This window comes from Microbacterium pygmaeum (assembly GCF_900100885.1).
Taxonomy (GTDB): domain Bacteria; phylum Actinomycetota; class Actinomycetes; order Actinomycetales; family Microbacteriaceae; genus Microbacterium; species Microbacterium pygmaeum.
This window is the reverse complement of sequence record NZ_LT629692.1, coordinates 1,424,242-2,332,883: the sequence shown is the minus strand read 5'-3', so window position 1 is coordinate 2,332,883 and position 908,642 is coordinate 1,424,242. Positions and strand designations below refer to the sequence as shown.

Genomic DNA, 908,642 nt, shown 5'->3' with positions numbered 1-908,642 from the left:
CGGCCGGAGATCTTTCATACGCCACGTCTGATTGAAGAACGTGAGCGACAGCTCGCCGTGGCCGTCGCTGATGATCACCTCGAGGATGGATCCTTTGCGGTTCTGCATCCGCCGTTCACTCGCCCGGCGCACCTCGGCGACGATCGTCACCGGCTCACCGACCGGCAGCGACGAGATCTCGGTCAGCTCGCCCCGACGCGCGTAGCGTCGCGGGTAGTGCGCGAGCAGATCGCCGACCGACTTCATCCCGAAGGCGCGCTGCAACGCCGTGGCGGTCTTGCCGCCGACGGCACCGTCGAGCCGGGACTCGAGGGTGAAGGCGGCCATACTCCGAGTCTAGGCAGGAGGGCGGACGCACCCCGCCGTCGTGCTCAGCCCCAGATCTGGGTCGCGATGTCGGAGAGGAACGCGTTGCCGTTGCGGTTGTACGTCTCCAGATAGATCCACACCCCGTCACGGGCCACGACCGCATCCTCTTCGCTGGGGTTGTCTCCGGTCATGGAGCAGTAGGTCGCGCCGAAGTCGTCCGAGACCGCACACGTCCAGCCGGCGGCCGGGAGCGCGTCCGCGGCGGCGGAGACCTCGGCCGGATCGGCCGTGCTGATCAGCAGCAGGACGCCGGCGACCTCGTCGAGGATCCAGTCGCAGCCGAGCGCGAGCTGCGCGTTGTTCGGTGCCGGTCGCACGAACCCGGTCCCGTCGCTCTGCAGCGTGAGGTCGCCCACCGTGTCCTGGCGCACCGACTCGGTACCCAGCGTCGTGCAGTCGGTCGGCAGATTCGCGGGCGCCACCGTCGGTGCGGGTGGGTCCGTCGGCTCGGGCGTGAGGGTCTCGGTCGCCGTGGGAGTCGGAGTCGGCGTCGGCGACGCGGTCGGGGTGACAGCGCCGCTCGCGCACGCACTCAGCGCGACGGCGACCGCAGCCGCGAGCAGGACGGTGGACAGTGTGCGTGGGCGGCTCATGTGCATCGAACGATTCCGAATCTGTCGAGGAGGTCGAGGGCGACTGTCTCCGAGCATAGGGGTGGGCCCGTGGTCGTCCCGGCTATGGTGATCGTGTGACGCGGATCATCTCGGGACGTGCCGGATCGATTCCGCTCGAGGTGCCGGACGCGGGCACCCGGCCGACCAGTGACCGGGTGCGCGAATCGCTGTTCGGCGCGCTCGAATCGGTCGAGGCGCTGCGGGGCGCGGTCGTCCTCGATCTGTACGCCGGCTCGGGGGCACTCGGGCTGGAGGCCGTGAGCCGGGGTGCGGCATCGGCCGATCTGGTCGAACGATCTCCTCGGGCCGCCGCCGTCGTGGAGCGCAACGCAGCTCGCGTCGGCAGATCCGTCGGACGCGATCGGGCGATCCGCGTGCACCGTGCGGCCGTGGCCGCATATCTGGGCGGCCCGCGCGGGCCGTTCGATCTCGTCTTCGTCGATCCGCCGTACGACATCGGCGAAGCGGAGCTGTCCGAGACGCTTCGGCTGCTGACAGCATCCCTCCGATCGGACGCCCTCGTGGTGATCGAGCGCGCATCGCGCTCCCCCGAGCCGGCGCTCCCTGCCGAGCTGGAGCATCTCCGGAACAAGCGCTATGGCGACACGACGCTGTGGTGGGCGCGGCTGCATACGATCGACACGCCGACCGATCCGCCCACCGGCGAGGATCAGCCGGTGACGGAGTCCCAATCCCGGTAGGGGTCCCAGCCTGTCCTGCCGCCGAAAGGCCGTCCGTCGAGGAGGACGGGATCACCGGTGCGGGCGATCACGCGCCCGATCGGGCGGAACCCGCTGTCTGGGACGAGCTCGGCGGGAAAGGTCGCCAGCAGCGCGTGATCCTCTCCGCCGGTCAGTGCGGTCCGCACATCGTCCGGCAGCAGGCGCGAGTGGATGTCGATGCTCACGCCCGAGGCATCCGCCATCCGTGCCGCATCCAGCGCCAGGCCGTCCGAGACGTCAATCATCGCGGATGCACCGCGCACCGCCGCGGTCGTCCCCAGGGCGATGGGCGGGCTGGGGCGCAGTTGCGCGAGCACCGCCTGCCCGTCCCGACCGGACGGCACATCGAGGGGAAGCGGGTGACCGTCGGCGTCGGTGAAGCGCTCGAAGAGAATGGCGAGGCCGGATGCCGCGTGCCCGAGCTCGCCCGCGACGGCGACGACCTCTCCAACGCGAGCACCGCTGCGCAGCACGGGCGCTCGGCCGTCCAGAGATCCGAGCGCCGTCACCGCGATCGTCAGCGTGTCCGAAACGGTGAGGTCTCCCCCCTCGACCGCACAGCCGGGTGCGAGCGCATCGCATGCGCCACGAAGGCCGGCGGCGAACTCCTCGACGAACGACACCCGCGTGCTGTTCGGCAGAGCCAGCGCGACCAGCAACGCGGTGGGGCGAGCGCCCATGGCGGCGATGTCGGCGAGGTTGACGGCGGCCGCCTTCCAGCCCAGGTCGAATCCGCTCGACCACGCCAGACGGAAGTCGGGCCCGTGCACGAGCGTGTCGGTCGTGGCGACCACCGAACCGCCCGGAGCGGCGATCACCGCGGCGTCATCGCCGGGGCCGACCAGCGCAGAGGAGGGGCCGAGGACATTCAGGATGCGCCGCAGGATCCGCCCCTCGGACAGCTCGCCCACGGTCAGGTCGCCGGCGTCCGCGCTCATCCGCCCAGGCTAGCCTGGAGCCATGCGTTCCCGAATTCCCGTCGCCGCGGCCGCGGTGATCGCCTGCACGCTCGCCGGGTTCGCTCTGTCCGGGTGCTCGTCCACCGTGTCGATGGAAGCGGCGGCCGATGCCGATGATCCGCTGTGCGCCGATGTCACGGTGCGGCTGCCCGGCGAGATCGACGGTCAGATCCGCCGGTGGACCGATGCGCAGGCCACGGGCGCCTGGGGTGATCCCGCAGCGGTCCTGGTCACGTGCGGGGTCAGCGCTCCCGGCCCGACCGAGGAGAAGTGCATCACGATCGGCGGCGTGGACTGGATCGTCGACGAGTCGGCGGCACCGAGATTCCTGGTCACAACGTACGGCCGCACCCCGGCCGTCCAGGTGTTCTACGACAACGAGATCGTCTCCGGCAACGACGTGCTGGACCGGCTCTCCACGAGCGTGTCGCAGTTGCCGGTGGACGGACAGTGCACGTCCACAGAGACGCTCCTGCCCGCGCCGTAGACGCCGCTACCGCTCCAGGGCGGTGTCGATCAGCTCGGAGATGAGTTCCGAATAGCTCATCCCCGACGCGATCCAGCATTTGGGGAACATCGAGATCGGTGTGAAGCCGGGCATCGTGTTCAGTTCGTTGACGTACAGCGCGTCGGCGGCCAGGAAGAAGTCCACGCGGGCGAGCCCGCGTCCGCCCACTGCGTCGAAAGAACGGACGCCGAGCTCCTGGATCGCGGAGATCTCCGCGTCGGTCAGGTCGGCCGGGCACACCACATCCGCGCCGTCTCCGCCGAGGTACTTCCCCTCGAAGTCGTAGAACTCCCGGGTCGTGAGCACGATCTCGCCCGGCAGCGAAGCACGGGACACGCCTCCCCTACGACCTTCGAGGATGGCGACCTCGATCTCGCGTCCGACGATGGCGGCTTCGATCAGGACCTTGTCGTCCTCTGCGAAGGCCAGGCGGAGGGCCCCTTCCAGCTCGGTCGGGTCGGCCACCTTGGACACGCCGACGCTCGAGCCTGCCCGCGCCGGCTTCACGAACACCGGCAGTCCCAGCGGAGCCGCATCCGCCCGCACGGCTTCAGGATCACGGTCCCACCGCGCGCTCGTGACGGTGACCCACGGCGAGACGGGCACGCCGGCCGCCTGCAGGACGATCTTCATGAAGTGCTTGTCCATGCACAGGGCGGAATCCAACACGCCCCCGCCGGCGTACGGGATGCCGAGGATGTTCAGGAACCCCTGGATCGTGCCGTCCTCGCCGTGGACCCCGTGCAGGATCGGCAGCACGACGTCCACGGCCCCGAGGTCGTCGATGACGCCGTCGGCGCGACGAACACGCAGCGCGCGGTCGGCACCGCCTTCGGGCCAGATGATCCGCGTCCCGTTGTCGACCACTTCCGGCAGATGCTCGGCGTCGAGGGCGAACTTGCCGGGGTCGTCATCCTCCAGGACGAAGACACCGTCGCGGGTGATGCCGACCGGGATCACCCGGTAGGCTTCACGGCTGATCGCGCGGAGAACGCCGCCCGCCGTTGCGGAACTGATCGAGTGTTCGCTGGAGCGACCTCCAAAGAGCACCACCACCGCCGGCCTGTCCATTCTGCGTCCTCTCGCCCTGGGGCTCATCGTCATCCGTCGTCAGGTGGGGTGCGATCTCTCGCGGTTTCATCGTGCCGTCCAGCACCATCTTGACCTGCTCGACGATGGGCATCGCGATGCCCGCCTCGCGAGCAAGTTGGAGCACCGGGGCAACCGAGGCGAGCCCCTCGGCGGTCTGGTTCATCTGCTTCACGACGTCCTGGAAGCTGTAGCCCTGCCCGAGCAGCCGGCCCGCGGTGTTGTTGCGGCTGAGCGGCGACTGGCAGGTGGCGATCAGGTCGCCGAGGCCGGCCAGCCCTTGCAGGGTCTCGGCCTGCGCGCCCTGCGCGACCGCGAAGTCGGTCATCTCGACCAGACCGCGCGTGATGATCGAGGCTTTCGTGTTCTCGCCGTACCCGACGCCGTCGACGATGCCGATCGCGACGGCGATGAGGTTCTTGAGGACACCGCCGAACTCGGTTCCGATGACGTCCGTGTTCACGAACGTGCGGAAGTAGTGGTTCCGCGCACGACGGGCCACCGCATCCGCCGTCTCCTGGCTCGTCGAGGAGATCACCGCAGCCGTCGGCTGTTCCCGAGCGATCTCGAGGGCGAGGTTCGGGCCGGATGCCACGGCGATGCGGTCCGGATCGCAGTGCAGTTCCTGCTCGATGACCTGACTCATGCGCAGACCCGTACGTCGCTCGACGCCCTTCATGAGGGAGACGATCGGCGCGTCGGTGCCGGTGACCAGCGGGCGGACGGCCTTGAGGTTCTGGCGCACCGCTTGGCTGGGGATCGACAGGTAGACCTGCTCGGCGCCGTCGAGCGCCTCGGAGAGGTGGTGGGTCGCGTACATCTCACGCGGCAGGTTGATGCCGGGCAGGTACTCGCTGTTGCGTTTGGCCTCGTTGATCTCGGTGGCGAGTTCAGGTCGGCGCGCCCACATCGTGACGTGTGCGCCGCCGTCGGCCAGGATCTTCCCGAACGTGGTGCCCCAGCTTCCCGCGCCGATGACGGCGACGCGCGGCAGGGCGGAGTCCTGCCGACGGCTCACAGTCGACCCGTCTCGTTCTGCCCGTGCGCAGCCGGATTCCAGCGCTCCGCCGGCGCCGGCTCGCCCCGCAGCTCCGAGAGGAGTCCGGCGATGTCGGCCATGATCACGTCGGTCGCCGCGACCAGGGCCGCGGGCTGCGTCGGCATGCCCCGGTAGGCGGACAGGTCCACGGGCGGCCCCACGAGGACCTGCACGCGTCGGCGCAACGGCCACAGGCTGAGCTTCCCGTAGCGGGGCAGGATCTTCTGGTCACCCCAGTGCGCGATCGGGATCACCGGGATGTCGCCGGCCAGCGCGAGCCGGGCCGCGCCCGTCTTGCCACGCATGGGCCACAGATCAGGCTCGCGCGTGAGGCTCCCCTCGGGGTAGACGATCACGCCCCGCCCGTGTTCGACGAGGAGCTCCGAGCTCTCGATCGTCTGGCGCGCCGCGGCCGCCGACGACGACCGCGCCACCGGCACCATGCCCGTCGCACGCAGCGCCCAGCCGAGCACGGGAACCTTGAAGAGGCTCTCCTTCGCCATGAAGCGGGGGGCGCGGCCGAGTCGCCAGACGACGACGGCGATCGTCAGCGGGTCGAACTCGGTGATGTGGTTCGGGGCCACGACGTAGGCGCCCTCCCGCGGCAGGTTCTCACCGCCTCGGATCTCGAGCCTGGCGAAGATGCCGACGAGCGGAACGACGATTCCGCCGAGCGGCCAGAAGACGCTGGGCTTGGTCTTCTCGCTCGACGCACGCGGTCGAGGGGCGCCAGAGGCCACCGAGTCAGCCGATCACATCGAAGTCGGCACCCAGCGCGGCGAGCTTGGTGAAGAACTTCTCGTATCCGCGGCGGATGATGCCGACGTTGCGCACGGTCGACTCGCCCTCGGCGGTCAGGGCGGCGATGACGTAGCTGTATCCGCCTCGCAGGTCGGGGACTTCGACATCGGCGCCGTGCAGAGGTGTCGGACCGTTGATGACCGCCGCCTGTTCGAGCGCACGTCGCGGCACTCGCCTGGTGGAACTGTCGATGCCCTGTGGATGCACGACGATGTCGGCGCCCATCTGCACGAGTGCCGCGGTGAATCCGAGGCGGTTCTCGTAGACCGTCTCGTGGACCGTGGAGCGCCCGTTCGCCTGGGTGAGCGCGACGATCAGCGGCTGCTGCCAGTCGGTCATGAAGCCCGGGTGGACGTCGGTCTCGACGACGACCGGCTTGAGCGGGCCGCCGCGATAGAAGCGGATGCCGTCCTCCCGGACGTCGAATTCCCCACCGGCTTTGCGGAAGACGTTGAGGAAGGTGAGCATCTCCTGCTGCTTCGCGCCGCCGACGAAGATGTCCCCGCCGGTGGCCAAGGCTGCACACGCCCACGATGCCGCCTCGTTGCGGTCGAAGATCGCACGGTGGTCGTACCCGCGCAGGCTCTCGACGCCCTCGATGAGGATGACGCGGTTCGGCTCGTACGAGATGATCGCGCCCATCTTCTGCAGGACGGCGATCAGGTCCATGATCTCGGGCTCGATCGCGGCGTTGCGCAGTTCGGTCGTGCCCTTCGCGCGCACGGCCGTCAGGAGCACCTGCTCGGTGGCCCCGACGCTCGGGTACGGCAGCTCGATGTCGGCGCCGTGCAGCCCGTTCGGCGCGGTGATCCGGATGCCCTCGTACGACTTGTCCACGACCGCGCCGAACGCGCGGAGCGCGTCCATGTGGAAGTTGATCGGCCGGTCGCCGATTCGGCACCCGCCCAGATCGGGGATCAGCGCTTCCCCGAGCAGATGCAGCAGCGGCCCGCAGAACAGGATCGGGATCCGCGAAGCGCCGGCGTGCGCGTCGATCTCCTCGAAGTGGGCGGATACGGCGCCGCTCGGATCGAGGTGCAGCGTGCCCTCCTCGTCGCCGTCGCGCACCGTGACGCCGTGCACCTCCAGCAGCGAGCGGACGACCTCGACGTCGCTGATGTCCGGCACGTCGCGCAGGACGCTCACGCTCTCGCCGAGGAGTGCGGCGACCATCGCCTTGGTGACGAGGTTCTTCGCGCCCTTCACCTCGACGCGTCCGTTCAGCGGCCGACCGCCGCGGATGGCGAGCGTTTCGCCGGTCGATTCCCTGCCGCCTGCTGTGGGGCCTGCCGTATCAAGGGTCTTCATCCGGTGGAACCTCACTTGTGTCATCGAGGGGGGCGGTGGTGGAGCGGTCCGATCTTTTGGAACGGATGCTCGAGCCTACGGAACGGGGATCGTCCGCGGCCGCCACGCCTCACGGCGAGCCTCGAACTGCGCGATCTTGTCTTCGTTGCGCAGAGTGAGCCCGATGTCATCGAGCCCTTCGAGAAGCCGCCACCTAGTGTAATCGTCGATCTCGAACGGCACGGAGAGGTCGCCGATCGTGGCGACGCGAGCCTCGAGGTCGACGGTCATCTCGATGCCCGGATCGGCGTCGATCGCGGCCCAGATCCGCTCCAGGTCCGCCTCGGAGATGAGCCCGGTCAGCAGACCCTGCTTTCCGGAGTTCCCGCGGAAGATGTCACCGAACCGCGGGCTCAGCACGACGGCGAAGCCGAAGTCGCGCAGCGCCCAGACGGCGTGCTCCCGGCTGGAACCGGTGCCGAAGTCCGCACCGGCGACCAGGATGCTGGCCCCCTGGAACGAGTCCTGATTCAGCACGAAGTCCGGGTCCTGCCGCCAGGCGGCGAAGAGCGCGTCCTCGAATCCGGTCTTGGTCACCCGCTTGAGGTAGACGGCGGGGATGATCTGGTCGGTGTCGACGTTCGACCGCTTCAGGGGCGCGGCGATACCGGTGTGCGTGACGAACTTCTCCATCAGAACTCCCCGGCTTCCACGGCCGCGTAGATCGGCGTGTCCTCGAGGTCGCTCGGGCTGGACAGCGTCCCACGAACGGCGGTCGCCGCAGCGACCAGTGGCGAGACCAAGTGGGTCCGCCCGCCCTTGCCCTGCCGACCCTCGAAGTTGCGGTTCGACGTGGATGCGCAGCGTTCTCCGGGAGCGAGCTGATCCGGGTTCATTCCCAGACACATCGAGCAGCCGGCGAAGCGCCACTCCGCTCCGAAGTCCTCCACGATCTTGTCGATGCCCTCGGCCTCGGCCTCCAAGCGGACTCGGGCCGAGCCCGGCACGACCATCACGCGGACGCCGGGCGCCTTGGTGCGCCCGCGGATGACCGAGGCGAACGCGCGCAGATCCTCGATACGGCTGTTCGTGCACGAGCCCATGAAGACCGCATCGACCGGCACATCCTTCAGCGGCGTGCCCGCCTTCAGATCCATGTACTCCAGTGCCCGCTCCGCCGCCGCGCGCTCGTTCGGGTCGACGATGTCCGACGGCGTCGGGACGACACCCGACAGGGACACGCCCTGCCCGGGGTTGGTGCCCCAGGTCACGAACGGCTCGAGCTGATCGGCGTCGAGGTAGACCTCGGCATCGAAGACCGCTCCCTCATCGGTGGGCAGCGTCCGCCAGTACGCGACGGCGTCGTCCCAGTCCGACCCCTGCGGCGCGTGCGGCTTGTCCTTGACGTAGGCGAATGTGGTCTCGTCCGGCGCGACCATCCCGGCCCGGGCGCCGGCCTCGATGGACATGTTGCAGATGGTCATCCGCCCCTCCATGGAGAGGGCGCGGATGGCGCTGCCGCGGAATTCGAGGACGTATCCCTGGCCCCCGCCGGTGCCGATCTTCGCGATGACGGCGAGGATGATGTCCTTCGCGGTGACGCCGGGTCGCAGGGTGCCTTCGACCGTGATCGCCATCGTCTTGAACGGCTTCAGCGGCAGGGTCTGGGTCGCCATGACATGCTCGACCTCGCTCGTGCCGATCCCGAACGCCATCGCGCCGAATGCGCCGTGGGTGGAGGTGTGCGAGTCACCGCAGACGACGGTGATGCCCGGCATCGTGAGGCCCAGCTGCGGACCGACGACGTGGACGATCCCCTGCTCCTTGTCGCCGAGCGAGTGGATCCGGACGCCGAACTCCTCGGCGTTGCGACGCAGCGTCTCGATCTGCGTGCGGCTGGTCAGGTCGGCGATCGGCTTGTCGATCGCCAGCGTGGGCGTGTTGTGGTCCTCGGTCGCGATGGTCAGATCGACCCGCCGAAGGGGGCGCCCCTCTGCCCGGAGCCCGTCGAAGGCCTGCGGACTGGTGACCTCGTGCACGAGGTGCAAGTCGATGTAGATGAGGTCCGGCTCGCCGTTCTCGCCCTTGACGACCAGATGGTCGTCCCAGACCTTCTCAGCCAGGGTGCGGGGCGAATCGGGAATCGCCGATGCGTCGATCGTGGGTGTGCTCATGGTCTTTCGTTCTCCTCGACAAGGGGATCAAGCCGGCGATGAACTCCGCGGCGAGCCAGGCCTGGGAACTAGGACTCGTCGCGGCCGCTAAGGAGGAGAAGGGCCCGCATGCCGTCAGACTACCACCGCGCCCGGATGGCTCGCCGTCCGGTCGCGGTGCCGCGCGGGCGATTCCGCTTCGAGCCGACCGCCTCAGCGGTTCTTCGGCTGAGCCTCGGGGCTCTCGGGCTGCGTCACGGTGGGCGGGGTGCCTTTCTCCTCCGCGACGACGGCCGCCGCGGCATCCGCCGTCGTCGGCTCGACCGTCTCGCCCTTCTTCTTGTCCCGCGCCGACGCGACGAGGCTCGCGATGGTCGCGACGGCCATCGAGGCGATGATGACGCCGAGAGACATCCAGGTCGAGATCTCCGGTGCCCACTCGATGTGCTCGCCGCCGTTGATGAACGGGAGTTCGTTCACGTGCATGGCGTGGAAGACCAGCTTCAGTCCGATGAAGGCGAGGATGAACGCGATCCCGTAGTGCAGGTAGCGCAGGCGATCCAGCAGGTCGCCGAGCAGGAAATAGAGCTGGCGCAGGCCCATCAAGGCGAAGATGTTCGCCGTGAAGACGATGAAGGGACTCGTGGTGATGCCGAAGATCGCCGGAATCGAGTCGATCGCGAAGAGGAGATCGGTGACCCCGATCGCGGCGAAGACGATGATCATCGGCGTGAACATCTTCTTGCCCGCGACGACGGTGCGCAGCTTCGCGCCGTCGTAGTGGTCGCTGATGTCGATGGTGCGGCGCAGGGTCCGCACGATGAAGCTCTCGCGCTTCGCGTCGTCGTCGTGGTCGCCACCCGGGAACGCCTGGCGGTAGGCGGTCCACACGAGGAAGGCGCCGAAGATGTAGAAGATCGGGCTGAAGTTCTCGATGACGGCAGCGCCGACCAGGATGAACGCGCCGCGCAGGATGAGCGCGATGATGATGCCCACCATCAGCACCTCCTGCTGGTATCGGCGCGGCACGGCGAACTGGCTCATGATCAGCACGAACACGAACAGGTTGTCGATGGACAGGCTGTACTCGGTCAGCCAGCCTGCGACGAACTGGCCGGCGAACTCGCCGCCGGCGAAGATCCACATGAGGCCGGCGAAGATCAGCGCGAGCGTGACGTAGAAGATCACCCACAGTGTGGACTCTCTGGTGGACGGGATGTGCGGCCGCTTGAGGATCAGCAGCAGATCGGCGACGAGGATCAGGGTGAGCCCGACGAGGGAGCCGATTTCAAACCAGAGCGGGAGTTCGAGGTCCAAGCGTTGGGCCTTTCGAGAGGGGACGACGGGACGTCGAAAGTCTCTCCCCCGCTGGCGCCGGTCGATTGCCGACCGATGCCGCGGTGCGCGCCCGGAGACCCTGCGATGGACCCCGTGATGACGGACGCGCGATGACGGGATACTCCCTCTCGCGGCTTGCAGTCTACAGGTCGGCGAGCGTGCCGAGGCTCAGCCGAGGGACGCGAAGACGATCAGATTGTCTGTGTAATGGCCGATCTCGGAGTCGAAGTCGCCGGCGCACGTGATCAGTCGGAGTTCGGGAGCCGGGACGTTGCTGTAGACATCGGCGGTGGGGAACTCCGCCTTCGACGACTGCGCGGACCCGCTCACGTGGAAATCGAGTTCGGTTCCGTCCGACATCGCGACCACGATCTCGGCTCCGGTCGCCAAGTCACCCAGCTTCGCGAAGACGGCGGGGGCAGTGGGCGAGTCGATGTGGCCGGCGATGATCGCCGGTCCCACCTCGCCCGGCACGACGCCTTCGGAGTACCAGCCTGCGAGGTCGTAGTCCTGCGGTGCTGCAAGGCGCCCGTCCCCTTCGATCGCCAGATCCTCCAGGGACGAATCCACCCCGATCGAGGGAATGCGCAGGCGGACGGGGATCGCATCGATCGTGGCATCCGCCGAGGGCTGCTGCGGATCCTGCAGACCTCCAGCGGCCAATGGGGCCACCGGCGAGGGGAGGGCGGATGCCGCGGGCTCAGGCGCATCGGCCGCGACAGCTGTCGCGCACCCGGTGGCCGAGAGCACAAGGCCGATGGTCAGGACCGCCATGGCCCGCATCCGCCCTTTCACTCGGTGCATCACACCGCGTGCCGGCCGACGGTCCCGAGCGAGCCGGTCGTGGTCGGCGCGTGCGTGGACAGCCATCCGCCGCCGGTCTGCACACCGCCCACCGGCGTGACCGGCGTCGCCGCGCTGTCGAGGATGGGAAGGATCGTGAGGCCTCCGGAGGCGTTGTCCAGCACGAACAGCGTGTTCACGCTGCCGGCGGCGACGGTCACGTCGGCGGCTCCGCTGACGGCTGCTCCGCTGAGCTTCAGGTTCCAGACGCCTGCCGGCACTTCGGTGTACGCGGTCGCCGAGCCGGGGCGCGCGTTCTTCGCGATCGCAAGGCCCGTCGAGGTCTGCACGTCGACGGCGGGGGTGAGGGTGGAGGCCTGGATCACGCGGATGCGCGCGTTGCCGGCGGAGGGAGAGGTCAGATCGTCGGGGAACGCGCGCAACTGCAGCGTTGCGGTCGGCCCGTAGGCGGCGACGGTGGTCGCTTTCGCGGGACTGATCGTGACGGTGTCGGAGATGGCGACCTTGCTCCAGTCGTCGGAGTCGGCGGGGATCATCGTGATGGTGTACTTCCCCTCGCCGAGCGCCTGATAGGGCGAGATGTCGCCGTACGCGACATCGGCCAGATCGAGCACGACCGAGCCGCCGCTCAGCGCGGTCACCCGCACATCGACGGCCTTGGTGTCCGGCGAGAAGTGGCCGAGGCGGAGCCATCCGGTCTCGCCGGTCGCGGAGCGCACCGCTCCGGTGGCGGTGGTGGACGCGGATGCCGCGACTGGGGTCGCGATCGCGAGGCCCGCGGTGATCGCCAGCGCGACGGCTACGACGCCGGTCTTGCGGCGGGATGAGGTGTTCATGTCGCTTCCTTCGGGTTGGGGTGTCTGCGAGGGACGATGACGGGGATCACTCGGAAAGCGGATCCAGCGTGAACGGGTATTCGAGCGTCACCGCGCCGTCGGTGACGCGGACCTCATCGGGGGCGTAGGGACCGGTGAGATTCTCGAAGACGGCGCGGGTGTCGCGTGCCAGTTCGCCGTCGAAGGCGACCCGCTCGCCGCCGAGCTTGGTGATCGAGACCTGCCGCAGCGGTCCGGTCTGCTCGCCGGAGACAGCCGGGAAGTCGCTCACGGTGATGCCGCCGTCGGCGATCAGCGTTGCCAGGAGCACGACGACGCGCGGATCCACTCTGCCGTCGGTGAGCAGCGCACGGTTCGCATCGGAGATCTGCAGCGCAGGGTTCCGGGCCAGCTCGCTCCCGTAGGCGACCCGTTCGGCGGCGGCCTGCGCATCGGCCGCCGAAGCCAGCACGGCCCCCTGGGGGGTCACCATGCGCACGTCCATGCGCTGGTCTCCGTCGCCGAACGAGGCCACCACGACGGAGTTGGCGATCGCCTGACCGACCGGCGAGGCGGCTGCGAGATCGCCGGTCGCAGGGCCGGTCACCACGACATCCGCATCGCGCCAGGCCGTCAGCTCGTCGTACGAAAGGACATCGGCGTCATTCCAGCCGGCGCCGGCGAAGCCGCCCGTCATCGTGTCGGCGACCACGAGGCGCTGGCCGGGATCGGTGTTGTCGAGGATCCAGCCCTGTGCCTCGGTCGCAGGCACGGCCGTGTCGTTGCCCAGAACCAGGAGCGTTCCGGCGGCGGCGAGGACCGGCACCAGCACGAGTGCCGGAATGAACGCACGCATGCGGGAGGACTTCGGCGGGTTCGTCGACGCGGCCTCGGCCGCAACCTGGCCCGCAGCCGGCGACGGCGGCGCAGCGGGAGCGTTCGCCTTCGGCTCGACCGTCGGCCGGACGGGGGGTTTCGTGATCGGCTTGGCCGCAGGCGGTGCTGCCGGTGCCGCCTGGCGCGGAGCCGGCCTCGGTGCACTGGTCTTGGATCCGGCCGTCTTCGGCGCGGTCGGCTTCTTTCCGGTGGGCTTCGGCGCGCTCGACTTCGATCCGGCTGGCTTCTGCAGGCTCGACTTCGTTCCGGCGGTCTCCGGTACGCGCGGCTTCGTTCCGGTGGGCGTGACCGACGCCGCTCGCGCGGCTGGGGACGTGGATGCGGGCGGCTTCGAGGACGTCGGCGCGGCGGCGACCGGCGGCGGCACAGCGGCCTTCGGTGCTGTCTTCTTCGCAGCCGGCTGCTGAGGCGGGCGTGGGCGCGCGACGACATCACGCAGAGCTGAAGCGTCGTTCGACGCGGCCGCTGTCGGCGCAGCCTGCGCTTTCGCCGTCTTCGGCTTCTGCGGCGGCTTCTTCGAGGCGGAGGGGGAGTTCTGGGAGGTCGACGTCTTCGGGGACGACTTCGAGGACGCCGGTGGTTTGGCGGTCATGCATGTGGTTCGGAGCCCGTGCGCGAATGGATTGACCACTCGTCTGAGACGATTCCCTCCGGGGCGACACTTCCAGTGTGAGAGACAATGAGTCCGGATGGGTGGGGGCATGATCGAGCCGGTCGGAACGAATGACGCAACCCTCGTGGCGCAGGCCGCGAGCGGGAGCGAGCACGCGTTCCGCGCGCTCTACCGTGCCTATGTTCGACCGGTGTACTGGCTGGCGCACGGTCTGCTGGGGAGTGCCGCCGATGCCGAGGACGTGACACAGGAGACCTTCCTCGTCGCGTGGCGGAAGCTTCCCGGCCTCCAGCTGGCGAGCCAGTCGCTGCTGCCGTGGCTGGTGACCATCTGCCGGTTCCAGGCGGCCAACCGTCTGCGCACCCGGCGTCGCGACCGCGAGCACACCGAGACGGTGGACGACGAGCGCCTCGCCCGGCTGCCGGCGGCAGTGGACGTCGAACAGCAGGTGATCGTCGGCGAACTCGCTGACCGGATCCTCACGCAGGTCGACGGGCTCACCCAGCTGGATCGCGACATCTTCCGGCTCTGCGCATCGGAAGGGTACGCCTATCAGGCTGCCGCCGATGAGCTCGGCATTCCACACGGTGTCGTCCGCAATCGTCTCTCCCGCATCCGCACGCGCCTGCGGACCGTCGCCGAGGAGAGCACATGAACACGTCAAAGCCGACCGGGGATCCCGTGGCGCCCACCGTCCTGCCCGAGCTGAGCGATCAGAGCATCGATCGGATCGAGAACGCCGTCTTCAGCGAGATCGGTCGCGAACGCGCCATTCGGCGGGCGCGTCGCGGACGCCTGTGGCTCACCGGTGGCGCGGCTGCGGCGATTCTGGTCGTCGCCGCCGTCATCGCACCGAGCGTAGGCACCCTCGTCGGTGGCACCTCGATGAACGAGTCCGCCGTCGCACCGGCCGTGCCGCTGGTCGCCACGGACGGGAGCGCAGTGCAGCTGGACACCCTCCCCGAGTCGGCCGCTGGAGGCGTCGCGGGCGATACGGCCAAGATCGCCACCGGTGAGCGAGACATCATCACGACGGCGACCGCGTCGCTCACGGTCGGGAACACGGCTGATGCCGCGCGCGAGATCGGCGATGCCGCCGAGGCGCGCGGGGGCTCTGTGGAGTCGATGAGCGTGGGAGCGTCCGGTGCGGTGACGCCGGGCCTCGACGGGTCGATCGATTCCGGCGTGGTCACCGACACGATGCCCTACCCCACCCCGTACACGGGAGCATGGGTCACGGTGCGCGTCCCGGCGGATCAGCTGCCGGCACTGGTCGAGGAGCTCTCGGGGTTCGGCGAGGTGACGGCATCCTCCGTCAATCGCCAGGATGTGACCGAGCGGACGGTCGACCTTCGCGCTCGCGTCGACGCGGCGCAGGCTTCGGTGGACCGCATGACCCAGATCCTCGGTCAGGCCGCGAACCTGACCGACCTGATCGCCGCGGAATCGGCTCTGGCCGAGCGCCAGGCGACTCTCGAGTCGTACCAGCAGCAGCTGAAGTACTACGACGAGCAGATCGCCATGTCCACGCTGACGGTCTCGCTGTCCACTCCGACTGAAGTCGTGACGGCCGACCCGGCAGGTTTCGGTGACGGCCTGGCGGCCGGCTGGAACGGGCTGATCGCCACCCTGAACAGCATCGTGATCGCGATCGGGTTCCTCCTGCCCTGGATCGGCGTGACGGCCGTGGTCGTACTCTTGGCCTGGGGCATCGTGCGCCTGGTCCGACGTCGTCGCTCGAATCGTGCCGGCTCGACCGCTTCGGAGGATGTCGCCGACTGATCGAGCTCTGCCGCCTACCTCGAGCGCTCGAGGTAGGCGGCGATGCGCGCGAAGGCGCCGTTCCAGACTTCGCCGACGAAGAAGTCTCGGACCTCGGGCACGGGGAACCCGGATTGGACGACCGTGACGAGGGTGGAGGGATCGCCCGCGGCGTCGAAGCGCCCTTCGAAGGTGATCTCGATGCGGGTGGTCATCACCAAGCCGTCGGGTGAGCTGCCCGTCGACTCGGTCACCAGGCGATGCGGACGATCGATTTCGAGGAACGTCTGAGTCTCGCGGAAGAGATGCTCGGGGTCCGCACCCCAGATCGCGGTCTGCGTCCCGCCGACGCGGAGGTCGACCTCGATCTCCACCACTCCCGGTCGTTCGTCCAGGATGGAGAACCAGATCATCTGCTTCTCGGCGTCGGTGTACGCGTCGAACACGTCCTCCGGTCCGGCAGGCAGCATCCGTTCGATCCGCAGGGTCAGGGGTGCGGTGGTGCCGGTCATGAGGTCTTGCCCTTCTGCAGAGTGAAATAGGCGTCCAGGCCGTCGAGTCGACGCTCCCAAAGCCGCTGGTAGAAGCTGATCCACGCCATCGCGTCGTCCAATCGTTCGGTGCCGAGTCGGCACTCGCGTGTGCGTCCGACCTTGGCGGTGACGACGAGCCCGGCATCCTCGAGCACTTTCACATGCTTGGCCATGCCGGTGACGGTGATGCCGGCGGGATCGGCGAGCTCGGAGACCGTCGCCGGCCCTTCCCCCAGACGACGGAGGATGTCCCGACGGGTCGAATCCGCCAACGCGGAGAACGCCCGATCCAGCACGTCACTGTGAACCATGCGGTTCATTGTACATCGGTGAACCAGAAGGTGCAATGACTGTGTGGAATCCAGCAGGCTGTATTCATCGGAATGGATGCCGCGGCGCTACCGTTGCAGACATCATGCAACGCTTCGGAACGCTCTCCTTCGGTCACTACGGTCCGCTCGGCGGGGGCCGCGAGCTCACTGCCGGCGACTCACTGAAGCAGGCGATCGACCTTGCGCAGGGAATGGACGACCTCGGCGTCAACGGCACATACTTCCGCGTGCACCACTTCGCCCGCCAGCAGGCGTCGCCGATGCCGCTCCTGTCGGCCATCGCCGCCCGAACAGAGCGGATCGAGGTCGGAACCGGCGTCATCGACATGCGATACGAGAATCCGCTGTATCTCGCGGAGGAAGCCGCCGCCCTCGATCTGATCAGCGACGGCCGGCTTGCGCTGGGCGTGAGCCGCGGCTCACCGGAAACCGTGGTCCGCGGCTACGAGGCCTTCGGCTACGCAGGCTCGATGGATTCCCGGGGGGCGGATCTTGCGCGCGAGCACTTCGAGCTGTTCCTGCGTGCCATCGACGGAGAGACCCTCGCCGAGCGCGACGCGCACAGCCCCTTCGGCGGCGGCACCGGCGGACAACGCGTGGAGCCGCACTCCCCCGGTCTGCGCTCCAGGATCTGGTGGGGTGCCGGCAACAGCGACTCCGCCACCTGGGCGGGAACCGTCGGAGTGAACCTCATGTCCTCCACACTGCTCACCGAGGCCAGCGGTCAGCCGTTCGACGAACTGCAGGCGCAACAGATCGCTACGTTCCGTCAGGCGTGGAGGGCGGCCGGGCACGAGGGCGTGCCGCGCACCTCCATCAGCCGGAGCATCTTCCCGATCACGACCGCTGAAGAGCAGATGTACTTCGGCGGGCGGCAGGACGGCGACCAGATCGGCGTCATCGACGGTATCCGGTCCACGTTCGGGAAGACCTACGCGGCCGCGCCTGATGTGCTCGTGGAGCAGCTGCTGCAGGACGAGGCGCTCCGCAGCGCGGACACGCTCATGCTGACGATTCCGAGTCAGCTCGGGGTGGAGTTCAACCTCAGGGTCGTGGAGTCCTTCGCGAAGTATGTCGCCCCGGCGCTCGGCTGGGTCAGCACGAGAGGTTAGCCGGCGTCCTCGTCCTCTTCGGGCTCGAAGTTCGACGGTTCGCCGGTATGGCCCGCGGCGATTCCATCCGGCGCCGCCGGGATGGTCCCGTCCTGGCCGAGCCCGGCGCCCTTCACGGTCGCGTTGTCGTCCGCACCTTCGGTGGGTACCTCGATATCGGGGCCTTCGAGAGAGTTGTCGTCGCTGGGAATCGAGTGATCGGTGTTCGACATGGCGTCCTCCTTGATCGGCTGCTCCGACCGTACGACGCGCGACCGGTCGCCGGCGGGGGCTGGACCGGCCGAGCCGTGAGGTGTATCGCGATGCGTCCGCTCAGGCTGACTCGGCCTTCCGGCTGCCCGCTTCCAGCACATCCCCGGCGGGCAGCTCCTGGTGTCCGCCGAACTGCAGGCGCATCGCCGAGAGCAGCTGGTTCGCATAGTGATCCTCGCCGCGCGAAGCGAACCGCTCGAAGAGCGATGCGGCCAGCACCGGCACCGGAACGCCGACATCCACCGCGGCCTTGATCGTCCAGCGACCCTCACCGGAGTCCGAGACGCGCCCGGCCAGACCGTCCAGAGTGGGGTTGGAATCCAGCGCCGCGGCGGTCAGGTCCAGCAGCCACGACGAGATGACCGAGCCTCGCCGCCAGAGCTCGGCGACCTTGGGTGTGTCGATCGTGAACTGGTAGAACTCGGGTTCCTCCAGCGGGGCGACCTCCGCGGAGTGCTCTGACTCGCGGATGCCGGCATCCGCGTTGTCCAGGATGTTCAGACCTTCTGCAAGCGACGCCATGATCCCGTACTCGATGCCGTTGTGGACCATCTTCACGAAGTGGCCGGCGCCGGACGGACCGCAGTGCAGATAGCCGAGCTCTTCCGGGGCCAGATCGCCCTCGCGCCCCGGCGTGCGCGGGATCTCGCCGCCGCCCGGCGCGATCGTGCGCAGGATCGGCTCGATGACCGACACGGCCTCATCCGGCCCGCCGACCATCAGGCAGTATCCGCGGTCGAGGCCGAACACGCCGCCGCTGGTGCCGACGTCGACGTAGTGGATGCCGCGCTCCCGGAGCTTCGCCGCGCGACGCACGTCGTCCTTGTAGTTGGAGTTGCCGCCGTCGATGATGATGTCTCCCGGCTCGAGCACCTCGGCCACCTGATCGACGACCGCGCCGGTGATCCCCGCGGGGATCATCAGCCAGACCACGCGCGGTGCTTCCAGCTTCGCAGCGAGATCGGCGATGCTCTCAGAACCTGCAGCGCCGTCGCCGGCGAGCGCCGCCACAGCGTCCGGACTGACGTCGTAGACGACGCACTCGTGGCCGTCGCGCATGAGCCTGCGCACGATGTTGGCGCCCATCCGGCCGAGGCCGATCATTCCCAGCCGCATGTCGGCTCCTCACGTCGCGATTCTGCCTCCGCGGATGCGGATGGCCAGTCAGGGGCAGTCTAAGTCCGTCCTCGGACCCACTCTGTTGCCGAGTGTGACACCACGTTTCGGAACGTTTCAATCGCGCGGATAGCGTGAGGTCCGCGCGAGCAGCAGAGCGCCGTCCACCCTGTTACCCACGCACCCGAAGAGGACCCATGCGCACTTCCCGAAAGGCCCTCCTGGGCACCGCCGCCGCCGCGATCGCCCTGATCCTGACCGCCTGCAGCGGCGGCGGGACCGCCTCCCCCGCCGCGTCCGAGGACGGTGCCGGGCCGGAGCCGACCAGCATCAAGATCGGCTTCAACCCCGGACCGTACCTGGAGATGTTCCAGGACGGGATCCGGCCCGTCCTCGAAGAGGAGGGGTACGCCGTCGAGACCGTCGACTTCACCGACGGCATCGTCGTGAACGTCGCCGTCTCCACGGGCGAGATCGACGCGAACATCATGCAGCACCCGGTCTACATGGACTTCGTCAACGCACAGGAAGGCATCGACAACGCCGCCCTGGTACAGGTCCCCACACCGAACATGGCGCTGTTCGGAGGGAAGCTCTCGAGCCTGGACGACGTCGCCGACGGGTCGACGGTCACCGTGCCGAACGCACCGTCCAACCTCTACCGGGCGCTCCTGGTGCTGCGTGACATCGGCTGGGTCGACTTCGACGACGTGGACGACCCGAACACGGCCGATCTGTCGATCATCACGGACAACCCGAAGAACCTGAACATCACGCCCATCGAGAACGCGCAGCAGGTTCCGGCGCTGCAGGACGTGGACTACGCGGTGATCCAGGGCAACTTCATCGTCGCCGGCGGCCTGGACTACGACGACGCCCTCGCGGTAGAGGATCAGCCCATCGAGTTCTCGAACATCGTGGCCATCCGCGCGGAGGACGTCGAAACCGACTGGGCGCAGGCGATCAAGGCCGCGTACGAGTCGCCGGAGTTCATCGACTACATCACCTCCGATCCGCAGTACGGCGGTTACAACCTCCCCGCCTGGTTCGAGTGAGATCAGCGGAAGCCGGGGGCGTCGTCTTCGACGACGTCTCCAAGACCTTCACCGGAAGGGCCGCCGGCACGGCGGCCCTTCGCGGCGTATCGCTGACGGTGGAACCGGGCACGATCTTCGGCGTCATCGGCTACAGCGGAGCGGGCAAGTCGACGCTCGTGCGAATGGTCAACGGGCTGGAGAAGCCCACGACGGGCCACGTCGTTGTCGACGGCGTGGACATCGGCTCGCTCGGCGGTCGCGCCCTTCGCGCAGCGCAGAAGCACACCGGCATGATCTTCCAGCAGTTCAATCTCCTCGAGACCGTCAGCGTGCGCGACAACGTCGCCATGCCGCTCCGGCTCGACGGGGTGTCGAAGGCGAAGGCGAGGGAGCGAGCCGATGAGGTGCTGGACTTCGTCGGGCTGAGCGCGAAAGCCGGCAACCACCCCGGCGAGCTCTCCGGTGGTCAGAAGCAGCGCGTGGGCATCGCCCGCGCACTGGCCCGCAACCCGCGGATCCTGCTGGCCGACGAGGCGACCAGCGCGCTGGATCCCACCACGACCGTGCAGATCATCGAGCTGCTGCGCAGCATCAACCGCGAGTACGGCACCACGATCCTCGTGGTCACCCACGAGATGGATGTCATCAAGGACCTCGCTGACGAGGTCGCCGTCATGGCCGACGGCGAGGTCGTAGAACAGGGCACCGTGCTGGAGACATTCCTCCGACCGCAGGCCGGCGTCACACGCGACTTCGTCTCGACCGTCGTGCCGCAGGGCATCCCCGATCGCGTGGTGGAGCACATCGGCGGGGAGGGACTGTGGCGGCTCCTCCTTCTGGATGAGGAGGTCGTCCAGCCGCTCGTGTCAGACCTCATCACGGACATCGGCGTGCAGGTGAACATGCTCCACGCCGACATGACCGAGATCCAGGAGCACACCATCGGGCAGATGATCGTGAAGGTCACCGGCCGCGCTGAGCAGGTCGCGACCGCCCGGGCCTTCCTCGCGGCGCGTGTCGTGCACCTGGAAGAGGTGTCCGCGTGAACGGCAACGGCGACAAGTGGACGCTGATCACGCCCGACATCTTCCTCAAGGCGCTCGGCGAGACGATGCAGATGCTGGGCGTCGCTCTTCTGTTCGGGTCGATCCTCGGCATCGTCATCGGAACGGTCCTGGCCCTCACCCGTCCCGGCGGCGTCCTTCCCAACCGGCCGGTCAACATCATCCTCGGTGTGATCGTGAACCTCTTCCGCTCACTGCCGTTCATCATCCTGCTCGTGGCGATCCTCCCCTTCACGAGGCTCATCGTCGGAACCAGCATCGGCGTCTGGGCGGCCGTGGTCCCGCTGACGGTCATGATCTCGCCCTATATCGGACGACTGGTCGAGAACTCGCTCCTGGAGGTGCCCAGCGGTGTGGTGGAGGCGGCCAGGGCGATGGGCGCTTCGCCGTTCCAGATCTTCTGGCGGTTCCTGCTGCCCGAGGCGCGCAGTTCGCTGATCCTGGCGCTGACGATCGCCTCGGTGGGTCTGATCGATGCCACCGCCATGGCCGGCACGGTCGGAGCCGGCGGCATCGGCGACCTCGCACTCTCCTACGGGTATCAGCGATACGACGGCTTCGCCATGGTCATCACGTGCATCACCCTCATCGTCCTCGTGCAGGGTCTGCAGACGATCGGCAACAGCATCGCGCGTCGGTATCGGAGGCGTTGAGCACCGTGGAATTCTCCTCGTCGGCTCGCACGAGCGCACTTCCGCCCAACTTCTGGGGCGCCATGGACCGCGAGGTCGCCCGCATCTCAGCCTTGCCCGGCCCGCGCATGATCGACGTGTCCAAGGGCAACCCCGACCTGCCGACACCCGAGCACATCGTGGCGGCGATGCAGCGCGAAGTCGCCGACCCGCTGAACCACCGCTACCCGTCGTACGCCGGCAGACCTTCGGTGCGGGATGCCATCGCCCTGCGGTATCGGGAGGATCACGGCGTTGCGATCGACCCGTCCTGCGAAGTGGCGATCTTCCACGGCTCGCACGAGGGGTTGATGTCCGCCGTGCTGTCGTTGGCGGACCCAGGTGCGAACGTCGTGCTGCCCGACCCCGGTTACCCGATGTACACGTCCGCAGTGGATCTGGCGCGGGCGGTCCTCGTCCCGCTGCCGCTGCACGAGCCGGACTACCAGCCCGATTTCGCCGCGCTGGAGGACCTCGCCGCAGCGCGACTGCTGCTGCTGAACTACCCGAACAACCCGACCGGCGCGCTGGCAGCGCGGGAGACGTTCGAATCGGCGCTGCGTTTCACAGAGCGCACCGGTGCCGCGTTCGTGCACGACTTCGCCTACGCGTCCCTCGGCTTCGACGGCGCTCGTCCGCTGTCCGCACTCGCCGTCGATACCGGCCTCGAGCGCACCGTCGAGGTGCAGACACTCTCCAAGACCTACAGCATGGCCGGCTGGCGGTTCGGCTTCGCCGCCGGCAACGCGTCGATCATCGCCGCCATGAAGCGATATCAGGCACACGCGTTCAGCACGATGTTCGGCGCCACGCAGGAGGCCGCCGCCGTCGCACTGAGCGGCGACCAGACGGCTGCCGCCGACCTCGTCCGGATCTATCAGCGGCGACGGAATCTGGTGGTGGCTGGGCTGCGGGCCATCGGGTGGGATGTCGCGGCGCCCGCGGGCACGTTCTTCGTGTGGATGCGGGTGCCGGGCGATGACATCGATGCGCTCTCCTTCGCCCGACGACTGCTCGAGGAGGAGCGCGTCGCGGTCGCTCCCGGCGACGGCTTCGGCCCGCGCGGTCGCGGCAACATCCGGATCGGCCTCGTGCACGACGAGGACAACCTGACAGAACTGATCGAACGCCTGGACGCGTTCACGAGGAGGAACTGATGCCCGAGATCGAGAGCTTCACGCTGGACCACACCGCCGTCCTGGCCCCGTATGTGCGCAGGATCGGCGTCGAGCACGGTCCGTCGGGCGATGCGATCACGAACTTCGACGTGCGACTCGTCCAGCCCAATGAGGGCGAGATCCCCACCGCTGGCCTGCACACGCTCGAGCACATGCTGGCGGGCCTCCTGCGCGAGCGCATCGCGGGAGTCATCGACATCTCGCCGTTCGGCTGCCGTACCGGTTTCCACCTCCTGATGTGGGGCGAGCCCGCCGTCGCCGACGTCGTGCGCGCACTGACCGACAGCCTGCGCTTCATCGCCGAGGACGCCGTCGAAGCCGACATCCCCGGTGTCTCAGCCCTGGCGTGCGGAAACTATCGGGATCACTCCCTGCACTCCGCTCGGGAGTGGGCGAAGGTCGTGCTGGAGCGGGGCATCAGCCAGGACGCGTTCGCCAGAGTCGGGGTCTGATCGGCCGGGCGGCGACGCTCAGCGGCGATCCTCGATGAGGTGCAGCTGCGTGCCGTCGCGATCGATGAGGTATCCCGCGCGCTGCCCCCACTCCTGCAGCGCCACCGGGACCAGACGTGGGATGCCCGTCGTCGCCTCCGGGACGCCGCTGGCGCGCACGTCCCGGTACAGATCGTCCAGTTCGCTGACCCGGATGCTGGCCATGAACCAGCTCGAGTAGGGATCGAGCTCGGGCGCGAGGAAGAACTCCAGGACGACCCCACCGCGCCGCAGGATCAGCCATCCACCGTCGCGATAGTCGACCTCGAAGCCGAACCCGGCGTAGAAGGAGACAGTGAGGTCGAAGTCGCGGGAGGGCAGATTCGGCACCGCGCGATCACGGAGCCCGCCACCGTGCGGGTCCATCGCATCGCGTGCCGCACCGACCTCGTCGGCGCCGCCGGGCTCCTCGGTGCCGTTGTGCTCGCTCACGCCCCGAATCTACGCCTCAGGTGGCCGCGGGAACACCATGGTGCGACGCCACGCCGGCAGCTAGACGGGCACGTCCAGCGCGAGCTCGCGGCCCCGATCCCACGGCTCAGTCCATCCCAGGCGGTCGAACAGGCCGTCGAGCAGGCCCGCGGTGAATCCCCACACCAGATGCTCCCCACCCGCATGCGGGACCAGGAAACCGGGCCCGCGCCATTCGCGGCCGTCTCGGCGGATCACCGTCACGCCTCGATGCGACGGATCCAGGAGGTCTGCGACCGGGGCGCGGAAGACGTCGGCCGACTCGGCGACATCGACCACTCGGACGGGGGACGGATGCCGCCACCACGCGAGCGCCGGCGTGACGAGGTGCCGTGAGAAGGCGAGGGGGATGTCTGCGAGAGGACCGAGGATCTCGACCCCGTCCGTATCCAGCCCGGTCTCCTCGCGCGCTTCGCGGAGAGCCGCGGCGATCGGCGAGGCGTCCCCTGGATCGATCCGTCCACCCGGGAATGCGACCTGTCCGGGATGGGAGCGCAGCGTCGTGGCGCGCGCGAGGAGCAGGACGTCGAGATCGCGCGAGACCGCCTCAGTCTGCGCATCGTGATCGCTCGGGAGCGCATCGAGGATGCCGAACAACAGCAGCACGGCCGCGGACCGCGCGTTCTCCGCCTCGGGCAGACTCTCAGCGGCCGGGAAGACCTGGGTCTGCGACGTCCGCCCGGAACCGCCCGCCAACGCCGCCAGCTGCGCCCGGGCACCTGTTGCGGCGAGACCGTTCGTCATGCCATCAGGCTACGCGCCGCCTCTTGCTCGGTGGATCGCTCGATCCGCATGAGGATGTCGCCGGATCCGCAACCCGTCGGCTCGCAACCCCACCGCCGTAGGCTCGCACCGTGGACAGCTGCGACGTGGTCGTGATCGGGGCGGGCCTGGCTGGCCTGCGCTGCGCGGCGCAGCTGGCGATGGCGGGTCTGGGCGTGACGCTGCTGGAAGCCGCCGAAGTCGTGGGTGGACGCCAGCGGACGGACATGGTCGACGGGTTCCTCCTGGACCGCGGATTCCAGGTGCTCAATCCCGCGTATCCGGCGGTCGGCCGCTGGGTCGACGTCCAGGCGCTGCGATTGCAGACCTTCCCCGTCGGCGTCCGGGTGCGCAGAGCGCAGGGCCTCGTCGAACTCGCGCATCCGATCCGCCATCCGAGGAGCATTCCCGCCTCCCTGCGCAGCGGCCTGATCGATCCGCGACAGCTCGGTGCCCTCGCGCGCTGGGTCGCCCCGACGATCCTCCGTCCGCGCGCCGCCGTCCGCGCTGCCGATACGACGTTGCGCGCGGGCTGGGATCGATTCGGCGTCGCCGGCGCCCTCCGGACGGAGGTGCTCGAGCCGTTCCTGGCGGGCGTGATCGGGGAGGACCTCGCACGCGAGGACCAAGACGGCCCCGAGACCTCCGACGCGTTCGCACGACTCCTCATCCGCATGTTCGCGCTCGGAGCGCCGGGTGTCCCCGCCGCGGGCATCGCGGCCCTGCCTGCGCAGCTGGCGCACGTTGCCCGCGTCGCGGGTGTCGAGATCCGGCTGGGTCACTCCGTGACCGGCATCGCCAGCGGGCCGCGCGCCGTCGATGTGGCGATCCGGGGAGCCGACAGCCTGACCGCGCGCTCGGTCGTGCTCGCAGTGGGCCCGGAGTCCGTCAGCTCGCTCGTGGAGATCCCCGCGCCTCCCACGCGCGGACTGCAGACGTGGTGGTTCGCGACGGATGCCGCACCCACGCCGTCTGCGATGCTGCACGTGGACGGCCGCCGGCGCGGCCCGATCGTGAACGCCGTCGTGATGTCGCACGCCGCGCCCACCTATGCCCCGCCCGGCCGTCACCTCGTGTCGGCGACGTGCCTGCTGCCCCACGGTGGCGCCGCGCCGGTTCCCGAGGCGGTCGTGCGCACGCAGCTCGCCGAGATGTGGGGAACCGGAGCCTCGGACCTGGAGCTCCTGCGCCGCGACGACATCCCGGACGCGCTGTCCGCACAGGCCGCACCGTTGCGAACGATCACACCCGCGCGGATCACCGAAGCGGTGTACGTCGCCGGCGATCACCGCGACACCGCCTCGATCCAGGGCGCCCTCGTCTCCGGAGACCGCGTGGCGCGCTCAGTGCTGGCCGATCTAACGCGCCTGGGCTGAGCTGTCAACCGCCCGCCGGCGGTTCGGCTTCTGCATAGCGTGGAGGTCAACACTCCCGAGAAGAGACGACGTGACCCCCGGCACGCCTGCCCGCCCGACGACGGTTTCCGTGGTCATCCCCGTCAAGGACGATGCGGACGCACTCCGACGCTGCCTTCGCGCGCTGGAGCTGCAGACCCGAAAGCCCGACGAGATCGTCGTCGTCGACAACGGCTCGATCGACGACTCGTCGGCGATCGCGCGCGGCGCCGGTGCGCTGCTGATCTCCTGCGACGAGCCCGGCATCCCGGCTGCGGCCGCTGCAGGATACGACGCGGCGAACGGCGAGATCATCCTGCGCATGGACGCGGACTGCCTTCCCGCCGCCGGCTGGGTCTCGGCGATGACAGATGCCTTCGATGCTCGACGGGATGTCTCGGTGCTCACCGGCGGCGCTCGGTTCATCGACGGCCCACGCCCGCTGCGCGCGTCGCTGGCCGCATGCTATCTCGGCGGGTACGCGACGATGTGCTCCCCGGCGCTGGGACATCTGCCGCTCTTCGGGTCGAACATGGGCTTCCGGCGGTCGGCGTGGCGGAGCATCCGCTCCTCGGTCCATCAGGCGGATCCGGAGCTCCACGACGATCTGGACCTCGCGTTCCACTTCGGCGAGCGGCACCGCATCGCATTCGTCCCGGGCGCGGCGATGGGCATCTCGATGCGGCCGTTCACCGACGGCCGTGCGTTCCGAAGGCGTATCGTCCGCGGGGCACGGACGATCGTCGTGCACTGGCCGGCCGACTTCCCGCCCGTACGCTGGGTGCGCCTGACCCTTCGACGTGTGCTGCATCGACTTCGCGTCCCGACCCCGCGAGCGGCGTCGTGAGCGTCGTGATCGGCCCCGTCGCCCCGCCTGAGCTGCACCTCATGACCTTCAACGTGCGCCGTCGGCTGGACGTGTTCCCGACGCGCAGCGTCGACCGCTGGAAGTCACGCCGGGCATCCGTTGCCGACCTCGTCGCCTCGGAGGCGCCCACCGTCCTCGGGATCCAGGAGGCGCTGCCGGATCAAGCCGGCTATCTGCGCTCCGCCCTCGGCGACCGCTACCGACGGGTCGGCTTCGGGCGCTGGCCCGGCCCGCGCGGCGAAGGATGCCCGATCCTCTACGACACGGAGCGTCTCGAGCTGCTCGAGGCGGACCAGACGGCGCTGTCCGATCGCCCGCTCGAGGCGGGCTCGCGAAGCTGGGGGAATCCGCTGCCCCGGGTCGTGGTGCGGGCGACCATGCGAGACCGGGTGAGCGGCGAGGCCTTCCAGGTGCTCAACACACATCTGGACCCCTTCTCCGAGCGTTCGCGGACGCGATCGACGACGCACCTGCGCCGGATCGTCGCCGGGCGATCGACCGAAGCCGTCGTGATGGGCGATTTCAATGCGGACCCGGCATCTCGTGCGATCAGAGCGCTCGTGGACGGCGGCGTCCTGCGCGACACGTGGGCCGCCGCGCAAGAGCAGCTCAGCCCGCAGTGGCGGACGTATTCGGGCTACCGCGCGCCGAGGCGCGTGCAAGGGGAACGCGGTCGTGGTCGCATCGACGGCATCTTCGTCACGTCCCGATTCGACGTCGCGCGCGCCGCCATCTCCACCCGGATGCCGCACGGTCGATGGCCGTCGGATCACCTCCCCGTCCAGGTGGTCGTGCGGATGAGCCGAGGACGGCAGCCGTGATCGAGAACTTCCTGCGTCGGCCACGTTCACCCGGCGACTACGCCGCCGACGTCGTCCGTGTCGCAGGTCTTCTGAGCGTGATCGCCGCTGCCGTGTGGTGGACCTGGACGGATGCCGGCATCCTCGCCCTCGCGCTGCCCGCCCTGCTTCTGCCCCGATTCCTCGGAACGCGATCGTGGCTGGACATCCTGTTCGGGATCGTGGTCCTGATCGCCGCGTGGAGCAACGTGCTCGATCTCTACACGACGGTCGTCGGGTGGGATCTGGTCGTCCACTTCGTCTGCACCGGGCTGATCGCAGTCATGGGGTATCTGCTGCTCGCATCAGGACGCGTCGTGCCGTCCGGGCCGGGCGAGCGCATCCCGCCGCGATCCGCGATCGTGCTCGGCCTCGCGCTGGGCCTTGCGGCCAGCGCCGTGTGGGAGATGATCGAGTGGGCGGGCTTCACCTTCATCAGCGACGAGATCTTCGTGACCTATCAGGACACGATCGGCGACATGGTCGCCGGCGGACTCGGCGGACTCGTCGGCGGCATCCTGCTCGCGCTCGTCCCGGTGACGCGGATCGCGCAGGAAGTGCCGCAGAATCGCGGAACTCACAGGTGAGCCTGATAGCGTGGGGAATGCCCACTCGGGTCATGCGTCCATTTCTCTGCCTCACGGCAGCTCTGCAGACAGCCTGACGCCCGGATCGTCTTCTTCGACATCCGCCCATCCCCCTTCATCCGATGCACATCGCACCCGCGGTCACATCCCTCCGCACGAGATCCTCGTGCCCCATATCGTCCGCTCCGCAACATTTCGGAACGGCACCCCCGGTCGCTGACGCGGCCCGAAAAGTAAAAGGAAAGACACGATGGCCACTGGCACCGTGAAATGGTTCAACTCCGAAAAGGGCTTCGGCTTCATCGCTCCCGATGACGGCGGCGCCGATCTCTTCGCGCACTACACCGCGATCGTCACCGACGGTTACAAGGAGCTCCGCGAAGACCAGAAGGTCGAGTTCGAGGCCGAGCGCGGCCCGAAGGGCATGCAGGCCGCCAACATCCGGCCGCTCAGCTGATTTTCTTCTCTGCAGCCCGGGACGACATCGTCGTCCCGGGCTGTTCCTTTGCCCGGATCCGGGCCGTCACTCCCATATAACGTTCAGGTAACGTCCAGACAGAGACGACAGACTCGGGGACTTGTGTCGTGCTTTTCGACACCTTCTCGTGCTTTGCGCCCTTCCCGAGGGCGCGGATTCCTCATACGAAACCGGTCTTATGCGCTCCAACACGTCCACGATTCCTGCCCGCCGCGCCCGTCGCCTCGCCGAGAGCCGCGCCCGTCGCCGCCCGCTGATCATCGCCGGAGCGCTCGCGTTCGGTCTCCTCGCGACCGCCGGCGCGACGCTCACGGCGCCGGCGTCCATGGCCGATGCGGCCGGCACCTCCCCCGCGTTCGCCCTGGCGTCGTTCACCTCGTCGGTCGAGCCGGTGGCCACGGTGACCGATTCCGGCACCGACCGAATCTCGACCGCGGCCCGCAATGCCCTCAGTGCCGCCCAGACCGCCATCACCGCCGCGAGCACGGTGAGCACCGACATCCAGGCGTCAGGACTGGACGTGGGCGTCGCCGACACCACGGTGGACACCACCGCCCTGGCAGCGGCCGTGAAGCGGCTCGACAGCGGCGCACAGAAGCTCCCGGCACCATTGGTGCCCGATCTCACCGACGACGTCACGGCACTCGTGGCAACTATCAACACCAAGGTGAGCGGCCTTCGCGGCAGCCTCGACGCCGCGATCGCGGTCAAGGCCGAGCAGGACGCTGCAGCCGCACAGGCACAGGCCGAGGCGGAAGCGGCGGCAGCAGCCGCGGCGGCGGAAGCCGAGGCCCAGGCGGCTCAGAGTTCCTCGTCGTCCTCTGGGGGCAGCACCGCCAGCCCGTCACCGGCCTTCGCCGGCGCCGGTACCAGCGCCGGCGAAGCCCAGAGCATCGCCCGCGGCATGCTTGCCGGCTACGGCTGGGGCGATGACCAGTTCGGCTGCCTCGTCGCGCTGTGGGATCGCGAATCCGGCTGGAACTCGCAGGCGTACAACGCAGGCAGCGGCGCCTATGGCATCCCCCAGGCGCTCCCGGGCAGCAAGATGGCTTCCGCCGGCGCCGACTGGCAGACCAACGCCGCCACTCAGATCTCGTGGGGCCTCGGTTACATCAGCGGTCGCTACGGCTCGCCCTGCGGCGCATGGTCGCACTCCGAGTCGGTCGGCTGGTACTGATGAGCGGATGCCGGGCCTGAGGGTCCGGCATCCCGCCGGCGCGCGTGCCGTTGCGCCGTTGCGCCGAACCTCGCGTCGATGGACGTACGATCGACCATGGCGCACACGATGAACACCGGAACCATCGTCGCAGTTGTCGGCGAGCAGTCTGACGAAGCCCTGGCCACACTCGACGGGATCCCCGGAGTCGAGATCCTGTCGCTTCACAGCAGCGAGCCGGATGTCGCCACGCGGCGCATCGCCGCCGCCGGAACTCCCTGGGTCGTCCACGACGCCGACCCGCTGGAGCACGTCGCCGCGGCATGGGTGGAGCTGTTCGAGTCCCGCTCGACGCTGGGCACCCTGGAGCTCGAGGTGGAGACGGTCCTGGCCCGGTTCGAGGCAGGCTCAGCGCTGATGCCCGACTACTACATCGTCCTCGAACCGCAGGGCGCACCCGACACGTGGAAGCACTGGTGGTGCGGCGCCCTCGGTCACCACGCTCCGCAGCGCGTCCTCACCTCGCCGGCCCCATCGGGTCCCCGCGATGCGGCCGTGCGCCGGCTGCTGCGCAATCTCCCCGCCTCGCGCGCGTGGCCGGATCCTGCCTCTTGGCTGCCCGATCTCCCGTTCAAGATCCCCGACCGCGTGGGCCTGCGGGACTGACCTCAGTCCTCCCGCACGACCTCCATCCGGAGCCCGACCGCCTCGGTCAGCTGGTCCAGCGCGTCGGCGAGCCGTTCGAGCGCGGCGGCGTCGAGGTCGGGCAGCGCTTCGGCGACCTGCGCGATGAGCTTCAGGGTGTCCGTCTCCATCACGCCATTGTGCGTCGTCACCGCGTGGGCCACAACGAGGACCCGGACTAGAGCCCGGGGCCGCGACGCCCGAGAACGCCCGCGAAGAACGCGTACAGCAGCGGTACGACGGACGCGATCATCAGCACCGTTGCGAAGACGACGTCATCGGGACGCAGAACCGCGCCGGCGATCAGCAGGGCGGCGAAGACCACGGCGGCCAGGAGCCGGCGGCCCATCCGCTCGACCCCGGCGATCCGTCGTTCCAGGCGGGGGTTCTGCACGATGACGCGGCCGCTCTCGATGCGATCGCTGAGCTCGTCGAGACGCTGCGGAAGGCGCGCGAGCGTACTCGCCACCGACGCCGCCTGCGTGGCGAACCCCTGCACGAGGTTGCCGCTCTCCTCGCGGATCAGACGATTGGCATACGGCTCGACCGCGTCCCAGATGTTGAACCGCGGATCCAGCGCGCTGCACATACCGGACGTCAGCGACATCGCCCGCACGATGAGCAGGAAGTTCTCCGGAAGCTGGAACGGCAGCGATCGGATCGTGTCGCCGAACTCCACCGCGAACGCGCGGAACTCGCGCGGATCCACCTCCTGCAGCTCCGCGAAACCCATTCCCCCGAAGCGGGCGAAGAGCTGGGTCATCGCCCGTTCCAGCTCCGAGGTGTCCGCGGACGGGAGGAAGACCCCGACGTCGCGCATGCCGTCGACCATCCCCTTGCCATCGCGCGACGCGGCCGCGATCAGAATCCTGCGAAGCCCACGTCGAAGGCCGTCCGGCACCTCCCCCATCATCCCGAAGTCGATGAAAGTGAGCCGCCACGGTCGCGCCGCGGTATCCGTTCCATGGACTTCGGACACGGGCGTCACGAAGATGTTGCCGGGATGCGGATCCGCGTGGAAGAACCCGTCCGCGAAGAGCTGATCGAACATCACCGCAGCGAACTCCGCAGCCACCGCTGCGGGGTCGATCCCCGCCGCGCGCAGCGCGTCCACATCGTTGATCTTGATCGCCGTCACGTCCTGCAGCGTCAGCACGCGACGGGTCGTGCGCTCCCAGACGACATCCGGAACCGCGACCCGCCCGTCGCCGGCGAAATCGGCGGCGAAGTGCTCGGAGTTGGCCGCCTCATGGAGATAATCGATCTCCTCCAGGCTGGTGGCGGCGAACTCCTCCACGAGCGACTGCATGTCGACACGGTCGGCCACCAGCCGGACGCGGCTGAGCCAGACGGCGACTTTGCGAAGCGCCCGCAGATCGACATCGACGATCGAATCGATCCCCGGTCGCTGGATCTTGACGACGACATCGCTCAGCCCCGTGTCTTCGGCATCCGGGGCGCGGAGCCGTGCGCGATGCGCCTGCCCCAGGGATGCCGCGGCCAGCGGCGTCGGATCGACCCACGCGTACGCCTGCTCGAGCGGGACGCCCAGCTCCGCCTCCGCCTGCAAGCGGATTGCGGCGAAGTCGACGGCGGGAACCTCGTCCTGGAGTCCTTCGAGCTCTTTGGTGATCTCGGGCGGCAGCACGTCCAGACGTGCCGACATGAATTGCCCGACTTTGATCATCAGGCCGCCGAGATCGATCGCGAGCACCCGGAAGCGCTGTGCGATCCGCTGCAGCCGTCGAGCGCGGTGGCGTGCCGACACGCGCGCGAGGCCGATGCGAGGCAGAAAGAGCTCGAACCACCACGCCTGAACGAGGTAGCGCGCCGCGAACCGCGTGATCCTGCGGTAACGCGCGCCCATGGCGCCGGCGTCGGTCATCGGTTCTCCTTGACGCCGGCGCTGGGGTCGGGACCGGCCGCCGACAGCGGTCAGTCCTGAGCGAGGATCGAGAAGAGCTTACGGCGCGCTTCGTCCAGGACGTCCACGGCCTGCTTCACCTGCTCCGGGCTGCCGGAACGCCCCACCTGAGCCACGGCCGATGCGAGATCCACCCCCGCCTTCGGCAGCGCTCCGGCACGGCCGCTCTCACGCGAACCGCTGGTCTCCCACGGGGCGGACTTTCCCGAGTCGGCGCCGGCCACCGCGCGACCCTCCTCGGTCAGCGAGTAGGTCTTGCGGCCGTCGGACTCCTGCGCGCTGATGAGGCCCTCGTCGGTCAGGAGCTGGAGCGTCGGATAGACCGAACCGGGACTCGGCTTCCACGATCCGTTGCTGCGCTCCTCGATCTCACGGATGATCTGGTAGCCGTGCATCGGCTTCTCCGCCAGCAGCGCGAGCACGGCGGTGCGGACGTCACCGCGGCCCATGCGACTGCCGCCGGCCCCGGCGCCGACCTTCTGCTCGAACTGGCCGCGCAGCTGCTCCATCGCCTGCCAGATGCTGTCCATCGGCCAACCCTGACCGCCGCCGCTCGCGGCACCGCCGCCTCCACTGTTACGACCCGAGAACGCGTCTCCCAGGAATGAACCACTCATGATGTCCTCCTCTGCGCCGGACCGCGGTCGGTCAGCGATACATAACGATATATCGCTGAGGCTGGATGCGGGCAGTGAATTCCGCCCGAATCCGACGCGCTCATGCGACGCGCAGGACCTTGCTCATGGCCTTGCCGCGCGCCAGCTCGTCTACGAGCTTGTCGAGGTATCGGATCTTCTGCATCAGGGGATCGTCGATGTCCTCGACGCGCACGCCGCAGACGACGCCCGTGATCAGCGCGACGTCCGGGTTCAGATGCGCCTCTGCGAAGAACTGCTCGAAGGTCGCGTTCTCATCGACCTGCCGTTGCAACTGCTCCTGGTCGAATCCGGTGAGCCACCGGATGACCTCGTCGACCTCGCCCTTGGAACGGCCTTTGCGCTCGACTTTCGCGATGTAGAGCGGATACACCGCGGCGAAGGGAGTGCCGAAGATCCTGTGCATACGCGCAAGCGTAATCCTGGGCTTACCCTCGATCCATGACCACGGGACCGGATGCGGGCTGGTACGACGACGGCCACGGCAAGCAGCGCTGGTGGGATGGCACGCGGTGGACTGAGCAGTTCATCGACCTGCGGGAACACGACGTGGAACTGCGGACCGGCGCCCTGTCGGCCAGCGGCGCGGCCGCCGCGGGCTGGTACGACGACGGTCGGGGCCGTCAGCGCTGGTGGGACGGGTCGAGATGGACGGATGCCGCGCGCTTCAGCGGCTCCGAGGAGGCCTTCGCCGGCATCGTCGTGGACGGCCGCTGGATCCACTTCGGTGCACTCAGCGAACCGGTCGCGGGGGCGATCGCGTCGCACGAGAGCGGCGACGAGTTCCTCCGCCGTGGTCGGCTCGGCAAGCCAGCCACCGCCCGCTCCCTATACGGAGCGTGGGGTCAGATCACGCCGCGTGTCCTGCCGAAGGCCGTCAACCCGCACGCGAACTACCTCCTGGTGGAGGTGGCCGGTCAGCACTGGCTGGCGCAGGTCCCTCCAGGGGAGGATGCGCGAGCACGTCAGTTCACGTCGTGGATCAACTCGGTCTCTCAGCACTACCGCTACCGCTGAGATCAGTCCCCGTGGCCGGCGGCGTTCTGCGCAGCACGATCGCCGCCGGCATCCGCTTCACGATCGATCCGAACGGCCGTTTGGCGAGCAGGTACGCCTCGGCGGGGTCGATCACCCGTGGTGACGTGGTGGACTGCGCCGCGCCTCGCCAACCGATGGTCGCGCCACCGGATGCCAGGACGTTGCGGCTCCAGTTGGTCTCGGCTCCCCACGGCAGGCCGATCATCAGGATCGCCGAATCGGTCGTCGGGATCACGGCGACCGGCGTTGCGTAGTGGGCGCCGGATCTCCGGCCCTGGTGGTGCACGATCGCCCAGAGCGGGAACCACGACCGCCCCGCGAGTGCGTTGGCGATCGGCTCCGTCATCGTGATGAGCGCACGCCGTGGGGCGGCCTCCGATCCGGTGGCGCCACCGCCGCGCAGTCCACGCAGACCACGACCGCCGCGCAGCACGTCACCGAAGTGGTAGACCAGGACACCGGCCATGCCGACGGCGCCGATCGCCGCGGCGAGCCCATCGCCGCGGGTGTGGATGCCACGGCGGAGCACCCACGTTCCGGCGACCGTGTTGATCGCGCTCCAGCCGATGTTCTCCAACGGCCCCGACATGCCCTCGCCCGGTGGATCGGCGAACGGCGTCGGGAACTGCTTGCCCTGATAGCCCTGCACCGCGTGCGGCACGGCATTGGCCAGGAGCGCGGCGCCCGCGGCGCTGCGCAGGATCGAGAGGAGCGACATGCGCACAGACTAGGCCAGCCCGACCATCTCGGCACTGCGGTCCCAGAGGATCTTCGCAGCCGCGGGATCATCGGCGATGCGGTTGGTGCGCCCCACCCGGTTGTCGGAGTAGAAGGCGCCGAGCTCCCAGTCCACGCCGGGCTTGCCCAGGGCCAGCCACGTCAGACGGGATCCGCCCACGTCGGTCGAATCCATGAGCCGCTTGGTGAGCGGATTGGTGTACATGAATCGCCACGGTCCTTTCGCGCCGGCGGCGAAGCTGCTGCCGATGACGCCGGGGTGAAAGGACACCGCGCTGATCCCGGCATCCCCGAATCGGCGGTTCAGCTCCTTCGTGAACAGGATGTTCTCGAGCTTCGCATTGCCGTAGGCCGAACCTGCGGAGTACTTCTTCTCGCCCTGCAGATTCTCCAAGTCGAACTTCGCAAAGCGTCGCGCCGCCGCGCTGGAGGTCTGGATGACTGTCGCCCTGCTGTGCACAAGGCGCTCGAGGAGCAGGTTGGTCAGCAGGAATCCGCCCAGATGATTCACCTGGAACGTCAGCTCGTACCCGTCCATCGTCAGCGCCCGGTCGCCGAAGACGCCCCCGGCGTTGTTGGCGAGGACGTCGATCCGCGGGTATGCATCCAGCAGCGCTGCCGCGAGTTCGTGCACCTGCGACAGGTCGCTGTAGTCGGCGATGTAGGAGTCCACTCCGAGTGGTCCTGCCACGGCCGCGGTCTTGCGTGGATCACGCCCGACGATCACGACGGTCTCGCCCGCTTCGTGCAGTTGGCGGGCGGACGCCGCGCCGATGCCGTCGCTTGCTCCGGTGATGACGATGGTGCGTGACACGAGGCTCCTCGGATAGGTCGGTGGGTCGGGCAAGCGTACGCCGGTCACACCTCGACGAGGGTCACACCCGTCAGTTCTCCCCCGGTGATGACCGCCGTCATCACCGTGTGATGCGGCTGCCGGCGACGATCCGTCGGAGAACCGGGGTTGAGCAATCGCAGCCTGCCGGGCGTGGTGGTGTCCCACGGGATGTGACTGTGTCCGAACACGAGGACGTCGACGTCCGGATAGTCCGCGTCCATCCGCAGCTCTCGGCGCTGCGCCGGTCCGGTCTCGTGCACGACGGCGATCCGCACACCGTCGACGGTGCGCTTGGCCACCTCCGGCAATCGCGCGCGCAGGTCGGGGCCGTCGTTGTTCCCGTAGACACCCATCACCTCGGCGTGCTGCTGGAGTTCGTCCAGGACGGATGCCGCGACCCAGTCCCCTGCGTGGATCACCAGATCCGCGGCATCCGCCGCACGGAGCACGGGGTCGGGGAGGCGCCGGGCACGACCGGGGATGTGCGTGTCGGAAAGGAGCAGCAGACGCGTCGTCACAGCCCGATTCTCGCGGACATGTCAACCCCCGGCGCCTGGACGCCCGCGAGCGCAGGATGGTGTGCGAACGGAGGACGGTTCATGACGAGGGATCTGGCCAAAGGCGACCGGGTGAGCTGGAACACGTCGCAGGGTCGCACGCTGGGCGTGATCGTGGAGAAGAAGACGAAGGACTTCGAGTTCGCCGACCAGAAGTTCACCGCGTCCAGCGACGAGCCCGCGTACATCGTGGAGTCCGAGAAGACCGGCGCGCATGCCGCGCACAAAGGCGGCGCACTGCGCAAGCTCGCTTCTTCCTAAGACGGCATCCACAGCAGGTGGCCGCCACTTCGTCGTGCAGTGTCCCAAGCGACGCCCGATCGGATGCATCCCGCGCCCAATATCACGCGGGAACGCATCTCCTGTTCACATTCGTCACACGTTGCTCATCCGTTACCTCTAGGATCACTGCTAACACGACGATCGGGAAGCCGGTTTCCAGAGGTTGAGGAAATCGTCGACCCGCCGACGTGCGCATACCTCGTAGGTCGAGTAGCCGCTTCCTCCTCGAGGACGTTCCAGAGCTTCATCCCGCACTCAGGGCGCACCCGGCGCCCTCCGTCCTGATCACCCTGCTCTCCACGCCACGAGGAAACGCGATGACCACTCCCGACGCCCCCACCGTCACGACTCCGCCGCGCATGCACGACCGCCGACGGAGGCGGTTCGCGATCGCCGCAGTCTCGCTCGCCGCCACGATCGCGGCGAGTATCGCTGCGCCCGCAGCCGCGTCCGCCGCGGCGCCGGTGGGGGTGATCTCCGACACGAGCACTCCGCAGATCCTCGCGCACACCGACACGAGCAAGGCCGAGCTCGGGCTGACCTTCTCCCCCACCACGACCGGCACCCTCTCCGGTGTGCAGTTCTACCAGAACGCGACCAACTCGGGCGTCACGAGCGCATCGGTGTGGTCGAGCACCGGCGCGCTGCTGCAGCGCGTCACGGTGAACCCGTCGGCGCCGGTCGGCTGGCGGACGATTCCCGTGAACGTCGAACTCGCCGCTGGTTCCACCTACACCGTGAGCGTCTTCGATTCGAACGGACGCATGCCGGTCAGCGCTGATGTGTTCGACCGGGCGCGGACTGTGGAGGGCATCGCGCTCGCCAAGGATGCGGGCGTCTACCGATACCGCAGCACGAGCGCATTCCCCTCCGACGGGGCCGATGCGCACAGCTTCCTGGTGGATGTCGTGTTCACGAGCACCGCGGACACCGCGATCAGCCCTCCGACCCCTCTGCCCACGGTGCCGGCCGTTCCGGAGCCGACCCCGACGACGGAGCCGCCGGCAGAAGAGCCGGAGCCGCCGGTCGTTGCCGAGCCCGAGCCGACCGCCGCGCCGTCGCCCGAGCCTCCGGCTTCCCCGTCGCCCGAGCCGTCCGTGGCACCGCCCGCGCCCTCGGCCGCACCGACGGTCGCACCGCCCGCTCCCTCGCCGAGCCCCAGCGTGGCGCCGGCCGCACCCGATGCAGCGCCCAGCCCCGCGCCCGCGCAGCCCGCGGTGTACGGGCCGAACGGGACTCACTGGCCGCAGAGCACGCCCCGCGCCGACGCCGCCCGACGCGTGAACGTCGCGGCAACGTGGACGGCCATCTCCACCGCCATCGTCGCGGCCGCCAAGACGTCGGATCCCGTCGTCATCTGCGTCGCGCCCGGCACCATCGCCGGCGGCAACGGCGCCACGTCCAGCGCCAAGGGCGTGCTCCAGAACATTGGCAGTGCGACCCGCTCCTCTCGCATTCTCGTGAGCGCCTGCACCGGCGTGGGTACCGTGAAGATCGGCGCCGGATCGGGCGTCTCCTTCGTCGGCGTCAACGGCGTGTCGATCATCGGCATCGACTTCTCCGCGCAGCCCGTGATGATCCGCAACTCCGAGTCGATGGCGATCGGCTACTCGAAAGTCCCGCGACTGCTGATCACCGCCAACGGCGGCAACGGCGTGAGGAACGTCGAGATCGTCGAGGTCGTCGCCGGACCCGAGGCCGTGCACGGCGTGGACTACGACCGCGTCGAGGTGAAGTCCGCCGGCGGGTACAGCGTCGACGGTCTGCGATTCTCCGGCTTCTACGCCGCGCCGCACTACAAGCTCAACGGCGCCACCGGCCACTGCGACACCTTGCAGTTCGTGACGACCTCGGGCAGCGGCACGATCGGGAATGTGACCATCGAGGATTCGGTGCTGTTCCAGTCGTCGGATCAGGGCATCATGGCCGGCGGCAACAGCGGCGGATCGATCACGCATTCGGCGTTCTTCGGCGGCGCGACCGGTCAGCTGCGCTACCCGATGTTCTCCGGAGGGGACCCGATCAGCCTCGCCAACATGCTGCACGGCACGTGGACGGGCGTTCGCGTCTCGGACTCGCTGGTGGCGGGCTCCATCTCCCCCGCCTATTCGTTCACTCAGGTGCTGAACTCGCTGAGCACGTCGGCCCGTTCAGGCTTCAGTGCACTCGGCGGCGTGACCGTCTCCGATCTCGATCGGCTCGCACCTCTGCCGACGACGGCTCGACTCGCCGCGATCTGGGGATGATCCCGGCGGCGTGACGAGAACGCCTGATGAGTGGGTGTCACCACTCATCTCGCGCCGAGCACGGTGCAGTCAGGGCCGCTCATCTCACCGGGTGAGAGCGTGTCCAGTACCGATACCGACCACCACTGCGGTGTGTCGTCGCACAGCTCGCGTGAGGTGACGTCATCGGTGGAGACGAATTGCGCGGTCCCCCACGGGTCGGGAACGAAGACGCCGTTCGAACCTTGCATGAGGACGAAACCGGGCTGGGCAGGGGCGCCGTCGATCGAGACGAGTTCGAGCGGCGCGAACCGGATCGGCTGGGTCAAGATCGTGATGCCGAACAGTGTGACGAACCCGATGATGCCGACGAAGGCCAGCCGGGTGATCGATTTCGACCGTGGATCGTTGATCGCGACCGTTCGGGCGTTCCACTCGTCGGCCACGGCTGCGAACGGCTTGGGTTCGGTCTGGATCGCCTGCTCGACCGGGGTCGGCGGCACTGAGCCGGGCGAGATCAGCCGGAGCATGGCGCGCCCTTGCGCCCAGAGTGTGCGCAGGACGGAATCGGTCGGCGGTTTGGCATGCTGCAGAACCGTCTTGATCGATTCGGCGGTGAGCGGTTCCTCCGGTGTGCGGTACCTGTGCATCACGGTGATTCCGATCACGATGAACACGACGACCAGTCCCGCCAGGAGTACCCAGGGCGCCGTGCAGAAGATCACGGCCCCCAGCAGCACCACCATCGCGGTGCCGACGACCCGTGTCCAGAAGTTGTAGTCGGAGTCGAATACCAGAGGCATTGCCGCCACCATGATGCCCACCATGATGTAGATCGCGAGGTTGAGCAGCACGACCACGAGCAGACCGCCGAAGGTGAGGTTCTGGGCCACCGCAACGGCGAGACCGACGTCTCCACGCACCTGCACGAAGAGGTTGATGGTGATCACCAGCACGCCGATCAGGGGCAGCTTGGTCAGCGTGTTCTTCACGAAGGCTGCACGCACACCCGCGTGCTCCTGCGCCTCCGCCGCGAGGTCGCGCGCGGGCCGCGGTCGCGACTGCGCGCCCAGCGCCCGCGCCTTCGCGGACGCATCGTCCTTCGTCATGGGTCCATCCCCCCTCGAGGGCATCCGTGACCCGACGCCGTCGCTCAACGCTAGGGCAGAGATCGACTGCCGTCACTGCCTGAGACGATCCGGATTCGATGCATTCCGGCGGGCGCCGGCTCCCTGGTGCCGCAAAAACCCCCGGGCATGACCCGGGGGTTTTCGTTTGTGACCCCAGCGGGATTCGAACCCGCGTTACCGCCGTGAGAGGGCGGCGTACTAGGCCTCTATACGATGGGGCCGCACAAGACAACCGTATAAGTATGCCATGTGGCCGCCGCCGTGGACAAATCGTCGCGGGCCCGTCAAGCGGTTGCTCAGCAACGGTTCGGACCGATTGACTCGAGGCATGCGAGTCACCAAGCACGAACACGCCGCACTGACCATCCGCGACTCCGGGAACACGCTGATCATCGATCCGGGATCGTTCACCTCACCCCTCGATGACCTCGGTGACCTGGTCGGGATCGTGATCACCCACGAGCATGCCGACCATTGGACACCCGATCACCTCGACCGTCTGCGCAAGTACGCGCCGGATGTGCCGATCTACGGCCCGGAAGGAGTCGTTCAGGCCGCCGCAGGGTACGAGATCACCGTCGTGCACCCCGGCGACACCCTGGCACTGGACCCGTTCGCGCTCACCTTCTTCGGCGGAACACACGCCGTCATCCACGAGAGCATCCCCGTCGTCGACAATGTCGGGGTGCTGGTCAACGGCGACTTCTACTACCCCGGAGACTCCTACGCGGTGCCGAAGGGCGTCGATGTGAAGCTGCTGGCCGCCCCCGTGGGCGCGCCGTGGCTGAAGATCGGCGACGCGATGGACTTCGTCCTCGCGGTGAAGCCCCGACAGGCGTTCGCCGCGCACGACATGACGCTCTCGGTGATCGGCCGCAACATGGGGCGCGCACGGCTGCGCTGGGCGACCGAGCAGAACGGCGGCGAGTTCTTCGACCTCGAGCCCGACGAGTCGATCGACATCTGAGTCGGTCGACCGGAAGCGGATGCCGTGGCCCATCGGGTCGCGGCATCCGCTTTTCGATGCTTGCATCTCTGGTACTCAGCGCTACTATGTAGTGGTAGTCAGTATCACTGAGTAGTGGACGGAAGTGCAGCTATGGGCAAGCAGGCGACCGAGATGCTCAAGGGCACCCTCGAGGGGATCGTGCTCGCGATCCTCGCACGCCAGCCGGCGTACGGGTACGAGATCACGACCTGGCTGCGCGATGAAGGCTTCGCCGACATCGCCGAGGGCACCATCTACGCGCTGCTGATCCGGATCGAGCAGAAAGGCCTCGTCGACGTCGAGAAGGTGGCGTCCGAGAAGGGCCCGCCGCGCAAGGTCTACTCGCTCAGCGCGGCAGGAACCGACTACCTCGATGAGTTCTGGGGGACGTGGAGCTTCCTCCAGGAACGCATCGACAAGCTTCGCACCGAACAGCTCCCTGAAGGAGGCAAGTGATCATGTCGGCCAAGACGACCGCAACGAAATGGCTCGAGACCCTCACCGGCTCGCTCGAGCAGAAGAAGCAGTACAAGCAGAGCATGGCGCGCATGGACGCGCTGCCCGAGCCGTACAGAGTCGCGGCGAAAGCGTATCAGCGGTACTTCATGTACTACGGCGGCTACCTCGACGGCGAGACCCTCGTCACGATGGTCGGCGACCTGGCAGACCTCTGGGAGCGGGCGGCCATCGACGGCACGCCGATCCGCGAGATCGTCGGCACGGATCCGGTGGAGTTCGGGGAGAGCTTCGTGCAGGCCTACGCAGGCCGACAGTGGATCGACAAGGAGCGTGCCCGGCTGAGCGATGCGATCGCGAATGCCGAGAACGCAGAAGGGTCGTCGGACTCATGAGCGACGTTCCCGTCTCCGTACCGGCGATCCGTGTGCGGGGCCTGGAGAAGTCCTTCAAGGAGCTGCAGGTCCTGCGCGGCGTCGACTTCGACGTGGCGCGGGGCACCATCTTCGCGCTGCTGGGCTCCAACGGTGCCGGCAAGACCACGGTGGTGCGCATCCTCTCCACCCTGCTGAAGGCGGATGCCGGTACGGCGTCGGTCGGCGGATTCGACGTCTCGACGCAGCCCCAATCCGTGCGCGAGACGATCAGCCTCACCGGCCAGTTCGCCGCGGTGGACGAGGTGCTCACCGGCCGCGAGAACCTGATCCTCGTCGCGCGGCTGCGCCACCTCGCCGACCCCGGCCGGATCGCCGACGACCTGCTCTCACGGTTCTCCCTCACCGAGGCCGGAGGGAGGCGCGCCGGCACCTACTCGGGCGGCATGCGGCGTCGCCTCGACATCGCGATGAGCCTCATCGGCGACCCGCCGGTGATCTTCCTGGACGAGCCGACGACGGGCCTCGACCCGCAGGCGCGCATCGAGGTGTGGAACACGGTGAAGACGCTCGCCGAGCGTGGCACCACCGTGCTCCTGACGACGCAGTACCTGGACGAGGCCGAGCAGCTGGCCGACCGGATCGCCATCCTGCATCAGGGACGCATCCTGGTCGACGGCACCCTGGGCGAGCTCAAGCGCCTTCTGCCCCCCGCTCAGGTCGGGTACATCCAGAAGCAGCCGAGCCTGGAGGACGTCTTCCTCGCCCTCGTCGGCGAGGACTCCGCAACGGGATCGGGCACCGCCGGCGGCGGCGCGAAGGAGGAATCATGACCACGCATTTCGTCGGCGACACGGCCGTGCTGACCGGCAGGTCGCTGCGCCACATCCTGCGCAGCCCCGACACCATCATCACGACGGCGGTCACCCCGATCGCACTGATGCTGCTGTTCGTCTACGTGCTGGGCGGTGCGATCGACACCGGCTCGTCGTCGTACATCGACTACATGCTGCCGGGCATCCTGCTGATCACCATCGCGTCCGGCATCGCCTACACGTCGTATCGCCTCTTTCTGGACCTGCAGAGCGGAATCTTCGAGCGGTTCCAGTCGATGCCGATCGGGCGATCGAGCTCGCTGTGGGCCCACGTGCTCACCTCACTCGTGGCCAACGTCGCCTCGCTCGTGATCGTGATCGGCGTGGCGCTGCTGATGGGATTCCGCACGGGCGCAGGAGTGCTGGCGTGGCTGGCGGTCGCCGGCATCCTGATCCTGTTCATCCTCGCCCTGACCTGGGTCGCGGTGATCGCGGGGCTGTCGGCGAAGACGGTCGACGGAGCGAGCGCGTTCTCGTACCCGCTCATCTTCCTTCCGTTCGTCAGCTCAGCGTTCGTCCCGACCGACACGATGCCGGCGCCGGTCGCCTGGTTCGCCGAGAACCAGCCGGTCACCCCGATCGTCAACACGATCCGCGCGCTGTTCGCCCAGCAGCCGGTCGGCGCGGAGATCTGGATCGCGCTGGCCTGGATGCTCGGCATCCTGATCGTCGCCTACCTGGGTGCGATGGCGATCTACCGGCGGAAGATCAGCTGAGCCGCTTCCCCACGACGACGGATGCCGCGGACCGACAGGTCCGCGGCATCCGTCGTCGTCCGTCGTGGCGACTACTCGGCGTCGAGGTCGGTCTCCAGAAGTGCCACGAGCGAGTCCAGGGCCGCATCGGCTCCATCGCCCTCCGCCTTGAGCGTGACGACGGTGCCGTGGGAGGCGCCGAGGCCCATCAGCGACAGGATGCTGCCGGCGTTCAGATCCTTCCCGCCCTCGACGGCGATCGTGACCGGCACCTTGGTCTCCTGCACCGCCTGCACGAAGAGCTTCGCGGGCCGCGCATGCAGCCCGGAGCTGCTCGCGATGGTTGCCTGACGTTCTGCCATGGGTGTTCCTTTCATCGAAGACGACTGACTCCAGCATTCCGCAGTTGGCATGCGGATGCCAGGGCTCAGGCGATCGCGGGTGCGGCCGTTCCCGAGCTGGCGGTGGCTGGAGCCTCGAACGGGGTCTCGGCCTCGGCCAGTTCCTTCGGCGCGATGAAGCGCTTGAACCCGACCACCAGGAATGCCGACACCAGCACGCCCGCGATCAGCGCCACGAGGAAGCCCCAGATGGGCTGGATCGCGAAGAGCACGAAGATGCCACCGTGCGGCGCGTAGGACTGCACGTTGAACACGAAGCACAGCGCACCGGTCACGGCGCCGCCGACCATGGAGGCCGGGATCACGCGGAGCGGATCGGCCGCGGCGAACGGGATCGCACCTTCTGAGATGAACGACGCGCCCAGCAGCCAGGCCGCTTTGCCGTTCTCGCGCTCCTCCGGCGTGAACAGCTTTCGGGCGAGGATCGTCGAGGCCAGCGCCATGGCCAGCGGCGGAACCATTCCGGCGCACATCACGGCACCCATGATCAGCAACGGGGCGGGGTTGTCGGCGGAGCCGGCAGCCAGGCCGGCAACGGCGAACGAGTACGCGACCTTGTTGACGGGGCCACCCAGATCGAAGCACATCATCAGACCGAGGATGATGCCCAGACCGATGGCGGCGCCGCCGGACTCGGTGAGGCTCGTCAGCCAGTCGGTCAGCCACTGCATGAGGGTGGCGATCGGACGACCGAGGAACAGGACGAGCAGGCCGGAGGCGACGATGGATCCGACGAGCGGAATGATCACGACCGGCATGAGGCCCCGTAGCCAGCGCGGCGCGGGAAGGCGTCCGAGCCACCACGCGACCACGCCGGCGAGCAGACCGCCGACGATCCCGCCGATGAAGCCCGCGTTCATGAGCACGGCGACCGCACCGGCGACGAATCCGGGAGCGATGCCAGGTCGGTCGGCGATCGCGAAGGAGATGTACCCCGCCAGAGCCGAGACCAGGAAGCCCATCGAGGTCGCGCCGATCATGAAGAACACCGAGCCGAGATACTGGCCGAGCGGTCCGAAGTCGGACGTGATATCGGTGGTCGGGAGGTCCCAGAGCGAGTTCTGCGTGATGATCGTCGACGCGTTGGTGGTCACCTCGTAGCCGCCCAGGAGGAAGCCGAGTGCGATGAGCAGACCGCCGCCCGCAACGAACGGGATCATGTAGCTGACACCGGTGAGCAGGATGCGCTGGATGCGCGCACCGAACGAGATGTGCGCCGTCGAGGCCGCTGCGGCGGCGCCCGCGGTGCCGCTCACGCGTGCCGCGTTGGGGTTCTTCGCTGCGGCCACCGCCTCCCCGATCATCTGGGAGGGCTGCTCGATGCCGCGCTTGACGCCCGAGCGGACCACCGGCTTCCCCGCGAAGCGCTGCTGTTCGCGCACGTCCACGTCGGTCGCGAAGATGACGGCGTCGGCGTTGTCGATGACCTCCTGGGGCAGCGCCTGATAGCCGCTGGAGCCCTGCGGTTCGACGACCAGGTCCACTCCGTCCTTCTTGCCGGCGGCGGTGAGCGCGTCGGCGGCCATGAACGTGTGCGCGATGCCGGTGGCGCAGGCGGTCACTGCGACGATGCGAGCGGGACGCCCGTCGATGCGCAGACCCGCGTCGACGGGAGATGCGGCCGGAGCAGCAGCCGCGGTCGCGGGCGCCGGAACGGACGCAGCCGGTGCGGCCTCGCCCTCGCCGATCGCGTCGCGCACGATGGCGACGACCTCGTCGGCGGTGGAGGCCGCGCGCAGGCCGGCGGTGAAGTCGTCCTGCATCAGGCTCCGGGCGAGTTTGGAGAGCACCGCGAGGTGCGCTTCTGCGGCGCCGTCCGGCGCAGCGATCAGGAACACGAGATCGGCCGGACCGTCCGGCGCCCCGAAGTCCACGCCCGGCGCCAGCCGTGCGAACGCCAGTGACGGCTGGGTGACCGCGGCGCTCTTCGCGTGCGGGATGGCGATGCCGCCCGGCAGGCCGGTCTCGTCCTTCTGCTCGCGCGCCCAGGCGTCCTGGAAGAGGGCCTCGGGATCGGTGGCGCGTCCCTGCGCCGCGACCCGCGCCGCGAGGGCGCGGATCACGGCCGCCTTGTCGGCCCCGAGCGGTTCGTCGAGACTGACGAGCTCGGGGGTGATGGACTGTGACACGGTGACCTCCTGTGGTCTGTGTGGTGAAGGGGGTGGCCAGGGGCGCTCGGAGCCGGTCGGCTACGTTCGCGCTCCGAGCCCGAGGGGACGAACGATGACCTCGCCGGACGGCAGATCATCAGGTGTGGGGGCTTGCGTGCCGGGAAGGGATGCCGCGGCGGCGCCGTACTGCACGGACCGCCGCAGCGCCTCGGCGGGTCCGGCGCCGCTGACGTCGCCGAGCAGGTAGCCGGCCAGCGAGCTGTCACCGGCGCCGACCGTGCTCACGACGCGGATCCGCGGTGGGACGGCGACCCAGGCGCCCTCCGAGGTCACCAGGACCGCGCCGTCGGCGCCGAGCGTGACCAGCGCAGCCGCGACGCGGGCGGGGACGAGCGCCTGAGCGACGGGAAGCACCGCGTCGGCGAGGATGCCGCCGGCCTCGAGCTCGATGCCGGCGAGCTCGGCGAGTTCCTCGTCATTGGGCTTGATCAGGTCGGGCGACGCGTCGTAGACCACCGCGCGCAGCGCGGCGCCCGATGTGTCCACCGCAACGCGAGGCGACCCGATCCCCCAGCGAGCGCGTACCGCGCGGATGATCTCGACGTACAGCGAATCCTCCGCGCCCGGAGGTAGGGACCCGGCCAGGACCAGCCAGTCCGCTCCCTCCGAGGCGGCGACCACGGCGGCGATCAGATCCTCGACACCAGCCGGCGTCAACGCTGCACCCGGCAGGTTCAGCTTGGTGGTCACTCCAGCGGGGTCGGTGATCGTGAGGTTGGCCCTGCTGTGACCGTCGATCGGAACGGGCAGCGCGGGCACCTTCGCTGCACCGAGCGCCGTGGCGAAGGGATCGTCAGCGGCGAGTGGCAGGACCGCCACCGTCGAGACGCCTGCCGCGGCGACGGCGCGCGAGACGTTGATCCCTTTTCCACCGGCGTCTTCACGAGCGGATGCCGCGAGCTGAACCTCCCCGGGTCGCAGGGCATCCGTCAGAGCGATGGTGCGATCCAGCGACGGGTTGGCCGTGAGGGTGACGATCCGGGGCTGTGATCCCGATCCCACGTTGGTCGTGCTCATGGGAGAAGCACCTCCACATCGACGGCGGCGAGTGCATCGGTCAGCTCGGCATCCGGCGCGGCATCCGTCACCAGCACGTCGATCTCCGCCAGCGACGCGAAGCTGACCAGAAGCTCTCGACCGAGCTTCTCTGCATCGGCGACGACGACGACCCGCCGTGCCGACTGGACGATGGCGGACTTCACTGCGGCCTCGTCGGGGTCGGGCGTGCTCAGCCCGAACGTGGCCGAGATGCCGTTGGTGCCGAGGAAGGCGATGTCCGGCCGCAGCCGTTGGATGGAGCGCACCGTATCGGCGCCGACCGCAGCAGCGGTCGTCCCGCGCACGCGTCCGCCGATGACGGTCAGTTCGGCGTCGCGCACGTCGGCGAGGGCGTGTGCGAGGGTCATGGCGTGGGTGACGACCTCGGCCTGACCGCCGGTGGCGGCCAGGTGGTCTCCGAGTTGCGCGCCGATCGCGGACGTGGTCGTTCCGGCGTCCAGGAAGAGCGAGCCGCGGAACCGGTCGCCGAGCAGTTCGAGCGCCCGCCGGCCGATGGCCGCTTTGGCGCCGCTGCGACGATGCGCACGCTCCGCGAGCGTCGGCTCGGTGGTGCTCTGGCGCTCCCGCAGCACTGCGCCTCCGTGCACGCGGTGCAGTGCCCCGGCGATCTCCAGCTGCGCGAGATCGCGGCGAACGGTCTCGGTCGTCACGTCGAAACGTCGTGCGAGGGCGACCACGCTGACGCGGCCGTCATCGAGCAGCATGCGCTCGATCAGATCCTGGCGCTCCATTGCGTACATGCGATTCCTCCGTGAATTTCCCACAGAGTACAACACAGAACAACACAAACACAACTGCCATCCGCATTTTCGTCTTGCGGGTGGCTATCCTCGGGGCATGGCGGACAAGCCCGCGGCCGAGCGGTCGATCGACGAAGCACTGGTGCGAGCCCTGCTGATCGAGCAGGCGCGCGCCGTCGTGCCCGAGGCGGGGACCGCGACGCTCACGCACGCCGAGGACGGCTGGGACTGCTCGGTGTGGCGGTTGGGTGATCGGTGGGCGGTGCGACTCCCCCGTCGTGAACTGGCCGCACCGCTGGTCCGGCACGAACAGGCAGTGCTCGGCGACATCGCGGCGCGCATTGAGGCGACCGGCGTCGGGATCCCCGCGCCGGTGCTGGCCGGACGGCCGGGACACGGCTATCCGTGGTCGTGGTCGGTGGTTCCGTGGTTCGAAGGCAGCACGGGGTTGAGCGTGCCACTGCGTGAGCGACGTGGCTGGGCGAGACGACTGGCCGACGCGCTGGGCGCGCTGCACATGCCGGCCCCCGATGATCATCCGGTCAATCCGGTGCGGGGCGTTCCGCTGCGACAGCGGGCCGATGCCGTGGCGGTCCGTTTCGAGTCCCTGCGTGGTCGGGCTGATCCCGACGCGCTGAGCCGGGCGCACGCAGCCTGGCGGGCTGCGCTCGAGGTGGAACCCTGGCGACGAGGGCCCGTCTGGGTCCACGGTGACCTGCATCCCGGCAACCTCGTGGTCGCGGGAGGGGAACTGGTGGCGATCATCGACTTCGGTGACGTCACCGGCGGCGACCCGGCGTACGATCTCGCGGTCGCCTGGCTCGCATTCGACGCCCCGGGTCGTCGGGCATTCATCACGGCGACCGGGTCGCGGTATGACGGCGCCACCTGGGTGCGCGCTCGCGGGTGGGCGGCGGCGACCGCGGCGATCCTCCTCGACCAGAGCGATGACAATCCCGATTACGCGCGACTCGGATCGGACGCGCTGCAGGAATTGCTCAACTGAGCGCTCAATGCCGGCGCGCGGTGCCGCTCTGCGCCTCGGCGATGCTCACGTCGACCACATCGCCGTGCAGAGCCAGCCGGACGACACTGCCGACGGGGAGGTCCAGGCCGTCCAGCCCGGGCATGCCCGGGTAGATCATCATGTCCACGACCGGATCCAGTCCCACAGGGACGCAGCGACCGTCGGCCCAATCCTGCACGGAGAACATCAGACATCGGGAGCCGTCGGAGGCGCCGGCGGACCAGATCTTCACACCGTGGAACTCCTCGTGCCGGCGCACGGTGTCGATGTCGACGTTGAACCATCCGAGCATCTGGCGAGGCTCCACATCGTCGGCGGTCACATTCGCGACGACCCGCAGCGAGGCGTCGGCGTTCGGCGGCAGCACTGTGGCGATGACGAATGCGACGGCCAGGACGATCGCCCCGACGCCGACCACCGCCCACAGCGGGATACGACGCCACCACGGCCTGACGGGCGCTGATCGCACCGCCGCATCCGGTTGCGCGGGCGGAGTCTCGGAGGAAGCGGGCTCGATGACCGGCGCCTCAGCAGCGGCGGGATCCAGCCCCGGGTTCGGCGCGGGCGCGAGCGAGGTCGAGGCGGGAAGCAGGTCGGTGCGTGCGAGATCCTCCAGCTCATGCAGGCGCGCGAGAGCATGTTCGTCCGAGTGGATGTCGGCGCGGGGACCATAGGCGCGGGCACGCAGGTCGTCGAGCTCGCGCCTTCGCTCTGGCGTCAGAGCCGGGGCATCCATTCCACCATTATCACCGCGGAGGAGCCGGGGAAGGCCGCGGTCGACTTCCCGCAGAACCACAAAACCCCCGCCTGAGCGGGGGTTCTTCGTGGCTGGGGTACCTGGACTCGAACCAAGAACAAAGGTACCAGAAACCTCCGTGTTGCCAATTACACCATACCCCAAGGCGCTGAACCGAAGTCCGTGCCGAGGGTCAAGTCTACGCGACGCGAACGGCCCCGCCAAACCGAGCGGCGAGGCTCACCCCGCTCGGAAGGCGTCGAACGCCGCAAGCCGTCGGATCGACTCGGCCTTGCCGAGCAGTTCCATCGATTCGAACAGCGGCGGCGAGACCCGTCGTCCGCTGACGGCGACCCGCAGCGGCCCGTATGCGACCCGGGGTTTGAGCGCCAGACCTTCGATCAGAGCGGTCGAGAGTGCTTCCTGGATCGCAGCGGCCGTGAATGCGCCCTCGGGGATCGCTTCCAGCGCACCCACCGAGGCCGCCAGCACCACGCCCGTGTTCTCCGGCAGCCCGGCGAGGGCGTCATCCTCGTAGAAGATGTCGTCGGTGAAAAGGAAGCGCAGCAGCCCCGGCGCATCCCCCAGCAGGGGCAGCCGTTCCTGGATGAGCGGCGCCGCCTTCTCGAGGAGATCGGCGTCAGCGTCGGCGAGCGGGACGGTGAGCACCCCGGCGGACGCGAGGTAGGGCACGATCCGCTCAGCGAAATCAGCGGCCTCCAGCATCCGGATATGGTCGCCGTTGATCGACTCGGCCTTCTTCTGATCGAAGCGGGCCGGGTTCGGGTTGACGTCGGCGATGTCGAACGCAGCGACCATCTCGTCGAGCGAGAAGACGTCCCGATCGGAGCTGAGCGACCAGCCCAGCAGGGAGAGGTAGTTCAGGAGCCCCTCGGGGATGAAGCCCTTCTCGCGCTGGAGGAACAGGTCGGCTCGCGGATCCCGCTTGGAGAGCTTCTTGTTGCCGTCACCGAGGACGAGCGGCATGTGACCGAAACGGGGCACGAACTCCGTCACCCCCGCATCGATCAGTGCGCGGTACAGCGAGAGCTGCCGAGCGGTGGAGGGCATCAGATCCTCTCCGCGCAGCACGTGCGTGATGCCCATGAGGGCGTCATCGACGGGGTTCACGAAGGTGTACAGGGGGATCCCGCCGGCGCGGAAGATCACGAAATCCGGGAAGGATCCGGCGGGGAAGGTCACCTCGCCGCGCACGAGGTCGACATACGTGAGGTCTTCGTCGGGCACACGAAGGCGGTATGCGGGTTCGCGTCCCTCGGCACGGAACGCCGCGCGCTGCTCGTCGGTGAGGGTGCGGTCGAAATTGTCGTAGCCGAGCTGTCGCGCACGGCCGGCGGCGTCGTTGCGGGCGTCGATCTCCTCGGCGTTGGAGTAGCTCTCGTAGACGGCGCCCGCATCGATGAGCTTCGCCAGCACCTCGCGGTAGAGGTCGAAGCGCTCGGACTGGCGGTACGGCGCATGCGGTCCGCCGACCTCGACGCCCTCGTCCCAGTCGATCTTCAGCCACCGCAGGGCGTCCAGCAGCTGCAGGTAGCTCTCCTCGCTGTCGCGGGCGGCATCGGTGTCCTCGATGCGGAAGACCAGCGTCCCCCCGTGATGGCGTGCGTACGCCCAGTTGAACAGCGCGGTGCGCACGAGGCCGACGTGGGGCAGGCCGGTGGGCGAGGGACAGAAGCGCACACGGACGTCGGCGCCGGAGGCCGTCGTGGTGCGGGGATCGGGAGTAGGCATCGCCTTCCAGCTTAGTTCGCGGATGCCTCGGCCACCGGGCTCGCATGCGCCAGCACGCCCGTCAGCGTGAGCAGGGTGGCGCGCACCGCCGGGACCCGCTCGGCGCCGTGGGCGGTCACGACGTGGAGCGTCCGCGCCTCGCTGCGCGGCAGCGGCACGGTCACGATGCCGGGAAGGGGCGGGAAGGAGTCCACCGCCATCCGCGGCAGTGTCGCCACTCCGATCCCCTGCGCGACGAGTCCTTCGACCGCGACGAAGTTGTCGGTCTCGAAGCCGATCCGCGGGATGAAGCCCGCCCGGCCGCAGACCTCGAGAAGGTGGCCGCGGCAGCGCGGGCACCCGGCGATCCAGTTCTCTTCTGCGAGCACCGGGAGATCGAGGGCCTCTCCGTCAGCTCGTTCTGTTGCGGCATGCCCGGCGGGCAGCACGACGAGGAGGTCGTCGGTGCCCACGGCGCGGACGGCGAGTCCGCTCGCACTCGCACCGTGCGGGTCGTCCCGGTCACCCGGGTAACTGAAGGTGAGCGCGATGTCCGCGCGGTCCCCGCGCACCGCCTCCACCGCCTCCGGCGGCTCGGCCTCCACATAGGTGATCGTCACACCGGGGTGATGACGGGCGAGGTCGGCCAGCAGCCGTGGTACCACCGTCGGCGACGCGGAGGGGAAGCCGACGAGCCGCACACGTCCGGCGCGCAGGCCGCGAAGCTCCGCCAGCTCGCCGGCCGCCGCGTCCAGCGCCGTGGTGACAGCGGGCGCGTGTCGCGCGAGAATCCGTCCGGCCTCGGTCAGCCGCACGGAGCGGCCGACGCGTTCGACCACCGCCACGCCCAACCGCTGTTCGAGTCGCTTGATGTGCTGACTCACTGCCGGCTGACTGTAGCCCAGGAGCGCTGCCGCCGCCGTGATCGACCCCTGATCACCGATGGCCTTGACGACGCGCACCGTCAGCGCGTCGAAGTCCGAGTCCTCGGGAGCGGAATACGTCACATTGCAATCATAAGCGCAGAGCATGATTCGGATTGGAAACCTGCCCTGGACGAATTCCTCATCCGCCCGCACGCTGGATGTATGACCGCGATCGTGTCTCCAGGATCCGTGCCGGCGGCGCCTCCCGTATCGACCTTCTCGGACGCCGGATCGCAGTTCACCGGCGGTCGTGGCTACCTGGCCGCCTGCACGATGGGCCTGCCGAGCCTGGCCACCCGGGCCGCGGTGATCGCCGACCTCGATGCCGCGGCATCCGGTTCCGCGACGGGCGCGCACTACACGGCGGTCGTCGAGCGCACCCGGGCATCGTTCGCGCGACTCGTCGGCGTGGATCCCTCGCACGTCGCCATCGGCTCGCAGGCATCGGCGTTCGCGGGCCTTCTGGCGACGTCCGTGCCCGATGGCGCCGAGGTGCTGTGCGCCGAAGGCGACTTCTCGTCGATGGTCCTTCCCTTCGTCCATGCCGGACGCGGCGTGCGGCTGCGCAGCGCGCCGTTTCCGGAGTTGGCGGAAGCGATCACCGCCGACACGTGGCTCGTGGTCTTCTCGATCGTCCAGTCCGCGACGGGCGAGGTGGCCGATGCCGCGGCGATCCGGGCTGCCGCTGCGAACGCCGGCGCACGTACGCTGTGCGACGCGACGCAGGCCGTGGGATGGCTTCCGGTGGACGCCGCGCAGTACGACGCGGTGATCTGCCACGCGTACAAGTGGCTGTGCGCTCCCCGCGGCGTCGCGTTCCTTGCGATCTCCGAAGACTTCGGTCGCAGCATCCGACCCGCCTTCGCCGGCTGGTATGCCGGCGCTGATCCGTGGTCATGCTGCTATGGCGCGGAACCGGCGCTCGCCGCCGACGCCTCCCGGTTCGACCTCTCCCCCGCCTGGCAGGCCTTCGTGGGCGCCGAGCCCGCACTCGAGCTGTTCGCGGCACTCGACCCCGCAGCACTGTACGTGCACGCGACCTCGCTCGCAGCGCGGTTCCGATCGGCGATCGGGATCGCCGAGCCGGACCGTTCCAGCGCCATCGTCACATGGGACGACGCAGACGGTGCCGACCTCGCGCGCCTGACGGTGGCGGGGATCACGGCCTCGGGCAGGGCAGGTCGGGCACGCGTCGCGTTCCACGTGTTCAACGATGAGCAGGACGTTCAGGACGCCGTCGTCGCACTCAGGCGCTGAGCTGCTGCCGACCCGCGGTCATCGCCGCGCGTCCGAGCGGCGCGAGCGCCACCACCGCCACCACCGCGACGCTCACCAGGAGCGACAGACCGCCGTACCCGATCCACCCGAGGATCACGCCGGCCAGGATCGCCCCGATGGCGCCGACCATGCTCATGGTGAAGTCGCTGAGTCCCTGTCGCCGGGTGCGCCGCGCCTCGGAGGACGCCTCGGTCAGCAGGGCGGACCCGGCGACGGTGGTCGCGCTCCAGCCGAGTCCCAGCAGGGTGAGTCCGATGGTGACCGCGCTCGTGGAATCCTGCCCGAAGGACGCCGTCACCAGTGCCGCGGCGATGAGCAGCTGCCCGAGGAGGATCGTCGCGATGCGGCCCAGGCGGTCGGCGAGGATGCCGAAGACCGGCGCCAGCGCGTACATTCCGGCGATGTGCAGACTCAGGGTGATGCCGATGATCGTCAGTGTCGCACCGTGATGCAGCAGGTGCACCGGCGTCATCGCCATCACCGCGACCATCACGCCGTGGGCGGCGGCGACGGCGAAGATGGCGTACCGGGCCACGCGCGCCTGGTCGGGTTTCGCGATGCGCTCGGCGGTGGAGCGAGCGGATGCCTCGGCGACCACGCGCTGCGCTGTCAGCAGCGGATCCGGCCGCAGCGCCACAAGGTACAGCGCGATGCCCAGCGTCTGGCCGACGATCGTGAAGACGTACGGTCCGGTGAGCGGGGGCATGCCGATCGCATCGCCGAGCAGTTCGCCCGGCCCGGTGAGGTTCGGGCCGAGCACCGCACCGATCGTGGTCGCCCAGACCACGATCGACAGGTCGCGTCCGCGCGACGCATCGGTGGCGAGGTCGGCCGCGGCGAAGCGGGATTGCAGGTTCGCGGCCTGTCCCCCGCCGACGAGGAGGAACGCGACCAGGAGGAGCGGGAAGGATCGCACGCTCGCCGCGAGGACGACCAGCGTCACACCGACCAGTGCGAGCAGCATGCCGGTGGACAGGGACAGCCGGCGACCGCGACGGCGAGCGAGCCCCGCCAGCGGGATCGCGATCAGCGCGGTGCCGAACGTGACCGCCGCTGCGGCCAGGCCGGAGAACGTCTCATCCCCGGAGACGTGGGCCGCCAGCACCGCTCCGAGCGAGATGGTCGCACCGAAGGCGACGCCGCCGAGGACCTGTGCAGTCGACAGCACGCCGATCGTGCGGCGCTGAATGCGCGCGACGTCGGCGGCTGTCAGTGCGCTCACGCGTCGCGGGCGGTGTTCCGCAGCGTGCCGAGTCCGGAGATCTCGACCTCGATCGTGTCGCCGGCGACGAAGGCACCGACCCCCGACGGCGTACCGGTGAGGATGACATCCCCGGGAAGCAGGGTGAACGCCGCGGAGGCGTACGCGATGATGTCGGCGACCGAGTGGATCATGTCCGTGAGGGGGGCGCTCTGCGCAACAGTGCCGTTCAAGCGTGTCTCCAGCGTGGCGCCCGCCACGTCGAAGTCGGTCTCGATCGCCGGGCCGAGGGGGCAGAAGGTGTCGAAGCCCTTCGCCCGCGCCCACTGGCCGTCGCTCTTCTGCAGGTCGCGGGCGGTGACGTCGTTGGCGATCGTGTAGCCGAAGACCACCTCGGACGCGCGTTCGGGTGCCACGTTCTTCGCGATCGAGCCGATCACCACGGCGAGTTCGCCTTCGAACGAGGTGAAGGAGGACTGCGGCGGTCGGACGATCGAGTCGCCCGGGCCGATGACGGACGTGTTCGGCTTGAAGAACAGCATCGGCTCGGCAGGGACCTGGTTGCCGAGCTCCTCCGCGTGCGCGCGATAGTTGCGCCCGACGGCGATGACCTTCGAGCGCGGGATCACCGGCGCCAGCAGCACCACCTCGCCCAGCGGTATGCGTTCGCCGGTCGTGTCGAATCCTGCGAACATCGGGTCACCGTCGAGGACGACCAGATCGGTGTCATCGACGATGCCGTAGCGGATGGCGTCCTGGTGGCTGAAGCGTGCGATCCTCACCGTTCCAGACTAGCCACGTCGGTCAGGCATCCAGGCGCAACAGCCAGCCGTGCTTGTCCTCGGCGCGACCGTACTGGATGTCGGTGAGCTCCTGACGAAGCTCCAGGGCGAGCGTGCCCAGCGGCTGCTCGTCGAAGAAGTCCTTGCCCTTGAGCACACCGATCGGTGTCACGACCGCCGCTGTTCCGCAGGCGAACACCTCGACGATGTCGCCGGATGCCACGCCGGAACGCCATTCGGCGAGCGAGACCGGGCGACCCTCCACCTTGTGGCCGCGGTCGCGCGCCAGCTGCAGGATCGAGTCGCGGGTGATGCCCTCGAGGATCGACGGCGACTCGGGCGTGACGACAGTCCCGTCCTTGTAGACGAAGACGACGTTCATGCCCCCGAGCTCTTCCACGTTGCCGTCCGAGTCGAGGAAGACCACCTGGTCGCACTCGTTCTCGTACGCCTCGGCCTGCGGGAGCAGCGAGGCGGCGTAGTTGCCGCCGGTCTTGGCTGCACCCGTTCCGCCCTTGCCGGCGCGCGCGTAGTCCTCGCTCAACCAGATGGAGACGGGCTGGACGCCGCCCTTGAAGTACGCTCCGGCGGGTGAGGCGATGACGTAGTAGTTGACCTTATGCGCGGGCCGGACCCCCAGGAACGCCTCCTTGGCGAACATGAACGGACGCAGGTACAGGCTCTGGTCCTCGCCGCTCGGAACCCAGGCGCCGTCGACGGCGATGAGCTCCTGCAGCGACTGGATGAAGTACGACACCGGGAGTTCGGGGAGGGCGAGCCGGCGCGCGGACCGCTGCAGGCGACGACCGTTCTGATCGGGGCGGAAGGTGTGCACCGAGCCGTCGGCGTGACGGTAGGCCTTGATCCCCTCGAAGATCTCCTGCCCGTAGTGCAGCACCGCGGCGGCGGGGTCGAGCGTGATCGGACCGTAGGGCTGGACGCGCGGGCGATGCCAGCCGCCGCCCACCGACCAGCAGATATCGACCATGTGGTCGGTGAAGCTCTGTCCGAAGCCGGGGTTCTGCAGGATCTCGTCGCGCTGCGCGGGGCTCTTCGCGGCGAGATTCTTGGTCACGGCGAACTCGAGCGGTGCGAGTCCGGTGTCGGGGTCGATTCCGATGAGGGTCATGTCACATCCAAGCGGGTCATGCGCCCACGCGGTGGGCGAGGTTCCAGGTTACGCCCGCAGTCGCGCGACGATCGCGTCGCCGATTGCTGCGGTGGAGCGTGCCGTGTCGCCTCGAACCGCGATGTCCTCCTCCACAGCGCGGGTGACGCGCTGCGATTCGTCGGCGAGCCCGAGATGATCGAGCAGGAGTGCGACGGAGAGGATCGCGGCCGTAGGGTCGGCCTGCTGCTGCCCCGCGATGTCGGGCGCTGAACCATGAACAGGCTCGAACATCGACGGGAACGCGCCATCCGGGTTGATGTTCCCGGACGCTGCGAGACCGATGCCACCGGTGACGGCGCCGGCCAGGTCTGTCAGGATGTCGCCGAAGAGGTTGTCGGTGACGAGAACGTCGAAACGGGACGGGTTCGTGACCAGGAAGATCGTTGCCGCGTCGACGTGCAGATAGTCTACGGCCACGTCCGGGTGCTCCTGCGCCACGGCATCCACGATCCGCTTCCAGATCCCGCCGGCGTGCACCAGGACGTTCGTCTTGTGCACGAGCGTGAGCTTCCTGCGGCGTCGCTCGGCGAGAGCGAAGGCGTAGCGGACGACGCGCTCCACGCCGAACGCGGTGTTCACCGATGTCTCGTTCGCGATCTCGTGCGCAGTGCCGCGCCGGATCGATCCGCCGTTGCCGACGTACGGGCCCTCGGTGCCCTCGCGGACCACGACGAAGTCGATGTCGCCGGGTTCGGCGAGCGGTCCCGGCACGCCGGGGTAGAGCTTCGACGGACGCAGGTTGACGTAGTGGTCCAACTCGAACCGCAGCTTCAGCAGCAGGCCGCGCTCGATGTTCGCGTCCTTCAGACGTGGGTCGCCTGGGACCCCTCCCACGGCGCCGAGGAGGATCGCGTCATGGCTCGCGATGGCGGCGAGGTCGTCATCGGTGAGCGTGTCACCGGTCTCGAGGTAGCGTGCGGCTCCCAGTGAGAAGCGGGTGGACTCGAATCGGATGCCGGAGCCGTCGGTCACGGCATCCAGCACTTTCTCCGCCTCGGCGATGACCTCGGGACCGATGCCGTCCCCCGGGATCACGGCCAGCCTGACGGTCCTGGTCTCCTGCGCGTCCGACATCCGACTCCTTTTGCGTATCCAGTCTCGGCATTCGCAACAACGATAGCGGCCGGGGGTTGCGGCACCCCGCGCCGAGCCGGCGCCGAGTGCACGACCTGCCGCCGGGTGCACGGGTTCGATGCCGCCGTGAACCCGTGCACTCGGCGTGAAGCCGTGCACACGGCGTGAAGCCGTGCACACGGCGAGGGGTCAGTGCTCGGCGGGCTCCCGGCGCGGCGTGCCGCCGAGGGTGAGTGCGGCGATCACCGCCGCGATGACGATGAGCCCTGCGCCGATCAGCGCCGTGACGCCGACTCCCGCATCGAACGCATGAGCCGCGGCATCGCGCAGTGCCTGTCCGAGCGTCACATCGATGGTGTGCGAGGCCGCGACAGCCCCGGCGAGCGTCTCGCGAGCCGCCTCCGCCGCCGCTGCCGGCAGATCGGCCGGCAGCACGAGATTCGCCCGGTAGAAGGCCGCCAGGAGACCGCCGATGATCGTCGTTCCCAGGACCGCGCCCAGCTCGTAGGCGGTCTCGGAGACAGCGCTCGCCGCCCCCGCCTTGGCCGGCGGGGCGCTCGCGAGGATCAGCTCGTTCGAAACGGTCTCGGCGGCACCGATGCCGACACCCAGCGCGACGAAGGCGCCGATCAGCAGCGGCAGGATGCCGGTGCTCGCCGCAACCGCCACCAGCACGTACCCCAGGATCGAGAAGCAGAGCGCGACCGGGACGACGATCCTCGGCGCGACGCGCTTGGCGATCGGCACCACCCCGATGCCGGCGACGATCATGGCGAGCAGGCCGGGCACCAGCGCGAGCCCGGCTTCCAGTGGCGACAGCCCCACGATGAGCTGCAGGTGCTGCGCGACGAAGTACAGGAAGCCCACGAGGCCGACGACACTCAGAAGGTTGACCAGCACCGAACCGGAGAAGGTCGCGCGGCGGAACAGCCGCATGTCGAGCATCGGATCGTCGAGGCGGTTCTGGCGGCGGACGAACAGCCAGCCGAAGACGGCACCGGCCACCACCAGCAACGGGGGCAGGACGCTCTCGAGCCCGTGCACCGCGAACTCCTTGATCGCGTAGACGATCGGCACCATCGTGGCCAAGGACAGCACGACGCTCGTCGGATCGAAGCGACCGGGGTGAGGGTCGCGGCTCTCCGGCACCAGCAGCGGCACGAGGATCAGCAGCGGCACGAGGACCGGCACCGCCATCAGGAACACCGAACCCCAGGCGAAGTGCTCGAGGAGTATTCCCCCGACGACGGGTCCCAGCGCGGCACCGGCGGAGAACGCCGACGCCCAGATCGCGATCGCCATCCGTCGCTGATCGCGGTCGGTGAAGATGCTGCGCAGCAGCGAGAGCGTCGAGGGCATCAGCATCGCGCCGAAGACGCCCATCAGCGCGCGCGCAGCGATCAGCCACTCAGCACTCGGGGCGAATGCGGCCAGCGCCGAGACGGCACCGAACCCGGCGGCGCCGATGAGCAGCATCCGCCGGCGTCCGAACCGGTCGCCCAGCACGCCCATCGTCACCAGCAGGCTGGCGAGCACCAGCGGATACGAATCGATGATCCACAGCTGCTGCGTGGCGGTCGGCTCGAGGTCCAGGGCGATCTGCGGCAGCGCGAAACTGAGCACGGTGTTGTCGACTGAGACCAGCAGCACCGGCAGCATGAGCACGACGAGCGCGGCCCAGCCGCGCCAGTCGACGCGTCTGCTCGCCGCATCGGCCAGCGCGAGATCTTGCGTGAGTGTCGAAGTCATAGTTTATAAACCGTCCAGCCGGTATAGTAACAGAGTGACCGAGCCGCTGTCGATACGATCGAGCGCATGAGCCGCCCCCCGCACGCCCGTGAGAGCGTGCTCGACGCGTTCGAGGCGATCCTCATCAGCGACGGCGAGCGTTCGGCCACGATGGATGCCACCGCGCGCGCCGCGGGCGTCTCCAAAGGCGGGCTGCTCTACCACTTCGGCTCGAAGGACGCCCTGGAGGCCGGTGTGCTCGAGCGCCTCGGTGCCCTCGTCGACCTGGACATCGAGAAGATCACGACGGCCGAGGAGGGCGCGGTCAGCTACTTCCTGCGCTCGTCCGTGATGCAGAACGACCCGCTCGACCGGGTCATCATCGCCACCTCTCGTCTGGCCCAGGGCGGCAGTGCAGCCGCCAGCGCGGCCCTTCGCGAGATCCGTGTGCGGTGGGAGGACGCCCTGCGGCCGCATGTGAAGGACGCCACCGCGCTGGACCTGGTCATGCTCGTCAGCGACGGCCTGTACTTCAACAACGCACTGCAGGGCGGTTCGATCCCCGGACCGGTCCCCAGCGGCGCGGAGCTGGACGCACTGATCGTCATGGTCGAGAGCGCGACGCTGCGCTGAGCAGGGCCGAGCCTCAGCGCGGCGCGGGCGAGGCGGATGCTGCGGTGAACAGCAGCTGTGCCAGCCACAGGCCAACCAGGATGGCGGGCACCGACACGCCCAGCGCGCGCGCCCAGTCCCCCGCGGTCGCCGGCCGCGCGTCGGCGTCCCGTCCCGTCCCGCCGATCCCGAAGATCGGCGTCGGCCCTCGCCGATCGCGGAAGGGCCGATCGTGCACCGTCGTCGTGCCGATGATCAGCCGGGTCGCGCCCACACGGAGCACGAGCGCCACCGGAGCGAGCCCCATCACCAGGAACACGATCGCCACCACCAGGTTCGCCGTGCCGCCCGGCAGGAATGCCGCTCGCAGGAACGCGATGCCGAGCCCGACGAAGAGCACCGGCCACGCCCAGATCACCAGAGGCGTGCCGAACCCCCGCGCGAGGAACAACGCGATCGCCACCGCGATCAGACCGCCGAAGATGCTCAGCGGCGCGAAGACCACGACCGACTGCGGGCACTCGGTCTCGATGACGTAGGGACCGCCGGAGGCGCAGAATCCACCGAGCCCCATCACCAGGTCGCTCACGCGGTAGAGCAGCGCGAAGCTCAGCGTGAACAGCAGCCACGACACGGCCGAGCCCGCCACTCGGGCTGCCGGCACGTTCCCCATCGCCCCATGCGCTCAATCTAGCGTCGCGACGGCGCCTGCACGCGGCGACTTACGGCTCGGTGATCTCGATCTGGCGGAACAGGTCGGCTTGAACGGCATCCCGGAGCTCGGCGAGCATCTCGTCGGGTACCGGCGAGTCGACCGTCAGCACGGAAAGGGCGCGACCGCTCGCGTCCGGATGCGCCACCTGGAGTCCGGCGATGTTGATGCGCGCATCGCCCAGCCGCTGTCCGTAGATGGCGACGATGCCGGGACGATCGGCGTAGCGCATGACGATGTGGTACTGCTCGAAGGGCACCTCGATCTCGTACCCGTTAATCCCGACGACCTTGGGAACCATGCGGGTGCCTGCCAGCGTTCCGGCGATCTCGAGGACGGATCCGTCGGCCAGAGTGCCGCGCAGCACCGTGAGGTTGCGATAGAGCGGGCTCTCGGTGTCCACGATGAGTCGCGTCTCGATGCCGCGCTGCTCGGCGAACAGCGGCGCGTTCACGTAGGAGACGTTCTCACTGACGACGTTGGTCAGGATGCCCTTGAGCGCCGCGAGGCGGTACACGCTCACGTCGTACGCGGCGAGTTCCCCGCGCACCTCGATGTCGAGGCTGGTCACCGCGGCATGGGCGAGCCCGGTGAAGAACTGTCCGAGCTTCTCGACGAGCGCGATCCCCGGGCGGACGAACGGATCGATGATGCCGCCCGCGACATTGACGGCATCCGGAACGAGATCGCCCTCGAGGGCCAGCTTCACCGAACGTGCGACGGACACCCCCGCCTTCTCCTGCGCCTCGTCTGTGCTCGCCCCGAGGTGCGGGGTGACGACGACGTTGGGCAGATCGAGCAGCCGCGACGCGCTCGAATCGGCGGCCGGCGGCTCGGAGGTGAAGACATCCAGCCCGGCACCGGCGATCACGCCGGAGGCGAGCGCGTCGCGCAGCGCGTCCTCATCGATCAGCCCGCCGCGTGCGACGTTGATGACGAACGCGGTGGGCTTCATGAGCGCGAGCTGTTCGGCCCCGATCATCCCGGTCGTCTCGGGTGTCTTGGGCATGTGCACGGTCACGAAATCGCTCTGGCGGAGCACCTCGTCGAAGGAGAGGAGTTCTACCTGCAACTGCTGCGCGCGCGTGGGGGTCACGTAGGGGTCGTAGCCGACGACGCGCACACCGAAGGCGCGAAGTCGTTCGGCGATGAGGGCCCCGATCCGGCCGAGGCCCACGATGCCCACGGTCTTCTCGAACAGCTCCGTGCCGGTGTAGGCGCTGCGCTTCCACTGGCCGTCCGCGAGCGAGGCGTGCGCACTCGGGATGTGCCGTGCCAGGCTCAGGATGTGCCCGATCGTCAGCTCGGCAGCCGAGATGATGTTGGAGGTCGGGGCGTTGACGACCATCACGCCGGCGGTGGTGGCCGCCTTGATGTCGACGTTGTCCAAGCCAACGCCGGCACGGGCGACGACCTTCAGGTTCGGCGCGGCGGCGATCGCCTCGGCGTCGATCTTCGTGGCCGAGCGCACCAGCACGGCCTGCGCGCCGGAGAGCGCCGACAGCAGCGCCGGACGGTCGGTTCCGTCGACCTGGCGGACATCGAAGTCCGGTCCCAGGGCGTCGATCGTGGCGGGTGAGAGTTCTTCGGCGATGAGCACGACGGGCTTCGTCACGGAGTGGATCCTTCGGGGCAGTGCGCGACGGCACAGCGGATTGCAAGAGGGCGAGACGCTGTTCAGCCTATCGCCCGCCCGCCCGGCCCCCGGACCGGATGACGGCCCTCAGGCGACGTACAGCCCGGGCGAGGCCGCCGCGTAGGCCAGGATGTTGAGCCAGAACACCGCGACCAGCGCGAGTCCGGTGAGCAGTGTCAGTACCAGCGGCAGGGCTGATCGCCGCCAGGCGATCGCGAACGCCCCGGCGAACACGACCAGCGGGAACACCACGGGCAGGATCAGGACGAACCAGCCGTAGCCGGTGAGGCCCACGACTCCCTGGGCCTGCTGGAGCAGGAAGCCGAGCGCGGTCCACACGACGAAGGCGTAGAACAGTCCGAACAGACCGGCGATCGTGGCCACGAGCCATACCGGCAGTGCTGTGCGCCGCACCGACGGCGCCTCCGCGGCGCTCACAGCGCCGCTCCGGCCAGGACGAAGGGCCATGGCACCAGCACGACCACCCCGACCGCCAGCAGCGTGAATCGGATCCACGCCTTCGCGCCACGGGTCATCAGGAACACCGTGATGAACCAGATCGGCGGGGCCAGGATCGCCAGCCCGACGGTGATCTGGAAGGCGATCGGATCCAGGAACAGTGCGGCCACGAGCGAGAGGCGTCCCGCACCGATCAGCCATCCGATCCCGTACAGAAGGTACACCCCGCCGAGCACGCCGATACTGATCAGCGCCGCGTTGCCCATCGGCACGCGATCGCCGGGCATCGAGACACTGCCGTCCGCGGCGATGCGCCCGACCTCCGCGCTCCCTTTTCCCACAGCGCTGAAGCCGTCCGGGAGTGCCGGCGGCTCGGCATCCGTGTTCGGCTTCGCCGTGCTCGGCGTTGCGGTGTGCGGCACTGCGACACCGACGTCGAGCGTGGGGTCGTCGTCACCATCCCATGCGAGGGCGTCGTCGTCTCTGCCGGGGCTCATGCTGTCAGCGTAGCCGTGACCTCGCGGCCACCGGCTGCGCGCACTCTGTGCGCACGCCGTCGCCGGCTCCGCGGGAGAGGAGGATGCCCGGAGCGTTCAGATACCGCAGCCCGGAGCGGCCCCCGCCCCCTCGCACCGTGATGTACTGACGGGATGGCGACGGTGAAGGATCGGTGGCGGTCTCATCTGCTCCAGACCCTGTCCGGCGCCGACGACGGATCGCCGCAGTGGGTGCTGGAGATGCGCGAGGGGCTCGACGCGGGATACTTCGGTCCGGGTTCGGCCGCGTGGGCGGTGCACGGGGGCATGGGGACGATGGTCGCCGGCATCCGCGCGCTGCTGCTGCAGGCGCTGCACCCCGGTGCCATGGCGGGCGTGCACGACTGGTCGCGCTACCGCGAAGACCCGCTCGGCCGGCTCACGGGCACCATCCGGTGGCTGGTCACCGTCACGTTCGGCGATCGAGCCACAGCGGACCGTGCGAGCGCGTTCGTTCGCGGACTGCATCGGCGGGTGCAGGGCGAGTACGTCGACGCGGACGGCGTGCTGCGGCCGTATCAGGCCAGCGACCCCGACCTGGTGGAGTGGGTGCATCTGGCGTTCACCGACTCGTTCCTGACCTGTCATGAGCTGTGGGAGTCGCCGATCCCCGGCGGCTCGGACGCCTACGTGCGCGAGTGGGCGACGGCGGGCGAACTGATCGGCATGGACGCGCCGCCGCGCACCGCCGCCCAGCTGCGCGGCCGCCTCCAGTCGATTGCGGACGCCGGCACACTCAGATCCGATGAGCGCGTCGCGGACGTCGTGCGGTTCATCCGCAGACCGCCGCTGGCCAGGGGCATGATGCCCGCCTACCGCGTCCTGTTCGCGGGCGCAGTGGCATCCCTCGACCCGCTCCACCGCCGGATGCTGGGACTCGGCGGCCCGTCCCCGTTGGCCGTCCCGGCCACCGGCGCCGTGCTGCGCACGATACGGGTGGTGCTGGGCGAGCAGTCCACCTCCGAACAGGCGGCCCGCTCGCGGATCGCGCGGCTCGAGGGCCGAGGCAGCCGCCTCGATGCCTCCGCGACCGACGCAGCCCAGGACGCCGCCTGACGCAGGGAGTCGGCTCGCGGCAGCCACGGGTGGCCAGGCGGGTCAGCTTCGTCGAACCCGCCTGGCGCACCACCTGGGACGCTACGCGCCGTTCCGCCGGTTCGATACCCCCGGCATGACCGGTGCATGCGAACAGCGTGGAACGAAGGTGGCCCGGTCGCACCACCCGGGTTGGGGGTGGTGGGACCGGGCCGTGAGCCGTGCCGGTTAGGACGACTGGTCTAGCGGGCGGCGGAGCCCTCGGTGTAATCCGAGTCCTGCTGCTTCCACGCGAAGAGGGCGCGCAGTTCCTTGCCGGTGGCCTCGATGGGGTGCGCCGCACCCTTTGCGCGCAGCTCGAGGAACTCGGGCGCTCCGGCATCCTGGTCGCCGATGAAGCGCTCTGCGAACGCACCCGACTGGATGTCGGCGAGAACGGCCTTCATGTTGTCCTTGACGTGCGGGTCGATGACGCGCGGCCCGGAGACGTAGTCGCCGTACTCGGCCGTGTCGGAGACCGACCAGCGCTGCTTGGCGATGCCGCCCTCCCACATGAGGTCGACAATCAGCTTGAGCTCGTGCAGCACCTCGAAATAGGCGATCTCGGGCTGATAACCCGCCTCCACGAGGGTCTCAAAGCCGTACTGGACGAGCTGCGAGGTGCCACCGCAGAGCACCGACTGCTCACCGAACAGATCGGTCTCGGTCTCTTCGGTGAAGGTCGTCTTGATGACACCGGCGCGCGTGCCGCCGATGGCCTTCGCGTACGACAGCGCGAGGTCCCACGCCTGACCGGACGCGTCGCGCTCGACAGCGATGATGTCGGGGATGCCGCGGCCGGCGACGAACTCGCGACGCACGGTGTGGCCGGGGGCCTTCGGGGCGATGAGGATCACATCGACGCCCTCGGGCGCATCGATGTAGCCGAAGCGGATGTTGAAGCCGTGCGCAAAGGCGAGCGTCTTGCCGGGCGTCAGCTTGTCCTTGATGCTGTCGGTGTAGATGCCGCGCTGGTGCTGGTCCGGCGCGAGGATCATGATGACGTCCGCCCAGTCGGTGGCGTCGGCGACGGAGAGGACCTCGAAGCCGTCCTCCTGGGCCTTCGCGGTCGACTTCGAGCCGTCCTTGAGCGCGATCGCGACCTCGACGCCCGAGTCGCGGAGGTTCTGGGCATGGGCGTGGCCCTGCGAGCCGTAGCCGACGATCGCGACCTTCTTGCTCTGGATGAGCGACAGGTCGGCGTCGTTGTCGTAGAAGAGTTCGGCCATGGGGATAGTTCTCCTTATCAGTGGTTTCAGCGGGACCGGAGTCCCCGAGCACGCCGAAGCGTCAGCTGGCGCGCAGCACGCGTTCGGTGATGGATTTGCCGCCGCGCCCGATGGCGAGCAGGCCGGATTGCGCGAGCTCTCTGATGCCGAAGGGGTCGACCGCGCGCAGGAACGCCTCGACCTTCCCCTTGTCGCCGGTCAGTTCCACGACCAGGGCATCCGGCGAGTAGTCGACGACGGAGCCGCGGAACAGATTCACGACCTCGAGCACATTCGAACGCGTGGCGTTGTCGGCGCGGATCTTCACGAGCACATGCTCGCGCTGCACCGACGAGGACATGTCCAGCTCGACGATCTTGATGACGTTGATCAGCTTGTTCAGCTGCTTGGTCACCTGCTCGAGCGGCAATTCATCGACGTCGACGACCACGGTGATCCGCGAAAGACCGGGCACCTCCGTCACACCGACGGCAAGCGACTCGATGTTGAATCCGCGGCGCGCGAACAGCCCCGCGACGCGAGTCAGCAGACCGGGCTTGTCCTCGACCAGGAGGCTCAGCACATGACTGGACATGATCAGGCCTCCTCGTCGAACGCCGGCGAGTGCTCCCGCGCGTACTGGACGTAGCTGTTGCTGACGCCCTGCGGCACCATCGGCCACACCATGGCGTCGGCGCTCACGACGAAGTCGATGACGACGGGACGGTCGTTCGTCTCGAGGGCGAGCCGGATCGCGGCATCCACGTCCTCCTCCTTCTCGACGCGGATCGCCAGGCACCCGTACGCCTCGGCCAGCTTGACGAAATCCGGGATGCGGACCGTGCCGTGGCCGGTGTTGAGGTTGGTGTGCGAATAGCGGCCGTCGTAGAACAGCGTCTGCCACTGGCGCACCATGCCCAGCGACGAGTTGTTGATGATCGCGACCTTGATCGGGATGTTGTTGATCGCGCAGGTGGCGAGCTCCTGATTGGTCATCTGGAAGCAGCCGTCGCCGTCGATGGCCCACACGTCGCGGTCCGGTTCGGCGACCTTCGCGCCCATCGCCGCAGGAACCGAGTAGCCCATCGTCCCGGCACCGCCGGAGTTGAGCCAGGCGTTGGGCCGCTCGTACTTGATGAACTGCGCCGCCCACATCTGGTGCTGGCCCACGCCCGCGGCGTAGACGCCTTCCGGGCCGGTGATCTCGCCGATCCGCTTGATGACGTACTGAGGCGACATCAATCCATCGGTGGGCTGGCTGTAGCCGAGTGGGAACTCGTCGCGCAACCCGTCGAGGTAGGACCACCACTCCTCGGTGTCGGGTGCAGCACCACCGGCGGCGGAACGGTACGCGCTCTCCAGGTCGACCAGGACGTCCTTCAGGTCGCCCACGATCGGCACCTCGGCGGCGCGGATCTTCCCGATCTCCGCCGGGTCGATGTCGACGTGCACGACCTTGGCGTTCGGCGCGAACAGCGCGGCCTTCCCGGTCACGCGATCATCGAAGCGCGCGCCCAGCGAGATCAGGAGGTCGGCCTCCTGGAGGGCGAGGACCGCCGGAACCGTCCCGTGCATCCCCGGCATGCCCAGGTGCTGCGGGTGCGAGTCTGGGAAGGCACCGCGGGCCATCAGCGTGGTGACCACGGGCGCTCCGGTCGCCTCCGCCAGGGCGAGCAGCTCGGCGGAAGCCTGCGAGCGGATCACACCGCCGCCGACGTACAGGACCGGCTTCTTGGCATCGGCGATCAGCTGTGCAGCGGCCTGGATCTGCTTGCCGTGCGCCTTGGTCACCGGCCGGTAGCCGGGCAGGTCGATCTTCGGGGGCCAGACGAAGGGCACCTCGGCCTGCTGCGCGTCCTTCGTGATGTCCACGAGGACCGGCCCCGGGCGTCCCGTGCCGGCGATCTCGAAGGCGGCGGCGATGGCGCCGGGGATCTCGGAGGCGTCCTTGACCAGGAAGGAGTGCTTGGTGATCGGCATGGTGATGCCGACGATGTCGGCCTCCTGGAAGGCGTCGGTCCCCATCAGTGTGGAGAAGACCTGCCCGGTGATGCAGACGATCGGAACGGAGTCCATGTACGCGTCGGCGATCGCGGTGACGAGGTTCGTCGCGCCGGGACCGGAGGTCGCGATGGCGACGCCGATCTTGTTGGATGCCGACGCGTAGCCCTCGGCGGCGTGGCCCGCGCCCTGCTCGTGGCGGACCAGGATGTGGCGCAGTTCCGTGCTGTCCATGAGCGGGTCGTAGACGGGCAGGATCGCACCGCCCGGGAGTCCGAAGACGTCCGTGACGCCGAGCAGCTCGAGCGAGCGGACGACCGCCTGCGCGCCGGTGAGCACCGGCGCAGACGCGGAGGGGGTTCGAGCAGGAGGCCGGGGCAGAGCCGAGGCGGTTTCTGCAGGCATGTTGGTGATCCTCTGTCGAGAGAGATGGATGTCGGAGACGGGCCTAGCCCGTCACTGCGCCTTCCGCGGCGGAACGCACGAGCTTCGAGTACTTGGCCAGGACGCCACGGGTATAGCGCGGAGGAAGCGGCTCCCAGCCAGAGCGGCGGGAACCCAGCTCAGCCTCGTCGACGAGTAGGTCGAGAGTGCGAGCCGCGATATCGACCCGTATCAGATCACCATCGCGCACGAAGGCAATCGGACCTGCGTCCACTGCTTCGGGTGCTATGTGGCCGATGCACAGGCCGGTTGTGCCGCCTGAGAATCTGCCGTCCGTCAAGAGTAGTACATCTTTTCCGAGCCCCGCGCCCTTGATGGCCGCGGTCACGGCGAGCATCTCGCGCATGCCGGGACCGCCCTTGGGGCCTTCGTAGCGGATCACCACGACATCGCCGGCGGCGATCTCGCCCGCCTCCAGCGCATCCATCGCCGCCCGCTCCCGCTCGAACACGCGGGCGGGACCCTCGAACACGTCCGAATCGAAACCGGCCGACTTGACGACCGCACCCTCCGGGGCGATCGACCCGTGGAGGATCGTGATGCCGCCCTTCTCGTGGATCGGGTTGTCGAACGTGTGGATGACGGTGCCGTCGATGGCGTCGGGGTTCAACTCCGCGAGGTTCTCCGCGAGCGTCTTGCCGGTGACGGTCAGGGCGTCCCCGTGCAGGAGACCCTCGTCGAGCATCGCCTTCATGATCACCGGGATGCCGCCGTGGCGGTCCACGTCGTTCATCACGTACGTGCCGAACGGCTTCATGTCGGCCACGTGCGGGGTCCTGTCGCCGATGCGATTGAAATCGTGGAGGTTCAGCTCCACTTCCGCCTCGTTGGCGATCGCCAGCAGGTGCAGCACCACGTTCGTCGAGCCGCCGAGCGCCATCGCCAGAGCGATCGCGTTCTCGAACGCCTCCTTGGTGAGGATGTCGCGCGTGGTGATCCCGAGCCGCAACAGGTTGACGACGGCCTCGCCGGAACGGTGCGCGAAGTAGTCGCGGCGCCGGTCCGCGGCGGGCGGAGCGGCGGAGCCCGGCAGGCTGAGACCGAGCGCTTCAGCGACGGAGGCCATCGTGTTCGCCGTGTACATGCCGCCGCAGGCGCCCTCGCCCGGTGCGATCGCGCATTCGATGCGCTTGAGGTCTTCTTCACTCATCTTGCCGGCCAGGCACGCGCCGACCGCCTCGAACGAGTCGATGATCGTGACGTCCTTCTCGGTGCCGTCGCTGAGTTTCACCCAGCCCGGAGCGATCGAGCCCGCGTAGAGGAAGACGCTGGACAGATCGAGTCGCGCCGAGGCCATCAGCATGCCCGGTATCGACTTGTCGCAGCCGGCCAGCAGCACGCTGCCGTCGAGCCGCTCGGCCATCATCACCGTCTCGACTGAGTCGGCGATCACCTCGCGCGAGACCAGCGAGAAGTGCATGCCCTCGTGACCCATCGAGATGCCGTCCGAGACCGAGATCGTGCCGAACTGCAGCGGGTACCCGCCGCCGGCGTGCACGCCTTCCTTGGCTCCCTGCGCCAGGCGGTCCAGGCTCAGGTTGCAGGGGGTGATCTCGTTCCAGCTCGAGGCGATGCCGATCTGGGGCTTGTCCCAGTCCGCGTCGCCCATGCCGACGGCGCGGAGCATGCCGCGCGAGGTCGTCGCCTCGATGCCGTCGGTGACGACCCGGCTGCGGGGCTTGATGTCGATGGTGTCTTCAGGAGCGGGCATCCTGAAAGTCTATTGCCGGTGTTCTGCCCGCATCCGCGCCAGCGCGCCTAACGCGGCGGCCAATTCTTGGATGCTTCCCACACGCACCGACGCCGCCGTCTGGCCCTCCCCGACGCGGATGCCGAGGTCATCCGGCCCGAGGCTCGCCAGCGCGTCCTCGTCGGTGACATCGTCCCCGGCGAACACCACGGCGGTTGCTCCGACCCGTTCGCGCAGCGCGGCGATCGCCGAGTCCTTGCCCTCATGCCGGAAGGCGTACTCGACGATGTTGTGGCCGGTGCGCCGGCGCCAGTGCGGTGCCCGTTCGGTGACGAGGCGGTCCGCGATTTCGCGAGCGGCCGCGGCATCCTCTGCAGACGCCACGCGGGTGTGGATGCCGAACCCGAACGTCTTCGGCTCGACCCAGACGCCCTCGCGCTCCCCGATCTCAGCGGACACCGCATCGCGGAGCTCGTCGCGCAGGGCGTGTGCCGCATCGTCGTCGTCCGTGGCCTGGACTCCTTCGCCGGGCACCCACGATTCGGCTCCGTGCGAGCCTGCCAGGTAGATCGCCGAATGGTCCGCGTGCTCGGAGATCTCCCGCAGATCGTGCAGGCTCCGACCCGACACGTAGGCCACGACGGTGTCCGGTGTCGCGGTGAGCGCTGCCACCACCGCGGCCGCCTCGGGCAGCGCCCGCGCCTGCATCGGCTCATCTTCCAGCGGCGCAAGCGTCCCGTCGAAGTCCAGCGCGACCAGCAGCCGATCGGATGCGGCGACCCGTTGCAGCGCCTGGGTCAGGTCCTGCGTCACGATGCGACTCCTTCACGGGTGGTGTGGAAGACGGCCAGCGCCTCGAGGAATTCGCGCGACCAGTCTTCGACGCTGTGCTCCAGCACCCGGCGCCGGAGCGCCCGCATCCGTCTGCCCTGCTCGGCGGGCGGCATCTCGACGGCTCGCATGATGGCCTCCTTGAGGCCTTCGATGTCGTGCGGGTTGATCCGCACCGCGGTGCCGAGCTCATCGGCTGCGCCGGCGAACTCGCTCAGGACGAGCACCCCGCGGTTGTCGACCCGCGACGCGACGTACTCCTTGGCGACGAGATTCATTCCATCGCGCAGCGCTGTCACGAGCATCACGTCCGCCGCGAGGAACAGTGCGACCATCTCCTCCCGCGGGTAGGCCTGGTGGAGGTAGCGGATCGCCGTGTGGCCCATCGTGTCGTGGTCGCCGTCGATGCGACCGACAGTCAGCTCGATCTCGTCACGCAACTGGATGTAGGCGGCCACGCGTTCGCGGCTAGGGCTCGCGACCTGGACGAGGGTCACGTCTTCGACGTCGAGACGCCCTTCGGCCAGCAGTTCGCCGTACGCCTTCAGACGGTGACGGATGCCTTTCGTGTAGTCCAGCCGATCGACGCCCAGGAGGATCCGCTTGGGATTGCCCAGACTCTCCCGGATCTCACGAGCACGCTCCTGCACGTCTGCGCGCTGGGCGAGCTCGATGTACGAGGACGCGTCGATCGAGATGGGGAACGCCTTGGCCAGCGCGATCCGCGTGCCGCCATCGCCGTCCGGGACGGCGATCCCCGAGGCCTTGGTCTCGTAGCGGAGCTGTCGGCGCACCGAGCGGGCGAAGTTCCCGGCATCCGCCACCCGTTGGAAGCCGATCACGTCGGCGCCGAGGAGTCCTTCGAGAACCTGCCTCCGCCACGGGAGCTGGGAGTAGAGGCCGTATGCCGGGAACGGAATGTGGTGGAAGTATCCGATGGTCACATCGGGTCGCAGCTCGCGCAGCATCTTCGGCACCAGCTGGAGCTGGTAGTCCTGGACCCAGACGATTCCGCCTTCAGCGGTCGCCGCGGCGGCAGCCTCCGCGAAGCGGCGGTTGACGCGCACGTACGCGTCCCACCACACGCGGCTGTAGCGCGGCTCGGAGATGACGTCGTGATAGAGCGGCCAGATGGTGTCGTTCGAGAAGCCCTCGTAGTACAGCTCGACGTCTTCGGCGCTCAGACGCACCGGAACGAGGTGGGTGCCCTCGAAGTCGAAGGGCGCCACGTCGAGATCGGGCTGACCCGCCCACCCGACCCAGGCGCCGTCGGCCTTCTGCATGATCGGCTCGAGCGCCGTGACCAGGCCACCCGGGGAGCGACGCCACGCATCCGGTCCCTCGATGTCATCGGTGGCGCGATCGACGGGAAGTCGATTTGCGACGACGACGAACTCGGCTGTGGACACGCGGTCCTCCTGATCCCGGGAATTTCCAGGCTAACAGCGCTCCACCGCCGTCCCCGCGCAGAGTAGCGTGGAGGGCATGCGCAAGTACCTCTTCGGCACCGGCATCATCGGCGCGGTCATCAGCGGCCTCACCCTTCTGCGCGGTGCGCGCGACACGAAGTTCACGTGGCGCGAGGCACTGGCGTGGCTCAGCTGGGGTATCACCGCCGCACTGGCCGTCGGAGCCATCGTCGATACGCGACGGGCATCCCGCGGCATCCTCATCGCCGAGGACTCCCCGGTGCACGGCAAGGAGCAGAAGCTCCTGAAGAAGCATCTGCGCGCCTGAGCGATCCGGTCCCAGCCGGCGCACTACCCGCCGAGCGGGATCTCGTAGTGCACGAAGCCCGTGTCGGTCGCGACCCGGTCGTACAGCCGCCGCGCGGTGCGATTGTGCTCCTGCGTGAGCCAGTACACCTTCGCGCAGCCGTGCTGGTGCGCCCAGGCGCGCACGTTCTCGATGAGCGCAGCTCCGGTGCCGCCGCCGCGGACCTCGGGATGCACGAAGAGGTCCTCGAGATAGCAGTACGGCCCCTCCGACCAGGTCGCCGCGTGCGTGAGCCAGTGCACGATCCCGATGGCGGAGCCGGCGTCGTCCCGTGCGATCGCGCCGTGGATCGACGCTTCGGGGTCGAGGATCCGGCGGAAGGTCAGCTCGGTCTGCGCGGGTGACAGGTCGGCCTCGTAGAACTCGAGGTAGCCCCACCACAGCGCCAGCCAGTCGTCGTGGTCGCCGTCAGTCAGCGCCGTGATCGTGGTCATGGCGCCACGCTATCCGGATCGGGTGTCGTCGTGTTACGGGCGTGTTTCGGGGGCTCCGGACGTTCTGCGTATGGTCGTTGCGGCACCGCGACGAGGCGAGCGGGTGGAGACACCCGCACCGGCGGTCCTCGGCCCGCCGACGCGGGGCCGATGACCGACCACACCGAACTGCATCTGGAGAGCTCCATGTCCCGCAAGAGATTCCTGACCGCTGCCGCCCTGACACTCCCCCTCGCCTTGATCTTCGCCGGTTGCGCCGGTTCTCCTGATCCTGCCTCGACCGGTGGAACGAGTGGCGAGACCACTGAGCCGGTTCGCATCGGAGTCGTCGGAGCGGGCGACCCGTATTGGGAGACCTACAAAGAAGCTGCCGCCGCGGAGGGCATCCAGGTCGAGCTCGTCGACTTCAGCGAGTACACGCAGCCCAACCCCGCGCTGTCCGCGGACGAACTGGATCTCAACCAGTTCCAGCACATCATCTACCTGGCCACCTACAACGTGAACAGCGACGACGACCTGCAGCCGATCGGCTCCACCGCGATCTACCCGCTCGGTCTCTACTCGACCCAGTACGACGATGTGGCGGACATCCCCGAGGGCTCGACGGTGGCGGTTCCCAACGACGAGAGCAACCAGGCGCGTGGTCTGCTCGTGCTCCAGTCGGCAGGTCTCATCGAACTCGAGGACGGCGGATCGATCTTCTCCACCGTCGCCGACATCGACGCGGCCAACTCCAAGGTGACGGTCGAAGCCCTGGATGCCGCGTTCACGGCGACATCGCTGCCGGACGTCGCCGCGGCGATCATCAACAACGACTTCGTCGAGGACGCCGGCCTGACCTTCGAGGATGCCATCGCCACGGACGATCCGGCCGACCCGAGCGCGTTCCCGTACATCAACATCTTCGCCGCGAAAGCCGAAGACGCCGACAACCCGACCTACCTCAAGCTCGTCGAGATCTTCCAGACGAACAAGGACGTGCTCGACGGTCTCCAGGAGGCCTCCGGTGGCACGGCGGTCACCGTGCAGACTCCGGTGAAGGATCTCGTCGCGTCCCTCACCGAGGTCGAAGACGACATCCGCGCCAACCAATGACGCTGATCCGACTCTCCGGCGTCACCAAGACCTACCCGGCCCCCGTCAAGGGGGCCGGTTCGGTCGTCGCGGTCGACGACGTCTCACTCGACGTCGAGGCGGGTCAGATCTGCGGCATCATCGGGTACTCCGGCGCCGGCAAAAGCACCGTCCTGCGGCTCGTGAACGCCCTCGAGGCACCCACATCCGGGTCGGTCGAGATCGATGGCCGGGACATCACGAAGCTGCGCGAGAAGGACCTGCGGGAACTGCGCGGCGACATCGGCATGATCTTCCAGCAGTTCAATCTGTTCGAATCCCGCACCGTCGCAGGCAACGTCGCATACCCGCTCGAGGTCGCCGGACGATCCAGAGCCGAGATCACCGCCCGCGTCGCCGAACTGCTGGACTTCGTGGGGCTCGGTGGCAAGGCCAAGAACTATCCTGAGCAGCTCTCCGGCGGACAGAAGCAGCGCGTCGGCATCGCTCGAGCGCTCGCCACGAGCCCGAAGATCCTCCTCGCCGACGAGGCCACGAGTGCATTGGACCCCGACACCACGCAGGAGGTGCTCGAACTCCTGCGCAAAGTGAACCGCGACCTCGGCATCACGATCCTCGTCATCACCCACGAGATGGACGTGATCCGCACGCTGGCGGAGCGGGTCGTCGTCATGGAGGACGGCCGCATCATCGAGAGCGGCGAGGTCTTCGATGTCCTCTCCGCCCCGCAGAGCGCCGCGACGAAGCGCTTCGTCGCGAGCATCATCGAGGATGTCCCGACCGGCGAGCAGCTGCAGACCCTGCGGCGGCGGCATCCGGGTCGGATCGTCACCTTCACCATCCGCGACGGGGACATCACCCAAGCCGACGTCTTCGCCGCCCTCGCCGCCGAGGGCGTCCGGTTCGAACTGATCCACGGCGGGATCAACGACATCCGCGGACGCGTCTTCGGTCACCTCACCCTCGTCCTCGACGGCGAAGCGGATGCCGTCCAGCGGGCGATCGAGCGGGCCTCGACCTTCGCACCGCTGATCGAGGAGGACCCTCATGGATAGGCTGCTCGCGCTGCTGCCCGAACTGTGGTCGGCCTCATTCGAGACGCTCTACGTCGTCTCGCTCGCGCTGGTGTTCGGCGGGGTCGCCGGCCTTCTGCTCGGCCTGGCGCTGTATGCCACCAGAGCCGGAAGCCTGTTCCCGCAGCCGGTCGTGTTCGGCGTGCTGAACGTCGTCGTCAACTTCTTCCGGCCGATCCCGTTCGTGATCCTGCTGGCGGCGGTGCAGCCGATCGCGCGGAGCATCGGCATCCCCGGCATCGGACCGGAGTTCGGCATCTTCGCGATCACGCTCGCCTCGATGTTCGCGATCAGTCGCATCGTCGAGCAGAATCTGCTCACCGTGCGCCCCGGCATCATCGAGGCCGCACGCGCGGCGGGCGCGAGCCGCTCCCGCATCCTGTTTCGGCTCATTCCGCGCGAGGCGCTCGGGCCGCTCATCCTGGGCTACACGTTCATCGTCGTCGCACTCGTGGACATGACCGCGATCGCCGGCGCCGTCGCGGCCGGCGGTCTGGGCGAATTCGCGATCGTCTACGGCTTCAAGCAGTTCAACCCGGTCGTGACGTGGGCGGCGGTGCTGATCATCATCGTGATCGTGCAGGGCGTGCAGCTGCTCGGCAACACGCTGGCGCGGAAGGTGCTCCGGCGCTGAGTCGGACCGAGCGGGCAAGGATCAGCGAGTGAGGATCAGCGCGTCGCCCTGACCGCCACCGCCGCAGAGGGCGACTGCCGCCGTTCCGCTTCCGCGCCGCACGAGCTCGTGCACCGCGTGCACGACCAGACGATTGCCCGACGCGCCGATCGGATGCCCGATCGCGATCCCGCCGCCGTGGATGTTGACCACGTCGTCCGAGAGGCCGAGCTCGGCCTGCGAGCGCGCGACGACGGCACCGAAGGCCTCGTTGATCTCCACGACGTCGAGATCGGCCGCGGTGATGCCCTGCTTGCGCAGCGCCTTCTCGATCGCTCGGGCCGGCTGCGCGTGCAGCGAGTTGTCCGGTCCGGCGACCTGCCCGGAGGCGCCGACGACGGCCAGCACCGGCCAGCCGTGCTCATCAGCGTGCGAGCGGGTCGTCAGGACCACTGCAGAGGCTCCGTCGGAGATCTGCGAGGAGTTGCCTGCGGTGATCGAGCCGCCCTCCGCGAACGCCGCCCGCAGACGCGCGAGCGTCTCGATCGTGGTGTCGGGACGGATGCCCTCGTCCGCCGTCACGAGGATCGGCTCGCCCTTGCGCTGCGGGATCTCCACCGGCACGATCTCCGGGGCGAAGACGCCCGCCTCGGTGGCGGCGGCGGCGCGCTGATGAGATCTCGCGGCGACGGCATCCTGCATCTCGCGCGTCACCTCGAACCGGTCGTTGTGGCGTTCGGTGGAGGCGCCCATGCTCTCGCGATCGTACGCGTCGGTCAGACCGTCGAACGCCATGTGATCGAGCACCTCGATCGAGCCGTACGCCCACCCGTCACGCGAGCCCATCAGCAGATGCGGTGAGCGGGTCATCGACTCCATCCCGGCTGCCACCACGACAGTGGCATCGCCCACGGCGATCATGCGCGCGCCGTCGATGATCGCGGTGAGCCCGGACAGGCAGACCTTGTTGACGGATGAGGAATTCACCTCCCACGGGATGCCGGCACCCACCGCCGCCTGCCGTGCGGGATTCTGCCCGGCGCCGGCTGCCAGGACCTGGCCGACCAGCACCGCGTCCACAGCGTCGGGCGCGATGCCCGCCTGCGCGAGCGCGCCGCGGATCGCGATGCTGCCGAGCTGTACGGCCGTCAGCGCGGAGAGCTGCCCTTTGAGCCTCCCCTGCGGCGTGCGGGCGGCGGCGACCAGGACGATGTCATCGGCGTTCATGCGGGGATCCTCACGATCAGGGGGGGTTCGGTGGCGGCGACGACCTCGTCGACGCTGACCCCCGGCGCGGTCTCGATCAGCACCAGGCCGTCCGCGGTCACATCGAGAACGGCGAGGTCGGTGATGATGCGGTCGACGACTCCCCTGCCGGTCAGCGGCAGCGAGCATCCGTTCACGATCTTGGCACTGCCGTCACGCGCGACGTGTTCCATGAGCACGATCACCCTTGCGGCGCCGTGCACGAGGTCCATGGCCCCGCCGGGGCCTTTGACCATCTTGCCGGGGATCATCCAGTTCGCCAGGTCGCCTGTGGCCGAGACCTGCATCGCGCCGAGGATCGCGGCGTCGACCTTGCCGGCGCGGATCATCCCGAAGCTCGTCGCCGAATCGAAGAAGGCCGCGCCCGGCTGGACGGTGACCGTCTCCTTGCCGGCGTTGATCAGGTCGGGATCCACGGCGTCCTCGGTCGGGTACGCACCCACGCCGAGGATGCCGTTCTCCGACTGGAGGATGACGGTGCTGCCCGCCGGCACATAGTTGGGGACGAGCGTCGGGAGTCCGATGCCGAGGTTGACGTACGATCCGTCGCTGAGCTCGGCGGCCGCGCGGGCCGCCATCTCGTTGCGGGTGAGCGCCATGTCAGTTCTCCTGATCGTTCGTCGGGCGGACGGTGCGCTTCTCGATGCGCTTCTGGATGCCGGTGCCCACCTCGAGGATTCGGTGGACGTAGATGCCGGGGAGGTGGATGGAGTCCGGGTCGAGGTCGCCGGGCTCGACCAGCTCCTCGACCTGCGCGATGCAGATCCTGCCGGCCATGGCCGCGAGGGGGTTGAAGTTGCGGGCCGCCTTGTTGAAAACGAGATTGCCGTAGCGGTCTCCCCTGGCCGCGTGCACGAGCGAGAAATCGGTGACGATCGCCTCTTCGAGCACGTAGTCACCGGCGCGTCCGGCGATCTCGAACGTGCGCACATCCTTGGCGGGTGAGGCGACCGCGACCGCGCCGGTGCCGTCGTAGCGGCGCGGCAGACCGCCCTCGGCGACCTGGGTGCCGACGCCGGTCTGCGTGTAGAACGCCGCGATGCCGGAACCTCCGGCGCGCAGCTTCTCGGCGAGCGTGCCCTGAGGGGTCAGCTCGAGCTCGAGCTCGCCGGAGAGGAACTGGCGCTCGAACTCCTTGTTCTCACCGACGTACGAGGATGTCATCTTCCGGATGCGCTTCGCGTTCAGCAGCACACCGAGGCCCCAGTCATCGACGCCGCAGTTGTTGCTGACGATGCTGAGGTCGCTGGTTCCCTGGGCCAGCAGCGCCTCGATGAGCGCGATCGGGTTGCCGGAGAGACCGAATCCGCCGACGGCGAGACTCGCGCCGTCCGGGATGTCGGCCACGGCATCCGCCGCGGATGCGAACGTCTTGTCGATCATGTCGGCTCCTTCGTCGAGTTCCGGCGACGCCCACAGTGCAGCGAGCGACGAACGGAACGCGTCCAGTCTCGCCATCGGTCAAGACCAGGACGTCGACCGCGCTTGCCATATGGATGACGCACGCCATAGTGTCCATATCGTGGACACCGAGTTTGGCGTCGCCGTTCCGGGCGCACAGTCAGTCGCGCGCGCGGCCCGATTGCTCCGGCTCGTGACCGCGGGCGGCGACGCGGGTGCGAGCGTGGCGGAACTCGCGCGCGACGGCGCGCTCACCCGCCCCACGACGCATCGTCTTCTGACCGCTCTGCGCCACGAGGGGCTGGTCGACCTCGACGAGCGCTCCGGACGATGGCTGCCGGGGCCTGAGCTCTACCTGATGGGCACAGTTGCGGCATCCCGCTACGACATCACCGGAATCGCACGCGACGTCGTGCGCTCCCTCGCCGTGCGGACCGAGGAGAGCGCGTTCCTCTCGGTGCGCCGCGGCGACGAGACGGTCTGCCTCCTGCGCGAGGAGGGGAGCTTCCCGATCCGCTCGTTCGTCCTGTCGGAGGGCGTTCGGTTCCCGCTCGGTGTGGCATCAGCCGGCCTGGCGATCCTGGCGTTCCTCTCACCTCACGATGTGGACGCCTACTTCGACCGGCACCCGGAACTCGCGCAGCAGTGGGGCAGCGCACACGTCGAGAAGCGCCTGCGCCTCCGGCTGCGCGAGACCCAGGAACGCGGCTACGCGCTCAACCCCGGGCTCATCGTCGAGGGCAGCTTCGGTCTCGGCGCCGCGGTGTTCGATCGCGACGGGCATCCGCAGTGGGCCCTGAGTCTCACGGGCGTCCAGTTCCGCTTCGGACCTCATCGCCTCGCCGAACTCGGTCGCACGCTGCTCGCCCATGCCCACCAGCTCACGACGAGGATCGCCGCGACCGGGCGCTGATCGGGGCGGCTCCCCTGTCGCCAACCGTCCTCGAACCACGCCGCGCCGGACCGTCAGCGACGGGCGAGCGGTCCTCGCGGGCGAGTACCGCTCGCACCGCGGCGGCGACCGCGTCGGCTCCGCGGTCCGACAGGGTGATCGTGTAGTGATTGACGTCGGCGACAGCGCTGTGCGCCAGGGCCGGATACGAAGCCAGCAGCTCGGGCAGCCGCTCCCGCGCGTACAGCGCGGGAAGCTGGTCGAGAAGCCCCCGTTCGGCGGTGAGCAGGAGCGTCGGATGCCGCAGATGCGCGAGCGCCGCGTCGATCGCCGATCCGGTGTTCTGGTCGAGTGAGTCCTCTTCGAGCGTGGAGGAGCTGGTGGCGGGTCGCAGTTCCGGCTCGGTTCCCACCAGGTCGTACGTCAGGTACTCCTCGAGCGCCGGACTCCAGTCCCTGGAGAACGCCGGATGCGCGCGCCAGAACTCCAGATACGCGTCGATCGAGGCGAATCGCATCGACAGACGCGCGGCGGTGGGGCCGAGCACGGACCGGATCACCTCGTCCGACGGCATGTCGGCCGGCAGATCCAGGGGCAGACCGCCGTCGATCAGGACGATCCGATCGACACGATCTGGATACAGCTCGCCGAGCACGAGCGCGACGAACGCTCCCATCGAGTGACCGACGACGGTGGCCCGGTCGACGCCGAGGTCATCGAGTGCCGCCACGAGGTCCCGGGCGTGCGCCGCCATCCCCGCGCTGCCCTCGATGCTGCTGCTGCGTCCTCGTCCGCGAAGATCAGGGGCGATGAGACGCACGTCGGCGAGTCGATCGGCCACAAGCGCCCAGGAGAGGTGCGAGGCGGTGACGCCGTGGATCAGGAGGACGGTCGGAGCCGCGGCATCCGCTCCTCCCGGTTCCCAGACGGCGACGCGCAGATTCCCGCCCGGGACCGGGACGTCTCGGTGGGCGCTGACGGTGCGCCTCATCGGGCGGTCCAACCGCCGTCCATCGCGTAGGACGCACCGGTGACCATGCCCGCCTTGTCGGAGACCAGCCAGCCGGCCAGCGATGCGACCTCCTCGGGTTCGATGAGCCGCTTTATGGCGTTCTCGGTGAGGAGCACCTTCGCGAGCACCTCCTCCTCGGCGATGCCGTGCACCCGAGCCTGGTCGGCGATCTGGTGCTCGACCAACGGCGTTCGCACGTACGAGGGGTTGATGCAGTTGCTGGTCACCCCGTGCTCGGCACCCTCGAGCGCGGTCACCTTCGAGAGTCCTTCCAGTGCGTGCTTGGCCGTCACGTACGCCGACTTGAAAGGACTGGCCCGCAGGCCGTGCGCGCTCGACACGTTCAGCACGCGGCCCCAGCCCCGCCGATACATTCCCGGCAGGCACGCGCGGATCAGCAGGAACGGCGACTCCACCATCAGCCGCAGCATCAGCCGGAAGGTCTCAGGGTCGAAATCCGGGATCGGGCTGACCCGTTGGATCCCGACGTTGTTGACGAGGATGTCGGCGTCCAGCGAGACGTCCTCGAGCGCTGCGGTGTCCGCCAGATCCACGAGCCAGGGATCGCCGTCGACCTCTGCGGCGATCGACTCGGTGAGGAAGACGTGGTGATCAGCCACGACGACATGGGCGCCGCGCGCCGCGAACTCGCGCACGATCGCGAGACCGATTCCGCTCGCTCCGCCCGTGACCACTGCCCGCTTTCCCGCGAGATCCTGTTCCGTCATCGACTTCAGCCCCTGTTCCATGAGTGCGGCACCGCATGCCGACCCTATCGGCTCGACCGGGCCTTACATGTCCTCGTTATATACCGTCGGTATATACTTGTCAGGTGACCCGCTCAGAAGATCTCCAGCGCCTCGTCGTCGCCGCCCACGCACTCACCCGCATCGCGGCGCTCGAGACGCGGAACGAAGCCCCGGCCGCGCAATGGCGCACCCTCACGATCCTCCGTGACCACGGCGACCTGCGGCTCGGCGAGCTCGCGACCCTCAGCCGGATCACGCAGCCCGGCATGACGCGGCTGGTGAGCACGATGGCCGAGCACGGGCTGGTGCGAAAGACGGCGGATGCCGATGACTCGCGTGTCGCGGTGGTCACCGTCACCGAGGCAGGCCGCACCGCGCTGGGGGCCTGGCTCACGCAGCTGACCGATGCCCTCGCACCGCACTTCTCCGATCTCGATGACCACGACTGGGACGCGATCGCGCGCACCGCGGCGATCCTGTCGGCCAGGACCGGATCGCTGGAGGTCGCCCGATGAGCGGTGCGCCGACCGTGAGCGTCTGGCGCCAGCCGATGCGCGTGTGGGCCGTCGCCTTCGCGTGCGTGGTCGCCTTCATGGGCATCGGGCTGGTCGATCCGATCCTCCCCGCGATCGCCGAGCAGCTGCAGGCGAGCCCGGTCGAGACCGAGCTGCTCTTCACCAGCTATCTGCTGGTCACCGGACTCGCGATGCTCATCACGAGCTTCGTCTCGAGTCGGATCGGCGCGAAGGCAACGCTGCTCATCGGGCTCGGCCTCATCCTCGTCTTCGCCCTCCTGTGTGCGCTCAGCGGCAGCGTCGATGCCGTCATCGGGTTCCGCGCGGGCTGGGGCCTTGGCAACGCGCTCTTCATCTCCACCGCGCTGGCGACCATCGTGGGCGCCGCCTCCGGCGGCAGCGGTGCGGCGATCGTGCTCTACGAGGCAGCGCTCGGACTCGGCATCGCGATCGGTCCGCTGCTGGGCGGGCTCCTCGGTTCGGTCAGCTGGCGCGGCCCGTTCTTCGGCGTCGCCCTCCTGATGGCGATCGCCTTCATCGGGGTGTCGGTGCTGCTGCGCGGCGGTGACGAGAAGCGGGTCCCCACGCGCCTCGGCGACCCGATCCGCGCACTCGGCCGCCCCGCGCTCGCCCTGCTCGCGGTGGCGGCGCTGTTCTACAACATCGGCTTCTTCGTGCTGCTGGCCTTCTCGCCGTTCCCCCTCGGCTTCGATGCCCTGGGCATCGGCCTGACGTTCTTCGGCTGGGGCCTGGCGCTGGCGATCTCGAGCGTGTGGGTCGCGCCGGTCCTCACCCGCCGCATGAGCCGGACGACCACGCTGCTGGCGGTGCTCCCACTCCTGGCGCTCGATCTGGTCGCAGCCGGGCTCTTCGTGCAGACCCCCGCTGCGCTGGTCGCCTTCATCGTCGCCGGCGGATTCGTGCTGGGCATCGTGAACACGGTGCTGACCGAGTCCGTGATGGAGGCCACCGACCTGCCGCGCTCCGTCGCCTCGTCCGCCTACTCGGCGGTCCGGTTCCTGGGCGGAGCGGCCGCTCCCCCGATCGCCGCGCTCCTGTGGCACCTGTACGGACCCACCGTGCCGTACCTGTTCGCCGCAGCATCCGTCGTCATCGCGGTGATCGTGATCGCCTTCGGACGCTCGCGTCTCGTCGTCGCGGACACGCGAGAGGCGGATGCCGCGGACCAGGGCGCCGCGGTCCTCGTCGGCGACGCGGCGTGACTCAGGCGGGCGCCTGAGCGATCCGCACCATGTTGCCGGACGGATCGCGGAAGGCGCAGTCGCGCTGCCCCCAGCCCATGTCGATCGGTTCCTGCAGCACCTCCGCTCCTGAGGCCCGGACGGTCTCGAACGTGGCATCGAGGTCGTCGGTGTTGAAGACGAGCATGGGAAGGACCCCCTTGACCAGGAGTTCCTGCATCGCATCGCCGTCGGCCTGCGAGCGCCCGGCGTGCGGTTCGGACAACACGATGCCCAGGCCCGGCTGCGCGGGGGTGCCCAGGGTCACCCAGCGGTAATTGCCGGATGCCACATCGTTCTGGACCTCGAGGCCAAGAGCATCGCGGTAGAACGCGATGGACTCGTCGACATCGGCGACGGTGACGTTGGTGTACTGGAGTGCGATGGTCATGGGAGCACGCTACGCCGAGGCGCCGACGGCTTCTTCTTCGTTCCTGCTCGATCCGTGCCGGCTCGGCCGCGTGCGGGACTTGGCGACACAATTGGGCATCGCCTCGACGGCCTGGTGCTCCAGCGCCCGATACGCCGACGGCGTCATCCCGACGACCTCGGCGAACCGCGAGCTGAATGATCCGAGCGAGGTGCACCCGACGGCGATGCAGGCCTCGGTGACACTGGTGCCGCCGCGCAGCAGTGCCATGGCCCGTTCGATCCGGCGCGTCATCAGGTGGTTGTACGGGGTCTCGCCGTAGGCGGCACGGAACTGGCGCGAGAAGTGGGCCGGCGACATCAGCGCCCTGGCGGCCATGGTCGGCACATCCAGCGGCTTGGCGTAGTCGCGGTCGATCAGATCACGTGCGCGACGCAGCAGCGCGAGGTTCTCGAGCTCCTGCGGGGTCATCCTCCGACGCTAGCACCGCCGTTTCAGCGTCGTCTTGCCGGCTTGTCCTCGCCGGCCTTCGGGGCGTCGACGCGAACGTCGATCAGCTCCTGGCCGCGATCGGTGGACCAGATCGCGGCGAGCCCGCGGTCGCCGTGATGGGAGGCGCGGACGCAGCGCTCGTCCGCCCAGCCGTTGAGCCGGTGGCCGGCATGACCGCGCACGTGCTCGAACACCACGTCCGGCAGACCCGTGGCTCGGCGGGCATCGCGGGCCTCGATCAGCGCCTGCAGGATCTCGACGTTCTTCGTCGGCTCCTTCGCACTGGTCTTCCAGCCGCGTCGAGCGTGGGCGTCCATCCACAGCGTGTACGTGTTGATCGCGTACATGGAGTCGGCCTGGATCAGCAGCTTCTCCACGTGCGCGTGATCGCGGATCGCATGGAGCACCGCCAGGAGCTCGCCGATGTTGTTCGTGCCCATCACGAGCGATCCGGCTGCCCACCGGCCGTCCTCGCCGACCCACGCCCATCCGGCGGGGCCGGGATTGCGCATGCAGGCGCCGTCCGTGGCGAGTGTGTAGGCGTTCATGAAGAGAAAGTGCACCCCCTGGGACTTGAACCCAGAACCCACTGATTAAGAGTCAGTTGCTCTGCCGATTGAGCTAGAGGTGCGTTGATCCGCGCGCAGAGCTGCGAGGCGAACCGAGGGTCAACATTACCATCACGATCCCTCAGCTCGCGAATCGAGGCGCCGGTCGCAGCCGCGGCGGACACGTACGATTGAGACCGTGACCTCCCCCACGCACGCGAACGGCTTCGCCGCGCACTTCGACGGAGATCTTCAGGACGATCTGCGGTTGGCCCTGGCACTGGCAGACGCCGCGGACGCCGCTGCCATGACCCGCTTCGATGCCGCCGACCTCGACGTGCAGCTGAAGGCCGATTCGTCGCACGTGACCGAGGCCGACCTCGCCACCGAACGCGCGATCCGCGCGATCCTCGAGGCCGAGCGTCCCGAGGACGGCGTCTTCGGCGAGGAATTCGGGGTGACCGGCAGCACAGGCCCGCTCGAGCGGCAGTGGATCATCGATCCCATCGACGGCACCGCCAACTACCTCAAGGGCATCCCGATGTGGACCGTCCTGATCGCCCTGTCCATCGACGGTGTTCCGCGGGTCGGTGTCGCGAGCCAGCCGGCGCTCGGCCGCCGATGGTGGGCGGCCAGCGGTCTCGGCGCGTGGACGAACACGCCCGACGGCCCGCCGAAGCGTCTCGCCGTGTCGGGCGTCGACTCGGTCGGCGAGTCCAGCGCCAGCTTCCAGAGCATCAGCCAGTGGGATGAGACCGGGCACCTCGATCAGCTCGTGCGTCTCTCCCGCGCAGTGTGGCGTGACCGCGGCTACGGCGACACCTGGCCTTACATGCTCCTGGCCGAGGGGCGCCTCGAGTTCGTCGCCGAGTTCGGGGTCAAGGAATACGACGTCGCAGCGCTCGTCCCCATCATCACCGAGGCCGGCGGCCGGTTCACCTCGTTCGAGGGCACGGATTCGATCGCCGAGCGTTCGTCGCTCGCCACGAACGGCATCCTGCATCAGGACTTCCTCGATCTGCTCCACGGGGCCGCCGGGGCCGGCGCATGACCCGCCGCGTGACGGTGCTCGGGGCCGCGCTCCTGCTCGCCTCGACGGTGTCGATCGCGACCGCGTGCGCGCCATCATCCGACAGTGCAGGCGATGCCCCCGCAACCGCCACCCCCGTCGCGACCTCGCCCGCGCCGACCCCAGATGTGAGCGAGTCGGCGGCGCCCGTCGAGGAGCCGAAGTGCGACACCATCATTCCGACCACGATCGTCGATGATCTCGAGAGCGTCGGCTGGACCGCGCAGGCTTCGCCGTTCCGTGTCGGCGCCAGGGAGGTCGAGGGCGGGATCCAGTGCATCTGGGGTGATTTCACCGTCGCGACCGACCACGTGCAGATCTATGGCTGGGCACCGATGACCGGCGATGAGGCAGCGGACGCGCAGGCGGAGCTCACGGCGTCCGGCTGGCGGCTCGAGGAGACCCCCGAGGGCACGATCGTCACCGAGAGCGCCAGCACCGCGATCACCACGGACGACGACGGGTACGGCCTGACCTACCTGTTCGGCGATGGATGGGTGAAGTACGCCGACACGAAGCAGGGACTGCTGCTCATCGTCTGGCCCGCGCAGTCCTGATCGGCGGCGCGCGAGCTCGCGCACCGGCGGTGCTCAGAGGAACGTGAGCTCGCCGCGCACGATCGAATCACCCGAATGCGCGGGATCCCCGTCCACCGGCTCCTGCGAGACGTCGACGAGGACGTAGTCGCGCAAGTCGACCCCGCTCGGCACGGCGAAGGTCGCCGAGGTGCCGTCGAGCACTCCGAGACTGACGAGCGCCGATGCATCCGCGGTGATCAACCACACTTCGCGATACGTGTCGGGTGTCGGCTCCGCCGACAGCTGCACCTTCAGCGAGAGCGAGCCGTCCGCCTGCTCCTGGACGGTTGCGCTGCCTTCAGCGCCGTCGTGCGTGGGGAATGGTGCGAGCAGCGCCTCGGCGATCTCGGTCGACGAGCTCGAGCGCTGCAGCGCCGCCCATGTGCCGAGGCCGACACCGGCGACCAGGACGAGAGCTGCCGCCAATGCCCAGGCGCCCCAGCGCACGCGACGGCGGTGGCGCGCAAGAGGCACGTCGCGGACTGCGGGCAGCACGCGATCCACGGGAGCGGATGCGGCGGCCTCGACGACCGGCGCGGCCAACCCGACCTCGGCGCTGATGCGCTGCCACACGACCTCCGGCGGCGTCTCGAGCTCACCGACGTCCAGGCTCGCACGCCCGGCCAGCGCTGCATGGCGGAGTGCCGCGAGGTCATCGACGCACACCGCGCATTGCGCGAGGTGCTCGGATTCGTCCGTGGACAGCGCGGACTCACCCAGTGCCAGCAGCGCGAGGCGCTCGGGGTCAATGTGCGACATGCGTCACCTCCAGTCGTCGGCGCAATCGTTCCAGGCTGCGGCGGATATGGCTCTTCACCGTTCCCAACGGCATGTCCAGGCGCCGCGAGATCTCCTGGTGGGTCAGATCGTCGAAGAAGGCGAGCCGCATCACGCGCTGCGCGTCGGGTTCGAGCCGTTCGATCTCCTGTGCCACCAGAAGGGTCTCGCCGAGATCCACCTCGGGGACGGACAGGTCATCCGGCCGGGTCACCCGTTGGATCTGCTGTTGCAGCGCGCGGATGCGTGCCCGTGCTTCATGCGTGTCGGCGATCCGCCGCTTGGCGATCACGACCAGCCAGGTCGAGAGTTTCGCACGGGACGGATCGAAGGATGCGCGGGAGGTCCACGCCGAGACGAAGGTCTTCTGCGTCACGTCTTCTGCATCGCTTCGGTCACCGAGGGAACGCAGTGCCAGGGTGAACACGACCGGTGACCAGCGGCGGTAGACGTGCTCGAGGGCACGCTCGTCACCCGCGATGAAGCGGGTGTCCCACGCGGATTCATCAGTGGATTCCGACATCGGTGCAGCCTCCTCTCGCATTCGTCGGCTCAGCCGATCGGAGTGGCGATTGCCACGACGTTGTCGGCGTAGTGCCCGGTCTCGCTGTCGAAGTCCCCGCCGCAGGTGATCAGGACCAGACTGCGCGTGCCGGTACGGGCGAACAGCTCTTCGGTGGGCAGCTCCGCCTTCGGATAGTACGTCACCGACGCGATCGCGTAGCGGGCCGTCTGCCCGTCGGCGGCCGCGACATCCACCTCCGTGCCCTCTGGCAGGTCGCGCAGGACCGCGAACGGTCCGATCTCATAGTCCGGCGCATCGATGTGCGCCGAGATGACGGTGTTCCCGGCGCCGCTCCACGGATCCGGCCCGAAGCGGTACCACCCGCCGATCGCGGGATCGGCGGGCAGCTCCATGAAGCCGCCCGATTCGATCCCCACCGGAACCACCTCCATGTCGATTCCCACCGAGGCGACCTGCACCCTCACCGGGGGGATCGCGGGGCGCAGCGTCGTCGGCGCGCTGTCGACGATCGGGACGTCGACCACGGCTGTCGGGCGCGGCGTGGGCGCGGCGGATGTCGGCATGGAGGTGGCGGACGCGCCCGCCCCGCTGGGGGACGGGACGGGCGCGCAGGCCGAGAGCGCCACCACGAGCGCGAGAACCACGCCCGGCAGGGCTGCTCGGCGCATGTGCCGGGTCAGGCGTTCGACCTGGCCGCGCGCGACCGGCGGGCGACGATGACGGTGACGGATGCCGCGGCCACGGCGAACGCGCCGCCGATGAGCCACATCGCCTGCGTTATGGCATCGCGTTCGGCGGCATACCCGGCCGTCCCCGAGATCACGGCGTCCGGGGTGGTGTGTCCCACAGTCACCGTCTGCACGGCCAGGGCGAGGTTGCCGTCCTCGGCGCTGCCCCACGCGTACACGATCGTGAGGAGACCGTCGGCGATGGTCAGGTCTGCCGGTCCGATGACCGGGTCAGTGGTCCCGGTGAGCGCGACGGCTGCCGACACCGTGCCGACCGGCAGGTTCAGCGTCGACTCGTTCGGGTTGGTGAGGTTCTCGATGACGGGTGACCCGCCGGCGAGGATGTCCACGGCCGGTGCCGCTGCGACATGACGCACCGTGAGGCGGCCTTCTCCCGCCTTCGTCGTCGCGGTGTCGTTGACGAACGCCGTCACGGTGGGCTCGCCGCTCGCGCTGAGGTGAGCGACGGCCGTGTAACTCGTGTTCGCCGCCAGATCGACGCTCGCCTCGAGGATCGGCGCGCTGGCATCCGCGGCATCCGGAGCGGTGATGGCGATGTCGTACGATCCCGCCGGCAGATCCAGCGGTCCCGCGAGAGCGCCGGGCTGGAAGTCATCGAGCGTGAGCGCTCCGTTCACGTACACGTCGACGGGGGTGTCGGGGATGGCGTGGAGCACCGACAGATCGGCGCTCGTGGCCGAGATCGCCTGCGCGGGTGCGACGAAGCCGACCGAGAGGGCCAGCCCTGCCATGATGCCGGTCGTGATGCCGGCCGCGAGTGTTTTGCGCACGTTGTCCTCCTGGGGGGAAGTGGGGCAGCTCTGTCTGCCCTGCACAGGAGTACTTCCGAGCGAGGAGGGGCTGTGGATGCAGTGATCTCAGATCTGCAGGATGCATCTGGCCACGAGGAAAGAGATGATCAGGCTCGCGGCGTGCAGAACGTTGAGATGAACGGGGTCGAGATAGGGCCGGCGGAGCGGTTCCGACGCGCCTTGACGGGCGGCATCCTCGTCTTCGGCCTCCTGGCACAGCGGGCGACACGATTCTCAGAGGCGCTCGATGCCCATCCAGACGACGATGAGCCCGACCAGGACGAGGATCACGGCCGTCAGCGTGTGGCCGTTGCGGGCCAGCCAGCCGCGCGCGCTCACCAGGCGCGGCTCCATACGCGTGGGCGCCGCGCTCGTGGCGATGATCGGGACGGCGACGGTGGAAGCGGCGACGATCGTGTAGAGCACGACGGCCACGACCGCCAGTGGCGGGTCCTTGGCGTCCGCCTGCAGCGTGAGCCCGGCGGCGATCGCCAGAAGGATGCCCTTCGGTCGGGCGTTGAGCAGCAGGCCGAGCCCGAGGGATCGCCACGGCCCGAGTTTCGTGCCCGAGGAGAGCCACTTCGGTCCCGAAGAGCTCTCCTTTCCGCGCGAATGGAACCACGAGAAGATTCCCAGCCCGACGAGGGCGAAGCCCACGACGATCTCGGCGATGCCGAGTGCAGTGTCGGCATGTCGCTCGGTCTTTGACGTCGGCACCGCGCGCGCCAGCAGGGCGCCCAGGCAGACCGCGATCGCGATGCCGACGACCCACCCGGTCATGAAGGGCAGCGCAGAGCGCGCCCGATTTGCTGACAGCAGGATGAAGAGCGTGACCATGATCGGCACGGAGCTGATCGCCACCGCGACGGCAAGCGGAAGCATGTGCAGCAGTGCCGGCACCCTCTCCCCCTTCTTCCCGACCTCAGTCTGCCGGTTCGAGGGCGCTCCAGCGTCACTCGGTGCGGGTGAGGACCCGATTCATGTCGACGGATGCTGTCAAGGGCCTTCGTCGCGCGCGGCCCGCGCTTACGGTCAGAGCATGAACGCAGAAGAACAGACCAGGGCCGCCGCCGGCGAAGGCGACACGCTGCCTCCCGCACCCAAGAACCCCGGGCTCCCGGAGGCGGAAGCCGTTCGGAAGGACATCAGCTACAGTCCCGCGAGCGAGACCGAGACCGAGCAGAAGCAGCAGAATCCGCTGCCGGACACCGTCGATGACGACATCGACCCGGATGATGTCCGCGTCGTTCCCGGCACCGGTGGCCCGGACGATGTCGGTGAGGTGGACGTCGACCCGGACGAGCTGAACATGCCGGGTCGCGGCTGATCCAGCGGGCGCCTACGCTCCGCCCTCAGTCGAGGCGTCCACCTCGCCCGCGGCGATCGCGTCCGCGTACTTGCGGAGGTCGGGACCGGGCTCATAGTCGATGAACCGATCCTTCAGAAGCGCGTTGAGCGCCGCGAACGCGTCGTCGGAGGAGATGTCGCCGTTGCCCGCAACCTCGAGCACCGCCTCGCGCAGCACCCGGTCCGCGTCCTCGAGGATCTTCGCGCGCGCCGGCTCGTTCCACTGGATTTCTGAAGTCTTCATGCGGCCGAGGCTAGGTGGTCCGCGGTGTCGCCGCCCGGGCTTGACAGTTCGGGCAAGAGGCCACCGATAGAGTTCCGGGGTGACCCGACCCGAGGCGACAGCACCGCGGCCGTGGTACCGCCGCAAGCGGATGCTGATCCCGGCATCCACCCTTCTCGTGCTCCTCGCCTTCGCCACCTTCGCGTTCGTCAACCCGTGGCCGACCGCGCTGCTGATCCGCGCAGTGTTCGCCGCGGACGGGGCCTCGATGACGGCCGAGATGCAGAAGCACGCGCCGCCCGCGGAGTCGCTGGAGGCGCACCTCGACGTGCAGTACGGGCCGCGCGGGACCGGCGGCGAGGACACGCAGCTGGACCTCTTCTCGCCCGCCGATTCGACCGGTGCGCTTCCCACGATCGTCTGGATCCACGGCGGCGCGTGGCTGGAAGGCGCGAAGGAGGATCGCGACCCATACACCCAAATCCTGGCCGCCGCCGGGTACACGGTCGCATCGCTGAACTACACACTGGCGCCGGAGGCGACGTACCCCACCGCGATCACGCAGCTCAATGACGCGCTCGGCTTCCTGTCGACGCATGCGGATCGATACCGCATCGACCCCGATCGGCTCATCCTCGCGGGCGACTCGGCGGGGGCGCAGCTGGCCAGCCAGCTCGCGACGATGATCACGAGCCCGCGGTACGCCGACCTCGTCGGTGTATCGCCCGCCATCCAGCCGACACAGCTGGCGGGCGTGATTCTGTACTGCGGCGTGTACGACGTATCCGAAATCCCGAACGCCCCCGGGCTCGGCGGCTGGGGCTTCCGCACCGCGCTCTGGGCCTATCTCGGCACGAAGGACTGGGCGGACACGCCCGGCGGCGAGCAGATGTCGACGATCGACGACGTCACCTCGGATTTCCCGCCGACCTGGATTTCCGGAGGCAATGCGGATCCGCTGACGGCGACGCAGTCCAAGCCGCTCGCGGCGAAGCTGAACGGATTCGGGGTCGACGTGACCGAACTGTTCTTCCCAGACGACACGGTCCCGGCTCTGGGGCACGAGTACCAGTTCCACCTCGACCTGGATAACGCACAGCTCGCCCTGCGTTCGAGTATCGGCTGGCTCGACGCGCTCACCGCAGTGCAGCCCTCGACCGACTGACCCGCGCGCGCCCGTCAACCCCTTGCGCCTTCGTTCGCCACCGGGTGGGGTGGAATCACGCACGAACAGGGAGCAGACGCATGGTCGATACGAGCAGGGGCTTCACGCTGGAGCGGATGCTGGATGCCACGCCCCAGTCCATCTGGGATGCGTGGACCGACCCCGACCGGGCAGCGCAGTGGTGGCACCCGCAGGGCCTGACCACACCGCGAGACAGCGTGCACATCGATGCGAAGGTCGGCGGGCGGTATCGCTACACGATGGTCGATGAGACCAGCGGCGATGAGTTTCCGACCGGCGGCGTCTACCGCGAGGTGAGACCGGTTGAGAAGCTGGTCTTCACGTGGGGTGAGCCGGATGCCGACCCCGACGACACGCCACTGGTCACGGTCACCATCGCGGACTTGGGCGGACTCACCCGGTTGCAGTTCGATCTGCGCGGCGAGGACGGCATGTCCGGCGACGAGAGCTTCTACGACGGGTGGGATCAGGCGCTCGACGCGCTGGCCGAACATCTCGGCCAGACGGCCGTCCACGGCTGAGCGCAGGCTTACAGAAGATCGTCGGCCCGCGCCGACTCCGCCCGCGCCCGGATCTGGGCCACGCGCGCTCCGATCGCGAAGACGGGCAACGCCACGATCCCGGCGACGAGCAGCAGGAACCGGACGGGGTCGGTGAACGTGTCAGCGATCCACGACCCGACAACCCAGACGAGGTCCATGATCCGGCCGATCCCTTCAGAAGGCGTTCGTGTTCATCGGAACACATCAGCCTGGGCATCGCCAGCAAACAGCAGGTGAATAGCGCAAGACGCCCGTGGAAAGTGAGGGTGGACAGCACTCGCGAGAACTGCTTAGACTCCCCCACAGACGGCAATGAAGTCGGTGGATTCTCGGCGGGGGACCGAGGACACGACGCTGTAGGGGGAGGCCGTTGGTGGCCAGTACTGTCCGCAATTCGGTGCGTTCGACGTGGCGTTGGTTCTTCGACGATGCTCGGGCGGCGACGCTCGTTCTCGCGATGATCCTGAGTGTGGACGCGCTTCTGGCGCTGATCCACGTCGTCGTGATGGTGGGCTGGAACGCGCCCGACATCTGGCGCATCGACATGGACGGGAGTTACGGCGAGGCCTACCAGTACGTGAAGTACCTCTGGGTGAGCATCCTTCTGGTCGTGTACGCGCGCCAGAACCGCGATTGGCCGATCCTCGGATGGCTGCCGCTGTTCATCTACTTCATCGTCGATGACGCGCTGCTGATCCATGAGCAGGCGGGCTACTGGTACTCGTCGCAGGACTGGGCGTTCGGACTCGGACCGATCAGCGCGCAGAACGTCGGCGAGCTGGCGACCTCTGCACTGGTGGGTCTCGCCCTGCTGGTCCCCCTCGTCGTCGGGTATGTGCGCGGAACTCCGCGAACGAAGTGGATCTACCGCGTGGTGGTCGCGCTCATGGTCGCGCTGCTGTTCTTCGCGGTCGTCGTCGACGCCGTGCACGGCCTGTTCATGAACATCCGCCTGATCGACCGAGGGCTGGGGTTCCTGGAGGACCTCGGTGAGATGGTCGTCCTCTCCGTGATCGTCGGCGTCTTCTTCCGCATCAATGTCGGCGGCGGCCAGAAGGGCTTCTCGCAGGATGCGGCGGGCCCTGCCGCATCCGAACCGACGACGCAGACGCGGCGGGCGCTTCGCCGCTAGAGCGGCGTCACCGATTTCGCGACGGAGTCCCATCGCCGAAGCGCGACACCAGTTCCGGTGATGGGCGGCCCGACCAGGGCGCGCGCCTCGGCGAGCGTGTCGAGGCGGAGCCGGCGCGCGAGCGTGACGTGCGGCGTCCACTCCCCCGGTGCGGTGTGCGGCGCATCGGCGCCCGACGGCAGCGCCCGGTGCACGCCCGCGTGGAGTTCCCTCAGCTCGTCGCTCAGCTCGATCCGCCACGCGAGAACGCCGCGGTCGTCGTGCGCGAACACGATCAGCTCGGCCAGAGCGACGGCCAACGGCATCCGCTCGCCAGATCGGATGGTGACGTGCTCATCGAGGGAGGGTCGCACGACCAGGGTGATGTGCGGTCGATTGCTCTCCGACCGATGCGCACCGAGACTCGACATGCCCGCGCGCTCGAGCCTCGCCCAGTCATCGCGGATGCGTGCCTCCGTCACAGGGTCCAGAAGCAACTCGATGCTGATCACACGGCGCTCTCGTCGTCCGAATCGAGGGCATCCAGGTCGCGCAGCGCCGCCCGCGCCCGCTCGAGTCGCTCGCTCTCGGGTGCCTCCCACCAGTAGGGACCGCGCTCGCCCAGGCCGTGCTTGGCCAGACCGACGCGCCGCCGCGCGCTCACGACCGCGGCCTCGTCGCCGGCGCGCTTTCCCGAGCGCACACCCGATCGCCCGCGGCCGAGATGAGACGTCAGCGCGTCGACCACATCGGCCGGAAGCGACGGATCCGTCCGGCGCCAACGGCGACCGTCGATGACCAGCCAGCGCTCGGCGCTCTGTGCGCTCAGGCCGGAGCCGTCGGGCTCGGGTTCACTCATCCGACGCGAGGTGGCCGGACGGTCGCTGCCAGCCGGCGCCGCACGGAGTCGATCTCGTAGCGGAGGCGAGTATCCATCGCCACCTCGTACAGCGATGCGAGAGTGTCGGAATCGGCCATCGTGCCGTCGAAGACCGCGTCATCGGGCAGTTCGTAACCCGCGATCCCGAGGGCGTCACGCCACGTCAGCGCCTCCAGGGTGCGTGCGATGCGCGCGAACGTCACGTCGCCGGCGACGCGCGACAGCAGTTCGGTGACCAGAGGCACGCTCGGGCCGACGGTCAGGGTGAACCGGTGCCCTCGGGCCGCTCGCGCAGCTCGACGGCACGCGTCCTCGTCGATCCCGAACCCGAACGGCATCATCGAGAACGGTCGGCGCTGCGCCACGTCACCCTCGATCGGATCGCTGTCGACGCGGCCCATCAGCAGCAGCGGCACGCCTCGCCGCGCCCCGGTGTGCTCGGACTCCATCGCGGCTTGCACCTGCAGGAGGAATGCCGTGATGAATCCTGTGAGCGCGGCCGTCCGCGCCACCGCCGACGCATCGTGGCGCCCGCGACCCTCACCGTCAGCCGTCGCGACCGGGATCACCCACGGCAACTGCGTGATCGAGCCCGACCCGCTGACGACCGGCATCCGCTTCGACGCTTCGAACGTGGCCACTGCGATCGGCGAAGTCTCCTCCAGCTTCACGTCGGCGGGAAGCTGCGCGCACACCGAGAGGCACGCCGGGTATCCGCGTGCCACGAGAGGGAGATCGGCCGAATCGATCGTGATCTCCTCGCTCTCGGCTGCTCGGTGAGGAAAAGCGGGCGTGGCGACCCAGTCGTTGCCGCCCGGCGCGGTTGCGCGGAACGCGTCGCACTCGAACAGGAACCGGTCGATTGCGCGCGCGACGTCAAGATCGACGGCGCGCGCGCACGGGCTCACCTGCGATCCGGCAGGCGGGTCGAGCGCTCGAGGGTTTTCCGCGGGGACCAGGACGAGTGGCAGGAGATTCATGCGCCGGATGCCGCTCCCCGGCGCCCGCATCAGCTCATCGAGCTCGGTCGTGCGTACTCGGACGTGCCAGAGCAGCGGCAGCGCATCTCCTTCAGACATCACTGTCCCCATTTCCCGGGTGGCTCGTGAGTCCGACGGTAGCGGTTCGACGTGGCGGGCGATAGCGCTGCCTCAGCGCGCCGCCTCGTGGACGTCGCGCGCCTTGCGCACCCGCATCGAGTTCACGAGATGCGTTCCGAGGACGACTTTTCCGCGGGCGTGCATCTGCTCCAGATCGCGGTAGGCCTCGGCGACGTCGTCGAGTCGGTAGAGACCGGAGATGAGCAGCGTGAACGCCCGCATCTTGGCCAGGCTCGTCACACGCGCCAGCAGCTGCGTGGCACGCGCGACGGAGTCCTCGTCAGCGCGCAAGAGCTTCAGCTCGGTCTCGCACCGGTCGATGCTGGAACGGTGGCGGCTGTCCAGCACACCGAGTTCGGCGGCGAGTCCACGACCGTCCTGGCCGAAGTTGTCGATCAACACGGTCACCAGCCCGCTGGTCGCTGGAGGATCGCAACCATCCTCGTCGATTCCAGCATGCCGCCTGCGTGACCTACACCGGCGCGTCGGTGCCTCGCACTCCGGTGATGGCCGCTTCGACCACGGCCGCGGCGAGCGCATCGATGACCGGCGGGGGCTGCCACTGCAGCGGTCCGTGGACGGCGATGTCCGCAAAGCCGTGCACCGCCGACCAGCAGGCCCACTCGGCGGCGGGTCGTCGCGCGGCATTCAACGCGCCCGCGGCGACCATCCCGTCGAGGGCGTCCAGCAGCAGCTGGAACGGCGCGACGACCTCATCGTCGAGCGTGACGATTCCGACGCTGGGCTCCTCGTCCTGCACCGCGAAGGCGAGTTCGAACCAGCCGCGCTCCTCGCGAGCGAACTGGATGTAGGCCAGTCCGATGCGCCGCAGGCGCTCCACCGATGCCGCGGCGGGCGACAGATCGGCCGGCGTCGCCTCGACGCGCGCGGCGATGGCCTTGGCGAGGGCGTTCTGGGAATCGGCCGCGACCGCCCGCACGAGATCCTGCCGATCGGCGAAGTGACGGTAGGCGGCGTTCGGCGAGACGCCGACGGCGCGGGTCACTTCACGCAGCGTCACCGCGTCGGGCCCGCCCGCGCGTGCGAGTTCGAGTCCTTCCTCGATCAGTACGCGCCGAAGATCACCGTGATGGTAGGTGCGTGTTTCGAGCGTGGTCATTGCGGATCCCGGCGATCGGTGTGTACGGTCTGAACAACGATGTTCACAGTGTGTACATCGATCGTACTCCTCGCGTCGCACGTCGCCGCCACCGACACAGAAGGACCTCATGACCGAGTCGACACCGACATCGAGCACGAGCACGAGCGAGCCCGCCGACGCCGACGGGTCCGCACAGTACACGCCGGGACCTCGGACGATCCGCAACTTCTACCAGGTGCTGGCGAACACCGCCGTGGCGAACGTCACCTCCAGCTTCCTCTGGTGGGCACTGACGTTCTGGGCGTACCTGGAGACGAAGTCCGTGCTCGCGACAGCCATCATCGGCGGTTCGTACATGCTCTTCGTCGCCGTGTTCGGAGTCGTCTTCGGGGTGATCGTCGATCGCACCAAGAAGAAGGCCGTCATGGTGCTCTCGAGCGCGATCACACTGACCGCCTACCTGTTGGCGGGCGCGCTGTACCTCGCATTCCCCGAAAGCGTGCTGGTGAACTGGGGCGGTCCGTGGTTCTGGGTGTTCGCCGGGATCATCCTGATCGGCGGGGTCGTCGAGAACATGCGCAACATCGCGCTGTCGACGACGGTGACCCTGCTGGTGCCGGGCGATCGACGAGACAGGGCGAACGGGCTCGTCGGAGCCGTCCAGGGCATCGCGTTCATGGTGACCAGCGTCTTCTCCGGCCTGTCGATCGGGCTGCTCGGCATGGGGTGGACGATCATCATCGCCATCTTCGCGACCGGCCTCGCGCTCACGCATCTGCTGTTCGTGCCGATTCCGGAACGCGGCGTCGCCCACGTGGAGGGGGCCCCGAAGGGCTTCGGCTTCCGCGGCGTGATCCCGGCCGTGATGGCCGTACCGGGCCTGCTCGCCTTGATCCTCTTCTCCACGTTCAACAACCTCGTCGGCGGCGTGTTCATGGCGCTGATGGATCCCTACGGGCTGACGCTGTTCTCGGTGGAGATGTGGGGAATCGTCCTCGGGATCACGAGCTTCGGGTTCATCATCGGCGGCGGCCTCGTGGCGAAGTTCGGCCTCGGCAAGAACCCGGTTCGAACGATGCTGCTCGTCAACATCGGGATCGCCGTTCTCGGCATGACGTTCGCGATCCGCGAGCTGTGGTGGATCTACGCGCTCGGCATCCTGGTCTTCATGTGCCTCATGCCGATCGCGGAGGCCGCCGAGCAGACCATCGTGCAGCGGGTCGTGCCCTTCGAGAAGCAGGGCCGTGTGTTCGGGTTCGCGGCGTCCATCGAGTCGGCAGCCGCCCCGGTCTCGGCCTTCCTCATCGGCCCGATCGCGCAATTCTGGCTCATCCCCTACATGAACTCGCCCGCTGGACAGGATTCGTTCGGCTGGCTGCTCGGCCCCGGAGAGGCACGCGGCATCGCCCTCGCGTTCGTCGCTGCCAGTCTCGTCCTTCTCGTCGTGGTCCTGCTCGCATTCGTCTCCAAGCCCTATCGCCGTCTGTCGGCCGCCTACGCCTCCGCTCCTGCGCCGTTGAAGACGCAGGACGATGCGGCTGCTGCGACGCCGTCCGCCGTCAAGGACGACGACGACGAGCCCGGTCACCTGGCGGCGTCCACGTCGGACCTCGAACGTGGAGCATCGGCACCGCGGTGAGGACGGCGCGTATCTGCACTGCGGCATAGACGCCACCGACGCCCTGGGAGTAGCGTCGGCGGCATCATCCCTCGACCCCTCCGGAGGCCTCGCCATGCCCGCACCCACCATCGTCCTCGTCCACGGAGCCTGGGCTGACGCCTCCAGCTGGAATCCCGTCATCACCGAGCTGCGAAGCCGAGGCTACGAGGTGCTGGCGCCGCCGAACCTGCTGCGAGGTGTGGACCCGGATGCGGCGTACATCTCGTCCTTCGTCGCCCAGCGAACCACCGGGCCGGTCGTACTGGTCGGACACTCGTACGGCGGCTTCGTGATCACGAACGCCCAGCTCAGCGACGACGTCCAGGCACTGGTGTACGTGGATGCATTCATCCCTGAGGAGGGTGAGTTCGTCTTCCAGCTGCTCGGCGGCTCCGGATCGGCGCTCGCCGTCGAGGATCCCACCACCGTGCTCGACCTCGCCGGCTACCCTGGCTCGCCCGAGGGCGACGTGGAGGCCTTCCTCAAGCCGGCCACGGTGCATGCGTCGTTCGCGCAGGATCTGTCCGAGACCGACCGCGATCTGGTCGCCGCGACCCAGCGGCCGATCACCCTGAGCGCGAACACCGCTCCATCCGGCGCTCCGTCCTGGAAGGGTCGCAAGGTCTGGGCAATCGTCGGGACCGACGACCTGGTCATCCCGCCCGCGCTGCAGCGCTCGATGGCCGAGCGCGCCGGCGCGACGATCACCGAAGTCGCCGCTTCGCACGTCTCGATGGTGTCCCACCCCGATGTCACCGTCGCGGCGATCGTGGCCGCCGCGGAGAGCATCGGCTAGTCCGAGGCGACGCCGGCCGCGGATCGCCGATCGCGCCGCGCATCCCGAACGCCGGAGACCAGCATCCATCCGGCATAGCCGAACAGCAGCACGACGGCGATCGGCACGATCACTGCACGCGCGTCCCCGTTGACAGCCGTGTTGACGTAACCGAGCAGCGGGATGCTGTACCAGAGCGTGCCGACGATCTGGACCTCCTGCACCGCCTTGTCATCGGGGATGTCGTTGTTGTCGCCCTGCGTGATGAACGAGATCGTGCCCTCGGCTGTGGAGCTCTTCTGCACGACGCGGTGGCTGATCACGGCGGGCTTGCCCGACTCGATCTGATAGGTGAGCACATCGCCGAGGCGGATCTCCGCCGGGACGGTCGGGCGCACCACCAGGAGCGTGCCGGGCGGCAGGCCGGGCTCCATGGACTGCGTCAGCACCGTGAACGGACGGCCGCCCACGAGCGCCGGGAGCGCGATGGTCATCACCGCCAGCGCAAGAACGAGGATCAGGACGGCCGCGCTGATCGACACGTTCAGGTAGTGCCAGAGCGATCGCCCGCGTGCGGCGATCGCCGCTGCCGTGATTCGGCGCTCGCGGCGCGAGGTGACCGTCGACTCGGTCATCCGCAGCCGGTCGCGATCACCGTGAGGACCGTGACGGTCGCCGGCAGGCCCGGCGAGACCGTGCCCGTGGCATCGGTCGCCTGTACGAGCACGGGGAGGGTGCCGATCGTCAGCAGCCCGACGAGCCCGAGGTCGTTCGCCGTGATGGTGATGGGGCTGGTCGTGGCGGTCTTGATCAGCGTTCCGCCGGTTGCCCGGACCACGCGATACGACGATGCACCGGGCACCGCCGTGAAACTCAACGTCGCGATGTTGTTCAGCGCTCCCGTCTGAGCACAGGTCAGCCCCGTCGGGTCGGGCACCCGATACACGGACTGGGTGAAGGCGAGCGGCACCGACGCGATCCAGTTCGCGCCGACGCGCCCGGTGAGGGTGAGCGTCGGCGAGACGGAGAGTCCTTGACTGACGAGCATCGTGGTGGACAGGCTCGTCGCCGTGCACAGCGTCACCGCGCCACCGACGGGAACCGCGCTGAGCGCCGCGGGTAGCGCCGGCGGTGCCGCAAGCGTTCCGACGGAGACGCCGGTCGCGGGGATACTGGCGGCACACGCTCCTCCCGAGCCCGCCCAGTACGTGAGCGACACGTTCGCGGCCAGCGGCGCCGTGTTGTTCGACATCGTCGCGCTCAGTGCGAGCGGTGCGGTGCCGGTGTTCGTGTACACGATGGGGGCGATGCGGATGTTCTGCGTCGCGGCATTCGCGGGCGTGAACTGATAGGTGCGGGTGAGCGCCGTGGCACCGGTCGACGTCGCTGCAGCGGTGGCGACGTTCGCCGTCGCGCCGAGCGGGACCGCGCCAGTGGTCCACAGAGCGCCGGCGGATGAACCGACCGCGAGCAGGAGCACCGTCAGGAACGTGCCGCCGAACAGCCGCCACCCTCCCCGGATTCCTCGCGCCGAGGCATCCGCTCCGTGCACTCTTCGCGCGCTCACGTCTGTCGCCCGTCGATCGACACGGTGAAGGTCGCCGCCGGTTTGCCGCCGGCGTCGGCGAGAGCAGACAGCGGAAGGCTCACCTGCACGCACACGACGGCGGATGCGCCGACCGCGAGCGTCGTGGGCAGTTCGGTCGGTGTCGCGGAGGCGAACGATCCGGTCCACTGCGGGGTGGTCGCAACGGTGCACGCAGACGCCGCGGCGACGACCGAGACGCCCACGACCAGCGCGCTGGAGAACGCGTTCGAGGCGCTGCTCAATGCGAGGCCTGCCACGCGCAGGCGGACGGCCGTGGTGCCGGAATTGGTCACCGTACCGGAGCCGGCGACCGTTCGTCCCGGATAGAGCGCGGACGTGGGCACAGCGAGCGGAGAGGAGATGCTGATCGCCGTGGTTCCCGCGCGCAGCGTTCCTCCCGCGGCGACGGGGGTGGCTGCACTCAACGACGCGTACGTGCCACCGGCTGTCGCGACGGCGAGCACCACCGCCGCGCCGATCGTCGCCGCACTCGTCATCAACCGCGCCGGCAGGGAACGCCGAAGGGCGCGGCGGCGCCGAATGCGCGCGCCGCGCCCGACTGCGGGTGCGACCAAGGATCCGCCGGATCAGAGGGTCTGCGTCAGAACCACGTTCATGCCGCTGAGGCTGACCGAGCCGAGCTTGGCGTCGTTGTACTCCCCCGCGGCGCCGGCAGGGAACGTGATGGTGACCTCGACGGTGACGGTGCTGTTCACGCCCGCGGTACCGGCGGTGATCGTGTACGGACCGGTGCCGCTGATTCCGGCGCCGGATGCGGTGAGCTCGGCGGACTCGGTGAGGTACTGCGCCAGCTTCACGTCGGCCGGCGCCGCGCTGCTCGCCGCGATCGACTGGTCCGAGAGGCTCAGGCTCGCCACGAGGTTGTCACCGACGGCGACGACGGTGAGGTCGTCGGTGTAGGTCAGGACATCGCCCGGGACGATCTTGTAGGTCGCGATGTCGATGGGGTTGCCACTCTGATCCGCCCAGGCACCCGCGGTTCCGTCGTTGACGACGTTCAGGTTTCCGGCGACGATGGTGCCGCCCGAGATGCCGGCGCTGGCGTTCCAGAAGGCGAAGGTTCCGGCCCCTCCGAGGAGGAGCACGAGGCCTGCGGCGCCGGCGATCGCGCCCTTGGCGAGCTTGTTCATTGAGATTCCTTTCGAGCACGGTCGGGTGCCGGCGCGGTTGTGCGAAGCGTCGCGAGACTGCGACACCTGACTGTGCAGGTCGGTCGCCACTCATCGCCACGCGCGTGTCGCGGCCTGATCGAGATGTGGCGTCGGATGCGCCCCGACCGGTGCGAAAGGTTCGAGCGGTGCGGCCGGTCAGTCCAGCTCAGCGACCCTGATGAGCACCTTTCCGGTGGCGCCGCGCTCGACGGCGTCATGCGCGGCGGCAGTTTCCTCCAGCGCGAACCAGGTCAGGGGCATCCCGGCGTCCGCGCCGACGGGAAGCGCACCGGCCGCCAGTGCTGCGGTGATGTCCTCCGCTGCCGCGGTGAGCGCCTCGGGGCCGACGGTGTACAGCAAGAGCCCCTGCCAGCGGGCGTTCTTCGCGAAGCTGGCGACGATCGGCGCCGTGAACTCCTCGCCGTTGTTGTTCGCGTAGTACGCGATGCTGCCGTGGTTGGCGAGGACCTCGACGTCGAGCGCGGCGTTCTGCGCCGGCGCGACCTCGACGACGTGGTCGACCCCGTTCGGCGCGAGGGACACGATCCGCTCCGACAGCCCCGCATCCGGATATTGCACCACATGGTGTGCGCCGGCGGCGCTGGCCAGCGCCGCCTTCTCGTCGCTGCTCACGGTGGCCACCACCGTCGCTCCGGCCCACACAGCCAGCTGGATCGCGGAATGCCCGACGGCGCCGGCGCCGCCCTGCACCAGGACGACCCGCCCGTCGAGTGCGCCGGGTGTCAGGCGGGCGGGGCCGAACTCGTGAACGGTGAGCGCGCGGTGTGCGGTCATGGCCGGAACGCCCAGGCTCGCTGCGACATCGAAGCCGACACCTTGCGGCAACCGGACGACCCGGCTCGCCGGGACCACGGTGTACTCCTGCGCCGTGCCGGTCGGTCGCTCGTGTGCGGCCAGGAACAGCCACACGCGGTCGCCGACCTCCAGGTCCGTGACATCGGAGCCGACGGCATCGACGACGCCCGCACCGTCCTGATTGGGGACGACGTCGGCGGATGCCAGTGGCTTGCCACCCGCGCGAGCTTTCCAGTCCGTCGGGTTGACGCCGGAGACCGCGATTCGGACCCGGACTTCATCGACACCCGGCTCGGCAGTCTCGCGCTCGACGAGCTGGAGGACGGAGGACGGACCGGACTGGGAGTAGACGATGGCACGCATACAGTTCCCAATGCGATCGGAGCCCGGCGAATTCCGAGCGAACCGCAGGCTCAGGCCACAGGCACCTCGACCTCGCCGGAGGAGGCGGCGGCTTGCGCAGCCCCCTCGGCGAGTCCACGCCCGAGCGACTGTCCCTGGATCACGGCGCTCAGGTCCAGGCCGGTCGCCGCCTTCACGCTCTCGAACGTCGCGGTCAGGCTCGTCGACTGCTCACGCGCGATGTGGGTGGCCGCGCTGTCGCCGCCGATCAGCGTGATGCTCCCGACCCGCTCGTAGCCCTTCGCGAATTCGGCCATGAGCTGCGGGAGCTGACCGATGATCTCTCGCGTGAGGATCGCATCCTGGTTCTCACGCAGAGCTGCGGCCTCAGCCGCGATCGCCTCCGCTGTGGCCGCACCGCGCAGGCGGATCGCCTCGGCTTCCGCCTCCGCACGAACCCGCACGGCTGCCGCCTCCGCCGCCGCGGACGCCTCGCGCGCCTCGGCCTGCGCGCGGACGGCGTAGGCCTCGGCGTCGGCCCGCTCCTGGGCGACCTGGCGATCGGCCTCCGCCTTCTTCTGCTGGCGGTACGCCTCGGCATCCGCGGATGTCTGCTGCTTGTACTTATCGGCGTCGGCGACCTTCTTCACCTCGGCGTCGAGGCGCGCCTGAGTGTTGTTCGCCTCCTGCAGCAGGACGCCCTGCTCGGCCTCGGCGCGAGCGAGGTTCTCCGACTGCTCGGCTTGCGCATTCGCGCGACCGACCTCGGACTGGGCCGCAGCCGAGTTCTTGTCCAGGGCGGTCTGCTCGATGAGGTTCGCCTCGTCGGCGGCGAGCTGACGCTTCTTGACCTCCCGCAGTGCATCGATCTCGGCGATGTCGGCCTCGCGCTTGACACGCTGGACCTCCTTCGCGCCGAGGGCGGAGATGTAGTCGTTCTTGTCGGTGATGCCCTGGATGGCGAACGAGTCCAGCACCAGGCCCTGGGCGAGCAGGTCGCCCGAGATGCCCTCGGCGATCTCGTCGCTGAGCTTCTGTCGATCCTGCATGACCTGCTCGACCGTCAGCTTCGCCACGACGCCGCGAAGCGCGCCCTCCAGCTGTTCCGTCGTGAAGATCACGATCGCGTCATCCTGCGAGGCGAAGCGCTCGGCAGCCCGGCGGACCTGGTCCGGCGTCGAGCCGATCTTGACCAGTGCGACACCCGTCAGGTCGATGGTGACGCCGTTGATCGTCTGCGCGGTCGGCTCGAACTTGATCTGGCGTGACCGCAGCGAGACCTTGTCCGAGCGCTGCGTCAGCTTGTTGACGAACGCTCCACGACCGCTGATGACGGTCATCTTGTTCGCTTCGCCCTCGGTGCTGTCCCGGGCCTTCTTTCCGACGATGACGATCGCCTCGTCAGCCTTCGGGACCTGGTACCAGGCGCGGAAGATGAAGAACCCGATCAGCGCCAGGAAGAAGATGACTCCGGCGGCGACCGCGATGCCGATGAGCAAGAACAGATCCATAGTCCAGGTTCCTCTCGTGTGGGCCGGCCGTTCACAAGCCCTCTGACGAACCTATGCGAATTCGGCCATATGACCCATTTCTATTCTGCTGGAGAACATCGACGACCCGCGGGTGACGGAGGTCATCCCGGACTTCCTCCAGCAGCATCCGCTCACCGGATAGCATTCCGGAATGACCACGCAGCATCCGATCCGCGATGTGCCGATCGGCAGCGAGATGATCCGCCTCGGTCAGTTCCTCAAGTTCGCTGGGCTGCTCGACTCCGGCGGAGACGTGAAAGAGGCCATCATCGACGGCTTCGTATCGGTGAACGGCGAGGTCGATCGTCGCCGCGGCCGGCAGCTGAAGGTTGGCGACGTGGTCAGCCTCGACGGACACCGTGTCCGAGTCTGCCCCTGATCTTCAGATCAGCGTGCGCCGAGCCTCTCGCACCGCCGACTCGAACGCCTCCTGCGCATCGGGTTCGCGACCCGCGTCCAGCGTGGCATGAGGTCTGACCGTGCGGCCCAGCGCCTGCATCGCGTCCAGCGTGGCTCCGACCGCATCGCGGGTCTGCGCATCAGCAGCCAGCGCCCGGCTCGACCGCAGGTAGCTCAGGATCGCGACGACCAGCGCACCCGCTCCCGTCAGGCCGCCGACAAGTGAACTGATGCTCGAGATCCAATCCGTGACCGATGGCATGGCGCAACGATAGCCGGAGCGCCTAGCCTGTGCGCATGGCTGATCGCTCCGTGCTCTCGCTCTGGTCGAGCGGTTCGGTACTCTCGATCGCATCGAAGAACTCGGTCCTGTCGATCGGCAGCGTGGGTTCAGCGCTGTCGATCGGTTCGATCGGCTCGTTCGCGTCCGTCCTCGCCATCGGCTCGGCCGTCTCGGCTGTCGCGGTCCTGTCGTGGGTGTCGATCGCCTCCGTGATGTCGGCGGTATCGAAGTGCACCGTCATGCAGAGCGCGATCTCCGTGGACGAGCACTCCCGCTGGAACGGACTCGAGCACAGCCGGATCCGGGCAGGACGCTAGCGCTTCTCAGCGCGATTCGCCGGCGACGTCGTCGACGGCGCCGACCCACACCCAGCATCGGTGCGTCGTTCCGCTGACCGTGAAGCGGATGCCGACGGCCTTCGCCGTCCACATGCATGCCTCCGCGTCGACCTGGACCGGGGTGGCGCCGAAGCGGACCCATGCTTTCACGATGCGCGGTCGCGGGTCCGATGTGACAGGGAGGACGTCACGCGCCTGCTCGGCGCGGCTGAGTGTCTCGAGCGGACCGGATGCGGCGATGCGCTGGAGCGCTCGCTCGTCCATCTGCCGGTCGACGCTCGCGGCGTACCGTCTGTTCGTCCCCACTCGAGCGCGCCCTTCCCCGCTCGAGGATGCCAGGGTGCGCCGACATCACCCCATCGAGACGACCCCGACCGGATCGTGTCACGGCGCCCTGGTCGTCAGGCGCGGCGGAGCTGAACGATGGACAGGACGGTGATCGCGATACCGGCGATCAGCATGACCCATCCGAGGACGGGTTCGTTGCTGCCGACGATGCCCCAGATCCCGACGCCGACGAGAGCCAGCGACAGGACGAGGCCGAGGATCATGTAGATGCGGTAGCGGGTCGGTCCCATCTGCGACTCAGATTCCATGCCCGCACTCTATCGAGACCTGCCGGCCGCGCGCGGACGACCCGGCTGGCTCAGAGACTGGTTCCGCACCCGTCGCGGGCGTCGCACCACTCGTGGGCGGAGTGGTCGATGACACCGTGGTCGCGGATGAGCATGTCCACGAGTTCGAGTCGTTTCAGGATCTGGTCGCGCTCGGTCGCGGTCAAGTACTTGAAGGTGGGCGGGCGCATCGACTCCGCGATGGTCTCGCGTCGGCGCACCAGTGCGGGCGGAACGGGGACGGCAGGCACGACGGTCTCGCGTCAGTCGAAGATCCCGACCGACTCCGACAGGCTGGTCACCTCGTCGGCGGTGAGTTCCAGATCGGCGGCGAGAGCCGAGTCGGTGATCGATGCAGCGCGGCGCGCCCCGGGGATCGGAATGACGTGCGGGTCGAGCGCCAACTCCCACGCGAGCACGGCCTGCTGCGGGCTGACACCGTGCGCATCGCCGACCTCGCGGAAGGCCGAATACCGGTCACCGACGCTGCTGGCGCCCCCGCCGGTGCCGCCGAGGGGGCTCCACGGCAGGAACGCGATGTCGTGGTCGGCGCAGAAGCGCAGTTCGTCGATGCTTCCCGGATGCTTCGGCGAGAACTCGTTCTGCACGCTGGCGAGATTTCCTTCGCCGAGCACGTCGAGCGCGATCTGGATCTCCTCCACGCTGGCGTTCGAGATGCCGACCGCACGCACGAGACCGGCGTCCTGCAGCGACTTCAGACCTGTGATGATATCGGCGTACACCCGGGTGCGGTCGGGACGGTGGTACTGATAGAGCTCGATCCGGTCGACGCCGAAGATCTCGAGGGACTTCTCCACAGCCGAGCGTAGATACGCCTCGGAACCATCGCGGCCCTTGGCGCCGTCGTCGCCGAGCGTGATGCCGCCCTTGGTGGCGACGAAGACACCCGACGCATCGCCGTCCCACGTGCGGAGCGCCTCGGCGACGATGCGTTCGTTGTGCCCCATCTCCTCGCCGTCTGGGGCGTAGATGTCTGCGGTGTCGATGAGGGTGACGCCTGCGTCCAGCGCAGCGTGCACGGTTGCCACCGCATCCTCGAACGACGGGTATCTTTTGTCGTTGTTCATCGACAGGGGCATGGCGCCCAGGCCGATCGCCGAAACCTGTCGTCCGGCCAGTGTGCGCTGCTTCATTGCTTCTCCTTCTCGCGTCGTTCCAGCCTGCCAGACCCAGGTCGCACGAGGCGCGCGCGCGTGAGGCAGGACGGCACGCCCCTCGGCCGGGCCCACCCCGATACAAGTGCAGGACGCGATCGATTGCTTCTTCGGCGGTCGTCACAACGACCGCCTGGACCTTGTCATACCTGTGAGCGCGCACGCGCGCGCCCCAGATAGCGGAAGGCAGGGTCATGGCAAGAATCGTCGTCATCGGAGGCACGGGCCTCATCGGTTCGAAAGTCGTTGCAAAGCTCACTGAACACGGGCACGAGGCGGTCGCTGCCGCCCCGAACACCGGCGTGAACACGCTCACCGGTGAAGGAGTTGCGGCGGCGCTCGCGGGTGCGGATGTCGTCGTCGACGTGTCGAACTCGCCGTCGTTCGAGGAGAAGGACGTGCTCGACTTCTTTGTGACGTCCACGACGAATCTCATCGAGGCCGAGAAGGTCGCCGGAGTGAAGCACCATGTCGCGCTCACCATCGTGGGTACCGACCGGCCGCAGAACATCCTATACTTCCACGCCAAAGTCGCACAGGAGAAGCTCATCCGCGGCTCGGGCGTCCCTTACTCACTCGTGCACGCGACGCAGTTCTTCGAGTTCCTGGGGAGCATCGCGGACGTCTCGACGGAGGGCGACATCGTCCGCCTTCCGGGCGCGCTCATCCAGCCGATGGCGGCGGAGGATGTCGCGACTGCGGTGGCTCGTACGGCCGCCGGCGACCCGACCGGCGATATCGAGATCGCAGGCCCGGAAGCATTCGGTCTCGATGAGTTCGTGCGGCGCGGGCTCGCGTTCCGCGGCGATGCGCGGACCGTTGTCCGCGATGACGAGGCCCACTACTACGGTGCACGGATCGAAACGCGTACGCTGATCCCGGCCGAAGGAGCCGCGATCTTCGAGACGAGTCTGGAGCAGTGGCTGCCCCTCAACCCGCCCCGCAGGTGAGGACTCCTGGCCCTCGATCAACACTGAGCGAGATCGAAGCCAGGCCCGATGACCCAGCATCCGCCCTTCCGTTTCCGCACATCACGCGGAGACGGAAGGGCGGATTCGTCCGTCGGGTGTCATTCGACGTCGAAGCGGGCGATCTTGGCCGGATTCAGAACGATCCAGATGTGAGCGATCGCGTCCTGCTTCGATCCGACCATGACCACTCCCACCACAGCGTGATCGTCGCGGAGCAGTATCCCCGGCTCGCCGTTGACGGCTCGCTCCTCGAGCGTGACCCCCGCATACCGCGCGAGGATGGCCAGGATCAGATCGGGAACCGCGACAACACCGTCAGCCTGGTGCGAGGCGGACGGGACTGCGCCGCCGGTGTCGACGACGGCATCGACGTCAGCGGTCAGGAGGCGCGCGATCAGCGCAGTGTCACGCTGCCGGCAACCTGCGATGAGCGCTCGAACAGTCTCTCGAAGGCGCACCTGCTGGTCGGCCTTCGCCTGCGGATCGGAGTGCCGTGACGAGTTGCGCCACCATGTCATGCGCCCACCGTCGTGAGGTGGCGAAGCTTGTCGGGGGTCATGATCCAGAGCAGTTGGCGGATGCCGTCGGCGCCGGCCGTCACCGTGAGCGCCGTGGTCACAACGCCATCCTCGGAAAGGGTGACCGCGGGCTGACCGTTCACCTCGACCCAGTCGATCGTCTTTCCCGTCCAGAAGTGGCTGGAGAATGCGGCGACGAACATCGCCACCCGGGACTGTCCGATGACGGGGATTCGCGCGGCGAGCTTCACCCCGTTGCCGTCGGAGTAGCTCACGACGTCGGCCGCGAACAGCTCCTCCAAGGCTGCCGCGTTGCCGCGCTGCGCGGCGGTGAGGAATGCTTCAAGCAGCCGGCGTTGTTCTCCGGTCGCGGCGGTGGTGCGTCGTTCGGCGGCGAGGTGCTTTCGTGCGCGGCTGACGAGCTGGCGCGCGGATGCGGGCGTGGTCTGAACGATGTCGGCGATGCGATCGTAGGGGTAGTCGAACGCTTCGCGCAGCACATAGGCAGCACGCTCGGTGGGGGTGAGCTTCTCGAGCAGGATCAGCATCGCGTACTGCAGTGCTTCCCCCCGCTCGGCGCCCAGCGATGGATCGTCGGCCGTATTGATCGGCTCCGGGAGCCAAGGGCCGATGTAGGTCTCGCGCCGGGTGTGCGCCGACTGCAGTGAGTTGATCGAGAGCCGGGTGGTGATGGTCGACAGGAATGCGATCGGCTCGAGCACCTTGTCGCGGCGCGTGGACTGCCAGCGGATCCAGACCTCCTGCAGGATGTCTTCGGCATCCGCCACACTGCCCAGCATGCGATAGGCGATGCCGAACAGTCGTCGCCGACACTGCTCGAAGGCTTCCATCGCGACGGTCAGGTCCTGCTTGCTCGCGTCGTCTGGCACGTTCGTCCGCCTATCCCGGGATGTGGGCGCGACTGCGATCGCGTCCTGCCCTGCACTGTTGACAAGGCAGCGTGGGAGTTTGTGACACGATCGCGAAAATCGTCTCGCTTCAGTGTGGCACCACGACGCGCGTCTGCCACTCGTGCAGCCGCGTGGGACTGATTGTGGCGACCGCCTCGGGTAGAAGATCCCGCTCCGCCAGTCGGGCACCGAAATAGGTGCCGAGCGGATCGGCGACGACCTCGCGCTCGTCCTGCCGGAACCGCAGCTCACGCCGGGCGAGGTCGGCCAGGCCGAAGACCTCCGGTCCGGCGAACTCCACGATTCCGTTGACCGGTTCGCTGAGGGAGGTGACTGCCACGGCCGCTGCCACGTCATCCGCGGCCATCGGCTGAACGAGCACGTCGGCGACATGGGCAACCCGACCGCGCGTCGCTGTCTCTGTGATGCTGCGGATGAACTCGAAGAACTGAGTGGCATGCACGAGTGAGTACGCGTGCCCCGACTCGACGATGAGGCGCTCCTGCGCGGCCTTTGCGATGAAGTACCCGCCCTGCGACCTGGCGAGGCGCGCCGTGCCGACGACCGAGAGCGCGACGTGGTGGCGAACGCCGGCGGCAGCGCCGAAGGTCAGCAGGTTCAGAGTGGATGCCTCGAAGAACTCGAGTGCGCCGGCCGCATCCGTGTAAGACGAGTTCGACACGTCGATGACGGTCTCCGTTCCCTCGAGCGCGTCCGCGAGGCCGTCCTCCGTGAACGAGTTCACCCCCGTCGCTCGCGATGCGACGACGACCATGTGCCCCCCGCGATCGAGCACATCGACAAGTCGGCTGCCGATCAGACCGGTGCCTCCGATGACGGTGATTCTCATGTCGCATCCCTTCCTCAGTCAAATGATCTGACCGGGCAGGCGGGCGGCCTGTGACGGCACCGCCGGAATTGGTGGCCGTGTCACAACACCGATCGTCGCCCGGTCTCTCCCGGTGGCGCAGCCTCCTGTCGCCATCGATCAGGTCATCCACGTCCTGCGCAAACCCTTCGCGCAGCCCTGACTCCCCTCGAACACGACACCCATCAGAAAGCAGCAACATCATGCACGATCAGAAACCGACCATCGTCCTCGTCCACGGTGCCTTCGCCGCGGCGATCCTCGCCGTCGCGGAACCTCCCGGCGACGGCGCCGGAACCCCTTGACGCAAATGCGGATGCGAGCACATGATGCTCCACGATCGTCCGACTCGACGAGACGAAGCGAGACCGCGACCTCGAAGGACGCGAAGACTCCTGATCGATGATGTGATCGAAGAAGCGGTCAGGTGTAGTGCTGGATGCCCTTTGCCGCCTTGTCGACCACGTCCTGGACGCGCGCCGCCCGCACGGCCGGAGTCTTGATCGCGTTCAGACGGAAGAAGATCCGGAACCGGTCGGCCTTCGTCAGCCCGGCCACGAATGCGGCCGCGGCCGGGTTGGCGTCGAGGGCTTCCTGGAGCTCTTGCGGGGGTGCGGCATCCTTCTGTCGATAGGCCGCGTCCCATCGTCCGTCTGCCATGGCGCGTTCGACCTCGGCGATTCCACCCTCGCGCATCCGGCCCTCCTCGGTGAGCCGCGCGATGTGATCACGATTGATCTGCGACCACGGACTGTTCTTGCGCCGAGGCGAGAACGCATGGAGCACGTAGTCGTCGTCGAGACGCGCCACCTGGCCGTCGATCCATCCGAAGCAGAGGGCCACGTCCAGCGCCTCGCTCCACGACATGCCCGGCGCTGCGGACGTCTTCTTGCGGAGCTTCAGGCGAACGCCGTCCGCGCTGGGCTCGCCCGCCAGGTATTCATGCCATTCCCTGACCGTGAGGTCGAGGATCGGCTTGTCGGCGAAGCTCACCATGCGCTCAGTATGCATGACCCGCCCGACGTCCCTGAAGGAGCGGTGCAGGCGGGCGCGCGCATCGTGGGGCGCCGAGGTCAGGGGCCTGGCAGATCGCGCGCAGATGGCGAATCCGCACATGGAACCCGCCGACGAAAGACCCGAGGGCCGCGGAATTCCGCGACCCTCGGGCCCCATCACGTGACAGCGGATTGTGGAGATGGGGGGAATCGAACCCCCGTCCATCGCTGTGTCTCTGCGCCTTCTACGGGCGTAGCCTGTGCTGACGTTCTGCTCGGCCCCGACCTTTGCCACAGGCATCTAGGTCGACAGGCCCAGTCTGGAAAGAGTCCCGAGAGGCGTCCAGACGCCACCTCTCAGCAAGATCCCTAGATGACGCCAGGGTCCGTGTCGGGATCAACCACGGTCTGACGGACTATCGGGCTCGCTTAAGCAGCGAGGGCGAAGTCGTTGCGCGTTGTTTTGGCAACTATGTTTTTGCAGAGATCGTTTACGAGATAACCCTGCATCCTCGACCCGCTTCTCGCAGGAGCTCAGGCGATGTCGAAACCGATCATCCCCATGTACTCCCCTGTTTGCAGAGGGCCGCTGTCACGCACTGTGGAGTTTTCAACCGCTCGGCCGTTTCGGGCCGAGCATCACAGTCTACAACGGATAGCAGCATCCGCCCGCGTAGAGTCTGAGCCATGAGCGATGTCATCATCACGGTCCGAGGCGAGCACGAAGACCGCTTCGCCCCCGAACAGGGAATCGTCCACATCTCGGTCAAGGCCGAAGGCCGCGAACGCGGCGTCGTCGTCGAGCGCATCGCAGCGCTGGCCACACCCCTGCGCGAAGACCTCGCGGAACGCAAAGAGTCCGGCGCCATCAGTGAGTGGTCCAGCCAGCGCGTGTCCGTCTGGGCGAACCGTCCATGGAACGATCAGGGCAAACAGCTTGCGCTCGTCCACTACGCATCGGTCGAGATCACCGCGACCTTCACCGATTTCGCGAACCTCTCGTGGTGGGTCAGCGACATCGCGGAGCGCGATGGCGTGCAGATCAACAACGTCACCTGGTCGCTGAGTCCTACGACGGCGCGCGCCACCGAATCGGCCGTGGCCGCGCAGGCGGTGAAGGTCGCCGTCGACCGCGCAACCGCGTATGCGGATGCGCTCGGTCTGGCCTCCGTCGCCCCGCTAGAGATCGCCGACCTCGGACTCCTCCAGCGCAACGAGGCCCAGCCGTCACCGGCGCCCAAGATGATGCGCGCAATGGCGATGGGAGCGATGGATGCCTCGGGCGGCGCGCCCGCCATGGAATTCCAGCCCGAGGACATCGTGGTCACCGCCGCCGTCGAGGCGCGCTTCACCGCCTCGTGAGTTCGGAGACCGCTCGCCCGGGCATCGCCGAACGCCTCTCGCGCATGGTCCAGCTGCCCACGGTCAGCGCAGAGCTGGATCAACGCGGGCCGCAGCCGTTCGAAGACTTCGTCGCGCTCATCGCTGAGCTGTACCCACTGGTCCACGAGCACCTGTCTCTCGAGCGCATCACCGACTTCGGCCTGCTGTTCCGGTGGCAGGGCGCGACACGCAGCGAACCCGTCGTCCTCATGGCCCACTACGACGTGGTGCCGGTCGACGAGGCCGACGAGTGGACCTATCCGCCGTTCCAAGGCCGTATCGCCGATGGCTGGGTCTACGGCCGAGGCACGCTCGACGACAAGGGACCGCTGCTGGTGGTGCTCGAAGCGGTCGAGAACCTGCTCGCCGAAGGATCCACGCCGCCCCGCGACGTGTACCTCTCGTTCGGTGGCAACGAGGAGACCTACGGCTCGGCGGCGCAGCAGATAGCCCAGACCTTCAAGGACCGCGGCATACTCCCCTGGCTCGTGCTCGACGAAGGAGGCGCGATCGTCGACGCCCCGCTCCCTTTCGCGCTCGGCGAAGCCGCCATGGTCGGCGTCGGCGAGAAGGGCGTGCTGACGCTGACGCTGTCCGCACGTGGCGACGGCGGCCACGCCTCCGCCCCTCCGCGCATCACCGCGGTGGGGAGGCTCGCCCGTGCAGTCGACCGTCTGAGCCCCTCGACCTTCCCCGCGCGGACCCCCGCGGCCATCACGCGGATGCTCGGACTCTTCGCGAATCGCGCGTCCGGCGGCCCGCAGGCCCTGCTGCGCCTCCTCGCCACGTTCCCCTCGCTGACCGCTCGCGCGTTCGCGGCGATGGGCGGCGAACCGGCCGCGCTCGTGCGCACCACCGTCGCGGCGACGATGCAGCAGGGCGGCACCGCTGCCAATGTGCTGCCGTCACAGGCATCCGTCACCATCAACCTGAGGATCGCGCTCGGCGAGACCACCGCCGCGACCGTCGAGCGGGTCCGCAGGCGTATCGCCGACCCGCTCGTGCAGATCACCGTCGTCGAGGCGAGCGAGCCCTCACCCGAGTCACCGACCGACAATGCACAGTTCGCATTGCTCACGGATGCGGTCGCAGCCGCGTTCCCGAACGCCTCGACCGTCCCATACGTGATGATGGCGGCAACCGACTCGCGGCACTTCCATCGTTTCGCACCGGCGGTCTACCGTTTCGCGCCGCTGGAGATGTCCAATGCCCAGCGGGCGTCGATCCACGGCGTCGACGAGCGGGTCGAGATCGCTTCGCTCGAGCGCGGAGAGCAGTTCCACCGCGCTCTGTTGCAGCGGCTACAGTGATCTGACCCGACCCTCGCCAGGCGTGCGGGACCCGCACCCGGAAGGACCCGCGATGACGCGCTCACGACTGTTCGGCACCCTCGCGGGTGTCGTGGGCTTCCTCGCCTTCGTCGAGTTCACCAGCGGCATCCTGCAGGGCTATTACACCCCGATGCTCACCGACATCGCGCGCAACCTCGGCATCCACGACGCGGACGTCAACTGGCTCGAGGGGGCCCAGCTGATGTTGTCCGCGCTCGTCGTTCCGGCATTCGCGAAGCTCGGCGACATGGTCGGCCACAAGCGGATGCTGATGATCTCCACGGCACTGACGGCCGCGGCATCCCTCGTGCTGCCCTTCACCGACTCGTTCGCCGTCTTCCTGGTCGCCTGGGCGCTGCAGGGGTTCTATGTGGTGTGGCTGCCGCTGGAGATCGCGCTGATCTGGTCGCGCTCGCGCTCCATGCAGGGTCGCGCGGTGATCACCGCGCGCGCCGCAGGGCTGCTGGTGGCGGCGCTCGAACTGGGCGCGATCACCGGCGCGCTCGCCGGCGGGCTACTGGTGGACGCGCTGCCGTTGACGGTGGTACTGCTCGTGCCGGCGATCGCCGTCGTGATCTGCTTCTTCGTGATCTGGTTCGGGGTGAAGGAGTCGCCCGAGCCGACCGGTGGGACCTTCGACACAGTCGGCCTCATCCTGGTCTCGATGGCGCTGATCGCCTTCACCGGCGGTTTGAGCTTCATGCGGCTGAACGGCGTGGACGATCTGTTCTCGTGGATTCTGGTCGGTCTCGGCGTGGTCCTCCTCTGGCCGTTCGCGCAGTGGGAGCTGCGCTCGACGGACCCGCTGATTGATGTGCGGATGTTCCGGTCGCCCGCGCTCGGCCCGGTCTTCCTCACCGCAGGTCTTTTCGGCGTCAGTGTGCTGGGAGCCCAGGCGCCGCTGTCGACGTTCGCCCGCACCGATCCGTCGGTGTACGGCTACGGCCTGGGCACGACCGGGTTCGCGACCTCGCTCATCATCGGCATCTATCTGATCGCGATGATCGTCGGAGCCCTGCTCTTCCCGGTGATCGCGAGACGCATCTCCCCGCGCGTGACGCTGATGGGCGCCTCACTCCTGGTCGCGATCGGCTTCCTGCTGTTCCTGCCCTTCCACGCGGCCTACGCACAGGTGATCACCAACATGGTGATCGTCGGCCTCGGCTCCGGCGCGCTGGTCGCGGCACTGCCGGTGGCTGCGGCATCCGCTGCTCCCGCCACCCAGACGGGCGTCGCCACCGGCCTGACGAACTCGGTGAAGACGGTCGGCGGTGCGATCGCATCGTGCGTCTTCGGTATCGCCCTGCTCCAGGGGGTGGCGACGAGTCCGGGCAACGCCGAAAGCACCGCTGGGTCGCTGTCGGGCTACTTCACGGTGTGGATCGTGTGCGGAGCGACCGCACTGGTGGCCGCCATCGCGCTCGCCTTCGTGCCGAAGCAGGCGTTCACCGACCGCGCGGTCGAAGCCGCGCAGTCGCAACCCGTCGCCCCGCACTAGCGCCGCTGGCGAGCAGGCGGTCAGTCGCCGAGGCGGTTCTTCGAGCGCATCGCACGCTCGGCTTCGCGCTTGTCCTGCCGCTCGCGCAGCGTCTGGCGCTTGTCCCACTCGTGCTTGCCCTTGGCGATCGCGATCTCGACCTTCGCCCTCCCGTCCGAGAAGTAGAGCTTCAGCGGGACCAGGGTGTAGCCACCGGCGGAGACCGCATGGGAGAGCTTGATGATCTCGTCCTTGTGCAGGAGCAGCTTGCGGGTGCGCTTCGTAGCGTGGTTGGTCCAGTGACCCTGCGAGTACTCGGGGATGTGCACGGCGTCCAGCCACGCCTCGCCGCCGTCGATGTAGGCGTAGCCGTCGGACAGGTTCGCGCGCCCCTGGCGCAACGACTTGACCTCGGTGCCCGTGAGCACCAGACCGGCCTCGTACGATTTCTCGATGTTGTACTCGTGGCGGGCGCGACGATTGGTCGCGACGACCTTCTCCCCGCGTTCCTTGGGCATGACTTCTCTCCTTCTCGCCGCCCGTCCGTCAGCGTGTCAACGGATCGCGGCAGCCCACCAGCATACAGCGGACGCGCGCTGGTCAGGCGCGCAGCCACCGCCGGATCGCGAACCCGGCCGACAATGCGGCCAGCAGCGCGCCGATCAGGATGAGGATGGGGATCACGATCCAGGCGTCCGAGATCGACACCCAGCTCGTGACGAACTCGATCCGCTGTCGCAGATACTGGTTCACGCCGAAGTGCACACCGGCCAGCACTGCGCCACCGGCGAGGATCGATCCCAGGAGCGCAGCGAACACGCCTTCGAGGATGAAGGGTGTCTGGATGAACCGGTTGGACGCACCGACGAGCCGCATGATGCCGACCTCGCGCCGTCGGGCATAGGCCGAAAGGCGGATCGTGGTCGCGATCAGCAGCACCGCCGCCACGAGCATGAGCGCCGCGATACCGACGGCGATGTAGGTCGCGACGGTCAGGGCGGAGAACAGCGGCTCGAGATACTGCAGCTGATCCTTGACTTCCTCCACGCCCGCCTGCCCACTGAAGGCTTCGACGATCACATCGGACTGGCTCTGATCGACGAGGTTGATCCAGTAGGTCTCGTTCAGCTGCTCCGGCGTGATCACACTGGCGTAGTCGTCGCCGAGCAGCTCGATCGCGTTCGCATACGCCTCGTCGCGGGTCTCGAAACGCAGGTCGCGGATCAGCGGCGCGATCGCCGGACCGTCGAGCTTGGCACTGACCTCATCCAGCTGGTCCTGGGTGGCGACACCATCGACGCAGGTGGGCGCCTGCGAGATCGATGTGCACATGTAGACGGCGACCTGGGCACGGTCGGCCCAGTAGTCCTTCATCTGGCCGATCTGCATCTGCATCAAGATGGCGGCGCCGACGAAGGTCAGCGAGACGAAGGTGACCAGGACCACCGAGATGACCATCGACGCGTTGCGGCGGAGTCCCGACAGCGCTTCGGAGAGAACGAGTCCGGCCCTCATGATGTCGGACCCACTTCGTCGTCGCTGTTCTTCTCGCCGCGTCCGAGGCCGAGCCGATCGGCCAGGCCGAGCTCGGCCACCTCGACCTCGGGGATGTCGATGACCGGCACCGGTGCGGTGCGAGGAACGGATGCCGCGGGCTGCAGTACCGGCTTCTCCTCCGGCGCGCGTGCCGGAGCCGGCGCGGGTTCGGCGACCTCGACGACGGCGACGACGTCGGCTTCGACCGGCGCGGTCGCCTCGACGATGTCGACGGGGGCGGCGGAGGGCGGTGCCTCGGGGACCTCCGCGACCGCGGTCTCGGCTGCGGCAACCGTGGTGGTCGCTGCCGCGACCGCATCCTGTACCGCGTCTTCGAGCTCGGGTCGCGGCGCCGTCGCGAGCGCGACCTCGCGCTGGACCTCGAGCACCGCGGTCAGGGCGGCGACGGACGCGGCTCCGATCTCGGGCTGCGGAGCCAGGCTCGGGATGTTCGACGTGTCTCCGTAGCCGCCGTGGCGCTCGTCGCGAACCATCTCGCCGTCCACCAGCTCGATCACGCGCCGCTGCATCTGGTCGACGAATCCCGCCTCGTGGGTGGCCATCACCACGGTGGTGCCGCCGGCGTTGATGCGGGCGAGCAGCTGCATGATGTCCACCGATGTCGCGGGGTCGAGGTTTCCGGTCGGCTCGTCGGCCAGCAGCACCTGCGGGCGGTTCACGAGCGCGCGCGCGATCGCGACGCGCTGCTGCTCACCACCGGAGAGCTCGTGCGGGAACCGCTTCTCCTTGCCGGCGAGCCCGACCAGTGCCAGCACCTCGGGCACCGCCTGCTGGATGAATCCTCGCGATGACCCGATCACCTGGAGCGTGAAGGCTACGTTCTGGAAGACGGTCTTGTTCGGCAGCAGTCGGAAATCCTGGAACACGGCGCCGACATGACGCCGGAAGTAGGGCACTTTGCGATTGGAGAGGCTCCGCAGGTCGCGGCCGAGGACCACTACTCGACCGTCGCTGGGGGTCTCCTCGCGGAGGATGAGCCGCAGGCACGAGGACTTGCCCGAACCAGAGGCACCGACGAGGAAGACGAACTCCCCGCGCAGCACCTCGAAGTCGACCGTGCTGAGGGCGGGTCTCGCGGTGCCGCGGTAGCGTTTCGTGACGTTTTCGAACCGGATCATGGCTCGACGAGCCTAAGCGGGCGCGGAGCGCCGGATCGCGTGCGACACCCGGGGCCGAGGCATTGGCTCGCAGGCTGTGAGCCGGCTATGCGGCAGGGTGCGTTCCGACGATCTCGCGCATTCGACGAGCCTGGCGCCGCGTCATCCAGTGCCCGACTGCGATCGGCCGGTCCTCAGAGCTCGAGTACGCCGACGATCTCCCCGAACATCTCGCCCTCCGGACGGAACCCGAGCTTCAGGTAGAAGCCTTCCGGGCCGTCGGCGGCCTGCTCCCACATGACGGTGATGCGTTCGTAGCCGCGACGGCGCGCCTCGGCGGCAACCTCTTGAACTGCGAATCGGCCCACGCCGCGACCTTTGGCCTCGTCCGCGACGTTGAGGCGCCAGATTCCGCCGCGGAACGCCGGGATCTCGTTGCCGGGATCCCAGTTGGCCATCACGAACCCGACGACGACCTCGTCGTCGAGGATGGCCCGTGGCCACGCGCTCGGCGTGACATACGCCTCGGCGATCGAATGCAGCACCGGCGCGACGTTCGCCTTTTCGCCGATGGCGGGCGGAATCGCAATGACTGCGGGCAGGATGTCGGCATCGAGTTCGACGAGGCGCAGGCTCATACCGTCAGTGTACGAAGGTGGTCAGTCCTCGGATGGGCGCTTGCGCCACTTGATGCCGGCGGCGATGAAGCCGTCGAGGTCGCCGTCGAAGACGGCCGCCGGGTTGTTGACCTCGTAGTCGGTGCGCAGGTCCTTGACCATCTGGTACGGCGCGAGCACGTACGAACGCATCTGGTCGCCCCAGCTCGCCGTGATGACACCGGCGAGGTCCTTCTTGATCGCCGCTTCCTGCTCCTTCTGGAGGATCAGGAGACGTGACTGCAGCACGCGCATGGCCGCCGCACGGTTCTGGATCTGGGACTTCTCGTTCTGCATCGACACGACGGTGCCGGTCGGCAGGTGCGTCAGGCGCACGGCCGAGTCCGTGGTGTTGACGGACTGACCACCGGGGCCCGATGAGCGGAAGACGTCCACTCGCAGGTCGGATTCCGGGATGTCGACCTCGACGGCCTCGTCCAGCAGCGGGATGACCTCGACCGCGGCGAACGACGTCTGACGCTTGCCGGCGGAGTTGAACGGACTCATCCGCACCAGGCGGTGGGTACCGGCCTCGACACTCAGCGTGCCGAAGGCGTAGGGCGCGTCGACCTCGAAGGTCGCCGACTTGATCCCGGCCTCTTCCGCGTAGGACGAGTCCATGATCGTGACCGGATACTTGTGCTGCTCGGCCCATCGCAGGTACATCCGCAGCAGCATCTCGGCGAAGTCGGAGGCATCCACCCCACCCGCGCCGGCACGGATCGTGATGACGGCCGGTCGGTTGTCGTACTCGCCGTCCAGCAGGGTCTGCACCTCCAGCTGCCCGACGATGTCCTCGAGCTCAGCGAGCTCGTGCCGGGCCTCTTCGGCCGCATCCTCGTCGTCCATCTCATTGGCCAGCTCCACCATGACCTCGAGGTCGTCGAGCCGGCGGTCGATGCCCGAGATGCGCGCCAGCTCGGACTGCCGGTGGCTCAGTGCGCTGGTGACCTTCTGCGCCTTCTCGGTGTCGTCCCAGAGGTCGGGCGCCCCGGCCTCATCGCTGAGCCGGGCGATCTCGGTGGTGAGCGCGTCGACGTCGACCACGGTCTTGATGTCGGCGAACGTGGAGCGCAGCGCCTGGATATCGGCGGAAAGATCGAAATCGAGCATGACACTCCAGACTAACGTGGATGCAGTGACCGACCGCGCCTCCGACATCCTCTGGCGCTTCGCTCCGATGATCTACGGGCCCACCGTCCTCTTCGCCCTGGGCGAGGGTGCGGTGATCCCGCTGATCCCGATCATCGCCGCACAACTCGGTGCGGACGTCGCCACAGCGGCGCTCGTCGCCTCCGCGCTGGTCGTCGGGCAGCTGTGCGGCAACATTCCCGCCGGATGGGCCGTCGCCCGCGTCGGCGAACGCCTGACGATGGCATTCGCGGGCGTGCTCTCGATCGGCGGCGTGCTCGGGATGGTCTTCGCTCCGCAGCTCGGCGTGTTCGCGGCATCCGTCTTCCTCATCGGCTTCTGCGCCGCTGCCTTCGGCCTGGCACGCCACTCCTTCATGACGACCCGCGTGCCGATCGCGTTCCGTGCGCGGGCGCTGTCGCTGCTGGGCGGCTCGTTCCGCCTCGGAATGTTCGTCGGCCCGTTCATCGCGGCCGGTCTCCTGGCGCTGTTCGGGGACGAGCACGCCGCGATCTGGTTCTTCGGAGGATGCCTGGTCGCCACGATCCTCCTCGTCCTCCTCGGCCCCGATCCGGAGCGCGCGGTCGACGCCGCCGACTCCCCCGGGCCTGCCGCCCGACCCGCGGCGTTCGTCGAGGACAGCGGAGAATCGGTGACCGGCTCGATCCCCACCGCCGAGCGCGTCGGCGTCTTCCGCACGATGTGGCGCTACCGCCGGGTGCTCTCGCGCCTCGGGCTGGCCGCGGCCACGCTGTCGGCGATCCGCTCGGCGCGCCAGGTCGTCCTCCCGCTCTGGGGCTTTTCGATCGGACTGGATGCGGGGACGATCGCGCTGGTGGTCGGCGTGTCCGGCGCGATCGACTTCGCGCTGTTCTACGCGAGCGGGCAGGTCATGGATCGGTTCGGTCGCCTCTGGGCGGCGTTGCCGGCGATGATCCTGATGGGCGCCGGCTTCCTCGCGCTGGCTTTCACCCACGACCTGGTCAATGCGGCGATGTGGTTCGCGATGTTCGCCGCAGTCCTGGGCGTCGGAAACGGACTCTCCAGCGGGATCCTGCTCACCCTGGGCGCCGACGTGGCTCCGCCTGCCGATCCGGCGCCGTTCCTCGGCTCGTGGCGGACGCTCACCGACGCGGGCGGTGCGATCTCTCCCCTGCTCGTCTCGGCGATCACGGCGGTGTCCTCGCTCGCGATCGCGACGGGGGCGGTCGGGGTCATCGGGCTCGTGGGCGCGCTGGCGTTCGTGCGCTGGGTGCCGATGTTCGTGCCGCGCGCGCGGGACTGAGCGTGTCGTCGCAGACCATGCGGTTCTGCCGGAGCCGCAACGGCGGCCGCCGGTGCACGCGGGAGCTCGGTCACCCGGGTCTGCACCGCCATCGCGCGATCCTGTGGACGGCTGCCGGAGCTGATCCACTGATGTGCGCAGGGTCCCGGGAGCCGGGCACCCCAGCTCCGGTGCTCTCGACCGGCTTTCCGCACGGGCGCGCCCTGTGTGCGGTGTGCCTCGCGTTCGTCGCCCTGGATGAGTCCGGACGACTCGTCGTCCACGAGACCGGGATGACGGACGACGCTGAGCGCAGCGAGTGGTTCAATACGTTCGGGTGGGAGGGGTGAGCGACTCAGCCTCGCTGGCGGGAGACGCGGAACGGGCGGGATGCCGCCTCCGCAGCATCCCGCCCGTTCGCCGTTCTGAAATCAGCCGAGGATGACCTGCGCCTCGCTGAAGAACTCGGTGACCGCCTCATCGACCGTCTTGGTGCCGAGGCCGAGTTCCTTGCCGAGGTCCCAGAACTTCTGCTCGAGCGACCCGTAGCCCACGACGGCCGGCGGCGGGGTGTCGCCGATGCGGTCTTCGACCGACTCGATGTAGTCCGCGACCTGGGCGTCGGCGCCCTCGAGCGTCGCACCGGCCAGTTTGCTGCTGGAGGCCGGGAAGCCCAGCGTCGTGCCGAAGATCTCGCCGGCTTCGGGGCTGTTGACCACGTAGTTCAGGAAGATCGCGGCTGCCTCGGGGTGTTCGGTCTTCTCCGAGATGGCCACCTGCAGACCGCCCTGGCGATACAGGTCCTTCGCCTTGGGGTCGTTCGTCGGCGGCGCGACGATGGAGATCGAGGAGGCACCCGAATCGGCCAGGTACCCGCCGAGGAAGTTGCTCCAGCTCATCTCGCTGGCGGTGCGGCCGGCGCCGAAGCCGGAGATCGGGCTGATCTCCTCGAGCTGCTGCTGCGGGATGGTCACGCCGTCGCGGATGGCGGCACCGGACTCCCAGAAGTCGGCCAGTTCATCCTCGGTGAAGCCGAGCTCGCCGTCTTCGGTGTACAGGCTCTTGCCCGCCTCGCGCAGCTGCAGTTCGAAGACCTGGATGCGCTGGGTGTAGTCGGTACCGCCGTAGGGCGCGCCGCCGGTGGCGTCGGTGACGCTGGCCATCCAGTCGTCGAACTCCTCGTAGGACGTGCCGCCCTCGGGCAGCTCGAGACCTGCCGCCGCGACGAGGTCGTCGTTGACGAAGTTCGCCCAGACGCTGAAGCCGGTCGGCAGCGAGTACTGCTTGTCATCGAGGCGACCCGTGCCCAGCAGCGCGTCGTCGAAGGTCGAGAAGTCGACGTAGTCCGTGACGGTGTTCAGGTCCAGGATGTTGCCGGTCTGCCCGTACTGGCGCAGGTAGCTGTCGGAGAACTGGAACACGTCCGGCAGGTTCCCGCTCGCCGCCTCGACCTGACGCTGCTCCCAGTAGCTCGGGAAGTCGGTGAAGGTCGTGTTGATCGTGATGTTGGGGTATTCCTCGTTGAACTTCGCGATCAGATCCGTGTATCGGGTCGCGCGATCGTCGTTGCCCCACCACGCGAAGTCCAGCGTGACCTCTTCATCCGGGTCGTAAGCGTCGCCGGCGGGGGCGCTCGAGGAACTGCAGCCGGCCAGGACCAGCAGCGATGCGGCGGCGAGGGCCGCCACGATCGGGGTGCGCGTGCGGAACATCATCGTCCTTTCCTCGTCCGTCGTGGACGAGATCGAATGGGAGCGCCGTTCGGAAAGCGCTTGCCCGCTACGTTAGGCGGAGAAGGATCGGTTTCGCAACTACGGGATGAAACGTTTTTATCACGAAGCCGGGAAGGCGCTCAGCGCAGCGCCGTCCGGCTGGTCGCCGTCGCCTCCAGCGCGACGCCGTCCGGGACGAACAGCGCGATGATCGGCGGATGCCACGTCGAGGCGACCGTCACCCGCGCCGACGTGCCGTCGGGCGTGTCGGCATCCACGAGCACCGCCCCCGCCCCGACACCCGCGACGATCGCGTCGGCCTGGGTGCGGACATCGGATGCGGTGAGGTCGGCACGCGGCTCCCCCGTCGCGTCGAGCACGAGGGTGAAACCATCCGCACCGGCCAGCGCCGCGGCATCCGCGATCGCATCCAGCCGCTTCTGCGCGAGATAGAGGCTCGTCGCGTCCACGCAGACGAGGATGACCGCGATCGCGAGCAGGGCGTACCCGAGGGTGAGGATGAGGATACTGCCCACCTCGTCGCGGCCGAGCGGCGACTGCGCGCACGTCGATGTCATCCGCCGACCCAGAATCGTGAGACCTTCTGCACGGAAGAAGCCTCCAGCGGGATGCTCGCCAGGCTCTCGATGCCGAGGACCGGCGGAACCAGGGGCAGCGCGACCGTGGTGCGGACGGTGACGATCACAGTCGCCCCGGCCTGCGGGCAGGTCGCCCCTGCTGGGCGACACTGCATGGACACCTGCACGGCATCGGCGTCGAGTCCGTACTCGTCCACGACCGATCGGGCGATGCGGTCGGCTGCATCCTGAGCAGCGGCGGTACCGGATGCCGCGGACACCGCGCGGGCGATGTGGCGCGCACCTGCCTCCGCACCGAGCGACTGCCCCTGGATCAGACCCATCGTCACGATGAGGTACACCAGAGGCACGAGCAGCAGCAGCCCGACGAGGATGAACTCGAGCGCCGCCGAGCCGGCGTCATCGCCAACCGCGGCGCTGACCGAGCTCGAGCGACGCTCAGTCGAAGCTCTCGATCGGAGCATCCGCACTCACCTCCATCATGCGCGGCAGTCCGAGCAGGCCGGCCAGCGGCAGGGTCGCGCGGACGGTGACATGCACCGTCCGCTCACCGAGATCGTCCCGCTCGGCAGCCTGCACGTCTGCGGCGTAGTCGGCGCCGACCGTGCGCGCGACGATCTGCCGGGTTCGCTCGATACCGTCGCCGAGCGAGGTGTCCGCAAGGGCTGCGTGGTAGGCGCCCTCGACTGCCGCGTCGTGCACGACGTTGCGCACGTAGACCGTCAGGCCGAACTGCAGCACCGCGAGCGTCAGGACGCTCAGGAGCATCCCGACGAGCACGAATTCGACCGGGCTGGAGCCGTGCTCCTCGGCGAGGACGCGGCGCGGCCGCGGTTCCTCGCGTGCGAGCCCGACGCGCACGCGTCACAGTCCGGAGACGCGCGAGATCGCCTGCTGGAACAGATCGGCCAGTGCGGGGCCGGCCAGGGCCCAGATCACGACGACCAGTCCGGCGGTCATGAGCGTGATCAGGACCCAGCCGGGCACGTCGCCGCGCTCGTCGTCCAGCGCATCGGTCAGCCTGCTCTGCAGTCGCGTGATCGCGCGGTCGAGGTGGGTGCGCATATGTATCTCCTTCCGGCGTCAGCCGATTCCGAGTCGAAGAATGAAGATCCCGGGGAACACCGCGAACAGCACCGAGAGCGGCAGGATCAGGAAGACCAGCGGGATCAGCATGTAGATCTCCTTGCGCCCGGCGCGCTCGATCAGTCCTCGCTTCGCGTCCTCGCGCGCATCCAGCGCCTGAGAGTGGAGGACATGCGCGAGCGGGGCGCCGCGGTCGATCGCCGCGACGATCTGGTCGATGCTGCGCGTCACCGCGGGAATCTCCAGACTGCGCGCAGCGTGCGCGAGTGATTCGGCGAGGGTCGATCCGGTCCCGACCGCCAGGACGACGACGCGCAGTTCCCCGGTGAGCTCGCCGGTCGCGGCGCCGCTGACTCGCCGGAGTGAATCCAGGATGCCCTCCCCGGCAGACAGGCACAGCGCGAGGAACTCCAGGACCGTCGGCAGTTCCTCCTCGATCCGAGCCACGCGTGCCCGCGCCGCCGCTGTGAGGTGTGCGCCGCAGAGCAGTGCCGCGATGACACCGCAGATCGGCGGCAGCACGACGGCCGCCGTCGTCGCGCGGCCGAGAAGCACCAGGACGACGATTGCCAGCCCTCCGACGGCGACACCGACCACGGCCCACGCGAGCTGGCGGCCACGGAAGGTCGCGGCATCCATCACCCACCCCGCCTGCTGCAGCCGGCGCTGCACCGACGTGGAGCCGCCGATCGCCGCCGACACCCGTACCTGCACGCCGCGCCACCACGTGCCGATGTCCACCCCCGGTCCACGCAGGTCGGGCGTCATCCCGCGCGGATCCGTGATGTCGCGGATGTACGGGGCGATGCGGCGCGACAGCGATGGCGCACCCCAGCGCGGCGCGAGCGACAGCAGCAGGCACATCCCCAGACCGAACGCCGTGCCGAGCACGACCGCGTAGGCGAGATCCGTCGGACCGAACGCGATCACCCGAACCACCTCCGCGGTTCGGGCAGTCGGCCGATGCGCAGCATGATCCGGTACGCGACGAACGACACCGCCGCGCCGGCGAGGATGAGGGCGACGCCCTCGGCGCTTGAGTACGCGCGCGCACCCTCCGGACGCATCGCGAGCAGTGCGAGGATCACCCACGGCGCGGTCACCCCGAGGACCGCAGCCCCGCGGATCCACGACTGGCGCGACTCCACTTCGGCCCGCAGCGCGGCATCTGCACGCACCGAGGCAGCCAGCGCCCGCAGCACCGTGGTCAGCTCCGTGCCGCCGACCTGCCGCGCCATCCGCAGCGTCTCGATGATGCGATCGCCCACCGGGTCGGCCAGGGCGGTCTTCAACCGGGCGGCGCTCGAGTCGAAGTGGCCCGAGGCTGAGATGTCTCGGGCGAACGCGGCGAACGGCGGACGAAGGGGCGCCGGCGCCGAGTCGGCCAGACCGGCCACGGCGTCCGGCAGTGACATCCCCGCCCGCACCGACGCGATCAGCAGATCGCACAGATCCGGCCACAGCGTCCGTCGAGTGCGCACCAGGCGGGATCGGCGCGACCTCAGCCAGGCGAACGGGGCGAGCGCGCCCACCGCTGCGGCGACCACAGCGAGCGCGCCGACCTGCGTCAGCAGCCACGCCAAGGCCGCGCACAGGCCGGCGGAGGCGACAGCCGCGGCGATCACGCCGAACGGCGGCACCCGCGACATCCCGGCCGCCTCGAGGAGTCGCTCGACGCGACCGGCCGGCGCCGGCGTCCTCGGCGCCGTTCCCGCCGGCCACACCCATGGCGAGACCACCAGCAGCACGCCGGCTGCGAGTACCGCGCCCCAGACGAACGTCATGCTGCCGCCAGGTAGAGCGTGCGGGCGTCGATCGCACCGTCGCGCACCCCGACGGGCTCGACGATCTCGACGACGCGGCGCCTGCCGCTGTCGTCGCGCTCGCAGTGGGCGACCAGATGCACGGATGCCGCGACCGCCGGCACTACGAAGCCCGCGTCGATGTTCCGTCCGGCCAGAAGCGGCAGCGCGGCGAGCTTCGACAGCGCCTCGCGCGCCGAATTGGCGTGGATCGTCGCCGCACCCGGAACACCGGTGTTCAGCGCGAGGAGCAGGTCGAGCGCTTCGGCGTCACGGACTTCCCCGACCACGAGCCGGTCGGGCCGCATCCTGAGGGCTTCTTTCACCAGCCGTCGCAGCGACACCTCGCCGGTTCCCTCCAGGCTCGGCTGCCGCCCCTGAAGCGCGACGAGGTCGGCGGCCTCGACGCCGAGTTCGAAGGTCTCCTCGACGGTCACGATGCGGTGATGCGGCGGGCACGCGGCGATCAGGGCGCCCAGCAGCGTCGTCTTGCCGGCGTGCGTCGCGCCCGAGACGAGGATGCTCCGCCCCGACCCCATCGCGCCGCGCAGCAGGGCTGCGGCTGCAGGCTCGACCGAGCCCGCTTCGACGAGCCGATCGAGGTCCCGGTAGGCCGGCAGGAACTTCCGGACGTTGACCGACCAGTGGCGACGCGTGATGTCCGGGATGACGACGTGCAGCCGACTGCCGTCCGGAAGCGAGGCGTCCACGAAGGGCTGGCTCAGGTCGACGCGGCGACCGGTGGCATGCAGCATCCGCTCCACCAGATCACGCACCGCGGCGTCGGTGAGGGCCAGCGGCACTCGCTCGCTCACGCCACCCCGCGCGACGTAGATGCGATCGGGCGCATTGATCCACAGCTCCTCGACGGTCGGATCATCGAGGTATGCCTGCAGCGGTCCGTACCCGGCGACGGATGCGAGCACCTCGCGGACGCAGGCGTCCTCGTCATCGACCGGGGCGAGGCCCCGGGCGAGCGCGAAGTCGTTGTGCCGACGCACCTCGGCGTGGACGATCCGCATCGCGAGCTCGGGATCGCGCGCCGGATCGGTCCGCTCAGCGCGGAGGCGCTCGCGCACCCGCTCGGCGACCACCGCCGTGGTGGACGCCGTCGGACCGCCGGAGCGGCCGGGCGCGTACGCGAGACTCATCCGAGCATCCTCGCAAGGGTGCGGCGCGCGCCTCGGAAGTTATCCACAGCCGCACCCGGATCGCGGGGGTTACCCCCCACAGCAACCCCACATCACGCTCAGTAGACTGAGTGCACCCGCGGGAGTGGTGAAATTGGCAGACACGCAGGATTTAGGTTCCTGTGCCTCCGGGCGTGTGGGTTCAAGTCCCACCTTCCGCACGCGAGTTCCATCGCACTCTGCATCTCCACCGCCGACCGTTACGACCGACGGGAATTCCCTTGCATCACATCGCGCTCATCCCCTGGCTCGACCCCGAGACGCTCATCGCCGCGGCCGGACCCTGGGCCCTGCTCGTGGTCTGCTTCATCGTCTTCGCCGAGACGGGCCTGCTGATCGGCTTCCTGCTCCCCGGCGACACGCTGTTGGTGATCTCCGGCCTGCTGTCGCACTCGACCTCGGTCGCGCCGAACGGCGTCTTCGGGATCAGCGTCTGGTGGGTCGCGCTGCTCATCGCGCTCGCCGCGTTCGTCGGCGGTGAAGTCGGCTATTTCATCGGTCACAAAGCGGGTCCGGCGATCTTCGAACGCAAGGAATCGGGACTGTTCAGCGTCAAGAACGTCGAGCGCACCAACGCCTTCTTCGAACGCTTCGGCGGGCTGACGATCATCCTGGCGCGCTTCGTCCCCATCGTCCGCACCTTCGCTCCCGTCGCCGCGGGTGTCGGTCACATGCCGTGGCGCCGGTACACGCTCTACAACCTGATCGGCGCGCTCCTCTGGGGCTTCGGCCTGACGATGCTCGGTTACGCCATCGGCTTCATCCCGTGGGTCGCCGACCTCGTCACGGAGTACATCGACGTGATCCTCCTGATCGCCGTCGGCGGCACCGCCGTGATCACGCTCTGGCACTACTTCAGCGAGCGCCGCAAGGCGAAGAAGGCAGCGGTGTCCGGCGCCGACGTGGTGACCGATCACTCCGAGGCCGAGGCGCTCGTCCTCGATCCCGAGGTCTTCGAACGCGGACCCGAGCACCACGAGGGCCCGGGCGACCAGGCGCGTCCGCCGCAGTCGTAGCGCGCCGAACTCAGGAGGCCTTCGCGGTCTTCTTGGCCGGCGCCTTCTTGGCCGGAGCCTTGGCGGGGGTCTTCTTCTCGGCGGTCGCCTTCGCCGCGGTGGTCTTCGCCGCGGGTTTCTTCGCGGCGGGCTTCTTCGCGGGCGAGGAATCGGATGCCGCGGCATCCGCCTTTCCGCTCCGCGCGGCGCGCGAGCGCTCGACGCTGGCGCGCAGCGCCTCCATGAGGTCGATGACCTCCCCCCCGGTGTCCTCCTCTTCGTGGTCGCCGAAGGTCTCGGAGGTGTCCAGCGCGTCGCCCTTCTCGAGCTTCGCGTCGATGAGGATCTTCAGCTCGTCCTGGTACTCGTCCGAGAACTCCGACGGATCGAAGTCGGCGGCGAAGCTCTCCACCAGGGATGCCGACATCTCCAGCTCCTTCGCCGAGATGCGCACCGGCTCGTCCAGCGCGGGGAACGCGGCCTCGCGGACCTCGTCCGCCCAGAGCAGGGTCTGCAGCACGAGCACGTCGTCGCGGACGCGCAGCGCCGCGAGCCGGGTCTTCTGCCGCAGCGAGAACCGCACGATCGCGGTGCGATCGGTCTGTTCGAGGGTCTTGCGCAGCAGCACGTAGGCCTTCGGCGAAGAGCCGTCCGGCTCGAGGTAGTACGCCCGGTCGAGGGTGAGCAGATCGACCTGCTCGCTCGGCACGAATTCGACGACGTCGATCTCGCGGCTCTTCTCGGCTGGCAGCGAATCGAGGTCCTCCTTGGTGAGGACGACAGTCTGCTCGCCGTTGTCGAACGCCTTGTCGATATCGGAGTACGGCACGACCTCGCCGTCGATCTCGCAGATCCGCTGATACCGGATCCGTCCGCCGTCCTTGTTGTGCACCTGGTGCAGCGAGACGTCGTGGTCTTCGGTCGCGGAGTACACCTTGACGGGGACGTTCACGAGTCCGAACGTCAGCGCGCCCTTCCAGATCGCTCTCATCACACCAGTACACACCTGTCACACGGTTCGCTGCTAGTCCGAACGCGATTCATCAGGGTCTGATCGTCCTCCCGTGCAGCAACTCAGTCTCGTTGCGGCACGGTCGACCGCGCGGCGGCGCGATTCCGCGGCAGACGGCTGTCGTTGTGCGCACGGAGACTGAATTGGAACACGGTGGCTGCGATGAACGGCAGGATGAACGCATGAGGGCAGCGTGGTGACGGGGGGCGGCGCGAAGGAGACGCTCGTGCGCGTCGGCGGGCGGCGCCTGCGCGTCACCAACCTCGACAAGGTGATGTACCCCGAGACCGGGACCACCAAGGGCGAAGTGATCGACTACTACACGCGCATCGCGCCGCTGCTGATCCCCCACGTGATCGGCCGCCCGGTGACCCGCAAGCGCTGGGTCGAAGGTGTGGGCACGGAGCAGCATCCCGAACCGGTCTTCTTCGCGAAGGACCTGGAGCGCGGCGCGCCCGCGTGGGTCAAGCGCGCGCCCATCGAGCACTCCGGCGGCGCGAAGGACTACCCCCTCGTCGGCGATGTCCCGACGCTCGTCTACCTCGCGCAGGTCGCGAGCCTCGAACTGCATGTCCCGCAGTGGCGCTTCGCTCCCGACGGCGGCCGCGGCGCCGCAGACCGGCTCGTCCTCGACCTCGACCCGGGCCCGGGCGTCGGATTGGCGGAATGCGCGGTCGTCGCCGGCTGGGCGCGCACGATCCTCACCGGCATGGGGCTGGAGCCGTATCCGGTGACCAGCGGCAGCAAGGGGATCCACCTGTACGCGGCGCTGCCCCCCGGCCAGTCGACACAGGCGGCATCCGCGCTGGCGAACGAACTGGCCCGCGCGATCGAAGCCGATCATCCGGACCTCGTCGTGAGCAGCATGAAGAAGACCGAGCGCGGCGGCAAGGTGCTCATCGACTGGAGCCAGAACAACGGCGCCAAGACGACGATCGCCCCCTACTCCCTGCGCGGACGCCCGCACCCGACCGTCGCTGCCCCGCGCACCTGGGCGGAGATCGAGGATCCCGGCCTCCAGCACCTCCTGTTCGACGAGGTCCTCGAGCGCATGGGGACCATCGGCGATCCGATGCAGGCCCTCGGCTTCCATTCCGGTGGCCGGGAGGCCGAGGCGGGCCCGCTCGCGGCCTACATCTCCAAGCGCACCGCGGGGCGCACACCCGAGCCGGTCCCCTCGAACGCCCTCGGCGAGACGCCGCATGGCGAGATGCCGACGTTCGTCATCCAGGAGCACCACGCGACCGCACTGCACTGGGACTTCCGCCTCGAACACGACGGTGTGCTGGTCAGCTGGGCGGTGCCGCGCGGCGTGCCGCACTCGTACCGGCGCAACAACCTGGCGATCCAGACCGAGGACCACCCGATGGACTACGGATCGTTCGAGGGGACGATCCCGGCCGGAGAGTACGGCGGCGGGTCGGTCACCATCTGGGACGACGGCCGATACGAATTGGAGAAGTGGCGCGACGACGAGATCATCGCCACCCTCGAGGGGCGACCGGGCGGCCCGCTCGGCAGGGTGCGGCTGGCGCTGATCCGCACCGGCGGCGAGGGCGAGAAGTCCAGCTGGCTCCTGCATCGGATGAAGACGGATGCTGAGGGCCGCACACAACCGGACGGAATCGTCGTCCACGCCGGTCAACAGGGCGACGAGCCGCCACCCGACTCCCCACCCGACCCCCCCGCACACGCTCCCGCTCGTGCGTCCGCCCCCGACCGTGGGACGGAAACGCCCGCGGTGTGGCCGCCGACGGCCGAGCTCTTGCGGCCGATGCTCTCCACCTCCGCGACCGCCGGGATCGCGAGGGCCGCGGCTGACCGGTGGGGCGGCGGGGCGTGGGTCGAGGCGAAATGGGACGGCATCCGCGCCGTGGGTGTGTGGGACGGAACACGCCTGCGCCTGTTCGCGCGCAGCGGCAACGACATCACGCACCGCTACCCCGAGCTCACGGATCTCGATGCCGGATTCGGACCCGACCGCGCGGTGCTCGACGGCGAACTCGTCGCGCTCGAACCCGACGGGCGCCCGAGTTTCCCGCTGCTGCAGAACCGGATGAACCTGGAGCGCGCCGGCGACATCATCCGCGAGTCGCGACGCACCCCGGTGCGCTACTACCTGTTCGATGTGTTGGTGCACGGCGAAAACGACCTGACCCAGCTGCCGCTGACCCAGCGCCGGGAGGTGCTCGAAGCGATCGCGACGGGCTCGGTCGAGCCGCTCGTCGTTCCGCCGGTCTTCGACGATGTCGATGCCGCCCTCGATGCCAGCGACCGGCTGCGCCTCGAAGGAATCGTCGTCAAGAATCCCGGCTCCGCATACGTGCGCGGGGGCCGCACCGATGCGTGGCTGAAGGTGAAGATCACGCGCACCCAGGAGGTCGTCATCGCCGGCATCCGTCCTGGCAAAGGCGGCCGCAGCGGAACGTTCGGTTCGCTCCTGCTCGGTATCCCAGGGCCGGACGGCCTCCAGTACGCGGGACGCGTGGGTTCGGGCTTCAGCGATTCGACCCTCGCCGTCCTGCTGAAGAAGCTGACACCGCTGCGGACCGAGGACAACCCTCTGGTCGGCGTGCCGGCGCTGGATCAGCGCGACGCCCTGTGGGTGCGGCCCGAACTGGTCGGGGAGGTGGAGTTCGGCGAGTTCACGCCCGGCGGCATCCTGCGCCATTCGCGCTGGCGCGGCTTACGGCCCGACAAGTCGCCGGCCGAGGTGCGTCGCGAGGACTGAGGCCCGCACCCCTGCCCTTGACCCGATCGGCCCCTTCCCGAAGCCGGGAAGGGGCCGATCGGGTCAAGTGGGTGAACCCGGGTCTGCTCACGCGTGCGCGTCGCGCTCCACATGACCGGCGGGCTCGAGCTGGAAGGTCGAGTGCTCGACGTCGAAGTGCTCGTCCAGGCACGACTGCAGGCGGGCCAGGATCGCCCCGGACTTCCCGTCGCGCATCGCGTCGTCGTCCACCACGACGTGCGCCGTGAAGACTGGAGCGCCGCGCGTCAGCTGCCAGACATGCACGTCGTGGCAGTCCACGACGCCGGGCGTCGCCAGGATGTGATCGCGGATCTCGGTGACGTGCATGCCCTTCGGCGTCGACTCGCTGAGCACCGACGCGACCTCGCGCAGCAGCGAGATCGCACGCGGCACGATCATGGCGGCGATGGCGAGTGACGCGATCGCGTCGGCCTGCACCCAGCCCGTCGTCACGATCACGATCGCCGCGACGATCACCGCGGCCGACCCGATCAGGTCGCCCATCACCTCGAGATAGGCGCCGCGGACGTTGATGCTGGTCTTCTGTGCGGCGCTGAGCAGCCACATCGCCACGCCGTTGGCCAGCAGTCCCACGATCGCGACGATCAGCATGAGCCCGCCGGCGACCTCGACCTCGGTAGGGTTCAGCAGCCGCTGGATACCCTCCACCGCGACCCAGACCGAGAGGGCGATGAGGATCACGCCGTTGATCAGGGCGCCGAATACCTCGGCCCGCTGGAACCCGAACGTCCGCCGGTCGTTCGCCGGGCGTGCTGCGAGGGTGCTGGCGATCAGCGCGATGACGAGAGCTGCCGCATCCGTGAACATGTGCACAGCGTCGGCGAGCAGCGCGAGCGATCCGGAAAGCGCGGCGCCGACGATCTGCACGAGCATGACGATCGCGGTCACGCCGAGCGACATCGCGAGGAGGCGGCGGTTGCCGGCGCCTCGGATCCCCACGGCGGGTGCGTGATCGTGCATGATCCCAGGCTACGGCTGCCGCCCGCTCGAGCGGCGCTACCGCGCAAGCCGGGAATGAGTCCGATTCTCAGTCTCGCCGATCGTCGGTGGCCGAGATCACGAGCGCCGCCGCATCCGTCATCCGCGAACGTGCCGATTCGTCGGGGCTGGGACGGATCATCCGGTCGCGCAGGAGGACGCGCAGGACGACTCCCGTGACACACGTCGCGGCGAGTGCTCCCGCCGTGCCGAAGATGACGCCGGCGCGGGCGAACTCGACCGGCATCGTGGCGGTGATCAGCCACGCGCCAGCCCACGAAATGCTCAGCGAGGCGGCCCAGACCGCGGCGATCCGAAACACGGCGTGGGCCCTTCGGGCGGAGACGGCGCGGGCGACCAGGACGCCCTGGGACGCGCCGCCGACCAGACCCAGGATCGCGCCGCCGATGATCGCCGCCATCGGCGTGAGCCGCGCGCCAACGATCAGCGTCGCAGCTGCGGACCCCAGCGCGAGCGCGGCCGTCGTCACAAGCGGCCATCGCCAATCCACGATGCGGCCCAATGCCAGCCACTGGGCGAGACCCACCACTGCGCCGACGATCGCGCCGGCGCCGAGTGCCGCCGCAGCGGAACGGTCCGATCCCATGACCGATGAAGCGATCAGCGCACCGAGCGGGTACGCCAGAAACGTGGGCACCCAGCGGACGAAGAACACGGCGAGCCTCCTTCGATCACGACAGTACGCGCAACCGACAGCGTGCGGCTCGTCGCATCAGAGGTGCTGCAGGAGCGGCACGAGAGCATCGAACGCGCGCGCACGGTGGGATGCCGCGTTCTTCTCGGTCGCGGACCACTCGCCGACCGTGCGCTCGGCGCCAGCGGGCTGCCCGTCCGGGATGAAGATCGGGTCGTACCCGAAGCCGCCGGCACCCGACGGGGCGGTCGCGAGACGGCCCGGCCACACCCCCTGGACGACCTGCTCCGCGGCCACGGCGCCGGGCACCACGGCGCCGGGCACGACGAGCGCGATGGTGGAGACGAACTGCGCGGTGCGGTTCGCATCGGCGACATCGAGCAGCTGATCGAGCAGCAGCGACAGGTTCGCCGCGGCATCCTTCGCGTGTCCCGCCCAGTACGCCGAGAACACCCCCGGCGAGCCGCCCAGCACATCCACGCAGATTCCCGAGTCGTCCGCGAGCGCGGGGAGCCCAGTGTGGGCCGCGGCCGCACGCGCTTTGAGCAGGGCGTTCTCCGCGAACGTGACGCCGTCCTCGACCGGTTCGGGTCCGTCATACGCGATGATCTGCAGATCGGGCCGCGTCGCGGCCACGATCGCCTGGAACTCGTCGACCTTGTGCGGGTTGTGGGTTGCCAGCACGATCTGCATGCGTTCGTCTCCCGTGGCTCCTCGAAGACCCGCAGCGCTACTCGGCCGCCAGTGCCGCGATCTGCAGGTCGCGCAGATCCGCGCAGCCGGCGATGCCGAGCTCGAGCAGCGCATCCAGCTCGCGCTTGTCGAACGGAGCACCCTCGGCCGTCCCCTGGACCTCGACGAAGAGGCCGCGGCCGGTGACGACGATGTTCATGTCGGTCTCGGCACGAACGTCCTCGACGTAGGCGAGATCGAGCATCGGCTCCCCGTCGATGATGCCGACGGAGACGGCCGCGACGGAGTCGATCAGCGGCGTGGCCTTCTGTGCGATGAACTTCTTGGCGCGCCCCCACTCGATCGCATCGGCCAGGGCGACGTATGCGCCGGTGATCGCGGCGGTGCGGGTCCCGCCGTCGGCCTGCAGCACGTCGCAGTCGATGACCAGGGTGTTCTCTCCGAGGGCCTTGGTGTCGACGACGGCGCGCAGCGCGCGGCCGATGAGCCGCGAGATCTCGTGCGTGCGCCCGCCGATCTTCCCCTTCACCGATTCGCGATCGTTGCGGCTGTTGGTGGCTCGGGGAAGCATCGCGTACTCGGCGGTGACCCACCCCTTGCCCTTGCCCGCCAGCCACCGCGGAACACCGTTCGTGAACGATGCCGTGCACAGCACCTTGGTGCCGCCGAAGCTGATGAGCGCCGAACCCTCCGCCTGGCTGCTCCAGCCGCGTTCGATCGTGATGGGACGCAACTGGTCGAGGGTGCGGCCGTCGGCCCGGGTGGTCTCTGTCATGTTCTTCTCTCGCATCGGGACTGCTCCGCTGTCGCAAAGCGTCCGTGAGGGGGTGGGTTAGGGACGGTTGGCGACGGCGGAGCGGTCCGCGCCGGACAGCCGCGGCAGGTCGATGGCCCCGGTCTGCACGAGCTGGACCTCGCGCACCCCGCTGCCCATCAGGCGCTGGGCCAGGCGCAGGAAATCGTCGGCGGAGGCGCCGGTCGCCTCGTAGACGTGCCGGGGTGCGGCATCCGGTCCGGCGAGCAGGTCGCGCGAGACGAGCTGGCGGTAGACGTCCTTGGCGGTCTCCGTGTCGCTGGAGACCAGCGACACGTCGGATCCCATCACGTAGCTGATCGCCCCCTCGAGGAACGGGTAGTGCGTGCAGCCGAGCACGAGGGTGTCAACGCCGGCGTGACGCAGCGGTGCGAGGTACTGCTCGGCGACGGCGAGGACTTCGGCGGAATCGGTCACTCCCGCTTCGACGAACTCGACGAATCTGGGGCAGGCCTGCGCGAAGACGGTCAGCCGTTCATTGACCTCGAGCATGTCCTGGTACGCCCGAGACCCGATCGTGCCCGCGGTGCCGATGACGCCGATCCGGCCGCTGCGGCTGGTGGACATCGCGGTGCGCACGGCGGGTCCGATCACCTCGACCACCGGCACGTCGTACCGTTCGCGCGCATCGCGCAGCATCGCCGCGGAGGCGGTGTTGCAGGCGATGACGAGCATTTTCACGCCCTGGTCGACCAGCGTGTCGAGCACCTCGAGCGCGTACCGGCGGACGTCGGCGATGGGCTTCGGACCGTACGGCGAATGCGCCGTGTCGCCGATGTACAGCAGCGATTCGCGCGGCAGCTGAGCCGAGATCGCTCGGGCCACAGTGAGCCCCCCGACCCCGGAGTCGAAGATGCCGATGGGCGCGTCGTTCACGATGGACCAGCCTACGCGAGTGCTCATTAGGCTGAGCCCATGACCGCCGGCAGCACCGCCCTGCACACCGATCGCTACGAGCTGACCATGCTGGACGCAGCGCTCAAGGACGGCACGGCGCACCGCCGCTGCGTCTTCGAGCTGTTCGGCAGACGACTGTCCGCGGGTCGCCGATTCGGCGTCGTGGCCGGCACCGGCCGCCTGCTCGAGCTGATCGAGGACTTCCGCTTCGGCGAGGACGAATTGCGGTTCCTCCGCGATGAGCGGGTGGTGGATGCCGCGACCCTGACGTTCTTGGAGGGCTACCGGTTCACCGGCTCGATCTCGGGCTACCGCGAGGGTGAGGCGTACTTCCCCGGTTCACCGATCCTCACCGTCGAGGGCACCTTCGCCGAGGCCGTCGTGCTCGAGACGCTGGCCCTGAGCGTCCTCAATCACGACTCGGCGATCGCCACCGCCGCTGCGCGCATGAGCATCGCGGCCGGTGAACGCCCTCTGGCCGAGATGGGCTCGCGCCGAGCCGGGGAGGAGTCGGCCATCGCCGCCGCCCGCGCCGCCTACATCACGGGGTTCAATGCGACCTCGAACCTCGAAGCCGGACGCCGCTGGGGCCTCCCGACGATGGGCACCGCCGCGCACGCCTGGACCCTGCTGCACGACACCGAGGAGGACGCGTTCCGTTCGCAGGTCGACGCCCTCGGCACCGGCACCACACTGCTGATCGACACGTACGACATTCAGGAAGGCGTCGCTCTCGCGATCCGGGTCGCCGGGACCGGGCTCGGCGGCGTGCGCATCGACTCCGGCGACCTGCCGACCGTCGCCGCACAGGTGCGCACACAGCTGGACGAACTCGGAGCGACCGGGACGAAGATCACGGTCACGAGCGACCTCGACGAGTATGCGATCGCTGCGCTGGCGGCATCCCCCGTCGATTCGTACGGCGTGGGCACCTCGGTCGTCACCGGATCGGGCACCCCCACCGCCGGGATGGTCTACAAGCTCGTCGCGCGGGAGGATTCGGTAGGCGGCTGGGTGCCAGTGGCCAAGGCGTCGCTGGACAAGGGATCGACCGGCGGCCGCAAGGCCGCGTTCCGCACGCTGGAGCGCGGCACGGCGACCTCCGAGCTGATCGCGGTCTCCGACGGCTTCGAGGAGGTGGCCACGGGGGCGCAGCATCCGGATGCGCGCGCCCTGCAGGTGAGGCTCGTCGCGGACGGTGAACCGGATGCTGCCTTCACCGGTCCGTCAGGGGTCCGAGCCGCACGCGAGCATCACGCGTTCGTGCGTGAAGAGCTGCCGGTGCGCGCCCTCGCACTGAGCCGGTCGGACCCGGCGCTGCCGACCGTCTACATCGACGTGGCCTAGCCGGTCGTCCCTGAGTCGCGCGGACTCAGCCGACCATCGACTCGTAGATCTCCTTGCACGTCGGGCACACCGGGAACTTCTCCGGGTCGCGCCCAGGCGTCCACTTCTTCCCGCACAGTGCGCGTACGGGCTTACCCGTGAGCGCGGACTCGAGGATCTTGTCCTTCTTCACGTAATGCGAGAAGCGCTCATGGTCGCCGGGCTCGATGCTCTCCTCGCGGATGAGCTCTTCGAGTTCGCGATCGAGGGTGGCGAGGCCGCCCGAGTCGGGCCTGTCGAGTGGGGTGCTCATGGTCAGTCAGTGTATCGCCCGGTCGCTGACCCGGGTCGGGATGCGCCGGGCAGCGCGCCTACGTGGATTCGGCGAACTCCATGAGGCGACCGGTGCGACGTTCGAAGACGGCCGAGCCGATGGCGACGCCGGCGACGAGCACGACCAGGCCGATCGCCAGGCCGGCCCACAGCGCCATGGTCGCCGCCCCGATGTCCTTCGTGAGCGCGATCCAGCCCCACCATAAGGGCGGCGCGCTCAACACGATCGCTCCCAGCATCACCACGCCCTGCGAGATGGCGCCGCCGGCACCGACGCGCTGCGGCTGCTGGAACGGACTCTCACCGGGCCGCGAGACCGCGTAGGGCGAGACGACCGATGAGATGCTCGACAAACCCAGACCGGTGAGGAAGAGCGACACGCAGATCCCCGCCATGGCCGGCAGCAGCGCCCAGCGTCCGTGCAGGGAGACAGCGACCGGGACGGCGATGGCCAAGAGCGGCACGCCGATCAGCACGACCGGCACCAGCCGGCCGATGCGATCCGACGCACCGCGAATCCCACTGGCGATGTGCATCCATACCGCGGTCGAGTCGAAGGCGAGGTCGTTGTGCGGCAGCCAGCCGAGGAACAGGGCGACCAGCGGCACGGGGACCAGCGCGACGATCTCCGGCGGCACCCCCGCGACCAGGAGCGGCACCGTCGTCAGCACCGCGGCCACCGGGATGACCACGATGTTCACGATGTAGCGGCGGTCGCGCAGCCAGTAGACGAGGCTGCGCGCAGCCACAGCGCCGGAGGGCGTCCCCGGCGCGACCGCGAACCAGCCGAGTCCGCCCCGCTCCCGCGTCGAGACCGGGCGCTCGGTCGTGGACATGAGGCGGCGCACGAGCAGGAACCAGAGCGCGCCGAGCACGACGATGGTGCCCAGCGCGATCGCCAGGCTCAACACGGCGTCCTCGCCTTGCGCGATCCGCCCGGGGAAGGCCCAGGCCGCACCGAACGGCGTCAGCGCGAGGGCGTCGACAGCCTGTTCGAGTTGGCTCGGCACGCGGCCCCGCCACTCGAGCGACGCGAAGAAGACGCCTACCGGCACGACCACGACCAGCAGCGCGAGGACGAACAGGCCCGAAAGCTCACGCGAACGACGCTCCCGCAGGAACAGCGCGGTCAGGGCCATGCACACCCGCGCCAGCAGCACGCAGGTGGTGACAGCCAGGATCGCTCCGACAACGACCACAGGAACGTCCACACCGTGCTCGGCCCACACGACGGCCACGCAGATCGCGAGCGCGGTCAGGACCGCAGTGGGGACGCTGATGAAGCCCGCGACGGCGAGCGTCGCCGCCAGCGTGCCGGATGGCAGGCCGAGGACCGTGAACCGGCGAGGGTCGAGCGGGTCCGTCGCCCCGACCATCAGCGGAGCCAGTGCGAAACCGAGGGTCAGCGCTGCGCCACCGAGCACCGTGACGGCCAGGAGGGCGTCGGTCGGGGCATCCCGCATGGTCAGCAGACCCCAGCATCCGGCCGCCGTCGCCGCGATCAGCACGAGGAGCCCCAGCACCATCCGGGCCACGTGCGCCACATCGCCGCGGAGCGCACCGATCAGCAGCGCGAACCTCAGTTGGAGAACGTGTGCAGCCACTCCAGGCCCTCCACGTCGCTGAGCCCGCCCGCCAGTTCGATGAAGCGCTGTTCGAGCGTCAGCTCGCCGCGCACCTCTTCGACGGTCCCTTCGGCGAGCACCTGACCCGCAACGATCACCGCGACGCGCGAGCAGTGCCGCTCGACGAGTTCCATGCCGTGGCTGGAGAGGATCACGGTGCCGCCGTGTGCGACGTAGGTGGAGAGGATGTCGAGGATGATCGCGCTGGAGACGGGATCGACAGCCTCGAACGGCTCGTCCAGCACCAGAAGGCGCGGCGAATGGATGAGCGCACCGGCCAGCATGACCTTCTTCGCCATGCCCGCGGAGTAGTCCGAGACGACGCGGCCGAGCGCGTCGGTCAGGTCGAATGCGCGCGCGAGATCGGCCGTGCGACTCTCGACGACTGCAGAGGACAGCCCGCGCAGCACCCCGTAGTAGTGCAGCAGCTGGCGGCCGGTCAGGCGGTCGAACGTGCGAAGCCGATCGGGAAGCACGCCCATCTGGCGTTTTGCCGCGACCGGATCGGCGATCGCGTCGACGCCGTTCACGCTGATCGAGCCGCGATCGGGCCGCAGCAGACCGGCGATGATCGACAGGGTCGTGGTCTTGCCGGCACCGTTCGGTCCGACGAGCCCGTAGAAGGTGCCAGCGGGGACCGTCAGATCGATCCCGTCGACTGCACGCGTGCCGCCGAAGTTCTTGGCGACGCCCTTGACCACGAGGGCCGCGGTCGCCGTGTCGATCGCGATGTCGCCGACCACGTCGATATCGCGTTCGCGCTCTGCGGCCGGTTCGGTTGCGACAGCCGTTTCATCGACGGGAATGACGGATGCCGCGATCAGCTCGTCCAGCTCCACCGCAGGATCGGCCTCGACCTCGGCCTCACCAGCCGGGACCTCGACGCGCTCCGGCTCGGAGGCGAGCGCGGGCTCCGCGACGTCGGGTTCGGACTCAGCGGCCAGCACAGGCTCGAGCGCTGATGCACCTTCGCGTTCGGGTTCCGCGACGGTTTCCACCGGAACCGGAACCGGAACCGGCAGCGGCGGTCTCGGGGGTATCACGACGCCCGCGAGATCGGGCGGCAGCGGTGGCGGCGGGCCGGGATCGACGACCGGGCTCTTGGCCGCCGGGCGCTTCCGCGCAGCTCGCTTCGCGCGCGGCTTCGGCGTGGGTTTCGGCGCCGGTTCCGCCGTGGGAGGCTCGACGACCGCTTCGGTCGGCGCGTCCGAGGCGGCAGCGACATCGCCGGCTGCGACCTGTGCCGGCAGTTCCGGAAGGGTTGGCAGCGCCTGGACCGTGCCGGTGTTCCGCCGCGCGCCGCTTCGCGCTCCGTCCGGCTCGTTCGAAGGGGCGTCTGAGGGCACTGGCAGCGAGGCTGTCATCGGTCGAGGGTACCAAGTGCGGATACGCGCGAACGAAACCACGTCGAACGTCGTCTCAATAGTTCGTGTGTCACGAATCGGCAACGACAGCCCAGCATTATGCGCCTTCCCAGGTGCTTTCGCTACCATGACATCGGCACAAGGGCGTGTCGAGTCGGTGAACCGACAATGAACACCCCAAGCCTCAGGAGCAGACTTTGACCCTTCAGACCGTGATCCTCGCAGCCGGCATGGGCTCGCGGCTCGGCCGCAGCCTGCCCAAGCCGCTCACCGAGCTCAGCGACGGCCGCAGCATCATGCGCCAGCAGCACGACAACATCCGTGCGGCGTTCGGCGGCGATGCGCGCATCCTCACCGTCGTCGGCTATCGAGCCGAGACGATCGTCGAGGCATTCCCGCACGTCGACTACGTCTACAACGACAGCTACGACCAGACCAACACCTCCAAGAGTCTGCTGCGCGCGCTGAACAAGACGGGCAAGGGCGGTGTGCTGTGGATGAACGGCGACGTCGTCTTCGACCCGCGCGTACTCGGCCGTGCCATCGACCTCATCGAGCGCGATCAGTCGTTCGTGACCGTGAACACCGACAAGGTGAGCGATGAAGAGGTCAAATACACCGTCAACGCCGAGGGCTTCATCACCGAGCTCTCCAAGACGGTTCGAGGCGGCATCGGCGAGGCCGTCGGCATCAACTACATCTCCAGCAGCGACAAGAAGGCGTTCATCCGCCAGTTGTCCCGCGTCGAGGACCAGGACTACTTCGAGCGCGGCCTCGAGCTCGCGATCGCCGAGGACGGCATCCGGCTCCAGCCGCTCGACATCTCAGACCTTTACGCCGTCGAGGTCGACTTCGCCGAAGATCTCGAGCGCGCGAACCTCTTCGTCTGAGCATCGGCGCGACGCGCGCCCGATGCTGTCAAGCCCAGCATCCGCTCAGTAGCACCCGCATAGGATCGCCGTGATGGCCGACAAGGTGCACCGCATCCACTCCCTCCCCGACGACGCGCCGTGGAACGGAGGGCTTCCGCCTGCCGGTTCCGAGGAGCATCCGCTGATCATCCGGATGCTCGATCGCACGCTCGCCATCCAGCGGCCGCTGGTGCTCGCGCATCTGCGGAGCATCCGACTGCGACACCCGCAGTCCACGCCGGCGGAGATCGTCCGGATCCTCGAACGCCGATACCTCGCCGCCGTCACGACCGGCGGAGCAGCCGTGGGGGCGACCGCCGTCGTCCCGGGCATCGGCACCGGCGTGACCCTGGCGCTCAGCGGCGTGGAGACGGTGGGATTCCTCGAGGCGACGACGCTGTTCGCGCAGTCGGTGGCCGAAGTCCACGGCATCCCGGTCGCCGACCCAGATCGGGCACGCGCGCTCGTGCTCACGCTCATGCTGGGCAAGGAGGGCGTCGATCTCGTCTCGCAGCTGGCCGGCCAAGCCGTCGGCAAGGGCGTGACGCGTGACCGCTATTGGGGCGACCTGATCACCAAGACGCTCCCCCGAGCGGCCATGGGTCCGCTCGTCGACCGGCTCAAGACCACCTTCGTCCGCCAGTTCGCCGCCCGTGGTGGCGCGTCCTTCCTTGGAAAAGCGCTGCCGTTCGGCATCGGCGCCGCGGTCGGCGGCGCCGGCAATCACATCCTCGGACGCCGCGTGCTCGTCGGCTCGCGCCGCGCCTTCGGCGTCCCGCCCCTCGAACTGCCCCGCGATCTCGAACCCGGTCCGGACACGCTGCGCCTCGAGCACGCCGCGGTCCGCGGCATCAAGCGGGCCGGCGGCGCCGTCACCGGAGGCATCACCCGCGGCGTCAGCGCTGTGGGCAGCGCCGGACGGAAGGTCGGCGGCGCTGTGACACCGCGTCGCCGGAAGGCGATCAAGGCTCCGGAGGATGCTGCATCCGCCGACGCGTCCGTCGACGACCTCGGCGGCGGATGACCACGTCCTCCGTCGTGCGCGCGCCCACCCGAATCGCGGCGCACAATGGACGCAGGGGCTTGATCGCAGCGCGTCCGGAGGATCCCGAAGAGTGGGCGGGGATTCCCTCCGAGCCGCGTGATGTCCAGACCGGCATCGACCGGTTGGCGGATGTGCCGTCCGCCGGTGCGGACGCGTTCGGACTGCTGGGCGCCGGGACGATCGAGTCGATCGTCATCCCGGTCGCGATGCCCGTCCACGTATCGGACCCGGAGCCCGGCGAGCTTCCGACCCGCGATTAGGCTCGGGAGGTGACCGGACTCCTCGCCGCCCTGCTCTTCGTCAACGCCGCGTTCAATCTCCTCGTGTGGCCCACCTTCTACCGCCGGGTCGCCAAGGACCCGCGCGCGCGGAATGCGGCCGGGAAGCCGACGAGATTCCTCACCGTGCACATCGTCCTGATCGCCGTCGCGCTGGCGATCGCGGTCGCCTCGGCCATCGCCGGCATCGCCGCGCTCGTCGGCTAGCGCCCGATACCGGGAGCCTGGCGGCTCAGCGCGTCGGATCGAGCAGAAGCTTGCCCGACGTCCGTCGGCTGCGCAGGTCCTCGTGGGCGCGACGAGCCTCCGCGAGCGGATACTCGCCTCCGGCGATGACGCGCAGCGATCCGTCCGCGACCAAGGCGAACAGCTCCTCCATCACATGCGGCATGAGGCCGGGCACGCCGAAGGCGTGGGGCAGCCACATGCCGGAGATCGACGTCGAGTGCGAGAGCAGACTCGCCGGTGCGATCGGCGTCGGCGACCGCCTGCTCGCCATTCCGTAGAAGGCCAGTCGGCCGAACGGCGCGAGCGCCGCGACGCTCTGATCGGTGGTGCGCCCGCCGGTCATGTCGAGGATCACGTCGACCCGCCGGCCGCCGTTGGCCTCGCGGATGGCCTCGGTCAGGTTCTCGGATGCTGCATCGATTGCGGTGTCAGCACCCAGCGACACTGCGAGCTCGCGTTTGTGCGCGCTGCTGGCCGTCGCGATGACGCGCCCCGCACCGAGCCGTCGCGCGAGCTGCACAGCCAGCGTTCCCACCCCACCGGCGGCGGCATGCACGACGACGGACTCGCCCGCCTGCAGCCTCGTGGTGTGCGAGAGCAGCAGCCACGCCGTCGCCCCCTGCACGAGGAGAGCGAGGGCGCTGAGGTCATCGACGCCGTCGGGCACCGCGAAGGTCTGACGTTCGGAGGCCACCGCGTACTCGGCGTATCCTCCGCCGTCGACCAGGGCGACCACCCGGCGGCCGTCCGCTGCGCGGCCGACCACCTCACCGCCCGGGATCATCGGCAGCGACGACCCTGCGAGGTAGCTGTTCTCCGCCTGATGCGTGTCGGCATAGTTGATCCCGGCGCGCTCGACGGCGATGAGGACGTCATCGGGGCCAGGTTGCGGCCGCGGCACCTCCGCCAGGACGAGAACCTCTGGCCCGCCGAACTCGGTCACCTGGATCGCGCGCATGTGCCCAGCTTGCCACCGCCCGCGATCCTGCGGTGTTCCGCCGTCCACGTCAAGCGGTCGACACCGCCGAGTGGCGCGGCATAGCCTCGGGACATGGACAGCACCCTCGCCTGCCTCGCGGCATGGATGCCCCGTCAGCGCTGGTATTCCGCGAAAGGCCGTCAGCCCAGTCTCAGGCTGGTCGGGTGGTGGGACCCGCCGACGACGACGGCTGTGGCGACCGAAGACGACGCTCGCGTGCGCACCTTCCTGGTCGCCGACGAGGGAACCCTTCCAGAGGTCCTCTACCAGGTTCCCGTCGTCGCCCGCCCGACTGCGAGCATCGACGAAGCGTCCGAGCACATCATCGGCAGTCCTGAACCGGGAACGACCCTCCTCGACGGCCCGTTCGATCCCGCGTTCACCTCCGCCCTGCTGGGCCTGGTCACCGACGGCGGCCAGGGCACCGGCCCGCGTACCACCGCGCTCGGTCACCCGCACGCGACCGTCTCGACTGACGGCCTGGTCGCCCGCGTGCTCAGCGGCGAGCAGTCCAACACGTCGCTGATCTACCGGCGGGACGACGGGGTCGGGCCGATCATCTGCAAGCTGTTCCGCCAGCTGCATCCCGGTCTGAACCCCGACATCGAACTGCAGTCCGCTCTGGCCGACGCCGGCTCGCCGCACGTTCCCGGCGCGATCGGCTCGATCGAGGGCACCTGGCCGGACTCGGCAACGGCCGGCGGCTCGGTCACCGGCTCCCTCGCCTTCGCGCAGGAGTTCCTGCCGGGCGTCGAGGACGCCTGGCGCGTCGCCCTCAACGCCGCGTCATCCGGAGACGACTTCCGCGCGCAGGCCCACGCGCTCGGCGCGGCCACCGCCGACGTCCACCTCTCCCTGGCCGGACTGTTCCCGACGCAGCCCGCCACACCGGAGGATCGCGAGAGCACGATGGTCACGTGGCGGCAGCGGCTGGCCATCGCGATCGCCGAGGTCCCCGCCATCGCGGCGCGACGAGAGGCGGTCGAGGCGGTCTACGCCCGCGCCGCGGGCACCCCGTGGCCGGCTATGCAGCGCATCCACGGCGATTACCACCTCGGGCAGGTGCTGCAGGTCCCCGATCGCGGGTGGGTGCTGCTGGATTTCGAGGGCGAGCCGCTGCGCCCGATGTCCGAACGCGTCCGTCCCGACCTCGCGCTGCGGGATGTCGCTGGGATGCTCCGCTCGTTCGACTACGTCGCCGGCTCGATCGGCCTCGGCGGTGCTGACCGCCCCGTCGACGCCGTCCGTGCGTGGGCAGCCGATGCCCGCCGCGCATTCGTCCAGGGGTACGCCGGGCGTTCCGGCGCCGACCTGGAGGATCACAGCGAGCTGCTGGCCGCGTTGGAAGTGGACAAGGCCGTGTACGAGGCGATCTACGAGTCGCGCAACCGACCGACGTGGGTCGCGATCCCGCTGGCGGCGATCACCCGGCTGGTGGACGGTCCGACGCCCCTTCTCTAGCCCGCGGGATCGGGATCCGATCAGTCGTCGAGCTCGGCCTCTTCCGATTCCAGCTCGTCGTCCTCGTCGGTGTCGGCGGAGAGGGCATGCCACCGATCCCATTCGCGCATCAGGTGGCGGATGCCGGAGTGGAAGCGCTCCGTCGCAGCGCCGGGCGACGTGTCGCCGAAGTAATGGGCGACCCATTCCTCGAGCCGCTCGACCGCCTCGCCGTCGCCGAGCACGCGGTCGGTCTCAGCGACGATGTCGGTCGCGTGCGCGGCATCCAGCCACTCGCATGCCGACAGATAGCCGTGCGTGTCGATGAGCGCCTCGGGGTCGGCCGGCCGTGTCACCAGCAGCGGACGATCGGCGGCAAGGCGGTCGTAGACCATCGCCGAGATGTCGACGACGGCGACATCGGCGGCGGCGAGCTGCCAGCCCAGGTCGGGCCCGTCATCGAACACGTGCTGCGCGCCGGCGTCCGCCGCGTTCGCCGCCGCCAGTGCCGCGATGATGCGACGGTTCGCGGCGCCGTACTCCTCGCGCACCACCCCGGATCGCGGGTGCGGACGATAGATCACGCGATGGCGGTCGGTCGAAAGGAGCGCGGCCACGAGCGCCTCGCCGTGACTGACGATCGAACCGTAGTGCGCCGACGGGCGATCGCCCTCCCACGTCGGCGCGTACAGCACGACCGTGCGCTCGTCGGGGGTGTAGGGCAGTGCGCCGGAATAGTGGTCGGCCTGCGGTCTGCCGATCTCGATGGCACGCTCGTCCAGGTCGTAGTCCCAGAGGACCCGAGACAGCCGCTCGCGCGCAGCGGGGCCTGCGATGAAGGCGTAGTCGTACGCCTTGTACTGGTTGGTCGTCATGTACATCTTGTCGGACTCGCCGTGATTGATGAACACATGCCAGCGGCGGCCGTACCGGAACATCTGGAAGTTCCGGGTGTTCTGATTGACGTACAGCACGACCCGGATGTCCTGGGTGGCAAGGAACGCCTCGAGATCTCGAACGGTCGGGACGAACGCCACCGGGGGCGAGTCCTCGGCCAGCAGCGCGCGGGCACCGGTCGGGTTGCGGCTGAGCACGACCACCGGCCAGATCTTCGCGAGCTCGGCGAGGGGCTTGTACCACTGACGCATCTGATACATGTTCACCGCGCCGTCGGCGAAGTAGACCGCGACACGGTAGTGGTGGGCCGGATGCTGCGGCCGGCGAGAAAGCGTCCGGCGCACGTCCCCCACGGCCGAGCGGTTCGTGAGCGCCTTCCGCAGCAGCGCCGCGGCCTTCTTCGCATCCGAGATCAGGGCCACGCTGTCAGGATACCGGCGGGCCCGCGTGACATGATCGACGGATGCACGTCGAGCAGCCGGGACGCAAGGACGCGCCCGTCGTTCCCCCCTCTGCCGGGGTGTCGTTCGTGATGCCGGTGCTGAACGAACGCGGCTACCTCGCGCGAGCCGTTCAGACGGTGCTGGCGCAGGACGTGGACGCGCCGATCGAGCTCGTCCTGGCACTCGCTCCCTCGACAGACGGAACGACCGAGCTGGCGCGCACCTTGGCCGAAGACGACCGCATCATGCTGGTCGACAATCCCGATGCCGACATCCCGATCGGGCTGAATCGGGCGATCCGCGCCGCGCGCTACCCCACGATCGTCCGGGTCGACGCCCATTCGGAGCTCGAGCCCGGCTACACCCGTCGCGCCCTGGAGACCCTCGATCGCGTCCGGGCCGCGAACGTCGGCGGAGTCATGAAGGCAGACGGGCGCACGCCCTTCCAGCGCGCGGTCGCGCGTGCATACAACTCGCCGATCGGTCTCGGCGGCGGCGCGTACCACGGCGGCACCCAGGAGGGCGAGGCGGAGTCGGCGTACCTCGGCGTGCTCCGCCGCGCTGTGCTGGACGAGGTGGGACTCTTCGACGAAAGCATCCGCCGCGGCGAGGATTGGGAGCTCAACCTGCGCATCCGGCGTGCCGGGTACCGCGTGTGGTTCGACCCGACGCTGGCGGTGACGTACTGGCCCCGGGAGAGCTGGTCGCGGCTGGTGCGCCAGTTCTCGGCGACCGGGCGCTGGCGCGGAGAACTCGTCCGCCGGTATGGGCGCGGCAACTCGGTGCGGTTCTTCGCGCCACCCGCGCTCGTGATCGTGCTGATCCTGAGCATCCTGCTCGCGCTGGCTCAGCTCGCCGGACTGCTCTCCGGCTGGTGGTCGGTGGCGGCATCCGCGATCTACCTCCCGGTCCTCGCGTACGCGCTGCTCATCCTCGCCGTCGCGATCGGGCCGGGCGGCGGGCGCGGCTGGCGCGACAAGCTGTGGACGCTCGCGGTCCTGCCGACGATGCACCTGGCGTGGGGCGCTGGATTCCTCGGGGGCGTGATCCGAGGCGCTCACGACACTGTCGACACCTCGCGTCTGGGCGATCGCAACACGCCGCTGCCCTAACCCGGTTCCGGCGCCGGCGCGTCCTCGATCTCGATGAAGCCCTGGTCGATGATGCGCGAGACCACGCGATCGGCCGCGCGTCCGTCGTCTCGGGCGTTGAACTTCTCGCGCCACTCGGCGTACTTCGCCGCATACGTCGACGACGAGTCGGTACCCAGCGCCGCCAGCAGCTCATCCTGCGAGCTGACCACGGGACCGGGCGCGTGGGCCGGGAGATCGAAGTAGAACCCGCGCAGCTCGCCGCGGTACCGCTCGATGTCGGGAACGAGGAAGTACATCGGCTTGCCCGTCACGCTGAAATCGAACATCACCGACGAGTAGTCGGTGATCAGCGCGTCGGCGACCAGCAGCAGGAGCGACGTGTCGGGGAACCCGGTGACGTCGATGACGCGCGGCCCCTCCGCATCCCGGCCGGGCAGCAGCGTGCGGGAGTGTCCGCGCACCAGCACGACCGCATCGGCGGCCTCGGCCAGCGCTGCGGGGTCGATGAAATCGACCATCTCCTGCCGGTCGTCGCGCCAGGTCGGCGCATACAGCAGCACCCGCTCGTCCGGTCCGATCCCGAGCGCCTCGCGGGTCGCGCGCCCGTCGCCCGTGACCAGGATGTCGTTGCGCGGATAGCCTTCGACCCACACCGGCCGGGACAGGAACGCGTACGCCTTCCCGAGGATCCGGGCGGCATAGGGATTCTGGGCGAGCAGCACGTTCCAGCGCCACGATTCCTTGACCACGGCGGCCATCCGTCGCGGATCGAACCCGGGACGGTGCAGCGCCAGACGCTTCAGCGGCGTGCCGTGCCAGGTCTGCACGACGACCTGACCGGGCCGGCGGACGAACCGGCGACGCAGCCAGTCGTTGACCACGAGCAGGCGCGCGCTCCCCCGTGCTCGCCACCACTGCGGACTGCCGTCCACGACCGGGATCGCACCCTCCGGCACGGCGACGGACAGGTCCACGACGCTCCAGTAGCGGGTGACTCCCGGCGCACGGCGCGCGAGCTCGCGATCGATCGCGAGTGGATTGCAGCTGGCGTTGCGGCCGTAGAAGCTCTCGAAGAACACGGCGTTCTCGAAGGCGGCCGGTCGGGTGGCATAGCGGCGCTCCAGCGCATCCTGCCCCTCGCCCGAGTCGTACGCGGGATCGATCGGCGGACCGACGGTGAGCAGGGAATCCTCCAACGATGCCCTCAGGGTGCCCAGCTGCGTCGTCGGCACCGCCTCGATCCGGACGCCGGCACCGGCGTCGTCCGCACCGTCGATCCGCACCTCGTAGGCGCCCACCGGCAGCGGAAGCTCCTGGCCGCCCCAGCGGGATGCGCGAAGCGGGAGCACCGCACGCCACGTCTTGCCGCGTCCCGTCAGGCTCGCCGCGACGCGGGCGCGCGCGCCGACGAGCTCGACGGCGGCAGGTCGCGCACCCGTGCCGGTCAGGATCAGCGTCGCACCGTCCTGCGTGGCGAAGCGGGCATCGATCATCGGTGTTCCTCCATCGGTGCAGTCCCGGCCAGGATCGCACGGTACACCCTGCGCGTGTTCCCCCCGTCGCGGAAGGCGTGCACGCGGTCGCTCCGGCGTTCGGACGCCTCGATCCGCGCACGACGTTCGGTCTCATCGCCCAACAGCGCGTCCAGCTGCGCTGCGGCATCGGTCCAGGTCCTCGCCCAGTCCTCGCCGGCGACGTCCGCGTACGCGCCGTACAGGCCGCGGCTGCGGACGTAGTCCTCGACGTCAGGGGCCAGGAAGATGACCGGCAGCGGGACGAGCGCGGCGTCGAATGCGAGCGACGAGTAGTCGGTCACGAGGGCGTCCAGCCCGGGCAGCAGCGGCGTGACATCGAGGATCAGATCGGACCCGAGCATGCGCACACGGTCGGAGCGCACCGGCGGGACGTACTCGCCCGCACCGAGCGGATGGGAGCGGACCAGCAGGACCGCATCGCGGCGCTCCAGGACCTCGAGGATCGAGGACCACTCCGCTTCGGACGGCACGGCCGGATCCGCAGCCCCGTCACGCCACGTCGGCGCATAGAGCACCGATCTCGTCGCCGGATCGACGGGGCCGACGGCCCGGCGGATCCCGTCGCGAGCCGTCGCCCGACGCGATTGCGGAGTGTCCTGCGAGAGCACGTCCACGCGTGGCTCACCGGTCACCACGACACGGTCCTCGGCGAGTCCGAACGCCGATTCCAGTCGTCCGCGCACGAGGTGCGATGCGGCGGGGAGCAGTCGGATCCGCTGCGTCGCCGACCGGTACATCCACCGCAGGAGTCCGCGCACGGCTCGGGATCGGGGCAGCAGGGCGCTGCGCACCGTCTCCGGGGAGTCCAGGCCGATGCGCTTGAGCGGGATCCCGTGCCACAGCTGCACCAGATAGGCACCCGAGACCGCGTAGCGGTTCACGTCGCCGAAGCCGTGCGTGAGGACGACCACCTCTGCGCGGGCCGTCGCGAGGAAGCCGCGCAGCGAGGTCTTCCGAAGAGACGGGATGCCGCGAGCCGCCGCATCCGCCGCCTCTCGGTCGCTGCCGACCAGCCACACCGCAGGGTGTCCGTGCGCCGCGACCTCGTTCCACAGGGCGAGCGCCCCGTCGCCGATCCCGATGCCGCAGCCGAACACCCATGTACCGGCCCGGCGCGCAAGAGCCAGCGTGGCGATGCGGCCCAGGGCATAGAGCGGGATGCTCGCGATCTTGCGCGCGTTCCCCGCGCCGAACGAGAAGGACGCCACCCCGCGAGCCTATCGCGGGGTGGCGTCCTGATCCGGTCGGAGCGCTGCGCTCGACCGTCCTGCGGGGCGCAGCTGAGGCTTACTGGGCCAGCTCGCCCAGCGTGACGTCGATGGTCTGCGTCTTGCCGTCGCGGACCAGCGTGACCGTCGCGTCGCTGCCGGCGGCGGCCGCGCGCACCTGGGCGGTCAGGTCGGTGGCGTCCGTGACGGGCACTGCGTTGAAGGCGGTGACGACGTCGCCCACCTGGAGACCGCCGGCCTGTGCCGCGCCTCCGTCGACGAGCTCGGCGATCAAGGCGCCCGTGGTGGTGGAACCCTCGGCGGATGCCGCATCCTGCACGCTCGCGCCGAGAAGACCGTGAGTGGCCGCACCGGTGTCGATGATCTCGTCCGTCACGCGCTGGACGATGTTCGACGGGATCGAGAAGCCGACCCCGATGGATCCGGAGCCGCCGTCGCCGGTGCCGCCGGCCGTGGCGATCGCCACGTTCACTCCGATGAGCTTGCCGTCGCCGTCCACGAGCGCTCCCCCGGAGTTGCCCGGGTTGATCGCCGCATCGGTCTGGATGACCGCGATCGAGATCGATGCGCTGGGGGTCGAGGTCTGACCCTGACCGAAGTCGAACGTGAACGGACCGTTGTCGCCGTTCTCCTGCTCGGGTGCCTGGTCGGCGTCGGAGTCGCTCGAATCCGGCGCGGCCGACGATGCGATCTGGATGGAGCGGTTCAGCGCGCTGACGATGCCGGTCGTCACGGTGTTCGACAGCCCGAGGGGCGCACCGACCGCGATGGTCTCATCCCCGACGTTGAGCTCGGACGAGTCGGCGAACTCGATCGGGGTCAGGCCCGAGGCATCCACCAGCTTGATGACCGCCAGGTCGTACGTCGGGTCGGTGCCGACGACCTCGGCGTCATAGACCTGGCCGTCGGAGGTGGTCACGCGGATGGTGGCGTCGGCGGTGGCTCCGTCGAGGGTCACGACGTGCGTGTTGGTGACGACATAGCCGTCCTCGGTGAGGACGACGCCCGAACCCGTTCCGCCGGAGTTGCCGCCGGTGGCCGAGATCGTCACGACGCTCGGGGTGACCTTCGCCGCGATCGCGGTGGTCTGGTTCACGGAGTCGTCGTTGTTGACGGTGACCGTCGAGGGACCTGCCGCCGGGCTGGTGCCGGCCGGAGAGAAGAGATTGACCCCGGCGTACGCACCGCCGAGCCCGGCGGCGCCGCCCACGATGGCCGCAGCGACGATCAGGCCGACGACTTTGCCGGCACCCGACTTCTTCCTGGGCGCGGCCGTGGTGGTGGGAACCGTCCCGGTCGCGGAACGGTCGAACGGGACGGTGGGCTGCGTCTGGTTGAGCTCGGGGCGGGGAGCACCGGCGGCACCGAATGCGGAGGAGTACTGCGGCGCCGGGGCGGGCTGACCCGCGTATCCCTGCGGACGCGGCGCGCCGTAGGGCTGCTGAGCCTGCTGGGGGTAGGCAGGGTATCCGGCCGGACGGGCGCCGGGGTGCGGCGGCTGCCATGCGGGTGCCTGGCCTGCGGGAGCCTGGGGCGCCGAGGGCGCCTGAGGCACGGAAGGCGTCTGCGATGCCTGCAACGCCTGCGGCGCCTCTGCCGCCGGCTGCACTGCGTCGGCCGGCTGAGCGGTGTCCGCGGGGGTTTCGGGTGCGGGGTCTGCGGGGCGTTCGCCCTGGTTCTCGGTCATGGGATGCTCCTTCATGCTGTCACTACCGACCCTGCCGTCGGTTGCTGTGGGTTTCTTATGCCGCGGATGGGATTGATCTATGCAACCGATGTGACGCTGTCGGGTGTCCTGCCGTCGCGGGCCAAGTAGCGTGATCGGATGCGTGAGATTTCCGGATCCTGGCGGCGAACCCTCGCGGGTGCGGGCCTCATCGGCACGGACGGCTCCACCCGTCCCACCATCTTCGCCGAGATGTCGGCCCTGGCGGCCGAAACCGGTGCGATCAACCTCGGCCAGGGCTTCCCCGACGAGGACGGACCCGCCGAAGTGCTCTCCGACGCCCGGGCGGCGATCGCGAACGGCGTCAATCAGTACCCGCCGGGGCGCGGCATCCCGGACCTGCGGCACGCCATCGCCGAACACCAGGAGCGCTTCTACGGTCTGCACGTCGACCCCGACCGCGATGTGGTGGTCACCGCGGGTGCCACGGAAGCGCTCGCTGCAACCCTCCTCGCGCTGGTCGACGGCCCCGACGACGAGGTGGTCGTCTTCGAGCCGTACTACGACTCGTATGCCGCGGTCGTGGCCCTCACCGGCGCGCGTCTCGTTCCGGTGCCGCTGCGGTGGCCGCACTTCCAGCCCGATCTGGATCGGCTGCGCGATGCGGTCACCGATCGCACCCGGATCATCCTGATCAACGATCCCCACAACCCCACCGGCGCGGTCTTCTCCGCCGAACTGCGGGCCGAGGTCGTCCGCCTCGCCGAGCAGCACGGAGCGCTGATCGTCACCGACGAGGTCTACGAGCACCTCATCTTCGACCAGCCGCACGTCCCCCTCGCGACGCTGCCGGGCGCCTGGGAGCGCACCCTCACGATCTCCTCCGGCGGGAAGACCTTCTCCACGACGGGCTGGAAGATCGGCTGGATCAGCGGACCGTCCGACCTCGTGGATGCCGTGCTGGCGGTCAAGCAGTTCCTCACCTACGTGAACGGCGCGCCGTTCCAGCCGGCGACGGCGACCGGTCTCCGACTACCCGACGCGTACTTCCGCGGTATCGCCACGACCCTGCGCGCCAAGCGCGACCTCCTGGGCGCAGGTCTGCGAGCGGCAGGTTTCGCGGTGTCCGAGCCGGCCGGCTCGTATTTCACGGTGGTGGATGCTGCGGCTGTGGGCGCGACGGATGCCGCCGAGTTCTGCCGAACGCTCCCCGCGCGCGCGGGTGTCGTCGCGATCCCCCTGACCGCGTTCGTCTCGGCGGAGCACGCTGCGGACTACGCGAGCCTGGTCAGGTTCGCGGCGTGCAAGCGTGTCGAGGTGCTCGAGGATGCGGCATCCCGCCTCGCCGCCATGAGCTGACGGGGTCGCGCCGACCTGATCGGTCAGTCGCGGGGTCGCACCTCGAAGCGGCGCAGCCGCAGCGCGGGGTTCACGCGCCGGACGCGCGCCACGGCCCCCGCGTCGAGGTGGGTGACCGCGATGTCCGTGGCGGTGCCGATCGCGGCGATCTCCACGCCCTGCGGGTCGACGATCATCGACGATCCGACGCCGAGGGGCGGCGGGTGGTCCGCTGCGGCCACGTACACGGTGTTCTCGATGGCGCGCGCGTGCAGCAGCGTGCGCCAGTGGTGCTCCTTCAGGGGGCCGCGCACCCACTCCGCCGGGACGAGGATGACATCCACGCCGGCGTCCGCGAGCACGCGTCCGACCTCCGGAAAACGCAGGTCGTAACACGTCATGAGGCCGAAGCGCATGCCGAGCAGCTCGAACACCTCCGGCTCGGCGATCTCGCCGGGCTCGATCCAGTCCGATTCGCGCTGACCGAACGCGTCGTACAGGTGCAGCTTGCGATAGCAGGCCAGCACCCCGGACCCGTTCACGGCGACCACCGCGTTGCGGACCCTGCCCTCCGTGCCCCGCTCGAGCAGCCCGGCGACCAGATGCACGTCGTGCTCCGCGGCGAGACGGATGAGGGAGGCGACGAACGAACCGTCGATGTCCTGCGCGGCGCCTCTCAGGGAGTCGTCGAACGGGTCGACGAAATAGCTCGAGTACTCCGGGAACACCACCAGATCCGCACCCCGCGATGATGCCGCGGCCACCAGCCCCTCGATGACGACGAGGTTGGCAGCAGTGTCGGCGGTGGGGGCGAACTGTGCGACGGCGACGGCCGGCGACGGCGCGAGGACGTTCACCTTCGGCTCCGGACGCGGATGCGCATGACCGCCGGCGCGACCAGCCACAGCACGACGACCACGAGTCCGAGTGCGATCACGGCGACGGTTGCGGCACCGGCGTCGACGACCACGTCGAACACGAATCCGACGACGCCCACCAGCAGGACCGACACCGTGACGAGCGAGGTGACCAGCGCTGCATGACCGTACGCGACCACCTCCTTCTTCGCGCGCTGCCGGAAGAGGAATCGGTGCAGCGCCACGGGCGCGAGCGCGACGATCGAGGTCAACGCCGAGAAGATCACCAGTGCGAGATAGAGGCCGCGCTGTCCGTCGCTGAGGTCGGCGAACGCCGGCTGGAACGCCAGCGCCAGCAGGAAGCCGGTGAGGATCTGCGTGCCGGTCTGCATGACCCGCAGCTCCTGCAGCACTTCGCTCCAGTTGCGGTCTGCCCGCTCGCTGGGCGACTCATCCCGACCGTCGACGAGATCGTCGTGCGGAGAGGTGTCGCGCTCGGCAGCCATGGGTGCGTCGCCTCAGGCGGGCAGGTCGCGCAGCGCGTCGAGGGAGATCGCGTCGGCGACCTCGATGCCGAAGACCAGTTGCAGCGCCGCCTCGAATTCGCTCAGGCGCCCCTGCGCGGCGAACTCACGCGCGCGCACCGACGGCTCGTGGGCCAGCACACCTGCGAGGTGACGAAGCGCCCGCTCGGTGCGTGCATCCTCGTCGTGCGGTCGCACCCGCGCCACTTCGGCCTCCACCGCGGTCTGGATGTGTCCGCGCAGCGCGACGATCGCCGGGGCGGCCGCCTGCTCGGCGGCGAACTCCGCGGCAGCCGAGCCGACCAGCTCGTGGGCGCCCCGGCCGAGTTCGGGAAGCGTCGCGTGCCGTCCGATGAGCTCGAGGTCGAGGAGATCGACGCCGGGGAGCTGGCCGACCGACGGATCGACGTTGCGCGGGAGTCCCAGATCGACGATCAGGCGACGGGCGTCGACCGGAAGCGCCGGGACATCGTCCGCCGTGACGACGTAGCGGGCCGTGCAGGTGATCACGATGTCGGCGTCGCCGATCGCGGCGCGCAGGTCGGGTTCGGCGCGCAGGCCGAAGCGCGTCGCGAACTTCCCGGCGCGACCCGTCGCGGAGAACACACGGACGTCGGTGGCTCCACGCGCCTGCAATGCGGAGATCGTGGTGGCGGCATAGCTGCCGGTGCCGACGATGAGGACGCGGACGTCAGCCCAATCCGACACGCGGCTCTCGACGAGGTCGAGGGCGAGGCGGGCAAGCGATCGGCCGGCCGCGCCGAGGTCGGCCTTGGCCCGTACCTGACGTGCGGCGTGCGCTGCCCGCTGGAAGGCTGCCTCGAGTTCGCTGCTGGTGGTTCCGCACTCGCGGGCGGCGACCAGAGCGCGCTGGACCTGCCCGCTGATCTCCTCCTCGCCGACGACCATCGACTCCAGACCGGAGCTGACCGCGAACAGGTGCCGGACCGCGTCGTCGCCGTGCAGCGACACCGCCGATGAGCGCAGCGTCTCGGCATCTGCGCCGGCGCGCTCGATCAGTGCGTCCAGGATCGCCTCACGCGCGATCGAGCCACCGGCGGTCAGCGGCTCGTCCAGCTCGACGTAGGCCTCGAAGCGGTTGCATGTGGCGAGGACCACGGCGCCCCGGATGAACGGGTGCGCCGAGATCAGATCGGCGGCAGTGGAGTCGGCGATCCGGGCGACATGGTCGAGCACAGCGAAATCGGTGTTCCGATGGTTCGCTGTCAGGCAGAAGAGCACTGGGCGATTCTACCGGCTCGATCGTCACGGGCGTCCGCGAAAGGCCGGTCGATCGGCTCAGCGCCTACCCTGGAAGACATGCTGCCATCGACGAGCCATCCGCTGCACGCCGGCCGGACGGGCTCCTCGACCCTGGTCCGCGCGGCACGCGGCGAGCGCTCGGGCACGCGTCCGGTCTGGTTCATGCGGCAGGCCGGCCGGTCGCTCCCGGAGTATCGCGCCTCGCGAGCGGGGACCGAGATGCTGGATGCCTGTCTGCGGCCCGAGCTCGCCGCCGAGATCACCCTCCAGCCGGTGCGACGGCACGGCGTCGATGCCGCGGTGTTCTTCAGCGACATCGTCGTGCCTGTGCTGCTGGCGGGCGTGCCCGTCGAGATCGTGCCCGGCCGCGGCCCGGTCTTCGCCGACCCGATCCGCACACCGGCCGCCGTCGCGGCACTGCCCCCCGTCGACGAATCCGCCCTGGCACCGATCGCCGACGCGGTGCGCATCGTCGTCGACGAGCTGGGCGAGACGCCGCTGATCGGCTTCGCGGGCGCTCCCTACACGCTGGCCAGCTATCTGATCGAGGGCGGCCCGTCGAAGGAGCAGTTGCGCACACGTGCGCTGATGCACTCCGACCCCGCGACCTGGAGCGCTCTGCTGACCTGGTGCGCCGACGTGAGCGGCGCGTTCCTGCGTGCGCAGGTGCTGGCGGGGGCCAGTGTCGTGCAGCTGTTCGACTCGTGGGCCGGGTCGCTGTCCAGAAGCGACTACGAGACCTCCGTGGTTCCGTTCTCCCGTCGCGCGCTCGATGCCGTCGCGGGGCTGGACGTCCCACGCATCCACTTCGGGCTGGGTCTGGCCGAGATGCTCGATCTGGCACCGGGCCTGGGCGCCGACGTGGTCGGCGTCGACTGGCGCCTGCCGCTGGATGAGGCGTCACGACGCCTCGGGGGGAGCATCCCCCTGCAGGGCAACATCGACCCCGCGCTGCTGGGCGCACCATGGACGGTGCTCGAAGCGCACGTGCGCGACGTGCTCCGCCGCGGTGATGCGGCGCCCTCGCACATCGTCAATCTCGGCCATGGTGTGCCCCCGGAAACCGACCCGACGGTGCTGACCAGGATCGTCGACCTCGTCCACAGCCTCTGATGCCGGACTTCCTCGTCGTCGGGGGCGGTGTCGCAGGGCTCGTGGCGGCCCGGCGGCTGGCGCTCGGCGGCCGGAGCGTCGAGCTCCTGGAGGCGGGCAGCCTGCTCGGCGGCCAGATGCAGCGTCACACGCTGGACGCCGTGGTACTGGATGCCGCGGCCGAATCGTTCGCCACCCGCGGCGGCATCGTGGCGACGCTGCTGGCCGATCTCGGGATGGCGGAGGACGTCGTCCTGCCGGACATAGCATCGGCCTGGGTGTTCCGGACGGACGGGTCGGCCGCGCCCCTTCCCGCCACCGGGGTGCTCGGGATCCCCGGGCATCCGCTTGCCCCCGACGTGGTGCGCGCGATCGGCCTGCGGGCGGCGCTGCGTGCCTGTGCGGATGCCGTCCTTCCCGCCCGTGTGGGAGCCGACTCCGAGAACCTCGGAGCACTCGTGCGCGCACGCATGGGCCGCGGCGTCGTGGATGACCTGGTGGCGCCCGTCGTCCGCGGCATCCACTCACGGCATCCGGACGACATGCCCGTCGAGTCGGCCTCGCCCCGCCTCCGCGCGCTGCTGGCCGAGCGCGGTTCGCTGGCGGCGGCGGTGCGCAGCGTGCGCACCGCCGCGCCGGCGGGATCCCAGGTCGCCGGCATCCGCGGAGGGATGTTCCGGCTCGTGGACGCGCTCAAAGCGGACTGCGAGCGGCTGGGCGTCCGGATCGAGACCGGCGTGCGCGTGGACGGCGTCGAGCCCGGCGGGGTGAGCGTGGGCGGCCGGGTTCTCAGCGGCCAGGTTGTGCTGGCGGCATCCGATCCGACCCAGCCCGCACCGGAGCGACGCCGGCTCACCCTCGTCACCCTGGTCCTCGATGCCCCCGCCCTCGATGCCGCACCACGCGGGACCGGGGTGCTCGTCGCCGCCGGCGCACCCGGTGTCAGCGCCCGGGCGCTGACCCACATGAGTGCCAAGTGGGCGTGGCTGGCCGACGCCCTGCCCGGCAGGCACGTGCTGCGACTCTCCTACGACGGCGACCCGGCGGATGCCGTGCGCACAGCGATGCACGATGCCGAGGTGCTGCTGGGTGCACCGGTCGGAGGCCTCATCGACGCCGACAGCGTCGCGGTGTGGCGACCGGTGCCGATCCGCCGCGGTCCGCGAGCCGACGGTGTGCACGACATCGGCGAGGCGACAGCAGGCACCGGCCTGGCTGCCGTCATCGACAGTGCTGAGCGCGCGGCTCAGACCCTTCTCGGCGATTCGCGGTCGCCGGAAACCAGAGACAGGATGGTCCAGTGACAACTGCACCGACGAATACCGGCGACCTCCACTACACGCTCTGGGCCGTGCTGCGACGGCCGGAGACACCCAGTGCGGCGGTTGCGACACAGACGAGCATCGCCGAGGCGGTGTCGCAGCTGGAGGTCGACCTCCGGGGCATCTACGACGTCTCGGGACTGCGCGCCGACGCCGACATCCTCCTGTGGCTGACCGGCCCATCGGCGGAAGGGCTCCAGGCGGCCCTCCGCGCCCTGAGACGCACCACCGAGCTCGCGCCGCTCCTTCCGACCTGGAACGCGCTCGGCGTGCACCGCGACGCCGAGTTCACGCGTGACCACTCCCCCGCCTTCGCCCAGGGCCTGCCGCCCAAGACGTGGCTGACCGTGTACCCCTTCGTGCGCAGCTACGAGTGGTACCTGCTGCCGCCGGCCGAACGCGGCGCCATGCTGGGCGACCACGGACGCAAGGGCAGGGATTACCCGCAGGTGCAGGCGAACACCGTCGCCTCCTTCGCGCTCGGCGACTACGAGTGGATCCTCGGCCTGGAAGCCGATGAACTCGTCGATCTGGTCGACCTGATGCGTCACCTGCGCGACACGGAAGCCCGCCGGCACGTCCGGGAGGAGATCCCGTTCTTCACCGGGCGCCTTCTCACGCTCGACGAGCTGGCCGAGGTGCTCGCATGACCGAGGCCCGGATCGGAGCCGGTCGGCCATGACGCTGCGCATCGGGACCCGCGGCAGCGCACTGGCGCTCGCGCAGTCGCAGACCATCGCCGACAAGCTCGGCGCCCAGCTCGTGACGATCAGCTCCGAGGGCGATCGGTCCACGGCATCCCTCTCCTCCCTGGGCGGCGCCGGCGTGTTCGCCACCGCCCTGCGCGAGGCGCTGCTCGCCGGAGAAGTCGATGCCCTCGTCCACTCGTTCAAGGACCTGCCCACGGCGCCGGCACCGGGGCTGGCGATCGCCGCCGTGCCCGCTCGGGCGGATGCGCGCGACGCACTGTGCGCCCGCGACGGCCTCACCCTCGACACGCTGCCAGCAGGCGCCCGGGTCGGCACCGGCTCCCCGCGACGACGCGCGCAGCTGCTCTCGCGACGCCCCGACCTGGACGTCGTGGACATCCGCGGGAACGTCGACACCAGGCTCGGGCGGATCGCGGACGAGTCGTCGGACCGACTGGATGCGGTCGTGCTGGCGGCCGCGGGGCTGGACCGGATCGGACGAGCGGATGCCGCGACCGACCTGCTGGATCTGAACCGCTGGCCCACCGCCCCCGCCCAGGGAGCCCTGGCCGTCGAGACACGTGCGGGCGAGGAACGGCTCGCAGCGAGACTCGACCACCGCTGGACGCGCCTGGCCGCGGAGGCGGAGCGGATGGTGCTCTTCCGTCTGGAAGCCGGATGCTCCGCACCGATCGGCGCGCACGCGTTCGTGGAGGACGGCATGCTGTTCCTCACCGCCACCGTGTACCGGCCCGACGGCGGCGAGAAGCTCACCGCCTCGCACGCGCTCTACGAAGCCGACACCCGCACCCCGGGAACCGATCTCGCGGAGCGCGTCGCCGACGACCTGCTCGCGGCCGGCGCCACGGCCTTCACGACACTCGACGCGCATCCACGCAGCGCACAGGAGGACGACCGGTCATGACGAATTCCCGCGACGCGCATGGCGGTTTCCCCGCAGTGCGCGCACGACGACTCCGCGCCACGCCCGCATGGCGGCGCCTGACGGCCGAGACCCGGCTGCACGCGGCTGATCTCGTGCTGCCCATGTTCGTCCGGGAAGGGACGACCCAGCCGCTGCCGATCAGTTCCATGCCCGGCATCCACCAGCACTCCCTCGACTCGCTGCGTGCGGAGCTGAACCGCGCTGCGGGCGCCGGCATCGGCGGCGTGATGCTCTTCGGCGTTCCCGAGCACAAGGACGCCACCGGCTCCGGTGCGACGGACCCGGACGGCATCCTGAATGTCGCCACCCGGATCGCCGCCGAGGAGGTGGGCGATTCCCTGGTCGTGCAGACCGACCTGTGCCTTGACGAGTTCACCGATCACGGTCACTGCGGCGTGCTGGACCCGCACGGCGGCGTCGACAACGACGCCACGCTCGAGCGGTATCGCGAGATGGCCCTCGTCCAGGCCGACTCGGGCTCGCAGCTGGTGGGCCTGTCGGGAATGATGGACGGCCAGACCGCGGCGGTGCGCGATGCGCTGGATTCCGCCGGGTTCGCCGGGACCGCGACCCTCGCCTACGCGGCGAAATACGCCTCGGCGTTCTACGGCCCGTTCCGCGAGGCCGTCCAGTCCTCGCTGCAGGGCGATCGCCGGACGTACCAGCTCGACCCCGCGAACCGCCGCGAGGGTCTGCGCGAGGCGGCGCTGGACATCGCCGAGGGCGCCGACATCGTGATGGTCAAGCCGGCGATGTCCTATCTCGACGTGCTGGCCGACACCGCGGCCCTCTCGCCGGTCCCCGTCTGGGCGTACCAGGTCAGCGGCGAGTACGCGATGATCGAGGCCGCGGCCGCCCACGGGTGGATCGACCGCGAGCGCGCCATCGACGAATCGCTCACCAGCATCCGCCGTGCGGGTGCCGACGCCATCCTCACCTACTGGGCCGTCGAGGCAGCCGAGCGGTGGAGCAGGGCATGAGCGAGATCATCTCGGAGCGTCCGACGAACGAGCAGCAGGCGACCCGTGCCCGCGCCGTGATCCCCGGCGGCGTGAACTCCCCGGTTCGCGCGTTCGGATCCGTCGGCGGCACGCCGTTGTCGATCGTGTCGGCCACCGGCGCGACCGTGACCGACATCGAGGGACGGACGTACGTCGACCTGGTGGCGTCGTGGGGTCCGGCGCTGCTGGGCCACGCCCATCCTGAGGTCGTCGCCGCCGTGCAGCAGGCCGCTGCCCGAGGCCTGTCGTTCGGGGCGTCGACACCGGGCGAGGCCGAACTCGCCGAGCGCGTGATCGACCGGCTCACCGTGGACGGCACCGCGGCGCTGGAGCGGGTGCGCCTGGTCTCCACCGGCACCGAGGCCACGATGACCGCGATCCGGCTGGCCCGCGGCGCGACGGGCCGCGACCTCGTCATCAAATTCGCGGGCCACTACCACGGCCATTCAGACGGGCTGCTGGCCGAATCCGGGTCGGGTGTCGCCACGCTCGGCCTGCCCGGGTCGGCCGGCGTGCCGGCGCCGATCGCCGCGCAGACGCTCGTGCTCGCCTACAACGACCTCTCGGCCGTCGAGGCGGCGTTCGCGGCGCACCCGGACCGGATCGCCGCCGTCATCGTCGAGGCGGCCGGGGCCAACTCCGGTGTGCTGCGCCCGCAGCCGGGCTTCAACCGCGCGCTGAGCCGCCTGACCGCCGCGAACGGCGCGCTGCTCATCGTCGACGAGGTGCTCACCGGGTTCCGCGTCGGTCCGGCGGGCTGGTGGGGGCTGGAGGCGGACGGCACGATCTCGGAGGGTGCCGGCTGGACGCCCGACATCGTGACGTTCGGGAAGGTCATCGGCGGGGGGATGCCGCTGGCGGCGCTCGGTGGTCGCGCAGAGGTGCTCGAGCTCCTCGCGCCGCTGGGGCCGGTGTACCAGGCCGGAACCCTCAGCGGCAATCCGCTCGCCGTCGCAGCCGGTCTGGCGACCCTGCGGCTGTCCGACGCGGAGGTCTACCGACGTGTGGATGCCTCGGCCGACACGGTCGCGACGCTGCTGCACGACTCGCTCGAGGACGCCGGCGTGGCGCACGTGATTCCGCGCGCCGGGAGCCTGTTCTCCCTCGCCTTCCGCGACGAGCCGGTGCGCGACTACGCGGATGCGAAAGCGCAGGATGCCTGGCGATACCCGCCGTTCTTCCACGCGATGCGAGAAGCAGGCGTCTCGCTGCCGCCGAGCGTGTTCGAAGCCTGGTTCCTCACCGCCGCGCACGACGATGCGGCGCTCGAGCGCATCGCCGACGCCCTGCCCGGCGCCGCTCGCGCCGCCGCGGCGGCAACGCCACCGGGAAGCGGAACCTGACCGTGGACGACACCGCGGAAAAGCCGTGCTAGGCTTGATTCTTGTGCCGCGGGGTGGAGCAGCTCGGTAGCTCGCTGGGCTCATAACCCAGAGGTCGCAGGTTCAAATCCTGTCCCCGCAACAAAACGAGAAGGGCCCCGCTTCGGCGGGGCCCTTCTTCGCGTTCCGGGCGCGCTCCGCGGAGGCGTCGTCAGGTCGGGTCCAGCACGTCGCCGACTTCGGTGAGGAAGCGCGAGATGACCGCGAGCTCCTCGTCGGAATACTGTTCCGCCACGCTGCGCATGCCTGCCAGGTGCCGGCCGAAGTGCCGGAAGAACGATCGTCGCGACTCGTCGGTGAGCACGACGACGCGTGCTCGGCGGTCGTGCGGATGCGGCTGACGCTCCACGTGCCCCGATGCGGTGAGCCGGTCGAGCATCTTGGTGGTCGAGGCCGTCGAGATGCGCAGGTGCGATGCCAGTTCGTGCGGGCTGACACTCGACCCGCGCTGCTCGCGCATGATCAGCATGCGCAGCGCTGCAAGGTCGGTCGAGTTCATCTCCATGCCGCTCTTCATCTCGGCGTGCATGCGATCCATGGCGTCGCTGAAGGCGCGGATCGCCTGCAGCACATCCATGACGGATTCGCCATGGGCTGATGTCGCGGCCTCGACGTGTGGCATGTTGGACACTCCCTCCCTCCCCTTGTATCATCGGCGGAAGGATATCGCTAGCTAAACTAGCAAAATGAGGAGTGAACATGAACGACGTCGACCATGTGGTCCTCCTCGACGATGAGGGCCGCGCGATCGGCACGGCTCCCAAGAGCAGCGTCCACGGATTGGACACGGCGCTTCACCTCGCCTTCTCCTGTCACGTGATGAACCCCCGCGGTGAGGTTCTGGTGACGCGTCGAGCGCTGAGCAAGAAGACCTGGCCGGGCGTGTGGAGCAACTCGTTCTGCGGGCACCCTCGTCCCGCCGAGCCGGTGCTCGCCGCCGTGCACCGTCGCGCCGAGTTCGAGCTGGGACTCACCCTGACCGATCTGGAGCTGGCACTCCCCCTCTTCCGCTACCGCGCGACCGACGCGTCCGGAATCGTCGAGCACGAGGTCTGCCCGGTGTACACGGCGCGGACCACCCAGGAGCCCGTCCTGAACCCGCTCGAGGTCGCCGACGCGCAGTGGGTGGACCCCGCCGATCTGGCGGCATCGCTGGAGAGCACGCCGTGGGCCTTCAGTCCTTGGCTGGTCCTGCAGGCGGAGCAGCTGCACCTGTTCGACTCCGGGATGAGCAGGCAGCGCCGCGCGTCATGATCCCCCTCGAGACCCGCACGTCCATCGACGCCACGATCGATCGGTCGCTGCGACGGATCGGCGCTCGTGCCGGCGAACTCGGGCCCGGCTTCGGTGCACTCGCCGATGCGATTGCACGCGCGGCGACCGGCGGCAAGCGGTTCCGTCCCGCGCTGGTGGTCGCGTCCTACCGGGCGTTCGGCGGGGACGAGGATCTTCCTGCCGGCGTGCTGCCGGTGGCCGCGGCGTTCGAGCTCCTGCACACCGCCTTCGTCGTCCACGACGACGTCATCGACCACGACACCGTGCGCCGCGGCATCCCCAACGTCGCCGGTGAGTTCCGGATGCGTGCACGGGGAAACGGTGCGGATGCCGCGGGCGCAGCCCTCCTCGGCGACGCCGCAGCGATCCTGGCCGGCGATCTTCTGCTGCACGAAGCCGCACGCCTGATCGCCCTGGCGGAGGTCGACCGAGAGACCCGGGCGTCGCTCTTCGAGCTTCTGGACGAGGCCATCTACGTCTCTGCCGCCGGCGAACTCGCCGATGTGGAGAACTCGATCGTCACCGAGCACGTCGCCGCCGACGCGATCCTGAACGCCACGTTCAACAAGACCGCGGTCTACTCCTTCAGCGCGCCGATGTGCGCTGGGGCGCTGCTGGCGGGCGCAGGGTCCGAGGCCATCGTCGCGCTGCAGGCCGCGGGCGGCCGACTCGGGCTCGCCTTCCAGCTCGTCGACGACCTCATCGGGGCCTTCGGCTCCGAGGAGCAGGCCGGTCGCGAGGCCGGCGGAGACCTCCGCGAGTCCAAGCGCACACCGCTCATCGCCATGGCTCGTGAGAGCCCCGCGTGGCCGCGTGTGAACGACGCGCTCGCGATCGCGCACACCGGGCCGATCGCGGTGCGCGAAGCGCAGCGGGCCCTCGAGGAGAGCGGCGCCCGCCACCAGCTGCGCAGTCTCATCGGCGATACCCTGGATGATGTGCGCACGGCGGCGTTGGACCCGGCGCTTCCCCGCGAGGCCGCCGAGCTGCTGTACGACCTTTCGCGCACGGTGCAGGAGCGCATCCCGTGAGTCGCGAGCCAACCGGTCTGGCCCTCTACGACCAGACCGCGCAGGATGCCGCGGCCGCGGTGATCTCGGCCTACTCCACCTCGTTCGGACTGGCGACGCGTCTGCTGGGCCCGCGACCGCGACCGCACGTGCGGAACATCTACGCGCTCGTGCGTATCGCCGACGAGATCGTCGACGGCCCCGCCGCCGCGGCAGGGCTGGATGCCCGGTCGGAGCGGGGTGTGCTCGATGGCCTGGAGACCGAGACCCTCGCCGCCATCGAGCGCGGCTTCAGCGCGAATCTGATCGTGCACGCCTTCGCCCGCACGGCCCGGGAGTGCGGGATCGGCTCCGACCTCATCGAGCCCTTCTTCGCCTCGATGCGCACCGACCTCAGCACCGCACGGCATGACGCCGCATCCCACGACGATTACGTCTACGGGTCCGCAGAAGTCGTCGGGCTGATGTGCCTGCAGGTGTTCGTGAACGCCGGGTCCGGCCATCCCGTCCCCGCCCCCGCCGACCTCGCCGACGGCGCGCGGCGCCTGGGTGCGGCATTCCAGGACGTGAACTTCCTGCGCGACCAGGGCCATGACGAAGACGCCCTGGGTCGCGACTATCTGGGGCTGACTTCCGGCAGGACCAGTCGCACGCAGGTGCTGGACACCATCGACGCCGACCTGGCCGCCGCGGCAGCGGTCATCCCGCGCCTCCCGGCGGACTGCCGCAGGGCGGTCACCGCCGCCCACGACCTGTTCGCCGCCCTGTCCGCGCGCCTGCGCGAGAACAGCACGCCCGGGCGCCGTGTGCGCGTGCCGGACGCGGTCAAGGCCACGCTGGCCGCCCGGGCATGGCTCGGGTTCGCACCCCGGAGGAACCCTTCATGAGCACTGCCCACGACGCTTCGGGACACGCGCGATCGGGACCGGAGAAGGGTTCGGCAGTCGTCATCGGCGCCGGCATCGCGGGACTGGCCACCGGAGCGCTGCTGGCCGCAGAGGGGTGGAGCGTGCGGATCCTCGAGGCACGCGAGGTGGTCGGCGGACGCGCCGGCACCTGGGAGCACGGTGGCTTCCGCTTCGACACCGGCCCCAGCTGGTACCTCATGCCCGAGGTCTTCGACCACTTCTTCCATCTGCTGGGCACGAGTGCCGCGGAGGAGCTGGACCTCATCCCCCTCGATCCCGCCTACCGCGTCTACAGCCAGCCCCGGCAGAGCGATCCGTTCCCACCCACGGATGTGACCTCCGGCCGGGCGGCTGCGACGGAGCTGTTCGAGCGCATCGAACCCGGTGCCGGGGCGCTGCTGGATGCCTATCTCGACTCGGCTGCCGATGCCTACGACCTCTCCGTGAACCGATTCCTGTACGACACCTACGAGACGACCGCCGGCCTGCGGGATCCCGCTCTGCTGCGCCGTGCCGGGACGCTCGCGCCGCTGCTGACCAGGTCGCTGGCCAGCCACGTCGAACGACGATTCACCGACCCGCGCCTGCGCCAGATCCTCGGCTATCCCGCGGTGTTCCTCGGCGGCTCCCCGTACGGCGTGCCGAGCCTGTACCACCTGATGAGTCACCTCGACCTCGATGAGGGCGTGCTCTACCCGCGGGGCGGGCTGACCGAGGTGATCCGTGCGGTGGAGCGGCAGGCGCTGCGCTTCGGCGCGAGCGTGGAGACCGGGTGCGAGGTGGCCGAGATCACCACGACGGATGCCGCAGGCCCGGGCCGGGCCGCGGCGACCGCCACCGGCGTGCGGCTGACCGATGGCCTGCGAATCGACGCAGACCTCGTCGTCTCGACCGCCGACCTGCACCACACCGAGACGGCGCTCCTGCCGCCGAAGCTGCAGACCTACCCGCAGAAGTGGTGGGACAAGCGCACTCCCAGCCCAGGGGCACTGCTGATCCTGCTCGGCGTGGACGGCGCACTGCCCCAGCTCGCGCACCACACGCTCCTGTTCACCGAGCAGTGGCGGGAGAACTTCGAGGACATCTTCCAGTCGCCCACCCGGATCCCCGATCCCGCGTCGCTGTACGTGTGCAAACCGTCCGCGACGGACGGCGCAGTGGCCCCGACCGGCAGCGAGAACCTGTTCGTGCTCGTGCCGGTGCCGGCCGATCCGAGCATCGGGCACGGCGGCGTCGACGGCGACGGTGACCCGCGGGTGGAGGCGGCAGCCGATCGGGTGATCGCACAGATCGCCGACTGGTGCGGCATCCCCGACCTCGCCGAGCGCATCGTGGTCCGGCGCACGATCGCGCCGGGCGACTTCGTCGATGACCTCCACTCCTGGCGCGGCAACGCGCTGGGACTGGCCCACACGCTGGGCCAGAGCGCGATGTTCCGGCCGCGCAACGCCTCACGGAAGGTGCGTGGCCTCTCCTATGCCGGCGGTTCCGCACTCCCCGGCATCGGACTGCCGATGTGCCTCATCTCGGCGGAACTGGTCCTGAAGCGTCTGCGGGGCGATCGGACGCCCGGACCCCTCCCCGAACCGGCGAGGGTGTGAGGTGGGCGGTCTCTACCTGCTGGCGATCCTGCTCTCGGGAGCGGGCATCGCCGCTCTGGATGCACGCTTCCGGCTCGCGATGTGGGCGGCGCCCGCGCGGACGGCCATCGCGGTCGGGATCGGCACCGTGTTCTTCCTGATCTGGGACGCGGTCGGCATCGCGACGGGCGTGTTCGTGAAGGGCGACGGCCCGTTCCTGCTCGGAATCGACGTGGCGCCGCAGATGCCCCTCGAGGAGCCGTTCTTCCTCGCGTTCCTGTGCTACATCGGACTCGTCGTCTGGGCGGCAGCGCGACGCGTCCTGCCGAGCGGGCGGACCGAGCAGCGATGACGTACGCGGTCATCGTCCTGCCGTTCGTCCTGGCGACGGCTCTGGTCACGCTGGCCACGCTGCGCCGCCCGCGATTCGGTCGTCGCATGGCCGCCTCGGCAGTCGCGGCGGTGGCGCTGATGCTCCTGACCGCGATCTTCGACAACGTGATGATCGCGGCGGGCCTGTTCACCTATCCCACCGAGCATCTGAGCGGGATCCGCATCGGTCTGGCCCCGATCGAGGACTTCTCGTATCCGCTCTGCGCCGCCTTCCTCGTCCCCGCGGTGTTCACCCTGCTGCCGGCGCGGTCCCGGGCGCGGCGGGCATCAGTCGGCGGGGTTGCCTCGTGAACGGTTCGGCGGCGCTGCGCCCGGCATTTGTCCTTCGAGAGCTCTTCGTCGCGTCGCGGCCGGTGAGCTGGGTCAACACCGCCTACCCGTTCGCGGCGGCCTACCTCCTCACGACGCGTGCGATCGATCCCGCGCTCGTGATCGGCACGGTGTTCTTCCTGATCCCGTACAACCTCGCGATGTACGGCATCAACGACGTCTTCGACTACGAGTCGGACCTGCGCAACCCGCGCAAGGGCGGCGCGCACGGCGCCGTGCTGGACCGGCGCATGCACCCCGTCACGCTGTGGGCCGCGGCGATCGCCTGCTTGCCGTTCGTGGCGTACCTGGTCATCGTGGGATCACCGGCGTCCTGGCTCGTCCTGGCGGTGAGCCTGTTCTTCGTGGTGTTCTACAGCGCGCCGCCGCTTCGGCTCAAGGAGCGGCCGTTCGCGGACTCGGTGACCAGCAGCATCCACTTCTTCTCCCCCGCCGTCTACGGCCTCGTGCTGGCGGGTGCGGCCTGGACCTGGCAGCTCGTCCTCATCCTCGTCGCCTTCGCGCTGTGGGGGGTCGCATCGCACGCCTTCGGCGCCGTCCAGGACGTCGTCGCCGATCGCGAGGCGGGCATCTCGTCGATCGCGACGGCACGGGGTGCGCGCTGGACCGTCTGGTTCGCGCTCGCCTGCTACGCCGCCGCCGGCCTCGTGATGCTCGCGACAGCGTGGCCCGGCCCGCTGGCGGCCCTCGTGTGCCTGCCCTACCTGGCCGCTGTCTGGCCGTTCCGCAACGTCACCGACGACACTGCTGAGACGGCCACGGCCGGCTGGCGACGGTTCCTCTGGATCAACCAGATCGCCGGGTTCGCGGTCACCCTGCTGCTGATCTGGTTCTGGTTCCTCACCACCTGACGCGGAACGCCCGCCACCGCAGTGACGGGCGTTCCGGGATCGGTGCTACTGCTGCTCCCCGAGGGCGATCAGCTGCTGGATGGCCGCGGTCAGCCGGGCATCCGCCGCCGCGAAGGCGGTCAGGTCGCCCGCCTGCAGCGCGGTCTGCTTGTCGATCAGTGCCTGGCCGGCAGCATCCAGGGCCGCCTGATACTCGGTGGAGGGGGCGGTGCCGGGATCCGTCGGCTCCGGTGAGGGCGTCTCGCCGGGGGTGGGCTCCGGTGTCGGGGTCACGTCGCCGTCACCGGCATCCGCACCCGAATCGCCGCCGAACAGCGCATCCAGTGCCTCGCTCAGCGTGTTCTCGAACGCGACCTCGTTGCCGAAGGCGACCAGCACCTTCTGCAGCTGCGGGAGCTGTGTACCGCTGGATGCCTGCACGAACACCGGCTGCACGTAGAGCAGGCCACCGCCGACCGGCAGCGTCAGCAGATTGCCGTTGAGCACCTCGGACTGCCCCTGTTTCAGCAGGTTGATCTGCGACGAGATGATCGGGTCCGAGTTGAAGGTGTTCTGCACCTGCCCGGGACCGGGGATCGTCGTATCGGAGTCGACCTCCAGCATCCGCAGCTTGCCGTAGTCGTCGGACTTCACTCCCGCCTCACTGCCCGCATTGGAGTCCACCGCGAGGTAGCCCATCAGGACGTTCCGCGACGCCGTGCCCTCGGCCGCGGGGATGAAGCTCGTGAACATCGAGTAGCTCGGCGCCTCTTGCCCGGGCATCTGCATCGTCAGGTAGTACGGGGGCTGCAGCTGGGTCTCCAGCTGCGGGTCGTTCGGCGTCTGCCAGGCGTTGTCCCGCTGGTAGAAGGAGCCCGCGTCGTCGACGTGGTACACGCCGAGCGCATAGCGCTGCACCTTGAACAGGTCGGTCGGGTAGCGCACGTGGCTCATGAGCTCTCCCGACATCTCGCTGATCGGCTTGACCGTCGAGGGGTAGACGTTCTGCCACGACTTGAGGATCGGATCCTCGTCGTCCCACGCGTACAGGGTGACCGAGCCGTCGTAGGCGTCGACAGTGGCCTTGACCGAGTTGCGGATGTAGTTGATGTTGTCCAGCGCGAAGCGCTGCGCCGTCGCGTTCGAGTCCGAGATCGCCTGCTGCAGGCTCACCGTCGTCGAGTACGGGTAGTTGGCGCTGAGCGTATAGCCGTCGATGATCCAGACGATGCGGCCGTCCACCACACTCGGGTACGGGTCGCTGTCCAGGGTCAGGTACGGCGCCGCCTTCTGCACGCGGTCGACCGGGCTGCGGTCGTACAGGATCTGCGAGTCCTCGTTCACGTTGTCGGAGAACAGGATCTGCTCAGACTGGAACTTCAGGGCGTAGATCAGGCGGTCGAAGACGCTGCCGATGCTCGGCCCGCCGTCGCCGGTGAACGTCGTCTTCGTCTCACTCGCGCCGTCGGCTCCTGAAGGGTAGTCCAGCTCGACGGGATCGGTGCCCTCGGGTGCGCCGACGATCGAGTAGGTCGGCGAGTACTCGCCGAAGTAGACGCGGGGCTCGAAGTTCTCCTGATCGGAGAGGAAGCCGGCGGCGGGGATGCCGCGTTCGAGGAACACCGGGTCGCCGTCGGACGTGCGGTCGTTGCCCTTGGCCGCGACCATGCCGTAGCCGTGAGTGTAGACCAGGGTGGTGTTCTGCCAGGATGCTGCGGCGCCGAGCTGCTCCATGTCCAGCTCGCGCACCGAGACGACGGTGTCCTGGGAGGTGCCGTCGATCTCGTACCGGTCGACATCGAGCGGGTCGGCGAACTGGTAGAACCCGCGGAACTGCTCGAGCTGACGCACGGTGGGGCTGATGATGGCGGGGTCCATGATGCGGATCTGCGCGGTCGTGGCCGCATCCGCGCGGAGCGCGCCCGCCTCGGCGTCGGTGGTCGCCTGGAAGTCGGTCTTCTCGAGGCCGTCGATCCCATAGGCGGCCTGGGTCATGTCGATGCCGCGCTGGAAGTACTCGCGCTCCAGGCTGAGCTCGTTCGGGCGCACCTGGAACTGGTTGACGACCCAGGGGTAGCCGACGCCGACGACCAGCGACGAGACGATCAGCAGCGCCGTGGCGATCAGCGGGTATCGCCAGCGGCCGATGATGGCCGTGACGAAGAACAGGATCGCGACGATGATCGCGACGACCGCGAGGATCGTCATCCCGGGGATCACGGCGTTCACGCCGGTGTAGCCCGGCCCGGTGATGCGGTTGCCCGGCTCTACCAGCGTCTTGTAGCGGTCCAGCCACAGGCTGGCCCCCTGGACCAGGAGGTACAGACCGGCCAGGACCGCGAGCTGGATGCGCGCCGCCTTGGAGATGCGCAACTCCCGCTGACCGATGCGGACCGAGCCGTAGAGGTAGGCGACGACGGCCGTCACCAGCAGGCACACCAGGAGCACAGCCGAGATGAATCCGAGGAGCGCAGAGTAGAACGGCATCGCGAACAGATAGAAGCCGGTGTCCAGGTTGAACTGCGGGTCGGTCTGCGTCGTGGCCACACCGTTGAACCACAGCCAGGTGGTCTCCCACTGGGCCGACGCCGCGAAGCCTGAGAAGAAGCCGAAGAAGATCGGGATGCCCCACATGGCGAGACGGCGGAGGGGCTCGACGACCTCCTGGTAGCGGTCCAGCTGCGAGCTCAGCCGCGCATAGACCGGGCGGAGCCGGTACGCGAGCTGGATCGCGAGCCAGACCGGCACGGCCATCCCGACGAATCCGACGAGGAACATCACGACCCGGGCGATCCACTGCGTCAGCAGCACCGACTGGAAGCCCAGCTGCTCGTACCACCGCCAGTCGGCGTACAGGTTCGCGAAGACGAAGAACGCCACCACGAGTGCGGCGAGGATCGCGAGCGATATCGCGATGATGCGGCGCGAGCGGGAGGGGGTTGTGGCCGGGGTCGGCGCTGAGGTCGTGGTCACCGTTCAATCCTAGGCGCGCAGGTCCGCCCGGACGTCTGCGGCGTCATCGCCCTCGGCGAACTCCCGGCTGAACGCGACCGTCTCGTGATACTTCGGCCGGGTCAGCCCGCAGTGCAGGTCGGCAGGGCATCGAGGTCGCCGTCGCTGCTGATCGCGTCGAGCACGGCGAGCGAGTCCTCGAGGGTGCTCACGGAGAAGACCCGGAGGCCGTCCGGGACGTGCCCCACGACCTCGTCGCAGTTGCTCGAAGGAGCCAGGAACCAATCGGCACCGGCATCCTTCGCGCCGTACAGCTTCTGGCGGATCCCGCCGATCGGACCGACCGTGCCGTCTGCGGTGATCGTCCCGGTGCCGGCGACGTTCTGACCGCCGTTGAGCTCGCCGGGGGTGAGCGTGTCGATGATCCCCAGCGCGAACATCATCCCGGCGCTGGGTCCGCCGACGTTGTTCAGCTGGATGGTCACGTCGATCGGGAAGTCGTAGTCGGTCGTCAGGTTGACCCCGATCACCCACGAGGTGTCGCCGTTGTCGGCGGTCGCCTGCGTCGGGGTGATCTCCACCGACTGCTGCTGGCCGTTGCGCTCGATGAGCAGCTCCACCGGCGCGCCGTTCCCGTCGTTGATGATCGCGCGCAGGTCGGTGACATCGGCGACCGGCTCGGCATCCGCCTCCAGGATGATGTCTCCCTCCTGCAGGACGCCGTCGGCCGCCGCATCCGCGATCACCGAGTAGACCGAGAGCTGCGCGCCGACGTCGTAGCCGAGTTCGCTCAGTGCAGCGGCGGTCGCCTCGTGCTGCGAGTCGACCATCATCGCCGCGCTCTCCTCGTTGCGCTGCTCGGTGGTCTGATCCTTCGGGAAGACGGAGTCGATCGGCAGGACGGCCCGGCTCGGGTCGAACCAGGCGACGGCGAGCTCGAACCAGGACGGCGTGCGTTCGCGGTTGCCGACGACCTGGACCGTCAGCAGGTCCAGCGCCCCTTCGGTCGGGTACGTCTCGGCGCCTTCGATCGAGATGAGCGGTGTCTCGGTGCCGTCTGCGGAGGCCGCGGTGCCGAGGGTGTTGTAGACCGGGCCGGGTCGCTGGATCACGTACGAGGTCGGCAGGAAGGTGATCACCAGCAGAACGACGAGGGCGACAGCCAGCGCGATGATGCCCGCCGTCATGCCGCGCGAGCGCTGCCGTCGCGGCTGGGCAGGCGTGATGGTGACGTTCTGGTCGAACAGCGCCACGGGTGGACCTTTCTGTGCCTGGTCGTTCGCGACCGGCGTACAGGGAAAGGGTCCGTGCCGGGTGGTGCGATGATCCGTGCGACTAGCGTAGATGGCGAGGTCATGACCCGGCTGAGAGGCGCCTGAAGTGGTGGATTCGAACGATGAGAACGAGCAGAGCCCAGAGGACCAGTTCCAGGATCTGATCCGGCAGCTGTTCGGCGGCGAGGGCGGTTCGGTGGACCCGGAGCAGCTCGCCCAGCTGCGCGGAATGGGGATCGATCCCGCCATGATGCAGACCGTCATGCAGCACCTGCAGGGCGCGTTCGCGGCCGGTGGCGAGACGGGCATCTCATGGGACCTCGCTCAGCGCCAGGCGCTGCACATCGCCAACCAGGACGGCCTGGGGGTCACCGATGGTCAGCGCACCGATCTGGATCAGGCCTTCTCCCTCGCGAGCCTCTGGCTCAGCGAGGCCACCACGATCTCGGACCTGGCCTCGGTGCCGCGCACGATGACGCGCGGCGGGTGGGTGGAGGCGACGCTGCCGGTCTGGCAGGAGCTCGCCGAGCCCGTGGCGACGAGCATCGCCGACGCGCTCACCGCCGCCTTGAGCGAGCAGGCGCCGGAGGACATGCAGGGCCTGGTGCAGGGCGCCGGACGCTTGATGCGCACCGTCGGCGGCTCCCTGTTCGCGAGCCAGCTCGGTCAGGTCGTCGGAAACCTCTCCAAGGAGGTCGTCAGCGGCGGCGACGTGGGCATCCCGCTGATGCCCGACGGCGAGGCCGTCATCCTCCCGCAGAACTTCGCCGACTTCGGTCGCGATCTCGCGATCCCACACGACCAGCTGGCGCTGTACATCGCGACGCGCGAACTGGCGCACGCCCGGCTGTTCCGGCACGCCCGCTGGCTGCGGCTGCACGTGCTCTCGCAGATCACGGACTTCGCGCGCGGCATCCATGTCGACACCGAAGCGCTCGAAGAGCTCGCCTCGCGTTTCGACCCGTCGCAGCCGGACGAGCTGCGCAGTGCGCTGGAGAGCGGCGCGCTGCTGCCCACGCGCAGTGCGGCACAGGACGCTGCGCTCGTCCGCCTCGAGAACCTCCTCGCCACCATCGAAGGATGGGTGGATGTCGTGACCGCGGCCGCGACCTCACGGCTCCCCTCCGCCGACCGGGTCGCCGAGGTCGTGCGACGCCGGCGTGCCGTCGGCGGGCCGGCGGAGCAGGCACTGAGCTCACTCGTGGGACTGGAGCTGCGACCGCGCCGCATGCGCGAGGCTGCCGCGATGTGGCAGGCCGTGACGGATGCCGTCGGCGTCGCCGGTCGCGATGCCCTGTGGGACTACCCCGACCTCATGCCCACCGCCGAGGACATCGACGACCCCGCCGCGCTGGTGGCTCGGCTCGAAGCCCGCGCCCGCGGTGAAGAGCCGGCGCCCGACGAGATGGACGACGCGCTCGCCCGGCTGCTCGCCGGCGAGGACACGCCACCCGAGCCGGAGGACCCCCGCCCGGTCTGATCGGCCCGGTCCGCCGGTCGGCAGAGCGCGCATCGTCTCCTCCCCAGGCATCGCAGCGCTTCGGACGGCGACGCAAACCTGTGGACAGCAGCATCCGCTGCACCCCACCCGGCACACTCGGGGAATGCTCCGACTGGACCCGGCTTTCCCTGTGCTGTGGCGGTCGGTCACGACCATGCAGTTCGGAATCGACGCCGTCGTGGTGGTCGAGGACCCCGCACCCTGGCAGGGCCGGCTGATCCGCGAGTTGGAGCGTGGTCTGCCGGAGGCCGCGCTCGAGCCGGTCGCCGAGTCCTTCGGCGCCCCGGAGGGCGCAGCCACCGAGTTCGCGCGACGGCTCTCCCCGGTCCTGGCGACCGCGCTCGCCGACCTGCGCATCGGGCTGCTGGTGCCCGAGCGCTTCCCGTCGACGCTCGCCGAGAGAGTGCGCGCGGGCCTTCGCTCGGCCGGCGTCCAGACCCGGGACGCGTTCCGGTGCGACGTCCCTGACGACGGTTTCGACAGGGCGATGACCGTCGTGGTGCTCGCTGCGCACCTCCTCGAGCCGCAGCGAGGCAGTGCGCTGATGTCACGCGACCTCACGCATCTGCCGATCGTCTTCACGGCCGGACGCGTCGAGATCGGCCCGCTGGTCATTCCCGGCACGACGGCGTGCTTGGCCTGCATCGCCGCGCACGCCCGCGACGAAGACCCGCAGTGGCCGGTGCTGGCTGCTCAACTGGTGGGTCGCACGCCGCCGGAGGTGTCGGAATCGATCGCCCTGGAAGCGGGGATCGTCACTGCGGCCCTGCTGCGCGAGGCAGCTGAGGACCGGCTCCCTGCGCGCGTGAGCCTGCACGAGCGCTCGCTGCACCGCTCGCAGCGGGTCTTCCCCCCGCACCCGGCCTGTCTGTGCGGCGCCCTCGCGACGCGCTTGCCGCAGCCTGCAGCGCCGACGCGCCGATCTCCCGCGCGAAGCGCGACTGCTGACGATCACGAGACCCGCTCGACCACGATACCGAGAGCGTTCGCGCGGCCCGCGTGATGCCGACGTACGCGAGGCGGCGCTCCTCATCGACTTGTTCGAACGTCGTCGCGTAGCTGATCGGCAGCAGCCCCTCCGAGAAGCCGAGGAGATGCACGTGGTCCCACTCGAGGCCCTTCGCGGCGTGCAGGGTCGCCAGGGTCACGGTGCGCAAAGCCGGCTCATGCTGTGCCCGCGCGCGCGCCTGCAGCTCGTCCGTGAACCCCCGCAACGTCGTCCCGGACGGCGCTTCCTCGGCCAGCCGGAGGATCGCCGCGCGCGCTTCCCACGCATCTCGCAGCGCGCCGCCGGCCTGCGGCGGATCGTCGGTGAGTCCGCGGGTGCGGAGGATGTCGCGAACGGTGTCCACGAAGCTCGTGTCGATCGGCGCGACGGATGCAGCGCGCAACTCCATGATCGACTGGCGCACTTCGGGTAGGTCGAAGAATCGTCTGCCGCCGAGCACCGTGGCGGCGATCCCCAGGTCGGCGAGGGCGCGGATGAGCTCGGCGGACTGCGAGTGGGCACGGTAGAGGACGGCGATCTGCCGCGGATCGGCACCGCCGTCGATCCGGCCACGCACGGCGGCGGCGACAGCGCGGGCTTCGGCCAGATCGTCGTCGTACGCGGCGATCGTGGGCACCTCGCCGGATGCGCGGCCCGTGCCGGCCGGGGCGGTGATTTCCAGCGCGCCGGCCCGGCCGCGCATCAGCTCGTTCGCGACCGTGAGGATCGCGGCATCCGACCGGTAGTTCGTCTCCAGACGGATCACGCGGGCATCCTCATGACGGTGCGCGAACTCCAGCAGGTAGCGGGCATCGGCGCCCGCGAACGAGTAGATCGTCTGGCTCGCATCGCCCACCACGCACAGGTCGCGACGGTCGCCGAGCCAGAGCTCGAGGAGCCGGTGCTGCAGCGGCGAGACGTCCTGGAACTCGTCGACGGTGAAGTGGCGGTACTGCTCGTGGACGGCGGCCGCGACGTGCGGTTCGGCCTCGAGCATGCCGGCGCACGCCAGCAGCACATCCTCGAAGTCGAGCTGCCGACGCGTGTCCTTGAGCTTCTCGTACGCGCGCTGCAGGTCGGCGACCCGGGACACCTCCAGGCGGCCCACCCCCTCCGGACGGGCGAGCGCGTACTGCTCGATGCTCAGCATCGACACCTTGCGCCATTCGATCCCGCTCGCGACGTCTCGCAGCGTCGCGGTGTCCGGATCCAGGCCCATGCCGTCGGCGGCATGGGCCAGCAGCCGCACCTTGTTGTCCACGATCGACGGAGCGGAATCGCCCGCGACCGTGGGCCAGAAGAAGTTCAGTTGCGCCAGTGCGGCAGCGTGGAAGGTCCGGGCGGCGACGCCGTCGACGCCGAGCGCCCGAAGCCGTCCGCGCATCTCACCGGCTGCCTTCGCGGTGAACGTGACCGCCATCACGCGAGCCGGCGAGTACGCGCCGGTGTCGACGCCGTGCGCGATGCGATGCGTGATCACGCGCGTCTTGCCGGTCCCGGCGCCGGCGAGCACCACGACCGGTCCCCGCAGGGCGGTGACCGCCTCGAGCTGCTGCTCGTCGAGGCCGAGGAGCGCCCGGTCGCTCATTCCCCGCTCGCGTACCAGTCGCTGATCAGGCGGTACGCGATCGAGGCCGGTCCGGGCAGGAGCACGTCGCTCGTACCGGCAAGGCCCGCGCCGATCTCGTCTCGTTCGAACCAGCGCACCGCGACGATCTCCTCGCCGTCGGCCTCCGCAGCCGCGTCGTCGGCGGCGGTCGCCAGGAATCCGAGCATCAGCGATCGCGGATACGGCCACGCCTGCGATCCGCGATAGCGGACGTCGACGACATCCACCCCCGCCTCCTCGCTCATCTCGCGCAGCACCGTCGCCTCCAGCGACTCGCCCGCCTCGACGAATCCGGCGAAGCACGAGAAGCGATTGCCGCCCCACATCGCGTTGGACCCGAGGAGCAGCCTGTCGGGGTGGGTCGCGCTCGTGACCGCGACGATCACCGCCGGGTCGGTGCGGGGGAAGTGCTCGCGGCCGCAGCCCGGGCAGTGGCGCGACCAGCCGGCATTCTTCAGGACCGTCCGCGTGCCGCACGCCGGGCAGAACGGCGCGTCCAGCAGCCAACGGCCCAGGCTCAGCGCCTCGACGAACGCCGAGGCGTCGTGTTCGTCCAGCGCACCGCCGACGCTGCGCAGCGCCGCCCATCCAGCGGGTGCGGTGAACAGCTCGTCCTCGGACTGGGCGAAGACGGCACCGAGCACGAAGGCGCCGTCCGCTTCGCGGCCGAGCAGAGCCCACTCGGCGCCGTCCGGGACATCGGTCGGCGACAGCCAGTGCAGCGTGTCGGCGCTGTGCAGCGGAGCACGATCGCCGTGGACGACCAGAACCCGCGTCTGGGCGAGCCCGCGCGCGGTCTCCACGATGTTCGACGTCGAGCGCTCCTCGGCTGCACGATCCAGCCCCGAGCCGGCGAGGGCGGGAAGCGGAAGGCCCTGGGGCGCGGTCATGCAGGACCTCTCTGCGTTGGGCGACAAGCCGGGCGTGGCGCGGGGATGTGCGGGCGTCCCCGACCTAACCTGGCCTCATGGCACGCTCACCCCTCACTTTAGCCGCGTCGGTGACCTCGGCTCTGCCTCGGGTCGGCGTCGTCGGATTCGGCGCGCTCACCGAAGGAGCGACCGGCCGGTACGACGCCGCCGTCGCGGACCTCGATGACGGGCGGCGAGTCGTCGTCCGCGCTCCCGCCGACCCGTCCTCCGCCTCGGAACTGGCCGCCGAGGCGCGCGCGCTTCGCGCCCTGACCCCGGGGGTGCGTGGTCTGCTGCCGTTCCGCGCGCCCGAACTCCTCGGCGAAGCAGGACTCGGCGAGACCCGCGCGGTCGTGGTCGACTTCCTGCCCGGGTACCGGGTGGATGCCGCGCATCTGCCGTCCGGTCGTGGCGCAGCGACTTCGATCGGCGAGGCCCTCGCCGCCCTGCACGCGTTGCCGCTGTCGATCATCCGCACCGAGGGACTCCCGGTGCGCACGCCCCAGCAGGTCCGCGATGACGTGGCACGACTGGCGGATCGGGCGGCGGCCACCGGCTCCGTCCCGGTGTCCCTCATCGTGCGCTGGAAGCGCGCGCTGGCCGCCGACGAGCTGTGGCGGTTCGAGTCGGCGGTCGTCCTCGGCGGAGCAGGTGCGGCGTCCTTCCTCTTCGAGGATGTCGATGCCGAACCCCGCGTCACCGGAGTGCTGGAGTGGCACGGACTCTCCGTCGGCGACCCGGCGTCGGATCTGCAGTGGCTGGCCTCCGCGCCCACCGCGGCCGACGACGTCTACGCCGCGTACGTGGCGCACAGTCGCCGTGCCCCCGACGGTCTGGCACGCGAGCGCGCGCGCCTCTACGCCGAACTCGAGTTCGCCAAGTGGCTCGTGCACGGTGCCGAGGCCGGCCGCGCCGACATCGTCGACGATGCTGTGGGGCTGCTCGAATCGCTCGCCGCGGGTGTGCGCGACGATGACATCGTGCTGGATTCCGCGCTCGGCGTGGACGATGCCATCGCGCTGCTGGATCGTGTCCCCGCGTCAACGGCGGCGGTGGACACGTCCATGCAGACCGACGCCTACGACCCTGAAGAGCTGTCCCTCTGGGTGACCGGCGACATCGATGAAGACGAGGGTGGTTCGGCGGCCGACTCCGATCCCGTGCCCGTCGACGCTCCTGTCGCCCCGGCCGCCTCGCACGACGACACCTCGACGGCGCCGATCGACATCTCGGCGTGGACGAGGCAGACCGCCGCCCCCGCCGACGACGCCGAGGTGCAGGCGGATGCAGCTCGCTCGTCGGACGCCGCGCTGAAGCGCTGGCTCGCCGACTGATCCTTCCCCGTTCACGTCGAGCTCAGGCGCGCAGGACCAGGTCGGCGGCGACGTAGTACAGCGCGACGTCGATGTCCTCGACGGGCACTCCATGCTTCTCGTGGTACGCGCGCCGGTAGAGCTCGAGCTGCAGCATCCGCTCCTCGCGCTCCGCTCCCGAGCGCGGTGGCGCACCGGTCTTCCAGTCGACGATCTCGATGCGCCCACCGCGGTCTTGCCTGCGGTACACGGCATCGAGCTTGCAGATGACGATGTGCGGTCGGCCGTCGAGATCGGTCAGGGTGAAATCGATCTCCGTCTCGACCTCGATCGGGCTGAGGGGCCCCCATTCGGAGGCGGCGAAGGTCGCCTTCAGCTGCTCGAGGATCGCGGAATCCTCTGAGGACACCGCGGCCGAGGACGGGTCGTCCTCGTGCTCCCAGAGCGCGTCGTCGAGTGACCCGGCGGTACCCACCCGTCCGGAGCGATGCTCCACCCAGGCGTGGAAGAGCGTTCCGCGGCGCGTCTGCTCGAACGGCCGCTCCGGAAGCGGCCGGGCGAGGCGGCCGACGGCGGCGTCGTAGTCGGAGACGAACTCCTTGAACCGGGACGCGGCGATACGGGTCGGCGCCGATCCGACGGCGGGCCTGGAGCGCGCCTCGCGCTCGGCGAGCAGGAGCGAGACGTCGGCGTCGGGTTCGGCTCGCGGTGACGCCAACGCACGCTCCACAGCCGCTGCCGCGGCGTGCACGGCGGGCCGTCGTGCGCCGAGCGGATCGATCGGCCACGACAGCGTTCGCCGCTCCCCCAGGTACGGGTCGTCTCCCGGATCGTCCTCGGGAAGCTCGACACCCAGCGCTTCCGCGATCTCGGTGAGGAACACGCTGCGCTGTCGAGGTCGTTTCGTCCCCGACCAGCTCGCTCCGGTCAGCAGCAGGTGATCGCGGGCGCGGGTGACGGCCACGTACGCCAACCGCCGGTCCTCGTCGAGCTGGCGGGCGCGGTTGGCAGCGACGAACGCATCGATCGCCGCCTTCAACTCCTGCTGGTTCTGCGCGCTCTGCCAGCCGAGGGCGGGAAGCCATGCGGAATCGCCCCGGAACGAGTACGGCAGGATGCCGAATCCGAGCCACCCCTTCGTGTCGCGGGCCATGCTCGGAAGCTCGTCTTTGACCAGCCGCACCACGGCGACGGCGTCCCATTCGAGTCCTTTCGACCCGTGGATCGTGAGCAGCTGCACCACGTCGTCCTCGGGCGGCTCGGTGCGGGGTGCGAATTCGTCCAGCTGCTCCGCGTGGTCCAGCCACGCGAGCAGGTTGCTGATCGAGCCGGACTCGTCGGCTGCGAGGAAGCCCTGCAGCTCGTCGACGAACGCGCGCAACTGCGACGACGCGATGCGCGCGGGGCCTCGCGCCTCGTTGGCTGCCAGCTCGATGTCCAGTCGCAGCTCGAGCTCGATCAGGCGGACCAGCTCCGGCACCGGCATCCCGATCGCCCGCCGAAGTCCGGCGAACACCACGGCCGCCTCGCGCAGCCGTTCGCGCGCCGCCGGCGTGAAGCCCGCCAGCCACCCGTGGTCGGGAGCGTGCCGCGGGAAGAAATCCAGGGCGTCGATGAGCGAGCCGTCCTCGTCGCCTGCGCTGCTGCGGATCCGCTCGATCACTTCCGGCGCCAGCGGCTGCAAGGCGGTGTCGTGGCGGGCGATCCGCCGAGCCAGCGCGGCCAGTTCGCGAAGGTCGGGCAGACCGATCGAGAAGCGCGGACCGGCCAGCAGTCGGATCAGCGCCGAGCCCGCGGTCGGATCGCTGAGCACACGGAGCGCGGAGACGACGTCGACGACTTCGGGGGTGGAGAGGAGTCCACCCAGCCCCAGGATGCGGTGCGGGATGCCGCGTCGCCCGAGCGCGTCGCCGAAGCGGACCATGTGCTTCTTGCTGCGGAACAGGATGGCGCCGGTGGTCGGGCGGCCCTCGCGTGCCCGGGCGGCCCGGACCTGTGCGAACCACGCGGCTACGCGGTCGGTCTCGGCGTCCAGGTCGGCGTCGAAGGCGAGCTGGACACGGCCCTCGGGAGCCGCCGGTCGGGCGCGCAGGGCCTGCACGGGAACCGGCGCCGAATCCGCCAGCGGCGCCAGCACGGCGTTGGCCGCCTCCAGGACCGCCGCACTGTTGCGCCAGCTGGTCAGGAGCGAGAATCGGGCGCACTCCGCATCGGGGCTGAAGGCGGCGGCGAAGCCGCCGAGATTCCCGGCGCTGGCACCCCGCCACCCGTAGATGGCCTGATGCGGATCGCCGACGGCCATCACGGCGGTCCCGGCGAACAGCGTCGCCAGCAGGTCGGTCTGCACGACGGAGGTGTCCTGGTACTCGTCCAGCAGCACGACGCGATAGCGCTCGCGCAACTCCTCCGCGACCGCGGCGTGCGCCCGAACCACCTCCAGAGCGCCGGCGACCTGATCCGAGAAGTCGAGCACACCGATGCGGCGCTTCTCGATCGCGTACTCGCGCGCGAGGTCGGTCAGCAGCGCCAGCGCGGAGACCTTGCCCTCGGCATCCTCCACGTCTTTGTAGACGACGGTGGCGCGGCTGGTCGACGGCTTCTCGAGCACCGTGCGGAATCGGCTCGGGAACCGGGCGAGTTCGGCGAAGTCGACCAGGTTGTCGGTGCCGTCGCGTGCGATGCGCAGGGCGGCGTCGATGATGCTGCGGACCGCCTCCACACGCTCCTCGAGCCGCGGATCATCGGAGGCGAAGACGACACGTCGCATCAGCAGCCAAGCCGCGGATTCGGACAGGATCGCCGCCTCGGCGTCCCGGCCGATCCGGACGGCGTGCTCGCGCACGATCTGGTCGGCGAAGCTGTTGTACGTCGAGACCGTCGGCCGGTGCAGCAGCGCATCGTCATCAGGCTCGGCGGAGTCGGCGCCGACCAGCACAGCCAGCGCGTCCATCGCGCTCGCGCGCGACGCGGTCGCCGCCGACGCATCGGAGTCGGACGCGCGCTCGAGCTCGGCGAAGACGTCCAGGCGACCGTCGGCGTGCAGCACCGGGAGGGCGGGCAGCAGCCCGCGTCGCTCGAACTCGGACAGTCGCTGCAGCCGACGCTGGATCCGCTCGGCGAGCTCGCCGGCCGCCTTCCGGGTGAAGGTCAGACCGAGCACCTCGTCGCGGCGGACCAGTCCGTTGGCGACCAGCCACACCACCCGCGACGCCATGGTCTCGGTCTTGCCGCTGCCCGCGCCGGCGATCACGAGCGCCGGCGCCAGCGGCGCCTCGATGACCGCCGCCTGTTCGGCGGTCGGGGGGAACTGTCCGAGCGCCGCGGCGATCGTGACGGCCGAGAGCCGTGCGGAGGCCGACGAGGGAGCGGATGCCGGTGCGGCACCGATCGCAGTGGCGCTCATGACGCGCTCACCGCCCCCACGGTGTGGATCCGGCACAGCCCGTAGGAATGCTCGTCGCGACAGTGCTCCTCGAACGGTGCAGTGAACATCGTCCCGCGCATGACCGAGACCGCCGCACGGATCCGGGCGAGGAAGGCCTCACGGCTCTCCTCGTCGAAGGGCGGCTGCCACGGGGTCGCGTAATCGGCGCGCGTGGCGGTGGGCCGGAGCACCAGCAGCTTCGCGCCCCCGGGCGGCAATCCGGCCGCCGCCGGGATCGCCCCGGATTCGAATGCCAGCTGGTAGGCGCCCAGCTGCGGGTTGTCGACCACCTTCGCATCGGTCTGGGGCTCGCGCTTGCCGGTCTTCAGGTCCATGATCACGACCGTGCCCTCCGGCGTCAGCTCCACGCGATCGATGTATCCGGACAGGATCGCGCCGTGGTCGAACGCCTCCTCGCCGTCGAGGGGGATCGCGACTTCGAAGTGCGGCTCCGCGCCGATCAGGCGACCACCGGACTGCTCGAAGCGGTGCAGATACAGGTGCAGCCTCCGCACCAGGTCCCGCGCGCGCGTCTGCTCGGCGCGGTCACGCCACGGCGCCTCGAACGTCAGCTCGGGCCAGCGCGACTGCACCGCGGCCCACAGACCCGCTTCATCGGTGCCCTCGGCGTGTTCGAGCGCGGCGTGGATGATCGTCCCGATCCCGGCCGTGGTTCCGCCCGCGTCTCCGCCGAGGTCGCCGATGACCCAGTTCAGCTCGCACTCCTCGAGCGTGTGCAGGCGCGACGGCGAGACGCGCACGTCCTCGATCGCCAGGTCCCGCAGCGGCCCGTCGGAGCTGGGAGACGGCACGCCGTACCATTCGCCGGGCGCCGCGCCGGGAACCCCCGCATCGGTCAGCAGCGCCAGCTGTGCGGCCGCATGCGCGCCGCGCACTCGGGCGGACGGATCGGTCAGCCCGCGACGGTACTGCGCCACGAGCCCGCGCAGGGACAGCGGATGATCGACGCTTCGCCGCTCGATGTCCGGCAGGAACTCGAAGAACACGCTCGGACCGGTGTCGTCATCGTCGACGGCGGTCACCACCACCTGGCCGGTCGCCCGCGACATCGCGCGTGCGAGCAGCCGCAGCTCATCGTGCATCGCCGCCCGACGCCGGTCGAGGGTGCCGGCGGGGACGGATGCCTCGGCCGCCGCATCCGTCAACCGCCACGTCTCCAGCAGGCTGCCGCGCAGCCGCGTGTTCGGCCACACGCCGTCCTGCATGCCGGCGATCACCACGGTGTCGAACTCGGTTCCCAGCGCGCCCGCGGGGGTGAGGATCTGCACCGCGTCGCCCCTGGACGGCGGGTCGAGGCGGTCCTCGGCGACGTCGCTGTCCAGGACGCCCCGCACGAAGACGCGGGGATCGGCATCGAGCGACCGTTCGGCGAACCGCTTGGCGGACTGGAACACCGCGACCACGGCGTCCAGGTCCCTGCCGGCCTGCTCGGCCAGCGGCCCCGTGCCACGTGAGAGGTCGACCCATCCGCCTTCGAGGGCGCTGCGCTCCCATGCGCTCCACAGCAGCTCGTGGGCGGTGGCGCCGCGTTCCAGCTCCGCCCGCAGCGTCGCGAGGGTCCGGGCGAGCGCGGCGCCGCGTCGCGCTTCGCGGGTGTCGAGGAGATCGAATTCGAGCGGCCGACGCATCGCCGACAGCAGCAGCTCCCACCCGGACGGCACGATCGCCCCGGACATCGTCTCCTCCGCCGCCGCGGCTTCGGACAGCGCCGCGTGCCGAAGCGCCGAGCGCAGCCGGCGCAGTTCGACCGGGTCGAGCCGGCCGTACGTCCCCAGCAGTGCGTCCGAGATCTCGTCGGCGCTCCACTCGTCGCGTCCGGACAGATCGACGAGTCGCAGCAGGTCGCGCACCGGGGGCAGCGCGCCCAGCGCGCGCCCCGGGCCACTGGATCGCGTCGGGACCTCGCGCGCGGCCAGTTCGGTCTCCAGCGCGACCACCTGCCGCGTGTCGTGCGCGATCACCGCGCATGAGGCCCAGGGCACGGCGTCGTGGACGTGTCGCTCGCGCAGAACCCGGGCGATCGCGTCGTACTCCTCGGCCGCCGAGCGAACGGTGAACGCGCGCACCGAGGCATCCGGCTCCGCGTCCGTCGACGCCGCGCGATGACCCACCAGGCCCACCGCACCGATGCGCTGGGTCACCCGCCGCACGATCTCGTTCTGCCACGGCGTCCCGCGATGGCGCCCGGGCAGGACATGGATCCCGCCCAGGGCGGCCGACAGACGCGCGAAGTTCTCCGGCGTCGCGCCGCGGAACGCACCCGCGCCGACGTCCGGATCACCGAACGCCACGACGGCGATCCCGCGCTCCACGCACGCCTCGAGGAGCTCGACGCCGCCGCTGGTCAACTCCTGCGCGTCGTCGACGAGGACCACGCGCACACCTGCGAACACCTCGGAGGGAGAGGTGCGCAGCAGGCCGACGGCCTCGCGCACGAGTCCGGCGGCGTCGCGGTGGGCGCCGCGCATATCGGCGCGCACCTGCAGGTATTCGCGGAAGAAGGATGCCATGCTCGCCCACACGGGCAGATCGTGCGCCACCGCCAGGGCGTGCAGACGCGCCGGCTCGATGCCGAGCGTCGTGCTTTCGGCCAGGAACGTCCGCACCTCGGTGCGGAAGCCCTTGGTCGCCCGGATCGACGGCCCCAGCCATGCCGGCCACCGCGACACGCCGGCCGCCTCGTCTTCCGCGTCGCCCTCGAGCAGATCCTGCAGGATCTGATCCTCGTCGCCGCCGGTGAGCAGCTGCGGAGGCTCGTCGCCTGCGGCCACGGCGCTGGCCCGCACGATCTGGTATGCGAACGAGGCGATCGAGCGTGCGAGCGGCCCGGATGTGGCACGCCCGACTGCGAGACCCAGACGGTCTCGCAGCGCGGTGGCCGTCTGTCGGGAAGGGGTCAGCACGAGCAGCGAATCAGGGTCCAGACCTGCGGCGACCAGCTCGGCGGCGCGCGCGAGGACGGTCGCCGTCTTGCCGCTGCCGGGCGCGCCGACCACCACACCCGAGGCATCGACGGGCAGCAGCGCGACCGCACGCTGGGCGTCATCGAGGCTGCCGGGCGCGACGGAGAGGAGACCCGGAACCATGCTTCGACGGTAGTCGCGTGCATCGACATCGGGCCGTCCCACTCCGGTCAGCCGCCGGGTGCGCCGCGTTCGCCCAGAGCGTTCGTGCGACCCGGCCGCGACGGGCGGCGGCGCCGAGGCGTGTCGTAGAGTTGCTCTGCGCGGCGGGATCCGACCTGCCTGACGCAACGGCCCCGGGGCTCCGGCCCCGTCCCAGGAGGTATTTCACGTGGAGATCCGCATCGGCATCGCCAACACCGGCCGCGAGCTCAGCTTCGACACGAGCCAGGCCGCGGCCGACGTCAAGAAGTCGGTCGCCGCAGCACTGGACTCGGGCGCCACCCACGTGGAATTCGCCGACGCGAAGGGCACCAGCTACATCGTCCCCACCGCGAGCCTGGCCTACATCGAGCTCGGCACCGAAGAGTCCCGCCGCGTCGGCTTCGTCGCCTGACCCCGACGTGCAGATCCTCCTCGCCTTCATCGTCGGCGCCGCCATCGGTGCGGCCGTCCACTTCGTGGCGCGCGACCGGGGCACGCGCGGAGTCGCATTGGCGCCCGTCCTCGGTGCCCTGGCAGCGGGTCTGGGATGGATGATCCTGACGTGGGCGGGCGTCGGCCTCGACAGCCCATGGTTGTGGCTGTCGGCCGTCGTGGTGCCGATCGTCGTCACCTACCCCGTCGTGACGATCCTCGCCCGGGTGCGCATCGCGCACGATGCCCGCGAGCGGGCGCGTCTCAAGATCGCGTGAGCCTCAGGCCGCCAGGCCCATCGCGTCCATGCGACGCGAGTGCGCACCCATCAGGTCGGTGAACACCGGCTCGACCTTCTTCTCATCCGCGATCGCCAGCGTCGGCGGCCGCAGCGCCGCCCGTGCGATCAGCAGCGTGTCGCCGACCAGGCGCCTGCCCCACATGGCCAGCAGCGACTTCCATTCCGGGTCGCTGGAGATCGTCGCGCCGATGATGTCGACGATCGCCTCGCGGTCGTCATCGGCCTGCAGGATCACGGCGACTCGTCGACCGGTGTCGCCGTAGCTGGCGGACAGCGCGAGGTAGAAGTCGTCGAGCATGCCGGCTGTGATGTGCACCGAGAGCATGGTCTCCTGCGGGCGCACGCCGTGGGTCGCGCGCCGGAAGGCATCCAGCGGCTCCCGGAACGGGAGCATCAGGCTGGTCGGATCATCCCCGCGGTCCCGGATCAGCGCCACGAGCTCTTCGTGCTTGATGAGGGCGGCGCCCGCCGCCCGCGAGAGCGATTCCTTCTGGGCGAGCTCCGGGGTGAGGGCGATGAGCTCGGACAGCGTCTCGAAGTACCCGAGCTGCAGGTAGGCGGCCTGGCCGAGGAACGTGTCGATCTCGGGCGCGAGCTCCTCGAAGTCGACCCGGCGCGCGTCGGTGGCCGCATCGCGGGAGCGCAGCTGGAGCTTGCGTCCCTGGGGCTGCCGTTGCCAGAACCACTTCACCACGCGTCACAGCCTAGGACCTCCGGTATCGTGGACTGCGTCCCCGGCGTCGGATCGGGGCTCCCGCGCCTGTGGATGAGAGAGGGCGTGGAACTCATTCCGCCCGCGCGGCACCATCGGATCGCGCCAGGGCACGCATTCAGGCAGCGTCTCACTGCCGGACAGGCACACATCGTGACGACCTTCGCCGAACTCGGCGTCGACCAGGACATCGTTCAGACCCTCGCCGCCAAGGGCATCGTGGACGCATTCCCCATCCAGGAGCAGACCATCCCCCTCGGCCTTCCCGGCCAGGACATCATCGGACAGGCCAAGACCGGCACCGGGAAGACCTTCGGCTTCGGCATCCCCGTGGTGCAGCGCCTCGGTCCCGACCCCGAGCACGGCGTCAAGGCGCTGATCGTCGTCCCGACCCGCGAACTGTGCGTCCAGGTCTACGAGGACATCGACATGCTCACCTCGGGGCGCTCGACCAGCGTCGTGGCCATCTACGGCGGCAAGGCGTACGAGGGCCAGATCGATCAGCTCAAGGCAGGCGCGCAGATCGTCGTCGGCACACCGGGTCGCCTCATCGACCTGAACAACCAGCGACTGCTCGACCTGTCGCACGCGACCGAGGTCGTGCTCGACGAGGCCGACAAGATGCTCGACCTCGGCTTCCTCCCCGACATCGAGAAGATCTTCTCGAAGGTCCCCGCCATCCGGCACACGCAGCTTTTCTCGGCCACGATGCCCGGCCCGATCGTCGCGCTGGCGCGCCGGTTCATGACCAACCCGATCCACATCCGGGCGACCGACCCCGATGAGGGTCTCACCCAGGCGAACATCAACCACCTCGTCTACCGCGCGCACTCGCTGGACAAGGACGAGATCATCGCCCGCATCCTCCAGGCCGACGGCCGCGGCAAGACCGTGATCTTCACGCGCACCAAGCGTGCCGCCCAGCGTCTGTCCGACGAGCTCGGCGACCGCGGGTTCAACACGGCCTCGGTGCACGGCGACATGAGCCAGGAGGCGCGCGAGCGCTCGATGGCCGCGTTCAAGGCCGGCAAGAAGGACGTCCTGATCGCGACCGACGTCGCCGCCCGCGGCATCGACGTCGATGACGTCACGCACGTGATCAACCACACGATCCCCGACGACGAGAAGACCTACCTGCACCGCGCCGGGCGCACCGGCCGCGCCGGCAAGACCGGCATCGCCGTGACCTTCGTCGACTGGGACGACCTGCACAAGTGGGCGCTCATCAACCGTGCGCTCGAGTTCGGCCAGCCCGAGCCCGTCGAGACGTACTCGTCGAGCCCGCACCTGTTCACCGACCTCGACATCCCGGCCGGCACCAAGGGACGCCTCACCACCGCGCCCAAGACGCAGACCGTCAGGACGCAGGATGCCGCAAGCTCGCGCTCCGGCGACCGCGACGCCTCGCGCGATTCCGCCCGCGAAGGTGCGCCGCGCCGTCGTCGCCGTCGCGGCGAGGGCACCGGCGAGGGGCCCAGCGCGGAGAACGCCGCACGGGCCGCGGCCCCCGAGGTGCCGACCGAGCACGGTGCCAGAGACGGAGCCGACGGCGCCGGTACGCACGACGGCGGGGGCAAGGAGCACCACGACGGGAACGCCGCTCCGCGGCGCCGTCGCCGTCGCCGGGGCGGCTCGCGTCCGAGCGGGGCACCGACCGGCGCCTGAACCACGGCGACCGCCCTCCACAACAGGTGATCTCGCCGATACAGGACGATCCAGCCCGATCCCTCCTGCAGCGGCGAGATCACCTGTTCCGGTGCGGTCGGCGGCGACGGTCAGGGTCTATGGTGATCGAGGGCACGCCATGTGCCCCTGTCTACCTCGTCGAAAGGCAATTCCGTGCGATTCATCGATGCCGTCACCACTGACTACGAATATCAGGGCTTCTGGGGCTCCTTCGGAGACATCATCTGGTGGTTCCTGTGGATGTTCGTGTTCATCGCGTACCTCTTCGTGCTGTTCGCGATCATCAGCGACCTGTTCCGCGACCACAAGCTCAACGGCTGGTTCAAGGCGCTGTGGATCATCTTCCTGCTGTTCCTGCCGTTCCTGACCGCACTGGTCTACCTGATCGCGCGCGGACGCGGCATGGGCGAGCGCAGCCAGGCGCAGGCCAAGCAGCTGCAGGCCGCGCAGGCCGAGTACATCAAGTCGGTGACGGGCGGCGCCGCAGGCACCAGCCCCACCGAGGAGATCGCGAAGGCCAAGTCGCTGCTGGACTCGGGCGCTATCACCCAGGCCGAGTTCGACTCGCTCAAGGCCAAGGCGCTCAGCTGAATCCAGGATGCTCAGAACGGCCCCGTCGCGCATCTCGACGGGGCCGTTCCCTTCTCACGGAGGACGAGCGGATGCCGCGGTTCAGGCGTACACCGGCTCCGTACCGGATCCGAGCTCGATGATCCGAGCGACCATCCCGTCGGAAGTCGTGAACTCGCCGGGGACGTTCGGCTTGCCCATTCCGTGGTAGTCGCTGGAGCCGGTGACGATCAGTCCGCGCTCCTGGGTCATCCGCCGCAGCGAGGTGAGCGCCGGCTCGAGGTTCTCGCGGTGGCCGAGTTCGAAACCGGCGAGCCCGGCATCCAGCATCCGGCGCATCAGTCCGTTCGGCAGCAGCCCCGCCCTCCCGGCCGGGTGCGCGATGATCGGGACTCCCCCGGCGCCGACGACCAGCTCGACCGCCGTGACCGGATCGGGTGCGAACAGGGCGATGTAGTAGTCGCCCCGCGGGCTGAGGATGCGCGCGAACGCCTCGGTGCGATCGCGCACGAGACCCTTGGCCACCAGGGCGTCGGCGATGTGCGGGCGCCCGACAGTCGCGCCGTCCGAGGTCTGGGCGAGAATGTCGTCCCAGTTCAGGTCGTAGTCGCGCCCGATCCGATCGGCCATCGTGCGCGCGCGATCCAGCCTCGAGGAGCGGATGCGATCGGTCATGGCGCGCAGCGCACGGTCGTCCGGGTCGATCAAATAGGCCAGCACGTGGATGCTCCGCCACTCGTGATTTGCCGACAGCTCCATGCCAGGCAGGAACGTCATCCCGAGCGAGGCCGTCGCCTCCGCGGCATCCGCCCACCCCGACGTGGTGTCGTGGTCGGTCAGTGCCGCGGTGCGCACTCCGTGCCGGTGCGCCGCCGCCATCACGTGCGCGGCCGACTCGGTGCCATCCGAGTGGATGGAATGCAGATGCAGGTCGCTGGGTCCTTCGAAGAGTCCCTCGAAGCGACGTGAACCCGGCATCCTGCGAGCGTACCGGAGCCTCGGCGGTGCGCCGGCTCGCCCGAATCTCTCAGGCTGCTGACATAGAGTCGCGGGGTGCTGCGCCTGCTGGGGATCCTCGTCACGGTGGTGTGCGCGATCGCCGCCGCCGTCCTCACGTGGCCCGGCTTCTTCCGGGTCGAGCGGACCTTCCCGATCGCTCAGATCGTGTCCTTCCGCGGCGCGCTTCTGGTCGCGTTCGGCGCGGTGCTGGTGCTCGCGCTGCTGCTGGCGATCGCCCGGCCGATACGCGCGCTCGCGCTGTCGATCGCGGTCATCGCCGCGATCGCCGTGGTCGCGAACGTCGTGATCCTCACGGGCCGCGGGATCGGCACGGAGTCCCTTCCGGCGAAGACGGACAGCAGCGTCCGGGTGCTGACGTGGAACACCGCCGGCAGCGCTACCGCACCGGACGCGATCGCCAAGATCGCCGTCGCGATGGACGCCGACATCGTCGCCCTCCCCGAGACGACGATCGAGACCGGTGAGCAGGTCGCGATCGCGATGCGCGAGCTCGGGCATCCGATGTGGGCGCACCATGCCGACAACCCGGACACCGAATGGGATGCGGGATCCACGACCCTCCTGATCGCCCCGGAGATGGGTGACTACGCGGTCATCGAGTCTTCGCAGGACGGCACCAGCAACACCTCGACGGTGCCCAGTGCAGTGGCCATGCCCACCAGCGGCGACGGGCCGATCGTCGTCGCCGCGCACGCCGTCGCGCCTCGGCAGAGCTACATGGCCGACTGGCGGGAAGACCTGCAATGGCTGGCCGACCAGTGCGCGACCGGCAACGTCATCATGGCGGGCGACTTCAATGCGACGGTCGATCACATGACCAACCTGGGCGTCGACGGCGGGACGCTCGGACGATGCCACGACGCGGCGATCGAGACCGGCAACGGCGCGGTCGGCACCTGGTCGGTCGACGTGCCGGCACTGGTGGGCACCCCTATCGATCACGTCATGGCTTCGGAGCGGTGGAAGGCGACGGGATCGATCGTGCTGCGTTCAACGGACGCGTCCGGCAGTGATCATCGTCCCCTGATCGTGCAGCTGGAGCCCGTGGACTGACCCTGTTGCGCCCCTCGGAAAGTGCGAGACTGGATCCATGGCAACGACAGGTGACACGGACGATCTCGGCACGACCGAGCTCGCACCGGAGGCGAACGAGATTCCCGCGAACAGCTCGGTGAATCGCCGCCAGGGCTTCGGACAGGGCTTCCTCGACACGATCTCGACCGGCTGGGCCGAGCGCCCCGAGATCCTCCCGGCGCCGCGCGAGCAGGCCGCAGCCGCCGCACGGCGGCGCGACGCGGTTTCGGGCGCCTTCCCCGGCGCCCGGCTGGTGATCCCCGCGGGGCCGTACCAGGTGCGCAGCAACGACACCGACTACCCGTTCCGCGCGCACTCCGCGTTCTCGCATCTGACCGGTTGGGCCAGCGACTCGGTGCCCGACTCGCTGCTCGTCTTCGACCCGGCAGGCGACGGTCACGACGTGACGCTGTTCTTCCGGGAGCGCGCCGACCGGACCACACCGGAGTTCTACGCCGACCCGACGATCGGCGAGTTCTGGATCGGCCCGCGTCCGGCGCTGGACGGCGTCGCATCCGACCTCGGCCTCGCGACGGCGCACATCGACGACTTCGTCGCAGGCGCCGACGACCTCGTGATCGACCAGGACGCGGAGCTCACCCGGTTCGTCTCCGAGCTGCGCCTGCGCAAGGACGCGTACGAGATCTCGCAGATGCAGCTGGCGGTGGATGTGACCGCCGACGGATTCGACGACATCGTCGCGAACCTGCCGCGCATCATCGATCATCCTCGGGGCGAGCGGGTCGTCGAGGGCGTCTTCCACCAGCGTGCGCGCAGCGACGGCAACTGGGAGGGCTACGACACCATCGCGGCATCCGGTCCGCACGCCTGCTATCTGCACTGGACGCGCAACGACGGGGCGGTCGCGTCGGGCGACCTGATCCTGATCGACGCCGGCGTGGAGCTCGACAGCCTGTACACCGCGGACATCACCCGCACGATTCCGGTGAACGGGCGCTTCAGCGAGGTGCATCGGCGGGTGTACGAGGCCGTCCGAGAGGCGGCGGATGCCGCATTCGCCGCCGCCCGGCCGGGTGCCAGGTTCAGCGATCTGAACGCCGCTGCGTGGGATGTCATCGCCCATCGGCTCGAGGACTGGGGCATCCTTCCCGTCTCCGCGGAGGAGTCGCTGAACCCCGAGACGGGGCACCAGCACCGGCGGTACATGGTGCACGGCACGAGCCACCACCTCGGCATCGACGTGCACGATTGCGCGCAGGCGCGGCGCGAGCTGTACCACGGGGGCACGCTGGAGCCGGGGATGGTGTTCACGATCGAGCCGGGCCTGTACTTCCAGATCGACGATCTCACGGTGCCCGAGGAGTACCGCGGGATCGGGGTGCGCATCGAAGACGACATCCTGATGACCGAGGACGGACCGCGGAATCTGTCGGCGGCGATCCCGCGCACGGCCGACGACGTCGAAGCCTGGGTCGCACGCCTGAATCCTGCGGACCGGTGATCGAGCGCAGCGGCGACTGAGCGTGACGGAGTACGCCCGACCCGGCGCGTTCACGACGCGTCCGACGCTGACCGGCACGTTCGGCATGTCGGCCTCGACGCACTGGCTGGCCACGGCGAGCGCGCAGGCGGTCCTCGAGCGCGGCGGCAACGCCTTCGACGCGGTGGTCGCGGGCGGCTTCGTGCTGCACGTCGTCGAACCGCACCTGAACGGGCCAGGAGGCGACCTCGTCGGCATCTTCGCGACCGCGCAGGACCCGGCGACCCCGGTCGTGCTCATGGGACAGGGGCCGGCGCCGGCCGGTGCGACCATCGAGCACTTCCACGCCGAAGGCCTCGACCTGGTGCCCGGCGCCGGCGGGCTGGCAGCCGCGATCCCCGGCGCGGTCGATGCGTGGCTGCTTCTGCTGCGCGACCACGGGACGTGGGAGCTCGCCGACGTGCTCGCGTTCGCCGTCGACTACGCCAGGAACGGTGCTCCGCTGGCCGCCCAGGCCAGTGCGACCATCGCCAGGGTCGCGGAGCTGTTCCGGGAGCACTGGCCCACCTCCGCTCAACGGTGGATGCCGGACGGCGAGCCGCCCGCGGCCGGTTCGATCATCCGCAACCCGGCGTACGCGAGCGTGCTGGACCGCCTCATCGCTGCCGGGCGATCCGTGCGCGGCGCGTGCGAGGACGACGGTCCGGTGGGCAGGGCCGCGCGTATCGACGCCGCCCGCGCGGAGTGGAAGACCGGGATCGTCGCGCAGCACGCGGCCGCGTTCCTGTCCGAACCCCATCGCCATTCCGACGGCACCGATCACGCGGCCGTCATCTCGGCGCAGGATTTCGCCGACTTCGACGCCTCGTACGAGGACGCCGTGACAGTGCCGTTCCGCGGTCACACGATCGCGAAGGCCGGCGCGTGGACGCAGGGTCCGGCGCTTCTGCAGGCACTGCGGATCCTCGACGGGCTCCCGGAGACCGATCCGTCGACGGCCGCCGGTGCCCATAACGTGATCGAGGCGCTCAAGCTCGCCCTCGCCGACCGCGATGCGTACTACGGCGACACCGAGGACGCGCTGGATGTGCTGCTGTCCGCCGAGTACGCGGCATCCCGTCGGGATCTCATCGACCAGACCGCGTCGACGAGATGGCGACCCGGGCATGTGCCCGGGCGGGTGCCGTTTCATCCCCCGCTGCGCTCGCACTCGGGCGAATCGTCAGCCGGCACCGGCGAGCCGACGGTGGCACGGTCGGGCGAGACCCGCGGAGACACCTGCCACATCGATGTGATCGACCGCTGGGGCAACATCGTGGCCGTCACGCCGTCGGGCGGCTGGCTGCAGTCCTCTCCGACGATACCCGCACTCGGCTTCTGCCTCGGCACGCGGCTGCAGGTGACGTGGCTGGATGCCTCCTCCCCCGCCGCGCTGCTGCCGGGGCGGCGTCCGCGGACCACCCTCACCCCAACGCTGGTGCTCCGCGACGGGCGGGCGGTCATGGCGCTCGGCAGTCCCGGCGGGGACCATCAGGAGCAGTGGCAGCTCTCTGCGCTCCTGCGGATGCTGGTCGGGGGCTATTCGCCGCAGCAGGCGATCGACGCACCGTCACTGCACACGACCGCCCTCATCGACTCGTTCTGGCCGCGCACGTTCGACCCGACGGGGGTGGTCGTCGAGGATCGCCTCGGCGACGCGCTCGTCGCGGAGCTCGAGCGCCGCGGACACCGCGTCACCCGCGCCGGGGACTGGGCGCTCGGTCGCGTGTCGGCGGTGGGACGGGATGCCGCCGCCGGCCTCCTCTGGGCGGCGGCGAACCCCCGCGGCATGCAGGGTTACGCGGCCGGACGATGAAGCCCTTCTACATCACGACGGCGATCGCGTACCCCAACGGCGCCCCGCACATCGGCCACGCGTACGAGTACATCGCCACCGACGCGATCGCGCGCTTCAGGCGCCTGGACGGCGACGACGTGCGCTTCCTCACGGGAACCGATGAGCACGGGCTGAAGATGGCGCAGACCGCTGAGGCCCAGGGCGTGCCCACCGCGCTGCTGGCCCGGCGCAACTCCGACGCCTTCGAAGCGCTGCAGAGCGCGTTGGACATCTCGTTCGACCGCTTCATCCGCACCACCGACGCCGACCACGTCGCGGCCTCGATCGCCATCTGGAGAGCGATGGAACAGGCGGGCGACATCTACCTCGACACCTACGCGGGCTGGTACTCGGTGCGCGATGAGCGCTTCTACACCGAGGACGAGCTCGAGATCGGCGACGACGGGCACAAGCGCTCCCGTGAGACCGGCGCGCCCGTGGTGTGGACCGAGGAGCAGACCTACTTCTTCCGGTTGTCCGCCTACGCCGACCGGCTTCTGGAGCATTACGACACTCACCCGGACTTCATCGGCCCGCCCTCGCGGCGCAATGAGATCCTGAGCTTCGTGCGGTCGGGACTCCGCGATATGTCCATCTCCCGCACCACGTTCGACTGGGGCGTGCCGGTGCCCGATCACCCCGAGCACGTCATGTACGTGTGGGTCGACGCCCTGACCAACTATCTGACCGGCGCTGGATACCCCGACACCGACTCCGTGGACTTCGGCCGCTACTGGCCGGCAGACGTGCACGTGATCGGGAAGGACATCATCCGGTTCCACGCCGTGTACTGGCCCGCGTTCCTCCTCTCGGCCGGCATTGCGCTCCCCCGGCGCGTCTTCGCGCACGGATTCGTGCTGAACGACGGCAGGAAGATGGGAAAGTCGGTCGGCAACGTGCTGGACCCGATCGAGCTCGTGGATCGATTCGGAGTCGATCGCGTGCGCCACTTCCTGCTGCGCGAGATGACCTTCGGCGAGGACGGCAGCTACAGCGACGACGCGCTGATCACCCGGACCAACGCCGACCTTGCGAACGAGCTCGGCAACCTGGCGCAGCGCTCCCTCTCGATGATCCAGAAGAACCTCGGCGGTATCGTCCCCGATCCCGGACCCTTCAGCGCTCCCGACATCGAGCTGCTCGGGCTCGCCGACGGGCTGCTGCCCGTCGTTCGGCGCCGCTTCGAGGCACCCGCGATGCACCTCGGCCTCGAGGCGATCTGGAGTGTGCTGGGAGCGGCCAATCGCTACTTCTCGTCACAGGAGCCGTGGACCCTGCGCAGATCCTCGGCCGAGGCGGACCAGGAGCGGTTCCGGACCGTGCTGTACGTGACGATCGAGGTCGTGCGGATCGCCGCGCTGCTGGTCCAGCCGGTGATCCCCGGTGCTGCGGCACGGTTGCTCGACCTGGTCGCGATGCCCGTCGACAGGCGCGACTTCAGCATGATCGGCGAGCGCATCGCGCCGGGAACCCGCCTGCCGGCACCGGTCCCCGTCTTCCCACGACTGGACCCGCTTCCGCCCGCCTGAACCGCATTCCGGCGAGGATGGGAACGTGCCTCTTCTGACCGTCGTCCACGGCGACATCACCGAGCAGGACGTCGACGCGATCGTCAACGCCGCGAACAATCGCATGCGCGGCGGCGGCGGCGTGGACGGAGCGATCCATCGAGCGGCGGGGCCGGGCCTGCTGGCCGAGTGCGTCGAGCGATTCCCTCGCGGACTCGCCACCGGAGACGCCGGCTGGACCACGGGCGGCGACCTCCCCGCCACCTGGGTCATCCACACCGCGGGGCCGAACTACAGCGCCGGGGAACGCGACCGGACGCTGCTGGAGTCCTGCTATCGGCGCGCACTCGAGGTGGCCGGCGAGCGGGGTGCGCGCACGGTCGCCTTCCCGCTGATCAGCGCGGGGATCTACGGCTGGCCGATCGACGACGCCATCGCCGTTGCCGTGGAGACGGTCGGCGACGCGCTCGCGCATGCACCGACGAGCGTCGAGGAAGTGCGGCTGGTGGCGTTCGACCAGGCCAAGATGCGCTCGATCGACGCACTGATCCGATCGCGGTTCCCGGCGCAGCACGGGAACTGAGTGAGGTGCACGGTTGCCTGTCAGCGTAGCGTTGCGTGCATGAGACATGGGATCGTCCTGCTGCCCCAGCACCGATGGGCGGATGCTACGCCACTGTGGCGCCGCGCGGAGGAATACGGCTTCGACCACGCGTGGACCTACGACCACCTCTCGTGGCGGAGCCTCGCCGACCAGCCCTGGTACGCGACCATCCCGACACTCACCGCCGCGGCGACGGTGACCACGCGGATCGGGCTCGGACTCTTCGTGGCGAGCCCCAACTTCCGCCACCCGGTGCCCTTCGCCAAGGAACTCGCGACCCTCGATGACATCTCCGCCGGGCGGCTGCTGATCGGGGTGGGCTCCGGCGGCACGGGGTTCGATGCATTCGTGCTCGGCCAGGACGAACTCACCGCGCGGCAGCGCCATGCGCGCTTCGTCGAGTTCGTCGACGACCTCGACGTGCTCCTGCGTTTCGAGGAGCCGGGTTCGGGCGGCATCTCGTTCGACGGCGACTGGTTCACGGCGCGCTCGGCGCGGATGGTCGGCGCGCCGGCGCAGCTCCCCCGCGCCCCCCTCCTGGTGGCAGGCAACGGGCCGAAGGCCATCGCGTACGCGGCATCCCGCGGCGATGGCTGGATCACCACCGGCGGGAACGAGGAGGGCGAGGCGCAGTGGTGGGCCGGAGTGGCCGCGCTCGCACGTCGCTTCGAGGACGCCGTCGAGAGCGCGGAACGGACGACCCCGGCATCCCGAACCCTCTCCTTGGACAACGAGGTGCGCTACTTCCTGCGCAGCGCGGCGGCCTACGAGGACGCAGTCGGTCGTGCCGAGCAGCTGGGCTTCACCGACGTCATCAGCCACTGGCCGCGTCCCAACGGCATCTACGCCGGGTCGGAGTCGGTGCTGGACGACATCGTCGGCCTACTCCGCGACCACGGGTAGCTGCTCAGGACCGCCGGCGCATCCAGTCGACCACGAGCGGCGCGAGGTCTGCGCCGACCTCGTTCGGCGGACGCTTCCGACCCTTCACTTCGAAGGAGTGCCCGCCGCCGTCGATCCAGGAGACCTCGGCGTCCTGGCAGGACGTCACCGCGTCATCCAGCTGGGCGATCGGCTGGATGAACGGGTCAGTGGTTCCTTCGACGAACAGCTGCGGCTGGATGATCTCGGGCAGGTGCGCCACGCGGGCCTTCGCCGGATCTCCCGGCGGATGCAGCGGGTATCCGAGGTAGACGAGCCCGACGGGATCGATGACACGCGCCGCGGCCGCCATCGACGCCATCCGCCCGCCGTAGGACTTTCCGGCCGCCCACACCGGCGTCGATCCCGCCGAGAGGTGGTCGACGATCGCCGACCAGGTCGACACCGCGTGCGCGGCAGGCCCCGGCATCCGTCGGCCCGCCTCCGCATACGGGAAGTTGAACCGCGCGATCGTGACGCCGAGCGCGTGCATGCCCCGGGCGAAACCGAGGAGGAATGGATGCCGGTACCCGGCGCCCGCACCGTGCGCAAGGGCCATCGTGGCCCAGGCATCGTCAGCTCGTTCGAGGTCGACCGAGACTCCGACCGGCCCTGAGGGCAGTTCGACCCGGACGACCTGCGCCTCGGATCGCCCGGTCATCAGCGCTCCGGCGGCAGCGCAGCTCCGGAGCCGGGCGCGCCCGCGATTCCGCCGCCGTCGACACCACCGGGCTCGCCATCGGGGATCCCGCCGTCTGCGACGGGCGAGGGGTCGACCCGCTCGCCGTACCGCGGTGGCTCGACCGGCGTGACCGGTTCGTCCGCGGGCGGCGGCGTCGGGGCCGCCACCGGCCCCGACGGCGCCGCGGTGGGACGACGGTCTGCGGGAGTCGCGGCCGACCCGATGACCTCGCGCGCGCGATGGATGCTGGATGCGGCGACCGTCACCTCGTAGTGATCTGCCAGCACCTGCATGACCGACGCGTAGTCGCGCCGACGGCGCACGAACGAATAGGTGACGATGCTCATCAGCATGCCGAGCGCGATACCGACGAAGATCACACCGACGAAGGCCTGGATCGGCACCGACGGCGTTCCGATCACGAGGATCGCGGAGAACAGCAGACCCAGCAGCACGCCGTTGATCGCCCCGGAGCGTGCGGCGGCGGCATAGCCCAGGCGTCCGGTGATGCGCTCGATGGAGCGCAGGCCCTGCCCGACGATCGCGATGTCGCGCGCCGGGACGTTCTCGGCGATCAGCTTCGAAACGGTCTTCTGCGCAGCCTCGTAGCTCGGGAAGCTCGCCACGGTCTGCCCGACATCGTCGGCTGCCTGCGGGAATCGTCCGCCCATCATGCTCACCCTCACATTGTCCCACGCGGCGCTTCCTCTCCTGCCTGCGCCGACGCGACTACGCTGGAAGCGTGAGCACGCAGAGGGTCTTCGTGGCGCGCCTTTCGGGGTGCTTCGTCTTCGACCCCGTCGGCGACCGCCTCGGCAGGGTCCGCGACGTCGTGGTCATCTACCGCCAGAACGACCCGCCGCGCGTGGTCGGACTCGTCGTGGAGATCCCCGGCCGGCGCCACGTCTTCGTCTCGATCGGGCGGGTCACCTCGATCGCCACCGGCCAGGTCATCACGACGGGACTGATCAACGTGCGCCGCTTCCAGCAGCGCGGGGGCGAGGTGCGGGTGATGTCCGAACTCGTCGGTCGTCGCGTGTTCCTCCGCGACGGCTCCGGCACCGCGGTCATCGAGGATGTCGCGATCGAGCGCAACCGGCTGGGCGAATGGGATGTCGGGCAGCTCTTCCTGCGCCGCCCCCGCACCAGCGCCTCCCCCTTCGCGAAGGGACCGACCACGTTCGCGAACTGGTCGGAGGTGCAGGAGCAGCAGATCCCGGGCGAGGCGCAGTCGGCCGAGCAGCTCGTCGCGACCTATGCCGACCTGCGACCCGCCGATCTGGCCAACACGCTCCTCGACCTCTCGGACGAACGCATGATCGAGGTCGCCGAGGAGCTCTCCGACGAGCGTCTCGCCGACGCGCTCGAGGAGATGCCCGAGGAGGAGCAGGTTCACATCCTCGAACAGCTCGGCGACGAGCGCGCGGCCGACATCCTCGACGCGATGGAGCCCGATGACGCCGCCGACCTTCTCGGTCAGCTGCCCGATGACCGCTCCGAGCACCTCCTGGATCTGATGGAGCCCGAGGAGGCCGAGGACGTGCGCGCCCTCCTGCAGTACGGACCCGACACGGCCGGCGGTCTGATGACCAGCGAGCCGATCGTGCTGTCGGCCGACGCGACGGTGGCCGAGGCGCTCGCGCTGATCCGTCGCCACGAGCTGCACCCGGCCCTTGCCGCCTCGGTGTTCGTCACCCTGCCGCCGTACGAGACGCCCACCGGACGGCTGCTGGGCACCGTCCACTTCCAGCGGATGCTGCGCTATCCGCCGCACGAGCGGCTCGGCGCCATCATCGACGACACCCTGGAGCCCGCGACGGCCACGGCCTCCGCTGCGGAGGTGGCGCGGATGCTGGCCAGCTACAACCTCGTCTCGCTTCCGGTCGTCGACGACGCCCACCGGCTGGTCGGCGCGGTATCGGTCGACGACGTGCTGGACTACCTTCTGCCCGAGGACTGGCGCTCGCACGACGGAGGCGATGATCACCTCGCCGGCGCTGCCGTTGCCCCCACGACCGCCGGCATCCCGAGGAGACGGTGATGGCACGCCCCTCCCGCATGCCCGCGCTGGACGCGCCTCGGGGCCGCAGCGGCATGCTCAACCGCAACCCGCAGCCGTCCCGCGACCGGTTCGGCCGCTTCTCCGAAGCCTTCGCACGCGGGATGGGAACGTCGGGGTTCCTGATCGGCATGACGGTCTTCGTGGCCGCCTGGCTGCTGTGGAACTCGCTGGCTCCTGTCGATCTGCAGTTCGACCCGAAGGCCACGAACTTCACCCTCCTCACGCTCATCCTGTCGCTGCAGGCGTCTTACGCCGCTCCGCTGATCCTGCTCGCCCAGAATCGGCAGGACGACCGCGACCGCGTCCAGATCGAGCAGGATCGCCAGCGCGCCGAGCGCAACCTCGCCGACACCGAGTACCTCGCACGTGAGATCGTCGCGCTGCGAATGGCGCTGACGGACGGCTCCAGCGGTGCCGTGACCAAGGACGTCCTGCGCAACGAGCTCAAGGCGATGCTCGAACAGCTCGACACCCGCGCGGACGAACGGGACGGCTCCGGCCGGTGACCCGCCACACCGGCTCCGACGTCGCCGGCCCGAACGATGCCGACGCGGTCCGGCGTGCCGTCGGCGCGGTCGTCGATCCCGAGCTGCGGCGTCCGATCGCCGAGCTCGGCATGCTCCGTGAGATCACGCTCGATCAGGGGCTGGCCTCGGTCGGGATCGTGCTGACCATCGTGGGCTGCCCCGCCGCCGATCGCATCGCCGCCGACGTCCGCCGAGCCGCGGCATCCGTTCCCGGCGTCAGCGCTGTCGACCTCTCCGTCGGCGTGATGACACCCGCGGAGCGACGTGAGCTGACCGAGTCGCTGCGCGGCGGGCGGGCGGCTCGGGAGATGCCCTTCGGACCCGACTCGCTCACCCGTGTGATTGCGGTGACCAGCGGCAAGGGCGGCGTCGGCAAATCGACGGTCACCGCCAACCTCGCCACCGCGCTGGCCTCCCGCGGACTCGCTGTCGGCCTCATCGATGCGGACGTGCACGGCTTCTCGATCCCGGGCCTGCTGGGGCTCGTCGCTGCCGGTGGCAGCGTGCCGCAGCCCACCCGCATCGACGAGCTCATGCTCCCGCCGGTCGCGCACGGCGTGAAGGTCATCTCGATCGGCATGTTCCTGCGCGGCGCGTCAGGACCGGTGGAAGCGGTGGCCTGGCGGGGACCGATGCTGCACCGCACGGTCTCGCAGTTCCTCACCGACGTGTACTTCGGCGACCTCGACGTGCTGCTGCTGGACATGCCGCCCGGGACCGGCGACATCGCGATCTCGGTCGGCCAGCTGCTCCCCCACGCCGAAGTGATCGTGGTGACCACTCCGCAGTCCGCGGCATCCGACGTCGCCGTCCGCAGCGGCCTGGTGGCACGCCAGACAGGTCAGCGTGTGATCGGCGTCGTCGAGAACATGGCCGCGATGACGCTCCCCGACGGGACGACACTCGACCTGTTCGGCGCGGGCGGCGGCGCGCAGGTCGCCGAGATGCTCTCCCGCGGCGAGGACGACGTCCCCGTGCTCGGGTCGGTCCCCCTCAGCCCGCTGCTGCGCAGCGACGGCGATGCGGGCACGCCGATCGTCACCGCACACCCCGACGACCCTGCGGCGATCGCGATCGAGCGGATCGCCGCCGGCCTGGCCGCGACGCCGCGCGGGCTTGCGGGGCGCGCGCTTCCAATGCGGCTGCGATAAGCCGGTGCCCGCTCGCGCGGTGGCGGATCGAGCCCCCGGCTCAGGTGGCTTCGGTGTCGTACGGCGGCTTGCGGTCGGCCTGGAACCGGTCGGAGGTCTCCGTGGGTCCATCGATCAGCGGGGTCGCGCTGGTCATCGCGGCCGCGGCGCTCACCGCCTTCACCGTCGGCACGGGAGCGTCATCCAGCAGCGCCTCGCGGATGATGCGCCGCGGATCGTACTGGCGGGGATCCAGCGTCCGCCAGTCGACGTCGTCGAAGTCCCCGCCCATCTCCTCTTTCACGCGCGACTTGGCGTTGGTCACGTACTCGCGTGCGCGTTTGGTGAACCGTGCGAGGGTCTCGGCATAGCGAGGCAGCCGCTCGGGCCCGATGAGCAGCCCGGCGATCAACCCGATCAGCAGGAGCTTCTCGATCGTGATGCCGAAGAACATGCCTTCAGATTACCGCCGCGCCTGAGCAGTCGACGCCGCACCGACACGTAGGCTGACATCGAAGGAGCACCGATGGGCGAGCAGGACGCGAACTACCGCTTCGCCGATGAGGCGACGATCGAACCGGATCACATCTCGAAGGCGCGTGCGTATGCACTCGAGATCGGCGCCGCACCCATCTCCCCCGCCGTCGGAGCGCAGTGCGCAGTGATCGCGGCGTCATCCCGTGCACTCAACATCGTCGAGATCGGCACCGGCGCCGGCGTGTCCGGGCTCTGGCTTCTGCACGGCTCGCCCCGCGCCACGCTGACCACGATCGACAGCGAACCCGAGCACCTCGGCGCGGCGCGCCAGTCGTTCGCAGACGCTAAGGTTCCCCCGGCTCGTGTGCGCTTCATCACCGGTCGAGCGATGGAAGTGCTCCCCCGCATGAACGAAGCGTCATACGACATCGTGCTGGTGGATGCCGACCCGGATGGCGTCATCGATTACGTCGAGCACGGACTCCGCCTGGTCCGGGCCGGCGGCACCGTGCTGATCCCCCGCGTGCTGAACCGCGGCGCCGTCGCCGATCCTGTGCGCCGGGACGCGGTGACGGCCTCGTATCGCTCGCTGATCCACGAGACCCAAGCGTCCGCCGCCGTCATCGGCGCCCTGTCCATCGTCGGCGAGGGCCTTCTCCAGCTGACCACGACTCCTCCGGACTGACGGGAATCCACGCGAAACGGCCGGTCGAGGTTCGACCGGCCGTTCTCGTGTGAGGTGTGATCAGACGGGGTTGACGACCCCGCCGAGCACGTCGTAGAGCTCCTTGGCCTCAGCGTCGTTCACCGAGACGACGAGGCGTCCTCCACCCTCGAGCGGAACCCGCACGATGATGAGACGACCCTCCTTCACGGCCTCCATCGGCCCGTCTCCGGTTCTCGGCTTCATGGCTGCCATTGCGGCTCCCTTTCGTCGTGGTCTGCGTGTCGAGTTTATCGTGCGCCTACGACCAGGGGATAATCGTCGCCCCGATCCGCTCGCCTCGGCGACCGATCATGGGATCTGCCAATAGGTATTCCCCAGCGCGTACATGTTGTAGATCCACCACCACTGCCCCGCCAGGCATGCGACCAGCACGCTCACCCGCCACAGCGCGGACCGCGGCATCGCGACGGCCCCCCACAGCGGGGACAGCGGCACGAGGAGCCGGAAGATGCTGGACTGCGGGAAGAACACCGCGAGCAGGTACAGCAGGTAGCCGGCCGACCACAGCCGCACCTCGACGCCCATGCGACGCACGTGGGGTTCGAACAGGAGCAGGGCGGCGATGCCGAGGACGGATGCCGCGAGCACGACGTAGCCGGTGATCTCGCCGAGCCCCCAGGAGCCGAACCAGAAGGCGGCACCCTGCACGAACCCGTCGAACGGGACGAAGGCGCCCTCGCTCTGTCCGAGCCAGTTCCGCCGCCACGCGAGTTCGGTCGCCAGGTACGCGCTCGGATCGCCGGTGACGACCGCGGCGAGGACCTGCCATGAGAATCCCACCACGACGGCGAGGAGCCCGAGCGCGCAGATGTGCACGATCTCGCGGACCGGCAGCGGCTCGGTGCGCCTGGTGGCCCAGCGCCAGATGCCGTACAGGCCGAGGAGGAGCGCGAAGGCCAGCACCCCCGGCCGGGTGAAGCCCATCAGCGGGATCAGCACGTACAGCCAGACGTAGCGTCGCCGCTGCAGCATCCACAGCGCAAGGAACAACCACAGCAGGAACAGCGACTCCGCGTAGCCGACCTGGAAGAGCGCGGCCAGCGGCGCGGCGGCGAAGAAGGCCGTCGCCCAGGTCGCGGTGGCGTCATCTGCCCGCATCCGCACGATCCGGTAGAGCACCAGGCACGCGAGGTACCCGGCGACCAGCGCGATGGCGACGGCCGCGACACCCCAGGACCCGAGAAGGAAACCGAGACCCTTGGCCAGGAAGGCGTAGACGGGCATGAATGCCCACTGGTTCTCGGCGACGTCTCCCCCATCGGTGATTGGGAGCTGGGCCGGGTAGCCGTGCTCGGCGGCGAACCAGTACCACTGCGCATCCCACCCGATCATCAGCGTGCCGATGTCGGCGTTCTCGCCGAACCGTGACCCGACGCTCGACAGCGCCGCCGCGAGCAGGAGGAACGTCGTCGTCACCGCGCGCGCGACGATGTAGAGGATGCCGATCCGCACAGCAACCGGCATCCGCTCCCATCGGGTCGGATTCGCGACTGCGTCAGCGGGCGCGGGAGTCAGCCCACCCATGTCAGCCGGCCGATCAGCTCAGCCACGCGCGAAGTCCGCGCTCGACATCCTCGATCTGGGCGATCGGCACACGCTCCTGGTCGTGGTGGGCCAGGTGCGGGTCTCCCGGTCCGTAGTTGACCGCGGGCACACCCATCGCGGAGAAGCGCGCCACGTCGGTCCATCCGTACTTCGGGCGTGGCTCGCCGCCGACCGCGGCGACGAACTGCTGCGCGAGCGGTGCATCGAGTCCGGGCCGTGCGCCGACGGCGACGTCGATGACATCGAGCTCGAAGCCGGCGAACACGTCGCGGACATGCCGCTCGGCGTCGACTGCCGACTTGCTCGGCGCGAACCGGTAGTTGACCTCGACCTCGCACAGGTCGGGGATCACGTTTCCGGCGACCCCGCCGCCGACCCGCACCGCGTTCAGTCCCTCGCGATACACGAGACCGTCCACCTCGACCTCGCGCGGACGGTAGTCGGCCAGCCGGGCGAGCACCGGCGCCGCCTTATGGATCGCATTCTCGCCGACCCAGGCGCGGGCGCTGTGCGCGCGCACGCCGGTCGTGCGGATGACCGCCCGCAGGTTGCCGTTGCAGCCGCCTTCGACGGTGCCGTTCGAGGGCTCGCCGAGGATCGCGAAATCGCCGGCGAACAGGTCGGGCCGGCTTCGAGCCAGTCGGGTCAGCCCATTGAGATCGGCATCGACCTCCTCGTGGTCGTACCACATCCAGGTGATGTCGATCCGTGGCTCGACCAATTCGGCGGCCAGCTTCAGCTGCACGGCGACCCCCGCCTTCATGTCGACGGTGCCCCGGCCCCAGATGTACGCGTCGCCGTCGACGTCCACGTCGCGGGTCGGCACGTTGTCGTTGATCGGAACCGTGTCGATGTGCCCGGCGATCACCACGCGCTGCGGGCGATCCGATTCGGTGCGGGCGACGATGGTGTCGCCATCGCGGTAGACGTGCAGATGCGGGAGCGCCGCGATCGCATCGTCGATCAGATCGGCCAGGACCGCCTCGTCTCCCGAGACGCTCGGGATGTCGCAGATCGTGCGGGTGAGGTCCACGGATGACGCGGTCAGAACGAGGGGCGGCATCCCCTGAGTCTATCGATCCGGTCCGGACGACCGGGGTCGGTTCGATAGCGTGGAGGGATGAGCGAGAATCGGCGCGTATGGGGTATCGGACTGACGACGATCTCCGTGAACGGGATGGTGCTGGACGCCTCCTTCCCTTCCCCCGAGCGCGGGAGCCGGAAGCCGGCGTCCTTCCAGGCGGACGTCGCGGAGCAGCTGCAGCCGTTCGCCGGGGTCGATGATCGCCGGGCGGTCAACGTCGAGGTCGCCGAAGTCGAGATCGATCTCGACGCCCCGCCGGCATCCACGCTCGACGCCTATCTGCGTCTGCACGCGCTCTCGCACCGCCTCGTCCTGCCCAATGACCTGAACCTCGACGGCATCTTCGGCCACCTGCCGAATGTCGCGTGGACCACGGCCGGTCCGATGCACCCCGACGATGCAGCACGGCTCCGCGCGTCGCTGCTGCGCGCGGGCGTCCAGGTGCAGGGCCTGGACAAGTTCCCGCGCCTGCTGGATTACGTCTTCCCCCCGGGGGTGCGGATCGCCGACGCATCGCGCGTGCGGCTGGGGGCCTACCTCTCCCCCGGCACGACGGTGATGCACGAGGGATTCGTCAACTTCAACGCCGGCACGCTCGGCGCCTCGATGGTGGAAGGGCGCATCTCGCAGGGCGTCGTCGTCGGGGACGGCAGTGACATCGGCGGCGGGGCATCCATCATGGGCACCCTTTCCGGAGGCGGCGCGCACCGCGTCTCGATCGGCGCACGGACCCTCCTGGGCGCCAACGCGGGCGTGGGCATCTCGCTCGGCGACGACTGCGTCGTCGAGGCGGGACTGTACGTGACCGCCGGATCGAAGATCGCCCTGCCCGACGAACCGCGTCGGGCGGACGGATCCCCTGCGACCGTCAAGGGCGCGCAGCTGTCCGGGCTCGACGGCATCCTGTTCCGTCGCAATTCGCTCAGCGGCGCGATCGAGGCCGTGCGCCGCGCGGGGGTCGGGGTCACCCTCAATGAGGCGCTGCACGCGTAGAGTTCCCTGAAACGAGCAGGAGACACACGTGAGCAAGCGCATGGCGAAGAAGCTCTACGAGTCCGAGCTGATGATCCTGCAGGCCAAGCTGGTCGACATGCAGGCGTGGGTCCAGCAGAGCGGGGCCCGCATCGTCGTCATCTTCGAAGGACGGGATGCCGCGGGCAAGGGATCCACGATCAAACGGGTCTCGGAGTACTTGAACGCCCGGGTCACCAAGATCGTCGCGCTGCCGACGCCGAGCGAGCGGGACAAGACCCGCTGGTACTTCCAGCGCTACGTCCCCCACCTCCCCGCCGCCGGCGAGATCGTGCTGATGGACCGCTCCTGGTACAACCGGGCCGGCGTCGAGCATGTGATGGGCTACTGCACGAACGAGGAGTACCACCGGTTCCTGCACCAGGCGCCGATCTTCGAGCGGATGCTGGTCGAAGACGGCATCATCCTGCTCAAGTACTGGTTCAGCGTCTCCGACGTCGAGCAGGAGGCGCGTTTCAAATCCCGCGCGAAGGATCCCATGCGGCGGTGGAAGCTCAGCCCGAACGACGTCCTTTCCATCACCAAGTGGGAGGACTACTCGCGCGCGAAGGACACGATGTTCGTGCACACCGACATCCCCGAATCGCCTTGGTACGAGGTCGACAACGAGGACAAGCGGCGCGGGCGGATCAACATGATCGCCCACCTGCTCTCGAAGATCCCGTACGAGCAGGTCGAGCGCGAGGAGATCGAGATCCCGCCACGGCCGGCGTCGGGGGGCTACGAGCGTCCTCCGCGCAACGAGGACACGGCAGTACCCGACTACGTCGACGAGCTCGCACGGCACGGCAAGGACGAGCGGATCGCATCGAAGAAGGGCAAGCGGAAGCGCGAATCGGATGCCGCGGCGATCGCCACTCGTGAAGAGGACACCTCCGCGGCCTGAACCGCCGACCTAGCGCGCGCCGGGATAGTCGCGCGCCCGCGCGCCGACGTACAGCTGCTGCGGGCGGCCGATCTTCGTCTGCGGGTCCTGCTGCATCTCACGCCAGTGCGCCAGCCAGCCGGGCAGGCGCCCGATGGCGAAGAGCACCGTGAACATGCGCGTCGGGAACCCCATCGCCTTGTAGATCACGCCGGTGTAGAAGTCGACGTTCGGGTAGAGGCGACGCTCCTTGAAGTAGTCGTCCTCCAGTGCGAGCTGCTCGAGCTCCTTGGCCAGATCCAGCAGCGGGTCGCTGACGCCGAGTGCTTCGAGCACCTCATCGGCGGATTCCTTGACCAGTTTCGCGCGCGGGTCGTAGTTCTTGTAGACGCGGTGCCCGAAGCCCATGAGCTTGACACCGTCCTCCTTGTTCTTGACCCGCTCGACGAAGCGCTGCACGCTCTCGCCGGAGTCGCGGATACGCGCCAGCATCTCCAGCACGGCCTCGTTCGCGCCGCCGTGCAGCGGACCGTACAGCGCGTTGATGCCCGCCGAGATCGACGAGAACTGGTTGGCGCCGGTCGAGCCCACCAGTCGCACCGTCGAGGTCGAGGCGTTCTGCTCGTGGTCTTCGTGGAGGATCAGCAGCCGCTCGAGCGCCCGGGACATCACCGGGTTGACGTCGTAGATCTCCGACAGGACGCCGAAGTTGAGCTTGAGGAAGTTGTCCACGAAGCTCAGGCCGTTGTCCGGGTACAGAAACGCCTGGCCGATGCTCTTCTTGTGGGCGTATGCCGCGATGACCGGCATCTTCGCCAGCATCCGGATCGTGTTCAGCTCCACGTGCTCGGGGTTGTTCGGGTCGGACTGCGACTCGTAGTAGGTCGACAGCGCGGAGGTCGCCGAGGAGAGGACCGACATCGGGTGGGCGGTGTGCGGCAGGGCGGAGAAGAACCGCTTCAGATCCTCGTGCAGGAGCGTGTGGTGCCGGATCCGGTCATCGAAGGCGGCCAGTTCGTCGGCAGTGGGCAGCTCGCCGTAGATCAGGAGCCACGCGACCTCGAGGTAGGTGCTGTTCTTCGCGAGCTGCTCGATCGGGTAGCCGCGGTATCGCAGGATGCCCTGATCACCGTCGATGAAGGTGATCGCCGACTTCGTGGCGGCCGTGTTCACGAAACCGTAGTCCAGCGCGGTGTGGCCGGTCTGCCGGGTGAAGGTCGAGACATCGACGCTCGGCGTGCCGTCGGTGCCCGTGAGCAGCGGGAATTCAGCGGTGCGATCTCCGATCGTCAGGAGAGCCTTCTGCTGGGTGCCGCTGGCGGCGTTGTCCTGCGCGGTGCCTGTGTCGCTCACGGCGCCTCCTCGCGATTCCTGGTCGGTCAGGGGGTCGTCGGCCCCGGACGGATCCGCCGATTGACATATCCAAGGGGCCAGCGCGAAGACAGCGGATGCCGCGGTCTCGAGCCTTTTACAGCCTACTGTCCCGCCCGGCCTACCGCGGACACGGCCAAAGGACGGCGGGATCGGTAGGAGGATTCCTCAGACGCAGACCCCGGGATCAGGCGGCGCGCAGGCGTGCGGCCCCGGCGGCGATCCGCTCGTCGGTGGCGGTCAGGGACAGCCGGACGTGCAGGGGGAAGTGCTCGCCGTAGAAGGATCCGGGCCCAGCGAGGATGCCCAGGGCTGCGAGGCGGTCCATGCTCTCCCAGGCGTCGCGGCCCTCGGACGCCCAGAGGTAGAGGCCGGCCTCGCTGTGATCGATCCGGAAGCCCGCGGATTCCAACGCCGGCCGCAGGACCTCGCGCCTGGCGCGATACAGGTGCTTCTGCGCAGCCACGTGGGCATCGTCCATCAGCGCGGCGATCATCGCGCGCTGCACGGGCGCCGGAAGCATCAGGCCGAGGTGCTTGCGCGCCGTGGTCAGTCTGCCGACGATCTCAGGGTCGCCCGCGAGGAAGGCGGCACGGTAGCCGGCCAGGTTGGACTGCTTGCTCAGCGAGTACACCGACAGGATGCCGCGGACATCGCCGCCGGTGGCCCGGGCGTCCAGGACAGAGGGGATCGGCTCGCGGTCCCACGGCGCATCCCAGCCGAGCTCGGCGTAGCACTCGTCCGAGACCAGCACGGCGCCGAGCTCCCGCGCGCGCAGCACCGCCGCGCGCAGCTGCGCGGCATCCCACACCCGGCCGTCCGGATTGCCGGGCGAGTTGATCCAGATGAGCCTGGCGCCCTCCGGCCACTCCTGCGGATCGTCCGCCGCCAGCGCGGACGCGCCGACGAGCCTGGCGCCCACCTCGTAGGTCGGGTATGCCGCGCGCGGGTGCACCACGGTGTCGCCGGGGCCGAGTCCCAGCAGGATCGGCAGCAGCGCGACCAGCTCCTTCGAGCCGATCGTGGGCAGCACGCTGTCCGGCGCGAGACCGGACACGCCGCGGCGTCGGCCGTACCAGTCGACGATGGCCTCGCGCAGCGCGGGGGTGCCGACCGTCTGCGGATAGGCGTGCGCGTCCGTCGCCGCCGCGAGCGCGGTGCGCACCACACCGGGGGTCGGATCCACCGGGGAGCCGATCGACAGGTCCACGACGCCGTCAGGATGCTGCGCCGCGCGCGCGGCGTACGGCGCCACTGCGTCCCAGGGGTAGTCCGCGAGGTCGGAGACGCCCATCAGCCGGCCGGGCGGGCTGAGGCGGTCACGGCGCCTGCGGCGGGAGTTCGGCGATGATCGGGTGGTCCTTGTGGATCACGCCCACCTTCGCGGCTCCGCCTGGTGAGCCCACGTCGTCGAAGAACTCGACATTGGCCTTGTAGTAGTCCTGCCACTCGTCGGGCAGGTCGTCCTCGTAGTAGATGGCCTCGACCGGGCAGACCGGCTCGCATGCTCCGCAATCCACGCACTCGTCGGGGTGGATGTAGAGCGAGCGGTCGCCCTCGTAGATGCAGTCGACCGGGCATTCGTCGATGCAGGCACGGTCTTTCACATCCACGCACGGGAGAGCGATCACATACGTCACGGGTCGAGTCTAATTGCTGCGCGCGTCGGCATCGGCCGGAGCCGGGGTGCCGGCCCGTGCGGACGCGATGCCCTCCGGCCACGCCACGACGACGGCGACGAGGATCGGCACGGCGATCGTCCATGCGATGGCGAGGCTGGTCTGCGGCACGATCACCGAGCCACCGGGTCCGCGCCCGGAGAAGACGAGGGTCGCCACCATCATGCCCAGGCCGGTCGCCAGAGCGGACCAGCGATCGGAGGTCAGCAGCCGGACCGCCGCCAGCAGCGCGGCGCTGCCGAGGATCGCGAGGATGAGCCCGATCGGCAGGGGGCCCCAGGAGAAGGAGTGCGCGATGGTTCCCGCGAGCCCGTAGACGATGCCCACGACGAGGGCGACGACCCAGGTGCCCAGGCGTGCGGGAAGAGAGGAGTTCACTCCAGAACTCTACCCAGCCCCACCACGGGGTCCGCCGTCACGCCGCCCACCCCCACAGCCGCAGCAGCGCCGCGACCAGCGCCGCAGCGACCACGACCACCAGGAAGGGCGCGCGCAGGAGCAGGAGTCCGGCTGCCACCAGGACTGCGGGAATTCGGGCGTCCACGACGACCGCCTGCCCGGCGCCGAAGGTCTGCACGGCGACGAGCGCCGCGAGGAGGGCCACGGTCAGCAGGTCGGCGATCCGGGCCGGACGCGGCGCCTCGAGCGCACGCGGCGGCACGAGGTAGCCCAGCGTCTTGAGGGCGACGCAGATGATCGACGCCACCAGCACCGCGGTCCACAGCGTCACGGCAGGCCTCCGAGCTCGGGGACGTCATCGGGCTCCGTGCGTGCGCCGCCCGTCGCCGCGGGGTCGGTGGGTCGCCCGAGCCAGTTGTACCAGCCGACGACCACGGCCACCAGCGCGGCGATCAGGACCGGGATGCCGGGCACGATGACCGGCGTGAGGACCGTCGCCACCACCGCGGCGGCGATGCCCACCGCGATCGGCTGCCGGCCCTTCAGCCGCGGCCACAGCAGCGCGAGGAACGCCGCGGCCGCCGCCGCATCCAGTCCGTACGCGCGCGGATCCCCCAGGACGTCTCCGAGGAGTGCACCGGCCAGCGTCGAGATGTTCCATCCGACGTAGATCGCAAGGCCCGTGACCCAGAATCCGAACAGGCGCGCCCGCGGCGTCGCCTGGGCGATGGAGACCGCGGTCGACTCGTCGATCGTGAACTGCGCGGCCGCGATCCGCTTCCACAGCCCTGAGCCGATGATCGGCGACATGAGCATGCCGTAGGCGACGTTGCGCACGCCCAGCAGCGCCGAGGATGCGATGGCCGCGGGCGCCGCGGCCAGTCCCCCGGCGGCGATCACGCCGACGAAGGCGAACTGGGAGCCGCCGGTGAACATCAGCAGGCTCAGGACGCAGGTCTGCCAGATGTCCAGTCCTGCCGCGACACCCAGCGCGCCGAAGGAGATGCCGTACGCGCTCGTGGCGAGCGCGACACTGAGCGCCTGGCGCGTCGCACGCCGAGCATGCGCGTCAGGTTCGGCGTCCACCGATTCAGCGTAGCGAGGGGTGCGCGCGGCCCGTCCGGGCCACGGCGTCATCCGTGGCCCGATTCCTGCCAGATCAGGCGTTCGCGTCCTGGCGCTTCAGGCGCGACGTGGCGCGAGCGCGCTCGGTGGCATCCAGATTGACCTTGCGTATCCGGACGATCTCGGGCGTGACCTCCACGCACTCGTCCTCGCGGGCGAACTCGAGGCTCTCCTCGAGCGAAAGCTGGCGCGAAGGCGTCATGGACTCGAACGTGTCGGAGGTGGACTGACGCATGTTGGTCAGCTTCTTCTCCTTGGTGATGTTCACGTCCATGTCGTCGTTGCGCGAATTCTCGCCGATGACCATGCCCTCGTAGACCTCCTGCGTGGGCTGGACGAAGAAGGACATCCGCTCCTGGAGCGCGATGATCGCGAACGGCGTGACGACACCGGTGCGGTCGGCGACGATCGATCCGTTCTGGCGCGTGACGATCTGCCCGGCCCACGGCTCGTAGCCGTGCGAGATCGCGTTGGCGATGCCGGTGCCGCGGGTGGTGGTCAGGAACTCGGTGCGGAAGCCGATCAGGCCGCGCGAGGGCACGACGAACTCCATGCGCACCCAGCCCGTGCCGTGGTTGGTCATGTTCTCCATGCGCCCCTTGCGGGTGGCCAGGAGCTGCGTGATCGCGCCGAGATACTCTTCGGGGGCATCGATGGTCAGGTGCTCGAACGGCTCGTACGTCTTGCCGTCGACCTTCTTGGTGACCACCTGCGGCTTGCCGACGGTCAGCTCGAAGCCCTCGCGGCGCATGTTCTCCACGAGGATGGCCAGCGCCAGCTCACCGCGGCCCTGCACCTCCCAGGCATCCGGGCGTCCGATGTCGACGACCTTGAGCGAGACGTTGCCGACCAGTTCCCGGTCGAGGCGGTCCTTGACCAGGCGCGCCGTGAGCTTGTGGCCCTTCACCTTGCCGGCCAGGGGCGAGGTGTTGGTGCCGATCGTCATCGAGATGGCGGGGTCGTCGACGTGGATCTGCGGCAGTGGACGCACATCGTCGGGATCCGCGATGGTCTCGCCGATCGTGATGTCCGGGAAGCCGGCGATGGCCACGATGTCGCCGGGCGCCGCGCTCTCGGCCGGGTAGCGCTCCAGGGCGCGGGTCTTGAGGAGCTCCGTGATCCGGGCGCTGCTGACGGTGCCGTCGGCGCGAACCCACGCCACGGTCTGCCCCTTCTTGAGCGTGCCGTTGAAGACGCGCAGGAGGGCGAGACGGCCCAGGAAGGGGCTCGAGTCGAGGTTGGTGACCCAGGCCTGCAGCGGGGCCTCGTCGTCGTAGGCGGGCGCCGGGACGTGCTCGAGGATCGCCTCGAACAGTGGCTCGAGGTCGTCGTTGTCGGGCAGCGAGCCGTTCTCGGGGCGGTTGCGGGATGCCGCGCCTGCGCGGCCGCTCGCGTAGACCACTGGGACGTCCAGGAGGGCGTCGACGTCGAGGTCCGGCACGTCGTCGACGAGGTCGCTGGCCAGACCCAGCAACAGGTCGTGCGCCTCCTCCTCGACCTCGGCGATTCGGGCGTCCGGGCGATCGGTCTTGTTGACCAGGAGGATGACCGGGAGCTTGGCCTCGAGCGCCTTGCGCAGCACGAAGCGCGTCTGCGGCAGAGGCCCTTCGCTCGCGTCGACGAGCAGGACGACGCCGTCCACCATCGACAGACCGCGCTCCACCTCGCCGCCGAAGTCCGCGTGACCCGGCGTGTCGATCACGTTGATCGTGACCGGTGTGCCGCCGGCGTGGACACCCTGATAGGTGATCGCCGTGTTCTTCGCGAGGATCGTGATGCCCTTCTCGCGCTCCAGGTCGTTCGAGTCCATCGCCCGTTCGTCCACGTGGGCGTGCTCTCCGAACGAGCCGGTCTGACGCAGCATGGCGTCGACGAGGGTCGTCTTGCCGTGGTCGACGTGGGCAACGATCGCGACGTTGCGGAGGTCTGAACGGTGGGCGCGCGCCATGAAAAATCCTTGCAGAAACGGGGAAGCGCCCGGAGCCGGGCATCCCCAGTCTACCGGGCGCTTCCTGAGCGTCCCTCGCAGGTCGTCCTAGCCCTCGGTGCCGGTCCGATCCAGCAGCAGCGCGCGGGCTTCGCGACGGATGCGCTGCTCCTCGGGGTTCGGCACGGGGACGGCGGCGATCAGGCGCTGCGTGTACGGATCGGTGGCCCCGCGCAGGATCTGATCGCGGGTGCCGATCTCCACCAGCTTGCCGTGATGCATCACCGCGATCCGGTGGGCGAGGATGTCGACGACGGCCAGGTCGTGACTGATGAACAGGCACGCGAACTGCAGCTGCTGCTGGAGTTCCTGCAGCAGGTCCAGGAAGCGCGCCTGCACCGAGACGTCCAGCGCGGAGGTCGGCTCATCGGCCACCAGCAGCTCTGGTGCCAGGGCCAGCGCGCGGGCGATGCCGACGCGCTGACGCTGACCGCCGGAGAGCTCGTGCGGGAAGCGGTTGCGGTAGGAGGTGGGCAGTTCGACCTGCGACAGCAGCGTCTGCACGCGCTTGTCCAGATCCTTCCCCTTCGCCTCCCCGGACAGCAGGATCGGCTCGCCGATGGACTGGCCGATCGGCATGCGCGGGTTCAGCGACGACGCCGGGTCCTGGAAGACGATCCCGGTGCGGCGGCGGATCGCGAACAGATCCTTCTGCGACGCGTGCGAGATGTCGGTGCCGACAGCGGTGAGCTTGCCCTCGGCGATCGGGATGAGACCGATCGCCGCGCGGCCCAGTGTCGTCTTGCCCGACCCGGACTCGCCCACCAGTCCCACGATCTCACCCGGGAAGATCTGCAGGTCGATGTGCTCGGCCGCCCGGAAGGCGGGGATGCGGCCCCGCTTGGGGTACTCGATCGCGACGTCCTCGAAGGAGAGCACCGGGGCGCGCGTCTCGATGGTCTCCTCGGCCGCCTCGGATGCGCGTTCGCGGATCGCGGCGATGACGGGAACGCCCGCTCCCTCGCCCTCGAGCATCACCTCGGCGGCGTCCGGCTCCTCCAGGACCCCGAGTCCGAGGTGGGGCACAGCGGCCAGCAGCTGCTGCGTGTACGGATGCTGCGGAGCGTGGAAGATCTCCTCCACCGTTCCGGACTCGACGACGACGCCGCTCTTCATCACCATGACGCGGTCGGCGAGGTCGGCGACGACGCCCATGTCGTGCGTGATCAGGATGATCGCCGAGTCGAGTCGCTTGTGCAGGTTGCGCATCAGGTCGAGCACCTCGGCCTGCACCGTGACATCCAACGCGGTGGTGGGCTCATCGGCGATGAGCAGCAGCGGATCGCACGAGATCGACTGCGCGATCATCGCGCGCTGGCGCTGCCCGCCGGAGAGCTGGTGCGGGTACTTGTTGAAGGACTGCTCCGGGTTGGGCATCTCGACGAGGCGCAGCAGTTCGACGGCGCGCTCCTTCGCGACCGTCGGCGCCATGGCGCGGTCGTGCGAGCGCAGCGCCTCCACGATCTGGAAGCCGATCGTGTAGACCGGATTCAGCGCCGTCATCGGCTCCTGGAAGATCGGCGCGATCTCGTTTCCGCGCAGCGCCCGCAGCGTGGTGTCGTCGATCCCGCGCAGCTCGCGGCCCAGCAGCTTGATCGAGCCGGTGACCCGTGCGTTCTCCGGCAGGAGACCCAGGAGCGCCATCGAGCTGGTGCTCTTGCCCGACCCGGACTCGCCGACGATGGCGAGGACCTCGCCGCGGCGGACCACGTAGTTCATGTCGATCGCGGCGGGGTAGAACTCCCCCTCGACCCAGAATTCCACGCCGAGGTTCTGCACCTCCAGGATCGTCTCCGGCAGCGCTTTGTGCGACGCCGCGATCTCGGCGCTGATGCCCGTGCTGTCAGTCATTGCGTGATTCCCATCTGCGAAGCTTGAGTCCATGGCATTCCAGGAGGTCCTCTACCGACCGGTCTTCGGCCGTGTCCTCGCTGTCGCCACCGTCGTGGTGTGCGCGATCGGCATGATCGCACTGGTGCTGGGGGATGCCGCGTCGGCGCTGCGCTACGCATGGCCGATCGTGCTCGTCGCCGTCGTGGCCTGGGCGCTGTTCTGGCGTCCGAGCCTGCGGGTGCAGGAGCACGGCATCACGGTCTCCAACGTGCTGCGCACGTACTTCGTGCCGTGGCCCGCGATCGAGCGCATCGACACCCGGTTCTCGCTGACCCTGTTCACCGCCGCCGGCAAGGTGCCCGTGTGGGCCGCGCCCGCACCCGGGCGTCACCGCACGCTGGGCCTCGCCCGGCAGGACTTCGACGGCGTCGGCGAGTCCGCACGCGGTGCGCACGGCGGCCTTCGTCCGGCGGATGCGGTCTCCACGCCGAGCGGCAACCTCGCGCAGCTGATCCGCGGTCACTGGGAGCGACTGCGCGACTCGGGCATGCTCGATGCCGGCGTCGATCCGGACGCGAACACCGTGACGTGGCACTGGGCGACGATCACGGCGATCCTCGTCCTGGCGGCAGCGTCGGCGATCGGCATCCTGGCCTAGCGTCCGCATCTCACCGCTCCGGATTGAGCGGCTGATCCTGGACGTCGCCGGGCTCCTCGGGTCGAGGGTCGTGGTAGTTCACGACATCGCCCGTGTAGGCGGTCTCGATCCCCACGTCGACGCTGCGGGCCTGGGTGGGCTCGGTGGTGTCCAGGATTGGTCCGACCGGGCCGCCCGCGCGACCGGCGCGACGCATCGCCCGCTCGCTCGGCATCTTCTTCTGGCGCGGGTCGAACGCGTCGCGCAGACCGTCGCCGATGAAGTTGACGCACAGCGCGATCGCGATGATGAAGATGCCCGGCCACCAGAAGATCCACGGACGCGTCGAGAACGCGGCCTGGTTGTCCGAGACGATCTTGCCCAGCGACGTGTCCGGCGACTGGACGCCGAACCCGAGGAAGCTCAGGGCCGACTCGAGCAGGATCGCGCCGGCCATCAGCAGCGTCGCGTTGACCACGATCACACCGATGGCGTTGGGCAGGATGTGCCGGAAGATGATCCGCCGGTCACGAGCGCCGGAGACGCGCGCGGCATCCACGAACTCCCTCTCCCGAAGGCTCAGGAATTCTCCGCGCACCAGTCGCGACATCGTCGTCCAGGCGAACAGCCCGATGACCACGCCGAGCACGGCCGCTCCGAGGCTGCCGAAGGTGTTGCCCAGCACCGCGCCGATGACGATCAGCGGGATCGTGATCACGATGTCGGTGAAGCGCATCAGGATCGAGTCGGTCACCTTGCCGTAGTAGCCGGCGATCGCGCCGATGACCACGCCGATGACCGTCGCGACGAAGCCGGCGATGACCATGACCATGATCGACTGCTGCGCGCCGCGCATCACGACCGCGAAGATGTCGCGACCGACCTCGTCCTGACCGAACGGGTGCTCGCCGAATGTCGGCGGGAACAGGCTCAGGGTCGGAACGCCGTTGTTGATCTTCGGCGCGATCTGGTCCCAGCGCCACATCCACCAGCCGGGGATGCGCAGGCCCCACAGGTCCACGCCGACGGAGGTGAAGGCGAGGATGATGATGAACGCCAGGACGATCATCGAGATGAGCGCGCCGCGGTGGCGGAAGAAGCGCCGGCGGACGATCTGCCCCTGGCTGAGGCCCTCGGTCTCCTTCTGCTCGATGGAGATCTCGGCGACGGCGTCGTTCTCGCGCGCGTCGGGTTCGGTGATTGTGGTGTTCATCTAGCCCACCTTGATTCTCGGGTCCAGCCCCGCGTACACGAGGTCGGCGATGAGGTTGAACAGCACCGCCAGTGCTCCGGTCACGACGAAGAACGCCATCACCGGGTTGGGATCATGCGCGGCCAGGCCGTCGATGAACAGCCGGCCCATGCCGGTCCAGCCGAACACCGTCTCGGTGATGACCGCGCCGCCGATGATGGCGCCCACGTCGAAGGCGATGATCGTGGTGATCGGGATGAGGGCGTTGCGGAACGCGTGACGGACCACGACGGTGCGCTGGGTGAGGCCCTTGGCGCGCGCCGTGCGGATGTAGTCCTGGTTCATCACTTCGAGCAGGCTCGCGCGGGAGTACCGCGTGTAACTGGCGAACGAGATCAGGATGATCGCGATCGTCGGCAGCAGCAGGTGCGTGAACAGGTCGATGCCCTGCACCCAGAAGTTGCCGCCGAGGCCGGGGGTCGATGCCCCGACGGTCGCGATCGGACGACCGCGGACGCGGCTGGAGTTCGAGTACGCCTGCCAGTACGACATGTACTTGTCGAGGGCGATGAGCGCGGCGATCAGGAATCCGACGATCGCGGTGGTGCGCATCACCGGGCCCCGATCGGGAGCGCCCATGAACCATCCCACGGCGCCGCTGACCACGACCGACAGGACCGCGAGCAGCAGGAAGAACCAGATGGTCATCCCGTTGAGGATGTAGTTGACCATCGGGAAGTACAGCGCGACGCCGAGCAGGGCCACGATCAGCGATGCGTACACCGCGCGCCGATTGCGAAGGCCGGTCGAGATGGCCGTGACGCCGAAGGCGATTCCCAGCGCCAGCGCTGTGAACACGACGATGCCGATCGACGGGTCCGCGAACCACTGCGTGAGCGAGAGGTAGGTGAGCACGATCGCGGTGGCCACCGTCGAGATGCCGAACACGATGAGCCGGCGTCGCCATCGACCGCCGAGCAGTGACATCCACACCAGTCCCGCGACGAGCGAGACGATGATGATCACCGGTATGGATATCGTCGGATCCGCCAGCCAGTTGTTGATCTGGATCGCACCGTACTGCTTCAGCAGGACGGCGACCCAGAAGATCGGCAGCGAGAAGAACAGGAACGCCATCAGCGTCACGCTGTAGTCGAAGCCGGTGTACTGGCGCAGCGCGGAGATGATTCCGACCGTGATGCCGAGGATGATCGCGACGACGGTGGCGGTCGTGACCAGTGTCAGCGTCGCCGAGATCGCGTTGCCCAGCAGTGCGTTGACGGACTGGTTCTGGATGCTGACGCCGAAGTCGCCGCGGAAGATTCCGCCCAGCCACAGGAAGTAGCGCAGCGGCGGCGGGACGTCGAGGTTGAGGAGCTTGGTGCGAGCATCGATGAGCTCGGCCTTGTTCGGGGCGTTGCCCTGCCTCAGGTCTTCCAGGGGATCGCCCGAGATCGCCGTAAGGATGTACATCAGGAAGGTCGCGGCGAAGAGCACGAAGATCGACGCGATCAGTCGCCGGATGATGAATGAAGCCATGGTGTGGCCGCCTGCCAATCGGTGAATCAGCGTATGCACGCGTCGTCGTGATGCACGGCCGTGTGCTCCGCCACTGAGAGGGAGTCTAACGCGGTGGGGTGCAGGTCCCTCCGGGGACCTGCACCCCACCCGGTGCGCTCAGTGACGAATCACCGCGAACCGTACTGTCGGATCACTCCGATGCAGCGTCGGTGACCTCCCAGTCCCACGCGTTCCAGAACACGGTGGGCGCAAGGATCGACGACTCGACGTTGGTGACGCGGTCGCTGATGGCGGTGACCTCCGGGAACTGGAAGATGGTGACTCCGTAGAAGTCCGACCACAGCGCGGTGTCCAGGTCGATCTGCAGGTCGATCTTGGCGTCCTCGTCGAACTCCGTGTTCAGCGCAGAGACGGCCTCATCGACCGCGGGGCTGGAGTAGAAGTTCAGGTTGTTGATTCCACCGGTCTCGAACGTCGGGAGCGAGTTGGTCACACCCAGGCTCGTGGACTGCCATCCGAACAGCGATGCGTCGTACGCTCCGGGTGTCCCCAGCAGGCCGCCCCACTCGGTCGAGCCGCAGTCGGTGACGTTGAAGCCGGCCTGAGCGGCCGAGGCCTGGATCAGGGCGAACTCGTTGACACGACGCGGGTTGTTCGATGCGTAGAGGATGCAGACCGAGGTGTCGGTGATGCCCGACGAGGCCAGCAGCGCCTTCGCGCCCTCGATGTCGACATCCGCGTAGGCGTCGGAACCATTGGCGGCGACGGACTCGTCGTAGCCCTCGGCGCCGGGGACGAAGATCTGCGAGTTGCGCACGATCGCCTCGTCGCCGATGATCGGCTTGATCAGCGTGTCGACGATCTCCTGACGCGGGATGACCTTCATGAACGCCTCGCGGACCTGCGGGTTCGAGAAGATGTTCTCCGGGTTCTTGCCCTGGTCGAACTGCAGATCGACGTGCTCGTAGGTGCCACCGAGGCTGGTGTCGACGGTGATGCCGTCGATGCCGTCGAGCGCCGTGGTGATGTCGGCGGTCGCCTGCGGCTGGATGATGTCGACCTCGCCGTTCTCCAGCGCCTGAACCGCTGCGAGCGGGTCGGGGATGAAGCGGATCGTGATCTCTTCGATGTTCGCGCCGTTGTCGCCGGTGTACTCCGGGTTCGCGGTCAGCGTGACGTACTGGTCGGCGACGTAGTCGCTGATCATGTACGGGCCGCTGGCGACGACGAGGTCGGGGTCATCGGGCATCTCGGTGAAGTTGAAGCCCGAGTTCCACCACGACGAGATCGGCGCCAGGTCGGCGGCCTCGTTGCTCTGCACGGCATCGAGGACCGCCTGGGCGGCCTCCTCGTTGTCGTCGATGCCGAGGGCCTTCTTGCCGACGATGTGCGCCGGAAGCATCTCGCCCATGGTGGCGAAGGTGAGCTCCCAGTCGACGAACGGCTCGTCGTAGGTCAGGGTGACCGAACGGCCGTCCTCGCCGACCTCGGGAGTCTCGGACACGAGGCCCAAGCCGGAGGTGGGGGTGGCGCCGGAGTCGAAGTAGACGACATCGGTCGGGAACGCGTCGGTGAACTCACCGGTGTCCGGGTCGGTGAAGTCCGCCGGGTCGAAGTCGGGGGTGTCCAGCGACCGGGACTCCGCGGCCCAGTAGAGCATCAAGTCGGCGGCGTCGATGGGCGTGCCGTCGGACCACTTCTTGCCCTCGGCGATCGTGTACGTCACGACCAGCGGGTCTTCGCTGACGAGCTCGTACGAACCGAAGGAGGTGTTCTTCACCAGTTCGGGAGTGTTGTTGTAGTAGTTGAAGCCGTCCAGCACCAAGTAGTTGATGTTGTTGTTGGCGGTGGCGTTTCCGAACGACGTATTGCCGTTCATGGAGTAGAACGCCTGGTTCCACGCGGCGGTGATCGACGAGCCTTCGACGAGACCGGAGTCATCGCCGTTGTCGCCGCCACCGGCGGCGCAGCCCGAGATCACGAGTGCGCCGGCCGCGGTGAGTGCCACCGCAGCCGAGATGCGCTTAATTCTCACTGTTCCTCCTGTGCAGGGTTGTGCGCACACGTCAGGACAGGCCCGACAGTGGCGCGGATAGGGAAACCATAAGCACGCCATATGAGATGTTCAAAACGTCGCAGGAAAACGTTACAGAGCCTTAACTCAACGGGAGTCGGATGTGGCAATCTGACAAGGTGACCTCCAGATCGGCGTTCGAGAATGTGCGATTGACGACAGAGCCGGCATCCCGAACCCGGCTCACCTGGGAGATCTGCATCCTCCTGGCCATCACGGTCGGGCAGTCTGCGCTGTACTCGGTGCTGTCGCTGCTGCGCGCGTCGCTGCGCAGCACGCCCATCGGCCAGCAGCAGACGCAGCTGAACCCGAACCGCGATGCGGAAGCGCTCTGGAACGTGCTCTACCAGTTCCTCGGCATCTTCTTCGGGCTGGCGCTGGTCGCGATGGTGGTCTACCTGCTGTGGGAACCGGGTCAGAACGCGCTGCGGCGCATCGGCCTGGACTTCAGCCGGTTCGGCGGGGATCTGGGCCGCGGCTTCCTGCTCGCGGCCGTCATCGGCATCCCCGGCCTCGCCCTGTACGCGGGAGCCCGGATGCTGGGGCTCAACGTCGCCGTCGTCGCCTCGCCCCTGGATTCGGCGTGGTGGATCGTGCCGCTCCTCGTGCTCTCGGCGGTCCGGGCCGGGCTCACCGAAGAGGTCATCTTCATCGCGTACCTGTTCGACCGGCTGCGTCGCCTGGGCTGGTCGTGGTGGGCGATCATCCTCTCGACGGCAGCGCTGCGCGGGGCGTATCACGCATACCAGGGCGTCGGAGCGATCGTCGGCAACTTCGTGATGGGCGTCGTCTTCGGCTGGTGCTACCGCCGGTGGGGGCGGATCATGCCGCTCGTGATCGCCCACACCCTGCTGGATATCGTCGCGTTCGTCGGCTACCCGCTCGCCGCCGCGCTCTGGCCCGCGGTCTTCGCGCCCGCGCCGTCCTCGACCGGCACCCCGACGCCCTCGCCCTCCGGGGCGCCGTAGCCGCGCGGCATCCGCTCCCCTGGGTCGGCCAGACCGGGGCCTGCGCGCCCAGATCCCGTGCCGCCCGGCATCCGCTCCCCTGGCGGCGAGACCAGTGTTGCGCGCCCAGACCCCGTCCAGCGCGGCATCCGCTCCCCTGGCGGCGAGACCAGTGTTGCGCGCCCAGACCAGGCGCCGTGCACCCGGATCTCGCGCGAAGTACCGGGTCTCGGCGACATCCGGCAGCGCCGGCGCCAGCGCCGACGGGGGCGCCGAGCCCGACACGCCGCGCACCTCCGGCGCGCCGGAGCCACGCGGCATCCGTCCCCCCTCTGGCGCCGAGACCGGCGCTTCGCACCCAGACCCGGTCCCGCGCACACGGTTCTGGCGCGAAGTGCCCGGTCTCGGCGAATCAGCGACGCACGCCGATTCCTGCACAGCATGCCCGCGCTGCCGAACTCCGCACATCGAGGACAGGATCTCTGCCGCGTGCCCGGCGACGACGGAGAGTGTCTGCATGGTCGACGACGTGCGCGATGGGCTGCCCTTCTTCCTCACCCGGGATGCCCCACTTCTGCGCCGCCCGTATCGACGTGATGCGGAGTTGCATCAGGTGCGGCGCGGCGTCTACCTCGAAGCGAAGGTGTGGGCGGGCATGAAGCCGTGGGAGCGCTACGCGGCCCGCGTCGAAGCCCTTGCGTTGATGTGGGATGCACCGGTGTTCTGCCTGGAGTCTGCGGCGGTCCGCCTCGGAGTGCCGCTCTTCGGCGAACCGCGCGACATTCACGTCGTCGACTCGAGCGGGAAGTCTCGCCGCTACGGCGATGTCGTCGTGCATGCGACGAGCGACGACCTCGAGGTGATGACGACCGGCGGCGTGAGCACGACGAGCTACGTGGACACCGCGCTGGCGCTGTGCCGAGTGCTGCCGCCGGCGTTCGCGCTCGCGGTCGCGGACAAGGCGCTGCGCTCCCAGACGGCGTTGAACGGCACACCCACCTTCGGCGTGATGGGGCGGGAGCGCGCCGACCGGCGAGGCCTGAGGCAACTCGATTGGATCGACGCGCGCGCGACGGCGACCGCCGAGTCGGTGGGCGAGTCAGTCAGTCGCGCCGTGATCGAATGGCTGGGTTTCGAAGCGCCGGAGCTGCAGGTCGAGTTCTTCCACGAGGGCGCCCGGGACCGATCCGACTTCTACTTCCGGCGCCGCCGGATCGTCGCCGAGTCCGACGGGTACGGGAAGTACGACGCCCACGATCCGGAGAGCGCGAAAGCGCACTTCGTGCGGGAGAAGATCCGCGAGGACCGGTTGCGCCGCCACGAGGGCGGATTCGCCCGCTGGGACTGGGCTGACACGCTGCGAAGTTCGCCGCTCGGCGACAAGCTGCATGCCGCGGGGCTGACAACGGTTCGCCCGCGTGAGTTCGCGCTGCTGCGCACGTTGCGTCACAATCCGCGTTGAGCCGCGCGGCGGGACCATGGGCAACTCGCGACACCCGGCAGGCGCCGCGAGACCCGGGTGCACGACCCGGGGTTTCGGCGTCGAACCAGGGTTTCGGCGTCGAACCCGCGTCTCGCCGGGAATCCCGGGGCTCGGCGTCGCCGCGAACGGACACCGCGAGGCCGGCCCCCGCGCGCCGCTCAGGCGAACGCCTCGATCGGCGGGCACGCGCACACGAGGTTGCGGTCGCCGAACGCCTGGTCGATGCGGCGCACCGGTGGCCAGTACTTGGTCCGCACCAGCGTGTGCACCGGATAGACCGCGAGTTCCCGCGAGTACGGGTGCTCCCACTCGCCGACGACCACGGTCTCGGCGGTGTGCGGGGCGTTCACCAGCGGGTTGTCGTCGGCCGGCCACTCCCCTGCGCCGACGAGCGCGGCCTCCGCCTTGATCGCGATCATCGCGTCGATGAACCGGTCGATCTCGCCGAGGTCTTCGGATTCGGTGGGCTCGACCATCAGCGTGCCCGCGACCGGGAACGACATGGTCGGCGCGTGGAATCCGTAGTCGATGAGGCGCTTGGCGACATCGTCCACGGTCACCCCGGTCTCCTCCCGCAGTGGACGCAGGTCGAGGATGCACTCGTGCGCGACGAGTCCGCCCTCCCCCGCGTACAGCACCGGGAAGTGCTCCTGCAGGCGCGCCGCGATGTAGTTCGCCGAGAGGACCGCGGCCGCCGTGGCATCCGTCAGCCCGCGCAGTCCCATCATGCGCATGTACGCCCAGGAGATCGGGAGGATGCCGGCCGAGCCGTACGGCGCCGCCGAGACGACTCCCCCCTCGAAGACGTGGCCGCCGGCATGATCGGCGCGCTGCGCGAACGGATGCGACGGCAGGAACGGTGCGAGGTGCGCCTTCGCCGCGACGGGACCGACGCCGGGTCCGCCGCCGCCGTGCGGGATGGCGAACGTCTTGTGCAGGTTCAGGTGCGACACATCGCCGCCGAGGTCGCCGAACCGCGCGTACCCGAGCAGGGCGTTCAGGTTGGCGCCGTCGACGTACACCTGGCCTCCGGCGTCGTGAACGGCCTGCGTGATCTCGAGCACATCGTGCTCGTACACCCCGTGCGTGGACGGATAGGTGATCATCAGCGCCGAGAGCTCGTCGGCGTGCACCGCGATCTTCGCGCGCAGGTCGTCGAGGTCCACGTTGCCCGCCTCGTCGCAGGCGACGACCACGACCTTCATGCCGGCCAGCACCGCCGAAGCGGCGTTCGTGCCGTGCGCCGACGACGGGATCAGGCACACCGTGCGGTCGAGGTCGCCACGCGAGCGGTGCCACCCGCGGATCGCGAGGAGCCCAGCCAGCTCGCCCTGCGAGCCCGCGTTCGGCTGGAGCGAGACGGTGTCGTACCCGGTGACCTCGGCCAGCCAGGTCTCGAGCTGCTCGATCATGGCGAGGTAGCCGCGCACGTCGGCTTCGGGCGCGAAGGGGTGCACGCGCGAGAACTCCGGCCACGAGACCGCGGCCATCTCGGTCGCGGCATTGAGCTTCATGGTGCACGACCCGAGCGGGATCATTCCGCGGTCCAGTGCGTAGTCGCGGTCGGCGAGCTGCTTGAGATAGCGCATCATCGCCGTCTCCGAGCGGTGCGTGTTGAACACCGGATGCTGCAGGTACGCGTCATCGCGATGGAGGCCGTCCGCGATCGCGCGCAGCGCCACCGCATCGTCGAACGGCAGGTCGCGCACGTCGTGCTCGTCGGCATCCGGCAGGCCGAACGCCCAGGCGACTGCGGCGAGGTCCTCGGCGGTGGTGGTCTCGTCCACCGCGATCCCCACGGTAGCGTCGTCCACCCAGAACAACTGGTAGCCCTTGGACCGTGCGCGCTCGATGACCCGCTTGGACGGACCGGGGGTCACCACGCGGATCGTGTCGAAGAAGGCGTCGGCGGTCGGTGTCAGACCGTAGGAGCGCAGCCGCTCCGCCAGCGCGTCGGCCTTCTTCGCGACCTCGGTCGCGATCGCCTTCAGGCCGGTCGGCCCGTGATAGACGGCGTACATCGCCGCCATCACGGCCAGCAGCACCTGCGCGGTGCAGATGTTCGAGGTCGCCTTCTCCCGGCGGATGTGCTGCTCGCGCGTCTGCAGCGACAGCCGGTATGCGGGATGGCCCACGGCATCCTGGGAGACCCCGACGAGGCGTCCGGGCAGCTGCCGCTCAAGCCCGGAGCGCACCGCCATGTAGCCGGCGTGGGGTCCGCCGAACCCGAGCGGCACACCGAAGCGCTGAGTCGTTCCCACGGCGACGTCGGCACCCAGCGACCCCGGCGAGCGCAGCAGCGTCAGCGCGAGGAGATCGGCGGCGACGACGGCGAGGCCGCCCTGTGCCTGCACCGCCGCGATGGCACCGGACGGGTCGGCGACCCGACCGGAGGCCCCGGGGTACTGGAAGAAGGCGCCGAACGCGTCGGCCGGCTCGTCGATCGTCGTGCCCGAGCCGGACGCGGCCTCCAGCGCGATCTCACGCAGCTCGATCCCGACGGCCGCGGCGCGCGAGCGCAGCAGCGCTTTGGTCTGCGGCAGCGCATCGGCATCGACCAGGAACACGTTCGACGCGCTCTTGGACGCGCGGCGGGCCAGCAGCATCCCCTCCACCACCGCCGTGGACTCGTCGAGCATCGACGCGTTCGCCGTCGCCAGGCCAGTGAGGTCTGTGACCATGGTCTGGAAGTTGATCAGGGCCTCCAGGCGCCCCTGCGAGATCTCCGGCTGGTAGGGCGTGTACGCCGTGTACCAGGACGGGTTCTCCAGCACGTTGCGGGCGATCACCGACGGGGTGAACGTGTCGTAGTAGCCGAGCCCGATCATCGGGCGAGCGGCCTGGTTCATGCCACCCAGCTCTCGCAGCTCGGCCAGCGCCTCCGCCTCGGTGGCCGCTGGCGGGATGTCGCTGGTGGATCGCTCCCGGACATGGATGGATGCCGGCACCGCCGCCTGCACGAGCGCGTCGACCGTCTCGTATCCGAGCACGCCGAGCATCAGCTGCTGTGCGTCGGCATCCGTTCCGATGTGCCGATCGGCGAAGGTGCCCGTCACTCGTCGCCGCCCGTGAGCGCGACGTAGGCCGCGCGGTCGAGCAGATCCGCCGAGTCCTTCTCACCCACGCGGATCTTGACCAGCCAGCCGTCGCCGTACGGATCGCTGTTGACCAGCGACGGGTCATCGATCGCGGCCTGGTTGGCCTCGACGACCGCACCGGTCAGCGGGGCGTACAGCTCGCCCACCGACTTCGTCGACTCGATCTCGCCGACCACCTGACCGGCGGAGACGGCCGCGTCGGCGGCCGGGAGGTCGACGTACACCACGTCGCCGAGCTTGTCGGCGGCGAAGTCGGTGATGCCGACGGTGGCGACGTCGCCGTCGAAGGCGATCCACTCGTGCTCGGCAGTGTACTGAAGGGCGTTCAGATCGGTCATGGGATCCTCCGGAGGTTGCGCGTCGCTACTGGGCACGACGATAGAACGGCAGTGTGGTGACGGTCGCGGGGATGCGGTTACCGCGAACATCGATGAACAGCGAGGTTCCCTCGGCGCCGGCCGAGGGGGTGACGAAGGCCATGGCGATCGGATGCCCGAGGGTGGGGCTCAGCGCGCCGCTGGTGATCTCGCCGACGACGCTCTCGCCCTGCAGCACGGCGTAGCCGGCCCGACCGGCGCGCCTGCCGTCGGAGACGAGGCCGACCAGCACCGGCGCGTCGGCAGCGACGATCGCCGAAAGACCGGACTTGCCGACGAAGGCGTCCTTGTCCACAGCCACGACGCGGGCGAGGCCCGCCTGCGCCGGCAGGACGTCGAGGGAGAGCTCGTGACCGTACAGCGGCATTCCGGCTTCGAGGCGCAGGGTGTCGCGCGCGGCGAGACCGGCCGGGACGAGGCCGAGCGCAGCGCCGACCTCGAGCAGCGCGTCCCACAGCTGTGCGGCACGCGCGTTCTCGATGAGCAGCTCGTAGCCGTTCTCGCCCGTGTAGCCGGTGCGCGCGATCAGCACCGGCGCGTCGTGGAAGCGCGCCGATGCGGCGGCGTAGTACTTGAGGTCATCCAGCGACGGGGAGAGGTCGGTGAGGTCCTGCAGCGATTCCAGTACGGCGCGGGCCAGCGGGCCCTGCACTGCGATGAGCGAGTAGTCGTCGGTGACGTCGATGACACGGACATCGAACTCCGCCGTCCGCTCGATCAGGGCTGCGGCAACCTGCTCACGATTGCCCGCATTGGAGATGACCAGGAACGACGGCCGTGACGGATGCTCCCATGCGCCCGCTTCCAGCCGGTACACGATCACGTCGTCGATGATCCCGCCGCCCTCGGAGAGGAGTAGCGAATACTTCGCCTTCCCCTCCGACATCGTCGAGATCCGACCCGCGAACGCGTAGTCCAGGAACGCCTCGGCGCCGTCGCCGGAGATCAGGAACTCGGCCATGTGCGAGATGTCGAACAGCCCCGCCGCCGTGCGCACCGCGTGATGTTCGGCGAGATCGGACGTGTACCGGACCGGCATCGCCCAACCCCCGAAGTCGGTGAAGGAGGCGCCGAGCGCCTCATGGCGCGCGCGGAGCGGCGTGTAGCGGGGTTCTGTCATGAGTTCTCCCGTCGCGATCGGGCAGACGCCGGGCGACGTCTGTGAACTCCCCCTCTGTCATCGGCCTGAGAGTTTCGCGCCGCCCCCGTCGAAGCGGGAGGCGGTGCTTTCACCGTCGGCGGACCCCGTCCAGAACGGGATCGCTTTTCAGAGTGGCCGGATCCGGGCGGTACGCGATACCTGAGAGATTGGCGGGGAGGCTTGCTCCTTCGGTGCTCGGCGTGCGCCGAGGCTCTCCCGACCGGATCGTCGGCCGTGTGTTGAATTGCCCTGCCAGCATAGTGGACGCCTCCGGCCGGAACGTCCCGGCGCGACATCCGCGTTTCAGGACGTGCAGCGCCCGGTGCCGACCGGGTCGGAGAGCCCGGGGGCAGCCAGGAGCACCGGCTCGAGCTCGGTCGTCGTCATCGCGTAGCCGCGCTGCTCGTCTGCGTCGGCACGAGCGAAGACCACGCCGGCGACCGCCCCCTCCGCCGTCAGCAGTGGCCCGCCTGAGTTCCCCGGCTGCACGTCGGCGGCGAGGCCGTAGATCTCGCGAGGGGTCGTGGACTCCTCGTAGATGTCCGGCACCGGCGGCGACCCGGTCGAGATCACCGCGGCGTTGACCATCGTGAAGGGCCCGCCGTAGGGGTAGCCCTGGATCACGGCGGCCGTTCCCACCGCGATCGGCGAGACGACCGCCAGCGGTGCGACCTGCAGGTCGTCCACGGCGATCACCGCGAGATCGTTCGTCGTGTTGAAGTAGACGATCCGGCCCTCGCGCGCGGGTTGCCCCGGCAGCTCGACGATGGGCGTGTCGACACCGGCGACGACGTGCGCGTTGGTCACGACCCGATCGGCGGTCAGGACGAAACCCGTCCCGGTCTGGCTCACCCCGCACGCCCAGGCAGTTCCGGAGACGCGGGCGACGGATGCCGCGGCCTGAGCGAGCACCGGATCATCCAGCGACACGGGCGGAGCCGTGGGTCCGCCCTGGTCGAGGGCGAGCAGTTCGCCCAGTCTCGGCAGCCCGTCATCGAGGACAGCCGAGCGCACCCGCGCAAGCGTTTCGGCGACCGGTCGGGGGGTGATCCCCTCGATGGCGCGCAGCACCTGCGACGACGCCAGCGCGGTGGATAGGACGGGTGTGCCGGTCGACACGAGTGCGGAGGAGACGAGGGTGAGCGAGAGGGCACCGGCCACAACGGCGAGCGCCCCGCCCAGGATCCGGTCGAAGACGCGCAACGGCGTGCGGTCGACGCCGCTTCGCAGCGCCACGCCGGCCGCCGCGCCGCCGAAACCGCCGCCGACCAGCAGCACGATGGTCAGGATGATGACGGCGACGACCCGTGTGCTCTGCCACGGCCAGAGGTCATTGACGACCGGCACGAGCCAGAACGCGGCGATCCCGCCGAGGACGAGCCCGACGATGGATCCGAGGCTGGCGACGAAGCCGCGGCGCACGCCCGCGATCAGCGCGATCAGCAGGATGCCGATCAGCACGATCTCCACCACGATCACGTTCGTTCCTTCCGATGCTCGCTACGAGTGCGTTCCAGCGCTTCAGCGTAGGCAGAACCGCCTGGGACCACGCCGACAGACAACGGTGCGCCGTGTGTTTGCACTTCTTGTCACCATGACACTAAGATCGTCGAGGAAGGGTAAGAGTCATCATGACACAAACGCTGATCGAACCTCGCAGGGCTTCGCCGGAGGCAGTCGTCGACGTCACCCGCGTCGCGGTGTCCACGGTGATCTTCTCGCTGCGCAGGGATCCCGGCACGGACCGACTCGCGGTCGTTGTGCCGCTCGTCATGCGCACGCGCGACCCGCACGAGGGCCAGTGGGCGCTGCCCGGCGGTTGGCTGGATGCGACCGAGAGCCTGGATGCCGCGGCATCCCGCACGCTCGCTGAAACCACCGCCATCGCTCCGAGCTATCTCGAACAGCTCTACGCGTTCGGGGCCGTCGACCGCTCCCCCACCCGGGTCGTCTCGATCGTGTACTGGGCGCTGGTGCGACCCGACGAGATCCCCGCGGCGCCGGTGGAGAACGTCTCGTGGCACGACGTCGCCGAGCTGCCCCGTCTGGCCTTCGACCACAACCACATCGTGGAGTACGCCCTGTGGCGCCTGCGCAACAAGGTCGGCTACAGCAGGATCGCGCACGGGCTGCTGGCCGATGAGTTCACGCTCGCCGAACTGCGCGAGGTGTACGAGTCGATCCTGGGCCGCCGGCTCGACCCCGCGAACTTCCGGCGGCAGGCCGAGAACTCCGGAACCCTCATCCCCACCGACCGCTTCCGCACCGGAAGTCACCGCCCCGCACGCTTCTACCGCTACAACCAGGACGTCGAGCTCGCCGATCGCGGCCCCCTCGCCTCCGAACGAACACCCGAGAACGAATCGAGCACGTCATGACCGCGACACTCCTGACTCTGCAGCCGCGCCCGCAGGACGCCGACCCATCCGTCGACCACGCCATCCAGGCGATCGTCGCCGGCGCCTCGACCGCGGAGACCTGCAACACCGATCTGGCAGAGGGCCCGTGGACCTTCGATGTGCGGCCCGGCTACGGACCGGGCTCATCGATGGGCGATGTCATCCCCACCGGCTCCCCACGTCAGGGGGAGCTCCCGGCGCAGTACCGCGAGGCGTCCGACGACGAGCTCGACGCTCGCATCGTCGCGGCCAAGGCGGCACTCGGCGACCGGGTGGTGGTGCTCGGTCACTTCTATCAGCGCGAAGAAGTCGTGCGCCACGCCGACTACGTCGGCGACTCGTTCCAGCTCGCCAACGCGGCGCTGGAGCATCCGAACGCCGAGGCGATCGTGTTCTGCGGCGTGCACTTCATGGCCGAGACCGCCGACCTGCTCTCACAGCCGCAGCAGGCCGTGATCCTGCCGAACCTCGCTGCCGGGTGCTCGATGGCCGACATGGCCGACATCGACCAGGTCGAGGAGTGCTGGGAGCAGCTGTCCGAGATCTACGGCGACATGGACACTCCCGACGCCGACGGCCTCGTGCCGGTCATCCCGGTGACGTACATGAACTCCTCGGCCGCGATCAAGGGATTCGTCGGTCGCCACGGCGGCATCGTCTGCACGTCCTCCAACGCGCGCACCGTGCTGGAGTGGGCCTTCGAGCGGGGTCGTCGCGTGCTGTTCTTCCCTGATCAGCACCTCGGCCGCAACACGGCCAAGGCGATGGGCGTGCCGCTGGAGCAGATGCCGATGTGGAACCCGCGCAAGCCCTTCGGCGGCAGCACCGCCGCCGAGCTCGCGGACTCGCGGGTGATCCTCTGGCACGGCTTCTGCTCGGTGCACCGTCGCTTCACGGTCGACCAGATCGATCAAGCGCGTGCCGCCCACCCCGGTGTGCGGGTGATCGTGCACCCGGAGTGCCCGATGGCGGTCGTGGACGCGGCGGACGAGGCCGGCTCGACCGACTACATCCGCAAGGCGATCGAGGCCGCCACCGAGCCGACCACCTTCGCCATCGGCACCGAGGTGAACCTCGTGCAGCGTCTGGCCGCGGCAAACCCCCAGCACGAGATCTTCTGCCTGGATCCCGTGGTCTGCCCCTGCTCGACCATGTACCGCATTCACCCCGGCTACCTGGCGTGGGTCCTGGACGGACTCGTCGAGGGCGAGGTGCGCAACCGCATCGAGGTCCCGCTGGATGTCGCCGAGCCGGCTCGCCTGGCCCTGGAGCGGATGCTGGCGGCCAAGCCCCCGGCAGCCCCTGCGCCCGTCGCGGAGTCGCTGTCGTGACCACGCACGCCGTCGTTGTGGGCAGCGGCATCGCCGGCCTGACCGTCGCGCTGCACGCCCTGGACGCCGGGTGCCGCGTGACGCTGGTCACGAAGGACGTCCTGGAGCACGCGAACACCCGCTACGCCCAGGGCGGCATCGCGGGGGTCATGTTCGCCGACGATCGTGTCGAGGATCACGTCCGCGACACCCTCACCGCCGGCGCAGGGCTCAGCGATCCGGAGGCGGTGCGCATCCTCGTGGACGAGGGACCGGCACGCATCCGCGAACTCATCGATCTGGGCGTGGCTTTCGATCGGGCCGCGGACGGGGAATTCGTCAAGGGCCTCGAGGCCGCGCACTCCTACCCGCGCATCCTGCACTCGGGGGGTGATGCCACCGGCACCGCGATCGAGAAGGCGCTCGTCGCGCGCCTGCGCGCCAGTGACGTGCGCGTCCTCGAGCACGCGTTCCTGGTCGACCTGCTCGTCACCGACGGTCGAGTCACCGGTGTCGACCTCCTGGTCGGCGATCGCCCGGGCTCGCGGGCATCGACCGCGGTGAGCGGCGTCCGCGAGCAGATCGTCGCCGACGCGGTCGTGCTGGCCACCGGCGGGGCGGGCGAGCTGTACTCGCACACCACCAATCCCCCGGTCGCCACCGGCGACGGCATCGCCGCCGCGCTGCGCGCCGGCGCCGAGGTCACCGACCTCGAGTTCTTCCAGTTCCACCCGACCGTGCTGGACGGCATGGACGGCGCCGAAGGCGCGGTCGGCGAGGCGTTCCTGGTCTCCGAGGCCGTTCGCGGCGAGGGCGCGACGCTGATCGACGAGCACGGCCGGCGCTTCGTCTTCGACGCGCACCCGGACGGCGAGCTGGCGCCCCGCGACGTCGTCGCGCGCGCGATCGCCCGGCAGATGGAGGCGCAGCACGGGCGAGCGGTGTTCCTGGACGCGACGCATCTGCGACCGACGCCGGAGGAGACCGCGGCGTTCCTGGCCCGGCGGTTCCCGACGATCGACCGGGCGGTCCGCGATCGCGGTCTCGACTGGTCGCGCGTACCCATCCCGGTGACCCCGGCCGCGCACTACCTGATGGGGGGCGTGGTCACCGATCTCGACGGCCGCACCAGCATCCCCGGTCTGTACGCGGTCGGCGAGGTCGCCCGCACCGGCGTCCACGGAGCCAACCGCCTCGCATCCAACTCGCTGCTGGAGGGCGCCGTGTTCGGCGCGCGCGCCGGCGACGCGATCGTCGCGGATGCGGCATCCGGAGCATGGCCCACCATCGTCGCCCCGGTCGCCGAGCGTGCGTCGGACCTCGAAGCGGCGTCGGCCCCTGCGCCGGCTCAGGTTCCCGAGCCCGTCGAAAGACCGCCCTTCAGCCGCCACACCCTGCAAGCGCTCATGTGGGATGACGCCGGTCTCGTTCGCGATGCGGCGGGGCTCGCTCGAGCGGCATCCATCCTCGCCGCGTGGCGGTCCGCCAGGCGCACGCCGCGGACCGAGGCCGAGTTCGAGGACGAGAACCTTCTGATCGTCGCCGAGCAGCTCGTCCTCGCTGCCCTCGCACGACGCACGTCGGTCGGCGCGCACTATCGTCGCGACGACGAGCGCAGTCGTGCGGATGCGCCGGAACCGGCCGTTCTCTCCGGCGGAGCGCGCTGATGCTCACCCGCCCCACGATCGACCGGGCAGTCGCCGCGGCGCTCGAGGAGGACGCGCCGTGGGGCGACCTCACCAGCGAGTACCTCATCCCCGAGCAGGCGACGGCGAGCGCCGAGCTGGTCGCGCGCGAGCCGGGGATCTTCAGCGGTGGCGAGGTGTTCTCCGCCGCGTTCCGGCTGACCGACCCGCGCGTCGATGTGCAGCTGCGCGTCCAGGACGGCGACGCGTTTGCGAAGGGCGCCGTGCTCGCTGTGGTGTCCGGGCCCGCCCGCTCGGTGCTCACTGCGGAGCGCATCGGGCTGAACTTCGTGCAGCGCATGAGCGGGATCGCCACGCTCACGGCCCGCTACGTCGCAGAGGTCGAGGGTACGCGCGCCCGCATCGCCGACACCCGCAAGACGACGCCGGGCCTGCGCGCCTTCGAGCGCCACGCGGTCGTGAACGGCGGCGGGCGCAACCACCGGCACTCGCTGTCGGATGCGGTGATGGCCAAGGACAATCACCTCGCGATCCTCGCCGCGACGCACTCGTCGGTGACCGCCGCCCTGCTGGGGGCGAAGGAACGGCTGCCGCACACCACCCACATCGAGGTCGAGGTCGACCGGCTCGACCAGATCGAACCGGTCCTGGCGGCCGGGATCGGCACGATCATGCTCGACAACTTCTCGCTCGACGACCTCCGCACCGGCGTCGGCCTGGTCGCCGGTCGCGCGGTGGTGGAGGCATCCGGCGGCGTCAGCCTCGAGACGGTGCGCGCCATCGCCGGGACCGGTGTCGACGTCATCTCGGTGGGCGCGCTGACGCACTCCGCGCGCGCGCTCGACCTGGGCCTGGACGTCCGGATCACCGCGCCGGAGGACTGACGTGCTCTACCTCGACAACGCCGCCACGACGCCGGTGCGGCCCGAGGTCCTCGAGGCGATGCTGCCGTTCCTGACGACCCGGTTCGGCAACCCCTCGAGCCACCACACCGTGGGCGAGGGGGCGGCCGAAGCCCTCTCCGATGCCCGGACGCGCGTCGCGACGACCCTGGGCATGCGCCCCGGAGACATCGTCTTCACCTCCGGCGGCACCGAGGCGAACAACCTGGCACTCAAGGGCATCGGCATCGCCGCGATGCTGCACAGCGGCGCCCAGCACCTGATCACGACCCCCATCGAGCACGAGTCGATCCTGGAGTCAGCCGATTACCTCGCCCGCGTGCACGGCTTCGAGGTGACGAGCATCCCCGTCGACGGGTTCGGCCGGCTCGATCCGGACGAGGTCGCGGCGGCGGTGCGCGCGGACACCGCTCTCATCGCCTTCGGCTACGCCAACAACGAGGTCGGCACCGTGCAGGACACTGCCGCGATCTCCGTCGCCGTCCGTGCCGTCGCCCCCCGCCTCCCCCTTCACATCGACGCCGTCCAGGCCGCCGGCTGGCTGCCGCTGGATGCCGCCTCGCTCGGCGTCGACGCGATCGCGCTCGCCGGTCACAAGCTCGGTGCTCCGAAGGGATCCGGTGTGCTCGCGGTACGCGGCCGCATCCCCCTGGAGCCCCTGCTGCACGGTGGCGGTCAGGAGCGCGGCCGCCGCAGCGGCACCGAGGATGTCGCAGCCGCCGTCGGGTTCGCGACGGCGCTCGAGCTCGCCGAACGCGAGCGCGAGGAATCGGCCGAGCGCGTCGGGGCGCTCCGCGATCGCTTCGTCGCACAGGTCCTCAGCGCGGTGCCGAGTGCACGGCTGACCGGTGATTCCACGCGCCGCCTCCCGGGGACCGCCAGCTTCACCTTCGCCGGGACGAGCGGCGAGGCGGTGCTGCTCGAACTGGAGCGACGTGGTTTCGTCTCATCGAGCGGGTCGGCGTGCGCCGCGGGCAGTGACGAACCATCCCACGTCCTTCTTGCGATGGGTGTTGCGCCGGAGGTCGCGCAGACCGCCGTCCGCTTCACGTTCGCGCACGATCAGCGAGAGCCGTTGGATGCCGCGGCCACCGCGGTCGCGGCATCCGTCGACGCCGTCTCACTCGGCCGGTGAACGCCTCGGTGGCCCTACACTCGCACGAATGAGCACCCTCGCCGGCGCCCCTGCGGCCGTGACCGTCATCGTGCCCGGATTCGATGTCGAGCCCTACGTCGACGACGCGCTGGACTCGCTGCGCGCGCAGACGCGGACGGACTGGAACGCGATCCTCGTCGACGATGCGTCAACCGATGCCACCGGCATCCGCTTCGATGCCGCCGCGGCGGCCGACCCCCGCTTCCGCGTCGTGCATCAGGACCGCAGGCGCGGCCTCGGTGCCGCGCGCAATGCCGGGCTCGAGCTCGTCCAGACGCCGTATCTGGGGTTCCTCGACGCCGACGACGTCCTCACTCCCGGTGCCCTGGACCGCCTGATCGGCTCGCTCGAGTCCAGTGGAAGCGACTTCGCGCTCGGCGCCTACGTGCGACTGCGCCCCGATGCGACCGGCGCCTACAGGCCCGGCGTCATCCAGCCGTGGGTCGCCGCCGCGACCGCCCCGGCCCGGCGGAGCACGACCATCGACGAGCATCCCGCCGCATCGGGCAACATCGTCGCCTGGTCGAAGGTGAGCCGCACCGGCTTCTGGCGGCGCAATGGTCTGCGCTTCCCCGAGGGGCGCCTCTACGAGGACCAGATCGTGGCGCAGCAGATGTACGCGCGTGCGAACGCCTTCGACACCGTCCCGGACGTCCTGGTGCACTGGCGTGAGCGCGCAGACGGCTCCTCGATCACGCAGCACAAGGCGGCGCTGCCGGTCCTGCACGACTACCTCGCGGCGATGGCCGGGGGGATCGACGTCCTCGATTCGGCCGGACACCCGGCCGCCGCCGCAGAGCGTGTGCGGCTCATCCTCGCGATGGACCTGCCGCCGCTCGTGGAGATCGCGCGCGAGCACGCGGACCCCGGCTATGCCGCAGCGCTGGGCGCCTTCGTCCGCGACCTGATCTCGAGGCCGGATGCCGCAGGGCTGACCCTTCCTGCCGGTGCGACGGAGGCCGCACGCTGGTAGCCCCCCGCCCCGCTCCCCTGCTTGGATCGCTCCTCTTTCCTCGACTTGACCCAATCGGCCCACTCCCGAACGCCGGAGTGGGCCGATTGGGTCAACTCGCACCGACGAAAGCCCTCATCCTCTCCTGCACAGGTGGATAACCGTCCGACGCCATAGCGGGGAGCGGATGCTGGGACCTATGCCCCGGCGACCCGCACCGCTCCCCGAACCCTGGGGCGAGCAGCCCTTCTCGGTCTGGCGGGCGCCGAACGCGGGCGTGAGTCGCAAACGCTCGCGCGCTAAGGACCTCCAGGCTCCGTTCTACGGCGTGCGCATCGCCGCCGGAACGCTGGATCTGCCGAGCATCTGTCGCGCCAAGGCCACCAGACTTCCCAGAACGGCGGTCTTCAGCCACATCACCGCAGCACGACTGCATGCGTTGCCGCTGCCTCCAGCCGCAGCATCCGATCCCGTGCTGCATGTCTGCGTCCCGACCGGCGTTCGCGCTCCGCGGGGCAAACGCATCCGCGGGCATCAGCGCGCCCTGGCCGACGACGAGTTCGACGTTCGTACGGGCATCGTGGCCACCACCCCCGCGCGCACGTTCTGTGATCTGGTCGACGAGCTCAACCTGCGGGAACTCGTCGCCGTTGGCGACCACCTGATCCGCCGCGGAACCGGTCAGCTAAGTCGCGAGGAACTGCGCCGGCAGGTCGACCGGCACGCCGGCCGACACGGAATCGAGCGACTTCGCCGCGCGTTCGAGCTGCTGGATGAGGGATCTGAGTCGCCCAAGGAATCCGAACTGCGCGTGCTGATCATCGAAGCCGGCCTCGCCAAGCCGGACTGCAACGTCACGGTCTTCGACGGAACGGGCCGCTTCGTGGCGAGAGTGGATCTGTCGTACCGGCGCGAGAAGGTCGCCATCGAGTACGAGGGCGATCATCACCGCGACAAGGATCAGTGGCGCCGGGATCTCGCGCGCAGACGACGCCTGGAGGCGCTCGGGTGGACCTACCTGAGCGTGACACAGGCCGATCTCGACGACCCGCGGGCGTTCCTGTCCGACCTGCGCACCGCGCTCGGCCGGTGACGTGACCCGATCGGCCCCATAAACCGCCCGGGAGTGGGCCGATTGGGTCAACTGGGAGGGGCTCAGCGCTGGGAGGGGCTCGAACCCCGGGTCAAACGCAGTCCAGCTAGACGTCGCTGAGATCCGGCCAATCCCGCTCGTTCCGCGGCTCGTCCGCCGCGACGGCGGCCAGCGGACCCGTCAGCGGAGCCAGCGGATCGGCGACGAATGCGGCGAGCGGGTCGACGACCGGCGCAGGCGGCTCGTCGGGTGCGCGGTCCGCGCGACGCGCCGGTAGTGCGGGCGGGGGTTCGGATGCCTCGACCTCCAGGATCCGAGAGGCCGCGAGCTGCTGGGCTGCCAGTTCCGCGTACAACCCGTCCTGCGCGAGGAGCGACGAGTGCGTCCCCGACTCCACGATGCGGCCGGCATCCACGACATGGATCACATCGGCGCCGATCACCGTGGACAGCCGATGCGCGATCGAGAGTGTGGTGCGGCCCCGCGCCGCGGCATCGAGCGCTTCCTGCACGACACGCTCCGACACGGTGTCCAGCGCCGACGTGGCCTCATCCAGCAGCAGCACCGGCGGGTCCTTCAGCAGCACGCGGGCGATCGCGATGCGCTGCTTCTCCCCGCCGGAGAGGCGATAGCCCCGCTCGCCGACGACCGTGTCGTAGCCCTGCTCGAACCCGCTGATGATGTGGTGGATGTTCGCGGCCCGGCACGCCTCCTCCAGCTCCTCCTGCGTGGCCTCGGGCTTGGCGTACAGGAGGTTCTCGCGGATGGTCGCATGGAACAGGTACGTCTCCTGCGACACGATCCCCACGCTGTCGATGATCGACTCCTGCGTGAGGTGACGCACATCCTGCCCGGCGAAGAGCACCGAGCCGGCGGACGCCTCGTACATCCGCGGCGTCAGGTAGAGCACCGTCGTCTTGCCCGCGCCGGAGGGCCCGACGAAGGCGACATGCTGACCGGGACGCGCGGTGAACGAGATGCCGCGAAGCGTGGGGCGGGCGTCGGCCGCGGCATCCGGATAGCGGAAGACCACCCCGCGGAACTCGATCTGCCCCATCGGCCCAGGAGCCTCGGCGACCGGCTCGGCGTCTGGGGCGTCGCTGATCGCCGGGACCAGGTCGAGGTACTCGAAGATGCGCGCGAACAGGGCTCCCGAGGTCTGCAGATCGAGCGCGACGCGCATCAGGCCCATCAGCGGCATCAGCAGGCGCGCCTGCACGGTCGTGAAGGCGACCACGGTGCCCGCCGTGATGGTGTCGGTGCCGCCCGTGATCAGATACCCCGAGACCAGGTAGATGATCGCCGGGACGCTCGCCATCAGCACCTGGACGACGGCGAAGAACCCCTGCCCGCTCATCGCCCTGCGCACCTGCAGCCGGACCTGGTTGATGTTCTCGGCACCGTAGCGGGCGGATTCGGTGCGCTGCCGGTTGAACGACTTGGAGAGCAGGATGCCGGAGACGCTCAGCGTCTCCTGGGTGATGGCGGTGAGCTCCGAGAGCGACTCCTGCGTCTCACCCGCGATCCGCGCCCGCACCTGCCCGACCCGGCGCTGGACGATGACGAGGAACGGCATCATGACCACCGCGATCAGCGTGAGCCGCCAGTCGATGATGATCATGGCGACCAGCGACGCGATGACGGTGACGACGTTGCCCAGGATGCTGGTGACGGTGTTCGTCAGCACGCCCGAGACACCGCCTACGTCGTTCTGCAGCCGTGATTGGATGACGCCCGTCTTGGTGCGGGTGAAGAATCCGAGCTCCATCGCCTGGAGATGCTCGAAGAGCTTCACCCGGAGGTCGCCGGTCACCTGATTGCCGACCGTGGAGGTGTACCAGGTCTGGGCGACGCCCAGGCCCGCCGACAGCACGAAAATGCCGATCATGATCAGCACCAGGCGAAGCAGGAGCGGCAGGTCGGGGGCTGCCCCATCGGTCGGGAACAGCGCATCGTCGAAGATCCGCTGCACGATCAGCGGCGGGATGACGGCGATGGCCGCGCCTGCGATCACCAGCACGCCGGTGACGAGGATCTGCCAGCAGTACGGACGGAAGAGGGCCACGACCCGACTGCCGAGGTGCGGGATCTTCGGCGCATCGGCGTTCAGCTTCTTCTGGGCCTCGATGTCGACGCCGCGGAAGCCGCCTCCACCGCCTCCGCCACCCCTGCCGCCCATGCTCACGAGCGCCAGCCTACGACGCTCTCCGGCTCGCTAGGCTGGCCCCATGACTTCCATCCCCGACGCCCCGGACGGCGAAGACCTGGCGGCATTGCGCGAAGAGATCGATCGGCTCAAGGCGATCCCCGAGGAGGAGCTGGTCGACCCCACGCCCGCTTCGCTGAAGGGCCGCGAGCTGGAGCCCGAACCGACGGATGCGATCGGCTCCGAGAAGTGGGACCGTCCGGCATCGGAGGAATCACTCGGCCAGGAGTGAACCCGGACCGACGGGAGCGCTCAGCCCAGTCCGGTCACCAGGTTGATGACGGTCGCGAGGATCACCGCGCCGAACAGGTAGGCCAGAAGCGTCTGGGCGATCACGATCCGTCGGATGGCGTTCGTGCGGACGTCGGTGTCGGATACCTGGTAGGTCATGCCCAGGCCCACCGAGAAGTAGGCGAAGTCGGTGTACATCGGCTCGTCGTCCTGGTTGAAGTCGATGCCGCCGACCGGATCCGCATAGTAGACGGCCGCGACTCGCAGCATGTAATCCACCTGGATGAGCGCCCACGATCCGGCCACGCTCACGACCGCGATGCCGGCGAGCAGAAACGACTCCAGCTCGGAGGCCCCTCGGGTCTGCAGCAGGACGACGGCCACCGCTCCGAGGCTCACCACGCTCCCCGCGACCGCGATCACCCGCGCGACGGCACGCCCGGGATCCTCTGACCTGGCGTGATCGCGCGTCTGAGCGGCATCCATACCCCACACCATCAGAAGCACCCACGAGACGTTGGTCAGAGACAGCGCCGCCCACCCCGCCAGCAGTCCCGCCGCGAAGCCGAGGAAGGGGGTGATCGCGGCTCCGACGGCGAGACCGACGAGAAGCGCGGCGACGCCCCGGACGACGACGGTGCCGCGCACACGGAAGGTGGTCATGCCCCGAATGTTTTCACGCCGATCGGGAATGCCGTGTCATTGGCCGCCGTTAGTCTGAGGAGCTGCCATTTCTCTGACGACCCGCTTCGGCGGCGTCCATCTGGCCTTCCGCATCTCGCACCCACCCGGCGGCCGCCAGCCGCCGGCATCGACCAGCCCCGAGGAGACGACCTATGGCCGCCACCGACATCCGACCAGGCACCGGCAGCATCGCCACCCCCACATCGAGCCGGACCGTCAGCGCCGAAGACAGCCGGATCATCTGGCTGCTGCTGGGCGCCGCCTTCGTCGCCATCCTCAACGAGACGACGATGGGCGTTGCGATCCCGCACCTCATCGGCGACCTGGGCATCACGGCCGTCGCCGCGCAGTGGCTGACCACCGCATTCATGCTCACCATGGCCGTCGTGATCCCGATCACCGGCTTCCTCCTGCAGCGGTTCACGACGCGCGCCGTGTTCATCACCGCGATGAGCCTGTTCTCGCTCGGCACGCTGATCGCCTTCCTGTCGCCCGGCTTCGAGCTGCTGCTGGTGGCCCGCATCGTCCAGGCATCCGGCACGGCGATCATGATGCCCCTGCTGATGACCACGATCATGCGCCTCGTGCCGTCGCACTCCCGTGGCCGGATGATGGGGCGGGTCAGCATCGTGATGGCCCTCGCGCCGGCGATCGGTCCGACCCTCAGCGGCCTGCTGCTGGACACCGTCGGGTGGCGCTGGATCTTCGGCATCGTCCTGCCGATCGCCCTGGTCGCCCTGGGGGTCGGTGCACGGTGGATCCACAACATCGGCGAGACCACGAAGGCTCCGCTCGACATCGTGTCGGTCATCCTCTCCGCGTTCGGCTTCGGCGGGATCGTGTTCGGCCTCAGCCAGATCGGCGGCGGCGGCCACGGCGGCAGCGGCGCGGAGGCGGCGGCCGCCAACGGCCTCGCCACGGTCACGCTCATCGCCTCGTTCTCGATCGGCGTCATCGCGCTCGCCCTGTTCGTGTGGCGGCAGTTCCGTCTGCAGCGCACGGATGACGCCCTGCTGGATCTGCGCGTGTTCGGCTCGGCGAACTTCTCGCTGTCCATCGGCCAGATGGCGCTGCTGTCGCTCGCCTTCTTCGGTGCGATCACCGTCGTCCCGCTCTACATGCAGAGCGTGCTCGGCGTGACGGCGCTGGTCACAGGGCTCGTGGTGCTTCCCGGCTCGCTTGCGATGGGCCTGGCCGGCCCCCTCATCGGTCGCATCTACGACCGCTGGGGCACCCGCGTCCTGCTGATTCCGGGCTCGATCATCGCCAGCGCAACGCTGTGGACCTTCACGACGTTCGACCAGTTCACCCCGATCTGGGTGATCGCCATCGTGCAGACGGTCCTCTCGATCGGGCTGGCGCTCTCGTTCACTCCCCTGTTCACCGCGTCGCTGGGCTCGCTCCAGCCGAGGTTCTACTCGCACGGCTCGGCCGTGCTGGGCACGATCCAGCAGGTGGCGGGTGCTGCAGGCATCGCTCTGATGGTCACGGTCATGTCGTCGGTGACAGCCGGCGGGATCGACGCCGGGCTCGGTGAGGCTGCGGCCGGCGCCGCCGGCGCGCACGCCGCATTCACGATCGCCGCGATCGTCTCGCTGCCGCTCATCGTCGGCGCGTTCTTCATCCGCAAGCCCGCTGATCAGCCGTTCCCCGCGCCCGTCGGGCACTGATCCCCTGACGCAGGGCCGCCGTGTATCACCGATGCACGGCGGCCCTCGTCTCGAATGGATCCACGTGGCATCCTGAGCCAGGATCACCGGAAACCCGTCCGGTGGGATCCGCGAAGGAGCGCGCCGTGATCGTTCGTCCACCGTCCGAGACCGAAGCCGAGGGCGTGGTCGCCGAGCTGTACGCCGAAGACCTGAGCGACGACGGCGTCGTCTTCAGCCACACGAAAGCGATGGCGATCAATCCGGAGGCGGAGCGCGCTTTCGAGGCGCTCATCGGCGCGATCGTCCCGTCGATCGGTCTGCGCGTCTACGAACTGGCGACACTCGGTGCGGCCCGTGGCATCCCGTCGCCGCACTGCCTCCTCGCGCACGGGCGCAAAGCGCTGCGCGCGGGGGTGTTCGACGAGGCCCAACTGGAGCGGGTGGCCGTGGACTACGGGGACGCAGGCCTGAGCGAGGCGGATGCTGCGGTCATGCGGTTCGCTGAGCGCGTGTCCACGGATGCCGCGGGCATGACCGACGCCGATTCGCAGGCGCTGCGCGATCAGGGCTTCTCGGACCGTCAGATCGTGGACATCGCGCTCGCGGCGGCAGCACGGAATTACTACAGCCGCGCGCTGCGGGCACTCGCCGTACCCGTCGACAGGATGCCAGGGCTGAGCGCACGGCTCTCCACGGCGCTGCTGACGCCGATGCGCGACTGACGGGCAGCGCTGTTTCGTCAGTGGTGGATGAACGCTTTCAGCAGGATGATGACCCCGCCGAAGGCCGCGGTGATCAGCGCACTGGCCAGCCGCAGCCAGAAGTGCGAGGTCCACTTCGACACCGCCAGCCAGCCGAGGATTCCGAGCGCGAGCGTGTCGACGGACAGGGCGAGCCAGACCGCGAAATCGTCGTCGACGGCGCGGGAGACGCCCAGCAGCAGGACCGCGATCGGCACCAGTGAGACCAGCAGCATGCCCAGCGAGTGTCGTGCGGCCGCCCGAATGCTCTCGGAGAGTCCGGCCCTTCCCTCGGTGGCCGCCAGGCGACCGAGGGTTCCCGAGTAGACGTGGGCGGCATAGAAGACGACCACGGTTGCGATGACGGTGGTCAGCGCGCTCAAGGAGGTGCCGGTGAGCGTGTAGCTCACCACGATCATCCCGGAGACGAGGATCAGTCCGTACACCGCCTCCTCGGACATGAGGATGCGCGAGACGCGCGCGGTCGTTCCGTAGTGGGTGTCGCCGCTGCGCTCAGCCGGAGGGAACACGACCTCAGGAGGGATTCGCCGAAGTCCCTGCGGGGTCGGCTCAGTTGCCGGTGCCGCAGGCGGAGCCACCGCAGCACGAGCCGGCGGAAGACTCCACGACCGTGAGGAGGTTCTTGTCCTCGGTCACGGGCAGGAGGGTCGCGGGGGTGGGAAGCTGCGAAGTGGTCATGCCTCCATGCTAGTGCGCGCAGGCGGTCCGGCTCCGTCAGAGCGCAGGGTCACCTCCCGGGGAGCGCCTCACCGCCGGTCTGACAGGTCGGGCAGTACTGCGCTGCCGCGCCGGAGAACATGTGCTCGCGGACGCGATCGCCGCAGACCGGACACGCCTGGCCGGTCCGGCGGTGCACGCGCAGTGCGGCGTGCTTGGCCGCCCGCAGCTCACCGGGCGGTATCCCGACCCGCGCTGCCCTGGCCGACCTCAGCCCTGCGCGCGTCGCGTGCGCAAGCCGCGCCACCTCCAGAGGCGACAGGCTCGCGGCATGCGTGACCGGCGAGATGCGGGCGGCATGCAGGATCTCGTCCGAATAGGCATTGCCGATGCCGGCGAAGGCACTCTGATCCTGCAGCAGCGCCTTGATCTGCTTCTTGCGACCGCCGAGCACGGTGGCGAACAGGGCGGCGAACCGCTCATCGTCCAGGTCGTCATCCAGCGGGTCGATACCGAGCTTGGCCACCGCGGGCACCTCGCCCGGCTCCGCGACGACGTGCACCGTCAGCGCTTTCCACTGACCCGCATCCGTGAGATCGAACCCCGATCCGTCGTCGAGGCGGACACGCGCCATCAGCGTGGCATCCCCCGCACGTCTGGACCCTCCGGGTGCCGTGTCGTGCCAAAGCACCCATCCGTCGTGACCGAAATGCACGATCGCGTGCAGATGGTCCTGTGCCGACCCCGCCTCGATGTCGATCATCTTCCCGCGTCGCACGACTCCGTCGATGCGACGTCCGACGAGGTCGCCGGGTGCAGGCTGTGCCGTCTTGACCGCCTTCGGCAGCAGGACCTCGAACGCGGTGATCGTACGGCCGGCGGCATGAGCGGTCAGGAACGACGCCAGTTCCGCGACCTCGGGCGACTCGGGCATGCCGCCATGATTCCATGCGGAGCCCGGTTCCGGTTCCGAGGCTCATCCCCTCCGGGTGACGTCCGGCTCGAGGGCCGCCGGATAGCGTCAGGGCGTGGCGTGAGGAGAAGTCCCTCGATCCCGACCACGTTCATCGACGAAAGGCACGCTAATGAACATCTGGGAGTTCTTCCTCTGGATCTTCTGGGTCTACATCCTGATCGCATGTATCTGGATCTTCATCACGATCATCATCGACGTCTTCCGTGATCCCGACCTGAACGGGTGGGGCAAGGCGCTCTGGGTCATCTTCCTCGTCTTCCTGCCCTTCCTCGCGGCGCTGATCTACCTCATCGCGCGCGGCAAGGGCATGGCACAGCGCGAGATGGCCCGCCGCGGACAGGCGCAGAGCGAGGCGGACAGCTACATCCGCAGCGTCGCAGGAACGGCGACCTCTCCGACCGCGCAGATCGAGTCCGCCAAGCAGCTGCTGGATGCCGGCACGATCACGCAGGCGGAGTTCGACTCCCTGAAGGCGAAAGCCCTCGCCGGCTGACGGTCACCGGGGGTCGGCGTCGGCGACGCCGACCCCCAGCCACTCGGCCAGCTCGGCGATCTCCGCGCGCACCATGTCATGTTCCTCCGGCTCCAACGGCAGGAACTCGTGGACGGCGGCGATGCGCAGCACCTCACGCTCCCGGTCGGTCGCTGCATCGAGCATTCCGACGAAGCGGTCGCCGATCAGGATCGGATGCGCGAAGAACCCGTACCGTCGTTGCGCCTGCGGCTTGAACTGCTCGAGCACGTACTCGAATCCGAACAGCTCCTTCAGCCGCGCACGGTCGAACAGCAGGCTGTCATAGGGATTCAGGAACGCCACCCGGCCGCCCTCGTCGCGCTCGTCGAGGGCGGCCAGCGCCTCGGGGTCCACCCGGAATCTCCACGAGCTCCCTTCGACCGTCGCCGCCTCCCCGGTGCTCTTGCCGACGCCGTTCCACCAGGAGTGCGGGCGCACGATGCCGGCGGCCTGCAGCATCCGCTCCTCCAGCAGCTGTGCGGCCTCCTCGTCGTCGTAGTCGGGAAGGTCGGACGGATAGACGCGCTCGGCCAGATCCCAGCGGCGATGCCGGCCCTCGCGGCCCGCGATCGCGACTCTGCCCTGCCGCAGCAGGAAATCCAGCATGGTCGGCACCTGATTGGATCCGCTCCAGCCATCCGGCGTCCGGCTCACCCTGGCGGTGTCGGGGATCTGCGATGCCAGGAGCGGCCCCTCGCCGTCCAATCGCGCGACCACCTCGCGCGCGAAGTCCTCGTTCGCCTCCAGCCACTGCTTCGACGCATCGCGCTCCGGCCACCGCCGCATGGCCGGCAGCATCAGCGGCAGCACGCTGAGCGGACGGAAGGCACCGTCGAACTCGAACAGCAGACGATCGTCCTCGACGGCCTTCTGCAGCTGCCCGCCTTCGTACGACCAGCCGATCCGTGACCACAGCACCGTGTGTTCGCACGGCGCGATCGTCGCGGTCGGGTCGATCTTGATGTATCCGAGCTGTTCGGCGACCTCGACGACATCGCCCGGACGGTTCGCATCCAGCAGCTGCGCGCGGACGATGATCCGCCGCGCCTGGTCGCGGGTGAGCCGGTGCGTCACGGCACGAGGCTACCTGGCCTCAGATCGTCGCGACCGAGCCGGAGTCGACGCGATAGTTCGACCCGGTCACGAACGAGGCGCGCTCCGAGCACAGGAAGGCGATGACGGCGGCGACCTCATCGGGTTCGCCGCGTCGGCCGAGTTCCATGTACGGCCGCTCCTCTTCGAGGAAGGATTCGATGGCCTCGTCGACGGACTCGCCGCGTTCGTCGGCGCGCTTGCGCATCATCGCGTCGGTCATCGGCGTGGAGATGAACGCAGGAGAGACCGCGTTGACCAGGAGCCCCTCCGACGCGTACGACCGCGACAGTCCTTTGGACAGGGCCAGGATGCCGGCCTTGGCGGCGCAGTAGGGCAGCTCATCATCGTAGGGCTGGACGGCATCCTCCGAGGCGAGGAACACGATGCGCCCCCAGCCTCCCTTCCGCAGCGACGGGAGGAACTGCCGGACGAGCCGGACCGGTCCGAGCAGATCGATCTCCAGGGTCTCCACCCAGCCGGCATCGTCGATCTCGTGGAAGAGCCCCTGTGCTCCGGTGACTCCCGCCGATTGCACGAGGATGTCGATGTCGCCCACCGCCTGCTGCACCGCGTCGTGGAGGGCCTCCAGCGAGGCGAGATCGGTGATGTCCGCGGCGAAGGCATGGACGCGATCGCCGGCTCCCGCCAATCGCGCTGCCGCGGCATCCAGCTGCTCCTGGTCCTGGTCGCTGATGACGACGATCGCGCCCTCGTCCAGCAGCGCCTGGGCCGTATGCCAGCCGATGCCCGAGTCCGCGCCGGTGATCAGTGCGATGCGTCCTTCGATACCCAGGTCCATGCGTGTTCCTCTCGTCGTGCGTACGGAATCAAGTGGTCGGCGAAGCGGAGCGATCGTCCAGTTCGTCGATCGTGAGGGCTGCCGTGATCAGGGCCAGGTGGCTCAGCGCCTGCGGCAGGTTGCCCCAGAACGAGCCGTCGGCGGGGTCGATCATCTCGGCGAGGAGCCCGACGTCGTTCGTCGTCTTCACGAGCGCATCCATCGCCTCGATCGCCTCGTCCAGGCGTCCGACGCACGCCAGCGCGGTGGCCCGCCAGTATCCGCAGGCCACGAAGGCGTGCTCCTCCTGTTGCACGCCCGAGTACCGGTACAGGTGGGGCCCGGCGCCGAGTTCGTCGGTCAGGGCGTCGATCGTCGAGGACATGCGCTCGCCGCGATCGAATCCGCTGGGCGCGTGCAGGAGGACCGAGGCGTCGAGGTCGTCCGACCCCGGGAACATGACGTACGCCTGACGATCCTGGGACCAGCAGTGCTGCGCGATCCATTCCGCGATCCGCTGCTGCTCGGCGCGCCAGCGCTCGGGGCTGCCGGCCACCTGGCCGAGCTCGGCCAGGTGGATCGCGTCTCCGAGCGCCAGCCAGCACCCCATCTTCGACGAGGTGTAGTGCTGCAGTTCCGGCAGCTCCCACATCCCGGCATCCTGATTCCGCCACAGATCGCACGTGCGGTCGGCGACCTCGGCCAGCATGCGTCCCGTCGCCACATCCAGGACATTGCCCGCGTCCACGTAGGTCCGGCAGATCGCGAAGAGGTCCCCGTACACGCCGAGCTGGAGTTGACCCTGTGCCGGGTTGCCCGTCACGACGGGTCCGATCCCGCGCCACCCGGCCACGTCGTACTCGCGGACCTCGGCGGGCACGTCGCCGCCCAAGCCGTAGAAGATGTGCAGTTCGGGTCCGTTGTCGCGGATCGTGCGCAGCAGCCATGAGATCGCCGCATGCGTCTCCTCACGGAGCCCGAAATACACGAGGGCGTGCGCCGTGTACGCGAGGTCGCGCACCCATGCGAATCGGTAGTCCCAGTTCTTCCCCCCACGCGACCCCTCCGGAAGCGAGGTGGTCGCCGCTGCGGCGATCGAGCCGGTCGGACTGAAGATCAGGAGTTTGAGCGCGAGCACGCTGCGTTGCACCTCGTCGGCCCACGCTCCCGAGGAGGAGAACTCGCGCGACCAGGACCGCCAATTCGCGATGGTGCGCTCGATCCCCTGATCGACGATGTCCGGGTCCGGAAGGTGCAGCGGTTCGTCATGCGTGGCGACCACCACCAGCAGGTGTCGTGAGCCACCCGTGGCGGTGAGCGATCCGGCGAGCTGCGGTGCGCCGGACGGGCCGGTGGTCTTCCCGCTCATCCCGTGATCGGAGCCGACGACCGCGACGGTCGTCTCACCGGTGCGGATGACCGGCCCCTGCGCGCTCTGCTCGATCCACGGCGACGCCGTGCCCAGTGCAGTCCCCGGAACGACCCGCCACGCGAACGGGACGGTTCCCGACACGCCCTCGACCCGCCGCGCCAGCTCCGCCCAGGGCAGCCTCCCGGCGATCCCCGTGACGAGGGCGTCGGTCACCGTCGCCCGGCCGCGCGCGGTCGTGAACGTGGTGCGCAGGACGTTGGTCCCCTTCACGTACCGACGGGTGACGGCGTACTCATCGACGGGCTCGAGCTCGATGCATCCGCCGGTCTCGTCATCCAGCAGGCGGGCGAACACGGGCAGCGAGCCGAGGTTCGGGATCGGCAGCCAGTCGACCTGGCCGCGCATGCCGATCAGCGCAACGGTACGGCCGTCCCCGATCGCCGCGTACGAGCGCAGGTCCTCTCCCGCGGGCGTTCGGGGTCGGCGGGATTCAGCGATCGAAGTCATCGCGATTCACGCTACGGCCGGTGCCGAACGGATGCCGGGGGTTGCGCTTCCCGTCGATCTGGGGCAGGACGACCCGAACTGCACCGGCGTGTCAACACCCTTCCGTGCCGCAGGTCGCTGGCCCTACCGTCCCGGCATGAGCACATCGAGCACCGACACGGTCGCCCAGTTCATGCGGGCGTTCCAGCAGCAGGATCGCGCGACCGCCGAGTCGCTGATGGCCGACGACTTCGTGTTCACCAGCCCGCAGGATGATCATCTGGACAAGGCCCAGTGGCTCGAGAGGTGCTTCCCCACCGCGGACCATTTCGACTCCGCGAGTACGACCCTGCAGCTGTTGGAGGCGGACGGCCTGGTGCTGCACCGGTACGAGTATCAGGTGGACGGAACGCGCTACCGCAACGTGGAGGCATCCCGGGTCTTGGACGGTCAGGTCCACGAGGTCGAGGTGTACTTCGGCGGCGCGGCCTGACGCGGCTCGTCGATGGCACGCATCGGCACGTCGGGATGGAGCTACGACCACTGGCAGGACGTGCTCTACCCGCCCGGTCTGCCACCACGGGATCGTCTCGCCCGCTACGTCGAGGCCTTCGACACTGTGGAACTGAACGCGAGTTTCTACCGCTGGCCGACTCCGGGCGCCTTCGCGTCATGGCGCCGGCGCCTTCCGAGCGGGTTCGAGATGACCGTGAAGGCTCCGCGGGGGCTGAGCCATGCCCGCAGGCTCTTCGCACCCGAAGAGTGGATCGATCGGTTGACGACCGGGCTGCACGAGCTGGCACCGGTCCGCGGCCCGCTGCTGGTGCAGCTTCCGCCGACCATGGAGCGCGACGACGAGCGACTCGCCTGGTTCCTCGGGGCGGTACCGTCCTGGATGCGCCCGGTACTCGAGCTTCGGCATCCGTCCTGGAACGATGAGGCCGTCTTCGAGATCCTCGAGCGCCATGCTGCGGCGTACTGCGTGATGAGCGGGGCAGGACTGCCGTGCATCCTCCGCGCGACGACCGACTTCGCGTACGTCCGGCTCCACGGGCCGGACGAGGACTGGCTCTACGCGGGTTCGTACTCCGATGAGCATCTCGGGTGGTGGGCGGACCGCATCCGCGAGTGGCAGGCGCAGGGTCGGGGCGTCTACGCGTACTTCAACAACGACGGCGACGGGAACGCCGTGCGCAACGCCCGCACCCTCCGCTCGTTCGTCGCAGGGTGACGAGGGACCTCAGACGAGGTCGAGCGCGTGCAGTGCGTCGACCGCGGCGGAGGCGATCTGCGCGACCGGTGCCGTGACGTCGACCGCGATGCCCGTCTCATCGCCGCCCAGCGGTTCGAGCGTCGCAAGCTGCGAGTCCAGCAGACTGCTCGGCATGAAATGGTCCTTGCGCGCGGCGGCGCGCGCTGCCAGCAGCTGCGGCGTGCCGGTCAGGTGCACGAACACGGCGGACGGCGCCAGTGCGCGGATCCGGTCGCGATAGCTGCGGCGCAACGCTGAGCACGCCATCACGAGACCCGGATCCGGCGCGTCCTCCAGCGCCCGGGCCACGGCCTCGAGCCACGGACGGCGGTCATCGTCATCGAGCGGAACCCCGGCGACCATCTTGGCGACGTTGGCGGCGGGGTGCAGATCATCTGCATCCGCCCATGGGATGCCGGTCAGCCGCGAGATCTCGGCGGCGACCGAGGACTTCCCGGCTGCCGAGACGCCCATGACGACGATCCGCTGGTGTTGCGTGCTCACCGCACCACCCTATCGACGGCGTCGCTGCACCCTCCGCATAGGGCAGGCTGGGACCCGGCAGCCGTCACGCTGCTCCCTCGAACGAAAGGACCGCGTGAAGATCCTCCTGCTCCGGCGGTTCGTGGCCGTCGTCGACGCCGACCTGCATGTCCCGCGCGCCGCGGAGGCGCTCGGCATTCCGCTGGCATCGCTGCACACGTCCCTGGACAAGCTCGAGACCGAGGTCGGTCATCCGCTCTTCACGCGCGCGAAAGCGGGGTGGACGCTGACCAGCGCCGGCGCGCTGCTGCTGGACGAGGCCCGGAGCCGGATCGCCGCTGCTCCTCCGCCTGTCGCGGCGCCGGTCGGCTCCGGCGGCGGGAAGGCCAAGGCATCGAAGGGCAAGGGGCGCGCCCCCGTCGTGAAGGGGCAGCCCAAGCCCTTCAAGAAGCGTCAGGGACGCTGAGCGTCAGTCCCAGTCGAGGTACTCCTCGATGATCACCGCGGTCTGGATGGGGTGCGTCCGCGGGAACGAATGACCCGCGTCGTCGACGATCTTGATGCTCGCCCGCTCGGGTGCGCTCGACTGGAGCCGTTCGGCATTCGCCCCCGGGGTCAGCTCGTCGGAGGATCCCTGCACGATCAGCACCGGGAGCACCGGGGCCAGGGGGATGTCCACCTCCTCCACGCCCAGCAGCAGCAGACCGTTCGCACGCTCGGGGTGGGCGGCGACTGCGGTGCGCGCGACCGTGCCGCCGAAACCGTGACCGCCGATCCAGGTGTGCTCGAGAGCGAGGTGGTCGAGCACATCCATCACGTCCTGCACCCGGTCGGCGGTCGAGAGGGCCGCGTCCGGATCGGGGCGGTAGCCGATGCGGATGATGTGAAAGCCCGCCTCTTCGGCGAGATAGTGCCCGACGACGCCCAGGTCGTCCTGTCCGCGATCGGGGATCAGGACGAGCGGCACCGGACCCTCCCCCTCGACGAGGAACGGGATCGCCCGGCCGTCGGGTTCGAGAATCTGGATGCCGGTCATGGGCGCGCGTCCTTTCGGGTGCTCGTCACGGGGAATCAGAGGGTCGATCAGACGTTGAAGCGGAACTCGACCACGTCGCCGTCCTGCATGACGTAGTCCTTGCCCTCCAGCCGCGCCTTTCCGCGATGTCGGGCCTCCAGCACAGAACCCGCGTCGACGAGGTCGGCGAAGGAGATGACCTCGGCTTTGATGAAGCCCTTCTCGAAATCGGTGTGGATCACACCCGCCGCCTGCGGCGCCTTCCAGCCCTTGCCGATCGTCCAGGCGCGGGACTCCTTCGGTCCCGCGGTCAGATACGTCTGCAGCCCGAGGGTCTCGAAGCCGATGCGGGCGAGCTGGTCGAGCCCGGACTCGTCCTGGCCCGTCGACGCGAGCAGCTCCGCCGCGTCCGCCGGGTCGAGATCGATCAGTTCGGACTCGATCTTGGCATCCAGGAACACGGCGTGCGCGGGGGCGACCAGCGCTTCGAGGCTCCCCTTTGCGGCGGCATCCGTCAGGATCGCCTCGTCGACGTTGAACACGTAGATGTAGGGCTTGGCCGTCAGCAGACCCAGCTCGCGGATGGGCGCGAGATCGAGGCCGGAGTGGGAGAGCAGGATGCCGCGTTCCAGCGCGTCCTTCGCGGCGACGGCCGCCTCCAGCACCGACGGGTCGGCCTTCTTCCCCTTGACCTCCTTCTCGAGGCGGGGAACCGCCTTCTCGAGGGTCTGGAGATCGGCGAGCATCAGCTCGGCGTTGATCGTCTCGAGGTCGTTCTTCGGGTTCACGCCGCCCTCGACGTGCACGACGTCGTCGTCGGTGAACCCGCGCACCACCTGGGCGATCGCGTCGGCCTCGCGGATGTTCGCGAGGAACTGGTTGCCCAGTCCTTCGCCCTCGCTCGCACCGCGCACGATGCCGGCGATGTCCACGAACGACACCGTCGCGGGCAGGATGCGCTCCGAGCCGAACACGTCGGCCAGCTTCGCCAGACGCGGGTCCGGCAGGCTCACGACGCCGACGTTCGGCTCGATCGTGGCGAACGGATAGTTCGCGGCGAGCACGTCGTTCTTGGTCAGCGCGTTGAAGAGGGTGGACTTGCCGACGTTGGGCAGGCCGACGATGCCGATAGTGAGAGCCACGGGAATCCAGTCTACGTGGCGGGCACGGCGCTGCCCGCGGAGCCGACGCGCGGCGAGGGACGCACGGCGCGGTAGGCGCGCGTGACGTACGGCAGGTCGACCGCGCGGTCCCCGACCGCTCCGATCTCATCGAACAGCTCGGCCAGACCGCGCTCGATGGCAGCGCGATCCTCGGACGTCGCGGTGATGATGTAGCTGCGAGACCGAGCCATCGCCAGCAGCTGATCGCGGGTGATCGGCCGGGTCCAGCGCCACCGCGCCGACTCGAGCTCCTCGAACGGGTGCGCCACGCGCGGATCGCCCTCGGCGAGCATCTCCTCGGCGTGGCTGCCGTGCATGATCTCGGTGAGACGGCGCACCCAGGGCTCGCCGTCGTCGCGGATGTTCCAGATCAGTCCCAGTACGCCGCCGGATCGCAGGACGCGCCCCGCCTCCGCCGAGGCCCGGTCGGGGTCGACCCAGTGCCACGCCTGACCCAGCAGGACCGCGTCGACCGAGGCGTCCGGAAGTGGCAGGTGCTCCGCGGATCCGAGGAACGTCGGCACGGCGTGCACGTGCTGGCGCAGCGCCGCGAGCATGCCGGGGTCCGGATCGATCGCGACCGTCTCGGCACCGAGCTCGATGGCGACACGCGTCAGCTTTCCGGTGCCCGCTCCGACGTCGGCCACGCGGATGCTTCGCCCGACGGAGGCGACGGGCTCCAGCATCCACGCGACCGCGTCGGCCGGATAGCCCGGTCTGCCGCTCTCGTAGGCGTCCGCCTCGGCGCCGAAGGATCGGGACATCTCCTCGCGACTGGCCATGGACCGACCCTATTTCGCGCCTCCGCGCATGTCGCCCTCCCCGGCGCGCCTTCGCGGACGGGAGCGCGTGCGCGGCGAGTCTGAACGGGTGCCCCTGGATTTCACCGCCATCGACTTCGAAACGGCGAACTCCAGCAATGCGTCCGCGTGCGCGGTCGGTCTGACCCGGGTGCGCGGCGGCGAGGTCGTGGCCACCGCGGGCTGGCTGATCCAGCCGCCGCCGGGTCATGACGTCTTCTTCGAGCTGAACACGCGCATCCACGGCCTGCGCCAGGAGGACGTGATCGGGGCGAAGGGCTGGAGCGAGCAGCTGGATGACCTCGCCGCGTTCGCCGGCGCCGATGTGCTCGTGGCCCACAACGCGGGCTTCGACATGATGGTGATCAAGCGCGCGTGCGAGGCCACCGGCGACCAGTGCCCTCCCTACCGCTACGTGTGCAGTCTGCAGGTGGCGCGCAAGCTCTACCAGCTCGATTCCTACCGGCTTCCCTCGGTGGCGGCCGCCGCGGGGTTCCTCGACTTCCCGCACCACGATCCGTCCGCTGACGCCCTGGCCTGCGCGCACATCATGATCGATGCCGCCCGCCGCGTCGGAGTCGACGACATCGGCGCCCTCGCCGAAGCGGCGGGCGTGCGGACCTCGCAGATCGTCGTACCGGTGCGCGAGCCCGTGCCCGCCCTTCCGGTTCTCGAACCGCTGTTCGCCATCGCCTGAGCGGATCCTCTGCCGTGCGGCGCGCGCCGCGTGCGGTGCGGCGAGAGGGTGATGTCGGACGTCCGCGGCATGCTGAGCCCATGGATGCACTCCTCATCTCCGTGATCGCCCTCGCGACACTGGCCGCCGGACTGCTGGCCGGGTGGTTCGCAGGTGCGGCGCGGGCAACGACCGGCGCCGTGCGCACGCAGTCCGAGCTGCGGGCACGGCTGGCCGCCGCGGACGCGGCACGTCAGGGCGTGCAGGCGCAACTGGAGCACCAGCACGTGCTGTACCGCGAACTGGCCTCGCAGGCGCGCAGCGACCAAGCCGCGCGCGAGGAGCGCGAACGCCGCGAGCAGGCCGTCCTGCGCGCGCTCGCGCCCGTGCACGAGACGCTGCAGTCGATGCAGGCCAAGGTCGACGACCTGGAGCGAGACCGTCATGCGCAGTTCGGTTCCCTCGCCGAGCAGTTGCGCCGCGCACAGGAGTCCGACGAGGCGCTGCGCGCGACCACCGAATCCCTGGCCGGCGCGCTGCGCTCGGGCAGCACCCGCGGCGTGTGGGGGGAGACGCAGCTGCGTCGTGTCGTCGAGGCGGCCGGGCTCACCCGCTATGTCGATTTCGACACCCAGACCTCCATCCGATCGGATGCCGGGGCCGGCCGCCCGGATATGGTGATCCGACTCCCGGGTGAGAAGGCGATCGCCGTCGACGCCAAAGTGCCCCTGGACGCCTACCTCGAGGCCAGCGCCATCCCGCTGACCGCGCAGGGGGAAGAGGGCGCGAGGCGGAAGGCGCTGCTGGGCAAGCACGTCCGCGCGCTGCGCGCCCACGTCGATGCCCTGGCCAAAAAGGCCTACTGGGCGGGTCTGAGCTCGAGTCCCGAGTTCGTGGTGTGCTTCGTGCCCAGCGAGTCGCTGCTGTCCGCCGCCCTCGAGGAGGATCCGGCGCTGCTGGACTACGCCTTCGGCAAGCGGGTCGCGCTGGCTTCGCCGGTGAACCTGTGGGCGGTGCTGAAGACCGTGGCCTTCACCTGGACCCAGCAGGACGTCTCGCAGGAGGCGCGGGCGCTGTTCGAGCTGGGCAGCGAGCTGTACGAGCGCCTGGGCACCATGGCCGGCCACGCCGATGATCTCCGCCGCGCTCTGGAGCGCACCGTGGACAGCTACAACCGGTTCGCCGGCTCGCTCGAATCCCGCGTGCTCGTGACCGCGCGCCGTTTTCCGGGCATCGACCAGACCAAACTCGACGCGCTCGGCGAACCGCAGCCGGTACGCTCGACACCGCGCCATCTCACCGCGCCGGAACTGCTGGAGGCGACCCTCGCGACCGACCCGCTGCCGGGCGCCGACCTCGACGAGACCCGCGCGCGGATCGCGCCGCTGGGCGGCTGAGCGCGAAGCCTCAGGCTCCGCCGGGAACGAAGCTCAGCAGGAACACCGTCACGGCTGAAACGCCCACGAATGCGCCGATCAACCACCAGGCCGAGACCTGATGATCCTCGTCGCGACGCACCCGGAACAGCACGTCCGGCCGTCGAGCGGGGTCGGTCGCATCGGCCACGACCGCGATCGCGCCGGTCTGCGGCTTCGATCCGCTTGCTGGTGCGGACATCACAACCCCCTCGGGTACGAGAACACGAACGCGTCCTCAGCGACACCGTCTTCGATTGTGTCAGACCCACCGCGCGATCGGTGTCACGACTCGATCACAACCGCCCCACCCGTCACATCAGTCACAGGCGAAGAGGAATCAGCCCAGCGCGCTCACAGCCACTTCGAGGTGAGGTGTTCGGACGCGATCCGGCGCAGCGTGCCGGACCTGCCGCGCAGGACCACGCTCTCGCTGTAGATGAAGTCGCCCTCGCGCCGCACGCCCGCCACGAGCTGCCCGTCGGTCACGCCGGTGGCCACGAAGATCGTGTTCTGGCCGGTCACGAGCTCATCCGCTTCGTAGACGAAGCCGTCGGTCTTCAGACCGGCATCCGCGCCCTTCTGCTTCTCCTCGTCGGTGCCCGGCCAGAGGATCCCCTGGATGTGACCGCCGAGCGCCTTGATGGCACAGGCGGTGACGATGCCTTCCGGGCTGCCCCCGACGCCCACGCACATATCGGTCCGGGCGTTGTGGCGCGCCGCGTTGATGCCACCGGCGACGTCGCCGTCGGACATCAGGCGGGTGCCTGCGCCGGCCTCGCGGATGTCGCTGATCAGCTTCTCGTGTCGCGGACGATTCAGCACCGAGATGACCATCTCATCGATCGGCTTGCCGAGCGCCTTGGCCAGGAGACGGATGTTCTCGCCGATCGGCAACCGGATGTCGACCACGCCGACCCCGGCAGGACCGGTGACGAGCTTGTCCATGTAGAACACCGTCGACGCATCGAGCATCGTCCCGCGATCGGAGACCGCGATCACCGACAGCGCGTTCTGTCGACCGGCCGCTGTCAGCGACGTGCCGTCGATGGGGTCCACGGCGACGTCGCACTGCGGGCCGTTGCCCGTGCCGACCCGCTCACCGTTGAAGAGCATCGGGGCCTCGTCCTTCTCGCCCTCGCCGATCACGATCGTGCCGTCGAAGTTCACCGTGGAGAAGAACGCCCGCATGGCATCGACGGCGGCGCCGTCGGCCGCGAGCTTGTCGCCTCGTCCGATGAACGGCACCGCACGGATCGCCGCCGCCTCGGTGGCGCGCACCAATTCCAGCGCGAGGTTGCGGTCGGGATGCAGCGGACTCATGTCGGCGGTAAGGCTCACCATGGGCTCAGCCTAGCCACGCGCCGTCCCCGCGATGGACGATCCGGGCCTGTGGCAGCCGAAGGATCCGCGATTCTTATCCATTCGGCAGGGACCCCGCCGGGAGGACCGCGCCGAGCCTCGCGACCTGATGCGCGACCGGTCGCCTTCGCTAGAGTGGCCGTGACCCCTGCACACGATCAAGGAGCGGATGCCATGCCCGTCGCCACCCCCGAGCAGTACGCCGAGATGCTGGACCGCGCGAAGACCGGCGGCTTCGCCTACCCCGCCTTCAACGCGTCGAGCTCGCAGAGCGTCAACGCCATCCTGCAGGGACTGACCGAGGCGGGTTCCGACGGGATCATCCAGGTGACCACGGGCGGCGCCGACTACTTCGCGGGCCACACCGTCAAGGCACGCGCGACAGGCGCTCTCGCGTTCGCGAGGTTCGTCCACGAGGTCGCGAAGAGCTACCCGATCACCGTCGCGCTGCACACCGATCACTGCCCCAAGCCCGCACTCGAGGACTTCGTGCTGCCGCTCATCGCCGAATCCGAGAAGGTCGTCGCCGACGGCGGACAGCCGATCTTCCAGTCCCACATGTGGGACGGGTCCGCTGTACCGCTGGACGAGAACATCGAGATCGCCAAGGAGCTGCTCCCCCGGCTGAAGGCGATCAACGCGATCCTCGAGGTGGAGATCGGCGTGGTCGGCGGCGAGGAGGACGGCGTGCAGCACGAGGGTTCGAACGAAGCCCTCTACACCACGGTGGCCGATGTGACCAAGGCCGTGGAAGCGCTGGGACTCGGCGACCAGGGCCGCTGGATCGCCGCGCTCACCTTCGGAAACGTGCACGGCGTCTACGCCCCGGGAAACGTGAAGCTGCGCCCCGAACTGCTCGGCGAGATCCAGGAGGGCATCGCGTCGCAGTTCGGCACCGGCCCGAAGCCGCTCGATCTCGTCTTCCACGGCGGCAGCGGGTCCACCGACGACGAGATCGCGCTCGCGGTCCGCAACGGCGTGATCAAGATGAACATCGACACCGACACGCAGTACGCGTTCACGCGCGCGGTCGCCGGCTACATGTTCAGCAACTACGACGGCGTTCTGAAGGTCGACGGCTCGGTCGGCAACAAGAAGGCCTATGACCCGCGCGCCTGGGGCAAGGTCGCCGAGTCGGCGATGGCCGCGCGCGTCGTGCAGGCCACGCAGCAGCTCGGCTCCGCCGGTCAGTCCAAGAGCTGATCTCGGGTACGCAGGAGATCAGGCGGGGTCGCGGTAGGCATCCAGGAGAGCGGATGCCCCGTCCGGACGCGCGATGACCTCGATCGGATCGCCGGCACGGATCGCTCCGCGGCGCACGACGCGCAGGTACGGGCCGAGCCGACGCTCGGCGGAGAAGCGCTTCACCCATCCGCGCTGGTCGGCGCCCCCGACCCACCGTGCGAACGTCTGGCAGGGCGTGCGCGGCATGGTGACCTCGACGACGGCCGTTTCGCCGATCCGCCACTGTTCGCCGATCAGGGCGGCGTTGACGTCGATCCCCTCGGTGCGCAGGTTCTCGCCGAACCAGCCGGGCGGCAGCTCACGCCCGAGTTCGTGCTCCCAGAAGGCGGCGTCCTCCGCCGCATACGCATACAGCGCCTTGTCGAAACCGCCGTGGTGCTTGCGGTCCGCCTGCACGTCCCCGCGCACGCCGTACGGGCCGAGGCGGACCGCACCCGACAGCGGTCGCTTGTCGATCGCGGTGACGCCGTTTCCGGAGTCTGGCCGCAGCTGGTGGACCGCGCAGACGGCGACGAGGAGAGGCATCCGGCCATCGTATTGGTTCCTGTCCACCGGCCGGCGATCGGTTCACGCGGTGGGTCAGGGTGCCGGCGGATCGAACTCGTGACGCATGAGGATCCGGTCCGAGGTCAGCGAACGGATCTCGATCGCGGCGATCTGGTCGGCATCGAGGGCGGTCGCGGCACTGAGGCGCGCCGTCGAGCCCGGAAGCGCCCGCCAGGTCGACACGGTGCTGGCCTGCCCGTCCGCCGCGATCACGGTCAGCGAGTAGGGCCGGCCTTCGGCCGGGCGCTCGGATCCGCCGTCGCTTGCGTAGCTGCACTCGAGATCGATGCGCGTCCCCCACGCGACGCCGGTGAGCGCGACGGATGCCTCGAGCGGAACGTCGATCACCGTCTCCAGCGCATACGACTCGCGGGACGCACTCCGCTGGAGCGCCGCGGGGACGGCGACAGCGCAGACGATGAGCAGAGCGGCCGCGGCAGCCGAGACGATCCGCACGATGCGCCGGCGACGGCGTCTGCGGTGCCGGGCCACCGAGACGATCGCATCGCGCAGGTCCGTGCTCGGACCCACCGCGGCATCCTGCTCGTCCAGTGCCCAGGCATCGATCGCCGATGCGCGCTCGTTGCTGATCCGCGACATCAGGCCGACGGTCGGACCGAGTTCGCCCACTGCTCGCCTGCAGAGCTCGCAGTCCTCGAGGTGCGCTTCGAAGAGTCGGCGCTCGGTCGGCGACAGGGCACCGACCGCGTAGGCGCCGTCCCACTGCGCGAAGTGCTCGTGTTCGGGATTCATCGGGTCACCCCTCTCTCCTGCAGTGCGAGCCGCATGGCGCGCAACCCGTAGTGCAGGCGCGACTTGACGGTGCCCTCCGGGATCCCGAGCTCGCCCGCCGCCTGCGCGACGCTGCGTCCGCCGTAGTAGCAGCGGAGGATGACGGCGCGGTGCTCGGCGCTCAGCACGGCGAGCGCCTCCTCGATCAGGATCGCCTCGAACAGCGCATCCGTGTCGTCATCCCGGCGCTGCTCCGGCACGTCCGCGACGACGTTCTCGTGGCGCCGACGGGCGCTGCGGGCATCGTCGATCACCAGGTTGCGCGCGACCGTCATCATCCACGATCGCAGCGTGTCCGGATCCTGCTGCAGGATGCGGGGGCTCCGCCACGCCCGGAGGAGCGTCTCCTGCACCACGTCGTCGGCACCCGCGCGGTCGCCGGTCAGCCGGACGACGTACCGCCATACCGGTCCGGCGTGGGCGGAGTAGAGCGCCCCCAGGCGCGCACCATCGTCCGCGGACATTCCACACCTCCTTGCAGTGGACACGAGACCGATGCCCGAACGGTTCATCCGCGGCACGTGCGTGGCACCGCCGCGTCCTCACACACACTATGGACGCCCGGCATCCGCGGGCCTATCGTCGAGCAGTCCCTCGACAAGCTGACCGCGTTGTTCCGTGACGGCGCCGTCGTGGACTGAGATCAGGGAGTCGTGGCGTTCAGAAAGGACTGCCACAGCGCCGGATCAGCGGTGATCGGCACCATCAGGAGGGCTCCGGCGATGAAGGTGAAGACGATGCCGGCGGTCAGCGGGATCCACCAGGCGAGTCTGCCGCGCGAGAGCTGGCGCCACGACAGCAGCGCTGTCAGGATCCATCCGACGACGAGGACGAGCGCCGCGGCGATGCCCCACGCGCGACCGGCGGAAGGATCGGCGAGCTGACCGTCGACGCCCAGGAGCGAAAGCACGTTGGCCACGTACGAGTCGTAGTCGATCATCGCGGGAACGCTGGAGACGACGTTGACCAGCCCGTAGACCAGGAGCGCGATCGTCGCCACGCGGTCGGCGAAGCGGCGGCCGGGAGACCGGGTGGTCGGCCGAGTGACGGGCGCCGCAGTGGCGGCCTGCGCGGCGGGAGCCACCACGTGCGTGTCATGTGCGCCGTACGCACCTGCGACCGGCGCATCGGGATCCTGACCGTTTTCGAGCATCCAGGTCAGATCGGGCCGCTGGATGCGCGCGCGCTGCTCCTCGGGTGTGGCGTACTCGCCGTAGGCCGGGCGCGGACGCGAATCCGCAGTGCCGGACGACGTCGCGGGATCACTCACGCCGATGCCCGTCCGCCGAGCGCTCGCGCGTCGCGCTGACCCGAGGCATCCTGCCGCAATTCCTTCGGCAGCGAGAACAGCAGATCCTCTTCCGCCGTCTTGACCTCTTCGATGTCGCGGTAACCGGCTCCGGACAGGTCCGCGAGGACCTCCTGCACGAGCACCTCGGGCACGGATGCACCGCTGGTCACGCCGATGGTCTCGGCACCGTCGAGCCAGGACTGCTCGATCTCGTCGGCGTAGTCGACGCGGTAGGCGGCCTTGGCCCCGTACTCCAGGGCGACTTCGACGAGCCGGACGCTGTTGGACGAGTTGGCCGAGCCGACCACGATCACCAGGTCGGCATCCTTCGCGACCTTCTTGATCGCGACCTGCCGGTTCTGCGTGGCGTAGCAGATGTCATCCGACGGCGGGTCCTGCAGCTGCGGGAAGCGTGTGCGCAGACGACGGACGGTCTCCATCGTCTCGTCGACGGACAGGGTGGTCTGGGAGAGCCAGACGACCTTCGACGGGTCGTTCACCTCGACGGTGTCGGCGTGGTCGGGGGAATTCACGACCGTGACGTGATCGGGTGCCTCCCCTGCCGTGCCCTCGACCTCTTCGTGGCCCTCGTGCCCGATCAGGAGGATCTCGTAGTCGGCACGCGCGAAGCGCACCGCCTCGCGGTGCACCTTGGTGACCAGTGGGCAGGTCGCGTCGATCGCTTGGAGGCCTCGATCGGATGCCGCGTTCACGACAGCCGGCGAGACGCCGTGCGCGCTGAAGACGACATGGGCGCCTTCGGGAACCTCGTCGACCTCGTCGACGAAGATCGCGCCGGCCGCTTCCAGTTCGGTCACGACGTGGATGTTGTGCACGATCTGCTTGCGTACGTAGACCGGAGCACCGAAGCGCTCCAGCGCCTTCTCGACGGCGATCACGGCGCGGTCGACACCCGCGCAGTAGCCGCGCGGAGCCGCGAGGAGCACCTTCTTGTGTCCCTGCACCGGGATATCCTGAAGTCGCTCGCGCCGCCGCGGAACGCGGGGAACGGGCATGCGGACAGCCGAGGTGCTCACATCCCGAGTCTACGGGGAGCCGCCTGGACACGGGCCCAGTGCGCGCGCCGCGACCGAGCAGACGAGAGGACCGGATGACGACCTTCCAGGCCGAGTCCGTACCCGGGCAGCCACCCCCGCCCGATTCGGTGCGACCGCGCGACTCGACAGCGCAGGCGCCGACTTCGGTGGCGCGCCTGAACGACACGATCCGCGGGTTCATCGAGACGTGGGGATCGGTCTGGGTCGAAGGCGAGATCACCTCGTGGAACGTGCGCAGCGGCAACGTGTTCGGTCGGCTGAAGGACCTCAGCACCGACGCCACCATCTCGTTCCGGATCTGGTCGAGCACGCTGCAGCGACTCCCGGACGACCTGCGGGTCGGCGATCACGTCATCGCCTCGGTCAAGGCGGACTACTTCCCCAAGAGCGGCGACTTCAGCTTCGCGGTTTCGAGCATGCGCCACGTGGGGCTGGGCGATCAGCTCGAGAAACTGGAACGCCTGCGCGCGAAGCTGCGCGCCGAAGGACTCTTCGATCCGCGGCGCAAGCGGGCCATCCCGTTCCTTCCGCAGGTCATCGGGTTGATCACCGGAGAGAAGTCCGACGCCGAGAAGGATGTGCGCCGCAACGCCGAGCTCCGCTGGCCGCAGGTGCGATTCCGCACCGCGTACGCATCGGTCCAGGGCGACCGGTGCGTGCCGGAGACGATCGGTGCGCTCAAGGCGCTGGATGCCGATCCTGCCGTCGACGTCATCGTCATCGCCCGGGGCGGCGGTGACCCGCAGCATCTGCTCGGCTTCAGCGACGAGCGGCTGCTGCGCGCCGTCGCCGCAGCATCCACCCCGATCGTCAGCGCCATCGGCCACGAGAACGACCACCCCCTCCTGGACGATGTCGCCGACCTGCGCGCCTCCACTCCGACAGACGCCGCGAAGCGGATCGTGCCGGATGTCGCCGAGCAGCGCGCCGTGGTCGCGCAGCTGCGGTCCCGGCTCACGAGCCGCCTGACCCAGCGCGTCGGACATGACATCGCGCAGCTGGAGCAGCTGCGCTCCCGCCCGGCGCTGCGTTCGCCGGAGAGCATGCTCGATTCCCGTGCACAGCAGCTGTGGATGCTGGTCACCCGCGGCCGCGACACGATCGACCGCCGGATCGAGTCCCAGTCCCAGCGCGCCGCCGAGCTTCGTACCGCGCTGCGGACCCTGTCACCGGCCTCGACGCTGGCGCGCGGCTATGCGATCGCGCACCTGGCCGAGGGTGTGATCGTGCGCGATGCGGCGCAGGCCCCGGCCGGGGCGCCGGTCATCGTCACCGTCGGCCGGGGATCCTTCGCGGCGCGGTCTGACGGGCAGGTCTCCGAGGACTCCGGTGAGGCGGCAGCCGAGCCGAGGACGAGCTCGGAGCGGATCTAGGATGGAAACCGTGAGCGAGAAGAGCCTGGGCACAGCCGATGTGGCGAGCCTGTCGTTCGAACAGGCGCGCGACGAACTTGTGCGCGTCGTCGCCGAACTCGAGCAGGGCGCCCCCACCCTGGAGCACTCCCTCGCCCTTTGGGAACGCGGTGAAGCGCTGGCCGAGCGCTGCGAGGAGTGGCTGAGGGGCGCCAAGCGCCGCCTCGATGCGGCTCGAGCAAGCGCCGCCGACACCCCAGAGACGGCCACCCCGTGAGCGAGGCGGTCTAGGTGGCGCAGACACCGCGGATCGTCGCCGAGCTCGGTCGCCCCGAGACCCCCGACGAGACGGCCGCGCGCAAGGCCGAGTCATCCCGCGTCCACCGCGCGAGCCAGAACACGCGCAACCTCGTGGCGGCGCTGCTGGTGACCCTCGTCGTAGTCGCGGTGATCATCTTCGGGGTGCCTCGCGGCACGCCGCCGGCCGCCGAGCCCATCGATGTGGCGAGGATCGCCGCGCAGGTCGAACGCTCGGAAGGGCATGCCGTCGTGGCACCGGAGACCCCCGAAAGCTGGTTGGTGAACCGCGCGGGCATCGACGGCGACGACTCGGTTCGCACCTGGACGATCGTCTACGCCCCCTCCGACGAGAACGAGCGTGGCTTCCTGCGCGTGGCGCAGGGATTCGCGGCGGACGAGTCATGGCCCGCTCGGGTCCTCTCCGGTGCCGGCGTGCAGGGGACGGAGACGATCGGCGGCGTCTTGTGGGACCGCTACGACGTGGATCCGGCGCGCGCGGCGAACGTGTCCGTCGCACTGTCGACGACCGCCGGCGCGGACACGATCCTCATCTACGGGCAGGCCGGAGACGCCAAGCTCGACGAGGTGGCCGCGTCGGTGGCCGCGCAGGTGCTGGAGATTCGCGAGGAGTCCGAATGAGTGAGGATGCCACGCCCCAGGCGGTCTGGGACGAGATGCGTCACGGCAACGAGCGTTTCGTCGCCGGAGCGCCTAGTCACCCACGGCAGGACGTGGAGCGCCGGCACGAACTCGCCTCGGGCCAACGGCCTCGGGCGGCGCTGTTCGGCTGCTCGGACTCGCGCCTGGCCGCCGAGATCATCTTCGACGAGGGCCTGGGCGACCTGTTCGTGGTCCGCAATGCGGGCCAGGTGATCTCCGACTCCGTGGTGGGCAGCCTCGAGTACGCCGTGGCCGTCCTGGGCGTGCCGTTGATCGTCGTCCTGGGCCACGACGAGTGCGGAGCGGTGAATGCCGCGATCGAGAGCACCCAGCTGGATGCTCCGACGCTCCCCCCGCACATCTGGCGGCAGATCGCCCCGATCGTTCCGGCCGTGCGCCGCGTGATCCGCGCCGGCATCGTGGACGGTGTCCCCGCGGGTCGCGTCGATGCGCTCGAGGTCGGCCGCGAGCATCTGCGCGACACGGTCTCCGAGCTGCTGCACTCATCCGAGCTGATCAGCGATGCAGTGGCCGAGGGACGCGTCGGCATCGTCGGCGCCAACTACCGCCTCTCCGAGGGGACCGCCGTCCCCGACATCATCCTGGGCATCCGCAACGACGCCTGAGCACGACCCGCAATCTGGAGGAACGAAGACGTGACCGACATCGAGTACCGCATCGAACACGACACGATGGGCGAGGTGCGCGTTCCCAAGGACGCCCTGTACGCCGCGCAGACGCAACGTGCCGTGGAGAACTTTCCGATCTCGGGCGACCCGCTCGAGCCGGCCCAGATCGTCGCGCTCGCGCGGATCAAGAAGGCGGCCGCTCTGGCGAACAAGGACCTCGGTACCCTCGACGCCTCGATCGCCGACGCGATCTCCCGCGCTGCCGACCGCATCATCGCGGGCGAATTCGTCGACCAGTTCCCGATCGACGTGTACCAGACCGGCAGCGGCACCTCGTCGAACATGAACATGAACGAGGTGCTGGCCACGCTCGCCACCGCGGACCTCGGCTCCACCGTCCACCCGAACGACCATGTGAACGCGTCGCAGTCCTCGAACGACGTCTTCCCCACATCGGTGCACATCGCGGTGACGCAGGAGCTCATCGACGACCTGATCCCGGCGCTGGATCACCTCGCGGTCGCCTTCGAGGCGAAGGCGGACGCGTGGAAGTCGGTCGTCAAGTCCGGTCGCACCCACCTGATGGACGCGACTCCGGTGACACTCGGTCAGGAGTTCGGCGGGTACGCGCGCCAGATCCGCCTCGGGATCGAACGCGTCCAGGCCGTCCTCCCGCGGGTCGCGGAGGTGCCCCTCGGCGGCACCGCGGTGGGCACCGGCATCAACACGCCGCTCGGTTTCCCGCAGAAGGTGCTCGCACTCATCGTCGAAGACACCGAGCTGCCCATCACCGAGGCCAAGGACCACTTCGAGGCGCAGGCGAACCGCGACGCGCTGGTCGAGGCATCCGGCGCCCTTCGCACCATCGCCGTCTCGCTCACCAAGATCAACAACGACATCCGCTGGATGGGTTCCGGCCCGAACACCGGTCTGGGCGAACTGCACATCCCCGACCTGCAGCCGGGCTCGTCGATCATGCCCGGCAAGGTAAACCCCGTCGTCCCGGAGGCGACCCTCATGGTCTGCGCCCGGGTCATCGGCAACGACGCCACGATCGCGTGGGCGGGCGCATCGGGATCGTTCGAGCTGAACGTCGCGATTCCGGTGATGGGCTCAGCGCTGCTGGAGTCGATCGAGCTGCTGGCCAATGTCTCGCGCCTGCTGGCCGACAAGACCGTCGACGGTCTCGAAGCGAACATCGAGCGCACTTCGGCGCTGGCAGGCATGTCGCCCTCGATCGTGACGCCCCTCAACAAGCTCATCGGCTACGAGGCGGCGGCGAAGATCGCGAAGCACTCGGTCGCCAAGGGGATCACGGTCCGCGAGGCCGTGCTCGACCTCGGCTACGTCGAGCGCGGCGAGCTGACACTGGAGCAGCTGGACGAGAAGCTCGATCTGCTCTCCATGACGCATCCCGGCTGATCGGGCGAATCATCGCATCCCGGCCACCTGAGGGACATAATCAGGGGGTGACGCGAAGTGCCCGGCAGATCTCGGCGCGCGCTCGGATCCTGAGCGCGATCCTCGCCGTCGCGGCGATCGGACTCACGATCGTGGGCAGCGTCACCTTCCTCGTCTACATCCGCGCGGTCGACATCGGCGCCGAGCTCGATCCGGTGACGGCTGCCGTCACGACCTACTGGGTCGCGGCGATCGCGGTGCTGGCCGCGATCGGCGTGGTCGGGTGGTTCGTCGCCGGGCGTCTGCTCTCGCCGATCCGCGATCTGCGCGACGCTGCGGATTCGATCACGCTGGTCGACCTGTCGCCGAGGCTGTCACCGGAAGGCAACGACGACATCTCCGACCTCAGCCGGACGGTCAACTCGATGCTCGACCGGCTGGAGGGCTCGGTCGACGTGCAGCGCCAGCTCCTGGACGACGTCCGTCACGAGCTCAAGACCCCGATCACGATCGTCCGCGGGCACCTCGAGATGATGGATGCGTCCGATTCCGTCGACGTGTCGGTCGCCCGGGAGATCAGCATCGCCGAACTCGATCGCATGACGCGTCTCGTCGACGACATCGACCTGCTGGCCACCGTCGAAGGCGACGGCTTCACCTTCGTGGACGTCGACCTGGACGCGCTCACGGCGCGGGTCGGCGAGCTCGTCGCCGTCATCCCCGGCCACACCTGGCGCGTCGAGTCCCGCGCGCACGGACGCATCCCGGGCGACAACGATCGTCTGCTGCAGGCCTGGCTGCAGCTGGCCGACAACGCGTCGAAGTACACCCCGACCGGCTCGCCGATCGTGATCGGCAGCTCGCTGGATGCAGCCGGAGCCCAGCTGTGGGTTCGCGACCACGGTCCCGGCATCCCCCCGGCATTCAGGCATCGGATCTTCCGACGGTTCGACCGGGCGCAGGGCAAGCGCTCCGTCGGCGGCTCGGGTCTCGGGCTCGCGATCGTGGACACGATCGCCAAAGCCCATGGTGGCCAGTGCGCGGTCACGGACACCCCGGGCGGTGGCGCGACGTTCACGATCTACCTGCCTCTGCCCACTTCGGAGCTGCCGGCACCGGTGCGCGCGGGCGACGTGGTCTTCCAGCGCGAGGCATCCGAATGACCACCGTGCTGATCGTCGAAGACGAATCGCGCATCGCCGAGTTCGTCAGTCGCGGCCTGGCATCGGCCGGGTACGAGACCGTCCTGGTGGATGACGGGCTGGAAGGGCTGGAGCGGGCGCTCGGCGGCGGCATCGACCTCGTCCTGCTGGATGTGGGCCTTCCGAGCATGGACGGCTTCGAGGTGCTCCGCCAACTGCGCGCGCAGGGATCCGCGGTCCCGGTCATCATGCTCACCGCGCGCTCGAGCACACGCGACACGGTCGAGGGACTCGAGGCAGGTGCCAATGACTACGTCCCGAAGCCCTTCACGTTCGAAGAGCTCCTCGCCCGCGTCCGTTCCCGCCTGCGCGAGAGCGCCACCCCGGTGGGCATCGCGATCACGTCGGGCGATGTCGTGCTGGACATCCTCGGCCGCCGCGCCACGGTGGGCGGTCGTGAGGTGGAGCTGTCGGCGCGCGAGTTCGCACTCGCCGAGCAGTTCCTGCGCAGCCCGGGGCACGTGCTCAGCCGCGAGCAATTGCTGAGCCGCGTCTGGGGGATGGACTTCGACCCGGGTTCGAACGTCGTCGATGTCTACGTGCGCTACCTGCGCGGGAAGCTGGGGGTGCACCACATCATCACGGTGCGCGGCGCCGGCTACCGCTGGGAGTAGCCGGACGAGAAGAAGCCCCCGATGCTGGGGGACATCGGGGGCTGGGAGAGGTCTGGCTGGGGAAGCCGACCGATCGATCGCGCAGCCTGGGGGGACCTGCGATCGGTCTCTCTTCTCTATCCGGTCCGCGGCAGAAGCGACGGAACGGAGTTTGTGGGGACGCCACCGAACTTGCGTCTCCTCTATGGTCGCAGACGTCCACGGCCTGGATCGGCTTTCTGCATGAGACTCTTCTCATACTCAGATCAAGAACCGAGGGGCCGGGATGCTGCATCCCGGCCCCTCGGTTCGTGCAGATGCCCGTCAGGCCAGTTCGCCGGCCTCGAGCAGTTCGGTCACCAGCGCGGCGATGGCCGAGCGCTCGGAGCGCATCAGCGTGACATGCCCGAACAGGTCGTGACCCTTGAGGGTCTCGATGACCGAGGCGACGCCGTCGTGTCGCCCGACGCGCAGGTTGTCGCGCTGCCCGACATCATGGGTGAGGACGACCCTGGAGTTCTGTCCCATCCGGCTGAGCACCGTCAGCAGCACGTTGCGCTCCAGTGACTGCGCCTCATCGACGATCACGAAGGCGTCGTGCAGCGAGCGCCCACGGATATGGGTGAGAGGAAGGACTTCGAGCAGCCCGCGCTCGATGACCTCCTCGACGACGTTGCCCGAGACCACCGAACCCAGCGTGTCGAACACCGCCTGACCCCAGGGTCCCATCTTCTCGCCCTGGTCGCCGGGGAGGTATCCGAGCTCCTGCCCGCCGACGGCGAACAGAGGGCGGAACACGATGATCTTGCGCTGCTGCTGGCGCTCGAGCACCGACTCGAGCCCGGCGCACAGCGCCAGCGCCGACTTGCCGGTGCCGGCCCGGCCGCCGAGCGAGACGATCCCGACCTCCGGATCCAGCAGGAGATCGATCGCCACCCGCTGTTCGGCGGAACGCCCGTGCAGACCGAAGACCTCGCGGTCGCCGCGGACGAGCCGGAACTCCCCGTCGCCGGTGACGCGGCCCAGCGCCGAACCGCGCTCGGAGTGGATGATGAGCCCGGTATTGATCGGCAGCCCGAGCACATCGGCGCTGGAGGCCACCTCGCTCTCGTAGAGGTCGCTGATGTCGTCTCCGGACACGTCGATCGTCGCGATGCCTGTCCAGCCGGAATCGACAGCCTGCTCGGCGAGGTACTCCTCGGCCGTGATGCCCAGCGATGCGGCCTTGACGCGCATCGGCAGGTCCTTGGAGACGACCGTGACCTCCTGCCCGTCCTGAGCGAGGTGCATCGCGACCGCGAGGATCCGCGAATCGTTGTCACCCAGACGCATGCCGGAGGGCAGCACGCCGGGGTCGGTGTTGTTCAGCTCGACGCGGAGCGTGCCGCCCTCGCCGACGGGGACCGGGAAGTCCAGCCGGCCGTGCTCGACGCGGAGCTCGTCGAGGTGGCGCAGCGCCTGGCGGGCGAAGTAGCCGATCTCGGGATCGTGGCGTTTGCCCTCGAGTTCGGTCACCACCACCACCGGGATGACGACGTTGTGCTCGGCGAAGCGGAAGTACGCCCGCGGATCGCTCAGCAGGACCGACGTGTCCAGGACGTACGTCTGCAGGATCTGATCCTGCTCGAGCGTGTCGTCGAAGTCCGAAAGACTCTCGGCGTCCTGACGGTTCTGCTTCTGAGGTGCTCGTGTGGTCACAACCCACTCCCGCCCCGGGCGTGTGAGCCCGGCAGTCCCGAGTCGACCATTGGTTCCGAGTCGCGATCCGAAAGGCCGACCCGACCGGGCGCCTTGCCCGATGAGTCGAAGCTACGACCGCCGACCGACACGCACGTTACCGACACGCTGGCCGATGTTACGGGTTGGTGAATTCCCGCCGACCGGACGCCGGCGACGGTCGATCCCGACCGGTCACCACGCCCGCGCGGACGCGAAGGACGCCAGTGCATCGCCGAACAGGCGGAGCGTGTCGGCCCCGGTCCCGACGTGGGGGGAGACGCGGATCTGCCCGCCGCGTACGGTGACGCTGATGCCGTGGTTGGCCAGCGACGCGGCCAGCGGCCCGGTGTCGTGCGCCGGCGGCGCCAGCGTCACGATGCCCGCGTGGTGCTCCGGCTCGCGCGGCGTGAGGATCGGGACGCCGTAGCGGTCGGCGAAGAACATCACATCCTGCGCGCGGGCCAGGACCTCCCGCTCGATGCGGGCGACGCCAACATCACGTACCTCCCGGAGTCCGGTGGCCAGCCGCGCCACCGCCAGGGCATCGGGCGCGGTCACCGAGAACGCCTGCGCCGACGGGGCCGGCGGCGGCACGGCATCCATCGGAAGCCCCTCCTCGGTCCCGGCCCACCCGGACAGCACCGGATGGATGCGCTCGAGCGCACGCTCGCTGAACCACGAGAATCCCGTGCCGCGACCGGCGCGCAACCACTTGTACCCGTTGGCACAGACGACGTCGGCCGCCGTGTAGTCGGCGTCGACGACCCCGAAGCCCTGAATGGCGTCGACCACCAGCATCCGGTCGCCGATCACGTCCCGCAGCGCCGGCAGGTCCGCGCGGAAACCGGTGCGGGAATCGACGAGGCTCACCGCGACCGCCGTGGTGTCATCGGTGAGCGACTCGCGGACGAGTTCCGGTGTGACGAACCCGTCGGTCGGATCCAGCCAATGCAGGTCCATCGAGCCGAGCGCATCGGCCGCGCGGGCGGCGGTCACCGTGAGACTCGGGAAGTCGGCGCGCGAGAGCATCAGACCGCCGGCGAGCCCGAACAGCGCATGCATGAGACCGTAGGTGGTCGAGGGCTGCAGGACCACGGAATCGGCCGTCGCGCCGATCAGCTCGGCCGCCAGCTCGCGGGCCTCGAGGATGTGCTCGCCCACCAGTTCGATGCCGGCCCGACGGCCGGTGCCCAGCAGCTCCGCATCGGCGTGGACCTCGCTGCGGACACCCGGTGAGAGAGGGCCGAACGCCGCCCAGTCGAGGTATCCGGGCTCCCCGTCGAAGGATGCCTGGAAGCTCTCGACGTCGATCACGGTTCATTCTGGCATGCTGGGCGATGCCGCGGCTCGAGCCCGGCGTCGCCCTCAGCTGCCGTAACGGCGGTCCCTCGTCGCGTAGTCGCGGATCGCGCGCAGGAAGTCCACCTCGCGAAGGTCGGGTCCCAGCGCTTCGACGAAGTAGAACTCGGAATGCGCCGACTGCCACAGCAGGAAGTCGCTCAGGCGCTGCTCCCCCGAAGTGCGGATCACCAGATCCGGATCCGGCTGGCCGCCCGTGTACAGGTGCTCGCCGATCTGCTCGGGGGTGAGGCTGGCTGCGAGGGCCTCCAGCGAGCCGCCGTCCTGATCGTGCTGCGCGATGATGCTGCGCACCGCGTCCACGATCTCGCCCCGACCGCCGTAGCCGACGGCCAGGTTCACGTGGAGGCCGGTGCGATCCTTCGTCCGCGTCTCCGCATCGGCGAGCACGCGCGCAAGATCGGGCGGCAGCAGATGCGCACGGCCCATGTGCTGCACGCGCCAGTCACGCTCGTGCGAGAGCTCCTCCGCGAGTTCGGCGATGATCTCGATGAGATCCGACAGCTCCTGGGAGTCGCGCTTGCGCAGATTGTCGTTCGAGAGCAGGTACAGCGAGACGACCCGCACTCCGACGTCGTCGCACCATTCGAGGAACTCGCGCATCTTGGCAGCCCCGGCACGGTGTCCGTGCGCCGCGGAGTCGTAGCCCAGCTGCCTGGCCCAGCGCCGGTTCCCGTCGATCATCATGGCAACGTGGCGCGGGACGGGCGCGGATTCGAGCTGACGCCGCAGTCGGTTGATGTACAGCCGGTAGAGCGGTCCTCTCCCGTCGCTGCTCGCACTCACATCCCTACGCTACCGCCGGTGCGACACGCGTGCCGTCCCGGGCATGCGCGCGAGCGTAGGCTCGGTCCGTGACCCGCCGCATGAGAGCCGCAGCACCCGCCGACGACGGCGCGGCCATGCCGCAGCTGCCGCTGATCGAAGCCGCGGCCGTCGATGCGCAGGTCGATTTCCGCCCGACGTGGCGCGGCTGGATCCACGCGGCGACGTTCCCGGTCGCGATCGTGGCCGGGGTGGTGTTGATCGTGCTCGCCCAGGGCACCGCCGCGAAATGGGCGTGCGCGGTGTTCATGGCGACATCCCTGTTGCTGTTCGGCAACTCGGCGCTGTACCACCGGTTCGACTGGAGTCCGCGCACGCACGCGGTGCTCAAGCGCATCGACCATGCGAACATCCTCCTGCTGATCGCCGGCACCTACACCCCCATCGCGGTGCTCGCACTGCCGACGGACAAGACGATCATCCTGCTCTCGCTCGTGTGGGGTGGAGCCATCCTGGGGATCCTGTTCCGCGTCTTCTGGATCGATGCCCCGCGTTGGCTGTACGTCGCGCTGTACCTGGTCCTGGGCTGGGCGGCCGTGATGTACATGATCGACCTCTTCCAGGCGAACGCGGCCATGATGATCCTGGTCATCATCGGCGGCCTGCTCTACACCGGCGGCGCGGTCATCTACGCGCTCAAGCGACCGAACCCGTGGCCGGGGCACTTCGGATTCCACGAGATCTTCCACGTGTGCACGGTGCTGGCATTCCTCTGCCATTGGACCGCGTGCCTGCTGATCGCACTGCACCCGGCCTTCCACGGCTGAGCCGAGTCCGGCCCGCATCAGGAGGGCGGGCGCCTCCGGGACCGATCGATGTCCTGGTCGTCGACGTCGCTGGCACGGACAGCGGCCTCAGCCTGCGTCCGGGCGAGCTGCTCGGCATCCAGCTCCTCGGTGATGTCCGCTCGCACGCGGCCACGACGGATGCGCCGCATCATGTCCCAGATGAGCGCCACGACCACCAGCGCGAGGACGGCGATTACGACGAATCCCCATGGGCCCGGTGTGACGAGGTTCGGATCGACTGCCGGCGTGGGCGTCGGCGTCGCGGCGCCGGCGAACGCAGCGTGCATGGTGTCCTCGTTCCGCGCCGCAGCGCATAGCCTGGAGTACCAGCCTAATCTTCACGATCGCACGTCGAGGACGTGTACGACCAGGGACGCGATGACCACACCGGACATGCTCGACGAGCGCTATGGGCGCACGCGCTCACCGCGCCGCCGGTGGACATTGGGCATCATCATCGCCGTGGCCGCGGTGCTGGTCGCCCTCTACGCCTGGATGACGGTCTCCGGTGCTCTGGATGACGTCCACGTCGACACGACGGGCTTCGAGGTGACGGACGAGCGCACCGTGATGCTGTCCTTCCAGATCACCGCGCCGACCGGACGCTCGGTCGCGTGCGTGCTGGAGGCGCAGGACGAAGAGCACGGCGTCGTGGGCTGGAAGGTGCTGGAGATCCCGGCATCCGCGGTCCATGCGCAGGCATTCCGCGAGTCGATTCCGACCGTCTCGGCGGCGACGACCGGTTTGGTCAACGCCTGCTGGGTGACGTAGTCTGACCGGATCATCTGTGAGACGCCCTGGCCGGAGCCGGGGCGTTTCGGCATGATCGCCACCACATCGGGCGCACGCGGTGCACTCAGGATCGCCGCGCCGCCCGCCCGCCGACGAAGGAGACCGACGTGTCAAACGATGCCCCGGTGACATTCCTCACCCAGGATGCGTACGACCGGCTCGCCGCCGAGCTGGAGCACCTGTCCACGACCGGCCGCGAAGAGATCGCCAAGCGCATCGAGTCGGCACGCGAAGAGGGCGACCTGAAGGAGAACGGCGGCTACCACGCCGCCAAGGACGAGCAGGGCAAGCAGGAGGCGCGCATCCGGACCCTCCAGAGCCTGCTCAAGACCGCCACCGTCAGCGAAGCGCCCGAGAGCACCGGCGTGGTCGAGCCGGGCACCGTCGTCACCGCGGTGGTGGCCGGTGGTGAGGAGGTGTTCCTCCTCGGCAACCGCGAGATCGGCGTCGGCTCCGAGCTCGACGTCTACAGCGAGGCGTCACCCCTGGGCTCGGCGATCCTGGGCTTGAAGGAAGGCGAGACGACGTCGTACGTCGCGCCGAACGGCCGCGAGATCTCGGTCGAGATCGTCAAGGTCGAGACCTACACCGGCCGCTGATCAGTCGAGCACGACCGTCGGGGTGAATCCCGCGGCCGTGAGCACCTCGATGACATGAGCGCGGTGATCCTCGCCACGTGTCTCGACGCTCAGCTGGAGGATCACCTCGCTGATCTGCAGGCCCTGACCGTGCCGGGTGTGCAGCACCTCGTTCACGTTCGCACCGGATTCGGCAAGCAGCTCGGAGACGCGCGCGAGCTGACCGGGGCGATCCGGCAGCGGAATGCGCAGCGTCATGTAGCGACCGGATGCCGCCAGCCCGTGCGCGACGACGCGTTGCAGCAGCAGCGGGTCGATGTTCCCGCCGGACAGGACCGAGATCGTCGGGCCAGAGGCGGTGACCTTGCCCGCGAGGATCGCCGCGACGCCCACCGCGCCGGCGGGCTCGACGACCTGCTTGGCCCGTTCCAGCAGCATGAGCAGCGCTCGGGCGATGTCATCGTCGGTGACCGTGACGACCTCGTCGACGAGGCCGCGGATCATCTCGAACGGGACGTTGCCGGGCCTGGCGACCGCGATGCCGTCCGCGATCGTGGGCTTCGTCGCCACGGTGAGCGGCTCCCCAGCGGCCAGTGACGAGGGATAGGCGGCCGAGTTCTCCGCCTGGACGCCGATGACGCGGATCGTCCGGCCCGCTGCGGCGGCGCGCGCCTTCAGCGAGCCGGCGACGCCGGCGATGAGCCCACCGCCGCCGATCCCCATGATGACGGTGTCCACGTCCGGGATGTCCTCGATCAGCTCGAGTCCGAGGGTGCCCTGCCCGACGATGATGTCCCGGTGGTCGAACGGGTGGATGAGGACGGCGCCGGTACGCTCGGCGAATTCCGCCGCCAGGCGCAATGGTGTCTCCACGGTCGCTCCCTCGAGGATGACCTCCGCGCCGTAGCCCCGGGTGGCCAGGAGTTTCGGGACCGGTACGCCGAGCGGCATGAAGATCGTTGCCGGGATGCCGAGCGCCTGCGCCGCCATCGCGACACCCTGGGCGTGATTGCCCGCTGACGCGGCGACCACTCCCCTGCCGCGCTCCTCGGCGGTGAGCCGTGAGAGGCGATAGGCGGCCCCGCGGATCTTGAACGAGCCGGTGCGCTGCAGGTTCTCCAGCTTGAGGTACACGGGTACTCCGAGCAGCTCCGAGAGATGCTGGGACTCATCCAGGGGCGTGCGGGTGATGACACCGCGAAGGAACGCGGCGGCGTCCTCGAACTCCGCCAGGGTGGGATCGGTCACGCGGGTGTCCTCCTCGGACGGGGCACGGTCGTCCAGATCAGGTCGCGGGTGCGCGGACGGGCTCCACCCTCCCACGACCGATTGCCGAGATACACGGCGACGACGTTCACGAAGGCGGCGAGCGGCACCGCGAACAGCGCGCCGGGGATCCCGGCGATCATCGCGCCGCCCGCGACGACGAGGACGACGGCGAGCGGATGCACCTTCACGGCCGATCCCATCAGCAGCGGCTGCAGCACGTGGCCCTCCAGCTGCTGCACGCCGAGGACGACGATGAGCATCCACAGGGCGATCAGCGGCCCGTTGTAGACGAGCGCGAGGAAGACGGCCAGCGCGCCGGTCACCACGGCGCCCACGATCGGCACGAATGCGCCGAGGAACACCAGGACCGCCACGGGGATCGCGAGCGGGACACCGAGGAAGAACGCACCGAGACCGATGCCGATCGCGTCGATGGTGGCTACCAGCAGCTGTGTGCGCGCGTAGCTGACGACCATCACCCAGCCTGCCCGCGCGGCGCCGTCCACCGGGACCTGCGCCCGCTCGGGGAACAGCCGTACGGCCCAGCGCCAGATGCCGCCGCCGTCAGCGAGCAGGCACAGCAGGATGAACAGCGACAGCAGCGCCCCGACACCGACGTGCCCGAGCGTGCTGCCGATCGCGAGGGCGCCCGACCACAGCAGCTGTCCCTGTTCCTGCACGAGCCGGCCCAGCTGGGCGAGCAGATCGTCGATCTGGGTCTCGGTCAAGTGCAGCGGCCCGGCGATGAGGTAGTCGCGGAACTCCGAGACCGCCTGGATCGTCCGCGTCTGCACCGATGCGTACTGCCGGGTGATCTGCCAGATCGCCAGCCACAGCAGCCCCGACACGATCGCCAGCGTCCCGATCACCGAGATCGTGATCGCCAGCCATCGGGGGACGCGGTGGCGCAGCATCCAGGCGAAAACAGGCCACAGCAGCGCGGTGATCAGGATCGCGATCATCAGCGGGATCACCAGCAGCTTCAACTGGATGTTCAACCAGATGAGCACGCCCACCGCCGCCGCGACCACGAGGAACCGCCACGAATACGCCGTCGCGACGCGCAGGCCGCGCGGGACGGTGCCGGACAATTCCGAGCTGACCACACGGCTGCGATCGCGCAGGGCGTCGAAGATCGATCCCTTGGGCTTCTCGTCGGGGCCGGTCATCCTGTCAGTCTAGAGTCGCGGCGCACGGATGACTGTCGGAGCTGCTGGCTAGGCTGGCCGCGTGAAGGAGACCCTGAGCGCGGCCGAGGCGCGGCGCATGGCACTCGCGGCACAGGGGTTCGCCCAGCAGCGTCCTGCCGCGCCGGGCACCCGGCAGCTGAACTCCGCCCTCGCGCGGATGGGCACGCTGCAGATCGACTCGGTCAACGTGTTCGCCCGGTCGCACTACATGCCGCTCTTCTCGCGACTCGGGCCGTATGACACGGCCGCGCTGGATCGGCTGCTGTTCGCCCGGAAGGCGCCGTACGTGGAGTACCTGGCGCACGTCGCGGCCTTCATCCCGGCATCGGACTGGGGTCTGTTCCGATTCCGCATGGATGAGCTGCGCGCGAAGTACGGGACCGACCCCGACGGCTGGTTCCAGTCCCACCGCGAGATCGTCGACTGGGTGAGGGCGGAACTGGCCGCCCGCGGGCCGCTGCGGCCGGCGGAGATCGAGCACGACTCCAAGCAAGCCTCGCGCGGACCGTGGTGGGACTGGGACGTGGTGAAGAACGTGCTGGAGTATCTGTGGATGTTCGGTGAGGTCGCGATCGCCGGGCGCCGCGGCTTCGAGCGCCGGTACGGGCTCGTGTCGGACGTCCTGCCCGCATCGCTGGCGGGCCGGGAGGTGCCGCGCGCCGACGCCGTGCGTGAACTGGTCCGTCGCGCCGCGCGGGCGTACGGGGTGGCCACGGCGTCGGACCTCGCCGACTACTGGCGCATCAAGGACCGGCCCGGCGTGCTCGCGTCGATCCAGGACCTCGTCGACGACGGTGAGCTGCGCCCGGTGACGGTCCGCGGCTGGCAGTCGGCGAATCGGCCGGCGAAGGCCTGGGTGCACCGCGACGCGGTCCTGCCCCGCCGGCTCGACGCGGCGGCGATCCTCACGCCGTTCGATCCCGTGGTGTGGTTCCGCGATCGCGCAGCGCGGCTGTTCGACTTCGAGTACCGCATCGAGATCTACACACCCGCCGCGAAGCGCCGCTTCGGCTACTACTCGCTGCCGGTCCTGATCGGCGACGACGTGGTCGGGCGCATCGATCTGAAGGCCGACCGCTCAGCATCGACCCTCCTGGTGCAGTCGGCGTGGTGGGAGCAGGACCGACCGGCGGATGCCGCGGTCCGGCTGGCTGCGGAGGTGCAGGCCGCCGCACGCTGGCAGGGTCTGGACGCCATCTCGCTGTCATCCTGGGGTGATGCCGTCGACGACCTGGCGACCGAACTGCCGGGCGCACGCCGCCATGAGCGCGGTGCCGCCGAACCCGCCGCCCTCGCCGAAGACGAGCCCGCCGTCGCCGACGGCTAGCGTGGAGGGATGAAGCGCGGCGTCGTGATGGGGATCGCGGCCGGTGCGGTCGCGGTCCTCGTCGCCGCGGGCGCGGCATGGTGGCTGCTCAGCCGCCCGGCGACGCCGGAGCAGACGGCCGACGCGTACCTGCGGGCGCTGTCGGCGGGCGATCTGGACGCGATCCAGGGGCTCCTCGGCGCACCACTCGACGAGGTTGCGATCCAGGCGTTCGCGGGCGCGGACGGCTATCTCGACTCGTACGAGTTCGCAGTCCGCAGCGACGGCTCGGTACACGCCGAGGTCGAGCTGGGCGGCGAACCCGCCACGGTCGACTTCGTCCTGTCCGGCGAGGACGGCGGCTGGAAGGTGGATGCCGACGCTCTGGCGAGCCTCGAGGTGACCACGACCATCGGCGACTCGGTCCGCATCGGCGGCGCGCTCACACCGACGGGTGAGATCCGCCTGCTGCCGGCGGTGTACACGATCACAGCAGCGCCCGCCGGTCTCGTGGAAGGGGCGCTCACCGCGACCGTGGCGGACGGGGCGGAGGCGACGGCCGCGCTCACCGCATCCGTCTCATCTGCCGGCGTCGAGGCGGCGCAGGAGCAGTTGGACGCGTATGTCGCGGAGTGCGCGCGGGCAGCCACCGGCGTTCCACCGCACTGCGGACTCCGGGTGCCGTGGGCCGCCGACCTGGCGACGCTGGATCGCATCGCCTTCCGCGTCGAGGCCACGCCGGTGCTCGCACTCGCCGCCGACGCGCGGACCTTCGCCGCCACCGACGGTGTGATCGCCGCCACGGCGACCGGCACGACGCGCGCCGGGACCGCGGCATCCTTCACGTATCGCGCTGAGGACTGGGCGCTGCGCGGAACGGTGTCGTTCCACCGCGACGAGATGATCCTCGCGGTCGGCTGACGGGCCTGCGGTCAACCGTCCGCGAGGCCGGTCACCTCGAGGCCCAGCCACTGCGCGAGGGCACGGATCTCCGCATCGACGTCGGCGGCGACCGTCGCGCCGAACGGCAGATCCTCGTGGATCGCGGCGACGCGGAGCACACCCGCCTTCCGGTCGGCCTTCGCATCCAGTTTGCCGACGAACCGGTCACCGTGCAGGATCGGCAGCGCGAAGTAGCCCCACCGGCGCTTCGCGGCGGGCTTGTACATCTCCAACAGGTACTCGAAGCCGAACAGGTCCCGCAGCCGGTCCCGATCGAACACGAGCCGGTCGAACGGGGAGACGAGCGCGGTGCGTGGCGCGAACGAGTCGAGGAGCCCGAGGGCCGAGGCATCCACCCGCCACTCCCCTTCCACCCCCTCCACGACAGCCGTCTCGCCGACCGTGCCGACGTCGACCGGTTCGAATGGCTGGCGGATGCCTTTCGGACGCGCGATGCCGAACGCCGCCAGCCGACGCTCGGAGCGCTCGCGCGCGGCGTCCTGCGCAGACACGTCGGGCAGGTCGTCCGGGTACACCCGCTCGGCCAGGTCGAACAGCCGGCCCTTCGCGTCGCGCGCCGAGACGGCCACCTCGCCGGTGGTGACGAGGATCTCGAGCATCTGCGATGCGTTGCGGTTGTTCGTCCAGCCCGTGGATCGCCACGGCACCTGTGCGGTGTCCGGCACCTCCGCGGCATGCAGCGGGCCCTCCGCGCGCAGGCGATCCCGCACGTCACGCCGGAAGCGTGCGTTCGCCGCGAGCCACTCGCGCGCCTCCGCGTACGCCGGCCGCGCGGACATCTCGTGGCGCAGCAGCGGCAGGTCCGACATCACGCGGTAGAAGCCGCCCCACTCGAACAGGTCCCGCTCCACCTCGAACGCCCGCTGCAGATCAGCCGATGCGTAGGGCCAGCCCAGCCGGCTCCACAGGATGTGGTCGGCGCTGGGCATGATCGCCGCTGTGGGCTCGATGTTCACCACGGTCAGGCCGTAGACGGTCTCGACGATGCCCGCCGGCCGCGCCGCGCTCAGAAGCTGGGCGCCGATGGCGACGCGTCGCGCGTCCTCGCGCGTCAGCCGGTGCGGCTGCATCAGAACGTGCCACCCATCTCGTGCAGTCGCTCGATCCGCTCCGGCAGCGGCGGATGGGTTGCGAACAGGCGCGCCAGCGCGTTGGGCTTCAGCGGGTCGGCGATCCACAGATGCGCCATCGAGGTGTTCGCACGCTGCAGTGGTCGCCCGTATTCGGCGAGTTTGCCGAGGGCCGATGCGAGCCCGTCCGGATCGCGGGTCGTCATCGCGCTCGTGGCGTCGGCGAGGTACTCGCGCTGACGCGAGATCGCCGCTTGGACCGCGCCGGCCAGCAGCGGCGCAACGATCGCGGCGACGATCCCGAACAACAGCAGGAACAGCTGCGCCTGGTTGTTGCCGCCGCCGCGGCGTCCGCCGCCGAAGAACGCGAAGCGCATCATGATGTCGGCGAGGATGCCCACCGCCACGACGAGTCCGAAGACGATGAGCGAGACGCGGATGTCGTAGTTGCGGATATGGCCGAGCTCGTGGCCGAGGACCCCTTCGAGCTCGCGGTCGGTCATCAGCTCGAACAGTCCGGTCGTGACGGTGATCGAGGCCTTGTCGGGGGTGCGCCCCATCGCGAAGGCGTTGGGCGCTTCGTCCTCGACGACGTACAGGGTGGGCATCGGCGTGCCGGTGGCGATGCACAGATTCTCCACGATCCGGTAGTACCTGGGGGCGTCAGCCCGCGTCACCGCGACTGCACCGGACATCGCGATCGCCTCGCGGTCGGCGAAGAAGTACTGGAACGTCGCGTACCCGGCCGCGAAGACCAGGATGAAGGCGGTGATCCACCAGTTGTTGCCGGCGAGCCATCCCGCCAGCAGCCCGATCGCCGCGAGCAGGGCGAGGAACGCCGTCAGGATGAACCAGGTGTTGCGCTTGTTGCGTGCGATCGCCGAGTACACGGCACTCTCTTCCGGGGTCTCGAAACGGCGCCGGCGCGCCTACTCGATCTTGAACCGCAGCCGCGTCAACGCGGGCTGCGCGCGCATCGCCCCGGCTCGGCTCAAAATTGGACCCTGGGCGGTTCGCTGATCGCAGCGCCGTCGACCACCTCGAAGAACTCGCGCTCGTGGAAGCCGAGGTTGCGCGCGAAGAGGTTGTTCGGGAACACCTTGATCTTGGTGTTGAGCTCGCGGACACCGCCGTTGTAGAACCGGCGCGATGCCTGGATCTTGTCCTCGGTGTCGACGATCGACTGCTGCAGCTGAAGGAAGTTCTGGCTGGCCTGCAGCTGGGGATAGGCCTCGGCGACCGCGAACAGCGACTTCAAGGCCTGCTGCATGTGACCTTCCGCCACGCCCGCCTCGGCGGGGCCTCCGGCGCCGAGGGTCTCGGCACGGGCCCGGGTGACGTTCTCGAACACCGCCTTCTCGTGTGCGGCGTACCCCTTCACCGCCTCGATGAGGTTCGGCAGCAGATCCGCCCGCCTCTTGAGCTGCACGGTGATGTCGCTCCATGCCTCGTCAACGCGGACGTTGAGTTGCACGAGCGAGTTGTACGTCGCCCACAGGTAGATGCCGACGATGACGACGAGCGCCACGACGATCAGTACCGGGATCAGCCATTCCCACATGCGGTCATCCTATCCTCGGCGTACTCCGCGCACAGGAACCGCTCTCGGACTCTCAGCCCTTACTCACCGAGGACGCGCGTCAGATATCGATTCGAGAACATACGATCCGGATCCAGCCGATCCCGCAGCGCGATGAAATCATCGAACCGCGGGTAGCGGTCCCGCAGCGCGCCGGCATCGAGCGTGTGCATCTTCCCCCAGTGCGGCCGGCCGCCGTGCGCGAGCAGGATCTGCTCCGCGGCCTCGAAGTACTCGGTGGGGTCCTCGCGCCAGTAGCGGTGCAGGGCGATGTACCCGGATGCGCGACCGTGGGCCGTGGACATCCAGATGTCGTCGGCCGCAGCGAAGCGCACCTCGACCGGGAACGAGATGCGCCAGCCCCGCTCGTGCACGAGCGCCCGCAGCGCGTCGAAGGCAGAGCGCACCTCATCGGCTGGAAGGGCGTACTCCATCTCCCGGAACCTCACCGAGCGCTCGGTCGTGAATACGCGGGTCGACAGATCGGTGAACTCGCGATCGCCCCACATGCGCACCGAGGTCCGGTTCAGGAACGGGATCGTCGCCGGCACCGTGCGGGCGAGGCTGCACGCCACCTGATGCAGACCGTTGCCGACCACGATGTCATCGACCCACTTGCCCAGAGCCGGCAGCGGAGCGCGCACCGCGCTCTCCGGCAGGCGCGTGTTGGTCTTGGTCATGGCACGGTCGGTGTGCGGGAACCAGTAGAACTCGAAATGATCGGATGCCCGAACCCGGGCATCCAGCGAATCCAGCACTTCACCCAGGTCCTCGGGGCGTTCCAGGGCGTGCAGGACGAATGCCGGGACGCACTGCAGGGTGACCTCGACCAGGATGCCGAGCGCCCCGAGGCCGAGCGCGACCGCGGGCAGCAGCTCGCTGTTGCGATCGTCATCGACCACGAGCAGTTCGCCGTCGGCGGTGACCAGTGTCACGCCGACCACCTGCGTGGCGATGCCGCCGTATTCGCTGCCCGTGCCGTGCGTGCCTGTCGAGATCGCGCCCGCGATCGACTGGGCGTCGATGTCGCCGAGGTTCGGCATGGCCAGCCCGTACGGCGCGAGAAGCTTCGGAACCTGGTGCAGGCGGGTGCCCGCCCGCAGCGTGACGCGACCGCGCTCCGTATCGGCCGAGACCAGTCCGGTCAGGTCTGTGAGATCCAGCAGCACCCCTGGCGCCACAGCGATCCCGGTGAAGCTGTGCCCGGCACCGACCGCTTTGACCCGATGTCCGCGGCGCGAGGCCGCCTGCACCGCCCGCCGCACGGCATCCGTCGTCCGCGGGAATTCGATCCGCTGCGGCCGGATCCGCTCGGACCGCCCCCAGTTCTGCCAGATGCCACCCGGCCGGGTCACAGGAACGCCTTTCCCTCGCCGCGGTAGGTCATCGCCTCTCCGACCAGCCGGTCGCCGTCCACGAGCTGGTAGCGATCGACACGTTCGGCGAGCTCGCCACTCTTGGAGTGGCGGAACCACACGCGATCCCCGACCGAGAGGGTGCGTGCCGCCTCGCCCTGCAGCGGCGTCTGCACTTCGCCCGCACCCTCCCGACCGAGCGTCTTCAGCCCCCGGGGCCAGACCGGGAGGGGCTGGCGCGAGGCCACCGGGGGCCCGGAGGCGATCCACCCGCCACCGAGCACGGTGGCGATGTCGGGCAGCGGCTTGCGGACGACCTCGAGCGCGAAGGCGGCGGCAGGCGCGAGCTCGAACGCGCGGTAGCCGTCGAAGAGGTGGCCGGCCAGCAGTCCGCTTCCGGCGGTCAGTTCGGTGACGGCGAGGTCGGATGCGGTGAGCTCGAGCGACCCGGTCCCGCCCCCGTTCACGAACTCCAGCGCCGCGACGTCGCGCAGCGCCGACACGATCGCCCCGCGGCGCTCGAGAAGCTCTTGCGCGGATCGGCGCTGCATCCATCGGATCACACCGTCGCCGGAACCGGTCGCGTCTGGCTGTCCGGCGATCTGCGCTTCGTACATCATGAGGCCGACGAGCCGGAAGCCGCTGCGGGCCGCGATCGCCCTGCCGAGTCCTGCGACCTCACCGGGTTCGTGCACCGGCGATCGGCGGACCCCGATGTGCCCGAGTCCGGGAGCACGCCACGATGCGTCGGCGTCGATCGCAAGGCGCAGCACGGCGCGCTGGTGCGGCGGGGCGACCGAGTCGATGAGGTCGAGCTGCGCCACGTCGTCGACCATCAGGGTCACCCGGGTCGCTGCCCGCTCGTCGTGGGCGAGCTGCGCGATCGCGGCCCGGTCTACCGTCGGGTAGCCGAGCACGACGTCATCGTGGGTCTCGGCGAGCCAGAGCGCCTCGGGGAGTGTGAAGGCGAGGATCCCTGTGTAGCCGGGCAGCGCCAGGGTGGCATCGATCACCTCCCGGACGCGCACCGACTTGCTCGCGACGCGGATCGGCACGCCCCCGGAGCGCACGAGCATGTCGAGGGCGTTGTATCGCAGCGCCGGAACGTTCAGCGCGGCGACGGGTCCGGAGATGCCGGCGACCGCCGCGGTCATGCCGCGCCAGTGCGCCGCGGCATCCGACCACGCAGCGGGACGGAAAGCTTCGGACGGAGCGGAATCGGCCCGTGCCAACAGATCGAGCGTCATCGCATCACGCTCCCGATCGGGTGGGAACACATGCGCCCCAGCCTACGACCCGGGGGATCGGGCCGACGACGCCGCCGGGGCGTACCCCCGGTGGGACTCGAACCCACACTCGGGCGATTTTAAGTCGCCTGCCTCTGCCGATTGGGCTACGGGGGCCCGCTCAGCGGGACGCGGCGACCTTCTGCGCCGGCGCCTCGGTGACGGCCTTCTTCTCCGGCTCCGCGGCGGGTGCCGCCGGACGCGGACGCGCGGCGAACTCCTCGAAGACATACCGCGGATTCTGGACTGCTTCGAGGTTCACGAGATCACGGCCGAGCCACAGGTTGTTCCACCAGCCCCAGACCACGCGGAACTTGCGCTCCCACGACGGCATCGCCAGGCCGTGATAGCCACGGTGGGCGACCCAGGCGATGAAGCCCTTCAGCGCCAGGTTGCCGGACTGGAAGACGCCGTTATACAGGCCGAGCCCGGCGACCGCACCGAGGTTCTTGTGGAAGTACTCGCGCGGCAGCTCACCGCGCAGCACCGCCACCAGGTTCTTCGCGAGCAGCTTCGCCTGACGGACCGCGTGCTGGGCGTTGGGCACGCAGTATCCGCCGACGCCGCCGCCGGTCAGGTCGGGGACCGCCGAGACGTCACCAGCCGCCCAGGCGCCCTCGACGATCTCATCCTCGGTTCCGACGCGCAGGTCGGCGCGGGTGCGGATCCGACCCCGCTCCTCGACGGGCAGGTCGCCGCCGCGGACGACGGTCGGGTTGGCCATGACACCCGCCGTCCAGACGATCAGGTCCGTGGGGATGACCTCGCCCGTGGACAGCTCGACGTTCCCGTCGACCGCGCTGGTCAGCTGCGTGTCCAGGTGCACGAAGGCACCTCGCTTGGCGAGGCTCTTGAGCACCCATTCGCTGGTCTTGAGCGACACCTCGGGCATGATCCGGCTCATCGCCTCGACCAGATGGAAGTGGGTGTCCTCGAAGGTCACCTGCGGGTACTTCGACACCAGGCTCGAGGCGAGCGAGCGGAGCTCGGCGAAGACCTCGATGCCGGCGAATCCGCCGCCCACGACGACGACCGTCAGCAGACGGTCGCGGGCCGGTCCGGGAGGCAGCGTGGAGGCCTTGTCGAAGTTCGACATCAGGCGGTCGCGGATCGCGACAGCCTCCTCGATGGTCTTGAGTCCGATCGCGTTGTCGGCGATGCCGGGGATCGGGAACGTGCGCGAGACGGCGCCGGCGGTGACGACGATCTGGTCGTATTCCAGCTCGTAGGGCTCGCCCGCGATCGGCGTGATCGTCGCGACCTTGTCCGCGTGGTTGATCCCGGTGACCTTCGCCGCGACGATCGTGGTCTTCTTCAGGTGCCGACGCAGGGCGACCACCGAGTGGCGTGCCTCGATGGATCCGGCGGCGACCTCGGGCAGGAACGGCTGGTAGGTCATGTACGGCAGCGGGTCGACGATCGTGACCTCGGCCTCACCCTTGCGCAGGTGCTTCTCGAGCTTCCACGCCGTGTAGAAGCCCGCGTACCCGCCGCCGACGATGAGGATCCGGGGCGTAGTGCTCTTCACAGGCGCGGTGTTGCTCACGGGGGAAAACTCCTGGGGGTCAGCGGCTCGGCGTCCGGGACGCCAATCGGAATCGTCGGACAGCTGCGGTGACGCCGAGCGCCACCAGTATAGCCGCCGCAGAGCCGGCCATCAGCGGAAGCGTGCCGTACAGGAGGGTCTCCCGCGACGGCAGCAGCGGCGAGGTCGGGCGCTCCGCGGTGTCGTAGGAGGGGAGCGGATCGATCACGACCGGCTCCGCTGTCGGAATCGGCACCGGAGCGCTGTCGGCGCGGCGGTAGATCCGGATCCAGTCCTTGAGACTGCCCATCGGATTGGCTGTGACGGTGCCGACCTGCGCGTCCACCGCGGCCGCGGCATCCACCAGCCCGTACCCGTACAGCGGATCGGGCACGGCCGTCGCACCCGCGGCGGGACGCGCGGTCTTGATGATGCGGTTGATCACGTTGGCGGCGTCCAGGTCCGGATGCGCCGAGCGGACGAGCGCCGCGATGCCGGCGACGATCGGCGCCGCGCCACTCGTGCCGTCCCACTGCACGATCCGACCGTCCGCCGAGACCCCGAGGAGCTTCTCGCTGGGAGCCGAGACGCCGATCGTGATCCCCTGGGTGGATGCCTCGACGCTCGCCTTGCCGTTGGGGTCGACGCCTGCCACGGTGAGCACGCCGGGGATGGTGGCCGGAGCGCCGACGCGCGAGGTGCCGCTCCCCCGGTTGCCGGCCGCGACGACGACCACGACGTCGTGGTCGAAGGCGTACAGGAACGCCGAGTCCCAGCTCGCGTCCCAATCGGGGGTGTTCGTGGTCAGCGAGAGGTTGATGACGTCGGCGCCGTTGTCCACCGACCAGCGGATGGCCTCGGCGATCTGCTCGGCGAAGGGGACCGTCGCCGATGAGCCGAAGCCGACCGAGACCGACAGCAGCTGCGCTTCCGGGGCTACGCCGATCATGCCCGTCGTCGCCCCTGTGCCGCGCGACGCGGCGAGCGAGCCGACCCAGCTGCCGTGATTGCCGTCGACCGCACCAACGGGTGTCCGGCCGTCCGGGGATCCCACGCCGGACACGTCGGTCCCACCGACGACTGCGCCGTCGAATTCGACCGGCCCGCGCCCGATCCCGGTGTCGATGATCGCGATCCGCACCCCTGCCCCGCGGGTGCTCTTCCACGCGTCGGTGATGCCGTTGCCATCCAGCCAGTACTCCGCGGCACGTACCGGATCCACCGGCGGCGCAGCGGGCGGCACCGACGCGCCCAGCAGCATCGGGAGGGCGATCAGTGACCCGAGGGCGACGGCGATCGCGCGGGTGCCCACCCCGGTCATGCGCCGGGACCGGGTTCTGCGCAGACGCATCGGTCCGGCGACCAGGTCGACATGGCCAGCGCCCTGTCTCCGATCGGGTTCACGCCTGGCCCGGCCGCAAGCGCGTGCGCTGCCAGCGCATGCAGGCACTTCACGCGCGTCGGCATGCCACCCGCCGAGATGCCGTCGATCTCCGCGACGTCGCCGAAGCCAGCCCGATCGGCCAGATACGCGCGGTGCGCGACGCGATAGGCCTCCGCCACGTCGAGGTTCTCGGACAGCTCGTCCGCCAGCGTGCGCATCACCTGCGTCGCCTCCAGCCCCGACATCGCGGCCGTGGCGGCCGGGTGACTCAGGTAGTAGAACGTCGGGAACGGGGTGCCGTCGGCCAGCCGCGGTGCGGTCGCCACGACGGTCGGATTGCCGCACACGCATCGCGCGGCGATGCCCACGACATCGCGCGCCGGCCGCCCGAGCTGGGAACGCAGGACCGCCAGATCAGCCTCGCTGACAGGCGGGAACGGCGGAGTGGTCACGCGTTCAGGGTACCTGGAGCAGCAGGGAGGTCACGGCGCCGGGGGTGCCGGCGTTGACTCGGTCGGCGCCGGATCGGGGACGCCGATCGTCACCGGTGCGACGGTTTGCGCGAGGCCCGCCTCGGTCACGGATCGCACGAGCTGCGACATCCAATCGGTCCGCGTCTGCTGGACCTCGTCGCTGACGACGGCCTGTTCCTGCGGGACGAGGGCTGGCGGCAGGTCGTTGTCGACGAGGTAGACGACCTCGCCCGGCCGGACGTAGTACAGGCGCTCCCGCGCCTGGGTGGTGATGTACGCCGGATCGCTCCAGCGGTCGCGCTGCGCCTCGAGGTCGGCGACCTCGTCCTGCCCCAGCTGCACGGCCTGCTGCAGGGCGACGATCTGCTGCCGCTGATCCAGATACGTGCCGATCGTCGGCACGAGCACGAAGGCCGCGAGCACCACCAGGCCCAGCATGATCACCATGAAGCCCGAAAGACGGATGCCGCCCAGCCACCCGCGCACGTCGACGGGGGCGCGCGGCGGCCGGCGGGTACGAGAAGGGGGAGCCGCTGCTCTGGCCACGGCTCCCCCTCTCGTCGTCTTGCGGTGCGTCAGCCCTTGTACCGCGGGAAGGCCGAGCGTCCTGCGAACTCCGCCGCGTCGCCCAGCTCTTCTTCGATGCGCAGAAGCTGATTGTATTTCGCAACCCGCTCGCTGCGAGCGGGCGCGCCGCTCTTGATCTGACCCGAGTTCACGGCCACGACGAGGTCGGCGATCGTGGTGTCCTCGGTCTCGCCGGAGCGGTGCGAGAACATCGTGGTGTAGCCCGAGCGGTGCGCCAGGTCGACCGCGTCGAGGGTCTCGGACAGCGTGCCGATCTGGTTGACCTTCACCAGGAGCGAGTTGGCGACTCCGCGCGCGATACCGTCGGCGAGGCGCGTCGGGTTGGTGACGAACAGGTCGTCGCCGACGAGCTGGATCTTCGACCCCAGCTTCTCGGTGAGGTGCTTCCACGCGTCCCAGTCGTCCTCCGCGAGGGCATCCTCGATCGTGATGATCGGGTAGGAGTCCGCGAGGTCGATGTAGTAGTCGGTGATCTCCTCGGCCGACCACGCCTTGCCCTCGAACTGGTAGGCGCCGTCCTTGAAGAACTCGGTGGCCGCGACGTCCATGCCGAGCGCGATCTCGGTGCCGGGCGTGAAGCCGGCCTTCTCGATCGCCTTGATCAGGAAATCCAGGCCCTCGCGGTTGCTGGGCAGGTCGGGGGCGAAGCCGCCCTCGTCGCCCAGGCCCGTCGCGTAGCCGGCGGCCAGCAGCTCGCCCTTGAGGACGTGGTAGGTCTCGGTGCCCCAGCGCAGTGCCTCGGCGAAGCTGGACGCGCCGATCGGCGCGAGGAAGAACTCCTGCATGTCGATGCCGTTGTCCGCGTGCGAACCGCCGTTGATGACGTTGAACAGCGGAACAGGCAGGATGTGGGCGTTCGGGCCGCCGATGTAGCGGAACAGCGGCAGGTCGGCGCTGTCGGCAGCCGCCTTGGCGACCGCCAGGCTCACGCCGAGGATGGCGTTCGCGCCGACGCGCGACTTGTTGTCGGTGCCGTCGACCTCGATCAGGATCTCGTCGATGATCCGCTGCTCGCTGGCATCTACGCCCTCCAGGGCGGGGCCGAGCTCGTCGACGACAGCGTCGACGGCCTTGAGCACGCCCTTGCCGCCGTACCGGGTCTTGTCGCCGTCGCGAAGCTCGTAGGCCTCGAACGCACCGGTGGACGCGCCGGAGGGGACGGCCGCGCGCTGGACGATGCCGTCGTCGAGCAGAACCTCCACTTCCACGGTCGGGTTGCCGCGCGAATCCAAGATCTCGCGCGCGTTGACTGCCTCGATAAGTGCCACGGAGGACTCTCCCTGTTGTTTCGTGAAGGGGGCTTGCTGGTTCGTGCGTGGGTGCTCGGAGCGACGTCGATCCGCCCAGACGAGTCTAGTGAGAACGGATGCCGGGGCCACAGGCATCCGCTCCCGGTGACAGGTCACACGACGAGCGCGATCGCGATGCCGTCATACCCCTTCAGGTCGAGCGTCTGCAGCGCGGTGGCATCGAATCGCGGATCTCGGCCGAGCAGTTCGAGCCCGCGCTGCGTGCCGATGACCTGCGCACTGGTCGTGGCGGGGTTGGCGACCTCTCCCCCGCGGCCGATGTTGTCCACGACCACCACGGTCCCGGGCCTGCCCAGGCGCGCCGCCCAGTCGAGGTAGATCGTGTTGGACTCCTTGTCGGCGTCGATGAAGACGAGGTCGAACGGCTCGGCGCCCTCCAGGGTCGGCAGCACATCGGCGGCCCGCCCGATCAGGATGTCGACCTTGGCGTCCACGCCGGCGCGCTCGAGGTTCGCCCGCGCGACCTCGGCGATGCGCGGCTCCGCCTCGATCGTGACCACGACGCCGTCCGCAGGGATGCCGCGGGCCATCCAGATCGTCGAATACGCGCCGAGGGTGCCGATCTCGAGCACTCGGCGCGCACCGCTGATGCGTGCGAGCAGGTGCAGGAGCTTGCCGTTGACGGGAGCGACCTCGATCGCCGGCAGGCCTGCCGCGTGCTGGGCCGCGACCGCGTCCTCGAGGTCGGGGTCGTGCCCGACCAGCGTGTCGGTCAGGTACGCGTCGACGCGTCGCCAGAGCTCGGGAGTCGGTTCGGGTGGGTTGGCTGCCATGCCCTCAGCCAATCCCGCGTCGCATCGCGCGTCAAGGTGCGCGTCGTCGAGCGCCGGCTCGCCGCGAGTCGGTTGTCCATCTCGGATTTCTTCACGCTCGTGATGCACCACCTGGGCCCGGGCCCCGTCGTGTGGGATACACGCGGCGAGATGGAGTTCGTCACGCCCGGCCGCGGGGTCTTGACCGCGCACTTCGAGGTCACCACTCAGAAGGCGCGGGACAACGGTGCGGCGCGAGGTCTACGTGCGCGAGAAGCGCGTGTCACGGCGTCAGGTGCCGCACGGACTCCACGATCGCGGGCAGCAGGGCCTCGGCGGTGCGCCGATAGCCCAGTGCGCTGGGGTGGAAGCGGTCGAGGCTGAACATCTCGTCCGGATGCGAGATGAACACCGCTCCGACCGCGCGCCGCAGCGACACGGCGCGCGCGCCGCTGCGCTGCGCGGCCTCGGCCTGCGCGTCCGCCAGCTGCCGCGACAGACGTGCGCCGAGCGCCCGCAGCGGCTGCGGCACCGGTCGCAGGGCGCCGAGGTCGGGGCACGTGCCCACGACGACCGCCGTACCCGCATCGCGGAGCCGTCGGATCGCGGCGTCGAGGTGCCGGACCGAGATGGATACCGGAATGCGGTGCGTGATGTCGTTGCCTCCCACGATGATCACCGCGACATCGGCTCGATAGTCGCCCGGCAGCGAGTCCAGCTGCCCGGGCAGCGTCGAGGAATCCGCCCCGACGACGGCGACGGTGCGAAGGCGCACGGGACGATGCATCCGAGCGGCCAGCCCTTTGGCGAGTCGTCCGCCCAGCGTGTCCTTGCGGCGCTCGGCGCCGAGCCCGGCCGCGATCGAGTCGCCGACGATCAGCAGCTCGAGCGGTTGGCCTTCGTATGCGCGCCGCCACACGCGGTCGGCATCGATCGCGTCCTCGCCCAGCGGCTTGCCGATGCGACGTCGCGCGATGGCCGCCTGCCTCGTCAGCGTGGTTCGCGCGACCAACGCGACGGCGGTCACCGCCAGCGCGGCGGTGCCGGCGATCGTCGCCGCGCGTGTGGACGAGCTCACGGACCCACATCATCACGGCTGGGTGAACGGGCGCTGACCGCCATGCGACGTGCGCGGAACGCCGCACTTCGCACCCGGGTCCCGGGTTCTCGGTTCCATCCCTCGCGAGACTTCACGAACGGCTCAAACTCAGGGCCGAAACGCGACATTCGCGAAGTCTCGCGAGGTTGGGGCGGCCTGAGAGTGGCCGACGGGAATTCTGCGGCGGGCAGCGGGCGGCGGGGGGCGGGCCGGAGCGGCGCGGCGAGCGGATGCCGGCGCTACGAGAGCGGCTTGATCTCCAGTTCGTCGCGCGTGGCGCCTGGAGCCACCGTCGCGAAGGCGGTGAATCCGTCAGCCGCCGACTGCTCGAGCAGCGCCTTCAGGTTCTTCGTGCGCTGCTCGAGTCGCACACGGGATCCTTCGGCGACCAGCGCGGCTTTCAGGGCGAGCAGCTCGCCCAGTTCGACGTCGCGATCGTGGACCAGGACGACCGCGCTGCGCGCCGCGGCATCCGATTCGGTCACGAGTTCCACGATCCGCTCGAACCCGATCGAGAAGCCGACCGCAGGAACGTCCTGCCCGAGGAACCGGCCGATCATGCCGTCGTATCGCCCGCCGCCGCCCAGGGAGTAGTCGACCGACGGGTGCGCCAACTCGAAGATCGTGCCGGTGTAGTAGCCCATCCCCCGGACGAGGAAGGGATCGAAGACGAGCGGGATCCCGCCCTCGGCGGAATCGAGCGAACGTGCCGCGGCGACCGCGTCGCCGATGCCGACCAGGTCGGCGACGATCGCGTCCGGGAGCCCGTCCGGCAGGAGCTTGCGGATCTGCCGCTCGCCGAACGGGTGGTGCTCGAGCGTGGTCGGCCGGTGCAGGAAGGCCTCCAACGCGTCGACGGCTTCCGCGGTCGCGCCGCGCTCCCGCAGTTCGGCGACGACCCCGGCCGGACCGACCTTGTCGAGCTTGTCGATCGTGATGAGCACCCCCGGACGCTCCTCGTCCCGGAAGCCGAACCCGGTCAGCATCCAATCCAGCGCCCGGCGGTCGTTGACGCGCACCGTGGCGCCGTCCAGCCCGAGGGCGTCGACGGCGTCGAGGGTGGCGACGATGAGTTCGGCTTCGGCGCGCGAGGACGCATCGCCGATGATGTCGATGTCGCACTGCATGAACTGGCGGTAGCGGCCCTTCTGCGGCCGTTCCGCCCGCCACACCGGTGCGATCTGCACCGCGCGGAACACCGTCGGCAACTCGGCCCGGTGACTGGCGTAGAACCGCGCGAGCGGCACGGTGAGGTCGTAGCGCAGGCCGAGGTCCGCCAGCGCCGCCGGGTCATCGGCCGCCGCCCTGATGGCCTCGGCGTCCAGGCCCCGCTTGAGGACATTGTAGGCGAGCTTCTCGTTGTCGCCGCCGATGCCGGCGTGCAGACGGGCGAACTCCTCCATCACCGGGGTTTCGATCTCGTCGAACCCGTGCACGCGATAGCGATCGCGGATGACGGCGAGGACGCGCTCGCGACGAGCCTTGTCGGCGGGGAGGAAATCGCGCATGCCGCGCGGAGGATTGACGGATGCCACGTTCCCATCCTCCCAGGTCGCTTCAGCGGCCCTGGACCCCATCGGCCTCGGCATCTAGAACCTGGGTCTCCAGCATCCGGAGCCGCTCGCGCAGCGCGCGTTCGGCGTCCCACCCCCGCGCTCGAGCGCGCGCCACCAGATCCAGGAGCGCATCACCCAAGTCCGCCTCGGTCTCCTCGACCGGTTCCGCACGCACCGCGGACACGCCCACCTTCTCGGCCTTGCCGAGCAGTTTCTGCGCCAGCGCCAGCGAAGGCATGTGCGAGGAGACGCCGTCCAGCACGCTGGTGCGCTCGCGCTTCTCGGCGGACTTGGCGGCGTTCCACAGGACGAGCACCTGCTCGGGGGTCTCGGCCACCTCGCCCGCGAACACGTGAGGGTGGCGGCGCACCATCTTCTCGGTGAGCCCTCGTGCCACGTCGTCGATGTCGAACGGATCCTCCTGCGCCCGCGACGCGATCTCGGCGTGGAACAGCACCTGCCAGAGCAGGTCGCCGAGCTCCTCGCGCAGCTCGGCGGGTGTGCCCACCTCGACGGCGTCGATCACCTCGGCGCTCTCCTCCACCAGATAGGGCACGAGGTCTCGATGATCGATCTGCTGCGTCCAGACGCACCGATCCCGCACGGTGCGCATGGTCTCGGCCGCCTGCCGCAGCGGATCCTGTTCGTTCATGCCTGCTCCTTCGAATCGTCCCGGCCCTCCGCCGCCACCCGCCGATGATGCCGCGCCCGGTGGGCGACAATCGCCCCTGCGACCACCAGCGCGAGCACGGCAGCGACCAGCAGCACGATCGCCGGGAAGCGGGCCGAACGCAGGAGCGACAAGGGGGACCTTTCCTCGGGCGGGCGGCCCGTAACACGACACGTCCGCGAAACACCCCGAGGCTACCGTGGGAGGTATGCACGAGCTCACTCAGACCGAGGCGATCGACCTGGTCGGACGATTCGAGGCCGGCCAGGAGATCCCCGAGCGGATGCGTGCCGACGTGCGGATGCTGGGATCGCTTCTCGGTCGTGTGCTGCGCGAAAGCGGGTCCCCCGGACTCTACGAGGACGTCGAGCGGCTGCGTGCGGCCACGATCCAGGCGTACACGGATGAGACCGACGAAGCGTTCGAACGAGCAGCGCGCATCGCTGACTCCTTCGCGATCGACCGCGCCGACGAGGTCGCCCGGGCCTTCACGTGCTACTTCCACCTCGTGAACCTGGCCGAGGAGCACCAGCGGGTGCGGATCCTCCGCGAGCGCGACGGACGACCCGACCGCGAGGACGCCGGCGATTCCGTCGCTGCGGCGTTCGTGCGCCTCGCTGCCGAGGTCGGCGACGACACGGCCCTGCTGCGCCTGCAGGCGCTGCGCTTCCACCCGGTCTTCACGGCGCATCCGACCGAAGCCCGGCGGCGGGCGATCTCCACCAGCATCCGTCGCCTGGCATCCTTCCTCGAGGAGCACGACGCATCCCTGCGCGGTGGTGCCGATCAGCGCAGGGCCGAGCGCCGCATGCTCGAAGAGATCGACACGCTGTGGCGCACAGCGCCCCTCCGGCCGGAGAAGCCGTCGCCCACCGATGAGGTGCGCGCCGTGATGGCGGTCTTCGACGAGACGCTGTACACCGCGGTGCCGCACGTGTATCGCCGCGTGGACGATGCCCTGCAGGGCCCTGCCGCCGGTTCCCGCACGCCCGTGGTCCGCCCGTTCGTGCGGATCGGCTCGTGGGTCGGGGGCGACCGTGACGGCAACCCGTTCGTCACCGCATCGGTCACGCGCAAGGCTGCCGCGATCGCCAGCGAGCACGTCCTGCTCGGCCTCGAGCAGACCGCGATCCGGATCGGGCGCGGCCTGACCCTCGATGCCACGACGACTCCCCCGAGCGCGGCGCTGCTCTCGCTGTGGCAGCGTCTGAAGGCAGCCGACGAGGACGCGGCGACCGAGGTCGCCAAGCGATCGCCGAACGAGCCGCACCGCCGCATCCTGCTGCTGATCGCGCGTCGCATCGCGGCCACGCGAGCACGCAACGCCGACCTCGCCTACCGGGATCCCGAGCAGCTGCTGAGCGATCTGCGGATCGTCCAGGATTCGCTCGTGCAGGCGCACGCACCGCGCCAGGCCTACGGGCATCTGCAGCAGCTGCTCTGGCAGGTCGAGACTTTCGGCTTCCACCTCACCGAGCTCGAGGTGCGCCAGCACTCCGCGGTGCACGCGAAGGTCCTCGCCGAACTGGATGCCGGGCAGGCCCGCACCGAACTGGCCGAAGAGGTGCTCGACGTGTTCCGTGCGGTCGGCTTCCTCCAGGAGCGCTACGGTCCGCGTGCGGCTGGGCGCTACATCGTGTCGTTCACGCAGTCCGCGCAGGACCTGCTGAACGTCTACCGGCTCGCACGCTTCGCGGCCGGCAGTGACGGCACGGCGCCGGTCCTGGACGTCATTCCGCTGTTCGAGACCTTCGCCGACCTGCAGGCCGCGCCGCGCATCCTCGCCGAGATCGTGCAGGATCCGGAGTTCGCCGCTCGCCTGGATGCGACGGGCCGGCGCCTGGAGGTCATGCTCGGCTACTCGGATTCCTCGAAGGACGTCGGCCCGGTCGCTGCGAACCTCGCGCTCTACGAGGCGCAGTCCGCCATCGCCGCGTGGGCGCTGGAGAGCGGCATCGAACTCACCCTCTTCCACGGCCGCGGCGGTGCCCTCGGCCGCGGCGGCGGGCCGGCCAACTCGGCTATCCTCGCGCAGCCGCCGCATTCGGTGGACGGCCGGTTCAAGCTCACCGAGCAGGGCGAGGTCATCTTCGCCCGTTACGGTGACCCCGCGATCGCGATGCGCCACATCGATCAGGTCGCCGCCGCCGTGCTGATGGCTTCGGCGCCGTCCATCGAGCGGCGCAACAGCGCCGCGGCCGAGCAGTTCGCCGACGTCGCGGCGACGATGGACGCGGCATCCCGCAAGCGGTTCTTCGATCTCGTGAAGGCACCCGGCTTCGCACCCTGGTTCGCCCGCGTCACCCCGATGGAGGAGGTCGGGCTGCTCGCGCTCGGCTCGCGCCCCGCGCGGCGCGGCCTGTCCGTCGAGTCGCTGGAGGATCTCCGGGCGATCCCGTGGGTGTTCGCCTGGACGCAGGCGCGGATCAATCTCGCCGGATGGTTCGGACTCGGCACCGCACTGCAGGCGGTCGGCGATGAGGGGCGGATGCGGCTGGCCTACCGTGAATGGCCGTTGTTCCAGACGCTCGTGGACAACGTCGCCATGAGTCTCGCCAAGACCGACGAGCGCATCGCCCGTCGGTACCTCGCCCTCGGCGACCGCGACGATCTGGCAGCGCTCGTGATGGACGAGATGGAGCTCACGCGGTCGTGGGTGATCCGCGTCACCGCCGGCGACGAGGTGCTGGACAACAAGCCGGTCCTCCAGCGCGCGGTCAAGATGCGCAGCCCCTACGTCGACGCGCTCTCGCTGCTCCAGCTGCGCGCCCTGCGCGCGCTGCGCGACGACGCGTCGTCGGGAGTGCCGGCCGATCCCGAGCAGCAGCGCCTGCTGCTGCTGTCGGTCAGCGGCGTCGCCGCCGGTCTGCAGAACACCGGGTGAGCCGGGTCGGACCGCTCAGTCGCTCGGGCGGTCGTGTGCGTGCCGGGCGAGGCTGCGGCCGTAGCGCTCGGTGAGCTGCACCATGAGATCGGGCGTGTCGCGGTCGATCCCGAAGATGTAGCCCGGGAAGTCAAGCTCCTTCTGGGCCTCCCAGATCTCCTCGTGCCGATCGGGTGAGAGGATCTGCAGCGGCTCGCCCACGGCGATCCATCCGATCGGGACGACGGTCTCGGGCGGCAGCACGGTCCGCAGGTGCACGACGGCGTTGATGCGAACCTCACTGCGGCGCCCGACACGGGCGCCGTTGAAGACGCGCGTGCCGGTGGCCAGGAACACCTCGTCGCCGATCGTCGCCCCCGAGACGCTCGCCATCGGCCCCACCAGCGTGTGATCGCCGATGTGCACGGCGTGCGAGGCGCTCGCACGGATGAGGGCGTTCTCCATCACGATCACGTGCTCCCCCAGCGTGATCGGCCCGCCTTCGGCGGTGATCACCGCGCCGTGCAGGATCTGACACTCCGGGCCGATCTGGACGTCGCCGCTGAGGACGGCTGTGGGCGCGACGACCGCGGTCGGGTGGATGCGGGGGTGTGCCCCGAGATGCTCGAACTGCACTGTTCCTCCTCGGTCGGCGTCAGCGTACCGCGGCGGGGTCGGCGGCCGCCGGCATCCGCGTCGTCAGGCCGGCTCCCGTGCGACCTCCGCTGCAGCGGGCACCGGGAAGAGCTGGTCCAGCAGCTGGCGCACCCAGGCGATCAGCTCCGCGTCCCCCAGCGGGTCATCACCGCTGCGGGGCATCGGCACCACCAGCGCGTCACCACCGGCCAGCAGCTTCGCCTTGGGATACAGCCGCTGCAGCCTGACGCGCAGTGAATCCGGCAGATCGGCGGGCGCGATGCGCAGGTTCGGTCCCATCGCCACGACGTCCGACAGGCCCGACTGCGCGGCGCGGCGACGCAGGCTCGCGACCGCGAGCAGACCCTCCGCCTCGGCCGGCAGATCGCCGTAGCGGTCGCGCAGCTCCTCGACGACGAGATCGATCGCATCGTCCTTGGCGGTGGCCGCTGCCGCCGCCGAGAGCTTCTGGTACGCCTCCAGACGCAGGCGCTCGCTGTCGATGTACGACTCGGGGATCCGAGCCTGCACCGGCAGCTCGAGGCGGAGTTCGGTGGGTCCCTCCACCTCATCGCCGCGGAACGCCGAGACGGCCTCGCCGATCATCCGCAGGTACAGATCGAAGCCGACACCGGCGATGTGTCCCGCCTGCTCGGCACCCAGCAGGTTGCCGGCACCGCGCAGCTCCAGGTCTTTCAGCGCGACCTGCATCCCCGACCCGAGGTCGTTGTTGACCGCGATGGTCTCGAGTCGGTCGGCCGCCGTCTCGGACAGCGGCTTCATCTCGTCGTAGAGGAAGTACGCATAGGCACGCTCGCGGGCACGGCCCACGCGGCCGCGCAGCTGGTGCAGCTGCGAGAGCCCGTACTTGTCGGCCCGGTCGATGATGATCGTGTTGGCGTTGGAGATGTCCAGCCCCGTCTCCACGATCGTGGTGGAGACCAGGACGTCGGCACGTCGCTCCCAGAAGTCGTCCACGACCTGCTCGAGCGCGTGCTCGCCCATCTGCCCGTGCGCGACCGCGATCCGTGCCTCCGGGACGAGCTCCGCCAACTGCGCGGCGACCCGCTGGATCGATGAGACCCGGTTGTGCACGAAGAACACCTGGCCCTCGCGCAGCAGTTCGCGACGGATCGCAGCGGCGATCTGCTTGTCGTTGCGCGGCCCGACGAACGTGAGGATCGGATGCCGGTCCTCCGGCGGCGTCTGCAGCGTCGACATCTCGCGGATGCCGGTGACCGCCATCTCGAGCGTGCGCGGGATCGGCGTCGCGCTCATCGCCAGGATGTCGACGTTGGTCTTCAGCTTCTTCAGCTTGTCCTTGTGCTCGACGCCGAACCGCTGCTCCTCATCGATGATCATCAGACCGAGGTCTTTGAAGATCACGTTCTCGGTGAGGATCCGGTGCGTGCCGATCACCATGTCGACCGTGCCGTCGGTGATGCCGGCGAGCGTGTCGCGCGCCTGCTTGTCGGTCTGGAACCGCGACAGCGCACGGACCTGCACCGGGAACCCGGCGAAGCGCTCGGTGAAGGTCTCGAGGTGCTGTTTGACCAGCAGCGTGGTCGGCACGAGCATGGCCACCTGCTTGCCGTCCTGGATGGCCTTGAACGCAGCGCGGACGGCGACCTCGGTCTTGCCGAACCCGACGTCGCCGGAGAGCAGCCGGTCCATCGGGATCGGCTTCTCCATGTCGGCTTTGATCTCGTCGATCGTCTGCAGCTGGTCGGGCGTCTCGGCGAACGGGAACGCCTCCTCGAGCTCGCGCTGCCACGGCGTGTCCGGACCGAAGGCGTGACCCTTGGCGGCCATGCGGGCCGAGTACAGCTTCACCAGCTCGACCGCGATGTCGCGCACCGCCTTGCGCGCGCGCCCCTTCGCCTGCGCCCAGTCGCTGCCGCCCATCTTGGAGAGCGCCGGCGCCTCGCCGCCGACGTAGCGCGAGAGCAGGTCCAGCTGATCGGTGGGAACGTACAGCTTGTCGCCCGGAAACCCGCGCTTGGACGGCGCGTACTCGAGCACGAGGTACTCGCGCTTGCTCTTGACGGCATTGCGACCGCCGCTGGAGACCTCGCGCTGGGTGAGCTCGACGAATCGGCCGATGCCGTGCGTCGCGTGCACCACGTAGTCGCCGTTCTTGAGCTGGAGCGGGTCGACGACGTTGCGCCGACGCGATGCGAGCTTCTTCACGAGACGCTGGTCGCCGCCGATCGTGCGACCGTAGAACTCGGTCTCGGTGAGCACTGCGACCTTGGCGTCGGGCACCTCGAATCCGCGCTCGAGGGGCGAGAGCACGACGTGGGCGACACCGGCCTCGGGCTCCGTGCCGAGATCATCGACGCGGCGGGCGGCGATGCCGCGTTCGGCGAGGACGTCGCGTGCGCGGTCGACGAGCCCCGGTCCGGATGCAGCGACCACGACCCGCCATCCGTCGTTGAGGAGTTCTCCGACGTGCGCCGTCGCACCGTCGATGTTCCCCTGGAACGAGGGGACCGGAGTGCCGGGAACGCGGATCGCCGCGGCCCGCTCGAGCGCGTGGTCGATGTCCAGCAGCCCTTCGGCTGCCGCATCGGCGGCGCCCGAGTCGAACGCGCTGAGCGTCCACCACACGTCGCCGCGCTCGTGCGCGTCCTCGCGCAGGCGGGGCAGCGTCACGAAGTCACCCGCGCCCAGGTCGATGGGCGTATCAGCGCCGGCGGTCGCGGCGTTCCACGCCGCGTCGAGGAACTCCCGGTTCGTCTCCCCGAGCGTGATCGCGCGCGTGACCGAGCGCTCCGGGTCGACCAGCGCGACGGCGGCGTCGCGCGGCAGGTAGTCCACGAGCGTCACCAGCGAGTCGACCAGGGCCGGCAGCAGCGACTCCATCCCCTCCACGGGGATGCCCTCGGCCATCTTCTCGAGCATGCCGCGCACACCCGGGAATTCGTCCTTCAGGCGCAGTGCGCGTGCGCGCACCTGCGGGGTCAGCAGCAGCTCGCGACTGGCCACGAATTCCACGTCGCTCACATCGCCCGGCAGCGACCGCTGATCGGCGACGGAGAAGGCGCGGATCTGCTCGACCTCGTCGCCGAAGAACTCGATGCGGAACGGATGCGGTGCCGTCGGCGGGAAGACATCCAGGATGCCGCCGCGCACGGCGAACTCGCCTCGACGCGACACCATGTCGACGCGGTGATAGGCGAGCTCGATCAGCCGCAGGGTGATCTCGGTGAGGTCGTACCCGCGCCCGCCGACCCGCAGCGCGACCGGCTCAGCCTCGGTGAGCCCCGGCGCCAGCGGCTGGATCGCGCCGCGCACCGATGCCGTGATGATGAGCGGAGTCTCCCCCGTCCACCGTGCGATGTGGCCGAGCACCTCCAGACGCCGCCCGACGATCTCCGGCGACGGGCTCAGTCGCTCGTGCGGCAGCGTCTCCCACGCGGGGAAATGCAGCACCTCAGAGCCGGGAAGCAGCGCCCCCAGCGCGGGCCCGAGGGCGTCGGCGCGCCGCCCGGTCGGCGTGACCACGAGCAGGGCGCCGGACTTCCCCGCCGCCCGCCGTCGCTCCAGCAGGGCGGAAAGCAGCGGTGCGGTCAGGCCTTCGACCAGGGAGAAGTCGGCATCGACGGATGCTGCGGCCGAGGCATCCCGGAACGACTCAGCCTGTTCGAGGGCGCGCACGATCCCGGGAACTGTCACCGGGAAAGTCTATCGGCGACGGCAGACGTCGGCTCCTAGGATGAGACCGTGAGCGAACCCGTCGGACCGCCGCCCCCGGCGCCGCATCACGTCTACGCCCCGCCGGCCGGCTACGCGCCTCCTCCGCAGGGGTATGGGCCGTGGACCCCGCAGCAGATTCCTCCGATGCCGGCCGTCCCGCCCGCCCGTGCCGCCGGCGGATCCGCACTCGGGATCGTCGCCTTCGTGCTCGGCCTGATCGCCGCTGTCGGCGCCTCGATCGTCGCGGCGGTCGCGGGATTCCAGATCGGGATCGGCACGGGCGATCAGCTCGCCACCCAGCTCGCACCGGCCGGGGCGGATTTCGACTTCGCGCTGTTGAGCCCGGTGCGGGCATGGGTGCTGCTTGCCGAGGTGTCCTTCTGGGTGGGAACGGTGCTCGGTGTCTGGGCGATCGTGCAGGGCATCGTCGCGATCGCGAAGAACCGCGGGCGCGGCTGGGGCATCACCGCCGTCGTGATCGCCGTCGCCGGTCCGGTGATCTACGGCGTCGCGCTGTGGGGACTGTTCGCCACCGGCATCGCCTCCTCGGCCACCCCGCTCGGCGCCTGAGCGCCGCGGCGGTCACGCGCGCGGCGCGTGATGCTTCTGCTGGGCGGCGAGGAGCCCCTCGTCCACGACCTGCTCGGCGGCATCGGCCGCGTCGGCCAGCAGCACCGGCAGGTTCTTGCGCTCGGCCGCGCCGAACGGATCCAGGACCCAGTCGGCAGGGTCCTGTCGTCCGATCGGTCGCCCGATCCCGATCCGCACCCGCGCGAAGTCGGGGGTGTCCAGCGCCTTGGCGACATCACGCACGCCGTTGTGGCCGCCGTGGCCGCCGCCGGTCTTGAGCTTGATGGTGTCGAAAGGGATGTCCAGCTCGTCGTGCAGCACGATCACGTGGTCGGCCTCGATGCCGTAGAACTTGGCGAGGTTGGCGACCGGACCCCCGGACACGTTCATGAAGGTGTTCGGCTTCGCCAGGACGAGCTTCGGCCCGCCCGGGCGCAGCCACGTCTCCGCCACGCGGGCACCCGCCTTGTGCACCTTGAAGGACTCGCCGCGGCGGACCGCCAGCTCGTCGATGACCATCTGACCGACGTTGTGCCGGGTCGCCTCGTATCGCGGGCCTGGGTTTCCCAATCCGACGATGAGCCAGGTGTCGGCCATTGCCGGTTCCTCCGCCTCCCGGGCATCGAACGACGAAGCCCGCCCCCACAATAATGCGGGGACGGGCTGCGGACGACGTCGACTACTCGGCGTCGGCCTCCTTGGTCTCTTCCGACTCCTCGGCCTGCTCGGCGGCGACGGCCGCGTCGGCCTCGGCGATCTCGTCGGCGTCGCTGGACGGCGCGGAGATCGCGATGATCAGCGTCTCCGGGTCGACGGCAAGCGCGGCGCCCTGCGGGAGGACGAGGTCGGCAGCCGTGATGTGCGTGCCCTCCTCGAGGCCCTCGATGCTGACCTCGATGCGCTCGGGGATGTGGGTGGCCTCGACCTCGAGGAGCACCGTGTTGGCGTCCTGGGCGACGATGGTGCCGGCCGCGGACTCGCCGACGGCGGTGACGGGGACATCGACCTGGACCTTCTCGCCCTTGCGGACGACCAGGAGGTCGATGTGCTCGATGATCTGGTGCACGGGGTCCTTCTGGACGTCCTTGACCAGGGTGAGCCGCTCGGTGCCGTTGACGTCGAGCTCGAGCACGACGTTGGCGCGACGGATCAGCAGCGCGACCTGGTGGCCCGGAAGGGCGACGTGCACCGGCTCGGTGCCGTGGCCGTAGATGACGGCGGGGATCTTGCCGGCGGCGCGCAGGCGGCGGGCGAAGCCCTTGCCGAAGTTCTCACGCAGTTCGGCGTGGACCTTCGTGTCGGACTCGGTGTCGGCGGTCTTGGTGGCGGCAGCCATGATGGGTTCTCCTAGCGGGCGCACGGCCCGTTCTGTATGCGGGCCTCAGGCCCAGGTATTGGGGTTGCATTCGACTCGAACGCGAGCGCGTGAGGAAAGCCGTGAGCCTGCATCACTGCGTCGATCACGGATTCCGCAACCGGCCGTCAGACAGGTCGCGAGGCATCCCTCGCCGAAGTTCAATTGCCCAGTCTACCAGCGCCAGCGGGTTTCCCAGCGCACGGCTACGATGATCACGCCCGCCCTTTCTCACCCGGAGGACACATGATCGACAGCCAGACCGCCTCGTTCATCATGCTCGGCGTCATCGGCGCGATCGCCGGGCTGGGCCTGATCGGAACCGTCTTCGCGTTCTGGTCGATGGGTCGTGCGGGGTACCGCAAGGACTGAAACACGCTCGGGCGCATGCGACCGGCGGCGATAGGCTCGAAGCATCCCACTGCCGACAACAGGAGCCCGTGTGTCTTCGAACGATTCCTCCCCGACCGCCGCCGCAGACACGAACGTCTCGCACGATCGAGACCAGGACCCGGCATCCGCGGATGCGCACGAGGCTGCCCCGCAGCCCGAAGACGTCTCGCGTCCCACGCCTGAGGCGGGCGGCCAGAGTCCGGTCGAGCCGAGCGCGAACATCGGGGTGGTCGGCCTCGCGGTGATGGGGTCCAACCTCGCGCGCAACCTCGCCAGCCGCGAGGGCAACACTGTCGCGATCTTCAACCGCAGCTCGGACAAGACCGAGCATCTGGTCCAGGCGCACCCCGAGGCCGAGTTCGTCCCGGCATTCTCGTACGAGGACTTCGCCGACTCGCTCCACAAGCCCCGCACCGCGATCATCATGGTCAAGGCGGGCAAGGGCACGGATGCCGTCATCGACGCGCTCGTGAACGTGTTCGAGCCGGGAGACATCATCGTGGACGGTGGCAATGCCCTGTTCACCGACACGATCCGGCGTGAGAAGGCGGTCCGCGAGACGGGGATCAATTTCGTCGGCGCCGGCATCTCCGGCGGTGAGGAGGGTGCGCTGCTCGGACCCTCGATCATGCCCGGCGGCTCAGATGAGTCGTGGGTGACGCTCGGACCGATCCTCAAATCGATCGCCGCGATCGCCGAGGGTGAACCGTGCGTGACGCACGTCGGCCACGACGGTGCCGGCCACTTCGTCAAGATGGTGCACAACGGCATCGAGTACGCCGACATGCAGCTGATCGCGGAGGCGTACGACCTGATCCGGCGCGGAACCGGCAGGACCCCCGCGGAGATCGCCGACGTCTTCGCGGAGTGGAACACCGGGGAGCTGGAGTCGTACCTGATCGAGATCACCGCGGAGGTGCTGCGTCAGACGGATGCCGCGACCGGCCTCCCCCTCGTCGATGTGATCCTCGACCAGGCCGGCGCCAAGGGCACGGGTGCATGGACCGTGCAGACGGCCCTGGACCTCGGCGTGCCGGTGTCGGGAATCGCCGAAGCCGTCTTCGCCCGTTCGCTCTCCTCCCACCCGGAGCAGCGCGCCGTGTCACGGGAGCTCCCAGGCCCCTCGGCGAGCTCGGGGACTGAGTTCGGCGTGACCGCGCAGGATGCCGAGACGTTCATCGAGGATGTGCGACTCGCCCTGTACGCGTCGAAGATCGTCGCCTATTCGCAGGGATTCGACGAGATCCGCGCCGGAGCCGCCCAGTACGGGTGGACGATCGACCTCGGCGCGATCGCGAAGATCTGGCGCGGAGGGTGCATCATCCGCGCGCAGTTCCTCAACCGCATCTCCGACGCGTACGCGCAGACCCCCGACCTGCCCGTCCTGCTGACCGCTCCGTACTTCGTCGAGGCCCTGGGCCGCGCACAGGATTCGTGGCGTCGCATCGTCTCGACCGCCGCCGCGGCCGGGATCCCTGCTCCCGCCTTCTCGTCGTCGCTGTCGTACTACGACGGTCTGCGCGCCGAGCGCCTCCCCGCCGCGCTCGTCCAGGGTCAGCGCGACTTCTTCGGGGCGCACACGTACAAGCGCATCGACAAGGAGGGCACGTTCCACACGCTGTGGTCCGGTGACCGGACCGAGATCGAGGCCGAGGACACCCACTGACCGCCGCTACACCGGCAGCACGTTGTGGGTGCGTGAGAACACGTTCCGCGGGTCCCAGCGCTTCTTGACCTCGGTCAGCCGCGCAAGGGTCGCAGGCGGATACATCCGCGCGACCCAGGAGGGGTCGGTCGAGGTCGTGAAGTTGCCGTAGACCCCGGCACCGAGCTGCTCGATCGCATCCCACTCCGCCTCAGCGGCGGCCCGCTCGCTCTCGTCGAGCATGCCGGGGATGTCGAAGGCCCCGGCCATCGCGAACCACGTGGCATCCCGCGCGGGGAAGGCGCCGGCCTCCTGCCCGACGTCCGCGAAGGCGCCGCCGAGCGACCGCAGGAACAGCACGGACGCGCTGTGCGCCTCGCGGAACGTGGCGAGCAGATCGATCATCGCGTCGGAGAGGTCGACGGCGAGCGTATTGCCGCCCACGAAGCCGGGCATCGGCTGGTCGGGGTCGGCGGCGGGCATGTCCTGCAGGATGTCCGGATAGGAGCGCACGCCCGACTCGGTGACGGTGACCCCCTCCAGCGTTGTCAGCGGCGCCAGTGCTGCCGCAGACGCGGCCTCGTCGTCACCGATCCAGCAGGCGCTGATCGTCGCGCCGGCCGGCGCGCTCGGGTCCATCGCCGGCACATCCATGTAGGTCACCGTGAGCTGACGCGGCGCGTCCTGCAGCAGGTCGCGCAGTGCGCGCAGCACCGGACGCGCGTTCCCACTCGGAGCCAGAACCGTCCACACGACCGAGGTCAGCGGGTGCGCCTGGAAATCGAATCGCGTCACCACCCCGAAGTTGCCGCCGCCGCCGCGCAGCGCCCAGAACAGCTCGGGCTCGGCATCGGCCGACACCTCGAGAAGATCTCCGGTCGCCGTCACGAGCTGCGCGCCGACCAGCTGATCCGAGGCCAGCCCCCAGGCTCGTGCCATCCAGCCGATCCCGCCGCCGAGGGTGAGCCCACCGACCCCGACGGACGCGGTGTCGCCCGAGCTCAGTCCCACGCCGGATTCGGCCAGCTGTCGGGCGACCGCACCCCACGTCGCTCCCCCGCCGACGCTGACCCTGGTGCCGTCGACGGCGACATCGTCGAAGGCGGAGAGATCGATCGTGAGGCCACCGGGCACGGCTCCCCACGCGCTGTGTCCGCCGCCGCGGACGACGACGGGCTCGCCTGCCTCGGCGGCCCAGCGCACGGCCGCGGCGACTTCGTCCACCGAGGTCGGCCGCACCAGCGCAACGGGTGATCCGACTCCGGAGTGGTACGCCCGCGCGGCATCCCATCCCTCGTCGTCGGCGGTGAGGACTGCGGCCACTGCGCCGCGGAGATTCGTCACATCCATGCGCAGCACAGTAGCGCCGTCCTCGGACACGCGCATCGGTCCGGCTACAGCCAGCCGCGCCGCTTGAAGATGAGATAGAGCGTGACGCTCGTCGCGAGCATCGCGAGCAGCGCCAGCGGGTAGCCGAACGTCCAGTGCAGTTCGGGCATGTCGTCGAAGTTCATGCCGTAGATGGTTCCGATGAGCGTCGGCGCGAACAGCACCGCAGCCCAGCCCGACACCTTCTTGACCTGCTCGTTCTGCTGGAGTCCGGTCTCGGTCATCGAGCGCATCGCCTCGTTGTTCTCCTGTTCCACCAGACTCGCGTGGACGGTCAGCGCACTGTCCAGCGTGTGCCGGAACGCGTCGACACGGTCGACGATGTGCCCGGCCCGGTCGTCCAGCTCGCGGAACGCGGGGGCCTCGCGACCGTCGGTCTCGTCGGCGACCATCGTCTGGAGCCGGTCGAAGATGTCCACCAGCGGATACGTCGCGTGCTGCAGATCGATGACCTCGCGCTGCAGGCCGAAGATGCGCCGCGAAACCTCCTTGGCCTGCGAGAACAGCTGCTCCTCGATCTCGTCGACGTCGTTCTCGACCCCGTCGATGACCGGCCCGTATCCGTCCAGGACGTTGCTCAGCAGCGCCCACACGATGCCGTATGGTCCCTTCTCGAGGATCCCGGGGTGCCGCTCGAGGTCGCGCTGCACGGCATGGACGTCGATCTGGTCCTCGTTCTGCACGGTGACGATGAAGTCCGCGCCCACGAAGAAGTCCACCTCGGTGAAGATGACCTCCTCGGTCTCATCCACGTACCGCGCGGGCTGGACGACGAGGAATCCCATCGGCCCGAAGCGCTCGAACTTGGAGCGCTGGTGACCGCGAAGGCAATCCTTGACGGCGAGCGGATGCAGGTCGAGCAGCTTCTGCAGCTCGCCGAGTTCCTCGGCGTCGGTGGAGCGGAGTCCGATCCACACCATCCCGCCCCGCTCGCGAGCCTCGCGGACGGCGTCGGCGGGTGCGTGCCCGTCGCTGACGCGTGCGCCGTCGAGGTACACCGCGGAATCGATCACAGCCATGCGTGCCACCCTAAGCGAGCCGGGCCGACCCGGAGCGCGATGGCTAGGGTCGGAACATGACGAACAGACGAATCCTCTACATCGGCGGGACCGGGGCGATCAGCACGGCGTGCGTCCGCCGCTCGCTCGCCCGCGGCGACGAGGTCACCGTCCTCAATCGCGGGACGAGCAGGCGGCCGCTGCCCGATGGAGCGCGCAGCGTCATCGGCGACATCCGCGAACCGCAGTCCGTCCGCGACGCGCTCGGGACGCAGCAGTTCGACGCGGTCGCCGAGTTCACCGCGTTCACGCCGGAGCACGTCCAGACCGACATGGACCTGTTCGAGGGGCGCACCGGCCAGTACGTGTTCATCAGCTCGGCCTCCGCCTATCAGAAACCGCCGCTGCGTCTGCCGATCACCGAGTCGACGCCGTTGCGCAATCCGTTCTGGCAGTACTCGCGCGACAAGATCGCCTGCGAGGACCTGCTGCTGTCGGCGTACCGGGATCGTGGCTTCCCGGTGACGGTCGTGCGTCCGTCGCACACCTATGACCACACGCTCCTGCCGAACTCCGGCGGCTGGACTGATGTCGTGCGGCTGCGCGCCGGCAAGCCGGTGGTGATCCACGGCGACGGCACGAGCCTGTGGACCCTGACACACAGCGACGACTTCGCGGTGGGCTTCGCGGGGATCCTGGGGCATCCGCTCGCCATCGGCGAGGCGTTCACGATCACCGGCGATCACGTACCGACCTGGAACCAGATCTACGGCTGGCTGGCCGATGCCGCGGGAGTGACGTCTGCGCAGTTCGTCCACATCGCCTCAGAGACGCTCGCTCGGCTGGATCCGGACCGCGGACCGAGCCTGCTCGGCGACAAGACCCATTCGGTGGTCTTCGACAACAGCAAGATCAAACGATTCGTCCCCGAGTTCGCCACCACCGTGCTCTTCGACGAGGGTGCCCGACGGCTGATCGCCCACTACGACGCGCACCCGGATGAGCAGGGCTACGACGCCGAGAAGGACGCGCAGATCGATCGCTTCATCGCCGCCGCGGGGCCGGATGCCGCGGCATCCGGCCCTCGCTAGGGCTGCCTTTCAGCGCGTGATGTCGCGCACCGTGCCCTTCTCCAGCCGAAGCCGGCGGCGGGCACGGCGCGCGACCGCGCTGTCGTGGGTGACGACGATGAGGGTGAGTCCCTCGGCGTGCAGTCTCTCCAGCACGGCGAGGATCTCATCGCGCATGCTCTCGTCGAGGTTGCCGGTCGGCTCGTCGGCCAGGAGCACCCGCGGCCGCTTCACGATGGCCCGGGCGATGGCGACGCGCTGCTGCTGACCCCCGGACAGCTCACCCGGCCGGTGGTCGGCGCGGTCGGCGAGGCCGACGTGCTCCAGCGCTTCGCGCACCCGCGCCGCGCGCTCGTCCTCGGCCAGTCCCAGCGGTTCGAGCGCCATGTCGACGTTCTCGTGGGCTGAGAGTGTCGGAATCAGGTTGAACCCCTGGAACACGAAGCCGATCTCGTGCGCGCGCACCATGCCCAGCTCCGCGTTCGATGCGCCGGCGATGTCGGTGCCGCCGAGCACGACCGATCCGGTGCTCGGGCGGTCCAGCGCCCCGAGGATCTGCAGCAGCGTCGACTTGCCGCCTCCGGTCGGCCCCTGGATCGTGACGAAATCGCCCGCGGCGATGTCCAGATCGACACCTGCCAGTGCCTTCACGAGCCGTCCTTTCTGCTGATAGTTGCGCGTCACGCCGGCGAGCCGGTAGATCGGCTCGAGGGGCGCTCCTGCTGCGGCATCCTGCTGTGCGTCGATGATCACCATCGCGGTCTCTCCTGTCGTTTCCTGCTCGGGTGATGCGGTGTCCATTCGGTCAGCCCACGGACCGGAGGGCTTCGGCGGGGCTCAGTCGTGACGCACGCCAGCCGCCGAAGGCGCCGGCGACCGCGCCGCCGAGGACGGCGATGCCGATCGCTGCGGCGACGACCCAGAGGGTCAGCGGCGCATGGAGCACGACGTCCGCCGTTGCCTGCGTGAACGCCCCGCCGCCGAAGCCAGGGCCGCCCTGCCCGCCCGCGCCGGGTCCTTGCGGCGCGCCGGTCGCGGCGACGGAGGAGATCGTCGGCGAGATCAGGTTGATGGTGAGGATGCCCGCCAGGCCGAGCGCGAGTCCGACCGCGCCCCCGATCAGCCCCTGGATCACCGATTCGCCCGCCACCTGGCCGACGACTCGGCCGTTGGACCAGCCGATCGCCTTGAGGGTGCCGAACTCACGGGTGCGGCGAGACACGCCGGAGGTCGTGAACAGCACCGCCAGGACGAGCGCGACCGCCAGCACGATGAGCGACAGCCACGTTCCGAGGTTCGTGATGAGCGCGGATGCGCTGGAGAGGGACCCGGAGACGGTGGAGGCGAGGTCGGACTGTGAGCTGACCGTCGCGTCCGGCAGCTCGGTCTGGATCGCACGCTGCACGCCCTCGATCGCGTCCGCGGAGTCGGCCTGCACAAAGATCGTCGAGACGACCTCTCCCGCGCCGGCCAGCGTCTGTGCGACATCGAGCGGGATGTACACGTTGGAGGCGGTGTCGGCCTGGCTTGAGGTGGAGGAGACGACTCCGACGATCTCCATCTGCGCGCCGCCGACGTCGATGCTGTCCCCGACCGCCAGATCGTTCAACGAGGCGTACGTGGCATCGAGCACGGCGACATCCGCACCGGCATCGCCGGACTCCAGCGCGCGGCCCTCGCTCAGCGACACCGACGACATCGGACCGACCGAGCTGTCGGCGGGATCGATGCCGAGCACCGTGAACGAGTCGACGTCGAAGGCACTGCCACCGGCGCCGTCTGGGCCGCCGGCGGGCGGACCGGATTGCTCGCCCTGTGCGGCGTCGGTGCCCGGCTGTGCCTGCGAGCGGTCCGGGATCTGCCCCGAGAAGGTCGTGTTCGTCAGCGACAGGGCGCCGGTTGCCGCGGCGACACCGTCCACGGAGGCGACCGCCGTCACACTCGACTCCTCCAGCGTGCCGCGGAGTCGATCCAGCATGAGCCGTGACTGGCTGAGCTCGGTCGTGCCGTCGGCGTTCTGCCCGGCACCGTCCTCGAACTCGAACTGCGGACCACCGCCGCCTTCGGCGCCGCCGGTCGGGTCTGCCATCGCCCCCGACACGGTCAGGTCGGTGCTGACGCCGTACGCGGAATCCAGCGCCTGCGCCTGGGCGTCGCGCACCCCCGCGGCCAGCGAGTTGACGATGATCACCAGCGCGATCGCGATCGCAAGGCCCGCAGCGACGATGATGGTCTGCTTGGTGCGGCCGGCCAGTTCGCGCCGCAGATAGGTCCAGTACATGAGTCTCCCTCGGGGGCGGTTCGTGCGCCGCCGTCGGATGAACGCTAGGAAGTCGTCCGATGCGAACCGTCAGCGAATCGTGTGAGGGCGGTATGAGTGCGATTCACAGCCCGCGCATAGCAGGCTCCATAGGAAGCACATAGGAACGCGAGCACAATGAAGCCATGACCGCGACCGCCACCTCCCCCGCACTCCACCGCCCTGACGGATCCGCGCTGCGGGTCCTCGTCGTCGATGACGAGCAGATGCTCACCGACCTGCTGTCGATGGCGCTGCGGATGGAGGGGTGGGAGGTGCGCACCGCGGCATCCGGCCTTCAGGCCCTGCAGTCGGCGCGCGACTTCGCCCCGGACGCCATGGTGCTGGACATCATGATGCCCGACCTGGACGGCATGGCCGTGCTGCAGCGCCTGCGGCAGTCCGGCAACGACGTGCCGGTGCTGTTCCTGACTGCGAAGGACTCCGTCAGCGACCGCGTGGCGGGCCTGACCGCCGGCGGCGATGACTACGTCACCAAGCCGTTCAGCCTGGAAGAGGTCGTGGCACGGCTGCGCGGTCTGATGCGCCGGGCGGGCACCGCCCTGGCCGACGACTCGGAACCCATCCTCCGCGTCGGCGATCTCTCGCTCAACGAGGACAGCCACGAGGTCGAGCGCTCGGGCGCCGAGATCGAGCTGACGGCGACCGAGTTCGAACTGCTGCGCTTCCTGATGCGCAACCAACGCCGCGTGGTCTCGAAAGCGCAGATCCTCGATCGGGTGTGGAACTACGATTTCGGCGGCCGCTCCAGCGTCGTCGAGCTGTACATCTCGTACCTGCGGAAGAAGATCGATCAGGGCCGCGAGCCGCTGATCCACACCGTGCGCGGCGTCGGCTACATGATCAAGGCGCCCCAGTGACAGCACCCGCCGTCGCCGCAGGGCGCGCCGGCTCACGCAACCGCCGGCGCTGGTCGCTGCAGACCCGGCTGATGGTCGCGATCATCGGGATGGTCGCGCTGATCCTCGTGATCGTGGCGGTCGCGACCAGCGCGATCCTCGGCCAGGTGCTGCAGGACAACCTGAACACCAAGGTCCGGGAGTCCGTCCAGCTGACCGGGCAAACGCTGCTGCGGATGCAGTTTCCGCCGACACCGACGCCGATCGACGCATACGACGTGCTCGACAACGGGCGCCAGGAGCCCGGAAGCCTCCTGGTCCTGCGCGCACCCGATGGCACGACGACCGGGGCGTACGTCAGCAGTGAGAACTCCGTCGTGTCGCTCACCGATGCGCAGGTGGACTCCGTCTTCGACGCGGTCGGGCAGCCCGACACCACGACCCTTCCCGTCCAGGGGCTGGGCGACTACCGGGTGGCCGCCTACCAGGCGCAGGACTACGTCGGCATCGTCGGTCTGCCGCTCAGCGACGTGCAGAGCACGATCACGCAGATCCTCACCACGGTCGTGCTCGTGACCGCGGGAGGACTGCTGCTGCTTGCCGCCGTCATCGCGTTCGTCATCCGGGCGAGTCTGGCGCCCCTGCGCGCCGTGGCCGATACCGCGACGCGGGTGGCCGCGATGCCGATGTCGGCCGGTGCCGTCTCGATCACCGAGCGCGTCCCCGATGCGCAGACCGACGAGGAGACCGAGATCGGACGCGTGGGTCACGCGTTGAACACGCTCCTGGACCACGTCGACGAGTCGCTCGACGAGCGTCAGCGCAACGAAGAGCGGATGCGCCGGTTCGTCGCCGACGCCAGCCATGAGCTGCGCACTCCTCTGGCATCGATCCGCGGCTATTCGGAGCTCTCGCTCCGCGCCCTCCGACAGGGACAGGGACCGGACTCGGCCGCGAACACCGAATCCGCGCTGGAGCGCATCCAGGCGCAGTCGCTGCGGATGACGACGCTCGTGGAGGACCTGCTGCTGCTCGCGCGACTCGACGAGGGCCAGGAGCTCGTCTACGGGACCGTCGATCTGTCGAGACTGGCGATCGAAGCCGTCGCCGATGCCCGCCCGGCCGGTCCGGACCACATCTGGGTGCTGGATCTCGACGAGGAGCCGGTGGTGATCGCCGGCGACGCCGCGCGCCTGCACCAGGTCGCCGGGAACCTCCTCGCGAACGCCCGCACCCACACGCCCGCCGGCAGCGAGGTCAGCGTGACGGTGCTGCGAGAGGGAAGCGACGCCGTGCTCCGCGTGCACGACGACGGGCCAGGAGTCGACCCGGCGCTCACCGACGAGCTGTTCGAGCGGTTCTCCCGCGCGGACCGATCCCGCGCTCGCAAGACCGGCGGCACCGGGCTCGGCCTGTCCATCGGCCGCGCCATCGTGGAGGCGCACGGCGGCACCCTCACGGTGCGCAGCGCGCCGGGCGACACGACCTTCGAGATGCGCCTGCCGGCCAGACCGGCCGATCCGGCGTCCTCAGCGACGGAGCGCCGCGCCGATCAGTAGCCGCTGAAGGCATCGGTCGTGATCGACCGGGCCTTCTCCAGCGCCGGCGCGAGATCGGCGATCAGGCCCGGCGGGCCGGAGATGTACGCGTGCCGTGCCGCCAGGTCGGGGACGACCTGCTGCAGGCCGTCCGCGTCGAGCCGGACGCCGCGCGCCCAGCTCCAATGCCGCGGCAGGCCCCTCGGCTCGTCGCGCGTGAAGACGACGACGGGAACGCCGGATGCCTCCAACTCGGGACGGAAGGCGAGTTCGGCCGCCTCGGATGCGACGTAGACGACCACGACGTCCCGATCGTCCTGGCCGAGGCGCAGCGAGTTGAGCTGGGCCACGAACGGCGTCACGCCGATCCCGGCAGCGACCATCAGCACCGGGCTGCCCGAACGCTTCGGCAGCACGAAATCGCCCCAGACGCCGGTGACCGCGAGGTCGTCGCCGGGCGCGACCTCGGCGAGCGCGCGCTTGTACGAGGACCTCGTGGCGGCCCCGGGGCTCTCGCGGAAGGCGACGCGCAGCGTCGGCAGCTCTTGCGGAGCCGAGGCGATGCTGAACTCGCGGCGCGTGCCGCGGGCATCGGGGTGCTTGTGCGGCACGTCGAGCTCGAGGTACTGGCCGGGCACGAACGACAGCGGCCGGTGCGTGCGGAACGTCAGCTCCTGCACGGTCGGGGTGATCTCGGCCCGCGACTGGAGCGTGAGCTTCACCGCCGAGCGCGCCGAGAACGCGAAGGCGAACGCGACCAGGTTGCCGATCAGCAGCGCCCGTTCCTGGCCCAGGCTGACCACGACGAGATCGATCGGCCAGCCGGCGAGGACGCCCACCACGGCCGCGACCGTGAACTGCTGCCAACGGCGCGGCGGGAGGGTCAGGGGCTCGGAGAGCATGAAGGCGCCGAGAAACAGGAACGGCGAGGACCACAGCACCGGGCCCAGCAGGTCGACGGCCTCGATCGGCAGTCCCGCCGCCTGGTACTGAACCGATGTGCGCACGACGCCGACCGCGACGGCGATCACGAGGAAGACCGCGATGACGCGCACCTTCTCGGTCCGCATCAGCACGATCAGCCCAAGGACGATCACCGGCGCGGCCAGCACGGGCGTGCCCACCCACCACGAGGAGGCGCCGAGGGCGGGAGCGGCGATGCTCAGCAGCGTGAGGACGGTTGCCCCGACGGCGGCCGGGTTGAAGATGTGGCGGCCTCGCCAGGCGAGGAGGTACTTGGAGAGGGATGCCGCGGCAGCCGCGATCGCGACGCCCGCCAGCGCGACGGGATCCAGCGTCGGGCGCAGCACGAAGAGCAGGATCGATGCGGTGATCAGCGACGACTCGATGCGCCACGGCAGCTTCAGGATCGACTGGGCCGCGGCATCAGTGCCCACGCACACGACGGCCAGGACCGCCATCGAGACGATCAGCTCCAGCGGCGTGGGCGCGACCAGGCCGAACAGCGACACGATCAGGGCGATCGCGGACAGCGCGACCAAAGCGAGGAGCACCAGCCGGTACATCGACACGCGGCCGAGCACGCCGAACACGCGATTCCAGACAGCGGTCAGACCGGCGAGCATGCTCATCCCTCCACGCTAGCGGGACGGGTGAACAGCTCGGCCTGCGATCCCGGCGACCATTCGACCCGCCCGTCGGTGGTCATGCGGACCCAGTCCACGCCCCACTCGTGCGCCAGCTGCGGCCCGCCGTCGAAGAACAGCGCGGTCGCGATCGCGTCCGCCCGCATCGCGCTCGGCGCGATCGCCCAGGTCGCAGCGATCGTGCGCACGGGGATGCCGGTGCGGGCATCCAGCACGTGATGCAGCCCGTCCCCCCACGCGCGGCGGTTGATGGCCGATGCGCACAGCGCCGCGTCCGCCACCTTCACCACGCCGATCGCCCGGGTGGGGTCGTACGGATGCTCCAGGCCGATGCGCTGCGGTCCTCCGCGCACGGCGAGATCGCCGCCGGCGTCCACGACGATCTGGCCGTGAACGGACTCGGCGACCACGTCGACCACCCGGTCGACGAGACGCCCCTTGCCCAGGGCGCCGACGTCCACCATGGCGGGTTCGTGCAGGCGCAGCATCCCGTTGTCCCATTCGAGCACGCGCCGCCAGTCCTGCGGTGCGGCCTGCGCTCCGCGGTCGACGAAGCCGTATCCCGCGTCGTAGCCGCGCGCTTCCAGCGCCCGGCCCACGAGCGGGTTGACCGCGCCAGCCGTCGCGTCCGAGAGCTCGGCGAACGCGGCGAGCATGTCGACGGCATCATCGGGAGCGGGCGCCGCGCCGCCGGCGGACAGCTCGGAGACGAGCGAATCCGGACGGAAGCGCGACCACTCCCGGTCGAAGCGGTCGATCACCGCTCCGACGCGATCGCGGACGAGCCGGTCGAGGGGCACGGCGGTCTCGACCTCCCAGCGCGTCCCGATCGCCTCGAACCGCCAGAGCGCCGGCTGGGCCGGATCGGTCTGCGTCGCCGTGCCGCCCGTGCGCGGGTCGGCGCCCATGCGATCAGGCCGCCGCTTCGGACTTGATCGCGTCGATGGCCTCGTTGAATCCACCGCTGGTCAGCGACGAGCCGGCGACGCGGCTCACCGAGATCGTGTCGATGTCCTGCCCGACGACGACATCCGAGATGCCTCCGATGAACTGGCCCTGATACTGCTCGGACTCGCGCTTCTGCGGGTCGCCGGTCACCTCGACCGCCGTGATGACGTCGTCGGCGAGCGTGACGGTGACGGTGATCGACTCGACGGATTCGGGTGTCGCGTACGACCCCTCCGCCGTGTACGTGCCGTCGGCGTAGGTGCTGGTGGACGCGCCTGCATCCGCCGAAGCCGACGCGTCGGCGGTGGGCTGCCCGGACGCGGATGTCGTCGACTGGCCGGTCGGCTCGGTCGCGGGCTCGGCGGTGGTGGTGCTCGCGCAACCGGCGAGCGCGATCACTCCGACGACTCCGGCGATCGCGGCGGACGTGCGGATGGGACGGGGTACGGCGGTGGTGCGGATCATGATGGTCCTCCTTCTGCGGTGCCCTCTATCGAGGCAGGTCGGCGTACGCCTTCCACGCTATTGACACGAGATGGCCGTCACGTCGGTTCACGCTATGAACCCGCTATGAACACGGGCTCGGAGCGGATCAGGCCGCGCCGTCGAACATGCTGGTGACCGAGCCGTCCTCGAAGACCTCGTGGATGGCGCGTGCCAGGAGCGGTGCGATCGGCAGGATGGTCAGCGATGCGAAGCGCTTGTCGGCCGGGATCGGCACCGTGTCGGTCACGACGACCTCATCGATCGCCTCGGACTGCAGGCGGGAAGCGGCCGGGTCGCTGAAGATCGCGTGCGTGGCCGCCACGATGACCCGCTCGGCGCCGCTGTTCTTCAGGGCCTCGGCGGCCTTGACGATCGTGCCGCCGGTGTCGATCATGTCGTCCACGAGCAGGCAGACGCGTCCGTCGACCTGCCCGACGATCTCGTTGACGGTCACCTGGTTCGCGACATTCGGGTCGCGGCGCTTGTGGATGATCGCGAGCGGCGCCCCGAGGCTGTCCGACCACGTGTCGGCGACCCGCACCCGGCCGGTGTCGGGCGAGACCACGGTGAGCTTGGACCGGTCACCGGGCGAGAGGGTTCGCTCGAAGTACTCCAGCAGCACCGGCTTGGCGAAGAGGTGATCGACCGGGCCGTCGAAGAACCCCTGGATCTGGGCGGCGTGCAGGTCGACGCTCATGACGCGGTCGGCGCCGGCCGTCTTGAGGAGGTCGGCCACCAGGCGTGCGCTGATCGGCTCGCGGCCACGGCTCTTCTTGTCCTGACGCGAGTACGGGTAGTACGGCGCGACGACGGTGATCCGCTTGGCGGACGCGCGCTTGGCGGCATCCAGCATGATCAGCGTCTCCATGAGCCACTCGTTCACCGGCGGACCGAAGCTCTGGATCAGGAAGAAGTCGCAGCCGCGGATCGAGACCTCGAACCGCGTGAGGATCTCGCCGGACGCGAACGTGCGGTACTCGGTGGGCACGAGCTGCGTGCCCAGTGCCGTCGCCACATCTGCGGAGAGGTCGGGGTGGGATCGTCCGCCGGCCACGACGAGTCGCTTCTTGGTCTTGGCGACCAGCCCGGGAGCGATGTCGTTGTCGCGGTCGAGATCAACCGTCTTGCTCTTGCGCCCCATCGTCCGCTTTCTGTGCGGACCGAGCCTGCGCGGCGACCTCCGCCGCACCGGTACCCGGCCTGTTGGTCTCGACCCACCCCTCGACGTTTCGCTGGGGGGCCACGCTGAGTGCCAGAGCGCCGGGAGGGACATCCTTGCGGATCACCGCTCCGGCTCCGGTCTTCGCGCCTGCTCCGATCCTAACGGGCGCCACGAAGACGTTGTGCGAGCCGGTGTGCACCTCGTCGCCGATCTCGGTGCGGTGCTTGGTGAGGTCGTCGTAGTTGGCGGTGATCGCGCCGGCGCCGAGGTTCACGCCCGTGCCGATCGTGGTGTCGCCGATGTAGGAGAGGTGCGGCACCTTGCTGCGCGCACCGATCGTGGAGTTCTTCGTCTCGACGAAGGTGCCGATCTTGCCGCGGTCGCCGAGGTAGGTGCCCGGGCGCAGGTAGGCGAAGGGTCCGACGGTGGCTCCGGCGCCGATCACCGCCAGCGTCGCATCGGTGCGGGTGACCGTGGCGTTCTCGCCCACCTCGCAGTCGACCAGGCTCGTGTCGGGGCCGACGGTCGCCCCCGCTGCGATCGACGTCGTCCGCAGGATGTGGGTGTTCGGCAGAACGGTCACATCGGGGGCCAGGGTCGCGGTGACATCGATCCACGTGGTCGCAGGATCGAGGATGCTCGCACCCTCCAGTTGCCAGCGCCGGACGGTGCGGGCGTTGAGCCGCCGAGCCGCATCCGACAGCTGCACGCGGTCGTTGACTCCGAGCGCCGCCCCGGCGTCGGGCGCCGCGGACGCGGTGACGGTCAGGCGTGAATCGCGCAGCAGGGCGACCACGTCGGTCAGGTACTTCTCGCCCTGCGTGTTCGCGGTGCCCACCATCGGGAGATGGGTGCGCAGGGGGGCGGACTGGAAGACGTAGACCCCCGCGTTGATCTCGGTGACGGATGCCTCGTCGGCCGTGGCGTCCTTCTGCTCCACGATCCGCTGCACGTCTCCCGCGGCATCCCGGATCACCCTGCCGTACCCGGTCGCATCGTCCACGACTGCGCTCAACAGGGTGACCGCTGCCGCGCTCTCGCGGTGGGCCTGCAGGAGCCTGGCGAGCGTCTCGCCGTCCAGCAGCGGCACGTCGCCGCTGAGGACCAGGACGTCGCCGCCGAAGTCCGCGAGGCGCTCCAGCGCGACCTCGACGGCGCGTCCGGTGCCGGGGATCTCGTCCTGGTCGACGACGATGACGCCGGGCGCGACATCCAGCACCGCACCGGCGACGAGGTCGCGCTCGTGGCGGACCACCAGCAGCACGCGCTCCGGTGAGAGCGCGTATGCCGTGTCCAGCACGTGCCCGACCAGGGCCTGACCGCCGATGCGGTGGAGCACCTTCGGCAGGGAGGACTTCATGCGCGTCCCCTGCCCGGCGGCGAGGATGACGACGGCGAGCGGAGGGACGATGGTGTTCTCGGACATGCTCCGCCGCCAGGATTCGAACCTGGGCCTAACAGCTCCAAAGGCTGTCGTGCTGCCGTTACACCACGGCGGACCGTCGCGGGGAAACGCGACCGTCCTCCAGTCTGCCAGCCCCTCGACATAATGAAGTCATGGCGCAAGAGTCCGACGAGGTCGACCGCATCGTGGAGGCATGGATCGCCCAGCGGCCCGACCTCGACTTCTCGCCCCTGGAGGTCCTCTCCCGCGTCGACCGGCTCTCGAGGCACCTGGACCGCGCCCGGCGCGACGCGTTCCGCCGCAGTGAGCTCGAGCCGTGGGAGTGGGACGTGCTGTCGGCGCTGCGGCGGGCAGGCGACCCGTTCCAGCTGAGCCCGAAACAGCTGCTGCAGCAGACGCTGGTCTCCAGCGGCACGATGACCAACCGGATCGACCGACTCGTGGGACGCCGGCTCGTTCGGCGCGTCGCCGACCCGGACGACGGCCGCAGCGTCCTGGTCACGCTCACCAACGAGGGACGCACGAGAGTGGATGCCGCGATCACGCGCCTCGTGGACGCCGAGGCGCTCCTGCTGGGCACATTGTCCCGCGGCGACCGGGACCGCCTCGCGGGGCTCCTGCGCAAGCTGAGCCTGGGGTTCGACACGTGACCGGGGGTGCGGCCGTCCAGCCCGGCGGGAGACCGCCGCTGGCCCGCCGGGTCGGCCTGTGGCTGGAGACCCGGTTCCGCACTGCGGCGGCGATCTACGGGCTGATCGTGTTCGCGGCCTTCATCACGATCGAGTCCGATCATGCGCATGATGCCTGGGACATGCTCGATACGGCGCTGTGGACCCTGCTGGTGTTCTACATCGCGCACGTGTTCGCCCACACGCTGACCGACCACGGCGAGCACGGGCTCGTGCGGGCGACGCTGCAGGCGATGCAGCACGCCGCTGGGATGCTCTACGCCGCGATCCCGGCGACGATCGTCCTCATCGTCTGCGGAATGCAGGCGGTGCCGCCCGATGACGCGTACGAGGCGAGCATGTGGGCCACGGTCGTCGTTCTGGGCATCCTCGGGTACATCGCGTACTGGCGGCGCGGCGCGCACCCGCTGATCCGACTGCTCGGAGCCGCGGGGACCGCCGCGCTGGGCCTGATCATCGTGCTGCTGGAGTACGCGATCCACTGACCTGCGCCCGCGGACCACTCGCGATGGTCACACCAGTTCGGACAGCTCCAGCCAGCGCTCTTCGAGGCCGGCGACTTCGATCTGGAGCTCGTCGACCTTGCCGGTCAGGGCCGCGACGCCCTCGTAGTCGTCCTGATCGTGTTCCGCGATGCTCTGATGGGCGGCGTTGATCAGCGCGTCGAGCTTGGCCAGGCGGCGCTCGATCGCCGAGACCTCCTTCTGAGCGGTCCGCAGTTCGCTGCCGGTCAGGCTCGACGCGCGGGCGGCCGATACCGATGCCGACGGACCGGCCGCGCTCTGCTCCTGCTGACGGTGTCGCAGACGGAGATACTCGTCGACGCCTCCCGGGAGGTGGCGCAGTCGGCCGTCGAGGATCGCGTACTGCTGATCGGTGACCCGCTCGAGGAAGTACCGGTCATGGGAGACGACCAAAAGGGTGCCCGGCCAGGAGTCCAGGAGGTCCTCGATGGCGGCGAGCATGTCGGTGTCCAGGTCGTTGGTCGGCTCATCGAGGATCAGCACGTTGGGCTGGTCGAGCAGGACGAGCAGCAGCTGCAGCCGACGCTTCTGGCCGCCGGAGAGGTCCTTGACGGGCGTGGAGAGCTGAGGGCTCGTGAAGCCCATGCGCTCGAGCAGCTGGCCGGGCGTGAGCTCCTGCGACTTCGAGCCGGCACCGAACGTGTACGTGGTCCGCAGGCGCTCCAGGACGACGCGGACCGGACTGTCCAGGTGCTCCTCGAGTTCATCGAGGCGCTGGGTGAGGGTGGCGACCTTCACGGTCTTGCCGCGCTTGACGCGGCCGCCGGTGGGCAGCACCGTGCCGGAGACGAGCCCGAGAAGCGTGGACTTGCCGGCGCCGTTCACGCCCAGGATGCCGGTCCGCTCCCCCGGCGCGATGCGCCACTCGACGTCGGTCAGCACAGCTGTGTCGGCCCCGGAGCCCGTGGACGGGTAGGTCACCGACGCATCCAGCAGGTCGACGACGTCCTTGCCGAGCCGCGAGACCGCCAGCGAACGCAGCGCGACCGGGTCGCGGATCTCGGGAACGTCGGCGATGAGCGCATTGGCCGCGTCGATGCGGAACTGCGGCTTCGACGTGCGCGCGGGGGCGCCGCGGCGCAGCCACGCCAGTTCCTTCTTCGCCAGGTTCTGCCGCTTCGCCTCCGACGATGCCGCCATCCGATCGCGCTCCACCCGTTGCAGGATGTACGCGGCGTACCCGCCGTCGAACGGCTCGACGATGCGGTCGTGCACCTCCCACGTGCGGGTGCAGACCTCATCGAGGAACCACCGGTCGTGGGTCACGACCAGCAGCGCCCCGGAGGTGGTCGACCAGCGACGCTTGAGGTGGTCGGCCAGCCACGCGATCGCCTCCACGTCGAGGTGGTTCGTGGGCTCGTCGAGCATGAGCACGTCGTGGTCGCCGATGAGCAGCTTCGCGAGCGAGACCCGGCGCCGCTGACCTCCCGAAAGGGACGAGATCGATGCGTGCCAGTCGAAACCGGCGAGGAGACCGGCGGTGACGTCGCGGACTCGGGGGTCGCCTGCCCACTCGTGCTCGGGCAGGTCGCCCACGACGGCGGATGCGACGGTGTCGGCGTCATCGAGGGTGTCGCCCTGGTCGAGCACGCCGACGTCGACGCCGCGCCGCACTGTCACACGGCCCGAATTCGGCTCGAGTCGACCGGCGAGCATCGCGAGGAGACTGGACTTGCCGTCGCCGTTGCGTCCCACCACGCCGATGCGGTCGCCCTCGTCGACCCCGAGTGAGACGGAGTCGAAGATGATGCGGGTGGGGAATTCGAGTTGCAGGGCCTCGGCCCCGAGAAGATGCGCCATGTTCCTCCCAGGCTAGATGGTCCTGCCGAGAGGAGACCGCACGCGGAAAGGCCGCCCCGCGTGCGCGGGACGGCCTCTCGAGCTGCGAAGCGGGTCAGCTCAGACCGTTGTCGGCCAGCCACGCCTTGGCGATCTCGGCCGAGGACTTCTGGTCGACCGTGCTCTCAACGTTCAGGGCGACCAGACCCTCCGGGGTCAGCTTGGCGCTGACCGCGTTGATGATGTCGGCCACCTGATCCGCGACAGCCGAGTTCACGACGGGAACCACGTTGGAGGCCAGGAAGAGACCCTCGGGGTCTTCCAGCACGACGAGGTCCTCGGTCTGGATGCGCGGGTCTGCGGTGTAGACGTTGGCGATGTTGACCGTGCCGGCGACGAGGTCCTCGACGGTGGTGTCGCCGGTCGCGGAGAATGCGACGTCGACGCCGTAGGTGTCCTTCAGGCCGGTCGGACCGTAGGGACGCTCGGCCAGTTCGGCGTTGCCGCCGAGGGTCAGCGGAACCGTCACGTTGGCCAGATCCGCGATCGTCGTCAGGTCGTACTCGTCGGCGAAGGCCTTCGTGACGGTGTACGAGTCCTGATCGCTCGCCGTGGACTGGTCGAGCACCTCCAGGCCCTCCGGCAGCACGTCGGGCAGGGCTGCGTAGACGTCTTCCGACGTGCGGGCCGTGGTCTCCTCGTCGAAGAACTGGAGCAGGTTTCCGCTGTACTCGGGGAACAGGCTGACCGAGCCGTCTTCGAGGAGCGGGATGTACGCATCGCGCTGACCGATGTTGAACTGCCGCTCGACGGTGACGCCGCCGGCCTCGAGCGCCTGCGCGTAGATCTCGGCGATGATCTCGTTGGAGTAGTACGCCTGCGAGCCGACGACGATCGTGCCGTCGGAGGCTCCGGCGCTTGCACCGGAGCCGTCGTCGAGCGGATTGCTGGATGCGCAGCCGGCGAGGGCGAGCGCGGCGACGGCGATGCCGGCGATACCGGCGAGGCCCTTCCGGGTTCGTGCTGTGAACATGGGATTCCTCTTTCGTGGTGTGGTGCTGTGTGGGTGGGAGGTCGATGGGGCCGCTCAGGAGCCGGCGTCGGCGCCGACCGGCACCGGAGCCCGACGACGGCGGGTCGATGATCTCGCCTCGGAGCCGGACGCGGATGCGGCCACGCGCACGCCTCGTGCGACGACGGCGTGCTGCAGCAGGGCGAACAGCCCGTCGAGGATGAGGGCCAGCGCGGCGACCAGGATGGCGCCGCCGATCACGATGTCCAGCCGGCGCAGCGGCAGGCCTGCGATGATGTACTGCCCGAGGCCGCCGAGCCCGATGTAGGCGGCGATGGTGACGGTGGCCACGACCTGCAGCGTCGCGGCGCGGATGCCGCCGACCAGGAGCGGCAGCCCGAGCGGCACCTCGATTCGCCAGAGGATCTGCCATTCGGTCATGCCCATCGACCGGCCGGCGTCGATGACGCGCTTGTCGATCGCCTCGAACCCGGTGTAGGCACCGGCCAGCAGCGAGGGGATGGCGAGGATCACGAACGTGATCACCGCCGCCTCGGGCTTGAGGAGCACGCCCATCAGCAGGACGAGCAGGATCAGCAGACCGAAGGACGGGATCGCCCGTGCGGCGCCGGAGACGGCGACCGCGATCTCTCTGCCCTTGCCCGTGTGCCCGATGTACCAGCCGGCGGGGATCGCGATGATCGCGGCGATCAGGACCGAGACCGCGGTGTAGAGGAGCTGCTGGAGGATCGCGACGGGGATCGAGTCGAAACTGCCGGTGTCGCCGCTGAGGATCCAGGCGAACGCGTCGATGAAGAGGTTCATGCGCGCGCCCCCACCGGAATGGCCGCGGTGCGCTGGGCCTTGGTCTTGGGCACGCGCCGCGTCCAGGGCAGCAGCATGCGCCCGATCAGGATCAGGATCAGGTCGATGACGAGCGCGAGCAGCACGACCGCCACGACGCCGGCGAGCACCTCGGGGATGATCCGCCGCTGCGAGCCGTTCGTGAAGAGATAGCCGAGGTTGGTGATGCCGACCAGGATCCCCACCGTGGCGAGGGAGATCGTGCTCGCCGCGGTGACGCGGAGCCCCGCGAGGATGACCGGCCCTGCCAGCGGGAACTCCACCGCCCAGAAGCGCCGGAACGATCCATAGCCGATCGCGGTGGAGGCCTGGCGCACACCGGGGTCGACGGAGTCGAGCCCGTCGGCGACGGAGCGCACGAGGATCGCGATCGCGTAGATGGTCAGCGCCACGATCAGATTGGTCTCGCTCGTGAAGGAGTACCAGCCGGTGGCGGCGGGCACGATGATCAGCAGCGCGAGGGACGGGATCGTGTACAGCAGCCCGGTGATGGTGATGACGCTGCTGCGCACCAGCCGGTATCGCCACGCGATCCACCCGAGCGGGACGGAGATGACGAACCCGATCACGAGCGCGATCACGCTCTGTCGCAGGTGGATGAGCGTCAGTTCCCCGATCAGGCCGAGGTTGTCGATCACCCAGTTCACGGGCTGGACTCCTCCACGAGCGCACCCTGCGTGCGACCGTCGCCGTCGATCACGACGGTGCCGTGGTCGGTCTTCTTCAGGCGGAGGGCGCGCTTGCCCTTGTCCACGCCGATGAAGCTCGCCACGAAGTCATCGGCCGGGTTCTCGAGGATCTCGCTCGGGCTGCCCACCTGCGCGATCTGCGCGCCCTTCTGCAGGATGACGACCTGGTCGCCGAGCAGGAACGCCTCGTCGATGTCGTGGGTGACGAACACAACGGTCTTGCCGAGTTCGCGCTGCAGGCGGATGAGCTCCTGCTGAAGGTCGGCGCGAACGATCGGGTCGACGGCGCCGAAGGGCTCGTCCATCAGCAGGATGTTCGGGTCGGCGGCAAGGCCCCGGGCGACCCCCACCCGCTGCTGCTGGCCGCCGGAGAGCTGGCTGGGATAGCGATCGGCCATCGCCGGATCCAACCCGACCGTCGCCATCAGCTCGAGGGCGCGCTCGCGGGCGACCTTGCGCTTGGTCCCCTGCAGCACCGGGACGGTGGCGATGTTCTCGGCCACCGTGAAGTGCGGCATGAGACCGGAGTTCTGCATGACGTACCCGATGCGGCGACGAAGCCCCACCGCGTCCTCGTCGAGGATGCTGTCGCCGTCGATCTCGATGACACCTGCGGTCGGCTCGACCATGCGGTTGATCATCCGGAGCAGCGTGGTCTTGCCGCAGCCGGAGGATCCGACGAACACGGTCGTCTTGCGCGACGGGATGACGAGGTCGAAATCCCCCACCGCGCGCGTGCCGTCGGGGAATTCCTTCGTCACGGATCGGAATTCGATCATGCGAAACACTCGATCATGAGCCAGCGGTCCGTTTCATCGGTAGGCAGGAGCATGATGTCTCCTCGGGCGGTGCACCGAGCCTATTGCGCACCGCCGACACCGGGGCCGGGTTGCCCCGGCACGTGTCCGCGTGTTACGGAGCGGCCGGGCCCGCGGCGCCGGATCTAATCGACGACCTGGACTTCTTTCCAGAACGCGACATAGCCCGAGAAGTCCTTGCCGACACGCTCGAACGCCGTCGGGTAGGGGTGCGGGTAGGACCACGCGCGGTCCGGCAGGGGGTCCTGGCCGTCGACGGTCACGGTGAAGTACTGGCACTCGCCCTTCCACGGGCAGGTGTAGGGCGTGGGGCTCTCGGAGAGGAAGCTCTCGTTCACGCTCGCCGGCGGGAAGTACCAGTTGCCTTCGATCCGGATCAGATCGTCGTCGTTCGCTTCTGCGATGACCGTGTCACCGAGCACTGCCTTCATGGCTTCTCCTTCGAGGAATCGACACACGAGGTGCGTCCTCCGAGCGTATAAGACCGGGGGGAGCCGAGGGCCGCCGCTGCGGTGGTCAGCGCACCCGCGCCCCGTGGACGGGACCGTGGACGTGCAGGGCCTCGTACCCCGCCGCAGACAGCACGACCTGCAGCTCCAGCGCCGATTCGGGGTCCTCGGCGAGGAAGGCCAGCGTGGGACCGGATCCGGACACCATCCCGGCCAGCGCCCCGGCGCGCTCGCCGACCTCGAGCGTCTCGCGCAATTCGGGTCGCAGCGACAGCGCGGCGACCTGCAGATCGTTGCGGGTGTGCTCGGCAAGGGCCGTCGGGTCGCCGGCGCGCAGCGCCTGCAGCACGGCGACATCCACCGCGGGCGGGCGCGGGGCGCGGACGAGGCCGGACTCGGCGCGCAGCGCGTCGAGGTGCCGGTACACGTCCGGGGTGGACAGTCCCGCACCCGACGGGACCACCACCCAGTCGAACCGCCCCTTGGCCAGTGCCGGCGACAGCTCGTCGCCGCGTCCGGTTCCGATCGCGGTGCCGCCCATCAGCGAGAAGGGCACATCGGCCCCCAGCCGCGCGGCAAGATGCTGCAGCTCCGCCATCCCGAGCTCGGCCCCCCAGAGCGCGTCGCATGCGACAAGGGCGGCCGCGGCATCCGCAGATCCCCCTCCCATGCCGCCGGCGACGGGCACCTGCTTCACGATCTCCAGGTGCACGCCGCCCTCGTAGCCGATCTGTGCGGCCACGAGGCGCGCCGCGCGCAGCGCGAGATTCCGGTCATCGGCCGGCACTCCGGAGACGTCGACGGTTCCCGAGACGGAGACGGAGAAGTCGGATGCCGGCTCCGCCCAGACATCCTCGTACAGCGAGACCGCCTGGTATGCCGACGCGACGTCGTGATAGCCGTCGTCCTGCACGTCGCCGACCTCGAAGAACAGGTTCAGCTTGCCCGGCGCTCGCACGCGGACGCGATCGATGGCGACGGAGGAGCTCACGTCGTCGCCGACGCCGCCCACAGATCGACGTCGATGCCGTCGGACAGCGCGTCGATCCGCTCCAGCTCCTCGGTGCTGAAGACGGGGCCGTTCAAGGCCGCGAGATTCTCGTCGAGCTGGGCCGGACGCGATGCGCCGATCAGCGCCGAGGTGACCACGGGGTCGCGCAGCACCCACTGCAACGACATCTGCGCCAGCGACTGACCGCGCTCCTTGGCGATGACATCGAGGCTGCGCAGCTTCGCCCGGCCGCCCTCGGAAAGCTGGCGGTCCGGCAGCGACCCGCGCTGCTGCGCGCGGACGGCCGGGCCGTCACCCAGGTACTTGTCCGTGAGAAGTCCCTGCGCGAGCGGTGTGAAGGCGATCGCCCCCATGCCCTCCTGACGCAGGACCTCGGTCAGACCGTCTTCGACCCAGCGGTTCAGGATCGAGTACGCGGGCTGGTGGATCACCAGCGGGGTGCCGAGGGATCGCGCGACCGCCGCCGCGAGAGCGGTGCGCTCGGCGCTGTACGACGAGATCCCGACGTAGAGGGCCTTGCCCTGCCGCACCAGGGTGTCCAGGGCGCCGACGGTCTCTTCGATCGGGGTGTCCGCATCCACGCGGTGGGAGTAGAAGATGTCGACGTGATCCAGCCCCATCCGCGTCAGCGACTGCTCGGCGCTGGCGAGCAGGTACTTGCGCGTGCCGCCGTCGCCGTACGGCCCGTGCCACATGTCGTAGCCCGCCTTCGACGAGATGATCAGCTCATCGCGATATGGAGCGAAGTCCTCGCGCATCATGCGACCGAAGTTCGTCTCGGCCGAACCGTACGGCGGGCCGTAGTTGTTGGCGAGGTCGAAGTGGGTGATGCCGCTGTCGAACGCGTGCCGGAGCAATGCGCGCTGGTTGTCGAAGGGGATGTTGTCGCCGAAGTTCCACCACAGGCCGAGTGAGATCGGCGGCAGCCGCAGACCGGACTGCCCGACGCGCGGATAGTCGATGTGGTCGTAGCGGTCCTCGGCGGCGGCGTATGGTCGGTTCAGGTCTCCCCCGCGGGAGCGGAAGCGCTCGGTGTCGGTCACCGCTCCAGGCTATCGGCGCCGCGGGTCCGATGGCGGTCGTGCCCCGACGCGCGGCGATGCACCCGCACACAGCGTCTGTCAAGCTACGGCCACGAAACATGCCCGTCATGGAAGATGCCTAAGTTAGCTGGACCGGCCGCGGATGCTCCGCTCGCGCCGGGAACCTGGAGGTTGCCCATGACCGCTCTTTCCGCACTCCCTCCGCAGGAGCACGCCTGGTCACGACTGCTCGAGCGCCCCGATGTGGTGATCGACCGCGGCATCCTGCACATCGTCCACGACGACGTGACGCCGACGCAGGCCCGTGAGGCCGACCTGCTGCTCATCGCCGACGCCCTCGAGGGGGCAGGCGTCGCGGTCACCCTCATCCGCCACGACCGCGCGGTCCCCGCCCTGGTCGTGGACATCGACGACCGGGATGCCGCCTACGCCGCACTCGGCGCGCTCAGCGAACGCGAGCCCCTCTACGTCAAGTCGAAGGGCGCCGCGGCGATCCTCGCCGCTGACGCAGCGCACGCGCCCGGCGATGCCCCCACCGCGATCCGCGCCTACCGCCCGCGCGTCACCGCCAACGGAAGTCGACGCTACGGACCTGCGCTGGGCGTGCGGATCGAGTTCTGGTGTTTCGGGGAGGAACTGACCGAAGCACCGTCGGACAATGCGTTCACCCGCCGGCACACGGCGACGACCGACCTCGCCCCGGCGACGGTGACGCGCCACGGCCGATCGTGGACGACGTTCTCCGGCATGTTCGAGCCCCAGCCGCACGAGGTCACCCACGACGTGGATGTCGTCTTCTCGTGGGTGGACGGCTCCTCGAGCGAGTTCCAGCGGCAGCGCGCCGCACAGCTCGAGGGGTATGTGGTCGGCGCGGGCGACGACGGCCCCGCCCGCTACCGGCACGTCGACGAGCTGAGATACGCGCTGCGCAGCGTGCACATGTACGCACCGTGGGTGCGCCGCATCTTCATCGCGACCGACTCACCCGCCCCGGCGTGGCTGAGCGAGCACCCGAAGGTGACGATCGTGCGCAGCGAGGAGTTCTTCGCCGACACGTCGGTGCTGCCGATCCACAACTCGCATGCCGTCGAGGCGCAGCTGCACCGGATCCCCGGGCTCGCCGAGCACTTCCTGTACTCCAATGACGACATGTTCTTCGGTCGGCTCGTCGAGCCCGAGATGTTCTTCACACCGGCGGGCATCACGAAGTTCGTGGAGTGCGAGGTGCGCATCGGCGCCGGCGAGCCGGCCGCGCACCGCAGCGGTCACGACAACGCGCTGCGGGTCAACCGTGATCTGCTGCGCGGTCGTTTCGGGCGCACGATCGTCCGAGACCTCGAGCACTGCGCGACGCCGCTGCGTCGCAGCGTCCTGGAGGAGCTCGAGACCGCGTTCCCCGACGATTTCGCCCGCACCGCGGCATCCCGCTTCCGCTCCGCGACCGACATCTCGGTCACCAACAGCCTCTACCACTACTACGCGCTGATGACGGGCCGTGCGATCGCCACCCGGTCGCCGAACGTGCGCTACGTGCAGACCACGCTCGCCGCGTCGCTGCGGCGCATGGAGCGGCTCGCCGAGCGGACCGACATCGACATGTTCTGCCTGAACGACGGCGGCGAGGCCGAGGTGCCCGAGGAGCTGCGCGTGCGGACCCTGCGCGCGATGCTCGAGCGGATGTACCCCGTGCGCGCACCGTGGGAGAAAGACGAGATCAGCGCAGCACGGCGATCGGCTCGGTCGGCGCATCCTTCCGCGGGGCGCTGAGGCCCGGCACCGGAGGAAAGACGCCGGCGGCGTCCAGGCGGCGGCGGGCCTCCACCGCATCGATGTGCTCGAGGGTGCGCGGGGCATCGACCGAGACCACCGAATGGACCACGGTCTCGTCGTAGACGTGTACGAGATTGAACGCCTGCGCGCCGTCCTGCGGCCTCGTGCCGCCGGCGGGCACGGTGAGGTCCTGCGCGTAGCAGGTCGATGAGGCGACCGAGACGGGAATGCCGGCGAAGGTCGCGAACGTCGAATAGTGCAGGTGCCCGGCGATGATGGCGCGCACGTCCGACCCGCGCAGCACCTCGGCGAGACGGCGCTGATCGCGCAGTTCGACGCTGGCCGCCAGGGGCAGCACGCTCGGAACGGGCGGATGGTGCATCGCGAGGATGGTACCGAGGGGCGCCGGGGTCGACAGGACATCGGCGAGCCAGGCGAGCTGGGTGTCGCGGACTTCCCCGTGGTGGAAGCCCGGCACGCTGGAATCGAGGGTCACCAGGCGAAGACCGTCGAGCTCGTCGACGCGGTCGATGGGCGCCGAGGCGTCGGCATCCTGCTCGTCGAGCAGCGTCCGGCGGAAGCCGGCGCGGTCGTCGTGGTTGCCCATGACCCAGAACACGCGGCTCCCCAGGCGCGCGGCGAACGGCTCGACGATCTCGCGGAGCTGCGCGTAGGCGTCCTCCTCGCCGAGGTCGACCAGATCGCCGGTGAAGACGATGCCGTCCGGTTGGATGCCGGATGCCTCGATCACGGCGATCGCGCGCTCCAGCCGCTCCGCGCCGTCGAGCACATCGAAGATGCGCGAACCGGCCGCGCGCAGATGCGTGTCACTGAGGTGGAGCAGGACCCGCTCGGGATCCGGATATTCTGCCTCGCGCACGAAGACTCCTCATCAGCAGCGCTTGATCGCCTCGCGCCAGCCTGGCGGAGTCAGGCAAATGTTACGGGCATGTTTCGTGAATACCTGGAGAACAGGCTGTGTTCGCGCAATGAATCGTCATCCGAGGACGGCGGCGATGCGCTGGAAATCGTCGATCGACAGCTCTTCGCCACGCGCGGTGGGCGCCACGCCCGCCTGCTCCAGAATCGCGGATGCCTCGGCCGACGACCCGCCAAGGACGCCGGACAGCGCCTGACGGAGCATCTTGCGGCGCTGCTGGAACGCGGCATCCACGATGCGGAACGTCGCGAGTCGCTCCTGCTCACTGCCGCGGCGCTCCGCGGCGCGCGAGAATGCCACGAGGACCGAGTCGACGTTCGGGACGGGCCAGAACACCTGTCGCGAGACCGTTCCGGCCAGGCGCCACGGTCCGTACCAGGCGGCCTTCGCGCTGGGGGCGCCGTATGTCTTGGAACCCGGCGGCGCGGCCAGGCGCTCCCCGACCTCGGCCTGCACCATCACCACGCCGCGCTGGATCGACTCGAAGTGCTCCAGGAAGTGCAGCAGCACCGGCACCGAGACGTTGTAGGGCAGATTCGCCACCAGGACGGTGGGCTCCCCCGCCAGTTCGGTCACCCGCAGCGCGTCCGCGTCGACGACGGTCAGCGCGTCCTCGGCGACCCCGTGGGCTTCGGCCGTGCGAGGCAGCCGCTCGGCGAGGCGGTGATCGATCTCCACTGCGGTGACGCTCGCGCCGGTCTCCAGGATCGCCAGCGTCAATGACCCGAGACCAGGACCGACCTCCACCACACGCTCGCCGGCACGCACGCCTGCGACGTTCACGATCTTGCGCACGGTGTTCGCGTCGACGACGAAATTCTGCCCGAGCTTCTTGGTGGGGGTCACGTCGAGTTCGGCGGCGAGCGCGCGGATCTCGTTCGCGCCGAGCAGGTTCACGGGCATGCGTTCACTGTAACGACCCGCGGCACAAGGCCTGTCACTCGAGGTTCGGCGTCGCTATGGTTGCGCCATGACTGATGCCGGCTCGATACCCACAGGCTCCTTCACCCTCCGCGGGCCCTATGGGCGACGAGCCATCGGCCTGTCCGTGGCGGCCGCCGTCGGCGGCTTCCTGTTCGGCTTCGACTCCTCGGTGATCAACGGCGCCGTCGATTCGATCCAGGCCAACTTCGAGCTGAACGCCGTCATCACCGGGTTCGTCGTCGCCGTCGCGCTGCTGGGCTGCGCGGTCGGCGCCATCATCGCCGGCAACCTCTCGGACCGGTGGGGACGCCTTCGGGTCATGCTCCTGGGCGCGATCATGTTCTTCGTCAGCTCGGTCGGCTCCGCATTCACCTTCAGCGTTGCCGACCTCATCCTCTGGCGCGTCATCGGCGGTCTCGGCATCGGCATCGCCTCCGTGGTCGCCCCGGCCTACATCGCCGAGATCGCGCCGCGCCAGATCCGCGGCGGCCTGGCATCCCTCCAGCAGCTGGCGATCACCCTGGGCATCTTCGCCGCCCTCCTCAGCGACGCCCTCTTCGCGTGGGGCGCGGGCGGCGCATCCGAGCCGTTCTGGTTCGGCCTCGAGGCGTGGCGCTGGATGTTCCTGGTCGGCGTCGTGCCTGCCGCCGTCTACGGCATCCTGTCCTTCACCGTCCCGGAGTCTCCGCGGTATCTGATCTCGAAGGGCCGGAACGACGAGGCGAGGGAGATCTTCGCCAGGCTGGTGCCGCCCGCCGATCTCGATCAGACGATGACCGAGCTGACGAACGCGATCGAGTTCGACAAGAAGACGCAGGGTGTCAGCCTTCGAGGACCTGTGCTCGGACTCCAGGGCATCGTCTGGACCGGCATCATCCTGTCGGTGTTCCAGCAGTTCGTCGGCATCAACGTGATCTTCTACTACTCCACGACACTGTGGCAGTCCGTCGGCTTCCCGGAGAGCGCATCGCTCGGCATCAGCGTCGTCACCTCCATCACGAACGTGCTCGTGACCCTGATCGCGATCTTCCTCGTCGACCGCGTGGGTCGGAAGCCGATCCTGTTGACCGGCTCGGTGATGATGGCGGTGTCGCTGGCGCTGATGGCGGTGTCGTTCATGTTCTCCACGACCGACGCCGACGGCGCCGTGACCCTCGACGCACCCTGGGGTCCGATCGCCCTGGTCGCCGCCAATATCTTCGTCATCGGCTTCGGCGCATCATGGGGACCGCTCGTATGGGTACTGCTGGGCGAGATCTTCCCGAGCCGCATCCGCGGGAAGGCGCTCGGCGTCGCCGCCGGCGCCCAGTGGATCGCGAACTTCCTCATCACGGTCAGCTTCCCCGCGATGTCCAGCTGGTCGCTGCCCCTCACCTACGGCATGTACGCGACGTTCGCGGCGCTGTCGTTCTTCTACGTGCTCTTCAAGATCCCCGAGACCAAAGGTATGGAACTGGAGAAGACCGAGACGCTCTTCCACAAGCCCGCCAAGACGACGACGTAGTCGGATGCCGGGCTGGCCTTCGACGGCGGCTTCCATGTCCTGGGTCGCCGCAGACGCCGGCCCTCCAGTTCGCAGCGCGTGACGGTCCTCAGAAGGGTGCGGGTTCGGGGCTTGGGGTGAAGATGACGCGTGGCGGTTCGTCGACGTGTCTTCGTCCGCCGGGGGTGGTCCATTCGATTCGTCCGCCGCTCAGTTGTTTCGCAGTCCAGTCGGTTTCGGTCTTCATGGTGTGGTGTCGCACACACAGGCAGGCGAGATTGCGGATACAGGTTGCCCCGCCGTCGTGGTACTCGTCGTTGTGGTCGATCTGGCAGCGTCTGGCGGGTCGGCGGCATCCGGGGAACCGGCAGTGCTGGTCGCGGGCGTGCAGGAACCGGCGTTGCCGGGGCGTCGGCTTGTACCGGTCCACGGTGAGCACGACCGCGTTGACCGGGTCGTACATGACTCGATCCCACACGCGTGTCATCCCTGCGAGTCGTTGGGCGGCATCGGGGTCGATGGGTGCTTTCCCGTCGATCTCCGCACCCCCCTCGGTGACACCGGTCAGCGTCGTGAGGGGCATGGTGATCTGCACCTGCGCACGAATCGCACCGAGCCCGCCGGCAAACTCGTCCAGAGTGGGGTCGATCGCCGGGGACCCTGTCAAAATGAGGTCGATGATCAGGTCGGCGCGGATCTGATCGATCGTCCGGTCATCGAAGTCGGCTTCGGGATCGGTGGCGTCGAGGTCGGGAACACCGCCGGCATCGGCATCGATGTTCGTTTCTGCCCCAGAAGCCTCAGCAGCGCGGGCAGCCTCGGCCGCTTCGCGACGGCAAGCGAGGTCGACGTTCTTGATGGCCTCGGCTTGCTGGGTGATGCGGTCCAACACCGCGTGCGCGTAGACGGTGGGGACCATGAGGATGATCTGCGACATCGCATTGTCGAGATCCACGATCGTGATGGACCGTTCATCGGCGGCGTCCTCATGCCGTTCCTTCATCGTCCGCGGGTCCAGCTTCTCCGCCAGCTGCCGCGCATACGCCCGGGTGCGTCCCACGGTTTCCGCTTCCGCCCACTCGAGCACCACCGTCTCGAACGCGGCCCGCACCTCCGCATCCTCGAGCACGGCGCCGAGGTCGAGAATCACGTCGGCGTGCTGCTTCGTGATCCGCCCACCCTCCAACGCTGCAACGCTGGCGGGAAACAGGGTTCACCAGCCGCCACGCATCATGCATCCGGGTCTGCACAGTCCGGTCGTTCAGATGTGTTTCGACACTGATCTGGGAGGCGATGCACCACAACGGCATGTCACGTCTTCGGGAACTCGCCGACCCGATCCGCGCCGTCTGTTCTTGCGCCAGATCCCACGCCTCCGCGAGACGACGCAGCATCCGTGATTCATCGCCCGCGATCCTCGACCGGATCGCCGCACAATCATCCGCGATCGCATCGACCAATGCGTTCTCACGAAGGAACCGCTCCTGCTCGTCGTCCACAGCGCCCCTCGAAACCTCGACGACCCAACCCGGGAGAGGGCTGGTGTCGATCTCCGGGGCACTCGGTGATCGATGAGCACACCATCCCAGAAGCCTCGGACATCGCCGCCGGCGCTGCCCAGACGCGGTGCCGCGACGGGATCCTCCGCTCTCGATACCACTCGAGCGGCAGTATGCAATCTGCTAACCGAAACGACACGACCTGCGAGATGAGCAATCACCTCAACCCATAAACTCGCACCATGACGAACAACAAGCCCGCACACGAGAAGGTCCGCGAAGAGCGCGAAGACGCCCAGAAGGAGAAGGACCGTCTCGAAGCGGAGGAGCAGAAGCGCCTCGACGACGAAGACCGTCCGGAGTAGCTGATTCCGCGTCCCGCCCTTCTCTTAGGATGGCGGGATGCCTTCGCTCGGCGATCTGATCGCACCACGCCGCCTGGGCATCGACTTCCGCTGGCTGCTCGCGTCATCGTGGACGAGCAACCTCGGCGACGGGATCGCCCTCTCCGCGGCGCCGCTGCTGATCGCCTCGCTCACGTCCTCCCCACTGCTGGTGGCGGCGGGCGCGATGATGCAGTTCCTGCCGTGGCTGCTGTTCGGCTTGATCGCCGGCTCGATCGCCGATCACCACGACCGCCGCCGGCTGGTGATGCTCGCCAACGGATCCCGAGCGGTCATCGTCCTCGGTCTGGTCGTGTTCCTGCTGACCGGGCAGGTGACGGTGTGGATCGTGCTGGCGACGGCATTCCTGTACGGCACGGCCGAGGTCTTCGCCGATACGGCCGGCAGCACGCTGCTGCCGATGCTCGTCAAGCCGGCCGACCTCGGCATCGGCAACGCGCGACTGCAGGCGGGGTTCCTCGTCGGCAATCAGCTCGCGGGACCGCCGCTGGGCGCATTCCTCTTCGCGATCGGCTCGTTCTGGCCCTTCGTCGTGCAGATCGTCTGCGTGAGCCTCGCGGTCGTGCTGATCTCGCGGATCGCGCGCACGCCGATCCCACCCCGCGAGGACCCGGCGGGCGGCGCGAAGGTCCATCCGATCCGCGAGGGTCTTCGATGGCTGCGAGGCAACGCGCCGGTGCGCACGCTGGTGCTCATCATCCTGGTCTTCAACATCACCTGGGCGGCACCCTGGGGCATCCTCGTGCTCTACGCCACCGAGCATCTGCAGATGGGCCCGGTCGGCTACGGTGCGCTCACGACCGCATCGGCCCTGGGCGGTCTGATCGGGATCGGGTCCTTCGGCTGGCTCGAGAAGCACGTGTCGTTTGCGACGCTGATGCGCGTCTGCCTCTCGCTCGAAGTGCTCATGCACCTCGCGTTCGCGCTGACGACGAGCCCCGTGGTGGCCTTCGTCATCATGTTCGGCTTCGGCGCGTACGCCTTCGTCTGGGGCACGATCTCGACCACCGTCCGGCAGCGGCTCGTGCCGATGCAGCTGCAGGGGCGTATCGCCTCGGTCAACATGGTCGGCGTCTTCGGCGGGCTCGTGATCGGCCAGCTGATCGGCGGGCTTCTGGCTCAGGCGTGGGGCCTCACCGCGCCATGGTGGTTCGCCTTCGCGGGATCCGCGATCACGTTGGCTCTCGTGTGGCGGTCGATCTCGCACATCGCGGCCGCTCCCCCGGCCCTCGAGGCGGATCAGTCCTCGAAGGAGCCGTAGACCTCGAGCGTGTTCGCGGCCAGCTGGGCGCACAGCTCTTCGAGCCCGACCTCCAGCTGCACCGCCATGAACCGCACCGTCACCGGGATCAGGTACGGAGCGTTCGGCCGACCGCGGTGCGGGGTGGGCGTGAGGAACGGGGCATCCGTCTCCACGAGGATGCGCTCGCGCGGCGTCACCTTCAGCGCGTCGCGCAGATTCTGCGCGTTCTTGAAGGTCACATTGCCGGCGAACGAGAGGTAGTAGCCGCGCTTCGCGGCGATCTCGGCCATGGCGGCGTCGCCGGAGAAGCAGTGGAACACCGTGCGGTCGGGCGCCCCGACCCGCTCGAGGGTCTCCAGGACCGCGTCGTGCGCATCGCGGTCGTGGATCTGCATGGCGAGATCGTGCTTCTTGGCCAGGGCGATATGCGCCTCGAAGCTCTCGTGCTGCGCGGGGATGCCGTCCGCCTCGGTGCGGAAGAAGTCCAGCCCGGTCTCGCCGATGGCCCGCACGCGCGGCTGTGCCGCCAGCTCGTCGATGACGGCGATCGCCGCGTCGAGCGTCCCGGCGTCGCGGTAGGCGGGCGCCTCGTTCGGATGGATGGCGACGGCCGCGAGGACGCGTGGATCGGATGCCGCGGCCCAGGCCGACCAACGGCTCGAATCGATGTCGCCGCCGGCCTGCACGACGCCCATCACGCCGACCTCGCCCGCACGGTCGAGCTGCTCGCGAAGGCTCAGTCCCCCGGTGCCCGAGCCCGTCGACGGACCGTCGGCGATCTCGAGATGGCAGTGGTTGTCGTAGACGGGGACCGGGAGCGGCTCGGGGGCGTCCGGCCACTGCACGTCGCGGCGGCCCTCCTGGGTGCGCTCGCGGACGTAATTGCTGGGGTCGGTCATGCCGACTGTTCGACGCGAGGGAACAACGGCGCCAGGGCGTTCACGCTCGAACCGGGCCGGAGGATGCCCCAGGTGCCCGCCTCGCGCAGCGGCTGGTCCTGCAGCCGGCCGAGCGCATCGGCGGCACCCAGTGCCACCCAGAGCTTCTCGGTGGCGACCGGCATCACCGGCGACAGCAGCACCGCGAGCGCGCGCAGGCCCTCCGCCGCCGTGTACAGCACCGTGCCGAGGCGGCCGCGCTGCGCGTCGTCCTTCGCGAGCGCCCACGGCTCGTTCTCGGTGATGTAGCCGTTGAGTGCATCGACGATCGTCCAGATGGCGTCGATCGCCTCGTCGATGCGGAACCGCTCGATGGCCGCGTCTGCGGAGGTCGAGGCATCCGCCACGATCTGCTGGATCCTGAGGTCGGCCTCGGTGTACTCGGCAGCCGGCGGGACGATCCCCTCGAAGTAGCGCTCGATCATCGCCGTGGTGCGCGAGGCGAGGTTGCCGAAGCCGTTCGCCAACTCGGCTTGATACCGCGCTGCGAGGTCTTCCCAGGAGAACGATCCGTCCTGGCCGAAGGCGATCGCCGAGAGGAAGTAAAACCGGTACGCGTCCGACCCGAACACGTCGGTGATCTCGCTGGGCGCGATACCGGTGAGCTTCGACTTCGACATCTTCTCGCCGCCGACCAGCAGCCAGCCGTGCGCGAAGACACCGCGGGGCACCTCGACGCCGGCGGCGAGCAGCATGGCCGGCCAGATGACGGCGTGGAAGCGCAGGATGTCCTTGCCGACCACGTGATACGCGGGCCAGCGGCGGGCGAACTCCTCGGGGTCGCTGCCGTAGCCGACCGCGGTCGCGTAGTTGAGCAGTGCGTCCACCCACACGTAGATGACGTGCGATTCGTCCCACGGGACCGTGATGCCCCAGTCGAAGGTCGACCGCGAGATCGAGAGGTCCTTGAGGCCGTTCTTCACGAAGGACACGACCTCGTTGCGCGCCGACTCGGGCCGGATGAAGTCCGGCACCCTCCGGTAGAGCGCGAGGAGCTGATCCTGGAACTCGCTGAGTTTGAAGAAGTAGTTCTTCTCCTGCAGCAATTCCAGTGGCTTCGAGTGGATCGCGCAGACCTTCAGGCCCTCGAACGCTCCTGCGCCATCGACGATCTCGGACTCGGTCTTGAACTCCTCGCACCCCACGCAGTACAACGCCTCGAACTCGCCGGCATAGATGTAGCCGCGGTCGTAGATCGCCTGCACGAACTGCTTGACCCGGTCCTCGTGGCGAGGCTGCGTGGTGCGGATGAAGTCGTCGTTGGCGACATCGAGAGTCTCCAGCAGCGGGAACCACTCCTGCGAGACCAGCTTGTCGACCCACTCCTGAGGGGTCGAGCCGTTGGCGGCGGCGGCCCGCATCATCTTCTGGCCGTGCTCATCCGTACCGGTCAGCATCCAAGTGTCATCGCCGGCCTGACGGTGCCAGCGCGCGAGCGCGTCCACCGCCACTGTCGTGTATCCGTGGCCGATGTGCGGGACGTCGCTCGGGTAGTAGATCGGCGTCGTGATGTAGAAGGATTCGCCGGTAGGCATACCCTCGATTCTAGATCGCGCGGATGCCGCGGCTCGGCCGTGTGACGGGTGCGAGCGCGGCGGATCAGGCGCTCTCGCGCACGACGAGGGTCGTCGGCAGGACGACCGCTTCCCGCGGTATCCCGCGGATCACATCCAAGAGCATCTCCACCATCTTGGAGCTGATCTCCGGCCACGGCTGTCGCATCGTGGTCAACGGCGGGTCGTGTGTTGCGGCCAGGCCCGAGTCGTCGAAACCCGCGACGGCGATGTCCTGCGGCACGCGCCTGCCCAGCTTGCGCGCGGCCGCGATCGCCCCGACCGCCATGACATCGGATGCCGCGAACACGGCGTCGATGTCCGGTGCGCGCTCGAGCAGGCGGGTCATCGCCGCCGCCCCCGCATCGGAGTCGTAGGTGTCCTGTTCGACGAGGTCGGGATCGAACAGCTCCCCCATCTCGGCTCGGAAGCCCTCGAGCCGGAACCGACCGCCGGGCGTGTCATCTGGCCCGGTGATGACCGCGATCCTGCGGTGACCGCGATCGAGGAGGTAGCGGGTCATCATCCGGGCCGACCCGTCCTCGTCCACCGACACCGTCGGCACGAAGGCGTGATCACCCAGCGGGATGCCGCTGCAGACGGTCGGAACGCCGGCGTCCACCAGCGAGGTCAGCAGGGTGTTGGACTCGTGGGACGAGATCAGCAGCACCCCGTCGACGTGACCGGCCCGGACGTAGTGCTCGATGTTCGCCTGCGCGGACTCGGTGTCGGCGACCAGCAGCACGAGCGTCATCGACCGCTCGGCGAGGGCTTGCGTGGCTCCGCGCAGCAGCAGGGCGAAGGTCGGATCCGAGAACAGCAGGTGCTGCGGCTCGGTGAGCAGGAACGCGAGCGAGTCCGAGCGTCCGGTGGCGAGGCTTCGGGCATGGTGATTGGTGGTGTACCCGGTGCGGGCGATCGCGGCGTCGACCGCGGTGCGGGCGTCGGGCGAGACCCAGTGTCCCCCGTTGATGACGCGCGACACCGTTCCCCGCGACACACCGGCTGCGGCCGCGACGTCGCGGATGGTGGGGCGCCGCTGGGGGGCATGCCCGATCGGGGAGGACTCATCCACGCGGGAACTCTAGCGGCTGCACGGGGCTGCGGTGCGCACATTCTGGGACCGGTCACAGTTCGATAACGAGGGTTCCCGCACCGACGCGGACCGATTTAGGGTGGGACGAACACCCCACTGGGACCGGTCACAGTCGCCCGCACGGTTCGGCGTCCCCGGTTCGACGACACCGAGGAATCCTTTTCATGACGTCAGCAGTTCCGTGGCCCGCGCTCGACGGGATCGCCTATGGCGGCGACTACAACCCCGAGCAGTGGTCGCGGGAAACCTGGCACGAGGACGTCGCCCTCATGCGCGAGGCGGGCGTCACGCTGGTCAGCGTCGGCATCTTCTCCTGGGCCCTCCTGGAGACCAGTAAAGGCGTGTTCGACTGGGAATGGCTCGACGAGGTGCTGGATCTTCTGCATGCGAACGGCGTCGCCGTCGATCTCGGAACGCCCACGGCGTCTCCCCCGGCATGGTTCTTCGCCGCGCATCCCGACGCCCGCGTCCTCACCCGGGACGGCGTCGCCCTGGGCTTCGGCTCCCGGGGCATGGCCTCGCACTCCTCGCCGGACTATCGGGCGGCCTCCGTGCGCATCGCGACCGAGCTCGCCCGGCGATACGCGCACCATCCCGCCGTCGTGCTGTGGCACGTGCACAACGAATACGGAACGCCCGTCGGGGAGGACTACTCCGCACACGCCGTGCGCGAGTGGCGGGCGTGGCTGAGGGAGCACTACGGCAGCCTGGACGAGCTGAACGCCGCCTGGGGGACGGCATTCTGGGGTCAGCACTATGGCGAGTGGGAGCACATCGGGGCGCCCGCGACCGCGGCATCCGTCGTCAATCCGGCCCAGCGACTTGACTACGCGCGATTCACCGACGTCCAGCTTCGCGCCTGCTTCATCGCCGAACGCGACGCGATCCGCGCCCATGCCGCTCAGCCGATCACCACGAACTTCATGGCCAATCAGCACAACGGCTGCGACCTGTGGGCGTGGGCGAAGGAAGTGGACATCGTCTCGGACGACCACTACCTGTGGGCAGCCGACGAAGACGCCGAGATCGGACTCGCGATCGCGGCCGACCTCTCCCGCTCGGTCGGCGGCGGCATGCCCTGGATCCTCATGGAGCATTCGACCTCGGCCGTGAACTGGCAGCCGCGCAACATCGCGAAGGTACCGGGAGAGATGGCCCGCAACTCCTTCTCGCACTTCGGTCGCGGAGCGGACGGCATCCTGTTCTTCCAGTGGCGCGCAGGCCGCTCGGGAGCCGAGAAGTTCCACTCGGCGATGCTCCCCCATGCCGGCGCGGACTCGCGCGTCTTCCGCGAGGTCGTGGACCTCGGCGCGAAACTCGGGCGGCTCGCAGAGGTGCGGGGCTCGCGCGTGCACGCAGACGTGGCGATCCTGTGGGACTTCGAATCGTTCTGGGCGCAGGGCCTGGAATGGCGGCCGTCCGACGACCTCGACAACCACGAGCGGATCCGCGCCTTCTACGAGCGCCTGTGGCGCGACAACATCACCGTGGACTTCGCCCTGCCCGGCCACGACCTCTCCGGCTACCGACTGGTCATCGCACCGGCGCAGTATCTCCTCTCCCGATCGGATGCCGCGAACCTGAACAGCTACGTGGAGCGCGGCGGCACTCTCGTGGTGTCGTTCTTCTCCGCCGTCGTCGACGAGAATGACGCCGTGCACGAGGGAGGCTTCCTCGCTCCACTCGCGGAGTCGCTGGGCGTGCGCGTCGAGGAGCACCTGCCGATGCGCGAGGGCGCGGTCGCCGATCTGCGCTTCGACGACGCGCTGCTCACGGCCGACGTCTGGCAGGAGGATCTCGTGATCGCGGGTGCGGAGACACGCGCGACGTATCTCGGCGGACCCGCCGCGGGCAAGCCCGCGATCACGCGGCATCAGCACGGCGACGGCGTGGGCTGGTACGTGAGCACTCGGCCGGATGCGCGATCGCTGGCGGTCCTCATGTCCCAGATCTACCGCGATGCGGGGATCTCCCCGGCGGATTCGCCCGAGGGGCTGGAGGTCGTCCGTCGTCACGGCGACGGGGTGGAGTACGTGGTCGCCATCAATCACTCCGAGACCGCGGTGGACATGCCGACGGCGGGGTTCGACCTGCTGACGCAGCAGGAGATCACCGACACCGCGACCTTGGCTGCAGGGCACGTCGCCGTCATCCGCAGCTCATCCGCGGACGAAGGGGGTGGTCACTGACCGCCACCCGCTCTGCGTGAGGACCACCGGTCCAGCGCAGTACTGCGATATCCGCCGTGGCCGACCGGCTGCGGCACCACACCGGTCGTAATGACGCGACTCCGCCGGAGCCGCGCATCGACCACCTCCGAGAGGAAGATCAATGCGCAAGATGGGAATCGGCGTCGTCGCACTCGCGTCGGCCGCTCTGCTGCTGTCCGGCTGCTCCGGTGGCTCGGCAGCACCCGACGCCACCGACGGCGGCGGCGACGCGGGCGGAGAACTCGTCATCTGGACCGATGAGAATCGCAAGCCCGCGATCGAAGCGGCTGCCGCCGCCTTCGAGGACGAGACCGGCACCAAGGTGACACTGGTGCAGAAGAACTTCGAGGACATGCGTGCGGACTTCATCGCGCAGGTCCCCACCGGCGAAGGCCCCGACATCACGATCGGCGCCCACGACTGGCTCGGCGCATTCGTCGCGGCCGGCGTCGTGGACACGATCGACCTCGGCGACAAGGCCGATTCCATCGAGCAGGTGGCGGTGGAGGCGATGACCTACGACGGTCAGCTCTACGCCCTCCCGTACGCGCTGGAAGCCGTCGCGCTCGTGCAGAACACCGACCTGGTCGGCCAGGACGCACCGGCGACCTGGGACGACGCGATCACCGCGGCGACCACCGCCGGCGCCGCGCGTCCGATCGTGATCAACACGGGCGGGCAGACCGGAGACGCCTACACGATGTACGGCTTCCAGACCTCGTTCGGCGCACCGGTGTTCGTGCAGGACGACTCCGGCTCGTACACCAGCGAGGTCGGCATGGGCGGAGCCGCCGGAGACGCATTCGCCACCTGGCTCGGTGCCAACGGAAGTGCCGGCACCGGCATCATCTCCACGACGGTGGACTACGACACGAACAACGAACTGTTCGCCTCGGGTCAGGCCGCGTACACAGTGCAGGGGCCGTGGGCCATCGAGGCGCTCACCGCTGACGGCGTGAACATCAAAGTGAACCCGATCCCCTCCGCCGGAGGAGAGACGGCCGCACCGTTCGTCGGCGTGCAGGGCTTCTACGTCAGCTCGGAGTCGGCCAACGCGCTTCTGGCGCAGGACTTCCTGGTCAACTACATCGCGACCGACGACGCCCAGAAGGCCCTCTACGAGGCAGACCCGCGCATCCCCGCGTGGAAGACGCTCGCCGAGGAGGTCTCCTCCGACCCGGTGATCGCCGGCTTCATCGCCTCCGCACAGAACGGCGTGCCGCAGCCCTCGATCCCCGAGATGGGCTCGGTCTGGGATCTCTGGAACGCCGCACAGGTCCAGATCATCGGCGGGGCCGACCCCGTGGCGACCTGGAACACGATGGTCGCCGACCTTCAGGCCGCGATCGGCTGATCGGACGCGCGGGGCGGTCCTCCGCCCCGCGCGCCCCTCCCCACGGATCAAGACAGGAGCAGGAGATGACGCTGCCCGGCAGCACGGTGGCGGGACCGCATTCCGGCGACGCACCACCCAGACAGAGCTCGACCTCACGCGGCGAATCGCACGCGCGCCGATGGCGTGGACCTGGGTGGGGGTTCCTGGTCAAGCTGGCGCTGATGGCGATCGTCAACGCCGTCAGTCTCCTCGCGATCGTCAGCGCGTTCCGCGCCGAGTCGTGGGTGATCTTCGGCGTGGCGGTCGTGCTGCTCCTGCTCGCCGACATCGTGTACTTCACGAAGAGGGCGCTCCCGCTGAAGTACCTCTTCCCCGGGCTCACGTTCCTCTTGATCTTCCAGGTGTTCATCTTCCTGTACACCGGCTACATCGCCTTCACCAACTACGGCACCGGGCACATCGGCACGCAGGAGCAGGCGGTCAATGCGGCGCTCACGCAGGGTGAGCGCCGGCTCGAGGACTCCCCGACCTATCCCCTCGCCGTGATCGAACGGGGCGGGGAGTACGGCTTCGCCATCGTCGAGGACGAGGACGTGCTGGCCGGCGACACGGACGAGCCGCTTGCGCAGGTGCGGGGCGCCGAGATCGGCGCGACCGGCGCTCCCGTCGCGGTGCCCGGCTGGAACGTCGTGGCCCGCAACCAGGTCCTCACCGATCCCGCGCTGCAGGAGATCATCACGAATCTGCGGGTCCCGGTCTCAGACGATCCGAACGACGGCTCGATCCGGACCCGAGAGGGTACGACGGGGGCGGTGTACGAGTCGACCCTGGTCTGGGACGAGTCCGCGCAGACCATCACCGACACCGCCAGCGGCACCGTCTACCGCGCGACCGACACCGGCAGCTTCGTCGCCGACGACGGGTCCGCTCTGCCCGCGGGCTGGTACGTCGGGGTCGGATTCGACAACTTCATCCAGATCTTCACCGACCCGAAGCTGCAGAGTGCGCTGGGGATCGTGACGCTGTGGACGTTCGCCTTCGCGCTGCTGTCCGTCGCCATCCCGTTCCTCATGGGCCTCATCGTCGCGATCATCTACAACGATCCGCGCGTGCGGGGGCGCAAGGTCCTGCGGACGCTGTTCATCCTGCCGTACGCATTTCCCGCGTTCATGTCGGCGCTGCTGTTCCGGGGGATGTTCAACGCGGAGTTCGGCGTGATCAACGACCTCTTCTTCTTCGGCGCCCAGATCAACTGGCTCGGTGATCCGTGGCTGGCGCGGATCGCCGTGCTGTGGGTGAACGTGTGGCTCACCTACCCGTACTTCTTCCTCGTGTGCACCGGTGCCCTCCAGTCACTGCCGAAGGACTCGCTCGAAGCGGCATCCATCGACGGAGCCGGGCGCTCGCGGCAGATGCGCTCGATCATCCTTCCGCTCGTCCTGGTCGCGACGGCGCCTCTGCTGATCTCATCCTTCGCCTTCAGCTTCAACAACTTCACGACGATCTACATGTTCAACAACGGCGGGCCGGCGATACCGGGCGCGCCGTTCGCGCTCGGCTACACCGACATCCTGATCTCCGCGATCTACCGCATCTCCGGCGTCGCCGGTGGCGCTGCGGACTTCGGACTGGCGAGCGCGCTGTCGATCCTCGTGTTCCTCGTCGTCGGACTCATCTCGGCGATCGCCTTCCGCCAGACCCGCAAGCTCGAGGAGTACCAGTGATGTCCACGCGCGCCGTCGCAGCACCGACGTCTCAGACCGCAGGACCGGCTTCCTCCCGCAGCGGCGCCAAACGCCGACGCTGGGTGCTCGAGGTCGGTTGGAAGTACCTCCTGGCGATCGTCATCATCTTCTACGCGGCCTTCCCGCTGGTCTACGTCGTCTCCGCATCCTTCAACCCGGGCGGGAACCTGTCGGCCGCGAACGCCCTGTTCAGCACGTTCGACCTCACGAACTACGCTGCGCTCGGACAGACCAGCTACTGGGCCTGGTACGGCAACACGCTCCTGATCGGAGGGGTCGCGGCGATCGGAGCCGTGCTGATGGGCGCGTCGGCCGCCTATGCGTTCTCGCGCTTCCGATTCGCGGGAAGACGGCTGAGTCTCACGTCGCTGCTGATCATCCAGATGTTCCCGCAGGCGCTCGCCTTCATCGCGATCTTCCTGCTGCTCCTGGCGCTCGGCGAGGTGGTGCCCGCGCTCGGCCTCAACTCCAAGATCGCGCTCATCTGCGTGTATCTCGGAGGCGCACTCGGGACCAACACCTTCCTCATGTACGGCTTCTTCAACACCATTCCGATGGAGTTGGACGAGTCGGCCAAGATCGACGGTGCGACCCACGCCCAGATCTTCTGGCGCCTCATCATGCCGCTCGTGACGCCGATCCTGGCCGTCGTCGCCCTCCTGGCCTTCATCGCGGCGTTCGGCGATTTCATCATCGCCCGTCTCGTCCTGGTCTCCCAGGACAACTGGACGTTGGCCGTCGGGATGTTCCAGTGGGTGTCCGACCAGCTCTCGTCCAACTGGGGCCTGTTCGCGGCGGGCGCGGTGCTGGCCGCCCTGCCCGTGCTGATCCTGTTCCTGTCGCTGCAGCGCTACATCGTGGGCGGGCTGACCTCGGGCGCGGTCAAGGGCTGAGGGTCCCTCGCTGCGCGAGGGACGCCTGGTAGAGCTCCCTCGACGAGTGGCCGGTGTGCGCGGAGACCTCGGCCGCGGCATCCTTCAACCGCACCCCGGTTCGCACCTGCTCGAGCACCTGCGCGACCGCATCCGGAAAGGCGACCTCCGCTGCCGGGGCGCCTTCCACGACGAGGACGACCTCGCCGCGCACGCCCGCGGAGGCCCACTCGACGAGTTCGGCCGCCGTCCCGCGCGCGACCTCCTCGTGCAGCTTGGTCAGCTCCCGGCAGACGGCGACACGGCGATCGGAGCCGAGGACCGACGCGATGTCGGCGAGCGAGGCGGGGGTGCGCGCCGGAGACTCGAAGAACACCATCGTTCGCCGCTCCCCCTGCAACGCCCGCAGGGCGCCGCGGCGGTCGCCTGGCTTGCGCGGCAGAAATCCCTCGAACGTGAAGCGATCGGTCGGCAGGCCCGAGACCGCCAGTGCGCTCAGCACCGCGCTCGGCCCGGGGATCACGGTCACGCCGACGCCGGCCGCAGCAGCGGCCGCGACGAGTCCGTAGCCCGGGTCGCTGACCGTCGGCATGCCGGCGTCGCTGAGGACGAGGAGGTCTTCGGACGCCGCCAGTGCGACCAATTCGCCGGCTCGCTGCTTCTCGTTGTGATCGTGCAGGGCGATCAGTCTCGGCCGGTTCACGACACCGAGCGCGGCGAGCAGCCGCTGCGTGGTGCGCGTGTCTTCGGCGGCGATCACTGTGGCGTTCTCGAGCGCCTCGATGAGGCGCCGTGACGCGTCGCCGAGATTGCCGATGGGCGTCGCGGCGAGGATGATCACCCTCCCAACCTTAGGCTGGTCGCTGTGTCTTCCACCGAGCCGCCCCTCGTGCAGACGCGCGCCTCGGTCTACGACAGGTGGGCGGCGCGGATCCGGGCCGATCCGCGCCTGCAACGGCGGTGGGCGTGGCTGGCTCCGACGCTGATCACGGCGCTCGGCGCCGTGCTGCGGCTCTGGGATCTGGGGCATCCGCGCGCCTTCATCTTCGACGAGACGTATTACGTCAAAGACGCCTGGAGCCAGTGGAATCTCGGCTACGCCTCGACCTGGCCGGAGGGCGCGAACGAGACGTTCCTGGGCGGGGCGCCCGACGTCTTCAGCGCGACCGGCAGCTTCGTCGTGCACCCGCCGCTCGGCAAGTTCTTCATCGGTCTGGGCATGGCCCTGTTCGGCCCGGACTCGACGTTCGGCTGGCGGTTCGCGACGGCGGTGTTCGGCATCGCGCTGGTCCTGCTGGTCTATCTCGTCGCCCGGACGCTGACCGGCTCCGTCGTGTTCGCCGGTGTCGCCGGGCTGCTGATGGCGATCGACGGCCTCGCGATCGTGCTCAGCCGGGTCGCCCTGCTGGACAACTTCCTGGCCTTCTTCGTACTGCTCGCCTTCTGGTTCGTCCTGCTGGATCGCCGGCGGCACCTGGACCGTCTCGCCGCACTGGTCGCGCTGCGGTCGCTGGACGGCACGCGCCCCACGTGGGGTCCGGTGCTGTGGAACCGGCCCTGGCTGATCGCCGCAGGCGCCGCAGCAGGCGCCGCGACGGCCGTCAAGTGGTCGGGCCTGTACGTGATCGTCGCGCTGGGCATCTACGTCGTGGTCACCGACGCGCTGGCGCGGCGGCGCGCGGGCGTGGGGTTCTGGCCGACCGATGCCGCGTTCCGGCAGGGACCGGTGAGCTTCGTGCTGTTCGTCCCGGTGGCCTTCGTGATCTACCTCGCGTCGTGGACGGGCTGGCTCGTCACGGGCGGCGGCTACGGCCGGCACGCGCTGGACGCCGCGGCAGCCTCGGCGAGCGGATTCTGGTCGTGGGTTCCGCTGTCGCTGCAGAACCTGTGGAAATACCACGTCGCGATCTACGACTTCCACGTCGGACTCAGCTCGCCGCACGGCTATGCGAGCCCGGCCTGGCAGTGGCCGCTGCTGCTTCGGCCCACCTCGATGTACAGCGAGCTGACCCCGTACGGCGAGGCGGGCTGCGGCTCGGGCAGCGGCTGCATGGAGAACATCTACAGCATGCCCAACCCGCTGATCTGGTACGCGAGCGTCGCCGCGGCGCTCTACCTGATCTACCGGTTCGTCGTCTCCCGGGACTGGCGGATCGCCGTCATCCTCACCGGCATCGCGGCGACCTACGTGCCGTGGCTGCAGTATCCGGAACGGACGATGTTCCAGTTCTATACGATCGCGATCCTGCCCTTCCTGCTGCTCGGGCTGACCTACGCGCTCCGCGAGATCGCAGGACACCCGGAAGCGGACGCGTATCGGCGCATCAGCGGGCAGCGCATCGTCCTGATCTTCCTGGCCGTCGTCGTGGTGCTCTCGGCGTTCTGGTATCCGATCGTCGCGGGGATCTCCGTGCCGTACGACTTCTGGCACGTGCACGCCTGGATGACGGGCTGGGTCTAGGCCGCGAGCCCGGCGGGATCGGTCACCGGCAGCCGGCAGGCGAAGCGCACGCAGTCGTAGGCTGTCGGGGCGCCGCCGCGCTCGAGCTTTCCCTCGAACAGCTCGAAGCCCGCGAGGGCGAGATCATGCGCCTGCTCGGCCGTCACGATCGTCACGATGTCGGCCGGGATGGCGCGCGCAGTCGTCACGAGCAGCGCCTCCGGGCGCTCCGAGACGACGACGAGCTGCCGGGGCGGGCGCGCCAGTCGTGCGGCGGTACGGAGCAGGGCGCCGTAGGCGAGCGGTTGGCTCAGAGCGGATGCCGCGTGCGCCGCGACCGTCTGTTCCGCCAGCGCCCTCCAGCGGTCGCCGCCACCCAGCAGCCACAGCACGTAGGCGGCATCGGCGAGCGAGGCCGGGCCGGACGGCTCGTCGCCGTCGGATGCGGCATCCGGAGCGGAGAGATCCTGTCCGGCCAGCACCGCGTCGCCGCCGCCGGGAGCGCGGATCGGACTCCGGGGATCTTCGGGGCGCTCCAGGGACGCCTCGACGAGTTCGCGTGCGCGTAGCGCGTAGGCGACCTCGCCCGTGGCGACCGTCAGCGCCAGCAGGCCACCGGCGAACTGTCCGTAGTCGGCCAGTGTCGCCGACGCTGGTGAGGCGATGTCATCGAGCGACGCGCGCACCAGAGATCCGTCCGGGCGGACGTTGGCGCCCAGCACCGCGTCGGCCGCCCACCGGGCGGACTCGATCCATGCGGGTTCGCCGTAGCGCGTGCCCGCCCGCGCGAGCGCGGCGATGGCGAGGCCGTTCCAGCCGGTCACGACTTTGCCGTCGACCGCCGGCGGGTCAAGACTCGATCGCCCCGCGGCATCCCGCAGATAGAAGCCGCCTTCGCTGCGCTGCCCGTCAATCCACGACTCGGAGTCCTGCGCGGCGCCGAATCCGCCGGAGGGCTGCTGCAGCACCTCGGTCAGGAACGCCGCGATGCCCCGCGCAGTCGACTCGTCGCCGGCATCGACGGCGATCTCGAGCAGCTGCGCGTTGTCGGTCAGCATCCGCTCGTAGTGCGGCACGGTCCAGTCCCGCCGGGTCGCGTAGCGGAAGAAGCCCCCCTCCACGTCGTCCCGCAGCGGCGATGCGGCCATCGCGCCAAGGGCGCGCTCGGCCACTGCCGCGGCTTCGGGATCGGTCGCGCGTACGGTGCCGGTCTGCAGGAATCGCAGCGCAGTGGCGATCGGGAACTTCGGCGTCGCCGGATCCTCGCCCCCGAAGCCGCCGTACTCGCGGTCTTCACGTGCAGCGATCGCCGATGCGGCGCCGGCGATCTCGCCGACATCGGGTGTCGTGCCGGCTCCGTCGGGCGCGTTGCGCGCCTCGGCGAGCGCGGCCACGACCGCCACGGCGGTCTCATCGACCTGTTCGCGGCGCTCGGTCCACGCTTCGCGCGCAGCCTCCAGCACCTGGGGGAAGGACGGCATGCCGCCGCGCGGCTCGGGCGGGAAGTACGTCCCCGCGTAGAACGGGCGCCCCTCGGGCGTGACGAATACGGTCAGCGGCCAGCCCAGGTGCTGCGTGAAGGCGGATGCGGCCGCCATGTAGGCGGCATCCACCTCCGGATGTTCCTCCCGGTCGACCTTGATCGCCACGAAGTCCGCGTTCAGCGCCGCCGCGGTCCGCTCATCCGAGAAGGACTCGCGCGCCATCACGTGACACCAGTGGCAGGTCGAGTAGCCGATGGACACCATCACCGGCACGTCGCGGCGGCGCGCCTGCGCGAACGCCTCCTCGCCCCACGGGAACCACGCGACCGGATTTCCGGCGTGCGAGCGAAGGTACGGACTCGCCGAGTTCTCGAGGCGCTCGTTCACCGCCGGCTCCGATCCGTCCGTGCTCAGTTCACCTCGTCGGGGTGCGCGCTGACCCGTCCGGAGCCGTCCTCCGGGTCGAGCGCGTCGATCGCCGCGATCTCGGCGTCCGAGAGCTCGAAGTCGAACACGTCGAGGTTCTCCTCGAGACGCTCGCGGCGCACGGACTTCGGGAAGACGATGTTGCCCTTCTGCAGGTGCCAACGCAGGACGACCTGCGCGGGCGACTTGGCGTGGGCGGATGCCGCGTCCTTCACCGCCGGGATGCCGAACAGGTCGTACTTGCCCTGACCGAGCGGACCCCATGCCTCGATGGCGACGCCGTGCCCCGCGGCCCAGTCGGTCACGTCGCGCTGCTGGTGCGCGGGGTGCAGCTCGATCTGGTCGACGGCGGGCGTGACGCCGGTCTCAGCGACGATGCGCTCCAGATGCGGGACGAGGAAGTTCGAGACGCCGATGCTGCGGGCAAGACCCCGGTCGCGGATCTCGATCAGCTTCTGCCACGCGTGGACGAAGTTGTCTTTCGCGGGGGTGGGCCAGTGCACGAGGTAGAGGTCGACGCGCTCGAGGCCGAGCTTGTCGAGGCTCTCGCGGATCGCGGCATCCGGCTCGTCCCCGTCGTGCCGGTCGTTCCACAGCTTGGTGGTGATGAACAGCTCGTGGCGCGGGATCCCCGCCTTCGCGATGGCCGCGCCGACACCCTCCTCGTTGCCGTAGATGGCGGCGGTGTCGATGTGGCGGTAGCCGACCTCGAGGGCTTCGGCGACCGCGCGCTCGGTGTCTGCCGGCGGCACCTTGAAGACGCCGTAGCCGAGTTGCGGGATGTCGTAGCCGTCGTTGAGCTGAACCGTGGGAATCGTCATGGTTCCAGCCTAGATCGGCGCTACCAGCCCTTGTCGGGTTCGCTCGCGATCGGGGCCGAGGTCTGGGTTCCGCGATGTCCGCGCCGGATCGGGCGCCCCGGACCCTTGCGCTGCACCGGGCGGTCGAAATGAGCGAGCGGGTCGTTCTCCATGCCGAGCTCCTCGTCCCACCCGAGCCGGAGATTCCATTTGTGCCGCAGGTCGGCCACGATCATCTCCAGCACGTCCAGACCCTCTGATGTCAGCCGGTACCAGCGCCACTGGAAGTCGCCGCGAACGTCGATGAAGCCGGCGTCTCGGAGCAACCGCAGATGTTTCGAGACCGCCGTCCGACTGATGCGGTACTCGCCGCCGACGACGGCGGCCAACTCACCCGCGGTGTGCTCCCCGCTGGCGAGGACGTCGATGATCCGACGCCGCACCGGTTCGGCGAGCGCTTCGAATGGATGCATGGCGTGACGATCGAGGAAACCCTGCAGGACCGCCGCCGGATCCGTGTGCTCGTCTTCGTCGTCGTCATCGTCATCGTCATCGTCATCGTCGCCGTGCTGATCGAACTCGTCGACATCGTCGACGTCGTCGTCGTCATCCGCGGCGAGGTATCCGCGTCGCTCGTCGTGAGACGAATCCTCTGAACTCATGGCGACACTGTAGGGACGACGAATGCCGCGCGAGCGCGCTGTCCACATATTCTCGGCGTTGAACGCTTCTGGAGCGCGTTGAACTTCGCGCTCACACTCCCCGTACACCCGCTCACTACGCGTCGAACTTCGCGCTCATTGCATCTGACAGCAGGCAGTCCCGCTGAGCGGGAAGTGCGACACGCCGTCGTCCGCATGTCAGGCACCTATGTGAGCATGAAGTTCAACGCCCTACGGGAGAAGCAGAGTCCGCCGTTGCCGAAGACTTCTCGCCGCACCGATCAGGTGGACCTCCCTATAGGGGCCTGCGAACCGGTAGCCGTTCTGCTCGACCCACTCGCTGAGCGTCATCCACGAGTCGCCGATCCCCGCCCTGACCCCGTGGTGCACGAGCGTTGCCGCAAGCGGCACGTGAGCCAGCGTGACATCCGCGAAATCACCCACGGGGTCGTCGTCCGTCGCCGCATACCCGCGTGGACGATGACCTCACCGGCATCCGACTCCATCTCCGCTCCCTCGCCGGTGTCGTAGATGACCGACGGGTCGCGCGGCGGCACGCCGGCGCGTTCCAGCGCGGGGAACAGCCGGTCATAGAGCGGGCCGATCGCGAGCCAGCTCGGTCGTATCGACCGGATCCCGCAGCGCGGATCGGATTTCCTCCAGGCCCACGCCGAGATCACGCAGCCCGACGATCCGGATGAGCGTCGACAACTGCGATGCGTCCTACCGCCGAAGCATCCGCACGCTCACCCGCCCGTAGGCGGCGACCTGTCCGTCGGCGTACATGATCAGTCCTCACACGATGTCAGGGTCAAGCGGAAACGCGCCCGAGGCACGACGACTTTAGACTGGAAGGCTATGTCCTCCCCAGAACCCGTGATCTCTTATCCGCCGGAGCTGCCCGTCAGCGCCGCGCGCGATGAGATCGCGCGTGCGATCCGCGATTCCCAGGTCGTGATCGTGGCCGGAGCGACCGGATCGGGCAAGACCACGCAGCTGCCGAAGATCTGTCTTGAACTCGGACGCACCCGGATCGCGCACACGCAGCCGCGACGCATCGCTGCGCGCACGATCGCCGAGCGCATCGCCGAAGAGCTCGAAGTGCCCCTCGGCACGACGGTCGGCTACAAGGTGCGCTTCACGGACAAGGTCTCGGAGGACACGCGCATCGCGCTGATGACCGACGGCATCCTGCTCAACGAGATCCACCGCGACCGGCTGCTGCGCCGCTATGACACGATCATCGTCGACGAAGCCCACGAGCGGTCGCTGAACGTCGACTTCCTGATCGGATATCTCACGCGCATCCTGCCGAAGCGGCCGGATCTGAAGGTGATCATCACCAGCGCGACGATAGATCCCGAGAGCTTTGCGAAGCATTTCGCGGATGCCGCGGGCAACCCGGCCCCGATCGTCGAGGTCTCCGGCCGGACGTACCCGGTCGAGGTGCGCTACCGCCCGCGCGACGAGCGGGCCGACGACGACGTGGACGGCATTTCCGCCGCGCTGCGTGAACTCGACCGCGAGTCATCCGGAGACGTGCTCGTCTTCCTGCCGGGCGAGGCCGAGATCCGCGATGCTGCGGATGCCGTGCGGGGCATGTATGCCAAGGACGCCTCGCCGACCGAAGTGCTCCCTCTCTACGGGCGCCTCTCGGCCGCCGAGCAGCACCGGGTCTTCGAGCGTTCGGCGATCGCCGGGGTGCGGCGCCGGGTCATCCTCGCGACCAATGTCGCCGAGACGAGTCTCACGGTGCCCGGCATCCGGTACGTCATCGACACCGGCACCGCGCGCATCTCCCGCTACAGCAATCGCACCAAGATCCAGCAGCTGCCTATCGAGGCCGTGTCGCAGGCATCCGCCCAGCAGCGCTCCGGGCGGGCGGGCCGCACCAGCCCCGGCATCGCGATCCGGCTGTACTCCGAGGAGGACTTCGCCTCCCGCGATGAGTTCACCGAACCCGAGATCCTTCGCACGAGCCTGGCGGCGGTCATCCTGCAGATGCTCGCGCTCGGCTTCGGCGACATCGGCGAGTTCCCGTTTCTGACCAAGCCGGACTCGCGCGGTGTGAAGGCGGCGTTCGACCTGCTCGTCGAGCTCGGGGCGGTCGACCCTTCAGCAGGCTCAGGGGCCGGAGGAAGCGGCTCAGGGAGCGGACGAGGCGGCGCAGGAACCGGGCGCCTCACCGACCTCGGCCGCGAGATCGCGCGACTGCCGATCGACCCGCGCTTCGCGCGCATGCTCGTGCAGGCCCGCCGATCCGGCGTCCTGCGGGACGTACTGGCGATCGTGGCGGGCATGTCCATCCAGGACGTCCGCGAGCGCCCGTCCGCCGACGACCCCAAGCGCCGCGACGAGGCCGATCGGCTGCACGCCCGATTCACGGATCCGACGAGCGACTTCCTCAGCGTCCTCAACCTCTGGCAGTACCTGCAGGAGCAGCAGCGCGACCTGGGCTCGAGCGCCTTCCGGCGGCTGTGCCGCGCCGAGCACCTCAACTACGTGCGCGTGCGGGAATGGACCGACGTTCATCGGCAGCTCTCGCAGCTGCTCGGCATCAAGCGCGCCGACGGCGAGGTCGCGGGCACCGCCGATCCCGATCGGATCCATCAGGCGATCCTGTCCGGGCTCCTCTCGCATATCGGCATCCTCGACGAGCGATCCGCCGCTCGCGATCCGAAGCGGGACCCGAAGCGCCCGCCCGCCGCCGAGTACCTCGGCGCGCGCGGCGCGCGCTTCTCGATCTTCCCGGGCTCGGGGCTGCGCAAGAAGCGCCCCACCGCGATCATGGCTGCGGAGCTCGTCGAGACGAGCCGGCTGTTCGCCCGCACCGTAGCCGTGATCGACCCCGAGTGGGCGGAGCCCCTCGCCGGCGACCTCGCCAAGCGCTCCCTCAGCGAACCGCACTGGTCCAAGGCGTCGGGTGCGGCATCCGTGTACGAGAAGATCACCCTGTTCGGCGTCGAGATCGTGCCGCGCCGCCGTGTGCAGCTCTCGCGGTTCGACCGCCCGATGGCGCGCGAGCTGTTTCTGCGCAACGCCCTGGTCGAGGGCGACTGGGACTCATCGCACCTCGACAAGCGGCTCACTGCGTTCGAGCGCCGCAACCTCGAGCTGCGCCGCCGGCTGCAGAAGATCGAGGAGCGCGAGCGACGACGCGACATCCTGGTCGGCGACGAAGCCGTCTACGCGTTCTACGCCGCGCGCATCCCGAGGGAGGTGCTCGATGTCCGCTCGTTCGAAGTGTGGTGGCGGGATGCCGCGGCTCGAACGCCACGCCTCCTCGACATGACCGAGGCCGACCTGCTGGATGAGACCGGCCGCAGCGACGAGCGCGACTTCCCGGCCCGCTGGACGCAGGGCGATCAGGTGCTCTCGCTTGCGTACCGGTTCGAACCCGGCGCGCCGGATGACGGGGTCACCGTCGTCGTGCCGCTCGCCCTGCTCGCACAGCTTCGTCCGGAGGGCTTCGACTGGCAGGTACCGGGCATGCGCGACGAGCTGGTCACGGCACTGCTGCGGGCCCTCCCCAAGGCGATCCGGCGGCACGTCGTCCCGGCGGCGGACTGGGCGGCGACGTTCGCGGAGCAGATCGCCGGCCAGGGACCCGAGTCCCACGATGGCGTCCCGGCCACGACGATGCGTGCCGCGCTCGCGGCACGCATCCAGCCGATCGCGAACCAGCCGGTCAGCGCGGAGGACTTCGACATGGAGCGGGTGCCCGTTCACCTGCAGGTGTCCTTCCGCGCCGTCGACGAGCGAGGTCGCGCGGTCGGCTCCGGCCGCGACCTCGCTGAGCTGCAGCACCGACTGGGCGACCGGGCGCGCAGTTCGGTGTCCCGTTCGCTGAGCACGCCAAGTGCGACCGACCGGTCCGCGACCTCGTCCGACCGGCCCCCGACCTCCGGCATCTCCCCGTCGAGGAGTCGCGACGCACCACCGGGCTCCACGACCTCGGGCGGCTCTGGTGCGGTCGGCTTCGCCGAACGCTCCGGCATCACCGGCTGGGATTTCGACGAGATCGCTCCGGTCGTGGACACCAGGGTGGCGGGCGGGGTCGTGCGCGGCTACCCCGCGCTGGTGGATGACGGCGCGAGCGTCTCGCTGCGCGTGGAGACGACGGCGGATGCCGCGGCTCGCGCGACTCGCGCAGGCGTTCGGCGCCTCCTCCTTCTGGCGGTGCCCTCCCCCGTGTCGTACGTGCTCGAGCACCTCACCTCCGCCGAGAAGCTCGCCCTCGCGGCCTCCCCCTATCCGTCCGCGAAGGCGCTCATCGAAGACGCCCGCGTCGCGGTGGCCGACGCCGTGCTCGAACGCAGCACGGGGGGCGAGCCGATCCGCACCCGCGCAGCATTCGAGCGCGCCCGCGACGCGTTCTCGAAGACGGTCGTCGACGAACTGTTCCAGACGGTGTCGCTGCTCGCCCGCATCCTCACCGCGTCGCGCGACGTCGAACGGGCCGTGCGCGACCAGAACTCGATGACGCTCCTCGGTGCGCTCGGCGACGTGAAGGCCCAGCTGTCGGGACTGGTCTATCCGGGCTTCGCCGCACGAACCGGCGTCGCACGACTCGTGCACTACCCGCGGTACCTGCGCGGAGCGCTCGAGCGGGTGAAGGCCCTCGCCGACAACCCCGGCCGGGATCGCCAGCGGATGACCGAGTTCGAACGCGCGGCCCTCCTGTTCGCCGAGGCCGGCGGCGTCCTCCCCGTATCGCCCGATGCCGCCGCCGAGCTGCAGCACACCCGGTGGCTCCTGGAGGAGTACCGTGTGAGCCTCTTCGCGCAGGCGCTGGGCACTGCGGAGCCGGTGTCGCTGCAGCGCATCCAGAAGGCGCTTCGCGGCCCGGCATGACCGGTCGCGTCGATCCGGTGGAACGCGGGGAATACGCCCCGTGACGAGAAAGGTTGGCTCCGATATGACTGCAGCGATCGTGTACACCGAGTTCGGCGGACCGGAGGTCCTCACCCTCACCGACGTGGAGGTTCCGCCACCGGGGCCGGGCGAGGTCGCCGTCCGGGTCGAGGCGGCCGGGGTGAATCCGATCGATGGCAAGGTGCGGAGCGGCGCGCGTCCGACGGGAGCGATCGACGAGCCGAGGCGAGTGGGTTCGGACGGCGCGGGCATCGTCACCGCCGTAGGCGACGACGTGGACGGGTTCCGCCCAGGCGATGCCGTCGTGATCTTCGGCGCCGGCGGGGTCTACGCCGGCGAGGTGGTCGTGCCGGTCCGCAGCGTCCAGCCGCGCCCCGCAGCGGTGTCGGCCGAGGTGGGCGCTGCACTCGGGATCCCCGCCGGCACCGCCTATCAGGCGCTGCGCTCGATCGATGTCGGGGCACGCGACACGCTGCTCCTGCACGGCGGATCCGGTGCAGTCGGACAGGCGGCGATCCAGTTCGCGGTGCGATGGGGCGCGACGGTGATCGCGACCTCCTCCGAGGCGCGCTTCGACCGCGTGCGGGCACTCGGCGCGATCCCGGTCGCCTACGGCGACGGCCTCGCCGAGCGCATCCGCGAGGCGGCGCCCGACGGCGTCACGGTCGCGTTGGATGCGGCAGGCACCGATGAGGCGATCGAGACCTCCCTCGCGCTGGTCGAGGAGCGCAACCGGATCGCGACGCTGGTTCGCGGGAGGGATGCCGCGGGCCTGGGCATCCGTGCGTTCAGCGGCGGCAACCCGAAGCCCCTGACAGCGCAGCAGCAGGCGTGGCGCGCCGAGGCTCTGCCGGTCGTGCTCGCACTCCTGGCCGACGGTCGCTTCTCGGTGGAGCTGGGCCCCTCGTTCCCGCTCGCCGATGCCGCCGACGCCCACCGCGCGGTGGAGGCGGGCGCCGACGGCAAAGTGACGCTGATGCCCTAGCCCGGACCCACCCGGCCGGCGGGCGTGGACCCGGTGGCGACCAGGCGCCCGCGGGTGTTGGACCACTGGCTCCACGACCCCGGGAAGACCGAGACGTCCAGTCCGGCAAGGGCACCCGCGAACGCGGTATGGGCGGCCGTGATGCCGGAGCCGCAGTAGGCGGCGACCGGCGTCCCCGGCGTCGCACCGGCCTCGGCGAAGGACGCGCGGATCACTGCGGGATCCCGGAAGCGGCCGGAGTCCAGGTGGGTGACGGTCGGCAGGTTGACGGCCCCTGGGATGTGCCCGGCGATCGGGTCGAGCGGCTCGACGTCGCCCTTGTAGCGCTCCGGCGCCCGGACATCCAGGAGGACGCCGCCGCGCGACCAGGTCTCGGCGTCGTCGATCGATGCGACGCCGTCGGAGATCTCGTCGAGCGTGACATCGCCCCGTCGCGGCTGCACATCTCCGGTCTCCAGCGGCAGCCCGGCAGCGGTCCAGGCCCGCAGCCCGCCGTCCAGCACCCGCACGTCTGCGACCCCGCTGCGGGAGAGCAGCCACCAGGCCCGTGCGGCCGCGACCGACTGCACGTCGTCGTACGCGATCACGATGTCGCCGTCGTTCAGCCCCCAGCGCCGCGCGGCGTCCTGGAGATCGTCGCGGGACGGCAGCGGATGCCGCCCCTCGGCCGGCTCGCCCTTCCGGGCGAGCTCGTGGTCGAGGTCGACGTACACGGCTCCGGGGAGGTGGCCTTCGAGGTACTCGGGTCTGCCCTCGGGGCGGTCCAGCCGCCACCGCACATCGAGCAGTCGGACTGCCGTGCCGCTCTCGAGGAGTCCGATGATCTCGGCGGGAGTGATCAGAAGGGCCATGACACCATGCTCCGCTCGCTCCGCCTCTCCGGGTCCTCCGGGCTGCAACAGTTCGACATCGCCGGGTGGCACCGTCTCACGCGACACGCTGCACCCGAGCCTCGTCGCGAAGCCGAGCGCCGTCGCGCAGCGCCGGGATCAGCTCGTCCCCCCAGTCGATCACGTCGCCGAGAGGGTCGAATCCGCGGATGAGGAAATGGGTGACGCCGAGGTCGTAGTACTTCAGGAGCGCCTCGGCCACCTGCGCGGGCGTTCCGACCGGAGCGGTCGAGTTCCCGCTCGGACCCGTCAATCGCGTGATCCCCAGCCAGAGCCGCTCGTCGTGGACGTCGGCCGCGCGCGCATGCTGCTGCAGCAGGTCCGCGGACACGGACGAGGGTTCGGTCCGCTTGGGCGGGGCGAAGGACAGCGTGTTACCGGTCTCCCGTGCAGCGATCAGGGCTGCGGTCTCGTCGTAGATCCGCTGCGCCTTCGCCCACGCCTCGTCCTCGGTGGCGGCGATGATGGGGCGTGTCGAGAGACTGAACTCCACCTCCCGGCCCTGTGCGGCCGCTGCGGCGCGCACCGCCTGGATGCGCTCGGCCACCGCATCCAGGGGTTCGCCGAACAGCATGTACACGTCGGCGTACGCCGCGCCCACCTCCACGGCACCCTCCGAGAGTCCGCCGAAGAAGATGGGGATCCCCTCGTCGGTCGCGGGCTTGACGGCGGAGTAGCCGCCCTCGACGCGGTAGAACTCGCCGTCATAGTCGAATGGCTCCTCCGAGGAGAGCGTTCGCCGCAGGACGTCGATGAACTCGCCGGTACGGCGGTACCGATCGCCCTTGGCGCTGAAGTCCCCGTCACGGCGCTGGTCCTCATCGCTGCCGCCGGAGATGTGGTGGATCGCGACACGGCCCCCGCCGCTGAGGTGGTCGAGGGTCGCGAGCTTGCGGGCCACGAGGGTCGGCGCCACGAAACCGGGGCGATGCGCGATGAGCACCTTCAGCCGCTCGGTCGAGTGCAGCGCCGCCGCGGCCACGGCGAAGCCGTCGGGCGAACTCGCGCTGTAGCCGATGAGCACGCGGTCGAAGCCGGCGTCCTCGTGTGCGCGCGAGAACTCGCGCACGTACGAGGGATCGACGATGGGGCCGTCGAGCTTCTTGGACTCCGAGCCGGCGGTGGTGGCGATCATTCCGAGGATCTCGATGGACATTTCTCTCCAGTTCGTGAGGGGTGATCAGGCGTGGATCAGCGCGCGCAGGGCGGCGCGTTCGGTGCGGTCGGGACCGTCGATGCCGATGACGGGGACCGAGGCGATGAGCAGACGGGTGTAGGGATGCTGCGGCGCTGACACGACGCGGCGGGTCGGCCCGACCTCGACGATGCGACCCCGATGGATCACGGCGAGCCGATCGCTGAGAGCGGCGAGCGAGCCGATGTCGTGCGAGATGACGAGCATCCCGAGTTCTGCGGCGCGCTGATCCCGGAGGGCGACGAGGGTCCGGATGACGCGATCGCGACTGGCCGCGTCCAGCGCGCTCACCGGCTCGTCCAGCACGAGGAGTCGGGGGTTCATCACGAGCGCCCGGGCGATCGCCGCGCGCTGCCGCTGGCCGCCGGACAGCCGCCCGGGCAGGCGATCGGCGAGCTCGTCCTCGAGGCCGACATCGCCCAGCGCCGAGCGAACGCGACGGTCGCGCTCCGCGCGCGGCACCCTCGCGATCCGCAGCCCCTCGCCGACCGACTCCCGCACGCTCACGCCGGGATCGAGCGAGCGCAGCGGATCCTGGAAGACGTACTGCACCGCTCCGGCGCGACGCCATGCCCGCAGAGCCCGGCCGGAGAGCGCCTGGATCTCGCGTCCTTCCACCCGGATCGCCCCGGAGGAGGCGTTCACCGCGCGCAGCACGGTGCGGGCGAGGGTGGTCTTGCCCGACCCTGATTCGCCGACGAGTCCGACCACCTCGCCCGCGCGGATCTGCAGGCTGAGCTCGTCCAGGACGCGGGTTGCGGGTGACCGGCCGAGCTCGACCGAGACACCCTCGACATCGAGCAGCGGCGCGCTCACAGCACGCTCCCGAGGTAGCGCTCGAGCCCGTATCGGGCGTGGGCTGTCAGCAGGCTCCGCGTGTACGGATGAGCGGGAGTCTTCAGCACCCGGGCGGTGGCCCCTCGTTCGACGACCTCACCGTCCCGGAAGACCATCACCCGCTCGCACACCTGCGAGACGACCGCCAGATCATGGGAGACCAGCACCAGCGCGAGGTCGCGCTCCGCGCGCAGGTCCCGCAGCAGATCGAGGATCTCGGCTTGGACCGTGACGTCCAGCGCCGTGGTCGCCTCGTCCGCGATGAGCACGTCGGGGTCGGCCGCCAGGGCCATCGCGATCAGTACGCGCTGCAGCATCCCGCCCGAGAGCTCTCCGATCCGCTGCCGGGAGACCCGGTCGACGTTGCGCAGATCCAGCCGGGTCAGGAGCGCGAACGCCCGCTCGCGGGCATCCCGTCGGGATGCACCGGCGGTGACGCGCAGCACCTCCTCCAGCTGGGCGCCGACCTTCGCCGACGGGTTCAGGTACGACGCCGGATCCTGGAAGACCGCGGCGACCCGCTTGCCGCGGATCTGGAGCCAGTCCTTCTGGCGGGCACCGGCCATGTCGCGGCCGTCGATGAGGATCCGACCGCCGGTCACACGAGTGCCGATGGGGAGGATGCCGAGCATCGCGCGGCAGGTGAGCGTTTTGCCGCTCCCCGACTCGCCCACGATCCCCAGAGCGTCGCCGCGCCGAATCGAGACGTCGACACCATGCACGAGTTCGGAGCCGTCGGACGCCGAGACCCGTAGGCCCTCCACCTCCAGCAGAGCCGGCGCGATCAGCGACGCCTCGTCGAACGACGGTGCGAGCGGCACGCTGTCCGGCACGCCGGCGGGGCGCATTGCGCGAGCGGTGTCAGGCAGCAACGACATCTCGCTCCTTCCGAACGCTCGCGACCGCATCGATGCCGAAGGCATCGCGGGCGCCGTCGGCGAGCAGGTTGAGAGCGCCGACGGTGAGGATGATCACCAACGCCGGCGCCAGCGGACCGAGCGGACGCTGCGACAGGTACTCGAGGTCACTGGCGAGCATGCCACCCCAGGTCGGCGTCGGAGGGACCACCCCGATGCCGAGGAAAGTCAGAGACGACACCACCAGCAGCGCACCACCCAGCGCGCCGATCGCCGCGACGGCGACGGTCGGTGCGACGTTGCGCCACAGGTGTGTGCGCACGAGCCAGGTCGAGGATGCCCCGAGCAACGTCGCCGCCTCGATGTACTGCGAGGACGCGGTCGACAGCGCGGAGGCACGCGAGACCCGGAAGAAGCCCGGCGCGAACAGGATCCCGATCGCGATCATCGCCTGCCACAGCCCGTTGCCCAGCAGTCCGGCGAAGACGATGGCGAACAGGATGAACGGCAGCGCGAGCAGCGCGTCCGTCAGACGCAGGCTGAGCCATTCCCACGGCTTCGCGGCGAACACCGACAGGACGCCGGGCAGCACGCCCAGCACCAGTCCGATCGTCGTGGCCAGCAGGGCTGCCAGGAGCGAGAGCGGCGCCCCCGCGAGCAGCCTGCTCAGCACGTCGCGGCCGATGTAGTCGGTGCCGAGCAGATGCGCGGGCGAGGGACCCTGCAGGGCTGCGTCCGTGTCCTGGGCGAGCGGATCGTGGGGCGCGAGCAGCGGTCCGAGCACGCCGACCACGGCGACGAGGAGGAGGACCAAGAGCGCCGCCCGCACGGTCCATCCCGCGTTCCAGAGCCTTCTCATGCGACGCTCCGCTCTGCCGGCGACACCCGGGCGAGGATGAGGTTCACGAGGATGCCCGAGACGACCACGATCGTGACGGTGACCAGCAGCACCCCCTGCACCACGGGGACGTCCCCGCCGAGGGCGGCCTGGCGGGCGAGCATGCCCATCCCCGGCATCCCGAACACGGCCTCGGTGATCACGGCTCCGCCGATGAGCCGCGGCAGATGCAGTCCCAGTGTTGCCACGGCAGGACCCAGCGCATTCGGCAGCGCGTGGCCGAGGACGATCCGCGGCCGGCCCAATCCGTGGACGGTGGCGCCGACGACGTAGTTCTGACCGAGCGCCCCGACGAGGCTCGTGCGCAGCTGGCGGGACAGGTCCGCTGCGGCATCCAGGCTCAATGCGATCGAGGGCAGCATCAGGCACGCCAGCCATGCGCCGATGCTCACCGTCGGCGGGGTGTAGCCGCCCACCGGGAAGAGCGGGATCGCGAAGGCGAAGAGGAGGATCAAGGCGATGCCTGCGACGAAGGCGGGGATCGTCGCGAGCGCCGCGCACGCACCGGTGATCGCACGATCGACCCAGGTGCCGCGCAGCACCGCCGCGGCGATCCCCGAGCTGCCGCCCGCGACGATCGCGAAGAGGGTCGCGCCCAGGGCGATGGACAAGCTGACCGGGAACGCCTGTGCGATGCTCTGCGCGACGGGGATGCCGCTGAACCACGAGGTCCCGAGATCGCCGGTCGACGCGGCACCCAGCCAGTCGAGGTATCGCACGAAGAACGGCTGGTCCAGCCCGTAGACCGCGTTCAGGCGCGCGATGTCCTCCGGGGTGGCCATGTCGCCGAGCGCGACGGCGGCGGGGTTGGAACCACTGAGCGCGCCCAGGGCGAAGGTCAGGAAGCTCGCGATCAGGAACACGACGACCGACTGGATCGCCAGCGTGGCGAGCGCCCGAGAACCACGGCCCACCGTGGCGAACCCCGGCACGGGACCGCGGGCGGTGATCTCACCCCCCGCGGCCTCCGCCTGTGTCAGCGTCATGGATCAGCCCTCGACCGTGACGTCTTCCCAGCGCTGCACGTCGATCCAGTGCTGGATGCCCTGTACGCCTGCGGGGTGTACGAGGATGCGCGGCCACGTGAACAGGAACGTGTTGGGCATGCTCTTGACCGCGACTCCGACGGCCGCCTGCAGCTTCTCCTCGTAGTCCGCGGCATCGGTGGGCGTTGCGCGGGCCTCGTCGATCGCGGCGACCAGGGCATCCGGGGTGTTGCGCCCGAGGTTCATCAGCCCCTCGGGCCCGTAGAGCACCTCGAGGGCCTGGAGCGGCGACTGACGTCCCGAGTAGCTGTCGAGCACGAACGGGTACGTGCGGTTGATGTAGTTGTTGGCGTTGGGCGGCAGCACCGTGAGCGTGGCGCGGATGCCCGCCTCCGCCCACTGGGCCTGGAGCACTTCGGCGATCGCGCTGTCCGCTTCGCCGATACCCAGCTCGATGTCGATCCCGTCAGGGTGGCCCGCTTCGGCGAGGAGGCGCTTTGCCTCTTCGACGTCGTGCGGGTACAGGTTCTCCAGCTCCGGGTTGTAGGCGGAATAGCCCTCCGGGAACGGCTGATAGTTCGGGGTGCCCTGACCGAAGTAGGCCCCTTTGACCAGCGCCTCACGGTCCGTCGCGGAGCTGATCGCCTGCAGCACCAGCGGGTCGTCGAACGGCGCCACCGTGTTGTTGACATCGATCGTGCGAACCGTCAGCGCCTTGATCCGTTCGACATCCAGTCCGGCGGACTCAGCCGCGTCCACCTGCGAGGGTGGCACGAGGGCGACATCCCACTGCCCCGTCTGCACTCCGGCGACGACGGTCGCCGGGTCGGTGACCGGAACGATGTGGAAGTCGTCGATGAGGATGTGGTCGGCGTTCCAGTAGGTGTCGCTCTTGATCAGATCGGCGTGCGCGTTCGGGACGTACTCGACCAGCTCGAACGGACCGGATCCTTCCGGCTGGGTCGCGAGGGCCGCGACGTCATCGAAGGCCGCCGGATTGACGATGAAGCCGGTCTTGCCCGCGAACAGGTACGGCACCTGGTAGTCGGCCTGGTCGAGGACGACGGTGACGTTGCGGTCATCCACCACCTCGACGCCGGTGATGATCCCGAGCTGTCCGGCGAGGGTCGAGTCGGCCTGATCGCGACCACGCTCGAGATTCGCCTTGACCGCTGCGGCGTCGATCGGTGTCCCGTCCGCGAAGGTGAGGTCCTCGCGCAGGGTGAAGGTCACCCGGGTGCCGGTCGGGTCGTACTCCCACGACTCGGCGAGGCCCGGGACCACGTCGCCCTCCGGATCCAGCTGGGTCAGTCCGTCGTACACGAGGGCCAGCGCGTGGGTGTCCCAGCCGGCCACGGAAGTCACCGGATCCCAGCTTGTCGGGAGCGCCCAACCCCAGGTGAGGGACGTCTCGCCGCCCGAAGGATCGTCGGCGGGCGAAGCGCCGCTCGAGGAGCAGCCTGCGAGGGCGAGCGCGGCGACGGAGAGCACCGCAAGGGCGGCGAGTCGTGGTCGATGAGTCATGGGTCAGGACGCTAGGAGGGCGGTGCCGACACCGACAACCGCAGATGACGCGCGCGGTCACGGGGTGCAACAGTTCGACACACGGCCGGGGATGCCGCTCTCGCGCCGGTCAAGATGATCGTCATGAACAATGCTGCGCCAGCTCCCGCGGACGTCGCCGGGATCCCCGCCCCTGGTCTGTGGGAACCGCCCGCCCCCGTTCGCGTCCGCGGCACCGTGGCCGTTGTGGCCGGTGCGGCAGAGACACCCCGGGTGTATGAGCGGTTCGGCAGGCGGATCAGTGCGGACGGCTATGTGGTCGGCGTCTTCGAAGCGGCCGATGCTGCGCACGCGACGGCGTGGCTGTCCGAGCAGGAGGTCGCGCCGCGCGTCCTGATCGGATCGGATGCCGGTTCCCTGGCCGTCCTCGCCGCCCTCGCAGCTGCTGCCACCGCTGACGGGGCCGTGGTGGCGGGGACGCCGCTGCAGGGTGAATCCGCGGCCGAACCCGCTGCACGCACCGCATGCCCGGTCCACCTCGGTGTGCTCGGCGAGGGCTCCGCCCGGTCGTCGCGCGACGTCGCGATCGCGCCTGCGACCGCGGCGCAGCTCGCCTCGATCGAGGTTCCCGTGCTCGCCGTGCATGGCACCGCCGACAGCGTGTCGCCGTTCGCCGATGCCGTCCGGTATCTCGGCGCGCTGCCGCACCTGCAGATCGTCGAGACCGTCGGCGGCCTGCACGATGCGCTCAACGACACGAGCCATCGCAGCGTCGCGGCACGCATCGTGCTCTGGCTGGAAGACCTGCGCGCCGGTGCCGTCATCACGCGAGAGGTCGCAGCGTGACCGACGAACTCGCCGGGACACCGCGCCAGCGCGCAGCCACGAGCCAGGTGCACGCGGGCTACAGTCCCGGCGTCGTGCAGAACACCGCGGTGCCTCCGATCTACCAGACCACCGCCTACCGGTTCGACTCTCTCGCCGACGCGCGCGACATCTTCGCGCTGCGCAAGGCGGGCAACCTCTACAGCCGCAGCGCCAGCCCCACCCAGCTCGTACTGGAGGAACGGGTCGCCGCGCTCGAGGGCGGCCGCACCGCCGCAGCGGTCGCCTCGGGCCAAGCGGCCGTCGCGGTGACCCTTCTGGCGCTGGCCCGCCAGGGTGAGCACATCGTCGCCGCCCGGCAGCTGTACGGCGGCACCGTCGATCTCCTCCAGGACACCTTCGCCGACTGGGGCATCGAAGTGACCTTCGTCGATCAGGACGACCTCGAGGCGTGGCGCAACGCCATCCGCCCGCAGACCCGCGTGCTGTTCGCAGAGTCCATCACGAACCCGATCGCTCAGGTGCTCGACATTCGCGCCGTGGCCGACATCGCGCACGCCGCCGGCGTGCCGCTCGTCATCGACAACACCGTTGCGACGCCCGCACTGATCCGCCCGGTAGAACACGGCGCGGACTTCGTGGTCCACTCGGCGACCAAGTTCCTCGGTGGTCACGGCACGTCGATGGGCGGCGTCGTGGTGGACCTCGGCACCTTCGACTTCGGTGCGGACCCCGACCGATGGCCGCAGCTGACCCGGCCATACAGCCGCGTCGCCGATGTCGTCCTCTGGGATCGCTTCGGCGCACAGGGACAGGCCTTCATCGCCCTGATCAAGTCGAAGTACGTGCACGACCTCGGTCCGTCGCTGTCGCCGTTCAACGCCTTCCAGCTGCTGCAGGGGATCGAGACGCTCGATCTGCGCATCGCCCGTCACAGCGCCTCCGCGCTGGCGGTCGCCCGCGCGCTGGAGGGACACCCCCGCGTGAACCGGGTGCACCACCCCGCTCTGACCGCCTCCCCGTGGAACCCGCTCGCCGAACGCTACCTGCCGCGAGGCGGCCCGTCGGTGTTCGCGTTCGATCTCGACGCGACCGGCGACGCGGAGGCGGACTGGGCCAGCGTCGAGACCTTCATCGACGCGCTCGAGGTGGTAGGGCTCGTGGCGAACATCGGCGACGCGCGCTCCCTCGTGGCCCACCCCGCGTCGATGACGCACAGCCACCTGAGCGACGAGCAGTTCGCCGCGGCGCACATCACGCCGACCACCGTCCGTCTGTCGATCGGTCTGGAAGACCCGGACGACATCATCGCGGACCTGCGTGCCGCACTGGAGCGTTCCGCATGAGCATCGACCTCGGCTACTGGACCCCCGTCTACGGCGGGTTCCTCCGCAACGTCGGTCGCGAGGAGGGGATGGCCGCGACCTGGGAGAACATCCGCGACGTGTCGGTCGCGGCGGACCGGCTCGGCTTCCACACGACCCTCGTGCCAGAGCTGTACCTCAACGACCGCAAGGGGGTGGATGCGCCGAGCCTGGAGGCATGGTCGCTGTCCGCGGCGATCCTCGCCGTCACCGATCGTCTGCGCGTGATGACGGCGGTCCGGCCCGGCTTCCACCTTCCCGCGGTGCTCGCCAAGACCGTCTCGACGCTGGACTCGGTCGCTGCGGGCCGCGTCGCGCTCAACGTCGTCGCCGCATGGTGGGCTGAGGAGGCCAGGCAGTTCGGCGGCGCCTTCACGACCCACGACGAACGCTACGTGCAGGCCGAGGAGTTCGTCCAGGTCCTCCGGGGCCTGTGGACGCATACGCCCTTCGACTTCACCGGCACCCATTACCAGCTGGAGGGGACGATCGTCGAGCCGAAGCCGTCGGTGCCGCCGGTGGTGTTCGCCGGCGGTGAGAGTGACGCGGGCCGCGAGTCGATCGCCCGATTCGGCGATGCCTACGTCATGCACGGCGGCACCCTCGAGGAAGTCCGCGCCAACGTGGCCGACATGAACAGCCGCTCCGAGCGGATCCACGGCCGACCGCTCGCGGAGTTCGGAATGCCGGCCTACGTGATCGTCCGGGACACCGAGGCCGAAGCCCGCCGAGAGTTGGAGCGCATCACGACGGTCGACCCGGATTCGCCGGGCTATGCCTCGTTCGAGGAGTTCCAGCGCAACTCGAAGCTGTCGCTGGAGCTGACACGCCGCGAGTACTCCGTCGGGACGCGGGGACTCCGCCCCGAGCTCGTGGGGACGGCCGAGCAGGTGGCCGAGAAGATCCATGCCTACGCGGACGCCGGGATCACGCTGCTGCTGATCCAGTCCTCGCCCCTCAAGGACGAACTGGAGCGCATCGCCGCTGAGCTGTTCCCACTCGTGCCGCAGCGATCGCTCGCTACGATTCGAGGATGACCGGACTTCGCTGGGGCATCCTCGCCACGGGCCACATCGCCCACACCTTCGCCACCGACCTGCGCGACGCGGGCATCGAACTTGTCGCAGTGGGCTCGCGGACGCAGGAGTCGGCCGATGCGTTCGCCGCCGAATTCGCGATCCCCCGTGCCCACGGCTCGTACGAGGACCTCGCCGCCGACCCCGACGTCGACATCGTCTACGTCGCGACGCCGCATCCTCAGCACGTCGAGGCGGCGACCCTGCTGCTCGAACACGGCAGGCACGTCCTCATCGAGAAGCCGCTCACGCTGAACGAGGGCGAGGCCGCGCAGATCCGCGACCTCGCCGCCCGCGAGGGGCTCCTCGCCATGGAGGCGATGTGGACGCGCTACCTGCCCCACATGATCCGCATCCGCGAGATCCTCGCCGAGGGCACCCTGGGCGAGATCCGCCTGGTGACCGCAGATCACACGCAGAAGATCACCGACGACCCCGCGCATCGCCTCAACGCCCTCGAGCTTGGCGGCGGGGCGCTGCTGGACCTCGGCATCTATCCGGTCTCGTTCACCTGGGACGTGCTGGGGGCGCCGGCGACGATCCAGGCCGCAGCACGTCTGCAGTCCACGCAGACGGACGCCGACGTTGCGACGATCTTCACGTATGCCAGTGGCGCGCTGGCCACGACATTCTCCAGCTCGCGCGCGGTGGGTCCGAACACCGCGTCCATCGTCGGCACCGAGGCCCGGCTGGACGTCGACCGGGTCTGGTACACGCCGACCTCCTTCCGGGTCATCGCCCCCGATGGCACGGTTCTCGAGGAATACCGATCCGACATCACCGGCCGGGGCATGCAGTATCAGGCGTTCGCCGCTGAGCGGCTGGTCGCCGAGGGGAACTTCGCCGGCGACATCCTGCCCATCGAGGAGTCCGTGGCGATCCTGGGGACGCTCGATGAGATCCGCCGGCAGATCGGCGTCGTCTACCCCGGCGAGCGCTGAGCTCGCCCGGGCTGTCACACTGGGTGGATGCCCGATTCCCAGGATTCCCGCGTCGCCGTCTATCTCGACTTCGACAACATCGTCATCTCCTGGTACGACCGGGTGCACGGCCGGAACTCGTACGGACGCGACCGTCAGCGCATCGCGGAGACCCCCGACGATCCCGAGATCGCGGAGCGCCTGAGCGCCGCGACGATCGACGTCGGCGCGATCATCGACTACGCGGCATCCTTCGGCACCCTCGTGCTCACGCGCGCCTACGCCGACTGGTCCTCGCCGGTGAACGCCGTCTACCGCAGCCAGCTCGTGGCTCGCGCGGTCGATCTCGTGCAGCTGTTCCCCGCGGCGGCGTACGCCAAGAACGGCGCCGACATCCGCCTGGCCGTAGACGCGGTCGAGGACATGTTCCGCCTGCCCGACCTCACCCACGTCGTCATCGTCGCCGGAGACTCGGACTACGTGCCGCTGGCGCAGCGCTGCAAGCGGCTGGGCCGATACGTCGTCGGCGTCGGGGTCGCCGGGTCCACCGCGAAGTCGCTGGCCGCCGCCTGCGACGAGTTCGAGGCGTACGACTCGCTGCCCGGCGTCCCCCGTGTCGCCCGCGCCGCCGCCGTGGCCCCCGCGTCGCGCTCCCGCGCCGCCAAGCCGAAGGACGCGCCGGCACCGTCAGCCGAGCCGGCGGCGGAGCCGCCCGCCGACGCGCCCGCATCGAAGACGCGCAGCCGCCGCGGCGCGGGCAAGAGTCCTGCGAAGGATGCCGCGGCCGACGTGAGCACGGAGGCGACACCGGACGCGCCGGCCGTCGAGGCTCCTCCCGCCGCCGCATCCGCTCCCGCCGACGTCGAAGCGTCGCTGCTGGATGCCCTCGGTCCCGCCACCCCGCCGCGGCGCACGAACCGGCGCGCGACCTCCCAGACCGTCGCGGGCGGGACGATCATCACCCCGCAGACGTCGGTCTCCGCGCCCCCCGAGCCGGTGCTCGCCCCGGAGGAGCCGGCCGAAGACCCGCAGGAGACGGCCACCCGGCTCCTGGAACGGGCGCTGCGGCTCGGCCACGACAAGAACGACGACAGCGAGTGGCTGCACAGTTCCACGGTCAAGGGCCACATGCGACGGATGGACCCGTCCTTCAGCGAGAAGGCACTGGGCTACCGGTCGTTCAACGACTTCGTGAAGGCGCGCGACGCGATCGCCGAACTCGAGGAGACCGGCCACGAACGGCTCGTGCGCCTGCGTGATCAGTAGCCTCCGCTCCGTCCGATACCTGCCCCGATCGGGGGTTGCCCTGTAAAGTGACGCTCGTGGCTCGCCTGAACGCCCCCCCGGGCTCGCAGTCCTCCCTGCGGGAGGCCAACCGCGCGCGCCTGGTCGAATCGCTCAAGCGCCACGGTCGCCTCACCCAGGTCGAGCTCGCCGGCAGTACCGGGCTGTCACCCGCGACGGTGTCCAACATCGTCAAAGAGCTCACCGCATCGGGCCTGCTGCACACCTCGATCACCTCGCGCAGCGGACGTCGCGCCACACTGGTCTCCCTCGCCCGCCAGCTCGGTCTCGTCGCCGGCGTGCACTTCAGTTCCCGTCAGCTGCACATCTCCATCGCCGACGCGACGCGCACGGTGGTGAGCCAGACCTCGCTCCCCCTGCCGCTGGATCACCGTCACGACGCCGAGCTGGACCGCCTGAGCATCCTGCTCAACGACATGATGGAATCGCTCGGCGGTTCGGTGGGAGATCTGCTGGCCGTCGGCCTCGCACTGCCGGCATCCATCGATGCCCGCACCGGCATGGTCTCCACGCCCGGGCTGCTGCGCGGGTGGGAGGGGGTGGATGTCGCCGAGAGTCTCACCGAGCGCATCGGCCGGCCTGTCTTCGTCGACAGCGAAGCGAACCTGGGTGGGCTCGCCGAGGCCCGTGAGGGCAGCGCGCGTTCCGTCTCCTCGTCGGTGTTCATCCGCGTCGGCCACACGATCAGCGCCGGGATCGTCGTGGGCGGCGACCTGTTCCGCGGCGTGAACGGCAAAGCGGGGCAGATCGGTCACGTCACCATCGACGAGAACGGCCCGATCTGCCGATGCAGCAACCGCGGCTGCCTCGAGACGTACGCCGGTGGGCCGGCGCTGCTCTCGCTGTTCCCACCGAGCGATGGGATGCAGCGCCTCGGCGATCTCATCCAGGCAGCCGAGGCCGGGGACGGCAGTTCGCGCCGGGTCATCGCCGACGCGGGGCGGCACATCGGCATCGCCGCCGCCAGCCTGTGCAACCTCTTCGACCCCGAGCTCATCGTGGTCGGGGGCGAACTGGCGCAGGCGGGCGAGATCCTGATGGCGCCGATGCGCCACTCGCTGGACCGCAGCGCCCTGGCCGCCGCGGGCGGCCTGCCCGAGATCGTCGGCGCGTCCTTCGGCGACTGGGCCGAGACCCGCGGGGCGATCGCGATCGCGCTCGACCATGTGACGGTCGACGCCGAAGCCCTGCCGTTCTCGGCGTGAACGCGCGCATCCCGGCCGCGCTCGCCGCGGCCACGCTCGTCCTCGTCTCGTTGACAGGGTGCTCCGCGCCGGCCGCGAGCGGAGGCACGATCGCGCTGCTCCTGCCCGACGCGAAGACCGCCCGCTACGAGACATTCGATCGTCCGGTCTTCGAGGAGCGGGTCGCCGAGCTCGGCGACTACGACGTGCTCTACGCCAACGCCGATCAGGACGCCGCCAAGCAGCAGCAGCAAGCCGAGTCGGCCCTGGCCAACGGGGCGGGCGTGCTGGTGCTCGACCCGGTGGACGGGAAGGCGGCGGTCAGCATCGTCGCGTCCGCCAACGCGGCCGACGTGCCGGTCATCTCCTACGACCGCCTCATCGCCGGCGGCGACATCGCCTACTACGTGTCCTTCGACAACGAGGAGGTGGGCGTCCTGCAGGCCACCGCGCTGGTCGAGGCGCTGGATGCCACCGGGGCGTCTGACCCCGGCATCCTCATGGTGAACGGATCTCCCACCGACAGCAACGCGTCCTCCTTCAGTGAGGGCGCCCGCAGTGTGCTGGCCACCAGCGACGTGCGCATCCTCGCCGAGTACGACACGCCCGATTGGAGCCCCGACAAGGCGCAGGCGTGGACCGCAGGTCAGATCAGCCAGTACGGCGACCAGATCGACGGCGTCTACGCCGCCAATGACGGCACTGCCAGCGGTGCGATCTCCGCCTTCAAGGCGGCCGAGGTCTCGCCTTTGCCCCTGGTCACCGGCCAGGACGCGGAGCTCTCTGCGATCCAGCGGATCATCGCGGGCGAACAGTACATGACCGTGTACAAGGCGCTCCGACAGCAGGCGGAACTGGCCGCCGAGGTCGCCGTGGCGCTGCTGAACGGCGAGGGCGTCACGGCCCCGATGGAGGTCGACGGCATCCCGGCCACGCTGTTGGACCCGGTCGCCGTGACCGCCGACAACGTGATGGAGACCGTGATCGCAGACGGTTTCTGGACGGTGGCGGACATCTGCACGCCCAACTACGCCGAGGCGTGCGCTGCCGCCGGAATCGGTTAGCCTTCTGCGGATGGAAGCGCAACGATGCCGGTGACCGGACCCCGCGTCGGGCGCGCCCGCGAACGGGTCCTGACGGTACGCGGCGTGGGCAAGCGGTTCGGCGCCGTCAGGGCCCTCACGGATGTGGACTTCTGGGTCAACGAAGGCGAAGTGGTGGCCCTGGTCGGCGACAACGGCGCCGGGAAATCGACCCTGGTCAAACTGCTCTCCGGCGTGCACTCCCCCGACACCGGCACGATCGAATACGACGGGGAGGACGTGGAGATCACGAGCCCCGCCGACGCGCAGCGGCTGGGCATCGCCACCGTGTTCCAGGATCTCGCACTGTGCGACAACCTCGACGTGGTCGCCAACCTGTGGCTCGGCCGTGAGCTGGTCGAGGGGACGCGGCTGGACGAGGTCGACATGGAGCAGCGCACCTGGTCGCTGCTGCGCGAGCTGTCCGCGAAGATCTCCTCCGTGCGCATCCCGGTGGCCTCCCTCTCCGGCGGGCAGCGGCAGACCGTCGCGATCGCCCGCTCGCTGATCGGCGACCCGCGGGTGGTCATCCTCGACGAGCCCACCGCCGCACTGGGTGTCGCCCAGACCGCCGAGGTGCTGAACCTGATCGAGCGACTTCGTGAGCGCGGCCACGGCGTGGTGCTGATCAGCCACAACATGGCGGACGTGATGGCCGTCGCCGACCGCGTGGTCGTCCTGCGCCTGGGCCGCAACAACGGCGTCTACAACGTCGCCGAAGTCACCAGCGCGACCCTGATCGCCGCGATCACGGGCGCGACCGACAACGCGGTCACCCGTCGAGCGGCCGAGAACGCCAAGCCCGCCCCGCCCGCCGCGTCGGATGCGTTGATCACCGCCCTGCCCGGTTCCGGACCCCGCCGGATGCGCGACCTCCCCCACGACGGCCGGCCGTGAACGCGGAGCGGAGGGATCCCAGCACCACGACGACGATCGTGGTGCCCGCCGGCGACGGGTTCCTCGATCGCATCGGGGTGAGCCGCTGGTTCACGATGGTGCTCACGCGCATCCGCGGCGGCGACCTGGGCTCACTGCCGGTGATCATCGGACTCGCGCTCATCTGGACGGTGTTCCAGATTCTCAACCCGGTCTTCCTCTCCAGCCGCAACCTCGTCGACCTGACGATGCAGTGCGCCGCGATCGGCACGATCGCGCTGGGCGTCGTGCTGGTGCTGCTGGTCGGCGAGATCGATCTGTCGGTCGGGTCGGTGTCCGGGCTCGCTGGGGCGGTGCTGGCGGTCACCTTCGTCCAGCTCCAGTGGAATCTCGCGTTCGCGCTGATCGCCGCGATCGGGATCGGATGCCTGGCCGGCATCCTCTACGGCTTCCTCTACACGCGCTTCGGCGTTCCGAGCTTCGTGATCACCCTCGCCGGACTCCTCGGCTTCCTGGGTCTGCAGCTGTGGGTGCTGGGCAGCAGCGGGTCGATCAACCTTCCCGATTCGTGGATCGTCACCTTCGCTCAGCACCTGTTCCTGCCTGCCTGGGCCTCGTACCTCGTGGTTGCGCTGGCGGTGGCCGCATACACGTGGTCGCGCATCCGGCGCGCGCAGCGACGGTCCGCGGCCGACCTGATCAGCCAGAGCTACACCGAGATCGGACTGCGGGCGGGTGCGATGCTGGCCTTCCTGCTTCTGGCCGTCTGGTACCTCAACCTCTCGCGCGGCGTCGGGGTGATGTTCCTGTTCTTCCTCGCACTCGTCGTCGTGGCGAACTTCCTCCTCACGCGCACCCGATGGGGGCGATCGGTCTACGCCGTCGGCGGATCCGAAGAGGCCGCTCGGCGTGCCGGCATCCGGGTCGACCGCGTCTACATCTCGGTGTTCGCGCTCTGCTCCAGCCTCGCGGCGGTCGGCGGGATACTCGCTGCCGCCCGCTTGGGCGCGGCGAACCAGAGCTCCGGCGTGGGCGATACGAACCTCAACGCGATCGCCGCCGCGGTCATCGGCGGCGCGAGCCTGTTCGGCGGCCGCGGCACGGCGTTCGCGGCGCTGCTGGGCATCGTCGTCATCCAGTCCATCTCGTCCGGGCTGACGCTGCTGAACCTCGACTCGTCGGTGCGTTTCATGATCACCGGGGTGGTCCTGGTGCTCGCCGTGATCGTGGATTCACTCTCCCGGCGGACTCGAACGGCGGCCGGGAGGGCCTGACTTGGACGTCCGCATTTCATCGAATCCATTCGATGAGCTCGGCGACACGCCGAAGATGCGTTCAGGTCCAAAATTCTAGCGATTGGTCGGCTTTCAGCATTCGGCCTGAAACCTCATCTTCATGCTCGACTTCGGTCAGATTTCGGAGCATATCGGTCAGTATTCTGTCATCACGGGCACGGTGTAACGACCGTCGCAGATCCAGAGCGCCCGCGTTGCCAAAGCGTTACGTTCAAGACTTGACGCCAAGGATCGTTCGGATGAGGATTTCTTCAAGCGAACCCGCCAGGCATTCCTGGACGTCGCACATTCAACGATGAAAGGCGAATGATGAAGAAGTCTTCACTCCTTCCCGTGGCAGCCCTCGCAGGCGCTGCCGCGTTGCTGCTGGCCGGATGTTCCGGCTCCAGCGGCGGAACCCCCACTGAGGGCGGCGACGCGGGCGGCGATTCCGCCGGTCGCGCATGCGTGATCCTGCCCGACGCGGCATCCTCCCCCCGCTGGGAGAACTTCGACCGCAAGTACCTCCAGGAGGGTCTCGAGGGCGCCGGCTTCGAGGTCGACATCCAGAACGCGCAGGGCGATGTGGCCAAGTACGGCACGCTGGCCGACGCGCAGCTCACGCAGGGCTGCGGCGTCATGCTGCTCGTCGACTACCAGGGCGCTGCGGAATCCGTAGCCGCCAAGGCGAAGGCGGAGGGCATCCCCGTGATCGCGTACGACCGCCCGTTCTCCGGGGCGGACTACTACGTCTCCTTCGACAACGTGAAGGTCGGCGAGCTCGAGGGCCAGACCGTGCTGGACGGCTTGGAGGCCGCAGGCAAGGACCCCGCAACGGCAACGGTCGTCTACATGGGCGGAGACCCGACCGACGGCAACGCCGCCATGTTCCACGACGGCGCTGTGCAGGTCATGGAGGATGCCGGAGTCAAGGCCGCGGCAGAGCCCCCGGGAGTCTGGGACCAGGCCAAGTCGCAGACCAACTTCGAGCAGGCACTGACCTCGCTCGGCGGCAAGGTCGACGGCGTCTGGGTCGCGAACGACACCAACGCAGCCGGCGTCATCAAGGTCCTGCAGGACAACAACCTCACGGGCGTTGCGGTCTCGGGTCAGGACGCGAACGTCGCGGGCCTGCAGAACATCCTGCTCGGCTGGCAGACCGCCACGGTCTACAAGCCGGTCAAGGATGAGGCATCCGCCGCCGTGGACGTGGCCATCGCGCTGCTGAGCGGCGACGAGGTCTCGGCCGACGCGGAACTGGACGACGGCACGCCGTACATCCAGGTCACCCCGGTGCTGGTCGGTCAGGACAAGGTCAAGGACGTCGTCGCCGCAGGTGACGCCGCCTACGACGACGTCTGCACCCCCGACGTCATGGCCGCGTGCGAGGAGTTCGGCGTCGTAGCTCCCTAGCTACCCGCCACGCATTCGACGAAGCAGGACGCCGCGCCGGCAACGGTGCGGCGTCCTGCCCGCGCATCCACCGAATCGCAAGGAAGCGAGCATGTCAGACACGACCACTGCGCAAGACCCGATCATCCAACTGGTCGGTGTGAAGAAGTCCTTCGGTCCCGTCAGCGTCCTCAAGGGCGTCGACCTGAAGGTTTACCCCGGCAAGGTCACCGCCCTCGTGGGCGACAACGGCGCCGGAAAGTCCACGCTCATCAAGGGCCTCGCCGGCGTGCAGCCGTATGACGAGGGCGAGGTGCTCATCGACGGTGTGCACCGTGACCTGAACGCGCCGCGCGACGCGGCCGCGCTCGGCATCGAGGTCGTCTACCAGGACCTCGCGCTGTGCGACAACCTCGACATCGTCCAGAACATGTTCCTCGGCCGTGAGGAACTCACGCTGGGCACCTTCGACGAGGGTCGGATGGAGAAGGACGCCTCCGACACTCTGCGCTCGCTCTCGGTGCGCACCGTGAAGTCGGTGCGTCAGAAGGTCTCGTCCCTCTCCGGCGGCCAGCGTCAGACCGTGGCGATCGCGCGCGCCGTGCTCAAGAAGGCACGCGTCGTGATCCTCGACGAGCCGACAGCCGCCCTCGGCGTCGCCCAGACCGAGCAGGTCCTGAACCTGGTCAAGCGGCTCTCCGAGCAGGGCGTGGCGGTCGTCCTCATCAGTCACAACCTCGCAGACGTCTTCGAGGTGGCCGACGACATCGCCGTCCTGTATCTCGGCCAGATGGTGGCGCAGATCGACGTCGCCGACACCACGCGCGACGACGTCGTGGGCTACATCACCGGCACCAAGACCATGGGAGTCGAACTGATCGGCACCACCACGATCACTACGGGAGGCGCAGAGTGAGCGGCACAACGACTGAGGCGTCACCGAGCCCCGTTGCCAGCGACATGATCGGCAGCGGTGTCGAGGGCGGCCTGAGCGACCAGATCGCAGCCTGGTGGTCACGGGTCCGCGGCGGCGACATGGGCGTGCTCCCCGCAGTCGGCGGGCTGATCGTGCTCGGTGGCCTGTTCACGCTGCTCAGCCCGTTCTTCCTGACCGAGCGCAACTTCGCGAACCTGCTCAACCAGGCTGCCCCGCTCGTCGTGCTGGGCATGGCGCTGGTCTTCGTGCTCCTCCTCGGCGAGATCGATCTGTCCGCGGGCGTCACCGGCGGCGTGGGCATGGCTCTGTTCGTGGTGCTCGCCTCGCAGTTCAACATCCCCTGGCCGATCGCGCTGCTGGTGGGATTCGGGTTCGGGTTCCTCACCGGAGCGCTCATCGGCTTCTTCGTCGCAAGGATCGGCATCCCGTCGTTCGTGGTCACGCTGGGCCTCTTCCTCGGCTACCAGGGGCTCGCACTCGTCGTCATCGGCCCGGGTGGCCTCTTCCGCGTCGAGGTTCCCGAGCTGATCGCGCTGCAGAACGGCAACCTGCCCGTCTGGGCCGGATGGGTCATGCTCGTCGTCATCCTCGCGGTGTCTGCCGGTACCTCCTTCTGGGACCGAGCCCGCCGCACCCGGGCAGGAGTGCCGAACCGCGCGATCTCACTCGTGTTCATCAAGCTCGCGGTCATCGCGGTACTGGGCGGGGCGTTCGTGTTCGTGCTGAATCAGAACCGCGGACAGTCGGTCAACGAGGTGTCAGGCGTGCCGATCATCGTCCCGGTCGTGCTCGTGATCCTTTGGCTCGGCACGTTCGTGCTGGACCGCACGAAGTTCGGCCGGTACATCTACGCGATCGGCGGCAACGCCGAGGCCGCTCGACGCTCCGGCGTCAAGGTGCGCTGGATCAAGTGGTGGGCCTTCGTGATCTGCTCCTCGCTCGCGGTGGCGGCGATGCTGTTCAGCGTCGCGCGTGTCGGATCCGTGGATGCCACGGTCGGCCGAGACATCGTGCTCTCCGGTGTTGCCGCGGCCGTCGTCGGCGGCGTCAGCCTCTTCGGTGGACGCGGTCGCCTGATGCACGCCGCGATCGGCGCGCTGGTGATCGCGGTCATCACGAACGGCCTCGGTCTGCTCAACCTCCCGGCCGGCATCAACCTGCTGGTCACCGGCGGCGTGCTGATCCTCGCCGCGACGGTGGACGCGCTCTCGAGGCTCCGCTCCGGCGGGACATCCAGAACGTAGCGACGCAAACTCGAACGCGGCGCCGGGACCTTCAGGCCTCGGCGCCGCGTCCGTGCGGGGCGACGTGCGGGGAGCGCGCAGGCACGTGCACCAGACTGTCCAGGTGCCCTCGACCTATTCCCCCGATGCCCTCCGCCGCCGGCCCGACCTCGAAGCGCCCGAACTGCTCGCCTCCGACGCCGCCGACCGGCTGATCCTGGACGAGTCGGCCGAGGCCCGCGCGCAGGCCGCTGCAGGCACGATCGTCGTGATCGGAGACGAGTACGGCGCGCTGACGCTCGGAGCAGCGGATGCCGGGGCCACCGGTATCCGGACGCACCAGGACTCGCTCGCGGGCGAGCGTGCCCTCGAAGCCAACGCAGCCGAGGCCGGGTTGACGGGGTTCCGGTCCCTCCCGCTGGACGAGCCGCTCCTGGCCGGGGCAACGGTGGTGCTGCTGCGTCTGCCGCGCGCACTGGACGCGCTCGAAGACATCGCGGGGGCGATCGCCGCCCACGCCGACCCGGCGGTGGTCGTGTTCGCCGGCGGCCGGCTCAAGCACATGACGCTCGGCATGAACGACGTGCTGCGGCGCCACTTCGGCACCCTCGACATCTCGCACGCCCGCCAGAAGTCCCGCGTACTGATCGCCCGCGCACCGCTCGGGGGTGCCGCCCCCCTCGTCCGGGCCGCGGACCAGCCGGCACCAGGGCTGGATGCGCCGATCGCGGTCCGCGCCTTCGGCGGCGCCTTCGCGGGCACCGGCATCGACATCGGCACGCGGTTCCTGCTCGAGCAGCTCGCCGCGCACGGTCCGGCCGAGCTCGACGGCGCGGCGGGCGATGTCATCGACCTCGCCTGCGGCACGGGCGTCGTGGCGGTGTGGCTGGCGCTGCAGCATCCCTCCCTTCCCATCCTGGCGACCGATCGGTCGGCGGTGGCGGTCGCCTCGGCCCGCGAGACCGCTGCGGCCAACGGCCTGGCGGACCGGATCACGATCGTGCGCGACCTCGCCCTGGGCGGGCGTGCCGATGACAGCGCGCAGCTGATCGCGCTCAACCCGCCGTTCCACTCCGGCGCGGCGGTGCCGATCGCCGGTGTCGCGGATCCGCTGTTCGCCGATGCCGGCCGCGTGCTTCGCTCCGGCGGTGAGCTGTGGACGGTCTGGAACTCGGCGCTGCAGTATCGGCCGCGACTCGAGCGACTGGTCGGCCCCACGCGCCAGATCGCCCGCAGCGCGAAGTTCACCGTCACCGTTTCGACGAAGCGCTGAGCATCTCGTCCACCCACGCCGGCACGAGGACGGTCGCGGGGCCGGTGCGTGCGTCGTCGAACGGGACTGCGGCATCGCTCGGCTCGAGATTGAGCTCGACGGTGCGCGCGCCGAACGCGGCGGCGAGGGCCACGTACCCCGCTGCGGGGTAGACCGCCCCGGACGTGCCGATCGAGACGAAGACGTCACAGGCCAGGACCGCCTGCTCGATGCGATCGAGACCGTACGGCATCTCGCCGAACCACACGACATCGGGTCGCAGCGTGCGATGCCCGCACACCGGGCACGGTGGACGACCGGCGAGCTCGGCGTCGCACCTCCTCCGAACGCCGCATGTGGTGCACAGCGCGCTGTGCAACTCGCCGTGCATGTGCACGAGCCGCTCGCTGCCCGCGCGCTCGTGCAGGTCGTCGACGTTCTGGGTGACCACCAGAAGGCGATCCCCCACGGCGCCCTCCAGACGGGCGAGCGCGAGATGCGCGGCGTTCGGACGAGCGGATGCCACGGCCCGTCGTCTCGCATCGTAGAAGCCGATCACCAGGTCGGGGTCGCGGTCGAACCCCTCGGGCGTCGCCACATCCTCCACACGGTTCCCCTCCCACAGTCCGCCGGAGTCGCGGAAGGTGGCCACCCCGCTCTCCGCCGAGATGCCCGCGCCGGTGAGCACGACGATGCGCGGCGCGCTCACCTCAGCAGACCGCGAAGCGTCTGGATCGTGTCGGCCTCCTCGGGCCGCTTGTCGGGCCGGTACGCCTTCACCCTGGCGAAGCGCAGGGCGACGCCACCGGGGTACCTCGTCGAGCGCTGGACGCCGTCGATGGCGATTTCCACGACCGTCACCGGCTGCAGGTGCACCGCATACGCGCTTCGCGAGACCTCGATCGTCGGAAAATGCTCGGTCTGCCAGCGCAGCAGCTGATCGGTGAGCCCCTTGAACGTCTTGCCGACCATGACGTAGCCGCCGGGCTCGCCGAACTCACCATCGGGATCGAGGGCGCCCAGGTGCAGGTTCGACAGCAGGCCGCTCCGTCGACCGGACCCCCACTCCGCGGCCAGCACCACGAGATCGTAGGTGAGCACGGGTTTGACCTTCACCCACGTCTTGCCGCGGCGGCCCGCGGCGTAGACGGAGTCGAGCGCCTTGACGACCACACCCTCGTGACCGGCTTCGAGCGCCTCTTTCGACAGGCGTTCGGCCGCGTCCGGGTCGGAGGTGACGATGCCCGGGACGCGCCAGTCCGCCGCGATCCGCTCGAGTTCGCCCAGACGGACCTCGAGAGGCTCATCGATCAGGTCGCGGCCGTCCAGGTGCAGCAGGTCGAAGAACCAGGGTCGCAGGACCGTCGCGGTGACCGACTCCGAGCCGAATCGCGCCATGGTGTCCTGGAAGGGGCGCGGGCCGCCGTCTTCGTCCAGCGAGAGCGTCTCACCGTCGAGGATGACGTCGCGGACCGGCAGTGAGCGCGTCGCCGCGACGATCTCGGGCACCCGCGAGGTGATGTCCGCGAGATTGCGGGTGTACACGCGCACATCGTCGCCGAGCCGGTGCACCTGGATCCGCGCGCCGTCGAGCTTGTATTCGACCGACGCGGCACCGGCGCCGGCCAGCGCGAGCGCCTCCGCCGCCGACCCCGCGGTGCTGGCGAGCATCGGCAGCACCGGACGGCCGACCACGAGTCCGACCTCCTCGAGCGCGCCGGGCTCGCCGTGGAGCGCGATCTGCGCTGTCTCGCCGAGGTCGCCCGAGAGCATCGCTGCCCGGCGGACGACCGGCCCGCTCGCCCCGGACGCCTTCGCGACGGCGTCGAGGAGCACGCCCTCGAGTGCGCCGGTGCGCAACTCGCCGAGGATCACCCGCGAGAGGAAGTCCCATTCCTCGGCGGTGGCCCTCGCCGCGAGGCCCGCCAGCTCTGAGGTCCGAGCACCCGTCGAGCCGGCGCCCGAGGCCTCCGCCAGCAGCTGCAGGCTCGCGTCGACATCGAGGATCGTGAGGGTCGAGGCATCCGCGTGAGACCCCTCGAACGCGCGCACTCCTCGCCAGCCGACGCCGATCCTGCCCTGCCGGGGCCGCGCGATCAGGAAGCCCATCGCCGGCGAGACCTCGTCGGGCTCGAGGCGACCCAGAAGCTCGGCGAGCGAGTCGACCTTCGCCAGCCGAGACGAGGTCGCCGCGACCGCATCAGTGGTGACGACGAGATCGTGGATCAGCATGCCCGCAGTCTGCCACCCGCCGCCGACAGAGGGCGGGCTCTTGACGGTCAGGGCTTCGGGGTGCGGGTGCTCCACAGCGCGCCGACCACGAGGACGGGCTGGAAGAACAGGCGGATCAGTCGCGACCGACCGTCGTCGAGCCCGAAGCCCTTCTTGCCCTTCGTGTACTGCTCGATGTTGCCCGGGAAGATCGCGACGTAGAAGGCGGCGAGGATCGCCCCGACTCGGCTGAGCTCGCGCGGCAGGGCGACCAGCGCGGCACCGAGCATGATCTCGACGACGCCCGAGGCGACCACGACACCGTCCTTGTCCATCACTCTGCCCGTCCAGTCGGGCACCTGCGCTTGGAATTCCTTCCGCGCCCAGAACAGGTGCGAGAGCCCGGCGAAGACCATCGCACCGCCGAGTAGCCATCGGGCGATCGTGCGGGCGGGCGTGGAGGAGGGGATTGCCGATGCCGTCATCCGGCCAGTCTGCCTGCTCGACGTGGCGCCCGGGGACGCCGCGTCGTACGATCCGGTGAGCACGCTCGTCGAGGAGGAGGCACCCATGGCGCACCACACCCTGAATCTCCCGGACGTCGATCTGGTCTACGACGTCCACGGACCGCTGCCGACCGCGGACGGGCGACCGCCGCTGATGATGATCGGCCAGCCGATGGACGCGAGCGGATTCCACGCCCAGGTCGCGCTGTTCCCGGATCGCACCGTTGTGACGTACGACCCGCGCGGCCTGGGGAGAAGCGCGCGCAAGGACGGCGGCGTGACGAACGAGCCGGGAATCCAGGCCGAGGACGTCCATGCGATCATCGAGGCGCTCGGCGCCGGTCCGGTGGAGATGCTGGCCAGCAGCGGCGGCGCGGTGACCGCCCTCGCCCTGGTCACCGCGCACCCGGACGACGTGGCGACCCTGGTCGCTCACGAGCCCCCGATCGACGGGGTGCTGCCGGATGCGGATGCCGTGCAGCAGGCGCGGAATGCCTACACCCAGGTCTACCGCGACAAGGGCTGGGGAGCCGGCATGGCCGCCTTCATCGCCATGACCGCGTGGGAGGGCGAGGTCACGGACGAGTACTTCGCCCAACCGGCGCCGGACCCAGCCGCGTTCGGGATGCCGACCGAGGACGACGGCTCACGGGACGACCCGCTGCTGTCGGACAGGTCCTGGGCGGTCGTGCACTACGAACCGGACATCGAGGCGTTGAAGGCGGCGCCGACGCGCATCGTGGTCGCCGTCGGTGAGGAGTCGGTGAAGGTGTACACCGGTCGGACAGCGATCGCCCTGGCCGAGCGGCTCGGCCAGCAGGCGACCGTCTTCCCCAGCCACCACGGCGGCTTCATGGGCGGCGAATTCGGCTACGCCGGCCAGCCGGAGGCGTTCGCTGCGAAGCTGCGCGAGGTGCTGGCCCGGCCGTAGGCGGCGGCGGGCGCTTGTCGCCCCGCGCCGAAGGCGGCCCCGCGACGCTCGTGAGACCCTGGCTGGATGCCTGCCCCCGACCCGCTGCTGCACGAGATCCACACCCGCACGTTGGCCGCCGCGGTGCCGGGCGTCCGCCTGGTGGGCATCGACGGGCCGGCGGGTTCGGGGAAGTCCACGCTGGCGCGGCAGCTGTCGGATCGGTACGGCTGGCCGGTCATCGAGATCGATGACTTCTTCTCATGGGTGAGCTTCACCACATGGTGGCCCCGCTTCGAGACCGACGTCATCACGCCGCTGCTGGAGGGACGGAGCATCCGCTATCGAGTACGCGATTGGATCGAGGACGAGTTCGGCGAGGGACTGGCGGGGTGGAAAGAGCTCCGCTGGGCTCCGGTCGTCATCATCGAGGGTGTGGGAGCGACGCGTGCGGCCATCACCGGCACGCTGGCATGCCGCGTATGGGTGCACGCCGCGGCATCCGATCGACTCGAACGCGGCGTCGCGCGAGATGGCGAATCGCACCGCGAGCTGTGGGAGCGATACCTGCAGCGCGAGGACGAGTTCTTCGCCGCGGACGGCACCAGAGCGCGCGCGGACATCCGAGTCGACCGGAGCTCGCACCCCGACGGACCACGCCGCTAGCGTCGGAGACACACGCGAACACGGAGGGGACATGCGCACACAGAACCGCGGACACGCCGAGGGACAGGCACGGCGATGATCCTCTCCACCGGCGCGACGTTCGAGGCGCTCGAGCCGTGGCGGGCGGACGAGTTCGCCGCGCACCTCGATCGTGCCCGCGAGCACATCCGTCCGTGGGTCGGACCCTCATTCGTCAGCACGGACCTCGCCGGCGCCCGCGCGACACTGACGCGTTACGCCGAAGCAACCGCCCGCGACGGTGGGCGGATCTACGGGATCTGGGCCGAGGGCGTGCTGATCGGTGGCGTCATGTTCGTCGAGTTCAGCGCTGCGAGCGGTGTATGCGAGATCGGATGCTGGTCGGAACCGGCCGGCGAGGGGCATGGGCACATCGGCGCCGCCGTGCGCGAGTTGCTGCGGTACGCGTTCGAGGTGCGAGGACTGCACCGCGTCGAGTGGCGGTGCCGCAGCGACAACGAGCGGAGCATCGCGCTGGCGGTTCGCCTGGGGATGACCTACGAGGGGACCCTCCGCGAGGCCTGGCCGATCGCCGGAGTGTTCTACGACAAGGCCGTGTACTCGCTTCTGTCGGGTGAGTACGCGTGACGGACGGAACGGATCCCATGCGCAGGCTCGTCTACTACGTCGCCACCACGCTCGACGGGTTCATCGCGAGCCCGGACCGCACCGACCCGAGCGGAGCGGACTTCTTCGCGATGACGCCGGATCTCCTCGAGCACATCGTCCAGCATTTCCCCGAGACGCTGCCGGCTGCTGCTCGGCAGGCGCTCGGGGTCGACGGCGCAGCGGTCGTCTTCGACACCGTCGTGGAAGGTCGCCGGTCGTATCAGGTCGGCCTGGACGCCGGGGTCGCAGACGCGTACCCGCACCTCCGCCACGTCGTGTTCTCGAGGTCGATGAAGACGAGTCCCGACTCAGCCGTGGAGCTCGTGGATTCGGATCCGGTCGAGTTCGTCGCTCGGCTGAAGGAGGAGCCCGGCATGGACATCTGGCTGGTCGGCGGCGGTGCACTCGCGGCCGCGCTGCTGCCGCAGATCGACCGGCTGGTGCTCAAACTGAACCCCTCCGTCATCGGCTCGGGTGTTCCGCTGTTCGACGGACCGTTCGCGCCGAATCTGTTCCGTCCGGTCGAGGAGGTGTCGCTCGCCGGCGGCGTGCGAGTGGTGACCTACGACCGCCGGTGACCGGCTCGGCACCGGCGCAACGGGCGGCGTCGGGTGAGAGCGTCCTGCCGGAGCGGAATAAGGACAGGTCCCGGCAGCGTTGGCGTGTCAGAATCCTCCACATCGATTGGATGCCTCATGACGAACGTCTCTGAGCTGCTTGCCGCCAACCTCCACGACGTGTTCGGCAATCGCGATGCCGCGGCGAGGCGAGCGGCGATCGAGCGTGTGTATTCCGATGACGTCGTCTTCGCCGACCCGGAGGAGACCGTGCACGGGTGGGATGCCGTTGAGACGAAGGCCGCCGCGCTCCTGGCCGACGCGCCGGAGACCTTCGTGTTCGTCGAAGACGGTGACCGCTATGCCGGGACTGACATCGGTGCGCTCGCCTGGGCGTTCGGCCCATCCGGCGCCCCGGTGGCACGCGGCATCGACGTGATCACCGTCTCCCGCGATCGGATCACAAGCGTCCGGACCTTCTTCGTCGACGCACAGAAATAGTTCGACTGGCCGCCGTCGGCCCGACACCGTTGCCGGATTCCGGCAAGACTGGCGGGGTGAGCCTGCCGTCCCCCGCGAACCTGGCGCGGCTGTACTTCACCGCCCAGGCCGTCGCGGGAGCGGCATGGTGGGTGTGCGTCCTCACGATGCCCCTGGTGCGGACGGCGACGCTCGGCTCGTTGCATCCCGGACTCGTCGCCCTGCTCGACATACCGCTGTTCGTGGTCGCGTCCGCGCTGGCAGCGGTACTTCCCGGACGAGCAGTCCGCATTCCGAGCGCGATCGCCACGGTCTGGACCGTGCTCGTCACCGGCCTGCTCGCGATCTACGCGACCGTCACCGGCGAAGCGGGGTGGGGCGTGGTGCTGATGGCGGGAGCGTCCGCGGGTTCGGTGATGGCACTCAGTCTCAGCACGCTCGGACGCATTCCGACCGAGTGGATCATCGCGGGTCCGTTCGCCTTCCGGGTGGCGCGGTCGCACCGCTCGCCGGCTGCACACCTCGCGGTCACGCTCGTGCAGATCACCGTGTTCTGGGGAATCTTCCTCGGCGTCATCCCGGTCATCCTGGCCATGCTCGAGCAGCGGTGGGGCCTGGCGGTGACACTGCCGATTGCGGTCCCCGTGACGGGCGCCGTGCTGTTCGTGCTGGCCAGCATCCCGGGGCTGTGGTCGGCCGTCACCTTCAACCTGAGGGGTGACGGCACTCCCCTGCCCTCCGCGATGCCAAGCCGGCTGGTCATCGCCGGCCCCTACCGCTTCATCCGCAATCCGATGGCGGTATCCGGGATCCTCCAGGGCGTGGCTGTGGGGCTGATGCTGTCTTCCTGGCTCGTCGTCGTCTACGCCATCATCGGCTCGCTCGTCTGGAACTACGCCGTCCGGCCCTGGGAGGAAGCGGACCTCCTCGCGCGGTTCGGCGACGACTACCGTCGCTACCGCGATCGCGTGCGCTGCTGGGTGCCGCGGCTAGACGCCGGCCGGGGTCCACTCTGAGACACGGTTCAGCTCCTGAACCTCGTCAGCACTCAGCTCGACCCGTGCGCCGTCCAGGAGATCCGCGACCTGCGAGACGCGGGACGCGCTGGCGATCGGCGCTGCCACCGTCGGCTGCGCCCGCAGCCATGCCAGGGCGGTCGCGGCGATCGACACGTCGTGCGCACGCCCGATCCCCTCGAGCGCATCGAGGATCTCCAGACCCTGGACCGTGGCGTACTTCGCGGCGCCGCCGGCTCGCGGGGATGCCTGGCCTCCGGCATCCGTCGTCCGGTACTTGCCGGTGAGGAAACCGCTGGCCAGCGCATAGTAAGGAACGAGGCTGAGCCCGAACTCCTCGGCGACCGGAACGATGCGCTCCTCGATCTCGTTGCGGTGGACCAGGTTGTAGTGCGGCTGAATGGCGACCGGAAGCGCGATGCCGCCGGCCTGCGCGATGCCGACCCACTCACGGATACGGTCTGCGCTGTAGTTGGAGACGGCGGTGTACCGCACGAGCCCGTCGGTGACGAGCTCGCCGAAGGCGCCGACCGTCTCCTCGAGCGGCACGCTGGAATCGTCGAAATGCGCGTAGTAGAGATCGAGCGCCTCGACGCCGAGACGCTGGATGGATGCCTCGGCCGCCGCGCGGACGTTGCTCGCCGACAGCCCCTTGAAGTCGGGGTGCTGGCTGACCTTCGTCGCGACGACGACACCCTCCGGGCGGCGCGATGCGAGCCACTCTCCGATGATCCGCTCGCTGTCGCCGCCGGTGTTGCCGGGTACCCAGGCGCTGTACGAATCGGCGGTGTCGATGAAATTGCCGCCGCCCGCGACGAACGCGTCGAGGATCGCGAATGACTCGTCGCGATCGGCCGTCCAGCCGAAGACGTTGCCGCCAAGTGAAAGGGGAAGGACGTCGAGGCTGCTGGTTCCGATTCGTGTCATGAAGGACCGGAACGAATGGGAGCGGGAGGTATTCCCGGCGGGGCGGTGTGGCGGAATGTTTCGGCTCTCACCGACGGGCCCGGCCTCGTCGCGGGCCGGCCTCGCGAAGGGCCGGCCTCCTGGCGATGTCGGAGGCCCCTGCCATGCTGTTCTTATCGGCCACCGAGTGCCCCGGGCGCCGAGGTCATCCCGCCGTTCGCGCGGGGTGTTCGAGCTTGCACGAAGGGGCACGATGTGGACGGTCACGAGCGGTACCTGACCGAGATCGCGGCGGTCGACGCGATCGCCGATCGGTGCGTGGCGATCAGATCGCGTATCGCTGCAGATGAGGCGGCGATGCTGCGGGAACTGGCAGCGGCCTGGGATCTGGCGCAGCAGCAGACCGCCCGGATCACGTCGGCGGCATCCCGGCAACGCGACATGCCGTTGCGGTCCATCGCCGCGCAGATCAGCGTCGAAACACACCTGCACGATCGGACCGTGCAGACGAAGATGTACGACGCCTGGCGCCTGGTCACTCTCTTCCCCACCACCGTGGACGCCTTGGCCGGCGGGCGGATCAGCAAGGCGCACGCCGACGTGATCCTCGATACCGGCGCCGTCCTGGATGAGGCGGAGGTGCGGGCCGCATTCGAGAGCGTCGTGCTCGACTGGGCGGAAGCGGAAACCGTGGGACGCACCCGGTCCTACGCGCGCCAGTTGGCGGAGAAACTCGACCCTCGGAGCATGCACGAACGGCATGCGGTCGCCGCCGATGACCAGAAGATCACGATCGTCGACCTGGACGACGCGATGTCGCAGGTCATCGCCCTGGTCCCCACCGTCTACGCCCACGCCATCGCCGATCGTCTCACTCGCCAAGCCCACGCGCTCAAGCGCATCGACCAGGACGCCCGCCGGGCCGCAGGAACCGAGGGCGCGAGCGGCGACGCCGACGCCGACGGATTATCGTTCGATGATCGGACGATCGATCAGACCCGCGCAGACGTGTTCATCGACCTGCTCCTCACCGGCGCGCCTGCCATCGACGCCACCTGTGACGCCCTCCCAGGCGGGCTGGGCGCGATCCGCGCGCACGTGCAGATCACCTTGCCCCTCACGACCCTCACCGGGGTGACCGACGGCGGCGCCGACATCGACGGGAAGGCCCCCATCGACCCGGCCACCGCGAGGCTCCTCGCCGGCGCCACCCCCGTCTGGGACCGAGTGATGTACGACCCGATCACCGCCGTCGTCCTCACGGTCGATCGATACCAGCCCACCCCGGCCCAGCGGCGACTCCGCCTCGCCCGCGATCGGCACTGCCGATTCCCCGGCTGCCGCATGCCGGCCCGCCGATGCCAGATCGACCACAACCACGAACATCACGACGGCGGGCCCACCAGCACCACCAACCTCGCCTGCCTCTGCATTCGGCACCACACCCTCAAAACCGACACCGATTGGACCGCTCGCCAACTCACCGGCGGACGACTCGAATGGACCACCCCCACCGGTCGAACACACACCGACCATCCGCCGCAGGTCATCTTCCGACCCACCCTCGACGCCGCACCCTTCTGAAGCGAACGCGGCGAGCTGAGCACCGGCAGTCCGAACCGCCCGCGAACGCAGCCTGCACGGTGTCGGCGACGCTCCGTACGATGTGACGATGAGCGCACGCATCCACACCACGAACTACGTGAACACGTTCATCGCCGTGGCTCAGGATTGCCCGGTCGACACGGCCGAGGTGCCGGTCGCCAAGGCCGCCGCACCGACGATCGCGTCGCTGCACCACGACCTGATCGCTGCCGCGCCCTATGCGCATACCTCTGACGACATCATCTTCGAGACGTACGCGATCCGCGCCGAACTGGACGAGGGCGAGAAGGATGCCGCGCGCGAGGCGTTCTACGCGAAGGGTCAGCCCTGCCTACGCTCATCGCCGCTAGGGAAGCGCTACGGCTGGGGAACGCATCATGACGCCGAAGGCCGCGTCGCTCTGGTCGCCGTCGGCACCCCGGAGTACGAGCGGTTGTCCCACGACCCGAATCTCACGCAGACGCGGGCGATGCGCTCACGACGCGTCTGAGGACGGCGAACGCTCGGTCCCGGGCGCGACGTGCGACAGGACACGGTCCCACACGTCGGTGAGGCTCAAGGGGTCGTCCTGAGGCACGATCTCGACGTGCGCTGAAGCGATGTGATCTCGATACCACGACGCCGCGTCGGCCCCCGCCTCACCGTCCCGGCGGCCGTTCATGATGAGGGTGTTCGCCGTGACCCCTTCGATGAGCCCTCCCAGGTCATCGCGGTCCAGCGGACCCTCGGGCAGCGGCACCGCAACGAGAGCGAGCCGATCCACCACCTCGCCGAGTTCCTTCGTCGCGCGGAGGGCGACATCACCGGCGGCGCGATACGCGAGTATCCCGGCCGTGCGAGGGTCCTCGTCGGATGCGTCGAGGCCGAGCTGCTCGCGGACGAGATCCGCCAGGGCCGTCGCGGTCTGCTCGGCGGGGGTCTGGCTCCCGAACGTGCCGGGATCATCGATCGCGGCCCCGGTCAGCGCGACCGCCAGAATCCGAATGTCCCTGGCCGCCGTCACGACCGCCGACGGGTCGACCGTCGACGTGTCACCGGCGCCTACGAGCACCACGAGGCGTTCGGCGCCGGGCGTCCCGAAGATTCGGAAGCTGAGCTGCGTGCGCTCAGCGTCCACGGGTGCTCCAGATCGCCCAGACGACCAGCAGCGGCTGCAGAAGCAACCGGATGAAACGGGCGCGGTCGGTGCGCATCATCGGCGCCGAGCGGCCGGTCTGCCACTGGTGGACGTTGCCCGGGAAGACCGCGACGAAAAACGCCGCGACCAGCCATCCGACGACCGTGCGCTCCTTCGGCAGCACGACCAGCGCGCCCGCGAGCATCACCTCGACAACGCCCGAGGCGACGACGATGGCGTCCTTATCCAACGTGGTCGCCTTCGTCGCCCAGTCGGGCACGACGATCCGATAGCCACGCCTGCCCCACGTCAGATGCGAGGCACCCGCGACAGCCAGCAGGGCGGCGAGCGAGGAACGCCCCACCGCGCGCACGATCTCAGCGGGCGTGCGTTTCGACGGCTTCGGCATCGATCACCTTTCGCAGGGCGTCTTCCAGATCGGAGTGCTCGAAAGAGTACCCCGCAGAGGTCAAGGTCTCGGGATGGACCCAGCGGCTCTTCACCACGAGCTCGGGCTCGGTCCGCAGGACCCACATCGCCGGTTCCAGCATGAAGCGCCACGACGGAAGCCCCACGCGCGCGCCGACGACGCGTCGCAGCGCCGCCATCAGCGAGCGGTTGTCGCTCGTGCGTTCGGCCGCGAGATTCACGGGACCGGAGACGTCTCCGTCCCGTACGAAGCGGATCGCACCGATGACGTCATCGATGTGGATCCAGCTGAACTTCTGCCGGCCGTGGGACCGGTGCCACGGCACACGGTCGCCGGTGGGGTGCGCTCCGATGCCTCGATAGCGACGATGCGGGAACCACCAGCCATCGTGCTGCGTGCCGCCCAGCCCGATCCGCGCGAGCTGCACCAGCACGTTCGTCGCCGGTCCGTCACCCAGCACGATCGCCATCCGCAGTGCGACCCGACGGGTATCCGGGAGATCGCCGGCGAAAAGTTCCGCCTCCCATGCGCGAGCGACGTCGACCGAGAACCCGGTGCCGAGCTCGCCGGTCGACTCCGTCTGCGGCCGGTCCAGCGCGTACCGGTAGATCGTCGCCGTGCTCGCATTCATCCAGACGCGCGGCGGCGCCGCGGCATCCTGCACCGCTTCGCGCAGCTGCCGGGTCGTCTCGACCCGCGAGCGCAGGATCTCGTTCCGGTTCGCGTCGGTGTAGCGGCAGTTCACGCTCTTGCCGGCCAGGTTGACGAGGATGTCCGCGCCGTCCACCGCTCGGCGGACCGCTGCCGCATCACCCCACCGAACGTCGGGTCCGCTTCTGCCGATCTGCACGACGCGGTAGCCGTCCTGGCTCAGCGCCTTCGTCAGCGCGGCGCCGATGAATCCGGAACCACCGGCGACGACGGCACGGGGCTTGTCGGCGTCGGGCATCCTTCGACGCTACCCGAGCCGCACCGGGAACAGCTCGGTGCGCGCGATGACGCGGTCGCGCTCCGGAAGCATCGCGATGCGTCGCGGGTCGCTCAGATACGCATCCACCGCCTCCTGATCCGGAAACCGCAGCAGCTGCACCTCCGCCGGCAGGCTCTCGCCCCCGACAGCATCCGCAGCGCAGCGGCGAGCGCGGGCGCGCCATCGGTCATGGCAGGACTGTAGCGCCCGCCCGTTTCGCACCGCACGGCGAAGACGGCGGGCGCGACCCGTGACAAGCCGCTCCCAGCGTCACTAGTGTGAAGCCGACGGAAGGATGCCATGTCGTTCATCACACGAGGTTTCTCCGGCAGGCGCGGAGACCGCGATCCGCGGCTCCCTCCCGGCCAGACCCTGGTCTCCGATTGGCCGGTGCTCTCGGCAGGCCCGACTCCGCAGGTCGACACCGCCGACTGGGAGTTCTCGGTGCGAACCGAGAACGGGGTGCACCGTTGGAGCTGGGACGAGCTGCGAGCGCTCGGCATCGAAGACATCACGACGGACATCCACTGCGTCACGCACTGGACGAAACTCGAGATGCCCTGGCGCGGAGTTTCCCTGGACAAGATCTTCGCGACCGTCGAGACCGACCATGACTACGTGATGGCGCATTCGTACGGCGGGTACACGACGAACGTCCCGCTGGAAGACCTCCTGGACGGCAAGAGCTGGATCGCGTTCGAGGCGGACGGTGAGCCCCTGGATCCCGAACACGGCGGACCGGCGCGCCTGCTCGTCCCGCACTTGTACTTCTGGAAGAGCGCGAAGTGGATCCAGGGGCTGGTGACGATGCCCAGCGATGATCCCGGATTCTGGGAGCAGAACGGCTACCACCTGCACGGCGACCCCTGGCAGGAAGAGCGGTATTGGTAGACAGGGCCGCGTGGCACGTCGCCACGGTCGCGTCCGTGCGCCCCGAGACGGCGACAGCGCGACGGATCGAACTCGACGTGCCGACGTGGCCGGGCAACGACGCCGGCGCGCACCTCGATGTGCGGCTGTCCGCACCGGACGGGTACCAGGCGACGCGGTCGTACTCGATCGCGTCCTCCGGCTCAGGGACCCGCGTGATCCTCGCCGTCGACGAGCTTCCGGACGGCGAGGTCTCGCCGTTCCTCGTGCACGACCTGAGGGTGGGCGACCAGGTCGAGCTCCACGGCCCGCTCGGCGCGTTCTTCATCTGGACACCGCCCGTAGATTCCACTCCGCCGCGTCCGGTGCAGCTGATCGCCGGTGGGTCCGGGGTGGTGCCGCTCTACGCGATGGCCGCCGCGCACGGAAGTGCGGGCGATGACACCCCGTTTCGACTGCTGTACTCGGTGCGGACGCCCGATGACGTCTTCTTCCGCAGCGAACTGACCGCCCTCGCCGGCGGAAGCGCGCTGCGGCTGGACTACGTGTACACGCGCAGCGCGCCGCCTTCATGGCCGGTCGCACCCGGCAGGCTCTCAGAGGCGGTCCTCGACGAGATCACGGTGCCCGCGGCATCCCATCCGCTCGTCTTCGTCTGCGGACCGACGCCCTTCGTGGAGGCGGTCTCGCGCTGGCTGATCGGGGCAGGTCATCACCCGGGCGATGTCCGCACGGAGAGATTCGGAGGTTCGTGAGGTGTCATCAGGAACAGCTCGACTTGACGGGAACGTGCTCGCGGGTGCACTCAGCGACGCACTCGGCTGGGATCCGACGAACAGCGACGCACGCTGCCGGCACTGCGGCACGCACGGGGCGCTGGCGCTGGCGGTGGTGTACGCGTCGGGTATGGGAATGGTCGCGCGCTGCACGTCCTGCGATGCCGTTCTCGCGACGGTCGTCGAGGGCGACGACGGGCGGATCTGGTTCGGGATGCCGGGGATCAGCGCACTCGAAGTACCCGGCGCGTCGCGCTGACCATCACGGACGCTCCCTGTCCGCGATGGTGACTATCGTGCGGGAGAGGGCGGCATCCGGGTGTGTGAATCGGATCTCAGCAATGCCGCCGAACGCGGAAGGAACGCATCATGGACTGGAAGATCGAGCTCATCCTCGTGCCGGTGACGGACGTGGATCGTGCCAAGGAGTTCTACGAGCGGATCGGCTTCCACGCCGATCACGACCAGGTTCCGTTCGACGGGCTGCGCTTCGTGCAGATGACGCCTCCCGGCTCGGCCTGCTCGATCGCCTTCGGCACCGGACTCGGCATAGATCTCGAGCCGGGGCGGCAGAACACGATCCAGGTCGTCGTGCCGGACGCCGATGAGGCACTGGCCCAGCTGCGCGCGGCGGGCGCAGAGGCTTCCGGCGTCGATGAGCAGGCGTGGGGCCGGTTCGTCACCTTCGACGACCCCGACGGCAACAGCTGGACCCTGCAGGAGCTGCCGAAGCGGGACTGATGCCGATCGCGGCTGCGCTCAGTCCCGCCCGCCGGGCGGACCGACGACGAGAAGCACCGTGAACACTCCGGCCACCGCGACTCCGAGAAGCACCGCGAGCAGCCACGGTCGTCGCAGGAGCACGCGCATCGCTCGATCGTGCCAGGCGCGATCGCGCGGATCGGCGGTCTCCTCGATCCGCCAGGCACCGGCCAGCCGTCCGGTGCGGTGCAGCCACAGTTCGGTCGGGATGGTCGCATACGGGATGACCGCGCTGACGACCGCGACGGTCGTGGGCCACGCGCTCCATCGCTGATTCTTCGCCACCAGGACGGCCGTCGCGCCGTAGGCGAGGAAGACGAAGCCGTGGATGCCGCCGCCGACCGTGACCGCAATGGCGAGGCCCGTCGTGGCCCGCACGACGAGTCCCGTGATCAGCAGCGTCCATGACACCACTTCGGCGATCGCGAGAACTCGGAACAGATTCAGGGGCGTGCGCAACAACGGATCTCCTCAGTCGAGTCGGCGGGCGGGACGGAGGCTTCCAGCCTATGCGGCCGCTCTAGGCTGGCTGACGTGCGCGAGTTCGTCGGAGGGATGGGGCTGCTGCTGGGCGGGTTCGGCTACTGGCGACGCCGACCCGGCCTGATGGCGCTGGGGCTCATCCCCGCGGCGATCGTCGGGATCCTGCTGCTCGCGGGGCTCATCTCGCTCGCCGTCTGGCTGCCTGGGATCACGGTGGCCGTCACGCCGTTCGCCGAGGGCTGGCCGGGGCTGTGGGCCACGGTGATCCGCGTGACCATCGGCACGGCGATGGTCGGCGCCGCACTCGTGCTGGTGGCCGTCTCGTTCACCGCGCTGACGCTGATCCTCGGCGAGCCGTTCTACGAGCGGATCTGGCGATCGGTCGAGCGCGACCTGGGTGACGCGCAGCCGGATGCCGACTACGGGTTCTGGCGGTCGGTGCTTGACGGCATCGGGCTGTTCCTTCGCGGCGTCGGGATCGCGCTGCTTGCGGCGCTGATCGGCCTGATCCCCGCGGTGGGCGGAGTGCTCGCCACCATCGTCGGCGTCACGCTCACTGGGTGGCTGCTGGCCGACGAGCTCTCCTCGCGGGCGCTGAGCGCGCGCGGATTGGACCATGCCGCACGCCGCCGCCTGATGCGGGCGCACCGGGCTCGCGTCCTGGGATTCGGCGTCGCGACGCAGCTCTGCTTCCTGGTTCCCCTCGGGGCGGTCGCGACGATGCCCGCCGCCGTCGCGGGATCCACGGCTCTCGCACGATCGCTGCTCGCCCCGGCTTCCGCCCCGACAGACTGAGGGATCTCCGTGCATGCACGGAGATCCCTCAGTTCAGGCCGCGGCAGCGAGCTCCGAGATCGCGGTCACGACCAGGGCGCCGGCCGAGGCATCCGCCCGCACCGCGCCGCCGTCGCTGAGCTGCCCGCTCACGAACAGTTCGGCGATGCGGTCGTCGACCTCGCGCTGGATCACCCGGCGCAGCGGCCGCGCGCCGTACTCGGGCTCGTACCCGTGCTCGACCAGCCAATCCACGGCCGCGTCGGTGAGCTCGAGCGAGACCTCACGGCGGGAGAGGCGCTGCTCGGTCGCGCCGATCAGCAGGCGCACGATCTCGCGCAGCTGCGGCTTGTCGAGCTTGCGGAACAGGACGACCTCGTCGATGCGGTTCAGGAACTCCGGACGCATCGCCTCACGAAGCCGACCCATCACGCGCACGCGCAGGTCGTCCTCACTGCCGAAGCCCGTGGCTCCACCGCCGTCGGCGATGAAGCCGATCGCGCCGGAGCGCGACGCGAGTAACTCGCTGCCGATGTTCGAGGTCATGACGATCACCGTGTTGCGGAAATCGACCGTCCGGCCCTGACCGTCGGTGAGGCGACCGTCGTCGAGTACCTGCAGCAGCAGGTTGAACACGTCGGGGTGGGCCTTCTCGATCTCATCGAACAGCACGATGGAGTACGGGTTGCGGCGCACCCGCTCGGTGAGCTGTCCGGCCTCGTCGTAGCCGACGTATCCCGGAGGGGCACCGACCAGCCGCGACACCGTGTGCCGCTCGCCGAACTCGCTCATGTCGAAGCGGATTACGGCACCCTCGTCATCGAACAGGCTGGAGGCCAGGGCCTTGGCCAGCTCGGTCTTGCCGACACCGGTCGGACCGAGGAACAGGAACGAGCCGACGGGACGGTGGGCATCGCCCATGCCGGTGCGGTTGCGGCGCACGGCCTTGGCGACCGCCGTCACCGCGTCGTCCTGGCCGATCACACGACCGTGGAGTTCGTCTTCCAGGGTCGCGAGGCGCTCGCGCTCGGATTCGGTGAGGCGCTTGACCGGGATGCCGGTGGACCGACTGATCACCGCTGCGATCTCGGGCTCACCCACCACGGCCTCCTCGGTTCCGGTCGTCGCGCGAGCCGACGCGGTCGCCGTCTCGAGCTTGCCCTGGACGTCGGCGATCGCATCCCGGATGCGAGATGCCTCCTCGTAGTGCTCGGCCGAGACGGCGGCGTTCTTGTCCGCCTCGAGCTCGGCGAGCCGCGCGATCAATCCCGACACGTCGACCTTCAGGCCGAGCTGCAGGCGCAGCCGGGCGCCGGCCTGGTCGATCAGGTCGATCGCCTTGTCGGGCAGGACGCGGTCGGGCAGATACCGGTCGCTGAGCTCGACGGCGGCGCGGAGGGCGTCGTCCGTGAAGCGCACGGCGTGGTGCTCCTCGTAGGCGGGGCGGAGGCCCCGCAGGATCAGGACGGCGTCCTCGATGCTCGGCTCTCCCACCCGAACCGGCTGGAACCGCCGCTCGAGGGCCGGATCCTTCTCGATGACCCGGTACTCCTTGAGCGTGGTCGCGCCGACGAGGTGCAGTTCGCCGCGCGCCAGCCTCGGCTTGAGGATGTTGCCGGCGTCCATCGCACCGTCTCCGCCGCCACCGGCGCCGACGACGGTGTGCACCTCGTCGATGAAGAGGATCAGCTCACCCGAGAGGGTCGAGATCTCGTCCATCGTCTTGGTCAGCCGTTCTTCGAAGTCGCCGCGGTAGCGGGTGCCGGCCAGCATGGCGGGCAGGTCGAGCGCGATGACGCGCTTGTCGCGCAGCTGCTCGGGAACCGCACCTGCGACGATGGCCTGCGCCAGGCCCTCGACGATCGCGGTCTTTCCGACGCCGGCCTCGCCGACGAGCACGGGGTTGTTCTTCGTGCGGCGGCTGAGGATCTCGACGGTCTGCTCGATCTCGTCCTCGCGGCCGATGACCGGGTCGAGCCTGCCGTTGCGGGCGCGCTCGGTCAGGTCGGTGCCGAAGCGGTCGAGCATCGGGGTCTCTGATGCCGCGGCATCCTGCCCCTGCTCGGTCGAAGGCGTTCCGCTCGGCGTCACGGTCTCGCGGGCGCCCTGCACGAGAGCGTCGGCGGTCACGCCGGCCTGGGCGAGGATCTGGCCCGCCGGGGCGTCCTGTCCGAGGACGAGCGCGAAGAAGAGGTGCTCCGGGTCGACGTAGGTCGAGCCCGCTGAGCGCGCCACCTGGAAGGCGTGGAACAGCGCGCGCTGGACCGACGGTGTGATGACGGCGCCCTCCACGTTCGCGGGGTCGGATGCCTGGGGCAGGCGCTGCTCGACGGCGCGGGCGATCGCCTGCGGGTCGGCGCCGATGCGCTCGACCGCGTCCTTTGCTGGAGCCTCGGCCACGAGCACACGCAGCACGTGCAGTGCATCGAGTTCGTGCTGGCCGCGCTCCAGCGCGAACGCGCCGGCCGCCTGCAGGAACTCCTGCGTGCGGCGGCTGAGGAAGCGCGTCAGATCGATCGAACGGGATGCGCGGGCGCGCTCACCGTCGATGTAGCGGGCGAGGAAGTCGTCGAACGCGCTGGCGCCGTTCTCGGCGTCTTCGGGGGTGAAGTCTCCGGGCATGTGTCTGAATCTCTCCTGATCAAACTTGAGTTCACGTCACTCAAGGTTAGGAGTTGAGTGAACCTGTATCAAGTTCAACGGGAACAGCCCAGGTGTATTCCCAGGTCGATCAGCCCACAGCAGAGCGGGCATGCCCCGGCCCCGATAGCATCGCGGCATGACCGAGCTGAGCGACTTCATCGATCCCGCCGCCGCGCCGAGCGGGAACGGATGCCTCGAGTGCGACGAATCAGGCAGCTGGTGGGTTCACCTGCGGCGCTGCGCACTCTGCGGCCACGTCGGATGCTGCGATGACTCGCTGAACAAGCACGGCACCGCGCACTTCCACGCGTCCGGCCACCGCTTGATGCAGAGCTTCGAACCCGGTGAGGACTGGTACTGGGACTTCGTCGAGGAGCGGATGCTGCGCGGCCCCCGTCTCGCAGCGCCCGACGCGCATCCCGCCGATCAGTCCGTCCCCGGACCGGCGGATCGCCTGCCCGCCGACTGGGAGGATCTGCTCTCGCGATAGCGGGTCAGGACTCCGGGGCGTCGAGGAAGCCGAGGACGACGTCGCGGACGAGGTCGGTCCGGGCGATTCCGAAGAAGTGCGACGTGCCGGGGAACACGGCCAGCTGCGAGGCGGGCACGCCGTCGAAGTCGCCGTTGACGTCTCCGCCGCGCAGGCGCAGGAATTCCACGGCATGCTCCAGCGAGACCATGTCAGCGTCGCCGACCGTGATGAGGGTCGGCGCCTGGATACCGGTGATCTCCTCCGGCGTGCGGTCCGGGAACCCACCCGCGTAGGACGCGCCGAGCTTGTCGAGCAGCCCCTGGAGGTGGTCGAGGTCGGGGTGCGGCGACTTCGCGAGGTAGGCCGACTCCATCGGCGAGCCGGCGATCATGTCCACCGTCATCGCGCCGACGGCCGCTGCGTTCTCGGAACCGCGCATGCCCGACGCGGCGAAGGTCGTCGACGAGACGATGAGCCGCCGGACGCGTTCCGGGTGCTCGATCGCGAGTTCGAGGGCGACCGCTCCCCCGATGCTGAATCCGAAGACGTCAGCCCGCTCGATGCCGAGGAAGTCGAGGACGCCGAGCACGTCGCCGGCGAAGGCTGCCGCACCGAACGGGCGGTCGATGTCGTTCGTGCGGCCGTGGCCCTGGAAATCGATGGCGACCACTCGGCGCTCGGCGGACAGATCGGCGATCAGCGAGCCGAACTGCTGGTCGATGTCGAACAGTCCGCCGTGCAGGAGGACGAGCGGTGTCCCGCCCTCGCCGTGCACTTCGTAGTAGAGGCGGAGCGCATCGAACTCGACGTAACCGGTCGACGTGGACGTGGTCACAGGAGTGTCATCCGTCATGCCTCCACCGTGTCAGAACGGTGTCCGGAATGCACGCCTGAGGCCTGACTTCCTCGGCTTCCCGGGCCGTCTGGGGAACGACGGAAACCGAGGACAGCCAGGAGCATCCGCGACGCAGACAATCGCGGTAGACGCCGATACGCCAGATCAGGGTCTGGGATCAAAGCATCTCGGTCCGATGACCACGATACCGTGTGGGCGCTCTCCGCGACAGACTGTCGTGAAACACCCGACGGGTGATTCGTCGGGACGCTAGAAGTCCCAGTCCGCGTCTTCGGTGGCCTCGGCCTTGCCGATGACGTACGACGAGCCGGACCCGCTGAAGAAGTCGTGGTTCTCATCGGCGTTCGGTGAGAGGGCGGACAGGATCGCGGGGTTCACGTTCGTGGTCGTCTCGGGGAACATCGCCTCGTACCCCAGGTTCATAAGCGCCTTGTTGGCGTTGTAGTGCAGGAACTTCTTGACGTCCTCCGTCAGCCCGACGCCGTCGTAGAGGTCCTGCGTGTACTGCACTTCGTTGTCGTAGAGCTCGTACAGCAGCGAGAACGTGTAGTCCTTGATGTCGTCGCGCTCGGCCTGGCTGACCCGCTCGAGACCCTTCTGGAACTTGTATCCGATGTAGTACCCGTGCACGGCCTCGTCGCGGATGATGAGGCGGATGAGGTCTGCAGTGTTCGTGAGCTTGGCATGCGAGGACCAGTACATCGGCAGGTAGAAGCCCGAGTAGAACAGGAAGCTCTCCAGCAGCGTGGAGGCGACCTTGCGCTTGAGGGGGTTGTCGCCCTGGTAGTACTCCATGACGATCTGCGCCTTCTTCTGAAGGTTCGGGTTCTCCACGGACCAGCGGAACGCCTCGTCGATCTCCTTCGTCGAGGCGAGCGTCGAGAAGATCGACGAATAGCTCTTGGCGTGCACCGACTCCATGAACGCGATGTTCGTGTAGACGGCCTCCTCGTGCGGAGTGATCGCATCCGGGATCAGTGAGACGGCTCCGACGGTCGCCTGCACCGTGTCGAGCAGCGTGAGCCCCGTGAACACGCGCATCGTCAGCAGCTGCTCCTCGGGCGTGAGCGTGTTCCACGACTGGATGTCGTTGGACAGCGGGATCTTCTCGGGCAGCCAGAAGTTGTTGACCAGCCGGTTCCACACGTCGACGTCCTTATCGTCCTCGATGCGGTTCCAGTTGATCGCCTGCACCTGCGTGAGCAGCTTGAGCTTGTCGGGGGTCATTTCTTCTCTTTCGGTCCCTGAGCCTGTCGGAGGGTGATCACAGCATGCACGAGACGCACTCGGTCATGTCGGTGCCCTCGAGGGCCATCTGCCGCAGGCGGATGTAGTAGATCGTCTTGATGCCCTTGCGCCATGCGTAGATCTGCGCCTTGTTGATGTCGCGCGTGGTGGCGGTGTCCTTGAAGAACAGCGTCAGCGACAGGCCCTGATCCACGTGCTGCGTGGCCGCGGCGTACGTGTCGATGACCTTCTCGTAGCCGATCTCGTACGCGTCCTGGTAGTACTCCAGGTTTTCGTTCGTCATGAACGCGGCCGGGTAGTAGACGCGACCGAGCTTGCCTTCCTTGCGGATCTCGATCTTCGAGGCGATCGGGTGGATCGAGCTCGTCGAGTTGTTGATGTAGGAGATCGAGCCGGTCGGGGGCACCGCCTGCAGGTTCTGGTTGTAGATGCCGTGCTCCTGGATGGTGGCGCGAAGCGCCGACCAGTCCGCCTGCGTCGGGATGTGCTTGCCGGCGAAGAGCTCCTTCACCTTCTCGGTCTCGGGGACCCAGGCGCGGTCGATGTACTTGTCGAAGAACGCGCCGCTCGCGTAGGTGGAGTCCTCGAACCCGTCGAAGGCGTGGCCCTTCTCGATCGCGAGGTTGTTCGAGGCGCGCAGCGCGTGGAACAGCACCGTGTAGAAGTAGATGTTCGTGAAGTCCAGGCCCTCTTCTGAGCCGTAGAAGACATGCTCGCGGGCGAGGTAGCCGTGCAGGTTCATCTGCCCCAGGCCGATCGCGTGCGAGCGGTCGTTGCCGTCCTCGATCGAGCGCACCGAGGTGATGTGGCTCTGCTCGCTCACGGCGCTCAGTGCACGGATCGCCGTCTCCACCGTCTTGCCGAGGTCATCCGCATCCATCGACAGCGCGATGTTCATCGAACCGAGGTTGCAGGAGATGTCCTTGCCGATCTGGTCGTAGGAGAGGTCCTCGTTGTACGTGGTCGGCGTGTTCACCTGCAGGATCTCGCTGCACAGGTTCGACATGTTGATGCGGCCCTTGATGGGGTTCGCCGCGTTCACCGTGTCCTCGAACATGATGTAGGGGTAGCCCGACTCGAACTGGATCTCGGCGAGGGTCTGGAAGAACTCGCGGGCGTTGATCTTGGTCTTCTTGATGCGCGCGTCATCGACCATCTCGCGGTACTTCTCGGTCACGGAGATGTCGCCGAACGGGACGCCGTAGACCTTCTCGACGTCGTACGGCGAGAACAGGTACATGTCCTCGCCGTTCTTGGCGAGCTCGAACGTGATGTCGGGGACGACCACACCGAGGGAGAGCGTCTTGATGCGGATCTTCTCGTCGGCGTTCTCGCGCTTGGTGTCGAGGAATCGCATGATGTCCGGGTGATGCGCGTTGAGGTATACCGCACCCGCTCCCTGGCGCGCACCCAGCTGGTTCGCGTAGCTGAAGCTGTCTTCGAGGAGCTTCATGACCGGGATGATCCCGCTGGACTGGTTCTCGATCTGCTTGATCGGCGCACCGGCCTCGCGGATGTTGGAGAGCAGGAGCGCGACGCCACCGCCGCGCTTGGACAGCTGCAGGGAGGAGTTGATGCCGCGCGAGATCGACTCCATGTTGTCCTCGATGCGCAGCAGGAAGCACGAGACGAGCTCGCCGCGCTGGGCCTTGCCCGAGTTGAGGAAGGTGGGCGTGGCCGGCTGGAAGCGGCCGGAGATGATCTCGTCCACCAGGTCGGTGGCGAGCTTCTCGTCGCCGTCGGCCAGTCCCAGTGCGGTCATCACGACGCGGTCCTCGAAGCGCTCGAGGTACCGCTTGCCGTCGAAGGTCTTCAGCGTGTAGCTCGTGTAGTACTTGAAGGCGCCGAGGAAGGTCTCGAACCGGAACTTCTTCGAGTACGCGAAGTCGTTGAGGCGCTGGATGAAGTCGAACGAGTACTTCTCGAGCACGGTCGGCTCGTAGTACTCCTTCTCGACGAGGTAGTCGAGGCGCTCCTTGAGCGAGTGGAAGAACACCGTGTTCTGGTTGACGTGCTGCAGGAAGTACTCACGGGCCGCGCGCTTGTCGGCGTCGAACTGGATCTTCCCGTTCGCGTCGTACAGATTGAGCATCGCGTTGAGGGCGTGGTAATCCATGCCCTCGAAGCGCACCTCGTTCTTGAATGCCAGCTCGGTCACTGCAGCTTCCACCATCGTTCCAATCCTTCGTTGACGCGTTCGACGTCTTCGGGCGTGCCGAAAAGTTCGAGCCGATACAAGTGCGGCACGGAGCACTTGCGGCTGATGATCTCGCCGGCGATACCGAAGTGTTCGCCGAAATTCGTGTTCCCCGCGGAGATGACTCCGCGGATCTGTTGCCGATTGCGCTCATCATTGAGGAATCGGATGACCTGCTTGGGTACGGCTCCCCGCTCCTCCCCTCGGCCCTGTCCGCCGCCGTAGGTGGGGGTGACGAGGACGAACGGCTCGTTCACGACCAGCGGCTGGTCGGATGGATGCAGGGGGATTCGCGTAGCGCGGAGTCCGAGCTTCTCGACGAACCGCGCGGTGTTGCCGGACACGCTCGAGAAGTAGACGATCAGCGGCGCAGCGCGGCCGGTTCCTTCGGTCGCGCTGCGCTGACGCACGGCGACCGAAGCAGCCATCGTCAGGCCAGGCGGCTGGCGAGCTCGTCGATCTTGTCGGGACGGAAGCCCGACCAGTGGTCCTCATCGGTGATGACGACCGGCGCCTGCAGGTAGCCGAGCGCCTTGACCTGCTCGAGCGCCGCCGGGTCCTGCGAGAGGTCCAGCACGTCGTATTCGATGCCCTTGGAATCCAGCGCGCGGTAGGTTGCCGTGCACTGCACGCACGCGGGCTTTGTGTAGACGGTGATCGCCATGGTGACCCGTTTCTCCCTCAATCAGTCTGTGTTTCCGGTAGCACCCCCACCGGGGAGTCCAATACTACATATGGGTACCGACATTCGATAGCACCACAAGGGCTAGTAGTTACATCTGTGTAGTTTTCCACCGCCCTCCCCAGATACAACACAGGTTGTCCACCGATTCATCCACAGGCGGCGGGTGGATTCGCGAACCTGAAAAATCCCTGAATCACGCTGGAATCGGATGCCGCGCCCCGGCGTTCGCGGCAGCCCTCCACACCTTGGACGCTAGGGATCCCCACCGACATCGGATTCGCCTGTGGAATGCGCGACGGGCGTGTCGCGGCGTGTCGCGCGCGGCAACCCGGAGGGCTAGCGTGGACGGGTGGCGGGCTACCGGGATCTTCTGCGCACGCCCGGCGTGGGGCGCATCATGGCCGCGCAGCTGACCGCCCGATTCCCGAACGGGATGATGAGCCTGGCCATCCTGCTGCACATCGAGCACGTCACCGGCTCATACGGCGCTGCGGGCCTGGTGCTGGCGGCGACGTCGGTCGGTCAGGCCGTCGCCGGTCCGGTCACAAGCCGCTGGATGGGCCGCTGGGGCATGCGCCGGGTCCTCACGCTCACCCTGGTGGTCTGCGCGCTGGCGGTCACGGCGATCGCGCTGGCGCAGCTCGCCGTCCCGGCGTACATGGCCCTCGGAGTGATCGCCGGGCTGTCGACGCCGCCCGTCCAGTCGGCGGTGCGCACGATCTACCCGAAGATGGTCAACTCCCGCCAGCTCACCCCGCTGTTCTCCCTGGATGCCTCGCTGCAGGAGATCATCTGGATCGTCGCTCCGGTGGTCATCACCCTCGTCGCGACGCAGGTCGGCACGGTGCAGGCGCTGCTGCTGATCGTGGTGATCCTGGTCGGCGGCGGCTCGTGGTTCATCCTCTCCCCCGAGCTCGGCCGCGTCCGCATCCCGCGCAGCCGCCGGAGCCTGGGCAAAGTGCTCACCAAGCCCCCGGTGCTCCTGGCCACCGTGGTCGGATTCCTCCTGATCGGCGCATGCTCGGCGGTCGAGGCCGGCGTCGTGGCCACCTTCGATCACGGCGGGCTCGAAGCCGGCCTGGTCCTGGCCGTCTTCTCGATCGGGAGCCTGACCGGCGGACTGAGCTTCGGCCACATCCCCATCGGACGCTGGGCGATGGCCCGCCGTCTGGCCATCGTGGCAGTGGGGCTGAGTCTCACGATGTTCTCGCTGAACATCTTCTGGCTCGGCGGCACGCTGTTCCTCGCCGGCATCGGCATTGCCCCCGCCCTGGCCGTCGTGTTCGCGATGACCTCCGCGAGCGTGAAGTTCAGCGACACTGCGGAGGCCTACGGCTGGGTCGGCACCGGTCAGCTGATCGGCGCGGCGGCGGGCTCGGCGACCGCCGGCTTCCTCATCGACGGCGTGGGTGCGCAGGGCGCGTACTGGGCGGCCACCGCCTTCGCCGTCGCAGGATTCGCCGTCGCCGCCCTGTTCGTGCGCGGCTTCCCCGACCTGCGGCATCGCGACCCCAGCCCGATCCCGGACACCGAGCCGGTGTCCACGATCACCTGAACGAATGCAGAACCGCGGCACAGGGTCGTCATAGGCAGCGCATAGCGACGTGTCGTCTGCTGGTCTCATGAGCGCAACCGAACCCCGCACCGACGACCGCCCCGACCTGGACCCTCGCTGGCTGGACGAGAACGGAGAGGTCATCGACGAGGACCACCGCGGTCTCGTCTACGACGTGCAGACGATGATCAACCGTCGTCGCGCCCTCGGCATCTTCGGCGGCGTGGCACTGACCTCGCTGCTGGCGGCGTGCGGGGTGGCATCCGACTCCGGCGCCACCGCGTCGCCGACCGCGACGCAGACCGCAACGGCGACCCCGACACCGACACCCACTTCGAGCGCCACCGCCGTAGCATCCGGCCCGCTCGACGAGGTTCCCGACGAGACGGGCGGACCCTACCCAGCAGACGGCTCCAACGGCGTGAACGTCCTGGCGGAGTCGGGGATCGTGCGCAGCGACATCCGGTCGAGCTTCGGCTCATCCTCGACGGTCGCGCAGGGCGTCCCCCTGACGATCGCGCTGACGGTGCGCGATGCGGCGACAGGTCAGGCACTGGCGGGCAAGGGGGTCTACCTCTGGCACTGCGACCAGGCAGGCAACTACTCGCTGTACAGCGCCGGAGTCGAGAACGAGAACTACCTGCGCGGTGTGCAGGCCACCGACGCGAATGGGACGGTGACCTTCACGTCCATTTACCCCGCGTGCTATTCCGGCCGCTGGCCGCACATCCACTTCGAGGTGTACGACAGCGTCGAGACCGCCGTCGCCTCCGGTCCGATCGTCAAGACGAGTCAGATCGCGCTCCCTGACGAGACGAACGCCCTCGTCTACGCGACCGGCGGCTACGAGCAGAGCGTGCGCAACGCCTCGCAGGTCTCGCTGCAGAGCGACAACGTGTTCGGCGAGGACGGCGGCATCCATCAGATCGCCACCATGGCGGGCTCCGTCGCGCAGGGCTACACCGCCTCGCTCACGATCGGCGTGTGATCCGGCATGCCCGGCTCCGGTCAGGCGATGCGGCCCAGCAGCTCGAGGACGGCGAAGGCGTAGGCATCGGCGGGCTCGGGGTGCTCGAAGGAGAACTCCTCGCCGCGCACCGTGATCGCCACCTCATACGAGTCCTCCAGACGCCGCAGCGACCGGAACGCGCCGCGCAGCAGCTCGCGCAGCTGATCCTCCCGAGGGAGCCACAGCGCGTCCTCGAGGGCGACCGAGTCCAGCGCCCATTCGGTGGTCCCGTTGAAGGCGAGGATCTTCCCGGTCGGATACTCGCGCGGCTCGATGGTCATCTCGCTGACCGTGAAGACGTCCGCCTCGAACTCGGGCTCGTTCAACTGGAACCGGTCACCCGAGCGCGGATGCCACGCCAGCCCCGCCGCGCGTAGTGACACTGCCATGTCCGTCGAGATCATGACAACAATTCTCGCCCGTCCCGGGCATTGCCCGGGCCGCCCGTACGCTGAGGGCATGACCGCTGCCGTGACGCTGCCCACGATCTCGTGGGGCGATCCTTCCGCCGACCGTCGCGCCCTCCTCGTCCACGGGCTCGGCTCCAACGGGCCGCTGATGTGGCGATACGGTGTGGCGCTGGCCGAGGCGGGATGGAGAGCGGATGCCGTGGACCTCCGCGGCCACGGAACGGCCCCGCGCACCCTGGACTACACGATCGACGCGTACGCCGCCGATCTCGCTGCGATCACCGCTGCGGACGGTCGCCCGTGGGACCTGGTCGTCGCCCACTCCCTGGGCGGTGCCGCCGCGACGGTCGCCGCGGCGGCCCACCCCGCATGGACCGCGCGCCTCGTCCTCATCGATCCCGCGATCCATCTCGCCGACCGTGACCGGGCAGTCGTGCGGGAGAGTCAAGAGCGGTCCTTCGCCGACCCGTCCGAGGACGCCGTGCGCGCAGAGCACCCGCACTGGCACGAGCAGGACGTCGAACTGAAGGCCTTGTCGGCGCAGCAGGCGAGCCGATGGGCGGTCGAGCAGACCAGCATCCAGAACAGCGACTGGGACGTGCGCGGTGCCGCAGCCCGGCTGAGCATGCCGACCCACGTCATCGCCTCGGATCCCGAGGTGTACTCGATCTTCACCGAGCCGCTCGCCTCCGAGGTGCTGGCCAACCCGGCGATCTCGATGTCGGTGATCGTCGGCGCCGGCCACTCCCCGCATCGGGACAAACCGGACGAGACGATCGCCCGATTCCTGCGAGTGCTCGAGGACTGAGGGCGCGCAGGGCCGCGTGGCGGCCTCATCACGGGAGAATGAGATCGTGAGCTCTTTCGATCCCCGCACCCACCTGCCCGATGATCTCCTCGAGCGCGTGCGGTCGCGGGCGGCGGCGCACGATCAGGAGAACTCGTTCCCGGACGCCGATCTGGCAGACCTCCAGGCGGCGGGGTACCTGTCGATCCTCGTTCCTGGTGAGCTCGGCGGCGCGGGACTGAGCCTGGCCGAGGCATCCGCTCTGCAGCAACGGCTCGCCGGCGCAGCCCCCGCGACCGCGCTCGCGATCAACATGCACCTGGTCTGGACGGGCGTGGCGAAGGTGCTCGCCGATCGCGGCATCGACGACCTGCGCTTCGTGCAGGAGGGAGCGGTCGCCGGCGAAGTCTTCGCCTTCGGCATCAGCGAAGCCGGCAACGACCTCGTGCTGTTCGGGAGCGATACGGATGCCACGCCCCGGCCGGACGGCTCGTACGCGTTCACCGGCACCAAGATCTTCACCTCGCTCGCCCCCGTGTGGACGCAGCTGGGGCTGCACGGCCTGGACACGACGTCCGCGGACGCGCCGCAGATGGTCTACGCCTTCATCCCGCGCTCGGACGCGGTGCGCGTCCGAGACGACTGGGACACCCTCGGCATGCGCGGGACGCAGTCGCGCACCACCGAGCTGCACGCCGCCGTGGCGCCCGCCGACCGGGTGGTGCGCCGCATCGCTGCGGGACCGAACCCCGACCCGCTCGTCTTCGGCATCTTCAGCGTCTTCGAGATCCTCCTGGCCTCCGTCTACACCGGCATCGCCCGGCGCGCGCTCGAGCTCGCCGTGACCACCGCGCATCACCGACGCTCGAAGAAGTCCGGGAAGACCTACGCGTCCGACCCGGACATCCGCTGGCGGGTGGCCGACATGGCACTGGCCTACGACGCGCTCCCGCCGCAGATCGAGGCGCTGGCCCGTGACGTCGACGGGATCGCCGATCACGGCGGCCAGTGGTTCGCCTTGCTGTCGGGCCTCAAGCACCGCGCAGTGACGACGGCCAAGCAGGTCGTCGACGACGCGATGCTGGTCGCCGGCGGCTCGTCGTACTTCTCCTCGAGCGAGCTCAGCCGCCTGTACCGCGACGTCCTGGCGGGTCGGTTCCATCCCTCCGACCCGGAGTCCGCGCATGCCACGGTCGCCGGCGCGTGGCTCGGACCGGTCGAGCCGTGATGGCCCGGACGCCGACGGCGCTGCTCTCCCCCGCCGACCAGGAACGCCGGCGCGGTCTGCGGGTGATGAAGGGCGTCGCCCTGGGCGCCCTGCTGTTCATGGCGGTACTGTTCGTCGTCGCCTTCACCCTGCAGGAGCAGTACCCCTGGCTGGCGTACGTGCGCGCGTTCGCGGAAGGCGGCATGGTCGGCGCGCTGGCCGACTGGTTCGCGGTGACCGCGCTGTTCCGGCATCCGCTCGGCATCCCCATCCCGCACACGGCGATCATCCCCAGCCGGAAGGACGAGATCGGCCGCACCCTCGGCGAGTTCGTGGAGACGGAGTTCCTGCGCGGCGAGGTCGTGCGCACCAAGCTCGAGGAGACGGCGATCGCGGCCAAGCTCGGCGAGTGGCTGCGCGTTCCCGCGCACGCCGAGCGGGTTGCGGCCGAGGGGTCGCTGATGGCGACCGGCATCCTCAACGCACTGAGCGACGACGACGTGCAGGACGTCATCACCGACCTCGCGCGCGAGCACCTCATCTCCCCGGAATGGGCACCGCCGCTGGGCGGCTGGCTCGAGCGCATCATCGAATCCGGCGCCCATCACGGCGCGGTCGACCTCGGCGTGGACAGCATCGCGACCTGGCTGGCCGCCAACCACGCTTCTTTCACCGGCCTGGTCTCGCGGCGTCTGCCCGGCTGGGTGCCGTCGATCGCCCACCGCCTGGTGGATGACACCGTCTACAACGAGGCGGTCAAGTTCATCTCCGCGGTGCAGGCCGACCCCCGGCATCCGGCCCGCATCGCCATCGACGGATACCTCGCCCGCCTCGCCGAGAACATGCAGCACGATCCGGACACGATCGGACGGCTCGAGGCCGCCAAGTCGACGCTCTTCGACAGCCCGCGGGTGCGCGAGCTGGCCGTCGAGGCATGGAACACGGCCAAGGCCGGCCTCCTGAAGGCGCTGGCCGATCCCGGGAGCGGACTCCGCGCTCGCGCGGTGCAGGCATTGAGCGAGGTCGGCGAACGACTGGCGACGGATGCCGCGCTCCAGCGGCGCGTGGACGGATGGGTGACGGATGCCGCGGTGTTCCTCGTCGACCGCTACCGCCACGACATCGCCTCGATCATCACGGACACCGTGGAACGGTGGGACGCCGAGGAGACCACGGAGAAGATCGAGCTCATGGTCGGTCGCGATCTGCAGTACATCAGGCTGAACGGCACCGTGGTCGGTGCGCTCGCTGGATTGCTGATCTTTACGATCGCGCACGCGCTGCTGGGCTGAGCGGACGAGCGCTCGATACCCTGATGCCGTGAGCGCAGAGCCCGATCAGTTCCTCTTCAGCTACGGAACACTGCAGCAGCCCGACGTGCAGCGCGACACGTTCGGACGCATCGTCCAGAGCGAGGACGACGTGCTGCCCGGCTACACGGTGGATTACGCCGAGATCGAGGACTCGCGGGTGGTCGAGTTGTCCGGCCTCGCCGTGCACCCGATCGTGCGACCCACCGGCGACCCCCGCGACAAGGTCGTCGGAAGGGTGCTGCGGGTCAGCGACGACGAACTGGACGCCGCCGACGAGTACGAGGTGCACCTGTACCGTCGCATCCAGGTCGCGCTGGCCAGCGGGCGCCGCGCATGGGCGTACATCTCGATCTGACCGGGGCGCATGCAGCTTCGCCTCCGCGCGGTAGCGTCGAGAGGTGGCACTCGCGCATGACGACCTCTGGCCCCGCGCCGGCGATTGGCCGGCTGCCTCGGCGGTCGACGGACTCCTCGATCTCGCCCTGGTCGGTGTGCCCACCTGGCGCACCTCGCTGTCGCCGACTGGTGCGCGCGCCACGCCGGGCGCGATCCGCGATGCACTGCGCCGCTACAGTCCGACGCTGATCGAGGGTCCCGTCGACCTGAACGCGCTGCGCATCGCCGACGCAGGGGACATCCCCGAGCCCGACGGAATCGTCGGCGAGGCGCTCGTGCGCGAGCGTGTCGCGGAGCTCGCGGCGAGATCGCGACTGGTCGTCGCGCTCGGCGGCGACAACAGCGCGACGTATGCGACCGCAGAGGGCGCTGCCGCCACCGGCCTCATCACGATCGACGCGCACCACGACCTGCGCGACGGGGTGTCCAACGGCGCTCCGGTGCGACGCCTGATCGAAGGCGGGCTGGATCCGGCGCGCATCGTGCAGATCGGCATCGCCGATTTCGCCAACTCCGCCGCCTACGCGCGGCGGGCCGCCGAGTACGGCATCACGGTCGTCCCGCTGGAGGCGGTGCGCCAGAGGGGAGCCGCGGATGTCCTCGAGCAGGCTCTGTCGGTTGCAGGCTCCAGCGCTGAGAGCCGCGTCCACCTCGATGTCGACGTCGACGTCTGCGACCGATCGGTGGCTCCGGGATGCCCGGCCAGCGTTCCCGGCGGCCTGGCCGCATGGGAGCTGCGGGCACTCGTGCGGGCCGCGGCATCCGATCCCCGCCTCGTCTCCGCCGACATCGTCGAAGTGGACGCCACCGCCGACGCACCCGACGGGCGCACCGTACGCCTCGCGGCGCTGTGCGTGCTGGAATTGATCGCAGGATTGGCGGTACGCGAATGATCCGACTCGCTCTGGTGAGGCACGCGAAATCCGACTGGGCCGACGCGAACCTCGCCGACCACGACCGGCCGCTGAACGATCGCGGCGCGCGAGACGCTCCACGGATGGCGGAGCGTCTGGCCGCATCGGGATTCCGCCCCGAGCGCATCCTCTCCAGCACCGCCCTGCGCGCGCGCACCACCGCGGCCGACTTCGCCGCCGAGTTCGGCATCGAGGTCGAACTGGATCCGGACCTCTACGGCGCTCCCGCCGGAACGCTGCTGCGGACGGCGGCCGCATCCGGCGCGGCGACGGTCATGATCGTGGCCCACGACCCGGGCATGAGCGTGCTGGCGGGGCGCCTCTCCGACGACGGCATCACGCACATGCCGACGTGCGCGGTCGCGACCTTCACCTGGGATGAGGACGACTGGGACGTCGCGAGCGCCGTGCCCCCGGCATCCTGGACCTTCGACACCCCGCGCTGACTCAGCCTCCCCCGCCCGCTTCGTCGTCACTTGACCCAATCGGCCCACTCCCGGCGCCGGGAGTGGGCCGATCGGGTCAAGTGGCGAGGCTTCAGAGCCTCGAGCCGCCCCTGAACACGCCGGCGATGAGCGGGACGCCCGGCCGGTAGGCGAGGTGCGTCCGGGTCGGAGCCTCGAGCAGCACGAGGTCGGCGCGCATTCCCGGCGCGACCGCGCCGACATCGTCGCGACGCAGCGCCCGCGCGCCGCCGGCGGTCGCCGCCCAGACCGCCTCGGCCGTCGTCATCCCCATCTCGCGCACGGCGAGCGCGATCATCAGCGGCATGGAGCTGGTGAAACTCGAGCCCGGGTTGCAGTCGCTCGCAATCGCCACGGTCACGCCGGCATCCAGCAGCCGCCGCGCATCGGGATACGGCTGGCGGGTCGAGAACTCGACCCCCGGCAGAAGGGTCGCGACCGTCTCGGATCCGGCGAGGGCGGCGATGTCCGCGTCATCGAGATAGGTGCAGTGATCCACGGATGCTGCGCCGAGCCCGACCGCGATCCCCACGCCCTCCCCCTCGCCGAGCTGATTCCCGTGCACGCGGGCCTCCAGCCCGTGGGCGATGCCGGCCGCCAGGATGCGGCGCGTCTCGTCGGGAGCGAACGCTCCTCGTTCGCAGAACACGTCGATCCAGCGGGAGTGGGGCGCGCAGGCCTCCAGCATCGCGCCGCACACCAGCTCGACGTAGTCGTCGCGCCGGTCCGCGTACTCGGCGGGCACGACATGCGCGCCGAGGAACGTGACCTCCGGCGTGACCTCGGCGGCAAGCCTGGCGAGACGGGCCTCATCGCGGACCGTGAGCCCGTACCCGGTCTTGACCTCGAAGGTCGTCGTGCCCTGCGCGTGCAGCTCGGCCACGAATCCCGCGAGCCGGCGACGCAGCTCGTCATCGCCTGCGGCACGGGTCGCCGCGACGGTGCGACGTATTCCCCCCGCAGCATAGGGCGTGCCGGTCATGCGCGCCTCGAATTCCTCGGCGCGGTCGCCGCCGAAGACGAGGTGCGTGTGCGAGTCGACGAAGCCGGGGAGGACGGCTCGGCCCCCCGCATCCACGATCTCCGTCCGGTCAGGCCGCGGGGCGTCCGCGGCAAGGCCGACCCACGCGATCCGGTCGCCCTCGATCAGGACGGCGGCATCGTGCAGCGTGCCGCAGGGGTCGCCCGGCGCCGCGACGTTGGTCGTCAACTCGCCGATGTTCGTGATCAGCACGGCGCTCATCGTCGTCCTCCCCTCCCGCGAGACTTCGCGAATGTTTCGTTCCAGCCGCGAAAGGCGTGGGTACGTGAAGTCTCGCGTGCGCAGCTCACAGCATCGGCACCTTCAGGCCGCGCTCCACGGCCACCTCGCGGGCGCGGTCGTATCCGGCATCCACGTGCCGCATCACACCGGTCCCCGGATCGTTGGTCAACACGCGCGCGAGCTTCTCTGCGGCGAGCGCGGTGCCGTCCGCCACGGCGACCTGCCCGGCATGGATGCTGCGCCCGATGCCCACCCCGCCGCCGTGGTGGATCGACACCCACGACGCCCCCGACGCGGTGTTCAGCAGAGCGTTCAGGAGCGGCCAGTCGGCGATCGCGTCCGATCCGTCCGCCATCGCCTCGGTCTCGCGGTACGGCGAGGCGACCGATCCGGCGTCGAGGTGATCGCGTCCGATGACGATCGGCGCGGACAGCTCGCCGGAGGCGACCATCTCGTTGAACTTCAGGCCCGCGAGGTGGCGCTCCTGATATCCGAGCCAGCAGATGCGGGCGGGGAGCCCCTCGAAGCGCACGGTCTCCCCCGCCTTCTCGAGCCACCGCACGAGCGCGGCGTTCTCGGGGAAGAGCTCTCGCACGGCGCGGTCGGTCTTGCGGATGTCCTCCGGGTCGCCCGACAGGGCCACCCACCGGAACGGCCCGCGACCCTCGGCGAACTGCGGGCGGATGTAGGCCGGCACGAACCCTGGAAACTCGAACGCGCGCGGGTAGCCGCCCAGTTCGGCCTCGCGGCGGATCGAGTTCCCGTAGTCGAAGACGGTGGCGCCGGCATCCTGGAATCCGACCATCGCCGCCACCTGCTCGGCCATGCTCCCGCGCGCGCGGTCGGTGAAGCCCTCGGGGTCTCGCTCGGCCTCGGCCGCCCAGTCCTCCAGCGCCACCCCGACGGGAAGGTAGGCGAGCGGGTCGTGCGCGCTGGTCTGGTCGGTGACGATGTCGATCGGGATGCCGCGCTGCAGCAGCTCCGGGAAGACCAGGGCCGCATTGCCGACGACGCCCACGCTCAGCGCCTCGCCCGCTTCCTTGGCTGCGACGACGCGTTCGATCGCCGCGTCGAGATCGGTCGTGTACTCGTCGAGGTAGCCGTGCTCGACCCGCCGCGCCAGACGCGATTCGTCGACGTCGACGATCAGCACCGCGCCGCCGTTCAGCGTGACGGCGAGCGGCTGGGCGCCGCCCATGCCCCCGCAGCCGCCGGTCAGGGTGAGCGTGCCCGCGAGATCGTCGCGACCCAGCGACCGCGCCACCGCCGCGAACGTCTCGTAGGTGCCCTGCAGGATGCCCTGCGTGCCGATGTAGATCCACGAGCCGGCAGTCATCTGGCCGTACATCGTGAGGCCGAGCGCCTCGAGGCGCCGGAACTCGGGCCACGTCGCCCAGTCTCCGACGAGGTTCGAGTTGGCGATCAGCACGCGCGGCGCCCATTCGTGCGTGCGGAACACCCCGACCGGCTTGCCCGACTGGACGAGCAGCGTCTCATCGGGCTCGAGCTCGTCGAGCGTGCGCACGATCGCGTCATACGCCTCCCAGCTGCGCGCGGCCTTGCCGGTGCCGCCGTAGACGACCAGGTCTTCGGGGTGCTCGGCGACCTCGGGATCGAGGTTGTTCATGAGCATCCGCTTGGCGGCCTCGGCGCCCCAGCTCTTGGCGGTGCGCTCGTTGCCGCGCGCTGCGCGCACGGTCCGGGCATCGGTCGTGGTCATGCTCGTGCTCCTTCTGCTGCGGCGGCCACCGCACCGGAGAGGACCAGGTCGGTCACCGCCTCGATGTCGGGTGAGAGATGATGGTCCGGGCCGGGTCCGGAGACCGCCGTTCGCACCAGGTCGCGCACCGCAGAGGTGGCCGGTGCGGGCTGCAGCGGCGCTCGCAGGTCCAGGGCCCGCGCGCCGGTGAGCACTTCGATCGCCAGCACGCGTGCGAGGCCGTCGATCGCGCGTCGGAGCTTGCGCGCGGCCGCCCACCCCATCGACACGTGATCCTCCTGCATCGCCGAGGACGGGATCGAGTCGACGGATGCCGGCACGGCCAGCCTCTTCAGCTCCGAGACGATCCCGGCGGCGGCGTACTGCGCGATCATGAGTCCCGAATCGACGCCGACCTCATGCGCGAGGAAGGGCGGGAGCCCGTTGCTGCGCGCCGGGTCCAGGGCGCGATCGGTGCGGCGCTCGGAGACGGATGCCGTGTCGGCGACGGCGATCGCGAGGAAGTCCAGCACGTAGGCGATCGGTGCGCCGTGGAAGTTCCCGTTGGACTCGACCCGCCCATCGGTCGTGATGACCGGGTTGTCCACCGCCGCGGACAGCTCTCGGAACGCGACCGTTCGCGCGTGATCGAGCGTGTCGCGCGCGGCGCCGTGCACCTGCGGGCTGCAGCGCAGCGAATACGCATCCTGCACGCGGGTGCACACGGCGGGATCCCGATGGCTCCGCATGATCGCCGAGTCGGCGAGGAAGGCGCGGAGGTTCGCGGCCGAGGCGGTCTGCCCGGTCTGCGGGCGCAGCGCCATCAGATCGGCGGCGAACACGGCATCGGTGCCGAGCTGGCTCTCGATCGACATCGCGGCTGCGACATCGGCGGTCTCAAGCAGCACGGACAGGTCATGCAGCGCCAGCAGCAGCATCCCGAGCATGCCGTCGGTGCCGTTGATGAGCGCGAGTCCCTCCTTCTCACGCAGGACCAGTGGGGCGATGGATGCTGCCGCCAGCGCACCACCGGCCGGTCGCGGCACCCCGTCCACCTCGACCTCCCCCTCGCCCATCGCGGCGAGCGCGACGGAGGAGAGCGGCGCGAGGTCTCCGGAGCAGCCGAGCGATCCGTACTCGCGCACGATCGGCGTGATCCCCGCGTTCAGCATCGCCGCGTACGTCTGCACGACGATCGGACGCACGCCGGTGCGACCTGTGGCGAGCGTCTGCAAGCGCAGCAGCTGCAGCGCGCGCACCACCTCGCGCTCCACCGGCGCCCCGGTGCCGGCGGCGTGCGAGCGGATGAGGCTCGCCTGCAGCTGCAGCCGGCGCTCCGGAGCGATGAAGGTGGTCGCGAGCGCGCCGAACCCCGTCGATATGCCGTAGTGCGGCTCGGGATCATCGGCGAGTCCCTCGACCAGTGCTCGGGTCGCCGCGATCTGGACGAGCGCTTCGGCTGCGATCTCCACCCGCGCGCCGGAGCGCGCGACGGAGACGACCTCCTCGGGTCTCAGTGGGACCCGTCCCACGACGACGGCATCGAGAACGGTCTCGGTGTGGGTGCTCATTCCCCGATTCCACACCGCAGGACTCGCTCCGGATAGACGTCTATGAGATCCTGTGTCTGTCATGCCAGACAGTTCTCGCCCGCAAGTTCCGGCCGCCGATCAGACCCTGCGCATGCTGGCCCATCTCGCTCGTCAGCGCGGCCCGACCGCCGCCCGGACGATCGCGACGCAGCTGGACATCCCGCGCTCCACCGTCTATCACCTGCTGGCCACGCTCCAGGAGCACGGGTTCGTCGTGCACCTGGAGTCCGAGCGGCGATGGGGACTGGGCGTGGCGGCGTTCGAGCTGGGTGGCGGCTACGCGCGGCAGGATCCGCTGGCCCGCCTGGGTCGCCCCCTGGTCTCCGAGCTGGTGGATCGCACCGGCGAAAGCGCGCATCTGGCCGTCATGCACGGTCGCGACGTCCTGTACATCGTCGAGGAGCGCGCCCTGCGGCGACCAGCGCTGGTGACCGATGTCGGTGTGCGATTGCCCGCACACCTGACGGCGTCGGGCCGCGCGATGCTCGCGGCGCTCCCCCGGCCGCAGGTGCGCGCGCTCTATCCTGATGTCTCCGCGTTCTCGGATCGCACCGGCCGAGGACCGGCGCGCCCCGCAGAGCTGCGCGAGGTGCTCCGCGAGGCCAGAGCGCGCGGATTCGCGATCGAGGACGGCGAAGTCACGCTCGGCCTCGGCTCCATCGGCGTCGCCGTGCGCGATCATGCCGGCTGGCCGGTCGCGGGCATCGCGGTGACATATCCGGTCGATGGCGACGCCGGTGGACATGCTCCGGTCGACGTCGAGCTCTCCGATCGCCTCTTCGAGGCATCCGCCGAACTCTCCCGTCGCATCGGCGGCGCGCGGCCGAGCGCCTAACGCGTCGGCGCGCCGACCGCCTGTCCCGCCGGACGCAGCGTCGTCGCGGACGCCCCGGCCAGCGCCGTCGCCGTGGTCGTGATGGTCCGCGCCAACACCCGTGCGGCGGTCGACGGCTCGAAATCGGCTGGCCGGGCGAGACTGATCGTGCGGGTCAGCCGCGGTTCGCTCAACCGCACCGAGCGCAGACCCGGCCGGTCGAGCACGACCATCGCCGGGACGATGGCGACGCCGACTCCGCGCTCGACGAACCGCAGCACCGCGTCCATCTCCGCGCCCTCGAGGACGATGTCGGGCGTGAGCGATGCCGACGCGTACGCGGCGTCGGTCGCGCTGCGCAGGTCGTACGTCGAACGGAACGCGATCTGGGGCAGCGGCGCGACCTGATGCAACTCGATCGTGCGCCGCGTCGTCACCGCCGGGCGGCTGCGGGCCGAGACGAGGACGAGTTCCTCGACGAGGAGCGGGGTCACGGTCAAACGCTCCGTCGCGGTCGGATTCGTCGACGTGATCAGCGCGAGATCGAGCTCGCCGCCGGCCAGTTCCTCCAGCAGACGCCGCGACCCCTGCTCGGAAAGGTGCAGACCGATCGCCGGGTAGGCCGCGTGGAACGCGGAGAGCGCCTCGACGACGAGCCCGACCGACAGCGAGGGCGTCGCGCCGAGGCGCACGCTGCCCCGTTGCAGGCCGGACAGCTCCGCCAGCTCGCGCCGCACGGTGTCGGCATCGGCGAGCATCCGTCGAGCAAGCGGGAGGAGCGACTGACCCGCTGTCGTCAAGGTGCTCCCGCCCCGAGCGCGATGGAGGAGCTCGGCGCCCAGATCGTGCTCGAGCGCGGAGATCTGACGGCTCAATGACGGCTGGGCCAGATGCAGCCGTTCGGCGGCGCGCGTGAAGCTGGCCACGTCTGCAACTTCGACGAACGATCGCAGCTGCTCGAGGTTCATTCCCATACGATATGCCTATCGTCACGAGGATGAAGATGCATTGGAGTAATCGAGCGACAGTTCGTACCGTGGAGACATGAGCACCGCAGAACGCCAGATCTCCACCACAGTCCTCGTCATCGGCACCGGAGGCTCGGGCCTGCGCGCTGCCATCGAGCTGGCCGAAGCCGGTGTCGACGTCCTCGCCCTCGGCAAGCGCCCGAAGTCCGACGCGCACACGTCGCTGGCCGCGGGCGGCATCAACGCGGCCCTCGCGACGATGGATGCCGAGGACAGCTGGCAGCAGCACGCCGCCGACACCCTCAAGGAGAGCTACCTGCTCGCCAACCCGCACACCGTCGAGATCGTCACCTCGGGTGCGGCCCGCGGTATCGAGGACCTCGAGCGGTACGGCATGCCGTTCGCCCGCGAGGAGGACGGCCGCATCTCGCAGCGCTACTTCGGCGCGCACACCTACCGGCGCACCGCGTTCGCCGGCGACTACACCGGCCTGGAGATCCAGCGGACCCTGATCAACCGCGCAGCACAGCTGCAGGTGCCGATCCTCGACACCGTCTACGTCACACGCATCCTCGTGAACGAGGACGGCGCCGTCTTCGGCGCGTACGGCTTCGACCTCGAAGACGGGACCCGCTACCTCATCCACGCCGACGCGGTCATCCTCGCAGCCGGCGGTCACAACCGCATCTGGCGACGCACATCGTCACGTCGTGACGAGAACACCGGCGATTCGTTCCGGCTCGCCGTCGAAGCCGGCGGCCGCCTGCGCGACCCCGAGCTCGTGCAGTTCCACCCGAGCGGCATCATCGAGCCCGAGAACGCCGCCGGCACCCTCATCTCCGAGGCGGCGCGCGGCGAGGGCGGCATCCTCCGCAACGGACTCGGCGAGCGCTTCATGCACCGCTACGACCCCGAGCGGCTCGAGCTGTCCACCCGCGATCGGGTCGCTCTGGCGTGCTACACCGAGATCAAGGAGGGGCGAGGCACCCCGAACGGCGGCGTCTGGCTCGACGTGTCCCACCTGCCGCGCGAGACGATCATGACCCGCCTCCCTCGCGTGTACCAGACCATGCTCGAGCTGCAGATGCTCGACATCACGAAAGACCCCATCGAGATCGCGCCCACCGCGCACTACTCGATGGGCGGGGTCTGGGTGCGCTCCAGCGATCACTCCACCGATGTACCGGGACTGTACGCGATCGGCGAGGCATCGTCCGGACTCCACGGCGCGAACCGGCTCGGCGGGAACTCGCTCATCGAGCTGCTCGTCTTCGGCCGCATCGTCGGCCGGGCCGCAGCCGCCTACTCGGCCGCACTCCCGGCGCAGCGGCGCTCCGCAGCGGCCGTCGCGGTCGCCCGCGACGAGATCGCGGACCTGCTGGCAGCGAACGGAACCGAGAACGTGCGGGCGCTGCAGCGGGCGATCCGCAACACGATGACCGAGCACGCCGGCGTGGTGCGCGACGAGGAAGGGCTGCTCGCCGGGCTCCGCGAACTCGACGCGATCGAGGCACGCATCCCCGACATCGGCGTGCATCCCGACATCGCCGGCTATCAGGACCTCGCGCACGCGTTCGACCTGCGCTCCGCCGCACTGGCGGCCAGAGCCACGCTGGCGGCCGCGCTCGTGCGGCGCGAGACGCGCGGATGCCACAACCGCAGCGACTACCCTGAGCTCGACCCCGGGCTTCAGGTCAACCTGGTGTGGTCGCCCGCCACCGGCGTCGTCCGTGAGGAGATCCCGGCCATCCCCGCCGAGATCGGCGAACTGATGCGCGAGGTCTCGGTCGCGGGGAAGCTCGTCGAGTAGCGGTCATCGATCCCGCGGATCAGCGCACGATGAGGCGCGGCTCCACGAGCACATGTGCGGGCGCGGGCGCGTTGTCGCGGGCGGCGACGACGGTGCCGGTGGGCCCCATCAGCAGGTCGAGCGCGCCGCGGGCCACCTGCTCCGGCAGCTGCTCGACGCTGCTGAGGCCGAGCGCCTCCACCGCCGGGGTGTTGTCGAACCCGATGACCGGAAGGCGTGGGACGCCCGCGTCCGCGGCGGCCAGGTGGGCGCCGATCGCAAGCGAGTCGCTCGCGCAGACGATGGCGTCGATCGCATCGGAGTCGAGCCGGAGCGCCTCGACGATGCACGCCCGCGCGCCGGCGACACTCTCCTGCGAGACGAGGCGTCTGCGGGGCGCGACGGCTGCGGCATCCATCCCCTCCCGCCAGCCCCGCTCGCGGTCATCCCCGGTCCCCGATCCGCTCGGCCACCCGAGGAAGGCGACCGCCGGACCGGCCGTCCGCAGGACGTGCTCGGTCGCGGCCCGCGTGCCGGCCGCGCCGTCGACGTCCACCCACGGGTGCTGCGGCGCGGTCTCGCCCTGCGGCGTCCACGGCCGCCCGAATGCGACGTACGGGAGTGCGCGGTCAGCGAGCCAGTCGGTGCGCACATCGCCGTGGAAGGTGCCGGTGATCACGGCGGCGTCGATCTCGCCACCGTCGATCAGATCGCCCAGTCGTGCGATCTCCTCTTCGGGAGACCGCGCCGCGTAGACCAGCATCCGCATGCCCCGCTCGGTCGCCCGCTCGGTCAGGGCGTGCACGAACCGGTCGAGCACGACACCCGAGATGCCCCCGGCGTACGGGTCGAGGTGGATTCCGATCGTGGAACTGCGCTGCATCCGCAGCCGCCGGGCAGCGGCGTGCGGGCGGTATCCGAGTTCGAGGATCGCCGCGCTCACCCGCTCGCGGGTGCGCTCGCGCACGATGTCGGGCGCGTTGAGCACGTTCGAGACCGTCTGCCGCGAGACGCCCGCCACTCGGGCGACGTCGTCGACAGTGGGCGGCTTGGCCATCACGAGCTCCGTTGCGGTCGGATATGAACGTTCGAATCGCCATCCTAGACGCCCCGGCAACCCCTTGACATCAGACGAAACGCGAGCTTAGCGTGAACTCGACCGCGGGATTTGAACGATCAAAAGCCCCCGCTCCGATCGGTTCGGCGGTCACCCCTCGCGTCAGCAGCACCAGCTCATCAAAGGAGAAGAGACATGACACGGCACCAGACCCGGGCAGTCCTCGGCGCGGGAGCACTGCTCCTGACCGGCGCCCTCACCCTCGCCGGTTGCGGATCAGGATTCGACGACAACGCAGGAGGCGGCGACGGCGGAGGCGACGGCGCGCTCACGTCCTCCGACGACGCGCTGACCATCCTGATCGGCTCCAGCGGCGACGCCGAGACCGACGCGGTGACCGAGGCCGTCGCCGCGTGGTCCGAGGAGTCCGGCATCGACGCCGAAGTCCAGGTCGCCAACGACCTCCCGCAGCAGCTCTCCCAGGGCTTCGCCGCCGGTTCGCCGCCGGACCTGTTCTACCTCGCGACCGAGGCGCTGGCCGGGTACGCCGGGAACGGGTCGCTCGTCGCCTACGGCGACCAGCTCTCCAACGTCGACGATTTCTACCCCTCGCTCGTGCAGAACTTCACCGTCGATGACCAGTTCTACTGCGCGCCGAAGGACTTCTCGACGCTCGGGCTCGTCATCAACAAGGGATTGTGGGATGCCGCGGGCCTGACCGACGCCGACATCCCGACCACCTGGGATCAGCTGGCCACGGTCGCCGCCACACTCACCCAGGGCGGCACCGTCGGCCTCGCCTTCGGCGCGGAGTACCAGCGCATCGGCTCGTTCATGGCCGCCGCAGGCGGATCCCTCGTCAGCCAGGACGGCACCGAGGCCGTGGCGAACAGCCCGGAGAACGTCGAGGCGCTCACGTATGTGCAGGAGCACCTGAACGACGGCACCTTCGCGTACGCCGCCGACATCGGCGCCGGATGGGGCGGCGAGGCATTCGGCAAGCAGCTGTCGGCGATGACGATCGAGGGCAACTGGATCACCGGCGCGATGTCGGCGGACTACCCCGACGTGGACTACGTGGTCGCGCAACTGCCGGCCGGTCCCGCGGGCCAGGGCACGATGCAGTTCACGAACTGCTGGGGCATGGCCGCGGACAGCCCGAACCAGCAGGCCGCGCTCGATCTCGTCGAGTATCTGACCAGCGCCGACCAGCAGCTCGCCTTCTCGGACGCCTTCGGCCCGATGCCGTCGGTGCAGTCGGCCGCCGACCAGTGGACCGCGGACAACCCCGAGCTCGAGGCGTTCCTCGCCGGCGCCGACTACGCCCAGGGCGTGCCCACCAACGACGGCATCGCCGCCGTGATCACCGACTTCAACGCTTCGCTGGAATCGCTCAAGAGCGGGAACCCGCAGCAGATCCTCGACACGGTGCAATCCAACGTCGAGGCGGTCGTGAACTAGGCATCGCGCCATGTCGGCGACGACGACGGCTCGCCGCACGCGCACGCCCGGCTCCGGGCTCCGCGGCGGCGAGGCCGTCGCCGGCTGGGTCTTCACCCTGCCGGTGATCGTGATCCTGGGTGTGTTCCTGCTCATCCCGGTGTTCATGGCCCTCTGGGTCAGCTTCTCGGACTGGTCGGGACGCGGCAGCCCGTTCTCCTCCGACGTCGGGTTCGTGGGGCTGGAGAACTACGCTGCGATCACGACGGACGGGGGCCTTCCCACCCGCGACTTCGGCACCTCGCTGCGGAACAACGCCTGGTACGTGCTGCTGGTCGTGCCGCTCCAGACGGCGCTCGCACTCTTCCTCGCAGTCCTGGTCAACCGCGCGATCCTGCGCGGGCGGGGCGTGTTCCGCACCGCGTTCTACTTCCCGTCCGTCACCAGCACCGTCGCGATCACCGTGCTGTGGCTGTTCCTGTTCTCCGCCTCAGGCGCGGTGAATGAGATCCTCTCCTGGATCGGGATCAACGGACCGAACTGGTGGGCCGACCCCAGCGGCGTCCTGCACAACCTGCTCGCCGCGGTCGGCATCACGAACGGCCCGGCCTTTCTCACCGACGGCGATTTCCTCGGGCTGTCGTGGTGGGACTGGCTCGCGGGCCCGTCCGTGGCGATGTCGGCCCTCATCCTGATGTCGGTGTTCACGACCAGCGGCACGTTCATGCTGCTGTTCATCGCCGGGCTCCAGAACATCGGCGCCGACACCCAGGAGGCCGCGGTGATGGACGGCGCCAACGGCTGGCAGCGGTTCTGGCGGGTGACGCTCCCCCAGCTGCGCCCGACCCTGTTCACCGTGCTCACGCTCGGCCTGATCGGGTGCTGGCAGGTCTTCGACCAGATCTACACGGGCACGCAGGGCGGTCCCGGCAAGACCACCGTCACCCCGGCGTACCTGTCCTACTCAGCGGCGTTCCTCGGGCAGGACTGGGGTCAGGGCGCGGCCATCGCCTTCATCCTGTTCGCGATCATCGTCGTCCTCACGATCTTCCAGCGCTGGGTGCTGCGTGACCGGCCGGTATCGAAACGACGCGCGCGGCAGTACCAGCCGAAAGGGGCACGATCATGAGCGGCACCACGCTCGCCGAAGCCGAGCTGATCAACCAGGAACCGCCGAAGCCGCAGAAGCCGATCCGCAGGGAATGGTCCACGCGCACGCGGGTCGGGCAGATCGTCCTCTACGCCCTGCTGATCGGCCTGGCGCTGATCTACATCTATCCCTTCCTGATCCAGCTGGCCACGTCCTTCAAGACCGACGCGGAGGCGGCGAGTGATCCGGTCTCGCTGATCCCGCAGACCTGGAGCGTGGCCGCCTACCAGCGCCTCTTCCTGCGCAGCGACTTCCCGGTATGGTTCATGAACTCCGCGATCGTGACGGTCTTCGTCACGCTGGGCCGGGTCTTCTTCTGCTCGCTCGCCGGCTACGCGCTGGCGCGGCTGCACTTCCGCGGTCGGGGCGTCATCTTCGCCGGTGTCGTCGCCGTGATGGCGGTTCCCGCCGTCGTCCTGCTGATCCCGAAGTTCCTGGTCATCAACCAGCTGGGCATGTACGACTCCTACGCCGGGATGATCGTGCCGCTCCTGGTGGACGCCGCGGGCGTGTTCATCATGAAGAACTTCTTCGAATCCATCCCGGTCTCCGTCGAGGAGCAGGCGCGGATCGACGGAGCCGGGACGTTCCGGGTGTTCTGGTCGGTGGTGCTGCCGATGGCACGCCCGGCGCTGATCACGATCATCATCCTGTCCTTCCAGGGATCGTGGAACGAGCTGTCGCATTTCATCGTCTCCACGCAGTCGCCGGCGCTGACGACGCTCACCAAGGGCGTGGCATCCCTCGCCTCCGGTCAGCTCAGCCAGGGCACGCAATATCCGCTCAAGCTCGCCGCGGCGCTGATCATGACGATTCCGGTCGCCGTGATGTTCTTCATCTTCCAGAAGCGCATCATGAACACCAGTGAAGGGGCGGTCAAGGAATGAGCGATGTCGTCAGCGACGAGCCTCGTCAGCCGCTGCTCTCAGACCGTGTCGTGGTGCTGCGCGCCCCCACGCAGGCATGGTCGGGACCACACGGCGACATCGGAGGCCGCCCGATCGACGGCATCTATCACGGCGATGTGCGCCATATCCGGTCGGTCGTGGTCACCGTCGACGGCGAGCATCCGGAATGGGTCTCGACGGCCGCCCACGACGCGTCGCGGATCACCTTCGGCGCGGTGCTGCGCTCCCTCGACGACGACACGCCGGATCCGAAGCTGAGGCTGCTGCGCACGCGCCTGGTGGAGGCCGGCAGCGTGGGCGAGACGCTGTCGGTGCAGTCCGGGCTGCCCACCGCCGTCGATGCGGTGCTCTCGGTGCGGATCGAGCCGGACTTCTCCCCCCTCCAGGAGGTCAAGGCCGGGGTCAGGATCGCTCGTCCGGCGTGGGAGACCTCGGTCTCCGAACCGGGATCGGCCGTCGTCATGGACGCCACCCGCAGCTTCGCCGTCAGCGCGCCCGATGCGCAGGTGTCCGCATCGCCGGACGCCGTGACCCTCGAGTGGCGGGTGCACCTCGAACCCCGTGGGCGGATGGATCTGGCGTGGGTAGCCGCGCTGCAGGACGCCTCGCTCGTCGTCCGCGGCGCCGACCGGCCGGTGCCGTGGGCGCCCATCACGCAGCGCCGTCCCGACCTGGAGGCCGATCCGCGCCTGAACCGGTGGCTGGAGGTGGCGCTGGGCGACCTGGACGCCCTGCGGATGGCACTGCCGCAGCATCCGGACGATGAGTTCTTCGCCGCCGGCGCGCCGTGGTTCCTCACCCTCTTCGGTCGCGACTCGCTGTGGGCTGCGCGCCTGGCGCTGCCAATCGACGTCGGCATCGCGGCATCCACGCTCCGCGTCCTGGCGCGGATGCAGGGCATCCGCGATGTGCCGGCCACCGCCGAGCAGCCCGGGAAGATCCTCCACGAGCTCCGTTCGGCGCCGCTGGCCATGCCGGGTGAGGGGATCGTGCTGCCGCCCGTCTATTACGGGACGGTGGATGCGACGGCGCTGTGGGTGTGCCTCCTCGCCGACGCGGTGCGCTGGGGGATGCCGGAGGCCGAGGTCAGAGATCTGCTTCCCGCCCTGCGGGCAGCGCTGGACTGGCTCGTGCACCACGGCGACAACGACGGCGACGGGTTCATCGACTACCTGGATCGCACCGGGCACGGCCTGGCCAATCAGGGTTGGAAGGACTCCGGCGATTCGATCCAGTGGCGCTCGGGCGAGCTGGCCGAGGGGCCCATCGCCCTGTGCGAAGTGCAGGGATACGCGTATGAAGCCGCGATCGCCGGCGCCGACCTCCTCGAGCGGTTCGGCGAGCCTGGGGCGGCGGCACTGCGCACCTGGGCGGCCCGGTTGAAGGAGCGGTTCGCCGCCGCGTACTGGGTGCACACGCCGGAGGGCTCATACCCGGCGATCGCGCTGGACGCGCACAAGCGACCGGTGGATTCCCTCACGAGCAACATCGGGCACCTGCTCGGCACCGGGATCCTCGAGCCGGATCAGGAGCGGGACGTCGCCGCCCTGTTGATCGAGCCGTCGATGCTCACCGGCTTCGGCGTGCGCACCATGTCGACCGGCGCTGCCGGGTACTGGCCGCTCAGTTACCACGGCGGCAGCGTCTGGACCCACGACTCGGCGATCGTCGCGCACGGTATGGCGCGCGCCGGACTCCGCGACCAGGCGCGGATCGTCATCGACGATCTGCTGGCGGCCGCCGAGGGCTTCGCGTACCGCGTCCCCGAGTTGCACTCCGGCGACCCGCGCACGCACACGGCGGTCCCGACCCCCTACCCAGCTGCCTGCCGGCCGCAGGCCTGGTCGGCTGCCGCGGCCGTGACCGCGGCCTCCGTCCTCCTGGACCTGCGACCGCCGGACTGAACCCGTCGCTCATCTTCGCCCCCCTCCGGGCGGGCGTCAAGGGCGCCGGACGCTCAGACGACCGGCAGCACGCGCCCGCCGGTGAGCGCGACCAGCTGATCGAAGGTCAGCGGGAAGACCGTGTGCGGGGTTCCGCCGGCGGCCCAGATCTCCTCGAAGCCTGCGAGATCCTCGTCCACGACCGTGACCAGCGGCGCCGGATGCCCGGTCGGCGCGACACCCCCGATCGCCTGGCCGGTGGCCTCGCGCACCTGGTCGACGCTCGCGCGCGTGATCGACCCGCGACCGAGGCGCTCCGCGAGCGCGGCGGTGTCGACGCGGTGGGCGCCGCTGGTCATCACCAGCAGCGGTTCGCCGTCGCTCCAGAACACCAGGCTGTTGGCGATGGCGCCCACCTCGATCCCGAGCGCTGCCGCAGCGAGGGCGGCGGTGGATGCGGCATCCGGAAGGACCACGATCTGACCCGGGATGCCGGCCGCTCGCAGCGCGTCGGAGACGATGCGGCTGCGCGGGTGGAGGTGCTCGCTCATTGCTCCAGCCTATTTCCGCGAGCAGTCCGTGCGATTCGCCGCGCGCCGGCGCGAGGGGACTGCGCAGTCTGCTCAGGAAACAAGGAGGACGTTGAACGATCGGCTCACCGGTGGTGCAATGGAGATGGATGCTGCGACGCTGCGCATCCGTACGCGCCCGTCGCATCCCACGAAGAGGCGACGGCTGATCGACGAGGACCACGATGCCTGCGACCCTGCCTCAGGGGCTTCCCCTGCCGGATTTCCACCACGAGCGCGTGGAGGTGATCACCGGTCGCCGGAGCGGTCTGTTCCTCACGGTCGCGCTGCATTCCTCCGTGCTGGGCTCCGCCCTCGGCGGTGCGCGGCTTTGGACCTACCCGCACTGGAGCGATGCGCTGGGCGATGCCCTGCGCCTTTCGGCCGCGATGACCCTCAAGAACGCCGCCGCGGGACTGGATGCCGGTGGCGGCAAGTCCGTGATCGCCCTGCCGCCCGGCACGCAGCTGGACGATGAACGACGACGCGACGCGTTCCTGGATCTCGGCGACGCCGTCGAGTCGCTGGAGGGCCTGTATCGCACCGCGGAGGACGTGGGCTCCACGACCGAGGACATGCTCGTGGTCAGCGAGCGCACCGAGCACGTCGTCGGCCTTCCCGACGCGGTCGGCGGATCCGGCGAACCGGCGGGACCGACCAGCCTCGGCGTCTACGAGTCGCTCCGGGCGACGCTCGAGCACAGCACCGGCAGCCCTGAGGTCGACGGCCGCCGCATCACCATCTCCGGCCTCGGTCAGGTCGGCAGCCGCCTCGCGGTGCGCCTGAGCGCCGAGGGTGCCCGCCTCACCGTCACCGACGTCAATCCGGCCAAGCGAGATCTGGCCCTGCAGCTCGGCGCGGAGTGGATCTCCGCCGGCGAAGAGCACCTGATCCCGGCCGACGTGTTCGTGCCCGCCGGCATCGGAGGGCTGCTGACCGACGAGGTCATCGACGCGCTCGACGCCCGAGCGGTGTGCGGCCCGGCGAACAATCCGCTGGCCGACCACTCCGGAGCCGACCGGCTCGCCGCGCGCGGCATCCTGTACGCCCCCGACTTCGTGGTCAACGCCGGCGGGGTGATCTACCTGGACTCGGTGGCCAAGCACATCGGGACGCGCGACGAGGTGATGGAGCGGGTGGCGGGAATCGGCGGCACGGTCCGGCGCATCTTCGCCGAGGCATCCGAGCGCGGTGTCACTCCGCTGGAAGCCGCGGAGGCGCTCGCCGCCGAACGGCTGCGGGCGGCGGAGCACCGTCACGCGTTCGTGGGCTGAGCGAGGCCGGGCCTCGCGGCATACCGTGCGGTATGTACTCGATGCCATAATGGCTGACACTGCGTCGCACGCAGCTGCGGTGTGCGCACTGTCACGAGTGTCAAAGGAGACGCGATGTTCACGAGCCCGTACCCCGATGTCGAGATCCCGAACCTGTCGGTCTTCGACTACCTCTTCGGCAGCCTGACCGACGAGGACCTGGGGCGCATCGCGCTCGTCGATCCCGCCACGGGCGCCGAGACCACCTACGGGGCGCTCCGCGCGCAGGTCAGCGCCTTCGCCGGTGCACTCGCAGCGCGCGGCGTCGACACCGACACCGTGGTGGCACTGCTGTGCCCGAACGTCCCCGCCTTCGCGACCGTGTTCCACGGCATTCTGCGCGCCGGTGCGACGGTGACGACGATCAACTCGCTCTACACGCCGGGTGAGATCGAGAAGCAGCTGAAGGATGCCGGAGCCACCTGGCTCGTGACCGTCTCCCCGCTCCTGCCGCAGGCGAAGGCTGCGGCAGCAGCGGTCGGCATCGCCGACGACCACCTCATCGTGATGGATGGCGCCGACGGGCACCCGAACCTGCGCGAGCTGCTGATGGAACAGTCCCCCGCGCCGGAGGTGAGCTTCGATCCGGCCACCCACGTGGCGGTGCTGCCCTACTCGTCGGGCACCACCGGCATCCCGAAGGGAGTCATGCTGAGCCACCGCAACCTGGTCGCGAACGTCGCACAGTGTGTGCCGAACATGAACCTCTCCGAGCGCGACCGGGTGCTGGCCGTGCTGCCGTTCTTCCACATCTACGGCATGACCGTGCTGCTGAACCTCGCGCTGCGAAAGCGGGCGAGCCTGGTCACGATGCCGAAGTTCGATCTGGTCGAGTTCCTCACGAACATCCAGAAGTTCCAGTGCACGTACCTCTACATCGCCCCGCCGATCGCGGTCGCCCTGGCCAAGCATCCGATCGTCGATCAGTTCGACATCTCCAGCGTCCACACCGTCTTCTCGGGTGCGGCGCCGCTGGACGGGGAGACTGCCGAGATCGCCGGGCGACGCATCAACGCGCGGATGCTGCAGGGCTACGGCATGAGCGAGCTCAGCCCGGTCTCGCACGCGATGCACTTCGACCGGTTCGACGTTCCGGTCAGCTCGGTGGGCTCGGCTCTGCCGAACGAGGTCTGCAGGCTCATCGACACCGCCACCGGCGAGGAGATCACCGAGTTCGGCGAAAACGGCGTGACCGCGCCCGGCGAGCTGCTCGTCAAAGGGCCGAACGTGATGCTCGGCTACTTGAACAACCCCTCCGCGACCGCCGAGACGCTGGATGGGGACGGATTCCTGCACACCGGCGACGTCGCCGTCTATCACGAGGGCGGCTACTTCTCAATCGTCGACCGTGCGAAAGAACTGATCAAGTACAAGGGCTACCAGATCGCACCGGCCGAGCTCGAGGCTCTCCTCCTGTCGCACCCGAAGATCATGGACGCCGCCGTCATCGGCGTGAACGACGACGACAAGCAGGAGATCCCGAAAGCGTTCGTCGTCGCAGCCCCCGAATCCGGCCTCACCGAGGAGGACGTGATGGCCTTCGTCGCCGACAACGTCGCACCGCACAAGAAGGTGCGGCGGGTGGAGTTCATCGACGCGATCCCGAAGTCCACGGCCGGCAAGATCCTCCGCAAGGATCTGCGTGCGCGGGAGGCGGCGCCGGTCGGCTGACCCTGCGCGGTCTGATCCGCGGACTCGGTGTCGCCGTCGCTCGGGACCGAGGTGGGTCATGACTCCCTGGCCGAGGCAACGCCCGCCCGCGAGGCGCTGCTGCCCGCGATGAACGCGGTGCGAGCAGCCGCGGACACCATCGAGACGATCATCGCCGACGACCTCTGGCCGCTGCCGACCACTCAGGAGATGCTCTACATCCTGAAGCGGCGGGAGCGCCCCTGCCCGTCGTAGGCTGCGGTCGGCGATCAGCTTCGCGCCGAGCGTGACGTTTCGGCCGACCCGAGGTGTGTCGCGCGCTCAGCCCACCCCGGGTCGCACAGATCTTCACGGCTCGACCCGCGCGGCGTGTTGCGACTCGACGGTCGGGTATGCGTTGGCGCCTGGCAGAAGCAGGCGTGAGCTGCTCGGCACGGCGGAGAACGTCGTTTCGCGTGGTGGACCGCAGCACTGGACGCAATGTACGTAGGCTGACCCCCAACGGGAAGTCCGTCATAATACGTTTCAGAGCGCACGTCGATAGGCACGCGCGCCGGTTTCATACATGACGGACATCGGGCGGTGATATGTGAGTCGGGCAGTCGGCATTCGCGAAGTTGCGGCTCGCGCGCAGGTGTCCGTGGGCACCGTATCGAATGTGCTGAACAAGCCGAATGAAGTGTCGGCCGCGATGTTGGAACGCGTGCAGAGGGTGATGGATGAGATCGGTTTCGTCCGGAACGACCTCGCTCGCCAGCTCAAGATGGGCGGGGGCACGACGATCGGAATGATCGTCCTCAACGTCGCAAATCCATTCTTCGGCGAACTGGCACATGCCTGCGAGACAGCAGCCGAGGAGCTCGACCATACGGTGATTGTTGGCAGTAGCGATCAGCTCAGCCGCCGCGAGGATCGCTACATCGACCTCTTTGAGGAGCAGCGGGTCCGCGGGATGCTGATCGCGCCGCTCGACGGAACAACGGAGCGCATCCGGCGTCTCGGTCGCAGGGGCATGCCCGTCGTGCTCTTCGACGTCCGTGACACGGAAGGAACGTTCTGCTCCGTGGCTCTGGACGGCATGGCAGGAGGGCGGGTCGCGACCGGCCACCTTATCGGGACGGGCCGGCGCAGGATCGCTTTCGTCGGAGGGCCGCTGCATCAGGTCGAGGATCGGTGGCGCGGCGCCCAGCGTGCTGTCGAAGAGGCTCCCGGCGTGCACTTGAGGCACATCGACACGAACGATCACACCATGATCGAAGGTCGCCGCATAGGCGAGGCGATCGTGGCGATGCCACCCGAAGATCGGCCCGACGCCATCTTCGCGGCGAACGACCTGGTCGCGCTGGGCGTGATGCAGGCACTGATTCTCGCGGGTGACATACACATCCCGCGAGATATCGCCATCGTCGGATACGACGACATCGATTACGCCGCGTCAGCCATCGTGCCGCTCACATCGATCCGCCAGCCCCTCGAGACGCTCGCCCACGAATCGGTGCGGCTGCTGATCGAGGAGGCAGAACAGGGCGCCGACCACGTCCACCGCCAGGTGCTCCTGCCGCCGCGGCTGATCGTGCGCCGCAGCTCCACCATCCGCTGACCGTCCGCCCGAGCTGCACGGCCCGGAGTGCTGTCATTCGAGCCCCGTGCCGATCACGCCTTTGGTGAACCACTTCTGGAAGGCGATGAACACCACGAGCACCGGCACCATCGCCACGACTGCCGCCGCGAACCCGATGGAGGGCGAGATGTTGGAGTACTGCGACTGGGCGAGCGGAGCGATGGCGACCGTCAGCACCCGGGTGTCAGGGCCCGGCCCCGCCAGCAGTGGCCAGATGTACATGTTCCACGCCGTCAGGAACGTAACGACCGAGTACGCCGCGATGATGGGCCGCGAAAGCGGCAGCGCCACCCGGAAGAAGGTCTGGAACCATCCCGCGCCATCGAGGCGGGCAGCATCCATCAGACCGTCGGGCAGCCCCGCGAAGAACTGCCGGAACAGCAGCACACCGACCGAGGCCTGCCCTGCTATCGGCAGGATCATCCCGAGGAACGAGCCGATCAGGCCGAGCTGGAAGGTGACGATGTAGGTCGGAATGAGGATCAGATTCGTCGGTACGAAGATAGGCAGCACGAAGAAGACCAGGAGCGCGCTCGCGCCGCGGAACCGGATCTTCGCCAGCGCGAACCCGGCGGGGAGGCACACCGCCAGCTGAAGCAGGAGCACACCGATCACGAAGATGAACGTGTTGAGGATCGTGCGAGGACGGATGTAGTCCAGCGCCGCGGCAAAGTTCGCCCACTGAGGATCGCTCGGCACGAAGGTCGGCGGGTACGAGATGATCTCGCTGTAGGTCATCAGCGAGCCCGACAGCAGATAGAACAGCGGGAAGGCGACCGCCAGGCCGCAGAGTGTGATGGCGGTGTATCTGCCGATCCGGAGCTTTCCGAGCTTCACCGGTTCATCCTCCTGATCACGAACTGGCCGATCGAGACGATTCCGACGATGACCACGAGCTGGAGCACCGAGAGCGCCGTGGCGTACCCGACGTCCTGGAATGCGAACGCCTGCTGGTAGGCGTACAGGCCCAGCGCACGCGTCGCGCCGAGCGGGCCGCCGTTGGTCATGATGAGGGCCAGGTCGAGCGAGCCCGAGACAAAACCGATGATCTGCAGCACGACGACCACGAGCGTGGTCGAGGCGACGTTGGGCCACGTGATGGACCACAGCGTCCGCCACGGGCCGGCACCGTCGAGCGCAGCCGCGGCGTAGATGTCCGGTGGAATGCGCTGGAGACCAGCCAGGTAGAGGATCACCACGATCGGCAGACCGCCCCAGATCATCATCACTACCAGGGAGGGAGTCGCCCACAGCTGGCTGTTCAGCAGGTCGGGCATCGTCCAGCCGAAGACCCGGAACAGGGCACCGATCGGACCGGCACGCGGGTCGTACAGGAACGCCCAGATGACGCCCGAGACGGCCACCGACACGACGACGGGAACGAAGAACAGCACCCGCAACGCGCCCACGCCGGGCAGGCTCACATTCACCAGCACGGCGATCATGAATCCGATCAGGATGGTCGGGATCACCCCGAGGATCACGAATTCGAAGGTGACGCCCAGCGAGCTCCACGTATCCGGGTCGCCGACCAGCCGGGCGAAGTTCTCCAGTCCGACCCACTGCGGGGTGTCGAAGAAGTGCCACTCGAACAGGCTGAGTGCCAGCGCCGCGATCGTCGGGACCACGATGAAGATCGTGAAGAGCACCAGGGCGGGAGCCAGCAGCGTCCAGGCGGCGACGGCGTCGTAGCGGGAATACCGCCGCCCCGGCTTGGAGCGGCGGTTCCCGAGCACCACGGTCGTCGTCGTGGAGGGGGGATCGGACTGGTCGACCCCCCTCTGCGAACCAGAGAGCAGGCTCACTATCCGAGCAGTCCGTTCAGCTCGTCCTGTGCGGCGGTGTAGGCGTCCTTCACCGACTGACCTTCGAGGATCACCTGCTCGAGGGCCTTGGTCAGCGCAGGGGCGACCTTGGGCTGGACGTCGTCGGGGATTGCATCAGGGAGGATGGCGTTCTCCACGGCGTACTCGGTGACCGGGATCAGGTTCGAAGGCACGGGGTTGCTGTCGTCCTTCCACGTGCCGTTCTCCAGGCCGTCCTTCGTAGCTGGGACGACGCCGTTGGGCTCTGCGGCCTTCATACCGCCGTCGGTCGCGTAGAACCAGCTGAGGAACTCCCAGGCGCCCTCTTTGTTCGTCGACTTCTCGCTGATCGACAGCGAGTACGAGCCCCCGCCGGTGGTTGAGTTGCCGTCGACCTTCGGCATCTCCTGCACGTTCCAATCAACATCCGGCATGCCGTCGCGGTAGTTCGCGACGTTCGGCCTTGCGCCAACCGTCATCGCGGTCTGGCCGCCGATGAACAGGTTCAGGCCGTCGGCTGCCGCAGAGTACGGACTGCCGAACCCTTCGGTGTAAGGGGCCAGCAGCGTGGTCCACGCCTCCAAGCCCTGGTCGTTGGCGAAGATGAACTTCTTGGTCTCGGGGTCGTAGATGTTGCTGCCGAAGGCCTTCACCACCGGATAGAACGTGAAGTACGCGGTGCTGTCACCGATCGGCGTGCCGAGGCCGTAGACCGCCCCACCCGACGCATCGGTGATCTCGGCTGCGACGCGGTACACATCTTCCATCGTCCACTCGGCCGTGGGGAGGTCAGTGATGCCGTACTGGGCGAAGATATCGGCGTTGTAGAAGAGCATCCCCGAGTCGGCGCTCACGGGCATCCCCGTGATGGTGTCGCCCACACGGTACTGGTCGAGGAAGTTCTCCAGAAAGCCGTCGGTGGTCAGTCCGCCCTTACCCTCGTCGAGCCAGGGCTTCATGTCGAAGAGCAGTTTGTTGCCGGCCAACGTCTGGTTCAGCGTGTCGTAATTGAAGATGATGTCGGGCGTGGTGGCCGACAGTCCCTGCGTGACGAGCTGCTGGATATAGTCGGGCTGGGCGTCGGGAACCGCACTGACCTCGACCGTCCAGTCGGGGTTTTCTGCTTCGAACGCCTCGGCGTACCCCTCGAACGTCGGCACCAGACCGGAATTCATGCCGATGGTGATGGTCTTGTCAGTACTCTCGCCGCCCCCGCCGCCGCCACCGCAGGCGGTGAGGCCGATGGCGGCGAAGGTGCCGACCGTAAGGAGGGCGGTGCCCCTGATGATCCTGCTGTTCGTGACCACTCTGTCACTCCTTTTCACTTCGGCTGCCCATTCAACCTGCGGAGGATCGACGATGTTGTCGGCTCCAGTCTGATACGTTTCAGATCGCCCTCACTCTCCCACCGGCGCCGGGTGATGTCAAGGAATATCGCACGGGAAGGACGCTTTGAGGACAACACCCTTGCCGACGGGGACAACGTTTCATTGCCCACCATCACAGCTCCACTCCGATGTACTTCGACTCGAGGAACTCGTGGATGCCGGCGAAGCCGCCTTCCCGGCCGACGCCGCTTTCCTTGACGCCGCCGAACGGCGCGGCCGGGTCTGAGATGACGCCGCGATTGACCGCGACCATGCCTGCCTCGAGCCGTTTCGCGACGGCAAGTGTTCGGCGCAGATCGCCGCCGAAGACGTAGGAGATCAGCCCGTACGCCGACGCATTCGCGAGACGAATGGCCTCATCGTCCGAATCGACCGCGACCACGGGCGCGACGGGGCCGAAGATCTCGACGTCGAGGATTGGGTTGTCCGCGTCGACGGTCAGGACAGTCGGCGGGTAGAACGCTCCGAGACCGTCGGGCACCACGCCGCCGGTGAGGGTGACCCCGCCGTCGGCGACCGCACCGTCGACGAGGCGCGCGATCTTGTCGCGCTCCCCGACCGAGACGCTGGCGCCGAGCTGAACCCCCTCGCCGAGCCCAGGCCCGGTTCGCAGAGCGGTCATCGCATCGGCGAGGCGCCGGGCGAACTCCGCCGCGATCGGGCGTGCGATGTAGAACCGGTTGGCCGCAGTGCACGCCGCTCCGCCGTTGCGGAGCTTCGCGACCATCGCTGCTCGTACGGCCTCGTCGAGGTCGGCGTCTTCCAGCACCAGGAACGGGGCGTTGCCGCCGAGTTCCATCGAGGTGCGCAGGACGTGCTCGGCAGACTGCCGGATGAGGAGTTTGCCGACTTCGGTAGACCCGGTGAACGACAGATTGCGGATGCGAGAGTCGGCCAGCATGCGGCTCACCGCCGGACCCGCCGGGCTGGCGATGACGACGTTGATCACCCCCGGGGGAACACCCGCGCGGTCGAAGACGTCCGCGATCGCGAGCGCGGTGAGCGGTGTCTCGAGGGCGGGTTTGAGGACCACCGTGCACCCCGCGGCCAGCGCCGGCCCGATCTTGCGCGTGACCATGGCCGCCGGAAAGTTCCACGGCGTGATCAGCAGCGAGGGACCCACGGGATCGTGCGTCACGATGATGGTCTTGTCACCCGACGGCGACGCGCGGAAGTCGCCCGACACCCGTACCGCCTCTTCCGAGAACCACCGCAGGAACTCGGCCGCGTACGTGACTTCGCCGATGGCGTCGGCCAGCACTTTGCCGTTCTCCTGCGAGACGATGGTGGCGATCGCATCGATCTCGCTCGACATGATCTCGAACGCCCGTCGCAGCATCTCGGCGCGCTCGCGCGCAGGGGTCGCCGCGAACGCAGGGAACGACGTCGCCGCCGCATTCACCGCGTCATCCAGGTCCTGATCGTCCGCGATCGCGACGTTCGCAAGCACCGACCCGTCGCTGGGATCGTGGACAGACGCCGTGCGCGACGACGCGCGCCACGTCCCCGCGATGAACAGCCTGTCGTGGAGCGTCATAGATAGTCCTCTCGGTGCGGAGCGTCCGCTCTCGCGACGACGCGATTGCGAAGGGTGCCGATCCCCTCGACCGTCAATTCGACCAGCGCGCCGGGGTCGAGCCACCGGTCCTGCTCCGCGCCCGAACCGTCGCCCACGGTGCCCGACCCGAACACTTCTCCCGCGCGCAGCGGTTCATCCGTCGACGCGTAGTTGATCATCTGCTCGAATCGCCAGTGCATGTCCGCCGACGACCCGACCGTCCAGGTCTCGCCGTCGACGATGCCCGTCATGCTGAGCGCATAGGGGTCGGAGATCTCGTCGGCGGTCACGACCACAGGCCCGAGCACGTGGGCGCCGTGGAAGTCCTTCCCCTTCGCAGGGCCGAGTCCGACGGTCATCTCGAGCGCCTGGACCGCGCGCGCAGAGAAATCGTCGTACACGGTGTACCCGAAGATGTGGTCGAGGGCGTCGGATTCGGCGATGTCGGTGCCGTCGCGACCGAGGATCGCGGCGAACTCGAACTCGAGGTCGAGCTGGTCCGCGTACACGGGGAACGCGACGTCCTGCCCGTGGGCGCCGATACTGGCGGTGTTGCCCTTGTAGTAGACGGGGCGCCGATACCACTCGTCGGGGATCTCTCTCCCCAGCCGCGGGAAGACGTTCTTCAGATGCTTCTCGAAGGCCATGAAGTCCCGCAGCATCGGCGGATCGGTGATGGACGGGAGCACCGTGATGCCGGCGGTGTCGTGACGGATCGCCTGCCCGAAGCCGTCCCGGTCGGCGCCCGACTCGGCGATCCATTCCAGCGCGCGGTCAGCGGCATCCCGCGTGCGCCGGCCACCCTGAACGAAGGCGAGCATCGTGACCGGCGCGAGGTGCGGCCACAGATCACGGATGCCGGCTGCTGAGAGGCCCTCGTGAGCGAGTGCTGCCCGGCCGGCGGCCGAGAGATCGATGATCGTGCCGTCATCCACTGTTCCTTCGACGAGGGCGCCCAGATGACGCCGTGGACCCTGATCAGTCGTGGTGGCGTATTGCAGAAGCCTCATCCGAGGATCCGGCGGTAGACCTCGCGCTCCCGCTTCTCGAGCACGGGCACGACGATCCCCTCGATGATCTCCTTGAAATGAGCCGTCTCGCGATGCGCGACGAGTGCATCCTCGTCCTCGTACACCTCGTACAGGCAGTAGATGTTCGGGTCGTCGACCGAGACGTTGGCGTTGTAAAGGAGGCAGGCGGGTTCGTCGGCGGCGACGGCCTGGGCCATCCGGCCGAGCGCCTGCTCGACGATGTCGGTCTTGCCCGGCTGAACGTAGTAGCGGGCGATGAGGGTGGAGGGCATGGAGTTCGTCCTTCGTTTGGCGGTCGTGCGGTGGTCTTGTGGTCTGGTGGTCGTGGGCCGGTGGCGGGTGGTTCGTATTGATCAGACGCGGGATGCCGCGAGCATCCGTTCGGCGGTTCCGCCCAGGATCGCGGCCAGGGCGGCTTCGCCGAGGTCGGCGCCGTGCACGCGCACGACGTCGATGCTCTGGCGGTAGGTGAGGTCGTCGCGGGATGCCGGGAAGTCCGATCCCCAGGTGAGCCGATCCGGTCCGAACGCCTTCACGATCTGCCGGAAGAGCGCCTGAGCGTCGTCGTATGGGTACTCGGCACGGCCGAGCGAGTTGTAGTTGAACCCCGAGACCTTGACCCCGATCGACGGACACGCGGCCAGCGCGAGGAGCGCGTCCACGTCGGCAGCGCGTCGATCCCCCTGGCCCGGATGGCCCATGTGGTGCAGCAGGATCTGCAGCGACGGGTGCGATGCGGCGACGTCGTGGAGATCTGAGAACCACGCGGGCCCGAGCGCGAGCGAGGCGATCACGCCGCGCTGCTCGGCGACCGCGAAGAACTCGTCGGCCTCTGCGGTGCGCAGCCACCCATCGTTCTGCGCATCGACATAGTGCGTGAAGCCCCGGGCGCCGGTGCGCTCGAGCTCGGCGCGCAGCCGCGCAGCGGCGCCGGGAGCATGGTGGTCTTCTCGCCACACGCAGTCCACGTCCACCCATGCGGTGAGCCGGTCGGGGTGGAGCGTCGCCGCCGCGACCACGTCGTCGTTGTTGTCGGCGTTGGCGAACCCGTCGCCTCCCTGCCCGCCGCCGATCCGGGCGCAGACGATCGCCGCGTGGTCGACGCCGTTGCGGTCCATCTCGTACAGCAGACTGTCGACACTCCCCCGCGTCTGCGGATCGGGGACGGACGTGTCATAGGGCCACCGCCGCCAGGCGTGGCAGTGCGTGTCAACGATCATGCGAGGCCGCTCCCCCGCCCCTGCAGCGCCCGATCGGTGAGTTGCGCACGCGGCTCGGCACCGTCGACGTACCGTTCGAGCTCGTCCACCATGAGCGTGAAGAAGCGCGGCTGCGCTTCCCAGGTCATCCCGCCGACGTGCGGCGAGAGGAAGACGTTGCGCATGCCTCGGAGGGGCGTGTCGACGGCGACCGGCTCCGGGTCGTGCGCGTCCAGGGCGAACCACGCATCTCCGCGCGCGGCCTTGGCTTCGAGCGCCGGCCGGTCGACGACGACACCGCGCGAGACGTTGACGAATACGGCATCGCGGGGCAGGAGATCCAGCTCGCGCGCGCCGATCATCCCGGTCGTGGTCGGTGTCGCGGGCGCGAGGCAGACGACGACCTCGCAAGCCATCACCCGCTCCAGCGGCGCGAAGTCGACATGAAGGGCATCGGCCAGCTCTCGCGGGGTGAACGGGTCATAGGCCAGCACCCGCACGTGGAACGGCTCGAGCAGCTCCCGCAGCCGCCACGCGATCCGCCCGAACCCGATCATTCCGACGGTGCGACCGGTCAGTTCGCGCGCGGGCGGCTCGGTGCGGTAGTCGTCGTGGCTCATCTGCGCGCCGGCGATGATGTCGCGGAACCGGCCGTGCTGACGAAGGCCGACCAGGATGAGGGCGAGTGCCCACTCCGAGACCGGCCACGACGAGGAGTGCGTGGTGTCGACCACGGTGATGCCGGCGGCGCGCGCGGCCGCCATGTCGATGCGGTGACCGAACCTGTCGCCTTCGAGTTCGCCGATGATGCGCAGGTCGGGGGCTGCGTCGATGACTGCGGCGCTCACGAACGCAGACCCGTGGCAGACGACCAGCACATCGCGGTTCCGGGCGAAATCGACGAGCGCCTGCTCGAGCTCGGGCACGTGCTGCGGTCTGCCCCACGTGTCCCCCGGCACATTCATTTCCAGGATGTCGACGTCGGCGAAGTCCCGAAGGCGCTCGAGGTCAGGGCCACTGAGGTACAGCTGCGCCGTATCGGCATTGCAGACGATGCCGACCCGCAGAGAGGGACCGCTCATCGGATCGCCACCGATCCGTCCGCGCGGAGGTCGGGCGCGACGGGGAAGACGGCCACCTCGCCGGCACGCAGGTCATCGTCGCGGAGCTCCATTCCGAGGCCGGGGGCGTCGATCGGATGCAGATAACCGTCGATCACTCGCGGCACCTGGTCGACCATCCGGGTGAACGGATCGCGCTCCTGGTCGACGTGCTCCTGCACCTCCCAGTTGGGAACCGCAATGCCGAGGTGCACGTGCGCCATCGTCGCGACGGGGCCCGAGGGGACGGCGTGCGGAATGATCCCCTGATGGTGCGCTTCAGCGAGCGCGCAGATCTTCGTCATGTGCGTGAATCCTCCGGCGATGCCGACATCGGGGCGGATGAAGGAGACGCCTGCCTTCTCGACGTACTCGCGGAATTCGTAGATCGTCGTGTTGCGCTCGCCGGCGGCCATCGGTACGTCGCTCTTGGCCGAGACTTCACCGAAGGAAAGGGCGCTGTCGGGCGGGATCGGGTCTTCGACGAACAGAGGGCGGTATGTAGCCAGCTCGCGGATGAGCGCAATCGAGTTACCGGGCTGCATATTGCGGTGCAGCTCCACTCCGAGGTCGAGATCGTCGCCGGTCGCCTCGCGGATGGCGGCCATCCGCCCGACGAGATCTGAGATGCGGGCCGCGTGGCCCATCGTGTGGTGGTCATGCTGATGCAGCAGCACCTTCACCGCGGTGTATCCCTCGTCCTGCGCCTGGCGCGCGTGCCCGACGACCTCCTCGAGGGTGCCTGTCGGAAGGACCTTCATTGCGCGCACTGCCCGGCGGACGCGGCCGCCGAGCAGTTGCCAGACTGGCTCCTCGAACACACGACCACGGATGTCCCAGAGCGCCTGATCGATCGCGCTGATCGCGCCGCCGAGCGTGATTCCGCGCCAGCCCAGAGCACGGTACATGCGCAGCCACAGGTCCGTCGTCTGCAGCGCATCAGCACCGACGAGAGCGGGCCGCAGCGCATCGACCACCGCGACGACAGCGAGTGGGAAGGCGAACGCCGTGGACTCGCCGATGCCGCGCACGCCGGACTCGGTCGTCACGCGCACGAAGACGGAGGGCCCGGAGACGAACGTCTGGACCTCTGCGATCGGGATAGCGGAGCGCACGTCAGCCTTCCTGCACGGGGTAGATGTAGTCGGGGGTGAACCGGCGCGTCGGCGGGTGGATGAGCTCGACGATCGAATCCCCGTTCGGTGACCCGAAGTAGGCGAACCGCCCGTCGCCGCTCGCGCCGAACGAGGCGCTCTGCAGCGGCGTGAAGCCGCGTTCCACGAGCGCGGCGCTGGCGGCGGCGTGATCGTCGGCGAGCCGGCCGATGTGGTTGAGCCCGGGGCCACGGGCGGTGAGCTGGTCATCGAAGATGCTCGGGCCCTCGAACGGCTCGACGAGTTCGATCTGGACCGAACCCGACCACGCGAGGGCATGCCGGAACCCGAAGCGCGCGGGTGCCCCGTGGTACAGCGCCTCCGTGACCACATCGGGGCCCATCGTCCACACACTCCACGGACCGACGCCGAGCACGTCGGCCCAATGGCGGACGGATTCGTCGAGGTCTGTCACGACGTATGCCACCTGATGGAACGGCGCGTCGGTCATCATGCCACCTCTGTGAACTGCGCATCGATGTCGTCCTGGTAGGCGTGCAGCGATCCCTCGAGCACTTCGTCCACCGAGACGGCGCGGTCAAGGACGCCCGACTCGAAGGCCGCGTGCACGATCGCGAGTGCTCGCAGTCCCCCCACGCCGTCGACCTCCGGTGGGCGCCCGTCGAGCACCGCATCGGCGAAGTCGGCGAGTTCGATGGCCAGATGCCCGGCATCCACCCCCGCCCACGGCGCGCCCTTTCCGCCGGTCCCGTCCTCTCCCAGCACCGCGCGGGTGATGGCATCGAGCGCGAAATCCTCTCCGAGCAGGTCGGCGATCTCGGCTCCTCGACGAGTGCCGTCCGCCAGATGGAGCACGACGTCCCCGTCCGTACGGTCGGCAGGGATCACCAGGGAACCGTTCCGGCCGTGCAGCACCCGCTCGCCGTAGGCCAGGCCCCGACCGGACGGGATATACGCCAAGTGCACGTCGACGCCCGATTCGGTCCGCATGGCCACGACCAGTGAGTCTTCGCCGTCAGCGATGATCGGCGTGCCGCCGCCGGCGGGGACGCGCTGGGGCTCGGCGATGAATCCGCGGCCCCAGACCGTATGCACGGGCCCGAGCAGGTACTCGATGATGTCCGCGTAGTGGATCGACATGTCCAGGCCGATCGACCCCGAGCGCTTCATGTGCCGCCAAGGGCTGATGATGACTCTGTCATCCCCTCCGACGCGCACCTCGCGGAAAAGGAAGAGCTCGCCCAGCGCGCCCGAGTCGATGACGGCCTTGGCCAGCCGGTTCGAGCCACCGCGGCGATAGTTTTCCGCGGTCGCCAGCACGAGCCCGGCTCGCTCGGCGGCCACGACCATCGAACGACCCGTGCTGACGGTCAGAGCGAGCGGCTTCTCGCAGATCACGTGACGCCCCGCGTCGAACGCCTGAGCGGCGATTGTGTGGTGCGTGCGCGGATCGGTCACGATGTCGACCGCTTCTACGGCCGCATCGGCGAAGGCGTCTTCGAGCCGCGTGTAGACCGCCGGCCGATTGCCGAGCAGCTGCTCGACCTCCAGAGCCCGCGCGGTCGCCGTCTCGGGATTGACGTCCACGATCGCCGCCACGGTGATGCGGTCGTAGCCGGCCGCGTCGAGGGCAGCGTAGCCGAGCAGGTGTCTGCCGCCCATGAACCCTGCACCTACCAGGGCCACCCCCAAGGGAGTCGTTCGTCTCGTCATCGAGACCCTCTCGCTTCTGTGTGATTGCCCTTACCGTATCTGAAACGTTTCGAAGTGGGAAGCATCAAGGCACTTCCCAGCGCGAACGCAGCTCGGCCAGCACGGTCATGGAGCCCGTACCCGGCGCGTCCATGAACCAGCAGACCAGGTCGGTGACACCCGCATCCCGGTATTCGCGGATGCGTGAGACGACGTGATCACGGGTTCCAACGATGAACTGGTCGCGGCACAGGCGCTGCAGGCTCTCCCGCGCGAAGGCTCCCGCTGGGGGCATCTCGTCCGCGGTGTGCCCTCCGCCATGCAACGCTTCCCGCAGCCTCGCCCAGCGATCGATCCAGTCGTCCAGCTCATCGTCGCTCTCGAGCACGAGCACTTGCGTCTCGAGCGATCTTCGAACAGTCGCAGGGTCACGTCCGATCGCCGCGCAGGCGCCGTCGACCTGCTCGGCGGCGGCGCGGTAGTCACCCAGACCGAGCGGAAAGCTGTTCCATCCGCCGGCGCGCGATGCGATGACGGCAAGCGTCTCGGCGTCTAATGGCCCGCCTACCCACACCAGCGGGGGCGCATCCGTCGGCTTCGCGACGGCGTCCCGCAGCGACCAGAACTCGCCCGCGAAGTCGACGGGTTCGCCAGGCCACAGCGCCCCGATGACGTCGATCGCTTCCGCGAGGCGGTCTGTGCGGACCTCGTCCGTGGGCCACAGCTGTCCATACGCGCGATACTCGCTCTCGCGGTACCCGCGGCCGAGGAAGAGATCGACCCGGCCCCCCGAGATCGCAGCGAGCGAAGTCGCCATCTTCCCAAGCACGCGCGGATCACGCAGTCCCACACCCAAGTGATTGTTGACGAGACGGATGCGGTCGGTGAACCCCGCAGCCACCGACATCGCCGTCCAGCTCTCGAAAAAGGCGCCGTCGCGGCCGAGGAAAAGGTGGTCCGAGAACCAGGCTGAGTCGTAACCCAGCGCCTCGGCTGTCCGCACTGCGTCCCGCACGACATTCCAAGAAGCCTGCTCGAGCGATGGCGTCCTCAGTCCTACGATGCCCGGCGCCGCGAAGACGGGCGCGGCGAGCCCGAGTCGGAGGCGCTCCCGCAGTCCGCTGTCAATGCTCATCGGCTCCCGCCTCTCATCGGCGGGAAGGAGCCCACTCGACCTGACTTCGGTGACAGGATGCAACTGAAAGGTTTCATTTAGTGTATGCAGGCGGGGTGATCACGCGCAAGGGGAACGACGTATCAGCTGGGGAGGGAATCGAACAGCGCAGCCGGCGCCTGACTGACCTCCAGGACCCGACGCTCTTGCGCGGAGCGCAGCGTCGCTTCGATCAGGGCCACGGAGGCGGCCGCGGCAAAGGCCGGCGCAGGCGTGGGGGTCCCGTCGAGGATCGACTCGACGAAGGATTCGGTGACCCGCCCCTTCGCATATGAGGGGCTGTCGACAGGATTGTCGATCGCACGCATGAGTCCGCCCTCCAGATGCACGACCGCGTCCGCGCGCAGCATGTCCCACTCCACCATCCCCTTCGTGCCGTGGAATCTGATGCGATGGCGCGGGGCAACGCCAGGCGGGGTGGTGCCCGTCGACGACGCGGCGGCGAGTGCACCGCCGTCAAGACTGAAGGCGACGGCATCCACGAGATCGACGGCCAACCCGTGGTGTGCCGTGAACGCCGACACCTCGATTGCCTGGCGCCCCGCCGCCCACAGAACGCCGCCCAGCAGGTGCGTCATCTGAGTGTGAGCCTGACCGCCGCCGGTCTCCGGGTCGGAGTAGGTCGTACCGTGCGGGGCCGCAGCATCGTCGAGGCGCGCATCCTCGGGATCGACGACGCGGAACAGGCCGAGCGTCGTCGACGAGAACTCGGCGTTGATGCTCCGCAACTCGCCGATGTCGGTCTGCACGGCATCGCGGATTTGCGGCGCGGCGGCCGCGTACTGGTAGGTCAGGCCCGCCGCGAGCAGGCAAGACCGCTCGCGGGCGAGCTCCACGAGAGCCCAGGCGTCCGAGGCGGTCGTCGCCAGAGGCTTCTCGACCAGCACGTTCACGCCGACCCGCAGTGCGGCCTCTGCGGCTGCGAAGTGGGTCGTGTGCGGGGTGGCGATGACCACCCCGTCGAGCGGGATCCGGGCGAGCAGGTCATCGACGTCGGTGAACGGCCTCCCACCGAAGGTCGATGCAGCGAGGCGGGCCCGAGATGCATTCGGGTCGCAGACCGCGACGAGCTCGGCACGCGGATTGCCTGCCAGCGCCGGCAGATGAACGGTACTCGACCACCACCCGGCTCCGAGAACCGCGATGCGCGCGCGGCGGGTCATGCGAACGCGGCGAGGGTCTCGCGGGTCATGGGGCGCACCAGATTCGCATCCTCGCTGAGCATGAGACCGAAGCCAGGGCTGTCGTCGAGCACGATGCGACCGTCGACCGGAAGAGCCTCCCCGAGCAGGAGCGGCGTGTGGAATGTGCGGATCTCGGTGCAGTCATCCGTCATCACGGGGAACTCCGCGACGAACGTCTGCGGAAATGATGCCAGGAAGTGGTAGGCGTACTGGCCGCCGACGTGCGGAATGATCCGTTTGCCGAAGGCGACGGCGATCGAGGCGATGCGCCGGAGCTCGGTGATGCCACCGCACCAGTTCGGATCAGGCTGAAGGATGTCCACGCCGGCTTCGCACAGAAGTTTGTGGCCGAACGCCGTGTACTCGTGCTCTCCGGTATTGAGCATCATCGTCGAGGGCATCCGACGCCGCAGCTCCGAGTGACCGGCGTAGTCGTCGGGCAGCAACGGCTCTTCGATCCAGAGGAACCCAAGCGGTTCGAGTTCGGCTGCGAGCCGCGCCGCATAATCGACATCCAGCGCCATCCAGCAGTCGTAGAACAGCGGGTAATCCGGCCCGACCGCCGCTCGCGCCGCCTCGGCACGCGCGATGTTGCGACGGAAGCCGTCGACCCCTTCGCTGGGTCCCCACGTGAGCGGCAGCTTCGCACCCCAGAAGCCGAGGTTCTGGATAGCTGCGGCGCTCGGACCGGTCGCGTAGACCTCGATCGCGTCCAGCGTCCTGCCGCCGAGTAGCGACCACACGGGGGTCTGCGTCAGCTTGCCGTGCAGGTCCCAGACGGCCAGGTCGACCGCGGAGATGGCATGCAGGACGACGCCTTTCCGGCCGTACGCGAGGGTGCTGCGGAACATCCGGTCCCAGATCCGCTCGTGAGCGTACGGCGACTCCCCCTCGACCACGTCGGCGAGGTGCAGCTCGACGATCGATGCCGAGACCACCCCGCCATTGGTCGTGCCGATCCCGACGACTCCCGAGGCCGACTCAACCTGCACGATCACCGTTCCCCCAGCGTTCCTGCCGATCGCGGCCGTGCGGTTGTCCCGGAACTCGGGATACTTCGTCATCGGGTTGGCGACCTTCTGCCGCTGCCAGTTGTAAACCTCTTCGCTCACAAGCGACGGATCCGGCACCGCGGGTGGTTGTACGTTCCCCGGGACGACGTAAGCACGAACGGAGACGATGCGATCGGAGTCGAGAAAGTCCACAGTGGCTGGCATCCTTGCGTAGCAGGTTCATATGTGTGAACCTATGGTCATACTGGTGTCCCACATGATTCACGATCTGGTGGAAGGCTGTCAATGAGCGTCGCGGTATCCGTCAAATCCGCCAGCCGAGCGCTGGCCGTCCTCGACTATCTGTCGGCCACCGGATCGGCCACGTTCGCCGACCTGTCCGACGCCCTGTCGCTTCCGAAATCCAGCGCGAGTGCCCTGCTGGGAACGATGCATGAATCGGGCTGGATCGAGCGCGACGCCGCGCGCCGATACCGCGTCGGTCTGCGCGCCTGGCAGGTCGGCCACACGTACCGTGGCCACGACGATCTCGTCGAGCGAGCGAAGCCTCTGATGGATGCACTCGCGCGAGACACCGGCGAGACCGTCCAGTTGGCGCGCCTCGACGGCCTGGAGAATGTCTACATCGCGATCAGCGAGTCCGCCCACCCCATGCGACTCGTGTCCTCGGTGGGCATGCGACTGCCCTCGCACGCGACCGGCATCGGCAAGGCGTTGCTCAGCCAGCTCGCGCCGGCCGAGCGAGCCGAGCGCGTCAGCGCCGCTCCCCTCGCGCAGCTGACGACCCGAACGGTCGTCGAACCCGAACGACTGCTCGCTACGCTCAGCGAGTGCGCGCTGAGCGGATTCGCGCTTGATGATGAGGAGTTCGTCGAGGGATGCCGTTGCGTCGCGGTGCCGCTCCACACCGGCGCGCTGGGTGTTATCACCGCGATGAGCATCACGATGCCGCTGTACCGCTCGAGCGAGAACTGGCCACACGATCTCCTTCCCGCGTTGCAGAGGACGGCGCAGCGACTGCAGGGCGATCTCGGCCTGGAGCCGGCGATCACTCACGCTCGTTGACATATCGCGTTGCATGCCGCAGTCTGATCTGGTTCGCACACAAAAGACGCGGTTCACGTCTGTGAACCAGGAGGTTCGCAACGATGCAAGCTCTCGTTCTCGAGGATTTCGGTCGACTCACCATCTCCACCGTGGATGACCCGATCGTGGGCTCGGAAGACGTCGAGGTGCGGGTCATTGCGACCGGCATCTGCGGATCCGATGTGCACGGGTTCACCGGCGAGAACGGTCGTCGCGTGCGCGGTCAGGTGATGGGGCACGAGACGGTCGGCGTCGTGCATTCGATCGGTGCCGACGTCGAGCGCAGCGACCTCGCTCTCGGCACTCTTGTGACGGTGAACCCGGTGATCCTCCCGCCGGAAGACATCCAGACCTATGCAGGCCGCGAGCAGCACGACCCCTGGAAGCGGGTACTGGGTGTCGCGCCCGAACTCATCGCCGCATTCGCCGAGCGCATCGTCGTGCCTGCCCGCAACGTCGTCGTTCTGCCCGAATCGATGCCGGTCCTTTACGGCGCGCTCATCGAGCCGCTCGCGGTCGCCGTCAACGCGGTGCGCCGCGTCGATGCTGGGCCGGGCGACGCCGTCATCGTTCTGGGCGGCGGGCCCATCGGTCAGTCGATCGTCCTGGCCCTGCAGATGGCGGGAGTGAAGAAGATCCTCGTCACCGAGGTCATGGACAGCCGAAGAGCGCTGCTCGAGCGCTTGAACGTGATCGTCGTCGACCCACGCGAAGAGAGCGTGCCCGATGCCGCAGAGCGAATCTTCGGGCGGCACGCCGACGTGGCGCTGGACGCCGTCGGCCTCAGCGAGACTCTCAATGATGCGCTGAGCGCCACGCGCCTGGGCGGCCGCGTCTGCCTGGTCGGTATGGGCTCGCCGACGCTCACTCTCGACGCGTTCCGCATCAGCACCGCGGAGCGTTCGATCGTCGGAAGCTTCACCTACTCGAACGACGACTTCCGCGCCGCCGCCGAGTGGATGTCGGGGGCCCCCGCCGCCGCCGCCGAGCTGATCAGCCATAGCGTGGGCATGGACGGGGCTCACGATGCGTTCACCGGCCTCGCCGCCGGGGACGGCACTGCCGGCAAGATCATGGTGGTGCTGGACGCCGACCGCGTCTGAACGAGAAAACCCCCGCCGCGGCGGGGGTTTTCTCGAGAACGTGGACCTGAGGGTGCCTGAGTTCATGACATAGGTCCCAGGTGATACGACGCTGGTGTCTCGGGTCATGAGTCACAGTTCGGTGCATGTCGAAGCACCGGGTTGTGGTCCTGAAGATCGTCGCTGGGCAGCTCACCGTGACCGAAGCGGCCGAGCAGTACGGGCTGTCGCGGAGACAGCTGCACCGGTTGCTCGCACGCTACCGCGAGCACGGTCTCGACGCCGTCGATCCTCAGTCCCGGCGGCCGAGAAGCAATCCGAGATCCACGCCGCGCGAAGTCGTCGACCGAATCGTCGCACTCCGCACGGATCTCACCGCTCGAGGATTGGATGCCGGACCGGTCACGATCCGATGGCACCTCGAGCGTGAAGGCCTGCACGTCCCGTCGCCGGCGACGATCCACCGCATCCTGACCCGCGCCGGACTCATAACCCCGGAACCCCGCAAACGCCCCCGCTCCTCGTACATCCGCTTCGAAGCAGCCCAACCCAACGAGACCTGGCAGTCGGACTTCACTCACTGGCGCCTCACCGACGGCACCGACGTCGAGATCCTGAACTGGCTCGATGATCACTCCCGCAAGCTACTCTCCTGCACCGTCCACACCCCCGTCACCGGGGACGACGTCGTCACCACATTCCTCACCACCACTGAGGAATACGGGGTTCCCGCCTCGACCCTGACCGACAACGGCCGGGTTTACACCGCCCGACACGGCGGCGGCCGTAACGCCTTCGAACACCTCCTGCCCGTGCTCGGAGTGAAACAGAAGAACGGCAAACCGAACCACCCGCAAACTCAAGGCAAGATCGAACGCTTCCATCAAACCCAGAAACGCTGGCTCGCCCAGCAACCCACCGCCACCACGGTCCTCGAGCTGCAAACCCAACTCGACCGGCTCCGCATCGAATACAACGAGCACCGCCCACACCGTGCTCTGGACCGCAAGACCCCCTCAGAGGCCTACCTGGCGACGCCCAAAGCACTCCCCGGAGCAGGACGACTCCCAGACCGCTACCGGCTCCGCTACGACCGCATCGACACCGACGGTCACGTCAGCATCCGCCGAGCCGGCCGCATGCACCACCTCGGAATCGGCCGCGACCACACCGGAAAACGCATCCTCGCGATCACCGACGAAACCACCGTCACCGTCGTCCACCTCGACACCGGCGAAGTCCTCAGCGAACACACCATCGACCCCGCCCGCGGCTACTGGCGAAACATCCTCAAACCAGCCGGCCGATGGCCCCAGAAACGACAGATGTCTCGCGACATATGAGACATATGTCGCGAGACATCACAACGTGGACCTGAGGGGACTCGAACCCCTGACCCCCTCGATGCGAACGAGGTGCGCTACCAGCTGCGCCACAGGCCCGTGAACCTCCGATAGGTTATCACGCTGATCGCGGCCGCCCGTGCGTGCGCGAGGCCCGCGAGCGGGCCAGGATGGGTGGATGCCGCATCCGCCGTTCGAGCGTGTATCCCTCCTGCAGAATGTGCGTCCTTGGGGCGGTGCGGCCGTCGACATCCGCATCGCCGACGGCGTGATCACCGCACTGGAGCCGCCCGCTGATCCCGGCGCGGAAGCGACCGACGGGCAGGGTCTCCTCGCCCTCCCCGGCCTGGTGAACGCCCACGCGCACGTCGACAAGTCGTGGTGGGGTCTGCCCTGGCAGTCCTACGGCGGAGAGGGCGGCACGGACGGCCGCATCCGCCACGAACGCGCGCGGCGCGATGAACTGGGGATCCCGGGACTCGAGATCACCGCCGCCGTGCTGGGCGAACTGGTGCGCCACGGCACGACGGCGATCCGCACGCACGTCGATGTCGACCTCGGCCTTGGCCTGCGCGGCATCGAGGTCGTCCGCGAGGCTGTCGCCGCGTACGGCGGCGCGATCACGGTCGAGATCGTCGCGTTCCCGCAGGACGGCGTCCTGCGCCGGCCGGGGGTCGTGGACCTGTTGTGGGATGCCGCCCGATCCGGCGTCGAGCACATCGGGGGCCTCGACCCGGCGAGCATCGACCGCGATCCGGTCGGGCAGCTCGACGCCCTGTTCGCGATCGCGGATGACTACGGCGTCGGCATCGACATCCATCTGCACGATCCCGCCGAACTCGGTGCGTTCCAGTTCGACCTGATCATCGACCGGACGCAGGCGCTCGGGCTGCGTGGCAAGGTGAACGTCGCGCACGGGTTCGCGCTCGCGCAGGTCGACGCGTCGCGGCGGCGCGACCTGCTGCAGGCGATGGGCGACCTCGACATCACGATGACCAGCGTCGCACCGTTGCGGTTGCCACAGCTGCCACTGCATGAGCTCGACGAGGCGGAAGTGCGACTCGGGTTGGGGACGGACGGGATCCGCGACCTTTGGAGCCCTTACGGCACCGGAGACCTGTTGGGCATCGCGTGGCAGTACGCCCGGGCGTCGAGCCTCGTCCGCGACGAAGACCTGCTGCGGGTGATGGAGCTGGCAACGAGCAGCGCCGGACGCTTCGCCGGCCTCGGAACGAACGACCTCGCGGTGGGCGATCGGGCCGATATCGTCCTGGTGGACGCCGAGAACCCGATGGATGCGCTGGTGCGCACTCCTCAGCGCGAACTCGTCCTCGGCGCCGGTCGGGTGCTCTTCCAGCGCTGAACGGGGATCAGCCGGCAGCTCTGGCGCGCAGCAGCTCGCGAACGTGCGCTTCGATCTCGGCGTCGTCCACGGTGCCCGTCCGCGCGAAGGCGGGCTCCGGCGCGCGGCGCTCTCTCGCCGTCTCGATCGACGGGGGCTGCAGTTCAGCAGCCCGCTGGCGCATCGACTCCTCCAGCGCGGCGGCGCGCAGGGCGTCGCGGGCCTCTTCGGCATCCAGCACGGCGGAGGCCCGCGACCCGGCCGAAGCGGTCAAGGGACGCGGCAGCTCCCGAGGAGCCCACCCCCTGCGATCGGTCGCCAGCGCGACGTCCTGAACACGTGAGGCGACCGCCGGCACGGCGGGGACGCTCATCGTGCGGGTGACAGCCCTGGCGCCCACACGGCGCATGCGGTGCAGCAGCAGCGCACCCGCGGCGGCCACACCCACGCCGGTCCAGAGCACCAGCTGCGATCCGGTGGCCACGACCTGCCAGCCGCCCCAGCCTGCGAGCGCGACACCCGCCACAGCCACGACGGTCAGCATGAGTCTGGTGCGACGACGGGCACGCGCCTGACGGGCGGCCGGCGTCGTACGGGCGGCCTCACGCTCATCACGGGCGCGCTCGAGGTCGGCCCGTGCACCCTCCAGCGCGGCCTGCTCACGTTCGGCCACTGCCTGCCGGGCGAGTTTCTGCTGCGCCAACGCGGTGCGGGCGTTCAGCTCGAGGCGGACCTCCTGCGGTGTCTCGCTCGTCTCGGCCAGCACCCGCAGGGCCTGATTGAGCCGTACCGCGTTCCGCTCGGCGGCGTCGTACTGCCGGCGGCTGTGCCAGGTCGGCAGCAGGTAGACCATCCACAGGAGCACAGCGACGAGCACGATCACGCCCCCGCCCAGTACCTGCCCGCCCATGGGGTCCACGGTAGGTGACGAGACGGCAGAGCCCCGGCATCCTGTCGCGTGTCGTCTCAGGCGTGCAGACGATCCGCGGGAGGGACGTTCGCGGCATCCTGCGGTGCGCGTCCCTGCACCCACCGCTGCAGCACCCCTTCGGGCACGTCCTCCCGCGTCAACGCGAATGCGTAGTGGTCGCGCCAGTCGCCGTTGATGTGGATGAAGCGGCGGCGCAGCCCCTCGTAGCGGAAGCCCAGCTTCTCCACGACACGCAGGCTCGAGCGGTTCTCCGGGCGGATGCAGATCTCCATCCGGTGCATGTGCATCTCGAGGAACCACACGTCGGTCGCCATCGCGACCGCGGTGGTCGTGATCCCCCGCCCGGCGAAGCGTTCGCTCACCCAGTAGCCGATCGTCGCCGAAGCCAGCGACCCACGCGCGACACCCCAGACGTTCAGCTGGCCGGTCAGTTCGCCGTCCTGCTCCATGACGAACGGGATGCCTGCACCGTCGCGATACTGCTGCAGCAGACGTCGCACGCCCTGGCGCATGTCGAACGAGACCGGACCGTCGGGGCTCGTGGCCTCCCACGGGCGCAGCCATGAACGGTTCGAGAGCAGTTCGTTCTGGAGACCCCGAGCGTCCCTGGGACGCACGAGACGGATCGAGACCGCACCGTACGAACGAGGAGTGCTCAGATCCACCGGACCCCCCTCGATCGGGCAGCGCTACAGGGTCGCCGCGAACTCCTTGAACCAGGGCCGCAGTTCAGGTCCGAGATCTTCACGATCGGCGGCGAGCTGCACGATGGCCTTGATGTAGTCAACTCTATCGCCGGTGTCGTAGCGACGGCCACGGAACACCACGCCGTACACGCCGGGCCCGTCCGGGGCGGTGGCCAGCTCCTGCAGCGCGTCGGTGAGCTGGATCTCGCCGCCCTTGCCGGGCTGGGTCCGCTCCAGGATGTCGAACACGGCAGGCGTCAGCACGTAGCGTCCGATGATCGCGAGGTTGGACGGCGCCTCTTCCTTCTTGGGCTTCTCCACCAGCCCGGTCACCTTGACGATGTCGGTGTTCTCGGTCATCTCGACGGCGGCCGCGCCGTACATGTGGATGTGGTCGGGGTCGACCTCCATCAGCGCGACGATCGTCGCACCGGTGCGCTCGTGCTCCGCGATCATCGTCGACAGCAGCGGGTCGCGCTCATCGATCAGGTCATCGCCCAGCATCACCGCGAACGGCGAGTCCCCGACGTGCGCCCGCGCGCGGGAGACGGCGTGGCCGAGACCGCGCGGCTCGCCCTGGCGGACGAAGTGGATGTCGGCGATGTCACTGGATGCCATGACCCGGCGAAGTCGCTCGTCGTCGCCCTTGTCCTTGAGCTTGACCTCGAGCTCGGGCACCGAATCGAAGTGGTTGGAGATCGCGTTCTTGTTGCGCCCGATGATCACGAGGATGTCGTCGATCCCGGCCTGCGCCGCTTCCTCCACGACGTATTGGATGGCCGGCTTGTCAACGACCGGGAGCATCTCCTTGGGCATCGCCTTCGTGGCGGGGAGGAAGCGGGTGCCGAGACCCGCGGCGGGGATGACGGCCTTCATACGTGTGGGGGGCATGCGCACACTCTATCCAGCGCGCGGGGAGCGCCCTGCCGTGAGCCGCCTAGAATCGACGCATGTCAGACGCCATCGCAGACAGCAAGCGCGCCCTGCGCGCGGAGCTGCGCGAGCGGCGTCAGCTGCTGTCGGATGCGGCTCGGGATGCCGCGGCCCGAGGTCTCACCGCACAGCTCGACGATCTCGTGGAGCGGCTCGGAGTGCGATCGATGTCGTGCTTCCTCTCCACCACCACCGAGCCCGGGACCCGCGACTTCGTCGAAGGCGCCGTGCGGCGCGGCATCCGTGTCCTGCTTCCGATCACGCGCAACGACGGCCTGCTGGACTGGTCGGTCGCCACGCAGGATCTCGACATCACGGAGGGGCTGTTCGGCCTGCCGGAGCCGGTCGGCGAGGTCCTCGGACCGATCGCCGTCAACGACGTCGACCTGCTCGTCATCCCGGCCGCAGCTGTCGACCGCAGCGGTATGCGCATGGGCTGGGGCCGCGGCTTCTTCGACAAGACCATCGGATCCATGGAGGGATGCCCGCCGGTGTACGCGGTCGTCTTCGACTCCGAGATCCTCGATGAGGTCCCCCGCGACGTCCACGACCAGCCGGTCACCGGCGTCGTGACACCGACTCAGACCCTCGTCCTCGCGCCCACCCGGCGCTGATCGCCGAAAGAACAGATGCCCACCTACGCCTATGCCTGCAAGTCGTGCGGTCACCGCTTCGACGCCGTCCAGTCCTTCGCCGACCCGACGCTCACCGAATGCCCGGAGTGCGGCGGTGAGCTGCGCAAGGAGTACGGCTCGATCGGTGTGACCTTCAACGGATCCGGCTTCTACCGCACCGATTCGCGCGCCGCCGACAAGAAGAGCGCCGGTTCCTCCGCCAGCGGCTCGTCATCGTCCACCTCCTCCGACGGCGGTGGCAGCAGCTCGGGTGGCGGGTCCTCCGCAACTTCGACATCATCGAAGTCGGAGTCGAAGGCATCACCCGCCTCGACCGGTTCATGATCGGCGCACGCCGGACACAGGAGCGGAGCAGCACATGATTCAGGGCTTCAAGGAATTCATCACCCGCGGCAACGTGATCGATCTCGCGGTCGCCGTCGTCATCGGCGCGGCGTTCACCGCGATCGTGAACTCGATCGTCGCCGGCATCATCAATCCCCTGATCGCGCTGATCTTCCAGGCCGACAGCCTCGACACGCTCGGCCCGACGGTCATGGGCCTCACCGGCAACGAGGTCTTCTTCCCGATCGGCGCCATCATCGGCGCGGTCATCAACTTCCTCGCCGTCGCGGTGATCGTCTACTTCGTCTTCGTCTACCCCATGAACCGCTTCAAGGAGCGGGCCGCCGCCAAGGCAGGGGTCTCGGAGGAAGAGGCATCCGATCTGCCCACCGAGCAGGAGTTGCTGATCCAGATCCGCGACCTGCTGGGCGCGCAGCCGAAGGCCTGAGCCGGCCTCACTCAGTAGTGCGGCGGGACGTCCTGCCGCAGGCGCTGGTCGTTCGGACCCGACGCCGCGCCCGCGCCGCCCTCGGGCGGCGCGGCGCCATCGCCCTCGTCGTCGGCGGGCACCGGTTCGCCGGTGGATCCCGGTGCGGGAGTGAGCTTGGCGCGGCGGGCGCCGGGCACCTTCTCTATCCGCTGACGCTCATTCGATGACATCGATCGGCTGCGTATCGGTATCGGCGGCGGGCGCCTCGGCCGGAACGCCGAGCATCGCGGCGATGCGCGCGGCGACCCCCGCCGGGTCGCTGTACAGGTCGAAGGAGTGCACGCGCACGTAGTGCCACCCGAGGCGACGGAGGATCTGCGGGCGCAGGCGCAGCGACTCCCGCAGCGACTCTCCGATCGTCTCCGGATCGCTCTCGGCGACGACCGCCCGCCCGTCGTACTGCGCGACCAGGGGAAGGAGTCCGCGATAGTGGACGTCGACCGAGACGCCGAGCCGGCGCAGCTCGCGCGCCAGCGCGAGGGTGAGCGGGTCGGCCAGGTCTTCCAGGCGTGCGTCGCGTGAGCGCGCCGCGATCCCGCCGAGGATGCTCATCAGGGTCGCCGCGCCGTACTCGAGGCGTCCATCGTCGAATGCCGACGGACGGATCGACGACACGATCACCATCGACCGACGGGCGCGCGTCATGCCGACGGTCAGCAGCCGCTCGCCGTCGGGGGTGGACAGGTCGCCGAAGTCGCTGAGGACCCGACCGTGCTTGGTGAGCCCGAACCCGAGCGAGAAGATCACGCGGTCGCGGCTCTCCGCCACCGACTCCTCGAGCGTCAGGACCGACAGCGGCTCGGCGGTGTCGCGCGAGACGAAGTCGGCGACGTCGGAGCGACCCGCGAAGGCCGCTTCGACGGCGGCGCGGATGCGCTCGGCATGCCGGGTGCTGGCGGTGACGACCATGAGCGATTCGGTACCGCGGTTCACCGCGTGCTCGACGACCAAGGTGACGACGCGGTTGACCTCGGCGTCCGGGCTCTCCACTGCGCCGGTGACCGGATCGGGTGCGCCGGTGCCACCCTCGACGTAGTCGACGCTGAGGCTCCCGCGGCCGAGGTAAGACCCGGCCCACGGCAGCGAGACGATCTCGCCGCCGTAGAAGGCGCCGTTGACGAGTTCGGCGAGATCCTCCCCGCCGGCGCGATAGCTGCGCGTGAGTGTCTCGACCGGCACGAGCTCGGCGAGCTGCTCGAAGACGCTGGCCGAATCGAACGGCACCTCGAACGGGTCCTCGTCCGCGACGTGACCCGACGAGATGCGGAAGGGCGTGGGCTTCTGCGTGACGGGGTCGCCGAACACGACGACCTGGCGCGCCCGCCGCAGGGCTGGGGCGGCCTCGGCGACGCACAGCGCCGCGGCATCCGCGATGATGACGACGTCGAAGGCCGGCTCGTCCGGGATCTGCGGCACGTCGTACGGCGATGACAGCCACAGCGGGGCCAAGCCGCGCAGCAGCTTCGGCGCGACGGCGGTCAGGTCGGCGGCGCTCGCGCCGCCCTGCTTCAGCGCGCCCTTGAGCGCGGCGGCCTCGCGGGGCTCGTCGACGATGCCGATCCGCCACTGCGTAGCCAGCTGTGCGGCAAGGAGCGGGCCGGATGCCGCGGCATGCGCCTCGTCGACGAGGCGGAAGTCCCGCTCGAGGCGATCGACCACGGCCGTGTTGGCGCCCAGCAGGGCGCGATCGGTGCGCAGCAGATGCTCCAGCGTCGACTGCCACCACGCGTACTCGAGTTCGTCACCGACGACGGCCTCCGGTACGTGGCGCACGGACAGTTCGGTCAGCAGCGGCTCGAGGCCGAGCGAGGCGAGTTTCGTGCGCAGCGTCGCGCGCTCGACGAGGTTGTCGAAGACCTCCGAGTCGGCGGCCAGGGCTGCCAGCGTACGGACGAGCCGCGCCATCGGAAGCGTCGCCAGCCGGTCCGCCTCGCCGAGTCCGACGATCGCGTCGAGTTCGCTGAGCTCGGCATCGACGCGCTGCCACGCCACGTGCACGTCGGCCAGGCCGATCGGCACCGCGGGGATGACCCCCGAGTCCACGAAGCGCTGCCAGGCGGTGCGCTGATGCTGCACGCGCACGAGGGCCTCGTGCATGTCGGCGATGTGCACGCCGGGCCGGACGTACTCGCGGGAGAGCTTCTTGAGCCGGCGGCGCTGCGTGCCGTTCATGTCCGGTGAGTCGCGGCGCGGACCGTGCGCCTGGATCAGCTCGCCCAGCGGCCGCTCGAACACCGTCGGACTGAAGCGGTCCAGCGAGTCGCGGATCCCCTGCAGCAGCCGCAGGTACACGCCCAGCTCGGAGATCGTGTGGAAGGGCCGCATCCGCGTCTGCGCGATGAGCTCGTAGCCGCGCTCCAGCAGGCTCGGCACGTCGTGCCGGTGCAGCTTGCCGGCGAGCGTGTGCGCGGCGCGCGCCTCGGTGGTGGTCGCGAACGAGACGCCGTACCAGGGCGAGTCATCGGGGCCGAAGCGGAACTCGCCGAGCCGCGCTGCGGCGGCGAGCGACGCGGCCGCGTCGGAGCGCGCCGATGCCAGGCTCTCCAGCACGCGCAGGTCGAAGCGGGTGGTCGCCGTCGGCGCCGGAGTGAGGGCGGCGAGGTCCGCAAGACGACGCAGGACGTCGAGCACCGAGACCCCGAGGGTCGGATGCTGCGCGGTCACCGACGAGCGGTAGTCGCGCAGGACGCCGCGCAGGCGGACGAGCGCATCGTCGATGTCGCCCACCTTCGGCTGCTCGGCCTTCTCGTTGCGCACGATCGAGCGGACCAGGTCGCGCTGGAGATGACGCGGTGAGACGGCGAAGCCGGGCAGTCCGATGCCGGCCAGGCGGTGGCGGATGCCCTCGAGCGTCGAGCGCCGGGCGCTCACGACGAGCACGCGCTTGCCGTCGCGGACCAGCGCGCCGACGGCGTTGATGACCGTCTGGGTGCCGCCGGTCCCGGGCAGGGTGTGCACCGCCAGCGACTGGCCGGAGCGGATCCGCCCGAGCACGCGTTCCTGTTCGGCGTCCGCGTCCAGCAGCAGCGTGTCGGATGCCGGTGCCCGCTCGTCCGGTCCGGGAAGCGCCGCGACTTCACGACGCACCGTGAGGGCCTCGCGGTCGTCGTGGTGCCCGGCCAGCGCGTTCAGCACCGGGTGATCGAGGTTTCCGGCGTCGCGCATCATCGCCGCGCCGACGTCGGCGAAGGTCGACACGATCAGCCGTGGGTGGACGGTGAAGGACTCGATCGATGCGGCGAGCGCACGAATGTGGTCGATCACCGGCTGCGGCTTGAAGACGCCGCCCTCGTAGGCGAGCGAGGCGAGCGCCGCGCCGTCGAGGTCGATGCCGAAGTGGGTGCGCGCCGCACGGACGAATTCGGGGTTCACGCTGAACGTGCCGTGCAGTTTCAGCTCGAAGTCGGAGTGGTGGCGACGGATGCCGAGCGGTCGCAGCAGCACCGGAGCCGTGCAGTGCAGCCCGCCGACGCTCCACGAGGCCAGCCCGACGGCGAGGTGCACGGTCTCGATGCCGCGTGCGGTGCGCAGCTCGACGTTCTTGGCCGTGATCCGCTCGGCGGCGAGACGCGCATTGCGGACGGCGACCTCATCGCGGAAGAGGTTCGACAGCAGCGTCGATCGACCGGTGATGAACTGGGGCAGGCTGCCCGGGTGCGCGTTGGTGATCTCGATGCCGGCGTCGGTGGCGTCCTGGAAGTGCAGGAGCGTCGACCTGCCACCCAGCTCGGCCGCCTGCGCACGGAGTCGATCACGCTCGGGTTGCGCGACGTGCGTCACCGTCACTCCTGGTTCCGAGAGACCGAGGTCGCTCGGCGTCACGGATGCCGTGGACACGCCATCCTCTTCGCCGACCACGGCGCTGCCATCTGCTCGCCACACACGAGCCACCCTAAGCGCCGGGATCGCGTGGCCCCGGCATCCGCACCGAGTTTCGCGGTTTTGGCGACACGCCGAGTGATCAGCCGTTCCTCCCCAGCTCACGAAGGGCGTCGGCGATCCACAAACCGGACGCATGCACCAGGCTCGCCGCGGCCGAGCACCAGGATGGTCGCATGACCGCTTCTCCCGCCCCGCGCTACCGGCTGCACGAGACGCCGATCGGCGATGTGCTGATCGTCACGACCGACGAGGGCATCGTGACGCTGCATCCGCTGCGCACGTCGCTGGAGGCGCAGCTCGAACATCTCTCGCGGCGCCTGGGTGCGGTTCCCGAGCATGACGACACCGACGCGACCGCGTGCGCCGCGGCACTGCAGCTGGACGAGTACTTCGATCGCCGGCGCCAGGAGTTCGCCCTCTCCCTGGACTGGCGGCTCGTGCGCGGGTTCACCCGCGACGCCCTCGAGGCGGTGCGCGCGATCCCGTACGGCGAGACCGCCGGGTACGGCGAGGTCGCCATCACGGCGGGCAGCCCTCGGGCGAGCCGCGCCGTGGGCACCGCGTGCGCCACGACGCCGTTCTCGATCATCGTCCCGGTGCACCGGGTGGTGCGCGCCGACGGCTCGATCGGCGAATACGGCGGTCACCCGGAGGTCAAGAGGTTCCTGCTGGATCTCGAACAGCAGGCAGCGGGCGAGTAGGCCGCCCGCGCGACGCGGCCCCGGAGCCGTCCATCTCCGGGGCCGCGCTGCGATCAAAACGACCGCTAGTGGTTCGTCGCCTTCTCGGCACCGAATCCGGTGAGCGAGCGCACGTCCATCTCAGCCGCGAGGCGTGGATCCTCCCTGCGGCGCGAGGTCACCGAGCCCAGCCATCCGAGGAAGAAGCCGACCGGGATCGAGACGATTCCCGGGTTGTTGAGCGGCCAGATCGCGGTGCCGACGTTCTTGAACACGCTCGTCTCGGTGCCCCAGAAGACCGGCGAGAGCAGGATCAGGACGATGGCGGCCGCCAGTCCCCCGTACATGCTCCACACCGCGCCGCGCGTGGTGAAGCGGCGCCAGAACAGCGAGTACAGGATCGTCGGCAGATTCGCCGAGGCGGCCACCGCGAAGGCGAGCGCCACCAGGAACGCGACGTTCTGGCCCTGCACGCCGATGCCGCCGAGGATCGCCAGGACGCCGATCACGATCACGGTGCGCCGGGCCACCTTCACCTCGCCGTCGGGCGGGACGTTGCCCTTCTTCACGACGTTCGCATAGATGTCGTGCGCGAACGACGCCGCCGCCGTGATGGTGAGACCGGCGACCACCGCGAGGATCGTCGCGAAGGCGACCGCCGAGATGAACCCGAGCAGCACCGGCCCGCCGAGCGCGAGGGCCAGCAGCGGTGCCGCCGAATTCACGCCACCGGGCGAGGCGAGGATCGTCTCCGAACCCACGAGCGATGCGGCGCCGTAGCCGAGCACCAGCGTGAACAGGTAGAAGATCCCGATCAGCCAGATCGCCCAGACGACCGAGCGACGTGCTTCTTTCGCCGTCGGCACCGTGTAGAAGCGCATCAGCACGTGCGGCAGCCCTGCGGTGCCGAGCACCAGCGCGATCGCCAGCGAGATGAAGTCCCACGGGTTCTTGCCGTACTGCAGTCCGGGGCCGAGGATCGCGTCCTTCGGATCCGTGGTCGATGCGGCCACTGCGCTCTCCAGCAGCGTGTTCAGGTTGAACCCGTTGATCGCCAGCACCCAGATCGTCATCGCCAGCGCGCCGCCGATCAGCAGGAAGGCCTTGACGATCTGCACCCAGGTGGTGCCCTTCATCCCGCCGATGAGGACGTAGACGATCATCAGCACGCCGACCACCGCGACCACGATGGACTGCCCGATGGTCTCCTTGATGCCCAGCAGCAGGGAGACGAGCCCGCCGGCGCCGGCCATCTGCGCGAGCAGATAGAAAAAGCACACGGCCAGCGTCGTGATGGCAGCGGCCATCCGCACCGGCGACTGCCGCAGCCGGAACGAGAGCACGTCGGCCATCGTGAACTTCCCGGTGTTGCGCATCAGCTCGGCCACCAGCAGCAGCGCGACCAGCCACGCCACGAGGAAGCCGATCGAGTACAGGAAGCCGTCATAGCCGTTGACCGCGATCGCTCCGACGATGCCGAGGAAGGATGCCGCGGAGAGGTAGTCCCCCGCGATCGCGAAGCCGTTCTGCGGGCCGGTGAACGAGCGACCGGCCGCGTAGTAGTCGGCCGCGGTCTTGTTGTTCCGGCTCGCGCGGATGACGATGAACAGCGTCACCGCGACGAACGCGCCGAAGATCGAGATGTTCAGGACGGGGTTGTTCTCCACGGTCTGCACGGCGGCATGGATGGCACCGAAGATGTCATTCATGCGGCATCCCCCTGCTTCTCGAGCTCGGCACGGATCTGCGCCGACTGCGGGTCGAGCTTCCGGTTCGCGAACGACACGTACGTCATCGTGATCACGAACGTGGTGACGAACTGGCCGAGACCGAGCAGGAGACCGATCGTGATGTCGCCCCACACGCGCTGCGCCATGAACTCCGGGGCGAAGGAGGACAGCAGGACGTACGCGAAGTACCAGACGAGGAACGCGATGGACAGCGGGAACACGAAGCTGCGCTGCGTCCGCTTGAGCGTCTGGAACGGGGCCGATTCCTCGACCGCGATGTAGTCGATGCCACCGGGTGGGGCGGTATCGGTCCGTGGATCGGACATGTGGCCTCCTTGCCTCATGAACGTGGCGCGGGGTGCGCCGCAGGGGGATGCCGGCCCGTCGACAGCGACGGGCCGGATGGTATCGTCGACGCTACGAACGCGGCGAAGACGCCGACACCCCCGGAAGTAGGTAGTGCGTGTTCGCACCGGCCCACAGCGAGACCGATGAGCAGGTCGTCGCGCGTGCGGTGGGTGAGCTCGCCCGCAGATCCCGCTTTCCCGTCGCCTTCGGCGGCCTCGAAAGCGACGACGCGGTCCACGTGACATCGATCGTCGGCGCGCGCACCCGTTCGCTCGAGGGGCTCGTCGTCCACGCCACGCGCGGCCTCGGCGGCAAGGCGCTCGTCGAGAAGCGTCCGCGGCTTGCGCTGGACTACGGCACGTCACGCACGATCACCCACGACTACGACCGTGTGATCCTCGGCGAGGGCATCTCCACACTGTTCGCCATCCCGGTGCTGGTCTCCGGCCGCGCCCGCGGGGTGCTGTACTGCGGCTCGTGGGGCACCACCGCCGTCGGCGAGGTCGTCACCCGCCCCGCATTCGAGGTCGCGGGCGAGTTGGCGACCGAACTCGCCGTGCGCGACGAGGTGCAGCGGCGCCTGTCACTGGTGCCGCCGGCGGCGGAGCCGACGACCCTCGCCCCGGCCGCACGCGAGCAGCTGCGCGAGAGCTTCGCCGAACTGCGCAGCATCGCGGCCACCGTGGAAGATGCCGAGGTCCGCCGTCGTCTCGGGAGGCTCGAGCAGCAGCTGGCCGCCCTGTCGAACGACGACACCGGGCCGAGCGTCGACCTGACGGTACCGCTGTCGCCGCGCGAGACCGATGTCCTGGCCTGCGCGGCGCTGGGCGCCACCAACGCCGAGATCGCGATCACCCTCTCGCTGAAGGAGGGGACGGTCAAGTCGTACCTGCAGGCGGCGATGGCCAAGCTGGATGCGTCGACCCGCCACGCCGCCGTCGCAAAGGCGCGTCGGGCCGGCATCCTTCCCTGACCAGCCCCGCACCGGCGAGTAAGGTGACCCCATGGCCCGCAGAATCGTGCATCAGCTCGTGGACGACATCGATGGAACGCTCCTCGAGGTCGGCGAAGGCGAGACCGTCCTGTTCTCCCTCGACGGCGTCGCATACGAGATCGACCTGACCGACGGGAACGCCGCGGCCCTCCGCGACGCGTTCGCGCCGTATGTGTCGGCCGCCCGCTCCATCTCCGCCGCGCGCGGCAGCACCGCTGCTGCACCGCGGGCGCGGCGCCGCTCCGGCCAGCAGGACTACAGCGCGATCCGCGCCTGGGCCAAGGACAACGGCTACCAGGTCTCCGAGCGCGGCCGGATTCCGGCATCCGTCACCGAGGCGTACGACGAAGCGCACTGACCCGGCTGAATGTCGCCTACCGTTGGAGAGAGGCAAACTCGCTCCCGCGCAAAGGACGACATGAAGATCACCGACTCATCGGACTGGCGAAGCGGCATCCCCTACGACACCCCGACGCTCGTGGCAGATCTCGTGCCGGGCGATCCGACTCGCTGTGCCGAGTGCGGCGCGGACTCCGCACCCCGCGATCGCAGCGAGCTGTGGGCGGTCAAGCACCGGCATCCGAACAACCACAGCGGCTACGTGCGGTTCTACTGCCGTGAGCACGTTCCGGTCTTCCAGCGGCCGAAGCCGGTGCTCGAGCAGCCGGCGGTGCGTCGCTCCGCCGCCCGTCGTGCGCCCGCGGCCGTAGAGCACGCCCCGCGCGCGATGTGTCCGGACTGCTTCGTCGAGGTCTCGGCCGCCGGAACCTGCCCGATGTGCGGGAGCACCGTCGCCTGAGCGGATGCTCTAGAAGTCGAGCTCGCGGTCGACGATCCGCGCCGCGACGATGCTGAGTCCGAGACCCCGGCTGCGTGCGTAGTCGCGCATGAGTTGGAACGCCTGCTCGATCGGGACGCCGCGCACCTGCGAGATGACGCCCTTGGCCTGCTCGATGATCACGCGGGAGTTGAGCGCGTTCTGCAGCTGCTGCGCGAGCACCGCGCTCTCACGCAGCGAGCGTTCGTGCAGGATGCCGATGGTCGCCACGTCCGCGAACGCCTGCGCCGCCACGATGTCCTCCTCCGGCGCGAGGCCCGCCGAGGTCCGCAGCAGATTGAGCGTTCCGATCGTGTGGGTCCGCAGCCGCATCGGCAGGGCGTCGATGGCGTGGAAGCCCTGCTCGAGCGCACTGACACGGAACTGCGCCCAGGCGTCGGGGCCGTCCGCGATCTCGGCCACGGCGACGCGCCGACCGCTGTGGAAGCTCTCGATGCACGGGCCGGCAGCGGCGCTGAGCTGCATCATCTCCACCAGGCGGCTCGCTTCGCTGGTGGAGGCGACGAGCTCGAGTTCACCGTGTTCGTCCGCGAGGAGGATACCGGCGGCGGACATGTCGAGGACGTCGCGACACGTGTCGACGAGCGTCTGCAGCAGATCCACCAGATCGTAGTCATCCACCAGCGTGTCCGCCAGCGTCGCGAAGGTGCGCAGCAACTGCGCTTCGCGCATCATCTCGGTCATTCGTCCACCTCGATCCGCCCGTTCAGGCGCGAGAACCTCAGGTCGCCGGAGATGATCGCCTGGGCGATCTCCATCATCGGCCGACCCTGCGAGAAGGCATGACCCTGAATCACCAGCCGTGCATCCTCAGCAGTGACGCCGATCTGCGCCAGGACCATGCCGGTCGCCTGATGGATCAGCCGCCGGGAGAACGCGTTGCCGCCGTCCTCGGTCTGCAGTCCGAGGTTTTCCAGCGCGCGCTGCAGCACGCGCCTGCTGACCACTTCCGCCATGGCGCTGACGCGGCTGGCGCTGGTGGCATCCAGTGTGACCGGCTCATTCGAATACAGGTCGATGGCACCGAAGCGAAGGGGGCCGACCACGAGCGGGAACGCGAAGATCGATGCGACGGGCTCGGTGGCAAGTGCGCTGACCAGGGTCGGCCAGCGATTGCCGCCGAAGCGCCGGATGTCGGGTTGCAGCACCGGAATCCCGGTCGTCACGGCGTCCCAGCAGGGACCTTCGCCGAGATCGAACTGCAGCTCGTCGAGCCGTGCGGCCGTGGCATCGGTGGCCGCCAGCGTCTCGCTGCCCAGGACATCGCCGAGCGTCGAAACGGCCGCCCCCGTCACCGGGAAGGTGTCGGCGACGACATCGCAGAACGCCTGCGGAGGGTTGCCCGCCCGGTCCAACGCTGTCAGCGCCGCACCGAATTCGTCAGCCATGTCTCACGCCTCCGATCACCGTTCCACGCTACTGCACGCCCTTCCATCTCCCGATGTAGCCCAATCGTCGATCCCCGTCAACCGTCTGCGCCGTCGCGGGCGGCGCGCCACAGTTGAGCTACCTCGCCGGGAACGTTCAGAACCTCGCCGAGGAGAGGAGCAGCCGTGACGCTGGAGATGTCACACGCGCCGTCGCACAAAGACGCGTTTCCGCCCTTCGTTTCGCCCGATTCCCTTCGTGAGCTGCCGACCCGTCGCCCACCGGCTCCCGCTGCGGCTTCTGCCGCCCTGCAGTGGGAGATCGTCGAGATCGACCGGTACGCGGTTCGGCTGGGACCGCGGACGCTGGGCTACATCGACGTCGTGGGCGCCGTCTTCGTCGCGCTGCGCGGTCGCCGATACGACCGCGCCGTCGAGGTGACGCAGACGCTCGTCTTCGACGACGCTCTCGCGGCGCTCAGCTGACCGCGCCGTACACCAGCTGTGCCGGTTCCAGGCCGGCGGTCTGATCGCCCACCAGGCGAAGCTGCCGGGGGTCGATCCGCAGAACCTCCGTCGTCTCTGCCAGTTCGTCCAGGCTCACCCAGAAGATGTTCGGGCTGCGGGTGGAGCCGAAGAAGTAGGTGCGGTTCGTGAGGTCCGCACCGGCCCGCCACCAGGTCGGGTAGACGCCGCCGTCCGAGTACGGGGCCCCGTACGGCACCGAGACGTTCTGGATCAGCTGGAAGACCCCGGCCACGGCCTCCTCGACGCTCGTCGGCTCAGGCAGATAGTGCAAGAAGTACGCCGCGCGCACGAACCGATCGGCCGAGGTGATGTCGCCCGGCGGCGGCAGTTCGCCGCCGAACGGCCGATATCGCGCGAGGTTCTCCAGCTGTCTGTCCAGGGTCGGCGAGTTGGCCATCACGGTGAACTCCGGGCCGTGGTGGACGACCAGTTTGCCGCCGAGCGGCTCGATCACGGCCGAATCACCGGAGGGGTCTTCCAAGGCGATGTGGATGCCGAGCTGCTCGCCCCGGAATGCCGGCGACGTGATCCGGATCCGATCGATCGCCTCGACGGCATCGGCGACGGTTGCGTACGTGTCCAGCAGATACTGCACCCACATCGCGTTCGTCACCGATGGTCGCTCGTCAGGATCGGCGAAGGCCACGTCCTCCGGGTCCAGGTACAGCGCGTGCGCTGCGAGGCCCTTCTCGTTGAGTCCGTCGACGGTGCCGAGCCTCCACATGCTCGTGACGAGGCTCGCGTGCGCCGACGTCCATTCCAGGCTGTCCGCGTCGGCGCCACCCACGCGGCGCGTCCCGCGCGGAACGAACCACAGCTCGGGTTCGTCACTGACCGACCAGTCCATACAGCGGCTGACGGTCTTGGCCACGGCGTTGTCGTTCCAGAAGATCCTCGTGCACACATCGGGGATCGTATCCGACAGGTGTTACGCGCCAGCGTCGCTGCCACCGATGTCGATGAGGGGCAGCAGCAGCTCCCGGAGGGCGACCTCCGTCTGCGCCTGGTCGAGTCCGCCATCGAAGCGCAGGATGCGCCACGTCGTCGCGTCGCAGATCGCGATGACCTGAGCGATCCGCCGTTCGCGGTCGCGTGGCCGGAGCGTCTCGTCGACGGGAAACGCGCGCCGGCACCACTCGACGTGGAAGGCGCGTCCGCGAGCCGCGATCTCCGGCAGACCGGGAACGAGCGGAGCCTCCGAATAGGTCTTCAGGATCAGTGCGCCGTACCGCTCGTAATGCAGCACGAGATCGCGGATGGTCTCGGCCGGCGACGCGTGCGCCGCGTCCTGTCGGGCGGCCGCGATGCGTGCCAGCTCGCGCTGCACGGTCGCCTTCATCAGCTCCGACTTGCTGCCGAACCGGCGCAGCACGGTCTGACCCGTCACCCCGGCGTCCGCAGCGACGTCCTCGATGCGGATGTGCTCGTACGGCGCTGACGCGAAGCGGGTCAGCATAGCGTCGACGATGCGTTCGCCGGTGGCCTCCGCGCCTCTGTCACGCGTCCGCATGTCGTACCGTCGCGTATTCATGTTAGTTAAGCTAACATGAATACATGCACACTCTTCTCGAACACGTCGAGCGGATCGATACCCGGCTCGGTGCACTGAACGCGCGCAGCATCGGCTCCGGTCGACCGACCGTCCTCTGGTCCTCGATGTTCGTCGACAGCCACACGTGGGACCGCATCGTGCCGACCCTGGCCTCCGGGTCGGCGATTCCGCGGCGCTTCGTGCTGATCGACCCGCCGGGGCTCGGCCGAAGCGCGCCCCTCCGCCGCAGGTCCAGCATCGCCGAGGCCGCGGATGCCGCCCGCGACTGCCTCGACGTGCTCAGCCCGGGCGAGCCCGTCGATTGGGTCGGCAACGCCTTCGGCGGTCACGTGGGGCTGGATCTGGCGACGGATGCCACCTCGCTGCGCAGCCTCGTCGCCATCAGCTCTCCGACGGAGCCGATCGCGCCCGACCTGAGACGCAAGATCGCTCTGCTCGCGCCGCTGCTGCGGGCGGCCGGCCCGGTCGGTCCGGTCCGGGAAGCGATCGTCGGTGCCATGCTCACGGATGCCTCCGCCGCCGACCCCACCACGCTTCAGGTCGTAGCGGACAGCCTCCGGCGCCCGACGAAGGCGAGCATGAGTGCCGCGCTTCGCTCGTTCATCGTCGACCGGCTCGATGTCACCGCCGCGCTCGCGGATACCCGCGTGCCGAGCCTGTTCGTCGCGTCCGACGACCGAGGCGACTGGAGCCCGGCCGACGCCGAGCGCGCGGCCGACCTCGCCCCGCGCGCGCGAGCCGTAACGATCGCCGGCGCACGCACGCTCATTCCGTTGGAACAGCCTGACGCCCTCGCCGCTGAGATCCTCGCGTTCTGGGCAGGCCTGGACAAGCCCGACGCCCGCGGCTGAACCCGCGCCGGATGCGGCATCCGTCACATCCTGTCAAGCACTCGTCTGCGCACGCGGCCGCCGGTATCGTCGGCGATGGCGCACCCGCGCCGCATCTATCTCGGAGGCTGCCATGAGCATCAACGACGACGACATCACCACAACGAACGCATCCAGCGGTGAAGGCCCCGCCGACGGCGGCGCGAACCCGAACGGACATGACGGCGGCGCCGACGGCGCGGCCGACGCGGGCGAAGGTCCGGCGGACGGCGGCGCGAACGCCGGCGGACACGACGGCGGCGCCGACGGATCGGCGGACGCCGGAGAGGGCCCCGCCGACGGCGGCGCGAACGCCGGCGGACACGACGGCGGCGCGGACGGATCCGCTTGAGCATGACCGAGCAGCGCGGGCCGGGAGACCGGCCCGCGCTCACGCGTCTGACCGGCATCTCTCCCGCGGCCTTCGCCGACCAGTACTGGGGCGAGCGTCCCCTTCTGGCTCGTTCCGAAGACGGTTTCGAAGACCTCTTCAGCACTGACGCGGTCGATGAGCTGGTGGCCGACCGCGGGCTGCGCACACCATTCGTGCGGATGGCATCCGAGGGCTCCGTCCTCTCCCCCGCATCCTTCACTGGTTCGGGCGGATTCGGCGCCGAGGTCGGCGATCAGCTGGACTCGGCCAAGGTCCTCGAGCAGTTCGCCGGCGGCGCGACCCTCGTCCTGCAGGGCCTGCATCGCACGTGGGAGCCGATCTCCGGGTTCACGCGTCAGCTGATCGAAGACCTGGGCCACCCCGCGCAGGTCAACGCCTACGTCACGCCGGCATCCTCGCGCGGGTTCGACCCGCACTACGACACGCACGATGTCTTCGTGATCCAGATCGCGGGGGCGAAGCGCTGGACGATCCACGAACCGGTGCACCGGCATCCGCTCGCCGATCAGCCCTGGACCGATCATCGCGCAGCCGTGGCCGAGCGCGCCCAGTCGACTCCGACGATCGACGCCGTGTTCGAGCCCGGCGATGTGCTGTATCTGCCCCGCGGATGGATCCACTCCGCGGTCGCACAGGGCGGCACCTCCATCCATCTCACCATCGGCGTGCGCGCCGCCACCCGCCACGACGTGCTGACGCAGCTGCTCGCCCGGGCCGGCGATGACGCCGAGCTGCGCGCTCCGCTGCCCCTGGGGGTCGACTTCGCGGATGCTGCAGCCTTCGCCCCGGATCTGGCGAAGACCGTCGCCGCGGCGCAGCACCTGCTGGACCGCGCGGCCGACGACGGCCGGGTTGCGGCAGCATTGCAGCGCGCCTTCCACAGCGCGGTGCGCCCGGCACCGGTCCGTCCGCTGGCGACGGTGGATCTGATCGGGAACCTCGCCCCGGACACCGTCGTGCGCTGGCGTGGCGCCCTGACTGCCCGCATCACCGATGACGCGGATACCGTCCGCATCGTGCTGCCGCGCGCGACGATCACGCTGCCGGCAGAAGCCTCGGAAGCCGTCCACGCCCTGCGCGCGAGCGACCAGCGCGCCGGATCCCTGCCGGGGCTCGATCCCGCCTCGTCGCTGGTCGTGACGCGCCGGCTGCTGCGCGAAGGCGTCGTGGTGGCCGGATGAACCGCATCGCATGAGCGCGACTGCGCTTCCGGCGACGTACGACGAGTCCCGCGGGTGGGAGCCGTGCAGCGATCGGTCGCTCGAGCGGGACGACCCGCTCGCCGGCACCGGCGGGTTCGGGGCGCGATGGCTGCTCATCGAGATCGACGGCGCATGGGGAACACATGCGCTGTTCCAGTCACGGCTCGATCCAGAGCTCGGCCGGGCGCTCGCGCGCCGCGCGGAGGGCGAGGGCATCCGGCCGGTCGCGATTCGGAAGTTCGGGCGCCGGGCGGACGCGCGTCGGACGCAGACGAGCTGGCGATGGGCGCTCGCCGATGCGCGCCCCGGCCGTGAGTCGATCCGTTGGGGCAGTGTCGAGGACCCCGCGGAACTTCTGCACGTGCCCCTCGACGGCAGCGCCGGCATCCCCTCGTCCGAGCCCGCCCTGCTGGTGTGCACGCACGCCCGTCACGACCAGTGCTGCGCCGTGCGCGGTCGACCCGTCGCGCAGGCCCTCGCCGCGGCGTATCCCGACGCGACCTGGGAGAGCTCGCACCTCGGCGGTGACCGCTTCGCCGCAACGATGATCGTGCTCCCGTACGGCCTGTACTACGGACGCGTGCCGGCCGCGCAGGCGGCTGAGATCGTCGAGAGCTACCGGCACGGGGAGGTGGTGGAGCGCTACTACCGCGGGCGCAGTTCGCTCACCAACGTCGTGCAGGCCGCGCAGTCGTTCGCGCGCAGCCACACCGGCGATCTGCGGATCGACGCGTTCACTCCGCTCAGCGAGGAGCGCATCGAGGGCGGGTGGGCGGTCGAGCTGGAACACGGCGACGACGTGCTGACGGTGCGCGTGCACGAGCAGATGTCCGCGCCACTGCTGAGCACCTGCGCGGCGACGATCCCGAACGCGGTGCGCGAGTTCGCGCCCGACACGATCACTCGCCGCGCTCGCCTGTAGCGGCGATCCGCTCCGCCCGCTCGTCGAACTCCGCACGCAGGTATTTCGGCGCCTGGACGCGCCAGGCCTCGGTCACGAGTTCGACCAGATGATCCTGCTCGATGCCGGCCATGCGGAACGCGATCTTCGGCTCACCCCAGGGCGTGGTCGTGCGCACAAAGACGTCGGGCGCCATCTCGACGAGCGCGAGGGCGTCGATCCGCTCCGCGACCTTCACGCCGACCACGAGCTCGGCGGCGACGATCGCCCGGACGTCGTCGGGAATGCTCGGCCACGGACGGCACTCCCACGCATAGGGCTTGTTGCGCACGAACCACGCAGCGCCGCCGGTCGTTGTGCGCTCGTCGTTGCCCGGCAGCGTCGCCGTGATCCTGCGCAGATCATCGAGGGAGGCCACGGGTCAGCTCACCAACCCGCCGAACAGGAGCGAGACCATCATCGCCACGATGACGGAGTTGAACGCGAATGCGAACAGCACGTTGATGCGCACCAGGGTCCACGCTCGCCGCGAGCGCACCGACGCGGACACGGTCGCCGCCATCGCCGACAGGAGCACGGCGAACGTCAGGTAGTCCGCGAATCGCGGATCGCCGCGGACCGTCAATTCGATGTGCGGCTCGTCCTCGTCGTCGGCGACCGCCAGGCGCACGTACTCCAGTGCGAAGGAGTACACCATCAGCGCCCACGAGCTGGCGACCGAGAGCAGACCCAGGACGATATAGAGCCAGTCGCTGCGGAACGCCGGGTTCTGCGCGATCACGATGGTCAGCAGAACCGCGACCAGCGCCCCGGTGAGCGCCCAGCTCGACCCCCCGCCGTAGCCGAATACGCGGATCCACCAGCGCCGGAGCTTCTCCGCTTCGCGTCGGGCAGCGGCATCCAGTGTCCGCGGTCCCCGGGTCGCGTACATGACGTGCGTCCAGATCAGGTAGGCCGCCACGAACGTCGGCCAGGCCACGAGATAGAACAGGATGAGCACCGTCGGGACGTCGCCGTCGTATCCCTCGGTCGTGAAGATGTAGATCGCCGACACGCCCAGACCGACGACCCCGGCGATCGCCGAGCTCCAGTTGGCGCGGGCGATGTCACTGACGTAGCGGGCGGCCATGCCTTCATGCTGGCATACGGTCGCGGAGCGGCTCAGGGCTCCCAGCGTGCGTGCCGTTTACGGACGGGACACGCCGCGTGCTCGCCGGCGGTGGCGGCGCGTTTCGTCCGTAACCGACACGGGCCCTCTGGAAAGCGCGGCAGAACCGGAGGATGATCGAAGGGTGGACGCGTCGCCGCTGCCGCCCGAGTTCGCTCGCGAGCTCGAGACCCTGCGACGTCGGGCGTATGGGCTCGACGCCGACATCGACGCGGACCCTGTGGCGCTGCGACGGCTCGACGAGCTGGAGGCGCGCACGCACCCGCTGGTCGTCGCCGATGTGCCGGACGAGCTGTCCGACCCGCTGCGCCGCACACCGCACGTCCCGCCGGAGCCGAAGCCGTCACCGCCGCCACGGCGGAACGTCTTCGTGATCGGCGTCGTGCTGCTGCTGCTGTGGGCGGCGAACGCACTGACCGTCCCGCACGGTGAGGCGGTGCTCGTCCCGACGGATTCGACCCAGCAGGAGCGGCAGGACATCATCGACCTGGTCGACCTCACGTCCTTCGGCATGGTCGGCGCGCAGCTGGAGTCCTTCGGCGCGTTCCGGGAGCTCTCGGTCTGGTCGGCGGTGGACGACTCGGGTCTGACATGCCTCCTGGTGGGGTCCGAAGCGGACGGTCTCGCGCAGGTGGCGTGCACGCCGGCACCGCTCCAGCCGTCGCTGGACCTGCGGGTCGGCGAGCGCATCGAGGCGGCGTCGGTCGGTGGCCTCGGCGCGGGAAGCGTCGTCCGATTCGCGATGGACGGGCACAGCATCGAGGTCTGGACGGCCGAGGTGACGGTGGATCCGAGGTAGGCTGAAGGTGATAGGCGGATTTCTCATCCGTCTCGCCCCGGCCGCGTGGTAACGGTCGGGGCTTTTTCGTGCCGCGATGGGATGCCTGAGGCCGCCGTCTCGCGCGCCGCGTAGGCTCGCGATGTGGAATCTCTGCCGACCGCGTTCGTCAGCTGACGGGAACCGCCGCGTTCTGCGCGGCGGTGGCGATGACCTCTGAGATCACCGCGGGCTGTGAGACGTACAGGGCGTGGCTCGCGGCGACGTTCGTGATCTGGGCGCCGATGCGGGTGGCCATGTGCTGCAGCATCGCCTGATCGAACGCGTTGTCATCGGTGCCGATGACCGCCCAGGTGGGCTTGTCGTGCCAGGCGGCGTTCGTGACCGGAGTCGCGAAGACCGACATGTTGATCGGGACCTGCGAGGCGCCCAGGAATGCAGCATCCGCGTCGCTCAGGTCGGCCGCGAAGCCGAGCTTGAAGGTCGTCTCGTTGAGGAAGCCGAACCCGTCGTCGCCGACGTCGATGACGAAGTGCGGCGTCGCAGCGAATCCCTCGTACTGCTGAGCCGTGGTCTCGCCGGCGTCGGGGGCCAGCGCGGAGACGTAGACCAGCGCCGCCACGTTCGGATGCACGCCCGCCTCGGTGATGACCGTCCCGCCCCAGGAGTGGCCGACCAGAACCGTGGGGCCATCCTGCAAGTCGAGCACACGAGTGGTGGCCGCGACGTCGTCCGCCAGCGACGTGAGCGGGATCTGGACGATCGTGACCCGGTGTCCACGCGCCGTGAGGTCGTCGTACACGGCGCGCCATCCGGAGCCGTCGGCGAATGCGCCGTGCACCAGGACGACATTCCGGATGCCGTCGAATGAATCAGTCATGAGGTCTCTCTCCGATCTCGCGTCTACGACGCGTTGTGTGAAAATGTGGAACACTCATTCGCTGCAATATATTGCATGCAGAAAGCGCGCGCAAGGATTTGGTTCGGGGCGAGGAAAAGCGTCAATATATTGCATGCCCGTCCCCCAGAATGCGTTGACCGTGGACCGCTCGCTGCTTCGCGATGACGTGTACCGCAGGGTCCGAGACGCGATCGTCGACGGGACCTTCGAGCCCGGCGAGCAGTTGAAGGACGGCGAACTGGCCGAGTGGCTCGGCGTCAGTCGCACGCCCGTGCGCGAGGCGCTTCTCCGATTGGCCGCCAGCGGACTCGTCGTCGCGGTGCCCGGCCGATCGACGGCTGTGAGCACGATCGATCCGGAGGCCGTCCGCGATGCACGCGATGTCATCGCGGCGATGCACGCGCTGGCCGTGCGCGAGACGACCGGCCGGCTCAGCGACGACGACGTCACGCGCATGCGGGACGCGAATCGTCGGTTCGCGACGGCGCTGACCGCCGGCGACGTGGCTGCGGCGCTCGACGCCGACGACGAGCTGCACGGCGTGCCGGTGACCGCGGTCGGTAACCGGGCGCTGGAGACCGTGCTCGAGCAGTTCGGCCCTCTCGTGCGTCGCGCTGAGCTGCTGCGTTTCACCGGCGACGCCCGCGAGTCGGTGCAGCGCCACGAACAGCTGATCGAGCTCCTCGCCGCCGGCGATTCCCAGGGGGCCGAGTCGGTGACCTTCGACATCTGGCACAGCCTCCCCGCCGACGAGGCCGACGGGACCGCCCAGGCTCAGGGCACCGAGTAGTCCACTCCGGCGCGGGACGCAACCCCACCCCGCCGCGGCGGGCCGTGATTAGCGTCGAAGCATGGCTGACATGTACACCGCCCAGGACCCCACCACTCAGTACCCGCGCCCCCCGTTCCCGCCGCAGCAGCAGGGCGCCCCGGGTGACATCCACAAGATGGACCCGGCACCCGATCACGGCGAGAAGACCTACATCGGCAAGGGCCGCCTGCCCGGCCGCAAGGCGCTGATCACCGGTGCCGACTCGGGCATCGGTCGCGCCGTCGCGATCGCCTATGCGCGCGAAGGGGCCGATGTCGCACTCAGCTACCTCGCTGCCGAGCAGGAGCAGGCCGAAGAGGTCGCCGAGCTCATCCGCGCCGAGGGCCGCACCGCCGTCCTGCTGCCTGGAGACCTGCAGGAGGAGTCGGTCAACAACGAGGTCGTCGCGAAGGCGGTCGATGAGCTCGGAGGCCTGGACATCCTCGTCATCAACGCCGGCACGATGCCGACGGTCGACAGCATCGACGACTTCGAGACCAAGACCCTCGACGCCGTGGTGAAGACCAACATCTATCCGCTGTTCTGGCTGACCAAGGCGGCCTCACCGCACCTCAAGCCCGGCGCGGCGATCATCACGACATCCAGCGTCCAGGGCTTCGACCCGTCGCCGTCGCTCGCGGAGTACGCCGTCTCCAAGGCGGGCATCGCGAACTGGACGCGCGCGACCGCGCAGCAGCTCATCGAGCGCGGCATCCGCGTCAACGGGGTCGCGCCCGGCCCGATCTGGACGCCGCTGCAGCCTGCGTTCGTCCCGAACGAGAAGATCGAGGAGTTCGGCTCGCAGACGCCGATCGGCCGCGCCGGTCAGCCCGTCGAGCTCGCCCCCGCATTCGTCTTCCTCGCCTCGCAGGAATCCAGTTACATCGTCGGCGAGACCATCGCTGTGACGGGTGGCATGCCCGTCACCTGAGTCGGATGCCGCAGCCGGCCGCTCGCGGTCGGCTGCGGTGCGACGGGTCAGGGCGTCGTCGAGAAGACCACATCGAGGTCCGGCCGCCCGAGCAGCACAGCCACGCGCTCCGCTGCAGACCGCAGGGCATCAGTGGGAGCAGGCCCCTCACCGCCCCACGTGATCGCGAGGTTCCGCGCCGTGGCCTTCCACGTCCCCCGCACGAGCCCGTCCTGAAGCACGAGGTTCATCCCCTTCGTGGCCGCCGGACGCAGCGGCGCCGGCACGATGTGCGTGTCGGCTGTGCCGGGCCCGCGCACCCACTGATCGTGCCCGGGAAGTAGGTCTACTCGCCCGTCGGGCTGTGCGTCTCGGACGTCGTCGACATGCTCCGACAGCGCGAGCGCGTGCGCTCCGTCGATGTCGATGCGCGTCAGCCGGTCACCCAGCTCGTTCACCCACCGGTCGATGTTCTTCCGCCCGGCGCTCAGGCCTTCGCCGAACCAGGACTGCAGCTGCTCGGCGGGCGCCGGGCCGTACGCCGCCAGGTACTGCACGATGCAGTGGCGACCCGCGTCGTCGAGGTCAGGGATTCCCGTCCACCCCGGCGAACCCGCCAGGCCCTGCAGGGTCACCTCTGCGTCGCGCATCGGCCCGAGCACCAGGTCGCCCTGCCACGCGAACGGCTTGAGGAAGGTGTGGGATGCGTCGGTGAACGCGCCCCCGAGGTGCGCGAACCGCGGATCGGCGGTGACGATGGCCGCCAGCTCCGGCCGGGTGAGCGGCCCCGCGGCGAGTGCATCGCGGACGACCGCGCGAAGCTCCGGCCAGTCGTCCGGTCGCAGGCGGTAATGGCTCTGCCAGCTCTTCCGCTGCCACTGTCGACCGGATGCCCGGAGGGCGAGCACCGCACCGGCGTCTTCGGGACGCATGAGGTGCGTCGCTCCGCCGAACGCGTACGTCCGGATCAACGTCCCCGCGGCGAGGGCCGCGCCGACAGCTCCCGGTCGCGGGTCACGCAGGCGCAGGGCGACGGCGAGTTCCGGGTCCCCGGACCACGCGGGAACGGTGGTGAGGCGGCCCACCACCTCGGCGACGTCGGTGCCGCGCTCACCCGAGAGGAAGTGCCGGCGCAGCCGCCACGCCCGCGCGGTCGCCCAGGTGGTCTTCACGCTCGGATGCTAGCCCAGACCTCCCCCATCCAGCCCGGATCAGCGGCCGCCGGCGAACACACACGACCCAGGTCCATAGCGCGACGGCGCCCTCGTGAGCCACGATGAGGATGCCGGACTCTCGGCGATATGGGGAAGCAGCCACCTTCGATGTCAGACAGCGGAATCCGCACGCCGATGCCGGCGAAGTCGATACCCGCACGTCTGCGCACCGGCCGCGGCGCGTCACTGCGGGTCGCCCTGGTCGTCCTCGCGGTCTGCGCGCTGCTGCTGGGGCTCCTGCCGATCGCGGTCGGGGTGGGCAACCCGAACAGTCTCATGTGGGCTGTGCAGTTCTTCACGGCGGTGTTCTGGGTGTGGGCGGCAGCCGGGCTGCTGGCGTGGTGGCGCCGACCGGACAACGCGATGGGCGCGCTCATCTTCGGCGGCGGACTCGCGCTGTACCTCGCGGGTCTCGGCAACACCGGTGTGGTGGAGCTCGTCACCGTCAGCGCGGTCTTCGGCACGGCGCCGCTCGCCGTGACGGTGCACCTGCTGCACGCATTCCCCTCGGGTCGAGTGCGGGGCCGCCTGTCCATGGTGACCGTGGTTCTCGGGTACGTGACGTCCGTGGCGCTCCAGCTTGCGCGCGTTCTGCTGTCCCCCGGTGCACCCGAGGCATTCGCGATCGCGACGATGACGCAGCAGGCGCTCGGCATCGCCGTCATGGTGATGACCTCGATCGTGCTCGTGCAGCGGCTCCTCCGAGCCGACCGCCGCCATCGCCGCGTGCTGCTGCCGCTCTTCGGCTACGGCACGATCGCCGTGCTGCTGCTCGCGCTGGCCGGCCCCCTCGCGCGAGCGTTCGGCCTCGACGCGAGCGTCGGCGGCAGCATCCAGCTCGTCATCTCGGCCGGCATCCCGATCGCCTTCCTGCTCGGCGTGCTCCTGGGCGGCTTCACCCGCACCGGAGAGCTGGAGCCCCTCAGCGCGTGGCTCGGCAGCACCGGTGCGACCGGCGCCGCGGTCGCCCGCGCGCTGGCCAGCACGCTCGGCGACGAGTCGCTGCGCGTCGTCTACTGGTCCGAGCGCGAGGCGACCTACGTCGATGAGGTCGGGCTCCCCATCGACTCGGAGCGCGGTGACCCCGACCGGGGCTGGTCCGAGATCCGGGTCGATGACCGGCTCGTCGGCGCCATCAGCTACGACGCACGGATGATCGCCGATCCGGCTCCGGTGCAGCGCGCCGGAGACGTGCTCGCGATCGCCGTCGACCGCGAGCGGCTGACCGCGCAGCTGATGGCGAGCAACGAGGCGCTGACCCAGTCGCGGGTCCGGCTGATCGAGGCCGCCGACCGCGAGCGCACCCGCATCGCGCAGGACCTGCACGACGGCATCCAGGTGCAGCTGGTCCTGCTGGCCCTGGCCGCGCAGACCATCGCCAATTCCCCCGACGCGTCGCCGCGGACCGGCGAGGCCTCCGCAGAGTTGCGACGAGGCATCGACGAAGCGGCGGCAGACCTCCGGCGACTGGTGCACAACGTGCTGCCCTCCTCGCTCACCGAGCGCGGGCTGACCGCGGCGACGGAGGACCTGGTGGACCGCCTCTCGATTCCCGCGACGCTGGATGCCGAGATCGACGACACCACGATCTCGGCGACGACCACCCACACGGCGTACTTCATCGTCTCGGAGGGCCTGACGAACGCGGTCAAGCACTCCGGCGCCACGTCCGTGCGGGTGCGGCTGCGCGCGGAGGCGAATCGGCTGATGATCGACATCCGCGACAACGGCGTCGGCGGAGTGAGCATGAGCCAGGGGTCTGGTCTTCGGGGCCTGATCGACCGTGTCGATGTACTCGGCGGGAAGTTCGCCATCGACTCCCCCCGCGACCACGGCACCAGACTGATGGTGGAGCTGCCATGCGCGTGATCATCGGAGAAGACGAAGTCCTGCTTCGCGAGGGCCTCCGGCGCCTGCTCGACGACGACGGGTTCGATGTGGTCGCCGTCGCCGGTGACGCCGTCACTCTTGAGGAGGCGGTGGCGACCCGGCTTCCCGACCTGGTCATCACCGACATCCGGATGCCGCCGACGCATACCGACGAGGGTCTCGTCGCCGCGCTGCGCATCCGCGCCCGGCACCCCGCGATCCCCGTCGTCGTGCTCTCTCAGCACGTGCAGCGCCGGTATGCCACCGACCTGCTCGACTCAAACGGCGGCGGATTCGGATACCTGCTCAAGCAGCGCATCTCCGACGTCACGACGTTCACGGCCGACCTCCGCCGCGTCGCCGCCGGCGGAACGGCGCTGGACCCTGAGGTCGTCTCCGTGCTCCTGGCCCGCGCGAGCCGCGCCAGCGGCGCGGTCGGCTCGCTCACCCCGCGTCAGCGTGAGGTCCTCGCCCTCATGGCCGAGGGCCGCAGCAACGCCCGGATCGCGAGCACGCTGTTCCTGTCGGAGAAGGCCGTGGTGCAGCACACGTCGAACATCTACGACGCTCTCGGGCTGCCGGTCGACGCCGACGATCACCGCCGGGTGCTCGCGGTGATCCGGTTCCTGGCCTCAGCGGCCGACGACCTGCACTGATCGACCTGCACTGATCAGGCTCCACCCACCCCGGCGGGGTCACGCCAGCTGGCGCTGGGCCTGCGCGGCGAATCGACCACCCAGCGCCATCAGCTCGTCGAACGAGCCCGACTCGAGGACGCGGCCGCGCTCCAGGTAATAGATCCGGTCGGCGTCCCGCACGGTGCTCAGGCGATGAGCGATGACGATGCGCGTGACCGACAGGGCCGCGAGGCTCTCGGCGACGATCGACTGCGTCACGTTGTCCAGCGCGCTCGTGGCCTCGTCGAACAGCAGCACCCGAGGGTCGCCGGCGAGCGCGCGTGCGATCAGCAGCCGCTGCCGCTGCCCGCCCGACAGCGTCGATCCGCCCTCGGTGATCACCGTGTGCATGCCCATCGGCATCGCCCGCAGGTCCTCCGCCAGGCCCGCACGCTCAGCGGCTCGCCAGGCGTCGTCGATCGTCAGGTCGACAGCGTCGCCGAGGATGTTCGAGAGGATCGATCCGGGCAGCGGCTCCACCGACTGCAGCACCACGCCGAGCTGACGGCGCACCGCCCGCAGGTCGAGTCCGGCGAGATCCTGATCGTCGAGATAGATCCCGCCCTCCTCGGGTACCTCGAAGCCGAGCAGCAGACGCCCGAGCGTGGACTTCCCCGAGCCCGACGGCCCCACCAGGGCGACCGAGCTGCCGGCCGGAATGCGGATCGAGACGTCGTCGAGCACCACCGGGCCGTCCTCCAGGTACCGGAAGGTGACGCCGCTGTAGTCCACCGCGCCGCGCAGCACGCCGGGGTCGGTCTTGCTCGCGTCGTCCTCGGGAACCTCGGCGATCACCGGCACCATGCGCTTCATCGCCGGCGCCGCCTGGACCAGCTGCGTGACGACCAGGGTGATCGACACGACCGCCGCGACGACTTGGCCGAACGCCGCGTTGATCGCCAGGAACACCCCCGCCGAAATCGCATCCGGCTCGCTGAGGCCGACGACCGCGAACAGGACGAGTGATGACAGCACCGGGAAGACGGCGATCGAGACGGTGACGACGTTCTGCGCGCGACGCACGTCGTTCCACGCGACGCGACGCGCCCGGAAGCGTTCTGCCCACCGCCCGAATGCCTTCTCGTCGGCACCCGCGACCCGCAGCTTGCTGATGCCGGAGACGAACTCGAGCACGAGGCCGCTGAGCTGCCCCGCCGTGCGCTCGACAGCCTGCGCCCGACGGTACTGCGCACGGCCGGCGAACCACACCACGACCCCGAGAGCGGCCACCAGCAGTGTCGCGATGATGCCGAAGGAGACGCTGTAGAACCAGATCAGTGCGAGGCTCACGACGGCGGTCGCAACGCCCAGAAGAGCGACGACGGCGCCGCTTCCGACCACGCGCACCATGGCGTCCACCGACTGCACCCGGACGGCGAGATCACCGGCCGAGTAGCGCCGGAAGAACGCGGTGGGCAGCGACAGCAGCCGTCCCCAGACGGCGGGCACCAGGTAGCCGTCCAGTCGTCCCTGGGTGCGGACGACGGCGGTCGCGGTGGCGTACTGGAAGAGCGCCGCGGCGATGGCCGCGATCGCCAGCGCCAGAGTCAGCTGGACCAGCTCCGGGACGTCCGCCTCAGGGATGACGACGCCGACGATGCGACCCGTCACGATCGGGACGACCAGGGCGATCAGCGCAGAGGCGATGGCGTACGCGACCAGCCATGCGACGTCGGACCGGGTGTGCACGAGGGCCGAGCGCAGCAGCCCGCCGATCGTGAGCGGCCCATCCGGGAGCGGCCGGTACACCACCACGGCGTCGGGCTCGACGGTGGCGGCGATGGTGGCATTCACCACGACGCGGGACCGGGCTCGCGGATCCACGAGCTCGTACCGCGTGGCCCCGCGTGGCACCAGCGCGACCGGGCGGTGCCCGTCGGCGAGAAATCCGATCATCGGACCCGAGTCCTGTCGCCACCAGTCGCCCGTGAGGGTCACGCGTCGCGTCCGCACGCGCGCGTACCGCGCCAGCAGGGTCACCCGATCCGCCGATCCACGCCCCGCCGGAGGGGCCGTCGAGGTCAGGCCCAGCGATGTCGCGACCACGGCGAACGCCGCGTCGACCGGATCATCATCGTCGGCGGTGACCGGAATCGGATCCTGCCGGTCCACCAGCGCCCGCAGCCCGTCGAGTGCACCGGTCATCGCGCTCGCACGCCCGCCGCGCTGGGCACGCACGCGCGCGACACCCTCCGCCTCGATCTCGGCCCGTCGGCGGTGCACCGCGGCGATCAGCCGCGCGAGTGGATCGGGATCGGATGCCGCATCCGCCGACTCCGGGGTCCCACCATCCGCATCGGCGAGCACGCCGATCCACGCCAGCCGGTCGGTCGCGGCATCCTCGTCGATGGTCCGGGCCCGCACGACCGTGTCCACGCCTCCCACGGCGAGGAGGCGGATCCCGGCGTCGTCGGCGACACCGAACAGGCGCTCGCCAGTCGTCACGGTGGCAATGTGCAGTCGGGCGGTCGGCGGGTCGGACTCCCCACCGATCGCGAACAGCTCGACGACCCCGCGGACGACCTGCCATGAGCGCATCGGATCGGTCAGCAGCAGCGGCCGGTTGGCGCCGAGGACAGCCTCGCCCGCGGCATCCGTCTGCACATCGCTCAAGAGACCGCGCTCCCGTCCGCGGCGAACAGGGCGCTGTACGGGCCGCCCGTGCCGATCATGCCGTCGTGCGTGCCGCGTTCGACGATCCGGCCGCGGTCGAGCACGATGATCTCGTCGCAGTCGCGGATCGTCGACAGCCGGTGCGCGACGATCAGGGTCGTGCAGCCGCGGCGGCGGATGTTGCCGTCGATGAGCTGCTCCGTCGTGGGATCCAGGGCGCTGGTCGCTTCGTCGAGGACGAGGATGCGGGGTTCGGCGACCAGGGCACGGGCGATCTCGAGTCGCTGGGCCTCGCCGCCGCTGAAGTTGGCGCCGCCCTCGCGCACCACGGTGCCGTAGCCGTCGGGGCGCCGCGCGATCTGGTCGTGGATCGACGCATCGTGCGCGGCCTGCACCACCCGCGCCGTCGGGATCGTCGGATCCCACATCGTCAGGTTCTCGCGCACGGTGCCGCTGAACAGGCGGATGTCCTGGTCGACGAGTGCCAGTGACGACGTGATCGTGTCGCGCGACCAGTCGCTTCTCGGCCGGCCGTCGAAGAGGATCTCGCCGCTCCACGGTTCATAAAGCCCCGCGACGAGTCGGCTGATGGTCGACTTGCCGCTGCCGGACCCGCCGACCAGGGCGACGCGGCTGCCCGGTCGCAGCGTGAGGTTCACCCGGTCGAGGAGGGGTGCTTCGAGGATGCTGTAGCCGAAGGTCACATCGCGCAGCTCGAGCATCCCGGCCAAACGGATGCCGGGGCCGGACGCGCCCGCATCGTCGTCGTCGATGACCGGATTCGCGAGCACGTCGTCGAGCCGCTCGAGGTCGCCGCCGATCTCCTGGAGGGTGCCGCCGAGCTGGACGAAGCGACCGACGGGCTCGATGGCACGGTTCATCAGCACCTGGAAGGCGATGAGGGTGCCCAGGCTCATCGCACCCGTGATCACGTTCAGACCGCCCCAGCCGAGCACTGCGGTCGTGGTCAGTGCCACCAGGAACGGCGGGATGACAAGGAGCGGGAGCGATGCGCGTCCCATCCGCTGCGCCCCTGAAACCGTGCGTGCGTGCAGGCCGCTGATGCGGGTGAAGAGGTCGGATTCGCGACCGGCGGCCTTGATCGACTCGATGGATTTGATGCCGCTCATCGCGCTGCCCAGCAGCAGTCCGGTGTCCTGCATCAGACGCAGGTTCTCGTCGCGTCGGCGCCGACCCACGGCCCGCAGGACGACGACGTTGATCGCCACCCCGGCGATGCCGACGAGCGTGAGGGCCGGGCTGTAGCCGAACATCACCGCGAAATAGAAGATCACGACCACCGAATCGATCAGCGCGGCGGCGATCTCGCTCGACAGCAGCACCGCCAGCCGGTCGTTGCGGGGAACGCGGCCGGAGATCTCCCCGGCCGAGCGGCCCGAGTAGAACGAGATCGGCAGGCGCAGCAGGTGCCAGAGGAAGGCCCCGGAGCTGTGCGAGGACAGTTTCGTCTCCAGCGCCATCAGGGAGCGCTGCCGGAGCGCGGTCAAGACCCCGATCGCAAGGGCGGCGCCGAACAGCAGCCCCAGGATCGGTCCGATGGCGCCGGGCTGATCGGCGACGAGCACCTGGTCGATGAAGGCCTTGGTGAGCACGGCCGCGGCAAGGCCGGGGATGACGAGGGCGAGCCCCGCGAGCACGACGTAGAGCAGTCCCGCGATCGAGTGGCGCAGTCGCCGAGCGAGCCCGGGCAGCACGCGGGGCGGGGTGCCGCCGCGCTCGAAACCGGGTCCGGGTTCGAGGTGCAGCACGACGCCGGTGAACGAGCGGTCGAACTCCTCGTCGGTGACGGTGCGCGATCCGATTCCGGGATCTTTGAGGAACCAGCGGCCGGGCGCGTAGCCCTCGACCACGACGAAGTGGTTGAAGTTCCAGTAGATGATCGCCGGCAGGTTCCCGGCCCGGATCTCGTCGGGGTCCTGGCGCAGTCCCTTCGCCGTCATGCCGTACGTGCGGGCCGTCTTGAGCACGCTGCTCGCCTTGACCCCGTCGCGAGAAACGCCGCTGGCCGTGCGCAGTTCGTCCAGCGGCACCCATCGACCGTACGAGGCGAGCACCATCCGCAATGAGGCGACGCCGCATTCGGCCGCCTCCATCTGGATCACCGTAGGCACGTGCGTGCGCCGCGACCGCGGGGGCGTGTTCTTGGGCGCGGCGGGCGCCGTTCCCACCGACGTCATTCCGCCGCCCGAATCGACGGGAACAGCAGCGAGATCGGCGGCTGCACGGCCGTGATGACCGTGGAGTTGACCAGCGTCCCAGCGGCAAGCTCCTCGGGCGGGCCGTCCGCGGTCGTCCAGGCGTAGCCGGTCGGTGTGTCTCCCTCGGTGAGTGCGACTTCGATCTGGAACACCGGAACGCCCGAGACGACGATGTCCGTGATCTCCTCGTTGTTCAGCAGCGCCAGGACCCCGGCGCGAGTGACGGGATGGGTCCCCACGCGGCTCACCGTGCCCTTCAGCAGGCCGTACTCCTCCGAGGGAACGGTCGTCACCGAGATCTGCACCGGCATCCCGGGCTTGATCGGCTGGGCCCCGTCCACGGGCACGAACGCGTAGACGCGGAGGTCCTCATCGTCGGGCTGGATGCTGGCGACCGTCGCCCCGGCCGCGACGGGGTCACTCGGGTACGCCAGCAGCTCGACGATCGTGCCGCCGGCGGCCGCCTCGACGGCGACCGTTCCGTTCTCGGTCGACACGGTGGCCACCGGGTCGCCCTCCGCCACCTCGTCGCCCTGGCTCACGAACACCTCCGACACCGACCCGGCATCGGGCGCGACGCTGTTGACCGTGCCGTACTGGGTGGCCAGCACCCCCGCCGCCGGGAATGTCGTGGTCACCGTGCCCACGAAGCACCACACGATGAACGCCACCAGCACGAGGCCCACGGCGCCGAGGGCGATCCAGCCGGCCGGTCGCACCAGCCGCACTTCGGTATCGAGCTGCTCGGGACTGGACAGCTGCCCGACAGCACCGGCCCGGTACGTCGGCGTACTCACATTGACCCCCCAGGTGTGTGTGCGGTGTGCGCCATTATGCTCCCAGCATCAGTTCGCCGACCGTGGTCTCTTCGAGCGGGTCGAGCCCGGTCGCCGCCGCGAACGTCTCTGAGTCTCCGCCGCCCAGGGGGCAGCTGCCCAGTCCCATCGCGGCGGCAACGAGTTGCATCGTGGCGAAGAGCACTCCCACGTTCTTGAGCGTCGTCGCGTAGGCGATGCCCTCGTACTTCCACGACAACCGGCTGAAATCGGCGGCGAGGAGCACGAGCACGGGCGGGCGGTCCTCGGCGGCCGATGCGCCGCGAGCATCATCGAGCAGGCGGTCGATCGCCGGTCCCGGTGGCGCGACGAGGTCCAGCCCGTGCGCGACCGGGTCGTAGCGGTAGAGGCCGGCGGCGATGCCCTCGCAGTCCGCGATTCCGAGGTAGGTCGTCAGCTCGTACATGCCGCCGCCGCCTGGATACGGGCGATCGGTGCGTGCGTACGCGCGTGGATCGGTGCCGGCGGGAATCTGCGTGCGCACGCGCACGGTGCGGTAGAGGAACTCGCCGAGCTGCCGCGCATCCAGCCGACCGAACCGGCGTCGCGACGTGCGCGCCTCCATCACGGAGGCGAACGGCACGTCGGCGGCGATGAGCCTGTCCAGGTCGGGCCGTGCGAGGGCGATGGCGGGAGTGCCGACCGGATGCCGAAGCGCCGGCGGCGCCGCCCGTTCGGGCACGAATCGGAAGGTGCCGCCGCGATGCTCGCCCGCGCGCGCGGTCCGCGTCCGCGCGTGCAGCACGAGGTCGTGCGATTCCCACTGCGAGCGCACCCGGTCGCGGTCTTCTGCGGCAAACCCGTCGGCGTCGACGTCGACGAGGAACCCGCAGACGGCGAGCGCCGCCAGCAGTGTCCGCACCGCCGCTGGATCGGCCTCATCCTTGGCGATCTCCTCGAGCGTGCGGGTGCCGTCGGCGATGGCGATCAACGCGACCGCACACGCCGCCAGTTCGGCGCGCGTGGTCGCGAACGGCATTTCGAGCACGAGTGTCTTGCCACGACGGCGCAGGATCGCGAACCGCGACAGCCGCAGCGGGGCAGTGGGCGCCGGAAGCACCCGCGTCAGGTCGGGCGCGTCCGCGCGCAACGCGAGGACATCGGCGAGCATCGCACCGCCGGCATCCACCACGCGGTACACGAGCTGCCCGCGTCTGAGCGCGCGGCCGCTCCAGAGCATCCAGCGAGCCAGACCATCGACGCCTGCGGCAGCGGCGATGGCATCCAGCTCGTCGGCCCCGGCCGGCGACTGCCGCAGCCGTTCATAGACTCGTGCCTCCGGTGTGCAGGGCGTAGGCGCGACGCCTACGGCATCGACGTCGCGGATGGCGAGCAGCGCCGCCGGTGTCGAGGGGGTCACAGGAAGAACGGGATCGGGTTGAGGTCTGCGCGGGTGTTCGCCCGATCGAGCCAGCCGAGCTGCACGGGCAGGTCGTACAGTCGTCCCGGCCCGTAGCGAGACCAGAACGGCCGCAGCCCGGGCACCACGACCCGCACGACCGGCAGGCCGATGTCGGGCCGGGTCTGGTCGAGCACGTACATCGCCATGCCCGAGCGCTCCACCCGTTCGCGGCAGATCCGCACGTCTTCGGCCAGGTCTGCGCCGGTCTGGTCGGGATGCTCGTCTGCACACCACCGTGGCGCTGCAGGATCGGGCACGAGGTAGGGCTGGTTCTCGATCGTCGCTGTGCGCAACCAGGTCATGAGCTCTCGATCGGATGCGCGTTTGGTGGCATCCTCGAGGTCGGCATCCACCGGCGACATCTGATTGATCTCGCCCAGCGCTCGCAGGATCGCGATGCGCGGGTCGAGGTGCGCGCCGAATCCGAGCAGCGGCGCCTCGAATGCGCCGACGGTGCGCCGCGAGATCGCGGCGAACGTCGGAATGCCCAGGTCGGTGGTCAGATCGATCGCCCACACCTCGCGGCCCTTCGATGCGTACTCCTGCACCATCGCGTCGATCCATGGATCGTCGAAACTCGCGAGGTCGACCGCAGGCCGCTGCAGGCGGTTGTACCACCAGACCGCGACGGCATCCCGTTCGACCAGCTCGAAGAAGCCCTGCAGAATCGCCTCGGTGAGGGTGTTCCCGGCCGCGCAGCCGTTGGAGTCGGCGACGATGCCCATCCCGCGGTCCCCGGGCGTGCCGTAGTAGCAGTACGCCGTCGGCAGCAGGGCTTCGCGCTCGTGGGTCAGCGACCACACGGGCGTCCACTCGATGTCCGCATCCTCGTCGAACCGAGCCGGAACCGAGTTGAACCACGAGGTGCGCGTGCGCTGTCGCAGGGCGGCGTCATCGAGCTGCTCGTCGCTGAAGAGCATGGCGTCGTTCGGATGGATCGCCGCTGCGCCGAGGCTGCGCAGCGATCCCCGCACCGTGCGCTCCTCCCCGTGTCGCGATGACGAGTAGCGCTCGAGCGCTTCGGCCAGCGCACCCGTGCGCGCCTGCTCGCGGGTCGTGCCCTTTCCCGCCGTGACCGCGCGCAGCGACCGCTCGAGCGTCAGCAGATCCTTCGGCGCCAGACCGAGGTTCGAGCCGGAGTACCAGACGTGCACGCCCTCATAGGGGGTGGGCTGCTCTGCCAGCTCAACGACCGCGCCCGAAAGGCTGCTGACGTGATGACGGTACCGGCGGTAGGTCTCCTCGGCACTCACGGTCCGCAGTCCACCGTCGTTCCCGCCGCGGACATGCTCGGCGCGCGGCTCGACGCGCGCGCTCGCGGGCGGTGTCGGGTCGCCGCACTCCGGGCACTGCGGCCGCCGCACGACGACGTGCTGCGTCATCGACCAGTCTGCGACCCGCAGCTCGGTGATGTAGTCCGATCCTTCGGGGGCGCCTTCTTCTGCCGGAGGACGGACGCCGCGCAGCACCTTCGAGACCTCCATCGCGACCATGCGGCCGACCAGTTCGGCGGTCTGCTCGGTGGAGACGATCGGCATGGGCATCCAGTGCCCGTCCGCCGCATCGAGCACAGCATGGATGCGGCGGTGCATCCGGCGACGGTTCATCAGGCACTCCCAGCACGCGGACTCGCCGGGCCGGAACACCGGCCCGATCCACGGAGCGCTGCCGTCGGGTCGCACCAGGAGCCACGGAACCCCTTCGGCGAGCGCGTCGCGGTTGAGCTGTTCGAGAACGGGGTCCGTGTAGTCGGCTGCAAGCACGACGAGCAGATCGGGTGCGTCGGTGAGGTCGGGCAGTACCCGCGAGATCTGCACGGTCGCGGCATCCGCCCGCATCCCCCCTGCGGCAGCCTCGAGGACAGCATCGGGCACGTCCGCGGTTGCGAACATGGAGACGGTGTTGCGAGCACTGTCGGCCGGCGCATCGGTGCCGCTCACGGCCGACCAGAGAGCGCGTCGGGCGAGCGAGTCGGATGCCGCGGCCTCGACGATCACGCCGCGCCGGCGCAGCTGTTCGAGCGCGTAATAGGTGCGGGCCGCCGGGACGCGCGCGCCGATCGCGGCGACGACCTCATCCGAGGTGCGCGTGCCGTCGAGCTGCTCCGCGATCGCCTTGAACACGTCGCCTCGCAGCAGGACGGGTTCGTCTCCTCGCAGGACGACCAGTCCGTCGGCGTCGAGGGGCCGCAGCACCACCCGCGGGTCGACCATCCAGCGCGGGTCGGCCTCCGCGTCGGAATCGACTGTCATGGTGGTGGTCGACCCCGACGTGGAGCCGGGACGGGTGGTGGTGTCGGCGATGCTCATCGATCGCTCCCTTTCGCTCGTGGTCATGGAGATCCGCCGCGGGAGCGCCCGAGCTCCCGCGGCGGTCCTCCCCGGCTGTTCCCACAGCCGGCCGTCCCGCAGACGGCTGCCCCCCGGCCATCCGTCCCGCAGTCGGTTCTCTCCCGGCGGCTACAGCGAGAAGCCGCCCTCCCTCGTGCCGCACAGGTACGTGGTCATGCCGGCGGCGACCGAGTCGAGCTCGTCGTCCGACAGCTCGGTCGGACGCGCGGGCAGCACCACATGCACCACATCGTCGGTGTCTTCGACGATCGCGAACGACTTGCCCGCAGGTGCGGTGATGCCCTCGGCTGCGAGAGCGGCGGTCGGGTCGGCGAGGAGCTGCGCGCGGAAGGCGTCATCGCCCCAGGCCTTCGCGATCACCTTTGCGAACGTCGTGTTTTCGTCGGTCATTGCAATCCCTTTCGAAGTGCGGCGAGCATCTCTCTCCGCATGTCACAAGCCTCGCCGGGATGGACGACGGGCGACATGGGCCTAGGTCGGGTCGTGCGCAGAGCCAGGTCGTCTCGGGGAAAGAGCGGATCCGCGCGCTGATGTCGGCGCTGCCTGCCGGCGCGCTCGAGCATGGACTGCTCTGACAGCACAGCCCACGTCAAGGGGCAGACGGGATGCAGCCCGGCGACGAAGCTGGACCGATGAGTACACCCAGCGAGAACGCCGACTCCTCCGTCGACCCCGCCGACAGCATCCAGCCGCTCCGCGACAACGACACCTCGATCGAGCCGGACCCGACGCTCGACCCGGCCCAGGCCGAGTGGGACCGGACCACCGCGCTTGACGAAGGCGCCGACCCGGAAGACCTCGACCCGGTCACCAACACCGGGGCCGATCCCGCAGAGATCCCGGACGATGACGATGAGATCCCGGCGTTCGACCTTCCGGGCGCGACGGTCCTCCCGGAGACGCAAGGCGATGATCCGCTGGCGGCCGAGCTCGGCGAAGACGGCCAGGGGGATCTCGCGCCGGAAGACCTATGACAGCGCAGAGGTGCCTCCGCGGATCGCGAAGGCACCTCTGATCCGTCTCAGCTGCCGGAGCGGGCGGGCCGACGCCGTCGAATGAAGGCGGTAGCGGCGACGAGGACTGTGCCACCGAGGATCGTCGCGAGGGCAACCCAGAGCAGGGGCGCCGTGTCCTCCGGGCCGGTCGCGGGAAGCGTCGGCGTCACCGGGGTGACTGGGGTGACGGGCGTCAGCGGAACGGTGCCGAACTGGGCATCGGTGCCGTCGGTGCTGAGCTTCGCGACGACCTCCACGTCGGCGGCTGCCTCGAACGTTGTCGCTCCGTCGTAGTACTGCGTGGACACGACGTTGCCGTCGACGATCTTGTCGAACTGCACCACCCAGCTGCCCTGCGGCACCGCGAAGGCGTAACTCCCGTCGGGGTTCGTCGACCCCGACGCGATCATCACCTGCTTCGCCCGATTCCACACGCTGACCTGCGCATCCCCGAGCGGCACGATCCCGCCGGCTGAGGCATCCGTCACCGTGCCGGTGAGCTGCCCATTCGGCAGCAGCTGTCCGTTGATGCCCGACACCGTGGCTCCGGCCGTCACGTCAACGGGCGTCTCCGCTTCGGACGCCGACGCGTTGATGCCGTTGTAGAACTGCTCCTCGTAGCCGAACGGCGCCGCCTCGCTCGTGGCAAGGGAGGTGAAGGCCACCTCGGCTGTGCTGGGCAGACTGCCACCGCCGAAGTTCACGTAGTACGTCCCGTCGAGGACCGTCTGGCCCGCGCCGCTGTTGTCGCCACCCGTGCCGTCATCGGTCGCGGTCACCTGGATGCCGACGATCGGTTCGCCGGTGAGTGCGTCGGTGACGGTGCCCGAGATGCCGGCGGTGGTCGAACTCGGCGGCGGGTTGGTGGCTGCGACGGTTGCGACCAGGGGATCGGCTCCCGCCTGAACCTGTACGGGCACGGTCGCGTCCGGGTCGGTCGCGCCGTCCCAATACCCGGCGTAGCCGTTCGCCCAGATCCACATCACGTACGGGCCGCCGGCGGGATCGACCCCGGGGATGGTCGTGAGATCGACCCGGCCGTCGGCCAAGGTCACCGCGCGGTGCTCCACGCCGAATGCGCCGACACTGAGCGAGATACCCGCCCCGACGATAGGGTCGCCATTGCCGTCGAGCACCTGCACGCTGCCCGCGGTGACGGGCGGCGGTGCAGCAACAGCCGGAGCAACGCCGACCCCGACGACGGCGAGAGCGACTGCTCCGGCGATGGACATGGCGCGCACGACAGCGCGCAGCGGACGACGATTCACGAAGGGGCCTCCCGAGCGGTGGATACAGTGCCACCGAGAGTAGGAGGCACCGTTCTCGGGCGCACTGGACCTAGGTCGCTAGCCGATCGACAACGAGTCGTGTGCTCGGGCGTGTTACTGCTCGCATGCGAGTCCGTCACCATCCCGGTCGAGGTCGTAGACGTCGGAGCCGACGACGCGAGCCACGCCATCGAAATAGGCGGGTCCGTTGCCGCTCCCCCAGGCGCAGTCGACGTCGCTGGCGATCGGAACGCAGGCATCGGCGTAGTTCGAATCGCAGCCGGAGTCGGCGGGCGCCGGAAAAGGTGGAGCGTCGTAAACTCCGACGGACGTGACTTCAGTGACCGGGGCCACCGTCAAGACGTCCGACTTCAGTTCTCGGTTGGTTTCCACGCCATCGACTGTCGTGACTGTGTAAGTGAGAGTCCGTTGGCCTGGTTGACCACCCGCTGTGATTGCGGTCTGTCCGCGCGGAAGGTTGGCGTCTTCGACCGATACCTGTTCGAAAGCGACCGCCTCGGTCACGGTCTCCTCGCGGGTCGTCGTCACGGGAGTGGGAGTCGGTGTCGGCGTCTTGGTTGGCTTTGGTTTCGGAGTCTTCGTGGGCGTCGGCGATTCCTCAGCCGTAGCCGGGCTCACTCGGCTGCTATCCGCGAATCGAGCCGGCTCGGCCACCGTCGGAGCCTCGGCTTGTCCCGCGAGCGCTGCGGCAGATATCCCGCCCGTGATGAGGAGGAGAGCGGCGGCGCCGGCTGTGACTCCGATCGCAGCACGTCGAGATTTGAGCCGCAGCCAGGTTCGGGAGCCCCTGCTCAGCGACACGATCCCGGTGACGAGGATCACGAGTGCGATAGGTGCGACGAACGGCGACAGAATGAGCACCGGAACGAGCAGCAGCAACCCGATGACGATCCAAACCCACGTGGGCAGCCGGCGCCGGGAACGGGTCGTCTGAGCGGTCAGGGGCACCTCCCACACCTTCCCGCCCCAAAGATGAGACGACTCTGATGGTGCTCGCCTGCAATCTCCGTAGTCCCGCCAGCCGATGAACCCAGAGTGCCATCCGCGGCGACCCCCGCCCCTTTACCGAATCGACCAGGACGAGGATGGCGTCCATGACCGACGAGCAGAACGTGATCCGCATGTGGCGCGGTGTCATCCGCACCGCGGACACCGACGAGTACGTCGACTATGTCGAGCGGACCGGCATCGAGGAGTACCGCGCAACGCCCGGCAACCGCGACGCCTGGACGGTGACGCGCGACCTCGCTGATGGGTTGACCGAGATCGTCACCATCTCACGATGGGACAGTTTCGACAGCATTCATGGCTTCGCAGGAGACGACATCGAGAAGGCCGTCTACTACCCCGAAGACGACCGGTATCTGGTCGAGCGAGATGACAGGGTGCGACACTACGTGCAGAGGAGCTGAAGCGATTTCACCCTCTGTCAGGAGGGAAGGCGGATGCCGGCGGCTTCCAGCTCTAGCCGGGCAAGGCGCCTCACCACCGCTTCGTCACCTCGACGCCAGGCCCCCGCCGCGTCTGGGTCGATCTTTGCGATGGTTCCGATCTTCTGATGTGAGAGTGCTCGCAGTGCCAGGAGGTCGATACCGACCCCAGCGCGCACCATCGCCTTGGCGCGGCCCGCCCTCTGGATGAACCGACCGCGAGTCGCCAGCCAGACCGCAGCGATCATGAGTATCGGCAGCAACGCGACTCCGATGCCGACCGTCAGCGCGAGCTGATGGGTGAGCTCTTGCTGACTCGCCCCTGCCGTTTCGAGCGCGCCGCCAGCGTCACTGGCGCGGGTGAACGGGGTGCGGATGCTCGATCCGATGAGCGGTACGCCACCGAGGTTATCCCCCACCTCCGTCATCGTCTCGCGAAAGCCCGCCCCGGCCTTCTCCATCTGCGCACCGAATTGCGCGAGGTCGTCGATCAGTGCGTAGATCGCCGATCCCAACCACACCCAACCCACGACGAACGCAAGCGATAACAGGTCGAAAAGAAGCTGCCGCGTTCTGCGAGGAGCGAAGTCCGAATAGAGTTGCACGTCCTCAGAGTTGCACGCGGCGGAATCCACTGTCACCGATTGCTGGCGTTTGGTTTTGCCTGTAGGCGGGGGTTGTTCAAAAGCAGTGGCGGGTCGCCGGAAAAGGGCGTCACGCGCAGCTATGAGATCACGCATGTTGCTTAATGCCCCTGGAGGGACTCGAACACGATTTGAGCATTGTGCTCTCCGGCATTGATCAACAAATTCCGCGGAATCATGCGGCCGTTCGGGAGCTTGCCTACACCGAGCGACGTCCGAAAACAGCTACCTACGTAATCAGTACGGCCAAAAAGCGGCCAAGAATGAGCCGTTCTGCCGCACTCTGACAGGCATCGCGAGAAGACCGTCATCCAGCGGCATCAACCTTCAAATTCCCACATGTCAAATCTGAGCATACTGCTCGAGTATTCGAATCTAAGGCTCCGGACGGTGAGCAGATTGCTTAAGTCAGCACACGTGGATTTGCCGCGTATGCCATAGCGCGCTACATAGATTGCCATTGGAGACGCTGACACATCGCGAGATGCGCGACCGCAGTGGCGAGATCGTCCGCAGGGTAGAGCCGGCGAATCGGTGCTGGTCAGCAACAACGGCGACCTGGCCGCGCTCATTGTCCCGTGGGAGGCGATCCGCTTGATGGGCTGATCGCGCGAGGCGAGGCAAGGCCGGGCCGCACCCGCACTGACGCGCTGGCGGACATCGCACGGGCAGTTTCGCCGGTGAATTCCTGGGAGCTGCTCGATGACAGTCGGGGCCGCTGGTGACGGTGGCCTATCTGGAGACCTCGGCCGCGATGAAACTAGTAGTCGACGAGGCCGAGTCCGAAGCGCTCGTCGCCGCCCTACGGATTCCTCTCGACGCCTGGCGACGTCCTGGCTTCTGCACACCGAGTTGAGTTGTGTCGCGGGCCGACATCCGGCGATCGTCTCCGTCGAGGCGATCAGGGCGGTAATCGATGCGGTGAGTCTGGTCAACATAACGCGAGGGGATCTGCTCGCCGCCGGCACTCGCGCTCCGCCGCGTTCGAACGACGCGATACACCGTGCGACCGCATTGAGGATCGGCGCTGAGGAGATCGTCACCTACGATGACGAGCTGGCCCGAGCCGCCACGACGGCGGGAATCCGGGTGGTCGCCGCGGCGTGAGGGCTTTGAGGGCGCATCACGAAGTCCCTGCTCGCATGCCAGGATCCGCACGACCGAAGCGTGACGTAGCGTCGAGACTCGACGATCAGCGTCCGATCGACGGGCCGGATGACCCCGGGCCGACGACGGGTCCCGTGGCCTGCTCGCGAAGCTGCTGCTCCCGGGCCTGGAGGTAGACCTCGCGACCGGTCTCCTCGTCGACAAGACCGGCGACGCGGGCACGATTCATCATTCGCGTCGCGGTGCTGATGCTGACACCGAGCTCGTCCGAGACGAGCTTGAGCGGTGCGTCGTTGATCACCGACGCAAGTCGGTACAGCCTGACCGCCTCACGCAGATTGTCGTCGTCGGAACGGCCCTCATCCGCGCGCAGGCGCGTGATGTACTCGACGTACGACTCAGGATCTGCCCCATCGCGGTCGATGCGAACGACGCGAGTAGCGGCCCACTGCACGATCGCCTGCACACGGATGTCGCGGAGCAGGGTCGTAGTCACCTCGTCCCCCAGCCCGCTCCGGTCGACGCGCACCGACTCGGCCACCGTGCGCCGCAGTACCGGGTCGTACGCGATGCGCGCATGGACCGCGCCCGGAATGTCAGTGAGGCCGGTCACGATCGCACCCCACGAGCGTGGAATGTGGACGCCGTCGCCCGCGTCAACGATCTCCGCGTCGACATGTTCGATGGCGAGTGTGGGCATGCTGCGAGTGTGTCATTTCGTCCGACTCTGAGCAAGCGATGACATGAAGCATTCAAGGGTGTACAGTGCGTGAGCAAGTGATGTCATTAGTTGCCCACCGAAGGAGAATGTCATGAGCGCGTCATCCAATTCACTTGCACTCACAATGAAGGACGCCGCGAAACTTGTCGGCGTCGACTACCGCACGATCAAGCTCGGCATTGAGAACGGGACCATTCCCACGGTCCAGCTCGGCCCGCGCCGGATGATTCCCCGCGTCCCGCTCTTGCGCGCCTTCGGCGTCGACGTTTGAACGACCAGTCGGCCGCGAACCGGCGAGATCCGGCAGTTCACGCAGGACGCTCGAGCGCGCACCTGTGCGCCGGACACGTTCTTCACACCGATCGCTGGTCGTAGTGCAGAGCGCGGAGCTTTTGGCGAATCGCGAACCAGCACTGCAATGGTCGGGTCGATCGGCAGCGTCGGCGGTGCGGTCAACAACGCCGCCATGGAATCGTTCTTCCCACTCCTGCGAAGGAACGTCTTCACCGGCGCAGTTGGATCGCCCTCGAACAACTCTGATCGCGATCTCGACCTTGGATCCAGCGCACCTAACACCCACGCCGCCGGCAGGACCGCTTGGGACGTTTGACGCCCATCGAATTCGAGACCGTCATGATCTCGCCAGCCGCACTGGCTGCGTTGCTAGCCCCTATCCCTATACGTGCGGCAGTCCCATGCGCCGGGGTTCGATCCCGGCCTGACATACTCTCGACCTCCTGAAGGTCACCGTCGATAGCGGCCGTGTGCATCCCGCGGCGCCGAGGTTCAGCATGTAGTCGTCCCTGCTATGCCTCAATAGCCAACCGGATCTCCGCCCGTTCGGAAGTCCTGCTCAGATGAATAGATGTTATCCCTGGAAATGCTGTTCTTGTGCTGGCACTCGGTGCACTTCCACGTGTACTTGTTGTCGTTGAAACCGTCTTGATAGTTGAGGTGCGCGTTACAGCGGTCGCAGTACCAGTCGACGTCGGCGAATCGCGTCATGGGCGTGCTCCTCTGGCTCCACGCTCAGTCGTCATCGTTGTCGTCATCATCATCATCATCATCCTCCTCGTACCAGAAGCGCTGAGCGTCACCGATCTGGTCCATCACCGCTTCGAAGTCGCTAGTGGTGTTCACGATGTCGACCTCAGCTTGCTGGTGCAGCGCCTGCAACCCCTCCACTTTCGCGTGGTCGCCCGCTTCGTACGCGGCGTCAATCTCGCCTACGAGTCGCTCCTCACGGAAGGTCGCCTCATCGCGGGCATCGTCTGTCTGACGAGCCTCTTCCTGGAGGCGGTCCATGGCGGCTGTGGCTTGATCCGGGTACTTGTCTGCTCGCGTCATGCCTCACATCTTGCCAGTCTGGTTGGCCATGACGAATCCGCATCGAGACTTCCTATTCAGCGCCAGATGATCACGACGGTCCGCTTTTGCACAATCGACCACATCCTTCGGAATGCGGGATTTCGAGAAGTCAACCAATCTGCCCGGGCAGTCCATCTAATGCGGAATTGCAGGCGTGAGCACGTTCGATGAGATGTCCCGACGAGGCCAGAATAGTGAGGAGCCGCTGAAAGGAACCCGACGCACCTCCACCTGAGCGCAGACAGCGTCCATCTGAGAGAGAGTCACGCCGGGGCCCTTGGCGACAACTTCTTCGTCGGTCACGGCATCTCGGCGCGGGGGGCACCCCCTCGTGGCGGAACAGCATCGTCGAAGGTCAAACCAGCTCCTCGACCCGCGCCTCGTCCACACGGAGCGACTACGACTGTGAGGTCTCAAACCGGCTGACCGGGTGTTAGAAGCCTGCCTTGTTCGGGCGGGCGCGACGACCCATCTCAGACATCGACACGATTCGGTGTTTGGTTCGGTGCCTTTGCAAAGCGGCGAGAATCGTAATGGTAGACGAGGATTTCGTCTTCATCATCGAGGAACCCGAGGACGATATCGAGCGGTTCCCTAAAATAGGTCGAGCTCGGATCGACCTCAGCGTTGACTACGGGAGTCTCGAGAACTTCTACAACGACCGCAGGTTCGTCGTAAGCAGGATGTACGCGATTCTTCAGGCGCGGCTTCCAGACCACCAGGTCCCCCGGACGGAAGCTCTCACGAGCGGAAAGAGCATGAAACTGTTCGACTAGCGAAGCGGTGTACTCGTGCGTCCGCCGTTGGTCGAGCTTCGTCTGGGCACGCTCAGCGACCACCTCAGAAATTAGGCGGAACTGATCAGGGTTCTGCAACGCGAACTCGATCAGGCGCTCCGCCTGTGATGCGAGGTTCGACGCACTGGCCGCCTCGCGGTCTCTCTTAGGCAACTCTTACTCCCATTGCAGGCTCGTACTCGAAGTTGCTCGACAGTCTTCGACCGAACTGCTCTATCTCGAAGTTGGAAAGGTCCGATGCCGACGACGCCCGAATCTCGCGCTCAAAATTGCTACCAGCGTTGTATACAAGCGCAGGGCTGAGTTGAGTCTCCAACCGGGCGAACGTCTCGACGATGTGACCTCGGAGCTCCGCGTAACTAGCCTCAGACTGCGAATAGCGTTGGGTTTCGTGCGAAACGCGGACGTATGCCAACTCGACGACATCCCGAAGCCTGGCAGTAAAATCCGGAGTCGAAGTAGCGCTGGCGTCCAGTTCCGCCGCCGGGGCTGCGTGAGCCGCTGATGCGTTGCGCGACGCTCTCCGGCTGCGCGCAGCTCCTACGAAAGCGGATGCAAGAACTGCAATCGAGCCGCCAACGAGAGCCAGCGACGACCAGACGAGGATGTCAGCAATCATGAGTCAGTCTCCGATCTTGAACGGCGCGGTATGCCTCGCGTGCGAGCGCCATCACCAAATAACACCACAAAGAATGACAGCAGGAAGCAGGCGGCGGCTAGGGCCGCAGATACGAAAACAGTATCAGCCGTAGCCAAGGTGAGCTCCCCGGATCCGCGAAGGAGCTCCTGGAGTGCGAGCACTCCAATCGCCGCCGATGCGATCACGACGGTTGCCCACTTGATCAACACGGAAATCGGTCGCAGAACCGTGAACGCCTTGATCGGGCTGGAGGTGTGCGAAAGGTCGTCGAGGAAAGCCGCCGCTAGTGCAAGCGCGTACGCGAAGAGCGCGGCCGCGATAGGGAGCTCGACCTTGGCGTCGGCGACAGACCCGCGCACAAGGGCTGTGATTCCTAGTGGAAGCCAAACGGGCACGGTGGCGATTAGCACCCAATCACGGATGAATGGCACCAGCGCACCCCAGTTCACTTGCCAGAATCCCCCATATTCATGCTCGCGATTTGCTGCACGTGACAAATGTCTAGCACAAACCTGGTTGTCGCCTGAGGCGCCCGCGTCCGACGTGTCGCGACGCCGAGGAATGCTCGGTCGGCCGCGCGACGAGGTTTGGACAGTGAAAGAGACGCGCTGCGCGCCATTTTGCGACGCTCAAGCGGCTCGAGGGGCTGCTCGATGCGCCTCCTACTGATCCGCTTTCGTGGACGATGGAGCGCCCTAACTGCTGAGCGGATGGTCCTCGAAGCAATTGCCAGCGGAAAGGGACGTCAATCTCCCCCCGACCTTTCATCGTCAAAGTCATGCCGAGACCATACGGGCGAGCAAGCCAGAAGACGCACGCGTGCAGTGCCTTAGGGCGACAGCCCTCCGAGCGATGGCGACGAACTCGATGCGGTCCGATGCGCGGAGGGTTGGAGCTCCCGCTCTCGCGCCGCCCACCGCAGCTCGACAATCGCGGCGCGCATCGCATCCTGGATCGTGAGCTCAGTCGTCCCGCGCATCATCGTCGCGCCAACTTGCGCAATCGCCTCCTCGTCGGTCCGCGCAACCGTGATCGCGACGTTCTGGTCGCGACCTCGCGTCAGTCCGACATACAATCCAGCCGCCTCGACATCCGGTCCCACCACCGCAGCATCCATCGTCTCGCCTTGGATGCCGTGCACTGTTGTCGCGTACGCCAGTTGAAGGTGCTCAATCGCGTACCCGCGACTAACGCCATTCAGCTCGCCGCTAATGCTTGCCGACTCGAGCGTGATGACGTCATCCCGGATCCCGCGCACCACCCATTGCGCGCGATTCTCGACTCCCGTTCGCGCGTCGTTGCGACGCGTCTGCACGGTGTCGCCGACGAGGATGCGCTGCTCCCCCATTCCGAGCGCAAGCACGGTGGCATCGAGCTCGCCCTGGTCGACACGGCGCTGCTGGATCGCGTCGTTGATCGAATCCGCCTCGCTGTTCGTGCCGGAGACCAGCGCGACGCGCTTTCCGCGCGCGTGCCACTCGAAGTAGGCAGCAACCATCGCGTCACGCGCTTCATCCGCACTCCGCACCCGATGCACGTAGCCGCGCTTGTGCAACTCCCCCGCAATAGTGAGCGCGTCATCGCGGTCACGCGGATTGCGCAGACGAAGCGTGAGCGCGGCGTACTCGGGATCGCTGAACCGGTGCACGGTACCGAGCTCGACGGATGCCGTCGCCAAGCGCACTGCGGATGCCATCGCTCCCGCGTGCCCGACCGGAAGCGCCTGGTACGGATCGCCCACCATCGCGACGCTCACCTGATGCTGGAGCGCGAGATCGGCGAGTGCATCCGCGGTCTGCAGATCGACCATGCCGGCCTCGTCCACCACGATCCGATCGCCGGGTCGCAGCTCAAACCGCGAAGGCCCCGTATAGACGACCCCACTATCCGGGTCCGCCTCGCCGAACAACAGCCGCGTCCACACCTGCGCGCCGGCCGCATCGGTGTTCCAGCGGTAGCCGTGGTCAGCGAGCAGAGCATGCAGGCTCGACGCCTCGGCACCCACCTCACGTGACGCGACGGACGCCGCCTTGCGCGTCGGTGCGACCACCAGCATCCGTCGGTATTGTCCTCGCAGCGCCTCGTGCGCGACGCGCAGCATCGTGGTCTTGCCCGCCCCGGCCGGACCGGTGATGGCGACGAGGCCGCCCGTCCCGGCAATGACGCAGGCGGCGGCGAGCTGTGAGGGATCCAGCTGCTCGACGTCTCCGGAAGCGGCGGCCTGACGCAACTCCTGCGGCAGAAGCGAGCGGCCCGGGGTTGCCAGAGCGTCAAAGCGGCTGACGAGGCGCATCTTCAGGCGCACCGTCTCGGTTGCCATGAACGCTTTGACGTGACCTGGGATGTCGGCGTCCTTCGTGAGCCGTACGGACTTACGGTGTGCTCGCTGTGCGATCGCGTCGATTGTCGAGGTCAGTTCGTCCCTGGGCGCGACGACGCCGCTCCCCGCGAGAGCGCGGGTGGCGCCGGCGCGGAGGTCGAACGCGCTGAATCTTCCGCCGGAGCGGGTTGACCGCTCGTCTGCATCAACGACCGCGGCGTCGGCAAGCAGGTCGAGGTCCAGTTCGTCGAGCGGAGTCGAGACGAGAAGAATTGGCGCACGGTCGAGCGCGGCGCGAGGGTCGATACTCGCAAGCTCGTCGCGGACGGTCGCCTCCCACGATTGCTCGTCGAGGTCGGCGGGCTTGTTGGGTCGCGACATCGCCCATGCGCGGCGGTCGATTTGCGTCAAGACGCGGATGCTGGGGCTCGCGCCTTCGTGCTCGGCACTCCACTCCGCGATGAGCTTGGCTCGGTTCGCCTCGATCTGCGCCGACCGACGTGAGAACGGTCGGACTACGCCCGCCAGCTCAGCGACCTCGCCGTCACCGTCGAGGGTGAATCCGTGCCGAGCGAGCGCCGCAAGCCACTGCGGGTCGGTGCGCGCGGCGAGCTCGCCTTCGGCGTTGATCAGCGTGTGGAGCTTCATCGCGACCCGCGAGTCGACGTTGGACCACTTGCCGTCCGTGCCGAGCACCTTCACGTTCAACCAGAAGTGGCGGTGGTTGTGCGGATCGAGCGCGCGCGAGCGACGGTGGTTGAGCTCGACGACCTCGATGCGGGTGATGTCTTCCCGGATGAGTCCGCCGTGACCGCGACGTGCGTTGAGCTCGTTTAGCCAGGTGGTCAGGATCCGGTCACGTAGGCGGTCCTGCAGCGACTCGAACTCGGTCGCTAGATCCGGATGGAGCAGCGCAGCGATGCTGTACGACTTGGGGTGGTTGAGCGTTGCATCGAGTAGGAGGTCGGCGTCTGCACTGAGCCGTTGGGATCCGCGCTCCTCCCCTGTGACCGGGTCGTGTCCGGTGAGCCACACCCGGAGTGCACTCGCCGATAGCTCGTCTGCGTGGATGGCGCCATTCGTAACCACGAATCGGGTGACGCTCGCGTCGGCGACATTGCTGTACAACTCGAGTGCATCGGACCCGGTCGAAAGGTGGAGGTGTGCGTCGCAGGTCCCCTTGACCGCGTAGTCGATTGCTCGCCCGACTCCACCGGATCCGGCGCCTCTCTTCCATCGCTGCAGGCCTCCGCGCATAGCGCCAGAGTATGACCACTTTTAGCGTCTGGCCAGGCTTTTTTGCGGTTTGCGGGAACGTGTAGCGGGATGCTTCTGGATGAAGCGCGGATCAGGCTGTCACCGATTGGCGCCTGCGTGCATTGTTGTATGGAATCGCTGTTCTGCTGTCCTCCGTTTCGGAGCACTGTCCGCTCACCGCTGCTCTGCTGGACGACGCTTCGCGTTGGCTACTCGCAACGTGGGCCTTTCCTGGGCGCGCCCTCCGCCGCCCGCGACGCTTCGCTGCGATCGGGTCTGTGGGTGAACCGCACGGTGCTGATGGACCGGCTTTGGGACCGAGCACCAGCGCGGCGGCGAATGTCACATGCGATGTCCATCTAGAACTTCCGATGCTCGATTGTGTGTCCTCGCGCAGCCTTCGCACGCGAACCCTGCAGATCGGCGTACTCCAGGGCCGGCCCACCAACCAACACCCGGTACATGACCGGGCGGCCGCGGCGCTCCCACGTATCGAAAACTAGTCGGTGTACGTTCTGACTAACTCGCGCACGAATTGGTCGGGCTGCGATTGATCTCCTAGGGGGACAATGACATTCTCCCTGTACCTGACCGGTGTGCCCGCGATCGGCAAATCATCGATCGCCACGGAGTTAGAGGCGAGGACAGACGCACTTAGACTCAGCTACGGCGAGATCTTGACACGAATGCTTGCGGATCGCGTGAAATCACAAACAGAACTGCGTGAGCGCTCAGCCTCTGTAATTTCGCCGGCAGACGTGGCGGGTGCGGATGAGTGGATCAAGGGCGAGTTGTGCCGTCTCTCCGGACTAAAGAACACGGTCGTCGATTCACACGCATTGACCGCGGAATCGTACGGCTTGCGTGCCGTCCCATACCGCGCGGATGAATTGACAGAGCTTCCCTTCACACACATCGTTTGCTTGACGGGGCCGCACGCCACGGTTCGCGAGCGGGTTCAGCTCAACGCGCTGGGAAGGCGCGCGCAAGACGAGACCGATATGGGTTTACACCAAAGCCTGCAGTCTTCGCTCGCGCTGAGCTATGCAATCACCCTCGGCGTGCCGGTGGCCTTCATTCGCGCTGACCGACCCCTCGGAGAAGTGACAGCGGACATTCTCAGATTCGTGGGGTACGCGTGACTGACATCGACTTGCGGGCAGCGATCAACGCGGTTTCAGACGTAGTTCAAAACCGTCCTCAGCCGCTGCGCGAGTTTGATCAGATCTATATGAAGACTGGCGACATGATTCTTCAGAGCGAGTTCGTTTCTCGGTGGGCACACGGGAAGCGGCTCGCGTTCGTCGGAGATGGAGATGCCATCAGCGTTTGCGTGGCCTATTTGGCGAGCAGAAACATCCTCGAGACGTCCCCCACACAAATTACAGTCTTCGATTTCGACGAGCGCATTGTCAACGCCGTTAAGCGGTTCGCCGCCGCCGAGGGTGTAACCAATCTCGACGCCGTGCTCTACAACGTGCTAGACGGGGTGCCGGACGAAATTGAACGCTTCGACTGCTTTTATACAAACCCGCCCTGGGGAGCCAGCAACAAGGGAGAGAGCGTGCAACTCTTCACGCAACGAGGATTCGAGCTTCTTGCATACGAGGGAGATGGGATGATCGTCATCGCCGATGACGAAGACTTGGATTGGCCCAAGCAGGTCTTACACGCTACTCAGAGACATGCTTTGGAAGCAGGCTTTTTCGTAAGTCGGATGTCGCCTCAACTGCACTCCTATCACCTCGACGATGCACCCGATCTCAAGTCCTGCAACCTCGTGCTCAGCTCTTTGCCTCAAAACGGTCGACCCGTCAAGAGTGTCCCCCGACGCGGAGTAGACCTCGAGCACTTCTACGGTCGCGATCAGATTCCCAGGGTGAGATATGTCCGCGATAAGGGCGGCCCCGATGGGGCCGGAGTTCAACGAGGCTACGAATTTGACATGCTGGGAGAGGACGAGTGATGGAAATCGCACCGGGAGACCACATTCTTTACATGAAAGTCGGGGTCCATGCCGGCGAGACGCTCGAAGACATTTTGGAGAGAAAGCGTCGGGAGGTGCAGGAAGCTGGATTCGCGATGTGGGGATATGGAGGGAACTCTTGCTTTCCGACCCGCGTGCGCGAATTTGCGGAAAGAGTTGAAGGGCCGATAACGCTCGTCATGCAGGAAATCAACTCGAATCACAATGCGGCACAAGTGCGTTCTCGCGAGTACTCGACGGACCGCGAAACGTGGCGGGAGATTCCCGCAGAGGTAAATGTCCTCGGTTCGAAATACGCGCTCGTTCTCTCGAGCCTGGATGACGTTGACACCCTGCTAGACCTGAGTGCGACTCGAGTCGGAGTAGGCGACTCGCGAGGCAAAGTCGGGAAGGACTATATTCGCGGCCGGCTGGACAAAGCCTGTCTCGATGTTGTTGACGCGCCCACGGAGGACGCCGCAACGGTCAAGATCTCAGTAGCGGCGCCACTAATGGCGCCCTACGCGGTCTTCCTGAGGGACTGAGGCAGCGGTTCGAAGCAAAGCGAGTCCGCATCGACCATGATGCGGGGCGCATCGCGGCGCAGGCTGTTCAAGTAGCTCAGAAGTCCTTGCAATGACGAAGACGGCGAGTTGCATGAGAACGCGAGCCGCAGAGCCGTATCTGCCCCCGGGGCCGAACAAACTGCGTTTCGCACGTCGGGCTCGCCCAGATGCAGAACAAGCGACATGATCGCGTTCTCCAGGGCAGCAACCCTTCCCACGAGCGGCCGAAGGTCGGCAAAGTCGTCTAGAAGCGCCTCTAGAGAAGCGATTGCCCTCTTGTCCCCCGTCAGCAAAAAGGCGAGGCGGCGCGACACGACCGCGGCGAGTTGAGACTCTCCCGGGTCTAACGGTAGGCCGCGTGTCCGCGCCCGATCCTCTAGAGCCGCCGCGAGACGCAATTCATCTTCGGTTGGCTCAACAACGTCGACCTCGAGTAGAAGTTGATCGAAGCACACCAAGATCGCGGGATCTTCACCAAGCTTCGCCACGGCGCGGCGCAAAGCCGTAGCGCAAACCCATCGCGCCGTGCCAAGAAGGGCAATCGGATCCTTCGCTGGATCGTCGTTGCAGTGTCGGATGAACTCTTTCTCGAGTCTGTAGCGGACTAGCTTCACGACTGCATCGTTGTCGACAAGCAGATCAAGCATCGTCGCTCGAATATCCGAGGGCACGCGTCACGTAATCCCAGGAGTCATCCGACAACTGTGCAGCGTCAAGTTCGTTTATGGCGAGTTGATTTAGTTGCCGACCCAAGTCGTCTACATGATGGCCAAACTCACGCATCGCCGAATAGACCTGCGGCCAGCGCTTCGTGCTGTGCCCCAGGGCGAGTGCGACGAAGCCTGGATCTACGCGTAGTCGCTCGCCGGTCTCGCGAGCAGCGGCCGCCACCTGCGCAGCATTGAAGTCAGCGCGATCAGCATTCACGGTGAATGCCGGGTCACCGGTAAGCAGTTCCAAGGCGAAGGCGTTTGCATCCGCCTCGTCCTGGTCGTCCTGATCATAGGCGGCGTCATAGTCGCTGAGGTCGATGTGCTCGGTCGAGAAGTCCGCTATGGGCTCGTCCTCGGTGACGTGGCCCAACGCGATGTGGCCCAACTCATGCGCAACCATGAATGAGAGGAAGGCAGGATACTCGGTGCGCCGGGCAAGCAATATGACGGGGCGGCCGTCGGCAACCACGGTCATTGCGTCCATTCGCTTCGCTGAAAGGGGAAACACGGACTGTGACACCACCGGGATCCCGCAAGCCCAGCAAAGAAGCGTTAGGTCCTGTAGCCCCACAAAGTCACTAGAGCTGAGGACGGCCTCGCGTACCGCAGCGGCGCCTGTCAAGGGCCGGTAAGGGGTTGTCGTTGCGGCCGCGATCAGCATCCCAAGCGAGTGGCCGACCGTTGTGAGCATTAGTCCGTCGATCTGACGGCCGAGCGTTGCTCGCTTGAAACTCGCTCGCCCCCGCATCACGAAAGCGGGTTCGTCGTCGAGCAGCGACGTCGCAGATAGCCCTAGCTTGCGCGCGAGCGAGAACCTCAGCTCGGCCTCCGCGGAGGTCGATCCGACGGCATCGTCGGACCACCACTGCGGCCAAGCCGCGGTGATCATGTCATTCGATAAGCCAGCTTGCCGAAGTTCGTGACGAAGTTGCTCGGGCGATGTGAACGAAGGCGTCATGGTGGCCCCCGTTCCTACTGATTCGCCCGGTACGGTTGCAGCATGCCATTGACGGACGCCCCGGACCGCACTCAAGGCGACGCTACCGCATGTGTTGAGCTGGGCTCGGCATTTTGCTGGACGCGATACGGCACGGAGTCGGGAGAGCGCATCGATGACATCCTGCAAAGAAAATCGGAGGAACTGAACTCCAGCAACGGTGTGTTCCTGTGGGGGATCGGAAACAGTGTGCGTCCTTCCCTGCCAGCGTTGTTAGCGCAGGGCGCGGAACCGCTGGTGCGATTCTCGTCAATGCTGTCGCCTGCGCGTCTACAAGACCGCGAGCCGCCACGCTTACGCCTGTGGCAAGCCGGGCGAACATTCGACGGACGTGCCTACCGAGTTCCGGACGAAATGCTGGTGACGAGCAACGGAAACGTATCTCGTCTGCATCACTTCGCACTTGTGTGCTCTAGTGCCACGGAGCTTCGTGAATCCGACCAGCCTCCGATCGACTTGGGGGCACTTCGAAACCTCGTCAGTGGCACGCGGGTGGGGCATTCGCAAGTCACGGCGGTCGTCCGCGCGGCACGGTCGGAAGCAGGAGTGATGGGCGCCACCTACACCCGCGGATTCACGGCGCGGCTAGTCGCGCCGTATTTCGTGACCCTCAACCAGTTCATCGAAGTTGACCCTCGTATGCGTGCCGACGAACTGCGAAGACTGAGGAGTAATCACGCGCCATACGCGATAAGGCGGGAGCTTGAGGATGTGCTACCGGGCTTTGGTTCAGCCTTCTAGACCCCCTTACTGCATCGGCCGGGCGCGTCCAAATAGGTCTCCGCGGTTGCCGGTGAGGTCATCTCGAACACGACGGGAATCTGCCGGCTTGTGGGATTAGCGCCGACCACTCAGCCGACGCGAGGCTTCCCCCGACAGCAACGGTCCTTTCTTGGGTGCTCCATGATCTCGCGCGCTACGGGCATACGAGGCCTCACGCTGCCCGTCAGTCAACCATCCCTGGGTGATGGGCGGTCGTGGGTGCGCACGGCACGCTCACTGGTCGCCGTCCTCATCCTCGTCGACCAGTTCGCGTAGTTGCTGAGGCGTCGCGCGCTGGATCGCCAGCGCCGTGCCCTTCGACGTGACGAGCATGCCGTCTTCCTTGGCCCAGCGAGTCCACACCTCGCCCCAGTGGGTGTTCTCGTCGTCGGATGTGCTCAAGACGTTGTTGGCCAAGGAGCCATCCTGCATCCGCACGTGAGCCTTGAAGCGGTCAGATGGCGGGAATAGCATCAGCAGGCTGGCCACGCCGCGCGCACCCGATACCGAGCCGTAAACGGCCGTCGCAAGGTCGCCATACGTGGTCCACAGCGGCTTCTCGACAAGCTGCTGGACGATCGCAATGACCTTCTCCTGGTCTGCTGTGTAGCGCGTTGTTGGCCACACCTCGGGCTTCAGGTGGTCCGGCGCAGTGTGGCTCCACTTCCACGGCAGGTTGGCGCTCGCGAGGTGGTCCGCGCAATAGATGGTCCAGTGGCCGCTCTCGCGGCCCTCGACGGGCGACTCGCGGTTCCAGTGGCGGATGATCCACAGTTCCTCTCGGCGGTAGTACGGGTCGTCGTCTCCAACGCCGCAGTACGTGCAGTGGATCGCCTGGCGCTCGTCATTCTCTATGTCAGCGAAAAGCACGGGAACCTCCACCAGCATGTCTTGCCACCTCACCGTGCTTCCTCCCAGCTCTCGAGCCGGCGCCCGCTTCGCTCGATGGCCTTGGCGCCTGGGATCCGCGTATCGGCCACTACGCAGTCGACGAGGGAGCACGCCTCGGTCGACCGATGGCCGTTTGGCCTAGGCGTGGTCTCGATCAAATGTCGCTCCTTCGCGGCGAATCTCACGGATCTATTCTCGGCGGACCGGTGCGCAGCGATGATGTCGCCGCTGGGTGGGTGAGACACGACCGCCCCATTGCGCGTAGCTTCCGGGTCGAGCGAGGATCGGGCTTCGGTACCGGTTCTCAGACTACGAGACGCCCTGCGAGTTTGATGAGCCTCGTCTGACGAACTTGCAGTGCTCGCGGTCACCGACACCGATTCACGAAACGATTGCTGAGTGGACTCTCCAAGAACGACTGTTGGCGACTAAGTGACAGCGCCCGCGGTAGACCGCCCCGCTCCGGCCATGAACCGATGTCGGGGACGAATGGGACGCCGTCAGGACTACGCGTGGGCGGCTGGACCACCGACTGGCCGGAGCGCTCCGGCGGCGTCGAGAACCTTGAGCGATGCGAGGACGGCGCTGTCTCGATATGTCTTGGAACTGGCGACGGCGCGCACAACATCAACGACGTCAGCGGCGCCGACGACCGAAATCGGACCGGCGCCCACAGTCTGGCTCGCGCACCACGCCCGGACTTCTGACTCGTGAGCCACCCCAGCGAATCTGCCTACATAGAGGCGTAGTTGCACCTGCTCGATCGAGTATCCGAATCGGGCCGCTGCCCCTGCTACGACACCATCTCGGATCCGGGGGTTGTTTATCACTGCGTACTTCGCGTTCCACACCTTGTTTTGGCTGTCACCGCGGACGTGCTCGGCGACGACACCTCGCGAGCCGAAGAAAGACTTCACCGTCGCGAGCACGAGGCGGTCTGAGCGCGCACCGACTAGGTCCACTTCGAAACCGTGGGTCTGCCACTCCTCGTAGGCAGCTTTGGTAGTCCGCACCTTGACCGGAAACTTCAACGCTCCGGAGACGACGAGACCCTCCTGCTCCATCGCGAGAGCTACAAATTGCTCGAAAGCTTCCATGCCGCCGAGCGTAACCATTTTCGACGGCGGTATGGGCCAACGGAATCCCCACATTCCGGAGCGATTGGCTCTCGTGGCGATCGATGCCAAAGGAGGAGGTCTTGTGCGCTACACAAGCACGCATCTGCATACAGGTTGCGAATGTAGGCAAGCAATGCGTACCATGTGTGTCATGTGGGCCGAATGTTTGGAATTCTCGTGAGAGACCGTCGCGAGCGATTCATCTCCCTCGCTGAGGCGCGAACGGATAAGGCACTGAGTGCGATCCGCCTGATTGGCAATCTGTCAAACCGCTCAAATTACGAGTTCACCGACGCCGAGGTCAGCAAAATCATCAGGGCGTTGGAGAACGAAGTGCGAGCGGTGAAGGCAAGGTTCGCCGATGCTTCATCGGGACGCGACCGGTCCTTTCGATTGACGGACTAGAAGAAGACAGACCACGAATGGGTGAGCATGACAAGTGATGTGGGTTGGAAGTTTCCGTTCCTAAACGACGGGACTCGAGAGGGATTCAACGTGTCGGCAATCGACATGTTCAAGAGCGAGCGCCTTCAAGCACTCGTACGCGAGATGATCCAGAACTCGCTCGACGCGCAGGACAAGACCAGTGACCCAGTCATTGTGCGATTCACGCTCGACACGACGTCCGACCTCGACGACACGGGATTCGATGAGCTCGCTCGCTACTTCAAGGCAGCGCACAAGCTGGAACACACTCAGGCCGGCAAGAGCTTCTACCAGCGAGCGATCGATCAGGTCGCTGACGGCCACGTCACGTTCCTAGGGGTCCACGACTACAACACGAGAGGGCTGACCGGGCCCACCTTTGATCCGCCGGAGAATCCGCAATCAGGGCCATGGCTTGCCCTGGTGAAGGGGGCTGGCATGACCTTCAAGGAGAGTAGCTCCGCCCTAGGTTCCTTCGGGCATGGGTCGCGGGCGCCATTCGCCATGTCAGAGCTCCGCACCCTTTTCTACCTTTCCCGCATCGAGCACGAGGGTTCGCTCGAGACGAGGTTCCAAGGGAAGAGCATCCTTCAATCTGTCCCCCTTACCGAAGTGACCGGTGCCCCCGAGTGGTGCGTCGCCACCGGGTACTTCGGCATTCGGACGAAGTGCCTCCCCCTCACAGACGGCGAGGTGCCACGATGGGCGATTCAGGCGCGACCAGAGCTCGACCGGGATGCGTTGAGCGTTGGCACGTCGGTGTACATTCCAGAGCCGTATGGGGTAGAGGAAGAAGAGTTGCTGTGGGCGGAAGTCAAGCTCGCAGTCGTCGCAAACTTCTACTTCGCCGTGCTTACGAATAAGTTGGTGGTCCATCTGGGCGAGCACGAACGCATCGACGCCGACAGCGTTGCCCAGGCATTCGACGATGTGGTCGAAACGGACTTGATCAACATACTCAAGCCGACAGACAAGGTCGTCGAGCGACTCGAATCCGCGCGAACCGTGCGCAAGAAGGATCTTTCCGGAACACTCCAACTGGAGGACTTCGGAACGATCAACTGGTATCTCCGCCTTGATGGAGTTGTCGGGCGTCACGTGGGCGTCGCCCGCGGCAACGGGATGCTGATCACACGAGCAGCAGAGAAGCTGCAGCGCTTTCCGGGTCTGAAGCCGTTCGACCTGTTTGTCTGCGTGTCAGGAGACCAGGGCTCGGAGCTTCTGCGAAAGCTCGAGAACCCAGAGCACACGGAGTTCGCGTTTGATCGAATCAGCGACATGACGGAGAGAAAGTCCGCGGAAGCCGCCTACTACAAGTTCCAATCGAGCGTGCGGAGCCTCCTGCGAGAGCATGCTTCTATCCAGATTGAAGAAGAGGTGTCCGTCGACGACTTGGACGATTGGTTCCGGGGCGATCTAGGCGCTGGCGTTGACAACGAGAAGGGCGAGCCGAACCGAACCCTGCGGATCGCCTTCAAGAAGGCTCGCTCACATCGAGAGAACAGGCAGACCGAACTCACCGGCGATGCGGACACGTCCGGCCGCGGATCCAACGGCGGCCCAGGAAAGCACAAGTCGAAGGGTGGAACCTTCCCCGGCGATGGCTCGGGTTCCGCGAAGAGCGCGCTTCGGACCGGCCTCCCCGTTCGAAACCTTCGCGTCGTTCGGACGGCACCAGGATCAGGTGTAGCCGATGTCGCCTTCACGCCGGTGGACGGGACGCGAAAGACTCTCGTCCTGCTCCGCTCGGGCGACTCGGAGACTGAGCGTCTGGAGTTCCGGACCGAGGAGGAAGTGGCCGCGGGCTCAGCGTGGCGCACTTCACTCGAATTCACAGAGCTAAGCGCCACCGCGCGCAAGCATCTCCGCCTCGTCTTCCACCCAGCAGACCTCGACTATGCGATTGAAGGGCGACTCGAACCGTGAGCTATCGAGCCAAGGCATACCCGTACCCAGTCCTCTCCTCGTTCAGCGACGACTTCGGAAGCGATGCCAAATTTCACGCCGCAATTGAAGCTGAGATGGGCGGAGACACATCGCAGCAGCTCGTCGTCACATACGACATCACTCAGTCGGTGGCGTGGATGGACGAATACTTCCTCGACGGCAATGCGCGCATTGTGATGGACGTTCAGTGCCGATCGACTCTCTTCAGAGAGTATGTCGACCTGGACGGGTGGAAGGGTCAGCTCGTGTTCGACGATGGCCAGCTGTACGGCAGCACCACGCTCACGCCGCTCATCATTGCCAGCTCCTCGAACCAGACATATCGGCCCGATGGAATCAATGAAGAGTTCGGGACATCTGTGTTCGGTGTTCGTGAAGGCGACATCCTCGGCGTCGGCGAATCGGTCACCGTCGACCTGGAGTTCTCCCGAACACTCGACCGCGACCTGGTGACGATCAAGTACTCGACCGAAGAGTCGGACACGGACATCTATCGCTTCCAGTACGACGGCCCGCGCATCATCATCATCGCCGGCGAGAGTCTCCGCGATGCCATCGGGCACATGCGCGCCGATCGGTCCACGCGGCCGTACCTGTTCATGAGCGTCTATAAGGACTGCATCGCCGGCGCGCTGAACTACCTCGCACGTGAGGAGGACGGCGAGAACACGGAGTTGCCGTGGGGCCGTACTTTGATGAGTCGCCTGGAAGACCTTGGGCGCGCGCTCGATCCGGACGACCCTGAGTATCAGGAGATCTCCGCACAGCTTCTCGTGAGCGCGAAAGGAATCAAGAAGGTCGAGGTCGCAGATGTCTGAGATGCAACAGTTGCGCATTCTCACCGCCGATTCCGTTGACACGCTGCGAGTGATGGCGGCCGGGTCCCAGGCGGCTGAAGTTTGGAACAACGATTTGGACGCACTAGTCAAGACCCTCGACCTGCGATTCATTGAGTCGGAATACGAGGTTGACGGTAACTGCGGGCTCCAGCTGTCCGACGGAGACACCCGGCAAGGTGACTTGGACGCGGCGAACGCTCGACTTATTCTTCGCGTTCTGCCCAACCTCACCCCGGCTGACGCGGTCGACGAGCGCCTCTGGGTGACGCTGGCACTCGGCTACTTTCGCAACTACACGCGGGATCGTTGGCCGGCTAGCGATGACGCGCTCGGCAATCACGTCATCAATCACGTGTTTGCGAGCACGGACAGGCGGCGAGAGCGGGATCACGCCATTGCCCGGCTCTGGTGGAGCGGTTCGTATGTTCGCCGATTTGCCGATCCGAGCGACCTGAATCCCGCCCTGCAGGCGTTCTTCTCGAACAGCGATCTGTCAGTTCAGGTGCTCGGCCGACCCAGCCTCGCGACGGTCCCGGCTCTCGCCCGAGCGCTCCTCAGCGTGCTCACCAACTACCTGGTGAACCAGGAAACTCCCTACGACCGAGTGGGGGTGCGTTCGTTCCTCGAGGATCTCGACTACCTCGCCGGTCGCCGCGCGCTGGGCACGCTTCCGGAGGCAGAGCTCTTTCAGATTGTCGAGGAAAGCTTCCGCGAAAATCTCAATCTTTGACACCCGAGGCATCCAACGACGAGGAGTGTTGGGCCCGCACAGCCAGCGCGATCGCCTCGGCGACCTCGACCTCGGATTCGTGCTCCCAGAAGCGCAACACAAGCCACCCCGCTGACTCGAGCGCGCGATCTGTCTGTCGGTCTCGCTCCACGTTGCCACGAAGCTTGGGCCCCCAGTAGTCGCTGTTCGACTTCGGCCGGGAGGAGTGCTCAGGGCAGCTGTGCCAGAAGCATCCATCGATGAAGACAGCGACTCGTGCTCGGGTGAACACGACGTCGGCGGTGCGCCTCAGAAGCGGTATCGGGCGCATATTCACGCGGTACCGAAGACCGCCGGCATGAAGGATTTTCCGGACGGCCAACTCGGGTTGTGTGTTCTTCGAGCGATTGGCAAGCATGGTCCGGCGTGCCGTCTCGCTACTGGCCCATGAAGCGGGTTGCGCTGAGCTCATGTCGATCGAACCATTCGAATATAGATCCGACTACTAGCGGGAAAGTTCAGCAACACGCCGCCACGGTGTCGGACCCTTGGGAGAAGCTTGCCTAGCCTGATCCCAAGTATCCAACGAGAGGTCCGTGAGTGTCAGTCAGCGATCGCACTGAAGTATTCAGACTGGGCGAACTGTTCAGTGGGCCCGGCGGCATCGCCGAGGGCGCACGACAGGCCGCCGGTTCCGTGGAGGGGTACCGCATCGCGCATGCATGGGCCACCGACTACGACCGCGACACGTGCGATACCTATAAGCACAACTTCCCCGGCGCTCGGGTGATTCATGAGGATGTCAGGAAGCTCGACATCGCCGGGCAGCTGTCGCCGATCGATGGCCTCGCTTTCGGATTCCCCTGCAACGACTTCTCAAACGTCGGCGAGCGTAAGGGGATCGCTGGGGAGTTCGGACCCCTCTACGAGTACGGCGCTCGCGTCATTGACACCTACTCGCCAAAGTGGTTCGTAGCCGAAAACGTGGGAGGACTTCGGAACTCCAACGATGGCACCGCATTCGAGATGATCCTCGATAGGCTCCAGCACGCGGGAGGCGAAACTGACAGCGAGGGCCGTCCAGCTCCCTGGACCGGCTACCGCCTATATCCTCACCTCTACAAGTTTGAAGAGTACGGAATTCCTCAGCGCAGGCACCGGATCCTCATCGTGGGAATCCGAGATGACCTGGACGTGGAGTTCAGGGTGCCATCGCCAGCGATGTTTGCTGACCGTGACAACTCCGTTCGGCTTGCCCTGAGCGAGATCCCGGGTTGGGCGGCCAACCAAGAGCTCACCAAGCAGAGTGAGGACGTCGTGCGCCGCCTGCAGCACATCAAACCGGGCCAAAACGCGTTCACCGCGGATCTCCCTGCAGACCTTCGACTCAACGTTGCGGGCGCGCGGATCAGCCAGATTTACAAGCGACTGGAAGCAGATAAGCCGTGTTACACGATCACCGGCTCCGGCGGTGGTGGGACCCACGTCTACCACTGGTCCGAGGACCGCGCCCTGACCAACCGTGAGCGGGCCCGCATCCAGACCTTCCCGGATCGTTTCGAGTTCAAGGGAGGCAAGGAGAGCGTCCGGAAGCAGATCGGTATGGCGGTGCCGGTGGAAGGGGCTCGGATCGTCTTCGAGGCAGTTCTAAAATCATTCGCCGGCATCGATTACGTCGGCCTCGAGCCGAACCTTCATCACCGAGTGCCTCCCCGACGCGTCGCCGACCTCCGAGAGATGGTTGCGGAGGCGAGCTAGCCGGACGGGCTCCCCGTCACCTCTGAAACATCGGCTTCTGCGTGTCGCGCCATATGAGGGTAGCCGTCGACAGGCAGGCCATAGTCTGGCCCGGTGACTCTGCCGTATTGGTTCTTCACGCGACCACAACGCAAGCTTTACCGCGTGCCGCAGTCAGTCGCTGCGCTTCGAGAGGTGGCTTACGGTCGGCCATGGTCGGGATCAAGAGAGTTGCACATCGCATTCGAAGAGGTCCTTGAACGTGAGTCCATCAAGCGCCAGGGTGACAGGCGAGACGCTGGAGGGTCGGGCGGCCGCACGCACGCGAGCCTTCTGCGCAGCTTGGGACTTGCATTCGAGCGCGAAGCGGACGAGCGGATGTATTTGACGCTGGCTGGTGAAGCGCTCGCCGACGGAGAGCCGCCGGCGCCGATTCTCGGAAATCAGGTCCTGAAGTATCAGTTCCCGTCGCCCTACTCCGTCGGCCGAAATGTCGATGTCGACCGACGGTTCCAGCTAAGGCCGATGGTTCTGCTACTTCGACTACTCCTTGACGATCGCGTTGGCTACCTAGCCCAGGAAGAGATTGCTCTGCGAGTGATCACCCTCGGTGACCGGCACACCGTTGCAGGTCGGGACAAGGTCGTCGAGGCCATCCTGCAATATCGCGAAGACGGCGATTCGAGTCTTGAGCCGGACTTCTCAACGCGCTTCTGCTCCAATCGAGGAAGACCTGACCGGCTGCGCGAAGCACTCGCCGACATTGCGAACACGGCGATGAACTGGATGCAGCATACCAACCTCGTCGAGCGGCAGGACGACCAAATCTGGATCACTCCTGGACGCGAGACGCTCGCTCAGGAATTGATTGAGCAACACGGCGGGGCGGCCCTCATCCCTGACCCGCAGAATGAAGAGAAATTCCAGCGTCGCTACGGCTTGCCCCCCGGAAGATCGAAGGACACCAGAAATCTGTCGGGGTCGCGAGCGCTTTCTCGGGAAGAAGCGATCGACCTACGTGTTCAGACGGTTGTCCTTGGCATTGCCCGCACCGAGATGATTGTCGCGGTCCCTCCTGCCGAATTCTTGGAGCGCGTGTCGGCATCCACCGGCTTTAGTCCGGCGTCCGTCAGCGCGGCACTGGGCCGCGTGATGCCGGACCGATCTCGCACGCTGGATCAGTTCCTTCTCGGCTACGCGGAGATGGCTCGCTCGAGTCGCGAGCGCGCGCGGGACTTCGAGCTTGCGACGACAGATGTCTTCAAGCGCGTGTTCGAACTTGATGCCCGGCACGTTGGAGGCGCTGGGAGGGAACCCGACGTGGTAGTCGACAACAACAACTCTTGGCGAATCATCGTCGACACGAAGGCGCACGGGAACGGATACACCCTCCCTGCAAGCGACGAGAGAGCGATGAAGGAGTATGTGGCCGCCTACGCTCAGAAGTCGCCGAAGCTTAAAGCGTGGGTCTTTATCTCCTCCAGCTTCGGCGCAAGCATCAATCCCCGTCTACGAAAGATCGTTGATGAAACGGGCGTCCCAGGGTCCGCTGTCGGCATCACAGCATGGATTGCATTGATTCAGCATGCGCAGGACGGACGGGTTGATGCCGAAATGCTCCTCGCGCTTCTGAGCGTCGGACGCGAGGTGACGCTCGAAGATGTGCAACGCGTCGTGGTCGGCTGACCGACCGAGCACACGCGCGTTGGTTCCAGCCTCAGGCGAACCGAGATCGCACATACTCGCGGAGCGCTGGGTCGCAGACGTAGACGAATGTCCCGAGCATCCCGCGCGTCAGTAGCACCCCATAGATGTTGCGGATGTACTGCAGTAGTTCCTCGTCGGTGAAAGTGATACCCAAGCGCGGATTGTTCTCGCTGCCCTTTTTGTCACGATACGAATCACGGTCGACGAAGAGCTGGTCCGAGGTCGGGTCGTAGCGCAGGTCGGGACCAATGATCACGCCCGCGTAGTTGAGGTCGTAGCCCTGCACGGTGTGGATGGAGCCGACTTCGTGAAGCGACCCCGGTGAGTTGATCCAATCGGTGTCCTTGCTGTTCCATCGCATCGAGACATCGTCTAGCACGATGTCGGATGCGTCGACATCTTTCTTGCTCACCCAGTCCCACGCGTAGCCCGCGACAAGTCTGGCGAGACCGCGGGACGCATCCTGAGCAAAGATCGCGCGGCGCATGGCGCCGACGTCGTCGAAAAAGCGGAGATCGTACTCGCCGAAGTCGGGGCGAGCCCCCTCTTCCGCTTCGCCACGGAGGAGGCGACGAATGAAGTCGACATAGTCAGTGCCGGCGCGGACGCGCATCTGCGTCGTTAGTGGATAGCGACGCCCCGCTGCACGGGCGACCTCCAGCTCTCCGCGGAGGATGGCGTCCGGGAGGTCGGCGGGGCGGACACTCTGCTCACGGTCGACGAGCAACAGCTGGTGGCGGCTCTTGGCCTTGATCCAGTCGAGCTGAGTCTTCGCATAGTCATCTGCGCCGAAGAGCTTCTCGTTGATGCGCTGGTAGTCGAGGTTGCGCATCCCGGAGGACTGATTGGCACGTCGGTTCAGCCGGTGAGTCTCATCAACGACGAGGAGGTCATAGTCTCCACCGCCGAGCCCGACGTCCCAGGGCGATAGGACCATCCCCGGATGCAACTTTGGTGTCTTCTTGAAGACTCGCCGGATCGACTCGCGCAGCGATTGTTGCGGCACAACCAGACCCATGCGGAAGCCGTCGAGCAGCGCTCGGTGCTCGGGCACGAATAGCTCCGAGAAGATCGAGTCAGGCTGAACATCGTCCAAGTCGTCGTAGTCGCGAATGTCCGCCAGAAGCTTCAGCAGAAAGATCCCGATGATGGTCTTGCCTGTACCCGGCTGCCCTTGGATGACGGCCGTCGACCCCGTACCGGCGGCAAGATCGACGAACAAGCCCTCGAGGATGTCCTCGACAGCGATCGCCTGATCGGGCGTCAGCGCCTTGAACGGCGACAGCTTGAACAGGTCGCCGTTCTCGATCTCGGGGATGCTGCGCCCGAAGACACCCTCCGCGCGCAGTTGCTCGAAGATGTCGCGGAACGATTCTCTGTAGAGGGCGCGGTCGTAGTACTCAGCGTCGATGATGCCCTCGTTGCCATTAAGAACCGTGAATCGACCGTCGCCTGCGAGCCAGCGAATGAGGTGCGACTCGAGGTCGAGGCACGCGGATTTATTGAAGGTGTCATCGACGACGACGCGGATCGTGCTCAGCCCTGACTTCGACGGCGAAGCCAGGTGCTGGCGCATGCGGGCGACTGTGTTAACGGTCTCGCCGACGTAGACCGAAGTCTGTGCCCGGCCGTCCAACACGTACACTACGGGCCAGTTGGAGTATCGCTTATCGCCCCGCGCTAGTGCGGCGATCGCCGCTACGTCGAAACCGAGCTTCTCGATGCTAAAGGGCGTCATATTTTGCGCTCTTACCGCGCGCCTTGTCCACGGGATACTTCGCCGCCGATGCGCGAAGCTTGCCGAGCACGATGGCGTCCAGATCCACTCCGAGGCGGTCCGCAAGCAGAACACAGTATGTCAGGACGTCGGCCAACTCCTCAGCCACTTGCTCGGGATCGGCGTCGTCGGTCCACTGGAAGCACTCCAGCAGTTCGCCAGCCTCGATCGAAATGCTCTTGGCGAGGTTCGCCGCGGAGTGGAACTGGTCCCACTCTCGCTCGTCCGTGAACGCTCGAATCGCTTGGCGCGTCTGATCGGTGACCACGATGCGAAGCTATCAGCCTCGACGTCAGCGACTCGACGTCAGCGCCGATCCATGAGCAGCTGCCCGGATGGTGAGCTTCAGCGAAAGCGCTATCGCACCGAGGTTCGGCCCACTCGGCGATCGGGCGCGGCGCAATGCTTGTCATCGAACGGCTGCTGAGCGGAGCGCGCCAGCACGGAGTCTGCAAGGAGTGAGAGGCGCGAACGATCGCCGGACTCTCTGCGTCGGAGGGCGCTATCCCTCCACCCCAACGCCAGTTGACGACGTCTTCCGTCATCTATCCACATCTGTCGTCTTCCGCGTTGACGACCCGGGCCAGTGTCCGACACTGTGTCAATACTCCACTGTCGAGCCGGCGCGAGCGGAGGTCGAGATGGGCTACATCACCCCGTACGAGACGGCGAAGGGCCGCCGCTACCGCGTGCGCTATCGCAAGCCGGATCGCACCGAGGCAGAGAAGCGCGGCTTCACAACGATGCGCGAAGCGAAGCTCTACCTGTCGATGGTCACGGTGTCGAAGTCGAAGGGCGAGTACATCGACCCCTCATCGTCGCGAGTTCCTGTTCGCATGTTCGCGGACAGCTGGCTGCGATCCAAGCAGCCGCCGATGTCGAAGCCCTCGTACTACATGACACTCGAGCGAGCCTGGAACAATCACGTCGCTCCTGTCTGGGCAGACCGTGAGATCTCGTCGATCCGGCGCTCTGAAGTCCAGGATTGGGTGTCAGCTCTCGCGACGACGAAGTCGCGGACGGTGGTCCTTCGCGCGCTGGGGATTCTGGCCGGCATCCTCGACGTTGCGATCGACGATCGGCGCCTCGCAAGCAATCCGGCCCGCAACGTGCGCAACCTTCCGCGGCACGGACCGGGCAAGCGACGCATCTACCTCACACATGACCAGGTGGCGACGCTGGCGGCGTGCTCCGCGCATCCGACGCTCGTCCTCACACTCGCCTACTGCGGTCTGCGATGGGGTGAGGCGACAGGGCTGCGGGTTCGCAGCGTGAACCGGTTGCGCCGGCGCTTCGTCATCGAGGAGAACGCGGTCATGATCGCCTACGAGATCCACGTCGGCACACCCAAGACGCAGGAACGCCGTTCAGTCCCGTATCCCGCGCGCCTCGCCCCGATGATCGAGCAAGCGTGCGCCGGCAAGGGCCCGGAGGGTCTGCTGTTCGGCGACGGACTCAATCACATGCGCAACTCGGGCGACAAGGGATGGTTCGCGAATGCGGTCCGGCGGGCGCAGGAGATCGACCCATCGATTCCGCGGCTCACTCCGCACGACCTCCGTCACACCGCCGCGTCGCTCGCGATCAGCTCGGGAGCAAATGTGAAGGCCGTGCAGCGGATGCTCGGCCACGCGTCGGCCGCGATGACGCTCGACACGTACGCCGACCTCTTCGAGGACGATCTGGACGAAGTCGCGACGCGACTGAATGAGCAGATGCCGTTGGTGGCGCTGCCTTCGGGTCCTCAGACTCGGTACGCCCGACCCCAGCGACTGCAGTAACCGCGCAGAGCAGATTGCTCACTTTTTCGGCGGGCAGGATCCCGTGCGAAACGCTTCATTTCGGCGCGCCAAGACGTCCAACGAAGGGCCTTGAAGCGGCTTGTCGGCGCGCCCAGAGTTTGAGAAATGCGGGCAAAAAACGGGCAAAATGACGTTTTCTGTGGTCTGACCACAGAAGAAATCCCTGGTCAGAGGCAAAAAAGCACTGTGCCCCTGGAGGGACTCGAACCCCCAACCGTTTCCTTAGGACGGAACTGCTCTTCCATTGAGCTACAGAGGCTGGCTCGTCAAGTTTAGCTTCCGCGTATCCGCCTCGACGTATCACGAACGACCGCGCCTGACTCTTTCGCGGTGACCGAATCACCGACCTGGCAGAAGGACGCCGCATGCCCGTGTACACCTCCCCCTTCATCCGCGATGAGATCACCGTCACGCAGGAGATCGAAGACATCTGCCACGACTACGCCGGCGACGGGCCGGTGTTCCTCCTCGGGAGGGTGGTTCGGCTCGGCAAGAACCTGCGCATCACCGCGCGGCCGCTCGTCATCGTCGCCGATCTCTTCGACGGAGCGGGCTTCACGATCGATGCGTTCGGCGCCTCCGCCACCGCCGTCGGCGGCAATGGCCAGAACGGCGTTCCGGTACCGCCGACGCAGCTCTACACCCCCGCCGGTCGCCCGATCTCCGGCGGCAATCCCGGCGAGCACGGCGGTGCGGGTGCGTCGGGCGCGAACGGCGTCGCCGTCACGATCTACGCGCGGCGGACGATCAACGCGAAGATCAACACCTCGGGCGGGAACGGAACCAGCGGTGGACGGGGCGGTAACGGCACCGCAGGCGCGACCGGTTGGCACACGGCCGAGCACACCGAGCAGCGCGACCTGACCCCGGGCGACCCCTACGACTTCGAGTACGAGGAGTACACCGTCCCGGAGGAGACGGTCGAAGGCTATCCCGGCGGCAATGGCGGCAGTGGAGGCAACGGAGGGTCCGGCGGCAGCGGCGGCGCGATCGTGTTCACCTCCGTCGCCGATGACACCGAACCGGTGCTCGCGGCGGCGGGAGGCACTCCGGGTGGCGGGGGCGCCGCGGGCGTCGCCGGTCCGGATGGCGCGTACAGCGCGGGTACGGCCGCTCCGGGCTACGACGGCGCACCCGGCGAGTGGGGCACACCGGGCTCGGTGACGCGGACCAACGTGTCGGAAGAGGACTTCATCGCGGGGATGCGTCCTCTCCTGGATTCCACCGGACCGTCGTGGGCCAACTACTGGGCACCGTTCCGGATCGCCATGGGCGAGTACCACTACCACCGGTTCAACCCGAGCGCGTCAGATCCCGGCGAGGACGGCGAGCGCGCGGCGAGCGAGATCGCCCGTGGCCTCGAACTCCAACCCGACAACGGCTACGGGCTGCAACTGCAGGCTCAGCTCGTCGGCGTCGCGCAGGAAATCGCCGGCCAACGGGTCTGGGTGGGCGGCGGCACGAACGTGCTCGGCCTCTCCCCCCAGCTCGACATCCTGCCGAGCTTCGACACCTACATCTCGGCGTTCCAGGGCTTCAGCACACTCGCGACCGACTTCCTGCTCAGCGGCCTCAGCACAGTCTTCTCCAGTGGCACCACCGCGGCGCTCGAGGGGATCGTCGGATCGCAGAAGCAGGCCGCCGAGGCCGCGCGGGACAATTTCGAAGACGACGTGCGGCTTGCGGCATCCGAAAAGGACATCGCCATCGACGAAGCGAGCCTGATCCAGAAGCAACTCGACGAGGCGACCACCGACCTCGAGGCTGCGATGTCCGAAATGGAGGACACGTCATTCGGCATCGGTGACATCATCGGCACGGTCGCCAGCGTCGCGAGCGCCGTCGTCGGCGTGATCGCGGCCATTCCGACCGCCGGCGCGAGCCTGGTCGCCCTGGTTCCCGCGATGGTCAGCCTGGTCGACACCGTGACGGCGCAGGCGCAGCCGATCGCTCAGGCGCTGCTGGCCGGCACGAAGGCCGACACGAAGGCCGTGGAGGACGCGTACAAGAAGGTCGGCAAGCAAGCGGATGCTGTCATCGCGGCCGGCAAGACGATCGTCAACTTCGTCGGGGTCATCGAAAAGCTCACCGCCTCATCGACGCCCGACAACGCCAAGCAGGTCGCGCTCGTGCGCCGTGGCGCCGAGCTCGCTCACCAGCTCCTCATCGCCAACAACCGCGTCGAGCTCGCGCAGCAGCGCGTGCAAGCCGCGCAGTCCCGGTCGGCGCGGGCCGCCGAGCAGGCGACGCAGGCCGAGGCGCTCCAGAAGCGACTCCATGTCGATGCCGAATCGGTCAAGGAAGTCGGGCTGCTCGCGATCAACATCGCCCAGTCGGCCGCTGAGTCTCTGACGAGCATGGCGTTCCGCGCTGCACGGTCGGTGGAGATCTACACGCTGCTGCCGCAGGCGCAGAACATCGCACTGGATGCCGGGGTGCTCAGCCCCGAGACATGGCTCGACTACTACGAGAAGCGCATCACCGACAACCAGCTCGCCGAGGCCCTGACCGCCTCGTGGGGCAAGATGCTGAAGCCGCTGAACATCCAGCAGGACTACCTCTCCTACTTCGAGCGCGCCCATGACCAGGACGTGCTGAGCAGGATCTTCCGCCCGGGCGACCGCGAGTTCCAGCAGCTGCGCGAGACAGGTCGGTTCGGCTTCTTCGTGGATGCAGCCAGGATTCCCGAGGGCCGGGCTGACGCGAAGATCCGAAGTGTGCGGCTCGCCCTGGTCGGCGCCGCGCATCCGACGGGCGCGGTCTCCTGCGAGATCCGACACGGCGGTCGGTACGAGCAGCGTCGCGCCGACGGGTCCATCGACGTCCAGCTGCTCCAGGCACGAACGAGCACCCGACGCGCGGTGCTCACGCCGCTGGACCCGGAGGAGAACGCAACGGTCGATGTCCCGCTGACTGCACCGCTGTCCCTCGCGTTCTGGGGTCGCGGCATCGGCGGCGACTGGAGCGTCTCGGTCGTCGGCGCACGCGAGAACGCCGGACTCGACGTCTCGGGGCTCACCGAGATCCAGGTGGAGATCCGGTACCAGTTCCTGCGGTGATCCCGGCGGGCGGCCGGGGCGGGGCTCAGTGCGTGCGCTCGACCCACCACGACCACGTACCCCTGCTGCCAGGCGTCAGGCCGAGTCGTCCAGGCGAGCCTCGACCGGCGCCCAGCCGCTCTCGAGGATCGCGAAGCCGGCACGCAGCGTCGCCTGCTGGTCTCCACTCTCGCTGATCAGCGACTGCATCTGGAGCACGAACCGGGCGTACACGCGGATCTCGTTAGCGGGCTCGCCCAGACCGAGCTCGTCGGCGATGGCCTCGGCAAGGGCGTCTTCGTGCCGCAGCCACATCTTCGCCGCGTAATCGCGAAGCGCCGGCGTTGCGTTGAGGAAGGTCATGAACGTGCGGGCGACTTCATCACCGTGCTCCTGGACATTCACCTCGATCTCGGTCGCGTAGAAGCTCTCCAGCGCGGCGTTGATCGTGGTGCCCGCGGGACGATCACGTACCGCCGCCACCAATCGATCCCGTTGCTCGTCATCCTCGTCGAAGACGAGCGCCTCCTTCTGCGCGAAGTGTGCGAACACGGTGGTCGGCGAAACGTCAGCGGCATCGGCGACCTCGCGAATGCTCACGTTGTCAAACCCGCGCTCGAGGAACAAGAGCGTCGCGACATCGGAGATCGCCTTGCGGGTGGCGGCCTTCTTGCGTTCGCGGCGTCCGATCGGCTCGATTTTCGACATGCCCTCATTATAGCGAACTCAGTCTGAAACTGTCTTGACACCGAAGTTGGTATTGATACAGTTATGGCATGACTTCACGTACTCCCTCCGTCCCGCGTCGCGACGCCCAGCGCGCTTGGGTCATGCTCATCGTGCTGACGATGCTCACCGTCATCGGGATGACTGTCGTCCTGCCGGTGCTTCCGTTCGTGGTGCTGCAGTACGTCGGCAACGAGAGCGACCTGGCGATCTGGGTTGGCGTACTCGAAGCGATCAACGGACTCTGCGCCTTTGTCGTCGCCCCATTCCTCGGCCGCCTGTCCGACCGGTTCGGCCGCCGTCCGGTCATCATCGCGGCCGCCTTCGGCGCCGCCTTCGCCATGACGGTTCGGCATCGGGGGCGCGCTCTGGATTCTCGTGCTTGCGCGAGCCATCCAGGGACTCACCGCCGGCGACATGCCCGCCCTGTTCGCCTACCTCGCCGACATCACGCCTCCCGAAGAGCGCGCTCGGCGGTTCGGCATCCTGGGCGCCCTCTCCGGGATCGGCATGATGATCGGACCCGCCCTCGGCGGACTGCTGGCCGCGGTGAGCATCGACCTTCCGGTATTTCTGACCGCCGGAGTGTCGCTCACCGTCGCGATCCTGAGCATCTTCCTGCTGCCGGAGAGCCTTCGGCCGGGAAACCGAATCGCGTCGATCTCGGTCCGTGACGTGCAGCCGTTCGCCGTCTTCACGGCAGCATTCGGCCGCAGAGAACTGCGCGGACTGCTGATCGGCTTCGCACTGCTGGCTCTGCCCTTCGGCTTCTTCGTCAACAACTTCAGCGTCCTGGCCCTGGACTCGATTCAGTGGGGACCCACCGCGATCGGGCTGATGACGGCATCCGTCGGCGTCGTCGACATCCTCATCCAGGGCGTGCTCCTGGGCATCCTGCTCCCGCGTATCGGCGAGCGCGGCGTCATCATCAGCGGCATCGTCGCACAGACGATCGGATTGGTCGCACTGGCGCTCGTCGCGTCGATCTTCGCGCAGCCGCTGCTGTTTATCGTCGGTGCACTGATACTCGCGGCCGGCCAGGGAGCCTCGCAGGCGGCCATGGACGGCGCCATGTCGAATGCCGTGGGCGACGACGAGCAGGGCTGGCTCGGCGGCGCCACGCAGTCGCTGAACGCAGCGATGTCGACGATTGCACCGCTCATCGCGGCGGCGCTCTACGCGACGGTCAGTCACGCCGCGCCGTACTGGCTCGGCGCCGGGATCATGGTGGTGGCGGCGATCGTCGTAGGTCGGGCGCATATCGCGAACACCGCGAAGCGGTCTGGCGGCGACGTGCCTTCGGAGCTGGCGGAGTCGGTGGTCTGACCCTGACCCGTCGGATCTGACCGGGATCCAAGTGGATCGGGTACGAAATCATCCGGTGCCGTGGCATCGCCCGTCATGTCCATCCAGGGCTTGGGGCGGGTTCTGCCCCTTGGGGCGGGCATTCCACGCCCCGGAGCACGAACAGCGCCCGGATCTCCGGGTCTGGACACGTGGGACCGGCGCCGGCTACGGCACCCGAATCGCGAACACCACCCTGTTGTCCACGTACGACGCAGCCTCGCTGTCGAACACTCCCCCACAGGTGATCAGTCGCAGCTCGTCGGACGCAACGGCGCCGAAGACGAGCTGCGTCGGAAACGACGACTTGGGGTAATCGGCGACAGCGGTCACCACGTAGGAGAACAGCATGCCCGCGGCATCGGTCACCTCGATGACATCGCCCTCCCCCACGTCGCGAAGCCGGATGAACACAGCCGGCCCTGTCGGTGAGTCCACGTGCCCCGCGATGACCGTCGGGCCGTATCCGCCTGGGCGGCCGCCTCCGGTGAACCAGCCGACCTTCGAGTAGTCCGCCGGCACCTCCATGCCGCCCTCAGCCGTGATGCCGAGATCGATGAGCGGTACGGAGAGGTCGATCGAAGGTATGGCGACCGCGGTCGGCGGAAGGGCCGCGCTCGACGCTGCGGGAGCTGTCCGGTCCGGTGTCGGCGACGGCCGCACATCAGCGGTGACACCGACCGTGGGGGTCGGCCTGAAGTCCTCCGGCTCACCCGCGCACCCGGTCACGAGCAGCGTGAGCAGGAGCGCAACGATGACGCTCGCGGGCCGCGGCATCCCTTCCGAGCGGCTGAGATGCCGCGATGCCCGCGAGCGCGCCATCACCGTGCGTCCAGGTGACGACGACGGTGCAGCACGACGCCGCCGACCGCTGCAGCACCGGCGAACGCAAGCGACCCGATGACGATACCCGCAGCATCCGCCTGGCCCGCCGCTCCTCCGGCACCGGTGTCGACGCCACCGACGGGCACTGCAGTCAGCTGGCCGCGCACGACACCGGCGGTGTAGCTGGCCGTGTGGGAGTCTGCGGCGAACCCGCTCTGGCCGGATTCGAGTTGAGCCAGCGTGAACCCGTCGCCGGTATCGACGCCATTGGCCATGATCCCGGTGGTGAAGGGTCCTTGCAAGCAGCCTGAACTCGTGCGCGGCCCATCACCCACCGGCGAAGGGTTGGGGAATGCGATGCGCGGCGGTCCGGGCTGGCCGGCGGCGGCCTGATGGATGTGCGTCGCGGTCTTGGCGGGGCTCTGATAGTCACCCGAAACCCCGTTGAGTGTGATGTCGTAGCAGATGATCTCGAGCTCGGAATTGACGCGGAACGTGAAGGTTCCCGTCGCGCCCTCTTGTCCGGGAGTCACCACGCCGTCGGGATTGACGACCTGATCGGGGGTGGCCATCACCGTGAATGCGCTGGTGAACGACGCCGGCTCCGACACCTCTGATTCGGCATGCGCCGGGGTGGCGAGCGCCAGTACTCCGACGGCGGCAATCGCACCGATCGTCAGCGTGCGCGTGGATGTCTTGTTCATCATGATGCTCGACCTTTCGATGCGGATGCCGGTTGCCTCCGTTGCAGGGTTCTACGCCGGCACCCCACGCCGCGTTCATTCATCGGCGGAATCTTTTCGCGATGAACCGCGATGAACCGCGATGAACGCAGAAGGTTCCGCGGGAGTATCCCCCTACGGCTCTCACCCGGAGAGTGCATCACCTAGCCTGGATGTGAGCGTGCATGATGGGGCAGACGCGTTCGGGGAGCGTGATGGATCATCCGGCGGGCGACTTCGTGCGCTTCGACGCGCGCCGCAGCTTCGACCAGCACGGGTCGGCACTCCTGGGTTTCGCGGTCAACGCGCTGCACGACAGGCCGCTTGCCGAAGACTGCGTGCAGGAGACGTTCCTGCGCGCGTGGCGAGCACGCGAGCGCTTCGACCCGGCGCTGGCGTCGGAGCGAACGTGGCTGTTCTCGATTGCCCGGAACGTGATCGCCGACGCGCTTCGTGCGCGTTCCCGGATGCCACGGATCGGTGATGACGCCCAGCTCGAACATCTCCCATCGCCGCACGCGGACCCGCTCGATCACCTGCGGATCGTCGAAGCGCTCGCGCAGCTGAGCCAGGCGCACCGCGAAGTCGTCGTCGCGGTGCATCTCGAGGGCCAGACGTACCAAGAGTTCAGTGTGGCGACCGGTGTACCGATCGCGACGCTGCGCACGCGCGCATTCCATGCCATGCGAGCCCTGCGCGGCCACATCGACGCACCGGAGGAACACGATGGACAGTCTTGACGACAGGGTCGCCGCACTCATCGCCGCGGCGGTCGCCGATGAACTCACACCAGACGAGGCTGACGAGCTCGACGACCTCCGCCGTACGCACCCGTGGCTGGATGACGAGATCGCGACCATGCGTGACATTTCTCTCCGCCTTGCCGTCTCGGACCTCACGTGGACCGAGGTCGCGCCGAGCGATGAGCTTCGGGAGCGGATTGCCGCGACGACACGATCGGATGCGGTCGCTGCTTCATCCGAGTCCGTACCTGCGCCCCTGTCGCCGGCTTCTGCTCCGGCGCTCACGCCCCAGCAAGACCTGCCGGTACGGCGAGACGGACGTCGACCACGGCGCTGGATCACCCCCCTGCTCGGCGCGGCCTGCGTCGCGATCGGTCTCGGCGCGGGGCTCGCGATTCCCTCTCTGGTGAGCACACCGCCGTCGGGCGGACCGGGCACGCTGGGTGCGGTCGAACAGATCGACGTCCGTTCCGAACCCGCGGGCGCGCAGATCGACGCTGCACTGGTGGCGCACACCTGGGGCACGGAGGCCGTGGTCGACGCGACAGGGCTGGAAGTCGGCGCAACGTACTCGGTCGTCTTCATCGGCGACGACGGCACGGAGTTCTCAGCCGGCGAGATGTTGGGCTCGACCGTGCCGATCCACTGCCGACTCAACGCTGCGGTGCTGCGTGAGGAGGCGGTGCGCCTGGAAATCCGTGAGGTCGGCGCCAATGCGCCCCCTGCGGTAGCTGACCTGCCGCAGACGTGAACGGGAAGTATCCCACCGAGGCCGCAAGGGGGAGCATCGACTGCCTCCGCGATGAAGCGTGAACCTCAGCGGAAGTCGCGCGAGCGGTGCCCGACCTCGACCCGCAGATCTTCGAACCGATCTGCCACGAGATTGGTCACCCCCTCGACCGAGCGCTCCAGCATCCCACGCACGATCAGCGCAGGTGCGTCGCGCACGACCCGGCGATACCGATTCCACACCCCGACCGAGCAGATCACGTTGACCAGGCCGTGTTCGTCTTCGAGGTTGATGAACGTGATTCCGGATGCTGTCGCCGGCCGCTGCCGGTGGGTCACCAGCCCCGCCACTTCCACCCGGCGGTCGGACTCGTGCTGCCGCAGCTCGGACGAGGTGAGCACGCCACGAGCATCCAGCCCCGAACGGAAGTGGGTCAACGGGTGATCATCGGTGGAGATGCCGGTGGCCCACAGATCGCTCGCGAGCTGCTCGTAGCTGGTGGGATCGGTGAACAGCGGCGGCTGGACCGACACCAGTGAATCGGGAAGGAACTCGGCGCGATCCTGCGCGGCGGACCCGGCGAGCCAGATGCCCTCGCGCCGCGTGATGCCGAGGCATTCGAAGGCTCCGGCGGTGGCGAGTGCTTCGAGCTGGGCGGCGGTGACCCCGGTGCGACGGACCAGATCACGCAGATCGCGGTACGCTCCCCCGCTCTCCCGGGCGGCGACGATGCGCTCGGCGACGGCATCGCCGATGCCCTTGACCGCGGCCAGCCCCAGCCGCACCGCGAAGTGTCCGTCGCGGCGATGCGCGGCGGATTCGTCGGGCTCGGTGATGTCGAACTCGCCGGTCGGGGGCTGGATGCGGTGCGCGCAGGAGTCCATCCCGGTTGCTCCCGCGGTCACCTGATCCGGGTGTGCAGCGACCGGCTCGAGCACCGCCTGCACGCCCGAACGCAGCAGGTCTGGCCGGCGCACCTCCACGCCGTGCCGCCGCGCATCGCCGCTCAGGGTCGCCGGCGAATAGAACCCCATCGGCTGCGCCCGCAGCAGTCCCGCGAGGAACGCGGCCGGGTAGTGCAGCTTGATCCACGAGCTCGCGTACACCAGCAGCCCGAACGACAGCGAGTGCGATTCGGCGAACCCGAAGTTCGCGAACGCCTGGATCCGCGCGTAGATGTCGTCAGCGGCATCCCCCACCAGACCATTGCGCGCCATGCCCTCGTAGAGCTTCTCGCGCAGCGATTCGATCCTCTCGATTCCGCGCTTGGATCCCATCGCCCGCCGCAGCAGATCGGCGTCCTCGCCGCTGACCTCGCCGACGGCGACCGCCATCTGCATGAGCTGCTCCTGGAAGATCGGGATGCCGCGGGTGCGCTCCAGGACCGGCACGAGCTTGGGGTGCGGATACGTGGTCTCCTCGAGCCCGAGTTTGCGCCGCACGAACGGATGCACCGCGCCGCCCTGAATGGGTCCCGGCCGGATCAATGCGATCTCGATGACCAGGTCGTAGTACGCCCGGGGCTGCAGTCGGGGAAGCAGTCCCATCTGCGCCCGCGATTCGACCTGGAACACCCCGATCGAATCCGCCCGGCACAGCATGTCGTAGACGGCCTTCTCCTCTTTCGGGATCGTCGACAGCTCCCACCGCTCACCAGTGGACCCTGCGATGAGATCGAAGCAGTACTGCAGCGCCGCCAGCATCCCGAGTCCGAGGAGGTCGAATTTGACGAGCCCCATCCAGGCCGCGTCGTCCTTGTCCCACTGGATCACCGTCCGGTTCTCCATGCGCGCGTGCTCGATCGGCACCACCTCGCCGACCGGACGATCGGTCAGCACCATGCCGCCGGAGTGGATGCCCAGATGCCGCGGGGCCTTCAGCAGCTCCGTCGCGAACTCGATCACCTGATCGGGGATGTCGTGCCCCTGCGCGGTCGACAGCGATGCCCCCCACCCTTCGACCTGCTTCGACCAGGCATCCTGCTGACCGGGTGAATGACCGAGCGCCTTGGCCATGTCGCGCACGGCGTTCTTCGGCCGGTACTGGATCACGTTGGCGACCTGGGCAGCACGGTCACGGCCGTATTCGTTGAAGACCCATTGGATGATCTCCTCGCGGCGATCGGAATCGAAGTCCACGTCGATATCGGGCTCCTCGTCGCGCAGCGACGACAGGAACCGCTCGAACGGCAGCTTGTACGCGATCGAATCGACCGCGGTGATATCGAGCAGGTAGCAGACGGCGCTGTTGGCGGCAGACCCACGACCCTGACACAGGATGCCTCGGCGCCGCGCCTCCTGAACGATGCCGTAGACGATCAGGAAGTAGCCCGGGAAGTCCTTCATCTCGATGACGCCGAGCTCCTTCTCGATGCGGACGCGGTCGGCCTCCGACAGATCCGGATACTTGCGCGGCACCGCCTGCCACACGAGGTGCCGCAGCCACGACATGGGCGTGTGCCCGTCGGGCACCTTCTGCTTCGGCAGCGCGGGCTTTGCCCGCCGCAGCGGGAATGCCAGTTCGTCGGCGAGCGTCACCGTGCGCTCGACGGCTCCGGGATACCGTGCGAAGCGCTCCCGCATCTCGGCACCCGAGCGCAGGTGCGCGCCGGCGTGGGCGGGCAGCCAGCCGTCGAGCTCGTCGAGCCCGCGGTTGGCGCGCACCGCCGCGACCGCTGCCGCGAGGTGTGCGCGCTCGGGAACTGCGTAGTGCACGTTGTTGCTCGCGAGGATCGGCAGCCCGCGTTGCGCGGCGAGCGCGGCGAGCACGTCGTTGTGGCGCGAGTCGAGCGGATCGCCGTGATCGATCAGCTCGACATGCACGCTGTCCTGCCCGAAGAGATCGACGAGGGAATCCAGAGCGGATGCCGCGGCATCCGCCCCTCCCTCCGCCAGCGCGCGCCGCACCGCACCTTTGCGACACCCGGTCAGGATCGCCCAGTGTCCACCGGCCTGGTCGGCGAGCTCCTCGAGGTCGTAGCGGGGCCGTCCCTTCTCTGCGCCGTTGAGCTGAGCGTGCGTGATGGCGGAGGCGAGCCGGTGGTAGCCCTCCTCGCCGCGGGCGAGAACGAGCAGGTGCGCGCCGACCGGGTCGGCCTCGCCGTTCTGCGGCTTGGGGAGCTCGAGCGAGAGCTCCGCGCCGAACACCGTCTTGACCTGCAGCGACTCTGCTGCCTCGGCGAAGCGCACGATCCCGTAGAACCCGTCGTGGTCGGTGATCGCGAGGGCGTGCAGGCCGAGCCGCTCGGCCTCTTCGGCGAGCTCTTCGGGGGAAGAGGCGCCGTCCAGGAACGAGTACGACGAGTGGGCGTGCAGCTCGGCATAGGGCACGACGTCGGCCGGTCGCGCGATGGAGGGCGCCTCGTATTTTCCGCGCTTGCGCAACCAGGCGGGGCTGTCTCCGCCGTCCGCGCCGGCCGGCGCGCTCGGCGCCCGGCGGTCGCTCAGCAGCCGTTCGATCTCCGACCAGGGGACGGAGGGGTTGTTGAAGCCCATCAGTCGTACCTGCCCTCGGCGAACCACTCCCCGTGCTCGCAGACCAGCAGCCAGGCGACATCGTCGGCATCGACGATCTGGAAGCGATGCGCGCGACGGGTGCGCGCGGCATCCCACCCCCGCTCGATCACCGGCCACGGCCCCGCCCACTCGCGGATCACGCGCGCCCGATCCCCGCCGTCCTGATCAGGACCGTAGAGCAGGGCGGGCGCCGATGTCAGGGCGTCGCGGTCGCCGACCGCCACCGCGTCGCCGTCGGCATCGACGACCTCGACCGCCACGCGCGCCGAGAACACGGTGCTCGGCAGCGGATCGGGCAGGCTGCCCGGCCACGGCTGATTCCGCGTGGCGTTGATCACCTGACGATCGCCCCACGCGACCAGCACCTGCCGCTCGATCAGCCATCGTCCACCACCGATGGCCGGTGTCAGCACCCCGCGATGCCCGAGCATCGCCTGCACACGCGAGAGCGCATGGTGCACGCGCTCGTCGGTGCCGGCGCCGAAGATGGCCGGGACGTGGTGGGATGCCGCATCCACCGCCTCCGGAGAGATCCGCACCAGGATCACACCGCTTTTGAGCACCCTGGTCTGGGCGTCTTCTGCGAGCTGCCATCGCACACGGTCGACGATCGCGGCGGGGTCGAACGATCCCGGATGCAGCCACACCCGTTCGCTGCGCTCCCCCCGGTCGCCGTACAGCTCCACCCGCAGCTCGGTGCACACCAGGGCGAGCGCGGCGAGGCCGGCCATGAACTCCTCCGCCGCGATGCGCATGCCGAAGGCCACCTGCTCGGCGATCTCCAGCGGAGGCTCGAACGCCACCTCGCGGTGCAGCTCGGGCGGCGGCACCCGCGGCAGCACCGGCTGGGAGTCGCGGCCCCCCGCCAGCGCATGCAGCCGCACTCCGCCTTCGCCGAACCGTTCGCGCACGCGGTCGGCGTCCATCGCGGCGAAGGCGCCGAGGGTGTGCACTCCGAGCCGGGCGAGCAGCTCGGGGTCGAGGCCGCCTCCCCCGGTCTCGAACCCGAGCGCGGCGACCGACAGCGGAGCGAGGAACCCCGCGGCACCCCCCGCCGGAACCACGCACACCGGCGAGGTGGCGCTGGTGCCGACCCGGGCGGCGTGCTCGGCGGTGAAGGGTCCGTCGGCGATGCCGGCCCGCACATCGAAGAGGTCGAGTTCGCCCAGCACACCCCGCAGCATCTGCGCGGCCTCCGCCTCGCCGCCGTAATAGCGCGAGGGTCCTCGGGCGCGCAGCGCGCACAGCCCCGGCCGCAGGATCTGCACCCCCGGGGCGTGCTCTTCGAGACCGGCCACCACCGGGGCGAACGTGCGCTGGTCGCGGGCGGGGTCTGCGGGAACGATCCGCAGGCCGGGGCACCGGGCCTGCGCGTCACGGCGACGCTGGCCGCGGCGCACCCCCTCTGCACGAGCCGATGCCGAACAGGCGACCACCGTGTTGTTCGCGAGCACCGCCACCGGCTGGTCCCGGTCTCCACCGGGCTCGAGACCGTCGTCCGAGATCGTCCCCTCGCGCATCAGCGCCGTGACCGGCCAGTCGGGCAGCCACAGCACGAGGCTGCGCACCGGCGCATCGGGGCGCATATCAGCCCACCGCCCGGATCGGCAGCTGCTCGATCGTCTCGTGCACCGCGGGCCGGAGCCCGGGTTGACGCCCCGGCAGCACCATCGGCTGGCCGTCGGCGCCGGGCAGCAGCATCCGCTCCCGACGCGAGGTCGGCCAGCGCCTGCTGCGGGCGGTGACGGTGACTTCACGCCCCGAGACGTAGCCGTGTCCGCGCTCGAGTCCGCTCCACCGCGGCTCGCTCAGCTCGAGCGTCGCCTCGACCTGCGGCCAGGGTCCTTGCACGAGCAGCACGGCTCCGCGATCGCGCAGCCGTGCGGCCAGACGCGACCTGTCACCGTCGGTGGTCCGTGAGGACGGACGCACCGCCACCACCGGGAGCACTTCGGCGACGGTCGAGGCCACCGCGAGCCAGCGCGGCCCCGGTTCGGGGATGAGCACCAGCCGCTCCAGGTCGATGCCCGCGTGCTCGGCCGCCTCGGCACCGAGTTCTGGCATGCCGACCACGCCGCACCAGATGCCCGCCTGCGACGGCTGGGCCAGCAGCGCCAGCAGGAGCGACGAGGACGAGGCGATCGAGTAGGCGACCCCCGGCCTGAGTCCGCCCCCAGGGAGCAGCGACGAGAAGGCCGGGTGGGTCGGCAGCACCGGGGCATCCAGCGAACGGCCCTGCGCCCGCTCCATCTGCGCGCGCAGCCGGGTCACTTCGCTGCTGATGTCGCGGCCGCCGCTGTCGCGACTGCTGATGTCCCGACTGCTGATGTCCCGGGGTGCGGAGCGATGCTCGTCAGGCGCTGCTGTGGTTCCCACAGCGTGCGCGTGATCCTGCACGATCGCCCTCATCCCGACAGAATAGAACAGATGTTCTATGTGTTCTACATCGAGACTCGAACGTATAACCAACCTCAGACGTCAGGTTGAAGGTTGGGCGAGACCTCGCGAGCTACCCCGCGAGCATTCCCGCCGTGGAGTCGATCTTCGCGAATCCGCCCGCCTGCAGCACCAGCGCGGTGGTGGCCATCAGCTCCGACGCCGTCTGCGTCACGATACCCAGACCCGCGACATCCGCCTCCAGATCGAAGGTGCGGGTGGCATCGAGCACCACCGTGACGTCGTAGCCGAGATTGCCCGCCATGCGGGCGGTCGTCTCCACGCACATGTTGGTCTGGATGCCGCAGATCACCAGTTCCCGAATGCCCTGGGCGCTCAGCCACGCCCCCAGATCGGGGTCGCCGTAGAACGCGGAATTCACGTTCTTCGTGACGAACAGCGCCGGGTCGACGGCGGCGACGGCTCTGACGAGGGCATTGCCAGGCTGATCCGGATGCAGCGGCGAAGCCGGCGACGCGGAGTCGTGGCGCACCACGACGATCGGCTCACCCGCCGTCGTCCATGCCTGCACGAGGGCGGCGACGTTCGCCTCGCAATCCGGGTTCGCCGTCGCGCCCCAGAATTCCAGGTCGTCGAAGCCGCGCTGCATGTCGATCACGATGAGGGCTCGGGTCATGGATCCATCCCATCACGCGCGTCGCACCGGCGGGAGCGGCGGGACTGCCGCATCCCGTCGGGAAACCGCCGCAGTGTTCTTCCGTGGCGTGCCACAACTCCTCCTCATTCTTTCCGGCACTCCTCTGTCAGCGCGGGATGTCACGGACGCTCCCCTCGCCCGCCCGGGTCCAGGAGGAGTTGTGATACGCCGCGGGTCTGCACCTCTCGGGACAGGCGAAGCGTCTCTCCTGGATCCGGTGCACATACCCTTGAAGGGATGAACGCCGACCGCCCCGACTCGCCGCGATCGAGCGGCATGGCAGCCGAATACCTGTCAGCCGATCTCGAGCGTCGCCGGCTCAGCACGCCGATGCGGCTGCTGCGCAACGGCGCAGCGATCGTCCTGTCCGCCTTCGGCGCGGGCGGCGAGGACGCCCTGCCGGGATTCGAGCTGGTCGTCAAGCGCCTCGACACCGGTGCCGAGGTGCTGCGCGCGAACGTCGGGCAGTTCGAGGAGGCAACCCACGTGCTGGCCACCGTCCGCGACGAACTGACGCGCAAGAGCGTCGAGCAGTTCGTCAGCGAATGGAAGCACGTGGACGCGTGAACCGACCGTCGAGTCGCTAGGCGGCCAGCTCCAGATACCGATCCCACGTCGGGTCGGTCCGGTCAGTGCCGCGCACCGTCCACTGCACGCCGCGCGGGGGCCGCGGGATGGTCCGCAGGTCCCACGACATCTCCTGCGGCGTCTTGTCGCCCTTGATGTTGTTGCAGCGCAGGCAGCACGCGACGAGGTTCTCCCACGTGTCGGCGCCGCCGCGCGAGCGCGGCATGATGTGGTCGATGGTGGATGCCGCTTTGCCGCAGTATCCGCAGCGGTGCCCGTCCCGGCGCAGCACGCCCCGACGGGTGACCGGGATGTTGCGGCCCCCCGGAACCCGCACGTAGCGGGTCAGGAGGATGACGGCCGGGCGATCGTAGGCGCCCCGCGCTCCCCAGACCGGTTCACCGTCGACCCGTTCGACGACAGTGGCCTTCTCGTTCATCACGAGCACGATGGCCCGCTTGAACGACACGACCGCGAGCGGCTCGTAGCCCGCATTGAGCACCAGTGTGCGCATTCCTCATCCTCTCGAACGGCCGGGACGGCTTCCCGGTGATTCGACTGCGACGATTCGAGGTGCGCAGGGGCATGAAAAAAGGCGCTGTCTACAGACAGCGCCTTGGCGCCACGGCAAGGCCGCGGCATCCGCTCGTGCAATGCCGAAGGACGTTCCGTCCAAGCGCATCCATGGTTCGGATGCGTGGTGTGCGGTCCATCGACTTCCCTCCGCTTCTCTCAGCGTCGGGAATCAGGCTAACGCACGCTCAGGAAGCGAGGGCCGCACGGCCCGGTGAACGCCGGATGGCGTGTCGGGAAACGCGATGTCCGGCGGTCAGCCGGCGTTGGCCTGGAGCGACGTCCGGCGGTCAGCCGGCGTTGGCCTGGAGCCACGCCCAGGGGTCTACGACGCCATCGTTGATGTGGATCTCGAAGTGCAGGTGGTTGGCCGTGGACGAACCGGTGCTGCCGACGAAGCCGATCAGCTGTCCGGCGGCGACGGTCTGGCCGACCTCCACCTGACGGGTGCCGTAGGTCATGTGCCCGTACATCGACGAGACGCGCTGGCCGCCGATGACGTGCTGGATCTCGATGCCGACGCCGTAGCCGCCGACGCTCTCCGCGGAGATGCTGACCACGCCCGCGGCGGTCGCGTAGATCGGGGTCATCGCCGGGGCGAGCAGGTCGACACCCTGGTGGTAGCCGGAGTCCCACAGGCCGCGACCGAGGGTGAAGTTCAGGATCGGCCAGCGCACTTCCCCGCTTCCGGGCGAGACGAGGCTGATGTTGACCGGAATCGACGTCGAACCGGAGTTCGCGGTCGTCGCCAGGCGGGCGCGCTCTGCGGCAGCCGCAGCGGCGGCCTCCTCGGCCTTCTTCTTGTCGATCTCCTCCTGCGTCGTCGCAGAGTAGGAGTCGCGGGCGAGCTCGGTGTTCGTGGTGTCGGACGCGACGACGAGCGACTGCGCGTCGTCTGCGGCGACCTGCTGCAGCGTCACGGCATCGGTCGGGGTGCGCCATGCGCCGTAGGCCGGCAGGGCGACGGTGGCCACGAGGCCGCCGACCATCGCGAGGATGACGAGGCTGCGGACCGGACGCGGCCCGCTCTTGCGAGCCGTCTTGGCCGGAGCCGTGCGGGCGACACGGGCCTTCTTGGCGGGCTTGGCCGGGCGGATCAGCGTGGATCGCTTCCCGGCGGTGCGCGCAGTACCGGTCGTTCGACCGCGAGTCGTGGGCGCGACACTGGTGGCGTCGCTCGTCGCATCGTTCGCGGACGAATGTATCTCTTCAGCCAATAGTTCCTCCGGCGCCTCTGCGCCGGGGCGCTGGCTCGTCAGCACTCGATGTCGGGGCACGATATGCGGGCTTCACCACGCGGACGACGAGCCGGGGAGGCAATCCGTGCGGGGTCCGACGGCGGGCTTCTCGCCTGTGGACATCCCCACGCTACCCGAAGGTAACGAATATGTCACGTCGCGGGACTGTCAAACCCCTGGACGTCTTCGGTTTTCAGGTCTGGCAGGTTTCGTCAGACGCGGTCGTCGACCAGGAAGATGTGCGACGCGACCTCGATCGGCAGCTCGAGACCCTCGTCGCTGCCGTCCATCTGCACGAGGACATAGCCCTCGCTGTACTGGTAGTTGCCCGTCGCGCCGGGCAGGACGCCGGCGTTCTTGAGCTGCTGCAGGAGCTCGGGATCCACCTGCGCCGGTTCGGCGAGACGGCGCACAGTGCCGCTGATCGGCTCGCCGGCTTCGTTCATCCGTCGCACGAGACCGACGACGCCCTGGTCGAACGTGTTGGCCGCAGCATCCCCCAGCTGGTCCAGACCCGGAATCGGGTTGCCGTACGGAGATTCGGTCGGATGCCCCAGGAGCTCGACGAGACGGCGCTCGACCTGCTCGCTCATGACGTGCTCCCACCGGCAGGCCTCTTCATGGACGTACGCCCAGTCCAGGCCGATCACGTCGGAGAGCAGGCGCTCGGCGAGACGGTGCTTGCGCATCACGTCGACGGCCTTCTGGCGTCCGGCGTCGGTGAGTTCGAGGGTGCGGTCGTCCGAGACGATCACGAGTCCATCGCGCTCCATGCGTCCGACCGTCTGGGAGACGGTCGGACCCGAGTGCCCCAGTCGCTCCGAGATGCGCGCGCGCAGGGGAACGATGTTCTCCTCCTCGAGTTCGAGGATCGTGCGCAGGTACATCTCGGTGGTGTCGATCAGATCGGTCATGGTGCCTCGCAGACGCGGAAAATCGGGATAAGGACAGCCTATCCAGTCCCGCCGACCCCGCGGTCAGAACGGTTCCCGCACCCAGTCGAGGGTCGCGATCCCCTGCGCGCGCTGGAATGCGCGAAGGGTGGGGATGCCGGGGCCGGCCGCATGGACGCCTCGAGGAAGAAGCCCGCGAGCCCGACGAGGACGCGGGTCGCGGCATCCGGCGGCGCCGCGCCGCGCACCGTTCTGAGGGCGGGGCTGTTATTGAGGGCGGATGCCACGGCTCAGCGCCTCAGAAACGGTCGGCGCCTCAAGAATGAGCGCGGGCTTCTCGCAAGGTTACACGGCAGAGGCCCGACGAGCGCCGACTCTAGAATCGAGGCATGGCTGACGTGGTGATTCCGAGTGACCTCCTTCCCGCCGACGGACGCTTCGGGTGCGGACCGTCCAAGGTGCGCGGCGCGCAGCTGGAGGCCCTCGTCACCCGCGGAGCCTCGCTCCTCGGAACCTCCCACCGCCAGGCTCCGGTCAAAAGCCTCGTCGGCGACGTGCGCGCCCGCCTGGCCGAACTCTTCCGGCTTCCGGAGGGCTACGAGATCCTCGTAGGCAACGGCGGGTCGACCGCGTTCTGGGATGCCGCGGCTTTCGGCCTGATCGAGAACCGCAGCCAGAACCTCGTGTTCGGGGAGTTCGGTGGCAAGTTCGCCGCCGCCGCGAAGGCTCCGTGGCTGCAGGCCCCGGACGTGCGGACGGTCGATGCCGGCACCCGCACGGTGCCCGAGATCGTCGCGGGCGTCGATCTCTACGCCTGGCCGCACAACGAGACCTCGACCGGCGTTTCGGCGCCGATCGCGCGCGCGGATGGCGACGCCGGAGCGCTCACCGTCATCGACGCGACCAGCGCCGCGGGTGGCATCGACTTCGATGCGGCCGAGACCGACGTCTACTACTTCGCCCCGCAGAAGAACCTCGGATCGGACGGCGGACTCTACTTCGCCGCGGTCTCGCCGGCAGCCATCGAGCGCATCGAGCGGATCGCGGCATCCGACCGGTACATCCCCGAATTCCTCAGCCTGAAAAACGCGCTGGACAACTCGCGCCTCAATCAGACCCTCAACACTCCGGCGCTGACGACGCTGTTCCTGCTCGATGACCAGCTGCAGTGGATCCTCGGCAACGGCGGACTCGCCTGGGCCGACGCCCGCACCCGCGAGTCGTCGCAGGCACTGTACGACTGGGCCGAGGCATCCGCCTTCGCCACACCGTTCGTCGCCAACCCGGCCGACCGCTCCCCCGTGGTGGTGACCATCGACTTCAACGACACGGTCGATGCAGCCGCGGTGGCCAACGTGCTGCGCGCCAACGGCATCGTCGACACCGAGCCGTACCGCAAGCTCGGGCGCAACCAGCTGCGCGTCGCCACCTTCGTCTCGATCGAGCCCGACGACGTGCGTCAGCTGGTCCGCGCGATCGACTTCACGGTCGAGGCGCTGTAACCGCGTAGCGACCGCGCGCCGGTTTCCTGCATCTGCGCCACCGGTCCGCGTCGAGGCGCTGCGTCGCGGTGCATCCGCGCCGGTTTCCTGCATCTGCCGCCACCGATTTGCGCAGCGGATGCTGGAAAGTGGCGCGCTCCGGCGACTTCGGCGCTTCCGACGGCGAACCACCCCAGCGCCCGATCGCTCCGGCGCCAGCACCTTCACGTCAAGGCGCCGTGGCCGCATCGCGGCAACACAACCGCGCCGGTTTCCTGCATCTGCGCCACCGATTTGCGCAGCGGATGCTGGAAAGTGGCGCGCTCCGGCGACTTCGGCGCTTCCGGCGGCGAACCACCCCAGCGCCCGATCGCTCCGGCGCCAGCACCTTCACGTCAGGCGCTGTGGCCGCGTCGCGGCAACACATCCGCGCCAGTTTCCTGCATCTGCGCCACCGATTTGCGCAGCGGATGCTGGAAACTGGCGCGCTCTGGTGACTGCGGCGCCTCCGACGGCGAATCACGCCAGCACCCGATCGCTCCGGCGCCAGCACCTTCACGCCAAGGCGCTGTGGCCGCGTCGCGGCAACACCACCGCGCCAGTTTCCTGCACCCGCGCCACCGATTTGCGCAGCGGATGCTGGAAACTGGCGCGCTCCGGCGACTTCGGCGCTTCCGACGGCGAACCACCCCAGCGCCCGATCGCTCCGGTACCAGCAGCTTCACGTCAAGGCGCGGTGGCCGCGTCGCGGCAACACAACCGCGCCAGTTTCCTGCATCCGCGCCACCGACTTGCGCAGCGGATGCTGGAAAGTGGCGCGCTTGGGTGAAGCCGAGGATGCCTGCTCGGCCGAACGGTCAGTACGAGCGGTCTTCGTCGATCGCGCGGTCCGACTCGCCGTCGTCAGAGTCGTCATCGTCGAGCTCGTCGTCCGAATCGTCGTCGTCGGAGTCGTCGTCGTTCGAATCGTCGTCGTCCGATTCGTCGGAGTCGTCATCGTCGTCGTCCGAGTCATCGTCGTCCGGGTCATCGTCGTCCGAATCATCAGACGCCTCGTCCAGCTCGTCGATGTCGACGCCGTCGACGTCTCCGGAGTGCAGGATCGGCGATCCGTCGTTGTCGAAGTCCGACGCATCGAGGTCGTCGACGTCGTCGAGCTCCTCGTCCGAGTCGTCGTCCTCCTCGAGGTCTTCCACGACGATGCCTTCGGCCGCCAGCAGCGCCTGCGCCGCCTGGTAGTCGGCGAGCCGCTCAGCCCACGGCACCCATTCCGGAGCGATCAGTGACCCGTCGCCGGGAAGCAACTCGACCTCGAGCACCGACGGCTCGGCGTCCACGATCTGCGCCAGGCTCACGGTCCAGAACCAGTTGGGGTATCCCGACAGCCGGTTCGTGAAACGAAGCGTCAGCACGTCGTCGTCGTTCACCGATGAGTCGACGAACGTCCCGATCGTGGCCGCCGGGGTTATCTCGGCGAGCGCGGAGAGTGCGAGCTCACGCGCAACGGTCTCGTCGACCGCGACGGTCGTGACGACAGGCGGAGCCTCGACCTCAGACTCGCCCTCGGCGGCGTCGACCACGTCAGAATCGACATCGGAGGACTCGGCCTCAGCAGCCTCGCCCTCAGCGAGCCCAGCCTTGACGTCAGCGGCTTCGACATCAGCGGCCTCGTCTTCAGCAGCCTCAACCTCGACGTCAGCGGCTTCGACATCAGCGGCCTTGTTCTCGGCAGCCTCAACCTCGACATCGACGGACTCGGCCTCAGCTCCCTCTCCCTCGCCCTCAGCAGCCTCAACCTCAGCGACCCCGCCCGCGGCGCCCGCGACCTCAGAAACCTCATAGACCTCAGAAACCCCAGACACCTCCGAGCCCCCAGCAGCCCCGGAGCCCGCAGCCGCCTCGGACTCAGGCGTCGAAGTCATCGGCGACCTTGCGCAGCACGGCGGCGACCTTCTTGCCGTGCGCGCCGCTGGGGTAGCGACCCCGGCGCAGATCTCCGCCGATGCCGTCGAGCAGCTTCACGAGGTCTTCGACGATGATCGCCATGTCGTCCGCGGGCTTGCGCTGCGCCTTTGACAGGCTGACCGGAGCCTCCAGCACGCGCACCGACAGAGCCTGCAGGCCCTTCTTCCCATCGGCGACGCCGAACTCGAGTCGGGCGCCGGCTTTCAGAGCGGTGACTCCGGCGGGCAGCGCGCTGGCGTGCAGGAAGACGTCCTGGCCATCATCGGAGGCGATGAAGCCGAACCCCTTCTCCTCGTCGTAGAACCTGACCTTGCCGGTGGGCATGCGAACCTCGCTGGATTGTGCGCCGCGCGTGCGCGGGCATGACGATTGACGGACCGAACGATCCCTCCCCTCAGCCTACGGCACCGACGACACGCAGTAGGCTGGGCCGGATGAGCACGAGCACCCCCGGCGACGTACCGATCCGCCGAATCGACCGCACCCTGGCGTTCATGTCGCTGGGTCTGCTGCTGTTGTCGGTGCTGTGCTTCTTCGCGATCATCATCGGCACGTCCGCAGGCGCCGATTTCGCCTCCGGCATCTGGCCCCTGGTCGGTGTCCTGGTCTACATCGCGCCGATCATCGCGTTCCTGATGCTGCTGACCATCCTCATCATGACGTTCGTGCGAAGGGCCCGAGCCAACCGGGCAGGCTGATGGTCTCCGACGAGCGGGCCCTCGCGACGCGCCTCGCAGCCAGCGAGGATACGGAGCTTGCCCGGATCTTCGCCGCCCGCAGCGTCAGCCCCGCCGCGCCGTGGCACGACTTCTTCGACGCCTCAGCCGGTCTCCTGGACCCGGTATCGGTCGAGCGGGCCATCGCCCGACTCCCCCGGATCGACCTCGTCGCCCTCGCTGCGACCACACCCGGAACCGCGGTCGCCGCACCGCCGCCCGAGCTGAACGCGCTCGCGCTGACCGGCGAGGACGGCGTGCCGTTCGCGGCGGTGACGGAGCGCATCCGGGTCCTGGCCGAATCTCGACCCGACGCGTTCACTCCGGCGCCCGCGATCGGCCCACCCGCGCGGGCGGATGCAGCATCCGCCGCTGCCGCCGCCGAGCGCGCGTTCACGACCGTGGGCGCGCTGGCGGACGTGCTCCTGGCGGGCCTGAACGTGCCTCTCAATCGCACCGGGACGGGTGCGGTGAGTGCGCTGGATCGCAGACGACTGACGGATGCCGGTGCCCTCGAGTCCGCGCACGATGTCGACGACCTCGTCGCCGCAGCCGGAGCAGCCGACCTCATGACGCCGGTCGATCGGACCTGGGCGGTCACCGAGACAGGTACCCGCTGGCTCGAGTCGAGCACTTTGGACCGGTGGACCGCGATCGCCGAAGGCCTCCGCGATGCGGTGCCCGTCGGCCTGCGCACCGCGAACGGCGGATACCAGTCGCCGGCGCTGTGGGCATCGGCCTACCCGCTGGATGTCGAATGGGCTGATCGCGCTGCGCGTCTTCGACGGATCGCCGAGCAGTGGGGCCTCTACACCTCGTCGGGCGCGGAGCCGGAGTGGACCGCGCCGCTGCGCGCCGGCGCCGCACCCGTAGCCGCCGCGCTGTCGGCGCACCTGCCGGCCGAGATCGACCGCGTGTACCTGCAGGCCGATCTGACGGCCATCGCACCGGGGCCGCTGGCGCCCGGACTCGACCTGCGCCTGCGGACCATCGCCCGCCGGGAGTCGCGCGCCCAGGCATCCACGTACCGTTTCAGCACCGAGTCGCTCGGCGCAGGCATGACCGAGGGTGAGACGGCGGAGTCGATCCGCGGATTCCTCTCCGGCCTGTCGCTGACCGGCATCCCGCAGCCGCTGCAGTACCTCATCGACAGCACTGCTGCGCGGTACGGATTGATCCGGGTGCGCGAGGACGAGGCATCCGCACGGACGACCGTCGAAGTCGGCGACACCTCGCTGCTCGAATCGATCCTCGTCGATCACTCGCTGCGACCGCTCGGACTCATCCGCGACGGCGACGCGCTGAGCTCGCGCGTCGGGCGCGACGCGATCTACTGGTCGCTGGTGGACGCCCGGTATCCGGTCGTCGCGATCTCCGAGACCGGCGAGCCCGAATCGCTGCATCGCCGGCCGCACGCTGTCGACGCGCCGGGCCCGTCGCAGCCGACCGAGGTCTACGCGAGGCTGATCGGCGCGATCCGCGCCGGCCACGAGACCGATGCCGACGCCGCGTGGCTCGGTCGCGAGCTCGAACAGGCGGTCCGTGCGAAGTCGGCGATCGTGGTGGTGGTGCGGATGCCGGACGGCTCGGAGCGCTCGCTGACGCTGGAGGCGTCGGGTCTCGGCGGCGGACGTCTGCGCGGGCGCGACCGCGGCGCCGACGTCGAGCGGACCCTGCCGGTCTCGAGCATCGTCAGCGTGCACTCGGCGTAGCAGCCCCAGGACTGCTCCCCTGTCACGAACCGCCCTTCACCGGCGCCTGCAGGGCGGTTGTCGACGGCGGAGCGGTCCCGCCGCGCGCCGGGGACACGAGAACCGCAGATAGGATTGATCTCTTATGGCTGACGGCCCTCTCATCGTGCAGAGCGACCGGACTGTGCTGCTGGAAGTCGCACATCCGGACGCTGAATCCGCGCGCCACGAGCTCGCGATCTTCGCCGAGCTCGAGCGCGCACCCGAGCACATCCACACGTATCGCATCACCCGGCTGGGCCTGTGGAACGCCCGCGCAGCGGGCCACGACGCTGAGGACATGCTGGCGACCCTCGAGCGCTGGTCGCGGTTCCCGGTGCCGCCGTCGGTGTCGATCGACATCCGCGAGACGGTGGGCCGCTATGGGCGCCTGACCATCGAGCGCAACGACGAGGGCGCGCTGATGCTGCGAGCCATCGACACCGCGGTCCTGACCGAGGTCTCGCGCAACAAGCGCATCCAGCCGCTGCTGATCGGGCACCCCACGCCCGACTCGTACGCGATCGACGCGTGGGCACGCGGGCACATCAAGCAGGAGCTGCTGAAGATCGGCTGGCCGGCCGAAGACCTCGCCGGCTACACCCCCGGAACACCTCACCCCATCGAACTCGAAGAGAACGGGTGGGTGCTGCGCCCCTACCAGCGTCAGGCCGTTGACATCTTCACCGAGGGTGGATCCGGAGTCGTCGTCCTCCCCTGCGGTGCCGGCAAGACGCTGGTCGGCGCCGCGGCGATGGCCGACACCAAGACCACGACGCTGATCCTCGTGACGAACACCGTGAGTGCCCGTCAGTGGCGCGATGAACTGCTCAAGCGCACGTCGCTGACCGCCGAGGAGATCGGCGAGTACTCGGGCCAGGTCAAAGAGGTCAAGCCGGTCACGATCGCGACCTACCAGATCCTCACCGCCAAGCGCGGCGGCCAGTATGCGCACCTCGCCCTGCTGGACGCGCTGGACTGGGGCCTCATCGTCTACGACGAGGTGCACCTGCTGCCCGCGCCGGTCTTCAAGCTGACCGCCGACCTGCAGGCGCGCCGCCGTCTCGGCCTCACCGCCACGCTGGTGCGCGAGGACGGACGCGAGGGCGACGTGTTCAGCCTCATCGGGCCAAAGCGTTTCGACGCGCCCTGGAAGGAGATCGAGGCGCAGGGTTTCATCTCCCCCGCCGCCTGCTACGAAGTGCGCGTCGATCTTCCCGCCGGCGATCGGCTGGAGTACGCCGCCGCCGCCGACGACGAGCGCTACCGACTCGCGGCGACCGCGCATGCCAAGATCGACGTCGTCCGACAGCTCGTGGCCCGCCATGAAGGCGAGCGGATCCTCGTCATCGGCCAGTACCTCGACCAGATCGACGTGCTCGCCGAAGCGTTGAACGCCCCGCAGATCACCGGCGCCACCCCGATCGACGAGCGCGAAGAGCTGTACCAGGCGTTCCGGGTCGGCGAGGTCTCGCTGCTGGTCGTCTCGAAGGTCGCGAACTTCTCGATCGACCTGCCCGAGGCATCCGTCGCCATCCAGGTATCCGGGTCCTTCGGCTCCCGGCAGGAGGAGGCCCAGCGCCTCGGACGCCTGCTGCGCCCCAAGGAATCGGGCAACACGGCCAGCTTCTACACGCTGATCGCCCGCGACACGGTCGATCAGGACTTCGCGCAGAACCGTCAGCGGTTCCTCGCCGAGCAGGGCTACAGCTACACGATCCTGGACGCCGACGCGATCGCCGCGTGAGAGGCCGCACGGATGCTTCGCCATCGCGGCGTGAATCGCCGGGCGTCCGCCGTGTGACCGCCGCGTGACGGCCGATCGGTGCCGCTCCGAGCGATATCCAGACAGCGCATGGGTTTCGTCGCCATAATGAGGCCATGACTGCACCTCGCATCCTCGTCGTCGACGACGAGCCGAACATCCGGGATCTGCTCATCACGAGCCTGCGGTTCGCCGGGTTCCAGGTTCGCGCCGTCTCCAACGGCGCCCAGACGATCTCGGCCGTGCTCGAGGAAGAACCCGACCTCATCATCCTCGATGTCATGCTGCCCGACATGAACGGGTTCAGCGTCACCAAACGGCTGCGCGGAGCCGGCTATACCGCGCCGATCCTCTTCCTCACCGCGAAGGACGAGACCGAAGACAAGATCATGGGGCTCAACGCCGGTGGCGACGATTACGTCACCAAGCCGTTCAGCCTCGACGAGATCGTCGCGCGCATCCAGGCGATCCTGCGCCGCACGATGCAGGCCGACGAGGAATCGGTCATCCGCTCCGGCGAGCTCACCATGGATCAGGACACCCACGACGTGCTCGTCGGCGACGTGTCGATCGATTTGAGCCCCACCGAGTTCAAGCTGCTGCGCTACCTCATGCTCAACCCGAACCGGGTGCTGTCCAAGGCGCAGATCCTCGATCACGTGTGGGAATACGACTTCAACGGCGACGCCGGCATCGTGGAGAGCTACATCTCCTACCTCCGACGCAAGATCGATCCGCACTCCACCGAGCCGCTGATCCAGACCAAGCGCGGCTTCGGGTACATGCTCAAAGCCGGCAAGACCGCCTGACGCGGTCCCTGATCCAAGGGGGACGCACTGGCTAAGAAGACCGATGCGGTCACCCGCTGGTGGCGCAGCATCAGCCTGCGCGCGAAGGTGACAGGCGTCACCGTCACGCTGCTGGCGTTCGGCCTGATCGCGGCCGGTTTCGGCACCGCGGTGTTCCTGCGCAACACCCTGCTCTCGAGCCTCGACGACAGCCTGCGCCAGGTCGCACCGACCGAGATCGGTGCGGGGCTGTTCGACCTGCAGGTGGTCGACGACGTCGTCGCGGCGACCGACAAGGACGACGTGCCGTGCACGGACTACCACGTGGCGCTCTATCAGCAGGGGACGCCCGGCGATCTGCTGATCTCGGGATGCGGCGGCGAGCCGGACCCCGATTTCCCGGCGCAGTTCACCGCCGAGCAGGCGTACGCGGAGGGCTTGGATCCCTTCGACCTGGAGGACGCCGAGACCGGCGCCAAGTTCCGCGCGAGCGTCGCACCGCTGGAGATCCTGGACGGCCGGATCGTGACGCAGCTCGTGGCGCTGCCGACGGCTCCGGTCAATCAGGTGGTGGCCAGCTTCCTCGGGATCTACTCGATCCTCGCGCTGATCACCCTGGTGATCGGCACGTTCGCGACACGGTATCTGGTGACGTTCGCGTTCCGCAGCCTCGGCCAGGTCGAATCGACCGCCATGGCGATCGCCGGTGGCGACTTCAGCCTGCGGATGACCGACATCGAGCCGACCACGACCGAGGTGGGGCGCCTGAAGACCGCCATCAACGCGATGCTCGGCCGCGTGGACACCGCGATCGGACAGCGGGATGCCTCGGTCCGTCAGATGCGCCGGTTCATCGGCGACGCCAGTCACGAACTGCGCACCCCGCTCGTGACGGTGCGCGGGTACGCGGAGCTGTACCGGATGGGGGCGATCACCGGCGACGACGACGTCGCGCAGGCGATGGACCGGATCGAGAAGGAGGCGATGCGGATGGGCGTCCTCGTCGAGGACCTCCTCGCGCTCGCCCGCCTCGACGAGCGCCGTGACGTCGTCATCAATGCGGTGGACCTCCGGCCGATCGCGCGGGATGCGGCCCTCGACGTCCGCGCCACCGCACCCCTGCGCGCGGTCACCGTCATCGACACGACCGCGCAGAGCCCCGAACCGCCGACGGGCGACACCAGGGAACCGGATGCCGCGCCGCCGCCCGCCAAGGGAGGCAGACGGCGCGGCAGCCCCTCGACCGCGACCCTGCGCACCGCGAGCGGTGCGCGATCCCTGCTCCGGCGCCGACCCAGGCCGGCCCCGCCCAGCGACGCCGTGCACATCGAGGACGTGCCACCCACACCCCCGGAGCTGCTCGCGCTCACCGCCCCTGCGCTGAACACGCCGGCCCCGGTGGTGCTGGGCGATGAGAACCGCATCCGTCAGGTGGTGGCGAACCTGCTCGGCAACGCCCGCCGCTTCACCGCGGAGGATTCGCCGATCGAGCTGCGCGTCGGCGTCGACGTGGCCGCCGCGATGGGGTGGATCGAGGTCGCCGACCACGGCGAAGGCGTGCCGGAGCAGATCCGCGACAAGATCTTCCAGCGCTTCTGGCGTGCCGACACCTCGCGCGCTCGAGAGACGGGCGGTACCGGTCTCGGACTGTCGATCGTGGCCTCGATCGTGGACGCGCTGCACGGCGCGGTGTCGGTCGATGAGACGCCGGGCGGAGGAGCGACCTTCCGGGTCGCGTTCCCGCTGGCGCATGAGCGGGATGCCGCGGAGCACCTGCTCATCGAGACGCAGCCGCTGCAGCGGATCGACCTCGAGCGGCTCGACGAGCTCTAGGGGGCCATTCCTCCCCAGGCGCGGCGCTGTCGGCCGTTGTGAACAGCCCGCACCGATTCGGCTCGGCGCCGGCCGGGTCGCTCGTACCGTGGGATGCTCACCGATCCGGTACGCACGCGAGGAGCATCCACATGGCCGTCTATTCCGTCGACAGCGACGCCGTCCTGTCCGCCACCACCGCCGTCCGAGGCACGATCGACCGGCTGCAGGCCGAGACGCAGGCGATGCTCGCCCAGCTCACCCAGCTGCAGACGACGTGGACCGGGAGCGCGTCCGTGGCCTTCTCGAGCGTCGTGGACCGCTGGCGAGCGACGCAGCGCACCGTCGAAGACAGCCTCGGCGAGATCAACCTCGCGCTGGCCGCGGCTGGCCGGCAGTACGCCGAGGCGGAGCAGGCGACGATGGGCCTGTTCCGGTAGTCGCACGCAGAAATGACGAACGGCCCCTCCCGAAGGAGGGGCCGTTCGGCGGAATCGTCGGACTTAGAAGTCCATGCCACCCGTCGGGTCGCCGGCCGGAGCCGCCGCCTTCTCGGGCTTGTCGGCGACGACTGCCTCGGTCGTGAGGAACAGCGCGGCGATCGACGCGGCGTTCTGCAGCGCGGAGCGCGTCACCTTGGCCGGGTCGATGATGCCCTGTGCGAACAGGTCACCGTACTCGCCGGTCGCGGCGTTCAGGCCGAAGCCGGGCTCGAGCTCGGCGACCTTGTTCGCGACGACGCCGGGCTCCAGGCCCGCGTTGAGGGCGATCTGCTTGAGCGGTGCCTCGATCGCGACGCGGACGATGTTCGCACCGGTCGCCTCGTCACCGACGAGACCCGTGATCGACTCCGTCGCGTACGCGACCTTGCCGGCCTGGATGAGCGCGACGCCACCACCGGGGACGATGCCCTCCTCGACGGCCGCCTTCGCGTTGCGAACGGCGTCCTCGATGCGGTGCTTGCGCTCCTTGAGCTCGACCTCGGTCGCTGCGCCGGCCTTGATGACGGCGACGCCACCGGCGAGCTTCGCCAGACGCTCCTGGAGCTTCTCGCGGTCGTAGTCGCTGTCGGTGTTGTCGATCTCGCGACGGATCTGCGTGACGCGACCCTCGATCAGCTCCGGCTCACCGGCGCCCTCGACGATCGTGGTCTCGTCCTTGGTGACGATGACCTTGCGGGCACGGCCGAGCAGGTCGAGCGTGGCGTTCTCGAGCTTGAGGCCCACCTCTTCGGTGATGACCTGTCCGCCCGTCAGGATCGCGATGTCCTGCAGCTGCGCCTTGCGGCGGTCGCCGAAGCCGGGAGCCTTGACGGCGACCGACTTGAAGATGCCGCGGATCTTGTTCAGCACCAGGGTCGCAAGGGCTTCGCCCTCGACGTCCTCGGCGATGATGACGAGCTCCTTGCCGTCCTGGATCACCTTGTCGACGATCGGCAGAAGATCCTTGATGTTCGAGATCTTCTGGTTCGCGATCAGGACGTAGGCGTCCTCGAAGACGGCTTCCTGGCGCTCGGGGTCGGTCACGAAGTAGGGGTTGATGTACCCCTTGTCGAAGCGCATGCCCTCGGTGAGCTCGAGCTCGGTGCCGAAGGTCTGCGACTCCTCGACGGTGACGACACCCTCCTTGCCGACCTTGTCGATCGCCTCGGCGATGAGCGCCCCGATCTCGGGGTCAGCGGCCGAGATCGACGCGGTCGCGGCGATCTGCTCCTTGGACTCGACGGGCTTGGCCGAGGCCAGCAGCTCGTCGGAGATGGCCTTGACGGCCTTCTCGATGCCCTTCTTGAGCGAGATGGGGTCTGCGCCGGCCGCGACGTTGCGCAGGCCTTCCTTGACGAGTGCCTGAGCCAGGACCGTGGCCGTCGTCGTACCGTCACCGGCGACGTCGTCGGTCTTCTTGGCGACCTCCTTGACGAGCTCCGCGCCGATCTTCTCGAACGGGTCGTCGAGTTCGATCTCCTTGGCGATGGAAACTCCGTCGTTCGTGATCGTGGGGGCGCCCCACTTCTTCTCGAGCACGACGTTGCGACCGCGGGGGCCCAGGGTCACCTTGACGGCGTCAGCCAGGATGTTCAGGCCGCGCTCGAGACCGCGACGGGCCTCTTCGTCGAAAGCGATGATCTTAGCCATATGTGTTCGTCCCTCCGGAACGTAAGCGATGGGTATTAGCACTCCGATGATGTGAGTGCTAATCCATTCTGGCACTCGCCCCTACCGAGTGCAAGCCGTGGGAACGGATGCCGCGACACGAAGTGTCACGATGTGCGGCGCCGGGGCTCGGGGAGGACTGCGAAGTGCAGCATCCGCTCTCGGTCTCACTCCCCCGGACACGCAGAACGAGCCGACCCGAAGGCCGGCTCGTGGTGCGTGATGGTGCGGATCGGCCTCAGACGACGCGGACGGCCTCGGCCTGCGGGCCCTTCTGCCCGCTGCCGACGGTGAACTCGACCGTCTGGCCCTCTTCGAGGACACGGAAGCCGCTCATATCGATGTTGGAGTAGTGGACGAAGACGTCCTGGCCGTCGGCCACGGTGATGAAACCGAAGCCCTTCTCGGCGTTGAACCACTTGACGGTGCCCTGGGTCATGCGAATCTCCTGTGTTGCTGCGACTGGGGCCAATCGTATGCAGGCGATTCGGGCCGAAAGGACCCAGACGGCAACTGTTGACACGGACGCATCGAAGTGTTTACCGGCGCGAAACACCGCGTCGGGGAGGGTGGCTCCGGGGCGCGTGTCAGGGCGCGGGAGTGGGTGTCGGCGGGTTCGCCGTGCGGTCCAGACCGATGACGATCGTCAGCTGCTTGCCGTCGGCGCTGGCGGCCGGGTACGCATCGCTCTGCTCGATGTTCGCGCCGCCGATGGCCTCGGCGAGTCCGGCGGCGGCGGCCTCGTCCTCCGGGAGCGCGTAGAAGATCGTCGTCTCGGCGAAGTCGGTCGTCCCGGCCTCGCCGGCGTTGACCTTGTCGGCCGACCAGCCGGCTCCGACGACGGTGTCCTTCATGCGGGTGGCGAGCCCTTCCTCGGGCGTCGCGTTCAGGACCAGGATGTCGTAGGTGGTGTCGACCACGGGCGTGACGATCGGCAGCGGTGCCGCAGTGGGCTCGGGCGTCGGGAACAGCACGACGCGTTCCGTGACGATCAGCGTGCCGAAGATGCCGATGGCGATCAGCACAATGGTCGCGAGCGCCGCCCACAGCAGCACCACCCAGGCGCGCATGCGAGGATTCTCGGCGCGGTGCGCCCCGACACGGCCCGCATCCGCGGGGAGGTCGTCGAAGCGGTCCCGCGGGAAGGTCGTTCTCGGCACCAGACGATCGTACCCGGTGACTCCGGGCGAACCCGATTCAGGGCGGACGGGCGGGTCAGCCGGGCGAACCCGATTCGGGGCGGACGGGCGGGTCAGCCGGGCGAACCGGCGACGCGCGCGATGCGCGCCTGCTGACGGACGTCGCGGATGCGGCGGAGACGCTTGACCAGCATCGGGTCGCGCTCCTGCGCCTCTGTCGTATCGATCAGACGACCCAGCAGCTGGTAGTACCGCGCCGGGGAGATGCCGAGCTGCGCACGGATCGCTTCCTCCTTCGCGCCCGCGTGCCGTCGCCACTCGCCCTCGAAGTCGAGGATGGCGCGATCACGGTCGTTCAGGGGCACGCGCTCACGCTAACCCCGAATCCCCTCCCGGTCCGCGTGCCACTCCACGAACGCGCCGAGTGGGTCCACTGCTGCCAGCACCCGGCCGTTGCGACGCAGCACGAACCCGTTCCAGCGGTCGCGTCCGGCCTCGGATTGCATCGCGCCCGGCGGCTCGATCGACACCCACCGAACGCCAAGTTCGTCGAGCGTCTCGACGATGCGCTCCCGACCAGCGCGCGGGATGTGCGGCAGGACTCCCGGCAGCGTCACAACCAGCGTCGCCCCTGCCGGTGCCAGCGCCGCAACTCCCTCGAGCACGCCCGGTGCTGTCGCGTCGCCGGCCACCAGCACGGGCGGATCCGCCGCGACGAGGTCGAGAGCCGCCTCGATGCGCTCGAATCTGGCCTGCTCCCCCGGCCACACCAGGCTCGTCAGGAAGCCGCGGTCGGCCGGGTCCGCGGCATCCAACGGCGCGAGATCGATCCCCGCGCGCCACACCACCTCCGGCAGCCGCAGCGCCGGTCCGTCGCCGCGATACGCGGAGTGCAGTACGACGGGCGATACCGCCTCCGCAGGGTCGAGGTCGGGCCCGGGCGCGTAGCGGTACGAGTACCGATCCGGATACAGGCACAGCCCGGCGCTCGCGCCGATCTCCAGAAGCGCCAGCGGTCCCGCGATGTCGGCGAACGCCGGCAGCAGCGCCGCGCAGCGCAGCGGCTCGTTCGTCTGGAGGCTCCGGCGCGAGCATTCCGCGACGACAGCCGACGCGTGCGTGCGCACCCACATCGCCCACTCGGGATAGTCCTCCTCCGGCGCGCCGAGCATGCGCGTCACTGCGAAGACGAGCGGCGGCTGACGATGCGTCGCAGGGATCGTCGCCAGCAGTGCGCACAGGTCGCCGTCAGCGGCGACACCCGCCGCCCACTGCGCATAGAGCGCTGATCGTCCGGGCGCCTCGTCGCGTGCGAACCGGGCGAACCGTGCGGCGACGTCGTGCGCGGCATCCATTCCGTCATTCTCTCCGTTCGCTCAGCCACGCACGCCGATCGGGCCGGATCCTGGGGTTGAATGGAGTGTTGTCGAAAGAAGGAGGCTCGTGATGGCCTACAGCGTCGAGAAGTCCGATGAGCAGTGGCGGGCCGAACTCGCCCCCGAGCAGTACCAGGTGCTGCGCCAGGCCGGCACCGAGCGCGCCTGGACGGGCGAGCTGCTCGATGAGAGTCGCGCTGGCCTGTACACCTGCGCCGCGTGCGGTGCGGAGCTGTTCCAGAGCGGCACCAAGTTCGACTCGCACTGCGGATGGCCGAGCTTCTACGAGTCGGTGCGCCCCGAGGCGGTGGAACTCCTGGAGGACACGTCGCACGGGATGTCGCGCACCGAAGTGCGCTGCGCCAACTGCGGATCCCACCTCGGCCACGTCTTCCCTGACGGCTTCGGCACCCCCACCGGCGACCGGTACTGCATGAACTCGCTCTCGCTGCAGTTCACTCCGGAAGCCGACGCGTGACGGCCGCCCTCGAGGCGGTGCGCACCCGCCGGTCGTGGTCGAAGGTGACGGATGCCGCACCCAGCAACGCCGAGCTGGTCGACCTGATCTCGGCTGCCGGACGCGTCGCCGACCACTCCTCCCTGCGGCCGTGGCGCCTGATCGAGTTGCGCGGCAAGGACCGCGACGTGCTCGGTCGCGCCATGAACAAGGCCGAAGGACACGACGGCGTCTCCTCGAAGCCGATGCGCGCACCGCTGCTGATCGCCGTGGTCGCCAGTTACCGCAAGAGCTCGAAGATCCCGCGGTGGGAGCAGGAGGCGGTCGCATCCGGCGTCGCGCATGTCCTCAGCCTTCTGCTGGACGAGGCCGGATGGGGCGTTCTCTGGCGCACCGGCTCCTACACCCGCAGCAAGGCGATCGCGAAAGCGCACGGACTCGGCAAGGACGAGGAGCTCCTCGGCTGGCTGTACGTCGGCGGGAAGCCCGCGAACGCACGGGTCGGTCGGCGCAAACCCGTCGACGGCGGTAAGTACCTCTCGCGGATGCCGTCCAAGAAGTAGCGCTCTCAGCGCGGCCGATCCGTCCGGCCCGGTCTGCGCCACCGCACCGAGGCGACGATCACCGACAGCAGCGCGACGGCGACCATCGTGACCTGCAGGCCCAGGGCCGGCGTCGCAGGAGTCGGCCAGGCCAGGTCGAGCACCAGCGCCGTGACGAGTTGACCGACGACCGTTCCGAGCGCCAGCAGCAGCACTCCCGTATGGGCGACGAGCGCCGCCGACAGGAAGATGTAGACCACCCCGATCGCCCCGCCGAGGTAGACCCACGGCTCGGTCGGGAACGCGTCGGGCGCGCCCACGATCGCGACGTGGATCAGCGCGGCGATCACGAGGATGACCGATCCCCCGGCGAAGTTCACGAACGTCGCCGTCAGCGGCGTGCCCACCCGGGCGCGCAGGCGACCGTTCGTGGCCTGTTGCCAGGCGACGCCGGCGCCGGCGAAGACCGGCAGGATCAGCATCCACAGCGGCACGAGACCGAGCGCCCCGCCGGACAGCGAGATGCCGACGGCCACCAGTGCGAGTCCGCCGCCGACGACGCGCGGCATCGTGACGGCGACTGCGCCGCCCGGGCCGTATCCGGCGCGGTCCAGCACCAGGCTGCACACCACCTGACCGGCGACGAACCCCACCGTGAACAGGGAGACGCCGATGATGCCGACGGCGATCCCCTGGGTGGCGACGGTGAAGGCGCCGGCGGCGCCGCCCGCCAGCATCCACCACGGAATCGAGTGGGAACGCACGCCCTCGACGAGTCGAGCGAAGCCCCGTCGACCTGCCGGCAGCGCGGCCGAGAGCACGATGAGGATTCCGAAGCCGGATCCGAACGACACCGCGGCGGCCACCAGACCGTCTTCGAGCCGGACGCCGAGCTGTCCGTTCACCCGGGATTGCGTCGCGGTCAGGACGCCGATCAGGACCGCGCCGCCCACGGCCAGCCACGCGGGCAGTCGGGGGCGGGTCACGGGTTCTATTCTGCTGCCCGTGTCTGGTTGCCGATTACCCTGGAACGGTGCCCGCTTCTGCGCGATCCCGATCACTGCTGACCTGGCTGCCGGCGATCATCCTGGTGGTCGTCATCGGCGCAATCGTCTTCGTCACGTTCGCGGTGCAGAACTCGTGGTGGGCCGAGGAGAGCCCCGCCGCGTCGGCTGATCAGAAGGCGTCCGACGGGTCCACGATGCTGACCGATGCGGGGTTCGACTACGCGACCGTCGAGGGCATCGTCCGGGTGCGCGTCGGCGACGGCGGACTCCCGGCGGCGCAGTTGGGCCTGGGGGCAGACGAGGAGAAGTCCGCCGAGTTCCGCAGGCCGCTGCGCGTCGTGGTCGCCGGTGGCGACGACGTCTTCGTCGTGGACGACGTCGCCAGCTTGACCGCGCAGGCGGCCGACGGCCGGTTGACCGCCCTGTCCGTCACGTACGACGTCCCGGGGACGTGGGCCGAGGGCGTCGCACGCGTGCGCGGGCTGGCGTCGACGTACGGGTGGGATGCCGTGCAGATCGACGGCCTCGACGAAGCACTGGCCGAGTTCAACAGATCCGGCGAGGGCGATCAGTTCGCCGCATCCGTCGGCCCGTCCGACGGCGGCGCCCGGGTGACGGCGACGCTGGCCTTCGACCGCGGGAGCGGCCTCACTTCCGTGACGCTGCTGTTCGAGCCCGGCAGCTGAACTCGGTCGCTCAGCCGACCGGCGTTGCCAACCGGAGGAGCTCGACGACGTCGTCGAGCCGCCGCTCGGCTGTGTCGGCAACGGGCGCGAGCAGCAGCTCGGTCACCCCGGCGCGCTCGAAGTCGGCGATCCTCCGACGCAACCGGTCCGGGTCGCCCAGGAGGGTGACGCCGTGGACGAGCTCGTCAGGAACCGCGGACGCCGCATCGGCCCGGCGTCCGGCGAGGCACAGATCCTGGATCTCGGCCGCCTCGGCCTCGAAGCCGTATCTGGAGACGATGTCGTCGTAGAAGTTGTTGCCCCTGGCTCCGATTCCGCCGATGTAGAGCGGGCCTCCGCGACGGCGATCGTGTCCAGTCCGGCTGCTTCGTAGGTCTCGACGGCATCCGCGATCTCGCCGATGTCGGACGAGGAGTTCTGTACGGGACGTGAACCCGTAACCCCCTGATGACAACGTTCGTGTCGTCGCCACGTTGAGCCGACTACGGGACGTGAACCCGTAACCCCCTGATGACAACGTTCGTGTCGTCGCCACGTTGAGCCGACTACGGGACTTGAACCCGTAACCCCCTAATTACAAGTTAGGTGCGCTACCAATTGCGCCAAGTCGGCAGGTCTCCCATTCTAACCGGCGCACCGGCGCGAGCCCGTCAGGGGGTGGGAGTGGGAGTGGCCGTCTCCGTTGCGCTCGGCGACGTGGTAGCGGTCGGGGCCGGCGTGGGCGTCTCGTAGTACGCGTCGGAGGCGCTCGTCAGCACGAACTGCGCGAACTCCTTCGGGTCGTTGAGTGCGCCCACATAGGGGACACCGTTCACCAGCACGGTCGGCGTGCTCATGAGGGCGAGTTCGTCGGTGTCCGGCAACCCCTGCAGCGCGCGCTCGGTGGCGGTCTTCGCCCAGGAGGCGAAGTCCTCCTTCTCGATGCACGAGCGGACCGTCTTGGGCGAGTCCGAACCGGCGGCGATCGCCATCGCGGCGAGCTCGCTGTCGTTGTAGCCGTCCGAATCGACCGTGGGCTGCTGCGCCAGCAGGTCGTTGTTGAACTTGAAGAACGCGTCGGGCGAATGCGTCGCGACGCAGGCGGCGGCGCTGGCTGCTCGCAGCGAGTACTTCGTGCCGTTCGACTTGGCGGTGAGCATCGCCACCGGGTAGTACGTCAAGGTCGCGGCATCCTGACTCACCCACTTGGAGAGCTGTTGCGAGTTGGCGAGCTGGAAGTCGCGCGAACCGGTGGAGAGGTAGTCGACGTAGATCCGGATGTCGACCACCGGCTGTGCGGTCTGGGTCGGCTCCGCAGTGGGCTCGGCCGTCGGGGCGGCTTCGAGCGACTGGGCGGCGGTGGTGTCATCAACCGAGCCCGACCCTTGTGCGGTCGCGGCAGTCGGCGGAACCGAGGTGACCACGAATCCGTCGTCCGTGACGTTGGCGGGCTTCATCAGCGGACGCGACGACCCCGTCGTGACCGTCCAGGTGACAACGACGGCGGCGATCGCGATGACAGCGGCGATCGCGACGACCAGAGAGGTCGTCCGGATCACCCGCGCCCGCGACTGCTGCGCCTGAACCTGCTGCGCCTTTTCGCGGACCGCGTGACGGCGGTCGCGCTGCGCAGGCACGTTCGGGGACTCGTCGTTGGACATGGGACCTCTCGGGCGAAGACAGCGGGTCGAGGGGCGGCCCGCAACGACTGCACAGACGTGAGACAGCCGAGGACGATGCTAACCAGGCAGGCTGGGAAATACCCAGACGGACACTGCGCACAGCCCGTGTCATACTTGAGGAGCGCCCGACGAAGGGCGTGCGGGTGAGCTCCCGCCATTCCATCACTACGGATCGTCCGGCACGTACCTGCCGGTGAAGGAGAAGAAAATGGCATCTGTCACGTTCGACAATGCAACTCGGCTGTACCCCGGCGGCACCCGCCCCGCGGTCGACAAGCTGAACCTCGAAGTCGGAGACGGTGAATTCCTCGTCCTCGTCGGCCCCTCCGGCTGTGGCAAGTCCACGTCGCTGCGTATGCTCGCCGGCCTCGAAGAAGTCAACTCGGGCCGCATCCTGATCGGCGACCGCGACGTCACGGACGTCCCGCCGAAGGACCGCGACATCGCGATGGTGTTCCAGAACTACGCGCTGTACCCGCACATGACCGTCGCCGAGAACATGGGCTTCGCGCTGAAGATCGCCGGCGTCGGCAAGGACGAGCGTGCTTCCCGCGTGCTCGAAGCGGCCAAGCTCCTCGACCTCGAGGACTACCTGACCCGCAAGCCGAAGGCCCTGTCTGGTGGCCAGCGTCAGCGCGTCGCCATGGGTCGCGCCATCGTCCGTCAGCCCCAGGTCTTCCTCATGGACGAGCCGCTGTCGAACCTCGACGCCAAGCTCCGCGTGCAGACCCGCACGCAGATCGCGTCGCTGCAGCGCCGTCTCGGCGTCACCACCGTCTACGTCACGCACGACCAGACCGAGGCTCTGACCATGGGTGACCGCATCGCGGTCCTCAAGGACGGCATCCTCCAGCAGGTCGGCACCCCGCGCGACCTGTACGAGAAGCCCAACAACGTGTTCGTCGCCGGCTTCATCGGCTCCCCCGCCATGAACCTGTTCCCGGCGGACCTCGCCGAGGGCGGCGTGCAGTTCGGCTCCGAGGTCGTCCCGCTCGACCGCGACACCGTCGGCCGCGCAAACGGCAGCCAGGTCACGATCGGCGTGCGTCCCGAGGACATCACCGTCGGCCCGGCCGACGGTCGCGGCCTGCCGGTCGTCGTCGACCTCGTCGAGGAGCTCGGCGCGGACGGGTACCTGTACGGTCACACCGACATCGCCGGCAAGCGCACCGACATCGTCGCCCGCGTCGACGGACGCCGTCACCCCAACGCGGGTGAGACGGTGACCCTGGCCGCGAACGCCGGTCACGTGCACGCGTTCGACATCGCCTCCGGCGAGCGCCTGAACGACAAGCCGGTCGTCTCGGCCTAGTCAGCACTTCCGACGGCGCGGGCGGGTCTTGGACCCACCCGCGCCGTCTGTTTTCCCGTCAGCCTCCGAGGGACCCATGCCAGACGCACTCAGCATCACCGCCAGCTCGGTCGATCCCGGACTCCTCACGCTCCCCTGGTCGACACCCCTCGCCGACTGGCCGAGCAGCATCATCGTGTTCCTGCCGAAGGGCCTCTCCCGCCACCTGGTGCGCTTCGCGAACCTGTCGGGGCGCGTGGTGGCGATCAAGGAGACCACCGAGGAGATGGCGCGCCGCGAGTACGACATGCTCGGCAACCTCACGCGGCTCGACGCCCCCTGCGTGGAGCGCGTCGCCGTGATCGCGGGACGCACGGATGCCGCGGGCCGGCCACTCCCGGCAGCGCTGGTCACCGCGCACCTGCGCTTCTCGATGCCCTACCGCGCCCTGTTCACCCAGGTGCTGCGGCCCGACACCGCGACCCGGCTCGTGGACGCGCTGGCCGCCCTGCTCGTGCGCCTGCACAACGTCGGCTTCTTCTGGGGCGATGTGTCGCTCTCGAACACGCTCTTCCGCCGCGACGCCGGCGCGTACGCTGCCTACCTCGTCGACGCCGAGACCGGTGAGCTGCATGAAGGCGGCCTCACGCCCGGACAGCGCAACCACGACCTCGACGTCGCCCGCACGAACATCGCCGGCGAGATCATGGACCTCGAAGCCGGGGGCCGCCTGGAGGGCGGGGTCGACGCGATCGCGATCGCCGACGGCATCATGTCCTCGTACCGGTCGCTGTGGGCGGCGCTGACCGACCAGGAGACCTTCTCGGCGAACGAGTCGTGGCGCATCACCGAGCGGGTGCAGCGTCTCAACGACCTCGGATTCGACATCGGCGAGATGTCGATCCAGGCCACGACCGACGGCACGAAGGTCTCGATCGAGCCGAAGGTGGTGGATGCCGGACACCACCAGCGTCGCCTGCTGCGCCTCACCGGGCTCGATGTCGAAGAGAACCAGGCCCGCAGGCTGCTGAACGATCTCGACGAATTCCGCGCGCGCATCTCGCGGCTGGGAGACGACGAGGAGATGGTCGCGCACGAGTGGCTGACGCGTGTCTTCGAGCCGGTGATCAAGGCGATCCCGTTCGAGCTGCGCTCGAAGCTCGAGCCCGCCGAGGTGTTCCACCAGGTGCTCGAGCACCGCTGGTACATGTCCCAGGCGCGCGGGAAGGCGGTCCCCCTCGCCGAGGTGCTCACGAGCTATGTCGACGACGTCCTCAGCCACCGCCGCGACGAGGCGACGGTGATGGGCCCGCCGACCGAGACGATGTCCATCCCGGTCATCACGGCCGGCGGAACCGCCGTCGGATCGCGGTCGTCCTCGTCGTCGGCGGGCGACGAGGTCGACTGGCGCGACCTCGTGTGAGTCGGGCGGGTCTGGATACGGCGCTGGCGCGCGTCAATACCCGACGGTGAACCGCTCGCGCGAGTGCTTCGGGTCTTCGATCTCATCCACGACCGCGACCGCGAGGTCGGGGCCGGAGATGTACGAGTCGCCCTTCTCGTCGGTCACGAGCACGTCCCCGCCGTCGCGGTACGAGCCGGTCCGCTCGCCCGGCGCCCACACGCCGAACCCGCCGGCCGGGTGGATGTAGAACCAATCGCGTGTGGCCGGACCCGCCTGCAGGTCCTCGAGGATGCCGATCGCCTCAAGCGCCTCGGGCTTGTACTCCTCGGTGAACTCGGGCTGATCCACGAGCCGCTCGCCGCCCTCGGCGACGAGGCTGCCACCGGCGCCGCCGATGACGCCGACGCGGACATTCTCGGCGAGCTCCGCCGTCAGCTCGGCCACGTTGTTGCGCACGTTGCCGACCATGTCACCACGAGCCGGAACAGTGGAGACCACGACATCGACGCCCTGCAGCTCGGCGACGAGGCTGGGGACGTCCAGCAGGGTGCCTTCGATGTAGGTCGCGCCTTCGACGCGCTCGGACGGAACCGTGCGGGCGACTGAGACCACCGTGTGACCACGACTCACCGCCTCCGCGACGATGTTGCTGCCGGCGTAGCCGGTTCCTCCGATGACGGCGATGCGAGCCATGGTCTCCCTTTCGTTGGTTACGACAGTGCCAAGACGGCGGGCGCGGCATTCATTCCCGTGAATGCGTCGGCGGGCTCAGCAATCGAGCTCGGCGAGCAGGTCAGCCGCGGAGCGTCGAGACCTGGTACAGCGCGACGGATGCCGCGATGCCGGCGTTGAGCGATTCGGTCGCCGCGTTGATGGGGATCGACACGATCTGGTCGCACGTTTCGGTGACCAGGCGCGAGAGGCCCTTGCCCTCGGAACCCACGACGATGACGACAGGACGATCGGCGAGCTCCAGTGCGGGCAGCGACACGTCGCCCCCGCCGTCCAGCCCGAGTACGAAGACGCCCTGCTTCTTGAACTCCTTGAGCGTTGAGGTCAGGTTGGGCGCGATCGCGACGGGGATGCGCGCCGCAGCACCCGCGCTGGTCTTCCACGCGGCGCTGTTGACGCTGGCCGAACGCCGCTGCGGGAGAATCACTCCGTGCCCGCCGAACGCGCCGGTGGAGCGGATGATCGCGCCGAGGTTCCGCGGATCTGTGACGCCGTCCAGCGCCACGAACAGCGGCGTCTGGCCGCGGTCGATGACCTGCTCCAGGAGGTCTTGCGGGTGGGCGTACTCGTACGGCGGAACCTTCAGCGCGACACCCTGGTGCACGCCGTCGAACCCGGCCATGCGATCCAGTTCGGGCCGCGTGACCTCCATCACCGGGATCTCCCGGTGCGTGGCGATCGAGAGCATCTCCTTGACGCGGTCGTCCATCTCGACGCGCTGCGCGATGTAGAACGCCGTCGCGGGGATCTTCGCGCGGAGCGCCTCGAGCACCGAGTTGCGGCCGGTCACCACCTCGGTGTCATCGTCCTTCTTCGCCCGCGACTGCCGCGGGGCACTGGCGCGCTGCGCCGGCTTGCCGGTGCCGCCCGCGGCCGCATAGCGGTCCGCTGCTGCCTTGCGCTTCCCTGCGGGGTGCCACGCGCGATCCTCAGCCTTCGGCGTCGGTCCGCGTCCCTCGAGCGAGCGCTTGTTCTTGCCGCCCGTGCCCTTGGTGGGGCCCTTCTTCGGGCTTCTGCTGGCGCCTGGGCGCCCCGGCTTACCGGCCATCGATACTCCAATGTGTTGCGTCAGGGGTGTCTTCGAGCACGATGCCCGCAGCCGCGATCGCATCGCGGATGCGATCGGCTCCCACCCAGTCCTTGGCAGCGCGCGCCTCAGCGCGCTGCGTGATCATCGTCTGCACGAGGGCATCCAGAGCGGATGCCTCGGCCGAGGAGTCCGTGGTGCTCCAGTGCGGGTCCTCGGGGTCGATGCCGAGGATGCCCACCGAGACGGCGACATCCGCGAAGGCCGCGGCCGCGGCATCCGGATCCCCCGCGTCCAACGCGCTGTTGCCGTCGCGGACGCGCTCATGGATCACCGCGAGCGCCTGTGGAACGTTCAGGTCGTCGTCCATGGCGAGCGCGAACCGCTCCGGGATCGTCGCGGACACGACGGTGTCCTCGTCCGGCGCGGCGAGGGCGCGTGCCGCGCGGGCGAGGAAGACACGGATGCGCTCCAGTGCCGCTTCGGCGTCGTCGAACGCCTTCTCCGAGATGTCCAGGTTCGAACGGTAGTGCGCGGCTGCGAGCGCATAGCGCACGACGAGAGGATCGCGCCGCCGCAGCACGTCGTCGGCGAGGACGAAGTTGAACAGCGACTTCGACATCTTCTGCCCGTCGACGGTCACGAGTCCGTTGTGCACCCAGTAGCGGGCGAACGGGTCGCCGGCGGCGGTGGACTGGGCGAGTTCGTTCTCGTGATGCGGGAAACGCAGGTCGAGCCCGCCGCCGTGGATGTCGAACTCGGGGCCGAGGTAGCGGCGCGACATGGCGGAGCACTCGATGTGCCATCCAGGACGCCCCGGTCCCCACGGCGAGTCCCAGATCGCCGACTCCGGCTCATCAGCCTTCGCGCCTTTCCACAGAGCGAAGTCGCGGGGATCCCGCTTGCCGCGCGGATCGGCGTCGGCCGCCGGCTCCATCGCATCCAGCGACTGGTTGGTGAGCGAGCCGTAGGTCGCCCACGACCGCACATCGAAGTAGACGTCACCCGGCGCTGCTGCCCCGGGTGCGTAGGCGTGCCGCGACTCGATCAACCGGGCGATCAGCTCCTGCATCTGCGGGATCGACGCCGTCGCACGCGGCTCGTACGTCGGCGGCAGGATGCCGATCGCGGAATACGCCGCGGTGAAGGCGAGCTCCATGCGATAGGCCAGCGCCCACCACGGCTCGGCATCGGTCGCGTTGACCAGCACCTTGTCGTCGATGTCCGTGACGTTGCGAACGAACGTCACGCGGCCGTAGCGGTGCGCGAGCCAGCGACGGAGGATGTCGAAGCTCAGCGCGCCGCGCAGGTGGCCGATGTGCGGCCCGGATTGGACCGTCGGTCCGCAGACGTACACCGTGACGTTCGCGGGGTCCAGAGGCACGAAGTCGCGCAGGCTCTGCGCCTTGGTGTCATAGAGCCGGATCGTCACCGCCCCAGCCTACCGGCGGGGCATGCGCGCGACCTGGGTGCGACGAGCCGGTAGAACTGTAGGGTGCATGTCCTCGCCGTCCTCGCCGCAGCGCTGCTGTTCGGCACGACCGGCACGGCCCAGGCCCTCGGCCCGGAGGGCACGACGCCGCTGTCGATCGGGGTCATGCGCATGGTGATCGGCGGGACCGGGCTCGCGGTCATCGCGTTCCTCCTGGCCGCACGCCACCACCGGAGGATGCCGGCGGATGCGTCGCGGGGGCCCGGCTGGGGCGCGCGTCCGGTGGCGCTCATGGTGCTGACCGGCTTCTGTCTGGCGCTGTACCAGCCGCTGTTCTTCCTCGGGACCGCCCGCAACGGTGTCGCCGTGGGCACCGTGGTGGCGCTCGGATCCGCGCCGATCCTCGCGGGGCTCCTCGAATGGGCCCTGACCCGCCGGGTGCCGAGCGCGACGTGGATGCTCGCGACCGCCCTGGCCACGGTCGGCGTCGCGCTCCTGGGTTTCGGCGGCGAGGCCGGCGGAACCGGCGGCACCGACCCGGTCGGCGTCCTCGGCAGCATCGGAGCGGGGGCCTCGTTCGCCGTCATCGCCAATGCGCAGCGACGACTGCTGGACTCCGGCTGCGATCCGTTCACCGTCGTCGGCGGCATGGGCGCCAGCTCGGCGATCCTGTCCGCCTTCGTGCTGCCGTTCGTCGACATCTCCTGGATGGGCACGACGGCCGGACTCGTGATGGCGCTGTGGCTCGGGCTGGCGACGATCTCGATCGCCTACGTGCTGTTCACCTGGGGCCTGGGAGGACTCACCGCCGCCACCGCAGCGACACTGACCCTCGGCGAGCCGCTGACCGCCAGCATCCTGGGCATCACCGTGCTCGGTGAGCGGCTGTCCGTGCTGGCGATCGTCGGTCTGCTCGTCCTCGCGTTCGGGCTCGCGCTCCTCGCGTGGGGATCCCGCGCTGCGCGCGACCCGCGTCCGTTCGCCGTGGAGGCCTGACCGTGGCCGCGTTCGCCACCCCCGCGCCGCTGCCGCGCGCTCGGCGCCAGCCACCAGCCCGCGAGACTTCACGAATGTCACCGAATCGCCCCGAGAACGTGACATTCGTGAAGTCTCGCGGGGTTGGGAGCGTCGCAATCGTGAAGTCTCGCGGGGTGGGGAGCGTCACATGACCATCGAGATCCGGGTCGACGACCTCACCGGCGCCGAGACACGCGACCTGATCGCGCTCCACTTGGCCGGCATGCACGACACCTCCCCGCCGGAGAGCGTGCACGCGCTGGATGTGGACGACCTCCGGCATCCGTCCGTCACGTTCTGGTCGGCGTGGACAAACGGTGAGCTCGCCGGCATCGGCGCGCTGAAGATGCTCGACGCCGATCGCGGCGAGCTCAAATCGATGCGCGTCGATGACCGGTTCCGCGGCACCGGGGTGGGCCGTGCCCTGCTCGAGCACATCACCGCCGTCGCCCGCGAACGCGGGATGACGAGCCTCTGGCTGGAGACCGGCAGCCCGGACGACTTCGTTCCGGCGCAGCGCCTCTACGAACGTGCGGGGTTCACGCGCTGCGGGCCGTTCGAGGGGTACGCCGACGATCCGTTCTCGGTCTTCATGACCCGCGCGCTGTGACGCGGTGATCAGGCGGGCGTCACGAGCGCGGTCGCGAACGCGGCGACCCCTTCGCCCCGGCCGGTGAACCCCAGCCCGTCGGTCGTCGTCGCCGACACCGACACCGGAGCCCCCCCGAGCGCAGCCGACAGCACCGCTTCCGCCTCTGCCCGTCGCCCGGCGAAGCGTGGGCGGTTCGCCTGCACCTGCACCGCGACATTGCCCACGCGCCATCCGGCTTCGCCGACGAGGGCCAGAGTGCGTCCGAGGAACACGTCGGCGTGTGCTCCGGCGTACTCGGGGTGATCGGTGCCGAAATGCGTGCCGATGTCGCCGAGGCCGGCAGCCGACAGAAGCGCGTCGACGATCGCGTGCGCCACGGCGTCGCCGTCGGAATGACCCGACAGGGCAGCCTCTCCCGGCCACTCGAGTCCGGCGAGCCAGAGTGCACCCTCACCGCCGAACGCGTGCACGTCGGTGCCCATGCCGACGCGTGGCCTCCGGGACTCTGCGTCCAGGTGCGCGGCGGCCGGGACGAGCGGATGCTGCGCCACCAGCGCCCGCGCCCGCTCGAGGTCGGCGGGGGTGGTGATCTTGAAGGCGAGCGGGTCCCCCACGACCACGCCGACCGGGTGACCCGCGGCGGCCAGCACGGCGGCATCGTCGGTGTAGTCCTGCTCGGCCGTGCGGTACGCGGCATCGAGAACGTCGCGGCGGAAGCCCTGCGGGGTCTGCGCGGCCGAGAGCTCCGACCGGTCCACGGCCGCGACGATCACGGAGTCTTCGACGCGCTTGATCGTGTCGATCACCGGCAGCACCGGGATGACACCGAACGCGCCCGCGTCGATCGCCGCGATCACGCGGTCGAACGAGGATGCCGGGGTCAGGGCCCGCGCCGCGTCGTGCACCAGCACGATCTCGACGTCGGGCCATACGCGCGACAGGCCCGCCTGGACCGACGTCTGGCGGGTGTCGCCGCCGGCGACGACGGAGACGAGGTCGCGGCGGTCGCCGGACGCGGCGAGCGCGTCCGTGAGCGCATCGCCCTCGCGGCCGGCAGGCGCGACGACGATGACCTGCGCGAGGCCCGCCTCGAACACCCCCCGGAGGGCGTGCCGCAGCATGGTGTGCTCGTCGATCCCGACGAACGCCTTCGGCGCACCGGCGCCCAGACGGGCACCGGATCCGGCGGCCACGACGATGACCGCGACTCGCGGGACGGGCACTGCAACTGTCACGCGACCACGCTATCGGGTCTCGATACGCTGACCGGCGCTCGCTACCGAACCTTGCGTCGCTGATGGATCAACGCGGGCATCGCTCGCATCGATCCGTCGAGTCAGCTGGCCAAGACCTCGTCGAGGATGACGCCGGCCTTCTCCTCGTCGGTCTTCTCCGCGAGGGCGAGCTCCGAAATGAGGATCTGCTTCGCCTTGGCGAGCATGCGCTTCTCGCCCGCCGACAGCCCACGGTCCTGATCGCGGCGCCACAGGTCGCGCACGACCTCGCTGACCTTGATGACATCGCCGGAGGCCAGCTTCTCGAGATTGGCCTTGTACCGGCGCGACCAGTTGGTCGGCTCCTCGGTGAACGGAGCACGCAGCACTTCGAACACCTTGTCCAAGCCCTCTTTGCCGATGACGTCGCGAACGCCCACGAGATCGACATTGTCTGCCGGGACCTCGATGACCAGGTCGCCCTGAGTGACGTTGAGCTTCAGGTATTTCTTGGTCTCGCCCTTGATGACCCGTTCTTTGACTTCGATGATCGTCGCCGCGCCGTGGTGCGGGTAAACAACGGTTTCGCCAACCTCAAAAAGCATGGAGTTATGTCCTTTCGGCAACCTCTAGGATACCACAGGCGAACATGCGGTAAGGTTCGCCGCCTACCCCGCCAGGCGTCCCCACGCCGCTCGGGCCGACCCCCTAGAATGGCTGACGAAGCCGTCATCCGCACCTGGAGGATCCGTGAAATCGCGCCTCATCGCGTCGCTCGCCATCGGCGCTCTCGTCGTCTTCGGAACGAGCGGTTGCGCCATGCTCTCCACGCAGGCCACGACGATCCCGTACTCCCCCGCGGACGGCGTGAACGTCCCCAACGGCGGTCCGCTCGAGATCCGCAACGTGCTGATCGTCGCGAACGAGGAGGGCACCGAGGGCAACCTCGTCGCCGCCATCGTGAACACCACCGACAAGGCGCAGACGCTGTCGATCGAGTACGGCGACGGCGGCAGTGAGAGCATCCGCGTCCGGGCGAACGAGATCCTGAGCCTCGGCACCGAGGACACCGACCCGCTGTTGCTCGAGGACATCGACACGATGCCCGGCGCCGACATCCCGATGTACTTCCAGTCCGGCGACGCCGAGGGCGTCACCGTGGCCGTCCCGGTGCTGGACGGTTCGCTGAGCTACCTGTCCGATCTCGTCCCGTAACGAGACCGGCGGGCGGCCTCGGACTCAGCTCTCGAAACGGTAGCCGAGTCCCCGGACGGTCACGAGCATCGTGGGCTCGCTCGGGCTCTCCTCGATGCGCGAGCGGATCCGCTTGATGTGCACGTCGAGCGTCTTGGTGTCGCCGAAGTAGTCGGTGCCCCACACGCGGTCGATGAGCTGTCCGCGCGTGAGCACACGACCGGCGTTGCGCATCAGCACCTCGAGCAGCTCGAACTCCTTCAGCGGCATGTTGATCTCGCGCGTGTCGACCGCGACCGTGTGGCGATCGATGTCCAGCACCACCCGGCCGCCGTCGAGGATGTGATCCTCGAGGTCGGCCTCGGTCTGGGCAAGACGACGCAGTACCGCGCGCATGCGCGCGAGCAGCTCACGTGCCGAGTAGGGCTTTGTCACGTAGTCGTCGGCGCCGAGCTCGAGACCCACCACGATGTCGACTTCGGAATCCTTGGCGGTCAGCATGATGATCGGGACCGCAGAGGTGGAGCGGATCTGGCGGCACACCTCGGTTCCCGGCATCCCCGGGAGCATCAGGTCGAGCAGGACGATGTCGGCGCCGCGATCGCGGTACGCGACGAGGGCGGCCGGGCCGTCTTCGGCGATCTCGACCTCGTAGCCCTCCCGGCGCAGCAGGTAGGCGAGCGGGTCGGCGAGGTCGGGCTCGTCCTCGACGAGTAGGACACGGGTCATACGGGGGCTCCGTTCGTGGAGGGCGCGGATGCTGCGGCCTTGGGCTTCTTCTTCTTGCGAGCGCGCGTGGGCCGCGGCTGGTCTGCCGGTGGCTCGACCAGTGGGAGTCGGATGGTGAAGGTGGATCCGCGACCGGGGCGCGACCACAGTCGCACCTCGCCGCCATGGCGCTGGATGGCGTGCTTGACGATGGCCAGTCCGAGCCCGGTGCCACCGGTGCGACGCGAGCGGGCCTGATCGGCGCGGTAGAAGCGCTCGAACACCCGCTCCTGATCGGCCTCGGCGATGCCGATGCCCCGGTCGGTGACGGCGATCTCGACGATCTCGCCCACCGCCTTGACGCCGATGCCGACGCTGGACCCGCTCGGCGAATAGGCGATGGCGTTGGCCATGAGATTCCCGACCGCTTCGCTCAGGATCTGCGCGTCGCCGCGGACGAACAGCCCGCGCTCCCCACCACGGACGAGCTCGACACCGGAGGAACCGGCCTGGATGGCGTGCGCCTCGATCGCCGATGTCACGACCTCGTCGACGGCCACGTCACGCTCGTCGTTGAGTTCGTCGGCCGCCTGCAGCCGCGACAGATTCATGATGCGCGACGTGAGCTGGGCGAGGCGAGCAGCCTCCGCACTCAGCCGCCCCGCGAAGTTGCGCACCTGATCCGGGTCGTCGGCGGCGGACTCGATCGCCTCGGCAAGCAGGCTCACCGCGCCCACCGGAGTCTTCAGCTCGTGGCTGGTGTTGGCGACAAAGTCGCGGCGCATCTGCTCGACGCGTTCCCGCTCGGTGATGTCGCGCAGCACAAGCAAGGTCAGCCGCGCGGAGAGCCGCGTGGCGCGAACGACGACCAGGCGGGGTTCGGCCGGCGGGGCACCGCGGCGCAGCCGAAGCGTCGTGGTGGCCGTCGACTGCGGCCCGGTCGCCTCGTGGTCGCGCACCCGGCGCGCGATCAGCCGCAGCTCGTCGGAAGGAAGGACATCGCCCTCGCCGAGGTGGAACGGCACGGCGGCCGCGGAGGCGACCAGCACGGTGGAGGATGCGTCCACGACGACCGCGGCATCGTCCAGGCCGTGCAGGACGTCGCGCACGCCGCCCGGGATCTCGGTGGACGTCTGCATGCGCATGCGATCGCGCGCCCGCAGTGCCACGACGATCACCACGGAAACCGAGCCTCCGATGATCACCCCGACGAGGAGGGCGAGCAGCGCCAGCTGCGTCTCATCCATGCATCCAGCGTAGACGGCGCACGTCGGCGTCCCCGGGCGATCGCCTCCGCCCACGGAGGGTGGCAAGTACTATTCATTCCTGCGGCACCATCCGTTAACCTTCGCTGGCGACAATCACCAAGGTCGCGGGCCCGCCCGCGCAACAGGAGAGGTGTGCGATGCGCGAAGTATTCCATCAGTCACTCGAGGACGTCCAGGGACGCCTCGTCGAGATCGCCGAGCTCGTGACGGTGGCCATCGACAAGGCCACCCGCGCGTTCGGTACGAGTGACGTCGCCTTGGCCGAAGAGGTCATCGAGGCCGATGCGGTCATCGACGACAAGGCCATCGAACTCGACGAACTCGCGATCGAGATCCTCGCCCGGCAGCAGCCGGTCGCCAGAGACCTCCGCATCGTCGTCAGTGCGCTGCGGATCAGCGCGTCGCTGGAGCGCATGGGCGACATCGCCGAGCACATCGCGCAGCTGACTCGCATGCGCTTCCCCGAGCGCGCCATCCCGAAGGGTCTCAAGTCGACCTTCACGAAGATGGGTGCGTTGGATGTCGAGGTCGCCCGCAAGCTCACGGAGCTGCTGCGCACCGAGGATCCCGCGCTCGCCGACGAGATCCGCAACGACGACGACAAGCTCGACGACCTGCACGTCAGCGTCTTCGAGAAGGTGCTCAGCGACACCTGGCAGGGCGAGGCGTCGGCCACCGTCGATGCGACCCTGGCCAGCCGGTACCACGAGCGCTTCGCCGACCACGCGGTGTCGGTCGCGAAGAAGGTCGTCTACCTGTCGACCGGCGACTGGACCGTCGAGACCGACACCATCGACGTCGTCGTTCCGGTGCAGTAGCCCGTAGGACGACAGCAGCGGCCGGATGCCTGGGTTCAGGCATCCGGCCGCTTCGTCGCGTCTGGTCGCCGATGCGCGGGACGCACGCATGACCGAGGTGTCAGGTCGTGTGGCTTCCGATCCGCTCAACCCGCAGCACCTGCCACCCCGTTCAAGGCTCGACATGACGAGGTGGCAGTCCCTGCGTCTTCCGGCGACGGCGAACCGCACGAACTGCCACCTCACGGCGCGGCACGGCACCGCGAGAAAGCGTGCGGCGGGCGCGAGCGCCTAGTGCTTGGCGCCCTGATTGGCCACCGCGGCCGCGCCGGCAGCCGCCGCCTCGGGGTCGAGGTACTCGGCGGGCGCGATCGGCGTGAGGTCTTCCCCCAGGCGGTACACGAGCGGGATGCCCGTGGGGATGTTCAGCTCGGCGATGTCGGCGTCGCTGATGCCGTCGAGGTGCTTGACCAGCGCGCGCAGCGAATTGCCGTGGGCGGTGACGAGCACGGTCTTGCCGGAGCGGAGGTCGGGGGCGATCGTGCTCTCCCAGTAGGGCAGCAGCCGGTCGATGACGAGCTTGAGCGACTCGGTCCGAGGGATCTCGCCGTCGATTCCCGCGTAGCGCGGGTCGCCGACCTGGCTGAACTCCGAGTCGTCATCCAGCGGCGGCGGCGGCACGTCGAAGGATCGACGCCAGAGCATGAACTGCTCCTGACCGAACTCGGCGAGGGTCTGCGCCTTGTCCTTGCCCTGCAGGGCACCGTAGTGGCGCTCGTTCAGGCGCCAGGTGCGCGTCACCGGGATCCACAGCCGGTCGGCGGCATCCAGCGCGAGGTTCGCGGTCTGAATGGCACGGCTGAGCACGGACGTGTACAGCACGTCAGGCAGGATGCCGGCTTCGGCCAGCAGCTCGCCGCCGCGCGTGGCCTCGGCCTTGCCCTGGTCGGTCAGGCGCACGTCGACCCAGCCTGTGAAGAGGTTCAGCTCGTTCCACTCGCTCTGGCCGTGACGAAGGAGGATCAGGGTGTGAGGCGCGGTCATGGCCCCATGATAGCGACGCGCGATGACGAGTCCGGGCGCCGGTCACCACCGGTCGAGCCTGGCATCATGGCCTGATGGTCGCCGCTCCCGCTCCCCGAGGGCAGGAGGGGCGACGGCCCGTGGGACGCCTGACCCGCGGGACGACCGGAACCAATCGGCTCCGCCGTGTGGACCGGTGGATCGCCCGGCAGCCGGTGCTGCGGCGCACAGCCGATCCGCTCGTGATCGACCTGGGATACGGGGCGAGCGGCGTGACCGCGTTCGAACTGCACGCTCGGCTCGCGAAGATGCGCCCCGATGTCGAGGTGCTCGGCCTCGAGATCGATCCCGCCCGCGTGCAGCGCGCCACCGCACAGCTGCAGGAGGTCCGCGAGGGCGGCGGCAGCTTCGCCGCCGATGCCGCGGTCAGCTTCGCCCGCGGCGGCTTCGAGGTGCCGACCCCGGGTGGGCGCGCGCCCGCGGTGATCCGCGCGATGAATGTGCTCCGCCAGTACGAAGAGGGCGAGGTCGCCGCGGAGTGGATCCGCATGGCCGGGCGCCTCGCGCCGGACGGGCTGCTGATCGAGGGCACGTGCGACGAGCTGGGCCGGATCTGCACGTGGGTCGCGATCGGAGCGGATGCCGCACCCCGCACACTCTCGATCTCGCTGCGGCTGTCCGGACTGCAGCATCCCTCCATCGCCGCGGAGCGGCTCCCGAAAGCGCTCATCCACCGCAACGTCCCCGGCGAACCCGTGCACGCGCTGCTGTCCGCGCTCGATGCCGAATGGGATCGTGCATCCGGGCTGTCGACGTTCGGGCCGTCGCAGCGGTGGGAGGCGGCACTTCGCGCACTGCGCGAGCAGGGCTGGCCGCTGCGGGAGCAGTCGCGGTGGCGGCTGGGCGAACTCACCGTCCCGTGGTCGAGCGTGGCTCCGCTCTGACCCCGGGCGCTGCGAGTCGCCGCCCGGTCAGATCCTCGGCACGCAGCCGCGCGCCTCGGCAGCCGGCATCCCCGTCGCCATCAACAGGTCGACCGCGAGCGGCCGCAGGGCCGCGATGAGGTTCTGCTCCCCCAGACTCGCGCCCGGGAGGATGGCGGCCGGGTCGAGCCGCCCGGCGACCGAGCGCACCGCCTCGCGTGCGATGGGCTCGAGCGAGATGTCCTCGAGCGACCCGGCGATCACGCCCGCGCCGCGGCCGAGGTCGGCGAGCAGGTCGGCGGCGACCGGGCGGGCCTGGCCGTCGTCGCACAGGTAGACCACGCGTCGCGCGATCACCCGGAGATTGCGGGTCGCGAGGTCGGTCGACTGGCGGATCCGGTCATGGCGCTGCAGCTCGGAGCGCTGCCGCCGCAGGAACGGCGAGATGCGGGCGATCGCGCGGCCAGAATCCAGCGACGTCGACCAGGCGTCCACGGATGCCTGCAGCGCACGTGCCTTCTCCAGCCCGCGCTCCGCTCGGAGCCGGTCGCCCCGTCGGAGCGCCTGCGCGAGCGTCGCGAAGACGCCGTCGATCGATCGGTACAGCTCCAGACCCTCCCGCGCCTCGGTGCGCTGCAGCGTGCGCGGGATGAGCGCGGTGACCAGCAGCGCCGCGGCCCCACCGATCAATCCGTCGACGAGGCGCAGGAACGGGGCGTTGGCGGGGATCACCATGACGATGAGCGCCTGGATGGCCGCGGCGATCGCGAAGCTCGCCTGCGCCGAGAGGAACCGGGCGACGACGAGCGTCACCCCCAGCGCGAGCCCCAGCTGCCACCAGCCCGAGCCCGCCACCAGCAGGAGCAGCTCCGCGACGAGGATGCCCACCAGCATCCCCACGACCGTCTCCAGCACCCGACGAGGGCGGGCATCGCGCACCAGGCCCAGGCTCGACACGCAGACGGTCGCCGCGAGGAGCGGAGCGGGGTGACCGAGCACGGAGTGCGCGAAGGCGAAGGCGCCGGTGGTCGCCACGACGATCTGCACGATCGCGATCGAAGAGCCCTGTACCCGTCGGAGCCCGGAGCGCGGATCCACGCGCGACCGCCATCCGGTGGGGATCGCCGTCGTGATCGGCTGGGAACGGCGATCGTCGGTCATCAGCGGCCTGATGTCGGGTACGGCGTTCGGGTCACCGTCGCGCGCCGATGCGGGGCAGGCGCGGAACCTGAGCCGCCTTGCCCGCCTCGGGAGGAACGATCGTCTCCTGCGCGGCCGCGATCGGCCCGTCGGGTGTCTGCACGGTCAGATCCGCGTCGGATGGAGCCGAGCGGCGCACGAGCGCAAGCGCGATCGGGCCGTCCTCGTAGTGCAGCGCGACCGAGGTCACGACGCCGATGACGTCGTCGCCGGCCAGCACTGAGGCACCCGGCTCCGGCAGGACGGTGTCGCTGCCGTCGAGGTGCAGAGCGATGAGGCGGCGAGGCGGATGCCCCAGATTGTGCACCTTCGCGACGGTCTCCTGACCGCGATAGCAGCCTTTGTCCAGATGCACCGCGGTGCGCAGCCAGTCGGTCTCATGCGGAAGCGCTCGGTCGTCGACCTCCGCCGACCAGCGCGGGCGCCATGCCGCGACCCGCAGCGCATCGGCGGCGACGAGCCCGGCCAGAGCGATCTCGCCCGCGGCGGCAGCTCCCGCAAGGCGCTGCTCCTCTTCGCGGGTCACCACGACCTCAGACCAATCGCGCTCCTGTGCCGGGTGCGGCTGCACGAGCGCGTACCCGACTCCACCGGCGCTGACCGCGGGCCACGGGTCGATCCACCTCAGGGGCACGCCGGACGGGGCGGCCGGTTCGACGCCGGCGAGTCCGGCGGGCGTCCCGCCGATCACCGCGTACTCATCCGAGGCATCGCGGGGGTCGACCCGCAGCCGGAAGCGCATTTTGCGCAGCCAAGCCAGGAGCGGCTCGGCGTCCCCCCGATCGACCACGAGCCACGTCGTCTCGCCGTCGTCGATGACCGCCGCCGCATGTTCGATGCGGCCGTTCGGATCCAGCACGAGCAGTTCGGTGCTCTCGCCGGGATGCAGGCGCGTGAGGGCCTGGCTCGTCAGCGAGTCCAGCCAGGACAGCCGATCTTCGCCGGAAACGGCGAGGACCGCGCGGTCGCCCAGGGGCGCCACCGCCGACCCGTTCGCCAGTGAGCGCTGCTCGACCAGCGGATTGCCGGCGTGGCGGAGGCGCTCGCCGTCGAGGACGGCGCCGGGGACGGATGCGAAGACTGAGGCCATCACTCCACCCGCGCGAGGCGCGCGGACGCGTGCGAGCCGAGTTCGCGGCCGAGCGCGGCGATGTCCCAGGCCCACAGCAGGTGGGCATCCACCAGGCCGTACATGCGGGATGCCGCGGCGTACACGCGCGTGCCGGCCGGACGCACGACCGCATCGGTCGCCAGATCGATGCGCGGGCCCTTGATCTGACCGAGGTACAGCTCGCTCACCCCGTCGGAGTGCACCAGCGAGACCTCGATATCGAATCCGCCGTCGGCGTTGCGGAGCTCTTCGACATCGTCCGCAGTGCGGTCGGCTCCGGCAGCGACGGGCGGAAGCAGGCCGGGGCCGGGGTCGGCATCCAGCGCCGGACGGGCCAGACGCCAGTATCCGGTCTCGGCGACCAGGAGGGTACGCGCCCGCTCACCGTCGGCGGCCGCGTCGGCGAGCAGCCACGCGCTGGCCGAGTAGTTCAGGTATGGCCCGCCGTCGTGGCTGAAACTCACGCGGTGGTGGAACTCGCCCGCGAACCGCTGATCGCCGACTTCGTAGTCGATGACCCCGGTGCCCTCCCAGACACCGAGCAGCCAGGACAGCGGCGCGAGATCGGCAGGCAGGTCGGTGGGAAGATCCAGCACGACGCAGCCCGTCAGCGCTGGCCGCGGTAGAGGTTCTTCAGCACCACGACCGAGGTGAAGGCGATCGCAAGCGACGCGAGGCCCAGCAGCCCGACGAAGAAGAGTTCGAGTGCGACGAGATCCATGGGAACACTCTAACCGGGAACGACCGCGGCCAGTCCGAAGCCGAGGCTGATGACGCCCATCACCAGGAGCGCACCCAGCGCGCTGGCGGCGACCCGCTCGGTGAAGCCCTGCGATCGGCCGTAGCCGAGCTGGACCGCGAACGCCAGCACCAGGCACGCGCCGAGCGCGACGGTCAGCCACGCGGCACGCCACTCCCCCGGCACGAAGAGCCCGATGGCGACGCCGGCGAGCGCCGCGGCGATCCACACGGCGATGATGCCGCCGAGAGTCCCGCGGGGTGCCAGTTCGGGCGTTGCCCCATGCGCATCCACGTGCTCATTCTCGCCCATCACGGGCCTCGCGGGTACCTCTGCAGCACATACCGGAAGATGCAGAGCGCCCTAAGCCCTAAACTGGACGTCTCGGCGCCATTCCGCGCTGGAAGGACGGCGTTTTGGCACAGCTTCTGGTTCTGAGCTCCGCGCAGGGCGGCGGCCCCGTCCTGCCTTCGCTCGAACTGCTGAGCCACCGGGTCCGCCAGATCCCCGCCGAACCCGCGCAGCTGGTGAACGCGCCCAGTGCCGACATCATCTTCGTCGACGCGCGCATCGACCTGGTCGGGGCGAAGTCGCTCTGCAAGATCCTGAACACGACCGGCCTGGACGCACCGCTCCTGCTGGTCGTCACGGAGGGCGGACTGACCGCCGTCTCCACGGACTGGGGCGTCGACGACGTGATCCTGGTCACTGCCGGCCCGGCTGAGGTGGATGCCCGCGTGCGACTGGCGATCGGCCGGATGACGAAGGACGCGGTCTCGACCCGCATCCAGACCTCCGGCATCTCGATCGACGAGTCCTCGTACTCGGCGAAGGTGCACGGCAAGCCCTTGGACCTCACGTACAAGGAGTTCCAGCTCCTGCACTTCTTCGCGACGCATCCGTCCCGCGTCTTCACCCGGGAGCAGCTGCTGAGCGAAGTGTGGGGCTACGACTACTTCGGCGGCACCCGCACGGTGGACGTGCACGTGCGACGACTGCGCGCCAAGCTCGGCGACCTCGAACAGCTGATCGGAACCGTCCGCAACGTCGGCTACCGATTCAACGTGTACGAGGAAGATCAGCTGCCGACCGCACGCGAGCGCACCGGCGCGTCCTAGTTCATACAACCGTCACCTCACCCTGCAATGATGAGGGGATGATAGGCAACGAGCTGCTGGATGCCGGTCTCGGCGACGCAGACGACGACGACTTCGACCTCTCCGAGGCCTTCGACTCGCAACTCCCGGACAATCGCTACCTCGACCGCGAGCTGAGCTGGCTGGCATTCAACCAGCGGGTGCTCGAGCTCGCCGAGGACCCAGCGCTGCCGGTGCTGGAGCGGGCCAACTTCCTGGCGATCTTCGCGAGCAATCTGGACGAGTTCTTCATGGTCCGCGTGGCCGGTCTCAAGCGACGCATCCTGACCGGCCTCGCCGTCCCGACCAACGTCGGACGCTCGCCGCAGGAGGTGCTCGCCGACATCTCCGCAGACGCCCACGCCCTGCAGCTGCGCCATGCTGATGCCTGGACCACCCAGGTGCGTCCGGCACTGGCCGACGCCGGCATCGAGGTCATGTCGTGGGACGCGCTGGAAGACGATGAGCGCGCTCGCCTCTCCGAGTACTTCCAGGCGCAGGTCTTCCCGGTGCTCATGCCGCTGGCGGTCGACCCCGCCCATCCGTTCCCCTACATCTCCGGACTGTCGCTGAATCTCGCGATCCGCATCCGCAACGCCCGCACCGGCCGCCAGGAGTTCGCGCGACTGAAGGTGCCCCCGATGCTGCCGCGGTTCGTCGACGTCTCGCGTCACGGTGACACGGTGCGCTACCTCCCTCTCGAGGAGCTCATCGCCAACCACCTGGGCGACCTGTTCCCCGGTATGGAGATCCTCGACCACCACGCGTTCCGGTTGACGCGCAACGAGGACGTCGTCATCGAGGAGGACGAGACCGAGAACCTCATCCAGGCCCTCGAGGCCGAGCTGCTGCGGCGACGCTTCGGGCCGCCGATCCGTCTCGAGGTCGGCGACGACATGGACGACCTCACCCTCGATCTGCTGATCAGCGAGCTGGACATCACCGCCGCCGAGGTCTACCGCCTCCCCGGCGCGCTCGATCTGCGCGGGCTGTTCGACCTCGCCAAGATCGATCGCCCGGAGCTGCACTTCCCGGCGCACGTGCCGACCACGGCGCTGGCCTTCCAGCCGCCGGAGCAGAACGGCCGATCCGACATCTTCGCCGCGATCCGCAAGGGCGACGTGCTCGTGCATCACCCGTACGAGTCGTTCGCGACGAGCGTGCAGGCCTTCCTCGAGCAGGCCGCGCGCGACCCGCACGTGCTCGCCATCAAGCAGACGCTGTACCGCACCTCCGGCGACAGCCCCATCGTGCAGGCGCTGATCGACGCCGCCGAGGCCGGCAAGCAGGTGCTCGCGCTGGTGGAGGTCAAGGCCCGCTTCGACGAGGCCGCGAACATCGTCTGGGCGCGCAAGCTCGAGAAGGCGGGCGTGCACGTCGTCTACGGCCTGGTGGGGCTGAAGACCCACTGCAAGCTCGCCCTCGTCATCCGCGAGGAGGACGGGATGCTGCGCAGCTACAGTCACATCGGCACCGGCAATTACAACCCGAAGACCAGCCGCATCTACGAGGATTTCGGGCTGTTCACGAAGGACGAGCAGGTCGGCAAGGATCTCACGCGTCTGTTCAACGAGCTGTCGGGCTACGCGATCGAGAAGAAGTTCAAGCGTCTGCTCGTCGCGCCCCTGCACCTGCGCAAGGGTCTGCTCCGACTCATCGAGAAGGAACGGCGCAACGCCGCGGCGGGCAAGCCCTCCGGCATCCGGATCAAGGTCAACTCCATGGTCGACGAGCAGATCATCGACGCGCTCTACCGCGCGAGCCAGGCAGGCGTCCCGGTCGAGGTCTGGGTGCGCGGCATCTGCTCGCTCCGCCCGGGCGTCGAAGGCATGAGCGAGCACATCGTCGTGCGCAGCATCCTGGGCCGGTACCTCGAGCACTCGCGGATCTTCATGTTCGCGAACGACGGCGACCCGCAGGTCTACATCGGCAGCGCCGACATGATGCACCGCAACCTCGACCGCCGCGTCGAGGCGCTGGTGCGCGTCGTCGCGCCCGCGCACCTGAAGGAGATCACCGATCTGTTCGATGTCGCGATGAGTGACGGAACCAGCTCCTGGTGGCTGGGTCCCGAGGGCGAGTGGACCCGCCACAGCATCGGTGAGGACGGCAAGCCGCTCATCGACATCCAGGAGCGCACGATCAACGCCGTCCAGCGCCGCCGGCGGGCACGGGCGGTGCGATGACCGACACCGCTGTCTACGCCGCAGGTGGCGTTCTCTGGCGGATCGTCGACGAGAAGCTCCTGGTACTGCTCATCCACCGCACGAAGTACCGCGACGTCACGCTGCCCAAGGGCAAGGTCGACCCCGGCGAGATGCTCGCCGAGACCGCCATGAGGGAGATCTTCGAAGAGACCGGCGTCCGGGTGAGCTTGGGCGTTCCGGTCGGCATCTCGCGATACCTGATGCCGAACAAGAGGCAGAAGATCGTCCACTACTGGGCGGCGGAGGCGACGGACGCCGCGATCCGCTCCTCGGCGTTCGTGCCCAACAAGGAGATCGCGGCACTCGAGTGGGTTCCGCTGAAGAAGGCCGCCGGCAGGCTCAGCTACCCGGTTGACGTCGAGATCCTCGAGTACTTCGAGCGACTCGTCGATGAGCGCGTGCTGCGCACATTCCCGCTCATCGTGCTCCGGCACGCCAAGGCCGTGTCCCGCGAGAACTGGGACCAGTCCGACACCGCACGGCCGCTCTCATCGAAGGGCAAGAAACAGGCGCACTCCATCGTCGGACCGCTCTTGGCGTTCGGTGCACGCAAAATCGTCTCCAGCCCCGCGGTGCGGTGCGTCAAGACCGTCACGCCGTTGTCGGCCGCGCTCGGTCGTCGGATCGACACGACCGCGCTGATCAGTCAGGACGCCTGGGAGGATGGCGCCTCCGATGCGCGCACGGTCGTGGGTCAGCGCGTGCGCAGTCGCAAGCCCACGGTCCTGTGCAGCCACGGACCCGTTCTTCCCGAGATCCTCACCGAGATCGCCCTGGCGACGGGCACGCTCCGCGGGTCCTACCTCGGGAGCGCGTCGGCCCTGGAGACGGCGGCCTTCTCGGTCGTGCACCTGTCCGTCGACAATCCCGGTTCCGGGATCGTCGCGATCGAGACGCACGCGCCGAAAATCTGACCCGATCGGGGATCTTCCCCCGATCCATTCACCTGAATCCCGTTCACCTTCCGTTCACCTTCCGACGCCCAGTCTCTTAAGAGTCGGTGTCTACGGTCAGTGCGTGCCCCGCACCGGGCACACAACCCTGACAACCGTGAAGGATTCACAGTGAAGCTCTCCCGAATTGCCAAGATCGGCGCCATCGGCGCCGTCGCGGCCCTCGCCCTCACCGCTTGCGCGTCCAACGAGTCCGGTGGCACCGCCACGACCGACCCGTCGGCTCCCGCCGGCCTCTCCGGCGAGCTCGCCGGCTCCGGCGCCTCGTCGCAGGAGGTCGCTGTCCAGGCGTGGACCGCCGGCTTCCAGGGCGCGAACCCGGACGTCACCATCAACTACGACCCCGCCGGTTCCGGCGCGGGCCGCGAGTCCTTCCAGGCCGGCGCCGTGCAGTTCGCGGGCTCCGACCGCGCGTTCAAGCTCGACGAGATCGAGGCAGGCCCGTGGGATGCGTGCGCCGACGGCTCCGGCATCATCGAGCTGCCGACCTACATCTCCCCCATCGCCGTGATCTTCAACATCGACGGCGTCGACGAGCTCAACCTCGACGCCGCCACGATCGCCGGGCTCTTCGCCGGCACGATCACCAGCTGGGACGACCCGGCTATCGCCGCGCTGAACCCCGACGCGACGCTGCCGGCCCTCGCCGTCACGCCCGTGCACCGCACCGACGACTCGGGCACCACCGAGAACTTCACCGACTACCTGTTCCAGGCCGCACCCACCGTGTGGACCTCCGAGCCGGACGGTGTCTGGCCGCTGAGCACCGGTGAGGGCGCCCAGGGCACCTCCGGTGTGGTCTCCGCCGTCTCCGGTGGGAACGGCACGGTCGGCTACGCCGACGCGTCGCGCGCCGCCGAAGAGGGTCTGTCGACCGCCGCCGTCCAGGTCGGCGAGGAGTTCGTCACCTACTCGCCCGAGGCCGCTGCCGCCGTCGTGGACGAGTCGCCGTTCGAGGACGGCCGGAGCGAGGGCGACCTCGCCATCGCGCTGGACCGCACCACCGAGGTGGCCGGCGTCTACCCGATCGTCCTGGTCAGCTACATGATCGCGTGCGAGGAGTACACCGACCCCGCGACTGCGTCGCTGGTGAAGGGCTTCCTCACGTACATCGCCAGCCCCGAGGGTCAGCAGGCCGCTGCCGATGCAGCCGGCAACGCTCCCATCTCGGAGTCCCTCACCGAGCAGGTCAACGCGGCGATCGATCTGATCGTCACCCAGTAGTTCCGCATACCCGGTCCGGTGCCCACGGGCACCGGACCGGGTATCACCCTGAACGGCCCGAACTCGAGACAGGATGTCATGACCACCACTACCGCTCCGGCCGCGGTCAAGGCCAAGCAGCGGCCCGGAGATCGCTGGTTCTCGGGAACGGCGCTGTTCGCAGGATCGATGATCCTGGTCACCCTCGCCGCCGTCGCGATCTTCCTCATCGTCCAGTCGATCCCCGGAATGACCGCGACGAGCGAGACCGCCTCACTGCTCACCGGGAACTTCTGGCAGTATGTCGGCCCGCTCGCGTTCGGCACCGTCTGGGCATCTCTGCTCGCGCTGCTGATGGCGGTCCCACTCTCGGTGGCGGTCGCCCTCTTCATCTCGCACTACGCGCCGCGCCGTCTGGCGCAGACCCTCGGCTACATCGTCGACCTGCTGGCTGCGGTCCCCTCGGTCGTCTTCGGCCTGTGGGGCATTATGGTCCTCGCGCCCGCCGTTCAGCCGGTGTACGCGTGGCTCAACGCCAACGCCGGCTGGTTCCCCCTCTTCAGCGGAACGGTCTCCAGCACCGGGCGCACGATCTTCACCGCATCCATCGTCCTGGCGGTGATGGTCGTCCCGATCATCACCGCGATCTGCCGCGAGATCTTCCTCCAGACTCCGGTCCTGCACGAGGAAGCCGCGCTCGCCCTCGGCGCGACCCGCTGGGAGATGGTCAAGATGGCCGTCTTCCCCTTCGGCCGCAGCGGAATCGTCTCGGCGTCCATGCTCGGCCTCGGCCGCGCACTGGGCGAGACGATGGCCGTGGCCATGGTGCTCTCGGTCGCCAACGTCGTCACCTTCGAGCTGTTCACCGCGACCAACCCGGGCACGATCCCGGCCAACATCGCGCTGACCTTCCCCGAGGCCTACGGCACCAACATCAACGTGCTGATCGCAACGGGTCTCATCCTGTTCGTGGTCACCTTCGCAGTCAACGCCCTCGCGCGCTGGATCGTCAGCCGCCGCAAGGAATTCTCGGGAGCCAACTGACATGACTGTGATCACCGCATCCCCCGCCACGCGCCCGCCGGCGCCCGAATCCGAGCCGATGCGCCTGACCAACGGCCACCTGCCCAAGTGGGCTCCGTGGGCCGTGCTGGTCGGCAGCTTCGCGATCAGCTTCATCATCTTCGGCATCCTCGCGATGGCCTCCGGCGATGCGATCAACATCGCGGGTCTCGTCGTGGTCGCGGCGCTCATCTTCCTGGTGCTGATCTTCGTGATCTCGACCGTGGTCGAAGGTCGCCGCAAGGGCGTCGACCGGCTCGTCACCGGAGTCGTCTCCTCCGCCTTCGTCCTTGCCATGGTGCCGCTGGTCTCCGTCGCCTGGACCGTCGTCGCCAACGGCGTCGCCGGCTTGTCGGCCGAGTTCCTCAGCAGCTCGATGCGCAACGTCGTCGGCGAGGGCGGCGGCGCCCTGCACGCGATCGTCGGCACGCTGCTGATCACGCTCGCCGCCGCGATCATCTCGATCCCGATCGGGCTGTTCACCGCGATCTACCTCGTCGAGTACGGCAAGGGGAACCGGCTCGCGACGGGCATCACGTTCCTGGTCGACGTCATGACCGGCATCCCGTCGATCGTGGCGGGCCTGTTCGCCTACGCGGTGTTCGCGATCTTCTTCGGCCCGGGCATCCGCCTCGGAATCATGGGCTCGGTGGCCCTGGCGGTCCTGATGATCCCGGTCGTCGTGCGCTCCAGCGAGGAGATGCTGCGCCTGGTTCCGAACGAACTGCGCGAGGCGGCCTATGCGCTGGGCGTCCCGAAGTGGCTCACGATCGTCAAGGTCGTCCTGCCCACCTCGATCGCCGGCATCACCACGGGCATCATGCTCTCGATCTCCCGTGTCATCGGCGAGACCGCCCCGCTGCTGATCACCGCCGGTGTGACGGCATCCATGAACTACGACCTGTTCTCCGGCCGGATGATGACCCTGCCGGTGTTCGCCTACTCGCAGTACATGAACCAGGGCATCCCCGCGCAGGCCTACATCGACCGCGCGTGGGCGGCCGCATTCATCCTCATCATCATCGTCATGGTTCTGAACCTCGTCGCGCGTCTCGTCGCGAAGGTCTTCGCCCCCAAGACCGGCCGCTGAGCCGCAGAAGGAAAATCGTGTCCAAGAGCATCGAAGTCAACGACCTCAACGTCTACTACGGCGACTTCCTCGCCGTGGAGGGCGTCTCCCTCAGCATCGAACCCCGAAGCGTCACCGCGTTCATCGGCCCGTCGGGATGCGGCAAGTCCACGTTCCTGCGCACCCTGAACCGCATGCACGAGGTCATCCCCGGCGCACGCGTGGAGGGCGAAGTCCTCCTCGACGGCGACAACCTCTACGGCTCCACCGTCGACCCGGTGCTCGTTCGCCGCCAGGTGGGCATGGTCTTCCAGCGCCCCAACCCGTTCCCCACGATGTCGATCCGCGAGAACGTGCTGGCCGGCGTGAAGCTGAACAACAAGCGCATCTCGAAGGGCGACGCCGACGCACTGGTCGAGCGTTCGCTGCAGGGTGCCAACCTGTGGAACGAGGTCAAGGACCGCCTCGACAAGCCCGGATCCGGCCTCTCCGGCGGACAGCAGCAGCGTCTCTGCATCGCCCGTGCGATCGCAGTCTCGCCCCAGGTCCTGCTGATGGACGAGCCCTGCTCGGCTCTGGACCCGATCTCGACGTACGCCATCGAGGAGCTGATCGAGGAACTCAAGTCCGAGTACACGATCGTGATCGTGACGCACAACATGCAGCAGGCCTCGCGCGTGTCCGACCGGACGGCGTTCTTCAACATCGCCGGCACCGGCAAGCCCGGCAAGCTCATCGAGTACAACGACACCAAGTCGATCTTCACGACGCCGACCGTCCAGGCCACCGAGGACTACGTCTCCGGCCGCTTCGGGTAGCGCTTCAGCGCGTACCGAGACACGGGTAGGCACGGATGGTTTCAGTGGAGCGGATGCCTCGAACGAGGCATCCGCTCTACTGTTGCGTCATGGACTATTCGCTCGAAGTGATCGGGATCCCGGTATCGGACGTGGACGCCGCCATCCGCTTCTACGTGGACCAGGTCGGCTTCCATCTCGACCACGACGTCTCCTCGAGCCCGGGCATGCGCGTCGTCCAGCTCACTCCGGTCGGCTCGCCCTGTTCCGTCGTGTTCGGAGAAGGCCTGCCGCTCGGCGAGCCGGGTTCGACCAAGGGCATGCAGCTCGTCGTGTCGGACATCGACGCGGCACGGGCCGAGCTCGCGGAGCGGGGCGTCCCCATCTCCGAGGTGATGCTGCTCGGACCGGCCGATCGGGAGGGTTCGCGGTTCGCGTTCTTCCAGGATCCCGACGGCAACGGCTGGTCGCTGCAGGAGATCCGGCGCTAGTTCGCGCCTTCGCGCGAGCCTCCCGATCAGTCGCGGGGCGAGAGCAGGTACGCGTTCAACGCCGCGGTGAACTCCGCGTCTCCGCCCAGCGGCACGCCGTCGATCGCGGTGATCGGGGCCGCGAGACGGACGCTGGAGACCAGCCACGCCGCGTCGGCCGTTGCCAGATCGGATGCCGGGATCGACGCGTATTCGGTCCGGTGACCCTGCGATGCCAACCATTCGAAGGCGCTCAGCTGCGTCGTGCCGTGCAGGATCGAGCCCGTCGGCGCCGGCGTGAGGAACGCGTCACCGCGGCGCAGGATGAGCGATGCGGTCGGCGCTTCGAGCACGATGCCATCGGTGGAGACGAAGATCGCGTCGTCGGCGCCGCGCCGCTTCGCCTCGCGGATCGCCGCCATGTTGACCGCGTACGACAGGGTCTTCGCGCCCAGGAGCAGCCACGGCGCACGCGCGGCCGCGCCGCTGTCGAAGCCGCGATCGAGTGTGACGACGCGGATGCCGCGTGTACGCGGCACGGTGAAATCGGCGGCCGCCGCCGCGGTCACCCACGCCGTCGGGGCGGGGCCGTGTTCGACGCCGCGACTGAGGATGAGCTTGATGACCGACTCACCTGGGCCGGCGTGCGCGGCGACGAGATCCACCGCCTGGCGCCACTGCGGCAGGTGCGGGGCCGGCAGGTCGCACAGCCTGGCGGAGTGCGCCAACCGTTCCAGGTGCGGGACGACCTCCTGCGCGTGGGAGTCGATAACTCCGATTGACTCGAAGATGCCGTCACCGCGCTGAGTGCTCAGCTCGCCCACGTTCAGCGCGGGTGCGGCCGGATCGATCTCGGTGAAGGTGTCGGCGAAATCGTCGCGGTCGTCATCGGATGCCGCCGGATCAATCGTCAGCGCGTAGTGCCAGGCCATCCTCTGAGCCTACGGCCGGGAATGCCCTGCAGTCCGTCTCGGTTACACTGGAACAGCCGGGCCGCAGTAACCCCGGGCTCCATCTTTCGCCGCTATGAGCGGCCTCGCGCCGAGAGGCGTTCTGCGGCCCGGCACCATCGTTCCCGGCCTTCTCACGTCACGTCAGCGATTCGCGGCGCCAGAGCGACGCGCATGCGGCCAGATCGGTCGCGTAGTCCGCCAGGCGAAGCGCGCGCGTGGTCAGCGCCGAAGCGCGCTCCGGCTCCGTGCCTTCGTAATCGTCGGCCAGATGGCTCGCACCGGACGCCTCGACCCGGCAGAACGCTGCGGCGCGATCGAGGGCCACCGCGAAGTCGCCGCGGAAGAGGCCGCGCAGGATGGTGTCGATGAGCGCGACGAGTTCGTCGGGACTCGCCGGCGTCGGCGCGCCAGCCACCACAGGATCGGCGGAGTCGATCTCGACCCGTCCGCGCTCGTAGAGCAGTGCCGCGGTCTGGGGGTCGTCATGGATCATCAGCTGCACCAGGTACAGGCGCCAGAGGGCGCCGGGCAGCGACGTCGACGGCGAGCGCGACCACAGCTCGGCGATGTCGTCGATGCCGTGCTCATCCGTGAAGGAGACGAGCCGCTCGACGATCGCCCCGTCCGGATCGGCCCGAGCCCGCGCCAGGAGCGCCTGAGCGGTCGAGTGCGCGGCGCGCGAGACCTCGGCCGGGTCTTCCGCGGCGAAGCGCCTGTCGAACGTTTCGGCGGGCCGGCGCACCGGTTTGTGGAAACCGCGGGACTCGTCGCTCACCCCCCAAGGCTACCCGGCGCCCCGACCCGGTCGGCCGCCGGCGAACGGACTATGCCGTCGGGATCGCGAGGATCGGGTCGGTCGTAGGCTGCCCGGTCTCGGACCCGCCGACCGCTTCGACCGTCACGGCGATGACGTCGCCGGGCTGCACGTCGCCGGACAGCAGGGCGGTTGCCGTCCCGCCGTCGGCGGCGAAGGTTCCGGCCGAGATGGCCTCGCCGTCGCGGACGAACCACGCCTGAAAACTCTGATCGTCGGCGAGGGACGGCAACCCGTCCGAGACGAGGACGGACTTGCCGAGCGAGGCGGACCAGTACGCGGTCGCCTCTCCACCATCGGCGAGTTCGGCCGTGGCGGACTGCACGTCGGGAGCGTCCTGGATCTCCTGGAGTGCCACGACGGATGCCGGGGTGCTCAGCTGCTCGCTGACGAACACGGCCCCCCATCCGACGCCGACCAGAAGGACCAGCGATGCGGCGAGCGCGAACCAGGTGCGCATTCCCCCGGGACGGCGCGCTGAGGCCGCGACCGGCTCCGACCTGCTCGAGGACTGTGCCGCGGCACGAAGCTCCGCCTGCGCGCGTGCTTCAGCGCGGGTCTGGGCGGCCGGGGGTGCATCATCGGCAGTCGGGACGATGTCAGTCGGCTGGTTCTGCGGTGTGACAGCGATCTGGGCCAGGAGGGCGGCCCGAATACCGGCGGACGGCGTCTCGGGCGCGGTCAGTTCTGCGAGGCGGGTCGCGGTCGCGGCATCCGATTCCACGATTGCCTCCCACTCGGGGTGAGCCGAGCGCGCCCGCTCGAACGCGGCCGTCTCATCGGGCGACAGCGCGTTCAGTACGTACCCGGCCGCCAGTTCGGCGAACTCCTGCTCGTTCACGATGCCACCCCCATCTCCACTCTCAGTCGGGACAATCCGTCCCGCATCCTCGTCTTCACCGTTCCCAGCGGTGCTCCCACCAGGGCGGCGATTTCGCTCTGACTGTAGCCACCGAAGTACGCGAGCGTGAGCGCTTCACGCTGCGGTTCCGGCAGACCTGCCAGCGCCTCGGAGACCTTCCGGCCTTCGATCCGCAGTTCCACTTCCTCGGCGACGCCGTCATATGCGACACCCATATCCCGGAAGCCCGCACGCACATCACGATCGGTGCTCGCCTGCGAAGATCGCACGCGATCCACGGCCCGGCGATGCGCGATGGTGAACACCCACGATCTCCCCTGGCCTTTGTTCGGAGCGAAGCGTCCCGCGGATTGCCAGATCTCGAGGAAGACCTCCTGGAGCACTTCCTCGCTCTGCGATCGGTCAACCAGAACCCGCAGGATCAGTCCGAAGACGCGAGGCGAGAGCATGTCGTACAGGCGCGCGAAGGCATTCCGGTCGCCGTCCGCGACGCGCTGCAGCAGCTCGCCGGCATGGTCGACGGAGGGCGTGCCGTCCTCGGGTACGTCGACGCCATCAATCACCACCCCTCCAGCATGCCTTACGCGCGCGCGATCCCTTCTTTGCACACGGCGCCTTGACACGGCTCCGGAAAAACTGTTTCGACCAATTCCCCATCCGATCCGGCGAGGGTGGCGAAGACATCGTGTAGGCCGCCACAGCGGTCGATGCAAGTCCCACACCGCGTCGCTGCACCATGCGTCGCAATCCAAGGAGGATCAGATGTCCCGCAAGAAGCTCCTGTTCGGCCTTCCGGTGGCATTCGCCGTCGTGATCGCATTGAGCGCCTGTTCGTCCGGAACGGGCAGCACGACCACCGAAGAGACCACCGCCCCGCCGGCCGCTGAAGAGTCCATGACTCCCGAAGCCGAGACGATGGACCCCGCGGCCAACCTGGTCGGCTCCGGCTGCGCCGGATACGCCGAGGCTGTCCCGGACGGCGCCGGTTCGGTTGCCGGAATGGCCCTGGACCCGGTGGCCACCGCCGCCTCGAACAACCCGATCCTGACGACGCTCACCGCAGCCGTCTCGGGTGGCCTGAACCCGAACGTCAACCTGGTCGACACGCTCAACGGTGACGAGTTCACCGTCTTCGCGCCGGTCGATGACGCGTTCGCCAAGATCGACCCCGCCACCATCGAGGTGCTCAAGACCGACAGCGACCTGCTGACCTCGATCCTGACCTACCACGTCGTCCCCGGCCAGATCCTGCCCGATGACATCGACGGAACCCACACCACGGTCAACGGCGCCGACCTCGAGGTCACCGGAAGCGGCGACTCGATCATGGTCAACGGCCAGTCCGCAGTGATCTGTGGTGGCGTTCAGACCGCCAACGCGACGGTCTACCTCATCGACACGGTGCTGATGCCGCCGGCGATGTAACGAAACTCCCGGCTTCGGCCGGGTTCCCTGGGGGGCTGTGAGGCCGCCGATGCCTGCGAGGTGGCATCGGCGGCCTTGCTGCGTGTCCGGGCGGAAGTGCTTCGGGCCACCCGGCGGAGCGAAGTAGGCTTGACCGGTCGGGCCTGTAGCTCAGTCGGTAGAGCATCGGACTTTTAATCCGCGGGTCGAGGGTTCGAGCCCCTCCGGGCCCACGAGGATGAATGGACGCCGCGCAAGCGGCGTCCATTCGTGCGTTCGGCTCAGAACGCGGTCCGGGCGGTGCGCCGGGCATCGGCGGAGAGGTCGGCGCCGCGCCGATCCAGGAACACCTCGAGCCGGGCGCGATCCACGCGTCCGATCTCCCGCAGCGCGACGCCGACGTTCGTCTGCACGAGGTGCTCGGGATCCGCAGCGAGGATTTCGCACAGCGCGATCGGGTCATCCAGATCACCGGCTCGGATGATCCAGAACGCCGCGGTGATCGCTGCGCGACGCCGCCACCAGTCGTCCGACCGGGCGAGGGTGAACAGGACGTCCCGCGGCTTGTCCAGCAGGTACCAGCCCACCACCCGCGGCGCCGACCGGTCGATGTAGTCCCATGTGTCGATCAGGTCGAGCCGGCTCATCCACAGGTCGTACAGCTCGCGCCGGCCGTCGTCCGTCAGTCCACGGACCCTGGTTTTGAAGTCCAGGACGCTGACGGCGACCATCCGCTCCTCGTAGGTGTCGGACGACAGCAGGACGTCGACGTCGGCCAGCGGCATCCGTGTGTTCGCTTTCGCGATGTCGAACAGCGTTCCCATCCGCACGCCGATCACCCGCATCGCCGGGTCGGGAATGCGCCGACGGATCTTGTCGCGCTGGTCCTCGGATGCCTCGGCCAGAAGCGCCGCGCGCACCGCGGCCGCCCCGGTGCTCACAACGCCCGCAGCATCTCGAGCTCGACGCCGTTCGGCCCCAGCGAGGTCGACCCCGTGGCGAGGAAGCCCAGCCGTGTGTAGGCGCGCTGCGCGCGGGCGTTGTCCTGGTGGACATCCAGCGCCAATTCCCTCGCCCCCCGTGCACTCGCCCAGTCCGCGCCGGCGTCGATGAGCGCCTCGAGGATCCCACGGCCGCGTCGCGATGGCCGGACGTACACGGAGACGAGCAGCGCACGGCCCTCGAGGTGGACGCGGCCGAAATAGTCGACGGAACCGGGCTCCGGGAGCAGGACCGTCACGGTCGCCACCCAGTCCCGGCCCTCCTCGGCGATGAACTGGGCGGCCGCGTCACTGAGGGCTGCACCGACCGTCCGCTCCTGCCAGAAGTCGTCGGGGTGCAGTTCGGCGTGTTCGCGCGTCTCCAGGAAGGCGATGTCGGCCGCCGGATCGTCCAGCGCCTCCAGACGGATGCTGCGGGCCCGCCGCGCATCAGTGGCGTGCACCCGGCGGATGTCGGCGGACTCAGGCATCCGAGTCCACGAGCACCGCGCCCGCGTGCGCGATCTCGGCCAGGGCTCTCTCACTCGATTCCGGGTGGACACCGGCGACGAGGTCCGTGAAGACCCGTACGCGCCGTCCGTGCTCGATGGCTTCGAGCGCGGACGCCCGGACGCAGTAGTCGGTCGCGAGCCCGACGACGTCGATGTCGAGGATCCCGTGGCGCTCCAGCAGCTGGGCAGCCGTCGTGCCGTCGTCGGCGACGCCCTCGAAGAGCGAGTAAGCGGGCTTGCCCTGCCCCTTCTTCAGGTGATGGGTCACGGGCGACGTGTCGAAGCCCTCGTCGTAGTCGGCTCCGAAGGACCCGGCGACGCAGTGGACCGGCCAGGTGTCGATGAAGTCGGGCACGCCGGCGGCGAAGTGCCCACCGTTGTCGTTGTCGGCATCGTGCCAGTCGCGCGATGCCACGATCAGTTCGTAGTCGCCGGCGTGGTCGTGCAGGAATCGTGAGATGCGCTCCGCGACCTGATCCCCGCCTACGACACCGAGCGCGCCGCGCTCGGTGAAGTCGTTCTGCACGTCGACGATGAAGAGGGCCCGCGTCATGATTCGAGCGTACGACGGTACTCCTCGCGTGTCAGCGGAGCGCCATCGGCGGCGGTGAGCCGTTCGGCCGGCTCGGGAACCGCGTCCTGAGCTCGCCACAGCTTCGAGGGCCACCAGATCGCGCGTCCGATGTCGTACGACAGCGCCGGCACGAGCAGGGAGCGCACGACGAACGTGTCCAGCAGCACGCCGAAGGCGACGATGAACGCGATCTGCGCGAGGAAGAGGATCGGGATCACGCCGAGCGCCGCGAAGGTCGCCGCGAGCACCAGACCGGCCGACGTGATGACACCGCCGGTCGCCACGAGGCCCCGCAGGATGCCGGGTCGCGTACCGTGCGCGAGCGACTCCTCGCGCACGCGCGACATCAGGAAGATGTTGTAATCCACCCCGAGGGCCACCAGGAACACGAACCCGTACAGCGGCACAGACGGATCGGCGCCGGGGAATCGGAAGAGGTTGTCGAACACCAGTGCGCTCACCCCCAGCGCTGCGCCGAAGGACAGGATCACGCTGAGGATCAGCAGCACCGGCGCGAGGACCGCACGCAGCAGCAACATGAGGATCAGCAGGATCACCACCAGGACGACGGGGATGATGATCGTCCGATCGCGGATCGATGTGTCGTTGGAGTCGATGTCGGTCGCCGTGACTCCGCCGACCAGCGCCGTGCCGGTGCCGAGCTCGTCGTCGAGGTCGGCGCGCAGCTGGCGGACGGTGTCCTCCGCGGCGACTGAATCAGCGGCATCCGTCAGCGTCCCCACCAGCAGCACGTCTCCGTCCGAGACCGTCGGTTCGGGCGCCGGGGTACCGGGCGGACCGACCGCCGCGTACACGGGCGCGCCGTCCTGGACGGTGACCGTCGCTTGCCCGGTGGGTGAGTCGCCGGATGCCGCGGCCACGGACTCGACGCCGTCGCTGGCCGCCATCACGCCGACGGCATCGGTCACCTGGGCTTCGGGGACGATGACGTAGACCGGACTGCCGGATCCGGCCGGGAAATGCTCACCCAGCACGTCTTGGCCGTCTCGCGCTTCGGATGCGCCGAGGACGAGATCGCTCGATGGCACGCCATCGGCCTTGAGCTGGGTGACGCCCGCGGCGGCGACGAGAAGCACGATCGTGCTGATCACCCAGATCGAGCGGGCATGGCGCGCGATGAACCGCGCCTGCCGCGGCCAGAATCCCCGGACCGTCTGCGTGAGGTCGTCGGGGATCGAGATGGAGCCGTGTGTGGGGATGAAGGGCCAGAAGGCGGCCTTGCCGACCAGTGCCAGCAACGCCGGGAGGAAGGTGAGCGCGGACAGGACGGAGAACGCGATGCCGATGGAGGCGATGGGCCCCAGCGCGCGGTTGGTCGCCAGATCCGACAGCAGCAGGCAGAGGAGACCCGCGATCACGGTGCCGCCGGAGGCGAGGATCGGCTCGAACGCACCGCGCCACGCGGTCGTGGTGGCCTGCCAGCGTCTCGCGCCCGTTCCGATGGCCTCGCGGAAACGAGCGACGTACAGCAGTGCATAGTCGGTGGCGGCGCCGATCACCAGAATGAAGAGGATCCCCTGCACCTGGCCGTTGAGCACGAAGATGCCCGCATAGGCCAGCCACCAGACGGTGAGCAGCGCGACGCAGAGCGCGAAGACCGAGGTCAGGAGGACGAGGATCGGCAGGAGCGGCGATCGGTAGACGATCACGAGGATCACGAAGACGGCGATCAGGGCGACCAGCAGCAGCAGCCCGTCGATTCCGAGGAAGCCCTTGACCAGGTCGGCGGTGAATCCCGCGGGGCCGGTCACCCAGGCATCCAGCCCCTCGGGCAGATCGTCCTGCAGCAGCGTGCGGATCTCTTCGACGGTGACCCGCACCTCGCCGGATGCGTCGATCGGCACGAAGATCTGTACCGCTTCGCCGTCATCGGAGGCGATCGGCGGCGAGACGTCGTCCTGCACGCCTTCGATGCCGGAGAGGTCGTCGACGACGGTCTGCACGCCGGCGAGCTGGTCATCGGTCAGCGCCCTGTCCCCGGTCACCACGACCACCGCAGGGATGCTGTCACCGCCGAGGAAGTCGGGCAGTCGTTCGCTGACCTGCGTCGCGTCGGCGCTCTCCGGCAAGAACGAGGACTGGTTGTTGGTGGCGACTTCGTCGACCTTGCCGAAGTACGGTCCGCCGATAGACCCGCCCACGAGCCAGATGAGGACGAGCACGATCGGGATGCCGATCCTGAGCCACCGGGGAGGCTGTCGATCGCGGCTTCGGGTCGAGGACATATCGCTAGCTTATCTAGCGAAGAACGTTGCCGCACAATCACGACCGCACGACTAGGTGCCTAAGCTGAGGCGGATGTTCCCCGCGGCGTTGTCTCTTCTCGGAGCGATCGTGTACGGGTCAGCCGACTTCTTCGGCGGTCTTGCGGCGCACCGCCTCCGGGCGATCGTCGTGGCCGCCGTCTCCGCGGGATCCGGACTTCTCGCCCTGATCCTCGCCCTGCCGCTTCTCGGCGGACGGTGGCTGCCGGCAGACATCGCGTGGGGTGCGCTGTCCGGAATCGCCGGCGTCGTGGCGATCGTCCTGCTGTACGCGTGCCTGGCTGTCGGCCCGATGAGCATCCTGTCTCCCCTGACCGCCGTCGTCTCGGCGATCGCCCCCATGCTGTGGGGGCTGCTTGTCCAGGGTGACCGACTCTCCGTTTTCGGGTGGGTCGGCCTCGGTGTCGCGCTGGTGGCGGTCGTCCTCGTCGGCTTCGTGCCAGGCGAGGGCGCGGTGCGCCCGACCAGCCGCGGACTCGTCATGGCGGTCGGGGCAGGCGTTGCCATCGGCGTCTTCCTGATCCTCATCGATCAGACGAGTGCGGAGAGCGGACTGGTTCCGCTCGTGCTCAATCGCACCGTGAATCTGCTGATGACGGGTCTCATCGTCGTCGCGTTGGCAGTGAGCGCGACTCGGCGAGGGCGCGGCGCCGCATCCGAGTTGCGAACGCCGGATGCGAGTGACCCACCATCGGCACGCGCGTGGTGGCTGGCGGTCATCTGCGGCGTCCTGGACGCGTCAGCCAACGCGATTCTGCTGTTCGCCCTCAGACTGGGTGAGCTCACGATCGTGTCGGCGCTGACCGCGCTGTACCCTGCGGGGACCATCCTGCTCGCCGCCCTCGTCCTGAAGGAGCGCGTGGCGTCGGTGCAGTGGGTGGGGCTCGCGCTCGCCCTTGCGGCCGGAGGAATGCTGGCGCTGGCCTGAACCGAGAACGCGTACTCAGCCTGCGGTGAACAACAGGATCGACGAAACCACGAGCGCCACGACACCGAGCCCGAGGAGACCGGCCGCCAGCAGCGCGAGCGCCCGGACCAACGGGGAACGACGACTCAGCCGCATCCGGTTCAGGTAGCCTCGGCGCGCGAAGATCTCCGCCCAGTCAGCACTCCCGACCGCGTGATCCTGCTCATGGTTCAGCGGGGCTTCGTTCACGCCGCCGTCTTCGTCGAACCAGCGGACGACCCGTCCGCTCTCCGTCGTCTCGACTGCAGCTCGCACCGGCAGCCAGGTACCGTCGGCGAGGTAGGCGATGAGGGCGATGCCGGCCAGCAGGGCGCCTGCGCCGAAGCCGATCCATGTGAAGATCTCGGCGACCGCCTCGAGTGCGTCCATGTCGCTGATCCACCCTGTCGGGCCGGGAGCCCATCCGAGCCACCTGAGAGAATCGAACTCTCGACCTTCTCATTGCGAGCAGGTTCCTGTGTGAGGTCGATCGCGGCGGCCACTTCGAGACGTTTGTCTCGATTCGACTCGTCTCATCTGGGGTTTACTGATTCCTGATGAACTCGATGCGCTGTCGATCATACCGAACGTCTCGGGTCAGCTTGACTCACATTGGCTCAAATGTGTTCAACATCTGTCCAACGTGCGAGTCGTCTCCGTAGTCGCGGCGTGGAGGGCGCGTTCACCGGGCATCTTCGCGCGCCGGTCAATCGGTCACCTCGAACTCGCGGGCGCGAGGTTTGCTACGCGTCATGGACTTGCCGGTGGTTTGCGTCCGGTGAACGACCGGCTGTAGGGCGGCGCTCGTGTCCCACTCTTGGGCGCCGTCAAGTCCTGGCCCGTTCGGTCGCCTGCGAAGCAGAATCGGAGAATGAGCGAGCTAACAGGAGTGGGCAGGTTCACCTTCAAAGACGGTCAAGTCGAAGAGTTCAAGCGCCTTTCCGAACGCTGCATGCAGATCGTTCGGGAGCAGGACACGGGAACATTGCAGTACGACATCTTCGTGAGCGACGACCAGTCCGAAGCCGTCGTCATTGAGCGCTACCGCGATTCGAAGGCGCATACCGAACACCTGGAACACATCGGCCCCGACTTACTGAACGCCGTCATCGCGACCACCGCCACCGTCGAAGGCTGGACCCTGGGCAACCCCACCGAGGAGGTACGACAAAAGCTCGCGGACACGGAAGTGCGACTGCTGCCAACCTTCCTGTCGCTGAACGGAGACGCGTAGCCGGCCGAAAGGCATCCGCGACGACGCCCACGTCCACCCGTTACGTTCACGGCCGGCCAATTCTGTTGCGCCGACCGACCGCATTGCAGACATTGCGGCGTAGGTCGTGCGTAGCATCGACCGAATGAACGTGCTCATTGAAGTTGACGGCGAGCGTTTCGAGGTAAATGAGTCACGTGCGCCGAATGGTCGTCAGCAGTACCAATTCGACTGGCTGAATGGTCCCGCGGATGGCACCTACGGGTTCGCGGTAGGTGGTGGCGTGCTGACGCGCGACGCGATCGAGGCGGAGGCTCGTGGATTCGTGACTTCGTTCTTCGGGGTGGGAGGAATCGGCCCTTCCGACTTTCCCTCGTTTATTGAAGCTAGGCGGTCGACCAGAGGCTAGGGGCGTGATCCGATGGGTGCGTCAGGTGCTTCTGAACGTTCGAGGACCGATCTGCGTGCTGCCGGGGGGGCGTCGACGAGGTCCGCGCGCTTCGCGGGTGACGCGCCGGTGGCGAGGAGGCTGTGGCGGGAGAGGTTGAGGCGTCGCTTGGAGGCGCGCTCAGTGACGTCCCGGATCCTCAGCGAACCCGAGGGCGGTACCTGACGTTGATCTCCTCGAGCGGCTCGCCGTTGTCCAGCTCGAGCTGCACGGGCGAGCCCCCGGGGTTGTCGTATAGGCGCACACCGTCACCGAGGAGCACGGGGAGGATGTGGAGGTCCATCTCGTCGAGGAGGCCGCGCTCGAGCAGTTGCCGGCCGAGGGAGGCGGAGAGGATCTCCACGTTCTTGCCGCCGGCCGCGCGCCGGGCGATGTCGACGGCTTCGGCGATGTCGCAGCTGAGAAAGGTGACTCCCTCGACGGGCTCGACGTCCTCCGGATAGTGGGTGAGGACGAACACGGGTCCGGTCCAGTCGCCGCCGTAGACGCCCCCCGCGTCGGGGAAGGCATCCCAACCATCGCGCCCTCCTAGCACCGCCCCGGTCGTTGCGACATACTCCGCGATCAGCCCGTCGCGGTTCGTGGCGTCGGGCATCCAGTCCATGCTGTGTCCGGGACCGGCGACGAAGCCGTCCAGCGACATCGAGAAGTGCCACAGGATCTTACCCGCTGCAGTCTGCGGTGTCGTGTCGTACATGATGCACTCCTTCAATCGAGGTGAGACGCTTGACTCACCTCTTAGCGTAGGAGTCCAGTCGAAGGTGAGTCAAGCGTCTCGCCTCTGGCACAATAGCTGCATGGGTCGTGAGCTATCCGAGTACCACCGGGCGGTTGCCGATCGGAATCGCACCGCGATCATCGCGTCCGCTACACAGCTCTTCCTCGCGCTCGGATACGACCGCACCTCACTGGCAGGCGTCGCCCAGACCGCCGGTGTCTCGAAAGCGACCCTCTTCAAGCAGTTCGCGACGAAGGCCGTGCTGTTCGAGGCGGTCATACTCGCCGTCGGAGACGCCGACGCCCAAGACCTCCCCGAGCCCGCCCCCGGCAACCCGCGCGCCGGCCTACTCGCCCTCGCAAGTGCCTACGCTTCGCTACTTCTGCGCCCACCCACCGCCGACATGATCCGCCTCGTGATCGCCGAGGGTCCGAGATTCCCCGAGCTGCGCGATCGCACCTTCGACTTCGGAACCCTGCCAGCGCTCACCGCGCTCGAGGGGTACCTCCGCTCTGAGGAGAAAGCCGGGTCGCTGCGGATGGACTCACGCGCCACCGCGTCCGCGCAGCTTCTCGGAATGATCGCTTCCGCGGTTTTCTGGCCAGCGCTCGTGCACCCCGGATGGTCGATGGAAGCCGCCGAGATCGACACCGTCATCCACCAAGCCGTCGAGACCTTCCTCGCTCGCTACGGCGCATAGCCCGCACCAGCGCTCTCGACCCCGGCAACGATCTGACAGACCGCAGAATGCCGGGACCAGTCGCCTCAGGCGGGAATACCCGGTCTGCGGATCGCGATCGATGCCGAGCGCGCTGAACGACCCGCCTTCGTTCGGGCGTCTGCTGGTTCCTACTCGACGTCGCCAGCGGGTAGCGGCTTGTCGAGGATGCGTGGCCGGCCCTCGACAAGCTGCAAACTGCCGTCGAACGTGCGCGTGGAGACGTCGTCCAGGACGACATCCGGCCAACCGTCATAGATTCGCGCGTAACCGGTTCTTCCCGTTATGACCGGGAAGATGACCACCCGGTAGCGGTCGACGAGCCCGGCGGCCAGCAGCGCTGCGCATAGCGTGGGGCTGCCGTTCGTCACGAGCGGCGAGTCGCCTCGTTTCAACTCGCGCACGGCCTCCACCGCATCCCCCGCGATCAGTCGAGCATTCTCCCAGATCAGTGGTTCGTGGAGCGAGTTCGAGAAGACGACTATTGGCTGTGAGGCCATCGAGTCAAGTCCCGGCTCGCCCGCCTCGATCATGCGGGCGTACTCGTTGTACGTGTGCGATCCCATGAGCATCGTGGCGGTCGGGTCCGCGTCCGCACCAAGGAAGTCCAGGTACTCTCGGCCAGCAAGACCCCAGAACCCGGGCCAGTTTGTCGCTGCACCAAATCCGTCAAGTGAAGTGATGTAGTCGATCGTGAGCGTCGCCATCTCCCAAGCCTGACGCCGAACCAACACCGCATCAAGTGCATGCCCGCAACGCCACCGGCTTGCGGGCGCCGTGCGAGGTTGGCTTGGATGTCCGGGCGCGGCAGTAGTGTTCCAAACAGCCCACCGATGACCACTAGCTTCGGGCTGTCCAATCAGTCTTGGGGAATGAATGCAGAAACTTGTCCGGAGCACAGTCGCGTCGATGGTCCTGTGCGCAGCTTTTATCCTCGGCGGTTGCTCGGGGGGGACGGGCGGGTCAGAAGGCGAAAACGACTCCACCCCCGGCGCCATCGAGGTGGAAGAAGACCTACTGACCGTCGACGTGAGGGTTGCCCGGTCCCTGCTCGATCCGAACGACACGCTCACGGACGAGGACATCGTTGCCGCTGCCGGCGAAAAAGGTATGTCCGCCGCGGTCGACGGAGACGCGGTGATCTACACGATGACCAAGCTGCAGCGCGAAGAGTTGCTAACGGGGATGCGCACGTCCACCCAGTCATCAATCGACGACCTGATTGCGGACGATTCGAACTCCATCATTGGCGTCGAGTTTGACGATGCGATGACTTCGTTCCACGTGTCCGTCGACGGCTCGCGATACTCGCAGCTTGAGAGCCTTCTTGTTCTTGCCTTCTACGTTCCAGGGGCGCTCTACCAACAGTTCGCTGGGGTCCCACAGGAGGATGTCGACGTAGCGGTCGAGTTTGTCGACGACACGACTGGAGAGGTGCTCAATACAGGCACGTACCAGGAGATGCGGAAGAACCTGGAACAGTAACCCTCCGCTATCCGCTGGCGCCCGGTCGGCGAGCGGCTTGCGGGCGTGCGCTTGTTGGCGGCTGCGGGCTGGGCATGCCAGCCGCCTTTCATGGCAATGTGAGTTCCGTCCGAAGGTCGCTTCGGCCGCTGAGGAGATTGGACTGATGTTGACCAACGGATATGAGTTCTCGGGTGGCTTCCCGACTGCGGAAACGATCGCGGCGGCGTACGACGATGCCGACTACGCCCGGGCAGTCGTCTGCTACAAGCACTTTTTTCCGGCCGTGTCGGGGATGGCGATCTTCGCTGGCACGAAGGCGGTGGGCATCGAGCCCAACCGGGTGTTCGGGACGATGGACACACGGCCGGGGCAGGTGGGGTTCACCCTCAACTCGGATACGCCGTATGCGCCGGTGCTCCTCGATGTGACTGCGGGGCCGCTTGTCGTCACGATCCCTGCCGGTCCGATCGTGGGCGCCGCGTTGAACGTGGATCAGAGCTGGATCAGTGATCTGGGCATTCCGGGACCCGAGGAAGGACGCGGCGCCCGCCACACGTTCGTCGCGCTGGACTACGACGGGGAGCTCCCGACGGACGGCTACGTGCACCGCGCTGCGGGGTACCGCGTTGTGGTTGGCCTCCGCGCAATCCCGCAACACGGGGACGTCGACGCGGCGGTGGAGCTATTGCGTTCTGTGCGGGTCGAGCCTCTCTCCGACGCCACCGGCTGGTCACCACCGACGTGGATCGACCTGACCGGACGCCCGCAGGACACGACGCCCCTCGCCGTGCAGGGCACGCTGGAGTACTGGAGACTGCTGCACGAGTACGTCGCCTCAGAACCGGCGCACCCCGACGATCGCGCGCACCTCGGCGAGCTTGCCGTGCTCGGCATCCGCGCGAACGCTCCCTTCCAGCCAGACGAGCGGATGTCGCGAATTCTGCGGGCAGCGGCTATCGACGCCGACGCGCAACTGCGTGTCCAGTCGCTCGCTGATCGCCGCCCCGATCGAGTCGTCTGGCCAGACCGGCACTGGGAATGGGTCACGCTCCGCCCGGAGAACGCGAACTTCGGGATCGGCGCGATCACCGACGTGGACGCGCGGGAGACATGGTTCTACCAAGCCATCGCCACCTCTCCCGTCATGTTCCGCCGGCAGGCCGGTACCGGGTCGTTGTACTGGTTCGCCGCGAGAGACTCCTCTGGTGCGTATCTCGACGGCGGCCGCTCGTACATGCTGACAGTCCCGTTGCCGGTACCCGCCGGACTGTTCTGGTCACTGACGGTCTACGACGCAGAGACCCGCTCGCAGATCGATGCCCCGCAAGGCAACGCCGCCGTCCGCTCCCTCTTCGAACTCAATGGCCGCCTCGACGGACACTCCGCGATACTCGCGTTTGGTCACGAGGAACCCGCCGGACATCAAGACGCCTGGGTGCAAACGCTCCCCGGAAGAGGATGGTTCGCCTACTTCCGCATCTACGGCCCCACCGCCGCAGCCTTCGACCACACCTGGCAACTCTCAGACATCACCATCACCTGACGCAAACAGCGTCCTCAAACCCGCCAACCCCACGCCAACACCGCGCCGGCGAGTGACCGGAGTTCGGGCGCTCACCCTGCCTACGATCGGCCGTGGGTTCAACCAATGGCTCATCGAGGCGGCATCAGTGATCACGGTGCGGGATCACCACCCCTTTTTGTCGTCGCACCGTCCGATACACCGCGGCCCGGGCAACATTGAACAGCTCAGCCAACTCCGCGGTGGTGTGTCGACCGGCGAGGTGCAGCTCCATCAGGTGCTTTTGCTGCGGGACGGACAACTTGGGTGGCTTGCCGCGAAGCCTCCCTTTGGCTTTGGCGACTTGCATCCCTTCGCGAGTCCTCGACCTGATCAGATCGGATTCAAACTCCGCCACCATTGCGAGGACGTTGAACAGCAGTCGCCCGACGGGGTCCAGCGGATCGTGGACCGAGCCGCCAATGTTGTACGCCCAACTCTTCCAGGGCTTTTCGTTGCGCGGTCAGGTCTTGTTCGTAAGTGGAAACTCGCGCGTATCCGATCAGTAGTTCACTCATGCCCGCAATCTCGTCTGCGCCACCCGCGTTCGCAAGCGGGCGACGTCGCTGGCATGCAAATTCGTTGCAATGAGCGCACGACTTACGAGACGATCGTCAACGATCGCATCGCCAAATTCCTTCAGGGACCGGTTTGCGGGCATATCGACTGCCTATTCGCGCCTCCGGTGAACGGCACGTCGACGCCGCGCGGCCAGATCTGTATCTTCACGATTATGGATTCTGCGCCATGGTTCGGACCCGCAGTGCTGGCCGGGGCTTTCGCCATACTCGGCGCCCTGATCGGACTCACGGCAACGTGGCTGTCCGATAGACGGAAGTTCCGACGGGAGGACGAGCGACGATTCCACGACGTCGTCCGTCAGACCGGAGCCCTCCTGATCACCCAACTTCTCGAGGCTCGGCAGCAACTTAGGATCGCGCAGCGCCTCCCTGAAAGTTCGCCAGATCGACAATTGGCCTTCAGCAGAAAAACTGAACTCGTTCGAGCCGCCCGAGGAAGCCAGGACAGCCTCAAATTCGTGGCATCTAGGGAGGTCAACGATCGCGCACTGGATCTCATCCAAGCTATCGATCGGCTGACGGAGTCTTCGTCACGGAAGAGATGAGCGAGGCGTGGGCCAAGCTCGACAACTTCGTCAATCAGGTGCGTCAGGAACTTCAGTTACCCGCACTTGTGGGCACGCGCAAAAGCACTCTCTAGGCTGCAGTTCGCTAGCGTGCTTCGTGGCGCCACGATTGCTTGTGCCCTCAGAGAGAACGACCGTTGGCGATCTCGTCCCACCGATGCCGCATGAGGACCCAATACGGGTGAAGATCGGTAGCGATTCACCCGCGGGCGGTACTGATTGTTTCGATTGATTGGCTTCTAAGCTGTAGGCACTATGCCTTCGGAATCGCTTATCGACCAGCACGTCCTGCGGGTACACCGTGCACTGAGGCCAGGGTTTGGCACAGAGGTTGCTGTGTACGGGACCATCGCGGTCAGCGGACTGATCGCCGTCACATCGACCAAGACCGAGACGTCAGCGATCGTCCTCGTCAAGGTCGCCGCGACGGTAATCATCTTCTGGGCGGCACACGTGTTTGCGGGCACGGTGGCGCGAATGGGTGAGAAGGACGGTGCAGACTCGCACGTCGGGTTTCGAACTGCTCTGCGCGGGTCCCTCACGTACTCTCTCGGCATGTTGTCCTCGGCAGCGATCCCCGCGCTGATCCTGCTCGCAGGGACGACTCGCCTCATTCCCGACGAACTCGCCAACGACCTCGCACTCTGGTCGAGCGTCATCATTCTCCTGTTCCTCGGGTATGTCGCGTTTCTGCTCCGCGGCAGCTCCCAGATCATCCGAATCGTTGGGGCATTGGCGACCGCGTCTTTCGGTCTCGCTTTTGTGGCCCTCAAGGCCTTCGTTCAGTAGCGTTCGGACGCGTGCCTGCGAGAGGCTCATGCGATCACCTGGCGACGCCACCCCTCGACGTGGGCGTCGCGATTCACAGAAATAATCGGTGGTTCGCTGTAGCGACAACCGCCTTGAGAGCGTCCACGCGCTCAGCTTCTCAGCACATCGGCTGAGCTGCCGCACGCGCATATCGATGAAAAGCCAATTCATCGGTCGGGAGCCCCTTCACGCCCCCTATACGCGACGAGTGCGATCGGTCGCGCCGAGGATGCCCGCTGAGCGTTCCAGGGGCGCTGCTGCGCCGTGGGTGGTCGGGAGTTTCGTGCGTGGCTGGCTCTTGCCGGCTCGGACTGTTGAGGTGGATGCTGGCGGTGCCGGTCGCGGTGACGTCGAGATCCCTGTCGGCGGCGCTGGAGAACTGGTCAGTTTCGACGTTTGAAAAGTGAACAGTTGCGGGCAGTCTAGCCAGGGGTTTCGTCGGTGGTGGTGCGGATGCTTGGGAGGCTGTCGATGCCTCGTCCGCGGAGTCGGTAGCTGGCGCCCTTCAGGGTGAGGACGTCTGCGTGGTGGACGATGCGGTCGATCATCGCGGCGGCGACGGCTTGGTCCCCGAACACGCCGCCCCAGCCGGAGAACGGCAGGTTGCTGGTGAGGATCAGCGAGGCGTGTTCGTAGCGGGACGAGACGAGTTGGAAGAACAGGTTCGCGGCGTCTTGCTCGAACGGCAGGTAACCGACTTCATCGACGATGATCAGCCCGTAACGTCGGAGCCGGGCGAGCTCTTGCGGGAGCCGGCCTTGCCGGTGGGCGTCGGTGAGGCGGGTGACCCAGTCCGTCGCGGTCGCGAACAACACCCGGTGCCCGTGCTTGGCGGCGACAATCCCCAGCGCGGTGGCGAGGTGGGTCTTCCCGGTTCCGGGCGGTCCGAGCAGCACGACGTTCTGCGCTTCGAGCAGGAACCCTCCGGATGCCAGGGCGGCGATCTGCTGCCGTGCGGTCGGCTGGGCATCCCAATCGAAGTCGTCGAGGGTCTTCCTCGCGGGGAACCCTCCTGCTTTGATCCGCAGCTCCGCGCCGGACGCGTTCCGTGCTGAAACCTCACGCTCCAGGACCGCGGCGAGATAGTCCTCGAACGACCAGCCGGCATCCCGGGCCTGGTCGGCCATCCGGCCGGCGGCTTCAGTGATCCGAGGTGCTTTCAGCGCGCCGGCGAGATACGTGATCTGCTTGACCGCGTCCGTGGTCTTGCCCGACGCCATCAGCTGTTCCCGTCGCCGGTGACCAGCCCGAACGCCCGGTCGTAGTCGGCCAGATCCCGGATCAGATCGTCGCCGACCGCGACCGCGCGGGGTTGCTGGAACTGTTTACGGAGCCGCGCGGCGATCTCCACGTGGGCCGGGTCGGTGACCGTGGTCCCACGCGCCCAAACCCGGGCATGGTCGGCGACGACTCGGCCGTCCGCGCGGACCTTCACCCGCTCCAGGTCGGCCGTGACATCGACCATCCGGCCGATCACTGTCGGGTCCACGGAGTAGTCGTTGGTGTCGAGGCGGACGTAGTAGTCCCGGCCCAACCGGATGCTATTGCGCCAGCCCAGATGGATCGGGATCGGCGGCAACGGCAGCATCGCGGCCCGGTCCGCGTCCAACCGAGACGTCGGCGCAGCCCGGATCGTACGCACCACCCGAGTATTCGCTTTGGCCAGCCAGTCGGTGAACTGCGTGTTGAAGTCCGCCGGGGACGTGAAGGACCGGCCGGGCATGAACGAGGTCTCAAACCACCCGTTGCGCCGCTCGACGACACCTTTCGATTCCGGGTCCCGCGGCGGCAGCAACACCAGCTTCGTCGCGAGAGTCCCCATGAACGCGGCAACACCGGCGGCAGGGCGATGCGCTCTCCCGATACCGCCCTCGTTGTCCCAGATCAACCTGCGCGGGACCCGCCCGAGCTGCTGGATCAACTCCCACGATCCCAGCAGCAGATCCTCGGTCGTCCGGGTCGGGATCATCCGACCGACCACAAACCTCGAATGCGCCGCCGTGATCACCAGCACCGGCAACAGCTTGGCCGTGCCATCCTCGAGCGAGATCTTCTTCGGCGGGAACCAGAGATCACACTGCGCCGCGTCACCCGGCTCCCAGCTCAACCGGTCCGCCGGATCGATCGGCCGGAACTCCGGCCGCAACTGCTTCACCCCCGCCCGGAACCAGGTGATCGACCCCGTCCAGCCGACCCGCTCCGCGAGCACCGTCGCCGGCATATCCGGCGTCTCCGCGAGCAACGCCCGCACCCGCGGCTCGAACGCGACGAACGAGGACTCCGTCGGCGTCCGCTCATACTGCGGCGGCGAATCCGACCGGACCGCCTTCAACACCGTCGTCCTAGAGATCCCCAACCGCTCCGCGATACGCGCCTTCGGCACGCCCTCCGCAGCCAACCGCCGGATCAACGCCCAGTCCTCCAAAGTGATCACTCTCCAATCGTCGAGTGTTCACTTTTCACCGCCGAAACTGACCAGTTTTCAAACGTCGTCGACAATCCCTTGGTGCTTCGAGCCCGACGCTGAGCGTGACGCGGAAGGGCACCCACGGGAACCGTGGATTGTTGCCTTCGAGCACGAGTGTTAGATTCCTGAATTCTTCCCCGCCCTTCCCCGTGGCCGGCCTCGTCTGAAAGGAGGCTGCTGATGGATGTGGTGCACGAGCGGGCGGCGGGGATGGATATCTCCAAACGTGACGCGAAGCTCGCAGTCCGGGTGCCGGGCAAGCGCCCCGGGACGTTCACGACGAGCGTGACGACATGGGGTGCGACGGTGCCGCAGATTCTCGATCTGGTCGAGTTCCTGCATGCCCAGCAGGTCACCACGGTGGTGATGGAAGCGACCGGCGACTATTGGAAGCCGTTCTACTTCCTGATGGAAGACACCCTGCCGGTGATGCTGGTCAACGCCCGGCAAGCGCGGAATATCCCGGGACGCAAGACCGATGTGTCGGATGCGGCCTGGCTGGCGCAGTTAGCCGCTCACGGACTGCTGCGGGCCTCGTTCGTGCCGCCGGAACCTGTCCGACAGCTGCGGGACCTCACCCGTGCTCGCGCGGTCGCGACCAGGGACCGGACTCGGCAGGTGCAGCGTCTGGAGAAGTTCCTCGAATCCACCGGGATCAAACTCTCCTCGGTCGCGTCGGCGCTGACCGGCGCGTCGGCGCGGGCGATGCTGGACGCGTTGGTCGCCGGGGAACGCGACCCCCAGACGCTTGCCCAGCTGTCCAAGGGCGTGCTGCGGAACAAGATCCCGCAACTGGTCGACGCGTTGCAGGGCCGGTTCACCGAGCATCACGCGTTCCTGGTCGGTGAGTACCTGATCCAGATCGACACGCAGACCGGGATGATTGATCGGCTCACCGCCCGGGTCGAAGACGCGATGGTGCCCTTTCGTGCCGCCCGGGACGTGCTGATCACGATCCCGGGCGTGTCCGTCGCGGTCGCCGATGTCATCATCGCCGAGACCGGTGCCGACATGACAGTATTCGATACGCCAGGCCGACTGGCGTCCTGGGCGGGTGTCTGCCCCGGCCAAAACGAGTCCGCCGGACGCGTCAAGTCCACCACCACACGCCCCGGAAACAAATATCTGAAAGCCGCGCTCGGCACGGCAGCGCTGTCCGTGTCCCGCACCAAGGGCACCTACCTCGCTGCCAGATATCGGCGCATCGCCGCCCGCCGTGGGCCGCTAAAAGCCGTCGTCGCGATCGAGCACACCACCCTCGTCGCCGTCTGGCACATGCTCCGAAACGGCGAGGCCTACACCGACCCCGGCGCTGCGTTCTACAACCAAACGGACCCCGACCGCACCAAGAACAAAGCCATCCGACAACTCCGCAACCTCGGCTACGACGTGACCATCACCCCAACCGCCGCCTGAACGTCGCGTTCTACTCCCGTGTTAGGGATCCCAGCGGGCACGGAGCGAGGCAGAGACCGTGCTCATATCGTTGAAGGGGCGATGAGCGGCTCGAGTGAGCGGCTTCGCCGTGTCCCGCAGCGGATGGGACGCTCGGATCGCGTGGAGATAGCTGTCAGGTCCTGGCGTCGACCCGTGCGCGTTTGACTGTGATGGAGAGGAGCGCGGCGATCGCGCAGAGTGCGGCGCCTCCCCACCATGCGTAGGTGTATTCACCGAAGGTGTCTCGGATAATTCCGGCCCCGAGCGCGGCGGCGGCGGCGCCGATCTGGTGGGCGGCGAAGACCCACCCGAACACGATGGTGCCGCGGTCGCCGAAGATCTCACGACAGAGCGCTGCGGTCGGCGGAACGGTCGCGACCCAGTCGAGACCGTAGATGACGATGAACAGCACCATGCTCGGGTGGATGGTCTCAGCGAGCAGCCACGGCAGCAGCAGCAGCCCTACTCCGCGGAAGAGGTAATAGATGATCAGGAGCTTGCGGGGGTCGAATTTGTCGGTGAGCCAGCCGGATGCGATGGTTCCGACGATGTCGAAGACGCCGACGACGGCCAGCAGACCGGCGGCGGTCGTGGTCGCCATGCCGTGGTCGTGGGCGGAGGGGATGAAATGGATGCCGATCAGGCCGTTCGTGGTTGCTCCGCAGATGGCGAAGGCGATCGCGAGCGCCCAGAACGCTCGGGTTCTCGCGGCGAACGCCAGCCCTTCGAACGCGCGCCGGGCAGCGCCGCCGGTTGCCGCCACGGGTGGCATATATGTGTCGGGATCGGCGCCGTACGGCAGGACGCCGCGGTCGGCGGGATAGTCGCGCATCACGAACCAGACCAGCGGAACAGCGAGGAGCGCGGCGGCTGCGACGACGAGCGACGCTGAACGCCAACCCGTGGTTTCAGCCAGGACCGCGACCGGGGGCAGGAAGATGAGCTGGCCGGTAGCGGAGCCTGCGGTCAGGATGCCCATGACCAGTCCGCGGCGGTGCACGAACCAGCGGTTGGAGATGGTGGCGGCGAATACCAGCGCCATCGACCCGGTGCCGAGGCCGATGAGCAGTCCCCAGAAGATGAGCAGCTGCCAGGATGCCGTCATCAGCACGCTGCCGCCAGCGCCGAGCGCGACGAGGGAGAGGGCGGTCGCGACGACCTGTCGCACCCCGAACCGGTCCATGAGGGCCGCGGCGAACGGTGCGGTCAGTCCGTAAAGGAGGAGGTTCACGCTGACCGCGAGCGACATGACGCTCGTGGACCAGCCGAACTCCTCGTTCAGCGGCACCATCAACGCACCCGGAGCGGCGCGAAACCCGGCCGCGGCCAGAAGCGCGATGAACGCGACTGCGGCCACCCACCAGGCGGGGTGGATACGTCGCGGGCGCCGCGGACGAACGCCGTCGCTGGTCGCGGAGGTGACGCGTGTCATGCGAGCGCCGAAACGGCGGAGCGCGGGTGAGCCGCGACGGCCTGGATCTCGATCTTGCAGCCGAATGGAAGCGCGGCCGCCTGAAAAGTGAACCGCGCCGGCGCGGTCGCGATATTCGGGAACTGCCGGCGCCACCAGTCATTCAGCGTCGCGTAATCCTCGATGTCGGCGACGACGCACTGAACGTAGACGACCTCGTCCTGCACGAAGCCCGCGGCGGATGCAATCTGGATGACGTTGTGCCAAGCGAGCATCAATTCGTCTTCGAATGGAGCGGGCCGGTACCTTCCGTCTTCCCCGAGCGCCGGCATCCCACTGATGAAGCGGGTGCCGTTCGCGTTGACGGCGAGGCTGAACGGGAGATCGGCAGGCAAGCCCGCGGCGCTGGGGTGACGGGTGATGGTCATGACGACGACGACTCCGCCGTACTCACCGATAAGGCCAGCGAGCGTAGCTCACCGGCGCCTTCGACCGTGAGCATGCGCTCGACCTCTGCCTGGGCGTTGTGCCAGAGAGGCATGGCGTGGGCAGCCACCCTCTCAGCCTTCTCGGTGAGAACGATGTCGGTCGCACGCCGATCTGCGGACGACGTGCCCATCTTCACAAGCCCCGATTTCTCCAGAACGCGCAGGTTCCGCGCAACCGTGGACCGCTCGAGTTCCGCGCGCTCAGCCAGGTCCTGGATCGTGATCGGCTCGTCACCCGAAGAGGGGATGCGGCGAAGCAACGCCCACTGCGCAACAGTGATGCCAGCTGGCTCGAGCGCACGGTCATAGATCGCGGTCATCCGCCGCATGGCGACGCGCAAACTCGTGCAGTAACAGGCGGTCTCCATATTGCGAGTATATACATGCATTTAGCGGCGCGTGCGATCGGGCGCTTGGGGGGACTGAACCCGCGTCGTTGCGGCCACCCGCCGCCGCTGACCACGGCCCGCGGCCGCGGCCGGTCCCATCCGCAACGGGGCTGCGGATGCGGGGGAAGGTTCCTAGGCCGCCACGTACTCCTGCCGGACCGCGCCCCGCGTGGCGATCTCGATGAACCCGAAGTCGTGGTCGGAGTTCAGGATGACAGCGTCGTTGACGACCCCGTATGCCGCAATGAGGCAATCGAACGCCGCTGCCGCGCGCATGAGCCCCGTGTCCCATAGCGCCTGCTGGACGTCCAGGGCTTGCTGCTCGTCGGGGTGTTCCCATGCGGGCAGCAGCAACTCCATGTCCGCGCGGAGTTCTTCGTACTCTTGCGGGCTCCGGGCCGAATGGCAGTACTCGAGGACTTGCGGCGGGCAGGTGATGATCAGGTGAGTGGGTGACAGCTCGCGAAGCCTTGTCGCAATCGCTTTGCTCGTCGAGGCCTTCTGCCAGATGCTGTTGTCGACCAGGTAGGTCGTCACTGGCCGGCAATCACCGTCGCCGGCGGGATCGTCGGCGCGTCGATCTGGTCAGGCTCGAACGTACGGGCGATGATCCGCTCGACGGCCGCCGGCTGGCGACGGACGGCGATGAGCGTGCGCAGGGCGAGATCCACCGTTTCGCGATTGGAGGTCGTGCCGGCGAGCTCCTTCGCTTGGCGCAGCTCGTTCGGATCGATATCGATTGACGTGACGGTCATAACTCCTCCTCCGGTCTTGTATAGAGCAGTATATAGACCTTTCGCCCGACGCCGCATCGACCCCAAACGCATGTCACTTCCATCGAGCAAGATGCCCGAGAAGCTCCCTCCTGCACGCGACGCACCAAAACGGACCGGCATGCGGGCAGAGCGAAACTCGGGCCTTCGAAAGGTGCGGCTCCGGGGCGCGCCGGCTCGTGGAGTGAAACGCAGTCTCGCCTCAGCGGAGGGGCGGACAATGTTCGTGTCGATGCAGCTTCAGGATGCGGGCATCGATCACGCCGACCCCCGGTACACACGCGGCTGAGGAAAAGATGCTTCTGAAGGAAAGGCTGGTCGTCGCGGCAACCCGCATCGTCGACCGCAACGAACAACTATCGTTGCGCGCGATCGCCAAGGAGTGCGGGGTGACCGCCCCGGCGATCTATACCCATTTCGAGAACCTGAGCGTTATCGAGCAGGAGGTGATGCACGCCGGCTTCGCAGAACTCGCCCGCGACGTGCAGACCGGCATCTTGTCCGAGAAGGATCCGGTCGACGCGCTATTGGCTGGTTGCCGCGCGTACGTGAACTACGGCTGGGAGCATCGGAACAGGTATCGGCTCATGTTCTCAGCGGGCAGTTTCGCGCTCAACGCGATGGACACTTTCCTCGCCGCGGAGCGGGCGATCGAGCGATGCGTCGATGCGGGGAGGTCCGCAAGTACCGATACGAGATCGGACACGTACCTGCTGTGGTTGGGCCTGCACGGCGTCGCAACTCTCGAAAAGCCCACGCGACTGGAGTATCTCGGGCTGCCGAGCTCTGACGCGACCTCGTATCTGACGGAACTCGCTCGTCGGATGGCCCAAATAGCCTAGAGAGCGGTAAGTGCTTGGACGCGCCTGTCACCGCTTAACGGTGCCCTCATATGCAATTGCATCGGCGACCGGGTCGGTAGATCGAGGCGACGAGCTCCGCGACAGCGGCCGGCGGTGACCGCCGCGTCCTCGCGCCGATTCCAGCAGCTCGCGCCGAACGCCATCGGATCGAATTGGCACTTTACACGCGTGTACCTGACTCATATTCTCTTGATCGCGTCGGCTTTCTCGTCGTTCAGGTGGTCGGCGCACGACGGTCATCTCAGCCCGACTGTGAAGATCGGCTGCATCCGCCGGCACGTCCGTGTCGGTCGGCTCCAATCAAGACGGTCCCCACACGCGCACAGTGTCGGAGACCTTCGCACATCACGAGACGCCTCTTGCCTCCGGCCGCCAACGTCACGCTATGAAGGAATCGCTCATGCTGAAGAAGTCCCTGACCGCACTCCTGGTGGCTGGGGTGTTGGCGCTTTCCAGCGCCGGACCCGCGACGGCTGTTGGAGATCCCGGCCCGGCGCAATTGTCCGCTGACCCGACGACGATCACGGTCGGCGGATCCTCGACAGTGACGGCCAGCAATCTGGAAAGCGGTGCGACGGCATACTTCAGCACGAGTCCCGGTGGATCGTTATCCGCGCAGCAGGTCGCCGCACCCGATGGCACGGCCCAGACGATCTTCACCGCGTCCGCGGCCGGCACCTACGCAGTCAACCTCGGCGACGGGGAGAACACGATCGCCACAGTCGAGATCACCGTCGCAGACGAGTCAGATCCCGGCCCGGCCGAATTGTCCGCTGACCCCACCACGATCATGGTCGGCGGATCCTCGACGGTCACGGCCACCAACCTGGAAGACGGTGCGACGGCGTACTTCAGCACGAGTCCCGGTGGATCGTTATCCGCGCAGCAGGCCGCCGCACCCGATGGCACGGCCCAGACGATCTTCACCGCATCCGCGGCCGGCACCTACGCAGTCAACCTCGGCGACGGGGAGAACACGATCGCCACAGTCGAGATCACCGTCGCAAATGAGAACACGTCCCCGCCTGGCGCCCTGTTCACTCACGCAGTAACTCCCGCCGGCGGTTACGCAGCGGACGGCGCGGCCGGGGTCAACACCGCGATGTCGCCGGAGCTGCAGATCAAGATCCAGGAGCGCATCGACGCATTCCAGAAGCAGTACAACGTCGTTGGGCTGTCCGCCGTGGTGGTCACTCGAGATCCCGTCAGCGGTGCGCCCGTCACGACACATTTCGCTGCCGGTAGCCCCACAGAGGGATCGTCCGAGCGGGTCGGCGCGTCGACGCAGTTCGAGATCGCGTCGCAGACGAAGGTGTACACGTCCGATCTGCTCGCCTACCTGGTGGCTGAGGGTCGGGTCTCGCTGGATGACACGGTGCAGAAGTACGCACCGGAGGGCGTCATCGTGCCCACGTGGCCCCAGCCCGACGGCACGCACACAGAGATCACTCTGCGCGATCTCGCCACGCACCAAGCCGCGCTGCCCGACTCACCCGAGAACTACTGGGAGCCCTGTGACGGCGTCGAGAACTGCACAAACCCGCTACCGCTCTACACGCAGGAGATGCTCTGGAGCGCCGTGTCCACCCAGCCTCTGCTGTGGGAGCCGGGCACGAACTGGTTGTACTCCAACTTCGGGTTCGGTCTGCTCGGCACCATCCTCGCCAACGTGATCGACCCGACCGCGACGCTCACCGACCCGCCGAAGTACGAACAGGCACTGCGAGGCGCCTTCCTCGAAAACCTCGGCATGTCCTCGACCACGCTCGGCACCGGGCCCCGCATGGCGACCCCCTACCTGACCGACACGGATCACACGGTCAACACCGAGACGTTCTACTGGTTCGACACCAACGCCCTGGCAGGCATGGGCGGGTTGGTATCCGACGCAAACGACATGGTCACCTGGGACAAGGCGCACCTCGGCGACATCCCCGCCGACGCACCGCTGGGCGTGCGAGCAATGGCAGACACGCTCGCGCCGCAGAGCACCATCACCACGATCTGCCAGGAACCGGACCCCACGACATGCGCGCCGGCCACCAACTTCCAGATGGGCCTCGGTTGGCAGCTCTACCCCGCCACCACCGGCATGGGCGTGAACTGGGCCTTCAAGAACGGCGGCACCACCGGATTCAGCTCAGACACCGTGCTCGCCCCGGATCAGGGCCTCGCCGTCACCGCACTGTGGAACCAAGGGCGGCCCGAAGGGCAGAACATCGAGCTCGCGCCGGCAATCCTCTCGCAGATCGTGCACTTCAAGCCCGAGAAGCACATCCTGCCAGCCACCGGCGCAGACGCGGCAGAGTTGCTCGTGCCCGCCTTCGGCGGCGCGGCGCTGATCGCCGGTGGAGCCGCACTCATACTGATCCGCCGCCGCCGGCCCGGGATGAGCAGAATCCGCTGAGAAGGCGAACGCTCAAACCCGAAGGACCCGCGACGGCGCGCGCTCGGCGACCGTCTGTGACGCCAACCTGCCTAATGCGAAGGACCGGGAGCATTTTGCTGATCGCCCTTCCGTGCTCGTGAGGAACGACGAGCATTCCACATGATTACACCTACAGTCACGAACACGACGACCACAGCGACCACGACGAAGATCGTGATCAAGACCGGGATCGACGGCAACAAAGGATTCGGCATGAGCCGACACCGCCGTTGTGGCATGGTGAAGCGTTATGGGACCCGGAGATACCTCCACACGGCGCTTACTCCCTGTGCTCGTGGGATCGCTCCTGATCGCTGGCGGTGCCGTGCAGCTCGTCCCCCTCACGATCGACTACGTCGCCCTGCGGGCGTATGCGGCGGTCTTTCTGCTTCCCGGCGTGGGATTCATGCTTGTGCTCGCTGGTTCGGTCATCGCCGCCTTCGTCTTCACGCCCGTATGGGCCTGGGCCACGTTCACGTTCGGCGCTTTCCTCTGGTTCCTGAGCTGGTCAGGCCCCCTGTTCTACTACTTCGTCCCAGTGTTGCCCGTCTGGTGGGCGGTCGCAGGGACGGCCGCGTGTCTGGTGAGCGTTGTCGTCTCAGTCGCCTATAGGAAAGTGACGTCAGCAGTCATTTCGGGCATCCTCGCGTTGGGGTCAATCGCCTCCGTCTGGCTGACGTTCCTATCTGTCGAGATCATCTCCCCGGACTACATCTACGCCCCATTCGCAACCGGAGCACTGATAGCGGGAGTCATCTGCGTCGCGTCGCCGTGTCGAGCACCCGCCCTAGTACGGGACGCCGCCTGAACCGATCCATGCCTGCTCCGCGCGGCCTCAGCGCCGACCTGCTGCGAGGCACGCGCGGCAGCGTCACTCGCCATGACACGGCTGTCCCGGTGACCGACCGATCTGCGGACGAGCAGAGCACCCCCATTCCGGCGAGGCTTCGGTGTGATTCAGGGTGGCTTCAGGCTGCGGCGGCGATGATGGGGTTATGCGTGTTCTGGTGGTGGACGATGAGGTTCGCCTGGCAGATGGCGTGCGTCGAGGGCTGGAGGCTGAGGGCTTCGCCGTCGATGTCGCTCATAACGGCGTGGATGGGTTGTGGCGTGCCCGCGAGACTCGCTATGACGTCATCATCCTCGATCTGATGATGCCCGGGATGAGCGGATGGAAGGTCTGCGAGGCCCTCCGCGCTGAGGAGAACTGGACCCCGGTGCTCATGCTGACCGCGAAGGACGGCGAGTGGGACCAGGTCGAGGCGCTTGAGACCGGCGCCGACGACTACGTCACCAAACCGTTCTCGTTCGCCATTCTGGTGGCGCGGTTGCGCGCCCTGATCCGCCGTGGCGCGGTGGAACGTCCCGCGGTCCTCGAGGCGGGTGATCTTTGGCTCGATCCGGGGGCGCGGAAGGTCTGGCGCGGTGATGTGGAAGTGGCTTTGACCTCTCGCGAGTTCGCCGTGCTGCACCATCTGATGCGCCACCGCGGCCAGGTGCTGACCAAGCGTGACGTCATCGACGGCGTGTGGGATGACGACTTCGAGGGCGACCCGAACATCGTCGAGGTCTACATCGGCCACCTCCGGCAGAAGGTCGATCGCCCCTTCGAGCGACGCTCCATCGAAACGGTGCGGGGTGCGGGCTACCGTCTGGCGGTCGACGGTGGGTAAGCGGGTGTGGCGTTCCGTGCGGGCACGGGCAACGCTGGGCGCGACGACGGTGGTCTCCGTGGCGCTGGTGATCGGCGCGATCATCTTCGTCGGCGTACTGAGCTCGACGTTGCGTGACGCATCCGCTCGCGCCGGCGAAACACGTGCCGAGGAGCTCGCCGCGCGCATCGACGCGCAGGGCCTCGAGGCGATCCGGAATCTGGACGACGACGAGGTCGTCCTGCTGCTCGACGCCGACGGCGAAGTGGTCGCCGCTTCATCGGACGCCGAGGGCCTCAGCATCCCTTCCTCAACCGAACCGCTGACCGTCGTGGTCGACGGCGATCCGATGCTTCTCGTGCCTGAAGATCTCGACGACGATCGCATCCTGATGGTCGGGGTGCCCACCGATGATGATCAGGAGACGGTCGGTACGGTCATCACCCTGCTCGTGGTGGCGGTGCCGGTCCTGGTTCTCCTTGTCGGCGTGACCACCTGGCTTATGATCGGCAGGGCCCTCGCTCCCGTGGCACGGATCCGCTCCGAAGTCGATGACATCACCGCTGATCGGCTCGACCGGAGGATCCCGGTGCCCGAGTCGCGGGACGAGATCGCCGCGTTGGCGACGACCATGAACGGGATGCTGGGGCGCCTCGACGTGGCAGCGCAAGCGCAACGGCGCTTCATCTCCGACGCGTCGCATGAACTGCGGTCGCCGCTGGCGACGATCAGGCAGCACGTCGAGCTGTCGCAGGCGCACCCCGATCTGACCTCCGTCGAGGAGCTTTCAAGCGTCGTTCACGAGGAGGGTCTGCGACTGCAGGGACTTGTCGATGCGCTGCTCGTGCTCGCAAAGCTCGACGAAGGTGCCGGCGGTGCCCAGGTGACGGTCGACCTCGACGACTGCGCGCTCGCCGAGGCCGCACGGTTGCGAACGCTCGGGTTCACGGTCGACGCGTCGGGCGTGGGCCCCGCGCGCATGCAAGGTGACGCTCGCTTGGTGGGCCAACTCGTTCGCAACCTCGCTGACAATGCGGCTCGCCACGCTCGCGGCCGGATCGCGATCGCCGTGTTGGAACGCAACGGAGCGGCGGTGTTGACGATCGAAGAAGACGGTGATGGCGTTCCCGTCGACGAGCGCACGCGTATCTTCGAGCGGTTCGTCCGTCTCGATGAGGCTCGATCGCGAGATGCTGGCGGAAGCGGTCTCGGGCTTGCCATCGTGCACGGCATCGCCCGTTCCGCCGGCGGAAGCGTCGCGGTCGACGACGGACGATGGGGTGGGGCACGGTTCACAGTGACATTCCCCGCGTCTTCCTGAAGCTTCCTTCAGCAGGCTTCAGGCCTGGTTCAGCACCCGGCAGCCACGATCGAATTATGACCGACAACACCTCCACCCCCGAACCCACCCAGCCCGCAGTCTCCCACCCGCAGAACTCGCCGAAGCGGCCCCGCAAGCACGTCGTCCTTCTCAGCGTCGCGGGTGTCGTCGCCGCTCTAGCCTTGGTCGGCGGCGGTGTCGCGGTGGGCGCGGCGATCGCCGACGATGATGGCGACGACCGCGACGACGTCGCGGAAAGCACTCAGCAGACTTCCGATGAGACCGTTCGCGGCAGCTCGTCGGCCGACGAGCTGATCGACATCGTCCAGAGCGCTTCCGCGTCGACCGACGGCGTGCCCACCGCGCTCGAGGCGTCCCGCGACGGATCCTGGCTGGTGCAGTTCACCACCGATGCCGGCGACGAGTCCGACGTGCGCGTCAGCGCAGACGGAACGGCGACGGTCGGCGAGACAGACCCCGCCGGCGCCGATGATGTTGCGCCCACAACACAGCTCGACGACACCACGGTCCGGGCACTCGTCGACGCCGCGCTTGCCGCGGCCGACGGCGCCATCGTCTCTCTGGATGTCGATGACAACCCCGCCGACAGCTACGAAGCGACCATTCTCGGGAGCAACGGCACGCTCACAGAACTGTCTCTCGACGGCTCGTTCGCAGTCACGAACTCCGAGACCGACAACAACGACTGAGCACCGATTCATGCAACGAGGTCCCGGGCGCGCGCGTGCCTGGGGCCTCGTGCTGCTTCCCGGCAAGCAACGTGAGTCCAATCAGTGAAGAATCCCGACCCGACGCTACGGGTCGATCAGTGATCGAGCACCTGCGGACGCCACCGGCCGTGTTCGCGGTCGTGCACGCGGAAGTCCGTGGTGAAGTCCCATTACGCCCACGGCAGGTCGAGCCGCTCCAGTTCCCGTCGCACCCAGGTCGTCCATTCCGCGCGGTCGTCTTCATCGGCCGCATGAAGGGCACCGAACTTTCCGACATAGAGCGGGGCAGCCCGCGGCCAGGCCTGCTGAACCGCAGCTTCAAGGTCGGCGGTGACCGCCCGCCGGTCTCCGGTGTACCCCACCGTCAGACCCACGCCCTCGAGCCTGGCGCCCACGGTGCTGTCTGGTGGTTGAACGCCAACGGCTCGTAGTAGTGCAGGCTGACGGCCGGCGCCTCGTCAGCCGGCGGCTCGAGGGCAACCAGTGCCGCAAGCGTCCCCATCTGCGCGCCGCCGACGGTGATCAGTCGCCGGCGATCGGTCTCCCGCACAACACTCAGAACTCTCGGCAGGATGTGATTCCACCGGTCGGGTGTCGATGCGTCGCGAGGTTCGTTGAGCAGATCCAAGGCGAGCTCGGGTCCGCGGGGGCGTAGCTTGCAGCGACCGGCCGCCAGATGGCGCAGACTCGCCCCACCTGCTCGGGCGCGGCCGACATGACCCCGTCGGCGTGGTGCATCGACAGCACGACACCTGATCCCCGGCGCAGGGCCTGATCGATCGCAAGGTCCAATTCGCCTGCGACGTTCGGATCGCGTCGATACGGTGGCATCTCGCCGGCGCGCCCCCACCACCGCACCGGCACGCGGACATGCGTGAACCCGGTCACGGCGATGGCCGCGAGCTCATACTCCCGTTTGGGCCCGGCGCCCGGGTCGGAGTCGCGACGATCCAAGACGCCGCTGAGGTTGACGCCGCGGCCCAGTCCGGACGCAATACGGGCGGCGGTGGGATCATACTCGCATCGACCTTCGACTAGTGGTCTTCGGGTTCGCGGAACGGCCGGATGCCGGTTGATCGTTCGTCGGAGTAGATGGCGATCGCGCCCACGGCAGTCCCCAGCCCGTTGCTGAGTGCAAGCAGTCGCCCGGCGTACTCGCGAATCTCACCGTCAGCGCACAGAACAGGCATGTCGGCCGCCATGTCTTTGACCGTCGGATCTTCCATCGCCCGATGAAAGCCCGACCAGTGCGCGTCACGGAGACGGGTGGGGACGAGGATGTCGACCGGGCCACCCGTCACGTCTTGACCTTGGTACCCGAACAGCGCCTCGGCTCCGGCATCGAAATAGACGATGCGACCCACCACGTCGGTCATCACGACAGCGTCAACCATGGGCTGACCATACCGGCAGATCGGGCTGGCGTGCTTCCATCTTTTGCAGGCCCACGCGTGCCTCGAGGAGGATCTCGACTGCATCAAGCTGACCGTTCGGGGTGCGACGCCAGCAAGGCTGCGGAACCGGAAGGGGACCGGCTTCGGGGCGTCCGGTTGATCGTGGCCGGGTTAGTGGGACGTACGGACGACGTCGCTCAGGGCCCATTGTTTCGTCATGACCTCGGGCCCGACTCCGTAGAACCGGAACATGAGCTCGAAGCTGGTCGATGATCCGGTCTCGATGGTGTTGGCGTGCTGGTCCGGTCTCGTGTGGGGTGCGAAGAAGATGTCGACGGTGCCGTCGTCGTTGGTGGCGAGTCCCGGAGTCTGCGACGAGACCGAGTACTTCGTGTTGCCGCGGATGAAGGCGTGGGTTGCGGCGTCGTACATGGTCACCGACCAGAACTGTGACACGGGCACGCCGGCGGGCACGCGCATTCGGTAGCTCGCCGAGGAGGAGAAGATGTCGCCATCGCTGTCGCGAAGGTTCACCAGGTAGAACTGGCCGATGCCGAGCCGGCGGATGCCGATGAAGGCCATGTGGTAGATGACACCGCGGTTGGGGTATGGGTAGCCCTCAGGGTGAGCATCGAAGCCGTCGCGTTGACTTTCCGTGAAGTCCGCTCGGCCGGGGAAGAACCATTTGGCGCCGTCGAAGAACGCATCGAAGCTCTGCTCGTATTCGGCTTTGAGCCACGCGTGCGCCTCGCTGATCGCGTCTTCAAGCAACGCGACGTCGGCAGGCGAAGGGTCGAACGGTTCGTCTTTGCGGATGCCGATCGAGGCGAGCATCTGCTCGAACGCTCGATCGCGGGCAAGCAGCGGCTCGTTCTGGATCACGCGGTGCAGGAGCTCATAGAAGCGAAGATCGTAGGGGATCGTCGTGTCGACGATGTCACCGTGCAGATCACGCGCCTTTGTCTCCGGCGGGTCGCTGGCTTCGGCCAAGGGGTAGACACGAATCCGACGACACAGCTCGAGCCCTCTGTCGAGCGCCTCCTGCGTGCCTTCTGCCAGCACCGAGCGCAAAAGCGCGTAGCTGCCATACGTCTCGCACGGCAACACGATGTACCCCTCAGGCACCGGCTCATCGAAGTCAGGGGGCAAGATGAGATACTTTCCGCCGCGGCCCGCGTCGACGCCGAAATGCCCGACATCCTCAAGAGGAACCTGCCAAAGACTGCAGATCGACCCGTTCAGGGCCTGCCCGTCGCTCTCGCCCGGGATCTCGACCACGACCGGCCCGTCGTGCGTGTCGAAGAACGCCATGTAGTAGATGAGGTCGGGGTTCGGAGTGAGCGTCTGATTGCGCCAGTCCAGCAACTTCGACCAGTACACGAACTCGTTCGTCGCACCCTCCGTCATCGTCTCCCGCATGAGCTGGTAATTGACGGCCGGCATACCCCAGATCGCGGCCTCGACCGCATGGCGGTAACGGCCGCGAGCCAGGACATCAGATTCGTCGTAGGTCATACCCCCATACTCCCAACAGGCCCGCTGCAGCACCATGCACGAAATCGAAGCGCCGCTCCCCCAGTGCTCACTGGAGTTCCGCTCAGCGAAACGATGGTCACTGATTTCTGCGCAACTGTCCGGTCAAGCACGGTTGAGCGGTCAGAGTGGCGTCAGTCTGGCAGCTCCCAGAGCTCCAGCGGTAAACCCTCCGGATCGTGGATGCGTGCGAAGCGGCCGTGCTCCGTCTCCCACTCGGAGCGACGCTCCACTGCGATTCCAGCCGCTTCCAACCTCGTGACGAGAGCATCGAGCCCTGTAACCCTGAGATTGATCATGAACGGCTGGTCGGAGCCGAAGTAGTCGCTGTCAGCCGCAAACGGTGCGAAGACGGTCATGCCCGCGTCTTGCTGCCAGACCCCCTCAGCGCCAGCGCCGATTCCGAGGTGCTCCCGGTACCAGGCTGATCGAACCTCCGGGTCGCGACTCCGGAAAAACAGCCCGCCGATGCCCGTCACAGTCATACGGGAAACGTACTGGCGACCGGGCACGCGCACCAAGTGTGCACTTATCCGTACGCGTCGGTGATCGCGACGCCCACAGTCCCGATCGAGGATCCTCGATCAGCGAACTGGACTCGATTGCTCCGTCGCGATTGCATTCGCGGTCAGTTCGCGAGGTCGACGAGGCGCTCAAGGCCGTCTTCGTTGACGATGGGGATGCCCTGGTCGCGCGCGAGCTTGGCCTTTCCTGACATGGAGCCCGGGTCAGCGGCGACGAGAAGTTTCGCCGTGCGGCATTCGGTTTCGCCGCGGCGAGCGCGAGCCAGGCGTTGATCTCGGAGACGGTGTACCGCAGCTCCTTGCCCACGTGGAATCCACGAGGACCTTCGTGCCGGAGGTCGTAGATCACCTGCCGACTGACCTTCAGATGCGCCGCGAGCTCGCTCGTCGTCATCACACCGTCGAGAACGTTGGGAATGTAATCGGTCATACCCAAGAGGTGCGCCAGACGTCGCAAGACATGTCGAGACGACGCGATGAATGCGGCCCGGCCGGAACGGAAATCCCGGTCAGGTGGCGAAATGTGTCCAATAAGTGTCGAATCGGCCACTGTGTGATCCCTTCCGGAATCAGACAAAGCCCATTTGACCAGGTGAATGTGGAGCCACCTGAGAGAATCGAACTCTCGACCTTCTCATTACGAGTGAGATGCTCTGCCGACTGAGCTAAGGTGGCGCGCTTCGCTTGCGCGTCGCACGATCATCGATCTTACAGTGTCACCGAAGGTGCCGCGAACCGGACGAGCGCTACTCGCACCGCAGTCCGTCCTGCGGGACGCTCCCCTCGAGGAAGTACGCCTCGACCGCGCCGTCCACGCACGCGTTGCCCTTGTTGTAGCCGGTGTGACCCTCGCCCACGCGCGTGATCAGCACACCCGACGAGAGCTGATCGGCCAGGGCGACCGACCACTGGTAGGGCGTCGCAGGATCGTTCGTGGTGCCGATCACGAGGATCGGCGCGGCGCTCTCCGCGGTGATCGGGTCCCTGGTTCCGGTCGGCGGATAGGGCCAGTCCTGGCAGGTGTCCGGCCCTGACCAGTAGGGCGCGATCGTCGGCGCCTGCGCGGCGATCAGGGTGTCGGCGGCAGCCAGCTGCTCCGGGGTCGAATCGAGCGGATAGTCCATGCAGTTGTACGCCCGGAAGGCCTCGGTCGAATTGTCGAGGTAGACCCCGCCCTGACGGTTGTAGTAGAAGTCCGCCAGCTGGAAGGCGACGTCGGCACCCCCTTGCAGGGTGTCCTCCAGGGCAGCGCTCAGGTACGGCCAGCTGTCCTGCGAGTACAGCGCGGCGATGATACCGGTCAGCAGCGAATCGGCACCGAGGAGCCGGCCGTCCGAGGCAGGGATCGGCGACGCGTCCACGCTCCCCAGCAACGTGCCGAGGTCGGCCATGGCCTCATCCACGGCGCCGCGGAAGGGACACTCCGAGCCTGCAAGACAGTCGGCCATGTAGGCGCGCAGCGCCGACTCGAACCCGACGGCCTGGATCGTGCTCACGTCGGTGCCCGACGCGGTCGGATCAAGCGCACCGTCCAGCACCATGCGCCCGACGCGATCGGGGTACAGCTTCGCGTACGTTGCGCCGAGGAACGTGCCGTACGAATACCCGAGGTAATTCAGTTCGGTGTCGCCCAGCACCGCACGCAGCAGGTCCATGTCGCGGGCCGAGTTCTCCGTCGTGATGTAGGGCAGGATGCCGGAGCTTCCGGCCTCGCACGCGTCGGCGAACCGCGCGTTCCACTCGATCCGCTCAGCCGTCCACGCATCACTCCCGCGCGGATCGGCCGGGATGTCGAACAGGTAGGCGTCCATCTCGGGCGCGTCGTAGCAGTGCACCGACGAGGACTCGCCGACGCCGCGCGGGTCGAAGCCGATGACGTCGTAGCTCTGCTGCAGCGCGTCCCCGACGGCGAAGTCGACGCTGTCGCGGATGAGCTCCACACCGCTCGCGCCCGGACCACCGGGGTTGGTCAGCAGCGAACCGAGCGCCTCCCCGGACGCCGCGCGCTGGCGGATGACGGACAGCTCGATCTCGCCGGCCGACGGATCCGACCAGTCCAGCGGTGCTCGCACCGTGGTGCAGTCCATGCCCGTCGCACAGTCCGACCAGGTCAGCTGCTGCTCGTAGAAGGGCAGCAGGTCTGCCGAGACGCCCCCCGTGTCCGGGCTCTTGCTGCTGGTGGCCGACGGCCGGGCTTCCGGGATCATCGAGTACAGGCATCCGGACAGCGCCACTGCGGCCGCGGCCAGTCCGGAGATGATCGCGACGAGTCGGGGAACGCGACGCCCGGAGGGTCGCTTCGCGGGCATGGTGGTCACAGGGTCCTCCCGCTCGCAACGGTCACGAGCATGCTTTCGAGGGCGAGGGTCGGGGCGACGTTCTGTTCGAGGTTGCGCCGAGTCTCGGCGATCTGGTCCAGGACGACGAGGGCGCGGGCGACGGGCCAGGCCGCGGCGAGGGCGCGGAGGTCCTCCGCCAGTTCGCGGTTGATAAGATCGGCGTCGCCCGGGCCGCCGCGGCCGTACTGGAGCATCACCACGTCGCGGAACAGCGACTGCAGATCGGTGAGCACCCGATCGATGCCGTCGCGCAGGCTCCTGGTCGCGCGACGTTTCTGATCGTCCTCGAGGGCGCTGAGCTGCGAGCGCACCGCCGGCGGTACGGCGGCGCCCTCGGCGATGCCGAGCGTGCGCAGCAGCGAGGATCGCTCGGCCTCATCGCGCTCAGCGGTGAGCGCCTTGGCGTCTTCGGTGGCCGCCTGGACGACGCGCCCCGCCACCTCCACGGCATCTCCCACGCCGCGCACCGCAAGGACGCCGCGCAGTGTCGCATCACGACGGGCGCGTGCGGCTGCGTCCGTGGCCAGCCGCTGCGCCATCCCGATGTGCCGTTGTGCATGCCGGGCGGACTGCTCCGCGACCGAGACGTCGATCCCGGTGCGCTGCGAGATGAGTCGGGCGACGTCCTCGACATCGGGTTCGCGGAGGCGCAGCGTCCGCACCCGGGAACGGATGGTCGGCAGGAGGTCGGCGTCGCTCGGCGCGCAGAGCACCCACACGGTGCGCTCGGGCGGCTCTTCGAGCGCCTTGAGCAGCACGTTGGACGTGCGCTCGGTCATGCGGTCGGCGTCTTCCATGATGATCACCCGGTACCGGCCGAGCGACGGCGAGAAGTAGGACCGCTCGACGAGCGCTCGGGCGTCCTTGATCGAGATGATGACGCCCTCGGTACGCAGCGCGGCCAGGTCCGGGTGGGTGCCGCTGAGCACCTGGCGCATCGCCCGCTCGTCGCCGGGTTCGCAGATCAGGGCGGCGGCGAACGCGGCTGCGAGCGTGGAGCGGCCCGACCCCGGAGGCCCGGTGATCAGCCACGCGTGCGTCAGCGCGGAGGGATCGGATGCCGCGGCCTGCAGCGCCGCGACAGCGTCGTCCTGCCCCCACACCGCGCCCCATGGGACCGCGTCCGCACCTGTCTCGGGCGCGGGCTCCACCGCGGTGCTGGCCATCGACTCAGCCTAATCGGCGGTTCCGACGGTTCCGCCCTGCAGGGCCTGCACCCGTCCCTGGATGTCGGTGGCGAGGTCGGATGCCGCGCGAGCGGCATCCAGCACGAGGAAGCGCTCCGGCTCGGAAGCGGCGAGCGCGAGGAACTCCTCGCGCACCCGGTCGTGGAAGACGCTCTTCTCGGCCTCGAGCCGGTCGAAAGGCTTGTCGTCGGCTTCGAGGCGCTCGCGCGCTCGGGCGGGATCGAGGTCCAGCAGGACGGTCAGATCCGGCAGCAGCCCACCGGTCGCCCACAGCGAGAGATCGCGGACCTCGTCGCGGCCGAGGATGCGACCGGCGCCCTGATAGGCGACCGACGAGTCGATGTAGCGATCCTGGATCACGACATCCCCGCGCTCCAGTGCAGGGCGCACCACCGTCTCGATGTGCTGCGCGCGATCGGCGGCGTAGAGCAGCGCCTCCGCGCGCGCCGCGACCTCGCCGCGATGGTGCAGCACGATGTCGCGCACCAGCACGCCCACCTCGGTTCCGCCCGGTTCGCGGGTGCGCACGACGCTCCTCCCGCGAGCGGTGAGCCACTCCTCCAGGATCGCCGCCTGGGTCGTCTTGCCGACCCCGTCACCGCCCTCGAAGGTGAGGAAGAGGCCCGCCGTCATTTCTTGGCGGCGGGCGTCTTGCGGGTCGTCGACGCCTTGCGCGCCGGAGCGCGCTTGGGCGCCGGACCCTTGGCCCGCTTGTCCGCGATGAGCTGGACCGCACGTTCGAAGGTCACGTCCATCGCGGTCTCGCCGCGCGGGATCGTGGCGTTGGTCTCGCCGTCCGTGACGTACGGCCCGAACCGTCCGTCCTTCAGCTTGATCTGCTTGCCGCTGACCGGGTCGTTCTCGAACTCCTTCAGCGCGCTGGAGGCACGGCGGGCGCCGTACTTCGGAAGCGCGTACACGGCGAGCGCCTGCTCGAGATCGATGTCGAAGATGAGCTGCTCGGAATCCAGGGTGCGCGAGTCGGTCCCCTTCTTCAGGTAGGGGCCGTAGCGGCCGTTCTGGGCCGTGATCGGTTCGCCGGACTCAGGGTCGGTGCCGACGGTGCGCGGCAGATCCAGAAGGCGCAGTGCCGTCTCGAGATCGATCGTGTCCACCGACATGCTCTTGAACAGCGACGCGGTGCGCGGCTTGGGCGCAGCATCCTTCTTGGCGGCTCCGCGCTTGGCGGGCGCCTTCTTGGGTGCTTCCTCGATGACTTCGCCCGTGCTCTCGTCGACCGCGGTCGGGTCTTCCGGGTCGTTCTCCTCGATGTACGGGCCGAACCGGCCGTCCTTGACGATGACGAGCTTGCCGTTGTCGGGATTCTCGCCGAGGACGCGATTGCCCGCGACCGGGGCGTCGATGAGCTCCTGCGCCTTCTCCACGGTGAGCTCGTCCGGCGCCAGCTCTTCGGGGATGTTCACACGCCGCGGCGGTGCGTCCGCGTCGGCCGGGTCGATGACATCGAGATACGGTCCGTACTTGCCGAAGCGCAGCGTCGTGGTGTCGCTGATCCGCGTCGCGTTCAGTTCGCGGGCGTCGATCTCGCCGAGGTTGTCGACGATGTTGCGAAGCCCGACGTGCGCATCCGAGCCGAAGTAGAACTCCCGCAGCCACGCGGTGCGCTGCTGTTCGCCGCGGGCGATCGCATCGAGGTCGTCTTCCAGGGCGGCGGTGAAGTCGTAGTCGACGAGGTCCGCGAAATGCTCCTCGAGCAGCCGGACCACGCTGAAGGCCAGCCAGCTCGGCACGAGCGCCTGGCCGCGCTTGGTCACGTAGCCGCGATCCAGGATCACGTCGATGATGCTCGCGAACGTCGACGGTCGGCCGATCCCCTTCTCCTCGAGCGCCTTGACCAGGCTCGCCTCGGTGTAGCGGGGCTTGGGCGTGGTGGCGTGGCCCTTGGGCTCGACGTCCTTCAGACGCAGCGTGTCGCCGACTGCGAGGACGGGAAGCGACTGGTCGTCGGCCTTGTCTGCTTCGTTGCGCTTCTCGTCTCGCCCTTCCTCGTACGCCTCGAGGAATCCCTTGAACGTGTAGACGGTGCCCGACGCAGTGAACTCGGCCTTCTGGGTGACGCCTTCGATTGTGGCGTCCACGGCCAGCGTGACGGTCGTGGTCTCGTACTTCGCATCCGACATCTGGCTGGCGATCGTCCGCTTCCAGATGAGGTCGTACATGCGCTGCTCGTCGCGATCCAGCTCCCCCGACACCTCGGTCGGCCGCCGGAACTGCTCGCCCGAGGGACGGATCGCCTCGTGCGCCTCCTGGGCGTTCTTGCTGTTGCTCTTGTAGACACGGGGGTTCAGCGGCACGGCCTTGGCCCCGTACAGCTCAACGGCCTGCTCGCGTGCGGCGCGGATCGCCTGCGTGCTGAGCGCCGTCGAGTCGGTGCGCATATAGGTGATGAACCCCTTCTCGTACAGGCGCTGCGCGACGCTCATGGCGTGCTTGGCGCTCATCGAGAGCTTGCGACCGGATTCCTGCTGCAGCGTCGAGGTGGTGAACGGCGGCTTGGGGCTGCGCGTTCCGGGCTTCGCCTCGAGGGCGGTGACGGATGCCTGTCCCACGCCTTCGACGGCGGCGGCCAGTGCTCGGGCCTTCTGCTCGTCGAGGACGACGACGGCCTTCTTCAGCTGACCGCGATCGTCGAAGTCGGTGCCTCGGGCCAGCGGCGAGCCGCCGACGCGGGCCAGGCGCGTCGTGAAGCTCTCGGCTTCGCCCGCCTTCTCCTGCTTGACGGCGAGGGCCTCGACGTCCCAGTAGCCGGCCGACACGAACGCCATGCGCTCGCGCTCGCGATCGACGACCATTCGCGTCGCGGCGGACTGCACGCGGCCGGCGCTGAGCGCGGCTCCCTCACGTCCGCTGCCGACCTTTCGCCACAGGACCGGGGAGACGTCCCAGCCGTAGAGGCGGTCCAGGACCCGGCGGGTCTCCTGGGCGTCGACCAGCGCGAGATCAAGTTCGCGGGTGTTGTCCACGGCCGCGCGGATGGCGTCCTTGGTGATCTCGTGGAAGACCATCCGGCGCACGGGCACCTTCGGCTTGAGCACCTCGAGGAGGTGCCAGGCGATGGCTTCGCCCTCGCGGTCCTCATCAGTGGCGAGCAGGACTTCGTCGGCGCCCTTGAGCGCGCGCTTCAGCTCGGCGACCGTCTTGGTCTTGCGATCGTTGACGACGTAGTAGGGGTCGAAGTCGTTGTCGATGTCGATCGAGTACTTGCCGTACGCCGACTTCTTGTCAGCCGGGATGTCCTTCTTGCTCGCGAGGTCGCGGATGTGACCGACCGAACTGAGCACCTCGTAGTCATCGCCGAGGTAGCCCTGGATCGACTTCATCTTCGTCGGTGACTCGACGATGACGAGCTTCTTGCCTGTTGCCAACGGGGGCGTCCTTTCTTCGAAGCACACCATACACACCGCTCGGCATGCGAGCGCTGTGAGCAAGCGCGGCGACCACTCGCATCGCAGTCATCGGGGCGCGGTATTCACGGCGGCGGGCCGGCTCGCGCCGACGCGGTGCCGGTGATCGGGCCGAACCGCAGGGTCACGGTGACGGTGGCCACCAGGTCGTCGATCTGACAGGCCGAGACGCCGGCGCCACCGGCGGCGGCGACCTCGGCCGCCCGCTCGCACGGGACGCCGTCGACCGCGCCGGAGGCCGCGTCCGCCGCCGCCAGCGCTGCCGCGTCGGCGGCGCCGGCGAGACGCTGCGAGACCACCGCCGCCGCGCCGGCCGCGGTGAACCCGACGGCGAGGGTCGCGGCGCAGAACACGACGCCGACCGACAGGAGCGTCCCCGGCATCAGAGCCCGCCTGCCAGCGCGCAGCTGGTGGCGCTCAGCGCGATGGGCACGATCCCGGCCGAGACCGTCGATGCCGTGACGCACACGAGATCACCTCGGTGCGAGATCACCGCATCCGCCCCGGCGGCCGCCGCGGTGACGGCGCCCTGCACGCGCGCATCCGCCTCGCCGCGCGCGGCGAGGCGTGCGGCGTCGGCCGCGCCATCCTGCAGCCGAACCTGTCGCGCGCATGCGCCGAGTGCGCCGGCGCTCAGCAGCAGGACCAGCGCCACTGCCGGCAGCGCGATCGCGAACTCGGCGACCACCGAACCGCGATCGTCGCCGAGTCCGCGACGGATCATGCGACCGTGAGGGCGCGGCGGACCAGATCCGTGAGGATGCCGCGCACCTCGTCGCTGCGCATGATGACGACCAGGAGGCCGGCGAACGCGACCGCAGCCATCGTCGCGATCGCGTATTCGGCGGTGGCCGCACCGCTCTCATCGGAGAACAGGTTCGCGGCTCGCCGCGCGGTGAGGGGAGGGAGTGACATCGGTGTTCCTTTCATAGAGGGCACGGGTGTGTGGGCACAGGTGTGGGGGCGCAGCCGGGTGCGGCGGGTCAGAGCTGGATCGGGACCGCCGTCATGACGCTCAGCAGCATGGGGGCGACGCCGAGCAGCAGGAACGCCGGCAGCGTGCAGACACCCAGCGGCAGGAGCAGGCGCGAAGACAGCTTGGCGGCGCGCAGGCGGCCATCCACCCGGGCACGGTGGCGAGCGAGGGCGGCGGCCGCGCGGAGCAGCTCGACGGCGGGCACCCCTGCGGTGCGCGACAGCGTCAGGATGTCCTCGGCGCCGTCTTCGCGCCGAGCAGTGGCATCGTCCTGCGGCAGGTCGGCGTCGGACGCCCTGGTCGCCTCGAGCGCGGCGCGGACGATGGCCTGCGCCCGCTCGATCGAGACCCCGCCACTCAGCGCGATCGCAAGCAGTTCGGTGTCCAGGCCCGGCATGCCGGCCTCAGCGCGCGCTCGACGCACCAGCGCGGCGTTCCACCGCTGCCCTGCCACGATGAGAACCGCGCCCGCGGCCGAGCACACCCAGCCGATCGGGTTCGCGACGAGTGTGCCGATGGTGTCGAACCCGAGCGCGATGCCGAGGACGACCGCGACGAGCGGGAGCCAGCCCATGAGCCGGGCGGTGGCTGCCGGTTCGGCGAGGGCGACCCGGACGTCGTCGGCGGCCTCCTGCACATCGCGCAGCGTCGCGGCGAGCCCGCGCAGGCTCTCGGCCAGCGGCGCGCCCACGTGGGTCGCGACCTCCCATGCCGCGGCGATCTCGCGCCAGGCGCGATGTGCGTCGCGCGTCCTCGGGGCACCCCGCGCTCGGCGATCGGTCTGCGGCGACCCGGCGGCGTCCGCGATGGCTGCGGAGAGCGGCGTCCCCGCCTCTATCGACTCGACCACGCGGCCCGCCGCGATATCCCCCGCCGCAGCCAGATGCGACCACGCCCGCGCCGGAGCAACGCCCGCCTGCAGCAGCACCGCCAGCCGCAGAACGCACTCCGCGGCCGCGGCCGGCTCCGCCGTCACGCCGCGGCCCACGGCAGCTCCTCGATTCCCAGGCGCCCGGTCGGCGCGACGACGGGACGCCCTGCGCCGGTGATGCGCCGAACGCCGTCCGGGCCGCGACCGACGTGCAGAACGAGCCCGATCGCGCTCGAGGTCTGACGGGCGAGGGCATGGTCGTCCAGTCCCGCCAGCGACCCGAGCGCCTCGAGCCGCGCGGGGACATCGTGCAGTCCGTTTGCATGCAGCGTGCCGGCTCCACCGTCGTGGCCGGTGTTGAGGGCGCCGAGCAGTTCGCGCACCTCCTCGCCTCGGCACTCCCCGACCACGAGACGGTCGGGCCGCATCCGCAGCGCTTCGCGAACGAGTCGCGGGAGGCCTATGGCGCCGGCGCCCTCGAGGTTGGCCTGCCGCGCCTCCAGACGCACATGGTGGGGATGGCGGATCCGGAGCTCGGCGACGTCCTCGATCGTCACGATCCGCTCGGTGTGCGGCGCGCAGGCCAGCAGGCCCGCCAGCAGCGTCGTCTTGCCTGCACCGGCCGCGCCGCTGATCAACAGGTTCGTCCGACCGGCGACGGCATCCTCCAGCCGCGCGCGAAGCGTGGCGTCGAACATGCCGCGTCGCTCCAGCTCGGACAGATCCGGGAAATCCATCCGCGGGACCCGCACGGAGATCACGGTGCCTTCGGCGGAGACCGGCGGCAGCACCGCGTGGACACGGGTCCCGTCATCCAATCGGACATCCACGCACGGGTTCGCGTCGTCGATGTGCCGCCCGCCGAGCCCGATCAGTGCCACCGCCAGCTCGCGCACGTCCGACTCCTGCGCGAGCCAGCCGGACACCGGGACGGCGCCCCTTCCGCGGTCGACGTAGAGCCCGCTCGCCCCGTTGACGAAGAGATCTGTGACCTCAGGGTCATCCAGATAAGGAAGGAGCGGTTCGAGAACCGGATGCCGCTGCATGGCAGATCGATCCTGGTGCGGCGGCATCGGCTGAGCCGCTTCGCCGGGCGGCAGCCGGCAGGTCACGATGAACGGCGTCTCCCCCGTCGCACGCGGCACCGGAGCGATCACGACCCCGGGCTCGTTCGTCCGAGGCGTCTCGGAACGCTGGACGACGAACGGCTCTGGCATGCGGACGACGCTAGGCCCCGGCATCCGCCCGCGACTGCCGCGCGAGCCCACCGGTGCAGACGGGCGCAGCGAGCGATCCTGGGGAGGAAGAGGCCGCCCGAAAGGAAAAGGGGCGGCATCCCATGGGGGGAATGGGATGCCGCCACGCGCGGCACCACACTCGGGGGGTGATCGGGTGCCGCAATGCCAGAATCGAATGTTCGGCCGGAGATGAGCATACGCAACTTCGGGCAGGCGTCCAAACAAATCGGACCCTCCCAACCGATATATCGCTCACGGTCCGGACGAACCTGTCCGGAACAGTCGGTCACCCACTTCCGGCGGTAGTGTCGCGCTCGTCACGGGAGATAGATTGACCCCGCCGTTGCAGCCGTCATCCGACGCGCCGCGCAGAGATCGGCCCGCGAAGGAGCGAGCACATGAGCAGCCAGATCGATCACCTCCTCAACGAAGACCGTCGCTTCGCTCCTGACGGGGCGTTCGCCGCGGATGCGGTCGGCACCGCGGAGCTGTACGAGAAGGCTTCGCAGGACCGTGTCGCATTCTGGGGCGAGCAGGCCCGCGAGCTGCTGCACTGGCACACGCCCTTCACCGAGGTGCTGGATTGGACCAACCCCCCGTTCGCCACCTGGTTCGGCGACGGTGAGCTGAACGTCGCCTACAACTGCCTGGACCGTCACGTCGAGGCCGGGAACGGCGACCGGGTCGCACTGCTCTGGGAGGGCGAGCAGGGCGACGAGCGCCGCGTCACCTACGCGGAGCTGACCGACGAGGTCAAGCGCCTCGCGAACGTGCTCGAAGGCCTCGGCATCGGTCAAGGCGACCGCGTGGCGATCTATCTCCCGATGATCCCCGAGGCGATCGCCGCGATGCTTGCCGTCGCCCGGATCGGCGCCATCCACTCCGTCGTGTTCGGCGGCTTCTCGGCCGACGGTCTTCGCTCGCGCATCGACGACGCGGGCGCGAAGCTCGTCATCACCGCGGACGGCGGCTATCGGAAGGGAAAGGTCTCGCCATTGAAGCCGGCCGTGGACATGGCCTTGGCCGACCGGAACGGATCCGGCGTGCAGGAGAGCGTCGAACACGTCCTGGTCGTCCGGCGCGGCGGCAACGAGGTGGAGTGGAACGACGAGCGGGACGTGTGGTGGCACGATGTCGTCCCGGCAGCATCCGCAAACCACACCGCGCAGCCGTTCCCGTCCGAGAACCCGCTGTTCATCCTCTACACGTCGGGCACCACCGGCAAGCCGAAAGGCATCCTGCACACCTCGGGCGGATACCTGACGCAGGCGACCTTCACCAACCGCAACGTCCACGACATACACCCGGAGACGGACATCTTCTGGTGCACCGCGGACATCGGTTGGATCACCGGCCACACCTACGTCACGTACGGTCCGCTCGCCAACGGCGCCACACAGGTGCTCTACGAGGGCACGCCCGATACGCCGCACCCAGGACGGTGGTGGGAGATCGTGGAGAAGTACGGCGTGACCATCCTCTACACCGCGCCGACGGCGATCCGCTCGTTCATGAAGATCGGTCGCGCCATCCCCGCGAAGTTCGATCTCTCATCGCTGCGCCTCCTCGGTTCGGTCGGTGAGCCCATCAACCCCGAGGCGTGGATGTGGTACCGCGAGATCATCGGCGCCACCACGACACCCATCGTTGACACCTGGTGGCAGACCGAGACCGGCGCGATCATGATCTCCGCACTCCCCGGCGTCACCGAGACCAAGCCCGGCAGCGCCCAGGTGCCGCTGCCCGGGATCTCGGTCGACGTGGTCGATGAGAACGGCGCGCCGGTCGGAGACGGCAACGGCGGCCTGCTGGTCATCACCGAACCATGGCCGAGCATGCTGCGCGGTATCTGGGGCGACCCGGAGCGGTACAAGGAGACGTACTGGGACAAGTTCGCCGAACAGGGGTACTACTTCGCCGGCGACGGGGCGAGGCTCGACGAGGACGGCGACGTCTGGCTCCTCGGCCGCGTCGACGACGTGATGAACGTCTCCGGCCACCGCCTGTCGACCACCGAGATCGAATCGGCCCTGGTGGGAAACGAGGCGGTCGCCGAGGCGGCCGTGGTCGGGGCGTCGGATGAGACGACCGGACAGGCAGTCGCCGCGTTCGTCATCATCAAGCAGAGCTATCTTGCCGCGCACTCCCCCGACGGCCTGGCGCAGTCGCTGCGCGCCTGGGTCGGCGAGCAGATCGGACCCATCGCCCGACCGCGTGACGTGTACATCGTCGAGGAGCTGCCCAAGACGCGCTCCGGCAAGATCATGCGGCGACTGCTGCGCGATGTGGCCGAAGGGCGTGAGGTCGGCGATACGACGACGCTGGCCGACACCGCCGTGATGTCGGTGATCAGCGCGCAGGTGCGCTAGGCGAAGCTGAAGACGACTTCGACCTCGACGGGGCTGTCCAGCGGCAGCGCGGTCACGCCCACCGCGGAGCGCGCATGGCGCCCTTCGTCGCCGAAGATCTCGCCCAGCACCTCGCTCGCGCCGTTGATGACGCCCGGCTGGCCGGTGAAGGCGGGATCGGATGCCACGAAGCCGACGACCTTGACGACACCGGTCAAGCGGTCCACGCCTCCGACGGCGGCTGCAGCCGCAGCGATGGCATTCAGCGCGCACTGCCGTGCGTACCCCTTGGCGTCGGCTGCCGGCACCAGCGCAGGCCCGTCGCCGACCTTGCCGGTCGCCGGCATGGAGCCTGCGACCATCGGCAGCTGGCCTGAGGTGTAGACGACATCACCCTGCGTCTTCGCCGGGATGTACGCGGCGACCGGTGGCACCACCGACGGCAGGTCGATGCCGAGTGCGGCCAGCTGCTGTGAAACGGTCATCTCAGTTCCCCTCGAACTGGGCGGCGGCTTGGGCCGCAGCATCCAGCCCGGTGTTGGCATCGCCGCCACCCGTCGGACGCTTCAGATAGGCCACCAGCCCACCCTCCGGTCCGGGAACGATCTGGACGAGCTCCCAACCCTGCTTGCCCCAGTTGTTCAGGATCGCAGCGGTGTTGTGGATCAGCAGCGGGGTGGTGAGGTACTCCCACGTCGTCATCGGGTCTCCGGAAAGTCGCGGGCGGTGGCGGAGCGAGCACGCCGAAGGGGTGGGTCCGTCAAGGGTTCCCCCAGGTAGCTGGCTTACGATCAAGCCTATGCCTGATACGAAACGGACGGCTACCGGTGTGGCCGGTGGTCTGCTCGGCCTGGTCGGTCTGAGCGCGGTCGCCGGTCTTCTCATCACCGCCACCGTCACGCCCGCGATTGCCCTTTCCGGCGCGGCGGCCTCCAGCGCCATCACGATGTTCGACAACCTTCCGAGCGTGCTGGACATCGACAAACTGATGCTCCCGACGACGCTGTACGCGAAGAATCCGAACGACGGCACCGACATCGAGATCACGTCGTTCTACGACCAGAACCGTTCGCCGGTCGTCTTCGATCAGGTGGCACCGGTCATGTACGACTCGATCCTCTCCAGTGAGGACCCCCGGTTCTACCAGCACGGCGGCGTCGACCTGATCGGCACCTCGCGCGCCCTGCTGCAGAACCTGCGCGGCGGCGGCGAGACCCAGGGCGGTTCCTCGATCAGCCAGCAGTACGTGAAGAACATCCTGATCCAGCGGTGCGAGGCGAACGCCAACACCGACGCGCAGAAGGAGCTGAACGACGCGGCGGAGAAGGTCGCGGCGGATTCGGGTCAGCCCGTGGTCGCCCCGACCGCGGACGAGGTCATCGCCAAGACCGACGAGGTGCTGGCCAGCTGCTGGTCGGAGGCGACCACGGCCTCCGGCAACGACGGCATCGAACGCAAGCTGCAGGAGATGCGGTACGCGATCGCGCTCGAGCAGAAGTACTCCAAGAACGACATCCTCCTGGGGTACCTCAACATCGCCAACTTCGGCGGACGGACGTACGGCATCGACGCCGCAGCTCACTACTACTTCAACACCTCCGCTGCATCGCTGACGCTGGGACAGGCGGCGACACTGGCCGGCATCGTACAGAACCCGAACACCTACCGCATCGATCAGCCGGAGGGTTCGATCTATGACGAAGACGGCATCGGCTACAACAAAGCTCCCGACGGCCTGATCGACGATGTGCGACCGGGCCAGCTCGCCGCTCTGGACACACTGCTGAATGCCGGCACGATCACGCAGGAGCAGTACGTGGCGGCTGCGGACGGCTACACCTCTACGAAGGGTCGACAGCTCTACGTGCTGAGCCGTCTCCTCGACGACGGGAAGATCACCGAGGAGCAGTACACCGCCGCGGTCATCGAGCCGATCTCGCCCGTGATCACTGCGCCCACGACGGGGTGTGCGGCAGCCGGTGGCGTGGCGTACTTCTGCCAGTACGTGAAGAACACCATCCTCAGCGATCCCGCCTTCGGAGAAACGTCGGACGACCGTTACCGGACACTGCAGCGCGGTGGCTTGAACATCTACACCACCCTCGACTACCGGATCCAGTGGCAGGCCGACGCCGCGATGGCCGAATGGGCCCCCACATCTGTGGAGGGCATGGTCGACGGCAACACCGGCAAGTTCGGAGCGGCGTCCGTGAGCATCGAGGCAGCGACCGGTCGGGTCTTGTCGATCGCCCAGAACACGAAATTCAGCGAGGATGCCGCCCTATCGGGGGATCCGAACTACTCGTCGCTCGTCTACGCCGCCGACCAGAAGTTCGGCAACTCCGGGGGCTTCGAGGCCGGATCGACGTTCAAGCTGTTCACCCTCGTCGACTGGCTCGAGAAGGGCCACTCCGTGAACGAGACGATCAACGGTGTCAACCGCGTCTTCAAGCGCATGACGAACTCGTGCACCGGCGACTGGGTCAACGTGGAGAACACCAAGGTCGGGAACTTCTCCGGCAACGGGTACGTCGGCACGCCGATGCAGTTTACCCGTGACTCGCTCAACTCCGGCTTCTTCGCGATGGCAGAGAAGCTCGACCTGTGCGACATCCAGAAAGTCGCGACGAAGATGGGGGTGACGCGAGGCGACGGGTCACCGGTATCGATGGACAACCAGTTCTCGGTCATCGGCTCGAACAACGTGTCACCGATGGCGATGGCTGGCGCCTACGCGACGGTCGCCAACAACGGCATCTACTGCACACCCAAGTCGATCGACCGCGTCACCGACTCGGACGGCGTCGACCGGCCCGAATACATCCCGGTCACCACATGCAACCAGGTGATCGAGCCCAACATCGCGGCGACGGCGGCCTATGCGCTGCAGGGCGTCATGAACAGCGGCGGCACCGGATCCGCGGGCAACCCCTATGACGGCACTCCGCTGCTCGGCAAGACCGGCACCCACGAAGCCAAGCAGACCTGGCTGATCGAGTCGAGCACGAAGGTCGCGACCGCTGCCTGGGTCGGCAACTCGATCGGCGAAGGCGATATCTTCAACCGCTACTACGACGGCACGCAGATGTCCCAGCTGCGCTACGAGATCGCCTCACGCATCCAGGCCGCGGCGGATGCCGCCTACGGTGGTGACGACTTCGCGCAGCCCGATTCCAGCCTGCTGACCCGCAGGCTCACGAACCTGCCGAACGTACTCGGCATGGGTATCGATCAGGCGACCAGCACGCTGGAGAACGCCGGCTTCGACGTCGCCGTCGGCGAGGCGATCGACTCCCCGGAGGCGGAGGGCCTCATCGCCGCGCAGGACCCGGGCGCCGGTCAGGTCGCAGGTGGCACCACCGTCACGATCCGTCCCAGCAACGGCCAGGGGACGACCGTCCCCGACATCTCGACCAAACCGCTCGCTCAGGCGTTGAACGATCTGCGCGGCGCCGGTTTCGGGAACGTCCAGCAGGGCACCTGCACCGTCGATCCCGCCGCCACGGCGCAGGGTGTGGCCACCAGCACGAGCCCCGGTGCAGGGTCCGCCGTGAACCGCAATGCGGCCATCACGGTGAACTACTCGCGCGACAAGTGCCCGTAGTGCCGTCCTCGTCCAAAGTCGTCCTCACCGCCGGTGCGGTCGTGGGGGCGGCTTCGGCCGCCGCCGTGTGGGGAATCGGCATCGAGCGCTACCTGTTCACCGTGCGCGAGCACGAGCTGCAAATCCTTCCGGCGGGCAGCGCTTCGATCCGGGTGCTGCACGTGTCCGACATCCACATGGCCCCCTGGCAGCGCCGCAAGCAGCACTGGATCGCCGGGCTGGCCGATCAATGGAACCCGGACCTCGTCGTGAACACCGGCGACAACATGGGGCACGCGGAGGGGCTGAAGGGACTGCGCGTCGCGCTGGATCCACTCCGCAGCATCCCGGGCGTCTTCGTTCACGGCTCGAATGATCATTCCGCGCCGTCGCCGCGCAACCCGATGAAGTACTTCACGGGTCCTTCCGACGTCAAGCACACTGCGGAGCTGCTCGACACCGACTCGCTGGACGCCTACCTGGGTGAGGAGCTCGGCTGGCTCGACCTCAACAACAGCGCAGGGTCGATCGTGGTCGGCGGAGCCCGGATCGACGCCTTCGGCGTCAGCGACGCCCACCGCGGTTGGGACGAGCTGTCCGAGCTCCCGGGGGCGCTGGAGGCCGTCCGCAGCACCGGCGCTGCAGCGCTGACCCTCGGCGTCACGCATGCCCCGTATCGCCGCGTTCTGGATGATTTCGTCGACCTCGGAGCGGATGCGATCTTCGCCGGGCACACGCACGGCGGTCAGGTCCGGCTCCCGGGATTCGGCGCGCTCGTCGCCAACTGCGACATCCCGCTCGACCAGGCACGCGGCCTGAGCACGTGGTCGCACGACTCGCGAACCGTGCCCCTGAACGTCAGCGCAGGCCTCGGCCACTCGATCTACGCGCCGGTGCGCTTCGCGTGCCGGCCCGAGGTCTCACTCATCACACTGCGCGCCCGCGACTGACCCGCAGGTCCGCTGCTCGCTCAGGCAACCGGCTCCTCCCCAGGTCAGCCCGGCCGCGGGCTGTCCACAGCGGCGCCGAGAGCGAATGCCCGCGGTCTCGGCTGCCGCCACGATCGGAGCATCCGATCCGAGGAGGCCCGCCATGCCGAGAGTCCCCCATGCACTGCACACGATGCGCAACGCCATCCGAGCCGTTGCGGCCATCACCGTCGCTGCTCTTCTGAGTTCCGTCGCCCTCGTCCTCCTGCCCGCACCCGCGCACGCGGCTGAACAGGGCGCGGGGTTCGGCACATGGGCGCCGATTTCCGAGTACGGCTGGCACGGCTCGATGCTCGTCGACGGCGTGCACACGTACTGCATCCTCCCGGGAGCACCCGCGCCCACCGGCCCCAGCGTCGACAACGGGATCAGCGCGACCGCAGCGGGGCTGTCGCCGCAGCAGCTCACCGGCATCAATCTTCTCGTCACCAAGTACGGCCAGACCTCCGATCCGGTGCAGGCGGCGGCGGTCGGCTGGGCGGTCAAGGCGATCGCCGACTGGTCGGGATCACTGCACCATTTCGGTTACCCCGGCGATTCGTTGGCGGGTGCCATCCACTGGACGTTCTCGGCGCTCGCGCCGGAGCACGACGAGGAGATCCAGCGACGGGCCGTCGCCTTCTACGAGGAGGCACGTGCGCTACCGACGGGCTCGGGACCCGTATCCGGCTCGGTCACCGTCACCGCGGACGCGACGGACCCGACACGCGGAACCGTGCGTGTGGACGCGCCGGCGAGCGCGACCGGAACGCTGAGCGTGGATGGGGCGGTCTTCGACGACACCGGCGCGGACACGAGAACGGATGCCGCCACCGGCGTCGACTACGCCATCACGGCCATGCCTCCGACGCCGGGGCGTCCCTACTCCGTCAGCGTGAGCGGTCACTTCTCCGCCGGTCCCGCAGCCGCCGTGCGGCACTTCACGACGGCAGGCGGGCAGGACACCGCGGGGCCGGCCGGCAACAGCGAGTTCGATGTCGCCGGCGCGGACACAGCGCCGCGGCATCCGCTGTTCGCACCGACCATCTCCACGCAAGTGGCCACCCGATACGCATCTCCCGGCCCGTTCGTCGACGACGTCGTGTTCGGTGGAACGCTCGAGGACTGGCCCCGCGGCGAGGACGCAAGCCTGCTCCAGGTCGCGGCGACCGCGGTCGTCTACCGCACCGAGGACGAACCGGCGTCCGCGGACGGCAGCATTCCGGCCGACGCTGAGCCGGTGGGGTCATTGGCCGTGCAGACCGACTCGCAGCGCGGAACAGCCGGCCCCTACCGAGTCTCCTCGCTGTGGGACCTGCCCGCCCCCGGTTTCTACACGGCCGTCTGGACGATCGAAAGGGAGTCGCAGAGCGCCGAGGTCGCCGCACATCTTGCGCCCGGATACCGCTGGGTGGAGCCCTTCGCGGAACGCACGCAGGTCAGCATGATTCCGGCCGTCTCCTCCGCCGCCGAGCCCGAGATCACGGCGGGACGACCGATGAGCGACACGATCATCGTGGGCGCACCTCTCCCGAGCACCGGCCTGATCATCTCGTCGGCGGTGTATCGCGCCGCGGAAGGCACACCTCCCGTCGACACCTGCACCGACGGCGCGCTGGTCTGGTCCAGCGACCCCATTGCCGTCACGTCTCCGGGTGAGTACAGCGTGACCTCGCTCCCGATCACCGAGCCGGGCACCTACTTCTGGCAGGAGCGTGCGGTCGACGCAGACGGCGAACTCGTGCACCTCGGGGTGTGCGGAGCCGCCAGCGAGACCACTACGGTCACCGCACTGCCACCCGGGACGAGCCCACCGCGCACGCTCGCCGCGACCGGGCAGCCGGAGACAGCCGCGCGCACCGGCGCCGGCGTCGGCATCGCCGCGCTCACCGCTGGAGCGACGCTGATCCTGCTTGCACGTCGCCGCCGGTTCGTCGCACGGTCGCCGATCGGGTAGACTCGGAGGGTTGCCACGGGGTGTGGCGCAGCTTGGTAGCGCGCGTCGTTCGGGACGACGAGGCCGCAGGTTCAAATCCTGTCACCCCGACCGCAGAGAGGCTCCGTCAGAGACGGAGCCTTTCGCGTCTCACCGCCCGAGCACCTGGAGAAACGTGACCGACACCTCGTCCCCCGGCATCCCTCCCCGACTCGTCGCCTTCGATCTGGACGACACCCTGGCCCCCTCGAAGTCTGCGATCGACCCGCGGATCGGCGATCTGCTGATCGCCCTCGCCGAGCGGGTCGAGCTCGCGATCATCTCCGGCGGCCAGCTTGGCCAGTTCCGCGCGCAGGTCGTGGACCGGCTTCCGGATGCCTCGGCCGACACTCTCTCCCACGTGCACCTGCTACCCACCTGCGGCACCCAGTACTACCGCATCGAAGACGGCGAGATCGTCACCATCTACGCGCGCTCGCTCACCGAGGACGAGAAGATCGAGGCGACGACGGCCGTCGAGGAAGAGGCCAAGCGTCTTGGCCTGTGGGAATCGGAGCCGTGGGGCGACATCCTCGAGGACCGCGGTTCCCAGATCACCTTCTCCGCCCTGGGTCAGCACGCTCCCCTCGAAGCCAAAGTGGCGTGGGATCCGACCGGCGCGAAGAAGAACACGCTCCGTGAGGCGGTCGCCGCGCGCCTGCCCGACCTCGAGGTCCGCTCGGGCGGATCCACCTCCGTCGACATCACGCACCGCGGGATCGACAAGGCGTACGGCATGCGCCAGCTCGCCGAACAGACCGGCATCCCCCTCGATGACATGCTCTTCGTCGGCGACCGACTCGATCCGGACGGCAACGATTATCCGGTGCTCGCCCTCGGCGTGGAGTGCAAGGCAGTCGAAGGGTGGGAGGAGACCGCCGAGTACCTCGACGATCTCCTGCCCACGCTGAGCCTGCGCTGATCAGACCTTCGCGGCGGCGCGGGCGCGCGGCGCCCGTACGGTTGCCGCAGCGGCCTGCACGCTTGCGCTGACCGGCACCAGCCGGGTGAGCTGGGTGACGTGGCGCGGTTCGAGCTCGGCCAGCGTCGAGACTCCGAGCAGGGCCATCGTCCGCTCGATCTCGCTGCGCAGGATCGCGATCGTGCGATCGACGCCCTCGCGGCCGCCGGCCATCAGACCGTAGAGATAGGCGCGTCCGATGAGCGTGAACTTCGCGCCCAGCGCGACCGATGCCACGATGTCCGCGCCGTTCATGATGCCGGTGTCGATCATGACGGTCGCGTCCTTGCCGACCTCGCGCACGACCTGCGGCAGTAGGTGGAACGGGATCGGTGCGCGGTCCAGCTGCCGACCGCCGTGGTTGGAAAGGATGATCCCGTCCACGCCCGCGTCGATCAGGCGCTTCGAGTCCTCGACATTCTGCACGCCCTTCACGACGATGTTGCCGGGGAACAGATCGCGGATGATCGCGAGGTCGTCGAAGCTGATCGTCGGATCCATCGCTGCGTTCAGCAGCTCGCCCACCGTGCCCCCCGTCGTGGAGAGTGACGCGAACTCCAGCTTCGGCGTCGTCAGGAAGTCGATCCACCACCAGGGGCGCGGAATCGCGTTGACGATCGTGCCGAGCGTCAGCTGCGGCGGGATCGAGAAGCCGTTGCGCTTGTCTCGCAGACGTGCGCCGGCGATCGGGGTGTCGACGGTGAACTGCAGCGTGTCGAAACCGGCCTCCGCAGCGCGGCGGACCAGCCCGTAGGAGATCTCGCGCTCGCGCATCACGTAGAGCTGGAACCAGTTGCGCCCGTGCGGATTGGCCTTCTTCACGTTCTCGATCGAGGTCGTGCCGAGCGTGGACAGCGTGAACGGGATGCCGGCGGCACCGGCCGCCGATGCGCCCGCGCTCTCACCCTCTGTCTGCATCAGCCGGGTGAATCCCGTCGGGGCGATACCGAACGGCAGCGCGCTCGGGCCGCCCAGGATCGTCGTGGAGGTGTCCACGTTCGCCGCCGGTCGCAGGATGTCGGGGTGGAATTCGATGTCCTCGAACGCCTGCCGTGCGCGGGTCAGCGACAGCTCCCCCTCGGCGGCACCATCGGTGTAGTCGAAGGCCGCCTTCGGCGTGCGACGCTTTGCGATCGTGCGCAGATCGGCGATCGTGAGCGCTGCGTCGAGCCGACGCTTGCGGCCGTTCAGTTCGGGCTTCTTGAAGCTCATGAGCTCGAGGAGCTCTGCCGGGTTGGGGAGCTGGCGCTGCACCATCGTCGGTCCTTTCGTCAGGTGCGGGCCAGGCCCGCGTCGGCGTAGTAGCCGGTGATGTGGTCGTGGATCAGGGTTCGGGCGGTAGGCGCATCGCCGGCCTCGACGGCGTCGAGGATGGCGGAGTGCTCCGCACGAAGGCGCGTCGAGGCGGCGTCCCAGTCGGGGATCCGCTCGGCACCCGCCAGGACGTAGGACTCGATCGCCGTACGAAGGCCGCCCATCATGGCGGCGATGACGACGTTGCCGGAGGCCTCGGCGAGTGCGAGATGCAGTTGTGCGTCCAGGGCGAGGAACTCCCCTGGCGTGAGGTCCGCGGCATCCATCGCCTCGATGATTTCCCGCGCAGGCTCCGTGGTGCGCTCCGGATCGGCGGCGAGCGCCTCGACGACCGCCGACTCGAGCACCAGGCGGGTGCGGACCACGTCGTCCAAGGGGAAGCCGCGAGCGGCGACCTGCAGCCGCAACAGCGCGGACATGCCGCCCTGCGGGGTGGCGATGATGATGGCGCCCGAAGTCGGCCCGGACCCGGTGGCGGTGCGGATGAGGCCGAGCACCTCGAGCACGCGAAGGGCTTCGCGGACGCTGGAGCGGCCCACTCCGAGGGTCGATGCCAGCTCCCGCTCCGGCGGGAGCCGGTCACCCGGCGAGAGGGCACCCTCGAGAAGATCGGTCTCGATCTTCTCGAGCACGACCTGCCAGGCGCGCGCAGCTTCGGGCACGGGACTCCTCGGATACTGGTCTGACCACAGTATCCCCTGTGGTCAGACCACGCAAGGTCGTACGCTGGGCGAATGGATCCTCTGGCCCTCGTCCTTCTCGTCGCCGCCGCGACCTGCGCCTTCTGCTGGATCGCCTCGCTGATCACGAAGGACACGTCGTGGGTCGACCGCATCTGGTCGATCGTCCCCGCGGTCTACGTGTGGATCTTCGCGGTGGCCGGAATGGGCGACGGCAAGGACGCAACGCGGCTCGTCGTGATGGCGCTGCTCGTGACGGCGTGGGCCGCCCGGCTGACGTTCAACTTCGCCCGCAAGGGCGGCTACACCGGCATGGAGGACTACCGGTGGGCGGTGCTGCGCGGACGGATGAAGCCGTGGCAGTTCCAGCTGTTCAACCTGTTCTTCATCGTGCTCTATCAGAACGCGCTGCTCGTGCTGATCACCCTCCCCGCGTTCATCGCCTGGCAGAACCCCGCGCCGTTCGGCGGGTGGGACCTCGCGTTCGCGGTGCTGTTCGCCGCGTTCCTGATCGGCGAGTTCACCGCCGATCAGGAGCAGTGGAGTTACCACGAGGCCAAGAGGGCGGCCGGAGGCCATCTCGAGCCCGGCTTCGCGACGGCCGGCCTCTTCCGGCTCAGCCGGCATCCGAACTTCTTCTTCGAGCAGGCGCAGTGGTGGGCGTTCTACGCGCTCGGGGCCGCTGCCGCGGTGGCATCCGGTCTGGGCTTCTGGGGAGGAGCGATCAACTGGACCATCATCGGCGCCGTGCTGCTGACGATCCTCTTCATCGGCTCGACGATCTTCACCGAGTCGATCACCGGCTCGAAGTACCCGGCCTACGCCGACTACAAGCGCAGGACGTCGATGCTCGTGCCGCTACCCCCGCGCAAGACGGCGCCCAAGAAGGCGAAGGCGGGCAAGGACGCCAAGGCGGGCAAGCCCGCTCCTACCCCGAAGCCTGCCTAGCGCCGGGCTCAGGCGGTCGCGTAGCCCTGCGGGTTCTTCGTCTGCCAGTTCCAGTAGTCCGCGCACGCATCGTCGATCGTGAGCCTGGTCGACCAGTCCAGATCGCGTCGAGCCCTGCCGGGATCGCAGTACGTCGCTGCGACGTCTCCCGGCCGCCGGCCGAGGATCTCCTTCGGCAGGTCATGGCCGACCGCCTTCTCGAACGAGGCGATCAGCTCGAGCACGCTGACCGGGACGCCGGTGCCGAGATTGAAGACCGCGAACCCGGGCTGCGCCTTCTCCAACGCCGCGACATGACCCTCGGCCAGGTCGACGACGTGGATGTAGTCGCGCAGCCCGGTGCCGTCCGGAGTGTCGTAGTCGTCGCCGAACACGCCGACCCGGTCGAGCGTGCCGATGGCCACGCGTGAGACGTAGGGCATCAGGTTGTTCGGGATGCCGGCCGGGTCTTCGCCGATGAGGCCGCTCGGGTGCGCGCCGACCGGATTGAAGTACCTCAGCACCGTGATGTTGAGGTCGGGGTTCACGCGGGCGACGTCGGCAAGGACGACCTCGTTCATCCGCTTCGATTTGCTGTAGGCGTTGGACAGGTCGATGCTGGTCGTCGACTCCTCGGTGAACGGCAGGTCGGCCGGGTCGGAGTAGACCGTGCCGGTGCTCGAGAAGACGAACGAGCGGATGCCGTGGGCCACCCCCGCCCGCAGCAGGGCGAACGTCGTGTCGAGGTTGTTGGAGTAGTACTCCAACGGCTTCTGGGTCGACTCCCCCACGGCCTTGAACGCTGCCAGGTGGATGATCGCGTCGATCGGTCCGTGCTCCGCGAAGACGCGTTCGACGACGTCGTCATCGGCCGCGTCGCCGATCACGAGCGGCGCGGCCCTGCCTGTGATGGTCTCGACCCGATCCGCAGCGACCGCGCTCGTGCCGGAGAGGTCGTCGAGCAGGACGACGTCGTGTCCGGCATCCAGCAGGGCGACCGCGGTGTGCGCGCCGATGTAGCCGGCGCCGCCGGCAAGGAGTACTCGCATGCTCCCAGCGTAGCGATTCCCGCTCGCCTGCCCGCCGCGCTCAGCGGCCGTCGAGACGCCCGCCGGATTCCCGCAGATAGCACTCCGCGCACATCGACTCGTAGGTCACGCGGTCGGGGTTCAACTCGTCGATCGCGACCTGGTCGCCGTCGAAGACGAACCGTCCTCCGACCAGCCGGGCGTTGAAGATCGCCTTGCGACCGCAGCGGCAGATCGTCTTGAGCTCCTCCAGGCTGTGGGCAAGTTCCAGGAGGCGGCGCGAGCCCGGGAAGGCCTCGGTGCGGAAGTCGGTGCGGATGCCGTACGCCAGCACCGGGACGCCGTCGAGCACCACGATCCGCAGGAGATCGTCGACCTGTCCCGGCGTGAGGAACTGGGCCTCGTCGACCAGAAGGCAGGCGACGTCGACGGGTCGGTCGCCGGCGGTCTGCTCGGGGATCAGCGCGTCCGACGCGGAGTGCTGGACGCGCGCGCGGTGCTCGGCGAACAGCGCGCGCAGGTCCGCGTCCGGCGGGATCAGGAAATCCACCTCGCGCGACATGCCCAGCCGACTCGAGATGCGATCGGACTCCTTGGTGTCGATGGCGGGTTTGGCCAGCAGGACATGCTGGCCGCGCTCCTCGTAGTTGTACGCGGCCTGCAGCAACGACGAGGACTTGCCCGAGTTCATCGCCCCGTAGCGGAAGTACAGTTTGGCCACGAAGCGAGCGTAGCCGCCCGCCGTCGGTCCAGGTTCAGCGTCCGCCGGAGCCGCCGCCTCCGCCACCCCCGCCGGAGGACCCGCCGCCGGACGAGCCGCCGGACGAGGACCAGCCCGAGCTGCTCGAAGAGCTGCTGGATCTCCCGGACGAGACGGGGGTCGAGGCCATCCGGCCGATCGAAGACGAGGCATCCGACAGCGAGCGCGAGCTGACGGCATCCAGGAGCGAGCTCGATCCCGCCACCGCGGGCGCGGCGGCGCGGATGACGTCGGCCCATTGCCGCTCCATGCCGAAGAGGACGGCATACGGGAGGAGACGCTCGTAGAGGTTCACGACGCTGTCCCCCGGGCGATTCGGACTGTCGGCGTATGCGCGCGTTCCGGAGGACACGAGGTCGGCCGTGCGCGGCGACTGCGCCGCCCGGAGGCGGTCCTCCTCGGCCAGGCGCAGGTACTCCCGGATTCCCTCGAGGTACGTCTTGTGCATGCCGCCGGCGAGGGTGAGCACCGATTTCGGCAGTCGCACGAACGGCAGCACGAGGAAGGCGAAGAACCCGCTCGCGATCCCCGCGATGTACACCCAGCCGCCCCCGGGGACGAGGTCGTTCAGGGCATCGAAGGCGGTGTCGGCGAAGAAGATGAGCCCCATCGCCAGGAAGAACCCGCCCAGGGTGAACGCCGCTCGCAGCGCGCCGATCCATGCGGGGAGCTTGCTGCGGTAGCCGCGCTGCACCGTGAACTCGTCGATACGGCGGACATAGGTCACCGACCTCGGCGGCGGGCGTGTGGCGAACGTGCCGAGGTCCACCTCTGCGCCGGGCTTCGCGTTCTTGGCGAACAGTGTGTCCAGCACGCGGAGGTCGTCGTGCTCGAGGCCGTCCGTGCTGCGCAGCACGACCTCGAAGTCGTCGGGGTCCTTCCGATCCCCGGACGCGCGCAGTTCCACGGCGTCGCGGACGGCGAGATCGACGAGATGCGCGGCCATGGCACGCTCGGGGACATCCAGCACGCCGGCGGACAGGGTCAGCGACTCGTCCGGCGGCGGCGAGTACTGGACGATCACCGGCGAACGGTCAGGGTTTCGCCGCAGCGTGACGCGCAGCACGAGCAGGACGACCAGTCCGCCGAAGCCGGAGAACAGGGCCGCCAGCGGCAGGATCCAGTCCCACCACGGGTACGGCGGCGGGGGCGGCGGGGTGGGGGCAGCGAACGTGCCTTGTGCGAAGCCGATCGCGACCGTGACGCCCTCGTCGGCGCCCAGCCCGCTGTCGGTCGCGGTGAACGAGACGGCGGATGCCGCGGCATCCGGCGCCCCGACCCCCGCCGCCCAAGCCTGGACCTCCGCGGGCCACTGCGCATCCGCGACGGGTCCGGACATCTCGCACGGGTCGGTGGAGCCGTCGGGTCCGGAGTAGCAGAACGACCGCGCCGGCAGGAGCCCCTCTGCGGGAACGCCCGCGATCCGGACGTTCGCGGTGATTCGGTCGAAAGACTGGGCGTGATCGGACTCCACGACATCCCAGAAGAACTCATCGGCATCGGTGTCGTCGTAGCGCAGCACCACATCGCGCATCGTGTACGAGATGACGTAGGTCTGCACGCCGCGCACGTAGGAGTCATCGCCGGTGAGCACCGTGAGGTGGTCCTCGTCCTCCTCGGTCCACCACGGGATCGCCTCGCCGTCGACGCCCGTCACGTTCACCACGTCGGTGTCGTGCGCGATGCCGGAGTCGGCTTTCGGGATCCACCGGACGATGCCCTTGTTCTGATCGAACTCGGGGAAGCGGACGACTCGCGTCTCGATCACGTACAGGTCGCTGATCCCACCGGCACCGCGGACGAGGAAGAAGTCGGCGTCGAGGGCGTCGTAGGAGAAATCCTCGACGGATGCCGCAGCCGGCGCCGCCGTGGACACGACAAGCAGCACACCGGCCACGACGACGGCGATCGCCCGTCGCGCACGTCTTCCCCAGCCGCGTCGCATGCCCCCACCCTAGGGGTGCGGGTGCGCAGTCACCGTCAGGCGGTGAGCGCGAGCGTCTCGGCGGTCTCGCTGAGCACCTCGGCCGCGATCTCAGGGCGCGGGTTCAGCTTCTCGCCGTAGCTCGGGATCAGCTCGCGCAGCCGGGGCTCCCATTCGGCGATCCGATCGGGGAAACAGGTCTGGAGCAGGCCGAGCATGATCGACACGGCGGTCGAGGCTCCGGGCGACGCGCCGAGAAGGCCCGCGATGGTGCCGTCCTTCGAAGTGACGACCTCGGTGCCGAACTGCAGCACGCCGCCCTTCTTCGGATCCTTCTTCATGACCTGGGCGCGCTGCCCGGCATCCAGCAGCTCCCAGTCCTCGTCCTTGGCCGTCGGCATGAACGTGCGGAGGCTGTCGACCTTCTTCTTGTGGTTCTTCAGCAGCTCGCCCACGAGGTAGGTGATCAGGGACGGGTTGTCGATGGCGACCTTCATCATCGGCCAGAGGTTGCCGGGGCGAACCTGGGCGACGAGATCGAACATGGAGCCGTTCTTGAGGAACTTCGGGCTGAAGGTGGCGAACGGGCCGAAGAGCAGCGAGGCCTCGCCGTTCACGACACGGGTGTCCAGGTGCGGCACCGACATCGGCGGCGCCCCGACCGAGGCCTGGGAGTAGACCTTCGCTTTGTGCTGCGCGACGAGCGCCGGATTGCTGGTCTTCAGCCACTGGCCGCCGATCGGGAACACCCCGTACCCGGAGATCTCGGGGATGCCGGAGCTCTGCAGCAGCTTGATCGCCCATCCACCGGCGCCGACGAACACGAACCGCGCACGGGTGGCGCCCGGCGTACGCCCGATGGAGTTGCGCCACTTGATGAGCCAGGTGTCGTCCTTCTGGCGCTTGATCGACTTCACCTCACGGTTGGTGACCACCTCGGCGCCCCGCTCACGGAGATTGTCGAAGAGCTGATGTGTGAGCGCGCCGAAGTCCACGTCGGTGCCGGATGTCACCCGCGTGGCAGCGAACGGCTCACCGGCGCGGCGCTTCTGCATGAGCAGTGGCGCCCAGCTGTTGATGACGCGTGAATCCTCGCTGTACTGGATGCCCTCGAACAGGGGCTGCGTCCGCAGCGCCTCGTAGCGCTTCTTCAGGAAAGCGACGTCCTTCTCGCCCCGCACGAAGGTCATGTGCGGCGCGGAGTTGATGAACGTCGACGGAGCATCCAGCACACCCTCGTCGACCAGGGACGACCAGAACTGACGGCTCTGCTGGAACTGCTCGTTGATCGTGATCGCCTTGGCCGTGTCGACCGAACCGTCGGCCGCCTCGGGGGTGTAGTTCAACTCGCACAGCGCCGCGTGTCCGGTACCGGCGTTGTTCCACGCGTTCGAGCTCTCCATCCCGACGTCGTGGAGACGCTCGTAGACGGCGATCTTCCAGTCGGGCTGGAGTTCGGAGAGGAAAGTCCCGAGGGTGGCGCTCATGATGCCACCACCGATGAGGACGGCATCGACGGTTTCTGTCACCGCACAAGTCTAGTTCGCCGAACACGGGCCCTCGCGTGTTCGCGGCGCCACGCGACGTCAAACTCCGGGGTTCTTAACCCCGCGACAACCTCAGACGCGTGCGTCCAGACCCGCCGCGACGACCTCGGCGATCTGGACCGCGTTCAGCGCGGCGCCCTTGCGGAGATTGTCGTTGCTGATGAAGAGGACCAGACCCCTGCCCTCGGGCGCGGACTGATCGGCGCGGATGCGGCCTACGAAGCTCGGGTCCTTGCCGGCGGCCTGGAGGGGCGTCGGCACCTCTTCGAGGACCACGCCGGGAGCGGACGCCAGCACCTCGCGGGCGCGCTCGGGGGTGATGTCGCGGGCGAACTCGGCGTTGATGCTCAGCGAGTGCCCGGTGAACACCGGCACGCGCACGCAGGTGCCGGCCACACGAAGACCAGGAAGCTCGAGGATCTTGCGGCTCTCGTTGCGCAGCTTCTTCTCCTCGTCGGTCTCGTTGTCGCCGTCCTCGACGAGGTTTCCGGCGAACGGGATCACGTCGAAGGCGATCGGTGCGATGTACTTCTCCGGCTGAGGGAACTCGATCGACGAGCCGTCGTGCACGAGGCGCAGCGTGTCGCCCTGCGCGAGTACGCCCTCGACCTGGCCGAGCAGCTCTTCGGCACCGGCGATCCCGGAACCGCTGACGGCCTGGTAGGTGCTGACGATGAGGCGCTCGAGGCCCGCTTCGGCGTCGAGGACCTTCAGCACCGGCATGGCGGCCATCGTCGTGCAGTTGGGGTTGGCGATGATGCCCTTGCGCGCCTCGCGGATCGCGTGCGGGTTGACCTCGCTGACGATGAGCGGGACGTCGGGGTCCATACGCCAGGCGCTGGAGTTGTCGATGACGAGTGCGCCCGCCTCGGCGAAGCGCGGCGCGTGTGCGCGGCTGCCGGTGGCGCCTGCCGAGAAGAGGGCGATGTCGATGCCTGCCGGATCCGCGGTCTCGATGTCTTCGACGAGGATCGTCTCGCCGCCGAACTCGACCGCCGTGCCCGCAGAGCGCGCGGTCGCGAACAGGCGCAGCTCGCGGATCGCGAAGGACCGCTCGGCGAGGATTTCGCGCATGACCGTGCCGACCTGGCCGGTGGCGCCGACGACGGCGACGGAGAGTCCTGAATCGGAGATGCGGGTCATGGGAGTGCTCCTCGTAGTGCGGGGGTCGCCCGATTCTACCGGCTGCGCCCGCGGCGCTCCGGCGCGCACGGCTCGCTGGACGGTCGGGCGCCGACGGAAAACTGCCGAATGCGGGCAGGTGGCTGATCGAGGACAGGTGATCCGGCCAGGGCAGGCCGATTCGGCACGGAGGAACCTGTCCTGGCCGGATCTCCTGCTGCGGCGCGGGCGACTGCGCCAGGAAGAGGAACGGATGCCCCGAACTACGAACGCGTCGACAATTCAGGAGATTCGGTCAGGATGCGTCCAGATCGCTTCTCCCATGACGGAAATGCCTGATTACGTCGCGCGGCTGTTGAACCGCGCGGCTCAGCGGCCGGTGCCAGCGTGGATGACGGCGTCGGTGTCGCCGTCGAGCCCGTAGGCGGTGTGCACCATGCGCGCCGCCTCAGCGAGCTCGTCGCCTCGCAACACGACCGAGATGCGGATCTCACTGGTCGAGATCATCTCGATGTTGATGCCCGAGACGCTGAGCGCCTCGAAGAGCGTGGCCGAGACGCCCGAATGTGTGCGCATGCCGGCGCCCACGACCGAGAGCTTCCCGATCTGGTCGTCGTGCACGAGCGACTCGAAACCGACGTCTGGCTGCTCAGCCGAGAGGGCGCGCAGCGCGGTCGCCGCGTCCTCCTTCGGGAGCGTGAAGGAGATGTCGGTGCGACCCGTCGTGGCCGCGGAGACGTTCTGAACGATCATGTCGACGTTTGCCCCGGACTTCGCGACGATCTTGAAGATCTCGGCGGCCTTGCCTGGAACGTCGGGAACGCCGAGCACCGTGATCTTGGCCTGGCTGAGGTCGGTCGCGACTCCCGCGACGATCGGCTCTTCCATGTTCTCCCCTTCTCGTCCCGCCGGCAGCGCCATCCCCGGCGCGAGCACCCAGGTGCCCTCGGCGGAACTGAACGTCGACCGCGCGTGAATCAGAACGCCGTGGCGCCGCGCGTACTCCACGGCGCGGATGTAGAGCACCTTCGCCCCGTTGGCCGCGAGCTCGAGCATCTCCTCGCTGGAGACGTGCGTGAGCTTCTGCGCCTTCGGCACGACGCGCGGGTCGGCGGTGAAGATGCCGTCCACGTCGCTGTAGATCTCGCACACGTCGGCATCGAGCGCGGCGGCCAGAGCGACGGCCGTGGTGTCGGATCCGCCGCGGCCGAGCGTGGTGATGTCGCGGGTGTCGCGGTTGAAGCCCTGGAACCCGGCCACGATCACGATCGCGCCCTCGTCCAGCGCCTCTCGCAGGCGGATCGGGGTCACGTCGACGATGCGGGCCGCGCCGTGCGTGGCATCCGTGATCATTCCCGCCTGGCTGCCGGTGAACGAGCGCGCCTCGAAGCCCATCGAATGGATGGCCATGGCCAGCAGCGCCATGGAGATGCGCTCTCCGCTGGAGAGCAGCATGTCCAGCTCACGCGGCGCGGGGATCGGGGCGACCTCGTTGGCAAGTTCCAGCAGCTCGTCGGTGGTGTCGCCCATCGCACTGACGGCCACGACGACGTCGTGTCCGGCCCGACGCGTGTCGACGATCCGCTTCGCGACGCGCTTGATGCTCGCGGCGTCGGCGACGGAGGACCCGCCGTACTTCTGCACGAACAACGCCACGATCAGACTCCCGGATGCGCGTCACCCCGAGCGGGGCACGGATGCTGGAGGACGCCGGAACGGATGCCGCGTCCAACGGTCCATCTTACGGAGCACCCCATGCCGGACCGGCCATGTGACGGGTTCGCGGCGCCTCGGTTCGCTATCGTGATCGCATGAACGAGCTGCTCCTGGAGTGGAAGGACTTCAACGTCGCGATCGCGGGTGCCACTGCAGCGCTGGGCGGGTTGGTCATCGTCGCCGCGAGTGTCAACATCGGCGACATCGTGAAGTCGCGCTCACTCACCGCCCGCCTGGGATCGGGCATCGTCATGCTCGTCGCGGCGCTGGTGGTCTCGGCATCCGCGCTCATGCCCGCCATCAACGAGACCGTGTACGGGATCGTGGTGCTCGTCATCGCGCTCGGCGCGCTGCTGTTCCAGATCATGATCACCCGAGCCGTGCTCGAGGACCACGATCCGCGACACAAGGCGAACTGGGCCAAGGTCGCCCTGGGATTCCTCCCTGTCGCCGCCTACCTCGTCGCGGGCGGACTCGCGGTGGCCTCGCAGCCGGCCGGGCTGTACTTCGCGGCGGCGGGCGCCATCCTCGCGATCGTCGCCGCGCTCATCGTGTCGTGGGTCGCGCTGGTCGAAGTGCTGCGCTGACGTCGTCAGCCAGGGGCGACGGGCGGAAGTTCCTCGGTCGGCGGACGCTCGCGGATCACTCCGCCGGTGGCTGCCAGCCAGCATCCGAAGATCACCAACGGGAAGCCGATCAGCAGGCCGATCGTGATCTGCTCGCCGAGGATCAGCGCACCAAGGAGGATCGCCACCACGGGATTGACGTAGGTGAACAGTGGTGCGCGAGCGGGTCCGACGTGATCGATCAGCGCGAAGAAGACGATGAACGCGACTGCCGTGCAGATCACCGCGAGCGCGACCAGCGACACCGTGCTCTGGACGGTAGGCACCTCGTGCTGGGTGAGCAGGGCGATCGGCAGGTAGAACAGGCCCACGGCGCCGAGCGAGAGCGTGATGGTGCCGAGGGACGGCACGTCCTGCAGCTTGCGGGCCACGATGAAGGGGGCGATCGCGTAGAGGACCGCCACCAGCAGCACTTCGCCGATCGCGACCAGACCCAAAGTGCCTCCGGCGGCCAGGCCGGGTCCTGCGACAATGATGCCGACGCCGACGAACCCGACGATCAGCCCGGTCGTGCGAAGGGGCTTCAGGATCGCGCGGTCACCGCCGGCGAAGGCGATGATCGCGGCGAAAAGGGGCACGGTCGCCACCAGGAGCCCGGTCAACCCAGAGGGGAGCGTCTGTTCGGCGTGGCCGAGCAGCAGGAACGGGCCGGCCATCTCGATGGCGCCGAACGCCAGGACCCACCCGATCTTGCGCCACGCCGGGCGCAGGGCCTTCTGCCGGAGGGCGAAGGGCAGGAGCAGGAGCGCACCGAGCAGGGTGCGGCCGGCGACGACGGATGCCGGTGAGTACGAGTCGACGGCCTGCTTGATGAACAGGTACGGCATGCCCCAGATCAGCGCCATCGCGGCGAAGAGCAGCCAGCCGCGGGTGCCGAAGCGGCGCAGCGTCGCGGTCATCACACCGCTCGGCGGCCTTCGAAGGCGCGCCCGAGGGTGACCTCGTCCGCGTATTCCAGGTCGCCGCCGACCGGGAGCCCGGAGGCGAGACGGGTGACCGCGATCTCCAGGGTGTGCAGCAGCCGGCTGAGATACGTCGCCGTGGCCTCGCCCTCGAGGTTCGGATTGGTGGCGAGGATCACTTCCTGCACCGTGCCGTCGGCGAGGCGCTGCATGAGCTGGGTGATCCGGAGGTCTTCCGGCCCGACGCCGGCGATCGGGCTGATCGCGCCGCCGAGGACGTGGTACAGACCGCGGAACTCCCGGGTGCGCTCGATCGCCGCGACGTCCTTCGCGTCTTCGACGACGCAGATCACGCTCGGGTTGCGGCGCGGATCACGGCAGATGCTGCAGCGGTCCTGTTCTGACACGTTGCCGCAGATCTCGCAGAACCGGACCTTGTCGCGCACCTCGCCGAGCAGGATCGACAGGCGGGACACGTCGAAGGACGGCGACTGCAGGATATGGAAGGTGATCCGCTGGGCGGACTTGGGTCCGATGCCGGGAAGGCGACCGAATTCGTCGATGAGGTCTTGGACGATGCCGTCGTACATGAGTCAGTGCACCCTCACGAGCTGAATCTGGTGGGCGGCTCGTACGGCTCCTCGCGGACGAAGGTCGCGCCCAGCACCTGCCGGATCACGGATTCGCCGTATCGCTGGATGCCCGCGGGAGCCCTCGGCGCAGCGGTCGCGGGAAGGCGCGGCGCGACCACCGGGGGCACGCCGGCGTCGGGCACGATGTCGAGGTCGTCCTCGTCCTGTTCGTCGGCCTCCACCGACTGCTCCACCTCACGATCGGGCAGCACATCGCCTTCGCGCGGCGGGGCGAGCGTGGCCACCTGAACGCGCGCCGGTTCGGTCGCGTCCTCCGGCTCGTCGTCGACGGCGAACTGCGCCACCGGTGCCGGCGGCTCCGGCTCGTCGATGGGCGGGGCGTCGGCATCGGTCGGGATGGGGGCGACGGCCCATTCGGTGACCGGCGCCGCGGCGGCGGCGCGCGCCGGCGACGCGGGACCGGCGCCGGCCGAGCGCGGATCGGGTGCCTGACGAGGCGGCGGCGGAGTCGGTGACGCCGCCTGCGGGGACGGGCCCGTCTCACTGTCGTGCTTGGCAAGGTACTTCACGCGGATGCCGAGGACACCGAGGATCGCCTGCCGGAGGTCTTCACTGGGCCCGGCGCCGGCGTTGAGCTTCTTGAACTTCGCCACGTCGGACTGACTGCGGAAGCTGAGCGTCAGCACGTCGCCGTCGAGATCGGCGACCCGGGCGCCCGAGGCGACCAGCCACGAGGTGCGGCTCACCGATTCCAGCCCGGCGAGCACCTCAGGCCACGCGTCGCGCATGCGGTGAAGATCGATCGGGCCGGTCGTGGCAGGCGCCGGAGGAACGATGCCCGAGCGCTTCGACGTGTCGGCGACCGGTGCGGAGCGCGACGCTTCGACAGTCGCAGCGACCGGATGGGTCGGCTCCGCGACCGGGGGAATCGGCTCAGCGACCGGCGCCGGAGCGGTGACCGGAACGGGAGCGGCGAGCGGGACCGGTGCGGCGACCGGGACCGGTGCGGCGACCGCGGCCGGAGCCACGCCGCCCGTGTGCGCGAGGACCCGCGCCACCATGAGCTCGAGCTGGAGGCGGGGCGAGGTGGCACCGGTCATCTCGTCGAGCGTCGCGATGACCAGGTCTGCAGTGCGTGAGAGCCGCGCGGCGCCGAACACCTCGGCCTGCCGCGTCATCCGATCGAGGTCTTCCGTCGACACACCGCGCAGCACGTTCGCGGCGCCCTGGCCGGTCGCGGCGATGACGATGAGGTCGCGCAGTCGCTCGAGCAGGTCGTCGACGAACCGCCGCGGATCCTGCCCGGTCTGCACGACGCGGTCCACGGCGGAGAACGCGGCTGCGGCGTCGCCTGCGCCGAACGCGTCGACCACTTCGTCCAGCAGCTCGGCGTGCGTGTAGCCGAGCAGTGCGACGGCGCGCTCGTATCGCACGACGACGCCGCCGGTCTCGGCGGACAGCTCGGAACCGGCGATCAGCTGGTCCAGCAGCGACAGCGTGTCACGCGGCGACCCGCCTCCGGCGCGGACCACGAGCGGCAGCACGCCGGGTTCGACGACGACGCCCTCGGTCTCGCTCAGCTGCTGGACGTACTCCAGCATCGCCGCCGGCGGAACGAGGCGGAACGGATAGTGATGCGTGCGCGAGCGGATAGTGCCGATGACCTTCTCGGGCTCGGTCGTCGCGAAGATGAACTTGACGTGGTCGGGCGGCTCTTCCACGAGCTTCAGCAGGGCGTTGAAGCCCTGCGGGGTGACCATGTGGGCCTCGTCGAGGATGAAGATCTTGAACCGGTCGCGAGCCGGCGCGAACACCGCACGCTCGCGGAGGTCACGGGCATCGTCGACGCCGTTGTGGCTCGCCGCGTCGATCTCGACGACATCGAGCGAGCCACCGCCGCCGCGACCGAGTTCGACGCAGCTGTCGCAGGTTCCGCACGGGGTGTCGGTGGGGCCGGCCGCGCAGTTGAGGCAGCGCGCGAGGATGCGCGCCGAGGTCGTCTTGCCGCAGCCTCGGGGACCCGAGAAGAGGTAGGCGTGACCGACGCGGTCGCTGCGCAGAGCGGTCATCAGCGGCTCGGTGACCTGCGACTGGCCGATCATCTCGCCGAACGCTTCGGGGCGGTAGCGGCGGTAGAGGGCGGTGGTCACCCGCTTAGCCTACGGCGTGCCTCAGACGTCCGCGCCGTGCTCGACGTCAGCCTCCGGCGCGATGATGGGGATCGTCGTGGTCACCGTCGGCACGGACGCCGACAGCAGTGTGCCGTCCTCTCGGCGCACGTCCGCGAACTGCTTGAGCGAGGGCTTCCCGGGGATCACCGGACCCTGGTCGGCCAGCGGCACCACGACCTCTTCGTTCGCCCCGATCGCGTACGCGTCGCCGCGTACGCTGAACACGAGCGGCTCGCCGTCGCCGGCGCGCACCCGCAGCTCCTCCCGCGTGATGGTGACCTGCAGCCGCGTCCCGTGCCAGTGCAGCGGGAAGGACAGCTCCGGCCAGTCCGCCGGCAGGCGCGGGTCGAACGTGAGCTCGCCGAAGTGATCGCGCATGCCGCCGAACCCGGCGATCAGCGCGGTCCACACGCCGCCCGCCGACGCGACGTGCACGCCGTCGGACGCGTTGTGGTGCAGGTCGGCGAGGTCCACGAAGATCGACTCGCGGAAGTACTCCAGCGCGAGGTCCTGGTATCCGACCTCGGCCGCCAGGATCGCCTGCACGACGGCCGACAGCGTCGAGTCGCCGGTGGTCAGCGGGTCGTAGTACTCGAAGTCGGCGAGTTTGTCCTCGTCGGAGAAATGGTTGCCCTGCAGGTACAGCGCCAGCACGACGTCGGCCTGTTTGAGCACCTGGTAGCGGTAGATCACCAGCGGGTGGAAGTGCAGCAGCAGTGGCCGCTGATCGGCCGGCGTGTGCTCGAGATCCCAGACCTCGCGTTCGAGGAAGATCGCATCCTGCGGGTGGATGCCCAGCGCCGGGCTGAACGGGATGTGCAGCGCCTCGGCGGCGCGCTCCCACCCCTCGGCCTCGGCCGGGTCCAGATCGAGGCGGTCGACCATGAGCCGGTATGCCTCCGGGTCATCGATCGCCATCTCACGCACGGTGCGCGCCGCGAAGCGCAGGTTGAAGCGCGCCATGACGTTGGTGAAGAGGTTGTCGTTGACGACCGTCGTGTACTCGTCGGGGCCGGTGACGCCGTGGATGTGGAACTCCTCCCCCTCCCCGTCGATCGACCCGTCGCTGGTGCGCCAGAAGCCGAGGGTCGCCCACAGTCGCGCTGTTTCCACCGCGATGTCCACGCCCTCCCGGTGCAGGAATTCGATATCGCCGGTGGCACGCACGTACTTGGCCAGCGCGAAGCTGACATCGGCGTTGATGTGGTACTGGGCGGTGCCGGCCGCATAGTATGCCGACGCCTCCTCGCCGTTGATGGTGCGCCACGGGAAGAGCACGCCGTGCTCGTTCAGCTGGTGGGCGCGGCGGCGTGCCGCCGGCAGCATGAGGTAGCGCATCCGCAGGGCGTTGCGCGCCCACAGCGGTGTCGTATAGGCGAGGAACGGCAGGACGTAGATCTCGGTGTCCCAGAAGTAGTGACCGCTGTAGCCCGACCCGGAGACACCCTTCGCGGGCACCCCCTGGCCGTCTGCGCGCGCTGCTGCCTGCGCGAGCTGGAACAGGCACCAGCGGGTGGCCTGCTGCAGGTCGTCGTGGCCGGCGATCCGCACGTCCGAGCGCTCCCAGAAGGCGTCGAGCCATACGCGCTGGCGTTCGAACTGTCGCTCCACGCCTTCGACCTCCGCACGATCGAGGGAGCGGCGACAGCGGTCGACGAGCTCGCGAGCCGGCACGCCGCGCGAGGTGTGATAGCTCACCAGCTTCGTCACGCGGATGGGCACGCCGGCCTTCGCCTGCACCCGGAAGACGTTCTTGGCGATGTCTGGCTCGATGAGCGTGCGGTGCGTGTAGTCGTTGTCGGTCTCGATCAGGTGATCGGCGACGACCGCGCCGGTCATCCCCGATTCGGTGACGTGGTATGACAGCGCCGACCGGACGCCGTCCTGCCAGTAGTCCTCCGGCTCCAGCACGCGCTGGTGGATGCGCTCGGCCTTCCGCGGGTCGAAGCCGCTCTTCTTGGACTGCGTGGGACGCCCGCCGTACACGTCCTCACCGTCCTGCCGGTTGATGAGCTGGCAGTTGATCGTCACCGGGGCATCGGCGTTGAGCACCGTGACCTCCAGCCGCAGGATCGCGAGGTGCTTCTCCTCGAACGACACGAGGCGGTCGTCCTCGACGAGGACCTCCTTGCCGGAGGGGGTCATCCAGCGGATGCGGCGATGCAGCACGCCCGCGCGCATGTCGAGGGTCCGGGTGTATTCGCGGACGTCTGCGACATCGAGCGAGAGCGGCTCATCGTCGACGTAGACGCGCATGACCTTTGCATCGGGCGCATTGATGATCGTCTGGCCGACCTCCGCGAATCCGTACGCCTGCTCGGCGTGCCTGATCGGGAAGGTCTCGTGGAAGCCGTTGATGAACGTGCCGTGCTCGTGCGCGAAGCGGCCCTCGATGTGGTTTCCGCGCAGGCCGAGGTAGCCGTTGCCCACCGAGAAGAGGGTCTCGGTGACACCCACGTCGTCGAGGCCGAACTTCGTCTCGCAGAGGTTCCAGGGGTCGACGGGGAAACGGTCGCGGTCCATCATTCTGCGTCCCCCTCGGACGAGGTCGGGGTCGAGGCGGACGAACCGAGCAGTTCGGCCAGGTCCGTCACGACGAGGTGGGCGCCCGCTGCACGCAGATCGTCGGCCCCGACGCCGCGGTCCACGCCGATGACCAGCGCGAAACCGCCGGCGGCCGCGGACTGCACGCCGCTGATCGCATCCTCGACGGCGACACTGCGAGCCGGGTCGACCCCCAGCATCCGAGCTCCTTCGACGAACACGTCGGGAGCGGGCTTGGAGGCGAGGTGATCCCGTTCGGCGATGACTCCGTCCATGACCACGGGGAACCGGTCGCGGATGCCGGCGACCTTCAGCACCTCTTCGGCGTTCTTCGAGCTGGACACGACCGCGATCGGGATGCCGGCTGCCTGCAGCTGCTCGACGAGCGCGAGGGAGCCCGGATAGGGGGCGATGCCCTCGTCGCGCAGCACGCGCTCGAAGAACGCGTTCTTGCGGTTGCCGATCCCGCACACCGTGTCGGCGGTGGGGTCATCGGACGGGTCGCCCCAGGGCACCTCGACGTCGCGGCTGCGCAGGAGGCTCGCCACCCCGTCGTAGCGCTTCTTGCCGTCGAGGTACTCGAAGTAATCGCGCTCGGTGTACGCGGGCTCGATGCCCCAGGAGGCGAAGAGCTCCTGGAACATCGTCTGCCAGGCGTGCATGTGCACCTCGGCCGTCGGCGTCAGCACACCGTCGAGGTCGAAGAGCACGGCGTCGAACGAGGTCAGATCGGGCAGGGCATCGGTGGTCACGAAGCCTCCAGGCGAGAGCGGAAATGTCGGCATGCGGCTCAGCTTCGTGCCGTGCAGCAAGCGTAGTCGGCGACGGTGAATGCCTGTGACCCGCCTCGGACTCAGACCGCCGAGGCCGCCGCGGCGAGGCTCTGGCGGGCGATCTCGAGCTCTTCGTTCGTCGGCACGACGAGGACCGTGACCGGTGAGTCGTCGGTGGAGATGATGCGGATGCCGCGCCCTCGCGTCTCGTTGCGTTCGGCGTCCAGGTGCACGCCGGCGAAGCCCAGGGTGGCCAGCGCCCCGGCACGGACGGCGGCGGCGTTCTCCCCCACACCGGCGGTGAAGGAGATGACATCGACACCGTCCAGCTGCGCCAGGTAGGCACCCGCATACGCGCGGAGCCGGTGCACATACACATCGAAGGCGAGCGTGGCTGCAGCATCCCCGCGCTGCATCCCCTCCAGGACGTCGCGCATGTCCGAGACCCCGGCGAGCCCGAGCAGTCCGCTGCGCTTGTTCAGGAGGGTGTCGAGGTCATCGATCGACATACCGCCTCGCCTCGCGAGCTGGAACAGCACCGCCGGGTCGACGTCTCCCGAGCGGGTGCCCATGACCAGGCCCTCCAGCGGCGTCAGGCCCATTGACGTCTCGACCGACCGGCCGCCGTCGATCGCAGCGACAGATGCGCCGTTGCCGAGGTGGAAGACGATCTGCTTCAGCTCGGTCAGCGGGCGGCCGAGGAACGCCGCTGCAGCTTCGCTGACGAACTTGTGGCTGGTGCCGTGGAACCCGTAGCGGCGGATGCGGTGGGATGCCGCGAGGTCGGCGTCGATCGCGTAGGTGTAGGCCGCCGGCGGGAGCGTCTGGTGGAACGCGGTGTCGAAGACGGCGACATGCGGGACGTCGGGGAACGCCTTCTTCGCCGCGACGATCCCGGCGAGGTTCGCGGGATTGTGCAGCGGTGCGAGGACGGACAGTTCGTCGATGTTGATCTCGACGAGCGGTGTGATGACGGTCGGTTCGAAGAACCTCGCTCCACCGTGCACGACGCGATGGCCGACGGCCACCGGCGCACGCTCGGTCAGCGATGGGCCGTTCTGGGCGAACGCCTCGAGCATCACCGCGAACCCCGCGGTGTGATCGGGGATCGGCAGATCGCGGGTGTAGGTGGCGTCCAGGACCGTGGGTGCCGGGTGCGCCGCGTCGACAGGCTCAGCGACGGATTCGCGCATGCCGGCGGCCGTCACGGTGTGCGACGAGTGGCCGCCGGTCCCCGAGCCCGTCGACAGCTCGCCGATGCGCTCGACCAGACCAGAAGCCAGCACGGTCTCGGCCTCCATGTCCAGCAGCTGGTACTTGAACGAGGAGGATCCGCTGTTGACGACCAGGACGATGCTCACGAGCTCTCCCCCTGTGCCTGGATCGCGGTGATGGCGATCGTGTTGACGATGTCTTCCACCAGCGCACCGCGCGACAGGTCGTTGATCGGCTTGTTCAGCCCCTGCAGCACAGGTCCGATCGCCACCGCCCCGGCGGATCGCTGCACCGCCTTGTACGTGTTGTTGCCGGTGTTGAGGTCGGGGAAGATGAACACCGTCGCGCGCCCGGCCACTTCCGAACCTGGCATCTTGGCGGCGGCGACGGCGACGTCGGCGGCCGCGTCGTATTGGATCGGCCCTTCCACCAGCAGCTGCGGTGCGCGTTCGCGCACCAGCGCCGTGGCGGTGCGCACCTTCTCCACTTCGGCGCCCGATCCGGACTCGCCAGTCGAGTACGAGAGCATGGCGATCCGAGGGTCGATGCCGAACTGGCTCGCCGTGGCAGCGGAGGAGATAGCGATGTCGGCGAGCTGCTCGGAGGTCGGATCCGGGATCACGGCGCAGTCGCCGTAGACCAGCACCCGGTCGGCGAGCGCCATCAGGAACACCGACGAGACGACCGAGACTCCCGGCTTCGTCTTGATGATCTCGAACGCCGGGCGGATCGTGTGGGCGGTCGTGTGCGCCGCGCCGCTGACCATGCCGTCCGCAAGGCCCAGATGCACCATCAGGGTTCCGAAGTACGACACGTCCGTCACGGTGTCGGCCGCCTGCGCGTAGGTGACGCCCTTGTGCGCGCGCAGCCGCTCGTATTCCTCGGCGAAACGGTGCACGTGCACCGCGTCGAACGGGGAGAGGATCTGCGCGGAGCGGATGTCGATGCCCAGCTCGATGGCGCGGCTGCGCACCTCGATCTCCTCGCCGAGGATCGTCAGATCGGCGATGCCGCGGGACAGGACGGTGGCCGCTGCGCGCAGCACCCGGTCATCGTCGCCCTCAGGAAGGACGATGCGGCGTCGGTCCGACCGCGAGCGCTCGATGAGTCCGTACTCGAACATCAACGGGGTGACCACGGTGGAGCGGGCCAGGCCCAGCAGCCGGCGCAGCTCCTCGGTGTCGACGTACCGCTCGAACATGGCCAGTGCCGAGTCGTACCGCCGCTGCGAATCGGCCGCCAGCCGCCCACGGGTGTTCATGACATGGACGGCGGTCTCGTACGTCCCCATGTCGGTGGCGATGATGGGCAGCGAGGAATCGAGACCGTCGATCAGCCGATCGATCGACTCGGGGAGCGGGAACGGGCCGTTCAGGACGATGCCGGCCAGCGACGGGAAGGTCCCCGACGCGTTGGCGAGCATCGTGGCCAGCAGCACCTCGGTCCGGTCGGCCGGGATCACCACGATCGCGCTCTCGAACAGGCGCGGCAGCACGTTGACCATCGACATGCCGGCCACGACCACGCCGAGCACCTCGCGGGTCATCAGGTCGGCGTCGCCCTTGACCAGGTGGCCGTCCACCGAGCGCATCACCCCGCGCACCGACGGAGCGATGAGGAATCGATCCTCGGGCAGCGCCCACACCGGCACGCTCGCGGCATCCGCTGCGGGGATGGCCTCCGCGATCGCGGAGCCGATCGAGGCCGTGATGGCGTCGATCTGATCGGGGTCCGCCCGGTTCGCGACCACGGCGAGCAGGCCGACGCGAGCGTGCGTCAGCTCGGTGAGCGCGAGACCCGCGATCTGGCCCATCTCCTCGGGGGTCCGGGCGGTCGAGGAGCCGAGCTGCTCGCCCTGCCCGGCGCGGCCGCTGAGGACCAGCAGCACCGGTGCGCCGAGGTTGGCGGCGATCCGTGCGTTGTAGCCGAGCTCCGCCGGGCTGCCGACGTCGGTGTAGTCGCTGCCGACGATCACGACGGCATCGCATTGCGCCTCGACCGCCTTGTAGCGCTCGACGATGCGGCCCAGTGCCGCTTCGGGATCATGGCGCACCTCGTCGTAGGTCACTCCGACGCACTCGTCGTAGTCCAGGTCGACACCGTCGTGGGCGAGCAGCATCTCGAGGACGTAGTCGCGCTCCAGCGTGGACCGCGCGATCGCCCGGAACACACCCACACGGGGCGTCGCGTGACTGAGCGCGTCCAGCACCCCCAGGGCGACCGTCGACTTGCCCGAATGACCCTCAGCTGACGTGATGTAGATGCTCTGCGCCACACTCCAACACTAGGCTCCCTGCATGTCCGACGAACCCCGCGTGCGCCCCGGCATCGAGATCCCCGATCATCGCGGCCGGACCGATCTGGACCGCACCGGGCGGGACCTCGAGCGGAACCCGCGGGTGCGGGTCGCGGACGTCGAACTGCTGGCCGCGGGGTGGCATGTGCTCCGCCGCACCACGCTGGAGTACCTCGGCGACGACGGCGCCTGGTCGACCCAGCAGCGCGAGACCTACGATCGCGGAAACGGCGCGACGGTCCTGCTGTACGACGTCGCCAGGCGGACCGTGCTGCTGACCCGCCAGTTCCGCTACCCGGTGTACGTGAACGACCACCCGGACGGGATGCTGCTGGAGACGGCCGCCGGCCTCCTCGACGACGATGACCCGGCCACCGCCATCCGTCGGGAGGCAGCAGAGGAGACCGGAGTGCGGATCGGCGAGCTGGAGCACGTCTTCGACGTCTACATGAGCCCCGGCTCGGTCACCGAGCGGATCCACTTCTTCGCCGCGCCCTACGACGCCGCTTCACGCGTCGGCGCCGGCGGCGGCCTCGTCGACGAAGGAGAGGAGATCGACGTGGTGGAGATCGACATCGATCTCGCGCTCGGCATGATCCGCGACGGGCGCATCCAGGACGCCAAGACGATCATGCTGCTGCAGTGGTCGGTGCTGGACGGACCGTTCCGGGAAAAGTAAGACTCTCCGCGAACCCGGCAGAGCCTGGTTACCCTTGCTACGTTTCCGTCCTGGGGGAGTTGGCCTGGATGCCGCCTCGCGGAGAGCTGCGACCAGTCTACAGACAGGTCGACGATCAGCGTTCTCGCAGGCCCACGCCCGTCATGCCCGGGTTACGATCGACGGGTGGGCGAGGGCGCCTGCGCACCGGTCGATGCAGGGGGACGCAGTGACGGATACGGCGATGACGGATGCCGCGACGGGCGCGCCCGGAGCGATGACCGCGGAGAGCTTCGCCCGCATCACCGACGCCATCCTCGCCTCGGTGGGCAAGGTCATCGACGGCAAACCGGATGCGGTCCGCTCGGCGCTCGTGTGCCTGCTCGCCGAGGGCCACCTGCTCATCGAGGACGTGCCCGGCGTCGGCAAGACGATGCTGGCGCGTGCACTCGCCGCCTCTGTGGATGCGACGGTCCGCCGCATCCAGTTCACACCCGATCTCCTGCCCGGCGACGTCACCGGCGTCTCGGTGTTCAACCCGGTCGACCGCGAGTTCGAATTCAAGCCGGGCGCGATCTTCGCCCACATCGTGATCGCCGACGAGATCAACCGCTCGTCGCCCAAGACGCAGTCCGCGCTCCTGGAAGCCATGGAGGAAGGCCAGGTCACCGCCGACGGGCAGACGCACATCCTCCCCGATCCGTTCCTGGTCGTCGCGACGCAGAACCCGCTCGAGATGGAGGGCACGTACGCCCTCCCCGAGGCGCAGCGCGATCGCTTCATGATGCGCATCTCGATGGGATACCCGGATGCCCGCAGCGAAGCGCTCATGCTCCGCCAGCGCGACACGGTGAACCCGCTGGACGCGATCGCACCGGTGGCGACCGCGTCGAAGATCTCCGAGCTGATCGCGTGGGCACGCGCGGTGCACGTGGCCCCCACGATCGAGGACTACGCCGTCGCCCTCGCGGCCGCGACGCGAACGCACTCGGACCTCCGCCTGGGCGCGAGCCCGCGGGCGACGCTGCAGCTCGTGCGTGCGGCGAAGGTGTGGGCGGCTCTGGACGGCCGCGGCTTCGTCATCCCGGACGACATCACCGCCCTCCTCATCCCGGTCTTCTCGCATCGGCTCATCCCCACGCGCTCCTCCGGCGGAGCACGTGCGCGCACGACCGCCGATGCGATCGCCGCGACGCTCGAACGCATCGCGTCCAGCGTCCGCGTGCCGCTCGCCGCGCGGCAATGAGATTCTCATGAGACGCCTCTGGCCACTCACCGTGCGGGGCACGGGCGCGCTGGTCATCGCGATCGTCTGCTTCGTCGTGGCGAACGAGGCCGGCATCGTCGAGCTGATGTACTTCGGCATCCTGCTGCTGGCCGTCCTCGGGGCGAGCATCGCCTCGCTGTACCTGACCCGCCGCACCGACACGGTGACCCGTTCGCTGACCCCCGACGTGGCCACCGTCGGGCGCGATGCCGTCGTGCACGTGCGCGTGGGCGTGCGCACCGCGCTGCCCACCGCTCCCGGCAAATGGCGCGACACCATCCCCTCCGGGCTGACGGCCCGCGCGCACGGGATCTTCCCGGCCCTCGGGTCGGGACTTCGGGGAGCGGAGCGCATCGTCGAGTTCTCGTACACCGCCACGGGCGCGCGCCGCGGCATCCATGCACTCGGTCCGCTCTCGGTCACCTCCACCGACCCGTTCGGCATCGCGCGGCGCAGCACGGTCTTCGGCGAGCGCACCCGCGTGACGGTCGCTCCTGCGGTGATCGATCTCCCGGCGCTGAGCAACTTCGCGGGCGAGGCCGGCGGCACGCTGCACACGACGACAAACCAGCTGGGTCAGGGTGCCGACAACCTCATCGCCCGCCCATACGTCCCCGGCGATTCGATGCGCCGTATCCACTGGCGGGCCAGCGCCCATCGCGACTCGCTGATGGTGCGGCAGGAAGAGCAGGAATCGACGCCCGAGGCCACCGTGGTCCTCGACCGCGGTGTGCTGCGCTATTCACCGGAGGCGATGCAGGCGCCAGGCGCCGACCCCGGCTTCGAGGCCGCCGTGTCGGCGTGCGTCTCGGTGGTGAGCAGACTGGTGCACGACGGGTACGCCGTCGAGGTCATCGACACCGACGGAACGCTGCTCGCCGAGCGGATCGACGGCGGCGACATGACCGAGGTCGAGGGACTCATCGGCCAGTTCGCCGGCGTCACCGCGCGTCGCGACGACCACCTCGCCCGTCTCACCCGCGTGTTCTCGGGCATCATGACCGGCCCGGTGGTCCTCATCGTGGGTCGCTTCGACCCGGCCGACGCCGAGGCGATCGCACCGGTCGCCCATCACAGCACGCTGCCGATCGTGCTCTCGTTCGCGCCAGTGGGCGACTCGCTCGGACGCGCCGCCGACGCGGGCTGGCACACCGCCGTGCTCGATCCGGAGGGCGACCTCGCCGCGACCTGGAGCGCAGCGACCGATCGGGGTGTGACCCATGCCGGACGTTGAGCGCGCGGATCGACCGGGGCGTCGCAAAGCCGATCTGTCGCTGACGATCGGCGTGCTGGTCGCCGTCTTCGCCGCCCTCCTCCCGTTGATGCGGGTCGTGCGGCCCAGCAGCTGGCTCCTCGGATCGATTCTCCTCTGCGTCGCCGTGCTCGCCGCCGGATTCCTGGCACGGCGCTACCGGCTTCCCGCCATCGCCGTCACCCTCGTCGAGGCTGCAGTCTGGGTCATCTTCATGACCTTCGTCTTCCTGAGGGACACTGCGCTGCTGTGGCTGTTCCCGACTCCGGAGACGGTCCGCAGCATCCCGGGTCTGATCACCGCCGCCGGCGAGGAGATCGCCGTCGGAGCCGCCCCGCTGGATGCCAGTCTCGCCCTCACCCTGTTGATCGTCGGCGGCACGGGTCTGCTCGCGATCATCGTGGACCACGTCGTGCTGACGGCGCGGATGCCGCTGCTGGCGGCCATCGGACTGATCGCCGTCTCGCTCATCCCCTCGATCGCCGTGCCGGGTGAGGTCGATGTGATGGCCTTCGTCCTGCTGGCCGCGGCGATCCTCTTCTTGATGCGGACCGAGACGCGTTCACGGGAAGCTCCGCTGGAGCGCGAGGCGACCCGGACCGCGGGGGTTCCTGCGACCGCCCTCGGCATCGGCGCGGTCGCCGTCGTCGTCGCACTGGTCGCGGCGCCGCTGCTCCCCCAGCCCACCGTTCGCGCGGGAGCAGGGTCGATCGGCAGCGGGCCGGGTATCGATGCGACGCTGCAGCTCGGCGACGATCTGCGCAGACCGAGAGAGGTCGAAGTGCTGCTGGTACGCAGCGATGCGCCGACGCCGCCCTACCTGCGGGCCACGACGCTGTCGCAGTTCGACGGAGCCGTCTGGCAGCCCGACAACGTACGGACCGTACCTCTGGACGGTGAAGTGGGCCTCGGTGGCGTGCCGGTCGTCGATGATGTCCGGCTGGCCGAATACGTGACGACCGTCGAGGTGACCAATCTCGCTTCGCCCTGGCTTCCGGTCTCCTACCCCGCCGTCAGCGTCAATGGACTGCGCGGTGAGTGGTCGGCGGTGCCGTACAACCGTACGGTCATCAGCCAGGCGGCCACGACCCAGGGGCAGAGCTACGAGGTCGTGAGCAACGTGCCGCGCCCCACCCTCGAGCAGATCCGTGCGACCGAGGCCGGTGGACCGGACCAGCGGGATGGCACCACGACCGTCCCCGAAGGGCTCGACCCAATCGTGAGCGAGCTGGCAGCGCAGGTCACCGCCGGCACCGAGAACGACTACGACGCCCTCGTCGCACTGCAGTCATGGTTCCGCAGCTCCGAATTCCGCTACTCGCTGGACGCTCCCGTCGAGGACGGCTTCGACGGTTCGGGGATCGACGCAGTCGCGGAGTTCCTGCGGCAGCGCGAGGGCTACTGCATCCACTACGCGTCGGCGTTCGCCCTGATGGCCCGCACGCTGAACATGCCCAGTCGCATCGTCGTCGGGTACCTGCCCGGTGTCGCCAACGGCGATGCGGTCGATCGTGAGACCGTCTACTCGGTCACCAGCGGTCAGCTGCATGCGTGGCCGGAGATCTTCTTCGAAGGCATCGGATGGGTGCCGTTCGAGCCGACCAACGGACTCGGTGTCCCGACGAGCTACTCCCCCGCCGCCACCGACACCCGGCCGGGCGCGGACGGTGCAGAGGCGACACCGCTTCCGAGCTCGTCGGCATCACTGGACCCAGGACTGCTGCCCGATGACCCGACGCAGAGGCAGGACGCCTCGCAGTCGGGTTCGAGCACCAGTACGGTCAACCCGGTGCCGGCGTTGGCCATCGTGCTCGGCATCCTGTTCGCCCTCGCGATCCCCGCGCTCATCCGCGAGCTGCGGCGCCGGCAGATGATGAGCGCCGCGCGCGCCGGCGATGCGGCAGCGGCGTGGCTGGCCGTGCAGGACATCGCCATCGACCTCGGCATCGACGTGCCGGCCAGCGAGACACCGCGCATCCTCGGCACGCGGCTGATCCAGGAGCACGGCGCGCCGCATGCCGAGATGAGTCTGCTGATCAGCTCGATCGAGCGCGCGAGCTACGCTCCCGGCGGCAAGCACGCCTTCTGGCAGGGAGATGCGATGGCGGATGCCGCAACCGCCGTTCGAGCACAGATGCTGGGTTCTGTCGAGCTTCCGCGCCGGATCCTCGCGCTGCTCGTGCCGCGATCGCTGATCGTCCGCCCGGGCAGCGTCTACGCCGGGTCGGGGACGACCGCTCGCACCAGGTAAGATGGTCCGCGGCCCGAAAAGGCCATGGAGGATTCGCCTAGTGGCCTATGGCGCACGCTTGGAAAGCGTGTTGGGTGAAAGCCCTCAGGGGTTCGAATCCCCTATCCTCCGCCCTGTGATGTCTCGCGACATATGTCTCATATGTCGCGAGACATCTGTCGTTTCTGGGGCCATCGGCCGGCTGGTTTGAGGATGTTTCGCCAGTAGCCGCGGGCGGGGTCGATGGTGTGTTCGCTGAGGACTTCGCCGGTGTCGAGGTGGACGACGGTGACGGTGGTTTCGTCGGTGATCGCGAGGATGCGTTTTCCGGTGTGGTCGCGGCCGATTCCGAGGTGGTGCATGCGGCCGGCTCGGCGGATGCTGACGTGACCGTCGGTGTCGATGCGGTCGTAGCGGAGCCGGTAGCGGTCTGGGAGTCGTCCTGCTCCGGGGAGTGCTTTGGGCGTCGCCAGGTAGGCCTCTGAGGGGGTCTTGCGGTCCAGAGCACGGTGTGGGCGGTGCTCGTTGTATTCGATGCGGAGCCGGTCGAGTTGGGTTTGCAGCTCGAGGACCGTGGTGGCGGTGGGTTGCTGGGCGAGCCAGCGTTTCTGGGTTTGATGGAAGCGTTCGATCTTGCCTTGAGTTTGCGGGTGGTTCGGTTTGCCGTTCTTCTGTTTCACTCCGAGCACGGGCAGGAGGTGTTCGAAGGCGTTACGGCCGCCGCCGTGTCGGGCGGTGTAAACCCGGCCGTTGTCGGTCAGGGTCGAGGCGGGAACCCCGTATTCCTCAGTGGTGGTGAGGAATGTGGTGACGACGTCGTCCCCGGTGACGGGGGTGTGGACGGTGCAGGAGAGTAGCTTGCGGGAGTGATCATCGAGCCAGTTCAGGATCTCGACGTCGGTGCCGTCGGTGAGGCGCCAGTGAGTGAAGTCCGACTGCCAGGTCTCGTTGGGTTGGGCTGCTTCGAAGCGGATGTACGAGGAGCGGGGGCGTTTGCGGGGTTCCGGGGTTATGAGTCCGGCGCGGGTCAGGATGCGGTGGATCGTCGCCGGCGACGGGACGTGCAGGCCTTCACGCTCGAGGTGCCATCGGATCGTGACCGGTCCGGCATCCAATCCTCGAGCGGTGAGATCCGTGCGGAGTGCGACGATTCGGTCGACGACTTCGCGCGGCGTGGATCTCGGATTGCTTCTCGGCCGCCGGGACTGAGGATCGACGGCGTCGAGACCGTGCTCGCGGTAGCGTGCGAGCAACCGGTGCAGCTGTCTCCGCGACAGCCCGTACTGCTCGGCCGCTTCGGTCACGGTGAGCTGCCCAGCGACGATCTTCAGGACCACAACCCGGTGCTTCGACATGCACCGAACTGTGACTCATGACCCGAGACACCAGCGTCGTATCACCTGGGACCTATGTCATGAACTCAGGCACCCTATCCTCCGCCCTGCGATCCCAGTTTTTTCAAGGATCGCGACTCGATGTTTTCTCGGTGGCACAGTGAGCATCACTGAGGCACGCTTTTCCGGCGTTCCGAAGTGGCCTGGCTGACCCGGTTGCGACATGACCCTGTCATGGCGCAACTGATGCCCCCGTTGAGCGGATGCCGTCCACCAACCACTTCGACTGAATGCACGGGCGTCCTTCACCGCCGATGGCCGCAACCGCAGGAAGATCCGCCGTCACCACGAGAGATGCATCGCAGATGGACCGGCTCCCGGGCCTTAGCGTCCGCGTCCCGGCCGCGAGCGGTGTCAGAGGGGTCGACCGATGGCGAGAGTTTCGAGCGCGGCCAGCCGATGGCTCCGGTCGCCAGTGATCTCGACGACGTTGGTGCCCTCCCCGACGACCTCGGGGTTGTCGATGAGGTCGAGGAGAACGTCGTTCATCGCCTCTCGGAGCGCCGAGTGCTCATCGGCGTCGGGCGCCACATCGTCCCGTGTCGTGAGCGGCAAGACAACGAGAAGGTCGATGTGCGCCAGCGCGTCCCGCGTCATCGACGTCGCACGCTCCAACAGTTCGCGTGAGGTCGATACCCGAGTCACATCGTCCAACGCCAACAAGTAGGCGAGGAAATCGATCGGGCCACGCTCGGCGATGAAGTCCTCAGCCGCCTCACCCGGACGAAGACGGGCTGCGGAGATCCGAAGCTGCGCGGCGAACAACGCCGCGCTCGGACTGTCCCACGACTCATCCACAAGATCGAACGGATCAGGCAACACCGCGAACTCCGGATGGCGAAGAGCGAAGTCCGACACCAGCGTGCTCTTCCCACTCGCATGAGTACCCGACACGACAATCCGCATGCCGCGACTCTAGAACCCCACCCGACCATCGGATCAACACTCGGTCCGCCCGCTGTTCGACCGGCTTCCGGGCCGGTGAGCGACCGGCTTGGGCGCGATGACATACCCGCCATCTCGTATTTGCCCACGCTCATCCCCCTCCAGAATGGATGACGCTGATATCGCGATCCTGGGACCACTTATGATCGCGGGATGATGTCACCGACACCCGCCGCCGTCGAGCCGGGGATCTACCAGCACTTCAAGGGCGCGCGTTACGAAGTGATCGGCGTCGGACGGCACAGTGAGACCGAGGAGCAGCTCGTCTTCTACCGCAAGCTCTACGACGACTACAGCTTCTGGGTGCGACCCCTCGGCATGTTCCAGGAGTCCGTGAGCCGCGACGGTTACGAGGGCCCTCGATTCATCCGCATCGCCTGAGGACAAGACCGGAACCCGACGCCCGCGCGATGACCGGCCTTCGGGCGGGTGCGAGTAGTCGTCGCGATAACGTCCGATGTCGTCTGAGTATCGGCTCGGCGGCGACGACGACGCACTCTCGGACGACGACGACGGTGGCGTCCACGCCGCCGACGCTGGCAAACTGACCGCCATGTCAACGTTCAGCCGTATCCCGCTCAACTACTACGTCGGTCAAGAACACATCCTCGAAGACAAGTACGCCGAGATTCCGCCACAGATCGGGAACGGGGTCGAGATATCCGGCAAGTACTACCGCATCACCGACGTGTGGACTGCATCCGTACACAATCCCCTGTCCGAGCGAACCGCATCCGTCTTCCTCGAAGAGGTGGAGCGGCCCGCCGATCTGCTTTGAAGAACGGACGACATGCTCCAACGGCGCACGGCTCGTGGGTCGGACTACCACGACTGACACCTCGAATGTCTCTCCGTCGACGACCACTCGGACCTTTCGGCTCACGATGCCGCGAGCAGGCAGACCGACGCCGCGAGGTTCACGAGTGCAGTGACCGCTTCACCCCAGGCCGCCCGCGACGCCACATCACAGCCGCGACACCTCCGGCTGACCGTCCGCGCTCGGCACCGGCGCCGTCGCCTATACGCGGCGGCTGCCGGATCGCTCGTTGCCACGCTTGTAGTTGCCAGTCGCCCGAGCCATCACCTGCTGCGGATCGCCGCGTTCCACGTCAGCGATGAACTTCTGAGCGGCGGCATTGCGAAGCGTCGTCGCATGGCGGCCATGGTGGCGGATCTCGACTCGCGAGCCGCTCACCGTGAATGCAAAGCCGCTCGGCGATCCCGACATAGAGGCGATCATGCCCTACTGACGGGAGCGACGCGTCGCCGAGAGGTCATTCGGAGGCACACCACTCGATGATCACCAGCCGGACGATGTCCGTCGACGTCGGAAATCGGGGACACTGATGTGCTACGCCGTGGGCGCAGCGACTGACGTCAGCAGCGCGAGGCGATGCGGTCGAGGTCTGCTCGCTTCTGCGCAATGGCTCGAAGCTCGAGCTCGAACGCCGCGACGTGTTCGTCCAGACCGTCATCGGCCGTCCGATGCCTCGACAGAAGGTCGAGATTTGCGCGCGCGGTATGGTTCGCACCATCGAGGGCTGCGCGGAGCGCCTCGATTGCGACGCAGAGATCGGCCTCGACATTCCGATTCCCGATGTTCGCAAGCAGGCGGGCGTCGTCCACGAGGGATGCTCCGAGTCGCCCGATGTGCAGCGTGGAGGCGATCGCGTCCAGGCTCTCGCGTCGGACTGCCTTTTCACGTTCGGGGCCTTCGTCCATCGCGAGCGCGGCACCGAACGCCGCCGAGTGAATGCCATCCTCCTCCGCAGCCGTCGTCGCTGCGCGCCGCGTGCCACCGAGTCGTTCCGCGGCGACCCGAGCTTCGGAGCTGTGCGCGGTATACGAAGCCACCATGCCCAGCAGCGCTGCCGAGATCCCTGTCATCACGGCACACGCGGCGCCCCCGCCTGGCGCACCGTGCGCCTCTGCGAGACGATCCAGCCACTCCGCCAGCGGCGTCGCCGCGGGGTCGATGTCATCGAGCATGAGACCGACGCTACTGCTGGATCAGGCCGCGAACCAGGATCGCTCGCACCTCGACCTCCTGCGCACCGTCTCGTGCCCCGCAGAAACAGGATCTTGAGCCCGCCCCCGAAACCCGCGAGTGAAGGAGGGCCTGGCCCGACGGTCCTCGCGGTCGTAGGGTCGGCTCGTGGCGTGAAGAGAAAGGGACCGACTTGACCGCTGAATACACCTGGGACGTCTTCGCGACCCTCGACGGCTACGGATCGTACTCCGCGGACGGCGACTGGGGCGGGTACTGGAGCAAGCAGGGGCCGGAGTTGCTGGAACGCCGTGCCGAGCAGTTCGGCACCCCGCAGCGTTTGATCTACGGCGCGACGACCTTCAGAGAAGTCGCCGACATCATGCTGTCGGGGCATGACCCGAATTCGTTCGACGAGTGGAACGTCCGCTTGATGCGGATGCCGGCAACAGTCATCTCCTCGACGCTGGAAGACACCGGCGGCTGGCCGGATGCGACGATAGAGCGCGGCGATGCCGTCCAGATCGTGCGGCGGATCAAGAAGGAATCACCGGTGCCGCTACGCTCGCAGGCGAGCCTGTCACTGAACCGCGCCCTGATGGCCGCCGGACTGGTCGATCGCCTGCAGCTCACGATCTTTCCGGTCATCTCCGGCCGCACGGGAACCAGCCCGGTGCTCCGTGGCGCTGAGGACTTCGATCTGGAGCTGCTGGAGGCTCGGACGCTCGACGGCCGCACTCAGGAGCTGGTCTACCGCCCGACGCGGCACGTCCACAGCCGTCCCTGACGCACACCGGTCGAGTTCGCAGCGGGCAAACGGCCCCTCTACACCGGCTCGGTGGTGCGGATGAGACCGCAGTTCACGCACGACCACGCGACGAGGAAGCGCTCGTCGTCGAGGATCTCGAACACGAGCGGGTCGCCGCAGGTCGGGCAGTCGCGCGGATCCGCCGGGTGGGCCGTCATCGCAGCAGTCTAGGACTGCTCGCTCAGCGCGAGGCGCTCGCCGGGCGGACCGCTCAGGTCAGGTGATCGAAGTCGCCGTTCACCCAGCCGATGTGACGATCCGCCGATCTGCGGACGATCGCGCGGGCATCGGCCGGGATCACCCGCTCGAAGTTTCCGTAGAGCCGGTCGAACTCGAAGCGCTCCACGTGCGCGGTCACGCGTTCCACAACCGCTCCGGACAGCGGAAGCGGGTTCGGGAAGCTCCGCATGAAGCTGACCGACGATCGGTCGGCGTTCGGGAAGATGGTGTCGCTGGCCAGGAGCACGCCCTTGCCGTCGGCGGCACCGCTCCAGTGCACGACGCTGCTGCCGGGGAAGTGCCCGCCGGTCTGGCTCAGCGTCACACCCGGCAGGACCTCGACCTCGGCCGACCAGGACTGTATTGCGTGGTCGTCCCGGGCAACCCACCCGCGGTCCTTCTCGGCGACGAGCACCGGCACTCCCCCGAGCGCGTGGCTCCACTCGACCTGCACGCCGAACATGTGCGGATGGCTCGCGACGATCGCGGCGACGGGCCCGAGATCCAGGATGCCGCGCACCGCCGCCTCATCGAGGAAGCCCAGGGGATCGAAGAGCACCGATCCCTCTTTCGTGCACACCAGCTTCGACTGCTGCCCGATCCCGGCGCCGGGCGTGCTGGAGACCGCCCAGAGATCCGGTTCGAGCTCCGCGATCGCGGTGCGGTAGCCGGCATCCGTCATCTCGGTCAGCGACGTCCAGCGCTGCCCGTCCGAGGGGATCCACTGGCGCTCGTCCGCGCAGATGGCGCAGACCGCCGAGCGTTCCGCGTGCTCCACCGCACACGTCGCGCAGATCCAGAACGTCACGTCCCGCATCCTTTCAGGCGGCGTGGGCCCGTTCGGCGCGGAGGCGTCGGAGCACGTTGTGCTCCACGAGCAGCGGAACGTAGTCGCGGACGCGGACGTTGTCGAACGATTCCAGTTCGTCGGCGATCAGAACGAACAGCTCGTCTTCGCTGCATTCCGGAAAACGGCCCACGAGTCGCTCGACGAGGTACACCAGCGCCTCGAACTCGGATGCGGGATTCGTGCAGCTCACCCTCTGATTCTCCCTCAGTACGGCGGCCTCGGACCGGTTTGGGTGCCGTGATCCGCAGAGCTGCGGCGTCGGACGTCTCGAATCGTTCATCGAGGTGTCTCGCGATGGCCAGAAAAGCGCGTGGATGTGTTCACACGACGCGGCGATCGTGTGGAGACGGGTGTTCCGGTCGGAAGCGGGTGAAGTGAGCCACAACGCTGCACTCGCGTGGGTCGAATCGCCTCTCCAACTCATCGGAGCAGCGGAGTGGGCGGCGGCGAACTCGGTCGAGGTTCCCGTTGCGGGTCGGCTGACCGCGCAGATGTCCGAGACCGCTGACGCCCTCGTCGCACGCGGAGCCTTCTTCGCGACGCTCGAGCCCTACCTCGGCATCCCCTGGCAGCTGCTCGCCCGCCACTCGCACTGGCTGATCGGCGACGGATTCTCCGGGCAGTTCCGCCTGGCAGCCTCGATCCTGCGCCCTCGGCGCATCACGTTCCTCGACGACGGCGCGAACACGCGCGCGTTCGCGGACGTGCTCCTCGGCCGACGCCCCTTCGCGCGGCCCGGAGTGGATGAGCGAGGCATGACCACCCGCCTGGTCCCGTTCGCCCTGCACCGCATCCACACGCGCGCTCGGGCTCACACGGTCGACTTCTTCACCGCCTTCGAACTCGGCGAGCTCCGGCTGACCGAACTCGCCGACCGCGGCATGGGTGTGCGCCGGCACGCCTTCGAGTGGACCCGCCGGACCGCGCCGGACCCGGATCTGCCGAGCGCCCGTCTGGTCCTGGGCAGCGCCCGACCGGTCGACGGACGGATGAGCCTGGACGACTACCTCGGCTGGGTCGCGGGCCACGCGTCCGCCGGCGCGGTCACCTACCTCCCGCACCGCCGCGAACCCGCCACTCAGCTCGCCGCCGTCACGGCGATCGAGAACGTGACCGTCTCGCGCCTGGCGCTGCCGGTCGAACTCGTCCTCGCCGGGACCCGCCGCCCTCTGCAGATCCTCACGCTCCCCTCGAGCATCACCACGACGCTCCCGCTCGTCCTGGACGGGACCGGCAGCGTCGTGCACATCGGCGACGCGTCGGACACGACCGCCTTGACTGAGCGCGACCGATGAGCGAGGCGATCGCGATCATCCCCGCCCGAGGCGGGTCGAAGGGCATCCCGCGCAAGAACCTGCAGCGCGTCGGCGGCGTCCCGCTGATCGGACGCGCGATCCTCAGCGCGCGGGCGGTTCCCGGCATCGATCGGGTGCTCGTCTCCACCGACGACGAGGAGATCGCGGCGGTCGCCCGGGGGTGGGGCGCCGGTATCGTCGCGCGCCCGGCCGAGATCGCCGGAGACACCGCGAGCAGCGAGAGCGCACTCCTGCACGCGCTGGAAATCCTCGACGGCGACGGGATCGACGTCGGCGTGCTGGCGTTCCTCCAGGCCACCTCGCCGTTCATCGATTCGGCAGCGCTCGCACGCGCGATCGACTCCGTCCGGCGAGGCGATGCCGACAGCGTCTTCGCCGCGATCGAGACGTACGGATTCCTGTGGCGCGCGCGGGACGACGGCAGCGCGACGGGGATCAACCACGACGACGCCTTCCGGCCCCGCCGGCAGGACCGCGAGCCGCACTTCCTCGAGACGGGCGCCTTCTATGTGATGGATGCGGCGGGCTTCCGATCGGCGGGCCACCGGTTCTTCGGCCGCGTCGGCATCGCCGAGGTGCCCGAACGCACCGCCATCGAGATCGACTCTCCCGAGCAGCTGGAGATCGCACGAGCCCAGGCCCATCGATCGAACGCGAGCGATCGCGCGCTGGAGGTGGATGCCGTCGTCACCGACTTCGACGGAGTGCACACCGACGACACCGCGCTCGTCGACGCCGACGGGAACGAGCAGGTTCGCGTCAGCCGCTCGGACGGCATGGGCATCGCGATGCTGCGGCGGGAAGGCATCCCGGTCCTCATCCTGTCCACGGAGCAGAACCCGGTCGTGACCGCCCGGGCGCGCAAGCTGCGCGTCGACGTGCGCCAGGGCGTCGACGAGAAGGCCGCGGCGCTGCGCGAATGGGCCGACCAGGCGGGCGTCACCCTCGAGCGCATCGCTTACCTCGGCAATGACGTGAACGACCTGGCCTGCCTCGAGATCGTCGGCTGGCCGGTGGCCACCGCCGATGCCCACCCGCTCGTGATCGCGGCCGCCCGCGTGGTGCTGCGCCGTGCGGGGGGTGACGGTGTCGTCCGCGAACTCGCCGATGCCGTCCTGCGCGGCCGGCGATCGTCGGCGGGCGAGGCATCCTCCCCTTCCCCCACAGCAAGGAGTCCGCGATGACCGTCACCATCGGATCGAACGTCGTCGGAGGCGGTCACCCCGCGTATCTGATCGCCGAGATCGGCCTGAACCACAACGGCGACGTCGACCTCGCCAAGAAGCTCATCGACGTCGCGGCGGACGCCGGCGTTGACGCGGTGAAATTCCAGAAGCGCACCCCGGAGATCTCCACACCCGCCCACATGCGCGACGTGCCGCGCGAGACGCCGTGGGGCACCATGAGCTACCTCGAGTACCGCAACCGCGTCGAGTTCGACCGTGATCAGTACATCGAGATCGCCGATCACGCGCTCCTTCGCGGCCTCGAGTGGTTCGCGTCGCCATGGGATGTCCCCAGCGTCGCGTTCCTCGAGGACATCAACGTGGCCGCGCACAAGGTCGCGTCGGCATCGCTCACCGATACGGAGCTGCTCGAGGCCCTCCGCGACACCGGCAAGCCGATCATCCTGTCCACCGGCATGTCGACGATGGAGCAGATCGACGCCGCGATCGGCGTCCTGGGCACCGACCGACTCGTCCTGATGCATGCCACATCGACGTACCCGATGGAGCCCGAGGAGGCGAACCTCCGGATGATCCCGACCCTCCGCGACCGCTTCCCCGGCGTTCCCGTCGGATACTCGGGACACGAGCGCGGACTGCAGATCTCCCTCGCCGCCGTCGCACTCGGCGCCGTCGCGGTCGAGCGCCACATCACCCTCGACCGGACCATGTGGGGATCCGACCACGCCGCATCACTGGAGCCGGCAGGTCTGCAGCACCTCGTCCGCGACATCCGCATCGTGGAGACCGCGCTCGGGGACGGCGTGAAGCGGGTGTTCCCCGGCGAGCTCGCACCCCTCGCAAAACTCCGTCGGGTGGCCGCGTGAGGTGGCTGCGACGCACGGTCGGCCTGCGCTGAGCGCTTCGATGCGCATCATCGCGATCGCCGACAGCGACTCGTACGTGAAGTGGAGCGCGGCGCTTCTGGGCACGCTCCCCGATTCGGTGGCGGTGGAGCTGCTGATCCTCGAGACGTCCCTGGTCGTCAGCGCCGCCCAGCAGCGATCGGCGACGGCCGGCAGCGGGCTGGATGCCGCGAGCGTCCGGCGCACCCGGCTGTCCGAGCTGACGGCGCACATCACCGCGGCCGAGCCCGATGCGGTGCTCCTGGCCGCCCGGGGTCCGGTCGTCCGCGTGGTGGCGCGCCTGGTCGCTGCCCTCACCCCGCGTCCGCTGCTGGTGACAGGACTACCCGGGATCTCCATCCCCGAGACCACGGCCGCGCTCGTCCACCGCACGCAGTGCGACCTGTTCGTGCTCCACTCGACCCGCGAGATCCGTGCGTTCACGGACCTCGCGGACCGTCGGGGCATGTCCCAGCGATTCGCCCTCGCTCACTTGCCGTTCGCGCAGCATCGGACCCGGTCAGGCCGAGGCGGCGACCTCGTCTTCGCGGCCCAGGCGATCGTGCCGCGGCTGCGCGACGAGCGGCTGACCATCGCGCGGATGCTGGTTCGCGCCGCGCGGGCCGAGCCCGAGCGCCGGGTGGTGGTCAAACTCCGCGCAGTGAAGGGCGAGCATCAGACGCACCGCGAGCGCGACGCCGACAGCTACCCCGAGCTGCTGCGGACCCTCGGCCCACTGCCGCCGAACCTGGTGATCTCCACCGACTCGATGGCGCGGGCTCTCAGCACCGCCGAGGGCCTGGTGACGGTCAGTTCGACAGCCGCCATCGAGGCGATCGCCTTCGGCGTGCCCAGCATCGCGCTGGACACCTTCGGTGTCTCGGACGACCTCATCAACCCGGTGTTCCGCGGCAGCGGCCTGCTCGCGGGTGAGGAGGCGGTCATCTCGCGTGACTTCCGGATGCCGCGCCCGCAGTGGCTCGCAGACAACTACTTCCACGACCCGAGCCTCGACGATTGGGTCCCGCAGCTGACCGCCCTGGTCGATGAGCGACGTCGGGGCACCCTCCCGCCGAAGCCGCCGCGCGTCCGCCGCGGCGGGAGCGTGCGTGACACCTGGGAGAGCGGGATCATCCTGCGGCGCGGTGATCGGACGATGCCCGAGATGCTCGCGGTCGCCGCGGTCCTGCCCGCGCGCGTCGCGGTTCGCGTCGTCAACCGGGTGCGCAACGGGAAACGGCGCCGCCCCTCGCGGGGCAGCGCCGTTTCGTAGGGCGAGGTCAGACGGCGTCGATGCGCGACTTGTCGTAGGTCGCGGAACCGAAGCCGAGGATGAGGTAGCCGATGAACGAGAAGAGCCACAGCAGGAAGACGGAGAACACCGCACCCTGACCGAAGGCCTTGCCGACGCGGAGCGCGACGATGATGTGCAGGATGATGTTCACGATCGGGATGAGGTAGAGCAGCCCCATCCAGTACGAGAACCCGGCGATCTTGGTGAGGACGAAGAGGTTCACGATCGGGATGATCGCCAGCCAGCCGGCCTTGCCCGCCTTGGTGAAGACCTTCCACAGGGCGATGACGATGATCACATAGAGGATCAGGCTGAAGATGCTCGAAACGGTATAGAGGGCCGAGAAGTCGGCCTGCGAGGTAACGGAAGTCATGACGCTCAGCATAAAGGGAACCTGGCAGAACCCTGTGAATGCGACAAAGTGTTCATTCGCGGCTTGCGCGTGCGTCGCTCAGCGCAGCAACTAGCCGCCGATCGCGTTCATGCCGCGCGCGGGCTGCAGGAATGCGGGGTCGTTGATCGCGTGCCCCGGAAGCTTGCCGTGCACGCAGGAGCGCAGCATCCGATCGATTCCGTCATCGATGTCCGACTCCCGAGCCGCCAGACCAGATCCCTGATCCTGCCGAAGGGTCGGCAGCAGGTCGTACTCGGTGGTGGAGAACAGGCAGTTGCGCAGTTGGCCGTCTGCGGTGAGCCGCAGCCGGTCGCAGTCGCCGCAGAACGGGGCGGTCACCGAGGCGATGACCCCCACCGTGTGCGGCCCACCGTCCAGCGTCCAGCGTTCGGCGGGCGCTCCACCGCGGCCCGGCAGCGGGACGAGGTCCCAGCGCGTGGCCAGCGCGTCGACGATCTCCTCACGGGTGACCATCTGCGAACGGTCCCACGTGTGGCCCGCATCCAGCGGCATCTGCTCGATGAAGCGCATCTGCGCGCCGGAGGCGACGGCGAATTCGACCAGATCGACGAGCTCGTCGTCGTTGACGCCACGCATCGCGACCGCGTTGAGCTTCAGCGGACGAAGACCGGATGCAGCGGCCGCAGCGATCCCCTCGAGCACGTCGTCCAGCCGGTCACGACGGGTGAGTTCGCGGAATCGATCCCGCTGCAGGGTGTCGATGCTGATGTTCAGTCGCTGCAGGCCCGCGTCCATGAGCGACGGGAGCAGCTCGGCCAGCCGGATCCCGTTCGTGGTCATCGCGATCTCGACCGGGCCCGCGGGCCCCTCGAGGGCGGCCAGGCGGCTGACCACGTCGACGATGTCGGTGCGCAGGAGCGGCTCGCCCCCGGTGAGGCGGAACGTCGTGATCCCCGCAGCCGCGGCGACACGTGCGATCCGCTCGATCTCGTCCGTGCTCAGGATGCTCGTGCGCGCCAGCCACTCGTTCCCCTGCTCGGGCATGCAGTACGTGCACCGCAGTGAACAACGGTCGGTCAGCGAGATGCGCAGGTCGCGGTGCACCCGGCCGTGGGTGTCGGTCAGCGGGCGTCCGCGGGAGGCGGATACCGCGTGAGCCTCGTCCCGGAAAACGGTCGGCGAGCGCACGCCGATCGTCACGGGAACCGCGCTCATGCGCGCCCCCCGCGGCCGCTCAGGTCCGCCCGCTGCATGCAACGAGCCTAACCGTGTGCGGTCAGCTCGAGGCCGTCGCGCTTTCAGTCTCGCTCGACTCCTGTTCGGCGGTCGCGGTGATGCGATTGGCCATCCCGCGGAAGATGAAGCCGTGGAACGGCAGCACCGCCAGCCAGTACAGACGCCCGGAGAGCCCGCTGGGGAAATAGATCGCGCGCTGGTCGTAGCGGGCACCGGCGCCGTCCGGCGTGGCCCGCATCTCCAGCCAGGCCAGGCCCGGCACCTTCATCTCCGCCCGCAGCCGCAGCAGCGAGCCGGGCTCGATCGCCTCGACGCGCCAGAAATCCACCGCGTCGCCGACCACCAGGCGGTCGCGGTTGCGACGTCCGCGGCGCAGGCCCACGCCGCCGACGAGCTTGTCCATCCAGCCGCGCACCGCCCACAGCAGTGGGTTCGAGTACCACCCGCGGTCGCCGCCGATGCCCTGGATGACGCGCCACAGCGCCTCGGACGAGGCATCCGTCGTCGCGGTCCGCTCGTCGGTGAAGACGGTCTTGCCCGCCCAGTCCGGATCGCCGGGCAGTGGGTCGCTGGGAACGCCCAGCACCTCGGCGTCCTGCCAGCTCGTCTCGATGGCGTCGGCCTTCACCTTGCCCAGCGCCAGCGCGACGGCGCGGCGGTAGGAGGTGAGACCCCCCTCGGGCTGCGGGATGAGCTCGTCGATGTCGTGGTTCTTCATGATGCACTCGTTCTGCAGCGACTCGACCAGCGGCATCGCCACGCGACGGGGAATCGGTGTGACGAGGTTCACCCAGTGCGAGGCGAGGCGCGGGGTGAGCACCGGCAGCGCGGCGATCCCGCGTTGCGGAAGGCCGGCCTCGAGCGCGTAGCCGTTCATCATCTGTCCGTAGCGCGGCACGTCGGGTCCGCCGATGTCCACGGCCCGGTTGACGTCCGGGTCGACGCGCGCCGCGCCCAGCAGATAGTGCAGCACATCGCGCACCGCGATCGGCTGGATGCGGTTGCGCACCCACTTCGGCGCCGGCATGTACGGCAGGACGTCGGTGAGGTGGCGCACCATTTCGAACGAGGCCGAGCCCGAGCCGATCACGACGCCGGCCTGCAGGACGAGCGTGGGCACACCGCTGTCCAGCAGCGTCTGGCCGACCTCGACGCGGGACCGCAGGTGCGGCGAGAGTTCGGTGTGCTCCGGATGCAGGCCGCCGAGATACACGATGCGACCGACGGATGCCGCGGCCGCAGCCGCCGCGACGGCTCGCGCGGCCTCGCGGTCGGCCTCCTCGAACCCCTTGCCGGCGCCCATGGAGTGCACGAGATAGTAGAGCACATCGACGTCCTGCGCGGCGGCGGTGACCGCCTCGGTGTCGGCGGCATCGCCCTGTGCGATCTCGACCCGATCCCCCCACTCGAAGGCGCCGACGCGGGCCGGGTCCCGTGCCAGGACGCGGACCGCGTAGCCCGCGCTGAGGAGTCTGGGCACAAGGCGCCCCCCGACGTAGCCGGTGGCGCCGAGGACGAGCGCACGCGGCGCCGATCCATCCGGCTTCGGCTGCGCGCGCAGCGCGGATTCCTGGCCCGTGGGCGCGGTCAGATCGGTCACCCTCCGAACGCTACGTCAGCGGGCACGCGCAGAGCAGGGGTTGACGAGCGCTTCGCGCAGCGGCAGGGTCGGGGCAGGTCACAGGCGCATGCCGAACGCCTGGACTCCGGGATGGGACTCCAACGGTTCGAACCCGAGTCGCTCGTAGAACGCCAGCGCACCCGTGTTGGCGTCGGAGGCGACCAGATGCAGCCCTGTGACGCCATCCGCCCGGAGCGCTCCGATCAGGGTGTCGATCAGGCGGCGCCCCCACCCGTGTCCCTGCGCCTCCGGCAGCAGGTCGATGTGCAGGTGCGCGGCGTAGTCCCGCCCGTACGGCTCGCCGCCTGCGCGGCGACCGTAGGCGTAGATGAGCGTGCCGTCCTGACGGGATGCCTCGGCGGAAGGCAATGGCCACCGCGCAGCACGAGCGGGCCACCACTGCGTCCGGAACCACTCCTCGAACGCATCGGTGTCAGGAGCGCCCACGATGTAGCCGACGACGCGACCGTCGTCCGTCTCGACCACGAACGCGTACTCCGGGTGACGAGCGACGTAGGGCAGGACGAAGATCGCCGCCCAGATCGCGTCGTCGTCGAAGATCCCGGTGGCGTCGGCGCCGGCATCCGCCGTGCGCACGCAGATCTCAGCGAGGGCCGGCTCATCGCCGGGCCGGAACGGGCGGATGCGGCTCACCCGGCGAGGCTACCGCTGGACGGCGCCTTCTCACATCGGCTGGAGGCGCACGTCGGCCGCCTCGACGCGGAGTCGCACCGGCGTCCCAGGACGCAAGTGCAGCAGCGCCACCGCTTCGGTGGGGAGATCGACGGCGATCGGCGGCTCGGCGGTGTGCACCCGCACGCCTCCGAGCGTCTGCTCCAATCGCTCGACCCGAGCGATCCACGCGCCGGACGTCGGCGCTTCGGACTCGGCCAGGCGAAGCTCGCCGGTCCACGACGATTCCGCCGCCGAGCTCAACCGCACCGCATCCGCGCGGAACACGGCAGCCAGCGGACTGCCGTCGGCTGACTCCGCCGACGCACGTTCACCCGCAGCATCCGTCCCTGCCAGCACAACGCCCGGACGCACGCCGATCGCACGCCACATCCCTCGGTGCGCTTCGCCGACGACGCGGTTGACCCCGGCGACGGATGCCGCGAAGCGGCTCGCGGGTGCTCCCAGGACATCCCGGACCGGACCGGTCTGGGTGAGCGAGCCCGCCTCGAGGATCGCCAGGCGCGATGCCACCGCCACCGCGTCGACGGCATCGTGCGTGGCGAACACGGTCGTCGTGCCCGCCGCGGCCAGCTGCGTCTGGAGCACACCGCGGATCTCGCCTGCGGTCTCGGTGTCGAGCGAGGTCAGCGGCTCGTCGAGGAGCAGGAGCCGCGGCGCCGCGGCCAGGGCGCGGGCGATCGCCACCCGCTGCTGCTGACCGCCGGACAGCTGCCCCGGCCGCCGGTCGCCGCTGCCGTCGAGGCCGACCCGCCACAGCCATTCGTCGGCGTCGGCCCGCGCCGTCGTCCGGTCGGTGCCACGGGCGCGAGGACCGAACGCGATGTTCTCCCGCGCACTCAGGTGCGGGAACAGTCGCGGATCCTGACCGAGGAGCGCGACGCCCCGCTTCTCGGGTCTGGTGTGCCGGCCCTTGCTCGCCACCATGTCGTCGCCGATGCTGACGGATCCGCCGCTCAGCCGCTCCAGGCCCGCGATCGTCGCCAGCAGCGTCGACTTCCCTGCACCGCTCGGACCCATGATCGCGACGATCTCGCCGGGCGCGGCATCCAGCGTCGCGTCGAGCCGGAATCCTGGCCGGACCACGACGACGTGCGCGGCCAGCGCCGCCGTCATCGCGACGCCTCCGGGCGCCATGCCCGCACGAGCAACAGCACGGTGACGGCGGTCAGCAGCAGAAGGAGCGAGAGCGCCACCGCGGTCCCCTGCCCGACACCTGAGCCGTTGAAGGCCGTGTAGATCGCGAGCGGCATCGTCTGGGTGACGCCGGGGGCGTTGCCGGCGAACAGCGCGGTCGCGCCGAACTCGCCGATCGCGCGGGCGAAGCACAGCACGATCCCGGCGATGAGTCCGGGCGCCGCGAGCGGCAGGGTGACCCGCCGCAGGATCGTCCACCGACCGGCGCCGAGCGTCGCCGCCGTCCGCTCGTACCCGACCCCGGAGGTGCGCAGCGATCCTTCGAGCGCCAGGACCAGGAACGGCAGCGCGACGAAGGTCTGCGCGAGGACGACCGCTGTCGTGGTGAACGGGATGCGCAGCCCCCACGTCTCATCCAAGAGCACCCCGAGCGGCGCGCTGCGCCCGAACAGGAACAGCAGCGCGACCCCGCCGACCATCGGCGGAAGGACGAGGGGCACGGTCACCAGCGCACGAAGCATCGCCGACAGCCGGGAGCCCGACCGGGCCATCACGAGTGCCAGCGGCACGCCGAGGACGATGCACAGCGCCGTCGCCGTGAGTCCTGTCCGCAGGGACAGCAGCAGTGCATCGACCGCGGCCGGCGCGGTGATGTCGGCCCACAGCGTCGACCATTCGACGCGGCCGACCAGCGCCGCCAGCGGCAGGATCAGCAGTGCGAGCCCGAGGACGGCGGGCACGGCGAGGATCGGCGGGACGAATCCCCCGGCGCCGCGCCATCTGCTCACGGAGCGCCGAAGCCGTACGACGCCAGGATCTCCTGGCCGCGCTCACCGGTCACGAATGCGGCGAACGCCGCGGCCGCGTCGGGGTTCGCCGAGTCTGCGAGCGCACCGATCGGGTAGCTGTTGACGACGTCCGCCGCCCCGTCGGGGGCGAAGCTCTCCACGGCGTCGTTGTTCGCGACATCCGTCTTGTACACCAGTCCGGCATCGGCTTCGTCGGCTGCCACCTTGGTGAGCACGGCGGTGACGTTCTGCTCCAGGCTGACGGGGGTGACGGCGAGGCCGGCGTTGGTCAGCAGCGTCTGGGATGCCGCCCCGCACGGGACCTCGGGCGCGCACAGCACGACAGTGGTCGCCGGATCGGCGAGGTCGTCGAGGCTGTCGACTCCGGCGGGATTTCCGGGCGGCAGCGCCACGACCAGCGTGTTCGCGGCGAACAGCTCGGTCGAGGCGATGAGGTCCTCGTCGGTGACCTTCGTCATGTTCTTCTCGTCGGCCGAGGCGAACACGTCGACCGGTGCGCCCTCGATGATCTGCGTGGCGAGGGTGCTCGAGCCGTCGTAGGTGATCGGGAGCACGTCCACCCCCGGGTTCTCCTCCTCGAAGGCGACGGCGATCTCATCGAACGCCGCTTTCAGCGAGGCCGCGGCGAAGACCGTGAGATCACCCTCCAGTGCGTTGGCGGCGGCGGTCGCGGACGGCGTGGCGGTCGCCGTCGCACCGCCCCCGGCATCGCTGCTCGCGCATCCGGCGAGCAGGAGCAGTGCGGCAGCGGTAGCCGCGATCAGGGGACGCATGCGCATGGTCAGCCTTTCGGTACTTCGACGATGACGTTGGTGGCCTTGATGACCGCGACCGCGAGGGATCCGATGTCGAGCCCCAATTCGGGAACGGCTTCGGCAGACATGAGCGAGACCACCCGATGCGGGCCGGATTGGATGTCGACCTGCGCCATGACGCCGTCGATCTGCACGCGCGTCACGAGTCCGACGAACCGGTTGCGGGCACTGGAGAGCACGTCGGTCGGGTTCGACGCGGTCCGCGCGAGTTCCACGGCGTGCGCGGCGAGCGCCTCGCCCGGGATCTGCGCCGGCGTGCCGGCGGCCGGGAGTACGCCCGAGTCAACCCATCGCCGGACGGTGTCATCACTCACGCCGAGCAGCCGTGCGGCCTCGGCGATCTTGAAGGCGGTCATGACTGCGAACCTACCAGCCGCAGATGCGGACAGATCCGCACACGATCGCCGCATTCGCGAACCCGCAACCGTCGCGGAGCCTGCCGTTCCCGACCCGGCTAGCCTGGTCACATGCCTCCGCTGCCGCCGCTGGTCGAGCCGGTTCCCGCGCTGAGCGCGAGTGAGCGTGCCCGGACGGCCCGCCACACCAGCCTGCTCACGCTCGGTGAGATCGGGCAGCGCCGGCTGGCGGCCGCGCACGTCGCCGTGATCGGCGCCGGCGGGCTCGGCTCGCCGATCGTGCTCGCGCTCGCGGCTGCGGGCATCGGCACCCTGACCGTCATCGATGACGACACGGTCGAGGCATCCAACCTCCAGCGTCAGGTGCTGCACCGCCTGCGCGACGTCGGGGCACCGAAGGTCGACAGCGCCGCGCGGGTCGCCGCCGATCTCGCCCCCGAGACACGCGTGCTCGCGGTCGCCGAACGCATCGACGACGCCAACGCCGTCGCGCTGCTGCGCGGCGCGGACCTCGTGATCGACGGCTCCGACACGTTCGACACCCGCGAGGCGGTCGCCGCCGCCTGCGAGTCGCTCGGAGTCCCGCTGGTGTGGGGCACGGTGCAGGCCTTCGACGCGCAGGTGACCGTGTTCTGGTCGATGCCACCGGCCGGCGCGCCCGCGGTGCGGCTGTCGGATCTGTACCCGGCCGGCAGCGCCGGCGATGTGCCCACCTGCGCGCAGGTCGGCGTACTCGGAGCCCTCTGCCTGCAGGTCGGCTCGCTCATGGCGATCGAGGCGATCAAGCTCATCGCCGGGATCGGCGAGCCGCTGCTCGGGCGCGTGCTGGTCATCGATTCCCTGCGTGCCCGGCAGTTCGAAGTGCCGTTGCGGCCGGCCGGATCAAGCGCGGATGCCACGGCCAGAGGTGCGGTCCGCTCCGCCGCACCCGAGGTCGGGGTCCCGATCGACGTCGTCTCGGCCCGCGATCTGGCCGATGCGATCGCCGGCGGCTCCGCACCCGCGCTGGTGGACGTGCGGGAGGCCGATGAGGTGGCGCGCGGCATGATTCCCGGCTCGCACCACATCCCGCTGGCGCAGCTCCTCGCGGATCCCGGGCAGGTCGCCGGACCGGTCGTGGTCATCTGCCAGGTCGGCGCCCGTGCCAGGCGCGCCGCCGAAGCGCTCGCCGCCGTCGGGGTCTCGGCGACCGTACTCGCCGGCGGGATCGTCGCATGGGATGTCGCCCTGGCGGGGCAGTCGGCATGACGGAGCCGATGCGCACGGTCGAAGAGCACCTGGCTCGAATCCTGGCTTCCGTGCAGCCTCTCGGCGGCGAGAGCGTCCCGGTCGGCGGGGCGATCGGCCGCACCCTGACTGAGCCGCTGCGGGCGCTCGTGGACATTCCGGTGTTCGACAATTCCGCCATGGACGGGTTCGCGGTGCGATTCGCCGACGTCGCCGGCGCGGCATCCGAGTCCCCAGTCCGCCTCCGGGTGGTCGCCGACCTGCCGGCCGGCTCCGCTCTGGACCCGCCGATCGGACCGGGCGAGGCCGCCCGCATCATGACCGGTTCCGCGGTGCCGACAGCGGCCGATGTCATCGTGCCGTTCGAGGACACCGCGCTGGGCCTGGAGGGATCCCTTGAGATGACGCTCGTCCGGGTGGCACCCCGCACCGCCGGGCTGTTCATCCGCCGTCGCGCCGCGGACGCATCGGTAGGCGACGAGCTCCTACCGCGCGGAACCGTCGTCGGGCCGCTGCAGGCCGCCGCGGCCGCAGCCGCGGGAGCCACCACCTTCGTGGTGGCGGCAACGCCGCGCGTCGCCGTCATCTCCACCGGCTCCGAGCTGGTCCAACCTGGTTCGCCGCTTCGTCGCGGGCAGATCCCCGAATCGAATTCCGAGCTTCTGACGGGCCTGGTCGCGGAGGCGGGAGGAGCCGTGGTGCTCCGTCGCAGCGTGGCGGACGACGAGGCGGCGCTCCGAGAGGTCCTTCGCCACGCCGCCGACGTGGCCGCGGACGTCGTCGTCTTCTCAGGAGGCGTCAGCGCCGGAGCCTACGAAGTCGTCAAGAACACCCTCGGGCCCGGCGGTGAGATGTCGTTCGTCAAGGTCGCCATGCAACCCGGCAAGCCGCAGGGGTTCGGCCGCTCCGCAGACGGCGCTCTGCTGTTCGGCCTGCCGGGCAACCCGGTGAGCGTGGCGGTGTCGTTCGAGACCTTCGTGCGACCGGCGCTGCTCGCCCTGCAGTCTCGGGCAGCGCTGCACCGGCCGGTGCTGCGATTGCCGGCCGCTGTCGGCTGGCGCACCCCGCCGAACCGTCGGCAATATCTGCCGGCGGTGATCGATCGCTCCGATCCCGGCGCCTGGAGCGTCGCCCCGGCGACCGCAGGCGGCTCCGGATCCCACTTGGCGGGAGGGCTCGGCCGGGCGGAGGCCTACGCGATCGTGCCGGCCGAGGTCGACGAGGTCGAGGCCGGCACCGCGGTGGATGTCATGCTGTTGACATGAGCTTCACGCACCTCGATGATGCCGGGCACGCCCGCATGGTGGATGTCACCGACAAGCAGCCGACCGTGCGAGCGGCGACGGCGCGCGGGTACGTGCGCTGCAGCACGGAGGTGATCGCCGCCCTGCGCAGCGGCACCGCGCCGAAGGGCGACGTGCTCGCTGTCGCTCGCATCGCGGGCATCTCGGGCGCCAAGAAGACCGCCGATTTGCTGCCGTTGGCGCACGTCATCGGCGTCCATGGCGCGTCGGTCGACCTCGAGATCACCGATGACGGTATCGAGATCTCGGCGACGGTGCGTACGGCGGACCGGACCGGGGTGGAGATGGAGGCGCTCACCGCCGTCGCAGTCGCGGCCCTCGCGATCGTGGACATGGTCAAAGGGATGGACAAATCCGTCGAGATCGAGAACGTCCGGCTGATCTCCAAGGAGGGCGGCCGCTCCGGGGCGTGGCAGCGTCCTGGAGAGTCGGACCGGACAGCGTGAGCCTCGCGGCGATCATCCTCGCGGGCGGTCGGGCATCCAGGCTGGGCGGCGCTGCGAAGCCGCTCCTGGATATCGGCGGGGTGACGCTTCTGCAGACCGCGGCCGATGCCGCCGACGCAGCAGGGTGTCTGCCTATCGTGGCCGTGGGCCCGGCGACCGACGGGAATGCCCGGCTGAGGTGGGTGCGGGAGGAACCCCCGTTCGGCGGACCTGTCGCCGCCGTGCTCGCGGCCCTTCCCTGCATCCCGACCACCGAGGTGCTGATCCTGGCCGCCGATCTGCCGCGCGCGGGCGAAGCCGTGAGCTTCCTGCTGGAGACGGCCGCACTCGGCGCGTACGCGGACGGCCTATGCCTCACCGACGACTCCGGGCGTCCGCAATGGCTCAGCGGGATCTACCGGACGGCGGCACTCCGACGAGCCGCGCAGCGCGTGCCCGATTCGGGGGCGAACGCCGCCATGCGCGAACTCATGGACGGTTTGGAGATCGCCACCGTGCGCGCCCCGGCCGGATCGACGGCCGATGTGGACACGTGGGAGGATCTGAGCAACGCCCGGCAGAGTGCCGGAGTGTCGGATCCTGGAGAGCGCATGACCGAATCCTCCCGCTCGCTGCCCCCGGAGGCACTGGATGCATGGGCGGCTGCGCTGCGCGAGCGATTCGCCCTGCTGCCCGATGATCTCCCGATCTCGCTCATCCTCGATCTCGCCCGCGATGTCGCGGGCAGTGTCGCGCGTCCCGCGGCGCCGTTCAGCGCGTTCGTCGCCGGCCTCGTGGCCGGCCGAAGCGGTGGATCCCCCGCGGACACCGCTGCGGCCGTGGCCGCCATCACGGAGCTCGCAGCCACCTGGGGCGACCGAGCGGAGCAGCCCTGATGGCTCGGGTGCGCTACTTCGCCGGCGCCGCCGAGGCGGCCGGCCGCGACGAGCAGACCCGTCAAGAGGCGACGCTGGGCGAGCTGCGCTCGGCCCTGACCCTCGAGCACCCGCAGCTGACCGGCATCCTTCCTCGTTGCGCAGTCCTCGTCGACGGTGCCCGCGTCGACGATGACACCGTGCTCACGGCCGACACCCTGGTCGACGTTCTCCCGCCGTTCGCCGGCGGCTGATCGGGCCGGCAGCCTCAGCCGCCGAGGCCCTTCCATGCGGTGGTGCCGTCGGCCTCGACCTGTCGCTTCCAAACCGGGAGTTCGGTCTTGATCGTCTCGATGATCGTGCGGCAGATGCGGAACGACTCGTCGCGGTGCGAGGATGCCACGACGATGACGACCGCGGCGTCTGCCACCGAGAGCCGGCCGATTCGGTGGCTGACGGCGACGATCGCGTCGGTGCCGGCAGCTGCCCGATCGGCGATCGTCCGCAGCGTCTCCTCGGCATCGGGATGTGCGGTGTACTCGAGGGCGACGACGGCGGTCGCGGCATCCGGATCGTGATCGCGCACGCGGCCGACGAACGTGGTCTCCGCTCCCGCGGCCGGATCATCGACGGCACGCAGGTGCTCGTCCAGGTCGAGCGGGATCGCGCTGATGCGGGCGATGCGCACGCTGCTCATCGGTGATCGCCTCCGCCGAGCTGGTCGACCACGTGGCGGGCGAGGGAGAGGATGACGGGGATGCCGTCGGTCACCGCTCCGGGCGACCCGGCCAGATTCACGATGAGCGTGGTCCCGCTGGTGCCTGCGACCCCTCGCGAGAGCATGCCCGTCGGCATCTTCGCCGCGCCGACGCGTCGAAGCTCTTCAGCGATGCCCGGCAGTGCCCGCTCGATCACCCGCTCGGTGCCCTCCGGCGTCGCGTCGCGCGGCGAGATCCCCGTGCCGCCGGTTGTCACGACCAGCCGGGCGCCCGCGGCGAGGGTGGCGCGCAGCGCCGCCTCGACGCTGTCCGCACCATCGGGGACGATCACCGCGTCCGCGCACTCCCACCCGTCGGCACGCAACGCGGCGACGGCGATCGGTCCGGAGGCATCGATGCGCTCACCGCGGGCGGACCTGTCGGAGACGGTGATGACGGTGGCGAGGTGCAGCATGCTGTCAGCCTACGGACCGCAGGAGGCCACAGGGCGCCGCACAGCGATCAGCGCCTGCCGTTGCCGAACATGCCGCGGATGACGCCGCTCAGGATCGTCTGCGTGGACTTCGAACCGAGGATCTGCTCCAGTGGCGACTTCTGCGTCGACTTCGTGGTGCGCGTGGTGCCGGAGGTCTTCTTCAGGAGGCGCTCGTATTCGGCCTGCGCCTTCTTGTCGGCGGCCGCCTTCGCCTTGTCGATCGCCGCCTGCTGCTTGGCGTACTCGGCGTCCGCCTTGGCCTTGGCGAGCGCGGCCTCCTCGGCGGCGGCGGCGGCATCGGCGGCGTTCATGCGCGCGGTGAGGATCTCCCGCGCCGACTCCCGATCGATGGCGGTGCCGTACTTGGCCAGCAGCGGCGACGCCTTGATCGCGGCTTCGATCTGCGGATCCGGGGTCGGCGACATGAGACCCTGCGGCGCGCGGAGCCGCGTCCAGGCGACCGGCGTCGGCGCGCCCTTCTCGCTCATGACCGTGACGATCGCCTCGCCCGTGCCAAGCTCCTGCAGCACGCGCTCGAGATCGTATCCCGACTTGGGATACGTGCCGACGGTGGCCCGGAGGGCCTTCGCATCGTCGGGTGTGAAGGCGCGAAGCGCGTGCTGGATGCGCGAACCGAGCTGGGCGAGCACGTCGGATGGCACGTCCTTCGGAGTCTGCGTCACGAAGAAGACGCCGACACCCTTCGAGCGGATCAGCCGGACGGTCTGGGTGATCGCCGCCAGGAAGTCCTTCGAGGCGTCCTTGAACAGCAGATGCGCTTCGTCGAAGAAGAACACGAGCTTCGGCTTGTCGAGATCGCCGACCTCCGGCAGCAGCTCGAAGAGTTCGGCGAGGAGATACATCAGGAAGGTGGAGAACAGCGCGGGCTTGTCGATGACCCCGGGCACCTCGAGCAGGCTGATGATCCCGCGCCCGTCCGCGGCGGTGCGCAGGCAATCCGTGACATCGAATTCCGGCTCGCCGAAGAAGACGTCTGCGCCCTGATCGGCGAAGGTGATGAGCTCACGCAGGATGACACCCGCCGTCGCCGAGGACAGTCCACCGAGCTCCTTCAGCTGCGGCTTGCCCTCTTCGCTGGTGAGATAGCTGAGCACGGCGCGGAGGTCTGACAGGTCCACCAGCGCCAGTCCGTTCGCATCGGCGTAGTGGAAGACGAGGCCGAGGCTCGACTCCTGTGTCTCGTTCAGGCCGAGCACCTTGCTCAGCAGCAGCGGACCGAAGCCGCTGACCGTCGCGCGCACCGGGACGCCTTTGCCGATGCCACCGAGCGCGTAGTACTCGGTGACGGATGCCTCGCTCTTCCAGTCCTGCCCGATCGCCGACGTTCGGGCGAGGAGCTTCTCGTTGGCCTCCCCCGGGGTGGCCACGCCGGACAGGTCGCCCTTGATGTCGGCTGCGAACACCGGGACACCCTTGTCGGCGAGCTGCTCGGCCAGTCCCTGGAGCGTCCGGGTCTTGCCGGTTCCGGTGGCCCCCGCGACCAGACCGTGCCGGTTCATCATGCCCAGAGGGATCCGGATCTGCGCGGCGGCGATCGGGTCGCCGTTCATCAGCGCGCCCAGATCCAGCGTGGCCGCCTCGAAGGTGTATCCCTTCACGACGGCGGCGATCTGCGCGGCATCCAGAGGTCCGTCCGCAGCTGCGATTCCCGAACTCGGCGAGGTCTCGACACCTGAGCTCGCCGAAGGGTCGGCTCCTGAGTTGGGGGCGGTCTCTGGGTTCGCCGAAGCGTCGACCCCTGCACCGGCGGGCGCGGCCACCCCCACCTCACCCGACGAGGCGGCCGCCTTCGCGGCATCCGCTCTCGCGGCGGCCAGAGCCGCCCTCGCCTGCGCGGCCTTCAGCTCGGCTTCGGCCGCATCGGCCTCGGCCTGCAGGCGGGCGAGTTCCGCTTCGGCCGCGGCGACGGCGGGATCAGGCGTGCTCATGGGGTCAGCCTAGCCACGGGTGCGTGCCGGATCACGGGCCCGTTCGCGATTCAGCGGCCCGGCGTAGACCGCGGCGATGATCAGGACGACGCCGACCCCCACGAGCGCACCCCCGAGGGTGTCCGACAGCCAGTGAGCGTGCAGGTATGTCCGGCTCAGCGCCATCAGCAGCACCCATGCCGTCCCCACCAGGACGACCCAGAGCCGGGGAAACAGGACGACCGCTGTGGCGGCGATCGTCGCGGCGTTGGCCACGTGCCCGGAGGGGAAGGACCCGTAGTCCGAGATGACGAGGATGTCCTCCGGCCGGGCACGGCCGAACAGATGCTTGAGGATCTGCACCGTGCCCGCCGAGACGACCTCGGCCGTCACGAAGAAGGCGGCGGACCACGGTCGTCTCGCGACCAGGAGCAGGGTCGCGCCGATCACCGGTACGGCGAACACGCCGAACCACCCGCCGCCGAGCCAGTTCATCGCGCGGGAGAAGGCCAGCATGAACGGGGAGACCCACTCCAGCAGGACCGAGTTCCACCAGATGTCGACCGCGTAGCCGTAGCCGCGGAAGAAGATGATCGCGCCGAGCGCGGATGCCAGCGCGATCAGCACGACGCCCGTCCCGACGAGCACAGCCTGGTCCCGCGATACCGACCACTTGCGAGCTGGCTCCATCGACCCATTGTGCCCGCCGCATCGCGCGCGCCCCGCCACTGGCCACCTGACGGGCGGGATGATAGGGGGATGACCCGCGTCGTCGATGTCGTCCGCACGGTGATCGCCCCGCTCACGCGCACGCGCCTGTTCCGCAGATTCGGGCCGGTGCTGATGCCGGCGCTGGAGAAGGTCTTCGCGTTCTGCACCGGCGGGCGGGTGCCGCTGAGCGGCCTCCTGGTGCCGTCGCTCGTGCTCCACACGACCGGCGCGAGATCCGGCGAGCCGCGGGATGCCGCTCTGATGTACACGCCGGACGGACGCGGTCGCGCGATCGTCGCCGGCACGAATTTCGCCGGCGGCCACCACCCGGCCTGGACCGCGAATCTCCTCGCGCACCCGGATGCGGCCATCACGGTCCGCGGCAGGCGGATGCGGGTGCGCGCGAGCCTCATCCCGGACGGAGAGCGGGATGCCGCGTGGGCGCGGATCGAAGGCCAGTGGCCCGGATACCGCTCCTACGAACGCACCTCGGGTCGAACGGTGAAGCTGTTCCGTCTGCAGCCGGTCCGGTGAGATGTCCTCGGACGAGTCCTAGGGCGTGAGGCGCGCAACGGTGCGCGGGCGCACCACGAACCACAGCGCCAGCACGCCTATCACGGCGCACCCGACCATGACGATCGCCATCGTCGTCGCCGTGATGCCGGCGTCCACCGCGATCAGACCGACCAAAGGCGAGATGATCCCCGCGATGCCGAAGTTGGTCGCCCCGATCAGCGATGCCGCGGTGCCGGCCGCCTTGCCGTGACGGTCCAGCGCGAGCACCTGCACGCAGGGCATCGTGAAGCCGCACGCGGTCATGAACACGAACAGGGGGATCACGGTGCCCCACAGTCCGAAGCCGAGCTGATCGAACACGATGATGGTCGTCGAGGCGAGCACCAGGACGGCGGTCGAGTAGGCCATGACCCACTGCGGCCCGAAACGGGCCGCCAACCGGGAGGCGAACTGCACGCCCAGGACCACGCCGAGCGAGTTGACCGCGAACAGCAGTCCGTACTGCTGCGCGTCGAACCCGTAGGTCTGCTGGAAGAGGAACGACGAGGCGGACAGGTACGAAAAGAGCCCGCTGAAGCTCATCGCGCCGATGATGAGCGCGCCGATGAAGACACGGTCGCGCAGCACGCTGCGGTACCGCTGGAGCACCGTCGTGCTGCCCTTGTCCTGACGACGCGCCTTGGGCAGCGTCTCGGGGATCAGGAAGATCGCACAGGTGAGCATGACGGCGCCGTAGACGGCCAGCACGACGAAGATGCCCCGCCACGGCATCACGGCCAGGAGTGCGGAACCGATCAGCGGAGCGGCCACCGGAGCGACGCCCGAGACGAGCGCGAGCCGCGACAGCATGACCACGAGCCGCTTGCCGCCGAACAGATCGCGGACGACGGCCATCGCGACGACGCCTCCGGCCGCGGCGCCCGCGCCCATGCCCACACGGGCGACCATGAGGAGATCCAGGGTGGGGGCGAGGGAGGCGGCGATGCTGGCGACGACGTGCAGCGCCGTCACGCACAGGAGCGGGATGCGACGGCCCACCTTGTCGCTGAGCGGGCCGACGATGAGCTGACCGAGTGCGAACCCGACCATCGTTCCGGTGAGCGTGAGCTGGATCGCCGCGGCTGAAGCGTGGAAGTCCGCTTCCAGCACCGGGAACGCGGGCAGGTAGAGGTCGACGGTGAAGGGGCCCAATGCCGTGAGTGCGCCGAGCAGGATGATGTAGAGCACGCGCCGACGGTGCGGGATGGCATCGCCGGGGTGCAGCACGATCGGCGCGGTGGCCGGATTGCTACCGAGCGTGCGGATCGCTCCGGTCGCGGACGAGGTCGGAACTGGAGGCGTCTTCTGCGTGGGGATGGATGCGGTATCGAGCACGGATTCTTCGTTTCGGCGACGAGCGGATGCGTCAGCGCCGACCCGGATGCAGGGCGAACGACAGAGCGCAGAGAGAAGTCGAAACGATTCACCGGCGATGGCTCGAATCGATTCGACTGGTCTCGATGATACCCGAGAACTCGGCGGCTTCCCAGACCTGATCTCATGCGCTCGAATAGGATGAGAGGCAGTTCCGTCGCTGTGCGACGCATCGCGACCCACTTCCCGCAGAGCCCGTTCACTCCTCGGACGGGCGCCAGAGCCGAGATCTCACATGACCCCGACACCCCCGCGCCCATCCGACAAGCCCGCCGAGAAGCCGGCGGCCAAGAAGCAAAGCGGCAACCCCGCCACGCAGGCCGCGATCTCGCAGACGGTGAAGCAGCAACGCGAGCAGAAGCGCCAGGAGAAGCTCGCCGAGTACCAGAAGCAGCTGGCCAAGCGCCGCCGCAGCAAGGCGGTGTGGTGGACGGTGGGCTCGGTCGTCGCCGTCGGCGTGGTCGTCGCGATCATCGCCTCCATCGTCTTCGCCCCGGCTCCGCCTAAGTCGTATACGGCGGGTGGCGACGGCACGGAGATCGAGGGCGTCGAGGTGTACGAGAACACCGCCACCCATGTCGAGGGGACCGTCGACTACGCACAGTCGCCCCCCGCGGGCGGCAACCACAACGCGATCTGGCTGAACTGCGGCATGTACGACCAGCCGCAGACGAACGAGAACGCCGTCCACTCGATGGAGCACGGAGCCGTGTGGGTCACCTACGACGCCTCCGCCGTCACCGGTGATGAGCTGGCCACCCTCACGGCCGAGATGCCGTCGAGCTACGTCATCCTCTCGCCGTACGAGGGTCTGGACTCCCCCATCGTCCTGAGTTCCTGGAACCACCAGCTGAAGGTCGATTCCGCATCCGATGAGCGGATCCCGCAGTTCCTCGAGGAGTACTGGCGCAACCAGAACGTCCCGGAGCCCAACGCCGCCTGCACCGGTGCGCTCGACGGCCCCGGTAAGCAGTAGCCCATGAGCGACGACGCCGCACCCGCGCCGCGCCGCTGGCTGCTGGTCGTCGTCACGTGCCTGGCGATCGCGGGTCTCGCGTTCGCGATCGGCCGCTTCTCCACGTTCGGCGCGGGGGCTGCGACGGCCGCGCCCTCCGGTACGTCGGCGGAGGCCGGATTCGCCCGCGACATGCAGGTGCACCACTCGCAGGCGATCGACATGGCGATGCAGACCTATCGCAAGACCGACGACGACCAGCTGCGGATTCTCGCGTACGACATCGCGACCGGCCAGGCCGGCCAGCGCGGCGAGATGTTCGACTGGCTGGTCCAGTGGGGTCTGCCGCAGTCGGGGGGACCGATGATGGCGTGGATGACGGCATCCGACTCCGGCCACGAGCACGGCGGAGCGGCATCCGGCGAGGCGATGACCGACGAACAGGCTCACGAGGCGATGGGAATGGCGACGGATGCCGAGCTGGCCGCCCTCGCGGCATCGACCGGCATCGAGGCGGACTGCATGTTCCTTGATCTGATGATCCGCCACCACGAGGGAGCCATCCCGATGGCCGATGCCGTGCTCGAGCTCGGGTCCGAGCCTCGCGTGCTCGGCGTGGCGCAGCGCATGAAGGAGGGCCAGACGGCCGAGATCGCGGCGATGCAGAGCATGCAGAGCCGACTGGGGTGCGGGTCGCTAGGGTGAGCAGGTGACCGACACCGCCCCGACCCCGCCGCGTCGTCCGGCCCTGGTGACGATCGCGATCGTGTTCATCTACGCGAGCGGCATCGGCAGTGCGGTCGTGGGCATCCTGATCCTGCTGAGCCGCTATCGGGTCGAGGCGGCGCAGGTCCTCCCGGTGTCGCTGCTGGGCGCCGGGGTCATCCTGTTCGGGTTGCTGACCCTCGCCGTCGCCTCGGGCGTCTCGCGAGGCAGCCGGCTGAGCAGGCTGCTGGTGACGATCTACATCGGGATCGAGTTCACCCTCCATATCGTGACCATCGTCTCGACGGACGACTGGGACTGGAGCGGCTTGCTCATCATCGCCGTGCAGGTGTTCGTGCTCGTGGCACTGTGGGCGCCCCCGGGTTCGCGCTGGTTCCGCGCGGTCGCTCAGGCCGAAGCCGCCGCCGTCGTCGCCTGAGCCGATGGTCGAGGGGTCGCGAGTGCGGCCGCCATCGACCGCGCGACGAAGCGGATGTGGAAGAACCGGACCACTTCGATCGCGCCGATCGTGCAGATCGTGACGGCGGCGACGAGCCACGCCGCCTGCTCGCCTGGGTCGACGAGCTGGAAGAACTCCGTCGCGAAGCCGATCGTGAAGACGACCAGGAGGGCTATGAACATCGCTCCGATGACGAGCGCCTTGAAGCGGTTGATCGGGCGGGACAGCACCGTCAGCACCCAGATGCCGACGATGGCCAGGATGATCGTCGAGCCGGTGCGCAGCTGCGGCTCGCTCACTCCCAGGGCCATCGCCGATCGCGTGTAGACCGTCAGCGCGATCGCGATGATGATCCCGGACGGGATCGCGAACGACAGCGAGCGGCGCAGGAACCCCGGGACATAGCGCTGCGCGTTCGGCATCAGGGCGAGGAAGAACGCCGGGATGCCGATGGTCAGCCCGTCGGTGATGGAGAGCTGACGCGGCAGGAACGGGAATTCGAGCACCATCACGCCGAACAGGATCGCCAGTCCCGTGGCATACGCGGTCTTGGTGAGGAACAGCATCGACACCCGCTCGATGTTGGCGATGACCTGGCGGCCCTCGGCGACGACGTCCGGCAGGTGCGAGAACTGCCCGTCCAGCAGCACGAGTCGCGCGACCGCCTTGGTCGCAGCCGACCCGGAGTTCATCGCGATGCCGATGTCGGCCGTCTTGATGGCGAGGGCGTCGTTGACGCCGTCACCGGTCATCGCGACCGTATGCCCGCGCGCCTGGAGTGCCACGACCATCCGCTTCTTCTGCTCCGGCGTGACCCGCCCGAACATCTGCTCGGTCTCGAGGATCTCGCCGAGCGCCGTGTCGTCTTCGGGAAGCTTGCGTGCATCGAATCCGTCTGCGACGTCGAGTCCGACCTCCCGCGCGATCGCGGCGACCGTTCGGGGGTTGTCGCCCGAGATGATGCGGATGCCGACGCCCTGGCTGCGGAAGTAGGCGAGTGTGTGCGCGGCGTCCGGCCGCACCTGCTCGCGGAACGTCAGCACGGTGACGGCGCGCAGCCCCGCGGGAAGACGTTCCGACTCCACGTCCGCGTCCTCGAGCGCCGAATCGGAATGGGCCAGCACCAGCGTGCGGCGTCCGGTGGAGGCGAGGTCGACGACGGTGCGGCCGAGTTCTCCTGTTCGATCGGATGCGGCATCCCCGAACACCATCTCAGGTGCGCCGAGCACCCACGTCCCCGCCACGGCATGGATCGATGAGCCCGCGAAGCTGACCGCGCTCCACTTCCGCGCCGACGAGAACGGGATGTACCGCTCGGAACGCAACGCAGCATCTACCGGGAACGGCTCCCGCAAGCACCGCGCCGTGGCGTTCGCATCGGGCGCCGCGCCGTACCAGGCCAGCACCTGCGCTCCGTCGGCACTTGCATCCGCGAGCGGGTGCGCGCCGTCGAACTCGATCTCGCCGGCGGTGAGCGTACCGGTCTTGTCGAGGCAGATGACATCGACCCGGGCGAGGCCTTCGACCGCGGGGAGCTCGTTGACGAGCACCTGGCGGGCGGCGAGTTTGGCGGCGCCGACGGCGAACGCGATGGAGGTCATCAGCACCAGGCCGAGCGGGATCATCGCCGTCAGCGAGGCGATCGTGTTGACGACCGCCTGAACCCACGTTCCGGACTGCCACGCCACGATCCAGCCACCCGCGACCATCATCTGCGCATTCAGCACGAGGAGCCCGACCGGGCCGATGATCCAGCTCACCCACTTCAGCACGCGGTCGATCGAGGTGCGCAGTTCGGACGAGACCAGCGAGAACCGCTTGGCTTCGCCCGCGAACTTGTTGGCGTAGGAATCCGCGCCGACACGGACGACCTGCGCATCGCCTTCCCCTGCGACGACGATCGACCCGGAGAGCGCGTCGTCGCCGGCGTTCTTGTCCACCGCATCGGCTTCGCCGGTCAGCATCGACTCGTCGATCTGCAGCGCCCTGCCCTGCACGATCACGGCGTCGGCGGGGACCTGATCACCCGCCCGCAGCACGAGGATGTCATCGCGGACGACCTCGGCGGGGGCGAGCTCGAGCTCGGCGCCGTTGCGGCGCACTCGCGCACGCGGGGCGTTCAGCAGTGCGAGCCGGTCGAGGGCCGCCTTCGCACGGAACTCCTGCCAGCAGCCGATGATCGAGTTCGCGAATGCCGCCAATCCGAAGATCGCGTCCTGCCAGCGCCCCAAGACCAGCAGGATCCCGAAACAGGTGAAGACGATCCCGTTGAACAGCGTGAACACGTTCGAGCGGACGATGTTCCAGACGCTGCGGCTCGAATCCGGGGTGAAGGCGTTTGTCGCACCCGCAGCCACACGCTCGGCGACCTCGGCGTCGGTCAGCCCGATCGCCGGGTCGATGTGCACGAGCGCGGTGTCGACGACGGCTGCGGCATCCATGGTTCACACACTAAATGCCGGGGAGGGCGATCTGCGCCACCCTCCCCGGCACCTGAGCACTGCCGGTCAGCCCTTCGTCGCGCCGGCCAGCAGGCCCCGCACGAAGAACCGTTGCAGAGCGAAGAAGACGATCAGGGGAACCAGGATGCTCAGGAACGTTCCCGCCGCCTGCAGGAACCACTGATTCCCCCAGGTCCCGGACAACGATGCCAGGGATTGGGTCATCGGCAGCGATGACGACGGCGCGAAGATCGTCGCCACCAGCAGGTCGTTCCACACCCAGATGAACTGCAGCACCGCGTACGACGCGAGCGCGGGCGTCGCCAGCGGCAGGACGATCCGGAAGAACGTCTGACCGTGGCCTGCACCGTCGACTCGGGCCGCCTCGATGACCTCGCTCGGAATCTCCGAGATGAAGTTGTGCAGCAGGAACACGGCCAGCGGCAGTGCGAAGATCGTGTGTGCGATCCACACCGTGGCGAAGCTGTGGTCGATCTCACGAAGGTCCAGCCCAGGGAAGATCGTCACGTCGTTGATCGTGAGCCCTCGGGAGAACAGGCTCAGCAGCGGCACGAGCGCCATCTGCAGCGGCACGATCTGCAGCGCGAACACCGCGACGAAGGCGATGTTCTTGCCCTTGAAGTCGATCCACGCGAACGCGTATGCCAGCAGCGCAGCGACGGCCAGTGCGAAGAACACCACCGGGATCGTGATCGCCAGCGAGTTGAGGAACGACTCGGCCAGCGTCAGGGTCGTGCCGCCCGAGGTGAGCGCGGCCGCGTAGTTGTTCAGCGTGAACTGCGGGTTGGTGAAGATCGTCCACCAGCCGCTGGTCTGCGTCTCGGCAGGCGGACGGAAGGAGGTCACCAGGAGCCCGAAGGTGGGGATCGTCCACAGCACGGCGATGACGATCGCGGCGATCGTGGCGCCCTTGGACGTCAGCCGCTTCTGGGCCATCTTCTCGTGCTTGCGCGTCTCCCGCGCGACCTCGCGAGCGGTCCGTTTGTCGACGAGCGGCTCGATTACGACGGTTGAGGTGGTCATCGGATCTCCCTCTGCTTCCGGATCTGCACGACGTTGAACACGATCAGGGGTATGACGAAGATGAACAGCACCACCGCCAGTGCCGCCGAGTGGCCGTAGCTCTGGAAACGCTGCTGCTGGTTGACCATCTCGAAGGCGAGCACCGTGGTGTCCGATCGACCACCGGTCATGACGGCCACCACGTCGTAGATCTTCAGCGCGCCGATCGCGATCGTGGTGACCACGACGACGACCGCCGCCCGGATGCCGGGGAGGGTGACGTTGCGGAACCGCTGCCAGGCATTCGTGCCGTCCAGCGAGGCTGCTTCCATCTGCTCGATCGGAACCGCCTTGACCGCGGCGGAGAGGATGACCATGGCGAGGCCGGTCTGACTCCAGATGAACACGACCATCAGGAAGAAGGTGTTGATCAGCGGCTGGACCGCGAGCCACGACACCGGCTCGCCGCCGAAGGCGACGACGATGGCGTTCAGGATGCCGATCTGCTCACCCTGGCGGTAGTCGTAGGTGAGCTTCCAGATGATGCCGGCGCCTACGAACGAGATGGCGAAGGTCATGAAGATCAGGACCTTGAGGAACTTCTCGCCGCGCGCCCGGTCGATGAACACCGCGTACGCGAGTCCGATGATCGTCGCGACAGCTGGGACCACCAGCACCCAGATGACGGTGTTGATCACCGACCAGAACCCCTCGGGGTTCGTGAAGGTCCAGATGTAGTTCTCGAGTCCGACGAACTCCTTGCCGGTCTTGTCGAAGAACGACTGGACGATGGTCGCGATGGCCGGGTAGATCAGACCGATCAGCAGCAGGATGGATGCCGGGGCGGCGAAGATCACCAGCTGGAACAGGAATCCCGCACCCTGGCGCGACCGGTAGTCGGCGTAGAACAGGGCGCCGCCGAGGATCACCGCGATCAGCAGGACGTAGATCACCGCGTTCTGGTACGGGCGCAGCAGCATGAATGCCAGCACCGGGATGGCGAAGCACGCGATGAGGCGCAACCAGAAGTAGCCGCGACCGGAGCGGGGCGCGTATTCGATCAGCAGCAGGATGAGGCCCACCACCGCGCCGAACGCGATCAGCACGATGGGGATCTGCACGAGCGGCCCCAGGCCGCCGATCCACCGGAAGAAGCTGTTGAGCGAGAACCCGAGCGAGACCGGACGCGCGTCGTCCACAGGTGCACGGGTCACCATGAACAGGAAGAGCGCCACCACGAGGATGGCGGCCACGACCAGGACCAGAGCCGTGGTCCTGGTCCTCTTCGCGTTGGCGGCCGCGCGCGCTTCGGCGCTGTGTTCGTCAAGTGGCGGCGCGGCGCCCGCTTCGACGCGTGTCTTCGTCGTGTCGCTCATGGATACCCCTTCGAGTACATCTTCGGACTGAAGTAGTGGACGGAATCGCGCCGGCAGGCGCGGTGCGAGAGGTGATTCGGGACCGGCGAGCCGCCCGCGGAAGCGGACGGCTCGCCGGTACTCGAGGTGGTGCTAGTTGTCGTAGCCGGCCTGGATGTCGCTGAGGACCGTGGCCTGGTCCTTGCCGTCGATCCAGTCGACCATGCCCTTCCAGAACGAACCGGCGCCGACCGTCGAGGGCATCAGGTCGGACGCGTCGAAGCGGACCGTGGTGTTCGGGTCCTGCAGCAGCGTCATCGCCTCGGTGAGGAACTCGCTGGAGGCGAGGCTCGGGTCGGCGTTCAGGTTGGCCGAGATGTTGCCACCGAGGCTGACGCGGGCGTCTGCCCACTCGGGAGTGGACATGTACTCGAGCACCGCGACCGTTGCCGCGTCGTCCGAGAATGCGGTGACGAACTCGCCACCGACCTCGATGGTGGCCGCGCCCTCTTCGAAGCCCGGGAGCACGAACGCGTAGACGTCGCCGTCGGGGGCGACTGTCGGAACCTCACCGGCCGCGTTGGTCGTGTCCAGGAAGTTGGCTGAGAGGAAGGATGCCTGGTGCGTCAGCGCGCAGGTGCCGTTGGCGACCGGCGCCGCGACGTTCGCGAATGCCGTCGAGTTGATGCTCGCCACGTCGCCGAAGCTCGCGTTGACGTAGTCGGGGTTGAGCAGGATCTCGCCCACCGCGTCGAACGCGTCCGCGATCTGCGGGTCGGTGAACTTGACCTCATCGGCGACCCACTGGTCGTAGACCTCAGGTCCGGATTGGCGGAGGACGAGGTCCTCGATCCAGTCGGTGCCCGGCCATCCCGATGCAGCCTCGGACTCGAAGCCCGCGCACCACGGTGCAGAACCGGTCTTCTCCTGGATCGTCTTGGTCAGATCGAGCAGTTCGTCATAGGTCTTGGGAATCTCGACGCCCCACTCCGCGAACGATGCCGGTGAATACCAGACGTAGCCCTTGATGTTCGCGAGCATCGGCGCGGCATAGAACACGTCGTCGACGGTTCCGTAGGCCTTCCAGTCCGGCGACCAGTTCTCGTCGACGTTCGCCACGACACCCTCGGGCGCCTCCTTGACCTCGCCGGTGCCGACGAGCGTCTTCAGCAGACCCGGCTGGGGCACGATCGCGATGTCGGGTGCGTCGCCGCCCTGGACCTTCGTGACGATGTTGCCCTCGAAAGCCTTGTCGCCGGTGTACTCGACGATGATGCCGGTGTCCTCGGTGAACTGGTCGAACGACTTCTGCATGTTCTCGGCTTCGATGCCGGTGATGCCGCCCGAGATGCTGACGGTTTCGCCTTCGACCGAGCCCGAATCGCCGCCGTCGTCACTGCCGCCCTCGGCGCAACCGACCAGGGTGAGACTCGCGATCGCCGCAACCCCGATGACCGCTGCGATCCGGCGATGGACCGGTGAACGCATTCCGTACATGTATGCCTCCTCATTGAGCGCCGAGCGCTGTGCCTGCCACGGCCCCATCCATGTGAATTGATCGGGAACCGATTCCATGTTCACCGTAGGCGACACTGCTCGGCGGCACAATCTCCCAGTGTCACAACTCGATAACCCCTGCATTCGGCCTCTACCATCGGTGCAGGCACTAGGGTCTAGGCTCGGAATTCACGCAACCCCACATGCGGCGGCTCAACCTGGAATCGGTTCCACTCTGGGCGCCGGGAGTGGGCACTGGGAGCACCGGCGGTGCTCCCAGCTCGCTGGAGCGAAGGAGCCTCGATGAGCGGAATCTCGGACGTGGCGCGCCTCGCGGGTGTGTCCAAGTCCACCGCCAGTCGGGCCCTGAGCGGCAGCGGGTACGTGTCGGAGAAGACCCGCGCAAAGGTGCAGAAGGTCGCCGCGTCCCTCGGGTATGTGCCCTCCACCAATGCGGCGAGCCTGGTCACCGGGCGCACTCGCAACGTCGGCGTGGTCATCCCCTACCTGCACCGCTGGTTCTTCGCCGAAGTCCTCGAGGGCGTGCAATCGGCGCTGCTGGAGCGTGGCCTGGACCTGACCCTGTACGACGCCAGCCCGGGCACAGAGGCGCGCCGCCGCATCTTCGAGGACTTCCTGGCGCGGAAGAGGTTCGACGGACTCATCGCTGTCGGGCTCGAGCCCGAGGACCACGAGCTCGAACAGTTGCTGCGGATCGGCCGACCCGTGGTCAGCGTCGTCGGTTCGGGCCCGGCCACCACAGTGATCGGCATCGACGACGACGACGCAGCGCGACGGGCGACGCAGCATCTGATCGCCCTCGGGCATCGGCAGATCGCCTTCGTCGGCGGTGGAAGCAGCCGCTGGGCGAGCGTGGACCGTCGGCGGCTGACCGGCTACCGGAGTGCGATGGCGGAGGCGGGGCTGACGGAGCTGGCATCCCACATCCCCTCGGAGGTGACGCTGCCCGGCGGCTACGCGGCGGCCGTCGACCTGCTGGGGGCCTCGCCCACGCGTCCGACCGCGATCGTCGCCGTCTGCGACGAGGTGGCGATCGGCGCCATCATCGCCGCGCGCCGGCTCGGGATCCGCGTGCCGAGCGACCTCAGTGTGGTCGGCATCGACGATCACGAGTACGCCGAGATGTTCGCCCTCACCACGTTGCGGCAGATCCCCCGTGAGCAGGGCCGGGCCGCGGTGGCACTCCTGGAGGCGCAGCTGGATGACCCGGCATCCGGACCGACGCAGGTCGCATCGACCGCACGACTGATCGTGCGCGCCTCGACCGGGCCGGTCGATGACCGCCACTCGGTGATGCAGTCGGACCCCCGGCCGGGCATCGATCACGTGATGTAGACGCACGAATGCCCCCGGATGCGGCATCCGGGGGCATTCGCAGGAGTCGTTGCGCCGAGGCGCGATGACTACTTGAGGGTGACGGTCGCGCCGGCCTCTTCGAGAGCGGCCTTCGCCTTGTCAGCGGCCTCCTTGGTTGCGCCCTCGAGCACAGCCTTCGGTGCACCGTCGACGACGGCCTTGGCCTCGCCGAGTCCGAGCGAGGTGAGCTCGCGGACGACCTTGATGACCTGGATCTTCTTCTCACCGGCGGCCTCGAGCACGACGTCGAACGCCGACTGCTCCTCGACCTCTTCGGCGGGGGCGCCACCGGCGGCAGCCGGGCCGGCAACGGCGACGGGCGCCGCGGCGGTGACCTCGAAGGTCTCCTCGAACTTCTTCACGAACTCGGACAGCTCGATGAGCGTGAGCTCCTTGAACGCCTCGAGCAGCTCCTCAGTGCTGAGCTTTGCCATGATGTATCTCCTTGGGTTGGTTGTTCAGCCGAGACCGATCAGGCCGCGGACTCCTGCTTCTCACGCAGCGCGTCGACCGTGCGAACGGCCTTCGACAGCGGAGCGTTGAACAGATATGCGGCGCCGAACAGCGAGGCCTTCATCGCACCGGCGAGCTTCGCCAGCAGGACTTCACGGCTCTCGAGGTCAGCGAGCTTGTTGACCTCATCTGCGGTCAGGGGGGCACCGTCGAAGTAGCCGCCCTTGATCACCAGAAGAGGGTGTGCCTTGGCGAAGGCGCGAAGACCCTTCGCGACGGTGACCGGGTCACCGTGCACGAACGCGATGGCCGAGGGACCCTTGAGGTCCTCGTCCAGCGACGAGATACCCGCGTTGTTCGCGGCGATCTTGGTCAGCGTGTTCTTCACCACGGCGTATTCCGCGTCCTGACGAATGCTGTTGCGAAGCTCTTTGAGCTCGGCGACCGTCAGCCCGCGGTACTCGGTCAGCAGAACGGCGGTCGAGCCCTCGAAGTTCTTCGTGAGTTCGGCAACCGATGCGTCCTTCTGCGCCATGGCCACTCCTTGTGTGTACGAGACGCTCCACGATGGCGGGGCGCCGGCCAGAGGCATCCGCTCATCTGATCCCGCCCCGCAATGAAAAAAGCTCCGGCGCAAGCGCACGGAGCAGGATTCTCAGGAGAGATTCGGTTCGTACACCTGCGCGGGCCCCTGCACTGCAGAGCTTCGATCTTCGTTCGCTTGCGCGCACGACGATGACCGGCGGTCTTTGGCTGGGTTCCAGGTTACCGGATGCCGGAGGGTGCGGCAAATCGGGCTCAGTCGCGCGGGACGGCCGGTCCATGCGCCAGCACGACCGCGGTCGCCTCGGCTCGACCGGACACCCCCAGCTTGCGGAAGATCTTCGCCACGTGGAACTTCACGGTGTTCTCGCTGATTCCGAGGTTCGCCGCGATCTCGCGGTTGCGCTGGCCGGCGATCAGCAGGCCCAGCACCTCCGCCTCGCGAGGTCGCAGATCCCACGCGGCAGGGGTGGCGCCGAGCGCCGTGGGCGGGTCGAGCGGCATCACCACCGACATCTCCGTCCCCCAGCCGGGGGTCGCCTCGAAGGACAGCCGTCCGTTCAGGGCGACCACGCGCTGGCGGACCAGTCGCAGCTGCACGCTCTCCTCGGAGAGGTCCCCCGGTCCGTCGTCGCGCACGTTGATCAGGAGGTTGGTGCCGTCGCAGTCCCACTGCACGCGGACGCGGCTGACGTCGTGGCGATCCACTAGCGCCAGGATGGAGCCCCGCACGACCGCGCGTGCTCCGTGGGCGATCTCGCTCGGCAGAGCCCGTCCGTCGATCGGCGGCTCCACGAACTGGACGTCGATGTCGCGATAGCGCACGAGCGGGCGCAGGTCATCGCGCAGACGCTCGAACGCCGTGGTGACCGGTTCCTCGGTGAAGGTGCGCACCCGGTCGCTCGCCGTCCGCAGATGGACCATGCCCTCTGCGGCGAGCTGGGTGGCGGTCCGGCGGGCCGAGCGGTCGTCGAGGGTGGCAGAACGCAAGGCGGCCAGGAGCGATTCCAGCGTCGTGGAGTATTCGTCGGCCAGCTCCGTGAGCGCCTCCATCCGCACGCTGGAGGTAGCCCGCGCCCGCTGCAGGTAGTCCGGCGGAGCGGCATCGGCGAACTCCTGCACGCGGAGCGCGACGATGTTCCAGAGTTCGAGGACGGCGGCGTCGCTCTGGGAGTCGTCCGGCTCGGCGAGCACCAGCAGGGCGCCGTTGGTCGACAGCGCCTGGAAGGTGTCGACCTCACCGGCGATCGTGGCGATCCGTCCGCGACGGGTGTGCCCGGGTCCCAGCATCCGTCGCAGTTCGTCCAGTGCGAGGAATGAGACTCCGTCGACGAAGGATGCCGCGCCCGCGCCGCCGCGCTGGGCTCCCGCAGCGTCGGCCACGAGGTACACCAGGGCCGAGTGGGAGATCAGCGGCGTCAGGAAGAGGGAGAGACGCTGCGGGATGAGCGTCGGCGGCGCCGTGAGCACCTCGGCCACTCCGCGCAGGGTGCCCGACAGGTCCGACCGCTCGAGGCCGACCCGTTCGTCGTCGAAGGCACCACCCTGCGCTGGGCTCATATCCACACCCTACGGCGGACTACCCGTTCGGGTAGGACCAACGACTCCGAGGGAGGATCGCACGACTCGGACGGAAAGAGGAGGCTTGAAATGCGCCGGCACGAGTCGCGCGAGGAAGGACGAGGATGTCTGGGAACAGGGCGGTCGCCTATGAGGGACCCGGTGTGGTCAAGGTCATCGAGACCGACTACCCCGATTTCGAGTTGCACGACGGACCGGGCGTGAATCCGGCGAACATCGGTCGGAAGATCCCGCACGGTGCGATCCTGCGCACAGTGGCGACGAACATCTGCGGGTCGGACCAGCACATGGTGCGCGGCCGGACCACCGCGCCGGAAGGACTGGTGCTCGGGCACGAGATCACCGGTGAGGTCGTCGAGACGGGGCCGGATGTCGAATTCATCAAGGTCGGCGACATCGTCTCGGTGCCGTTCAACATCGCGTGCGGCCGCTGCCGCAACTGCAAGGAGGGCAAGACCGGCATCTGCCTGAACGTCAATCCCGACCGGCCGGGCAGCGCGTACGGCTACGTGGACATGGGCGGATGGGTCGGCGGACAGGCCGAGTACGTGCTGGTGCCATATGCGGACTGGAATCTGCTGAAATTCCCGGACCGCGACCAGGCGCTGGAGAAGATCCTCGACCTGGCGATGCTCTCCGACATCTTCCCGACCGGATTCCACGGCGCTGTCACCGCGGGGGTCGGCGTCGGCTCGACGGTGTACATCGCCGGCGCCGGACCGGTTGGCCTTGCCGCGGCTGCCGGCGCGCAGCTGCTCGGTGCGGCCGTCGTGGTCGTCGGCGACCTCAACGAGGACCGCCTGGCTCAGGCCCGCAGCTTCGGATGCGAGACCGTCAACGTCGGTGCAGGATCCGTGCCGGATCAGCTGGAGCAGCTCCTGGGCGTGCCCGAGGTGGATTCCGCGGTGGACGCCGTGGGTTTCGAGGCGCGCAGCGAGGGGCATGGCGCCCACGCGAAGGAGGCGCCGGCGACGGTGCTGAACTCGCTGATGAGCGTCACGGCCGCGGGCGGTGCGATCGGCATCCCCGGTCTGTACGTCACCGGCGATCCCGGCGCGGTCGACGATGCGGCGAAGGTCGGCTCGCTTTCGATCAGCCTCGGCACCGGCTGGGCGAAATCGCTCTCGTTCACCACCGGCCAGTGCCCGGTCATGCGGTACAACCGGCAGCTCATGATGGCGATCCTGCACGACAGGGTCCACATCGCCGACGCCGTCAACGCCAAGGCGATCACGCTCGACGAGGCACCTCAGGGTTACGCCGAGTTCGACGCGGGCGCCGCGACGAAGTATGTGCTGAACCCCAACGGCTACATCGCCGCCTGACCACCACCCACCCCGATACCACCACCACCCGCCCCGGTACCACCAACCACCCCGCTACCATCACCCACCCCGATAAGAGGAGTACGACCATGACCAGCATCACGCTCGAAGACGCCCGCCGCATCATCGCCGCCGCCGAGAAGAAGGCCACCGAGATCGGCCAGCCGATGAACATCGCCGTCGTGGACGCCGGCGGCAACCTCGTCGCCCACGTCCGCCAAGACGGCGCATGGATCGGCAGCGTCAACATCTCGATCAACAAGGCGTGGACCTCGAAGGCGTTCGACATCTCCACGAAGGATCTCGGCGACAATTCGCAGCCGGGACAGCAGTTCTTCGGCATCCAGAACACCAACGGCGGCAAGGTCGCGATCTTCGCGGGCGGCATCCCGCTGTCCCGCGACGGCGAGGTCGTCGGCGCCGTCGGCGTCAGCGGCGGTTCCGGCGAGCAGGACCACTCCGTCGCCGAAGCGGGCGTCGCCGGCTTCTGACCCGCGCTCCTCGTTTCGCGAGTGCACGGCTTGCCCGCGAGCGCACGACCTTCGTGCAGGTGCGAAGTCGTGCACTCGCAATGAGGTCGTGCACTCGTGGGCGTTCGGCACTCGCGGGTGTTCAGCACCCGCGAGTGTTCAGCACCCGCGGGCGTCACGGAGGTCGGATGCCGAAACCAGCCAACCTCGATGCGAGGGCGGCTGCTGTGACGCAGTGCTCGGAGCCCCACCGCGCGAACCGCCATTGCGTGGTTCCTCGGATCCAGTCCTCCCGGCGCTTCTCCTCGAGCAGCACGGTCTCCAGCGACACCCCCCGACGCATCGCCTCGTCGAGGTACTTGTCCTGCCCGTCGAACTCGCCGAATGCGCGGACCTCGCGCAACCCGAAGTCCACGAAGTAGTCGCCACCGGTGGGCTTCGGGACGGGCACCTGCAGCTCGGGCACCGCGAATCCCAGGCGGACCAGCTGGAGCCGGCTCACACTCTCCCCCGGCAGCTGCGCCAGGCCGTCGGCGAAGGCGGCGATCCGGCGTGCCTGCTTCACCCCGCGGGCGCCCGCAGCCGCATCGACACGACCGTGCAGGCTCCTCCGCCAGTGCGCGACGGCATCCGCGTCCCAGATCCGTCCCTGCAACGCGAATCGACGCTCGCCCGCGTCGGCGCACGCGATGGCCGCCTCGGGTCCGAGCGAGCGGATCATGTCGAAGACCGTCCGCTGGAGCGACGTGCAGCGGACGCCGTCCCGGACCACGATGTCGCTGTCGGGGAGCGGCTCCAGATGCCGAAGCACATCTCGCCCGCTCGAGACGCGCGTCGGGTACTCGGTCGTGAGGTGCACGCGCGTCGGACGATACCGGTACAGCGGCAACCCCCACAGCACCCCGGCCGACGCATAGGAGGCTACCGCGCCGTTCGCAGCGTCTCTCGAGACGGCGATCACGTGCGCGAGATGCCGACCCTCGGGCCACAGGTCGGCGACGTCGTCGGCATCCATGAACCAGCCACGGCGAACGGCGACCAACCGCCCCGCGCGTCGCGCGGCGTCGATCGCGCGTTCGGTCCAGCCGCTCTCGCGGAGCATCCGCCGCGACCGGATCAGCGGATCGAGGTCTGACACGGTGACGACGCGGCGCATGCCCCAGCATCCGGCGCTGGGGTTCCTGCAGTGCCGCGCGCTTCCCTCTTCGTGGACATCTCCCCACCCACTCGCCCTGGGGAGGAGCCGTCGAATCCACCAATGCGCGACTTGCCGCCGAGAGCATGGCGTCGATACGGCCGCCGTGCCGTGCACTCGCGGAGAAGCCGTCCGCTCGCGCGCTGGCAGCGGCTCGCCGGCGGGGCATGTCGCGGGTGGGGGATGTCGCGCCGCGGGGTTAGCCTCGAATCGTGACCCCCGAACTCGCCGCCCGCATCGTCGCGGACTCCCGCGACCGCGTCGCGTGGGTGCGGGCGCGCTCCCGCGGGATCACCGCGACCGACGTCGCGACCCTGACGTCCGCGAACGCGATCGCCAAGGCCGCCGACGCCAAGCTGATGGGCTCGGGGTTCTCCGGGAACGCCTACACGCAGCACGGCCGAGTCCGCGAGCCGGAGATCGCCCGCTGGGTGGCGGCGACGCACGGCATCCTGCCTTCGAGCGCCCTTTTCCACGCGGTCATCGAGAAGCGGCATCTCGCCACACCCGATGGTGTCGTGGTCGACGCGTCCGGCCGCGTCATCCTGTGCGAGATCAAGACCACCAACAAGTCGTGGCGCAGCATTCCGCGGTCGTATCTGCGGCAGGTCTGGTGGCAGCAGCACGTCCTCGGCGCGGAGCGGACCCTCGTCGCGTGGGAGCAGCACGACGCGTTCGTGCCGGTCGGCGATGAGCCACGGTGCGCCTGGGTCGATCGCGACGACGCCGAGATCGGCAAGCTCGTCGGTCTCGCGACAGCCCTGATCGACGAGCTTCACCGACGCACGACCGCGCGGCCTGCGCAGTCCGAACAGCGGATGCCGCCGCCCGTCGCCCCACGTCAGCCCTTCCGCGCACTGGCACTGGCCGACTGAGGCGCAGGGTCACCCGTGACCACGCTCACGATCGACGGTTCGGCGGTCGAGGGCATCGACTCGTTCTACGACGAGATCAACCGGGTGTTCATGGTCGGCGAGGACTGGCAGCTCGGGCCGAGCCTGGACGCGCTGAACGATCTGCTGTACGGCGGCTACGGAACGCTCGGTGCGCTCGAGGCCGGGGAATCCGTGCGCGTCCGCTGGCGCCATTCCGCCCACAGCCGCGCCGCGCTCGGCGCGCAGGCGACAGCCGGGTACTACCGCGAGAAGCTGCGCCGGCCCGACCTGTTCCGCACGGACCATTTCGCCCGGCTGTTGGCCGACCTCGAGGCGGGGGCCGGGCCGACGTACTTCGACATCGTGCTGGACGTCTTCGCCCAGCATCCGCGGATCGAACTCGATTTGGATTGATGTCGCGGGAATTGTTGACAAGGATCAACGGTTATTCATATAGTTGACTTCGATCAACTGTTGACCCGCGTCAACATCCTCGCGCCGCCGTCGCCGCCGGTCTCAATCGCATCCGCTCTGTTCCGAAGGTTCTCCATGTCAACTCCTTCCTCCACGCCCGAGGATCTCGTCAAGCCCAAGATGACCCAGCGTCAGGTGCTCGAGGCGCTGTCCGGTCTGCTCCTGGGCATGTTCGTCTCGATGCTCGCCTCGACCGTCGTCTCGACGTCGCTGCCCGTCATCATCCACGACCTGAACGGCGACCAGACCGCCTTCACATGGGTTGTCACCGCGACGCTGCTGACCACCGCGATCTCGACCCCCATCTGGGGCAAGCTCGCCGACCTGGTCAACCGCAAGCTGCTGTTCCAGCTGGCCATCGTGATCTTCGTCCTCGCGACGGCCGCCGCCGGCTTCTCGCAGGACACCACGACCCTCATCGCGTTCCGCGCCGTGCAGGGCATCGGCGCCGGCGGCCTGGCCGCCCTCAGCCAGGTGCTCATGGCCGACATCATCAGCCCGCGCGAGCGCGGCCGCTATATGGGTCTGTTCGGCGCCGTGATGGCCGTCGCGACCGTCGGCGGACCGCTGCTGGGCGGTGTGATCACCGACACCCTCGGCTGGCGCTGGAACTTCTATGTCGCACTGCCCTTCGCCATCGCCGCGCTGATCATCATTCAGCGCACCCTGCACGTCCCTGCGCACGCGAAGCGCAAGGTGAGCATTGACTATCTCGGCATCGTCCTGCTGTCGGCCGCCGTCTCGTCCCTGCTCATCTGGGTCAGCCTGGCCGGCGACAGCTTCGAGTGGTGGAGCCTGCAGACCGTGCTGATGGTCGGCGGCGCCGCACTGGCGACGCTGCTGTTCATCGTCGTCGAGCTGCGCGTCAAGGAGCCGCTCATTCCGCTGTCCACCTTCCGCAACCTGACCTTCACCCTCGCCGTGATCGCCTCGATCGCCACCGGCATCGCCATGTTCGGCGCGTCGGTGTTCCTCAGTCAGTTCATGCAGCTGGCCCGCGGCGCCACGCCGACCGAAGCCGGCGTGATGACGATCCCGATGATCGCCGGACTCCTCCTCGCCTCCATCGGCGTCGGCGCGCTCATTACGAAGTTCGGCCGCTGGAAGCCGTTCCTGATCGTGGGCGGTGTGCTCCTGATCGCCGGCTCCTTCCTGCTGTCGACGATCCACTACGACACCAACTTCGCCCTGGTTTCGCTCTACATGTTCTTGCTGGGTGCCGGCGTCGGCATGACGATGCAGAACCTGGTCCTGGTCGTGCAGAACACCACCGAACCGTCGAAGATCGGCGTCGCAAGCTCCGGAGTCACCTTCTTCCGCAGCCTCGGCGGCACCATCGGCGTGTCGGTGATGGGCGCGGCGCTGGCCACGAAGGTCACCGAGCTGATCGCGGAGCGCAGGGACGACTTGGGCGCTGCCCTGGCCAGCCTCGGCACCGAGGCGCAGAAGTGGACCGACCAGCTCTCTTCCGGCACGATCCCGCAGGTCTCGGCGATGCCGCAGGCGCTTCGTGTGGTGTTCGAAGACATCTACGCGCAGGGAATCTCGCACTCCTTCCTGATCGCGGTGCCGTTCGCGATCCTCAGCCTGATCGCGATCGTCTTCCTGCCGAACAAGCCGCTGACGAGGATGACCACCAGCGAGCGGCTGCACGCCGCCGAGGCCGACTTCGCGACGGTGTCGGTCCCCGAGGCGATGGAATCGCTGAGCGCGACGGGCGCGATCCCGACGACGGATGCCGCACCCGCCGAGTCCCGCAAGACCACCGAGTCGGATCGTTAGGCTCGGATCATGCCGGCAAGCGAGAACCTCGAGGCGCGCACCACCGCGGTGCGCGCCCTCGAGGCCGAGTTCGGGGAGCTGATCACGCGATTCCGCCGTATCATCGGCGAGAACGCCGATCGGCTGAGCCCCGGCATGCTCCCAGGGGCATACAAGGTGTTCACGACCATCGTGCGTCGCGAGAGCATCACGCTGTCCTCGCTCGCCGAGAGCCTGATGATGGACAAAGGGCAGATCAGCCGGACCGTCCGCTACCTCGAGGATCTCGGTTTCATCCAGCGCACCCCTGACCCCGAAGACGGCAGGTCGAGCCTGCTGTCCCCGACTGCGCTCGGACTCGAACGACTCGACGCCGCTCGCACACCGCAGGAGCGTACGCTCCTGCACACCCTCGCCGAATGGTCGGTCGACGACATCCAGAATCTGACCCAGTTGCTGCACGCGCTCTCATCCGGCACCACGCCCGCAGTCGCGCCGGAGCCGACGACAAGCGCTGCCCGCTGACGCGCGCACGCGAGTGCACGGCCTGACCGCGAGTGCACGGCCTGACCGCGAGTGCACGGCCTGGCGGCCGTGTGCAGGCCGTGCACTCGGCGCGACGCCGCTGACCAGCGCTGTCCGCTGACGCGCTACTTGGTGGAGAAGGCGGCGTCGAACGCGGCGTCGGGCGGCGTGATCGCTGCGAGCTTGCGGACGTAGGCGAGGGCTTCGGGGGCGCCGATGAGGCGGTCCATGCCGGCGTCCTCCCACTCCACACTGGTGGGTCCGGTGTAGCCGATCGCATTCAGCGCGCGGAACAGCGGCTCCCACCGCACCTGGCCGTGTCCGGTCGAGACGAACGTCCACCCGCGCCGCGGGTCGGCCCAGGGCCGGTGCGACCCGAGCACCCCGTTGCGGCCGTCCAGGTTGGTGATCGATTCCTTCACGTGCACGTGGAAGATGTGCTCGGCGAAATCCAACGCGAACGCGACGTAGTCCAGCTGCTGCCACACGAAATGCGACGGGTCCAGGTTGAACCCGAAGCTCTTCCGGTGCCCGATCGCCTCGAGCGTGTCCTTCGCGGACCAGTAGTCGTACGCGATCTCGGACGGATGCACCTCGAGCGCGAACCGAACCCCGACCTCCTCGAACACATCCAGGATCGGGTTCCAGCGGTCGGCGAAGTCCTGATACCCGCGGGCGAGGAACTCGTCCGACGCCGGCGGGAACATCGCCACCGCCTTCCAGATCGACGACCCGGTGAAGCCGACGACCGTCTTCACGCCGAGCTTCGCGGCGAACCGCGCCGTGTTCTTCATGTCCTCCGCGGCGCGCCGGCGCACGCCCTCGGGGTCACCGTCGCCCCACACCCGGTCGGACAGGATGTCGCGATGCCGCTCATCGATCGGGTCATCGCACACCGCCTGACCGGTGAGGTGGTTCGAGATCGTGTAGACCTTCAGCCCGTTGCGCTCCAGGATGTCCAGCCTCGACTGCACGTACTCCGCATCGTCCCAGCGCGACACGTCGAGGTGGTCGCCCCAGCACGCGATCTCCAAACCGTCATACCCCCAGTCGCCGGCCAGGCGCGCGACCTCCTCGAACGGCAGATCGGCCCACTGACCGGTGAACAGAGTGATCGGACGCGCCATCGCTCCCTCTTCCTTCGTCATGAATCGGATGCCGGTCTCAGCCGGTCGTGGTCACCCATGTGCTGCCGGCGGCCGAGCTCCGCTCGACGGCGTCCAGCACGCGTTGCACGTGCAATCCGTCGGCGAAGGAGGGCCGCGGCTGCGTGCCGTCGGCGATGGCCGTCACGAAGTCGCGCACCTGGTGGCTGAAGCCGTGCTCGTAGCCGAGCATGTGGCCGGTCGGCCACCACGCGTCGAGGTAGGGGTGGTCGTGCTCGGTCACCAGGATGCGACGGAAGCCCTGCTCCAGCGCACCCTGGGTCGCGTCGTAGTACTCCAGTTCGTTCAGTCGCTCCAGGTCGAAGGCGAGCGCGCCGCTCGAGCCGGAGATCTCGATCCGCAGCGCGTTCTTGCGACCCGTCCGGAAGCGCGTCGCCTCGAACGATGCGAGCGCGCCGGAATTCAGCCGGCCGGAGAACAGGGCGATGTCATCGACCGTCACCGCTCCGCGCCCCTCGCCCGCGGTGCCGGACAGGCCAGACCCGGAACCGAGCACCGGCCGCTCCTTCACGATCGTCTCGATGATCCCCGAGACGCTGTCCACGCTCTGGCCGGTGATGTACTCCACCAGGTCGATCGCGTGCGCGCCGATGTCGCCGAGCGCACCCGAGCCGGCCTGCTCCTTCTTCATGCGCCACGTCAGCGGCGCCTCGGCATCGGCGAGCCAGTCCTGCAGATACTCCGCGCGCACCTGACGGATCTCACCGATCCGGCCCGCCGCGACCAGATCGCGGGCGAACGTCGTCGCAGGCACCCGCCGGTAGGTGAAGCCGACCATCGATCGGCTCCCCAGCGTGGCTGCATGGGTCGCGGCATCCGCCATCGCCTCCGCCTCCGCCACGGTGTTGGCCAACGGCTTCTCGCACAGCACGTGCTTGCCGGCCTCCAGCGCGGCGATGGCGATCTCGGCATGCGTGTCGCCGGGAGTCACGATGTCGATGACGTCGATGTCGTCGCGCGCGATGACCGCCCGCCAGTCGGTCGCCGTCTCCGCCCATCCCCACTTCTCTGCCGCCGCAACGGTCGAATCGAGTGACCGGCCCACCAGCACCTGCATCGCCGGCTCGAGGGGCAGATCGAAGAAGCGCGGCGCGACGCGCCAGCCCTGGGAGTGCGCGGCGCCCATGAAACCGTGACCGATCATGGCGACGCGAAGCTTTTCGCTCAACGCGGTGTCCTTCCTGGAGGGATGGGTCGGGGCGCCCGCCTGTGCCGGCGGGCGCCCCGACCTGTGTGCTGCCTACTCGAACGAGAGGTCGATGTACTGGTCGACGTTCTCCTTCGTGACGACGGGCGCGTCCAGCACGATGCGGTTCGGGATGGTCGGCGTGATGAGATCGCTCATCGTCTTGCCCTGGGCGATGAGGCGGGCCAGCGCGACCCCGTCGGCAGCCTGGGTCGACGGGTAGATGACCGTCGCCTTCAGCACCGAGTCGTCGGCCTGGATGGCCTCCATCGCGCTGCGGCTACCGGCGCCGCCCATCATGAAGAACTCGTCGCGCCCCGCAGCGGCGATGGCCGCGAGGACACCGATGCCCTGGTCGTCGTCGTGGTTCCACAGCGCGTCGATCTTCGGGTTGGCCGCAAGGAGCTGCGATGCAGCCGCCTCGCCGCCGGCGACGGTGAAGTCGGCTGCGACGCGTGCGGTGACATCCAGTCCGCAGTCCTCGAGGGCGTCGGCGAAGCCCTGCGAGCGATCCTGCGTCAGCGGGAGCGAGTCGATGCCGGCGATCTCGGCGACGACCGCGTCGGGCGTGTCGCCGAGCTGCTCGCAGATGTAGGTGCCGGCGCTGACGCCCATGCCGTAGTTGTCGCCGAGCACCGTGGTGCGCGCGGCGAAGGGGCTCGAGAATTCACGGTCGACGTTGATCACGGGGATCCCCGCCTCCATCGCCTGGATGGCGATCTCCGTCAGCGCGGCTCCGTCGGTCGGCAGCAGCACGATGGCGTCCACACCCTCGTTGATGAACGTCTCGACGGCGGCGATCTGGGCGATCGGGTCGTTCGTGCCCTCGGCGACCTTCAATTCGACATCGTCGAAGCTCTCGGCGGCCGCGATGGCGCCGGAGTTGATCGCACCGAGCCAGCCGTGGTCGGCCGCAGGTCCGGAGAATCCGATGACGACCGTCTCACCGGAGGCGACGTTCTCCTCGTCACTGGTGCCCTGGTCGACGACGCTTCCCTCGTCGGCCCCAGAGCCGGTGCACCCGGCCAGAAGTCCGATGGCTGCCAGAACCGCGGTCCCGGTCAGAACCAGTCGCGTGCGCGCCTTCAGATGTGAGCGCATAGTTTCCTCCTCCTTGAATGTGATGCAGCGGCGCCAACGGGCTGCATCGAGAGGAAGTGCTGCTCATCGATCGTCCACGCTGACGAGGATCAACGTAACAGAAGTGCTATTCGATGTGTCATCTTTTGTTTTCGAATCGGCGTAAGTGTCCAAAGCGTTATCTTCACGCGGAGAGCGGATGCTGCGCGGCATCCCACCTCGGCCGACCGACCTTTCGTTCGCATAACGGGTGCCTGCGAACATCGCACCGTCGTGTTATGTTCGGCGCGTGATCAAAGATGACCATTCCCCGGCATTACTGCGGATGCGCGGCGTCACCAAGGCGTTCGCCGGCGTCCGCGCCCTCCGCGGTGTCGATCTGGAAGTCCTTCCCGGTGAGGTGCACTGCGTCCTCGGCCAGAACGGTGCCGGCAAGTCCACGTTGATCAAGGTCCTGGCCGGCGTGCACCGCCCCGACGAGGGCGAGATCACCTGGCAGGGCGAGGACGTCGAGATCCCGACACCCGAAGCGGCCATCGAGCTCGGCATCGCCACCATGTACCAGGAGCTCGATGTTGTGGACGGCCTCACGATCGCCGAGAACATCTTCCTCGGCCACGAGATCGCACGCGGCGGGTTCACCCGGCGCTCGGAGGCGGCCCGTCGAACACGCGAGATCCTAGCTCGACTGGGACACCCGAACCTTTCGCCCAACGCCGATGTCGGCCAGCTCAGCGCCGCGAACAAGCAGATCGTGAGCATGGCGCGCGCGCTGTCCCACGACATCAAGCTCATCATCATGGACGAGCCGTCCGCGGTCCTGGACAGCGAAGAGGTCAAGAACCTCTTCCACGTCGTCCACCAACTCACCGGAGCCGGAATCGCCGTGGTCTACATCACGCACCGCCTCGAGGAGATCCGCCAGATCGGCGATCGCATCACCGTTCTCAAGGACGGCCGTTCCACCGCCGTCGGGCTGCCCGGCGCCGACACGCCCACCGCTGAGCTCATCCGGCTCATGACCGGCCGAGACGTCGCGAACGTCTTCCCGCCGGCCGTACCGGTGCCCGCCGAATCACCGACGGTGCTCGAGGTGGACGGTCTCGCATTGGCGGGTGTCTTCGAGGACGTGTCGTTCTCGGTGCGCGCGGGCGAAGTCGTCGGTCTCGCCGGCCTGGTCGGTTCCGGACGATCCGAGATCCTCGAGACGGTGTACGGCGCCCGCAAGGCGACGGCCGGAACGGTGAAGATCGCGGGATCCGCGCTCCGCCGCGGTTCGGTCGTCGACGCCGTGCGCGCGGGCATCGGCCTCTCGCCCGAGGAGCGCAAGAGCCAGGGGCTGATCCTCGACGAGCCGATCTACGTGAACGTCACGCTCTCGTCCGTGTCGCGATTCGCCCGAGCCGGGTTCCTCGACGAACGCGCGGAGCGGAAAGTCACCCGAGAGCAGATCGACGCGCTCGAGCTGCGTCCCGCCGACCCGGATCGCGCCGCCATCACCCTCTCCGGCGGGAACCAGCAGAAGATCCTGCTGGCGCGGTGGCTCGTCCACGGCACCCGCGTGCTGCTGCTCGATGAGCCGACCCGCGGCGTCGACGTCGGCGCGCGCGCCGAGATCTACGCGCTCATCCGTCGCCTCGCCGCGGCGGGCAACGCGGTCGTCATCGTCTCCAGCGAGATCGAAGAGGTCCTGGGTCTCGCAGACACCGTGCTCGTCGTCTCCGACGGCCGGATCCTCCAGACCCTCCCCGCCGCCCAGATCGACGAGCACGGCGTGCTCGACCTCGTCATGAAAGGAACTGCCGCGTGAGCGACCAGACTCCGTCCCAGGCCGTCACCGTCGACGCGACCACAGCCCCCGCCGAGGCCGGCAGGTCCGGCTTCCAGCGGTTCATGTCCGGCTCGGTCGGCAGGAACCTGGGGCTGGTGGTCGCCCTCCTGATCCTCGTGATCGTCGGCGCCGTCACCGCATCGGACACCTTCCTGAGCGTCAGCAACATCCTGACGATCCTGCGTCAGGCATCCATCATCGGCGTCATCAGCATCGGGATGACGCTCGTCATCATCGCCGGCGGCATCGACCTCTCCGTCGGCTCCGTCATGGGACTTGCCTCCGTCGTCGCGGCGCTCGCCGCCGTGCAGGACCTCGCCGATCAGCTGCACTGGATCGTGATGGTGATCATCGCCCTTGCCGTGGGCCTGGGTGCCGGCCTGATCAACGGCGTGGTGATCGCGTACGGGAAAGTTGTCGCCTTCATGGCGACCCTGGCCATGCTGGTGGCCGCACGCGGCCTCGCCGAGATCCTCGCCGAACGACGCACGCTGCAGGTCGGCGACCGCGCATTCATCGAGTTCATGAACCTCGACTTCATCGGCGTGGACATCCTCATCTGGATCTTCGCGATCGTCGCTGCGGCGGGATGGGTGCTGCTGAACCGCACCACCTTCGGGCGGCGGACGGTCGCCATCGGCGGCAACCGCGAAGCCGCGCGCCTGGCCGGCATCAACGTGCGCCGCCACACGATGTGGCTGTACGCCCTGGCCGGACTCTCCGCCGGAATCGCCGCCGTCATGATCCTCGGCCGAACGACTGCGGGCAGCTCGACGAACGGGCAGCTGTACGAGCTGGATGCGATCGCGGCGGTGGTCGTCGGCGGCACGCTGCTCGTCGGCGGGCGCGGCACGATCACCGGCACCGTGTTCGGTGTGCTGATCTTCGCGACCCTGACCAACGTCTTCGTGCAGAACAACCTGTCCTCATCGGTGCAGGCGGTCGTCAAGGGCGTCATCATCGTGATCGCCGTGCTGCTGCAGCAGCGGTTCGCCAAGCCGACCGGCCGCGCGACGTAGGAGAATCTCCTTCGATGTCCTTGGATTCGCAGACTGTCACCAGCGGCGTCAGCCAGCTCTTCCAGCTGCTGCGCGACGGCGTTCCGCGGACGCGAGCGGAGCTTGCGAAGTCGACCGGGCTCGCCCGCTCCACGATCGCCGCACGGGTCGACGAGCTGATGCGCATGGGCCTGATCACCCCCGTCGCCGACGCGGTGTCCACCGGAGGCCGTCCGCCCTCGCAGTTCGCGCTCAACCCCGCAGCCAAGGTCGTGATCGCCGCTGACATCGGAGCCTCGCACGCCACCGTGGCGATCACGGATCTCACCGGCGGGATCCTCGCCGAGCACTCCGAGCCGCTGGATGTCGCACTCGGGCCCGTGCCCGTCCTCACCTGGCTCGTCGAGGGCGCCACCATGCTGCTGGAGCGGGTGGGCCGCGACCAGACCCACGTCGCCGCCATCGGCATCGGCGTTCCCGGACCCGTCGAGCACTCCACGGGGCAGCCGGTCAATCCGCCGATCATGCCGGGGTGGGATCGGTTCGACATCCCGTTGTGGATGCACCAGCACCTGGATGTGCCGGTCCTCGTCGACAACGACGTGAACATCATGGCGCTCGGCGAGCGCGCCGTGGCATGGCCGGCCGTCGAACACCTCATGTTCGTCAAGATCGCGACCGGCATCGGGGCCGGGCTGATCTCGGGCGGCGCTCTCCAGCGCGGTGCGCAGGGCGTGGCCGGAGATCTCGGCCACGTGCAGGTCGCGCGCGGGGCGAATGTACCGTGCACCTGCGGCAACCGGGGCTGCCTCGAGGCGCTCGCATCGGGTCCGGCCATCGCCCGCGGTCTGCGCGAGCAGGGCGTCGATGCACACACCGGCGGTGACGTGATCGACCTGGTCAAGCGCGGCAACATCGAGGCGATTCAGGCGGTCCGCCAGGCAGGCCGCGACATCGGAGAGGTGCTCACCACGTGCGTGAGCCTGGTGAACCCGTCCGTCATCGCGATCGGCGGTTCGATGGCCCGGGTCGGCGAGCACCTGATCGCCGGCGTCCGCGAGGTCGTCTACACGCGCTCCACCCCGTTGGCCACCGAGCACCTGTCGATCGTGCAGTCGCTGACTGCAGAGCGAGCCGGCGTCCTGGGTGCCAGCGTGCTGGCCGTCGAGCACGCCCTGTCGCCGGAGGCGCTGGCCAGCGGTTTCACCCGTTAGACGATTTCAGCGGATGCCGCACCCCCACCGACTTCGTATTCCTCGAAGTCGTACTCCTGGAACACAGTCACTTCGGGAACCCATCGGTCGCGGACGAATCCGACGTGGATCGGGTGCGAGTCGTACGCGGCGAAGGCTGCCGAGTCCGAGAAGGTCATGGCGAACTGGAAGTCCAGATCGCTCTTGGGACTGACCTGCCGCTGCACGGTGAACTCGTACACGCCGGGAATCGAGGTGAGCAGATCGCGTCCCTCCGCGAGGAAGGCGGCCTCCTGCGCACTGCCGGAGGGGTGACGCAGGGAGAAGACGACGGTGTGCCTGATCATGCTTCAAGCTTGCCATCCGCGGGGCCCGAGCCGTCGCCGCGGGCGTAGCGGCATGGTGACATCGACGTAACACGGGCGAGACAATGCCGCGGTTGACTGTACGCATCGAGGCAACGAGTGCTGCCACCGTCGACACGCACCGAGAAAGGCGACCGATGAGATTCCGGCCGCTGCGGTCAGCAACCGCTCCAGATCCCGCCGTCCCCGTGATGGCCGACCCGCCAGAGACGATGCGCGCTGTCGTCATCGACCGGACAGGCACGGTGGATGTGCTGCACGAGCAGAGCGTGCCGGTTCCCGCTCCGGTGCTCAGCGAGCTGCTCATCCGCATCGTGGCCGCGGGGGTGAACCCGATCGACGCGAAGACCCGATCCGGTGCCGGCGTATCAGGCGCGATCGCGTCCTACCCTGCGACGCTCGGCTTCGATTTCAGCGGCATCGTGATCCGGACCCCGTACGAGTCGCACCCGCTGCAGCCCGGCACCGAGGTCTTCGGCATGGCGCCGTTCCCGCGCTCCGGCGGCACCTACGCCGAGTACGCGGTCGTGCCGACGCTCTCCGTCGCGCGCAAGCCTTCGTCCCTCTCACACGTGGAGGCAGCGGGCGTCCCGCTGGCCGCCCTGACCGCGTGGGGGCTGGTCGTCGAAACGGCGCACGCCCATGAGGGTCAGCGCATCCTCATCCATGCCGGCAGCGGTGGCGTGGGCCATTTCGCCGTTCAATTCGCCGCCTATTTCGGCGCGCATGTGACGGCGACAGGTTCGCAGCGCAACGCCTCCTGGCTTCGCGAGCTCGGCGCATCCGTCGTGATCGATCGTGAGACGACGCGCTTCGAGGACGCCTGTGCCGAGGTCGACGTCGTGATCGACCTGGTGGGCAACGTTCACGACGAGACTGGCACGCGATCGTTGTCGGTCCTGCGACCTGGGGGCCTGTACGTGCTCGTGCCCACGGGCTCCTGGCCGGGGTACGCGGAGGCGGCCGACGCTGCCGGGGTCCGCGTGACCAGTTTCAAGGTCATCCCCGACGGAAGCGCCCTGGCGACCGTGGGGCGGCTGCTGGACTCCGGTGCCGTGCAGGTCTACATCGACCGCGTGTTCGATCTCGAGGACGCCGCCGCCGCACACACCGAGCTCGAGCGCGGGCACACCCGCGGCAAGATCGTCCTGCGCGTCAGCGACGACTGACCGCGAGCAGGCGTCGGCCGTCGGCGACGATCTCTTCGGCGATCGCGTCCAGGAGCGGGGAACGCAGGTTCCACTGCTGCCAGTACAGCGGGACGTCGATGTGCATGCCGCCGATCGGGACCAGGTCGCCTGATGCCAGCGCGTGGCTCGACTGGAACCGGGGCAGGAGAGCCCACCCGAGCCCGAGACGCACGGCGGTCGCGAAGTCGTTGGACGCGGGGACGAGATGCCGCGGCGGCATCAAGGGGTCGGCACCGGCGCTGCGCAGCCACTCGGTCTGCAGATCGTCGCGGCGGTCGAAGTCGACCAGCGGCGCGACGTCGAGCTCCGCGACCGTCGCCCCGTCGGCCAGCCATCGCGATGCGAACGCGGGCGTGGCGACCGCCTCGTAGCGCATGGCACCGAGCGGGCTCACCCGGCACCCGGCGACCGGAGCCGCGCGCGAGGTCACGGCGCCCATGACCGTGCCCGATTCGAGCAGCGCGGCCGTGAAGTCCTGATCGTCGCGGTGCAGTTCGAAGACGACCGGATGCTGCGCCGACAGCCGCGCGAGCGGCTCGAGGAACCAGGTGGCCAGCGAGTCCGCGTTGACGGCGAGCGGCACGCTGGTGCGTCTGCCGGCGCCCTGACCGCCGTCGTCGGCTCCGAGCGCACTCAGCGTGTCGTGCTCGAGGAGCGCCACCTGACGGGCCATCCGCACGATCGCCGCACCGGCATCGGTCGCGCGTGCGGGTTTGGACCGGATCAGGACGACCCTGCCGAGCTGCTCCTCCAGCGTCTTGATCCGCTGGCTCACCGCTGACGGGGTGATCTGAAGCGCACGGGCGGCGGCATCCAGCGTGCCGCCGTCCAGCACTGCCGCCAGCGTCTCGGCGAGTTCGACGGGAATTTTCATCGTAAGCAACTCTAATGGTGCTGAAGTATCATCAGCTGGACTGATCATCAGCGCGGACCTACCGTCGGAAGCATGCTCTCCCCCGTCCTCGCCGGTCTCGGCCTCGGTCTGTCGCTGATCATCGCCATCGGCGCCCAGAATCTGTTCGTGCTGCGTCAGGCCATCCGTCGCGAGCACGTCCTGTTGATCGCGACCATCTGCGCCGTCTCAGATGCGGTGCTCATCGCACTGGGCGTGTCGGGAGTCGGCCTCGTCCTGTCCGCGGTCCCGTGGCTCATCGACGTCGTACGGTGGACCGGTGCAGCGTTCCTGATCGCCTATGGACTGCTCGCCGCCCGGCGAGCGTGGCGACCGAAGGGCGAGAGTCTGGCGGTCTCGGAGAGCGCACGTCCGGCCGCCGATGCTCCCGCGCTCCACGCATCAGACGAGGCGCGGCGCCCCGCGGCATCCCATGTGTCGACCGCCGCGCGAGCCTCGACCCGCGTGCTTCCCCTGGTCCTGACGTGCCTCGCGCTCACGTGGCTGAACCCGCACGTGTACCTGGACACCGTCTTCCTGCTGGGGACGGTCGCCAACACGCACGGCGATGATCGCTGGCTGTTCGCCGCCGGAGCGATGATCGGCAGCGTGGTGTGGTTCTTCTCCCTCGCCGTCGGCGCGCGGCACCTCGGCCGATGGCTCGGCACGCCGCGCGCATGGCGCATCTTGGACGCGGTGATCGCCGTGGTGATGATCGCGCTGGGCATCTCACTCGTCCTTCCGCACTGACTCAGCGGTCGATCTGGTCTTTCCGGGCGGTGACCAGAGCGCGTACGACGGCGTCGGGAAGCGGATGCTGCGGCTGGAAGCGCACCGTTCCTTTGTCCAGCCCCGACGCTTCGACCGCTGCGACGTCTGCGGCCACGGCGCTGACCGCCTCCGGACTGAACGGGTACACCCCGATGTGCTTCGCGGTGCGCTTCACCGACAGGAGCGGCTTTCCTCGGTAGACCAGCGCGGGCATGCCGTAGCCGGTGCCCTGTTCGGCGTCCGGCACGACCTCACGCGCGATCGCGTAGATGCGCGCGATCGGCCCGCGGTCGCCGGGCTCGAGTCCGGCGAGATAGTCATCGACGGTTCCCATGCGGCCGATTCTGGCATCGCCCGCTCGCCGTCGCACCTGCCCTCGGGCACGATGGTGTCATGAAGCGCGTGCGGGTGATCGTCAGCGGCGGTGTCCAGGGGGTCGGCTACCGCTATACGATGCGGATGATCGCAATCGATACCGGGGTCGCCGGATGGGTGCGCAATCGCGGTGACGGAACCGTCGAGGCCGAGATCGAGGGCACACCGGGGCAGATCGACGAGGTCCTGGCCTGGATGGCCGAGGGCCCGCCGGGCTCCCGCGTGGATGCGGCGACGGTGACGGATGCCGCGCCCACCGGCGCCACCGGTTTCGAGGTGCGCGGAACCGCCTGATCACATATGGGGAGAGACGACGAAGGGGTCCCGCCCGCAGGCGGAACCCCTTCGGATGATCCGAGGATCAGAGCGCGTTGACATCCAGCGGGATGCCGGGGCCGAACGTCGTCGACACCGCACCCTTCTGGATGTAGCGGCCCTTGGAGCTGGACGGCTTCAGACGGATGACCTCTTCGAGGGCCGCCTTGATGTTCTCGTCGAGCTGCTCGGCCGAGAACGACGCCTTGCCGACCACGAAGTGGACGTTGGCGTGCTTGTCCACGCGGAACTCGATCTTTCCGCCCTTGATCTCCTCGACGGCCTTGGCCGGGTTGGGGGTCACGGTGCCGGTCTTCGGGTTCGGCATCAGACCACGGGGGCCCAGCACCTTTCCGAGACGACCGACCTGGCCCATGAGCTCCGGGGTCGAGACGGCGGCGTCGAACGACGTGTAGCCGCCGGCGACCTTCTCGATGAGCTCGGCGCCACCGACCTCATCAGCACCCGCGGCCAGTGCGGCCTCGGCGGCCGGACCGGTCGCGAACACGATGACGCGGGCGGTCTTGCCGGTGCCGTGGGGCAGGATGACGGTGCCGCGCACCATCTGGTCGGCCTTGCGGGGGTCGACGGCGAGCTTCAGCGCGACCTCGACGGTCGAGTCGAACTTCGCCGAACCGGTCTCCTTCGCGAGCGAGACAGCCTCGGTCGGGGTGTAGAACGTGTCAGCCGCGATCTTCGCAGCGGCAGCCTGATATGCCTTGGACTTGGTAGCCATGTTCGTTGTTCCCCTCAGCCCTCGACCGTGATGCCCATGGAACGGGCGGTGCCGGCGATGATCTTCGCAGCGGCTTCGATGTCGTTCGCGTTCAGGTCGGGCTGCTTGGTCTCGGCGATCTCGCGCACCTGCGCCGCGGTGAGCTTGCCCACCTTGGTCGTGTGCGGGGTCGGCGAGCCCTTGGCCAGGCCCGCGGCCTTCTTGATCAGCTCAGCCGCCGGCGGCGTCTTGAGGATGAACGTGAAGCTGCGGTCCTCGTAGACGGTGATCTCGACGGGGATGACGTTGCCGCGCTGCGCCTCGGTGGCCGCGTTGTACGCCTTGCAGAACTCCATGATGTTGACGCCGTGCTGACCGAGCGCGGGCCCGATCGGCGGCGCCGGGTTGGCAGCGCCGGCCTTGATCTGGAGCTTGATCAGGCCGGTCACCTTCTTCTTGGGTGCCATTTCCTTGTCCTCTCATCGAGCGACACTTCGACCGGCTCAGTAGCCCGAGTGAAGTGGAGCTCTCCCGCGGACCCGGCATCTCCGGATCGCGGTTCGTCCGCACGCGCACGAAAGCGCACACAAACCAATCAAGTCTACCTCAGACCCGCGTGCCTCGAAGACCTGCGCGCAGGCCGGACTTGTCGATCTTGCCGACCGAGTTCTTCGGGATCTCCTCGACGATGTGGATGGCGGCCGGCCGCTTGAACGGTGCGAGGATGCCGACGAGGTGGTGCGACAAATCGTGAGCCGGGACCTCGGCGCCCGGGCGCAGGACCACGAACGCGACGGGGACCTCGCCGAAGACCTCATGCGGTCCGCCGACCACCGCCACCTCGTGGACGTCCGGGTGCGAGTAGAACGCGTTCTCGATCTCCTTGGGATAGATGTTCTCGCCGCCGCGGATGATCATGTCCTTGATCCGGTCGACGATCTGAAGGTAGCCGTCCTCGTCGAACCGGCCGATGTCGCCGGTGTGCAGCCACCCGTCGACCAGGGAGCGCGCCGTCTCGTCCGGTCGCCCGAGATACCCGGCCATGATGACAGGTCCGGCGATCACGACTTCGCCGCGGTCGCCGTCCGGCACCGGGTTCCCAGCCTCGTCGACCACGGCGACGCGCTGACCGGGCAGCGGCAGCCCGACGGTGCCCGGCTTGCGCGCACCGCGCAGCGGATTGATGGTCGATGCCGTCGTCGTCTCGGACAACCCGTACCCCTCGACGAGCACGACGCCGAACCGCTCCTCGAAGCGGCGGATCGCTTCGGCGGGCATCGGCGCCGCGCCGCATACGGCGAACCGCAGCGAGGATGTGTCGGGACGCACGTCCTCGGCAAGGGTGTTCAGCATCGCGTAGATGGCCGGGACGGCCGAGAAGTACGTCGGCCGGAAGCGCTCGACGTCGGCGAAGAACCGGTCCTTCGTGAAGCGGCCGGCGATCGTCACCTGCCCTCCGGCGCGCAGCGGCGAGAGCGTGCCCAGGATGATGCCGTTCGCGTGGAACAGCGGCAGCACGAGGAGGCTTTGGTCGGACTCGTCGAGCTCGAACCATTCGATGAAGGACGAGGTCATCGCGTCGATGTTGCCGTGCGTGAGCATGACGCCCTTCGGGCTGCCCGTGGTCCCGCTGGTGTAGATCAGCAGCGCCAGATCACTCGGGGCGGCCACCACCGCGGGCGGCGCTTCGCCCGGTGCGGCGGCGAGGATCTCGTCCAGGGTCAGAATCGGAACGCCGATGTCGTCGCGGTCGGCTTCGACGACGACGATCCTGGCCGAGGCGTCCGCCACCTGGTACGCCACCTCCGCCGCGCCGAGCACCGGATTGATCGGCGTGACGACGGCGCCGAGCCGCCACGCTGCGAGCAGGACGAGGATCAGCTCCACGCGGTTCGGCAGCAGGACGGCGACCACATCGCCGGGACCGATGCCGCGCCCTTCGAGCGCATGAGCGGCCTGCCGGACGCGCAGCAGGAGGCCGGCGTTGGTCAACTGCACCCCGTCGTCGCGGATCGCCGGGGCGGCGGGTGCGCGCTCGGCGCGCTCGTCGGGAAGAGTCGAGAAGTGCATGAGGTCTCCGCTGGAAGGGGGTGCCGCCCGCGGGGAGGGTCGGGCGACACCCCACAGGTGATCAGACGCGGGTGATGACCGGCGCCGAGACGAGTCCGAAGCCGCGCAGCTGACCGAGCAGCTCGGTATGCCCGAACGCCTGGCACGCCGAGGCGAAGCCGACGCGGTGCGGCGCCTGCTGGATCAGCGAGAACGCCGAGAAGGCCTGCAGCAGGCCGGTCTGCTTGTAGTTGCTGTTGCCGTGGATCACGACGTGCGAGCGACCGAGCGGACCGGACGCGTGGACCGAGTCCACCGAGCGGTTCAGACGCGGATTCTCCCGCGGTGGCATGTCGGCCTGCAGCGATGCGGCGATGTCGCCGAGCGCCTTCTCCTGTGCCGCCGGCTCGAGCGGACGCAGCTGCTCCTCGAACATCTGCACAGTCTGGCCGACACCCTCCATCACGGCACGGTTGAGCACACCGCCGATCGCGCGGACGTTCGCGACGCGGGGGTCGTTCTGGAACCAGATCGGATGCGACATCCCGCCCCACGGCACGGCGATCGCCTGCTCGTGGTATCCGGGGACGGTGACGTCGAAGGCCGACGTGTGGTCCCATTCGATGAGCTGGTTCTGCTCGAGGTAGTACCAGTTCGCCTTCAGGATCGTGAAGATCGTCTGCGTCGAGGCGTAGGTGGGCAGGCCCTTCCACAGGACGAGGATGTCCAGGGTGTCGTAGCCGCCGGGTTCGAGCGCGATGTTGGCCGCGATCTCGCTGACGGTGTACATGTGGGCGATGCCCGGTGCCAGCAGCAGACCCGCGGCGGCGAACTGCTCACCCCAGGTGTCCCGAGCGTGCAGCACCCAGTCCTGCTCCCCCGTGGTGTCCGTGTAGTGCGCCCCGATCCGCAGCGCCGCCTCCACCACTTCGGGGCCGAACTTGATGAACGGTCCGGCCGTGTTGCAGATCACCTGCGCGCCCTCGAAGGCGGCAGCCAGGGCATCCGCGTCATTGTCGACACCGATCACCTCGTAGTCCGCCGTCTCGATGCCGGGGATCTTGTCCACGACCGCGCGCACGCGGTCCGCGTCCCGGCCGGCGGCGACGAACGGCACGCCGAGTTCGCGGAGGTATTCGCAGATCAGGCGTCCGGTGTATCCACTCACGCCGTAGACGACGACCGGCTTGTCTGTGCTCACGATCCGTTCCTCACATTCCCATGGCGCCGTCGATGGACAGCGTCACCCCGTTGATGAATGCGGCATCCTCCGACAGCAGGAAGGTGACGCCGTTCGCGATGTCGTCCTCGGTGGCCAGTCGCCCCGAGGGCGTGAGCGAGACGACCGCGCCGACGGCCTCATCGACCGAGGGGAACAGGCCGAGGCGCTCCATGTCCACGGCCAACTGGGCGCCCATGGCGTTGGGCACGAGCCCAGGGCAGACCGTGTTGACGCGGACCCCATAGCTGAGGCGACCGGATTCGGCCGCGGCGACCTTCGTGAGACGGTCGACGGCGGACTTCGACGCCGAGTAGGCGGCGATCCCCGGGAAGGCGATCGTCGCAGCCACGGAGGCGATGTTGACGATCGCGCCACCCCCGCCGGCCGCGCCCTCTGGGCGCATCGCCCGGAACGCGTGCTTGATGCCCAGCGCCGTACCGAGCACGTTGACCTCCAGGATCTTCCGCACCGCGTCGGGGTCGAGATCGACGAACAGGTGCGAGATCTCGATGCCGGCGTTGTTGACGACGCCGGTCAGGCCACCCATCGCCTCGACGGCCTCTCCGATCGCACGCTCCCACGACGCGTCGTCGGTGACATCCAGCGCGACGAAGACGGCCGTTCCTTCCTGCGAGAGGGATGCCACCGCCTCCGCGCCGGCCGCCTCATCGATGTCGGCGATGGCGACGGCACCGCCGCCCGCAAGGACAGCCCGGGCCGTGGCCAGCCCCAGGCCCTTCGCTCCCCCGGTGACGAGCACTCGGGCCCCCGTCAGAACTGCAGTCATGACTTGCTCCGTTTCTTTCCTCGTTGAAAGTGGTGCGCTCAGCACATCAGAAAACTGGACGACTGACAAGGGAAAGTCGGACACCTGTCCAATTTTCTCGTTCGGTGCCTGGGCGTAGGCCCGTCCGACGCGTATCATCGACGAAAACGTCGGAAGGAGGGGGCATGAGCACCATCGCGGAACGAGCCGACCGCGCCGGAACGAACAAGTTCGCCGCGCGCCGGAGGGAGCTCGCCGACTCCGCGCTGGCGGCGATCGCAGAACACGGGTTCGCCCATACCGGCCTTCGTGATGTCGCCGCCCGAACCGAGCTGTCCACCGGCATCCTGCATTACTACTTCGACGGCAAAGATGACCTGATCGCGCAGGCGATCTGGCAGTACAAGTCCGAGTGCGCACGGCGGTACGACCCGATCGTGGAGACCGCCGCCACCGCCGAGGAGCTGGCCGAGCGCTTCGGGGTCGAGATCTCCGCGACGCTGCGGGACGAGTCCGACATGCACCGCCTCTGGTACGACCTGCGCAACCAGGCGCTGTTCGAGGACGGGTTCCGCGACACCATCGTCGCGATCGACGAGCTGCTCACCGACATGGTGTGGGCGGTCGTCCAGCGCCACGCCGTACTGCGCGGAAGGCCCGCGAACATCGACCGCGCCACGGCGTACGCCCTCTTCGACGGGCTCTTCCTGAACTGCCTGATCACGTATCTGCGCGGCGATCTGACCGCGTTGGACCAGATCAGCGTGCGCACCCGCAACCTGCTGGCCGCCTCGGTCTGACCCTGCGACCGGCTCAGGAACCGGAAAATGCCCGCCGGATGGATCCGGCGGGCATTTTCGCGTGCGTGGCTAGAGCTTCGTGACCTGGTCGAACGACAGCTCGACCGGGGTCTCGCGCTCGAAGAGCGAGACGAGGACCGTGAGCTTGCCGCTCTCCGGCTTGATCTCGCTGATCGTGCCGGGAAGCCCCGCGAACGAGCCTTCCTTGATCGTGATGGTCTCGCCGACCTCGAAGTCGACCTCGGCGGGGATGCTGCGCGTGACGGCCTGACCGCCCTTGGTGGCCGCGGCGCCCTTTGCGGGGGTGACTTCCTTGATCTCCACGAGCGACTTCAGCATGTTGAAGGCCTCTTCGAAGCGCAGCGGCGTCGGGTTGTGCGCGTTGCCCACGAAGCCGGTGACGCCGGGGGTGTGCCGCACGACGGACCACGTGTCTTCGTTGAGGTCCATGCGCACGAGCACGTAGCCGGGGATCCGGACGCGCGTGACCATCTTGCGCTGGCCGTTCTTGATCTCCACGACGTCCTCCATGGGGACCTCGATCTGGAAGATGTCGTCCTCGACCTCGAGCGTCGACTTTCGCTGCTCGATGTTGGCCTTCACCTTGCGCTCGAAGCCGGCGTAGGAGTGCAGGACGTACCACTTGCCCGGCAGCGAGCGCAGTTCGTCGCGGAAGGCCTCGTACGGGTCCTCGTCCTCGTCGGATTCCTCGTCGGCGGCATCGAGGTCGACCGGCGCCTCTGCCGCGTCGGCCGGGGCAACGGATGCCTCGACGTCGTCCACGACGGCGGCTGCGGCATCCACCTCCTCGACGAAGTCCTCGTCCAGGACGGGCGCGTCCTCGTCGCCGTTGACGTCCGGCCCGTCGTACGGAGTCACGTCGCCGGCGTGCTCGGCGACGTAGTCGGCCTCTTCTTCCGCGAGCGAGTCGGTCAGGACCTCGGCGGCGGCTTCCGCCTCAGCGGTCTCGTCGATGTTGAGTGCGTCGTTCACGATCGCGTCTGCTTCCGGGTCGTCGATGTCGATGTCGTCCAGGTCTGCGTCATCCTCGTCGCCGTCCTCGTCCACGATGTGGATAGCGAGGTGCTCGGCCGCTTCGACCGAGTGCTCCTCGGCGGCGAGGATGTTGCCCTCCTGGGCCTCGTCGTCCTCCGAGGACTGCTCGGCAGCGGTCGCCCAGTCGGCGTCGTCTGTATATCTTTCGGACACGTGAAACTTCTCTTCCGTTTTCGTGGCTGCCCGAGAGCGGGCATCCGCGTGCGACTCAGGTCGGTCAGGCCGGAATGCCGAACACGACGGTGGTGACCCAGACGAACAGCAGGTCCAATCCGTACACCAGCGCCATCATGACGACGACGAAGCCGAGGACGACTCCGGTGTACTTCAGCAGTTCCTGGCGGGTGGGCGTGACCACCTTGCGCAGTTCTGCGAACACCTGCCGGATGAACGTCGCGATGCGAGCGAAGACGTTGGGCTTCCTCTCGCGCGGCGCGCCGCCGGACGCGACGATCTCGCCGCCGTTCGGCTCGTCCTGAACCATCGATGTCACCTGATTACCTTCCGTGTGTCAGCTTCTGCTGACGCGCAGGGCGGACAGGAATCGAACCTGCAACCTGCGGTTTTGGAGACCGCTGCTCTGCCAATTGAGCTACCGCCCTAGAGACCTGTGGCCTCGGGATGCCCACAGTCTTCTGCCGCAACCTGAGGAGGGAAGCTCGTCCCGAACACCGGGCACGGCGAAAGAATGCAGACTTCAACTGCACCTGCAAGTGTACGGCATGGGTCTGGGAGAGGCGAACCCGCGACCCCGCTCACGGCCCGACGCGCACCAGCTTCTTGTTCACGAACTCGTCCGCCGCCAGCAGGCCCATCTCACGTCCGGTGCCGCTGCGCTTCACGCCGCCGAAGGGGAGCTCGGGGCTGTCGGCGAGGACCAGGTTGACGTAGACCATGCCGGCCTCGATCCGGTCGGCCACGCGTTGCGCCTGTGCTTCGTCGGTGGTGAAGACATAGGACCCGAGCCCGAAGGGCGTGTCATTGGCGATCCGGACGGCCTCCTCCTCGTCGGCCGCACGGTAGACGACGCCGACGGGACCGAAGAACTCCTCGCGATAGGCGTCCATCTCGGGCGTCACATCGGTCAGGACGGTCGCCTCGTAGAACGCGCCGTCGCGCCCGCCGCCGGCCACGAGCGTCGCGCCCTGGCTCACGGCGCGCTCGACCTGCTCCTGCAGGCGCTCGGCGGCCACCAGGGAGGACAGGGGTCCGAGGTCGGTGCCCTCGGCGAACGGATCGCCCAGCGTCGCGCCGGTCAGCGCCGCGGTGAACTTCTCGACGAACGGCTCGTACAGCTCGTCCGCGACGATGAAGCGCTTCGCGGCGTTGCAGGACTGCCCGGTGTTGTCCAGGCGCGCGTCGGCGGCGGCCTGCACCGCACCGTCGAGGTCGTCCGTGGACAGCAGGATGAAGGGATCCGAGCCGCCGAGTTCGAGGACCACCTTCTTCAGGTTGCGGCCGGCCGTCTCGGCGACGGCGGATCCTGCCCGCTCGGACCCGGTCACCGAGACCCCGTGCACCCGCGGGTCGGCGATCACCTCGGCCGACTGGTCGTTGGTGATGTACAGGTTCGTATACGCGCCGTCGGGGAAGCCTGCGTCGCGGTAGATGTCCTCGATGGCCGCGGAGGACTCGGGGCACTGCGGCGCGTGCTTGAGCAGGATCGGGTTGCCGATCAGAAGGTTCGGCGCCGCGAAGCGGGCGACCTGGTAGTACGGGAAGTTCCACGGCATGATGCCCAGCAGCGTCCCGAGGGGCGAGCGCCGGATCACCGCCGTGCCCTCCCCCAGGATGTCGATGGGCTGGTCCGCCATGATCTTCTCGGCGTTGTCGGCATAGAACTCGGTGATGTCTGCGGCGAAGTCGACCTCCCCGAGCGCGGCGGCCAGCGGCTTGCCCATCTCGCGCACGATCGTCGCGGCGAGGTCGTCGCGACGCTCCCGATGCAGCTCGGCGGCACGGCGCAGCAGCGCGCCGCGCTCGGCAGGGGTGGAGGTCCGCGCCCATCCGCTCGCGACGGCGTCGGCCGTCGCGAGGTCCTGTTCGAGCTGGGCATCGGTGGCGAGGGGGTACTCGGCGAGCGTCTCGCCGGTGGCCGGGTTCACGACTTTGTAGTCACTCATGGTGTTCCGTTCGCTGAGGTCGGTTGATGGGTACGGGGCCGGCGTCAGCGGCGTCGGGCTCGCAGGCTGGCGGGTGCGTCCAGCGAGATGGTCTCGCCGCGGAAGTAGGCGGGCCGCTTGACCGCCTGCCAGATCATGATGACGATACCGAGCCCGATGACGACGACGCCCAGGATGAAGACCAGGCCCAGTCCACCGATGTTCGATCCGCTGCCGTAGTCCGGGTCCATGCTGTCGATCAGGGTCTTCACGAACAGGAAGATCAGGATCACGCCGCCTACCAGCGGGAACAGGAACGTGAAGAACACGTTCCGAGTGGTGTCGAACCATTGCTTGCGGAAGTACCAGACGCAGGCGAACGCGGTGATGCCGTAGTAGAAGCAGATCATCATGCCCAGCGTGGTGATCGTGTCCCACAGGACGTCCTCGCTGATGAAGCGCATCACGGCGTAGAACACCGACGCCACGACAGCTGAGACGATCGTCGCGAAGCCGGGTGTGAAGAAGCGCGGACTGACCTCGGAGAACCGCTTCGGGAGCGCACCGTAGTGGCCCATCGCGAGCAGGGTGCGCGCGGGAGAGACGAACGTGGACTGCAGCGATGACGCCGAACTGGTCAGCACCGCCAGCGAGACGAGGAACGCGAACGGTCCGAGGATCGGTCCTGACAGGTAGAAGAACACGTTGGACTGGATGTCCTCGTTGCCCAGGCCCAGGCCTTCGGCGCCGGTGCCGGCGAACGCCAGCAGCGACACCGAGATCAACAGGTACAGGGCGAAGATCGTCAGGACGGTGAGCGTGGCGGCGCGGCCGGGAGTCTTCTCCGGGTCCTTCGTCTCCTCGTTCATCGTGAGGGTGACATCCCACCCCCAGAAGATGAAGATCGACAGCGAGAGGCCGGCCACGACGGCGCCGAAATCGGCGACCGCGAACGGGTTGAACCAGGACAGTTCCACAGGACTCGCATCGAACGCGTTGCCCTGCGCGACGTGCACGAAGGCGGCGACCGAGAAGATCACCAGGACGAGCACCTGGAAGGTGACCAGGAAGTACTGCAGCTTCTGCGTGGTCTGCATGTCGCGGTAGGAGACGAGCGTCGCTCCGAGCATGAACAGCAGGCACACCCCGACGTTGATGAACGGGTTGAACGCGAGCTCGGCGATCGTGCCGGGGCTTCCGGCGATCTGATCGATCAGCAGGAAGAGGAATTCGACCGCGATGCCGGCGAGATTGGACAGCACCAGGATGGTCGCTGCGATCAGCCCCCAGCCGGCCATCCAGCCCACCCACGGCCCGAAGGCCCGGGTCGCCCAGGTGAACGAGGTGCCCGAGTCGGGCATCGCCCGATTGAGCTCGCGGTAGCCGAACGCGACCAGCAGCATCGGGATGAAGCCGACGATGATGATCGCGGGAACCTGGAATCCGACCTCGGACACCGTGGGCCCGAGGGCGGCGGTGAGCGTGTACGCGGGCGCGATGCACGAGATGCCGATGACGACGGCGCCGATCAGCCCGACGGTGCCGGCGCTCAGCCCCTTGGCGGAGAGACCGGTCGGCTCGCCCTTCTCGCCGACGGGCGCGAGGGGCGCCGCAGCGCCGGTGTGGTCGCTCATGGCGTGACTCCTTCCGTGGCGCGCGTGCGCGGCACCACGATCATCGGGACGGGAAGTTCGTGGAGCATCTTGGCGGCAGTGGATCCGAGGAACAGTCGACGGGGCTGGGCGAGGCGGCTGGAGCCGACGACGGCGATCTCGCCCGGCTCCCAGCCGAGGTGGGAGACGGCATCCTCGATGCTGTCGCCGGAGGCGACGACCGCCTCGGCGTCGATGTCATCGGACAGTGCGCTGCGCGCCTGCGCCAGCATGTCGTCCGCGTGCGCCGCGCCGACCACGCGGATGACTCCGGTGTCGATGCCGGCGGGGAGGTCGACGGTGACCAGCGAGACCAGGCGGAGCTCCGACTGCGTCGCGGCGGCCAGTGAGACCGCCTCCTCGAGCAGCACGTCGGCGCCCGGCCGCGTGCCGATGGCCACAGTGACCCGGGTGATGCCGGTGGAGGCGTCGATGCGTCGTGAGCCCTCTGGAGCCAGGACCACCGGTACATCCGAGGAGTGCAGCAGTTCGCTGGCCACCGTGCCGAGCCGGTGCTTCCCTCGCAGGCCGCCGTTGGCCGCACCGACGACGATGTGACTGGCGCCGAGCTCGGTCGCTGCCAGCAGCAGTCCATCCCCGAAGGACTCCCCGTAGCGGACATGGGTGCGGTGCGAGACGAGGTCGCCGACCATGTCCGAGGCGTCGCGGAGCCACTCGGTCGCCCGTTCGCGCAGATGGGTGTCGTAGCCCGCGTCGGGCGGGGTGATCACGCTGCGCTCGTCCGCCGGCAGCACGAGCACCAGGTCGAGTTCCGCGCCGGATGCCGCTGCCAGACGCGCGCCGAGCGCCACCGCGTCAGCGCCGGCATCCGTTGCTGTGTAGCCGACAACGATGCGCCCGCTCACGCGCGGGCCTCATCCACGATCTGGGATGCCGCGAGGCGGCCCATCCGGATGGCGCCGTCCACGTGCTGATACCCGGCGCCGGCCATGTCACTGCATGCGAAGTGCACCGGACCGACGGCCTCGCGCAGTTGCGCCCCGTACCGGTGCAGACCACCGAGGTCGAAGCTCGCGGCATACGCTCCGCGCGTCCACTCCTCGCTCCCCCAGTCGCTCTCGTAGTAGACGACGGGCTCCTTCGCCTCGGGTCCGTAGTAGTGCGACAGGGACTCGAGGATGCGGTCTTTGCGCTCTTGCGCACTCAGTCGGAAGACGTCATCGGCGTGCTGATCCGAGACGAATCCGACCAGCGTGCCGCGCGCGTCGCCGTGGTTGGTGTTGTCATAGGCCTCGTGCGAGAGCTCGTACGGGCTGAAGGCCGTGCCCGACAGTCCCTTCTCGCGCCAGAACGGGGTGTCGTAGACCGCGTGCACCTTGATGACGAAGCCCATCGAGAGGTGCTGGTGCATCTGGTGCTGCAGGCGGGGCAGCGCCGGGACGAAGGAGATGCGGTTGTAGAGCACCGGCGCGAGGGCGAGGATCGCGAACCGCGCCCGCACCGTCATGCCGTCGGCGATCGCGGTCACGCCGTCGCCGGACCACTCCAGGGTGCGCACCGGCCGCCCGAGGTGGACGTCGTCGCCGAGACGCTCCGCGAGCAGGAGCGGAACCTGCTGCAGGCCCCCCACGACGCGCTTGTCGAGGATGAAGTCGGCATCGACGAGGTTCGAGTAGGAACCGGCGGAGGCCGCCATCAGCAGCGACTGCAGGAGCGAGAAGGTGTGGGTCGGCTTGGTCAGCATCGCCGAACCGGTCGCGAAGGCGAGGTTGCGGACGGCCTCATCGTCGTCGGTCTGCGCGCGAAGCCACGCATCCCACGAGATGCGGTCCCACTCCTCGGCCTTCTCGTGCGCCCAGGGCCGGTCGGGGTCGATCTCGGCGACCATCGCATCGAGCCGCTCGGTGATCTCGGCGATGACGCGCTCGGTCTCCGGCGCCACGGGGAACATCTCGCCCGTGAAGCGGTGCGTCGTCCCATCCGGGCCGACGTAGACGCTGTCGCCCTCGCGGTAGCGGCTGTAGGTCTCAAGCCCCAGCTCGGCGACGGTGTCGATCAAGGCGTCCTGGTCAGGCGAGACCCATTGCCCGCCGATCTCGAGCATGGCGCCGTCGATGACGTCCGTCCACAGACGCCCGCCGACGCGGTCGCGGGCCTCGAGCACGGCGACGGACAGCCCTGCCCTGCGCAGTTCGTTCGCGGCGGTCAGGCCCGCGGCTCCGGCGCCGACGATCACGACGTCCCTGGTCAGCTCGGTGCGGTTCGGCTCCGACATGGTGCTCCTCTTGTCGATTGTTCGGGCAATGCTGAGGCGCGTGCGCCGGACCCGGCCCCCCGGCCCGGGTCCGGCGCACGCCGGTCAGGCGGCCGCCAGTGCGGCCGCGACGACGTCCAGGCCCTCCACGAGCAGGTCGTCGGGGATCGACAGCGGCGGCAGGAACCGGATCACGTTGCCGTAGGTGCCGCAGGTGAGGACGATCACGCCCTCCGCGATGCAGGCCTTCGCGATCGCTCCGGTCAGCGCCGCATCAGGCTCGCCGGTGGCAGCGTCCACGAACTCGGCGGCGATCATCGCCCCGCGGCCGCGCACGTCGCCGATGCGCGGATCGCTCGCCTGGAGCGCGGTCAGACGATCCACGAGGATCGTCCCGATCTCGTTCGCGCGCTCGATCAGTCCGTCGTTCTCGAAGGCGTCGATCGCCGCGAGCGCCGCAGCGCACGCGATCGGGTTTCCGCCGTAGGTGCCACCGAGTCCGCCGGTGTGCGAGGCGTCCATGATCTCGGCACGGCCGGTGACCGCCGCCAAGGGCAACCCCCCGGCGATGCCCTTGGCGGTGGTGATCAGGTCGGGCACGATGCCGAACAGCTCGCTGGCGAACATCGCTCCGGTCCGCGCGAAGCCCGTCTGCACCTCGTCGGCGATGAAAACGACGTCGTTGGCTCGGCACCAGTCCACGAGCGCCGGAAGGAAGCCCTCGGCCGGGACGATGAAGCCGCCCTCGCCCTGGATCGGCTCGATGATGATCGCGGCCAGGTTGTCGGCGCCGATCTGCTTCTCGATAAGCGAGATCGTCCGCTTCGCGGCATCCGACCCGCTCAGCCCATCGCGGTACGGGTACGACAGCGGGGAACGATAGATCTCCGAGGCGAACGGACCGAAGCCGCTCTTGTACGGCATCGCCTTCGCCGTCAGGGCCATGGTCAGGTTCGTTCGTCCGTGGTAGCCGTGATCGAAGGCGAGCACCGCCTGCTTCTTGGTGAACTTGCGCGCGATCTTCACGGCGTTCTCCACGGCCTCGGCGCCGGAGTTGAACAGCGCGCTCTTCTTGGCGTGATCCCCGGGCGTGATCCGGTTCAGCGCTTCGGCCACGCCGACATACGACTCGTAGGGCGAGATCATGAAACAGGTGTGCGTGAACTGCGCCACCTGCGCCTGCACGGCCGCGACGACCTTCGGGTGCGCATTGCCGAGCGTGGTGACCGCGATTCCCGCTCCGAGATCGATCAGGGAATTGCCGTCCGCGTCGACGACGACCCCGCCGCCGGCTGCGACCGCCTGGATCGGGACGGTGTGACCGACGCCCGCGGCGACGGCATCCGCCTTGCGGGCGAGCAGCTCCTGCGATCGCGGACCCGGGATCGGGGTGAGCATGCGCCGCTCCTGCGGCAGGCTCGGCCCGCCCAGGGGCGTGGTGTCGGTCGGGGAAGTCAGCTCGGTCGTGCTCATGTTCGCGATCGTAGGCGGTACGGCCGCGGCGTGTATACGCTCCGCGGTGTACATTTTGGGTGCCGAGACCGTACAACCCGTACACGGTCCGACGAGAACGGAGTTGCGGATGGTCGTCGAGGCTGAGACGCCCACGCTGCGGACCCTGCTCGCCCGACGAGATCTCCGACTCCGCCTCGAGGGTGAGGAGACCGCCCTGGATCCGGATGCGCTGCAACGGCCGATCCGGTGGGTGCACAGTTCGGACCTCGCCGATCCGACACCGTTCCTCTCCGACGGGCTCGCCCTGCTGACCACCGGTACGCAGTTCCAGGGTGCTCATGAGGATGCCGCGGTCTACGTCGAGTACGTGCGCCGCCTGACGGCACGCGGGGTCGTCGGACTCGGCTTCGGCACGGAGGTCGTCCGGGACGGCATCCCACCGCAGCTCGCGCGTGCGTGCCGGCAGGAGCGGATGCCGCTGTTCGAGGTGCCGTACCGGACGCCGTTCATCGCGGTCGCACGGGCGGGCGCGGAGGCGATCGCGGCACAGGCCTACGCCAGGCGCAGCTGGGCCCTGGCGGCACAGCGGGCGATCTCGCTCGCGGCACTGCGGCCGGACGGCCTCGGCGCGACCCTCGCCGAACTCGCCAAGCAGCTGAACACGTGGGTGGGGATGTACGACTCGTCGGGGGCGCTCACCCGCGAGCATCCGAACGCGCTCCCCTCCTCCACCGCCCACGAGCTGCAGGATTCGGTCGGAGCCGTGCTGCGGCGTGGCGCCCGGGCAGGCTCTTCCCTGCGCATCGACGGCGTGCCGTTCACGCTGCAGACGCTCGGACGCGGGGGACATCTGCGCGGCGTCATCGCCATCGCCGCCGGCGACCTCGATCAGGAGGGGCGCGGCGTCGTGACGGCGGTCGTGGCGATGGCGGGCCTCGCGCTGGAGCAGCAGCAGGGCCTGGACCGCGCACGCTCGCTGCTGCGCGCGGGCCTCCTGCAGTCGCTGCGCAGCGGTGACCCTTCGCTCGCCCGCCGTATCGCGCGGGATCTGTGGGGTGGGCTGCCGGTCGCGCCGATCGTCGCGGCGATGACGGATGCCGCGGCGGCGCGCAGCGATGCGCTCCGCGAATGGCTGGAACTGCGCGCCGACGAACGGCGTGGTGGTGTGTTCTTCGGCCGCGGCGACGATGGTCTCGTGCTGATCGTCCCGGTCGCCGACGAGTCGCTGCTGGAGGAGGTCGCCGACAGATTCGGTGTGCGTGTGGGCGTCTCCGACCCGTCGGGCTACGACGCGATCGCGGGGGCCATCGAGCAGGCCCGCGTCGCACGAGAGCGCGGGGTTTCGGCCGTCTCCCACTTCTCACAGACGCTTCGCGGCGGCGTGCTCGCGGTTCCGCCGACGCCGGAGGGCAGGGCGGTCGCCGAGGCGGTCCTCGCCCCGCTGCGGCGGTACGACCTCGACCATGCCACGAACCTGCTCGAGACGGTGCGGGTGTGGCTGGACCATGACTGCTCGCACGAGGCATCCGCTCGGGCTCTCGGCGTGCACCGCCACACGATCCGCGCCCGCATCGCCGCCGCCGAGCGAGCGCTGGAGGTCGATCTCGGCTCGTTCCCGGCCCGCGCCGACGTCTGGGCGGCCCTGCGGGTCAGCGAAAGCTGAGCGGGGGAGCTGCCTCACCGCGACGGCATCAGGTGACGCGGGATCGGATCATCGCGGCGCGTGCGCCTCGAGGAATTCGTAGACGTCCGTGGTGTCCACGCCGGGGAAGGCCCCGGTCGGCAGCGTCGCCAGCAGCGTCCGCGGAGTGCGCACGTTCGGCCAGGACTGCTCCCGCCACGCCGCCTCCAGATCGGCGGGCGCCCGGCGACAGCACACCTCGACGGAATGCTTGGAGACGCCCCGGTTCGGCGTGTCCCGGCCGATGAACCACTTCGTGTCGTCGAAGCGGACCCCGACGCTGACCGAATGCGCCCCCTCGCTGGAGGACTCCACCCGGGCCGTGCACCAGTAGGTGCCGTTGCCGGTATCGGTGTACTGGTAGTACGGGTTGAAGTGGTCGTGCTCGTCGAAGACGACGCGGCTGGTCCAGCGGCGGCAGCACATCTGCCCCTCGATCGACCCCAGCTGGTCGGTGGGGAAGTTCACGTCGTCGTTCTCGTAGGCCTTGGTGATCGTGCCGGACTCGTGGACCTTGAGGAAGTGGACCGGGATGCCGAGGGCCACGGTCGCGAGGTTCGTGAAGCGATGCGCTGCGGTCTCGTACGACACCGAATACCCGTCACGGAGGTCCTCGATGGAGATCGCCCGCCGATCCTTCGCCTCGCGCAGGAACGGCACCGCGTGCTCCTCGGGAATCAGCAGGGCGCCCGTCAGGTAGTTCGTCTCCACGCGCTGGCGGAGGAACTCTGCATAGCTCGTCGGCTCGCGGTGGCCGAGGATGCGGCTGGAGAGAGCCTGCAGCACCGCGGTGCGCGGGTCGCCCTTGGAGGTGAGCCGGCTGGAGAGATACAGCCGGCCGTTCTTGATGTCGGCGACGCTGCGGGTGGTCTGTGGCAGGTCGGGCACGTAATGCAGGGTGAAGCCGAGATGCGCGGCGATGTCGGATGCCGTGCGCTGGGTGAGCGGACCCCCGGGGTGGTCCACTGCATCGAGGAGGGCCTTGGCCTGCTGCTCCAGCTCGGGGAAGTAGTTGTTCTGCGTGCGCATCAGTTTGCGCAGCGCGACGTTGGCGCGGCGCGCCTCCTCCGGCGTCGCGGCCCGCTCGTCGCGGAGCCGCTCGATCTCGCCCTGCAGGGCAAGCATCGCGACGAGCGCCTCGTCCGGCACGGTCTTGCCGATGCGGAACGGAGGGATGCCGAGCGCCTGGAAGGTCTGTCCGCGCATCGCGCGCTGCAACGCGATCTCCATGGTGGACCGCTCGTCGAGCGGCTCGGACTCCAGCAGTGCGTCCAGATTCGTCCCCAGCGCACGCGCGATCGACTGCAGCAGCGTGAGCTTCGGCTCGCGCCGGCCGTTCTCGATCATCGACAGCTGGCTCGGGACGCGGTCGACGGCGCGTGCGAGGTCATCGAGGGTCATGTCGCGCGCGGTGCGCAACTGGCGGATGCGGCGGCCGATCGTCAGTGAGTCCACATCTCGATCGTCGTCGCCGAGATCGAGGTCGTCGCGATTTCCGGCGGTGCTCATAGCGCGATTCTGTCACGAAACGGGAATTTCGATGAAACTTCACAACCGGGATCGTCGGTTGTGGGCCTGATCTTCACTGCATGGTGGTTCTACGACAGCCACGCCGCGCATCACCGCCGGCATGCACAGACAGGACAGGGCCATGACAACGATCGCCACGGACTTCACGTCCACGAGCACCTCCCCCACGACGTCCGGGATCGAGGTCGTCGGAGCGCTTCGCACGCGCTATGACGAGGTCCTGACGCCGGATGCCATCGCCTTCCTCGCGGAGCTGCACCACCGGTTCGCCGCACGCCGCCACGACCGGCTCGCCGACCGCATGCGCCGCCGATTCGAGATCGGCAACGGCCATGACCCGCAGTTCCGGGACGACACCCGCCACATCCGCGAGGACGCCGGATGGCAGGTCGCCGGCGCGGGTCCAGGCCTGGAGGACCGCCGGGTGGAGATCACCGGTCCGACGGACCCGAAGATGACGATCAACGCCCTCAACTCGGGTGCGAAGGTGTGGCTGGCCGACCAGGAGGATGCGACCAGCCCCACGTGGAAGAACGTCATCGAGGGTCAACTGTCGCTGCGCGACGCGATCCGCGGCGAACTGTCCTTCACGAGCCCGGAGGGCAAGACGTATGCCGTGACCGCCGAGCAGACGCCGACGATCGTCATGCGCCCGCGCGGATGGCACCTGACCGAGAACCACATCCGGTACACCGACCGCACCGGTCGCACGCTGGCGGCGTCGGGGTCGCTCGTCGACTACGGCCTGTACTTCTTCCACAACGCGACGCAGCTCATCGCGAGCGGCCGCGGCCCGTACTTCTACCTCGCCAAGATCGAATCCAGCGAGGAGGCGAAGCTCTGGGACGACATCTTCACGTTCAGCGAGGACTACCTCGCGATCCCGCACGGCACCGTCCGGGCCACGGTGCTCATCGAGACGCTGCCGGCGGCGTTCGAGATGGAGGAGATCCTCTACGAGCTGCGCGACCACTGCGCCGGTCTGAACGCCGGCCGGTGGGACTACATCTTCTCGATGATCAAGAACTACCGGGGTCGTGGCGCCCGCTTCGTGCTCCCGGACCGCAGCCAGGTCACGATGACCGTGCCGTTCATGCGGGCATACACCGAGCTGCTCGTGCAGACCTGTCACAAGCGGGGCGCCTTCGCGATCGGCGGCATGAGCGCCTTCATCCCCAACCGTCGCGACCCGGAGGTGACCGCCCAGGCGTTCGAGAAGGTGGCCGCCGACAAGAAGCGCGAGGCCGGAGACGGCTTCGACGGCACGTGGGTCGCCCACCCCGACCTCATCCCCGTGGCGCGTGCGGAATTCGACGCCGTGCTCGGCGACCGTCCGAACCAGGTCGACCGCCGTCGCCCCGAGGTCCACGTGAACGCCGCCCAGCTCATCGACGTGCACATCGGGCTGCCCATCTCGGCCGCTGGCGTGCACGGCAACGTGTCGGTGGCGGTGCGCTACATCGAGGCGTGGCTGCGCGGGCTCGGCGCCGTCGCCATCGACAACCTGATGGAGGATGCCGCAACCGCGGAGATCTCGCGCAGCCAGGTGTGGCAGTGGATCCACCAGGACCGCACGACCGAGGACGGCACCCCCATCACACGGGAGTACATCGAGGGCCTGTTGACGCAGGTGCTCGCTGAGGTCACCCGGACCGATTCCGACCGGTACGACGACGCGGTCGAGGTGTTCCGCGACGTGGCGCTGAAGGACGACTTTCCGACGTTCCTCACGCTGACGGCCTACTCCCGCTTCCTGGTGGACACCGAATGACGCCTCCGTGCGATACCCCTCGACGACCCACGACCCCGATCAAGGACCTGATATGACCACGTACACAGACGACATCCAGGCCATCCAGCGCCTCACGCAGCAGCGCGGCGCCGGCTGGGATGCGATCAACCCCGAACACGTCGCCCGCATGCGGGCGCAGAACCGCTTCACGACGGGCCTGGAGATCGCCCGGTACACGGCCGAGATCATGCGGAAGGACATGGCCGAGTACGACGCCGACTCGTCGCTGTACACGCAGTCGCTCGGGGTCTGGCACGGCTTCATCGGGCAGCAGAAGATGATCTCGATCAAGAAGCACCTGAAGACCACGAACAAGCGCTACCTCTACCTCTCGGGGTGGATGGTTGCAGCCCTCCGCTCGGAGTTCGGGCCGCTTCCGGACCAGTCGATGCACGAGAAGACCTCGGTCCCGGCACTGATTGCAGAGCTGTACACGTTCCTGCGTCAGGCGGATGCCCGCGAGCTGGACCTGCTGTTCACGAAGCTCGACGCGGCCCGCGTCGCCGGCGACGAGACCGCTGTCGAGTTCATCCAGTCGCAGGTCGACAACCATGAGACCCACGTGGTGCCGATCATCGCCGACATCGACGCGGGCTTCGGCAATCCCGAAGCCACCTACCTCCTGGCCAAGAAGATGATCGAGGCGGGCGCGTGCGCCATCCAGATCGAGAATCAGGTCTCCGACGAGAAGCAGTGCGGCCACCAGGACGGCAAGGTCACCGTGCCCCACGAGGATTTCATCGCGAAGCTGACCGCCGTCCGCTACGCATTCCTCGAGCTGGGCATCGACAACGGCATCATCGTGGCGCGCACCGATTCGCTCGGCGCCGGGCTCACGCAGAAGCTCGCCGTGTCCCACCGTCCCGGCGACCTGGGCGACCAGTACAACGCGTTCCTGGACGTCGAGGAGATCTCGCAGGCCGAGCTCGGCAACGGCGACGTCGTCATCAAGCGCGACGGCACGCTCGTGCGGCCGAAGCGTCTGGCCAGCAACCTGTACCAGTTCCGTGCCGGCACCGGCGAGGCGCGCTGCGTCCTGGACTGCATCACGGCGCTCCGCAACGGCGCCGACCTCCTGTGGATCGAGACCGAGAAGCCGCACGTCGAGCAGATCGCCGGCATGGTCGACGAGATCCGCAAGGAGATCCCGGACGCGAAGCTCGTCTACAACAACAGCCCGTCGTTCAACTGGACGCTGAACTTCCGACAGCAGGTCTACGACCTGCTGGTGGAGCAGGGCCAGGATGTCTCGGCCTACGAGCGGGCCGATCTCATGAACGTCGCCTACGACGGCACCGAGCTCGCGGACCTCGCCGACCAGAAGATCCGCTCGTTCCAGAGGGAGGGCTCGGCACGCGCCGGCATCTTCCATCACCTCATCACGCTGCCGACCTATCACACGGCCGCACTGTCGACCGATGACCTGGCGAAGGGCTACTTCGGCGACGAGGGGATGCTCGCGTACGTCGAGGGCGTCCAGCGCCGCGAGATCCGTGAGGGCATCGCCACCGTCAAACACCAGAACATGGCCGGTAGCGACATCGGCGACAACCACAAGGAGTACTTCGCCGGGGATGCGGCCCTCAAGGCCGGCGGCAAGGACAACACGATGAACCAGTTCGGCTGACCCCTGCGAGCCGGTGTGGACGAGGGACGGATGCCGCGGCATCCGTCCCTCATCTTTTTCGCGCGCCTTTGTCGATCGACGAGACGGGCATTCGACGCCCTTCACGTAACGTCGCAGACGAGAAAGGACTCGCGATGAAATTCATGATGCTGGTGATCGCCGACCCGACCCTGTACTCCGAGGAGGAGACGCCGATCACGGTCGACGAGTGGGTGCAGGAATACGACGGCAGCGGGGTGCGACTGGACGGCGAGCGGCTGCGCCCGCCGTCGGCTGCCAAGACCGTCCGCCGTCGCAACGGCAAGGTGACCGTGACCGACGGGCCGTTCGCCGAGACGCACGAGTGGATCGCCGGCTTCGACATCCTGGAGTGCGAGTCGCTCGAGGACGCCGTCGCGGTGGCCACGCGGCATCCGATGGCCACCCACGGCACGATCGAAGTGCGCGCCTTCTGGCCGTTCGAGGGCTGATCGAGACGGTACCGGGGGTGGCTCATCGAGCCGCCCCCGGTACGCTCGAGAGGTGACCGAACGCGCTCCCCTGTCCCGCAAACTCTCCGCGATCGCCGAGTCGGCGACCCTCAAGGTCGACGCCAAGGCCAAGGCACTGCAGGCCGCCGGCCGACCGGTGATCTCGTACGCGGCGGGCGAGCCCGACTTCGCCACGCCGCAGTTCATCGTGGATGCGGCCGCCGAAGCGCTGCACGACCCGGCCAACTACCGCTACACACCCGCAGTCGGCCTGCCGGTGCTGCGCGAAGCCATCGCCGCCAAGACGCTGCACGACTCCGGGCTGGAGGTCGACCCGTCGCAGATCGTCGTCACCAACGGTGGCAAGCAGTCCGTGTATCAGGCGTTCCAGGCCGTGGTGAACCCCGGTGACGAAGTGCTGCTGCCCGCCCCCTATTGGACGACCTACCCCGAAGCGATCGCCCTGGCCGACGGCGTGCCGGTCGAGGTCTTCGCCGGCGCCGACCAGGAATACAAGGTCACCGTCGAGCAGCTGGAGGCGGCGCGCACAGACCGGACGACGGCGCTGGTGTTCGTCTCGCCCTCGAACCCGACCGGATCCGTCTACACCCCCGAAGAGACGCGGGCGATCGGCGAGTGGGCCGTGGAGCACGGCATCTGGATCATCTCGGACGAGATCTATCAGAACCTCGTCTACGAGGGGGCGCGTGCGGTCTCGATCGTGGAGGCGGTGCCGGATGCCGCGGCCCAGACGATCCTCGTCAACGGCGTCGCCAAGACCTACGCGATGACCGGCTGGCGCGTGGGCTGGATGGTCGGACCCAAAGACGCGATCAAGCTCGCCGCGAACCTTCAGTCGCACCTGTCGAGCAACGTGAACAACGTCGCGCAGCGCGCCGCGCTGGCTGCCCTCACGGGGCCGCAGACCGAGGCAGAGGAGTTCCGGCTGGCATTCGACCGGCGCCGCAAGCTCATCGTCGAAGAGCTCGCGAAGATCGAGGGCGTGACGGTGCCGAACCCGCTCGGCGCGTTCTACGTCTACCCCGACGTGCAGGGGCTGCTCGGTCGGGAGTGGGCGGGTTCGACCCCCACGACCTCACTGGAGCTGGCCGACCTCATCCTCGAGAAGGCCGAGGTCGCTGTCGTCCCCGGTGAGGCCTTCGGCCCCAGCGGATACCTGCGCCTGTCGTACGCGCTCGGCGACGACGCGCTGCTGGAGGGTGTGCAGCGCCTGCAGCGGCTCTTCGCCTGAACCCCGGGCTCCCGCCGAGCCCCAGCGTGACTTGACCCAATCGGCCCCTTCCGACGCGTCGGAAGGGGCCGATTGGGTCAAGTGAGGGCACCGGGGTCAGAGTACGACGTTCACCAGGACCGGTTCGGGTTGCAGGATCAGCCCGAACTCGGCCTGCACGCGGCCCTGGATGAACCGTGCGAGCTCGGCGAGCTCGGCGGCGGTCGCCGATCCGCGGTTCGTCAGGGCCAGAGCGTGCTTGGTCGACAGGGACGCTCGTGATCGCGGCAGCTTGAAGCCCTTGCGAAGGCCCGAGTGCTCGATCAGCCAGGCGGCGCTGACCTTCACGTCGGACTCCCGGCTCTGGGTCGGCGGGACATACCCCTGATATGCCGTCAGTGGAATGACCAGCACCGGGTCCATGTCGGGTGTGACCGGCCAGCGGGGGCACTCCGCGGGGAGGGTGCGGGCGAACGATGCCGAGACGATGGCGTTCTGGAAGAACGACCCTGCGCTGTAGGTGTCGGGGTCGCCGTCATCCAGGACCATGCCCTTCCGAGCGCGTGTGGCGAGGACGTGATCGCGGATCCAGGAGAGGGAGACCTCGGCATCGGGCGCGAGTCCGAGGGCCGTCCGCAGCTGGCTGCCGGGAACGGTCCGCGGGGACTCACCCACCTCCTCCAGCTCGAGGGTCACCGAAAGGATGACGGCGCGCCGTTCGGGGACCGAGCCGTAGTGGTGCTTGAGCACCGACGTGCGGAACCCCAGACCCAGGTCCGCCGCCGGCACTGTGGAGATCTCGCCGGAGTCCTCGTCGATGAGGTCGACCTCCACGAGCGTCTGCACGATCTCCTGGCCGTACGCGCCGATGTTCTGCACCGGAGCTGCGCCGATCGTGCCGGGTATGCCGGACATCGCTTCGATGCCCGCCAGTCCCTGATCCACGGCGACGGCGACCACCTCGTCCCACCCTTCGCCCGACTGCGCGCGCAGTCGCGCGAAGCCCGACCGCGGTGACGACAACCGCTCGATGCCGCCGGTGAGCACGCGGATCACGGTTCCCTCGAACGGCTCGTCGCCGACGAACACGTTCGATCCGCCGCCGAGCACGAGGACGGGCTCGCGGTCCGCCCACGCCGTCCGCAGCGCGTCCACCAGTTCGTCGGTGCTGTGGGCGTCCACCATGCGCTCGGGCAGGCCGCCGGTGCGCAGCGTCGTCAGGCGCGCCAGGGGAATCGGTTCGACGGCAGGCATCGGCTAGGCGAGCGCGACGCGGACCTGGGCCTTGACCAGGACGGTCGTCTCGGCCGAGGTGACGGTCAGGTCGATGCGCGCCGAGCCATCGTCGATCGCGCCCACGGTCGCGGTGACGGTCAGGTCTGCGCCGGACTCGGGGTCGACGACGACCGGGTTCTTGAACCGCACGCCGTAGTCGAGGATGCGTCCGGCGTCACCGAGCCACGGAACGATGGTCTCGACGGCCAGTCCCATCGTCAGCATCCCGTGCGCGAGAACGCCCGGGAGACCCACCTCTGCGGCGATGTCATCGCGATAGTGGATGGGATTGAAATCTCCGGATGCTCCGGCGTAGCGCACCAGCGACTCACGGGTCAGGTGCACGGTGCGCGCTGCGACCACGTCTCCGACGGCGTTCACGCGTCAGCCCCGACCAGGAGGACGGAGGTCGCCGTCACGACGTGCTCGCCCGCAGCATCCCGGATCTCGGCGTCACTGGTGACCATCGCGTTGCCGCCCATCACGCGTACGCCCGAGACCGACAGCGTCGCAGTGAGCTCGTCGCCGGCGACGATCGGACGCGAGTAGCGGAAGCGCTGCTCCGCGTGCAGGACGCGGGCCAGCTCGATTCCGCTGTCGGGTTCGGCCAGCAGCTGCTGCAGGGTGAGGTCCTGCACGACCATCGCGAAGGTCGGCGGCGCGACGACATCGGGGTAGCCGAGCCCGCGCGCGACGGCGGGATCGAAGTGCTGCGGGTCGGTGGCCAGGACGGCACGAGCGAATTCGCGCACCTTCTCCCGGCCGACGAGGTAGGGGGCGGTCGGGGCGAACTCGCGCCCGACCAGCTCGGTGTTCACTGGCACCGTGTCATCCTACCGAGGCTCAGTTCTTCGGCTTGCGGCCGCGGATCGCGCGCAGCGCCATCTGCACCGCGATCACGGCGATGAAGATCGCGAACAGCACGTTGCCCAGGAACGGGTCGACGATCGTCGCGATCCAGGCCCCGATCGCGGTCGTCGTGCACGCGGCTACGCCGATCAGCGCGGCGGCGAAGAGATCGACATTGCGACGGCGGATGTTGCCGACCGTCCCCGAGATGGCGGTCGGGATCATCATCAGCAGCGACGTGCCCTTGGCGATCAGGTCGCTGGTGCCGAAGATCAGCATCAGCGCGGGCACGACGATGATCCCACCGCCCACGCCGAGGAGCCCGGCGAGCGTTCCGGTCACGAGCCCCAGCACCACGAGTCCGAGGATCGTGATGATCGTCAGCGGCAGGTCGGCGTCGCGCGAGGGGATCACGAGGAACAAACTGACGATCACGACGCTCAGGAACCCGACGAAGCCCCATCGCAGGGCGGTGATGGGCGTCCGCGGCAGCAGCCAGCTCCCGATCTGCGCTCCCACGACCGCACCCGCCGCCAGGATGAGCGCCGGGATCCAGGCCACCGACCCGTGCAGCGCGTAGGAGATCACCCCGACGGTCGCGGTCGGAACGATCGCCGCCAGCGACGTTCCGGCTGCGAGCCGCTGATCGAAGCTCATCAGCAGCACCAGGAGCGGCACGATGACCGTTCCGCCGCCGACGCCGAACAGGCCGGACAGAAGTCCGGCGATCAGGCCGATCCCGATGCAGCCGAGAACGAATCGCGCGTTGCGGGTGGGCGGCTCGGACAGGTCCCCCATCAGTTGGAATCGAGGTCGTCGACGGCCCAGCCTCCGGCCGAGGGCACCACTGTGTAGTCGTAGCGATCCTCGTAGGGAGTCGGCTCCTCGACCGGGTTCCCGTCCTCGTCGTACAGGCTGTCGTACGTCTCGGAGGTCTGCACGGAGATCTCGTCACCGTCGCGCTCCACCGCGGTGACGGTCAGCTGGTAGTTCTCGACCGACTCGCTGAAGCCGGTCGCCGCGACATCGAAGTCCTCGCACGCGGTCAGTTCGAGCGCGACCCGGAGCTCTTCAGTGGTCGCCGCGACGAACTTGTCGCAGTCGACGGTCCGCCAAGCCTCGTCGTAGAGCTGCACGGCCGCGACGGCGGCGGCCTCATCGGCATCGCTCGCCCCGCCGTTCCCGCCACCGGAGGTCGCGTTGCCGAAGACGCCGATCAGCACGGGGATGAGGATGGCCATCAGGATGACGATGCCCAGGAGCACGACGCCGAGCACGACCCAGAGGATCCAGAGCTTGGACTTCTTCGGCTCCGTCGCCGCGATGAATCCGCCCGCCGGTGCCGCCCCGCCGGTGAAACCGCCAGGGTAGCCCGGAGGCGCCGACGGCGGGTACTCGGCCGGCCGTGCGGCAAGATCGGGATCGTTCGACGCGGCGGGCTGATCGGGAGATGGCACCGCCGGTTCGGCAGGTTCAACCGACACGCCGTCCTCGAGCGTCGGTGCCGCGGGCGCCTGTTCCTCGGCCGGTGCGTCGACGGCCGGATCCGGGTCGGGCGTCTGCACATGCTCGGTCCACTGCTGTCCGTCCCACCAGCGCAGGGCGCCGCGTCCGTCGTCGTACCATCCCGGCGGTGTGGTGGCCATTCGATCGTTCCCTCCTGCGCCGCGACGGGCTGGAGCGCGTCGCACGGCGAGCCTATCCGAGGCAGTCGGGCGGATATCGTCCTTCCCGGGCGAGGCGCGCGCGTGGTACGGCCGATAACCTCACGCCAAATGGACATCAACGGGAATCTCATCGCCGGCATCGTGCTCTCCGCCGCCCACGTCGTGATCGTGATCGCCGCGCTGATCATCATCCCGCGCCACCGCAAGCCGACCGCCGCCATGGCCTGGCTGCTGCTGATCGTGCTGCTGCCCTTCGTCGGCATCGCGCTGTTCCTGCTGATCGGCAGTTTCACGCTGCCGGCGAAGCGGCGCGACGAGCAGGCGAGGATCAACGAGCTCATCACCGAGCGCGTCGCCGGCAGGACCGAGCCGGGCGAGGCGGCGGACTGGCCGCGATGGTTCCAGCGGGTCGTCGACCAGAACACGGCCCTGACGGCGCTGCCGGCAGTCGGGGGCAACGCCGCGGCGCTGCTCGGCGACTACACCGGGTCGATCGATGCGATGGCGGCCGAGATCGATGCGGCCACCTCGTTCGTGCATGTGGAGTTCTTCATCGTGGCGTGGGATGACACGACCCGCGGCTTCTTCTCCGCCATGGAGCGCGCCGTCGCACGCGGCGTCTCGGTGCGCCTGCTCGCCGACCACGTGTCCTCCAAGCGCGTCGCCCGATCGAAGGAGACGTTCGCCGAGCTGGATCGCATCGGCGTGACATGGGCGTGGATGCTGCCGGTGATGCCGTTCCAGGGCAAGTATCAGCGCCCCGATCTGCGCAACCACCGCAAGATCGTCCTCGTGGACGGCCGGGTCGCGTTCCTGGGGTCGCAGAACCTCATCGACCGCTCCTACGACTCCCCCAGTCACATCAAGCGGGGGCTGAAGTGGCAGGAGCTGGTCACCCGCGTGACCGGCCCCGTGGTGGCATCCGTCAATGCCGTCTTCCTTTCGGACTGGCTGATCGAGACGGGCGAATCGCTGCTGGAGACCGAGCACGTGCCCACCGACGCCCTGGAGCGCAACACCTCCGCGGACGAGCTGGTGTGCCAGGTCGTCCCGAGCGGTCCGGGCTACCCGACCGAGAACAACCTCCGTCTGTTCCTGTCGTTGATCTACGGCGCCACCGACAAGGTGATCCTGACGAGCCCGTACTTCGTCCCCGACGAGGCGATGGTCTACGCGATCACGACCGCCTGCCAGCGCGGGCTCGATGTTCAGCTGTTCGTCTCCGAGATCGGAGACCAGGGGCTGGTCTATCACGCGCAGCGTTCGTACTACGACGCGCTGCTGGAGGCCGGGGTGCGCATCTTCCTCTACCCCGCGCCGTTCATCCTCCACTCCAAGCACTTCTCGATCGACGACGACATCGCCGTGATCGGATCCAGCAACATGGACATCCGCTCGTTCAGTCTGAACATGGAGGTCATGATGCTCGTGCGCGGCGCTTCGTTCGTCGCGCAGATGCGCGAGGTCGAGCAGGGATACCGGGATGCCGGCCGCGAGCTGACGCTCGAGCAGTGGCGCCGCGAGCCTCGGAAGGCCACGTTCCTGGACGGTCTCGCGCGGCTGACCTCGGCTGTGAACTGACTCCTGCTGGCACCGCTCCTGCGTCACAATGAAGCCACACTTGCGCGTGTGGTCTGACCACAGTTACTGTGGTCAGACCACATAGGTGGCTCCCTCGCGATAGGAGACTTCGTGGATCTTCTCGACCCGCTCCTGCTGGCCCGCTGGCAGTTCGGCCTGACGACGCTCTACCACTTCCTGTTCGTCCCGCTCACGCTCGGGATGGCGCTGACGGTCTCGATCTTCCAGACTGCGTGGTTTCGGACGGCGAACCTGAAGTGGCTGCACCTCACGCGCTTCTTCGGGAAGATCTTCCTGATCAACTTCGCCATGGGCGTGGTCACCGGCATCGTGCAGGAGTTCCAGTTCGGCATGAACTGGTCGTCGTATTCGCGCTTCGTGGGCGACGTGTTCGGCGCTCCGCTGGCGTTCGAAGGACTCATGGCCTTCTTCTTCGAGGCGACCTTCATCGGACTGTGGATCTTCGGCTGGGACAAGCTGCCGAAGGGACTCCACCTCGCGAGCATCTGGATCGCCACGATCGGCGCCTGGTTCTCGGCCTATTTCATCCTCGCAGCGAACGCCTTCATGCAAAACCCGGTGGGCTATCAGATGGCCCAGGACGGCGGCCGGGCCGAGATGAACGACTTCCTCGCCGTACTGACGAACCCGGTCGCCCTGGCCGCCCTGCCGCACACGCTCTTCGCCGCGTTCATGATGACCGCCGGCGTGATCATCTCCATCTCGGCCTGGCAGCTCGTGCGCGGGCGGAACGTCGAGATGATGCGCTCCTCCCTGCGCTACGGCTTGTGGGGCATGATCATCGCGTTCGCCGGCGTCGCGCTCTCCGGCGACCAGCTGGGCCTGGTGATGGTCCAGACCCAGCCGATGAAGATGGCGGCAGCGGAGGCGATGTTCAACAGCGCGTGCGGCGCCGACGCATCCTTCTCCATCTTCACCCTGGGAACGCCCGACGGATCGACCGAGCTGTTCTCCATCCGCATCCCCTACCTGCTGTCCTTCCTGTCCACGCACACCCTGGACGGCTGCGTCGAGGGGATCAACGACCTCAACGCGGAGTACACCACCCAGCTGTTCCCGCAGTTCGCCGACCAGGTCGACGGCAACTTCGCCCCCATCCTGTGGGTGACGTACTGGTCGTTCCGCTGGATGATCGGCCTCGGCGGAATCGCCGCGCTCACCGCCGTGGTGGGTCTGTGGCTCACGCGCAAGAAGGCGAAACGAGCCGTCCCGACCTGGGCATGGCGCCTCGCGATCTGGGCGTGGCCGGCATCGCTGTTCGCGATCCTCGTCGGCTGGGTCTTCACCGAGATGGGCCGCCAGCCCTGGATCGTGTTCGGGCTGATGCTCACCGAGGACGGCGTCTCGCCGAGCGTCCCTGGGTGGACGGTGCTGATCTCGCTGCTCGCCTTCACCGCGATCTACGCGGCGCTCGCCGTCGTCGAGATCGGTCTGATTCTGAAGACCGCGCATCGAGGACCGGATCCGCTGCCGGGACCCGATGATCCGGATCCGCGCGAGCACGCCCTCGAAGACACCCCGACGACGGTCTATTAGGAGCCGATCATGGATCTCGCCTACCTCTGGTTCTTCATCGTCGGCTTCCTGTTCGTCGGCTACTTCGTCCTGGACGGCTTCGACTTCGGTGTCGGGATGTCGCTGCCCTTCCTCGGCAAGGACGACATCAGCCGTCGCCAGATCATCAACACGATCGGCCCGGTCTGGGATCTCAACGAGACCTGGATCATCGTCGCCGGCGCGTGCCTGTTCGCCGCCTTCCCGGAGTGGTACGCGACCCTCTTCAGCGGGTTCTATCTGCCCCTGCTGCTGATCCTCCTCGCGCTGATTCTGCGGGGCGTCTCATTCGAATACCGCCATCAGCGCGACAGTCTCCGCTGGAAGCGCGGCTTCGACCGGATGATCGTGATCGGCTCGGCCGTGCCGGCACTGCTGTGGGGAGTCGCGGTCGCCAACATCGTGCAGGGCGTTCCGCTGGACGCCGACCACGAGTTCACCGGCTCGCTGCTGACTCTTCTGAACCCGTACGGACTCCTCGGCGGACTCACGACCCTGCTGCTGTTCTTCACGCACGGCGTGTACTTCGTCGCGCTGAAGACCGACGGCCAGGTCGCCGCCGATGCGCAGCGGCTGGCAGGTCGCGCGGGGCTGCTCACCATCGTCGTCGCTGCGACGTTCCTGACCTGGACGATCGGGATGGCCTTCGCCCAGGAGCGGCCGCTCGCCGGGATCACGGTGATCTTCGCCGCGGTTGCCGCTGCGCTGCTGATCGGATCGTGGGTGGCGAACGTCCGGGGTCGCGAAGGGTGGGCGTTCGGATTCGGCGCCTTCACCATCGTCGCGGCGGTGCTCGCTCTGTGGTTCGCGCTGTTTCCCTACGTCATGCCGTCGACGCTCGACATGGCCACGAACAGCCTGACGATCGACAATGCCTCCAGCACCGATTACACGCTGACGATCATGTCGTGGGCGGCCCTGGTCTTCCTGCCGCTGGTGCTGGCCTATCAGGGCTGGACGTACTGGATCTTCCGCAAGCGGGTCTCGCGCTCCCGGATCGAGAAGGCAGCGGCATCCGTCCCGCACTGACCCGGACGATAGGGTCGGAAGCGTTGTGAGTGACCAGACGGATGCCGCGGGACCGCCGCGCGTGAGCGGCAAGCCGGTGGATCCGCGGCTGCTGCGCTACGCGGCATCGTCCCGCTGGTTCTTCGTCGCCATCGGCGCGATCGCGGTGGCACAGACCGCCGTCATCATCGCGTTCGCCGGGTTGCTCACGAGGGTGATCGTAGGCGCGATCGAGCGGATGCCGCTCCCCGAACTGGCCGCGACGCTCGGCGCGCTGGGCGCTGTCGTCGCGGTACGCGCGCTCCTGCTGTGGGCTCGCGAAGCGGTCGCCTCGCGCGCTGCGGCGCGCGTGCAGACGGAACTGCGCGCGGCGCTGATCGCCGGCATCGACCGGCTCGGGCCCGAGTGGCTGGACACGCGCAACTCCGCCGCGCTGGCGGTGACCGCCGGCCGCGGACTCGATGCACTCGAGGCGTACTTCGGCCGGTATCTGCCGCAGCTCGTCTCCACCGCGGTCGCCACGCCGATCCTCGTCGCCACGATGTGGTGGCAGGACTGGATCTCGGGGCTGACGGTCGTGCTCACCCTGCCCTTGATCCCGATCTTCATGGTCCTGATCGGTTATGCGACCCGCGCGACGCAGCAACGTCAATGGAGCACCCTGCAGCGCCTGGCCGCGCGGTTCGCCGACACCGTCGAGGGCCTCTCGACTCTGAAGATCTACGGACGCCAGCATCGCGCCGCCGCCTCGATCGAGAAGGTCACCGCGGACTACCGGCGCGAGACGATGAAGGTGCTGCGGGTCTCGTTCCTATCGGGTTTCGCCCTGGAGTTCCTCGCCAGCATCTCCGTCGCCGTCATCGCGGTCTCGATCGGCTTCCGACTCATCGACGGATCGCTGGCCCTCGGCGTCGGGTTGTTCGTCCTGCTCCTGGCACCGGAGGCGTACCTGCCGCTTCGCCAGGTCGGCGTCCAGTTCCACGCCGCAACCGAGGGGGTGGCTGCCAGCGACGTGGTGTTCGACGTGCTCGACGCCGCGGGGACTCGCGCGCACGGCACCGCCGCCGGGATCGGGGCACGGTCTGCGCATCGGGGCGGAGAATCCGCGCCCCGGCGCACGGGATCCGCCCCGAACCGCGCCAGCGGGGTCCTGCGGATCGAAGGGATGCGCGTTCGGCGCGGAGGGCGGATGCTGCCGCCCGTCGACTTCGTCGCGGCACCCGGCACCGTGACGCTGATCGAGGGGCCGAGCGGCGCCGGAAAATCGAGCGTCCTCGCCGCGCTGCGCGGCGCCGCCGGCTTCGAGGGCACCGCGCAGATCGGTGACGCCGCCATCCGCAGCCTCGCACCGGCGACGTGGCTCGCGTGGGCGGGCCAGCGGCCGGGCCTGGTCTCGGGCTCGATCTCGGAGAACGTGGCCCTCGGCGACCCGGCGCCGGAGGCCGGCGACATACGCCGGGCGCTCGAACTCGCCTGCGCCGGCGAATTGGACCCCGCCCGCCGCCTTGGCGTGCAGGGAGCCGGGATCTCCGGCGGCCAGGCGCAGCGAGTGGCCGTCGCGCGTGCCTTCTATCGCCGCCTCCGCGGCCGATCGGTGGTGGTGGCGCTCGACGAGCCCAGTTCCGCACTCGATCCCGACACAGAGGCCCGGCTGTGGCGCAACGTCCGCGCGGTCGCCGACCAGGGCGCCGCCGTGGTGCTCGTCTCGCACCGGCGGAGTGCCCGCGAGATCGCCGACCAGGTCGTCGCCTTGAACGCGCTCGAGGTCGTCCGATGAGCCCCGCACCCCGCGCCGAGGCGATCGCGGTGCTCCGCGGCGCCGTGCCGCCCCTTCGACGGTTCTGGCCGGCGCTGGCGGCAGGCTTCGCCGCAGAGGCCTCCGCCGTCGCGCTGCTCGCCGTCAGCGCGTGGCTGATCGTCCGGGCCAGTGAGCAGCCGCCGGTCCTGTATCTGTCGGCAGCCGTCGTGGGTGTGCGGCTGTTCGCCCTGACACGCGCCACGTTCCGCTACCTCGAGCGACTGGCCGGGCACGATGCGACGCTCCGCCAGCTCGCGACCACGCGGGCCGCGCTCGTGCGCCGGCTGGTGCCGTTCGCACCGGACGGGCTCACCCGCAGCAACCGAGGATCGATGCTCGGCGCCTTGGTCGATGACGTCGATGATCTGCAGAACCTGCCCCTGCGCGTCGTGCAGCCCCTCGTCACCTCGGCGACCGTCGCGATCGGCGCCGTCGTCCTCGTCGCGTTCATCTGGTGGCCGGCCGCGCTGACCCTGCTCGGGTGCTTGGCGGTGGCCGCCGCGGCGGCGACGCTGTGGGGCTGGGCTGCCGGCGCTCGGGCGGAACGCGCCATTTCACCCCTGCGCGCCCGCCTCGCCGACGCGATCAGCGACCACCTCGGCAGTCTCGATGTGCTGATCGCCTTCGGCGCGGAGGCGCAGAGCCGGGCGCGCGTCGTCGCAGCGGACGCCGCACTGCACCGGGCGGTCGTGCGACGCAGCGGGGCCCAGGCGGGTACCGCCGCCATGGTCTCGCTCCTGGCGGGCGCCGCCTCGATCCTCGCGGTGCTCACCGCGGCACCGGGGCTGACCGCGGGCGGCCTCGATGCCCCGGCCCTCGCGGTGGCCGTCCTGGTTCCGATGGCGGTGTTCGAGGTGTTCGCGGCGGTGCCGCAGGCCGCCGCTGCGTGGCGCCAGGTGCGGGCCTCGGCGGAGCGGATCGCGGACGCCATCCCCGATCGGGTTCCCGCCGAGCTGGTCGAGGACCATCCGCCGTCGACGGGGATCGCGCCGGTCCTCGGCAGCGGGCTGCACCTGCACGATGCGACGGTGCGCTGGCCCGCGGCATCCGCTCCGCTCCCCTCGCCGGCCGCGCTCCGCGGCATCGATCTGGACGTGCGCGCCGGGGAGCGGCTGCTCGTCGTGGGCTCGAGCGGCGCCGGCAAGAGCACCCTCGCCCACGCACTCGTGCGCTTCCTCGAGACCGACGGCGAGTACGAGATCGGCGGCGCGTCCGTCTCCGATCTCGCTGCGGACGATGTGCGCCTCACCGTGGGACTGTGCGAACAGCGCCCGATGCTCTTCGATGAGGACGTGCGGCAGAACCTGCTGTTCGCGCGCGACACGGCGAGCGATGTCGAGCTCGAAGGCGTTCTCGCCCGTGTCGGACTCGGCCCTTGGCTGCGGGATCGCGGCGGACTCGATGCGCGCGTCGGCGAGCGCGGCGCGCTCGTCTCGGGCGGCCAGGCGCAGCGGCTGTCCCTGGCCCGCGCCCTGCTGCGCGGCTTCCCGGTGCTCGTGCTGGACGAGCCGACGGCGGGTGTCGACCCCGACGCGTCGGACGCGCTCCTGGCCGACATGCTCGGTGCGGTCGGGGAAAATCAGGCGGTGGTGCTGATCTCACATGTGGCCGTGCCGGAGCACCTGGTCGACCGGGTGGTGCGGATCGACGAGGGCCGCCTCAAACCCGCCTGAGCAGCCGCCGACTCAGTCGAGCGCGGCGAAGACGATCGTGATGAACCACGCGATGAATCCGACGTAGATCAGGCGCTCCCAGAGCCCGAAGGTCCGGGCGAAGAGCCGCACGGCCGGGCTCAGCAGCACCCCGATGCTGCCGATCGCCATGATCACGGCGAACACGGTCGACCAGGTCGCCTCCGTCGTCGATCCCGCGTCGTGCAGGGCGCCGCCGGCGAGGAAGGCCGCCACGGTGATCGAGGCGAAGGCGAGGAAGGCCAGGATGCGGTGGGCTCGACCCCTCGCGGTGACCCTCGCACGAGCCGCGTCCATCGGCACGAACGGGATGATCGCGCGCGACAGGGCGAAGATGGCGAGGAAGACGCAGGAAATCATCGCGGCGTCGCCGGCGATGTTCATCAGGACGATGATCGCGCCGATGGCGGCGATCGCGGCCGCGAACCCGGCCGTCATGTAGAGCTTCCGGGTTTCGGTGATGCCGTATTTGCTGACCGGATCGCGCACCGGGTCGACATCCGTGGAGACCAGGTGCGCCCACAGCAACGCGACGATCAGCACGGCGGTCCCGAAGGTCGTGATGACCGCCCCGATGTTCTGCACCCTGCTCGCTCCTCGCTGCCCGTTCATGGGCGAGCCTACCGGGCTGAGCGCGGACGCTTCGCCCGGTCAGTGGTTGCGCAGCGCGGTGACCAGCTCGCTCTTTCGCTTGCGCGAGTAGCCGGTGAGCCCGAGCTCTTTCGCGCGCTTCTTCAACTGCGGCACCGTCCAGTCCTCGTAGTCGCCGGCCTTGCCGCCCTTTCGGCCGACGGCGGCTCGGCCCTTCTTCGTACCGCCGGTGGCGTTGGAGATGCGCGCCGCCTTCTCCTTCGAGGCGCCGCCGTCGCGCAGCTTCTCATAGAGCTCCGGGTCCAGCAGTGGCGACCGTGCGTTTCGTGGCATCGCGTGCTCCCTTCCGTGTGTCAGACCACGGTAGGAATGCTCAGCGCTCGCCCTCCAGGGGCTTGACATCCTCCGCGCGCGCCGTCCGCGGCTCGATCGGCGACTATCGGGTCTCGGGGTCGACGAGGTCGCCGCCGATCACGCCGATCCCGACGGCTTCGTGGCTCGGCTCCGGCTCGCCCGGGGCATCCGCCTTCGGTTCCTCCTCGGGCTGCTTCTCGGTGCTGGGCTCTTCGAGCTCCTCGTCGGATGGGACCTTCTCATCAGAGCCGTGGTCCGGATGCTGCGCTTCGTCCGTCATGGAATCCTCCTGGTCGACTGGTCTCCAGACTCCGCCGGTTCGCGCGCGGCTCGCAACGGGTTGACGCGCGACCCTAGGTTGGGTCATGCGCACGTGCGACGACGAGAAGAGACGAGGATCGTGGCGAGCATCGACGGGCTGTACAACTTCCGAGACACGGGCGGCATGCCGTTGACGGGCGGCGGGGCCACGCGCAGCGACGTGCTGTTCCGCTCTGACGCGCTGGCCGCGCTCACGCCGGCGGGCCTGGACGCACTCACGGACACGGATATCGGCGTCGTGGTCGATTTCCGAACACCGGGCGAGCGCCAGACGGCCCCCGACCGTCTTCCCTCATCCCGGGCGTTCCGGGTCGTGGAGCTGTCGATCCTGGAGGGCGCGATGGCCGAGATGGCCGGGCGCTTCGTCGGCAGCGGCGCGGCGTTGAACCCCGGGCTGATCGCGCAGGCGATGGCGGCGCTGCCGACGCTGAGCGAGTTGTACATCGGGATGCTGCAGCACGGCGCGGCCGCCTTCGCCGAGGTCGCGCGGCTGATCGCCGCGTCGACGGACGATGAGCCGACGGCCGTGCTGGTGCACTGCACGGCCGGAAAGGACCGCACCGGTGTCGCGGTGGCGCTGATGCTGGACGCGGTCGGTGCCGACCGCGCCGCCGTCATCGCCGACTACGCGGCTTCGCAGGACAACCTCGCCGGGCCGTGGGCTGACGGGATGCTGCAGATGATCACCGCGTTCGGGCTGCCCCTCACGCCGGAGGTGCGCGCGCTGGTGACGGGGACCCCGCCCGAGGCGATCGCTGCCGCGCTCGAGTGGACCGATGCGCAGTTCGGCGGCGCGGGGGGCTACCTCGAATCGGGTGGGCTGACCGGCGACGAGCTCGCGGCGCTTCGCGCGCGCCTCAGGGCGTGATGCGTGGCGGGTTGTGCATGAACTCGATCCGTATTCCGTTGTCGTCCTCGACGAAGGACGCGTAGTAGCGATCGGAGAACCGCGCGTAGGTCTTCGGGTCGCGCACGGCGTGCCAGCCGGCCGCCATCGCGACCGCGTGCAGTCGATCGACGTCCTCGGCCGAGTCGACGGCGAACGCGAGGTGCTGCCAGCCCACTCGCCCATGCCGGTGGGGACCACTGCCGGGTTCGCGGGCGGGGAACAGGATGAGCTCCGGGTCATCGCCCATCTGCCACGACACAGAGCCGTCGGCGTCGTGCCGCTGGTATCCGAGCGCGCTCATGACCGGGTCGAACTGGGCGATCCCGCGCTGCAGGTCCTCGACGGTGATGCCCAGGTGATCAAGAACGGCCATCGGATCATCCTTTCCACGAGGTGCGGCCGAAGCGCTCCCACCGATCGACGATGCGTGGCGTCGCGTCCTGCGCACTGGTGCGGACCACCACGGGCCGCCCGTTGATGAAGACCTGCTCCACGTCGGACTCTATCGCCAGGGGATCGCCGGACCAGATGACGATGTCGGCGTCCCGGCCCGCTTCGAGCGCGCCGACGCGCGCGTCCAGACGGAGGATGGATGCCGGGTTCACCGTCAGCGCCTCGAGCGCCGTGCGGGCCGGCAGGCCCTCGCGCACGGCGAGGATCGCCTGCAGCCGAAGCTGGTCGATCGGCACGACCGGATGGTCGGTGGTGATCGCGACCTTCACTCCGGCGGCCGCGAGCAGCGCGAGGTTGCCGATCGCGCGATCACGCAGTTCCACCTTCGAGCGCGAGGTGAGCATCGGCCCGAAGATGACCGGGATGTGCTTCTCGGCGAGCACGTCGGCGATCTTGTGCCCCTCGGTCCCGTGATTGACCACGAGGGTGTAGCCGAACTCCTCGGCGATGCGGATCGCTGTGGCGATGTCGTCGTGACGGTGGCAGTGCTGGTCCCAGACGAGCTCTCCATCCAGTACCGCGGCGAGGGTCTCGTCGGTGAGGTCGCGGTCGAACGGCTCGCCCTTCGCTGCGGCGGCCGCACGCTTGGTCGCGTAGTTGCGGGCATCCACGAACGCCTCGCGCAGTACGGCGGCGACGCCGAGCCGCGTGGAGGGGGTCTGCTTCTTGTCGCCGTATACGCGCTTCGGGTTCTCGCCGAGCGCCGATTTCACGGAGACATCGAAGGCGAGCACCTGCTCGTCGACGGTGCGGCCGCCCCACGTCTTCAGTGCGACGGTCCGTCCCCCGATCGGGTTGCCGGAGCCGGGCTTGATCACCGCAGTGGTCACCCCGCCCTTGAGGGCGTCACGGAAGCCGACCTCCTCGATGTCGATTCCGTCGAGGGCGCGGAAACGCGCGCCGTTCGGGTCGGTCATCTCGTTCGTATCGTTCCCCGACCACCCTTCCCCGTCCTCGTGCACTCCGAGGTGGCCGTGCGCCTCGACGAAGCCCGGCAGCACCCAGCTGCCGGTGGCGTCGACGACGCGCGCGCCGTCGGGGATCGTCGTGTCGGAGCCGCCGACGGCGGAGATGACGCCGTCGGCGACCACGACAACGCCGTCCTCGATCGGCTCTCCGCTGACGGGAACGACGTAGCCACCGGTGATCGCCAGGAAATCAGTCATCCTTCCACCCTAGGACGGCTCCCGATTCCTCAGGTGGGAAGACCTCCGTGGAGCTGGGCGAGCAGCTCGATGTGATCGCCGGTCCCCGAGTACTCCGCGATCCGCCGGTCCATCACGCGGTACATCGCGAACTCGGCCACGTTCACATGCCGTCGGGTCGGCGCGATGCCGCGGAAGGCGGCGGCGTGCGTGCCGCCTGCGCGAAGGTGTACCGCCAGCCGGTCCTCTTCCGCGATCAGCTGGACGCGACGCCAGCGCCAGTCCGGGAAGGCGGTGAACAGCTCGGCGAGGTCGTCGATCCAGGCATCCGACCCGCTCGGCAGGTGCGCGCGACGCACGGACGGCGAGAGGAAGGATCGGATCGCGTCCAGGTCGTGCCGGTTGCAGGCATCCAGGTAATCGGCGTGCCACTCGCGCATCTCCCACGGCTCCACCCGCCCATTATCCGGGGCGACGGACCCAGCGCATGCTCACGTCCCGTCGGCGAGGATGCGCTCGAGCACGATGCGGGCCTTGCGAGCCTCGCCTTCGGGGTCGTGCGAGCCGGAGGCATCCGCCAGGACGAGCATCGCTTTCCACAGCGCCCACGCCTTCCCTCGCGCCCAGACTTCCGAATCCCACGGCAGCGCGGCGCGGAACACGTCGCGTGCGCGGTCGTCGAACATCGTCCAGGCGATCGCGAGGTCGCAGGCGGGATCCCCCGCCCCCGAGGTGCCGAAGTCGATGACGGCGACCAGGCGTCCCTCGCGCAGCAGCAGGTTCCCGGGCGCGATGTCGCCGTGGAACCACACCGGCTGTGCAGTGATTCTCGTGCGCAGCGCAGCATCCCAGATCCGCCGCGCAGCGACCGTGTCGATCGTGTCCTCGAGCTCTCGCAGAGACCGCTGGACCTCGTCGTCGTAGACGCGCGGATGCGCACCCCGCCAGAAGCTGTGCGGCCCGGCGGCCGGAGCATCGGTCGTCTCGACGGCGGCGAGGGCGACGAGGAAGCGCGCGACGTCCCGGGCCAGATCATCGATGTCGATGCCCGGCACGTCGCCCGCCGGTGTGCCGTCGATCCAGCGGTACACCGACCACGGCCGGTCGAACTGCGGCGTGGGCGATCCGAGCGCGATCGGCGCGGGGATCTCGAACGGCACGCGGGGCGCGATGACCGGCAGCCAGCGCTGCTCCTTCGCGACGGCGGGAGCGTACCCGTCGGCGCTCGGCAGTCGGACGAGCATGTCGTCGCCGAGACGGAAGGTGCGGTTGTCCCAGCCCCCCGGCATCACCTGACGGATGCTGAGGGCCGCCCACTGCGGGAACTGCGACGCCACCAGCCGGCGGACGAGGTCTTCATCGATCGTCACGGGTCCCCACGGTACCTTCCGCCGGGCCGGGTGGGGTGGGATGATGGCGGCACGGGAGAGATGGTTCGATGATGACCTCCGTTCTTTTCGTGACATGGGACGGCGGCGGCAACGTCCCGCCGATGCTGGCCGTCGCTTCCGAGATGCAGCGACGCGGTCACGCAGTGCGGGTCCTCGGTCATCCGTCTCAGCGCGCTGCGGTGGTGACGGCTGGGCTCGCGTTCGAGGCCTATTCGACCGCACGGAGCTGGACGGCGCTGAAGCCACGTTCGGGCCTGCGTGCGGATCTGGCCTATGCAGCCGTCTTCGCCGATCGTCGCCTCGGCCGTGACGTCGTGCGATCGGCACGACGATCGCCCGTGGACCGGATCGTGGTGGACGGCCTGCTGATCGGGGCGCTGTCGGAGCTCTGCCGCGCAGGACTTCGATACACGATCTTCGTCCACACCCTCCGGGCGGCGATGTATCGGGCGGTCGTGCGTGGTCCGCTCGGGGCCGTGCTGCACGTGCGCGGGCTGCGTCCCGCGCATCTCTACGAGATCGCCGAGCTCGAACTGGTCGTGACCGATCCGCTCCTGGATGTCCGACCGCGCGCGAACGCAGCCTCGATCGTCCACACCGGGCCTGTCTTCGCGGAGCGTGCGACGCAGTCGACCTTCGACGACCCGCCCGCCGAGGTGCTCGTGAGCCTGAGCACGACGTACGTGCACGGTCAGGCCGAGCTTCTGCAGCGCATCATCGAGGCGATCGCACCGCTGCCGGTGCGGGTGATCGTGACCACCGGCCCGGCGATCTCTCCCGATGAAGTCCGGCCGTCGTCGAACACCGACGTGCACGCGTATCTCCCGCACGCCGACGCGATGGCCTCGGCGTCGGTCGTCGTCGGCCACGGCGGCCATGCGACGACGCTGCTCGCACTGGCACACGGCATCCCGCTTCTGATCATCCCGACGAACACGTCGTTCGATCAGCCGGTGATCGGCCACGTGATCGCCGCGCACGGACTGGGACTCACCCTCGACAAGCGTGCCTCGACGGAAGCCATCCGCGACGCGGTGGTCGAGCTGATCCGCCGGCGGAGCTATCGCGATCGCACGGGCGAGGTGGGCAGGCGGATCCGCGGCGCCCCGAACGGAGCGGTCGTCGCCGCGGATCGACTCGCAGGACGCGCCGCTACAGCAGGATGACCGTGGTCCCCGCCGTGGCCGCGGGCCCGCTCATCGCGGCAAGCGCCGACGGGGCGTCGTCGAGGGACACCGTGCGTCCGACGAGGGCGGACGGGTCGATGATGCCGCGAGCGATCTGGTCGAGCATCGCGGGATACTCGTGCGCCGGCATCCCATGACTGCCCAGGAGCTCCAGCTCGAGCGCGATCACGCGGCCGACATCGAGCGCGGGGACGGAGTCCGCGCCCGCGAGCAGGCCGACCTGCACATGCCGGCCTCCGGGCCGGAGGCTCGCCAGGCCTCGACGCAGCAGCGATGCGCGCCCGAGCGCTTCGATGACGACGTGCGCGCCGCCGTCCGTCGCCGCGGAGACCTGCACGTCTGCGTCTTCGGCCTCGCCGTCGACGGCGACGGCGGCGCCGAGGCGCACGGCGAGATCCCTCGCGGCAACGGACACGTCGACTGCGACGACATGCGCGCCGGCTGCGACGGCGACGAGGATCGCGGATAGGCCGACCCCGCCGCATCCGAACACGACCACCTCCTCGCCGGCGCAGACGCGACCGCGCGCCGTGACCGCTCGATACGCGGTGGCGAACCGGCAGCCGAGTGCCGCGGCCGTCGCATCGTCGATGCTTCCCGGTACGGCGACGAGGTTCGTATCGGCGTGGTGGACGATCACCCGCTCGGCGAAGGAGCCCCACCGGTCGAATCCGGGCTGCGTCTGATTCGGGCAGACGTTCTGGCGCCCCTCGGCGCAGACCGCGCACGTGCCGCACGCGTTGACGAACGGAGCGGTGACCCGCTCGCCGCCCGACCAGGAACGCACATCGGCACCGACGCGGACGATGGTGCCCACGAACTCGTGACCCGGCACGTGGGGCAGGAGAACCGTGTCGTCGTGCCCGAGCCACGCGTGCCAGTCGCTGCGGCAGACTCCGGTCGCCGTGACCGCGATCACGGCGCCGTGCGGCGGGCACTCCGGCTCGTCGACGCTGCGGATCGTCGGCAGCTCGCCGAACGACTCGTAGACCACAGCGCGCATCCGTCGATGCTCTCACCCACGATGCGGACGAAACGAACGAACCCCCAGAATCTGGCGGGATTCCGGGGGTTTGCGTAGCGGGAGCGGGGCTTGAACCCGCGACCTCACGATTCAGGATCCGCCTGGCCCCGCGACTTTGTTACTTCGCGACGTCTCGACGAATCTTGCTTTGACCAGGGACATCTTGCCCGCGTTCTTGTTCGTTGATTCCGATTATAAGTGAACTTTCGGTGCGTCTCGGCTCGTCTGGGGCCGCCTGGACCGGATAACCGTTGGATAAACGTGGCGCAATCAAGTCGTACGGGAGGCGTTCGATTGCCGCGCCTTCAGCGCGCGGTTGCGCGGGCGATGTGTCCGAGACCAGCTTGACCAGACCGCTTCAAGGTCATCGCCACCGCGCAGTGAGCTTCACTGCCGCAGCGGTGAGGGACCGGCTTTCGGGCCGGCACGGGCAACCTTGCATAGTCGTGCGATTGTGTGCGCGGAGGGATATTCACACCGAGCAGAGCGGGTTGAGTAACGGCAACCTGCGCCCAACCCATTGTGTGGGCGCCCCGCCACCATACGATCGACTAGCGATCTCTCCCGCTGCAGATTGGGGGGATTCGAGTCGATCGATGAATGGGGATCCGATTGAGCATCAGCGTTGTTGACAGGAAGCTCCTGTGGGGGCGGTCAGCAAACAGATGTGCGTGGCCGGCTTGCAATCAACGGCTGGCGCTCAATCTACTGAACCCGGAGGCAGACATACTCCGCGACCACGGAGCAGTGATCGGTGAGGAAGCGCACATTCGTTCCGCTCGCCAAATCGGTCCCCGCTACGATCCCCAGTACCCGCGAGAAAAGCTCGACACCTATGGCAACCTCGTTCTACTCTGCCCAACTCACCATGCGATTGTCGACAAAGACGAAGGCGCCGCCTGGCCGACGGATGCTGTCGAGAATTTGAAGGCGACGCACGAACGAGCTGTAGACGAAGCCACTAGCGCAACCGACCTCGCGGTACGCGACCTCGAGGAATTGTTGGTTGCCCAAATTGCAAACTGGGAAATCAAAGCGCGACTGGCAACCTGGCGCGCAATGACCAGTCACCTAAATAACGTGTATCCACAACTTCGCCAGGATGAAGCTGACGGTCTGTTCGAGCTCGGCGCATGGTTGCTGGAACGGCGGTGGCCAGATGGATATCCACGCATTGTCTACGCCTTCGAAAATTTCCGGCAGGTCCTGACATGCCTGCTTGAACTCATAGGGCGTAGCTTCGAGGCAAAAGGGCAGATTTTCGAGCTTCCTCGCGAACACAAGCGCATCGGGTGGAACGCCAGCCTCTACACCGAGTTGATCTCGGATTTCAACGTAAAGGCAAACGTCGTTTGGCTACTGACGATGGAGTTGACCCGCGCAGCGAACTTAATCATCTCAGCCGTGGCCGCAGAGCTCGATCCGCTTTATCGCCTAACCGAGGGGTATGTCCTTCTGCAAGATGGTGACGCCTTTTGGGGAATCGAACTTTCGCGCCTCCAGCACCCAACTCCAAAGCCAGACTCGGTTCCGCAGGTGTATTCGTTGCAGGCTTTGATCGACCGAACTCGTGTCGAACTCGATGGTGGCGACCCCCGAAGCGAACCTGACATCGACCTATACGCCGTCGATGTGTCTGAGTGGGCGCGCCCGACAGACTGAGGACCCGCCTGTCCAGTCGGCCAAGGCACAAGGTCGCAGGCGCTGACGATGAGCGTGTCCGAGACACATTCACGCAGCTGCTCATCGATACCTCGCCTTCGGACTCGTTTTCAGACGCCAAACTTCATCGGTTATGACTGGTCTGGGCTATGACGTGGGACGGGGCGAGCGCACCTTGGCCGGGCGAAGGCCGTCCGCCGCGCCCGGCAACAGCGCCCAAAAACCTAGTGCGAAGAGCGGGTGGCTGCCGCGGAAGTCGCGCGCCTGTCGGTAGCACCTCGGTAGGTGTTGTCCGACCCCAATGCCATGATTCGAACATGTCTTCGATTGACCAGTGCGTCGAACGGGCGGGTCTGCCAGACTGTCCCCCGTCAAATAGAATCCAGCGCATGTATCCCGAGCTCAACCCGTTCAACCCTGGATCCGGTTTGGAGCCGCCGACACTGGCCGGTCGGGACGCGGAGGTAGCCGCATTCGATCTGCTCGTTGCGCGAACAAGGCACCAGCGCCTATCCCCAAGCATCATCCTTTATGGGTATCGGGGCGTTGGAAAGACCGTGCTGCTCAACGCCATGCGCCGACAGGCGGCCAGTGCCGGCTGGCTTTGCATCGATATTGAAGGTCAGCCTTCTGAACCAGGCGCCGCTGCGGTCAGAAACCGCCTCGGACGGCATCTCCACGTCGCGGCGGACAAGTTCAAGAATGGCAAGCCGTACACCGCAGCAGTTCGGCGGGCTTTCGGCACGCTCACATCCTTTTCGCTCTCGCTCGGTGTCGTCGGTCTGGAGCTTGCGCGAGAGCAGCCGAATGCACGCGCACAATCGGGGCGACTCGAAGTGGATCTCGAGGAATTGGTCGAGGACTTCGCTCCCGCCCTCAAAGAGTCATCGAGCGCAATCGGGGTCTTCATCGACGAGATGCAGGACATCGACCAGGAACTGTTGGAGGCCCTCCTCACGGTCCAGAACCGTGCGGGCCAGGAGGGCATTCCTTTCTACGTCGTAGGGGCGGGTTTGCCGTCCTTACCGTCACTTCTCGGCCGCACTCGGAGCTACGCAGAGCGACTGTTCGAATACCGGCAAGTCGACGCGCTCGACGCTGAGGCTGCGCGAACAGCCCTCGAGCGGCCGTTCCTTGACCGAAACGTGATGGTCGCACCAGACGCTCTGAACCTGCTCTTAACCGAATCGAGCGGCTACCCGTATTACATTCAGATATTCGGGCAGGCCGCCTGGAACGCCACCCCCGACAAGTTCGTTCACATCGAATCTGCGCAGAAGGCCGTGGAGGTCGGGTACCACCGACTAGAGCAAGGCATCTTCCCCTCGCGCTGGGATCGAGCTCAGCCAGAGGAGAAGGAATTTCTTCGGAGCATGTGCGAAGTTCCAGAGACACCATGTTCGATGGCTCAGTTGGCGGCCGTGGGCAAGCTAGAGCAGGACCAGCTGCCAGCTCTCAAACGGTCGCTGATAGAGAAGGGCATCATCTATTCCCCGGACCTGGAGACTGTTGCGTTCACGGTGCCCGGGATGCCACGGTTCATTCGACGGCAGGACTCCCTCGCTTAGATAGCGAAGGAGTGATCCACCTCGGTGACCTGTCGCGAGCGCTTCAAGCCAGATCAACGGTGACCAACCAGTCGCGAGGGGCGGCGGGAGTTCCTAGTTGATACTGCTGCTCATCGATCTCGGACGGAACATTCATGGCTTCGAAGGGCTCGTAAACTCGGCGTGAAGGGAAGGTTCGGGAACGGTGCTCAATACTCTCGAACGTCGAGCTGCCCGCCTCTTCTCGGCGGCAATGCTGCGACCGATCTTGTCCGGCGCGCCCTCGAGCCCGCTTCAGTCGGAACTATGGCAGTTGCGCCCCGAGCTTGGACTTGGCGGGGACGCGAACGCGGGCAGCGTACTTGCGGCGGCGTACGACCTTCTGTCTTCTTCCTACCGGAGTGAGTACTTTTATAAGAATCTGATCGCTAGCAAAGTGGCTGTTGGGAGGCACCGCGCAGCCAATGTCGTGATGCTCAGTGAGTTTCGGCTGGGCGGGTCGATCGCCGATTGCGTTTTCATCAATGGATCTGGCATGGTCTACGAGGTCAAAACGGAGTTTGATTCTCCAGACAAGTTGGACCGGCAACTCGCCAACTACTACCGCGCGTTCCCGCTGGTCAATGTCGTCGCGCACGAGAATACTGCGGAACGGTACCTTCGGGTGCTGGACGGTTCGCCGACCGGGTTGCTGGTTGTCGGCCCTCGATCACGTCTCTCAACGGTCAGGGTGGCGGCGTACTCCGCCGAAGGCTTCGACATTCCTACGATGTTCAACGCGCTGCGCCAAGGTGAGGCCGAGCGGGTCCTGACCGATGCCTTCGGCGAGTTACCTCTCGTGCCAAGCGGCTTGCGATACGCTGAGCGCCTGTCACTCGCTATGACAATGTCACCAGACACTTTTCAAAGTGGAATGCAAGCAGCCCTAAAACGGCGGCTCCTTCGGGCAGATCGCGACTTGGTTGTAAACCCAATAACCGAGCCGCTTAGAGCTCTTCTCTTTCAGATCAACCCGAATCCCCATCAGGCAGCGACTCTGCTCAGATGGCTGGAATCTAAGGAGCACGACTTTGTACTACCCGTATCTGAGGGGAAAACAGTTTGAGCTCCTGGCACTTAAGGAGCTGAGCCCGCTCCTAGGGCAACGCCAGAACGTAACTCCCATCATCGAACCCGTGCGGGCTCCTGAAGGCGGACTGACCCGATGCCTTCAGGCCCTCAGCGATAACGATCTTGGTTATGCGCTGATCGTCAACCCGAGCGCCGGAGAGCTACGGGCCGAGGTGATGCCTGAAGCCATCGCAAGCTACGTTCGCACGAACGGGCTTCCGGGCGTATCAGCGCTCGGGGTGCTGGTCGACGAGACAACAGACATCACCGCCACGTTGCGAGCCTACGAAGCTCGATATGGAAGCTCCTTCCCTTTGATGCTCGTCCACAACGGCCTGTCGGCCGAACTGGAAGCCCTTCGACTAGGCACAGACCACCTCAACCGCACGTTCGACGTAGTGGATTTCGGTGTTCGAAAAGCGTACTTCCGTGCCTTCCGGAACGATCAGATCCTCCTGCACGACTGTTTTGAGCGCGCCGAGAGGAATTCTGATTATCTTGACCGTGGCGAGACGGACTTCAGCGATGACCATCTCTTCTACGCCGACGAAGGCTGGGCGGGCTTCGGTGACTATCTCACGATCGGTTCGGGCTATGTCGATGGTGGCTTCACCCCACGCGCGGTTGCCATTCACTGGACGTACGAGCCCGTCGTGGATGGCATCATCAAGATCCGTCACTTCACTTCCGAGAACAACGGGGACATCGCGAACGTCGGAGGCAAATTCCTCGAGGCCGCAGAGAAGCTTGTGGCCTTTCTCGACCAGCAAGGCATACATACCGTCGCCTCTGAAGTAATGCGCCAGCACTACGCCGACAGCACCTATCCTGGCCTCGGGATTGTGAAGAAGCTTTCGATCCAGAATCACCTCGAGCTCATCTCGAGCATCCTGGCCCGATGACCGAGCGTGCGTGCGCGGACTGTTTTTCAGCACCCAGCTGGATACCCAACGCCAGTCCGCCCGAGGGCGCTATATCGGACTGCAGCTTCGGTCACAGCCACAACGTGAGGACGTGGCCGACCACGGCCTGGATCGACAGTTTTGCCCGACTCTTCGCGATCTACGAGGACAGTCTCGCCGAAGAAGGCGAAGAATTGCACGTGCGAGTGCAAGCGGATTGGAGCATTTTCAGCTTCACCGATGTTGGCCTGGTCAGGACATTCCTCATGTCAGCGGTTCCGGATCACCCATTGTTGGTCGCCGGAGTGCGCGTTCGCCTGCGGAAGTCTACAGACGGCCGCGCTGCTGACCACTCGTCTACTTGGGCGAGGTTCTCCGAAGAGATTCGACATCAGAATCGGTACTTTCCAAAGAGTGCTCCGAACTGGGAGATCCTCGAAGAGGCATTAGGGGAAAGCATCGCGACAATTGCGTCTGCCGCGACTTTGTACCGCGGTCGCTTGACGCAACCAAACGAGGCAATTCCTATCGAGCAGATGGGCGCGCCCCCTCCGAGCCTCGCTCCGCCCGGTCGGGCGAATCCCGTAGGGATCCCGTACCTGTACCTCGCGCTGGAATCGAAGACGTGCGTGTACGAAACGCGTGTCGCCAATTACGCGCGCATCGCTATCGGGACGTTCCGAGTGCAACGCGATCTCAAGGTTCTTAACTTGGCAGAAATAGACGCGCTGGACTTCTTTTCGACCTACGAAGAAATCGAAGACAGCGGTCTGCAGGCGATCAGAGTCTCGCTGCATCGGTACCTCCAGTCCCTTGGAGAGGAACTTCGCCGACCGGTACGCTCTACCGACGAACCCACTGACTATATCCCGACGCAGTATTTGTGCGAGATGGCGAAATCCCTGAGTTTTGACGGCGTTCTCTACTCCAGTTCGCAGCGGCCGGGAGGTCGCAACGTCGTCCTCTTCAACGTGGATGACGCGGTCTGTGAGTCTGTGCAGACCGTCGTCATCACAAGCATCGAGGCCGAATGGGAGACGGTTCCCGCGCCTCTGACGTCCTAACAGCTACTCCGTAGCAGTCTCCGCAAAATCGATCTGCCCAAGTCGGAGAACGTGTTCTCCTCGGGAGCGCTTCGACTGGACGGGAGCTCAAGCTCCCTCGTTGCCTAAGAACTCGCGCTCGAAAGCCGCGTGGCCGAGCTGGAGAAGGAGGAATTCGAGCTGGCCACAGACATCCACCTGATGGAGAGCGGATTATTCGCGGGTCCTCACGAACCGCATCCGACCTTCGATCGTGTGGGAAACGCAGTTGGCTGCGAGTCAGAGTCCGGACGCAAAACTTGACCCGCGTCGCACGCCCGGACTCCTTCACACACTCAGATGGCTCGGGCCGCGTTGGCCCCTGGCTGCGCAAGTTTGGGTTCCACACGCCAGTTTGACGTAGATCGACCGGCCACGAGCTGCCACTCGGCGTTGCAGCGTTTGCACAGAATCGTCACGTCATGTTCGCGGAAGCCCGGGATATTCTCGTGTTCCTCGAGGATCTTCCCCTCGCCGCAGGGGCACAGATACTCGTACTGCTCCACATCGCCGCCGCCCGCGCCCCATCCCCCATGATCGCCTCGGGACCGATCTATCAACTCCGTGCGGATACCTGTGGACTCTGGGGAAGTTCGAGCCCAGTCGACGATCACTTCACGTGCAGCGGTCAGGAATGGGTCCACGGCGCCGAGTTCGAAAAGGATGCGCAACAGGTCTTCGGGTTGGCGCGCAATACCGTGATCGCTGTCGGCGATACCGGCGCGATAGTCGTAGACAAGTCTCTCTCGTGAACCGAGCACCCCGCGCCCACCTGCGGGATTCACCTGAGTCACGAGCCACTCGTGGAACGGGCTGGTCACCGGCTCAGCCTGCTCGTCAACGCCGTTCCAGCGCTCGGGGACGGCGCCCGTGTCGCGGTATCTCTCCAGAGCGCTGGCGAAGTATGCGTAGCCCGGAGGTCGGTGGTGGTGCGCAAGGATGCTGCTGCCTGAGTTTTGACGGGTGCGGCGTGCGTATTCGACCTGAAGGGGCTCCAGCCCAAAATTGGCATTCGGCGTGTAGCCCTCAGGCGCGGTCGCCTCAATCGGCAGCTCCAATGCTGCAGCCGACCATATCGCGACGCCGTTCGGTACGTAGGAGAAGTCGCCGAGGTGCTGCGCGAAGAACTGTTCCGCCGTGTGCTTGAGGTTGTAGCTGAAGGCGTCTTCGCGAGGCTCCGCTGTCGGCGAGAACGCCCTCAGCAATTCCGCGGTCAGCACCACGACGAGGTAGTCGCCCTCCGTCGAGCTGCGCAGCGGATGCTCGTCAGCTGACCACAAACCGTTGTCACCGAGGTGGCTGACACGCGCGCCGGTGTCGGATTCGGTGCCCGAGGCAGCTGTGTCCCACACCGGTTGAGATAGGACCAGATTCTCGGTGAGCACCGAGATCAGCTTGCGTGCGCTGAGTCGCTCACCGAGAATACCCTGCGCCAGTGGGTGCTTCATCAATCGCAGCGCCGCGGTGTAGGTCATACCGGAGAACGTGCTCCACGCTCGCGCGTCACGTTGCAGGTCACGAGATTGATCGTGATTCGAGGTAGTCATCGTCATCTCTATCCGGGCGTGGGGTCGGTCTAATGACCAACTCCCTTGCTCGACATCCCACGCCTGCCGCGCACACGCCCTGAAAGGAGAGAACGAAACAGCCAAAACATCTGGATCGGCCACCGTTGTCCTCGGCGTCGCGATCACGTGGGGATCTCGACTTGGAGAAGGGCATTCCAGCTACCCGGGTCACCAATATAGACCCGCGGTGCAAGTCTCACCGACACAGGGACGTGTCGGCGCGCCGCGGCGCGCCTCGCCTTGGGGCCTGACGACTGATATCTCACCACCGCCTCGGCTGCGACTCACGGCCGGACGCTACAACGAATATCCGGTAGAACCGAGGCAAGGATCGTCATTAGACGTCCGCTTAGCGCCGCGGGCGTCCCCAATTCCGCGCCGGGCGACCGTTCAGGGATCCGCTCCTGATCGGCACGCTTCACGAGATCGAAGCACCTTGCGCGAGCGTTGGTCCTGACGGCACAGGCGACTGGGTGGAGCATGCGGCTCGGCATGCGGTCAGCGGCTGACCTTCGAGAGGGGGGATATTGTCGACCGGCGGGTCTGACGACCGCCCGCCGCTGCGGTAAACGCTCGTTTTGACCACGGGGCCGACTGGGAAACTGGTGAGGAGCTCAGCCGTTCCGGATCGCGACGGTCCGCGTGTTGAGGAAGCACTCGATGGCCTCGGGGCCGCCCTCCGTACCGTAGCCGGAGTCCTTCATCCCCCCGAACGGAAGCTCAGGAGACGGGGCCGCGGGCATGTTGATCCACATCATCCCCACATTGACCTTCCTGCGGAGTAGATCAGCGCTCTTCAACGACGTGGTGAAGCCGAACCCTGCCAGACCATAGGGCAGACGATTGGCCTCGGCGATCGCGTCTTCGAGCTCTTCGAACGCCCAGATCGGAGCGATCGGCCCGAACGGCTCTTCGTTAAAGATGCGCGAATCGACCGTGACGTCGGACAGCACGGTCGGCGCCCAGAAGTAACCTTCCTCGCCGATTCGCCTACCGCCGGTGAGAACCGTCGCGCCGCGCGCGACCGCATCCTGCTGCAGTTCCTCGATCGCCTCCAACCGACGCAGGTTCGCGAGGGGTCCCATCTCGGTCCCTTCGGCCAGGCCATCCCCCACCGAAAGGCTTCCGGCCACCTCGGCGAATCGCGCGGCGAAGCGATCTTTGACGCTCGCATGCACGAGAAACCTGGTCGGACTCGTGCATACCTGTCCGGCGTTGCGGAACTTGGCCCGCGCCAGAATCTCCGCGGCCGACTCGACGTCGGCGTCGGCGCAGACGATGACCGGGGCGTGACCGCCCAGCTCCATCGAGACCCGCTTCATGTGCAGACCCGCGAGCGCAGCGAGTTGCTTACCGACCGGAGTCGATCCGGTGAAGGTGATCTTCTGGATGATGGGGTGCGGGATCAGATACTCGGAGATCTGTGCGGAGTCGCCGAAGACGAGCGCGACCACTCCGTTGGGCAACCCGGCGTCGTGGAACGCCCGCACCAGAGCCGCCGGACTGGCGGGCGTCTCGTTCGGCGCCTTGATGAGGATGGAGCATCCGGCGGCAAGCCCGGCAGCGAGTTTGCGGATCACCTGGTTGATCGGAAAGTTCCACGGTGCATATGCGACGACGGGGCCGACGGGATCCTTGATCACGACCTGCTGAACTGTGGGGTCCGAGCGGTGCGGAACCGTGCGGCCATAGACACGGAACCCTTCCTCGGCGAACCAGTCGGTGATGTCAGCGGCGGCGCGCGTCTCGGCGACGGCCTCTGGGAGGGGCTTGCCCTGCTCGAGCGTCATCAGCCGGGCGATCTCGTCCGCACGCTCCCGCAGCAGGTCGGCTGCTCGTCGCATGATGACGCTGCGCTGGGCGGGCGTCATCTCGCTCCAGACCTCGAAGCCGTGCTGTACCGAATCGAGCGCACGATCGAGGTCGGCGATGCTCGCCTGGGCGACCACACCGATCCGCGCGCCCGTCGAGGGGTTGAGCACCGGTCGTGATTTCGAGCCCTCGGCATCGATCCACTCTCCGTCAATGAAGAGTTGGGTGTCGTGATACGACATGCTGCACCTCGTTCCTCGCGGGGCGACCTGCCCCGCCTTCGTTGTCAATGTCGGATGTTCAGCGCCACGAGAAAACGCGACACCATGTTGTATGCCGCCACCGTGGCGACCAGCTCGACGACGCCTCGAGCATCGAAATGCGACTGAATGCGCTGCATGAGGGCGTCTGGCACTTCGATCTCGGTGGTCATCGCGTCCGTGAGAGCGAGGGCAAGGTGCTCCTGCTCCGAGAACGGACCAGGACCGGCATCCCGCTGCACCGCATCCAGCTGCGCGCTCGTGACGCCGGCAGCCTTCGCATGGGGCACGTGAGCGGCGAACTCGAAGTCCGCTCGGTTGAGCACGGCCACGCGCAGTATCACGAGTTCCCGAACGGTCGACGGTGTCGTCGACCGGTTGCGGATCGCGGTCAGCAGCTTCTCCCACCCATCAGCCACCGGAGCGCTGTTGAGCAGCGCCCGGTACAACACGGCGATCTCGCCGCCGCGTTCGGCACGGATGTCGGCTTCGATCGCGGCGAGCGCCGGGTTTGACCCCGGTTCGACGAGGGGTACGCGGATCTCGGAGCTCACGACGCATCCGTCGAGTTCGACAGCACGAGTCGTCCCGCCACGCCTCCGCCGCGGAGCCTGTCCAGCGCATCGTTCACATCATCGAAGGGCACTGTCTCGACCGGAAGCGCAGCCAGCCGACCGGTCTGCGCAAGAGCAACCAGCTCGCGCAACTCGTCGAGGGTGCCGACGTACGATCCGCGCACCGTCGTGGATCGCTGTACGAGCGGAACGAGGGGGAGAGTGATATCGCCCCCGAACAAGCCGACGATGACGGCGATGCCGCCCTTGCGCAGCGACCCGATGGCAAATTCCGCTGTGCTGGTCACGCCGACGAAATCGACGGCTCCAGCGACGGGTCCCATCTCAGCGAGCACTGCTCGATCAGCCTCGCTCTGCGGATCGAGCACCGTCACGCCCTCGACGCCTCGCGCCAGATCTCGCTTCCGCGGGTCGATGTCGGCCACCACGATCCGGCGGAATCCGAGGGCCTGGGCGATCAGAAGCCCGCTGTATCCCACACCGCCGAGCCCGACGATCAGCAGCAGGTCGTCGTGATCGATGGCGACTTTACGCAGGGCGCTGTATGCGGTGAGCCCCGAGCACGCGTACGTGGCCGCAAGGTTGGGTTCGATGCCGGTCGCGTCGACCAGGTAGTCCGAGTGCGGAACCAGACACTCGTCTGCGTAGCCGCCGGCGCGCGCTACTCCGATCGAGTTCGGCCACGCGCACAGATTCTCGCGCCCGAGCATGCAGTCCTCGCACTTGCCGCATCCGAGCCAGGGATAGATGATGAACGACCGTCCGATTGCCGAGTCGTCGATCGGTGCGTCCGGGCCCTTGCGCACGAGACGTCCGAGCACCTCGTGACCGAGAACGAGCGGAGGGCGGATGCCCCGGTCGGCCAGCTGAAGGCGTTTGCCGCCGCCCAGCTCGTAGTAGCCGTCCCACAAGTGCAGATCGGTGTGACACACGCCACATCCCTCGACCTCCAGCACCACTTCGGTGCCGGTCGGCTGGATGGCGGGGCGTTCTTCAGTGACCAGTCGCTCCGCGAATCGTTCGACTACGTACGCGCGCATCAATTCCCACCTTCATGGATCTCTTCTTCGGAAAGGGTTTCGAGGTAGTACCCGCCTCGCTCGTCGGCACGCAGGTGACCCACGCTTGGTGCGGGCAGATGTCCGGTGCAGACGAGTGTGTCGGTTTCGGCGAAGCGTTTGAACACCGCTCGTCGCGATGCCGTCGATTCGACTGGATCTGCGTCTCGCACGAATGCGAATTCGGGGTGACTCAGTTGAAGAGCCACGTGGAAGAGATCACCCGTCATGACCGCGAGGTCGTGGTCGGCGCCGACCACCACCATGCTGTGACCGCGAGTGTGGCCGTGCGTCGGCTCGACACGCACGTAGTCGTTGATACGGAAGCTGTCGTCGTGTAGTACCGCACCTCCCGCGTCGATGATCGGCAGGATGCTGTCGATATAGGGCTCGAATCCCTCGTCGGCGTGCTTCTGCTCCGCTGCAGCCACCTCGGCGCGGGCGAAGTGATATCGAGCGTTGGGGAACGCCGGTATCCACTTCTCACCGTCGCGCACCGTGTTCCAGCCGACATGATCGGGATGGAAATGCGTGCACACGACGTCGTCGACATCACCGAACTCGAGCCCGACCCGGGCCCACTCCTCGGAGAACCCGGTGCTGTCGCGCAGGTGCCATTCTGGGCGCGGACGCACCTTGCCGTTGCCGACGCCCGTATCGACGAGCACGACGCCCTGCGGCGTTCGCACAACATACGACTGATAGACGAGGACGAATGCGTCATCGGCGTCGAGCGCGTCCGCACCCATCCATCGACGGCTCGACTCGAGCATGGCGGGCGACAGAGCGGGGAGCATCTCGAGTGCCGGCATGAACGGCGCGACGAACTCGGTGAGCTGATGGATGGTCAGGTCGCCCACGCGAAAGGTCCTACTCATTCGTATCGTCCTCCGAGAGCGGCACGTCGGTGATCTCGGCGTCGGTCGCCCGCGCATGCGTCGCACCGAGATGATGACTCATGAGCCGTTCGGCAGCGTCGCCATCGCGGTCGTCGATGGCTTCGGTGATCTTTCCGTGCACGCGGATCACCTGCCTGCGCGTGGCCTCGTCGTCGTAGCGATCGACCGTCGTGGAAACGGCCACACCGTACGAGATCGCCTCGAGTACCGCGCTAAGAAGTTCGTTCCCGCTTGCATGCGCGACAGCTCGATGCCAGGTGATGTTCGCCCGCGAGAACCGGTGGAAGTCGGCGGCCGAGTCGATGAGCTCTTGGTGCGCCGCCTTGATGCGCGACAGCTCGCCGTCGCTGCGATACTCGGCGGCAAGACGAGCCATCGCAGGCTCGAGAACTTCACGCGTCTCGTTCAGTTCGCGCAACGACATCCGTCGACCGCGAACGAACTGGCTCAAGCTGTTCGTGACGACATCGCGGCCGGGGAGGGTCACGGTATTCCCGCCGAACCTGCCCGGTTTCGTACGTAGCAGACCCTCGGATGCCAACTGTTTGAGCGCCTCGCGAACCGAACCGCGCGTCAGTCCGGTCTGCTCGACCAACTCGCGCTCCGGCGGCAGAACCTCGCCCTCCGCGATGTCGCCGAGCAGGATGGACTCACGCAGTTGGTCGGCGAGCAGATCGTACGGTTTCGGCGCGAGCACCTTGTCGACGACGACACGCTTGACGGTGAAGTTGTCCACAGGCATCCCTTCGGTGGAGTGTCGTCGGCGACTCTAATGCAGCCTGTTGTCAATTATCAACCAACGGTGCGCACCTGGTCTTGGTGGCCTTGAACATTGGCATCGCGTCTGACTATACCGGATCAAGAATTTTATTGGCCAACCATTGACAAGCTAGTTGTCTCAGGATGAGGATGTATATCGAGAGCGGCTCTGATGGCGCTCGCGCCGCCGCCGTGCGGCGAATCGCGACGACTACGACCACGAGGACGACGATGTTTAATCTCACCGAAGATCAGCAGGCGATTCGGGATGGAGTGGCCGCACTCTGCAAGCGCTTCGACGACACTTACTGGAGCTCCTGCGAGGACGACCACCGGTTTCCCACAGAATTCCACCGCGCGATGGCCGACGAGGGGTGGCTCGGCGTCACCATGCCGGAGGAGTACGGCGGCGCGGGACTCGGCGTCAAAGAAGCAGCGATCATCATGCACACGATCGCTCAGAGCGGCGGCGGAATGGCCGCTGCGTCGTCCGTGCACATGAACATGTTCGGGCCGCACCCCATGCTCGTCCACGGCACTCAAGAACAGAAGGATCGCTGGATCCCGCGCCTCGTGAGCGGTGAAGATCAGGTCGCCTTCGGTATCACCGAGCCCGATGCCGGCCTGGACACGACGAACATCAGCACGTTCGCGAAGAAGGTCGAGGGCGGGTACCTCGTCAATGGCCGCAAGATGTGGATCTCGACGGCTCAGGTCGCAAGCAAGATCCTGCTGCTGACTCGCACCGCCTCACGCCCCGCGAAGGGCGAAGGCAAGAACACGTCTGGCATGACCCTCTTCTATACCGACCTCGACCGTTCGGCGATCGAAGTGCGCAATATCCCCAAGCACGGTCGAGCGGCGGTCGACTCGAACGCGCTGTTCATCGATGACTTCTTCATCCCGGACGCCGATCTTCTCGGCGAAGAAGGTCGCGGCTTCTATTACCTGCTCGACGGCCTCAACCCCGAGCGCGTACTCCTGTCGGTCGAGGCCATCGGCATCGGTCAGGACGCTTTGCGGCGAGCAACGGATTACGCGAACCAGCGGGTGGTCTTCGACCGCCCGATCGGCATGAATCAAGGCATCCAACACCCCCTTGCAGAGAAGTGGATCGCGCTGGAGGCGGCGCTCCTCATGGCTGAGCGCGCGGTAGACCTCTACGACGCCGGGCTCCCGTGCGGCGCGCAAGCCAATGCAGCGAAGCTGCTCGGTTCGCGAGCCGGCTACGAGGCATGCCAGCAGGCCGTGCTTACGATGGGCGGGATGGGGTACTCCAAGGAGTATCAGGTCGAGCGATTGCTACGAGAGGTGCTCGTGACCCGCATCGGGCCGATTACCGACCAGATGATCCTGAACTTCATCGGCGAGAAGGTGCTCGGCCTTCCGAAGTCATACTGAAAATCGGAGGCAATGATGCCCGGACTTTACTACGAGGAGTTCGAGATCGGTCGGATCTTCGACCACTCGACCACCCGCACCGTGACCGAGACGGACAACCTGTTGTTCTCTGCGCTCACCCACAACCCGGCCAAGCTGCATATCGACGAGCACTTCATGCAGAGTCACGAATTCGGGCAGCGGATCGTCAACAGCGCGTTCACCCTCGGTCTCATGTCCGGCGTGAGCGTGGAAGACACGACCCTCGGCACCACGATCGGCAACCTCGGCTGGAACAGCGTGCGGTTCCCGCGCCCCGTCTTCCACGGTGACACGCTGCACGTGCGAACGACGGTGATCGCCAAGCGCGAGAGCACCTCTCGGCCGAACGCCGGGATCGTGACTTTCACGCACGAAGCGTTCAATCAGCGCGATGAACTCGTCGGCACCTGCGAGCGCGTGGCCCTCATGCTGAAGAAGCCCGTGCAGTGACGACGTCACCTCTCGCGGGCATCACGGTCCTGGACTTCACGAAGACGCTCGCGGGCCCGCTGTGCACGCAGACCCTCGGTGACCTCGGGGCGACGGTCATCAAGGTGGAGTCGCCGGGGGCCGGCGACGACACGCGCACCTGGCCGCCGTTCCGAGCTGAGGGCCTGAGCGCGGTATTCCTGAGCGTCAATCGCAATAAGCAGAGCATCTCGCTGAACCTGAAGACAGAGCAGGGCCGCGCGATCGCCCACAAACTCGCCGCCAAAGCCGACGTCGCCATCGAAAGCTTCGGCACCGGCGTGGCCGAGCGATTGGGCATCGATGCCAAGACGCTCCAAGGCATCAACCCGGCGCTCATCCACTGCACGATCTCGGGGTACGGTCGCACCGGCCCTCTCAAGGATCTGCCCGGGTACGACGTGGTGTTGCAGGCGTTCAGCGGCATGATGTCTCTGACCGGCGAGGCAGGCGGGGGCCACATCCGCAGCCCCATCTCCCCCATCGACCAGGTGACCGGCATGCACGCCGTGACCGGGATCATGGCCGCGCTCCTCGGACGAGCCCAGACCGGCCGCGGAACGACCGTACAAGTCAATCTCTTCGAGACCGCGCTCGGACTCTTGCGCTACAACCTGCAGAGCTTCTGGGAGCAGGGGGTTCAGCCGGAACGCTGCGGCTCGACCCACGAAGGTCTCGCTCCGTACCGCGTGTTTGAGGCCTCCGACGGACCGGTGCTGCTCGGCGTCGCTAACGACAGCCTCTGGAGCAAGTTCACCCGTGTCGCCGGACTCGAAGACATCGCCGATGACCCTCGCTTCCGCACGAACGCGGCTCGCGTGCGCAATCGTGCACAGACCGAGGCGATCGTTCAAGAGGCGGTCTCACGCCATCCGGTCAGCTTCTGGAGCGACGAGATGGCGAAGGCGAATGTGCCGTGCGCACCGGTGAACTCGCTGGCCGAGGTGTTGGCACATCCGCATACCAACGCCAGCGGGATCATCATGGACTACCAACACCCGGTCGGCGGCCCGACCAAGGCTGTTGCGCTGCCGCTCGTGCTGGGCGACAAAGCCCGATCACCGGGCTCGCCGCCGCCGTTGCCCGGCGAGCACACGGTGTCGATCTTGGAGGACCTGGGTTACACACCCGAGAAGTTGATCGAGCTGCGCGAGGCAGGAGTCATCGCATGACTACCCAGGCAACCGCCTACTTTCGCTCGATGCTCTACGTGCCTGGCGACGACGACCGCAAACTCGCCAAAGCGGACGGCTGTGGAGCGGACGCCGTCGTACTCGACCTCGAAGACTCGGTCGCGCCGGCCAATCGCCCTGGCGGCCGGAAGAAGGTGCGCGCGTTCCTCGACGCTCGCCCGCCCGAAGCGCGTTCATACCAGTTATGGGTGCGCATCAACGCGCTCGACGAGTCGGCCCTCGACGATCTCGTCGCTGTCGTCGGCGGTCGCCCCGACGGCATCGTCCTGCCCAAGATCGACGGGCCACCCGATATCCATCAGCTCAGCCTGTATCTCGACGCGCTCGAGACGAGGGAAGCCGTTCCTCCCGGCTCCATCAAGATCTGCGCCGTTGCCACCGAGACTCCTGCGGCAGTTCTCAAGCTCCATCAGTTCGCCGATGCGCACCTCCCCCGTCTCGTCGCTCTCAATTGGGGCGCAGAAGACCTCAGCGCGGCCGTAGGTGCGTCGACGAATCTGGATTCCTCCGGTCGATGGGCGCTCACCTACCGATGGGCGCGGTCGGCCGTGATGCTCGCCGCCAAAGCGGCCGGGGTGCAGGCGATCGACACGGTCTACGTGGACTATCGCGATACCGAAGGCTTGATCCGGGCGTCGCGCGAGTCTGCCACTGAGGGCTTCACTGGTCGCGTCGCGATTCACCCCGCGCAGGTCGGACCGATCAACGAGGTCTTCATGCCATCCGAACACGACGTGCGGCTGGCTCAGTCCATCGTCGACGCGTTCGCCGGAAACGAAGGGGTGGGGGTCGTGGGCATCGACGGCAAGATGTTCGACATCCCCCATCTCAAGCGCGCTCACCTCGTGCTCGAGAAGCATGCCCGCTTCAGCGGAGATCCCGCGCGTTGACGAAGTGGCGGCAGGGGTGCATCGCCTCTCGCTGCCACTTCGTGGGCACAGTATCGGTCATGTCAACATTTACGCCCTCGAGACGGCATCCGAAGTCGTTCTGATCGACTGCGGCTGGTCGACGCTGCAGACCCGTCGGCATCTGGCTCTGCTCCTGCGGCGAATCGGTCGCCGGACGAACGACATCCGGATGGTTTTGCTGACCCACTGCCATTCGGATCACGCCGGCATGGCCGGGTGGCTCCGCAAGAAGGGTGCCGCAGTCGGCGCGCACCGCGGCGACACCGCAAACGCCGAGCACCACCTGGATGCTCGAGAATTCGTTCACCAGACCGCTCGCTGGCATGCGTGGGCCGGCGTCCCGGAGGGTCTCCGCGCAGAAGCGACGCGCTACGCACTGCATCAGCATGACCTGGGGTGGCGTGATCGCCCGGATTTCGAGCTGAACGAATCGTCGGTGCTGACGCACGGGACTTTCCGTCTGCAGACGATCGCCGTCCCGGGCCACACGTCCGACAGTGTGGCATTTCTCGAGACATCGACGGGGCTGCTATTCACGGGCGACACACTCTTCGGGCAATCGAACTTCGGCCCTTCCCTGCGCACCCTGCACCACGGCGATCCGATGTCGGACTATCTCGTATCCATCGAGAAGCTGACGGTGGCGCACGTCACGCGTGTACTTCCCGGGCATAACTCGCCGTTCACGGATGTCCGCTCGCGAGTGGCGGCGAATCGCGCACACCACCTCCGGCGCGCCGATATCGTCGCCGGCCTCGTCGCGCACGGCTCATCAACGGCCTGGTCGATCGCTGAACGCATTCCGCGTCGGCGATCGTGGTCTCGCCTGTCCGTGCCGCAGCGCATCGCTGCGACGGCCGAGGTGAGCGCCCACCTCGCGCGCCTGGCATCGCTCGGACACGTTCCCGCCGAACTCGCTCCGATGACGAACGCGATTGATCCCAGTCCGGCCCCATGACTGACATTCCGGCACCAAGACGCATCCGCCAACCGCGTGGGCAGCAGGGCTGACGAGCGGGCATCAGTGCGCTTACCCACAGAGGCGCCGACGCGAAGGCGACAGCGACGATGAAGACGGCCCCGCGGTCGCCGACCTGCTCATCGGGGATCGATGAGTTCGGTGCGATCGCGGCCACCGCCCAGAACGAAGCGACACCGACTGCGGCACCCACCGACCGCGGCAGCACGTTGGCGGATGTGGTGAGTGCCTCTCTCGAGGGTCGACGGCATACTTCGCGGCAACGAGCGTCGGCGTCGCGGCCAGTCCGAGGCCGAGGCCGACGACGAAGCATGCGATGGCAATGGGGCCGGGCGACGGCTGATCCGCGGCCCAGACCAGCAGGGCGCACCCGATCACGGCAGTCGTGCTGCCGATCGTCGCTGTCGCCCGGTCGCCCAGCTTGAGGCAAAAGAGACCGGAGAGGGAACTTGCGAGAGGTCATCCGATGACGAGCGTGCCGAGCGACAGTCCGGCGACCACGAACACTGCCATGCTCGCCTCGGCGTATCGCCGCACGGAGGCGATGAGACCGAACAGCAGCCCACCGACCAGAACCGACGCCAACGACTAGCCCCACACGACGCGTCGGCGCAACAACCGCAGCGGCAGGATGGGAACGCTCACCCGATTCTCGATTCGCAGCAGCACCATGAGGAGAACTGCTCCGCTGCCGAAGAGCGCTGCGGTGGGCACCGAATCCCACGGCCACGAGCGCGCCCCCTCTAGAAGAACATAACGAGTGCCGCGACTACGGCGCAGAGGAGTACCGCACCGCCGACATCAGCTCAGCCGCGGACTGCGCGCGCGAATGCCTCCGGGAGGGTCCGCCAGATGAGCACGGCGATGACGAAGATCACGGGCACGATAATCCAGAAGACCCCCCTCCGCTCCCAGCAACGGTCCGGTGACTGCCGCCAACGGCCATATGGCCGCGATGTTGCCTTGCACGCGTGCTCGCTCCGTTGGGGCGTAGAGATCACCGACGATCTTGATCGCAGGTAGACCGAGAACATCCAGGGGAGCGAGACGGCATCCCCCAGACCCCGTCAGATCGCCATGACCGCCATGACCGCCACGGCCAGGATGGTGGCGTCGATCGCGACCAGGAACGTCGACAGCATGATGGCCACGAGAATCCCTCTTCGCGGTGGCTCCAGACCGGAAATGGCCCTCTCTCTTGCACGACGGAAGCCTGAACGGGTGTCGGATCGTCCCTCATCGCTGCATTGGTTAATCATACTTTGGCGGTCACCGCCCGAGACTTCTACGCCGAAAAGTTGTCTTCTATCGGTTTTGGTTAATCGTTGTCATATTGCTCAGTTTCGATTACGATGAGAGTGCGCGACAGCGCGTGCGCCAGCGAGAACACTGTCAACGGCGACACGGAGGTGGGCGCGATGCAGATTGCGTGTGGGTCACAGCTACGGGTGATCGACCCCTCGGTCGGCTTGGGCGGATTTGACACAGAGCAGCTACGGCGTCAAGGGCGGTCCCCCGCTCGTGGACGGATATCTCTACCAGAAGGCGGTGTACATCAATGGAGACTGACTGGTCCGACATTGCGCGGACCCGGACACGGAGGATGTCGTGAAGATCGTCGTCCTGATGAAGGAAGTGCCCGACACCTACGGCGACCGCAAGCTGGACGTTGCGACGGGCCTTGCCGATCGAGCCGCCTCAGAGGCCGTGCCGGATGAGATCAATGAGCGGGCGCTTGAGGTCGCCCTGCACTACGCAGATCAGAACGACGCCGTAGAGGTCACCCTCCTCTCGATGGCGCCTGCGGATGCGACGGCGACAATCCGCAAGGGTCTGGCGATGGGCGCGCATTCCGCGGTGCACGTGGTGGACGATGCACTGAGGGGCGCCGATATGGGCCTGACAGCGCTCGTACTGTCGACCGCGATCACACAGCGAGGCTTCGATCTAGTGATCGCGGGCAACCGATCCACCGACGGCGCCTCGGGAATGCTGCCGGCCATGATCGCCGAACGCCTCGACGTGCCATCGCTGACCAGCCTCAACGATGTCGAGATCGGAGCGGCCCAGATCACCGGTCAGCGGAGCTCCGACGGCGCGACGCTGGTCGTAACGGCGGCGCTGCCCGCCGTCATCTCGGTCACCGAGTCGCTGCCCGATGCCCGGTTCCCGAACTTCAAAGGCATCATGGCGGCCAAGAAGAAGCCGATCGAGACGGTGACTATCGAGTCTCTGACGCTCTCCTCAGACGAACACACGACGCCTCGATCTATCGTCATCGCCGCCCGCGAGAAGCCGGCACGCACCGCCGGCATCAAGGTCGTCGACACCGGCGACGCCGGTCGACAGCTCGCTGACTTCCTCGTCCAGAACCGCCTCGTCTAAGGAGAACCCATGCCCGATTTCGCCGCAGATGCTGTCCTGGTCGCTCTGGACATCGGCCCGACCGGTGGCCTCGCGAGAAGCAGCGCAGGCCTCATCGCTGCCGCCGCACGTATCGGAACGCCGGTGGCCCTGGTCGTCGGAGACGAGGCTCTGGCGGCCGAGGCCGCCGTCCTCGGTGCTCCGACGGTCCTGGTCGCCGAACGCGCGGAGGGCCTGACGCTCCCCCTCGTCGACGCGCTCGACACTGCAGCGACACTCGTCGGTCCTGATGCCGTGCTGCTCCCGAACTCGGTCGAGGGTCGCGATGTCGCTGCACGTTATTCCGCCCGGCGCGGCTGGGTCGTCGCCGCCGACGCGATCGGCGTGGCACGCGACGACGAAGGCGTGACCGCCCAGCATTCCGTGTACGGCGGCGCCTACACCGTGGATTCCGCACCAACGTGGGGCACGCTGGTCGTGACGATCCGCGATGGCGCGATCGACGAACGACTGGATGCCGTCGCCGACCCGATCGTTCAGACGATCGCCGTCGAGCACACCGGCCGTCGAGCCGCGACCGTTGTATCGGTCGAAGCGGTGACGGCAGATTCGTCGCGGCCCGATCTGCGTACCGCGCAGAAGATCGTCTCCGGGGGCCGCGGTCTCGGTTCGAAGGAAGGGTTCGCGCTCATCGAGCAGCTCGCTGACGCGCTCGGCGCAGTAGTGGGCGCGTCGCGCGCCGCCGTCGACGCTGGCTTCGTGCCCCACTCGTACCAGGTCGGACAGACCGGCGTATCGGTGTCGCCCTTGCTGTACATCGCCGTCGGGATCTCGGGCGCGATCCAGCACCGTGCGGGAATGCAAACGGCGAAGACCATCGTCGCAATCAACAAGGACGGCGACTCACCGATCTTCGACATCGCCGACTTCGGCGTGGTCGGCGACCTTTTCACCGTCGTGCCGGGGCTGATCGAGGCTCTCGACGCACGGAAGGCATAGTCGAGATGCCGACACAGGTGCTGAGGCGAGGTCTTCCGCGCGTTGCCGGCGGCGAGCCCTGGCCACCCCAGGCAAGCCCGCCGACGACGCCCGAACGCGCAGAGACCGCAGTCACGTCTGAACCGCTCGTACGTCGGGGGCTCCCCCGCACCGCCGGCGGAGCCCCCTGGCCCCCAACTCAGAGCTGGCCACGGCCAACTCCCGCCGCGGCACCGGCAACTGCCCTCACCGCCTCGGCACCCGGCCTTACCGCACCGGTACCTGGCCCATCGCATGTCGAGCCCGCGGCCATCGCGCCCGTCGAGACCAATGCCCGCGCCGCATTCGGTGAAACGAAGATCGCCGACACCGCACTTCCCCTGCCCTTTCGGCGCTCGGCCTTCGCCGGCACGCACGCGTTCGAGCGCGCGACCCCTGCTCCCGCGCCGCGACGCATCGGACCGTACACGGGCCGTCAGTGGGCAGCGCTGGTCAACCTCGGCGGCGCCGGCGCGCTCGTGGCCGCGGCGATGGCGGTGCTGCTCGTTCGCTGGGTGCTCAGCCTCGAGCCGATGCAGGACTTCCTGCGCACCTATCCGGGCGAGTATCCCCTTCCCGTGGGCGCACCCGTGGGCTTTCCGGCATGGGTCGGATGGCAGCACTTCTTGAACGCCTTCCTCATCGTGCTGATCATCCGCTCCGGGCTGAGCGTCCGGTACGACAAACGCCCCTCGGCGTATTGGACCGGCCGTGGCAAAGGCATCAGCAAGATCGGCCTGATGCTCTGGTTTCATCAGTCGCTCGACATCCTGTGGCTCGTGAACGGCGTGATCTTCGTCGTCCTGCTCTTCGCGACAGGGCAGTGGATGCGAGTCGTTCCCACGAGTTGGGAGGTGTTTCCGAATGCCGTGTCGGCGGCCCTTCAGTACGTGTCGCTGAACTGGCCCACCGAGAACGGCTGGGTGAACTACAACTCCCTGCAGCAACTCGCTTACGGCACGACGGTGTTCGTCGCCGCCCCATTGGCAGCGGCCTCCGGCTGGAGGATGAGCGGTCTGTGGCCGAGAAGCGCCGCTCGCCTGAGCAGGGCCTACCCGCTCGTGTGGGCGCGTGCAATCCACTTTCCGGTGATGCTCTACTTCGCCGCGTTCATCTTCGTGCACGTTACGCTCGTCTTCGCAACCGGGGCGTTGCGCAATCTCAATCACATGTATGCGATGCAAGGGTCCGAGGACGGCGTCGCGTATGCCGACAACTGGACGGGTTTTTGGATGTTCGCTGCGTCACTCCTCGTGATCGCCGCCGCCTTGGCCGCCGCGCGGCCGAGCATCCTTGCTCCGATCGCGAGGGTGTTCGGCTCGGTCAGCGCGAGGTGATCCGCGCTCAGGTCTTCTCGTCCTCGGTCTCTGTCAGCGCAATCTCCGCCTCAGCGAGCGGCCGGTCCGCCGCACGCCCGGTGAACCGCAGCGGCCAACGACGCTCGGGCACCCACGAAATCCGCAGCGACGCAGTCCTGATGAGATAGATGACAGCAATCACGACGAGCACGAGCGTCGTTCCGGCGGCGGCCAGCATCGCCGCCCTCGGTCCGCCGACCTGAGCGATGAACCCCATGAGCGGAGCGCCGATCGGTGTGCCACCGGCGAACAGAGCGAGGTAAAGCGCCATCACGCGTCCGCGCATGGCCGGCGCAGTCGCGACCTGCACGTACGAATTCGCCGTGGTCATGATCGTGATCGCGGCGATTCCGCTCAGGGCGAGCGAAAGGCCGAACACCCAGGGATCGGGGGCCAGCCCGCCGAGGATCAGGGCGAGCGTGGCTCCCGATGCCGCCCACGCGATTACGCCGATTCGAGGGGATTCGCGATGAGCGCTCAGCAGCGCGCCGCTCACTGTGCCGATGGCCAAGATCGAAGACAGGATGCCGAAGGCTTCAGGGCCGAGGTCGAAAGTGATCCGCGTCATGGACGAGATGAAGATCGGAAAGTTCATGCCGAACGTGCCCCAGATGAAGATCAAGACCAAGACCAAGACGATGTCGGGTCTCCCCCGCACGTAGCGCAGCGCCTCCCATAGCGTGCCCGACACCCCGGGAGCGCGCTCGACCGGCACGAGATCCTTGGTCCTGATCGCAGCGATGGCGATGAGCACGGCGAGGAACGAGAAGGCGTTCAGCACGAAGACCCACCCGAGCCCGACCACGGCGATCAGAAGGCCCGCGATCCCGGGCCCGATCAATCGAGCACTGTTGAACGATGCCGAGTTCAGGCTCACCGCATTCGCGAGCCGGTCATTCGGCACCAGTTCACCGATGAAGGCGAGTCGTGCCGGGCTGTCGAAGGCAGACGCGAGGCCGAGAGCAAACGCGAGCGAATAGACCAGGGCGAGATTGACGACGCCGGCGAGCGTCACGATCGCCAGAGCCACCCCGACCGCCAGTGATACGGACTGCGTCACGTACAAGACTTTTCGGCGGTCGAAGCGGTCGGCGACCATTCCCGTCCACGGCAGCAGCAGAAGCATCGGGGCGAACTGCAGTCCGATCGTGATGCCGACGGCCTGCGCATCGTTGTCGGTCAATTCGGTGAGCACCAGCCAGTCCTGCGCAATGCGCTGCATCCAGGTGCCGACGTTGGAGATCAGTGCACATGCGAACCACAGGCGGTAATTGCGAACGGCAAGCGACCCGAAAGTCGTGCTCACTGCGCGCGCCGAAGGGCATGCGCGTTCGTAGACGCGCTCACGCTGCCGCCAGCTCGATCTCGCCGACGCACAGGACGAATGCGGTCACGACGGCCTCCGCTCGCTCGACATGTGGGCGAGGCATCCGCCTGTGGATGACCGAAGCCCTTGCTCCCAGCATGGACAAGTGCCACTCGGTTGTCAATGGTTAGCCTTATTCCAAACTGTGTAGTCTTCGATGCTCCGACGGCTTGTGCAGTGAAGGATAGGATGGCGTCGACCTCGGTTGATAATTCGCACGCGCGCCAATAGTGTCGAGTGCGTCGATCCTCGTCGACACAGGACGGTGGTGAAGTTAGCCGTCGTCGTCGCACGGCGTTGTGTGGGAAGGGAAACGAGTGGAGCGTTCGCCTGAACGACCGATCGTGGTCGACAAGATCCGTGCGCCCAAGTCCTTCGACCTCTTGGCGCAACGCCTTCGCGAGGCAATTCTCAGCGGCGAGATCGCCGAGGGCGATTCGCTTCCCCCGGAGCGCGAACTCGTCGAGCAGACGGGCCTCACCCGCGGATCGGTGAGAGAAGCGCTGAAACAGCTCTCTGCCGAAGGCCTCGTGCAGACGAGGCCCGGCCGTTTCGGCGGCAATACCGTCACGCTCCCCGGCAAAGACATCATGACGAATAGCCTGAATCAGTTTGTTCGAGGCCGCCGCATGCCGCTGCGCACTCTCAACGAAACGCGTGAGGTCTTGGAGCCGGCGCTGGCCCGCCTGGCCGCCGTGCACCGCACCGAGGACGACCTCGCACGGATCAGGCGCCTGCACGACGATCTCGTCGCGGCATCCGGTGACTTCCATCAGTTCTCACGCGTCAACGTCAAGTGGCACAACGCCGTCGCTGCCGCGAGTGGGAACGATGTTCTCAGCGCAGTGCTGGAGGCTCTTTCATTCGGCGTGACCGTTTCGACCACGGTCGATGCGTACGACACCGAAGACACGCGCCAGCAAGTGATTCGCGTGCACTCGAAGATCGTCGAGGCGATCGAACAGCATGACGGTGAGCGGGCTGAACGTCACATGCGACAGCATCTCGGCGCGACACATGCACGCGTCGCCGGCACCAAATCGGCAGACGTACCGCTGTCCTCACCCAGCGCGGTCGAAAACGTGTGATCCTCTGCGACGCACCCGGTGCCCCGCCGAGGATCGGCGAGTCGCCGTCAGTGCAGAGTGCGGCCACCGTCCACCGTCAGTGTTGCACCGGTGACATAACTCCCGGCATCGGTGGCGAGAAACTCTACAGCCGCGGCGACCTCGTCGGTCGTGCCGAGGCGATTCAGCGGGTACGCCTTCACTCCCTCGCTGAGGTACTCCTCGAGCGACTTGCCCTCGGGTCGGATCGACCGGTACATCTCCGTGTCGATCGCCCCGGGACAGATCGTGTTGGCTCGGATGTTGAGCGAGCCATAGTCGATCGCAATCGACCGGGTCAACTGAATGAGCGCGGCCTTCGAGGCCCCATACGCCAAGCGCCGCGGATTCGGACGCAGGCCGGCGCCAGACGAGATGTTGACGATCGATCCCGAGCGCATCTGCGACATCCCCGGCAGAACCTCACGGGCGAACAGCCACGGAGCTCGCGCGTTGATCGCGATCACTCGGTCCCAGTCCTCCACGGTCGCATCCACCGCGTTGCCCGACGAGAAGGTCCCGGCGCAATTCACGAGGATGTCGATGGGACCTCCCTCGAGCACGGCGGCACACGTCGCCGAGATCTGACCAGGGTCGACGACATCGCAGACATACCCTGCGATCGCCCCGTTGGGGGCCGCGATTGCGACGTCGGCATTGCGGTCGACGGCGTGCACCTCAATGCCGGCATTCGCGAATCGAGCGACGACCGCGGCACCGATACCTGCCGCGGCCCCGGTGACGATTGCCCTCTTTTTCATGATTCTCCTCTTCGAAAGTTGTGCGCCACTGACGGGGACTTAGGCGAGCTTGGTCGGCCAGTCGAGCAACGCAGCGAGTGCGTCACCGTAAATCAGGTCGAGTTGCTCAGAAGAAAGACCGGGTATCTCGGAAAGATAACGTCGCGACTCCCAGTAACTGCACAGCGGTGCCGTTCGGGTGTAGTCGGTCCCCCAGAAGGTGCGTTCCGCGCCGAACGATCCGATGAGACGCGTGACCGGCTGCCAGATATCGCGGAATGGATACGACTCGAGTGAGACCGAAGGACCGCCCGTCAGCTTGAGACGGAGGTTGGGCAGGTGGGCGAGGGCGAGGACGGTGTCGAGGTACGCGAACGGATGCTCGGGCCGATAGCCCAAGATCGGCGGCGCGAATCCGGTGCCGAGATGATCGATCACGAAGACCACGTCTCGATGCCGGACGAACAGTTCATGCAGACGCGCATCGATCGGGTGAGACAGCGACAGCGCAACCGGGAGCCCAAGGTCGGCACTGACACGCAGCGCATCGTCAAATTCGCCCCGGGCAAGACGCTCGGGTTCACGCATCTCAAGCATTCGGATTGCAACCAAGCCTCGCTCTCGCGAGCGCTCCAGGTGCGCGCCGAGCTCGGGACTCGTGTGATCGACCAGCCCCATGACACGGAATCTGGCGGGATCGGCCTCGGCTGCGCTCAACTCGAACTCGATGCTCTTGCCGTAAACTCCGTTGGGCACCAGCAGAGCGCCATCTACGCCTGCAGCGGCGAGTTCAGCGCGCACCATGTCGGGCGTGTTGGTCTGCCCCGCGTGCTGCAGATAGCTCGGTTTGTCGACGTGAGCGGGCCGGTAGCCCGGATCCCACGGCAACTCGGGGCGATCCGAATACCACGTATGCACCTGGGCGTCGAGAACGACCATGCTGTGCCTCCTGTTGTCGCGTGCCTCGGGATCAGCACGTCACGTTATAGTGATGCCGCTATCGACGGTGAGAACCTGTCCGGTGACGCGCTTGGACTCGTCCGACGCGAGGTAGACCGCCATCTCAGCGATGTCGACGGGTTGCAGCACGCCCAGCAGATGCCGATCCTGAAGCTTCTTGGAGCGTTCGGTCGATGCGCGCGCCGCGACGCGCGGGCTGAGAGTCAGCCCCGGCGCGATCGCGTTGACCCGGATTCCGGTCGCGGCGTACCCTGCGGCGATCGAGCGTGTCGATGAGATGATCCCGCCCTTCGCCGCGGTGTAGAAGTCACGCTCCGAGATGGCCATCAGGCCGACGATCGACGCGAAGTTGATTACAGAGCCGCCGCCGGCCTCTTCAAGATGCGGGATGCCGAACCGGCTGACCAGCAGGGTTCCGAACAGATCGACCCCGATCACCCGCCAGAATTCCTCGAGCGCAGCCTCGGTGACACGGCCGTCGCGGGTCGACGACCCACCGTGCGGACTGCACAGCACGTTGAGCGACCCGAACGTCGCCACCGCCTGCGCGATCGCAGCCTCGACCTCGTCCGGCTGACTGACGTCGCATTTCAGCGCGATCGCGCGGCCCTCGGCGAGCGCGTCCTTGACGGATGCCGTCGCCTTGTCGATATCGATGTCCACCGCGACGACGCGCGCGCCTTCATCGAGGAAGCGCTGACACACCGCCGAGCCGACGCCGCCGCCCGCACCCGTGACGAAGGCGACCTTTCCCTCAAGCCTGTTCATGCGTTGCGTCAGTCCTCTTCAGTTCGATCTGTCCGAGTAGTTCGCCGAGATTGCTCTCGCCTTCGATTGTTTCTCCACCCAGCTGGAGGAGCCGGGATATTCCATGCACTGCGTCGTCTGTGCCGACGAACTGCTGAAAGACGAAGGCCTCGTCTCGAAGGCCCTCCTCTATCGTGCCGTCGAGCGCGGATGCGACGAGGCGACGCGTCTGCCGTATCACCTCGGGCGAGTACGACGCGATCCGCGTGGCAATGGCGCGCACATTCTCGTCGATGGTCTCGGCCGGGAAAGCACGCGTGAGGTAGCCCCATCTGTCGGCCGTCTCGGCGTCGAGATCGTAGGCGCCGAGGATCAGTTCCAGCGCCCTCGAGACACCCACGACTCTCGGAAGGTACTGCGAAGCTCCGCCTCCCAGACCCGTCGCCAGCGAAACTCCGAAACTGTTGAACACGGCCTTGCCGAGAGCGCCGTAGCGTAGATCGCAGGCGAGTGCGAGCGCTGCTCCCCCGCCCGTGGCGCGACCCTCGACCTGGGCGATCGTGAGCTTGTCCATGATACGCAGCCGCTCGGTGACGACGTGGACGACACCGCGGGGAGTCGTCTCCAGAGTTTCGGGAACGACGTCGTTTGTGAGCTGTGCGATGTCGCCGAACTTTGCGTGGCCGATGAAGAAGCCCGGCGTCGAACTCTTGAGGATCACCACCATCACATCGGGATCCGACGCGAGAGCGTCGGTGGCTTCATCGAGTTCGGGTAGCATGCGCCCGCCGATCAGATTCATCGGCGGACTACTGATGGTGATCGTCGCCACCCGATCTTCGACTCGCACGCTCAGAGTTTCGAAAGCGCTCATCCGCGGCGCTTCTTCCGCTCGGCGCGACCCGTGAAGATGAGCACGGCCCCAACGACGACCGACGAGATGACCGTGATGACCGTTGCAAACGCTGTCACCTGCGCGTAGGTACTGTTCTGAAACAGGCTCAGCATCGTGAAGCCGACGACCGGACTATTGGGTCCGGCAAGAATCGCGGATGCCGTGATGTCTCCCATCGCGAGCACGAAGACGAACACCCAACCGGCGGCGAGCGCCGGGAGCATGAGCGGTAGCGAGATGGCACGGAGCGTATAAGCCGGCCCGCGTCCGGACACGCTCGAGGCATCCTTCAGATCTTTGCCGACTTGAAGCGCAGCCGCTTCTGACGTCACCGCCGCATACGTGAAATAGATGACGACGTACGCGATGAGCAAGATGGTGGTCGTGCCGCCCAGGTTGAACGGGGGGCCGGCGAATGCGCTCAAGAGCGCGATCGCGAGGATCAGGTGAGAGACGATTCCCGGAAGCTTGAAGATGCCACTGAGTACACCGGAGAAGCGGCGAGTTCTGCCCATGTGGTACGTGACCAGCACACCAAGAATCACGCAGATGGTCGCCGCGACGACTCCCAGTATGACGCTGTTGCGAAGGGCGTTCGCGGTCTGACTTCCCTCGGCGAAAAGCCCGATGAACGCATTGAAGTTCAGCTGCGTCGTGAACTGGCCATTCCAGAAAGGCTGCATCGCGACGTAGGCGAGCGCGATGACCGGGAGGATGCAGCTCAGCACGATGTACAGCAACATCAGCGCGCGCGCGAACAACCGCGCCCCGGGGCGGAAGATGAGCACACTGGAGCCGCTCGGCCTGCCGCCGATCGTCGAATGGCGCGACGAGGCGCCCACCTTGCGCACCACGAGATTTCCGAGCAGGACAGCCGCGAGCAGGATCAGCGACAGAAGGGTTGCGCCGAGCAGATCCGGCGGGAAATCCAGGGTGATCAGATGCACGATCTCAACGGTCAAGACCGGGATGCCGGCTTCAGTACCGATCAGAAGTGGCACGGAGAAGGTGGCCAGACCATAGATCAGAGCCAGCAGAGCGCCGGAGATGATCGCGGGACGCACGGCCGGCAGAGTGATCGTGCGCAGAATCGTGAAGGTCTTGCGACCGCTCACGCGAGCCGCTTCCTCCATCGCGGGGTCGATGTTCCGCATCGCTGCGGCCACGACGAGGTAGACCTGGGGAATGAGATACACGCTGTAGGCGAAGATCATGCCGCCCGGCGTGAAGATGTTCAGCTCGGGCAGTTGGATTCCCAGGGTATCGTTCAGCATCCCGATGACGACGTTCACATAGCCCACACCGGGCGAGAAGAGGATGATGAGGCCGATCGAACCAGCGATCGACGGAACGAGGAGCGACATCACGGGCAGCACGTCCGACGCCCAGCCGATTCGAACGTTCGTCCGCTCATTAAGCCAGGCCAAGAGGCTGCCGACGACGACTGCGACTCCGACGCTGCCCACCATGAGATAGGCGGTGTTCCACAGGACCACTCCGAGACGGGGATCGCCATAGACGCGCTGCGCTGCGTCGATGACCGATTCGCCTCCGAGCAGGAGTGAGAACACCGTCTCGGCGAGCGGGTAGAGGATCAGGATGGCGAGAGCGAAGCACACCACCGCGACGATGATGTTGAACAGCGACCGCGGCGCCTTGAGTACCGGCCGGGCGCTCACCCTCGACTTCGAGGCGACTTCGGTTGTCACAGTACTACCGCCGAACGCCGATCGACGATGACGGGGGTCTCTTCTGGAACGACAGGAGTCGTGTCGACTGGCGCCTCCTCGATACCGGGGTGCGCGAAAAGGCTGGCACGTAAGACCTCTATCTCGACCTCCTGACCGATCTGCACCGAACGATCCATTGAGCGGACGGTGATCACGGCCTCACCGACCGCTACGCGGACGTCTGAGAACGAGCCGAGGAACACGACCTCTTCCACGATGCCCTTGAGTGCGATCGCGGCGTCCGAGCGCGCGTCGGTCGCCGAGAGGATACGCCACGACTCCGGACGCGAGAAGACAGTGACGACGCCCTCATCGCCGTCGAGGTACTCGACGGGAAGCTGGCCGACCGAGGTGGAGATCAGGGCGAGGCCCCCTGCGCGATCGCCGTCGAAGCGACCGGGGATCTCGTTGACCGAGCCGAGGAACCTCGCAACGTAGGCGGTATTCGGACGGTCGTAGACCTCTTCGGGCGTGCCCGACTGCCAGATCTTGCCTTTCCGCATCACGCAGATCCGGGAGGCGAGGGTTAATGCCTCCTCCTGATCGTGGGTGACGTACACCGCGGTGAACCCGAACTCTCGATGCAGGCGCGCGATTTCGGCACGGAGCTGCTCACGAACCTTCGCATCGACATTCGACAGTGGTTCATCGAACAGGATGATGCCGTCACGAGATACCAGGGCGCGAGCGAGGGCGACTCGCTGCGCCTGGCCGCCACTGACCTGGCCGGGATACTGCTCACTCAGCTCACCGATGCCCGCCGACTCAAGCGCTTGGCGCACACGAACGGCGGTATCGGCCCGGGCGACTCCGCGTGCTCGCAACGGGTACGCCACATTCTGCGCGATCGTCATATGCGGCCAGAGCGCGTAAGACTGGAACATCATGCTAATCCGGCGACGCTCGGTGGGGACATCCACCTTGGCCGCGCGATCGAGAACCGTTACACCGCCAAGCTCGATCGAGCCGGTGTCGAGGCGTTCGAGTCCCGCGATCGCACGCAGGAGCGTCGACTTGCCGCAGCCCGAAGGGCCGAGGAGGACGAGGAACTCGCCTTCCTCGACCTCGAAGGATACGTCGTCGAGGGCATTCGTCACCGATTTGTCTTGACGGACGAAGCGTTTGCTCGCTCCGTGCACGCTGATTCGACGCGATTCCATCTTCACTCTCCGTTGTTTAGCATCGGCTTTGGGGACTTAGGGAAGGTTGAAGACACTCTGAAGCAGCTCTCGATCTTCAGGGAGCGCCTCGTAATCCGGTCGCACATAGCCGTCGCCGAGCGGAATGCTGCCCTCCGAGTTGATCGGCGACGCACCTCCCGTGGAGACCAGCGCCTCCTGGCCTTGCTCGGATAGCAAGAAGTCGACGAAGAGACGAGAGAAGCTCGGCGCGTCCGTGTTGGAAGCGATTCCGCTAAGCAGCTCGCCGATGGAATACCAATCAGGGAAGACGACCTCGATGGGTGCACCAGCCTCGACGAGTTCTGTAGTCGTGGAGGGAGTCACGGCGAGCGCCACCAGAGCTTCGCCACTAGCCACCTTTTGGATGCCTGGGATGATGCTGTCTACGAAGATGAGATCCTGCGCCGCGAGATCTTCGAGATAGTCCATGCCCTCGCGCTCGGCCCAAAGCGCGCCCTGGTACGCATACAGCGATGCGGCGCGGTAGTCGCCGAAGACGGTCTTGCCTTTGAACGCCGGGTCGATGACGTCTTCCCATGACGTCGGAGGCTCTTCGACGAGGTCTGAGTTGTAAGCGATGCCGAAGACATTGATAACAGTCGTCGGAAATCCGTCGTGGTACCACTCATCGTCGAGAGCCGCGACCGATGGTAGTTCATCACGCTCTAGCGGTGTCAGCCACTCGTTCTCGCCCGCGGTGGCGACGAATAGCGGGTCCCCCACGGTGATTACGTCGGCGGTTGGAGCATTCGCCTCGATCTCCTGGCTGAACCGCGTGTTCAACTGACCGCTCGTCAGGCGGAGGTAGTCGACACGCAATCCCGGGTAGGTGGATTCGAACGCCGAGATGGCGGCCTCCATGCTGGGCGGGTCGTAGCTGCCGTACCAGGTCAGCGGCCCCTCTTGCTGTGCTGCCTCGTAGAGTTCGGCGAGTTCGGGGCTCAGTTCGCTGGAAGTTTCGGGTGATGCGCCCCCTTCGCTGCCTGCTTGTGTGCTGCATCCCGCAAGCGCGAAAGCAGCGACAATGCCTACTGCGACGAATCGACAGACTCGTACCTTCATGTGTACTCCCTTGTACGGGCGGAACGTCTGATCCGCTGCTCAGGCCAATGATTGACCATTGACTTCAATGTACAGGCCATGTCTCCATCTCGCAATAAATATTCCGCCGAAGTTCTTGATGATCCGCACTGATTAGTCAATGATTAACCACGCCCGCCGGCTAATCGAAGGCTGTGGCCAACGTGGCGGCCCGCCACTGATCGACCACGGCGGCCTGCTCCGCGGCGACGGCTTCGAACGTTTCGAGTGCGTCAGCTCCCAATAAGAGGAACGACGGAGTGTTGTCGTCGGCAACAGCGCGGATGATGACCTCGGCGGCCTTGTCCGGATCGCCTGGTTGCGTCCCTTCAAAGCGCCGTCGGCGTGCACCAGCCGTCGGAGCGTAGTCGTCGATGATGACCGGAGAGATGTCCAGCGAACTGCTAGAGAAGTGCGTTCGGAACGAGCCCGGTTCGACGATCGTGACAGTGATGCCCAGCGGCTCCACCTCTTTGCGCACTGCGTTCGAGATGCTCTCCAGCGCCGCTTTGCTGGCGGAGTAGTAGCCGGAGCCGGGAGGACACCGGCGCGCGCTGATCGACGACACGTTCACGATCGCACCCGAGCGGGTAGCACGCATCCCCGGAAGTACCGCCTTCATGAGATTGACCGGACCCCAGACGTTTGTGTCGAACTGGCGGCGGATGGCTTCTGGTTCGCCCTCTTCCAGCGCTGCGCGGTATCCATAGCCGGCATTGTTCACGAGAACGTCGATCGATCCGAACCGTTCGCGTGCGGACTCGACGGCGTGTGCGATCCCATCTTCTCTCGTCACATCGAGCGGTACCACGAGAGCATTCTGCGGGTGGGCGGCAATGACCGTCTCCAACGATGCGGTGTCGCGCGCACCGAGTACGACATTGTCTCCGCGTTCCAGAACGGCGTTAGCCAGCGCAAGGCCGAGCCCGCGAGATGCCCCTGTAATCAACCAACTCTTCATCTATCTCTTCCTGATCGTCAGGTAATGGCCAGGTACGACCGCCAGAGAACGGTCTCTGGGCGCAGACTCTACGCCCTCGATCCTCAAAGCCGTGAAGTGGACCCGATGGCTCGACCGCTCGCAAAATGGCGGCGCGCTGACCTCACCGCCCGCGCTCAGCCCGAGACACCTCGCTCAATTGCTTCGTTCAACCGCCGCGCGAGCGCGCGGCTCGCGTCGTCCTGCCACGAGCGCCACTCCGCTGGCAGCCCATCCACACGTCGTGGGGCGTTGCATCCGCCTTACTGGTGCGGTCGCGCCAGAGAACAGGTCGAGCCAGCCGAGCAGCACCTAGAGCGGCGGCACCTCCCGAAGCAGCACTGCGGCAGCATCGACGATGTTCTCGTTTTCGCTCCCGCATGTGAGGGATGAAGGCGATCGCGATCCCGCTTGTCCGCGGCGGGCAATCGTTCAGCCATGCCTTCGCCGCCAACGGCTGACGGTGGGAGGTACAGTCTCTAGCTCCCACCTCGACATCCTGCGCGCATAGCGTCGAAGGGAAACCGTGCAACGGAATGGAGATCACCAGAATGCGACACCCGATCCGTACCGCAGCGGTGCTGGCCACGGCCGGCGTGCTGCTGGCCGGGTGCTCAGCTCGCATGCCCGTATCCATAAACACCGCGACGGCGCCTAACTCGTTTGCAACGTCGCCGATGGCGACGCTGACGGGAACGCCGACCGAGGTCGTGACTGGGCTCGGGGCGCCGTGGGACGTCGTGCTATTCAAGGGCACTGCACTGATCAGTTCGCGCAACTCCGGCGACATCCTCGAGGTGCTGCCGGGTGGCAGCACTCGCCTGGTGGGCACGGTTCCGGACGTGCAGCACACGATGGAGTCGGGTCTGCTGGGCCTCGCGGTCGGTAACGACAGCACGCTCTTCGCGTACTCGACAACCGCGGATGACAACCGGATCGAACGCTTTACTGTTGAGGGCTCCGCAGGCTCGTTTTCGCTGGGCGTCGAAGAGGTGGTGGTGGATGGTCTGCCGACGAACAGCTTCCACGACGGCGGCCGAATCGCCTTCGGCCCAGATGGGATGTTGTACGCGTCGGTGGGAGATGCCGGCAACGGCGCCGCCGCACAGGACGAGGAGCGGCTCAACGGGAAGATCCTCCGGATGACGCCCGACGGCGCGGCGCCGGCAGACAACCCGTTCCCGGGCTCGCTCGTGTACAGCCTCGGTCACCGCAACGTGCAGGGCTTGGGGTGGGCGTCTGACGGGACGATGTTTGCCGCCGAGTTCGGTCAAGACGCGTGGGACGAACTGAACGTCATCCAGGCCGGCGCGAACTACGGTTGGCCCGAGGTAGAGGGACCGGGAGGTGGAAACGATTACGTCGACCCGGTTCAGTACTGGGCTCCGGACGACGCCAGCCCCAGCGGACTGACCGTGATTGATGACACCATCTTCATCGCCAACCTTCGCGGCGAGGTCCTTCGCGCGGTACCCACCGCGGATCTGGACACGTCGCAGGATTACTACGCAGGCGAGTACGGTCGGCTGCGCAGCGTGCTGCCCGGCCCCGACGGCATGCTGTGGATCGTGACGAACAACACTGATGGTCGTGGCGACCCCGGCGATGGTGACGACCGCATCCTGCAGGTTCCCGTCACCGCACCATAGGGCATCCCCGTGGACTGCCGCCTACCGATCTGGTTGTGCCTGCACTGGATCGGCGATCATGGTGCGCAGCAGATCGATCGCGTCCGCGGATGGGGTAGCAGGCTCGGTGAGGAAGCTGGTGATGCTGACGCCGGGAGACGCGGGAACAGGCAGCACCTCGTAGGACACGGTGATGAGCCCGACCAGCGGATGGTTGATCCGTTTGCTGCCGGACACGTGCGCTCGTACCGTGTGGCCGCCCCACATGGTGCGGAACTCCCGGCTCTGCGTGGCTAGGCGACCAACCAAAGCGATCAGCCCGCGGTCATCAGGATCGCGCCCAGCGGCAAGTCGCATCGCAGAGACGGTGTGATGCGCGTTCTCTTCCCAGTCTGGGTAGAACGTCCGGGCACGCTCGTCCAGAAAGATGAACAGGGCGTGGTTGAGCGGTTCGGCGTCTGGCGGGAACAGGTCGTGGAAGAGAGCCCGACCGAGAGCATTCGAGGCGACAGGGAACGTCAGATGATTCTGCGCCACCACGGGAACGTCGCGCATCGTATCGATCAGCTGCACGATCCCTGGCGACACCTTCCGGCCAGGCCGGGATCGGTGGAGCCGGGTCGGACCGTTGAATGCCCGGCCCAGATTCAACAAATGCGTCGTTTCGGCGTCATCCAATTGGAGACCGCGAGCGACCGCGAGCAGCACCCCTTCGGAAACACCTCTCAGATCGCCCCGTTCCATCTTCGTGTAATAGGCGGTGCTGACGCCGGCGAGCTGACCGACTTCCTCACGCCGCAGTCCAGGCACACGACGCTCCCCAGCAAAGAACGACACTCCGGCCTGCTCGGGCGAGATCCTGCCGCGCGCGGCGGTGAGAAACTGCTGCACCTCCTGCTTGGCATCCATACGGCAACGGTAAAGGAGAACTGTCTTCCCTGTGAGATACCAGCAGACGCTCCCACTGGCCGTTCCGGCACGATTGGGAGCGACTACTGGTAACTCTCACCGCTGGACGGTTCCGTCCTAACGTTGAAAGCCAGTCCATCGTCAGCGTGCACCGCAAGATGCACAGAATTGGGATCTTCATGACCGAGAACTCTCGACCGCTCGTCGCCGTCATCACCGGCGCATCCTCCGGCATCGGCGAAGCCACCGCCCGCCACCTCGCCTCGGCCGGCTACCGGGTCGCCCTCCTCGCTCGCCGTGTCGACCGCCTCGAATCCCTCGCCGCCGAGATCGGTGACGGAGCAATCGCGATCGAGGCTGACGTCACCGACCGCGATGCCCTCGTTGCCGCAGCGCTGCGCGTGCAGGACGAGCTCGGCGGCGCAGACGTGCTCGTCAACAACGCCGGCCTGATGCTGCTGGGTCCGTTCGGCTCCGAGCAGAAGGACGACTACAAGCGCATGATCGACGTCAACCTTCTCGGCGCGATGACCGCGACCGAGGTGTTCCTGGACCAGCTCACTGCGAACGGCGCAGGCGACATCATCAACATTTCCTCCGTCGCCGGCCGCACCGCCGTCGCCGTCAACGGCGTCTATGCCGCCACCAAGTGGGGACTGAACGGCTGGTCCGAGGCGTTGCGCCAACAGCTCAAGCCCGCCGTCCGCGTGACGGTCGTCGAGCCGGGTGCCGTCGCGACCGAACTGCCCCAACACACCACCCACGAAGGAATGCGCCAGGGAATCCAGCAGCTCTACAGCACCGTCGAAGTCACCGGCGACGACATAGCCGAAGTCATCACCTTCGCCGTCACCCGGCCCCGACACTTCGCCATCCACGAAGTCATGGCGCGACCCTCCGGCGAATAGCAAACGCTTGCGGGCCGGCACAAGGTCGATGTACCGGTGCTGGCCCGCCGTCCGCGGTGGACACTAACCCGCCGCGGGCGCGCCAATCCATAATTGGAGACCAGAGACGAATAGGAGTTGGATCAGAAATCGTCACGATTCGCCTGATTGGTCGCGCTTCAACCGCCATGAATGGACGGTCCGTTGAACTCGGGCGGAGCGTCGTCAGCCCCTGCTCATATTGCAGCTCGAAGCCACAGGGCGCGCATTTCCATCCGTTCGATGTGTTATGCATAACTACCCAACAGTCGGGACATCTCGGTTGCTCCGCAGCATCGAATTCGTTCATCAGAGACCAAGTGATTGTGACGCTCGCAACCGCGGAACGTGCAGGGCATCGACGGAAACCTCAAGTACCGCTCTCCTGCGAAACGCCTCCACGACCTGACGAAGGTCCGCCTTTGTCAGACCGCTGGGGAGCCCACCGGAGGAGACGACCTCCTCGATTGCCATGCGCAGCACGAGTTCCTCGACTGCAGATCGAGTCTTGCCGGTGTGAGTGCGGACGACCTTCTCCAGTCGCGCGTCCTCCCGCAGCCGGCGAGCGTTCCTCCGTAGGTGGGATTCCAACCTCCGCGCAAAAGCCTGCCGCTGCGCAAGTCGTTCGCGCTCAGCTACGGCGACCCTCGCGCTGCGAACTGCGGCGGCGACGTCGCGGCTTGTCAGCAGGTCGATGCCGCGCATTCGATCACTGACGACTTGTGCGGCATGGGCGTAAAGGAAATCCTCGCCGTCTATAGCTGGCAGCCCCATTCGCGCACGGAACGCCACGTATGAGCCTGCAAACTCGCGCATCCGCGGGCCATCCGCGAGAACATGCTCAGTCAGCAAGGAGGAAAGCCACATGAGCTGGTTCACGTGCTCCGATCGGAACGGGTCAGCAAAGAAGTCGTTAGCCCGAGAGTCGTTGCCGCGTCGTTCCGCAGCGAGCACCTTGTGCATTCGTCGAGTCGGCAGGCCGGCCCGCTCCAGTCGCGTGCGCAATCGCTTCGCGGCCGAGTTCGCGGCGAGAATCGTTGCGTAGCGATCCGGATTGCTTCGGTACGCACGTTGATAGTCCGCAAGACGCTGCTTGTTGCGGTCTGCCCACGCTTTCCGTGAACGCTTGGTCTTTTCCGGATCCGCATCACGTCGCGCCGTGGCGCGAGCATTCACTCGTTCGCGGTTGTCCGCGTGATAACGGCGGTAATACTCGCGGACCCGCTCGCGATTGGCTTCGACCCATCGTCGTCGATACTCGCGCACCTGCTCAGGATGGGCTTGCTTCCATCGCCGCGAACTCTCGTTCGCTCGGCTGCGGATTGCTGCGGTTCGGCGTCCGCGTCCATATGAGCGACGCGCGGACTCTCGATTGAGCTGCTTCGACCGTTCCGGGTTATCGGTCTTCCACTGGCGTCGCTGCGCCCTGGCCTGCTCCGGATGCGCCTCCCTCCAGCGTCGAGAATTGGCCGCCCTTCGGTCCCGGTGCGCCTGTGCATAGCGACGATCGCTCTCACGGGCACGCTCTCTATCGCGACCGACGCCCTTCTCGTCGCCTTGATCCTTCTTGTCGTCGCGTTGATCCTTCACGTCAGCAGGAGGATCGTCGTCGCCTTTTGCACTGGCCATGCGACTCCCTTACTCCGGCGACGGCTCGGGAGCGAGCTCGATGATCAACTCCATGAGCGTTGTTCTATGAGCCGACGGATTGGTGATGACGCGCCCGACGACAGCTCGCAGTCCGTTCAGTTCGTCCGCGCCGAGCGCTGCCACCGGCTCGAGGCAGTAGTCGATGTCGCTCTGAAGGTTGTAGTCCGCATCGTCGACGGCGATCTCTGGGTAGTAGAACAGGGCAGCGAGTGCAGTGCGGTGAAGGAGTTCATCGAACCGCTCCTGGGGCAGTGCCATGCGAAACCTCCGACGTCGAGTACCAGCGCTGTACACAGCCAGCGTGTCCCGCATACAAGGTGAGCACGTGCCCCCGCGCGGCGAAGATCGGAATCAGTGAAACGCGCGAACAGACGGTCGCTCATCACGTTGGAGCACGACGCCTTCGCTCATCACCGGCACTCGCAACGCACGCCGAATCTTCGCTTCACGCAGTCGCACCCTCAGCAGATAGATCGCGCTCACGGGCCCAACGACGATGAACTTAATCGCGTTCCAGATGAAGAGAATCACGAGCAGGTTCATCCAGCCCGGCCCACCCTGCTCGACCATTCCTCGAGCAACTACGGCGGCGGCCATGTAAATGACAGCGATCAGCATCGCGGGCGCGCCCCATTTCAGGCCACGCCGAGTGAAGATCTTGGCAACGAGCATGTTGGTCGGCATGAACCGACGCATGAAGATGCGCACGCGAGTGCCGAGCATCCAGACGAGTCCGAACATGCGGCTGCCCTCCTAAAGCTCAACAACGAGAACTTGGAAGGACCGATCAGGACCGGTCATACCGTCGCTCGAAGCGACGGCGCTAATGAGGTTGCCTCCGACGATTCTAAAACTGGGCGACGACAAAGGAAAGAGGCTATCGGGCGAGCGCGTTCATGTCGCGGCCACTCCCCCTCACTCGACGGTCCTGGAGGCCGCTTCCTCGAGCGAGCCGACGCGCTGCATCGATCGCAAGCTCCGCACTCGCGGCGTCCCGTTGCTGAGTAGTCGTCGCCGGAGCAGCATCCAATGCGCGATGCCCCGTGATGCCATATCGATCGCGATAGGCGGCGACGACCCCCGCATGGCGCCGCCACGCCACTCGCTCCACGCCCGCTGGCTCCGAACCCAACTCGCCGATCCAGGCAGCGCGGGCCGCGACGGCTTGCTCGACCAAGCCATTCGCGCGTTGCTCCATCAGCAAGCGCCGTTCGTCCAGGGCGCGGCGCATCTCGAGCGTCATCGGACCGATTGCTTCGGCGACCAGCCCGGTGATCAATCGCGGCGCTTTGCGTCCGATTCCTCGATCAGCCTCGCGGGCTGTCGCTCTCTGCAGACGTGAGAGAAGAACCGCGGCGATGTCCCCCGCATCGTCAAGACCGCGAGCACGTGCGAGCACCGGCAAGAGCCGGTCGACATCGTGATGATACGCCTCTGCGCGTCGCAGCTCAGCCACCAATGGTCCGAACGCGTCCGATGCGATAACTGCCGACGACTGTGCGCTCGTCAGTCCGGAATGTTGGATCACATCAACCCAGCGGTCTCGTTGTGCAGCGGCGGCGATGGTCTCGTACTCTGCGGCGAGTTGCGCGGTCGACTCCCAGCGATCCTGCTCAGCAGCGATCGTCTCGTGCGCCGAAAGCTCGGCTCCTACATGCTGGAGAACGCCGCGCAGAACAGTGCGCGCATTCACCTCGATTGGTTCACCCGGGTGCGGTCCGGCGTGGCCGGCTTCGGTACGGTCGACAGCAACATACGCGGTGTTCGCTCTACGACCGCGGGTCATCGCAACATAGAAGCTCTCGCGCGTCATTCCCGACCGTGCCAGGACGTGCGCGGTATCGGTGGTGATTCCCTGTGCGCGGTGAGCCGTGATGGCGTAGCCGAGGTCGACGTGCGCCGCGACGTAATCTGCCGGCAGTTCGACCGTCACCCCATGGTGACGGCCCGCGCGGCGCACCAGCATCCGTCCATCGCTGAGCACGTCGACGACGCTCCATCTATCGCCGTTGCGCACCCAGGATCTACCGCTCCGCAGACTGCGGTCGTTGCGCCGGGTGAGCACGAGGTCGCCCGCTGCGGCGGCATCCCCCGCGTGCAACGTCACCTCGCGCGTTCCGGATATCTCACCATCGATGATGCGCTCGGCGCGGGCACGGATGTTGAGCGCTGCAACCGCCTCGTTGGAGTCGGCAACGAGCACGCTCGACAGCCCCATACGTAGGTCGCTCCGCCACTGCGCGTAGGCCGCGTCGATCATCGCTTCCGAATCGCCCTCGAGAACTCTGTCGTGGTCGGCATAAACGTCAATGACGTCGGTATCGCCGTCACGCAGCTGAGCGGAGGCGTCCTTTTCCCATGCATCGAGGAACCGATGCACATCGAACAGTTGAGGCACGACTTCGCGATCGTGGACGAGGAGAGCGAACGCGCCACCCGCATCGACGGCCTGGAGTTGCGCGTGATCACCGACAAGCAACACTTTCGCGCCGGCCGCGGTAGCGACCATCGTGATTCGATCGAGCGAGATGGTGCCGGCGAGGGATGCCTCATCGATGATGACCAGCTGACCTGACGAAAACGTGTCGCCATGGATCAGGTGGTTTGTCCACCACTTCGCGGTGTTCTCCGTCGGAATACCCAGGTCCTCGGCGAGGACGTGGGCGGCGCCAGCGGAAGGCGCGAGTCCGACGACGGCGCCTCGACCGTAGACCTCTTCCCAGACGACTCGAAGAGCACGCATCGCGGATGTCTTTCCGGTGCCGGCAGCGCCGACCAGAAGATCGATGGCGCGCCCCGACGTAGCGATCATCTCGAGCGCGTCGACCTGATCGATGGAGAGCGCCACGCCGTCCGAGCGGCGACGCGCACGTCGCCCCCAGTCCATTGCAATCCGTGGCGCACCGAGGTTGTGAGATCGATCAAGCAGTCGTGACTCGGCATCCAACAAGATCGACGCGGTGAACACTGCACTCTTTCGAGCGCGGAAGACCGAGGAGCCGTCGACTCGCTGGAACTCGGATGGGCTTACGGCGACCTCTGGCGGGGAGAGGCGCAGCGAGGCGCGCTCCGCAGCGTCGGCGATGGATTCGACGACTGACTCTCGATCGGATGCCGCAGCAAAGCGCATCGGCATGCTCTGGCGCGCGGCCTCGGCTACGAGGTTCCAGCGACGCCAGGTTGTTCGCTTCTCGGCGACGGCGAGCATCACGCTGCTGCCCAGCGCATTGATGCGATCAGGCTTCACGTCATTGGCGCGCAACAGCGCCGGGGCTGGCTCCGTGGCGACCACCTCTCTAGCCCATCCAGCTACGTCATGCCCGAGTACACGCGTTGCACCGTCGCGCCATCCGGCTGTGAGCTCAGCGAGTGAATGCACTTCCTTTTCGGGGCGCGTCGTCAAGGTCGCCTGCGCTCGAAGTTTCATCATCGTTGCGGGATTTGGGCGGTGGCCGTGCATTGCAACGTATGTCTCGATCAGGCGATCCGTCTCCTCACTGATCGCATGTGCACGAGTGGAGAACTCGCTCACCAGCTGCTCTGGCACCGCGGCAATCGCCCACGTGGTGTTGCGATCCCTACCCGGCTGTCGCGGTTCCCAGTTGACATCGAGCGCGCGGGTGAGTTCGTCGGTGAAGATCGCTTCGTGCAATTCGGAGAGCGCAACGACTGCTGCGTGGAGCGGTCGACCGTCTAGCGATCGCCATTTGCCGTCGAGCGATGTCTGCACCTTGTTGCTCACGACAACGTGGGTGTGCAGGTGGGGGTCGCCGGCGCGACTGTCGAAGTGATCGAACGCCGTTGCGATGATCCCATTGACGCTGACCTGCGCAACAGCTCCGTCAACGGAGGTTGCGCCTGTGCGGGTCGCAGCAATCTGGCGTTCGAGGTACGCAACGACGTGTGCGACGGCGCGATGGTGCGCGTCGACGATCAGTTCCTGCGTCGTTGCGTCTGCAACACCCCAGAGCACACTCGCCGATTTCGGGATAGAGAAGGTGAAGTCGAAGCCCGCGACAGCGCGCTGACGCGACATGGACTCTCCGCCTGCTCCCTCGCCATTGCCGTAGTGGGGATACGCGCGGCCAAGTGGCGCTCCGCTGACCGGATGACGGCCCATTCCGATGAGCATCTGCAGTTGTGCCTCTGTCACACTGTCGCCGGGACGGATGCTGGACGCCAGTGCGTCGACACCAGTTCCCATCCAGCGGCCAGGCGGAGTGCCATCTGCACTGTAGTAGCGAGTCAGCGGCGTAGACAAAGACCGGATGCCGTCTCCGGCGGCGACGGTGCGAAGCAGGTACTTGTAACCGTCGCCAGCACTCATCACCCGCATCGAGACTGTCACCGCCGGTCCTCCGATTCTCAGACAGGAGGTGCGCGCCCTCGATCTGCAAGAGGCGTGCCGATTCTTGAGGCACGGGGTTCGCGAGCGAAAGTCGGGGTCAGATCTCGTCGAACTGCTGCGTGAGCCAGGAGGCGACGATGGCGTCCCAGCGTTGAGGATCAGAGTTCCAGGTCATGGTGTGCGCGGATTCGAATTGTTCCAGGTGAACGATGTCGGGGCGAAGCTTCGCCAGATCTCGAGAGACGTGGAGCGGCGCCGAATCGTCGCGCGATCCGTGGAGGATGAGCGTCGGAGTCGTGAGCTCCCGTGCGCGGGCGATCCAGTTGAGCGTGTGAAATGGTATGCGTCCGGCGAGCCCGATGACACGGGCCAGCGGCGCAATGCTCAGCCATGGGACTGCGAGCACGCCCGCAGCAGCAGGGATGCCGGCACGCCTGCAGTTGGCTCGAATCGTCGCGATCCAGTCAAGCACCGGGGATTCGAGCACCATCGCGCTCACGCCGATCTGTCGTGTCGCGTGCGTCGCGAGTTGCAGAGCGATCTCTGCGCCCATCGACCATCCAAAGAGCACGATGCGCTGGGCTCCGTGCTCGAGGGCGTATCGAAGGGCGCTATCGACGTCATCGACCTCCTCGGCGCCGAGCATCGAACGTCCGGAACGGGTGTACGGTCCTTCGCCATCGTTTCGGTAGCTCACGATCAGCGAGGTGAGGCCGAGCGACGATGCCACGCGCGCGCCGCGCAACGGTCCCGAACGCGGACTGCCCATTCCATGAATGTGAATGGCCCAGGTGGATGCGTTCTCGCCCTCACCTCGGATGAGTGATGCCGGTGCGGAGCCAACCGGAGTCGAGATATGCACGTCTTGCGCTGCTAGGCCAGCTGCAGCGGGCGTCGTGAAGAAGATCCCACTCCACGCAACTGGATCCCCAATCGAAGGGGTGAGCCCAGTCGACGATTGGGTGACGACACGGGCGACTCGACTTGATCCGCGATCGACCGCCTCGGCGGCAAGCTGCGCCCATCCGCCGTCCGCAAAGAGGAGCGAGTATGTGCCTCGAGCACTCGTCTGACGGTTGCGATCGAGTACGACGACTCGCTCACCGTCAGTGATCTCGACGTCTCGGATCACAAGGTCGAACGACCGTGGAAATACCGGCGCCGTCAGCTTGCGCGCGATGAGCGCACCCAAGCCAATTCCGCACGCGGTCGCGGAGGTGCCCAGCGTCCACGCCGCCACGCCGAGTGTGCGCATGACCTCCGCCTTCGCTCGCAATCGACTGGTGTCAGCGCGTTTTCGAGCCCAGGAGGTGCGCCTCGGCTCGATCCAGCAGGTGACGGTCATCGGTGGTCGGATCGAATTCGATTCGTGGGTCGATCATCGCATCGCGAATCTCGACCACTTCCCGATGAAGTACCGTTTCTGGATCTTCGAGGCGGATTGCCGTCGCGTCTCGCTGGCTCAATCCTGGTCGTACGCGAGTGGCGGCATCCCACAACGGCGTCAGCTGCCGCACGTACGTCTGCGTACGCGCCAGGCGCCTGCGCTCCCCCACGTACCGTACGGCCGGCTGACTTGCCAGACCGATGCAGAGGAACAGGAAGGTCAGGAAGAAGAGCGGACCGTAGGCCGAGCCAAACGCTGTCATCAGGTTCAGGTTTCCGGTGAGATGCGCGATGTCCATGACGAGAACGACGAGGCTCAGCGCGACGCCGAGTACTGCACCGGCGATCAGCGAGCCGGCAGGAACTCGCTGCGCTCCGTTGCGAAGTCGAAATTGCCGGACGGCGACGGCGGCCATGGCGGCAACGACGATGCCGTAATACGTGAACTGAATCATCGAGTACGCGGCCGCCGGCGGCTGGTCGCCGAGATCGAGCATGAAACTCGTTGTTGTGGAGCCCTTGTCGATCAAGATGAACGAGACGACAACGCCTGCGAGCGCGACACCGAGCGTGACAGGCCCGAGCGCAATGCGCACCGGTCGCGGAGAATACTCCGCTGCCTTCATGATTCCTCGACCGAGGAAGAAGACGCCGACCATCAGTGCAACCTCGGCGACAAGCGTTCCGAAGTTTGCGCCGCCGAGCGCGGCATCCACCGTCGTGTACACGGTATCCACGCTGAGCGTCATCGCGATTGCGATTGTGACCGCGGCGTAGGTGATCGTCCGCTCCGAACGTCGACGGCGCAGGATCAACAGGCTGATGACCAGCACCCACATCAGCGCCGCGATCGCTATCTGGATCATCCGAAGATCTCCAGGTAACGAGACTCCGCGAAGGCTGACCCCCTGATCGCTGCTGCAAGTCGATCGGCAAGGGCCTCCGCAGCGATTTCACTGTCCGAATCCAGGTCTTGCCGTGCGAGCAACCGCCGACGGGTGTGCGGGGGGATGTCGGGGAACAGGCGATCGTCGGACGAGCAGTCATCGTCGTCGCCGTGGCCAAGGATCATGTGCGCGAACTCGTGAAGAACGAACTGTTGTCGATGAAGCAGCGACTCACTGCGCGCGTGGAGGACCAGGTCTTCAGACTCCGTGACCAGCCACATCGCGCACATGCCGTCATGTTCACCGAGTTCGGTGAGTTCAACGATTCTCAGTTTTCGCTGGCGGCGATCCTGAATTGCGGCTACCAGATCGTCGAACGTGAAGGCGCTGCCGAGCGCGAGCTCTTCCACGGCCGTCACCACGGTCTTTTCGATATTCACGTGTCTCACTCCCTTCCGGGAGCATGCGCACGGGTGGGTTGGCGAGGACCCGCGTGGCACTGCTCAGGTTTGTTTCATCTCCTCATCCAAGAACTTGCTGATTGCATTCAGCGCCTTGGGCGAAACATCCCCCAGCGTTCGCGCGGCATATGACTTGACCCGTGCTGCGCGCATCGACCGAACCAGGTCGAGTTGCGCGTTCACCTTCTCAGGTGTCGCGGCGCCCTCGTCCCCCAGCAGGAACGGCGCATCGACGTCGAAGAACGCCGCCAGACCGTCGACGATCAACGGGTCTCTCACATATCGGTGCCCATTGACCATGTAGCTCCACCGCGATCGCGACAGACTCGCTCCTCGCGCTTGCAAGAACGCGGAGATCTGTCCATACGTCGGCTCAGCTCCGGATTCCGCGATAGACACATCTAGCAAGAGCCTGAGGCGCTTGGCCAGATGCTGAGCAGCTGATTTCTCGTCGATCTCCGTCATCTCACTGGACCACCTCTCACCCTCGGGTAAGGCAAGGCATCGTCGCCTGATTTCTGTGCGCAAGACACAGATTTGGACATGCTCAACCTAATCCTTGGACATGCTCCTTTCAAGGGTTGCACATGTGCAAATGCGGTGGTAAACCAGAGATGGTAGCGATTTAGACATGTTCAACGGAGGTGATGAGAAGGACGGACTGACTCAGAATTCGGGTGGTCGACCTACGCGTCGGCTTCGCGAAAACGCCGTTCGGAAGGATCAGTTCCGAACCGATGGATCTTGCACTTTCGCACTCTGATGACCCCGCTCAAGCGGTGCGGTCACGGCGAAGTGCCTCATCTGCTCCCCATGGAGCACCTCAGTGTCATGGACGCGCATAATTCAGCGCATCGTCACTCAGGGAAGGTGAACGTCGTGTCCGACCAAACGACAAGGCCCGATGCCGAGGCCCGGCTGAACGAGGTACACGACCGACTCGTACGCTCCGTTGAGGCGTTGATCGAAACCGATGACTGGAAGCGATCGATCGAGTTCGCGGCCCATTTCCGCTCTCGCTCGTTCAACAACACCCTGCTCATCTGGTCGCAACACGCCGCCGCATTCGAAGCAGGCAGAGTCTCAGAGACGTCGCCGACATACGTTGCTGGATTCAAGCAATGGCACGCAGTCGACCGAAGCGTGCTGTCCGGCCAGCACGGCTACATGATCTTCGCACCGCGGACCGCCCGGTTTGCAACAACGAGTCCGCTCGATGTCTCGTCGTGGCGACGACTCGCGCCACGCGAACGCCCGCGCTCTGGCGAGGTTGTGCGCACGGGCGTCGTCGGGGCGCGGCCGGCGTACGTCTGGGACATTTCGCAGACAATTGGTCGACCCATCGTCGAAGTTCCACGACCACACCTTCTGCGCGGCGTTGCGCCGGCCGGACTTTGGACTGGGCTCGCATCGCTCGTCGATCAAGAGGGCTTCACGCTGTCACTCGTGGCGAGCGCGACATCGATCGGCGGTGCGAACGGGCGCACTGACTACTCGACGAAGACCGTCGCAGTTCGGGCGGATATGGATGACGCGGCCCGTACGAAGACGCTCGCTCACGAGCTCGCTCACATCCGACTGCACGGGCCCGGCCACGAGGCTCTCGCGCACCGAGGAATCGGTGAGGTCGAGGCTGAATCAGTCGCACTGATGATCGCGGCGGCGCACGGAATGGACACTCAGGAGTACACCATCCCGTATGTCGCCACTTGGGCATCGTCTGTTGCGGACGCGGATGCACTTGTTGTCGTGCAGCGCACAGGCGAACGGGTGCGGCGCGCTGCAGCTGCTGTCCTCGAGATGCTGCCAAGTGAACAGATGCCGGCGGGTGACCCTCCTGGTCTGGATCGATCCGCGTACGGACAGGCGCCGCCACGTCATGCAACCACTCACACCACTCCTGGACGCACAGCGGACCGCACTACGGCGCGGAGCATCTCATGAGCGTGGCCGACGTCCTTCTGCAGGTCAGTCGCCTCGGCACGAGGGAAGCAGCGATGCGCTTCGTGCGCTCGGGTTTGCCGATCTTCCCCTGCGAGCCAGGTGGAAAGCGGCCGTTGACCCGCGCAGGATTCCTCGACGCTACCTGTGACGTCGATCAAGTCATCGCGTGGTGGCGTCGCTCGCCGCGAGCCAACATCGGCATGCCGACTGGACTCGCGTCGGGTGTCGACGTCGTCGATGTCGACGTGAAAGCCGATGGAACGGGCTTCCCCGCGTTCCATCGCGCGGTCGAAGAAGGACTGCTGGAAGGCGAGATCGCACGGGTAAGAACGCCCTCGGGTGGGATGCATATCTACTTCCCGGCGACGGCCTCCTTTCAGCGATGCTGGCAATCAGCTCGCGCGCACATCGACTTTCGCGGCGAGGGCGGATACGTCGTCGTTCCTCCCTCCAGTTCGTTCATATCCACCGGGTCGGCGGCGTACATGTCGGCGGCGCTGGAGAACTGGTCAGTTTCGACGTTTGAAAAGTGAACAGTTGCGGGCAGTCTAGCCAGGGGTTTCGTCGGTGGTGGTGCGGATGCTTGGGAGGCTGTCGATGCCTCGTCCGCGGAGTCGGTAGCTGGCGCCCTTCAGGGTGAGGACGTCTGCGTGGTGGACGATGCGGTCGATCATCGCGGCGGCGACGGCTTGGTCCCCGAACACGCCGCCCCAGCCGGAGAACGGCAGGTTGCTGGTGAGGATCAGCGAGGCGTGTTCGTAGCGGGACGAGACGAGTTGGAAGAACAGGTTCGCGGCGTCTTGCTCGAACGGCAGGTAACCGACTTCATCGACGATGATCAGCCCGTAACGTCGGAGCCGGGCGAGCTCTTGCGGGAGCCGGCCTTGCCGGTGGGCGTCGGTGAGGCGGGTGACCCAGTCCGTCGCGGTCGCGAACAACACCCGGTGCCCGTGCTTGGCGGCGACAATCCCCAGCGCGGTGGCGAGGTGGGTCTTCCCGGTTCCGGGCGGTCCGAGCAGCACGACGTTCTGCGCTTCGAGCAGGAACCCTCCGGATGCCAGGGCGGCGATCTGCTGCCGTGCGGTCGGCTGGGCATCCCAATCGAAGTCGTCGAGGGTCTTCCTCGCGGGGAACCCTCCTGCTTTGATCCGCAGCTCCGCGCCGGACGCGTTCCGTGCTGAAACCTCACGCTCCAGGACCGCGGCGAGATAGTCCTCGAACGACCAGCCGGCATCCCGGGCCTGGTCGGCCATCCGGCCGGCGGCTTCAGTGATCCGAGGTGCTTTCAGCGCGCCGGCGAGATACGTGATCTGCTTGACCGCGTCCGTGGTCTTGCCCGACGCCATCAGCTGTTCCCGTCGCCGGTGACCAGCCCGAACGCCCGGTCGTAGTCGGCCAGATCCCGGATCAGATCGTCGCCGACCGCGACCGCGCGGGGTTGCTGGAACTGTTTACGGAGCCGCGCGGCGATCTCCACGTGGGCCGGGTCGGTGACCGTGGTCCCACGCGCCCAAACCCGGGCATGGTCGGCGACGACTCGGCCGTCCGCGCGGACCTTCACCCGCTCCAGGTCGGCCGTGACATCGACCATCCGGCCGATCACTGTCGGGTCCACGGAGTAGTCGTTGGTGTCGAGGCGGACGTAGTAGTCCCGGCCCAACCGGATGCTATTGCGCCAGCCCAGATGGATCGGGATCGGCGGCAACGGCAGCATCGCGGCCCGGTCCGCGTCCAACCGAGACGTCGGCGCAGCCCGGATCGTACGCACCACCCGAGTATTCGCTTTGGCCAGCCAGTCGGTGAACTGCGTGTTGAAGTCCGCCGGGGACGTGAAGGACCGGCCGGGCATGAACGAGGTCTCAAACCACCCGTTGCGCCGCTCGACGACACCTTTCGATTCCGGGTCCCGCGGCGGCAGCAACACCAGCTTCGTCGCGAGAGTCCCCATGAACGCGGCAACACCGGCGGCAGGGCGATGCGCTCTCCCGATACCGCCCTCGTTGTCCCAGATCAACCTGCGCGGGACCCGCCCGAGCTGCTGGATCAACTCCCACGATCCCAGCAGCAGATCCTCGGTCGTCCGGGTCGGGATCATCCGACCGACCACAAACCTCGAATGCGCCGCCGTGATCACCAGCACCGGCAACAGCTTGGCCGTGCCATCCTCGAGCGAGATCTTCTTCGGCGGGAACCAGAGATCACACTGCGCCGCGTCACCCGGCTCCCAGCTCAACCGGTCCGCCGGATCGATCGGCCGGAACTCCGGCCGCAACTGCTTCACCCCCGCCCGGAACCAGGTGATCGACCCCGTCCAGCCGACCCGCTCCGCGAGCACCGTCGCCGGCATATCCGGCGTCTCCGCGAGCAACGCCCGCACCCGCGGCTCGAACGCGACGAACGAGGACTCCGTCGGCGTCCGCTCATACTGCGGCGGCGAATCCGACCGGACCGCCTTCAACACCGTCGTCCTAGAGATCCCCAACCGCTCCGCGATACGCGCCTTCGGCACGCCCTCCGCAGCCAACCGCCGGATCAACGCCCAGTCCTCCAAAGTGATCACTCTCCAATCGTCGAGTGTTCACTTTTCACCGCCGAAACTGACCAGTTTTCAAACGTCGTCGACAGTACAGGCCCTTCTCAATCTCGTCGGCACCGAGCCACGCAATCGATGCCGACAACCTCCGCACGTTTCTTGAGCCGCGACCGGAGCGGGACACATCGCCGCGGGCCGGCGCCGCAGTGAACGGGGAAGTACTGTCACGGTGGGTCTCTCGGCTGCGCGAAGGCGAACGCAATCACGGATTGTTCTGGGCCGCATGCCGGATGAGCGAGGCAGGGATCGTCGAGGAAGCAATCGTCGACGTCCTCGGTCCGGCCGCGATGCGCATTGGTCTGGATGCGGATGAGATCGAGCGAACGGTGCGCTCCGCGCACCGCCACACGCAGTCCGGCCAGCGCGCCTCAGCGGCGGGCATCCCCAGCAGCGCGCCGTTGGGATCTTCGATGTCGAGTTCGGTACGGAGTTTCCGATGAACCGCGCGAGCCGCGGTATCCGTCTTGCGATGCTGACGGCAGTTGCTGGCACCGTGTTCATCGCGGCCGGAGCATTCTGGTTGTCTTTTACCTCGCTGGCGGACCTCGCTCGGCGATCAGGGTTGAGCGTTGATCAGGCGTGGGCATGGCCGCTGATCGTCGACGGCATCATCGTGGTCGCAACAGTCGCCGTGGTCGTTCTCGCCGGAACCCGGGCGGCGTGGTACCCGTGGATGCTCCTGTTTGCGGGTGCGCTGATATCCGTTGCAGGCAATGCCCTGCACGCCGTGGTCACGGCGACGTCGGATGTGCCGCTCCTCCTTGCGGCATCGGTTGCCGCAGTGCCACCACTCGTGCTGCTCGCCATCACACACCTGACGTCGGTGCTCACTCGTCACGCAGCACCATCAGCACCACCCGTGACAATCGTCGGGTCCGAGGTGCAACTCCATGTCCTCGATGACGAAAGCCCGAACGAGAAGGTCGGCCCCGAGAGCGCTGCGGACCTGCGGGCATCGGGATGGTCGAATCGCGCGATTGCCCAGCAGCTCGGTGTTCATCCGTCAACGGTCGGGAGATGGCTACAGGCTCACGTCTCCCCCGCCAAGCCGCACAGCGAGCTTGCCGAGAGGAGTTAGACCATGAGCGAGGCATCAACAAGCGAAAGCGACGACTTCGATCGTTTCTCGCCACCTGACGCTACGAGTGATCGTGAATCTTTGACGAACGATCACGCGCATCGCGTTGTTCTCGATCGTGACGCCGGTCACCGACCCCGCACAGAGATGACACCCGAGCATCGAGTTCAGTGGGTCCGCATCTCGGATCTCATCAATTCGGGAACCGGTCACATCGCCGGGCGAGGAATCGACTTCGAAGCAGAGTTGGCCCGACGACTGCGACACCCGGCCGAGACAACCCAGCGCGCTGTTCAGAACCGCCGTTCGTCGCTGCCACCACTGGACGCATTCGGTCGAAGTCGAACCGCACCCGCAACCGACCGCCTCGCGCGGAGTCGATGAGCCATGTCCGGAATTCCGCAGCCGAATGCCGACTCAGGCGGGATGGACCACCTGCGCACCTATCCCGCAGGAGGTACTTTGATGCCAGAAACCGAGCGGGCGAGTGTCCGCACATTCCAACACTCTGAGGGTCTTCGGGCTGTCCTCGATCGCATCGGCGACGCTGAGCCACATGCGTGGCGGTTGGACGGTGAAGTCGCCAGCCTGATGGTCTACGCGGCCCGGCGATACGCTGCGCTCGCCCGAAAACATGGGCTTGACCCGTGGGAAGCTGCGGCATTCGCGTTCGAAGCGATGCGCACTGCGTCTGCACGCCGGGCAGACGATCCGTGGGCGATCGTCACCCGCGCCGTGCAGATCACCTGCATCGCCGAAGAGCGCGCGCGGGGTCTCTTGTGCTCGGTCCATCAGGCGCGCCGGCCGCGATACTCCGTCTTCCACGATGCCGAGCGATTCAGCGACCGGGAGAACGCGCTCGTCGACTACCACCCCGCGTTTCGCGTTGAGGCTCCGGATGCAGGTGCTTCGGCGGAGACCGCGGCAGTCGAGTCCGCGATGGAAGACGCCATCGCGCTCTTCGCGCTGGTCGGCTGGCCGGCAGACACCGCTCGCGGCGGAGTCGAGTACGTCTGCGCTCGGCTGGCCGACGCCAGCTCAAGGCCCGCAGCTTTCGAGCTGCTGCGTCGCGATCACACCGCCTGCGCGCTCCTTGATGTTCCGCAGACAGCGTGGCGCGCAATGCTGCGTGCTCTGCTCGGCTGCCCCGATCCGGCACAGGCTTCTACAGCAGCGGGCCGCGGCATCCTCCTGCGTCTCCTCGTCGGCGAGTCGCTCGAGTCATTGCTCCACGATGATCGTGTACTCGCCGGACTCCTCGATAATGTGCCGTGCCGACGACCATGAAGCAGCAAGGTCACATCGAACTCGAGCGATCCGTCGATTCCATCCGCGTCGGATCGAGGCATCGCGTCGACCTTGGCGACGTCGACGCTTTGGCAGAGTCGATCGAGCGTCAGGGATTGCTGCAGCCCATTACGGTCACACCAGAGGGCGTGCTCGTGTGCGGCGCACGCAGACTCGCGGCGTTGCGACAATTGGGCGTCCGAAAGATCAGCGTCTGGGTGCGAGCGGGTATCTCGGACCGTCTTACGCAGGTGCTCGCTGAGCAAGACGAGAACGCTCAGCACAAGCCGCTCTCCCCCGCCGAAGCGGCGTCGCTGTATCGAGAATGCAAGGCGTTGCTTGCAGAGGATGCTGCGCGCCGGCAGGTCGCGTCCCGCTTCGGCACGACCGATATCGACGGGGCGCCCGGTGCCGTTACAACAACGGCACCGCAGCGAAGGAACGACGGAGATGCTCGCACGCAGGCCGCCCTCCTGGTGAGCGGTCGCCGCTCGTTCACTACCCTCGAGCGCATCGGACGGCTGCAGGACATCGCAGCGGATGTTTCCCTCCCGGCTGAAGTTCGCCGTCACGCACAGGCAGAGCTCGACGCAGTAGAGAACGGAGCTCCCGTCTTGCCCGCGTTTCGCCGAGTCAGCGAGAACCACATCCTGTCGCACCTCGATGCGGTGGCTGACGGGGAGAGCGCCGATCAGCGCACGGCTGCGCGCCAAGCCGCGAACAGAATCCGCGCGGGCGCCGAGGCGTCATGGGGGGAGAACCCGAAGCAATTCGCGGCCAAGGCGCTCGCTCGGTCGAAAGAACCGATAGCCGGCGAGACTGCACTGAATCGGCTCGACACCGCTGAACTCAAGCGTTTCAACTTCACGTGGGACGACCTGACCGCATGGTGGGAACGTTTTGACCCAACCGTCATTGCTGCCGGCCTCACGTCCGACGAGTGGCAGCGCTTCACGGCAACGCTCGAGGGCAGCCTCGCGTTCGCCGATCGAATCCGACAGTTACGGAGCGAGCGGCCGGAGAGGTCCCAGCGCGCGAGCTGACGATCCTCGCCGGGGCACCGACGCGCACCTTCCCTCGACCTTGCAAGTCCGACTCGACGGGAACCTCCATGGACGACCCACACCGCCGCCGCACCGTGATCGCGTCCGTGATTGGAGGCGCAGCAACCCTGGCCCTGCTGATCGCGATAGGCGTGTTCGGTCTGCTTCGAGGCAACGTGCCGGCTCCGGCGACGTCGACCTCGACGAGCGCCGCAATCGATGTGCCAAAGGCAGATCGCATCGACGTTCCACATCCACTTGCAACTGCACTGAACCCCGAGTCATTTGCGAGAAGGGTTGCAGCCGCCCTTTTCGACTGGGACACACGCGGATCAGCCGGCCCGTCCGAGTGGGCACTCGTACTGATCGATATCGGCGATCCCGACGAGGCCGCCGGACTTGCTGCAGACATCCGCGGCTACCTGCCAAGCGCCGAGCAGTGGCGGCAACTCGAAACCTACGGGACTCAACAATGGCTCTCGATCGAGAGCGTTCGCGTTCCAGAGACGTGGGCGATCGCAGTCGCGCAAGCCGCGCCCGGCCAGCTTCCGCCGGGCGCGATCGCGTACACGGTTAGCGGAGTCCGGCATCGGGTCGGCGTCTGGGGCGATCAGACCACCTCAACCTCGGCTGAAGTGGCGTTCACGGTCTTCCTCGCATGCCCGCACGATGAGAGCTGTCGACTGCTGCGAATCTCTCTCTTGAACAAGCCGCTCGAGTGACACGATGGCGAAGCTGCTCGGCATCCTGCTTGTGCTTGTGCTCACCCTCCCGTCGCTCGGGCTCGTCACCGTCGTGGTGCTTCTCACGCCGGCTGTCACGGCGTGCTCGATGAGCAGTCTTGCGGTGGGGCCGATTCCCGATTCGCTGGCGGCGCGAACGCGTGACGGATCTGCGATCACCCTCAACCGTCAGCAACTGACGCACGCGGCAACCATCATCACTGTTGGCTCGCAGACCGCCGGCGTCGGGCGACCAGGTGCGCTAGTCGCCCTCATGGCGGCGCTGACCGAGTCGACCCTACGGATGCTGGCGAACTCGGCGGCATATCCGGAATCAGCTATTTACCCCAACGATGGCGAAGGCTCCGACCACGACTCGCTGGGACTGTTTCAGATGCGGCCCGTCTCTGGATGGGGCACCGTCGCTCAGCTGATGGACTCGACGTACCAGGCGCGAGCGTTCTACGGTGGCCCGACCGGCCCCAACAGCGGCTCGCCCCGTGGGCTGCTCGACATCGCCGGCTGGCAATCGCTCGACCCCGGCGTCGCCGCGCAGTCTGTCGAGGTCAGCGCCTACCCCGACCGCTACCAGAACTATCAGCCCGTGGCCGAGGCGATACTTGCCGCGCTCACTGCGCGCGCCACGAACTCACCTGCAAACGAGGGTCCTCGAGTTCCGGAGACGACACGCATCGTGTTCCCGTTGCCCTCCGGCACGTATGTCGACACCTCGAGCTACGGATGGCGCACCGATCCATTCACCGGCGAGCAGACCTTCCATGAGGGCAGTGACTTCGCGGCCTCCGGCGGCACACCGATCCTCGCCATCGCCGACGGGACCGTTACGTTCGCCGGCCACCGCGGCGGCTTCGGCAACCTCATCATCATCGAACACACCGTCGGCGGCGAGCGCGTCGCCTCGTACTACGCACACATGTGGGATGCCGGTGTCCACGTGGTCACCGGCAGCACCGTCGCCGCAGGCCAGCACATCGGCGACGTCGGCTCCTCGGGCCGTTCGACCGGCACGCACCTGCATCTCGAGATCCATCCGGGCAGTCCCGAGAGCGCACCGGTCAACGCCGTCGAGTGGCTCGCAGAGCACAGCGCAGCTGGTCTTCAGGACGGGTCCGTCGTGCCCGCAGGGTGCATTGCAGCGACAGCATGATCACGGACGTCTTTCCGAATTTCGGTGCCGTTGGAGGCGCGGGCCGATTGAGCGACATCATCGGCGCATTGCTGATGTTCGTGCTCATCACATCGGTGTTATTGCTCGTCGTGTCCGCGGTCACGTGGGGATTGGCGGCGACGAACGGTCACTACCAGACAGCCGCCAAGGCCCGACTCGGCGTGTGGCTCTGCTGCGGCACGGCCGGGCTTGCTGGGGCGTGCGTCGCCTTGGTGAATTTCCTCCTGGGTCTCGGCGCGGGGCTCTGAGGGGCTCACGAGCTCAGGGAACCGTGGCACTCCTCTCTTTCGACATCGTTCGCTAGGCAGGGAGACTCCGTGATCGACATCGACCCGAACACCACCGGCCTGCCGGGCATCCCGCAGCTGAACGTCATCGTCGGAGCCGTCATGACGATCGGACTCATTCTGAGCGTGCTCGCGCTGATCATCTCGGCGATCGTCTGGGGCATGGGTGCGAACTCGTCGAACCCCCACCTCGCTTCACGAGGCAAGCTCGGCGTGCTGGTGTCCTGCGCTGCGGCGATCATCTGCGGCGCCGCCGTCACCCTGATCAACTTCTTCTGGAGCGTCGGTCAGACGGTCTGACTGATCTCACGCAGATCTGAGCGAACCCTCATGAGCGTTTGTGACGTGCCCGTCATCGCCTCCGTGTGTGCCGGGGTCGGTGAGGGGATTGCTTCGTTGGTAGCGGCACCTTTCGAGTGGCTCGCCTATGCGATGGGATCAGCCGCCGCCTGGTTGTTCGAAGCGGTCTGGACTGCCTTCGACAGCACGACGCTGGTCGATGTTCGGGCGCCTGGCTATGTCGATGTGTTCAACGTGCTGTTCGGCGTCGCGGTCTTCATCACACTCATCTTCTTCTGCTTCCAACTGATCACGGGGCTCGTGCGACGCGACCCTACCGCTTTGTCACGTGCCGGGCTCGGGTTGGGCAAATCGATCCTCGGGTCATTCGTCGTGATCTCACTGACCGGAATCCTGCTCGAAGTCACGGATCAACTCGCCATCGGCATCGTTCAGGCGACCGGGAACACGATGGAGGGAATCGGCGATCGGATCGCACTCCTGGTTGCCGGGCTTGCGTCGATCAACATCGTCGCCCCCGGCGTCGGTGCAATCGTCACGATCTTTTTGGCCGGACTGGTGATCAGCGCCGCTGCAATCGTGTGGTTCTCGCTCCTGATGCGAAAGGCGCTCGTGTTGGTCGCGATCGTGTTCGGCCCTATTGCGCTGGCGGGGGCGACATGGGATGCGACCAAAGGATGGTTCGGCAAGTGGGCGTCATTCGTCATCGCGCTGATCCTCTCGAAGCTGGTGCTGGTCGTCATCTTCCTGGTCGCGGTCGCGCGAGTGGCGGCGCCGATCAACGCTGACCTGGCGTCGATCAGCAACCCCATCGCCGGGATCGTGTTGATGTTGATTGCGGCATTCGCCCCATACATGACGTACAAGTTCCTCAACTTCGTGGGCATCGATATGTACCACGCCATGTCGAGCGAACAAGAGGCGAAGTCTTCACTCAATCGGCCGGTGCCTATCCCCTCCAAGCCGATAGCGGACAACGCCGCGAAGATCTTGGGACCGGGCGGGACACGTAACTCCGGCACGCCGGCTGTTACTCCAGCGGCGTCTGCGAATGGCGGAGCAGCAACGAGCGGCGCCGCGGCGGCCGGGGCTACCGGCGCGGGGGTGGCCGCCGGCGCTGCCGTCGTGCATGCCGCGGCAACAGCAGGCCCGAAGAGCGGGAAGGCCGCCGCCGGCGCCGCAGATGCGCACACGCAGAACGCTGACCAGTCGAGCGCGCAGAACCAACGGGTCGTGGGCCGCGTGCATGAGGCGACGACAGCAGTCGGGGCGCCCGGACACCACGCGTCAGCACCACACCCGCCGATGCGAGTCCCGCCACGCCAAGGAGAGTCACGACCATGACACGCTCGGAATCTGGGGCTGGCTTCGAACCGGCATCCGTGCAGTTCTCACGGCTATCACGCCGCGGCATCCTGTTGGGCCTATCGCTCCCCCAGCTCATTGCGATCGCAACCGCACTGCTGACCATCGTGATCGGGCTTTACACCTCAGGGCCAGAGGCAGTTGCATGGACATTCCCGATCTGGGGATCGGCAGTCGTCGTCGCAAGCGTCGGTGTTGGTGGCCGAAAGCTCGTCGAGTGGACGCCGGTGCTGGTGCAGTGGACGCGTCGAACGGCCTCCGGTCAGCTGACCTACTGTAAACGAATCGAGAGGCCGCGCCCCGCCGGTACCTTAGCGCTACCCGGCGATGCAGCTCGGCTGCGCGAATGGGTCGATGTCGAATCCGGCGCGGTGATGGTTCACGATCCTCACTTACAGACGTTGACTGCGGTCCTAGCGGTCTCGCATCCCGCCTTCGTGCTCCTGGACCCGGCGGAACAGCACCGACGCGTCACGGGCTGGGGTCGCGCGCTCGCGGGCGCGTGCCGCTCCGGACGCATAGCGCGGCTGCAGGTGACCGAGCGGACACTGCTCGACTCGGGCACCGGACTCGACGATTGGTGGGACCACCACGGCCTCGACGACGGCAGTTGGGCTGCGACGACGTATCGGGAATTGATCGAGCGCGCGGGACCTGCCGGAGAGCGCCACTCGACGACAATCAGCATCTCGTTGGATCTGCGCGCCGCCGGACGACAGATTCGCGCCGGCGGTGGCGGCATGCGTGGCTCGGCGGCTGTCCTTCGCCAGGAGATGGCGGCGCTCGTAGCAGCCCTCCGAAACGCCGACCTCGCCGCCGGCGAATGGCTCGGTCCGAGTGAACTCGCCGCGGTCTTGAGATCTGCCTACGATCCGGCCGCGAGTCTTCATCTGGAGCGAAGTCCTACGCTTGGGCGCTCGCTTGCTGATGCCGGCCCGGTGGCCGTGATCGAGCGCTGGGATGGACTTCGCAGCGATTCCGCGCACCACGTCGTGCTCTGGATCAGCGAGTGGCCACGATCTCAGGTGTTTCCAGGGTTCCTCGCGCCCCTCGTGCTGTCGAACGGCGTGCTTCGCAGCATCGCCCTGCATTACATTCCGGTGCGATCCGATCACGCGGCGCGAGATCTCCGGCGCAAGAAGACTGAGCTGATCAGCGACGCACACCAACGTCGCCGCATCGGACAGATCGAAGATGCTGCCGCGACCGCCGAGTACGACGACGTGCTGCAGCAGGAAGCGGACCTGACGGCTGGACATGGCGTCTTACGTGTGATCGGCCTGATCGGCATCTCCGCTCCCACCCTCGCCGAACTCGATGTGGCCGTTGCGGCCGTCGAGCAAGCTGCCATCCAGGCTTCCTGCGAGACACGAAGACTTTTCGGCCAGCAGGCTCAGGCGTTCAGTGCGGCCGCGTTGCCGCTGTGCCGCCCCGCATGAGGTGGCGTACCTCTCTTTTGACTCGGAATGGAGAGCGTCATGGAACCTGAAGGATCGACTCAGCGCATCGGCGCCGACGCTTCGGCCGCGATGAAGCAGCTCGCTCACGCGACGATCGCGATCGATGATCCCGCCGATCTTTACCCACTGGTCGGCGATCTGCTCGGCTCTCTGCGATCGCTCGTGCAGGTCGCTGATCAACTCGCACATGCGCATATGCGCCACCGCGGTCGTGCGCGCAGCGACGACGACCCGGCGCTCGGTGGACAAGAGGCGGATGAGACCGCGTGGGCACTCGTGCGCGTGCGGGAACTGCTGGATGCCGCCGAAAATGCCACGGAGCTCGCCTCGGAGAGCGCTGGGCAGGTTGCCTGGCTGCCGGCCGACAAGAGTGAGCGATGGCTCAGCGTCGTGCTGCTCCAGGGTGAGCAGGCGGCTGAGACGCTCGACATCCTCGACCGTTCCGGCGCCCAGGCCGCGATCCACCACCTCGCACACTGGGACGCGGGCGACGAGACAACCGAGGCGGCACTCAACGACGGTTACATCTACGACGGCATCCCGACCTGCCGGACCGACCACACCGCTGAAGATCGCGCGTCGGGCTACGCGCTCATCAGCAACCCCACACTGCGCTACGTCTCGCTGCTGCGTCGATTTCCGCAAATTCCAGACCCTGATCTCGTCGCCGTCCCGTCGGCCGCGGCTCCGGCTGCGCCGGAGCGCGCATCGGCCTTCCCCTCCTGGAGTTCTGCGCATTGGGGCCACCATCGAACGCCGGCGAGGAGCATCGCGCTATGAAGAGCGACGAACGGCTTCATGCCGCGACGCTGATCAACCCGCACGGCGAGCATCGACGCCAACGCCGCACTCGTGAGCGGCTGGCAAACCAACGAGTAGCCGACGCGCGCAAGCAGCACGCGCACGAATCGAAGGAGCGGTGGGCGGCCGAACGCGCCGACGCCCGCGCATCCGGTTACCTGCCCGCAGCTGGAGAGGCCGGGCCCGCCGCCCTGCGGATGCCGCGTCGCCTGCGCCTACCCAAGCATCAGGACACCTCAGCGACCCTGGCCGGCCACTACCCATTCCTTGCTGAAGCGGGACTGGGCCCGGCCGGAGTCTTCGTTGGTCAGGATCTCTACTCCGGAGGATCATTCGTCTACGACCCATGGGTGCTGTATCAGCGCGGTCTCATCACCGCACCGAACATCGTCCTCGCAGGCATCGTCGGCTCGGGAAAGTCCTCCCTGGCCAAGTCCCTCTACACCCGTTCCCTTCCGTTCGGTCGACGTGTCTACGTCCCCGGTGACCCGAAGGGCGAGCACACCGCGGTCGCGGAGGCTGTTGGCGGGCGGGCCATCGTTCTCGGCCACGGGCTCCGCAACCGCCTGAACCCGCTCGATGAAGGCCACCGGGCGAACGCGTTGTCCGACGCCGAATGGTCCGCGCAGGTCGCTGCTCGTCGCCGCGATTTGATCGGCGCGCTGGCAGAGACCGTGCTCGAGCGATCACTCACGCCAGTTGAACACACCGCCGTCGACGTGGCGCTCACGGATGTCGTCCGCAGCGCCGAGGTCCCGATTCTGCCGATGGTCGTCGATCGCATCCTCTCGCCGGCCACCTCCGACGGGGGTGACCGGCGCCTGGCCGAGGACGGGCGTCTGGTCGGGCACGCGCTCCGCCGGCTGGTCGCGGGTGACCTTGCTGGACTCTTCGACGGGCCGTCAACGGTGCGGTTCGACCCGTCTCTACCAATGGTGTCGCTGGATCTGTCTCGCGTGGCCGAGAACTCGACGCTGATATCGGTCCTGATGACGTGCTCATCGGCCTGGATGGAGGCCGCGCTGGCCGATCCAAACGGAGGTCAACGCTGGGTCATCTACGACGAGGCGTGGCGCTTGATGGCGTATCCGTCACTGCTTCGTCGGATGGACGCCCAGTGGCGACTCGCGCGTCACTTCGGCATCGCGAACATGCTCGTCTTTCACAAGCTCTCCGATCTGGACAACGTCGGCGACTCCGGATCGGCGATGCGCGCGCTCGCATCGTCGCTGCTCGCCAACGCCGAAACCAGAATCGTCTACCGGCAGGAACCCGATCAGCTCGGATCGACCGCCGCCGCGCTCGGACTCACCCGCACAGAGATGAACCTGCTCCCTTCCTTGGGAACGGGGCAAGGACTGTGGCGAGTCAAAGACCGCAGCTTCGTCGTCCAGCACCAACTTCACCCCGAAGAACTCGCCGTCTTCGACACCACCGCTCGCATGACGGCATAGCCGCAGGCCGACCCGACGTACCCGACGCGCCTGCTCAACAGTAGGAGGAATCACATGTCCGACTCGTTCTCCGAAGACCGCCTCGCCCGGATCAGTCTCGCCGCCGCATCCGAACCCGGCGACACCGTCACCGGAACACTCGTCGCTCGCATCGGTGCGATCGATACGCTGGCACTGGTCGCATCCGAGGCCTCGTTGCCCACCTCCATCGACCCCGCTGAAGGCAGTCTCTGGCGTCGACGTCTCGCACCGCGCGTGGACCCTGGACAGGTGGACCGCATCCGAGAGGAGATGGATCGCCGAGCGCTCACCATGCTCACGACCGAAGATCTCGAGTGGCCGGCTGAACTTCAGCAGCTCGGATCTCGAGCTCCTCTCGCGCTTTGGCTCAGCGGACGACCCAGTCGCCTCGAAGGGCTCACCGCGAGTCGAATCACGCTCGTCGGCGCACGCGCCGCAACAAGTTACGGCGAGCACATCACGATGGAGCTTGCCGCTGACCTCGCCTCTCAGGGCCGAGTGATCTATTCAGGGGGCGCCTACGGCATCGACGGCGCCGCGCACAACGCCGCAACGGCAGCTCGACCCGGATCGACCGTGGCAGTGCTCGCGTCGGGACTCGATCGCTACTATCCCGCCGGCAACCAGCAATTGTTCGAACGGATTCAGGATGCCGGTGGGCTCCTGATCAGCGAACTCCCACCAGGGGCCGCGCCCACGCGTTGGCGATTCTTGCAACGCAACCGGCTGCTCGCGGTGCTGAGCGGCGCCACCATCGTCGTCGAGGCCGGCTACCGCTCCGGATCGCTCAACGTAGCCGGAGAAGCTCACTCTCTCGGGAAGCCGATCGGAGCTGTTCCAGGTCCAGTAACGAGCCCCGCGAGCGCCGGCTGTCACCGGCTGCTGCAAGAAGGCATCGCGACGATCGTCACCGACACTCGCGACGCGATCGACCTTCTGGATTCGACGAACACCGCTGGACCGGATCGGCCCTTCAACGTCGCCACCGTGGCACGGCGCACCCATCGACTTGAGCCGGACATCAGCCTCTGACGACAGAGTCGACCGAAGACGAGGTGATGGCGGGATGAACACGCCGCGGCCGTCCGGAGGTTTCGGCGACGAGCTGACGAACCTCGGTCTCGGAATCTTTGTCGGAGGTGTCGGCCTCGCCGCGACTCTGCGTGGCGCAGGTTCCGTCGCCGCATGGATCACGGGCATCGACCAGCCCGCCGCCGGCGTAGGCGGTGGGATCGCGGTGCTGCTCAATCCAGGTGACCCCAGCATCGCGCTGGAGGCCCCAGGCCTACATCCAGTCGTCTATTGGATCTGTGCAGGGGTTCTCCTCGCCGCGGCAGGCGCTCTCGGTGTTCTCATCTGGCGGCTGCTGCGCGGGCAGCGTCGCAACGGTTCGGTCAACGTGCACCACCTCGAAGGGGTAGCCGGCCGGAACGATGTCGCAAAGGCCGCATCGCGAAACGCACTAATTCGCCGCGCCGAGCACCTGAGGCCGTCCCTGGCTCATGCGACGGCCGGGGACATCGGATACCTCATCGGCCACTCGCGATCATCCGCGATCTGGGCGAGCGTCGAGGACTCGATCCTCGTCATCGGTCCCCCACGCTCAGGCAAAGGCGCACACCTCGTCATCAACGCGATCCTCGACGCCCCAGGTGCCGTGGTCACCACATCCACTCGCCCTGACAATCTGACCGCCACGTTCCGCGCACGTCAACGGATCGGGCCTGTCGCCGTGTTCGATCCGCAGCAGCTGGCGGCGGGCGTGCCGGCCGGTCTTCGGTGGTCGCCCATTCGAGGCTGTGAGAACCCGCTGACCGCGATGATCCGTGCCGCCGGCTTGGCCTCTGGCACCGGTCTCGCTGCCGGAGGCGTTGAATCCGGCGGCTTCTGGGAGGCCAAGACCCGCACCGCGCTCCAGTCACTCCTGCACGCAGCCGCGCTTGCCGGGCGACCGCCGAGCGAACTGTTCCGCTGGACGCTTGACCCTGCCGCCGCCGCGGATGCCGTTGCCATTCTCACCAACGATCCCCGCGCCGCGACCGGCTGGGCCGACTCCCTACAAGCGATGCTCGAGTCCGATCCCAGAACGCGGGACTCGATCTGGCAGGGCGTCTCCCTCGCACTCGGAGCACTCGCCGACCCGCGGGTACTCGCCGCCGTGTCTCCAGGCGAGGGCGAGTCATTCGATCCGGAATCGTTCCTGCAGAGCAACGGCGCCCTCTTCCTTCTGGCTACGGGCGCTGGCGCCAACAACTCCGCTGCGCTCGTCGCCGCGTTCGTGGAAGATGTCGTCGAATCGGCACGAAGGATCGCCGCACGAAAACCTGGGGCGCGCCTGGATCCCCCGCTACTGCTGGCACTCGACGAGATCGGCAACCTCGCCCCGCTCCCCTCACTGCCGACGCTGATGGCTGAAGGCGGCGGCACGGGAATCACCACCATGCCGGTGCTGCAGTCACTCACCCAGGCGCGGTCGAAATGGAGCGACAACGCAGCAGGTGCGATCTGGGATGCGTCAATCGTGAAGGTGATCTTGGGCGGCGGATCCAACTCACGGGATCTGCAGGACCTTTCGACGCTCATCGGCGACCGAGATGACGTCACCGACTCGGTGACTGTCGGCGAACGCGGATCGCGATCATCGCAACGGTCGATCCGCCGCGTCGCGATCATGCCGCCGGACGTCATTCGCACAATCCCATTCGGCACGGGACTCGTGTTGTTCCGCGCCGCCCCGCCCATCGTGACCCAGCTGCGCACCTGGACGTCGCGCCGCGATGCAAAGGCCCTTCTGGCTGATCGCTCGGCCATCGAGACGCTGCTCAGGCAGCATCCCGAACTCAACCCTGGCCAGACATCCGCGGAGGACGACGCAACGGCGTGACGGCGTTCGCCCACACCCAGCAGCGCAGCTCCTTGTCACCGATGTGAAACAGCACCCCACAGGCGATGTCGTTCCACACGACCACCGTCCCCTCGACGCGCATCGCATGCGGTCCGAAACGCACCCACGCACTGCACGGCTTCGGCTGCGGATCACGCGTCTCCGGCAGAGTGTCAGCTTGCCGCTCCCTGGGCGTCAGCGATTGGAGCGGATTCTCAGACGCGATGCGGGCGAGGATTTTGTCGTCCATGAGCCGATCGAAATGCCCTGCGTATCGTTTGCTCGTCCCTATGGTCGGACCTCCTCTCCGGCCGAGCATGAGATTACGAGCAGCCACCGACGTACGGTTGGCGGCGGAGCGGCGGGCACACCTTCTGGGTAGAGCGAGTCACCAGGCCCGCACCGACGCAAGGATCAGTCCGATGACTCTTCACACCCAACAGTCGATCTCCGGCTTCATCGCCTCGGAACCGCAGCAGTCCGTCACGGCGAACGGCGACACTCGCCTTTACGTGCGAATCGGCCAGCCGCACTTCCGCCGCAACGAAGACGGCACGTTCACCGAGCTCGAACCGAGCTTCCACGACATGGTCGCCTACCGCGCCACCGCCGAACGCGCACTCACTCGCGTCGCCAAGGGTGACAGCTTCATCGCGGAAGGCTACACACGCACCTTCCCGATCGAACGCGACGGCGAAGTCGTCGAAGCAGAAGAGTTCGTCGCCAAGAAGCTCGGCCACGACCTCGCGCGCACCAACTACGACGTCGATCGCACGCGGCGACCAGCAACACCGGCGCGAGAAGCCCTTGGACATCAGATGCCGACCGCCGAACCCGTTCGAGCCAGCGTGAACACACTCGGGCTCTAACCAGTCTCAATGACATCCGCGGCCATGGCATCCGTCGGCGACGAGCCAGATCCGGCCTATAGCGCCGAGAGTTTCGACGACAATGACGGAGCAAGCTCCTCCGAGCCACCGCGACCGGTGAACTGGAATCTGCTCACGGCCGACGAAGCCGAGTTCGAATGGATCCGGTTGAACCGGTGGGTGAACTGGCTGCGCAGAACCTACGGACTCTCTGCCTCTGTTGTGCCACCGCTATGGCACCGGCATCCCGAACTGGTCTGGGAACTGTCCGCACTCCACCTGCACTGGCTGTGTGCATACGAACCCGACCAACACGCCTCTGCCCCGTTCGGGTGGCACCACGACTTCGCAGACGCCCGACAGCGTCTTCACGACTGGATCAGTGCGTGCGGGACGCGGCTCGACACGGATCGTGCGACACGCCAGACCTGCTGGCCAGGAGAACCCCCGCCGATCGCGCCACAAGACGCCAAGATCGTGAATCGCGACGTGGACTTCGTCGAGTTCGTCCTCGATGACATAGATCGACGACGGGAGGCCGAGCGACTATTCTTCGAGACGGCGAGCAGAGCTGCTGGTGCTACGAACCGCACTAAAACACCATTCGCACGCGTGACGTCATCGGAGCTGTAAGTGTCGTGTCTGGGCGGACGGTTTGTTACGTCATCGGAGCTTTGCGTGCGGCGCGCTAAAGCCGACTCTATGAAGTAGCAGCCCGCTCTATTGTCTTTGATGCGCGTTCAGCACTCGGCGATACCTGCGCGCGATTCAGGTTCTATTCGTCGTTTTCTCAACCGTCTCCGGCACGCTGGGTCATAGCGCAGCAGCGTCATCGCGGCAGAGTCCCCACCACCACCAGATCGATGCCGACGGCTTGGGCGATCTGCGCACTGGGATGGTCGTACGCGGTGGCCATCGCGATCGGCTGGCGCTTCGCCTTCTGATCCGCCAGACGCGCGAACGTTATCCGTGGCAGCGGAATCGGATGCGGCTGCGCGCTCACAGCGCCGGCTCGTTCCATACGAGTCGTATCAGTGCACCTCCAGAAGGCTGATTGGCAGTGAGTCGCGCGAGAACGATCTGCGCGGCAAGCACTGGAAGCGAGCCGTCGAACGACTCGGTGCGCACGACTAGATCCGCCCGACCGCCCGCATCATGTCCTCGGCAACCCGCTCGGGAGCACCTTCGCCACTAATCTCGACGATCAGCCCGCGTCTGCCATACTCCTCGACGATTGGGGCGGTCTCGCGTTCGTATATCTGCAACCGGCGTAAGACGACGTCAGGACTGTCGTCCGATCGCCCGTCGGTCGTTGCCCGGTCGGTCAGACGCGAAATGAGTGTGGCTCTGCTCGCCGCCAATACAAATACCCGGTCAATTCCGATTGAAGCTTCTGACAGAAGCTTGTCGAGATCGCCTATCTGCGCGCGCGTACGCGGGTAGCCATCGAGAATGAACCCTAGTTGAGCATCCGCGGCCGCTAATCGGTCAGCGAGCACAGCGGTGGTGATGTCGTCCGGAACGTACTCGCCCGTATCAATGAGAGCTTGAAGCTCCCGTCCGAGCGCTGTCTGGTCTCTAATCTGGCGACGGAACATGTCGCCTGTGCTGATCGCGGGCACCGATAGCGTCGAAGAGAGCAGCCGTGCCTGGGTACCTTTGCCGACGCCCGGAGGTCCCATCAAGATGATTCTGAACACAAGACTCCCTATTTATTGATGCGGTTTGCTGGTTGGTAGACACTCGGTCGCAGTAATCGGCGAGGTGACATCTAGACAGAAAGATGGGTGGACACTCGTTCCATCCGCGACAGGCGCAGCCAGGTCTCCACGACGGTGTCGGGGTTGAGTGACATGGATTCGATGCCCTGGGCGACGAGCCATTCGGCGAGGTCGGGGTGATCGCTCGGGCCCTGGCCGCAGATGCCGATGTACTTGCCGGCTCGGCGGGCGGCGTCGATGGCCATCGAGAGCATCTTCAGCACGGCCGGGTCGCGTTCGTCGAACGTGGCGGCGACCAGTCCGGAGTCGCGGTCCAGGCCCAGGGTGAGCTGGGTCATGTCGTTGGACCCGATCGAGAAGCCGTCGAAGTACTCGAGGAATTCGTCGGCCAGGACTGCGTTGGAGGGCAGCTCGCACATCATGATGACGCGCAGGCCGTTCTCGCCGCGGCGCAGCCCGTTCTCGGCGAGCAGTTCGATGACCGCGTGCGCCTCGCCGACGGTGCGGACGAACGGGACCATGATCTCGACGTTGGTGAGGCCCATCTCGTCGCGGACGAACTTCAGCGCTTCGCACTCCATGTCGAAGCATTCGCGGAAGTCCTTCGAGATGTACCTGGAGGCGCCGCGGTACCCGATCATCGGGTTCTCCTCGTGCGGCTCATACAGTTCGCCGCCGATCAGGTTGGCGTACTCGTTCGACTTGAAGTCGGACAGGCGCACGATGACCTTCTCGGGGGCGAATGCGGCGCCGAGCATCGAGACGCCCTCGGCGACGCGCTGCACGAAGTAGTCGCGCGGCGACGGGTAGGCGGCGATCCGCTCGGCGATCTCGGCTTTCAGCGCCGGTTCGAGGGTGTCGAAGTTGAGGAGGGCGCGCGGGTGGATGCCGATCTGCCGGTTGATCACGAACTCGAGCCGCGCGAGCCCGACGCCCTTGTTCGGCAGCTTCGAGAACGCGAACGCCTGGTCGGGGGTGCCGACGTTTAGCATGATCTTCGTCGGCGATTCGGGCATCTCGTCGAGCTTGGTGATCACCTCGTCGAAGGCGAGGATGCCGTCGTAGACGAAGCCGTTGTCGCCTTCGGCGCACGAGACGGTGACCTCGCGGCCGTTTTCGAGTGCGATGGTCGCGTCGCCGGTGCCGACGACGGCGGGGATGCCGAGCTCACGCGCGATGATCGCGGCGTGGCACGTGCGTCCGCCGCGGTTGGTGACGATCGCCGAGGCGAGCTTCATGATCGGCTCCCAATCGGGGTCGGTCATGTCTGCCACGAGCACGTCTCCCTTGGTGAACTCGTTCATCTGGGCGAGCGAAGTCATCACCCGCACCGCACCGGCACCGATCTTCTGCCCGATCGCGCGGCCGATCGTGATCACGGTGCCGGGTTCCTCGAGCACGAACCTGCGGGTGACGTTGCCGTCCGCACGGGAGACCACGGTCTCCGGGCGGGCCTGCAGGATGTAGAGCTTGCCGTCGACGCCGTCCTTGCCCCACTCGATGTCCATCGGACGCCCATAGTGGTCTTCGATGATCAGCGCCTGCCGGCCGAGCTCCTCGACCTCGGCGTCGGTGATGCTGAACTGCGCGCGCTGTGCGGGCGGCACGTCGGTGAACACGGTGCTGGCCCCGGCCGAGGTGCCGTCGGCGTAGACCATCTGCACGGCCTTCTCCCCCACCGACCGCTTCAGGATCGCCGGGCGCCCCTCGCGGAGGGCGGGCTTGTAGGCGTAGAACTCGTCCGGGTTCACCGCGCCCTGCACCACGGCCTCGCCGAGCCCGTACGAGCTCGTGATGAACACGGCACGGTCGAAGCCCGATTCGGTGTCGACGGTGAACAGCACGCCCGAGGCCCCGACATCCGATCGGACCATCCGCTGGATGCCGGCGGACAGTGCGACGTCGTGGTGGTCGAAGCCGTGGTGCACCCGGTAGGCGATTGCGCGGTCGTTGTAGAGCGAGGCGAAGACGCTGCGTACCGCGGCGAGGATGTTGTCGATGCCGCTGATGTTCAAGAACGTCTCCTGCTGACCCGCGAACGACGCGTCCGGCAGGTCTTCGGCCGTCGCGCTGGAGCGGACCGCCCACGACACCGAGCCACTCTCGCGCCCAGCAAGCAGCCAGTAGGCGTCTCTGATATCAGCTTCTAGCTGAGGGGGCAGCGGCTGGTTCTCGATCCACTCGCGCACATTCGCGCCGACGCGGGCAAGCTCCGCGACGTCGGTCACATCCAGGGCCTCGACGGTGGCTTTGATCCGCTCATACAGACCGTCGGCGGCGAGGAAGTCGCGGTATGCGTCGGCGGTCGTCGCGAACCCGCCCGGCACGCTCACTCCCGCGCCGGACAAATTGCTGACCATCTCGCCGAGGGAGGCGTTCTTGCCGCCGACCTGGCCGACGTCGTGCATGCCGATCTCGGTGAACCAGAGGATGTTGTTCGTCATTTCGTGTCCCGATCTGTTGGGTTGGGCGCGCGAGGCGATGGATGGATTTCGGCTTAGGAGCGGAGGCGCATGGACTGCATGATCACGGCCGACATCTCTTCGACGGATTTCGTGGAGGAGTTGAGGAACGGCACGCGGTTGCGGCGGTAGAGGTCTTCGGCGCGGCGCAGCTCGAGGGTGCACTGCGCGAGGCTCGAGTACGTCGAGCTGGGTCGGCGTTCGTGGCGCACCTGGCTGAGGCGCAGCGGCGTCGTGGTGAGTCCGAAGCATTTGTCGACGTAGGGACTGACCGTGCGCGGCAGCCCGTCGGAGGGGAAGTCGTCGTCGGTCAACGGGTAGTTCGCGACCAGCAGCCCGTACTGCAAGGCGAGGTACATCGTCGTGGGCGTTTTTCCGCATCGGGAGGGGGCGATGATGATGACGTCGGCGATGTCGAGCGCCCGCATGCTCTGCCCGTCGTCGTGCTCAATCGCGTATTCGACAGCGCGCATGCGCGCGAAGTACCGCTCAATGTCACCCACACCGTGGTACTGGCCGAGCTGCTCGGATGCCGTACTGCCCAGCGCCGCCTCGAGCTCACGCAGGTGCCCGCCAAGCAGGTCGATGACAACGGCCTCCGAGGCGGTCAGCTCGGCGAGGATCTCAGCGGACTTGACCGTTGCGAAGACGATGGGCTCGGCACCGTCGGCTTTTGCGTGCTGGATGTCGCGGACGACGTTACGCGCACCCTCGACGGTGTCGATGAACGGAATCGTATGGCGCTGGAACGTGACACCGGGGAAGTTGGCGAGCAGCGCGCTGCCGAGTGTCTCAGCGGTGATGCCGGTGCTGTCGGACACGAAATAGGCGGGGCGCGCAGGCGCTGTGGGGTGGAGCGGAGTCAGATCAACAATGAAGCCGTTGATAACGGTCCCTACGTCGCGGATGTGAGGGGGCGCATGGAGTGTGGACGCAAATCGATCGCGAAGTTGGCGAACAGAGGGAGGAGTTCTCCGCCGGGGCAGGAGGTTCACGGGTCATCGTCGGCGATCGGCGAGGTATTGCAGCTGCGCTGCTGTCGATGCTTCGGCGGCGAGCCTCAATTCATCCGAAACCTCCGGATAGACCGCGTCGGTTATCGCGGAGATCACCGATTGATCCTTCAATTGGTGCGGGTCGAGTTGAACAAGTGCCGCGGAAATATGAGCGAGGCGGTCGCGCCGGTGCGCAAGGTATTCGTCGGCGATCACTCGAAGGCTCGGCAGGGCCGGACCATGCGCCGGAAGAACGAGCTGCGCATCGTCGAGGGCACGCAAAGACTCGAGAGAGGTCAGGTAATCGCGGACCGCGTTCTCCGACTGCGCGAGAATAGTGAAACCTCGGCCAAGAATGGTGTCGCCGGTCAGAATGGAGCCGGTCCGGTCCTGGCTACCAACGGCTCGATCGTCGGGCAGTTGAAAACACACCGAGTCTGAGGTGTGCCCTGGTGTGGCGATCACGACGATGCGCGCACCCGCGCTAACGATTGTTTCGCCGTCGCGAAGAGCACCAGCACCTATACACAGCGTTGGTTCCCACGCGCGCACTGACGCTCCCGTGCGCTCCGACAGTTCTGTCGCCGACTCAGCGTGGTCGTGGTGGTGGTGCGTGAGAAGTACTAGGTCGACAGGTCCCAATGCTTCAATTCGATTAATGTGCCCGCGGACTGACGGTCCCGGATCGACGACGACCGCAGTTCTCGATCCGGGTGCGCGAATAACGTATGTGTTGGTTCCGTCAAGCGTCATCGGTCCCGAATTGGGTGCCACCAGGCAGGTAGCGAGCGTGCTCCGTTGTTCCGACACGACTATCTTTCGAGGACGACGGCGAGGCCCTGGCCGACGCCGATGCAGATCGCGGCGACCGCGACCCCGCCGCCCCGCCGCTTGAGCTCGTGCGCGGCATGCCCGATGATCCGGCCGCCCGACGCACCGAGCGGGTGGCCGATCGCGAGCGCCCCACCGTGCATGTTGACTTTGGCAGGATCTAGGTCGGGCCACCCGGCGATGCAGGCCAGCGACTGCGACGCGAAGGCCTCGTTCATCTCGACGACATCGACATCCGCCCACGTCTTGCCGGCCCGGGCGAGTGCCTTGTTCGCGGCCTCGATCGGCGCGATCGGAAACTGATCGGGGTCCACGCCGTGGGATGCCCGGCTCACGATGCGGGCCAGGGGCTCCTCATCGAGCGCCCCCTCGGCCCCGACGAGCACCGCCGACGCGCCGTCGTTGATCGGCGACGCGTTGCCGGCGGTGACCGTGCCGTCGGCGGCGAACAGCGGCTTAAGTCCTGCAAGCTTCTCGACCGAGCTGTCGGCCCGGATGCCCTCGTCGCGTGCCAGCTCGGCACCGGGCACCTGCACGACCTCGCCGTCGTAGATGCCGTCGGCCCATGCTTGGGCGGCGAGGCGATGCGAGCGCACCGCGAACTCGTCCTGCGCGTCGCGGCTCAGGTTCCACTCGCCGGCGATCTGCTCGGCCGATTCGCCGTTGCTGATCGTCCAGTGCTTCGGCAGCGCCCGGTTGGTCATCCGCCAGCCGATCGCGGTGTTCCACATCGTCTGGTTGCCGACAGCCGGGTACGGCTTGGCCGACTTCTCCACGACGTACGGCGCGCGGCTCATCGACTCGACGCCACCCGCCAGCACGAGTTCGGCATCGCCCGACTCGATCGCCCGTGACGCCTGGATGACGGCCTCCACCGACGATGCGCACAGCCGGTTGACGGTGACCCCGGTCACCGAAGTCGGAAAGCCCGCGAGCAGCGCGCCGAAGCGCGCGACGTTGCGGTTGTCTTCGCCGGCCTGGTTCGCGTCGCCGAAGATCACATCCTCGATCCGAGCCGGGTCAAGGCCCGTCCGCTCGATGATCGAGCGCATCACCACGGCGGCCAGGTCGTCAGGACGGACGCCGGCGAGCGCCCCGCCTGCCCGTCCGAATGGGGTGCGAACGGCGTCGTAGGCGAATGAGGCGGTCATCTATTTCCTTCTACTTGGAGGGACTCTAACGAAGCCGCGATCCTGCGATACGCGGTCGGCCGATCAGCGCTCGCTGACCTTGCCGAACAGTCGCGCGATGGGCGCGAGCACGAGCGGGCGTGCGGCGACCCACGCGGCGGCGATGACGACGAGCGAGGCGACGAACAGCCAGAACCCGAGCCAGTTGTCCGCGTACGCGTTCGGATCCACGGAGCCCTGGGAGGCGTACATGTGGTTCAGGTTCCGTAGCGCGCCGGTCGCGAGGACGAGGAACACGTGGATGGCGATGAACACGACGAAGTACAGCATCACCGGGAAGTGGATCGCCCGAGCCCACTCGACCGGGTAGACGCGGGACAGCGTCTTGGCATTCTTGGGCCAAATGCCCGACATCCGCACCCCGGTGATGATCGCCAGCGGGGCGGCGAGGAACACGGTCGCGAAGTAGGCGAGCTGCTGCAGCGAGTTGTAATTCACCCACCCGTTCTCGGTCGGCCAATCCAGCGACACGTACTGCAGCGCCGCGCTGATCGCGTTCGGGAACACTTCCCACGACGTCGGCACGATCTTCATCCACTGCCCGGTGACGAACAACAGCACCACGAAAATCACACCATTGACGATCCAAAGGATATCCAGCGACTGGTGGAACCACAGATTGATCGAGATCTTCCGGCTTAGGTTCCACTGCGGCGACCAATAGGCCGGCGGTCGCGATTGGTTGCGCACCTGTAGGCCCGACCGGATGATCAGCACCATCAGGAACACGTTGAAGAAGTGCTGCCATCCGAGCCACGGCGGGATGCCGACCGGCGCCCCCTCGGGCAGGTGATACTCGCCGGGGTAGGTCCCGACGAACTCCTGCAACGGCTCGAGACTGAGCAGCCACCGCACGGCGAGCACCGCCATTGCGGCGGCGAACAACAGCCCCGCTCCTCCGACGATCGCGGCCCCGGCCCACTGGACCTTCGTGAAGGGTCCGTAGCGCTGCGGTGGGGGCTTCACCGTCGCGGCGGCACGGCCGCCCGAGCCGGGGAAGACTGTGCGGGTGAACGGGAGCGGGACGGAAACGTCGGAGACGGATGCCGCGACCTGCACGACCTCGACCGACATCGGTCGCCCGCCTTCGACCGTCTCGATCGCGATCTGCTGCGAAGCACCCGATGTAGGTGCTTCGGGCGAAGTCGCCTTCGACGGTGCGGGTGCTGTGGTGCCAACGGTGAATGTTGTCACGGCCGTCGCAAATCCTTCGCGCGGCCAGGGCTCTCCGCCGGCCACCCTCGGTAGTCCGCGGCGCAGTCGGGAATGCTCCCCCGTCGCCAACCGTCCGGCATCGAGAGCTGAGCCGGCGGCTTGCGACCGCGGAACGGTGCCGGCGGGCGCGGCGGGCTGCGCGGTGGTGGCGACACTGACGAGAGCGGGAGCGGGCGCGACAGGCGTTTCGGCTCGCCGCGCGCGTTCAGCGGCCGGGAGTGCAGAGACGGTGGATGCAGGCGGCCAAGGCTCCCCACCGGGAACTCGCGGCAGCCCGCGACGGATCCGGAACTGCTCCGCTGTCGCCGACCGTCCATCTACGGCGCTTGCGGGGGCGTTTCGCGACAGCAGAGAAGTCCCGACCGATGACGCGGTGGGCGGCGCGGCGGGGTGGGCGGGCGCTTCGGCTGCCTTTGCTGGCTCGACGACCGGTTGGGACGCGACGTCAACGACCTGCGACACCGACTCCGCGACAGGCGCGGCAACGTCGGCCGGTGGCCATGGGTCGCCGCTGGGTCGCCGGGGCAGTCCCCTCCGCACGGTCGTTCCGAATGTCGCCACTACGCCTTCTTCGCCTCGATGGCCGCGATGAGCTGCGGAACCACAGTGAACAGATCGCCGACCACGCCGAAGTCGGCGATGTCGAAGATCGGGGCATCCGCGTCTTTATTGATTGCGACGATCGTCTTGGCAGTCTGCATTCCCGCCCGGTGCTGAATCGCGCCCGATATTCCGAGTGCGACATACAACTGAGGCGATACCGAAACGCCTGTCTGCCCGACCTGGGCGGTCTGCGGGATGTAACCGGCGTCGACCGCCGCGCGCGATGCGCCCACCGCCGCACCGAGCGCGTCGGCCAGCTCCTCGACCAGCACGAACTGCTCGAGCGATCCGAGTCCGCGACCGCCCGAAACCACCTTCGTCGCACCACGCAGCTCCGGCCGCGTGGAGGCCACCACCGCTTCGGCGAATGACACGATCGTCGCGGCAGCCGCTCCTGAGGCGGTGACGGTGAGCGGCTCGACCGTGGGCGAGGCCACTGCTTCGGCGCGCGCCTCAATGGCGCCCTGCCGGACGGTAATCACCAGCGCGCCCCACGTCGCGGCCGAATCGAGGTTGTACGACCCTCCGTAGACCGAATGATTCGCCACGACGCCCTCGTCGTCGCGGGACACTCCGATGACGTCGACGCAGAGCGCGGAGCGCGTACGCGCGGCGAATCTGCCCGCGGCATCCCGGCCCTCGATCGAGTTGGAGATCAGCACCGCGTCGGGCCGGACGAGATCGGCCGCGCCGGCAAGGGCGTCGACGATCGGCACGGTCAGGGCCGACGCCTCCAATTCGGAAACCAGCACGATCGCGGCGCCCAACGCACCGGCCGCCTCGGCCGCCGCAGCACCTTGACCGGGCGCCGTCACAATCAGGGCGACGGGCGTACCCACCGCAGCGGCGGCGCCCAGCAGGCCCGCGGCGCTCTTGGCGAGCTGACCGCTCGGCATCACATCCACCAGGACGAGAATCGAGTCCTCCGCAAAATCAGTCATCGCTCGCTCCTCACACCAGTCGGTTCTGCGCGAGGAAGTCGGCAAGCTTCTCGCCCGCGTCACCCTCGTCGACGATCTTGACTCCGGCGGCGCGCGGAGGCTTCTCGGCTATCGAAATCACGATCGAGCGGGCCGCGCCAGCATCGACAGGGTCGACTCCGAGGTCGGCCAGAGACAGCGTCTGGAACTGCTTCTTCTTCGCGGCCATGATGCCCTTGAAGTTCGGAAATCGTGCGTCGGGCATGCGCTCGGTGACCGAGATCACCGCCGGAAGCGGCGCCGATATCCGCATGGTTCCAGCATCCGTCGCCCGCTCCCCCGATACCGAGTTGGCGGATATCTCCACCGAGGTCAACGCGGTCGCCTGCGGAACTCCGAGCAGCTCGGCCACCATGGCGGGAATGACACCGCCCGATCCGTCGGTGGACAGATTGCCCGCGATGACCAGGTCGTACCCGGTGCGCTCGATGGCCTTCGCCAGCACCTCGGCCGTCAGCCCCAGGTCGGCCCCGAGCAGTCCCTCATCCGCGACATGAACCGCGCGGGAAGCGCCCATGGCGAGTCCCTTGCGGATCGTAGCGGCCGAACCCTCCGGAGCCATCGACACCACGATGACCTCCGTGCCGGCGTTCTTGTCGGCATAGCTCAGCGCGACCTCCAGCGCCCGCTCGCCGATCTCATCGATCACCGCCTCGCTCGCTCCGCGGTCGGCGAGCCCGGTCTCCAGTGAGAGCTTTCGATCCCCGTACGTATCGGGAACCTCCTTGACCAGCACGATGATTCTCATCGATATCTCCTCGAATCTCGGAACATAGGTCTAAATCTCCCCGGCCGCGATGAGTTCACGCAGTCGGAACTTCTGGATCTTCCCGCTCTGGGTCATCGGAAGCGACTCCTGAACGATCAAGCGCTCGGGGAGGTAGTGCTTGGACAGACCTCGGTCGAGCAGATAGCGCGACAGGCCGGCGAGATCGTCGGCCTGCCCGTCGTGGAACACCACGACCGCGCAAGCCCGCTCGCCCAGCCGCTCGTCGGGCGTACCGACGATCGCGACGTTGAGGATGGCCGGGTGGTCGAAGAGCAGCGTCTCGACGTCGGTGACCGGGATGTTCTCGCCACCGCGAATCACGATGTCCTTCGATCGTCCGCGCAGCGACACCCAGCCGCGCTCATCGAGCACCGCGGTGTCGCCAGTACGGAACCACCCGTCTGCGGTGAACGACGCCGCCGTCGCGTCGGGCCGTTCGTAGTAGCCGAGAAAGAGCGACGGACCCTTCACGAGCAGCTCTCCCACCGCTCCGGTCGCGACGTCGCCGTCTTCGGCATCGACGACTCGTGCGGCAGACCCCGCAAACACCGACCCGTCTGTTTGCAGGATGTCGTCGGGTTCGGACGGCGTGCATGCGATGGTGATGCTGCACTCGGTCATCCCCCACGCAGGCGCGACGTAAGCCCCGAGCGCTTCCGCCGCACGCTGTGGAAGGTTGCGCGGAACCGAAGACCCGGCGATCACGATGCAGCGCAGCGGGTTGCCTGCCTTAGAGGTGAGGTCGGTGCGCATCATGTCCTGGAGGAAGGTCGGTGCACCGAAGAAGGTCGTGATGCCCTCGGCTCGGATGAGATCGGCGCCCCACTGGGGCTCCCACCGATCCACCTGCACACCAGTGCCCGCCAGGAACACCGTGAACAGCGTGCACCAGACGTACCCGGTGTGGTGTCCGACCGGCGACGCCACCAGCTGCACCATGTGGTCGCCGAACGTGTCGGCTCCGATGTGCGACGTGAGACGTTCGATGCTGTGCAGGAGCGTCTCGTGCGTGTGCATCGCTCCCTTGGGCTCACCGGTGGTGCCCGACGTGAAACCCAGGTAGCAGATCTCGCCGGGGTCGGCGGGGCCGACGCCATGGGCGGGTGCGCCGTCGAGCGCCGACCAGAAAAGTTCATCACCCAAGCCGTCGTCGCTGTCGTCGACGACGATGACGGTCTCGAGGTGCGGCAGCTCGGCACGCAGCGATCGGATGAGCGACAGATGGTCAGAGCTGCGCCATCCGCGCGGAATAACGACGACCTTGGCTTTGCTCCGGCGCAGAATCGGCAGCACCTGCATCGCCCCGTACGACACCGGGATCCCCACGTACACCGCTCGCAGCTCATGGCAGGCGAACATCAATACCGGGTATTCGACCCAGTTCGGCAGCATGAGCGCGACCGCATCGCCGGGTGCGACCCCGATCGAGGCGAGAGAATCCGCCGCGCTCGAGGCGGAGGCATCCATCTCTCGGTAGGTCATCGACCGTCGAACGCCGCCGGTGACGTGGCCGACGATGGCGGGTCGCTCGGGGTGGCGCTGCGCCGCGTCGGTGAGGAGGCTTCGCAGCGTCCGGCCCGACCACGACCCGTCGCGTCGATAGTGCTGCGCGTCGTCGGCGGTCAGCGGCGTCTGTCGCTGCTCGATCAGCTCTGTCATTGCCCACGTCATCGTCGACCTCCCCGTCGGATGTAGCGTTTCAGCTCGTCACCAGGGCGTTGGCTACCCGGTGCAGAACAGTCGATGCCCCCGTTGCGGCTCGAAGCGATACCGCATCGCGCAGGAGCCGTTCGACGTCGTAGTCATCGAGATATCCGTATCCGCCGTGCGACTGCAGAGCGGCACCGGCGATCGAGATCGCACGCTCGCAGTTGTCGCGCAGCACTGCCGCGGCGCGATCGGCCCTCGACGGCGACGCGGTCAGCACGAGCGCGATGCTCTCGACTGCTCCAGAGCTCTGTTCGACCAGCGCTGCGCGCACGGTCGGCAGTGCCGTCAGCGCAGCGCCGAACTGCACGCGCTCCCGGCTGTACTCGAGTGCGCCCTCGGCGGCGGCGACCGCGATTCCCGCGGCGATGGCAGAGCCAGCAGCATAGAGAGACGAGCGGATGCCTGGCAGATCGACACCCTCGATGCGGTGGAGGTTCTCGCCCGAGGCGTCGATCACGGCCGAGATGGTCATGGCCCCCGCGAGACCGGTGCGGCGCACCGCCGCGGAGTTCGTGATGGAGCCGGGGACCAGCACCCACGCGGCGTCGTCGCCGTCGAGCACGATGACCGCCGGGTCGGTGCCCGCCGGATCGAGGCGCCCGATCACGCCGTGCACGCGGTCGCCGCCGACCTCGAGGCGCACGTGGGGATCGTCGATCTCCACGATGCACACCGGTCGGCTGCCCTCGACGATCTCGGCGCAGAGCCCGTCGAGAGCGGATGCCTGCGACACCACGAGCGTCGCGACGTGAGCGTGCGCACTAGCCAATGCGAGCGATGGTGTCGTGGCGCCGAGGGCGATGAAGGCCGCCTGGCGCAGATCGAACGACGCCCCGCCGCCACCGAGTTCGTCGTCGATGCCGATGGACCAGATTCCACTTTCGGCGAGGGCCTCGCGGGCCGCCGCAACGGCGGACGGATCGTCGATGCCGTCGGCACCGGCCAGGCCCGTCAGCCCCGGGACTACGCTGCGGACCAGGTGGATGACCTCATGCTGCTCGTCGGAGAGCGGCGCGTTCAACCAGGTCATTTCCAGAACTTCTCAGGGTCGGGGTCGCGCCGCTCGGTGAACGCCGCGCTCGTCTCGTGAGCTTCCTGTGTCGTTAGGTACAGGGTGAGGTGCTGGTCGTGAGCGAGCCGCGACTGGCCCGACACGCCGTTGTGGCGCGCGGAGAACGCCCCTTTGAGCGCCCCGATCGCAATGGGGCTGCGGGTGGCGATCCTGGCCGCCAGCTCCGCCGCGGCGGTGCGCAGATCGGCGAGCGGGACCACTTTGTTCACGAGTCCGATCTCCAGCGCCTCCTGCGCGCTGTATTTGTCGTTCAAGTACCACAGCTCCTTGGCCCGCTTCCGGCCGATCGAGTCTTCGAGGTACCACGTGCCGTAGCCGGCGTCGAAACTGCCGACCATCGGCCCGACCTGGCGGAATACGGCGCTGTCGGCCGCGATCGTCAGATCGCAGACGTTGGCTAGCACGTTTCCGCCGCCAACGGCGAAGCCGTTCACGGCGGCGATGACGGGCTTGGGCACCGTGTCGATCGCCTGGTAAACATCGACGATCGGGATGACCTGGGAGGGATCCACCGTGACGGTCTCATCGTGCTCGCCGCCGATGCAGAAGAACTTCTCGCCGACGCCGGTGAGTATCGCCGCGCGCAGCGTGGGGTCCATCTTGAGCTCGCGGATCGCATCGACGATTTCGTAGCAAGTTTTCGCGCGGAGCTTGTTCCCGGCATCCGTCCGATTGATCGCGATCGTGAGCACGGCGCCCTCACGCGTGACCAGGAGATCTTCGTAATCGCTCATTTGTCCACTCCCACGCGGAATCCTCTGCCGTTCTTGTTGCCGTGCATGCCCGCGGCCACCATGGTCTGCAGCAGGGGCGGCGGGGCGTAGATCGGGTCGAGGGTCGCATCGTAGGCGCTGCGAGTGGCGTGCTCGTGCACGTCGAGCCCGATGAGATCGAGCAGTTCGAGTGGACCCATCTTGTATCCGAGACCGAGCTTGATGGCGGTGTCGATGTCTTCGGCGCTCGCGAGCTCGTCGTCGTACGCCTGGACGACGTCGTTGATGTAGGGCATGAAGAGCTTGTTGACGAGGAACCCCGGCCGATCCTTCACGACCACGGCGTCTTTCGTGATCTCGCCGACGAACTGTGCGAGCCGCTCGATGACATCCTCCGCGGTCTGGAGAGCGCGCACAACCTCGACGACGCGCATCAGCGGAGCGGGGTTGAAGAAGTGCAGGCCGGCCACACGACCGGGTTCGACCAGGCGAGATGCGAGATCCGACACCGACAGCGCGGAGGTGTTCGTGGCGATGACCGCATCCACGGACACCACCGCGGCGACGTCGACCAGCAGCGCCGACTTTATGTCTTTGCGCTCGGTGACAGCCTCGACCACCAGATCGACGTCTGCCAGGTCGCTCAGCAGGGTCGTGCCGGTGATCCGCGCGAGAGTGGCCTCCTTGTCGGCCTCGGTGACCTTGCCGCGCGTGACGCCGGAGCTCAAGAACGCGTCGACGGCGGCGATGCCGTTGTCGATGCGCGCCTGGTCGGTCTCGAGAACGACGACTGTTCTCCCGCTCTGGGCGATCACCTGGGCGATGCCGCCTCCCATCGTGCCGAATCCCAGCACCGCTACTTTTCCGAACAGCGTCATTTCGTGTCCTTTCCCAGACGGGTGGGTTGAGATTCCAGAAGGCCGGGGTTCATCGGCATCCGCTCGCCCATCACGCGCCGAAGAGTTTCGTGTCGTTGTACGAGTAGAAGCCGCGGCCGCTCTTGCGCCCCAGATCACCGGCCGCGATCATGCGCTCGACCATGGGAGGGGGTGCGAACCGGGGCTCCTTCAACTGTTCATACAGTCGCGTGGCGACCTGGTGGTGAATATCGAGTCCGACGATGTCGAGCAGCCGGAACGGGCCCATCGGGTGGCCGAGCGCCCCGGTCACGGCCGAGTCGATCGACTCTCGCGTGCCGAACCCGTTCTCAAGCGCGTCGATGCAACTGTTCTCCCACGGAATGAGGAACCGGTTGAGGATGAACCCCGGGCGGTCTTTGACCACGACCGAGGTCTTGCCGACGTCTGTGAGGTAGCTCAGCGTGGCCTCCTGCGCCCAAGATGCCGTGTGCAGACCGGGGACGAGCTCCACAAGCTTCATCAGCGGGGCGGGATTGCAGTAGTGGGTGCCGACGACGCGTTCGGGATACCGCGAACCCGATGCGATCGCCGTGACGGAGAGTGTCGACGTGTTGGTGTGGAGGAGCGTCCGCTCCGACACGATGTCATCCAGTTGTGCGAAGAGGTCCTTCTTCGCCGTCAGGTCTTCGAAGATCGCCTCGACCACCACGTCGGCTCCGGCGAGCTCGGCCAGGTCGGTCGTTCCGGTCAGTCGATTGCCTGCCGCTTCGGCGTCGTCGGCGGCGAGCTTGCCCAGCGAGACGCTCTTGGCGAGAAAGCCGCGAACGAAATCGAGCCCGCGCTCGACCTGGTCGGCACTGAGGTCGTAGAGAACGGTTCGCTGGCCCCCGCGAACGGCGACTGCGGCGATTCCCGAGCCCATCGTGCCCCCGCCTACGACCGCCACGGTCCTGAGTGACTCCGTCACAGTGTGCTCCTTCGCATTGCTTGTCGTGTCGTGATGGCGTGCCATCGGGAGGTTCGGAATGACGTGCCGATCGTCACGTCACCGATTGGCCACCGTCGATGACGATGACCTCCCCCGTCATGAAGTCAGACGCGGTGCCCGCCAGCAGCAGGATCCACGGCTTCAGTTCGATCGGCGAGCCCATGCGCCGCGCCGGAATGGCCCGCAGAACCCGCGACGTCATCTCTTCGTCGGCCCGCATGCCCGCGTTCAGGTCGGTCTCGAAGTAGCCGGGCGCGATCGCGTTGACCTGAACGCCGGCGCGAGCCCACTCGACCGCGATCGACTTGGTGAAGGCGATGACCGCGGCCTTCGAGGCGGAGTACGCCGCATGGTTCGCGACCCCCATGAGCGCGAAGTTCGAGGCGATGTTGATGACCTTGCCCGACCCTTGTGCGACCAGGTGCGCGCCCACCGCCCGGGTGACCAGGTAGGTACCACGCAGGTTCGTGTCGATGACCCGGTCCCACGCGGCGGGTGCCTGTTCGAGCAGTGGGCTCGTATCGACTACGCCCGAGTTGTTTACGAGGATGTCGACGCGCCCGAACCGCTGGACGGTCGCCGAGACGAGGTCATCGACGGCGCCCTCGTCGGTCACATCGGTGGGCATCGCGAGTGCGCTGCGCCCGCGGGCTTCAGCGTCTTCGACGAACTCCTGCAGCTGTGCGGGCGTGCGAGATGCCACGACCACATTTGCACCGGCATCGCTGAGAGTGCGCGCGATGATCCGGCCCAGGCCTCGGCCTGCCCCGGTGACGATGGCGACCTTGCCGGTCAGCTCGTCGTTCATACGACCTCCCTTAAGCGTCGCTCCGTATCGCGGCCGATCAGCAGCCGCTGCACTTCGTTCGTCCCGTCATAGATCTGCGTGACCTTCGCATCGCGCAGCCCGCGTTCGACGCCCAACTCCGCGAAGTCGCCGTAGGCGCCGAGCAGTGCGGCCGCCTTCACGCTTACGTTCCATCCCGCATCAGTGCACACCTGTTTCATGATGCCGATGTGGGCGACGGACGGATGCTCCGCGTCGTCGACCTCGCGGGCGGTGGCCAGCAGCAGGAGACGTGCCTGCAGTATGTCGCCGCGCAACCCCGCGAGCACGAACGCGATGTCTGCGGGCAGACGCGGCCCGTGGATTCCGTGCAGGGCGATGAGGGCGCGGACGTAGGCGTTGCGTGCGATGCCCACTCCCTGAGCTGCCGCGCTGATGCGCGACTTGGTCACGGAGGCCATGACGATCGCCCAGCCCGAGCCCTCGTCGCCCAGCCGGTTGGCTGTCGGCACGCGCACCTCGGAGAGGAAGATCTCGGCGGTTGACGATCCGTGCATGCCCATCTTGGCGAACGGCTGACCGGCGCTGACGCCGTCTTGACCGCCTTCGACCACGAAAGCGGTGACACCGGCTCGTCCGGCGCGCGGGTCGGTGGTGACGAAGCAGACGATGACGTCGGCGCGGTCGCCCGTGGTGATGAATGTCTTCGATCCCGACAAGACGTACGCGTCCGCGTTGGGTGCGAGGGTCGCTCGGGTCCGGATGCTCGACACGTCGCTCCCGGCATCGGGTTCGGTGATCGCCATCGACCCGTAGCGACTGCCGTCCAGCAGATGCGGGATGTATCGTGCGGCGAGCTCTGCGCTTCCCGCGCTCAAGATCGGGTAGGCGGCGTGAGTCTGCGTCATATAGATGAGGCTGGTCGACGCACACGCCGCGGCGAGCTCCTCCATGGCGACGGCATAGGCCACGTGAGTATCGCCGGTGCCGCCCAGGTGCTCGGGGAACACCAGGCCGACCAGCCCGGCGGCCGCGACCGCCTGATAGCTGTCGTGGGCGAAATCGTGCGTTCGATCGATCGCCGCAGCGCGGGGCGCGACGTCCGATGCCGCAACGCGGCGCATGGCGGCGCGAACAGCTCGCTCCCGTGGGGTGAGAAGGGCATCGCTGATCGATTCGTCGAATGCGTCGTGAGCGGCAACGTACGCGTCGGGGTCGCGGTCGATCGCAGGGGCGTGCGTGAAGGGGAGAGAGAAGTCGAGGTCGCTCATGTCCGACTCGCCCCCGTCATCGATTCGAACCGAGGATCGCGCTTCTCGCGGAACGCGGCGATGCCCTCCCGCGCTTCATCGCCTCCGGTGATGACTCCCGCCAGGGCCGACTCGAGCGACAGCGCATCGTCTCGCACCGCCGATGCGCTCAGAGCGGTGAGTATCGCCGACTGGGCCCTTGGGCCCTTCGCCGCGATGCTGTGTGCCGTGGTCATGGCGGTGTCCATTAGTTGCTCGAGCGGAACCGGAGCCATCGGCGTGAGGCCGAGTTCGTAGCAGCGGCGGGCGTCGAGCCGGGTTCCCGTGAGCATAACGTGCGCTGCGGCGGCCCTGCCGATGAGCGCAGGCAAACGCTGGGTGCCGCCGTAGCCGGGCATCAGCCCGAGCCCCGATTCGGGCAGGCCGAGCTTCGCGGTGTCGGCGAGGACGGCGAAAGTGCAGGAGAGCACGAGTTCAAATCCGCCGCCGAGCGCGAGTCCGTTCACGGCAGCGATGACGGGTACCCGGCTCGCGGCAATCGCTGACATGGTGCGCTGGCCGGCAGCGAGCACGGCGTGCGCCGCGACGGCGTCGAGCCCAGCGAGTTCGTTCAGGTCGGCGCCGGCGCTGAAGGCCCTGGTCCCCGTGCCGGTGATGACGATGGCACGGGCTCCGCCGTCGGCCAGCTGCGCGACTGCGCCCTCGATGGCAGCGAGCGTTGCAGCGTCAAGGGCATTATGCACATCGACGCGATCGATCGTGACCGTCGCCACATGTCCGTCGCGACCGGTCAGTACGCTCAGCTCACCCATGGGACGGCGCGGCGGCGGGTTCGGGGGCGGCAGCAGCGGGATCTCCGGCCGCAACGAGTCGGTCGACGCGGTCTGCGGCGAGCCCGATCTCTTCGAGCACCTCGCGGGTGTGCTCGCCCAGTGCGGCGACGCCGTCATTGCGCGGCTGAGTAATCGACGCGAACCGGAACGGACTGTGCACCGTGAAGAGGCCCTCCGCGTCGGGAACGGGAAGGATCGCGCCTCGCGCGATCACCTGCTCGTCGGCGACGACCTCGGAGAGCGACTGGACGCACGACACGGGAACGTTGGCCGCGTTCAAACACGCCAGCCAGGTGGCGGATTTCTGGGTCGACAGTCGCTCGGTCACCGCCGCGATGATCCGTAGCCGGTGCTCTCGGCGGCCCGCGTTCGTCGAGAGCCGGGCGTCGACAGCGAGGTCGTCGAGGCCCAGCGCGGTGCAGAATCGCACCCACATCGCGTCGTTGCCGATCGCGATGATGATGTCGCGGTCGGCCGTCGGGAAGGACTGATAGACCGCCAGCACAGAGTCGGTGCCGCCGCTAGGCGCCGGCTCGGCCTCACCGGCCAGGTACGACGCGATCCTCGGCGCCATGAGGGCGAGGTCGGAGTCGAGCAGCGAGACATCGATGACTTCTCCGGCTCCTTCGCCGCGCTGGCGCACCACGGCTGCGCTGATGGCGAGCGCCGCGCACATTCCGGTCACGATGTCGGAGAGCGCCGTCGAGACTCGCTGGGGCGACCCGCCCATCGAGCCGGTCACCGACATGAGGCCCGAGCGGGCCTGTGCGGCGAGGTCGTAGCCGGGCAGCATGTTGCTCGGTCCGCTCAAGCCGAACCCCGACATCGCGCAGTAGATCAGTCGCGGGTTCTCGGCGCGCATCCGCCCGGGGTCGACACCGAGCCGTTTCAGTTTCGTCGGGTTCAGGTTCTGCATGAACACGTCTGCGGTGGCGATGAGTTCGCGCAGAGCGGTCAAGCCGTCGTCAGTCCTGAGATCGAGCACGAGGGAACGCTTGTTGCGGTTGGCCGAAGCGAACCACGGCGACTGCCCGTCGATGAAGGGAGGGCCCCACGTGCGGGCGTCGTCGCCGACGAGGGGGCGTTCCACTTTGATGACATCGGCGCCGAGATCGGCCAGATACATCGACGCGGTCGGACCCGCATACGAGGTGGTCAGATCTACGACGCGGAGTCCCGACAGTGGTCCTCGGTGCATGCCCCCATCGGCAGCGCGTGTGTCTCGCATAACAGCATACTGTCTGACAGTTACCATTGATGTCAACTGAAGGCAGTGCAGACCAGGATCAGATGTTCGCGCAAAGAACCCGGAATTTTGTGAATTGTCAGTTACAGTACATCGAGGGGTACGAGTGAGGCGGGCATGATGGACATCGACGACGCGATCAGTAATGGCGCGAGCCAGTCGAGAATCATCGGCCAGAAAGTTCTTCGTCCGCGTCAGCAGGTGGAGGAACTGCTGCGTAAGGCCATCCTGAGCGGTCAGGTCAGGGCAACGGAGCGACTCCCCGCTGAAACAGAGCTCGCGCGTCAGTTCAGCGTCAGCCGCCCGACCATTCGCGAAGCGCTCTCCGCGCTCGAATCGCAGGGTTTGATCTTTAAGGTCCCCGGCGCCGGAGGTGGCAGCTTCGTTCAGACGGTCGATCACCATGCGCTCGGACAGGTCGTGCAGGAGTCGATGCACAATCTGCTCTCGCTCGGCAGTGTGAGCTTCGCAGAGGTGTCGATGGTGCGCCAGTACCTCGAGGTTCCGGCCGTCGCCCTCGCCGCGATCAACCGCACCGACGACGATCTCGAAGAGCTCGACACCATCATGGAGGAGCAGCGCACCCGATCCGTCGACGATCCCATGATCGCCGACCTCGATGCCCGCTTCCACATCGCGATCGCACGGATGTCGGGAAACCGGATCCTCGCGTCGCTCGTCTACGCGCTGCACAGCGAGTCGGAGCCCGTCTCCTACCTCGACCTGTCTCCCGACGTCGGGCGTGAGACATTCGCCCAGCACCGCTCGATCGTCAAGGCGATCGCCGCGGGCGACCCCCTGGCCGGCGAAGTGGCGATAGCCGAGCACTTGACCTATCTCCGCGAGCACCTCAAGGCGCGCGAAGAAGCTCAGCGCGTCTGACGCACCCCCGGCTGTACATCAGGGAACCGGAATTCGACTGGCCAGCGCCAGCACAAGCCAGGCCGTGGCCCGGGGAGCCTCGAGGATGAAGTTGTGGCCCACGTCGGGGATGTCGATCACCCGATCGTCGCCGCCGAGGTAGGCCGACATCTCCCGCTGCATGCCGTCGGTGATGAGTCCGTATTCTGCCCGGACGGCGAACGTGTTCGACGGGAAAGGCCGCAGAAAGGCATCCACATCGGTGACTCTCGCAAACAGGGCCGGATCGCAGTGCATCACCCAGTCGGGCCCATCCCGCCGGTACGATCGCTGCGCGACGTGCGCGACAACAGCCGCCTCTGCCGAGCGCAGCGGTGGAACCGTCTTGAAGGCCGCGACGGCGGCGTCGTGCGTTTCGTATCGAGGGAGCGGCCGTGTGGCGATCGCCCGCCGCTTGGCGATCTGCTCGACGGTCAATCGGCGAAGGGGCGTATCGAGTGTGATGATCCCGACCGCGAGACCGGGATCGGCCCAGGCAGCCGTCAAGGCCACCAGTCCACCCATGCTGTGTCCGACCAGCACCGTGCGGCGCCCGGCGCCGTGCTCTCGCGCAACCGCGCGCAGCTCGTCGGCCCAGGTCTCGAGCGTGTAGTGGTCGCGCCATCCGCTCTCACCGTGCCCCGACAGGTCGACGGCCACGACTCGCGCGCGGCGGGCGAGCAACGGCGCGATGCGGTCCCACCATTCGCTGCGCGCAGCGTTGCCGTGCACGAGAAGGTAGGTCTCTTCCGCAACACCGGGGCCGGAGGCATCCCACACACGACAGCCGATGCTTACCCCTCCGACCTCGAGCATCTCGAGCCGCGGCGTGATCACAGCGCGATGAGCTCCTGCACCGCCCGATCGCTCAGGTCGGCGACCGGCCCCGAAGCGACCAGCTGGCCCTTCTGCAGCGCGATGAATCTGCTCGCGAGCTTCTGGATCATCGAGATGTGCTGTTCGACCAGCAGCAGCGCAGTTCCCGTGGAGCGGATCGTGTCGAGCGCGATGACGAGTTCGTCGATGATGACGGGGGCGAGGCCTTCGGTCGGCTCGTCGAGCATGAGCAGTTTCGGCTCGGCCATGAGAGCGCGCGCGATCGCGAGCATCTGCTGCTCACCGCCGCTGAGCGCACTGCCGGAGCGCTTCGCACCGCGTGCGAGGTTCGGGAACAACTCGTAAACCCGCGGGAGCGACCACTCGCCCTTACGCTTCGATGCGCGCCCTAGAAGGATGTTCTCCTCGACGGTCAAGTTCGGAAAGATCATCTTGCCCTGCGGCACCAGGCTGAATCCGCGGGTGGCCGGGTCGTAGCGCCGACGTCCGACGGGCTTGCCGTCGAGAAGAATCTGGCCCGTCACCCGAGGCACGCCGTAAACCGACAGCAGGGCAGTCGTCTTGCCCGCACCGTTGCGCCCGACGAGGCCGACCGTCTCGCCCTCCTCTATCGCGAACGACAGATTCTGAAGCACGACGGCACCCGCGTAAGACGCACCGACGTCTACGAACTCCAGCACGGCGCTCATGCTGCCGTCCCCAGGTATGCCTCGATCACGCGGTCATCCTTCCGAACATCGGCGGGCGCGCCGGAGACGAGCAATTCGCCGAGATTGATAACGGTCACCACATCGCAGGTGCGGAATACCCCGTCGACGTCGTGTTCGACCAGCAGTGCGCCTACCTCGCGCTCATTGCACAGCGTTCGCACGTGTTGCAGCAGCCTCACCGACTCCTCATGAACCAACCCGGCGCACGGTTCATCGAGGAGGACGATCTTCGGTCGGCCGACGAGCGCCAGAGCGAGGTCGATCGACCTCTGTGTGCCGTAGGCCACCTCGCTGCAGACCGTGTCGAGCACGGGCTCCAGCTCGACCGCAGCGACGATGCCGGCAAGATCATGCTCCCCGGTCTTTCGAGCGACCATCTCGAGCTGCTCGCGAACGGTCATCGATGCGAAGACACTCGTGCGCTGGAACGAGCGGGCGATGCCGTTGCGGCGACGCCATCCCGGGTTCCGGCCGCTGATGTCCCGGCCCTCGAACGTCACCGTGCCCGACGAAAGCCGCCGCCGCCCCGAGAGGGCATCGATCAGCGTCGACTTGCCCGCGCCGTTGGGACCGATCACACCATGCACGATTCCCGGTTCGATGTCGATGTCGACGTTCTGCACCGCTCGGACGGCGCCATATCGCACCGACACGCCTCGTGCCTCGAAAAGCGCCATCACTTGCTCCCGACTCTGCGCTTTGCGAGCCGCTTTCTCATGGCGCGCACGAACTGTTCGATTCCGCCCACGATTCCTCCACGGAGGAAGGCGAGCACGATCACCAGCGTGAGTCCCATGAAGAACTCCATGCTTCCCGCACTGCTGAACACCGACTGAAGGATGGTGAAGATGAATGAGCCCACGATCGGGCCGAGCACCGTCGCCAGCCCGCCGACGATGGTTCCCACCAGTTGCTGGCTGGCGGTGTGGAAACTGAGCATCTGATCGGTGACGAGGCCACCGTTGAGCCCGGCCAGCACCCCAGCGATCGCGGCAACGGTACCGGCGATCACAAAGGCGCTGAAGCGCGGTGCTAGGGTGTCGAAGCCGGAGAATCGCATGCGCTCCTCGTTCTCGCGGATGCCGTGAAGGATCGTGCCGAACCGGGTGCGACCGATCCACCAGAGCAGGAACGTCAGGATGACCAGGATGCTCCACACCAGCGGCCAGAACACGCGATCGTTCAGGAGATCTGTCTCGCTGATCCACAGCACGGAATTGTCCATCGACAACGCCAGGATGATCCCGTCGTAACCGCCGGTGATCGGTCGCATGTCTTCCATGACGACGATGTAATAGACGGCCAGGCTGAGGGCGAGCGTCAGCATCAGGAACGCGATTCCCTTGGCTTTCATCACCAGCACACCGATGAAGACGGCGAGGATGATCCCCGCGGCGATGCCTCCGATCGCGGCGGGAAACAGCGACCAGCCGACCCGCACGTTGAGGACCGCCATGGCATAGGCGCCCATGCCGTAGAAGGCCGTCTGCCCGAGACTGATCAGGCCAAGGTGGCGGTACAGGAACCCGATGGATATGGCGACGATCGACACCGTGGCGCCGTCGACGAGCACGGTCATCCAGTAGTTCTGCGAGATCACCAGGGGAAGCACGAGGCCGACGGCGAGCGCGACGACTGCGGCGATCAATCCGAAGAGGACTGGCCGGCTCATGCCCGCTCGCGTGGGGCCGGTGTGGAGCTTGATCAGCTCCGTCGTCGTGGTGGTCATGCGAGTCTCTTTCCTGCGATGCCGGTGGGCCGGACGAGGAGCACGACAACCAGCACGATGAACGGGATCAGCACCGTGAGTCCCGGCACCCACACCGACACCATGGTCTGGATGATGCCGAGCCCGTAGCTGGCGATCGCTGCGCCACCGAGGCTGCCGATCCCGCCGACCACGACGACGATCAGCACCGTCACGATGATGCTCGCCCCCATGCCCGGGCTGACCGACTGCAGGGGTGCCACGAGAGTACCCGCAAGCCCGCAGAGGGCGAACGACAGCGCGACCACCACGAGACTGACACGGTCGGTGTTGACTCCCAGGATGCCTGCGGTCTGGTGATCATGGCTGGTCGCCCTGATGTGGAGGCCGATGCGGCTGCGCTGCAGCCACACGACGAGTCCGCCGATGACCACGACGGCGACGCCGATGATGAACAGCCGGTACGTCGGATAGGCCACACCGAACAGATTCGTCGTGCCGTCGATGATCTCGGGGGCGCCGACGGCCAGCGTCCGGCTTCCCCACACCCAGATCACGATGGGGGTGATCATCATCCCGATACCGAAGGTGAGCAGACCCACTTCGAGATGGTCGCGCTTTCGCAGCGGCCGAAACGCCGCGAACTCCAGGATCACGCCCAGTAGCGCGATCACGAGCGGAGAGATGATCATCGCCAGCCAGAAGGAGGTCGTCGATGCGACCGCGTAGGCGATGTACGCACCGAGCATGTACATGGCGCCGTGGCCGAAGTTGAAGACTCCCCGGAGGCCGTAGATGAGGGCGAGTCCGGAGCTGAGTAGCAGGAAGAGGCTGCCCAGCGCGACGCCGTTGAGAAGTTGTGCGATCACAATTCGATGACTCCGTTGTCCCTTGTCTTCGTCGAGTGTCGTGGAGGGAAGCATCCCCTACACGACCGTGCTCGATATAAGTCCGACAATATACGGACTGTAACTGATCCGCAATAACGGGCCGCGTCGCGAGGCGGTCCGGGCAGGCGAAACCTTCAGTGTCAGTCGATGAGGACGATGGGTTTGATCACGTCCGGATCCTTCCTGCGCATGAGGTCCAGACCTTCCTCGACGCCGCCCCACCCGCGCAGGATCGGCGCCGCCAGCGGCGACGGGTCGATCCGTCCGCACTCGATGAGTGCGAGGAGACGCTCGAGATAGTCTCGACCGGCTCCGGCGAGCACACCGGTGACGAATTTCTCGGTGACCCCCCAGTTCCACAACTTCAGGGGAATAGTCACCGACTGCTCGCCATAGAATCCCGACACGCAGGCGACATGTCCCCCGAGCTTGGCCAGCTCCATCGCGACAGTGAACTGGTCGCTGACCTCGCCCCCGCTGGCGATGAGCACGCTGTCGGCCGCCTCACCCCCGGTGAGAGCGCGGATCTGCGATACGACATCGTCCTTCTTATAGTCCACGACATCTGTGGCGCCATAGTGCTTTGCAAGTTCCACTGTGCGCAGGCGGGAACCGACCGCGATGATGCGCCCGGCGCCGCGGAGCGCGGCGGCGGCGACCCCCATCAGCCCGACAGGTCCGATTCCAAGGACGACGGCGGTTTCGCCGTATTGGATCTCGAGACGCTCGGCACCCGAGAACCCGGTCGCGAGCATGTCGCTCACCATTACGGCCTGCACGTCGGATACGCGGTCGGGAATCTTCGCCAAGCACATGTCTGCGTCGATGGCCAGCACGTACTCCGAGAAGACACCCCCGACCCGATCGTCGGCCGAACGATAGGGACTATTGGTCTGGTGGTACTTGGCTTCGCCTCGCTGGGCGCGCGGATGCCGCCAGTCGGCAACGACGGCGGGAAGAACGACACGGTCGCCCGCTCGGAAGTCCCGGACATGTTCGCCCACGGCCGTGACGATGCCGACGGCCTCGTGACCGATCACCTTGCCGATCGCGGTCGGCCGGGCTGCGGTCTCGATGAGGTGCACGTCGGTGGTGCATATCGCGACGACTGTCGGACGCACCAGGGCGTCGTACGGGCCGACGCAAGGCATCGGCGTCTCTTTCCATACGGCGCGACCGGCGGCGCGGAGAACGTAACCCCTCATGCGCCCTCCTCCTCGCCGTGCGGTCCTCGGGTATTCGTGGAAGTGCCATGCGAGAAAGATCTTATATTGCACAACTTCTAAATGTCAGGCAGTATCAACATTGCGCTTATGTCACGCTGGGGCTTGACGTAAGGCACCTGCACAAGGGTGTGCGATAGATGCGCACTCTCCCGTCGAACGAGGAGAAACGTCGTGAACGTGAAGTCATGGAGAACCGCGGGGCTGACCCTCGCGGTGGGCGCAGCGCTGGTGCTGTCCGGATGCGCACAAGGGGACAGCACCCCCAGCGCATCGAGCGGTGCGAGCGGCGAAGCAACAGGTGAGCCGATAAAGGTCGCCATCATTCCGCCATCGACAGGATCGCTGGCGGAGCTGGGCGAAGACGCTGCGAACGGATGGCAGTACGCCGTCGATGAAGTGAATGCCGCGGGCGGTGTCGATGGGCACCCCGTGGAGCTGATCGTGAAGGAGACGGATGGAACCGTTCCGACCACGATCCGCGCAATGACCGAAGCCGTGTCACAGGATGGCGCGCAGTACATCTCCGGCGTTATGACATCGCCGGAGCATGTCGCAGTGTTCCAGCAGGCAACCAGCCTCGGAGTGCTGGCGATCAACCACATCGGCCGCGCCGACAACCTCGTGGGCGAAGCCTGTTCACCGAACGGGTTCACCACCACCCAGTCCAACGGCGTGATCATCGAGGCGATCTCACAGGTCCTACCCGATATCCCCGGGCAAAAGTGGGCACTGCTGAACGCCGACTACAGCACCGGCCACGACGCGCAGGAGGAGATCACCAGGGCGATCGATGCGACCGGCGGAGAGGTTGTCTCCGACCAGTTCGTTCCTCTCGGAACCACGGACTTCGGCTCGCAGATCACCCAGATCATGGAGAGCGGCGCCGATGCGCTTGCGTTGACGGTCTACGGAGCAGACCTGGTCGCGTTCGTGAACCAGGCCGAGCAGTACGGACTGTCCGACAGCGTCGAGAGCACCATTGCCATCGCGTCGCTCACGGAGAACCTGTTCCCCGCCATCGGCGATAAGGTCGGCGGCTGGTACGGCAACGTGGGTTATGACGTCACGTGGGACAGCGAGCTCAACCAGGCCTTCGTCGAGGGCTACACGGAGGAGTACGGCGAGGCGCCTTACTACTTCCCCGCCGACGCCTACAACGCCGCACTCGCGCTTTTCGCGGCGATCGAGGATGCCGGCTCCATCGCACCCGACGACGTCAAAGCATCTCTCGAGACGATCACCTACGAAGGGCTCAATGGCGAGGTGACCATGCGCGCTGACGACCATCGCCTTCTGACCCCTGTCTTCGTATCGGAGGTCGCCGAGGGAGCCGACGGTCCGGCCTGGCAGACGCTCACCGAGCTGTCGGCGGAAGACCTGGACATCCCGGTCGACCCGGCCTGCTCGATGTAGTCGATCTCCCATCCCGGCGTGCTGTCCGGGAAAAACTGAGGGACGGATGTCGCGGCATCCGTCCCTCAGTCGTGCACAGCACATGTCGTCACCGTGTGGACTGGCATTAGCCTGACATTTACCCATAGCGCTGAGTCTGCGCGCTCTGTATGCTCTTAACCACGTTGCATTTGCGCGCCGTGGTGATGAGATCCCCGGCGGCGAGTCGTTCGAAGGAGACACGATGACGCGGAGAATCCTGGTCCTCAGCCCGTGGGGAGTCGACTATATGGACAAGCCGACAGCCGAGATCGCAGGGCGCCACGTGCGCTCCGACACGGAGCTCGAGGTGCGAAACCTGGGCGATGTTGCGCCACCGCTTCCATGGCCCGTAGCCGGGATGGCCGGGCGGGCCGTCGAAGTCGCCCGTCAAGCCGAAGCAGACGGGTTCGACGGCATCGCGATCGGCTGCTGTGCCGATCCGTTCCTGCAGGACATCCGCGCGGCCGTCGGCATTCCGGTCTCGGCGCCCTCGGAGTCGGTCATTCACGCATCGCGCACCTACGGAAAACTGACTATTCTTCCGCGGAGGCTCTCCGACGCGTATTTGCCGCTCATTCCCACGCAGGGCAACTTCGACTTCTGGAACGGGACCGCCCGGAAGAACGGCCTGGGCGACGGCGACTACACGCTGCGTGCCGTGCCCGTGCCGAAGCATCCCTCTCCCGAAGATCTGGAGAGGTACACGCCGACCGATCCCGGGCTGCTGCGTGATCTGACCATCGACGCGATGACCGAGGCGCTGCGAACGAGCGGGCTGGAACAGGCCAAACTCGCCACCGCCGAAGACGGTGCCGCGGCGCTCTACTTCGCGTGCGCCTTCTGGAGCACGGGGATCGAGGGACTCGGGCTGGATGCGGCCGAATTCGGCGCACCGGTGCTCAATCCGGTCGTCGCGGCGACGACGTATGTCGAGCAAGCGCTGGTTGCCCAGGGCAAGTAAGCACACCCGCGTGTCCGCATCGATGGAACATTCCGCGCGCCCACCAGATTTCTCGTCACTCTCTCTCGTCGACCGTGTCGCCGTCGTCACCGGCGGTGCCGGTGGCGTCGGCGAGTACATCGCCCGCACGCTCGCCGCGCGGGGCGCACGGGTCATGATCGCCGATATCGCCGTCGATCGCGCCGAAGCGGTCGCAGCGCGACTTCGCGCCGACGGCAGGAAGTCGATCTTCACGCGCACCGACACGACCGACCCCGCGAGCATCCAGCATCTCGCCGATACTGTGGAGCGAGAGTACGGGGGCGTCGATATCCTCGTCAATAATGCTGCGGCGCTGGGACTGCAGCGCGTGGACGGCCCACTGCTCGATACCACGTGGGAGACGTTCACCGCCACGCTGCACGCGAACCTCGGTGGCCCGTTCCTGATGTCCAAGGCGCTTCTGCCGTCGATGATCGCCCGCGGCGGAGGAAGCATCGTCAATATCGCCAGCATCACTGCACTCATCGGCGAGAACAGACTGACCGCCTATGGCGCGTCGAAGGCGGCTGTGCTTCAACTCACGCGCGCGGTCGCCACGCAGTACGGTCACGCGGGCATCCGCTGCAACAGCGTCGCTCCCTCGTACGTCAGTACTGAGCGCAATGAAACCGCCGTTCCCGATTCGCTCAAGCACGCGTATCTTCAGCACACGCCGACCGCGAGGCTGGTCAGTCCGCAGGATGTCGCTGATCTGGTCGCTTTTCTGGTATCGGATGCCGCTCGTCAAGTGACCGGGCAGATGATTCCCGTCGACGGGGGTCTGCTCTCCACCTCCCCCGTGGCGGTTCTCCCCGGTCGCTGACGAGGTCGCACGCAGATCGACGACCCCGCACGAGAGAGCCGCTTCGCGAATCGAAATTCGCGAAGCGGCTCACTCAGTGCCGGCGATCGGTTAAAGAGTGCACTCGGAGCTCGGCTCGGGCGCCGATTCCTCGCCGGGAATGGTGGAGAGAACCTCGAACGCAAGGCCATCATCGCCCTCCACCACCTGGGCGAGGTAGGTCGGCGTGAGCGCCTGGTGGTCGTCAGCACGGATTTCAACCGAGCCGGCGATGCTGTCGAACGTCATTCCCGACAGCGCGGAGCGGATTGCTTCGGGATCGTCGCTCTCCGCTTCTGCAACTGCGGCGAAGAGGGCTTGAGCACCGATGTAGGCGTTGCCCGCGTAGTCGTTCGGGGGAGTCCCGAATGACTCGGTATAACCGTCGACGAAACTCTGGTTGAGTTCATTATCGGCCGCCGCGTCGTACTGCTTGATGAGGTAGTCACCGAGCACCTTGTCGCCGAGGCTTTCGAAGGACTGGTCGGTGATCACGTTCAGCGTGAGCGTGGTGTCGATCTGCGACGCAAGGTCGTACTGCTCCGCTTGGTTCACGAACGCCTCGGCATCGGGGCCGTACATGATCAGCAGGAGGGCGTCGGCGCCGCTGCGCTGAATCTCGGTGATGTACGAGCCGTAGTCGGTGGTGTTAAGCGGCGCGAACTGCTGCGACACGATCTCTTTGCCGCTCTCCTCCGCCGCCGCCGCGAACGCGTCGGCGCCGCCATGGCCGACGCTGTAGTCGACCGACATGATGGCCCACTTCTCACCGTCGAAGTCGTCGATCTGGCCGGCCAACGTGTTGAACAGCATCGAGTTGGACTGCACGATGTTGAACGCGTTCGGCGAGCACGATGCGCCGCGCAAACCATCGTCTTGCGCCACCGTGTTGATGGAGAGCGCGTTGAGCGCGGCGAGCTGCGGGTTAACCGCCGCATTCTCGGGCGACGTCTGGAAGGAGACGAGGATCGATGCGCCCTCCTGCGTCACAGCCTGTGTGGCCGCGCGCACGCTGGCTGCCGGACTGGCGTCGGTGTCCATCTCCACGAACTCGAAGTCGTAGCCGCCTGCGCCGCCTGCCTCGTTGACCTCGTCGATCGCGTACTGCCAGGTCTGCCGAACGGTATCCGCGTTGGCTGCCAGTGCTCCAGACGAGGTCATGATGTTCGCGACCTTGATGGTGCCCTGGCTGTCGGAGCCGCCCGCGTCGGGGTTCTCGTCATCACCGGCCGAGCCGGCACAGCCGGCGAGAACAACGCAGATAGCGATCACGGAAATCGCCGCCGTAGCCAATCGATTCTTCATTGCAGCTCCTTCGCTGAAAAAACATCGTGTGGTCGGGACGTCAGGTACGACCGCGAACATCTGGACGTTATCAGACTTACAGATACCTGGATGGATGTATGTCTGACTTTTACGCAAACGAATCTAGCGGGACACTACGTCGTGGCGGACCGCAGCGCCGCGGTGGCGGCCTGATCGATGGAGAGGCCCTCCGGATCCGTCGCCGGATCACCGATGACGACCACACCGTAGGTCGCTGCGGCGGCCTCGACACTCACGTATTCGTCGCGTACGTCTTTCAGGACCGCCTCGGGATCGCGCAGTGCCGGATCGCCCCAGCCACCTCCGCCGTTGGTCAGGTAGCGGAAGACCGCGCCCGCGCGCGTGTGCCAGATGGGCTGACTCGCGCGGTAGAAATACACGCCGTCTTCGGGGTCGAGCCGCTTCGACTCGGGATCGAGAACCCCGGCGACCGGTGTTGTCGCGCGATACACATCTCCGCCCAGATCGACCAGGCCCGTCCGTCGGCCGCGCGCTCCGGCGGCGGACTCTTCGGGCGGGAAGATCCAGACGGCGCCGTTCGGTCCTGCTGCCCCGCCGTTGGCTCCGACGCCGGACGGGATCTTCGTGCGAGAGGGATTGCTGTAGTGCTCGGCATCTGTCATATAGAGGGTGTCTTTGATCGCCGCCGCACCGCCCCGGTGCACGCCCGCCCCACCGGTGTCGATCAGGCGGTCTTTGCGGAGCACGACGACCGGCGCATCGTGTTCGATCGCTTCGACGGCGGGATCCATCGTGTTGAGCGTGAAGAGAGTGGTGCAGCTGTCACCATCGCCGATCTCGGTACCTCCGCGGGGTCCGCTTCCGGCGCCCAAAAGACCGGCGCGCGTCCACTTCTTGCCGTCGGCCGTGCGGCCGAAGGCCGTGTGGTTGTTCGTCGAACCGTAGTCGCCGGCAACACCCCTCGTGCCCAGCACCGGGTTGAGCGCCTCGAAGACCGCCGTGCCGAGTGCGGCGCTGGCCTCCCAGAACAGCATCGTCGGGCCTTCGGGCGGCAGGGCGGAGAGCAGAGTCCCCTCGGGCGCGACGATGTCGATGTTGCGCCAGGTTCCCGAAGTGAACGGCGTCTTGGAATCGAGCAAGAGCGTGAGAGCGACTCCGATGGCGGCCTTGGCATCGAGGATGCCGGCGTTGATGCTCGTCCTGGCCTGCTCAGATGTGCCCGAGAGGTCGGCCTCGATGCGATCGCCGCGCTTTCGGATCGTGACCTGCACCGGAAACTCGAGAGTGTCGTCCTGGCCGTCGGCGTCGATGAGTCCGCTGCCGGTGTAGTCGCCGTCGGGAAGCTGGGCGATCGCGGCGGCCATGCGCTCGGCCGACACGTCGCACGCGTATTTCAGCGCGCCGGAGTAGGCGCCGAGGCCGTAGCGGGCGATATCTTCGCGAATGAGCGACTCGCCCAGCTTGAGCTGTTGATTGATGCTCATGAAGTCTGGGAGCAGCAGCTCACCGAAGCGTGAATTGTCGAAGATCAGGCTGAACGTCGAGCGAACGGGAACGCCCCTCGACCAGAGCAGCATCGGCGGGATGACCAGACCGTTCTCGTAGACGTCTTTCTTGATCGCCGAGAAGCCGCCGGGCACAACGCCGCCGATGTCCATCTGGTGTGCGCGCAGGGTCACGAACGAGACCGGGCGACCGTCGACGAAGATCGGCCGGATGAAGCACACATCGTTCACGTGCGTGCCAACCCGATACGGGTCGTTGGCGATGAGGACGTCGCCCTCCTGAAGGTTCTCCGGACCGTACTCGTCGATGCTGTTGCGCACCGCATCCGCCATCGTTCCGCTGAATACCGGCAGCCCATCGCTGACGACGCTCATCGGATAGCCGTCTTCCGGCGGGCCGCTCACCGTGCACGCGAAGTCGTACCAGTCGCGGATGATCGGCGAAAACGCTTCGCGCAGGAACCCCGTGGACATGTGCTCCACGACGTAGTGGAGGCGATGGACGATGATCGACGCCGTGAAGCGGTCGCAGCCGTACCGCTCGGTGAACTGCCGGTCGGTCAGCTCTCGAATCGTCGGGGCGGACGACGACGTCGCATCGTCGCGAATCAATGTGTCGGTCATGCTCACTCCTTCGTGATGATGAGTTCGCCGAACGGGCCCACCGATGCGACCTGGCCGCTGCTGATGAACGTCGTCGACAGTCTCTCGGAGATGATCGCCGGACCCTCGATGACGTCTCCGGCGCGCAGGTCGTCGCGGTCGTAGACAGAGGCGATCTGCTCCCCATCGTTCACAGCGAGATCGCCGAGGTAGCGGATCGTCGTCTGCCGGACCGGTGCGAGCGCATCGCCGGTGCGCGCGGCGAGCGCCGGGTACTCGACTTTGGGTGTGTCGAGGATCGCGTTGATGCGGAAGGTGACACCCTCCACCGCGACCTGCTCGAAGCGGTTTCCCGATCGCTCTTCGTACGTGTCGTGGAAGGCCGCGATCATCTCGCTGATGCTCCCCGCATCGAGAGCGCCATCGGGCACGGGCACGAACGGCGTGTCCCAGCTCTGACCCACGAGGTGGCCGTCGAATGTGCGCTCGAAAGTCACGGCGACGCTCGCGTCGAGTCCGGCGAGCATCTCGGCCTCCATCTCGGCGAAGATCGCGTTGATGTGCTCCGCGGCATCCGCCGACAGGATCGTGTACGAACTGCGGTTGACCGTGAAGACCTGGTCGGCCGAGAGAAGCCCCAGCGCGGAGAACAGACCCGGATGCGGGGGCACGATCACCTGCTTGCAGTGCAGCGTGTCCATGGTCGCCGGCAGCAGCATCGGTCCCGCGGCTCCGTACGCCACGACGCTGAAGTCACGCGGGTCGACGCCGTGCTTGATCGCCACGTTGAACAGACCCTCGGAGATGTTGTTGACGGCCATCTCGTAGGCGTAGCGAACGCGCTGCGCCAGGGAGAACTCCGTGTCGAGACCCTCGAAGGCCTGGCGCGAGAGGTCGCGATTGATGTGCACTTCGCCGCCGGCGAACTCGCCGGGTTCGATGATGCCGATCATGACGCAGATGTCGGTCGTCGTCGGCTGCGTGCCACCCCGGCCGTAGCAGGCCGGTCCGGGGTCGGAGCCGGCACTGGTCGGGCCGACTCGCAGTTCGCCGGTCGGGCCGATGGTGACGAGGCTGCCGCCGCCGGCCGCGATGGCTGTGATGTCGTTGGCCAGCGCGTTGACGATCAGATCGTGCTCGAGTTCGAAACTCGTATTCACGGTCGGTCGACCACCGGTCACGACGCTGATGTCGCAGGAGGTTCCGCCGATGTCGGCGCACAGCAGCTGGTCTTGACCGATCATCGCGCCGAAGTGGGCCGACGCGACCGTGCCCGCGGAGGGACCCGAGAACACGATGCGGTAGGGGAACTCCATCGCGCGATCGACCGGCACGAGGGTCGCCGCGCAGTCGGCGAAGTTCAGCTCACCGTCGAAGCCGAGATCGGTGAGGCCCGTCTGCAGCTCGGACGTGTAGTCGCGATAGATGATTTTCATGAAGGCGTCGATAACCGTGGTCGATGCGCGCGGGTATTCCTTGGCCAGCGGCGACACCTCAGACGAGATCGAGCAGGCGATGTCGGCGCCGAGTACCTCGTACACCAGCTCGCGGAGCCTGATCTCATGCACCGGGCTGACGTAGGAGTTCAGCAGGCAGATCGCCACTCCCTCGACGTCGCACTTCTTGAGCACCTCCAGCTGCGCGCGCGCCTGGCCTTCGTCGAGTTCGAATAGCGCGGTGCCGTCGGCCAACGTTCGCTCGCGCACTCCGCGGCGAAGATAGCGCGGCACGAGCGGGCGCGCCGCGTCGCCGAAGCTGCGTCGCCAGTTCGGGTCGAGCAGCGATTCCGACGGCCGCCACACGCGACCAATGTCGAGCATGTCGCGATGGCCTTCGGTGGTCAGGAACGCGACCTTCGGGAGCCGGCGAGTAATGACGGCGTTGAGCCCGTGCGTGCTGGCGTGATTGAACACGATCGCGTCGTCGACGCCGAGCAGCTGCGCGCCGTCGAGAACCGGCTGGCACACGGAGGTGTAGCTGGTCGAAACCTTGGCGGTCTCGATCTTCCCTTCGCGGATCGCGACGACGTCGGTGAACGTGCCACCCACATCCACGGCGATCATGGCCCGAGCGCTCATTTGCTCGCCCCCTCGATCGTGTCGACCAGGAGCGCGATGGGTCCGAGCCGGTTCCACGGCTCTCGGCTGACCGAATGCAGGCACTCCTGGCACTTGACGACCATGAACCATCCCCCTTCGGAGTTGACCGGGTACCGGGCGAGTTCGCCGGTGCCGCACTGTGGACAGACGCCCTCGACGCGCGTGCGTTCGGCGTACAGACGATGACTGGTTGCGTGGTTTCGCACGACCGCTCCCGCTACTTTCCTGCGCCCATCAGGAACGGATCGCGTCCGCCTGTGGAGATGTCGAGCATCATGTTCTTGGTGGCGGTGTACTCGAGGAACACCTCGGTCCCGCGCTCACGGCCGTGGCCGCTGAGCTTGAAGCCTCCGAAGGGCGCGGTCGCGCTGATGGTGCGCGACGTGTTGATCCACACGGTACCCGCGATCAACTCTCGGCCGACACGGTGTGCACGCGCGAAGTCGGTCGTCCAGATGCTCGCGGCGAGCCCGAAATCCGTACCGTTGGCGATCTCGATCGCTTCGTCTTCGGTGCTGAACGGGATGACGGCGAGCACGGGTCCGAAGACTTCCTCCTGGGCGATCGTCATGTCGGGTCGCACCCCGGTGAAGATCGTCGGTTCGACGAACAGGGTACCCTCGAAGCCCTCGGGGTTGCCCCCGCCGGCGTACAGCACCGCGCCTTCAGCCTTCGCGGCCTCGATCGCGGCGATGACGTTCGTGTAGTGCTTCTCGTCTACGAGGGGACCGACCTGGGTCGCTTCGTCGAACGGGTTGCCGAAGACGGTCTTCGCCGCCAGCTCGGCGACGCGGGCGACGATGTCGTCGTGGATGCTCTCGTGCACCAGAAGACGCGATCCGGCCACGCAGGTCTGGCCTGCGGCAGCGAACACGCCCGCGACGATTCCCGGGATCGCGCGGTCGAGATCGGCATCCGGGAAAAGGATGCTGGCCGACTTGCCACCCAGCTCGTAGATGCCGGAGATCATTCGTTCGGTCGCGTGCGACATGATCCCCCGCGCTGCGGGCGGGCCGCCGGTGAAGGCGATCTTGTTGATATCGGGATGCCTGGTGAGGTGGCGGCCGGAGTCGCCCGGGCCGGTGATCACGTTGACGACACCGGTGGGGAAGCCCGCTTCTTCACACAGTCGCGCCAGGCGCAGGGCGCTCGAGCTCGTGCGGTCGCTGGGCTTCAACACGATCGTGTTGCCCGATGCGATGGCCGGGGCGATCTTGTTCGCTGCGTTCTGCAGCGGCGAGTTCCACGTGCTGATACCGGCGACCACTCCCAACGGCTCGCGCACGGTGAAGTCGATGACATCCCACGAATCCATCGGCTTGGTCTCGCCCAGCACCTTGTCGGCCGCGCCGGCGATGAAACGCGTGTTGCGCGCCGCAAAGATGTTCTGGTTGCGGTGTTCGCGGAAGATCTTGCCGTTGTCGTGGACGTCGAGTTCGGCGAGTGCATCGGCGTTCTGCTCGATGAGGTCGGCGAGGCGGAACAGCAGTTGCGCCCGCTGATACGCCGGTGTGCGACGCCAGGCCGGGAACGCGGCGCGTGCCGCGGCGACCGCCTCATCGACGTCTTCGGCGGTCGCGATGGAGAAGACCGCCCACGGCTCGCGCGTATACGGGTCGACGCTCTCGAACTCTCCCCCGCCGCCGTGTCGCCAGTGGCCACCAATAAACTGCTGCCTGAAGTCCTGCACCGGTTCCTCCTCGATCCGATGGGCACCGTCGGCGTCGACCGCCGCGCGGGTGTGCCGTGCGATGACGTGTTGACGCCTTCGTCACATCCCCATATGGTCTAAACGTCAGACTACAGCACGTTGTGTCAGAGATTGACAGTTAGTTTGATCGAGAGGATGAAAAAACAATGGGACTTCTGGACGGGCAAGTAGCGCTGATCACAGGAGGCGGGCGGGGCCTGGGCCGCGCGATTTCTCTAGCGTTGGCAGCAGAGGGGGCCTCCGTCGCCATCGACGACATCTTCCGCGACGAGAACGGCGTCTCGGTTGCCGACGAGGTCGTCGCAGAGATCGAGGCGATCGGAGCTCGCGGCCTCGCTCTGCGCGAGAACGTCACGACCTCCGAGGGTGCGAGCGCCATGGTCGCGCAGACCGTGGAGAAGTTCGGTCGCCTCGACATCCTCGTGATGTGCGCCGGCAACATGGTGCGCGGAAAGCTGGAGGACCTCACCGAGGAGCAGTGGGACGGCCTGATGTCGCTGCACGTGAAGGGACACTTCCTCGCGTGTAAGTACGCCATCCCGCAGATGAAGAAGCAGAACAGCGGCAGCATCATCACGGTCTCTTCGCGCGGCGCGTTCTTCCAGGTGCCGGCCAGCAAGACCGAGACGAAAGATCTGCGGCAACCGCCGAGCACCGTGTACAGCGCCGCGAAAGCGGCGATCATGGGTCTCACGACCACGCTTGCGGTCGAGCTGTGGGAAACAGGCATCCGCGTCAACTCCCTCCTGCCGAGCGCGACGACGCAGCTGTTCCCCGAGTCAAAGCCCCGCATGGTCGGCGGCGTACCGCCGTCGGAGTCGCTCGACCCAGCCGACGTGGCACCGGCCGTGGTGTTCTTGAGCACTCCGGCCGCGAAGAACATCAGCGGCAAGTTCGTCTACGCCTCGGGCGGCGACATCATCGTCTACGGCGATCAGCTCGATGTGCGCGGCAGCCGGATGGTGCGTAAGCACGGACGATGGGATGCCGCCGAATTGGCCGACGTGCTGCCGTCGCTCCTCGGGGTGCCGGTCGGCGAGTAGCAACGGGGCGGGGTGACTTTCACCTTCGTCAGACGATCCTGATGCGTTCGGCGATCAGGATCTGAGCTGCGGGGAACCATGACCGTGCCTTCGACCGTGCGAGCATCGTTGCGAGGTCTTGCGCCTCGAGCGTGCTCGGCATCGCGATCGAGACAGCGAGGCCGGCGATCGGCAGAACTTTCATGAGCGGGCGAGTGAGCACTTTCGCCCCCGGAACGGGGCGGTTCACGGCGACCCGTTCCGGCGCCACTCCGGTCATGGTTGCCAGCTCCGCGGCGATCTCGGTGCGCCGTGGGACATTCCCATAACCGAGCAGCCACACCGCAGCCGGGGCATCCCCCGCCCGCGGGGCGTCGGAATCGGTGACGACGGCGGACCCTCCGAGTCCCTGCATGAAGAGTGTCTCGTCGACCGCGAGTCTCGCCGCGACGTCTGAGGAGAACCCCGCTTCGTGAGCACCGTCGTCGTCGAACCACAACTCGACCATGCCATCGATGCGCGTCGGTGCTTCCGGATCGACACCGAGGCGAGAGACCACGTGGTTCTGGACGTATGCGCGAACACCGGGCAGCTACCGAGCGATACGCGAGTGGACCTGAGACCAGTGCGCGCGGAACGCGGTCTCCTCGAGCGAGTCGCGGCGCTGGATGTAACTGAGGCGCTTAGGCGGCGGCTCAATCCTCGCGAGGTACACCGCAGCGGGGTTCGCGGTCGGCACGGTGCCCGGTTCTCCTTCTGGTGATGACCTGTAGTATTAAAGTCTTACATTATGACCATTCCGCGTCAATGGAGAGCGAGCGGAGCGAGAGCGGAGCGGCGCATGAGAGCGATCCGTTACAGCCGACTCGGTGGTCCAGACGTACTCGAGGTCGTGGAGGTGGCCGACCCGGTCATGGGCGCAGACGAGATCCGAGTGCGCGTCACCGCGGCGGCGGCGAACCCAACCGACACGATCAGACGATCCGGGGGCACGCGCCGATCTGCTGAACACCCACCAGCGTCCCTGGGTTCGGGGAATGGACTTCGCGGGCATTGTCGAGGAGATCGGCGAGGATGCGGTCACCGACCTGTCGATCGGCGACCGTGCCATGGCCCTGATCTTTCCAGAGGCAACGCGCGGCGCGTACGCATCCCACATCGTCGTCTCGCCCCGGTCGGTCACCAGAGCGCCAACGGGCATGAGCGACCTCGCGGCGGCGACACTCCCGATGACCGGTCTGACGGCGGTGGCGTCGCTCGACCTGCTGGGCCTGGCGCCGGGCAGTGTGCTGGGCGTGACGGGGGCGGCCGGTGTCTACGGGGGCCATGTGATCCACCTCGCCAAGCACCGCGGCCTGTCGGTCATCGCAGATGCGCCTGGAGTCAGACCTCGGCGCCGGGGCGGCACTTCATCAGCAGCGGCAGCACGCCGGTCTGACACACCTCGCCACGCTGGTTGACCAGCGAGACCCGCCGCTTGAGTATGCCGCGCTGACCGTCGCTGGCCAGCCGGGTCTCCTCGATGTCGATCACGACGTGGACCGTGTCGCCGTCGAACACCGGCGCCTTGAATCTCCACTCCTCGATGCCGAGGAGTGCGATCGTGCCGGCCTCGAAAACACCCGTTCGCGTCATGAGCCCGGTCAAGACGCTGAGCCCGAGCACGCCGTGCGCGATGCGTTGGCCGAAGGAACTCTCCTCGGCGAACACGGCGTCGGTGTGGATCGGGTTGTAATCACCCGAGAGCCCCGCGAACAGAGAAATGTCGGCGACACCGATCGTGCGCCGGGGCGAGACGAATCGGTCGCCGGCCTGGAAATCCTCGAAGTAGTACTTCGGCTTTTCGACGGGCACGTTTCACTCGCTCTCGACGCTGGACTGGAACTGGCTGCTCTTGATCATGCGCGTGGAGCGGTACGTCGCAGCGACGTCGCCCTTCGTCATGCGCACCACGTTGTCGGTCACGACCACTCCGCGATCGCCGCGCGAGGTCATCCGCTTCGAGACGAAGTTGATCTCCGTGAAGATCGTGTCGCCGGAGTACACCGGCGACAGCCATTTCGGTGTCAGCTCGAGCAGTGCGAGACCGGTGCCCCTCGTGACCCCGGAGGCCAGCACGAGGCCCTCGGCGAGCGAGAGCGTCAGCAGCCCGGGCGCGATCCGGCCGGAGTAGTGCTCCGGCCGGCTGACGTACTCCAGATCGATGAAGGTCGGCGTAAGAAACCCGCAGAGGGTGACGAACGACGAGATCTCGTAGTCGGTCACCGTGCGATGTGGCGTCTCGATGGACTGCCCGTCGAAGTAATCCTCGAAGAGCAGTCCCTGCGAAGTCACCGCCGACCTCAGTACGACTTGGGGAGGCCGAGGACGTGGGTGCCGATGTAGCTGAGCACCATGTTCGGCGAGACCGGGGCGACTTGGAAGATGCGCGTCTCGCGGAACTTCCGCTCGATGTCGTACTCGACGGCCATGCTGTTGCCGCCGTGGGTCTGCATCGCGACATTGGCCAGTTCCCACGACGCGTTGGCCGCGAGGTACTTCGCCATGTTTGACTCCGCTCCCGCGTTGACTCCGCTGTCGAAGACCTCGGTGGCCTTCCAGCGCATCTGGTCGGCCGCCTTCATGTTGACGTAACCCGCCGCGATCGGAAACTGCACGGCCTGGTTCTGCCCGATGGGACGACCGAAGATGACCCGCTCGTTCGCGTAGCGGACGGTGCGCTCGAGGAACCAGCGGCAATCGCCAATGCACTCGGCGGCCACGACGATGCGTTCCGCGTTGAGGCCGTCCATCAGGTACCGGAAACCCTTGCCCTCTTCGCCGATCAGCGCGTCCTCCGGGACGCGGAAGTCGTCAAGGAACAGCTCGTACGTGTGGTGGTTGAACATCACCGGAATCTGGCGCATCGACAGCTGCTTGGGGTCGACGTCACGGATGTCGACGAGGAAGCACGAGATGCCCAGGCCCGGCTTCTTGGGGTCGGGCGACGGGCTGGTGCGCGCCATGATGACCATGAGGTCGGTGAATCCAGCGCGCGAGATGTACATCTTCTGGCCCTTGAAGACCCACTCGCCGTTCTCGAGCCGGGCGGTGGTCTGCATCTTCGACGTGTCGGTGCCGACGTTCGGCTCGGTGAGCGCGAAGGTCGTCAGGCGCAGTTCGCCGCTCGCGACCCGGGGCAGCCACTTCGCCTTCTGCTCGTGAGACCCGTAGCGGGCCAGGATGCCCATGATGAACATCGTCGCGTGGATGAAAGCGCCTGCGCCACCGGAGTAGTTGATCTGCTCGGTGATAACGCTGGCTTCTCGGACGCCGAGGCCCCAGCCGCCGTATTCCTCGGGCACCATGACTGCGTGCAGACCCGCTTCGGTGGCGGCGGTGACGAAGTCGGTGGCGTACTCGCCCGACTTGTCGAGTTCGCGATAGTACTCGTCGGGGAATCGCGCGGTGACGGCCTGGGCGGCCTGCAGCACGTCATCGAGCGTCACTTCCGGCTCAGCGGTGATCGTGGTGTTGCTCATTGTCGAGATCCTTTCAGGAGGGGACTGCGAACCGACCTCTCGGTCGGAAGTGCGGGGTCTGATGACGGAGCGGGGTCTGATGACGGCGCGGAGTCTGCGGAGAGCGCGGGGCGTCCGAAAGCACCGCGCTGCTCGAGGGCGTCGATTCTGTCGTTCGCGAACCCGAGTTCGCCGAGCACGGCATCACGGTGCTCTGCGAGGTGCGGGATTCGCGCGGGGGCATCGATGCTGAAGCCGGTGGCGTCGTCGGGAAGCAAGTAGCGTCCACCAATCGCGTCGTCGACCTCGACGAAAGATCCGCGCGCGAGGAAGTGGTCGAGCTCGAGCACCTGAGCCATCGTGAGCACCGGGGCGACCGGAACATCGGCCGCGGTGATCGCGTCGACCACGACGTCACGGGGAAGTGCACTGCTCCACGCCTCCAGCAGGCCTTCGACTTCGCGCTGGCGACTCGCGCGCGCGTCGTACGTGGCGTAGCGGGGGTCGTGTGCAAGGTCGGGTCGGCCCATCGCATCGCACAGGCGCTGCCAGTAGTCGTCCCGGTTCACACCGATGTTGAAGTAGCCGTCGATGGCGGCGAAGGTTCCGTAGGGCACACCGTGGAAGTCGTTCCCGCCCTTCGACGCCGCCTCGGTCACTCCGGCGGCCTGCACACGGGCGAGCGCGACCGACACCAGCGGTAGCGTCGATTCGGTCAGCGCGAGGTCGATCAGGCGGCCCGCGCCGGTGCGCTGCCGATTGAGCAGGCCGAGCAACACCGACGCGTGCGCCGTGTTCCCGGTCATGATGTCGCCCAATGCGAAGCCGCACCACACCGGCATGCCGCCGCGATCGCGCGTGAGTCCCGTGGTGCCGGAGAGGGCTTCGGCGACCATCGCCAGACCGGCTCGGTTCGCGTCGGCGCCGGAGTCGTGCAGCCCGAACCCCGTCATGCTCACGGAGATGATGCTCGGATGCCGCTCGAGCACAGCCTCCGGGTGAAATCCCAGTCGTGCGAGCGCTTGCGGACGCATGTTGGTGATGAAGACGTCGGCCCGGCCGAGCAGCTCCTCGAGGATCTCGGCACCCTCGGCGGTCTTCAAGTCGAGCGCGATGCTGCGCTTGCGCCGGTTGAGCGACGCGAAGTAGCCCGACATCGTGCCCTCGTCGGTCGTTCGGAAGGGGGCCCGTGCGCGGGTCAGCTCACCCTGCGGCGGCTCCACCTTGATGACGTCCGCACCCTCGTCGGCCAGCAGCATGCCCGCGTACGGCCCGGCGATGAGGTGGCAGAGCTCGACCACGCGCACGCCCTGAAGCGGACCACCGTCGGCGATCGTCGATTCGGCCGCGGTGTTCATTCGTCCACCGCCGGTCGCCGGAGGAGCTCGAGGAGCAAATCGACCGGTCCGTCGTTCTCGAGCTGACGGGTGGCATCCCACAACTCGTCGGCGGTGACGTCGGCCCGGCCCCGACGAATGCAGTCGGTGGCCTTCTCTTTGAGCTGCTCGGCAGACATGCGCGCTTCGGGGCTGCCCGATACGGTGTCGCCGACGAATTCCTGCACGCTTCCATCGCGGAGCCGCGCGATGGCCTTGACCGGAGCCATCCCGAGGAAGTCGACGCCCTCGAGCACCTCGACGCCGACGCGATCGCGGGCGAATGCGCCTGCGGCACTCGAGCGGAAGTTCTCGGGATCGAAGTCTTCGATGATGACTGCTCCGCGGTGTAGGCCGACACTCGCGGTGTAGGCGACGCTGAACTGGGCATCGACGACATTCGCGCTCGCGGGGTCGAACTCTCGTCCGACCATGTTCATCGCCTGGCCGCTCACCTGGTAGGTGAGCCGGTCGACCTCGGCGGGATCGATCCCCGCCGCCTTCATGCGCAACGTGACGTCGATGCACGCGTGGGTGAATCGGCAGGCGGGATAGGGCTTCAGGCTGAGGTCGTTCACCAGTGACGCCGAGGCAGCCGAGTCGACGAGGACGTCGGCGTTGAAGACGCCGTCCTGGTACAGGTTGAAGAACCCCGCGCGACCCTCGAAGACGTTGCGCGGACCATCGATTCCCGCCTGCGCGAATGCGGCCCCGATCAAGACGTCTTTGGCCACCATCGCGGGCTGGAAACGCTTGGCGAGACTGCCGTCGATGATCGACTGCAGGCTGCCCGCGGTCTGCGCGAGTTGATGGCCGAGTGCGCTGATCGTCGTCTCGACGTCCCAGCCGCGAAGTCGCGCGATGCCTAGAACCGAGCCCATGCCACCGCTGATCACGCTGTAGTTCCAGCCGCGGCTGCCTCGCGGACCGCCCGCTCGGCCGATCCGCATCGTGCCGTCGATGCCTGCCGCGAGCGCGGTGAGGAACGCGTGGCCGCGGATGTCGGGCTGGTTCTCCTCGAGGTCTGCGATCAGCACCGGCAGCAGCACGCTGTTGGCGTGCAGAGGCACTCCGTCGTCGGTGTCGTCGTAGTCGAGCGCGTGCAGGGCGCCTGCGTTCGCGATCGCCGCGAACGGCGCGGGCGCCGAGCCGAAGCCGCCCCAGACGCTGGCGCGCCCCGGGCCCCAGGCCGAGAGAGCGGTCCGCGCTTCGGGCACGCCCGGCGCGGTGAGCCCGCCGAGCGAGACCGCCAGCGTGTCGTACAGGGCGTCGAGGGTGGCGCTCACCGTCTCGGCGGCGATGTCGCCGTATTCGAGCGCGATGGCGGGCGCGGCATAGGCGCGGGACAGATCTGCTGCGAGGGTTGTGCTCATCTCACACTTCCAGTTCGTCGTCGGTGTCCAGAACGAATTCGAACAGCGGCGTGGGGACGGAGTCGCGAATCTTGAGGCGAACCCGCGCGTCGGGGGCCAGGTCGTCCCACGCGGCGAGCACGCGGCTCACACAGCGCACGCTCTCGTCGAGGTCGACGATACAGAGGGTGTACGGCGCCTCGTGCTCGAACATCTGCGGTGCTGCCGACACCTCGGTGTAGCTCACGAGCACGCCGCGACCGCTCAGTTCGACCCATTCGACGTTCGACTTCCAGCACTCCGGGCACACCGGCTTCGGCGGGAAAGTCATGTGACCGCAGTCCTGACACCGGGTCGTGAGGAATGTCCCGTCGCGCAGGCCGTCCCAGAACGTGCGCGTGAACGCGGTCACGCGCGGCGGGTAAACGAGGGTGTTCTCGGTCATGTCCTCACGTCTCCCTCGACGAGTTCGCCCCGCAGGCGCATCAACTTGCCGCTCGCAGAATGTGCATCATGGTGGCGTTGTAGTCGCCGAGTTCACCGGTCACGGCCCCGAATTCGGCATCGATCACCTGTCGCGAGCCGGCCTCGCCGCGCAGCTGCTGCACCGCTTCGTAGACGTTGTACAGCGGCGTGACCAGCGGCGGGTGTCCCCGGCTCGCGCATCCGCCCGACGTCGAGATCGGGATGTCGCCGCCGAGACTGGTGACTCCGTCGACGGCGGCGGCGCCGCCCTCGCCTCGCGGCACCAGACCGAGCGACTCGCTCAAGATCAGTTCGACGATCGAGCACGGTGCATAGACTTCGGCGAAATCAAGATCGGATGCCTGGATCCCGGCATCCGAGTACGCCTTCCCCGACGCGATCTCAGCGGATTCGAACCAGGTCAGCGACCGCGGGGTGGGCGAGACCTGATGCACTCCCTCGTGGTGGAAGCCGCGACCGACGATGTCGACGTAACGACCACCGAGAGATCGCGCGATGTCGGGGCGCGCGATGACGATCGCCACTGCCCCGTCGGAGCGCGGCGGCACGTCGAGCAGGCCCAGCGGGCGCACGATCTGACGGGCGTCGATGACGTCTTGAATCGTGATCGGCTTGCGCATCTGCGCGATCGGGTTATCCAGCGCGTGGCGCCGATTCTTGACCGGGATCGCGGCGAGCTGCTCGCGGGTCAGGCCGTACTCGTGCATGTACCGGGTGGCGTTGAAGGCGTACCAGGAGATCGGTGTCACCCCGAACGGAACGGCGAAGTCGACGTCTCCGACCGCGCGCATCGACAGGTGCATGTGCTCGCCGGTGTTGACGTGCATCTCGCGGTTGACCCCGAGGGCGATCGCCACTTTGGCCTGGCCCGACGCGACGCGCGCGACGGCGGTGTCGAAGGCGAGTGCGCCGGTCAAGCCGTTGCCCAGAACCTCGAGAAGCGTGTCGCCGAGAGGCAGGTTGAGGTACGACGTGATGAACGTGCCGAAGTAGCGCTGCTCGGCGTAGGGACGCGGCAGCGAGAACACGAGTGCGTCGATGTCGTCTTTGGTCACCCCGGCGTCTTCGACCGCCTCGAGGAGTGCCCGCACCATCATCTCGTGCTCGAGTTCTTCGAGGTACTTGCCGACCGGCAGGGCACCGATCCCCACGATGGAAGCTGCGGGCTCCATGTTCAATCCTGCGCAATCTTCGTCGAAAACGTTCTAGCCTGACAATTAGCTAACTGTCATACAATCACCGGCACACGGGCGTGTCAAGCTGAACGGTGTCAGTCGGCGCCGAAACTGCGGAAGTGTGCGGCGATGCCCTCGAGCGAACTCAGAGCCGGCAGATCCCACAGCTGTCCGGACAGATCAGCCGACGCCGCGGCGGGCAGAGCCTCACTTACGAGGTCGTCGAACTTGGCGGCGACCTCCGAATCGCTCATCGGATTGGCCGGATGCCCTCGCGGGAAGTCCTGCTCGTGTTCGACGACCGTACCGTCGGAAAGGGTGATCGTGACACTGGTCGGACAGCGATCCCGGGTCGAGCGCGCCGTCAGATCGTCGCGGCCCGTGACCGTGATGCGGTCCATGACAGCGAGCAGTCGCCGATCACTCAGCCTTTCGTCCGCGTACGTCGCCTCCCCGATAGCCCCGTCGCGAAGAGCGGATGCCACGAGGAACGGCATGCTGTGGTCGGCGGTCTCGCGGGTCGATGGCCGCCACTTCGCGTCGTGGTCGCCGACACCGCCGCCGATCGCACGGTAAGCACTGTCGCACGTGACGACCTCGATCGACTCCACCCGCTCGAGGTCGAGACCGACCCGCAACCTGGTGACGATGTCGATCGCGACCTGACCCCAGTAACAAGCGCCGAACCGCTTGAGACTCGACCGCTCGATGGCACTGGGCACGGCCGACCCCAGGCGAAGGTCGAACGGCTCCCAAACCTGTTCGAAGAGCCCGAATTTGCCCTCGAACGGTTCGGGAGGTCCCGTCATCCCCGCTCGTGCCAGACGGGTCGCGAACGACGCCGTCATCGACGCGTGCGGCACGGCGGCCGCCTTCCACTCGGAGAGCTGTCCGTACCGGGTCACCTTCAGCGGAGCGCTCGGCACGATCGCCAGCGAAAGCGCGTTGGCAGTCTGCTGCCGCGACAGGCCGAATACCCGGGCGAGCCCGGCGGCGACTCCCAGCGAGCTGAAGATGCCCTGGTCCCATCCCCCGGTTGCGGGCACCGACTCGGCCAACGTCGTGGCGACCTCGTATGCCGTGTACACCCCGGCAACCACCTCGGAGCCGCCGGCACGGGTTGCCTCCGCCGCCGCCAGCACCACGGCGATCATGTCGCTCGGGTGCCCGGATGACCCGAAGTCGTTGAAATCCAGGTATCGGTTGGCGGCGCCGTTGACGAATCCGGCGCAGTCGACCAGGATCTTCTCCGGCTGCCCATAGACCGACGCCACGAGCGGCCCTCCCGTGCCCTCGACCACTGAGCGAGCTATGGCGGCCGGCTCGGATCGGAACCCGCCGGCGCCGCACCCGACGGTGTCAACCACGTGGCGCACGACCTGCTCGACGGTCTGCGGCGCCAGATGCCGCGTCTCGACCGAGTCGACGAAGTCGACGAGTCTCTCGAGAGTCGTGTCCATCAGCCCAGCGATTCGATGATCACCGACACGTCGGCGACGGTCTCCAGCTCGCGGATCTCCGCGACGATGCGACGGAGCTCCGACTCGCGGAGCGGACGGATCGAATACGTCGCGCAGTCCACGAACTTCGTCACCAGGTCGTCCCACGACAGCGGTCGTTCGGTGCTGCCGGGCGTCTGACCGTGACTGACCTCGGCCTCGAGCTGCTCGCCCGACTTCAGGGTGATGCGAACGGCACTCGGCGGAAGCTCCTCGCTCCAGTCGAATCTGGAGTCCTCGACGAACGAGATCTTGTCGGCGACCGCGACAACCTGCGGGTCGGTGCGGCTCTCCTCGGCGAAGTCGCCGAGCCCTACCCGGCCCCGCGCCACGGCGAGTGCGACGGTGTAGGGGATGCTGAACTTCGCATCGAGGATCGACGCCGGCCGGCGACGCTTCTCGATGGGTTCGCTCAGCCGCTTCGCGAAGTCGCCGCCGATCACATCGATGTGTTCGATCTCGTCTCCGCGCCCGGCTGCTCCCAGCAGCTGCATCGATGCCGCGATGTAGCCGTGCGACGCCCCGCAACTCGGCCACAGCTTGTAGACGATCGTGCTGCCCTCGAAGCGCGTGCCGAGGTCGGCGACCATCGCGTCACGGTTGTAGTCGTTGTCGAAGTAGACCTCGAGGAAGCCCGCTTTGCCCTCGAACGGTGCGGTGGTGCCGGTGACGCCCGCCTGCGCGAGATAGGCCGAGAACACTCCCGCCTTCGCGGCGAATCCGGCGTAGTTTCCGCGGAGGCCACCGCCGGTGCCGTAGGCGAGCTGCATCGTTCCAGCCGACTGCATGCTCGCGATGCCGAAGGCGCTTAGCACTTGCGATTCGGAGAGCTTCAGAAGCTTCGCGCACGCGGCGGCGGCGGCAAAGGCTCCGATGACCGGTGTCATGAACCAATCCTGCTTCCAGGCCACGTATTTGCGGAGACGCGCGAAGATGTCTTGGCCGATCGCCATGGCGGTGATGAACTCCTCGCCGGAGACTCCCCCGAGGCGCTCCGCCACCGCGAACAGGGCGGGTACGAGCGAGCTGCTGGGGTGGTGGCCCTCGGGCAGGTGGTCGTCGAAATCGAGGCCGTGGGCCATGGCGCCGTTCACGAAAGCCGCCGACGGCGCGGGCAGCTTGCCGCCGAAGCCCATCACGGTGCTCTCGGCGATTCCGCCCCACTCCTTCATGAGGTCGACGACCTCTGGGATGGCATCCTGCAGTCCACTCGCGCCGAGGATCACCCCGAGGGTGTCGAGCGTGCTCTGCTTGGCGGCGCGGACGGCGTCGGGCGGCAGGTCGCGATAGTTCGTCGCGATCACATAGCGTGCGAAGACAGCGCCGAGATCATCCTCGGTGCGGAGCCCTGGGGTAGACATGTTTCCCTCTCCCGGTCTGTGACGCGGCGCGCCGAAGCGCGATCGGACCATTCCGATGCCTTACAGACCTGCAATAAGACTGGCATTTGACAGTGTGTGAGTCAATCGACGATTGGCGCCGGATGGTTCGCCGCCGTCGGTCATGAGTCATCGTTCATCCGGTCTCCGGGTGAGAAGCGCACTCGAACACAGCATCACCGCGAAGATCAGCACGACGCCGCCGGCGCCGGCGAATCCACCCACGAGTCCGAGACAGACGGGGATGAGCGTCTGCCCCACGCGGTTGGCGGCGAGGCGCAGCGACACCGAGGCACCACGATTGTGCGCGGGGGTGATCTCCGCCAGCCACGACATGGTCAGGGGCTGACACACGCCGAGCACGAAGCCGAGCACGACCGCAGCCGCCAGGACGAAAGCTTCGTGAAGCGGGAGCGCCGTGACGGCCAGGCTGATTCCGGCGAGGATCGTCGAGACCATCAGCACGGTCAGCCGACCGAAGCGCGCGACCACCGGCCCCACGATCAGCCGCGAGATCATGCTCATGACCGCGCGCAGCGACAGCATGATGCTCACGAAGACAACGTCGTAGCCCCGTTCCACACCGAGAGCGGGCCAATAGACCTGGACGATGTCGATCGCGACGACCGAGATCGACCCGACGATCAGCGCCGACACGACGCCGCGATGCCGGATGAGTCGCCCGGCTTCGCGCAGCACGCCCGGCGGAGCGCCCTGCGAAACCCGCGAGGAGGGAGGCCTGCTGGGCGTGAAGAACGCCGCGGCGCCCAGAATCCCCAGGGCCAGCACGACACATCCGCCGAACACGAGCTCGAGATCGGGTACCGCCCTCGTGCCGCCCACCACGATGAGCAGAAGCGGCCCGATCAACTGACCGCACGACGACGAGAAGGCGTACAGGCCGTAGATCGCATCGAGGCGCGACCGTGGCGTCCGGTGTGCCACCTGCACCTGCCCCACGATGACCGACGGCATGTGCCCCGCTCCCACCAGCAGACTCGCCAGCAGCACGAGCGACGGCGACGAGAAGCCGAACAGCGCGACGAGCGCGCCGGCCGCCACCGAGAGTGCACCGATGAGGGCCGCGCGGCGCTCCCCGAAGACGTCGACGAACCGGCCGATGGGAAGAGCAAGCGCCAGTGCGGGCACCGAGAAGCTCGCCGCGAGCACTCCCAGCATCCAGATCGGTACGTCCGCCGCGATGAAGGCGTACGCGAGGGCCGGCCGGAAGGCCGCCGTGAATCCCTGGACGAAGAAGGAATGGGTCGAAACCGTCCAGAGCCAGCCGTTGCCGCCGGGGGAACGAGCCTTCACCCTCCCTCACCCGATCGGCGACGCGTCATCGTCGAGCTCGATTCATCCGGCGAATGCCGGGATGATGTGCTCGCCGAACCGTCGAATCTGTTCGGCACCACGTTCGAGATCGTGTTGCAGGTGCGGCCCGACGGCCGACACCCCCATCGCCTCCCAGCGCTCGAGCAGCTCGACGATCTCGTCGGGGCTCGCGATGAGTGCGCGAGAGCGCAGGAATTCCTCCGAGATCTCGTCGACGATGCCGGAATGAAGGCGCCACGCATGACCGTTGTACGCGTCTAGATACCACTCGGGTCGATCGAGCGGATGCACGTCGGTGCCTCCCGACTCCTCGGCGAGTGCCCGCCGGTACGCGTCGGCGACGGGCGCCACGTCGGGCGGTACCGCGGTGGCCTCCACCGGGTCGAACGTGCCGGGGGTGGGCGGCCGGCGAGCGGCCCAGCTGCCGATCTGACTCTGCCAGACGCCCAGCGCCGACTCCTTGACCTCTCTGGAGGTCGCACGCTCGCCGTCTTCCAGAACGTACATATTGAGCATCACGAAGATCCGGATGTCTTCGACCGAGCGTCCGGCGCGACGCGCACCGGCAGCCAGGTTGCGCCGCACCGTCGCCAGATCGATATCGGCGGGGTTCTTCACGCTGAAGATCACCGCGTCGGCGACCTCGCCGGCCAGTTCGGTGGACTTCGGTCCGCCCGCCGCGACGTAGATCGGAATCGGATCGCTCAGGTTGTAGAACGTGTCATCGACGCTGCCGCGTTGATGGATCATCCGCATCATTCGCCGGTCCCCGCGAAACTCGTACTCGATCGCCTCACCGCTGACCAGCGCCCGCACTTCACGGATGTACCTGCGCAGTTCCCGGAGGGATGCACCGCCGAAGCCCATCGCCTTCATGCTCGTATAGCCCGATCCGATCGCGAGGAACGTGCGGCCCGGCGCGATCTGGTTGATCGATGCGAGACCGTTCGCGGTGACCGACGACATGCGCGTGAGAGAGTTCGTGACGCCCGGGCCCACGTTGATCCGCGTCGTGGCCGCGGCGCAGAGCGCCATGCTCGCGTAGAGCTCGGCGTAGAGCAGCTGCGAGTCGTACAGGTGGAGATAACTGAATCCGGCCGCTTCCGCCTGCAGCGCGAGCGGTGGAAGATCCATGCGGGCCGGCGTCCACAGGCTGAATTTCATCGACGTATTCCTTTGTCTTTAGGGGAAATGCTTGTAAGAAGCTGATCACTGGGCAGTCGGTGGCCGCACGCGTGCCGTCCGGCTGCGCTCCACCGGGTTCACCGCCCGCCGTTCGTTCGCCAGGGCAGAAACCGTGGTGGTGCCGAAAGGTCCTCGTCGGTCGTACATCACCAGAGAGCCCACCGCGATGCCGTCATGCTCCAGACGGTCGGTCGTCGCCAGGCCGCAGGCGAGTTGCTCCGGGAGCCGCGTGAGCGCCATCGTGACGTCGGCATTGATGTACGCCAGGGGGCAGGTGCCCCAATTCGAGACGAGGTTGGAGATATCCGCCACGCTCGCCGCCATCTGAAAGGGGGTCAGCTGCTCCCCGGTCACGATCGGCATCCCAGCGTGCCAGGACTGATTCGGCTGCGTGCCATCGGGAGTCGAAATGCTCTCACTCCAGCCGGTCGCCTCACTGAAGAAGAGGCGGCCGTCGCTGTCGCGCGACTTCGTATCCTCCGCCGGCACCGCGAATCGGCGGTTCGCCGACCACACCGTGCCCCGCGCGGTCGAGGACGGCGCGAGCAGCAGCGTCGACGACCTCGCGACGGATTCCCCGCTGACCCGATAGTCGGCGTCGATGAGCACGAGTCGCGTGCCACGCCGGACCACGCTCGTCGTCAACGTGGCACGCGACGCTCGAACGGGCCGGAACAGGTCGAGGGTGAATCGTGTCGGATGCAGACCGCTCATGCCAGCCGCCGCAACGGCGGTCTCGGTCGCTCTGGCCAGCGCACCGGCGACGGCCGGCCCCCGCAGTTGGTCGGCCGACCAGCTGCTGAGCGCGCGGTCTCGGGGAATCAAGCCGCCCTCGCCGCCATCCTCATCCAGGTCGAAAAAGGCCGGGTCGCTCATGCGGCACTCCTTGGTTCGTGTTGGTCGCGTCGTGCCATCGGCGCCAGTTCCCTCAGCGCCGGGGCAAGTTCGCGCCACTGACCGAGCGGAACTCCCCGCGGCTGCGAGGTGAGCGGTTGGATCGAGACATGGTCGGCACCGGCATCGAGGTGCTCGCGTATTCGTCGTACGACGTCGTCGACCGACCCGGTGGCCACCAGGGCATCGACGAGCCGCTCGCTCCCACCCCCCTGGAAGTCTTCGTCGTCATACCCGAAACCGCGGAGATTCCTCACGTAGTTGGGCTGTGACAGATACACCCCGATACGCCGTCGCGCGATCTCCCGCGCAGCGCCGCGGTCTCGCTCGATCACCACCATCTGGTCGGGACACAGCAGCGCGCGGGTACCCATTATCGAGCGGGCCCGAGACGTGTGCTCGGGCGGCACGAGATAGGGGTGCGCCCCGTCGGCGTGTTGTGACGCGAGCGCCAGCATCTTCGGCCCCAAGGCGCCGATCACCCGGGGCGCCGCCTGCGTCGGCCGCACGGCGCGGTACGGCGCCGCCGCCATCGCGGCCAGATACTCTGTCAGCGACGCGAGGGGCGAACCGTAGGAGCCTCCGCGCACCTTCTCCACGAGATTCTTGTGACTCACGCCGATCCCGACGATGAGCCGGCTCGGGAACGCTTCGGCGAGGGCGTTGGCCGCGCACGACATCGCGACCGCGTCACGCGCCCACATCGATGCGATTCCCGTCGCTCCGATCATCGACCGCGTCGCCGTGAGCAGGTGGGTCAGATGCACGAAGACGTCTCTGCCGGCCATCTCAGGCAACCACACCACCCCGTAGCCCAGATCCTCCCACTCGACGGCGATGTCTTTCGCGACGGCCGTGGGAACGAAGTCCAGGGCTCGACCGCGCACGCCGAACGGGGGCAACCGCGGGCGCGCCGGTTCGGGTGCGGTGAGTTCGTCGCCACGCATGGGGGTGCCTCCATCGTCGTTGTCGAGTTCGAGCGGACTGTCATTCCGTCATCGGGCGGATGCCATGGCGCCGCCGCCACCTCTCATCCATCACCGCGATGATCACCGCTGTGCAGAAGAAGCCGATCGCGGCGAGGATGGCGTTACGGTATGCGTCGCGATACGCCGTCAGGTTGCCCAGGGCAAAGGACTCCTGCGCGATCGTGCCGTAGAAGGCCGACACCAGCACCGCGACCCCGATGGCCGCACCGAGCCGTTGCGCGACCTGGGTGATCGATCCCGCCAGGCCGCCATTCGACGGCGGGATATCGTTCAGCGTCAGCGTCTGATTAGGGGCCGATACGCATCCGGCACCCCATCCGGCGAGGATGAGGCTCAGCGGCACCAGCCACTGCGCCTCGTCAGCGGGCAGCACGACCGCCGCCGCCCCTGCCGATCCCCACCCGACGATCGCGATCGATAGGCCGATGATCACCAACGGTCGACCATATCGATGCGTGAGCCGTCCGCTCCACCACGACGCGACGATGAAGGCGACGGCGAAGGGCACGATCGACAGCCCGGCTTGCAATGCGCCGACTCCGAGTCCCAGTTGCAGAAAGAGCGTCGTCACGAGCATGGATGCCGGCGCTCCCCCGTAGTAGGCGAGCGCGATCAGAACGCCGTGGCGATAACCGCGGCTGCGGAACATGCCGAAATCGACCACCGGGTTTTGACCGATGCGCACGTACCGCCGTTCCCAGAAGGCGAAGGCGGTTCCTGAAACCGCCGCGACAGGAAGCAGCAGCCAGCGCAGCGGACTGTCGGCCGCCGTCCCGGTCGTCAGCGCGAAAGGAGCCATCACTGCGAGCGTTGTCATCGCGAGCAGAAGGATGCCGACCGGATCGAGGTCGCCACGGGCGGAGCGCCGAACTCCGTCAGGCGGAAGAAGCCTGGCCGCGAGCGGAATCAGAACCGCGACGATCGGCACGTTCATGAGGAACACCAAGCGCCATCCCCACTCCGCACCGCCGATCGTGACGAGCAGACCACCCAGGGGAGGCGCAATCGCCAGCGTCAGGCCGATCATCGCCCCGAAAAGACCGAACGCCTTGCCCCGTTCGGCGCCGGCGAACAGTCGCTGAAGAAGTCCGAGTGCCTGGGGCATCAGAGTGCCGGCAGCGATGCCTTCGAGGAGTCGGCCGATCACGAGGATCGTGACGTTGGGTGCAAAGCCGCACACGACACTGGCGAGCCCGAACAGCACGACTCCGATCAGGAAGAGCACGCGGCGGCCGCGAAGATCGCCGGCGCGACCGGCGGGCACCAGTGCCAGGCCGAACGCGAGCACGTAGCCCGCGACGATGAGTTGCACCGCGGTCGGGGTTGCTCCGAGCGATGCCTCGATCGCCGGAATGGCGACGTTCACCTTCGAGATGTCGAGCACGGCCAGGCCGGCCGCCATTAGGCAGACGGCGAACGCCGACCACCGGGCCCGCTGCGTCGAAGCCGTCACGGTGAGAAGGATCGATCCATCCGGAAAGCCGATTTGCCTTCCGGTAAGGTGAATCGATCTTGCGACGCCGCAGGCCGGAGGGCGATATGACCGACAACACGAGCAACGATCGCGGCGAGTCGACGACCAGGATTCTGGGCCAGAAGGTTCTGCGGCCCAGACAGCAGGTTGAAGAAGCGCTGCGCAAGGCCGTTCTCAGCGGTCAGCTTGCCGCGGGAGAGCGACTTCCCGCCGAAACGGAGCTGGCGCGACAGTTCAACGTCAGCCGCCCAACGATCCGGGAAGCGCTCTCTGCCCTGGAATCTCAGGGGCTGATCTTCAAAGTCCCGGGCGCCGGCGGTGGAAGCTTCGTGCAGACCGTCGATCACAATGCGCTCGGTCAGGTCGTGCAGAAATCGATGCACAACCTCCTGTGGCTGGGCAGCATCAGCTTCGACGAGTTGGCCATGGTCCGGCAGTTTCTCGAGGTACCCGCTGCTGCTCTGGCGGCGAAGCACCGCACCGACGCCGACGTGGAGGAACTTCGCACCATCATCGACGAACAGAAACTGCGAACGGTCGACGACCCCGCCGTGGCCGAACTCGACGCTCGCTTTCACATCGCCATCGCGCGCATGTCGGGCAACCGCATTCTCGCGTCGCTCGTGTATGCGTTGCACCGGGAGACCGAACCCGTGTCGTACCTCGATCTTTCGCCGTCGGTGGGGCGCGATACGTTCGCTCAGCATCAGAGCATCTTCCACTCGATCGCCGACGGCGACGCAACCGCGGCGGAGGCGGCGATCATCGACCACCTCACCTACCTCCGCCACCACATCGGCCCTAGTCGCGGTCGCCCGCTCGACTCGGGCGACGCCTGAGTAGTCGCGCGCGATCGAGCGGGTAGCATCCATTTCAGTCCCACGCCAACCCCAGGGCCGCAACGGCCTCCCGCGACGCCGGACGTCATATGGTTTGGGCGTGTAGTTCATCTACAAGCCATCGCTGAATGTCGCGGATTGCGTTCAAATTGCTGGAGTGGTTGCTGGGGTTCGACGAAAAGCTGATGTAGGCGCATCGGATCAACTCGTAGCGCGCTCCATCGTCGCGAACGGTGATGACCAATCAATCCCGGCGCGTGCAGGACACGTCCCTGCCGCGCAGCGTTGCCGTCTCTGGCAGGTGGGCCGATCGTTCAGAACCTGTGCCATCAGGAGCGCCGCGCGCGCTGCATCTGAATAGCGAGGCAGATGACCCTACCCGCCCACCAAAGGGTGAGAAGTATGAATCCAAGGCCAGCTGAAAGCACGAACACACCGCCAGCACCCTCGATCTCGGTCAACTTCCCGGCGTCGAGACTCAGGCTGCACCAACTCCCGATAGCGAGAAGAATCCCGCTCAAGGCTGTGCAAGCAATACTCCCCACCGACGCGGCCCGCCGCTTCTGCGTCCACCATGCTGTGGTAGCACCTAGCAACGATGCCGCGCTGCAGACGAACAAAAGGAGAACTGCATCGCTAGTGGTTACGGCGCCAAGAACTGAGAAGCCCACGACGCCGAGCGCTACACCCGTCCCGAGAGCGAACACGATCGGCGCCAGACGGTACCTTATCGGCCGTATCCACTCGTTGCGCTCGGTAATGGAAGTCGACCCTTCTCGACCTGCACTGTTGCGCTGGCGGGCCCCATAGAGGAGGGGTTCGTCGAGTTCTACCGTTAGTTCGCGCATGTTCGGATGCCACTTCGTCGAGGCGGATTGTTGTTAAGGTCCGTACACACTAAAGCACCTCATGAACACGATAGTCAATGTAAGACCTTTATCTCATTGGTCCGGCTATGTGTGAGAGCTAAGGCGCACTGCTGATTGGGTAGCGATCGAGCGAGGGTTAGGCAGTGGCAACCGGCTATCGGTTCTTGAAGCATGACGGTGTCCGCCGTAGCCCCTTCCCGAGGAGCGAGCGCTTCTCGGGAACACACGTGGGAGCCTCGATGACGAACCCTGCCCCACGTCGACGCGGTGTGTCCCGCTCGTGCGGTACTGAATCATTGCTGGCGGGGTCTCTCGCTCATTCGCATTGGTCACCGCGGCTGAAGGCCCTACTGACACCGCGGGCGATTTCGTCAGGTTGCGCGTCCAAATCCAACGAGACGAATCGCACGCGATTGTGTTCCAACTGGAGCAGCACGTTCTCGGACAGCTCACCCATGGCGATCGCCCCGATGATCGGAACATGCTGAAGGCGGGAGGCCGAGTTTCCATCGAGCGGCAACCACATAACGAAACCGCCGAGCGGCTGCGCGCACGCACTGATCTCGTTAAGAAGCCTGAGAACGTGAGCAGGGTTGAGGAGCTGACCCGCCAGCTCGGAGATGACGCAAATCGTGGGAGATTGTCTCGTACGCAGAGCTCGCGCCCAAGGGTCTGGGCCGTCGTAGCGAAGCTCATCAGCTGCAGTCAGCACTCGTGCTCGTGTCGAATCTGCGACGCCTCGACCGCCACTCAGCGCGGCGGACGCTGTCGATGCCGCCACACCCGCGTGTTTTGCGACATCGGAGAGGCGTATCCGTCGCAATGTTGAGTCATCGGCCTTGACCACTGGTGCGGCTCCCATGCAGCTGCGGTAACTCACTGACCGAAAGGTCAGAGTGTGCGAGCGAGCGGGTCGAAGTCAGCCGGCACGGGAGGAACGGGTGGAATGCTGCTCGCGACGGTGACGAATTCATCGGTCCGACTGGACTCATCAGCCGCCAGCATGACCTCCAGGACGTGCCGACCGAGTTCTCCGCTCGCGATGTGGGGGCGCCCAGCAGTAATGGCTCGCACCATCTCAAGCAGCCCGAGGCCTCGGCCGACCACGGCACCCTGCTGATCGATGTCGATCCACGGTTGGTCGAACGCCTCACCATCGCGAAGCGTGGTCAGAGGCTTCACGAACGCGCTGCGCCCAGCGAAGGTGTTGGGGTCGGGGATCACGATGGAGCCCTCGGTGCCGTGCAACTCGACGACCCCGTGGCGCTCAAGCGCGGAATCGAAGCTTAGCGTGCTCTGAGCTTGCCTGCCGGACTCGAATACCGTCAGCACCTGAAGCGTTGTCGGCACCTGGACGGCGAACCTAGTCCCGGCGTTCGGGCCCGTACGAATCTCACGCTCCTCCCGCGCCTTCATACCCGTCGCCGCGACACGGTCGACCGGGCCGAGCAAGCTGACCAGTGCCGTGAAGTAGTAGGGGCCCATGTCGAACAGCGGACCAGCCCCCGGCGTGAAGAGGAACTGCGGGTTGGGGTGCCAGAGATCAGGCCCTTGAGTTTGGAAAGTCGTCTGTGCGAATAGTGGCTCACCGATCACGCCCTGCGCGATCGCGCGTTTCGCGGTCTGGAATCCCGGTCCGAGGACGGTGTCCGGAGCGGAGCCAACCCGGAGCCCCGCGGCGTCGGCAGCGCGCAGGAGCGTATCCACACCCTCGAGATCGAGACCGATCGGCTTCTCGGTCCACACGTGCTTGCCCGCGGCGATCGCCGCTATCGACACCTCGACGTGCACAGCCGGGATGGTCAGGTTGACAATGACCTGAACGTCGGGGTCAGCGAGCACATCAGCCGCGGTCCCCCACCGGGCGACCCCGTGCTTTTCCGCCTGCGCGCGAGCGCGGTCGACGTTGAGGTCACCGACGATCACGACCTCGAGGTCGGGAAAGGAGTTCAGATTCGCGAGGTACGTGTCACTGATGACACCGCTCCCGATGATTCCAACGCCGACCACGCTCATCGGACGAACCCGCCGTCACGGAGGAAAGCCAGGCTCGCCTCGACATCCTCGAAGACGTCCCCGGGCGGGTTGTCGTATTCGATGACCGCGTACCGGATCGCGCCGGCGCCGGCAGCAAGAGCCTCGGCGAGCGGCACTTCGCCCTGGCCTGCATGCCATTGGTCGAGCGATGTCGACGCGAAGGCCGGCGCGTCAGGGGCGAACGGATTGCTCGCCGGCACAATGCCGTCTTTGATGTGAACCGCCACCAGTCGCGAACCGAGCTTCGTCACCAGCTCGGGCACATTCTGGTCGCCGGCTAGCGCCCAGTAGAGATCCAGTTCGATCTCGACCCGAGGATCGGTCAAAGCGACGAATCGCTCGAAGGCCGTCTCACCCGCGAACGAGGCGATGAACTCCTGCGCATGGTTGTGATATCCCACCGTGAGACCAAACCCTGCCGCCACCTCGGCCGCGCGATTGAGCCGCTCGGCTATATCCGCGACGCCATCCTCAGTGAGCCAGCGCTCCACGGGCACGAACGGATCGATGACCGTGCCGATCCCGATTTCCGCAGCCGCTTCGAAGACAACCTCGGGTGCTGGAGTTGGAATAGAACCGTCAGGCGTCCAAAGCTCGTCGGACAGCAGCGGGGCATGTCCGGTGGGTGCGGCCAGACCGGCGGCACTGAGGGCAGCGCGAATACGGCCAGGTTGGCGCACGAAGTCGAATGCTTCGACGTTCTTGAGTCCGATAGCGGCGAGCTTTTCGAGTGAACCGCCGGCGTCGGCAGCGAATGCGCTCGCCATCGAATACAGCTGAACGGAAGCCAAGGGAAGAGTCATCGGGTCCATCTTTCAGTGATGTCGTGTGGGTCGGTCAGGTTCGATTCGTTCACTCGACACCCGCGAATCCAGGCGAATACCAGTCACCGGCCGGAACCTCGATCACGTGCAGGAGGAGATCCTGTCGCGGGATGCCGATGTTCTCGATCTCGTCGGCGATCGCCACAAGAGCCTGGTGCTTCATCGCGGTGCCGTAGCCGACGCTCGCGAGGATCTCGATGAAGATGATGTCTTCGCGGTTGGGCTCGGGGTACGCGGTACCGAAGACGAGTTCCCCCTTCTCGTGTAGCCGGAAGATCTGAAACAGATCGGTGGCGGGCATGTCGAAGCCCTTGACCATCCCGGCCAAGATGGCGGTGCTGAGCTCAGGCAGCCGGTCGCGATAGCTGCTGTGCAGATCGATACGTGCATGAGGCATAGGAGTACTCCTTTATTGATCGGTTGGCGGTCAGTGCTCGGCGTCGACCCAGTGCTCCGGTGCGGGGCGGAGACGGTCGATGCGAGCCCAGAAATCATCCGGGATCAGGTTGGACGCAGCATCCAGAGTCCACTTGACCCGCTCCGGGCGACTCATCCCGACGAGCGTGCAATCGACGAGCGGTTCGCGGAGAGATGCCTGGATCGCGGCGGCGCCGAGTTCGATTCCGTATTCGTCACACAGGTCGGCCATGGCTGTGATCGCAGCGAGGAGTGCGGGTGAGGCTGGGCGGTACGCGTAGGTCTCGCGGCCTCCGCGTGGTGTGGCGAGGATGCCGCCGCCGAACACTGCAGCGTTGAAGATCGCCATTCCGCGACCTTTCGCGTCGGTCACGACTGCTTCGGCACTTCGATCGACCAGCGTCAGACGGTTGTGCACGAGAAGCGCGTCGAAGACGTCCAGGCCGACGTAGCGCTGCATCGTCGGCGCGTGACCGCCGGCAACACCGATCGATCCAATTGATCCGGCCTCCTTCATGGCGACGAGCGCTTCGACCGCGCCACCCGGCGCTGTCATCTCATCGAAGTCGAAGAATTCCGGATCGTGAAGGTGTACCAGAGGCAGGAAGTCCAAACCGAGGCGCTCCGCGCTCTCCTCGACCGAGCGCCTGACGCGCTCCCCCGAGTAGTCACCGTCGCGAGCGTCGACCTTGGTGACGACGAGGGGACGCTCGGACGCCTGCGTATTGCGCAGCGCCTCACCGATGCGCCGTTCGCTCTCGCCGTCGTTGTAGTTGTTAGAGGTATCGATTACCGCGATAGGACTGTGCAGCACGGCCTCGATCAGGTCGAGGGCACGGTCCTTCGGCACTTCGTAGCCGAGAACTTCGGGCATGCTCGACAACGGAGCGCCGCCGAGTCCCAACGCTGAAACCGTAAGACCCGTGTTGCCCGCGGCCCGGAGCCACCGCGACCCTCCCGGCACGTAGGCGGCGGCGGAAAGTGCGCGGTCCTCGGTGGTCATGATTCCCCTTGATCGATGTCGATAGAACTGTGCATTGTCAGACGGCGGCACTGAGATCGGTCGACGAGCTGGAACCGGCCCGATCACGGCGCGTCGCCCCAAGCCGCTGGTGAATGACGAGACTCGCTGCGCCCACGGCCGCGGCATCTCGGCCGGAATCCGAGACGCGCACATCGATCGTGTGAACGTTCCGCGCGAAAGCACGCTCGGCAAGCTCCGCTCTCACGGTCTCCGCGACCAGTGCACCGACATGGTCGAGCGCCGGACCGGTGAGCACGACCCGTTCGAGATCGAGGATGTTCGTGATCGAAACCAGCGCGACCGAAAGCATGTGCGCCGCGTGGACGATGACGGCGCGAGCACCCTCATCGTCGTTTGCGGCCGCGATCGCGATGCGCTCATAGTCCGCCCACAACGAAGCCGCGTCGCCCGACAGTGCAAGACGGCCCGCGAGTATGTCGTCGGTGAGCGCGCGCTGCACGATTCTGCCGGGCGATGCGTAGAGCTCCAGGCATCCTCTACTGCCGCATTCGCACTCCGGTCCGTTCGCGTCGACGACGACGTGTCCGAGCTCCCCGACATTCGACGTTGCTCCCCGGTAGACGTCGCCGTCTGTGATCAGACCGAATCCGATCCCCGAGGCCATAGTGACGACCGCGAGATCACGCGCGGCGGGGGCTCTACTGATCCAGAACTCGCCGATGGCACCGCACGTCGAGTCGTTCTCGATGGAAACCCACATCCCGGTACCCTCGGCGAAGTCCTGCTGAATCGAAGCCCAGTCCCACTCGGTCCAGTCCTCCGGCTGTGTGCTCTGAAGATACCTGTTGACTTCCTGCCTCCCCGGCACCGCGATTCCGATGCCCAGGAGGCTCTCCCGCGAAACCTGAGCGGCGGTGAGAAGCGCGGAAATGATGGTCGTGGCCTCGCGCACCGCTTCGCTGCGCCTGTGGTCGACGATGCCCGTCGGGGACTCGCTGTGGGCGACGACCCGGCCCGACAGATCGGTAAGCACGAATCGCGTGCGGTAGTTGCTGAGGTAGATGCCCACCGCGTGCCGCGCTGAACGATTCAGCTCCAGCAGTGTCGGACGCTTGCCGCCGGTGGACGTGCCGCGGCCCGTTTCAGCGACGAGTCCATCGGCAATAAGAAGCTTCACGATGCGCGAGATCGATGCCTCGGTAAGTCCAGAATGCTGAGCCAGCTCTACCCGGCTGATGATGCCTGCCGACCGGATCAGATCGAGCACCGCACCGCTGTTGTCCCGTACCGCCACCTGTGCCACCCCCTCGTGTTCGTGTCTACAACGACTTGCTTACGTACTGTATCTAAGTTTTGAAAATTGTGTTAGCTTTCCGATGCGGCGTCAACCGACGACCAAATCTCAGAGGTGAGAAAGCAGGAGACGATGTTGTTTCGGAATTCAAACAGCGGGTCGGTGAAGCGGCTTGCAGCGGTCGCGGCGATCGCAGCAGTAGCCGCGGTCACGCTCAGCGCGTGCGGTTCATCCGGTGGCGGCGAGCAGACGGGGTCTGCCACCGAAGGCTCGATCAACTGGTGGGGCTGGACGCCTGATACCAGCGTGGCGGAAAAGTACATCGCGGCCTTCAACGAGGAGTACCCCGATATCGAAGTGACCTACCGAAACTTCGAGAACGGCGATTACAAGGCTGCCTTGCGCGCCGGCCTGCAGTCCAACTCCGGTCCCGACGTCTTCGACATCGCTCTCGGCGGCGACGTTGCCGATTTCGGCACCTTTGGCGACTTCGGCCTCGACCTCCGCCCTGCGCTCGAGGAGCAGCTCGGAGACGACTGGGAGGATGACTTCACCTTCTCGAACGATGGCCTCACTCGCGAGGACGGTTCAGTCGCTGGCGTGTCGATGGGTGGGGTGGCAGCAGGCATGATCTGGATCAACCAGAGCATGTTCGACGAGCTGGGCGCGAAGGTGCCCACCAACTATGACGAGTGGGTCGCCGCGTGCGACATCTTCGCGGCTGCCGGCAAGGACTGCCTGGCGATGGGCGTCATCCCCGGGCGCAGCTTCGCGATGGAGACCTGGCGCTCGATCGTCAGCACGATCGAACCCGGTCTGTGGTACTCCGCACTGCAGGGCGACGCATCATGGGACGACCCCGCCTTCGAGGAAGGTCTCGAGGTCCTCGCCCAGATGAAGGAAGACGGCATCATCCGCGACGACGTCACCGGACTCGCCCAGTACCCGGATGCGAACAACGCGTTCCTCTCCGAACAGGCCGCGATGGTGCAGATGGGCACCTGGTACGCCCAGTACTCGAAGGAGGACAGCGCAATCGCATCCATGGAAGCCGCCGGCGTGACCGATCCGACACCGTTCGTTCAGCTGCCGATCCCCTTCCCCGAGGTCGGAGGCAACCCGGCAACACTGTTCGGCGAACTCGACTACGGACTGTCCGTCAATGCACGATCAAACGCCACCGCCCCCGCCACGACGTTCGCACTGTGGCTGACCGCTACCGAGCAGGGCTCCCAGATCATCGCGAACGCCATCGATCTGATCCCAGGATTCGTGGGCGTCGAGCCGCAGTGGGATGATCTGGGACTGGTCGCACCCGACGTGCAGATTCCCGCGATTCAGACCATGTACGCCGATGCAGCCGCAAGCGATGAGAGTCGCAACCAGCTCGTCACACCGGCGCTCGCACAGGCGTTCGATGTCGCCGTGGCATCCGTACTCGAAGGCAGCACCACGCCTGCAGACGCAATCGCGACACTCGTGTCCAGCACCCAGGGCTGATCACAGCCGCAAGGAAAGAAGGACGGAAATGACTGACACTCGCATACGAGGCGGTGCGAACGCCTCCGTCCCTCCGACCAATGTCGGGGCGCGATCGGCAGATCGCGCCCCGGCCCCCCGCCGCAGACGAACGACAGCGCCCGGCTTCCCCTGGATCCTCCCTGCGCTCGCGATATCGAGCGGGATCGTCTACTTCTGCATCGGCTACAACGGCTGGGTCTCGTTGCTCGACTGGAACGGCATCAGTCCTATCCAGACCTTCGTGGGCATCGAGAACTACCTTCGTGCCTTCGCCGACCCGGTCTTCTGGGGAACACTCCAGCACACGGTCATCTATTTCATCGTCACCTTCGTTGCACAGTCGATTCTTGGAATCGTGCTGGCCGTACTGCTGCACTCTCGGGTGCGGCTCGCCGGTCTCTATAAGGTGATCATCTTCATCCCGGTTGTGCTCGCACCCGCGATCATGTCTCCTGTGTTCCGGATCATCTTTGCCGGTGACGGTCCACTCAATGAGTTCCTCCGTGCCGTGGGGCTCGGCTTCCTCGCACAGCCGTGGCTCGCGCAGTCGAGCACGGCCCTGGGTGCACTGATGATCATGCAGATCTGGAACACCACGGGCATCTCGTTCATCCTCTACTACGCGGCGATCAGCCAGGTGGAGACTGATGTGATCGAGGCGGCGCGACTCGACGGCGCGGGCAACATCCGCATCGTCTGGAGCATCATCATCCCGTCGATTCGCGGCACCATCGTCGCGTTGGCGATGCTGAGCGCCATCGGCACGCTCAAACTCTTCGACATCCCCTATCTCGTCACGGCCGGCGGGCCGAACTTCTCGACAGAATTCCTCGGCACCTACATCTACCGACAGGCGGTTCCCCTGGGCGAGGTGGGCTACGCGTCCGCGCTCTCGATCATCCTGCTCGTGCTGGCGCTCGGAATGGCCATACTGCTGAACCTCCGCCGGAACGAAGACCGCAAACCCAAGAAGGGAGCGCTGCGCTGATGCTCGAAGCACGCACGTGGACCGGCAAGGCCACACTCCAGATCATCGTCACCCTCATCACCATTCCCTTCCTGATCCCGCTCATCGTCATGGTGCAGGGCTCCTTCGCGGGGCAGGGGTGGGGCAACTACGCGGCTGTGCTTTCACTCCCCCAATTGCCGTCGTTCTTCGTCAACAGCGCGATCATCTCGGCGCTGACGATCGCGATTGCCCTCATCTGCACCGTCCTGGCCGCCTTCGGTTTCGCGAAGTTGCGCATCCGAGGCAAGGAGTTCTTCTTCTGGCTGCTCCTGGCCGCGCTCACACTCCCCGAGATCGTGCTGGTCACACCGTTGTTCGTGACGGCGACATCGACGAACCTCTACAACACCTATTGGGCCGTGGTTCTCCCGCTCGCCGCTCTGCAGATCCCGTTCACCGTGCTCATCACGCGCACGTTCATGAACGGCATCCCCGATGCGCTCATCGAAGCCGCGCGCATCGACGGAGCCAACACGTGGCGCGCATTCTGGCACGTCGTGCTCCCGCTGACCCGCCCCATTGCGGCAGCGGTGATCATTCTGACCCTCATCAGCGCGTGGAACGCCTACCTCCTGCCACTGATCTTCTTGCAGGATGCTGGGTCGCAGGTGGTGACACAGGTGCCGAGCTTCTTCCAGGGCCAATACAACGACGATCAAACGAAGGTGCTCGCTTCTGCCGTGATCACGGCAATCCCACTCATCGTCGCGTATCTCTCGCTGCAGAAGCTCTTCGAGCGCGGCCTGTCCGCCGGCGCTCTCAAGTAGAAGACCTCCGGGGGGCGGCCGCTCAGCGGTCGTCCTCGGACACGACCAGAAAGACATCCGAATGGCACGCACACTCGCTCCCGGTCAGCGCTCGCGGATCGTAACCCTCGATGTGAACTCCGGCGAGATCACCCTGGTCCACGAATCGAGTGAAATCCTGTACGAAGCGCCGAACTGGTCGCTCGACGGCTCCGCCCTATACGTGAATGGCGGCGGCGACCTATACCGGCTCGCTTTCGATGATGACGGACCCCGACGCATCGACTTCGGCGACCTCCCCGAATTGAACAACGATCACGTCCTCGACCCGGACGGTATGCACGTCTTCGTCTCGGCCAACGACGGGCACATCTACCGAGCACCCCTCGCCAGCGGCGAAGCCATCAGAGTCACCAACGACAATGAAGACGGGCGCCTGCACTTCCTGCACGGCGTGAGCCCGGACGGCGCTACTCTCGCGTACATCGGTCTCGTCTCGCGTGAAGACGGATCGTGGGCCCCAGCGAACATCTTCACCATCCCCGCCGCCGGCGGCGATGACACCCAGCTCACCGACGATGAATATCCTGACGACGGCTCGGAGTACTCCCCCGACGGCGAATGGATCTACTTCAACTCCGAGCGGGCGAACACCGGCGCGGGGCACGCGCAGCTCTTCCGGATGCGACCCGATGGGACGGATCAGCAGCAGCTCACCCACGACGAACGCGTCAACTGGTTCCCGCATCCATCTCCGGACGGAACACGACTCGCGTACGTGAGTTTTCCTTCGGGGACGGAAGGCCACCCCGCCGATCGCGACGTCATCGTGCGCATCTGCGACTCGGACGGCGGAAACGTGCGGGACCTGCGCCACCTGTTCGGTGGGCAGGGGACCATGAACGTGCCCAGCTGGGCGCCCGACGGCACCCGCATCGCTTTCGTCGAGTACCCGATCGCCGACGGCGGAGCCGAATGATCCGCATCGGCATCTTCGGCGCCGCGGGCATCGCGCCGCAGGCGCTCATCCGACCCGTTTCCCGACGCACCGATATGGAGGTGGTGGCGGTCGCTGCCCGGTCCCTCGAGAGCGCCACCTCGTTCGCGCGCGAGCATGGGATTCCGCGGGCGTATGAAGGCTATGCAGAACTCCTCGCGGCGGATGACATCGATCTGGTCTACGTCGCACTACCTCCCTCTGAACACGTGCGATGGTCGGTGGCTGCGCTGGAGGCCGGCAAAGATGTCCTGTGCGAGAAGCCGATCTCGATGGATGCGGCCCAAGCTCGCCATGCGGCGGCAGTAGCCGAGCGCACGGGTCGACATCTGATCGAGGCGTTTCACGATCACTATCACCCGCTCACCGCAGCCGTACGCGACTTCGTGAACTCTGGCGCGCTCGGCACCGTCGCGAGCATCGATGCATCCTTCACGGCCGACAACCCTTACTCGCCGACATCGATCCGCCACGTCCCTGCGCTCGGCGGTGGCGCGCTCATGGACCTCGGCTGCTATCCGGTGCATTGGCTGCGTGAGCTGGCCGGCGCCGAGCCATTCATCACCGGAGCACGATTCGTACCGAATGAGCTCGGTGCCGATATCGCGATCGATGCGGAGATGGTCTTCACGTCGGGTCCCCACGCGGGAGCCAGAGGCACCCTGCACGCCAGTATGGAGCCGGGTGTCCCGTTCGCTGCGCCGGTCGTCGTCACCGGCGACCGCGGAACGCTGCGCGTGGACAATCTGGTACTCCCGCATCGCGGGCACAGTGTCACGACCGTGATCGACGGCGTCACCAGAACGTGGACGGTCGCAGGAGCCGAGACGTACGACCACGAGCTCGATGCCGTCGTCACGTCGCTGAGGACCGGCACGGCAGCCGACACCGAAGGTGAAGACTTCGTCGCCACGATGGATGTCATCGATGCGATCTACGCCGCGGCCGGTGTCGTCCGACCCGATACGGCGATCGGCTCATGAGTCGTGAAATCTCGTTGTTCGACGGTCACAGCTTGACGGGATGGTTCGCTGCTCCTCGGATCTACGGGTCGGTGTATCCCGGCGGTCCCGAGCTGCTGGATCTGGTTCCCGCGATGCCGCGCGAATACAACGAACAGTCCGCGAAGCATCCCGCGGTCTGGACCGTCGAGGACGGCGCGATCGTGGGACGACAGGATGCCGCCCCGCCTGGGTGGGGTGGCTACCTGGTAAGCGAGCAGACGTTCGGCTCGTTCGAACTCGAACTGGAGATGAAGCCCGATTGGCCGGCCGATACGGGCGTGATGATCCGCCGCCGCCGCGACTCGTGGGAGGGCTTACAGGTTCTCGTGGACCACCGTCAGTCGGGTTCGATCGGCGGCTTCTACGGCAACGGCATCGCCGGATTCCACGGTGTTCCGTTTAACATTGCTGCACGGTTGGACGCACTCGGGCGACCCGTCGGGCTCGTCGAAGATGATCCCACCACGACGCTCGAGCCGATCACGGCGCCCAAGCGAGCCATGCTCGCGCAGGCATCCGCTGCAGCGCCCTTCCTCGAATCGTGGCGATGGCGCGACTGGAACACCCTGCGGATCCGATGCGAGGGCACGCCCCCGCGAGTGACGACGTGGGTCAACGACGTCCTCATCGCGGAGATCGACACGTCCGCTATCGACTGGCCGGGCTACAACCCCGAAGCCGTGTGGTCACTTCTCGGGAAACGTGGTCACATCGCCCTTGAAGTGCACGACAACGACCCCGGAATGGGCGCCGCCCGCTGGGGGCGCGACGCGGCGTGCCGCTGGCGCAACCTACGACTGCAAGAACTCTGATTGGGCAACATGGACGAGACGACACGCATCCGACTGCTCGATGAGGTGCGCGCGGAGCGCGCACACCTGACCTTCTCCGCCCTCGATCGCAGTGACGCGCGGCGCATCGGCGAAGCCGTCGCCGCAATGAGCGAGCGTGAGCAGCTACCGGTGACGATCGCCGTCCATCTCGGCGAGCAGCGAGTCTTTCACGCTGCGTTCGACGGAACGACCGCTGCGAACGACGGCTGGGTGAGGCGAAAGCGCAACACCGTGCTCGAGCACGAGGTCTCGAGCTTCGAAGTGGCCCTAACGACTCGGCTGGCCGGGCGGAACCCGGATTGGCTCGACCCAGCCGAATTCGCCGTCGCCAGCGGCGCCGTACCCCTGTTGGTCGGCGGCCTCCTGGTGGGGACGGTCGCACTGTCGGGACTGGTCGACGCTGAAGCGTCCGACCACATCGCCGTGATGCGCGGAATCGGCGAGTACCGCGCGGCACACGAGCTCATCAACTGACCTGGAAAGCGAGACCGACATGCCTGCATTCGAAACCAACAGATGGCCCGGTCGTCAAGACCTTCAGCCGCATCAGACGACCCAGATCATCATCGGAGATGCCGATGGCGCATCGGCTGATCTTGTTTTCGAATCCGACCGGCTCTTCGAAGCCCCCAACTGGAGCCCCGACGGCACCAGCCTCGTCGTGAACAGCGAGGGCGGTCTGTTCGTCATCGACATCGCGAGCGGCGCGGTCACTGCGATCGACACACAAGGCGTCGACCGCGTCAACAACGACCACATCCTGTCTCCTGATGGGCAACTCGTTTACTTCAGCGCAAATGGGCACCTGTACAGCGTCCCGATCGCCGGTGGGGACGTGACGAAGATCTCCAACGACTTCCCGCCCGAGCTTCAGTACTTCTACTGGCTTCACGGCGTCTCTCCTGACGGACGCACCCTGGCCTATGTCGCAACGCATGCAGTCGGCGAAGACCCCAATCCGCGCGGCCGGGTGCGCCTCGCTACGATTCCGGCGGCCGGCGGGCACGACTTCTATCTCACCGACAACGAGACCGGTCATTTCGACGGGCCGGAGTACTCCCGCGATGGCGAATGGATCTACTACAACTCGGAGGAGGTGGCGGCCGTTCCCGGCCACGCCCAGCTCTTCCGGATGCGGCCGGATGGCAGCGATCACGAACAGCTCACCTTCGACGACCGGGTGAACTGGTTTCCGCATTTCGACCCGTCGGGCGCTCAGGTGCTCTACCTCAGTTACGAAGCTGGTACCCAGTCGCATCCCGCCGACGTCGAGCTCATCATCCGGATGATGGCACCGGACGGTAGCGCAGTTCGCGACGTCGTCACGCTTTTCGGCGGACAGGGGTCACTGAACGTCAATAGCTGGAATCCCGAGGGCACTCGCTTCGCGTACGCCGCGTATCCGATCGCCGGCTACGGCGGAGGCATCGACCGGTGGGACCGATAGCCCACGATAGGCCGGTGGGCGGCGCCTGCGTGCGGGCGTGGATCCCGCTTGCAGGCGCCGCGGCTGTATGAGCTAGCCCAAATAGGCTTCCCTCAGTAAATCTCCGTCTGACAGCAGCTCCGCCGGCGCCCCCTGGAACGACACACGCCCGCCGGTCACGACCACCGCATGGTTTGCCATGCTAAGGGCGAGGTGGGCGAATTGCTCCACGAGCAACACCCCGACACCGGTGTCCGCGATCTGCTTGATGGTGGGGATCAGACGCAGGAACACGACCGGCGCAAGACCCAGTGACATCTCGTCGATGAGGAGATACCTCGGTTTCGAGGCGAACGCCCGCGCGAGGACCACCATCTGCTGCTCTCCCCCTGAGAGCAACATCGTCTGACTGCCGATTCGCTTCTCGAGTTCTGGGAAGAGCGATAGCGCTTCGTCGACATCCGCCTTGTTCCGAGCGGTGATCTTGAGATTCTCGTGCACTGTCAGGGATGGAAAGATCATCCTCCCCTGCTCGACATGGCTGACGCCGAGCTTGGCCCGCTTTCGTCGACTGAGCTTCTGCAGGTCGTGGTCATCCATTCGGATCTGCCCGCCGACGCTGGTCACGACCCCGGAGATCGCCTCGAGAAGGCTCGTCTTCCCCGCACCGTTCGGACCGACGAGCGTCGTGATCTCACCGGGGGCGACTTCGAGCGATACGCCCGAGATCACCGGGCCGATCCCCCGACGCACAGTGACGTCGTCAAGGACGAGGCTCATGACAGCATCTCCGTCTCCCCCATGTAGGCCTTGAGCACTTCCGGATCCGACAGCACGGCCTCGAGTGGTCCGGAGGCGAGCACCTCCCCGAAATTCAGCACCACGAGCGTGGAACACACGCTGCGCACCAAGTCGAGGTCGTGTTCAACGATGAGCAGGGTCACCCCGAACCGTTGAGGAACCGCTCGAAGGCGATCTGCGAAAGCCAGGTGCTCTTCGTGCGAGAGACCTGCGGCAGGCTCATCCAACAAGAGGAGTCGCGGACCGGCAGCGACGTTCGCCGCAACTTCGATCAGACGCCGGGTGCCGACATCGACGATCGCGAGTGGCGTCGCACTCGCTGGGCATCCGAAGAACTCGAGCACCTCCTCGATCCGCTGCTGCGAGGCGCCGTTTGCGACGAATCGCACGTACGCGCCGACGGTCATCGTCGAAGGAACGCGGTCCTGCTGGAACGTACGCCGCAATCCAGCTCGAGCGACGCGGTGTGGCGGCAGTGCATCCAGCGTGGTCCCGTCGAGCGCGATCCGGCCCGTGTGACTCGGAAGAAATCCCGACAGAGCATCGATGAACGTGGATTTGCCTGCGCCATTCGGCCCGATCAGCCCGAGGATCTCGCCCTCCCGCAGACGAACATTCACCGCATTGAGTGCGGCAACGGCTCCGAACCGGACGCTGAGGTCCTCGACCTCCAGGAGGACGTGATCGCCACCATGCGGCTTCTGCACCCCGAGAGGTTCGAGAAGCGCGAGCGTTGCTTCCGCTTGCGACTTCCCCGCCTTTCGCCGTCGCCGCAGAAGAGCATTGCGGATGTCGCTGCCGAGGTTCGAGTTGGTGGTCAATGCCTGAATCCCCAGAATCGCGAAGGCGATACTGGACCACTCGAGAGGAACCTTGAACTGCTTCAGAATCTCCGGGATGAGCACGAAGAGGATACCGCCGAGCAAGGTCATCTCGAGCAGATGGGCGCCCACGGCGATCGCGAGGACGTAGAGGCCGAGCGAGTTCAACGTTTGGAAGGTGATGTAATTGGCCGTCGTCACCTGGCCGACCATCAAGCCACCCGCGATACCGCCGATGAACGCGCTGACGGTGAACGCGCTGAGCTTCGCCGAGGTGACGCTCGTGCCCGTCGATGCCGTACCGCGCTCGGAGAATGCCACGGAGCGCCACCCCGCCCCCCAACGGCTGCGCTGCAGATAGAACACTGCGCCGGCGACGAGAACCACGACGGCGACCACGAAGAAGAAGTAGTAGCGGTTCCCAGCCAGATCTGAGGATCCAGGAATGCCGAGCGGTCGAGCGACCCGGGTATTGGACCACTGGTCGGGAAAGGACACCTTCTGCAGAGTCATGTCGAGGGCGGCCGCGACGCCGAGGGTGACCACCGCGAGGTTGACTCCACGAAGGCGCAGCGCTGGCAGGCCGACGACGAAGCCCAACAAGGAGGCGGCGAGCGCGCCGACCAGCATTGCGACGATGAAGGCGAATCCGCCCAGCGCAGGGTAGAGCGGTGTCTGGGTCATCAGGAAGTCCAACACCCACCCACCGATGGCAGCGAAGGACAGCTGACAGAGCGCGATCATGCCAGCAGTGCCCGTCACGATCCCGAGGCCGATGAGCGAGAGCATCGCCAGCAGCACGGAGGTCGAGATCAGCAGCCAGTAGTCGGGAAGGAGGAAGCCCAGCAAAAGGGCCACCACGATGGCCCCGCCCGCGACGGCGAAGGGCATCCACGGCCTGTCGCCCGGCGAGCGAACCGCGCCGGGCCCGACCGCTGTCGTTGTGGTCGTATGAAGGTCAGCGTGCGACATCCCACACCTCCTTCCGCTGATTCCAGAGCAGGAACAGGACGATGACAATGATGGGAACCCAGTCACGGAGTAGCGTGATCTCAGGGAAGGACGTCAGCACTCCTTGCAGACCGCCCACGAGCAGGCCTCCCGTAATCGTGAGCCAGAGGTTGGTGAATGCACCCACGAGTGCTGCCGCTGCGGCAGGGATGAGGAGGACGATCATCGAGGTCGCGCTTCCTGCCTGCGTGTTGCCGACGATGGAGATGACCAGGCCGGACAAGCCGCCGACAGCTCCCCACACCAACAGTTGCAGGCCGCGGACGTTGATACCGGCGAGCTCGGCTGCCGTCTGCCGGTCAGATATCGCGCGCAGCCGCACCCCCAACGGCGTCCACGTCAGGACCACTTTGGCCAGTACGGCGATCGCGATCGCCACGACGAGCATGAGCACGCCCACCTTCGTCACGGCGATGGTGCCGAACGAGACGATCGGGCCGATCAGTAACGGCGGGTTCGGCTGGGGGCGCGTGCCGAAGACGATGAAGGACAGCGAGATGAGACCGAGCAGAGTTGCCACGGTCACAGCGCTGCGCGCCGTGGTGCTCGACTCGCCCAGCCACGTGGAGATGATCCACCCGAGGAGGCACGAGATCGCGGCGCTGGCGACGATGGCGATGAGCACGATCGCCCAGCCGGGCAGGTCGAGCGGTATGAACCGTAGCGAGAGGTAGGCGCCGAAGACGCCGACTGCGACCTGGGAGAAATTGATCACCCGGGTGAGGACGGCCATGAGGGTCAGAAGCACGCCGAACACGGCGTAGAGCGCTCCGGAACTCAGGCCGACGATGAGGGAACCGAGGATGTCCACGTCACTCCTTCGATCTTCGTTGGCGGCGGGTCCAGGGTGGTGCGGCGCGGGCCGAAGCCCGCGCCGCACCACCCTTGGAAGTGTCAAGGCTCAGCTGGCGGGGACCGTGGTGTACACCCAACCGAGGTCATCGCCCTCGAGAAGCGGACCCAGCGATTCCCACTCGCTCGTCCCGCCGCGCAGGACGACGGGGTATGCCGTGTTGTTCGGCTGATGGAACTCGCCTGCGCCGAAGATGTACGGCGCCTGAGCCATCGGCGACGGGATCTCCTCGGTCATGCCTTGCGCGGCGGCTGTGAAACTCTCGCGCGTCACGTCGCCATCGATCGACTCGAGGATGTCGATGAAGTATTCGGCAGCGAGGTAGCCACCCTGAGAGAACGAGGTCTTCGGCACTCCGTGGCCATCCATTGTGTCGGCCCATTCCTGAACACCTTCGATGCTCGTGTCACCGTATGGCGCCCATTCGGCCGGCAGGTAGATGTCACCGGAATATGCGGCCGACGCGGCGAATTGGTCCGAGTAGCACGACGTGAGTACGAGGAAGGGCAGCGAGATGCCCTGGTTGGACGCCTCACCGAGCAACGCGATGACCGCATCACCGACCTCGTTCATGTAGATCGCATCGCAGTCCTGACTCTTGAGATTGGAGACGTTGCCCGCGTAGCTTGCCTGACCACGGACGAGTGACGTGTCAAGGTACGCCAACTCCTTGCCGGTGGCATCACCCCATGCGGCGATCGCCTGCTCGTAGGCCGCCTTCGATGCCGCTTCATCGGGCACCATGACCGCGCAGATGTTGTCGAATCCGAGGGTTTCCGATCCGTAGTAGAGCGTTGCGAACGTGTCGAAGAACGGGCCCGTGTTCGTCGGTGCGATGTTCGGCGTCGCGAAGCAGTATGGGTCGACACCGGTGCCCTGAATGGAGACGATGCCGTTCTCCTCCCAGGTGGTGTGGTTGACCGCGCAGTCCAGAAGCGATGAGCCGCCGACGAGTGCGACCGCACCGGAGGACAGCGCGTCCTGCGCGGCGGTGGCGGATGCCGCGGGGTCGGTCTTGTCGTCGTAGACGGTGTATTCGATGGGCTGACCGTTCAGTCCGCCGGCCGCGTTGTAGTCATCGAAGACCGCTTGGACAGCCTGCGGCGCTTCCGGAAAGAAGGTCAGTCCGCTCAGGGCGCCGACGACGATCGGGTCGCCGGTAGCGGGCTCGCCGCTCCCTGAGGGAGCGGCTTCTCCGCCCGACGAACAGGCTGCGAGCGCGAGCGCGCTGATGGCGACGATGGCCGCGGCAGCGGCCAAGCTGTGTGACTTGTGCATTAGTTGGTGCCTCTCGATCTCAATGCTGGAGACACAGGCCCTTCGGGTCAGCCTCGTTGCATAATCCGGGTCGCGACTGCTCATTCGCGCACTGTGTCTCTGAGAGTAGGCATCGCGTAGTGGCCGCACTTGTCCTACCGTGAAGGGCAGTTGTCGTTGCGTGAACGCTCGGTCCACCGACATCACCGTCGGGCGAACTGACGACCTCGCAGTCGTGCTACTATCGCCCGAATCGTATACGATGCGTCTCACGATGGAGTGACCATGTCTGAACTCACCCTGCACGCAAGCTCCCCCCAGGTCGCCGATCTCGAAGACTTCGCGACCTATCGGACGACCGTGTCTCACGCCGTCGTCGCGCTCGACGTGCACGCCGACGATCCCGACCGCTTCCGCGGACGGCTGGATGCGGGGATCACCGGCGACATCCACTTATTCGATGTAGCGGCGGATGCGCATTCGGTGCACCGCACACCGGCCCTCATCGCCTGCGCGCCGCAGCGCTATTTCAAGTTTTCGCTCATCGAACGCGGTACGGGCATGATCGTCCAGAACGGACGAGAAACGGCGCTCGGCCCCGGCGACATGGCGCTCTACGACACCGACAAGCCCTACTCGCTCGTGTTCGACGGCGACATCCGGATGTCGATCGTCATGTTTCCGCGCGAGCTGCTCGATATCCCGTCGGAACTGCTCAGCCAGATCACGGCGATGCGCCTTGACGGAGGACGGGGAATCGGCGCCATGATCCGTCCCTACCTCTCGACACTGACCCATCAGATCGGCGAAATCGACGGTCGGATCGCCAGTCGGCTGTTTCGCACGGCGTTCGACATGGTCGGCACGCTTCTCGAGTCGGAACTGGGAGCGGCGACGACCGCCACGACGCACGACGGGCTGATGCGTCGAATCCTCGACTTCATCGATGAGCGCCTCTCTCAGCCTGATCTCAACCCGACCCAGATCGCCTCCGCGCACTTCATCTCGGTTCGCCACCTGCACGCATTGTTCAGCGATCAGGGAACGACCGTCTCCACGGTGATTCGTACCAGACGCCTGGACCGCTGCTACGACGACCTGATGAATCCCATTCTTGCTGCCCGCTCGGTCACCAGCATTGGGCTGGACAATGGATTCCTCGACGCGGCTCACTTCAGCCGGACCTTCCGACGTCACTTCGGCGTCCCGCCGTCGTCGATCCGTCAGCAGCACCGCGACTGACGACTTCGCACGTCATTCGAGGCCGAGATCCTCCAAGAGGAACTTCGCACCGAGCTCGCCGATCACAATGGCCGGCGCGTTCGTGTTCCCTGTCGTGATCGTCGGCATGATCGCGGCATCGATCACCCGCAGACCGTCGATCCCGCGAACGCGAAGTCGCGGATCGACGACTGCCGACTCATCCACACCCATCCGACATGTCCCCACCTGGTGGTGATAAGTCGCCACCGTCGAGCGCACGTAGTCTTCGAGGTCCGCATCGGTGGCATCCACCCCGGGGTAGACCTCGGTCGCACCCCACTCGTCCACGAGAGCGGGCTGACGTCCGATCGACCGGCACTGACGCACCGACGCGACCAGGGATCGCACGTCATCGGGATCGGCGAGGGCCTGCAGATCGATCTGCACGGGGTCATCGAGCCCCGGACCGGAAAGGGTGAGCTCGCCGCGGCTCTTCGGCGTGACGATGCCCGCCATCAGCGAGAACCCGTCGTCGACGATCGGTTCGAGGTTCTCACCGAACATCGGCACCGAGAAGAGGATCGGCTGCGTATCGGGCACCTCGAGATCAGGCAGGCTCTTCCAGAAGAGGTGACTCTGCGTGACGGATACCCCCGGTGTCGGCGGACCGACGGGCTTGGCAGTCGTGGTGAAGATCACCGGCGCGAGGAGGTGATCGTGCAGATTCTTGCCGACGCTCGGGGCATCTTTGACGACCTCGATGCCTAGCTCCTGCAATTCGTCCGCAGGACCGATGCCGGAGCGGAGCAGGATCGCCGGGGAGCCGATCGCTCCCGCAGCCAGGATCACCTCATCGGCTCGAAGTTCCTCATCGTGGCCGTCGACTCGATAGCGGATGCCGGTAGCGCGACCGCCTTCGGCAATCACCGAGTGCACCTCGGCTCCGACGACGATCGTCAGGTTGTCGGCATCCCGCACCGGCTTCAGATAGGCCATCCATGTGTTGACCCGTCGGCCGTCCCGCATGGTCACCTGCTGCTGGGACACACCGTCCAAGTGATCGCCGTTGTAGTCGGGGTTGCGCTCGAGCCCGTCCTGCACCGCGGCCTCGATGAGCGAATGCTGAATGGGCGAGAGCTCGTAGTCGTCGGTCACCGGCAGCATCCCTGCGTGAGCCGCACCCGCACCCGACCGATCTTCGATCGTCTCGTAGATCGGCCGAATGACCGACCATCCCCAGCCCTCGTTGCCGAGAGCCGCCCAGCCATCGAAGTCCTGCGGCGCGCAACGCACCCAGATCATGGCGTTCAGCGCATGCGACCCGCCCAGTACCTTGCCACGCGGCAAGTGCAATCGGCGACCGCCCGCTCCAGGCTGGGGAACGGTGTAGTGATCCCAGTCCTGCGGGCTGTGCCAGAGTTCTCCCATCCGCATCGGATCGTGGATAGCCTCGTTGGTGTCCTCGCCACCGGCTTCTACGAGTGTCACCTCGACCCCGGCGTCGACCAGTCTGCGGGCCACGACCGATCCGGCCGATCCCCCACCGACGACGATTGCAGTTCGCGTCATATCCGTATCTTCTCTCTCAGCCGTTGATGATCTGCGGCACGGCCACCGCTTTGAGACCTTCGACGCCGAACTCGAGACCGTAGCCCGAACTCTTCACGCCGCCGAAGGGAATCATCGGGTGCACGCCGCCGTGCGAGTTGATCCAGACCGTGCCGGACTGGATTCGCGACGCGATTCGTCGCGCCTCATCGCGGTCGCTCCCCCACACCGATGCGCCGAGACCTACGTCCAGTCCGTTCGCGCTGGCGATGGCGTCCTCGACATCGAAATACTTGATCACCGGAAGCGCTGGGCCGAATTGCTCTTCGTCCACGAGCGCGACGCCGTCAGTGACATCGGCGACGATCGTGATCGGGTAGAACAGCGGACCGAGATCGGTTGCCGGTGAACCGCCCGTGATGACACGACCACCGTGTGTCTTTGCGTCCTCGACGAGCCTGGAGACGATGTCGAACTGCTGCTTGTTCTGCAGCGGACCGAGCATGTTGTCTTCATCGAGCCCCGGACCCATCGGCATCTGGCCGGCAACCGCCGCCAAGGCCGCGATGACCTCTTCGTAGATCGAGTCGTGGACGTAGAGACGCTTGAGCGCGGCGCATGTCTGACCGGTGTTGATGAAGGCGCCCCAGAACAGGTCGCCCGCGATGGCCTCGGGGTCGGTTCCCGGAAGGACGATGCCGGCATCGTTTCCGCCGAGTTCCAACGTCAGGCGGGCGAGGTTGCCGGCCGAGTTCTCGATGATCCGACGCCCAGTGGCCGTCGAGCCGGTGAACATGATCTTGTCGATATCAGGGTGTGACGACAGGCGAGCACCGACCTCGCGGTCGCCCGAGATTCCGATGAGCACGTCGGCGGGTAGGACCTCGTTGAGGACTGCCAAGAGCGCAAGGACGCTCAGCGGGGTGTACTCGCTGGGCTTGACGACAACCGTGTTGCCCATCCGGAGTGCGGGGCCGATCTGCCAGATGGTGATCATCAAGGGCCAATTCCACGGCCCGATCGCGCCTACGACGCCGACCGGCTTATAGGTCAGGACCGCGTGCGCGTCGCCGTCGTCGATGATGACCTCGGCCTCGAGGATCGTCGTCGCGGACGTCTTTAGCCAGGCAGAGCACGCGCCTAACTCGAATCTCGCATTCGGACCGTTGAGCGGCTTGCCCTGCTCCCGCGACAGGAGGCGTGCCAGCGCCTCGGCATGCTCGTCGATCGCGTCGGCGGCCTTCAGCATGAGCGCCGAACGCTCGGCGTGCCCGAGTGCGTCCCACCCCGGCTGGGCGCGGCGGGCGCGCTCGATCGCATCGTCCAGGTCTCCAACGCTGTGCACAGGCGCGTGACCGACCAATGCACCGGTCGCAGGGTCGAGGATTTCGCGACCCGAGCCCGGCGCGGACTGCACTCGTTCGATGAGTGCAACCTCTGGCGCGGACGTGGACGTCGAGTCGGACATGGCTGTCTCCTTTTGAGTCGGAACTCACATTGTGTCCCGGCGCACTCTCGGCGACTTGTCTGGCAGTGCGGTGATGATGTCTGAGGGCGAACGACCCGGCACCCACTCGCTCATCTACAGCGCGCGTTGCGGGCTCGCCGGCGCACCCTCGTCACGAGGCAAGGACCGTGCTCTCAGAGTCAAGCTCGATCCGCCACCTCGGCCGAAACTTAGATGGTGACCACTCAGAGCCGTCAGGTCGTGTTCTCCGCGCCGAACGAGATCGCCATCGACTCCATCGCGGTTCCCGACCCCGGTCCCGACGACGTGATCGTCCGCGTGCGTCGGGTCGGCGTCTGCGCCACCGATCTGCACCTGCTCGCTGGGCATATCGGCGATACGTTTCCCCTCGTTCCGGGCCACGAGTTCGTCGGAGAGGTGGCCGCGATCGGCGCCGCCGCCGCAGAATCGCACGGGCTCGGCATCGGCGATCATGTCGCTGTGGAGATGCTCCTGCCCTGTCATCGCTGCCCGCGCTGTCTCGAGGGCACGTACAACCTGTGCGAGCGGGACGACATGGCCACGGGACTCTCCCGCGGTCGGCAGCTCGGTGTGAACATCCCGCGCACCGTCGCTCCCGGCCTGTGGGGAGGCTACTCCGAGTATCTTTACGTTCCCGCAGAGGCCATCGTGCACCGTTTGCCCGCCGATCTCCCGTGGGATGTCGCGGTACTGGTCGAGCCGTTCGCCGTCGCCTGCCGGGCCGTTCAGCGCGGCCGCGTCGGACCGGGCGACCGAGTCCTGGTCATCGGGCCTGGACCGATCGGCATCCTTCTGGCGGCTGCCGCTCGATCTGCCGGCGCGTCCGTAGTCGTCCTCGGCACTCGTGACAGCCGATTGCGCACCGCCCGTGCCTTCGGTGCGGATGCCACGATCAACATGCGCGAGCAGGATGCCGAAACGATGGTTCGCGCGCACGTCGGTGCTCTGGCCGACGTCGTGATCGAAGCGGCCGGATCCAGCGAAGCGCAGCAACTGGCCGCGCGGTTGGTTCGTCGCGGGGGCAGGGTCGTCCTGGCGGGCGCGTGCGGCGCCGGCTCGACCACGTCGTTCCGCTCGGACGAGGATCTGCTGACCCGCGAGATCGA

General features: G+C 68.1%; 899 protein-coding genes, 15 tRNA genes, 2 other RNA genes, 3 pseudogenes and 2 riboswitches (2 of these 921 only partly in view). Of the genes and pseudogenes, 381 read left to right on the top strand and 538 right to left on the bottom strand.

From position 1 onward, the window contains the following. Together BLT19_RS11140 and BLT19_RS17855 are read right to left on the bottom strand one after the other, a co-directional pair. Positions 1-327: the 5' portion of an ATP-dependent DNA helicase RecG gene (locus BLT19_RS11140; protein ID WP_091489953.1), read on the bottom strand. Its footprint begins 1,848 nt before the window's first position; the window shows 327 of its 2,175 coding nt (coding positions 1-327); the start codon lies at positions 325-327; the stop codon falls past the left edge of the window. Between the two features lie 44 nt (positions 328-371). Next, positions 372-962 (bottom strand): hypothetical protein, encoded by a 591-nt coding sequence (locus tag BLT19_RS17855; protein ID WP_091489948.1) that lies wholly within the window; start codon positions 960-962, stop codon positions 372-374. A gap of 95 nt (positions 963-1,057) precedes the next feature. Here BLT19_RS17855 and rsmD point away from each other — a divergent pair, with 95 nt between their 5' ends. Next, on the top strand, positions 1,058-1,684 hold the full coding sequence (gene rsmD, locus BLT19_RS11130) for a 16S rRNA (guanine(966)-N(2))-methyltransferase RsmD (protein WP_091489944.1): 627 nt from the start codon (positions 1,058-1,060) through the stop codon (positions 1,682-1,684). Here rsmD and thiL read toward each other — a convergent pair. Next, a complete protein-coding gene (thiL, locus tag BLT19_RS11125; protein ID WP_091489940.1) occupies positions 1,654-2,643 on the bottom strand; it encodes a thiamine-phosphate kinase in 990 nt (329 codons plus the stop codon). The genes rsmD and thiL overlap by 31 nt on opposite strands. A 22-nt stretch (positions 2,644-2,665) precedes the next feature. On the opposite strand from thiL, the gene BLT19_RS11120 reads away from it, so the two are divergent. Further along, a complete protein-coding gene (locus BLT19_RS11120; RefSeq protein ID WP_091489936.1) occupies positions 2,666-3,151 on the top strand; it encodes a DUF3515 family protein in 486 nt (161 codons plus the stop codon). Between the two features lie 6 nt (positions 3,152-3,157). Here the strand turns inward: BLT19_RS11120 and BLT19_RS11115 are convergent, their stop codons facing one another. From BLT19_RS11115 to BLT19_RS17775, 10 genes are all read right to left on the bottom strand, one after another. Then, positions 3,158-4,243, bottom strand: a complete 1,086-nt coding sequence (locus BLT19_RS11115; protein ID WP_091489931.1) for a D-alanine--D-alanine ligase family protein — start codon at positions 4,241-4,243, stop codon at positions 3,158-3,160. Next, positions 4,143-5,279, bottom strand: coding sequence for an NAD(P)H-dependent glycerol-3-phosphate dehydrogenase (locus BLT19_RS11110; RefSeq protein ID WP_091489928.1), 1,137 nt, complete (start codon positions 5,277-5,279; stop codon positions 4,143-4,145). The genes BLT19_RS11115 and BLT19_RS11110 overlap by 101 nt, the downstream gene beginning before the upstream one ends. After that, positions 5,276-6,040 carry a lysophospholipid acyltransferase family protein gene (locus tag BLT19_RS11105; RefSeq protein WP_091489923.1) on the bottom strand — a complete coding sequence of 255 codons (765 nt, stop codon included), beginning with the start codon at positions 6,038-6,040 and terminating at the stop codon, positions 5,276-5,278. The genes BLT19_RS11110 and BLT19_RS11105 overlap by 4 nt, the downstream gene beginning before the upstream one ends. 4 nt (positions 6,041-6,044) lie before the next feature. Then, the gene (gene murA / locus BLT19_RS11100; protein WP_091489916.1) at positions 6,045-7,409 is read right to left on the bottom strand and encodes a UDP-N-acetylglucosamine 1-carboxyvinyltransferase; all 1,365 of its coding nucleotides are present in this window, start codon (positions 7,407-7,409) and stop codon (positions 6,045-6,047) included. A 75-nt stretch (positions 7,410-7,484) separates the two neighbouring features. Beyond that, positions 7,485-8,081, bottom strand: coding sequence for a 3-isopropylmalate dehydratase small subunit (gene leuD / locus BLT19_RS11095; protein WP_091489913.1), 597 nt, complete (start codon positions 8,079-8,081; stop codon positions 7,485-7,487). Then, entirely contained in the window at positions 8,081-9,562 is a 1,482-nt protein-coding gene (gene leuC / locus BLT19_RS11090) for a 3-isopropylmalate dehydratase large subunit (RefSeq protein WP_091489909.1), read from the bottom strand. The genes leuD and leuC overlap by 1 nt, the downstream gene beginning before the upstream one ends. Before the next feature lie 192 nt (positions 9,563-9,754). Next, on the bottom strand, positions 9,755-10,858 hold the full coding sequence (locus tag BLT19_RS11085) for a TerC family protein (protein ID WP_091489905.1): 1,104 nt from the start codon (positions 10,856-10,858) through the stop codon (positions 9,755-9,757). A gap of 189 nt (positions 10,859-11,047) precedes the next feature. Continuing rightward, positions 11,048-11,653 (bottom strand): class F sortase, encoded by a 606-nt coding sequence (locus tag BLT19_RS11080; protein ID WP_157681851.1) that lies wholly within the window; start codon positions 11,651-11,653, stop codon positions 11,048-11,050. 29 nt (positions 11,654-11,682) lie between these two features. Then, the gene (locus tag BLT19_RS11075; protein ID WP_091489898.1) at positions 11,683-12,519 is read right to left on the bottom strand and encodes a DUF4397 domain-containing protein; all 837 of its coding nucleotides are present in this window, start codon (positions 12,517-12,519) and stop codon (positions 11,683-11,685) included. A gap of 46 nt (positions 12,520-12,565) precedes the next feature. Further along, positions 12,566-13,354: a hypothetical protein gene (locus BLT19_RS17775; protein WP_091489895.1), complete on the bottom strand. Its 789-nt coding sequence runs from the start codon at positions 13,352-13,354 to the stop codon at positions 12,566-12,568. Between BLT19_RS17775 and BLT19_RS11065 the strand changes: the two genes are divergently transcribed. Continuing rightward, positions 13,341-13,802: a hypothetical protein gene (locus BLT19_RS11065; RefSeq protein ID WP_157681849.1), complete on the top strand. Its 462-nt coding sequence runs from the start codon at positions 13,341-13,343 to the stop codon at positions 13,800-13,802. The two genes, BLT19_RS17775 and BLT19_RS11065, sit on opposite strands and share 14 nt — an antisense overlap. Positions 13,803-13,826: 24 nt before the next feature. On the opposite strand, the gene BLT19_RS17675 is transcribed toward BLT19_RS11065, so the two are convergent. Next, positions 13,827-13,991, bottom strand: a complete 165-nt coding sequence (locus BLT19_RS17675) for a hypothetical protein (RefSeq protein WP_157681848.1) — start codon at positions 13,989-13,991, stop codon at positions 13,827-13,829. A 105-nt stretch (positions 13,992-14,096) separates the two neighbouring features. Here BLT19_RS17675 and BLT19_RS11060 point away from each other — a divergent pair, with 105 nt between their 5' ends. Beyond that, positions 14,097-14,663 (top strand): RNA polymerase sigma factor, encoded by a 567-nt coding sequence (locus tag BLT19_RS11060; RefSeq protein WP_091489889.1) that lies wholly within the window; start codon positions 14,097-14,099, stop codon positions 14,661-14,663. Further along, positions 14,660-15,790 (top strand): DUF4349 domain-containing protein, encoded by a 1,131-nt coding sequence (locus BLT19_RS11055; RefSeq protein ID WP_091489884.1) that lies wholly within the window; start codon positions 14,660-14,662, stop codon positions 15,788-15,790. The genes BLT19_RS11060 and BLT19_RS11055 overlap by 4 nt, the downstream gene beginning before the upstream one ends. Positions 15,791-15,804: 14 nt before the next feature. Here BLT19_RS11055 and BLT19_RS11050 read toward each other — a convergent pair whose 3' ends face one another. Together BLT19_RS11050 and BLT19_RS11045 are read right to left on the bottom strand one after the other, a co-directional pair. Further along, positions 15,805-16,281 (bottom strand): SRPBCC family protein, encoded by a 477-nt coding sequence (locus BLT19_RS11050; protein ID WP_091489881.1) that lies wholly within the window; start codon positions 16,279-16,281, stop codon positions 15,805-15,807. Continuing rightward, positions 16,278-16,613 carry an ArsR/SmtB family transcription factor gene (locus BLT19_RS11045; RefSeq protein ID WP_091493849.1) on the bottom strand — a complete coding sequence of 112 codons (336 nt, stop codon included), beginning with the start codon at positions 16,611-16,613 and terminating at the stop codon, positions 16,278-16,280. The genes BLT19_RS11050 and BLT19_RS11045 overlap by 4 nt, the downstream gene beginning before the upstream one ends. A 104-nt stretch (positions 16,614-16,717) precedes the next feature. On the opposite strand from BLT19_RS11045, the gene BLT19_RS11040 reads away from it, so the two are divergent. Next, positions 16,718-17,746, top strand: coding sequence for an LLM class flavin-dependent oxidoreductase (locus tag BLT19_RS11040; protein ID WP_091489878.1), 1,029 nt, complete (start codon positions 16,718-16,720; stop codon positions 17,744-17,746). On the opposite strand, the gene BLT19_RS11035 is transcribed toward BLT19_RS11040, so the two are convergent. Next, a complete protein-coding gene (locus tag BLT19_RS11035) occupies positions 17,743-17,958 on the bottom strand; it encodes a hypothetical protein (protein ID WP_091489875.1) in 216 nt (71 codons plus the stop codon). The genes BLT19_RS11040 and BLT19_RS11035 overlap by 4 nt on opposite strands. 100 nt (positions 17,959-18,058) lie before the next feature. Further along, on the bottom strand, positions 18,059-19,114 hold the full coding sequence (gene gnd, locus BLT19_RS11030) for a phosphogluconate dehydrogenase (NAD(+)-dependent, decarboxylating) (RefSeq protein WP_091489872.1): 1,056 nt from the start codon (positions 19,112-19,114) through the stop codon (positions 18,059-18,061). A gap of 197 nt (positions 19,115-19,311) precedes the next feature. Here gnd and BLT19_RS11025 point away from each other — a divergent pair, with 197 nt between their 5' ends. The 5 genes from BLT19_RS11025 to BLT19_RS11005 are packed head-to-tail and all read left to right on the top strand — an operon-like array spanning position 19,312 to position 23,516. Next, positions 19,312-20,169, top strand: coding sequence for a MetQ/NlpA family ABC transporter substrate-binding protein (locus BLT19_RS11025; RefSeq protein WP_091489868.1), 858 nt, complete (start codon positions 19,312-19,314; stop codon positions 20,167-20,169). Next, entirely contained in the window at positions 20,166-21,197 is a 1,032-nt protein-coding gene (locus BLT19_RS11020; protein WP_091489864.1) for a methionine ABC transporter ATP-binding protein, read from the top strand. The genes BLT19_RS11025 and BLT19_RS11020 overlap by 4 nt, the downstream gene beginning before the upstream one ends. Then, on the top strand, positions 21,194-21,868 hold the full coding sequence (locus tag BLT19_RS11015) for a methionine ABC transporter permease (RefSeq protein ID WP_231917627.1): 675 nt from the start codon (positions 21,194-21,196) through the stop codon (positions 21,866-21,868). The genes BLT19_RS11020 and BLT19_RS11015 overlap by 4 nt, the downstream gene beginning before the upstream one ends. Before the next feature lie 5 nt (positions 21,869-21,873). Then, positions 21,874-23,043 (top strand): aminotransferase class I/II-fold pyridoxal phosphate-dependent enzyme, encoded by a 1,170-nt coding sequence (locus BLT19_RS11010; RefSeq protein WP_231917884.1) that lies wholly within the window; start codon positions 21,874-21,876, stop codon positions 23,041-23,043. Further along, positions 23,043-23,516 (top strand): S-ribosylhomocysteine lyase, encoded by a 474-nt coding sequence (locus BLT19_RS11005; RefSeq protein WP_091489857.1) that lies wholly within the window; start codon positions 23,043-23,045, stop codon positions 23,514-23,516. Before BLT19_RS11010 ends, BLT19_RS11005 begins: the two co-directional genes overlap by 1 nt. Positions 23,517-23,534: 18 nt before the next feature. Here BLT19_RS11005 and BLT19_RS11000 read toward each other — a convergent pair whose 3' ends face one another. Both BLT19_RS11000 and BLT19_RS10995 read right to left on the bottom strand, forming a co-directional pair. After that, on the bottom strand, positions 23,535-23,987 hold the full coding sequence (locus BLT19_RS11000) for a bleomycin resistance protein (protein WP_231917626.1): 453 nt from the start codon (positions 23,985-23,987) through the stop codon (positions 23,535-23,537). 60 nt (positions 23,988-24,047) lie between these two features. Then, a complete protein-coding gene (locus tag BLT19_RS10995; protein ID WP_091489854.1) occupies positions 24,048-24,770 on the bottom strand; it encodes an NUDIX hydrolase in 723 nt (240 codons plus the stop codon). A 110-nt stretch (positions 24,771-24,880) separates the two neighbouring features. Here BLT19_RS10995 and BLT19_RS10990 point away from each other — a divergent pair, with 110 nt between their 5' ends. The 7 genes from BLT19_RS10990 (at position 24,881) to BLT19_RS10960 (ending at position 30,776) form a co-directional block, all read left to right on the top strand. After that, positions 24,881-26,164 (top strand): NAD(P)/FAD-dependent oxidoreductase, encoded by a 1,284-nt coding sequence (locus BLT19_RS10990; RefSeq protein WP_091489850.1) that lies wholly within the window; start codon positions 24,881-24,883, stop codon positions 26,162-26,164. A gap of 70 nt (positions 26,165-26,234) precedes the next feature. Next, complete coding sequence (locus BLT19_RS10985) at positions 26,235-27,029, top strand: glycosyltransferase family 2 protein (protein ID WP_091489842.1); 795 nt, start codon at positions 26,235-26,237, stop codon at positions 27,027-27,029. Then, positions 27,026-27,871: an endonuclease/exonuclease/phosphatase family protein gene (locus tag BLT19_RS10980; RefSeq protein WP_091489837.1), complete on the top strand. Its 846-nt coding sequence runs from the start codon at positions 27,026-27,028 to the stop codon at positions 27,869-27,871. Before BLT19_RS10985 ends, BLT19_RS10980 begins: the two co-directional genes overlap by 4 nt. After that, the gene (locus BLT19_RS10975; RefSeq protein WP_091489834.1) at positions 27,868-28,476 is read left to right on the top strand and encodes a hypothetical protein; all 609 of its coding nucleotides are present in this window, start codon (positions 27,868-27,870) and stop codon (positions 28,474-28,476) included. The genes BLT19_RS10980 and BLT19_RS10975 overlap by 4 nt, the downstream gene beginning before the upstream one ends. A 250-nt stretch (positions 28,477-28,726) precedes the next feature. After that, on the top strand, positions 28,727-28,933 hold the full coding sequence (locus BLT19_RS10970; RefSeq protein WP_091489830.1) for a cold-shock protein: 207 nt from the start codon (positions 28,727-28,729) through the stop codon (positions 28,931-28,933). 199 nt (positions 28,934-29,132) lie between these two features. After that, a complete protein-coding gene (locus BLT19_RS10965) occupies positions 29,133-30,131 on the top strand; it encodes an aggregation-promoting factor C-terminal-like domain-containing protein (protein WP_172825621.1) in 999 nt (332 codons plus the stop codon). 96 nt (positions 30,132-30,227) lie between these two features. Beyond that, the gene (locus BLT19_RS10960; protein WP_091489826.1) at positions 30,228-30,776 is read left to right on the top strand and encodes a hypothetical protein; all 549 of its coding nucleotides are present in this window, start codon (positions 30,228-30,230) and stop codon (positions 30,774-30,776) included. Between the two features lie 2 nt (positions 30,777-30,778). On the opposite strand, the gene BLT19_RS17670 is transcribed toward BLT19_RS10960, so the two are convergent. The 4 genes from BLT19_RS17670 to BLT19_RS10945 form a co-directional block, all read right to left on the bottom strand. Further along, positions 30,779-30,925, bottom strand: a complete 147-nt coding sequence (locus tag BLT19_RS17670; protein WP_157681847.1) for a hypothetical protein — start codon at positions 30,923-30,925, stop codon at positions 30,779-30,781. A gap of 47 nt (positions 30,926-30,972) precedes the next feature. Continuing rightward, a complete protein-coding gene (locus tag BLT19_RS10955; protein ID WP_091489821.1) occupies positions 30,973-32,679 on the bottom strand; it encodes an ABC1 kinase family protein in 1,707 nt (568 codons plus the stop codon). Between the two features lie 50 nt (positions 32,680-32,729). Then, positions 32,730-33,335, bottom strand: a complete 606-nt coding sequence (locus BLT19_RS10950) for a PadR family transcriptional regulator (RefSeq protein WP_091489817.1) — start codon at positions 33,333-33,335, stop codon at positions 32,730-32,732. Positions 33,336-33,435: 100 nt separating this feature from the next. Then, positions 33,436-33,780 (bottom strand): DUF2200 domain-containing protein, encoded by a 345-nt coding sequence (locus BLT19_RS10945; RefSeq protein ID WP_091489813.1) that lies wholly within the window; start codon positions 33,778-33,780, stop codon positions 33,436-33,438. 35 nt (positions 33,781-33,815) lie between these two features. Here BLT19_RS10945 and BLT19_RS17995 point away from each other — a divergent pair, with 35 nt between their 5' ends. Beyond that, the gene (locus BLT19_RS17995; RefSeq protein WP_091489810.1) at positions 33,816-34,391 is read left to right on the top strand and encodes a DUF2510 domain-containing protein; all 576 of its coding nucleotides are present in this window, start codon (positions 33,816-33,818) and stop codon (positions 34,389-34,391) included. Here the strand turns inward: BLT19_RS17995 and BLT19_RS17990 are convergent. The 3 genes from BLT19_RS17990 to BLT19_RS10925 are packed head-to-tail and all read right to left on the bottom strand — an operon-like array spanning position 34,357 to position 36,503. Continuing rightward, positions 34,357-35,130 (bottom strand): nitroreductase family deazaflavin-dependent oxidoreductase, encoded by a 774-nt coding sequence (locus tag BLT19_RS17990; RefSeq protein WP_091489805.1) that lies wholly within the window; start codon positions 35,128-35,130, stop codon positions 34,357-34,359. The two genes, BLT19_RS17995 and BLT19_RS17990, sit on opposite strands and share 35 nt — an antisense overlap. Positions 35,131-35,139: 9 nt before the next feature. Beyond that, positions 35,140-35,964, bottom strand: a complete 825-nt coding sequence (locus BLT19_RS10930) for an SDR family NAD(P)-dependent oxidoreductase (RefSeq protein WP_091489801.1) — start codon at positions 35,962-35,964, stop codon at positions 35,140-35,142. Between the two features lie 44 nt (positions 35,965-36,008). Next, entirely contained in the window at positions 36,009-36,503 is a 495-nt protein-coding gene (locus BLT19_RS10925) for a metallophosphoesterase family protein (protein WP_091489798.1), read from the bottom strand. A gap of 81 nt (positions 36,504-36,584) precedes the next feature. Between BLT19_RS10925 and BLT19_RS10920 the strand changes: the two genes are divergently transcribed. Further along, on the top strand, positions 36,585-36,803 hold the full coding sequence (locus BLT19_RS10920; RefSeq protein WP_091489794.1) for a hypervirulence associated TUDOR domain-containing protein: 219 nt from the start codon (positions 36,585-36,587) through the stop codon (positions 36,801-36,803). A gap of 338 nt (positions 36,804-37,141) precedes the next feature. Then, entirely contained in the window at positions 37,142-39,070 is a 1,929-nt protein-coding gene (locus BLT19_RS10915) for a DUF4082 domain-containing protein (RefSeq protein WP_091489789.1), read from the top strand. A 44-nt stretch (positions 39,071-39,114) separates the two neighbouring features. On the opposite strand, the gene BLT19_RS10910 is transcribed toward BLT19_RS10915, so the two are convergent. After that, positions 39,115-40,158 (bottom strand): hypothetical protein, encoded by a 1,044-nt coding sequence (locus BLT19_RS10910; RefSeq protein ID WP_091489785.1) that lies wholly within the window; start codon positions 40,156-40,158, stop codon positions 39,115-39,117. A gap of 169 nt (positions 40,159-40,327) precedes the next feature. Continuing rightward, a tRNA-Glu gene (locus tag BLT19_RS10905) sits at positions 40,328-40,400 on the bottom strand. 107 nt (positions 40,401-40,507) lie between these two features. On the opposite strand from BLT19_RS10905, the gene BLT19_RS10900 reads away from it, so the two are divergent. From BLT19_RS10900 to BLT19_RS10880, 5 genes are all read left to right on the top strand, one after another. Continuing rightward, complete coding sequence (locus BLT19_RS10900; RefSeq protein ID WP_091489780.1) at positions 40,508-41,146, top strand: MBL fold metallo-hydrolase; 639 nt, start codon at positions 40,508-40,510, stop codon at positions 41,144-41,146. A 132-nt stretch (positions 41,147-41,278) separates the two neighbouring features. Continuing rightward, entirely contained in the window at positions 41,279-41,623 is a 345-nt protein-coding gene (locus BLT19_RS10895; protein ID WP_091489776.1) for a PadR family transcriptional regulator, read from the top strand. A gap of 2 nt (positions 41,624-41,625) precedes the next feature. After that, a complete protein-coding gene (locus tag BLT19_RS10890) occupies positions 41,626-42,018 on the top strand; it encodes a DUF1048 domain-containing protein (RefSeq protein WP_091493834.1) in 393 nt (130 codons plus the stop codon). After that, positions 42,015-42,830: an ABC transporter ATP-binding protein gene (locus BLT19_RS10885; protein ID WP_091489772.1), complete on the top strand. Its 816-nt coding sequence runs from the start codon at positions 42,015-42,017 to the stop codon at positions 42,828-42,830. The genes BLT19_RS10890 and BLT19_RS10885 overlap by 4 nt, the downstream gene beginning before the upstream one ends. Beyond that, complete coding sequence (locus BLT19_RS10880; protein ID WP_091489767.1) at positions 42,827-43,588, top strand: ABC transporter permease; 762 nt, start codon at positions 42,827-42,829, stop codon at positions 43,586-43,588. Before BLT19_RS10885 ends, BLT19_RS10880 begins: the two co-directional genes overlap by 4 nt. A gap of 71 nt (positions 43,589-43,659) precedes the next feature. Here the strand turns inward: BLT19_RS10880 and BLT19_RS10875 are convergent, their stop codons facing one another. From BLT19_RS10875 to BLT19_RS10860, 4 genes are all read right to left on the bottom strand, one after another. Further along, positions 43,660-43,929, bottom strand: coding sequence for an HPr family phosphocarrier protein (locus tag BLT19_RS10875; RefSeq protein ID WP_091489764.1), 270 nt, complete (start codon positions 43,927-43,929; stop codon positions 43,660-43,662). A 65-nt stretch (positions 43,930-43,994) separates the two neighbouring features. Next, entirely contained in the window at positions 43,995-46,097 is a 2,103-nt protein-coding gene (locus tag BLT19_RS10870; protein WP_091489761.1) for a PTS fructose transporter subunit IIABC, read from the bottom strand. Between the two features lie 60 nt (positions 46,098-46,157). Further along, positions 46,158-47,156: a 1-phosphofructokinase gene (gene pfkB / locus BLT19_RS10865; RefSeq protein WP_091489757.1), complete on the bottom strand. Its 999-nt coding sequence runs from the start codon at positions 47,154-47,156 to the stop codon at positions 46,158-46,160. Further along, positions 47,153-47,938, bottom strand: coding sequence for a DeoR/GlpR family DNA-binding transcription regulator (locus BLT19_RS10860; RefSeq protein ID WP_091489752.1), 786 nt, complete (start codon positions 47,936-47,938; stop codon positions 47,153-47,155). The genes pfkB and BLT19_RS10860 overlap by 4 nt, the downstream gene beginning before the upstream one ends. 97 nt (positions 47,939-48,035) lie before the next feature. Between BLT19_RS10860 and BLT19_RS10855 the strand changes: the two genes are divergently transcribed. Further along, on the top strand, positions 48,036-48,944 hold the full coding sequence (locus BLT19_RS10855; protein WP_091489745.1) for an aminoglycoside phosphotransferase family protein: 909 nt from the start codon (positions 48,036-48,038) through the stop codon (positions 48,942-48,944). 4 nt (positions 48,945-48,948) lie between these two features. Here the strand turns inward: BLT19_RS10855 and BLT19_RS10850 are convergent, their stop codons facing one another. The 4 genes from BLT19_RS10850 to BLT19_RS10835 form a co-directional block, all read right to left on the bottom strand. Further along, positions 48,949-49,701 (bottom strand): hypothetical protein, encoded by a 753-nt coding sequence (locus BLT19_RS10850; protein WP_091489742.1) that lies wholly within the window; start codon positions 49,699-49,701, stop codon positions 48,949-48,951. 89 nt (positions 49,702-49,790) lie between these two features. After that, positions 49,791-49,865 (bottom strand) — tRNA-Gln (locus BLT19_RS10845). Positions 49,866-49,941: 76 nt separating this feature from the next. Further along, positions 49,942-51,453 carry a glutamate--tRNA ligase gene (gltX, locus tag BLT19_RS10840; RefSeq protein WP_091489737.1) on the bottom strand — a complete coding sequence of 504 codons (1,512 nt, stop codon included), beginning with the start codon at positions 51,451-51,453 and terminating at the stop codon, positions 49,942-49,944. Between the two features lie 11 nt (positions 51,454-51,464). Beyond that, positions 51,465-52,463, bottom strand: a complete 999-nt coding sequence (locus tag BLT19_RS10835) for a LysR family transcriptional regulator (RefSeq protein WP_091489734.1) — start codon at positions 52,461-52,463, stop codon at positions 51,465-51,467. Positions 52,464-52,520: 57 nt separating this feature from the next. Here BLT19_RS10835 and BLT19_RS10830 point away from each other — a divergent pair, with 57 nt between their 5' ends. Next, complete coding sequence (locus BLT19_RS10830; protein ID WP_091489729.1) at positions 52,521-53,615, top strand: aminotransferase class V-fold PLP-dependent enzyme; 1,095 nt, start codon at positions 52,521-52,523, stop codon at positions 53,613-53,615. On the opposite strand, the gene BLT19_RS10825 is transcribed toward BLT19_RS10830, so the two are convergent. The 5 genes from BLT19_RS10825 to BLT19_RS10805 all read right to left on the bottom strand — a co-directional run bounded on the left by BLT19_RS10825 (position 53,605) and on the right by BLT19_RS10805 (position 59,613). Continuing rightward, positions 53,605-54,849 (bottom strand): MFS transporter, encoded by a 1,245-nt coding sequence (locus BLT19_RS10825; RefSeq protein ID WP_091493831.1) that lies wholly within the window; start codon positions 54,847-54,849, stop codon positions 53,605-53,607. The genes BLT19_RS10830 and BLT19_RS10825 overlap by 11 nt on opposite strands. Before the next feature lie 5 nt (positions 54,850-54,854). After that, positions 54,855-55,619, bottom strand: coding sequence for a fumarylacetoacetate hydrolase family protein (locus tag BLT19_RS10820; protein WP_091489724.1), 765 nt, complete (start codon positions 55,617-55,619; stop codon positions 54,855-54,857). Positions 55,620-55,641: 22 nt separating this feature from the next. Continuing rightward, the gene (locus BLT19_RS10815) at positions 55,642-56,748 is read right to left on the bottom strand and encodes a branched-chain amino acid aminotransferase (protein ID WP_091489719.1); all 1,107 of its coding nucleotides are present in this window, start codon (positions 56,746-56,748) and stop codon (positions 55,642-55,644) included. Positions 56,749-56,796: 48 nt separating this feature from the next. After that, complete coding sequence (locus tag BLT19_RS10810) at positions 56,797-57,864, bottom strand: 3-isopropylmalate dehydrogenase (RefSeq protein ID WP_091489714.1); 1,068 nt, start codon at positions 57,862-57,864, stop codon at positions 56,797-56,799. Positions 57,865-58,053: 189 nt separating this feature from the next. Continuing rightward, positions 58,054-59,613: an MFS transporter gene (locus tag BLT19_RS10805; protein ID WP_091489709.1), complete on the bottom strand. Its 1,560-nt coding sequence runs from the start codon at positions 59,611-59,613 to the stop codon at positions 58,054-58,056. Positions 59,614-59,679: 66 nt separating this feature from the next. Here BLT19_RS10805 and BLT19_RS10800 point away from each other — a divergent pair, with 66 nt between their 5' ends. Next, complete coding sequence (locus BLT19_RS10800; RefSeq protein WP_091489706.1) at positions 59,680-60,225, top strand: TetR/AcrR family transcriptional regulator; 546 nt, start codon at positions 59,680-59,682, stop codon at positions 60,223-60,225. Positions 60,226-60,238: 13 nt separating this feature from the next. Here BLT19_RS10800 and BLT19_RS10795 read toward each other — a convergent pair whose 3' ends face one another. The 4 genes from BLT19_RS10795 to BLT19_RS10780 form a co-directional block, all read right to left on the bottom strand. Next, positions 60,239-60,877 (bottom strand): hypothetical protein, encoded by a 639-nt coding sequence (locus BLT19_RS10795; protein ID WP_091489701.1) that lies wholly within the window; start codon positions 60,875-60,877, stop codon positions 60,239-60,241. 49 nt (positions 60,878-60,926) lie between these two features. Continuing rightward, complete coding sequence (gene serA / locus BLT19_RS10790; RefSeq protein WP_091489698.1) at positions 60,927-62,531, bottom strand: phosphoglycerate dehydrogenase; 1,605 nt, start codon at positions 62,529-62,531, stop codon at positions 60,927-60,929. Between the two features lie 108 nt (positions 62,532-62,639). Then, positions 62,640-62,966, bottom strand: a complete 327-nt coding sequence (locus BLT19_RS10785; protein ID WP_231917623.1) for a bacitracin resistance protein — start codon at positions 62,964-62,966, stop codon at positions 62,640-62,642. A gap of 20 nt (positions 62,967-62,986) precedes the next feature. Next, the gene (locus tag BLT19_RS10780) at positions 62,987-63,508 is read right to left on the bottom strand and encodes a DNA polymerase III subunit gamma/tau (protein ID WP_091489689.1); all 522 of its coding nucleotides are present in this window, start codon (positions 63,506-63,508) and stop codon (positions 62,987-62,989) included. Positions 63,509-63,661: 153 nt separating this feature from the next. Here BLT19_RS10780 and BLT19_RS10775 point away from each other — a divergent pair, with 153 nt between their 5' ends. Further along, positions 63,662-64,603 (top strand): oxygenase MpaB family protein, encoded by a 942-nt coding sequence (locus BLT19_RS10775; RefSeq protein ID WP_091489686.1) that lies wholly within the window; start codon positions 63,662-63,664, stop codon positions 64,601-64,603. 221 nt (positions 64,604-64,824) lie between these two features. Here the strand turns inward: BLT19_RS10775 and ilvC are convergent, their stop codons facing one another. The 6 genes from ilvC to BLT19_RS10745 form a co-directional block, all read right to left on the bottom strand. Further along, positions 64,825-65,850, bottom strand: coding sequence for a ketol-acid reductoisomerase (gene ilvC / locus BLT19_RS10770; RefSeq protein WP_091489682.1), 1,026 nt, complete (start codon positions 65,848-65,850; stop codon positions 64,825-64,827). Positions 65,851-65,911: 61 nt separating this feature from the next. Continuing rightward, positions 65,912-66,424: an acetolactate synthase small subunit gene (ilvN, locus tag BLT19_RS10765; protein ID WP_091489679.1), complete on the bottom strand. Its 513-nt coding sequence runs from the start codon at positions 66,422-66,424 to the stop codon at positions 65,912-65,914. Positions 66,425-66,426: 2 nt separating this feature from the next. Further along, the gene (locus tag BLT19_RS10760; protein ID WP_091489676.1) at positions 66,427-68,235 is read right to left on the bottom strand and encodes an acetolactate synthase large subunit; all 1,809 of its coding nucleotides are present in this window, start codon (positions 68,233-68,235) and stop codon (positions 66,427-66,429) included. A gap of 43 nt (positions 68,236-68,278) precedes the next feature. Further along, entirely contained in the window at positions 68,279-69,985 is a 1,707-nt protein-coding gene (gene ilvD, locus BLT19_RS10755; RefSeq protein ID WP_091489672.1) for a dihydroxy-acid dehydratase, read from the bottom strand. Positions 69,986-69,994: 9 nt separating this feature from the next. Then, positions 69,995-70,777, bottom strand: a complete 783-nt coding sequence (gene otsB, locus BLT19_RS10750; protein ID WP_231917622.1) for a trehalose-phosphatase — start codon at positions 70,775-70,777, stop codon at positions 69,995-69,997. Further along, a complete protein-coding gene (locus tag BLT19_RS10745; protein ID WP_091489668.1) occupies positions 70,774-72,204 on the bottom strand; it encodes an alpha,alpha-trehalose-phosphate synthase (UDP-forming) in 1,431 nt (476 codons plus the stop codon). The genes otsB and BLT19_RS10745 overlap by 4 nt, the downstream gene beginning before the upstream one ends. A 76-nt stretch (positions 72,205-72,280) precedes the next feature. Here BLT19_RS10745 and BLT19_RS10740 point away from each other — a divergent pair, with 76 nt between their 5' ends. Further along, positions 72,281-72,532 (top strand): hypothetical protein, encoded by a 252-nt coding sequence (locus BLT19_RS10740; protein ID WP_091489664.1) that lies wholly within the window; start codon positions 72,281-72,283, stop codon positions 72,530-72,532. Positions 72,533-72,555: 23 nt separating this feature from the next. Here BLT19_RS10740 and BLT19_RS10735 read toward each other — a convergent pair whose 3' ends face one another. Next, positions 72,556-73,005 (bottom strand): GNAT family N-acetyltransferase, encoded by a 450-nt coding sequence (locus BLT19_RS10735; RefSeq protein WP_091489659.1) that lies wholly within the window; start codon positions 73,003-73,005, stop codon positions 72,556-72,558. A 186-nt stretch (positions 73,006-73,191) separates the two neighbouring features. Between BLT19_RS10735 and BLT19_RS10730 the strand changes: the two genes are divergently transcribed. From BLT19_RS10730 to BLT19_RS10720, 3 genes are read left to right on the top strand one after another with little or no spacing between them, the layout of a single operon-like run. After that, positions 73,192-74,100 (top strand): MetQ/NlpA family ABC transporter substrate-binding protein, encoded by a 909-nt coding sequence (locus BLT19_RS10730; protein WP_091493821.1) that lies wholly within the window; start codon positions 73,192-73,194, stop codon positions 74,098-74,100. Continuing rightward, on the top strand, positions 74,097-75,134 hold the full coding sequence (locus tag BLT19_RS10725; protein ID WP_091489655.1) for a methionine ABC transporter ATP-binding protein: 1,038 nt from the start codon (positions 74,097-74,099) through the stop codon (positions 75,132-75,134). Before BLT19_RS10730 ends, BLT19_RS10725 begins: the two co-directional genes overlap by 4 nt. Beyond that, positions 75,127-75,786: an ABC transporter permease subunit gene (locus tag BLT19_RS10720; protein WP_091489652.1), complete on the top strand. Its 660-nt coding sequence runs from the start codon at positions 75,127-75,129 to the stop codon at positions 75,784-75,786. Before BLT19_RS10725 ends, BLT19_RS10720 begins: the two co-directional genes overlap by 8 nt. A gap of 21 nt (positions 75,787-75,807) precedes the next feature. Here BLT19_RS10720 and BLT19_RS10715 read toward each other — a convergent pair whose 3' ends face one another. The 3 genes from BLT19_RS10715 to BLT19_RS10705 are packed head-to-tail and all read right to left on the bottom strand — an operon-like array spanning position 75,808 to position 78,414. Then, on the bottom strand, positions 75,808-76,992 hold the full coding sequence (locus BLT19_RS10715; RefSeq protein WP_091489648.1) for an acetyl-CoA C-acetyltransferase: 1,185 nt from the start codon (positions 76,990-76,992) through the stop codon (positions 75,808-75,810). Beyond that, complete coding sequence (locus tag BLT19_RS10710; RefSeq protein ID WP_172825620.1) at positions 76,989-77,630, bottom strand: 3-oxoacid CoA-transferase subunit B; 642 nt, start codon at positions 77,628-77,630, stop codon at positions 76,989-76,991. The genes BLT19_RS10715 and BLT19_RS10710 overlap by 4 nt, the downstream gene beginning before the upstream one ends. A 1-nt stretch (position 77,631) precedes the next feature. Beyond that, positions 77,632-78,414, bottom strand: a complete 783-nt coding sequence (locus BLT19_RS10705; RefSeq protein ID WP_091493813.1) for a CoA transferase subunit A — start codon at positions 78,412-78,414, stop codon at positions 77,632-77,634. A gap of 109 nt (positions 78,415-78,523) precedes the next feature. Here BLT19_RS10705 and BLT19_RS10700 point away from each other — a divergent pair, with 109 nt between their 5' ends. Next, the gene (locus tag BLT19_RS10700; protein WP_091489644.1) at positions 78,524-79,345 is read left to right on the top strand and encodes an IclR family transcriptional regulator; all 822 of its coding nucleotides are present in this window, start codon (positions 78,524-78,526) and stop codon (positions 79,343-79,345) included. Here the strand turns inward: BLT19_RS10700 and BLT19_RS10695 are convergent. After that, positions 79,314-80,315: an alpha/beta hydrolase gene (locus tag BLT19_RS10695; RefSeq protein WP_091489640.1), complete on the bottom strand. Its 1,002-nt coding sequence runs from the start codon at positions 80,313-80,315 to the stop codon at positions 79,314-79,316. The two genes, BLT19_RS10700 and BLT19_RS10695, sit on opposite strands and share 32 nt — an antisense overlap. Further along, positions 80,312-81,064, bottom strand: a complete 753-nt coding sequence (locus BLT19_RS10690) for an SDR family oxidoreductase (protein WP_091493809.1) — start codon at positions 81,062-81,064, stop codon at positions 80,312-80,314. The genes BLT19_RS10695 and BLT19_RS10690 overlap by 4 nt, the downstream gene beginning before the upstream one ends. Before the next feature lie 104 nt (positions 81,065-81,168). On the opposite strand from BLT19_RS10690, the gene BLT19_RS10685 reads away from it, so the two are divergent. Continuing rightward, positions 81,169-81,600: a MarR family winged helix-turn-helix transcriptional regulator gene (locus BLT19_RS10685; RefSeq protein WP_091489637.1), complete on the top strand. Its 432-nt coding sequence runs from the start codon at positions 81,169-81,171 to the stop codon at positions 81,598-81,600. Continuing rightward, a complete protein-coding gene (locus BLT19_RS10680) occupies positions 81,597-82,823 on the top strand; it encodes an MFS transporter (protein WP_091489634.1) in 1,227 nt (408 codons plus the stop codon). The genes BLT19_RS10685 and BLT19_RS10680 overlap by 4 nt, the downstream gene beginning before the upstream one ends. A 1-nt stretch (position 82,824) precedes the next feature. Here BLT19_RS10680 and BLT19_RS10675 read toward each other — a convergent pair whose 3' ends face one another. The 4 genes from BLT19_RS10675 to BLT19_RS10660 all read right to left on the bottom strand — a co-directional run bounded on the left by BLT19_RS10675 (position 82,825) and on the right by BLT19_RS10660 (position 84,334). After that, positions 82,825-83,232, bottom strand: coding sequence for a VOC family protein (locus tag BLT19_RS10675; protein WP_091489631.1), 408 nt, complete (start codon positions 83,230-83,232; stop codon positions 82,825-82,827). Between the two features lie 9 nt (positions 83,233-83,241). After that, a complete protein-coding gene (locus tag BLT19_RS10670) occupies positions 83,242-83,682 on the bottom strand; it encodes a helix-turn-helix transcriptional regulator (RefSeq protein WP_091489627.1) in 441 nt (146 codons plus the stop codon). Positions 83,683-83,705: 23 nt separating this feature from the next. Continuing rightward, positions 83,706-84,251, bottom strand: a complete 546-nt coding sequence (locus BLT19_RS10665) for a ribonuclease H family protein (protein ID WP_091493805.1) — start codon at positions 84,249-84,251, stop codon at positions 83,706-83,708. Positions 84,252-84,261: 10 nt separating this feature from the next. Further along, positions 84,262-84,334: transfer RNA gene (locus BLT19_RS10660), tRNA-Lys, on the bottom strand. Positions 84,335-84,450: 116 nt separating this feature from the next. Here BLT19_RS10660 and BLT19_RS10655 point away from each other — a divergent pair. Next, on the top strand, positions 84,451-85,302 hold the full coding sequence (locus BLT19_RS10655; protein WP_172825619.1) for an inositol monophosphatase family protein: 852 nt from the start codon (positions 84,451-84,453) through the stop codon (positions 85,300-85,302). Further along, complete coding sequence (locus BLT19_RS10650) at positions 85,299-85,877, top strand: hypothetical protein (protein WP_091489619.1); 579 nt, start codon at positions 85,299-85,301, stop codon at positions 85,875-85,877. Before BLT19_RS10655 ends, BLT19_RS10650 begins: the two co-directional genes overlap by 4 nt. 33 nt (positions 85,878-85,910) lie before the next feature. Here the strand turns inward: BLT19_RS10650 and BLT19_RS10645 are convergent, their stop codons facing one another. From BLT19_RS10645 to BLT19_RS10625, 5 genes are all read right to left on the bottom strand, one after another. After that, positions 85,911-86,657, bottom strand: coding sequence for an anti-sigma factor (locus BLT19_RS10645; RefSeq protein ID WP_091489616.1), 747 nt, complete (start codon positions 86,655-86,657; stop codon positions 85,911-85,913). Next, positions 86,644-87,198: an RNA polymerase sigma factor gene (locus BLT19_RS10640; RefSeq protein WP_091489613.1), complete on the bottom strand. Its 555-nt coding sequence runs from the start codon at positions 87,196-87,198 to the stop codon at positions 86,644-86,646. The genes BLT19_RS10645 and BLT19_RS10640 overlap by 14 nt, the downstream gene beginning before the upstream one ends. Positions 87,199-87,227: 29 nt before the next feature. Further along, positions 87,228-87,869 carry a class F sortase gene (locus BLT19_RS10635; protein ID WP_091489610.1) on the bottom strand — a complete coding sequence of 214 codons (642 nt, stop codon included), beginning with the start codon at positions 87,867-87,869 and terminating at the stop codon, positions 87,228-87,230. Between the two features lie 8 nt (positions 87,870-87,877). Further along, a complete protein-coding gene (locus BLT19_RS10630; RefSeq protein ID WP_231917621.1) occupies positions 87,878-88,720 on the bottom strand; it encodes a DUF4397 domain-containing protein in 843 nt (280 codons plus the stop codon). A 255-nt stretch (positions 88,721-88,975) separates the two neighbouring features. Continuing rightward, the gene (locus tag BLT19_RS10625; protein WP_091489607.1) at positions 88,976-89,641 is read right to left on the bottom strand and encodes a GAP family protein; all 666 of its coding nucleotides are present in this window, start codon (positions 89,639-89,641) and stop codon (positions 88,976-88,978) included. A 139-nt stretch (positions 89,642-89,780) separates the two neighbouring features. Here BLT19_RS10625 and BLT19_RS10620 point away from each other — a divergent pair, with 139 nt between their 5' ends. Further along, on the top strand, positions 89,781-90,068 hold the full coding sequence (locus tag BLT19_RS10620) for a hypothetical protein (RefSeq protein WP_091489603.1): 288 nt from the start codon (positions 89,781-89,783) through the stop codon (positions 90,066-90,068). 12 nt (positions 90,069-90,080) lie between these two features. Here BLT19_RS10620 and BLT19_RS10615 read toward each other — a convergent pair whose 3' ends face one another. Next, complete coding sequence (locus tag BLT19_RS10615; protein WP_091489600.1) at positions 90,081-90,332, bottom strand: hypothetical protein; 252 nt, start codon at positions 90,330-90,332, stop codon at positions 90,081-90,083. Between the two features lie 79 nt (positions 90,333-90,411). Between BLT19_RS10615 and BLT19_RS10610 the strand changes: the two genes are divergently transcribed. Both BLT19_RS10610 and BLT19_RS10605 read left to right on the top strand, forming a co-directional pair. Further along, positions 90,412-91,476: an alpha/beta hydrolase gene (locus tag BLT19_RS10610; protein WP_231917620.1), complete on the top strand. Its 1,065-nt coding sequence runs from the start codon at positions 90,412-90,414 to the stop codon at positions 91,474-91,476. Positions 91,477-91,556: 80 nt separating this feature from the next. Beyond that, positions 91,557-92,018: an SRPBCC family protein gene (locus BLT19_RS10605; RefSeq protein ID WP_091489596.1), complete on the top strand. Its 462-nt coding sequence runs from the start codon at positions 91,557-91,559 to the stop codon at positions 92,016-92,018. 8 nt (positions 92,019-92,026) lie between these two features. Here the strand turns inward: BLT19_RS10605 and BLT19_RS17650 are convergent, their stop codons facing one another. Beyond that, positions 92,027-92,197 (bottom strand): hypothetical protein, encoded by a 171-nt coding sequence (locus BLT19_RS17650; RefSeq protein ID WP_157681846.1) that lies wholly within the window; start codon positions 92,195-92,197, stop codon positions 92,027-92,029. 215 nt (positions 92,198-92,412) lie between these two features. Between BLT19_RS17650 and BLT19_RS10600 the strand changes: the two genes are divergently transcribed. Next, positions 92,413-93,171, top strand: coding sequence for a hypothetical protein (locus BLT19_RS10600; protein WP_157681845.1), 759 nt, complete (start codon positions 92,413-92,415; stop codon positions 93,169-93,171). Here the strand turns inward: BLT19_RS10600 and BLT19_RS10595 are convergent. From BLT19_RS10595 to BLT19_RS10575, 5 genes are all read right to left on the bottom strand, one after another. Next, the gene (locus tag BLT19_RS10595; protein ID WP_231917619.1) at positions 93,168-93,662 is read right to left on the bottom strand and encodes a 2'-5' RNA ligase family protein; all 495 of its coding nucleotides are present in this window, start codon (positions 93,660-93,662) and stop codon (positions 93,168-93,170) included. The two genes, BLT19_RS10600 and BLT19_RS10595, sit on opposite strands and share 4 nt — an antisense overlap. Then, entirely contained in the window at positions 93,659-94,009 is a 351-nt protein-coding gene (locus BLT19_RS10590) for a biopolymer transporter Tol (protein ID WP_091489589.1), read from the bottom strand. Before BLT19_RS10590 ends, BLT19_RS10595 begins: the two co-directional genes overlap by 4 nt. Continuing rightward, positions 94,006-95,109 carry a hypothetical protein gene (locus BLT19_RS10585; protein ID WP_091489586.1) on the bottom strand — a complete coding sequence of 368 codons (1,104 nt, stop codon included), beginning with the start codon at positions 95,107-95,109 and terminating at the stop codon, positions 94,006-94,008. The genes BLT19_RS10590 and BLT19_RS10585 overlap by 4 nt, the downstream gene beginning before the upstream one ends. A 72-nt stretch (positions 95,110-95,181) precedes the next feature. Further along, entirely contained in the window at positions 95,182-95,538 is a 357-nt protein-coding gene (locus BLT19_RS10580; protein WP_157681844.1) for a zinc-binding dehydrogenase, read from the bottom strand. 64 nt (positions 95,539-95,602) lie between these two features. Then, positions 95,603-96,250, bottom strand: a complete 648-nt coding sequence (locus BLT19_RS10575) for a TetR/AcrR family transcriptional regulator (RefSeq protein WP_091489581.1) — start codon at positions 96,248-96,250, stop codon at positions 95,603-95,605. Positions 96,251-96,359: 109 nt separating this feature from the next. Here BLT19_RS10575 and BLT19_RS10570 point away from each other — a divergent pair, with 109 nt between their 5' ends. Continuing rightward, positions 96,360-97,871: an MFS transporter gene (locus BLT19_RS10570; RefSeq protein WP_091489578.1), complete on the top strand. Its 1,512-nt coding sequence runs from the start codon at positions 96,360-96,362 to the stop codon at positions 97,869-97,871. A 94-nt stretch (positions 97,872-97,965) separates the two neighbouring features. Beyond that, on the top strand, positions 97,966-98,688 hold the full coding sequence (locus BLT19_RS10565; protein WP_091493790.1) for an alpha/beta fold hydrolase: 723 nt from the start codon (positions 97,966-97,968) through the stop codon (positions 98,686-98,688). On the opposite strand, the gene BLT19_RS10560 is transcribed toward BLT19_RS10565, so the two are convergent. From BLT19_RS10560 to BLT19_RS10535, 6 genes are all read right to left on the bottom strand, one after another. Then, on the bottom strand, positions 98,685-99,302 hold the full coding sequence (locus BLT19_RS10560) for a signal peptidase I (protein WP_091489576.1): 618 nt from the start codon (positions 99,300-99,302) through the stop codon (positions 98,685-98,687). The genes BLT19_RS10565 and BLT19_RS10560 overlap by 4 nt on opposite strands. After that, a complete protein-coding gene (locus tag BLT19_RS10555) occupies positions 99,299-100,234 on the bottom strand; it encodes a hypothetical protein (protein WP_157681843.1) in 936 nt (311 codons plus the stop codon). The genes BLT19_RS10560 and BLT19_RS10555 overlap by 4 nt, the downstream gene beginning before the upstream one ends. Then, the gene (locus BLT19_RS10550; RefSeq protein ID WP_091489572.1) at positions 100,231-100,752 is read right to left on the bottom strand and encodes a hypothetical protein; all 522 of its coding nucleotides are present in this window, start codon (positions 100,750-100,752) and stop codon (positions 100,231-100,233) included. Before BLT19_RS10550 ends, BLT19_RS10555 begins: the two co-directional genes overlap by 4 nt. Positions 100,753-100,842: 90 nt before the next feature. Beyond that, a complete protein-coding gene (locus tag BLT19_RS10545; protein WP_091489570.1) occupies positions 100,843-101,406 on the bottom strand; it encodes an alternate-type signal peptide domain-containing protein in 564 nt (187 codons plus the stop codon). Between the two features lie 177 nt (positions 101,407-101,583). Beyond that, the gene (locus BLT19_RS10540; protein ID WP_091489568.1) at positions 101,584-102,606 is read right to left on the bottom strand and encodes an NADPH:quinone reductase; all 1,023 of its coding nucleotides are present in this window, start codon (positions 102,604-102,606) and stop codon (positions 101,584-101,586) included. Positions 102,607-102,656: 50 nt separating this feature from the next. Beyond that, positions 102,657-104,096, bottom strand: coding sequence for an SPFH domain-containing protein (locus tag BLT19_RS10535; RefSeq protein ID WP_091489565.1), 1,440 nt, complete (start codon positions 104,094-104,096; stop codon positions 102,657-102,659). 172 nt (positions 104,097-104,268) lie between these two features. On the opposite strand from BLT19_RS10535, the gene BLT19_RS10530 reads away from it, so the two are divergent. After that, on the top strand, positions 104,269-104,496 hold the full coding sequence (locus tag BLT19_RS10530) for an RNA-binding S4 domain-containing protein (protein ID WP_091489562.1): 228 nt from the start codon (positions 104,269-104,271) through the stop codon (positions 104,494-104,496). 3 nt (positions 104,497-104,499) lie between these two features. Here the strand turns inward: BLT19_RS10530 and BLT19_RS10525 are convergent, their stop codons facing one another. Next, entirely contained in the window at positions 104,500-104,778 is a 279-nt protein-coding gene (locus tag BLT19_RS10525) for a hypothetical protein (RefSeq protein WP_091489560.1), read from the bottom strand. A 35-nt stretch (positions 104,779-104,813) separates the two neighbouring features. Here BLT19_RS10525 and BLT19_RS10520 point away from each other — a divergent pair, with 35 nt between their 5' ends. After that, positions 104,814-105,116, top strand: coding sequence for a hypothetical protein (locus tag BLT19_RS10520; protein ID WP_157681842.1), 303 nt, complete (start codon positions 104,814-104,816; stop codon positions 105,114-105,116). Between the two features lie 6 nt (positions 105,117-105,122). On the opposite strand, the gene BLT19_RS10515 is transcribed toward BLT19_RS10520, so the two are convergent. The 4 genes from BLT19_RS10515 to BLT19_RS10500 form a co-directional block, all read right to left on the bottom strand. Then, positions 105,123-105,443 (bottom strand): hypothetical protein, encoded by a 321-nt coding sequence (locus BLT19_RS10515; RefSeq protein WP_091489557.1) that lies wholly within the window; start codon positions 105,441-105,443, stop codon positions 105,123-105,125. A 95-nt stretch (positions 105,444-105,538) separates the two neighbouring features. Next, entirely contained in the window at positions 105,539-105,733 is a 195-nt protein-coding gene (locus BLT19_RS10510) for a hypothetical protein (protein ID WP_091489554.1), read from the bottom strand. A gap of 50 nt (positions 105,734-105,783) precedes the next feature. Then, positions 105,784-106,002 (bottom strand): hypothetical protein, encoded by a 219-nt coding sequence (locus tag BLT19_RS10505; protein ID WP_091489552.1) that lies wholly within the window; start codon positions 106,000-106,002, stop codon positions 105,784-105,786. Between the two features lie 12 nt (positions 106,003-106,014). Continuing rightward, on the bottom strand, positions 106,015-106,905 hold the full coding sequence (locus BLT19_RS10500; protein ID WP_091489549.1) for an aldo/keto reductase: 891 nt from the start codon (positions 106,903-106,905) through the stop codon (positions 106,015-106,017). Positions 106,906-107,120: 215 nt separating this feature from the next. Between BLT19_RS10500 and BLT19_RS10495 the strand changes: the two genes are divergently transcribed. Next, positions 107,121-107,876, top strand: coding sequence for an SDR family oxidoreductase (locus tag BLT19_RS10495; RefSeq protein WP_091489547.1), 756 nt, complete (start codon positions 107,121-107,123; stop codon positions 107,874-107,876). Positions 107,877-107,995: 119 nt separating this feature from the next. Here BLT19_RS10495 and BLT19_RS10490 read toward each other — a convergent pair whose 3' ends face one another. From BLT19_RS10490 to ssrA, 5 genes are all read right to left on the bottom strand, one after another. Continuing rightward, entirely contained in the window at positions 107,996-108,415 is a 420-nt protein-coding gene (locus BLT19_RS10490; RefSeq protein ID WP_091489544.1) for a sigma-70 family RNA polymerase sigma factor family protein, read from the bottom strand. Further along, the gene (locus tag BLT19_RS10485; protein ID WP_231917617.1) at positions 108,412-109,305 is read right to left on the bottom strand and encodes an RNA polymerase sigma-70 factor; all 894 of its coding nucleotides are present in this window, start codon (positions 109,303-109,305) and stop codon (positions 108,412-108,414) included. The genes BLT19_RS10490 and BLT19_RS10485 overlap by 4 nt, the downstream gene beginning before the upstream one ends. A 109-nt stretch (positions 109,306-109,414) precedes the next feature. After that, the gene (locus tag BLT19_RS10480; protein ID WP_091489542.1) at positions 109,415-110,176 is read right to left on the bottom strand and encodes an SDR family oxidoreductase; all 762 of its coding nucleotides are present in this window, start codon (positions 110,174-110,176) and stop codon (positions 109,415-109,417) included. A gap of 441 nt (positions 110,177-110,617) precedes the next feature. Further along, positions 110,618-111,190: a YdeI/OmpD-associated family protein gene (locus BLT19_RS10475; protein ID WP_091489539.1), complete on the bottom strand. Its 573-nt coding sequence runs from the start codon at positions 111,188-111,190 to the stop codon at positions 110,618-110,620. Positions 111,191-111,381: 191 nt separating this feature from the next. Further along, positions 111,382-111,751: a transfer-messenger RNA gene (gene ssrA, locus BLT19_RS10470) on the bottom strand. A 125-nt stretch (positions 111,752-111,876) separates the two neighbouring features. Between ssrA and BLT19_RS10465 the strand changes: the two genes are divergently transcribed. From BLT19_RS10465 to BLT19_RS10455, 3 genes are read left to right on the top strand one after another with little or no spacing between them, the layout of a single operon-like run. After that, positions 111,877-112,551, top strand: coding sequence for an SIMPL domain-containing protein (locus BLT19_RS10465; protein WP_091489537.1), 675 nt, complete (start codon positions 111,877-111,879; stop codon positions 112,549-112,551). Positions 112,552-112,595: 44 nt separating this feature from the next. Then, positions 112,596-113,882, top strand: a complete 1,287-nt coding sequence (locus BLT19_RS10460; protein WP_091493783.1) for a M20/M25/M40 family metallo-hydrolase — start codon at positions 112,596-112,598, stop codon at positions 113,880-113,882. Between the two features lie 52 nt (positions 113,883-113,934). Next, complete coding sequence (locus BLT19_RS10455) at positions 113,935-115,401, top strand: MFS transporter (protein WP_091489534.1); 1,467 nt, start codon at positions 113,935-113,937, stop codon at positions 115,399-115,401. A gap of 20 nt (positions 115,402-115,421) precedes the next feature. Here BLT19_RS10455 and smpB read toward each other — a convergent pair whose 3' ends face one another. From smpB to prfB, 5 genes are all read right to left on the bottom strand, one after another. Next, positions 115,422-115,898 (bottom strand): SsrA-binding protein SmpB, encoded by a 477-nt coding sequence (gene smpB / locus BLT19_RS10450; protein ID WP_091489532.1) that lies wholly within the window; start codon positions 115,896-115,898, stop codon positions 115,422-115,424. 82 nt (positions 115,899-115,980) lie between these two features. Further along, a complete protein-coding gene (gene ftsX / locus BLT19_RS10445; protein ID WP_091489530.1) occupies positions 115,981-116,895 on the bottom strand; it encodes a permease-like cell division protein FtsX in 915 nt (304 codons plus the stop codon). Continuing rightward, positions 116,892-118,055, bottom strand: a complete 1,164-nt coding sequence (ftsE, locus tag BLT19_RS10440) for a cell division ATP-binding protein FtsE (RefSeq protein ID WP_091489528.1) — start codon at positions 118,053-118,055, stop codon at positions 116,892-116,894. Before ftsE ends, ftsX begins: the two co-directional genes overlap by 4 nt. Positions 118,056-118,228: 173 nt before the next feature. After that, positions 118,229-118,672, bottom strand: a complete 444-nt coding sequence (locus tag BLT19_RS10435) for a GNAT family N-acetyltransferase (RefSeq protein WP_091489525.1) — start codon at positions 118,670-118,672, stop codon at positions 118,229-118,231. Between the two features lie 21 nt (positions 118,673-118,693). Further along, positions 118,694-119,803 carry a peptide chain release factor 2 gene (gene prfB, locus BLT19_RS10430; RefSeq protein ID WP_091489522.1) on the bottom strand — a complete coding sequence of 370 codons (1,110 nt, stop codon included), beginning with the start codon at positions 119,801-119,803 and terminating at the stop codon, positions 118,694-118,696. Between prfB and BLT19_RS10425 the strand changes: the two genes are divergently transcribed. Both BLT19_RS10425 and BLT19_RS17985 read left to right on the top strand, forming a co-directional pair. Next, a complete protein-coding gene (locus BLT19_RS10425; protein ID WP_231917615.1) occupies positions 119,802-121,106 on the top strand; it encodes an MFS transporter in 1,305 nt (434 codons plus the stop codon). The two genes, prfB and BLT19_RS10425, sit on opposite strands and share 2 nt — an antisense overlap. A 131-nt stretch (positions 121,107-121,237) precedes the next feature. Beyond that, entirely contained in the window at positions 121,238-121,435 is a 198-nt protein-coding gene (locus tag BLT19_RS17985) for a hypothetical protein (protein WP_231917613.1), read from the top strand. A gap of 81 nt (positions 121,436-121,516) precedes the next feature. On the opposite strand, the gene BLT19_RS10415 is transcribed toward BLT19_RS17985, so the two are convergent. From BLT19_RS10415 to BLT19_RS10380, 8 genes are all read right to left on the bottom strand, one after another. Then, positions 121,517-122,800, bottom strand: coding sequence for an ABC transporter substrate-binding protein (locus BLT19_RS10415; protein WP_231917611.1), 1,284 nt, complete (start codon positions 122,798-122,800; stop codon positions 121,517-121,519). Between the two features lie 137 nt (positions 122,801-122,937). Continuing rightward, positions 122,938-123,375, bottom strand: coding sequence for a pilus assembly protein TadG-related protein (locus tag BLT19_RS10410; RefSeq protein ID WP_091489519.1), 438 nt, complete (start codon positions 123,373-123,375; stop codon positions 122,938-122,940). Then, the gene (locus tag BLT19_RS10405) at positions 123,372-123,860 is read right to left on the bottom strand and encodes a TadE family protein (RefSeq protein ID WP_091489517.1); all 489 of its coding nucleotides are present in this window, start codon (positions 123,858-123,860) and stop codon (positions 123,372-123,374) included. The genes BLT19_RS10410 and BLT19_RS10405 overlap by 4 nt, the downstream gene beginning before the upstream one ends. Then, on the bottom strand, positions 123,835-124,257 hold the full coding sequence (locus tag BLT19_RS10400; protein ID WP_269457409.1) for a TadE family protein: 423 nt from the start codon (positions 124,255-124,257) through the stop codon (positions 123,835-123,837). The genes BLT19_RS10405 and BLT19_RS10400 overlap by 26 nt, the downstream gene beginning before the upstream one ends. A gap of 3 nt (positions 124,258-124,260) precedes the next feature. Continuing rightward, positions 124,261-124,461 carry a hypothetical protein gene (locus BLT19_RS10395; protein ID WP_091489515.1) on the bottom strand — a complete coding sequence of 67 codons (201 nt, stop codon included), beginning with the start codon at positions 124,459-124,461 and terminating at the stop codon, positions 124,261-124,263. 18 nt (positions 124,462-124,479) lie between these two features. Continuing rightward, positions 124,480-125,412 (bottom strand): type II secretion system F family protein, encoded by a 933-nt coding sequence (locus tag BLT19_RS10390; protein WP_231917608.1) that lies wholly within the window; start codon positions 125,410-125,412, stop codon positions 124,480-124,482. Continuing rightward, positions 125,409-126,266, bottom strand: a complete 858-nt coding sequence (locus tag BLT19_RS10385; RefSeq protein ID WP_091489513.1) for a type II secretion system F family protein — start codon at positions 126,264-126,266, stop codon at positions 125,409-125,411. Before BLT19_RS10385 ends, BLT19_RS10390 begins: the two co-directional genes overlap by 4 nt. After that, positions 126,263-127,435 carry a CpaF family protein gene (locus tag BLT19_RS10380; RefSeq protein WP_091489511.1) on the bottom strand — a complete coding sequence of 391 codons (1,173 nt, stop codon included), beginning with the start codon at positions 127,433-127,435 and terminating at the stop codon, positions 126,263-126,265. Before BLT19_RS10380 ends, BLT19_RS10385 begins: the two co-directional genes overlap by 4 nt. 118 nt (positions 127,436-127,553) lie before the next feature. Between BLT19_RS10380 and BLT19_RS10375 the strand changes: the two genes are divergently transcribed. Together BLT19_RS10375 and BLT19_RS10370 are read left to right on the top strand one after the other, a co-directional pair. Further along, positions 127,554-127,635, top strand: a tRNA-Leu gene (locus BLT19_RS10375). Between the two features lie 60 nt (positions 127,636-127,695). Continuing rightward, the gene (locus BLT19_RS10370; protein WP_091489509.1) at positions 127,696-128,490 is read left to right on the top strand and encodes a DedA family protein; all 795 of its coding nucleotides are present in this window, start codon (positions 127,696-127,698) and stop codon (positions 128,488-128,490) included. A 10-nt stretch (positions 128,491-128,500) separates the two neighbouring features. On the opposite strand, the gene ku is transcribed toward BLT19_RS10370, so the two are convergent. After that, positions 128,501-129,460 carry a non-homologous end joining protein Ku gene (gene ku / locus BLT19_RS10365; RefSeq protein ID WP_091489507.1) on the bottom strand — a complete coding sequence of 320 codons (960 nt, stop codon included), beginning with the start codon at positions 129,458-129,460 and terminating at the stop codon, positions 128,501-128,503. A gap of 214 nt (positions 129,461-129,674) precedes the next feature. Here ku and BLT19_RS10360 point away from each other — a divergent pair, with 214 nt between their 5' ends. Continuing rightward, the gene (locus tag BLT19_RS10360; RefSeq protein WP_269457408.1) at positions 129,675-132,212 is read left to right on the top strand and encodes an ATP-dependent DNA ligase; all 2,538 of its coding nucleotides are present in this window, start codon (positions 129,675-129,677) and stop codon (positions 132,210-132,212) included. Between the two features lie 87 nt (positions 132,213-132,299). Here BLT19_RS10360 and BLT19_RS10355 read toward each other — a convergent pair whose 3' ends face one another. From BLT19_RS10355 to murI, 5 genes are all read right to left on the bottom strand, one after another. Continuing rightward, a complete protein-coding gene (locus BLT19_RS10355; protein ID WP_091489504.1) occupies positions 132,300-133,214 on the bottom strand; it encodes a cation diffusion facilitator family transporter in 915 nt (304 codons plus the stop codon). A gap of 67 nt (positions 133,215-133,281) precedes the next feature. Beyond that, positions 133,282-133,908, bottom strand: a complete 627-nt coding sequence (locus BLT19_RS10350; RefSeq protein WP_091489500.1) for a hypothetical protein — start codon at positions 133,906-133,908, stop codon at positions 133,282-133,284. Between the two features lie 57 nt (positions 133,909-133,965). Then, entirely contained in the window at positions 133,966-134,580 is a 615-nt protein-coding gene (rdgB, locus tag BLT19_RS10345) for an RdgB/HAM1 family non-canonical purine NTP pyrophosphatase (RefSeq protein ID WP_091489498.1), read from the bottom strand. Between the two features lie 37 nt (positions 134,581-134,617). Further along, on the bottom strand, positions 134,618-135,355 hold the full coding sequence (gene rph / locus BLT19_RS10340) for a ribonuclease PH (protein WP_091493757.1): 738 nt from the start codon (positions 135,353-135,355) through the stop codon (positions 134,618-134,620). Positions 135,356-135,412: 57 nt separating this feature from the next. Then, a complete protein-coding gene (gene murI / locus BLT19_RS10335; protein WP_091489496.1) occupies positions 135,413-136,270 on the bottom strand; it encodes a glutamate racemase in 858 nt (285 codons plus the stop codon). A 39-nt stretch (positions 136,271-136,309) separates the two neighbouring features. Between murI and BLT19_RS10330 the strand changes: the two genes are divergently transcribed. Then, the gene (locus tag BLT19_RS10330) at positions 136,310-137,638 is read left to right on the top strand and encodes a nicotinate phosphoribosyltransferase (RefSeq protein ID WP_091489494.1); all 1,329 of its coding nucleotides are present in this window, start codon (positions 136,310-136,312) and stop codon (positions 137,636-137,638) included. A gap of 25 nt (positions 137,639-137,663) precedes the next feature. On the opposite strand, the gene BLT19_RS10325 is transcribed toward BLT19_RS10330, so the two are convergent. Genes BLT19_RS10325 through BLT19_RS10315 form a run of 3 tightly spaced genes read right to left on the bottom strand, consistent with a single transcriptional unit; the run spans position 137,664 to position 141,023 of the window. Further along, complete coding sequence (locus tag BLT19_RS10325) at positions 137,664-137,930, bottom strand: DUF3039 domain-containing protein (RefSeq protein ID WP_091489491.1); 267 nt, start codon at positions 137,928-137,930, stop codon at positions 137,664-137,666. 58 nt (positions 137,931-137,988) lie between these two features. Beyond that, positions 137,989-139,554, bottom strand: a complete 1,566-nt coding sequence (locus BLT19_RS10320) for a hypothetical protein (protein ID WP_091489488.1) — start codon at positions 139,552-139,554, stop codon at positions 137,989-137,991. Further along, positions 139,530-141,023 (bottom strand): ATP-binding cassette domain-containing protein, encoded by a 1,494-nt coding sequence (locus BLT19_RS10315; protein ID WP_231917607.1) that lies wholly within the window; start codon positions 141,021-141,023, stop codon positions 139,530-139,532. Before BLT19_RS10315 ends, BLT19_RS10320 begins: the two co-directional genes overlap by 25 nt. Positions 141,024-141,136: 113 nt before the next feature. Here BLT19_RS10315 and BLT19_RS10310 point away from each other — a divergent pair, with 113 nt between their 5' ends. From BLT19_RS10310 to BLT19_RS10295, 4 genes are all read left to right on the top strand, one after another. Then, positions 141,137-141,829 (top strand): phosphocholine cytidylyltransferase family protein, encoded by a 693-nt coding sequence (locus BLT19_RS10310; protein WP_091489484.1) that lies wholly within the window; start codon positions 141,137-141,139, stop codon positions 141,827-141,829. 73 nt (positions 141,830-141,902) lie between these two features. Then, the gene (locus tag BLT19_RS10305; protein ID WP_091489482.1) at positions 141,903-142,874 is read left to right on the top strand and encodes a hypothetical protein; all 972 of its coding nucleotides are present in this window, start codon (positions 141,903-141,905) and stop codon (positions 142,872-142,874) included. Next, positions 142,871-143,155: a hypothetical protein gene (locus tag BLT19_RS10300; RefSeq protein ID WP_091489480.1), complete on the top strand. Its 285-nt coding sequence runs from the start codon at positions 142,871-142,873 to the stop codon at positions 143,153-143,155. The genes BLT19_RS10305 and BLT19_RS10300 overlap by 4 nt, the downstream gene beginning before the upstream one ends. A 9-nt stretch (positions 143,156-143,164) precedes the next feature. Then, on the top strand, positions 143,165-143,380 hold the full coding sequence (locus BLT19_RS10295) for an SCO4848 family membrane protein (protein ID WP_091489478.1): 216 nt from the start codon (positions 143,165-143,167) through the stop codon (positions 143,378-143,380). Between the two features lie 25 nt (positions 143,381-143,405). On the opposite strand, the gene BLT19_RS10290 is transcribed toward BLT19_RS10295, so the two are convergent. After that, positions 143,406-144,359 (bottom strand): quinone oxidoreductase family protein, encoded by a 954-nt coding sequence (locus tag BLT19_RS10290; protein ID WP_091489476.1) that lies wholly within the window; start codon positions 144,357-144,359, stop codon positions 143,406-143,408. A gap of 93 nt (positions 144,360-144,452) precedes the next feature. Between BLT19_RS10290 and BLT19_RS10285 the strand changes: the two genes are divergently transcribed. Beyond that, positions 144,453-145,841, top strand: a complete 1,389-nt coding sequence (locus BLT19_RS10285; RefSeq protein ID WP_091489474.1) for a maltokinase N-terminal cap-like domain-containing protein — start codon at positions 144,453-144,455, stop codon at positions 145,839-145,841. 20 nt (positions 145,842-145,861) lie between these two features. Here the strand turns inward: BLT19_RS10285 and BLT19_RS10280 are convergent, their stop codons facing one another. Beyond that, positions 145,862-147,139 (bottom strand): CDP-glycerol glycerophosphotransferase family protein, encoded by a 1,278-nt coding sequence (locus tag BLT19_RS10280; protein ID WP_091489472.1) that lies wholly within the window; start codon positions 147,137-147,139, stop codon positions 145,862-145,864. A 41-nt stretch (positions 147,140-147,180) separates the two neighbouring features. Between BLT19_RS10280 and BLT19_RS10275 the strand changes: the two genes are divergently transcribed. After that, the gene (locus tag BLT19_RS10275) at positions 147,181-148,272 is read left to right on the top strand and encodes a glycosyltransferase (RefSeq protein ID WP_091489470.1); all 1,092 of its coding nucleotides are present in this window, start codon (positions 147,181-147,183) and stop codon (positions 148,270-148,272) included. Here the strand turns inward: BLT19_RS10275 and BLT19_RS10270 are convergent. The 3 genes from BLT19_RS10270 to BLT19_RS10260 all read right to left on the bottom strand — a co-directional run bounded on the left by BLT19_RS10270 (position 148,269) and on the right by BLT19_RS10260 (position 152,705). Next, positions 148,269-149,747 carry a CDP-glycerol glycerophosphotransferase family protein gene (locus BLT19_RS10270; protein WP_091489468.1) on the bottom strand — a complete coding sequence of 493 codons (1,479 nt, stop codon included), beginning with the start codon at positions 149,745-149,747 and terminating at the stop codon, positions 148,269-148,271. The genes BLT19_RS10275 and BLT19_RS10270 overlap by 4 nt on opposite strands. Next, entirely contained in the window at positions 149,744-150,997 is a 1,254-nt protein-coding gene (locus tag BLT19_RS10265; RefSeq protein ID WP_091489465.1) for a CDP-glycerol glycerophosphotransferase family protein, read from the bottom strand. The genes BLT19_RS10270 and BLT19_RS10265 overlap by 4 nt, the downstream gene beginning before the upstream one ends. Before the next feature lie 79 nt (positions 150,998-151,076). Then, a complete protein-coding gene (locus BLT19_RS10260) occupies positions 151,077-152,705 on the bottom strand; it encodes a S1C family serine protease (RefSeq protein WP_091489462.1) in 1,629 nt (542 codons plus the stop codon). 138 nt (positions 152,706-152,843) lie between these two features. On the opposite strand from BLT19_RS10260, the gene BLT19_RS10255 reads away from it, so the two are divergent. After that, positions 152,844-154,043, top strand: coding sequence for an aminotransferase class I/II-fold pyridoxal phosphate-dependent enzyme (locus BLT19_RS10255; protein ID WP_091489460.1), 1,200 nt, complete (start codon positions 152,844-152,846; stop codon positions 154,041-154,043). A gap of 23 nt (positions 154,044-154,066) precedes the next feature. Here the strand turns inward: BLT19_RS10255 and BLT19_RS10250 are convergent, their stop codons facing one another. From BLT19_RS10250 to BLT19_RS10240, 3 genes are read right to left on the bottom strand one after another with little or no spacing between them, the layout of a single operon-like run. After that, positions 154,067-154,879: a carbon-nitrogen hydrolase family protein gene (locus tag BLT19_RS10250; RefSeq protein ID WP_091489449.1), complete on the bottom strand. Its 813-nt coding sequence runs from the start codon at positions 154,877-154,879 to the stop codon at positions 154,067-154,069. Continuing rightward, a complete protein-coding gene (locus BLT19_RS10245; RefSeq protein WP_091489448.1) occupies positions 154,876-155,385 on the bottom strand; it encodes a DUF6328 family protein in 510 nt (169 codons plus the stop codon). The genes BLT19_RS10250 and BLT19_RS10245 overlap by 4 nt, the downstream gene beginning before the upstream one ends. A gap of 12 nt (positions 155,386-155,397) precedes the next feature. Then, on the bottom strand, positions 155,398-156,645 hold the full coding sequence (locus BLT19_RS10240) for a glutamyl-tRNA reductase (RefSeq protein ID WP_091489447.1): 1,248 nt from the start codon (positions 156,643-156,645) through the stop codon (positions 155,398-155,400). Positions 156,646-156,723: 78 nt separating this feature from the next. Here BLT19_RS10240 and hemE point away from each other — a divergent pair, with 78 nt between their 5' ends. From hemE to BLT19_RS10205, 7 genes are all read left to right on the top strand, one after another. Next, positions 156,724-157,779 (top strand): uroporphyrinogen decarboxylase, encoded by a 1,056-nt coding sequence (gene hemE / locus BLT19_RS10235; protein WP_091489445.1) that lies wholly within the window; start codon positions 156,724-156,726, stop codon positions 157,777-157,779. After that, entirely contained in the window at positions 157,779-159,062 is a 1,284-nt protein-coding gene (locus BLT19_RS10230) for a protoporphyrinogen/coproporphyrinogen oxidase (RefSeq protein ID WP_091489442.1), read from the top strand. Before hemE ends, BLT19_RS10230 begins: the two co-directional genes overlap by 1 nt. Beyond that, positions 159,059-159,730: a hydrogen peroxide-dependent heme synthase gene (gene hemQ / locus BLT19_RS10225; protein WP_091489440.1), complete on the top strand. Its 672-nt coding sequence runs from the start codon at positions 159,059-159,061 to the stop codon at positions 159,728-159,730. The genes BLT19_RS10230 and hemQ overlap by 4 nt, the downstream gene beginning before the upstream one ends. Positions 159,731-159,758: 28 nt before the next feature. Then, complete coding sequence (gene hemC, locus BLT19_RS10220; protein ID WP_091489438.1) at positions 159,759-160,694, top strand: hydroxymethylbilane synthase; 936 nt, start codon at positions 159,759-159,761, stop codon at positions 160,692-160,694. After that, on the top strand, positions 160,691-161,695 hold the full coding sequence (hemB, locus tag BLT19_RS10215) for a porphobilinogen synthase (RefSeq protein ID WP_091489435.1): 1,005 nt from the start codon (positions 160,691-160,693) through the stop codon (positions 161,693-161,695). Before hemC ends, hemB begins: the two co-directional genes overlap by 4 nt. After that, the gene (gene hemL / locus BLT19_RS10210; RefSeq protein WP_091493754.1) at positions 161,692-163,059 is read left to right on the top strand and encodes a glutamate-1-semialdehyde 2,1-aminomutase; all 1,368 of its coding nucleotides are present in this window, start codon (positions 161,692-161,694) and stop codon (positions 163,057-163,059) included. Before hemB ends, hemL begins: the two co-directional genes overlap by 4 nt. 47 nt (positions 163,060-163,106) lie before the next feature. Beyond that, positions 163,107-163,180, top strand: a tRNA-Met gene (locus BLT19_RS10205). Positions 163,181-163,249: 69 nt separating this feature from the next. On the opposite strand, the gene BLT19_RS10200 is transcribed toward BLT19_RS10205, so the two are convergent. Continuing rightward, a complete protein-coding gene (locus BLT19_RS10200) occupies positions 163,250-163,720 on the bottom strand; it encodes a MarR family winged helix-turn-helix transcriptional regulator (protein WP_091493751.1) in 471 nt (156 codons plus the stop codon). 77 nt (positions 163,721-163,797) lie between these two features. On the opposite strand from BLT19_RS10200, the gene idi reads away from it, so the two are divergent. Genes idi through BLT19_RS10165 form a run of 7 tightly spaced genes read left to right on the top strand, consistent with a single transcriptional unit; the run spans position 163,798 to position 169,445 of the window. Continuing rightward, positions 163,798-164,352 carry an isopentenyl-diphosphate Delta-isomerase gene (idi, locus tag BLT19_RS10195; RefSeq protein ID WP_091489432.1) on the top strand — a complete coding sequence of 185 codons (555 nt, stop codon included), beginning with the start codon at positions 163,798-163,800 and terminating at the stop codon, positions 164,350-164,352. After that, positions 164,349-165,404, top strand: coding sequence for a polyprenyl synthetase family protein (locus BLT19_RS10190; RefSeq protein WP_091489430.1), 1,056 nt, complete (start codon positions 164,349-164,351; stop codon positions 165,402-165,404). Before idi ends, BLT19_RS10190 begins: the two co-directional genes overlap by 4 nt. Continuing rightward, positions 165,401-166,270, top strand: a complete 870-nt coding sequence (locus BLT19_RS10185; protein WP_091489428.1) for a phytoene/squalene synthase family protein — start codon at positions 165,401-165,403, stop codon at positions 166,268-166,270. Before BLT19_RS10190 ends, BLT19_RS10185 begins: the two co-directional genes overlap by 4 nt. Continuing rightward, positions 166,267-167,892, top strand: a complete 1,626-nt coding sequence (gene crtI, locus BLT19_RS10180) for a phytoene desaturase family protein (RefSeq protein WP_091489426.1) — start codon at positions 166,267-166,269, stop codon at positions 167,890-167,892. Before BLT19_RS10185 ends, crtI begins: the two co-directional genes overlap by 4 nt. Before the next feature lies 1 nt (position 167,893). Next, a complete protein-coding gene (locus BLT19_RS10175; protein WP_091489424.1) occupies positions 167,894-168,223 on the top strand; it encodes a lycopene cyclase domain-containing protein in 330 nt (109 codons plus the stop codon). Further along, entirely contained in the window at positions 168,220-168,555 is a 336-nt protein-coding gene (locus tag BLT19_RS10170) for a lycopene cyclase domain-containing protein (RefSeq protein ID WP_091489421.1), read from the top strand. Before BLT19_RS10175 ends, BLT19_RS10170 begins: the two co-directional genes overlap by 4 nt. After that, complete coding sequence (locus BLT19_RS10165; RefSeq protein WP_172825618.1) at positions 168,552-169,445, top strand: prenyltransferase; 894 nt, start codon at positions 168,552-168,554, stop codon at positions 169,443-169,445. Before BLT19_RS10170 ends, BLT19_RS10165 begins: the two co-directional genes overlap by 4 nt. A gap of 45 nt (positions 169,446-169,490) precedes the next feature. Here BLT19_RS10165 and BLT19_RS10160 read toward each other — a convergent pair whose 3' ends face one another. After that, complete coding sequence (locus BLT19_RS10160; protein WP_091489415.1) at positions 169,491-172,397, bottom strand: UPF0182 family membrane protein; 2,907 nt, start codon at positions 172,395-172,397, stop codon at positions 169,491-169,493. 101 nt (positions 172,398-172,498) lie between these two features. Then, complete coding sequence (locus tag BLT19_RS10155; protein WP_091489412.1) at positions 172,499-173,629, bottom strand: YlbL family protein; 1,131 nt, start codon at positions 173,627-173,629, stop codon at positions 172,499-172,501. Between the two features lie 130 nt (positions 173,630-173,759). Between BLT19_RS10155 and BLT19_RS10150 the strand changes: the two genes are divergently transcribed. Further along, entirely contained in the window at positions 173,760-175,130 is a 1,371-nt protein-coding gene (locus BLT19_RS10150) for a zinc-dependent metalloprotease (protein WP_091489409.1), read from the top strand. 776 nt (positions 175,131-175,906) lie between these two features. On the opposite strand, the gene BLT19_RS10145 is transcribed toward BLT19_RS10150, so the two are convergent. Both BLT19_RS10145 and nudC read right to left on the bottom strand, forming a co-directional pair. Beyond that, complete coding sequence (locus BLT19_RS10145) at positions 175,907-177,727, bottom strand: ATP-dependent helicase (RefSeq protein ID WP_091489407.1); 1,821 nt, start codon at positions 177,725-177,727, stop codon at positions 175,907-175,909. Then, positions 177,724-178,638, bottom strand: a complete 915-nt coding sequence (nudC, locus tag BLT19_RS10140) for an NAD(+) diphosphatase (RefSeq protein ID WP_091489404.1) — start codon at positions 178,636-178,638, stop codon at positions 177,724-177,726. The genes BLT19_RS10145 and nudC overlap by 4 nt, the downstream gene beginning before the upstream one ends. Positions 178,639-178,715: 77 nt before the next feature. On the opposite strand from nudC, the gene BLT19_RS10135 reads away from it, so the two are divergent. Next, on the top strand, positions 178,716-179,993 hold the full coding sequence (locus BLT19_RS10135) for a phosphotransferase (RefSeq protein ID WP_091489401.1): 1,278 nt from the start codon (positions 178,716-178,718) through the stop codon (positions 179,991-179,993). Positions 179,994-180,015: 22 nt separating this feature from the next. Here the strand turns inward: BLT19_RS10135 and BLT19_RS10130 are convergent, their stop codons facing one another. Next, positions 180,016-183,375 (bottom strand): ATP-dependent DNA helicase, encoded by a 3,360-nt coding sequence (locus tag BLT19_RS10130; protein WP_091489398.1) that lies wholly within the window; start codon positions 183,373-183,375, stop codon positions 180,016-180,018. After that, positions 183,372-186,503, bottom strand: coding sequence for an ATP-dependent helicase (locus tag BLT19_RS10125; RefSeq protein ID WP_091489396.1), 3,132 nt, complete (start codon positions 186,501-186,503; stop codon positions 183,372-183,374). Before BLT19_RS10125 ends, BLT19_RS10130 begins: the two co-directional genes overlap by 4 nt. A gap of 208 nt (positions 186,504-186,711) precedes the next feature. Between BLT19_RS10125 and BLT19_RS10120 the strand changes: the two genes are divergently transcribed. Continuing rightward, a complete protein-coding gene (locus BLT19_RS10120) occupies positions 186,712-186,936 on the top strand; it encodes a DUF3107 domain-containing protein (protein WP_091489394.1) in 225 nt (74 codons plus the stop codon). 7 nt (positions 186,937-186,943) lie between these two features. After that, positions 186,944-187,234, top strand: a complete 291-nt coding sequence (locus tag BLT19_RS10115) for a hypothetical protein (RefSeq protein ID WP_091489391.1) — start codon at positions 186,944-186,946, stop codon at positions 187,232-187,234. Between the two features lie 3 nt (positions 187,235-187,237). On the opposite strand, the gene BLT19_RS10110 is transcribed toward BLT19_RS10115, so the two are convergent. After that, on the bottom strand, positions 187,238-187,951 hold the full coding sequence (locus tag BLT19_RS10110; RefSeq protein ID WP_091489389.1) for a ferritin-like fold-containing protein: 714 nt from the start codon (positions 187,949-187,951) through the stop codon (positions 187,238-187,240). A 171-nt stretch (positions 187,952-188,122) separates the two neighbouring features. Between BLT19_RS10110 and BLT19_RS10105 the strand changes: the two genes are divergently transcribed. Both BLT19_RS10105 and BLT19_RS10100 read left to right on the top strand, forming a co-directional pair. After that, the gene (locus tag BLT19_RS10105; RefSeq protein WP_091493746.1) at positions 188,123-189,634 is read left to right on the top strand and encodes a DEAD/DEAH box helicase; all 1,512 of its coding nucleotides are present in this window, start codon (positions 188,123-188,125) and stop codon (positions 189,632-189,634) included. Positions 189,635-189,808: 174 nt separating this feature from the next. After that, complete coding sequence (locus tag BLT19_RS10100) at positions 189,809-190,246, top strand: SHOCT domain-containing protein (RefSeq protein ID WP_231917606.1); 438 nt, start codon at positions 189,809-189,811, stop codon at positions 190,244-190,246. 81 nt (positions 190,247-190,327) lie between these two features. On the opposite strand, the gene BLT19_RS10095 is transcribed toward BLT19_RS10100, so the two are convergent. Further along, positions 190,328-191,203 carry a PHP domain-containing protein gene (locus BLT19_RS10095; RefSeq protein ID WP_091489386.1) on the bottom strand — a complete coding sequence of 292 codons (876 nt, stop codon included), beginning with the start codon at positions 191,201-191,203 and terminating at the stop codon, positions 190,328-190,330. Positions 191,204-191,278: 75 nt separating this feature from the next. Between BLT19_RS10095 and BLT19_RS10090 the strand changes: the two genes are divergently transcribed. The 6 genes from BLT19_RS10090 to BLT19_RS10065 all read left to right on the top strand — a co-directional run bounded on the left by BLT19_RS10090 (position 191,279) and on the right by BLT19_RS10065 (position 198,651). Continuing rightward, on the top strand, positions 191,279-192,298 hold the full coding sequence (locus BLT19_RS10090) for an endonuclease/exonuclease/phosphatase family protein (RefSeq protein WP_091489383.1): 1,020 nt from the start codon (positions 191,279-191,281) through the stop codon (positions 192,296-192,298). Positions 192,299-192,335: 37 nt separating this feature from the next. Further along, the gene (locus BLT19_RS10085; RefSeq protein ID WP_091489381.1) at positions 192,336-193,781 is read left to right on the top strand and encodes an aminopeptidase P family protein; all 1,446 of its coding nucleotides are present in this window, start codon (positions 192,336-192,338) and stop codon (positions 193,779-193,781) included. 85 nt (positions 193,782-193,866) lie between these two features. Beyond that, positions 193,867-195,615 (top strand): gamma-glutamyltransferase family protein, encoded by a 1,749-nt coding sequence (locus tag BLT19_RS10080; RefSeq protein ID WP_091493738.1) that lies wholly within the window; start codon positions 193,867-193,869, stop codon positions 195,613-195,615. Beyond that, a complete protein-coding gene (gene metG / locus BLT19_RS10075; protein ID WP_091489379.1) occupies positions 195,612-197,165 on the top strand; it encodes a methionine--tRNA ligase in 1,554 nt (517 codons plus the stop codon). The genes BLT19_RS10080 and metG (BLT19_RS10075) overlap by 4 nt, the downstream gene beginning before the upstream one ends. 25 nt (positions 197,166-197,190) lie before the next feature. Then, positions 197,191-197,727, top strand: a complete 537-nt coding sequence (locus tag BLT19_RS10070; protein ID WP_091489376.1) for an O-acetyl-ADP-ribose deacetylase — start codon at positions 197,191-197,193, stop codon at positions 197,725-197,727. A 39-nt stretch (positions 197,728-197,766) separates the two neighbouring features. After that, entirely contained in the window at positions 197,767-198,651 is an 885-nt protein-coding gene (locus tag BLT19_RS10065) for an LLM class flavin-dependent oxidoreductase (protein WP_091489374.1), read from the top strand. Between the two features lie 4 nt (positions 198,652-198,655). Here the strand turns inward: BLT19_RS10065 and BLT19_RS10060 are convergent, their stop codons facing one another. After that, positions 198,656-199,330 (bottom strand): alpha/beta hydrolase family protein, encoded by a 675-nt coding sequence (locus tag BLT19_RS10060; RefSeq protein ID WP_091489371.1) that lies wholly within the window; start codon positions 199,328-199,330, stop codon positions 198,656-198,658. Next, a complete protein-coding gene (locus BLT19_RS10055) occupies positions 199,330-200,025 on the bottom strand; it encodes a general stress protein (RefSeq protein ID WP_407939831.1) in 696 nt (231 codons plus the stop codon). The genes BLT19_RS10060 and BLT19_RS10055 overlap by 1 nt, the downstream gene beginning before the upstream one ends. Before the next feature lie 68 nt (positions 200,026-200,093). Between BLT19_RS10055 and BLT19_RS10050 the strand changes: the two genes are divergently transcribed. The 3 genes from BLT19_RS10050 to BLT19_RS10040 are packed head-to-tail and all read left to right on the top strand — an operon-like array spanning position 200,094 to position 203,091. Further along, positions 200,094-201,392: a magnesium transporter MgtE N-terminal domain-containing protein gene (locus BLT19_RS10050; RefSeq protein WP_091489369.1), complete on the top strand. Its 1,299-nt coding sequence runs from the start codon at positions 200,094-200,096 to the stop codon at positions 201,390-201,392. Then, positions 201,392-201,919, top strand: a complete 528-nt coding sequence (locus tag BLT19_RS10045) for a DUF1003 domain-containing protein (protein ID WP_091489366.1) — start codon at positions 201,392-201,394, stop codon at positions 201,917-201,919. The genes BLT19_RS10050 and BLT19_RS10045 overlap by 1 nt, the downstream gene beginning before the upstream one ends. After that, positions 201,916-203,091 (top strand): Mrp/NBP35 family ATP-binding protein, encoded by a 1,176-nt coding sequence (locus BLT19_RS10040; RefSeq protein ID WP_091489363.1) that lies wholly within the window; start codon positions 201,916-201,918, stop codon positions 203,089-203,091. The genes BLT19_RS10045 and BLT19_RS10040 overlap by 4 nt, the downstream gene beginning before the upstream one ends. 40 nt (positions 203,092-203,131) lie before the next feature. On the opposite strand, the gene BLT19_RS10035 is transcribed toward BLT19_RS10040, so the two are convergent. Next, complete coding sequence (locus BLT19_RS10035) at positions 203,132-203,524, bottom strand: Sec-independent protein translocase family protein (protein ID WP_091489361.1); 393 nt, start codon at positions 203,522-203,524, stop codon at positions 203,132-203,134. A gap of 72 nt (positions 203,525-203,596) precedes the next feature. On the opposite strand from BLT19_RS10035, the gene BLT19_RS10030 reads away from it, so the two are divergent. Further along, a complete protein-coding gene (locus BLT19_RS10030) occupies positions 203,597-204,232 on the top strand; it encodes an O-methyltransferase (RefSeq protein WP_091489358.1) in 636 nt (211 codons plus the stop codon). A gap of 60 nt (positions 204,233-204,292) precedes the next feature. On the opposite strand, the gene BLT19_RS10025 is transcribed toward BLT19_RS10030, so the two are convergent. From BLT19_RS10025 to dapE, 3 genes are all read right to left on the bottom strand, one after another. Then, complete coding sequence (locus BLT19_RS10025; protein ID WP_091489355.1) at positions 204,293-204,466, bottom strand: DUF3117 domain-containing protein; 174 nt, start codon at positions 204,464-204,466, stop codon at positions 204,293-204,295. Positions 204,467-204,562: 96 nt separating this feature from the next. Continuing rightward, positions 204,563-205,738, bottom strand: coding sequence for a hypothetical protein (locus BLT19_RS10020; protein WP_091489352.1), 1,176 nt, complete (start codon positions 205,736-205,738; stop codon positions 204,563-204,565). A 73-nt stretch (positions 205,739-205,811) separates the two neighbouring features. Further along, positions 205,812-206,882, bottom strand: coding sequence for a succinyl-diaminopimelate desuccinylase (gene dapE, locus BLT19_RS10015; protein ID WP_091489348.1), 1,071 nt, complete (start codon positions 206,880-206,882; stop codon positions 205,812-205,814). Positions 206,883-206,939: 57 nt separating this feature from the next. On the opposite strand from dapE, the gene dapD reads away from it, so the two are divergent. Then, positions 206,940-207,896, top strand: coding sequence for a 2,3,4,5-tetrahydropyridine-2,6-dicarboxylate N-succinyltransferase (gene dapD / locus BLT19_RS10010; protein WP_091489345.1), 957 nt, complete (start codon positions 206,940-206,942; stop codon positions 207,894-207,896). 40 nt (positions 207,897-207,936) lie between these two features. After that, on the top strand, positions 207,937-208,821 hold the full coding sequence (ppk2, locus tag BLT19_RS10005) for a polyphosphate kinase 2 (protein WP_091493734.1): 885 nt from the start codon (positions 207,937-207,939) through the stop codon (positions 208,819-208,821). Positions 208,822-208,830: 9 nt separating this feature from the next. On the opposite strand, the gene BLT19_RS10000 is transcribed toward ppk2, so the two are convergent. The 8 genes from BLT19_RS10000 to BLT19_RS09965 form a co-directional block, all read right to left on the bottom strand. Beyond that, positions 208,831-210,153 (bottom strand): citrate synthase, encoded by a 1,323-nt coding sequence (locus BLT19_RS10000; protein WP_269457407.1) that lies wholly within the window; start codon positions 210,151-210,153, stop codon positions 208,831-208,833. 205 nt (positions 210,154-210,358) lie between these two features. Next, positions 210,359-211,465, bottom strand: coding sequence for a succinyldiaminopimelate transaminase (dapC, locus tag BLT19_RS09995; protein ID WP_091489342.1), 1,107 nt, complete (start codon positions 211,463-211,465; stop codon positions 210,359-210,361). Between the two features lie 25 nt (positions 211,466-211,490). Next, positions 211,491-211,811, bottom strand: coding sequence for a ferredoxin (gene fdxA, locus BLT19_RS09990; protein WP_091489340.1), 321 nt, complete (start codon positions 211,809-211,811; stop codon positions 211,491-211,493). A gap of 9 nt (positions 211,812-211,820) precedes the next feature. Continuing rightward, a complete protein-coding gene (locus BLT19_RS09985) occupies positions 211,821-212,228 on the bottom strand; it encodes a histidinol dehydrogenase (protein ID WP_091489337.1) in 408 nt (135 codons plus the stop codon). Between the two features lie 37 nt (positions 212,229-212,265). Next, positions 212,266-212,580 carry an AzlD domain-containing protein gene (locus BLT19_RS09980; RefSeq protein WP_091489334.1) on the bottom strand — a complete coding sequence of 105 codons (315 nt, stop codon included), beginning with the start codon at positions 212,578-212,580 and terminating at the stop codon, positions 212,266-212,268. After that, a complete protein-coding gene (locus BLT19_RS09975) occupies positions 212,577-213,335 on the bottom strand; it encodes an AzlC family ABC transporter permease (protein WP_231917604.1) in 759 nt (252 codons plus the stop codon). Before BLT19_RS09975 ends, BLT19_RS09980 begins: the two co-directional genes overlap by 4 nt. A gap of 73 nt (positions 213,336-213,408) precedes the next feature. Then, entirely contained in the window at positions 213,409-215,322 is a 1,914-nt protein-coding gene (gene typA / locus BLT19_RS09970) for a translational GTPase TypA (RefSeq protein ID WP_091489329.1), read from the bottom strand. A gap of 87 nt (positions 215,323-215,409) precedes the next feature. Then, positions 215,410-217,212, bottom strand: coding sequence for a dipeptide ABC transporter ATP-binding protein (locus BLT19_RS09965; RefSeq protein ID WP_091489326.1), 1,803 nt, complete (start codon positions 217,210-217,212; stop codon positions 215,410-215,412). Between the two features lie 31 nt (positions 217,213-217,243). Between BLT19_RS09965 and BLT19_RS09960 the strand changes: the two genes are divergently transcribed. Continuing rightward, positions 217,244-217,852, top strand: a complete 609-nt coding sequence (locus BLT19_RS09960; protein ID WP_091489324.1) for a PH domain-containing protein — start codon at positions 217,244-217,246, stop codon at positions 217,850-217,852. Between the two features lie 10 nt (positions 217,853-217,862). Here the strand turns inward: BLT19_RS09960 and BLT19_RS09955 are convergent, their stop codons facing one another. The 3 genes from BLT19_RS09955 to BLT19_RS09945 all read right to left on the bottom strand — a co-directional run bounded on the left by BLT19_RS09955 (position 217,863) and on the right by BLT19_RS09945 (position 222,579). Continuing rightward, positions 217,863-219,044 (bottom strand): ABC transporter permease, encoded by a 1,182-nt coding sequence (locus BLT19_RS09955; RefSeq protein WP_091489321.1) that lies wholly within the window; start codon positions 219,042-219,044, stop codon positions 217,863-217,865. Then, on the bottom strand, positions 219,045-220,562 hold the full coding sequence (locus BLT19_RS09950; protein WP_091489318.1) for an ABC transporter permease: 1,518 nt from the start codon (positions 220,560-220,562) through the stop codon (positions 219,045-219,047). A gap of 172 nt (positions 220,563-220,734) precedes the next feature. Beyond that, positions 220,735-222,579 (bottom strand): ABC transporter family substrate-binding protein, encoded by a 1,845-nt coding sequence (locus tag BLT19_RS09945; RefSeq protein WP_231917603.1) that lies wholly within the window; start codon positions 222,577-222,579, stop codon positions 220,735-220,737. A 140-nt stretch (positions 222,580-222,719) separates the two neighbouring features. On the opposite strand from BLT19_RS09945, the gene BLT19_RS09940 reads away from it, so the two are divergent. Together BLT19_RS09940 and BLT19_RS09935 are read left to right on the top strand one after the other, a co-directional pair. Further along, a complete protein-coding gene (locus BLT19_RS09940; protein WP_091489315.1) occupies positions 222,720-223,586 on the top strand; it encodes a CPBP family intramembrane glutamic endopeptidase in 867 nt (288 codons plus the stop codon). A gap of 496 nt (positions 223,587-224,082) precedes the next feature. Then, positions 224,083-225,027, top strand: coding sequence for a hypothetical protein (locus BLT19_RS09935; RefSeq protein ID WP_091489312.1), 945 nt, complete (start codon positions 224,083-224,085; stop codon positions 225,025-225,027). Positions 225,028-225,206: 179 nt separating this feature from the next. On the opposite strand, the gene gcvP is transcribed toward BLT19_RS09935, so the two are convergent. The 4 genes from gcvP to BLT19_RS09915 form a co-directional block, all read right to left on the bottom strand. Continuing rightward, complete coding sequence (gcvP, locus tag BLT19_RS09930; protein WP_231917880.1) at positions 225,207-228,047, bottom strand: aminomethyl-transferring glycine dehydrogenase; 2,841 nt, start codon at positions 228,045-228,047, stop codon at positions 225,207-225,209. Between the two features lie 53 nt (positions 228,048-228,100). Continuing rightward, positions 228,101-228,484 carry a glycine cleavage system protein GcvH gene (gcvH, locus tag BLT19_RS09925; protein WP_091489307.1) on the bottom strand — a complete coding sequence of 128 codons (384 nt, stop codon included), beginning with the start codon at positions 228,482-228,484 and terminating at the stop codon, positions 228,101-228,103. Between the two features lie 25 nt (positions 228,485-228,509). After that, positions 228,510-229,643 carry a glycine cleavage system aminomethyltransferase GcvT gene (gene gcvT, locus BLT19_RS09920; protein WP_091489305.1) on the bottom strand — a complete coding sequence of 378 codons (1,134 nt, stop codon included), beginning with the start codon at positions 229,641-229,643 and terminating at the stop codon, positions 228,510-228,512. A gap of 44 nt (positions 229,644-229,687) precedes the next feature. Next, a riboswitch (glycine riboswitch) is annotated at positions 229,688-229,800 on the bottom strand. Beyond that, positions 229,801-229,893: riboswitch (glycine riboswitch) on the bottom strand. 74 nt (positions 229,894-229,967) lie between these two features. Next, complete coding sequence (locus BLT19_RS09915) at positions 229,968-231,143, bottom strand: MarP family serine protease (RefSeq protein WP_091489303.1); 1,176 nt, start codon at positions 231,141-231,143, stop codon at positions 229,968-229,970. A gap of 152 nt (positions 231,144-231,295) precedes the next feature. Here BLT19_RS09915 and BLT19_RS09910 point away from each other — a divergent pair, with 152 nt between their 5' ends. The 7 genes from BLT19_RS09910 (at position 231,296) to BLT19_RS09880 (ending at position 239,122) form a co-directional block, all read left to right on the top strand. Beyond that, positions 231,296-232,042, top strand: a complete 747-nt coding sequence (locus tag BLT19_RS09910; protein ID WP_172825617.1) for an NUDIX hydrolase — start codon at positions 231,296-231,298, stop codon at positions 232,040-232,042. Further along, the gene (gene nadA, locus BLT19_RS09905; protein WP_091489301.1) at positions 232,039-233,394 is read left to right on the top strand and encodes a quinolinate synthase NadA; all 1,356 of its coding nucleotides are present in this window, start codon (positions 232,039-232,041) and stop codon (positions 233,392-233,394) included. The genes BLT19_RS09910 and nadA overlap by 4 nt, the downstream gene beginning before the upstream one ends. Next, positions 233,391-235,040, top strand: a complete 1,650-nt coding sequence (nadB, locus tag BLT19_RS09900; RefSeq protein WP_091489298.1) for an L-aspartate oxidase — start codon at positions 233,391-233,393, stop codon at positions 235,038-235,040. Before nadA ends, nadB begins: the two co-directional genes overlap by 4 nt. After that, entirely contained in the window at positions 235,040-235,903 is an 864-nt protein-coding gene (nadC, locus tag BLT19_RS09895) for a carboxylating nicotinate-nucleotide diphosphorylase (RefSeq protein ID WP_091489295.1), read from the top strand. The genes nadB and nadC overlap by 1 nt, the downstream gene beginning before the upstream one ends. A 1-nt stretch (position 235,904) precedes the next feature. Then, on the top strand, positions 235,905-237,056 hold the full coding sequence (locus tag BLT19_RS09890) for a cysteine desulfurase family protein (protein ID WP_091489293.1): 1,152 nt from the start codon (positions 235,905-235,907) through the stop codon (positions 237,054-237,056). A gap of 28 nt (positions 237,057-237,084) precedes the next feature. Then, positions 237,085-238,050 (top strand): glycosyltransferase family 2 protein, encoded by a 966-nt coding sequence (locus tag BLT19_RS09885; RefSeq protein WP_091489290.1) that lies wholly within the window; start codon positions 237,085-237,087, stop codon positions 238,048-238,050. Between the two features lie 178 nt (positions 238,051-238,228). After that, entirely contained in the window at positions 238,229-239,122 is an 894-nt protein-coding gene (locus BLT19_RS09880) for a hypothetical protein (RefSeq protein WP_091489287.1), read from the top strand. A 106-nt stretch (positions 239,123-239,228) separates the two neighbouring features. Here the strand turns inward: BLT19_RS09880 and BLT19_RS09875 are convergent, their stop codons facing one another. After that, a complete protein-coding gene (locus BLT19_RS09875) occupies positions 239,229-241,301 on the bottom strand; it encodes an ABC transporter ATP-binding protein (RefSeq protein WP_091489284.1) in 2,073 nt (690 codons plus the stop codon). A 49-nt stretch (positions 241,302-241,350) separates the two neighbouring features. On the opposite strand from BLT19_RS09875, the gene BLT19_RS09870 reads away from it, so the two are divergent. Then, a complete protein-coding gene (locus tag BLT19_RS09870; RefSeq protein WP_091489282.1) occupies positions 241,351-241,560 on the top strand; it encodes a hypothetical protein in 210 nt (69 codons plus the stop codon). A gap of 20 nt (positions 241,561-241,580) precedes the next feature. Here the strand turns inward: BLT19_RS09870 and BLT19_RS09865 are convergent, their stop codons facing one another. Beyond that, entirely contained in the window at positions 241,581-242,222 is a 642-nt protein-coding gene (locus BLT19_RS09865; protein WP_091489279.1) for a DUF1345 domain-containing protein, read from the bottom strand. 173 nt (positions 242,223-242,395) lie between these two features. On the opposite strand from BLT19_RS09865, the gene BLT19_RS09860 reads away from it, so the two are divergent. Both BLT19_RS09860 and BLT19_RS09855 read left to right on the top strand, forming a co-directional pair. Continuing rightward, the gene (locus BLT19_RS09860) at positions 242,396-243,913 is read left to right on the top strand and encodes an MDR family MFS transporter (RefSeq protein ID WP_091489277.1); all 1,518 of its coding nucleotides are present in this window, start codon (positions 242,396-242,398) and stop codon (positions 243,911-243,913) included. A 125-nt stretch (positions 243,914-244,038) separates the two neighbouring features. Next, on the top strand, positions 244,039-244,617 hold the full coding sequence (locus tag BLT19_RS09855) for a carboxymuconolactone decarboxylase family protein (RefSeq protein WP_231917602.1): 579 nt from the start codon (positions 244,039-244,041) through the stop codon (positions 244,615-244,617). A 17-nt stretch (positions 244,618-244,634) separates the two neighbouring features. On the opposite strand, the gene BLT19_RS09850 is transcribed toward BLT19_RS09855, so the two are convergent. Genes BLT19_RS09850 through BLT19_RS09845 form a run of 3 tightly spaced genes read right to left on the bottom strand, consistent with a single transcriptional unit; the run spans position 244,635 to position 246,247 of the window. After that, complete coding sequence (locus BLT19_RS09850) at positions 244,635-245,165, bottom strand: hypothetical protein (protein ID WP_231917600.1); 531 nt, start codon at positions 245,163-245,165, stop codon at positions 244,635-244,637. A gap of 40 nt (positions 245,166-245,205) precedes the next feature. Next, positions 245,206-245,334 carry a hypothetical protein gene (locus BLT19_RS18135; protein ID WP_269457406.1) on the bottom strand — a complete coding sequence of 43 codons (129 nt, stop codon included), beginning with the start codon at positions 245,332-245,334 and terminating at the stop codon, positions 245,206-245,208. Positions 245,335-245,383: 49 nt separating this feature from the next. Next, the gene (locus BLT19_RS09845; protein WP_091489275.1) at positions 245,384-246,247 is read right to left on the bottom strand and encodes a DNA-formamidopyrimidine glycosylase family protein; all 864 of its coding nucleotides are present in this window, start codon (positions 246,245-246,247) and stop codon (positions 245,384-245,386) included. Positions 246,248-246,398: 151 nt separating this feature from the next. Here BLT19_RS09845 and BLT19_RS09840 point away from each other — a divergent pair, with 151 nt between their 5' ends. Next, positions 246,399-246,782, top strand: a complete 384-nt coding sequence (locus BLT19_RS09840) for an SHOCT domain-containing protein (protein WP_091489272.1) — start codon at positions 246,399-246,401, stop codon at positions 246,780-246,782. Between the two features lie 3 nt (positions 246,783-246,785). Here the strand turns inward: BLT19_RS09840 and BLT19_RS09835 are convergent, their stop codons facing one another. Genes BLT19_RS09835 through BLT19_RS09825 form a run of 3 tightly spaced genes read right to left on the bottom strand, consistent with a single transcriptional unit; the run spans position 246,786 to position 250,555 of the window. After that, positions 246,786-247,877, bottom strand: a complete 1,092-nt coding sequence (locus BLT19_RS09835) for a DNA glycosylase AlkZ-like family protein (protein ID WP_091489269.1) — start codon at positions 247,875-247,877, stop codon at positions 246,786-246,788. A 19-nt stretch (positions 247,878-247,896) separates the two neighbouring features. Continuing rightward, a complete protein-coding gene (locus BLT19_RS09830; protein WP_091489266.1) occupies positions 247,897-248,697 on the bottom strand; it encodes an SDR family NAD(P)-dependent oxidoreductase in 801 nt (266 codons plus the stop codon). A gap of 28 nt (positions 248,698-248,725) precedes the next feature. After that, entirely contained in the window at positions 248,726-250,555 is a 1,830-nt protein-coding gene (locus BLT19_RS09825) for a glycoside hydrolase family 15 protein (protein ID WP_091489264.1), read from the bottom strand. Between the two features lie 136 nt (positions 250,556-250,691). On the opposite strand from BLT19_RS09825, the gene BLT19_RS09820 reads away from it, so the two are divergent. Both BLT19_RS09820 and BLT19_RS09815 read left to right on the top strand, forming a co-directional pair. Further along, a complete protein-coding gene (locus BLT19_RS09820; RefSeq protein WP_091493708.1) occupies positions 250,692-251,027 on the top strand; it encodes a nuclear transport factor 2 family protein in 336 nt (111 codons plus the stop codon). A gap of 12 nt (positions 251,028-251,039) precedes the next feature. Beyond that, positions 251,040-251,765 (top strand): DUF72 domain-containing protein, encoded by a 726-nt coding sequence (locus BLT19_RS09815; protein ID WP_091489262.1) that lies wholly within the window; start codon positions 251,040-251,042, stop codon positions 251,763-251,765. Positions 251,766-251,774: 9 nt separating this feature from the next. Here BLT19_RS09815 and BLT19_RS09810 read toward each other — a convergent pair whose 3' ends face one another. Then, complete coding sequence (locus BLT19_RS09810) at positions 251,775-252,290, bottom strand: gluconokinase (RefSeq protein ID WP_231917599.1); 516 nt, start codon at positions 252,288-252,290, stop codon at positions 251,775-251,777. A gap of 94 nt (positions 252,291-252,384) precedes the next feature. Here BLT19_RS09810 and BLT19_RS09805 point away from each other — a divergent pair, with 94 nt between their 5' ends. Further along, positions 252,385-252,735 (top strand): LysR family transcriptional regulator, encoded by a 351-nt coding sequence (locus BLT19_RS09805; protein ID WP_091489259.1) that lies wholly within the window; start codon positions 252,385-252,387, stop codon positions 252,733-252,735. Between the two features lie 3 nt (positions 252,736-252,738). Here the strand turns inward: BLT19_RS09805 and BLT19_RS09800 are convergent, their stop codons facing one another. Genes BLT19_RS09800 through BLT19_RS09790 form a run of 3 tightly spaced genes read right to left on the bottom strand, consistent with a single transcriptional unit; the run spans position 252,739 to position 255,229 of the window. Beyond that, positions 252,739-253,305 carry an alpha/beta fold hydrolase gene (locus tag BLT19_RS09800; RefSeq protein WP_091489256.1) on the bottom strand — a complete coding sequence of 189 codons (567 nt, stop codon included), beginning with the start codon at positions 253,303-253,305 and terminating at the stop codon, positions 252,739-252,741. A 47-nt stretch (positions 253,306-253,352) separates the two neighbouring features. Continuing rightward, positions 253,353-254,426 (bottom strand): redox-regulated ATPase YchF, encoded by a 1,074-nt coding sequence (gene ychF / locus BLT19_RS09795; protein WP_091489254.1) that lies wholly within the window; start codon positions 254,424-254,426, stop codon positions 253,353-253,355. An 11-nt stretch (positions 254,427-254,437) separates the two neighbouring features. Next, a complete protein-coding gene (locus BLT19_RS09790; protein ID WP_091489252.1) occupies positions 254,438-255,229 on the bottom strand; it encodes a class I SAM-dependent methyltransferase in 792 nt (263 codons plus the stop codon). A gap of 88 nt (positions 255,230-255,317) precedes the next feature. Here BLT19_RS09790 and BLT19_RS09785 point away from each other — a divergent pair, with 88 nt between their 5' ends. Then, complete coding sequence (locus BLT19_RS09785) at positions 255,318-255,944, top strand: 3'-5' exonuclease (RefSeq protein ID WP_091493701.1); 627 nt, start codon at positions 255,318-255,320, stop codon at positions 255,942-255,944. Between the two features lie 80 nt (positions 255,945-256,024). After that, on the top strand, positions 256,025-257,320 hold the full coding sequence (locus BLT19_RS09780) for a DNA recombination protein RmuC (RefSeq protein WP_091489249.1): 1,296 nt from the start codon (positions 256,025-256,027) through the stop codon (positions 257,318-257,320). Between the two features lie 10 nt (positions 257,321-257,330). On the opposite strand, the gene BLT19_RS09775 is transcribed toward BLT19_RS09780, so the two are convergent. Both BLT19_RS09775 and glpX read right to left on the bottom strand, forming a co-directional pair. Then, positions 257,331-257,540: a UDP-N-acetylmuramyl pentapeptide phosphotransferase gene (locus BLT19_RS09775; RefSeq protein ID WP_091489247.1), complete on the bottom strand. Its 210-nt coding sequence runs from the start codon at positions 257,538-257,540 to the stop codon at positions 257,331-257,333. A gap of 152 nt (positions 257,541-257,692) precedes the next feature. Next, on the bottom strand, positions 257,693-258,682 hold the full coding sequence (gene glpX, locus BLT19_RS09770; protein WP_091489244.1) for a class II fructose-bisphosphatase: 990 nt from the start codon (positions 258,680-258,682) through the stop codon (positions 257,693-257,695). Between the two features lie 192 nt (positions 258,683-258,874). Between glpX and fbaA the strand changes: the two genes are divergently transcribed. Beyond that, positions 258,875-259,903, top strand: coding sequence for a class II fructose-bisphosphate aldolase (gene fbaA, locus BLT19_RS09765; RefSeq protein WP_091489241.1), 1,029 nt, complete (start codon positions 258,875-258,877; stop codon positions 259,901-259,903). A gap of 18 nt (positions 259,904-259,921) precedes the next feature. Here the strand turns inward: fbaA and BLT19_RS09760 are convergent, their stop codons facing one another. The 5 genes from BLT19_RS09760 to BLT19_RS09740 all read right to left on the bottom strand — a co-directional run bounded on the left by BLT19_RS09760 (position 259,922) and on the right by BLT19_RS09740 (position 263,590). Beyond that, complete coding sequence (locus tag BLT19_RS09760) at positions 259,922-260,470, bottom strand: MOSC domain-containing protein (protein WP_091489238.1); 549 nt, start codon at positions 260,468-260,470, stop codon at positions 259,922-259,924. Positions 260,471-260,524: 54 nt separating this feature from the next. Continuing rightward, positions 260,525-261,244 carry a zf-HC2 domain-containing protein gene (locus BLT19_RS09755; protein WP_091489235.1) on the bottom strand — a complete coding sequence of 240 codons (720 nt, stop codon included), beginning with the start codon at positions 261,242-261,244 and terminating at the stop codon, positions 260,525-260,527. Then, entirely contained in the window at positions 261,241-261,747 is a 507-nt protein-coding gene (locus BLT19_RS09750) for a sigma-70 family RNA polymerase sigma factor (RefSeq protein WP_091489232.1), read from the bottom strand. The genes BLT19_RS09755 and BLT19_RS09750 overlap by 4 nt, the downstream gene beginning before the upstream one ends. A 179-nt stretch (positions 261,748-261,926) precedes the next feature. After that, on the bottom strand, positions 261,927-262,553 hold the full coding sequence (locus tag BLT19_RS09745; protein ID WP_231917598.1) for a DUF6264 family protein: 627 nt from the start codon (positions 262,551-262,553) through the stop codon (positions 261,927-261,929). Further along, positions 262,550-263,590 carry a 4-hydroxy-3-methylbut-2-enyl diphosphate reductase gene (locus BLT19_RS09740; protein ID WP_172825685.1) on the bottom strand — a complete coding sequence of 347 codons (1,041 nt, stop codon included), beginning with the start codon at positions 263,588-263,590 and terminating at the stop codon, positions 262,550-262,552. Before BLT19_RS09740 ends, BLT19_RS09745 begins: the two co-directional genes overlap by 4 nt. A gap of 95 nt (positions 263,591-263,685) precedes the next feature. Between BLT19_RS09740 and xseA the strand changes: the two genes are divergently transcribed. The 7 genes from xseA to BLT19_RS09705 are packed head-to-tail and all read left to right on the top strand — an operon-like array spanning position 263,686 to position 269,790. After that, positions 263,686-265,005 carry an exodeoxyribonuclease VII large subunit gene (gene xseA, locus BLT19_RS09735; RefSeq protein WP_091489226.1) on the top strand — a complete coding sequence of 440 codons (1,320 nt, stop codon included), beginning with the start codon at positions 263,686-263,688 and terminating at the stop codon, positions 265,003-265,005. 10 nt (positions 265,006-265,015) lie between these two features. Further along, positions 265,016-265,261 carry an exodeoxyribonuclease VII small subunit gene (locus tag BLT19_RS09730; protein WP_231917597.1) on the top strand — a complete coding sequence of 82 codons (246 nt, stop codon included), beginning with the start codon at positions 265,016-265,018 and terminating at the stop codon, positions 265,259-265,261. Between the two features lie 14 nt (positions 265,262-265,275). Further along, positions 265,276-265,923 carry a DUF4245 family protein gene (locus BLT19_RS09725; RefSeq protein WP_091489222.1) on the top strand — a complete coding sequence of 216 codons (648 nt, stop codon included), beginning with the start codon at positions 265,276-265,278 and terminating at the stop codon, positions 265,921-265,923. Further along, positions 265,920-266,570, top strand: coding sequence for a carbonic anhydrase (locus BLT19_RS09720; RefSeq protein ID WP_091489220.1), 651 nt, complete (start codon positions 265,920-265,922; stop codon positions 266,568-266,570). The genes BLT19_RS09725 and BLT19_RS09720 overlap by 4 nt, the downstream gene beginning before the upstream one ends. Positions 266,571-266,600: 30 nt before the next feature. Further along, on the top strand, positions 266,601-267,995 hold the full coding sequence (locus BLT19_RS09715) for a class II fumarate hydratase (protein WP_091489217.1): 1,395 nt from the start codon (positions 266,601-266,603) through the stop codon (positions 267,993-267,995). A 47-nt stretch (positions 267,996-268,042) separates the two neighbouring features. Beyond that, positions 268,043-269,137: a sensor histidine kinase gene (locus BLT19_RS09710; protein ID WP_231917596.1), complete on the top strand. Its 1,095-nt coding sequence runs from the start codon at positions 268,043-268,045 to the stop codon at positions 269,135-269,137. After that, positions 269,134-269,790: a response regulator transcription factor gene (locus tag BLT19_RS09705; RefSeq protein ID WP_091489214.1), complete on the top strand. Its 657-nt coding sequence runs from the start codon at positions 269,134-269,136 to the stop codon at positions 269,788-269,790. Before BLT19_RS09710 ends, BLT19_RS09705 begins: the two co-directional genes overlap by 4 nt. A gap of 303 nt (positions 269,791-270,093) precedes the next feature. On the opposite strand, the gene BLT19_RS09700 is transcribed toward BLT19_RS09705, so the two are convergent. The 3 genes from BLT19_RS09700 to BLT19_RS09690 all read right to left on the bottom strand — a co-directional run bounded on the left by BLT19_RS09700 (position 270,094) and on the right by BLT19_RS09690 (position 273,633). Continuing rightward, a complete protein-coding gene (locus BLT19_RS09700) occupies positions 270,094-271,467 on the bottom strand; it encodes a PhoH family protein (protein ID WP_091489211.1) in 1,374 nt (457 codons plus the stop codon). Between the two features lie 213 nt (positions 271,468-271,680). Continuing rightward, the gene (locus tag BLT19_RS09695) at positions 271,681-272,802 is read right to left on the bottom strand and encodes an aminotransferase class V-fold PLP-dependent enzyme (RefSeq protein WP_091489209.1); all 1,122 of its coding nucleotides are present in this window, start codon (positions 272,800-272,802) and stop codon (positions 271,681-271,683) included. Between the two features lie 51 nt (positions 272,803-272,853). After that, complete coding sequence (locus BLT19_RS09690; RefSeq protein ID WP_091489206.1) at positions 272,854-273,633, bottom strand: isoprenyl transferase; 780 nt, start codon at positions 273,631-273,633, stop codon at positions 272,854-272,856. A 116-nt stretch (positions 273,634-273,749) separates the two neighbouring features. Here BLT19_RS09690 and trhA point away from each other — a divergent pair, with 116 nt between their 5' ends. Beyond that, positions 273,750-274,439, top strand: a complete 690-nt coding sequence (gene trhA / locus BLT19_RS09685) for a PAQR family membrane homeostasis protein TrhA (RefSeq protein WP_091493695.1) — start codon at positions 273,750-273,752, stop codon at positions 274,437-274,439. A gap of 17 nt (positions 274,440-274,456) precedes the next feature. On the opposite strand, the gene BLT19_RS09680 is transcribed toward trhA, so the two are convergent. Then, complete coding sequence (locus BLT19_RS09680; protein ID WP_091489203.1) at positions 274,457-274,747, bottom strand: hypothetical protein; 291 nt, start codon at positions 274,745-274,747, stop codon at positions 274,457-274,459. A 91-nt stretch (positions 274,748-274,838) separates the two neighbouring features. On the opposite strand from BLT19_RS09680, the gene BLT19_RS09675 reads away from it, so the two are divergent. Both BLT19_RS09675 and greA read left to right on the top strand, forming a co-directional pair. Continuing rightward, complete coding sequence (locus tag BLT19_RS09675; protein ID WP_091489200.1) at positions 274,839-275,231, top strand: DUF4307 domain-containing protein; 393 nt, start codon at positions 274,839-274,841, stop codon at positions 275,229-275,231. A 128-nt stretch (positions 275,232-275,359) separates the two neighbouring features. After that, the gene (gene greA / locus BLT19_RS09670; RefSeq protein ID WP_091489197.1) at positions 275,360-275,851 is read left to right on the top strand and encodes a transcription elongation factor GreA; all 492 of its coding nucleotides are present in this window, start codon (positions 275,360-275,362) and stop codon (positions 275,849-275,851) included. On the opposite strand, the gene ilvA is transcribed toward greA, so the two are convergent. After that, a complete protein-coding gene (ilvA, locus tag BLT19_RS09665; protein WP_091489194.1) occupies positions 275,852-277,078 on the bottom strand; it encodes a threonine ammonia-lyase in 1,227 nt (408 codons plus the stop codon). It lies immediately after the preceding gene. Beyond that, a complete protein-coding gene (locus tag BLT19_RS09660) occupies positions 277,075-278,268 on the bottom strand; it encodes an AI-2E family transporter (RefSeq protein ID WP_091489192.1) in 1,194 nt (397 codons plus the stop codon). The genes ilvA and BLT19_RS09660 overlap by 4 nt, the downstream gene beginning before the upstream one ends. 61 nt (positions 278,269-278,329) lie before the next feature. On the opposite strand from BLT19_RS09660, the gene BLT19_RS09655 reads away from it, so the two are divergent. Further along, positions 278,330-279,616 carry a winged helix-turn-helix domain-containing protein gene (locus BLT19_RS09655; protein WP_231917595.1) on the top strand — a complete coding sequence of 429 codons (1,287 nt, stop codon included), beginning with the start codon at positions 278,330-278,332 and terminating at the stop codon, positions 279,614-279,616. A gap of 9 nt (positions 279,617-279,625) precedes the next feature. After that, entirely contained in the window at positions 279,626-280,516 is an 891-nt protein-coding gene (locus BLT19_RS09650; protein ID WP_091489189.1) for a hypothetical protein, read from the top strand. Between the two features lie 11 nt (positions 280,517-280,527). Here BLT19_RS09650 and BLT19_RS09645 read toward each other — a convergent pair whose 3' ends face one another. From BLT19_RS09645 to BLT19_RS17645, 16 genes are all read right to left on the bottom strand, one after another. Further along, positions 280,528-281,628, bottom strand: coding sequence for a DNA glycosylase AlkZ-like family protein (locus BLT19_RS09645; RefSeq protein ID WP_091489187.1), 1,101 nt, complete (start codon positions 281,626-281,628; stop codon positions 280,528-280,530). Continuing rightward, positions 281,628-282,518 (bottom strand): M48 family metallopeptidase, encoded by an 891-nt coding sequence (locus BLT19_RS09640; RefSeq protein WP_091489184.1) that lies wholly within the window; start codon positions 282,516-282,518, stop codon positions 281,628-281,630. The genes BLT19_RS09645 and BLT19_RS09640 overlap by 1 nt, the downstream gene beginning before the upstream one ends. Positions 282,519-282,619: 101 nt before the next feature. Beyond that, entirely contained in the window at positions 282,620-283,189 is a 570-nt protein-coding gene (locus BLT19_RS09635; RefSeq protein WP_091489182.1) for a LemA family protein, read from the bottom strand. Between the two features lie 59 nt (positions 283,190-283,248). Then, entirely contained in the window at positions 283,249-284,562 is a 1,314-nt protein-coding gene (locus BLT19_RS09630; protein ID WP_091489179.1) for a D-arabinono-1,4-lactone oxidase, read from the bottom strand. Continuing rightward, positions 284,559-285,809, bottom strand: a complete 1,251-nt coding sequence (locus BLT19_RS09625) for a type III PLP-dependent enzyme domain-containing protein (protein WP_091489177.1) — start codon at positions 285,807-285,809, stop codon at positions 284,559-284,561. The genes BLT19_RS09630 and BLT19_RS09625 overlap by 4 nt, the downstream gene beginning before the upstream one ends. A gap of 82 nt (positions 285,810-285,891) precedes the next feature. Further along, positions 285,892-285,965 (bottom strand) — tRNA-Leu (locus BLT19_RS09620). A 4-nt stretch (positions 285,966-285,969) separates the two neighbouring features. After that, positions 285,970-287,376 carry an NAD(P)/FAD-dependent oxidoreductase gene (locus tag BLT19_RS09615; RefSeq protein ID WP_091493689.1) on the bottom strand — a complete coding sequence of 469 codons (1,407 nt, stop codon included), beginning with the start codon at positions 287,374-287,376 and terminating at the stop codon, positions 285,970-285,972. A 37-nt stretch (positions 287,377-287,413) separates the two neighbouring features. After that, positions 287,414-288,694 carry a S8 family serine peptidase gene (locus tag BLT19_RS09610; RefSeq protein ID WP_091489175.1) on the bottom strand — a complete coding sequence of 427 codons (1,281 nt, stop codon included), beginning with the start codon at positions 288,692-288,694 and terminating at the stop codon, positions 287,414-287,416. Then, positions 288,691-289,209, bottom strand: a complete 519-nt coding sequence (locus BLT19_RS09605) for a DUF501 domain-containing protein (protein ID WP_091489173.1) — start codon at positions 289,207-289,209, stop codon at positions 288,691-288,693. Before BLT19_RS09605 ends, BLT19_RS09610 begins: the two co-directional genes overlap by 4 nt. A 30-nt stretch (positions 289,210-289,239) precedes the next feature. Next, positions 289,240-289,776, bottom strand: a complete 537-nt coding sequence (locus BLT19_RS09600) for an FtsB family cell division protein (RefSeq protein ID WP_231917594.1) — start codon at positions 289,774-289,776, stop codon at positions 289,240-289,242. 29 nt (positions 289,777-289,805) lie between these two features. Then, positions 289,806-291,086: a phosphopyruvate hydratase gene (gene eno / locus BLT19_RS09595; RefSeq protein WP_091489171.1), complete on the bottom strand. Its 1,281-nt coding sequence runs from the start codon at positions 291,084-291,086 to the stop codon at positions 289,806-289,808. A gap of 134 nt (positions 291,087-291,220) precedes the next feature. Then, positions 291,221-291,901 (bottom strand): O-methyltransferase, encoded by a 681-nt coding sequence (locus BLT19_RS09590; RefSeq protein WP_091489169.1) that lies wholly within the window; start codon positions 291,899-291,901, stop codon positions 291,221-291,223. Between the two features lie 262 nt (positions 291,902-292,163). Beyond that, complete coding sequence (locus BLT19_RS09580) at positions 292,164-292,958, bottom strand: SGNH/GDSL hydrolase family protein (RefSeq protein WP_231917593.1); 795 nt, start codon at positions 292,956-292,958, stop codon at positions 292,164-292,166. 260 nt (positions 292,959-293,218) lie between these two features. Next, positions 293,219-294,487: a histidine--tRNA ligase gene (hisS, locus tag BLT19_RS09575; protein ID WP_231917878.1), complete on the bottom strand. Its 1,269-nt coding sequence runs from the start codon at positions 294,485-294,487 to the stop codon at positions 293,219-293,221. A 49-nt stretch (positions 294,488-294,536) separates the two neighbouring features. Then, positions 294,537-295,187, bottom strand: coding sequence for a MazG family protein (locus BLT19_RS09570; RefSeq protein ID WP_091489165.1), 651 nt, complete (start codon positions 295,185-295,187; stop codon positions 294,537-294,539). Beyond that, entirely contained in the window at positions 295,184-295,339 is a 156-nt protein-coding gene (locus tag BLT19_RS17645) for a hypothetical protein (protein ID WP_157681841.1), read from the bottom strand. The genes BLT19_RS09570 and BLT19_RS17645 overlap by 4 nt, the downstream gene beginning before the upstream one ends. A 74-nt stretch (positions 295,340-295,413) precedes the next feature. On the opposite strand from BLT19_RS17645, the gene BLT19_RS09565 reads away from it, so the two are divergent. After that, positions 295,414-298,089, top strand: a complete 2,676-nt coding sequence (locus tag BLT19_RS09565) for a phosphoenolpyruvate carboxylase (RefSeq protein ID WP_091489163.1) — start codon at positions 295,414-295,416, stop codon at positions 298,087-298,089. A 15-nt stretch (positions 298,090-298,104) separates the two neighbouring features. Here the strand turns inward: BLT19_RS09565 and BLT19_RS09560 are convergent, their stop codons facing one another. After that, positions 298,105-298,704: a gamma carbonic anhydrase family protein gene (locus tag BLT19_RS09560; RefSeq protein ID WP_091489161.1), complete on the bottom strand. Its 600-nt coding sequence runs from the start codon at positions 298,702-298,704 to the stop codon at positions 298,105-298,107. A gap of 63 nt (positions 298,705-298,767) precedes the next feature. Beyond that, positions 298,768-302,382 (bottom strand): transcription-repair coupling factor, encoded by a 3,615-nt coding sequence (gene mfd, locus BLT19_RS09555; protein ID WP_172825616.1) that lies wholly within the window; start codon positions 302,380-302,382, stop codon positions 298,768-298,770. Between the two features lie 48 nt (positions 302,383-302,430). On the opposite strand from mfd, the gene BLT19_RS09550 reads away from it, so the two are divergent. Continuing rightward, on the top strand, positions 302,431-302,973 hold the full coding sequence (locus BLT19_RS09550; RefSeq protein ID WP_091489160.1) for a hypothetical protein: 543 nt from the start codon (positions 302,431-302,433) through the stop codon (positions 302,971-302,973). A gap of 12 nt (positions 302,974-302,985) precedes the next feature. Here BLT19_RS09550 and pth read toward each other — a convergent pair whose 3' ends face one another. Beyond that, complete coding sequence (gene pth, locus BLT19_RS09545) at positions 302,986-303,570, bottom strand: aminoacyl-tRNA hydrolase (protein WP_091489158.1); 585 nt, start codon at positions 303,568-303,570, stop codon at positions 302,986-302,988. 82 nt (positions 303,571-303,652) lie between these two features. Further along, on the bottom strand, positions 303,653-304,309 hold the full coding sequence (locus BLT19_RS09540) for a 50S ribosomal protein L25/general stress protein Ctc (protein WP_091489156.1): 657 nt from the start codon (positions 304,307-304,309) through the stop codon (positions 303,653-303,655). Between the two features lie 264 nt (positions 304,310-304,573). Here BLT19_RS09540 and BLT19_RS18130 point away from each other — a divergent pair, with 264 nt between their 5' ends. Beyond that, the gene (locus tag BLT19_RS18130) at positions 304,574-304,699 is read left to right on the top strand and encodes a hypothetical protein (RefSeq protein ID WP_269457405.1); all 126 of its coding nucleotides are present in this window, start codon (positions 304,574-304,576) and stop codon (positions 304,697-304,699) included. A gap of 241 nt (positions 304,700-304,940) precedes the next feature. After that, positions 304,941-306,386: an NADP-dependent phosphogluconate dehydrogenase gene (gndA, locus tag BLT19_RS09535; protein WP_269457432.1), complete on the top strand. Its 1,446-nt coding sequence runs from the start codon at positions 304,941-304,943 to the stop codon at positions 306,384-306,386. A 6-nt stretch (positions 306,387-306,392) separates the two neighbouring features. Here gndA and BLT19_RS09530 read toward each other — a convergent pair whose 3' ends face one another. Together BLT19_RS09530 and BLT19_RS09525 are read right to left on the bottom strand one after the other, a co-directional pair. Beyond that, positions 306,393-307,715, bottom strand: a complete 1,323-nt coding sequence (locus BLT19_RS09530) for an FAD-binding oxidoreductase (protein WP_091489153.1) — start codon at positions 307,713-307,715, stop codon at positions 306,393-306,395. A 44-nt stretch (positions 307,716-307,759) separates the two neighbouring features. Further along, a complete protein-coding gene (locus tag BLT19_RS09525) occupies positions 307,760-308,773 on the bottom strand; it encodes a magnesium and cobalt transport protein CorA (RefSeq protein WP_091489151.1) in 1,014 nt (337 codons plus the stop codon). A gap of 56 nt (positions 308,774-308,829) precedes the next feature. On the opposite strand from BLT19_RS09525, the gene BLT19_RS09520 reads away from it, so the two are divergent. Then, entirely contained in the window at positions 308,830-309,843 is a 1,014-nt protein-coding gene (locus BLT19_RS09520) for an SDR family oxidoreductase (RefSeq protein ID WP_091489149.1), read from the top strand. A 9-nt stretch (positions 309,844-309,852) separates the two neighbouring features. On the opposite strand, the gene BLT19_RS09515 is transcribed toward BLT19_RS09520, so the two are convergent. Both BLT19_RS09515 and BLT19_RS09510 read right to left on the bottom strand, forming a co-directional pair. Further along, a complete protein-coding gene (locus BLT19_RS09515; protein WP_172825684.1) occupies positions 309,853-310,578 on the bottom strand; it encodes an ABC transporter ATP-binding protein in 726 nt (241 codons plus the stop codon). Between the two features lie 49 nt (positions 310,579-310,627). Then, entirely contained in the window at positions 310,628-312,103 is a 1,476-nt protein-coding gene (locus BLT19_RS09510; RefSeq protein ID WP_091489148.1) for an ABC transporter permease, read from the bottom strand. Positions 312,104-312,267: 164 nt separating this feature from the next. Between BLT19_RS09510 and BLT19_RS09505 the strand changes: the two genes are divergently transcribed. Together BLT19_RS09505 and BLT19_RS09500 are read left to right on the top strand one after the other, a co-directional pair. Continuing rightward, complete coding sequence (locus BLT19_RS09505; RefSeq protein ID WP_091489146.1) at positions 312,268-313,002, top strand: response regulator transcription factor; 735 nt, start codon at positions 312,268-312,270, stop codon at positions 313,000-313,002. Next, positions 312,999-314,540, top strand: a complete 1,542-nt coding sequence (locus BLT19_RS09500) for a sensor histidine kinase (protein WP_331710689.1) — start codon at positions 312,999-313,001, stop codon at positions 314,538-314,540. Before BLT19_RS09505 ends, BLT19_RS09500 begins: the two co-directional genes overlap by 4 nt. On the opposite strand, the gene BLT19_RS09495 is transcribed toward BLT19_RS09500, so the two are convergent. From BLT19_RS09495 to BLT19_RS09470, 6 genes are all read right to left on the bottom strand, one after another. After that, positions 314,534-316,105, bottom strand: a complete 1,572-nt coding sequence (locus tag BLT19_RS09495; RefSeq protein WP_091489143.1) for an FAD-dependent oxidoreductase — start codon at positions 316,103-316,105, stop codon at positions 314,534-314,536. The genes BLT19_RS09500 and BLT19_RS09495 overlap by 7 nt on opposite strands. Before the next feature lie 2 nt (positions 316,106-316,107). Continuing rightward, complete coding sequence (locus tag BLT19_RS09490) at positions 316,108-317,034, bottom strand: FAD:protein FMN transferase (RefSeq protein WP_091489141.1); 927 nt, start codon at positions 317,032-317,034, stop codon at positions 316,108-316,110. Positions 317,035-317,038: 4 nt separating this feature from the next. Further along, entirely contained in the window at positions 317,039-317,539 is a 501-nt protein-coding gene (locus BLT19_RS09485; RefSeq protein WP_091489139.1) for an FMN-binding protein, read from the bottom strand. 127 nt (positions 317,540-317,666) lie between these two features. Beyond that, positions 317,667-318,701, bottom strand: coding sequence for a ribose-phosphate diphosphokinase (locus BLT19_RS09480; protein WP_091489137.1), 1,035 nt, complete (start codon positions 318,699-318,701; stop codon positions 317,667-317,669). Further along, complete coding sequence (glmU, locus tag BLT19_RS09475; protein ID WP_091489134.1) at positions 318,676-320,148, bottom strand: bifunctional UDP-N-acetylglucosamine diphosphorylase/glucosamine-1-phosphate N-acetyltransferase GlmU; 1,473 nt, start codon at positions 320,146-320,148, stop codon at positions 318,676-318,678. Before glmU ends, BLT19_RS09480 begins: the two co-directional genes overlap by 26 nt. Position 320,149: 1 nt before the next feature. Continuing rightward, positions 320,150-320,221 (bottom strand) — tRNA-Gln (locus tag BLT19_RS09470). A gap of 58 nt (positions 320,222-320,279) precedes the next feature. On the opposite strand from BLT19_RS09470, the gene BLT19_RS09465 reads away from it, so the two are divergent. Together BLT19_RS09465 and BLT19_RS09460 are read left to right on the top strand one after the other, a co-directional pair. Continuing rightward, entirely contained in the window at positions 320,280-320,777 is a 498-nt protein-coding gene (locus tag BLT19_RS09465) for a MarR family winged helix-turn-helix transcriptional regulator (protein WP_091489131.1), read from the top strand. After that, positions 320,774-321,301, top strand: coding sequence for a hypothetical protein (locus BLT19_RS09460; protein WP_091489128.1), 528 nt, complete (start codon positions 320,774-320,776; stop codon positions 321,299-321,301). The genes BLT19_RS09465 and BLT19_RS09460 overlap by 4 nt, the downstream gene beginning before the upstream one ends. 27 nt (positions 321,302-321,328) lie before the next feature. Here BLT19_RS09460 and BLT19_RS09455 read toward each other — a convergent pair whose 3' ends face one another. The 8 genes from BLT19_RS09455 to mgrA form a co-directional block, all read right to left on the bottom strand. Then, positions 321,329-323,140 (bottom strand): ABC-F family ATP-binding cassette domain-containing protein, encoded by a 1,812-nt coding sequence (locus BLT19_RS09455; protein WP_091489125.1) that lies wholly within the window; start codon positions 323,138-323,140, stop codon positions 321,329-321,331. Between the two features lie 94 nt (positions 323,141-323,234). After that, the gene (locus tag BLT19_RS09450) at positions 323,235-324,152 is read right to left on the bottom strand and encodes an ABC transporter substrate-binding protein (RefSeq protein WP_091489123.1); all 918 of its coding nucleotides are present in this window, start codon (positions 324,150-324,152) and stop codon (positions 323,235-323,237) included. 54 nt (positions 324,153-324,206) lie between these two features. After that, positions 324,207-324,956: an ABC transporter permease gene (locus BLT19_RS09445; RefSeq protein ID WP_091489120.1), complete on the bottom strand. Its 750-nt coding sequence runs from the start codon at positions 324,954-324,956 to the stop codon at positions 324,207-324,209. After that, positions 324,953-325,642: an ABC transporter permease gene (locus tag BLT19_RS09440; protein WP_091489118.1), complete on the bottom strand. Its 690-nt coding sequence runs from the start codon at positions 325,640-325,642 to the stop codon at positions 324,953-324,955. Before BLT19_RS09440 ends, BLT19_RS09445 begins: the two co-directional genes overlap by 4 nt. Next, on the bottom strand, positions 325,639-326,463 hold the full coding sequence (locus BLT19_RS09435) for an ABC transporter ATP-binding protein (RefSeq protein ID WP_091489116.1): 825 nt from the start codon (positions 326,461-326,463) through the stop codon (positions 325,639-325,641). The genes BLT19_RS09440 and BLT19_RS09435 overlap by 4 nt, the downstream gene beginning before the upstream one ends. Before the next feature lie 164 nt (positions 326,464-326,627). Further along, positions 326,628-326,933, bottom strand: a complete 306-nt coding sequence (locus tag BLT19_RS09430) for a DUF427 domain-containing protein (RefSeq protein WP_091489115.1) — start codon at positions 326,931-326,933, stop codon at positions 326,628-326,630. An 85-nt stretch (positions 326,934-327,018) separates the two neighbouring features. Beyond that, entirely contained in the window at positions 327,019-327,942 is a 924-nt protein-coding gene (locus BLT19_RS09425; protein ID WP_091493665.1) for a 4-(cytidine 5'-diphospho)-2-C-methyl-D-erythritol kinase, read from the bottom strand. Further along, entirely contained in the window at positions 327,939-329,006 is a 1,068-nt protein-coding gene (mgrA, locus tag BLT19_RS09420) for an L-glyceraldehyde 3-phosphate reductase (RefSeq protein WP_091489113.1), read from the bottom strand. The genes BLT19_RS09425 and mgrA overlap by 4 nt, the downstream gene beginning before the upstream one ends. A 177-nt stretch (positions 329,007-329,183) precedes the next feature. Here mgrA and BLT19_RS09415 point away from each other — a divergent pair, with 177 nt between their 5' ends. Beyond that, positions 329,184-330,773, top strand: coding sequence for a stealth conserved region 3 domain-containing protein (locus BLT19_RS09415; protein WP_091489111.1), 1,590 nt, complete (start codon positions 329,184-329,186; stop codon positions 330,771-330,773). Here the strand turns inward: BLT19_RS09415 and BLT19_RS09410 are convergent. Together BLT19_RS09410 and rsmA are read right to left on the bottom strand one after the other, a co-directional pair. Beyond that, a complete protein-coding gene (locus BLT19_RS09410) occupies positions 330,721-331,656 on the bottom strand; it encodes a phosphodiesterase (protein WP_091489109.1) in 936 nt (311 codons plus the stop codon). The genes BLT19_RS09415 and BLT19_RS09410 overlap by 53 nt on opposite strands. Before the next feature lie 117 nt (positions 331,657-331,773). Next, positions 331,774-332,619 carry a 16S rRNA (adenine(1518)-N(6)/adenine(1519)-N(6))-dimethyltransferase RsmA gene (rsmA, locus tag BLT19_RS09405; RefSeq protein ID WP_091489106.1) on the bottom strand — a complete coding sequence of 282 codons (846 nt, stop codon included), beginning with the start codon at positions 332,617-332,619 and terminating at the stop codon, positions 331,774-331,776. Positions 332,620-332,686: 67 nt separating this feature from the next. On the opposite strand from rsmA, the gene BLT19_RS09400 reads away from it, so the two are divergent. Continuing rightward, positions 332,687-334,144, top strand: a complete 1,458-nt coding sequence (locus BLT19_RS09400; protein ID WP_091489104.1) for a sugar porter family MFS transporter — start codon at positions 332,687-332,689, stop codon at positions 334,142-334,144. Positions 334,145-334,232: 88 nt separating this feature from the next. Here the strand turns inward: BLT19_RS09400 and BLT19_RS09395 are convergent, their stop codons facing one another. Then, positions 334,233-335,333 (bottom strand): HNH endonuclease signature motif containing protein, encoded by a 1,101-nt coding sequence (locus tag BLT19_RS09395; RefSeq protein ID WP_091489101.1) that lies wholly within the window; start codon positions 335,331-335,333, stop codon positions 334,233-334,235. Positions 335,334-335,864: 531 nt separating this feature from the next. On the opposite strand from BLT19_RS09395, the gene BLT19_RS18125 reads away from it, so the two are divergent. Both BLT19_RS18125 and BLT19_RS09390 read left to right on the top strand, forming a co-directional pair. Then, positions 335,865-335,987 (top strand): hypothetical protein, encoded by a 123-nt coding sequence (locus tag BLT19_RS18125; protein WP_269457404.1) that lies wholly within the window; start codon positions 335,865-335,867, stop codon positions 335,985-335,987. 37 nt (positions 335,988-336,024) lie between these two features. After that, positions 336,025-337,287 (top strand): MFS transporter, encoded by a 1,263-nt coding sequence (locus tag BLT19_RS09390; protein WP_091489099.1) that lies wholly within the window; start codon positions 336,025-336,027, stop codon positions 337,285-337,287. Here the strand turns inward: BLT19_RS09390 and BLT19_RS09385 are convergent. The 3 genes from BLT19_RS09385 to BLT19_RS09375 form a co-directional block, all read right to left on the bottom strand. Beyond that, positions 337,266-338,168, bottom strand: coding sequence for a TatD family hydrolase (locus tag BLT19_RS09385; RefSeq protein ID WP_091489096.1), 903 nt, complete (start codon positions 338,166-338,168; stop codon positions 337,266-337,268). The two genes, BLT19_RS09390 and BLT19_RS09385, sit on opposite strands and share 22 nt — an antisense overlap. After that, positions 338,165-339,742, bottom strand: a complete 1,578-nt coding sequence (gene metG / locus BLT19_RS09380) for a methionine--tRNA ligase (protein ID WP_091489093.1) — start codon at positions 339,740-339,742, stop codon at positions 338,165-338,167. The genes BLT19_RS09385 and metG (BLT19_RS09380) overlap by 4 nt, the downstream gene beginning before the upstream one ends. Positions 339,743-339,806: 64 nt before the next feature. Further along, entirely contained in the window at positions 339,807-340,835 is a 1,029-nt protein-coding gene (locus BLT19_RS09375; RefSeq protein ID WP_231917590.1) for a LacI family DNA-binding transcriptional regulator, read from the bottom strand. Between the two features lie 185 nt (positions 340,836-341,020). Between BLT19_RS09375 and BLT19_RS09370 the strand changes: the two genes are divergently transcribed. The 4 genes from BLT19_RS09370 (at position 341,021) to BLT19_RS09355 (ending at position 347,040) form a co-directional block, all read left to right on the top strand. After that, positions 341,021-343,045, top strand: a complete 2,025-nt coding sequence (locus BLT19_RS09370; protein ID WP_091489090.1) for a beta-galactosidase — start codon at positions 341,021-341,023, stop codon at positions 343,043-343,045. Between the two features lie 142 nt (positions 343,046-343,187). Continuing rightward, entirely contained in the window at positions 343,188-344,420 is a 1,233-nt protein-coding gene (locus BLT19_RS09365) for a sugar ABC transporter substrate-binding protein (protein ID WP_091489087.1), read from the top strand. 65 nt (positions 344,421-344,485) lie between these two features. Next, the gene (locus tag BLT19_RS09360) at positions 344,486-346,126 is read left to right on the top strand and encodes an ABC transporter permease subunit (protein ID WP_091489085.1); all 1,641 of its coding nucleotides are present in this window, start codon (positions 344,486-344,488) and stop codon (positions 346,124-346,126) included. Beyond that, the gene (locus BLT19_RS09355; protein ID WP_091489082.1) at positions 346,126-347,040 is read left to right on the top strand and encodes a sugar ABC transporter permease; all 915 of its coding nucleotides are present in this window, start codon (positions 346,126-346,128) and stop codon (positions 347,038-347,040) included. Before BLT19_RS09360 ends, BLT19_RS09355 begins: the two co-directional genes overlap by 1 nt. Here BLT19_RS09355 and rsmI read toward each other — a convergent pair. Continuing rightward, positions 347,030-347,860, bottom strand: coding sequence for a 16S rRNA (cytidine(1402)-2'-O)-methyltransferase (rsmI, locus tag BLT19_RS09350; protein ID WP_091489080.1), 831 nt, complete (start codon positions 347,858-347,860; stop codon positions 347,030-347,032). The two genes, BLT19_RS09355 and rsmI, sit on opposite strands and share 11 nt — an antisense overlap. 24 nt (positions 347,861-347,884) lie before the next feature. Between rsmI and BLT19_RS09345 the strand changes: the two genes are divergently transcribed. Further along, positions 347,885-349,480 carry a dolichyl-phosphate-mannose--protein mannosyltransferase gene (locus tag BLT19_RS09345; RefSeq protein WP_231917589.1) on the top strand — a complete coding sequence of 532 codons (1,596 nt, stop codon included), beginning with the start codon at positions 347,885-347,887 and terminating at the stop codon, positions 349,478-349,480. On the opposite strand, the gene BLT19_RS09340 is transcribed toward BLT19_RS09345, so the two are convergent. Genes BLT19_RS09340 through BLT19_RS17640 form a run of 3 tightly spaced genes read right to left on the bottom strand, consistent with a single transcriptional unit; the run spans position 349,477 to position 352,642 of the window. Continuing rightward, positions 349,477-351,330, bottom strand: coding sequence for a thioredoxin domain-containing protein (locus BLT19_RS09340; RefSeq protein ID WP_091489077.1), 1,854 nt, complete (start codon positions 351,328-351,330; stop codon positions 349,477-349,479). The two genes, BLT19_RS09345 and BLT19_RS09340, sit on opposite strands and share 4 nt — an antisense overlap. A gap of 23 nt (positions 351,331-351,353) precedes the next feature. Further along, positions 351,354-352,190, bottom strand: a complete 837-nt coding sequence (locus tag BLT19_RS09335) for an aldo/keto reductase (RefSeq protein ID WP_091489075.1) — start codon at positions 352,188-352,190, stop codon at positions 351,354-351,356. A gap of 20 nt (positions 352,191-352,210) precedes the next feature. Next, positions 352,211-352,642 (bottom strand): ArsR/SmtB family transcription factor, encoded by a 432-nt coding sequence (locus tag BLT19_RS17640; protein WP_157681839.1) that lies wholly within the window; start codon positions 352,640-352,642, stop codon positions 352,211-352,213. Positions 352,643-352,645: 3 nt separating this feature from the next. Between BLT19_RS17640 and BLT19_RS17635 the strand changes: the two genes are divergently transcribed. Further along, positions 352,646-352,825, top strand: coding sequence for a hypothetical protein (locus BLT19_RS17635; RefSeq protein WP_157681838.1), 180 nt, complete (start codon positions 352,646-352,648; stop codon positions 352,823-352,825). A 237-nt stretch (positions 352,826-353,062) separates the two neighbouring features. On the opposite strand, the gene BLT19_RS09325 is transcribed toward BLT19_RS17635, so the two are convergent. After that, positions 353,063-353,275: a hypothetical protein gene (locus tag BLT19_RS09325; protein WP_091489071.1), complete on the bottom strand. Its 213-nt coding sequence runs from the start codon at positions 353,273-353,275 to the stop codon at positions 353,063-353,065. A 414-nt stretch (positions 353,276-353,689) separates the two neighbouring features. Here BLT19_RS09325 and hrpA point away from each other — a divergent pair, with 414 nt between their 5' ends. Together hrpA and BLT19_RS09315 are read left to right on the top strand one after the other, a co-directional pair. Then, entirely contained in the window at positions 353,690-357,685 is a 3,996-nt protein-coding gene (hrpA, locus tag BLT19_RS09320; RefSeq protein WP_091489069.1) for an ATP-dependent RNA helicase HrpA, read from the top strand. Positions 357,686-357,749: 64 nt separating this feature from the next. Further along, a complete protein-coding gene (locus tag BLT19_RS09315; RefSeq protein ID WP_091489067.1) occupies positions 357,750-358,691 on the top strand; it encodes a quinone oxidoreductase family protein in 942 nt (313 codons plus the stop codon). On the opposite strand, the gene BLT19_RS09310 is transcribed toward BLT19_RS09315, so the two are convergent. The 7 genes from BLT19_RS09310 to BLT19_RS09280 all read right to left on the bottom strand — a co-directional run bounded on the left by BLT19_RS09310 (position 358,688) and on the right by BLT19_RS09280 (position 365,878). Then, positions 358,688-359,542, bottom strand: coding sequence for a sulfurtransferase (locus BLT19_RS09310; protein WP_091493654.1), 855 nt, complete (start codon positions 359,540-359,542; stop codon positions 358,688-358,690). The two genes, BLT19_RS09315 and BLT19_RS09310, sit on opposite strands and share 4 nt — an antisense overlap. A 76-nt stretch (positions 359,543-359,618) precedes the next feature. Further along, the gene (locus BLT19_RS09305) at positions 359,619-360,737 is read right to left on the bottom strand and encodes an LLM class flavin-dependent oxidoreductase (protein ID WP_091489064.1); all 1,119 of its coding nucleotides are present in this window, start codon (positions 360,735-360,737) and stop codon (positions 359,619-359,621) included. 24 nt (positions 360,738-360,761) lie between these two features. Next, positions 360,762-361,592: an ABC transporter ATP-binding protein gene (locus BLT19_RS09300; protein WP_091489062.1), complete on the bottom strand. Its 831-nt coding sequence runs from the start codon at positions 361,590-361,592 to the stop codon at positions 360,762-360,764. Beyond that, the gene (locus BLT19_RS09295; protein WP_091489059.1) at positions 361,589-362,491 is read right to left on the bottom strand and encodes an ABC transporter ATP-binding protein; all 903 of its coding nucleotides are present in this window, start codon (positions 362,489-362,491) and stop codon (positions 361,589-361,591) included. The genes BLT19_RS09300 and BLT19_RS09295 overlap by 4 nt, the downstream gene beginning before the upstream one ends. Continuing rightward, positions 362,475-363,329 carry an ABC transporter permease gene (locus tag BLT19_RS09290; protein WP_091489056.1) on the bottom strand — a complete coding sequence of 285 codons (855 nt, stop codon included), beginning with the start codon at positions 363,327-363,329 and terminating at the stop codon, positions 362,475-362,477. The genes BLT19_RS09295 and BLT19_RS09290 overlap by 17 nt, the downstream gene beginning before the upstream one ends. Beyond that, positions 363,326-364,354 carry an ABC transporter permease gene (locus BLT19_RS09285; protein ID WP_091489054.1) on the bottom strand — a complete coding sequence of 343 codons (1,029 nt, stop codon included), beginning with the start codon at positions 364,352-364,354 and terminating at the stop codon, positions 363,326-363,328. The genes BLT19_RS09290 and BLT19_RS09285 overlap by 4 nt, the downstream gene beginning before the upstream one ends. Positions 364,355-364,357: 3 nt before the next feature. Then, a complete protein-coding gene (locus tag BLT19_RS09280; protein WP_091489052.1) occupies positions 364,358-365,878 on the bottom strand; it encodes an ABC transporter substrate-binding protein in 1,521 nt (506 codons plus the stop codon). 123 nt (positions 365,879-366,001) lie between these two features. On the opposite strand from BLT19_RS09280, the gene BLT19_RS17980 reads away from it, so the two are divergent. The 13 genes from BLT19_RS17980 to BLT19_RS09220 all read left to right on the top strand — a co-directional run bounded on the left by BLT19_RS17980 (position 366,002) and on the right by BLT19_RS09220 (position 380,588). Beyond that, positions 366,002-366,703: an alpha/beta fold hydrolase gene (locus tag BLT19_RS17980; protein WP_231917588.1), complete on the top strand. Its 702-nt coding sequence runs from the start codon at positions 366,002-366,004 to the stop codon at positions 366,701-366,703. Then, positions 366,700-368,028: an O-acetylhomoserine aminocarboxypropyltransferase/cysteine synthase family protein gene (locus BLT19_RS09275; protein ID WP_231917587.1), complete on the top strand. Its 1,329-nt coding sequence runs from the start codon at positions 366,700-366,702 to the stop codon at positions 368,026-368,028. Before BLT19_RS17980 ends, BLT19_RS09275 begins: the two co-directional genes overlap by 4 nt. Further along, positions 368,025-369,083, top strand: coding sequence for an LLM class flavin-dependent oxidoreductase (locus tag BLT19_RS09270; RefSeq protein WP_231917586.1), 1,059 nt, complete (start codon positions 368,025-368,027; stop codon positions 369,081-369,083). The genes BLT19_RS09275 and BLT19_RS09270 overlap by 4 nt, the downstream gene beginning before the upstream one ends. Beyond that, complete coding sequence (locus tag BLT19_RS09265; protein ID WP_091489047.1) at positions 369,080-370,063, top strand: Gfo/Idh/MocA family protein; 984 nt, start codon at positions 369,080-369,082, stop codon at positions 370,061-370,063. The genes BLT19_RS09270 and BLT19_RS09265 overlap by 4 nt, the downstream gene beginning before the upstream one ends. A 27-nt stretch (positions 370,064-370,090) precedes the next feature. Then, positions 370,091-371,308 (top strand): NYN domain-containing protein, encoded by a 1,218-nt coding sequence (locus tag BLT19_RS18270; RefSeq protein ID WP_091489044.1) that lies wholly within the window; start codon positions 370,091-370,093, stop codon positions 371,306-371,308. Between the two features lie 56 nt (positions 371,309-371,364). Then, positions 371,365-372,552: an ROK family transcriptional regulator gene (locus tag BLT19_RS09255; protein ID WP_172825615.1), complete on the top strand. Its 1,188-nt coding sequence runs from the start codon at positions 371,365-371,367 to the stop codon at positions 372,550-372,552. Then, positions 372,549-373,595: a sugar ABC transporter substrate-binding protein gene (locus tag BLT19_RS09250; protein WP_091489042.1), complete on the top strand. Its 1,047-nt coding sequence runs from the start codon at positions 372,549-372,551 to the stop codon at positions 373,593-373,595. The genes BLT19_RS09255 and BLT19_RS09250 overlap by 4 nt, the downstream gene beginning before the upstream one ends. A gap of 30 nt (positions 373,596-373,625) precedes the next feature. Continuing rightward, complete coding sequence (locus tag BLT19_RS09245) at positions 373,626-374,510, top strand: ATP-binding cassette domain-containing protein (protein WP_231917585.1); 885 nt, start codon at positions 373,626-373,628, stop codon at positions 374,508-374,510. A 95-nt stretch (positions 374,511-374,605) separates the two neighbouring features. Next, the gene (locus BLT19_RS09240; RefSeq protein ID WP_091493642.1) at positions 374,606-375,763 is read left to right on the top strand and encodes a sugar ABC transporter permease; all 1,158 of its coding nucleotides are present in this window, start codon (positions 374,606-374,608) and stop codon (positions 375,761-375,763) included. 354 nt (positions 375,764-376,117) lie between these two features. Continuing rightward, complete coding sequence (locus BLT19_RS09235) at positions 376,118-377,176, top strand: sugar ABC transporter substrate-binding protein (RefSeq protein WP_231917583.1); 1,059 nt, start codon at positions 376,118-376,120, stop codon at positions 377,174-377,176. Positions 377,177-377,267: 91 nt separating this feature from the next. Next, a complete protein-coding gene (locus BLT19_RS09230) occupies positions 377,268-378,071 on the top strand; it encodes an ATP-binding cassette domain-containing protein (protein WP_091489036.1) in 804 nt (267 codons plus the stop codon). Beyond that, positions 378,068-379,336: a sugar ABC transporter permease gene (locus BLT19_RS09225; RefSeq protein ID WP_231917581.1), complete on the top strand. Its 1,269-nt coding sequence runs from the start codon at positions 378,068-378,070 to the stop codon at positions 379,334-379,336. Before BLT19_RS09230 ends, BLT19_RS09225 begins: the two co-directional genes overlap by 4 nt. Before the next feature lie 103 nt (positions 379,337-379,439). Next, positions 379,440-380,588, top strand: coding sequence for a class I SAM-dependent methyltransferase (locus tag BLT19_RS09220; protein ID WP_197672947.1), 1,149 nt, complete (start codon positions 379,440-379,442; stop codon positions 380,586-380,588). Here the strand turns inward: BLT19_RS09220 and BLT19_RS09215 are convergent. From BLT19_RS09215 to BLT19_RS09205, 3 genes are read right to left on the bottom strand one after another with little or no spacing between them, the layout of a single operon-like run. Next, positions 380,566-381,276, bottom strand: a complete 711-nt coding sequence (locus BLT19_RS09215; RefSeq protein ID WP_091489030.1) for an NAD-dependent deacylase — start codon at positions 381,274-381,276, stop codon at positions 380,566-380,568. The two genes, BLT19_RS09220 and BLT19_RS09215, sit on opposite strands and share 23 nt — an antisense overlap. Further along, positions 381,273-382,799, bottom strand: coding sequence for an ATP-dependent DNA ligase (locus BLT19_RS09210; protein WP_091493633.1), 1,527 nt, complete (start codon positions 382,797-382,799; stop codon positions 381,273-381,275). Before BLT19_RS09210 ends, BLT19_RS09215 begins: the two co-directional genes overlap by 4 nt. A 47-nt stretch (positions 382,800-382,846) precedes the next feature. Further along, positions 382,847-383,263 (bottom strand): DoxX family protein, encoded by a 417-nt coding sequence (locus BLT19_RS09205; RefSeq protein ID WP_172825614.1) that lies wholly within the window; start codon positions 383,261-383,263, stop codon positions 382,847-382,849. A gap of 85 nt (positions 383,264-383,348) precedes the next feature. Here BLT19_RS09205 and BLT19_RS09200 point away from each other — a divergent pair, with 85 nt between their 5' ends. The 6 genes from BLT19_RS09200 to BLT19_RS09175 all read left to right on the top strand — a co-directional run bounded on the left by BLT19_RS09200 (position 383,349) and on the right by BLT19_RS09175 (position 387,540). After that, entirely contained in the window at positions 383,349-384,215 is an 867-nt protein-coding gene (locus BLT19_RS09200; RefSeq protein ID WP_091493629.1) for an alpha/beta fold hydrolase, read from the top strand. A gap of 66 nt (positions 384,216-384,281) precedes the next feature. Next, on the top strand, positions 384,282-384,860 hold the full coding sequence (locus BLT19_RS09195) for a uridine kinase family protein (protein ID WP_091489023.1): 579 nt from the start codon (positions 384,282-384,284) through the stop codon (positions 384,858-384,860). Between the two features lie 75 nt (positions 384,861-384,935). Continuing rightward, a complete protein-coding gene (locus tag BLT19_RS09190) occupies positions 384,936-385,466 on the top strand; it encodes a GNAT family N-acetyltransferase (RefSeq protein ID WP_091489021.1) in 531 nt (176 codons plus the stop codon). Then, on the top strand, positions 385,463-386,065 hold the full coding sequence (locus BLT19_RS09185) for a dihydrofolate reductase family protein (RefSeq protein ID WP_231917580.1): 603 nt from the start codon (positions 385,463-385,465) through the stop codon (positions 386,063-386,065). Before BLT19_RS09190 ends, BLT19_RS09185 begins: the two co-directional genes overlap by 4 nt. 117 nt (positions 386,066-386,182) lie before the next feature. Next, on the top strand, positions 386,183-386,545 hold the full coding sequence (locus tag BLT19_RS09180) for a nuclear transport factor 2 family protein (protein WP_091489019.1): 363 nt from the start codon (positions 386,183-386,185) through the stop codon (positions 386,543-386,545). Between the two features lie 56 nt (positions 386,546-386,601). Continuing rightward, positions 386,602-387,540, top strand: coding sequence for a methyltransferase family protein (locus tag BLT19_RS09175; RefSeq protein WP_231917579.1), 939 nt, complete (start codon positions 386,602-386,604; stop codon positions 387,538-387,540). On the opposite strand, the gene BLT19_RS09170 is transcribed toward BLT19_RS09175, so the two are convergent. Beyond that, a complete protein-coding gene (locus BLT19_RS09170; protein WP_091489018.1) occupies positions 387,514-388,467 on the bottom strand; it encodes an aldo/keto reductase in 954 nt (317 codons plus the stop codon). The genes BLT19_RS09175 and BLT19_RS09170 overlap by 27 nt on opposite strands. Positions 388,468-388,701: 234 nt before the next feature. Here BLT19_RS09170 and BLT19_RS09165 point away from each other — a divergent pair, with 234 nt between their 5' ends. Further along, positions 388,702-390,030, top strand: coding sequence for an HNH endonuclease signature motif containing protein (locus BLT19_RS09165; protein ID WP_157681837.1), 1,329 nt, complete (start codon positions 388,702-388,704; stop codon positions 390,028-390,030). Between the two features lie 88 nt (positions 390,031-390,118). Beyond that, on the top strand, positions 390,119-390,541 hold the full coding sequence (locus BLT19_RS09160; protein WP_091489016.1) for a DUF6157 family protein: 423 nt from the start codon (positions 390,119-390,121) through the stop codon (positions 390,539-390,541). Here BLT19_RS09160 and BLT19_RS09155 read toward each other — a convergent pair. Genes BLT19_RS09155 through BLT19_RS18120 form a run of 4 tightly spaced genes read right to left on the bottom strand, consistent with a single transcriptional unit; the run spans position 390,527 to position 392,688 of the window. Continuing rightward, the gene (locus tag BLT19_RS09155; RefSeq protein WP_091489015.1) at positions 390,527-391,168 is read right to left on the bottom strand and encodes a hypothetical protein; all 642 of its coding nucleotides are present in this window, start codon (positions 391,166-391,168) and stop codon (positions 390,527-390,529) included. The genes BLT19_RS09160 and BLT19_RS09155 overlap by 15 nt on opposite strands. Continuing rightward, a complete protein-coding gene (locus BLT19_RS09150; protein WP_091489014.1) occupies positions 391,158-391,577 on the bottom strand; it encodes a DoxX family protein in 420 nt (139 codons plus the stop codon). Before BLT19_RS09150 ends, BLT19_RS09155 begins: the two co-directional genes overlap by 11 nt. Then, positions 391,546-392,547 carry an epimerase gene (locus BLT19_RS09145; protein ID WP_091489013.1) on the bottom strand — a complete coding sequence of 334 codons (1,002 nt, stop codon included), beginning with the start codon at positions 392,545-392,547 and terminating at the stop codon, positions 391,546-391,548. The genes BLT19_RS09150 and BLT19_RS09145 overlap by 32 nt, the downstream gene beginning before the upstream one ends. Before the next feature lie 9 nt (positions 392,548-392,556). Beyond that, positions 392,557-392,688, bottom strand: coding sequence for a hypothetical protein (locus BLT19_RS18120; protein WP_269457403.1), 132 nt, complete (start codon positions 392,686-392,688; stop codon positions 392,557-392,559). A gap of 180 nt (positions 392,689-392,868) precedes the next feature. Here BLT19_RS18120 and BLT19_RS09135 point away from each other — a divergent pair, with 180 nt between their 5' ends. From BLT19_RS09135 to BLT19_RS09120, 4 genes are all read left to right on the top strand, one after another. Beyond that, on the top strand, positions 392,869-393,459 hold the full coding sequence (locus BLT19_RS09135; protein ID WP_091489011.1) for a molybdopterin-dependent oxidoreductase: 591 nt from the start codon (positions 392,869-392,871) through the stop codon (positions 393,457-393,459). A gap of 35 nt (positions 393,460-393,494) precedes the next feature. Continuing rightward, on the top strand, positions 393,495-394,193 hold the full coding sequence (locus BLT19_RS09130) for an FAD-binding oxidoreductase (protein ID WP_231917578.1): 699 nt from the start codon (positions 393,495-393,497) through the stop codon (positions 394,191-394,193). 1 nt (position 394,194) lies between these two features. After that, the gene (locus BLT19_RS09125; RefSeq protein ID WP_231917577.1) at positions 394,195-394,473 is read left to right on the top strand and encodes a DUF6510 family protein; all 279 of its coding nucleotides are present in this window, start codon (positions 394,195-394,197) and stop codon (positions 394,471-394,473) included. A 110-nt stretch (positions 394,474-394,583) separates the two neighbouring features. Continuing rightward, entirely contained in the window at positions 394,584-394,955 is a 372-nt protein-coding gene (locus BLT19_RS09120; protein WP_091489006.1) for a GNAT family N-acetyltransferase, read from the top strand. A gap of 18 nt (positions 394,956-394,973) precedes the next feature. On the opposite strand, the gene BLT19_RS09115 is transcribed toward BLT19_RS09120, so the two are convergent. Continuing rightward, a complete protein-coding gene (locus BLT19_RS09115) occupies positions 394,974-395,438 on the bottom strand; it encodes a DUF3817 domain-containing protein (protein WP_091489003.1) in 465 nt (154 codons plus the stop codon). Between the two features lie 72 nt (positions 395,439-395,510). Between BLT19_RS09115 and BLT19_RS09110 the strand changes: the two genes are divergently transcribed. Next, positions 395,511-396,254: an EI24 domain-containing protein gene (locus BLT19_RS09110; protein WP_231917576.1), complete on the top strand. Its 744-nt coding sequence runs from the start codon at positions 395,511-395,513 to the stop codon at positions 396,252-396,254. Positions 396,255-396,287: 33 nt separating this feature from the next. Here the strand turns inward: BLT19_RS09110 and BLT19_RS09105 are convergent, their stop codons facing one another. Next, on the bottom strand, positions 396,288-398,855 hold the full coding sequence (locus tag BLT19_RS09105) for an ATP-dependent Clp protease ATP-binding subunit (RefSeq protein WP_091489001.1): 2,568 nt from the start codon (positions 398,853-398,855) through the stop codon (positions 396,288-396,290). A gap of 157 nt (positions 398,856-399,012) precedes the next feature. On the opposite strand from BLT19_RS09105, the gene BLT19_RS09100 reads away from it, so the two are divergent. After that, positions 399,013-399,366, top strand: a complete 354-nt coding sequence (locus BLT19_RS09100) for a UBP-type zinc finger domain-containing protein (RefSeq protein WP_091488998.1) — start codon at positions 399,013-399,015, stop codon at positions 399,364-399,366. 4 nt (positions 399,367-399,370) lie between these two features. Here BLT19_RS09100 and BLT19_RS09095 read toward each other — a convergent pair whose 3' ends face one another. From BLT19_RS09095 to nrdH, 5 genes are all read right to left on the bottom strand, one after another. Next, a complete protein-coding gene (locus tag BLT19_RS09095) occupies positions 399,371-400,201 on the bottom strand; it encodes an alpha/beta fold hydrolase (protein ID WP_091488996.1) in 831 nt (276 codons plus the stop codon). 252 nt (positions 400,202-400,453) lie between these two features. Next, complete coding sequence (nrdF, locus tag BLT19_RS09090; RefSeq protein WP_091488993.1) at positions 400,454-401,431, bottom strand: class 1b ribonucleoside-diphosphate reductase subunit beta; 978 nt, start codon at positions 401,429-401,431, stop codon at positions 400,454-400,456. A 37-nt stretch (positions 401,432-401,468) separates the two neighbouring features. Beyond that, positions 401,469-403,625: a class 1b ribonucleoside-diphosphate reductase subunit alpha gene (gene nrdE, locus BLT19_RS09085; protein WP_091488991.1), complete on the bottom strand. Its 2,157-nt coding sequence runs from the start codon at positions 403,623-403,625 to the stop codon at positions 401,469-401,471. Next, entirely contained in the window at positions 403,607-404,077 is a 471-nt protein-coding gene (gene nrdI, locus BLT19_RS09080; RefSeq protein WP_091488989.1) for a class Ib ribonucleoside-diphosphate reductase assembly flavoprotein NrdI, read from the bottom strand. Before nrdI ends, nrdE begins: the two co-directional genes overlap by 19 nt. A 2-nt stretch (positions 404,078-404,079) precedes the next feature. Further along, the gene (gene nrdH / locus BLT19_RS09075; RefSeq protein WP_091488986.1) at positions 404,080-404,313 is read right to left on the bottom strand and encodes a glutaredoxin-like protein NrdH; all 234 of its coding nucleotides are present in this window, start codon (positions 404,311-404,313) and stop codon (positions 404,080-404,082) included. Positions 404,314-404,683: 370 nt separating this feature from the next. Between nrdH and BLT19_RS09070 the strand changes: the two genes are divergently transcribed. Continuing rightward, a complete protein-coding gene (locus tag BLT19_RS09070) occupies positions 404,684-405,889 on the top strand; it encodes an MFS transporter (protein ID WP_091488983.1) in 1,206 nt (401 codons plus the stop codon). Between the two features lie 67 nt (positions 405,890-405,956). Continuing rightward, positions 405,957-406,877 (top strand): intradiol ring-cleavage dioxygenase, encoded by a 921-nt coding sequence (locus BLT19_RS09065; RefSeq protein ID WP_091488981.1) that lies wholly within the window; start codon positions 405,957-405,959, stop codon positions 406,875-406,877. Between the two features lie 20 nt (positions 406,878-406,897). Here BLT19_RS09065 and BLT19_RS09060 read toward each other — a convergent pair whose 3' ends face one another. Further along, entirely contained in the window at positions 406,898-407,302 is a 405-nt protein-coding gene (locus tag BLT19_RS09060; RefSeq protein WP_091488978.1) for a pilus assembly protein CpaE, read from the bottom strand. Positions 407,303-407,357: 55 nt separating this feature from the next. Here BLT19_RS09060 and BLT19_RS09055 point away from each other — a divergent pair, with 55 nt between their 5' ends. From BLT19_RS09055 to BLT19_RS09030, 6 genes are read left to right on the top strand one after another with little or no spacing between them, the layout of a single operon-like run. After that, a complete protein-coding gene (locus BLT19_RS09055) occupies positions 407,358-408,116 on the top strand; it encodes an alpha/beta fold hydrolase (RefSeq protein WP_091488975.1) in 759 nt (252 codons plus the stop codon). Positions 408,117-408,162: 46 nt separating this feature from the next. Continuing rightward, on the top strand, positions 408,163-409,323 hold the full coding sequence (locus BLT19_RS09050; RefSeq protein WP_091493617.1) for an acyl-CoA dehydrogenase family protein: 1,161 nt from the start codon (positions 408,163-408,165) through the stop codon (positions 409,321-409,323). After that, the gene (locus BLT19_RS09045; protein ID WP_091488973.1) at positions 409,323-410,594 is read left to right on the top strand and encodes a DUF445 domain-containing protein; all 1,272 of its coding nucleotides are present in this window, start codon (positions 409,323-409,325) and stop codon (positions 410,592-410,594) included. Before BLT19_RS09050 ends, BLT19_RS09045 begins: the two co-directional genes overlap by 1 nt. 28 nt (positions 410,595-410,622) lie before the next feature. Beyond that, on the top strand, positions 410,623-410,970 hold the full coding sequence (locus BLT19_RS09040; RefSeq protein WP_091488970.1) for a gamma-glutamylcyclotransferase family protein: 348 nt from the start codon (positions 410,623-410,625) through the stop codon (positions 410,968-410,970). A gap of 43 nt (positions 410,971-411,013) precedes the next feature. After that, on the top strand, positions 411,014-411,904 hold the full coding sequence (locus BLT19_RS09035; RefSeq protein ID WP_091488968.1) for an arginase family protein: 891 nt from the start codon (positions 411,014-411,016) through the stop codon (positions 411,902-411,904). Continuing rightward, a complete protein-coding gene (locus tag BLT19_RS09030; protein ID WP_091488966.1) occupies positions 411,901-412,371 on the top strand; it encodes a SixA phosphatase family protein in 471 nt (156 codons plus the stop codon). Before BLT19_RS09035 ends, BLT19_RS09030 begins: the two co-directional genes overlap by 4 nt. 91 nt (positions 412,372-412,462) lie before the next feature. On the opposite strand, the gene hutI is transcribed toward BLT19_RS09030, so the two are convergent. The 3 genes from hutI to hutH all read right to left on the bottom strand — a co-directional run bounded on the left by hutI (position 412,463) and on the right by hutH (position 416,923). Then, the gene (gene hutI, locus BLT19_RS09025; protein ID WP_091488963.1) at positions 412,463-413,632 is read right to left on the bottom strand and encodes an imidazolonepropionase; all 1,170 of its coding nucleotides are present in this window, start codon (positions 413,630-413,632) and stop codon (positions 412,463-412,465) included. Between the two features lie 85 nt (positions 413,633-413,717). Further along, the gene (gene hutU / locus BLT19_RS09020; RefSeq protein WP_091488960.1) at positions 413,718-415,373 is read right to left on the bottom strand and encodes a urocanate hydratase; all 1,656 of its coding nucleotides are present in this window, start codon (positions 415,371-415,373) and stop codon (positions 413,718-413,720) included. After that, positions 415,370-416,923 carry a histidine ammonia-lyase gene (hutH, locus tag BLT19_RS09015; protein WP_091488957.1) on the bottom strand — a complete coding sequence of 518 codons (1,554 nt, stop codon included), beginning with the start codon at positions 416,921-416,923 and terminating at the stop codon, positions 415,370-415,372. Before hutH ends, hutU begins: the two co-directional genes overlap by 4 nt. Before the next feature lie 61 nt (positions 416,924-416,984). Here hutH and BLT19_RS09010 point away from each other — a divergent pair, with 61 nt between their 5' ends. After that, the gene (locus BLT19_RS09010; protein WP_091488955.1) at positions 416,985-417,779 is read left to right on the top strand and encodes an IclR family transcriptional regulator; all 795 of its coding nucleotides are present in this window, start codon (positions 416,985-416,987) and stop codon (positions 417,777-417,779) included. Here BLT19_RS09010 and BLT19_RS09005 read toward each other — a convergent pair. After that, positions 417,776-418,726 (bottom strand): LysR family transcriptional regulator, encoded by a 951-nt coding sequence (locus tag BLT19_RS09005; protein ID WP_172825613.1) that lies wholly within the window; start codon positions 418,724-418,726, stop codon positions 417,776-417,778. The genes BLT19_RS09010 and BLT19_RS09005 overlap by 4 nt on opposite strands. Positions 418,727-418,802: 76 nt before the next feature. Here BLT19_RS09005 and BLT19_RS09000 point away from each other — a divergent pair, with 76 nt between their 5' ends. Beyond that, positions 418,803-420,536 (top strand): L-aspartate oxidase, encoded by a 1,734-nt coding sequence (locus tag BLT19_RS09000; protein ID WP_091488950.1) that lies wholly within the window; start codon positions 418,803-418,805, stop codon positions 420,534-420,536. Between the two features lie 19 nt (positions 420,537-420,555). Here the strand turns inward: BLT19_RS09000 and BLT19_RS08995 are convergent, their stop codons facing one another. Beyond that, positions 420,556-421,572 carry a LacI family DNA-binding transcriptional regulator gene (locus tag BLT19_RS08995; protein ID WP_091488947.1) on the bottom strand — a complete coding sequence of 339 codons (1,017 nt, stop codon included), beginning with the start codon at positions 421,570-421,572 and terminating at the stop codon, positions 420,556-420,558. A 195-nt stretch (positions 421,573-421,767) separates the two neighbouring features. Here BLT19_RS08995 and BLT19_RS08990 point away from each other — a divergent pair, with 195 nt between their 5' ends. From BLT19_RS08990 to BLT19_RS08975, 4 genes are read left to right on the top strand one after another with little or no spacing between them, the layout of a single operon-like run. Then, positions 421,768-423,033: a sugar ABC transporter substrate-binding protein gene (locus BLT19_RS08990; RefSeq protein ID WP_091488944.1), complete on the top strand. Its 1,266-nt coding sequence runs from the start codon at positions 421,768-421,770 to the stop codon at positions 423,031-423,033. 10 nt (positions 423,034-423,043) lie between these two features. Continuing rightward, positions 423,044-424,141 carry a carbohydrate ABC transporter permease gene (locus BLT19_RS08985; RefSeq protein ID WP_091488941.1) on the top strand — a complete coding sequence of 366 codons (1,098 nt, stop codon included), beginning with the start codon at positions 423,044-423,046 and terminating at the stop codon, positions 424,139-424,141. Further along, a complete protein-coding gene (locus BLT19_RS08980) occupies positions 424,138-425,049 on the top strand; it encodes a carbohydrate ABC transporter permease (RefSeq protein ID WP_091488939.1) in 912 nt (303 codons plus the stop codon). The genes BLT19_RS08985 and BLT19_RS08980 overlap by 4 nt, the downstream gene beginning before the upstream one ends. After that, entirely contained in the window at positions 425,046-426,974 is a 1,929-nt protein-coding gene (locus BLT19_RS08975; protein WP_091488936.1) for a glycogen debranching N-terminal domain-containing protein, read from the top strand. Before BLT19_RS08980 ends, BLT19_RS08975 begins: the two co-directional genes overlap by 4 nt. A 53-nt stretch (positions 426,975-427,027) precedes the next feature. On the opposite strand, the gene BLT19_RS08970 is transcribed toward BLT19_RS08975, so the two are convergent. Then, a complete protein-coding gene (locus BLT19_RS08970; protein WP_091488933.1) occupies positions 427,028-427,504 on the bottom strand; it encodes a YbaK/EbsC family protein in 477 nt (158 codons plus the stop codon). Positions 427,505-427,719: 215 nt separating this feature from the next. Here BLT19_RS08970 and BLT19_RS08965 point away from each other — a divergent pair, with 215 nt between their 5' ends. The 4 genes from BLT19_RS08965 (at position 427,720) to BLT19_RS08950 (ending at position 432,085) form a co-directional block, all read left to right on the top strand. Then, complete coding sequence (locus tag BLT19_RS08965) at positions 427,720-428,796, top strand: Glu/Leu/Phe/Val dehydrogenase family protein (protein WP_091493613.1); 1,077 nt, start codon at positions 427,720-427,722, stop codon at positions 428,794-428,796. 114 nt (positions 428,797-428,910) lie between these two features. Beyond that, on the top strand, positions 428,911-430,506 hold the full coding sequence (locus BLT19_RS08960) for an AMP-binding protein (RefSeq protein ID WP_091488930.1): 1,596 nt from the start codon (positions 428,911-428,913) through the stop codon (positions 430,504-430,506). A 51-nt stretch (positions 430,507-430,557) separates the two neighbouring features. Then, positions 430,558-430,740 carry a hypothetical protein gene (locus tag BLT19_RS08955; RefSeq protein ID WP_157681836.1) on the top strand — a complete coding sequence of 61 codons (183 nt, stop codon included), beginning with the start codon at positions 430,558-430,560 and terminating at the stop codon, positions 430,738-430,740. A 334-nt stretch (positions 430,741-431,074) separates the two neighbouring features. Further along, entirely contained in the window at positions 431,075-432,085 is a 1,011-nt protein-coding gene (locus tag BLT19_RS08950; protein WP_091488925.1) for a LacI family DNA-binding transcriptional regulator, read from the top strand. 33 nt (positions 432,086-432,118) lie between these two features. Here BLT19_RS08950 and BLT19_RS08945 read toward each other — a convergent pair whose 3' ends face one another. The 14 genes from BLT19_RS08945 to rhmD all read right to left on the bottom strand — a co-directional run bounded on the left by BLT19_RS08945 (position 432,119) and on the right by rhmD (position 446,557). Next, a complete protein-coding gene (locus BLT19_RS08945; RefSeq protein ID WP_091488922.1) occupies positions 432,119-432,943 on the bottom strand; it encodes a carbohydrate ABC transporter permease in 825 nt (274 codons plus the stop codon). Then, positions 432,940-433,911, bottom strand: coding sequence for a carbohydrate ABC transporter permease (locus BLT19_RS08940; RefSeq protein WP_091488920.1), 972 nt, complete (start codon positions 433,909-433,911; stop codon positions 432,940-432,942). The genes BLT19_RS08945 and BLT19_RS08940 overlap by 4 nt, the downstream gene beginning before the upstream one ends. After that, positions 433,911-435,218, bottom strand: a complete 1,308-nt coding sequence (locus BLT19_RS08935; protein WP_091488917.1) for an ABC transporter substrate-binding protein — start codon at positions 435,216-435,218, stop codon at positions 433,911-433,913. The genes BLT19_RS08940 and BLT19_RS08935 overlap by 1 nt, the downstream gene beginning before the upstream one ends. Before the next feature lie 193 nt (positions 435,219-435,411). Further along, positions 435,412-436,836, bottom strand: a complete 1,425-nt coding sequence (locus tag BLT19_RS08930; RefSeq protein WP_091488914.1) for an NAD-dependent succinate-semialdehyde dehydrogenase — start codon at positions 436,834-436,836, stop codon at positions 435,412-435,414. After that, positions 436,833-437,867, bottom strand: coding sequence for a fumarylacetoacetate hydrolase family protein (locus BLT19_RS08925; protein WP_091488911.1), 1,035 nt, complete (start codon positions 437,865-437,867; stop codon positions 436,833-436,835). The genes BLT19_RS08930 and BLT19_RS08925 overlap by 4 nt, the downstream gene beginning before the upstream one ends. Continuing rightward, on the bottom strand, positions 437,864-438,160 hold the full coding sequence (locus BLT19_RS08920; protein WP_091488909.1) for a putative quinol monooxygenase: 297 nt from the start codon (positions 438,158-438,160) through the stop codon (positions 437,864-437,866). The genes BLT19_RS08925 and BLT19_RS08920 overlap by 4 nt, the downstream gene beginning before the upstream one ends. Before the next feature lie 81 nt (positions 438,161-438,241). Further along, positions 438,242-439,108: an amidohydrolase family protein gene (locus BLT19_RS08915; protein ID WP_091488906.1), complete on the bottom strand. Its 867-nt coding sequence runs from the start codon at positions 439,106-439,108 to the stop codon at positions 438,242-438,244. Next, positions 439,105-440,169 carry an NAD(P)-dependent oxidoreductase gene (locus tag BLT19_RS08910; protein WP_091488904.1) on the bottom strand — a complete coding sequence of 355 codons (1,065 nt, stop codon included), beginning with the start codon at positions 440,167-440,169 and terminating at the stop codon, positions 439,105-439,107. The genes BLT19_RS08915 and BLT19_RS08910 overlap by 4 nt, the downstream gene beginning before the upstream one ends. Continuing rightward, a complete protein-coding gene (locus BLT19_RS08905; RefSeq protein ID WP_172825612.1) occupies positions 440,166-441,302 on the bottom strand; it encodes a mandelate racemase/muconate lactonizing enzyme family protein in 1,137 nt (378 codons plus the stop codon). Before BLT19_RS08905 ends, BLT19_RS08910 begins: the two co-directional genes overlap by 4 nt. A 1-nt stretch (position 441,303) precedes the next feature. After that, on the bottom strand, positions 441,304-441,795 hold the full coding sequence (locus tag BLT19_RS08900) for a VOC family protein (RefSeq protein ID WP_091488899.1): 492 nt from the start codon (positions 441,793-441,795) through the stop codon (positions 441,304-441,306). Then, the gene (locus BLT19_RS08895; RefSeq protein ID WP_091488896.1) at positions 441,792-443,015 is read right to left on the bottom strand and encodes a Gfo/Idh/MocA family protein; all 1,224 of its coding nucleotides are present in this window, start codon (positions 443,013-443,015) and stop codon (positions 441,792-441,794) included. The genes BLT19_RS08900 and BLT19_RS08895 overlap by 4 nt, the downstream gene beginning before the upstream one ends. Before the next feature lie 64 nt (positions 443,016-443,079). Next, positions 443,080-444,129: an LLM class flavin-dependent oxidoreductase gene (locus BLT19_RS08890; protein ID WP_091488894.1), complete on the bottom strand. Its 1,050-nt coding sequence runs from the start codon at positions 444,127-444,129 to the stop codon at positions 443,080-443,082. A gap of 122 nt (positions 444,130-444,251) precedes the next feature. After that, the gene (locus BLT19_RS08885) at positions 444,252-445,331 is read right to left on the bottom strand and encodes a Gfo/Idh/MocA family protein (RefSeq protein ID WP_091488893.1); all 1,080 of its coding nucleotides are present in this window, start codon (positions 445,329-445,331) and stop codon (positions 444,252-444,254) included. Continuing rightward, the gene (gene rhmD / locus BLT19_RS08880; RefSeq protein WP_157681833.1) at positions 445,328-446,557 is read right to left on the bottom strand and encodes an L-rhamnonate dehydratase; all 1,230 of its coding nucleotides are present in this window, start codon (positions 446,555-446,557) and stop codon (positions 445,328-445,330) included. The genes BLT19_RS08885 and rhmD overlap by 4 nt, the downstream gene beginning before the upstream one ends. Positions 446,558-446,650: 93 nt before the next feature. Between rhmD and BLT19_RS08875 the strand changes: the two genes are divergently transcribed. The 3 genes from BLT19_RS08875 (at position 446,651) to BLT19_RS08865 (ending at position 449,876) form a co-directional block, all read left to right on the top strand. Beyond that, positions 446,651-447,430 (top strand): IclR family transcriptional regulator, encoded by a 780-nt coding sequence (locus BLT19_RS08875; RefSeq protein WP_091488891.1) that lies wholly within the window; start codon positions 446,651-446,653, stop codon positions 447,428-447,430. Positions 447,431-447,513: 83 nt separating this feature from the next. Next, positions 447,514-448,554, top strand: a complete 1,041-nt coding sequence (locus tag BLT19_RS08870) for a zinc-dependent alcohol dehydrogenase (RefSeq protein ID WP_091488890.1) — start codon at positions 447,514-447,516, stop codon at positions 448,552-448,554. Between the two features lie 125 nt (positions 448,555-448,679). Next, a complete protein-coding gene (locus BLT19_RS08865) occupies positions 448,680-449,876 on the top strand; it encodes an IS481 family transposase (RefSeq protein WP_091488417.1) in 1,197 nt (398 codons plus the stop codon). A gap of 26 nt (positions 449,877-449,902) precedes the next feature. On the opposite strand, the gene BLT19_RS08860 is transcribed toward BLT19_RS08865, so the two are convergent. Continuing rightward, positions 449,903-449,975 (bottom strand) — tRNA-Ala (locus BLT19_RS08860). Between the two features lie 79 nt (positions 449,976-450,054). Between BLT19_RS08860 and BLT19_RS08855 the strand changes: the two genes are divergently transcribed. After that, positions 450,055-451,239, top strand: coding sequence for an amidohydrolase family protein (locus BLT19_RS08855; protein WP_091488889.1), 1,185 nt, complete (start codon positions 450,055-450,057; stop codon positions 451,237-451,239). 7 nt (positions 451,240-451,246) lie between these two features. Here the strand turns inward: BLT19_RS08855 and BLT19_RS08850 are convergent, their stop codons facing one another. The 3 genes from BLT19_RS08850 to galU are packed head-to-tail and all read right to left on the bottom strand — an operon-like array spanning position 451,247 to position 453,726. Next, positions 451,247-452,128 (bottom strand): large exoprotein, encoded by an 882-nt coding sequence (locus tag BLT19_RS08850; RefSeq protein ID WP_091488888.1) that lies wholly within the window; start codon positions 452,126-452,128, stop codon positions 451,247-451,249. Between the two features lie 56 nt (positions 452,129-452,184). Continuing rightward, positions 452,185-452,814: a GNAT family N-acetyltransferase gene (locus BLT19_RS08845; protein ID WP_091488885.1), complete on the bottom strand. Its 630-nt coding sequence runs from the start codon at positions 452,812-452,814 to the stop codon at positions 452,185-452,187. Positions 452,815-452,838: 24 nt separating this feature from the next. Further along, the gene (gene galU, locus BLT19_RS08840) at positions 452,839-453,726 is read right to left on the bottom strand and encodes a UTP--glucose-1-phosphate uridylyltransferase GalU (protein ID WP_091488882.1); all 888 of its coding nucleotides are present in this window, start codon (positions 453,724-453,726) and stop codon (positions 452,839-452,841) included. Positions 453,727-453,785: 59 nt separating this feature from the next. Between galU and BLT19_RS08835 the strand changes: the two genes are divergently transcribed. Genes BLT19_RS08835 through mscL form a run of 3 tightly spaced genes read left to right on the top strand, consistent with a single transcriptional unit; the run spans position 453,786 to position 455,175 of the window. Continuing rightward, entirely contained in the window at positions 453,786-454,382 is a 597-nt protein-coding gene (locus BLT19_RS08835) for a 5-formyltetrahydrofolate cyclo-ligase (RefSeq protein WP_091488880.1), read from the top strand. Between the two features lie 15 nt (positions 454,383-454,397). Further along, entirely contained in the window at positions 454,398-454,727 is a 330-nt protein-coding gene (locus tag BLT19_RS08830) for an FmdB family zinc ribbon protein (protein WP_091488878.1), read from the top strand. A gap of 34 nt (positions 454,728-454,761) precedes the next feature. Then, positions 454,762-455,175 (top strand): large conductance mechanosensitive channel protein MscL, encoded by a 414-nt coding sequence (gene mscL, locus BLT19_RS08825; protein ID WP_091488875.1) that lies wholly within the window; start codon positions 454,762-454,764, stop codon positions 455,173-455,175. An 11-nt stretch (positions 455,176-455,186) separates the two neighbouring features. Here mscL and BLT19_RS08820 read toward each other — a convergent pair whose 3' ends face one another. After that, positions 455,187-455,387 (bottom strand): hypothetical protein, encoded by a 201-nt coding sequence (locus BLT19_RS08820; protein WP_091488873.1) that lies wholly within the window; start codon positions 455,385-455,387, stop codon positions 455,187-455,189. Then, positions 455,374-459,099, bottom strand: coding sequence for an AAA family ATPase (locus tag BLT19_RS08815; protein ID WP_231917573.1), 3,726 nt, complete (start codon positions 459,097-459,099; stop codon positions 455,374-455,376). Before BLT19_RS08815 ends, BLT19_RS08820 begins: the two co-directional genes overlap by 14 nt. Before the next feature lie 173 nt (positions 459,100-459,272). Here BLT19_RS08815 and BLT19_RS08810 point away from each other — a divergent pair, with 173 nt between their 5' ends. Next, a complete protein-coding gene (locus tag BLT19_RS08810) occupies positions 459,273-459,800 on the top strand; it encodes a methylated-DNA--[protein]-cysteine S-methyltransferase (protein WP_091488869.1) in 528 nt (175 codons plus the stop codon). A 65-nt stretch (positions 459,801-459,865) separates the two neighbouring features. Here BLT19_RS08810 and BLT19_RS08805 read toward each other — a convergent pair whose 3' ends face one another. Beyond that, positions 459,866-461,488 carry a solute symporter family protein gene (locus BLT19_RS08805; protein ID WP_091488867.1) on the bottom strand — a complete coding sequence of 541 codons (1,623 nt, stop codon included), beginning with the start codon at positions 461,486-461,488 and terminating at the stop codon, positions 459,866-459,868. Beyond that, a complete protein-coding gene (locus tag BLT19_RS08800; RefSeq protein WP_091488865.1) occupies positions 461,485-461,835 on the bottom strand; it encodes a DUF485 domain-containing protein in 351 nt (116 codons plus the stop codon). The genes BLT19_RS08805 and BLT19_RS08800 overlap by 4 nt, the downstream gene beginning before the upstream one ends. Before the next feature lie 137 nt (positions 461,836-461,972). Here BLT19_RS08800 and BLT19_RS08795 point away from each other — a divergent pair, with 137 nt between their 5' ends. Genes BLT19_RS08795 through BLT19_RS08785 form a run of 3 tightly spaced genes read left to right on the top strand, consistent with a single transcriptional unit; the run spans position 461,973 to position 463,650 of the window. Further along, positions 461,973-462,830 (top strand): helix-turn-helix transcriptional regulator, encoded by an 858-nt coding sequence (locus BLT19_RS08795; RefSeq protein WP_091488863.1) that lies wholly within the window; start codon positions 461,973-461,975, stop codon positions 462,828-462,830. 31 nt (positions 462,831-462,861) lie between these two features. After that, entirely contained in the window at positions 462,862-463,209 is a 348-nt protein-coding gene (locus BLT19_RS08790; protein WP_091488860.1) for a histone-like nucleoid-structuring protein Lsr2, read from the top strand. A gap of 60 nt (positions 463,210-463,269) precedes the next feature. Continuing rightward, entirely contained in the window at positions 463,270-463,650 is a 381-nt protein-coding gene (locus BLT19_RS08785; protein ID WP_091488858.1) for a glucose-6-phosphate dehydrogenase, read from the top strand. A gap of 9 nt (positions 463,651-463,659) precedes the next feature. Here BLT19_RS08785 and BLT19_RS08780 read toward each other — a convergent pair whose 3' ends face one another. Together BLT19_RS08780 and BLT19_RS08775 are read right to left on the bottom strand one after the other, a co-directional pair. Beyond that, positions 463,660-464,373 carry a GAF and ANTAR domain-containing protein gene (locus tag BLT19_RS08780; RefSeq protein WP_091488856.1) on the bottom strand — a complete coding sequence of 238 codons (714 nt, stop codon included), beginning with the start codon at positions 464,371-464,373 and terminating at the stop codon, positions 463,660-463,662. After that, positions 464,370-465,077 (bottom strand): GAF and ANTAR domain-containing protein, encoded by a 708-nt coding sequence (locus tag BLT19_RS08775; protein WP_091488853.1) that lies wholly within the window; start codon positions 465,075-465,077, stop codon positions 464,370-464,372. Before BLT19_RS08775 ends, BLT19_RS08780 begins: the two co-directional genes overlap by 4 nt. 165 nt (positions 465,078-465,242) lie before the next feature. On the opposite strand from BLT19_RS08775, the gene BLT19_RS08770 reads away from it, so the two are divergent. Beyond that, on the top strand, positions 465,243-465,542 hold the full coding sequence (locus BLT19_RS08770; RefSeq protein WP_231917571.1) for a hypothetical protein: 300 nt from the start codon (positions 465,243-465,245) through the stop codon (positions 465,540-465,542). Here BLT19_RS08770 and BLT19_RS08765 read toward each other — a convergent pair. Continuing rightward, entirely contained in the window at positions 465,535-466,488 is a 954-nt protein-coding gene (locus BLT19_RS08765; RefSeq protein WP_157681832.1) for a linear amide C-N hydrolase, read from the bottom strand. The two genes, BLT19_RS08770 and BLT19_RS08765, sit on opposite strands and share 8 nt — an antisense overlap. Positions 466,489-466,512: 24 nt before the next feature. Continuing rightward, entirely contained in the window at positions 466,513-467,115 is a 603-nt protein-coding gene (locus tag BLT19_RS08760) for a TetR/AcrR family transcriptional regulator (RefSeq protein WP_091488848.1), read from the bottom strand. Positions 467,116-467,138: 23 nt separating this feature from the next. Here BLT19_RS08760 and BLT19_RS08755 point away from each other — a divergent pair, with 23 nt between their 5' ends. The 4 genes from BLT19_RS08755 (at position 467,139) to BLT19_RS08740 (ending at position 470,523) form a co-directional block, all read left to right on the top strand. Next, positions 467,139-467,987 carry an alpha/beta fold hydrolase gene (locus BLT19_RS08755; protein WP_091488846.1) on the top strand — a complete coding sequence of 283 codons (849 nt, stop codon included), beginning with the start codon at positions 467,139-467,141 and terminating at the stop codon, positions 467,985-467,987. 112 nt (positions 467,988-468,099) lie between these two features. After that, the gene (locus BLT19_RS08750) at positions 468,100-468,357 is read left to right on the top strand and encodes a BatC protein (protein ID WP_091488843.1); all 258 of its coding nucleotides are present in this window, start codon (positions 468,100-468,102) and stop codon (positions 468,355-468,357) included. A gap of 2 nt (positions 468,358-468,359) precedes the next feature. Continuing rightward, positions 468,360-469,580 carry a cupin domain-containing protein gene (locus tag BLT19_RS08745; RefSeq protein ID WP_091488841.1) on the top strand — a complete coding sequence of 407 codons (1,221 nt, stop codon included), beginning with the start codon at positions 468,360-468,362 and terminating at the stop codon, positions 469,578-469,580. 10 nt (positions 469,581-469,590) lie between these two features. Then, positions 469,591-470,523 (top strand): sucrase ferredoxin, encoded by a 933-nt coding sequence (locus BLT19_RS08740; RefSeq protein WP_091488838.1) that lies wholly within the window; start codon positions 469,591-469,593, stop codon positions 470,521-470,523. On the opposite strand, the gene BLT19_RS08735 is transcribed toward BLT19_RS08740, so the two are convergent. Together BLT19_RS08735 and BLT19_RS08730 are read right to left on the bottom strand one after the other, a co-directional pair. Next, positions 470,501-470,920, bottom strand: a complete 420-nt coding sequence (locus BLT19_RS08735; RefSeq protein ID WP_091488836.1) for a hypothetical protein — start codon at positions 470,918-470,920, stop codon at positions 470,501-470,503. The genes BLT19_RS08740 and BLT19_RS08735 overlap by 23 nt on opposite strands. A 3-nt stretch (positions 470,921-470,923) precedes the next feature. Continuing rightward, positions 470,924-471,631, bottom strand: coding sequence for a DUF1345 domain-containing protein (locus BLT19_RS08730; RefSeq protein WP_091488833.1), 708 nt, complete (start codon positions 471,629-471,631; stop codon positions 470,924-470,926). 163 nt (positions 471,632-471,794) lie between these two features. Between BLT19_RS08730 and BLT19_RS08725 the strand changes: the two genes are divergently transcribed. Beyond that, entirely contained in the window at positions 471,795-472,469 is a 675-nt protein-coding gene (locus BLT19_RS08725; RefSeq protein ID WP_091488831.1) for a hypothetical protein, read from the top strand. Between the two features lie 148 nt (positions 472,470-472,617). Here the strand turns inward: BLT19_RS08725 and BLT19_RS08720 are convergent, their stop codons facing one another. After that, positions 472,618-473,328 carry an alpha/beta fold hydrolase gene (locus BLT19_RS08720; RefSeq protein WP_091488828.1) on the bottom strand — a complete coding sequence of 237 codons (711 nt, stop codon included), beginning with the start codon at positions 473,326-473,328 and terminating at the stop codon, positions 472,618-472,620. Positions 473,329-473,461: 133 nt separating this feature from the next. Between BLT19_RS08720 and BLT19_RS08715 the strand changes: the two genes are divergently transcribed. Both BLT19_RS08715 and BLT19_RS08710 read left to right on the top strand, forming a co-directional pair. Next, positions 473,462-474,139, top strand: coding sequence for a GntR family transcriptional regulator (locus BLT19_RS08715; protein ID WP_091488826.1), 678 nt, complete (start codon positions 473,462-473,464; stop codon positions 474,137-474,139). A 61-nt stretch (positions 474,140-474,200) separates the two neighbouring features. Then, entirely contained in the window at positions 474,201-475,091 is an 891-nt protein-coding gene (locus tag BLT19_RS08710; RefSeq protein WP_091488824.1) for an SDR family oxidoreductase, read from the top strand. 47 nt (positions 475,092-475,138) lie between these two features. On the opposite strand, the gene BLT19_RS08705 is transcribed toward BLT19_RS08710, so the two are convergent. After that, positions 475,139-476,242, bottom strand: a complete 1,104-nt coding sequence (locus BLT19_RS08705) for a DNA glycosylase AlkZ-like family protein (RefSeq protein WP_091488822.1) — start codon at positions 476,240-476,242, stop codon at positions 475,139-475,141. 150 nt (positions 476,243-476,392) lie between these two features. On the opposite strand from BLT19_RS08705, the gene BLT19_RS08700 reads away from it, so the two are divergent. Next, positions 476,393-478,153 (top strand): sensor histidine kinase, encoded by a 1,761-nt coding sequence (locus BLT19_RS08700; protein ID WP_157681831.1) that lies wholly within the window; start codon positions 476,393-476,395, stop codon positions 478,151-478,153. After that, positions 478,144-478,809, top strand: a complete 666-nt coding sequence (locus BLT19_RS08695) for a response regulator (RefSeq protein WP_091488818.1) — start codon at positions 478,144-478,146, stop codon at positions 478,807-478,809. Before BLT19_RS08700 ends, BLT19_RS08695 begins: the two co-directional genes overlap by 10 nt. A gap of 39 nt (positions 478,810-478,848) precedes the next feature. Here BLT19_RS08695 and BLT19_RS08690 read toward each other — a convergent pair whose 3' ends face one another. The 6 genes from BLT19_RS08690 to BLT19_RS08665 form a co-directional block, all read right to left on the bottom strand. Next, positions 478,849-481,434, bottom strand: a complete 2,586-nt coding sequence (locus BLT19_RS08690; RefSeq protein WP_091488815.1) for an NHLP bacteriocin export ABC transporter permease/ATPase subunit — start codon at positions 481,432-481,434, stop codon at positions 478,849-478,851. Positions 481,435-481,439: 5 nt separating this feature from the next. After that, positions 481,440-483,575: an NHLP family bacteriocin export ABC transporter peptidase/permease/ATPase subunit gene (locus BLT19_RS08685; protein ID WP_197672945.1), complete on the bottom strand. Its 2,136-nt coding sequence runs from the start codon at positions 483,573-483,575 to the stop codon at positions 481,440-481,442. Between the two features lie 62 nt (positions 483,576-483,637). Beyond that, on the bottom strand, positions 483,638-484,459 hold the full coding sequence (locus tag BLT19_RS08680) for an HlyD family efflux transporter periplasmic adaptor subunit (RefSeq protein WP_091488811.1): 822 nt from the start codon (positions 484,457-484,459) through the stop codon (positions 483,638-483,640). Between the two features lie 34 nt (positions 484,460-484,493). After that, entirely contained in the window at positions 484,494-485,858 is a 1,365-nt protein-coding gene (locus BLT19_RS08675; RefSeq protein ID WP_091488808.1) for a SagB family peptide dehydrogenase, read from the bottom strand. Further along, positions 485,855-488,209 carry a TOMM precursor leader peptide-binding protein gene (locus BLT19_RS08670; protein WP_157681829.1) on the bottom strand — a complete coding sequence of 785 codons (2,355 nt, stop codon included), beginning with the start codon at positions 488,207-488,209 and terminating at the stop codon, positions 485,855-485,857. The genes BLT19_RS08675 and BLT19_RS08670 overlap by 4 nt, the downstream gene beginning before the upstream one ends. Positions 488,210-488,359: 150 nt before the next feature. Then, the gene (locus BLT19_RS08665; protein ID WP_091488803.1) at positions 488,360-488,641 is read right to left on the bottom strand and encodes an NHLP leader peptide family RiPP precursor; all 282 of its coding nucleotides are present in this window, start codon (positions 488,639-488,641) and stop codon (positions 488,360-488,362) included. 242 nt (positions 488,642-488,883) lie between these two features. Here BLT19_RS08665 and BLT19_RS08660 point away from each other — a divergent pair, with 242 nt between their 5' ends. After that, the gene (locus tag BLT19_RS08660) at positions 488,884-489,225 is read left to right on the top strand and encodes a sugar ABC transporter ATPase (protein WP_091488801.1); all 342 of its coding nucleotides are present in this window, start codon (positions 488,884-488,886) and stop codon (positions 489,223-489,225) included. A gap of 47 nt (positions 489,226-489,272) precedes the next feature. Here the strand turns inward: BLT19_RS08660 and BLT19_RS08655 are convergent, their stop codons facing one another. Together BLT19_RS08655 and BLT19_RS17975 are read right to left on the bottom strand one after the other, a co-directional pair. Then, on the bottom strand, positions 489,273-490,514 hold the full coding sequence (locus BLT19_RS08655) for a hypothetical protein (RefSeq protein WP_091488799.1): 1,242 nt from the start codon (positions 490,512-490,514) through the stop codon (positions 489,273-489,275). Between the two features lie 114 nt (positions 490,515-490,628). Continuing rightward, the gene (locus BLT19_RS17975; RefSeq protein ID WP_231917569.1) at positions 490,629-491,483 is read right to left on the bottom strand and encodes a G5 domain-containing protein; all 855 of its coding nucleotides are present in this window, start codon (positions 491,481-491,483) and stop codon (positions 490,629-490,631) included. A gap of 146 nt (positions 491,484-491,629) precedes the next feature. Here BLT19_RS17975 and BLT19_RS08645 point away from each other — a divergent pair, with 146 nt between their 5' ends. Beyond that, positions 491,630-491,947: a hypothetical protein gene (locus BLT19_RS08645; protein WP_172825610.1), complete on the top strand. Its 318-nt coding sequence runs from the start codon at positions 491,630-491,632 to the stop codon at positions 491,945-491,947. Positions 491,948-491,964: 17 nt separating this feature from the next. Here the strand turns inward: BLT19_RS08645 and BLT19_RS08640 are convergent, their stop codons facing one another. Further along, the gene (locus BLT19_RS08640) at positions 491,965-492,570 is read right to left on the bottom strand and encodes a hypothetical protein (protein WP_091488797.1); all 606 of its coding nucleotides are present in this window, start codon (positions 492,568-492,570) and stop codon (positions 491,965-491,967) included. A 741-nt stretch (positions 492,571-493,311) separates the two neighbouring features. Between BLT19_RS08640 and BLT19_RS08635 the strand changes: the two genes are divergently transcribed. Further along, positions 493,312-493,716: a type II toxin-antitoxin system VapC family toxin gene (locus BLT19_RS08635; protein ID WP_197672943.1), complete on the top strand. Its 405-nt coding sequence runs from the start codon at positions 493,312-493,314 to the stop codon at positions 493,714-493,716. Between the two features lie 85 nt (positions 493,717-493,801). Here the strand turns inward: BLT19_RS08635 and BLT19_RS08630 are convergent, their stop codons facing one another. Next, entirely contained in the window at positions 493,802-494,416 is a 615-nt protein-coding gene (locus BLT19_RS08630; protein ID WP_091488795.1) for a helix-turn-helix domain-containing protein, read from the bottom strand. A 112-nt stretch (positions 494,417-494,528) separates the two neighbouring features. Between BLT19_RS08630 and BLT19_RS08625 the strand changes: the two genes are divergently transcribed. Then, positions 494,529-494,708 carry a MerR family transcriptional regulator gene (locus BLT19_RS08625; protein WP_231917567.1) on the top strand — a complete coding sequence of 60 codons (180 nt, stop codon included), beginning with the start codon at positions 494,529-494,531 and terminating at the stop codon, positions 494,706-494,708. A gap of 542 nt (positions 494,709-495,250) precedes the next feature. Here BLT19_RS08625 and BLT19_RS08615 read toward each other — a convergent pair. The 5 genes from BLT19_RS08615 to BLT19_RS08595 all read right to left on the bottom strand — a co-directional run bounded on the left by BLT19_RS08615 (position 495,251) and on the right by BLT19_RS08595 (position 500,651). Further along, a complete protein-coding gene (locus tag BLT19_RS08615) occupies positions 495,251-495,442 on the bottom strand; it encodes a Sec23/Sec24 zinc finger-containing protein (protein WP_091488789.1) in 192 nt (63 codons plus the stop codon). 24 nt (positions 495,443-495,466) lie between these two features. Beyond that, the gene (locus tag BLT19_RS08610; RefSeq protein ID WP_157681828.1) at positions 495,467-495,784 is read right to left on the bottom strand and encodes a hypothetical protein; all 318 of its coding nucleotides are present in this window, start codon (positions 495,782-495,784) and stop codon (positions 495,467-495,469) included. Positions 495,785-496,278: 494 nt separating this feature from the next. After that, on the bottom strand, positions 496,279-496,755 hold the full coding sequence (locus tag BLT19_RS17630) for a hypothetical protein (protein ID WP_157681827.1): 477 nt from the start codon (positions 496,753-496,755) through the stop codon (positions 496,279-496,281). A gap of 462 nt (positions 496,756-497,217) precedes the next feature. Next, a complete protein-coding gene (locus BLT19_RS08600) occupies positions 497,218-497,673 on the bottom strand; it encodes a hypothetical protein (protein ID WP_157681826.1) in 456 nt (151 codons plus the stop codon). 398 nt (positions 497,674-498,071) lie between these two features. Then, entirely contained in the window at positions 498,072-500,651 is a 2,580-nt protein-coding gene (locus tag BLT19_RS08595; protein ID WP_231917860.1) for an AAA family ATPase, read from the bottom strand. Between the two features lie 737 nt (positions 500,652-501,388). Here BLT19_RS08595 and BLT19_RS08590 point away from each other — a divergent pair. From BLT19_RS08590 to BLT19_RS08580, 3 genes are read left to right on the top strand one after another with little or no spacing between them, the layout of a single operon-like run. Next, complete coding sequence (locus BLT19_RS08590; RefSeq protein ID WP_091488783.1) at positions 501,389-501,961, top strand: AAA family ATPase; 573 nt, start codon at positions 501,389-501,391, stop codon at positions 501,959-501,961. Next, on the top strand, positions 501,958-502,785 hold the full coding sequence (locus tag BLT19_RS08585; RefSeq protein WP_231917859.1) for a bis-aminopropyl spermidine synthase family protein: 828 nt from the start codon (positions 501,958-501,960) through the stop codon (positions 502,783-502,785). The genes BLT19_RS08590 and BLT19_RS08585 overlap by 4 nt, the downstream gene beginning before the upstream one ends. Beyond that, a complete protein-coding gene (locus BLT19_RS08580; protein ID WP_231917858.1) occupies positions 502,785-503,330 on the top strand; it encodes a hypothetical protein in 546 nt (181 codons plus the stop codon). The genes BLT19_RS08585 and BLT19_RS08580 overlap by 1 nt, the downstream gene beginning before the upstream one ends. Here the strand turns inward: BLT19_RS08580 and BLT19_RS08575 are convergent. Beyond that, entirely contained in the window at positions 503,306-503,998 is a 693-nt protein-coding gene (locus BLT19_RS08575) for a hypothetical protein (protein WP_091488776.1), read from the bottom strand. The genes BLT19_RS08580 and BLT19_RS08575 overlap by 25 nt on opposite strands. Further along, the gene (locus tag BLT19_RS08570; RefSeq protein ID WP_157681825.1) at positions 503,991-505,022 is read right to left on the bottom strand and encodes an ImmA/IrrE family metallo-endopeptidase; all 1,032 of its coding nucleotides are present in this window, start codon (positions 505,020-505,022) and stop codon (positions 503,991-503,993) included. Before BLT19_RS08570 ends, BLT19_RS08575 begins: the two co-directional genes overlap by 8 nt. 42 nt (positions 505,023-505,064) lie before the next feature. Here BLT19_RS08570 and BLT19_RS17625 point away from each other — a divergent pair, with 42 nt between their 5' ends. Continuing rightward, entirely contained in the window at positions 505,065-505,802 is a 738-nt protein-coding gene (locus tag BLT19_RS17625; RefSeq protein WP_157681824.1) for a hypothetical protein, read from the top strand. 255 nt (positions 505,803-506,057) lie between these two features. Here BLT19_RS17625 and BLT19_RS08565 read toward each other — a convergent pair whose 3' ends face one another. Both BLT19_RS08565 and BLT19_RS08560 read right to left on the bottom strand, forming a co-directional pair. Next, positions 506,058-506,711 carry a hypothetical protein gene (locus BLT19_RS08565; protein ID WP_157681823.1) on the bottom strand — a complete coding sequence of 218 codons (654 nt, stop codon included), beginning with the start codon at positions 506,709-506,711 and terminating at the stop codon, positions 506,058-506,060. Positions 506,712-507,220: 509 nt separating this feature from the next. After that, complete coding sequence (locus tag BLT19_RS08560; RefSeq protein WP_157681822.1) at positions 507,221-507,811, bottom strand: hypothetical protein; 591 nt, start codon at positions 507,809-507,811, stop codon at positions 507,221-507,223. 453 nt (positions 507,812-508,264) lie between these two features. On the opposite strand from BLT19_RS08560, the gene BLT19_RS08550 reads away from it, so the two are divergent. The 3 genes from BLT19_RS08550 to BLT19_RS08540 are packed head-to-tail and all read left to right on the top strand — an operon-like array spanning position 508,265 to position 511,774. Beyond that, complete coding sequence (locus BLT19_RS08550) at positions 508,265-510,184, top strand: hypothetical protein (RefSeq protein ID WP_157681821.1); 1,920 nt, start codon at positions 508,265-508,267, stop codon at positions 510,182-510,184. After that, positions 510,181-511,023, top strand: a complete 843-nt coding sequence (locus tag BLT19_RS08545; RefSeq protein WP_157681820.1) for a hypothetical protein — start codon at positions 510,181-510,183, stop codon at positions 511,021-511,023. The genes BLT19_RS08550 and BLT19_RS08545 overlap by 4 nt, the downstream gene beginning before the upstream one ends. After that, the gene (locus BLT19_RS08540; RefSeq protein ID WP_157681819.1) at positions 511,016-511,774 is read left to right on the top strand and encodes a DUF6339 family protein; all 759 of its coding nucleotides are present in this window, start codon (positions 511,016-511,018) and stop codon (positions 511,772-511,774) included. The genes BLT19_RS08545 and BLT19_RS08540 overlap by 8 nt, the downstream gene beginning before the upstream one ends. Here BLT19_RS08540 and BLT19_RS08535 read toward each other — a convergent pair. Next, entirely contained in the window at positions 511,764-512,225 is a 462-nt protein-coding gene (locus BLT19_RS08535; RefSeq protein WP_091488753.1) for a very short patch repair endonuclease, read from the bottom strand. The genes BLT19_RS08540 and BLT19_RS08535 overlap by 11 nt on opposite strands. Positions 512,226-512,353: 128 nt before the next feature. On the opposite strand from BLT19_RS08535, the gene BLT19_RS08530 reads away from it, so the two are divergent. Both BLT19_RS08530 and BLT19_RS08525 read left to right on the top strand, forming a co-directional pair. After that, positions 512,354-513,511: a DNA cytosine methyltransferase gene (locus BLT19_RS08530; RefSeq protein WP_091488751.1), complete on the top strand. Its 1,158-nt coding sequence runs from the start codon at positions 512,354-512,356 to the stop codon at positions 513,509-513,511. Positions 513,512-513,604: 93 nt separating this feature from the next. Then, positions 513,605-515,176: a restriction endonuclease FokI C-terminal domain-containing protein gene (locus BLT19_RS08525; protein WP_157681818.1), complete on the top strand. Its 1,572-nt coding sequence runs from the start codon at positions 513,605-513,607 to the stop codon at positions 515,174-515,176. Between the two features lie 31 nt (positions 515,177-515,207). Here BLT19_RS08525 and BLT19_RS08520 read toward each other — a convergent pair whose 3' ends face one another. Together BLT19_RS08520 and BLT19_RS08515 are read right to left on the bottom strand one after the other, a co-directional pair. Beyond that, on the bottom strand, positions 515,208-516,773 hold the full coding sequence (locus BLT19_RS08520; RefSeq protein WP_231917857.1) for a DNA/RNA helicase domain-containing protein: 1,566 nt from the start codon (positions 516,771-516,773) through the stop codon (positions 515,208-515,210). A gap of 148 nt (positions 516,774-516,921) precedes the next feature. Continuing rightward, complete coding sequence (locus BLT19_RS08515; protein ID WP_091488745.1) at positions 516,922-517,242, bottom strand: nucleotide pyrophosphohydrolase; 321 nt, start codon at positions 517,240-517,242, stop codon at positions 516,922-516,924. Positions 517,243-517,615: 373 nt separating this feature from the next. On the opposite strand from BLT19_RS08515, the gene BLT19_RS08510 reads away from it, so the two are divergent. Next, positions 517,616-518,755, top strand: a complete 1,140-nt coding sequence (locus BLT19_RS08510) for a site-specific integrase (RefSeq protein WP_091488742.1) — start codon at positions 517,616-517,618, stop codon at positions 518,753-518,755. A gap of 208 nt (positions 518,756-518,963) precedes the next feature. Here BLT19_RS08510 and BLT19_RS08505 read toward each other — a convergent pair. After that, positions 518,964-519,035 (bottom strand) — tRNA-Arg (locus BLT19_RS08505). 106 nt (positions 519,036-519,141) lie between these two features. Here BLT19_RS08505 and BLT19_RS08500 point away from each other — a divergent pair. Then, a complete protein-coding gene (locus tag BLT19_RS08500; RefSeq protein WP_091488740.1) occupies positions 519,142-521,835 on the top strand; it encodes a hypothetical protein in 2,694 nt (897 codons plus the stop codon). Between the two features lie 75 nt (positions 521,836-521,910). On the opposite strand, the gene BLT19_RS08495 is transcribed toward BLT19_RS08500, so the two are convergent. Beyond that, the gene (locus BLT19_RS08495) at positions 521,911-522,522 is read right to left on the bottom strand and encodes a TetR/AcrR family transcriptional regulator (protein ID WP_091488738.1); all 612 of its coding nucleotides are present in this window, start codon (positions 522,520-522,522) and stop codon (positions 521,911-521,913) included. 68 nt (positions 522,523-522,590) lie between these two features. On the opposite strand from BLT19_RS08495, the pseudogene BLT19_RS18185 reads away from it, so the two are divergent. After that, a pseudogene (locus tag BLT19_RS18185) lies at positions 522,591-522,824 on the top strand (hypothetical protein); the annotation flags it as partial. A 94-nt stretch (positions 522,825-522,918) separates the two neighbouring features. Then, positions 522,919-523,866 (top strand): MFS transporter, encoded by a 948-nt coding sequence (locus BLT19_RS18110; RefSeq protein ID WP_269457430.1) that lies wholly within the window; start codon positions 522,919-522,921, stop codon positions 523,864-523,866. A gap of 186 nt (positions 523,867-524,052) precedes the next feature. Here BLT19_RS18110 and BLT19_RS08485 read toward each other — a convergent pair whose 3' ends face one another. Further along, complete coding sequence (locus tag BLT19_RS08485; RefSeq protein WP_091488735.1) at positions 524,053-524,661, bottom strand: class F sortase; 609 nt, start codon at positions 524,659-524,661, stop codon at positions 524,053-524,055. Positions 524,662-524,705: 44 nt separating this feature from the next. After that, positions 524,706-525,413: a CHRD domain-containing protein gene (locus BLT19_RS08480; protein ID WP_231917856.1), complete on the bottom strand. Its 708-nt coding sequence runs from the start codon at positions 525,411-525,413 to the stop codon at positions 524,706-524,708. A 203-nt stretch (positions 525,414-525,616) separates the two neighbouring features. Between BLT19_RS08480 and BLT19_RS08475 the strand changes: the two genes are divergently transcribed. Together BLT19_RS08475 and BLT19_RS08470 are read left to right on the top strand one after the other, a co-directional pair. Continuing rightward, positions 525,617-526,171 carry an RNA polymerase sigma factor gene (locus BLT19_RS08475; protein ID WP_091488730.1) on the top strand — a complete coding sequence of 185 codons (555 nt, stop codon included), beginning with the start codon at positions 525,617-525,619 and terminating at the stop codon, positions 526,169-526,171. After that, the gene (locus BLT19_RS08470) at positions 526,158-526,925 is read left to right on the top strand and encodes a hypothetical protein (RefSeq protein ID WP_091488728.1); all 768 of its coding nucleotides are present in this window, start codon (positions 526,158-526,160) and stop codon (positions 526,923-526,925) included. The genes BLT19_RS08475 and BLT19_RS08470 overlap by 14 nt, the downstream gene beginning before the upstream one ends. A 65-nt stretch (positions 526,926-526,990) precedes the next feature. Here BLT19_RS08470 and BLT19_RS08465 read toward each other — a convergent pair whose 3' ends face one another. The 4 genes from BLT19_RS08465 to BLT19_RS08450 all read right to left on the bottom strand — a co-directional run bounded on the left by BLT19_RS08465 (position 526,991) and on the right by BLT19_RS08450 (position 533,492). Then, complete coding sequence (locus BLT19_RS08465) at positions 526,991-530,398, bottom strand: error-prone DNA polymerase (protein WP_091488725.1); 3,408 nt, start codon at positions 530,396-530,398, stop codon at positions 526,991-526,993. Continuing rightward, complete coding sequence (locus BLT19_RS08460) at positions 530,398-532,005, bottom strand: DNA polymerase Y family protein (protein WP_091488723.1); 1,608 nt, start codon at positions 532,003-532,005, stop codon at positions 530,398-530,400. Before BLT19_RS08460 ends, BLT19_RS08465 begins: the two co-directional genes overlap by 1 nt. A 1-nt stretch (position 532,006) precedes the next feature. Then, positions 532,007-532,828: a hypothetical protein gene (locus tag BLT19_RS08455; protein WP_231917855.1), complete on the bottom strand. Its 822-nt coding sequence runs from the start codon at positions 532,826-532,828 to the stop codon at positions 532,007-532,009. Between the two features lie 100 nt (positions 532,829-532,928). Then, the gene (locus BLT19_RS08450; protein WP_091488720.1) at positions 532,929-533,492 is read right to left on the bottom strand and encodes a cysteine hydrolase family protein; all 564 of its coding nucleotides are present in this window, start codon (positions 533,490-533,492) and stop codon (positions 532,929-532,931) included. A 258-nt stretch (positions 533,493-533,750) separates the two neighbouring features. On the opposite strand from BLT19_RS08450, the gene BLT19_RS08445 reads away from it, so the two are divergent. Further along, on the top strand, positions 533,751-534,080 hold the full coding sequence (locus tag BLT19_RS08445; protein ID WP_091488717.1) for a hypothetical protein: 330 nt from the start codon (positions 533,751-533,753) through the stop codon (positions 534,078-534,080). 16 nt (positions 534,081-534,096) lie between these two features. Here BLT19_RS08445 and BLT19_RS08440 read toward each other — a convergent pair whose 3' ends face one another. From BLT19_RS08440 to BLT19_RS08430, 3 genes are all read right to left on the bottom strand, one after another. Then, positions 534,097-534,594 carry an HNH endonuclease gene (locus BLT19_RS08440; protein ID WP_091488714.1) on the bottom strand — a complete coding sequence of 166 codons (498 nt, stop codon included), beginning with the start codon at positions 534,592-534,594 and terminating at the stop codon, positions 534,097-534,099. A gap of 349 nt (positions 534,595-534,943) precedes the next feature. Beyond that, on the bottom strand, positions 534,944-535,870 hold the full coding sequence (locus tag BLT19_RS08435) for a M23 family metallopeptidase (protein WP_231917854.1): 927 nt from the start codon (positions 535,868-535,870) through the stop codon (positions 534,944-534,946). A gap of 233 nt (positions 535,871-536,103) precedes the next feature. Next, complete coding sequence (locus BLT19_RS08430; protein ID WP_091488712.1) at positions 536,104-536,805, bottom strand: metal-dependent transcriptional regulator; 702 nt, start codon at positions 536,803-536,805, stop codon at positions 536,104-536,106. A gap of 368 nt (positions 536,806-537,173) precedes the next feature. Between BLT19_RS08430 and serC the strand changes: the two genes are divergently transcribed. Further along, positions 537,174-538,286, top strand: a complete 1,113-nt coding sequence (serC, locus tag BLT19_RS08425) for a phosphoserine transaminase (RefSeq protein ID WP_091488710.1) — start codon at positions 537,174-537,176, stop codon at positions 538,284-538,286. 836 nt (positions 538,287-539,122) lie between these two features. Here serC and BLT19_RS18180 read toward each other — a convergent pair. Both BLT19_RS18180 and BLT19_RS08415 read right to left on the bottom strand, forming a co-directional pair. Then, complete coding sequence (locus tag BLT19_RS18180; protein WP_331710708.1) at positions 539,123-540,127, bottom strand: DUF3027 domain-containing protein; 1,005 nt, start codon at positions 540,125-540,127, stop codon at positions 539,123-539,125. Positions 540,128-540,170: 43 nt separating this feature from the next. Further along, the gene (locus tag BLT19_RS08415) at positions 540,171-540,554 is read right to left on the bottom strand and encodes a cold-shock protein (protein WP_091488705.1); all 384 of its coding nucleotides are present in this window, start codon (positions 540,552-540,554) and stop codon (positions 540,171-540,173) included. Positions 540,555-540,664: 110 nt separating this feature from the next. Between BLT19_RS08415 and BLT19_RS08410 the strand changes: the two genes are divergently transcribed. The 6 genes from BLT19_RS08410 to BLT19_RS08385 all read left to right on the top strand — a co-directional run bounded on the left by BLT19_RS08410 (position 540,665) and on the right by BLT19_RS08385 (position 547,481). Beyond that, positions 540,665-540,928 carry a multidrug ABC transporter ATPase gene (locus BLT19_RS08410; RefSeq protein WP_091493590.1) on the top strand — a complete coding sequence of 88 codons (264 nt, stop codon included), beginning with the start codon at positions 540,665-540,667 and terminating at the stop codon, positions 540,926-540,928. Then, entirely contained in the window at positions 540,928-542,658 is a 1,731-nt protein-coding gene (locus tag BLT19_RS08405) for a helicase-associated domain-containing protein (RefSeq protein WP_172825609.1), read from the top strand. The genes BLT19_RS08410 and BLT19_RS08405 overlap by 1 nt, the downstream gene beginning before the upstream one ends. Before the next feature lie 124 nt (positions 542,659-542,782). Then, entirely contained in the window at positions 542,783-544,423 is a 1,641-nt protein-coding gene (locus BLT19_RS08400; protein WP_091488703.1) for a DNA repair helicase XPB, read from the top strand. A 134-nt stretch (positions 544,424-544,557) separates the two neighbouring features. Continuing rightward, positions 544,558-545,250: a response regulator transcription factor gene (locus BLT19_RS08395; protein ID WP_091488700.1), complete on the top strand. Its 693-nt coding sequence runs from the start codon at positions 544,558-544,560 to the stop codon at positions 545,248-545,250. Between the two features lie 87 nt (positions 545,251-545,337). Then, the gene (locus BLT19_RS08390; protein ID WP_231917853.1) at positions 545,338-547,062 is read left to right on the top strand and encodes a sensor histidine kinase; all 1,725 of its coding nucleotides are present in this window, start codon (positions 545,338-545,340) and stop codon (positions 547,060-547,062) included. Between the two features lie 131 nt (positions 547,063-547,193). Next, positions 547,194-547,481, top strand: coding sequence for a WXG100 family type VII secretion target (locus tag BLT19_RS08385; protein ID WP_091488695.1), 288 nt, complete (start codon positions 547,194-547,196; stop codon positions 547,479-547,481). A gap of 63 nt (positions 547,482-547,544) precedes the next feature. Here BLT19_RS08385 and groL read toward each other — a convergent pair whose 3' ends face one another. From groL to BLT19_RS08360, 5 genes are all read right to left on the bottom strand, one after another. Continuing rightward, the gene (gene groL / locus BLT19_RS08380) at positions 547,545-549,173 is read right to left on the bottom strand and encodes a chaperonin GroEL (RefSeq protein WP_091488693.1); all 1,629 of its coding nucleotides are present in this window, start codon (positions 549,171-549,173) and stop codon (positions 547,545-547,547) included. A 256-nt stretch (positions 549,174-549,429) separates the two neighbouring features. Next, entirely contained in the window at positions 549,430-549,630 is a 201-nt protein-coding gene (locus tag BLT19_RS08375; RefSeq protein WP_091488690.1) for a cold-shock protein, read from the bottom strand. A 148-nt stretch (positions 549,631-549,778) separates the two neighbouring features. Then, entirely contained in the window at positions 549,779-550,351 is a 573-nt protein-coding gene (locus BLT19_RS08370; protein WP_091488687.1) for a LytR C-terminal domain-containing protein, read from the bottom strand. Between the two features lie 92 nt (positions 550,352-550,443). Next, complete coding sequence (locus BLT19_RS08365) at positions 550,444-550,695, bottom strand: DUF3263 domain-containing protein (protein WP_091488685.1); 252 nt, start codon at positions 550,693-550,695, stop codon at positions 550,444-550,446. Positions 550,696-550,704: 9 nt separating this feature from the next. Continuing rightward, positions 550,705-551,685, bottom strand: a complete 981-nt coding sequence (locus tag BLT19_RS08360) for a DUF2332 domain-containing protein (RefSeq protein ID WP_091488683.1) — start codon at positions 551,683-551,685, stop codon at positions 550,705-550,707. 91 nt (positions 551,686-551,776) lie between these two features. Here BLT19_RS08360 and msrB point away from each other — a divergent pair, with 91 nt between their 5' ends. Both msrB and BLT19_RS08350 read left to right on the top strand, forming a co-directional pair. Next, positions 551,777-552,184 carry a peptide-methionine (R)-S-oxide reductase MsrB gene (gene msrB, locus BLT19_RS08355; protein ID WP_091488680.1) on the top strand — a complete coding sequence of 136 codons (408 nt, stop codon included), beginning with the start codon at positions 551,777-551,779 and terminating at the stop codon, positions 552,182-552,184. Next, positions 552,181-552,726 carry a nitroreductase family protein gene (locus BLT19_RS08350; protein ID WP_231917852.1) on the top strand — a complete coding sequence of 182 codons (546 nt, stop codon included), beginning with the start codon at positions 552,181-552,183 and terminating at the stop codon, positions 552,724-552,726. The genes msrB and BLT19_RS08350 overlap by 4 nt, the downstream gene beginning before the upstream one ends. A gap of 5 nt (positions 552,727-552,731) precedes the next feature. Here the strand turns inward: BLT19_RS08350 and BLT19_RS08345 are convergent, their stop codons facing one another. Then, the gene (locus BLT19_RS08345) at positions 552,732-553,691 is read right to left on the bottom strand and encodes a DMT family transporter (protein WP_407939825.1); all 960 of its coding nucleotides are present in this window, start codon (positions 553,689-553,691) and stop codon (positions 552,732-552,734) included. Between the two features lie 47 nt (positions 553,692-553,738). Here BLT19_RS08345 and BLT19_RS08340 point away from each other — a divergent pair, with 47 nt between their 5' ends. Further along, positions 553,739-554,398, top strand: coding sequence for a hypothetical protein (locus BLT19_RS08340; RefSeq protein ID WP_091493572.1), 660 nt, complete (start codon positions 553,739-553,741; stop codon positions 554,396-554,398). Between the two features lie 10 nt (positions 554,399-554,408). Here the strand turns inward: BLT19_RS08340 and BLT19_RS08335 are convergent, their stop codons facing one another. The 3 genes from BLT19_RS08335 to BLT19_RS08325 all read right to left on the bottom strand — a co-directional run bounded on the left by BLT19_RS08335 (position 554,409) and on the right by BLT19_RS08325 (position 556,038). Then, positions 554,409-554,870, bottom strand: a complete 462-nt coding sequence (locus BLT19_RS08335; protein WP_157681816.1) for an LLM class flavin-dependent oxidoreductase — start codon at positions 554,868-554,870, stop codon at positions 554,409-554,411. Between the two features lie 67 nt (positions 554,871-554,937). Then, positions 554,938-555,010 (bottom strand) — tRNA-Thr (locus BLT19_RS08330). 38 nt (positions 555,011-555,048) lie between these two features. Further along, the gene (locus BLT19_RS08325) at positions 555,049-556,038 is read right to left on the bottom strand and encodes a DsbA family protein (RefSeq protein WP_091488675.1); all 990 of its coding nucleotides are present in this window, start codon (positions 556,036-556,038) and stop codon (positions 555,049-555,051) included. A 229-nt stretch (positions 556,039-556,267) separates the two neighbouring features. On the opposite strand from BLT19_RS08325, the gene BLT19_RS08320 reads away from it, so the two are divergent. Together BLT19_RS08320 and BLT19_RS08315 are read left to right on the top strand one after the other, a co-directional pair. Continuing rightward, on the top strand, positions 556,268-557,371 hold the full coding sequence (locus tag BLT19_RS08320; RefSeq protein WP_091488672.1) for an ABC transporter ATP-binding protein: 1,104 nt from the start codon (positions 556,268-556,270) through the stop codon (positions 557,369-557,371). 76 nt (positions 557,372-557,447) lie between these two features. Next, positions 557,448-558,773 (top strand): DUF4032 domain-containing protein, encoded by a 1,326-nt coding sequence (locus BLT19_RS08315; protein ID WP_091488669.1) that lies wholly within the window; start codon positions 557,448-557,450, stop codon positions 558,771-558,773. 33 nt (positions 558,774-558,806) lie between these two features. On the opposite strand, the gene BLT19_RS08310 is transcribed toward BLT19_RS08315, so the two are convergent. The 3 genes from BLT19_RS08310 to cysS all read right to left on the bottom strand — a co-directional run bounded on the left by BLT19_RS08310 (position 558,807) and on the right by cysS (position 561,946). Continuing rightward, the gene (locus BLT19_RS08310; RefSeq protein WP_091488666.1) at positions 558,807-559,448 is read right to left on the bottom strand and encodes an NAD(P)-dependent oxidoreductase; all 642 of its coding nucleotides are present in this window, start codon (positions 559,446-559,448) and stop codon (positions 558,807-558,809) included. Between the two features lie 100 nt (positions 559,449-559,548). Continuing rightward, a complete protein-coding gene (rlmB, locus tag BLT19_RS08305; protein WP_091488663.1) occupies positions 559,549-560,535 on the bottom strand; it encodes a 23S rRNA (guanosine(2251)-2'-O)-methyltransferase RlmB in 987 nt (328 codons plus the stop codon). Beyond that, positions 560,525-561,946, bottom strand: a complete 1,422-nt coding sequence (gene cysS, locus BLT19_RS08300; protein WP_091488660.1) for a cysteine--tRNA ligase — start codon at positions 561,944-561,946, stop codon at positions 560,525-560,527. The genes rlmB and cysS overlap by 11 nt, the downstream gene beginning before the upstream one ends. A gap of 63 nt (positions 561,947-562,009) precedes the next feature. Between cysS and BLT19_RS08295 the strand changes: the two genes are divergently transcribed. Continuing rightward, positions 562,010-562,942, top strand: coding sequence for a DMT family transporter (locus BLT19_RS08295; protein WP_091488647.1), 933 nt, complete (start codon positions 562,010-562,012; stop codon positions 562,940-562,942). Positions 562,943-563,111: 169 nt separating this feature from the next. Further along, on the top strand, positions 563,112-563,573 hold the full coding sequence (locus BLT19_RS08290) for a GNAT family N-acetyltransferase (protein WP_091488644.1): 462 nt from the start codon (positions 563,112-563,114) through the stop codon (positions 563,571-563,573). Between the two features lie 8 nt (positions 563,574-563,581). Here BLT19_RS08290 and ispD read toward each other — a convergent pair whose 3' ends face one another. Both ispD and BLT19_RS08280 read right to left on the bottom strand, forming a co-directional pair. Further along, complete coding sequence (gene ispD / locus BLT19_RS08285) at positions 563,582-564,790, bottom strand: 2-C-methyl-D-erythritol 4-phosphate cytidylyltransferase (RefSeq protein WP_091488641.1); 1,209 nt, start codon at positions 564,788-564,790, stop codon at positions 563,582-563,584. Between the two features lie 101 nt (positions 564,791-564,891). Beyond that, complete coding sequence (locus BLT19_RS08280; RefSeq protein WP_091488639.1) at positions 564,892-565,374, bottom strand: CarD family transcriptional regulator; 483 nt, start codon at positions 565,372-565,374, stop codon at positions 564,892-564,894. A 145-nt stretch (positions 565,375-565,519) separates the two neighbouring features. Here BLT19_RS08280 and BLT19_RS08275 point away from each other — a divergent pair, with 145 nt between their 5' ends. Continuing rightward, positions 565,520-565,984, top strand: coding sequence for a DNA modification methylase (locus tag BLT19_RS08275; protein WP_091488637.1), 465 nt, complete (start codon positions 565,520-565,522; stop codon positions 565,982-565,984). 24 nt (positions 565,985-566,008) lie between these two features. Here the strand turns inward: BLT19_RS08275 and BLT19_RS08270 are convergent, their stop codons facing one another. Then, positions 566,009-566,692: a response regulator transcription factor gene (locus tag BLT19_RS08270; protein ID WP_091488636.1), complete on the bottom strand. Its 684-nt coding sequence runs from the start codon at positions 566,690-566,692 to the stop codon at positions 566,009-566,011. Beyond that, positions 566,689-567,918 carry a sensor histidine kinase gene (locus BLT19_RS08265; RefSeq protein ID WP_091488635.1) on the bottom strand — a complete coding sequence of 410 codons (1,230 nt, stop codon included), beginning with the start codon at positions 567,916-567,918 and terminating at the stop codon, positions 566,689-566,691. The genes BLT19_RS08270 and BLT19_RS08265 overlap by 4 nt, the downstream gene beginning before the upstream one ends. Before the next feature lie 158 nt (positions 567,919-568,076). Between BLT19_RS08265 and phoU the strand changes: the two genes are divergently transcribed. Beyond that, entirely contained in the window at positions 568,077-568,757 is a 681-nt protein-coding gene (phoU, locus tag BLT19_RS08260; RefSeq protein ID WP_091488634.1) for a phosphate signaling complex protein PhoU, read from the top strand. Between the two features lie 270 nt (positions 568,758-569,027). Here the strand turns inward: phoU and BLT19_RS08255 are convergent, their stop codons facing one another. Continuing rightward, positions 569,028-569,780 carry a phosphoglyceromutase gene (locus tag BLT19_RS08255; RefSeq protein WP_091488631.1) on the bottom strand — a complete coding sequence of 251 codons (753 nt, stop codon included), beginning with the start codon at positions 569,778-569,780 and terminating at the stop codon, positions 569,028-569,030. A 74-nt stretch (positions 569,781-569,854) separates the two neighbouring features. Here BLT19_RS08255 and BLT19_RS08250 point away from each other — a divergent pair, with 74 nt between their 5' ends. Next, positions 569,855-570,703: a methyltransferase domain-containing protein gene (locus tag BLT19_RS08250; protein ID WP_091488628.1), complete on the top strand. Its 849-nt coding sequence runs from the start codon at positions 569,855-569,857 to the stop codon at positions 570,701-570,703. 27 nt (positions 570,704-570,730) lie between these two features. Here BLT19_RS08250 and BLT19_RS08245 read toward each other — a convergent pair whose 3' ends face one another. The 4 genes from BLT19_RS08245 to BLT19_RS08230 form a co-directional block, all read right to left on the bottom strand. Then, positions 570,731-571,843 carry an FUSC family protein gene (locus BLT19_RS08245; RefSeq protein WP_091488626.1) on the bottom strand — a complete coding sequence of 371 codons (1,113 nt, stop codon included), beginning with the start codon at positions 571,841-571,843 and terminating at the stop codon, positions 570,731-570,733. A gap of 31 nt (positions 571,844-571,874) precedes the next feature. Continuing rightward, positions 571,875-572,972, bottom strand: a complete 1,098-nt coding sequence (ygfZ, locus tag BLT19_RS08240) for a CAF17-like 4Fe-4S cluster assembly/insertion protein YgfZ (protein ID WP_091488623.1) — start codon at positions 572,970-572,972, stop codon at positions 571,875-571,877. Then, entirely contained in the window at positions 572,972-573,589 is a 618-nt protein-coding gene (locus BLT19_RS08235) for a nitrobindin family protein (RefSeq protein WP_091488621.1), read from the bottom strand. Before BLT19_RS08235 ends, ygfZ begins: the two co-directional genes overlap by 1 nt. Positions 573,590-573,723: 134 nt before the next feature. Next, positions 573,724-574,026: a hypothetical protein gene (locus BLT19_RS08230; protein WP_231917851.1), complete on the bottom strand. Its 303-nt coding sequence runs from the start codon at positions 574,024-574,026 to the stop codon at positions 573,724-573,726. Positions 574,027-574,148: 122 nt separating this feature from the next. Here BLT19_RS08230 and BLT19_RS08225 point away from each other — a divergent pair, with 122 nt between their 5' ends. From BLT19_RS08225 to BLT19_RS08190, 8 genes are all read left to right on the top strand, one after another. Beyond that, complete coding sequence (locus tag BLT19_RS08225; RefSeq protein ID WP_091488616.1) at positions 574,149-574,850, top strand: winged helix-turn-helix domain-containing protein; 702 nt, start codon at positions 574,149-574,151, stop codon at positions 574,848-574,850. A gap of 38 nt (positions 574,851-574,888) precedes the next feature. After that, positions 574,889-577,054 carry an RNA degradosome polyphosphate kinase gene (locus BLT19_RS08220; RefSeq protein ID WP_091488614.1) on the top strand — a complete coding sequence of 722 codons (2,166 nt, stop codon included), beginning with the start codon at positions 574,889-574,891 and terminating at the stop codon, positions 577,052-577,054. After that, entirely contained in the window at positions 577,051-577,989 is a 939-nt protein-coding gene (locus tag BLT19_RS08215) for an NUDIX hydrolase (protein ID WP_091488612.1), read from the top strand. Before BLT19_RS08220 ends, BLT19_RS08215 begins: the two co-directional genes overlap by 4 nt. A gap of 150 nt (positions 577,990-578,139) precedes the next feature. Continuing rightward, positions 578,140-579,252: a phosphate ABC transporter substrate-binding protein PstS gene (pstS, locus tag BLT19_RS08210; protein WP_091488609.1), complete on the top strand. Its 1,113-nt coding sequence runs from the start codon at positions 578,140-578,142 to the stop codon at positions 579,250-579,252. Between the two features lie 78 nt (positions 579,253-579,330). Next, entirely contained in the window at positions 579,331-580,275 is a 945-nt protein-coding gene (pstC, locus tag BLT19_RS08205; protein WP_091488606.1) for a phosphate ABC transporter permease subunit PstC, read from the top strand. A 1-nt stretch (position 580,276) separates the two neighbouring features. Next, positions 580,277-581,383, top strand: a complete 1,107-nt coding sequence (gene pstA, locus BLT19_RS08200; RefSeq protein ID WP_091488604.1) for a phosphate ABC transporter permease PstA — start codon at positions 580,277-580,279, stop codon at positions 581,381-581,383. 17 nt (positions 581,384-581,400) lie between these two features. Beyond that, entirely contained in the window at positions 581,401-582,180 is a 780-nt protein-coding gene (gene pstB / locus BLT19_RS08195; protein WP_091488601.1) for a phosphate ABC transporter ATP-binding protein PstB, read from the top strand. An 89-nt stretch (positions 582,181-582,269) separates the two neighbouring features. Next, positions 582,270-582,650 carry a VOC family protein gene (locus BLT19_RS08190; RefSeq protein ID WP_091488599.1) on the top strand — a complete coding sequence of 127 codons (381 nt, stop codon included), beginning with the start codon at positions 582,270-582,272 and terminating at the stop codon, positions 582,648-582,650. A gap of 26 nt (positions 582,651-582,676) precedes the next feature. Here the strand turns inward: BLT19_RS08190 and BLT19_RS08185 are convergent, their stop codons facing one another. The 4 genes from BLT19_RS08185 to sigK all read right to left on the bottom strand — a co-directional run bounded on the left by BLT19_RS08185 (position 582,677) and on the right by sigK (position 585,824). After that, positions 582,677-583,561, bottom strand: a complete 885-nt coding sequence (locus tag BLT19_RS08185) for an aminotransferase class IV (RefSeq protein ID WP_091488596.1) — start codon at positions 583,559-583,561, stop codon at positions 582,677-582,679. 157 nt (positions 583,562-583,718) lie between these two features. Further along, entirely contained in the window at positions 583,719-584,357 is a 639-nt protein-coding gene (locus tag BLT19_RS08180) for a DNA-directed RNA polymerase subunit beta (protein WP_091488594.1), read from the bottom strand. 49 nt (positions 584,358-584,406) lie between these two features. Next, positions 584,407-585,237: an anti-sigma factor gene (locus BLT19_RS08175; protein WP_091488591.1), complete on the bottom strand. Its 831-nt coding sequence runs from the start codon at positions 585,235-585,237 to the stop codon at positions 584,407-584,409. Continuing rightward, positions 585,234-585,824 (bottom strand): ECF RNA polymerase sigma factor SigK, encoded by a 591-nt coding sequence (gene sigK, locus BLT19_RS08170; protein ID WP_091488588.1) that lies wholly within the window; start codon positions 585,822-585,824, stop codon positions 585,234-585,236. The genes BLT19_RS08175 and sigK overlap by 4 nt, the downstream gene beginning before the upstream one ends. A 196-nt stretch (positions 585,825-586,020) precedes the next feature. On the opposite strand from sigK, the gene BLT19_RS08165 reads away from it, so the two are divergent. Together BLT19_RS08165 and BLT19_RS08160 are read left to right on the top strand one after the other, a co-directional pair. Continuing rightward, positions 586,021-586,683 (top strand): fasciclin domain-containing protein, encoded by a 663-nt coding sequence (locus BLT19_RS08165; RefSeq protein WP_091488585.1) that lies wholly within the window; start codon positions 586,021-586,023, stop codon positions 586,681-586,683. 139 nt (positions 586,684-586,822) lie between these two features. Beyond that, positions 586,823-586,895, top strand: a tRNA-Lys gene (locus BLT19_RS08160). A 48-nt stretch (positions 586,896-586,943) separates the two neighbouring features. On the opposite strand, the gene BLT19_RS08155 is transcribed toward BLT19_RS08160, so the two are convergent. The 4 genes from BLT19_RS08155 to BLT19_RS08140 are packed head-to-tail and all read right to left on the bottom strand — an operon-like array spanning position 586,944 to position 590,974. Further along, on the bottom strand, positions 586,944-587,603 hold the full coding sequence (locus tag BLT19_RS08155; protein WP_091488582.1) for a DNA alkylation repair protein: 660 nt from the start codon (positions 587,601-587,603) through the stop codon (positions 586,944-586,946). Then, entirely contained in the window at positions 587,600-588,133 is a 534-nt protein-coding gene (locus tag BLT19_RS08150; RefSeq protein WP_091488579.1) for a GNAT family N-acetyltransferase, read from the bottom strand. The genes BLT19_RS08155 and BLT19_RS08150 overlap by 4 nt, the downstream gene beginning before the upstream one ends. After that, positions 588,126-588,707, bottom strand: coding sequence for an isochorismatase family protein (locus BLT19_RS08145; RefSeq protein ID WP_091488577.1), 582 nt, complete (start codon positions 588,705-588,707; stop codon positions 588,126-588,128). The genes BLT19_RS08150 and BLT19_RS08145 overlap by 8 nt, the downstream gene beginning before the upstream one ends. Next, complete coding sequence (locus BLT19_RS08140; protein ID WP_091488574.1) at positions 588,704-590,974, bottom strand: MMPL family transporter; 2,271 nt, start codon at positions 590,972-590,974, stop codon at positions 588,704-588,706. Before BLT19_RS08140 ends, BLT19_RS08145 begins: the two co-directional genes overlap by 4 nt. A 73-nt stretch (positions 590,975-591,047) precedes the next feature. Between BLT19_RS08140 and BLT19_RS08135 the strand changes: the two genes are divergently transcribed. Next, positions 591,048-591,941, top strand: a complete 894-nt coding sequence (locus tag BLT19_RS08135; RefSeq protein ID WP_091488572.1) for an EamA family transporter — start codon at positions 591,048-591,050, stop codon at positions 591,939-591,941. 15 nt (positions 591,942-591,956) lie between these two features. Here the strand turns inward: BLT19_RS08135 and BLT19_RS08130 are convergent, their stop codons facing one another. Continuing rightward, entirely contained in the window at positions 591,957-592,349 is a 393-nt protein-coding gene (locus tag BLT19_RS08130; RefSeq protein ID WP_091488569.1) for a hypothetical protein, read from the bottom strand. A 481-nt stretch (positions 592,350-592,830) separates the two neighbouring features. Between BLT19_RS08130 and BLT19_RS08125 the strand changes: the two genes are divergently transcribed. Together BLT19_RS08125 and BLT19_RS17615 are read left to right on the top strand one after the other, a co-directional pair. Beyond that, a complete protein-coding gene (locus BLT19_RS08125; RefSeq protein ID WP_091488566.1) occupies positions 592,831-593,193 on the top strand; it encodes a putative quinol monooxygenase in 363 nt (120 codons plus the stop codon). A gap of 124 nt (positions 593,194-593,317) precedes the next feature. Continuing rightward, positions 593,318-593,581: a hypothetical protein gene (locus BLT19_RS17615; protein ID WP_157681815.1), complete on the top strand. Its 264-nt coding sequence runs from the start codon at positions 593,318-593,320 to the stop codon at positions 593,579-593,581. A gap of 178 nt (positions 593,582-593,759) precedes the next feature. Here BLT19_RS17615 and BLT19_RS08120 read toward each other — a convergent pair whose 3' ends face one another. Further along, positions 593,760-594,317 carry a dihydrofolate reductase family protein gene (locus BLT19_RS08120; protein WP_091488563.1) on the bottom strand — a complete coding sequence of 186 codons (558 nt, stop codon included), beginning with the start codon at positions 594,315-594,317 and terminating at the stop codon, positions 593,760-593,762. A 100-nt stretch (positions 594,318-594,417) separates the two neighbouring features. Here BLT19_RS08120 and BLT19_RS08115 point away from each other — a divergent pair, with 100 nt between their 5' ends. Further along, the gene (locus BLT19_RS08115) at positions 594,418-595,038 is read left to right on the top strand and encodes a TetR/AcrR family transcriptional regulator (protein WP_091488561.1); all 621 of its coding nucleotides are present in this window, start codon (positions 594,418-594,420) and stop codon (positions 595,036-595,038) included. 149 nt (positions 595,039-595,187) lie between these two features. On the opposite strand, the gene BLT19_RS08110 is transcribed toward BLT19_RS08115, so the two are convergent. Continuing rightward, positions 595,188-595,763 carry a dihydrofolate reductase family protein gene (locus BLT19_RS08110; RefSeq protein ID WP_091493568.1) on the bottom strand — a complete coding sequence of 192 codons (576 nt, stop codon included), beginning with the start codon at positions 595,761-595,763 and terminating at the stop codon, positions 595,188-595,190. A gap of 202 nt (positions 595,764-595,965) precedes the next feature. On the opposite strand from BLT19_RS08110, the gene BLT19_RS08105 reads away from it, so the two are divergent. Next, the gene (locus tag BLT19_RS08105) at positions 595,966-596,541 is read left to right on the top strand and encodes a hypothetical protein (protein WP_091488558.1); all 576 of its coding nucleotides are present in this window, start codon (positions 595,966-595,968) and stop codon (positions 596,539-596,541) included. 145 nt (positions 596,542-596,686) lie between these two features. Next, complete coding sequence (locus BLT19_RS08100) at positions 596,687-598,066, top strand: DUF1214 domain-containing protein (RefSeq protein WP_091488556.1); 1,380 nt, start codon at positions 596,687-596,689, stop codon at positions 598,064-598,066. Between the two features lie 124 nt (positions 598,067-598,190). Here BLT19_RS08100 and BLT19_RS08095 read toward each other — a convergent pair. Then, positions 598,191-598,511: pseudogene (locus tag BLT19_RS08095) on the bottom strand (recombinase family protein); the annotation flags it as partial. Between the two features lie 975 nt (positions 598,512-599,486). On the opposite strand from BLT19_RS08095, the gene BLT19_RS08090 reads away from it, so the two are divergent. Further along, positions 599,487-600,020, top strand: coding sequence for a hypothetical protein (locus BLT19_RS08090; RefSeq protein WP_091488554.1), 534 nt, complete (start codon positions 599,487-599,489; stop codon positions 600,018-600,020). A 443-nt stretch (positions 600,021-600,463) separates the two neighbouring features. Here BLT19_RS08090 and istB (BLT19_RS08085) read toward each other — a convergent pair whose 3' ends face one another. Both istB (BLT19_RS08085) and istA (BLT19_RS08080) read right to left on the bottom strand, forming a co-directional pair. After that, positions 600,464-601,261 carry an IS21-like element helper ATPase IstB gene (gene istB / locus BLT19_RS08085; protein ID WP_091487205.1) on the bottom strand — a complete coding sequence of 266 codons (798 nt, stop codon included), beginning with the start codon at positions 601,259-601,261 and terminating at the stop codon, positions 600,464-600,466. Continuing rightward, positions 601,261-602,475 carry an IS21 family transposase gene (gene istA / locus BLT19_RS08080; protein ID WP_091487203.1) on the bottom strand — a complete coding sequence of 405 codons (1,215 nt, stop codon included), beginning with the start codon at positions 602,473-602,475 and terminating at the stop codon, positions 601,261-601,263. The genes istB (BLT19_RS08085) and istA (BLT19_RS08080) overlap by 1 nt, the downstream gene beginning before the upstream one ends. A 213-nt stretch (positions 602,476-602,688) precedes the next feature. On the opposite strand from istA (BLT19_RS08080), the gene BLT19_RS08075 reads away from it, so the two are divergent. After that, positions 602,689-603,924 carry an IS110 family RNA-guided transposase gene (locus BLT19_RS08075; protein ID WP_091488552.1) on the top strand — a complete coding sequence of 412 codons (1,236 nt, stop codon included), beginning with the start codon at positions 602,689-602,691 and terminating at the stop codon, positions 603,922-603,924. Between the two features lie 154 nt (positions 603,925-604,078). Here the strand turns inward: BLT19_RS08075 and BLT19_RS08070 are convergent, their stop codons facing one another. The 5 genes from BLT19_RS08070 to BLT19_RS17610 all read right to left on the bottom strand — a co-directional run bounded on the left by BLT19_RS08070 (position 604,079) and on the right by BLT19_RS17610 (position 606,988). After that, entirely contained in the window at positions 604,079-605,377 is a 1,299-nt protein-coding gene (locus tag BLT19_RS08070; protein ID WP_091488549.1) for an MFS transporter, read from the bottom strand. Then, positions 605,374-605,784, bottom strand: coding sequence for a RidA family protein (locus BLT19_RS08065; protein WP_091488546.1), 411 nt, complete (start codon positions 605,782-605,784; stop codon positions 605,374-605,376). Before BLT19_RS08065 ends, BLT19_RS08070 begins: the two co-directional genes overlap by 4 nt. Further along, entirely contained in the window at positions 605,781-606,212 is a 432-nt protein-coding gene (locus BLT19_RS08060) for a MarR family winged helix-turn-helix transcriptional regulator (protein WP_157681814.1), read from the bottom strand. Before BLT19_RS08060 ends, BLT19_RS08065 begins: the two co-directional genes overlap by 4 nt. A gap of 153 nt (positions 606,213-606,365) precedes the next feature. Continuing rightward, on the bottom strand, positions 606,366-606,770 hold the full coding sequence (locus BLT19_RS08055) for a PIN domain-containing protein (protein WP_091488541.1): 405 nt from the start codon (positions 606,768-606,770) through the stop codon (positions 606,366-606,368). Then, positions 606,767-606,988 carry a type II toxin-antitoxin system VapB family antitoxin gene (locus BLT19_RS17610; protein WP_157681813.1) on the bottom strand — a complete coding sequence of 74 codons (222 nt, stop codon included), beginning with the start codon at positions 606,986-606,988 and terminating at the stop codon, positions 606,767-606,769. Before BLT19_RS17610 ends, BLT19_RS08055 begins: the two co-directional genes overlap by 4 nt. Before the next feature lie 314 nt (positions 606,989-607,302). On the opposite strand from BLT19_RS17610, the gene BLT19_RS08045 reads away from it, so the two are divergent. The 6 genes from BLT19_RS08045 (at position 607,303) to BLT19_RS08020 (ending at position 613,980) form a co-directional block, all read left to right on the top strand. Beyond that, positions 607,303-607,848 carry a TetR/AcrR family transcriptional regulator gene (locus BLT19_RS08045; protein WP_172825608.1) on the top strand — a complete coding sequence of 182 codons (546 nt, stop codon included), beginning with the start codon at positions 607,303-607,305 and terminating at the stop codon, positions 607,846-607,848. 421 nt (positions 607,849-608,269) lie between these two features. Beyond that, positions 608,270-610,276, top strand: a complete 2,007-nt coding sequence (locus tag BLT19_RS08040) for a serine hydrolase domain-containing protein (RefSeq protein WP_172825607.1) — start codon at positions 608,270-608,272, stop codon at positions 610,274-610,276. A gap of 316 nt (positions 610,277-610,592) precedes the next feature. Continuing rightward, positions 610,593-611,105, top strand: a complete 513-nt coding sequence (locus tag BLT19_RS08035) for a hypothetical protein (RefSeq protein WP_157681812.1) — start codon at positions 610,593-610,595, stop codon at positions 611,103-611,105. A 232-nt stretch (positions 611,106-611,337) separates the two neighbouring features. Further along, entirely contained in the window at positions 611,338-611,970 is a 633-nt protein-coding gene (locus BLT19_RS08030) for a response regulator transcription factor (RefSeq protein WP_231917871.1), read from the top strand. Positions 611,971-612,028: 58 nt separating this feature from the next. Beyond that, positions 612,029-613,270, top strand: coding sequence for a sensor histidine kinase (locus tag BLT19_RS08025; RefSeq protein ID WP_231917850.1), 1,242 nt, complete (start codon positions 612,029-612,031; stop codon positions 613,268-613,270). A 56-nt stretch (positions 613,271-613,326) separates the two neighbouring features. Beyond that, positions 613,327-613,980, top strand: a complete 654-nt coding sequence (locus tag BLT19_RS08020; RefSeq protein ID WP_091488525.1) for a hypothetical protein — start codon at positions 613,327-613,329, stop codon at positions 613,978-613,980. 191 nt (positions 613,981-614,171) lie between these two features. Here the strand turns inward: BLT19_RS08020 and BLT19_RS08015 are convergent, their stop codons facing one another. From BLT19_RS08015 to BLT19_RS07940, 17 genes and pseudogenes are all read right to left on the bottom strand, one after another. Further along, positions 614,172-614,375 carry a hypothetical protein gene (locus BLT19_RS08015; RefSeq protein WP_157681811.1) on the bottom strand — a complete coding sequence of 68 codons (204 nt, stop codon included), beginning with the start codon at positions 614,373-614,375 and terminating at the stop codon, positions 614,172-614,174. Beyond that, positions 614,366-614,629: a cellulase family glycosylhydrolase gene (locus BLT19_RS18260; RefSeq protein WP_157681810.1), complete on the bottom strand. Its 264-nt coding sequence runs from the start codon at positions 614,627-614,629 to the stop codon at positions 614,366-614,368. Before BLT19_RS18260 ends, BLT19_RS08015 begins: the two co-directional genes overlap by 10 nt. Next, positions 614,557-614,955 (bottom strand): cellulase family glycosylhydrolase, encoded by a 399-nt coding sequence (locus tag BLT19_RS18255; RefSeq protein WP_407939822.1) that lies wholly within the window; start codon positions 614,953-614,955, stop codon positions 614,557-614,559. Before BLT19_RS18255 ends, BLT19_RS18260 begins: the two co-directional genes overlap by 73 nt. Positions 614,956-615,035: 80 nt before the next feature. Beyond that, positions 615,036-615,395, bottom strand: a complete 360-nt coding sequence (locus BLT19_RS08005; protein WP_157681808.1) for a PAS domain-containing protein — start codon at positions 615,393-615,395, stop codon at positions 615,036-615,038. Between the two features lie 171 nt (positions 615,396-615,566). Continuing rightward, positions 615,567-616,946 (bottom strand): DUF1214 domain-containing protein, encoded by a 1,380-nt coding sequence (locus tag BLT19_RS08000; protein WP_091488515.1) that lies wholly within the window; start codon positions 616,944-616,946, stop codon positions 615,567-615,569. Between the two features lie 116 nt (positions 616,947-617,062). Next, a complete protein-coding gene (locus BLT19_RS07995; RefSeq protein ID WP_091488512.1) occupies positions 617,063-617,413 on the bottom strand; it encodes a VOC family protein in 351 nt (116 codons plus the stop codon). A gap of 355 nt (positions 617,414-617,768) precedes the next feature. After that, positions 617,769-617,846, bottom strand: a pseudogene (locus BLT19_RS18250) (hypothetical protein); the annotation flags it as partial. 205 nt (positions 617,847-618,051) lie between these two features. Then, a tRNA-Thr gene (locus BLT19_RS07985) sits at positions 618,052-618,127 on the bottom strand. Positions 618,128-618,198: 71 nt separating this feature from the next. Continuing rightward, a complete protein-coding gene (locus BLT19_RS07980) occupies positions 618,199-619,761 on the bottom strand; it encodes an alpha/beta hydrolase (RefSeq protein WP_091493560.1) in 1,563 nt (520 codons plus the stop codon). A gap of 5 nt (positions 619,762-619,766) precedes the next feature. Next, the gene (locus tag BLT19_RS07975; RefSeq protein ID WP_091488507.1) at positions 619,767-620,957 is read right to left on the bottom strand and encodes a DNA polymerase III subunit delta'; all 1,191 of its coding nucleotides are present in this window, start codon (positions 620,955-620,957) and stop codon (positions 619,767-619,769) included. 9 nt (positions 620,958-620,966) lie between these two features. Beyond that, entirely contained in the window at positions 620,967-621,611 is a 645-nt protein-coding gene (tmk, locus tag BLT19_RS07970; RefSeq protein WP_091488504.1) for a dTMP kinase, read from the bottom strand. Then, positions 621,608-624,364: a type I DNA topoisomerase gene (gene topA, locus BLT19_RS07965; protein ID WP_091488502.1), complete on the bottom strand. Its 2,757-nt coding sequence runs from the start codon at positions 624,362-624,364 to the stop codon at positions 621,608-621,610. The genes tmk and topA overlap by 4 nt, the downstream gene beginning before the upstream one ends. 104 nt (positions 624,365-624,468) lie before the next feature. Beyond that, entirely contained in the window at positions 624,469-624,786 is a 318-nt protein-coding gene (locus BLT19_RS07960; protein ID WP_091488499.1) for an Rv3654c family TadE-like protein, read from the bottom strand. Beyond that, positions 624,786-625,127, bottom strand: coding sequence for a TadE family type IV pilus minor pilin (locus BLT19_RS07955; RefSeq protein WP_091488497.1), 342 nt, complete (start codon positions 625,125-625,127; stop codon positions 624,786-624,788). Before BLT19_RS07955 ends, BLT19_RS07960 begins: the two co-directional genes overlap by 1 nt. Then, positions 625,124-625,318, bottom strand: coding sequence for a DUF4244 domain-containing protein (locus BLT19_RS07950; RefSeq protein WP_231917849.1), 195 nt, complete (start codon positions 625,316-625,318; stop codon positions 625,124-625,126). Before BLT19_RS07950 ends, BLT19_RS07955 begins: the two co-directional genes overlap by 4 nt. A 68-nt stretch (positions 625,319-625,386) precedes the next feature. Continuing rightward, positions 625,387-626,367 (bottom strand): type II secretion system F family protein, encoded by a 981-nt coding sequence (locus tag BLT19_RS07945; protein WP_091488492.1) that lies wholly within the window; start codon positions 626,365-626,367, stop codon positions 625,387-625,389. Beyond that, on the bottom strand, positions 626,352-627,467 hold the full coding sequence (locus BLT19_RS07940) for a TadA family conjugal transfer-associated ATPase (RefSeq protein WP_091488489.1): 1,116 nt from the start codon (positions 627,465-627,467) through the stop codon (positions 626,352-626,354). The genes BLT19_RS07945 and BLT19_RS07940 overlap by 16 nt, the downstream gene beginning before the upstream one ends. A 419-nt stretch (positions 627,468-627,886) precedes the next feature. Between BLT19_RS07940 and acs the strand changes: the two genes are divergently transcribed. After that, a complete protein-coding gene (acs, locus tag BLT19_RS07935; RefSeq protein WP_091488486.1) occupies positions 627,887-629,857 on the top strand; it encodes an acetate--CoA ligase in 1,971 nt (656 codons plus the stop codon). On the opposite strand, the gene BLT19_RS07930 is transcribed toward acs, so the two are convergent. Together BLT19_RS07930 and BLT19_RS07925 are read right to left on the bottom strand one after the other, a co-directional pair. Next, the gene (locus BLT19_RS07930; RefSeq protein ID WP_091488484.1) at positions 629,854-630,321 is read right to left on the bottom strand and encodes a RidA family protein; all 468 of its coding nucleotides are present in this window, start codon (positions 630,319-630,321) and stop codon (positions 629,854-629,856) included. The two genes, acs and BLT19_RS07930, sit on opposite strands and share 4 nt — an antisense overlap. A 1-nt stretch (position 630,322) precedes the next feature. Further along, the gene (locus tag BLT19_RS07925) at positions 630,323-630,538 is read right to left on the bottom strand and encodes a DUF4177 domain-containing protein (protein WP_091488481.1); all 216 of its coding nucleotides are present in this window, start codon (positions 630,536-630,538) and stop codon (positions 630,323-630,325) included. Positions 630,539-630,635: 97 nt separating this feature from the next. Between BLT19_RS07925 and BLT19_RS07920 the strand changes: the two genes are divergently transcribed. The 5 genes from BLT19_RS07920 to BLT19_RS07900 all read left to right on the top strand — a co-directional run bounded on the left by BLT19_RS07920 (position 630,636) and on the right by BLT19_RS07900 (position 637,284). Next, entirely contained in the window at positions 630,636-633,440 is a 2,805-nt protein-coding gene (locus BLT19_RS07920) for a transglycosylase domain-containing protein (protein WP_091488478.1), read from the top strand. Then, on the top strand, positions 633,440-634,369 hold the full coding sequence (locus BLT19_RS07915; RefSeq protein WP_231917848.1) for a metallophosphoesterase: 930 nt from the start codon (positions 633,440-633,442) through the stop codon (positions 634,367-634,369). The genes BLT19_RS07920 and BLT19_RS07915 overlap by 1 nt, the downstream gene beginning before the upstream one ends. Positions 634,370-634,511: 142 nt before the next feature. Beyond that, positions 634,512-636,344, top strand: a complete 1,833-nt coding sequence (locus BLT19_RS07910; RefSeq protein ID WP_091488473.1) for a hypothetical protein — start codon at positions 634,512-634,514, stop codon at positions 636,342-636,344. 16 nt (positions 636,345-636,360) lie between these two features. Next, positions 636,361-636,434, top strand: a tRNA-Pro gene (locus tag BLT19_RS07905). 64 nt (positions 636,435-636,498) lie between these two features. Beyond that, a complete protein-coding gene (locus tag BLT19_RS07900) occupies positions 636,499-637,284 on the top strand; it encodes an HAD-IIB family hydrolase (protein ID WP_091488470.1) in 786 nt (261 codons plus the stop codon). Here BLT19_RS07900 and BLT19_RS07895 read toward each other — a convergent pair whose 3' ends face one another. Both BLT19_RS07895 and BLT19_RS07890 read right to left on the bottom strand, forming a co-directional pair. Further along, positions 637,285-638,580, bottom strand: coding sequence for an alpha-hydroxy acid oxidase (locus tag BLT19_RS07895; RefSeq protein WP_091488467.1), 1,296 nt, complete (start codon positions 638,578-638,580; stop codon positions 637,285-637,287). Between the two features lie 14 nt (positions 638,581-638,594). Beyond that, the gene (locus BLT19_RS07890) at positions 638,595-639,299 is read right to left on the bottom strand and encodes a FadR/GntR family transcriptional regulator (RefSeq protein WP_091488465.1); all 705 of its coding nucleotides are present in this window, start codon (positions 639,297-639,299) and stop codon (positions 638,595-638,597) included. Between the two features lie 72 nt (positions 639,300-639,371). Between BLT19_RS07890 and BLT19_RS07885 the strand changes: the two genes are divergently transcribed. Continuing rightward, positions 639,372-640,265: a DUF1295 domain-containing protein gene (locus BLT19_RS07885; RefSeq protein WP_091488463.1), complete on the top strand. Its 894-nt coding sequence runs from the start codon at positions 639,372-639,374 to the stop codon at positions 640,263-640,265. 8 nt (positions 640,266-640,273) lie between these two features. Here BLT19_RS07885 and galE read toward each other — a convergent pair whose 3' ends face one another. From galE to BLT19_RS07855, 6 genes are all read right to left on the bottom strand, one after another. Beyond that, entirely contained in the window at positions 640,274-641,293 is a 1,020-nt protein-coding gene (gene galE / locus BLT19_RS07880) for a UDP-glucose 4-epimerase GalE (RefSeq protein ID WP_091488460.1), read from the bottom strand. A 40-nt stretch (positions 641,294-641,333) separates the two neighbouring features. Then, the gene (locus BLT19_RS07875) at positions 641,334-641,993 is read right to left on the bottom strand and encodes a thymidine kinase (RefSeq protein WP_091493556.1); all 660 of its coding nucleotides are present in this window, start codon (positions 641,991-641,993) and stop codon (positions 641,334-641,336) included. A 34-nt stretch (positions 641,994-642,027) separates the two neighbouring features. Continuing rightward, positions 642,028-643,977 (bottom strand): DUF2207 domain-containing protein, encoded by a 1,950-nt coding sequence (locus BLT19_RS07870; RefSeq protein ID WP_091488458.1) that lies wholly within the window; start codon positions 643,975-643,977, stop codon positions 642,028-642,030. Between the two features lie 35 nt (positions 643,978-644,012). Beyond that, a complete protein-coding gene (gene mqo / locus BLT19_RS07865) occupies positions 644,013-645,443 on the bottom strand; it encodes a malate dehydrogenase (quinone) (protein WP_231917870.1) in 1,431 nt (476 codons plus the stop codon). Between the two features lie 132 nt (positions 645,444-645,575). After that, positions 645,576-646,646: an aspartate-semialdehyde dehydrogenase gene (locus BLT19_RS07860; protein ID WP_091488452.1), complete on the bottom strand. Its 1,071-nt coding sequence runs from the start codon at positions 646,644-646,646 to the stop codon at positions 645,576-645,578. A 348-nt stretch (positions 646,647-646,994) separates the two neighbouring features. Further along, complete coding sequence (locus BLT19_RS07855; RefSeq protein WP_091488450.1) at positions 646,995-648,281, bottom strand: aspartate kinase; 1,287 nt, start codon at positions 648,279-648,281, stop codon at positions 646,995-646,997. A gap of 155 nt (positions 648,282-648,436) precedes the next feature. On the opposite strand from BLT19_RS07855, the gene BLT19_RS07850 reads away from it, so the two are divergent. Beyond that, complete coding sequence (locus tag BLT19_RS07850) at positions 648,437-648,928, top strand: hypothetical protein (RefSeq protein ID WP_091488448.1); 492 nt, start codon at positions 648,437-648,439, stop codon at positions 648,926-648,928. A gap of 5 nt (positions 648,929-648,933) precedes the next feature. Here the strand turns inward: BLT19_RS07850 and BLT19_RS07845 are convergent, their stop codons facing one another. From BLT19_RS07845 to pta, 7 genes are all read right to left on the bottom strand, one after another. Beyond that, the gene (locus BLT19_RS07845) at positions 648,934-649,866 is read right to left on the bottom strand and encodes a DMT family transporter (RefSeq protein WP_091488445.1); all 933 of its coding nucleotides are present in this window, start codon (positions 649,864-649,866) and stop codon (positions 648,934-648,936) included. Then, positions 649,866-650,459 (bottom strand): recombination mediator RecR, encoded by a 594-nt coding sequence (gene recR, locus BLT19_RS07840; protein WP_091488442.1) that lies wholly within the window; start codon positions 650,457-650,459, stop codon positions 649,866-649,868. Before recR ends, BLT19_RS07845 begins: the two co-directional genes overlap by 1 nt. Positions 650,460-650,473: 14 nt before the next feature. Further along, positions 650,474-652,612: a DNA polymerase III subunit gamma and tau gene (locus tag BLT19_RS07835; protein ID WP_091488439.1), complete on the bottom strand. Its 2,139-nt coding sequence runs from the start codon at positions 652,610-652,612 to the stop codon at positions 650,474-650,476. Positions 652,613-652,633: 21 nt separating this feature from the next. Then, positions 652,634-655,159, bottom strand: coding sequence for a glycoside hydrolase family 65 protein (locus BLT19_RS07830; RefSeq protein WP_091488436.1), 2,526 nt, complete (start codon positions 655,157-655,159; stop codon positions 652,634-652,636). Further along, positions 655,156-655,962, bottom strand: coding sequence for an HAD family hydrolase (locus tag BLT19_RS07825; protein WP_091488434.1), 807 nt, complete (start codon positions 655,960-655,962; stop codon positions 655,156-655,158). The genes BLT19_RS07830 and BLT19_RS07825 overlap by 4 nt, the downstream gene beginning before the upstream one ends. Positions 655,963-656,030: 68 nt before the next feature. Then, positions 656,031-657,311, bottom strand: coding sequence for an acetate/propionate family kinase (locus tag BLT19_RS07820; protein ID WP_091488432.1), 1,281 nt, complete (start codon positions 657,309-657,311; stop codon positions 656,031-656,033). Continuing rightward, complete coding sequence (pta, locus tag BLT19_RS07815; RefSeq protein WP_091488430.1) at positions 657,308-659,440, bottom strand: phosphate acetyltransferase; 2,133 nt, start codon at positions 659,438-659,440, stop codon at positions 657,308-657,310. Before pta ends, BLT19_RS07820 begins: the two co-directional genes overlap by 4 nt. 22 nt (positions 659,441-659,462) lie before the next feature. On the opposite strand from pta, the gene BLT19_RS07810 reads away from it, so the two are divergent. Continuing rightward, positions 659,463-660,140, top strand: coding sequence for an NUDIX domain-containing protein (locus BLT19_RS07810; protein WP_091488427.1), 678 nt, complete (start codon positions 659,463-659,465; stop codon positions 660,138-660,140). Here the strand turns inward: BLT19_RS07810 and ffs are convergent. Further along, positions 660,135-660,231: signal recognition particle sRNA small type (gene ffs / locus BLT19_RS07805), an RNA gene on the bottom strand. The two genes, BLT19_RS07810 and ffs, sit on opposite strands and share 6 nt — an antisense overlap. A gap of 132 nt (positions 660,232-660,363) precedes the next feature. Between ffs and BLT19_RS07800 the strand changes: the two genes are divergently transcribed. The 4 genes from BLT19_RS07800 to BLT19_RS07785 all read left to right on the top strand — a co-directional run bounded on the left by BLT19_RS07800 (position 660,364) and on the right by BLT19_RS07785 (position 665,000). Continuing rightward, complete coding sequence (locus tag BLT19_RS07800; RefSeq protein WP_091488425.1) at positions 660,364-661,365, top strand: AAA family ATPase; 1,002 nt, start codon at positions 660,364-660,366, stop codon at positions 661,363-661,365. Positions 661,366-661,372: 7 nt separating this feature from the next. Further along, positions 661,373-662,620 carry a DUF58 domain-containing protein gene (locus BLT19_RS07795; protein WP_091488422.1) on the top strand — a complete coding sequence of 416 codons (1,248 nt, stop codon included), beginning with the start codon at positions 661,373-661,375 and terminating at the stop codon, positions 662,618-662,620. Next, positions 662,607-664,889: a transglutaminase family protein gene (locus tag BLT19_RS07790; protein WP_091488420.1), complete on the top strand. Its 2,283-nt coding sequence runs from the start codon at positions 662,607-662,609 to the stop codon at positions 664,887-664,889. Before BLT19_RS07795 ends, BLT19_RS07790 begins: the two co-directional genes overlap by 14 nt. 26 nt (positions 664,890-664,915) lie before the next feature. Further along, a tRNA-Ser gene (locus tag BLT19_RS07785) sits at positions 664,916-665,000 on the top strand. Between the two features lie 26 nt (positions 665,001-665,026). Here BLT19_RS07785 and BLT19_RS07780 read toward each other — a convergent pair. Both BLT19_RS07780 and BLT19_RS07775 read right to left on the bottom strand, forming a co-directional pair. Then, positions 665,027-666,223, bottom strand: coding sequence for an IS481 family transposase (locus BLT19_RS07780; RefSeq protein ID WP_091488417.1), 1,197 nt, complete (start codon positions 666,221-666,223; stop codon positions 665,027-665,029). A 393-nt stretch (positions 666,224-666,616) separates the two neighbouring features. After that, positions 666,617-667,120, bottom strand: coding sequence for a hypothetical protein (locus BLT19_RS07775; protein ID WP_231917847.1), 504 nt, complete (start codon positions 667,118-667,120; stop codon positions 666,617-666,619). 240 nt (positions 667,121-667,360) lie between these two features. On the opposite strand from BLT19_RS07775, the gene BLT19_RS07770 reads away from it, so the two are divergent. Together BLT19_RS07770 and BLT19_RS07765 are read left to right on the top strand one after the other, a co-directional pair. After that, positions 667,361-667,588: a DUF1653 domain-containing protein gene (locus BLT19_RS07770; RefSeq protein ID WP_231917846.1), complete on the top strand. Its 228-nt coding sequence runs from the start codon at positions 667,361-667,363 to the stop codon at positions 667,586-667,588. A gap of 76 nt (positions 667,589-667,664) precedes the next feature. Further along, positions 667,665-667,985 carry a hypothetical protein gene (locus BLT19_RS07765; protein WP_091488412.1) on the top strand — a complete coding sequence of 107 codons (321 nt, stop codon included), beginning with the start codon at positions 667,665-667,667 and terminating at the stop codon, positions 667,983-667,985. Between the two features lie 240 nt (positions 667,986-668,225). Here the strand turns inward: BLT19_RS07765 and BLT19_RS07760 are convergent, their stop codons facing one another. Further along, positions 668,226-668,435: a hypothetical protein gene (locus BLT19_RS07760; protein WP_091488410.1), complete on the bottom strand. Its 210-nt coding sequence runs from the start codon at positions 668,433-668,435 to the stop codon at positions 668,226-668,228. Positions 668,436-668,584: 149 nt separating this feature from the next. After that, positions 668,585-669,196, bottom strand: a complete 612-nt coding sequence (locus BLT19_RS07755) for a cyclodeaminase/cyclohydrolase family protein (RefSeq protein WP_091488407.1) — start codon at positions 669,194-669,196, stop codon at positions 668,585-668,587. 191 nt (positions 669,197-669,387) lie between these two features. On the opposite strand from BLT19_RS07755, the gene BLT19_RS07750 reads away from it, so the two are divergent. Further along, a complete protein-coding gene (locus BLT19_RS07750; RefSeq protein ID WP_091488404.1) occupies positions 669,388-669,981 on the top strand; it encodes a dihydrofolate reductase family protein in 594 nt (197 codons plus the stop codon). A gap of 38 nt (positions 669,982-670,019) precedes the next feature. Here the strand turns inward: BLT19_RS07750 and BLT19_RS17770 are convergent, their stop codons facing one another. The 3 genes from BLT19_RS17770 to BLT19_RS07740 are packed head-to-tail and all read right to left on the bottom strand — an operon-like array spanning position 670,020 to position 671,261. Continuing rightward, the gene (locus tag BLT19_RS17770; protein WP_172825606.1) at positions 670,020-670,160 is read right to left on the bottom strand and encodes a hypothetical protein; all 141 of its coding nucleotides are present in this window, start codon (positions 670,158-670,160) and stop codon (positions 670,020-670,022) included. A gap of 53 nt (positions 670,161-670,213) precedes the next feature. Continuing rightward, positions 670,214-671,038, bottom strand: a complete 825-nt coding sequence (locus BLT19_RS07745; RefSeq protein ID WP_197673060.1) for an MBL fold metallo-hydrolase — start codon at positions 671,036-671,038, stop codon at positions 670,214-670,216. 4 nt (positions 671,039-671,042) lie between these two features. After that, positions 671,043-671,261 (bottom strand): three-helix bundle dimerization domain-containing protein, encoded by a 219-nt coding sequence (locus BLT19_RS07740; RefSeq protein WP_091488399.1) that lies wholly within the window; start codon positions 671,259-671,261, stop codon positions 671,043-671,045. 184 nt (positions 671,262-671,445) lie between these two features. Here BLT19_RS07740 and BLT19_RS07735 point away from each other — a divergent pair, with 184 nt between their 5' ends. Genes BLT19_RS07735 through BLT19_RS07720 form a run of 4 tightly spaced genes read left to right on the top strand, consistent with a single transcriptional unit; the run spans position 671,446 to position 675,731 of the window. Further along, on the top strand, positions 671,446-672,366 hold the full coding sequence (locus BLT19_RS07735) for a hypothetical protein (RefSeq protein ID WP_091493547.1): 921 nt from the start codon (positions 671,446-671,448) through the stop codon (positions 672,364-672,366). Then, positions 672,363-673,571: an acylneuraminate cytidylyltransferase gene (locus BLT19_RS07730; protein ID WP_091488397.1), complete on the top strand. Its 1,209-nt coding sequence runs from the start codon at positions 672,363-672,365 to the stop codon at positions 673,569-673,571. The genes BLT19_RS07735 and BLT19_RS07730 overlap by 4 nt, the downstream gene beginning before the upstream one ends. Next, the gene (locus BLT19_RS07725; RefSeq protein ID WP_091488394.1) at positions 673,568-674,440 is read left to right on the top strand and encodes an N-acetylneuraminate synthase family protein; all 873 of its coding nucleotides are present in this window, start codon (positions 673,568-673,570) and stop codon (positions 674,438-674,440) included. The genes BLT19_RS07730 and BLT19_RS07725 overlap by 4 nt, the downstream gene beginning before the upstream one ends. A gap of 1 nt (position 674,441) precedes the next feature. Further along, entirely contained in the window at positions 674,442-675,731 is a 1,290-nt protein-coding gene (locus BLT19_RS07720) for a DUF6716 putative glycosyltransferase (protein WP_157681806.1), read from the top strand. A 7-nt stretch (positions 675,732-675,738) separates the two neighbouring features. Here the strand turns inward: BLT19_RS07720 and BLT19_RS07715 are convergent, their stop codons facing one another. The 8 genes from BLT19_RS07715 to BLT19_RS07680 form a co-directional block, all read right to left on the bottom strand. After that, positions 675,739-676,125 (bottom strand): DUF5684 domain-containing protein, encoded by a 387-nt coding sequence (locus BLT19_RS07715; RefSeq protein ID WP_231917845.1) that lies wholly within the window; start codon positions 676,123-676,125, stop codon positions 675,739-675,741. A gap of 90 nt (positions 676,126-676,215) precedes the next feature. Then, a complete protein-coding gene (moaA, locus tag BLT19_RS07710; RefSeq protein ID WP_091488391.1) occupies positions 676,216-677,322 on the bottom strand; it encodes a GTP 3',8-cyclase MoaA in 1,107 nt (368 codons plus the stop codon). 61 nt (positions 677,323-677,383) lie between these two features. Next, on the bottom strand, positions 677,384-678,943 hold the full coding sequence (locus BLT19_RS07705) for an SDR family oxidoreductase (protein WP_091488390.1): 1,560 nt from the start codon (positions 678,941-678,943) through the stop codon (positions 677,384-677,386). 78 nt (positions 678,944-679,021) lie between these two features. Next, complete coding sequence (locus tag BLT19_RS07700; RefSeq protein ID WP_091488389.1) at positions 679,022-679,618, bottom strand: GNAT family N-acetyltransferase; 597 nt, start codon at positions 679,616-679,618, stop codon at positions 679,022-679,024. Between the two features lie 30 nt (positions 679,619-679,648). Beyond that, entirely contained in the window at positions 679,649-680,794 is a 1,146-nt protein-coding gene (locus tag BLT19_RS07695) for a sulfate/molybdate ABC transporter ATP-binding protein (protein ID WP_091488388.1), read from the bottom strand. Further along, on the bottom strand, positions 680,770-681,582 hold the full coding sequence (locus BLT19_RS07690) for an ABC transporter permease (RefSeq protein WP_091488387.1): 813 nt from the start codon (positions 681,580-681,582) through the stop codon (positions 680,770-680,772). The genes BLT19_RS07695 and BLT19_RS07690 overlap by 25 nt, the downstream gene beginning before the upstream one ends. After that, positions 681,579-682,382, bottom strand: a complete 804-nt coding sequence (gene modA / locus BLT19_RS07685; RefSeq protein WP_091488385.1) for a molybdate ABC transporter substrate-binding protein — start codon at positions 682,380-682,382, stop codon at positions 681,579-681,581. Before modA ends, BLT19_RS07690 begins: the two co-directional genes overlap by 4 nt. Positions 682,383-682,384: 2 nt before the next feature. Continuing rightward, positions 682,385-682,774 (bottom strand): TOBE domain-containing protein, encoded by a 390-nt coding sequence (locus tag BLT19_RS07680; RefSeq protein ID WP_091488383.1) that lies wholly within the window; start codon positions 682,772-682,774, stop codon positions 682,385-682,387. A 111-nt stretch (positions 682,775-682,885) separates the two neighbouring features. Here BLT19_RS07680 and BLT19_RS07675 point away from each other — a divergent pair, with 111 nt between their 5' ends. From BLT19_RS07675 to BLT19_RS07655, 5 genes are read left to right on the top strand one after another with little or no spacing between them, the layout of a single operon-like run. After that, positions 682,886-684,022: a ThiF family adenylyltransferase gene (locus tag BLT19_RS07675; protein WP_091488381.1), complete on the top strand. Its 1,137-nt coding sequence runs from the start codon at positions 682,886-682,888 to the stop codon at positions 684,020-684,022. After that, entirely contained in the window at positions 684,019-685,266 is a 1,248-nt protein-coding gene (locus BLT19_RS07670) for a molybdopterin molybdotransferase MoeA (protein WP_231917844.1), read from the top strand. Before BLT19_RS07675 ends, BLT19_RS07670 begins: the two co-directional genes overlap by 4 nt. Beyond that, positions 685,263-685,751 carry a cyclic pyranopterin monophosphate synthase MoaC gene (moaC, locus tag BLT19_RS07665; RefSeq protein WP_091488379.1) on the top strand — a complete coding sequence of 163 codons (489 nt, stop codon included), beginning with the start codon at positions 685,263-685,265 and terminating at the stop codon, positions 685,749-685,751. Before BLT19_RS07670 ends, moaC begins: the two co-directional genes overlap by 4 nt. Then, positions 685,748-686,626, top strand: a complete 879-nt coding sequence (locus BLT19_RS17765; RefSeq protein WP_172825605.1) for an NTP transferase domain-containing protein — start codon at positions 685,748-685,750, stop codon at positions 686,624-686,626. The genes moaC and BLT19_RS17765 overlap by 4 nt, the downstream gene beginning before the upstream one ends. Then, positions 686,626-686,859, top strand: coding sequence for a MoaD/ThiS family protein (locus tag BLT19_RS07655; protein WP_091488376.1), 234 nt, complete (start codon positions 686,626-686,628; stop codon positions 686,857-686,859). Before BLT19_RS17765 ends, BLT19_RS07655 begins: the two co-directional genes overlap by 1 nt. Before the next feature lie 14 nt (positions 686,860-686,873). Here the strand turns inward: BLT19_RS07655 and BLT19_RS07650 are convergent, their stop codons facing one another. Genes BLT19_RS07650 through BLT19_RS07635 form a run of 4 tightly spaced genes read right to left on the bottom strand, consistent with a single transcriptional unit; the run spans position 686,874 to position 690,417 of the window. After that, entirely contained in the window at positions 686,874-687,302 is a 429-nt protein-coding gene (locus BLT19_RS07650; RefSeq protein WP_091488375.1) for a molybdenum cofactor biosynthesis protein MoaE, read from the bottom strand. Continuing rightward, complete coding sequence (locus BLT19_RS07645) at positions 687,299-687,778, bottom strand: MogA/MoaB family molybdenum cofactor biosynthesis protein (protein WP_091488374.1); 480 nt, start codon at positions 687,776-687,778, stop codon at positions 687,299-687,301. Before BLT19_RS07645 ends, BLT19_RS07650 begins: the two co-directional genes overlap by 4 nt. 47 nt (positions 687,779-687,825) lie before the next feature. Next, entirely contained in the window at positions 687,826-689,748 is a 1,923-nt protein-coding gene (locus BLT19_RS07640; RefSeq protein ID WP_091488367.1) for a helicase HerA-like domain-containing protein, read from the bottom strand. Positions 689,749-689,757: 9 nt separating this feature from the next. After that, positions 689,758-690,417 carry a phosphatase PAP2 family protein gene (locus tag BLT19_RS07635; RefSeq protein ID WP_091488364.1) on the bottom strand — a complete coding sequence of 220 codons (660 nt, stop codon included), beginning with the start codon at positions 690,415-690,417 and terminating at the stop codon, positions 689,758-689,760. A gap of 69 nt (positions 690,418-690,486) precedes the next feature. Between BLT19_RS07635 and BLT19_RS07630 the strand changes: the two genes are divergently transcribed. After that, on the top strand, positions 690,487-690,972 hold the full coding sequence (locus BLT19_RS07630; protein WP_091488363.1) for a nitroreductase family deazaflavin-dependent oxidoreductase: 486 nt from the start codon (positions 690,487-690,489) through the stop codon (positions 690,970-690,972). An 18-nt stretch (positions 690,973-690,990) separates the two neighbouring features. On the opposite strand, the gene BLT19_RS07625 is transcribed toward BLT19_RS07630, so the two are convergent. Further along, positions 690,991-692,328 carry a multidrug effflux MFS transporter gene (locus BLT19_RS07625; protein ID WP_091488360.1) on the bottom strand — a complete coding sequence of 446 codons (1,338 nt, stop codon included), beginning with the start codon at positions 692,326-692,328 and terminating at the stop codon, positions 690,991-690,993. 274 nt (positions 692,329-692,602) lie between these two features. Between BLT19_RS07625 and BLT19_RS07620 the strand changes: the two genes are divergently transcribed. Genes BLT19_RS07620 through BLT19_RS07610 form a run of 3 tightly spaced genes read left to right on the top strand, consistent with a single transcriptional unit; the run spans position 692,603 to position 694,466 of the window. Further along, the gene (locus BLT19_RS07620; protein ID WP_091488357.1) at positions 692,603-693,343 is read left to right on the top strand and encodes a DUF3105 domain-containing protein; all 741 of its coding nucleotides are present in this window, start codon (positions 692,603-692,605) and stop codon (positions 693,341-693,343) included. 3 nt (positions 693,344-693,346) lie between these two features. Continuing rightward, on the top strand, positions 693,347-694,027 hold the full coding sequence (locus BLT19_RS07615) for a DUF305 domain-containing protein (RefSeq protein WP_091488355.1): 681 nt from the start codon (positions 693,347-693,349) through the stop codon (positions 694,025-694,027). A gap of 4 nt (positions 694,028-694,031) precedes the next feature. After that, positions 694,032-694,466 (top strand): hypothetical protein, encoded by a 435-nt coding sequence (locus BLT19_RS07610; protein WP_091488352.1) that lies wholly within the window; start codon positions 694,032-694,034, stop codon positions 694,464-694,466. On the opposite strand, the gene BLT19_RS07605 is transcribed toward BLT19_RS07610, so the two are convergent. From BLT19_RS07605 to BLT19_RS07590, 4 genes are all read right to left on the bottom strand, one after another. Further along, the gene (locus BLT19_RS07605) at positions 694,436-696,928 is read right to left on the bottom strand and encodes an HAD-IC family P-type ATPase (RefSeq protein WP_091488350.1); all 2,493 of its coding nucleotides are present in this window, start codon (positions 696,926-696,928) and stop codon (positions 694,436-694,438) included. The two genes, BLT19_RS07610 and BLT19_RS07605, sit on opposite strands and share 31 nt — an antisense overlap. A gap of 66 nt (positions 696,929-696,994) precedes the next feature. Next, the gene (locus BLT19_RS07600) at positions 696,995-697,972 is read right to left on the bottom strand and encodes a carbohydrate ABC transporter permease (protein WP_091488348.1); all 978 of its coding nucleotides are present in this window, start codon (positions 697,970-697,972) and stop codon (positions 696,995-696,997) included. Continuing rightward, positions 697,969-699,327 carry a carbohydrate ABC transporter permease gene (locus BLT19_RS07595; RefSeq protein WP_407939821.1) on the bottom strand — a complete coding sequence of 453 codons (1,359 nt, stop codon included), beginning with the start codon at positions 699,325-699,327 and terminating at the stop codon, positions 697,969-697,971. The genes BLT19_RS07600 and BLT19_RS07595 overlap by 4 nt, the downstream gene beginning before the upstream one ends. A gap of 132 nt (positions 699,328-699,459) precedes the next feature. Next, entirely contained in the window at positions 699,460-700,794 is a 1,335-nt protein-coding gene (locus BLT19_RS07590) for an ABC transporter substrate-binding protein (RefSeq protein ID WP_407939830.1), read from the bottom strand. A 312-nt stretch (positions 700,795-701,106) separates the two neighbouring features. Here BLT19_RS07590 and BLT19_RS07585 point away from each other — a divergent pair, with 312 nt between their 5' ends. Then, the gene (locus BLT19_RS07585; protein ID WP_091488344.1) at positions 701,107-702,159 is read left to right on the top strand and encodes a LacI family DNA-binding transcriptional regulator; all 1,053 of its coding nucleotides are present in this window, start codon (positions 701,107-701,109) and stop codon (positions 702,157-702,159) included. 68 nt (positions 702,160-702,227) lie between these two features. Here BLT19_RS07585 and rplL read toward each other — a convergent pair whose 3' ends face one another. The 3 genes from rplL to BLT19_RS07570 all read right to left on the bottom strand — a co-directional run bounded on the left by rplL (position 702,228) and on the right by BLT19_RS07570 (position 704,736). After that, a complete protein-coding gene (gene rplL / locus BLT19_RS07580; protein WP_091488342.1) occupies positions 702,228-702,614 on the bottom strand; it encodes a 50S ribosomal protein L7/L12 in 387 nt (128 codons plus the stop codon). Between the two features lie 38 nt (positions 702,615-702,652). Continuing rightward, positions 702,653-703,168, bottom strand: a complete 516-nt coding sequence (gene rplJ / locus BLT19_RS07575; protein WP_091488339.1) for a 50S ribosomal protein L10 — start codon at positions 703,166-703,168, stop codon at positions 702,653-702,655. A gap of 263 nt (positions 703,169-703,431) precedes the next feature. Further along, a complete protein-coding gene (locus tag BLT19_RS07570) occupies positions 703,432-704,736 on the bottom strand; it encodes a helix-turn-helix transcriptional regulator (RefSeq protein ID WP_091488337.1) in 1,305 nt (434 codons plus the stop codon). 125 nt (positions 704,737-704,861) lie between these two features. Here BLT19_RS07570 and fdhA point away from each other — a divergent pair, with 125 nt between their 5' ends. Both fdhA and BLT19_RS07560 read left to right on the top strand, forming a co-directional pair. Beyond that, positions 704,862-706,082, top strand: a complete 1,221-nt coding sequence (gene fdhA, locus BLT19_RS07565; RefSeq protein WP_091488335.1) for a formaldehyde dehydrogenase, glutathione-independent — start codon at positions 704,862-704,864, stop codon at positions 706,080-706,082. An 89-nt stretch (positions 706,083-706,171) separates the two neighbouring features. Beyond that, positions 706,172-706,573, top strand: coding sequence for a GlcG/HbpS family heme-binding protein (locus BLT19_RS07560; RefSeq protein ID WP_091488333.1), 402 nt, complete (start codon positions 706,172-706,174; stop codon positions 706,571-706,573). 154 nt (positions 706,574-706,727) lie between these two features. On the opposite strand, the gene BLT19_RS07555 is transcribed toward BLT19_RS07560, so the two are convergent. Further along, a complete protein-coding gene (locus BLT19_RS07555; RefSeq protein WP_091488330.1) occupies positions 706,728-707,708 on the bottom strand; it encodes a hypothetical protein in 981 nt (326 codons plus the stop codon). A gap of 251 nt (positions 707,709-707,959) precedes the next feature. On the opposite strand from BLT19_RS07555, the gene BLT19_RS07550 reads away from it, so the two are divergent. The 4 genes from BLT19_RS07550 to BLT19_RS07535 all read left to right on the top strand — a co-directional run bounded on the left by BLT19_RS07550 (position 707,960) and on the right by BLT19_RS07535 (position 711,382). After that, entirely contained in the window at positions 707,960-708,622 is a 663-nt protein-coding gene (locus BLT19_RS07550) for a YqaJ viral recombinase family protein (RefSeq protein ID WP_091488328.1), read from the top strand. A gap of 15 nt (positions 708,623-708,637) precedes the next feature. After that, positions 708,638-709,036, top strand: coding sequence for a barstar family protein (locus tag BLT19_RS07545; protein WP_091488325.1), 399 nt, complete (start codon positions 708,638-708,640; stop codon positions 709,034-709,036). A 135-nt stretch (positions 709,037-709,171) separates the two neighbouring features. Then, positions 709,172-710,878: an MFS transporter gene (locus BLT19_RS07540; RefSeq protein ID WP_231917842.1), complete on the top strand. Its 1,707-nt coding sequence runs from the start codon at positions 709,172-709,174 to the stop codon at positions 710,876-710,878. Positions 710,879-710,887: 9 nt separating this feature from the next. Beyond that, positions 710,888-711,382, top strand: coding sequence for a MarR family winged helix-turn-helix transcriptional regulator (locus BLT19_RS07535; protein WP_172825604.1), 495 nt, complete (start codon positions 710,888-710,890; stop codon positions 711,380-711,382). 125 nt (positions 711,383-711,507) lie between these two features. On the opposite strand, the gene BLT19_RS07530 is transcribed toward BLT19_RS07535, so the two are convergent. The 3 genes from BLT19_RS07530 to BLT19_RS07520 form a co-directional block, all read right to left on the bottom strand. Beyond that, positions 711,508-712,509, bottom strand: coding sequence for a sugar phosphate isomerase/epimerase family protein (locus tag BLT19_RS07530; RefSeq protein ID WP_091488317.1), 1,002 nt, complete (start codon positions 712,507-712,509; stop codon positions 711,508-711,510). A 37-nt stretch (positions 712,510-712,546) separates the two neighbouring features. After that, on the bottom strand, positions 712,547-713,692 hold the full coding sequence (locus BLT19_RS07525) for a Gfo/Idh/MocA family protein (RefSeq protein WP_091488314.1): 1,146 nt from the start codon (positions 713,690-713,692) through the stop codon (positions 712,547-712,549). Between the two features lie 96 nt (positions 713,693-713,788). Next, positions 713,789-714,835, bottom strand: coding sequence for a substrate-binding domain-containing protein (locus BLT19_RS07520; RefSeq protein ID WP_091488312.1), 1,047 nt, complete (start codon positions 714,833-714,835; stop codon positions 713,789-713,791). Positions 714,836-715,139: 304 nt separating this feature from the next. Here BLT19_RS07520 and BLT19_RS07515 point away from each other — a divergent pair, with 304 nt between their 5' ends. The 3 genes from BLT19_RS07515 to BLT19_RS07505 are packed head-to-tail and all read left to right on the top strand — an operon-like array spanning position 715,140 to position 718,857. After that, positions 715,140-716,624, top strand: coding sequence for a sugar ABC transporter ATP-binding protein (locus BLT19_RS07515; protein ID WP_091488309.1), 1,485 nt, complete (start codon positions 715,140-715,142; stop codon positions 716,622-716,624). Next, complete coding sequence (locus BLT19_RS07510; RefSeq protein WP_091488306.1) at positions 716,621-717,664, top strand: ABC transporter permease; 1,044 nt, start codon at positions 716,621-716,623, stop codon at positions 717,662-717,664. Before BLT19_RS07515 ends, BLT19_RS07510 begins: the two co-directional genes overlap by 4 nt. Positions 717,665-717,678: 14 nt before the next feature. Then, entirely contained in the window at positions 717,679-718,857 is a 1,179-nt protein-coding gene (locus BLT19_RS07505) for an ROK family transcriptional regulator (protein WP_091488304.1), read from the top strand. Here the strand turns inward: BLT19_RS07505 and BLT19_RS07500 are convergent. Beyond that, positions 718,854-719,183 carry a Dabb family protein gene (locus BLT19_RS07500; protein WP_091488301.1) on the bottom strand — a complete coding sequence of 110 codons (330 nt, stop codon included), beginning with the start codon at positions 719,181-719,183 and terminating at the stop codon, positions 718,854-718,856. The genes BLT19_RS07505 and BLT19_RS07500 overlap by 4 nt on opposite strands. A gap of 155 nt (positions 719,184-719,338) precedes the next feature. On the opposite strand from BLT19_RS07500, the gene BLT19_RS07495 reads away from it, so the two are divergent. Further along, on the top strand, positions 719,339-720,370 hold the full coding sequence (locus BLT19_RS07495) for an NADP-dependent oxidoreductase (RefSeq protein ID WP_091488298.1): 1,032 nt from the start codon (positions 719,339-719,341) through the stop codon (positions 720,368-720,370). On the opposite strand, the gene BLT19_RS07490 is transcribed toward BLT19_RS07495, so the two are convergent. Next, positions 720,357-721,265 carry a LysR family transcriptional regulator ArgP gene (locus BLT19_RS07490; RefSeq protein WP_091488294.1) on the bottom strand — a complete coding sequence of 303 codons (909 nt, stop codon included), beginning with the start codon at positions 721,263-721,265 and terminating at the stop codon, positions 720,357-720,359. The genes BLT19_RS07495 and BLT19_RS07490 overlap by 14 nt on opposite strands. A 72-nt stretch (positions 721,266-721,337) precedes the next feature. Between BLT19_RS07490 and BLT19_RS07485 the strand changes: the two genes are divergently transcribed. After that, on the top strand, positions 721,338-722,033 hold the full coding sequence (locus tag BLT19_RS07485; RefSeq protein ID WP_091488291.1) for a LysE/ArgO family amino acid transporter: 696 nt from the start codon (positions 721,338-721,340) through the stop codon (positions 722,031-722,033). Position 722,034: 1 nt separating this feature from the next. Here the strand turns inward: BLT19_RS07485 and BLT19_RS07480 are convergent, their stop codons facing one another. Continuing rightward, positions 722,035-722,388 (bottom strand): iron chaperone, encoded by a 354-nt coding sequence (locus BLT19_RS07480; protein WP_091488289.1) that lies wholly within the window; start codon positions 722,386-722,388, stop codon positions 722,035-722,037. Between the two features lie 59 nt (positions 722,389-722,447). Here BLT19_RS07480 and BLT19_RS07475 point away from each other — a divergent pair, with 59 nt between their 5' ends. Beyond that, positions 722,448-722,723 carry an acylphosphatase gene (locus tag BLT19_RS07475; RefSeq protein ID WP_091488287.1) on the top strand — a complete coding sequence of 92 codons (276 nt, stop codon included), beginning with the start codon at positions 722,448-722,450 and terminating at the stop codon, positions 722,721-722,723. Positions 722,724-722,790: 67 nt separating this feature from the next. Here BLT19_RS07475 and rplA read toward each other — a convergent pair whose 3' ends face one another. From rplA to BLT19_RS07450, 5 genes are all read right to left on the bottom strand, one after another. After that, positions 722,791-723,480, bottom strand: a complete 690-nt coding sequence (gene rplA / locus BLT19_RS07470; RefSeq protein WP_091488284.1) for a 50S ribosomal protein L1 — start codon at positions 723,478-723,480, stop codon at positions 722,791-722,793. A gap of 14 nt (positions 723,481-723,494) precedes the next feature. Further along, positions 723,495-723,926: a 50S ribosomal protein L11 gene (gene rplK / locus BLT19_RS07465; RefSeq protein ID WP_091488282.1), complete on the bottom strand. Its 432-nt coding sequence runs from the start codon at positions 723,924-723,926 to the stop codon at positions 723,495-723,497. A 139-nt stretch (positions 723,927-724,065) separates the two neighbouring features. Continuing rightward, complete coding sequence (locus tag BLT19_RS07460) at positions 724,066-725,529, bottom strand: class I adenylate-forming enzyme family protein (RefSeq protein WP_091488279.1); 1,464 nt, start codon at positions 725,527-725,529, stop codon at positions 724,066-724,068. 61 nt (positions 725,530-725,590) lie between these two features. Further along, positions 725,591-726,709 carry a DUF5938 domain-containing protein gene (locus BLT19_RS07455; protein WP_091488276.1) on the bottom strand — a complete coding sequence of 373 codons (1,119 nt, stop codon included), beginning with the start codon at positions 726,707-726,709 and terminating at the stop codon, positions 725,591-725,593. A 10-nt stretch (positions 726,710-726,719) separates the two neighbouring features. Next, positions 726,720-727,517: an SDR family NAD(P)-dependent oxidoreductase gene (locus BLT19_RS07450; RefSeq protein ID WP_091488273.1), complete on the bottom strand. Its 798-nt coding sequence runs from the start codon at positions 727,515-727,517 to the stop codon at positions 726,720-726,722. Positions 727,518-727,681: 164 nt separating this feature from the next. Here BLT19_RS07450 and BLT19_RS07445 point away from each other — a divergent pair, with 164 nt between their 5' ends. Further along, the gene (locus tag BLT19_RS07445) at positions 727,682-728,296 is read left to right on the top strand and encodes a TetR/AcrR family transcriptional regulator (RefSeq protein ID WP_091488270.1); all 615 of its coding nucleotides are present in this window, start codon (positions 727,682-727,684) and stop codon (positions 728,294-728,296) included. A gap of 69 nt (positions 728,297-728,365) precedes the next feature. Here the strand turns inward: BLT19_RS07445 and nusG are convergent, their stop codons facing one another. From nusG to gabT, 8 genes are all read right to left on the bottom strand, one after another. After that, positions 728,366-729,505 (bottom strand): transcription termination/antitermination protein NusG, encoded by a 1,140-nt coding sequence (gene nusG / locus BLT19_RS07440; protein ID WP_091488268.1) that lies wholly within the window; start codon positions 729,503-729,505, stop codon positions 728,366-728,368. Between the two features lie 64 nt (positions 729,506-729,569). Further along, a complete protein-coding gene (gene secE / locus BLT19_RS07435) occupies positions 729,570-729,836 on the bottom strand; it encodes a preprotein translocase subunit SecE (protein WP_091493532.1) in 267 nt (88 codons plus the stop codon). A 45-nt stretch (positions 729,837-729,881) separates the two neighbouring features. Next, positions 729,882-729,954: transfer RNA gene (locus tag BLT19_RS07430), tRNA-Trp, on the bottom strand. 153 nt (positions 729,955-730,107) lie between these two features. Then, entirely contained in the window at positions 730,108-731,475 is a 1,368-nt protein-coding gene (locus BLT19_RS07425; protein ID WP_091488265.1) for an NAD-dependent succinate-semialdehyde dehydrogenase, read from the bottom strand. A gap of 44 nt (positions 731,476-731,519) precedes the next feature. Next, positions 731,520-733,088, bottom strand: coding sequence for an APC family permease (locus tag BLT19_RS07420; RefSeq protein ID WP_091488263.1), 1,569 nt, complete (start codon positions 733,086-733,088; stop codon positions 731,520-731,522). After that, positions 733,085-733,972 carry a universal stress protein gene (locus BLT19_RS07415; RefSeq protein WP_091488261.1) on the bottom strand — a complete coding sequence of 296 codons (888 nt, stop codon included), beginning with the start codon at positions 733,970-733,972 and terminating at the stop codon, positions 733,085-733,087. Before BLT19_RS07415 ends, BLT19_RS07420 begins: the two co-directional genes overlap by 4 nt. After that, positions 733,969-735,342: a flavin monoamine oxidase family protein gene (locus BLT19_RS07410; protein ID WP_091488259.1), complete on the bottom strand. Its 1,374-nt coding sequence runs from the start codon at positions 735,340-735,342 to the stop codon at positions 733,969-733,971. The genes BLT19_RS07415 and BLT19_RS07410 overlap by 4 nt, the downstream gene beginning before the upstream one ends. Positions 735,343-735,426: 84 nt before the next feature. After that, positions 735,427-736,794, bottom strand: a complete 1,368-nt coding sequence (gabT, locus tag BLT19_RS07405) for a 4-aminobutyrate--2-oxoglutarate transaminase (RefSeq protein ID WP_091488256.1) — start codon at positions 736,792-736,794, stop codon at positions 735,427-735,429. 109 nt (positions 736,795-736,903) lie between these two features. Here gabT and BLT19_RS07400 point away from each other — a divergent pair, with 109 nt between their 5' ends. Continuing rightward, a complete protein-coding gene (locus BLT19_RS07400) occupies positions 736,904-738,439 on the top strand; it encodes a PucR family transcriptional regulator (protein ID WP_091488254.1) in 1,536 nt (511 codons plus the stop codon). Positions 738,440-738,487: 48 nt separating this feature from the next. Here the strand turns inward: BLT19_RS07400 and BLT19_RS07395 are convergent, their stop codons facing one another. Then, positions 738,488-739,966: a helix-turn-helix transcriptional regulator gene (locus BLT19_RS07395; protein WP_091488252.1), complete on the bottom strand. Its 1,479-nt coding sequence runs from the start codon at positions 739,964-739,966 to the stop codon at positions 738,488-738,490. A 142-nt stretch (positions 739,967-740,108) separates the two neighbouring features. On the opposite strand from BLT19_RS07395, the gene aceB reads away from it, so the two are divergent. The 4 genes from aceB to BLT19_RS07375 all read left to right on the top strand — a co-directional run bounded on the left by aceB (position 740,109) and on the right by BLT19_RS07375 (position 745,128). Then, a complete protein-coding gene (aceB, locus tag BLT19_RS07390; protein WP_091488249.1) occupies positions 740,109-741,758 on the top strand; it encodes a malate synthase A in 1,650 nt (549 codons plus the stop codon). 52 nt (positions 741,759-741,810) lie between these two features. Beyond that, positions 741,811-743,406: an isocitrate lyase gene (locus tag BLT19_RS07385; RefSeq protein ID WP_091488246.1), complete on the top strand. Its 1,596-nt coding sequence runs from the start codon at positions 741,811-741,813 to the stop codon at positions 743,404-743,406. A gap of 134 nt (positions 743,407-743,540) precedes the next feature. After that, positions 743,541-743,876 (top strand): YciI family protein, encoded by a 336-nt coding sequence (locus BLT19_RS07380; protein ID WP_091488243.1) that lies wholly within the window; start codon positions 743,541-743,543, stop codon positions 743,874-743,876. Between the two features lie 52 nt (positions 743,877-743,928). Further along, positions 743,929-745,128, top strand: a complete 1,200-nt coding sequence (locus BLT19_RS07375; RefSeq protein ID WP_091488240.1) for a pyridoxal phosphate-dependent aminotransferase — start codon at positions 743,929-743,931, stop codon at positions 745,126-745,128. Between the two features lie 96 nt (positions 745,129-745,224). Here the strand turns inward: BLT19_RS07375 and BLT19_RS07370 are convergent, their stop codons facing one another. From BLT19_RS07370 to BLT19_RS07350, 5 genes are read right to left on the bottom strand one after another with little or no spacing between them, the layout of a single operon-like run. Further along, on the bottom strand, positions 745,225-746,361 hold the full coding sequence (locus BLT19_RS07370) for a UDP-N-acetylmuramate dehydrogenase (RefSeq protein ID WP_091488238.1): 1,137 nt from the start codon (positions 746,359-746,361) through the stop codon (positions 745,225-745,227). Between the two features lie 3 nt (positions 746,362-746,364). Beyond that, the gene (locus tag BLT19_RS07365; RefSeq protein ID WP_091488236.1) at positions 746,365-746,763 is read right to left on the bottom strand and encodes a MaoC/PaaZ C-terminal domain-containing protein; all 399 of its coding nucleotides are present in this window, start codon (positions 746,761-746,763) and stop codon (positions 746,365-746,367) included. Continuing rightward, the gene (locus BLT19_RS07360; RefSeq protein WP_091488233.1) at positions 746,760-747,206 is read right to left on the bottom strand and encodes a MaoC family dehydratase N-terminal domain-containing protein; all 447 of its coding nucleotides are present in this window, start codon (positions 747,204-747,206) and stop codon (positions 746,760-746,762) included. The genes BLT19_RS07365 and BLT19_RS07360 overlap by 4 nt, the downstream gene beginning before the upstream one ends. 19 nt (positions 747,207-747,225) lie before the next feature. Next, the gene (locus BLT19_RS07355) at positions 747,226-748,029 is read right to left on the bottom strand and encodes a sulfite exporter TauE/SafE family protein (protein WP_091488231.1); all 804 of its coding nucleotides are present in this window, start codon (positions 748,027-748,029) and stop codon (positions 747,226-747,228) included. Continuing rightward, positions 748,029-748,877, bottom strand: coding sequence for a DUF2510 domain-containing protein (locus BLT19_RS07350; RefSeq protein WP_091488229.1), 849 nt, complete (start codon positions 748,875-748,877; stop codon positions 748,029-748,031). Before BLT19_RS07350 ends, BLT19_RS07355 begins: the two co-directional genes overlap by 1 nt. Before the next feature lie 129 nt (positions 748,878-749,006). On the opposite strand from BLT19_RS07350, the gene cls reads away from it, so the two are divergent. From cls to cydC, 5 genes are all read left to right on the top strand, one after another. Beyond that, positions 749,007-750,479, top strand: a complete 1,473-nt coding sequence (cls, locus tag BLT19_RS07345) for a cardiolipin synthase (RefSeq protein ID WP_091488227.1) — start codon at positions 749,007-749,009, stop codon at positions 750,477-750,479. A gap of 111 nt (positions 750,480-750,590) precedes the next feature. Next, entirely contained in the window at positions 750,591-752,036 is a 1,446-nt protein-coding gene (locus BLT19_RS07340; protein WP_091488224.1) for a cytochrome ubiquinol oxidase subunit I, read from the top strand. A 9-nt stretch (positions 752,037-752,045) separates the two neighbouring features. Further along, positions 752,046-753,083, top strand: a complete 1,038-nt coding sequence (cydB, locus tag BLT19_RS07335; protein ID WP_091488222.1) for a cytochrome d ubiquinol oxidase subunit II — start codon at positions 752,046-752,048, stop codon at positions 753,081-753,083. Positions 753,084-753,108: 25 nt separating this feature from the next. Further along, positions 753,109-754,839, top strand: coding sequence for a thiol reductant ABC exporter subunit CydD (gene cydD / locus BLT19_RS07330; protein ID WP_091488219.1), 1,731 nt, complete (start codon positions 753,109-753,111; stop codon positions 754,837-754,839). After that, complete coding sequence (gene cydC / locus BLT19_RS07325) at positions 754,836-756,533, top strand: thiol reductant ABC exporter subunit CydC (RefSeq protein ID WP_091488217.1); 1,698 nt, start codon at positions 754,836-754,838, stop codon at positions 756,531-756,533. The genes cydD and cydC overlap by 4 nt, the downstream gene beginning before the upstream one ends. Positions 756,534-756,545: 12 nt before the next feature. Here cydC and BLT19_RS07320 read toward each other — a convergent pair whose 3' ends face one another. From BLT19_RS07320 to BLT19_RS07310, 3 genes are all read right to left on the bottom strand, one after another. Then, complete coding sequence (locus BLT19_RS07320) at positions 756,546-757,163, bottom strand: DUF998 domain-containing protein (protein ID WP_091488215.1); 618 nt, start codon at positions 757,161-757,163, stop codon at positions 756,546-756,548. Between the two features lie 39 nt (positions 757,164-757,202). Continuing rightward, positions 757,203-757,475, bottom strand: coding sequence for a DUF7218 family protein (locus BLT19_RS07315; RefSeq protein ID WP_091488212.1), 273 nt, complete (start codon positions 757,473-757,475; stop codon positions 757,203-757,205). Positions 757,476-757,578: 103 nt separating this feature from the next. Beyond that, positions 757,579-757,776 carry a hypothetical protein gene (locus BLT19_RS07310; RefSeq protein ID WP_091488211.1) on the bottom strand — a complete coding sequence of 66 codons (198 nt, stop codon included), beginning with the start codon at positions 757,774-757,776 and terminating at the stop codon, positions 757,579-757,581. Positions 757,777-757,896: 120 nt separating this feature from the next. On the opposite strand from BLT19_RS07310, the gene BLT19_RS07305 reads away from it, so the two are divergent. Beyond that, a complete protein-coding gene (locus tag BLT19_RS07305) occupies positions 757,897-758,685 on the top strand; it encodes a tyrosine-protein phosphatase (protein ID WP_157681805.1) in 789 nt (262 codons plus the stop codon). On the opposite strand, the gene BLT19_RS07300 is transcribed toward BLT19_RS07305, so the two are convergent. The 4 genes from BLT19_RS07300 to BLT19_RS07285 are packed head-to-tail and all read right to left on the bottom strand — an operon-like array spanning position 758,675 to position 761,674. Then, on the bottom strand, positions 758,675-759,079 hold the full coding sequence (locus tag BLT19_RS07300) for a VOC family protein (RefSeq protein WP_091488206.1): 405 nt from the start codon (positions 759,077-759,079) through the stop codon (positions 758,675-758,677). The genes BLT19_RS07305 and BLT19_RS07300 overlap by 11 nt on opposite strands. Positions 759,080-759,083: 4 nt before the next feature. Further along, positions 759,084-760,325: an amidohydrolase gene (locus BLT19_RS07295; protein WP_091488203.1), complete on the bottom strand. Its 1,242-nt coding sequence runs from the start codon at positions 760,323-760,325 to the stop codon at positions 759,084-759,086. A 29-nt stretch (positions 760,326-760,354) separates the two neighbouring features. Then, positions 760,355-760,759 carry an ester cyclase gene (locus tag BLT19_RS07290; RefSeq protein ID WP_091488201.1) on the bottom strand — a complete coding sequence of 135 codons (405 nt, stop codon included), beginning with the start codon at positions 760,757-760,759 and terminating at the stop codon, positions 760,355-760,357. Between the two features lie 36 nt (positions 760,760-760,795). Further along, entirely contained in the window at positions 760,796-761,674 is an 879-nt protein-coding gene (locus BLT19_RS07285; protein ID WP_231917841.1) for an aminoglycoside phosphotransferase family protein, read from the bottom strand. 71 nt (positions 761,675-761,745) lie between these two features. On the opposite strand from BLT19_RS07285, the gene BLT19_RS07280 reads away from it, so the two are divergent. Then, complete coding sequence (locus tag BLT19_RS07280; RefSeq protein ID WP_157681804.1) at positions 761,746-762,861, top strand: glycosyltransferase; 1,116 nt, start codon at positions 761,746-761,748, stop codon at positions 762,859-762,861. Here the strand turns inward: BLT19_RS07280 and BLT19_RS07275 are convergent. Then, entirely contained in the window at positions 762,848-763,885 is a 1,038-nt protein-coding gene (locus tag BLT19_RS07275) for a zinc-binding dehydrogenase (RefSeq protein WP_091488198.1), read from the bottom strand. The two genes, BLT19_RS07280 and BLT19_RS07275, sit on opposite strands and share 14 nt — an antisense overlap. A gap of 768 nt (positions 763,886-764,653) precedes the next feature. Here BLT19_RS07275 and BLT19_RS17590 point away from each other — a divergent pair. The 5 genes from BLT19_RS17590 to BLT19_RS07255 all read left to right on the top strand — a co-directional run bounded on the left by BLT19_RS17590 (position 764,654) and on the right by BLT19_RS07255 (position 770,191). Continuing rightward, positions 764,654-765,568: a hypothetical protein gene (locus BLT19_RS17590; protein WP_157681803.1), complete on the top strand. Its 915-nt coding sequence runs from the start codon at positions 764,654-764,656 to the stop codon at positions 765,566-765,568. Between the two features lie 389 nt (positions 765,569-765,957). Further along, positions 765,958-767,136 carry an ATP-binding protein gene (locus BLT19_RS07265; RefSeq protein ID WP_157681802.1) on the top strand — a complete coding sequence of 393 codons (1,179 nt, stop codon included), beginning with the start codon at positions 765,958-765,960 and terminating at the stop codon, positions 767,134-767,136. Positions 767,137-767,320: 184 nt separating this feature from the next. Beyond that, positions 767,321-768,220 carry a sce7726 family protein gene (locus BLT19_RS17585; protein WP_157681801.1) on the top strand — a complete coding sequence of 300 codons (900 nt, stop codon included), beginning with the start codon at positions 767,321-767,323 and terminating at the stop codon, positions 768,218-768,220. Continuing rightward, positions 768,186-769,127, top strand: a complete 942-nt coding sequence (locus BLT19_RS07260; RefSeq protein WP_091488190.1) for a sce7725 family protein — start codon at positions 768,186-768,188, stop codon at positions 769,125-769,127. Before BLT19_RS17585 ends, BLT19_RS07260 begins: the two co-directional genes overlap by 35 nt. Then, positions 769,124-770,191 (top strand): RES family NAD+ phosphorylase, encoded by a 1,068-nt coding sequence (locus tag BLT19_RS07255; RefSeq protein ID WP_091488189.1) that lies wholly within the window; start codon positions 769,124-769,126, stop codon positions 770,189-770,191. The genes BLT19_RS07260 and BLT19_RS07255 overlap by 4 nt, the downstream gene beginning before the upstream one ends. A gap of 314 nt (positions 770,192-770,505) precedes the next feature. Here the strand turns inward: BLT19_RS07255 and BLT19_RS17850 are convergent, their stop codons facing one another. The 6 genes from BLT19_RS17850 to BLT19_RS07225 form a co-directional block, all read right to left on the bottom strand. Further along, positions 770,506-771,684 carry a hypothetical protein gene (locus tag BLT19_RS17850; protein WP_197673058.1) on the bottom strand — a complete coding sequence of 393 codons (1,179 nt, stop codon included), beginning with the start codon at positions 771,682-771,684 and terminating at the stop codon, positions 770,506-770,508. 707 nt (positions 771,685-772,391) lie between these two features. Next, entirely contained in the window at positions 772,392-773,831 is a 1,440-nt protein-coding gene (locus tag BLT19_RS07245; RefSeq protein WP_091488187.1) for an NAD-dependent succinate-semialdehyde dehydrogenase, read from the bottom strand. Between the two features lie 44 nt (positions 773,832-773,875). After that, on the bottom strand, positions 773,876-774,403 hold the full coding sequence (locus BLT19_RS07240; RefSeq protein WP_197673056.1) for a carboxymuconolactone decarboxylase family protein: 528 nt from the start codon (positions 774,401-774,403) through the stop codon (positions 773,876-773,878). Beyond that, positions 774,400-775,464, bottom strand: a complete 1,065-nt coding sequence (locus BLT19_RS07235; protein ID WP_091488184.1) for an alcohol dehydrogenase — start codon at positions 775,462-775,464, stop codon at positions 774,400-774,402. Before BLT19_RS07235 ends, BLT19_RS07240 begins: the two co-directional genes overlap by 4 nt. Next, complete coding sequence (locus tag BLT19_RS07230) at positions 775,464-776,342, bottom strand: MBL fold metallo-hydrolase (protein WP_157681800.1); 879 nt, start codon at positions 776,340-776,342, stop codon at positions 775,464-775,466. Before BLT19_RS07230 ends, BLT19_RS07235 begins: the two co-directional genes overlap by 1 nt. Before the next feature lie 10 nt (positions 776,343-776,352). Beyond that, positions 776,353-777,123, bottom strand: coding sequence for a FadR/GntR family transcriptional regulator (locus BLT19_RS07225; RefSeq protein ID WP_091488177.1), 771 nt, complete (start codon positions 777,121-777,123; stop codon positions 776,353-776,355). A gap of 167 nt (positions 777,124-777,290) precedes the next feature. Here BLT19_RS07225 and BLT19_RS07220 point away from each other — a divergent pair, with 167 nt between their 5' ends. The 5 genes from BLT19_RS07220 to BLT19_RS07200 are packed head-to-tail and all read left to right on the top strand — an operon-like array spanning position 777,291 to position 782,092. Continuing rightward, a complete protein-coding gene (locus BLT19_RS07220) occupies positions 777,291-778,541 on the top strand; it encodes an acyl-CoA dehydrogenase family protein (protein WP_231917840.1) in 1,251 nt (416 codons plus the stop codon). A 15-nt stretch (positions 778,542-778,556) separates the two neighbouring features. Beyond that, a complete protein-coding gene (locus BLT19_RS07215; protein WP_091493515.1) occupies positions 778,557-779,012 on the top strand; it encodes a MaoC family dehydratase in 456 nt (151 codons plus the stop codon). Next, positions 779,009-780,202 carry a CaiB/BaiF CoA transferase family protein gene (locus BLT19_RS07210; protein WP_091488175.1) on the top strand — a complete coding sequence of 398 codons (1,194 nt, stop codon included), beginning with the start codon at positions 779,009-779,011 and terminating at the stop codon, positions 780,200-780,202. Before BLT19_RS07215 ends, BLT19_RS07210 begins: the two co-directional genes overlap by 4 nt. Beyond that, the gene (locus BLT19_RS07205) at positions 780,199-781,113 is read left to right on the top strand and encodes an HpcH/HpaI aldolase/citrate lyase family protein (RefSeq protein WP_091488172.1); all 915 of its coding nucleotides are present in this window, start codon (positions 780,199-780,201) and stop codon (positions 781,111-781,113) included. Before BLT19_RS07210 ends, BLT19_RS07205 begins: the two co-directional genes overlap by 4 nt. Then, positions 781,082-782,092, top strand: coding sequence for an MBL fold metallo-hydrolase (locus tag BLT19_RS07200; protein WP_091488170.1), 1,011 nt, complete (start codon positions 781,082-781,084; stop codon positions 782,090-782,092). The genes BLT19_RS07205 and BLT19_RS07200 overlap by 32 nt, the downstream gene beginning before the upstream one ends. A gap of 480 nt (positions 782,093-782,572) precedes the next feature. Here BLT19_RS07200 and BLT19_RS18105 read toward each other — a convergent pair whose 3' ends face one another. After that, entirely contained in the window at positions 782,573-782,698 is a 126-nt protein-coding gene (locus tag BLT19_RS18105) for a hypothetical protein (RefSeq protein ID WP_269457429.1), read from the bottom strand. A 3-nt stretch (positions 782,699-782,701) separates the two neighbouring features. Next, the gene (locus tag BLT19_RS18100) at positions 782,702-782,827 is read right to left on the bottom strand and encodes a hypothetical protein (protein WP_269457428.1); all 126 of its coding nucleotides are present in this window, start codon (positions 782,825-782,827) and stop codon (positions 782,702-782,704) included. A gap of 894 nt (positions 782,828-783,721) precedes the next feature. Between BLT19_RS18100 and BLT19_RS07195 the strand changes: the two genes are divergently transcribed. From BLT19_RS07195 to BLT19_RS07185, 3 genes are read left to right on the top strand one after another with little or no spacing between them, the layout of a single operon-like run. After that, the gene (locus tag BLT19_RS07195) at positions 783,722-784,498 is read left to right on the top strand and encodes an electron transfer flavoprotein subunit beta/FixA family protein (protein WP_091488168.1); all 777 of its coding nucleotides are present in this window, start codon (positions 783,722-783,724) and stop codon (positions 784,496-784,498) included. 9 nt (positions 784,499-784,507) lie between these two features. Continuing rightward, on the top strand, positions 784,508-785,476 hold the full coding sequence (locus BLT19_RS07190; RefSeq protein ID WP_091488165.1) for an electron transfer flavoprotein subunit alpha/FixB family protein: 969 nt from the start codon (positions 784,508-784,510) through the stop codon (positions 785,474-785,476). A 5-nt stretch (positions 785,477-785,481) separates the two neighbouring features. Further along, on the top strand, positions 785,482-786,831 hold the full coding sequence (locus BLT19_RS07185) for a cytochrome b/b6 domain-containing protein (RefSeq protein ID WP_091488162.1): 1,350 nt from the start codon (positions 785,482-785,484) through the stop codon (positions 786,829-786,831). Between the two features lie 7 nt (positions 786,832-786,838). Here the strand turns inward: BLT19_RS07185 and BLT19_RS07180 are convergent, their stop codons facing one another. Then, positions 786,839-788,158, bottom strand: a complete 1,320-nt coding sequence (locus BLT19_RS07180) for an MFS transporter (protein ID WP_091488159.1) — start codon at positions 788,156-788,158, stop codon at positions 786,839-786,841. A 404-nt stretch (positions 788,159-788,562) separates the two neighbouring features. Here BLT19_RS07180 and BLT19_RS07175 point away from each other — a divergent pair, with 404 nt between their 5' ends. Beyond that, a complete protein-coding gene (locus BLT19_RS07175) occupies positions 788,563-789,306 on the top strand; it encodes a FadR/GntR family transcriptional regulator (RefSeq protein WP_172825603.1) in 744 nt (247 codons plus the stop codon). A gap of 47 nt (positions 789,307-789,353) precedes the next feature. Here BLT19_RS07175 and BLT19_RS07170 read toward each other — a convergent pair whose 3' ends face one another. From BLT19_RS07170 to BLT19_RS07135, 8 genes are all read right to left on the bottom strand, one after another. Continuing rightward, the gene (locus tag BLT19_RS07170; RefSeq protein ID WP_091488153.1) at positions 789,354-790,085 is read right to left on the bottom strand and encodes an SDR family NAD(P)-dependent oxidoreductase; all 732 of its coding nucleotides are present in this window, start codon (positions 790,083-790,085) and stop codon (positions 789,354-789,356) included. A 39-nt stretch (positions 790,086-790,124) separates the two neighbouring features. Continuing rightward, complete coding sequence (locus BLT19_RS07165) at positions 790,125-791,003, bottom strand: amidohydrolase family protein (protein WP_091488151.1); 879 nt, start codon at positions 791,001-791,003, stop codon at positions 790,125-790,127. A 39-nt stretch (positions 791,004-791,042) separates the two neighbouring features. Beyond that, positions 791,043-791,792: an SDR family NAD(P)-dependent oxidoreductase gene (locus BLT19_RS07160; RefSeq protein WP_091488149.1), complete on the bottom strand. Its 750-nt coding sequence runs from the start codon at positions 791,790-791,792 to the stop codon at positions 791,043-791,045. Beyond that, positions 791,779-792,603 (bottom strand): enoyl-CoA hydratase/isomerase family protein, encoded by an 825-nt coding sequence (locus BLT19_RS07155; protein WP_157681799.1) that lies wholly within the window; start codon positions 792,601-792,603, stop codon positions 791,779-791,781. Before BLT19_RS07155 ends, BLT19_RS07160 begins: the two co-directional genes overlap by 14 nt. A 38-nt stretch (positions 792,604-792,641) precedes the next feature. After that, the gene (locus BLT19_RS07150; protein WP_091488144.1) at positions 792,642-794,375 is read right to left on the bottom strand and encodes an ABC transporter permease; all 1,734 of its coding nucleotides are present in this window, start codon (positions 794,373-794,375) and stop codon (positions 792,642-792,644) included. Further along, on the bottom strand, positions 794,372-795,493 hold the full coding sequence (locus tag BLT19_RS17580; protein ID WP_197673053.1) for an ABC transporter ATP-binding protein: 1,122 nt from the start codon (positions 795,491-795,493) through the stop codon (positions 794,372-794,374). Before BLT19_RS17580 ends, BLT19_RS07150 begins: the two co-directional genes overlap by 4 nt. A gap of 99 nt (positions 795,494-795,592) precedes the next feature. Continuing rightward, a complete protein-coding gene (locus tag BLT19_RS07140) occupies positions 795,593-796,639 on the bottom strand; it encodes an ABC transporter substrate-binding protein (RefSeq protein WP_091488141.1) in 1,047 nt (348 codons plus the stop codon). Between the two features lie 160 nt (positions 796,640-796,799). Further along, on the bottom strand, positions 796,800-797,618 hold the full coding sequence (locus BLT19_RS07135; RefSeq protein WP_091488139.1) for an oxidoreductase: 819 nt from the start codon (positions 797,616-797,618) through the stop codon (positions 796,800-796,802). Between the two features lie 554 nt (positions 797,619-798,172). On the opposite strand from BLT19_RS07135, the gene BLT19_RS07130 reads away from it, so the two are divergent. Then, the gene (locus BLT19_RS07130; RefSeq protein WP_231917839.1) at positions 798,173-799,285 is read left to right on the top strand and encodes a PQQ-dependent sugar dehydrogenase; all 1,113 of its coding nucleotides are present in this window, start codon (positions 798,173-798,175) and stop codon (positions 799,283-799,285) included. Positions 799,286-799,306: 21 nt separating this feature from the next. On the opposite strand, the gene BLT19_RS07125 is transcribed toward BLT19_RS07130, so the two are convergent. After that, positions 799,307-800,173 (bottom strand): helix-turn-helix transcriptional regulator, encoded by an 867-nt coding sequence (locus BLT19_RS07125; RefSeq protein ID WP_172825602.1) that lies wholly within the window; start codon positions 800,171-800,173, stop codon positions 799,307-799,309. A 146-nt stretch (positions 800,174-800,319) separates the two neighbouring features. Between BLT19_RS07125 and BLT19_RS07120 the strand changes: the two genes are divergently transcribed. Further along, positions 800,320-801,081: an SDR family oxidoreductase gene (locus tag BLT19_RS07120; RefSeq protein ID WP_231917838.1), complete on the top strand. Its 762-nt coding sequence runs from the start codon at positions 800,320-800,322 to the stop codon at positions 801,079-801,081. A 327-nt stretch (positions 801,082-801,408) separates the two neighbouring features. On the opposite strand, the gene BLT19_RS17570 is transcribed toward BLT19_RS07120, so the two are convergent. The 8 genes from BLT19_RS17570 to BLT19_RS07080 all read right to left on the bottom strand — a co-directional run bounded on the left by BLT19_RS17570 (position 801,409) and on the right by BLT19_RS07080 (position 810,296). Then, positions 801,409-802,728 (bottom strand): hypothetical protein, encoded by a 1,320-nt coding sequence (locus BLT19_RS17570; protein ID WP_157681795.1) that lies wholly within the window; start codon positions 802,726-802,728, stop codon positions 801,409-801,411. 9 nt (positions 802,729-802,737) lie between these two features. Further along, entirely contained in the window at positions 802,738-803,007 is a 270-nt protein-coding gene (locus BLT19_RS07110; protein WP_091488133.1) for a hypothetical protein, read from the bottom strand. Between the two features lie 93 nt (positions 803,008-803,100). Beyond that, positions 803,101-803,490 carry a sulfate permease gene (locus BLT19_RS07105; RefSeq protein WP_231917837.1) on the bottom strand — a complete coding sequence of 130 codons (390 nt, stop codon included), beginning with the start codon at positions 803,488-803,490 and terminating at the stop codon, positions 803,101-803,103. A gap of 136 nt (positions 803,491-803,626) precedes the next feature. Then, the gene (gene mobF, locus BLT19_RS07100) at positions 803,627-807,085 is read right to left on the bottom strand and encodes a MobF family relaxase (protein ID WP_091493503.1); all 3,459 of its coding nucleotides are present in this window, start codon (positions 807,083-807,085) and stop codon (positions 803,627-803,629) included. A 109-nt stretch (positions 807,086-807,194) separates the two neighbouring features. After that, the gene (locus BLT19_RS07095; protein WP_091488131.1) at positions 807,195-808,352 is read right to left on the bottom strand and encodes an alpha/beta hydrolase family protein; all 1,158 of its coding nucleotides are present in this window, start codon (positions 808,350-808,352) and stop codon (positions 807,195-807,197) included. Positions 808,353-808,383: 31 nt separating this feature from the next. Next, positions 808,384-809,349 carry an MAB_1171c family putative transporter gene (locus tag BLT19_RS07090; RefSeq protein ID WP_091488128.1) on the bottom strand — a complete coding sequence of 322 codons (966 nt, stop codon included), beginning with the start codon at positions 809,347-809,349 and terminating at the stop codon, positions 808,384-808,386. After that, on the bottom strand, positions 809,346-809,810 hold the full coding sequence (locus BLT19_RS07085) for an ImmA/IrrE family metallo-endopeptidase (RefSeq protein WP_091488125.1): 465 nt from the start codon (positions 809,808-809,810) through the stop codon (positions 809,346-809,348). Before BLT19_RS07085 ends, BLT19_RS07090 begins: the two co-directional genes overlap by 4 nt. A gap of 63 nt (positions 809,811-809,873) precedes the next feature. After that, the gene (locus BLT19_RS07080) at positions 809,874-810,296 is read right to left on the bottom strand and encodes a hypothetical protein (protein ID WP_091488123.1); all 423 of its coding nucleotides are present in this window, start codon (positions 810,294-810,296) and stop codon (positions 809,874-809,876) included. 414 nt (positions 810,297-810,710) lie between these two features. Between BLT19_RS07080 and BLT19_RS07075 the strand changes: the two genes are divergently transcribed. Further along, complete coding sequence (locus BLT19_RS07075; protein ID WP_157681794.1) at positions 810,711-811,775, top strand: ArdC-like ssDNA-binding domain-containing protein; 1,065 nt, start codon at positions 810,711-810,713, stop codon at positions 811,773-811,775. Continuing rightward, a complete protein-coding gene (locus tag BLT19_RS07070; RefSeq protein WP_331710707.1) occupies positions 811,772-812,308 on the top strand; it encodes a bifunctional DNA primase/polymerase in 537 nt (178 codons plus the stop codon). Before BLT19_RS07075 ends, BLT19_RS07070 begins: the two co-directional genes overlap by 4 nt. Before the next feature lie 15 nt (positions 812,309-812,323). Here the strand turns inward: BLT19_RS07070 and istB (BLT19_RS07065) are convergent, their stop codons facing one another. Further along, the gene (gene istB / locus BLT19_RS07065) at positions 812,324-813,121 is read right to left on the bottom strand and encodes an IS21-like element helper ATPase IstB (protein WP_091487205.1); all 798 of its coding nucleotides are present in this window, start codon (positions 813,119-813,121) and stop codon (positions 812,324-812,326) included. Further along, positions 813,121-814,335: an IS21 family transposase gene (gene istA, locus BLT19_RS07060; protein WP_091487203.1), complete on the bottom strand. Its 1,215-nt coding sequence runs from the start codon at positions 814,333-814,335 to the stop codon at positions 813,121-813,123. Before istA (BLT19_RS07060) ends, istB (BLT19_RS07065) begins: the two co-directional genes overlap by 1 nt. A gap of 502 nt (positions 814,336-814,837) precedes the next feature. Here istA (BLT19_RS07060) and BLT19_RS07050 point away from each other — a divergent pair. The 13 genes from BLT19_RS07050 to BLT19_RS06990 all read left to right on the top strand — a co-directional run bounded on the left by BLT19_RS07050 (position 814,838) and on the right by BLT19_RS06990 (position 828,259). Then, positions 814,838-815,446 (top strand): DUF2637 domain-containing protein, encoded by a 609-nt coding sequence (locus BLT19_RS07050; protein WP_091493489.1) that lies wholly within the window; start codon positions 814,838-814,840, stop codon positions 815,444-815,446. Positions 815,447-815,911: 465 nt separating this feature from the next. Further along, a complete protein-coding gene (locus tag BLT19_RS07045) occupies positions 815,912-816,733 on the top strand; it encodes a hypothetical protein (protein ID WP_091488116.1) in 822 nt (273 codons plus the stop codon). Then, positions 816,718-817,776, top strand: coding sequence for a ParB N-terminal domain-containing protein (locus BLT19_RS07040; RefSeq protein WP_231917835.1), 1,059 nt, complete (start codon positions 816,718-816,720; stop codon positions 817,774-817,776). The genes BLT19_RS07045 and BLT19_RS07040 overlap by 16 nt, the downstream gene beginning before the upstream one ends. Before the next feature lie 68 nt (positions 817,777-817,844). Next, positions 817,845-818,498: a hypothetical protein gene (locus BLT19_RS07035; protein ID WP_091488113.1), complete on the top strand. Its 654-nt coding sequence runs from the start codon at positions 817,845-817,847 to the stop codon at positions 818,496-818,498. 4 nt (positions 818,499-818,502) lie between these two features. Continuing rightward, positions 818,503-819,666: a M23 family metallopeptidase gene (locus BLT19_RS07030; protein WP_091488110.1), complete on the top strand. Its 1,164-nt coding sequence runs from the start codon at positions 818,503-818,505 to the stop codon at positions 819,664-819,666. Continuing rightward, positions 819,663-819,935 carry a DUF6112 family protein gene (locus BLT19_RS07025; RefSeq protein WP_091488108.1) on the top strand — a complete coding sequence of 91 codons (273 nt, stop codon included), beginning with the start codon at positions 819,663-819,665 and terminating at the stop codon, positions 819,933-819,935. The genes BLT19_RS07030 and BLT19_RS07025 overlap by 4 nt, the downstream gene beginning before the upstream one ends. A 69-nt stretch (positions 819,936-820,004) precedes the next feature. Next, on the top strand, positions 820,005-820,274 hold the full coding sequence (locus tag BLT19_RS07020; RefSeq protein ID WP_091488105.1) for a DUF6112 family protein: 270 nt from the start codon (positions 820,005-820,007) through the stop codon (positions 820,272-820,274). A 30-nt stretch (positions 820,275-820,304) separates the two neighbouring features. After that, positions 820,305-821,618 carry a type IV secretion system protein gene (locus BLT19_RS07015; RefSeq protein WP_231917834.1) on the top strand — a complete coding sequence of 438 codons (1,314 nt, stop codon included), beginning with the start codon at positions 820,305-820,307 and terminating at the stop codon, positions 821,616-821,618. Further along, entirely contained in the window at positions 821,615-823,078 is a 1,464-nt protein-coding gene (locus tag BLT19_RS07010) for an SCO6880 family protein (RefSeq protein ID WP_091488103.1), read from the top strand. Before BLT19_RS07015 ends, BLT19_RS07010 begins: the two co-directional genes overlap by 4 nt. 39 nt (positions 823,079-823,117) lie before the next feature. Continuing rightward, positions 823,118-823,879 (top strand): hypothetical protein, encoded by a 762-nt coding sequence (locus BLT19_RS07005; RefSeq protein ID WP_091488100.1) that lies wholly within the window; start codon positions 823,118-823,120, stop codon positions 823,877-823,879. Beyond that, on the top strand, positions 823,876-825,354 hold the full coding sequence (locus tag BLT19_RS07000; protein WP_091488097.1) for an ATP-binding protein: 1,479 nt from the start codon (positions 823,876-823,878) through the stop codon (positions 825,352-825,354). The genes BLT19_RS07005 and BLT19_RS07000 overlap by 4 nt, the downstream gene beginning before the upstream one ends. Before the next feature lie 54 nt (positions 825,355-825,408). Beyond that, entirely contained in the window at positions 825,409-826,407 is a 999-nt protein-coding gene (gene dprA / locus BLT19_RS06995; RefSeq protein ID WP_091488095.1) for a DNA-processing protein DprA, read from the top strand. A 34-nt stretch (positions 826,408-826,441) separates the two neighbouring features. Further along, positions 826,442-828,259, top strand: coding sequence for a type IV secretory system conjugative DNA transfer family protein (locus BLT19_RS06990; RefSeq protein ID WP_091488092.1), 1,818 nt, complete (start codon positions 826,442-826,444; stop codon positions 828,257-828,259). On the opposite strand, the gene BLT19_RS06985 is transcribed toward BLT19_RS06990, so the two are convergent. Then, positions 828,216-828,509, bottom strand: a complete 294-nt coding sequence (locus BLT19_RS06985) for a hypothetical protein (protein WP_091488089.1) — start codon at positions 828,507-828,509, stop codon at positions 828,216-828,218. The genes BLT19_RS06990 and BLT19_RS06985 overlap by 44 nt on opposite strands. A gap of 172 nt (positions 828,510-828,681) precedes the next feature. Here BLT19_RS06985 and BLT19_RS06980 point away from each other — a divergent pair, with 172 nt between their 5' ends. Together BLT19_RS06980 and BLT19_RS06975 are read left to right on the top strand one after the other, a co-directional pair. After that, positions 828,682-829,128 carry a single-stranded DNA-binding protein gene (locus tag BLT19_RS06980; RefSeq protein ID WP_091488086.1) on the top strand — a complete coding sequence of 149 codons (447 nt, stop codon included), beginning with the start codon at positions 828,682-828,684 and terminating at the stop codon, positions 829,126-829,128. 9 nt (positions 829,129-829,137) lie between these two features. Further along, positions 829,138-829,761, top strand: a complete 624-nt coding sequence (locus BLT19_RS06975) for a hypothetical protein (RefSeq protein WP_231917833.1) — start codon at positions 829,138-829,140, stop codon at positions 829,759-829,761. A 196-nt stretch (positions 829,762-829,957) separates the two neighbouring features. Here BLT19_RS06975 and BLT19_RS06970 read toward each other — a convergent pair whose 3' ends face one another. From BLT19_RS06970 to BLT19_RS06885, 18 genes are all read right to left on the bottom strand, one after another. Continuing rightward, positions 829,958-830,131, bottom strand: coding sequence for a 3-methyl-2-oxobutanoate hydroxymethyltransferase (locus BLT19_RS06970; protein ID WP_157681793.1), 174 nt, complete (start codon positions 830,129-830,131; stop codon positions 829,958-829,960). Between the two features lie 127 nt (positions 830,132-830,258). Continuing rightward, complete coding sequence (locus BLT19_RS06965; protein ID WP_231917832.1) at positions 830,259-830,828, bottom strand: adenylate kinase; 570 nt, start codon at positions 830,826-830,828, stop codon at positions 830,259-830,261. A gap of 71 nt (positions 830,829-830,899) precedes the next feature. Then, complete coding sequence (gene ppsA / locus BLT19_RS06960; protein WP_091488082.1) at positions 830,900-833,293, bottom strand: phosphoenolpyruvate synthase; 2,394 nt, start codon at positions 833,291-833,293, stop codon at positions 830,900-830,902. 53 nt (positions 833,294-833,346) lie between these two features. After that, on the bottom strand, positions 833,347-834,177 hold the full coding sequence (locus tag BLT19_RS06955; protein WP_091493475.1) for a pyruvate, water dikinase regulatory protein: 831 nt from the start codon (positions 834,175-834,177) through the stop codon (positions 833,347-833,349). 132 nt (positions 834,178-834,309) lie between these two features. Beyond that, complete coding sequence (locus tag BLT19_RS06950) at positions 834,310-835,059, bottom strand: MBL fold metallo-hydrolase (RefSeq protein ID WP_091488078.1); 750 nt, start codon at positions 835,057-835,059, stop codon at positions 834,310-834,312. Between the two features lie 59 nt (positions 835,060-835,118). Further along, positions 835,119-836,288: a thiolase family protein gene (locus BLT19_RS06945; RefSeq protein WP_091488076.1), complete on the bottom strand. Its 1,170-nt coding sequence runs from the start codon at positions 836,286-836,288 to the stop codon at positions 835,119-835,121. A gap of 63 nt (positions 836,289-836,351) precedes the next feature. Then, on the bottom strand, positions 836,352-837,401 hold the full coding sequence (locus tag BLT19_RS17950; RefSeq protein WP_231917830.1) for a cytochrome b/b6 domain-containing protein: 1,050 nt from the start codon (positions 837,399-837,401) through the stop codon (positions 836,352-836,354). 701 nt (positions 837,402-838,102) lie between these two features. Next, positions 838,103-839,086, bottom strand: coding sequence for an electron transfer flavoprotein subunit alpha/FixB family protein (locus tag BLT19_RS06935; protein ID WP_091488071.1), 984 nt, complete (start codon positions 839,084-839,086; stop codon positions 838,103-838,105). Positions 839,087-839,096: 10 nt separating this feature from the next. Next, positions 839,097-839,873, bottom strand: a complete 777-nt coding sequence (locus BLT19_RS06930; protein WP_091488069.1) for an electron transfer flavoprotein subunit beta/FixA family protein — start codon at positions 839,871-839,873, stop codon at positions 839,097-839,099. A 30-nt stretch (positions 839,874-839,903) separates the two neighbouring features. Then, positions 839,904-841,553 (bottom strand): AMP-binding protein, encoded by a 1,650-nt coding sequence (locus tag BLT19_RS06925; RefSeq protein WP_197673051.1) that lies wholly within the window; start codon positions 841,551-841,553, stop codon positions 839,904-839,906. A gap of 40 nt (positions 841,554-841,593) precedes the next feature. Beyond that, positions 841,594-842,634, bottom strand: a complete 1,041-nt coding sequence (locus BLT19_RS06920; protein ID WP_091488065.1) for an acyl-CoA dehydrogenase family protein — start codon at positions 842,632-842,634, stop codon at positions 841,594-841,596. Further along, complete coding sequence (locus BLT19_RS06915) at positions 842,631-843,410, bottom strand: enoyl-CoA hydratase-related protein (protein ID WP_091488062.1); 780 nt, start codon at positions 843,408-843,410, stop codon at positions 842,631-842,633. The genes BLT19_RS06920 and BLT19_RS06915 overlap by 4 nt, the downstream gene beginning before the upstream one ends. After that, the gene (locus tag BLT19_RS06910; protein ID WP_091488059.1) at positions 843,407-844,267 is read right to left on the bottom strand and encodes a 3-hydroxyacyl-CoA dehydrogenase family protein; all 861 of its coding nucleotides are present in this window, start codon (positions 844,265-844,267) and stop codon (positions 843,407-843,409) included. Before BLT19_RS06910 ends, BLT19_RS06915 begins: the two co-directional genes overlap by 4 nt. Before the next feature lie 70 nt (positions 844,268-844,337). Continuing rightward, positions 844,338-845,216 carry a 3-hydroxyacyl-CoA dehydrogenase family protein gene (locus tag BLT19_RS06905; protein WP_197673049.1) on the bottom strand — a complete coding sequence of 293 codons (879 nt, stop codon included), beginning with the start codon at positions 845,214-845,216 and terminating at the stop codon, positions 844,338-844,340. Positions 845,217-845,289: 73 nt separating this feature from the next. Further along, positions 845,290-846,045 carry an SDR family NAD(P)-dependent oxidoreductase gene (locus BLT19_RS06900; RefSeq protein WP_091488055.1) on the bottom strand — a complete coding sequence of 252 codons (756 nt, stop codon included), beginning with the start codon at positions 846,043-846,045 and terminating at the stop codon, positions 845,290-845,292. After that, on the bottom strand, positions 846,042-847,295 hold the full coding sequence (locus BLT19_RS06895) for an acyl-CoA dehydrogenase family protein (RefSeq protein WP_091488053.1): 1,254 nt from the start codon (positions 847,293-847,295) through the stop codon (positions 846,042-846,044). Before BLT19_RS06895 ends, BLT19_RS06900 begins: the two co-directional genes overlap by 4 nt. Continuing rightward, on the bottom strand, positions 847,292-848,086 hold the full coding sequence (locus tag BLT19_RS06890) for an enoyl-CoA hydratase/isomerase family protein (RefSeq protein WP_091488051.1): 795 nt from the start codon (positions 848,084-848,086) through the stop codon (positions 847,292-847,294). Before BLT19_RS06890 ends, BLT19_RS06895 begins: the two co-directional genes overlap by 4 nt. After that, positions 848,079-849,335 (bottom strand): CaiB/BaiF CoA transferase family protein, encoded by a 1,257-nt coding sequence (locus BLT19_RS06885; RefSeq protein WP_197673047.1) that lies wholly within the window; start codon positions 849,333-849,335, stop codon positions 848,079-848,081. The genes BLT19_RS06890 and BLT19_RS06885 overlap by 8 nt, the downstream gene beginning before the upstream one ends. A 135-nt stretch (positions 849,336-849,470) precedes the next feature. Here BLT19_RS06885 and BLT19_RS06880 point away from each other — a divergent pair, with 135 nt between their 5' ends. Further along, the gene (locus tag BLT19_RS06880) at positions 849,471-850,235 is read left to right on the top strand and encodes a FadR/GntR family transcriptional regulator (RefSeq protein ID WP_197673045.1); all 765 of its coding nucleotides are present in this window, start codon (positions 849,471-849,473) and stop codon (positions 850,233-850,235) included. A gap of 18 nt (positions 850,236-850,253) precedes the next feature. On the opposite strand, the gene BLT19_RS06875 is transcribed toward BLT19_RS06880, so the two are convergent. The 6 genes from BLT19_RS06875 to BLT19_RS06850 form a co-directional block, all read right to left on the bottom strand. Further along, complete coding sequence (locus BLT19_RS06875; protein ID WP_091488046.1) at positions 850,254-851,090, bottom strand: alpha/beta fold hydrolase; 837 nt, start codon at positions 851,088-851,090, stop codon at positions 850,254-850,256. Beyond that, positions 851,087-851,779 (bottom strand): ABC transporter ATP-binding protein, encoded by a 693-nt coding sequence (locus BLT19_RS06870; RefSeq protein ID WP_091488044.1) that lies wholly within the window; start codon positions 851,777-851,779, stop codon positions 851,087-851,089. The genes BLT19_RS06875 and BLT19_RS06870 overlap by 4 nt, the downstream gene beginning before the upstream one ends. Next, complete coding sequence (locus BLT19_RS06865; protein WP_197673043.1) at positions 851,776-852,453, bottom strand: ABC transporter ATP-binding protein; 678 nt, start codon at positions 852,451-852,453, stop codon at positions 851,776-851,778. The genes BLT19_RS06870 and BLT19_RS06865 overlap by 4 nt, the downstream gene beginning before the upstream one ends. Before the next feature lie 23 nt (positions 852,454-852,476). Next, the gene (locus BLT19_RS06860) at positions 852,477-853,529 is read right to left on the bottom strand and encodes a branched-chain amino acid ABC transporter permease (protein WP_091488039.1); all 1,053 of its coding nucleotides are present in this window, start codon (positions 853,527-853,529) and stop codon (positions 852,477-852,479) included. Next, the gene (locus tag BLT19_RS06855) at positions 853,526-854,377 is read right to left on the bottom strand and encodes a branched-chain amino acid ABC transporter permease (RefSeq protein WP_157681792.1); all 852 of its coding nucleotides are present in this window, start codon (positions 854,375-854,377) and stop codon (positions 853,526-853,528) included. Before BLT19_RS06855 ends, BLT19_RS06860 begins: the two co-directional genes overlap by 4 nt. Positions 854,378-854,538: 161 nt before the next feature. Further along, positions 854,539-855,549 (bottom strand): zinc-binding dehydrogenase, encoded by a 1,011-nt coding sequence (locus BLT19_RS06850; protein WP_172825601.1) that lies wholly within the window; start codon positions 855,547-855,549, stop codon positions 854,539-854,541. Between the two features lie 246 nt (positions 855,550-855,795). Here BLT19_RS06850 and BLT19_RS06845 point away from each other — a divergent pair, with 246 nt between their 5' ends. The 3 genes from BLT19_RS06845 (at position 855,796) to BLT19_RS06835 (ending at position 858,863) form a co-directional block, all read left to right on the top strand. Then, positions 855,796-857,037, top strand: coding sequence for an ABC transporter substrate-binding protein (locus tag BLT19_RS06845; RefSeq protein WP_157681791.1), 1,242 nt, complete (start codon positions 855,796-855,798; stop codon positions 857,035-857,037). Between the two features lie 223 nt (positions 857,038-857,260). Then, positions 857,261-858,019 (top strand): aspartate/glutamate racemase family protein, encoded by a 759-nt coding sequence (locus BLT19_RS06840; RefSeq protein ID WP_091488031.1) that lies wholly within the window; start codon positions 857,261-857,263, stop codon positions 858,017-858,019. A 10-nt stretch (positions 858,020-858,029) separates the two neighbouring features. After that, entirely contained in the window at positions 858,030-858,863 is an 834-nt protein-coding gene (locus BLT19_RS06835; protein WP_157681790.1) for an SDR family NAD(P)-dependent oxidoreductase, read from the top strand. A 90-nt stretch (positions 858,864-858,953) separates the two neighbouring features. Here BLT19_RS06835 and BLT19_RS06830 read toward each other — a convergent pair whose 3' ends face one another. The 4 genes from BLT19_RS06830 to BLT19_RS06810 form a co-directional block, all read right to left on the bottom strand. Beyond that, entirely contained in the window at positions 858,954-860,186 is a 1,233-nt protein-coding gene (locus tag BLT19_RS06830; protein WP_157681789.1) for an ABC transporter substrate-binding protein, read from the bottom strand. 134 nt (positions 860,187-860,320) lie between these two features. Next, positions 860,321-862,297, bottom strand: a complete 1,977-nt coding sequence (locus BLT19_RS06825) for a hydantoinase B/oxoprolinase family protein (RefSeq protein WP_091488025.1) — start codon at positions 862,295-862,297, stop codon at positions 860,321-860,323. A gap of 2 nt (positions 862,298-862,299) precedes the next feature. Continuing rightward, positions 862,300-864,354: a hydantoinase/oxoprolinase family protein gene (locus BLT19_RS06820; protein WP_197673035.1), complete on the bottom strand. Its 2,055-nt coding sequence runs from the start codon at positions 864,352-864,354 to the stop codon at positions 862,300-862,302. 238 nt (positions 864,355-864,592) lie between these two features. After that, entirely contained in the window at positions 864,593-866,065 is a 1,473-nt protein-coding gene (locus BLT19_RS06810) for an aldehyde dehydrogenase family protein (RefSeq protein ID WP_197673033.1), read from the bottom strand. A gap of 167 nt (positions 866,066-866,232) precedes the next feature. Between BLT19_RS06810 and BLT19_RS06805 the strand changes: the two genes are divergently transcribed. Beyond that, positions 866,233-867,129, top strand: coding sequence for an SDR family NAD(P)-dependent oxidoreductase (locus BLT19_RS06805; protein ID WP_091488016.1), 897 nt, complete (start codon positions 866,233-866,235; stop codon positions 867,127-867,129). 28 nt (positions 867,130-867,157) lie between these two features. Here BLT19_RS06805 and BLT19_RS06800 read toward each other — a convergent pair whose 3' ends face one another. Then, positions 867,158-867,667, bottom strand: coding sequence for a hypothetical protein (locus tag BLT19_RS06800; protein WP_091487984.1), 510 nt, complete (start codon positions 867,665-867,667; stop codon positions 867,158-867,160). A 310-nt stretch (positions 867,668-867,977) separates the two neighbouring features. Between BLT19_RS06800 and BLT19_RS17565 the strand changes: the two genes are divergently transcribed. Then, positions 867,978-868,568 (top strand): alcohol dehydrogenase catalytic domain-containing protein, encoded by a 591-nt coding sequence (locus BLT19_RS17565; RefSeq protein WP_407939820.1) that lies wholly within the window; start codon positions 867,978-867,980, stop codon positions 868,566-868,568. Here BLT19_RS17565 and BLT19_RS06790 read toward each other — a convergent pair. The 14 genes from BLT19_RS06790 to BLT19_RS06725 form a co-directional block, all read right to left on the bottom strand. Continuing rightward, positions 868,492-868,962, bottom strand: coding sequence for a MaoC/PaaZ C-terminal domain-containing protein (locus BLT19_RS06790; RefSeq protein ID WP_091487979.1), 471 nt, complete (start codon positions 868,960-868,962; stop codon positions 868,492-868,494). The genes BLT19_RS17565 and BLT19_RS06790 overlap by 77 nt on opposite strands. Positions 868,963-868,965: 3 nt before the next feature. Beyond that, the gene (locus BLT19_RS06785; RefSeq protein ID WP_157681787.1) at positions 868,966-869,442 is read right to left on the bottom strand and encodes a MaoC family dehydratase; all 477 of its coding nucleotides are present in this window, start codon (positions 869,440-869,442) and stop codon (positions 868,966-868,968) included. Between the two features lie 8 nt (positions 869,443-869,450). Then, positions 869,451-870,629, bottom strand: coding sequence for an acyl-CoA dehydrogenase family protein (locus BLT19_RS06780; protein WP_091487977.1), 1,179 nt, complete (start codon positions 870,627-870,629; stop codon positions 869,451-869,453). Next, the gene (locus tag BLT19_RS06775; RefSeq protein ID WP_091487976.1) at positions 870,626-871,966 is read right to left on the bottom strand and encodes a CaiB/BaiF CoA transferase family protein; all 1,341 of its coding nucleotides are present in this window, start codon (positions 871,964-871,966) and stop codon (positions 870,626-870,628) included. Before BLT19_RS06775 ends, BLT19_RS06780 begins: the two co-directional genes overlap by 4 nt. Then, positions 871,963-873,357: an MmgE/PrpD family protein gene (locus BLT19_RS06770; protein ID WP_091487975.1), complete on the bottom strand. Its 1,395-nt coding sequence runs from the start codon at positions 873,355-873,357 to the stop codon at positions 871,963-871,965. The genes BLT19_RS06775 and BLT19_RS06770 overlap by 4 nt, the downstream gene beginning before the upstream one ends. Position 873,358: 1 nt before the next feature. Then, complete coding sequence (locus BLT19_RS06765; RefSeq protein ID WP_091487974.1) at positions 873,359-873,781, bottom strand: Zn-ribbon domain-containing OB-fold protein; 423 nt, start codon at positions 873,779-873,781, stop codon at positions 873,359-873,361. 40 nt (positions 873,782-873,821) lie between these two features. Further along, positions 873,822-874,994, bottom strand: coding sequence for a thiolase family protein (locus BLT19_RS06760; protein ID WP_172825600.1), 1,173 nt, complete (start codon positions 874,992-874,994; stop codon positions 873,822-873,824). Positions 874,995-875,092: 98 nt separating this feature from the next. Continuing rightward, positions 875,093-876,457 carry an MmgE/PrpD family protein gene (locus BLT19_RS06755; protein ID WP_091487973.1) on the bottom strand — a complete coding sequence of 455 codons (1,365 nt, stop codon included), beginning with the start codon at positions 876,455-876,457 and terminating at the stop codon, positions 875,093-875,095. Continuing rightward, positions 876,457-877,857 carry an MmgE/PrpD family protein gene (locus tag BLT19_RS06750; protein WP_157681786.1) on the bottom strand — a complete coding sequence of 467 codons (1,401 nt, stop codon included), beginning with the start codon at positions 877,855-877,857 and terminating at the stop codon, positions 876,457-876,459. Before BLT19_RS06750 ends, BLT19_RS06755 begins: the two co-directional genes overlap by 1 nt. Positions 877,858-878,004: 147 nt before the next feature. After that, positions 878,005-879,189 carry an MFS transporter gene (locus BLT19_RS06745; RefSeq protein ID WP_091487971.1) on the bottom strand — a complete coding sequence of 395 codons (1,185 nt, stop codon included), beginning with the start codon at positions 879,187-879,189 and terminating at the stop codon, positions 878,005-878,007. A 42-nt stretch (positions 879,190-879,231) separates the two neighbouring features. Beyond that, entirely contained in the window at positions 879,232-880,374 is a 1,143-nt protein-coding gene (locus tag BLT19_RS06740) for an LLM class flavin-dependent oxidoreductase (protein WP_091487970.1), read from the bottom strand. Between the two features lie 45 nt (positions 880,375-880,419). Further along, positions 880,420-881,271 carry an acyl-CoA thioesterase domain-containing protein gene (locus tag BLT19_RS06735; RefSeq protein WP_091487969.1) on the bottom strand — a complete coding sequence of 284 codons (852 nt, stop codon included), beginning with the start codon at positions 881,269-881,271 and terminating at the stop codon, positions 880,420-880,422. Further along, entirely contained in the window at positions 881,268-882,236 is a 969-nt protein-coding gene (locus BLT19_RS06730; protein ID WP_091487968.1) for a TIGR03620 family F420-dependent LLM class oxidoreductase, read from the bottom strand. The genes BLT19_RS06735 and BLT19_RS06730 overlap by 4 nt, the downstream gene beginning before the upstream one ends. Positions 882,237-882,276: 40 nt before the next feature. After that, on the bottom strand, positions 882,277-883,731 hold the full coding sequence (locus BLT19_RS06725) for an MFS transporter (protein WP_157681785.1): 1,455 nt from the start codon (positions 883,729-883,731) through the stop codon (positions 882,277-882,279). A gap of 86 nt (positions 883,732-883,817) precedes the next feature. On the opposite strand from BLT19_RS06725, the gene BLT19_RS06720 reads away from it, so the two are divergent. Further along, complete coding sequence (locus tag BLT19_RS06720; RefSeq protein WP_091487966.1) at positions 883,818-884,591, top strand: FadR/GntR family transcriptional regulator; 774 nt, start codon at positions 883,818-883,820, stop codon at positions 884,589-884,591. 1,185 nt (positions 884,592-885,776) lie between these two features. Here the strand turns inward: BLT19_RS06720 and BLT19_RS06710 are convergent. Genes BLT19_RS06710 through BLT19_RS06685 form a run of 6 tightly spaced genes read right to left on the bottom strand, consistent with a single transcriptional unit; the run spans position 885,777 to position 891,017 of the window. Next, complete coding sequence (locus tag BLT19_RS06710) at positions 885,777-886,322, bottom strand: LacI family DNA-binding transcriptional regulator (RefSeq protein ID WP_091487964.1); 546 nt, start codon at positions 886,320-886,322, stop codon at positions 885,777-885,779. Positions 886,323-886,351: 29 nt separating this feature from the next. After that, positions 886,352-887,476: a Gfo/Idh/MocA family protein gene (locus tag BLT19_RS06705; protein ID WP_091487963.1), complete on the bottom strand. Its 1,125-nt coding sequence runs from the start codon at positions 887,474-887,476 to the stop codon at positions 886,352-886,354. Then, positions 887,473-888,300, bottom strand: a complete 828-nt coding sequence (locus BLT19_RS06700; protein WP_091493461.1) for a sugar phosphate isomerase/epimerase family protein — start codon at positions 888,298-888,300, stop codon at positions 887,473-887,475. The genes BLT19_RS06705 and BLT19_RS06700 overlap by 4 nt, the downstream gene beginning before the upstream one ends. A gap of 49 nt (positions 888,301-888,349) precedes the next feature. Next, complete coding sequence (locus BLT19_RS06695) at positions 888,350-888,718, bottom strand: tautomerase family protein (RefSeq protein WP_091487962.1); 369 nt, start codon at positions 888,716-888,718, stop codon at positions 888,350-888,352. Between the two features lie 30 nt (positions 888,719-888,748). Further along, positions 888,749-889,741, bottom strand: coding sequence for an aldo/keto reductase (locus BLT19_RS06690; RefSeq protein WP_091487961.1), 993 nt, complete (start codon positions 889,739-889,741; stop codon positions 888,749-888,751). Between the two features lie 37 nt (positions 889,742-889,778). Then, complete coding sequence (locus BLT19_RS06685; protein ID WP_172825599.1) at positions 889,779-891,017, bottom strand: ROK family transcriptional regulator; 1,239 nt, start codon at positions 891,015-891,017, stop codon at positions 889,779-889,781. Between the two features lie 162 nt (positions 891,018-891,179). Here BLT19_RS06685 and BLT19_RS06680 point away from each other — a divergent pair, with 162 nt between their 5' ends. From BLT19_RS06680 to BLT19_RS06645, 8 genes are all read left to right on the top strand, one after another. Then, positions 891,180-892,517 (top strand): ABC transporter substrate-binding protein, encoded by a 1,338-nt coding sequence (locus BLT19_RS06680; protein ID WP_157681784.1) that lies wholly within the window; start codon positions 891,180-891,182, stop codon positions 892,515-892,517. Positions 892,518-892,545: 28 nt separating this feature from the next. After that, a complete protein-coding gene (locus tag BLT19_RS06675) occupies positions 892,546-893,526 on the top strand; it encodes a carbohydrate ABC transporter permease (protein WP_091487958.1) in 981 nt (326 codons plus the stop codon). Then, entirely contained in the window at positions 893,526-894,314 is a 789-nt protein-coding gene (locus BLT19_RS06670) for a carbohydrate ABC transporter permease (protein WP_091487955.1), read from the top strand. The genes BLT19_RS06675 and BLT19_RS06670 overlap by 1 nt, the downstream gene beginning before the upstream one ends. Before the next feature lie 61 nt (positions 894,315-894,375). Continuing rightward, the gene (locus tag BLT19_RS06665) at positions 894,376-895,272 is read left to right on the top strand and encodes a TolB family protein (protein WP_091487952.1); all 897 of its coding nucleotides are present in this window, start codon (positions 894,376-894,378) and stop codon (positions 895,270-895,272) included. After that, positions 895,269-896,273: a Gfo/Idh/MocA family protein gene (locus BLT19_RS06660; protein WP_091487950.1), complete on the top strand. Its 1,005-nt coding sequence runs from the start codon at positions 895,269-895,271 to the stop codon at positions 896,271-896,273. Before BLT19_RS06665 ends, BLT19_RS06660 begins: the two co-directional genes overlap by 4 nt. After that, positions 896,270-897,106, top strand: coding sequence for a 3-keto-disaccharide hydrolase (locus BLT19_RS06655; RefSeq protein WP_091487947.1), 837 nt, complete (start codon positions 896,270-896,272; stop codon positions 897,104-897,106). Before BLT19_RS06660 ends, BLT19_RS06655 begins: the two co-directional genes overlap by 4 nt. Positions 897,107-897,115: 9 nt before the next feature. Continuing rightward, a complete protein-coding gene (locus tag BLT19_RS06650; protein WP_091487944.1) occupies positions 897,116-897,601 on the top strand; it encodes a heme-binding protein in 486 nt (161 codons plus the stop codon). 19 nt (positions 897,602-897,620) lie between these two features. Then, positions 897,621-898,574, top strand: a complete 954-nt coding sequence (locus BLT19_RS06645; protein ID WP_157681783.1) for a TolB family protein — start codon at positions 897,621-897,623, stop codon at positions 898,572-898,574. A 72-nt stretch (positions 898,575-898,646) separates the two neighbouring features. Here the strand turns inward: BLT19_RS06645 and BLT19_RS06640 are convergent, their stop codons facing one another. The 4 genes from BLT19_RS06640 to BLT19_RS06625 all read right to left on the bottom strand — a co-directional run bounded on the left by BLT19_RS06640 (position 898,647) and on the right by BLT19_RS06625 (position 903,401). Then, positions 898,647-899,285 (bottom strand): ABC transporter ATP-binding protein, encoded by a 639-nt coding sequence (locus tag BLT19_RS06640; protein ID WP_231917828.1) that lies wholly within the window; start codon positions 899,283-899,285, stop codon positions 898,647-898,649. Between the two features lie 44 nt (positions 899,286-899,329). Then, entirely contained in the window at positions 899,330-901,066 is a 1,737-nt protein-coding gene (locus BLT19_RS06635; RefSeq protein WP_091493455.1) for a branched-chain amino acid ABC transporter ATP-binding protein/permease, read from the bottom strand. Positions 901,067-901,133: 67 nt separating this feature from the next. Next, positions 901,134-901,997 carry an ABC transporter permease subunit gene (locus tag BLT19_RS06630; RefSeq protein WP_157681782.1) on the bottom strand — a complete coding sequence of 288 codons (864 nt, stop codon included), beginning with the start codon at positions 901,995-901,997 and terminating at the stop codon, positions 901,134-901,136. A gap of 90 nt (positions 901,998-902,087) precedes the next feature. Beyond that, the gene (locus BLT19_RS06625) at positions 902,088-903,401 is read right to left on the bottom strand and encodes an ABC transporter substrate-binding protein (RefSeq protein ID WP_157681781.1); all 1,314 of its coding nucleotides are present in this window, start codon (positions 903,399-903,401) and stop codon (positions 902,088-902,090) included. A gap of 180 nt (positions 903,402-903,581) precedes the next feature. Here BLT19_RS06625 and BLT19_RS06620 point away from each other — a divergent pair, with 180 nt between their 5' ends. Continuing rightward, entirely contained in the window at positions 903,582-904,538 is a 957-nt protein-coding gene (locus BLT19_RS06620) for an AraC-like ligand-binding domain-containing protein (RefSeq protein WP_091487937.1), read from the top strand. 12 nt (positions 904,539-904,550) lie between these two features. On the opposite strand, the gene BLT19_RS06615 is transcribed toward BLT19_RS06620, so the two are convergent. Together BLT19_RS06615 and BLT19_RS06610 are read right to left on the bottom strand one after the other, a co-directional pair. Further along, entirely contained in the window at positions 904,551-906,068 is a 1,518-nt protein-coding gene (locus tag BLT19_RS06615; RefSeq protein ID WP_091487935.1) for a GMC family oxidoreductase, read from the bottom strand. Between the two features lie 16 nt (positions 906,069-906,084). Beyond that, positions 906,085-907,515: an aldehyde dehydrogenase family protein gene (locus tag BLT19_RS06610; RefSeq protein ID WP_091487933.1), complete on the bottom strand. Its 1,431-nt coding sequence runs from the start codon at positions 907,513-907,515 to the stop codon at positions 906,085-906,087. 216 nt (positions 907,516-907,731) lie between these two features. On the opposite strand from BLT19_RS06610, the gene BLT19_RS06605 reads away from it, so the two are divergent. Continuing rightward, positions 907,732-908,642 carry the 5' portion of a zinc-dependent alcohol dehydrogenase gene (locus BLT19_RS06605; protein WP_172825597.1) on the top strand. The gene runs 190 nt beyond the window's last position, so only the first 911 of its 1,101 coding nucleotides appear in the window; the start codon lies at positions 907,732-907,734; the stop codon falls past the right edge of the window.

Bases quoted from the DNA above. Each gene is read 5' to 3' on its own strand.
- BLT19_RS07635 (WP_091488364.1), bottom strand. From the start codon at position 690,417: ATGGAGCCAGCTCGCAAGTGGTCGGTATCGCGGGACCAGGCTGTGCTC.
- BLT19_RS09095 (WP_091488996.1), bottom strand. From the start codon at position 400,201: ATGACGGATGACACTCCTGTGACCACGTCCACGTCGACCGGTTACGTC.
- BLT19_RS10330 (WP_091489494.1), top strand. From the start codon at position 136,310: ATGACCGCCGGCAGCACCGCCCTGCACACCGATCGCTACGAGCTGACC.
- BLT19_RS10550 (WP_091489572.1), bottom strand. From the start codon at position 100,752: ATGACGAGTGCGGCGACGATCGGCGCGGCGGTGGTGCTCGCCGTCGCG.
- BLT19_RS08775 (WP_091488853.1), bottom strand. From the start codon at position 465,077: ATGGCTGACGAATTCGGTGCGGCGCTGACAGCGTTGGACCGGGCGGGC.
- BLT19_RS10965 (WP_172825621.1), top strand. From the start codon at position 29,133: ATGCGCTCCAACACGTCCACGATTCCTGCCCGCCGCGCCCGTCGCCTC.
- BLT19_RS09505 (WP_091489146.1), top strand. From the start codon at position 312,268: ATGACCGCGACCGCCACCTCCCCCGCACTCCACCGCCCTGACGGATCC.
- BLT19_RS10025 (WP_091489355.1), bottom strand. From the start codon at position 204,466: ATGGCAGCCATGAAGCCGAGAACCGGAGACGGGCCGATGGAGGCCGTG.
- BLT19_RS10575 (WP_091489581.1), bottom strand. From the start codon at position 96,250: ATGACCACGCTCGAAACACGCACCTACCATCACGGTGATCTTCGGCGC.
- BLT19_RS09360 (WP_091489085.1), top strand. From the start codon at position 344,486: ATGACGCTGCCCGGCAGCACGGTGGCGGGACCGCATTCCGGCGACGCA.
- leuD (WP_091489913.1), bottom strand. From the start codon at position 8,081: ATGGAGAAGTTCGTCACGCACACCGGTATCGCCGCGCCCCTGAAGCGG.
- BLT19_RS08805 (WP_091488867.1), bottom strand. From the start codon at position 461,488: ATGAATGACATCTTCGGTGCCATCCATGCCGCCGTGCAGACCGTGGAG.
- BLT19_RS10690 (WP_091493809.1), bottom strand. From the start codon at position 81,064: ATGACGGAACAGGATCTCGCGGGAAAGCGGGCAGTGGTCACGGGCGGA.
- BLT19_RS08790 (WP_091488860.1), top strand. From the start codon at position 462,862: ATGGCCCGCAGAATCGTGCATCAGCTCGTGGACGACATCGATGGAACG.
- BLT19_RS17625 (WP_157681824.1), top strand. From the start codon at position 505,065: ATGCCATTGACGGACGCCCCGGACCGCACTCAAGGCGACGCTACCGCA.
- BLT19_RS08375 (WP_091488690.1), bottom strand. From the start codon at position 549,630: ATGACCCAGGGCACCGTCAAGTGGTTCAACGCCGAGAAGGGCTTCGGT.
- BLT19_RS09525 (WP_091489151.1), bottom strand. From the start codon at position 308,773: ATGGCTGTGATCGATTCCGCGGTGTACCTCGACGGCGCACGCGTCAGC.
- BLT19_RS07030 (WP_091488110.1), top strand. From the start codon at position 818,503: ATGGCGAAGCTGCTCGGCATCCTGCTTGTGCTTGTGCTCACCCTCCCG.
- BLT19_RS10960 (WP_091489826.1), top strand. From the start codon at position 30,228: ATGGCGCACACGATGAACACCGGAACCATCGTCGCAGTTGTCGGCGAG.
- BLT19_RS09880 (WP_091489287.1), top strand. From the start codon at position 238,229: ATGCCCCGGCGACCCGCACCGCTCCCCGAACCCTGGGGCGAGCAGCCC.
- BLT19_RS08105 (WP_091488558.1), top strand. From the start codon at position 595,966: ATGGTCCTGTGCGCAGCTTTTATCCTCGGCGGTTGCTCGGGGGGGACG.
- BLT19_RS08400 (WP_091488703.1), top strand. From the start codon at position 542,783: ATGGCTGACGGCCCTCTCATCGTGCAGAGCGACCGGACTGTGCTGCTG.
- ppsA (WP_091488082.1), bottom strand. From the start codon at position 833,293: ATGACGAACAACATCCTCTGGTTCACCGAGATCGGCATGCACGACGTC.
- BLT19_RS09210 (WP_091493633.1), bottom strand. From the start codon at position 382,799: ATGCTGATCCACGATCTCGTCGTCACCACTGATGCGGTCGCGGCGACC.
- BLT19_RS10680 (WP_091489634.1), top strand. From the start codon at position 81,597: ATGAGCGGTGCGCCGACCGTGAGCGTCTGGCGCCAGCCGATGCGCGTG.
- ppk2 (WP_091493734.1), top strand. From the start codon at position 207,937: ATGGCGAAGAAGCTCTACGAGTCCGAGCTGATGATCCTGCAGGCCAAG.
- BLT19_RS08130 (WP_091488569.1), bottom strand. From the start codon at position 592,349: ATGGACGCACTCGAGGCGGTCGCCGAGATCTTCACATGGATCGGCTTC.
- BLT19_RS08980 (WP_091488939.1), top strand. From the start codon at position 424,138: ATGAGCGGCACCACGCTCGCCGAAGCCGAGCTGATCAACCAGGAACCG.
- tmk (WP_091488504.1), bottom strand. From the start codon at position 621,611: ATGACGGCGGGCCTCTTCCTCACCTTCGAGGGCGGTGACGGGGTCGGC.
- ftsE (WP_091489528.1), bottom strand. From the start codon at position 118,055: ATGATCCGGTTCGAAAACGTCACGAAACGCTACCGCGGCACCGCGAGA.
- BLT19_RS06935 (WP_091488071.1), bottom strand. From the start codon at position 839,086: ATGACTGATTTTGCGGAGGACTCGATTCTCGTCCTGGTGGATGTGATG.
- BLT19_RS10815 (WP_091489719.1), bottom strand. From the start codon at position 56,748: ATGACCCTCATCGGAATCGACCCCGACACCGGACTCGCACCGCTCGAG.
- BLT19_RS07540 (WP_231917842.1), top strand. From the start codon at position 709,172: ATGTCAACTCCTTCCTCCACGCCCGAGGATCTCGTCAAGCCCAAGATG.
- BLT19_RS07450 (WP_091488273.1), bottom strand. From the start codon at position 727,517: ATGACTGCAGTTCTGACGGGGGCCCGAGTGCTCGTCACCGGGGGAGCG.
- BLT19_RS06690 (WP_091487961.1), bottom strand. From the start codon at position 889,741: ATGACCACCGAGGACCGCGCACTTTCCGCCGCCGCCTACGTGCCGGGA.
- hemE (WP_091489445.1), top strand. From the start codon at position 156,724: ATGCTGCCATCGACGAGCCATCCGCTGCACGCCGGCCGGACGGGCTCC.
- thiL (WP_091489940.1), bottom strand. From the start codon at position 2,643: ATGAGCGCGGACGCCGGCGACCTGACCGTGGGCGAGCTGTCCGAGGGG.
- pstC (WP_091488606.1), top strand. From the start codon at position 579,331: ATGACCACCACTACCGCTCCGGCCGCGGTCAAGGCCAAGCAGCGGCCC.
- BLT19_RS10955 (WP_091489821.1), bottom strand. From the start codon at position 32,679: ATGACCGACGCCGGCGCCATGGGCGCGCGTTACCGCAGGATCACGCGG.
- BLT19_RS07570 (WP_091488337.1), bottom strand. From the start codon at position 704,736: ATGAGCCCAGCGCAGGGTGGTGCCTTCGACGACGAACGGGTCGGCCTC.
- mscL (WP_091488875.1), top strand. From the start codon at position 454,762: ATGATTCAGGGCTTCAAGGAATTCATCACCCGCGGCAACGTGATCGAT.
- BLT19_RS07525 (WP_091488314.1), bottom strand. From the start codon at position 713,692: ATGATCGGTCACGGTTTCATGGGCGCCGCGCACTCCCAGGGCTGGCGC.
- prfB (WP_091489522.1), bottom strand. From the start codon at position 119,803: ATGCTCGATTTCGATCTTTCCGCCGATATCCAGGCGCTGCGCTCCACG.
- BLT19_RS06750 (WP_157681786.1), bottom strand. From the start codon at position 877,857: ATGTCTACCCCAGGGCTCCGCACCGAGGATGATCTCGGCGCTGTCTTC.
- moaC (WP_091488379.1), top strand. From the start codon at position 685,263: ATGAGCTTCACGCACCTCGATGATGCCGGGCACGCCCGCATGGTGGAT.
- BLT19_RS08120 (WP_091488563.1), bottom strand. From the start codon at position 594,317: ATGTACGACACGACACCGCAGACTGCAGCGGGTAAGATCCTGTGGCAC.
- BLT19_RS08830 (WP_091488878.1), top strand. From the start codon at position 454,398: ATGCCCACCTACGCCTATGCCTGCAAGTCGTGCGGTCACCGCTTCGAC.
- BLT19_RS10645 (WP_091489616.1), bottom strand. From the start codon at position 86,657: ATGTCGCACATTGACCCCGAGCGCCTCGCGCTGCTGGCACTGGGTGAG.
- BLT19_RS09265 (WP_091489047.1), top strand. From the start codon at position 369,080: ATGACCGGACTTCGCTGGGGCATCCTCGCCACGGGCCACATCGCCCAC.
- msrB (WP_091488680.1), top strand. From the start codon at position 551,777: ATGGCCTACAGCGTCGAGAAGTCCGATGAGCAGTGGCGGGCCGAACTC.
- BLT19_RS06985 (WP_091488089.1), bottom strand. From the start codon at position 828,509: ATGGACGACAAAATCCTCGCCCGCATCGCGTCTGAGAATCCGCTCCAA.
- BLT19_RS07105 (WP_231917837.1), bottom strand. From the start codon at position 803,490: ATGTTCGGACTCGTCTGGATGCTCGGCACTCGCGTGCGCATCTTCATG.
- BLT19_RS07675 (WP_091488381.1), top strand. From the start codon at position 682,886: ATGCCTCCGCTGCCGCCGCTGGTCGAGCCGGTTCCCGCGCTGAGCGCG.
- BLT19_RS07050 (WP_091493489.1), top strand. From the start codon at position 814,838: ATGCTGACGGCAGTTGCTGGCACCGTGTTCATCGCGGCCGGAGCATTC.
- BLT19_RS08865 (WP_091488417.1), top strand. From the start codon at position 448,680: ATGTCGAAGCACCGGGTTGTGGTCCTGAAGATCGTCGCTGGGCAGCTC.
- BLT19_RS17850 (WP_197673058.1), bottom strand. From the start codon at position 771,684: ATGACCTACACCGCGGCGCTGCGATTGATGAAGCACCCACTGGCGCAG.
- BLT19_RS09060 (WP_091488978.1), bottom strand. From the start codon at position 407,302: ATGATCTCGACGGACATGGCAGTGTCACTACGCGCGGCGGGGCTGGCG.
- BLT19_RS11005 (WP_091489857.1), top strand. From the start codon at position 23,043: ATGCCCGAGATCGAGAGCTTCACGCTGGACCACACCGCCGTCCTGGCC.
- BLT19_RS07765 (WP_091488412.1), top strand. From the start codon at position 667,665: ATGTCGTCTGAGTATCGGCTCGGCGGCGACGACGACGCACTCTCGGAC.
- BLT19_RS10620 (WP_091489603.1), top strand. From the start codon at position 89,781: ATGAACGCAGAAGAACAGACCAGGGCCGCCGCCGGCGAAGGCGACACG.
- BLT19_RS10095 (WP_091489386.1), bottom strand. From the start codon at position 191,203: ATGCCGGGTTCACGTCGCTTCGAGGGACTCTTCGAAGGACCCAGCGAC.
- BLT19_RS06710 (WP_091487964.1), bottom strand. From the start codon at position 886,322: ATGGGAGCCGCACCAGTGGTCAAGGCCGATGACTCAACATTGCGACGG.
- murA (WP_091489916.1), bottom strand. From the start codon at position 7,409: ATGAAGACCCTTGATACGGCAGGCCCCACAGCAGGCGGCAGGGAATCG.
- BLT19_RS10415 (WP_231917611.1), bottom strand. From the start codon at position 122,800: ATGATGTTCCGCACGCGCACCCCGATCGTGGCGGCCCTCGCCGCCGCA.
- BLT19_RS10885 (WP_091489772.1), top strand. From the start codon at position 42,015: ATGAGCGACGTTCCCGTCTCCGTACCGGCGATCCGTGTGCGGGGCCTG.
- BLT19_RS06950 (WP_091488078.1), bottom strand. From the start codon at position 835,059: ATGACGCTTGACGGAACCAACACATACGTTATTCGCGCACCCGGATCG.
- BLT19_RS08875 (WP_091488891.1), top strand. From the start codon at position 446,651: ATGAGCGTCGCGGTATCCGTCAAATCCGCCAGCCGAGCGCTGGCCGTC.
- BLT19_RS08750 (WP_091488843.1), top strand. From the start codon at position 468,100: ATGAGCATCAACGACGACGACATCACCACAACGAACGCATCCAGCGGT.
- BLT19_RS08995 (WP_091488947.1), bottom strand. From the start codon at position 421,572: ATGGCCAAGCCGCCCACTGTCGACGACGTCGCCCGAGTGGCGGGCGTC.
- BLT19_RS06620 (WP_091487937.1), top strand. From the start codon at position 903,582: ATGTCTGAACTCACCCTGCACGCAAGCTCCCCCCAGGTCGCCGATCTC.
- gltX (WP_091489737.1), bottom strand. From the start codon at position 51,453: ATGCCTACTCCCGATCCCCGCACCACGACGGCCTCCGGCGCCGACGTC.
- secE (WP_091493532.1), bottom strand. From the start codon at position 729,836: ATGGTTCAGGACGAGCCGAACGGCGGCGAGATCGTCGCGTCCGGCGGC.
- BLT19_RS08925 (WP_091488911.1), bottom strand. From the start codon at position 437,867: ATGAGGCTTCTGCAATACGCCACCACGACTGATCAGGGTCCACGGCGT.
- BLT19_RS06915 (WP_091488062.1), bottom strand. From the start codon at position 843,410: ATGAGCGATTACGAAGATCTCCTGGTCACGCGTGAGGGCGCCGTGCTC.
- BLT19_RS17640 (WP_157681839.1), bottom strand. From the start codon at position 352,642: ATGCATCCATTCGAAGCGCTCGCCGAACCGGTGCGGCGTCGGATCATC.
- BLT19_RS07095 (WP_091488131.1), bottom strand. From the start codon at position 808,352: ATGCGCACACTCGGCGTGGCGGCGTGGACGCTGGGCACCTCCGCGACC.
- gcvP (WP_231917880.1), bottom strand. From the start codon at position 228,047: ATGCTCGGCGTGCTCGGATACGAGACGGTCGACGCGCTCGTGCAGGCG.
- rdgB (WP_091489498.1), bottom strand. From the start codon at position 134,580: ATGCAGATCGTGCTGGCAACCCACAACCCGCACAAGGTCGACGAGTTC.
- BLT19_RS10560 (WP_091489576.1), bottom strand. From the start codon at position 99,302: ATGACCGAGTCGACGGTCACCTCGCGCCGCGAGCGCCGAATCACGGCA.
- BLT19_RS17985 (WP_231917613.1), top strand. From the start codon at position 121,238: ATGTGCGCAGGGTCCCGGGAGCCGGGCACCCCAGCTCCGGTGCTCTCG.
- BLT19_RS08135 (WP_091488572.1), top strand. From the start codon at position 591,048: ATGTTCCCCGCGGCGTTGTCTCTTCTCGGAGCGATCGTGTACGGGTCA.
- BLT19_RS17570 (WP_157681795.1), bottom strand. From the start codon at position 802,728: ATGGCCAGTGCAAAAGGCGACGACGATCCTCCTGCTGACGTGAAGGAT.
- BLT19_RS09815 (WP_091489262.1), top strand. From the start codon at position 251,040: ATGGCACGCATCGGCACGTCGGGATGGAGCTACGACCACTGGCAGGAC.
- BLT19_RS09430 (WP_091489115.1), bottom strand. From the start codon at position 326,933: ATGAAGGCAGTGCTCGGTGACACGGTCATCGCAGAAGCGAACGACGAC.
- BLT19_RS07670 (WP_231917844.1), top strand. From the start codon at position 684,019: ATGACGGAGCCGATGCGCACGGTCGAAGAGCACCTGGCTCGAATCCTG.
- rplK (WP_091488282.1), bottom strand. From the start codon at position 723,926: ATGGCACCCAAGAAGAAGGTGACCGGCCTGATCAAGCTCCAGATCAAG.
- ilvN (WP_091489679.1), bottom strand. From the start codon at position 66,424: ATGTCCAGTCATGTGCTGAGCCTCCTGGTCGAGGACAAGCCCGGTCTG.
- BLT19_RS10915 (WP_091489789.1), top strand. From the start codon at position 37,142: ATGACCACTCCCGACGCCCCCACCGTCACGACTCCGCCGCGCATGCAC.
- BLT19_RS10920 (WP_091489794.1), top strand. From the start codon at position 36,585: ATGACGAGGGATCTGGCCAAAGGCGACCGGGTGAGCTGGAACACGTCG.
- BLT19_RS07215 (WP_091493515.1), top strand. From the start codon at position 778,557: ATGCCCGGACTTTACTACGAGGAGTTCGAGATCGGTCGGATCTTCGAC.
- BLT19_RS06675 (WP_091487958.1), top strand. From the start codon at position 892,546: ATGACTGACACTCGCATACGAGGCGGTGCGAACGCCTCCGTCCCTCCG.
- BLT19_RS07245 (WP_091488187.1), bottom strand. From the start codon at position 773,831: ATGTCGTATCACGACACCCAACTCTTCATTGACGGAGAGTGGATCGAT.
- BLT19_RS08985 (WP_091488941.1), top strand. From the start codon at position 423,044: ATGTCGGCGACGACGACGGCTCGCCGCACGCGCACGCCCGGCTCCGGG.
- BLT19_RS11075 (WP_091489898.1), bottom strand. From the start codon at position 12,519: ATGAACACCTCATCCCGCCGCAAGACCGGCGTCGTAGCCGTCGCGCTG.
- BLT19_RS07025 (WP_091488108.1), top strand. From the start codon at position 819,663: ATGATCACGGACGTCTTTCCGAATTTCGGTGCCGTTGGAGGCGCGGGC.
- BLT19_RS09445 (WP_091489120.1), bottom strand. From the start codon at position 324,956: ATGAACCTCTTCATCGACGCGTTCGCCTGGATCCTCAGCGGCGACACC.
- BLT19_RS09145 (WP_091489013.1), bottom strand. From the start codon at position 392,547: ATGCCCGACGCCGACAAGCCCCGTGCCGTCGTCGCCGGTGGTTCCGGA.
- BLT19_RS06880 (WP_197673045.1), top strand. From the start codon at position 849,471: ATGATGGACATCGACGACGCGATCAGTAATGGCGCGAGCCAGTCGAGA.
- BLT19_RS08990 (WP_091488944.1), top strand. From the start codon at position 421,768: ATGACACGGCACCAGACCCGGGCAGTCCTCGGCGCGGGAGCACTGCTC.
- istB (WP_091487205.1), bottom strand. From the start codon at position 813,121: ATGGCGTCGGGCAAGACCACGGACGCGGTCAAGCAGATCACGTATCTC.
- BLT19_RS10290 (WP_091489476.1), bottom strand. From the start codon at position 144,359: ATGCGCGCGATCCAGGTGACCGAGTTCGGCGGGCCAGAGGTTCTCGTC.
- BLT19_RS09335 (WP_091489075.1), bottom strand. From the start codon at position 352,190: ATGACGATTCCCACGGTTCAGCTCAACGACGGCTACGACATCCCGCAA.
- BLT19_RS10520 (WP_157681842.1), top strand. From the start codon at position 104,814: ATGGCTGATCGCTCCGTGCTCTCGCTCTGGTCGAGCGGTTCGGTACTC.
- BLT19_RS10125 (WP_091489396.1), bottom strand. From the start codon at position 186,503: ATGGTTCCGGGTCTCCTCTCCGTCGCGCCCGGCAGCCTCGATGACGCC.
- BLT19_RS10565 (WP_091493790.1), top strand. From the start codon at position 97,966: ATGCCCGCACCCACCATCGTCCTCGTCCACGGAGCCTGGGCTGACGCC.
- BLT19_RS07605 (WP_091488350.1), bottom strand. From the start codon at position 696,928: ATGGATGCCGCAGCCGTCGTCGACACCGCGCTCGTGCACATCGACCCG.
- BLT19_RS06805 (WP_091488016.1), top strand. From the start codon at position 866,233: ATGGGACTTCTGGACGGGCAAGTAGCGCTGATCACAGGAGGCGGGCGG.
- BLT19_RS07320 (WP_091488215.1), bottom strand. From the start codon at position 757,163: ATGAACGGGCAGCGAGGAGCGAGCAGGGTGCAGAACATCGGGGCGGTC.
- idi (WP_091489432.1), top strand. From the start codon at position 163,798: ATGAACGACGTCGACCATGTGGTCCTCCTCGACGATGAGGGCCGCGCG.
- nrdE (WP_091488991.1), bottom strand. From the start codon at position 403,625: ATGGTGGAAGCTGCAGTGACCGAGCTGGCATTCAAGAACGAGGTGCGC.
- BLT19_RS09065 (WP_091488981.1), top strand. From the start codon at position 405,957: ATGAGCGCAACCGAACCCCGCACCGACGACCGCCCCGACCTGGACCCT.
- BLT19_RS07490 (WP_091488294.1), bottom strand. From the start codon at position 721,265: ATGAAAATTCCCGTCGAACTCGCCGAGACGCTGGCGGCAGTGCTGGAC.
- BLT19_RS08045 (WP_172825608.1), top strand. From the start codon at position 607,303: ATGCTTCTGAAGGAAAGGCTGGTCGTCGCGGCAACCCGCATCGTCGAC.
- BLT19_RS07315 (WP_091488212.1), bottom strand. From the start codon at position 757,475: ATGCCACGAAACGCACGGTCGCCACTGCTGGACCCGGAGCTCTATGAG.
- BLT19_RS06700 (WP_091493461.1), bottom strand. From the start codon at position 888,300: ATGACTCTTCCCTTGGCTTCCGTTCAGCTGTATTCGATGGCGAGCGCA.
- BLT19_RS08755 (WP_091488846.1), top strand. From the start codon at position 467,139: ATGCACACTCTTCTCGAACACGTCGAGCGGATCGATACCCGGCTCGGT.
- BLT19_RS07850 (WP_091488448.1), top strand. From the start codon at position 648,437: ATGAACGAGCTGCTCCTGGAGTGGAAGGACTTCAACGTCGCGATCGCG.
- BLT19_RS09490 (WP_091489141.1), bottom strand. From the start codon at position 317,034: ATGGGCGCCGACCCGCGCACGGGCGGCACGGCGACGCAGACCGATCCG.
- BLT19_RS09295 (WP_091489059.1), bottom strand. From the start codon at position 362,491: ATGTCGTTGCTGCCTGACACCGCTCGCGCAATGCGCCCCGCCGGCGTG.
- BLT19_RS09010 (WP_091488955.1), top strand. From the start codon at position 416,985: ATGCCAGACAGTTCTCGCCCGCAAGTTCCGGCCGCCGATCAGACCCTG.
- BLT19_RS08215 (WP_091488612.1), top strand. From the start codon at position 577,051: ATGACCGACACCGCTGTCTACGCCGCAGGTGGCGTTCTCTGGCGGATC.
- BLT19_RS10540 (WP_091489568.1), bottom strand. From the start codon at position 102,606: ATGCGTGCCATCGTCTACTCCCAGTCCGGTCCGTCCTCCGTCCTCCAG.
- BLT19_RS06775 (WP_091487976.1), bottom strand. From the start codon at position 871,966: ATGAACACCGCGGCCGAATCGACGATCGCCGACGGTGGTCCGCTTCAG.
- BLT19_RS10130 (WP_091489398.1), bottom strand. From the start codon at position 183,375: ATGAGCGCCACTGCGATCGGTGCCGCACCGGCATCCGCTCCCTCGTCG.
- BLT19_RS08540 (WP_157681819.1), top strand. From the start codon at position 511,016: ATGTCTGAGATGCAACAGTTGCGCATTCTCACCGCCGATTCCGTTGAC.
- BLT19_RS09305 (WP_091489064.1), bottom strand. From the start codon at position 360,737: ATGTCCATCGAGATCCTCGGAATGATCGCCACCACCGCCGGCTCGGAG.
- BLT19_RS08695 (WP_091488818.1), top strand. From the start codon at position 478,144: ATGCGCGTGATCATCGGAGAAGACGAAGTCCTGCTTCGCGAGGGCCTC.
- BLT19_RS07790 (WP_091488420.1), top strand. From the start codon at position 662,607: ATGCCGGACGTTGAGCGCGCGGATCGACCGGGGCGTCGCAAAGCCGAT.
- BLT19_RS07995 (WP_091488512.1), bottom strand. From the start codon at position 617,413: ATGACTGTGACGGGCATCGGCGGGCTGTTTTTCCGGAGTCGCGACCCG.
- BLT19_RS10200 (WP_091493751.1), bottom strand. From the start codon at position 163,720: ATGCCACACGTCGAGGCCGCGACATCAGCCCATGGCGAATCCGTCATG.
- BLT19_RS10425 (WP_231917615.1), top strand. From the start codon at position 119,802: ATGACACTCCAGACTAACGTGGATGCAGTGACCGACCGCGCCTCCGAC.
- BLT19_RS07380 (WP_091488243.1), top strand. From the start codon at position 743,541: ATGAAATTCATGATGCTGGTGATCGCCGACCCGACCCTGTACTCCGAG.
- BLT19_RS10800 (WP_091489706.1), top strand. From the start codon at position 59,680: ATGAGCCGCCCCCCGCACGCCCGTGAGAGCGTGCTCGACGCGTTCGAG.
- BLT19_RS10730 (WP_091493821.1), top strand. From the start codon at position 73,192: ATGTCCCGCAAGAGATTCCTGACCGCTGCCGCCCTGACACTCCCCCTC.
- BLT19_RS06820 (WP_197673035.1), bottom strand. From the start codon at position 864,354: ATGAGCGCTCGGGCCATGATCGCCGTGGATGTGGGTGGCACGTTCACC.
- hutH (WP_091488957.1), bottom strand. From the start codon at position 416,923: ATGAGCACCCACACCGAGACCGTTCTCGATGCCGTCGTCGTGGGACGG.
- BLT19_RS06990 (WP_091488092.1), top strand. From the start codon at position 826,442: ATGAACACGCCGCGGCCGTCCGGAGGTTTCGGCGACGAGCTGACGAAC.
- BLT19_RS08740 (WP_091488838.1), top strand. From the start codon at position 469,591: ATGAGCGCGACTGCGCTTCCGGCGACGTACGACGAGTCCCGCGGGTGG.
- BLT19_RS08320 (WP_091488672.1), top strand. From the start codon at position 556,268: ATGGCATCTGTCACGTTCGACAATGCAACTCGGCTGTACCCCGGCGGC.
- BLT19_RS11040 (WP_091489878.1), top strand. From the start codon at position 16,718: ATGCAACGCTTCGGAACGCTCTCCTTCGGTCACTACGGTCCGCTCGGC.
- BLT19_RS08850 (WP_091488888.1), bottom strand. From the start codon at position 452,128: ATGGGCGGGCAGGTACTGGGCGGGGGCGTGATCGTGCTCGTCGCTGTG.
- BLT19_RS08460 (WP_091488723.1), bottom strand. From the start codon at position 532,005: ATGCGCCCCGATGCGCCGGTGCGCAGCCTCGTGCTGTGGCTGCCCGAC.
- BLT19_RS06780 (WP_091487977.1), bottom strand. From the start codon at position 870,629: ATGAGCAACACCACGATCACCGCTGAGCCGGAAGTGACGCTCGATGAC.
- BLT19_RS09205 (WP_172825614.1), bottom strand. From the start codon at position 383,263: ATGACGGCATCGGCAATCCCCTCCTCCACGCCCGCCCGCACGATCGCC.
- BLT19_RS09515 (WP_172825684.1), bottom strand. From the start codon at position 310,578: ATGGTGATCATCGACGCACAGCAGGATGCCGCAGCAGGAGCGCCCCTC.
- BLT19_RS08520 (WP_231917857.1), bottom strand. From the start codon at position 516,773: ATGCGCCAGCACCTGGCTTCGCCGTCGAAGTCAGGGCTGAGCACGATC.
- BLT19_RS07090 (WP_091488128.1), bottom strand. From the start codon at position 809,349: ATGATCCAGATAGCGATCGCGGCGCTGATGTGGGTGCTGGTCATCAGC.
- BLT19_RS07080 (WP_091488123.1), bottom strand. From the start codon at position 810,296: ATGACGGAGATCGACGAGAAATCAGCTGCTCAGCATCTGGCCAAGCGC.
- BLT19_RS07190 (WP_091488165.1), top strand. From the start codon at position 784,508: ATGCCCGATTTCGCCGCAGATGCTGTCCTGGTCGCTCTGGACATCGGC.
- BLT19_RS06610 (WP_091487933.1), bottom strand. From the start codon at position 907,515: ATGTCCGACTCGACGTCCACGTCCGCGCCAGAGGTTGCACTCATCGAA.
- rplL (WP_091488342.1), bottom strand. From the start codon at position 702,614: ATGGCAAAGCTCAGCACTGAGGAGCTGCTCGAGGCGTTCAAGGAGCTC.
- BLT19_RS10525 (WP_091489560.1), bottom strand. From the start codon at position 104,778: ATGCCATCGGTCACGGATTGGATCTCGAGCATCAGTTCACTTGTCGGC.
- BLT19_RS10895 (WP_091489776.1), top strand. From the start codon at position 41,279: ATGGGCAAGCAGGCGACCGAGATGCTCAAGGGCACCCTCGAGGGGATC.
- cls (WP_091488227.1), top strand. From the start codon at position 749,007: ATGGACATCAACGGGAATCTCATCGCCGGCATCGTGCTCTCCGCCGCC.
- BLT19_RS10385 (WP_091489513.1), bottom strand. From the start codon at position 126,266: ATGACGTTCGTCTGGGGCGCGGTACTCGCAGCCGGCGTGCTGCTGGTG.
- hemL (WP_091493754.1), top strand. From the start codon at position 161,692: ATGAGCGAGATCATCTCGGAGCGTCCGACGAACGAGCAGCAGGCGACC.
- BLT19_RS07400 (WP_091488254.1), top strand. From the start codon at position 736,904: ATGGTCGTCGAGGCTGAGACGCCCACGCTGCGGACCCTGCTCGCCCGA.
- BLT19_RS10740 (WP_091489664.1), top strand. From the start codon at position 72,281: ATGCGCAAGTACCTCTTCGGCACCGGCATCATCGGCGCGGTCATCAGC.
- hutI (WP_091488963.1), bottom strand. From the start codon at position 413,632: ATGAGCGCCGTGCTGATCACGAACATCGGCGAGTTGACGACCAACGTC.
- BLT19_RS08590 (WP_091488783.1), top strand. From the start codon at position 501,389: ATGACATTCTCCCTGTACCTGACCGGTGTGCCCGCGATCGGCAAATCA.
- BLT19_RS10775 (WP_091489686.1), top strand. From the start codon at position 63,662: ATGGCGACGGTGAAGGATCGGTGGCGGTCTCATCTGCTCCAGACCCTG.
- BLT19_RS07135 (WP_091488139.1), bottom strand. From the start codon at position 797,618: ATGAAGAGTTGGTTGATTACAGGGGCATCTCGCGGGCTCGGCCTTGCG.
- BLT19_RS07630 (WP_091488363.1), top strand. From the start codon at position 690,487: ATGACCCGCGTCGTCGATGTCGTCCGCACGGTGATCGCCCCGCTCACG.
- BLT19_RS06705 (WP_091487963.1), bottom strand. From the start codon at position 887,476: ATGAGCGTGGTCGGCGTTGGAATCATCGGGAGCGGTGTCATCAGTGAC.
- BLT19_RS06765 (WP_091487974.1), bottom strand. From the start codon at position 873,781: ATGACCGAGAACACCCTCGTTTACCCGCCGCGCGTGACCGCGTTCACG.
- BLT19_RS07000 (WP_091488097.1), top strand. From the start codon at position 823,876: ATGAAGAGCGACGAACGGCTTCATGCCGCGACGCTGATCAACCCGCAC.
- BLT19_RS09830 (WP_091489266.1), bottom strand. From the start codon at position 248,697: ATGGACCTGGGTATCGAAGGACGCATCGCACTGATCACCGGCGCGGAC.
- BLT19_RS07005 (WP_091488100.1), top strand. From the start codon at position 823,118: ATGGAACCTGAAGGATCGACTCAGCGCATCGGCGCCGACGCTTCGGCC.
- BLT19_RS10490 (WP_091489544.1), bottom strand. From the start codon at position 108,415: ATGACATGGTGGCGCAACTCGTCACGGCACTCCGATCCGCAGGCGAAG.
- BLT19_RS07010 (WP_091488103.1), top strand. From the start codon at position 821,615: ATGACACGCTCGGAATCTGGGGCTGGCTTCGAACCGGCATCCGTGCAG.
- BLT19_RS08510 (WP_091488742.1), top strand. From the start codon at position 517,616: ATGGGCTACATCACCCCGTACGAGACGGCGAAGGGCCGCCGCTACCGC.
- BLT19_RS08730 (WP_091488833.1), bottom strand. From the start codon at position 471,631: ATGGCCGCCCGCTACGTCAGTGACATCGCCCGCGCCAACTGGAGCTCG.
- BLT19_RS06930 (WP_091488069.1), bottom strand. From the start codon at position 839,873: ATGAGAATCATCGTGCTGGTCAAGGAGGTTCCCGATACGTACGGGGAT.
- BLT19_RS07445 (WP_091488270.1), top strand. From the start codon at position 727,682: ATGAGCACCATCGCGGAACGAGCCGACCGCGCCGGAACGAACAAGTTC.
- BLT19_RS07045 (WP_091488116.1), top strand. From the start codon at position 815,912: ATGCCAGAAACCGAGCGGGCGAGTGTCCGCACATTCCAACACTCTGAG.
- BLT19_RS06975 (WP_231917833.1), top strand. From the start codon at position 829,138: ATGACATCCGCGGCCATGGCATCCGTCGGCGACGAGCCAGATCCGGCC.
- BLT19_RS09150 (WP_091489014.1), bottom strand. From the start codon at position 391,577: ATGCCGAAGCCGTCGAAACGCACGCCCGCTGAGATCGTGCGCGCGGTG.
- BLT19_RS08020 (WP_091488525.1), top strand. From the start codon at position 613,327: ATGACCGACAACACCTCCACCCCCGAACCCACCCAGCCCGCAGTCTCC.
- BLT19_RS07235 (WP_091488184.1), bottom strand. From the start codon at position 775,464: ATGCGCGCGTACGTAGTCGAACGATTCGCGGAGCGACTGGTCACTGAA.
- BLT19_RS10910 (WP_091489785.1), bottom strand. From the start codon at position 40,158: ATGACGAAGGACGATGCGTCCGCGAAGGCGCGGGCGCTGGGCGCGCAG.
- BLT19_RS06890 (WP_091488051.1), bottom strand. From the start codon at position 848,086: ATGGGTGAGCTGAGCGTACTGACCGGTCGCGACGGACATGTGGCGACG.
- BLT19_RS08910 (WP_091488904.1), bottom strand. From the start codon at position 440,169: ATGAGCGGTCCCTCTCTGCGGGTCGGCATCGTCTGCAATGCCGATACG.
- BLT19_RS09590 (WP_091489169.1), bottom strand. From the start codon at position 291,901: ATGGCAGCCAACCCACCCGAACCGACTCCCGAGCTCTGGCGACGCGTC.
- BLT19_RS07280 (WP_157681804.1), top strand. From the start codon at position 761,746: ATGACCTCCGTTCTTTTCGTGACATGGGACGGCGGCGGCAACGTCCCG.
- BLT19_RS08070 (WP_091488549.1), bottom strand. From the start codon at position 605,377: ATGACACGCGTCACCTCCGCGACCAGCGACGGCGTTCGTCCGCGGCGC.
- leuC (WP_091489909.1), bottom strand. From the start codon at position 9,562: ATGAGCACACCCACGATCGACGCATCGGCGATTCCCGATTCGCCCCGC.
- BLT19_RS08960 (WP_091488930.1), top strand. From the start codon at position 428,911: ATGTTCACGAGCCCGTACCCCGATGTCGAGATCCCGAACCTGTCGGTC.
- BLT19_RS08975 (WP_091488936.1), top strand. From the start codon at position 425,046: ATGAGCGATGTCGTCAGCGACGAGCCTCGTCAGCCGCTGCTCTCAGAC.
- BLT19_RS08385 (WP_091488695.1), top strand. From the start codon at position 547,194: ATGGCCGTCTATTCCGTCGACAGCGACGCCGTCCTGTCCGCCACCACC.
- BLT19_RS07655 (WP_091488376.1), top strand. From the start codon at position 686,626: ATGGCTCGGGTGCGCTACTTCGCCGGCGCCGCCGAGGCGGCCGGCCGC.
- BLT19_RS08785 (WP_091488858.1), top strand. From the start codon at position 463,270: ATGAAGATCACCGACTCATCGGACTGGCGAAGCGGCATCCCCTACGAC.
- BLT19_RS09005 (WP_172825613.1), bottom strand. From the start codon at position 418,726: ATGAACCTCGAGCAGCTGCGATCGTTCGTCGAAGTTGCAGACGTGGCC.
- BLT19_RS10060 (WP_091489371.1), bottom strand. From the start codon at position 199,330: ATGACCGGGCGATCCGAGGCGCAGGTCGTCCGGGTCGAACTGCCCTCA.
- BLT19_RS08470 (WP_091488728.1), top strand. From the start codon at position 526,158: ATGGACAGTCTTGACGACAGGGTCGCCGCACTCATCGCCGCGGCGGTC.
- gcvH (WP_091489307.1), bottom strand. From the start codon at position 228,484: ATGACCGATCTGAACGCCCTTCAGTACACTGCCGAGCACGAGTGGATC.
- galU (WP_091488882.1), bottom strand. From the start codon at position 453,726: ATGCCCCCCACACGTATGAAGGCCGTCATCCCCGCCGCGGGTCTCGGC.
- BLT19_RS08760 (WP_091488848.1), bottom strand. From the start codon at position 467,115: ATGAATACGCGACGGTACGACATGCGGACGCGTGACAGAGGCGCGGAG.
- BLT19_RS08395 (WP_091488700.1), top strand. From the start codon at position 544,558: ATGACTGCACCTCGCATCCTCGTCGTCGACGACGAGCCGAACATCCGG.
- BLT19_RS09390 (WP_091489099.1), top strand. From the start codon at position 336,025: ATGCCTTCGCTCGGCGATCTGATCGCACCACGCCGCCTGGGCATCGAC.
- BLT19_RS08115 (WP_091488561.1), top strand. From the start codon at position 594,418: ATGGGTCGTGAGCTATCCGAGTACCACCGGGCGGTTGCCGATCGGAAT.
- BLT19_RS09840 (WP_091489272.1), top strand. From the start codon at position 246,399: ATGAACATCTGGGAGTTCTTCCTCTGGATCTTCTGGGTCTACATCCTG.
- BLT19_RS06830 (WP_157681789.1), bottom strand. From the start codon at position 860,186: ATGAAGAATCGATTGGCTACGGCGGCGATTTCCGTGATCGCTATCTGC.
- BLT19_RS09740 (WP_172825685.1), bottom strand. From the start codon at position 263,590: ATGCCCGTTCCCCGCGTTCCGCGGCGGCGCGAGCGACTTCAGGATATC.
- BLT19_RS08265 (WP_091488635.1), bottom strand. From the start codon at position 567,918: ATGGATGAGACGCAGCTGGCGCTGCTCGCCCTCCTCGTCGGGGTGATC.
- BLT19_RS07535 (WP_172825604.1), top strand. From the start codon at position 710,888: ATGCCGGCAAGCGAGAACCTCGAGGCGCGCACCACCGCGGTGCGCGCC.
- BLT19_RS07385 (WP_091488246.1), top strand. From the start codon at position 741,811: ATGACCACGTACACAGACGACATCCAGGCCATCCAGCGCCTCACGCAG.
- BLT19_RS06770 (WP_091487975.1), bottom strand. From the start codon at position 873,357: ATGAGCACAACCCTCGCAGCAGATCTGTCCCGCGCCTATGCCGCGCCC.
- BLT19_RS08485 (WP_091488735.1), bottom strand. From the start codon at position 524,661: ATGCCGCGGCCCGCGAGCGTCATCGTTGCGCTCCTGCTCACGCTGCTC.
- BLT19_RS09885 (WP_091489290.1), top strand. From the start codon at position 237,085: ATGAGCACCCTCGCCGGCGCCCCTGCGGCCGTGACCGTCATCGTGCCC.
- BLT19_RS10585 (WP_091489586.1), bottom strand. From the start codon at position 95,109: ATGTCTGAAGGAGATGCGCTGCCGCTGCTCTGGCACGTCCGAGTACGC.
- BLT19_RS10500 (WP_091489549.1), bottom strand. From the start codon at position 106,905: ATGAAGCAGCGCACACTGGCCGGACGACAGGTTTCGGCGATCGGCCTG.
- BLT19_RS10945 (WP_091489813.1), bottom strand. From the start codon at position 33,780: ATGCACAGGATCTTCGGCACTCCCTTCGCCGCGGTGTATCCGCTCTAC.
- BLT19_RS08890 (WP_091488894.1), bottom strand. From the start codon at position 444,129: ATGAGCATTGACAGCGGACTGCGGGAGCGCCTCCGACTCGGGCTCGCC.
- BLT19_RS09820 (WP_091493708.1), top strand. From the start codon at position 250,692: ATGAGCACATCGAGCACCGACACGGTCGCCCAGTTCATGCGGGCGTTC.
- BLT19_RS17650 (WP_157681846.1), bottom strand. From the start codon at position 92,197: ATGGACCTCGTCTGGGTTGTCGGGTCGTGGATCGCTGACACGTTCACC.
- BLT19_RS06945 (WP_091488076.1), bottom strand. From the start codon at position 836,288: ATGACCGCCTCATTCGCCTACGACGCCGTTCGCACCCCATTCGGACGG.
- BLT19_RS07695 (WP_091488388.1), bottom strand. From the start codon at position 680,794: ATGGCGCCCGGAGGCGTCGCGATGACGGCGGCGCTGGCCGCGCACGTC.
- BLT19_RS10615 (WP_091489600.1), bottom strand. From the start codon at position 90,332: ATGAAGACTTCAGAAATCCAGTGGAACGAGCCGGCGCGCGCGAAGATC.
- BLT19_RS09610 (WP_091489175.1), bottom strand. From the start codon at position 288,694: ATGACCGGGGTGGGCACCCGCGCGATCGCCGTCGCCCTCGGGTCACTG.
- BLT19_RS07420 (WP_091488263.1), bottom strand. From the start codon at position 733,088: ATGAGCGACCACACCGGCGCTGCGGCGCCCCTCGCGCCCGTCGGCGAG.
- BLT19_RS08250 (WP_091488628.1), top strand. From the start codon at position 569,855: ATGGTCGCCGCTCCCGCTCCCCGAGGGCAGGAGGGGCGACGGCCCGTG.
- BLT19_RS07265 (WP_157681802.1), top strand. From the start codon at position 765,958: ATGTATCCCGAGCTCAACCCGTTCAACCCTGGATCCGGTTTGGAGCCG.
- BLT19_RS10020 (WP_091489352.1), bottom strand. From the start codon at position 205,738: ATGCCGGTTGCTGTGCGGATCGGCATCCTCTACATCGTCGCGCGCGCG.
- BLT19_RS10065 (WP_091489374.1), top strand. From the start codon at position 197,767: ATGAGACATGGGATCGTCCTGCTGCCCCAGCACCGATGGGCGGATGCT.
- istB (WP_091487205.1), bottom strand. From the start codon at position 601,261: ATGGCGTCGGGCAAGACCACGGACGCGGTCAAGCAGATCACGTATCTC.
- BLT19_RS07170 (WP_091488153.1), bottom strand. From the start codon at position 790,085: ATGAAAAAGAGGGCAATCGTCACCGGGGCCGCGGCAGGTATCGGTGCC.
- nadA (WP_091489301.1), top strand. From the start codon at position 232,039: ATGACCGCGACACTCCTGACTCTGCAGCCGCGCCCGCAGGACGCCGAC.
- hemB (WP_091489435.1), top strand. From the start codon at position 160,691: ATGACGAATTCCCGCGACGCGCATGGCGGTTTCCCCGCAGTGCGCGCA.
- BLT19_RS09760 (WP_091489238.1), bottom strand. From the start codon at position 260,470: ATGCCTCTCCTCGTCGCCGTCTGCGCGGTCCACCAGCTGCGGCCAGAC.
- ilvC (WP_091489682.1), bottom strand. From the start codon at position 65,850: ATGGCCGAACTCTTCTACGACAACGACGCCGACCTGTCGCTCATCCAG.
- BLT19_RS08410 (WP_091493590.1), top strand. From the start codon at position 540,665: ATGAGCACGAGCACCCCCGGCGACGTACCGATCCGCCGAATCGACCGC.
- rplJ (WP_091488339.1), bottom strand. From the start codon at position 703,168: ATGGCGCAGAAGGACGCATCGGTTGCCGAACTCACGAAGAACTTCGAG.
- BLT19_RS08005 (WP_157681808.1), bottom strand. From the start codon at position 615,395: ATGGTTGACGCTGTCGTGATGACCGACGTGGTGGGTCGCATCGTCTAT.
- BLT19_RS17980 (WP_231917588.1), top strand. From the start codon at position 366,002: ATGAACAATGCTGCGCCAGCTCCCGCGGACGTCGCCGGGATCCCCGCC.
- BLT19_RS08710 (WP_091488824.1), top strand. From the start codon at position 474,201: ATGGCTGACATGTACACCGCCCAGGACCCCACCACTCAGTACCCGCGC.
- BLT19_RS11120 (WP_091489936.1), top strand. From the start codon at position 2,666: ATGCGTTCCCGAATTCCCGTCGCCGCGGCCGCGGTGATCGCCTGCACG.
- BLT19_RS10830 (WP_091489729.1), top strand. From the start codon at position 52,521: ATGACCGCGATCGTGTCTCCAGGATCCGTGCCGGCGGCGCCTCCCGTA.
- BLT19_RS07980 (WP_091493560.1), bottom strand. From the start codon at position 619,761: ATGCCCGCGAAGCGACCCTCCGGGCGTCGCGTTCCCCGACTCGTCGCG.
- BLT19_RS10465 (WP_091489537.1), top strand. From the start codon at position 111,877: ATGAGCGATGTCATCATCACGGTCCGAGGCGAGCACGAAGACCGCTTC.
- BLT19_RS07515 (WP_091488309.1), top strand. From the start codon at position 715,140: ATGCGCGGCGTCACCAAGGCGTTCGCCGGCGTCCGCGCCCTCCGCGGT.
- BLT19_RS07200 (WP_091488170.1), top strand. From the start codon at position 781,082: ATGCCCGCTTCAGCGGAGATCCCGCGCGTTGACGAAGTGGCGGCAGGG.
- BLT19_RS10880 (WP_091489767.1), top strand. From the start codon at position 42,827: ATGACCACGCATTTCGTCGGCGACACGGCCGTGCTGACCGGCAGGTCG.
- BLT19_RS08140 (WP_091488574.1), bottom strand. From the start codon at position 590,974: ATGTCCTCGACCCGAAGCCGCGATCGACAGCCTCCCCGGTGGCTCAGG.
- gnd (WP_091489872.1), bottom strand. From the start codon at position 19,114: ATGCGGCTGGGAATGATCGGCCTCGGCCGGATGGGCGCCAACATCGTG.
- BLT19_RS07810 (WP_091488427.1), top strand. From the start codon at position 659,463: ATGTCCGACGAACCCCGCGTGCGCCCCGGCATCGAGATCCCCGATCAT.
- hisS (WP_231917878.1), bottom strand. From the start codon at position 294,487: ATGCGCGATTTCCTCCCCGCCGACAAGGCTCGTCGCGAGCGCGTCCTC.
- BLT19_RS07555 (WP_091488330.1), bottom strand. From the start codon at position 707,708: ATGCGCCGCGTCGTCACCGTGTCAGACCTCGATCCGCTGATCCGGTCG.
- metG (WP_091489093.1), bottom strand. From the start codon at position 339,742: ATGCCTACCGGCGAATCCTTCTACATCACGACGCCGATCTACTACCCG.
- BLT19_RS08145 (WP_091488577.1), bottom strand. From the start codon at position 588,707: ATGACGCGGGCCCTCTTCATCGTCGACGTGCAGAACGACTTCACCGAG.
- BLT19_RS08480 (WP_231917856.1), bottom strand. From the start codon at position 525,413: ATGAACAAGACATCCACGCGCACGCTGACGATCGGTGCGATTGCCGCC.
- BLT19_RS17615 (WP_157681815.1), top strand. From the start codon at position 593,318: ATGAACGTGCTCATTGAAGTTGACGGCGAGCGTTTCGAGGTAAATGAG.
- BLT19_RS09720 (WP_091489220.1), top strand. From the start codon at position 265,920: ATGAGTGAGGATGCCACGCCCCAGGCGGTCTGGGACGAGATGCGTCAC.
- BLT19_RS07800 (WP_091488425.1), top strand. From the start codon at position 660,364: ATGACGGATGCCGCGACGGGCGCGCCCGGAGCGATGACCGCGGAGAGC.
- BLT19_RS10545 (WP_091489570.1), bottom strand. From the start codon at position 101,406: ATGAACAAGCTCGCCAAGGGCGCGATCGCCGGCGCCGCAGGCCTCGTG.
- BLT19_RS17675 (WP_157681848.1), bottom strand. From the start codon at position 13,991: ATGCATGACCGCCAAACCACCGGCGTCCTCGAAGTCGTCCCCGAAGAC.
- BLT19_RS10875 (WP_091489764.1), bottom strand. From the start codon at position 43,929: ATGGCAGAACGTCAGGCAACCATCGCGAGCAGCTCCGGGCTGCATGCG.
- BLT19_RS06825 (WP_091488025.1), bottom strand. From the start codon at position 862,297: ATGACCGACACATTGATTCGCGACGATGCGACGTCGTCGTCCGCCCCG.
- BLT19_RS07460 (WP_091488279.1), bottom strand. From the start codon at position 725,529: ATGCACTTCTCGACTCTTCCCGACGAGCGCGCCGAGCGCGCACCCGCC.
- BLT19_RS07925 (WP_091488481.1), bottom strand. From the start codon at position 630,538: ATGACGACGTGGGAGTACCTCACCACCCCGCTGCTGATCCACAACACC.
- BLT19_RS18130 (WP_269457405.1), top strand. From the start codon at position 304,574: ATGATCGACAGCCAGACCGCCTCGTTCATCATGCTCGGCGTCATCGGC.
- rph (WP_091493757.1), bottom strand. From the start codon at position 135,355: ATGACAGAGACCACCCGGGCCGACGGCCGCACCCTCGACCAGTTGCGT.
- BLT19_RS07870 (WP_091488458.1), bottom strand. From the start codon at position 643,977: ATGCGACGCGGCTGGGGAAGACGTGCGCGACGGGCGATCGCCGTCGTC.
- BLT19_RS06925 (WP_197673051.1), bottom strand. From the start codon at position 841,553: ATGACAGAGCTGATCGAGCAGCGACAGACGCCGCTGACCGCCGACGAC.
- BLT19_RS09910 (WP_172825617.1), top strand. From the start codon at position 231,296: ATGACACAAACGCTGATCGAACCTCGCAGGGCTTCGCCGGAGGCAGTC.
- BLT19_RS08290 (WP_091488644.1), top strand. From the start codon at position 563,112: ATGACCATCGAGATCCGGGTCGACGACCTCACCGGCGCCGAGACACGC.
- BLT19_RS09310 (WP_091493654.1), bottom strand. From the start codon at position 359,542: ATGGCCCTTCTGATCACTCCCGCCGAGATCATCGGACTCCTCGAGAGC.
- BLT19_RS08915 (WP_091488906.1), bottom strand. From the start codon at position 439,108: ATGATCGTTGACACGCACTGCCACGCCTGGCGGCGGTGGCCCTATGAC.
- BLT19_RS09540 (WP_091489156.1), bottom strand. From the start codon at position 304,309: ATGGCTGCCGCCACCAAGACCGCCGACACCGAGTCCGACACGAAGGTC.
- BLT19_RS06860 (WP_091488039.1), bottom strand. From the start codon at position 853,529: ATGACCACCACGACGACGGAGCTGATCAAGCTCCACACCGGCCCCACG.
- pstA (WP_091488604.1), top strand. From the start codon at position 580,277: ATGACTGTGATCACCGCATCCCCCGCCACGCGCCCGCCGGCGCCCGAA.
- BLT19_RS07225 (WP_091488177.1), bottom strand. From the start codon at position 777,123: ATGCCTGTGGACAACTTCACCGTCAAGCGTGTCGTCGTCGACAAGGTG.
- BLT19_RS06730 (WP_091487968.1), bottom strand. From the start codon at position 882,236: ATGCGTGGCGACGAACTCACCGCACCCGAACCGGCGCGCCCGCGGTTG.
- BLT19_RS07830 (WP_091488436.1), bottom strand. From the start codon at position 655,159: ATGATGGACCGCGACCGTTTCCCCGTCGACCCCTGGAACCTCTGCGAG.
- BLT19_RS09565 (WP_091489163.1), top strand. From the start codon at position 295,414: ATGCACGAGCTCACTCAGACCGAGGCGATCGACCTGGTCGGACGATTC.
- BLT19_RS07975 (WP_091488507.1), bottom strand. From the start codon at position 620,957: ATGGCCAGCACCGCGGTGGAGCCCGCGCCCGAGACAGGTGCGGACGCG.
- BLT19_RS10245 (WP_091489448.1), bottom strand. From the start codon at position 155,385: ATGGCTGCCGAGCGCGACACCTCTCCGCACGACGATCTCGTCGACGGT.
- BLT19_RS08615 (WP_091488789.1), bottom strand. From the start codon at position 495,442: ATGACGCGATTCGCCGACGTCGACTGGTACTGCGACCGCTGTAACGCG.
- pfkB (WP_091489757.1), bottom strand. From the start codon at position 47,156: ATGAGCACGACCAACGTGGGATCGGGATCACAGCCCCGGATCGTCACC.
- BLT19_RS10570 (WP_091489578.1), top strand. From the start codon at position 96,360: ATGACCGAGTCGACACCGACATCGAGCACGAGCACGAGCGAGCCCGCC.
- BLT19_RS11035 (WP_091489875.1), bottom strand. From the start codon at position 17,958: ATGTCGAACACCGATCACTCGATTCCCAGCGACGACAACTCTCTCGAA.
- BLT19_RS09450 (WP_091489123.1), bottom strand. From the start codon at position 324,152: ATGTTCACAGCACGAACCCGGAAGGGCCTCGCCGGTATCGCCGGCATC.
- BLT19_RS08075 (WP_091488552.1), top strand. From the start codon at position 602,689: ATGGATGTGGTGCACGAGCGGGCGGCGGGGATGGATATCTCCAAACGT.
- BLT19_RS08745 (WP_091488841.1), top strand. From the start codon at position 468,360: ATGACCGAGCAGCGCGGGCCGGGAGACCGGCCCGCGCTCACGCGTCTG.
- BLT19_RS09315 (WP_091489067.1), top strand. From the start codon at position 357,750: ATGACTGCAGCGATCGTGTACACCGAGTTCGGCGGACCGGAGGTCCTC.
- BLT19_RS10030 (WP_091489358.1), top strand. From the start codon at position 203,597: ATGGGCGAGCAGGACGCGAACTACCGCTTCGCCGATGAGGCGACGATC.
- BLT19_RS09455 (WP_091489125.1), bottom strand. From the start codon at position 323,140: ATGGCGCATCTTCTCGGGGCCGAGGCCCTGCAACTCGAATTCCCCACC.
- BLT19_RS10665 (WP_091493805.1), bottom strand. From the start codon at position 84,251: ATGAACGCCTACACACTCGCCACGGACGGCGCCTGCATGCGCAATCCC.
- BLT19_RS10080 (WP_091493738.1), top strand. From the start codon at position 193,867: ATGTCGGCCTCGACGCACTGGCTGGCCACGGCGAGCGCGCAGGCGGTC.
- BLT19_RS07715 (WP_231917845.1), bottom strand. From the start codon at position 676,125: ATGACTTCCGTTACCTCGCAGGCCGACTTCTCGGCCCTCTATACCGTT.
- BLT19_RS17670 (WP_157681847.1), bottom strand. From the start codon at position 30,925: ATGGAGACGGACACCCTGAAGCTCATCGCGCAGGTCGCCGAAGCGCTG.
- BLT19_RS09280 (WP_091489052.1), bottom strand. From the start codon at position 365,878: ATGACTCATCGACCACGACTCGCCGCCCTTGCGGTGCTCTCCGTCGCC.
- BLT19_RS10780 (WP_091489689.1), bottom strand. From the start codon at position 63,508: ATGAGCCCCGGCAGAGACGACGACGCCCTCGCATGGGATGGTGACGAC.
- BLT19_RS07295 (WP_091488203.1), bottom strand. From the start codon at position 760,325: ATGACTGATTTCCTGGCGATCACCGGTGGCTACGTCGTTCCCGTCAGC.
- BLT19_RS08550 (WP_157681821.1), top strand. From the start codon at position 508,265: ATGACAAGTGATGTGGGTTGGAAGTTTCCGTTCCTAAACGACGGGACT.
- BLT19_RS07395 (WP_091488252.1), bottom strand. From the start codon at position 739,966: ATGAGCACCGCCGGAAATCGCGACGACCTCGATCTCGGCGACGACGAT.
- BLT19_RS08810 (WP_091488869.1), top strand. From the start codon at position 459,273: ATGACCGCTTCTCCCGCCCCGCGCTACCGGCTGCACGAGACGCCGATC.
- dapC (WP_091489342.1), bottom strand. From the start codon at position 211,465: ATGGGCGTCTCCGACCTCGCGGACTACCCCTGGGACGCAGTGGCGCCG.
- BLT19_RS07640 (WP_091488367.1), bottom strand. From the start codon at position 689,748: ATGAGCACGCCTGATCCCGCCGTCGCCGCGGCCGAAGCGGAACTCGCC.
- BLT19_RS07940 (WP_091488489.1), bottom strand. From the start codon at position 627,467: ATGCCAGAGCCGTTCGTCGTCCAGCGTTCCGAGACGCCTCGGACGAAC.
- BLT19_RS08360 (WP_091488683.1), bottom strand. From the start codon at position 551,685: ATGGATGCCGCGCACGACGTCGCCGCACGGTTCGCCCGGTTCGCACGC.
- BLT19_RS10530 (WP_091489562.1), top strand. From the start codon at position 104,269: ATGACCACGCAGCATCCGATCCGCGATGTGCCGATCGGCAGCGAGATG.
- BLT19_RS07205 (WP_091488172.1), top strand. From the start codon at position 780,199: ATGACTACCCAGGCAACCGCCTACTTTCGCTCGATGCTCTACGTGCCT.
- BLT19_RS09780 (WP_091489249.1), top strand. From the start codon at position 256,025: ATGGATGCACTCCTCATCTCCGTGATCGCCCTCGCGACACTGGCCGCC.
- serC (WP_091488710.1), top strand. From the start codon at position 537,174: ATGGCTGACGTGGTGATTCCGAGTGACCTCCTTCCCGCCGACGGACGC.
- BLT19_RS08110 (WP_091493568.1), bottom strand. From the start codon at position 595,763: ATGGCGACGCTCACGATCGACTACATCACTTCACTTGACGGATTTGGT.
- BLT19_RS09485 (WP_091489139.1), bottom strand. From the start codon at position 317,539: ATGATCCGCACCACCGCCGTACCCCGTCCCATCCGCACGTCCGCCGCG.
- BLT19_RS06920 (WP_091488065.1), bottom strand. From the start codon at position 842,634: ATGACCTGGTTGAACGCGCCGCTCTCCGACGAGCAGCATGAGGTCATC.
- BLT19_RS10270 (WP_091489468.1), bottom strand. From the start codon at position 149,747: ATGATCGATGCCCGCTTCGCCACGCAGGACGGTGCGACGCTGATCCTG.
- BLT19_RS07520 (WP_091488312.1), bottom strand. From the start codon at position 714,835: ATGCGCTCACATCTGAAGGCGCGCACGCGACTGGTTCTGACCGGGACC.
- modA (WP_091488385.1), bottom strand. From the start codon at position 682,382: ATGCGCATGCGTCCCCTGATCGCGGCTACCGCTGCCGCACTGCTCCTG.
- BLT19_RS08610 (WP_157681828.1), bottom strand. From the start codon at position 495,784: ATGACGCGAGCAGACAAGTACCCGGATCAAGCCACAGCCGCCATGGAC.
- BLT19_RS08660 (WP_091488801.1), top strand. From the start codon at position 488,884: ATGAGTACACCCAGCGAGAACGCCGACTCCTCCGTCGACCCCGCCGAC.
- BLT19_RS08625 (WP_231917567.1), top strand. From the start codon at position 494,529: ATGAGCGCGTCATCCAATTCACTTGCACTCACAATGAAGGACGCCGCG.
- BLT19_RS18135 (WP_269457406.1), bottom strand. From the start codon at position 245,334: ATGACCACTTCGCAGCTTCCCACCCCCGCGACCCTCCTGCCCGTGACC.
- BLT19_RS09435 (WP_091489116.1), bottom strand. From the start codon at position 326,463: ATGATCGAATTCCGATCCGTGACGAAGGAATTCCCCGACGGCACGCGC.
- ygfZ (WP_091488623.1), bottom strand. From the start codon at position 572,972: ATGGCCTCAGTCTTCGCATCCGTCCCCGGCGCCGTCCTCGACGGCGAG.
- BLT19_RS09825 (WP_091489264.1), bottom strand. From the start codon at position 250,555: ATGACTTCGATCGCTGAATCCCGCCGACCCCGAACGCCCGCGGGAGAG.
- BLT19_RS09800 (WP_091489256.1), bottom strand. From the start codon at position 253,305: ATGACCGGCATCCAGATTCTCGAACCCGACGGCCGGGCGATCCCGTTC.
- BLT19_RS09385 (WP_091489096.1), bottom strand. From the start codon at position 338,168: ATGACCGACCCCAGCAATTACGTCCGCGAGCGCACCCAGGAGGGCCGC.
- BLT19_RS11055 (WP_091489884.1), top strand. From the start codon at position 14,660: ATGAACACGTCAAAGCCGACCGGGGATCCCGTGGCGCCCACCGTCCTG.
- BLT19_RS09240 (WP_091493642.1), top strand. From the start codon at position 374,606: ATGGTGCTCACGCGCATCCGCGGCGGCGACCTGGGCTCACTGCCGGTG.
- BLT19_RS10480 (WP_091489542.1), bottom strand. From the start codon at position 110,176: ATGAGAATCACCGTCATCGGAGGCACCGGTCTGATCGGCAGCCGACTT.
- BLT19_RS07495 (WP_091488298.1), top strand. From the start codon at position 719,339: ATGAGATTCCGGCCGCTGCGGTCAGCAACCGCTCCAGATCCCGCCGTC.
- BLT19_RS10950 (WP_091489817.1), bottom strand. From the start codon at position 33,335: ATGAGTGGTTCATTCCTGGGAGACGCGTTCTCGGGTCGTAACAGTGGA.
- BLT19_RS17990 (WP_091489805.1), bottom strand. From the start codon at position 35,130: ATGTCGCTCCTCTCGATCCTGCGCAGCGCCGCGGGCGCCGCGCTCCTG.
- BLT19_RS07480 (WP_091488289.1), bottom strand. From the start codon at position 722,388: ATGGGAACCGTCGATGACTATCTCGCCGGACTCGAGCCCGGCGACCGC.
- BLT19_RS17775 (WP_091489895.1), bottom strand. From the start codon at position 13,354: ATGCGTGCGTTCATTCCGGCACTCGTGCTGGTGCCGGTCCTCGCCGCC.
- BLT19_RS07310 (WP_091488211.1), bottom strand. From the start codon at position 757,776: ATGACGGACGAAGCGCAGCATCCGGACCACGGCTCTGATGAGAAGGTC.
- BLT19_RS08800 (WP_091488865.1), bottom strand. From the start codon at position 461,835: ATGTCCGATCCACGGACCGATACCGCCCCACCCGGTGGCATCGACTAC.
- BLT19_RS06850 (WP_172825601.1), bottom strand. From the start codon at position 855,549: ATGCCTTGCGTCGGCCCGTACGACGCCCTGGTGCGTCCGACAGTCGTC.
- BLT19_RS07350 (WP_091488229.1), bottom strand. From the start codon at position 748,877: ATGGCCACCACACCGCCGGGATGGTACGACGACGGACGCGGCGCCCTG.
- BLT19_RS08580 (WP_231917858.1), top strand. From the start codon at position 502,785: ATGGAAATCGCACCGGGAGACCACATTCTTTACATGAAAGTCGGGGTC.
- BLT19_RS08885 (WP_091488893.1), bottom strand. From the start codon at position 445,331: ATGACCCGCCGCGCGCGCATCGCGGTTCTCGGAGCCGGGTGGTGGTCG.
- BLT19_RS06670 (WP_091487955.1), top strand. From the start codon at position 893,526: ATGCTCGAAGCACGCACGTGGACCGGCAAGGCCACACTCCAGATCATC.
- BLT19_RS08280 (WP_091488639.1), bottom strand. From the start codon at position 565,374: ATGCTTTTTGAGGTTGGCGAAACCGTTGTTTACCCGCACCACGGCGCG.
- gcvT (WP_091489305.1), bottom strand. From the start codon at position 229,643: ATGACAGAACCCCGCTACACGCCGCTCCGCGCGCGCCATGAGGCGCTC.
- BLT19_RS07930 (WP_091488484.1), bottom strand. From the start codon at position 630,321: ATGACCGTTTCACAGCAGCTGGCCGCACTCGGCATCGACCTGCCGTCG.
- BLT19_RS08065 (WP_091488546.1), bottom strand. From the start codon at position 605,784: ATGACCATCACCCGTCACCCCAGCGCCGCGGGCTTGCCTGCCGATCTC.
- hemC (WP_091489438.1), top strand. From the start codon at position 159,759: ATGACGCTGCGCATCGGGACCCGCGGCAGCGCACTGGCGCTCGCGCAG.
- BLT19_RS08835 (WP_091488880.1), top strand. From the start codon at position 453,786: ATGTCAGACGCCATCGCAGACAGCAAGCGCGCCCTGCGCGCGGAGCTG.
- BLT19_RS08665 (WP_091488803.1), bottom strand. From the start codon at position 488,641: ATGACCGACGAAAACACGACGTTCGCAAAGGTGATCGCGAAGGCCTGG.
- ftsX (WP_091489530.1), bottom strand. From the start codon at position 116,895: ATGAGGGCCGGACTCGTTCTCTCCGAAGCGCTGTCGGGACTCCGCCGC.
- cydC (WP_091488217.1), top strand. From the start codon at position 754,836: ATGAGCCCCGCACCCCGCGCCGAGGCGATCGCGGTGCTCCGCGGCGCC.
- BLT19_RS07755 (WP_091488407.1), bottom strand. From the start codon at position 669,196: ATGCTCGATGACATCGACCCCGCGGCGACGCCGCTGGCGGAGTGGCTG.
- BLT19_RS09645 (WP_091489187.1), bottom strand. From the start codon at position 281,628: ATGCAGCCGCACCGGCTGACGCGCGAGGACGCGCGACGCGTCGCCATC.
- BLT19_RS07595 (WP_407939821.1), bottom strand. From the start codon at position 699,327: ATGAGCGACACGACGAAGACACGCGTCGAAGCGGGCGCCGCGCCGCCA.
- BLT19_RS07560 (WP_091488333.1), top strand. From the start codon at position 706,172: ATGACCAGCATCACGCTCGAAGACGCCCGCCGCATCATCGCCGCCGCC.
- phoU (WP_091488634.1), top strand. From the start codon at position 568,077: ATGCGCGAAGTATTCCATCAGTCACTCGAGGACGTCCAGGGACGCCTC.
- BLT19_RS07590 (WP_407939830.1), bottom strand. From the start codon at position 700,794: ATGCGTTCACCGGTCCATCGCCGGATCGCAGCGGTCATCGGGGTTGCG.
- BLT19_RS06635 (WP_091493455.1), bottom strand. From the start codon at position 901,066: ATGCCCTTCGCCGTCGCGGGCGGGGCCATCGTGGTGGCCCTTTTGCTG.
- BLT19_RS06900 (WP_091488055.1), bottom strand. From the start codon at position 846,045: ATGAACGACGAGCTGACCGGCAAGGTCGCCATCGTCACCGGGGCAGGC.
- glmU (WP_091489134.1), bottom strand. From the start codon at position 320,148: ATGTCCGAGAACACCATCGTCCCTCCGCTCGCCGTCGTCATCCTCGCC.
- BLT19_RS10475 (WP_091489539.1), bottom strand. From the start codon at position 111,190: ATGGTGAGCTTCGCCGACAAGCCGATCCTCGACCTCACGGTCAGGGAA.
- BLT19_RS07070 (WP_331710707.1), top strand. From the start codon at position 811,772: ATGAGCGTGGCCGACGTCCTTCTGCAGGTCAGTCGCCTCGGCACGAGG.
- BLT19_RS08190 (WP_091488599.1), top strand. From the start codon at position 582,270: ATGGACTATTCGCTCGAAGTGATCGGGATCCCGGTATCGGACGTGGAC.
- BLT19_RS17610 (WP_157681813.1), bottom strand. From the start codon at position 606,988: ATGACCGTCACGTCAATCGATATCGATCCGAACGAGCTGCGCCAAGCG.
- BLT19_RS06910 (WP_091488059.1), bottom strand. From the start codon at position 844,267: ATGACGCTGTTCGGAAAAGTAGCGGTGCTGGGATTCGGCACGATGGGA.
- BLT19_RS06980 (WP_091488086.1), top strand. From the start codon at position 828,682: ATGACTCTTCACACCCAACAGTCGATCTCCGGCTTCATCGCCTCGGAA.
- BLT19_RS09845 (WP_091489275.1), bottom strand. From the start codon at position 246,247: ATGCCCGAGTCGCCCGAGGTCGCGGAACTGGCGTCGTTCCTGACCGCT.
- nadC (WP_091489295.1), top strand. From the start codon at position 235,040: ATGCTCACCCGCCCCACGATCGACCGGGCAGTCGCCGCGGCGCTCGAG.
- BLT19_RS09120 (WP_091489006.1), top strand. From the start codon at position 394,584: ATGGACTGGAAGATCGAGCTCATCCTCGTGCCGGTGACGGACGTGGAT.
- BLT19_RS10285 (WP_091489474.1), top strand. From the start codon at position 144,453: ATGGACAGCACCCTCGCCTGCCTCGCGGCATGGATGCCCCGTCAGCGC.
- BLT19_RS08700 (WP_157681831.1), top strand. From the start codon at position 476,393: ATGTCAGACAGCGGAATCCGCACGCCGATGCCGGCGAAGTCGATACCC.
- BLT19_RS09270 (WP_231917586.1), top strand. From the start codon at position 368,025: ATGAGCATCGACCTCGGCTACTGGACCCCCGTCTACGGCGGGTTCCTC.
- BLT19_RS09370 (WP_091489090.1), top strand. From the start codon at position 341,021: ATGACGTCAGCAGTTCCGTGGCCCGCGCTCGACGGGATCGCCTATGGC.
- BLT19_RS10495 (WP_091489547.1), top strand. From the start codon at position 107,121: ATGGCAAGAATCGTCGTCATCGGAGGCACGGGCCTCATCGGTTCGAAA.
- BLT19_RS10190 (WP_091489430.1), top strand. From the start codon at position 164,349: ATGATCCCCCTCGAGACCCGCACGTCCATCGACGCCACGATCGATCGG.
- BLT19_RS09480 (WP_091489137.1), bottom strand. From the start codon at position 318,701: ATGGGGCGCAAGAGCAAGACGGTTGATCTCGACCGCGACAACGACATC.
- BLT19_RS07355 (WP_091488231.1), bottom strand. From the start codon at position 748,029: ATGGGGGACCTGTCCGAGCCGCCCACCCGCAACGCGCGATTCGTTCTC.
- BLT19_RS10535 (WP_091489565.1), bottom strand. From the start codon at position 104,096: ATGGATCTGTTCTTGCTCATCGGCATCGCGGTCGCCGCCGGAGTCATC.
- BLT19_RS08165 (WP_091488585.1), top strand. From the start codon at position 586,021: ATGTCCCGCAAGAAGCTCCTGTTCGGCCTTCCGGTGGCATTCGCCGTC.
- BLT19_RS07860 (WP_091488452.1), bottom strand. From the start codon at position 646,646: ATGACCCGCATCTCCGATTCAGGACTCTCCGTCGCCGTCGTCGGCGCC.
- BLT19_RS07500 (WP_091488301.1), bottom strand. From the start codon at position 719,183: ATGATCAGGCACACCGTCGTCTTCTCCCTGCGTCACCCCTCCGGCAGT.
- BLT19_RS07585 (WP_091488344.1), top strand. From the start codon at position 701,107: ATGAGCGGAATCTCGGACGTGGCGCGCCTCGCGGGTGTGTCCAAGTCC.
- BLT19_RS08040 (WP_172825607.1), top strand. From the start codon at position 608,270: ATGCTGAAGAAGTCCCTGACCGCACTCCTGGTGGCTGGGGTGTTGGCG.
- BLT19_RS09865 (WP_091489279.1), bottom strand. From the start codon at position 242,222: ATGACCACCTTCCGTGTGCGCGGCACCGTCGTCGTCCGGGGCGTCGCC.
- BLT19_RS07475 (WP_091488287.1), top strand. From the start codon at position 722,448: ATGAAGCGCGTGCGGGTGATCGTCAGCGGCGGTGTCCAGGGGGTCGGC.
- BLT19_RS08150 (WP_091488579.1), bottom strand. From the start codon at position 588,133: ATGCCTGAGTCCGCCGACATCCGCCGGGTGCACGCCACTGATGCGCGG.
- BLT19_RS09000 (WP_091488950.1), top strand. From the start codon at position 418,803: ATGAGCACCGCAGAACGCCAGATCTCCACCACAGTCCTCGTCATCGGC.
- ilvD (WP_091489672.1), bottom strand. From the start codon at position 69,985: ATGCCCGCTCCTGAAGACACCATCGACATCAAGCCCCGCAGCCGGGTC.
- BLT19_RS07885 (WP_091488463.1), top strand. From the start codon at position 639,372: ATGGATCCTCTGGCCCTCGTCCTTCTCGTCGCCGCCGCGACCTGCGCC.
- BLT19_RS08920 (WP_091488909.1), bottom strand. From the start codon at position 438,160: ATGCCCTCCACCCTCATCGCCCGCTACTACGTTCAGCCGGGCAAGACC.
- BLT19_RS08440 (WP_091488714.1), bottom strand. From the start codon at position 534,594: ATGCGCACACTGGTGCTCAATGCGGGCTACGAGCCGCTCGCGGTCGTG.
- BLT19_RS06695 (WP_091487962.1), bottom strand. From the start codon at position 888,718: ATGCCTCATGCACGTATCGATCTGCACAGCAGCTATCGCGACCGGCTG.
- pth (WP_091489158.1), bottom strand. From the start codon at position 303,570: ATGGCCGACACCTGGCTCATCGTCGGATTGGGAAACCCAGGCCCGCGA.
- BLT19_RS10460 (WP_091493783.1), top strand. From the start codon at position 112,596: ATGGTCCAGCTGCCCACGGTCAGCGCAGAGCTGGATCAACGCGGGCCG.
- BLT19_RS06655 (WP_091487947.1), top strand. From the start codon at position 896,270: ATGAGTCGTGAAATCTCGTTGTTCGACGGTCACAGCTTGACGGGATGG.
- BLT19_RS10230 (WP_091489442.1), top strand. From the start codon at position 157,779: ATGCCGGACTTCCTCGTCGTCGGGGGCGGTGTCGCAGGGCTCGTGGCG.
- BLT19_RS09650 (WP_091489189.1), top strand. From the start codon at position 279,626: ATGAAGCGCGGCGTCGTGATGGGGATCGCGGCCGGTGCGGTCGCGGTC.
- BLT19_RS08635 (WP_197672943.1), top strand. From the start codon at position 493,312: ATGACAGTCGGGGCCGCTGGTGACGGTGGCCTATCTGGAGACCTCGGC.
- BLT19_RS10055 (WP_407939831.1), bottom strand. From the start codon at position 200,025: ATGATGGGCGGACGATTCCCGCAGGCAGCCGACGATGTCGGGCAGACC.
- BLT19_RS09055 (WP_091488975.1), top strand. From the start codon at position 407,358: ATGACCGCTGCCGTGACGCTGCCCACGATCTCGTGGGGCGATCCTTCC.
- dapD (WP_091489345.1), top strand. From the start codon at position 206,940: ATGAGCGAGAATCGGCGCGTATGGGGTATCGGACTGACGACGATCTCC.
- BLT19_RS07780 (WP_091488417.1), bottom strand. From the start codon at position 666,223: ATGTCGAAGCACCGGGTTGTGGTCCTGAAGATCGTCGCTGGGCAGCTC.
- BLT19_RS07370 (WP_091488238.1), bottom strand. From the start codon at position 746,361: ATGCCTGCCGTCGAACCGATTCCCCTGGCGCGCCTGACGACGCTGCGC.
- BLT19_RS07650 (WP_091488375.1), bottom strand. From the start codon at position 687,302: ATGAGCAGCGTGCGCATCGCCCGCATCAGCGCGATCCCGCTCGACCTG.
- BLT19_RS07600 (WP_091488348.1), bottom strand. From the start codon at position 697,972: ATGACCACCTCAACCGTCGTAATCGAGCCGCTCGTCGACAAACGGACC.
- BLT19_RS08325 (WP_091488675.1), bottom strand. From the start codon at position 556,038: ATGTCCAACGACGAGTCCCCGAACGTGCCTGCGCAGCGCGACCGCCGT.
- BLT19_RS08445 (WP_091488717.1), top strand. From the start codon at position 533,751: ATGAACGCCGACCGCCCCGACTCGCCGCGATCGAGCGGCATGGCAGCC.
- BLT19_RS06660 (WP_091487950.1), top strand. From the start codon at position 895,269: ATGATCCGCATCGGCATCTTCGGCGCCGCGGGCATCGCGCCGCAGGCG.
- BLT19_RS08125 (WP_091488566.1), top strand. From the start codon at position 592,831: ATGAGCGAGCTAACAGGAGTGGGCAGGTTCACCTTCAAAGACGGTCAA.
- BLT19_RS08475 (WP_091488730.1), top strand. From the start codon at position 525,617: ATGATGGGGCAGACGCGTTCGGGGAGCGTGATGGATCATCCGGCGGGC.
- BLT19_RS08900 (WP_091488899.1), bottom strand. From the start codon at position 441,795: ATGATGACCGACGCGCCGTTCCATCAGGTGGCATACGTCGTGACAGAC.
- BLT19_RS09705 (WP_091489214.1), top strand. From the start codon at position 269,134: ATGACCACCGTGCTGATCGTCGAAGACGAATCGCGCATCGCCGAGTTC.
- BLT19_RS10455 (WP_091489534.1), top strand. From the start codon at position 113,935: ATGACGCGCTCACGACTGTTCGGCACCCTCGCGGGTGTCGTGGGCTTC.
- BLT19_RS09465 (WP_091489131.1), top strand. From the start codon at position 320,280: ATGGCGCAAGAGTCCGACGAGGTCGACCGCATCGTGGAGGCATGGATC.
- BLT19_RS09870 (WP_091489282.1), top strand. From the start codon at position 241,351: ATGACTTCCATCCCCGACGCCCCGGACGGCGAAGACCTGGCGGCATTG.
- BLT19_RS08855 (WP_091488889.1), top strand. From the start codon at position 450,055: ATGCCGCATCCGCCGTTCGAGCGTGTATCCCTCCTGCAGAATGTGCGT.
- BLT19_RS10795 (WP_091489701.1), bottom strand. From the start codon at position 60,877: ATGGGGAACGTGCCGGCAGCCCGAGTGGCGGGCTCGGCCGTGTCGTGG.
- BLT19_RS07760 (WP_091488410.1), bottom strand. From the start codon at position 668,435: ATGTCGGGATCGCCGAGCGGCTTTGCATTCACGGTGAGCGGCTCGCGA.
- BLT19_RS07185 (WP_091488162.1), top strand. From the start codon at position 785,482: ATGCCGACACAGGTGCTGAGGCGAGGTCTTCCGCGCGTTGCCGGCGGC.
- BLT19_RS10145 (WP_091489407.1), bottom strand. From the start codon at position 177,727: ATGAGCGACCGGGCGCTCCTCGGCCTCGACGAGCAGCAGCTCGAGGCG.
- BLT19_RS10675 (WP_091489631.1), bottom strand. From the start codon at position 83,232: ATGACCATCGCACTCCAGTACACCAACGTCACCGTCGCCGATGTCGAC.
- BLT19_RS10300 (WP_091489480.1), top strand. From the start codon at position 142,871: ATGACCACGTCCTCCGTCGTGCGCGCGCCCACCCGAATCGCGGCGCAC.
- BLT19_RS10590 (WP_091489589.1), bottom strand. From the start codon at position 94,009: ATGAGTGAACCCGAGCCCGACGGCTCCGGCCTGAGCGCACAGAGCGCC.
- BLT19_RS11080 (WP_157681851.1), bottom strand. From the start codon at position 11,653: ATGGCGGTCCTGACCATCGGCCTTGTGCTCTCGGCCACCGGGTGCGCG.
- BLT19_RS07035 (WP_091488113.1), top strand. From the start codon at position 817,845: ATGGACGACCCACACCGCCGCCGCACCGTGATCGCGTCCGTGATTGGA.
- BLT19_RS06615 (WP_091487935.1), bottom strand. From the start codon at position 906,068: ATGACGCGAACTGCAATCGTCGTCGGTGGGGGATCGGCCGGATCGGTC.
- BLT19_RS07845 (WP_091488445.1), bottom strand. From the start codon at position 649,866: ATGACCGCGACGCTGCGCCGCTTCGGCACCCGCGGCTGGCTGCTCTTC.
- BLT19_RS07130 (WP_231917839.1), top strand. From the start codon at position 798,173: ATGGAGATCACCAGAATGCGACACCCGATCCGTACCGCAGCGGTGCTG.
- BLT19_RS10995 (WP_091489854.1), bottom strand. From the start codon at position 24,770: ATGACGAACGGTCTCGCCGCAACAGGTGCCCGGGCGCAGCTGGCGGCG.
- mobF (WP_091493503.1), bottom strand. From the start codon at position 807,085: ATGCGGGTGATGAGTGCTGGCGACGGTTACAAGTACCTGCTTCGCACC.
- BLT19_RS09520 (WP_091489149.1), top strand. From the start codon at position 308,830: ATGACGAACAGACGAATCCTCTACATCGGCGGGACCGGGGCGATCAGC.
- BLT19_RS08780 (WP_091488856.1), bottom strand. From the start codon at position 464,373: ATGACCGAGATGATGCGCGAAGCGCAGTTGCTGCGCACCTTCGCGACG.
- BLT19_RS06895 (WP_091488053.1), bottom strand. From the start codon at position 847,295: ATGAGCGACCTCGACTTCTCTCTCCCCTTCACGCACGCCCCTGCGATC.
- BLT19_RS08100 (WP_091488556.1), top strand. From the start codon at position 596,687: ATGTTGACCAACGGATATGAGTTCTCGGGTGGCTTCCCGACTGCGGAA.
- BLT19_RS08820 (WP_091488873.1), bottom strand. From the start codon at position 455,387: ATGTCATCGAATGAGCGTCAGCGGATAGAGAAGGTGCCCGGCGCCCGC.
- BLT19_RS10395 (WP_091489515.1), bottom strand. From the start codon at position 124,461: ATGCGCACCCACCTCGACCGCGCGATCACGCGACTGCAGAGCAGGCTG.
- BLT19_RS09935 (WP_091489312.1), top strand. From the start codon at position 224,083: ATGGTCGACGACGTGCGCGATGGGCTGCCCTTCTTCCTCACCCGGGAT.
- BLT19_RS10035 (WP_091489361.1), bottom strand. From the start codon at position 203,524: ATGTTCTTCGGCATCACGATCGAGAAGCTCCTGCTGATCGGGTTGATC.
- gabT (WP_091488256.1), bottom strand. From the start codon at position 736,794: ATGAGCACGACCGAGCTGACTTCCCCGACCGACACCACGCCCCTGGGC.
- BLT19_RS10170 (WP_091489421.1), top strand. From the start codon at position 168,220: ATGACGTACGCGGTCATCGTCCTGCCGTTCGTCCTGGCGACGGCTCTG.
- BLT19_RS08535 (WP_091488753.1), bottom strand. From the start codon at position 512,225: ATGAGCTCAGCGCAACCCGCTTCATGGGCCAGTAGCGAGACGGCACGC.
- BLT19_RS07165 (WP_091488151.1), bottom strand. From the start codon at position 791,003: ATGGTCGTTCTCGACGCCCAGGTGCATACGTGGTATTCGGATCGCCCC.
- trhA (WP_091493695.1), top strand. From the start codon at position 273,750: ATGCCGCAGCTGCCGCTGATCGAAGCCGCGGCCGTCGATGCGCAGGTC.
- BLT19_RS10085 (WP_091489381.1), top strand. From the start codon at position 192,336: ATGGCAACGACAGGTGACACGGACGATCTCGGCACGACCGAGCTCGCA.
- BLT19_RS07140 (WP_091488141.1), bottom strand. From the start codon at position 796,639: ATGAAGGTACGAGTCTGTCGATTCGTCGCAGTAGGCATTGTCGCTGCT.
- BLT19_RS07530 (WP_091488317.1), bottom strand. From the start codon at position 712,509: ATGGCGCGTCCGATCACTCTGTTCACCGGTCAGTGGGCCGATCTGCCG.
- recR (WP_091488442.1), bottom strand. From the start codon at position 650,459: ATGTACGACGGCATCGTCCAAGACCTCATCGACGAATTCGGTCGCCTT.
- BLT19_RS18270 (WP_091489044.1), top strand. From the start codon at position 370,091: ATGCCCGATTCCCAGGATTCCCGCGTCGCCGTCTATCTCGACTTCGAC.
- BLT19_RS08565 (WP_157681823.1), bottom strand. From the start codon at position 506,711: ATGCTGGTGGAGGTTCCCGTGCTTTTCGCTGACATAGAGAATGACGAG.
- aceB (WP_091488249.1), top strand. From the start codon at position 740,109: ATGACAACGATCGCCACGGACTTCACGTCCACGAGCACCTCCCCCACG.
- BLT19_RS10850 (WP_091489742.1), bottom strand. From the start codon at position 49,701: ATGGATGCCCCGGCTCTGACGCCAGAGCGAAGGCGCGAGCTCGACGAC.
- hutU (WP_091488960.1), bottom strand. From the start codon at position 415,373: ATGACCACGACCGATGCCCGGACCGTGCGCGCAGCGCGCGGCAACGAG.
- BLT19_RS10510 (WP_091489554.1), bottom strand. From the start codon at position 105,733: ATGGAATCTGAGTCGCAGATGGGACCGACCCGCTACCGCATCTACATG.
- BLT19_RS09775 (WP_091489247.1), bottom strand. From the start codon at position 257,540: ATGTCCGCACCAGCAAGCGGATCGAAGCCGCAGACCGGCGCGATCGCG.
- BLT19_RS09030 (WP_091488966.1), top strand. From the start codon at position 411,901: ATGATCCGACTCGCTCTGGTGAGGCACGCGAAATCCGACTGGGCCGAC.
- BLT19_RS10725 (WP_091489655.1), top strand. From the start codon at position 74,097: ATGACGCTGATCCGACTCTCCGGCGTCACCAAGACCTACCCGGCCCCC.
- BLT19_RS08220 (WP_091488614.1), top strand. From the start codon at position 574,889: ATGATAGGCAACGAGCTGCTGGATGCCGGTCTCGGCGACGCAGACGAC.
- BLT19_RS07505 (WP_091488304.1), top strand. From the start codon at position 717,679: ATGTCCTTGGATTCGCAGACTGTCACCAGCGGCGTCAGCCAGCTCTTC.
- BLT19_RS17950 (WP_231917830.1), bottom strand. From the start codon at position 837,401: ATGTCGGTCGAGGTCGTGCAGGTCGCGGCATCCGTCTCCGACGTTTCC.
- BLT19_RS09570 (WP_091489165.1), bottom strand. From the start codon at position 295,187: ATGAACGAACAGGATCCGCTGCGGCAGGCGGCCGAGACCATGCGCACC.
- BLT19_RS08895 (WP_091488896.1), bottom strand. From the start codon at position 443,015: ATGACGAGACGAACGACTCCCTTGGGGGTGGCCCTGGTAGGTGCAGGG.
- BLT19_RS07125 (WP_172825602.1), bottom strand. From the start codon at position 800,173: ATGGATGCCAAGCAGGAGGTGCAGCAGTTTCTCACCGCCGCGCGCGGC.
- BLT19_RS08500 (WP_091488740.1), top strand. From the start codon at position 519,142: ATGCCCGTGTACACCTCCCCCTTCATCCGCGATGAGATCACCGTCACG.
- BLT19_RS08405 (WP_172825609.1), top strand. From the start codon at position 540,928: ATGGTCTCCGACGAGCGGGCCCTCGCGACGCGCCTCGCAGCCAGCGAG.
- BLT19_RS10255 (WP_091489460.1), top strand. From the start codon at position 152,844: ATGCGTGAGATTTCCGGATCCTGGCGGCGAACCCTCGCGGGTGCGGGC.
- BLT19_RS11050 (WP_091489881.1), bottom strand. From the start codon at position 16,281: ATGACCGGCACCACCGCACCCCTGACCCTGCGGATCGAACGGATGCTG.
- BLT19_RS09160 (WP_091489016.1), top strand. From the start codon at position 390,119: ATGAGCGCACGCATCCACACCACGAACTACGTGAACACGTTCATCGCC.
- nrdF (WP_091488993.1), bottom strand. From the start codon at position 401,431: ATGACCCCCGACAAGCTCAAGCTGCTCACGCAGGTGCAGGCGATCAAC.
- BLT19_RS09100 (WP_091488998.1), top strand. From the start codon at position 399,013: ATGACCGAGCTGAGCGACTTCATCGATCCCGCCGCCGCGCCGAGCGGG.
- BLT19_RS07795 (WP_091488422.1), top strand. From the start codon at position 661,373: ATGAGACGCCTCTGGCCACTCACCGTGCGGGGCACGGGCGCGCTGGTC.
- BLT19_RS08185 (WP_091488596.1), bottom strand. From the start codon at position 583,561: ATGGCCTGGCACTACGCGCTGACGATTGATCCGGCGGCATCCGATGAC.
- BLT19_RS07920 (WP_091488478.1), top strand. From the start codon at position 630,636: ATGCCTGATACGAAACGGACGGCTACCGGTGTGGCCGGTGGTCTGCTC.
- galE (WP_091488460.1), bottom strand. From the start codon at position 641,293: ATGCGAGTACTCCTTGCCGGCGGCGCCGGCTACATCGGCGCGCACACC.
- BLT19_RS10835 (WP_091489734.1), bottom strand. From the start codon at position 52,463: ATGCTCTGCGCTTATGATTGCAATGTGACGTATTCCGCTCCCGAGGAC.
- cydB (WP_091488222.1), top strand. From the start codon at position 752,046: ATGGATCTCGCCTACCTCTGGTTCTTCATCGTCGGCTTCCTGTTCGTC.
- typA (WP_091489329.1), bottom strand. From the start codon at position 215,322: ATGGCGCGCGCCCACCGTTCAGACCTCCGCAACGTCGCGATCGTTGCC.
- BLT19_RS07895 (WP_091488467.1), bottom strand. From the start codon at position 638,580: ATGGTGCAGCGCCAGCTCCCCAACCCGGCAGAGCTCCTCGAGCTCATG.
- BLT19_RS10900 (WP_091489780.1), top strand. From the start codon at position 40,508: ATGCGAGTCACCAAGCACGAACACGCCGCACTGACCATCCGCGACTCC.
- BLT19_RS07745 (WP_197673060.1), bottom strand. From the start codon at position 671,038: ATGCGGGACGTGACGTTCTGGATCTGCGCGACGTGTGCGGTGGAGCAC.
- BLT19_RS06720 (WP_091487966.1), top strand. From the start codon at position 883,818: ATGACCGACAACACGAGCAACGATCGCGGCGAGTCGACGACCAGGATT.
- hrpA (WP_091489069.1), top strand. From the start codon at position 353,690: ATGTCCTCCCCAGAACCCGTGATCTCTTATCCGCCGGAGCTGCCCGTC.
- dapE (WP_091489348.1), bottom strand. From the start codon at position 206,882: ATGCCGCCCCTCGTTCTGACCGCGTCATCCGTGGACCTCACCCGCACG.
- BLT19_RS08450 (WP_091488720.1), bottom strand. From the start codon at position 533,492: ATGACCCGAGCCCTCATCGTGATCGACATGCAGCGCGGCTTCGACGAC.
- BLT19_RS09195 (WP_091489023.1), top strand. From the start codon at position 384,282: ATGCCTGCCCCCGACCCGCTGCTGCACGAGATCCACACCCGCACGTTG.
- BLT19_RS10715 (WP_091489648.1), bottom strand. From the start codon at position 76,992: ATGAACGCCGATGACATCGTCCTGGTCGCCGCCGCCCGCACGCCGCAG.
- BLT19_RS07725 (WP_091488394.1), top strand. From the start codon at position 673,568: ATGACCGTCACCATCGGATCGAACGTCGTCGGAGGCGGTCACCCCGCG.
- BLT19_RS08455 (WP_231917855.1), bottom strand. From the start codon at position 532,828: ATGAGGGCGATCGTGCAGGATCACGCGCACGCTGTGGGAACCACAGCA.
- BLT19_RS17995 (WP_091489810.1), top strand. From the start codon at position 33,816: ATGACCACGGGACCGGATGCGGGCTGGTACGACGACGGCCACGGCAAG.
- BLT19_RS07680 (WP_091488383.1), bottom strand. From the start codon at position 682,774: ATGACCGCCTTCAAGATCGCCGAGGCCGCACGGCTGCTCGGCGTGAGT.
- BLT19_RS07220 (WP_231917840.1), top strand. From the start codon at position 777,291: ATGTATATCGAGAGCGGCTCTGATGGCGCTCGCGCCGCCGCCGTGCGG.
- BLT19_RS07275 (WP_091488198.1), bottom strand. From the start codon at position 763,885: ATGCGCGCTGTGGTCTACGAGTCGTTCGGCGAGCTGCCGACGATCCGC.
- BLT19_RS18125 (WP_269457404.1), top strand. From the start codon at position 335,865: ATGACGAACAACAAGCCCGCACACGAGAAGGTCCGCGAAGAGCGCGAA.
- moaA (WP_091488391.1), bottom strand. From the start codon at position 677,322: ATGAGCGCGGTTCCCGTGACGATCGGCGTGCGCTCGCCGACCGTTTTC.
- BLT19_RS07730 (WP_091488397.1), top strand. From the start codon at position 672,363: ATGAGCGAGGCGATCGCGATCATCCCCGCCCGAGGCGGGTCGAAGGGC.
- BLT19_RS10605 (WP_091489596.1), top strand. From the start codon at position 91,557: ATGGTCGATACGAGCAGGGGCTTCACGCTGGAGCGGATGCTGGATGCC.
- BLT19_RS09635 (WP_091489182.1), bottom strand. From the start codon at position 283,189: ATGTGGGAATGGCTGATCCCGGTACTGATCGTCGTGGCGCTCGTCGTC.
- BLT19_RS09285 (WP_091489054.1), bottom strand. From the start codon at position 364,354: ATGACGCTGACACAGGCGGAGGCCGCGGGGGGTGAGATCACCGCCCGC.
- BLT19_RS09355 (WP_091489082.1), top strand. From the start codon at position 346,126: ATGTCCACGCGCGCCGTCGCAGCACCGACGTCTCAGACCGCAGGACCG.
- BLT19_RS07960 (WP_091488499.1), bottom strand. From the start codon at position 624,786: ATGCCGGGGACGCTCCTGTCGGTCGGCGTCGTGTTCTGCGCCGCGACC.
- BLT19_RS10135 (WP_091489401.1), top strand. From the start codon at position 178,716: ATGGCACGCTCACCCCTCACTTTAGCCGCGTCGGTGACCTCGGCTCTG.
- BLT19_RS07615 (WP_091488355.1), top strand. From the start codon at position 693,347: ATGAGCGACGACGCCGCACCCGCGCCGCGCCGCTGGCTGCTGGTCGTC.
- BLT19_RS07015 (WP_231917834.1), top strand. From the start codon at position 820,305: ATGAGCGTTTGTGACGTGCCCGTCATCGCCTCCGTGTGTGCCGGGGTC.
- BLT19_RS09510 (WP_091489148.1), bottom strand. From the start codon at position 312,103: ATGTACTGGACCTATCTGCGGCGCGAACTGGCCGGCCGCACCAAGCAG.
- BLT19_RS06760 (WP_172825600.1), bottom strand. From the start codon at position 874,994: ATGGAGCCCGCAGCTTCCATCGTGGGGATCGGTGCCCTGCCGGTCGGC.
- BLT19_RS08090 (WP_091488554.1), top strand. From the start codon at position 599,487: ATGCCTTCGGAATCGCTTATCGACCAGCACGTCCTGCGGGTACACCGT.
- BLT19_RS10670 (WP_091489627.1), bottom strand. From the start codon at position 83,682: ATGACCCCGCAGGAGCTCGAGAACCTCGCGCTGCTGCGTCGCGCACGT.
- BLT19_RS09660 (WP_091489192.1), bottom strand. From the start codon at position 278,268: ATGACCGGCCCCGACGAGAAGCCCAAGGGATCGATCTTCGACGCCCTG.
- BLT19_RS10860 (WP_091489752.1), bottom strand. From the start codon at position 47,938: ATGTACGCAATGGAGCGCCAGGATCTGATCGAGCGCATGCTGCTCGAT.
- BLT19_RS10970 (WP_091489830.1), top strand. From the start codon at position 28,727: ATGGCCACTGGCACCGTGAAATGGTTCAACTCCGAAAAGGGCTTCGGC.
- acs (WP_091488486.1), top strand. From the start codon at position 627,887: ATGAGCAGCCAGATCGATCACCTCCTCAACGAAGACCGTCGCTTCGCT.
- rsmA (WP_091489106.1), bottom strand. From the start codon at position 332,619: ATGCCCGTGAACCTGCTCGGCGCGAACGAGATCCGCGCGCTCGCCGCC.
- BLT19_RS10275 (WP_091489470.1), top strand. From the start codon at position 147,181: ATGCACGTCGAGCAGCCGGGACGCAAGGACGCGCCCGTCGTTCCCCCC.
- BLT19_RS10890 (WP_091493834.1), top strand. From the start codon at position 41,626: ATGTCGGCCAAGACGACCGCAACGAAATGGCTCGAGACCCTCACCGGC.
- BLT19_RS10405 (WP_091489517.1), bottom strand. From the start codon at position 123,860: ATGCTCCGATCGAGAGCTTCGACTGAGCGTCGCTCGAGCTCGGTCAGC.
- BLT19_RS09755 (WP_091489235.1), bottom strand. From the start codon at position 261,244: ATGAATCCCGAACACGAGCACTTCGCGCAGTGGGACGGCGCCTACGCG.
- BLT19_RS09365 (WP_091489087.1), top strand. From the start codon at position 343,188: ATGCGCAAGATGGGAATCGGCGTCGTCGCACTCGCGTCGGCCGCTCTG.
- rlmB (WP_091488663.1), bottom strand. From the start codon at position 560,535: ATGGCCGGTAAGCCGGGGCGCCCAGGCGCCAGCAGAAGCCCGAAGAAG.
- BLT19_RS10650 (WP_091489619.1), top strand. From the start codon at position 85,299: ATGACCCGCCGCGTGACGGTGCTCGGGGCCGCGCTCCTGCTCGCCTCG.
- BLT19_RS09965 (WP_091489326.1), bottom strand. From the start codon at position 217,212: ATGACTGACAGCACGGGCATCAGCGCCGAGATCGCGGCGTCGCACAAA.
- BLT19_RS09415 (WP_091489111.1), top strand. From the start codon at position 329,184: ATGACCGCTCTTTCCGCACTCCCTCCGCAGGAGCACGCCTGGTCACGA.
- BLT19_RS06755 (WP_091487973.1), bottom strand. From the start codon at position 876,457: ATGGACACGACTCTCGAGAGACTCGTCGACTTCGTCGACTCGGTCGAG.
- BLT19_RS07645 (WP_091488374.1), bottom strand. From the start codon at position 687,778: ATGCTGCACCTCGCCACCGTCATCACCGTCTCCGACAGGTCCGCCCGC.
- BLT19_RS17855 (WP_091489948.1), bottom strand. From the start codon at position 962: ATGAGCCGCCCACGCACACTGTCCACCGTCCTGCTCGCGGCTGCGGTC.
- BLT19_RS08870 (WP_091488890.1), top strand. From the start codon at position 447,514: ATGCAAGCTCTCGTTCTCGAGGATTTCGGTCGACTCACCATCTCCACC.
- BLT19_RS08310 (WP_091488666.1), bottom strand. From the start codon at position 559,448: ATGGCTCGCATCGCCGTCATCGGAGGAACCGGCTACGCCGGCAGCAAC.
- BLT19_RS09625 (WP_091489177.1), bottom strand. From the start codon at position 285,809: ATGACGCTCGATCTGTTGGCACGGGCCGATTCCGCTCCGTCCGAAGCT.
- BLT19_RS09860 (WP_091489277.1), top strand. From the start codon at position 242,396: ATGGCCGCCACCGACATCCGACCAGGCACCGGCAGCATCGCCACCCCC.
- BLT19_RS10695 (WP_091489640.1), bottom strand. From the start codon at position 80,315: ATGAGGCGCACCGTCAGCGCCCACCGAGACGTCCCGGTCCCGGGCGGG.
- BLT19_RS07110 (WP_091488133.1), bottom strand. From the start codon at position 803,007: ATGGCACTGCCCCAGGAGCGGTTCGATGAACTCCTTCACCGCACTGCA.
- BLT19_RS09495 (WP_091489143.1), bottom strand. From the start codon at position 316,105: ATGCTCGCCGGTCTGACCGCTGTCTGGAATCGCGTGTTCGGCGTGCTC.
- BLT19_RS08670 (WP_157681829.1), bottom strand. From the start codon at position 488,209: ATGAGCATCGCCGACACCACCACCCGTCCCGGCTCCACGTCGGGGTCG.
- BLT19_RS08970 (WP_091488933.1), bottom strand. From the start codon at position 427,504: ATGAGCGAGCACCTCCACCCGCGCAGCCGCATCGTCTCCGACGCGCTG.
- BLT19_RS08430 (WP_091488712.1), bottom strand. From the start codon at position 536,805: ATGACCGATCTGATCGACACCACCGAGATGTACCTGCGCACGATCCTC.
- BLT19_RS09680 (WP_091489203.1), bottom strand. From the start codon at position 274,747: ATGCACGCTGCGTTCGCCGGCGCCGCGACGCCGACGCCCACGCCGGCA.
- BLT19_RS09875 (WP_091489284.1), bottom strand. From the start codon at position 241,301: ATGGGCGGCAGGGGTGGCGGAGGCGGTGGAGGCGGCTTCCGCGGCGTC.
- BLT19_RS10355 (WP_091489504.1), bottom strand. From the start codon at position 133,214: ATGCACGATCACGCACCCGCCGTGGGGATCCGAGGCGCCGGCAACCGC.
- BLT19_RS11060 (WP_091489889.1), top strand. From the start codon at position 14,097: ATGATCGAGCCGGTCGGAACGAATGACGCAACCCTCGTGGCGCAGGCC.
- BLT19_RS09750 (WP_091489232.1), bottom strand. From the start codon at position 261,747: ATGTCCGCGGACGATGGTGCGCGCCTGGGGGCGCTCTACTCCGCCCAC.
- BLT19_RS07910 (WP_091488473.1), top strand. From the start codon at position 634,512: ATGCCGAGAGTCCCCCATGCACTGCACACGATGCGCAACGCCATCCGA.
- ku (WP_091489507.1), bottom strand. From the start codon at position 129,460: ATGAGAGCGATCTGGAAGGGCGCGCTGACGTTCGGACTCGTGAACGTC.
- BLT19_RS10435 (WP_091489525.1), bottom strand. From the start codon at position 118,672: ATGAGCCTGCGCCTCGTCGAACTCGATGCCGACATCCTGCCCGCAGTC.
- BLT19_RS10640 (WP_091489613.1), bottom strand. From the start codon at position 87,198: ATGTCGGAATCCACTGATGAATCCGCGTGGGACACCCGCTTCATCGCG.
- groL (WP_091488693.1), bottom strand. From the start codon at position 549,173: ATGGCTAAGATCATCGCTTTCGACGAAGAGGCCCGTCGCGGTCTCGAG.
- BLT19_RS09290 (WP_091489056.1), bottom strand. From the start codon at position 363,329: ATGAGAAGGCTCTGGAACGCGGGATGGACCGTGCGGGCGGCGCTCTTG.
- BLT19_RS06665 (WP_091487952.1), top strand. From the start codon at position 894,376: ATGGCACGCACACTCGCTCCCGGTCAGCGCTCGCGGATCGTAACCCTC.
- rplA (WP_091488284.1), bottom strand. From the start codon at position 723,480: ATGGCTACCAAGTCCAAGGCATATCAGGCTGCCGCTGCGAAGATCGCG.
- BLT19_RS08465 (WP_091488725.1), bottom strand. From the start codon at position 530,398: ATGGGCTTCAACAACCCCTCCGTCCCCTGGTCGGAGATCGAACGGCTG.
- BLT19_RS10810 (WP_091489714.1), bottom strand. From the start codon at position 57,864: ATGTCGGACGCGCAGGAGACCAGGACCGTCAGGCTGGCCGTGATCCCG.
- BLT19_RS09940 (WP_091489315.1), top strand. From the start codon at position 222,720: ATGTGGCAATCTGACAAGGTGACCTCCAGATCGGCGTTCGAGAATGTG.
- BLT19_RS09530 (WP_091489153.1), bottom strand. From the start codon at position 307,715: ATGGATGTGACGAATCTCCGCGGCGCAGTGGCCGCAGTCCTCACCGCC.
- BLT19_RS08245 (WP_091488626.1), bottom strand. From the start codon at position 571,843: ATGACCGACGATCGCCGTTCCCAGCCGATCACGACGGCGATCCCCACC.
- BLT19_RS10305 (WP_091489482.1), top strand. From the start codon at position 141,903: ATGGCCGACAAGGTGCACCGCATCCACTCCCTCCCCGACGACGCGCCG.
- fdhA (WP_091488335.1), top strand. From the start codon at position 704,862: ATGTCTGGGAACAGGGCGGTCGCCTATGAGGGACCCGGTGTGGTCAAG.
- BLT19_RS08630 (WP_091488795.1), bottom strand. From the start codon at position 494,416: ATGCCCACACTCGCCATCGAACATGTCGACGCGGAGATCGTTGACGCG.
- BLT19_RS09190 (WP_091489021.1), top strand. From the start codon at position 384,936: ATGATCCTCTCCACCGGCGCGACGTTCGAGGCGCTCGAGCCGTGGCGG.
- nrdI (WP_091488989.1), bottom strand. From the start codon at position 404,077: ATGGCTGCTTCGGTCGCCGTGCGTCAGCGCAGCGCGACCGAAGGAACC.
- BLT19_RS10700 (WP_091489644.1), top strand. From the start codon at position 78,524: ATGGATGACGCACGCCATAGTGTCCATATCGTGGACACCGAGTTTGGC.
- BLT19_RS09135 (WP_091489011.1), top strand. From the start codon at position 392,869: ATGTCGTTCATCACACGAGGTTTCTCCGGCAGGCGCGGAGACCGCGAT.
- BLT19_RS07950 (WP_231917849.1), bottom strand. From the start codon at position 625,318: ATGTCACTCCCTCCCCTCACCGCGCGGCGAGCCGCGAACCTGTTCTCC.
- BLT19_RS10705 (WP_091493813.1), bottom strand. From the start codon at position 78,414: ATGATCGACAAGACGTTCGCATCCGCGGCGGATGCCGTGGCCGACATC.
- BLT19_RS07770 (WP_231917846.1), top strand. From the start codon at position 667,361: ATGATGTCACCGACACCCGCCGCCGTCGAGCCGGGGATCTACCAGCAC.
- BLT19_RS08645 (WP_172825610.1), top strand. From the start codon at position 491,630: ATGACCGACGAGCAGAACGTGATCCGCATGTGGCGCGGTGTCATCCGC.
- BLT19_RS09180 (WP_091489019.1), top strand. From the start codon at position 386,183: ATGACGAACGTCTCTGAGCTGCTTGCCGCCAACCTCCACGACGTGTTC.
- BLT19_RS08495 (WP_091488738.1), bottom strand. From the start codon at position 522,522: ATGTCGAAAATCGAGCCGATCGGACGCCGCGAACGCAAGAAGGCCGCC.
- BLT19_RS07410 (WP_091488259.1), bottom strand. From the start codon at position 735,342: ATGTCGGAGCCGAACCGCACCGAGCTGACCAGGGACGTCGTGATCGTC.
- BLT19_RS09790 (WP_091489252.1), bottom strand. From the start codon at position 255,229: ATGGCCAGTCGCGAGGAGATGTCCCGATCCTTCGGCGCCGAGGCGGAC.
- BLT19_RS06870 (WP_091488044.1), bottom strand. From the start codon at position 851,779: ATGAGCGCCGTGCTGGAGTTCGTAGACGTCGGTGCGTCTTACGCGGGT.
- fbaA (WP_091489241.1), top strand. From the start codon at position 258,875: ATGCCCGTCGCCACCCCCGAGCAGTACGCCGAGATGCTGGACCGCGCG.
- BLT19_RS11025 (WP_091489868.1), top strand. From the start codon at position 19,312: ATGCGCACTTCCCGAAAGGCCCTCCTGGGCACCGCCGCCGCCGCGATC.
- BLT19_RS07425 (WP_091488265.1), bottom strand. From the start codon at position 731,475: ATGAGTGACTACAAAGTCGTGAACCCGGCCACCGGCGAGACGCTCGCC.
- BLT19_RS07955 (WP_091488497.1), bottom strand. From the start codon at position 625,127: ATGATCCGTCGCGGACTCGGCGACGATCGCGGTTCGGTGGTCGCCGAG.
- BLT19_RS06740 (WP_091487970.1), bottom strand. From the start codon at position 880,374: ATGAAATTCAGCCTGTGGACGCCGGCCCGCATGGATCTTCCACCGCTC.
- dprA (WP_091488095.1), top strand. From the start codon at position 825,409: ATGTCCGACTCGTTCTCCGAAGACCGCCTCGCCCGGATCAGTCTCGCC.
- BLT19_RS09105 (WP_091489001.1), bottom strand. From the start codon at position 398,855: ATGCCCGGAGACTTCACCCCCGAAGACGCCGAGAACGGCGCCAGCGCG.
- nudC (WP_091489404.1), bottom strand. From the start codon at position 178,638: ATGACCGCGCCCCAGGGCCTTCCGCTTCCCGCCCTCGCCGGCTCGGGG.
- BLT19_RS06735 (WP_091487969.1), bottom strand. From the start codon at position 881,271: ATGAGCGACCCGGCCTTTTTCGACCTGGATGAGGATGGCGGCGAGGGC.
- BLT19_RS07255 (WP_091488189.1), top strand. From the start codon at position 769,124: ATGACCGAGCGTGCGTGCGCGGACTGTTTTTCAGCACCCAGCTGGATA.
- BLT19_RS08570 (WP_157681825.1), bottom strand. From the start codon at position 505,022: ATGACGCCTTCGTTCACATCGCCCGAGCAACTTCGTCACGAACTTCGG.
- BLT19_RS11115 (WP_091489931.1), bottom strand. From the start codon at position 4,243: ATGGACAGGCCGGCGGTGGTGGTGCTCTTTGGAGGTCGCTCCAGCGAA.
- BLT19_RS09675 (WP_091489200.1), top strand. From the start codon at position 274,839: ATGACCACACCGGACATGCTCGACGAGCGCTATGGGCGCACGCGCTCA.
- BLT19_RS08000 (WP_091488515.1), bottom strand. From the start codon at position 616,946: ATGGTGCTGCAGCGGGCCTGTTGGGAGTATGGGGGTATGACCTACGAC.
- BLT19_RS08060 (WP_157681814.1), bottom strand. From the start codon at position 606,212: ATGGAGACCGCCTGTTACTGCACGAGTTTGCGCGTCGCCATGCGGCGG.
- BLT19_RS06650 (WP_091487944.1), top strand. From the start codon at position 897,116: ATGGACGAGACGACACGCATCCGACTGCTCGATGAGGTGCGCGCGGAG.
- BLT19_RS09950 (WP_091489318.1), bottom strand. From the start codon at position 220,562: ATGGCTTCATTCATCATCCGGCGACTGATCGCGTCGATCTTCGTGCTC.
- BLT19_RS10760 (WP_091489676.1), bottom strand. From the start codon at position 68,235: ATGCCTGCAGAAACCGCCTCGGCTCTGCCCCGGCCTCCTGCTCGAACC.
- BLT19_RS09400 (WP_091489104.1), top strand. From the start codon at position 332,687: ATGACTGATGCCGGCTCGATACCCACAGGCTCCTTCACCCTCCGCGGG.
- smpB (WP_091489532.1), bottom strand. From the start codon at position 115,898: ATGCCCAAGGAACGCGGGGAGAAGGTCGTCGCGACCAATCGTCGCGCC.
- BLT19_RS10325 (WP_091489491.1), bottom strand. From the start codon at position 137,930: ATGAGCACCCCACTCGACAGGCCCGACTCGGGCGGCCTCGCCACCCTC.
- BLT19_RS09170 (WP_091489018.1), bottom strand. From the start codon at position 388,467: ATGACACGAATCGGAACCAGCAGCCTCGACGTCCTTCCCCTTTCACTT.
- BLT19_RS06885 (WP_197673047.1), bottom strand. From the start codon at position 849,335: ATGCGAGACACACGCGCTGCCGATGGGGGCATGCACCGAGGACCACTG.
- BLT19_RS10735 (WP_091489659.1), bottom strand. From the start codon at position 73,005: ATGACCACGATCACGGCGCTGACTGACGGCGACCACGACGACTGGCTG.
- BLT19_RS08315 (WP_091488669.1), top strand. From the start codon at position 557,448: ATGCCAGACGCACTCAGCATCACCGCCAGCTCGGTCGATCCCGGACTC.
- BLT19_RS10855 (WP_091489745.1), top strand. From the start codon at position 48,036: ATGGCGGACAAGCCCGCGGCCGAGCGGTCGATCGACGAAGCACTGGTG.
- BLT19_RS10045 (WP_091489366.1), top strand. From the start codon at position 201,392: ATGGCACGCCCCTCCCGCATGCCCGCGCTGGACGCGCCTCGGGGCCGC.
- BLT19_RS09230 (WP_091489036.1), top strand. From the start codon at position 377,268: ATGTCAGACACGACCACTGCGCAAGACCCGATCATCCAACTGGTCGGT.
- BLT19_RS10710 (WP_172825620.1), bottom strand. From the start codon at position 77,630: ATGGCGCTCACCCGCAACGAGATGGCGGCCCGCGCGGCCGCCGAGCTC.
- crtI (WP_091489426.1), top strand. From the start codon at position 166,267: ATGAGCACTGCCCACGACGCTTCGGGACACGCGCGATCGGGACCGGAG.
- BLT19_RS07825 (WP_091488434.1), bottom strand. From the start codon at position 655,962: ATGCCGACATTTCCGCTCTCGCCTGGAGGCTTCGTGACCACCGATGCC.
- BLT19_RS07485 (WP_091488291.1), top strand. From the start codon at position 721,338: ATGCTCTCCCCCGTCCTCGCCGGTCTCGGCCTCGGTCTGTCGCTGATC.
- BLT19_RS17770 (WP_172825606.1), bottom strand. From the start codon at position 670,160: ATGACGGCCCACCCGGCGGATCCGCGCGACTGCCCGACCTGCGGCGAC.
- xseA (WP_091489226.1), top strand. From the start codon at position 263,686: ATGACGACCTTCCAGGCCGAGTCCGTACCCGGGCAGCCACCCCCGCCC.
- BLT19_RS10260 (WP_091489462.1), bottom strand. From the start codon at position 152,705: ATGACCGAGAACCAGGGCGAACGCCCCGCAGACCCCGCACCCGAAACC.
- BLT19_RS08715 (WP_091488826.1), top strand. From the start codon at position 473,462: ATGCCCGTCCCCCAGAATGCGTTGACCGTGGACCGCTCGCTGCTTCGC.
- mqo (WP_231917870.1), bottom strand. From the start codon at position 645,443: ATGAGCGCCACCCTCGGGACTTTCCTCTCCGAACTCCAGCCCGACTGG.
- BLT19_RS11065 (WP_157681849.1), top strand. From the start codon at position 13,341: ATGAACGCACGCATGCGGGAGGACTTCGGCGGGTTCGTCGACGCGGCC.
- BLT19_RS10410 (WP_091489519.1), bottom strand. From the start codon at position 123,375: ATGACATCGACGTGCGCGCAGTCGCCGCTCGGCCGCGACGAGGTGGGC.
- BLT19_RS09045 (WP_091488973.1), top strand. From the start codon at position 409,323: ATGGCCCGGACGCCGACGGCGCTGCTCTCCCCCGCCGACCAGGAACGC.
- BLT19_RS08255 (WP_091488631.1), bottom strand. From the start codon at position 569,780: ATGACCGCGCCTCACACCCTGATCCTCCTTCGTCACGGCCAGAGCGAG.
- glpX (WP_091489244.1), bottom strand. From the start codon at position 258,682: ATGGTGAGCCTTACCGCCGACATGAGTCCGCTGCATCCCGACCGCAAC.
- BLT19_RS08930 (WP_091488914.1), bottom strand. From the start codon at position 436,836: ATGACGCTCCACGACAGGCTGTTCATCGCGGGGACGTGGCGCGCGTCG.
- BLT19_RS10635 (WP_091489610.1), bottom strand. From the start codon at position 87,869: ATGCGCCGAGCAGCCCTGCCGGGCGTGGTTCTCGCGCTCGTGGTGGCG.
- BLT19_RS08720 (WP_091488828.1), bottom strand. From the start codon at position 473,328: ATGACTGATTCATTCGACGGCATCCGGAATGTCGTCCTGGTGCACGGC.
- BLT19_RS07620 (WP_091488357.1), top strand. From the start codon at position 692,603: ATGACCCCGACACCCCCGCGCCCATCCGACAAGCCCGCCGAGAAGCCG.
- BLT19_RS11045 (WP_091493849.1), bottom strand. From the start codon at position 16,613: ATGGTTCACAGTGACGTGCTGGATCGGGCGTTCTCCGCGTTGGCGGAT.
- BLT19_RS07160 (WP_091488149.1), bottom strand. From the start codon at position 791,792: ATGAACAGGCTTGAGGGAAAGGTCGCCTTCGTCACGGGTGCGGGCGGC.
- BLT19_RS06840 (WP_091488031.1), top strand. From the start codon at position 857,261: ATGACGCGGAGAATCCTGGTCCTCAGCCCGTGGGGAGTCGACTATATG.
- BLT19_RS10805 (WP_091489709.1), bottom strand. From the start codon at position 59,613: ATGACTTCGACACTCACGCAAGATCTCGCGCTGGCCGATGCGGCGAGC.
- BLT19_RS06625 (WP_157681781.1), bottom strand. From the start codon at position 903,401: ATGAGCAGTCGCGACCCGGATTATGCAACGAGGCTGACCCGAAGGGCC.
- BLT19_RS08270 (WP_091488636.1), bottom strand. From the start codon at position 566,692: ATGACCCGTGTCCTACTCGTCGAGGACGAGCCCGACCTCGCCGACCCG.
- BLT19_RS08560 (WP_157681822.1), bottom strand. From the start codon at position 507,811: ATGGAAGCTTTCGAGCAATTTGTAGCTCTCGCGATGGAGCAGGAGGGT.
- BLT19_RS09960 (WP_091489324.1), top strand. From the start codon at position 217,244: ATGGCATTCCAGGAGGTCCTCTACCGACCGGTCTTCGGCCGTGTCCTC.
- BLT19_RS10380 (WP_091489511.1), bottom strand. From the start codon at position 127,435: ATGAGTCTCGCGTACGCGCCCGGCCGCTCCGGCGGTCCGACGGCGTCC.
- BLT19_RS10720 (WP_091489652.1), top strand. From the start codon at position 75,127: ATGGATAGGCTGCTCGCGCTGCTGCCCGAACTGTGGTCGGCCTCATTC.
- nrdH (WP_091488986.1), bottom strand. From the start codon at position 404,313: ATGGCGATCACCGTCTACACAAAGCCCGCGTGCGTGCAGTGCACGGCA.
- BLT19_RS08575 (WP_091488776.1), bottom strand. From the start codon at position 503,998: ATGCTTGATCTGCTTGTCGACAACGATGCAGTCGTGAAGCTAGTCCGC.
- BLT19_RS07300 (WP_091488206.1), bottom strand. From the start codon at position 759,079: ATGGCCGTTCTTGATCACCTGGGCATCACCGTCGAGGACCTGCAGCGC.
- metG (WP_091489379.1), top strand. From the start codon at position 195,612: ATGAAGCCCTTCTACATCACGACGGCGATCGCGTACCCCAACGGCGCC.
- BLT19_RS06645 (WP_157681783.1), top strand. From the start codon at position 897,621: ATGCCTGCATTCGAAACCAACAGATGGCCCGGTCGTCAAGACCTTCAG.
- BLT19_RS09955 (WP_091489321.1), bottom strand. From the start codon at position 219,044: ATGAACACCACAATCACCGAACCCGACGCGCGCGAGAACGACGCCGTC.
- BLT19_RS09200 (WP_091493629.1), top strand. From the start codon at position 383,349: ATGGCGCACCACACCCTGAATCTCCCGGACGTCGATCTGGTCTACGAC.
- BLT19_RS08415 (WP_091488705.1), bottom strand. From the start codon at position 540,554: ATGCCCACCGGCAAGGTCAGGTTCTACGACGAGGAGAAGGGGTTCGGC.